Source organism: Mucilaginibacter ximonensis (assembly GCF_042686265.1).
Taxonomy (GTDB): domain Bacteria; phylum Bacteroidota; class Bacteroidia; order Sphingobacteriales; family Sphingobacteriaceae; genus Mucilaginibacter; species Mucilaginibacter ximonensis.
Map to the genome: position 1 here is coordinate 1 of NZ_JBHUPD010000001.1, position 922,746 is coordinate 922,746.

General features: G+C 42.9%; 825 protein-coding genes, 7 tRNA genes, 1 other RNA gene, 2 pseudogenes and 2 riboswitches (1 of these 837 only partly in view). Of the genes and pseudogenes, 403 read left to right on the plus strand and 432 right to left on the minus strand.

What is annotated here, in order from left to right; genetic code table 11:
• Positions 1–433 precede the first annotated feature (433 nt).
• The 4 genes from ACFS5N_RS00005 to ACFS5N_RS00020 all read right to left on the minus strand — a co-directional run bounded on the left by ACFS5N_RS00005 (position 434) and on the right by ACFS5N_RS00020 (position 8,147).
• On the minus strand, positions 434–1,939 hold the full coding sequence (locus ACFS5N_RS00005; RefSeq protein WP_377180905.1) for a redoxin domain-containing protein: 1,506 nt from the start codon (positions 1,937–1,939) through the stop codon (positions 434–436).
• Positions 1,940–1,944: 5 nt separating this feature from the next.
• The gene (locus ACFS5N_RS00010; protein ID WP_377180907.1) at positions 1,945–3,414 is read right to left on the minus strand and encodes a RagB/SusD family nutrient uptake outer membrane protein; all 1,470 of its coding nucleotides are present in this window, start codon (positions 3,412–3,414) and stop codon (positions 1,945–1,947) included.
• Between the two features lie 10 nt (positions 3,415–3,424).
• Positions 3,425–6,781, minus strand: coding sequence for a SusC/RagA family TonB-linked outer membrane protein (locus ACFS5N_RS00015; RefSeq protein ID WP_377180909.1), 3,357 nt, complete (start codon positions 6,779–6,781; stop codon positions 3,425–3,427).
• Positions 6,782–7,034: 253 nt separating this feature from the next.
• A complete protein-coding gene (locus ACFS5N_RS00020) occupies positions 7,035–8,147 on the minus strand; it encodes a FecR domain-containing protein (protein WP_377180911.1) in 1,113 nt (370 codons plus the stop codon).
• Positions 8,148–8,257: 110 nt separating this feature from the next.
• Here ACFS5N_RS00020 and ACFS5N_RS00025 point away from each other — a divergent pair, with 110 nt between their 5' ends.
• The 12 genes from ACFS5N_RS00025 (at position 8,258) to ACFS5N_RS00080 (ending at position 24,329) form a co-directional block, all read left to right on the plus strand.
• Entirely contained in the window at positions 8,258–8,887 is a 630-nt protein-coding gene (locus tag ACFS5N_RS00025) for an RNA polymerase sigma-70 factor (protein WP_377180913.1), read from the plus strand.
• Positions 8,888–9,827: 940 nt separating this feature from the next.
• Positions 9,828–12,920, plus strand: coding sequence for a SusC/RagA family TonB-linked outer membrane protein (locus ACFS5N_RS00030; protein WP_377180915.1), 3,093 nt, complete (start codon positions 9,828–9,830; stop codon positions 12,918–12,920).
• Between the two features lie 18 nt (positions 12,921–12,938).
• Positions 12,939–14,303: a RagB/SusD family nutrient uptake outer membrane protein gene (locus ACFS5N_RS00035; protein WP_377180917.1), complete on the plus strand. Its 1,365-nt coding sequence runs from the start codon at positions 12,939–12,941 to the stop codon at positions 14,301–14,303.
• A 22-nt stretch (positions 14,304–14,325) separates the two neighbouring features.
• A complete protein-coding gene (locus tag ACFS5N_RS00040) occupies positions 14,326–15,273 on the plus strand; it encodes a cyanophycinase (protein WP_377180919.1) in 948 nt (315 codons plus the stop codon).
• Between the two features lie 40 nt (positions 15,274–15,313).
• Positions 15,314–15,384, plus strand: a tRNA-Cys gene (locus ACFS5N_RS00045).
• 25 nt (positions 15,385–15,409) lie between these two features.
• Positions 15,410–16,738 carry a DoxX family protein gene (locus ACFS5N_RS00050; RefSeq protein WP_377180921.1) on the plus strand — a complete coding sequence of 443 codons (1,329 nt, stop codon included), beginning with the start codon at positions 15,410–15,412 and terminating at the stop codon, positions 16,736–16,738.
• A 13-nt stretch (positions 16,739–16,751) separates the two neighbouring features.
• Positions 16,752–18,650 carry a hypothetical protein gene (locus ACFS5N_RS00055; protein WP_377180923.1) on the plus strand — a complete coding sequence of 633 codons (1,899 nt, stop codon included), beginning with the start codon at positions 16,752–16,754 and terminating at the stop codon, positions 18,648–18,650.
• A 3-nt stretch (positions 18,651–18,653) separates the two neighbouring features.
• The gene (locus ACFS5N_RS00060) at positions 18,654–20,081 is read left to right on the plus strand and encodes a phytoene desaturase family protein (RefSeq protein WP_377180925.1); all 1,428 of its coding nucleotides are present in this window, start codon (positions 18,654–18,656) and stop codon (positions 20,079–20,081) included.
• Entirely contained in the window at positions 20,078–20,740 is a 663-nt protein-coding gene (locus ACFS5N_RS00065) for a c-type cytochrome (protein WP_377180927.1), read from the plus strand. The genes ACFS5N_RS00060 and ACFS5N_RS00065 overlap by 4 nt, the downstream gene beginning before the upstream one ends.
• 2 nt (positions 20,741–20,742) lie before the next feature.
• Positions 20,743–21,948 (plus strand): sulfite dehydrogenase, encoded by a 1,206-nt coding sequence (soxC, locus tag ACFS5N_RS00070; RefSeq protein WP_377180929.1) that lies wholly within the window; start codon positions 20,743–20,745, stop codon positions 21,946–21,948.
• Positions 21,949–21,981: 33 nt separating this feature from the next.
• Complete coding sequence (locus ACFS5N_RS00075; RefSeq protein ID WP_377180932.1) at positions 21,982–23,379, plus strand: YeiH family protein; 1,398 nt, start codon at positions 21,982–21,984, stop codon at positions 23,377–23,379.
• Positions 23,380–23,954: 575 nt separating this feature from the next.
• Positions 23,955–24,329, plus strand: coding sequence for a hypothetical protein (locus ACFS5N_RS00080; protein WP_377180934.1), 375 nt, complete (start codon positions 23,955–23,957; stop codon positions 24,327–24,329).
• A gap of 121 nt (positions 24,330–24,450) precedes the next feature.
• On the opposite strand, the gene ACFS5N_RS00085 is transcribed toward ACFS5N_RS00080, so the two are convergent.
• Positions 24,451–24,523: transfer RNA gene (locus ACFS5N_RS00085), tRNA-Lys, on the minus strand.
• 109 nt (positions 24,524–24,632) lie between these two features.
• Entirely contained in the window at positions 24,633–25,577 is a 945-nt protein-coding gene (locus tag ACFS5N_RS00090; RefSeq protein ID WP_377180936.1) for a WD40/YVTN/BNR-like repeat-containing protein, read from the minus strand.
• 182 nt (positions 25,578–25,759) lie between these two features.
• Here ACFS5N_RS00090 and ACFS5N_RS00095 point away from each other — a divergent pair.
• Positions 25,760–25,843: transfer RNA gene (locus ACFS5N_RS00095), tRNA-Leu, on the plus strand.
• A 62-nt stretch (positions 25,844–25,905) separates the two neighbouring features.
• Positions 25,906–25,989: transfer RNA gene (locus tag ACFS5N_RS00100), tRNA-Leu, on the plus strand.
• A 9-nt stretch (positions 25,990–25,998) separates the two neighbouring features.
• Here the strand turns inward: ACFS5N_RS00100 and ACFS5N_RS00105 are convergent.
• From ACFS5N_RS00105 to ACFS5N_RS00210, 22 genes are all read right to left on the minus strand, one after another.
• Complete coding sequence (locus ACFS5N_RS00105) at positions 25,999–26,571, minus strand: hypothetical protein (RefSeq protein ID WP_377180938.1); 573 nt, start codon at positions 26,569–26,571, stop codon at positions 25,999–26,001.
• Complete coding sequence (locus ACFS5N_RS00110) at positions 26,568–27,113, minus strand: peptidoglycan-binding protein (RefSeq protein ID WP_377180940.1); 546 nt, start codon at positions 27,111–27,113, stop codon at positions 26,568–26,570. Before ACFS5N_RS00110 ends, ACFS5N_RS00105 begins: the two co-directional genes overlap by 4 nt.
• A 291-nt stretch (positions 27,114–27,404) precedes the next feature.
• Entirely contained in the window at positions 27,405–27,755 is a 351-nt protein-coding gene (locus tag ACFS5N_RS00115) for a hypothetical protein (protein WP_377180942.1), read from the minus strand.
• 108 nt (positions 27,756–27,863) lie between these two features.
• Positions 27,864–28,961 carry an acyltransferase family protein gene (locus tag ACFS5N_RS00120; protein WP_377180944.1) on the minus strand — a complete coding sequence of 366 codons (1,098 nt, stop codon included), beginning with the start codon at positions 28,959–28,961 and terminating at the stop codon, positions 27,864–27,866.
• Positions 28,962–28,977: 16 nt separating this feature from the next.
• Positions 28,978–29,367 (minus strand): hypothetical protein, encoded by a 390-nt coding sequence (locus ACFS5N_RS00125; protein ID WP_377180946.1) that lies wholly within the window; start codon positions 29,365–29,367, stop codon positions 28,978–28,980.
• The gene (locus ACFS5N_RS00130; RefSeq protein WP_377180948.1) at positions 29,367–31,145 is read right to left on the minus strand and encodes a DUF1565 domain-containing protein; all 1,779 of its coding nucleotides are present in this window, start codon (positions 31,143–31,145) and stop codon (positions 29,367–29,369) included. Before ACFS5N_RS00130 ends, ACFS5N_RS00125 begins: the two co-directional genes overlap by 1 nt.
• A 1-nt stretch (position 31,146) precedes the next feature.
• A complete protein-coding gene (locus tag ACFS5N_RS00135) occupies positions 31,147–32,565 on the minus strand; it encodes a hypothetical protein (RefSeq protein WP_377180950.1) in 1,419 nt (472 codons plus the stop codon).
• Positions 32,565–33,182 (minus strand): DUF6712 family protein, encoded by a 618-nt coding sequence (locus ACFS5N_RS00140; RefSeq protein ID WP_377180952.1) that lies wholly within the window; start codon positions 33,180–33,182, stop codon positions 32,565–32,567. Before ACFS5N_RS00140 ends, ACFS5N_RS00135 begins: the two co-directional genes overlap by 1 nt.
• Before the next feature lie 11 nt (positions 33,183–33,193).
• Positions 33,194–34,486, minus strand: a complete 1,293-nt coding sequence (locus tag ACFS5N_RS00145; RefSeq protein ID WP_377180954.1) for a hypothetical protein — start codon at positions 34,484–34,486, stop codon at positions 33,194–33,196.
• The gene (locus ACFS5N_RS00150; protein WP_377180956.1) at positions 34,483–34,686 is read right to left on the minus strand and encodes a hypothetical protein; all 204 of its coding nucleotides are present in this window, start codon (positions 34,684–34,686) and stop codon (positions 34,483–34,485) included. Before ACFS5N_RS00150 ends, ACFS5N_RS00145 begins: the two co-directional genes overlap by 4 nt.
• 92 nt (positions 34,687–34,778) lie before the next feature.
• Entirely contained in the window at positions 34,779–35,363 is a 585-nt protein-coding gene (locus tag ACFS5N_RS00155; protein WP_377180958.1) for a hypothetical protein, read from the minus strand.
• 110 nt (positions 35,364–35,473) lie between these two features.
• A complete protein-coding gene (locus ACFS5N_RS00160; protein ID WP_377180960.1) occupies positions 35,474–36,682 on the minus strand; it encodes a hypothetical protein in 1,209 nt (402 codons plus the stop codon).
• A 126-nt stretch (positions 36,683–36,808) separates the two neighbouring features.
• The gene (locus tag ACFS5N_RS00165) at positions 36,809–37,981 is read right to left on the minus strand and encodes a head maturation protease, ClpP-related (protein ID WP_377180962.1); all 1,173 of its coding nucleotides are present in this window, start codon (positions 37,979–37,981) and stop codon (positions 36,809–36,811) included.
• A 340-nt stretch (positions 37,982–38,321) separates the two neighbouring features.
• A complete protein-coding gene (locus ACFS5N_RS00170) occupies positions 38,322–38,618 on the minus strand; it encodes a hypothetical protein (RefSeq protein WP_377180964.1) in 297 nt (98 codons plus the stop codon).
• A 75-nt stretch (positions 38,619–38,693) separates the two neighbouring features.
• The gene (locus ACFS5N_RS00175) at positions 38,694–41,135 is read right to left on the minus strand and encodes a hypothetical protein (protein WP_377180966.1); all 2,442 of its coding nucleotides are present in this window, start codon (positions 41,133–41,135) and stop codon (positions 38,694–38,696) included.
• A 131-nt stretch (positions 41,136–41,266) separates the two neighbouring features.
• Positions 41,267–41,821 carry a hypothetical protein gene (locus tag ACFS5N_RS00180; protein WP_377180968.1) on the minus strand — a complete coding sequence of 185 codons (555 nt, stop codon included), beginning with the start codon at positions 41,819–41,821 and terminating at the stop codon, positions 41,267–41,269.
• 188 nt (positions 41,822–42,009) lie between these two features.
• Positions 42,010–44,052, minus strand: a complete 2,043-nt coding sequence (locus ACFS5N_RS00185; RefSeq protein ID WP_377180970.1) for a hypothetical protein — start codon at positions 44,050–44,052, stop codon at positions 42,010–42,012.
• A gap of 5 nt (positions 44,053–44,057) precedes the next feature.
• A complete protein-coding gene (locus ACFS5N_RS00190; RefSeq protein ID WP_377180972.1) occupies positions 44,058–46,145 on the minus strand; it encodes a hypothetical protein in 2,088 nt (695 codons plus the stop codon).
• 33 nt (positions 46,146–46,178) lie between these two features.
• Positions 46,179–46,628: a hypothetical protein gene (locus ACFS5N_RS00195; RefSeq protein WP_377180975.1), complete on the minus strand. Its 450-nt coding sequence runs from the start codon at positions 46,626–46,628 to the stop codon at positions 46,179–46,181.
• A 170-nt stretch (positions 46,629–46,798) separates the two neighbouring features.
• Positions 46,799–47,500, minus strand: coding sequence for a hypothetical protein (locus ACFS5N_RS00200; protein ID WP_377180977.1), 702 nt, complete (start codon positions 47,498–47,500; stop codon positions 46,799–46,801).
• Positions 47,497–48,723, minus strand: a complete 1,227-nt coding sequence (locus ACFS5N_RS00205; RefSeq protein ID WP_377180979.1) for a PBSX family phage terminase large subunit — start codon at positions 48,721–48,723, stop codon at positions 47,497–47,499. Before ACFS5N_RS00205 ends, ACFS5N_RS00200 begins: the two co-directional genes overlap by 4 nt.
• Positions 48,724–48,736: 13 nt before the next feature.
• Positions 48,737–49,141, minus strand: a complete 405-nt coding sequence (locus ACFS5N_RS00210) for a terminase small subunit (protein ID WP_377180981.1) — start codon at positions 49,139–49,141, stop codon at positions 48,737–48,739.
• 175 nt (positions 49,142–49,316) lie between these two features.
• On the opposite strand from ACFS5N_RS00210, the gene ACFS5N_RS00215 reads away from it, so the two are divergent.
• Positions 49,317–49,877 carry a hypothetical protein gene (locus tag ACFS5N_RS00215; protein ID WP_377180983.1) on the plus strand — a complete coding sequence of 187 codons (561 nt, stop codon included), beginning with the start codon at positions 49,317–49,319 and terminating at the stop codon, positions 49,875–49,877.
• Between the two features lie 83 nt (positions 49,878–49,960).
• Here the strand turns inward: ACFS5N_RS00215 and ACFS5N_RS00220 are convergent, their stop codons facing one another.
• Together ACFS5N_RS00220 and ACFS5N_RS00225 are read right to left on the minus strand one after the other, a co-directional pair.
• The gene (locus ACFS5N_RS00220; RefSeq protein WP_377180985.1) at positions 49,961–50,377 is read right to left on the minus strand and encodes a hypothetical protein; all 417 of its coding nucleotides are present in this window, start codon (positions 50,375–50,377) and stop codon (positions 49,961–49,963) included.
• Positions 50,378–50,451: 74 nt separating this feature from the next.
• The gene (locus ACFS5N_RS00225) at positions 50,452–50,637 is read right to left on the minus strand and encodes a hypothetical protein (protein WP_377180987.1); all 186 of its coding nucleotides are present in this window, start codon (positions 50,635–50,637) and stop codon (positions 50,452–50,454) included.
• Positions 50,638–50,885: 248 nt separating this feature from the next.
• Between ACFS5N_RS00225 and ACFS5N_RS00230 the strand changes: the two genes are divergently transcribed.
• The 3 genes from ACFS5N_RS00230 (at position 50,886) to ACFS5N_RS00240 (ending at position 52,556) form a co-directional block, all read left to right on the plus strand.
• The gene (locus tag ACFS5N_RS00230; protein WP_377180989.1) at positions 50,886–51,578 is read left to right on the plus strand and encodes a S24 family peptidase; all 693 of its coding nucleotides are present in this window, start codon (positions 50,886–50,888) and stop codon (positions 51,576–51,578) included.
• A 278-nt stretch (positions 51,579–51,856) separates the two neighbouring features.
• Positions 51,857–52,129, plus strand: coding sequence for a hypothetical protein (locus tag ACFS5N_RS00235; protein ID WP_377180991.1), 273 nt, complete (start codon positions 51,857–51,859; stop codon positions 52,127–52,129).
• Between the two features lie 43 nt (positions 52,130–52,172).
• Positions 52,173–52,556, plus strand: coding sequence for a hypothetical protein (locus ACFS5N_RS00240; protein ID WP_377180994.1), 384 nt, complete (start codon positions 52,173–52,175; stop codon positions 52,554–52,556).
• Between the two features lie 98 nt (positions 52,557–52,654).
• Here ACFS5N_RS00240 and ACFS5N_RS00245 read toward each other — a convergent pair whose 3' ends face one another.
• Positions 52,655–55,897, minus strand: coding sequence for a TonB-dependent receptor (locus ACFS5N_RS00245; RefSeq protein ID WP_377180996.1), 3,243 nt, complete (start codon positions 55,895–55,897; stop codon positions 52,655–52,657).
• Positions 55,898–56,104: 207 nt separating this feature from the next.
• On the opposite strand from ACFS5N_RS00245, the gene ACFS5N_RS00250 reads away from it, so the two are divergent.
• Positions 56,105–56,623, plus strand: coding sequence for a DinB family protein (locus ACFS5N_RS00250; protein ID WP_377180998.1), 519 nt, complete (start codon positions 56,105–56,107; stop codon positions 56,621–56,623).
• A gap of 82 nt (positions 56,624–56,705) precedes the next feature.
• Here the strand turns inward: ACFS5N_RS00250 and ACFS5N_RS00255 are convergent, their stop codons facing one another.
• The 3 genes from ACFS5N_RS00255 to ACFS5N_RS00265 all read right to left on the minus strand — a co-directional run bounded on the left by ACFS5N_RS00255 (position 56,706) and on the right by ACFS5N_RS00265 (position 58,833).
• Positions 56,706–57,125, minus strand: coding sequence for an OsmC family protein (locus ACFS5N_RS00255; protein WP_377181001.1), 420 nt, complete (start codon positions 57,123–57,125; stop codon positions 56,706–56,708).
• Between the two features lie 180 nt (positions 57,126–57,305).
• A complete protein-coding gene (gene namA, locus ACFS5N_RS00260; RefSeq protein ID WP_377181003.1) occupies positions 57,306–58,373 on the minus strand; it encodes an NADPH dehydrogenase NamA in 1,068 nt (355 codons plus the stop codon).
• Between the two features lie 94 nt (positions 58,374–58,467).
• Positions 58,468–58,833: a hypothetical protein gene (locus ACFS5N_RS00265; protein WP_377181005.1), complete on the minus strand. Its 366-nt coding sequence runs from the start codon at positions 58,831–58,833 to the stop codon at positions 58,468–58,470.
• 153 nt (positions 58,834–58,986) lie between these two features.
• Here ACFS5N_RS00265 and ACFS5N_RS00270 point away from each other — a divergent pair, with 153 nt between their 5' ends.
• Both ACFS5N_RS00270 and ACFS5N_RS00275 read left to right on the plus strand, forming a co-directional pair.
• Entirely contained in the window at positions 58,987–59,325 is a 339-nt protein-coding gene (locus ACFS5N_RS00270; RefSeq protein ID WP_377181007.1) for a single-stranded DNA-binding protein, read from the plus strand.
• An 82-nt stretch (positions 59,326–59,407) separates the two neighbouring features.
• A complete protein-coding gene (locus ACFS5N_RS00275; protein WP_377181009.1) occupies positions 59,408–59,695 on the plus strand; it encodes a hypothetical protein in 288 nt (95 codons plus the stop codon).
• A gap of 34 nt (positions 59,696–59,729) precedes the next feature.
• On the opposite strand, the gene ACFS5N_RS00280 is transcribed toward ACFS5N_RS00275, so the two are convergent.
• From ACFS5N_RS00280 to ACFS5N_RS00290, 3 genes are read right to left on the minus strand one after another with little or no spacing between them, the layout of a single operon-like run.
• Complete coding sequence (locus ACFS5N_RS00280) at positions 59,730–60,302, minus strand: TlpA family protein disulfide reductase (RefSeq protein WP_377181011.1); 573 nt, start codon at positions 60,300–60,302, stop codon at positions 59,730–59,732.
• A 40-nt stretch (positions 60,303–60,342) separates the two neighbouring features.
• On the minus strand, positions 60,343–61,047 hold the full coding sequence (locus ACFS5N_RS00285; RefSeq protein WP_377181013.1) for an SDR family NAD(P)-dependent oxidoreductase: 705 nt from the start codon (positions 61,045–61,047) through the stop codon (positions 60,343–60,345).
• Between the two features lie 3 nt (positions 61,048–61,050).
• A complete protein-coding gene (locus ACFS5N_RS00290; protein WP_377181015.1) occupies positions 61,051–61,998 on the minus strand; it encodes a lysylphosphatidylglycerol synthase transmembrane domain-containing protein in 948 nt (315 codons plus the stop codon).
• A gap of 215 nt (positions 61,999–62,213) precedes the next feature.
• On the opposite strand from ACFS5N_RS00290, the gene ACFS5N_RS00295 reads away from it, so the two are divergent.
• The 3 genes from ACFS5N_RS00295 to ACFS5N_RS00305 are packed head-to-tail and all read left to right on the plus strand — an operon-like array spanning position 62,214 to position 64,545.
• A complete protein-coding gene (locus tag ACFS5N_RS00295; RefSeq protein ID WP_377183870.1) occupies positions 62,214–63,083 on the plus strand; it encodes a carbon-nitrogen hydrolase in 870 nt (289 codons plus the stop codon).
• A gap of 50 nt (positions 63,084–63,133) precedes the next feature.
• Positions 63,134–63,484 (plus strand): four helix bundle protein, encoded by a 351-nt coding sequence (locus ACFS5N_RS00300; protein WP_377181017.1) that lies wholly within the window; start codon positions 63,134–63,136, stop codon positions 63,482–63,484.
• Between the two features lie 2 nt (positions 63,485–63,486).
• Complete coding sequence (locus ACFS5N_RS00305; RefSeq protein WP_377181019.1) at positions 63,487–64,545, plus strand: agmatine deiminase family protein; 1,059 nt, start codon at positions 63,487–63,489, stop codon at positions 64,543–64,545.
• Positions 64,546–64,788: 243 nt separating this feature from the next.
• Here ACFS5N_RS00305 and ACFS5N_RS00310 read toward each other — a convergent pair whose 3' ends face one another.
• Positions 64,789–65,886 carry a hypothetical protein gene (locus ACFS5N_RS00310; RefSeq protein WP_377181021.1) on the minus strand — a complete coding sequence of 366 codons (1,098 nt, stop codon included), beginning with the start codon at positions 65,884–65,886 and terminating at the stop codon, positions 64,789–64,791.
• A 61-nt stretch (positions 65,887–65,947) separates the two neighbouring features.
• Here ACFS5N_RS00310 and ACFS5N_RS00315 point away from each other — a divergent pair, with 61 nt between their 5' ends.
• Genes ACFS5N_RS00315 through ACFS5N_RS00330 form a run of 4 tightly spaced genes read left to right on the plus strand, consistent with a single transcriptional unit; the run spans position 65,948 to position 68,847 of the window.
• Positions 65,948–66,088, plus strand: a complete 141-nt coding sequence (locus tag ACFS5N_RS00315; RefSeq protein WP_377181023.1) for a hypothetical protein — start codon at positions 65,948–65,950, stop codon at positions 66,086–66,088.
• A gap of 54 nt (positions 66,089–66,142) precedes the next feature.
• Positions 66,143–67,030, plus strand: a complete 888-nt coding sequence (locus ACFS5N_RS00320) for a LiaF transmembrane domain-containing protein (RefSeq protein ID WP_377181025.1) — start codon at positions 66,143–66,145, stop codon at positions 67,028–67,030.
• Between the two features lie 32 nt (positions 67,031–67,062).
• Positions 67,063–68,097, plus strand: a complete 1,035-nt coding sequence (locus ACFS5N_RS00325) for a sensor histidine kinase (RefSeq protein ID WP_377181027.1) — start codon at positions 67,063–67,065, stop codon at positions 68,095–68,097.
• Positions 68,098–68,847 (plus strand): LytR/AlgR family response regulator transcription factor, encoded by a 750-nt coding sequence (locus ACFS5N_RS00330; RefSeq protein WP_377181029.1) that lies wholly within the window; start codon positions 68,098–68,100, stop codon positions 68,845–68,847.
• Between the two features lie 33 nt (positions 68,848–68,880).
• Here ACFS5N_RS00330 and ACFS5N_RS00335 read toward each other — a convergent pair whose 3' ends face one another.
• From ACFS5N_RS00335 to ACFS5N_RS00345, 3 genes are all read right to left on the minus strand, one after another.
• Positions 68,881–71,028 (minus strand): tetratricopeptide repeat-containing sensor histidine kinase, encoded by a 2,148-nt coding sequence (locus ACFS5N_RS00335; RefSeq protein ID WP_377181031.1) that lies wholly within the window; start codon positions 71,026–71,028, stop codon positions 68,881–68,883.
• 181 nt (positions 71,029–71,209) lie between these two features.
• Positions 71,210–72,691: a glycine--tRNA ligase gene (locus ACFS5N_RS00340; RefSeq protein ID WP_377181033.1), complete on the minus strand. Its 1,482-nt coding sequence runs from the start codon at positions 72,689–72,691 to the stop codon at positions 71,210–71,212.
• Positions 72,692–72,808: 117 nt separating this feature from the next.
• Positions 72,809–73,462, minus strand: a complete 654-nt coding sequence (locus tag ACFS5N_RS00345) for a DNA alkylation repair protein (protein WP_377181035.1) — start codon at positions 73,460–73,462, stop codon at positions 72,809–72,811.
• 90 nt (positions 73,463–73,552) lie between these two features.
• On the opposite strand from ACFS5N_RS00345, the gene ACFS5N_RS00350 reads away from it, so the two are divergent.
• Positions 73,553–74,053 (plus strand): hypothetical protein, encoded by a 501-nt coding sequence (locus ACFS5N_RS00350; RefSeq protein ID WP_377181037.1) that lies wholly within the window; start codon positions 73,553–73,555, stop codon positions 74,051–74,053.
• A 51-nt stretch (positions 74,054–74,104) separates the two neighbouring features.
• Complete coding sequence (locus ACFS5N_RS00355) at positions 74,105–75,064, plus strand: acetyl-CoA carboxylase carboxyltransferase subunit alpha (RefSeq protein ID WP_377181039.1); 960 nt, start codon at positions 74,105–74,107, stop codon at positions 75,062–75,064.
• Between the two features lie 156 nt (positions 75,065–75,220).
• Here ACFS5N_RS00355 and ACFS5N_RS00360 read toward each other — a convergent pair whose 3' ends face one another.
• The gene (locus tag ACFS5N_RS00360; RefSeq protein ID WP_377181041.1) at positions 75,221–78,367 is read right to left on the minus strand and encodes a protein O-mannosyl-transferase family; all 3,147 of its coding nucleotides are present in this window, start codon (positions 78,365–78,367) and stop codon (positions 75,221–75,223) included.
• Positions 78,368–78,661: 294 nt separating this feature from the next.
• On the opposite strand from ACFS5N_RS00360, the gene ACFS5N_RS00365 reads away from it, so the two are divergent.
• The 7 genes from ACFS5N_RS00365 to ACFS5N_RS00395 all read left to right on the plus strand — a co-directional run bounded on the left by ACFS5N_RS00365 (position 78,662) and on the right by ACFS5N_RS00395 (position 84,946).
• A tRNA-Gln gene (locus ACFS5N_RS00365) sits at positions 78,662–78,732 on the plus strand.
• A gap of 146 nt (positions 78,733–78,878) precedes the next feature.
• Positions 78,879–79,820, plus strand: coding sequence for a ribose-phosphate pyrophosphokinase (locus tag ACFS5N_RS00370; RefSeq protein ID WP_377181043.1), 942 nt, complete (start codon positions 78,879–78,881; stop codon positions 79,818–79,820).
• Between the two features lie 145 nt (positions 79,821–79,965).
• A complete protein-coding gene (locus ACFS5N_RS00375; RefSeq protein ID WP_377181045.1) occupies positions 79,966–80,541 on the plus strand; it encodes a 50S ribosomal protein L25/general stress protein Ctc in 576 nt (191 codons plus the stop codon).
• 219 nt (positions 80,542–80,760) lie between these two features.
• Entirely contained in the window at positions 80,761–81,321 is a 561-nt protein-coding gene (gene pth / locus ACFS5N_RS00380) for an aminoacyl-tRNA hydrolase (protein ID WP_377183872.1), read from the plus strand.
• A gap of 122 nt (positions 81,322–81,443) precedes the next feature.
• Positions 81,444–81,791, plus strand: a complete 348-nt coding sequence (locus ACFS5N_RS00385) for a Spx/MgsR family RNA polymerase-binding regulatory protein (protein WP_377181047.1) — start codon at positions 81,444–81,446, stop codon at positions 81,789–81,791.
• Positions 81,792–82,061: 270 nt separating this feature from the next.
• Complete coding sequence (locus tag ACFS5N_RS00390) at positions 82,062–84,140, plus strand: M1 family metallopeptidase (RefSeq protein WP_377181049.1); 2,079 nt, start codon at positions 82,062–82,064, stop codon at positions 84,138–84,140.
• A gap of 119 nt (positions 84,141–84,259) precedes the next feature.
• Positions 84,260–84,946, plus strand: coding sequence for a hypothetical protein (locus ACFS5N_RS00395; RefSeq protein ID WP_377181050.1), 687 nt, complete (start codon positions 84,260–84,262; stop codon positions 84,944–84,946).
• Positions 84,947–85,054: 108 nt separating this feature from the next.
• Here the strand turns inward: ACFS5N_RS00395 and ilvA are convergent, their stop codons facing one another.
• The 15 genes from ilvA to ACFS5N_RS00470 all read right to left on the minus strand — a co-directional run bounded on the left by ilvA (position 85,055) and on the right by ACFS5N_RS00470 (position 101,630).
• Entirely contained in the window at positions 85,055–86,293 is a 1,239-nt protein-coding gene (ilvA, locus tag ACFS5N_RS00400) for a threonine ammonia-lyase IlvA (protein ID WP_377181052.1), read from the minus strand.
• A gap of 195 nt (positions 86,294–86,488) precedes the next feature.
• Positions 86,489–87,547 (minus strand): 3-isopropylmalate dehydrogenase, encoded by a 1,059-nt coding sequence (gene leuB / locus ACFS5N_RS00405; RefSeq protein ID WP_377181054.1) that lies wholly within the window; start codon positions 87,545–87,547, stop codon positions 86,489–86,491.
• A 147-nt stretch (positions 87,548–87,694) separates the two neighbouring features.
• Positions 87,695–89,212, minus strand: coding sequence for an alpha-isopropylmalate synthase regulatory domain-containing protein (locus ACFS5N_RS00410; RefSeq protein WP_377181056.1), 1,518 nt, complete (start codon positions 89,210–89,212; stop codon positions 87,695–87,697).
• 114 nt (positions 89,213–89,326) lie between these two features.
• A complete protein-coding gene (gene leuD, locus ACFS5N_RS00415) occupies positions 89,327–89,923 on the minus strand; it encodes a 3-isopropylmalate dehydratase small subunit (RefSeq protein ID WP_377183874.1) in 597 nt (198 codons plus the stop codon).
• 83 nt (positions 89,924–90,006) lie between these two features.
• Positions 90,007–91,413, minus strand: a complete 1,407-nt coding sequence (gene leuC, locus ACFS5N_RS00420) for a 3-isopropylmalate dehydratase large subunit (RefSeq protein WP_377181058.1) — start codon at positions 91,411–91,413, stop codon at positions 90,007–90,009.
• A gap of 138 nt (positions 91,414–91,551) precedes the next feature.
• Entirely contained in the window at positions 91,552–92,715 is a 1,164-nt protein-coding gene (locus ACFS5N_RS00425) for a 2-isopropylmalate synthase (RefSeq protein ID WP_377181060.1), read from the minus strand.
• Positions 92,716–92,826: 111 nt separating this feature from the next.
• Complete coding sequence (ilvC, locus tag ACFS5N_RS00430; protein WP_377181062.1) at positions 92,827–93,885, minus strand: ketol-acid reductoisomerase; 1,059 nt, start codon at positions 93,883–93,885, stop codon at positions 92,827–92,829.
• Between the two features lie 76 nt (positions 93,886–93,961).
• Complete coding sequence (locus tag ACFS5N_RS00435; protein ID WP_377181064.1) at positions 93,962–94,540, minus strand: O-methyltransferase; 579 nt, start codon at positions 94,538–94,540, stop codon at positions 93,962–93,964.
• A gap of 3 nt (positions 94,541–94,543) precedes the next feature.
• A complete protein-coding gene (gene ilvN, locus ACFS5N_RS00440; protein WP_377181066.1) occupies positions 94,544–95,152 on the minus strand; it encodes an acetolactate synthase small subunit in 609 nt (202 codons plus the stop codon).
• 109 nt (positions 95,153–95,261) lie between these two features.
• Positions 95,262–97,004 carry a biosynthetic-type acetolactate synthase large subunit gene (gene ilvB, locus ACFS5N_RS00445; RefSeq protein ID WP_377181068.1) on the minus strand — a complete coding sequence of 581 codons (1,743 nt, stop codon included), beginning with the start codon at positions 97,002–97,004 and terminating at the stop codon, positions 95,262–95,264.
• Between the two features lie 106 nt (positions 97,005–97,110).
• Positions 97,111–98,817 carry a dihydroxy-acid dehydratase gene (gene ilvD / locus ACFS5N_RS00450; protein ID WP_377181070.1) on the minus strand — a complete coding sequence of 569 codons (1,707 nt, stop codon included), beginning with the start codon at positions 98,815–98,817 and terminating at the stop codon, positions 97,111–97,113.
• Between the two features lie 399 nt (positions 98,818–99,216).
• The gene (gene obgE, locus ACFS5N_RS00455; protein WP_377181072.1) at positions 99,217–100,224 is read right to left on the minus strand and encodes a GTPase ObgE; all 1,008 of its coding nucleotides are present in this window, start codon (positions 100,222–100,224) and stop codon (positions 99,217–99,219) included.
• A 151-nt stretch (positions 100,225–100,375) separates the two neighbouring features.
• Positions 100,376–100,948, minus strand: a complete 573-nt coding sequence (locus ACFS5N_RS00460) for an adenylate kinase (RefSeq protein ID WP_377181074.1) — start codon at positions 100,946–100,948, stop codon at positions 100,376–100,378.
• Positions 100,949–101,009: 61 nt separating this feature from the next.
• Positions 101,010–101,083, minus strand: a tRNA-Arg gene (locus ACFS5N_RS00465).
• An 85-nt stretch (positions 101,084–101,168) separates the two neighbouring features.
• Positions 101,169–101,630, minus strand: a complete 462-nt coding sequence (locus ACFS5N_RS00470) for a redoxin domain-containing protein (RefSeq protein ID WP_377181076.1) — start codon at positions 101,628–101,630, stop codon at positions 101,169–101,171.
• Positions 101,631–101,815: 185 nt separating this feature from the next.
• On the opposite strand from ACFS5N_RS00470, the gene ACFS5N_RS00475 reads away from it, so the two are divergent.
• The 3 genes from ACFS5N_RS00475 (at position 101,816) to atpC (ending at position 104,872) form a co-directional block, all read left to right on the plus strand.
• On the plus strand, positions 101,816–102,802 hold the full coding sequence (locus ACFS5N_RS00475) for an NAD(P)H-quinone oxidoreductase (RefSeq protein ID WP_377181078.1): 987 nt from the start codon (positions 101,816–101,818) through the stop codon (positions 102,800–102,802).
• Positions 102,803–103,036: 234 nt separating this feature from the next.
• Positions 103,037–104,542, plus strand: coding sequence for a F0F1 ATP synthase subunit beta (gene atpD, locus ACFS5N_RS00480; protein ID WP_377181080.1), 1,506 nt, complete (start codon positions 103,037–103,039; stop codon positions 104,540–104,542).
• 81 nt (positions 104,543–104,623) lie between these two features.
• Entirely contained in the window at positions 104,624–104,872 is a 249-nt protein-coding gene (gene atpC, locus ACFS5N_RS00485) for an ATP synthase F1 subunit epsilon (RefSeq protein ID WP_377181082.1), read from the plus strand.
• A gap of 119 nt (positions 104,873–104,991) precedes the next feature.
• On the opposite strand, the gene ACFS5N_RS00490 is transcribed toward atpC, so the two are convergent.
• From ACFS5N_RS00490 to ACFS5N_RS00535, 9 genes and pseudogenes are all read right to left on the minus strand, one after another.
• Positions 104,992–105,543 (minus strand): WcaF family extracellular polysaccharide biosynthesis acetyltransferase, encoded by a 552-nt coding sequence (locus tag ACFS5N_RS00490; protein ID WP_377181084.1) that lies wholly within the window; start codon positions 105,541–105,543, stop codon positions 104,992–104,994.
• A pseudogene (xrtY, locus tag ACFS5N_RS19685) lies at positions 105,524–106,937 on the minus strand (exosortase Y). Before xrtY ends, ACFS5N_RS00490 begins: the two are co-directional and overlap by 20 nt.
• Before the next feature lie 36 nt (positions 106,938–106,973).
• On the minus strand, positions 106,974–108,122 hold the full coding sequence (locus tag ACFS5N_RS00505; protein WP_377181090.1) for an XrtY-associated glycosyltransferase XYAG1: 1,149 nt from the start codon (positions 108,120–108,122) through the stop codon (positions 106,974–106,976).
• A 5-nt stretch (positions 108,123–108,127) separates the two neighbouring features.
• The gene (locus ACFS5N_RS00510; protein ID WP_377181092.1) at positions 108,128–108,991 is read right to left on the minus strand and encodes an ABC transporter permease; all 864 of its coding nucleotides are present in this window, start codon (positions 108,989–108,991) and stop codon (positions 108,128–108,130) included.
• Positions 108,975–110,105, minus strand: coding sequence for a glycosyltransferase family 4 protein (locus tag ACFS5N_RS00515; RefSeq protein WP_377181094.1), 1,131 nt, complete (start codon positions 110,103–110,105; stop codon positions 108,975–108,977). Before ACFS5N_RS00515 ends, ACFS5N_RS00510 begins: the two co-directional genes overlap by 17 nt.
• The gene (gene asnB / locus ACFS5N_RS00520; protein ID WP_377181095.1) at positions 110,098–111,885 is read right to left on the minus strand and encodes an asparagine synthase (glutamine-hydrolyzing); all 1,788 of its coding nucleotides are present in this window, start codon (positions 111,883–111,885) and stop codon (positions 110,098–110,100) included. Before asnB ends, ACFS5N_RS00515 begins: the two co-directional genes overlap by 8 nt.
• A gap of 123 nt (positions 111,886–112,008) precedes the next feature.
• Positions 112,009–112,518: a UpxY family transcription antiterminator gene (locus ACFS5N_RS00525; RefSeq protein WP_377181097.1), complete on the minus strand. Its 510-nt coding sequence runs from the start codon at positions 112,516–112,518 to the stop codon at positions 112,009–112,011.
• Positions 112,519–112,542: 24 nt separating this feature from the next.
• Positions 112,543–114,978, minus strand: coding sequence for a GumC family protein (locus ACFS5N_RS00530; protein WP_377181099.1), 2,436 nt, complete (start codon positions 114,976–114,978; stop codon positions 112,543–112,545).
• A complete protein-coding gene (locus tag ACFS5N_RS00535) occupies positions 114,978–115,766 on the minus strand; it encodes a polysaccharide biosynthesis/export family protein (protein ID WP_377181101.1) in 789 nt (262 codons plus the stop codon). Before ACFS5N_RS00535 ends, ACFS5N_RS00530 begins: the two co-directional genes overlap by 1 nt.
• 90 nt (positions 115,767–115,856) lie before the next feature.
• Here ACFS5N_RS00535 and ACFS5N_RS00540 point away from each other — a divergent pair, with 90 nt between their 5' ends.
• From ACFS5N_RS00540 to ACFS5N_RS00575, 8 genes are all read left to right on the plus strand, one after another.
• A complete protein-coding gene (locus ACFS5N_RS00540; protein ID WP_377181103.1) occupies positions 115,857–116,606 on the plus strand; it encodes a glycosyltransferase family 2 protein in 750 nt (249 codons plus the stop codon).
• 98 nt (positions 116,607–116,704) lie between these two features.
• Positions 116,705–117,808, plus strand: a complete 1,104-nt coding sequence (locus tag ACFS5N_RS00545; protein ID WP_377181106.1) for an MraY family glycosyltransferase — start codon at positions 116,705–116,707, stop codon at positions 117,806–117,808.
• 99 nt (positions 117,809–117,907) lie between these two features.
• On the plus strand, positions 117,908–118,903 hold the full coding sequence (gap, locus tag ACFS5N_RS00550) for a type I glyceraldehyde-3-phosphate dehydrogenase (protein ID WP_377181108.1): 996 nt from the start codon (positions 117,908–117,910) through the stop codon (positions 118,901–118,903).
• On the plus strand, positions 118,900–119,334 hold the full coding sequence (locus ACFS5N_RS00555; RefSeq protein ID WP_377181110.1) for a GNAT family N-acetyltransferase: 435 nt from the start codon (positions 118,900–118,902) through the stop codon (positions 119,332–119,334). The genes gap and ACFS5N_RS00555 overlap by 4 nt, the downstream gene beginning before the upstream one ends.
• A gap of 104 nt (positions 119,335–119,438) precedes the next feature.
• Positions 119,439–120,629 carry a phosphoglycerate kinase gene (locus ACFS5N_RS00560; protein ID WP_377181112.1) on the plus strand — a complete coding sequence of 397 codons (1,191 nt, stop codon included), beginning with the start codon at positions 119,439–119,441 and terminating at the stop codon, positions 120,627–120,629.
• A 307-nt stretch (positions 120,630–120,936) separates the two neighbouring features.
• Positions 120,937–122,235, plus strand: a complete 1,299-nt coding sequence (locus ACFS5N_RS00565; RefSeq protein ID WP_377181114.1) for a hypothetical protein — start codon at positions 120,937–120,939, stop codon at positions 122,233–122,235.
• A gap of 199 nt (positions 122,236–122,434) precedes the next feature.
• Entirely contained in the window at positions 122,435–123,589 is a 1,155-nt protein-coding gene (locus ACFS5N_RS00570) for a DUF5007 domain-containing protein (RefSeq protein WP_377181115.1), read from the plus strand.
• A gap of 437 nt (positions 123,590–124,026) precedes the next feature.
• Positions 124,027–124,842 carry a hypothetical protein gene (locus ACFS5N_RS00575; RefSeq protein WP_377181117.1) on the plus strand — a complete coding sequence of 272 codons (816 nt, stop codon included), beginning with the start codon at positions 124,027–124,029 and terminating at the stop codon, positions 124,840–124,842.
• A gap of 158 nt (positions 124,843–125,000) precedes the next feature.
• Here ACFS5N_RS00575 and dacB read toward each other — a convergent pair whose 3' ends face one another.
• Both dacB and ACFS5N_RS00585 read right to left on the minus strand, forming a co-directional pair.
• Entirely contained in the window at positions 125,001–126,425 is a 1,425-nt protein-coding gene (gene dacB, locus ACFS5N_RS00580; protein WP_377181119.1) for a D-alanyl-D-alanine carboxypeptidase/D-alanyl-D-alanine endopeptidase, read from the minus strand.
• Positions 126,397–127,836, minus strand: a complete 1,440-nt coding sequence (locus ACFS5N_RS00585; RefSeq protein ID WP_377181121.1) for an APC family permease — start codon at positions 127,834–127,836, stop codon at positions 126,397–126,399. The genes dacB and ACFS5N_RS00585 overlap by 29 nt, the downstream gene beginning before the upstream one ends.
• Before the next feature lie 150 nt (positions 127,837–127,986).
• On the opposite strand from ACFS5N_RS00585, the gene ACFS5N_RS00590 reads away from it, so the two are divergent.
• The 3 genes from ACFS5N_RS00590 to ACFS5N_RS00600 all read left to right on the plus strand — a co-directional run bounded on the left by ACFS5N_RS00590 (position 127,987) and on the right by ACFS5N_RS00600 (position 132,815).
• Positions 127,987–130,227 (plus strand): sodium-translocating pyrophosphatase, encoded by a 2,241-nt coding sequence (locus ACFS5N_RS00590; RefSeq protein WP_377181123.1) that lies wholly within the window; start codon positions 127,987–127,989, stop codon positions 130,225–130,227.
• 349 nt (positions 130,228–130,576) lie between these two features.
• Complete coding sequence (locus ACFS5N_RS00595; protein ID WP_377181125.1) at positions 130,577–132,133, plus strand: amino acid permease; 1,557 nt, start codon at positions 130,577–130,579, stop codon at positions 132,131–132,133.
• 103 nt (positions 132,134–132,236) lie between these two features.
• Complete coding sequence (locus tag ACFS5N_RS00600; RefSeq protein WP_377181127.1) at positions 132,237–132,815, plus strand: MarC family protein; 579 nt, start codon at positions 132,237–132,239, stop codon at positions 132,813–132,815.
• A gap of 252 nt (positions 132,816–133,067) precedes the next feature.
• Here the strand turns inward: ACFS5N_RS00600 and ACFS5N_RS00605 are convergent, their stop codons facing one another.
• The 5 genes from ACFS5N_RS00605 to ACFS5N_RS00625 all read right to left on the minus strand — a co-directional run bounded on the left by ACFS5N_RS00605 (position 133,068) and on the right by ACFS5N_RS00625 (position 138,524).
• A complete protein-coding gene (locus ACFS5N_RS00605; protein ID WP_377181129.1) occupies positions 133,068–133,667 on the minus strand; it encodes a hypothetical protein in 600 nt (199 codons plus the stop codon).
• 251 nt (positions 133,668–133,918) lie between these two features.
• Entirely contained in the window at positions 133,919–135,088 is a 1,170-nt protein-coding gene (locus ACFS5N_RS00610) for an RsmB/NOP family class I SAM-dependent RNA methyltransferase (RefSeq protein WP_377181131.1), read from the minus strand.
• Entirely contained in the window at positions 135,085–136,326 is a 1,242-nt protein-coding gene (locus ACFS5N_RS00615) for an ABC transporter substrate-binding protein (protein ID WP_377181133.1), read from the minus strand. Before ACFS5N_RS00615 ends, ACFS5N_RS00610 begins: the two co-directional genes overlap by 4 nt.
• Positions 136,283–137,812 (minus strand): glutamine-hydrolyzing GMP synthase, encoded by a 1,530-nt coding sequence (gene guaA / locus ACFS5N_RS00620; RefSeq protein WP_377181135.1) that lies wholly within the window; start codon positions 137,810–137,812, stop codon positions 136,283–136,285. Before guaA ends, ACFS5N_RS00615 begins: the two co-directional genes overlap by 44 nt.
• 97 nt (positions 137,813–137,909) lie before the next feature.
• On the minus strand, positions 137,910–138,524 hold the full coding sequence (locus ACFS5N_RS00625) for a porin family protein (RefSeq protein WP_377181137.1): 615 nt from the start codon (positions 138,522–138,524) through the stop codon (positions 137,910–137,912).
• A 91-nt stretch (positions 138,525–138,615) separates the two neighbouring features.
• Here ACFS5N_RS00625 and ACFS5N_RS00630 point away from each other — a divergent pair, with 91 nt between their 5' ends.
• Positions 138,616–139,203, plus strand: coding sequence for a hypothetical protein (locus ACFS5N_RS00630; RefSeq protein WP_377181139.1), 588 nt, complete (start codon positions 138,616–138,618; stop codon positions 139,201–139,203).
• A gap of 63 nt (positions 139,204–139,266) precedes the next feature.
• On the opposite strand, the gene ACFS5N_RS00635 is transcribed toward ACFS5N_RS00630, so the two are convergent.
• A complete protein-coding gene (locus ACFS5N_RS00635) occupies positions 139,267–139,896 on the minus strand; it encodes a porin family protein (protein WP_377181141.1) in 630 nt (209 codons plus the stop codon).
• A 345-nt stretch (positions 139,897–140,241) separates the two neighbouring features.
• Here ACFS5N_RS00635 and ACFS5N_RS00640 point away from each other — a divergent pair, with 345 nt between their 5' ends.
• Together ACFS5N_RS00640 and ACFS5N_RS00645 are read left to right on the plus strand one after the other, a co-directional pair.
• Entirely contained in the window at positions 140,242–143,511 is a 3,270-nt protein-coding gene (locus ACFS5N_RS00640; protein ID WP_377181142.1) for a leucine--tRNA ligase, read from the plus strand.
• 454 nt (positions 143,512–143,965) lie between these two features.
• Positions 143,966–146,473 carry a TonB-dependent receptor domain-containing protein gene (locus tag ACFS5N_RS00645; protein WP_377181144.1) on the plus strand — a complete coding sequence of 836 codons (2,508 nt, stop codon included), beginning with the start codon at positions 143,966–143,968 and terminating at the stop codon, positions 146,471–146,473.
• A 161-nt stretch (positions 146,474–146,634) separates the two neighbouring features.
• Here ACFS5N_RS00645 and ACFS5N_RS00650 read toward each other — a convergent pair whose 3' ends face one another.
• The gene (locus ACFS5N_RS00650) at positions 146,635–148,440 is read right to left on the minus strand and encodes a MutS-related protein (protein WP_377181146.1); all 1,806 of its coding nucleotides are present in this window, start codon (positions 148,438–148,440) and stop codon (positions 146,635–146,637) included.
• A gap of 169 nt (positions 148,441–148,609) precedes the next feature.
• On the opposite strand from ACFS5N_RS00650, the gene rlmH reads away from it, so the two are divergent.
• Both rlmH and ACFS5N_RS00660 read left to right on the plus strand, forming a co-directional pair.
• Positions 148,610–149,083 (plus strand): 23S rRNA (pseudouridine(1915)-N(3))-methyltransferase RlmH, encoded by a 474-nt coding sequence (gene rlmH / locus ACFS5N_RS00655; RefSeq protein ID WP_377181148.1) that lies wholly within the window; start codon positions 148,610–148,612, stop codon positions 149,081–149,083.
• A 108-nt stretch (positions 149,084–149,191) separates the two neighbouring features.
• Positions 149,192–150,139: a cation diffusion facilitator family transporter gene (locus tag ACFS5N_RS00660; protein ID WP_377181150.1), complete on the plus strand. Its 948-nt coding sequence runs from the start codon at positions 149,192–149,194 to the stop codon at positions 150,137–150,139.
• A 297-nt stretch (positions 150,140–150,436) separates the two neighbouring features.
• Here ACFS5N_RS00660 and ACFS5N_RS00665 read toward each other — a convergent pair whose 3' ends face one another.
• The 3 genes from ACFS5N_RS00665 to ACFS5N_RS00675 all read right to left on the minus strand — a co-directional run bounded on the left by ACFS5N_RS00665 (position 150,437) and on the right by ACFS5N_RS00675 (position 152,128).
• Positions 150,437–150,982 carry a DUF5606 family protein gene (locus ACFS5N_RS00665; RefSeq protein WP_377181152.1) on the minus strand — a complete coding sequence of 182 codons (546 nt, stop codon included), beginning with the start codon at positions 150,980–150,982 and terminating at the stop codon, positions 150,437–150,439.
• Positions 150,983–151,051: 69 nt separating this feature from the next.
• Positions 151,052–151,513, minus strand: coding sequence for a peptidylprolyl isomerase (locus ACFS5N_RS00670; protein WP_377181154.1), 462 nt, complete (start codon positions 151,511–151,513; stop codon positions 151,052–151,054).
• Positions 151,514–151,612: 99 nt separating this feature from the next.
• The gene (locus ACFS5N_RS00675; protein WP_377181156.1) at positions 151,613–152,128 is read right to left on the minus strand and encodes a GNAT family N-acetyltransferase; all 516 of its coding nucleotides are present in this window, start codon (positions 152,126–152,128) and stop codon (positions 151,613–151,615) included.
• Positions 152,129–152,300: 172 nt separating this feature from the next.
• On the opposite strand from ACFS5N_RS00675, the gene ACFS5N_RS00680 reads away from it, so the two are divergent.
• Together ACFS5N_RS00680 and ACFS5N_RS00685 are read left to right on the plus strand one after the other, a co-directional pair.
• Positions 152,301–153,482, plus strand: a complete 1,182-nt coding sequence (locus ACFS5N_RS00680; protein WP_377183876.1) for an asparagine synthetase B — start codon at positions 152,301–152,303, stop codon at positions 153,480–153,482.
• 164 nt (positions 153,483–153,646) lie between these two features.
• Positions 153,647–154,906, plus strand: a complete 1,260-nt coding sequence (locus tag ACFS5N_RS00685) for an asparagine synthetase B (protein ID WP_377181158.1) — start codon at positions 153,647–153,649, stop codon at positions 154,904–154,906.
• A gap of 158 nt (positions 154,907–155,064) precedes the next feature.
• Here ACFS5N_RS00685 and ACFS5N_RS00690 read toward each other — a convergent pair whose 3' ends face one another.
• From ACFS5N_RS00690 to ACFS5N_RS00715, 6 genes are all read right to left on the minus strand, one after another.
• The gene (locus ACFS5N_RS00690) at positions 155,065–157,200 is read right to left on the minus strand and encodes a putative porin (protein WP_377181160.1); all 2,136 of its coding nucleotides are present in this window, start codon (positions 157,198–157,200) and stop codon (positions 155,065–155,067) included.
• Positions 157,193–158,014, minus strand: a complete 822-nt coding sequence (locus tag ACFS5N_RS00695) for a purine-nucleoside phosphorylase (protein WP_377181162.1) — start codon at positions 158,012–158,014, stop codon at positions 157,193–157,195. The genes ACFS5N_RS00690 and ACFS5N_RS00695 overlap by 8 nt, the downstream gene beginning before the upstream one ends.
• A complete protein-coding gene (gene lpxK, locus ACFS5N_RS00700) occupies positions 157,977–159,041 on the minus strand; it encodes a tetraacyldisaccharide 4'-kinase (protein ID WP_377181164.1) in 1,065 nt (354 codons plus the stop codon). The genes ACFS5N_RS00695 and lpxK overlap by 38 nt, the downstream gene beginning before the upstream one ends.
• Positions 159,042–159,150: 109 nt before the next feature.
• On the minus strand, positions 159,151–160,095 hold the full coding sequence (locus ACFS5N_RS00705) for an MBL fold metallo-hydrolase (protein ID WP_377181167.1): 945 nt from the start codon (positions 160,093–160,095) through the stop codon (positions 159,151–159,153).
• A gap of 9 nt (positions 160,096–160,104) precedes the next feature.
• Positions 160,105–161,199, minus strand: coding sequence for an AI-2E family transporter (locus ACFS5N_RS00710; RefSeq protein ID WP_377181169.1), 1,095 nt, complete (start codon positions 161,197–161,199; stop codon positions 160,105–160,107).
• Positions 161,200–161,274: 75 nt separating this feature from the next.
• Complete coding sequence (locus tag ACFS5N_RS00715; RefSeq protein ID WP_377181171.1) at positions 161,275–162,147, minus strand: nucleoside phosphorylase; 873 nt, start codon at positions 162,145–162,147, stop codon at positions 161,275–161,277.
• A gap of 60 nt (positions 162,148–162,207) precedes the next feature.
• Between ACFS5N_RS00715 and ACFS5N_RS00720 the strand changes: the two genes are divergently transcribed.
• Positions 162,208–162,384, plus strand: a complete 177-nt coding sequence (locus ACFS5N_RS00720; RefSeq protein ID WP_377181173.1) for a DUF6496 domain-containing protein — start codon at positions 162,208–162,210, stop codon at positions 162,382–162,384.
• Between the two features lie 119 nt (positions 162,385–162,503).
• Here ACFS5N_RS00720 and ACFS5N_RS00725 read toward each other — a convergent pair whose 3' ends face one another.
• Positions 162,504–163,481, minus strand: a complete 978-nt coding sequence (locus tag ACFS5N_RS00725) for a Gfo/Idh/MocA family protein (RefSeq protein WP_377181175.1) — start codon at positions 163,479–163,481, stop codon at positions 162,504–162,506.
• A gap of 39 nt (positions 163,482–163,520) precedes the next feature.
• Positions 163,521–164,801 carry a bifunctional folylpolyglutamate synthase/dihydrofolate synthase gene (locus ACFS5N_RS00730; protein WP_377181177.1) on the minus strand — a complete coding sequence of 427 codons (1,281 nt, stop codon included), beginning with the start codon at positions 164,799–164,801 and terminating at the stop codon, positions 163,521–163,523.
• 154 nt (positions 164,802–164,955) lie between these two features.
• Here ACFS5N_RS00730 and ACFS5N_RS00735 point away from each other — a divergent pair, with 154 nt between their 5' ends.
• Positions 164,956–165,318: a response regulator gene (locus ACFS5N_RS00735; protein ID WP_377181179.1), complete on the plus strand. Its 363-nt coding sequence runs from the start codon at positions 164,956–164,958 to the stop codon at positions 165,316–165,318.
• Positions 165,319–165,384: 66 nt separating this feature from the next.
• On the opposite strand, the gene ACFS5N_RS00740 is transcribed toward ACFS5N_RS00735, so the two are convergent.
• From ACFS5N_RS00740 to ACFS5N_RS00780, 9 genes are all read right to left on the minus strand, one after another.
• Positions 165,385–165,915, minus strand: a complete 531-nt coding sequence (locus ACFS5N_RS00740; RefSeq protein ID WP_377181181.1) for a hypothetical protein — start codon at positions 165,913–165,915, stop codon at positions 165,385–165,387.
• A gap of 195 nt (positions 165,916–166,110) precedes the next feature.
• Positions 166,111–166,926, minus strand: coding sequence for an energy transducer TonB (locus tag ACFS5N_RS00745; RefSeq protein WP_377181184.1), 816 nt, complete (start codon positions 166,924–166,926; stop codon positions 166,111–166,113).
• A gap of 99 nt (positions 166,927–167,025) precedes the next feature.
• Complete coding sequence (locus tag ACFS5N_RS00750; RefSeq protein ID WP_377181186.1) at positions 167,026–167,427, minus strand: ExbD/TolR family protein; 402 nt, start codon at positions 167,425–167,427, stop codon at positions 167,026–167,028.
• Positions 167,427–168,131 carry a MotA/TolQ/ExbB proton channel family protein gene (locus ACFS5N_RS00755; RefSeq protein ID WP_377181188.1) on the minus strand — a complete coding sequence of 235 codons (705 nt, stop codon included), beginning with the start codon at positions 168,129–168,131 and terminating at the stop codon, positions 167,427–167,429. Before ACFS5N_RS00755 ends, ACFS5N_RS00750 begins: the two co-directional genes overlap by 1 nt.
• 10 nt (positions 168,132–168,141) lie before the next feature.
• Positions 168,142–169,644 (minus strand): HU domain-containing protein, encoded by a 1,503-nt coding sequence (locus ACFS5N_RS00760; RefSeq protein ID WP_377181190.1) that lies wholly within the window; start codon positions 169,642–169,644, stop codon positions 168,142–168,144.
• Between the two features lie 115 nt (positions 169,645–169,759).
• Positions 169,760–171,652 (minus strand): hypothetical protein, encoded by a 1,893-nt coding sequence (locus tag ACFS5N_RS00765; RefSeq protein WP_377181192.1) that lies wholly within the window; start codon positions 171,650–171,652, stop codon positions 169,760–169,762.
• Between the two features lie 13 nt (positions 171,653–171,665).
• Positions 171,666–174,782: a tetratricopeptide repeat protein gene (locus ACFS5N_RS00770; protein ID WP_377181194.1), complete on the minus strand. Its 3,117-nt coding sequence runs from the start codon at positions 174,780–174,782 to the stop codon at positions 171,666–171,668.
• A 225-nt stretch (positions 174,783–175,007) separates the two neighbouring features.
• Positions 175,008–175,370: a response regulator gene (locus tag ACFS5N_RS00775; protein ID WP_377181196.1), complete on the minus strand. Its 363-nt coding sequence runs from the start codon at positions 175,368–175,370 to the stop codon at positions 175,008–175,010.
• A gap of 169 nt (positions 175,371–175,539) precedes the next feature.
• Entirely contained in the window at positions 175,540–178,473 is a 2,934-nt protein-coding gene (locus tag ACFS5N_RS00780; protein WP_377181198.1) for a M16 family metallopeptidase, read from the minus strand.
• Between the two features lie 222 nt (positions 178,474–178,695).
• Here ACFS5N_RS00780 and ACFS5N_RS00785 point away from each other — a divergent pair, with 222 nt between their 5' ends.
• Positions 178,696–179,358, plus strand: coding sequence for a porin family protein (locus ACFS5N_RS00785; protein WP_377181200.1), 663 nt, complete (start codon positions 178,696–178,698; stop codon positions 179,356–179,358).
• A 96-nt stretch (positions 179,359–179,454) separates the two neighbouring features.
• On the opposite strand, the gene ACFS5N_RS00790 is transcribed toward ACFS5N_RS00785, so the two are convergent.
• The 4 genes from ACFS5N_RS00790 to ACFS5N_RS00805 all read right to left on the minus strand — a co-directional run bounded on the left by ACFS5N_RS00790 (position 179,455) and on the right by ACFS5N_RS00805 (position 182,341).
• Positions 179,455–179,958, minus strand: a complete 504-nt coding sequence (locus ACFS5N_RS00790; RefSeq protein ID WP_377181202.1) for an RNA recognition motif domain-containing protein — start codon at positions 179,956–179,958, stop codon at positions 179,455–179,457.
• Positions 179,959–180,117: 159 nt separating this feature from the next.
• The gene (locus ACFS5N_RS00795) at positions 180,118–180,477 is read right to left on the minus strand and encodes a response regulator transcription factor (protein ID WP_377181204.1); all 360 of its coding nucleotides are present in this window, start codon (positions 180,475–180,477) and stop codon (positions 180,118–180,120) included.
• Positions 180,478–180,690: 213 nt separating this feature from the next.
• Positions 180,691–181,863 (minus strand): hypothetical protein, encoded by a 1,173-nt coding sequence (locus ACFS5N_RS00800; protein ID WP_377181206.1) that lies wholly within the window; start codon positions 181,861–181,863, stop codon positions 180,691–180,693.
• A gap of 145 nt (positions 181,864–182,008) precedes the next feature.
• Positions 182,009–182,341, minus strand: a complete 333-nt coding sequence (locus tag ACFS5N_RS00805; protein WP_377181208.1) for a YMGG-like glycine zipper-containing protein — start codon at positions 182,339–182,341, stop codon at positions 182,009–182,011.
• A gap of 184 nt (positions 182,342–182,525) precedes the next feature.
• On the opposite strand from ACFS5N_RS00805, the gene ACFS5N_RS00810 reads away from it, so the two are divergent.
• The gene (locus ACFS5N_RS00810; protein WP_377181210.1) at positions 182,526–183,752 is read left to right on the plus strand and encodes a multidrug effflux MFS transporter; all 1,227 of its coding nucleotides are present in this window, start codon (positions 182,526–182,528) and stop codon (positions 183,750–183,752) included.
• A 73-nt stretch (positions 183,753–183,825) separates the two neighbouring features.
• Here the strand turns inward: ACFS5N_RS00810 and ACFS5N_RS00815 are convergent, their stop codons facing one another.
• Genes ACFS5N_RS00815 through ACFS5N_RS00825 form a run of 3 tightly spaced genes read right to left on the minus strand, consistent with a single transcriptional unit; the run spans position 183,826 to position 185,312 of the window.
• Complete coding sequence (locus ACFS5N_RS00815; RefSeq protein ID WP_377181212.1) at positions 183,826–184,509, minus strand: ATP-dependent Clp protease proteolytic subunit; 684 nt, start codon at positions 184,507–184,509, stop codon at positions 183,826–183,828.
• Between the two features lie 13 nt (positions 184,510–184,522).
• Complete coding sequence (locus tag ACFS5N_RS00820) at positions 184,523–184,795, minus strand: hypothetical protein (RefSeq protein ID WP_377181214.1); 273 nt, start codon at positions 184,793–184,795, stop codon at positions 184,523–184,525.
• Positions 184,776–185,312, minus strand: coding sequence for an RNA polymerase sigma factor (locus ACFS5N_RS00825; RefSeq protein ID WP_377181216.1), 537 nt, complete (start codon positions 185,310–185,312; stop codon positions 184,776–184,778). The genes ACFS5N_RS00820 and ACFS5N_RS00825 overlap by 20 nt, the downstream gene beginning before the upstream one ends.
• 197 nt (positions 185,313–185,509) lie before the next feature.
• Here ACFS5N_RS00825 and ACFS5N_RS00830 point away from each other — a divergent pair, with 197 nt between their 5' ends.
• Positions 185,510–187,894, plus strand: coding sequence for an ABC transporter permease (locus tag ACFS5N_RS00830; protein ID WP_377181218.1), 2,385 nt, complete (start codon positions 185,510–185,512; stop codon positions 187,892–187,894).
• Positions 187,895–187,898: 4 nt separating this feature from the next.
• Here the strand turns inward: ACFS5N_RS00830 and ACFS5N_RS00835 are convergent, their stop codons facing one another.
• The 6 genes from ACFS5N_RS00835 to ACFS5N_RS00860 form a co-directional block, all read right to left on the minus strand.
• Entirely contained in the window at positions 187,899–188,291 is a 393-nt protein-coding gene (locus ACFS5N_RS00835; RefSeq protein ID WP_377181220.1) for a hypothetical protein, read from the minus strand.
• A gap of 69 nt (positions 188,292–188,360) precedes the next feature.
• Positions 188,361–188,516 (minus strand): hypothetical protein, encoded by a 156-nt coding sequence (locus tag ACFS5N_RS00840; protein ID WP_377181222.1) that lies wholly within the window; start codon positions 188,514–188,516, stop codon positions 188,361–188,363.
• Positions 188,517–188,618: 102 nt separating this feature from the next.
• Positions 188,619–189,941: a serine hydrolase domain-containing protein gene (locus ACFS5N_RS00845; RefSeq protein WP_377181224.1), complete on the minus strand. Its 1,323-nt coding sequence runs from the start codon at positions 189,939–189,941 to the stop codon at positions 188,619–188,621.
• 104 nt (positions 189,942–190,045) lie between these two features.
• Positions 190,046–191,041 carry an MlaD family protein gene (locus tag ACFS5N_RS00850; RefSeq protein WP_377181226.1) on the minus strand — a complete coding sequence of 332 codons (996 nt, stop codon included), beginning with the start codon at positions 191,039–191,041 and terminating at the stop codon, positions 190,046–190,048.
• A gap of 20 nt (positions 191,042–191,061) precedes the next feature.
• Positions 191,062–191,835 carry an ABC transporter ATP-binding protein gene (locus ACFS5N_RS00855; RefSeq protein WP_377181228.1) on the minus strand — a complete coding sequence of 258 codons (774 nt, stop codon included), beginning with the start codon at positions 191,833–191,835 and terminating at the stop codon, positions 191,062–191,064.
• A 6-nt stretch (positions 191,836–191,841) separates the two neighbouring features.
• Entirely contained in the window at positions 191,842–192,648 is an 807-nt protein-coding gene (locus tag ACFS5N_RS00860) for an MlaE family ABC transporter permease (RefSeq protein WP_377181230.1), read from the minus strand.
• 152 nt (positions 192,649–192,800) lie between these two features.
• Here ACFS5N_RS00860 and ACFS5N_RS00865 point away from each other — a divergent pair, with 152 nt between their 5' ends.
• Positions 192,801–193,127 (plus strand): hypothetical protein, encoded by a 327-nt coding sequence (locus ACFS5N_RS00865; RefSeq protein WP_377181232.1) that lies wholly within the window; start codon positions 192,801–192,803, stop codon positions 193,125–193,127.
• 145 nt (positions 193,128–193,272) lie between these two features.
• Here the strand turns inward: ACFS5N_RS00865 and ACFS5N_RS00870 are convergent, their stop codons facing one another.
• From ACFS5N_RS00870 to ACFS5N_RS00935, 14 genes are all read right to left on the minus strand, one after another.
• Positions 193,273–193,974, minus strand: a complete 702-nt coding sequence (locus ACFS5N_RS00870; protein ID WP_377181234.1) for a DsbA family oxidoreductase — start codon at positions 193,972–193,974, stop codon at positions 193,273–193,275.
• A gap of 243 nt (positions 193,975–194,217) precedes the next feature.
• A complete protein-coding gene (locus tag ACFS5N_RS00875; RefSeq protein WP_377181237.1) occupies positions 194,218–194,412 on the minus strand; it encodes a heavy metal-binding domain-containing protein in 195 nt (64 codons plus the stop codon).
• Between the two features lie 2 nt (positions 194,413–194,414).
• Positions 194,415–195,944, minus strand: coding sequence for a PepSY domain-containing protein (locus ACFS5N_RS00880; RefSeq protein WP_377181239.1), 1,530 nt, complete (start codon positions 195,942–195,944; stop codon positions 194,415–194,417).
• Entirely contained in the window at positions 195,871–198,189 is a 2,319-nt protein-coding gene (locus tag ACFS5N_RS00885) for a TonB-dependent receptor domain-containing protein (RefSeq protein ID WP_377181241.1), read from the minus strand. The genes ACFS5N_RS00880 and ACFS5N_RS00885 overlap by 74 nt, the downstream gene beginning before the upstream one ends.
• A 300-nt stretch (positions 198,190–198,489) precedes the next feature.
• Positions 198,490–198,861, minus strand: coding sequence for a hypothetical protein (locus ACFS5N_RS00890; protein ID WP_377181243.1), 372 nt, complete (start codon positions 198,859–198,861; stop codon positions 198,490–198,492).
• A 120-nt stretch (positions 198,862–198,981) separates the two neighbouring features.
• Positions 198,982–199,344, minus strand: coding sequence for a hypothetical protein (locus tag ACFS5N_RS00895; RefSeq protein ID WP_377181245.1), 363 nt, complete (start codon positions 199,342–199,344; stop codon positions 198,982–198,984).
• Between the two features lie 127 nt (positions 199,345–199,471).
• A complete protein-coding gene (locus ACFS5N_RS00900; RefSeq protein WP_377181247.1) occupies positions 199,472–199,840 on the minus strand; it encodes a hypothetical protein in 369 nt (122 codons plus the stop codon).
• Positions 199,841–199,918: 78 nt separating this feature from the next.
• Positions 199,919–200,821: a hypothetical protein gene (locus tag ACFS5N_RS00905; protein ID WP_377181249.1), complete on the minus strand. Its 903-nt coding sequence runs from the start codon at positions 200,819–200,821 to the stop codon at positions 199,919–199,921.
• A 99-nt stretch (positions 200,822–200,920) separates the two neighbouring features.
• A complete protein-coding gene (locus ACFS5N_RS00910) occupies positions 200,921–201,100 on the minus strand; it encodes a hypothetical protein (RefSeq protein ID WP_377181251.1) in 180 nt (59 codons plus the stop codon).
• Positions 201,101–201,190: 90 nt separating this feature from the next.
• On the minus strand, positions 201,191–202,192 hold the full coding sequence (locus tag ACFS5N_RS00915) for a fatty acid desaturase (RefSeq protein ID WP_377181253.1): 1,002 nt from the start codon (positions 202,190–202,192) through the stop codon (positions 201,191–201,193).
• Between the two features lie 103 nt (positions 202,193–202,295).
• Complete coding sequence (locus ACFS5N_RS00920; RefSeq protein ID WP_377181255.1) at positions 202,296–203,288, minus strand: YncE family protein; 993 nt, start codon at positions 203,286–203,288, stop codon at positions 202,296–202,298.
• 115 nt (positions 203,289–203,403) lie between these two features.
• Positions 203,404–206,484 (minus strand): efflux RND transporter permease subunit, encoded by a 3,081-nt coding sequence (locus ACFS5N_RS00925; protein ID WP_377181257.1) that lies wholly within the window; start codon positions 206,482–206,484, stop codon positions 203,404–203,406.
• On the minus strand, positions 206,484–207,431 hold the full coding sequence (locus ACFS5N_RS00930) for an efflux RND transporter periplasmic adaptor subunit (RefSeq protein WP_377181259.1): 948 nt from the start codon (positions 207,429–207,431) through the stop codon (positions 206,484–206,486). Before ACFS5N_RS00930 ends, ACFS5N_RS00925 begins: the two co-directional genes overlap by 1 nt.
• A 2-nt stretch (positions 207,432–207,433) precedes the next feature.
• On the minus strand, positions 207,434–208,669 hold the full coding sequence (locus ACFS5N_RS00935; RefSeq protein WP_377181261.1) for a TolC family protein: 1,236 nt from the start codon (positions 208,667–208,669) through the stop codon (positions 207,434–207,436).
• Positions 208,670–208,973: 304 nt separating this feature from the next.
• Between ACFS5N_RS00935 and ACFS5N_RS00940 the strand changes: the two genes are divergently transcribed.
• Positions 208,974–209,387 carry an EamA family transporter gene (locus ACFS5N_RS00940; RefSeq protein WP_377181263.1) on the plus strand — a complete coding sequence of 138 codons (414 nt, stop codon included), beginning with the start codon at positions 208,974–208,976 and terminating at the stop codon, positions 209,385–209,387.
• A 2-nt stretch (positions 209,388–209,389) separates the two neighbouring features.
• Here the strand turns inward: ACFS5N_RS00940 and ACFS5N_RS00945 are convergent, their stop codons facing one another.
• Complete coding sequence (locus ACFS5N_RS00945; protein ID WP_377181265.1) at positions 209,390–210,082, minus strand: CPBP family intramembrane glutamic endopeptidase; 693 nt, start codon at positions 210,080–210,082, stop codon at positions 209,390–209,392.
• Positions 210,083–210,138: 56 nt separating this feature from the next.
• Here ACFS5N_RS00945 and ACFS5N_RS00950 point away from each other — a divergent pair, with 56 nt between their 5' ends.
• Together ACFS5N_RS00950 and ACFS5N_RS00955 are read left to right on the plus strand one after the other, a co-directional pair.
• A complete protein-coding gene (locus ACFS5N_RS00950) occupies positions 210,139–211,302 on the plus strand; it encodes an MFS transporter (protein ID WP_377181267.1) in 1,164 nt (387 codons plus the stop codon).
• A gap of 57 nt (positions 211,303–211,359) precedes the next feature.
• A complete protein-coding gene (locus ACFS5N_RS00955; protein ID WP_377181269.1) occupies positions 211,360–211,554 on the plus strand; it encodes a hypothetical protein in 195 nt (64 codons plus the stop codon).
• On the opposite strand, the gene ACFS5N_RS00960 is transcribed toward ACFS5N_RS00955, so the two are convergent.
• Entirely contained in the window at positions 211,555–213,198 is a 1,644-nt protein-coding gene (locus tag ACFS5N_RS00960; protein ID WP_377181271.1) for an ArnT family glycosyltransferase, read from the minus strand.
• Positions 213,199–213,475: 277 nt separating this feature from the next.
• Between ACFS5N_RS00960 and ACFS5N_RS00965 the strand changes: the two genes are divergently transcribed.
• From ACFS5N_RS00965 to ACFS5N_RS00975, 3 genes are all read left to right on the plus strand, one after another.
• Entirely contained in the window at positions 213,476–214,006 is a 531-nt protein-coding gene (locus tag ACFS5N_RS00965; RefSeq protein ID WP_377181273.1) for a DUF2911 domain-containing protein, read from the plus strand.
• Between the two features lie 153 nt (positions 214,007–214,159).
• Positions 214,160–215,236: a DUF3810 domain-containing protein gene (locus ACFS5N_RS00970; protein ID WP_377181276.1), complete on the plus strand. Its 1,077-nt coding sequence runs from the start codon at positions 214,160–214,162 to the stop codon at positions 215,234–215,236.
• Positions 215,237–215,366: 130 nt separating this feature from the next.
• Positions 215,367–215,783, plus strand: a complete 417-nt coding sequence (locus ACFS5N_RS00975; RefSeq protein ID WP_377181278.1) for a hypothetical protein — start codon at positions 215,367–215,369, stop codon at positions 215,781–215,783.
• Positions 215,784–215,786: 3 nt separating this feature from the next.
• Here the strand turns inward: ACFS5N_RS00975 and ACFS5N_RS00980 are convergent, their stop codons facing one another.
• The 3 genes from ACFS5N_RS00980 to ACFS5N_RS00990 all read right to left on the minus strand — a co-directional run bounded on the left by ACFS5N_RS00980 (position 215,787) and on the right by ACFS5N_RS00990 (position 217,296).
• Positions 215,787–216,038, minus strand: a complete 252-nt coding sequence (locus tag ACFS5N_RS00980; RefSeq protein WP_377181280.1) for a hypothetical protein — start codon at positions 216,036–216,038, stop codon at positions 215,787–215,789.
• 173 nt (positions 216,039–216,211) lie between these two features.
• Positions 216,212–216,508: a thioredoxin gene (gene trxA, locus ACFS5N_RS00985; protein WP_377181282.1), complete on the minus strand. Its 297-nt coding sequence runs from the start codon at positions 216,506–216,508 to the stop codon at positions 216,212–216,214.
• Positions 216,509–216,933: 425 nt separating this feature from the next.
• On the minus strand, positions 216,934–217,296 hold the full coding sequence (locus ACFS5N_RS00990) for a response regulator transcription factor (protein ID WP_377181284.1): 363 nt from the start codon (positions 217,294–217,296) through the stop codon (positions 216,934–216,936).
• Positions 217,297–217,878: 582 nt separating this feature from the next.
• Between ACFS5N_RS00990 and ACFS5N_RS00995 the strand changes: the two genes are divergently transcribed.
• On the plus strand, positions 217,879–220,008 hold the full coding sequence (locus ACFS5N_RS00995; RefSeq protein ID WP_377181286.1) for a formylglycine-generating enzyme family protein: 2,130 nt from the start codon (positions 217,879–217,881) through the stop codon (positions 220,006–220,008).
• 114 nt (positions 220,009–220,122) lie between these two features.
• Here ACFS5N_RS00995 and ACFS5N_RS01000 read toward each other — a convergent pair whose 3' ends face one another.
• The 6 genes from ACFS5N_RS01000 to ACFS5N_RS01025 form a co-directional block, all read right to left on the minus strand.
• Positions 220,123–223,149 carry a glycosyltransferase family 117 protein gene (locus ACFS5N_RS01000; RefSeq protein WP_377181288.1) on the minus strand — a complete coding sequence of 1,009 codons (3,027 nt, stop codon included), beginning with the start codon at positions 223,147–223,149 and terminating at the stop codon, positions 220,123–220,125.
• A gap of 231 nt (positions 223,150–223,380) precedes the next feature.
• The gene (locus ACFS5N_RS01005) at positions 223,381–223,608 is read right to left on the minus strand and encodes a hypothetical protein (protein ID WP_377181290.1); all 228 of its coding nucleotides are present in this window, start codon (positions 223,606–223,608) and stop codon (positions 223,381–223,383) included.
• A 52-nt stretch (positions 223,609–223,660) separates the two neighbouring features.
• Entirely contained in the window at positions 223,661–224,926 is a 1,266-nt protein-coding gene (locus ACFS5N_RS01010) for a metallophosphoesterase (RefSeq protein ID WP_377181292.1), read from the minus strand.
• Positions 224,927–225,051: 125 nt separating this feature from the next.
• On the minus strand, positions 225,052–225,243 hold the full coding sequence (locus tag ACFS5N_RS01015) for a hypothetical protein (protein WP_377181294.1): 192 nt from the start codon (positions 225,241–225,243) through the stop codon (positions 225,052–225,054).
• Positions 225,244–225,297: 54 nt separating this feature from the next.
• Positions 225,298–225,933: a Pr6Pr family membrane protein gene (locus ACFS5N_RS01020; RefSeq protein ID WP_377181296.1), complete on the minus strand. Its 636-nt coding sequence runs from the start codon at positions 225,931–225,933 to the stop codon at positions 225,298–225,300.
• On the minus strand, positions 225,930–226,277 hold the full coding sequence (locus ACFS5N_RS01025) for an MmcQ/YjbR family DNA-binding protein (protein ID WP_377181298.1): 348 nt from the start codon (positions 226,275–226,277) through the stop codon (positions 225,930–225,932). The genes ACFS5N_RS01020 and ACFS5N_RS01025 overlap by 4 nt, the downstream gene beginning before the upstream one ends.
• A gap of 103 nt (positions 226,278–226,380) precedes the next feature.
• On the opposite strand from ACFS5N_RS01025, the gene ACFS5N_RS01030 reads away from it, so the two are divergent.
• Complete coding sequence (locus tag ACFS5N_RS01030) at positions 226,381–227,154, plus strand: enoyl-CoA hydratase/isomerase family protein (RefSeq protein ID WP_377181300.1); 774 nt, start codon at positions 226,381–226,383, stop codon at positions 227,152–227,154.
• Between the two features lie 36 nt (positions 227,155–227,190).
• Here the strand turns inward: ACFS5N_RS01030 and ACFS5N_RS01035 are convergent, their stop codons facing one another.
• From ACFS5N_RS01035 to ACFS5N_RS01065, 7 genes are all read right to left on the minus strand, one after another.
• Entirely contained in the window at positions 227,191–227,490 is a 300-nt protein-coding gene (locus tag ACFS5N_RS01035; RefSeq protein ID WP_377181302.1) for a hypothetical protein, read from the minus strand.
• Between the two features lie 661 nt (positions 227,491–228,151).
• Entirely contained in the window at positions 228,152–228,988 is an 837-nt protein-coding gene (locus ACFS5N_RS01040) for an endonuclease/exonuclease/phosphatase family protein (protein ID WP_377181304.1), read from the minus strand.
• Positions 228,989–229,166: 178 nt separating this feature from the next.
• Positions 229,167–229,457, minus strand: a complete 291-nt coding sequence (locus tag ACFS5N_RS01045) for a chaperone modulator CbpM (protein ID WP_377181306.1) — start codon at positions 229,455–229,457, stop codon at positions 229,167–229,169.
• An 11-nt stretch (positions 229,458–229,468) separates the two neighbouring features.
• Positions 229,469–230,383, minus strand: a complete 915-nt coding sequence (locus ACFS5N_RS01050; RefSeq protein ID WP_377181309.1) for a DnaJ C-terminal domain-containing protein — start codon at positions 230,381–230,383, stop codon at positions 229,469–229,471.
• Complete coding sequence (locus ACFS5N_RS01055) at positions 230,370–230,561, minus strand: hypothetical protein (protein ID WP_377181312.1); 192 nt, start codon at positions 230,559–230,561, stop codon at positions 230,370–230,372. Before ACFS5N_RS01055 ends, ACFS5N_RS01050 begins: the two co-directional genes overlap by 14 nt.
• 13 nt (positions 230,562–230,574) lie before the next feature.
• Positions 230,575–230,799, minus strand: a complete 225-nt coding sequence (locus tag ACFS5N_RS01060; RefSeq protein ID WP_377181314.1) for a PspC domain-containing protein — start codon at positions 230,797–230,799, stop codon at positions 230,575–230,577.
• Between the two features lie 7 nt (positions 230,800–230,806).
• The gene (locus tag ACFS5N_RS01065; protein WP_377181316.1) at positions 230,807–232,093 is read right to left on the minus strand and encodes a DUF2851 family protein; all 1,287 of its coding nucleotides are present in this window, start codon (positions 232,091–232,093) and stop codon (positions 230,807–230,809) included.
• Positions 232,094–232,282: 189 nt separating this feature from the next.
• Here ACFS5N_RS01065 and ACFS5N_RS01070 point away from each other — a divergent pair, with 189 nt between their 5' ends.
• Positions 232,283–233,623 (plus strand): MFS transporter, encoded by a 1,341-nt coding sequence (locus ACFS5N_RS01070; protein ID WP_377181318.1) that lies wholly within the window; start codon positions 232,283–232,285, stop codon positions 233,621–233,623.
• A 74-nt stretch (positions 233,624–233,697) separates the two neighbouring features.
• Here ACFS5N_RS01070 and ACFS5N_RS01075 read toward each other — a convergent pair whose 3' ends face one another.
• From ACFS5N_RS01075 to ACFS5N_RS01100, 6 genes are all read right to left on the minus strand, one after another.
• Positions 233,698–234,399, minus strand: coding sequence for a DUF1345 domain-containing protein (locus ACFS5N_RS01075; RefSeq protein ID WP_377181320.1), 702 nt, complete (start codon positions 234,397–234,399; stop codon positions 233,698–233,700).
• 28 nt (positions 234,400–234,427) lie between these two features.
• On the minus strand, positions 234,428–234,628 hold the full coding sequence (locus ACFS5N_RS01080; RefSeq protein ID WP_377181322.1) for a YwbE family protein: 201 nt from the start codon (positions 234,626–234,628) through the stop codon (positions 234,428–234,430).
• Between the two features lie 100 nt (positions 234,629–234,728).
• A complete protein-coding gene (argH, locus tag ACFS5N_RS01085) occupies positions 234,729–236,063 on the minus strand; it encodes an argininosuccinate lyase (RefSeq protein ID WP_377181324.1) in 1,335 nt (444 codons plus the stop codon).
• A 60-nt stretch (positions 236,064–236,123) separates the two neighbouring features.
• A complete protein-coding gene (locus ACFS5N_RS01090; RefSeq protein WP_377181326.1) occupies positions 236,124–236,474 on the minus strand; it encodes a four helix bundle protein in 351 nt (116 codons plus the stop codon).
• Positions 236,475–236,569: 95 nt separating this feature from the next.
• The gene (locus ACFS5N_RS01095) at positions 236,570–237,634 is read right to left on the minus strand and encodes a M20 family metallo-hydrolase (RefSeq protein ID WP_377181328.1); all 1,065 of its coding nucleotides are present in this window, start codon (positions 237,632–237,634) and stop codon (positions 236,570–236,572) included.
• A gap of 134 nt (positions 237,635–237,768) precedes the next feature.
• Complete coding sequence (locus ACFS5N_RS01100; RefSeq protein ID WP_377181330.1) at positions 237,769–238,686, minus strand: DUF72 domain-containing protein; 918 nt, start codon at positions 238,684–238,686, stop codon at positions 237,769–237,771.
• 169 nt (positions 238,687–238,855) lie between these two features.
• Between ACFS5N_RS01100 and ACFS5N_RS01105 the strand changes: the two genes are divergently transcribed.
• Positions 238,856–239,317 (plus strand): hypothetical protein, encoded by a 462-nt coding sequence (locus tag ACFS5N_RS01105; protein WP_377181332.1) that lies wholly within the window; start codon positions 238,856–238,858, stop codon positions 239,315–239,317.
• Positions 239,318–239,367: 50 nt separating this feature from the next.
• Here the strand turns inward: ACFS5N_RS01105 and ACFS5N_RS01110 are convergent, their stop codons facing one another.
• The 5 genes from ACFS5N_RS01110 to ACFS5N_RS01130 all read right to left on the minus strand — a co-directional run bounded on the left by ACFS5N_RS01110 (position 239,368) and on the right by ACFS5N_RS01130 (position 244,622).
• On the minus strand, positions 239,368–240,129 hold the full coding sequence (locus ACFS5N_RS01110) for an MBL fold metallo-hydrolase (RefSeq protein WP_377181334.1): 762 nt from the start codon (positions 240,127–240,129) through the stop codon (positions 239,368–239,370).
• Positions 240,126–240,398, minus strand: a complete 273-nt coding sequence (locus tag ACFS5N_RS01115; protein WP_377181336.1) for a hypothetical protein — start codon at positions 240,396–240,398, stop codon at positions 240,126–240,128. Before ACFS5N_RS01115 ends, ACFS5N_RS01110 begins: the two co-directional genes overlap by 4 nt.
• A gap of 407 nt (positions 240,399–240,805) precedes the next feature.
• Positions 240,806–241,477, minus strand: a complete 672-nt coding sequence (locus ACFS5N_RS01120; RefSeq protein WP_377181338.1) for a LolA family protein — start codon at positions 241,475–241,477, stop codon at positions 240,806–240,808.
• Between the two features lie 133 nt (positions 241,478–241,610).
• Positions 241,611–244,181 carry an FtsK/SpoIIIE family DNA translocase gene (locus ACFS5N_RS01125; RefSeq protein WP_377181340.1) on the minus strand — a complete coding sequence of 857 codons (2,571 nt, stop codon included), beginning with the start codon at positions 244,179–244,181 and terminating at the stop codon, positions 241,611–241,613.
• A gap of 90 nt (positions 244,182–244,271) precedes the next feature.
• Positions 244,272–244,622, minus strand: coding sequence for a VOC family protein (locus ACFS5N_RS01130; protein WP_377181342.1), 351 nt, complete (start codon positions 244,620–244,622; stop codon positions 244,272–244,274).
• Between the two features lie 106 nt (positions 244,623–244,728).
• On the opposite strand from ACFS5N_RS01130, the gene ACFS5N_RS01135 reads away from it, so the two are divergent.
• The gene (locus ACFS5N_RS01135; protein WP_377181344.1) at positions 244,729–245,376 is read left to right on the plus strand and encodes an ankyrin repeat domain-containing protein; all 648 of its coding nucleotides are present in this window, start codon (positions 244,729–244,731) and stop codon (positions 245,374–245,376) included.
• A gap of 134 nt (positions 245,377–245,510) precedes the next feature.
• On the opposite strand, the gene ACFS5N_RS01140 is transcribed toward ACFS5N_RS01135, so the two are convergent.
• Positions 245,511–246,050, minus strand: coding sequence for a hypothetical protein (locus ACFS5N_RS01140; protein WP_377181346.1), 540 nt, complete (start codon positions 246,048–246,050; stop codon positions 245,511–245,513).
• Between the two features lie 176 nt (positions 246,051–246,226).
• Here ACFS5N_RS01140 and ACFS5N_RS01145 point away from each other — a divergent pair, with 176 nt between their 5' ends.
• Positions 246,227–248,098 carry a CocE/NonD family hydrolase gene (locus ACFS5N_RS01145; protein WP_377181349.1) on the plus strand — a complete coding sequence of 624 codons (1,872 nt, stop codon included), beginning with the start codon at positions 246,227–246,229 and terminating at the stop codon, positions 248,096–248,098.
• A gap of 270 nt (positions 248,099–248,368) precedes the next feature.
• Positions 248,369–249,259, plus strand: a complete 891-nt coding sequence (locus ACFS5N_RS01150; protein WP_377181351.1) for a TonB family protein — start codon at positions 248,369–248,371, stop codon at positions 249,257–249,259.
• Position 249,260: 1 nt separating this feature from the next.
• On the opposite strand, the gene ACFS5N_RS01155 is transcribed toward ACFS5N_RS01150, so the two are convergent.
• Positions 249,261–249,995, minus strand: coding sequence for a DNA-formamidopyrimidine glycosylase family protein (locus tag ACFS5N_RS01155; protein ID WP_377181353.1), 735 nt, complete (start codon positions 249,993–249,995; stop codon positions 249,261–249,263).
• A gap of 98 nt (positions 249,996–250,093) precedes the next feature.
• Here ACFS5N_RS01155 and ACFS5N_RS01160 point away from each other — a divergent pair, with 98 nt between their 5' ends.
• Together ACFS5N_RS01160 and ACFS5N_RS01165 are read left to right on the plus strand one after the other, a co-directional pair.
• Positions 250,094–251,053 (plus strand): TonB family protein, encoded by a 960-nt coding sequence (locus ACFS5N_RS01160; protein WP_377181355.1) that lies wholly within the window; start codon positions 250,094–250,096, stop codon positions 251,051–251,053.
• A gap of 85 nt (positions 251,054–251,138) precedes the next feature.
• Entirely contained in the window at positions 251,139–252,125 is a 987-nt protein-coding gene (locus ACFS5N_RS01165; protein WP_377181357.1) for an energy transducer TonB, read from the plus strand.
• Positions 252,126–252,144: 19 nt separating this feature from the next.
• On the opposite strand, the gene ACFS5N_RS01170 is transcribed toward ACFS5N_RS01165, so the two are convergent.
• Positions 252,145–252,771 carry a 4'-phosphopantetheinyl transferase family protein gene (locus tag ACFS5N_RS01170; protein ID WP_377181359.1) on the minus strand — a complete coding sequence of 209 codons (627 nt, stop codon included), beginning with the start codon at positions 252,769–252,771 and terminating at the stop codon, positions 252,145–252,147.
• 138 nt (positions 252,772–252,909) lie between these two features.
• Between ACFS5N_RS01170 and ACFS5N_RS01175 the strand changes: the two genes are divergently transcribed.
• A complete protein-coding gene (locus tag ACFS5N_RS01175) occupies positions 252,910–256,845 on the plus strand; it encodes a Pls/PosA family non-ribosomal peptide synthetase (protein WP_377181361.1) in 3,936 nt (1,311 codons plus the stop codon).
• A 210-nt stretch (positions 256,846–257,055) separates the two neighbouring features.
• On the opposite strand, the gene ACFS5N_RS01180 is transcribed toward ACFS5N_RS01175, so the two are convergent.
• Positions 257,056–257,895: a transglutaminase-like domain-containing protein gene (locus ACFS5N_RS01180; protein WP_377181363.1), complete on the minus strand. Its 840-nt coding sequence runs from the start codon at positions 257,893–257,895 to the stop codon at positions 257,056–257,058.
• 6 nt (positions 257,896–257,901) lie between these two features.
• Complete coding sequence (locus tag ACFS5N_RS01185; RefSeq protein ID WP_377181365.1) at positions 257,902–258,624, minus strand: peptidase; 723 nt, start codon at positions 258,622–258,624, stop codon at positions 257,902–257,904.
• Between the two features lie 157 nt (positions 258,625–258,781).
• On the opposite strand from ACFS5N_RS01185, the gene ACFS5N_RS01190 reads away from it, so the two are divergent.
• From ACFS5N_RS01190 to ACFS5N_RS01205, 4 genes are read left to right on the plus strand one after another with little or no spacing between them, the layout of a single operon-like run.
• Positions 258,782–260,041, plus strand: coding sequence for a BamA/TamA family outer membrane protein (locus ACFS5N_RS01190; RefSeq protein WP_377181367.1), 1,260 nt, complete (start codon positions 258,782–258,784; stop codon positions 260,039–260,041).
• A 58-nt stretch (positions 260,042–260,099) separates the two neighbouring features.
• Positions 260,100–261,458: a sensor histidine kinase gene (locus ACFS5N_RS01195; RefSeq protein ID WP_377181369.1), complete on the plus strand. Its 1,359-nt coding sequence runs from the start codon at positions 260,100–260,102 to the stop codon at positions 261,456–261,458.
• A 4-nt stretch (positions 261,459–261,462) separates the two neighbouring features.
• Positions 261,463–261,849, plus strand: a complete 387-nt coding sequence (locus ACFS5N_RS01200; protein ID WP_377181371.1) for a group III truncated hemoglobin — start codon at positions 261,463–261,465, stop codon at positions 261,847–261,849.
• Position 261,850: 1 nt separating this feature from the next.
• A complete protein-coding gene (locus tag ACFS5N_RS01205) occupies positions 261,851–262,120 on the plus strand; it encodes a UBP-type zinc finger domain-containing protein (protein ID WP_377181373.1) in 270 nt (89 codons plus the stop codon).
• Positions 262,121–262,247: 127 nt separating this feature from the next.
• Here ACFS5N_RS01205 and ACFS5N_RS01210 read toward each other — a convergent pair whose 3' ends face one another.
• The 5 genes from ACFS5N_RS01210 to ACFS5N_RS01230 all read right to left on the minus strand — a co-directional run bounded on the left by ACFS5N_RS01210 (position 262,248) and on the right by ACFS5N_RS01230 (position 266,996).
• Positions 262,248–263,042, minus strand: coding sequence for an SDR family NAD(P)-dependent oxidoreductase (locus tag ACFS5N_RS01210; protein WP_377181375.1), 795 nt, complete (start codon positions 263,040–263,042; stop codon positions 262,248–262,250).
• Positions 263,043–263,065: 23 nt separating this feature from the next.
• Complete coding sequence (locus ACFS5N_RS01215) at positions 263,066–263,908, minus strand: oxidoreductase (protein WP_377181377.1); 843 nt, start codon at positions 263,906–263,908, stop codon at positions 263,066–263,068.
• Between the two features lie 140 nt (positions 263,909–264,048).
• Positions 264,049–265,173, minus strand: coding sequence for a DUF6515 family protein (locus tag ACFS5N_RS01220; protein ID WP_377181379.1), 1,125 nt, complete (start codon positions 265,171–265,173; stop codon positions 264,049–264,051).
• Positions 265,174–265,374: 201 nt separating this feature from the next.
• Positions 265,375–266,499 carry a carboxypeptidase-like regulatory domain-containing protein gene (locus ACFS5N_RS01225; RefSeq protein ID WP_377181381.1) on the minus strand — a complete coding sequence of 375 codons (1,125 nt, stop codon included), beginning with the start codon at positions 266,497–266,499 and terminating at the stop codon, positions 265,375–265,377.
• A gap of 74 nt (positions 266,500–266,573) precedes the next feature.
• Positions 266,574–266,996, minus strand: coding sequence for an SRPBCC domain-containing protein (locus tag ACFS5N_RS01230; protein ID WP_377181383.1), 423 nt, complete (start codon positions 266,994–266,996; stop codon positions 266,574–266,576).
• A gap of 168 nt (positions 266,997–267,164) precedes the next feature.
• Here ACFS5N_RS01230 and ACFS5N_RS01235 point away from each other — a divergent pair, with 168 nt between their 5' ends.
• The 3 genes from ACFS5N_RS01235 to ACFS5N_RS01245 all read left to right on the plus strand — a co-directional run bounded on the left by ACFS5N_RS01235 (position 267,165) and on the right by ACFS5N_RS01245 (position 269,461).
• Complete coding sequence (locus ACFS5N_RS01235) at positions 267,165–267,914, plus strand: SDR family NAD(P)-dependent oxidoreductase (RefSeq protein WP_377181385.1); 750 nt, start codon at positions 267,165–267,167, stop codon at positions 267,912–267,914.
• 57 nt (positions 267,915–267,971) lie between these two features.
• Positions 267,972–268,553: a TetR/AcrR family transcriptional regulator gene (locus ACFS5N_RS01240; protein ID WP_377181387.1), complete on the plus strand. Its 582-nt coding sequence runs from the start codon at positions 267,972–267,974 to the stop codon at positions 268,551–268,553.
• 140 nt (positions 268,554–268,693) lie between these two features.
• Complete coding sequence (locus ACFS5N_RS01245) at positions 268,694–269,461, plus strand: alpha/beta hydrolase family esterase (protein ID WP_377181389.1); 768 nt, start codon at positions 268,694–268,696, stop codon at positions 269,459–269,461.
• Between the two features lie 12 nt (positions 269,462–269,473).
• On the opposite strand, the gene ACFS5N_RS01250 is transcribed toward ACFS5N_RS01245, so the two are convergent.
• The 3 genes from ACFS5N_RS01250 to ACFS5N_RS01260 all read right to left on the minus strand — a co-directional run bounded on the left by ACFS5N_RS01250 (position 269,474) and on the right by ACFS5N_RS01260 (position 271,803).
• Positions 269,474–270,142: a hypothetical protein gene (locus tag ACFS5N_RS01250; RefSeq protein ID WP_377181391.1), complete on the minus strand. Its 669-nt coding sequence runs from the start codon at positions 270,140–270,142 to the stop codon at positions 269,474–269,476.
• 33 nt (positions 270,143–270,175) lie between these two features.
• Positions 270,176–271,603 (minus strand): amidohydrolase family protein, encoded by a 1,428-nt coding sequence (locus ACFS5N_RS01255; protein WP_377181393.1) that lies wholly within the window; start codon positions 271,601–271,603, stop codon positions 270,176–270,178.
• 128 nt (positions 271,604–271,731) lie between these two features.
• Positions 271,732–271,803, minus strand: a tRNA-Arg gene (locus tag ACFS5N_RS01260).
• Between the two features lie 179 nt (positions 271,804–271,982).
• On the opposite strand from ACFS5N_RS01260, the gene ACFS5N_RS01265 reads away from it, so the two are divergent.
• Positions 271,983–273,176, plus strand: coding sequence for a metallophosphoesterase (locus ACFS5N_RS01265; protein ID WP_377181395.1), 1,194 nt, complete (start codon positions 271,983–271,985; stop codon positions 273,174–273,176).
• Between the two features lie 116 nt (positions 273,177–273,292).
• Here ACFS5N_RS01265 and ychF read toward each other — a convergent pair whose 3' ends face one another.
• Entirely contained in the window at positions 273,293–274,396 is a 1,104-nt protein-coding gene (gene ychF, locus ACFS5N_RS01270; protein ID WP_377181397.1) for a redox-regulated ATPase YchF, read from the minus strand.
• A 202-nt stretch (positions 274,397–274,598) separates the two neighbouring features.
• Between ychF and mgtE (ACFS5N_RS01275) the strand changes: the two genes are divergently transcribed.
• Together mgtE (ACFS5N_RS01275) and ACFS5N_RS01280 are read left to right on the plus strand one after the other, a co-directional pair.
• On the plus strand, positions 274,599–275,984 hold the full coding sequence (gene mgtE / locus ACFS5N_RS01275; RefSeq protein ID WP_377183878.1) for a magnesium transporter: 1,386 nt from the start codon (positions 274,599–274,601) through the stop codon (positions 275,982–275,984).
• Positions 275,985–276,119: 135 nt separating this feature from the next.
• Positions 276,120–276,632, plus strand: coding sequence for a DUF5362 family protein (locus ACFS5N_RS01280; RefSeq protein ID WP_377181399.1), 513 nt, complete (start codon positions 276,120–276,122; stop codon positions 276,630–276,632).
• A gap of 91 nt (positions 276,633–276,723) precedes the next feature.
• On the opposite strand, the gene ACFS5N_RS01285 is transcribed toward ACFS5N_RS01280, so the two are convergent.
• From ACFS5N_RS01285 to ACFS5N_RS01295, 3 genes are all read right to left on the minus strand, one after another.
• Positions 276,724–277,059: a DUF3276 family protein gene (locus ACFS5N_RS01285; RefSeq protein WP_377181401.1), complete on the minus strand. Its 336-nt coding sequence runs from the start codon at positions 277,057–277,059 to the stop codon at positions 276,724–276,726.
• A 122-nt stretch (positions 277,060–277,181) separates the two neighbouring features.
• Positions 277,182–278,975 carry an ABC transporter ATP-binding protein gene (locus ACFS5N_RS01290; protein WP_377181403.1) on the minus strand — a complete coding sequence of 598 codons (1,794 nt, stop codon included), beginning with the start codon at positions 278,973–278,975 and terminating at the stop codon, positions 277,182–277,184.
• 177 nt (positions 278,976–279,152) lie between these two features.
• Positions 279,153–279,653 carry a GNAT family N-acetyltransferase gene (locus ACFS5N_RS01295; protein ID WP_377181405.1) on the minus strand — a complete coding sequence of 167 codons (501 nt, stop codon included), beginning with the start codon at positions 279,651–279,653 and terminating at the stop codon, positions 279,153–279,155.
• Between the two features lie 164 nt (positions 279,654–279,817).
• Between ACFS5N_RS01295 and ACFS5N_RS01300 the strand changes: the two genes are divergently transcribed.
• From ACFS5N_RS01300 to ACFS5N_RS01340, 9 genes are all read left to right on the plus strand, one after another.
• A complete protein-coding gene (locus tag ACFS5N_RS01300) occupies positions 279,818–280,903 on the plus strand; it encodes a Glu/Leu/Phe/Val family dehydrogenase (protein ID WP_377181407.1) in 1,086 nt (361 codons plus the stop codon).
• A 68-nt stretch (positions 280,904–280,971) separates the two neighbouring features.
• Positions 280,972–281,919: a transcription antitermination factor NusB gene (gene nusB / locus ACFS5N_RS01305; RefSeq protein ID WP_377181409.1), complete on the plus strand. Its 948-nt coding sequence runs from the start codon at positions 280,972–280,974 to the stop codon at positions 281,917–281,919.
• A gap of 9 nt (positions 281,920–281,928) precedes the next feature.
• Positions 281,929–282,345, plus strand: coding sequence for a DUF1573 domain-containing protein (locus ACFS5N_RS01310; RefSeq protein WP_377181411.1), 417 nt, complete (start codon positions 281,929–281,931; stop codon positions 282,343–282,345).
• Between the two features lie 2 nt (positions 282,346–282,347).
• Complete coding sequence (gene yajC, locus ACFS5N_RS01315; RefSeq protein WP_377181413.1) at positions 282,348–282,671, plus strand: preprotein translocase subunit YajC; 324 nt, start codon at positions 282,348–282,350, stop codon at positions 282,669–282,671.
• Positions 282,672–282,803: 132 nt separating this feature from the next.
• Entirely contained in the window at positions 282,804–283,751 is a 948-nt protein-coding gene (locus tag ACFS5N_RS01320) for a CdaR family protein (RefSeq protein WP_377181415.1), read from the plus strand.
• A complete protein-coding gene (gene coaE / locus ACFS5N_RS01325) occupies positions 283,751–284,347 on the plus strand; it encodes a dephospho-CoA kinase (protein WP_377181417.1) in 597 nt (198 codons plus the stop codon). Before ACFS5N_RS01320 ends, coaE begins: the two co-directional genes overlap by 1 nt.
• Before the next feature lie 101 nt (positions 284,348–284,448).
• On the plus strand, positions 284,449–285,399 hold the full coding sequence (locus tag ACFS5N_RS01330) for an MBL fold metallo-hydrolase (RefSeq protein ID WP_377181419.1): 951 nt from the start codon (positions 284,449–284,451) through the stop codon (positions 285,397–285,399).
• On the plus strand, positions 285,396–285,554 hold the full coding sequence (locus tag ACFS5N_RS01335; protein ID WP_377181422.1) for a DUF5522 domain-containing protein: 159 nt from the start codon (positions 285,396–285,398) through the stop codon (positions 285,552–285,554). Before ACFS5N_RS01330 ends, ACFS5N_RS01335 begins: the two co-directional genes overlap by 4 nt.
• Before the next feature lie 29 nt (positions 285,555–285,583).
• The gene (locus ACFS5N_RS01340) at positions 285,584–286,030 is read left to right on the plus strand and encodes a MarR family winged helix-turn-helix transcriptional regulator (RefSeq protein ID WP_377181424.1); all 447 of its coding nucleotides are present in this window, start codon (positions 285,584–285,586) and stop codon (positions 286,028–286,030) included.
• Positions 286,031–286,042: 12 nt separating this feature from the next.
• Here the strand turns inward: ACFS5N_RS01340 and ACFS5N_RS01345 are convergent, their stop codons facing one another.
• The 5 genes from ACFS5N_RS01345 to ACFS5N_RS01365 all read right to left on the minus strand — a co-directional run bounded on the left by ACFS5N_RS01345 (position 286,043) and on the right by ACFS5N_RS01365 (position 289,663).
• Positions 286,043–287,275, minus strand: coding sequence for an RNA polymerase sigma factor (locus ACFS5N_RS01345; RefSeq protein ID WP_377181426.1), 1,233 nt, complete (start codon positions 287,273–287,275; stop codon positions 286,043–286,045).
• A gap of 21 nt (positions 287,276–287,296) precedes the next feature.
• Positions 287,297–287,656 (minus strand): YciI family protein, encoded by a 360-nt coding sequence (locus ACFS5N_RS01350; RefSeq protein ID WP_377181428.1) that lies wholly within the window; start codon positions 287,654–287,656, stop codon positions 287,297–287,299.
• Positions 287,657–287,785: 129 nt separating this feature from the next.
• A complete protein-coding gene (locus tag ACFS5N_RS01355; RefSeq protein WP_377181430.1) occupies positions 287,786–288,193 on the minus strand; it encodes a transcriptional regulator in 408 nt (135 codons plus the stop codon).
• Between the two features lie 95 nt (positions 288,194–288,288).
• Entirely contained in the window at positions 288,289–289,098 is an 810-nt protein-coding gene (locus ACFS5N_RS01360) for an alpha/beta hydrolase (RefSeq protein ID WP_377181432.1), read from the minus strand.
• Positions 289,088–289,663 (minus strand): phosphatase PAP2 family protein, encoded by a 576-nt coding sequence (locus tag ACFS5N_RS01365; protein WP_377181434.1) that lies wholly within the window; start codon positions 289,661–289,663, stop codon positions 289,088–289,090. The genes ACFS5N_RS01360 and ACFS5N_RS01365 overlap by 11 nt, the downstream gene beginning before the upstream one ends.
• Before the next feature lie 173 nt (positions 289,664–289,836).
• Between ACFS5N_RS01365 and glmM the strand changes: the two genes are divergently transcribed.
• The 5 genes from glmM (at position 289,837) to ACFS5N_RS01390 (ending at position 293,482) form a co-directional block, all read left to right on the plus strand.
• On the plus strand, positions 289,837–291,225 hold the full coding sequence (glmM, locus tag ACFS5N_RS01370) for a phosphoglucosamine mutase (RefSeq protein WP_377181436.1): 1,389 nt from the start codon (positions 289,837–289,839) through the stop codon (positions 291,223–291,225).
• Positions 291,226–291,434: 209 nt separating this feature from the next.
• A complete protein-coding gene (locus tag ACFS5N_RS01375) occupies positions 291,435–291,572 on the plus strand; it encodes a hypothetical protein (RefSeq protein WP_377181438.1) in 138 nt (45 codons plus the stop codon).
• 76 nt (positions 291,573–291,648) lie between these two features.
• The gene (locus tag ACFS5N_RS01380; protein WP_377181440.1) at positions 291,649–292,785 is read left to right on the plus strand and encodes a cysteine desulfurase family protein; all 1,137 of its coding nucleotides are present in this window, start codon (positions 291,649–291,651) and stop codon (positions 292,783–292,785) included.
• 188 nt (positions 292,786–292,973) lie between these two features.
• Positions 292,974–293,243, plus strand: coding sequence for a hypothetical protein (locus ACFS5N_RS01385; protein ID WP_377181442.1), 270 nt, complete (start codon positions 292,974–292,976; stop codon positions 293,241–293,243).
• A gap of 74 nt (positions 293,244–293,317) precedes the next feature.
• On the plus strand, positions 293,318–293,482 hold the full coding sequence (locus tag ACFS5N_RS01390) for a hypothetical protein (RefSeq protein WP_377181444.1): 165 nt from the start codon (positions 293,318–293,320) through the stop codon (positions 293,480–293,482).
• 150 nt (positions 293,483–293,632) lie between these two features.
• Here ACFS5N_RS01390 and accD read toward each other — a convergent pair whose 3' ends face one another.
• On the minus strand, positions 293,633–294,478 hold the full coding sequence (accD, locus tag ACFS5N_RS01395) for an acetyl-CoA carboxylase, carboxyltransferase subunit beta (RefSeq protein ID WP_377181446.1): 846 nt from the start codon (positions 294,476–294,478) through the stop codon (positions 293,633–293,635).
• An 832-nt stretch (positions 294,479–295,310) separates the two neighbouring features.
• Between accD and fbaA the strand changes: the two genes are divergently transcribed.
• The 3 genes from fbaA (at position 295,311) to ACFS5N_RS01410 (ending at position 297,473) form a co-directional block, all read left to right on the plus strand.
• Positions 295,311–296,390: a class II fructose-bisphosphate aldolase gene (gene fbaA, locus ACFS5N_RS01400; RefSeq protein ID WP_377181448.1), complete on the plus strand. Its 1,080-nt coding sequence runs from the start codon at positions 295,311–295,313 to the stop codon at positions 296,388–296,390.
• Positions 296,391–296,572: 182 nt separating this feature from the next.
• On the plus strand, positions 296,573–297,079 hold the full coding sequence (locus ACFS5N_RS01405; protein ID WP_377181450.1) for a low affinity iron permease family protein: 507 nt from the start codon (positions 296,573–296,575) through the stop codon (positions 297,077–297,079).
• Entirely contained in the window at positions 297,039–297,473 is a 435-nt protein-coding gene (locus ACFS5N_RS01410; protein ID WP_377181452.1) for a GNAT family N-acetyltransferase, read from the plus strand. Before ACFS5N_RS01405 ends, ACFS5N_RS01410 begins: the two co-directional genes overlap by 41 nt.
• Positions 297,474–297,817: 344 nt before the next feature.
• Here ACFS5N_RS01410 and ACFS5N_RS01415 read toward each other — a convergent pair whose 3' ends face one another.
• From ACFS5N_RS01415 to ACFS5N_RS01440, 6 genes are all read right to left on the minus strand, one after another.
• A complete protein-coding gene (locus ACFS5N_RS01415) occupies positions 297,818–298,678 on the minus strand; it encodes a hydroxymethylglutaryl-CoA lyase (RefSeq protein WP_377181454.1) in 861 nt (286 codons plus the stop codon).
• A gap of 9 nt (positions 298,679–298,687) precedes the next feature.
• The gene (locus ACFS5N_RS01420) at positions 298,688–300,004 is read right to left on the minus strand and encodes an NAD(P)/FAD-dependent oxidoreductase (RefSeq protein ID WP_377181456.1); all 1,317 of its coding nucleotides are present in this window, start codon (positions 300,002–300,004) and stop codon (positions 298,688–298,690) included.
• 92 nt (positions 300,005–300,096) lie between these two features.
• Positions 300,097–303,060 (minus strand): protein translocase subunit SecDF, encoded by a 2,964-nt coding sequence (gene secDF / locus ACFS5N_RS01425; protein ID WP_377181458.1) that lies wholly within the window; start codon positions 303,058–303,060, stop codon positions 300,097–300,099.
• A 114-nt stretch (positions 303,061–303,174) separates the two neighbouring features.
• Positions 303,175–303,657, minus strand: coding sequence for a dihydrofolate reductase (locus ACFS5N_RS01430; protein WP_377181460.1), 483 nt, complete (start codon positions 303,655–303,657; stop codon positions 303,175–303,177).
• Between the two features lie 57 nt (positions 303,658–303,714).
• Entirely contained in the window at positions 303,715–304,077 is a 363-nt protein-coding gene (locus tag ACFS5N_RS01435) for a four helix bundle protein (protein ID WP_377181462.1), read from the minus strand.
• Positions 304,078–304,167: 90 nt separating this feature from the next.
• Positions 304,168–304,962, minus strand: coding sequence for a thymidylate synthase (locus tag ACFS5N_RS01440; protein ID WP_377181464.1), 795 nt, complete (start codon positions 304,960–304,962; stop codon positions 304,168–304,170).
• A 127-nt stretch (positions 304,963–305,089) separates the two neighbouring features.
• Here ACFS5N_RS01440 and ispE point away from each other — a divergent pair, with 127 nt between their 5' ends.
• The gene (ispE, locus tag ACFS5N_RS01445) at positions 305,090–305,893 is read left to right on the plus strand and encodes a 4-(cytidine 5'-diphospho)-2-C-methyl-D-erythritol kinase (RefSeq protein ID WP_377181466.1); all 804 of its coding nucleotides are present in this window, start codon (positions 305,090–305,092) and stop codon (positions 305,891–305,893) included.
• Between the two features lie 23 nt (positions 305,894–305,916).
• Here the strand turns inward: ispE and ACFS5N_RS01450 are convergent, their stop codons facing one another.
• From ACFS5N_RS01450 to tgt, 4 genes are all read right to left on the minus strand, one after another.
• Positions 305,917–306,201, minus strand: coding sequence for a hypothetical protein (locus tag ACFS5N_RS01450; protein ID WP_377181468.1), 285 nt, complete (start codon positions 306,199–306,201; stop codon positions 305,917–305,919).
• Positions 306,202–307,059: 858 nt separating this feature from the next.
• Positions 307,060–307,968, minus strand: coding sequence for a DMT family transporter (locus ACFS5N_RS01455; RefSeq protein WP_377181470.1), 909 nt, complete (start codon positions 307,966–307,968; stop codon positions 307,060–307,062).
• A complete protein-coding gene (locus ACFS5N_RS01460; RefSeq protein ID WP_377181472.1) occupies positions 307,968–309,068 on the minus strand; it encodes an LptF/LptG family permease in 1,101 nt (366 codons plus the stop codon). The genes ACFS5N_RS01455 and ACFS5N_RS01460 overlap by 1 nt, the downstream gene beginning before the upstream one ends.
• Positions 309,068–310,198, minus strand: coding sequence for a tRNA guanosine(34) transglycosylase Tgt (gene tgt / locus ACFS5N_RS01465; protein WP_377181474.1), 1,131 nt, complete (start codon positions 310,196–310,198; stop codon positions 309,068–309,070). Before tgt ends, ACFS5N_RS01460 begins: the two co-directional genes overlap by 1 nt.
• A gap of 234 nt (positions 310,199–310,432) precedes the next feature.
• Here tgt and ACFS5N_RS01470 point away from each other — a divergent pair, with 234 nt between their 5' ends.
• The 5 genes from ACFS5N_RS01470 to rsmG all read left to right on the plus strand — a co-directional run bounded on the left by ACFS5N_RS01470 (position 310,433) and on the right by rsmG (position 317,780).
• Positions 310,433–312,838, plus strand: a complete 2,406-nt coding sequence (locus ACFS5N_RS01470) for an ABC transporter permease (protein WP_377181476.1) — start codon at positions 310,433–310,435, stop codon at positions 312,836–312,838.
• Between the two features lie 9 nt (positions 312,839–312,847).
• Positions 312,848–315,226, plus strand: coding sequence for an ABC transporter permease (locus tag ACFS5N_RS01475; RefSeq protein WP_377181478.1), 2,379 nt, complete (start codon positions 312,848–312,850; stop codon positions 315,224–315,226).
• Positions 315,227–315,446: 220 nt separating this feature from the next.
• Positions 315,447–316,568, plus strand: a complete 1,122-nt coding sequence (locus ACFS5N_RS01480) for a glycosyltransferase (RefSeq protein ID WP_377181480.1) — start codon at positions 315,447–315,449, stop codon at positions 316,566–316,568.
• Positions 316,559–317,164, plus strand: coding sequence for an RNA polymerase sigma factor (locus ACFS5N_RS01485; RefSeq protein WP_377181482.1), 606 nt, complete (start codon positions 316,559–316,561; stop codon positions 317,162–317,164). The genes ACFS5N_RS01480 and ACFS5N_RS01485 overlap by 10 nt, the downstream gene beginning before the upstream one ends.
• Complete coding sequence (rsmG, locus tag ACFS5N_RS01490) at positions 317,154–317,780, plus strand: 16S rRNA (guanine(527)-N(7))-methyltransferase RsmG (RefSeq protein WP_377181484.1); 627 nt, start codon at positions 317,154–317,156, stop codon at positions 317,778–317,780. Before ACFS5N_RS01485 ends, rsmG begins: the two co-directional genes overlap by 11 nt.
• Positions 317,781–317,832: 52 nt before the next feature.
• Here rsmG and ACFS5N_RS01495 read toward each other — a convergent pair whose 3' ends face one another.
• From ACFS5N_RS01495 to ACFS5N_RS01510, 4 genes are all read right to left on the minus strand, one after another.
• Positions 317,833–318,177, minus strand: coding sequence for a hypothetical protein (locus tag ACFS5N_RS01495; RefSeq protein WP_377181486.1), 345 nt, complete (start codon positions 318,175–318,177; stop codon positions 317,833–317,835).
• Positions 318,178–318,320: 143 nt separating this feature from the next.
• Complete coding sequence (locus tag ACFS5N_RS01500; RefSeq protein WP_377181488.1) at positions 318,321–320,474, minus strand: TonB family protein; 2,154 nt, start codon at positions 320,472–320,474, stop codon at positions 318,321–318,323.
• 61 nt (positions 320,475–320,535) lie between these two features.
• The gene (locus ACFS5N_RS01505; protein WP_377181491.1) at positions 320,536–321,792 is read right to left on the minus strand and encodes a M56 family metallopeptidase; all 1,257 of its coding nucleotides are present in this window, start codon (positions 321,790–321,792) and stop codon (positions 320,536–320,538) included.
• Entirely contained in the window at positions 321,789–322,163 is a 375-nt protein-coding gene (locus ACFS5N_RS01510; protein ID WP_377181493.1) for a BlaI/MecI/CopY family transcriptional regulator, read from the minus strand. Before ACFS5N_RS01510 ends, ACFS5N_RS01505 begins: the two co-directional genes overlap by 4 nt.
• 288 nt (positions 322,164–322,451) lie before the next feature.
• Here ACFS5N_RS01510 and dprA point away from each other — a divergent pair, with 288 nt between their 5' ends.
• Entirely contained in the window at positions 322,452–323,549 is a 1,098-nt protein-coding gene (gene dprA, locus ACFS5N_RS01515; RefSeq protein WP_377181495.1) for a DNA-processing protein DprA, read from the plus strand.
• A gap of 171 nt (positions 323,550–323,720) precedes the next feature.
• Here the strand turns inward: dprA and ACFS5N_RS01520 are convergent, their stop codons facing one another.
• The 3 genes from ACFS5N_RS01520 to ACFS5N_RS01530 all read right to left on the minus strand — a co-directional run bounded on the left by ACFS5N_RS01520 (position 323,721) and on the right by ACFS5N_RS01530 (position 324,861).
• Entirely contained in the window at positions 323,721–323,867 is a 147-nt protein-coding gene (locus ACFS5N_RS01520) for a lmo0937 family membrane protein (protein WP_377181497.1), read from the minus strand.
• A 125-nt stretch (positions 323,868–323,992) separates the two neighbouring features.
• Positions 323,993–324,214: a DUF2795 domain-containing protein gene (locus ACFS5N_RS01525; RefSeq protein WP_002996718.1), complete on the minus strand. Its 222-nt coding sequence runs from the start codon at positions 324,212–324,214 to the stop codon at positions 323,993–323,995.
• 98 nt (positions 324,215–324,312) lie between these two features.
• On the minus strand, positions 324,313–324,861 hold the full coding sequence (locus tag ACFS5N_RS01530) for a cob(I)yrinic acid a,c-diamide adenosyltransferase (protein WP_377181499.1): 549 nt from the start codon (positions 324,859–324,861) through the stop codon (positions 324,313–324,315).
• Positions 324,862–324,976: 115 nt separating this feature from the next.
• Between ACFS5N_RS01530 and ACFS5N_RS01535 the strand changes: the two genes are divergently transcribed.
• From ACFS5N_RS01535 to ACFS5N_RS01545, 3 genes are all read left to right on the plus strand, one after another.
• On the plus strand, positions 324,977–325,960 hold the full coding sequence (locus tag ACFS5N_RS01535; protein ID WP_377181501.1) for a chitinase: 984 nt from the start codon (positions 324,977–324,979) through the stop codon (positions 325,958–325,960).
• Between the two features lie 171 nt (positions 325,961–326,131).
• On the plus strand, positions 326,132–326,761 hold the full coding sequence (locus tag ACFS5N_RS01540; protein WP_377181503.1) for a hypothetical protein: 630 nt from the start codon (positions 326,132–326,134) through the stop codon (positions 326,759–326,761).
• A gap of 57 nt (positions 326,762–326,818) precedes the next feature.
• On the plus strand, positions 326,819–327,601 hold the full coding sequence (locus tag ACFS5N_RS01545; protein WP_377181505.1) for a hypothetical protein: 783 nt from the start codon (positions 326,819–326,821) through the stop codon (positions 327,599–327,601).
• A 49-nt stretch (positions 327,602–327,650) separates the two neighbouring features.
• Here ACFS5N_RS01545 and ACFS5N_RS01550 read toward each other — a convergent pair whose 3' ends face one another.
• From ACFS5N_RS01550 to ACFS5N_RS01560, 3 genes are all read right to left on the minus strand, one after another.
• The gene (locus tag ACFS5N_RS01550) at positions 327,651–328,370 is read right to left on the minus strand and encodes an ABC transporter ATP-binding protein (RefSeq protein WP_377181508.1); all 720 of its coding nucleotides are present in this window, start codon (positions 328,368–328,370) and stop codon (positions 327,651–327,653) included.
• A 153-nt stretch (positions 328,371–328,523) separates the two neighbouring features.
• The gene (gatC, locus tag ACFS5N_RS01555) at positions 328,524–328,811 is read right to left on the minus strand and encodes an Asp-tRNA(Asn)/Glu-tRNA(Gln) amidotransferase subunit GatC (RefSeq protein WP_377181510.1); all 288 of its coding nucleotides are present in this window, start codon (positions 328,809–328,811) and stop codon (positions 328,524–328,526) included.
• A 4-nt stretch (positions 328,812–328,815) separates the two neighbouring features.
• The gene (locus tag ACFS5N_RS01560) at positions 328,816–329,544 is read right to left on the minus strand and encodes a lysophospholipid acyltransferase family protein (RefSeq protein ID WP_377181512.1); all 729 of its coding nucleotides are present in this window, start codon (positions 329,542–329,544) and stop codon (positions 328,816–328,818) included.
• 38 nt (positions 329,545–329,582) lie between these two features.
• Here ACFS5N_RS01560 and trpS point away from each other — a divergent pair, with 38 nt between their 5' ends.
• The 3 genes from trpS (at position 329,583) to kdsB (ending at position 332,103) form a co-directional block, all read left to right on the plus strand.
• Entirely contained in the window at positions 329,583–330,578 is a 996-nt protein-coding gene (gene trpS / locus ACFS5N_RS01565) for a tryptophan--tRNA ligase (RefSeq protein ID WP_377181515.1), read from the plus strand.
• Positions 330,579–330,686: 108 nt separating this feature from the next.
• Entirely contained in the window at positions 330,687–331,301 is a 615-nt protein-coding gene (locus tag ACFS5N_RS01570; protein ID WP_377181517.1) for a deoxynucleoside kinase, read from the plus strand.
• 73 nt (positions 331,302–331,374) lie between these two features.
• Positions 331,375–332,103 (plus strand): 3-deoxy-manno-octulosonate cytidylyltransferase, encoded by a 729-nt coding sequence (kdsB, locus tag ACFS5N_RS01575; RefSeq protein ID WP_377181519.1) that lies wholly within the window; start codon positions 331,375–331,377, stop codon positions 332,101–332,103.
• A 266-nt stretch (positions 332,104–332,369) separates the two neighbouring features.
• Here the strand turns inward: kdsB and ACFS5N_RS01580 are convergent, their stop codons facing one another.
• Together ACFS5N_RS01580 and ACFS5N_RS01585 are read right to left on the minus strand one after the other, a co-directional pair.
• Positions 332,370–332,930 (minus strand): hypothetical protein, encoded by a 561-nt coding sequence (locus ACFS5N_RS01580; protein WP_377181521.1) that lies wholly within the window; start codon positions 332,928–332,930, stop codon positions 332,370–332,372.
• 98 nt (positions 332,931–333,028) lie between these two features.
• Positions 333,029–333,724, minus strand: coding sequence for a porin family protein (locus ACFS5N_RS01585; protein WP_377181523.1), 696 nt, complete (start codon positions 333,722–333,724; stop codon positions 333,029–333,031).
• A 221-nt stretch (positions 333,725–333,945) separates the two neighbouring features.
• Here ACFS5N_RS01585 and ACFS5N_RS01590 point away from each other — a divergent pair, with 221 nt between their 5' ends.
• The 4 genes from ACFS5N_RS01590 to ACFS5N_RS01605 all read left to right on the plus strand — a co-directional run bounded on the left by ACFS5N_RS01590 (position 333,946) and on the right by ACFS5N_RS01605 (position 340,118).
• The gene (locus ACFS5N_RS01590; RefSeq protein WP_377181525.1) at positions 333,946–335,559 is read left to right on the plus strand and encodes a CTP synthase; all 1,614 of its coding nucleotides are present in this window, start codon (positions 333,946–333,948) and stop codon (positions 335,557–335,559) included.
• Between the two features lie 24 nt (positions 335,560–335,583).
• The gene (gene yidC, locus ACFS5N_RS01595; protein WP_377181527.1) at positions 335,584–337,422 is read left to right on the plus strand and encodes a membrane protein insertase YidC; all 1,839 of its coding nucleotides are present in this window, start codon (positions 335,584–335,586) and stop codon (positions 337,420–337,422) included.
• A gap of 339 nt (positions 337,423–337,761) precedes the next feature.
• Positions 337,762–339,126 (plus strand): exonuclease domain-containing protein, encoded by a 1,365-nt coding sequence (locus ACFS5N_RS01600; RefSeq protein ID WP_377181529.1) that lies wholly within the window; start codon positions 337,762–337,764, stop codon positions 339,124–339,126.
• Between the two features lie 449 nt (positions 339,127–339,575).
• A complete protein-coding gene (locus ACFS5N_RS01605) occupies positions 339,576–340,118 on the plus strand; it encodes a pyridoxamine 5'-phosphate oxidase family protein (RefSeq protein WP_377181531.1) in 543 nt (180 codons plus the stop codon).
• Between the two features lie 144 nt (positions 340,119–340,262).
• On the opposite strand, the gene pyrF is transcribed toward ACFS5N_RS01605, so the two are convergent.
• Positions 340,263–341,093, minus strand: a complete 831-nt coding sequence (gene pyrF / locus ACFS5N_RS01610) for an orotidine-5'-phosphate decarboxylase (RefSeq protein ID WP_377183880.1) — start codon at positions 341,091–341,093, stop codon at positions 340,263–340,265.
• Between the two features lie 326 nt (positions 341,094–341,419).
• Here pyrF and rho point away from each other — a divergent pair, with 326 nt between their 5' ends.
• The 3 genes from rho (at position 341,420) to purS (ending at position 344,257) form a co-directional block, all read left to right on the plus strand.
• Positions 341,420–343,039 (plus strand): transcription termination factor Rho, encoded by a 1,620-nt coding sequence (gene rho / locus ACFS5N_RS01615; protein ID WP_377181533.1) that lies wholly within the window; start codon positions 341,420–341,422, stop codon positions 343,037–343,039.
• 177 nt (positions 343,040–343,216) lie between these two features.
• Entirely contained in the window at positions 343,217–343,957 is a 741-nt protein-coding gene (gene pssA, locus ACFS5N_RS01620) for a CDP-diacylglycerol--serine O-phosphatidyltransferase (RefSeq protein ID WP_377181535.1), read from the plus strand.
• 45 nt (positions 343,958–344,002) lie between these two features.
• A complete protein-coding gene (purS, locus tag ACFS5N_RS01625; RefSeq protein WP_377181537.1) occupies positions 344,003–344,257 on the plus strand; it encodes a phosphoribosylformylglycinamidine synthase subunit PurS in 255 nt (84 codons plus the stop codon).
• Positions 344,258–344,402: 145 nt separating this feature from the next.
• Here the strand turns inward: purS and ACFS5N_RS01630 are convergent, their stop codons facing one another.
• The gene (locus tag ACFS5N_RS01630) at positions 344,403–344,798 is read right to left on the minus strand and encodes an Hpt domain-containing protein (RefSeq protein ID WP_377181539.1); all 396 of its coding nucleotides are present in this window, start codon (positions 344,796–344,798) and stop codon (positions 344,403–344,405) included.
• Between the two features lie 6 nt (positions 344,799–344,804).
• The gene (gene folK, locus ACFS5N_RS01635; protein ID WP_377181541.1) at positions 344,805–345,284 is read right to left on the minus strand and encodes a 2-amino-4-hydroxy-6-hydroxymethyldihydropteridine diphosphokinase; all 480 of its coding nucleotides are present in this window, start codon (positions 345,282–345,284) and stop codon (positions 344,805–344,807) included.
• 91 nt (positions 345,285–345,375) lie between these two features.
• On the opposite strand from folK, the gene sppA reads away from it, so the two are divergent.
• The 7 genes from sppA to ACFS5N_RS01670 all read left to right on the plus strand — a co-directional run bounded on the left by sppA (position 345,376) and on the right by ACFS5N_RS01670 (position 352,110).
• Positions 345,376–347,145: a signal peptide peptidase SppA gene (sppA, locus tag ACFS5N_RS01640; protein WP_377181543.1), complete on the plus strand. Its 1,770-nt coding sequence runs from the start codon at positions 345,376–345,378 to the stop codon at positions 347,143–347,145.
• A 119-nt stretch (positions 347,146–347,264) separates the two neighbouring features.
• A complete protein-coding gene (locus tag ACFS5N_RS01645) occupies positions 347,265–348,938 on the plus strand; it encodes a helix-hairpin-helix domain-containing protein (RefSeq protein ID WP_377181545.1) in 1,674 nt (557 codons plus the stop codon).
• Positions 348,939–348,942: 4 nt separating this feature from the next.
• Positions 348,943–349,497, plus strand: a complete 555-nt coding sequence (gene gmhA, locus ACFS5N_RS01650) for a D-sedoheptulose 7-phosphate isomerase (protein ID WP_377181547.1) — start codon at positions 348,943–348,945, stop codon at positions 349,495–349,497.
• 11 nt (positions 349,498–349,508) lie between these two features.
• Positions 349,509–350,009, plus strand: coding sequence for a D-glycero-beta-D-manno-heptose 1-phosphate adenylyltransferase (rfaE2, locus tag ACFS5N_RS01655; protein ID WP_377181549.1), 501 nt, complete (start codon positions 349,509–349,511; stop codon positions 350,007–350,009).
• 10 nt (positions 350,010–350,019) lie between these two features.
• Positions 350,020–350,985, plus strand: coding sequence for a glycosyltransferase family 9 protein (locus ACFS5N_RS01660; protein ID WP_377181551.1), 966 nt, complete (start codon positions 350,020–350,022; stop codon positions 350,983–350,985).
• A gap of 3 nt (positions 350,986–350,988) precedes the next feature.
• The gene (locus ACFS5N_RS01665; protein ID WP_377181553.1) at positions 350,989–351,621 is read left to right on the plus strand and encodes a porin family protein; all 633 of its coding nucleotides are present in this window, start codon (positions 350,989–350,991) and stop codon (positions 351,619–351,621) included.
• A gap of 6 nt (positions 351,622–351,627) precedes the next feature.
• Positions 351,628–352,110, plus strand: coding sequence for a SixA phosphatase family protein (locus ACFS5N_RS01670; RefSeq protein WP_377181555.1), 483 nt, complete (start codon positions 351,628–351,630; stop codon positions 352,108–352,110).
• A gap of 3 nt (positions 352,111–352,113) precedes the next feature.
• Here ACFS5N_RS01670 and ACFS5N_RS01675 read toward each other — a convergent pair whose 3' ends face one another.
• Both ACFS5N_RS01675 and queA read right to left on the minus strand, forming a co-directional pair.
• Positions 352,114–352,821: a 2-C-methyl-D-erythritol 4-phosphate cytidylyltransferase gene (locus tag ACFS5N_RS01675; RefSeq protein WP_377181557.1), complete on the minus strand. Its 708-nt coding sequence runs from the start codon at positions 352,819–352,821 to the stop codon at positions 352,114–352,116.
• Positions 352,822–352,921: 100 nt separating this feature from the next.
• A complete protein-coding gene (gene queA / locus ACFS5N_RS01680) occupies positions 352,922–353,971 on the minus strand; it encodes a tRNA preQ1(34) S-adenosylmethionine ribosyltransferase-isomerase QueA (RefSeq protein ID WP_377181559.1) in 1,050 nt (349 codons plus the stop codon).
• Between the two features lie 255 nt (positions 353,972–354,226).
• Between queA and ACFS5N_RS01685 the strand changes: the two genes are divergently transcribed.
• The gene (locus ACFS5N_RS01685) at positions 354,227–355,474 is read left to right on the plus strand and encodes an ABC transporter permease (protein ID WP_377181561.1); all 1,248 of its coding nucleotides are present in this window, start codon (positions 354,227–354,229) and stop codon (positions 355,472–355,474) included.
• A gap of 9 nt (positions 355,475–355,483) precedes the next feature.
• On the opposite strand, the gene ACFS5N_RS01690 is transcribed toward ACFS5N_RS01685, so the two are convergent.
• A complete protein-coding gene (locus ACFS5N_RS01690; RefSeq protein ID WP_377181563.1) occupies positions 355,484–358,330 on the minus strand; it encodes a PAS domain S-box protein in 2,847 nt (948 codons plus the stop codon).
• A 164-nt stretch (positions 358,331–358,494) separates the two neighbouring features.
• Between ACFS5N_RS01690 and ACFS5N_RS01695 the strand changes: the two genes are divergently transcribed.
• Positions 358,495–359,781 carry a citrate synthase gene (locus ACFS5N_RS01695; protein ID WP_377181565.1) on the plus strand — a complete coding sequence of 429 codons (1,287 nt, stop codon included), beginning with the start codon at positions 358,495–358,497 and terminating at the stop codon, positions 359,779–359,781.
• Between the two features lie 252 nt (positions 359,782–360,033).
• On the opposite strand, the gene ACFS5N_RS01700 is transcribed toward ACFS5N_RS01695, so the two are convergent.
• Both ACFS5N_RS01700 and ACFS5N_RS01705 read right to left on the minus strand, forming a co-directional pair.
• Entirely contained in the window at positions 360,034–360,483 is a 450-nt protein-coding gene (locus ACFS5N_RS01700; protein ID WP_377181567.1) for a GNAT family N-acetyltransferase, read from the minus strand.
• 96 nt (positions 360,484–360,579) lie between these two features.
• Complete coding sequence (locus tag ACFS5N_RS01705) at positions 360,580–363,816, minus strand: amidohydrolase family protein (RefSeq protein WP_377181569.1); 3,237 nt, start codon at positions 363,814–363,816, stop codon at positions 360,580–360,582.
• Positions 363,817–363,926: 110 nt separating this feature from the next.
• Between ACFS5N_RS01705 and ACFS5N_RS01710 the strand changes: the two genes are divergently transcribed.
• The 7 genes from ACFS5N_RS01710 (at position 363,927) to ACFS5N_RS01740 (ending at position 370,155) form a co-directional block, all read left to right on the plus strand.
• On the plus strand, positions 363,927–365,819 hold the full coding sequence (locus ACFS5N_RS01710) for a RecQ family ATP-dependent DNA helicase (protein WP_377181571.1): 1,893 nt from the start codon (positions 363,927–363,929) through the stop codon (positions 365,817–365,819).
• Positions 365,820–366,007: 188 nt separating this feature from the next.
• Positions 366,008–366,622, plus strand: a complete 615-nt coding sequence (locus ACFS5N_RS01715) for a GIN domain-containing protein (RefSeq protein WP_377181573.1) — start codon at positions 366,008–366,010, stop codon at positions 366,620–366,622.
• Between the two features lie 112 nt (positions 366,623–366,734).
• Complete coding sequence (locus ACFS5N_RS01720; protein WP_377181575.1) at positions 366,735–367,451, plus strand: head GIN domain-containing protein; 717 nt, start codon at positions 366,735–366,737, stop codon at positions 367,449–367,451.
• Positions 367,452–367,499: 48 nt separating this feature from the next.
• Complete coding sequence (locus ACFS5N_RS01725; protein WP_377181577.1) at positions 367,500–368,468, plus strand: c-type cytochrome; 969 nt, start codon at positions 367,500–367,502, stop codon at positions 368,466–368,468.
• A 76-nt stretch (positions 368,469–368,544) separates the two neighbouring features.
• Entirely contained in the window at positions 368,545–368,994 is a 450-nt protein-coding gene (locus ACFS5N_RS01730; RefSeq protein WP_377181579.1) for a hypothetical protein, read from the plus strand.
• A 112-nt stretch (positions 368,995–369,106) separates the two neighbouring features.
• On the plus strand, positions 369,107–369,556 hold the full coding sequence (locus ACFS5N_RS01735; protein WP_377181581.1) for a hypothetical protein: 450 nt from the start codon (positions 369,107–369,109) through the stop codon (positions 369,554–369,556).
• 152 nt (positions 369,557–369,708) lie between these two features.
• The gene (locus tag ACFS5N_RS01740) at positions 369,709–370,155 is read left to right on the plus strand and encodes a lipocalin family protein (RefSeq protein WP_377181583.1); all 447 of its coding nucleotides are present in this window, start codon (positions 369,709–369,711) and stop codon (positions 370,153–370,155) included.
• Between the two features lie 76 nt (positions 370,156–370,231).
• Here ACFS5N_RS01740 and ACFS5N_RS01745 read toward each other — a convergent pair whose 3' ends face one another.
• A complete protein-coding gene (locus ACFS5N_RS01745; RefSeq protein WP_377181585.1) occupies positions 370,232–371,362 on the minus strand; it encodes a PKD domain-containing protein in 1,131 nt (376 codons plus the stop codon).
• 631 nt (positions 371,363–371,993) lie between these two features.
• Here ACFS5N_RS01745 and tig point away from each other — a divergent pair.
• The 9 genes from tig (at position 371,994) to ACFS5N_RS01790 (ending at position 382,330) form a co-directional block, all read left to right on the plus strand.
• Positions 371,994–373,343, plus strand: a complete 1,350-nt coding sequence (gene tig, locus ACFS5N_RS01750) for a trigger factor (RefSeq protein WP_377181587.1) — start codon at positions 371,994–371,996, stop codon at positions 373,341–373,343.
• Positions 373,344–373,625: 282 nt separating this feature from the next.
• On the plus strand, positions 373,626–374,357 hold the full coding sequence (locus ACFS5N_RS01755) for an ATP-dependent Clp protease proteolytic subunit (RefSeq protein ID WP_377181589.1): 732 nt from the start codon (positions 373,626–373,628) through the stop codon (positions 374,355–374,357).
• Positions 374,358–374,515: 158 nt separating this feature from the next.
• A complete protein-coding gene (clpX, locus tag ACFS5N_RS01760) occupies positions 374,516–375,754 on the plus strand; it encodes an ATP-dependent Clp protease ATP-binding subunit ClpX (protein WP_377181591.1) in 1,239 nt (412 codons plus the stop codon).
• Positions 375,755–375,844: 90 nt separating this feature from the next.
• Entirely contained in the window at positions 375,845–376,699 is an 855-nt protein-coding gene (locus ACFS5N_RS01765; protein ID WP_377181593.1) for an AMP nucleosidase, read from the plus strand.
• A gap of 108 nt (positions 376,700–376,807) precedes the next feature.
• Positions 376,808–378,166: a cystathionine beta-synthase gene (locus ACFS5N_RS01770; RefSeq protein WP_377181596.1), complete on the plus strand. Its 1,359-nt coding sequence runs from the start codon at positions 376,808–376,810 to the stop codon at positions 378,164–378,166.
• A gap of 105 nt (positions 378,167–378,271) precedes the next feature.
• Positions 378,272–378,559, plus strand: coding sequence for a GIY-YIG nuclease family protein (locus tag ACFS5N_RS01775; RefSeq protein WP_377181598.1), 288 nt, complete (start codon positions 378,272–378,274; stop codon positions 378,557–378,559).
• Positions 378,560–378,839: 280 nt separating this feature from the next.
• Positions 378,840–380,147 (plus strand): UDP-N-acetylglucosamine 1-carboxyvinyltransferase, encoded by a 1,308-nt coding sequence (gene murA / locus ACFS5N_RS01780; RefSeq protein ID WP_377181600.1) that lies wholly within the window; start codon positions 378,840–378,842, stop codon positions 380,145–380,147.
• 243 nt (positions 380,148–380,390) lie between these two features.
• A complete protein-coding gene (locus ACFS5N_RS01785) occupies positions 380,391–381,947 on the plus strand; it encodes an ArnT family glycosyltransferase (protein ID WP_377181602.1) in 1,557 nt (518 codons plus the stop codon).
• 11 nt (positions 381,948–381,958) lie between these two features.
• Entirely contained in the window at positions 381,959–382,330 is a 372-nt protein-coding gene (locus ACFS5N_RS01790) for a DMT family protein (RefSeq protein ID WP_377181605.1), read from the plus strand.
• Positions 382,331–382,473: 143 nt separating this feature from the next.
• Here ACFS5N_RS01790 and ACFS5N_RS01795 read toward each other — a convergent pair whose 3' ends face one another.
• On the minus strand, positions 382,474–383,199 hold the full coding sequence (locus ACFS5N_RS01795; protein WP_377181608.1) for a DUF4290 domain-containing protein: 726 nt from the start codon (positions 383,197–383,199) through the stop codon (positions 382,474–382,476).
• Positions 383,200–383,506: 307 nt separating this feature from the next.
• On the opposite strand from ACFS5N_RS01795, the gene ACFS5N_RS01800 reads away from it, so the two are divergent.
• Positions 383,507–384,616, plus strand: coding sequence for a mandelate racemase/muconate lactonizing enzyme family protein (locus tag ACFS5N_RS01800; protein ID WP_377181610.1), 1,110 nt, complete (start codon positions 383,507–383,509; stop codon positions 384,614–384,616).
• A 66-nt stretch (positions 384,617–384,682) separates the two neighbouring features.
• Here the strand turns inward: ACFS5N_RS01800 and ACFS5N_RS01805 are convergent, their stop codons facing one another.
• Positions 384,683–386,056, minus strand: coding sequence for a dipeptidase (locus ACFS5N_RS01805; RefSeq protein WP_377181612.1), 1,374 nt, complete (start codon positions 386,054–386,056; stop codon positions 384,683–384,685).
• Positions 386,057–386,207: 151 nt separating this feature from the next.
• Here ACFS5N_RS01805 and ACFS5N_RS01810 point away from each other — a divergent pair, with 151 nt between their 5' ends.
• Positions 386,208–387,158, plus strand: a complete 951-nt coding sequence (locus tag ACFS5N_RS01810; RefSeq protein ID WP_377181614.1) for a GDSL-type esterase/lipase family protein — start codon at positions 386,208–386,210, stop codon at positions 387,156–387,158.
• Between the two features lie 218 nt (positions 387,159–387,376).
• Here ACFS5N_RS01810 and ACFS5N_RS01815 read toward each other — a convergent pair whose 3' ends face one another.
• The 4 genes from ACFS5N_RS01815 to ACFS5N_RS01830 form a co-directional block, all read right to left on the minus strand.
• The gene (locus ACFS5N_RS01815; protein WP_377181616.1) at positions 387,377–387,673 is read right to left on the minus strand and encodes a hypothetical protein; all 297 of its coding nucleotides are present in this window, start codon (positions 387,671–387,673) and stop codon (positions 387,377–387,379) included.
• A gap of 63 nt (positions 387,674–387,736) precedes the next feature.
• Positions 387,737–388,033, minus strand: coding sequence for a hypothetical protein (locus ACFS5N_RS01820; RefSeq protein ID WP_377181618.1), 297 nt, complete (start codon positions 388,031–388,033; stop codon positions 387,737–387,739).
• A 54-nt stretch (positions 388,034–388,087) separates the two neighbouring features.
• Positions 388,088–388,390, minus strand: coding sequence for a hypothetical protein (locus tag ACFS5N_RS01825; protein WP_377181620.1), 303 nt, complete (start codon positions 388,388–388,390; stop codon positions 388,088–388,090).
• 85 nt (positions 388,391–388,475) lie between these two features.
• Positions 388,476–388,637 (minus strand): hypothetical protein, encoded by a 162-nt coding sequence (locus ACFS5N_RS01830; RefSeq protein ID WP_377181622.1) that lies wholly within the window; start codon positions 388,635–388,637, stop codon positions 388,476–388,478.
• A 588-nt stretch (positions 388,638–389,225) separates the two neighbouring features.
• Between ACFS5N_RS01830 and ACFS5N_RS01835 the strand changes: the two genes are divergently transcribed.
• A complete protein-coding gene (locus tag ACFS5N_RS01835; protein ID WP_377181624.1) occupies positions 389,226–390,653 on the plus strand; it encodes a tetratricopeptide repeat protein in 1,428 nt (475 codons plus the stop codon).
• Between the two features lie 7 nt (positions 390,654–390,660).
• Here ACFS5N_RS01835 and ACFS5N_RS01840 read toward each other — a convergent pair whose 3' ends face one another.
• The 3 genes from ACFS5N_RS01840 to ACFS5N_RS01850 form a co-directional block, all read right to left on the minus strand.
• Positions 390,661–390,954 carry a hypothetical protein gene (locus ACFS5N_RS01840; protein WP_377181626.1) on the minus strand — a complete coding sequence of 98 codons (294 nt, stop codon included), beginning with the start codon at positions 390,952–390,954 and terminating at the stop codon, positions 390,661–390,663.
• Positions 390,955–391,143: 189 nt separating this feature from the next.
• Positions 391,144–391,524, minus strand: a complete 381-nt coding sequence (locus ACFS5N_RS01845; protein ID WP_377181628.1) for a helix-turn-helix domain-containing protein — start codon at positions 391,522–391,524, stop codon at positions 391,144–391,146.
• Between the two features lie 158 nt (positions 391,525–391,682).
• Complete coding sequence (locus tag ACFS5N_RS01850; RefSeq protein ID WP_377181630.1) at positions 391,683–393,971, minus strand: ATP-dependent helicase; 2,289 nt, start codon at positions 393,969–393,971, stop codon at positions 391,683–391,685.
• A gap of 969 nt (positions 393,972–394,940) precedes the next feature.
• On the opposite strand from ACFS5N_RS01850, the gene ACFS5N_RS01855 reads away from it, so the two are divergent.
• Positions 394,941–397,595, plus strand: a complete 2,655-nt coding sequence (locus ACFS5N_RS01855) for a glycoside hydrolase family 2 protein (RefSeq protein WP_377181632.1) — start codon at positions 394,941–394,943, stop codon at positions 397,593–397,595.
• Positions 397,596–398,000: 405 nt separating this feature from the next.
• On the opposite strand, the gene ACFS5N_RS01860 is transcribed toward ACFS5N_RS01855, so the two are convergent.
• Positions 398,001–399,998 carry a M1 family metallopeptidase gene (locus ACFS5N_RS01860; RefSeq protein ID WP_377181634.1) on the minus strand — a complete coding sequence of 666 codons (1,998 nt, stop codon included), beginning with the start codon at positions 399,996–399,998 and terminating at the stop codon, positions 398,001–398,003.
• A 268-nt stretch (positions 399,999–400,266) separates the two neighbouring features.
• Between ACFS5N_RS01860 and ACFS5N_RS01865 the strand changes: the two genes are divergently transcribed.
• Positions 400,267–402,279 (plus strand): thioredoxin domain-containing protein, encoded by a 2,013-nt coding sequence (locus ACFS5N_RS01865; protein WP_377181636.1) that lies wholly within the window; start codon positions 400,267–400,269, stop codon positions 402,277–402,279.
• A 60-nt stretch (positions 402,280–402,339) separates the two neighbouring features.
• On the plus strand, positions 402,340–402,840 hold the full coding sequence (locus ACFS5N_RS01870) for an FKBP-type peptidyl-prolyl cis-trans isomerase (RefSeq protein ID WP_377181638.1): 501 nt from the start codon (positions 402,340–402,342) through the stop codon (positions 402,838–402,840).
• A 186-nt stretch (positions 402,841–403,026) separates the two neighbouring features.
• Here ACFS5N_RS01870 and ACFS5N_RS01875 read toward each other — a convergent pair whose 3' ends face one another.
• Positions 403,027–403,770, minus strand: coding sequence for a hypothetical protein (locus tag ACFS5N_RS01875; RefSeq protein WP_377181640.1), 744 nt, complete (start codon positions 403,768–403,770; stop codon positions 403,027–403,029).
• 83 nt (positions 403,771–403,853) lie between these two features.
• Between ACFS5N_RS01875 and ACFS5N_RS01880 the strand changes: the two genes are divergently transcribed.
• From ACFS5N_RS01880 to ACFS5N_RS01915, 8 genes are all read left to right on the plus strand, one after another.
• A complete protein-coding gene (locus tag ACFS5N_RS01880; RefSeq protein WP_377181642.1) occupies positions 403,854–404,420 on the plus strand; it encodes an acyl-CoA thioesterase in 567 nt (188 codons plus the stop codon).
• 233 nt (positions 404,421–404,653) lie between these two features.
• Positions 404,654–405,805: a Gfo/Idh/MocA family protein gene (locus ACFS5N_RS01885; RefSeq protein ID WP_377181644.1), complete on the plus strand. Its 1,152-nt coding sequence runs from the start codon at positions 404,654–404,656 to the stop codon at positions 405,803–405,805.
• A gap of 5 nt (positions 405,806–405,810) precedes the next feature.
• Positions 405,811–406,866, plus strand: a complete 1,056-nt coding sequence (locus tag ACFS5N_RS01890) for a sugar phosphate isomerase/epimerase family protein (RefSeq protein WP_377181646.1) — start codon at positions 405,811–405,813, stop codon at positions 406,864–406,866.
• A 75-nt stretch (positions 406,867–406,941) separates the two neighbouring features.
• On the plus strand, positions 406,942–408,147 hold the full coding sequence (locus ACFS5N_RS01895; protein ID WP_377181649.1) for an MFS transporter: 1,206 nt from the start codon (positions 406,942–406,944) through the stop codon (positions 408,145–408,147).
• Positions 408,148–408,269: 122 nt separating this feature from the next.
• Positions 408,270–409,505: a nucleoside permease gene (locus ACFS5N_RS01900; protein WP_377181651.1), complete on the plus strand. Its 1,236-nt coding sequence runs from the start codon at positions 408,270–408,272 to the stop codon at positions 409,503–409,505.
• 119 nt (positions 409,506–409,624) lie between these two features.
• Positions 409,625–410,500 (plus strand): sugar phosphate isomerase/epimerase family protein, encoded by an 876-nt coding sequence (locus ACFS5N_RS01905; RefSeq protein ID WP_377181653.1) that lies wholly within the window; start codon positions 409,625–409,627, stop codon positions 410,498–410,500.
• Between the two features lie 142 nt (positions 410,501–410,642).
• Positions 410,643–411,392: an ABC transporter ATP-binding protein gene (locus ACFS5N_RS01910; protein ID WP_377181655.1), complete on the plus strand. Its 750-nt coding sequence runs from the start codon at positions 410,643–410,645 to the stop codon at positions 411,390–411,392.
• A 247-nt stretch (positions 411,393–411,639) separates the two neighbouring features.
• Positions 411,640–411,882 (plus strand): hypothetical protein, encoded by a 243-nt coding sequence (locus tag ACFS5N_RS01915; RefSeq protein ID WP_377181657.1) that lies wholly within the window; start codon positions 411,640–411,642, stop codon positions 411,880–411,882.
• 54 nt (positions 411,883–411,936) lie between these two features.
• Here ACFS5N_RS01915 and ACFS5N_RS01920 read toward each other — a convergent pair whose 3' ends face one another.
• Positions 411,937–413,187, minus strand: coding sequence for a PQQ-dependent sugar dehydrogenase (locus ACFS5N_RS01920; RefSeq protein ID WP_377181659.1), 1,251 nt, complete (start codon positions 413,185–413,187; stop codon positions 411,937–411,939).
• Between the two features lie 240 nt (positions 413,188–413,427).
• On the opposite strand from ACFS5N_RS01920, the gene ACFS5N_RS01925 reads away from it, so the two are divergent.
• Positions 413,428–414,165, plus strand: a complete 738-nt coding sequence (locus ACFS5N_RS01925; RefSeq protein WP_377181661.1) for a hypothetical protein — start codon at positions 413,428–413,430, stop codon at positions 414,163–414,165.
• A 200-nt stretch (positions 414,166–414,365) separates the two neighbouring features.
• On the opposite strand, the gene ACFS5N_RS01930 is transcribed toward ACFS5N_RS01925, so the two are convergent.
• The gene (locus tag ACFS5N_RS01930) at positions 414,366–415,316 is read right to left on the minus strand and encodes an aldo/keto reductase (RefSeq protein ID WP_377181663.1); all 951 of its coding nucleotides are present in this window, start codon (positions 415,314–415,316) and stop codon (positions 414,366–414,368) included.
• 18 nt (positions 415,317–415,334) lie between these two features.
• Complete coding sequence (locus ACFS5N_RS01935; protein WP_377181665.1) at positions 415,335–415,574, minus strand: hypothetical protein; 240 nt, start codon at positions 415,572–415,574, stop codon at positions 415,335–415,337.
• 117 nt (positions 415,575–415,691) lie between these two features.
• Between ACFS5N_RS01935 and ACFS5N_RS01940 the strand changes: the two genes are divergently transcribed.
• Positions 415,692–415,943 carry a DUF3820 family protein gene (locus tag ACFS5N_RS01940; protein ID WP_377181667.1) on the plus strand — a complete coding sequence of 84 codons (252 nt, stop codon included), beginning with the start codon at positions 415,692–415,694 and terminating at the stop codon, positions 415,941–415,943.
• Between the two features lie 152 nt (positions 415,944–416,095).
• Positions 416,096–417,166, plus strand: coding sequence for a carboxypeptidase-like regulatory domain-containing protein (locus tag ACFS5N_RS01945; protein ID WP_377181669.1), 1,071 nt, complete (start codon positions 416,096–416,098; stop codon positions 417,164–417,166).
• A gap of 123 nt (positions 417,167–417,289) precedes the next feature.
• Here ACFS5N_RS01945 and corA read toward each other — a convergent pair whose 3' ends face one another.
• Entirely contained in the window at positions 417,290–418,411 is a 1,122-nt protein-coding gene (corA, locus tag ACFS5N_RS01950) for a magnesium/cobalt transporter CorA (protein ID WP_377181671.1), read from the minus strand.
• Positions 418,412–419,023 carry a WbqC family protein gene (locus ACFS5N_RS01955; protein ID WP_377181673.1) on the minus strand — a complete coding sequence of 204 codons (612 nt, stop codon included), beginning with the start codon at positions 419,021–419,023 and terminating at the stop codon, positions 418,412–418,414.
• A 34-nt stretch (positions 419,024–419,057) separates the two neighbouring features.
• Between ACFS5N_RS01955 and ACFS5N_RS01960 the strand changes: the two genes are divergently transcribed.
• From ACFS5N_RS01960 to ACFS5N_RS01970, 3 genes are all read left to right on the plus strand, one after another.
• Entirely contained in the window at positions 419,058–419,927 is an 870-nt protein-coding gene (locus tag ACFS5N_RS01960) for a lysophospholipid acyltransferase family protein (RefSeq protein ID WP_377181675.1), read from the plus strand.
• Between the two features lie 101 nt (positions 419,928–420,028).
• Positions 420,029–420,919 carry a lysophospholipid acyltransferase family protein gene (locus ACFS5N_RS01965; protein WP_377181677.1) on the plus strand — a complete coding sequence of 297 codons (891 nt, stop codon included), beginning with the start codon at positions 420,029–420,031 and terminating at the stop codon, positions 420,917–420,919.
• On the plus strand, positions 420,916–421,956 hold the full coding sequence (locus tag ACFS5N_RS01970; protein ID WP_377181679.1) for a glycosyltransferase family 2 protein: 1,041 nt from the start codon (positions 420,916–420,918) through the stop codon (positions 421,954–421,956). Before ACFS5N_RS01965 ends, ACFS5N_RS01970 begins: the two co-directional genes overlap by 4 nt.
• Here ACFS5N_RS01970 and ACFS5N_RS01975 read toward each other — a convergent pair.
• Positions 421,925–424,438 (minus strand): mechanosensitive ion channel family protein, encoded by a 2,514-nt coding sequence (locus ACFS5N_RS01975; protein WP_377181681.1) that lies wholly within the window; start codon positions 424,436–424,438, stop codon positions 421,925–421,927. The two genes, ACFS5N_RS01970 and ACFS5N_RS01975, sit on opposite strands and share 32 nt — an antisense overlap.
• An 89-nt stretch (positions 424,439–424,527) precedes the next feature.
• Positions 424,528–424,947, minus strand: a complete 420-nt coding sequence (gene aroQ / locus ACFS5N_RS01980; protein ID WP_377181683.1) for a type II 3-dehydroquinate dehydratase — start codon at positions 424,945–424,947, stop codon at positions 424,528–424,530.
• A 35-nt stretch (positions 424,948–424,982) separates the two neighbouring features.
• Here aroQ and xerD point away from each other — a divergent pair, with 35 nt between their 5' ends.
• Positions 424,983–425,882, plus strand: a complete 900-nt coding sequence (xerD, locus tag ACFS5N_RS01985; protein ID WP_377181685.1) for a site-specific tyrosine recombinase XerD — start codon at positions 424,983–424,985, stop codon at positions 425,880–425,882.
• A gap of 217 nt (positions 425,883–426,099) precedes the next feature.
• Here xerD and prmC read toward each other — a convergent pair whose 3' ends face one another.
• Positions 426,100–426,951 (minus strand): peptide chain release factor N(5)-glutamine methyltransferase, encoded by an 852-nt coding sequence (gene prmC / locus ACFS5N_RS01990; RefSeq protein ID WP_377181687.1) that lies wholly within the window; start codon positions 426,949–426,951, stop codon positions 426,100–426,102.
• 80 nt (positions 426,952–427,031) lie between these two features.
• Here prmC and ribD point away from each other — a divergent pair, with 80 nt between their 5' ends.
• The 5 genes from ribD (at position 427,032) to bioB (ending at position 432,111) form a co-directional block, all read left to right on the plus strand.
• A complete protein-coding gene (gene ribD, locus ACFS5N_RS01995) occupies positions 427,032–428,078 on the plus strand; it encodes a bifunctional diaminohydroxyphosphoribosylaminopyrimidine deaminase/5-amino-6-(5-phosphoribosylamino)uracil reductase RibD (RefSeq protein ID WP_377181689.1) in 1,047 nt (348 codons plus the stop codon).
• Between the two features lie 8 nt (positions 428,079–428,086).
• Positions 428,087–428,938 carry an EamA/RhaT family transporter gene (locus tag ACFS5N_RS02000; protein ID WP_377181691.1) on the plus strand — a complete coding sequence of 284 codons (852 nt, stop codon included), beginning with the start codon at positions 428,087–428,089 and terminating at the stop codon, positions 428,936–428,938.
• Positions 428,939–428,947: 9 nt separating this feature from the next.
• Complete coding sequence (locus ACFS5N_RS02005) at positions 428,948–429,562, plus strand: IMPACT family protein (protein WP_377181693.1); 615 nt, start codon at positions 428,948–428,950, stop codon at positions 429,560–429,562.
• Positions 429,563–429,699: 137 nt separating this feature from the next.
• The gene (mgtE, locus tag ACFS5N_RS02010) at positions 429,700–431,055 is read left to right on the plus strand and encodes a magnesium transporter (RefSeq protein ID WP_377181695.1); all 1,356 of its coding nucleotides are present in this window, start codon (positions 429,700–429,702) and stop codon (positions 431,053–431,055) included.
• A gap of 42 nt (positions 431,056–431,097) precedes the next feature.
• Positions 431,098–432,111, plus strand: a complete 1,014-nt coding sequence (gene bioB, locus ACFS5N_RS02015; RefSeq protein WP_377183882.1) for a biotin synthase BioB — start codon at positions 431,098–431,100, stop codon at positions 432,109–432,111.
• Between the two features lie 222 nt (positions 432,112–432,333).
• On the opposite strand, the gene ACFS5N_RS02020 is transcribed toward bioB, so the two are convergent.
• Complete coding sequence (locus tag ACFS5N_RS02020) at positions 432,334–433,212, minus strand: diiron oxygenase (RefSeq protein ID WP_377181697.1); 879 nt, start codon at positions 433,210–433,212, stop codon at positions 432,334–432,336.
• Between the two features lie 169 nt (positions 433,213–433,381).
• Between ACFS5N_RS02020 and ACFS5N_RS02025 the strand changes: the two genes are divergently transcribed.
• The 3 genes from ACFS5N_RS02025 (at position 433,382) to ACFS5N_RS02035 (ending at position 438,667) form a co-directional block, all read left to right on the plus strand.
• Positions 433,382–434,638, plus strand: a complete 1,257-nt coding sequence (locus ACFS5N_RS02025) for a putative DNA modification/repair radical SAM protein (RefSeq protein WP_377181699.1) — start codon at positions 433,382–433,384, stop codon at positions 434,636–434,638.
• Complete coding sequence (locus ACFS5N_RS02030) at positions 434,639–435,397, plus strand: TIGR03915 family putative DNA repair protein (RefSeq protein WP_377181701.1); 759 nt, start codon at positions 434,639–434,641, stop codon at positions 435,395–435,397.
• Positions 435,398–437,323: 1,926 nt separating this feature from the next.
• Positions 437,324–438,667 (plus strand): PhoH family protein, encoded by a 1,344-nt coding sequence (locus tag ACFS5N_RS02035; RefSeq protein WP_377181703.1) that lies wholly within the window; start codon positions 437,324–437,326, stop codon positions 438,665–438,667.
• A gap of 29 nt (positions 438,668–438,696) precedes the next feature.
• Here the strand turns inward: ACFS5N_RS02035 and ACFS5N_RS02040 are convergent, their stop codons facing one another.
• Positions 438,697–440,829: an FUSC family protein gene (locus ACFS5N_RS02040; RefSeq protein WP_377181705.1), complete on the minus strand. Its 2,133-nt coding sequence runs from the start codon at positions 440,827–440,829 to the stop codon at positions 438,697–438,699.
• 203 nt (positions 440,830–441,032) lie between these two features.
• Between ACFS5N_RS02040 and ACFS5N_RS02045 the strand changes: the two genes are divergently transcribed.
• Positions 441,033–443,612, plus strand: coding sequence for a phosphoenolpyruvate carboxylase (locus ACFS5N_RS02045; protein WP_377181707.1), 2,580 nt, complete (start codon positions 441,033–441,035; stop codon positions 443,610–443,612).
• A gap of 360 nt (positions 443,613–443,972) precedes the next feature.
• On the plus strand, positions 443,973–444,407 hold the full coding sequence (locus ACFS5N_RS02050; protein ID WP_377181709.1) for a DUF4142 domain-containing protein: 435 nt from the start codon (positions 443,973–443,975) through the stop codon (positions 444,405–444,407).
• Here the strand turns inward: ACFS5N_RS02050 and ACFS5N_RS02055 are convergent.
• The gene (locus ACFS5N_RS02055) at positions 444,399–445,601 is read right to left on the minus strand and encodes a DUF763 domain-containing protein (RefSeq protein WP_377181711.1); all 1,203 of its coding nucleotides are present in this window, start codon (positions 445,599–445,601) and stop codon (positions 444,399–444,401) included. The genes ACFS5N_RS02050 and ACFS5N_RS02055 overlap by 9 nt on opposite strands.
• Positions 445,602–445,896: 295 nt before the next feature.
• Here ACFS5N_RS02055 and ACFS5N_RS02060 point away from each other — a divergent pair, with 295 nt between their 5' ends.
• Positions 445,897–447,381 (plus strand): alpha-L-fucosidase, encoded by a 1,485-nt coding sequence (locus ACFS5N_RS02060; RefSeq protein ID WP_377181713.1) that lies wholly within the window; start codon positions 445,897–445,899, stop codon positions 447,379–447,381.
• 13 nt (positions 447,382–447,394) lie between these two features.
• On the plus strand, positions 447,395–448,291 hold the full coding sequence (locus tag ACFS5N_RS02065) for an SMP-30/gluconolactonase/LRE family protein (protein WP_377181715.1): 897 nt from the start codon (positions 447,395–447,397) through the stop codon (positions 448,289–448,291).
• A 90-nt stretch (positions 448,292–448,381) separates the two neighbouring features.
• Here the strand turns inward: ACFS5N_RS02065 and ACFS5N_RS02070 are convergent, their stop codons facing one another.
• The gene (locus ACFS5N_RS02070) at positions 448,382–449,188 is read right to left on the minus strand and encodes an SDR family oxidoreductase (protein WP_377181717.1); all 807 of its coding nucleotides are present in this window, start codon (positions 449,186–449,188) and stop codon (positions 448,382–448,384) included.
• 67 nt (positions 449,189–449,255) lie between these two features.
• Here ACFS5N_RS02070 and ACFS5N_RS02075 point away from each other — a divergent pair, with 67 nt between their 5' ends.
• Positions 449,256–449,786: a lipocalin family protein gene (locus ACFS5N_RS02075; RefSeq protein ID WP_377181719.1), complete on the plus strand. Its 531-nt coding sequence runs from the start codon at positions 449,256–449,258 to the stop codon at positions 449,784–449,786.
• Between the two features lie 204 nt (positions 449,787–449,990).
• Here ACFS5N_RS02075 and ACFS5N_RS02080 read toward each other — a convergent pair whose 3' ends face one another.
• Positions 449,991–450,542, minus strand: coding sequence for a hypothetical protein (locus tag ACFS5N_RS02080; protein ID WP_377181721.1), 552 nt, complete (start codon positions 450,540–450,542; stop codon positions 449,991–449,993).
• A gap of 116 nt (positions 450,543–450,658) precedes the next feature.
• Here ACFS5N_RS02080 and ACFS5N_RS02085 point away from each other — a divergent pair, with 116 nt between their 5' ends.
• From ACFS5N_RS02085 to ACFS5N_RS02140, 12 genes are all read left to right on the plus strand, one after another.
• The gene (locus ACFS5N_RS02085; protein WP_377181723.1) at positions 450,659–451,258 is read left to right on the plus strand and encodes a TetR/AcrR family transcriptional regulator; all 600 of its coding nucleotides are present in this window, start codon (positions 450,659–450,661) and stop codon (positions 451,256–451,258) included.
• Positions 451,259–451,349: 91 nt separating this feature from the next.
• A complete protein-coding gene (locus tag ACFS5N_RS02090; protein WP_377181725.1) occupies positions 451,350–452,534 on the plus strand; it encodes an efflux RND transporter periplasmic adaptor subunit in 1,185 nt (394 codons plus the stop codon).
• A gap of 117 nt (positions 452,535–452,651) precedes the next feature.
• Positions 452,652–455,867, plus strand: coding sequence for an efflux RND transporter permease subunit (locus ACFS5N_RS02095; protein ID WP_377181728.1), 3,216 nt, complete (start codon positions 452,652–452,654; stop codon positions 455,865–455,867).
• Between the two features lie 25 nt (positions 455,868–455,892).
• Complete coding sequence (locus tag ACFS5N_RS02100; RefSeq protein ID WP_377181730.1) at positions 455,893–457,293, plus strand: efflux transporter outer membrane subunit; 1,401 nt, start codon at positions 455,893–455,895, stop codon at positions 457,291–457,293.
• Positions 457,294–457,541: 248 nt separating this feature from the next.
• The gene (locus tag ACFS5N_RS02105) at positions 457,542–460,283 is read left to right on the plus strand and encodes a ThuA domain-containing protein (protein WP_377181732.1); all 2,742 of its coding nucleotides are present in this window, start codon (positions 457,542–457,544) and stop codon (positions 460,281–460,283) included.
• 216 nt (positions 460,284–460,499) lie between these two features.
• Positions 460,500–460,760: a hypothetical protein gene (locus ACFS5N_RS02110; RefSeq protein WP_377181734.1), complete on the plus strand. Its 261-nt coding sequence runs from the start codon at positions 460,500–460,502 to the stop codon at positions 460,758–460,760.
• Positions 460,761–460,843: 83 nt separating this feature from the next.
• Positions 460,844–463,582, plus strand: coding sequence for a DNA ligase D (gene ligD / locus ACFS5N_RS02115; protein WP_377181736.1), 2,739 nt, complete (start codon positions 460,844–460,846; stop codon positions 463,580–463,582).
• Between the two features lie 218 nt (positions 463,583–463,800).
• Positions 463,801–465,759, plus strand: a complete 1,959-nt coding sequence (locus ACFS5N_RS02120; RefSeq protein WP_377181738.1) for a PAS domain S-box protein — start codon at positions 463,801–463,803, stop codon at positions 465,757–465,759.
• On the plus strand, positions 465,749–466,189 hold the full coding sequence (locus ACFS5N_RS02125; RefSeq protein ID WP_377181740.1) for a response regulator: 441 nt from the start codon (positions 465,749–465,751) through the stop codon (positions 466,187–466,189). The genes ACFS5N_RS02120 and ACFS5N_RS02125 overlap by 11 nt, the downstream gene beginning before the upstream one ends.
• Before the next feature lie 20 nt (positions 466,190–466,209).
• Positions 466,210–468,516: a PAS domain-containing protein gene (locus ACFS5N_RS02130; protein ID WP_377181742.1), complete on the plus strand. Its 2,307-nt coding sequence runs from the start codon at positions 466,210–466,212 to the stop codon at positions 468,514–468,516.
• 125 nt (positions 468,517–468,641) lie between these two features.
• Positions 468,642–469,595 (plus strand): GLPGLI family protein, encoded by a 954-nt coding sequence (locus ACFS5N_RS02135; protein WP_377181744.1) that lies wholly within the window; start codon positions 468,642–468,644, stop codon positions 469,593–469,595.
• On the plus strand, positions 469,592–472,264 hold the full coding sequence (locus ACFS5N_RS02140) for a TonB-dependent receptor (RefSeq protein ID WP_377181746.1): 2,673 nt from the start codon (positions 469,592–469,594) through the stop codon (positions 472,262–472,264). The genes ACFS5N_RS02135 and ACFS5N_RS02140 overlap by 4 nt, the downstream gene beginning before the upstream one ends.
• 101 nt (positions 472,265–472,365) lie before the next feature.
• Here ACFS5N_RS02140 and ACFS5N_RS02145 read toward each other — a convergent pair whose 3' ends face one another.
• The 3 genes from ACFS5N_RS02145 to ACFS5N_RS02155 form a co-directional block, all read right to left on the minus strand.
• A complete protein-coding gene (locus tag ACFS5N_RS02145) occupies positions 472,366–474,627 on the minus strand; it encodes a GH92 family glycosyl hydrolase (protein ID WP_377181748.1) in 2,262 nt (753 codons plus the stop codon).
• Between the two features lie 256 nt (positions 474,628–474,883).
• Positions 474,884–476,620 (minus strand): phospho-sugar mutase, encoded by a 1,737-nt coding sequence (locus tag ACFS5N_RS02150; RefSeq protein ID WP_377181750.1) that lies wholly within the window; start codon positions 476,618–476,620, stop codon positions 474,884–474,886.
• 74 nt (positions 476,621–476,694) lie between these two features.
• Positions 476,695–479,013: a TlpA family protein disulfide reductase gene (locus ACFS5N_RS02155; protein WP_377181752.1), complete on the minus strand. Its 2,319-nt coding sequence runs from the start codon at positions 479,011–479,013 to the stop codon at positions 476,695–476,697.
• A 129-nt stretch (positions 479,014–479,142) separates the two neighbouring features.
• Here ACFS5N_RS02155 and ACFS5N_RS02160 point away from each other — a divergent pair, with 129 nt between their 5' ends.
• A complete protein-coding gene (locus tag ACFS5N_RS02160) occupies positions 479,143–480,531 on the plus strand; it encodes an SGNH/GDSL hydrolase family protein (protein WP_377181754.1) in 1,389 nt (462 codons plus the stop codon).
• A gap of 147 nt (positions 480,532–480,678) precedes the next feature.
• Here the strand turns inward: ACFS5N_RS02160 and ACFS5N_RS02165 are convergent, their stop codons facing one another.
• The 7 genes from ACFS5N_RS02165 to glgX form a co-directional block, all read right to left on the minus strand.
• Positions 480,679–482,187, minus strand: coding sequence for a hypothetical protein (locus ACFS5N_RS02165; RefSeq protein ID WP_377181756.1), 1,509 nt, complete (start codon positions 482,185–482,187; stop codon positions 480,679–480,681).
• A 168-nt stretch (positions 482,188–482,355) separates the two neighbouring features.
• Complete coding sequence (locus ACFS5N_RS02170) at positions 482,356–483,153, minus strand: hypothetical protein (RefSeq protein ID WP_377181758.1); 798 nt, start codon at positions 483,151–483,153, stop codon at positions 482,356–482,358.
• A 124-nt stretch (positions 483,154–483,277) separates the two neighbouring features.
• Entirely contained in the window at positions 483,278–484,369 is a 1,092-nt protein-coding gene (locus ACFS5N_RS02175; protein ID WP_377181760.1) for a mechanosensitive ion channel family protein, read from the minus strand.
• A gap of 1 nt (position 484,370) precedes the next feature.
• A complete protein-coding gene (locus ACFS5N_RS02180) occupies positions 484,371–486,158 on the minus strand; it encodes a glycoside hydrolase family 15 protein (protein ID WP_377181762.1) in 1,788 nt (595 codons plus the stop codon).
• A 44-nt stretch (positions 486,159–486,202) separates the two neighbouring features.
• Positions 486,203–490,210, minus strand: coding sequence for a malto-oligosyltrehalose synthase (gene treY / locus ACFS5N_RS02185; RefSeq protein ID WP_377181764.1), 4,008 nt, complete (start codon positions 490,208–490,210; stop codon positions 486,203–486,205).
• Positions 490,203–492,041: a malto-oligosyltrehalose trehalohydrolase gene (gene treZ / locus ACFS5N_RS02190; RefSeq protein ID WP_377181766.1), complete on the minus strand. Its 1,839-nt coding sequence runs from the start codon at positions 492,039–492,041 to the stop codon at positions 490,203–490,205. The genes treY and treZ overlap by 8 nt, the downstream gene beginning before the upstream one ends.
• A complete protein-coding gene (gene glgX / locus ACFS5N_RS02195) occupies positions 492,025–494,175 on the minus strand; it encodes a glycogen debranching protein GlgX (RefSeq protein ID WP_377181768.1) in 2,151 nt (716 codons plus the stop codon). The genes treZ and glgX overlap by 17 nt, the downstream gene beginning before the upstream one ends.
• Positions 494,176–494,443: 268 nt before the next feature.
• On the opposite strand from glgX, the gene ACFS5N_RS02200 reads away from it, so the two are divergent.
• A complete protein-coding gene (locus ACFS5N_RS02200; protein WP_377181770.1) occupies positions 494,444–494,908 on the plus strand; it encodes a hypothetical protein in 465 nt (154 codons plus the stop codon).
• A gap of 72 nt (positions 494,909–494,980) precedes the next feature.
• Here the strand turns inward: ACFS5N_RS02200 and ACFS5N_RS02205 are convergent, their stop codons facing one another.
• A complete protein-coding gene (locus tag ACFS5N_RS02205) occupies positions 494,981–497,245 on the minus strand; it encodes a PAS domain-containing protein (RefSeq protein WP_377181772.1) in 2,265 nt (754 codons plus the stop codon).
• 178 nt (positions 497,246–497,423) lie between these two features.
• Entirely contained in the window at positions 497,424–497,609 is a 186-nt protein-coding gene (locus ACFS5N_RS02210) for a hypothetical protein (protein WP_377181774.1), read from the minus strand.
• Positions 497,610–497,909: 300 nt separating this feature from the next.
• Here ACFS5N_RS02210 and ACFS5N_RS02215 point away from each other — a divergent pair, with 300 nt between their 5' ends.
• Positions 497,910–498,566 (plus strand): dihydrofolate reductase family protein, encoded by a 657-nt coding sequence (locus ACFS5N_RS02215; protein ID WP_377181776.1) that lies wholly within the window; start codon positions 497,910–497,912, stop codon positions 498,564–498,566.
• Between the two features lie 53 nt (positions 498,567–498,619).
• Here the strand turns inward: ACFS5N_RS02215 and ACFS5N_RS02220 are convergent, their stop codons facing one another.
• The 6 genes from ACFS5N_RS02220 to ACFS5N_RS02245 form a co-directional block, all read right to left on the minus strand.
• Positions 498,620–500,173, minus strand: coding sequence for a DHA2 family efflux MFS transporter permease subunit (locus tag ACFS5N_RS02220; RefSeq protein ID WP_377181778.1), 1,554 nt, complete (start codon positions 500,171–500,173; stop codon positions 498,620–498,622).
• 52 nt (positions 500,174–500,225) lie between these two features.
• Positions 500,226–500,813, minus strand: coding sequence for a TetR/AcrR family transcriptional regulator (locus ACFS5N_RS02225; protein ID WP_377181780.1), 588 nt, complete (start codon positions 500,811–500,813; stop codon positions 500,226–500,228).
• 160 nt (positions 500,814–500,973) lie between these two features.
• Entirely contained in the window at positions 500,974–501,351 is a 378-nt protein-coding gene (locus ACFS5N_RS02230) for a hypothetical protein (RefSeq protein WP_377181783.1), read from the minus strand.
• Positions 501,352–501,405: 54 nt separating this feature from the next.
• On the minus strand, positions 501,406–502,227 hold the full coding sequence (locus ACFS5N_RS02235) for a universal stress protein (protein WP_377181785.1): 822 nt from the start codon (positions 502,225–502,227) through the stop codon (positions 501,406–501,408).
• An 18-nt stretch (positions 502,228–502,245) separates the two neighbouring features.
• Complete coding sequence (locus tag ACFS5N_RS02240) at positions 502,246–503,670, minus strand: inorganic phosphate transporter (protein ID WP_377181787.1); 1,425 nt, start codon at positions 503,668–503,670, stop codon at positions 502,246–502,248.
• 130 nt (positions 503,671–503,800) lie between these two features.
• Positions 503,801–504,724, minus strand: a complete 924-nt coding sequence (locus ACFS5N_RS02245; RefSeq protein WP_377181790.1) for a molybdate ABC transporter substrate-binding protein — start codon at positions 504,722–504,724, stop codon at positions 503,801–503,803.
• Positions 504,725–504,959: 235 nt separating this feature from the next.
• Between ACFS5N_RS02245 and ACFS5N_RS02250 the strand changes: the two genes are divergently transcribed.
• The 4 genes from ACFS5N_RS02250 to ACFS5N_RS02265 all read left to right on the plus strand — a co-directional run bounded on the left by ACFS5N_RS02250 (position 504,960) and on the right by ACFS5N_RS02265 (position 508,360).
• On the plus strand, positions 504,960–506,378 hold the full coding sequence (locus tag ACFS5N_RS02250; RefSeq protein WP_377181792.1) for an alpha-L-fucosidase: 1,419 nt from the start codon (positions 504,960–504,962) through the stop codon (positions 506,376–506,378).
• 92 nt (positions 506,379–506,470) lie between these two features.
• Entirely contained in the window at positions 506,471–507,370 is a 900-nt protein-coding gene (locus ACFS5N_RS02255) for a c-type cytochrome (protein WP_377181794.1), read from the plus strand.
• 23 nt (positions 507,371–507,393) lie between these two features.
• Positions 507,394–507,849: a DsrE family protein gene (locus tag ACFS5N_RS02260; RefSeq protein ID WP_377181797.1), complete on the plus strand. Its 456-nt coding sequence runs from the start codon at positions 507,394–507,396 to the stop codon at positions 507,847–507,849.
• Between the two features lie 10 nt (positions 507,850–507,859).
• Positions 507,860–508,360: an RICIN domain-containing protein gene (locus ACFS5N_RS02265; RefSeq protein WP_377181799.1), complete on the plus strand. Its 501-nt coding sequence runs from the start codon at positions 507,860–507,862 to the stop codon at positions 508,358–508,360.
• A gap of 53 nt (positions 508,361–508,413) precedes the next feature.
• Here ACFS5N_RS02265 and ACFS5N_RS02270 read toward each other — a convergent pair whose 3' ends face one another.
• The 3 genes from ACFS5N_RS02270 to ACFS5N_RS02280 form a co-directional block, all read right to left on the minus strand.
• The gene (locus ACFS5N_RS02270; RefSeq protein ID WP_377181801.1) at positions 508,414–509,952 is read right to left on the minus strand and encodes an MFS transporter; all 1,539 of its coding nucleotides are present in this window, start codon (positions 509,950–509,952) and stop codon (positions 508,414–508,416) included.
• 103 nt (positions 509,953–510,055) lie between these two features.
• Positions 510,056–510,553 carry a hypothetical protein gene (locus ACFS5N_RS02275; RefSeq protein WP_377181803.1) on the minus strand — a complete coding sequence of 166 codons (498 nt, stop codon included), beginning with the start codon at positions 510,551–510,553 and terminating at the stop codon, positions 510,056–510,058.
• Positions 510,543–510,998 (minus strand): RNA polymerase sigma factor, encoded by a 456-nt coding sequence (locus ACFS5N_RS02280; RefSeq protein WP_377181805.1) that lies wholly within the window; start codon positions 510,996–510,998, stop codon positions 510,543–510,545. The genes ACFS5N_RS02275 and ACFS5N_RS02280 overlap by 11 nt, the downstream gene beginning before the upstream one ends.
• 208 nt (positions 510,999–511,206) lie before the next feature.
• Here ACFS5N_RS02280 and ACFS5N_RS02285 point away from each other — a divergent pair, with 208 nt between their 5' ends.
• The 9 genes from ACFS5N_RS02285 (at position 511,207) to uxaC (ending at position 521,949) form a co-directional block, all read left to right on the plus strand.
• Positions 511,207–512,370 carry an FG-GAP repeat domain-containing protein gene (locus tag ACFS5N_RS02285; protein WP_377181807.1) on the plus strand — a complete coding sequence of 388 codons (1,164 nt, stop codon included), beginning with the start codon at positions 511,207–511,209 and terminating at the stop codon, positions 512,368–512,370.
• A gap of 25 nt (positions 512,371–512,395) precedes the next feature.
• Complete coding sequence (locus ACFS5N_RS02290) at positions 512,396–513,277, plus strand: YitT family protein (RefSeq protein WP_377181810.1); 882 nt, start codon at positions 512,396–512,398, stop codon at positions 513,275–513,277.
• Between the two features lie 1,088 nt (positions 513,278–514,365).
• Complete coding sequence (locus tag ACFS5N_RS02295; protein WP_377181812.1) at positions 514,366–514,776, plus strand: c-type cytochrome; 411 nt, start codon at positions 514,366–514,368, stop codon at positions 514,774–514,776.
• Positions 514,777–514,975: 199 nt separating this feature from the next.
• Entirely contained in the window at positions 514,976–517,228 is a 2,253-nt protein-coding gene (locus tag ACFS5N_RS02300) for a DUF7133 domain-containing protein (RefSeq protein WP_377181814.1), read from the plus strand.
• Positions 517,229–517,346: 118 nt separating this feature from the next.
• Positions 517,347–518,378 carry a class I fructose-bisphosphate aldolase gene (locus tag ACFS5N_RS02305; RefSeq protein WP_377181816.1) on the plus strand — a complete coding sequence of 344 codons (1,032 nt, stop codon included), beginning with the start codon at positions 517,347–517,349 and terminating at the stop codon, positions 518,376–518,378.
• Entirely contained in the window at positions 518,375–519,145 is a 771-nt protein-coding gene (locus ACFS5N_RS02310; protein ID WP_377181818.1) for an HAD-IIB family hydrolase, read from the plus strand. Before ACFS5N_RS02305 ends, ACFS5N_RS02310 begins: the two co-directional genes overlap by 4 nt.
• A gap of 70 nt (positions 519,146–519,215) precedes the next feature.
• The gene (locus ACFS5N_RS02315; RefSeq protein ID WP_377181820.1) at positions 519,216–519,434 is read left to right on the plus strand and encodes a hypothetical protein; all 219 of its coding nucleotides are present in this window, start codon (positions 519,216–519,218) and stop codon (positions 519,432–519,434) included.
• Positions 519,435–519,445: 11 nt separating this feature from the next.
• Positions 519,446–520,471, plus strand: a complete 1,026-nt coding sequence (locus ACFS5N_RS02320) for a glycoside hydrolase family 130 protein (RefSeq protein ID WP_377181822.1) — start codon at positions 519,446–519,448, stop codon at positions 520,469–520,471.
• A 71-nt stretch (positions 520,472–520,542) separates the two neighbouring features.
• A complete protein-coding gene (gene uxaC / locus ACFS5N_RS02325) occupies positions 520,543–521,949 on the plus strand; it encodes a glucuronate isomerase (RefSeq protein ID WP_377181824.1) in 1,407 nt (468 codons plus the stop codon).
• Between the two features lie 125 nt (positions 521,950–522,074).
• On the opposite strand, the gene ACFS5N_RS02330 is transcribed toward uxaC, so the two are convergent.
• Positions 522,075–522,524: a YhcH/YjgK/YiaL family protein gene (locus ACFS5N_RS02330; protein WP_377181826.1), complete on the minus strand. Its 450-nt coding sequence runs from the start codon at positions 522,522–522,524 to the stop codon at positions 522,075–522,077.
• Positions 522,525–522,532: 8 nt separating this feature from the next.
• Positions 522,533–523,546, minus strand: a complete 1,014-nt coding sequence (locus ACFS5N_RS02335; RefSeq protein ID WP_377181828.1) for a PfkB family carbohydrate kinase — start codon at positions 523,544–523,546, stop codon at positions 522,533–522,535.
• Between the two features lie 150 nt (positions 523,547–523,696).
• Here ACFS5N_RS02335 and ACFS5N_RS02340 point away from each other — a divergent pair, with 150 nt between their 5' ends.
• Together ACFS5N_RS02340 and ACFS5N_RS02345 are read left to right on the plus strand one after the other, a co-directional pair.
• The gene (locus tag ACFS5N_RS02340; RefSeq protein ID WP_377181830.1) at positions 523,697–524,356 is read left to right on the plus strand and encodes a bifunctional 4-hydroxy-2-oxoglutarate aldolase/2-dehydro-3-deoxy-phosphogluconate aldolase; all 660 of its coding nucleotides are present in this window, start codon (positions 523,697–523,699) and stop codon (positions 524,354–524,356) included.
• A gap of 1 nt (position 524,357) precedes the next feature.
• A complete protein-coding gene (locus ACFS5N_RS02345; protein ID WP_377181832.1) occupies positions 524,358–524,570 on the plus strand; it encodes a VF530 family protein in 213 nt (70 codons plus the stop codon).
• A gap of 103 nt (positions 524,571–524,673) precedes the next feature.
• Here the strand turns inward: ACFS5N_RS02345 and ACFS5N_RS02350 are convergent, their stop codons facing one another.
• Together ACFS5N_RS02350 and ACFS5N_RS02355 are read right to left on the minus strand one after the other, a co-directional pair.
• Complete coding sequence (locus ACFS5N_RS02350) at positions 524,674–524,895, minus strand: CDGSH iron-sulfur domain-containing protein (RefSeq protein ID WP_377181834.1); 222 nt, start codon at positions 524,893–524,895, stop codon at positions 524,674–524,676.
• Positions 524,896–524,967: 72 nt separating this feature from the next.
• A complete protein-coding gene (locus ACFS5N_RS02355; protein WP_377181836.1) occupies positions 524,968–525,570 on the minus strand; it encodes a GNAT family N-acetyltransferase in 603 nt (200 codons plus the stop codon).
• A 98-nt stretch (positions 525,571–525,668) separates the two neighbouring features.
• Between ACFS5N_RS02355 and ACFS5N_RS02360 the strand changes: the two genes are divergently transcribed.
• Together ACFS5N_RS02360 and ACFS5N_RS02365 are read left to right on the plus strand one after the other, a co-directional pair.
• Positions 525,669–527,411: an ABC transporter ATP-binding protein gene (locus tag ACFS5N_RS02360; RefSeq protein WP_377181838.1), complete on the plus strand. Its 1,743-nt coding sequence runs from the start codon at positions 525,669–525,671 to the stop codon at positions 527,409–527,411.
• Positions 527,401–529,158, plus strand: a complete 1,758-nt coding sequence (locus ACFS5N_RS02365) for an ABC transporter ATP-binding protein (protein WP_377181840.1) — start codon at positions 527,401–527,403, stop codon at positions 529,156–529,158. The genes ACFS5N_RS02360 and ACFS5N_RS02365 overlap by 11 nt, the downstream gene beginning before the upstream one ends.
• Before the next feature lie 2 nt (positions 529,159–529,160).
• On the opposite strand, the gene ACFS5N_RS02370 is transcribed toward ACFS5N_RS02365, so the two are convergent.
• Positions 529,161–531,347, minus strand: a complete 2,187-nt coding sequence (locus ACFS5N_RS02370) for a sensor histidine kinase (protein ID WP_377181842.1) — start codon at positions 531,345–531,347, stop codon at positions 529,161–529,163.
• A 105-nt stretch (positions 531,348–531,452) separates the two neighbouring features.
• Between ACFS5N_RS02370 and ACFS5N_RS02375 the strand changes: the two genes are divergently transcribed.
• From ACFS5N_RS02375 to ACFS5N_RS02390, 4 genes are all read left to right on the plus strand, one after another.
• Complete coding sequence (locus tag ACFS5N_RS02375; protein WP_377181844.1) at positions 531,453–531,902, plus strand: response regulator; 450 nt, start codon at positions 531,453–531,455, stop codon at positions 531,900–531,902.
• A gap of 79 nt (positions 531,903–531,981) precedes the next feature.
• A complete protein-coding gene (locus ACFS5N_RS02380) occupies positions 531,982–535,593 on the plus strand; it encodes a PKD domain-containing protein (RefSeq protein ID WP_377181846.1) in 3,612 nt (1,203 codons plus the stop codon).
• Positions 535,594–535,803: 210 nt separating this feature from the next.
• Entirely contained in the window at positions 535,804–537,768 is a 1,965-nt protein-coding gene (locus ACFS5N_RS02385) for a T9SS type B sorting domain-containing protein (RefSeq protein ID WP_377181848.1), read from the plus strand.
• 182 nt (positions 537,769–537,950) lie between these two features.
• On the plus strand, positions 537,951–538,970 hold the full coding sequence (locus ACFS5N_RS02390) for a PorP/SprF family type IX secretion system membrane protein (RefSeq protein WP_377181850.1): 1,020 nt from the start codon (positions 537,951–537,953) through the stop codon (positions 538,968–538,970).
• Between the two features lie 109 nt (positions 538,971–539,079).
• On the opposite strand, the gene rpoN is transcribed toward ACFS5N_RS02390, so the two are convergent.
• The gene (gene rpoN, locus ACFS5N_RS02395; protein ID WP_377181852.1) at positions 539,080–540,555 is read right to left on the minus strand and encodes an RNA polymerase factor sigma-54; all 1,476 of its coding nucleotides are present in this window, start codon (positions 540,553–540,555) and stop codon (positions 539,080–539,082) included.
• A 148-nt stretch (positions 540,556–540,703) separates the two neighbouring features.
• Between rpoN and mscL the strand changes: the two genes are divergently transcribed.
• Entirely contained in the window at positions 540,704–541,090 is a 387-nt protein-coding gene (gene mscL, locus ACFS5N_RS02400) for a large-conductance mechanosensitive channel protein MscL (protein WP_377181854.1), read from the plus strand.
• A gap of 5 nt (positions 541,091–541,095) precedes the next feature.
• On the opposite strand, the gene ACFS5N_RS02405 is transcribed toward mscL, so the two are convergent.
• Complete coding sequence (locus tag ACFS5N_RS02405; RefSeq protein WP_377181855.1) at positions 541,096–541,968, minus strand: ChaN family lipoprotein; 873 nt, start codon at positions 541,966–541,968, stop codon at positions 541,096–541,098.
• Between the two features lie 136 nt (positions 541,969–542,104).
• Here ACFS5N_RS02405 and rpmH point away from each other — a divergent pair, with 136 nt between their 5' ends.
• The 4 genes from rpmH (at position 542,105) to tsaB (ending at position 543,668) form a co-directional block, all read left to right on the plus strand.
• A complete protein-coding gene (gene rpmH / locus ACFS5N_RS02410; RefSeq protein ID WP_377181857.1) occupies positions 542,105–542,263 on the plus strand; it encodes a 50S ribosomal protein L34 in 159 nt (52 codons plus the stop codon).
• 75 nt (positions 542,264–542,338) lie between these two features.
• Entirely contained in the window at positions 542,339–542,722 is a 384-nt protein-coding gene (gene rnpA, locus ACFS5N_RS02415) for a ribonuclease P protein component (RefSeq protein WP_377181859.1), read from the plus strand.
• Positions 542,719–542,961 (plus strand): membrane protein insertion efficiency factor YidD, encoded by a 243-nt coding sequence (yidD, locus tag ACFS5N_RS02420; RefSeq protein WP_377181861.1) that lies wholly within the window; start codon positions 542,719–542,721, stop codon positions 542,959–542,961. Before rnpA ends, yidD begins: the two co-directional genes overlap by 4 nt.
• A 20-nt stretch (positions 542,962–542,981) precedes the next feature.
• Positions 542,982–543,668, plus strand: coding sequence for a tRNA (adenosine(37)-N6)-threonylcarbamoyltransferase complex dimerization subunit type 1 TsaB (gene tsaB, locus ACFS5N_RS02425; RefSeq protein ID WP_377181863.1), 687 nt, complete (start codon positions 542,982–542,984; stop codon positions 543,666–543,668).
• Here tsaB and ACFS5N_RS02430 read toward each other — a convergent pair.
• Together ACFS5N_RS02430 and ACFS5N_RS02435 are read right to left on the minus strand one after the other, a co-directional pair.
• Positions 543,665–545,122, minus strand: a complete 1,458-nt coding sequence (locus ACFS5N_RS02430; protein WP_377181865.1) for a DUF5723 family protein — start codon at positions 545,120–545,122, stop codon at positions 543,665–543,667. The genes tsaB and ACFS5N_RS02430 overlap by 4 nt on opposite strands.
• Before the next feature lie 120 nt (positions 545,123–545,242).
• Positions 545,243–546,838, minus strand: coding sequence for a hypothetical protein (locus ACFS5N_RS02435; RefSeq protein WP_377181867.1), 1,596 nt, complete (start codon positions 546,836–546,838; stop codon positions 545,243–545,245).
• An 89-nt stretch (positions 546,839–546,927) separates the two neighbouring features.
• Here ACFS5N_RS02435 and ACFS5N_RS02440 point away from each other — a divergent pair, with 89 nt between their 5' ends.
• The 3 genes from ACFS5N_RS02440 (at position 546,928) to ACFS5N_RS02450 (ending at position 550,611) form a co-directional block, all read left to right on the plus strand.
• On the plus strand, positions 546,928–547,311 hold the full coding sequence (locus tag ACFS5N_RS02440; protein ID WP_377181869.1) for a DUF423 domain-containing protein: 384 nt from the start codon (positions 546,928–546,930) through the stop codon (positions 547,309–547,311).
• Positions 547,312–547,313: 2 nt separating this feature from the next.
• Positions 547,314–549,803 carry a replication restart helicase PriA gene (priA, locus tag ACFS5N_RS02445; protein WP_377181871.1) on the plus strand — a complete coding sequence of 830 codons (2,490 nt, stop codon included), beginning with the start codon at positions 547,314–547,316 and terminating at the stop codon, positions 549,801–549,803.
• A gap of 151 nt (positions 549,804–549,954) precedes the next feature.
• Positions 549,955–550,611 (plus strand): protein-L-isoaspartate(D-aspartate) O-methyltransferase, encoded by a 657-nt coding sequence (locus tag ACFS5N_RS02450; protein ID WP_377181873.1) that lies wholly within the window; start codon positions 549,955–549,957, stop codon positions 550,609–550,611.
• A gap of 121 nt (positions 550,612–550,732) precedes the next feature.
• Here the strand turns inward: ACFS5N_RS02450 and smpB are convergent, their stop codons facing one another.
• Genes smpB through ACFS5N_RS02465 form a run of 3 tightly spaced genes read right to left on the minus strand, consistent with a single transcriptional unit; the run spans position 550,733 to position 553,743 of the window.
• The gene (gene smpB, locus ACFS5N_RS02455; RefSeq protein WP_377181875.1) at positions 550,733–551,185 is read right to left on the minus strand and encodes an SsrA-binding protein SmpB; all 453 of its coding nucleotides are present in this window, start codon (positions 551,183–551,185) and stop codon (positions 550,733–550,735) included.
• Between the two features lie 27 nt (positions 551,186–551,212).
• Positions 551,213–553,096 carry an Nramp family divalent metal transporter gene (locus ACFS5N_RS02460; RefSeq protein WP_377181877.1) on the minus strand — a complete coding sequence of 628 codons (1,884 nt, stop codon included), beginning with the start codon at positions 553,094–553,096 and terminating at the stop codon, positions 551,213–551,215.
• Positions 553,093–553,743 (minus strand): metal-dependent transcriptional regulator, encoded by a 651-nt coding sequence (locus tag ACFS5N_RS02465; protein ID WP_377181879.1) that lies wholly within the window; start codon positions 553,741–553,743, stop codon positions 553,093–553,095. Before ACFS5N_RS02465 ends, ACFS5N_RS02460 begins: the two co-directional genes overlap by 4 nt.
• A gap of 122 nt (positions 553,744–553,865) precedes the next feature.
• Between ACFS5N_RS02465 and ACFS5N_RS02470 the strand changes: the two genes are divergently transcribed.
• Positions 553,866–554,336 carry an Lrp/AsnC family transcriptional regulator gene (locus ACFS5N_RS02470; protein ID WP_377181881.1) on the plus strand — a complete coding sequence of 157 codons (471 nt, stop codon included), beginning with the start codon at positions 553,866–553,868 and terminating at the stop codon, positions 554,334–554,336.
• 255 nt (positions 554,337–554,591) lie between these two features.
• On the opposite strand, the gene ung is transcribed toward ACFS5N_RS02470, so the two are convergent.
• The gene (gene ung / locus ACFS5N_RS02475; RefSeq protein ID WP_377181883.1) at positions 554,592–555,272 is read right to left on the minus strand and encodes a uracil-DNA glycosylase; all 681 of its coding nucleotides are present in this window, start codon (positions 555,270–555,272) and stop codon (positions 554,592–554,594) included.
• A gap of 72 nt (positions 555,273–555,344) precedes the next feature.
• Here ung and ACFS5N_RS02480 point away from each other — a divergent pair, with 72 nt between their 5' ends.
• Complete coding sequence (locus ACFS5N_RS02480; RefSeq protein WP_377181885.1) at positions 555,345–555,902, plus strand: DUF2892 domain-containing protein; 558 nt, start codon at positions 555,345–555,347, stop codon at positions 555,900–555,902.
• Positions 555,903–555,959: 57 nt separating this feature from the next.
• Here ACFS5N_RS02480 and ACFS5N_RS02485 read toward each other — a convergent pair whose 3' ends face one another.
• Together ACFS5N_RS02485 and lysS are read right to left on the minus strand one after the other, a co-directional pair.
• On the minus strand, positions 555,960–556,169 hold the full coding sequence (locus tag ACFS5N_RS02485; protein ID WP_377181887.1) for a hypothetical protein: 210 nt from the start codon (positions 556,167–556,169) through the stop codon (positions 555,960–555,962).
• A 208-nt stretch (positions 556,170–556,377) separates the two neighbouring features.
• Positions 556,378–558,099: a lysine--tRNA ligase gene (lysS, locus tag ACFS5N_RS02490; RefSeq protein ID WP_377181889.1), complete on the minus strand. Its 1,722-nt coding sequence runs from the start codon at positions 558,097–558,099 to the stop codon at positions 556,378–556,380.
• Positions 558,100–558,253: 154 nt separating this feature from the next.
• Between lysS and ACFS5N_RS02495 the strand changes: the two genes are divergently transcribed.
• The 3 genes from ACFS5N_RS02495 (at position 558,254) to ACFS5N_RS02505 (ending at position 562,869) form a co-directional block, all read left to right on the plus strand.
• Positions 558,254–561,733, plus strand: coding sequence for a glycosyl hydrolase (locus ACFS5N_RS02495; protein ID WP_377181891.1), 3,480 nt, complete (start codon positions 558,254–558,256; stop codon positions 561,731–561,733).
• 184 nt (positions 561,734–561,917) lie between these two features.
• Positions 561,918–562,148 carry a hypothetical protein gene (locus ACFS5N_RS02500; protein WP_377181893.1) on the plus strand — a complete coding sequence of 77 codons (231 nt, stop codon included), beginning with the start codon at positions 561,918–561,920 and terminating at the stop codon, positions 562,146–562,148.
• Positions 562,149–562,185: 37 nt separating this feature from the next.
• Positions 562,186–562,869 carry an HAD family hydrolase gene (locus ACFS5N_RS02505; RefSeq protein ID WP_377181895.1) on the plus strand — a complete coding sequence of 228 codons (684 nt, stop codon included), beginning with the start codon at positions 562,186–562,188 and terminating at the stop codon, positions 562,867–562,869.
• Between the two features lie 71 nt (positions 562,870–562,940).
• Here ACFS5N_RS02505 and ACFS5N_RS02510 read toward each other — a convergent pair whose 3' ends face one another.
• Positions 562,941–563,237: a GIY-YIG nuclease family protein gene (locus ACFS5N_RS02510; protein ID WP_377181897.1), complete on the minus strand. Its 297-nt coding sequence runs from the start codon at positions 563,235–563,237 to the stop codon at positions 562,941–562,943.
• 64 nt (positions 563,238–563,301) lie between these two features.
• Positions 563,302–565,215, minus strand: a complete 1,914-nt coding sequence (locus tag ACFS5N_RS02515) for an AMP-dependent synthetase/ligase (RefSeq protein WP_377181899.1) — start codon at positions 565,213–565,215, stop codon at positions 563,302–563,304.
• Between the two features lie 269 nt (positions 565,216–565,484).
• On the opposite strand from ACFS5N_RS02515, the gene ACFS5N_RS02520 reads away from it, so the two are divergent.
• Positions 565,485–566,102 carry a nuclear transport factor 2 family protein gene (locus ACFS5N_RS02520; protein WP_377181901.1) on the plus strand — a complete coding sequence of 206 codons (618 nt, stop codon included), beginning with the start codon at positions 565,485–565,487 and terminating at the stop codon, positions 566,100–566,102.
• Between the two features lie 151 nt (positions 566,103–566,253).
• On the opposite strand, the gene ACFS5N_RS02525 is transcribed toward ACFS5N_RS02520, so the two are convergent.
• The 3 genes from ACFS5N_RS02525 to ACFS5N_RS02535 form a co-directional block, all read right to left on the minus strand.
• Positions 566,254–566,580, minus strand: coding sequence for a HesB/IscA family protein (locus ACFS5N_RS02525; protein ID WP_065999069.1), 327 nt, complete (start codon positions 566,578–566,580; stop codon positions 566,254–566,256).
• Positions 566,581–566,658: 78 nt separating this feature from the next.
• On the minus strand, positions 566,659–567,072 hold the full coding sequence (gene iscU, locus ACFS5N_RS02530; RefSeq protein WP_377181903.1) for a Fe-S cluster assembly scaffold IscU: 414 nt from the start codon (positions 567,070–567,072) through the stop codon (positions 566,659–566,661).
• Between the two features lie 112 nt (positions 567,073–567,184).
• On the minus strand, positions 567,185–568,396 hold the full coding sequence (locus ACFS5N_RS02535; RefSeq protein WP_377181905.1) for an IscS subfamily cysteine desulfurase: 1,212 nt from the start codon (positions 568,394–568,396) through the stop codon (positions 567,185–567,187).
• A gap of 260 nt (positions 568,397–568,656) precedes the next feature.
• On the opposite strand from ACFS5N_RS02535, the gene ACFS5N_RS02540 reads away from it, so the two are divergent.
• From ACFS5N_RS02540 to ACFS5N_RS02590, 11 genes are all read left to right on the plus strand, one after another.
• A complete protein-coding gene (locus tag ACFS5N_RS02540) occupies positions 568,657–570,138 on the plus strand; it encodes a TonB-dependent receptor (RefSeq protein ID WP_377181907.1) in 1,482 nt (493 codons plus the stop codon).
• A 90-nt stretch (positions 570,139–570,228) separates the two neighbouring features.
• Positions 570,229–570,744 carry a hypothetical protein gene (locus ACFS5N_RS02545; protein ID WP_377181909.1) on the plus strand — a complete coding sequence of 172 codons (516 nt, stop codon included), beginning with the start codon at positions 570,229–570,231 and terminating at the stop codon, positions 570,742–570,744.
• Between the two features lie 9 nt (positions 570,745–570,753).
• The gene (gene mce, locus ACFS5N_RS02550) at positions 570,754–571,167 is read left to right on the plus strand and encodes a methylmalonyl-CoA epimerase (RefSeq protein ID WP_377181911.1); all 414 of its coding nucleotides are present in this window, start codon (positions 570,754–570,756) and stop codon (positions 571,165–571,167) included.
• Positions 571,168–571,589: 422 nt separating this feature from the next.
• Positions 571,590–571,838, plus strand: coding sequence for a type B 50S ribosomal protein L31 (locus ACFS5N_RS02555; protein WP_377181913.1), 249 nt, complete (start codon positions 571,590–571,592; stop codon positions 571,836–571,838).
• Positions 571,839–571,906: 68 nt separating this feature from the next.
• Positions 571,907–573,070, plus strand: a complete 1,164-nt coding sequence (locus tag ACFS5N_RS02560; protein ID WP_377181915.1) for a GlmU family protein — start codon at positions 571,907–571,909, stop codon at positions 573,068–573,070.
• Between the two features lie 89 nt (positions 573,071–573,159).
• Complete coding sequence (gene tpiA / locus ACFS5N_RS02565) at positions 573,160–573,924, plus strand: triose-phosphate isomerase (RefSeq protein ID WP_377181917.1); 765 nt, start codon at positions 573,160–573,162, stop codon at positions 573,922–573,924.
• A 21-nt stretch (positions 573,925–573,945) separates the two neighbouring features.
• Positions 573,946–574,416 carry a hypothetical protein gene (locus ACFS5N_RS02570; RefSeq protein WP_377181919.1) on the plus strand — a complete coding sequence of 157 codons (471 nt, stop codon included), beginning with the start codon at positions 573,946–573,948 and terminating at the stop codon, positions 574,414–574,416.
• Between the two features lie 5 nt (positions 574,417–574,421).
• Positions 574,422–575,258 (plus strand): 50S ribosomal protein L11 methyltransferase, encoded by an 837-nt coding sequence (gene prmA / locus ACFS5N_RS02575; protein ID WP_377181921.1) that lies wholly within the window; start codon positions 574,422–574,424, stop codon positions 575,256–575,258.
• Positions 575,259–575,467: 209 nt separating this feature from the next.
• The gene (locus tag ACFS5N_RS02580) at positions 575,468–576,319 is read left to right on the plus strand and encodes a universal stress protein (protein ID WP_377181923.1); all 852 of its coding nucleotides are present in this window, start codon (positions 575,468–575,470) and stop codon (positions 576,317–576,319) included.
• A 39-nt stretch (positions 576,320–576,358) separates the two neighbouring features.
• Complete coding sequence (locus tag ACFS5N_RS02585) at positions 576,359–577,714, plus strand: UDP-N-acetylmuramate--L-alanine ligase (protein ID WP_377181925.1); 1,356 nt, start codon at positions 576,359–576,361, stop codon at positions 577,712–577,714.
• Positions 577,715–577,795: 81 nt separating this feature from the next.
• Positions 577,796–578,137, plus strand: coding sequence for a helix-turn-helix domain-containing protein (locus ACFS5N_RS02590; protein WP_377181927.1), 342 nt, complete (start codon positions 577,796–577,798; stop codon positions 578,135–578,137).
• A gap of 92 nt (positions 578,138–578,229) precedes the next feature.
• On the opposite strand, the gene ACFS5N_RS02595 is transcribed toward ACFS5N_RS02590, so the two are convergent.
• The 3 genes from ACFS5N_RS02595 to scpB form a co-directional block, all read right to left on the minus strand.
• Positions 578,230–579,348: a GNAT family N-acetyltransferase gene (locus ACFS5N_RS02595; RefSeq protein ID WP_377181929.1), complete on the minus strand. Its 1,119-nt coding sequence runs from the start codon at positions 579,346–579,348 to the stop codon at positions 578,230–578,232.
• Between the two features lie 72 nt (positions 579,349–579,420).
• On the minus strand, positions 579,421–579,606 hold the full coding sequence (locus ACFS5N_RS02600) for a hypothetical protein (RefSeq protein WP_377181931.1): 186 nt from the start codon (positions 579,604–579,606) through the stop codon (positions 579,421–579,423).
• 133 nt (positions 579,607–579,739) lie between these two features.
• Positions 579,740–580,300 (minus strand): SMC-Scp complex subunit ScpB, encoded by a 561-nt coding sequence (gene scpB, locus ACFS5N_RS02605; RefSeq protein WP_377181933.1) that lies wholly within the window; start codon positions 580,298–580,300, stop codon positions 579,740–579,742.
• 344 nt (positions 580,301–580,644) lie between these two features.
• Between scpB and ACFS5N_RS02610 the strand changes: the two genes are divergently transcribed.
• Both ACFS5N_RS02610 and ACFS5N_RS02615 read left to right on the plus strand, forming a co-directional pair.
• Positions 580,645–581,340 carry a ferritin-like domain-containing protein gene (locus tag ACFS5N_RS02610; RefSeq protein WP_377181935.1) on the plus strand — a complete coding sequence of 232 codons (696 nt, stop codon included), beginning with the start codon at positions 580,645–580,647 and terminating at the stop codon, positions 581,338–581,340.
• Positions 581,341–581,352: 12 nt separating this feature from the next.
• A complete protein-coding gene (locus tag ACFS5N_RS02615; protein ID WP_377181937.1) occupies positions 581,353–582,192 on the plus strand; it encodes a ferritin-like domain-containing protein in 840 nt (279 codons plus the stop codon).
• Positions 582,193–582,256: 64 nt separating this feature from the next.
• Here ACFS5N_RS02615 and mqnC read toward each other — a convergent pair whose 3' ends face one another.
• The gene (mqnC, locus tag ACFS5N_RS02620; protein WP_377181939.1) at positions 582,257–583,381 is read right to left on the minus strand and encodes a cyclic dehypoxanthinyl futalosine synthase; all 1,125 of its coding nucleotides are present in this window, start codon (positions 583,379–583,381) and stop codon (positions 582,257–582,259) included.
• Positions 583,382–583,472: 91 nt separating this feature from the next.
• Positions 583,473–584,978, minus strand: coding sequence for an ATP-binding cassette domain-containing protein (locus tag ACFS5N_RS02625; protein ID WP_377181941.1), 1,506 nt, complete (start codon positions 584,976–584,978; stop codon positions 583,473–583,475).
• Positions 584,979–585,127: 149 nt separating this feature from the next.
• On the opposite strand from ACFS5N_RS02625, the gene ACFS5N_RS02630 reads away from it, so the two are divergent.
• Both ACFS5N_RS02630 and ACFS5N_RS02635 read left to right on the plus strand, forming a co-directional pair.
• Entirely contained in the window at positions 585,128–585,298 is a 171-nt protein-coding gene (locus tag ACFS5N_RS02630) for a hypothetical protein (protein WP_377181943.1), read from the plus strand.
• A gap of 88 nt (positions 585,299–585,386) precedes the next feature.
• Positions 585,387–585,869: a PA2169 family four-helix-bundle protein gene (locus ACFS5N_RS02635; protein WP_377181945.1), complete on the plus strand. Its 483-nt coding sequence runs from the start codon at positions 585,387–585,389 to the stop codon at positions 585,867–585,869.
• Positions 585,870–585,944: 75 nt separating this feature from the next.
• On the opposite strand, the gene ACFS5N_RS02640 is transcribed toward ACFS5N_RS02635, so the two are convergent.
• The 3 genes from ACFS5N_RS02640 to ACFS5N_RS02650 form a co-directional block, all read right to left on the minus strand.
• A complete protein-coding gene (locus tag ACFS5N_RS02640) occupies positions 585,945–586,133 on the minus strand; it encodes a hypothetical protein (RefSeq protein WP_377181947.1) in 189 nt (62 codons plus the stop codon).
• 142 nt (positions 586,134–586,275) lie between these two features.
• The gene (locus tag ACFS5N_RS02645; RefSeq protein ID WP_377181949.1) at positions 586,276–586,491 is read right to left on the minus strand and encodes a hypothetical protein; all 216 of its coding nucleotides are present in this window, start codon (positions 586,489–586,491) and stop codon (positions 586,276–586,278) included.
• A gap of 129 nt (positions 586,492–586,620) precedes the next feature.
• The gene (locus ACFS5N_RS02650) at positions 586,621–586,872 is read right to left on the minus strand and encodes a hypothetical protein (RefSeq protein ID WP_377181951.1); all 252 of its coding nucleotides are present in this window, start codon (positions 586,870–586,872) and stop codon (positions 586,621–586,623) included.
• 238 nt (positions 586,873–587,110) lie between these two features.
• Here ACFS5N_RS02650 and ACFS5N_RS02655 point away from each other — a divergent pair, with 238 nt between their 5' ends.
• Together ACFS5N_RS02655 and ACFS5N_RS02660 are read left to right on the plus strand one after the other, a co-directional pair.
• A complete protein-coding gene (locus ACFS5N_RS02655) occupies positions 587,111–587,683 on the plus strand; it encodes an RNA polymerase sigma factor (RefSeq protein ID WP_377181953.1) in 573 nt (190 codons plus the stop codon).
• Positions 587,684–587,696: 13 nt separating this feature from the next.
• Positions 587,697–588,791 carry a S1 family peptidase gene (locus tag ACFS5N_RS02660; protein ID WP_377181955.1) on the plus strand — a complete coding sequence of 365 codons (1,095 nt, stop codon included), beginning with the start codon at positions 587,697–587,699 and terminating at the stop codon, positions 588,789–588,791.
• Between the two features lie 160 nt (positions 588,792–588,951).
• On the opposite strand, the gene ACFS5N_RS02665 is transcribed toward ACFS5N_RS02660, so the two are convergent.
• The 3 genes from ACFS5N_RS02665 to pdxH all read right to left on the minus strand — a co-directional run bounded on the left by ACFS5N_RS02665 (position 588,952) and on the right by pdxH (position 591,345).
• Positions 588,952–590,079 carry an NADH-quinone oxidoreductase subunit D gene (locus ACFS5N_RS02665; protein WP_377183884.1) on the minus strand — a complete coding sequence of 376 codons (1,128 nt, stop codon included), beginning with the start codon at positions 590,077–590,079 and terminating at the stop codon, positions 588,952–588,954.
• Between the two features lie 124 nt (positions 590,080–590,203).
• Positions 590,204–590,701, minus strand: coding sequence for an NADH-quinone oxidoreductase subunit C (locus ACFS5N_RS02670; protein ID WP_377181957.1), 498 nt, complete (start codon positions 590,699–590,701; stop codon positions 590,204–590,206).
• On the minus strand, positions 590,698–591,345 hold the full coding sequence (pdxH, locus tag ACFS5N_RS02675) for a pyridoxamine 5'-phosphate oxidase (protein ID WP_377181959.1): 648 nt from the start codon (positions 591,343–591,345) through the stop codon (positions 590,698–590,700). The genes ACFS5N_RS02670 and pdxH overlap by 4 nt, the downstream gene beginning before the upstream one ends.
• Positions 591,346–591,462: 117 nt before the next feature.
• On the opposite strand from pdxH, the gene ACFS5N_RS02680 reads away from it, so the two are divergent.
• The gene (locus tag ACFS5N_RS02680; protein ID WP_377181961.1) at positions 591,463–592,023 is read left to right on the plus strand and encodes a YqgE/AlgH family protein; all 561 of its coding nucleotides are present in this window, start codon (positions 591,463–591,465) and stop codon (positions 592,021–592,023) included.
• A gap of 20 nt (positions 592,024–592,043) precedes the next feature.
• Here ACFS5N_RS02680 and purE read toward each other — a convergent pair whose 3' ends face one another.
• From purE to ACFS5N_RS02700, 4 genes are all read right to left on the minus strand, one after another.
• Positions 592,044–592,541 carry a 5-(carboxyamino)imidazole ribonucleotide mutase gene (gene purE / locus ACFS5N_RS02685; RefSeq protein WP_377181963.1) on the minus strand — a complete coding sequence of 166 codons (498 nt, stop codon included), beginning with the start codon at positions 592,539–592,541 and terminating at the stop codon, positions 592,044–592,046.
• A 101-nt stretch (positions 592,542–592,642) separates the two neighbouring features.
• Positions 592,643–593,782 carry a 5-(carboxyamino)imidazole ribonucleotide synthase gene (locus ACFS5N_RS02690; RefSeq protein ID WP_377181965.1) on the minus strand — a complete coding sequence of 380 codons (1,140 nt, stop codon included), beginning with the start codon at positions 593,780–593,782 and terminating at the stop codon, positions 592,643–592,645.
• A 73-nt stretch (positions 593,783–593,855) separates the two neighbouring features.
• Positions 593,856–594,338: an NADH-quinone oxidoreductase subunit B gene (locus tag ACFS5N_RS02695; RefSeq protein ID WP_377181967.1), complete on the minus strand. Its 483-nt coding sequence runs from the start codon at positions 594,336–594,338 to the stop codon at positions 593,856–593,858.
• Positions 594,331–594,948: an NADH-quinone oxidoreductase subunit A gene (locus ACFS5N_RS02700; protein ID WP_377181969.1), complete on the minus strand. Its 618-nt coding sequence runs from the start codon at positions 594,946–594,948 to the stop codon at positions 594,331–594,333. The genes ACFS5N_RS02695 and ACFS5N_RS02700 overlap by 8 nt, the downstream gene beginning before the upstream one ends.
• Between ACFS5N_RS02700 and ACFS5N_RS02705 the strand changes: the two genes are divergently transcribed.
• Together ACFS5N_RS02705 and ACFS5N_RS02710 are read left to right on the plus strand one after the other, a co-directional pair.
• Positions 594,947–596,161, plus strand: a complete 1,215-nt coding sequence (locus tag ACFS5N_RS02705) for a BaiN/RdsA family NAD(P)/FAD-dependent oxidoreductase (RefSeq protein ID WP_377181970.1) — start codon at positions 594,947–594,949, stop codon at positions 596,159–596,161. The two genes, ACFS5N_RS02700 and ACFS5N_RS02705, sit on opposite strands and share 2 nt — an antisense overlap.
• Positions 596,162–596,454: 293 nt before the next feature.
• A complete protein-coding gene (locus ACFS5N_RS02710; RefSeq protein WP_377181972.1) occupies positions 596,455–597,672 on the plus strand; it encodes a glycosyltransferase family 87 protein in 1,218 nt (405 codons plus the stop codon).
• 38 nt (positions 597,673–597,710) lie between these two features.
• Here ACFS5N_RS02710 and ACFS5N_RS02715 read toward each other — a convergent pair whose 3' ends face one another.
• Positions 597,711–598,376: a hypothetical protein gene (locus ACFS5N_RS02715; RefSeq protein WP_377181974.1), complete on the minus strand. Its 666-nt coding sequence runs from the start codon at positions 598,374–598,376 to the stop codon at positions 597,711–597,713.
• Between the two features lie 74 nt (positions 598,377–598,450).
• On the opposite strand from ACFS5N_RS02715, the gene ACFS5N_RS02720 reads away from it, so the two are divergent.
• Positions 598,451–599,464 carry a threonine aldolase family protein gene (locus tag ACFS5N_RS02720; RefSeq protein WP_377181976.1) on the plus strand — a complete coding sequence of 338 codons (1,014 nt, stop codon included), beginning with the start codon at positions 598,451–598,453 and terminating at the stop codon, positions 599,462–599,464.
• A 301-nt stretch (positions 599,465–599,765) separates the two neighbouring features.
• On the opposite strand, the gene ACFS5N_RS02725 is transcribed toward ACFS5N_RS02720, so the two are convergent.
• The gene (locus tag ACFS5N_RS02725) at positions 599,766–600,794 is read right to left on the minus strand and encodes an aldo/keto reductase (protein WP_377181978.1); all 1,029 of its coding nucleotides are present in this window, start codon (positions 600,792–600,794) and stop codon (positions 599,766–599,768) included.
• 476 nt (positions 600,795–601,270) lie between these two features.
• Between ACFS5N_RS02725 and ACFS5N_RS02730 the strand changes: the two genes are divergently transcribed.
• On the plus strand, positions 601,271–602,356 hold the full coding sequence (locus ACFS5N_RS02730; protein WP_377181980.1) for a DNA topoisomerase IB: 1,086 nt from the start codon (positions 601,271–601,273) through the stop codon (positions 602,354–602,356).
• 58 nt (positions 602,357–602,414) lie between these two features.
• Here ACFS5N_RS02730 and ACFS5N_RS02735 read toward each other — a convergent pair whose 3' ends face one another.
• Positions 602,415–604,163 carry a M56 family metallopeptidase gene (locus tag ACFS5N_RS02735; RefSeq protein ID WP_377181982.1) on the minus strand — a complete coding sequence of 583 codons (1,749 nt, stop codon included), beginning with the start codon at positions 604,161–604,163 and terminating at the stop codon, positions 602,415–602,417.
• Between the two features lie 6 nt (positions 604,164–604,169).
• The gene (locus ACFS5N_RS02740; RefSeq protein WP_377181984.1) at positions 604,170–604,532 is read right to left on the minus strand and encodes a BlaI/MecI/CopY family transcriptional regulator; all 363 of its coding nucleotides are present in this window, start codon (positions 604,530–604,532) and stop codon (positions 604,170–604,172) included.
• Between the two features lie 101 nt (positions 604,533–604,633).
• Here ACFS5N_RS02740 and ACFS5N_RS02745 point away from each other — a divergent pair, with 101 nt between their 5' ends.
• Both ACFS5N_RS02745 and ACFS5N_RS02750 read left to right on the plus strand, forming a co-directional pair.
• Positions 604,634–605,476, plus strand: a complete 843-nt coding sequence (locus ACFS5N_RS02745) for an SDR family oxidoreductase (protein WP_377181986.1) — start codon at positions 604,634–604,636, stop codon at positions 605,474–605,476.
• A 65-nt stretch (positions 605,477–605,541) separates the two neighbouring features.
• Positions 605,542–606,039: a c-type cytochrome gene (locus ACFS5N_RS02750; protein WP_377181988.1), complete on the plus strand. Its 498-nt coding sequence runs from the start codon at positions 605,542–605,544 to the stop codon at positions 606,037–606,039.
• A 76-nt stretch (positions 606,040–606,115) separates the two neighbouring features.
• Here the strand turns inward: ACFS5N_RS02750 and ACFS5N_RS02755 are convergent, their stop codons facing one another.
• Positions 606,116–606,316 carry a hypothetical protein gene (locus tag ACFS5N_RS02755; protein WP_377181990.1) on the minus strand — a complete coding sequence of 67 codons (201 nt, stop codon included), beginning with the start codon at positions 606,314–606,316 and terminating at the stop codon, positions 606,116–606,118.
• A gap of 138 nt (positions 606,317–606,454) precedes the next feature.
• Between ACFS5N_RS02755 and accC the strand changes: the two genes are divergently transcribed.
• Positions 606,455–607,933: an acetyl-CoA carboxylase biotin carboxylase subunit gene (gene accC, locus ACFS5N_RS02760; RefSeq protein ID WP_377181992.1), complete on the plus strand. Its 1,479-nt coding sequence runs from the start codon at positions 606,455–606,457 to the stop codon at positions 607,931–607,933.
• Between the two features lie 17 nt (positions 607,934–607,950).
• On the opposite strand, the gene ACFS5N_RS02765 is transcribed toward accC, so the two are convergent.
• Complete coding sequence (locus ACFS5N_RS02765; RefSeq protein ID WP_377181994.1) at positions 607,951–608,415, minus strand: NUDIX domain-containing protein; 465 nt, start codon at positions 608,413–608,415, stop codon at positions 607,951–607,953.
• Between the two features lie 60 nt (positions 608,416–608,475).
• Here ACFS5N_RS02765 and ACFS5N_RS02770 point away from each other — a divergent pair, with 60 nt between their 5' ends.
• Together ACFS5N_RS02770 and ACFS5N_RS02775 are read left to right on the plus strand one after the other, a co-directional pair.
• Positions 608,476–609,063: a riboflavin synthase gene (locus ACFS5N_RS02770; RefSeq protein WP_377181996.1), complete on the plus strand. Its 588-nt coding sequence runs from the start codon at positions 608,476–608,478 to the stop codon at positions 609,061–609,063.
• Positions 609,064–609,180: 117 nt separating this feature from the next.
• Complete coding sequence (locus ACFS5N_RS02775) at positions 609,181–609,468, plus strand: hypothetical protein (protein WP_377181998.1); 288 nt, start codon at positions 609,181–609,183, stop codon at positions 609,466–609,468.
• Positions 609,469–609,544: 76 nt separating this feature from the next.
• On the opposite strand, the gene ACFS5N_RS02780 is transcribed toward ACFS5N_RS02775, so the two are convergent.
• Entirely contained in the window at positions 609,545–610,060 is a 516-nt protein-coding gene (locus tag ACFS5N_RS02780) for a DUF4251 domain-containing protein (protein ID WP_377182000.1), read from the minus strand.
• 111 nt (positions 610,061–610,171) lie between these two features.
• On the opposite strand from ACFS5N_RS02780, the gene ACFS5N_RS02785 reads away from it, so the two are divergent.
• A complete protein-coding gene (locus tag ACFS5N_RS02785; RefSeq protein ID WP_377182002.1) occupies positions 610,172–610,882 on the plus strand; it encodes a DNA alkylation repair protein in 711 nt (236 codons plus the stop codon).
• A 34-nt stretch (positions 610,883–610,916) separates the two neighbouring features.
• Here the strand turns inward: ACFS5N_RS02785 and hscA are convergent, their stop codons facing one another.
• Positions 610,917–612,785, minus strand: a complete 1,869-nt coding sequence (hscA, locus tag ACFS5N_RS02790) for a Fe-S protein assembly chaperone HscA (RefSeq protein ID WP_377182004.1) — start codon at positions 612,783–612,785, stop codon at positions 610,917–610,919.
• Between the two features lie 109 nt (positions 612,786–612,894).
• Between hscA and ACFS5N_RS02795 the strand changes: the two genes are divergently transcribed.
• Both ACFS5N_RS02795 and ACFS5N_RS02800 read left to right on the plus strand, forming a co-directional pair.
• The gene (locus ACFS5N_RS02795) at positions 612,895–615,696 is read left to right on the plus strand and encodes a TolB family protein (RefSeq protein ID WP_377182007.1); all 2,802 of its coding nucleotides are present in this window, start codon (positions 612,895–612,897) and stop codon (positions 615,694–615,696) included.
• A 9-nt stretch (positions 615,697–615,705) separates the two neighbouring features.
• Entirely contained in the window at positions 615,706–616,260 is a 555-nt protein-coding gene (locus tag ACFS5N_RS02800; RefSeq protein ID WP_377182009.1) for an AAA family ATPase, read from the plus strand.
• On the opposite strand, the gene ACFS5N_RS02805 is transcribed toward ACFS5N_RS02800, so the two are convergent.
• The 4 genes from ACFS5N_RS02805 to ACFS5N_RS02820 form a co-directional block, all read right to left on the minus strand.
• Positions 616,261–617,016: a copper homeostasis protein CutC gene (locus tag ACFS5N_RS02805; protein ID WP_377182010.1), complete on the minus strand. Its 756-nt coding sequence runs from the start codon at positions 617,014–617,016 to the stop codon at positions 616,261–616,263.
• Between the two features lie 50 nt (positions 617,017–617,066).
• Positions 617,067–618,086 (minus strand): N(4)-(beta-N-acetylglucosaminyl)-L-asparaginase, encoded by a 1,020-nt coding sequence (locus tag ACFS5N_RS02810; RefSeq protein WP_377182011.1) that lies wholly within the window; start codon positions 618,084–618,086, stop codon positions 617,067–617,069.
• A gap of 68 nt (positions 618,087–618,154) precedes the next feature.
• Complete coding sequence (locus ACFS5N_RS02815) at positions 618,155–618,379, minus strand: hypothetical protein (RefSeq protein WP_377182012.1); 225 nt, start codon at positions 618,377–618,379, stop codon at positions 618,155–618,157.
• A gap of 12 nt (positions 618,380–618,391) precedes the next feature.
• On the minus strand, positions 618,392–618,820 hold the full coding sequence (locus ACFS5N_RS02820) for a putative signal transducing protein (RefSeq protein ID WP_377182014.1): 429 nt from the start codon (positions 618,818–618,820) through the stop codon (positions 618,392–618,394).
• A gap of 49 nt (positions 618,821–618,869) precedes the next feature.
• On the opposite strand from ACFS5N_RS02820, the gene ACFS5N_RS02825 reads away from it, so the two are divergent.
• Both ACFS5N_RS02825 and ACFS5N_RS02830 read left to right on the plus strand, forming a co-directional pair.
• Positions 618,870–619,826 carry a helix-turn-helix transcriptional regulator gene (locus tag ACFS5N_RS02825; protein ID WP_377182016.1) on the plus strand — a complete coding sequence of 319 codons (957 nt, stop codon included), beginning with the start codon at positions 618,870–618,872 and terminating at the stop codon, positions 619,824–619,826.
• Between the two features lie 84 nt (positions 619,827–619,910).
• On the plus strand, positions 619,911–620,348 hold the full coding sequence (locus ACFS5N_RS02830; RefSeq protein WP_377182018.1) for an SRPBCC family protein: 438 nt from the start codon (positions 619,911–619,913) through the stop codon (positions 620,346–620,348).
• A gap of 139 nt (positions 620,349–620,487) precedes the next feature.
• Here the strand turns inward: ACFS5N_RS02830 and ACFS5N_RS02835 are convergent, their stop codons facing one another.
• Entirely contained in the window at positions 620,488–621,822 is a 1,335-nt protein-coding gene (locus ACFS5N_RS02835) for a dihydroorotase (RefSeq protein WP_377182020.1), read from the minus strand.
• A 21-nt stretch (positions 621,823–621,843) separates the two neighbouring features.
• A complete protein-coding gene (locus ACFS5N_RS02840; protein ID WP_377182022.1) occupies positions 621,844–622,428 on the minus strand; it encodes an NUDIX hydrolase in 585 nt (194 codons plus the stop codon).
• Between the two features lie 97 nt (positions 622,429–622,525).
• Here ACFS5N_RS02840 and ACFS5N_RS02845 point away from each other — a divergent pair, with 97 nt between their 5' ends.
• The 8 genes from ACFS5N_RS02845 to ACFS5N_RS02880 all read left to right on the plus strand — a co-directional run bounded on the left by ACFS5N_RS02845 (position 622,526) and on the right by ACFS5N_RS02880 (position 632,032).
• Positions 622,526–623,869, plus strand: coding sequence for a DEAD/DEAH box helicase (locus tag ACFS5N_RS02845; protein ID WP_377182024.1), 1,344 nt, complete (start codon positions 622,526–622,528; stop codon positions 623,867–623,869).
• Positions 623,870–623,993: 124 nt separating this feature from the next.
• Complete coding sequence (locus ACFS5N_RS02850) at positions 623,994–624,260, plus strand: hypothetical protein (RefSeq protein WP_377182026.1); 267 nt, start codon at positions 623,994–623,996, stop codon at positions 624,258–624,260.
• Positions 624,261–624,340: 80 nt separating this feature from the next.
• A complete protein-coding gene (gene gldC / locus ACFS5N_RS02855) occupies positions 624,341–624,673 on the plus strand; it encodes a gliding motility protein GldC (RefSeq protein WP_377182028.1) in 333 nt (110 codons plus the stop codon).
• 12 nt (positions 624,674–624,685) lie between these two features.
• Complete coding sequence (locus ACFS5N_RS02860) at positions 624,686–625,093, plus strand: hypothetical protein (RefSeq protein ID WP_377182030.1); 408 nt, start codon at positions 624,686–624,688, stop codon at positions 625,091–625,093.
• A 116-nt stretch (positions 625,094–625,209) separates the two neighbouring features.
• Complete coding sequence (locus ACFS5N_RS02865; RefSeq protein ID WP_377182032.1) at positions 625,210–628,647, plus strand: response regulator; 3,438 nt, start codon at positions 625,210–625,212, stop codon at positions 628,645–628,647.
• Position 628,648: 1 nt separating this feature from the next.
• Positions 628,649–629,479: a CheR family methyltransferase gene (locus tag ACFS5N_RS02870; RefSeq protein WP_377182034.1), complete on the plus strand. Its 831-nt coding sequence runs from the start codon at positions 628,649–628,651 to the stop codon at positions 629,477–629,479.
• Positions 629,469–630,056: a chemotaxis protein CheB gene (locus tag ACFS5N_RS02875; protein ID WP_377182036.1), complete on the plus strand. Its 588-nt coding sequence runs from the start codon at positions 629,469–629,471 to the stop codon at positions 630,054–630,056. The genes ACFS5N_RS02870 and ACFS5N_RS02875 overlap by 11 nt, the downstream gene beginning before the upstream one ends.
• Positions 630,057–630,082: 26 nt before the next feature.
• The gene (locus tag ACFS5N_RS02880) at positions 630,083–632,032 is read left to right on the plus strand and encodes a hybrid sensor histidine kinase/response regulator (RefSeq protein WP_377182038.1); all 1,950 of its coding nucleotides are present in this window, start codon (positions 630,083–630,085) and stop codon (positions 632,030–632,032) included.
• Here the strand turns inward: ACFS5N_RS02880 and ACFS5N_RS02885 are convergent.
• Positions 632,016–632,492, minus strand: a complete 477-nt coding sequence (locus tag ACFS5N_RS02885; RefSeq protein ID WP_377182040.1) for a methylated-DNA--[protein]-cysteine S-methyltransferase — start codon at positions 632,490–632,492, stop codon at positions 632,016–632,018. The two genes, ACFS5N_RS02880 and ACFS5N_RS02885, sit on opposite strands and share 17 nt — an antisense overlap.
• A 77-nt stretch (positions 632,493–632,569) precedes the next feature.
• Here ACFS5N_RS02885 and ACFS5N_RS02890 point away from each other — a divergent pair, with 77 nt between their 5' ends.
• The 13 genes from ACFS5N_RS02890 to ACFS5N_RS02950 all read left to right on the plus strand — a co-directional run bounded on the left by ACFS5N_RS02890 (position 632,570) and on the right by ACFS5N_RS02950 (position 645,410).
• Positions 632,570–633,256, plus strand: a complete 687-nt coding sequence (locus ACFS5N_RS02890) for a heme exporter protein CcmB (protein WP_377182042.1) — start codon at positions 632,570–632,572, stop codon at positions 633,254–633,256.
• 46 nt (positions 633,257–633,302) lie between these two features.
• Positions 633,303–634,532, plus strand: a complete 1,230-nt coding sequence (locus tag ACFS5N_RS02895) for a carboxypeptidase-like regulatory domain-containing protein (RefSeq protein ID WP_377182044.1) — start codon at positions 633,303–633,305, stop codon at positions 634,530–634,532.
• A gap of 92 nt (positions 634,533–634,624) precedes the next feature.
• Positions 634,625–635,830: a carboxypeptidase-like regulatory domain-containing protein gene (locus ACFS5N_RS02900; RefSeq protein WP_377182046.1), complete on the plus strand. Its 1,206-nt coding sequence runs from the start codon at positions 634,625–634,627 to the stop codon at positions 635,828–635,830.
• A 59-nt stretch (positions 635,831–635,889) separates the two neighbouring features.
• Positions 635,890–636,564 (plus strand): cytochrome c biogenesis protein CcsA, encoded by a 675-nt coding sequence (gene ccsA / locus ACFS5N_RS02905; RefSeq protein WP_377182048.1) that lies wholly within the window; start codon positions 635,890–635,892, stop codon positions 636,562–636,564.
• Complete coding sequence (locus ACFS5N_RS02910; RefSeq protein ID WP_377182050.1) at positions 636,564–636,764, plus strand: CcmD family protein; 201 nt, start codon at positions 636,564–636,566, stop codon at positions 636,762–636,764. The genes ccsA (ACFS5N_RS02905) and ACFS5N_RS02910 overlap by 1 nt, the downstream gene beginning before the upstream one ends.
• A gap of 153 nt (positions 636,765–636,917) precedes the next feature.
• Positions 636,918–638,354: a Glu/Leu/Phe/Val family dehydrogenase gene (locus ACFS5N_RS02915; RefSeq protein WP_377182052.1), complete on the plus strand. Its 1,437-nt coding sequence runs from the start codon at positions 636,918–636,920 to the stop codon at positions 638,352–638,354.
• A gap of 225 nt (positions 638,355–638,579) precedes the next feature.
• On the plus strand, positions 638,580–640,232 hold the full coding sequence (locus ACFS5N_RS02920) for a T9SS type B sorting domain-containing protein (RefSeq protein ID WP_377182054.1): 1,653 nt from the start codon (positions 638,580–638,582) through the stop codon (positions 640,230–640,232).
• A gap of 103 nt (positions 640,233–640,335) precedes the next feature.
• Positions 640,336–640,746, plus strand: a complete 411-nt coding sequence (locus ACFS5N_RS02925) for a cytochrome c maturation protein CcmE domain-containing protein (protein WP_377182056.1) — start codon at positions 640,336–640,338, stop codon at positions 640,744–640,746.
• A gap of 14 nt (positions 640,747–640,760) precedes the next feature.
• Positions 640,761–643,238, plus strand: coding sequence for a cytochrome c biogenesis protein CcsA (ccsA, locus tag ACFS5N_RS02930; protein WP_377182058.1), 2,478 nt, complete (start codon positions 640,761–640,763; stop codon positions 643,236–643,238).
• Between the two features lie 109 nt (positions 643,239–643,347).
• Positions 643,348–644,130 (plus strand): Rossmann-like and DUF2520 domain-containing protein, encoded by a 783-nt coding sequence (locus tag ACFS5N_RS02935; RefSeq protein ID WP_377182060.1) that lies wholly within the window; start codon positions 643,348–643,350, stop codon positions 644,128–644,130.
• A gap of 19 nt (positions 644,131–644,149) precedes the next feature.
• Entirely contained in the window at positions 644,150–644,482 is a 333-nt protein-coding gene (locus tag ACFS5N_RS02940) for a 2Fe-2S iron-sulfur cluster-binding protein (protein ID WP_377182062.1), read from the plus strand.
• Positions 644,483–644,583: 101 nt separating this feature from the next.
• Positions 644,584–644,826, plus strand: coding sequence for a Fe-S cluster assembly protein IscX (gene iscX / locus ACFS5N_RS02945; protein ID WP_377182064.1), 243 nt, complete (start codon positions 644,584–644,586; stop codon positions 644,824–644,826).
• Positions 644,827–644,888: 62 nt separating this feature from the next.
• Positions 644,889–645,410, plus strand: coding sequence for a KdsC family phosphatase (locus tag ACFS5N_RS02950; protein ID WP_377182066.1), 522 nt, complete (start codon positions 644,889–644,891; stop codon positions 645,408–645,410).
• Between the two features lie 19 nt (positions 645,411–645,429).
• Here ACFS5N_RS02950 and ACFS5N_RS02955 read toward each other — a convergent pair whose 3' ends face one another.
• Together ACFS5N_RS02955 and ACFS5N_RS02960 are read right to left on the minus strand one after the other, a co-directional pair.
• The gene (locus ACFS5N_RS02955; protein WP_377182068.1) at positions 645,430–646,365 is read right to left on the minus strand and encodes a hypothetical protein; all 936 of its coding nucleotides are present in this window, start codon (positions 646,363–646,365) and stop codon (positions 645,430–645,432) included.
• Positions 646,366–646,373: 8 nt separating this feature from the next.
• Positions 646,374–647,357 (minus strand): carboxypeptidase-like regulatory domain-containing protein, encoded by a 984-nt coding sequence (locus ACFS5N_RS02960; RefSeq protein WP_377182070.1) that lies wholly within the window; start codon positions 647,355–647,357, stop codon positions 646,374–646,376.
• A 139-nt stretch (positions 647,358–647,496) separates the two neighbouring features.
• Here ACFS5N_RS02960 and ACFS5N_RS02965 point away from each other — a divergent pair, with 139 nt between their 5' ends.
• A complete protein-coding gene (locus tag ACFS5N_RS02965; protein WP_377182072.1) occupies positions 647,497–648,066 on the plus strand; it encodes a Maf family nucleotide pyrophosphatase in 570 nt (189 codons plus the stop codon).
• Between the two features lie 120 nt (positions 648,067–648,186).
• Here ACFS5N_RS02965 and ACFS5N_RS02970 read toward each other — a convergent pair whose 3' ends face one another.
• Entirely contained in the window at positions 648,187–650,178 is a 1,992-nt protein-coding gene (locus ACFS5N_RS02970; protein ID WP_377182074.1) for a M1 family metallopeptidase, read from the minus strand.
• 96 nt (positions 650,179–650,274) lie between these two features.
• The gene (locus ACFS5N_RS02975) at positions 650,275–651,198 is read right to left on the minus strand and encodes a Ppx/GppA phosphatase family protein (protein ID WP_377182076.1); all 924 of its coding nucleotides are present in this window, start codon (positions 651,196–651,198) and stop codon (positions 650,275–650,277) included.
• A 174-nt stretch (positions 651,199–651,372) separates the two neighbouring features.
• Here ACFS5N_RS02975 and ACFS5N_RS02980 point away from each other — a divergent pair, with 174 nt between their 5' ends.
• A complete protein-coding gene (locus ACFS5N_RS02980) occupies positions 651,373–652,317 on the plus strand; it encodes a nucleoside hydrolase (RefSeq protein ID WP_377182078.1) in 945 nt (314 codons plus the stop codon).
• A 50-nt stretch (positions 652,318–652,367) separates the two neighbouring features.
• Here the strand turns inward: ACFS5N_RS02980 and dnaJ are convergent, their stop codons facing one another.
• The 5 genes from dnaJ to ACFS5N_RS03005 all read right to left on the minus strand — a co-directional run bounded on the left by dnaJ (position 652,368) and on the right by ACFS5N_RS03005 (position 656,497).
• Entirely contained in the window at positions 652,368–653,531 is a 1,164-nt protein-coding gene (gene dnaJ, locus ACFS5N_RS02985; protein ID WP_377182080.1) for a molecular chaperone DnaJ, read from the minus strand.
• 153 nt (positions 653,532–653,684) lie between these two features.
• Positions 653,685–654,257 carry a nucleotide exchange factor GrpE gene (gene grpE, locus ACFS5N_RS02990; RefSeq protein ID WP_377182082.1) on the minus strand — a complete coding sequence of 191 codons (573 nt, stop codon included), beginning with the start codon at positions 654,255–654,257 and terminating at the stop codon, positions 653,685–653,687.
• 206 nt (positions 654,258–654,463) lie between these two features.
• Positions 654,464–655,147, minus strand: coding sequence for a cell division ATP-binding protein FtsE (locus ACFS5N_RS02995; RefSeq protein WP_377182084.1), 684 nt, complete (start codon positions 655,145–655,147; stop codon positions 654,464–654,466).
• Between the two features lie 4 nt (positions 655,148–655,151).
• Positions 655,152–655,355, minus strand: a complete 204-nt coding sequence (locus ACFS5N_RS03000; RefSeq protein WP_377182086.1) for a fructose-6-phosphate aldolase — start codon at positions 655,353–655,355, stop codon at positions 655,152–655,154.
• Between the two features lie 110 nt (positions 655,356–655,465).
• Positions 655,466–656,497 (minus strand): acyl-CoA reductase, encoded by a 1,032-nt coding sequence (locus tag ACFS5N_RS03005; protein ID WP_377182088.1) that lies wholly within the window; start codon positions 656,495–656,497, stop codon positions 655,466–655,468.
• 100 nt (positions 656,498–656,597) lie between these two features.
• Between ACFS5N_RS03005 and ACFS5N_RS03010 the strand changes: the two genes are divergently transcribed.
• A complete protein-coding gene (locus ACFS5N_RS03010) occupies positions 656,598–656,951 on the plus strand; it encodes a 4Fe-4S dicluster domain-containing protein (protein WP_100341686.1) in 354 nt (117 codons plus the stop codon).
• Positions 656,952–657,067: 116 nt separating this feature from the next.
• Positions 657,068–657,829: a C40 family peptidase gene (locus tag ACFS5N_RS03015; RefSeq protein ID WP_377182090.1), complete on the plus strand. Its 762-nt coding sequence runs from the start codon at positions 657,068–657,070 to the stop codon at positions 657,827–657,829.
• A 19-nt stretch (positions 657,830–657,848) separates the two neighbouring features.
• Here the strand turns inward: ACFS5N_RS03015 and ACFS5N_RS03020 are convergent, their stop codons facing one another.
• The 13 genes and pseudogenes from ACFS5N_RS03020 to ACFS5N_RS03080 all read right to left on the minus strand — a co-directional run bounded on the left by ACFS5N_RS03020 (position 657,849) and on the right by ACFS5N_RS03080 (position 669,442).
• A complete protein-coding gene (locus ACFS5N_RS03020) occupies positions 657,849–658,754 on the minus strand; it encodes a WD40 repeat domain-containing protein (RefSeq protein WP_377182092.1) in 906 nt (301 codons plus the stop codon).
• Positions 658,755–658,825: 71 nt separating this feature from the next.
• A complete protein-coding gene (locus tag ACFS5N_RS03025; RefSeq protein ID WP_377182094.1) occupies positions 658,826–659,191 on the minus strand; it encodes a hypothetical protein in 366 nt (121 codons plus the stop codon).
• Positions 659,192–659,242: 51 nt separating this feature from the next.
• Positions 659,243–659,830 (minus strand): bifunctional phosphoribosyl-AMP cyclohydrolase/phosphoribosyl-ATP diphosphatase HisIE, encoded by a 588-nt coding sequence (gene hisIE, locus ACFS5N_RS03030; RefSeq protein ID WP_377182096.1) that lies wholly within the window; start codon positions 659,828–659,830, stop codon positions 659,243–659,245.
• A 107-nt stretch (positions 659,831–659,937) separates the two neighbouring features.
• Entirely contained in the window at positions 659,938–660,723 is a 786-nt protein-coding gene (gene hisF / locus ACFS5N_RS03035; RefSeq protein ID WP_377183886.1) for an imidazole glycerol phosphate synthase subunit HisF, read from the minus strand.
• A gap of 9 nt (positions 660,724–660,732) precedes the next feature.
• A pseudogene (locus tag ACFS5N_RS03040) lies at positions 660,733–661,074 on the minus strand (endonuclease domain-containing protein); the annotation flags it as partial.
• A 37-nt stretch (positions 661,075–661,111) separates the two neighbouring features.
• Positions 661,112–661,861 (minus strand): 1-(5-phosphoribosyl)-5-[(5-phosphoribosylamino)methylideneamino]imidazole-4-carboxamide isomerase, encoded by a 750-nt coding sequence (locus ACFS5N_RS03045; protein ID WP_377182098.1) that lies wholly within the window; start codon positions 661,859–661,861, stop codon positions 661,112–661,114.
• 4 nt (positions 661,862–661,865) lie between these two features.
• Positions 661,866–662,456: an imidazole glycerol phosphate synthase subunit HisH gene (hisH, locus tag ACFS5N_RS03050; RefSeq protein ID WP_377182100.1), complete on the minus strand. Its 591-nt coding sequence runs from the start codon at positions 662,454–662,456 to the stop codon at positions 661,866–661,868.
• Between the two features lie 84 nt (positions 662,457–662,540).
• Positions 662,541–663,683, minus strand: coding sequence for a bifunctional histidinol-phosphatase/imidazoleglycerol-phosphate dehydratase HisB (gene hisB / locus ACFS5N_RS03055; RefSeq protein ID WP_377182102.1), 1,143 nt, complete (start codon positions 663,681–663,683; stop codon positions 662,541–662,543).
• Entirely contained in the window at positions 663,680–664,726 is a 1,047-nt protein-coding gene (hisC, locus tag ACFS5N_RS03060; RefSeq protein ID WP_377182104.1) for a histidinol-phosphate transaminase, read from the minus strand. The genes hisB and hisC overlap by 4 nt, the downstream gene beginning before the upstream one ends.
• 122 nt (positions 664,727–664,848) lie before the next feature.
• Complete coding sequence (gene hisD, locus ACFS5N_RS03065) at positions 664,849–666,135, minus strand: histidinol dehydrogenase (protein WP_377182106.1); 1,287 nt, start codon at positions 666,133–666,135, stop codon at positions 664,849–664,851.
• Between the two features lie 101 nt (positions 666,136–666,236).
• The gene (gene hisG, locus ACFS5N_RS03070; RefSeq protein WP_377182108.1) at positions 666,237–667,088 is read right to left on the minus strand and encodes an ATP phosphoribosyltransferase; all 852 of its coding nucleotides are present in this window, start codon (positions 667,086–667,088) and stop codon (positions 666,237–666,239) included.
• 226 nt (positions 667,089–667,314) lie between these two features.
• Positions 667,315–668,832, minus strand: coding sequence for a hypothetical protein (locus ACFS5N_RS03075; RefSeq protein WP_377182110.1), 1,518 nt, complete (start codon positions 668,830–668,832; stop codon positions 667,315–667,317).
• 118 nt (positions 668,833–668,950) lie between these two features.
• Entirely contained in the window at positions 668,951–669,442 is a 492-nt protein-coding gene (locus ACFS5N_RS03080; protein WP_377182112.1) for a D-glycero-alpha-D-manno-heptose-1,7-bisphosphate 7-phosphatase, read from the minus strand.
• Positions 669,443–669,931: 489 nt separating this feature from the next.
• Between ACFS5N_RS03080 and gltB the strand changes: the two genes are divergently transcribed.
• Both gltB and ACFS5N_RS03090 read left to right on the plus strand, forming a co-directional pair.
• Complete coding sequence (gene gltB, locus ACFS5N_RS03085; RefSeq protein WP_377182114.1) at positions 669,932–674,455, plus strand: glutamate synthase large subunit; 4,524 nt, start codon at positions 669,932–669,934, stop codon at positions 674,453–674,455.
• A gap of 5 nt (positions 674,456–674,460) precedes the next feature.
• Positions 674,461–675,945 (plus strand): glutamate synthase subunit beta, encoded by a 1,485-nt coding sequence (locus ACFS5N_RS03090; RefSeq protein ID WP_377182116.1) that lies wholly within the window; start codon positions 674,461–674,463, stop codon positions 675,943–675,945.
• Positions 675,946–676,097: 152 nt separating this feature from the next.
• Here ACFS5N_RS03090 and htpG read toward each other — a convergent pair whose 3' ends face one another.
• A complete protein-coding gene (gene htpG, locus ACFS5N_RS03095) occupies positions 676,098–677,981 on the minus strand; it encodes a molecular chaperone HtpG (protein ID WP_377182118.1) in 1,884 nt (627 codons plus the stop codon).
• Between the two features lie 123 nt (positions 677,982–678,104).
• Here htpG and ACFS5N_RS03100 point away from each other — a divergent pair, with 123 nt between their 5' ends.
• Both ACFS5N_RS03100 and ACFS5N_RS03105 read left to right on the plus strand, forming a co-directional pair.
• Positions 678,105–678,674, plus strand: coding sequence for a hypothetical protein (locus tag ACFS5N_RS03100; RefSeq protein ID WP_377182120.1), 570 nt, complete (start codon positions 678,105–678,107; stop codon positions 678,672–678,674).
• Positions 678,675–678,862: 188 nt separating this feature from the next.
• Positions 678,863–679,006: a hypothetical protein gene (locus ACFS5N_RS03105; RefSeq protein ID WP_377182122.1), complete on the plus strand. Its 144-nt coding sequence runs from the start codon at positions 678,863–678,865 to the stop codon at positions 679,004–679,006.
• Between the two features lie 117 nt (positions 679,007–679,123).
• Here the strand turns inward: ACFS5N_RS03105 and ACFS5N_RS03110 are convergent, their stop codons facing one another.
• The 4 genes from ACFS5N_RS03110 to ACFS5N_RS03125 all read right to left on the minus strand — a co-directional run bounded on the left by ACFS5N_RS03110 (position 679,124) and on the right by ACFS5N_RS03125 (position 683,605).
• A complete protein-coding gene (locus ACFS5N_RS03110) occupies positions 679,124–679,648 on the minus strand; it encodes an NADPH-dependent FMN reductase (protein WP_377182125.1) in 525 nt (174 codons plus the stop codon).
• Positions 679,649–679,719: 71 nt separating this feature from the next.
• The gene (locus tag ACFS5N_RS03115) at positions 679,720–680,448 is read right to left on the minus strand and encodes an MIP/aquaporin family protein (RefSeq protein ID WP_377182127.1); all 729 of its coding nucleotides are present in this window, start codon (positions 680,446–680,448) and stop codon (positions 679,720–679,722) included.
• Between the two features lie 29 nt (positions 680,449–680,477).
• Positions 680,478–681,968 (minus strand): glycerol kinase GlpK, encoded by a 1,491-nt coding sequence (gene glpK / locus ACFS5N_RS03120; protein ID WP_377182129.1) that lies wholly within the window; start codon positions 681,966–681,968, stop codon positions 680,478–680,480.
• A 47-nt stretch (positions 681,969–682,015) separates the two neighbouring features.
• Entirely contained in the window at positions 682,016–683,605 is a 1,590-nt protein-coding gene (locus ACFS5N_RS03125) for a glycerol-3-phosphate dehydrogenase/oxidase (protein ID WP_377182131.1), read from the minus strand.
• 168 nt (positions 683,606–683,773) lie between these two features.
• On the opposite strand from ACFS5N_RS03125, the gene ACFS5N_RS03130 reads away from it, so the two are divergent.
• A complete protein-coding gene (locus ACFS5N_RS03130) occupies positions 683,774–684,538 on the plus strand; it encodes a DeoR/GlpR family DNA-binding transcription regulator (protein ID WP_377182133.1) in 765 nt (254 codons plus the stop codon).
• A gap of 56 nt (positions 684,539–684,594) precedes the next feature.
• Positions 684,595–686,892 carry a GH92 family glycosyl hydrolase gene (locus ACFS5N_RS03135; RefSeq protein WP_377182135.1) on the plus strand — a complete coding sequence of 766 codons (2,298 nt, stop codon included), beginning with the start codon at positions 684,595–684,597 and terminating at the stop codon, positions 686,890–686,892.
• A gap of 148 nt (positions 686,893–687,040) precedes the next feature.
• Here the strand turns inward: ACFS5N_RS03135 and ACFS5N_RS03140 are convergent, their stop codons facing one another.
• Positions 687,041–689,752, minus strand: a complete 2,712-nt coding sequence (locus ACFS5N_RS03140; RefSeq protein WP_377182137.1) for a family 78 glycoside hydrolase catalytic domain — start codon at positions 689,750–689,752, stop codon at positions 687,041–687,043.
• Positions 689,753–689,900: 148 nt separating this feature from the next.
• Here ACFS5N_RS03140 and ACFS5N_RS03145 point away from each other — a divergent pair, with 148 nt between their 5' ends.
• The 6 genes from ACFS5N_RS03145 (at position 689,901) to ACFS5N_RS03170 (ending at position 696,225) form a co-directional block, all read left to right on the plus strand.
• Positions 689,901–690,812 carry a VOC family protein gene (locus tag ACFS5N_RS03145; protein WP_377182139.1) on the plus strand — a complete coding sequence of 304 codons (912 nt, stop codon included), beginning with the start codon at positions 689,901–689,903 and terminating at the stop codon, positions 690,810–690,812.
• Between the two features lie 119 nt (positions 690,813–690,931).
• Positions 690,932–692,224 carry a sensor histidine kinase gene (locus ACFS5N_RS03150; RefSeq protein ID WP_377182141.1) on the plus strand — a complete coding sequence of 431 codons (1,293 nt, stop codon included), beginning with the start codon at positions 690,932–690,934 and terminating at the stop codon, positions 692,222–692,224.
• 293 nt (positions 692,225–692,517) lie between these two features.
• Positions 692,518–693,264 (plus strand): sulfite exporter TauE/SafE family protein, encoded by a 747-nt coding sequence (locus tag ACFS5N_RS03155; protein ID WP_377182143.1) that lies wholly within the window; start codon positions 692,518–692,520, stop codon positions 693,262–693,264.
• Positions 693,265–693,466: 202 nt separating this feature from the next.
• Positions 693,467–693,943, plus strand: coding sequence for a hypothetical protein (locus ACFS5N_RS03160; RefSeq protein WP_377182145.1), 477 nt, complete (start codon positions 693,467–693,469; stop codon positions 693,941–693,943).
• Between the two features lie 4 nt (positions 693,944–693,947).
• Complete coding sequence (locus ACFS5N_RS03165) at positions 693,948–694,601, plus strand: hypothetical protein (RefSeq protein WP_377182147.1); 654 nt, start codon at positions 693,948–693,950, stop codon at positions 694,599–694,601.
• On the plus strand, positions 694,582–696,225 hold the full coding sequence (locus ACFS5N_RS03170) for a response regulator (RefSeq protein WP_377182149.1): 1,644 nt from the start codon (positions 694,582–694,584) through the stop codon (positions 696,223–696,225). Before ACFS5N_RS03165 ends, ACFS5N_RS03170 begins: the two co-directional genes overlap by 20 nt.
• Positions 696,226–696,304: 79 nt before the next feature.
• Here ACFS5N_RS03170 and ACFS5N_RS03175 read toward each other — a convergent pair whose 3' ends face one another.
• Positions 696,305–696,991: an SGNH/GDSL hydrolase family protein gene (locus ACFS5N_RS03175; RefSeq protein WP_377182151.1), complete on the minus strand. Its 687-nt coding sequence runs from the start codon at positions 696,989–696,991 to the stop codon at positions 696,305–696,307.
• Between the two features lie 144 nt (positions 696,992–697,135).
• Here ACFS5N_RS03175 and ACFS5N_RS03180 point away from each other — a divergent pair, with 144 nt between their 5' ends.
• The gene (locus ACFS5N_RS03180) at positions 697,136–697,912 is read left to right on the plus strand and encodes a HipA family kinase (RefSeq protein WP_377182153.1); all 777 of its coding nucleotides are present in this window, start codon (positions 697,136–697,138) and stop codon (positions 697,910–697,912) included.
• Positions 697,890–698,273 (plus strand): DUF3037 domain-containing protein, encoded by a 384-nt coding sequence (locus tag ACFS5N_RS03185; RefSeq protein WP_377182155.1) that lies wholly within the window; start codon positions 697,890–697,892, stop codon positions 698,271–698,273. Before ACFS5N_RS03180 ends, ACFS5N_RS03185 begins: the two co-directional genes overlap by 23 nt.
• 120 nt (positions 698,274–698,393) lie before the next feature.
• Here the strand turns inward: ACFS5N_RS03185 and ACFS5N_RS03190 are convergent, their stop codons facing one another.
• A complete protein-coding gene (locus ACFS5N_RS03190) occupies positions 698,394–699,005 on the minus strand; it encodes a YhcH/YjgK/YiaL family protein (protein WP_377182157.1) in 612 nt (203 codons plus the stop codon).
• Positions 699,006–699,207: 202 nt separating this feature from the next.
• Here ACFS5N_RS03190 and kduI point away from each other — a divergent pair, with 202 nt between their 5' ends.
• From kduI to ACFS5N_RS03215, 5 genes are all read left to right on the plus strand, one after another.
• Positions 699,208–700,038 (plus strand): 5-dehydro-4-deoxy-D-glucuronate isomerase, encoded by an 831-nt coding sequence (gene kduI / locus ACFS5N_RS03195; protein WP_377182159.1) that lies wholly within the window; start codon positions 699,208–699,210, stop codon positions 700,036–700,038.
• Positions 700,039–700,047: 9 nt separating this feature from the next.
• Complete coding sequence (locus ACFS5N_RS03200) at positions 700,048–700,866, plus strand: SDR family oxidoreductase (protein WP_377182161.1); 819 nt, start codon at positions 700,048–700,050, stop codon at positions 700,864–700,866.
• A gap of 64 nt (positions 700,867–700,930) precedes the next feature.
• Positions 700,931–702,256: an MFS transporter gene (locus tag ACFS5N_RS03205; RefSeq protein WP_377182163.1), complete on the plus strand. Its 1,326-nt coding sequence runs from the start codon at positions 700,931–700,933 to the stop codon at positions 702,254–702,256.
• A 3-nt stretch (positions 702,257–702,259) separates the two neighbouring features.
• Positions 702,260–703,039, plus strand: coding sequence for a hypothetical protein (locus ACFS5N_RS03210; protein ID WP_377182165.1), 780 nt, complete (start codon positions 702,260–702,262; stop codon positions 703,037–703,039).
• A 28-nt stretch (positions 703,040–703,067) separates the two neighbouring features.
• Positions 703,068–704,213: an aldose epimerase family protein gene (locus ACFS5N_RS03215; protein ID WP_377182168.1), complete on the plus strand. Its 1,146-nt coding sequence runs from the start codon at positions 703,068–703,070 to the stop codon at positions 704,211–704,213.
• A 296-nt stretch (positions 704,214–704,509) separates the two neighbouring features.
• On the opposite strand, the gene ACFS5N_RS03220 is transcribed toward ACFS5N_RS03215, so the two are convergent.
• The 3 genes from ACFS5N_RS03220 to ACFS5N_RS03230 all read right to left on the minus strand — a co-directional run bounded on the left by ACFS5N_RS03220 (position 704,510) and on the right by ACFS5N_RS03230 (position 708,427).
• Positions 704,510–705,904, minus strand: coding sequence for an arginine decarboxylase (locus ACFS5N_RS03220; RefSeq protein WP_377182170.1), 1,395 nt, complete (start codon positions 705,902–705,904; stop codon positions 704,510–704,512).
• A gap of 90 nt (positions 705,905–705,994) precedes the next feature.
• Positions 705,995–706,927 carry a citrulline utilization hydrolase CtlX gene (gene ctlX / locus ACFS5N_RS03225; RefSeq protein ID WP_377182172.1) on the minus strand — a complete coding sequence of 311 codons (933 nt, stop codon included), beginning with the start codon at positions 706,925–706,927 and terminating at the stop codon, positions 705,995–705,997.
• 45 nt (positions 706,928–706,972) lie between these two features.
• Positions 706,973–708,427, minus strand: coding sequence for an arginine deiminase family protein (locus ACFS5N_RS03230; RefSeq protein WP_377182174.1), 1,455 nt, complete (start codon positions 708,425–708,427; stop codon positions 706,973–706,975).
• A 98-nt stretch (positions 708,428–708,525) separates the two neighbouring features.
• On the opposite strand from ACFS5N_RS03230, the gene argS reads away from it, so the two are divergent.
• From argS to ACFS5N_RS03295, 13 genes are all read left to right on the plus strand, one after another.
• Positions 708,526–710,289 (plus strand): arginine--tRNA ligase, encoded by a 1,764-nt coding sequence (gene argS / locus ACFS5N_RS03235; RefSeq protein WP_377182177.1) that lies wholly within the window; start codon positions 708,526–708,528, stop codon positions 710,287–710,289.
• A gap of 92 nt (positions 710,290–710,381) precedes the next feature.
• Entirely contained in the window at positions 710,382–711,245 is an 864-nt protein-coding gene (locus ACFS5N_RS03240) for an SDR family oxidoreductase (RefSeq protein ID WP_377182179.1), read from the plus strand.
• 6 nt (positions 711,246–711,251) lie between these two features.
• The gene (locus tag ACFS5N_RS03245) at positions 711,252–711,494 is read left to right on the plus strand and encodes a hypothetical protein (RefSeq protein WP_377182181.1); all 243 of its coding nucleotides are present in this window, start codon (positions 711,252–711,254) and stop codon (positions 711,492–711,494) included.
• 123 nt (positions 711,495–711,617) lie between these two features.
• On the plus strand, positions 711,618–711,911 hold the full coding sequence (locus ACFS5N_RS03250) for a DUF3175 domain-containing protein (RefSeq protein ID WP_377182183.1): 294 nt from the start codon (positions 711,618–711,620) through the stop codon (positions 711,909–711,911).
• A gap of 112 nt (positions 711,912–712,023) precedes the next feature.
• Positions 712,024–712,800: a 3-keto-disaccharide hydrolase gene (locus tag ACFS5N_RS03255; protein ID WP_377182185.1), complete on the plus strand. Its 777-nt coding sequence runs from the start codon at positions 712,024–712,026 to the stop codon at positions 712,798–712,800.
• Positions 712,801–713,004: 204 nt separating this feature from the next.
• Positions 713,005–713,241 carry a hypothetical protein gene (locus tag ACFS5N_RS03260; protein ID WP_377182187.1) on the plus strand — a complete coding sequence of 79 codons (237 nt, stop codon included), beginning with the start codon at positions 713,005–713,007 and terminating at the stop codon, positions 713,239–713,241.
• An 88-nt stretch (positions 713,242–713,329) separates the two neighbouring features.
• On the plus strand, positions 713,330–713,800 hold the full coding sequence (locus ACFS5N_RS03265) for a pyrophosphohydrolase domain-containing protein (protein WP_377182189.1): 471 nt from the start codon (positions 713,330–713,332) through the stop codon (positions 713,798–713,800).
• A 4-nt stretch (positions 713,801–713,804) separates the two neighbouring features.
• Complete coding sequence (locus tag ACFS5N_RS03270; protein ID WP_377182191.1) at positions 713,805–714,482, plus strand: pseudouridine synthase; 678 nt, start codon at positions 713,805–713,807, stop codon at positions 714,480–714,482.
• A gap of 37 nt (positions 714,483–714,519) precedes the next feature.
• Positions 714,520–714,792, plus strand: a complete 273-nt coding sequence (locus ACFS5N_RS03275) for a hypothetical protein (protein ID WP_377182193.1) — start codon at positions 714,520–714,522, stop codon at positions 714,790–714,792.
• Positions 714,793–714,863: 71 nt separating this feature from the next.
• Complete coding sequence (locus tag ACFS5N_RS03280; protein ID WP_377182196.1) at positions 714,864–715,412, plus strand: DUF4337 domain-containing protein; 549 nt, start codon at positions 714,864–714,866, stop codon at positions 715,410–715,412.
• 14 nt (positions 715,413–715,426) lie between these two features.
• Positions 715,427–716,806: a putative oxidoreductase C-terminal domain-containing protein gene (locus ACFS5N_RS03285; RefSeq protein WP_377182198.1), complete on the plus strand. Its 1,380-nt coding sequence runs from the start codon at positions 715,427–715,429 to the stop codon at positions 716,804–716,806.
• Between the two features lie 24 nt (positions 716,807–716,830).
• Entirely contained in the window at positions 716,831–718,132 is a 1,302-nt protein-coding gene (locus ACFS5N_RS03290) for a DEAD/DEAH box helicase (protein WP_377182200.1), read from the plus strand.
• A 5-nt stretch (positions 718,133–718,137) separates the two neighbouring features.
• On the plus strand, positions 718,138–718,395 hold the full coding sequence (locus ACFS5N_RS03295; protein WP_377182202.1) for a DUF1456 family protein: 258 nt from the start codon (positions 718,138–718,140) through the stop codon (positions 718,393–718,395).
• Here ACFS5N_RS03295 and ACFS5N_RS03300 read toward each other — a convergent pair.
• From ACFS5N_RS03300 to spt, 12 genes are all read right to left on the minus strand, one after another.
• A complete protein-coding gene (locus tag ACFS5N_RS03300; RefSeq protein WP_377182204.1) occupies positions 718,389–718,961 on the minus strand; it encodes a CAP domain-containing protein in 573 nt (190 codons plus the stop codon). The two genes, ACFS5N_RS03295 and ACFS5N_RS03300, sit on opposite strands and share 7 nt — an antisense overlap.
• A gap of 120 nt (positions 718,962–719,081) precedes the next feature.
• On the minus strand, positions 719,082–719,855 hold the full coding sequence (locus ACFS5N_RS03305) for a hypothetical protein (protein ID WP_377182206.1): 774 nt from the start codon (positions 719,853–719,855) through the stop codon (positions 719,082–719,084).
• A gap of 164 nt (positions 719,856–720,019) precedes the next feature.
• Entirely contained in the window at positions 720,020–720,958 is a 939-nt protein-coding gene (locus ACFS5N_RS03310) for a phosphatase PAP2 family protein (RefSeq protein ID WP_377182208.1), read from the minus strand.
• 2 nt (positions 720,959–720,960) lie between these two features.
• Complete coding sequence (locus ACFS5N_RS03315; RefSeq protein WP_377182210.1) at positions 720,961–721,581, minus strand: sterol desaturase family protein; 621 nt, start codon at positions 721,579–721,581, stop codon at positions 720,961–720,963.
• A gap of 8 nt (positions 721,582–721,589) precedes the next feature.
• Positions 721,590–722,159, minus strand: a complete 570-nt coding sequence (locus ACFS5N_RS03320) for a DUF4833 domain-containing protein (protein WP_377182212.1) — start codon at positions 722,157–722,159, stop codon at positions 721,590–721,592.
• A gap of 6 nt (positions 722,160–722,165) precedes the next feature.
• Positions 722,166–722,882, minus strand: a complete 717-nt coding sequence (locus tag ACFS5N_RS03325; protein WP_377182214.1) for a CDP-alcohol phosphatidyltransferase family protein — start codon at positions 722,880–722,882, stop codon at positions 722,166–722,168.
• An 18-nt stretch (positions 722,883–722,900) separates the two neighbouring features.
• Positions 722,901–725,459 (minus strand): DUF5686 family protein, encoded by a 2,559-nt coding sequence (locus ACFS5N_RS03330; protein WP_377182216.1) that lies wholly within the window; start codon positions 725,457–725,459, stop codon positions 722,901–722,903.
• A gap of 187 nt (positions 725,460–725,646) precedes the next feature.
• Positions 725,647–726,114, minus strand: a complete 468-nt coding sequence (locus ACFS5N_RS03335) for a phosphatidylglycerophosphatase A family protein (protein WP_377182218.1) — start codon at positions 726,112–726,114, stop codon at positions 725,647–725,649.
• Positions 726,115–726,116: 2 nt separating this feature from the next.
• Positions 726,117–727,436 carry an inositol-3-phosphate synthase gene (locus tag ACFS5N_RS03340; RefSeq protein WP_377182221.1) on the minus strand — a complete coding sequence of 440 codons (1,320 nt, stop codon included), beginning with the start codon at positions 727,434–727,436 and terminating at the stop codon, positions 726,117–726,119.
• A 36-nt stretch (positions 727,437–727,472) separates the two neighbouring features.
• Positions 727,473–728,459: an NAD-dependent epimerase/dehydratase family protein gene (locus tag ACFS5N_RS03345; RefSeq protein WP_377182223.1), complete on the minus strand. Its 987-nt coding sequence runs from the start codon at positions 728,457–728,459 to the stop codon at positions 727,473–727,475.
• Entirely contained in the window at positions 728,456–729,574 is a 1,119-nt protein-coding gene (locus tag ACFS5N_RS03350) for a GNAT family N-acetyltransferase (RefSeq protein WP_377182225.1), read from the minus strand. The genes ACFS5N_RS03345 and ACFS5N_RS03350 overlap by 4 nt, the downstream gene beginning before the upstream one ends.
• Positions 729,575–729,655: 81 nt before the next feature.
• Positions 729,656–730,864 carry a serine palmitoyltransferase gene (spt, locus tag ACFS5N_RS03355; RefSeq protein ID WP_377182227.1) on the minus strand — a complete coding sequence of 403 codons (1,209 nt, stop codon included), beginning with the start codon at positions 730,862–730,864 and terminating at the stop codon, positions 729,656–729,658.
• Positions 730,865–731,225: 361 nt separating this feature from the next.
• Here spt and ACFS5N_RS03360 point away from each other — a divergent pair, with 361 nt between their 5' ends.
• The 4 genes from ACFS5N_RS03360 to ACFS5N_RS03375 all read left to right on the plus strand — a co-directional run bounded on the left by ACFS5N_RS03360 (position 731,226) and on the right by ACFS5N_RS03375 (position 737,979).
• Complete coding sequence (locus tag ACFS5N_RS03360) at positions 731,226–732,566, plus strand: TolC family protein (protein WP_377182229.1); 1,341 nt, start codon at positions 731,226–731,228, stop codon at positions 732,564–732,566.
• Positions 732,567–732,621: 55 nt separating this feature from the next.
• Positions 732,622–733,803, plus strand: a complete 1,182-nt coding sequence (locus ACFS5N_RS03365; RefSeq protein ID WP_377182231.1) for an efflux RND transporter periplasmic adaptor subunit — start codon at positions 732,622–732,624, stop codon at positions 733,801–733,803.
• A 26-nt stretch (positions 733,804–733,829) separates the two neighbouring features.
• Positions 733,830–736,997 carry an efflux RND transporter permease subunit gene (locus ACFS5N_RS03370; RefSeq protein WP_377182233.1) on the plus strand — a complete coding sequence of 1,056 codons (3,168 nt, stop codon included), beginning with the start codon at positions 733,830–733,832 and terminating at the stop codon, positions 736,995–736,997.
• 427 nt (positions 736,998–737,424) lie between these two features.
• A complete protein-coding gene (locus tag ACFS5N_RS03375) occupies positions 737,425–737,979 on the plus strand; it encodes a hypothetical protein (protein WP_377182235.1) in 555 nt (184 codons plus the stop codon).
• A 74-nt stretch (positions 737,980–738,053) separates the two neighbouring features.
• Here ACFS5N_RS03375 and ACFS5N_RS03380 read toward each other — a convergent pair whose 3' ends face one another.
• Positions 738,054–739,247, minus strand: coding sequence for a pyridoxal phosphate-dependent aminotransferase (locus tag ACFS5N_RS03380; protein WP_377182237.1), 1,194 nt, complete (start codon positions 739,245–739,247; stop codon positions 738,054–738,056).
• A 148-nt stretch (positions 739,248–739,395) separates the two neighbouring features.
• On the opposite strand from ACFS5N_RS03380, the gene ACFS5N_RS03385 reads away from it, so the two are divergent.
• The 4 genes from ACFS5N_RS03385 to ACFS5N_RS03400 all read left to right on the plus strand — a co-directional run bounded on the left by ACFS5N_RS03385 (position 739,396) and on the right by ACFS5N_RS03400 (position 742,784).
• Positions 739,396–740,373 (plus strand): cation diffusion facilitator family transporter, encoded by a 978-nt coding sequence (locus tag ACFS5N_RS03385; protein WP_377182239.1) that lies wholly within the window; start codon positions 739,396–739,398, stop codon positions 740,371–740,373.
• Positions 740,374–740,814: an NUDIX domain-containing protein gene (locus tag ACFS5N_RS03390; protein ID WP_377182241.1), complete on the plus strand. Its 441-nt coding sequence runs from the start codon at positions 740,374–740,376 to the stop codon at positions 740,812–740,814.
• Complete coding sequence (gene bioA / locus ACFS5N_RS03395; RefSeq protein ID WP_377182243.1) at positions 740,811–742,076, plus strand: adenosylmethionine--8-amino-7-oxononanoate transaminase; 1,266 nt, start codon at positions 740,811–740,813, stop codon at positions 742,074–742,076. Before ACFS5N_RS03390 ends, bioA begins: the two co-directional genes overlap by 4 nt.
• A gap of 96 nt (positions 742,077–742,172) precedes the next feature.
• Positions 742,173–742,784 carry a hypothetical protein gene (locus tag ACFS5N_RS03400; protein WP_377182245.1) on the plus strand — a complete coding sequence of 204 codons (612 nt, stop codon included), beginning with the start codon at positions 742,173–742,175 and terminating at the stop codon, positions 742,782–742,784.
• Positions 742,785–742,797: 13 nt separating this feature from the next.
• Here the strand turns inward: ACFS5N_RS03400 and ACFS5N_RS03405 are convergent, their stop codons facing one another.
• The 5 genes from ACFS5N_RS03405 to ACFS5N_RS03425 all read right to left on the minus strand — a co-directional run bounded on the left by ACFS5N_RS03405 (position 742,798) and on the right by ACFS5N_RS03425 (position 747,729).
• Complete coding sequence (locus ACFS5N_RS03405; protein ID WP_377182247.1) at positions 742,798–744,669, minus strand: LTA synthase family protein; 1,872 nt, start codon at positions 744,667–744,669, stop codon at positions 742,798–742,800.
• 64 nt (positions 744,670–744,733) lie between these two features.
• Positions 744,734–745,372: a hypothetical protein gene (locus ACFS5N_RS03410; RefSeq protein ID WP_377182249.1), complete on the minus strand. Its 639-nt coding sequence runs from the start codon at positions 745,370–745,372 to the stop codon at positions 744,734–744,736.
• Positions 745,373–745,450: 78 nt separating this feature from the next.
• Positions 745,451–746,206 carry a hypothetical protein gene (locus ACFS5N_RS03415; protein WP_377182251.1) on the minus strand — a complete coding sequence of 252 codons (756 nt, stop codon included), beginning with the start codon at positions 746,204–746,206 and terminating at the stop codon, positions 745,451–745,453.
• A complete protein-coding gene (locus ACFS5N_RS03420; RefSeq protein WP_377182253.1) occupies positions 746,155–747,321 on the minus strand; it encodes a ComEC/Rec2 family competence protein in 1,167 nt (388 codons plus the stop codon). Before ACFS5N_RS03420 ends, ACFS5N_RS03415 begins: the two co-directional genes overlap by 52 nt.
• Before the next feature lie 72 nt (positions 747,322–747,393).
• On the minus strand, positions 747,394–747,729 hold the full coding sequence (locus ACFS5N_RS03425) for a MerR family transcriptional regulator (protein WP_377182255.1): 336 nt from the start codon (positions 747,727–747,729) through the stop codon (positions 747,394–747,396).
• A gap of 180 nt (positions 747,730–747,909) precedes the next feature.
• On the opposite strand from ACFS5N_RS03425, the gene alaS reads away from it, so the two are divergent.
• The 4 genes from alaS to ACFS5N_RS03445 all read left to right on the plus strand — a co-directional run bounded on the left by alaS (position 747,910) and on the right by ACFS5N_RS03445 (position 754,248).
• Positions 747,910–750,549 (plus strand): alanine--tRNA ligase, encoded by a 2,640-nt coding sequence (alaS, locus tag ACFS5N_RS03430; RefSeq protein ID WP_377182257.1) that lies wholly within the window; start codon positions 747,910–747,912, stop codon positions 750,547–750,549.
• Between the two features lie 314 nt (positions 750,550–750,863).
• Positions 750,864–752,333: an Asp-tRNA(Asn)/Glu-tRNA(Gln) amidotransferase subunit GatB gene (gatB, locus tag ACFS5N_RS03435; RefSeq protein ID WP_377182259.1), complete on the plus strand. Its 1,470-nt coding sequence runs from the start codon at positions 750,864–750,866 to the stop codon at positions 752,331–752,333.
• Positions 752,330–753,460 carry a redoxin domain-containing protein gene (locus ACFS5N_RS03440; protein ID WP_377182261.1) on the plus strand — a complete coding sequence of 377 codons (1,131 nt, stop codon included), beginning with the start codon at positions 752,330–752,332 and terminating at the stop codon, positions 753,458–753,460. The genes gatB and ACFS5N_RS03440 overlap by 4 nt, the downstream gene beginning before the upstream one ends.
• 98 nt (positions 753,461–753,558) lie before the next feature.
• Positions 753,559–754,248: a response regulator transcription factor gene (locus tag ACFS5N_RS03445; protein WP_377182263.1), complete on the plus strand. Its 690-nt coding sequence runs from the start codon at positions 753,559–753,561 to the stop codon at positions 754,246–754,248.
• Between the two features lie 89 nt (positions 754,249–754,337).
• Here the strand turns inward: ACFS5N_RS03445 and ACFS5N_RS03450 are convergent, their stop codons facing one another.
• A complete protein-coding gene (locus ACFS5N_RS03450; RefSeq protein ID WP_377182265.1) occupies positions 754,338–754,787 on the minus strand; it encodes a hypothetical protein in 450 nt (149 codons plus the stop codon).
• A 145-nt stretch (positions 754,788–754,932) separates the two neighbouring features.
• Between ACFS5N_RS03450 and ACFS5N_RS03455 the strand changes: the two genes are divergently transcribed.
• Positions 754,933–755,655: an RluA family pseudouridine synthase gene (locus ACFS5N_RS03455; protein WP_377182267.1), complete on the plus strand. Its 723-nt coding sequence runs from the start codon at positions 754,933–754,935 to the stop codon at positions 755,653–755,655.
• A 146-nt stretch (positions 755,656–755,801) separates the two neighbouring features.
• Here the strand turns inward: ACFS5N_RS03455 and ACFS5N_RS03460 are convergent, their stop codons facing one another.
• The 5 genes from ACFS5N_RS03460 to ACFS5N_RS03480 form a co-directional block, all read right to left on the minus strand.
• Complete coding sequence (locus ACFS5N_RS03460; protein WP_377182269.1) at positions 755,802–756,206, minus strand: hypothetical protein; 405 nt, start codon at positions 756,204–756,206, stop codon at positions 755,802–755,804.
• Positions 756,207–756,293: 87 nt separating this feature from the next.
• Positions 756,294–758,639, minus strand: a complete 2,346-nt coding sequence (gene topA / locus ACFS5N_RS03465; RefSeq protein ID WP_377182271.1) for a type I DNA topoisomerase — start codon at positions 758,637–758,639, stop codon at positions 756,294–756,296.
• 223 nt (positions 758,640–758,862) lie between these two features.
• Positions 758,863–759,951: a tRNA 2-thiouridine(34) synthase MnmA gene (gene mnmA / locus ACFS5N_RS03470; RefSeq protein WP_377182273.1), complete on the minus strand. Its 1,089-nt coding sequence runs from the start codon at positions 759,949–759,951 to the stop codon at positions 758,863–758,865.
• Between the two features lie 317 nt (positions 759,952–760,268).
• A complete protein-coding gene (locus tag ACFS5N_RS03475; RefSeq protein ID WP_377182275.1) occupies positions 760,269–760,946 on the minus strand; it encodes a GDSL-type esterase/lipase family protein in 678 nt (225 codons plus the stop codon).
• Between the two features lie 12 nt (positions 760,947–760,958).
• Positions 760,959–762,575, minus strand: coding sequence for a Na+/H+ antiporter (locus ACFS5N_RS03480; protein ID WP_377182277.1), 1,617 nt, complete (start codon positions 762,573–762,575; stop codon positions 760,959–760,961).
• A 190-nt stretch (positions 762,576–762,765) separates the two neighbouring features.
• Here ACFS5N_RS03480 and ACFS5N_RS03485 point away from each other — a divergent pair, with 190 nt between their 5' ends.
• The 4 genes from ACFS5N_RS03485 to ACFS5N_RS03500 all read left to right on the plus strand — a co-directional run bounded on the left by ACFS5N_RS03485 (position 762,766) and on the right by ACFS5N_RS03500 (position 770,698).
• Complete coding sequence (locus ACFS5N_RS03485; protein ID WP_377182279.1) at positions 762,766–764,229, plus strand: 3-keto-disaccharide hydrolase; 1,464 nt, start codon at positions 762,766–762,768, stop codon at positions 764,227–764,229.
• A gap of 18 nt (positions 764,230–764,247) precedes the next feature.
• Positions 764,248–766,338 (plus strand): plastocyanin/azurin family copper-binding protein, encoded by a 2,091-nt coding sequence (locus ACFS5N_RS03490; protein ID WP_377182281.1) that lies wholly within the window; start codon positions 764,248–764,250, stop codon positions 766,336–766,338.
• 111 nt (positions 766,339–766,449) lie between these two features.
• Positions 766,450–768,606 carry a serine hydrolase gene (locus tag ACFS5N_RS03495; protein ID WP_377182283.1) on the plus strand — a complete coding sequence of 719 codons (2,157 nt, stop codon included), beginning with the start codon at positions 766,450–766,452 and terminating at the stop codon, positions 768,604–768,606.
• 70 nt (positions 768,607–768,676) lie between these two features.
• The gene (locus tag ACFS5N_RS03500) at positions 768,677–770,698 is read left to right on the plus strand and encodes an alpha-galactosidase (protein WP_377182285.1); all 2,022 of its coding nucleotides are present in this window, start codon (positions 768,677–768,679) and stop codon (positions 770,696–770,698) included.
• 18 nt (positions 770,699–770,716) lie between these two features.
• Here the strand turns inward: ACFS5N_RS03500 and ACFS5N_RS03505 are convergent, their stop codons facing one another.
• The 14 genes from ACFS5N_RS03505 to ACFS5N_RS03570 all read right to left on the minus strand — a co-directional run bounded on the left by ACFS5N_RS03505 (position 770,717) and on the right by ACFS5N_RS03570 (position 785,846).
• Complete coding sequence (locus tag ACFS5N_RS03505) at positions 770,717–773,287, minus strand: hypothetical protein (protein ID WP_377182287.1); 2,571 nt, start codon at positions 773,285–773,287, stop codon at positions 770,717–770,719.
• A 21-nt stretch (positions 773,288–773,308) separates the two neighbouring features.
• Positions 773,309–773,575, minus strand: a complete 267-nt coding sequence (locus ACFS5N_RS03510; RefSeq protein ID WP_377182289.1) for a hypothetical protein — start codon at positions 773,573–773,575, stop codon at positions 773,309–773,311.
• A gap of 257 nt (positions 773,576–773,832) precedes the next feature.
• Complete coding sequence (locus ACFS5N_RS03515; protein ID WP_377182291.1) at positions 773,833–774,504, minus strand: response regulator transcription factor; 672 nt, start codon at positions 774,502–774,504, stop codon at positions 773,833–773,835.
• 12 nt (positions 774,505–774,516) lie between these two features.
• Positions 774,517–775,305 (minus strand): sensor histidine kinase, encoded by a 789-nt coding sequence (locus tag ACFS5N_RS03520; RefSeq protein ID WP_377182293.1) that lies wholly within the window; start codon positions 775,303–775,305, stop codon positions 774,517–774,519.
• A gap of 111 nt (positions 775,306–775,416) precedes the next feature.
• The gene (locus tag ACFS5N_RS03525) at positions 775,417–777,237 is read right to left on the minus strand and encodes an OmpA family protein (protein WP_377182295.1); all 1,821 of its coding nucleotides are present in this window, start codon (positions 777,235–777,237) and stop codon (positions 775,417–775,419) included.
• Between the two features lie 9 nt (positions 777,238–777,246).
• Positions 777,247–778,233 carry a PorP/SprF family type IX secretion system membrane protein gene (locus ACFS5N_RS03530; RefSeq protein ID WP_377182297.1) on the minus strand — a complete coding sequence of 329 codons (987 nt, stop codon included), beginning with the start codon at positions 778,231–778,233 and terminating at the stop codon, positions 777,247–777,249.
• Positions 778,233–780,725, minus strand: a complete 2,493-nt coding sequence (locus ACFS5N_RS03535; protein ID WP_377182299.1) for a T9SS type B sorting domain-containing protein — start codon at positions 780,723–780,725, stop codon at positions 778,233–778,235. The genes ACFS5N_RS03530 and ACFS5N_RS03535 overlap by 1 nt, the downstream gene beginning before the upstream one ends.
• 185 nt (positions 780,726–780,910) lie before the next feature.
• Positions 780,911–781,201 (minus strand): hypothetical protein, encoded by a 291-nt coding sequence (locus ACFS5N_RS03540; RefSeq protein ID WP_377182301.1) that lies wholly within the window; start codon positions 781,199–781,201, stop codon positions 780,911–780,913.
• Positions 781,202–781,264: 63 nt separating this feature from the next.
• Entirely contained in the window at positions 781,265–782,152 is an 888-nt protein-coding gene (locus ACFS5N_RS03545; protein WP_377182303.1) for a 3-hydroxybutyryl-CoA dehydrogenase, read from the minus strand.
• Positions 782,149–782,766 carry a dethiobiotin synthase gene (bioD, locus tag ACFS5N_RS03550; RefSeq protein ID WP_377182305.1) on the minus strand — a complete coding sequence of 206 codons (618 nt, stop codon included), beginning with the start codon at positions 782,764–782,766 and terminating at the stop codon, positions 782,149–782,151. Before bioD ends, ACFS5N_RS03545 begins: the two co-directional genes overlap by 4 nt.
• Positions 782,759–783,889 carry an aminotransferase class I/II-fold pyridoxal phosphate-dependent enzyme gene (locus ACFS5N_RS03555; protein WP_377182307.1) on the minus strand — a complete coding sequence of 377 codons (1,131 nt, stop codon included), beginning with the start codon at positions 783,887–783,889 and terminating at the stop codon, positions 782,759–782,761. The genes bioD and ACFS5N_RS03555 overlap by 8 nt, the downstream gene beginning before the upstream one ends.
• A gap of 71 nt (positions 783,890–783,960) precedes the next feature.
• A complete protein-coding gene (locus tag ACFS5N_RS03560; RefSeq protein WP_377182309.1) occupies positions 783,961–784,332 on the minus strand; it encodes a hypothetical protein in 372 nt (123 codons plus the stop codon).
• Between the two features lie 141 nt (positions 784,333–784,473).
• Complete coding sequence (locus tag ACFS5N_RS03565; protein ID WP_377182311.1) at positions 784,474–784,860, minus strand: hypothetical protein; 387 nt, start codon at positions 784,858–784,860, stop codon at positions 784,474–784,476.
• Positions 784,861–785,072: 212 nt separating this feature from the next.
• Positions 785,073–785,846, minus strand: a complete 774-nt coding sequence (locus tag ACFS5N_RS03570; RefSeq protein ID WP_377182313.1) for an XRE family transcriptional regulator — start codon at positions 785,844–785,846, stop codon at positions 785,073–785,075.
• An 84-nt stretch (positions 785,847–785,930) separates the two neighbouring features.
• Between ACFS5N_RS03570 and ACFS5N_RS03575 the strand changes: the two genes are divergently transcribed.
• Positions 785,931–786,287, plus strand: a complete 357-nt coding sequence (locus tag ACFS5N_RS03575; protein ID WP_377182314.1) for a GIY-YIG nuclease family protein — start codon at positions 785,931–785,933, stop codon at positions 786,285–786,287.
• Here the strand turns inward: ACFS5N_RS03575 and msrB are convergent.
• The 8 genes from msrB to ACFS5N_RS03615 form a co-directional block, all read right to left on the minus strand.
• Entirely contained in the window at positions 786,277–786,753 is a 477-nt protein-coding gene (gene msrB, locus ACFS5N_RS03580) for a peptide-methionine (R)-S-oxide reductase MsrB (protein WP_377182316.1), read from the minus strand. The two genes, ACFS5N_RS03575 and msrB, sit on opposite strands and share 11 nt — an antisense overlap.
• 69 nt (positions 786,754–786,822) lie before the next feature.
• Complete coding sequence (locus ACFS5N_RS03585; protein ID WP_377182318.1) at positions 786,823–787,428, minus strand: fasciclin domain-containing protein; 606 nt, start codon at positions 787,426–787,428, stop codon at positions 786,823–786,825.
• A gap of 37 nt (positions 787,429–787,465) precedes the next feature.
• A complete protein-coding gene (locus ACFS5N_RS03590; RefSeq protein ID WP_377182320.1) occupies positions 787,466–790,609 on the minus strand; it encodes a tolB protein precursor in 3,144 nt (1,047 codons plus the stop codon).
• Between the two features lie 47 nt (positions 790,610–790,656).
• Positions 790,657–792,972 carry a penicillin-binding protein 1A gene (locus ACFS5N_RS03595; protein WP_377182321.1) on the minus strand — a complete coding sequence of 772 codons (2,316 nt, stop codon included), beginning with the start codon at positions 792,970–792,972 and terminating at the stop codon, positions 790,657–790,659.
• Between the two features lie 111 nt (positions 792,973–793,083).
• Positions 793,084–793,422 carry a TfoX/Sxy family protein gene (locus tag ACFS5N_RS03600; RefSeq protein ID WP_377182323.1) on the minus strand — a complete coding sequence of 113 codons (339 nt, stop codon included), beginning with the start codon at positions 793,420–793,422 and terminating at the stop codon, positions 793,084–793,086.
• Between the two features lie 21 nt (positions 793,423–793,443).
• On the minus strand, positions 793,444–795,993 hold the full coding sequence (locus ACFS5N_RS03605; RefSeq protein WP_377182325.1) for a GH92 family glycosyl hydrolase: 2,550 nt from the start codon (positions 795,991–795,993) through the stop codon (positions 793,444–793,446).
• A 63-nt stretch (positions 795,994–796,056) separates the two neighbouring features.
• On the minus strand, positions 796,057–796,833 hold the full coding sequence (locus ACFS5N_RS03610) for an amidohydrolase (RefSeq protein WP_377182327.1): 777 nt from the start codon (positions 796,831–796,833) through the stop codon (positions 796,057–796,059).
• A 50-nt stretch (positions 796,834–796,883) separates the two neighbouring features.
• Positions 796,884–798,038 (minus strand): methionine aminotransferase, encoded by a 1,155-nt coding sequence (locus ACFS5N_RS03615; protein WP_377182329.1) that lies wholly within the window; start codon positions 798,036–798,038, stop codon positions 796,884–796,886.
• A gap of 202 nt (positions 798,039–798,240) precedes the next feature.
• Between ACFS5N_RS03615 and ACFS5N_RS03620 the strand changes: the two genes are divergently transcribed.
• The 3 genes from ACFS5N_RS03620 to ACFS5N_RS03630 are packed head-to-tail and all read left to right on the plus strand — an operon-like array spanning position 798,241 to position 800,875.
• Positions 798,241–799,206, plus strand: a complete 966-nt coding sequence (locus ACFS5N_RS03620) for an ABC transporter substrate-binding protein (RefSeq protein WP_377182331.1) — start codon at positions 798,241–798,243, stop codon at positions 799,204–799,206.
• The gene (locus tag ACFS5N_RS03625) at positions 799,206–800,072 is read left to right on the plus strand and encodes an ABC transporter permease (protein ID WP_377182333.1); all 867 of its coding nucleotides are present in this window, start codon (positions 799,206–799,208) and stop codon (positions 800,070–800,072) included. Before ACFS5N_RS03620 ends, ACFS5N_RS03625 begins: the two co-directional genes overlap by 1 nt.
• Before the next feature lie 11 nt (positions 800,073–800,083).
• A complete protein-coding gene (locus ACFS5N_RS03630; protein ID WP_377182335.1) occupies positions 800,084–800,875 on the plus strand; it encodes an NIPSNAP family protein in 792 nt (263 codons plus the stop codon).
• A gap of 100 nt (positions 800,876–800,975) precedes the next feature.
• Here the strand turns inward: ACFS5N_RS03630 and ACFS5N_RS03635 are convergent, their stop codons facing one another.
• Complete coding sequence (locus tag ACFS5N_RS03635; protein ID WP_377182337.1) at positions 800,976–801,203, minus strand: hypothetical protein; 228 nt, start codon at positions 801,201–801,203, stop codon at positions 800,976–800,978.
• Positions 801,204–801,530: 327 nt separating this feature from the next.
• On the opposite strand from ACFS5N_RS03635, the gene ACFS5N_RS03640 reads away from it, so the two are divergent.
• Complete coding sequence (locus ACFS5N_RS03640; protein WP_377182339.1) at positions 801,531–802,151, plus strand: TMEM175 family protein; 621 nt, start codon at positions 801,531–801,533, stop codon at positions 802,149–802,151.
• A 14-nt stretch (positions 802,152–802,165) separates the two neighbouring features.
• On the opposite strand, the gene ACFS5N_RS03645 is transcribed toward ACFS5N_RS03640, so the two are convergent.
• On the minus strand, positions 802,166–803,617 hold the full coding sequence (locus ACFS5N_RS03645) for a DUF3943 domain-containing protein (protein ID WP_377182341.1): 1,452 nt from the start codon (positions 803,615–803,617) through the stop codon (positions 802,166–802,168).
• Positions 803,618–803,737: 120 nt separating this feature from the next.
• Here ACFS5N_RS03645 and ACFS5N_RS03650 point away from each other — a divergent pair, with 120 nt between their 5' ends.
• Entirely contained in the window at positions 803,738–803,968 is a 231-nt protein-coding gene (locus tag ACFS5N_RS03650; protein ID WP_377182343.1) for a hypothetical protein, read from the plus strand.
• 76 nt (positions 803,969–804,044) lie between these two features.
• On the opposite strand, the gene ACFS5N_RS03655 is transcribed toward ACFS5N_RS03650, so the two are convergent.
• The gene (locus ACFS5N_RS03655; RefSeq protein WP_377182345.1) at positions 804,045–804,572 is read right to left on the minus strand and encodes a hypothetical protein; all 528 of its coding nucleotides are present in this window, start codon (positions 804,570–804,572) and stop codon (positions 804,045–804,047) included.
• A gap of 127 nt (positions 804,573–804,699) precedes the next feature.
• Between ACFS5N_RS03655 and ACFS5N_RS03660 the strand changes: the two genes are divergently transcribed.
• Both ACFS5N_RS03660 and ACFS5N_RS03665 read left to right on the plus strand, forming a co-directional pair.
• Positions 804,700–805,890, plus strand: coding sequence for an MFS transporter (locus tag ACFS5N_RS03660; protein WP_377182347.1), 1,191 nt, complete (start codon positions 804,700–804,702; stop codon positions 805,888–805,890).
• Between the two features lie 18 nt (positions 805,891–805,908).
• Positions 805,909–807,351 (plus strand): class I adenylate-forming enzyme family protein, encoded by a 1,443-nt coding sequence (locus ACFS5N_RS03665; protein WP_377182349.1) that lies wholly within the window; start codon positions 805,909–805,911, stop codon positions 807,349–807,351.
• Positions 807,352–807,609: 258 nt separating this feature from the next.
• On the opposite strand, the gene ACFS5N_RS03670 is transcribed toward ACFS5N_RS03665, so the two are convergent.
• Positions 807,610–809,847 carry a glycoside hydrolase family 2 protein gene (locus ACFS5N_RS03670; RefSeq protein WP_377182351.1) on the minus strand — a complete coding sequence of 746 codons (2,238 nt, stop codon included), beginning with the start codon at positions 809,845–809,847 and terminating at the stop codon, positions 807,610–807,612.
• 109 nt (positions 809,848–809,956) lie between these two features.
• Here ACFS5N_RS03670 and ACFS5N_RS03675 point away from each other — a divergent pair, with 109 nt between their 5' ends.
• From ACFS5N_RS03675 to ACFS5N_RS03705, 7 genes are all read left to right on the plus strand, one after another.
• Positions 809,957–810,184, plus strand: a complete 228-nt coding sequence (locus tag ACFS5N_RS03675) for a hypothetical protein (RefSeq protein ID WP_377182353.1) — start codon at positions 809,957–809,959, stop codon at positions 810,182–810,184.
• A 100-nt stretch (positions 810,185–810,284) separates the two neighbouring features.
• Positions 810,285–812,210, plus strand: a complete 1,926-nt coding sequence (thrS, locus tag ACFS5N_RS03680; RefSeq protein ID WP_377182355.1) for a threonine--tRNA ligase — start codon at positions 810,285–810,287, stop codon at positions 812,208–812,210.
• Between the two features lies 1 nt (position 812,211).
• A complete protein-coding gene (gene infC, locus ACFS5N_RS03685) occupies positions 812,212–812,778 on the plus strand; it encodes a translation initiation factor IF-3 (RefSeq protein WP_377182357.1) in 567 nt (188 codons plus the stop codon).
• A 93-nt stretch (positions 812,779–812,871) separates the two neighbouring features.
• Positions 812,872–813,072, plus strand: coding sequence for a 50S ribosomal protein L35 (rpmI, locus tag ACFS5N_RS03690; RefSeq protein ID WP_377182359.1), 201 nt, complete (start codon positions 812,872–812,874; stop codon positions 813,070–813,072).
• Between the two features lie 79 nt (positions 813,073–813,151).
• Positions 813,152–813,496, plus strand: coding sequence for a 50S ribosomal protein L20 (gene rplT, locus ACFS5N_RS03695; RefSeq protein WP_377182361.1), 345 nt, complete (start codon positions 813,152–813,154; stop codon positions 813,494–813,496).
• Between the two features lie 272 nt (positions 813,497–813,768).
• Positions 813,769–816,819, plus strand: coding sequence for an amidohydrolase family protein (locus ACFS5N_RS03700; protein WP_377182363.1), 3,051 nt, complete (start codon positions 813,769–813,771; stop codon positions 816,817–816,819).
• A 12-nt stretch (positions 816,820–816,831) separates the two neighbouring features.
• Positions 816,832–818,136 carry an amidohydrolase family protein gene (locus ACFS5N_RS03705; protein WP_377182365.1) on the plus strand — a complete coding sequence of 435 codons (1,305 nt, stop codon included), beginning with the start codon at positions 816,832–816,834 and terminating at the stop codon, positions 818,134–818,136.
• A gap of 74 nt (positions 818,137–818,210) precedes the next feature.
• On the opposite strand, the gene ACFS5N_RS03710 is transcribed toward ACFS5N_RS03705, so the two are convergent.
• On the minus strand, positions 818,211–818,981 hold the full coding sequence (locus ACFS5N_RS03710) for an SRPBCC family protein (protein ID WP_377182367.1): 771 nt from the start codon (positions 818,979–818,981) through the stop codon (positions 818,211–818,213).
• 103 nt (positions 818,982–819,084) lie between these two features.
• Positions 819,085–819,288, plus strand: a riboswitch (cobalamin riboswitch).
• Between the two features lie 105 nt (positions 819,289–819,393).
• Between ACFS5N_RS03710 and ACFS5N_RS03715 the strand changes: the two genes are divergently transcribed.
• The 4 genes from ACFS5N_RS03715 (at position 819,394) to ACFS5N_RS03730 (ending at position 823,891) form a co-directional block, all read left to right on the plus strand.
• A complete protein-coding gene (locus ACFS5N_RS03715; RefSeq protein WP_377182369.1) occupies positions 819,394–821,430 on the plus strand; it encodes a TonB-dependent receptor in 2,037 nt (678 codons plus the stop codon).
• Between the two features lie 15 nt (positions 821,431–821,445).
• Positions 821,446–822,519 (plus strand): YncE family protein, encoded by a 1,074-nt coding sequence (locus tag ACFS5N_RS03720; protein WP_377182371.1) that lies wholly within the window; start codon positions 821,446–821,448, stop codon positions 822,517–822,519.
• A gap of 37 nt (positions 822,520–822,556) precedes the next feature.
• Complete coding sequence (locus ACFS5N_RS03725) at positions 822,557–823,135, plus strand: DUF6580 family putative transport protein (protein ID WP_377182373.1); 579 nt, start codon at positions 822,557–822,559, stop codon at positions 823,133–823,135.
• A 66-nt stretch (positions 823,136–823,201) separates the two neighbouring features.
• The gene (locus tag ACFS5N_RS03730) at positions 823,202–823,891 is read left to right on the plus strand and encodes an SIR2 family NAD-dependent protein deacylase (RefSeq protein ID WP_377182375.1); all 690 of its coding nucleotides are present in this window, start codon (positions 823,202–823,204) and stop codon (positions 823,889–823,891) included.
• 134 nt (positions 823,892–824,025) lie between these two features.
• On the opposite strand, the gene ACFS5N_RS03735 is transcribed toward ACFS5N_RS03730, so the two are convergent.
• From ACFS5N_RS03735 to ACFS5N_RS03745, 3 genes are all read right to left on the minus strand, one after another.
• Positions 824,026–825,231: a PQQ-dependent sugar dehydrogenase gene (locus ACFS5N_RS03735; protein WP_377182377.1), complete on the minus strand. Its 1,206-nt coding sequence runs from the start codon at positions 825,229–825,231 to the stop codon at positions 824,026–824,028.
• Positions 825,231–826,478 (minus strand): PQQ-dependent sugar dehydrogenase, encoded by a 1,248-nt coding sequence (locus tag ACFS5N_RS03740; RefSeq protein ID WP_377182379.1) that lies wholly within the window; start codon positions 826,476–826,478, stop codon positions 825,231–825,233. The genes ACFS5N_RS03735 and ACFS5N_RS03740 overlap by 1 nt, the downstream gene beginning before the upstream one ends.
• Before the next feature lie 217 nt (positions 826,479–826,695).
• On the minus strand, positions 826,696–826,944 hold the full coding sequence (locus ACFS5N_RS03745) for a hypothetical protein (RefSeq protein ID WP_377182381.1): 249 nt from the start codon (positions 826,942–826,944) through the stop codon (positions 826,696–826,698).
• Between the two features lie 89 nt (positions 826,945–827,033).
• On the opposite strand from ACFS5N_RS03745, the gene ACFS5N_RS03750 reads away from it, so the two are divergent.
• The 4 genes from ACFS5N_RS03750 (at position 827,034) to ACFS5N_RS03765 (ending at position 829,747) form a co-directional block, all read left to right on the plus strand.
• On the plus strand, positions 827,034–827,516 hold the full coding sequence (locus ACFS5N_RS03750) for a GAF domain-containing protein (protein WP_377182383.1): 483 nt from the start codon (positions 827,034–827,036) through the stop codon (positions 827,514–827,516).
• The gene (locus ACFS5N_RS03755; RefSeq protein WP_377182385.1) at positions 827,509–828,159 is read left to right on the plus strand and encodes an alpha/beta hydrolase; all 651 of its coding nucleotides are present in this window, start codon (positions 827,509–827,511) and stop codon (positions 828,157–828,159) included. Before ACFS5N_RS03750 ends, ACFS5N_RS03755 begins: the two co-directional genes overlap by 8 nt.
• Positions 828,156–828,758, plus strand: a complete 603-nt coding sequence (locus ACFS5N_RS03760; RefSeq protein WP_377182387.1) for a DNA-3-methyladenine glycosylase — start codon at positions 828,156–828,158, stop codon at positions 828,756–828,758. The genes ACFS5N_RS03755 and ACFS5N_RS03760 overlap by 4 nt, the downstream gene beginning before the upstream one ends.
• A gap of 86 nt (positions 828,759–828,844) precedes the next feature.
• Complete coding sequence (locus ACFS5N_RS03765) at positions 828,845–829,747, plus strand: histone deacetylase family protein (protein ID WP_377182389.1); 903 nt, start codon at positions 828,845–828,847, stop codon at positions 829,745–829,747.
• Here ACFS5N_RS03765 and ACFS5N_RS03770 read toward each other — a convergent pair.
• From ACFS5N_RS03770 to ACFS5N_RS03785, 4 genes are read right to left on the minus strand one after another with little or no spacing between them, the layout of a single operon-like run.
• Positions 829,744–831,123, minus strand: a complete 1,380-nt coding sequence (locus ACFS5N_RS03770; protein ID WP_377182391.1) for an MATE family efflux transporter — start codon at positions 831,121–831,123, stop codon at positions 829,744–829,746. The two genes, ACFS5N_RS03765 and ACFS5N_RS03770, sit on opposite strands and share 4 nt — an antisense overlap.
• 11 nt (positions 831,124–831,134) lie before the next feature.
• Positions 831,135–831,758 carry an AlbA family DNA-binding domain-containing protein gene (locus tag ACFS5N_RS03775; protein ID WP_377182393.1) on the minus strand — a complete coding sequence of 208 codons (624 nt, stop codon included), beginning with the start codon at positions 831,756–831,758 and terminating at the stop codon, positions 831,135–831,137.
• Entirely contained in the window at positions 831,755–832,225 is a 471-nt protein-coding gene (locus ACFS5N_RS03780) for a GNAT family N-acetyltransferase (protein WP_377182395.1), read from the minus strand. Before ACFS5N_RS03780 ends, ACFS5N_RS03775 begins: the two co-directional genes overlap by 4 nt.
• On the minus strand, positions 832,222–832,698 hold the full coding sequence (locus ACFS5N_RS03785; protein WP_377182397.1) for a PaaI family thioesterase: 477 nt from the start codon (positions 832,696–832,698) through the stop codon (positions 832,222–832,224). Before ACFS5N_RS03785 ends, ACFS5N_RS03780 begins: the two co-directional genes overlap by 4 nt.
• Positions 832,699–832,875: 177 nt before the next feature.
• Here ACFS5N_RS03785 and ACFS5N_RS03790 point away from each other — a divergent pair, with 177 nt between their 5' ends.
• Positions 832,876–833,091, plus strand: coding sequence for a hypothetical protein (locus ACFS5N_RS03790; protein ID WP_377182399.1), 216 nt, complete (start codon positions 832,876–832,878; stop codon positions 833,089–833,091).
• Positions 833,092–833,221: 130 nt separating this feature from the next.
• On the opposite strand, the gene ACFS5N_RS03795 is transcribed toward ACFS5N_RS03790, so the two are convergent.
• From ACFS5N_RS03795 to ACFS5N_RS03825, 7 genes are all read right to left on the minus strand, one after another.
• Entirely contained in the window at positions 833,222–834,496 is a 1,275-nt protein-coding gene (locus tag ACFS5N_RS03795) for a tetratricopeptide repeat protein (RefSeq protein ID WP_377182401.1), read from the minus strand.
• A gap of 6 nt (positions 834,497–834,502) precedes the next feature.
• The gene (locus ACFS5N_RS03800; RefSeq protein ID WP_377182403.1) at positions 834,503–835,624 is read right to left on the minus strand and encodes a tetratricopeptide repeat protein; all 1,122 of its coding nucleotides are present in this window, start codon (positions 835,622–835,624) and stop codon (positions 834,503–834,505) included.
• Positions 835,625–835,632: 8 nt separating this feature from the next.
• Complete coding sequence (gene gyrA / locus ACFS5N_RS03805; RefSeq protein ID WP_377182405.1) at positions 835,633–838,203, minus strand: DNA gyrase subunit A; 2,571 nt, start codon at positions 838,201–838,203, stop codon at positions 835,633–835,635.
• A gap of 409 nt (positions 838,204–838,612) precedes the next feature.
• A complete protein-coding gene (locus tag ACFS5N_RS03810) occupies positions 838,613–839,188 on the minus strand; it encodes a DUF4468 domain-containing protein (RefSeq protein ID WP_377182407.1) in 576 nt (191 codons plus the stop codon).
• A gap of 83 nt (positions 839,189–839,271) precedes the next feature.
• Positions 839,272–840,000 (minus strand): (Fe-S)-binding protein, encoded by a 729-nt coding sequence (locus ACFS5N_RS03815; protein WP_377182409.1) that lies wholly within the window; start codon positions 839,998–840,000, stop codon positions 839,272–839,274.
• 12 nt (positions 840,001–840,012) lie between these two features.
• Positions 840,013–841,314 (minus strand): MFS transporter, encoded by a 1,302-nt coding sequence (locus ACFS5N_RS03820; protein ID WP_377182411.1) that lies wholly within the window; start codon positions 841,312–841,314, stop codon positions 840,013–840,015.
• A 143-nt stretch (positions 841,315–841,457) separates the two neighbouring features.
• Positions 841,458–842,792 carry an MFS transporter gene (locus tag ACFS5N_RS03825; protein WP_377182413.1) on the minus strand — a complete coding sequence of 445 codons (1,335 nt, stop codon included), beginning with the start codon at positions 842,790–842,792 and terminating at the stop codon, positions 841,458–841,460.
• Positions 842,793–842,958: 166 nt separating this feature from the next.
• Between ACFS5N_RS03825 and ACFS5N_RS03830 the strand changes: the two genes are divergently transcribed.
• Both ACFS5N_RS03830 and ACFS5N_RS03835 read left to right on the plus strand, forming a co-directional pair.
• Positions 842,959–844,614: an alpha-L-rhamnosidase-related protein gene (locus tag ACFS5N_RS03830; protein ID WP_377182415.1), complete on the plus strand. Its 1,656-nt coding sequence runs from the start codon at positions 842,959–842,961 to the stop codon at positions 844,612–844,614.
• 87 nt (positions 844,615–844,701) lie between these two features.
• Positions 844,702–846,240, plus strand: a complete 1,539-nt coding sequence (locus tag ACFS5N_RS03835; protein WP_377182417.1) for a M20/M25/M40 family metallo-hydrolase — start codon at positions 844,702–844,704, stop codon at positions 846,238–846,240.
• A gap of 73 nt (positions 846,241–846,313) precedes the next feature.
• On the opposite strand, the gene ACFS5N_RS03840 is transcribed toward ACFS5N_RS03835, so the two are convergent.
• The 10 genes from ACFS5N_RS03840 to ACFS5N_RS03885 all read right to left on the minus strand — a co-directional run bounded on the left by ACFS5N_RS03840 (position 846,314) and on the right by ACFS5N_RS03885 (position 858,745).
• The gene (locus ACFS5N_RS03840) at positions 846,314–847,078 is read right to left on the minus strand and encodes a WecB/TagA/CpsF family glycosyltransferase (RefSeq protein WP_377182419.1); all 765 of its coding nucleotides are present in this window, start codon (positions 847,076–847,078) and stop codon (positions 846,314–846,316) included.
• Positions 847,079–847,241: 163 nt separating this feature from the next.
• Positions 847,242–848,042 (minus strand): WecB/TagA/CpsF family glycosyltransferase, encoded by an 801-nt coding sequence (locus ACFS5N_RS03845; RefSeq protein WP_377182421.1) that lies wholly within the window; start codon positions 848,040–848,042, stop codon positions 847,242–847,244.
• Positions 848,043–848,219: 177 nt separating this feature from the next.
• On the minus strand, positions 848,220–848,945 hold the full coding sequence (locus ACFS5N_RS03850) for a carbohydrate deacetylase (protein WP_377182423.1): 726 nt from the start codon (positions 848,943–848,945) through the stop codon (positions 848,220–848,222).
• Between the two features lie 67 nt (positions 848,946–849,012).
• Positions 849,013–850,656, minus strand: a complete 1,644-nt coding sequence (locus ACFS5N_RS03855) for a right-handed parallel beta-helix repeat-containing protein (RefSeq protein WP_377182425.1) — start codon at positions 850,654–850,656, stop codon at positions 849,013–849,015.
• Between the two features lie 115 nt (positions 850,657–850,771).
• Positions 850,772–851,941 (minus strand): glycosyltransferase family 4 protein, encoded by a 1,170-nt coding sequence (locus ACFS5N_RS03860; RefSeq protein WP_377182427.1) that lies wholly within the window; start codon positions 851,939–851,941, stop codon positions 850,772–850,774.
• A gap of 21 nt (positions 851,942–851,962) precedes the next feature.
• A complete protein-coding gene (locus tag ACFS5N_RS03865) occupies positions 851,963–852,826 on the minus strand; it encodes a glycosyltransferase family 2 protein (RefSeq protein WP_377182429.1) in 864 nt (287 codons plus the stop codon).
• A gap of 75 nt (positions 852,827–852,901) precedes the next feature.
• On the minus strand, positions 852,902–854,113 hold the full coding sequence (locus tag ACFS5N_RS03870; RefSeq protein ID WP_377182431.1) for a hypothetical protein: 1,212 nt from the start codon (positions 854,111–854,113) through the stop codon (positions 852,902–852,904).
• 45 nt (positions 854,114–854,158) lie between these two features.
• Positions 854,159–855,568, minus strand: coding sequence for a lipopolysaccharide biosynthesis protein (locus tag ACFS5N_RS03875; protein WP_377182433.1), 1,410 nt, complete (start codon positions 855,566–855,568; stop codon positions 854,159–854,161).
• Between the two features lie 12 nt (positions 855,569–855,580).
• Positions 855,581–857,905, minus strand: a complete 2,325-nt coding sequence (locus tag ACFS5N_RS03880; protein ID WP_377182435.1) for a GumC family protein — start codon at positions 857,903–857,905, stop codon at positions 855,581–855,583.
• A gap of 3 nt (positions 857,906–857,908) precedes the next feature.
• Positions 857,909–858,745 carry a polysaccharide biosynthesis/export family protein gene (locus ACFS5N_RS03885; protein ID WP_377182437.1) on the minus strand — a complete coding sequence of 279 codons (837 nt, stop codon included), beginning with the start codon at positions 858,743–858,745 and terminating at the stop codon, positions 857,909–857,911.
• A gap of 302 nt (positions 858,746–859,047) precedes the next feature.
• Here ACFS5N_RS03885 and ACFS5N_RS03890 point away from each other — a divergent pair, with 302 nt between their 5' ends.
• The 8 genes from ACFS5N_RS03890 (at position 859,048) to ACFS5N_RS03925 (ending at position 867,558) form a co-directional block, all read left to right on the plus strand.
• Positions 859,048–859,869 (plus strand): MOSC domain-containing protein, encoded by an 822-nt coding sequence (locus ACFS5N_RS03890; protein WP_377182439.1) that lies wholly within the window; start codon positions 859,048–859,050, stop codon positions 859,867–859,869.
• Between the two features lie 6 nt (positions 859,870–859,875).
• Positions 859,876–860,160, plus strand: coding sequence for a SelT/SelW/SelH family protein (locus ACFS5N_RS03895; protein ID WP_377182441.1), 285 nt, complete (start codon positions 859,876–859,878; stop codon positions 860,158–860,160).
• Between the two features lie 61 nt (positions 860,161–860,221).
• Entirely contained in the window at positions 860,222–860,668 is a 447-nt protein-coding gene (locus ACFS5N_RS03900; protein ID WP_377182443.1) for an RrF2 family transcriptional regulator, read from the plus strand.
• A gap of 141 nt (positions 860,669–860,809) precedes the next feature.
• The gene (locus ACFS5N_RS03905) at positions 860,810–862,903 is read left to right on the plus strand and encodes a nitrite reductase (protein ID WP_377182445.1); all 2,094 of its coding nucleotides are present in this window, start codon (positions 860,810–860,812) and stop codon (positions 862,901–862,903) included.
• Positions 862,904–862,918: 15 nt separating this feature from the next.
• Positions 862,919–864,430, plus strand: coding sequence for a TSUP family transporter (locus ACFS5N_RS03910; protein ID WP_377182447.1), 1,512 nt, complete (start codon positions 862,919–862,921; stop codon positions 864,428–864,430).
• Positions 864,430–865,146 (plus strand): phosphoadenylyl-sulfate reductase, encoded by a 717-nt coding sequence (locus ACFS5N_RS03915; protein ID WP_377182449.1) that lies wholly within the window; start codon positions 864,430–864,432, stop codon positions 865,144–865,146. Before ACFS5N_RS03910 ends, ACFS5N_RS03915 begins: the two co-directional genes overlap by 1 nt.
• A gap of 65 nt (positions 865,147–865,211) precedes the next feature.
• Positions 865,212–866,120, plus strand: a complete 909-nt coding sequence (gene cysD / locus ACFS5N_RS03920) for a sulfate adenylyltransferase subunit CysD (RefSeq protein ID WP_377182451.1) — start codon at positions 865,212–865,214, stop codon at positions 866,118–866,120.
• Positions 866,121–866,307: 187 nt separating this feature from the next.
• Complete coding sequence (locus ACFS5N_RS03925) at positions 866,308–867,558, plus strand: sulfate adenylyltransferase subunit 1 (RefSeq protein ID WP_377182453.1); 1,251 nt, start codon at positions 866,308–866,310, stop codon at positions 867,556–867,558.
• A 427-nt stretch (positions 867,559–867,985) separates the two neighbouring features.
• On the opposite strand, the gene ACFS5N_RS03930 is transcribed toward ACFS5N_RS03925, so the two are convergent.
• The gene (locus ACFS5N_RS03930) at positions 867,986–870,547 is read right to left on the minus strand and encodes a TonB-dependent receptor (protein WP_377182455.1); all 2,562 of its coding nucleotides are present in this window, start codon (positions 870,545–870,547) and stop codon (positions 867,986–867,988) included.
• Positions 870,548–871,010: 463 nt separating this feature from the next.
• Here ACFS5N_RS03930 and proB point away from each other — a divergent pair, with 463 nt between their 5' ends.
• Together proB and ACFS5N_RS03940 are read left to right on the plus strand one after the other, a co-directional pair.
• The gene (gene proB / locus ACFS5N_RS03935) at positions 871,011–872,090 is read left to right on the plus strand and encodes a glutamate 5-kinase (RefSeq protein ID WP_377182457.1); all 1,080 of its coding nucleotides are present in this window, start codon (positions 871,011–871,013) and stop codon (positions 872,088–872,090) included.
• A gap of 5 nt (positions 872,091–872,095) precedes the next feature.
• A complete protein-coding gene (locus tag ACFS5N_RS03940; protein WP_377182459.1) occupies positions 872,096–873,340 on the plus strand; it encodes a glutamate-5-semialdehyde dehydrogenase in 1,245 nt (414 codons plus the stop codon).
• A 923-nt stretch (positions 873,341–874,263) separates the two neighbouring features.
• Here ACFS5N_RS03940 and ACFS5N_RS03945 read toward each other — a convergent pair.
• The 11 genes from ACFS5N_RS03945 to ACFS5N_RS03995 all read right to left on the minus strand — a co-directional run bounded on the left by ACFS5N_RS03945 (position 874,264) and on the right by ACFS5N_RS03995 (position 883,052).
• The gene (locus tag ACFS5N_RS03945) at positions 874,264–874,659 is read right to left on the minus strand and encodes a hypothetical protein (protein ID WP_377182461.1); all 396 of its coding nucleotides are present in this window, start codon (positions 874,657–874,659) and stop codon (positions 874,264–874,266) included.
• 1 nt (position 874,660) lies between these two features.
• The gene (hemF, locus tag ACFS5N_RS03950) at positions 874,661–875,575 is read right to left on the minus strand and encodes an oxygen-dependent coproporphyrinogen oxidase (RefSeq protein WP_377182463.1); all 915 of its coding nucleotides are present in this window, start codon (positions 875,573–875,575) and stop codon (positions 874,661–874,663) included.
• A gap of 188 nt (positions 875,576–875,763) precedes the next feature.
• Complete coding sequence (locus ACFS5N_RS03955; protein ID WP_377182465.1) at positions 875,764–877,005, minus strand: MFS transporter; 1,242 nt, start codon at positions 877,003–877,005, stop codon at positions 875,764–875,766.
• 113 nt (positions 877,006–877,118) lie between these two features.
• The gene (locus tag ACFS5N_RS03960; RefSeq protein ID WP_377182467.1) at positions 877,119–877,316 is read right to left on the minus strand and encodes a cold-shock protein; all 198 of its coding nucleotides are present in this window, start codon (positions 877,314–877,316) and stop codon (positions 877,119–877,121) included.
• 137 nt (positions 877,317–877,453) lie between these two features.
• The gene (locus ACFS5N_RS03965) at positions 877,454–878,089 is read right to left on the minus strand and encodes a peroxiredoxin (RefSeq protein WP_377182469.1); all 636 of its coding nucleotides are present in this window, start codon (positions 878,087–878,089) and stop codon (positions 877,454–877,456) included.
• 173 nt (positions 878,090–878,262) lie between these two features.
• The gene (locus ACFS5N_RS03970) at positions 878,263–878,739 is read right to left on the minus strand and encodes a hypothetical protein (RefSeq protein ID WP_377182471.1); all 477 of its coding nucleotides are present in this window, start codon (positions 878,737–878,739) and stop codon (positions 878,263–878,265) included.
• Positions 878,740–879,064: 325 nt separating this feature from the next.
• Positions 879,065–879,583 carry a hypothetical protein gene (locus ACFS5N_RS03975; protein ID WP_377182473.1) on the minus strand — a complete coding sequence of 173 codons (519 nt, stop codon included), beginning with the start codon at positions 879,581–879,583 and terminating at the stop codon, positions 879,065–879,067.
• Positions 879,584–879,757: 174 nt separating this feature from the next.
• The gene (locus ACFS5N_RS03980) at positions 879,758–880,501 is read right to left on the minus strand and encodes a menaquinone biosynthetic enzyme MqnA/MqnD family protein (RefSeq protein ID WP_377182475.1); all 744 of its coding nucleotides are present in this window, start codon (positions 880,499–880,501) and stop codon (positions 879,758–879,760) included.
• Between the two features lie 9 nt (positions 880,502–880,510).
• Positions 880,511–881,128: a histidine phosphatase family protein gene (locus ACFS5N_RS03985; RefSeq protein WP_377182477.1), complete on the minus strand. Its 618-nt coding sequence runs from the start codon at positions 881,126–881,128 to the stop codon at positions 880,511–880,513.
• An 85-nt stretch (positions 881,129–881,213) separates the two neighbouring features.
• Positions 881,214–882,407 carry an aminofutalosine synthase MqnE gene (mqnE, locus tag ACFS5N_RS03990; RefSeq protein ID WP_377182479.1) on the minus strand — a complete coding sequence of 398 codons (1,194 nt, stop codon included), beginning with the start codon at positions 882,405–882,407 and terminating at the stop codon, positions 881,214–881,216.
• Between the two features lie 111 nt (positions 882,408–882,518).
• Positions 882,519–883,052 carry a hypothetical protein gene (locus ACFS5N_RS03995; RefSeq protein WP_377182481.1) on the minus strand — a complete coding sequence of 178 codons (534 nt, stop codon included), beginning with the start codon at positions 883,050–883,052 and terminating at the stop codon, positions 882,519–882,521.
• A 74-nt stretch (positions 883,053–883,126) separates the two neighbouring features.
• On the opposite strand from ACFS5N_RS03995, the gene ACFS5N_RS04000 reads away from it, so the two are divergent.
• The 7 genes from ACFS5N_RS04000 to ACFS5N_RS04030 all read left to right on the plus strand — a co-directional run bounded on the left by ACFS5N_RS04000 (position 883,127) and on the right by ACFS5N_RS04030 (position 891,660).
• On the plus strand, positions 883,127–884,242 hold the full coding sequence (locus ACFS5N_RS04000; protein WP_377182483.1) for a trans-sulfuration enzyme family protein: 1,116 nt from the start codon (positions 883,127–883,129) through the stop codon (positions 884,240–884,242).
• A gap of 396 nt (positions 884,243–884,638) precedes the next feature.
• Positions 884,639–884,748, plus strand: a riboswitch (SAM riboswitch).
• 231 nt (positions 884,749–884,979) lie between these two features.
• Complete coding sequence (locus ACFS5N_RS04005) at positions 884,980–886,278, plus strand: O-acetylhomoserine aminocarboxypropyltransferase/cysteine synthase family protein (RefSeq protein ID WP_377182485.1); 1,299 nt, start codon at positions 884,980–884,982, stop codon at positions 886,276–886,278.
• 66 nt (positions 886,279–886,344) lie between these two features.
• The gene (locus ACFS5N_RS04010) at positions 886,345–887,400 is read left to right on the plus strand and encodes a homoserine O-acetyltransferase family protein (RefSeq protein ID WP_377182487.1); all 1,056 of its coding nucleotides are present in this window, start codon (positions 886,345–886,347) and stop codon (positions 887,398–887,400) included.
• A complete protein-coding gene (locus ACFS5N_RS04015; RefSeq protein WP_377182489.1) occupies positions 887,400–888,623 on the plus strand; it encodes a homoserine dehydrogenase in 1,224 nt (407 codons plus the stop codon). Before ACFS5N_RS04010 ends, ACFS5N_RS04015 begins: the two co-directional genes overlap by 1 nt.
• Positions 888,624–888,753: 130 nt before the next feature.
• Positions 888,754–889,929, plus strand: coding sequence for a glycosyltransferase family 87 protein (locus tag ACFS5N_RS04020; protein ID WP_377182491.1), 1,176 nt, complete (start codon positions 888,754–888,756; stop codon positions 889,927–889,929).
• Positions 889,926–890,882, plus strand: a complete 957-nt coding sequence (locus tag ACFS5N_RS04025; protein WP_377182493.1) for a glycosyltransferase family 2 protein — start codon at positions 889,926–889,928, stop codon at positions 890,880–890,882. Before ACFS5N_RS04020 ends, ACFS5N_RS04025 begins: the two co-directional genes overlap by 4 nt.
• Complete coding sequence (locus ACFS5N_RS04030; RefSeq protein WP_377182495.1) at positions 890,863–891,660, plus strand: polysaccharide deacetylase family protein; 798 nt, start codon at positions 890,863–890,865, stop codon at positions 891,658–891,660. The genes ACFS5N_RS04025 and ACFS5N_RS04030 overlap by 20 nt, the downstream gene beginning before the upstream one ends.
• 156 nt (positions 891,661–891,816) lie before the next feature.
• Here the strand turns inward: ACFS5N_RS04030 and clpB are convergent, their stop codons facing one another.
• A complete protein-coding gene (clpB, locus tag ACFS5N_RS04035) occupies positions 891,817–894,432 on the minus strand; it encodes an ATP-dependent chaperone ClpB (RefSeq protein ID WP_377182497.1) in 2,616 nt (871 codons plus the stop codon).
• 355 nt (positions 894,433–894,787) lie between these two features.
• On the opposite strand from clpB, the gene ACFS5N_RS04040 reads away from it, so the two are divergent.
• The gene (locus ACFS5N_RS04040) at positions 894,788–895,954 is read left to right on the plus strand and encodes a sensor histidine kinase (protein ID WP_377182499.1); all 1,167 of its coding nucleotides are present in this window, start codon (positions 894,788–894,790) and stop codon (positions 895,952–895,954) included.
• A 124-nt stretch (positions 895,955–896,078) separates the two neighbouring features.
• Complete coding sequence (locus ACFS5N_RS04045; RefSeq protein ID WP_377182501.1) at positions 896,079–896,597, plus strand: DUF4251 domain-containing protein; 519 nt, start codon at positions 896,079–896,081, stop codon at positions 896,595–896,597.
• Positions 896,598–896,630: 33 nt separating this feature from the next.
• Here ACFS5N_RS04045 and dinB read toward each other — a convergent pair whose 3' ends face one another.
• Positions 896,631–897,815 (minus strand): DNA polymerase IV, encoded by a 1,185-nt coding sequence (gene dinB, locus ACFS5N_RS04050; protein ID WP_377182503.1) that lies wholly within the window; start codon positions 897,813–897,815, stop codon positions 896,631–896,633.
• Positions 897,816–897,889: 74 nt separating this feature from the next.
• Between dinB and ACFS5N_RS04055 the strand changes: the two genes are divergently transcribed.
• Positions 897,890–898,507 carry a 2'-5' RNA ligase family protein gene (locus tag ACFS5N_RS04055; RefSeq protein ID WP_377182505.1) on the plus strand — a complete coding sequence of 206 codons (618 nt, stop codon included), beginning with the start codon at positions 897,890–897,892 and terminating at the stop codon, positions 898,505–898,507.
• Here ACFS5N_RS04055 and cysC read toward each other — a convergent pair.
• Both cysC and ACFS5N_RS04065 read right to left on the minus strand, forming a co-directional pair.
• Entirely contained in the window at positions 898,499–899,023 is a 525-nt protein-coding gene (cysC, locus tag ACFS5N_RS04060; protein ID WP_377182507.1) for an adenylyl-sulfate kinase, read from the minus strand. The genes ACFS5N_RS04055 and cysC overlap by 9 nt on opposite strands.
• A gap of 3 nt (positions 899,024–899,026) precedes the next feature.
• Positions 899,027–900,151: a sulfotransferase family protein gene (locus ACFS5N_RS04065; RefSeq protein ID WP_377182509.1), complete on the minus strand. Its 1,125-nt coding sequence runs from the start codon at positions 900,149–900,151 to the stop codon at positions 899,027–899,029.
• Between the two features lie 188 nt (positions 900,152–900,339).
• On the opposite strand from ACFS5N_RS04065, the gene ffs reads away from it, so the two are divergent.
• From ffs to ACFS5N_RS04110, 9 genes are all read left to right on the plus strand, one after another.
• Positions 900,340–900,438: signal recognition particle sRNA small type (gene ffs, locus ACFS5N_RS04070), an RNA gene on the plus strand.
• Positions 900,439–900,551: 113 nt separating this feature from the next.
• A complete protein-coding gene (locus tag ACFS5N_RS04075; RefSeq protein WP_377182511.1) occupies positions 900,552–900,734 on the plus strand; it encodes a hypothetical protein in 183 nt (60 codons plus the stop codon).
• A gap of 143 nt (positions 900,735–900,877) precedes the next feature.
• The gene (locus tag ACFS5N_RS04080; RefSeq protein ID WP_377182513.1) at positions 900,878–901,843 is read left to right on the plus strand and encodes a YpdA family putative bacillithiol disulfide reductase; all 966 of its coding nucleotides are present in this window, start codon (positions 900,878–900,880) and stop codon (positions 901,841–901,843) included.
• 395 nt (positions 901,844–902,238) lie between these two features.
• Positions 902,239–902,886, plus strand: a complete 648-nt coding sequence (locus ACFS5N_RS04085; protein ID WP_377182515.1) for a GNAT family N-acetyltransferase — start codon at positions 902,239–902,241, stop codon at positions 902,884–902,886.
• Positions 902,887–903,038: 152 nt separating this feature from the next.
• Complete coding sequence (gene argG, locus ACFS5N_RS04090) at positions 903,039–904,235, plus strand: argininosuccinate synthase (protein ID WP_377182517.1); 1,197 nt, start codon at positions 903,039–903,041, stop codon at positions 904,233–904,235.
• On the plus strand, positions 904,235–904,597 hold the full coding sequence (locus ACFS5N_RS04095) for a cupin domain-containing protein (protein WP_377182519.1): 363 nt from the start codon (positions 904,235–904,237) through the stop codon (positions 904,595–904,597). Before argG ends, ACFS5N_RS04095 begins: the two co-directional genes overlap by 1 nt.
• 13 nt (positions 904,598–904,610) lie before the next feature.
• Positions 904,611–905,594 (plus strand): N-acetyl-gamma-glutamyl-phosphate reductase, encoded by a 984-nt coding sequence (argC, locus tag ACFS5N_RS04100; protein ID WP_377182521.1) that lies wholly within the window; start codon positions 904,611–904,613, stop codon positions 905,592–905,594.
• Between the two features lie 62 nt (positions 905,595–905,656).
• Positions 905,657–906,784 carry an aspartate aminotransferase family protein gene (locus ACFS5N_RS04105; RefSeq protein WP_377182523.1) on the plus strand — a complete coding sequence of 376 codons (1,128 nt, stop codon included), beginning with the start codon at positions 905,657–905,659 and terminating at the stop codon, positions 906,782–906,784.
• 111 nt (positions 906,785–906,895) lie between these two features.
• Entirely contained in the window at positions 906,896–907,846 is a 951-nt protein-coding gene (locus ACFS5N_RS04110; protein ID WP_377182525.1) for an acetylornithine carbamoyltransferase, read from the plus strand.
• A 12-nt stretch (positions 907,847–907,858) separates the two neighbouring features.
• Here ACFS5N_RS04110 and ACFS5N_RS04115 read toward each other — a convergent pair whose 3' ends face one another.
• Positions 907,859–909,106 (minus strand): cation:proton antiporter, encoded by a 1,248-nt coding sequence (locus tag ACFS5N_RS04115; protein ID WP_377182527.1) that lies wholly within the window; start codon positions 909,104–909,106, stop codon positions 907,859–907,861.
• A 25-nt stretch (positions 909,107–909,131) separates the two neighbouring features.
• On the minus strand, positions 909,132–910,427 hold the full coding sequence (locus tag ACFS5N_RS04120; RefSeq protein ID WP_377182529.1) for an NAD(P)/FAD-dependent oxidoreductase: 1,296 nt from the start codon (positions 910,425–910,427) through the stop codon (positions 909,132–909,134).
• 93 nt (positions 910,428–910,520) lie between these two features.
• Here ACFS5N_RS04120 and ACFS5N_RS04125 point away from each other — a divergent pair, with 93 nt between their 5' ends.
• Positions 910,521–911,483: an alpha/beta fold hydrolase gene (locus ACFS5N_RS04125; protein WP_377182531.1), complete on the plus strand. Its 963-nt coding sequence runs from the start codon at positions 910,521–910,523 to the stop codon at positions 911,481–911,483.
• A gap of 57 nt (positions 911,484–911,540) precedes the next feature.
• Here the strand turns inward: ACFS5N_RS04125 and ACFS5N_RS04130 are convergent, their stop codons facing one another.
• Positions 911,541–913,448: a M56 family metallopeptidase gene (locus ACFS5N_RS04130; RefSeq protein ID WP_377182533.1), complete on the minus strand. Its 1,908-nt coding sequence runs from the start codon at positions 913,446–913,448 to the stop codon at positions 911,541–911,543.
• Position 913,449: 1 nt separating this feature from the next.
• The gene (locus ACFS5N_RS04135) at positions 913,450–913,812 is read right to left on the minus strand and encodes a BlaI/MecI/CopY family transcriptional regulator (protein WP_377182535.1); all 363 of its coding nucleotides are present in this window, start codon (positions 913,810–913,812) and stop codon (positions 913,450–913,452) included.
• Between the two features lie 151 nt (positions 913,813–913,963).
• Between ACFS5N_RS04135 and argB the strand changes: the two genes are divergently transcribed.
• Complete coding sequence (argB, locus tag ACFS5N_RS04140) at positions 913,964–914,767, plus strand: acetylglutamate kinase (protein ID WP_377182537.1); 804 nt, start codon at positions 913,964–913,966, stop codon at positions 914,765–914,767.
• On the plus strand, positions 914,764–915,582 hold the full coding sequence (proC, locus tag ACFS5N_RS04145) for a pyrroline-5-carboxylate reductase (RefSeq protein WP_377182539.1): 819 nt from the start codon (positions 914,764–914,766) through the stop codon (positions 915,580–915,582). The genes argB and proC overlap by 4 nt, the downstream gene beginning before the upstream one ends.
• 5 nt (positions 915,583–915,587) lie before the next feature.
• On the opposite strand, the gene ACFS5N_RS04150 is transcribed toward proC, so the two are convergent.
• On the minus strand, positions 915,588–916,019 hold the full coding sequence (locus ACFS5N_RS04150) for a nuclear transport factor 2 family protein (RefSeq protein WP_377182541.1): 432 nt from the start codon (positions 916,017–916,019) through the stop codon (positions 915,588–915,590).
• 87 nt (positions 916,020–916,106) lie between these two features.
• Positions 916,107–916,844, minus strand: a complete 738-nt coding sequence (gpmA, locus tag ACFS5N_RS04155) for a 2,3-diphosphoglycerate-dependent phosphoglycerate mutase (protein ID WP_377182543.1) — start codon at positions 916,842–916,844, stop codon at positions 916,107–916,109.
• A gap of 54 nt (positions 916,845–916,898) precedes the next feature.
• On the opposite strand from gpmA, the gene ACFS5N_RS04160 reads away from it, so the two are divergent.
• Entirely contained in the window at positions 916,899–917,483 is a 585-nt protein-coding gene (locus ACFS5N_RS04160) for an acetate uptake transporter (RefSeq protein ID WP_377182545.1), read from the plus strand.
• A 9-nt stretch (positions 917,484–917,492) separates the two neighbouring features.
• A complete protein-coding gene (locus ACFS5N_RS04165; protein ID WP_377182547.1) occupies positions 917,493–917,873 on the plus strand; it encodes an SRPBCC domain-containing protein in 381 nt (126 codons plus the stop codon).
• A 96-nt stretch (positions 917,874–917,969) separates the two neighbouring features.
• Here the strand turns inward: ACFS5N_RS04165 and ACFS5N_RS04170 are convergent, their stop codons facing one another.
• Both ACFS5N_RS04170 and ACFS5N_RS04175 read right to left on the minus strand, forming a co-directional pair.
• Entirely contained in the window at positions 917,970–919,154 is a 1,185-nt protein-coding gene (locus ACFS5N_RS04170) for a hypothetical protein (RefSeq protein ID WP_377182549.1), read from the minus strand.
• 26 nt (positions 919,155–919,180) lie between these two features.
• Complete coding sequence (locus ACFS5N_RS04175) at positions 919,181–921,829, minus strand: TonB-dependent receptor (protein WP_377182551.1); 2,649 nt, start codon at positions 921,827–921,829, stop codon at positions 919,181–919,183.
• A 348-nt stretch (positions 921,830–922,177) separates the two neighbouring features.
• Between ACFS5N_RS04175 and lpdA the strand changes: the two genes are divergently transcribed.
• On the plus strand, positions 922,178–922,746 hold the 5' portion of the coding sequence (gene lpdA, locus ACFS5N_RS04180) for a dihydrolipoyl dehydrogenase (RefSeq protein ID WP_377182553.1). The gene runs 817 nt beyond the window's last position; only the first 569 of its 1,386 coding nucleotides appear in the window; it begins with the start codon at positions 922,178–922,180; its stop codon lies beyond the right edge, outside the window.

Sequence of the window (922,746 nt, forward strand, 5' to 3'; positions counted from 1 at the left end):
GTAACTCCCCTGGTAATAAGCTCATCTGAGATAAACTCTCGGTAAGGTGAGTTACAGGTTTTTGGAAATTATATCAAATAATTCATGCCATAAAACTATGGCTAAACCGTCTTAATCTGAACTACTTTGTAACGATCTAAAGAACTAAATCGAAACAAATATAACGCATATCTCATTAAATTACATCGCTTTTTTAAGATCTAAGTAGTAAGTGCCCATGCTTTACCATAGTATCAAATATTATAATAATCGGTGATTCTGTAGTAATCTTTTCAAAATCCCAGTATATGATCTATATGGGACACCTACATCGAACCAGCTTATCGAAAAACTAAGTATGATCGCAAAATTTAGAAAGTTTGAAAGTCCCGCGATTTTTAAAAAATAACCGATTTTATGATTTTAATAAAAGATATATAGATGGGAAATAACACTACTTTTTAGCATTTACAATATCAACCATCATGGATATTTCATCGACGGCAGCTTCATTGCTTCCGTCGAATCCTGTTAGCCTGAAACGTATATTGCCATTTCCGTCAATTACAAATTTTGTAGGTATACTTGATACTTTATAACTATCCACTACTTTATTGGCTTTAGTTTCCGGGTCTTTCATGTCCATTAATACCTGAAAATTGTATTTCATACTATCTATATAAGTCCTGGCATCGGCTATCGCTGTTGCGGATCTTTCCCAGGTATGAATAAACAAGAATTTAACGTCGGGATCATTCTTGTATTTATTTACGGCCATTTGCATAGCCGGAAACGACGCTTTGCACGGCACACACCAGGTGGCCCAAAAATCAAGTATCACAACTTTACCTTTTAAATCAGAGAGGCTTATGCGGTTGCCTTGTAAATCAGTAAGTGTAAAATTGGCTGCCGGTTCATTTAGTATGCTTTTGGTTAACCGTTTGCGCATGTTATCAGCAACACCTTTTCGTATATCCGCTTCATAGGTATCCAGCCCTGTATCACTACCCTTAATCTTTATATATAAAAACTTAAAAAGTTCAGACATCTCATTATTGGCCTCTCCAGATTTTACTACTGCTTCCATCCGGTCGAAAGCTTGCTGATACCGGTTAAGTGCCGTTAATATGCGGCCGTAAGTATAGTTGAAATCTGTTCTTGACGCTACCGTTGATAGAATAGCCGTTTCTATGTATTTCAGCGCTTCGCTATATTTTTTTTGCTCATAAAGCATTTTGGCATAAATATCACAGGCGCCAGGGTATCCTCTAATAGCAAAACCCGCAGTGATGCTGTTGCCCATTTCTCCTTCTGCGTAAGGCTTAGCACTTTCCACTGCTTTTTGTTGATACAAAGTCGCGTTAGCTAAATCGCCACTGGCGTAAAATGCTTCGGCAATGTCGCCGTATGATCGTACCTTCCAGAAATCGGCATCCAGCAAACTCGCATAATAACTTGCCTTAGCCACATTTTTCTCTTTAGCGTAACCAATGGCCAGGCCGCTACGCAAGCGGTCATAGGGTAGCCTGTCTTCACCAAAAGGCAGTTTGGGATAGTTCTCCGGCGGGAAGCTCTTAACAAAGCTGTAATAAGCTTTCTCCATCTCTGGCAGGCTTTTTATGCGGGAGATGGCCTGCTGTGTTCTGATCCTGGCTTCGAGGCCTTTCGGGAATTTCTGGATTTCGGCAGTAAAAACCGAGTCTGAAGCTTTCGCATTTTTTATCATAAAGTAATAACTGCCTGCTATAGACATATTATTCTCGATGCCGCTGGCTGCTAAAGCTTTAAGCCTACCGACCAGCAATTGCCGGTCGGTAGGATTTTTAGAAGCCATGAGCTTGTCCAGTTGTTTTTTGGTGCTGTCGGCGTTATTTATATTTTGCGCATTTGCTTTTTCAAAAAGCATTGTCCCCAATAATATAATGGTTAACCAAATAGTTGGTTTTTTCAAGATGCTCATATTATTTACTGAGGATTTTGAACAATTAACTTATTGATAGCTGTTTCAGCGCTTGATATTGGCCAGATGTAACGATTGTCAGTAGCCGGTATGGCAGGCGCTGAGCCTTGAGCACCTGATTTAGCAGGTAAGGTTGCCCCTAAGCGCTGCAAATCGGGCACACGGAAACCTTCGCCCAGCAATTCAATTTTCCGCTCCTGTAAAATTGTACTGATCAGTGCTGGCTGGCTGGCTACGCTCAAAGGCGGAAACACATAGGTTGCATCTGAACGGTTACGTACTGCAGTTAGCAATGCAGCAGCTCTGGTAATATTTGCTGAGTCGCCGCTACGGGCAAGGGCCTCAGCGTACATCAACAATACGTCGCTATATCGTATAATTGGAACCCAGTCTGAAAAGGTACTGGCAACCTTAAACTTATTTAACCATTTCTGGCCACCATTGGTAAATACAAAGTTTTTACGGGCATCGGTTGATGCGGCTGAGCTATAAACCGGGTCGGCAATTGTGCCTGCCGCATTCAGATAGTAATACCCGTTGCCTGGGGCAATATTAAAAAAACTGGCTAGTAAGCCCGGTTCGGTAGTCACAAAAGGCAGTGAGAAAACGGCTTCGGGGCCGGCATAGCTGCCACCAAATACTGTGGCAATATTTGCCTCCATTTTATTGTTAACTCCACTGGCAGGAGCCTGAAAAGGTGCATTCGCCGATACAATCTTTGTACATTCCGCAATAACATTGGTGTAGTCGCCCTTGGTTAAGTCAACTCTTGCCTTTAGTGCAATCGCGGCATTTTTGGTAGCGCGGGTAGTATTAAGGGTTGCGGTGTTGTAGTTAGCCGGCAGGTTATTTTCAGCGTCGTTTAAGTCAGCTAGTATTTGGGCATAAACGGCCGCTACCGAACTTCTTGCAAGCTGGTTGTCGTCATTGGAGTTTTCGGCTGTTAAACGCAGCGGCACACCCGGGCTGGTGCCATTATTGAGTGCGTAAGGCTGGGCATAAGTTTGAACTAATGCAAAATAGCTCAATGCACGAATAAACTTTGCTTCGCCGGTAAAATTGGCATATTGCGCTGCGCTTACGTTGTTTTGATGAGCAGTTAAACCTGCTAAAAATGTATTTACAGCATTGATGGTGGCATAGCCGCTGCTCCAGGTATTAATTACCTCGGTGGTACTGGGATTTACCGCCTGTAGCCAGCTTTGTTGCCCGGTTGTAGTACTGGGCTTGTTCATAATAAATTCATCGCCACGTAATTCGTTATAAATGGTAACGCTGCCACCATAAAAGAATACACTTTTTAACGTCGCGTAAAGCCCGTTTACCTGTGCGGTGATACGCGTTGCGTTGTCAAAAGCACTGGCGTCTGAAATGCTGGTGGTGTTAGCCGGGTCCAATAGTTTTTTCTGGCAGGCCGAACCTGATATTACTACGCAGGCTGCTAAAATTATTTTTTTTAAATGGATAGTTTTCATGTTGTACCTATTAAAATCCTACGTTTAAACCAAAAGTGAAAGTTCTGCCAGCCGGTACTAAGTTCTTGTCGCGGCCGGCTGCTGTATTGGAATCGCCATTGGCGGATACCTCCGGATCTGAGCCGGTATATTTGGTATGTAATATGATATTACCTGCCGACCCATAAATACGGATTGATGACACGCCAGCCTTGCGATAAAGCTGAGTAGGGATGGTGTAACCCAGGGCCGCTGTACCCAATTTAATGTAAGCACCACTCTCTACGTTATAGGAGTTAGGTAGTACAGAGCCGCTGGCCTGTTGATCATTGTAGTAAACTTTCGGGATGTCGGTAACCTGTCCGGGTGTTGTCCAGCGGCGTAATATGTCTACCTTGTTGTTAAAGAAGTTATTATTGAGCAAGGTAGCTTTGGTGCCATTGTAGATCTGGTTACCGCCTGAGAAGACAATGTTGACATACAGATCAAAATTGCCATAACGGAAGGTATTATTAAAACCGCCGTAATAGGTAGGCAATGTTGGCCCCATAACCACGCCATCGCCATAAGCATCCATGGCGGGTGCTTTACTGCCGTCAAGGTAGCTCCAGGTTGCGGTAACCGGGTTGTATTGTACAGTAGCACCGTTGCGATTAATATAGGTTCTTAAACCATTTGCCGGATTAACGCCCGTGGTTTTAACCACATAAACTGACCCTACTGAATAACCTACTCGGGTAATGTTCGACGTTTCAAGGCTGTTGGTCCATATATCAGTATTATTGACCAAAGCAGTAACGCGGTTCTTCAATGTACTAAAATTCAAACCGGCTGTCCAGCGGAAAGCGCCTTTGTCAATAACATGTGCCTGTAAATCAAACTCAAAACCGCGATTATACATCGACCCAACATTGGTATTTATTGAATTGCCAGGTATACCTTTTGAAGGTGATTGCGGCGCAGCTAGTATCAGTCCGTCAATTGTGTTGTTATAATAATCAGCATCAAGTGTGATCTTATTTTGCCAAAAGCCAAGGTTGATACCGATGTCTGTTTTCTTACTGGTTTCCCAGTGTAGGTTAGTATTACCGGTTTGCGAAACAATGAGCCCCGCTACGCCGCCATAAGTTGTAGAACCATAAAGCGATGATGCAGCGTAGTCACCAATGTTCACGTTCCCCACCTGCCCGTAGCTGGCACGCAATTTTACATCTGATAGTGTTTTGGCTAAGCTCAAGCCGCGATAAAAATCCTCCTGCGATAGATTCCAACCTACTGAACCACCGCCAAAGTTTCCATACTTGTGTGTAATGGCTAGTCCGGAGAAACCATCTTTACGAAAGCTGGCGCTCAACAAGTATTTTTTCTGAAAATCATAGAACAGGTTACTAAAGTAGGAGCGATAACCATTTTGACTGGCAGTACCATTGGCGTCGCTAATGTTGGTAAAACCACCGGCAAAGCTTTGAAAATAAGGGTCGGTAAGGCCGGTACGTGTTACTGAAAATCCGCGGCTGATGGTTTGAATTCCTTCATAGCCTGCTAATACACTAAGGTGGTGGTTTTTAGCAAGGGTAGTACTATAACTCAACGTATTGGTAAAATCTGTGCGATAATTGGTGTCATACTCGCTGCCGGCTGAACCATTACTACTGAAGCCATTACCTTGTATAGGATTGTTAAAGTTAAGATTGGTTATGTTAAGACTGTTAATGCTGTAGTTGGTTTTAATTTTTAAGCCTTTAAATAATTCCCATTCAGCATAAAATAACCCTGTTGCATTATTGCTTTCTGACGAGTATTTGTCGTTATCAATCATAGGCAAGGGATTAAAATAGCCAACCGATATGGCATTAGGCCCTAAGCCTAAACTATTGCCGCTGATGTTGTAGGAGCCGTCGGCATTATAGGCTAAAACATTAGGCGGTAATACCATCGACTCGCGCGCCAGGTTATTACGACCAAACGAATTGTATACGCTATTCAGGTTATTATTGACCGAATTGCTATAGGCAAAGTTTATTCCAATATGCAGGCCTTCTAACAAACGATGATCAACATTTGCCCTGGCTGATTTACGGTTAAACGTATTTTTAACTAAAAAGCCATTCTGGTCATCGTAATTTGCTGAGATATAATAATTCGTAGCATCAGTAGCGCCAGAGATACTTACGTTGTGGTTTTGCGAATATCCGGTTTTGTAGAAATAATCATACCAGTTGGTTTGTTGCACAGAGCCATCAGCATTTTTGCCTAGAAAGTAAGTTACTTTGAGGCCCGAGTTAGTTTGAGCTTCGTCTTTGATGGTCACGTAATCTGCCGCATCTAAAAGTTCTGGTAGCTTTGGCCTTTTTGTAATACTGAAGTAGCCGTCGTAATTAACTTTCACTTTGCCGGCTTTACCTTTTTTGGTGGTGATGACCACTACGCCATTTGCCGCGCGCGAGCCATATATGGCTGTTGCTGATGCGTCCTTTAATATCTCAATAGAAGCGATATCATTCGGATTAATACTCGCCAGGGGATTGTTTTCTACCACGGCTGACAAGCCTACATTGCCGCTAAAAGATGTCACGCCGTCAATAACGATCAGGGGGTAAGAGCTCAAATTGATAGAGTTGGTGCCGCGAATGCGAATTACTGGCGGCGCGTTCAATGACCCTCCATTTGAGGTGATCTTTACACCTGCCGCCTGCCCGGCCAAAGCCTGATCAAAACTGGCCACCGGGCGATTTTCAACAACGTTACCTGCAATATGCGATGACGAACCGGTAAACTCAGCCCGATTTTGGACCGTATAACCCGATATTACCACATCATGTAGTTGGTCATTAGTAGGTGTTAGTATAACTTCGATAGTAGTTTTAGCATTGATAGCGACCTCCTTGCGCTCAAAACCTATATATGAAATTATCAGCGTACCATTAGGGTTTATGTTTTTTAGATTGAAATTACCATTCACGTCTGTCATGGTCACGTTGTCGGTGCCTTTTACAGTCACCGTGGCGCCGGGCAGTGGCTGGTTGTGCTCATCAGTAACTTTGCCGTTTACTTCAAAGGCTTGTAAGTATTTTTTTACCCGGTCAAGCAAGGTTTCTTCCTTACGTTGTATCGTAATGGTTTTATCTGTTATGGTAAAACTGAATTGCTTCGACTCTAGGAGCGAGGTTAGTACTTTTGCCAGGGGCTCATCTTTTACATCTATAGTTACTTTTTGATCTTTAATCAACTCGTCTTTATAAAACAGATCGTAGCCGGTTTGCTGCCTGATATCTATCAAGACGCTGCTCAGCGTAGCATTTTTTTCGTGAAGCGTCACCCGTTGTGCCAGCGTAGTGGCACTAACCTGTAAACAGGCGACGATAAGTAATAAACTCGTTAATTTCATTACCCGTAGGATTAATTGGGGTAATAGCCGTCCGCAGCGCGGCATTTCACCACGTAAATTAAATTGCATAAGTTTGCGTTGTTTGGGTTTCGTTAAAATCTTGTTTGTTACAATTTTGTGCGTTTGGCCCAGGCATCGCCGGGTCAGATGGCCGTCTGATCCGGTTTCCTTTTTTCGGGCTTTACATTAGTGGGTAGGGTAGTTTTACTGTCCGATAGTGCTCCTTTCTTTTTGTTAATCTATAAGCTAATTGTTAGGGTAAAATAATAAGTTTACGGCCCTCAATCCGGTAGTGTACATCGCCGGTTCCGATAATGGCTAAAATTCGCTGTAAGCTGGCCTCGCGGCCTATAATGCCTGAATATGTTTCGTTACCGTTGTTCCCCTGGTAAATCACCTGCATATTGTACCAACGAGCTACCTCTCGCAAAATCTCTTTTAAGGGGGTATGGTCAAAACGGAAAAGACCGTTTACCCAGGCAGTACGCAGTGTAAGGTCTGCTTGCGCTATCGCCATATTTCCCGCATGGCTAATGGCCTGCTGGCCGGGCGATAATGCTTTGCCATTAACGCTGACCTTACCTTCCAGGAGCACGGTAAATGCTGACGGCTCATCAGCATACGCTGATACGTCAAACTTAGTCCCGATATCTTCAATGGTTTGAGTAGGTGTTTTAACTATCAGCGGAGCAGACGGATTATGTATAATTTCCGCATAGATCTCGCCGTTGATCAATTCCAACTTACCGCGATTACGAGTAGTCATCCGTTCCGGAAAACGCAGTTTGGTTGCTGCATTTAATAATATCCGGCTGCCATCCGGTAATTGCAGCCGATAAGGACGGCCACCGGCAGGTATTTCCAAAGTATCATACACCATTGCCTCTAAATTTGATTCCTTGGTATTGTAGGCCAGTATATTTCCATTTTTTGAGATCTGTGTCTGGTCAAATTTTGCCAATAATCCATTGGTGCTATTTAATAGGATCACTTTACCATAGCCAGTTTTTAAAACAGCTGTCTGTGTGCCTGGTAATACTGGCTTTGTTGTTACATAGTTTGGTGTTAATTTTTGACGAAATCCGAAATAAGCCCCGGCTGTAATTGCCAGCAACACGGAGGCAGCCGCGGCGTAACGGTAGACACGCCAACGAGTGCGCGTTGCATTTGTATCATAGGCTATCCGCTGCTGCAATATAGCCAGCGTACGCTCTGTGGCTGCTTCAAATTGTTGGGGGTTATCATGGTAAATCTGACCGAGGTCTTCGTCGGATGCCTCAAACCAAGATTCTACTTCCAGCCGCTCTGTTGCAGAGGCAGTGTTTTTTAAATAACGATCTATTTTTTTTAATAATTCCGGGTCCATTATTCAAATAATATATCAAGTAATTGCTTGTCAAGGACCCATACCCCCATAGGTTTAAAAAAAAATGTATAATTTTTTTAATTTTACGTTGGTATAATAACTTTTTAACATTGGCAGCAGAACCCTTTTTAAATGATGCTGTGCTTCTGCAACGGATAAAAACCGGCGACCAGGAAGCCTTTGGCTTGCTTTATCGACGATACTTTGCCCGGCTTTCGCATTTCGCTTTCAGACGTTTGCAAGATGAAGCTATAACTGAAGAACTGGTTATGGATGTTTTCTTTGAACTTTGGCAGCAAAAAGCGGCTATTGATGCAGCAGCTAACGTTTCAGGATGGCTGCATGGGGTTTTACGCAATAAGGCGTTACATGAATTGCGTACCCGCACTACAAGAGAACGACATTTGCACGCTTTTGCGTCAAATCAGAAAGCTGTTGTTGAAGCTAATTCTGAAGAGCAAATAGACGCTCAACTGCTCGAAGAGCGTTTGCAGCAGGCCATAGGTAAATTATCACCGCAATGCCGTCAGGCGTTTAGGCTAAGCCGCTATGAACATTTAACATATCATGAAATAGCTTCACGAATGGGCATCTCTGTTAAAACGGTTGAAAAGCATATAGGAAAGGCCATAGGCTTGTTACGCAAAGATTTTAAGGAGTATAAAGTTGAAGCAGTACTTTTATTAGGTTTATTGCAATTGACAGTTCACCAACATCCTTTGCTGCTTTTTTTAAGTTAATAATGCCCGAAATGTCTAAATTTCGAAATCAAGCAATTCTTGAGGGGATGCCTATAAACCTTTTGTGTTGTCGGAAAGGTAGGGTTCGATGACTTTACTGAACTAGAGAAAGAGTATTTAGATGTTTCAAGTGATTTAAATATGAGCTAAAAGGTTGCGTAAAAATCGAACCATAAAAATAGGGCCAAATTGGAAACGGTATAAAATTGAAATAGTAAAAGTCGAACCACTTTTTGGTGCTAACAGTCTGCTTAGGAGGTTCTTATGGGTATAAAAAAAGGAAACACGCTTGGTTGCGTGTTTCCTTAAGTGAGCTCTATGGTACCTACATCGAACCGATTATCAATAAGCTTAAGACTATTGGAAAATTTAAAAAGCCGGATAAAACTAAACCGTACTATGAAGTTGGCTAGTTGTTAATTTGATTCATTTTAGGATTTAAAAAACATAAATAACGTTTTAAATTTCTGTGTATACACGGAAGAGCGCATTTTTTGCAATTATCGGTACTGTCCGGCGTTTGCAGGGCGCTATTCAAATTTTGTATGTTGCCAATTATATAAAAATACTTAGTCTATAGATTTGGTAGATTAAATTATTGTTTTTATGTTTGTCACGTCATCATGAAAACAGTTAGTATATACCCATTTCTCCGTCAGCTTATAACAAAGCGGCTTATGAACTTCTTTATGACAAATGCCTCACGCATGTATATGTGTTGTTGCTAACCCCTTTGTGCTCTAACCATAAACATAGGGATAAGCTACCCATAGCCTATTATTAATTAACTCAAGAAAATATGTGTTGAAATAAATATGAAAAAATGAACCGGCAAGGAGGCCTCGCCGGTCATAACGATGTATCAGCTCAGTAACGCCAATCACTCACTGATACTCATTCCAGTTCCAGCAAATAGATCATTTACTAAAACTCGTTAAATATGGACATATTTATCCGTAAGAAAAAAACGTTTATACCCTTCAGCGTACTTTTACTTCTCTTAGCCTTACCTCATAACATCCTGGCGCAACAAGCACCGCCACCGGGCAATTCAAAAATCGAGGGCCTTGTTTTAGACTCAGCGTCTAAAGAAACTTTACCCGGCGCGGTTGTGAGAATTAAGGGTGTAACCAATGGCGCCACTACCGACGCCAACGGCAGATTTGAATTAATTACAGCACAAAAGATTCCGTTTATTTTGGTAGTCACCTATATAGGCTATCAAACCAGAGAGTTTATTGTTGATGGCAGTCCGGTAACTGTACGTCTATCCCCGCAAAATAGCCAACTTAATGACGTAGTTGTAGTGGGCTACGGCACCCAAACTCGTAAATCTATTACCGGCTCGGTATCCACCGTTGCTGTAGGCGAGGTTAAAGACAAACCAACCGCAACCTTTGAAGAGCAATTGCAGGGCAAAGCTCCGGGTTTGCAAATTAGTGCCTCAACAGGTGTGCCGGGCGATGGCATGTTTATCCGCATACGTGGTACCACTTCAATTAATGCCAGTAATGACCCGCTATATGTAATTGACGGTGTGTATGTAAACAGCGGTTCTTTACAGCGTATCACTACGCAGGGGCAGGCAAACAACCCGCTGGCCGATATCAATCCGGATGATATTGAAAGTATAACCGTTTTGAAGGACGCCGATGCTACCGCGATTTACGGTGCTCGTGCTGCCAACGGTGTAATTGTGATCACCACTAAGCGTGGTAAATATAACGCCGCTCCTAAAGTGAGTTTGAGTACTTATTTCGGTGGTGCCTGGGCGCCAAAACTTTGGAGTTTGGTAACCGGTCCGCAGCATGCCGAGCTGGTGAACGAGTTTTACAGAAACTCAGAGGCGGATGCGGTTGCCGCAGGTAATACAGCCGGCATAAACACTTATAAATATCAGCCTTTCAGGGCATTGACAGATAACCCAACCGCTACGCCGGCGCCGCGGGGTTTACCGCAGGATCAGCCAACTTACGATCGTTTACATCAAGCCTTCCGCACCGGCTTTTTGCAGAATTATGATTTGTCAGTTGCAGGCGGTAACGATAAAACTACCTACTACATTGGCGGTGGCCTGAACAAACAACAAGCTGACCTGAAAACGAATGATTTTAGACGCGGATCGTTCAAAGTAAATGTTGACACCAAAGTAAGCGACTATGTAACCGTTGGAACTAGTAATACCTTTACCCAAACTTACCGCACCAATGCCCGTGTAGGCGATGGCCCTCAGGGTGGTATTTTACAATCAGCCTTACACACACCTACCTACTTGCCGACAACCAACGCTGACGGCAGTCCGGCCCGATGGGCGGGTTTTGATAACCTGGATGTATTGCTGAATAACACTAACATGCACAGCACCAGTAATCGCGCCATCAGCAATTTATATGGCGAGGTGAAGATTAGTAAAGACCTGAAATTCAAAACCAGTTGGAGCGTTGATTACAACCAGTACAATGAGTCGCAGTATTGGAACAGTTTGACCATTATTGGTATAGCCAACCATAACTCAGGCTCGCAGGCGGTTAGCAACAGCACTACCTGGACAAATGAGCAAACGCTGACTTATGCCCATGCTTTCGGCAAAAACAATGTGGGCTTTTTGTTGGGTAACTCTATTCAGGGCACCTTCAGCGATCAAACTATAGGTTCAGGTACCAACTACCCGAATGATTCTTTCCAGCAGCTTTCGTCGGCAGCTACAACAACTTCATCAGGTTCGGCGACGAGTAATAAGCTGTCATCATTTTTTGCCCGTGCAAACTATAACTACGATGGCAAATATTACATCGACGCAAGTATCCGGGCCGATGGTTCTTCGCGCTTTGGCGCTAATCACCAGTGGGGTTATTTTCCGTCGACAGGTGTGGCGTGGATAGCAAAAAGAGAGGACTTTTTGAAGGACGTTAGCTTTATCAGCAACCTGAAATTGCGCGGTGCTATCGGTGTAACCGGTAACCAAAACGGTATCCCTGATTACGCTGCACGCGGTTTATGGGGTGCTGGTCTTAACTACCAGAACAACCCGGGTATTGGCCCGGCCCAATTGGCAAACCCTGATTTGAAATGGGAAAGTACCCGCCAGATTGATTTTGGTTTGGATCTGGGCGTATTTAATGATCGACTGACTTTAGGTGCAGATTACTACGACAAATACACCAGCAACCTGCTGCTGAACCTGCCTTTGAAATCAACCCAGGGATTCACCTCAATTTTGGCTAATGCCGGCGAGATGAGCAATAAGGGTTTCGAGTTCAACATCAGCAGCATTAACCTGGATGGCCCGTTGAAATGGAGCACCAACTTCAATATATCCCGCAACATCAATAAAATTACCAAACTACCTACACCGGTAGTAGCGGCCTATGCTGCCGAGCGTATGGTGCAGGGCCAGTCAATGTATACCTTTTATGCGTACAAACAGCTATATGTAGACAAGCAAACCGGCAACGCAGTTTATGATGATTATGACCATAACGGCGTGATCAACTCGAGCGATTTGGAGCCGGTAGGTAATGCACTGCCTAAATTTAACGGCGGTTTAACCAACAACTTTGCCTACAAAGGTTTTGATCTGTCGGTATTCTTCAATTTTGTTTACGGGAACAAAGTTTATAACAATAACAACTACTTTCTGGAAGGTGGGGGTACCCGCGACGCTAACCGGGCTATGGACACCCGTCAGTTAACCCGCTGGCAAAAGCCGGGCGATGTAACCGATATGCCAAGGCTTACCGCTTACGGACAGAATTATACCATTAGCCCTACAACACGAAATATTGAGGACGGCTCATTCCTGCGCCTAAGCAATGTTAACCTGGGTTATACCATTCCGAAGCATCTGATTGAGAAAGCGCATCTATCGTCTGTCAGAGTATATGTAAGCGGTTCGAACCTGTGGTTATGGACAAAATATAAAGGTCCCGATCCGGAGATTAACGTATCGTCGTCAGCTACTGTGCTGGGATACGATTTAGGAACACCACCGGTTCCGCGGGTTATCCAGGCAGGTGCAAACATTACATTCTGATCACCAAAATATTAAATCATGAAAAAAGCATTATATATATTTTCCCTACTGGCGCTGCTTACTTCGTGCAAGAAGTTTTTAGAGGTGCAGCCCAAATTGCAGATAGATCAATCTGTAGCTATAACGGACGCGGCTACCGCCGGAACCGCGGTAAACGGTTTGTTTAACCAGTTAGGAAGCGGCAATTACTATGGTTCAAACTTCCCGGCGCTATCTTATTTATCTGGGGGCGATATCCAGTGGACCGGCTCGCAGTCTGACCCGAGCGAGATCACTAAACATTTAACCTCAGCTACAAACGGTTATGTACAATCGGCTTGGACCGCTATCTACAAAACCATTGCGCAGGCAAACTATATCCTGGATAAAGTGCCTGCGCTTAATGATCCGCTGTTAACCCCGGCGCTTAAAAACCAGTATTTGGGCGAGGCTTATTTTATTCGTGCGCTGGCTTACTTTGATTTGGCGCGTGGCTGGGGTGGTGTTCAGCTAATCCTGAAACCAACCTACGCGTCTACAGATAATGCGAATGTTCCACGTAGTAGCCTGGCTGATACGTATGCGCAGGTTTTAAAAGATCTGGATGCAGCGCAGCCATTGGTTCCTACTACCGTGAGCCGCAATCGCGTTACGCTAAGAACAGTGCAAGCTTTGAAAGCGCGTTTCTATCTGTATCAGAAGAACTGGGCATTGGCCGAGCAATTTGCTACCTCGGTAATCAGCGACAATACCAACTACTCGTTAGTAACGCCTTACAGTGCTTTTTTTGCCAACAATGCTGTAGCGACTAATGAATCAGTATTTGAACTAGCGTACACTACCTCAAACACCAACGGGCACAGTACCTGGTGGTTGCCGCCTGCTTTGGGTGGCCGTCGTGAATGGGCGCCGAATGATGCCTTGGTTGCTTTGCTGAATAATGCTGCTATAGGTGGTAACCGCAATGCACTTATCGGCCAAACTGCGCCTCCGGGTAACCTGTGGTATGGCAAACTTTACTATCGCAACCCATTGGGCACCGACCCTGCTTATGTGATCCGCGTGGCAGAGCTATACCTTATCCGTGCCGAAGCCAGAGCTTATCAGGGCAATTTGGTGGGACCAAGCAGCGCACAATCAGACCTGAACGCGGTGCGTGCACGCGCTGGTGTTGCTCCAAGTACAGCAGCAACTCTGACTGATATTTTAACCGCGCTTGAAAACGAGCGTCAGGTAGAGTTTCCGTTTGAAGCCGACCGCTTCTTTAACCTGGTACGTACAGACCGTGCACAAACCGTATTAAACTTGAAAGATAAGCACCTGTACCTGTTCCCAATCCCTTACAACGAAACATTGGTTGACCCTAATCTGGCGGGTAACAACCGTAACCCTGGTTATTATTAATTGACGATTTAACGATATCATCATGAAAAAATTAAGCATTTTATTATTGGCAGTAACCGCATTGACCAATGCCACCTTTGCCCAACGCTCGCCTATTACTGTAAAAAAATCTGATACCCGTCATGGCCCTGAAAAAGGCAGCCTGATCATTATTGGCGGTAATGTTGGCTCTCAGCGCGATATCTGGGATAAGTTTACCGAACTGGCCGGCGGTAAAGATAAAGCAGTCGTGCTGGTGGTTACTGCTGCCGTAGGCGACTCGGCTGCTTTTGACCAGAAGGATGTCAACGAAGTTAAAAAACAAACCGGTATTAAAAATGTAACGCTGCTGCATACCAATGACCTGAGGGAGGCCAATAGCGAAAAATTTATAGCCCCGATTCAAAAAGCAACTGCAGTTTACTTTGAGGGCGGTAGGCAATGGCGCATTGCCGACTCATACCTGAATACGCTTACCCACCAGGCATTTAAAGACCTGCTTGATCGGGGCGGCGTAATAGCCGGAAGCTCGGCAGGTGCGAGCATACTGGGTTCATTCCTGTGGCGTGGCGATACTAAAGGCGCACAGATTTTAATTGGCGACCATACCCAGGGTTTAGGTTTTCTAAAAAACTCGGCTATTGATCAACACATTCTGGTGCGTAACCGCCAGTTTGCGCTGGTAGATTTTATCCGCAAAGCGCCTGAATTAATTGGCATTGGCCTGAATGAGGCTACTGCAGTACTGGTTCAGCGAGATACCTTACAAGTATTGGGTAAATCGTACGCCGCTATCTACGATTATAATACCATTATTAACAGCGAAGGTAAGCACGTGGTTAACGGTCGAGAAGATTTTACTGCGTCTGATGGCCCCTTTTTCTTTCTGGGAGCCGGTCAAAAATATGATCTGGCAAAACGGGTGGTGATTAAAGAGACTCGTAAAGCGCAGGCAGGTAATGGAATTGCAAAAGCTGACGATGATAACTAATTGATTGCAAAGGCGGCCCGACGAAGAAAGTGCCGCTTATAGCCGGGTGACCGAGTGGCGAGGTTGTGGTCTGCAAAACCATCTACGGCAGTTCGAATCTGCCCCCGGCGTCATCTTAATCCTCATTATTACATTTATGACTCAAATTATCAACAACAACACCCAACAGGAGTGGGGCCCGACGCAAAAGGCTGTATTCAGGTTCATATTCCTGTTTTTTATCCTACAGGCGCTGCCCTTGAGCATCGACCTGTTTAAGGTGCTTTTTGCACCCAGCTGGCTTAGCTACGGCTATATTTTTGAACTTACGCGCCTGTCACCAAAGTTTATACCGGGTACAGATAGCTTCGTCAACTGGATCATTGTTGCCGTGCTGGCTTTGATTGGCTCATTATTATGGAACGGCTCCAAATATAAAGAGCAGGATTACGACAAGCTGTACTACTGGCTTAGAACTATTGTTAGGTATCGTTTGGCGGTAGGTATAATTGGTTACGGTTTCCTGAAATTATTTCCCTTACAGGCGCCTTTTCCATCTATCAGCAATTTAAACACCGCTTACGGTGATTTTACAGATTGGAAAATATTCTCGATGAGCTTAGGCATTGTGCCGGGTTATGAAGCGTTTTTAGGCGGGGTAGAAGTGTTGGCCGGGTTGCTGCTGTTCTTTAGAAAGACTGCAACATTTGGTGCCCTGCTGATATTGGTGTTTACCGGTAATGTATTCATCTCCAATCTGGCTTATGAAGGCGGCGAGTATGTGTATAGTTTTTATCTTATCAGTTTTGCCTTGTTAGTTTTATGGTTTGATGCGCAACGTGTTTTTAACCTTATCTCGTTAGATCGACCTACGCAGCCCAATACTTACAAGCCTGTATTTGTGGGGACGCAACAAACCGTACGCGTCGGCATCAAAGCTTTGGTGATTTTCTTCTTTGTTTTACTGTACGGGTTTAAAACCTATTCGGGTTACCATAATGACCTGTACCAGTACCCCAAAGCTGCCGGCTTGAAACACGCTGCCGGAATTTACAACGTAAGCGAATTTCGTATCAATAATAACGTACTGCCTTACTCGGCAACCGACCCGGTGCGCTGGCGCGACGTGGTGTTTGAGAAATGGGCCACGTTGAGTATCCGCTCAAACCGCCCGGTATTGATCGACTCAACCAATTACGAGCAAATCTCACAAAAAGATGAGGACCGCAACTATGAGTTGGCAGGCTCGGCAGGCAGGCATTATTACAGCTATGTGGTAGACACGCTGGGCCAGACATTATCGCTCACCAACAAAAATCCGCATTACCGCAATGAGCATATCACGCTGAATTATATCCGCCCGGATTCGGCTACCATCATACTGAATGGTGTTGACCAAAACCGCGATTCCATTTATGTGGTGCTGAATAAAATCGACAAAAAATATCCTGTAAACCTTGGCAGACGCAAGGTGCTAAAACTTTAATCACGACAAAGCAATGGCTAACAATAATATAACAATAGCAGAAACAGAACCGGTAGCTACGCCGTGGTCATGGCAAAAAAAATTGGGTTTTCGTATATTGTTCATATTTCTTCTGGCGATGTCAATCCCATCAACCGCCAGCTGGTACAATAATATTTTTACCTTAAACTGGTTTCGGCCACACTATCGCGACCTGTACGATATCGCTCGTTTCCAACCAAGCTATGTGCGTTGGTTTAGCAGCGGTCCTAACTACAGCGATGTAGACGGCGCACCGCTTCCGCAAGAAAAAGGAGATGGTGATAATAAAAATGACGGCGGTAAAGGCAAACGGCATCATCACCTGGCCGATGCAGCTAATATTACGCCTGTCGACAGTACACAAGGGCATAAAGGTGATCACCGTCATCAAAATACTTTAGCCGGTGCCGATACTACACTACACCATGGCCATCATAATCGTCACCATGGCGATATACTGGCTGATGCGAGTGGAAAAGATAGCACGGCTGTAGCTGCCGTTGCCCCGGTAGCAAAAAAACACGATAAGGTTAATGATAACGCAGTAGGCATGCCCGCCAAACGCAATTTTTTTGCTGATTATGCCGATTGGGGGATTGCCTTGGTTTTCGGTATTATCGGCGGCTTGATCTGGACATTGATAGATCGTAAAACCAGATCATATAACCTGCTTTATTACTGGTTGCGTGTGATAGTTCGTTACCGTGCGGGTATTGGTATTATTGGCTTTGGTTTCACCAAGTTGTTTCCAACGCAAATGCCATATCCGTCGCTCGGGTTGTTAAACAGTAATTTTGGCGACTTTACCGCGCAGAAGATCTATTGGATGTCGGTAGGTATTGTGCCCTGGTACCAGGTATTTGGCGGCGTGGTTGAGATTGTTGCCGGCGCACTGCTGTTCTTCCGTAAAACAACCACCTATGGCGCTATATTACTAGCTGGTGCTTTGTTTGATATCACCCTGGTCAACTACGCCTACGACGGTGGTGTGCATGTGTATGCCTTTTACTTTGTACTACTGTCGTTGTTTTTAATTGCTGATGATGTGCCCGCACTGTACAACCTTATTATCCGGGAAAAGTACACCACGCACTTCAGAGTATATCCTGATTTTACAAAACTAGGGTTAAAATATACACGCCTTGCATTAAAGACGTTAACGTTTATCATCTTCTTTGGCATATTGACTTACACAGAGGTGATCAACTTTAAATATGATCCGTATAAACAACCATCAACCGCTGGGCTAAAAAAACTGCGCGGCAACTACCATGTAACCGAGTTTAAAATTAACGGGCAGGAGTTGCCTTATAACCCATTAGATAGCGTACGCTGGCAGGAGGCTACGTTTGAGAACTGGACAACCCTAACGTTTCGCGTTAATAAGCCGGTGATCATCGACCCGTCAAACGGTGGTGGCAGCCCCATGCATGATATTCAACGAACGTTCGAGATTACCGGTGTAGCGGGTGGCGAAAGAGCTTATCATTATTATGCAGATACGATAGATAAAGTGCTTTACCTGCAAGATAAAAACGCGGTGGCATTATTAGGCAGCCGCAGGGCAGGCAGGGGTCGTGGTGGCAATCGTCAAAATAATGATAACAAAAAGCCCGATAACTGGATAAGCCCAGAAGCCTGGAAACATATTGGCGACGAAAACAAAATGATCGATCCGGCGGCCTGGTCTGCACGCCGCGACCGCGAGTTTGCGCAAAAACAACGTGAGCCAAAACGTAACCGTATGATACTAAAATATGACACAACGGATGGTTCAAGGGTGATCCTGTCAGGTATCAACGATCATAAAGATTCTATTTACGTGGTTTTAGACAGGTACGACCGTAAATATGTGCTACCAAAAAGTACGTTAAGTGCCGGTAAATACTGATACATGGCGGAGTTTGATGCTATAATTGTTGGCTCGGGGCCAAATGGGTTGGCTGCTGCGATTTTATTGCAGCAGCACGGCCTTTCTGTGCTGGTGTTGGAAGGTAAAGAAACTATCGGCGGCGGGTTGCGCACTCAGGAGCTGACGTTGCCCGGCTATCTGCACGACGTTTGTTCGGCGGTGCACCCGATGGCTGCGGCATCACCATTTTTTGAAACCTTACCATTGGAGAAATTTGGCTTGGAATACATTTACCCGGAAATTGCCGCTGCGCATCCCTTTGATGATGGTACGGCCGCAATCCTCCAGAGATCACTCGAGAACACAGCTGCGGCTTTGGGCGAGGATAAGGACGCTTACCTGCAATTGATCAGTCCGCTGGTTGAGGCATGGCCACGGATAGCCGGCGATGCTTTGGGGCCGATAAGCTTTCCGAAACATCCAATGGATATGGCGGGATTTGGCTTGAATGCTTTGCAACCCGCTACGCGGCTGTCCAAAAAATTCAAGACTGAAAAGGCTAAAGGTTTATTTGCGGGTATGGCGGCGCATGCCATACAACCGCTGTCAAACCTGGCTACATCAGCTATCGCCCTGGTGTTGACTGTCAATGGACATTTAAAAGGCTGGCCTATACCTAAAGGCGGCTCTAAAAGTATAGCTAATGCCTTAGCCAATTACTTTATTAGCCTTGGTGGAAAGATTGAAACGGATACTTACATCGTTTCGCTTAACCAGTTGCCCGCGGCAAGGGCAGTTTTGTTTGATGTAACACCAAGACAATTGTTGGAGATAGCCGGGCATAGGTTGTCTAATATTTATAAATGGCAACTGGAACGTTATCGCTATGGTATGGGAGTGTTTAAGATTGATTGGGCACTTGCAGAGCCTATCCCTTTTAAAGCTGAGGAACTCGGCAGGGCATCAACCATCCACATTGGCGGGACGCTTAAAGAAATTGCCGAAAACGAAGCCGCGACCAGTAAAGGAGCGCATCCAACCAATCCGTTTGTATTGCTCACGCAGCCATCGATTTTTGACCGGTCGCGCGCACCGGAGGGCAAACATGTAGCCTGGGGGTATTGCCATGTCCCCAACGGTTCAACTAAAAACATGACCATTAATATCGAAAAACAAATAGAACGTTTCGCACCCGGTTTTCGCGACCGGATATTACATCGGCACACACTGAATACCAAACAACTGGAAGCTTATAATTCCAATTACATTGGCGGCGATATTAACGGTGGCATTATTGATTTGGCGCAGTTGTTTACCCGCCCGGCCTTGCGAAGTTCGCCTTATCGCACATCGGCTAAAGGGTTGTATATCTGTTCATCATCAACTCCGCCCGGTGGCGGCGTACACGGTATGTGCGGCTATCATGCTGCCAAACGTCTTTTAAAAGATATTTTTAAGATAGGGGTATGAGAAAGGCAGGGATCGTTGTAATGGTAATACAAGGTTTGATGGGCTCGCTGGCTTTTACAAATAAAGAATTTGTCATTGCGAGCGTTGCAAAGCAATCGCGAACAATGCCTTTTTCCTTGCGATTGCCACGCTATGGTCGCGATGACAAAAGGGGGACCAATATCGATACCAACAATTGGCCATCAAAGTTTGGCTTCGGCAGAGCTGCTAATCAAACTGAAATAGCCGCCTGGGACATCGACATCCGTCCCGATGGAAAAGGCTTACCGGTAGGGCAAGGCAGCGTACACGAAGGCCGGGCCATCTACATACAAAAATGCGTAGCCTGCCACGGTGAAAAGTCAATAGGGCAAGTAAATGCGAAGACCCTGGGCCCTGCATTGATCGGGGATACCATTTTAAAAGTAAAAGAAAAAACCATTGGTAATTACTGGCCTTATGCTACCACTTTATTCGATTACATTCGCCGGGCCATGCCTTACCCACAGCCGGGCTCGTTGAGCAACACAGAAATTTACAGCTTGACGGCTTACCTGCTCAACGTCAACCATGTCACTGCTGATACCGTTCAAAATGCCAGCTCACTACCTAAAATAATAATGCCGGCACGCAAATTATTTGTTTTTGACGACCGCAGAGGCGGCTCTGAAGTAAAATAACGATGGATAAAAGGAAACATAGAAAGATCAGTCGCCGTAGCCTTTTGGGTGGAATTCTTGGTGCTACTGTATTACCGGTAAGTAAGGTATTGGCTAAAAGACTGCCGATGCTTGATCCGGGCGACCCAACCAAAACGCCCGGCCGCGGTCCGAGCAAGTTAGGGCAGCGTTCTAAGTTTGAGCATCCTATCAAGTCCCCGTCAGATATATCATCGCGAACGCCGCTGCAAGATCTGTACAGCACTATTACACCGTCCGATCTGCATTACGAGCGGCATCATGCCGGTATCCCTGATATCGACCCTGAAAAATATGAACTATTAATACATGGCATGGTTGCCAGGCCGATGAAGTTTACTCTGGCCGATCTGAAAAGCTTTCCTGCAGTAACACGCACATGTTTTATAGAGTGTGCCGGTAACTTCAGAACTGGTAAAGAGGAAATGACCCCGCAGGATATTCTCGGCTTAACCAGCCAGAGCGAATGGACGGGCGTACTATTGTCTACTGTATTCAGAGAGGTGGGTGCAAGTCACGAAGCCAAATGGTTCCTGGCTGAAGGGTCGGACGCCGCAGTGATGACACGCACCATACCCATGTGGAAAGCCTGGGACGATGCTATGATTGTCTACGCCCAAAACGGCGAAGCTATACGGCCTGAGCAGGGCTATCCCGCCAGGTTATTGCTGCCGGGTTTTGAGGGTAATATGAATATCAAATGGCTGCGCCGTATTGAGATAGGCGATGAGCCATGGATGACGCGTGAGGAGACCTCAAAATATACATATCCGGTAAATGACAAGATCAGGATGTTCAGTTTTGAGATGGATGCGCGATCCATTATTACTTATCCCTGCTACCCCAATAAAATAAAAACAGGCTGGATAGAAATTCGTGGACTGGCGTGGAGCGGCCGCGGTAAAATTACCAAAGTGGAGGTAAGCACAGATGCCGGTCAAACCTGGAATGAGGCCAGCTTGCAGGGTCCGATACTAAGCAAGGCTCATACCTACTTCAGATATTTATGGGGGTGGAATGGCACACCTACCGAGATCCTAAGCCGCGCAACGGACGAAACCGGCTATATGCAGCCTACTTTGCAACAATTGACCACAGCCCGTGGTACAAAAACCGGCGGCTATCACATGAATCCAATCACCTCTTGGCAGATAAAGCCCGATGGTACACTATTATTTAAACCAGAATAACCAAATATTTAATAACCAATTAAAATCAAACAAATGGCAAAAAACGTCAATTTAGAAAGCGCGGTTGGGGAAACTCAAAAAGCGAAATTAACTCAAAAAACGCTCACCGAAGACTGGTGGGCCGTTATCCTGGGCCTTAGTATTGTGACTGGGGCTTATTTATTTTATCTGTCAGGCTCCAGTATATCATGGATAGCGGTTAGTCCCGGCAAATGGTCAAACTTTTCTCAACTGGCCGATCAGTTTTCTAAGAATGCTGTTAAGTACCTGGCCCTCTTAGGGCTACTTTTGGTACTTTTTACTAAAGTTACATCGCGTATCGGGCAAAAACCCAGAAACTTTATACCGGCATTTATTTTTGTGTTTATTGTTTCAACAATAGTTTACACCCTTGGCAGTTGGGATCAGGCAGGTAAATATACACTTGAACCTCCGCTGGTAGCCCTTGGCCTAGGCCTGCTAATATCAAATATTACAACATTACCGCGTTGGTTGGACGCCGGCTTCAGAGTAGAGTTTTATATTAAATTAGGTATCATATTGCTGGGGGCTACACTACCTTTTACCTTGATTCTATGGGCAGGCCCTATAGCTATTTTACAAGCTTCTGTTGTTTCGCTGGCTACATTTCTTACTATTTTCTTTGTGGGCCGCAAGTTAGGACTTGATCGTAGGCTTGCAGCTGTATTGGGTGCGGGAGGGGCAGTATGTGGTGTGTCCGCATCAATTGCGATAGCCGGCTCTGTAAGAGCCAAAAAAGAGCATCCGCCCATAGCTATAAGCTTAGTAGTTATATATGCTATCATCATGATATTTGTCTTACCGTTAATATGCCGCAGCCTTCAATTACCAGCCGGAGTTGGTGGCGCATGGATAGGTACCTCCGAGTTTGCCGATGCCGCTGGATTGGCTGCTGCGCAATCGTACGGTGGTTTAGCCAACAGTCATGTTATTGCCGGAACTGCAGATCAGGCCGTTGCATCTTATACCCTTATTAAGGTAATTGGTCGCGACGTTTGGATAGGCATATGGGCATTTGCGTTGGCTGTGATTTCGGTTACTTATTGGGAGCGTTCAGAAATCAATTCAAAAGTGCAGGCCGGGCAAATATGGTGGCGCTTTCCTAAATTTGTTATCGGCTTTCTGATTGCTTCGATATTAACTTCATTAATTATACATGGTCACAGCTTAGCAGAGTATAATAAGGTAATAAAACCGGCATTGATAACGCCGATTACGTCGTTACGTACGTGGGCATTTACCTTTAGTTTTTTCAGCATTGGCTTAACTACACGTTTCCGCGAGTTAGCATCTGTTGGTAGCAAACCGATAATAGCTTTTACTGCTGGAGTCGTTATCAATGTAATCTTAGGCTATATCCTTTCGGTTTTTATTTTCGGTCATTATTGGTCAACCCTCATCACTCATTAAGTCATGCGCATTTTGAACTCAGTGCAGCTAGCCAATAAAACTGTGGAAATATGCCAAATGTGCATCCATTTTGAAGATGATCCCGCAGTAATCGAAAAAACTTATCCCGGACTCACATCGATGAGCTCCGGGTACGCTTCCGTGCGGGATAGGGATGGTTTATGCAACTACCATCAATTATATCTTTCGGCTGCAGATAACTGCAGAGATTTTGTAGTAAAGATATAACGATAAGGGTATGACTTAATCCATACTGGGAAATCTGCACCCTAATTTGTCCTTAAGTAAAAATAAAAGCCAATCACATGGCCTCAACCCTAAAATACTTTCCTTATCCAGCTCAGGTCACTATATAATCGGTAGATCATACTTGAAAGGATTACCATAATGAAAGACGGAAGTACAAAAGCCAAGCTGTTTGTCGCCGGAAAGATAGAATTCGATGGCTTTTAAATGATGAGCTAAACAAAGTTACGATCAAACTGAGTTGTGTTGACAAACAGCTCAATTCACTTTACTCTTTCGACAAAATACTCTCTCGATTTAAGGATTCGAACGTGAATGACAAAATGCACATGATTAATTTTATATCACCCCGCGGAATCGATACTTTCGGAAATTTCTCATTGCATTTGAATCATGCGTTGACAAAAATTTTTTCATTTAAAAAATATATACAGACTGCGCCAATAATAGAAAAGGGCTTGTTCGCGCCCAGTCTACAGTTTAAGGATCGAAATGTAACAGTTAAAAAAGCTGTTCATATTTTGGCTCTAAATAACATAGTAGTGGATGACGACGAAGCCAGTGTTATTTTGGACTTCCTCTATCTTGTAGCTAAATTTAGCAAGAAGCCTGACGATAGAATGCCTCTTGATACCTTAAGTGGAAATCGAACCTTAAAAATAGGGCTTAGACCCTCCGCCATTAAAAAAACAGACCAAATTTAGAAACGGTATAAAATCAAAATTGTAAAAATTGAATCACTTTTTGCTGCATGCTAAGAGTCTGCTTATGAGACTATTATGGGCATAAAAAAAGGAAACAACCAAAAGTGGTTGTTTCCTTAAGTGATCCCGCTGGGACTCGAACCCAGGACCCCAACATTAAAAGTGTTATGCTCTACCGGCTGAGCTACGGAATCATTAACCGTTTCCGATTAAAGTGGTGCAAATATAGAGCTATTAAGGTATCTGTGCAAGGGTTAATTTAATTTATTTTAAAGTTTTTTTAAGCGCTTCATTTACAGTGTACTATTTTTTAAATATTCCAATTTTACCGCTGTCGCCAGCTAAAAGTACCAGTTTTCCGCGTTTTGCTTTACGACAAACATTGAAGCTCTGCCCGTCAATTTGTGTCCAGTTTTTTCCACCATCCATGCTAATATTGGTGCCGGCTGTGCCAGTGGACAGAAAAGTGGTAGCCTCTATATATTCCACACATGACTGATAACCAGACGGAAAACTATTGGCGGAGAGCCAAATTTGACCACTATTGATAGAGTAGCAAACCGTCGAATCGCGCCTTTTATTATTTATATAGTCGCCTCCTACTACCACCAGGCGTTTTCTATCGCCAGAAATTGAAAACGCACCCCGACTGTTTTGTCCGTGTGTGATAGGCAACGATGTGTGTTGCCAAACCGAATGATTTTTACTGATCACCTCAGCCGCACCACCGCCGGTAACTACCGTTGGCGTGGCTTTAAGTATTAAGCAGGTGCCGCTCGCAGCAAAGGCCGCCTGACTATTAATGGCGTCCGGACCGTCAATAGATTGCCAATTATTACCCCCATTTTTAGTTTCTAGTAATAAAAACTTATTTTTTATCGGATCGCCCATTACAAAACCATGGTTGGGTTTATCAAAGTCCATCGCATCTAAAAAATATGTGCTATCATTTTGACTGTATTTTACTTTCCAGGTATTACCGCCATCTGTGGTTTTTAAGATCATGGCCGGCGTTCCTGAGCTTAGAATAATAGCTTCTTTAGCCGAGAAAGCTTCAATATCCCTAAAATCAGCTTTTTCAAAACCTTTTACTTGCCGCCATTTCCAGGTGTTACCGCCATCCAATGTATTAGCAATGTAACCCTGGCTACTGCTAATCCATGCTATTTTGTCATCAACCACTGATAAGCCCCGAATGCTAACCGACTTATTTTGGTTTATTATCTGTACACGTTGTGCTGCTGACATTACGGGAAGAAATAAAAAAATAGCTTTAAAAAAATACGATAGTTTGTTTTTGATCATACTGGTCTAATCATCAATGGCTTAAATGTACGAAGGTATTGTTATGCTATTTTTTTTGCAACAGACTTATACTTTAATATTTATTTTATACCGAGAAAAACTATATTTGCAGCCTGCTTTTATTAGCCCGGGTGGCGAAATTGGTAAACGTTGCGGTCTCAGAAGCCGTTGAGAATTGTCTCTTGAGAGTTCGAGTCTCTCCTCGGGCACGCCCTAAATAAAAAAGCCTCTTCTTGAAAAGAGGCTTTTTTGCATATTTGTAGTATTACAAGCCCGGGTGGCGAAATTGGTAGACGCACCATCTTGAGGGGGTGGCATTCGAAAGGATGTACGAGTTCGAATCTCGTTCCGGGCACACTTTGATTTAAAGCTTTAGCAGCTGTTTCTTTACGAGGAAGAATACGATCGTACCTATCATTAGTAATATAATAATCCAACCAATAGTAGATTTTAAATTGCTTATAACACTTGGATCACTTTGATCTGCAATATGCTTATAAGTAGAATCACGTTGAATATCAGTTTTCCTTACAGTGCTTAATTTAGATTTGTCCGTTTTCAAAACATTGTTTTGAATTACACTTTTTTGGTGATAGTGGGCGTTGATGACTTTTGATTTAGGAGATGCTTTAAACGCAATATTTAAACCCAATTTATCTGTGGTGAAGTCGATAGTTAAATCATTGTTTTCAAAATGACCGGATGAGTCTTGCAGGTTGAAGTTACCCAATAAGGAATGTCCTGTAATCACAATCGCGGTATCCAGATCCATGTTTGTAGTGGTTACAGACTTGTCTATAGTCAATAAATTGCTGTCATTAACGCTATCTTTAAACTCCTGAATTTTTGATGTTGCATGAGTTGAATCGGCAGTATGCGTTTTTTTTGAACATGAAATAAAAATCGCACAAAAGGCTAGTATTAAATAAATTTTCATTTGATAAATCTTGCTGCGGCATAAATTTGCCTGGTTAGTCGTATTTTGCAGTATACACCATCACCTTCTCTGCTCCCGGCTTGATTGGTATTACCTTCAACAGTGTAAACTTGAGTTGTGCCCCACTTATCTATAAACCCCGTATGGGCAATTCTTTGTTTACCCGGGAAGTAAATTCCGAACACGTCTCCCTGCAGAGGTGTCGCGTTTCGATTGGAGTTTCGTTTCCATATAATCTTTTTTGGTTTAAACAGATCCGGACAGTAACCACTTCTGGGGTTCAGAACATTATTTTGCCCGTAAACCCAACACACGAAGGATGCGCACCACGGTTCGCCTTTTGAAAGCCCACAGTAGCGAAGATACGTCTCAACTGCTTTGCCGTCATTGTTGCCGGTTAGTTCGCGGACGCCTGTTTGTGATGCATAGGTTAATGCTACTTTATGACGGATGATTGTACTGCCGGTATTGCCTGGTTGAGCATAACTAATACCAATATTATAAAGCAGTAAACAAATAAAGAGGTAAGTATTTTTTGCCATGATGTTAAAGATTTGAAAGCCGTCCCGAACTCATTTTCGAAGAAGTTGCGCAGATCAGGCCATATCACCTTAATAACCAACCATGATACCGAGCAAAAAATAAACAGACTGATAATTGAGGTAATATTTACCTGTAAAACGCCGATGTCAAAAGTGCCTGCTGTAGGATCATACCATCTTAAAATTAGTGGTGAAACCAAGAAAAGGAAAACGGCTGATATCAATAATAAATATTCGCCGTGCTGGCGGATTGCTTTTGTCAGAAGATCCCAGCTATTTATCAGCCGGTTTTTAAGCTTGTTCATAAACAGTTAATTTGTTTTTTAATAAGGTGATTTCGACACCCATTTGATTAATTTTTTTTGTTAGCTCTCTTTCCCTGGAAGTTTGCGCGCGGATTATTTTTAAATATTCGCCCTCTTTTTGTTGCAGCATAAGTATTTGTTGCGCTTGTATTTCAGATTGCATTTTCAGGTCGCTAAGCATTTTACTGTACATTTCGACCTCGGTAAACTTTGCCTGGGTTTCAGCGAGCAAAGTCTCAGCTTTTGTTTTTTTGCGTGAGGCGATAATGGTTATTCCCATTCCGAAACCGACGGAAGATAGGATGGAAATGAAGGAGGGGAGGTTGATAAAGGACATGACGCTAAAGAAACTGAATGTCAATGAATGAAGTAAACTCGGTAAGTACTATTCTATCAACTTTTAAAGAAAAGCAAATACGACGATGGTTAGAATCGTCAATAATTCTTAAGCCCTGACAGCAGCCTTAGAATTTGCTTTAAAGCGATTTTTTAAGTTAAGGAAAAACTTTTCGTAAAAATAATACGAGCAAGAGGGGATTACTATTATCCAGATTAAGTTATATGGATAATGCGATATTATATAAGGCAACTCATTGCTATTTGAGACAAAACCATTTGAGGTAAATAAAGATTGCCATATGTAAATACTGTATGACAATTTACCGATAGTGGTCAAAATTTTGCTATTAAGTCCTTTAAATATAAAATCAGTTGACGGCGTAATGTTGGTAACTATGAGATAACCCAATAATAATGAGATAGAAAAATTATTGAAGACAGAATTTATTGAAAAGAAATCATTATAGCGCAATGTGAAAACTAATAATATAGCGATTATATTAACTGTTAATTTGTATTTGAAAAAAGTATTGCTATCTAAAGTTTTGTGGAAAGCAAGAATAGAGAATAAGCACCCTATTGCTATTCCTTGAAATTTTATAAAATAATGGGTGAGCAAATAAAATAGTCCTTTATTTAACCCAGGGATTTGGTATTGTAGATAACAAAGAATCGGGAGAATAAAAACGATAAATATTATGAATCCAAAGTAGAGCTTAGACTGCTTTTTTAATAAAAATGGAAAAATTAAATAAAATTGTTCTTCCACGGCTAGTGACCAAAAATGCCCGGTAAACCAAGAAAAACTATGGGCTCTAAAATAACTTGCATTTGTGAGATATAAAGCCGCTCCTAAAAATTGAAACCAAGTAATATCAAGATGATAGATACTATTTAATATAGCTAATAAAAATAAATATAAGTAAGCAACCGGAAATATTCTTAATGCCCGACGGATATAAAATTTTTTTAACGAAATGTCTCCATTATTATTCTTTTCTTTAATGCAGAGGGATGTTATCAAAAATCCACTTAATACAAAAAAAACATCTACCCCTAAAGCTCCATTGAAAATAATGTAAGGCTGAAACTTTAGGTGTGAGAAAACAACTAAAATTATTGCTATGCCTCGTAGCCCATCTAATGAAGGAAAAAAATCTGCTTTTAAAACATCACTTAGTTGAGGTTGTTCATTAGACGGCATTTGCAAATTTAAATTTTTATAGATGGGTTTCTATTATGCTAAAGGAATAAAAGGGATAATCAATTAATTCTATTGCGAACCCTCTTATTTTAGTGGTTTCTTGAACAGTTTTTTCAGCATCGGCTAGCAAATATTCTATTGCTAGCCCCTGTATTGAAGCTAGATCCGGAAACGTAAATAGATTCGCGCTTGTATCAACATATTCTACACCACCACCTGAAATTTCCGTTACTTCATAAAGTGCTTGAGTTCCAACCCCTGAGTATGTAAATGATTTAATATTCGATATGCCTCGGAATAGCTGCCCGGTTGTATAGGTTACTGAATTATAAATTACCGATTTCTCTCCACCAACAAAATACAAGGTGTTATAATTTATTTCTCCTGTTATAACATTGTATGCCATCACGGTTTTAAATTATTCGCTTTAATTATGTACCTGATCTGAATAAATTTGGCATTGACGGGAAACTCCTGAACGCTCAATCCTCCTCTTATATATGCTGGGTCGCCATTGCCCCTAATGATTGAACCGGTGCGCATGTCGCCAGTATTGTTGCTAGTAGGCTTTATACCTGGCTCGTAGTGTTGAAAAGACTCTGTTGAAAGGGCTATAATTACACTACCAGCTCCCGAAAACGAATTAGTATCTACGGCTCTAAAAATGTCTCCAAAGTTATAGATAATGCTATCGTAAGTAATAGAACCTGCACTTACGTAATAATAATAACCTAACGTTAATGCAGTACCCACACTTACCGAAGTGCCACCATCACCAAATCTTGCCATTATGGTATGACGTTGCGGAGCTTCAATAATTTCACGAACTACTCCATTAGCCACTGTTGTAAATGTTGTTTGACCGGCAATTGTAGTAAAGCGGTCACCTGGCTGATAAGTGAATCCGTTATAAACTATTGTGCCATTTTCAACTATGTATGGTGCGGGTATAGATAAAGTGCTGCCCGCCACACTGGTTGTTATATCCAAATCTGCAATACTATCAATATACTGGCCATTTCGATCCGCATTGAAGCCATATGATGGTAATTTTGCTATTTCTCTGCTCATTAAATTGACTATTGGTTTTGTATCAATTTGCCCGTCTATAGTCGAATCTGATAACGTAATGCTGTCATCAGCAATGTTAATATTAAGTGCGCTTGAAAACTCGAACCCGCCTGCGCTTTCGATTGCCCGTGCTTTAATAGACTGAGCTATAGAGGATACCCCTATATAAGTCCCAAAATAACTTAAGTTTTTGGCCGGGCTGTCAAAGGCAAGGGTGTAATCACCTATAAATGGATTATTAAATTTAGGGTCAGCTATTGTACAACCAGTAAAGGAAGGATATGTAGGGAACACTGAACTATAGGCGGTTTTCATAGCGTTAAAATCTGAATAGTAAGTGTATCCTGCTGGCACATTAGGGTAAACAGCGCCTCCGCTACCATCAATCGTAACATTAAATCTAAAATTACACTGATAGAATAAAGAATATCTGAGACTGTTTGGGCCTAAATCTTTCTGAAATGTAATGTTGCATTTATAAAAAATACAGCTTGATAATGTGACGGCCGATAAAGTGTCATTTCTAAAACTTAGGGCATTACAATTTACAAAGGTCATATTGTTCAATGTAAGTGGTGGTATTTGACCTTGAAAATATAAAACACTTAAATAATTTTTGATAATGACATTTGTAAGGATCCCACCCCCACCAAACTGAAACCTATCTGAAGGACTTGCGCCATCAAATACACAATCTTTTATTGTAGTTACTTGTGCGAAGCCCGCACAACTACTGCCGTTACCTTTGAAAGTAATGTTATATAATAGCGGGCAATATTGTCCCGACCATAAGTTCGTCGTAAAATATGAGACATCAATAGTTACATCGCCATCGCCTACAAAATTTGCATAAGACAAGACAACTCCTGTCAGCATCTCACGATACACGCCGCTACCTAATACGAAAACTGTATTAGATGGGTTGACTGTATTTACAGCTTTGGTTATCGTCCTATAAGGATATTGCCTGCTACCATTCCCTGTGGTATCATTACCATACAAAGCCACATAGCAGGCATTTGAAGGCCTAACATTGTCGGCACTGCTTGCGATTGATATGCCATATTTATTGGTTACTCCGGGCTTATAAGCCCAGTTATAGGTTGCACTCATATTAGTTGTCTTGACATTTTAGTTTAACATTACAGCTTGCTTGTGTTAAATCATTGTAGTTGTACGTGATAAACACACGGTCGCCGGCCGAATAGGGGAAGGGATATGTTTGGGCGCCTGTTGGATAAGTTCCACTAGTGCCTATTTTTAATTTGGCATTGTTTGCACCTGAGATCAGAATGCTGTTTACCTGGCCGGAATTTTCCATCAATATGCTTACTTCATTTAAGCTCACCGGATTTATTTGATAGCTTACTTTTTTCTTTTCATCCAGTATCAGGCTTATGGTTTTTAAGGCAGTCATGGCACGCTGGTCATCAGTACGGGCTAAAGCTTCGGCTATTGTGGCAAGTTCAATCAGTCCGGAACTTGTCTCGGTAGCGTCGGGTGTTGTTTCGCCCGAGCTCATCACCCACGTGTTGTCATCACCATCCCAGATATACATTTTTGAATCATAACCGGTACCGGTATCCACAAATGCATAGTCGCCTAAATTACCTGTCGGATTAGCTGTTGTTAGCGCAGACAGCGTAGTGAATTTACCTTTAAAATGCTCTGAAAGGTTAGCTAGTTTGCTTTTCTCAGCGGTAGTGTAATTCTCCTGGCTCAAACTGTAGCCGGTAACCTTATCTACTTTATTATTTAGTATAGAACTAAGGGGCGCATTATCTGAAGGTTGGCCTTCAATGGCTTCAAACGAAATATTCAATGTATTCCATTCAGTATCATAGTCGTTATCACTTGCTTTAATTAATGCCTGGCCGGCTGCACCTCCGGCTTTTAGTCCGGGAGGAATTAGTGAAACGCCCTCACCCCAGTTACCGCCGGTTTTGGGGCCAAAAAGGGTGTAATTACTGGTATTGATATAGAAATCGCCATTGACACCGGTGTTTAGGTTAGAGGGATTGCCAAAGCCATTTAAAACGCTTAAACCATTTGTGCCGTTGCTCCCGTTTATGCCAGCTGTGCCCTGCGGACCTTGGGGCCCGGTTTGCATGGAAAATACTTGCCCCCAATTGCCAGCCGATTTCTTGTAAAAAACGCCGGTTCCCGTGTTGATATAAGTATCTCCATTGTTGCCTGCCGATGATGCGGGTATCCCTGAACCATATAAAACTGTGGTATCTGTTTGCGTATTGTTTGACGGCAGTGTATAAACTACCGACCATATACCTGATACCTTTTGGGCAAATGAGCCGCTTGTTGTATTGATAAACAAATCGCCGTTTTTGCCTGATATGTTTTGAGGTAGTGTAGTGCCGAATGAGATATTTGCGCCAACATTTAAGTTGTTACCCAGAAATTGCAACAGCGTTGAAAAGGCAAACTTATAATCGCTACCACTACTTACCAGGATTGAAACATCTGTTTGATTAATGGCGCCCGCTTCGGTTAGATCGCTTATTTTTTTATCTGACATTATATTTCTGTTAGCGGTAAATAATTAGTTTGATCATAACTGCCACCGGGGTAATTAAAGTCGGTTTTGTCGATGCCGCGAATACGAGCGCCTGGTTGACGCGCATTTTTGTTCTTGCTGCTAAAACGCCAGAGCGGAAAATCAGCCCGGTGGTCCCACAAAAATTTTTCTACCTCGTTAGCGTGTGCATTAGCAGTGCTACGCTGTTGTTGCACTAATTTGGTAATGTATTGTGGTGTAACCGAAGCACTGCCATCACGCGATTTGATAACCGGTCCGCTTGAAGTGTAGCGGATGGCGTCTGCCTCGATAAACCGCGCGAAAGCGAAATAAAGCAACGTAGGTAACAGCCCTTCATAAAGTACAATGTTGCCGTGTTTATCCAGGTACTCGCTGCCGTTTAACAAGTCTTTGTAGGTTTGCGGAGCATCGTCTTTAATAGTTCCGTCATCATTAAAATGTTTGATGAAATCATAGTATAAAGCGTATCCTAAAAACGGCTTCAAATCCAGATCCTGTGCTTTGTTAATGAAAACATTTAGACGCTCTGGTTTAATGTTGACAGAAATGTCTTCGTATCGCTGAAAAGTATTTTGATCAATTAAAATTGGATTCATATTCATTTAGTTTAAAGTTCAGCCTCAACCATTTCCTGCGCCTCCTGGCGCTTAAAACCATATGCGTAAATTAGTGTAGCAATTTTGTTTGCCGCCGGCAAGTCAGATAACAATAGCTGGTTAATGCTTGAGCCGGCTAATATGCCTGCAGCATCGTCTGCTACTGAAGCAGGTATTGGGATAATGTTCCAGTTAGCTGAGGGATTAACATCGACATAAAACCTGCCAAATATCTCGGCAAAAGCATCAGCTATTTCTAAACGGTCGGTTGCCGTGTTGTCATTGAACTCGCGGAGCGCTTCTTTTTTCTCACCACCGTTACTCAGTCCTGAAGCTTTCTCGGCATTGATCAGCTCTTTCGGAACGGAGAAGCCTTTAACTATACGGGCCTCTACAGATCGCTCGGTAGTTTCAAAAAGCTTGTCGTTGTTTTGGATGGTGTAAGGCTTAAATTCAGGCTTTTGGCTCTCATCCTCGTACTCAATCACAATGATCTTTTGGGCACTTTTGGTGCCCTGAAATTCGCCCAGATCTTTTTCCAGTTGCGAGGGCTGAATGCTGAAAGACTGTTCGCTATCTTCGGGCCGGCTGTTGTCGGCTTCTTCTCTGCGCGACTGCATGAACAACATCGTTGACGGTAGGAAACCCGTAGTGACTTCACGGTTATTGAAGATTTTGATACCGGCTTCGGTCTCAAAATCTTCCCAAACGCTATCGGCCTCAATCAAGGGATAATCATCAATCTCCGGATTGAAATAATAAAGCTGGCCTTTATAATTCGCCCAACCACCGGCGGCATCTACCTGTTGTTGTATTATCTCGGGAGCCGGATCATATTTATCCAGAAAGACGATCTTGCTGCGCATGATGTTTTTCCAGGTTTTGCGCCCCCAGTCGTTATACAAAGCAAATTTGTCTGCAGTGTCAGGGCTATCGGTATCACCCATCCGAATGTCCTCAAATTTTACATAGTTTACTGACGATACCTGGTAATTGGCGTTATAATTAACATGGATGCCGAACCCGGTAAATAAAGCTTTGTCGGTTGCTATAGCTTTTAAAAGTTTGGCTATAGTCAGGCCTTTTTGATTGACAATTTGCTTGCCCAGATCTTTGTCCTCGAAGCCGTTACCGGCAATGAACTTGGCACGTTTGTTCCAACAGTCTTTAGCCGTTGGCGACCCGGCCACCAGTTCCAGCATCCGCTGCGGGTAAGCATTGTCCAGATCATAGTTAAGTATGCCGAAAGTTTGATTTGGGCGAACTAAAATTCTGCGTTCTATTTGTGGTAAGTAGGTTTTCATTTGCCCTCCTCGCTTTGGGTTTGTTTTATCGGGGATGATTGCCGTCCAGGCAATTGTTCAAACAGCGTTTTGATGTGCGGATAGCGTTTGATATACCATGCTGCTTCCTTATCCGTCAACGAGTCATTCTCGTGCATCGCCGCCGATCCTGGCGCAAACTGATGTTTGCCTGGTTTAAGTATATATTTCTTTTTAGTCATAAATCATGGTTAATGGTTCAGGATAGATCATGGTTGTGGCCCATTGGTCAATTAGCCATTTCCGCAATGAACCATCAACCATGAAGCGTTTGTTAGGCCAATAAAGCCTCTATGGCAGCAACTGTGCTTGCGTAAGTAGCCGTGCCACTTTCGGGTGCGATAGATACTGCTCTTGGTGGATATGGCTCTTTCAGCTTGTCCGGATTGGTTAGTTTTAATTTGTAACCACCTTCGACGGTTTCGTCGGCTGCATTGCGCTCAGCGTCTGTCAGGATCAAGCCATTAACGGCACCAAATAGCTCAATAGTCGAGTCGCTTGATTTGTAGTTGTTGATCACGATAGCGCGCACACGGCCATAACCCATGGCCATTAATTGCGTTTTAACATCGACAGACAAACCGGCAATATTGAAATCAATCTCTTCGGTATAACGTGGACCGACTTGGGTTTTAGCCAGTTTTGAAGTTGCGTTGAAGCTATTGTTGGTGCCTTCAAATTTGTATACTTTGGCCGAGCTAACAGCGGTAAGGCCGGTAATGATCAACGGATTGGCGACATCATAAGTTAACGTGATATCATCTTCATTAAAAATGTAGATGACATCTTCAATACCTGAGGTGACCGGCGCACCTGTGGCCAGACTAAAGCCGGCGTTTATTTTATTATAAATTGGCATGGATAAATAATTAGTGAATTATTGAATGAGTGATTGAGTGAATGTTGGTTTTTTAGTGATTGATGAGTTTACTCACTCATTCGCTCAACCATTCATTCACTCATTAAAATTTAGGCAGAAAGGTAAAACAGCTCGTTAGCAAATTTGAAGTTAACTGCCGCTTTCATACGGGCTTTCATGCGTACCACATCATCGTTGGTGTATGGTTTCATGTAAACGGTTGATAGTTCAGAAGCATCGCCTAACAAGTCAACACCTAAGAATAAGTTTGACGAGCGCGCACCTAAAATGGTGTTGGCTTGCCAGTGGTTCATTAATTGCAACGGCAGGCCCAGGTAATCCATTTTCTTGCTGTCGCTAAAAGCGTTCAATACGTTTACCGCTTTGTTGGCCTGAGCTTGAGCGTAAGCATAACCTACGTGTAATGGTATCTGCAGGTTAAAGTCTTCCTGACTTCTGTCTGCCGGGTCAAGTTGGGCATAAACGCCGGTGAGCACGTCTAATACGTTGCTGGCATTAATGTAGCTTACAGTTGCTGCTGATGCCGAGCCTGAGAAAGTTGCCGGTTTACGGGTATTGATCTCGTTATAGTTGCGCACCAGTTTGAAAGTAGTTGCACTAGCTACCTGGATAAAGTATGATTGACCTTGAACATCAATACCGCTACCGCCATTGGTGGTGTCTTTAATAGTTCCGGTTACGCCTGTGATGCTTACCACGTCACCATCTGATAAGGTAGCGGTACTTGAAACTGTAACTACGCCACTGGCACTAATGGCCGATGCCGACATTGAGGTAGCCGGTTTACCTAAGCCTACCTTGTAAACCCCGCTAGCGGCTGATATAGTCGGCAATAAACCATTAAATGATGCCGTGAACGAAGCTTCTTTAGTAGCCGATTTACCCAGCCAGTACAAGCGCTCATTAGCAATTTGAATTTTGGTTAAGTAACGCTGAACCATAAAGTCAGACAGGTCGACCACACCCTCGTAATCCATAAAGGCGCCGGGTTTCAGGCTTTGGGCTTCCCAGGCCTGGGCCAGCTTGTCCCATTGTTCTTGTTTCATGAACTCGTAAACCACCGGGTCAAGGTAGCTCTCGGTCTGTTGCGCGGTAGTGCCCTGGTCGTTGAATAAGCCTGATGGGTCTTGTAGTACCACATCGTCATCAACATCAAGAATTACCTTGCGCGATTTTACGTCGTTTATGACCGTCAGTAAGCCACGCTTTACCGAGTCGGCTTCAAGCAGCGTGCTGGCCATAAATCCTGCCAGCGCTTCGCCGGCATAAGTGTTGTTTGTGAATGTAAATTGAGCCATTTGTTATAATTTGTCTTTTTTGGGAAAGTTGGGTTAGGTTGATTAAGTTAATTGGGTGAGTGGTTTGTGACGTTATAGCTAGCATTAATAACTACTTAACTCAATCAACCATTCACTATTTAACCACTACTTAGCTACCGCACGTTTAACCGCATTTTGGGCCAGCGTACTTTGGGGAGCAAAGAAGGGTGTGGTTTCGGCTTTAGCCTTATTGCTTCTTTTTGAACCTTCTGGAGTAAAGGTTGATTTGATTTCGTTGCGCACCTGCTCGTTGGTTTTTTGCAAACGCTCATTTGCGGTTTCTAAAGCTTCGCGCGCTTCTGTTAACAACTGATTTTGCGCATGTAATTTGGCTTTGATCTGTTTGATGCGATTTTGAACGTCGCCGGCCTTTAATTTGTCGTCCGGAATGTCGCCGTCATCGTCTGCATCATCGCTTGGCGCGGTTATCGTATCAGCACAGCCGCCTTTAACTACAATTTTTTTGCCCTCGGCAGTGGTGTAAGTGTCGGCAGGGGTGGGGATGGTCATGTCTTCATCCTGATAAACTTCTGTGCCCTCGGCCAGTTCGCCGGCGTGATGTAGAAGGCCCTTGTCGGTAATGGTTTGTTTGTTTACCACCTTTTTGAAAAAGTTCATGATCTTATCCAGCACCGATGTGGTTTTTTCGATAAGGTCTCTGTTCTCGTTGTTCATGTTACTGTTTTTGTTTAAGATTTTATTGATATAGCGTTGATAAAATATGGGTGCAGTATTGGTGTAATTTTGAATGATGGCGCTGTTGGTGATATCGCTTGTATAGTCTTCAATTTCGTCTATAAAACCCAGATCAAGCGCCTGGTCGGCAGATAACCAGGTGACGGCGTTAATCAAACTATTAACAGTAACGCCGTCCAACCCGGTCTTGTCCATGTAAATCTGCGCCAGGCGCGATTGTACTACATTCAGCATCTGCACGTCCTTCAGCAGTTCGTCGGCATTGCCGCCGCTACCTACCATTGGTTTATGGATCATGAGGAGGGCATACTTACTCATGATAACTTTTTTACCACCCATTGCCACTACCGAGGCAGCGCTGGCGGCCAGCGCATCGATGTACGTAGTTACATTGCCGGTATACTTTTTTAGTAAGTCATAAATGGCTATTGCGTCAAAGGCGCTGCCACCTACCGAGCTAATGTGAACGTCTACATCCTGGCCGGCCGCCGCTTCAAGCTGCGTATGCAGGTAGGCTGATGATAAGGTGCCCGACCCAATACAGTCGGTTTCAGTGTCGTATAAATAGATCTTGTAACTCATGTTTTGAGAGATGTGAGATATTAGATTTGAGATATGAGATTTTGCCGGGAAGGTTTCCGGCTTAAGGATATGATACAAATATCCGGGTTATTTCTGGTTGCGATGGTGACGGTGGTTTGTCAGTGATCGCTTTTTATTTTGTTCGATTGAACTATACAAATGTCGGCACTATTTCTTTTGAGGATGGTGACAGCAGTTTGTCAGTACCTCATTTTCTTCTTGTCATTTCGAGCGTAGCAAGAAATCTATACACCCGTTCATAACCACGAATGCTTACCAAATGTATAGATCTCTCACTCCATTCGAGATGACAAGCTATTTTAAGTTTTGTTGATGTTTATTATGCCGATTGGCATACATTAAAGGTCGGAAAAGTATTTTGTACCGCTGGTGACACTACTTTGTCAGCATCGCTAAAACTATTGAGCGCGCGCCAAATGGTGCGCTCATCCTTTTCAAATTTCACTTCAGCTTCCAGCACTGCCTGGTTCTTGGTGACGTTTCGCGTTTTAATTTGCGCTTGCACCCACAGGTATATCTCGCGATATACAAAAACTTTGGTTGTGATAAAGCCGGCTTTATACAGTTCAGAAAATATGCCTTCGTCAAACAAGGCGTTAGCGGTTTTGATGTTCATGATTGTGAGTGAGTGGTTTAAATTGAGTTGATTAGGTGAGGGGTTTGCTTTTAGCTTTAGTCTTTAGCTTTCAGCTCACAAATTAACCCTGTTAATAGTCTGCGCCAATATGCTCTGCTGATTATTGATATCCTTTACGTCCACATACACTGGAGGGAAGTTATTGATCATCTGGTAGGCTATGGTATTGGCCAGGTCTTTCTGATCGTTCATTGGCGCGTTATAATAACGGTTTGAGTTGCCGCCATCAGTAAAAATGCCGCCAATGGCATAACCACGACTCGGGTTAGCAACCGAAAAGTCCCTGCCGCCATAGGCGACATTAATGGCGCTTACCAGGTTACGGGCCCATGGGTCGCGCATTGCTTCTGAGACCACCACCGCCTCGCCCGAGCGTAGTTGCGCATTCATATTATCGGTACGACTGTAGCCGGGCAGTAAAGCGCCCCGCCCGTCCGACTGGTAATGTACACCGCCTTTAGCATATTGCGGCGCTTTTTGCGCGGCTATGGTGGCTACCTGTATAGCGGTCTCCGCTATAATACTGGGGATAATGAATGCCGACGCGACACCGGTTTGTGCCGTAACTTTCGTAATGGCCAGGGCCCCGTTAATAACCGCCTGCAGTATAGATGCCTTTTGCTCAGCTTTAAAGGCTTTCGTTTTTTCTTCAGCTTCTTTTTTAGCGTACTTATCTTCAATAGCCTTTTTTTGCGATGAGGTAAGGCTGCTGTTATTCAGTTCTGAAGCTTTCTGCGTTTCAAGCTGTTTGATCTTGGCCTCGCTTTGCGATTTGATGCTGTTTTGCAGGATGGAGAACGCAGCATTGGATACTTCTTGCGCGGTTTTTACTTCAAAGTCTTTACGCTCTTCGGTATAACGCTTATTGAGCTCGGTTATATCCTGTTGCTTGCTTTGCTCCAGTTGTTTGATCTTGTCGGCATTGCCTTTAGCTAAGGATATCTCCAGATCATATTTGTCAGTAATCAGTTCCTTGTCGGCGGCGAGTTTATCGGCTGGTAAAACAGCTTTCTTTATTTTTTCCTGATCATTTGGAATGGCTTCTGCCAGGTGCGCCTGCTCTGCCAGATCCTGTAGGTGCTTCTTTGCGTTATCAAGATCCTGCACCCTAAAGGCCTCTACCTGATCGCCTATGTTTTGATGATACTTTGTCTTTAGCGCTTCACTTTGTTGCTCATATTGCTGTTGGGTGATTAGTTTTTTATCCAGCTGTTGTTTTAGTGCCGCTAATTCGGCCTCATAACCCTGGTTGGTAATCTCAACTCTTTTAGCAAAATCATCAGCAAGGGCTTCGATCTGGATAGCGCCAATAGGTTTGTCATCAGATGCGATATTCTTATCGTGATCGTTTGTGTTAATTTTTATCTGCGCGTCTGCCACCACATACTTGGACAGCATTTTTTTTGTCCTTTTTATTTTCTCGATGATGGGATTTGCTTTAGCTTCAAAATCTTTAGCTCCGGCATCTAACTTGTCTAAATCGGCTTCCTCGCTTTCCAATAATTGTAGCCAATAGTTTTTGCCTTCTGGTTTTTGTTGCGGTGATGCTTTTGGCGCTAAACCCACGAGTTGACTAGCTAATAGGCTTTTAAGATTTTTTATACGTTCAGTTAAAGCAGCATCCTTATCTACATACTTTTTAAACTCTTTTTCCGCTAAATCAGCATAATCTATCGTGCTGCCTGTGCCCAAAGCTGAACCTTGATTGGCAAAGTATGATTTTCCTGCATTTGGATCTTTCGCCTTTTCACTCCTGAATTTTGTAACCGCTGATTTGGCCGCTTGATAGCCAGGACTCAAATCCATGCGTGCTTTTAGTAATTCAGTCATCTTGGATTGTGCAGACTCCTCGAAGGATTTTCTTTTGAGCGCTTTAACGTATTCATTAACAGCTTCCGTACCTTGTTTGGTTTGTACGTTTGCCAACGTAAGCGAACTGAGATAGGCCGGCGAAGCATCGTTTAATTTTTTTATTGCTTCCAAACGGGTCTCTTTTGCTATACTTTCATTTTTTGCTACGGATAGTAAAGTCTGTAATTCACTTGTTTCAAGGGCAAGGTTTCTTGTGTATGAAGACCACACATCATTATAATCTTTTAGTGCCTGAGCCGCAGCCCTGGCTTTGCTTGAGTCGAAGAGTTTACCAATAAACGACAAAATTTTAGGAGCATAGGCAGTTATTAAAGTAATACCTACCGATAAAGCTGAGTTCCAGGATAATAAAGCAGTGCCTAATTGAGTCAGCACGCTTACTGGTTTTTGCCCGTTTGAAGCCAGCTCTTTATTTTGGACGTTTAAATTCGTCATAGCTGCAACTACATCCGGCAGTTTTTCGGCAATCGCTTTCAGCCCGGTTTCAAACCCGTCTGCAAATTTGGGCAGGGCAGAGTTTACACCTGTTAAAGATGTGTTAAGGTTGTTAACCGCATCGGCATAGGCCTTTGTTTTTTCAATATCATCTGTAGTGATATCAGGTTTGTCATGTGATTTTGCCATGTTTAATATGTATTAAATGCCAATTGGCATAATTTGTCTAATGATATCAATTTACTAACTTAATGGTTGGTTATAATTTCAGATTGTAGAAAGCTAACTAATCCAGGGAGGGAAGTAGTTATAGAGTTGCTTTATTGGTGTTTAGTTACCACATCGGCATCGACATAAAGTTCATCATTATGCCAAACGTAGTTAAACGGCATCTCAGCCAAACTTTCACGGTTGTCAATTATATTTTTGTTGACACTTATTTTATAGAAAAACTTTTTAGGAATAGATAAGGCATCGTTACACCGTAAATAGCACAGCTCTTTATTACATGTACCTATATACAAAGAACCTGCTTTTTTTAATTTACTCTTATCAATATTTTGAAAACTTTTGATCAAATAGTTGCCTTCAAAATTAAGTTTTTTGTAACGTTCGTCGGCTTCTTCTTTTGTGGCAAAAGTTTGTCCAGCTTGTATAAGTTCGTAAGAATCCAATGATATCGGTTCTACTTCTCGATAGGTAGATACAACATCAGGTGAATTTAAAAATTCCTTTTTCAAATAAAGTTTATCACCCGGTTCTATATGTTCAGTTTCTGAAATGCTGTGTATAAAAAGGTTACCAGCATCAGACGAAAGGAAAAACAGTGAACCAACTATTAAGATACCAACTACAATAAATATATATTTTTTCATGAATTTAGAATTGCTAATAAGTTTAGTAAATATACTTTATCAAACTTGATAATCCAAACGAATTTTATAGGAATTTAATCGCTGTTGCCCATCGGCATTAATTTCTATGTCAATAGAAATGTTTTTTTCAGTTGCCATGTTTAGTTGTAAGTTAAATTGTAAATTAAACTTCCAAATAAATTTAAAAATCACCCCAGCTTCACTAATTCTACTTTGGTAGGCTGCCCTTTGCGCCAGCTATCAATTTTATTAATGTAATAATAGGCACTGTCTTGCTCCAGGTAAATGGGTACCAGCAGGTCAAGTTCCAAATTGTCGCGAGGTGTGAGTAAAAAGTAACGCAACACCTTTTTGGTTTGCTGTAATATCTTTTCCAACTCAGGGTAGTATTTGCTTCTTAGTCCGGGAAGAGTCGCATTGTGGCCGGCGGCAGGCATATCGCCAAAACAAAGGCTGTATGGCCCGTCGGGCTTATAAAAATAGGGCGTGCTTATCACGTCGTTTACAATAAGCTGCTTACTGCCATCGGTGAAAGTGACCGATTTGCCCAGGCTGTTGATATTCAGTTTTTGATCAATCAAAATACGTGGCGATACGCCTATGCTGAAATCGTCGCCATTATCAGTATCTATCATTTTTATTTGCGCAACGGTGCCGCCAATATAGGGGCGGTTAAGCGATGGCGCATATTGGCTTTCAAACAAGTCGGCACTGGCAGCGAGCGTTGTATCCTTTACTTTTATCACGTCGTCGGCAAAACCGGTAGGGGTAATGGCGTCATCGGTTTTATATTTCAGCGTGTTGCTTTGCGCGTAGCCGCCTAATTGAAAGCTGATGCTCTTACCCTGGTCCAAACACTTGGTGCTCCAGTTTTTGGCTTTTGGGATGTTATTGATGATATCCCTGAATGAGTTAAAGGATATGGTCCTGCTGGCATTATCGGCCTGGCAAATTATCCCGAAACGTTGCAGTACATCTTTTAACAGGTCCTTTTGTGAGATGTCCGGGAATATGCGCTCGCACTGTACCCTTTGCGTGTATTTAACTACGTTGTTTTGGGCTTTTACGGTAAAGGCGGCTCCGGGATAAACAGTAAAATGAGAAGGATTACCACCACGCCAGGTATAATTTATCTCAACACTATCTCCCTCGGCTAATTCTTGTTGACAAGATAGGGTTTGATTAGTTGTAGTGATATTGCCATGCACATTACTACCTGTACCGGTTCTGTTATAATTCCCCGCGTCCCAGTTAAAGTTTAAAGTAGTAGCGGTTTCCTGATGTCCGGATGTGTAAATATTGATAGAAACATCCAGATTTGTTGGATCGCCGGTAATGCGTCCAGACATGTAAATCTTTGGAAAATATGCAGTTATTGTATAAACGCCTCTTTTTGCTGCGGTAAAAATACCGTTGCGATATTGATTTGATGGGTCGGACACCGCACCGAAAATAAACAGACCGGTTGGATTGTTGTTATTTGGATGGTCAAGTTCAATATTATTGTTATTTGATGCCGTGCAACTTAAAATATCCGGCTGATTCTGGTAATCGCTGCCGTGCTCCCAACTGCCATTGCTAAACTGGGCAATGAGCAGCGGATACAAAGGGTCTTTTAATAACGAGCCGGTGGCTTTGTAACCGGTAGTTTTAACCAGCAGGTCAATGGCCGATTTGATAAAAAAGCCCGGCCGCAGGGTGGTAACATTAATGGTCTGAGCGGGATCGTCGGTAAAATTACCATAATCCACAACCGGGTAGATCCAGCCATCGGTTTTGTTTTGCGATTTTGCCACATTTTCCAGCGTCCAGTCGTGGTCATAATTTTTCCAGAGCGGGCTGTGCCAGGCGCTGGTGCTGTCGCCCATTTCATAAAGATGCCCATCTATCGCATCAAAAAAATCAACATTGCCCGATAGGATGGTAACGTTAGCCATGTCCTGCTCAATGCTGTTCAATTCGCAAATACCGTAGGGGATGATCTCCAGGCCATCCTGCACCAGTTTGGCCTGATATTTTTTGTAGGGTTTATCCTGGCAAAAAGCCACATCATCAGGGAACCCCAATATACGCCGGTTATTCTGCGTAAGCGGCAGCTTAAACTGGTTGGAGGTATTGCCCTGCTGATTTTTAACCTCGGCCAGGTTGTTGATCTGGAAGGTGAGGGCAATGGGGCTATCATCGGTCAGGTCAACCAGTTGGTCATCTATGTACAATTGTAAATCGTTCATGCGTTTTATTGTGTTTGTATGTTGATGCTGGGCAGGTTAAATGTTACACTAAAAGGCGCTTGCCCATTCAATGTCTCGTACTCGCTGAACGTAGCTGTATTAAGTACTACGGTTTGCCATTTGACAGGGTTTTTGCTCACCAGCATTTGTACTTTAGGCGAGTATTTGATGGATTGCAGCCCTTTGATGTCGCCGACTGAAAGATCCTCGGCCATTACTTTCATTTTTTGCCCGGCCGATTTACTGATAACTTCTTCAATTCCCTGCTGATTCTCCCAGTCGCTCACGTAGTTTTTAATGATGGTGGCGTTTTGCACGTCAAGCGTAACCTCCTGATTGTAAACAAAGCGGTAGTAATTCCATGAGCCCGACAAGCCTATCCAGCGCAGGTAAACCGATTGCTCATCAATGGCATCATCAATACGAATGGTTTGCGTTTGGGTAACAGTATGAACCGCGGTGCCGTCATTATATTTTAGGGCGATATTAAAGTAACGGGCCTCTGCCGAGAAATCGGTATCGACCAATAACCTGTTTAATCCCAACCTTTCGGGCAAGATACTATCGGTAGGGTTTTGCCTTGCAATTAATAGCCTGGCCCCGTCCTGATTAAGCAGCCAGGTGTTGTCTTCATTTAATAAAGTAATGTCCTGCACGCTGCCGGCTAAAGGGTTCCGGTTAATGTCAAGCATTGTCAATTCGCAATAAATATTTAGTCCTATGAGGTTTTCGCTGTAAATAAAGCTGATGTCAAACGGGTAGCTATTAGAGTAGGTCGGTTCGGCAAAATCTGTGATCCATCTGGCCGCCGGCTGCCCATTGGCAAATAGTACGTAGGCCGCTAAGTTCCCGCCATAACGCTCGCCCAATTGCTTGGCGGCATAAACTACATAATAGGGCTCGGCGATATTAATAACGTTTGAAGTAACGGGTGGGCTATTTACATTAGTCGCATTTGGATCATCCCATTGCTCGGCATAACTAATTTGATATGAGGCACTCAGGTTATTGTCTTTGAAATTGGCCTGGCTGTAATTGCTGTCGTCTTTAACGGTTAAAAGCGACTGCAGGAAGTTTGAGAGATCAGCCTTGATCAGTCCGGTATTATCCGGCCGGTTAACTGATGTGATGGTTTGGGTGGCACCTGTTTTAACATCCGCATAAGTGATATAAGTAAGCAGCCGGTAATACGGCCTCAGCTTGTTGATATTTACAAACCCTGTCGACTGCGCCACCGTAAACGGTGTTTTGATTATGAACGAGTTTTGTGTTAGGTCAACTATCTCAAATACACCTGCGTAAGGGCCTGCGTTAATATAAATACTGTCTCCCTCGGCCAAACTGCTCAGGGTGGCGTTTACAGTTACCTGGATAGTGGTTGGTGAGTCGTAAGTAACGCTGGTAACGCTAAAATCACGGCGCTGATAGGTGAATACAATGGGATTAAAAGCTGCATTCCATCGGCTGATGTTACCATTGATATTAACTGATGGATCTTTTACCAGTAAGCTGCTTAGTACAGGTACTGTCACCGCATGCGTCTCTACGCAACCTATGGTATTGGCATCCTTTACGGTAACTGTTTTTAAGCCGCTGCCCAGCCCCGTAAAAATATAGGATGATTGAAAATGAACCCCATCCAAGCTATACTGCAGCGGCAAATAACTTGATGACGCATTGATACTGATCTGGCCGTCGGCGGCGCCGGGGGCAGATTCTGGTTTAAGGACGCTCACACTATTAATCACCAAATCGCAGCTATTAACAGGCGGCGGAGGATTTTGTATGGCAATAATGCTGTCTAAATAATAAACTTTGGTGTAAGCTAATGAAAATGTTCCGTCGTCATTGTCCAGGTCGCGCTCTACAACACCGTCAAATAACAAAACCTGCTGCCCCATAGCAGAGGCGGTACCTAAACCGGTAAGCAATCCGTTTTCTTTAATAGAGTAGTTAATGGTGGCGCCGTTGCCGTCAGTCGGCTGGTCAAAATCATCGACTATATAGGCATAAACTTTGGCTGTCGCTATCCGGTAGGACCCACTGGTTGAGTATTCTTTCTCCTGGACCCTGATATAAGCGTTTAATCCCATGCTGAATTTTATTAATGTTGTGAATAGAATAGGTTATTGAAAGTTCTCGAAATACATGGTGGCCAGTGTAATGGTCAGGCTAACACCGGTTGTATTGACATCAAACTTGTTGTAAACCGGAACACACTTGGCCTTATCGCCGGCTTTGACCTTGAAATAGCGGCCGTCGCCCTGGCGATAAGTTGACGCTTTGGCTATAAACTGGTTGGCCATAAAAAGCGCCTGGCTCACGTAGGTTTCATTATCCGCTGTATATTGATCGAAGTCTGTTTTGTACAAAAAATCAAGCGTAATACTAAAGGTGTTGTCCACCGACCCGTTGATTTGCGGCGACAGGTTGATATTTTGCGGCGGATAAAGGAAGACGCAGGGAAATGTTGCGTCATCGGCTAATAAATTAAGTTCATTGCTGGTGCCGTATATAAAGGTGGGGTTCCCGTTTAAACTTTGCACAACGGCTTCAATTTGATTGCGTATAGGCATAGGGTGATTAATTAATGATTGATTAGGTTATCGCTGGGCTTGCAGCAGTTCTGAGTATTTGCGCTGATAATCGGCCTCGGTTTTGTTAAGCAGTAGCTTGGTGAGCACCCGGTCATAAGGCGTGTTTAAAATTTCGGTCCATTTGGTAATGTCGCCGCCGGCTAACGAGTTTACGGTATTGATATATTTAAACTTTTCGAAAGCTTGTATTCCGGCTTTTTTTTCCAGAATTGTCGCAGGCGCTGCCAAAAGCTGGTTCTCGGCTTCAATAAGCCGAGAAAGCTCATAAAAAAATAACGGGCTATGGGCAGCGCCTCCGTTACCCCAAGTGTTTTAATGATTTCTGCAAACTCCTCGGCTTTATATTCATCATAGCCGTTGCCTGTAGCACGGCAATAAAAATAATGGGCCAATACCTGGCAACAGGCTTTTAATGAGGGATTAAAAGTTTCCCGCCAATTATCTTCGCCATGTTGCTCAATGTGTTTACTGATCTCGTCGGTAATGATATCGCGCGACGCCATAAATGCGCCAGCCGGTTCAACAGACAGGTTGCGGTTTACTTTGACACTTGCCTTTTTTCCTTCAATTTCTAATGTTATTTTATCAGGGATGGCCTCGCTGTTATACAGGTATTTGATTTGGTTGGACAGCGATAATATAGCTTCGCCAAAAACATCAAACTCGTTAAAATGCACCACATTTTTCAGGTCGGCAACAGATATGCCCGACAGAATGCTGATAGCATCCAGATCGCTCAATTGCTCGAGGGCCTGCATCTGCATCAATTGCCCCAATTTTAACTCTGTTATTTGCGACGGTATTTTGATACTGAGCTTGCCGCTTAAGGTTTTTACGGTTCTTTCAATCATAATTTAAATAGATCTGAGAGCTTATTTGAAGTAAAGGTTTCTTTATAAGGCATTTTTGATTTGGGTGCCGATGCCGACCGGGTTTTTAATTTGTTTAATGCTATGTAGCGTAACGGGTCTATCAAATGGTTCCAGGTGTCTACAGGTTCATTTAATGATTTGCCTGTGCGGTCTATCTTCCATTTATACCGACCCAGTTCTTTGCGCAGGTTAACGCTTCTTCGAGTGACATTAATTTTATAGCGTTTCAATATGTCGATAGAATTATTTACGCTATCTGCGCCTTTTTTTGCGGGCGATATTGCCCAACCCATTCTCCTCAACTCTTCAATGGATTTGGGTTCCGCGCTGTCAGCAATAATCTCTGTATTTTTATTTATTCCACAGGTTGATAGTTTTGCTGAGATGTCACGGTTGGTTAAGCCTGTTTCATAAAAAAGCTCATCAACCCATAGCTCTCCATTTTGAAGGTATACTTGTAAACAACCGGTTTCATCATTACTAAACCCAAAATCCAGACCTGCGCCTATAAGCTTAGCAGCACCGGGGATTTCGTCGACCACAAACCAATTGCTAAATATTAAACCGCTTACGCGTCCGGTGAGGCCCCGCGCATATACCTTCCATAATTCGATATCATCTTTCCTGATGTTTTCAATTTTGGCGCCCATTGCAGCATCTAAGAAAGGATTGTGCCTGTAGTCCGATATGATTAACTCAACACCCGGCTTGCCTATTAACTGCTCATGAACCCAAAACTCAGCGTTCGGATTATAATCGACAAAAATTCGCCGCCTTGTCCTTAGCGCCAGTTCCGAAAAAATGTTCCACTCAATGCCATTGGCTTCGTTAATAAACAAATAATCGCGCTTTCCTGACTTTGCGTCCTGGGGGTTAGCGTAGCTTTTAAATTCAATGACAGAATCGTTATAAAACTCAAAAATTCTATCAGTTTTATTGAAACTTCGTATCAAACCCTTAAGCTGGTCTGATTTGTTATACAAGCTCAATGCATCGCGTAAAGCGCCGGCTTTGAGGTTAGGTATATCCTGGCCCACAACGGTAATTACCTGCTTTTCGTTTTCGGCTGCCAGGCAAAAAAGTACCTGCTCAATGGCGTATGTTTTGCCTGAACTGGTGCCTCCCTGGTTAATTACCACCTGCGCCTTTGAAAAATAATTGCGCCTGAATAATACTGACGCTTCATAATCACTAACAATCATAATTTTTAGGTTTTTACAGCGCCACTTCTTTTTCGGCTGATGCGGGTTTAGGGCCCGTCTCAATAACTTTAACGGTTAGTGATTGGGGTTTGGCGCCTGACCTGGTGTCTTTAACCTTTTCATCCCATCCCATGCTTTTCAGCGCGAATATTGCCCCGCTGGGGGATGGAAAATGCAGGCGACTTTCATAATAAGCCATTATCCTGAACCGGGCCCGCATCAGGCTTTCTTTGTATTTTACTATTTGTTCATATTGATCAAATACTTCTTTGCTGGTAAAGCCTAAAAAAATAGCTAAACCTGTTAGTGTAACAGGTTCGGCATTTTTACCTGTATCATTTTTTGAACGTTCAAAATACTCATCAATAAGTCTGTTTAATGACTCACAATTATTAAATCGATGTTTGGTTTTTGCCATGGTTTAAGTGGTTTATTTACAGTATATTTATCTTGTTTAACCCCGTTTTAATAAATAGGGCAGGATACCGTTGGCTGGCACGGTTTTGAAGTTAAAATTTGTTAATGTTTATACGGGGCAACTAATTGCATCGTATATTCGTAAAATAATTAGCGCTAACTTATTACAGGCCTATATGAAGTTTTTTAAAGCTGTTTTTGTCGCTTTGTTTTTTACGGCAGGGATTATTTCCTGTCAAAAAGACGGGCAACCCGAAAACGGCGCTTTAATTAACCCGATAACCAAGGCTGACACGAGCGATAACTCCGGCAATTTCTTTGCAGCTAAAGGCACGTTAAATATTACCGTTGACGATTCCACTTATGCATTCGATGCAGCTAAAGACTCGATAGCATTCATCAATGTTAACATTGATAGCAATAAATATTTCGGGTTAACTGCTATAAACAAAGCGCACACCATAAGTTTTGGAATCAGTTCGCCGGGTTTTGCCGGCCCAGGCCTGGATAATATGATAGCCGGCGGCCAACTGTTATTTAATGTGGATGGTAAACACATCAAACAATTCGCGCTTTCAAATAGCGTGGGCAATAACCTCTCTAATGCAATTCACCTGGATCAGTACATGCAGGACAGCGTACTGACTAAAGGAACGTTTACTACCCTGATGTCTAAAAAAGACGATGACGGAAATGATCAGGTAGTGTCTGGCAGCTTTTATTTGCTACGTAAATAATCAACAGATTTTCGCTCTTTAATTACCGGACAATACAAAGATAAATAAAAATTATGATATATATGTCAATTGGCATATATATTTTACCAGATTTTTTCTTCGGCCACTTCGGTTTCTACTAATTGGGTAAGGATGTTTCTAACTACAGCCTCGCGCGCCCATCGTTGTTCGGTTAACGACGCATCTTCCTGATACCACCTTATGGGCTCATTGATTTCAATACGTGTTTTATAAATAAAGTGTTTTTTAGGGTGCATTTTAGTGCCCTCATAACTGTTCAGGTTTTCAGCTCTGATTATTTTGCCGAATTGTTTGGTGTTAATGTCAAGCTGCAGGCACTCATCCAGCGTGTTTTTGAAATCGTGCTTGTCCTCAAGCCATAGGGTCAACGTGTCACCGTTTAGTTCGTGGTCGGCTACGGCGATCCGACTATAGTCATAATCAACAGAAATGATCAGCCACCATAGTTTGTCTTTTAGTTTTTGTGCAATCTTTATCATTTTTTATGCAATAAAAGGTAAGGCTGCCATTGGCTGGCAGCAGATTTAATTTTTAGGTTTCTTATCAATTTTACTTACAGGGCCGGGAAGGGTGGGACCCAGCCGGGTAAGTATTTTTGTATGGCAGTAATTTCTTTACTGTACTTGTGGCAAGCGGCGTAATAGGCTTTTAGCTTAATGTGCGTTTTATTGTCATCTGTAACGCTGCCGCTTTTAGGTTGCGGTTGATTTTCTCTTACCGAGGTGTAGGCTATGTGCATAGGTTGGTTGTATTAGGCTTTTTTGTTCGTATCGGCAGGTGTGTTATTTTTCAGGTTTTTACTAGGGGTAGGTACCCGGCCTGTGTTTTAAAGTATTTTTCATATTTCTGTATTTATTTTCTGTATATCTGTGATTTTATTTGGATTGTATTTAAATATGTTTTAGTTTAGCTGTGAATAACGATACAAATATAAAGAAATATCTGTATTATAAATCCAGAAAAATTTAAAATAGTTTTCAACATATCATGGAATCGCCGGAAAAAACCAATAAAATTAAGACAGTTCGTCCTGAAACACTGGAGTTTATCATTTTGTACAATCAGCTTAAAGGCAAGGCTTTTACGGGGAATGCACAACTGGCCGAGGTGTTGGGTTTTAATTCTGCAAGCTCGATTACAGAGATTATTAAAAGCCGGCAGAATATTGATCCGGAGAAGTTCAGGATTTTTAAAGAGCGATATAAAGATTTTATTCAGGGCCAGGCTTATGTGCCTGCTGCTCAGGTTGCAAAGGTTGCCGAGGGAATCCCGATGTATGAAATTACAGCAACTGCATCGGGCGTAGAGGTTTATAACGATATAAATGATGCCCAGCCTGTGGGGCGTATGAATTTTCCCGGCATAGAGGATTGTGACTTTGCTTTACCGGTTTGGGGACATTCTATGTATCCTTACCTGGAAAATGGATGCTGGGTTGCGCTAAAAGTTATCCATGATAAAAAAATACTACCCGGCGAAGTTTATTACATTGAATGGGGAGATTATCGCATGTATAAGCGCTTGCTGTTAAGCCACGTTGAGGGCGAAGTGATAGCGCATTCTGATAATACTACCGAGATGGTGGGCCATCAGCTTAAATATGCGCCTTTCCCAATTAAAATTGCTGATATTAAAAAGTTGTGCCTGGTTAAGGATATTCACAAAAAGCATAATCACTAAGGACATAAAAAACAGAGCTATTGAGTACGATGGTCATTTTGGCGAGCGCCAATAAGAACGCATCGTTTATTCCTTTGCCTAAAAAGTAAACAGTTAAGAGCAATTTGGAATATTTATAGGGCTTGTCTACACAGGTTGTTTAATTCTCGGTAATTTCTTTTACTTTTAAGTATTAATTTAAACTATTATCCCAAATGGACGTAAACTTTTACTTGGTCTTAGGCGCAATCGCGGTAGTTGCTATTATTGTTATTAATCATCGCACACAAAAAAACAAGATGAAAACTTTTCTCGAAGAGTCTGGCGATACCCAGATGATCTTTTTGATGAAATCAGTTGAAAAAAAGAATAAAGCCTTAGCCAGTATTTTGTATGAAGGCGGTATTAAGCCCGTTGGCCCTAATACCGGCACTTCGCAAAAAGATATCTTGATACAGCAGCTACAAAAGCTTGAACAGGCCTATGCCTCAAAAAGGATAACCCTGCGTGCCTACGACGATCATCTTTTTAATCTGCTTGAAAAAGCTAATAAATTGGCTGTAATGGCTTAGTAGCAGTCAATTACCGCTCATTTTAAAATAACGTCTTACATTTATGGCCGTTTGCTTATACTTGCATGGTATGGCAGACGACGGTATAGTAAAACGTATTAAGATCATTGTAAAAGATTACGGGGGCCAGCTGGCACTTGCCAATGCAATTGGAGTAGATCAGGGCTTTATCAGCAAGGTTATTAACCAAAAGCAGGAGGTAAGCTATTACCTGATCAGTAAGCTTTGCTTTCAGCTTAAGTACTCGCCCGAGTGGCTCATACTTGGCACCGGCGATAAGAAGATCAACAAAGCTGAATCGCCCAAGCTCATTACTGAAATACAAATGATGCGTACGGAACTGGATATCCTGCATGCCCGTATGCGCGCCTTTGAAATGGAAATTAAGGAGCTCAGGCAGCAGCAAAACATACAACAGGCCGGATAGGCGCAAAAGGATAGAAAGAAGCCTGACAGTAATAATTTATAAAAAAAGCGCGGCCCCCGGAATTTCCAGGGGCCGCGCTTTTTTATATCGGTTTTCGCTTAGAATGTGTAACGAACACCGAATTGCATCTGCCATCTTGAGTTCATCAAGTCAACTGAGTATGGCACTCCAGGATCTTGGAATGTATACTTAGGGAACGTTGTTGCGGCATTAGCAAAAGTAGGTGTAGTTTTTGGAGCTAAACCAATGCTTGAAGTTGAGTTGTATGTGTTAGGCGAGAAATAGTATTGACCCCATTTCTTGTTTAACAGATTGGTTAGGTTAACAATGTCATAAGTTAATGTGATCATTTGTTTATGTTTGCCACCAAACTTAAAGTCTTGCGTATAACGGAAATCCAAATCGTTGTTCCACGGAGTGAACGCAGCGTTACGCTGGGTGAAATTGCCGCGACGTGAGCTTAAATATTTGCTTTTGTCGATAAAGGCATCAAAAGCAGCAGCTTGCTGAACTGCGGTTGCGCCACCGGCGATATCGCTAAAGAAGTTAACAGTTTCGCCTTTTTTAGGGATATAAGCCAAGCTAACTTGCTGGCCCGTACCGTCGATTGCGTTAGGGTAGAAACCGTAAGTGTATGGGTTACCCGAAGCAGCGCTAAAGAACAAGGTGAAGTTACCTACAGCGTTGCCGTCTTTGTCCCAGTTATGACGATAGTTGATATTTGACACAATACGGTGACGAATATCAAAGTTAGAATTAGCCAGACCCGGGTTGTTTGGATTCAAGGCCTGGTTCAATTGCCAGTTTGATTCCATTGAGTTACGAATACCGTTAGTAACGTCTTTAGAGTGGCCATAAGTATAGGCAACGTTAGCAGTTAAACCAAACGGAAACACCTTGGCAATTTGGCCGGTAATGCTGTAACGGTAGCCTAAGCTGGTGTTTGACAACTCATAAGCGTTGGTATACAATGAATTGATTTTGGTGTTATTGAAGATAGGCTGCTGATGCTGAGTGTCATACGGGTAATAAGTTACAATGTCAGCAGTATTTACCTGTTGGAATTTTAAGTCATAGATGGTTTTTGTATATATACCTTCTAAAGTAAATTTCCATTGGTCGTCAGTAGTGCGGTCAACTGCTAAACTGCTTCTCCACACCTGAGGCATTTTAAAGTTGTTGGCAACTAAGTCGGCCTGTGTAGCGCCGGTGGCATCATTAATATTAACACCACGTGCAGCTACATAAGCGGCGCCGCCGTTTGATGGAGCTTGTACTACAGTCACACCAGCCGGTGGCGTTTTGTTGTCGTAGGCGCCATAAGTTACACCGTTGTTGTAAAAAGCATAACCTAACCATGCAAATGGAATACGACCGGTGAAAGTACCGGTACCACCACGAAGAATAACACTTTGATCGCCATTTACGTCCCAGTTAAATGAAACACGCGGGTTAACTTCAATATTATTTAAATATTTGTTGGTGATATCTTTTGGTTTGGTATAAGTGTAGGTGGTGCCGTAGCTTGGATCAACCGGAGCGTTGCGTGTTTTAGTACTCAGTGGTTGTTTGTTTGGCAAACCAGCATAATCAAGGCGAATACCTGCGGTTAATTTAAAGTTGTCGCTTAATTGGATATCATCCTGACCATAAACACTTAACAAATTAACTTTAAACTTAGCTGACGGGTTAGCCAGAATATAATCTCTGGTGTTGTTAGTATAGTTAAAGTTAGCACGTACACGAGATGGATTGTCGGCTAAAAAGTCGGCAATGCTCTTAAATGCGTCACGACCATTCCATGCATTAACAAAGTTATAGGTAATGTCGTAAAGCTCATTATGCGTGCCGAAAGTGAAAGTGTTTTTACCTGTAGTCCATGTCAGGTTATCGGTAAACTCTGTGGTTTTTTGGTGCATATCAAAAATAGCAGCCTCACGGTCGGTGCCGATGAAAATGGTTGTACCCGGTGTGTTACCAGTAATCTCAATTTGCGGCAGCGCCGGGTTTGAGTTTGGTGCACGGTAATCGTGTACGTTTGAGTAGCCAAACACTAAACTATTGCTTACGCTGTTTGAGAATCTTGATTTCCACTCAGCAACAGTAGAAGTAGAGTTATTATGCGAAGTATAGTCAATGCTACCAAAACGGAAGTTTTGCTGATCGCGCTCTAAGTTAGTAGCCTGAGATGAAATAGTATTGTTACGTAAGGTTAATTGATTATGGTCATCAATGTTCCAGTCTAAACGGTTAAAGAACTTGTTTGAGTTTGAGAAGATTGAAGTGTTACCATAAGCACCGGCATCAAAACCGGCAGCAGCAAATTTATTAGAAATAGCTTGTGCCTGAGCCAGGGTCAGGATGTTTTGCGAACCTGCAGTACCTGCACCAGCAATAACAGGATCGACACGGCGTGCAAACTCCTCGCTGGTGAAGAAAAATAATTTGTTTTTGATGATAGGGAAACCTAAACGGAAACCGGTGTTCAGATCATGGAAGGCTGATGGTAGTTTGGATCCGTCGCCACCTGAAGCGGCAGCGGCGTTATTAGGGCCTACCATAAATGCACCACGGCCATAACCGTAAACAGAACCTGTGAAATCATTTGTACCGCTACGGGTTACCGCATTTATACTACCACCCAATACGTTACCAATTTTGATATCGTAAGGGGCAACATACACCTGGATATCCTGAATAGCATCTAAAGAGATTGGGCTGGTACGGGTACTGCTACCAACCTGACCAGATGCGTTGGTTTGACCACCTAATGATGGGCTGAAGCCGATTGCGTCATTGTTGATAGCTCCGTCAAGTGTTACGTTATTGTAACGGTAGTTTGTTCCCTGAAATGAGTTGTTATTGCTTTGCGGGGTATTGCGCGTTAAATCTTGTAAGCTGCGGCTTAAGCTAGGCTGAGTACGAATTTGGTTTGCATTAATGCGTGTACTTGCACCTGTTTTAGCGGGGCCGCGGCCGCCTACCTTAACCTCTTTTAATTCAGTGCTTGATTCAGCAAGTAAAAAGTTAAATGTAGCATTACCTAATTGTAAGGTGATGTCTGCACGTGAGTCGGTTTTATAACCAACATAACTTGCCGAAATGGTGTAAGGGCCACCCGGACTGATATTCTGAACGCTATAGCGCCCCTCTGCGTTGGTTTGCGATGCATATTTGGTTCCGGTACTGTTGTTTAGCACGGTTATGCTAACACCGGGTAATGCAGAACCTTTGGCATCAGTTACCTTACCGGTTAAAACCGAAGTTGTGATCTGGGCGTTTGCAATGCTTGCAACTACCAGTAACATAAAGGATAATAGGATTGAGTAAAACTTTTTCATTTGTGAAATTTTGATTCACAAAGGTGTGTCAGGCCTGTTAATCGAATGTTAACTCACGGTTATGATTAGCTTATTATGTTAACGATAACTACTATGGATGTTAATTTTATCTTAACATTGAAAAAAATCAAATCTAATTCCTGCTGACATAGGGCTGTCATTCAGCTATGGTTTCTTTGTATCAACAAGCAACAAAACCATAATATCATGTCAATCATTAAGAAGTTATTAAAGGAAATTGAGCAGGAAGCTCAAACCACCCGTAAATTTTTGGCTATTGTTCCAGAAGATAAATTTGACTGGCGGCCGCATCAAAAAAGCATGAGTTTAATGCAGCTTACTAATCATATTGCCGAGTTACCAGCCTGGATAAGCATGGCTATTACTACCGACGAATTAGACTTTCATGCCAATCCGTATCATCCAAATACGGCTACCACATCGGCTGATTTGTTGGATATATTTGAAAATAATTATGCTGATAGTCGCGCTTTGCTGGAAAATACAACCGAGCAGGAGTTAGATAAGCCCTGGATACTACGCAGTGGCGATATGATTTTAGCCGATATGAACAAATACGAAACCGTGCGCGTTTCTATTGCGCAAACCATTCATCACCGCGCACAATTAGGTGTTTATTTACGGTTGCTAAATGTTGCCATCCCCGGCAGCTATGGCCCAAGTGCTGATGAATTGGAGGCCAGACAGGCCGCTGCAGTAGCTTAATAGTTATTAATTTATCTAAGATCTTTTAACAAAACAACAAAGGCCGGAATTCCGGCCTTTGTTGTTTTGTAGCATTTGGCAATTATTGATAGCTTACATTTAAAGTAATTGGCACGCTTAGTGCTTTTGAGACAATGCAATTAGCTTTAGCGCCTTCGGCAATTTCTTTGAATTTTTCTTCAGATACACCTTCAATAACAGAAGCTTTCAGTTCCAGGTGAATGCCATTGATAGTCAATGCCTGCATATCCAGGTCAAGGATAGCATCGGTAGTCAAGTCGCCTGGGATGAAACCGGCCTGCGATAGTTGTGCGCCAACCGCCATGGTAAAGCAACCGGCATGAGCAGCAGCAATCAGCTCTTCAGGGTTGGTGCCAACGCCGTCAGCAAAACGGGTTTTAAACGAATATTGTGTATTGTTCAATACAGTGCTTTGGGTTGAAATTTCACCTTTACCTTCTTGTAAGGTTCCGTTCCAGTGAGCATGTGCGGTACGTTTCATAGTTTCAGTTTTTAATTGTTGTTATGTAAATATAGGTGTTTTTAAATCTCAAATAAATCAAGGTGATGTTAACTAATCTTTAAAACAGTAAAATACTACAAGTTGTTGCCTCTAATCTCTAATCTCTAATCTCTAATCTCTAATCTCTAATCTCTAATCTCTAATCTCTAATCTCTAATCTCACTTTGCCCACTTCGCCCGTTCATATTGCACGGGCCATTTAGTCTCAGCGCCCAGTTCATGCGCGGCACGCAGCGGGAAATGCGGATCGCGTAAAAGCTCTCGGGCTATGATCACCATATCGGCTTCTCCGTTTGCTATAATATCTTCAGCTTGTTTAGCTTCAGTAATTAAACCTACAGCGCCGGTTAAAACGCCGGTTTTACGTATCGCGTCAGCAAACTCAACCTGGTAACCAGGCTTTAATGGGATAGGGGCCAATACATTACCGCCAGATGAGCAATCTACCAGATCAACACCTTTGTCTTTTAATATTTTTGACAATTCAACAGAATCATCTATGGTCCAGCCACCCTCAGTCCAGTCGGTTGATGAGATACGCACGAACAAAGGTTTTGATGCCGGCCAGGCTTCTTTAACGCTTTCAACAATTTCCAGTAATAAACGGATACGGTTTTCAAAAGTACCGCCATATTCATCAGTACGTTTATTACTGAAAGGCGAATAAAATTCGTGTATCAGGTAACCATGTGCCGCATGAATCTCAATCACATCAAAACCTGCTTCAAGCGTCCGCGCGGCCGCGGCTTTAAAATCGGCTTTAACTTTTTCAATACCTGCTTTATCCATTTCCAGCGGCGCTTCTTCTTTATTATTAAAAGGCAATGCGCTCGGCGCTAAAGCTTTCCAGCCATTGGGTTGGTTTGACGCAATTTGCACGTTGCCTTTCCATGGCACTTCATGACTGGCTTTGCGGCCTGCATGAGCTAGTTGTATTCCGGCAAAAGCATCTTGCTCATGTATAAAGCTGGTAATTTCTTTTAGCTTCGCGATATGTTCATCTTTCCAGATGCCCAAATCGCCATAGCTGATGCGACCTTCGGGAGATACAGCGGTAGCCTCGGTAATTACTAACGCTGCGCCGCCTACGGCCCGACTGCCCAGATGCACCAGGTGCCAATTGTTGGCAAAACCATCCTCACTGCTATACTCGCACATTGGCGAAACGGCAATCCGGTTTTTAAATTCAATATCTTTAATTTTTAAAGTCGAAAACAGGTGTGACATAGTGTAAATGTTTTTGCTGTAAATATGGCTACTATGCCGGATACTGGTCTCATAGTTTTGTCACATATATTGATGCAATGTGGTAATGATAACATTATTCAACTTTTTCTTCGCGCTTAACCAGTAATACTTCATCTCCATCTAACGGCAGGTATCCATACTCATAACAAAAGTGATAGGTTTTGCCATTTTGCGTATCGTATTTATTGGTAAGGTATTTAAAGTCGAAACCCTTGGCAGCCATTTTAGCTTTGGTGGTTTTTGTTTTTCCGGTCGGGTTTAATTCTTCCAGTATTCGCCGGTTGCGTTTCAAAATATTATTGATGTTACGCACCAGGTTATAGCTGTTGCTGTTTAGCTTGTTATTGTAATTATTGCGACACAGGTCGTTACAAAACTTTTTGTCGGCACGGCCATGAATAGGGCTCCCACAGTCCAGGCATACTTTCGGCGTTTCCATAATGCTAAGTTATATAATATAACATCCGGTTGCAAGCGTTTGCAAACGGATATTGTCGTTTATAAGCAATTAATATCCGACTAATGTTTTTGGTCCGTCGCAACTTTGCTTCATCAAACAGAAACAAGGTATTAATTGATAACAGAAGAAATTATGAACTCATTAAGAAACAGTGTGCGCCTGGTAGGTAACCTGGGCATGGATCCTGAAGTAAAAACATTTGACACTAATAAAAAACTGGCCAGGCTATCATTAGCCACCAGCGAAAGTTACAAAAATGAAAAGGGGGAACGGGTGACTGATACACAATGGCACAATCTGGTTATCTGGGGCGCTCAAGCCCAAATAGCAGGCGACTTGCTTAAAAAAGGCGATGAGATAGTTATTGAAGGCCGCCTGAACAACCGTAGCTATATTGATAAAGATGGTAACAAAAAATATACTTCAGAAATTGTAGTAAACGAATTTTTAAAAACCAGCAACCGCAATTAAACGCAAAGACATCTTACCCTAAACCTTTATTGCCGTCAACCTAACCTTATCACTAATTTTAATCCTAAACCTTATCACTTTTATGTACCTGGAAGCAATAGAAGCCGCCCGGCTGTATCAGTTGTTGTCAGACAAACTAGGTAATGATACTACTGAGGCCATGTTTAAATACATCGATAACAAAATAGAAAGATCGGTGCAGGCAAGTATTAAATCGTTGGCAACCAAAGACGACTTAAACGCCGTCAAATACCGGTTGTCTGAAGACATCAATGAATCAAAAACTGAAACTATTAAATGGATGTTCATATTTTGGGCCGGCCAAATTGTAACGACGCTGACGATCTTACTACTTTTTATTAAAAAATAAACAAAGAAGCTGCTCAAACCGGCTTCTTTGTTTACTAATCCAGATCGGGGCTTATTCTTACAATCAATTTGCTGATTTTTCGGTAAACATCCATACTACCCTGCGGGCCGGCGGTGCTATCTACAATGGTACCGGCCTGGTCTACAATCATATGCCGGGGGATATAGAAGCTTCTTTTCATAATCCCGCTGCGTAGCTGCACGCTGGAGAAAATGGTATGAAAATCGTTATCCAAAGCCTGCCCCGTCAGGCAATGATATCCGGTCAGATTGTTTGAAGTAATAAATTGTTTCCAGCCTTTAACGTTATGATCTGCGCAGATATAAAGTATGGCGATGTTATTCTTTTTAGCAAAATCAGCAAAAGCCTTGATTTCCTTTGCTTTTCTAAGCTCCTGCCGGCAGGGGCTGCACCACGTTGCCCAAATGTCTACATAAACAATTTTTCCTTTAAATTGGCTGATTAAGGTCTGAAAATTAGCGCTGGTGTCGGCTAGATAATTGATTGCGTGATTACGGGTGGCTTGCGCCTTCACTTGATTAAGGCTAATCAAGCAAAGCCACATAATTAATAGTGATGATTTTTTGGAGGATAAGAGTAGGTTCATGTTGATAAATCTAACAAATTTATCTTAAACCCAATATTAGTTAAGGCGTTACCATAGCTACCGGTAATACTTTACCATTAAAAAATCTATGACCGGTTAAAGCAAAATCAGCAATATACTTACCCATTTCAAAAGCCATAACGGGTGATTGATAACCCGGGAAAGCTTTTTCCAGCATTTCGGTTTGTGCTGAACCCAGGGCCAGGCAATTTACCTTTATTTCCTTTTCCGCGAACTCCTGCGCCAAACATTCCGTCAGTGTATGCAAAGCCGCCTTACTTGCCGAGTATGCAGAAAGACCTGCGAACTTAGCACTTCCCTGAAAACCACCCATGCTGCCAATATTGACAATATGCGAGCCTGCGGGCATAAATTTTTGCAGACTTTGAATAACGCGTACATGGCCTATAAAGTTACTTTGCAGCATTTCTACAAAATCGCTTTCGTCGGTTTCCATAAACGGTTTGTTAACCAGCGTCCCGGCGTTATTAATCAGTATATCGATCTTGCCATCAAAGTGGCTGTTGATAAATTGCTGCAAACCATCATAGTCGTCATGTACAACGTCAAACGCAATTGGATAAATGATACCCTCTGGATTCAGATCTAAGGCTATCTGCGCAAGTCGTTCTAACTTGTCTTGCGATCGGGCCAGGGCAATTACTTTATGTTTACCGGTGGCTATCAGCTCAATTACCGCTTCAAATCCGACGCCGCTGCTGGCTCCTGTTACAATGATATTCATGGGTTATGCAGATTGATTTTCGTCCTCATTGATGCCGTGTAAACCTGCTTCAAGGCGCTTAGGGCGTAACACATAATAAACTCCAAAAAGCGCTACTATAATAGAGATCAGGTAAAACCCAAAACTCAGGTATACCGCCATATCTTCAGGAAGCGAAAAGCTCCTTGCAAGTGTTAGCAATAACGCATCCCTGATACCGCCGCCACCTAAACTAAATGGTATTATGGCAGCTAATGATGAGAATAGGAATGATAACAGATAGGGAGCAAATTTGCCGCTAAAATCCTGCGCCAACAGTAGGCAAATAATACAGAGCAACTGCATAGTTTGCACGCCAATAGCTTTGGCATGTCCCTGGAAAAAATTATGCGTATACTCTTTGAAAAATTTGCGGGCAACCACGTAATAAACTATCGACCCTATAGAAACTATGGTAAGCGGGTAGGCCAGGTGGTATGGAAAATTAGGTATTAAAATAATCAGCCCAACCACAATAGCGCCAATAGCCCAAAAACCGCTTAGGCGGTCAAATAAAATAGCCCAGAATACCTTTTTGGTAGGTAGTTTATAGCGTTTGTGCAGCAGGTATATCTTGTAGCCATCGCCGCCAATGCCACCTGGTAATAATACGTTATAGCACAAGCCTAAAAAGTATAGTCGCAGATTAAAACGCCAGTCGAGTTTTAAGCCTATGGATTTAAAAAAGCTTAATAACCGCCATGATGAAAACAGCATGGAGGCCACATAACATAAAATGGCAGCCGTTAACCAGGCACGGTTTGCGTGCGTAAGCCGGTACTTAATTTTTACAAATGGTACTTTGCTAAACACGTAGTAAAGCAAACCGCCGGTTACTACAATGATCAATATAATTTTAACTACGCTCCAAAGTTTTCCTTTCCAGGTTTTGTGCTCGGTGCCTTCGTCAACTACTTCTTCTAGTTCTGTCATTTGGGTGCAAAGGTAGTTTTTTTAAAGATTAGTTGGTTTAGATAGTGATTAGAGGTTAGGGATTTGTGATTAGTTAATAATGAGCAGATGTTAAAATAATATATCTATTATATGATTGTAAATATTAGAAATGAGTGACTAAACAACAAGCAACTAATCTCTAATCTTTAATTAACTAATCTTTAAAAAAGCTACTTTTGCAAAAAATTTAAATGATGAGTAAAGTACAGGTAGGTATAGTGCAGATGAGCTGCACCGCCAACAAGCACGAAAATTTACAGAAGGCTATTGCAAGGATCAAGGATGCTGCTGCCAAAGGCGCGCAGATTGTTTGTCTGCAGGAGCTTTTTACATCGCTTTATTTTTGTGATGTTGAAGATCATGATAATTTTTTACTTGCCGAGGCTATCCCCGGTCCGTCAACCGATGAGCTTTCAAAGGTTGCAGCCGAACTAGGTGTAGTGATTATTGCTTCGCTGTTTGAGAAACGTGCGCAAGGCCTTTACCATAATACTACGGCTGTAATTGATGCAGATGGTGCTTATCTGGGTAAGTATCGTAAAATGCATATTCCTGACGATCCGGGTTTTTACGAGAAATTCTATTTCACCCCGGGCGATCTGGGTTACAAAGTTTTCAAAACTAAATTCGCGACTATAGGTGTGTTGATCTGTTGGGATCAATGGTATCCTGAAGCTGCGCGTATTACCGCTTTAATGGGTGCCGAGATATTGTTTTATCCAACCGCTATAGGCTGGGCCTTAACTCAAGACGAGCAAACTAACGTTGAACAATATAACGCGTGGCAAACCATCCAACGCTCGCACGCTGTAGCTAATGGTGTGTACGTGGTGAGCGTAAACCGTGTAGGCGAAGAGGCGGGGGTTAAATTTTGGGGCGGCTCGTTCTTTGCCAATCCGTTTGGTACCATTATTCACCAAACCACGCACAACCAGGAGGAAGTTATTGTGCAGGAACTGGATTTGAACAAAACGGATTACTACCGCACACACTGGCCGTTTTTGCGTGACAGACGTATCGATTCCTATCAGCCAATAACTAAACGTCTGCTAGACGAGGAATAAATTAGTCGATAGACCATAGTCCATGGACGATAGTAATAGCCGGAAGTTTTATGGCATTTAAGTTTGAAAACCTTCAAGTTTGGCAAAGGGCCTTAGATTTAACTGAAGAGGTTGATTTGGTATCAAAAAACTTTCCAAAAGAAGAGTTATATGTGTTAACCTCGCAAATTAAAAGAGCAGCAGATTCAGTTGTTTTGAATATTGCAGAGGGCTGTACAGGACAGACTAATCCCGTTTTTAAAACTTTCTTAGGTTATTCGCTGAGGTCTGGTGTTGAAGTGGTATCATGCCTTTTTATCGCAAGAAAAAGAAAAATAATTAACGATGCTGATTTTCAAAATCTTTATGAGGAATATCAAGCTCTAATAAAAATGATTACAGCTCTAAGAAATACTTTATAACTATGGACTATCGACTATCGACCATGGACTATCCGGCAAAAGCCGGATTTTATTTCCCTGCCGAATGGCATCCGCACAAAGCCACCTGGCTTAGCTGGCCGCATAAAGAAGAATCGTGGCCGGGCAAGATCATGACCATCTACCCGCAATATTGCGAGTTTATCAAGGCTTTATCCGTTGGTGAACTGGTACGCATCATTGTGAAAGACGAATATATGGCGGCCTTTGCTAAAGAGCAGCTAATGCTGATAGGAACTGACTTGAAAAAGATCGAATTTTTTGAGTTCGGCACTAATGATGCCTGGTGCCGCGATCATGGTCCGGCGTTTTTGATAAACCCGGTTACCCGCGAAAAGGCTATTGTCGACTGGGGGTATAATGCCTGGGGTGGCAAATACCCGCCGTTTGATCTGGACGATGTGATCCCGACTAAAATAGGCAAGCATTACGGATTGGACGTTTATCAACCCGGCATTGTGATGGAAGGTGGCTCGGTTGATTTTAACGGTAAAGGCACTATCCTGACCACAACCGCTTGTTTGCTTAACCCAAATCGTAACCCGCATTTAAATCAGCAGCAAATAGAAGAATATTTGTACAACTACTACGGCGCCGAGCAAATTTTATGGCTGGGCGATGGTATTGTTGGCGATGATACCGACGGCCACATTGATGATATCACCCGTTTTGTAAATGAGGACACTGTTGTAACTGTAGTTGAAGAAGATAAAGACGACGATAATTACCACCTGCTGCAAGAAAATCTTGTATCACTAAAAACCATGCGTTTGCTTAACGGTAAACAGCTTAATATCGTCGAATTGCCAATGCCTGATGCAGTGGTGTATGAAGATCAGCGTCTGCCGGCATCATACGCCAACTTCTATATCGGCAATGCAGCGGTAGTAGTTCCAACATACCGTTGCGATAAAGACGATAAGGCGCTGCAAATTCTGCAAGACTGTTTCCCTGATCGTAAAGTGATTGGTATCGATTCGACCGATATTATCTGGGGATTGGGTAGTTTCCACTGCCTGAGCCAACAGGAGCCGGAAGTGTAGTAAAGCCATCTTTAGTTTCGGGCAAAACGTGAATCTATATACTCAGTGATATTACGATTAGTATGTGTGACATCTCGCTGTCGTTCGAGGTAATATTAGACAAACAAGTAATCGCTTAACTTGCTATTCCGTGGTAATAATAGTGAGCTAACAATAGAAGCAGTTAGGTGATGTTTTACAACTGCACTACATTGCTCACGGATTGTTTTAACTATCTCTCAATCTTGGTCTTCTGTGTATCTGTTATTTATCAATTGTGTACCAGGGAATATCTAATAACCCCGGTTTGACAGTTATATTAAGGCGATCGCCTACACGAGTTTTTTCATAAAGTTTTTGACTTACCTGAATCTCTCCGGTTTTCTTGTCAGGGCCCCAAGCACTCAATACAAGATTGTAATCATTACTTTCGCCATATTCTCCCCAGCGTTTGGAAATGTCGCGATTAAGTATGATGGGCTGATATCTTCGCCCGGTAGATGTATCAAAAGCACAATTGATTATTCGCACGCTTGCAAAAGCATATGCAAAAAATAATAACGCAAAAGGAATCATTTCACGAGTTCTCTTTACGTCTGGCATCTCGTTGATATTAATGAAATAATATGCCAGAATGGTTAAACAGCCAAACGATAAAGAGGGCAACCAAAGGTTTTTTGAATTATATAAATCATAACTCAAAAACGATTTTAAAAATAAGGTAATAATTGGAAGTATATAAGCTGTAGCTATTACCGGATATGCAACCGGGCCGTACTTAGATGAAAGTTTGATTCGTTTATCGGTTATGAAAGCCAAAATCATGCACATTAGTGGTAAAGTAATCCCAATGGCTTGAAATATCGCAAACGGTATAAAAACAGTCAAAGCAAAGGCTATTCCGGCTAAATTAATTACGGAGGCTATCTTATTAAATTTTGTCAACGCTTCTGCACGCTGTTCAGGCGTAAATCCATAAGTTGTATCGTATTCTTGGTTTGCCAGGCCCTGTTTTAGTTTAATGGTATCTATGTTTTGAAAAACACTCTTTAAAAAGTGAATGAGTATTTTATAGTCTTTTAGTTGTTTATAGTCGTGGATGTATAATTCTTTTGTGTGACGGGATTTTGGTGTTAAAATAATGGCTTTGTTGTCGAATTTTACACCTTCGATTTCGTCGAATGTCAATTGCCTTTTGTTGAAAGTTGTTATGTGGGTTATGACATCATTTTCAATTGTTACTTTTTTACGTAAAAACCCGATAAAATACAAAATGCTGGCTATTAACATAAAAGGAGCTAGGCGATGTTCTGCCGTAGGTGCGTCGGGAGTTACCATAAGGCAGATACTTACTACGGCCATAAATACTGCGGTAGCATAATTGACTATTTTATAACGGGGCGAAAACGACAACGGTGAGTTCATGCGATTTAGAATTATTACCGAAAATAAGTATTTAAACCGCTCGCGCAAGGCTAAACAATTAACTGAAATAGTTCCCAACTTTTTAACCGACAAAATACCCTTGTTTACCGAGTTCTTGCCCTTTAACCGCCAGTTTTAGTTTTAGCTGACTATATTAGTGCTTTACTTTTGAGTAAGATTTAAAACTAAGACAATGAACAACGATATAAATAATATAAACAACCCAAAAGTGCCAAATAACGGTAAGGCAATGGCGGGTATCATTATGCTGCTTGTAGGGGCGGTTTTGTTGCTGAAACAGTTTGCCTTGTTCCGTTTTGCCGACTGGATATTCAGCTTCCCGATGCTGATGGTGGTGGTGGGCTTGTACATAGGCGCAAAAAACAATTTCAGAAACCTGGGTTGGATGATTATCACCTTTATAGGCGCTGCCTGGTTGCTTGATGACGTTTTCCCCCGGTTTGATTTAGGCGAAATTCTTTGGCCGGTTGCATTGATCGCTTTCGGTGTATACCTGATACTGCGTCGTCGCGATCATAGCTATTGGGATAAAAGAGAGTGGAAAAGGAAATGGAGTAGCGGCAACTATAAATACAATTACAATTTTGGCAGCAGTGCCAATCCAACCGAACCTGTTGTTGATTATACCGTAAAAGATGAAACCAATGCCGGTGATACCGGAACGCCGCCGCCAACTCCCGGGCAAACAGGTTCAGCTAATCAATCCGGTGGTTATTCGGGCGATGAGCACCTGGAATCTGTATCGGTTTTTGGTAGTAATAAAAAGGTGATTTTTTCAAAGAACTTTCAAGGGGGCGAAATCGTAAATGTGATGGGTGGTACCGAGCTTGATTTCACCCAGGCTAACATCAATGGTAGGGTATATATTGATATTACCCAGATATTCGGCGGTACTAAAATGATCGTGCCTTCGCACTGGATGGTGGTTTCAAACATGGCCGTAGTATTTGCCGGTTTGGACGATAAACGTATTCGCACAAATGCACCATTGGATAATGATAAAGTTCTGGTGTTAACCGGCGTATCCATTTTTGCCGGCATTGATATCCGCAGTTATTAATAACCTCAACCTAACTCAAATAATAAAACGTTTTGGCTGTAACACAATCACTTGTTTTTCAAAAACTGCGTTTGGCATTTATAACCTGCGGGCTGGCATGGGCCGGTCTGCAGGCTTATATAATTCATAGCTTTGGTTTTGAGTGGTTCACCGCCCTTACCGATAGCCTGATAAGCTCCATTTTGCTGGCCGCTGCCTGCTGGCTCATCAATAATAACCTGCGTTATTATCAGCCGGGTAAGGGTAGTTATGCCAATATTTTGATTTGGATAGTAGCCCTCGCCGCTGCTGCAACAGCCGGTTCTCGCTATATTTTGCCCTTTATAAACGGCGGACCCATTTATGCCAACTTTATGTCGCAATCTACGGTAATTCGCTTTTTTACGGATTTTTTGGCGATAGGATGGATGGCGATGATCAGCATGATCTGGTACTCGCAGCTTGACCAGAAAGAAAACGAAAAGCGTAAAGCCGAAGCCGAGCAACTGGCCCGCGAAGCTGAATTGTACAATCTCCGGCAGCAATTGCAGCCTCACTTTTTGTTTAACAGCTTGAACTCTATCAATGCGTTAATTGGTTTCAAACCAGAGCAGGCGCGTAAGATGATACACCAGCTCTCAGATTTTTTACGTGGTACATTAAAAAAAGACGATCAGCTGCAGGTTACCTTGAACGAGGAACTGCAGCATTTAAATTTGTACCTGGAAATTGAGAAAGTACGCTTCGGCCATCGGCTTAAAACAGAAATAAGCTGCGACGAACAATGCGCGGAAAGTGTAATGCCTGCCATGTTATTGCAGCCGCTGGTTGAAAATGCCATTAAATTTGGTTTGTACGATACCACCGACGAAGTGGTAGTAAGCATACGCGCCGAACTGGAGGGTAACTATCTGGAACTGATTGTTCAAAACCCTTACGACCCCAAAACATCGCGCCCGCGCCAGGGTACCGGTTTTGGATTGAGTGGTGTACAGCGCCGTTTATATTTGTTATATGCACGTAATGATTTGATGGAAACTCATGCAAATGATAATATATTTACAACCATTATTAAAATACCGCAGTAAATGATCAAAGCTATACTTATTGATGACGAGCCGCTGGCCCGTATGGTTGTAAGAGAATATTTATTAGACTTTCCGCAAATTGAGGTTTTGCAAGAATGTGGCGATGGTTTTGAAGGTTTAAAAGCCATACAGCAACATCAGCCCGATCTGATATTTCTGGACGTGCAGATGCCCAAAATAAACGGCTTTGAAATGCTTGAACTGGTTGATGAACAACCTGCCGTAATATTTACCACAGCATTTGATGAGTATGCAATAAAAGCTTTTGAGGCTCATGCTACCGATTATCTGCTAAAGCCTTTCAGTAAGGAGCGTTTTAATAAAGCGGTCGAAAAATTTTTGGCTCAATCACCGGCTACGGCGACTGTAAAAAAGGAAAAAGAAGAATTATTGGAGACGGCTGCTACTCAATCGCCGGCGCAGCACGAGCGTATAGTGGTTAAAACCGGTACCAAGGTTAAAATTATCCCCGTTGCCGATGTTCAATACCTGCAAGCCGACGATGATTATGTAAGCATCATTACCCCAGAAGGCTCATTCCTGAAAAATAAAACGATGAGTTTCTTTGAGCAAACGCTTGATCCGCGCCACTTTGTGCGGGTGCACCGCAGCTATATGGTGAGTGTGCAGGAGATAACCCGTATTGATCCGTATGAGAAAGACAGTCACCTGGCTATTCTGAAATCGGGCGCTAAAATACCTGTAAGTAAAACCGGCTATGTTAAATTGAAGCAGGTATTAGGAATATAGCTTAATATCGGATAACAAATTTCAGGATCAGGCTTATTCAATTTTGTCGCCGACAGGTAGGGTAAAGCACAATTCTGTGCCGGTACCTAACACACTGGACGCCCATATTCTGCCTTTTTGTTTTTCTATCAGATCCCTGGAGAATAACAAGCCCATACCAGTGCCTACCTCATTTTCTGTACCAACTGAACTGGTTACGTGACTTTTGAATAAGTTATTCAAATACTCGGCGCTCATGCCAACGCCATAATCTTTCAGGCAGAAATTTACTTCGCCGTTATTTATCCATGCTGATATATCAATGCGGCCATCGCGATTGGAGAATTTAATAGCATTGGTTAACAGGTTATGAATCACGATACGTACCGAGTTTGGATCGGCTAAAGCAACAACGTCTGTGGGAATATCCAGCTGTACAGTAATATTTTTTTGCTGCAATTTGTCCTCAATATGTTGTAGCTCGCGACTTACAAGTTTACTCATCGAAAAACTCACTATGTTATTAATTTTGCCGTCAACCTGACTATTGATCCAATATAACAGCGTATCCAAAAAATCAGAGGTATTTTCCAGCTTGTTAAACACTTTGGGTGTCATCGCTATAAATTCTTCGCCGGTTAGGTTATCATCGGTCATTAGTGTAAACAAGCCGCGTAACGTGCTTATCGGGGCGCGCAGATCATGCGCCAATACACCAATCAGCCTGTCTTTTAATGAGTTCAACTCATTTAATTTATCAGCCTGGGTATTTAAACTTGCTTGCTGCGTAATAATTTCCCTGTTTTTTTCCGCTAACAAAAGGTTAATATGTTGTTGCTTGCGTTTGGCGTTGTAATAAATGAGTACAACAATGGCCAAAACCACAATAATACCTGCCGATATCAGGTTTTCGTCACTTTGCTTAGCAATTCGTTTTTTATAAGCCTCTTCTTTCCTATGCTGGTTGTCCGCCAGTTCGCGCTGTTTTTTGGCAAAGTCAAGTTCCAGGTTATAAAACATGGCTTTATGGATGCTTTCATTGTGTTTAAGGTCGCTTCTTAAATTAGAAAAGATAACGTGTTCGTGAAAAGCCTCTTTAAAGCGTTTTAAACCGGCAAGGGCAAGGCTTAGTTGTTCTGAAGCGTCTGTTTCAACAATAAGGCTTTTGAGCTGTTTGCCGCTTTCTTTTGCTTGTACGGCAAAAGTATGTGCCTGCCTGTAATCTTTTAGCCAGTTATATACTTTGGCCAGTCCTATTAACGCATAGGCTTTCGCATACAGCATTTTATTTTGGTCGGCTAGCTTTAACGATTGTTTTAAATAATAAATGGTAGAATCTACCCGCTTAACGGAGTAATTATAAAGGCCCAGATCAAAATAAACCAAGGCCAAGCCTTCTGTATCGTTTAACTGTTTAATAATACGATAGGCACGGTCAATATACGGTTTGCCTTGCTCATAATTTTTTTGAACGATATACAAATCGCCAATGTTTTGATTGGCAGTGCTGATGCCCTGCTTGTCGCCTGTTTTCTCCCAGATAGCCAGGGCTCGTTGATAGTAAGCCAGCGCTTTAGGATATAGCTCCAGCTCTTGCATAATAATGCCGATATTGCTGTATTTGGTAGCGGCAGCATTCTGGTCATTGTGTTTGATGTTGATAAGCAGGGCTTTAAAATAAAAATCAAGCGCTTTTGACAGGTCTCCTTTACTGTCATAAGTAATGCCCATATTGTTGTAGCACTCACCTTCATCCGTATCATCCGGCGTCTTTAAAAAATAGACGAGTCCTTTTTTATAAAGATTAATGGCCTCGTCGTATTTGCCGTAAAAATCCTGTATACGTCCTAAGCCGTCATAGCATTTACCTATACCTTTATAATCAGCAAGCTGCAGATATATATTTAAGGCAGTATTATAGTTTTTAGTAGCCCCTATGTAATTACCCCTAAACGTATTTACGGCGGCAATCTGCGAAAGACCGTCGGCTATTCCTCTTGAAAAATTTATTTTTTTGGAGAGATTGATTTGAAGTTTGCTATAATATAAAGCACTGTCCGGGTTGGTTAAAAAATATTCTTTAGCAAGCTTATTGATCTGTTGGATGGTTGAAGTATCGGGCTTGCCGGCATTTTTTGACAGTGCAGTAGCAACCAGCCTTTGCAAACTATCAGCCCGCGGCGAGCTTTGCTTTGCAAGCAACTTTTGGTTGTAAAAGTTGCAAATGATCAATAGAACGAAAATTCGCCGCAAGTTTTTAATATCAATAGTTAACAAATACTAAAGTATAAATATTAAAACAATAAGATTATACCGATACGAAAAAGCCTGATCAAATTGCTTGATCAGGCTTCTTTGTACGCACTGGTTAAATAAGTGTTGCCTATTTTAATAAATTTTTCCAGCTTACTAAATCGCCGATTATTTTATCCAGGTTATCTGCTGCTACGCGTTCTTGTTCCATACTGTCGCGATGGCGTATGGTAACGGTGTTGTCTTCCAGTGTTTGGTGGTCAACAGTAATACAAAACGGTGTGCCAATAGCATCCTGGCGGCGGTAGCGTTTACCTATAGCGTCTTTTTCTTCGTACTGCAAATTGAAATCCAGTTTCAGCTTGTCCATAATTTCGCGGGCCTTCTCCGGTAAACCGTCCTTTTTGGTTAGCGGGAAAATGGCAGCTTTAACCGGGGCCAGTGCAGGATGCAGGCGTAAAACCGTACGGCTGTCTTGTTTTTCGTCAGTACTCAGGTCTTCTTCCTCGTAAGCATTGATCATCGTCAGTAAAAACATTCGGTCCAAACCGATTGACGTTTCTATAACATACGGAATGTAGTTTCCATAAGGTTTGTCAGTAGCCGGGTCAATCTCAGGATCAAAATATTGCATTTTTTTGCCTGAATATTGCTGATGCTGACTCAAATCAAAATCAGTACGGCTGTGAATGCCTTCAACCTCTTTAAACCCAAACGGGAACTCAAATTCGATGTCATAAGCGGCATCGGCATAGTGAGCCAGTTTGGTATGCTCATGGTAACGGTATTTATCCGGATTGGTGCCCAGAGCCAGGTGCCATTTTAAACGGGTTTCTTTCCATTTATCAAACCACTCTTTCTGCGTGCCCGGGCGAACAAAGAATTGCATCTCCATTTGTTCAAACTCGCGCATGCGGATAATAAACTGGCGGGCTATAACCTCGTTACGGAAAGCCTTACCAATTTGTGCAATACCGAATGGGATTTTCATCCTGCCAGATTTTTGCACGTTCAGGTAGTTTACAAATATACCTTGCGCCGTTTCAGGGCGCAGATAAACCACGTCGGCTTCGTCGGCCACAGCGCCCATCTGGGTGCTAAACATCAGGTTAAACTGACGCACCTCTGTCCAGTTAGCAGTGCCGCTGATAGGGCATTTGATATTATGCTCAATAATTAATTCGCGCAGCCGCGGCAGATTCTCGGCTTTAAGGGCATTATCCATTTCCACCTGAAGTTCTTCGGCCTCGTTGGTTTTGCCCTCCTCGTCGTATTTGGCTATTTTATCCTCTAATAGTTGGTCGGCGCGATAGCGTTTTTTTGAATCCTTGTTATCAATCATGGGGTCGCTAAAGCCGTCAACGTGGCCGCTGGCCTTCCAGATTTTAGGATGCATGAAAATGGCAGAGTCAATACCGACGATGTTTTCATTTAACTGCACCATAGCCTTCCACCAGTAAGTTTTGATGTTGTTTTTAAGCTCGGCGCCAAACTGGCCGTAATCGTAAACGGCGCTCAGGCCATCATAAATTTCGCTTGACGGAAAAACAAAACCATACTCTTTAGCATGGGCTATAACATTTTTAAACAGATCGTCGGTGTTGTTACTCATAATAGCGGCAAATATATAATTTTTGGGTGTTGATATGGAAAAATTAGCACAAGCGCAATTTATAAAGCCACCATTACGACGACGAAGTAATGACACGGCGGATGTAAGGGCAGAAAATTATCTTCTCAGTTCTCGCAACGCATCATTGGCAATCCATTTAGCCGCTTTGCTATTTTGTAGTAAAATGCGCTCAGCACATTGAATAGCCAGTGGCCGCAAACTGTGGCTGCGCTTGCCTATTTGGCGCAGCGCCCAGTTAACGGCCTTCTTTACAAAGTTGCGGTCGTCGCAGGCCTCGCGCTCAATGATAGGGAAGAAATTGATAAAGACATCATCCCCGGCTTTTTTACCGTGTACGGCGTACCCGGCCATTAATACAAAGCCTGCGCGTTTAACAAACTCTTCTTCGCGTAAGCTAAACTGCAAAGCTTTTTCTATTACGTATGGCGTACGGTCAAACAGGTTGCCGCAAACCTGGTCGCATACATCCCAGGTGGTAAAATCTTTGGTCCAGCTATCAATTTGTTGCGGGGTTACTTGTTTTGGATCATCCACCATCGAGGCCAGTATTCTGGCTTCATGAATGTCGGTCTCCCAAAGTGCCTGGGCCAGCACGTGGTCTTTTTTGACAAGCTTCGCAATTTTTCTTACCTCAGGGATTTTTACCCCCAGTGCTTTTTCGTTAGCTATGGCAAATCTCGTCATACCGGCGCGGTGTTTAGTGTCGGCTTTTTCTTTAAGCAGGGTTATTACTTCGTCCAGATCATCCATGATGTTTTGTCTCGGTAGCCGGAAATTATTAAAATAAATGAACTTAAAGACAAAAAACTTGTTTATCGGGTAATCAATCAAAGGTAGTTTATGATTAAAACACTATTAATTGTTGTGCCGATATTTGTGGCAGCGCATCTGCGCGCGCAACCGGCAACCGATACTACACGGAAATCACCCATTCCGACATTAACTTATGAACAATATCACGCCTTTTTAAAAGGCGAGGCAGGCGAAGATATGGCCCGTGTTGCCGAAATGAATCACTACCCGCTGCCTGAAAAGGTTTTGAAATATAAATATGAGCTCGATTTGAGCCCCATACAAGTTAAAAAACTCACCGAGGCAGCTAATTACCTGCATCGCCGGCGTTTGCAAATTGGTGGTTCAATTATTGATACCGAACATAATCTGGATAGTATGTTTCGGTATAACAAGGTGCAGGATGGCAACCTGATATTTTATACCAACCGCTACGGTTTGTATCAGGGTGAGTTAAAAAATGCTTTTCTACAAGCTTGTTTATCAACGCATAATCTGTTGTCGCAGCAGCAAATGGCCAGGTTCGAGAGCCTGGAAAAACGTAAGTGATGAATTTGCCGTTTGATTTATTTAATTTAGCGCCCTCATTTATTCAATGATATGAAAATTGATTTCGATTTTGAAAAACCTCTTGCAGAACTGATTGGCCAGATAGAAAAGGTGAAACAGGTGGAGGAAAAAAATAAATTAGATATGTCGGCAACCGTAGCAGAACTGGAAACCAAACTGGAAGCTACCAAGAAGGAAATATACGGCAACCTGACCGGCTGGCAAAAGGTGCAGATATCACGTCACCCCGAAAGACCTTATACTTTACAATACTTAGAGTTAATGTGCGACGATTTTATTGAGCTGCACGGCGACCGTACCGTTGGCGATGATAAAGCTATTGTTGGCGGTTTCGGAACTTTAAATGATGAGACAGTAATGTTTATCGGTCACCAAAAAGGGCGTAATACTAAAGACCGGCAGTACCGTAACTTTGGTATGGCTAACCCGGAAGGTTATCGCAAGGCTTTACGTTTAATGAAATTGGCCGAGAAATTTGGCAAACCTGTAGTTACGTTGATTGATACTCCCGGAGCATATCCTGGCCTGGAGGCCGAAGAGCGCGGCCAGGGCGAAGCTATTGCCCGTAACCTGCTGGAAATGGCTGTACTGAAAGTGCCTGTTATTTGTGTTGTAATAGGCGAGGGAGCCTCGGGCGGCGCACTGGGTATTGGTATTGGCGACAAAGTAATGATGCTGGATAACTCATGGTATTCGGTTATTTCGCCTGAGAACTGCTCGACCATTCTTTTCAAAACCTGGGAGCAGAAGGAACGTGCCGCTGAAATGTTGAAGCTGACATCGACAGAGATGTTAAAAAACAAGCTGATTGACGGTGTAATTAAAGAACCGATGGGTGGCGCACATCAAGACCCCGTTGCTATGGCTGCTATTCTGAAAAAACAGTTGGTAAAAGACCTGAAAGCTTTGAAGGAACGCGATGTTAACGAACTGGTGAAAGAGCGTATTGATAAATTTTGCTCAATGGGCGTAGTGATTGACAGCGAATAATTCATCGAAAGCGATATAACTAAAAAAGCTGCTATTCAACAAATAGCAGCTTTTTTGTTTTTAAAGGTTTGGCATCCTGAGCAAAGCGAAGGATCTTATGCGCTTTGCTTGTCGCTTCTATAAGATCCTTCGCTTTGCTCAGGATGACAAGAGGGACTAATTACCCATATTGATATTAAACTCCTTAATATATTGATCAAGCTTAGCTTTGTAAGCATTGCTTAGTGTAAGGTTGTTTTTTTCTTTAGTTAGTTGCACCAAACCATTCAATAATGAAATGCCAAACTGAACTTCGTTTTGATTTGCTTGCCCGTCCTTAACTAAAGTGTAATTATAGTCTAGCGAATTGGTAAGATAGTCTTCCAGCTGTTTAACGGTTTTCTCAGCCATGGCGGTCATGCCCAGTTTATACTCGTCCTCGGCCATGTAATATTTGCGCACAGCAATTTCCTGAACCGGTATGCCGTCAGGCATTACGTCGTTGAATTTGTTTAACAAGTTTTTAGCCAGATCGGGATGTCCCTCTTTGATCAGGTTGTCGGTAAGGCCCATGGTAAGGCGTGCAATAAGCGGGTAAAACTGGGTAAGCGACTCATGATCAAGGTACTGCGCTGTTTTAAAGTTGCCCCATTTAAACTTGCTCATCATGTTGTTGTACATTACGAGGCTGTTTGTGCTTTCAATAGCGCCGGTTTGCATCACATTTTTGTTCATGGTGGTGTCTGGCTTCAAAGGCAGCAAGCGGTAAGCGAAACCTTCATTATACATATAATTGGTCAACCCTAACATATTATCCGGCGGAGCCGTAACTGTAAAATAAATAGGGCGTTTCCAGTTATTGTGAGCGATGATATCCATAATGGCCAGGTTATCTTTTAAAACCATATTGCTGCCGTAAGTAAAATCAAGCTCTGAAGCTATTTTATCTTTCTGATCGGCCGGCACGGTTCCGGTTTTTATTACCTCATCAGGGTTAATGGTGATCTTGAGGTTTCTTGTCGGCAAATAATTGGTAGATGAGCCGTCCTGCAATTGTGCCTGTGCTTCCTTGTTATCTGAAACTATGAAATCAAAAACATCCTTCAACTCCAAAGCTCCCGGAACTTTAGCATCGTTATACGGAATCATGTCGCGGGTACCCAGTTTGTATTTGCTGTAGTCCATAGTAATTGGCACTGGCGCCGACTCATTCATTTTCTGCGTCATTTGTTTGATATACCAATCGGTACCTAATAAGCTCAGATTCACAATGCGCACATCAGGACGCACGCCTTCAACCTCCTGAATATACCATAGGGGATAAGTATCATTATCGCCGTAGGTAAATAAAATGGCATCCTTTGCGCATGAGTTCAGGTAATTGTAAGCCATATCGTGCGGAGTCATTTTGGTTGAGCGATCATGATCATCCCACTCCTGATTAGCCATTAGTATGGGCCCTACGCTTAAGCAAACTACGGTTGAAAGAATAGCTGCGTTCAGCTTTTTCTCTTTTCTGCTTAACAAATCAGCAATGCAGATTACTGCCAGACCTATCCAAATCGCGAACGCATAAAAAGAACCGGCATAAGCATAGTCACGCTCTCGCGGTTGTAATGGGTCCTGGTTCAGGTAAAGTAAGATGGCAATACCAGTAAAAAAGAACAGCACCGCAACAACACCGGCATCGCGCTGGTTCTTTTTAAAGTGAAAATACACCCCCAGCAGGCCTAAAATAAGCGGCAGGAAAAACAAGCGGTTATAGCTTTTGCTTTTGGTCACCGCGTAAGGCAACGGCTTTTTAAAGTTCCAGCCGCTTATCCAGTCGCCGTCAATGCCTTTTATCTGACCATCCATTTCGTTGGCGCGCCCCACAAAGTTCCACAGAAAATAGCGGGTATACATTTGATTAACCTGCCATGACAGAAAAAACGACAGGTTATTGGCGAAGGTTGGCGCTTCGTGATCGCCAAGGTGTTCCCATTGACGGTAAAACTGCTCATGCCCCGCTTTTTGGCTAAACATACGCGGGAAAATGGTATTATGATCGTAAACCGTGTTGACTTTTTTACCTGCTATTTCATATTTGGTATCACCTTTACGGTATATGTTACCGCCCTCTGTTTGATCAACCGCCTGCGCATCAAAGAAGTTGCCGTAAAGCAGGGGCGTGTCGCCATACTGATCGCGGTTCAGGTAGCCGTTTAATGCAAAAGCATCCTGCGGGTTGCTGTTATTTAAATTGGTGCCCGCTTTTGCGCGTATTACAATCATCACAAAGGTACTGTAGCCAAATAAAATAAAGGCGGTGCAAACCAAAAAGCTGTTTAGCGCGAAGCGGCGTTCCCGAATTTTAAAGCCATATTCTAACATTGCAACAATAGCAACTGCTGCAATAAAACCGGTTATGCCCGCGCTGACGCTCAACATGGCCACAAAACATGAAGCTGCCGCGATGATGGTGTTTTTGGCAGGGTTAAACGTGTAAACGATGCCCAAAATGATGGTGCCAAATAAAAGCAGAAAGAACACAATAGCGCCACTGCCAAAGCCCATTCCTAGTGTATTCACAAAAAACAGGTCAGAATAAGCGGCACCTTTTACCGTATACTGTATAATACCCCACAATACGGCCGCCAAAATAATAACCCCAATAAAAAAGGCTTTTATAGTACCCCAGGTATTTATTTTGTCTGATTTACGGAAGTAAATAACTAAAGCGATGGCAGGTATTACCAGTAAGTTTAACAAGTGTATACCAATGGAGAGGCCCATTACGTAAGCGATGAAAACTATCCAGCGGTTAGCATTTGGCTCGTCGGCATGAGCATCCCATTTCAGTATCGCCCAAAAAACAATAGCTGTACATAACGAAGATTGTGCATAAACCTCTGACTCAACTGCCGAAAACCAGAAAGTATCAGAGAAAGCATAAGCCAAAGCGCCCACCAAACCCGAGCCTATAATGAGCACAATATTGGTTAAATGCAGATCTTCTTCCTTTTTAACCAGAATTTTTTTAGCTAATGCAGTGATGGTCCAGAATAAGAACAATATAGTGGCGCCGCTGGCCAGAGCCGAGGCTATGTTGGTCCAGTAAGCTACTTTGGTGACGTTACCCATTGACAGTAAGGAAAACACCTTACCAATCATGGTAAACAAAGGCGCCCCTGGCTGGTGAGCCACCTGTAAGCGGTAAATGCAAGCAATAAACTCGCCGCAATCCCAGAAACTGGCCGATTGCTCAAGCGTTAAAATGTAGGTTACTGACGCAACGATAAACGCCAGCCAGCCAAAAAGATTATTGATTCTGTTATATTTCATCTGCCGAGATATAAGCGGTTTGGTTTAAATAAGCGTCGAAAATAATAAAACTAAGCCGATGTTGCAGTTTTGGCGGGTTGTATTTAGCATATTTTAACATTGTGCCCCCGCTAAATCTCGCCCGGGTAACGAAGACTTTTTAATTAAATTGTGCTTTTTTTAGCTGATTGTCAGGCTCTCCCCTGCCGGGGAGGGTTGTGTGGGGCTACTTTTTTCAAATTTCCATTTTGAGTTTGAAAATTTCGTCTTATATTTGCATTCCTTTTCGGGACGTAGGTTGCGAAAGAGGCGGATTGCCTGATAGTATAATGGTAGTACGACGGTTTTTGGTACCGTTTGTCTAGGTTCGAATCCTGGTCGGGCAACAATTTAATTTCGGATTTCGAGTTTTCGGTTTCGGATATACTCCGGAGGAAATTCAAATCCGAAATTTTTTTATACAGACTGATCAATGGTTTTATGACAAGGATGGACATTCCGAAATCATAACTCCTACATCCGAAATCAAAAAATGCCTTTACAGTTTAACACGGTTAAGTTATTTGCAGGGTCAGGTTCAACAGAGTTGGCTCAGAAAATTGCTGATGCTTACGGTCAAAACCTGGGCGAGTCGGGTTTGTCGCGCTTTAGCGACGGCGAGTTTCAACCACATTTTGATGAATCTGTACGCGGTTGCGATGTTTTCCTGATTCAGTCAACGCATCAACCTTTTGACAATTTAATGGAATTACTGATGATGATTGATGCCGCCCGCCGTGCATCAGCCCACCATGTAAACGCCGTTATACCTTATTTCGGGTTAGCCCGCCAGGACAGAAAAGACCGTCCGCGCGTGGCTATCAGCGCTAAACTTGTTGCCAATTTATTAGTTGCCGCGGGTATTGACCGCATTATGACTATGGATTTGCACGCCGCACAGATACAAGGATTTTTCGATATCCCGGTTGATCACCTGGATGGTTCGATCATCTTTGTGCCTTATATAAAAAGCCTGGCACTGCCAAACCTTACCATTGCTTCGCCTGATATGGGCGGATCATACAGGGCCCGTGGTTTTGCCAAGTTCTTTAATGCCGAGGTGGTTATTTGCGACAAACGCCGCAAACGTGCTAATGAAATTGAATCAATGACCCTGATTGGCGATGTAACCGGCCAGGATATTGTATTGATAGATGATATTTGTGATACCGCCCGTACCCTGGCTAAAGCAGCAGCTTTAATTATGGAGCGCGGCGCACGCAGTGTAAGAGCGGTTTGTACGCACCCGGTTTTATCGGGCGATGCTTATGAAACTATTGAAAACTCAGCCCTGGCTGAGTTGATAGTTACGGATACTATTCCGCTTAAACGCAGCAGCCCTAAAATAACCGTCCTTTCAACCGGCGAGTTATTTGCAAAGGCTATAGTTAACGTAAACGAGCATGGCTCCATAAGCCAGCTGTTTAAAGTATAAGCGGCATATAGTTCATAGTTGATGGTTCATAGTTGAACTGTGGTCTATGACAAAACAAAAAGAATAAAGATTTTATGCGGATTAGACTATCAACTATGATCTATGAACCATAAACTAAATAAATAAATAACAAACAAATTAAAAAATGAAATCAATTGCTATTAGCGGTTCTCTAAGAGAGAACGTAGGGAAAAGAGACGCGAAAGAGCTGCGTTACCAGGCTTTGGTACCTGCAGTGCTTTACGGTGGTGCTACACAAACCCACTTTTCGGTGTCCGCAGCTGATTTGAAACCCGTAGTTTACACTCCGGTTGTTCATTTCATCGACCTTGACATTGCTGGTGTTAAATCACAGGCTATTATTAAAGACATCCAGTTTCACCCGTTAACTGAACAAATTATCCACGTAGACTTCTTGCTGTTAGATCAGGCTAAACCTGTTACTATCGAGATTCCGGTACGTTTAACCGGTACTTCGCCGGGTGTTAAGGTAGGTGGTAAATTGGTGCAGAAATTGCGCAAACTGCGTGTTAAAGCTTTACCAAAAGATCACCTGGATTACATCGACGTTAGCATTGAAGCTTTAGAAGTAGGTAAATCAGTTAAAGTTGCTGAAATCAGCTTCCCTAACGTAACTATCCTGAACACTAAAGAAGATACTATCGTTTCTGTAACTACTTCACGTGCTTTACGTCAGGCAGAACAAGAAAACAGAAAATAATTAGCCGCCTAATCCTTAAGGGGAATAAGACGGCAAATTTTTAAAAGCGACAGGTTTATACCTGTCGCTTTTTTGTTTTTGGTATATTCGCAACTTAATTATTACTCCCCTTTAAGGGCTAAGGGAATGCGCTTCAAACCATATTTTACTAAATACTTTAAAAAAACATCGCCGGCGCCGACGCCGGCAGCGCCGCCGGTTGTATCGGCTGATAACGATATGAAATATCTGATAGTAGGTTTAGGTAACATTGGCCCGGAATATGCCGACACCAGGCATAACATTGGCTTTATGATATTGGACGAGTTGGCTAAACAAGAAGGAGCCGAATTTAATAACATGCGTTTAGCTTATTATACTGAGATTTCGCACAAGGGTCGTTCGCTGCATTTGATCAAACCTACTACCTACATGAATCTTAGCGGTAAAGCTTTGAATCATTGGATGAAGGAGCTGAAGATTCCGCAGCAAAATGTATTAGTTTTGGTTGACGATATTGCCTTGCCATTCGGCACGCTTCGCCTGAAACCTAAAGGCAGCGCTGCTGGTCATAACGGACTAAAACATATTGAAGCTACCTTAGGTAATAATGAATACGCCCGACTGCGTTTTGGTGTGGGCGATAATTATCCTAAAGGCCGTCAGGTTGATTACGTTTTAAGCGGGTTTGATGACGACGAAGTGCCTGAGCTGCCTGGATTGATTGACCGATCAATAGAAATGATTAAAAGCTTTGCGGCGATAGGTGCAGAGTTGACGATGACTAAGTTTAATAAATAGATTATTACTTCATGTCATTTCGAGCGTAGCGAGAAATCTATACAATGCTTATGAACGGATGTATAGATTTCTCGCTACGCTCGAAATGACAATTTTATAAATTCTTTAAATAGCATTACACCATGAAAGTTTACGGCATTACCAATTGCAATACAGTTAAAAAAGCGTTAGACTGGTTTAAAGATAACAACGTGATATACGAGTTTCATGATTTTAAAAAACTCGGCATTAGCCCCGAAAAATTGCAGGAGTGGGAAAGCAAGGCCGGTTACGAGAAATTCATGAATAAACAGGGCCTCACCTGGAAGCAGTTAGATCAGGAAACAAAGGACAGTATTAAAACCAATAACGATGCCTTACAACTACTCGGACATAAAACCAGTATGATTAAGCGCCCTGTTATTGAAGATGGCGATTTCCTGTTTTTTGGTTTTGATGAGAATGTTTACAAACAACATTTTAAGAAATAATAATATAACCGTAGAGACACATACTTGTGTCTTTTTTTGATATACGTAGAGACGCAATATTTTGCGTCTTTTTTGTGTCTGTAATTTGTACAACATTTAGGCATCATGCATGAGAAGCAAGATATTGCGTCTCTACAATTCGTACAAAATTTGGATATTTTGTAATGAGACACAATTATGTGTCTCTACATGCTGTGGTGTAATAATTTTCTTACACAAATTGCTCGCCTAATTTTATATTTTTACTATTCAAACTAACAGATTAACTGAATGAAATTAACAACCACAGCCGGTTTAGCACTGGCTTTTTGCGCAGCCTTGGGCACCGCTAATGCCCAGACCACGCCCGCTACCGGGCGCCAGCAATTAAGTGTGGGCAGGGCCACTGAAGTAAACGACCCTAACGCGCCTGCCACGAAGTATGACTATCATGACGCTTTCAAGCCTTTCTTCTACACCAAAAATGGTAACGAATGGCGTGCTGCCGACGGGCAGCCGGGGCCAAAATATTGGCAAAATCGTGCCGATTATCAATTAACTGCTTCATTGAATGAAGATGCCAATGAGATAACCGGGACCGAGGTTTTAACTTATACTAATAACAGCCCGCAAAAGCTGGGCTTTATCTGGATGCAATTAGACCAGAACTTGTTTAAGCAAGACTCGCGTGGTATAGCACAGGTACCGCTTGATCAAAACGGCAATCAACGCAGCCGCAACTGGGGCCAGGGCCAGGTGTTTGATGCCGGTTTTAAGATCAAATCCATCAAAGTATTGAGCCCGGTAAAAGGTGCTAAAGGCACTAACGAGATCGATGTTAAATACCTGATCAATGATACCCGTATGCAGGTTTTCCTGCCTACACAATTGGCAGCACAGGGCGGTCAGTTAAAATTGAAGATTGAATATTCATTCATCTCGCCAAATTATGGCTCAGACCGTATGGGTATCATTAACACCGACCAGTCAAAAAATGGAAAGATATTCCAGGTAGCGCAGTGGTACCCACGTATGTGTGTGTACGACGACCTGCAGGGCTGGAACACTTTGCCTTATACCGGCGAGAGCGAGTTTTATTTAGAATACGGCGATTTCGATATCAATATCACTGCGCCTGCTAAAGATATTGTAGTTTGCTCTGGCGAACTGCTGAACCCTAAAGACGTATATACCCCTGAGCAGCAAAAAAGATGGGCAGAGGCTGCTAACAGCGAAAAAACGGTATTCATCCGTACTGCTGATGAGGTGACCAACCCGGCTTCTCGTCCGCAAGGTAAAAAAGAACTGACCTGGCATTTTAAGATCACCAACGCCCGTGACGCTTCATGGGGCGCATCTTCAGCGTTTATTTTGGATGCTGCCAGGATTAATTTACCTAGCGGTAAAAAATGTATGGCTGTCTCGGCATATCCGTTCGAGAGCAGTGCTGCCGCTGGTAAAGGTGGCCAATGGAGCCGCAGCACTGAATTTATCAAGGCATCGATTGAATATAACTCTAAAAAATGGTTTGAGTTCCCTTATCCTAATGCTACCAGCGTGGCCGGTAAAGCAGGCGGGATGGAGTATCCGGGCATTGTGTTTTGTAGCTTAAATGGCGGCTGGGGCGTAACCGATCACGAGTTTGGCCACACCTGGTTCCCGATGATCGTAGGCTCGAACGAACGTTTATATGGCTGGATGGATGAAGGATTTAATACTTTCATTAACACCCTTTCAACCCGCAACTCATTAAATGGCGAATTTTATAAACCTGCCACGCCTGAAAGGTTAGTAGCGCAATGGAAAATGTTTACGCGCCCGGGGCTGGAGCCAATCCTGAGCAATCCTGACAACCTGAAAGAGATAAACAACGGTACATTATTATATAGCAAACCAAGCGCAGGCTTGGTGATGCTGCGCGAAATTATACTGGGTCCTGAACGTTTTGATTTTGCTTTCAAAACCTATATAAACCGCTGGGCATTTAAACACCCGTCGCCTGACGATTTCTTCCGTACTATTGAGGCGGCATCGGGCGAGAGCCTGCAGTGGTTCTGGAGAGGATGGTTCGAGAACAACTGGCGCCTGGACGTAGCCGTTCGCGGCGTTAAGTATATCAACAACGATCCGAAACAAGGCTCAATCATCACTATCGATAACTTAGAGAAAATGGCTATGCCGGTTATATTGGAAATTAAAACCGTAAGCGGTAAAACCGAGCGCGTTAACTTTACCGGCGAGATCTGGGAGCGTAACGTAAGCTGGAGCTTCAGATACCCTTCGACAGAGGAGATTGAATCAGTAACTTATAATCCTGATTCAACCTTACCTGATTATAACCCTGATAATAACGTTTGGAAAAAACAATAACACAAAAGCCCGGCGCAAAACGCCGGGTTTTTTGTTTGCCACATATTTGTTAAATAAGGCGATAATGCCGACTATTGGTATTATAATTGATTTGTATTTTACCTATAACTTATACACCTATGAAACGCAATTTGGTATTTATCGGATTACTGCTCATGACCGCCGGGGCCGTTAAAGCACAAACTATCAAAGGTTCAATTTATGAAGAAGGCTCCAATCAAAAGTTAACCAATGTCTTTATTAAAGACATTAACAATAAACAAATAACATTGGCAGATAAAGATGGAAGGTTTGAGATCAAATCAGCGCAGGGGCATACGCTGGTTTTTGATTCGCCGGGATATGTGTCTGATACCTTATTCCTGGTAAATGAAAAGCCGCTGAAAATTGAAATGAAACAATTAGGTGTCGCGCTAAGAGAGGTTACCATTTCGACAACGCGAAAGGCTGCATTCAATCCGCAGGCTGAATATCCTGAGGTTTATAAGAATGCTAAAATTAATATCTTGTCGCCAAGTACGATATTTTCCAAGGAAAGCCGTAATGCCCGTCGTTTGAGGCGGTTTTTCTCTAACGAGCAGCGCGAGAATTATGTAGACAGGGTGTTCACCGCCTCTTACGTATCAAGCCTAGTTCCCTTAAAAGGCGAGGAGCTGCAAAACTTTATGGCGCTTTACCGGCCCAGCTATGCTTATGTTAAAAGCAATACTGGTCCCTCGCTGGCAGTTTATATTAACGATTCTTATCAGAAATATAAAGCCTTGCCGCCCGACCAGCGTAAGTTGCCGAACCTGAACGGGCAGTAGGGTTAAATTCACAAGGAGGGTCACCCTGAGCTTGTCGAAGGGCGTACGATGGGCCTTTACCCTCATGCTTTGACAGGCTCAGCATGATACCTCTCTTTGGTGATTTTATTATACCAGATACTCGAACAAAGTCTGCTCTTTATTCAGTTCGATCACCTCAAAACGATGCTCCTGAAAGCGTTGCAATAAACCGGCATAATCATCTTTATCAGCTAATTCTATGCCAACCAACGCAGGGCCTTGTTCTTTCTCTGTTTTTTTGATGAACTCAAAACGGGTGATGTCATCATGCGGGCCAAGCACGTTATTTACAAATAGCTTCAATGCCCCCGGGCGCTGCGGGAAACGGACAATGAAATAATGCTTCAATCCCTCATAAAGCAAGGATTTCTCCTTGATCTCCTGCATGCGGGCAATATCATTATTACCGCCACTAATCACGCAAACTACTTTTTTGCCTTTTATCTGGTCTTTACATTCGTCCAAAGCAGCTACTGATAAAGCTCCTGCCGGTTCAACTACAATAGCCTCTTCATTATAGAGTTTCAGTATGGTGGTACATACCTTGCCTTCAGCTACAAGCTTAACATCGTCCAAAGCATCCTTACAAAGCTCATAAGTCAAATTGCCTACGCGCTTCACCGAGGCGCCGTCTACAAAACGATCTATTTGCTCCAGGGTTACCGGTCCGCCGTGTTTAAACGCTTCGAGCATGGATGGTGCGCCCAGCGGCTCAACCCCGATCAATTTAATATTCTTGTTTTTTTGTTTGAGATAGGTGCCTGCTCCGGCCGATAGTCCGCCACCACCAATAGGCATAACTATAACTTCGGCGTCAGGCAAATCCTGATAGATCTCGACACCAACTGTTCCCTGGCCTTCTATAATGCTGTAATTATCAAAAGGAGGGATGAAGGTCATCTGGTGTTTTTCGGTATAAGCAAGGGCTTCTTTGAGGCAATCATCAAAAGTGTCGCCTACTAAAACCAGTTCTACACGGCCGTTGCCAAACATTTCGGTTTGCTGTACTTTTTGTTTCGGGGTTATCTCCGGCATAAAGATCACGCCTTTAGTGCCTAGCTTATCGCAAGAGAAAGCAACCCCCTGTGCATGATTGCCCGCGCTGGCACAAACTACGCCGCGGCTCAATTCATCGGCACTTAGTTGGCTAATCATGTTGTAGGCTCCGCGCAATTTGTAGGAACGAACTATCTGCAAATCTTCACGCTTTAAGTAAATTTCGGCGCCGTATTTTTCTGATAGTCGCGGGTTGTAAATAAGTGGGGTATGTTTTACAACGTTGGCTAAGCGGGCGGCGGCAGTTTCGAAATTTAATGAAGCGTTCATGGGTATAGTATATTAAAAAGTAAAACCGTTATTTGTTGTAAATAACGGTTTTATGTTGTGGGTAAAGTTAAGACTTTATTGCTTCAACCGACAATAAAAAAAGGGTGTCATGCTGAGGCTCTCGAAGCATGAGGGCAAAGGCCTACGCTCACCCTTCGAGGGCCTCAGGGTGACATCCTTCCCGCAAAACGCTAATTATAAATTCGCTGCTAACCAATCACCAACTTCGCTGGTTTTGTAGGCTTTGTTTTTGCCGGCTAAATCTTCAGTAACTACACCTTCGGCTAATGATTTGTTAACCACATCGCGAATAGCCTGGGCTTCTTCTTTCAAACCAAAAGCATCCTCAAACATCATAGCGGCCGAAAGTACGGTTGCTAACGGATTAGCAATATCTTTACCAGCTGCCTGCGGATAAGAACCGTGAATAGGCTCAAATAACGAGGTATGAACACCGATAGACGATGAAGGCATCAATCCCATTGAGCCGGAAATTACAGAGGCCTCATCGGTCAGGATATCGCCGAATAAGTTTTCGGTAATAATCACATCATAGCTGCTCGGCCATTGTACCAGGCGCATAGCTACCGCATCAACAAACTCGTAACTTACAGTTACCTCTGGATAATCTTTTTCCATAGCCTGTACAGTTTGACGCCAAAGGCGAGAGGTTTCCAAAACGTTTGCTTTGTCTACACAGCACAGTTTTTTGCTACGTTGCAAAGCCATCTCAAAACCCAATTTAGCTAAACGCTCAACTTCTTCTTTGGTGTAAGTACAAGTGTCGAATGCTGTGTTACCATCGTCTTTACGGCCGCGCTCACCGAAATAAATACCGCCGGTCAGTTCGCGCAGAATGATCAGGTCGGTACCTTCAATGCGCTCTCTTTTTAAAGGCGAGTTGTCGATAAGCGAAGGGAAGGTAAATGTAGGGCGTACGTTAGCGTACAGACCTAAGGCTTTACGCATTTTTAGCAAACCTTGCTCCGGGCGAACTTTTGCGGTAGGGTCGTTATCAAAACGCGGGTGACCGATAGCGCCAAAAAGCACTGCATCAGCAGCCATACAAACCGCATGCGTTTCGTCAGGATAAGGCTCGCCAACAGCGTCAATAGCGGCGGCGCCGGTTAATGCCGATGTCCAGGCAATTTCATGGTTGAATTTTTTTGCGATAGCGTTTGATACCTTAACAGCCTGGTCAATTACCTCCGGACCGATTCCGTCTCCTGCCAAAAGGGCGATATTTAGTTTCATATTGTTTTATGTGTGATTATAAATTGTCTTTTTGTTTTATACTAACTGGCGGCTGTCACCCTGAGCTTGTCGAAGGGCGTGCGATGGGCCTTTGCCCGCGTGCTTCGACAGGCTCAGCATGACATCCCTTTTTAAGCTCAGTGATCACTAAATAATATTCAGCATCTTCTGCGTAGCCTTAATAGCACAAACCGTTTGGTCTGAATCCAGGCCGCGGGTTAAAAATTTCTTTTCAGGAGTTTCCCAGGTGATGATGGTTTCGCAAAGTGCGTCGGTACTGCTGCCCGGTGCAATGCGTACCACGTAATCTATCAGTGTTGGGAGTTTCCTTTTCTTTTTGGTGTAAGCTTTGGTCAGCGCTTTCATAAAAGCGTCAAACTGACCGTCGCCCTGGGCATTCTCTTCAAATACTTCACCTTCAATATTTACTTTGATAGTGGCCGAGGGCCGCAGACCCATCGAGTGCATTAGCACATAAGATTCTACCACTACCTTCTGATCGTACATATTGCTGTCCAATACGTCAGAGATAATGTAGGGCAGATCTTCTTTAGTTACTGTTTCCTTCTTGTCGCCTAGCTCAATAACGCGTTGGGTAACTTTTTTCAGGTCGGCATCATTCAGTTTTAAACCCAGCTCCTGCAGGTTTTTCTCAATATTGGCTTTGCCTGATGTTTTGCCCAGTGCATACTCGCGCTTGCGGCCAAAACGCTCAGGTAACAAATTGTTAAAATACAGGTTGTTTTTATTGTCGCCATCTGCATGGATACCTGCTGTTTGCGTAAATACATTATCGCCAACTATAGGTTTGTTTGCCGGTATGCGTACGCCCGAAAACGTTTCGACCAATTTACTTACTTTATAGATAGACGATTCCTGCAGTTGTACCGACACATCGGGCGCAAAATCATTTAGTACAGCAATAGCGCTGGCCATTGGGGCGTTCCCGGCCCGCTCGCCCATGCCGTTTATGGTAAGGTGTAAGCCGTTTACACCGGCTTTTACAGCTTCCAATACATTGGCCGTACCCAGATCATAATCGTTATGCGCATGAAAATCAATGTGCATGTTTGGATGTTTTTCGCGTACGCTGCTGATGAACAGGAACGTTTCCAGCGGTGTCAATACCCCTAATGTATCAGGTAACAAAACTCTTTTTACCGGTTGCGATGACAGGAAATCCAAAAACTGCCATACATACTCAGGCGAGTTGCGCATGCCATTGCTCCAGTCTTCCAGGTAAACGTTGGTTGATATACCATTCTTCGTCGCCAGGCTGATAACATGCCCGATCTCGTTAAAATGCTGCTCAGGTGTTTTTTTAAGCTGATGGGTAAGATGGTTCAATGAACCTTTGGTAAGCAGGTTTTGAACCTTAACGCCGGCGTTCACCATCCAGTCGATAGATACGCCGTTATCTACGAACGACAGCACCTCAATGCGCTCGATATAGCCATGTTCTTCCGCCCATTGGGTAATGGCTTTAACGGCCTGAAATTCGCCTTCAGATACGCGGGCCGAGGCAATCTCTGCACGGTCTACCTTCAGCTCTTCCAGCAATAACTGCGTGATGGTTAATTTTTCTGATATGGAAAACGACACCCCTGACGTTTGCTCGCCATCGCGAAGGGTGGTATCCATGATCTCTATTTTCCTGCGTTCCATTTAGGGATGGTTGATTGAGTGAGTGGTTGATTAAGTGAATGGTTGACCAAGTGAGAAGTTGAATATAATACCAACTACTCACTTAATCAACCAAGTTAACCTTTCACTAAAAAATTAAAACGGAAGTTGCTCAGCAAATTCCTTGATATCGCCTTTGATGCTTTGCAGATAGTCGATATCGTCAAAGCCGTTAAGCAAGTTATTCTTTTTGTAACCGTTGATGTCAAAGCTTTCTTTTTCGCCGGTTGATTTTAAGGTGATGGTTTGTTCAGGCAAGTTCACTTCCAGTTCTGTGCCCGGATCAGCATAAATTGCTGCAAAGATTTTCTCTAGAAACTCAGCGCTGATCTGTACCGGCAACACGCCAACATTCAGACAGTTGTTTCTAAAGATATCGGCAAAAAAGCTGGATACCACGCAACGGAAACCGTAATCATAAACAGCCCAGGCAGCGTGCTCGCGCGATGAGCCTGAACCAAAGTTTTTACCGCCTACCAGTATTCTACCTGAATAGGTAGGGTCGTTCAATACAAAGTCGCTTTTAGGCGTGTTGTCCGCGTTGTATCTCCAATCGCGGAATAAGTTGTCACCGAAACCAACACGCTCAGTTGCTTTTAAAAAGCGGGCAGGGATGATCTGGTCGGTATCCACGTTCTCAATAGGCAGTGGCACTGCGGTGCTGGTAAGTATGTTAAATTTATCGTAAGCCATTTTTTGTTGTTCATGGTTCATAGATGATGGTTCATGGTGCTTGTATATCAGCTATGAACTATGATCTATGAACTATTATCTATCTAAACCAATTCTTCAATTAAAGTACGCGGATCTGTTACTACACCCGTAACTGCTGCTGCTGCTGCAACCAGTGGGCTGGCCAGCATAGTGCGCGCGCCGGGGCCTTGACGACCTTCGAAGTTACGGTTTGAGGTACTTACCGCGTATTTACCGGCAGGTACCTTATCATCGTTCATTGCTAAACAAGCAGAGCAACCCGGCTGGCGAAGCTCAAAACCGGCCTCGGTTAAAATATCCAGGATGCCTTCTTCTTTAATCTGCGACTCGACAATGTGCGATCCCGGTACTAACCAGGCGGTAACATTATCGGCCTTGTGTTTGCCTTTTACCAACGATGCAAAAGCGCGGAAGTCTTCAATACGGCCATTGGTGCAGCTGCCCACAAATACATAGTCAACCGGCTTGCCAATCATTGAATCGCCCTCGTGAAAGCCCATGTAACCTAACGATTTTTCGTAGGTAGCCACGCCGCCTTCAACTTGTTCGGCATCAGGAATATCGTTTGAGATACCCATACCCATACCCGGGTTGGTACCGTAAGTGATCATTGGTTCGATAGTTGAACCGTCAAAAGTTAATTCTTTATCGAAGGTTGCACCTTCGTCGGTTTTCAAGGTTTTGTAGTAAGCCAGGGCTTTATCCCACGCTTCGCCTTTAGGAGAAAACTCGCGGCCCTTAACATAGTTGATGGTAGTTTCATCAGGAGCAATCATACCGCCGCGTGCACCCATCTCAATACTCAGGTTACAAACGGTCATACGGCCTTCCATGGTCATGTTCTCGAAAACCTCGCCGGCATACTCTACAAAGTAACCTGTAGCACCCGATGTGGTTAATTTTGAAATGATGAATAAGGCGACGTCTTTCGGTGTAACGCCTTTACCTAATTTGCCGGTAACGTTGATGCGCATTTTCTTTGGTTTTGGCTGCATGATGCATTGCGTAGCCAAAACCATCTCTACTTCAGATGTACCGATACCGAAGGCAATAGCACCAAAAGCGCCATGAGTTGAAGTGTGCGAGTCGCCGCAAACAATGGTCATACCAGGTTGGGTAATACCATACTCCGGACCTACCACATGTACGATACCGTTTTTTTGGTGACCAAGGCCCCAGTGGCTGATGCCGTACTCGGCAGTGTTTTTCTCCAGCATTTGCAACTGATTAGCCGAAAGCGGATCGGCAACCGGCTGGTCCTGGTGAATGGTTGGCGTATTGTGGTCGGCGGTCGCAAATGTACGGTTAGGGTACAATACCGTTGTACCCCTGGTTTTGATGCCCAAAAAGGCCACAGGGCTGGTTACTTCGTGAATAAGGTGACGGTCGATAAAAAGCACATCCGGGCCATCCTCGATCTTACGTACTACGTGTGCGTCCCACACCTTATCAAATAATGTCTTGCTCATTTTATTTTATTGTTAAGTGGTGAGTGGTTGATTGGGTTGATTGAGTTATCGCGCCATTCGTCCACTTATACTTTGTATTTTGCTATTTTATTTACGTCGATTTATTAACTAAGCGAACTACTCACTTAATCAACCAAATCAACCTTTAACTTTCTCTGCAACTAAGGTTAACAGATCTTCGTCATTTATATCCAGTTTATTATCAGCCAAAGTCAGGAAACGATGGTAAGCATCTGCCAGCTCTTCTTTACTCAGGTTATAACCTAAACGCTCCAGATGGAACTTCAGTGCGTGCCGGCCGCTGCGTGCTGTAAGCACAATGCTGGCGCTCGGGAAACCAACATCCTCCGGTCTGATAATTTCATAATTTTCGCGGTTTTTCAGGAAACCATCCTGGTGAATGCCTGAACTGTGTGCAAACGCATTGCTGCCTACAATAGCCTTATTTGGTTGTACAGGCATGCGCATTTGCGAGCTTACCATACGGCTTAGCTCGTAGAAACTCCTGGTGTTAATGTTGGTATATAAACCAAGCGATTGGTGAGTTTTCAGAATCATCACAACTTCTTCAATAGAAGTATTTCCGGCGCGTTCACCAATGCCATTAATGGTACCCTCAATTTGGCGGGCGCCGTTTTGCAGGCCGGCGATAGAGTTAGCGGTAGCTAAACCCAAATCGTTATGGCAATGCACAGATATAATGGCTTTATCTATATTCTTAACGTTTTCCTTCAGGAATTTAATTTTTGCACCATATTGGTCGGGCAGGCAGTAGCCGTTGGTGTCGGGGATGTTTACCACGGTGGCGCCGGCTGCAATTACTGCCTCAACCATCTGGGCCAGGTACACCACATCGGCGCGACCGGCATCCTCGGCATAAAACTCAATATCCTCAACAGATTTTTTAGCATATTTCACAGCCTCGACAGCGCGCTCTAAAATCTCTTCGCGGGTGCTGTTAAATTTGTGTTTGATATGCATATCAGACGAGCCGATACCGGTATGAATACGGGGGTGTTTGGCATATTGGAGCGATTGTACGGCAGCGTCTATATCGCCTTTGTTGGCACGGGTTAGTGCACAAACGGTAGGGGTTTTTACGGCTTTTGATATTTCTACCACACTCTGGAAATCGCCGGGGCTTGAAATAGGGAAGCCCGCTTCGATTATGTCAACACCTAATGCCTCCAGTTCGCGGGCAATCTCAATTTTTTCAGGAGTGGTTAACTGACAGCCCGGTACCTGTTCGCCATCGCGTAACGTGGTATCGAAAACGTAGACTCGGTTGGGATCGTGTAACATGTTCTTTTATGTTTAATATTCTTTAGTCAAAAGTCTTGAGTTCCGAGTCCTGAGTCTTATTCCTGTATTACAGGGCTTCAGACTCAAGACTCCAGACTCAGGACTAAATTATTATGCTTCTACAGCCTGGTTTTCCGGACGCAAGCTACGTACGGTTTTACCTGCCTGCCATAATTCGCTTTCGCGTAACTCTGCTAACTCGGCATCCAGTTTCTCGCGGTAATCTGGTTTGCTGTTTGAGTCAATTGAACGTTGTGACTCTTTACCTGTAGCTACGCTATTATAAAGTTCTTCAAACACTGGTTTAGTAGCATCACGGAATGGTTTCCACCAGTCTAGCGCACCGCGTTGTGCAGTGGTTGAGCAGTTGGCGTACATCCAGTCCATACCGTTTTCAGCAACCAATGGCATTAATGATTGGGTTAGCTCTTCAACAGTTTCATTGAACGACTCAGATGGAGAGTGACCGTTGCTGCGTAATACTTCGTACTGAGCAGCAAAGATACCCTGGATACAACCCATCAAAGTACCACGCTCGCCGGTTAAATCGCTGTATACTTCTTTACGGAAATCAGTTTCAAACAGGTAACCGCTACCTACAGCGATACCTAAAGCAATAACACGGTCAAAAGCTTTGCCCGTAGCATCCTGATAGATAGCGTAGCTTGAGTTCAAACCACGACCTTGCAAAAACATACGGCGCAATGAAGTACCTGAACCTTTTGGCGCAACCAGGAACACGTCAACATCAGCAGGAGGGATGATGCCTGTTTGCTCTTTGAAAGTGATACCAAAACCGTGAGAGAAGTATAATGCTTTACCTGGAGTTAAGTGTTTTTTAACAGTTGGCCATAAAGCAATTTGTGCTGCATCACTTAATAAATAACAAATTATAGTACCTCTTTCTAATGCTTCTTCAATTTCAAAAAGAGTTTCGCCCGGAACAAAACCGTCGCTTACTGCTTTATCCCAGCTTTTTGAATTTTTACGCTGACCAACAATAACGTTGATACCATTGTCTTTTTGGTTTAGAGCCTGACCCGGGCCTTGTACGCCATAACCAATTACAGCTACAGTTTCGTTTTTCAGGATCTCTTGTGCTTTCGATAGAGGGAACTCCTCGCGGGTTACTACGTTTTCTTCAGTTCCGCCGAAATTTAATTTTGCCATTGTTTTTTGTTTTTATTGATTTTGATTTCACCGATGCTTTTTGATTTCACCGATTATTTATGTGATTACTTGTTTATTATTTTTTGGTGATGATGACTACACCCGACGCCCAACCTAGCTTTGTTAATGTCAGATCATTTCTGGAGTCAAGATATTTTAACAGATCTTCAACTTTAGCGGCATGACCTTCGGGCCAGTTTTGCTGCGGAAGCATATCGTCGATGATATAAAAGCCACCTTTTTCCAGCATATCCAACGCTTCGTCAAGCAACAAAAATTTACCCGGCCAGGCGTCAGCAAAAATAAAACTGAACTGCTGATTTACATTTTGCCTAATCCAGTCGGCTGCGTCGGTACAGATCAGCCTCAGACGTTTATCTACTCCGATGTTTTCCTTCGCGATAGCCAGAATATCAGCATCATTATCAATTGATATCAATGTCGACGCCTGGTCCATACCGTCCAAAATCCAACTGGTAGCTAAGCCTGTACCAGTACCCAGTTCTAAAAACTTACCGCCCGGTTTTGAAGCCGACAGTGTTTTCAGCAAAGAGCATGTCAACACTTCCGACGCCATGGTAAAGCCACTGCGTTCGCTGGCGGTTTTAATGGCTTCGTAAGCTCCCGGATATTGTTGTCTGATCTCTTCGAACATAAATTACATGGTAAATACTTTGCTGCCTTTGTTCAGATATTCGTTCTCCATCACTTCTTCGCCTGGTTCCAGTCTTTCAAACTCGCGTAGTTTGGCGTTAAAGCCTTCGCTGTCTTTGATGATGGCCACACGTGCACTGCGAACAAATTCGATCAGCCCGTAAGGCTGAAGAATTTTGATCAGGTTGTCGGTTTCTTCGCGATGTCCGGTAGTTTCAAACACGGTATAATCTTTACGGATCACCACCGCGCGCGCACCATTTTCGCGCAGCAAACGCTCAACGCTTACTTTTTCGGCAATAACGTCTGTTGATACTTTGTAAAGCGCCAGTTCCTGCCAGATAATATTATCGTTAGTATGATAGTACACTTTTAAAACTTCAACCTGCTTTTCAATCTGGCGGGTAAGTTTGCGTACCACTTCTTCAGATTCTGTAATTACGATGTTGAAGCGGTGAATACTCTCAATCTCAGAAGGAGAGGTATTTAAGCTGTCGATATTTATTTTACGGCGGGTGAATATGATCGCTATCCGATTCAGTAAACCAACCTGGTTTTCGGTATAGATAGTGATATTAAATTCCTGCCGGCCGTCGGTATGTTGATTGCTCATTTTCTTAATTAATTTAGTCATTTAGCTTCGCTGTCATTGGTCATTTGCTTCGCGTTATTGGTCATAGCCACCCGCTTTCTGCTTTTACCTTTCAGCTTTCTGCTTTTTCTTATTTAAGTCTGATCTCACTAACACTGCAGCCTTGTGGCACCATCGGGAACACGTTGTTCTCTTTGGTTACCATCACTTCCAGCAGGAATGAACCTTTGGTTTCTAACATTTTTTGCAAAGCGCCTTGCAATTGCTCGCGCTCTTCAACACGCTTACCCGGAATGTCATAGGCAGCGGCGAGTTTAACAAAGTCGGGGCTTTGAATGTCAACAAACGAGTAGCGACGCTGGTTAAACAACTCCTGCCACTGGCGCACCATGCCCAGGAAACGGTTGTTCAGGATGATGATCTTCACATCAACACCACTTTGCATAATGGTACCCAGCTCCTGGCAGGTCATCTGGAAACCGCCGTCGCCGATGATAGCTACTACAGTACGATCCTGAGCGCCAAATTTAGCGCCAATGGCTGCAGGCAAAGCAAAGCCCATAGTGCCCAAACCGCCACTGGTAACATTGCTGCGCGTTTGATTAAACTGAGCATAACGGCAAGCCACCATTTGGTGCTGGCCAACGTCTGTTACAATTACGGCTTCGCCTCTGGTAAGCTCGTTTAATTGCTTAATAACTTCGCCCATGGTCATTTCGCCTGTTTTAGGGTTAAGCTCATCTTCAATCACGGCCTCAACTTCCTGGCGGGTGTATTCTTTAAAGCGGTTTAACCACTCAGTGTGTTGTTTCTCCTCTATCACGGCAGTAAGCATTGGCAAGGTTTCCTTGCAATCGCCCCAAACAGGCACGGTAGTTTTAACGTTTTTGTCAATCTCGGCAGGGTCAATATCCAGGTGGATAACCTGAGCCTGCTTGGCATATTTGTCCAGGCGACCGGTTACGCGGTCGTCAAAACGCATACCGATGGCAATCAACACATCGCACTCATTAGTTAAAACGTTTGGCCCGTAGTTGCCGTGCATACCAAGCATGCCAACGTTTAACGGATGGTCGGTTGGTATAGCGCCAACGCCCAGAATGGTCCAGGCAGCCGGAATGCCGCTTTTTTCAACAAAAGCTTTAAACTCCTGCTCGGCATTGCCCAACAACACGCCCTGACCAAACAAAACGAAAGGTTTTTTTGCTTGATTGATTAACGCTGCGGCCTGCTCAATATATTGAGGGCGCACAATAGGTTTTGGACGATAGCTGCGGATATGTTGGCAAGGAATATAGCCTTTAAAATCAAATTCCTGTATCTGCGCGTTTTTGGTAATATCAATCAAAACCGGGCCGGGGCGACCGCTTCTGGCGATATAAAATGCCTTAGCCAAAACCTCCGGAATCTCGTTAGCGTCAGTAACCTGGTAGTTCCATTTGGTAACCGGGGTGGTGATATTGATCACGTCGGTTTCCTGGAAAGCATCAGTACCCAGTAAGTGTGCAAACACCTGTCCGGTAATGCAAACCAGCGGTGTACTGTCAATCTGAGCATCGGCCAAACCTGTTACCAGGTTGGTAGCGCCGGGGCCGCTGGTGGCAAATACCACACCTACTTTACCTGAGGTGCGTGCATAACCCTGGCCGGCGTGCGTGCCGCCTTGCTCGTGACGAACCAAAACATGGTTCAGTTTATCGTTGTAATCATACAAGGCGTCGTAGATAGGCATAATAGCGCCACCCGGATAACCGAAGATCGTATCAACGCCTTCAGCAATTAATGATTCTAATACTGCTACCGATCCGGAAACTCTTCTGGTTTCCTGTGTCGTAGCTGTTTGTGCTAGTATTTCTTGTTGTGCAACTTCCATACTTTATAAGTTTTACGTAGTACGTAGTACGTTATACGTTTTGTTTTTTGATTAATTGGAAAGAGAGATACGTATAACGTACAACGTACTACGTATAACCCAATCCTTACAACTCGTCTGTAACACAGCCCTCAGCTGCAGTTGATACAGTTTTGGCATATTTATATAACAGGCCTTTTGTTGCTTTTAACTCGGGTTGTTTCCACGCTGCGCGGCGTGCGGCCATTTCCTCGTCAGATATTTTGAGGTTGATAGTGTTTGTTGTGGCATCAATCTCAATCAAATCATCGTCTTGTACCAGTCCGATGGCCCCCCCGTCAAAAGCTTCGGGGGTGATGTGGCCTACCACAAAGCCGTGGGTACCGCCACTAAAACGGCCGTCGGTGATCAATGCTACCGATGCGCCCAAACCTGCACCATAAATGGCTGATGTTGGCTTAAGCATTTCGGGCATACCCGGCGCGCCTTTAGGGCCCACATTGCGGATAACTACCACATCACCCGCTTTGACTCGGCCGCTTTGTATGCCATCAATCAGTTCAAACTCGCCATCAAACGTACGGGCAGGGCCTGAAAAACGCTCGCCCTCTTTACCGCTAATTTTAGCCACACTGCCGCCTTCAGCAATGTTTCCGTAAAGTATCTGTAAGTGGCCGGTAGCCTTAACAGGTTTTTCAACCGGCCATATAATGTCTTGCTTGCTAAAGTCCAGTTCAGGAACATCAGCCAGGTTCTCGGCCAGTGTTTTACCGGTTACGGTCATACAGTCGCCATGCAGCCAGCCTTGCTGATACAAGTATTTCATTACCGCAGGTACACCGCCAACATTATGCAGGTCGGTCATCATGTATTTGCCGCTTGGTTTCATGTCGGCCAGTACCGGTATGCGGTTGCTGATCTCCTGAAAGTCATCCTGGGTTAACTTCACATCAACACTTTTAGCCATTGCTATCATGTGCAGCACCGCATTAGTCGACCCGCCCAATACCATAATTACCACCATGGCATTTTCAAACGCCTTGCGGGTCATGATATCTTTTGGTTTGATATCTTTCTCCAATAAAACTCTGATAGCCTTGCCTGCTGCCAGGCACTCCGCGCGTTTCTCGTCGCTCAGCGCCGGGTTTGACGATGAGTAAGGCAAGCTCATACCCAAAGCCTCAATAGCAGCAGCCATAGTATTAGCTGTATATACACCACCGCAAGCACCTGCGCTAGGGCAAGCATTTTTGATGATACCCTGAAAATCTTCAGGGCTTATAGTCCCAGCCAGTTTTTTACCCAGGGCTTCAAATGCCGACACGATGTTCAGGTCTTCGCCTTTCCAGTGGCCCGGGTGAATGGTACCACCATATACCATAATAGATGGACGGTTTAAACGGCCCATTGCCATGATTGAGCCCGGCATATTTTTGTCGCAGCCCGGCAGGGTAATTAAACCATCATAATATTGTGCAGCGGTAACCGCTTCAATTGAATCTGCAATAACGTCACGACTGATTAATGAATAACGCATACCTGCCGTACCGTTACCCATGCCGTCGCTCACACCAATAGTATTAAAAATCAGCCCCACCAGATCTTCCTTCCAAATACCTTCTTTAACCAGTTTAGCCAGGTCGTTAAGGTGCATGTTGCAAGTATTGCCGTCATAGCCCATACTTGCCACGCCAACCTGAGCTTTTTGCATGTCGTCGTCAGTTAAGCCTACGCCGTAAAGCATGGCCTGTGCGGCGGGTTGGGTCGGATCCTGCGTAAAAGTTTTGCTATACTTGTTTAACTCTACGCCGGTGATGCTGTTAGATGAACTCATTTTTTAGTCTGTTTTTAGTAGTAGGACTCTAGGGTTTCCTATCGGTTATTTTTTGTTTCCTTAAGATAGAGAAGCATCTAAAAACTGACAATAGTATTTACCGATTTTTTCAATTTAATATTTTATTCTTTTTTTATATGAATAAAGATATATAAATTCTTTTAAAATAGTAATTATTAGAATAAAATTTTTTACCATCTATACCAAAGTTCAAAACGGTATTCGGTATTGATTTTATGCATGCATAGTAAAAGTTGTTTTTTCTGCCTGAAATGCCTGCAAGTGATAAAAAAGTTGATTAAATGTTAATATGAGCCAGGTAATAAAAAAAGACGGTCAAGCCGTCTTTTTTTATTATTTATAAATCCAATTTTGGCAATTGGCAGTCCAGAGGGGGAATTAAGAATTGTGGCTATTAATTTCCCGCCAAAGTATGTCTTTCAATACATCGATATTTTTTTGCGCTACGGATGATATAAATACCGACGGAATATCGGCCGGCACCTGCTGTTTCATTTCGGTAATCAGTTCATCATCCAGCATGTCAGATTTGGTAACGGCCAGCACGCGGGGCTTGTGCGTTAGTTCGGGGTTATATTCGTTGAGTTCGTTCAATAAAATGTCGTACTCTTCCTGGATAGTGCGGCCGGTATCGGCAGGCACCATAAATAATAGTACCGCGTTACGTTCAATGTGTTTAAGAAAACGTATGCCCAAACCTTTACCTTTTGATGCTCCTTCAATAATTCCCGGAATATCGGCCATTACAAATGAGCGGTTATTACGGTAAGCTACGATACCCAGATTTGGTACCAGGGTAGTAAAAGCATAATCTGCAATCTCGGGCTTGGCTGCCGACACTACTGATAGTAAAGTAGACTTGCCGGCATTTGGAAAACCAACCAGGCCTACATCGGCTAATATTTTTAATTCAAGAATATTCCAAACTTCCTGCCCCGGTTCGCCGGGTTGCGAGAAGCGTGGAGTTTGGCGGGTTGCGCTTTTAAAATTGGCATTACCTAAACCACCGCGGCCGCCTTTAGTTAATATCTTCGTCTCCCCATCGGTGTTAATTTCAAACAAAATCTCGCCGGTCTCCGCATCGCGTGCAATGGTGCCCAGCGGTACTTCGAGTATCTCGTCGCGGCCGGTTTTGCCGGTGCTCAATGAGCTGCCGCCCGATTCGCCATCGCCGGCTATGACGTGTTTGCGGAATTTAAGGTGAAGTAATGTCCATAACTGAGCGTTACCTTTAACAATAACGTTACCGCCACGTCCGCCGTCGCCTCCGTCGGGGCCACCCATTGAGGTGTGTTTATCACGGTGCAAATGTGCCGAACCCGCTCCGCCATGACCTGAGCGGCAGCATATCTTCACATAATCAACAAAATTTGAACCTTGAGACATTGTATTTCAGATTGCGGATGTTCGATTTCGGATTTAAAACCTGATATCAAAATTAAAAATCCAAAATCAAGTATATCGATTTTGGATTTTAATATTCTTACTAATTCCGAATTCGAACATCCGAAATCCGATATCAGAAGGAATTTCGATATTAATAAGACGCAATTACAGTATTAATGGCAGCAAATATCTCTTCGATAGACCCTATACCATTGATGCTTTTAAACTTGTTTTGGTCTTTATAAAAACCTGCGACAGGTGCAGTTTTTTCGTTATATTCTTTAATTCTTTTGCGGATAATCTCCGGGTTAGCATCATCAGGGCGGCCTGAATCTTTACCTCTCAATAATAAGCGGTGCTCCAGTTCATCATCATTAACCTCTAAAGCAATCATGCCTGATATAGCGGTTGCTTTGCTTTCCAATAGTTGGTCAAGCGCTTCGGCTTGTGCTACTGTACGCGGAAAGCCGTCAAAAATAAAACCTTTAGCTTCTTTGTTAGCGTCAAGTTTGTTACTGATCATACCAATCACAACGGCATCGGGTACTAATAAACCCTCATCCATCAGCTTTTTAGCTTCAAGACCCAGCGTTGTACCCTGCGCAATTTCACCGCGAAGTAAATCGCCTGTTGACAGGTGTATCAGACCGTATTTCTCGATAAGTTTTTGTGATTGAGTACCTTTACCGGCACCTGGCGGGCCAAATAATACTAAGTTGAGCATGTGCGTTTTAAAAATTAAAAGCCTTCCGGTAGCTATATACTGAAAGGCTCAACTAAACTTGTGCACTTGTAGGGATTCGAACCCCAAACCTTCTCATCCGTAGTGAGATGCTCTATCCAATTGAGCTACAAGTGCGCTATTCTATTTCGAATAATCCGCTGTTTTTAACGGACTGCAAAAATAGGATATATTTTTAAAAGTCCTTAAAAAATTTTCAAATTTACTTAACAATCTCCGCAATAGCCGCAAAATCAGGCAAATCCTTTGCAGACTCCAATACTTCGGCGTAGATAATTTGCTGGTTCTCGTCTACCACAAAGGCTGCACGCTTAGATACACCTTTCAGTCCGAATACAAACTCGTCATAAATAGCGCCATAAGCTGTTGATACTTCCTTGTTAAAATCAGACAGCAAATCAAATTGGTAATTATACTCTTCCTTAAATTTAGCCAATGTAAACGGCGAATCGACAGAAATGCCCAGGATCGTGGCATTCAGGCCGTCATAATAACCAAAGTTATCGCGCATTGTACAAAGTTGCTCGGTGCAAGTGCCCGTAAACGCCATCGGGAAGAAATGGATAATTACTTTGCGGCCCTTAAAATCGGCCAATGAAACCTCTTTTAAAGCTGATGAATATAATTTGAACTGCGGTGCCGGCTGGCCTATAGTTAATGACATAGATATAGTATTTATTAAGACAAAGAAATAATAAATAAACTAAAGTACTTTATGAAATGTATAATTGTTACTGATATTATTTTGTCATGCTGAGATACGAAGCATCTGCCGGGCGACTTGAACGCTTGACAAACACATCGGCAGATTCTTCGCTATCGCTCAGCATGACAAAATCTTTTTAAACTATGAAAGCCATCATCATCACCCAACCCGGCGCGCCGGGAGTTTTACAAACAGCCGAACGGCCAAGCCCTGCTTACGGCAGGGATGAAGTATTGGTAAAAGTTGCGGCCGCAGGTGTAAACCGGCCGGATATTTTTCAGCGCAAGGGTAATTACCCACCGCCATTGGGTGCACCGGCTGACATCCCCGGTTTGGAGATAGCGGGTACCATTGACCAGATTGGTGATAATGTTAAACGCTGGAAGATCGGCGATAAGGTTAGCGCCCTGGTTACAGGCGGTGGGTATGCCGAATATTGCAATGTGCCTGAAGGGCAGTGTCTGCCCATACCTGAGGGATTAAACTTCGTTGAAGCCGCCTCGCTACCTGAAACTTTCTTTACCGTTTGGAGCAATGTATTCGACCGGGGTAAATTGCAGCCGGGCGAAAGCTTGCTGGTTCATGGCGGATCGAGTGGTATTGGGGTTGCCGCTATACAAATGGCCAAGGCATTGGGCAGTAAGGTGTATGTTACCGCAGGCAGCGACGAGAAGTGCCAAATATGTCAATCGTTAGGTGCAGATGCGGCAATTAATTACCGCACCCGCGATTTTGTTAGCGAGATAGAAAATATCACCCATAAAAAGGGTGTGGACGTAATATTGGATATGGTTGGCGGTAGCTATACGCCCCGGAATTTGCAGGCACTGGCTGAAGATGGAAGGCTTGTATTGATTAATACGATGGAAGGGAGAGACGTACAGATTGATCTTTCTATAGTGATGCGCAAGCGTATTTGTATAACCGGCTCTATGTTGCGTCCGCGCAATGTTGAATTTAAAGCCGCTGTAGCAGCTTCTCTTGAAAAAAATATATGGCCGTTGCTAACCTCCGGGAAGATAAAGCCGGTGGTAAATGCCGTGTTCCCGGCACACCAGGCTGCCGACGCCCATGCTTTGATGGAAAGTGGCGACCACACTGGTAAAATTGTACTAACCTTCAATATTTAATGTTTGTTTCATAAGGCACTAAATATCAATTTATTATAATTTATGATTGATGTTTTTTAAAACATTTAGGCATAAGCGCTAATTGGCTGGGCTTTTAATCATTACCGGAGCAAAAAAATCTTACTCCAAGTATTTTAATATTATATTATAAATCTTAACTTTGCGCCCTAAAATAGCGCGAAAAGGTTTCTAGTTATTTTAACAACGTATATTTAAAAAATTACACGGTTATATATGCCAAACATTGGAAAAATATCACGGATCATCGGTCCGGTAGTAGACGTTAGCTTTGCAGAAAATGCACATCTTCCTAAAATTTACAGTGCGCTTGAAATCACCAAAGAAAATGGCCAGAAGGTTGTTTTAGAGGTTCAACAGCACTTAGGCGAGGACCGCGTTCGCGCCATCGCGATGGATTCGACAGACGGATTATTACGCGGCATGCCGGTTGTTGATACTGAATCAGCAATTAAAATGCCTGTAGGCGAAAACATTAAAGGTCGTGTATTTAACGTAGTTGGTGGCGCTATTGATGGTATTGCTGATTTGGATAGAACCAATGGTCGCCCAATCCACGCTACTCCTCCACGCTTTGAGGACCTGTCAACCGAAACCGAGGTGCTGTTTACCGGTATCAAAGTTATCGACTTGTTAGAGCCTTACGCTAAAGGTGGTAAAATTGGTTTGTTTGGTGGTGCCGGTGTAGGTAAAACGGTATTGATCCAGGAACTGATCAACAACATTGCCAAAGCTTATGACGGTTTATCAGTATTTGCCGGGGTAGGTGAGCGTACACGTGAAGGTAATGACTTATTGCGTGAGATGCTGGAGTCGGGCATTATTAAATATGGTGATGCATTTATGCATTCAATGGAAGAAGGTGGCTGGGATCTTTCTAAGATCGATGCCGAGGCTTTGAAAGATTCAAAAGCAACCTTCGTATTCGGACAAATGAACGAGCCTCCTGGTGCACGTGCACGTGTAGCGCTTTCAGGTTTGACTATCGCTGAGTACTTCCGCGATGGTGATGCTGAAGGTAAAGGCCGTGATATATTATTCTTCGTTGATAACATCTTCCGCTTTACACAAGCAGGTTCTGAGGTATCAGCGCTATTAGGTCGTATGCCGTCTGCGGTAGGTTACCAGCCAACTCTGGCAACAGAGATGGGTACCATGCAAGAGCGTATTACTTCAACCAAACGTGGTTCAATTACTTCAGTGCAAGCGGTATATGTACCTGCGGATGACTTGACCGACCCTGCGCCGGCAACAACCTTCGCTCACCTGGACGCTACTACTGTATTATCTCGTAAAATTGCCGAGTTAGGTATTTACCCTGCGGTGGATCCATTGGATTCAACTTCACGTATTTTGAGCCCGGCTGTATTAGGCGACGAGCATTACAACACAGCTCAACGTGTAAAAGAAATCCTGCAACGTTATAAAGAGTTACAAGATATCATCGCCATCTTAGGTATGGACGAGTTATCTGAAGAAGATAAATTGGTGGTATCGCGCGCTCGTCGTGTACAACGTTTCTTATCTCAGCCTTTCCACGTAGCCGAACAGTTTACCGGCTTAAAAGGTGTGTTGGTTGATATTAAAGAAACCATTAAAGGCTTTAACATGATCATGGATGGCGAAGTTGACCAATATCCTGAATCAGCCTTCAACCTGGTAGGTAGCATCGAAGACGCTATTGAAAAAGGTAAAAAATTATTAGAAGAAGCAAACGCGTAATTATAAGAAACAAGAGACAAGAATCAAGAAACAAGACAATAAATCTTGAATCTTGGTTCTTGATTCTTAACTCTAACACACATGACATTAGAAATCCTTACTCCCGATAAGAAAGTGTATGAAGGCGAAGCTACTTCGGTAAGTTTGCCGGGCACTTTGGGTTCTTTTGAGATATTGAATCATCACGCTCCAATTATCTCAACACTGCAAGACGGTAAGTTAACCGTTCGCGGCGGTGGCAAAGAAGAAGTTTTTTATATTAAGGGTGGTGTTGTTGAAGCGTTAAACAACGTAGTTACCGTTCTTGCCGAAGGCATTGAGCACCGCTAATAATTAAAAGATATTGTTTAGAAAGCCTGGACTTGATGTCCGGGCTTTTTTTATGGTTATAAACCACCTTTTGCGGCCAGGAGCTAAACTTTGGTGTCAAAATATAATAGACGTAGCTATTAGCTAATCACCCGGTCACGTATTTTAACGGCAGGGTTGCCCTGGTAAACGCTATAGGCTTCCAGGTTTTTTGTGGCGACGGAACCGGCGGTAAGTACCGCATGCGAGCCTGCAGTAACGCCCTGATTTACGATGGCTTTTGCACCTATCCAGGCGCCTTCTTCAAGAACAACTGCGCCGGTTATAAGGTCGAATTTAGATTTTTTATAATTGTGGCTGCCGGTCAGAATCATCGCGCCTTGCGATATACACGCGTTAGCGCCTATGGTAACCATTACCAGGCTGTCTATCCAAACCTCTTCGCCAATCCATGAATAGTCGCCAATCACTAAGTTCCACGGATATTTGATATTGACATTTGGCTTGATGGTAACACCCTTGCCAACCTGGGCTCCAAAGGCACGTAGTAAAGCAATCTTGAAGCCATAAACAGGGAAGAGGCTCGTTTTAAACACCAAACCGTTTACATAATGCCACAATATCCGCTTAGCAGCAGAACCCCCCGGCTTATAGCAGCAGTTGTTGTAAGATTTAAGCTCGGTTTTTAACATCGTTTGCTGTGGTGCCGGTATCGGCTTTAACCCAAAAATACAAGCTTATGCTTATAAGTATATAAATAAGGCCATTAAATATGGTATGATGGTCGATGATCTGGCCATTTTTTTTATCCCAAAATATCGCCAGAAAAACAAAACGCGCGATGTTTAAAAATTGGATGATTAGTAAGCCGGTTAATAAAAAAATGATCTTAGCATTAAGGGGCTTAGGGAAAGCAATCACAAAAGCGCTGAAAAAGCTCATTACGCCTAAACCTAAACATGAATAAACCAATGTAATCATGCCTTTGCCGGCCACAAGTAAGCTATAGTCATTTGTAACAACGGCAAAGCCGAAGCATTTTAAAATGGCGGCGCTGCACCAAATCAGGAAATCGCGCAGCCATTTGATATAGTTCAGATGTTCGGCAAAAAAAGGTGTATAATGCCGGCCCTGACTGGTGATACTAAAAAAGCCGATATTGAAATAGTAAAATGCCAAAAACAATGCAATAAAGGTTATGGCAAAACGCAAAGGGCTATTTTGTTGAACCATTATCTTGTTGCTTTAGCAGTTCGTCTATTTTAATATCAACCATAAGCCTGAACCAAAAGGCCTGTAAAAAGTGAAAAATAATGCCGGTGCGGCCATCAAATATCCCTAACTGAAATATCATGCGTTGGGTAAAATACAGCACGGGCCGCGCGTATCGGGGTAGTTTGTACCAGTGTTTTTTAAACCAGGCTTTGCGCTCATTAGGCGAACCCCAAAAGGCGGGCCGCTCGGCCGATTGAAAACCCTGTTGCATTCGCTCAACCTCTTGCTGTGCAAGCAGGTCACTGTAACGGTTATGCTTGTCAATCCAGAAACTGATGTGGTTTTCTTTAAGATTTTCTTCCAGTATATGGCCGTCTTTCCAAACTATCGTTTTACCGGGTACCACAAAACGATGGTCCATTTTTTCGCTGGTATCTGAGTATCCGGTACTGTACCTGAACATTTTGAGCAAATAAAAGGGATAGTAGCCACCATGTTTGATCCAGCGCCCTTTAAAAAAGTTTTTGCGGTTAAAGTAGATCCCATTTATGCCGGTAAAATCTTCATCTCTGAAATTGAGCAGGTGTTTTTTCAGCTCGGGTGTTACTACCTGGTCGGCATCCAGGCAAATAACCCAGGGTGTTTGGATAGGGCAGTTTTTAAGTGCGAAGTCCCATTGCAACGGATGATTTACAAAGGTATGATATATCACTTCGACGCCGAATTGCCGGGCAATAGCCAGGGTAGCATCCGTACTGCCTGAATCAACCACAAACACAGGTGCCTGCAATTCGGCAACAGACTCCATGAAGCGTTGCAGATGCAGTTCTTCGTTATACGTTAAAACTATAAATGAGTACGGCGCGCTCAAATCAGATCTGTATTTTGTTGCGTAAAAGTAACCAAATTATAGTTGAGGCGATGTTATGATTTGGCTGTACATGCCAATGTAACGCTGAACGAGTCTGCCTTCATCAAAATCAGCATAAATCAAGGTCGGGGCAGTATCGCTCATAAGTTGCAGTTTATCTTTTTGATTGATGGCAATTTCATTGATCATACCGGCAATTGATTCAGGTTTCGCCTCGCATACCCAGCCCAGGTTATTCTCCGATACATAATCGGCAAGGCCAACACCATTACTTATCAATACAGGCGTGCCTGCGCTCAGGCTTTCAATTACCACGTTGCCAAAGTTTTCGTTTTGCGACGGCAGTACCAGCAAATCCTGACCGGCAAGTACCTCAAACTTATTATCGTGCTGAAAGCCTATCCAGCTAACATGGGCTTCGGTATTATTATAATGGATGATGTTTTTCAATACTTCAACATACTGTCTATCACCGTCGCCGGCTATGGTAAGGTGGTAGGGTACCTTTAGCAGCGGCAAGGCATGTAATAAAATATCCAGCCCTTTTTTTTCGTCTATCCTCGAAAAAAACAAAAGTTTAAATAACGGGCTGCTATCGTATGTTTTCATTAGCATTGACGGGGCGATCTCTACAAAATTAGGTATGTCAAATATTTGCCTTGGTGAGATGATTTGCTGTAACGATTGCTGCTCGGCAGGAGAGGTGGCGTGGATATAGGAATGATTTAGTAACGATTTTCCTATAACTGAATGAAAGAGCTTTTTTAACAAGCTTTTTCTATAACCGAATGAATAATTGCTTAAGGTCCCACGCGGAGATATGACTACAGGCACTTTTTTAATCTGCCCGATTAATGCCGATAGTACCGAAACCATATTCCACCAGGCATGAATGTGGATGGCGTCATACTGTTTTGCATTGCGCCACAAAGCTTTTAATAAAGCCGGCGACAGGTGGGAGTGATCTTTGGTAATGCGTTTAAAATAAGTTACCCGGACGCCATCTACAATTTGTTTGGTATTGGGTGGGATAGGCAATTCTTCAGGGCCTTTGGCAGTGGTGGTATAAACCTGTACCTGGCAGCCGGCTTTAATAAGCTCTTCGCTTAGTTTGGAAACCGACATGGTTGGGCCTCCGTAAATGTAGGCAGGCTTATAAGACGCGTTTATTTGCAGTATTTTCAAATCACTCAAATAGTATCTACAAAATTTTTCTCGACCTTGTTAAAGATCAGCGTACCCAACAAAAATATAATCACGGTAACACCGCAGCTATAACCTAAAAGTTCCCAACTGAAGGTGCCCTTGCTTAAAAAACCATATCTAAAGGTTTCTAAAATACCGGTGATTGGATTGTATTTAATGACATTGGCGTACTTAGGATACTTTTGCAGCGCCACAGAAAGGGGATAAATTACCGGTGTGGCATACATTAACAACGGAACGCCAAAATTCACTACAAAGGCTAAATCACGGTATTTGGTAGTTATTGCCGATACCATCATACCAAGCCCAAGGCCTTGGGCGGCTACCAGCACAATGAGTAGCGGAAAAAGCAATGCCATGCCGTTCGGCATTACAGAAAACCCCTTGATATTAAAAAATATCATCGCTATTACGAATAGCAGGAACTGAACGCCGAAGCGAACGAGATTAGAAAGTACGATGCTCAACGGCATAATTAACCTCGGAAAATACACCTTGCCAAACATGGCGGCGTTGTCTCTGAATACGGTGGATGTTTTAGTGAGGCAATCTGCAAAGTAGTTCCATAAAGTGATGCCTGCCAGGTAAAACAGCTGAGCAGGGATGCCATCCGTAGGGATGCCGGCCAGATTATTAAAAATAAATGTATAAGTTATGGTGGTAATGATGGGCTGCACAAAGAACCAAAGCGGCCCCAGGATGGTTTGCTTATAAAACGCCACAAAATCCCGACGAACCAGCAGCAGTAACAAGTCACGGTAATGCCATACATCTTTAAAATTTAAGCTGAGTAACTTATTGTCGGCAGTTATTTCAGTATCCCAATGTTCGTCAGCTAACGGGTTCATGCATTAACAATTGTTGCAGTTTGTTGATATAATTATCCTGGTTAAAATGTTGCAGGCATTGTTGCTGCAGGTTTTGCCGGTATTCAATGGTGAGCGGCTTGCTTAAATAGTCTTCAATACCGCGCTGTATCTCATCCAAATTATCAGGATCGACGGCTTTGCCTAGTTCGCCATTACGTATCGCATCCATACTGCCATCCACATTACCGCAAATAACCGGCAGCCCAAAAGACATCGCCTCAATAAATACAATACCAAAACCTTCTTTTTTACTCGGCAGTACAAATAAATCGGCCATTAAATAATGGTCGGCCAGCTCTTTTTCGCTTATAAAGCCGGTTAAAATTACAATATCTTCTACATTATAGTTTCTGGCCAGTTGTTTAATACGGGCCTCTTCACTGCTGTCGTACTGGCCTGACAAAACGTATTTTATTTTCGGAAAGTTAACGCGCAGTTTGCCCAGCACTTTAATTACTTGTTCATATCCCTTATATTGTTCTGTGGCGGCCAGGCGGGTGAGTGTAAACAGTACTTTGTCGTCATCGGCAAGCCGGTACTTTTGTTGCAGGTACCGGGGTTTGCTAAAACTTGATGGCGGCGGCATGAACGAGTCGATAGCGTTGTTCAGTACCACGCATTTGCCGGCATCGACATTGTGCCAGCGTATCATTTCCCGTTTGGTAAAGCTGCTAACGCAAACAATTTTATCGCATTTTTTCAAAAATAGTTTCCTTACGGACGATAAGGGTCGCCAAACTTCAATGCCATGTGCAATAAGCCACATTTCGCATTTAGGATTGATAAACTTGGCCAGCAGCCCGATCACAGCCATATTAATGTGGGTAATAATAATCACTTCTGATGATTTTGCTACCCTGATGGCCTTCATTACAAATGAGTTTCGTTTTACATTAAACCCTTTAAATCGTTTTGGCGACAGGTATTGGGGCATTAAATCTTCGTCTTTGTCATAAACAGACCATAGCTTGAAATCCCAATTGTGCAACGCAGCTACTGTTTGTAACGAGTGTGCAAGGGTGCGCGTCATTTTCTGAATACCCCCGGTAGTACTAAATGTTTGTAAAGTAAGCAGTACTATACGCTTAGGCATGGTTTTGTAGTTGGAACAGGGCAAAGGCTTTCGACCAATGGATCCTGTTGTTTCTGAAACTTGCGATAACACCTTTGGCTGTCTGGTTTTTATAAAAGCTTTCGTCTGCGATGGCCGAATGATTACTCATCCATTGTTGCAAGGGAAAGCTGAACCCCATTTTAGGCCTGTCCCACACGGCTTTGGGTAAAATATCATTAAAGGTATCAATTAAAATCTTTTTAGGCTGATTTTTAATTAACCGTATTTGTGGCGATATGCTGTAAGTTGTTTGCAGGAAATCTTCGTCCAGAAACGGCACCCTTACTTCAAGGCCGTGGTTCATACTCATCACGTCTGTATCGCGCAGCAACTGGTTCTGCATATACAGGTTTGTTTCAAGCAGCGAGGCCGTTTCAGGTGTGTATTTAGTAAAGCTTACATAGCTTTCATTGTTGAATAATACTTCGTAAACCTGTCTCTCGTCGCAATTTAATATCGCTGCAATATCAGCGGGTACAAACAACCCCCGTAAAAAAAGATAGTCGGCCAGCGGATGGTCGACGCTTAAAAATATTAATCGCCTGTATTTATCGTCAGTTAACCGGGCCAAGTTCTTAATTAATGAACCGGGTAGCTTGCGCAGATACCTGAGCAGCCCGATACGGTTAAACGACGGATATCCCCCAAAAAGTTCATCAGCGCCAATGCCTGATAATACGGCTTTTAAGCCATCCTGAACCGCGTATTTGCTTATAAACCAGCTGTTGATGCCATCTGTTGTAGGCATATCCATAGCACTAAGCACCTGGGGGAAAAAAGTATCAAAGTCTTGCTGCTGTACCAGGTGGGTATATTTCTCGCCGCCTATTTTGTTAAAAACGGCTTGTTGATACCTGCTCTCGTCATAGGCTTTGTCGTCAAAAAAAATAGATACCGTTTTAAGGCCCTGCTGTTTTTGTTCGGCAGCTAATAGGGTAAGTAAGCTCGAGTCGATACCTCCGCTCAAAAATACACCGATGTCGGCATCCGCAATTAACTGGCGTTTTACTGCAGCTGTCAGCGACAACTTTATTTGGTGATGTGCTTCAGCAAGATCATTTATGACGCTAGTAGCCGTATGATGCCTGTAAGATTTGATTTGAACCTGACCGGTTTGATGGTTCAGGCTCAGGATTTTTCCTTTGGGTAAACTATAAACGTCTTTATACGTGGTATATGGCTCAGGGATGTGCCCGTAAGCCAGAAAGTTGATTTGCCAGTCAGGGTTATCGGCTATTGGTATCCCGGAGGCTTTTATGGCCCTAATCTCTGAAGCAAATATTAACTGCCCGTTGAGCGTAGAATAATAGAGGGGCTTGATACCCGACTCGTCGCGAACCAGGTAGGTTAGGGATTTAGTCTTATCATAAAGGGCAAAAGCAAACATTCCCCTCAATTTATCAAATGCCCCGATGCCCCACTGTAAATACGCTTGTATGATTACCTCGGTGTCTGTATCAGAATGGAAGCGTGATCCAAGATTGATAAGTTGTTGCTTTAACTCTGCGTAATTATAAATCTCACCGTTAAAAGTTATCCAGGTTTTTTGTTCAGTATCAGCCATAGGCTGGTGTCCGTTTGACGTTAAATCAATAATCGACAGCCGACGATGACCGAAAACCAGGCCGGCATCTGTGTCTGCAAAGATGCCGGCATCATCGGGTCCGCCATGCTTCAATACATCGCACATCAAACTTACTTTATGCCTGAGCTCTTCGCTATTGTATTGAGTTGAAATTATCCCCGCAATTCTGCACATAAATACCTATAGATAGATAGCTGCTGTTTACAGCTTCGCCGCGTAAGTTACAGTTTAGTTTAACTTATCAGTTTATTGGTTTCAGTCATTTTTATTGCAGCTGTAACGTCAGAACGATAATAGCTAAAATCTGTCAATTAATTCGGCCGAAACATTTACAATTATTGAGCAGCCCAGATGTTCAAGTTTTAAAACCAATTGTTTTTGGGTTCGATAAGAAATTATCTCGCCGGCAATGCCTTTTAACGGCCCTGCTTTAATTAATATTTTTTCGCCCGCCTGCAGGTTTTTTTCAGTTATTTCAAGTTCATACGGGCTTGCCAGCAGCAGTTTCATATCTTCAATCTGTTTGCCAGGCATGGTTGCAATTTTATTTGAAAAGTAAATAAAGCGCGATATACCTTTGGTCATCAGTACCTCAGTACGTTGTTTTTCGTTAATAAATACAAACAGGTATGATTTGACAAGGGGTTCTTCTACCCATTTTTTCCTGTCGCTCCATTGCTTTAATTGTTTATGCAGGGGTAGGTAGGCAGTTATGCCTTTGTTTATTAAAGCTTCATAAGCTTTCTTTTCGGCCCGGGGGTGCGTATAAACCGGGTGCCATTGGTTAGCGTCTGCATTTTTTGTCATATACGTATTCAAAAATGACAATGTCTAGTTTTTAAACCAACGCCATATTTGCCACCATTTTACATCGTTATCGTTGTCAACGTAATAACCAGAGCTTTCATAGCCGCTATAATCAGAGTAATAATAATATTTTCCGTAGCTGTCGCCAGCTACTTTAGTGGTATAGTATCTTGAATGAAGCAAATCTTGTGCAAATGCGTTGAGTACAATTACGGTGTTATTCAGGTTATATTCATGCTCGATACGCTGAGGCACGGTAGCCGCATAGAACTTAGATTTGCCCGACCGGATAACAAACAAATTGATATCACTCATTCTGATCAGCGGGATAGCATCTGAAACCAGGCCGATAGGCGCCGTGTCAATCATGATCACATCATACCGTTCTGAGAGCTCAGCCACCAGTTGTTTCATTTTGTCAGAATGCAACAGTTCAGATGGGTTAGGCGGCACGGGGCCTGAAACAATAAAATCTAATTCGCTTTGATTTGAATGGTTGATAATATCGTTAAGCGTACATTGGTTTGACAGGTAACTGCTCAAACCCAGATCATTAGGTACATGGAACGTTTTATGCAGCTTTGACCGCCTTAAGTCTGCACCTATTAATATTACTTTTTTATCAATCAGCGACAGCGTGCTTGACAGGTTAACCGCTACAAACGATTTGCCTTCGCCGGCAACTTCTGAGGTAATGCATATTACCTTACTTTTCTTCTCAGCCGCCAGGAAATTTAAATTGGTACGTACAGCTCTTACCGACTCGGCAAACAACGATTTCGGTTTGCTTAGCGCCAATATCTGGCTGCTAAACTCATCAATCTCGTCAGGATACTTGCGTATTACCCCAATAATAGGTACCGTGGTAAGGCTTTCAACGGTTTCTTTGTCGTATATATAGGGGTTTAAAATTCGTATAAGTAATATGGCGCCTAAACCTATAGCTAAACCAATTAATATTGCTTTTTGATGCGTCCCGTGTTCATCTGGCGATATGGGGCTGTAATTAGGCTGCGCCTGGTCTACAATAGTGGCACCCGGCAGTATACCGGCACGGTAAATTTCCTGATCTATTTTTTTTTCAGACAAAAACGAATACACTTTATCGTTTACGTCGAAATCTCTTTTTAAACTAACCAGGTCGCGCTCGGCAGCGGGCATTTCGGCAATTTTACTGTTAGTAGCTCCCAGCTGTTCCTGCAAAAACCTGATCTTATTTTGTATAAGCTGCGCTGATAAAGTGATGCTGTTCAGTGCATCATTTTTTACCTGTAATATTTGCCTGTCAATGTCCTGTATTACCTGTGATGTGCTGTTGTAAGTTTTAAGATAGGCATTTTTAGATGTTAACAATCCGTTAAGGCTGGATATTGCACCGCTAAGCTGTCCGTCTACTGTACCGCCTCCTACAACCAGGTTTAAATTGACGTTTTCTTTACCCTTAATTATATCCTGTTTAAGTTGATTGATAGACAGCATGTCTATCTTTAACAAGTTAATCTGCGACTCGATATCTTTACCTTTGGCAATAACCTGTTCTGCGGCCGAATTAACGTCGATTAACTTGTTACTTTGCTTAAACTCTTTGATAGAGTTTTCAGAACCTTTCACATCGTTCGACAAAATCTCCAGCTGGCTGTCAATAAACCTGATCATTTGCGAAGCAGATTTAGACCGCTGATCACGATCGTAGTTCAGGTATTCTTTCATTACCGCATTCAGTGCATCGGCAGCAAATTGCGGGTTCATGTCGGTTTCGCGCAAGTTCATCATATTTGAATTCTTGGCGACTTCGTTAGTTTGCAAACCGGCTCTGATACGAGATACCAGATCTTCAGGAGCGTTAAGTTTAAACAGTATCAGCGTAGTTCTTGTCATTTCGCCGGGGTACTGAATGCTGAAAGCCGTTGAGCCTATGGTAAATGGACTATTGTAGCGGTAAGTTTTCTGTATTTCCCTATCGCCTTCAGTATAAGAGATATTAAATGTGGATTTATTAACCGGCCTGAAACTGATGAGCCCCCGATAAAAATCGGCACTGTCTAGTTTAAGTATGCTTACCTGAATGGGTTTGCTCGGATATAGCTCAGAGGTGCGGTTTAACACGCGCCCTACTACGTAGAAACTAATGCGGTAGTCTAACTGCTTTACGGCGTTTAATAATAAAGGCGTGCTGGTTATTACAATGGTTTCGCTGGGTATGCGCGAGTAACTGGCCGGGCGGTCTGCCTGCGTAGCCGTACCTACCAGGTCGCCAATTTCTGACTTCCTGTCCTCAAACTTCATTATAGCCGAAGTAGAGTAGATTTTTGGCGTGTACCACAAATATATATTTGACACTAAAACGCAGAATACAATGGAGCCCGCTATCCAATACCAGCGGCTTAGCAGGATCTTGGCTATCTTGTAATAGTCAAACTCCTGATGGGGGAGTTTTTGTTTTGATCTCTCCTGTTCCATTAGCGGTGTGCAAACGTATAAATAATTAAAGCCGCATTAATTACCAGTAAAACGGGCTGAACTATGAGCGAAAAATTTTGCAAATTGGCATTGCGCACCGCTTTTTTATTTTGCAGTACATACACAATATCATCATTTTGAACGTAAATACGTGGGTCTGACAAGGTATTGATGTTACTCAGATCTAACTGATCAATTTTTGAATGTTGATTTGTGCGGATGATTTTGACAGTTTTTTCATCTGCTTTATCGGTAAGGCCGCCTGCTTGACCTATTACCTCAATTAACGTTGTACGATCTTTAACCAGCGCAATATTGCCCGGTATTTTAACTTCGCCGGCGATGGTGACTTTGAGGTTAACTATTTTTACGTCAAGCAATGGTTGTTTCAGCTCTTTGCTGTAAAGTTCTTCAATTCGTTTTCTGGCTTCAGTACGTGTTAACCCAGCTATTTGTATGCGGCCAAGTACGGGTAACCCAATGGTGCCGTCGTCATCAACAGTATAGGTATTGTTATTATTTTCGCTATTGTTAGCGTTGTTCTGCATGCCAGATTGTACGCCTAAAACACCAGCCTGCTCATTAATGATACTGCGGTTGTTTTGTACATTGGTAATCTGCAGAATGTCCTGAGGACGAATGCGATAATTGGTTATATTTGACGCGCTATCGGTTGGTTTTACGCCTGTAACAGCCGCTTTTTGCTCAAATAAATATTGATCTTGCTTGTACGAACAAGAAACCGAAAGAAGCGACACAAACAAGAAGAGAAGTATTAAATAGCGCATAATTATTTAAACAGGCTTAGCATTTAACCTTTTAAGGTAAGCAGCTCAAAACTACGATTTTGTAAGTATAAACAGTGTATTTTTTAAGAAGTGCAGCATTTAAAAATTTCGTTAATAACCGTTACACTTAATGCCCAAAATACTATTGGCCGTTGTATTGACTCTGTTAAAGCACAAAACTATAACAACCTTGAGTATATTATAATTGACGGCGCATCGGCCGATGCGACTTTGCAAATAATAAGCCAGCACCTGAAATTTATCAATCATTTGGTGTCAGAACCTGACGCAGGAATATATGATGCAATGAACAAAGGCATCCGTTTGGCAACCGGAGACGTAATAGGCATTTTGAATGCAGACGACCATTTTGCGACAAATGATGTATTAAATAATATAGCCGCTGCTTTTGCCAACCCCGCCTGCGATATTGTTTACGGAGATTTGAATTATTTGAAACCAGACGGTAAAATATTACGTATATGGCATACAGGTGATTATAGCCATGGCAGGTTTAACTGGGGATGGATGCCGCCGCATCCAACATTTTATTGCAGGCGCATTTTTTTCGAAAAATTAGGCGACTATGATAAGGCATTTGGCACGGCTGCAGATTATGAACTGATGTTGCGGTTTATGCATTTGCATAAACTGAATGCGGTTTATCTGAATAAAACGCTGGTTAACATGACCATAGGCGGGGCGAGCAATCAAAAATTTAGTAATCGCTTACGCGCCTGGAAAAATGATTTTAAAGCAATGGGGAAAAATGGGGTGTTTTTTCCACTATTATGTGTAATTTTTAAACCAGTAAGAAAAATTCTCCAGTACGTAAAGTGATGGCGGGGTTCTTGTTATTTTATTCAGAATTGCATGATCGTTATTACGTCCCAAGAATATTTTGGTTGCTGATTTAAACCGTTTACGCTAAAAATTATATGCCGGAGTTTTTTACTCATTACCAAATTTTTTATTATTTGTGTGTTGTTGGCTTTGCCGCCTTACTTTCTGTAATTTCCATCCCCTCAATTCTTCACGTAGCACGCACCCGTCATTTGTATGACGATATCGGCCATTTCAGAAAACAGCATGACCATGGTATTCCGCGCCTTGGCGGTGTAGCTATTTTTGTTAGTTACTGTGTTACAGCGCTTGTGTTCACTATCGCCGATAAAACATTCCCGGTTGGGTATTTACTTACAGCAGGTATCATACTATTTATTATGGGCCTTAAGGATGACCTTTCCGGAGTAAATTCAAGTACCAAATTTCTGGTTCAGTTTGTGGCGGCATTAATATTAGTTATCCTGGGCGATATCAGGCTAACCAGTATGTATGGCGTTTTTGGTATTTATGACCTGCCGTTTGTCATTAGTGCTGCGTTGTCAGTTATTGTAATTATCATGATCATAAATGCCTTCAACCTTATTGACGGTATAGACGGCCTTGCAGGCATAACCGGCATACTGGCAAACCTGGCATTTGCCACCCTGTTTTTTTATATCCGGCAATATGAGTTTGCGGTGATATCTTTAATTCTGGTAGGTGCAATCGCGGGTTTTCTGCGTTATAATATCACGCCGGCAAAAATATTCATGGGCGATACAGGTTCATTATTCATCGGGTTGATATCAGTAGTAATGGCAATTAAACTTATTGAGCTCACCAAAGTAAATACACCCGGCATCCCACCGCTCGGCGCAACCCCGGCTTTAACGGTAGCTATATTGATAGTGCCTGTTTTTGATACTATCCGTATTTTCTTTATCAGAATTATGAGCGGGATATCCCCCTTTGAGGCTGATAGAAATCATATTCACCATCGCATATTAAGACTAGGTTATACCCACCTTCAAACCACGCTGATCTGTGCAGGTTTTAACCTGGTTTGTATAACTATCTCGTTGCTGTTTAATAGTCTGGGCACTTTTGCGCTGGTAAGTATTATCTTCGTTATCTCGATATTATTCAACTGGGGCATAACCTTCACCCTAAGGTCAAAAGAACGCGAAAGCCTGGCTTTGCGCAACCTGTTTATTTAAGCTACTGGTTTAAAATCTAACTTGAATGTCTGTTTATGCGGTATTTTTTAGCCGTATTAAACTGTTTTGGTTATTTTCGCGTTATCTACGCAACACCCTATGAAAATAGCAATAAACGGATTCGGCAGAATAGGCCGTATTTTTTTACGCCGCATCTTAACCAAGCCTGGCATAGAGGTAGTTGCCATAAATGACCTTACCGACGCCGCCACACTGGCGCATCTGTTTAAATATGACTCTGTGCACCGTGGTTTCACCGGAGAAGTTTCCTTTGATAATCAGCACCTCATCGTTAATAACAATAAGATAAAAATACTGGCTGAGCGTGATCCGGTAAAACTGCCCTGGAAAGAACTTGATATTGATCTGGTTATTGAATCAACCGGCAAATTTGCCTCACGCGCAGGTGCTCAAACACATCTGGATGCTGGTGCAAAAAGGGTGATTATATCGGCGCCTTCGGCGGATAAAGATATCCCGACAGTAGTTTTAGGCGTAAATGAAGATGAGGTGGATCTGAATGCTAGCATTTTGTCTAACGCATCGTGCACCACCAACAATGTGGCCGCCATGGTTAAAATACTGGATGATAACTGGGGAATTATTGATGGCTACATTACCACCGTACACTCCATGACCGGCGACCAAAGTCTGCATGATGCGCCGCATAAAGATTTGCGCAGAGCGCGTGCAGCATCGGCATCAATTATACCAACAACAACAGGGGCCGCCAAAGCCATTACCTCTATATTTCCGCACCTGGCGGGGAAATTAGGTGGGGCCGGCATTCGTGTGCCCGTGTTAAATGGTTCGCTGACAGATTTTACCTGTATCTTAAAAATACAGCCATCTGTTCAAGAAATTAACCTTGCGTTTAAACAAGCTGCGCAGGGTGCTATGAAAAATATTTTAGAATATACCGAAGACCCAATCGTATCGGCCGATATTGTAGGCAACACCCATAGTTGTGTTTTTGATGCCCAATTAACTTCAATAGTTGGCGACCTTACAAAAGTTGTGGGCTGGTATGATAATGAAATGGGCTACTCGAGCCGTTTGGCCGACCTGGTTGAAAAAATACATTTACCTGCATGATTAAATTTATTTCTGTTGAAGAGCTTTTACCACTGAGAAATACCGTGTTACGCGACGGCAAGCTGACACCTAATGAATGCCGTTTCCCGACCGATAAACTGGATGGTAATTTTCACTTGGGTTATTTTATAAAAGGCGAGCTGGCCAGTATAGCGTCTTTTCATCCGCAAAGTTATGCCCAGTTTAAAGGCGATGGCTACCAGATACGCGGTATGGCTACCTCTGAAAAATACCGCGGGCAGGGCATAGGTACCAAGCTGTTAAATTTTGGTTTGGTATACCTGCGCGAACAACGCGCCGATTACGTATGGTGTAACGCCCGTAAGCGGGCATTGCGTTTTTACCAGGATATTGGTTTTGAGATTGTATCGCCAGAATTTGATATACCGGGTATCGGTCCGCACCATGCTATGTATGTTAAAATATCGTAAACTCCACGATAGATTTACTTACTTATTGCGTCTTTTTTTACATTTCCATTCGGAATTTAGAATTAAATGCTCAATTTGGCGGACTTTAAATTCTGACTTAAAGCATGAAAACTATAGATCAAATTAAATTTACCGGAAAAAAAGCGCTTATCCGTGTGGACTTTAACGTACCGCTGGATGAGAACAATCACGTAACTGACGATAACCGTTTAACCGCGGCTATTCCAACTATCAAAAAAATCCTGACCGACGGTGGCGCAGTAATTCTGATGTCGCACCTGGGCCGTCCAAAAAATGGTCCCAACGAGAAAGATTCATTGAAACACGTGATCCCTTATTTGTCTGATCTGTTAGGCCAGCATGTTGAGTTTGCTGACGACTGCATTGGCGAACAAGCCGTTGAAAAGGCAAAAGCGCTTTCAAGCGGTGAGGTTTTATTGCTGGAGAACCTTCGTTTTTATAAAGAAGAAGAGAAAGGTGATGTTGAGTTTGCAAAAAAATTAGCCTCATTGGGCGATGTATATGTAAACGACGCATTTGGTACCGCACACCGTGCACATGCCTCAACTTCAATCATTGCTCAGTTTTTCCCTGACGCTAAATTTTTTGGTTATGTAATGGCCAGCGAATTGGCTAATGCCGAGAAAGTATTGAACGGTGCCGAAAAACCTTTCACTGCTATTATGGGCGGCTCAAAAGTGTCTGACAAAATTGAGTTGATTGAGCGTTTGCTGGATAAAGTTGATAACCTGATTATCGGCGGTGGTATGGCTTACACCTTTGCTAAAGCCCGGGGTGGCAATATTGGTACCTCATTGGTTGAGATGGATAAATTACAACTGGCTTTAGACCTGGTTGAAAAAGCAAAACAAAAAGGTGTAAACCTTTTACTGCCTTTAGATAATGTTATAGCCGACGATTTCTCGCCAACCGCAAATACCAACGTTGCTAAAACCGGCGAGATCCCTGATAACTGGATGGGCTTAGATATCGGTCCTGAAACTATCGTAGCTTTCAGTAAAGTGGTTGAAGAATCAAAAACTATACTTTGGAACGGCCCTATGGGCGTTTTCGAAATGGATAAATTTGCCGTTGGTACCAAAGCAATTGCCGATGCAGTTGTTAAAGCTACCCAGGCCGGTGCTTTTTCATTGATTGGTGGCGGCGACTCGGCTGCTGCGGTATCAAAATTTGGTTATACCAAACAAGTAAGTTATGTCTCAACCGGTGGCGGTGCGCTATTGGAGTACATGGAAGGTAAAGTATTGCCGGGTGTTAAGGCGATAAACGAATAAACCTCAATCGGCCCTTTATCAAGAAGAGGTCGTTTAAATATAAAGGCTCCGATTTGCTTCGGGGCCTTTCTTATTTATAGCTAAAACCTAATTGCTATTAATAAAAAATACTGCCAACGTTTTGAACGTTAGGTTTAATGAGATAAAAAACTATTTCATCATACATTCTGAAACTCCTGGCTGATGTCGCTTTAAACTATTCGGCAGCGCATTAAAATCAGATTAAAAATAAACGCATAATGGCCCCGTTATCAACTCATTACACCGGTAGTTAATTTACCTGCTATAAACAAAAAAACGTGATGAAATGAAAAACGAACTTCTACCCATGAAACTTCTGGCAGCCATTTTTGTAGCCGCCACGCTATTTACCCTCGGTTGTAAACCCGAAAAGGGAATGTACAATGCCAGCCCGGTAATTAGTACCACCAATTTAACCACTTATGATTATTTAAAAAGCAAGCCCGGCGTTTATGATTCGTTATTAATGCTGGTGAATACCTTTAAAGGTATGAAAACCATTTTGACCGATAGCGCCGTAACATTATTTGCGCCGTCTAACAACAGTTTTCAATTAGCGGTGACTAACTTGAATGATCTTCGCGCGTCGCGCGGGCAGTCGCCTATTTACCTGTCGCAATTGGCGGCGGGAGCAACCGGTTTAACTGATGCAAAAAGCATAGCCTCGGCCAAACTGGACAGCGCAGCGCTGGACACGCTGGTATCCATGTATATTATCAGGAACCTTTATGTAGCCGATGATTTTTCTGTGGGCGACGGTTTAACAGTAAACTCGGTGCGTGGCGGTTACCCCATGCATGGTCAGCGCGTATTTGCCGATGCCGAAGGTTTTTCAAATGGCGGTGTTGAAACCATTCAGTTTGCCGATACCAAACGAAGTTTATTTGTAGCCAAGTGGGCATTAACCACCACTTCATCCGTTAATATAAAAACCAAGAATGGTATAGTGCATTTACTGACCAGCGACCACACCTTTGGTTTTGATGAATATACGGCCCGCATGACCTATGTGCCGCCACCACCGGTAGCCTGGAATTTAAAAACTGATTTGTTGTTTCCATATTGGCCACCGGCTTCAAACTATTATGATGGCCAGGTATCGGCAGGCGAGGTGTTTAGTAAGGTGCTTGACGGCTCAGTACTGACAAAGTTTATCTCAAACGTAGATGCAGGCAATAACTACTATCCGTCATTGTATTGGTTCCCGCGTAATGCCGATGGTAGTACCCGCGCCGCGGTTTGCAACAGCTATACCCTGACTACTGCCAATGACTCAAAACTATACCAGGACCGCGACCCGCGTGCCTTCAAGATTGAGGCTACGCTTGACCCGGCCCCGTGGCAGCTAAGGGCAACACCATTGTTTAATGATATCTACCAGCCAAACCCTAATGCGGTTTGGGTGCAACTGGATGTGCGTCAAGATCAGGACTGGACAACTAACTATCAGGAAAGAACGTTTGACTTTGTTAATAACGTAGCTTACACCGGTTACCGTTTGGTAATATTGCAGGTGGGTACGGGCAGCAGTAGCCAAACGCTTTTCCAGATATCTGAATGGACCATGAATCTCAGATCAAATTAAGCGTATCCTGTTTCTAAAGATTGATCGTATTTCCAATAAAACGGCCCCGGTTACCGGGGCCGTTTTATTTTTAAAAAAAATCAAATAGCACCCAACGTTTGCAAAGCTTGCTGCGATGATGTAATAAAAGATAGCTAAACCTTTTATATATAATAAACTATCTTTTATTTACGGAATAGATTTACCGGGAGATATTGAAGTGAAAATATCAGTTTTTAATATAACAAGTTTAGTGTCTGCAGTGGTAGTTATGTTGGCAGCAGGTTGTAAAAAGTCTTACAATCTGCCCGACAAAAAAAGTTATATAAGCTCGCAGGCCGACTATAGTACCAAGATATTTTCGCCAATCTTAGGGCGTACAACGGTGTATAGCGATGTGTTTAACGCAGCAAACTCAACCTTCCCGATGACGTTTACGTTATTGAACCCACGCTATGGCGACGGCCGCGACGGCAGCGATATTGTGGCTTCGAAGCCAACACTTGTATGGACCGCGCCTTATACGGGTAAAGAAACCAGCCTGGCACAAATAGAAGCAAAGCGACATTTGGAAAACCACCCCATGCTGGAGATAGTTGGAAACGGAGATATTAAACTTTGGTACACGGCCGGCAGACCTGTTATTCAGCCAGCCGACTCGGTGGTTACCCCTCAGCAACAGCATTATTTTGATGTAAAGATCAGCAACAGCGCAGGTACCCGAATTATCAGCAATTTGTCAATCACCCCCACTGTTGAACAGCCATATTACCCGAATGCCGATTATAATACCATAACGGGTTTACCTAATACCACCACACCCGGAGGGCATACAAGGGTTTATAATTATCCTGATGCCCTGAGCGGTATTGTTGGAGAAAGTACTAATTCGATGATGAGTGATCCGAGAAACCCGGCAACGGGGTTGGTGTATCTTTTTATCAGAAAGTTCACCGACCAGGCGGGCGACTCGACAAATGCGGCGGCTAAAGGCCACAGATTAAGAATCAAAGTTCTGGATAAAGACTCGGTAGCCATTAATCCTGCTAAATTCAATACTACAGTTTGGGCCGACCAAATTCACGGATTTAAAAAAGACGGCACACCGGGTGGCGACGTTTACCAGAAATACGTGGAATATAACGTAGCCTACCCGATACCGCTGGCAGACATACCGACTAAGTATACTGCAGGCGGGGTCAACAATACCGCGGGCGGTGATAAGGCGCAAATTAACCTAACGTATTCACGCCTTGGGTTTGGTGGCGTCACACAAATTGGAAAGATCACACAGAGTTTTCAGATTTTCGAGGCTGGCGATTGGGAAATAGTATTCTACTTTAAAACTGAAAATCCAAAGTTTATAAACGATTAAATAACCGGCACGCAAAGGTAGAAAGGGCCGTTTTAATATGACCGCTAATCATGGCGGGCAAATAATAGCGCAGTTATTCCGGTTTGCATTTGGGGAGTACTTGCTCGTGAGATACTGCGCTAACGCCCGCTATGAACTGGCGGAAAATATTAGCTGAGCAGCCCATAACCTAATCACCGCGCAGCGAAATTGCTAACGACTAACCAGTTATAAACCCATTCATGAACTGCTTAAGTTCATCCAAAACCCAAAACATTTCCTCCCTGATGTTTTTACCTGAGCCTGCGGTTTGTTTTTATGCTAAAAGGACAAACCCGGCTCAGGTGGGTTTGGTGCTCCTTCAACAAAGCGGCGTAGAAATAAAAAGTACTTGTCGCCCAACGTTTTAAATTATTGATACGATGATGCAATAAAGAACTATTAAACCATTTATAATCATGAAAAATCTGAAACTTATTTTATTAGGCGCTTTGTTGAGCACTTTTATAATCCAGGGATGTGATAAAACGCATCTGCAGGATATAGGCAACGGCTCAAAGCTAAAGGTATCTAAAACCCAGGTTGCCGTAGGCGAACCGGATAGTGTGATGTTAACGGGAGTTACCAGCACTGATTCTGTGATGTGGAAATTCACTCCTGATGCGAATTTGCATTTTGGTTACAAAAACAATGCAGGTGTAATAGTTTTTAGTGCTCCTGGTAAATACACCATTACCGCACAAGTAAAAGGTGGCCTGCCGTATAGTGTTACTATCACTGTAGTTGCAGGCAGTACTTCAGGATCTGCTGCAGATAGTACCCTCACTAAAACCAATATAATGACTGCCACTACCGATTCTGCTGATTTTGAGCCGATTGTTGGCGATATAAAAGTGCATTTTAGCGCCGGTTATGCTACTACCGATTTTAATACTTACACAGCAAATGGCGATGTTGGGGCGACAACAACATGTCCAACCGGCATAGTTCAGTACACAGCTACCGTTGACACTGCAGATAACTATCTTCTCAACGTAGTGAATATACGCAAACATACAAACTGTGGTGGTCCCGGCTCTGTCACTCAGGATACATGGGCGAGCCAGGTTTTTCCCCATAAATTAATTCGTTTAGGTACACACCAGCTTAAAGTAAAAGTGAATGGCGTAGTTTATGCAGGCAGCTTTACGGTTACTGATAAATCTGTAACCATCAACTGGCCTTACACCAGCGGCGTGATTATGGAAAGCCAGTTGTATTATGAATACCGGTAATTAAATCCTAAGGTACTTACCTATTTCCCCTCCGCGTCATTGCGAGGTACGAAGCAATCTCTGAATTTTCATGCGGGAATGTCCCGTGTAGAGGCTGCTTCGTTCCTCTCAATGACGTTTTAAATAAAGTCCGCGCAGCGCCTAGATGACTGCGTAGTTTATTTCAATTCATCCAAAACCCGGAACATTTTCTCTCTGATATTTTTACCGGGGCCATTGTAGTTGTTCACCATAATACTGAACACGAGCTCGCGGCCCGCGTGGGTTTGGTAGCCGGTGTAGCATTGCACATTGTGGATACTGCCACTTTTCATGTGCATATCATTATAGACAGGCAGGCTCTCAAAAAAATCAGGATACCAGGCTTCTTTGCGTGCTGACTGCATGATGGTTGCCACGGTCATGGTGGTAATTCTGTCTTCGGGCGACAGGCCACAGCCGTCTATCATATCCATCGAGTTGACATCAATGCCCCGTGCTTTCCAGAAGTTTTGCAGTATGGTAATGCCGTTAGGTGTTGTCACTTCTTTACCACCTGTTTTGGCGGCTATGGCTTTCAGCAACTCCTCGGCATATAAGTTCAGGCTTTTACGGTTGGTCCAATACACAATCTGGCTTAAGCCCGGCGATGTAAGCGTGGTTAGCGTGGTGGTCATAGTTGGGGTTGGCTGGCCCTTACCGGCCAAACTCAAGGTCGATTCAGGCAAACCGCTCACGCTGATGCCTAAGCGTTTTAAAGTATCTAACAGACGGTAAGCCACATCAAAAGCCGGGTCAGGATAAGCTGCAGACACCAGCTTCTTGGTTTGATCGATCGCGTAGGTTCCGCGCAGATACATGATATTAGTTAAGCCTGCCGGCAGATAAGGGTAGGCATTGTCGCCCGTGCCTGCGGCACCGTTGGTAAGTTCGCTTTTAAAGGTAAGGTAGGGTATGGTTGGTGATGTGCCGCTAACTTTTACCGGTGTACCCACCGGCCCGGTTTTTAGGGTGATATCAAACTGGTTTTCGTGCCAGCAAAGGGCGTTGGCGCCTGCACCGTAATAAGTGCCCAGATCCTGCCATATCCATCCGTCGGGGATAGATTGCGTGCCGTAAGCACCATCATCACCGATAATACGCCCATTTATTTTTTTGATGCCTGCTTTTTTCAGCGCGGTTACAAATGTGTTGAGTACATGGTTCTGCGTGGTAGTTTCCCAGCGCCAGCTGCCCAGCGTAGGGTCGCCATTACCGCAGATGATGATGTCGCCGTTTAAGGTGCCATCAGCAGTTACTGTACCGTTGTAACCAAAAGGTGTCTGATAGCTGAAGTCTTTACCTAATAAATTAAAAGCGGTAATAGTGGTTACCGTTTTTAACGTTGAGCCGGGAGCCATGCCCACGTTGGGGTTTCCGGTAAACACAGGTTCGCCGGTTTTGGCATCAAGCACCGTTAATGATACTGTGCCATAGCGGCATTGCTCGTCGGCCTGTAAACGATTAAAAGCCGTACTTAATTTTTGTTGTAAAGTATTTTGTGCCCATGACTGGGTCGCGGTTATTAATAATAAACTAAACAGGACTTTCAATCTGTTCTTCATCGCGGGTATTACGGGTTGATATATAATAAATAGGTATGCCTACCAGCACAATAATCAGGCCCGGCCAGGTAAACTGCGGTTTGTAAATTATAAGCAGTATACAAAATGCAATCCCCATCAGCATATAAATGGCAGGCAATACCGGGTAGCCAAATGCTTTATACGGCCGCGGCATGTCTGGGCGCTGTACACGTAAAATATAGATACCCAGAATGGTTAATACATAAAATATCACCACCACAAAAGATATCATATCCAGCAGGTCGCCATATCTGCCGCTAAGGCATAAAATAGAGGCTACAAGGCACTGAATCCACAAACCAAAGCTCGGTACCGCAAATTTATTCAAAGTGCCGGTACGTTTAAAAAACAGGCCGTCCTGGGCCATGGTATAGTACACCCTGGCTCCGGCTAAAATTAATCCGTTATTACAGCCAAAGGTCGATATCATGATCATTACCGCGATAACCGAAGTGCCAATGGGCCCAAAAATAACCTGCGAGGCTGATACAGCCACCCTGTCTTTTTCTGCTGTCGCGATATCATGCAACGGCAAAACGCCAGTGTACACAAAGTTGATGCTTACGTAAATGATGGTTACTACCAGTGTCCCCAAAAATAAGCTCAAGCCAATATTACGCTGTGGGTTACGCATTTCGCCGGCTATAAAGGTTACGTTGTTCCAGGCGTCGCTGCTAAAAATTGAGCCCACCATGGAGGCGGCAATGGCACCCAGGGCCGCAGCCATGGTGTATGAGGTAGTGCTGTCAAGTTTATGAATTTGCCAAGCGTTGGTCCAGTTGGCATGCCATACGTCGCCCTTAATCATAATCAAACCAAAAATAATAAGGCCGAATAAGCTGGCAAGTTTGGTAATGGTGAATAGGTTCTGGATGATCTTACCGCTCTTAACACCTTTAGTGTTGATATAGGTCAAGAAGATAATCAAAACGATTGATACGCACTGCGCCGCGCTGATCTTAAAGTTGTATGAGCCAATCATGGTAGAGTAGAGGATATTATCCTCGCTCACGGCAGGTATTAAATAAGCGGTGAATTTAGAAAAGGCTACGCCCACGGCTGCAATTGTGCCGGTTTGTATAACCGCAAAGAAGCTCCATCCGTATAAAAAAGCAATTAACTTATTATAAGCCTCTTTTAAGTAAACGTATTGACCGCCTGCTTTGGGGAACATGGCGCTAAGCTCGCCATAGCTCACGGCTGCGGTAAGGGTCATGAAACCGGTAATGAGCCAAACAGCAATTAACCAGCCCGATGAGCCGACATTGCGGATAATATCGGCGCTTACTATGAAAATGCCCGATCCGATCATGGACCCGGCTACAATCATGGTGCCGTCAAGCAGGCCCAGGGATGCTTTAAGTTTAGTTGGTTCGGTTTCTTTACTCATTAGTTGCTGCGGTTTGAACAACTAAACTATTTAAAAAACTTTATAATTGACAGCTATTTGTAAAGAAATTAATTTGTTTAACTTGCAAAACCAATTGTATTATAACCGCTTTATAACAGAGCAAATAAATTATAAACTATACTAAATTATATGGATTTTTTGAACACTTACTTAATTTACCTGATTCCGGTATTAGGCTTAATCGGAATCCTGTCTATGATTATTAAGTCGGCCTGGGTAACCAAACAACCAACCGGCGACGAATCGATGTCGACACTTGCCGGTTACATAGCCGACGGTGCTATGGCCTTTTTACGTGCCGAGTGGAAAGTACTTGGCTACTTCGTGGTGATTGCCGGTATATTACTGGCCTGGTCTGGCACTACAGTAGCTACTTCAAGCCCAATCATCGCTGGTTCGTTTTTTATCGGTGCTTTTTTATCCGCTTTCGCGGGATATCTTGGTATGCGTATCGCTACCAAATCAAACGTACGTACCACGCAAGCAGCCAAAACCAGTTTGGCTCAGGCATTAAAAGTATCATTTACCGGTGGTACCGTAATGGGCCTGGGAGTTGCAGGTTTAGCCATCATTGGTTTGGGTTCATTGTTCATCCTGTTTTACAGCATGTATGTTAAAGGTGTGGCCGGTGCCGATGTGAATGGCGAGGCTATGGCCAAGGCGTTAGATGTGCTGGCAGGTTTCTCATTGGGTGCTGAGTCGATAGCGCTGTTTGCCCGCGTGGGCGGCGGTATCTATACCAAGGCTGCCGATGTAGGCGCCGACCTGGTAGGTAAGGTTGAGGCAGGTATCCCGGAGGACGATGTGCGTAACCCGGCTACTATAGCAGATAACGTTGGAGACAACGTAGGTGACGTTGCCGGTATGGGCGCCGACTTGTTTGGCTCATACGTAGCAACAATGCTGGCAACGATGGTATTAGGGCGCGAGATCGTATCACATGACAATTTGGGCGGCATTGCGCCAGTTTTATTACCAATGGTAATTGCCGGTTTAGGTCTCATCTTTTCAATTTTAGGCGCTGCCCTGGTGCGAATTAAAGACGAAAATTCAAGCGTACAAAGCGCTTTAAATATAGGTAACTGGGCATCAATTGTATTCACCGCTATTGCCACCTACTTTGTGGTACAATGGATGTTACCTGAAGGTGCTTTACACCTGACACGTGACCTGGATGCTAATGGTAACCTGAAAGAAGGCTCATTGGTGTTTACCAAAAACGGTGTGTTCGGTTCTATCGTGGTTGGTTTGGTTGTAGGTACTTTGATGTCAATTATCACTGAATATTACACCGCAATGGGTAAACGCCCGGTTTTGAGCATTATCCGCCAATCGTCAACCGGTCACGCTACCAATATCATCGGTGGTTTGGCTATCGGTATGGAGTCAACCGTATTGCCTATCATTGTATTGGCAGCCGGTATTTATGGTTCGTATTTTTTTGCAGGTTTATACGGTGTGGCCATTGCTGCTGCGGGTATGATGGCAACCACAGCTATGCAATTGGCTATAGACGCTTTTGGCCCGATTGCAGATAACGCCGGTGGTATTGCCGAAATGAGCCAACTGCCGCCCGAAGTACGTCACCGTACTGATAACCTGGACGCTGTGGGTAACACTACGGCCGCTACCGGTAAAGGTTTTGCTATTGCGTCGGCTGCTTTGACGTCGTTGGCTCTGTTCGCGGCTTTCGTTGGTGTGGCAGGTATTGAGCATATTGATATTTATAAGGCTAACGTATTAGCCGGTTTATTTGTGGGCGGGATGATACCGTTCATTTTCTCGGCATTGTGTATCTCGGCCGTAGGGCGTGCCGCGATGGCCATGGTTGAGGAGGTTCGCCGCCAGTTTCGTGAAATTCCGGGCATTATGGAATATAAAGCAAAACCGGAATATGAAAAATGTGTGGCTATTTCAACCCAGGCTTCTATCCGTGAAATGGTTGCGCCGGGTTTAATTGCGTTGATCACTCCAGTGGTAATAGGTTTTGTATTCGGACCGGAAGTATTGGGCGGTTTATTGGCTGGTGTTACCGTGTCGGGCGTGTTAATGGGTATTTTCCAAAGTAATGCCGGCGGCGCGTGGGATAACGCTAAGAAATCGTTCGAGAAAGGTGTGGAGATCAATGGCGAAATGCACTACAAAAAATCAGATCCTCACAAAGCATCAGTAACAGGTGATACCGTGGGCGATCCGTTCAAAGATACGTCTGGTCCGTCAATGAACATTTTGATCAAGCTGATGTCTATCGTGTCGCTGGTTATTGCACCGCATTTGAACCACGCGGTTGATAACAGCCCGCGTCTGCAAAAACAGATCAAACTGCAATCAATGACCACGCATGTAATTAAAGTTGAGAAGAAAGCGTAGGCCTTTGAATAAAAAAGGAGGGTCGGTTCAAATTGAACCGACCCTCCTTTTTTATTGTACTGTCATGCTGAACTTGTTTCAGCATCCCACTTGCTAAGCACGCGAACCTGTCCTATGGGATGCCGAAACAAGTTCGCTATGAAGTGTTCATTCGATAAATAAATTGACGAAACATTGCGCAATCGTTAGGCTGTAAGCCAAATCATCGGCACAAGCCTTAAAAATATGACAAACGTAATATTCTATGAATAAATTCATTACGTTGCACTGTTCAATCTTTCCACACCCGTTTTTTTTCGGAAAAAATAATTATGTTTGGGAATAACATTAACTGACTTTTTATTTAAACATGAAGCTATTTATTAGAAAACCTTTGGCGCAGTTGTTAGCCGCTTCAAAAGAGGGGGAAAAGACATTAAAGCGAACGCTTGGTGTTGGTTCACTGATTGCCTTGGGTATCGGCGCAATTATTGGTGCCGGTATTTTTGTGCGTACTGCTGCGGCAGCCGGCGAGCACGCCGGTCCGGCCGTAACTATCTCATTTTTAATTGCAGCAGCGGGCTGCGCCCTGGCAGGTTTATGCTATGCTGAGTTTGCCAGTATGATCCCTATTGCGGGTTCTGCCTACACTTATTCATATGCCACTATGGGTGAGTTTATCGCCTGGATCATCGGCTGGGATTTGGTGCTGGAATACGCATTGGGTGCCGCTACGGTAGCTATCGGCTGGTCGCAGTATTTCAATACATTTTTGGATACATTTTTCCATGTACACATCCCGTTTGCGCTGTCGCACTCACCGTTTGAGATATCAACTACCACAACCGGCATGTATGCGGCCGAAGCAGGTACGCATGGTATGATAAACCTGCCTGCAATATTTATATTATTGTTACTCACTTTGTTGCTGATCAAAGGTACAGCCGAGTCTGCAGCGGTAAATAACGTTATCGTTATCATCAAAGTGGCTATCGTATTGATGATCATCGGCGCAGGCTGGAGTTTTATCAACCCGGCTTTCCACACGCCATATATGATCCCTGAAAGCGCAGGCGTAGTTAAAACCAATACCGGTTCGGTAAATTATGCCGATACCTTTAACCATGGCTGGCTGGGCGTATTGCGCGGCGCAAGCGTGGTGTTCTTCGCCTTCATCGGTTTTGACGCGGTTTCAACAGCTGCTCAGGAAGCTAAAAACCCGCAAAAAGATATGCCGAAAGGTATCCTGATCTCTTTGGTTTTCTGTACCATTTTATATATCCTGTTCTCGCATGTATTAACCGGTTTGGTGTCATACAAAGATTTCCTGGTACAGGGTAAAGAAGCTTCTGTAACATATGCCATTCACGCGGCAATGCCGGGCTACGGCTGGTTAGCAAACCTGGTTACCATCGCTATATTAGCCGGTTTCTCATCAGTAATCCTGGTAATGTTGTTGGGCCAAACCCGCGTATTCTATACGATGAGTACTGACGGTTTGATCTGGCCCATTTTCTCAAAATTGCATCCTAAGTTTCGTACACCATACAAATCGCAATGGTTCTTTTTTGTGATGGTATCCTTATTTGCTGGTTTTATTCCTGACAGCATCGTGGGCGATATGGTAAGTATTGGTACGTTGTTCGCTTTTGTACTGGTTTGTCTGGGTATCTTTATTCTGCGCAGAACCGACCCGGGACTTACCCGCCCGTTTGCGACTCCGGCTTACTGGATTGTATGCCCGCTGGGTGCGTTGATCTGTTTAGCCATGATGGCTAGTGAGGGTTTAGAAAACTTTGCACGTCTGTTTATCTGGATGGGCATTGGTATCTGTGTTTATTTTGGCTACAGCATCAAGCATTCGCATGTTCGCCATGGTAAACCTGTCGGTGCTAACGACCCGCCGAACCCTCATTTTGTCGAGTAATCTTTATCTGATTTATAACAACAAAAGGTTCCGGCGGTAAACGCCGGAACCTTTTTTATGAATATAGTTTTTTAGCTTTGTATAAACCGCTAAACATAAGCCTATGCATCCGTTCAATTACAAAGAGATCCTGTCAGTAACCATGATCCTTTTTGCGATCATTGATATATTGGGCGCTATCCCCGTGATCATTCAGCTGCGCCAGCGCGCGGGGCACATCGAGTCAGAAAAAGCCAGCGTGGTTGTTTTGATATTGATGGTCGTGTTTTTATTTGTGGGCGATCAGCTGCTCGACATCATCGGCCTCGACATTGCTTCATTCGCCATTGCAGGCTCTCTGGTGATCTTTTTTATTGCCATGGAGATGATATTAGGTATCCACCTGTTTAAAAGCACTGACGACGAGCTTTCGGGTACCGTATCGATAGTTCCCCTTGCATTCCCGCTTATTGCAGGCGCGGGTACCATGACCACACTGCTATCACTTAAATCGCAATATCAAACACAGAACATATTAGTTGGCATAGTAATCAATACCCTGTTTGTGTACCTGGTGCTTAAAAACGTGCAATGGCTGGAAAAGCTGTTTGGCAAGGTAGGCATTGAAATATTGCGCAAAGCCTTTGGTGTGATATTATTGGCGATAGCCATTAAGCTTTTCAGGAGCAACACGCATTTGTAAGTCATTTACTGCGCAAGGTGTTTCACTTAAATATGAAACACTTTGGAACAGTATTTTTAGTCAATTACTTGACAGTCATATTGTTAGTCAATTTGCCTGAAACACTTTGGAACAGTAGTAATAGTTTGGATAAATGCTGTAACCTGCTAAGCTGTAATAAGTTATGACTAATGACGCTGGTTCTGAATTTTGCAGTGAAACACCTTGGTTGAAACACCCTTTGATGCATGCGGCCCGGCCATCGCTTAATGTTTATTTGATAAACTTCAATTTATAAGTAACAACTCCGGTGGTGTCGCCCTTAACTACAGGAATATATCTGGTAGTAAATGTCACTTGCTGCGTAATTTTTGATAAACTGTCTGCATGTGCCGCGGCTTTAACCGGGTTATCAAAATTCTGTTCGAAGTTGAAATTGCGGCTAAAGTGTATGGATACCAATTTGGTTTTATTGATAACCGTGTCGGTAGTGGTTGTTACCACCTGGTTTAAATTATCAGGAACGTAATTATTCGCTATAACACCCCATTGCAGCAACGTGGTATAATCCATATTTGCTAACACAGAGTTGCTAAAATCCTCGTTAAAATTAACGTACCATGCGCTGTGGTACCTGGTGTAGTCAACCAGCATATCCACATGTTCGGTATAAACATATTTAAGTGTAGTGCCCGTAAGGGTTGTTTTTACTATCTGGTCATTACTGCCTTTACTATTAAACATGGGTGCTGTAGTAGTTCCCGAAATATCTAACGGCGTATTTGTAGTTTGCGCTGTAACCGGTGTAACGTAGTCAAGTTTGCAGCTTGAAAACGATATGGCTATTATAAAAATCGATATATAGAGTTTCATTATTATTCCTGTTGATGTATACTCCTTATGCAACAAGTTCTCCTAAAAGCCTATTTATTCGATTTTTTATTTAAATATTTGAAAATCAATGTTTTACTAATAATTACACTGATTGTGCGTTTGCGAAGCCGGAAATGGGAATATCCTAATGAGGACTTGCGGGAAAATTTTGCCCCATGTCGCTTCAATTTCTGCGGTTACGGAAAAGATTGTCAAGGTAACAAGCCGGTTCGGCGTTTCAAAAATAGCCCTCAGGGGTTTGGGGAGATTAACCGTGCCACAAACATACTGTCAGCCTTGCGCCCGTAGCCTTTAAGTACCTCGAGGCTTTCCAGCTTCAGGTTAAATTCGTTGGTCAGGTAATCAACCACATCTTCATTCTCCGCCTTAAAAACCGAGCAGGTAATATAGATAAGTGGTTTGCCGGGTTTAAGATGTTTAATAATATTAGTGGCTATGCTTTTTTGCAGACGCTGAAAGAAGTCGATTTTGTTCGCTGCAAACTGAGCTATCATTTCAGGGGTGCGGCCCCAGGTGCCCGAGCCGCTGCAGGGAGCATCGAGAATAATGCCATCAAAAGCATAATCATATAGCGCCTGATCGTTATTTTGGGTTAAATCGAGCTGCTTGCGCTGATATTTTATTAGTCCGGCCGAGCGGAAACGCTCGTCCAGGTTAGCAAGAATCGATTCCCGGATATCTGATACTACCAGTTTTATATCGGGTTCCTCCTCGTGCAATAACAGAGATTTGCCGCCCGAGGCTGCGCAGGCATCCCACCAGGCGTCCCATTTTTGGGGTTTAAAGTATTTGGCTGTCTGTTGCGACGAGTAGTCCTGCACCTCAAACCAATGCTGGGTAGGGAAGATGCTCTCCAATTTGGTACCATTAGGCAATGCATAGCAACCATTGCCTTCATCTTTAAAAGCTACCTGCGCTTTGGTAAGCTCGGCTTTTACCAGATGATCGTAGCCGTTGTGCACATGGATAAACAGATCAGGCTGTACAAAAAATGATTTTAAAAAAGCTTGTTTATCAATATCGGCAGATATGCTGTCTACCCACGGAAAAACATCTTCCAGCTTAAAATCAGTATATGTTTTTTGTATCAGGTCGATTTTTTCATCGACAGAAAAAGCTATACAGGCGGCCCAGTCGGGCTTAAAGTGCTGCAGGAAAGAATTGGTTTGCGTGTTGCATAAAAACTCGGCAACCATCAAACGCTCATCCTGGGGCCGGTTGGCAAGCGCCCGGCCCAATCTGAAGTAGTTATAAACCAGGCGGCTGGCCACCTTGCGGTCGCTCGAGCCCATTTGTTTGTTTTGGCGGTAAAGGCCCGGCAAAAATTTGCTTAAAGGCGTTTCGGCGGGGTATTCGGCCAAAATGCGTTGAAATGTTTTAAGCTGATTTATTGCCTTCATTCTACCTTTCTTAATTCGTAGTAACGGTAATCCATAACGTTTACATGCGTGTTTACGTAGCCCGTGCCCGGCCTTTTTACGATATGGAAGTTGTTATGTATACCCTCGTAATCGGTTTTCGTCATGGCTTTTACGTCGCCGTTATCCTGGCCCAGTAATCTGCCGAAATACATACCTTCATCAAATCCTTTAATAGCATATTCGCTGGCCTCAACATGATAATGTTTTCGGTATTGAGTCATGAAATTAACGGTTGCAGCCGCTTTATAGTCAACTTTGTCGGCTGATGTGATGTGCGTGCGTAACCTTTGCAGAATATCAGCATGCAAAAAACTGTACTTTTCCCAGCTTGGATGACCAAAGAGTACTACCGGATAACTTTTCGCAAGCGAATCGAGCGAGTGCATGACGACGGTAATAAAAGACTGGTGTGTTGACGGAATAACAAAAATATTGGGAGAGCCTTTAGCCAGCTGCGGTATTAATGAACCCAATTTACCCCTTACGACAACTGTTTGAACGACCTTGATACGGCCTTTGCCAACACTATCAAGCGAATTTTTAAAAGGTATGATATAATCATTTTCGTCAGTAAAACCCGACTTTAGTATAAACACCTTAGCAGGCTGTAAGCGCTTGCAAATATATCTGGCCGCAGTAGCAGCGTGCTCAGCGAGCGGCGGGATGATGGTAACCAGGTTTGGGTTATTGATGGTAGCCGGGGCAGCAGGCGAAAGTGGTGATACAATAGGCTTACGGGGGCCGCTCAATGGTTGTGCAAAAGCTTTCATATCGTCGGGGAAAATAGGGCCGACAATCAGATCGCTCCCCCATATGTTGGGATTAAAAGCCATTTTACGCGATTGATTGGCTGATGCCTGTGTATCAAACACCCGCAGTTTGTAGTTATAACCGTATGAAGTCAGTGAATCTAACGCCAGTTGAAAGCCCTGATAATAATCAAGGGCTATCAAACCTTGTTTTAAACTCACGTCGGTATAACCAGAACCAGGATCCAAATGATCAAGCCCAAAGGGCAGTAACAAAGCAATGCTTGACTGCCTTGCGGGCAATGGCTTTGGCGGCTGTGGTTTGGTTTCGTTTTTTTCAGTTTCGGTTTTAGGAGGTGTCACTACCGGCCGCACTTTGGGTGAACAGGCCGCTAATAAGACGATTCCTAAAATGATGAACCACTTATTCCCACTCAATAGTGGCAGGTGGTTTCGAACTGATATCATATACTACCCGGTTTATTCCTTTTACGTTATTGATGATCTCGTTTGAGATTTTTGCAAGCAACTCGTACGGTAAATGGCACCAATCTGCTGTCATACCATCGACAGACTCGACAGCGCGCAGGCTAACAACGTGCTCGTATGTGCGCTCATCGCCCATAACACCTACCGACTGTACCGGTAAGAATATGGTACCGGCCTGCCATACTTTATCATAAACACCGGCACTACGCAAATTGTTGATGAAAATAGCATCGGCTTCCTGCAAAATAGCGACTTTCTCGGGTGTAACCTCGCCCAGGATACGGATAGCCAGGCCGGGGCCCGGAAACGGATGGCGGCCCAGTATGTTATCAGATATATGGAGCGACTTACCCACGCGGCGAACCTCGTCTTTAAACAAAGTATTAAGTGGTTCAACCACTTTAAGTTTCATAAAGTCGGGCAAGCCGCCTACGTTATGGTGCGATTTAATGGTAGCTGACGGCCCTTTAACCGATAACGACTCGATAACATCAGGATAAATAGTGCCCTGACCTAACCACTTTACGTCCTTAACCTCGTGCGCGGCATCATCAAACACCTCAATAAAAACACGGCCAATGGCTTTACGTTTTGCTTCGGGCTCTGACAGACCTTTCAGCGCATCATAAAAACGCTGTTTGGCATCGATACCCCGTACGTTAAGGCCCATGTGTTTATAGGAGTCAAGCACAGATTCATATTCGTTTTTGCGCAGCAATCCGTTGTCAACAAAAATACAATACAGGTTTTTGCCGATAGCGTGATGCAGTAACACAGCCGCAACCGATGAATCAACACCGCCTGAAAGGCCTAATACCACCTTGTCGTCGCCCAGTTTTTCTTTTAGGCCCGCAACGGTAGTTTCAACAAATGAGTCGGCTGTCCAGTCTTGCTTGCAACCGCATATATCAACCAAAAAGTTTTCAAGCAATTGTTTGCCGTCTAAACTATGGGTTACTTCAGGGTGAAATTGTATCCCGTAAGTTTGAGTGCCGGTAACCTGGTAAGCGGCTACACGCACGCTGTCTGTACTGGCAATAACCTCAAAATTACTGGCCAGGGTAGCAATAGTATCTCCATGCGACATCCAAACCTGTGAGCCTGCCGGCACGCCTCTGAACAGCGGGTTGCCTTCCTGAATGTACTGCAGGTTGGCACGGCCGTATTCGCGGGTGCTTGACGGTAAAACCTCGCCGCCATTAAAGTGTGCCAGGTATTGCGCCCCATAACAAACACCCAATAAAGGCAGCTTGCCATGAAATTGCATAAAATCAACATGCAGGGCATCTTCCTGCCGTACCGAATAGGGGCTGCCAGACAGAATAACGCCTTTTAAGCTTTCGTCAATTTCAGGAATCTTGTTAAACGGATGGATTTCGCAGTAAATGTTGAGTTCTCTAACCCGGCGCGCGATAAGTTGGGTAAACTGTGAGCCGAAGTCAAGAATGAGGATTTTTTCTTGCATGGGCAAAGATAGGATTTTGATTTGAGATTGGGAGCGAGAAATTAAAAAGCCTCACCATTTTCATAGCAAGGCTTTCAGGTATATTAAACATCAGCCCTTAAAACCCGATGCCTACGTTTAAGCCGTTGGTAATATTTTGTACAGATGAGTATGAATCTCTGTATACATTGGCCACACCTGCCTGAGCAGCATATTCAATAAAGAAATGGCTGTAGCGGTTGATAGGTATTTTTACACCGATGCCCAGTGCCAAACCTCCGTCAACATTATTAAAATAGCTTTTGGCGTCAAATACTGTATTTGAGCTTTCCGAGGCGCTTAACAGAAAACCTACATAGGGGCCTAAATCAACATACCAGTTGTTGGTACGGCCAAAATGCCACTTAGCTAATACCGGTACGGTTAAATAGTTCAATTTGTAATTTACGCCGTCAATCTCGCTGTTATCAGGCAATATTACGAAGCCGTTGCCCCAACCTTTTTGCTGATAGTTCAGGCCTACGCTGATACCCCAGTCGCGGGAAAAGTTATGATCGACAGCTATGCCTGCATTTAACCCGGCGACGGCATCGCTGCTGTAGTTGTTAGCGTCAGTAACCTGTGAGGCGTTGATACCCAGGTTTACAGAAAACTGGGTGCCGTAATTTTTTTGTGCGCTTGCCAATTGAGTGCAGGCGAACATGGTGATTAGTACAAGGAATATTTTTCTCATAAGTTTGTGATGTAAGTTTTGGTAAAGTTAAAATTTTTTGCTCAGATAGAAGTTATTAGATAAATGTAAGGTACACGGTTATCTATATTTGATGATGTTTAAACGAATATTTCTATTAGTTATTACGCTTTTTATAACGGCATTTGCGTTTGCGCAAACCAAAGCCGATACCGTTTACGGAAAATACGCCGACTTTAATTTGCTGCGCCTGGATGGTAAAACACCCGACGCCATAAAGCTGGGCGAGATCATACTGCCCGATGTTAACGAACTACCGGTTAATAGCCGGATAAGCTTTTACAACGGCCTGGCCAAGTTATATGAAGATGACGATGAATCAAAAGAAGCTATACTGCTTTATGAAAAGGTGGTAGCGGCGCAGCCTGATTTTTATGTAGCCCACAGAGCTCTTGGCTATTTATTTTTGAAACATACCGACGAACTTTATGATAAAATGCAGGCAAACCCAGGCGATACGGTCATGATATTGCAATATAAAGCGGCGGTGCAAAAAGCGCTGCCACATCTTGAAAAAGCCCAGGCTTGCGACCCAAGTGATGAGACGCTCGAAATCATCAAAAGATTATACACCAATATTCATGACTATGCTGGCCTACAGTCGCTAAATGGCCGGTTGGCCGGTATGGCCAAAAATTGCATCGATATTCTGAAAGATTAAAATAAAAAAGCCATCGGGTAATAACCGATGGCTTTTTGCTTGCGCTTGTTGCTAAAGTTTTAGTTAAAATCTGATACCGGCGCTAAGTGCTTGCCTCATTAAAGTGCCTGAGTTTGAACTGTTGGCTAAAATGTTGGCAGCGCCAAATTGCCAGTTATATTCAAAGAAGATTTTCAATTTGTCGTTTTTGTATGACAGCGGAAATTGGATGCCTAAACCTGCATCAATACCTGCATCTGTGCTGTTGAACTGTGATTTCAAGTCTTTGTGATCGTAATCATCAGTTGCGCTCAGTAAAATGCCTACATAGGGGCCGGCGTTAGCGTACCAAAGTTTTTCAGAACCAATGTGCCAGGTAGCCAAAACGGGTATGGTAATATAATTAAGCGCAAAATTTACTCCTGTTACCGTCTTGTTATTCACGTTGTCTTTAATGACACCATCGCCCCAGCCTTTTCCGTCATAAATACCTTCTGCCTTAATTGACCAATCATCAGAAACATAATATTCTGCATGCAAGGCAAAATTTGGCCTGATATAAGAGCCTGTGCCTGATGCATAGTCGGCACCAGAAACACTGTAGGCGCTATTTACACCTGCACTAACACCGTAGGCCATAGCGCCTTTTTTCTGCGCATTTGAAACGGAGTAAATACCGGTTAAAATTAATAGGGTAGTAAAAAGTTTTTTCATTGTTTAATTGTTTGGTTTATAAATGGTTCGTATGTTATGAGTTAATACCTCAAGCTTAGCAACTTTGCATAGAAAGATTGTTGAATTGCCATATAATGTGACCGGAAAACTTCATAATTGCGTGTTGTAAAGGTTAAACGAATATAGTTTATCTTTTTAGATGAAACAGAAATAAATATTATAATACTGACATAAAAGTGAGGATTTATTCATTAAACGTTTGACTGACAGCGCCTGTGGTTAGAATTTATGATTAGCAAAGGCGGCTGTCACATAGCTGATAATTAACTACCCAAATCATAGGATTTTTTTATTTTCGCGTTTCATTATCGAATAAAAGCAGAGATGGACTATCAATTTAAGGATATAGAGCAAAAGTGGCAGCAGTTTTGGGCCCAAAACCAAACCTTTAAAGCCGAGGATAAAAGCAGTAAGCCCAAGTATTATGTACTGGATATGTTTCCTTACCCAAGTGGTGCGGGCTTACATGTGGGCCATCCGCTGGGTTATATAGCCTCGGATATTTTTGCCCGCTATAAACGCCTTAAAGGTTTTAACGTATTGCATCCTATGGGATATGATTCGTTTGGTTTACCTGCCGAGCAATATGCTATACAAACAGGTCAGCACCCGGCAGTAACTACCGAAGCTAATATTGCCACTTATCGCCGTCAGCTTGATCAGATCGGTTTTTCATTCGACTGGAGCCGCGAGGTGCGCACCAGTTCGCCTGATTATTATAAATGGACACAGTGGATCTTTATGCAGCTGTTTAACAGCTGGTATAATAAAGATGCCGATAAAGCCGAATCCATAGAAAAATTGGTTAAGCGTTTCGAACAGAGCGGTTCGGCAGGTATCAATGCGGTTTGCGACGAAGATGTACTGACCTTTACTGCAGAAGAGTGGAAAGCTAAAACAAATAACCAACAACAAGACGAACTATTAAAGTATCGGCTTACTTACCTTCGCGAAAGCACCGTAAACTGGTGCCCGGCTTTGGGTACCGTACTGGCTAACGACGAAGTGAAAGATGGTTTTAGCGAGCGCGGCGGTTACCCGGTCGAACAAAAGAAAATGATGCAATGGAGCATGCGGATCACCGCATATGCCGAACGGCTATTAAATGGACTGGATATCATTGACTGGCCTGAACCATTGAAAGAAATGCAGCGTAACTGGATAGGTAAAAGTACGGGCGCGTCTGTAAAATTCCCGATTGAGACTCAAGACTCAGGACTCGAGACTCAAGACTTCATCGAGGTTTTCACTACACGTGTAGATACAATTTTCGGCGTGACCTTCCTGGTATTGGCGCCCGAACATGAATTGGTTACTCAGCTAACTACATCCGAACAAAAAGCCGAAATTGAGGCATACATCGCCCAGACTAAAAAGAAGTCTGAGTTGGACCGTATGGCCGATGCTAAAACGGTTTCTGGTGCATTTACCGGCGCTTATGTGATCAATCCGCTTAATAACGAGCGCGTGCCGATTTATATAGCCGATTATGTATTGGCAGGTTATGGTACCGGCGCGGTAATGGCTGTGCCAAGCGGCGACCAGCGCGACTTTTTATTTGCGAAACATTTTAACTTGCCAATTATCCCGATCCTGGATACCCAGAATATTGTTGACGAGGCCGACGCTACCAAAGAAGGTAAATATATTAACTCAGGCTTTATTAACGGATTAGCTTATAAAGAGGCTACCGCCGCGGTTGTTGCCAGGCTGGAAGAACTTGGTCTGGGCAAAGCCAAAGTAAACTTCAGAATGCGCGACGCTATTTTTGGCCGTCAGCGATACTGGGGCGAGCCGGTGCCGGTTTGCTTTAAAGATAATCTGCCGCATCTCATCAGCGAAAGCGATTTGCCTTTGCTGTTGCCCGAAATTGATAAATATCTTCCAACCGAAACCGGCGAACCACCACTGGGCCGTGCGGAGGGCTGGGCATACAAGCCCCACCCAAACCCTCCCCGGGAGGGAGGGCTTTCTGAGCAGGCGGGTAATTATCGCAAAACAGCTGATCCCGTTTACTATGAGCAATTAAAGGAATTTAGCAGAGAACATCGTTTACAGCCAACCGAAGCTGAAACTATCTTATGGCAATTGCTCAGGGACAGTCAAACTGGGTTTAAATTTAGAAGGCAACATGCTATTGATCAATACATAGCTGACTTTGTTTGTCTTCAAAAAGGACTAATAATAGAATTAGATGGACATCACCATAAAGCAAATAAAGAAGCTGACAAAGCAAGAACCGAAATATTAAATCATTTAGGTTTTACTGTAATTAGGTTTACAAATGATGAGGTTCTGGCTAATGCCCAGGGTATTTTCCAAACCATAAAGAATAAAGTCAATAATCTCCCTGACAGAGATATCCGTCAGGACAAAGTCTCCCCAACAGGGGGAGATTTAGAGGGGGCTGGCTATGCTTATGAACTTTCTACTATGCCGGGCTGGGCCGGAAGTAGCTGGTACTGGTATCGTTACATGGACGCCCATAATGATAAAGCCTTTGCCTCGAAAGAAGCTATTGAATATTGGAAGGATGTAGACCTGTACATTGGCGGCAGCGAGCATGCTACCGGCCACCTGCTGTACAGCCGCTTCTGGAATAAGTTTATGAAAGATCTGGACCTGGTGGTTGAAGAGGAACCTTTCAAAAAACTGATTAACCAGGGTATGATCCAGGGCCGCTCAAACTTTGTTTATCGTTTAATTGATGAAGAGGGCAGAGGTACCAATACTTTTGTATCGCGCGGCCTGATCAATCAGTATAAAACGTCGCCTTTACATGTCGACGTAATTATTGTTGATAACGATATACTGAACATCGACAAATTCAAGGCATGGCGCGAGGATTTTAAAGATGCCGAGTTTATCCTTGAAAACGGCAAATACGTTTGCGGTGTCGAAGTTGAAAAGATGTCGAAATCTAAGTTCAACGTTGTTAACCCTGATGATCTGATTGCCCGTTATGGCGCTGATACGTTGCGTATGTACGAGATGTTCCTTGGTCCGCTGGAGCAAAGCAAGCCATGGAATACCAATGGTATTGAAGGAGTGTTCAAGTTCTTACGCAAATTCTGGCGTTTGTTTCATAACGATGCCTGGGAGTTTAACGTGTCAGATGCTGAGCCAACTAAAGCCGAACTGAAATCGCTGCACAAAATTATTCGTAAGGTTGAGGAAGATATTGAGCGTTTCTCGTTCAATACCTCGGTATCCAGCTTTATGATAGCTGTTAATGAGTTGACTGATTTGAAATGCAACAGCCGCAAGGTATTGCAAGATCTGGTGATTGTGTTATCGGCCTATGCACCCCACATTTGCGAGGAGCTTTGGGCTTTACTGGGTAATGAATCGGGTACTTTATCCTATGCACCATATCCAAAATTTAATCCGGGTTACTTAGTTGAAGACGAGTTTGCTTACCCCATTTCTATCAACGGTAAAACAAAGATGAACCTCAATATATCACTAAGCCTTGAGCCAAAGGATATTGAAGCTTTTGTTTTAGCTAACGCCGATGTACAACGCTACCTGGATGGCAAGCAACCTAAAAAGGTTATTGTGGTTAAGGGGCGTATTGTAAATATGGTTGTATAGACACCACAGTAGATATTGTTGGTGATATTGTTTGGTCCGGATTTATAATCCGGACCCGATTTCAAGGGGATTTATAATCCCCTTTTTTGTACGCAGCGGATTGCAAATCCGCAAACAAGCAAGTCCGGATTGCAAATCCTGACTAACAAGAAAAACACTCCCCACCTTGTCATCCTGAGCGACAGCGAAGGATCTTATTTAAGCGGCAGGTAAGGCGCATAAGATTCTTCGCTGTCGCTCAGAATGACAATTTGTGTTTGATAAAAGTTATCTGGCTAACTACCTTATCCACAATGTGTAATGTATGAATTTATTACCATCGGTGTAGACATGTTTGTTTGGCGCGCGGAAGCTTATTTGTAACATATCCAACATAATTGCACAAAATGTAATAAAAGTGATTTTTGGTTGTAACAATTACAGTAGTTTTGCGCCTAATTCCAAAAATTTACAGATGAAACGCATAATTCTACTTATAGCAATCATTTTTTCGGTTGTCTCGGCCAAGGCACAATTTGGTGTTGGCGGAGGAGGCTCAAGTATAGTGGGCAAGATTTCCGGATCGGTGGTTGACTCCATTTCAAAAAAAGCTCTTGATTACGGAACGATAACTTTATTCAGAGGTACCAGCAAAACTCCGGTAACTGGTATACTGACCGACGATAAAGGCACTTTTCAGTTAGACAACATCCACCCGGGTATTTACCGTTTGGAGATTAGCTTTGTAGGCTACCCAACCAAAATAATCAGGGGTATTGAAACCACGCCTTCAAAGCCCGACAAAAACCTGGGCGTTGTAGTAGTGGGCCAAAGCACAAAATCATTGAACGAGGTTACCGTTACTGCTTCTGCCCCGTTAATTGAAAATAGAATTGATAAGATTGTTTACAATGCCGAAAAGGACGTTACTGCCGGTGGCGGTAGCGCTACCGACATTTTGCAGAAAGTGCCTTTGGTAAACGTCGACATTAACGGTAATGTATCCTTACGTGGCGACGCAAACGTGCGTGTACTGATTAACGGCCGTCCGTCTGGCGCTACATCAGCCAGTTTAGCCGATGTATTAAAAGGCATCCCTGCCGATCAGATTAAAAGCGTAGAAGTAATCACTTCTCCGTCGGCTAAGTATGACGCTGAAGGTTCTGCGGGTATTATCAACATCATTACCAAACAAAAAAATATATCAGGCATTAGCGGCGGTATAAGCGGTGGTGTTGGTACGCGCCAAAACAATGGCAACTTTAACCTGAACTATAATAAAAACAGGTTTAACTTAACGGTAAACGTAGGCGGTAATGCTTCATGGCCGCAAACATCTAATACTTATCAATCAACACAAATTGATACCGGCTCTTTTCATTCATTTAAAGAAAGCAAAGGCACCAGCAAGGTATCGCGCCATGCTATTGTGGGTTCGGTATCTGCCGGATATGAATTTAATGCTTTTAATAGCTTAAATTCGACTATTCGTCTTAACCAGATTGAATTTAACACTAATAGCAACAGCGTAACCACAGGTGCAAATCCGTTTAGTTTAAACTCGGTAGCTCATGCTATACCGGCCAGTGGTTTTGATTGGAATGTGGACTATGTACACAAGTTTAAAAAAGAAGGCGAGGAACTGGACCTGTCAACCCAGTGGAGCCATAGCATTGGTAATACCGAGTATACCAACTATTACACGGCGGTAAACCCCAATCAAAAAAATAAAATTGATGGCACAAACAATGAGTACACGGTACAGGCCGATTATGTATTGCCTATCAACAATACCTTCAAACTGGAGTCGGGTGCTAAATACATTATAAGGCGAATTAATACTATTAATGATATATACTCGCCTTCAGGTAACGATTTTGTCTTTAACAGCCTGGCATCAAGCACTTATGGTTATAACCAGAATGTGGGTGCAGCATACTCGGTACTGACTATCAACTTGCCAAAGAGCTATAGCATTTTGGCCGGATTAAGAGACGAGTATACCACTATTGACGGTAATCCAAACAGCCTGTCGCAAAAAAATGTGCCTTTTACTCAGGACTATAATACCCTGGTGCCAAGCTTAACTTTCCAGAAAAAGCTTACGGCAACGCAAACCATTAAATTAGGCTATAGCAAGCGCATCACGCGGCCAAGCTTACAGTTCCTGAACCCTTATGTAGACAGCACTAATATCTTAGCACAAAAAGTAGGTAACCCTAAACTGAATCCTGAGGTGTCACAAACCGTTGAGTTGGGTTACAATACTTTCATTGGTGCATCGGTAATTAACCTGTCTGCTTACTATAAGCACACCAGCGGCTTAATTGAGGGTATTGCTACACCGGTTTCAGTTACCGTTAATGGCATACAGCAAGGCGCTACGTTAACTACTTTCCAAAACATTGGTAACAATAACTCATTTGGCGGCAGTTTCTTTGGGTCAATAACACCGTTTAAAATACTGACTATCCAGGGTAGTATCAATGCCTATACTTATAAGCCTGATCCGGCAGGTGTGTTTAACCTGGCGCAATCGCAAAATGGCACATACGTTCAGTACGGCGGTTTTATGCGCGGTACATTAACTTTACCAAAAGATTTTGTGATTGAATCGTTTGCTTTTGGCAGTTCGGCGCGTCGTACTATACAAGGTACAAACCCGGCTTTCAGCATTTTTGGAATGGGTTTCAAAAAGCAGTTTGACAACAAAAAATACTCACTTGGTGTTAATATTATCCAGCCGTTTAGCAATTACAAAGAGTTCAACTCGAACATTACTAGCAGGGGCTTAACCCAGGTTAGCAGATTCCAGTATCCGTTCCGTTCATTTGGTTTAACATTTAGTTATAATTTCGGTAAGCTAAGCTTTAAACCACAAAACCCAATGGAGAAAAAGAAAGGCATTAACAACGATGACTTGAAGCAAGACGACCAGGGTATGGGCGGCGGCGGTGCCGGCGCAGGCGCCGGTGGCCGATAAGGCTTGGTATTTAAATGATATCAAATAGCGATGGGTTTTAAACCCGTCGCTGTTTTTGTTTAGGGTGTTATTTAACCGCTGTCATTCTGAGTGATAGCGAAGAATCTTATACGTTATCAGCTGCTTAAATAAGATTCTTCGCTATGGGAATGACAAACGGGTTACTCCGTCTTAATATCAATTCCAATTTGCTTCAGCAGCAGTGAGGCATTAAAAGTCTTGCATTCACCGTGTTTTATTTTGTAGTCGAACAACATTTCGCCGTCAACCACCTGTATGTCGAAGTAGAAATTACGCACATAGTCAGGATATTTTTGTTCCAGCTGCGCAATCTGGAGATCGTGCGTAGCTACCATGCCTACACCTTTTTTAGCGATAAGCTGCTCGATAACCGCCTTTGAGCCCAGGTATTTATCGACGGAGTTTGTGCCGCGCAGCATTTCGTCAATCAAAAAGAAAACCTTGTATTCATGTTCGACAGCTTTGAGCAACATTTGCAGCCGGTCAAGTTCAGCTTTAAAAGTTGACGTGCTTTCATTGAGCGAGTCTTTGATGCGCATATAGCTAACCACGGTCATGATAGATACCTGCATCGCATCAGCACAAACAGGCGCACCACAAAGCGCCAAGACGGTATTAATACCAATGGTGCGCAAAAAGGTGCTTTTGCCCGCCATGTTTGAGCCGGTGATAATATCAATCTTGAAAGCATTTGTCAACTCATAGTTATTATTAACACGGTTTGTACTGCTGATTAGCGGGTGGGTTATGTTTTGGGCGATAATAGTGTATGCGTCGCCGTCCGCTATCTGCGGCAAAGTCCAGTCGGGATAGTTAAACCGTAAACCGCCGATGCTGACAATAGCTTCAAAATCGGCAATAACCTCAAATGCATCCTCCATACTTTGCTGATTGCTACGTTTCCATTGCTCAATAGCTATGGTTTGTTTAAGCGCCCATAAAAAGAAAATATTAAGTAAAATGCCCACCAGCATATTGAGGTTATAGCTCATTTTTTCGATAAGACGAGCCAGCAATGCTATATTTTTTGATGTTTGATCTTGCTTAATCCTGAGCGCGAGATTGCCGTTATGAGCCGATTGCCAGTCCTCCTTTTCAATTTTTTCAAACACTGAGGCATAGTTGCTCAGTATTTTACTGATCTTATCCGCAATGGCCGAAGATTTAGCTATATAAGCACTTTTAATACTTACTATGGCCAGGTTGGCTATTCCTAATACAATGGCGGCCAGTTCAGCTATCGGCCAAAAAAACGAACCGATAATTGCGGCCAGCATCAAATAAGGTGCAATCTGGATGTATTTGCTTAACGCGACTTCGCCCGGGATATTCAACGGCGATTTGAGGAAGGCAAATAATGCTTTTAATGTATCCCCGTCTGTTTTATTGGCAAACAGCAGCAAAGTTTGAAATTCAAGTTTCCATTGGTTTTTGTCGGCTATCTCTTGTGCCGCAGCCTGGCGCTCCAGAATGACCGGCTTGCCCGCCGGGGCGCTCAGCCATTCTCCCAACTTGGTAGAGCCAGAAGTAGTAGCTGCCCGGTTTATGAGCTGAAATAGGGACATGTTACCAAAAATGTCCAGGTCTGACGTATAAAAATGCTTCTCGTCGCTAAATTTTGCGCCGTTGTTATACAGGTTGCCCCGGGTTTGCAGGCTGGCTATTTCATTGTCATTAATCTGCTTTAAATCGCTGTAGTATTTGTGTTGCTGATTGCACTTGCTTTGCTTTTTTACCAAAACCGCAAATATTATCAGCAAAACAGGTACCGTGATGGCTATAAGCGTGGCGTTATTCATCATCGCCCCGATAAAAATAAAAAAGCCTATACCCAAAAAAACAGCCAGCCTTATAAATGAATAAGTATTCGACTCGCTTTTAAATTTATCGGCTTGTTGTTGCGCGGCTTGTGCGTTTTGCTGGTAGTATGTTATGATAGGTTGCATGTGCTCCAAAAAAGTTGGCTCAAAATAACGACTTATATTTTAAATAACTAGTTTTACAACTCACCCCAACCCGCTCCTCTGGAGCGGTTGCCGGATGAACATATAAATAGATAAAATAACTTAACAAATATTACCTCCCTCTCCTTTAGAGAGGGCCGGGGTGAGGTCGATGAAAATTACTTTTTTAACCGTTGGCAAAACAGAGGATGCTTACCTGAAAGAGGGCATCGATAAGTATGTAAAGCGCCTGAAGCATTACACCAGGCTTGAGCTTATTGATTTGCCCGAACTTAAAAACACCAAAGCCTTAACCGAGCAGCAACAAAAAATTAAAGAAGCCGAACTAATCCTCAAGAAAATAGCACCCCTGGATCATGTGATCCTGCTGGATGAAAAAGGGCTTGAGTTTACCTCTAAGCAATTTTCGGCTTATATTGATAAAAAGGCGGTTGGCTCAACATCTAGCCTGGTGTTTGTTGTTGGCGGTCCGTATGGGTTTGACCAATCGGTTTACGACCGGGCCAATGACAAGCTTTCGCTTTCGCGGATGACTTTTTCACACCAGATGATCCGCCTGTTTTTTGTGGAGCAGTTGTACCGCGCATTTACTATTTTGAAGGGTGAGCCGTATCATCATGAGTAATAATTTTTGTTAATTTAAGCATTGTCAGGAATCTATAAATTATAGTAGCTAGTCGGCAGATTCTTCGCTACGCTCAGAATGACAAGGATTTTTAGCTAACTTTGCACCATGTCCGCCCACGTCCACTCACATAACCACGATCACGACCATTCTCATGGTTTTGGTCATCATCATCACGAACAGCCCAGGCTCGATCATTTAAATGCCGCTTTCATTTGGGGTATCATACTCAACTCGGCCTTTGTGGTGATTGAGGTTGTCGCAGGTTTGATCACCGGCTCATTATCACTGCTTACAGACGCGGGCCATAACCTGAGTGATGTTGTTAGTTTGGCATTGGCGTTACTGGCCTTTAAGCTCACCAAAGTAGGCTCAAATGCCAACTATACTTACGGCTATAAACGGTCGACAATTTTGGTATCCTTTTTTAATGCGGTTATACTTGTCGCTTCTATCGGCGTGATTGTGTATGAAGCCGTTGTACGCTTTATGCACCCTGCCGCCATAGCAGGCGACACTGTAGCCTGGGTATCGTTGATTGGTATTGTTATTAACGCCTTTACGGCATGGCTTTTTGTAAAGGACAAGGACACAGACCTGAACATAAAAGGCGCCTATTTGCATATGGCAATGGATGCTGTAGTTTCACTTGGCGTGGTTATAGCGGGTGTTATTATTTATTTCACCAAATTATACTGGATTGACAGCGTGGTTAGTTTAATCATCGGCATAGTCATTCTGCGCGGTACCTGGAGCTTGCTTAAAGATAGCCTGCGCCTTGAAATGGATGGCGTGCCTAAAGAAATGACGCTGACTAAAATCAAAGCAGAGCTGTTAAAAGCCCCGGGTGTTGTTGACGTACACCACATGCATGTGTGGGCGCTTAGTACAACCGAAAATGCCTTGACGGCCCACCTGGTTATAGCACCAGATGATTTGCATCAGTTTGACAGCATCAAAGCCGATCTGCGCCACCGACTGCTGCATCTGGATATTACCCACAGCACCTTTGAACCCGAGTTCTCGAACGAGAAGTGTGATGAACCGGATTGCTAGCAGATGTGCAAATATGCAAATGTGCGGATGTGCAGGTGATAAAGTAATAAACAAAATAGCGATGGGTTTCAAACCTATCGCTAGAGCTATTTATAATAATTGTCATTCTGGAGCGTAGCGAAGAATCTTATACGCTTTGCTAAGTCGCTTATATAAGATTCTTCGCTATGCTCAGAATGACAATCGGTTAAAACAGAAAGGCCCGCATTGCGAGCCTTTCTGTTTATATTTTATTCATCTGCACATCAGCATATCTGCACATTCGCACATCTACACCGCATCTGCACATCAACAATATTATCCTTTTTTGGATGGATTCCTTGTCGCGGCAGCTTTGGCAGCTTGCGCTTTTGGAGCGGCTGTTTTTTTAGGAGCCGGTTTTTCTTTTGGCTTCTCTGTAACTTTTACCGGTGCAGCTGCTGCTTCAGCGGTTTCGCCTTCGGCAGATGGTGCGGTAGCAGGTTCTTCGTTAAACAAAGGCAGCTCTTTCAAAATGTTAAACCAGGTTACAATCTTCTTCATATCAGAAGCGTAAACCTTTTCTTCGTCATGACCGGGAGCTACTTCTCTGAAAAACTTACGCAGCGCAGTGCCGTCAACTTTGGCATCAGGAACGTTGCCGGCAGTTTTCATGCGCTCTAACACCTCAGTTAAACGGATATCTTCGTCATCGCCAAAAATGGTGATCTCTTCAAGGGCTGCTAATTTTGCGGTCGAAAGGTTAACTACCAGTTTGGTTTTTTGCGCGTCCAGGCTTTCCAGCACAAAACCGGTTTTGTTTTGCACCAACGCTTTCCATAAACCCGGTTTACCTGATACCGATACTATTGCGCTTAAATTCATAGTGTATTGTTTTCAAATTAAGTTATACGTAGTACGTAATACGTTTTACGTACCTACCTAAACCAAATATTAATCCTCTGTTACTTCGATTGATAAAATTTTATCGCCCTGACGAATATCGTCAACCACGTCAACGTTCTCGGTCACTTTACCAAAGCAAGTATGGTTACGGTCTAAGTGAGCGGTGTTAGTACGGCTGTGGCAGATAAAAAATTGTGAACCACCCGTATTGCGGCCGGCGTGAGCCATTGAAAGCACACCGCGGTCGTGGTATTGCAATTCGCCGGTTAACTCGCAGTCAATATGGTAGCCCGGGCCACCGCTGCCTGCTTTGTAAGCAGTCGACGCATCTTTAGAAAAAGGGCAGCCACCCTGTACTACGAAGTTTGGAATAACGCGGTGAAAAGTTAAACCGTTGTAAAATCCTTCTTTAGCCAATTTTTTGAAGTTGGCAACTGTATTAGGGGCATCCTGATCGTAAAACTCAACGGTCATGTCGCCTTTTTCTGTTTTTATAATTGCTTTACTCATTTCAATTTTTTTAAATGGTTGGCAAAGGTAATGTTTTAAGCTGAAAGCTGAAAGGCAAAAGGTTAAAGCCTTCGTGGTTAGCGCAATGATACAGATTTATCACTTGGCTATCTTGAACCATTTATGGGGTATGCCACGATGACCAAAATCTTCAACGTATTGTAAGCCAATTTTCTGTAACACGTTGGCCGAGGCCGTATTTTCTACTGCGCACATCCCATATATAGTGTTTGCCTGCAAAACATCAAAACCATATTGCAAAGCCGGTCTGGCCGACTCTGTTGCATAGCCTTTACCCCAAAATCTGCTGATAAGGCGATAGCCGATGTCGTAAAAATTAATGTGATTATTTATGGGTTCGGTAATGAGTTTCAGTCCGCTCCAACCTATAAACTGGTTCGTTTCTTTTTCAATGACCGCCCAGCGGGCAATGCCATAGTCGTGGTATTGCTGCAAAATATAGTCAATTACCTCGCGGGCCTGATCAATTGACGTAAAAGGTTTTTGATGCAGATATTTTGAGACAAGGGGATCTGAATCCAGTTCAAACATTCCCAGGGCATCGGCCGGAGTTAATTGCCGCAAAATGAGTCGTTCGGTTTCGATGGGCAGCATAATGTTAATCTTCCATATTAAACATAATAATAAATAGCGGGCCGTTGTTAAACATAACACCTTACATAATTATTCGTTAAATTTGGATATGAACCACCGCACCAAATATCTTTTAGCTTTCGCCTTTATGCTTTTAGCTTTAACAACAAGCGCGGCGTCATTGCTTATGCCTATGGACGAGGCGCAAAAGAATCACCTCAAAGCCTACGGTATTGCCTTTTGGGTGCTTAAAAATGGGGGTGAGGTCGACTGGTTGCTTAATTATCGCGGCGGGAGCTTTATGGCGCAGTATGACAAAAAACTGGAGGATGAATGCAAAATACGTGGTGTAAGCTATGAAGTGTTGGCCGATGCCAAGGTGAGCGAAATATTGACGCAGATTAACGATCCGTCGGTAAATATGGATCTGGTTAAATTGCAGAAAGCGCCACGTATTGCAGTCTATTCGCCAAAAAATAAGTTACCCTGGGACGATGCGGTTACCCTGGTTCTTAAATATGCTGAAATTCCTTTTGACCTGGTCTACGACGAAGAAGTGCTGCGCGGCGATCTGCCTAAATACGATTGGCTGCACATGCATCATGAAGATTTTACCGGTCAGTACAGTAAGTTTTATGCCGGCTACTCAAGTGCACAATGGTATATAGACGATAAAAAGGCGCAGGAAGATATGGCCGCTAAGCTGGGCTTTAAAAAAGTATCTAAAATGAAATTGGCGGTAGCACAGCATATTCGCGACTTTACGGCCGGTGGGGGCTTCCTGTTTGCAATGTGCTCGGGCACCGAAACTTTTGATGTCGCGTTAGCAGCTGCCAATACAGATATTTGTGAGGCGATGTTTGACGGCGATGGCGCAGATCCTGCGGCCCAAAGTAAGCTTGATTTTTCGCAGACCTTCGCTTTTCAGAACTTTAACCTGGATATGAGTCCGTTTTCGCACCGTTTCAGCGATATTGATGTGACCAGCACGCGCCAGGTAGTACGTACCGAAGACTTTTTTACGCTGTTTGACTTTTCGGCTAAATGGGACGTCGTGCCCAGTATGCTTACGCAAGATCACGATAAAGTGATTAAAGGCTTTATGGGCCTTACCACAGCCTTCAATAAAAATACGATTAAACCTGGTGTCACCGTAATGGGCGAAATGAAGACGGCTAACGAGGCGCGCTATATACACGGCGAGTACGGCAAGGGGCAGTGGACCTTTTACGGCGGTCATGACCCTGAAGACTATCAGCACGCGGTAAGCGACCCGCCTACCGACCTGAACCTGCATCCAAACTCACCCGGTTACCGGTTGATATTGAATAATGTGTTGTTTCCGGCTGCTAAGAAAAAGAAGCAGAAAACTTAACTGCCTTCCCCCTGAAGGGTGGGAAATAATAGAGTTTGTCATTTCGACCAACGGGAGAAATCTATACATGCGCAAAGCAGTCGAAAGCCAACTCGTGTATAGATTTCTCGCTATGGCTCGAAATGACAACGGAATAAGTTAAAATGAAGTATCTAAGGTATCTTATGGCTTCTACTATGCTGCTTTGCTCAATGGGGCTAAGTGCGGCATCCATATTAATACCGATGGACGAAACGCAGAAAGATCACCTGAAATCGTACGGCATAGCTTTTTGGGTGTTAAAGAATGGGCAGGAGGTTGATTGGCTGCTCAACTACCGCGGCGGCAGCTTCCTTGCCAAATACGACACCAAAACCGAGAGCGAGTGTAAAATACGCGGAGTAACCTATGAGGTTATTGCCGATGACAAAGTGGCGCAGATTACTACCGAGATTAATGACCCATCTGTAAATATGGATATCGTAAAGCTGGAGAAAGCCCCGCGCATGGCGGTATACTCGCCAAAAGAGGGCGTAAAGCCACAGGATGATGCCGTGATCCTGGTGCTGAAATATGCCGAGATACCTTTTGATTTAGTGTATGATGAAGAAGTATTGCGCGGCGACCTGAATAAATACGACTGGCTGCATCTGCATCACGAAGATTTTACAGGTCAGTACAGCAAAGAGGGTAACAGGGGCCGTAACGTCGACAAGTTTTTGGCGACTAAAGCCATCCAGGAAGCTACGGCCAAAAAGTTTGGCTTTAAAAAGGTTTCTAAAATGAAACTTGCCGTAGCGCAATCTATCCGTGAGTTTTGTGCTAACGGTGGGTTTTTACTGGCGATGTGCTCTGGCGCCGACAGTTTTGATATCGCGCTGGCGGCTGCTAAAACCGATATTGTAGATGAGGTTTACGACGGTGACGGCCCCGACCCGCAGGCCCAGTCGAAACTCGATTTTAGCCAAACGCTCGCTTTTCAAAATTTTAATGTTGTGACCAGCGCATATTCATTTGGCCGTTCAGGCGGTAGGTTTAGCGATATTGACGTAAGCAACACGCGCCATATTTACCAGGAGGACGATTTCTTTACGCTGTTTGATTTTTCGGCCAAATGGGATGTGGTACCCAGTATGCTTACACAGAACCACGACAAGGTAATTAAAGGTTTTATGGGCTTAGCTACGGCTTTTAACAAGTCAAAAATAAAATCGACGGTTACTATTATGGGCGAAATGAAAAGCGCTAACGAGGCCCGCTACATTCACGGGGAACTGGGCAAGGGGCAATGGACCTTTTACGGTGGCCATGATCCTGAAAATTATCAATACAATCCTAATGAACCGCCAACCGATCTGAGTTTGCACCCCAATTCCCCGGGGTACAGGTTGATCTTGAATAACGTGCTGTTTCCGGCAGCTAAGAAAAAGAAGTTGAAGACTTAACCCCCCGGCCCCCCTAAAGGGGGAGGAATAGCGAGTAATCTAAAAACAAAAATGTCATTCGACTATCGGGAGAAATCTATACACGCGCATATGAACGGGTGTATAGATTTCTCGTTATCACTCGAAATGACACTGATCTTTATTAAGGAGCGCGGAGGCTACTGGAAGAAAAACCAGCTCACTCCAAACTTCAAAGCAGCTTGCTGCTGCGGGTAACGGTTCACGGTGTAATAACCTTTGCTAAACAGTCCCTGGTTGGCATAATCATAAGCCACAAACAGGTTAGTTTGCTTGATGGTACCTTTTAGGAATACTTTGCCGACTGGGTAAGACGAAAACGTCACATCCGGTCCGTTATAAAACTGACCCAGGCCCACTGCGTACGATGGTGCTATATAAGGCGTATTGAAACGCACATCAATCCCGCCCGAAATATGTAATACATCAAACAAAAAAGCATTATAATATAAAGTGCTGTAGGTATAAACTTCGGGCACGCGTAAGGTCGACTGGTAGTCGGTTTTTTCGTAAACTACATAATTATCAAAATGCAGCTTTCGCCAGCTCAGGTTTTTGCCCAAACTTACTTTCAGCAAGTTAATCGGATTCCCAATTTGCACCGGATGCGCATCGACGCCCCCCGGTTGAGCCTGATAATAAATATAGTCTGATATCAGGAAGTATTCGGCCTTCAGGTCTAGTTGCAAGGCATCGTTGATGTAATTGAATGATAAACTGGTAGTTTTTGTATTGGAAAACGAATTATGGAAAATATAATGATTGGATATCCAACTGGTAGCCATTAGCGGCGGAGAGCTGTTTTGCAGATAGCCGTCCAGTATAATACGTCCCGCTTTTTTACCGCCCGATACGTATAATTTTGCATCGTATAAAAAGTCGCCAAAGTCGCGGCCCACGGCTATTTGCTGTACATTGCCTTCTAAGTTCAGCCGGTCGCTAAAACGATAGCTTAGTTTGCCGTGCAGGGTGATATCCTGAAAGGTATTATCCTGTTTTTTATCAGGCTTACGCGATTTGTAACCAAATTGGTCAACAATGGTGTCTGTTACAAATTGATTGTAGCTATAAAGGTCGTGCGTTAAACCCAGGTCGAGTTTTAATTCGTTTTTAACAGCCGCTTTCTTTTTGCCGCGCAGATAAAAACTATAGCCAAAATCATTTTGAATATGATGAACGGTCAGCGAGTCGCGCGAGCGGTTCGAGCTGAAATAATAGTCAGGGAAAACGTGATAAGTATCCTGGTCGTTTTGCAAAAACTCATATTTGCTTACATCATAGTGCAAGGTGTAATTAACCCGCTGGGTAGGCAATATATTGGCAGAGTTTTTTTGTATGGTAGTGTCAATACGGCCTATGTAATAGGTTTGCTTAATGTATAAACTGGTGTTTTTCCAGTTTTCGTAAGTGTTGGGCAAACGTACCGGTTCGGTGGTTCTGTCAAATGTTCCTTTCTGGCCAAATATATCTTCGTTCAAAATAGAACCTGTTTCCGGCGATTTAAGGGTGTTTACGATAACGTTCGCCAGTAAATTATATCGCTTGTTTTTAGACTCATACCAGTTAAACAAAGCTACATTGATGTTGCTGACGTTTTGCCCCAGCACATGGTTGCTGGCATAAAAGTTTCGGGAACCCACAAACCCAAGGTTAAAACCCATGTTCCAGTTAGGCTTAATGTTTTGGGTGTGCAGCGCATTAAATACCTGCTCGGGCGAGCCGGCGGTAAAAAGCCTCAGCACGGTATACGGCACCCGTGCATTGTAATACTGTATGTCCTGAGGTTTTAAGAGCCAGGTATCCAGGGCGTGCAGCCCCGCATCAAAGCCAATAGTTTTTGACGGTTCAAATAATAAACTGCGGGTAGCCAGACCTTCAGTACTGCCTAAGCTTATTTTGGGCGAGCGTGGCTGAAACAGCAGGCTGTAGTTCTCTAAATTGGTATACGTGGTATCAATTGGAAATAACTGCGTGCTATCTCTCAAAAATGCCTCATTAGTTACTTTAATGAACTTGCTGGTAAAAATAACCGAGTCGCGGGCGTTTTGCTCGCGTTTACGCAGCGTATCAATCATTTCGTCGCCGGTTAACGGTTTGCGGTTACGGCTGGTATCGTTAGGGTTATTATACCCGGGCTGATTTGGGTATCTGCCAGGAGGATAGTTGGGGTTATAGCCCGGATTGTTCGGATTTGTACGCAAAGGGTTTTGCGCCAAAGCAAATTGCGCCCCAAAACAAATCAGTACGAATAGTATGTATTTAAACTTATCAGCCATTTAAACCGGCAATCAATTCTTTAAGTATCAGTGTTAGTTTTGGCTCTGCGGCGGTAGCTACTGCTATAATTTCCTCTACAGATACCGGTTTCAGCGTGTCAGGAAAACCTTCGTCGGTTAATACCGAAATGGCAAATACAGGCAGGCCCATGTGGTTGGCAACAATTACTTCGGGCACGGTACTCATACCTACAGCATCGCCACCTATTATACGCAGGTAACGGTACTCAGCCCGGGTTTCCAGGTTTGGGCCTGTTACTGCAACATACACACCTTTATGGCAGGTAATGTTATTTTTTTGTGCGATGTTAATTGCCTTGTCAATCAGGTTATGTTTGTAAGGCTCGCTCATATCCGGAAAGCGCGGGCCCAGTTCTTCGTCATTACGACCAATGAGCGGATTATGCGGCTGCAGGTTTATGTGATCTTCGATCACCATCAAATCACCCTTTTTAAAGTCGGGATTCAATGCGCCGCTGGCGTTTGATACCAGTAAAGTTTTAATGCCCAGCATTTTCATTACACGCACAGGGAAAGTAATTTGCTGCATATTGTAACCTTCATAATAATGCAGACGCCCCTGCATAGCTACAACTTTTGCACCTCCGAGCGTACCAAATATCAATTTACCCGAATGAAACTCTAAAGTAGAAATCGGAAAATCAGGTATGTTACTGTACATTAGCTGCTTCTCAACCTGTATTTCGCTAACCAAACCGCCGAGCCCGGTGCCCAGTATAATGCCTACTTCGGGTTGGAAATCGCCAATGCGGCTTTTAATATATTGGGTTGTACTTTCTATGTTTCCTGACATATTCTAAAATCAATTGATCAAAATCTGCTTGCTGATCATCTAAAAAATTAATGCTTATCGGCAGTACCAATATTGGCAGTTTATTTACAACTAATGCAAGCTCTTGTTCACCTAAACGCTGTGCATCTTTTTCTGTTGTGATGATCAGTTTTTTTTGTGCTTTGCATGCAGCAAATTCATCAGCAAGTTTAGCGATATTTTTTTTGCTAAAGCGATGATGATCGGGATAATTATGCTGTTTAACGTGTAAAGTTTGTTTTTTAATATAGTTAAGCAGCGGATTAGGGTTGGCAATTCCTGTCAATAAAAAAACTGTGGTGTCTTGGTCAATCATTAAATTGGCTTCATTGCCATCCAAATGGTGCAGGCCTATATAATTTATGGAGCTAAAAAATACCTGCTGATAAGGCAGGGGCGCCATGTCGTTAACGATACGATTACGATCGTCGGCCGAAAGGCCAACCGGACACTTACTGACCACAATGATATCTGCGCGCCAGCGGCCGCTAAACGGCTCACGATAATCGCCCGCGGGGAGCACCAGGTGTGGATTGTTTAAGCCATTATAGTCGAATAATAAAATACTCAGCCCCGGTTTTACCGCGCGGTGCTGGTAAGCATCGTCCAGAATGACAAGGTCGTGATCGTTTTGTAATTGCTCAATTCCGTCCACGCGTTTTTCGCAAACGGCGACCGTAATATCCGGAAATTTGTGTTTGAACTGCGCAGGTTCGTCGCCAATCTGGTCTGCTGTCGCATTGGTATCAGCTAACAAAAAACCTTTGGTGCTACGGCCATAACCGCGGCTTAAAGTAGCAACCTTATTGTCTTTTTTTAACAGACGAACCAGGTATTCGGTCATCGGGCTTTTGCCAGCTCCGCCGATGGTTAAGTTGCCTACCGTGATGACAGGCAGGCTAAATATGCGGCTTTTCAGTACACCAGCGTCGAAGCACCAGTTGCGTATTGTCACAATCAATCCGTAAATCAATGAGAAAGGAAGCAGGAGCAGCCGCAGAAATTTCATACAGTGGGTAAAGATAGGAAATATTGCGGTTGTTGATTTAGCCTATGCAATGCTGGTAACTTTGCAAATGAGATGCTGATCCGTCGGCTGACGGACGGCATGATGGGGACTAAAATACCAACTCTTTCCCTTGCACCGGGTAAATCACATTCAGGCCTAATGTATTTTCAGTCTTTAACTGCTGTTTTATTTTGACGATGTTAGTGTAAGGCGGTTTCAGATGCACTACTACCAGATTCAGTCCTATTAAAGCGTCATTGCCGGTTAATTTACCTAGCTCTTTAAATTCAGTCATCAGCCATTTCGGTGTAAAGTGGCCAAACAGTGTTTTGTCTGGCTGCTCATCAGGAAATGACACCTCCATCATGATGGCTTTAAGTCGGTGTGTTTTAACCAGTGGCGTAATAACTTCCCAAAGCTTGTGCAGTTTATTGCTTTTCTCGATAGCATCGGGGCCTACATCGCCCAGGTACAAAATATAACTGTTATTACTTTTAACAAGGAAGGCAGTACTGGTTAGGTTTGAATGGCTTAGCGGGTAGGCTGTTACCTGCATTGCGGTATTAGCTGCATTCACCTCAACGCCGGGCTGCATAACCTGGTAGCTGTATTTTTTTAAGGCGGGTGCTTCGCCTTCGTTGGCGAAGTTGGCCCAGCTTGTCCAACTGAAGTAGTGAGTTTTTAACGTATTGATGCAATCGGCAAAGGCATAAATATTCTTGGCGGTGTCGTCGGGCGAATTAATGATAAGCCCCGACACATGGTCAAGATGTGAATGCGATATAAAGTAATCCTTGATATATCGTTTTAAAACCTGGCCGGCAGAGATATTAAATACTTTATTTTTTATGGCTTGCTCAATGCCGTAATGTAGTGTACCCGCATCCATGCAGATAAAATTATTGCTGCCAACGGGAGCTATCATATAAGCCGACATATTGCTTTCATCAATACCACCCAAAACACCAAGCGGCACTACTTTAAATGATTTTGGCGCCTGTGCAAATGCAGTAACACAAAACAATAAAGAGGCTATAAAACATTTAAGACGCATAACAATAGTTTACCGGGTTTTCATTTTTTTCTCGGCCGATTTCTTGAACTCGTAATCGCCGCCTAATAAATAGCCCCAGGGCTTGGTGCTTTCAATGCGGTCAAAAATGATTTTAAAAATGGCCATGACAGGTATTGACAAAAACATGCCAGATAAGCCCCACATCATTTCGCCCAGAATAATACCCAGGAAGGTAATCAGTGCGTTCAATCGCACTTTTGAGCCCACAACGGTTGGCAATAAAACGTTGGCATCCACCGCGTGAATCGCTATTACGCTTATAGCTACCCATACAGCATTGCTAACTGGCCCGGTTGCAAAAGTTATCAGTACGCTTAGCAGTAAAGCGGTAAAAATGCCCAGGTAAGGGATAATGTTAAATAAGCCGACAATGATACCCAGTAAAGCAGCGTATTTAATGCCGATGAGTAAAAATACCGTGCAGGCTACTGTTGCCACGATAATCATCTCCAATAGTAAACCCAGAATATACTGCCTTAAAATAGCCTGAATGTTTTCAACAATATCGTGTACAATAGGTTCATTGGTTTTGCCAAAAGCCTGCAAAATAAAGCTGAATAGCAACTTGCGATAAAACAGGATAAAAAATGTAAAGATCATGATGAATACATAGAACAACATGAGCGACGATACTGCGCCAAAGGTTGTACTCACCACCTCGCTTCCGCGTGACAGAATTTTATGCTCCGTGTTGCTGAGGAATATTTTTTGTTTAGTGACGTCGTAATGAAAGGTGCTCTGCACCCAGTCGTATAAGTCATTAACAGATTGTGCTATCTGTTTTTGCAGCATAGGCCAGTCGTCGGTCAGTTTGGTGATCTGTGAACCTACCAGGTACAACACGCCGGCAATAAAGCTTACCAATAAAATGATAGATAAAAATGACGATACGCTACGCGGAGCTTTTAACTTTCGCTCGAAAAAGCCCGAAACCGGCGACAGTAAAATGGCGAACAAAAAGCCGAACATTAATGGATCAAGCACATCTTTACCTTGTATCACCAGAAAACCCAGCGCCAGCAGGCCAATTAAAATCAGCGATAATCTTTCGTAAAAAGGAGCCGGTGTATTTCTTGTTATCATGCCGTAGATAGAAAATTTTTACAGGTAACGTCAGCGTTCCTTTTATGTTTTGAAGATAAGCAATTAGCATTGGGTTTAACGTAACACGTACAACTTTTCAAGAATATGCCTGATATAATAATCCATAATGGTGCCCGGTTGCTTGCTGAAAACCTGTGTAGCGCGGTTAGCCAGTATAATATTGCAGGATACCGCCTGGTGGCCCAACGCAGCCGCCAGCCCATAAATGCCGGCCGTTTCCATTTCAAGGTTAGTAATGCGCTGCCCGTTAAAATTAAATTGTTGAACCGCCTTCATCAGGTTCGGTACCGCAGCTACGGCGCGTACCTGCCGTCCCTGGGGCGAATAAAAGCCAGGTGCGGTGATAGTAATACCCTGTCGCTCGTTATCACTCAACGCAGCCAACAGGGCTTGACCAGCGGATGCGATATATGGCGATAAATTAGTGTCGGGCAAGGCCTGTTTGAAAGCATCTAACAAGGCTTGTTCATTTTTACCCGAGTTTTGCAGATAATAGTGCATCAGCGGATCTAAACCTATAGCTGCCGATGATAGTAATAAGGTATCAATTTCAATATCTTTTTGTACCGCTCCCGATGTGCCTATACGGATAATGTTGAGGCTGCGCAAATGGGGGTTTACCGTACGCGTTTTCAAATCAATGTTCACCAGTGCATCCAGCTCGTTAAAAACTATGTCAATATTATCTGTACCGATGCCAGTTGATAGTACGGTTATGCGTTTACCACTGATGGTGCCGGTATGGGTGATAAACTCGCGTTTTCCTTTTTTTAATTCGATGTAGTCAAAGTATTTACTCACCTCGGCCACGCGGTCGGGATCGCCTACAGTAATCACGGTATCGGCCACGTCACCGGGCATCAAATTAAGATGATAGACACTGCCGTCGGCGTTAAGGATAAGATCTGTTTCTGCAATAGGAGTCATGTTTGTAAAGTTGGCAAATATTTTGCATCAGTTTAATATCATTTACTTAAAAACAATATCATGGCAAAGTATTCAGAAAAAGCCGGCGAAAAAGTAGAGAAAACCATGCACGAAATGCATGAAGGCAAGCTAAAAAGCGGCAGCGGTAAAAAGGTAACCAGTAAAAAACAAGCCATCGCTATCGGGCTGTCAGAAGCCCGGAAAGAGGGGGCAAAGGTGCCGAAGAAGAAAAGTTAATTGAAGATGCTTTGTGACCCTGTCATTTCGAGCGATAGCGAGAAATCTATACACGCGCAATTCAAAGCGTAAATACAGATGTATAGATTTCTCACTCCGTTCGAAATGACAATTTTGTTTTATAAGGTCTGGCTAAACGCATCCATCACTTTCATCAACACCACAGCTTCGTTAATTGAGCATGGGTTTTCTCCTTCAGCTTTAAAATAGTTCACTACTTTTTCAATCATTGGTTGCTGCACATGCTCAAGCGGAGGGAAGTGAACCAACTTTTCGTCCGAGCCGATCTTCACGGTAACATCGTGCCCAAACACCGGGAAGCTAATGCTACCCTTAGTGCCGACTATATGACACTGGTCTATCTTTTCGTCAATAGATACGTTGAAGCTCCAGCTACCGTTTACTACCACTTTATTGTTGAAAATAAGCTGTCCGCTCACCTGGTCATCGCAGCCATAATAACCAGATTGGTTGAGCGCGCGGCCATTATAATACTCGGGCTCTCCAAAAAAGTAAAGCATTAAATCCAACTGGTGTGGCGACAGGTCATGGAAATACCCCCCGCCTGACAAGGCCGGATCAATGCGCCAGTTATCTGGCGTTTGGGTAATAAGCTGCGGGCGCAGGCTTTGCCACATTTTTATTTGCGCCATGCGCACGTCGCCAATGGCGCCGGTATCCAGTAAATGTTTTACATATAAAAACATGGGCTGCGCACGGCGATAATGTGCTATGGCCACTCTGCCCTCGCTTTGTGTGGCCGCTTCAGCAATGGTTGAGGCTTCTTTAGCATTCAGGGTAACCGGTTTTTCTATGTACACGTTTTTTCCGGCTTTTAAAGCAGCCAGTGCATAGCCAATATGCGAAGAAGGCGGTGTAGCGATGTAGATGGAATTAATCTCCGGGTCATCTATCAATTGTTGCCCATCGGTATACCATTTAGGTACGTTGTGCCGCCTGGTGTAATCTGCAGCTTTTTCAGCATTGCGGCGCATCACGGCTATTAGTTTACTATCCGGAACTTTATTAAAGGCAGGGCCGCTTTTTTTCTCGGTCACGTCGCCGCAGCCGATAATGCCCCAGGTAATCTGGCTCATGCAGTTGGTTTTAGGGTGAAGATATAAATAACAGCCGATTTAAATAGCCTCTGCCACTACAAAAGTGCTGCCGCCAACAAATATCAGGTCGTTGGTCTGTGCGGCGCTCTGTGCGGCTTTTAGCGCTGTTTTTACCGATGGATAAGCATTGCCAGCCAAACCAAAGTCGGCCGCGTTTTGCTGTAGTATTTCAGCATCCAGCCCGCGTGGCATATCCGGCTTGCAGAAATAATAGACGGCATCTGCAGGAAGCATTGAAAGCACTTTTGCGCCGTCTTTATCATTCACCATGCCTATCACAAAATGGAGCTGCCGGTACTTAATATTAGCTATATTTTTCAGTACCTCGGCAATACCATCAGGGTTATGCCCGGTATCGCAAATGGTCAGGGGCGATGTGTTCAGGGTTTCCCAACGGCCATGTAAACCTGTTAGTGTTTTAACCTGGCGCAAAGCAGTTTTGATATGATCGTCGGTAATGTTAAAACCTTGCTTTCGTAGCTCGTTTACCGCGGCCAAAACCATTTTAACATTTTTAAGCTGATAACTGCCGGTCAGGTCTAATTCAAGGTTTAACGTATCATTGTTTGATATCAGTTCAATTTCTTTTAAATTATTATCGCCTCCGGCAACCGCGGTTTCATAAATATCTGAGGCAAAAATTATTGGTGCATGCTCTTCCCGTGCTTTGCTGGTAAATACCTCTGCAACTTCGTCCTGCCGTTCGCCGATAACTACCGGTATGTGTGGTTTGATGATACCGGCTTTTTCGCCGGCTATTTTTGGTAAGGTATCACCCAGTAAATTCATATGGTCCCAGCCTATGTTGGTAATTACTGATAGCAGGGGTGTAATGATATTGGTGGAATCCAGTCGCCCGCCCAAACCGGTTTCAATAACGGCGATATCTACCCGTTCTTTCGCAAAATAATCAAAAGCCAGTGCAACCGTCATCTCAAAAAAAGAGGGTTGTATTGTTTCGAAATCATGCTGATGACCGGCCACGAAATCTATTACCGCCTGCTCATTGATCATCGCTCCGTTAATTCTGATACGCTCCCTGAAATCTTTAAGATGCGGCGATGTATATAAACCGGTTTTGTAACCCGCTGTTTGCAGTATAGCAGCCAGCATGTGCGAGGTTGAGCCTTTTCCGTTGGTACCGGCTATGTGTATGCTTTTAAACCGGTTCTGCGGATTATCCAGCAGTTGGCAAAGCCATATGGTGTTATCCAGATTAGCTTTGAAAGCCGATACCCCCACGCGGGTAAACATGGGCAATTGTGCGTATAAATAATCAAGTGTTTCCTGGTAGTTCATTGCAAAGGCAAAGGTATGTAGAAGAGTCAAGAGACAAGAGTCAAGAGTCAAGATTTTTTGTGATGCTGTTAACTGCCTCCTGGCTCTTGTTTCTTTCCTCCTGATTCTAAACTGGTATAACAATTGCAATATGCTTGACCTATTGGCATTTACTATGAAAAGAAAAGTACTAATTGTTGAAGACGAGCCTGTTATAGGCGAAATGATGAGCATTTTATTAGAGGTAGGCGGCTATAAAGTGATTAGTTTGGCAGACACCCAATCGGCCAGACGCCGTTTGCACGAAAAAGAAGTAGGTTTGGTTTTACTTGACCTGGCCCTTAAGGGCGAAAACGGTCAGGCCATGTGTACCTATATTAAAAACGATGAACGTTTAAAACATCTTCCAGTAATTCTGGTATCGGCCAATAGCGACCTTGAAACGATAACCCGCGACTGCGGCGCCGACGATCATATAGCCAAACCTTTCGACCTGGAGCATTTTATGGATAAGGTGAAAACGCATTGTCTGGAATAGCATATACCATAAACTAAAAAAGCTCCTGCGACGATCGGGAGCTTTTTTAGTTGGATTATAACCGTTTTACTTTTTTGCAGCTGGTTTTAAGGTACGGCGTTTATCATCTACATAAACAATTTTGCCATTTTTCAATAAGTTATCATCCTGATATTCGGCCGAATCAACTTTGCCATTTTTATAGGTGTCAATTTGCTTATACCACACACATACCCAGTCTTCATTTTTGTCGTTAAGGTGTAAGTTCAAATGAACGGCTACTTCAATTTTTGAGCTTGCCAGGCTGTCGCGATATTTTTGCGAAATTAAAGTAAGGCTGTCGCGTTTCATTTTAATCGAGGTGCCGTTCCAGAAGTCCATAGCAACGGTATCTGCAAAATAAGCCGGAGCGTTGGCTAGTTTATTATCTTCCCAGTCTTTTAGCGATTGTAGTACCGCGCGCACATTTTTAGTGCTGTCGCTGAATTTGATGTCATTGGAATAGACAGCTTTGTAAGGCATGGCTGCAGTGTCTGTTTTAGCAGCAGTTGTAGAGGCAGCATTTTTGCACGATACCATTATGGCTACCGCAGCAAATAGATACAGGATTTTTTTCATTGCAATTGTGTTTTAGTTTAATAGTTAAGGGTTGTCGATTAAATAAAACTACAATAAGTTATTGAAATACAGGTGTTTAAATAAAAAATAACTTCGGTGAAATAAGTTGTCCTGTTAGGTAAGAGATATTAACTACAACAGTTGGTTAAGTTATTGACAGTTAAGTAATTATTGATTTAAGAGTTGTCGGGAAGCTTACTTCACCCGGAATACAAACACTACTGTGCCAATCTGCGGATCAGGTGCTGAGTCAAGCGGATTCAGATGAGCGTTCCTAACGGCATCTTCACAGCGTTGCAACAAACCCGAATCAGTTATGGTGGTGCCGCGTGCGCCGGCTTTAGCATAAACCACGTTGCCATTTTTATCTACACGGATATCTACAATTACTTTCCCGGTGTGTCTGCCATCGTCACTTACCGCTGGCCGGTTGGTGAAATTACGCTGCGACATCATTAAGCCGCCGCCATTGCCTGAGCCGGTACCGTTGTAATTATTGGTAAGCGTGCTGCCGGTGGTTTTACCCTGGTTGCCCGGTGTATTGGTTGTACCGTCGCCTTCGCCTGTACCGGTATTGGTTTTACCTTTATATAACGCGTTTTGGTTTATGGTAGGCTTGGCCGGCGCTTTGGTTGGCGTGGTAGCTACGGTGTTACTTGGCTTTTTGGTGTTAGCTGCAACTTCGGGCGCGTCTTCGGTATTTTGGGTTACCACGTTTTTGTCGCTGGCTTCAACTTTTTGTTTTTCTTCGGTTGGTGGGGCAGGAGTAACCTTGTCAGGCTTACTGTGGTTTGCCTTTTCAGCCATTGATGGTTCTTCAGTGTTCATGTAATCACTGCCCATACCCTCATCTGTGGTACCATAATTTACCAGTATACCACCGGTACCATCTTGCTCTTTAGGCGGGTTAGTGAAGACAATAAAATAGCACAAAGCCATCACAGCAGCCAATATTACAGCCGTACATGCCAATGCCTTTGGATAATTATTTTCTTCTTGTTGGTAATTCATTTCATTTGCGCTTTGCGCGTCATTTGGTCATTGTCGCTTCGCTGTCATTTGTCATTTGCTCTAATGACGCGAAGCAAATGACTTGATGACCCAATGACTTTATCCCTTCGGTTCCGTCGCCAACACTAGTTTAATGTTCAGTTTCTGGGCTATGTCCATTACCTGCACTACGTCTTGTATGGCTACTGTTTTATCTACATAAAGTACTATGGTCAGCTCTGTTGCTAATGATTTATAGCCGGTCAGCGTGTTATTCAGATCGGTAACAGCAACTTCTTTTTTGTCGACGTAATACTTTAAATCTTTAGTGATGGAAACCGTAATTGTTTTTTTGGATACTGATTGCCCGCTTGATGATTTGGGCAGCATCAGCTTAATCACGTTGGGGTTGGTAACCGTCGACGCAATAAGGAAAAACAGAAGCAGGAAGAACATGATATCGTTCATTGCCGATGTATGCACCTCGGCCGATGCCCCGCGTGTTCTCTTTCTTAAATTCATTATTTGCTTGGCTCCTCTAACAGGTCAATAAATTCAATGGCGTCGGTTTCCAGTTTAAGGATCACTTTGTCAACCATCATATTTAATACATGGTAGCAAACATAAGCTACGATACCGACAAACAGACCTGCTGCTGATGTTACCATTTTTACATACAAACCGCCTGAGATTACGCCCATGCTGATGTTATCAGTTTTTGAAATGTCGTAAAAGATCTTGATTACACCTGCAATGGTACCCAGGAAACCAAACATAGGCGCAATACCGGCTACAATGCCCAAAATGCCGATGTTCTTTTCCAGTTTTGATACTTCCAGCTTACCGATGTTTTCGATAGCGCCTTCAATATCTTTTATTGGCCTGCCAATACGTAACAAACCCTTTTGCAGCATACGGCCCAGCGGCGAGTTGCTGTTGCGGCATATCGCGATAGCCGACTCAAGGTTGCCTGTTAATATACTGCTTCGTACCTGTTGCATCAGGTTGCTTTCGTCTTTTGATGCTTTGCGAATGGTAAAATATCGTTCAAAAAATATAACCAAACCTAATATCGCCAAAATCCCGATCGGGACCATCACCCAGCCACCTTTTAATAAGAGGTCGCCAAAACGTAATTCTTGATCAGGAACGGCTGCCAGCTGTTGCGCGGCATGATTAGCGGTATCTGCTAGTTTGTTAATGGTGTCTGTTACTGCTGCTTGCATTAATTGTAATTTATTTTTGTGGTATTATCTCAAACCCGTAGGCGTTACCTCCCGGAACATGACCGGCTTCAATCTCTTTAAACGCCAGATCTGTTGCTTCTTGTTTGGTAGTAAAGTGTCCTATAGAAATATGTATCAAGGTACCGGGCGCATCTGTTACCACACGCGGGTCGAGGCCATATTTTCTCATTCTTTTAATAGCTGTATTTGCCTCGGCAATGCTACCGGTTGTAAACGCATAAACCTCAAAACGGCGTGTACCCACAGCGTCTGACGGTTTAGCAATAAGCGATGTGTTAGTCACCGGCGCATTTGCAACTGTCGTTTTACTTTTTGTCACGGCCGTTGGTTTAGTAACGGCAGGAGTTGTGGTTTGTTGTGAAACAATGTTTTGTTTATTAACAACCTCTTTCTTTTTAGTGGTAGAGGGAGCCGGCACAACAGTTGGATTAACCGGATTTTTTGACACCACAATTTCTTTTTTGGTTATGTGGGTACCCGGGTCGACCGGTGTTACGGATAATATTCTTGACTTGGGTTTAATATCCTGCGTAACCGGTGTTGTTGAAATGACTTTTATGCTCCTGGCATTGGCCTGCACAGTATCTTTCTTAATAGCGGCTGTTTGGCTTAATTGCGCAGCTCCGGGTTTGATAGTATCGGTTTTTACCTCGTTGGTATCTGTTCTTAAAGTGTCGCTGCTTAACGTATCTGCAATTTTAACGGCCGGTTTGGGCTTTACAGGCAAAACAACCGGTTGCTTACGTTTCCAAAATGCTATCCGGGCAAAGGTATCAGGCTGATAGCGGTATAAAGCAAATATACCCAGGCCTATAATAACAATACCCATAAGCACAAACATTACTAAACGCAAAGGGCCGCTAAATGACGATGTAGTATGCTCTTCTTCCGGATCGAAAAACTCAGGAGCATCCTCATTTTCTGATGATGTTTCGTACGAAGGAATGTTTACCGGTTCTTCGTCAACTGGCGGCAACTGTACAAATTCCTGGCTTAAATCTTCATTAACTGCCGGTGTTGGCGGCACCGTACGTGGCGGAAAGTCTAGTTTAACCGCTGGTCGCTCTTCAACAGCCCTGGCATCGTTAATTTTACTAAGGCTCACGGGTTCAAATCCGTAAAAAATAGTATCATCAATAATTTTAGCCGCCGGTTTGAAGCTTAGCTGGGCCAACTCGGTATAAAACCAGCCAAGATTGCCAATTGGCACCTCGGTAATTAACGCCTGTTGTTTAAGATTAGTGATATACTTCTCGGCAAAATACCGTGCCGACGCTACAGAGATATTCTTTTTAACCGCGATATATTCCGCCAGCGCGTCGTCATCGATCGACTGCGGATCAAACTGCGCCTGGTGGTAGGGTGGATAAAATTTGCGTTCATTTTCATCGTAGTAACCACTAACGCGTGCCTGCACAAAGTAGCCCAATCCGGGTACACTTACTTCGCCCTGCTGCATCAGCAATTCGCCTAAATAAAAGCCTACATCCATTTCCTAAAAGTAACGGTTAATTAGTGAACTTCAAATATAAGTCTTAAGTCGGTAAGGCAAAGTTTTAAAACAGCAAAACTGAAATTTGCACTCTGCGGCTTTACAACGTCAGACTTTAGAAGCTATAACTTGCGCCGCCAAATATATTAAATCCGTAATCAGGATAATATAACCAGGTTTGATTTGTTGAATTTAAAATATTATTTACTCTGCCAAATATTGATATCTGTTTGGTGGCGCGGTATTCAACACTACCACTCAGGTCAATAAACTGACTGATTTCAGTAGTTACTACCGGGCCCGGCAATGTTGTACCATATGTTGCTGCAAACGCAGCTGCATTTGGCCTGTCGTTAGCCAAACCTCTAACCAGTAATGAGCCTGTTATTTTCACCTTGTCGTTAATATTCACTGCGGTACCGGCGGTTAGTTTAAATTTGGGCAGGTTCCACGGCTGTTCTTCAGATGCCATTTTGTAGCTCTTAAATTCCACACGGCCAAAAAGATTTATATCGCCCGATACTTTGTAATCCAGTTCACCGTCAAAGCCGCTTACAGTTGCTGTGCCGTTGTCATAGATCACAGCAAAGCGATTTTGGCCTTTGGCAAAATTAAAGTTACTTACAAACAGCGGCATGTCTTTAACAGTGTTGCGATAGATGATTGCTTTAAAGCCAAGACCCGGAGCGAGCGTGCCTTTTAAACCGGCGCTCAGGTCTAGTTTATCAACAGAGTTTTTGATGGTCAAATTCTGCCCCAGGAATGGGTTATAATTGTAAAAATCGCTTAGCGACGATTTGTTTACATCGCCTTTAGCCTCAACAAACAACCGTACATATTTGGGTATTACCTGATACTCTAACTTGGCGGCAGGGAATAGCGAGAAACGTCCGGCGAAGCCGAATTCATCAACGATATTGATACCCGCGTCAATTTTATAGTTATCGCCCTGAAACTTGATATAAGGGTTTAAACGAACGATGCTATTATTGTATGAATACAAAGAATCTTTTTGGGTACTCAGATCAAGCGATGCGCTTAGGCCGGTATAAAACTGGTTAATGGTTTGGTTTAAGAAGCCCGATAGTACCAGGTTATTTTCACGAGCCTTAAAACGATCACCAAATACGTAGCCCTTTAATTTTAAAGCATAGGTAAAATCGTTTTCTACATCTTTATAGTTCTTGGCTATCTCGCCTTCTGCGCTTAAGGTGTTAAAATATTGGTGTGCAATATCCAGGGTTGCAGGCGGATTGTCCTTATCATAACCATAAAAATAGTTGCCCTTATTCACAAAGTCAATACGGCCCGATAAGGTATTGGTTTCACCGATGTTTTTACCATAAACGCCAATTTCTTCTTTATTACTTTTTTGATTGGCATATGAGCTGCTGCTTTGTGCCAGATGCCTGAAATAACCACCAACCTGCATTGCCATATCCTGGCCATTGCCGAAATAGCCTTCAGCAAAGGTTGTTTTGAGGTTGCCTATGCCAACACGTACAATATTATTGTAAGGTACGGTATCAACAATAGGCGGCATTTTCATAGCATCCAGTTGTTTAATTTCAGAGTTCTGCTCCAGGCGTTTGTCTAATGGGGTATAACTAAGCGGAGCTTTATATGGGCTTTTATCGGTCAAATCAGGATTGCGACGTATCTTTACGGCGTCCGCCAGCAAAGGTTTGTAAGCCGATGTGATCACGATCTCTTCAGACAAGCTGCCACCATTTTGTCCGTTGGCGCCGTTAGCTCCACCGCCGTTTTTTGTAGTATCAATTGCGGCCTTGGTTGCAGACGCCTGGTCACCTAATGATTTGGTGTCTGCTTGTTTTTTTGTGGCAGCAGATTTTGTGGCCGCTTTTGAAGCCGGCTTGGTAGAGGTAGTTTTTTTAGCTGTTGTTTTTGTAGCGGTTTTCTTGGCCTTCGTACTTTTTTGCGCGCTAACCGGAACAAAGTATAATACCATGATCAAAGTAAACAGCGTGTAGGTGTATTTCAGTTTCATGTGCTTGTTCTCTTTATCCTTTATTAACCGGTTTATTAGTAGTTGTATCTGGTTTGCTCTGCGTCGAGTCGGGCTGAGCAATATTGTTTTCAAGAGGTTTTTTTGGTGGCGATATTTTGTCGAGCGCGGCTTGTGCGGTTGGCAGTATGTCGTCATCGCCCTTATAGTTGTCCAGTACTGACTGTAGCGTTGCTGTAGCCTGGAACTTGTCTTTCAAGGCTACATAATCATCGGCCAATAAAATAAATGTTTTAGCTACCCAATAATCATAATTAGGCATTTCTTTAGCCAGATCAAGACAGGTTTTTTGCGATGTTTTATACTGGCGTTTCAGGTATTGAACGCGGGCTATATTATACTTGGCCTCGGCTGCCGCAATTGTTTTGGTGTTTGCTACGGTGTAATCAAACTCGTTCACTGCTGCAGTGGTGTCGCCTTTTTGCAGGTAAGCCAAACCGGCATACAAACCTGTGCGGAATTTGTCCTCTTGCGATGATTTTTCATTCTGGCGAATTAATTTCACATAATTCAAGGCATCATCGGCAGCGTGCATCTGTGCGTAACACAACAACAGATTGTTAATAGCGAAGGTGTAATCGGCTTTATATTCTGAGTTAACTTCCAGCTTTTTCAGAAACACTACGGCGTCGTTATATTTCTTTTTGCCGATGTATAGCTTAGCCATTGCTATCAGTGATTGCTCGGTCGAACTGCTGGTCCAGTCGTTCAGGATCACGTTATAATCTACAATCGCTTCATCGTCACGTTTCAGATTAACCAAAGCCTGGGCGCGGATAAAACGCGATTGTTTTTCGTAAATAGGCTTGGTAGGGAACTTATCAAAATAAGCGCCCACAGCAGATACCACACCTTGCCAGTTACCCTGTAAATAAAGGTTATTGGCAGCGGTATACATAATGCTTTCCTGCTCAGATGTGGTATAGTTACCAATAGGTGTGGTTTGCGCGTAAGCAATAAAGGTTTGGGCATCGCCTTTATCAGTGTATATTTTCTCGATCTGTTTTAAGGCCTGTTTAGCTTCATCTGTTGATGCATAATCTTTAATAACCTGCTTGAATGATTCAACCGCCAGGTCGTCATTGCCGGCGTTGTAATCAATTAAACCAACGGTAACCAAAGCACGCGGAATGTAACTGCTGTTAGGATATTTCTGCATCATTTGCTGAAGCAGGGTTTTGGCAGTTGGGCCATCGTTTTTTATAAAATAGGTATAAGCTATCTCAAAATCAGCATCATCAGCATAATCAGAGTTAGGGAAGGTATTTAACAAGTCTTTTAAGGTAGATATCTTGCTGTCAGGAGCGCCTTGTAAGCCCTGAATCATCCCGCGCTGAAACAAGGCATAATCTTCGCCTTTGATATGTCCGTCAATAATGCGGTTGTAATACTCCAGCGCTTTCTCGTAGCTTTTCAGCACAAAGAAGCTATCACCGATACGGGTAATGGCATCGTTAACTGTGTTACGGTCCTTTTCCTCTCCATCAATAAAACGCTGGAAGTAAGTGGCCGCCGTACGGTATTTCTCACCATAAAACGCTGCATACCCCAACGCGTAATTAGCATAGTTATAAAGGTTGGTTTGTTTGGCTTCAGGTAAATCCAAAAAGTCCTGAAATGTCTGTACAGACTCAGTGTATTTGCGTACCTCATACATGGCCTCGGCCATCCAATAGGTAGTTAAAGCTTTAATATAAGGGTCAACCGGATCTTTGAGCGAGCGCAGGAAAATACCGATAGCGTTTTCAAAAGCGCGCTCATTATAAAACTCTAAGCCGCGATAGTAAGCAACTTTTTGATAGGCTATTTTAGCGCTAGGGCTTTTATTGGCTATAGGCTCCAGAATGTCAACAGCTTCTTTATACGCGTGCGAATTCAGCAGCTCTTCGCCTAATAACACTTTCATTTCAGTGATACGCGGCGAGCGCGGATAGTTTTTCAGGTAAGTGCGGGTAGCCTCTAAAGCCTGGCTATTGAAGTCAAGCTCGTATGAGAGTTTGGCATATTGATACAAAGCGTCTTCCTGCAGTTGTTTATCAAAGCTTAGTTTTGAAGCGTTCAGAAAAGCGTTACGTGCACTTTGCTTGTTATTCATCTTCAGGAAAACCTCGCCCAGGGTATAGCTACCGCTTTGGCTGTAGGTATCCTGTTGCTCAATCAGCTTTTCCAGCTCACTTGCCGATTTAGCATAGTTACCCACCTTGTAATAGGCATAACCCATTTGGTAGCTATCCTGCGTGTTTTGCGTACGGCCCTGGTCGCGGGCCTCAAAGCGGTCATAGTATTTTACCGCATTATCATAATCAACCTTAGCAAAGTACGAAGCAGCAATTATGCGCAGCATCTCTGTCTCATTTTGCTGTTTGGTGTTGTTAACGATAGGCACCGCGTAGCTTAGTACATCATTATAACGTTTATCCAAAAAGTAAACCGCGGTGATATAATACGGATAGCTGGTTTCGTATTTTTTTGAGTTTTTAAGTTTTTCAAAGTTTACCAATGCTACATGGTAGTCTTTATTCAAATAGGCTATGTAAGCAAAATAATAAATAGCATCGTCAGTATAAGGCGAGCGGTAATCTTTTATCTCGCTAAACTGTAGCTGCGCGTTCTTAAAATCGCCTAAAGAAAAATAAGCGTAGCCTTTGCGGAATTTATACTCAGTATACTCGCCGCCGCTAAGCTGGCCTGCGGTGATCTTATCGAACCATAACATGGCGGTTTTATAGTCGCCTTTTTTTGAATAAAAACGGCCGATCTGAAAAATAGCCAGTTTAGCCAGCGGATTTTCGGGATGGTCATGTATAAATTTCAGGAACAGTGGCTCGGCATCGTCGTTTTGTAACTCAAGGGCACAAAGTGCCACGTAGTATTGAGAATTTTCTTTAAGCAGGGTTAACTCACTTTCAAACTGCGGCTGGTTGCTGGTTTTTAGTCTTGAATCCATCACCAGGTGATATTGCTGTGCAGCAGCCACATACATACCTTTCTCCAGCAAATCGCCGGCGGCCTGATAAACGCGGTTAATTTGGAAAGACGGGCTTTGCTGGGCCTGTGCGTTAAATGCAAATAATATGGAAAAGAGCAGTATCCGGTAGCTGATTTTTATCATAATGGGTAAAAATAGTTGCGCTAAATTAGTCAAACACAAAAAAGCAATTCACATTAGTAATTAACAATTTGTGGAAAACATCATTTTAACGCACTAATAAATGCCGACGTATAAGTGTGGAAAAATATTTAGCCTGTTTAACAGGATATGGTTGGGAATGTTTAAAACTTTACGTGTTTTTCGTAAAATAAAAAGTCCGGGCTTGGGGCCTCGGACGTTGGTATTTTACGCTACCAACTGACGTTCAACACTATTCAACAATATGTCTATGTCAAATGGCTTAGCTATGAAATCGTCCGGGTTGCCATTTTTGTGGAAGTTGCCGTGAACAGTATGGCTTGCCGATAGCAAAATAACCGGAATATCTCGTGTGTCGCGGTGAGATTTAAGCTCAGAACACAATTTTCTGCCGTCGAAATTGCCCAGCATAATATCCAATATGATCAAATCCGGGTGGTATTGCTTTATTGTTTCAAACAAGTGCCGGCCATCGGCTAAAGTTTCCACCTCATAACCCTTGTATTCAAGTATCAATTGCAGGATCTCTAAAATATCCTTATCATCATCAATCGCTAATATCCGCTGCATCTTCTAAAATTTTAAGCACCTAAACAAAAAAGGTATAGGAGTTTGTTAATAATTAACAATTCCTATACCACTTATTATTAGCGTATTAAATATTTACAACGACAGCGAATAACTATACAAAAGCATTATAGTTGTAAATAAAAATGTTTGTTTTAACATACTTTATATGCTAATAACCAAACAGTTGTTTCAAATCGGGCTTAATTAACTCCCCGTATTTTTTCAAATCATCGTCGCTTACACGTTTATCAGAGGCTACTATACAGTAGGTAAATGTTTTGCCTTTCAACTGTTCATCATGGAAGTTTTTAACAGTCTCAAAGTTCATTTTATCCAGGCTGTCAAACGTTACCTTACGTATATCGTAATTTATGCCCAGGCGTTGTGCTTCCAGGTAATTGAACAAAATGCCATCCTGTGTAACCCGGTCGGTCTCGATAGATTTGCGCATGTTCTCTTTGGCGTCGATCAGGCTTTTGTCAGACTGCGGCAGATCTGTCAATAACTCGTTCATGCTTTTAACCGCATCATTCAGCTTATCGGCCTGGGTGCCTACGTAACCTAAAAACAAGTTCTGATCGTCCTTTTTAACCGGCGACTGATAGAAAGCATACGTGCTGTAAGCCAACGCTTTTGATTCGCGGATTTGCTGGAATACTACCGTGCTCATACCACCGCCAAAGTAATTGTTAAAAAGTTCAACTTTTGGAGTTTGTTCGGGGTTATAGGCGCCTTCATTCCGTATCCAGTAAATTTCGGCTTGCACCATATCGTAGTTAGCAAACAGCACTCTATTACGGTCAGCATTAACTTTAACAAAGTTGCGTTTTTCAGGATATGGCGTAAATACAGCCGGCGTTTTGTGCAAGGTTGCCAAAGCAGTAGCTTCTTGTTGCGCAGTTTGCGGACCGTAGTACAAGATCATGTGTTTGTAGTTGTTTAATTTATGCAGAATGTCAACCAGGTCCTGGGCTTTCAAATTATCCAACTCCTCATCGCTCAACGTATTGTTAAATGGATTTGACGGACCATACTCGGCATAATTAACCAAAGCCTGGGCTAACGCAGTTTTATTTAGCTTGGCATTTTCGCGGCCCTTTTTCAAACGGGCTTTTAAGGCTGCTAATGCTTGTTCGTCAGGCTGGCAGTTAGCCAATAAATCCTCATATAATTTAATAGTAGGGGCAAAGTTCTCTTGCAAACCGTTAAAACTAACGGTGCTGATTTCAGTACCTGCCGAAATATTAAATGAAGAAGCTAGTTTATAGAAGGCTTTGCTAATATCTTCGGCAGTTTTGGTTTTGGTACCCAGGTACTGAATGTATTGCGCTGCTATTGGCAATAGCTTATTGTTCCAGCTACCCATATCATAACGATAGTATAAACGAAATATACTATTGTCTTTATTCTGTACACCCAATAGTTCAGCCCGGCCTGATTTAGCGCGCTGAATATCTTTCTGGTAATCTATAAAAACAGGTTTAACTGCAGTTGCCGGCATAGCATCAACACGTTTTAAAAAATCAGATTGCGCGCCTGCATTTACATCAACCGGGGTGATAGGCGGTTTTTCAACTTTGACAATATTTTTGTCTGCACCCTGGTGTTTGTAAACAATAACATAGTTGTTGTCATTAAGATATTTGTTTGCAAACTCTACAATTTGTGCTTTGGTAACTTTTGAGAGCTCGTTAATACTGGCTACATCTGTGCGCCAGTCGACGTTGGTTACAAAGTCGTTCATCAAATTATCGGCACGGTTTACATAGCTTTCATTGTCAACGATCTTTTCTTTTTTCTCGTTGTTGACGATAGAAGTGATCAGATCTTCAGAAAACTCACCTTTACGAAGCTTGCTGATCTCGCCCATCATCAAATCGCGCACTTCGTCTAACGATTGCCCTTTAATAGGCGTACCGCTCAATAGCAAAACGCTGTAATCTTTCAAAGCATAATCATTAGCTCTGGCACTCAGTAATTTTTGTTTTTTAACCAGGTCAAGGTCAAATAAACCTGCTTTGCCATTGGTTAAGATTGAACCCATTAGGTCAAGCAAACGGGCGTCGCGGGTTGAAGCGCCCGGGAAACGGAACGCGATAGTCAGATTTTCAGGATTTGGCCCGTAAACGTCACGCCTGATGGGGCTGGTTATGGGTTTTTCAGGCTCAAAAGTGTAAGGCGGAATAGCTTTTGGCTTCATGTAAGCAAAGTGCGTGTCTACCTTTTTGATCATCACATCCGGATTAAAATCGCCCGATAAAACTACAGCCATGTTGTTAGGTACATAATAGGTGTAGTAATAATTGCGTATGGCTTTTAAGGACGGGTTTTTCAAATGCTCAATAGTACCTATAGTGGTTTGTTTACCATAGTTGTTGTTAGGAAACAGCGCAGCAAACATCTGCTCAAAAACTTTGCGGCCGTCATCATCAAGCGTGCGGTTCTTTTCTTCGTACACCGCTTCAAGCTCGGTATGGAAGATACGCAGTATCGGATTACGGAAGCGTTCAGCCTGCAAGGTCAGGAATTTATCAACCGATGAGCTTGGGATATCTTCAGTATAGGCTGTGCGCTCAAAAGAGGTGCTGGCATTACTGTTTTGACCACCCATTGAAGCCATCATTTTATCATACTCGTTAGCGATCGAGATTTTGGCGGCTTCGCCAGATGTTTTGTCAATTTCTTTGTAAATTTCTTTACGTCTGGCCTCATCTTTAGTACTGTTATATTGCTCGTACAGCGCATCAATTTTATCAAGATAAGGTTTCTCTTTAGCATAATTTGTCGTGCCAAACTTGTCGGTACCCTTAAACATCAGGTGTTCCAGGTAGTGTGCCAGGCCGGTGTGATCGGCCGGATCTGTATTACTGCCGGCTTTAACCACAATGTAGCATTGAATGCGTGGCTGCTTGTTGGTTGGACTTAAAATAACAGTTAGCCCGTTCTTTAACTTGTAAAAGCGGGAGTGTGTTGGGTCGCCGGTTACGTATTTGTAGGGATAACCGCCTGAGGTAGCTTGTTTCCAGGCAATAACACCCTGCGCCATCATACGTGACGTAAAGGCAACGAACACAAATGAGATCAGTAATAATTTTTGTTTCATGTTAGTTGTTTGAACAATAAAAATATTTAAAAAAATTGAGCAATAAAAAGCAAGGAAGCAGAAAATGGGTTTTGTTTGGCATAGCCAAACAAGTGTTTTGACGATATTTTTTATGAGTTGTTACAAGGCTTTATCAACTAAAAACCAGGAAAAATAATCTTGTAAATAAACCTTTGCCCAATAAGCCGCTCTAAAAAGCATCATTACAAAAAAATTACTACTATGAAAAAAACTCTCTTTTTTGCGATATGCCTGCTCATTGCAGGCTCAGTAAGTGCGCAACGCCGTTATTATCATTCGCCGCGCGGCGGCGGTTACCGGGACGATGCCGATGGATTTTATACACCCAAAATTGGTGTGGAAGTTGGCGCCAACGTGTCAAACCAAATCAGCTCAAATTATGACAACTACAGTACAGGTAGCATAGCGGGCCTTAACGCAGGTTTAACTTTTGATTTGCCTATCATTTATCCATTTTCATTTGCTCCCGAAGTTTTATACTCACAAAAAGGCTATGAGGCTACAACTGCCGATGGTATATTTACCCAGCGCACCCATTTTATTGATGTGCCTTTGTTGGCAAAATTCAGGGTAGGGCCGGTATTTAACTTCTACATCGGGCCGCAGTTGTCATATTTAATATCTACTACCAATACCTATGATAATGGTTTTACCGTAAGTCAGGAGCATTATTATGAGGATAACAACGGCCATAAATCTTACCTTGACGGTGTATTGGGTATAAGCTTTGATTTAGGCCGATACGTAGATTTGCACGCCCGGTATACAGTAGATCTTAATAAAACAGATTACAACGGTTACACTTATGTACCAAATTACCGTAACCAGGTTTGGCAATTTGGTATAGGTTTCAGATTGAATTAACTAATAACATCATGCCGAACATGTTTCGGTATCTGATTTATTTATATAAGCAAAAAGCCGGATCAATTGATCCGGCTTTTTGCTTATAAGCTATTATTAATAATTATCTCTGTTTCCGCGGCCATCCCTATAGTTGTCATTGCCGCGCTCACGGTTAAAACCACGCTCGCCGCGCTCTTTGTTGTAGCCGCCGCCACTGCTGTTACGGTCGCCCCCATAGTTACTGCCGCCGTTGCCGCCACGGTAACCACCGCCGCCACTATTGCCACCGCGATAGCCGCCACCGCCGTTGCCGCCACGGTAACCACCGCCGCCATTGCCACCGCGAAAGCCACCCCCGCCCGGGCGTTCAGTTCTTTCTTTTTCTTTAGCCTGACTTACGGCAATCTCTTTATCTAAAATTGATTTGCCATCCAGATTGCTGATAGCTTCCTGGGCCTGATCATCGTCAGGCATTTCAACAAAGGCATAGCACTTGCTACGGCCGGTTTCACGGTCCATAATTACGTTAGCCGAACTTACTTCGCCGTAAGGCGCAAATAACTCAGAAACGTCGGCCGACTCATACTGGTAAGGCAGCTTAGCGACAAAAATTTTCATTTAAAATAAGTTAAGAATGTTTTAGTTATAAACTTTAGCATATCTGGATCAGTAAAAACACGCCTAAAAAGCGATTTTTAACCAAACACGTATTAAAAGGCTAACAATGCCCGGTAAACATTGTTTGCAAATTTAAAACTAATATAAGTAATATTAACCTTAGGATATCAGACTGTTAACTTTTTCAACAAGTTCAGTTAAATCAAATGGTTTGCTGATTACTGCATCGCAGCCGTAGTCAAATAACTCATCGTCGTGGTTAACGTAAGCTGAAAAAATAATGACGGGGGTGTCCTTATAGGTGGGATGACATTTGATTTGCCTGCACAATTCGCCGCCGTTTACGCCGGCTACCCTATAATCGAGTATTACCAATGCGGGCGAGAACTCTTCCAGCATCGGCATAACTTCATCCGCTACGGATAGGCTTTTCACCTCAAATCTTTCGTAAGAAAGCGTTTCATGAACGATTTCCAGGATATCCTGGTTATCATCTAAAATTAGAATCCGTTTTGACATAGTAGAAGTTAAGTATTCGAAAAATTTAAAGAGTCGTAAATAGAACGTGCTTAAAAGAAGCTAAAGATGCGAGGCTGAAATTTTTTTTCGAATTGTTTGTTAATCAAAGGTACTTTAAATTTTTAATATAATATATTAATTAGCAATAAAATGATAGGTTTAATGTCATTGAAGTTTAAAAACAGCTTTTAATGCGTTTAAAGGCTTTTTTATTTAAAATGCTTCTCCAAGGTTAACAATGAATGCCGAGTAATTATGGCTTCGGCCATAATCAAAACCAATATTAGTACCCGACTTTTTATTAAACTTAACGCGTAATCCGGCACCGCCTGCCGGGTTCCAGTATACAAATTTGTTGCTATTAATCTGGCTTGCCGAATTGACATTAACAAATGCTACAAAACCAAATAACCCATCTGCTGTTACGTCGCATCGATACTCGCTTTCAAAATATACCAGGCTTTTGCCGCGGTAACGGTTTTGGGCAATGCCACGGCCCGAGCGTTGGTAGGGGTCTGTGCCAATGGCGGGCAAACTTAAATAGGGCGTGCCTGATGATAGCGACGTCCAATAATAGGTCCAAAATGCAAGCATGTTTTTGCGATTTGAATTGGTTAACGAAAGATATTTTCTGAAGTCGATATAGAATGATTGCCAGTTATTGTCGCTCCCAAAAAATGACGAGCTGTATCGATAGATTACGTTGCCATACCAGCCCGGTAAAGGATTAATAAGGTTATTGCGGGTATCATAAAGCAAGTTTAAACTTGGCCCCGACGAAAATGAATTTCGATCTGACGCAGTGCCGAATTTGTAGTTGGTAAATTCGGTTAGTGTTTTAGGGCTTCCGCTATCACTTTCAATATCCATATAATAATCAATGTTATAACCTATGCCTGCAAAAAAATAGGGTTTAATGCGTTTCAGGACACTTTGGTAAAATCGCAGATATACAAAATCAACTAAAAACTTGTTATTTGCCGGTTGGCCCCCGCCTAAACCCCAGGTGTATAGCGGGTATTTCAATAATCGTGTGTCGCCCTGAATGTTATAGCTGTTGTTATTGAGCCAGATATTGGTATGTATAGGTAACCCGTATCGGCCTTTGAAATTAAAGTAAGGCGCAAAGTTGGCAGTTGAAATATAGGTTGTAGCCGGGTCGCCCAGATAATACCCTGCGGTAGTTGATGTAATTAGCATTCGCTGATTGTTTACCCCTGGGTTAGATATCGGGAATATCGAAAAATATATCTTTTTCTTTTCTTGTTGCGAAACCTTACGTGGGCTGAGGTCAACGAAAGATCTGAGAATGTCAATCAGATCTTTTTTTTCAATTGTATCTGCAGGTGGGCGGTACTTGGCAGAACTGTCATTATTTTGTGCCATCAACAAAAAAGGCATTAAACAAAATACAATTACAGGGATAGCTTTGAGCATTGACTAAATAACGAGCATTGAAAGCTTTTAATATACCTTTTTAAAACAAAAAGCCCGCAATACAAATTGCGGGCTTATGCTGAGTTTAATCAAGTTATCTCGTTGGTTTCTTATATACATAAGCATTTGGGTAATGCCCATGTTTGCGATAATAAGCCGCCCGATAAGCCGCTCTTCTTTTCTTTTCGACAGATCTGCGGTGTTCGTTACCAATGATGTAGCCACCGCCGGCGCCAATTGCACCACCTATTAGTGCGCCACCTACATTATGGCCTATAATACCACCTACAACGGCGCCGCCGGCGCCGCCGATAATTGCACCCTTGGCTTGTGAGCTCATGGGTTTATGTTCTTGTGCTTGAGTAGCACTTACTGATGTCAATAATACTGCGGCTAAAATACCTGTGCTTACGAATAGCTTTTTCATGATAAATACTTTTAGTTGTATAATCTAATCAAATAGTACGCCAATTAATTTACCGTTAATTAACACGGCATTGACACATATAACTGTATAGTTTAATAGTCATATTAATAACAGGCATCGATAATTGATATGTAAAACCGATCTTTGGCCGAAAATTTAGAGGTAACAACCTTTATATATATTCATGACAAAAAAACGCTATTTTTTTACCGTACTTATATTGGGTTCGCTGACAGCACTGGGGCCATTTTCTATAGATATGTATTTGCCCGGCTTCCCGGCAATAGCCCGGTCACTTCACACCACCACCGCCGAAGTTTCATTATCCCTGTCTAGTTTCTTTATCGGTTTAGCTGCCGGTCAGTTGTTGTATGGGCCTTTATTAGACCGGTTTGGGCGCAAAAAACCGTTATATATAGGTTTATCAATTTACCTTATCACTTCGGCTGGTTGTTATTTTTGTACTGATATCAATATGCTCATTATACTGCGCTTTATACAAGCTGTAGGGGCATGCTCAGCCAGTGTGGCATCTATGACAATGGTGCGCGATATTTTTCCGCTTAACCAAAACGCAAAGATATTCGCCCTGTTGATTTTAATCTTGGGTGCGTCGCCAATGATTGCTCCCACGGCCGGTGGTTATATTACTGAAGCCTGGGGATGGCATTTGATATTTGTGGTATTGGGCGCAATGGCACTGGGCATTTTGCTCACCGTGATCTTTTTCCTGCCGGAAAGCTACCAGCCTAATACTGCTTACTCCTTAAAACCGGGCCCTATCATTAACAGTTTCTCAACTGTGATCAAAAATCCGCAGTTTTATACTTACGCTTTTGCGGGGGCTTTCTCATTTGCCAGCTTGTTTATATATGTAGCAGCCTCGCCAATAGTTTTTATGGAGGTATTTAAAGTAAGCGCTAAAACCTACGGCTGGATCTTTGCGGCATTATCAATAGGTTTTATAGGCGCCAGCCAGGTAAATAACCTGCTGCTTAAAAGCTACAAAAGCGAACAGATTATTTGGGTGGCTTTAGTCGTGCAGGTTATTACAGCCATAGCTTTTCTAATTGGTAGCTACTACGGTTGGTACGGCCTGGGCGGAACTATCGGTATCACTTTTATAATGTTATGCTGCGTAGGTACGTTAAACCCTAATGCCTCGGCCTTATCACTGGCTCCGTTCGGGCATAATGCCGGAACGGCTTCGGCTCTGCTGGGCGCAATGCAATTGGGCCTGGGCGCGTTGATGACCCTGGGCATTGGTATATTTAAAAGCCAGTCATCAGTGCCCATGGCCGGCATTATGTCGTGTACGGCTATTATTGGTATGCTGATATTAATTTATGGACGCAAACGTATTTTGAATAAGGTAGGAGTGAGCGGGGCTGTCGCCGGGATGGTGCATTAGTGCCCGCTAAATCTCTGAGATAAAGACTCCATATTATTAGTTCTTCCCCAATATGAGATGATCGGGCGGAGCCCTATGTCAACACCTCATCAATCACTCCAAACTCCTTAGCTTCGGCAGCCACCATCCAATGGTCCCTGTCACAAACTTCGTGTACCTTTTGGTATTCCTGACCGCTATGTTTGGCTATAATGTCATAAAGTTCTTTCTTAACCTTTAACACCTGGTTGGCGGTGATTTCAATGTCCGACGCCTGGCCTTGCACCCCACCTAAGGGCTGGTGAAGCATAACGCGCGAGTGGGCGAGTGCGCTGCGTTTACCTTTAGCGCCGCCGCAAAGCAATATTGCCCCAAAAGATAAAGCCATGCCGGTACAAATCGTCGCGACGTCGGGCGTAACCAGTTGCATGGTATCATAAATACCAAATCCGGCATACACCTCACCACCAGGCGAATTGATATACATGTGTATGTCTTTTTTGGCGTCGGCAGACTGCAGGAAAAGCAATTGAGCCTGCACTATGTTAGCTATGTTAGCCTCAACGGGCGCGCCCATAAAAATAATACGGTCCATCATCAGCCTTGAAAATACGTCCATTTGCGAGACGCGCAATTCGCGCTCCTCGGTAATATATGGCGTCATGGCTTGCGGAATGTTGCTGCGCTCGACGGCCGAAATATACTTGTCGACCCCTGTGGACGAAACATAGCAATGCCCCACCGCAAATTTGCGGAACTCATTTTTGTCAATCTTCATAAAATTTAAAGGATTATAGTCTACTAAAAAGCTGCCATATTTTTTGACTAAAGCTTTGGTTTTCGGGCTTTGTAAATAGATGCTCATGCACAGCCTCAATTTCGGCTTTTAGTTCCCGGCGGCCATATTGCTTAATCAAAGCATAGGTTTTTTGCTGCCATATTACTTTGTCGGAGAGCTCATTATCCAGCATCAGTTTGGCTTCAAAAAGCAAAGCGTCGCCTGGGGAGGCCGTACCCGTTAGCACGGCCTCAATTTGCTGGGTTTCATTCCATGAAGTCGTCATAGGCCAATGCTTTTTCTTTAATGGTTTCTCTTACTTTTTCCAAACATTTGTATTTCTGCACGGTTGCGCTGCGTACGCCCGAGTAGCCAAACTCTTCAGCTATCTGGTCGAGGGGCAACTGGTCATAATAAAAGCTTTTGAGCAGATCCATACACTTTTGGCCGGCTTTAGTCAAAAAACGCATCAGGCGCTTATTTGATGGGCTTTCTTCCTGTTCTTCAAAAGCTATCTCCATATTATTTAATGGTAGATTTGGTGCCGATTGGCGGTATCGCTTTAGCCACAAGTTTTTGGCTACGCCAACCAGGTAAGCGATATCATTATCAGGTGCCGGCGATTGTTTAATAGTTTTCTCATAGTAAATCACCAGTGCATCCTGAAAAACATCCTTTGCCTCATCAAAACTACCGCCCAGCCGGCTCACATACCTGGCCACCGCGGGGAAAGCGCCTTTGTAAAGCCCTGTAAAAAGCTCCTGCCGCTGCGCTAATTTGCATGTGTTACTGATACCGTGCATAAATCAATGTCTTTTTATACTATGTGTAAACTATAACGTAAATATCACCTTTTAATTAAAAAAAATATATTAGCGAACAGGCAGTGTATCATAACCGAACGAAAGGTATCTGTGGTTTTACTTTTAACTTCCAGTAAATCAATTATTTAGTTTGGTGGCATCTAAATTGGAACTGGATCAGAATAAACACAAGTATCATGTTTAAAAACTATTTTATCAGCGCCATACGCAATATCAGAAGGTTTAAATTATTTACTTTTTTAAATGTATTTGGTTTGGCCGGCGGCATAGCATGCAGTGTACTGATTATGCTTTGGGTTCAGGATGAATACAGCTATGACAAGTTTAATAAACATGCAGAAAGTATTTACAGGCTGGTAGTAAAAATAGATGCCACTGATGCCGCTGTTACACCGGTGCCTATGCCAGATGCTTTTAAACAATTGCCGGCAATTAAAAATTACGCCCGTTTATCGACGCTAGAAGCTGTGGTGAGCGTTGGAATACAAAAAATTAATGAGAAAGGTTTGTACTACGCAGATCCTTCCTTTTTAAAATTATTTAATTACCCGTTGTTGCAGGGAGATGCTCAAAGCGTCTTGGCAAGGCCCGATGCCGCAGTACTTACCGTATCGACAGCAAAAAAATATTTCGGCACCACCAACGTAATTGGTAAGATTTTACACATTGGCGATGATATACATGGCAATAGCTATCAGGTTACCGGTTTAATGAAAGATGTGCCTCATAATTCGCATTTACAATTTAATATATTATTGCCCTTCACCGCGTTTGAACATTCAAGCAATTATAGTTATGATAATGGTCGGGCGTGGGGCAGTTTTGACGTTTATACCTATATACAAACCAGCGAATCTTTTAACGCAACGCAAGCGTCATTGAATGCTTTAGCGAAAAAAATTGCAGACATACGCTATGCAAATGACCCGGACCATACAAGAGCCGATATTTCATTACAACCGCTTACAGATATTCATCTCAAATCGCATTACCTGCTTGATGTTGACGGGCAGGGCAATGTACTTTATGTAAGGATATTTTCAATTGTTGCCGCGTTTATATTGCTGATTGCCTGCATTAATTTCATGAATTTGTCAACCGCTATAGCCAGACAACGCGCTAAAGAGGTTGGCTTGCGTAAAACCATCGGTGCACAGCGCTTTCAATTGGTCGCTCAGTTTTTAACAGAATATCTATTTGTTGCGGTAATTGCCATGTGTATTGGAGTAGTTGCCGCCTACCTGCTGCTGCCCGTGTTTAATGAGCTTTCGTCAAAAAACATCAGCTTCAATATATTGGATCTTAGAACCTTTTTGGGTTTACTGGCTATAGCCGTTATGGTTGGTTTGGCATCGGGGAGTTACCCAGCTTTTTATCTGGCGTCATTTAATCCTATTAAAGTTTTTAAAGGAATAAAAACAGGGAGCCAGAAGGCTTTTTTCAGAAACGGATTGGTGATTGTTCAGTTCAGTATTTCCGTAGTATTGATGATAAGTACCCTGGTTGTAAACAGTCAGCTCAGGTTTATCCGCAACCGGGATATAGGTTTTAACAAAGAGAACCTGATGTATTTGCAAATGCCTCGTACAGGCGACTTAAAAAGCAACTATCAAGCCTTGAAAAACACTTTGCTGCAAAACGTCCGCACCTCGAATTATACCATAATTGAACATTTGCCTACCTCATTAACCACCGGTACGCTTGATGTTAAATGGACCGGCAAAGATCCGGAGAAACAGATACTTTTTCCAGGCATTGGGGTTGATGGTAATTTTATCAGAACCTTTGGTATACACCTCATTGCCGGCCGTATGTTTGACGAGAATAACGATGCCGATAAGCAAAATTTTGTGGTAAATGAAACCACTTTAAGGATAATGAATTTTAAGCCCCAAAATGCCATTGGCCAAAAAATTACCATGAACGGCCACACCGGCGAAATAATTGGTGTGGTTAAAGATTTTAATTTTAAACCTGTACAACAAACGATAGAGCCGCTAATTTTATGGTATACAAAAAGGGGCGGATTTGTGGTGATAAAAACCAGCCCTGCCGGTATGCAGCAGCTTATAGTTAAATTAAAAGATATTTTCCAGCAAGTTTACCCGAATGCGCCATTCGCTTATGGTTTTGTAGATCAGGATCTGGCTCATTTATATATTGCTGAGCAGCGTATGGCAAAGCTATTTAATGTATTTTCGGTAATATCCATTATCATATCATGCCTTGGGCTGTTCGGACTAGCTACTTTTGCTACACAGCAACGTGTTAAAGAGATAGGGGTGCGCCGCACGCTGGGTGCCAGTCCGCAGCGAATAGTAGTGTTACTTGCTAAAGATTTTGTTAAACTGGTTGCAGCAGCCTTGCTGGTAGCCTTTCCATTGGGCTGGGCTATCATGAGTAAGTGGCTTCAAAACTATGCGTACCGTATTAGCTTAAGCTGGTGGGTTTTTGCCGTGAGTGGTTTGGCCGCCATTGCGATAGCTGTATTAACTATTAGCTATCAATCAATTAAGGCAGCTTATACTAATCCGGTTGAAAGTTTAAGAAACAACGAGTAAACCATTATTCTTTTACCGCGGTAACCTCTGAGCCATCTTTACCGGCGGTTGAGAATATGAGCTGCTTATCGCTGAAATCTTCGATATGAAAAGGGAAATCGCGGGTTTGGCCGTCGCCCAGTATTTCTTTGTATTTAATATCCAGGCCATCAAGCTTAAATGTGCCGTGCGATAAAACTTTACCATCCCAATTAATGATCAGGCTGTCTTGTTTAGTAAATTCTATATACGGTTTCTCTGATGCCAGGGTTTGTTTACCTACGCTGTCGGGCGGGTCGGCAAGCGGATTACGCACACGGATGTAGTTCCATTTGCCATAAAGTTTCTCAGAAGTTGCTGATGGTTTGCAGGCAGCAAAGCCTGAGGTTATTGCTAATAGAAAGAATAGCTTTCTCATAAAAACATCATCCCCTTGGTTTGAGGGATTATCAAGCTAATTTACAAACTTCGGGTAATAGCCGGCTATTTATTTGTCTTGCTTCTTTTGGTTTTTCTGCAGCTTATGTTCCGCGGCTTTAACTTCATCTTTTTCACTCAGCGGCAAGTCGGTTTCTATTTTTGCTGGTTTGGTACCTTTTCTCAAAAATTCTGTATCGGTAGGGGTTTGTTTCGGCGCTTTCATGGTTTTTGTTTTAATTGAGTGTAGCTGCCAGGCAGCTATACTTGTTTAACTTTTTAAACCCAAAAGTTGTTTGCCTTAATTTTTTGTAAAGTTAATAGCTATTTACTGTTTATCTAACACATAATTAGCCTCAACATCCTTGATGATCATTTTTTTACCGGCCAAATCAAAATCAAAGAAAAAGCCAAATGCCTTGCTGAAAAATTCATTATTGCCCAAAGCTATCAGGTCAATTACCTGGCCATGTGTTTCAGACTGCAAATGATTGCCTGCTTTTTTTACTGCAACCTGTATAGCGGGCACTTTAGCAGTGTAGGTACCTATGTAAACATCTAATTCGTTATTCTTTAATTCAATGGGCTTAAATGTTGGGATAGTATACGGTTTGTTGAAACATATACTTAATACGCCGTTAAGAACATTTGCCTTGTGATAGACTTCGGCATTGGTGCAATACGCTATGGCTAATCCATCTGCCGGATAGTAGGTAAGAGACGAAGCAAAGCCCTCCGTTTTTCCATTATGGCCAAAACCTTTGTGCGTATCAAAATCAAACCCAAACATACCCATGCCATAATCATCAACAAAAGTTTGCATTTGGCTAAGGCTTGATTTGCTGATTAATTTTCCGGTAAACAATGCCTCCATAAACTTTAACATATCAGCAGGAGTAGATATAATTGCACCGCAGCCCGAAAAATTGTCAAGCCATACTGCTTTGTCCCGATGCCATTGGTTGTTCATGTACTTGTATGATATGGCTTCTTTTTTAATGTCAGGCAGAGTTTCGCCGTAATAGGTTTTACTTAGCGATAATGTTTTGATAATGCGTTCACTCAGTACTTCTTTGTAAGGTTTTTTGCAAATATTTTCGATGATATAACCCAGCAGCAAATAGTTTGAGTTATTGTAATCGGCTGCGGCGTTTGGCTCAAAGTCGGGTTTTTGTTTGGCTATGCGCTCAAGTAATTGCTCATGTGTTTGCGGTTTGTCGCTCCAACGGTCAAAGTCTGTATTCTTAGTGAAATCGGCCAGGCCGCTTCTGTGATAAAGCAGGTTGCTAATTGTAATATGATCTGCATTGGGTAAGTTCGGAAAATAGCTGCTCAGCCTACCTGTCAGACTAAGTTTATGCGCTTCAATAAGCTGAAAAATAAGAGTAGCTGTGAACATCTTGGTAATGGAGCCCAGGCGATACTCGGTATTTCCGGTGGCTTTTACAGTGTCTGATGGCGACATGACCGCGTTACCAAATGCGCGCTGATAAATTACTTTGCCGTGTTTTGATATGGCGATACTGCCCATATCCATATTGTTTGATGCCAGGGTATTAAACAGGCTGTCTAACTTTATTCGGTTTATTGCTTGCGCATTAACCGAATAAACCAGGGTACAAAATGATAAGGTGGTAAGGATGCGTTTCATCAATAAATGTATTTAGCAGCTATGACTACCTCAGCAAAAATAAGGTTACAAAAAAAGTCCATTGAGTTTACCCAATGGACTTTTTGAAATTTATAATCTCTTTGTTAGTTCTTATTAGCTTTTTTAATACTGTCTGCCTTAGCTTTAGCGCGATCTTTGAAAAACCCGCGAAGCAAAAAGTTATGCTGAGCGGCTTCCAAATCATCATTTAATTTAATTGAACCCTGTTGCAGGTTGTCAAAGGTGCTCTGTAATTTAGCTGCCGATTTAGGGTCATTCAATAAAACGCCGATAGCATTATCAGTACGGTTCATTTTGTCAGACGCTGTTTTCAGGTTCTGGGTAAGCACATTGGCATTATCGGCCGCAGCCTTTAGTTGTGTGGTAGCTGCTTTAATGGTAGCAAAGGTTGCGGTATCAGTCAATAGCTTATCTGCCAAACCACCTTTTGTATTCATTTTAGTGCTGAACTTTTCAAGCTGGCCGGCCAGCCTTGATGCCGAAGCGCTGGTATGCTCAAAATTGTTCATAGCGGTTTTAAACTGGTTGCCCACAACACTATCGGCCATTAAAGTACCTACAGTACCTTTACCTTGCAATATTTTACGACTCAGCATTTTAAAGTCGCTGGTTATTGAAAGTAAGTTTTGATTGTTTTGCTGCAATACTTTGAGCATATCATCTGTCGAGGTCATTTTTTCGGCCTGCAAAACATCGCCATCTTCAACAATAGGAGCCTGCGGGCTACCGCCGTCAATCACAATGATCTTATTACCAATTAATCCGTCCGACCCGATATGTACGCCTGCATTGCGGTGAACATATTGCTGGCTGGCTTCATCAACCGCCATAACCACGTTAACCTGGCCCGGGCCAATAAACTTGATTTTGGTAATGCTGCCAACCTTCACCCCTGAGAACCAAACGCTGTTACCGGTTTTTAAACCGGCAACGTCGTCAAAAACGGCGCTTATATGTATGCTTTTAGAGAAGCTTTTTGACTGGCTGCCCAAAGTGAAAACGCCAAGAAGAAATACAAGCAAACCTAATCCTAAAAACAGGCCTACTGTAATTGCGCGTTTATTTTCTGCTTTTTCCATTATGGTAATATTGTGATAATCTACTTTATAAAATTGTAATCAAAAAACGGTTTCACCCGCTTATCATCGGTATCAAACACTTCCTCGAAAGTACCCTGGCGTTGAAACTGTCCGTCTAACAGCATAGCAATCCGGTCGCCGGTTTGTTTGGCGCAGGTCAAATCATGTGTGATGATGATTGACGAGGTTTTGTATTGCTGTTGAACCTCGTTAATCAGCTCATTAATCTCAATGCAGGTTATAGGGTCAAGGCCGGCGGTAGGCTCATCGTACAGCATAATCTCCGGGTTTAATATCAAAGTCCTTGCAATACCAATACGTTTACGCTGCCCACCAGATAGTTCAGAAGGCATCTGGTTAATAGTTTGGCGCAAGCCAACCGCTTCCAGCACCTCATGTACCTTGGCATCAATTTCTTTTTTGCCTATACCTTTACGGTTGCGCACCAGTGGGAACTCCAGGTTTTTACGCACGGTCATACTATCGTACAAGGCGCTGTTTTGAAACGAGAAGCCCATGCGTACGCGCAACTCTCTGAGGTCTTTCGGGCTGATGTTATTGATGTCGCAACCCAAAACTTTAACCGAGCCATGATCGGCAGTAAGCAAACCCGACACCACCTTGATCAAAACCGACTTACCGGTGCCTGAACGGCCAAGCACCACCAGGTTTTCGCCCTGATAAAGTTCAAGGTCAACACCACGCAGTACATGATAATCTTCAAAAGATTTTTTTAATCCTTTAATGGTGATTACCGGGTTGTTATAATCTATAGGTGCCTTTGGCTTGTCCATATTTATTTAGCGAAACCAGCTGGTTATCTGCACTATTACTATTTCTTCAATAAAAATTAAAAACATGGCCGTTACTACCGCACCATTTGCGGCCTTGCCTACTCCCTCTGTACCTTTGTTTGAAAAATAACCCTGGTAGCTGCCTACTATGCCGATGGTGAAACCAAAAACTATTGACTTAACAAGCGACGACGTAAAGTCAGTAAATGTTAACGGATCAAAAAATTGCTGTACGAAAGTGTTAAAACTGGTGCCTTCATTTACAGCAACGTTAATATAGCCACCCAGCATGGCAACAAGGCCGGTATAAGTTGCTAAAATTGGTATGGTTAAAGTAGTGGCTAAAACACGTGTACAAACTAAAAATTTAAATGGGTTTGTGCCCGACACCTCCATGGCGTCAATCTGCTCGGTTACACGCATTGAGCCTAACTCGGCACCTATACTTGAACCCACTTTACCCGCGGCAATCAAAGCTGTTACCAGCGGCGCAAGGGCACGCATAATGGCAATTGATACCAGCGAAGGCAGCCATGAAGTAGCCCCAAACTGGCCCAGCGAAGGGCGGGATTGTTTGGTGAAAATTAAACCTACAATAAAGCCGGTGAGCGATATCAGCGTGAACGAACGTACACCTACCTCATAGCACTGTCTTACAATTTCCCTGAACTCAAAAGGAGGTACAAAAGCCTCTTTAAAGAACTGTATAATAAACTTGTGGATTTTGTAAAGCGATATGAAAAAGTTAGTAAGCCAGCCGCTTTTTTTGGCTTTTGTTTGTGTCTGAAGATTTGTGCTGCTTGCGTTGTCCATTAATTGCGGGCAAAGGTATCACTTATCAAATATATTTCCTGACTATTTAATACAAAAAGTTAATAAGCTTTGTTTGGTAAATGTCAAAAATTAATCATTTGATTAATTAGACAAATGTACAGTAGTTAATGTTACGGTAAAGTCAAATTATAATGCTGTTATTTGTTGGCGTACTTATTGCTTTTAAAGTAGATAAAATAGCTGATACGATGAATATATATCAACAAAAATGGCTTGAGATTTTGCAGGGTGCAAATCTGCCGGGATGGGATGTGAAAGCAGTAGAGGATGGCATTTATATTGAAATGCCACACGTAACCGACTTGAAACTGATACGTGATATTTTACCGGAAACTTTGGCGGCACTTTCGCTTGATATTGCCGTACCCAAATCAAGGCTGAAATTTCACTTTCATAATGGGTACGAAAATTTTGAATATGTTTTGAATCCGAATGTGAAGGATTTGAATGAGGAATGAGCCAAATCTAAAAATGTCATCTCGAACGGAGTAAGAGATCTATACATATGCGAAGCACCTTGCTTGCCTATCTGTGTATAGATTTCTGCCGTTGGTCGAAATGACATTTTTGTTAAATAGCTCGTATACCCTCGGCTCCTGCTGCTCAGCAATTTCCGTTTATATCACAGCTATCGCCTTCAACTATCTCCAATTTGGCCGGCTTGTTTACGGTCCATTCGCTGTAAGCTTTTTCGATGGTCTGGGTAAACGCATCAACCGGTTGTGCGCCCGACACGGCATATTTCATATCCATTACAAAAAATGGAACACCGCGAATACCTAATTGCTGCGCTTGCGCGATATCCTGATTGACGTTGATGGCGTATTTATTACCTTTCAGCGTGTGTGCCACCTCGTCTTTATCCAAACCGATAGACGCGCCCAGTTCCGCCAATGTTTCATGGTCGGCTATGTTTTTACCTTCGGTGAAGTAAGCTTTAAAAAGCGCTTCTTCGGCTTCGTCGCCTAAGCCATATTGCTTTGCCAAATGTGCAAAGCGATGCGCATCGAAACTGTTGGCCACAACCGCTTTATCAAAATCGTAAGTCAAGCCAACTTCGGCAGCCATTTGGGTTACATGGTCGTTAAGTTGTTTGGCATGATCAAGGGTGATACCTTTAATATCGGCCAGGTATTGGTTAATGTTGATGTCAGGGTCAGTAACCAGGTTAGGGTTAAGCTGAAAGCTCTTCCATTCAACTTCAATTTCGTCTTTATGTTCAAATTGTTCAAGGGCCTGCTCAAAACGGCGTTTACCAATGTAGCAGAACGGACACATTACGTCACTCCAAATTTGTATTTTCATCACTATAATTTATTTTTTTAAGGTGATGAAGCTATCATGCTTTACATGACGGTTTCATAATGCAAAGTTACCATACCCGTTTTTAAGCATGGTAACCGCAAAGTAAAATATCAGCCCCGCTGTTTGGGCAAACCCTAATTTGTCATCCTGAACGTAGTGAAGGATCTTATTTAAGCGATATGTAAATGCGCAGTTAATTTCAACGTATAAGATCCTTCGTTTCACTCAGGATGACAATTGAACTTATTTATCCTCATCGCGTTCCACCAGCTGCATACCACATTTGGCGCATACGCCGGGTTTGTCCTTGCCAATGCTGGGGTGCATAATGCAGTAATATTTATATTGTTTTTTGGCGATGGCTTTCTGTTTAGCCGCATTGCCACAACTGCTCAATACAAAACCAATAAACGCTATTGCTATTAAAGTTGATTTCATAATCACTTGTTTTTTATAAAGGATGCAAAACCCAGTAAAGAGGTAAGTAACACCGTTAAAGCAGCCAGTATACTTACCATATCGCGAATATCTTTCCCGGCCCAGGTCATCCAAAAGAATTTATGGAGAAAAATAAAACTCAAACCCTCGGCACGGTCAATACCCGCAACTTTGGTAGCCAGCTTGGCCGATGTGGTTTCGATATACCAATTCTCGCCGTTAGGGTAAGCTATTTTTTGTACCGGCAATCGCTTATTGATGAACCCATACTCATTATCAAACTGACCAATGCGGCTAATCTTCGGCTCGCCCGTAGTTTTGCCATCGCCATAATAATTACTTAAAAAGCGGGCAAACTGCTCGTCGCCGTTGGGTAGCCCGGCGCCGTTAGCGGCATCTACATAAATGATCTGTTTCTTTTTATTGGTGATCTGATAATAGGTGTGTCCGTTAAACTTAGCCAGTCCGACACGTTTGATTAAGCTATCAGCTACTGCTGGATGCAGATTGGATATTGTTAGTTCGGGGCGATTGATCACCTGCCCAAAATCAGCTTTCTGCGGATCAGTTTCGCGTAGCTGAACAATGATGTGAAAAGCCCCGCTTACTAAAAACATAAAGAGAATGAAGGATATGGTCAACCCCGTTTGCCGGTGATAGCGGTGAATAAACCGTCGATCAGCGATACCTTTTTGCTTGTGCTTTTCGATAACCGATTTGAAGTTTTTCCAAAACAGGCCGTAAACGATCAGGCCGCTCAGCATCGCCAAAAACATACAGGTTACCAGCACCAGCATTATCACCAGGCGGAAGGTATTGCCGCCAATAGCTACCAAAAATTGCCAGGTATGAAACTGCTCGAATAACCACAAAAAGTTTTTGCGCAGGTTATTGTTGAAGGTACCCATACGGCTTTGCGCGGTCTCTACATAAACATCCATGCCATTTGCGCGGTTAAATGACACCTTCCAAACCGGTAGCAGGTGGTTAATGGGCTGGTATTGCCCGTCGAACGTTTTTTGCAGCTTAATGCTTTTTATGGCCGATGTACTGTCTTGTGTAAAATAGCGGGCCAGGTAAATGGCATATTGCTGGTCGCCGCCGGGTAATACCCGGCCCGTGAGGGCCGAGTAATAATTATAGGTGCTATCTGTGCCGATAACCTGATAGTAAGGCGTCTTATTAAAGCCTATCAAACTAAAGTTTCTAAGCTGCGCGATGTGGTTTTGATCCAACACCTGCTGAATGCTCAGCGTGGGTTTAATCTCGCTCTGTAGGGGCTGCTTATAAACCTCGACCGGTATAAACGGCCTGAACCAGTTTGACATGAACGGGTGCGACAGCCCGCTCAGTGTCCAAAAAATTACCGGTACCAAAGCTGTTAAGCCAATAATGCGGTGCCATTTATAAAACTTACGTTTAGCGGCCCTGTTGGCCGGCGCTGCAGCTTCTTTCATATCAGTTTTTTGTAAATGAGTAGTTAATGCCCAGGGTAAACGTGCGTGGCGCACCTGCGTTGTAGGTATCGCCATATTGGTTGCTGGTTACCGTGGTTGCGTATAATTTGTTGGCGATGTTCAGCGCATTAACCCATATACCTGCACCCTTTAACATGCCGCCTTTAATATCGTAACCTAAACGCAGGTTGTAAATGTTATAGCCAGAATAGGTTTTGGTGTTTGCCGGATTGGTGTAATACTTGTCAATATGCTGCCACTCGCCGCTGATTCTGAAACCTGGCAGGTAGTAAGGTTTATAAGTAAGCTCTGAATTAGCAATCCAGGCTGGGGCGTTGTTCATGCGTTTACCGTCATAGTTGATGGTGTAGCTGGTATTGGTAGCATAATTGGTTCTAACCTCACTATAATCAACATAAGTATGTTTGGCATTGGTACCGCTAAAGCGAAAACTCAGGCTGCTTACCGGAGCATAAGTTACCGAGTATTCAATACCCTGATGGCGCGTAGCACCTGCATTTTGATTTTGCGTGGTGTTATCTGGCAGCAACTGGTTAATAATCTCGTTGCGGCCCTCCAGATCGTACAAGCTTATTTCGATATACATCTTCTTATCCAAAGCCGATAGCCAGCCACCAATTTCATAATTGTTGAAGGTGGCTTGTTTCAGAGGCCGCAGTTGGCGGGCGCTGTACAAATCGCCGGTTTCGGGCGGTTGAAAACCGACGCTGTAATTTGCATACAGGCCTTTGTTGTGGCCGAGATCATAAGTCAGGCCTAATTTTGGCGCAACGATATTAAAATCATTACTTTCCTGCTGTTTGTATTTGGTCCCGGCGGTTAATCCGTTTTGGAAGTTGTAATGTACACGGTCATAACGTAGTCCGGCAACAATGCGCAGCGGATCAATAGGGTTGATCTCATACTGGGTATAAGCTGCCGTATTAAACAGTTTAATCGTATAATTATCAATATAGGTTCCGGTATTGCTAAAGCCCGTGTAAAAATTATTAGCTACATCTTTGGTAATATTTAAATACTGCGCATAATATGAACTCGGACTGTCGTCCAAATACACCCCGGCAATCAATCTTGAGTTCAGGAAATCAAAATTACTGCGGTGCTGTGCCAGTAAACCAAAGCTGTGAAAACGCTGATCGTTCACCTGGCCGTTGCTGCTTACGTAATTGCCCTGGTTGTCGCGCACATCGGCAATGTAATAACTTGGTAACTGGGCGGTCGAATTATCGCGGTAAAAAGCCGTTATGAAGGTGCTGTTTTTCTCATTCCAGGCATGTTCCAGTTTCGCGCTGGCTCTAAAGGCCCAAACTTTACGGTAGGTGAAGCGCTGATTTGCCCCATAACTGCGGCTGTAAAAATGGGCACTATCCAAACTACCCGGCGTTTGGGTGTTCAGGTAATTGTATGCCGCTCCAGCAGTAATTTTGGTGCGATCAGACATCGCATAAGTTGATTTGAAATTGACGGAATGTTTATCAAAATCTGAATAGTCCTGCCAGCCATTTTTCAGGTGCGACGTGTAGCCACCAACATACAAACCAAATTTGCCCGAGGTAAAGCCCGCATTGGCATCTAAACGGCGATAGTTGTGGTTATCGCCTTGCAAACTGATATTGCCAGATGGTACAGCCGGCGGGTTCTGTGTGATGAAATTCACTGCACCACCAATGGCATTACTGCCGTAAAGTGAAGACGCCGGGCCTTTGATCACCTCGATATCCTTCACACCGCTCATGTTGATCTCATACAATGAGTTGTGGTTAAATATGCCGGTAGGGCGTATGGGCAAACCATCTTCCATGTACAAATACAAAGCATTGTAAGTTATAGGCTGACGGATGGCCATAGTATGCTGCTCATTTCCCAGGTCGACCATGTAAACGCCGGCTGTTTTATTTAAAAGCTGATATAAAGCAGTGGCTTTGGTTTCTGTGATGGTGGTTGAGTTGATCTTGCTGATGGCGATAGGAGCATCCTGTCTCGCCTCACCTTCGCGACTGGCAGATACAATCACCGGTTGCAGGTCGACTGCTGAGGGTGTAAGCTCAATGACGGTATTATTGGCAGAAATAGTCAGCGTTTTGCCGTTATAGCCAACCAGGTTAACATGAATTGTGCCCCGGGCAACGGTAAACTGACCTTTAGTGTTTGTTTTTTTTGTGATGCCGTTATCATTGCTGATGATCGCGCCGGGTAACGGCTCGTGCGTGATAGCATCGGTAACAGTACTCGTTACGGTCTGGCCAAAAGCCGCGGACGTAAACAGGCTGAGTAAAAAATATATAAAATATTTTTTCATAGAAATATGTGGTCGGGTGCGGACCGAATAGCAATTGGCGAATCAACACTACCAGATTGTTATCCTGAGCGTTAGCGAAGGATCTTATCAAAATGATAGGTAAAGCGTATAAGATCCTTCGCTATCGCTCAGGATGACAACGGCTTTGCGGAGTGGTGCTGATAATTGCTACTAAGTACCCCTGATTTATTAAAAATGAATAGATCTGTGAGTTATGACAGTTTATAGCGATGACCACAGCACGCACCAATGGCGTATAGCATCGTCATCAAACAAAATAAAACTGTAAAGAAAAAGGAATTAACCCACTTGAGGAGGGCGGAAGATGGTGCTGGTGTCGGTTATGCCTTGTGGAGCTTTATAAGGCGTTGAAATAACCTCCAGCAGTTGGGTGTGGAATGTCACGTCGAGAACAGCAGAAACGAACACCTCCTGGAAAAGGTTTTTCTGCGACTCGCGGCTGTCATTCTTTTCGGCATCCTGCGCGGCCTTGATTTTTTTCATGAAGTAGCAATGCCCGTTACAGTGCAGCCAGGGTTTGTCCCGGTTTTCGCAAAGCGTGGTGGCAATGTACTTCTTGTTCAACTCAAAACCCGCATAGATAAAGTAGCGCGACAGATTTACTGAAACCAGTGCAACTAACAAAACTATGGCAGTTATCTTTCTGAGCATATTGCCGCAAATGTAGTGGCTGGAGGTCATAAAAGCAATACCTCTCCCCAAAGGGGAAGGCTTTTTTATAAGACTGGTTTGTTCACCTCCCGCTCCTTTGAAGAGGGCCGGGGAGAGGTCTTATTTATCACGTTTAAGGGTAGCCTTAAAGGTTTTGCCTTCAAGGTCGGCGGCTACAATTACCGAGTCGCCGTAGTATTTGCCGGTGTGGTTAATGGTGTATTTGCCGGCTTTAACAGTAAAGGCAAACTCATTTCCCTGTAAAACGCCGTCGGCAATAGGCAAATCGTTACCGTCAGGCGAAAGGACGGTGCCTGACAGTTTATCGCCCTCAACTTTAAAATTGTAAACTAGCGGCAGCTCGTCGTCCTGGGTGATTTTAACGGAACCGGCCCATTTGCCGTTCAATCCGGTAATTGCTGCAAAGCAGGCAATAAAACTACAAAATACTAACAGTGCGGTGGTTAAGATCCTTGTTTTCATAATCTTGGGTAGTTTTATTTAAAAGTAGCCGCACTTTGTAAATAAAAAATTACCGGTCGATTAAGTGAACAATAAGTTAATTTAAAATTATCTGTTAATATTAAGTTTATGTTTTTTGAATGCTACCTTACTTTGAAGCAGCTATTCTAAGCAATTTGGAGTGTAATTTATCTCCGCCTAAATTGGCTTCAACAATTACAGAATCGCCGTAATATTTGCCTTTGCTTACTACGGCTTCACCGCTAACGTCAACCTTAAAAGTAAACTCTTTGTCGCTCGTTATTTTGCCGTCGTAAATTTTAAGATCGTCCTGTGGGGTTTGTATTACGCCGTCCAGTTTATCACCGTCTACCTTAAAAATGTAAGTTAAGGGTACTTCGTTACCGTCGGCGGTAACGATAGAGCCTTTCCATTTTCCGGTTAAATCTGTAATGGCTGCAAAACAAGCCCATGCGGTACTAAACAACAATGCAGCGGTCAGTATTTTTCTTTTCATATCATAATGGGTTATAATTCTAAATTAGGATTTTTTTATCCAAAGCAAACGCTCTTTGCTGAAAATTAAAAACTTAACTTAAGGAACCCGATAATAATATACCGGCGAAAACACGCCTTCGCTTACTGTGTAAAAACCGCGTCCGTCGGGCGTAAAACCAATTGCTTCGCCTTGCTTTTCCTGCTGATAGTTAGGTTCGGCGGGTATGCGCTGCAGCGTTTGCCAGATTGGCTCGTCGCCCTGCCGTTTCCAGTAGTAAACTTTCTGATAGCTTTTTACCAATACTTGTGTGCCATCTTTAGAGATATCGCCGGCGGTGATCCACTTAAACGGTTTGAAGCCCTTAAAAAATAGCTTTGCGCGGTAGGTCATTACTACTGTATCGTTAGGTTTATAGTTTAGCGGTGATGTGTAAACACGAACGGTGTCTGACCTTTTAGAAATAATGTAGAATAGTTTTTGTACCGGATCAACCATTAAAGTCTCTGCATCTTTTGGTCCGTCGGGGTATTTAAGATGAACAGGGGCCGCAGCTACATTAATATTACCGCCTTTGGTCCACGCGGCCTGCTCTTGTATACGATAAACCGTCAGGTATTTGCGTACGGCGCCGTTATCGCCGATGTCGCCTACATAAACATAACTTTTATTTTTAAGCGGGCCGGGCCCTACCGCAATGTCTTCGCAGTCTCTGGCGCCAAGCGGCTCTTTGGGGTCGCCTTTATAATAAAGGGTTGAGATGAGTTTGCCTTCCGGCGATATGGCAAAAAAACGACTCGTATCACCGCTGTCATTATGTACATAATAAACATCTTTATTGATGCCTGATGCCGCTATGCCTGAAGTTTCATCCATCACCTTGTCATTCAGGTTGCCAGACAATACAATTTGATGAATCAGGTACCGATGCCGTGCATATGCGCCGGCGAACAACAGGAATATAATGGGAACGAGTATGTTTAACTTTTTAGCTCTGCTCATTTTGGGGGCTGAGTTATTTTTGGCAAAGTTACCGAAAATAAGTTTAACGCATTGGTTAAGTAATTATTACGGTTTTTGCGTTTCGCGAAGGCTTTGATATTATTTATGAGTGATTTTTGCCCGTTTTAATTTGGCATTTCTACGCAGCATGGCAACGAAGGATTCAAATTTTTCTTTATCTGTTTTATTCAAGATCTGCAGAATTCGCTCTTGCCCAATTTCGGTTAAACTAACCGTTGTCGAGCTATCATTTGAATATGCTTTTTCAGACGCAGACATGCTATTATATTTAATGCAAGATACAGAAAATAGTTTGTAGAAATAACAAAGGCTCCGCTAGGAGCCTTTATCTTATTGTTAGTTTAGTTTTTAGTTTGTTGCCATTTCAGCATCCGGCTTTGAAATGTCTGTGAGCGCTACCTTGCCCCGCTCTTTGCGCAGGATACGGTTAAACAGCGATATTTCTTTATCAAACAAAAAGCGGAAGAAAAGTTTGGTCCATGATTTATGATAGTAAAGTGTATCATAATATTCAGGCGCGGTTTTTCTGATTTCAGGCAGTTTGTTCCATGGGATAGAAGGGAAGTCATGGTGTTCATTATGGAAGCCTACGTTGAATGATACCGTATTCAGTGCTCCATAATAGCTATAGGTCTCCTGCTCAACACTATGTGTCAGGTAGTGTTCCTGAATCCAGCGGGCGCCAAGCGGGTGTAAGCCTACCGAGAACGAGAAGCTTAGCAACAAATAAGCTAAAGCATGCCACCCCCAGAAATAATAAATAGCCGCTGTGAATACAACCTGCACCGCTATATTAGCTACAATCCAGATATCAAAAGTTTGAATCTCGCGCAATCTTGATAACCGGAAAACCTGGAATAAGGGGTAAAATAAAAGCCAAAGCGCTTTACCTATAAATGAATTATTAATCATTTTAGCTTCCCAGCGGTTAGGCAGGTCTGCGTCCAGCTCATGCACACCCTGAAAAGAGTGGTGTTTGATATGATATCGTTCAAACGAAATTGAACTCGGAAAAATTTGTGGCATGTTTGCCAAAATACCCGCCCAACGGTTTGCCGAGCGATTTTTGAATAATAATTGGTGCGCACACTCGTGTATCATTACAAATAGCGAGTGATCTGCAAAAGCTCCCAGTAAATAAGCAGCGCCAAAAACCAACCACCATGATTGATCGCGAAGTAGCCAGGCCAATACTAACTGAAACGATACCAGGCCAACAATGGCCCAAATGGTGTTTGGATTTTTGCCGATCAGTGTCCGCAAACCGGGAAACTCTTTTAAAATTTTCTTCGTTCGGATACGGTGCGGCTCTGATGCCTGCGAGTAGACAAAATCTGTTCTTTTAGTCATAAAATTTTATACAATCTATAATTTAAGTTGGCCCAGGGGTTTTTTATAATAACTCAATTCCCCAATAATAATTATAAAATTTTACATAATAGTTATAAAACTGTTAATTCGGTTTATAAATCAACAGCCTGAAGGTGCCGGGTAAGGGCCTGCGCGTACCTGCTTCCATGGTAGCTACGCTTAAATATATTTTATGTGTTTTGGTGTCCAGTGCCAGTGTTTTTGCACGGTTTTGGGTAGCCAGCGTTTGTACAACCTTATATTGGTCAGCACTTTGTTGCTTGATGATAGTTGTGGTTCCGTCGCCGTTTGAGCAGAAGATCAGTTTGGTTTCGGGGTCATAAGCAACGGCGTCGACGCCGCCACCAATTGGCACGGTAGCCACTACTTTGCCCGTAATAATGTTAACAACTTCCATGGCCTTATTTTCGCGGCATACTGAAAAAGACCGCGAGTTTGCCAAATCAAGCGCCAGGCCGGTAGGTCCGCCGCCCGGCGCAAGCGGAAAGTTTTTAATCACTTTCATAGCTTTTACGTCGATCACGTTAAGGCTATTCTTGTCTTCGAGATTGTTATAGATAAGCCCTTTGCCATTGCTTACGGCAAATTCAGGTGCGCCGCCGAGAGCGATAGTGCCATCTTGTTTTAACGTATTCGGGTTAATTACCGACGAATTATTGCTTTCACCATTAAAGGTATAAACACGGTCAAAATATGGGTCGTATAAAATAGCGTCTGGTCCGTTGGCATTGGTGAGCAAAATGGTGGCAGTTTTCTGTAAAGTTTTCAGATCAAAAGCTACCACGGCATTGGCCCGGCCGTCGCTTATAAAGCCTGTATTTGCTTTATTGTCAATGGCGATGCCGTGCACGCCTTTCATGTTTTCAATTACGCCAATTTGTTGTTCAGTAGCCAGGTCGACCACGTTCACCATAGTGCCGTGCGAAACATACAGGCGGTTGTTCACTTTGTCTATTGACAGGTAGTCATACCCACCGTCGCCGGTAAGGTTTACAGTTTTGTCAAGCACGTAGGTTTGTGCATGGGAAAGGCCGGCAAGCAAGAGGGCAGCGCAGCCGAGAAAAATCTTTTTCATGATTATTTTTTAAGGTTTTGTACCGATGATAAATATCCGGGGTAATTCTGTAGAGACCTTGTATTTATTCGCTATCAATATGAAATTATCACAGCGATCATAACGACAAATAAGATTACGTCCCACGCTCTTCTAAGTGATGATGTGGATTTACATCGCCTTTTTTATACAGTATGCGCAGCATACTTGGCAACACAATCAACAACAGAGGTAAAGCAGCTAAAAATCCACCGATTACCGCAATAGCCAGCGGCTGATGCAATTGCGCGCCTGCGCCTATCCCCAGCGCCAACGGCATCAAGGCAATGATGGCGCCCAACGCCGTCATTAATTTAGGGCGAAGGCGTGTCGAAATAGAATAAATGATGGCATCGTCAGCCTTGGCGCCGTCTATCACACTTTGTTTAAACTGCAGGAAGGTAAAGATGGCGTTCTCGCCGATAATACCCACTATCATGATCAAGCCGGTATAGCTGCCTACATTAAGCGGTGTATTGGTGAGCAATAACGACAGCAAACTGCCTGACACGCCAAGGATAGATATCAGCAGTATTAAAACTGCTATCCTGAATTGTTTGAACAGGAACAATATTACCCCAAAAACCAGCAGACTTGCAGCTATCAGAATCATCAATAATTCTTTAAACGATTGCTGCTGCTCGGCGTCAGCGCCGCCATACTCAACATGGTAGCCTTGCGGCAGATTGATTTTGGCTACAGCAGCTTTAATAGCCGGCATAACCGTGCCCAGATCGCTGCCCTCCAGGCGGGCGCTTATGATACCCATTGACTGAAGGTTTTCGCGGTTAATCTCTGCCTCGCCGGCTTTTAGTTCAACTTCGGCCAGGCGACTGATCGGGATCATATTGCCTTTGGGTAAAAAGATATTTAAATCTTTAACACCCGACACGGTAAGCCCACGGTTACCCGGGTATACCATGCGTATAGGAGCCAATTGCTGTTTGTCAAACAAATTGCCCACAAGCGTACCCTGCAAGGCAGTTTCAGTTTGCGATTGCAAATTGGCCGGTGTAACGTTATACTGCGCCAGTTTATCATAATCAGGCACTATACTTACTGAAGGGCCGGCAATTACAATGCCGTCGAAAACATCGGCAGTACCTTTTACCGAATTTAGCGCAGCGGCTATTTGTTTAGAGAGGTCTTGCAATACACTTTGACTGCTACCGTAAACTTTTACCTCGATAGGTTGGGCCGATTCCATTAAATCGCCCAGCATGTCGCCGATAACCTGTCCAAAGTCTATTACCAGGGCCGGTTGGGTTGAAGCAATCTTGTTTCGGAGTTCGCTGATTACTTCTTCAGTGGTTTTATCCCGTTTCTTTTTAAGGCTTATCAGGTAATCGCCACGGTTTGGCTCAGTGATAAAGAAACCCATTTGTGTACCCGTACGCCGCGAGTAAGCGGCGACTTCAGGTTGTTTAATAATGATCTTCTCGATCTGGCGCAGCATGCGGTCGGTTTCCTCAAGCGAGGTGCCCGGCGGCGATGAATAATCAAGTACAATACTACCTTCGTCTATATCGGGCAGGAAACCGGTTTTTAGCAATTTAGGTACTACGGCAATGATTACTATTAACCCGGCTACAATAGTTAAACTTAGCCATGGGCGCAGTATAAACCAGCGCACCCAGCGCTGTTTGCTGATATGGTGAGCTTCCTGATGCTTGTTTTTGTCTGATGATGTGAATTTTGGCTTTGGGGTAAGCAGCAGGTAAACTACCGGCAAACCAATCCAGGTGACAAAGAATGAGCATATCAAAGTAATGATCATGGTATTAGTCAATACCTGGAAATAGGCGCCGGCTACGCCCGTCATCAGTAAAAAAGGCACAAAGATTACGATGGTGCTGATGGACGAGCCAACCATAGCCGGGAATAAGTAGTTTAGGGTTTTTTGTATCAAAACCCGGGTTAGTTCGTCCGGATGTTCCTCGTGTGTACGATGTATTTGCTCCACAACAACAATAGCATCATCAATAATTAAACCTATGGCCGCGGCTATGGCGCCCAACGTCATAATGTTGAAGGTATAACCCACCCAGTACAGCACAATGAGCGTGAGCCCTAAAGTAACCGGGATAGTGATTAATATAGTGGTGCTGGCTTTTATGGAGCGCAGAAAGATTACGGCTACTATAATGGCCAGCAGCAGGCCAACCCAAAGGCAATCGCTTACGCTTTTTATAGAATCGTTTACAAAATCGGCCTGTATATAATAGGGTTTAATGGTAACATCAGCAGGTAACAGCTTTTGCAGCTCTTTAACTTTAAGCGCCATAGCGTCTGACAGATCTACCAAATTGGCATTTGGTTGTTTAATAACGGCAATGAGCACGCCATCATGCCCATTGGCGTTAATACGGGTGTACTCAATCCCTTCATTTATCTGTACCTCTGCAATGTCTTTGAGTTGGATAATACGTTTACGGTCATTACTGACGATTACGTTTTCAAGTTGTGCTTTGTTGGCAATGGTGGCATCGGTAACCGCCAGGTACATCATTTTGTAATCAGACAGGTATCCGCCCGATCTGACAAAGTTAGTGTTAGACAACGCCGCGCTAATGACATCAGGCGTTACACCCAGGCTGCTCATTTTCTGGCGGTTCAAAATCAGCCAATACTCTTTAACCTTACCGCCAATGATCCTGATCTCTGAAACACCGTCAACCTGCGACAGAAAAGGCTTAATGGTATAAGTAGCCAATTGCCGCAGCTCAATAGGCGAGCGGTTATGACTCTCTAAAGTATAGCCGCTTACCGGTAATATGGAGGGGTTCATTTTTTGAACCGAGATATTGACGTCGGCCGGCAGGTCATTTTTTATCTGGTCAATAGCCGACTGGATGCGTTGCATGCTCAGATCCATGTCGGCATTCCAACTCATAAAAGCAGAAATCTCGCAGCTGCCCCGGCTGGTCGTGCTGCGCACCACCTTCAAGTCGGGAACCTGTTTTACTACATTTTCCAGCGGCTTGGTCACGGTCACCATCATCTTGTCCACAGGCTGCAAACCTTCATCGGCGATGATCTTTATTTTGGGGAAGGTGATTTCGGGGAAAAGCGAAGTTTGTAGTTTGGTATAGGCAAAAATCCCCCCGGCTATGACCAAAGCCAGTACCAGGGCCAACGGCTTACGGTGCGATATGAAGAAGTTTTTTGGCCCGGTCATTATTGCACAATTTTAACTTTAGCGGTGTCAGCCAGTCCGTAATTTCCTGTAACCACAATCTTGTCGGCAGGCGAGAATTTTGGTGAGATGATCTCTACACGCTCACCTACGTCAATGCCTTTGGTAACGGGTACTTTTACCGCTGTATTGGCATTAATGAGCTTCATTACCCAAAAATCCGTCTGTGTGTCGTTGGTTAATACCGCCGATTTAGGCAGTGACTGTGTATGGGGCTTTGATGTACTAACTATGCGCGCTTTAGCTATCAAATTTTCGGGGATGGTATTGTCCCCACCAATCCTGATCACAACGCCCTGTGTCTGTGAAGTGGTATCAACCGAAGGCATGAAAGCGCTAATTCTGCCGTTTATCTTGCGGCCGTCGGGCAGGGTGAGCACAATGTTTTGATTGCTTTGTACCTTTTGCCGCATCTCGTAAGGTAACTGCATAATGAAGGCAAAGCTTGAGCGGTCGCTTATTACAGCCAGTTGCTCGCCGTCCTGTACGTAGTCTCCGGTTTGGTGGTTTAGTTGGGTAAGGTAGCCGTGCTCGGGGGCCTTAATCTTGTTTACGCCCGAAAATCTGAATGTAGTATCCAGCACGTTAATGGTATTGCCAATAGTTTGGGCTTCTTTTGTTTTGATGGTAAACATTAACTGACCCTTACTAATGTACTGACCCGGCTGAATGTTGATATTTCGCACATAGCCATTGGCGTTAGCCTTTACAATATTTTTTTGCTGATAGGTTGAAGTGGCGTTAAGGTTAATATAGTCAATCAGTGTGCTATCGTTAACGGTTGTTACTGTAACTGGGGTTATGGCTTCAACTTTGGCATCTTCCTCGTCGCCTGCATCGGTTTTGCCCTTGCAAGCCGATAAGAGTACCAGCACGCTCAGCGCCCAGTAAAAGGGTTTAATGGTGGCATGTTTATAAAATATCTTCATGTTTATTTATTCCAGTAGTTAAGTTGGTTTACCAGTTGCAGGCCGGTTATAGTAGTTTGTGTAAACAGGTTTTTTACTGACAGGTAATTGTTGATGGCCAAAATCAGATCGGCAATTTTCAGGTCGCCGGTTTGCATGAGCTGCGTGTCTACCTTAATCAGGCTTTCAATGTATTTCATCTGGTCAGTCACCTGGTTCAACAAGGCGTCGTTCTCAGCCAGCTGCTGATTTAGCTGCGCCAATTGCTGCCTGTATTGTTTATCAAAAAATGCTTTATAATTCTGCCGGGTGTCCTCCTGCAGATTTATTTTTTTTAGTGCCAGTTTGCGCTGGCCGCCATCATAAATAGGCACAGACAGGGTAAAGCCTGCGCTTAAGCCAAAGTTTTTATATTCCTGCCCGGTGAAGTCGGTATTAAAACCGGCATCTGCCAGCGCGTTTAATTTGGGCTTGTAGGTAAAATCCAGTAGACGCCGGCTATTGATGATTTTTAAACTATCTGTTTCAAACTGCTTGAAATAGATACTGGTTAACGGATCTGCAGCTATTGCACGGCGAATATCCGGCTTGCTTAAAGTCACCATTACCGTATCGGTAACTCCCGCCAGGTAATTTAGCGTCGTGTAGTCGTTTTTGTATTGCGCGCGCGACTGAGCCAGTTGCAATTCGGCCTGTTTCAGGGTCACTAAAAAGGTCAGGTAGTCGCTTTGCCGGTAAACGTTTGCGCGGGTGAGCTTCTTTAATACCTCGTTTTCCTTAGCTAACAGCGCAACTACTTCTTTATTGAAATTGTATGACTGCAGGCTGCCGTAAGCGGTGATGTATTGTGCTGTAACCGACTTTTTTAAATCCTGCTCAGATATTTTGATACTGTTAATTACACTTTGGGTCGACAGTGTAATGGTTTGTACCTGCTCGTTAATATTTTTACTCCCGATGATGGCTTTATTAACGCCAACCAGTCCATCAAGTGTATGCTCATTGGTAATAGCGGGCGCGTAGCCGTAACCATTAATAACCGGCGCATATAAACCGCCGCTGTTCAATGCTACCTGTGGCCGAAGGCCTGCGCGCAGGCGCAAGCTGTCCAGTTGGTTGGAAGCTATCTGATTGTTTAAATCTTTAAGTAGCGGACTATTACTGCGTGCAATTTCCAGATAACTATCTAATGAAAAGGTTTGTGCCAGCGAGGTAGAAGCGATTAAAATGAAGAGTGTAATGCTGAAAAGCCTTTTCATGCTGTGATTTAGTAGTTTTGACCTTGCCACCGTATGGACCCACCCCGACATTGCTTCGCTCGTCGACCCTCTCTTCGCCTTTGGCGTAAAGAGGGTTTGCTCCCAAATTCATAATCCCTCATTACTGCTTGCGGAAGAGGGTGATGCAGCGTAGCACAGATCGGGTGAGTCATCGCCGCGTTGGCAATGGTTTTTTTATGCTAAAATAGCGCATAATTCTGTATTAATTTTGTATGCCGCAACAAGTTTTAAACAGATTTGTTGTCGAACTTTACTTGTATAACATAATTAAAATCAAAAAACTATGTGGTGGATATATGCTTTACTGTCGGCGTTGTTTGCGGCTTTGACAGCTATTTTTGCGAAAGTAGGTATAAAAGGGGTAGATACAGATCTGGCTACCGCTATACGCACCGTGGTGATTATTGTAATTGCCTGGGCGCTTGTTTTCATTAAAGGTGCCAATGTGGGCATAAGCAATCTTACTAAACAAAACTGGACCTTCCTGATTCTGTCGGGGTGCGCCACAGGTTTATCGTGGATATGTTATTTTAAGGCTTTGCAGTTGGGAAAGGTTTCGCAGGTGGCACCTGTTGACAAATTGAGCGTGGCGCTGGCCATTGTTTTAGCAGCCGTTTTCCTGGGCGAATCTATCAGCCTGAAAACCGGTATTGCCGCCGCACTTATCATCAGCGGTACGCTGGTGTTAATATTTTAAATTTATTTCATGAAATGTGAAGCGAGCATCAGTCCGGTTACATCAATAATAAAGTGAACAATAATAAGCGGCTTGATATTGCCGAAGCGTTGATAATGGATGCTAAAAATGACACCGATAAGAAAAGGAAAGATATACTCGCGCGGCATATTGTATTTATAATGGAGGGCCGCAAACAACAATGAGGAAAGAAGTACCGGGGCCCATTGATTTTTAAACAATAATGATAATCGCGTTAGCAAATAACCCCTGAATATTATTTCCTCACATACACCGGCGGTTAAACTGATAAAGAAAATTAATACAGGGCGCCCTTTTACAATATGAGCTATTTGCCGCATTACCGTGGTGTCTTCATGATAACCCATTAAAACGGGTATAGCTGATAGAATTTGCGCCGCTATAGTAAGCAGGTATAAAATTACAACCGCTGTTACCACAAATTCAAAACCGCGTTTTTTTTCGGGCAATATCAGCAATGATTGTTTCTCTACCTTGCGGGCATAAAGCCAAAGCAACAAAACCTCTGCCCAAAAAACAATACGTGAAGCATAGATCTTGGTCCAGTAGCTAACCGGCAAATGTGCTACACCAAGTGATAGCAGAAGCGGAAGCAGGAAAGCTATTACTACACCGGTAATAATTTTAGCTTTTGACAGATTTTGTTCCTGACTGTTTTCTTCAATACTTTCCATTCTTCAATTATAATTAAACATTATGAGCGTGGCAATGCCTAAATTTACCGGTTTGTATGACAGCGACATTAACATCTCATAGCCGCACGCCGAGGCAATTGCGTTTAGCCAACGCTGTTTTCTTTTTCTTGTCCGGGTTTGGCTATTCATCCTGGGCGTCTCGTATTCCGTCTATTAAAACTCAATTGCACCTTAATGAAGCCCAGTTAGGTGGTTTGCTGTTTGCAATGCCGGTGGGTTTGTTATTAACGTTGCCTGTTACAGGCATTTTATTAAGCAAACATAGCAGCCGACGTGTTATGTTTTTGGGGTGCTTATTTTATGCGGTCATGCTGGGTTGTATAGGCTTTGCCAATAATACATGGCAATTGGTGGCTGTATTATTTTGTTTTGGTGTATCGCGCAATCTGTTTAATATCTCCACCAATGCCCAGGCGGTTGCGGTACAGGCTTTATACGATAGGTCTATTATGGCTAATTTTCACGGTATTTGGAGTATGGCCGGTTTCGCAGGTGCGGCATGCGGCTATTTTATGGTTTATTATAACGTCGGCACCCGGTATCATTTGCTGGGTGTGAGTTTGATATTAGTTATTTTTACTTTACTTTTTATTAAGGGCACTATTTATGAGCCGCCTGTACCGCAGCCAAAAAAGAAACTGTTTACGCTGCCGGATAAATCGCTGCTGGTATTCTCGCTGATCTGCTTTGCCAGTATGGCCTGCGAGAACACCATGTACGACTGGAGCAGTATCTACTTCAACAAAGTAGTGCATGTACCCAAATCAACTGCAACGGGCGGATTTGTAGTTTATATGATTGCCATGACATTTGGCCGTTTTGTAGGCGATGCCGGGGTGAATCGTTTCGGTATTAAGCATGTTTTACGGTTTAGCGGTATTTTTATTTTCTGCGGATTATTAATGGCTGTCTTTTTGCCTTACACGGTTCCCTGTATGGTTGGCTTTATTTTGGTTGGATTAGGTGTATCCTGCATTGTACCCATGGTGTTCCAGATGGCGGGACGGTCAACTACCATGAGCAGCGGCACGGCGCTGGCTTCAATATCGTCTATCGGTTATTTGGGTTTTTTGGTGGTTCCGCCTTTTATTGGCTTTATTGCGCAGGCGGCCGGGCTGCAACTATCCTTCGGGTTAATTGCCTTATTGGGTGCTATGGTAGTTATATTGGTGTATAATATCAAAGATAGCGAAGGCTAACTTGCAAACAATATAGCGTCACAGGCGTTGCTGTAATAGGTAAAGCCGTCATCACCAATGAAAGCTGCGAAAAAACATTTTAAGTTTATTAATAGTAAAACAGGGTATGTTATTCACCATTATACCCTTACCGGTAATCTGAACGAAACTGATGCCAAAGCCGAACTTGAAAAGGTAAAAGCAGACGTCGCAAGTAAAAACAGCTTATTTGTAGATACTATTTATTGGGAAGAAGACAGGGACACTGAGTAACTACCGGCTTATTAGATACACTTTATCTAACACCTGTTGCCGTGTGGCGGCATTAACAAATTTAGGCAAGATCCTTTCCTGGGGATAATTAGTAAAACTTTTAATTAGTTGATAAGGGATGTGGTTATTGTTTAAGTAATCAAGCAAATACTGCGTTACAAACATTACCGAGCCAGGGGCATTCATCTGCTGAAAGCGCTCAACGGGTAGAAAATCAACCGGTTTATTGCATTCAAACTGAAATACGTTGCTTTCCATCCGGCCCGAATAAATGTGTTTATAGTTGGCTGTGTTAACGTATTGAGCAGCGCTGATCTGTCCGTTATAATTGGTGAGTATAGGATAAAGCACCGTCGCCAGGTAAAAATTGGCAAATAACACTGCTGCGCAATTAATGAAGAACGCTTTACGATGCAGGTTGCTAACCTGCTTGCCGACGATAGTTATCAATCCTAAAAACAAGATACAACCAACCGCAAAAAACAACTGACTTGCAGGCTTCAGGAAAAAATTGATGACGAAAATTGCTGCTGTAAAAAGCGTAATATATACCCACTGATTAATTAACCTGAATTTACTGGCCCGTACAGATAGCCGGCGATAGCAATATGGTGCCGTAACTATGGCAAACAAAGGGAAAACGGTATTGGTGTAAAAAGGCAGTTGAAATTTAGAAAATGAGAATAACAACAACAACAATAATCCGCCGCTTAACGTGTAATATTCAGGCAGCCCGGTTTTGAAATATATTTTACGGACAGATTTGTAAACAGCGTAGTAAAACAGCAAGCACCAAGGTGCAAAGGCCCAGAGCAGGGTATGCAGGTAAAAGAAAATGTCGCTGCCTTTAGTACGGCTAATGGGGCCGTTATTTACAAACCGGCCAAACTGGCTGTCCCACAAAAACCAGCGAATGCCTGATACACCATGCTTATCAAACACCAGCTTTTCAGGGTGCAAATCAAATTGCAGATACAGTGCATAGAGTTCAGGAAGGGTGAACACCAGTGTCAGTAAATACAGCAGCAAAAATCTTGGTGCAAATATGTAGGTAAAGCGTTTGGTAAAAATAGCCTCGCCTAATAAACTGCCATATATGGCCACAATCACAAATATGCCTTTGGTCATGATAGCGCAGGCAGTAAATAGTGCGGCTAACAGCAGGTCTTTTAATGTAAATTGTTCTGACAGGTTACTGATATGATAAATGGCCGCAATCACCAAACCCATTAAATAAGGCTCGGCACGAACGTCGGTGTTCGACATGATGATGTATTGTGCCGTCATCATAATAAGCACTGCTGTCGCTGCGGCCTCCCAGTCGTAATATTTTTTTGCGAAGAGATAGGTATATCGCGCAGCTAATAAAAAAAATAATAGTGCCGGTAAACGGTAGGCCCAAACGCTTATGCCCAACAATTTGAAGCTTAACGCTGCCATCCAGAACGGAAAGTGGGGCTTGTCCAGCCAGTCCCGTCCGTAAGTAAATAGTTGAAGCACATCATGCTTATATAACATATTTTTGGCGATGGATGCATAAAGCCCGGGGTCGTCGGTAAAGAATTTTACGTTGATACCGGCAAGACTGACGGCAAAAGCCAAAATAAAAAACAGTAAGTAAATGGGCTTGTCGTTATGCTTCATCCCTGCAAATAAAATGTAAGTATAAGGCTTTTGGGTGTGATGCTAAAAACGGGCATAAAAAAACCCTTGCCTTATGCAGGCAAGGGCCAACTCACAACAATTGTTTAACCTTGGGCTATGAATCCCTCAGTCAATTCCTAACTGCAATGTGAATCACTGTTATAACATCTTAAGTATTAACTTAGTTTGCCTGGTTAAGCGAAAATTTTTTCATTTTAGCCGGTAGTTGCATCTATCGAAAAACGACTTATCTTTACCACTAACAAACCAAAAAAACATGAAAACATCTTTCACAGTAAAAGCAGTTGCAGTTTTTGTAGTTGCATTTTTAATCTCGACAGTTTCATTTGCGCAAAATAAAGCTCCACTCAGTCCGCGCGACAGCACTTCAGGTGTGGTACACGGTGCGCATATCACCATTAATTATGGCGCTCCATCTGTACGCGGCCGTAAAATTTTTGGCGGCCTGCTGCCATACGATAAGAACTGGAGAGCAGGCGCCAACGAGGCTACCACTTTTAGTACCGATAAAAACATTACTATTGGTGGTAAAACATTGCCTGCCGGCAAATACAGCTTGTTTGTAACTCCGGGCGAAAAACAGTGGAAAGTTATTTTTAACTCACAATTAGGCGAGTGGGGTATTAAACATAACGGCGAAGCTAATGACGACCCGGCTAAAGACGTTGTTGTGGTTAGTGTAACACCTAAAACTGTACCTATGACCGAGCGTTTAAAATACGTAATCACTAAAACCGGTTTTGATCTGGTTTGGGAAACTACATCGGTATCGGTAGCTATTAAATAATTAAACGATATTAATAATTTTTAAAAAGCGATGGATCTTACGCCCATCGCTTTTTTTATTACCGCCTTGGCACTTAAATTAGGGCTCAGGGTGATACCCCCCTTTATGGCAATCTGTTGTAATTCTGTCCATCCATAATATATATTTGTACAGATGCTTAAACGCTTCAATCAAATACAAAAACGCTTTCTTACCATAGGCATATTGGCTATAGCGTTGTATCTTTTAAATGTATTTGAAGATTATCCTGAGGCGGTCGAGAAATATTACGCTCAGGGCCTTTACGTTTTTATTTGCAAGATATTCCACCCTGTATTTAACCTCATCCCGTTTAGTGTTGGCGATGTGTTGTACAGCGCCGTGGTTATTTATCTCGCTTATTTGCTAATAAAGTTTATTTCGCTGTTATTTAAAAAGCGCTTTAAGCAGGCCGGTAATTTAATGCTAGGTGTTATCATTGGCATACAAACAGGCATATTGATATTTTATTTGTTTTGGGGACTAAATTATTACCGCCCCTCAATGAACGAGCGTTTGGGCCTGCGCGATACCAATTACACAACCCAACATTTACAGGATATTACCTGTATGATGATTGACAGCGCCAATGCCACACGTGCACGCCTTACGGCTGCCGACACGCTGCAAGAAAATAAGGCCGTCTTTGAAACCGCTGTAAAAGCGGTTAACAAAATGTCGGCAGCATCTGCCGGTTTTCGCACTTATTACCCGCATATAAAGCCATCGCTTTTAAGCTGGCTGATGAATTATTTAACTACGTCAGGCGATTATAATCCTTTCACCAGCGAGTCTAATATCAATTATCGTATACCGTATTTCGAGCGGCCGTTTGTAGCCTGCCATGAAATGTCGCACCAGATTGGGTATGCGTTTGAAGATGAAGCCAGTTTTTCAGGCTATCTTATCGGCATTAACTCCGGCGACCGGCTGCTGAGCTATTCTGCCTATCAGGATGCGCTTGATGAATGCATGCACGCCATGCGTCGCCGCGATACAACGATCAATAATGAGCTTAAAATGCATATCTCAAAAACCGTTAAGTTGGATTTTAAAAGGCAGCGCGACTATTGGCTATATTATCGCGGGCAGATGAGTACTATCAGTGGCATATTTTACGACGATTATTTGAAAGCCAACAACCAGCCTCATGGTTTAGATACCTATAACCAAATGGTTTTGTTACTGATGGCCTGGTATTCAAAGCACTAAAAATATTTTCGCAAAAATTATTAATTTTAACACCGTAATTCCCCGGTAATTAAAGGACATGAAAAAGTGCCTGCTAACTATTGCAATTTATTTGTGCTGTGCACACGCATTCGGACAAACTATTAATTTGATGAATATCATTAACCTGACCGGTTTAAATAATGACCAGGCAAGCAGCATACTAACAGCAAATAAAGTTTGGGCGCTGCAATACGGCGAGGATATAAAAGGTTTTGTAGTTGAGCATTACCAAAATATGGCCGTACCACCCAAACAAAGAGAAACGCTGATAGTAGGGCAGGGAACCAAAACTGCAAGTGGCGGCATATTACGCACCGTTAGCTACGTCAGCCCGAACGTGCAGGATGTTATTAACCTGGTGGGGCAGGCAAAGGGGCAGGGATTAGTACAAAACTTTCGCGGGTCTGACAAAAGTGACAATATCTATATTTACGAGAATATATTATACCACATGGTAGTGCGTATAAGCCTAAATAATGACAAGGCAGTGATTGATATCAACCAAAAACAGATATTTGTTGAATAAGCCTTAAAAAGCGTACGAGTAATAATGGCTGATGTGTTCCTCAAGCTGCTGCATAAAGCGCTTTTTAAAACGGCCTTTATAAGCAATAACCTTTTTTTGCGGCGTGTAAGCCACCTCGCCTAAAACCTCGCCCTGTTTAATTACCTTGAAGTTGCCTTCCTGGCCGGGCATCATAGTAATATTGTGCTCCTCATTTGCATCGTTAATTAATATGTGAAACTGGCGTTGCGGATTAAATTGTGATTGATGTGACATGACAAACCTCCCCCTGTGTTTTCTGTGTACCTGGTTGTAATTGGTAGATATATTGATAACAGTTTGATTAAACAAATAGTATGCTGTAACATACTTTTTGCTTAACCGGCTGTGTATACTCAAATCTAAACGAGCTATATAAACTGTTAACTAAACTGGTGTTAACAAATTGATTACAAATACTGAGTAAGGATCTGCTGTAATTGGTTGGCCTGTATCACACCGCTTTGGCGCCATTTGGTTTCGCCTTGTTTAAAAATCATGAGTGTGGGTACGCCCTGTATGTTGTATGCATTGGCCGCCGCTGGGTTTTTGTCCACGTCTATTTTAATGACGGTAACTTTGTCGCCCATTGTGCTTTTTAGCTGCTGTAAAATAGGAGCCATCATTTTGCAGGGACCGCACCATTCTGCCGAAAAATCAACCAAAACAGGTTTCTCCGATGCAATAATTTCCTGAAAATTAGCCATGATACCAAGTGTTATTAAATATTATAACCAATAAAACTCAAATGTGTTTACCGGTCCAGCTAAATTTTTTGTGTTAATCCGGCTATTATCAAAAAGCCGGGGGGGATTTTTGATTTTGGTAAAATATCCCTGAATACAGATACGCTTACCGCGCCAGTTTCCTGGCATAAAATGGCTTTTTGCATTTTGCACAAAAGTATTTACGCACAGGTATGAAAAAGAGCAATGTTCTCAATAACCAACTTCTGTGCAGTTGGTAATGGTGAGGTGCCCCGCACCTTGGACAATATTGAAATTTTGGATCAGGTAGTGGTTTAAAATCAGTCAACGTTATACTATAGAATTCGGCTTAAAAAAATAGATTTGTACGTGTTATTTTAAGAGGGGGTTTCAAATATAAAAAAATTAATATAAACGATAAAGATTTACGTTAGTTTTTTGATTTTTGCTAGTAACTCATTCATTTCAAATGGTTTGGCCAGGAAATCGTCGGCACCCGCAGCCATGGCTGATTCCCTGATATCTCGACTGGCAGATATCATAATTACAGGTATATTCTTCATGGTATCTATTTTTTTTATTTTTTTGCAGATATCGCGGCCATCCTCGCCCGACATCCAAATATCCAATAACAACAGGTCAGGCAGGTCATCTGTCAGATCCAGCACGTCGGCTCCATCAACTGTAGATGTAACCTGGTAACCTTCAAATTCAAGTAGCATTTCAATAGCATCCACAATACCCGGATCGTCGTCAGCTATCATTATTTTTTTAGGAGTGGGGGTCATTATAGTTAGAAGTTGATAGTATATTTCATAATTAGCAGCTTGCAAATGTTGTTGAATGGTAAAGCGAAGCAAAAATCAGACCCTTTACTGTCAACGCTGTACTTACGCTCACCTCATCATGTTATTATGTTTTAAGTGTTTTAAAGCCGGCTCCTGTATAGAACCCGATAAGTGTAAGCGAATGCTGTTCAGCGTTCGATAAATATGCTCGTTTTGCGAAAAATGAAAATCAGAGGTAGCGTTCATTTTATTGGTAAACGTGGCTAAATATAAAAATTATTAATCCTAAAATATGCGTTTGGTTTAGCCCAATGGCGTTTTTTATCACTCAAAGGAGTAAAATATCATGTTAATTTTAAACTTGTATTTTTAGGATATTTATTTAATTTGATAGTTAATTTTTCGCGATAATAGCTCGAAAAATCAAATCTCCGGACACTGTGTATTCCCAATAGTTTTAGCTAACCGTATAAATACGCCCCGGCGATTTCTACCGCGAAATTTGTGTCCGAACACTTATGTATTGAAATGTTCTGTTAACTTGGTGCTTCCAACTTTGCTAATCCACACATACACCAAGATATGCGTAATAAATACTACTTGCTTTTGATGCTATTTTTTGGATGCAAGGGCTATGCCCAGCAACCTGCTTTTTCGGGCGCTTTAAAAGAGACATTTAAAGGCCCGGCTAGCGCCGGGCAGCGCGCGCAATGGCTCGAAGATCTGAAAGCCTGGCGCGATAAACAGAAAGCCGACATTCATTATAATGATCAGCTTTACAATAACTGGGCATTAAAATGGATAAACCACACTTTTATCTACGTGCAAATGATGGCACATGACCGGTTTTTTTATGATCCGCTAACCCGTAAATATACTGTTGACCGTTACCTCGCCGACTTAAAAAAGCGCTATGGCGGTATTGATGCCGTATTGATATGGCCAACTTATCCAAACATAGGTGTGGACAATCGTAATCAATTTGACCTGACGGCCGATATGCCTGGCGGACAAGAAGCTGTGAAGCAGATGATCAAAAATTTTAAAGCCAGGGGTGTGCATGTGTTTTTCCCGATCATGATTTGGGATCATGGTACCCGGAGGATACAAATACCTATGGCCGAAGCGCTGGTTAAAGAGATGAAACAATTGGGGGCCGACGGCATGAATGGAGATACCATGACGGGTGTATCTGAAGACTTTTATCAATATGCCCGGGATGAGAGTTATCCCCTGGCATGGCAGCCAGAAATGTTTATAAGCAATTATAAGATGCTGGAATGGAATAGGCTTAGCTGGGGATATTTTTGGGGCTATGAGCAAATGCCGGGCGTAAGCGTTTATAAATGGATAGAGCCAAGACACCAGGTTAATATCACTAACCGCTGGGCAGTTGATAAAACTCCTGACCTGCAATGGGCATTTTTTAACGGGATAGGCTATAACTCGTGGGAGAATGTTTGGTCTGTCTGGAACCAGATTCCCGAACGCTATGAGGAAGCCATACGCCGGATAAGCGCTATTTATCATGCTTTTCCAGACATATGGAGTAGCAAAGATTGGGAGCCTTTTGTACCGGTGTTGCAAAAAAATATCTATGCCACTAAGTTTCCATCCAAAGGCAAAACTGTTTACAATTTTATTAATCGCAATACCATTGCCATAAGCGGCAGGCTAATTAGCCTGCCTTATCATAAAGGCGATGTTTATTATGATTTATGGAATGGCCATAGGCTTAAACCTGAAATCAAGGACGGGAATGCTGTTTTAAGCCTTGATATGGAAGGATTAGGGTACGGATCGATATTGGCTACCGGCGCAAGTTTAACACCTGCAGAGCAGGCCTTTTTGACTAAAATGGCTGTAATGAGTAAACGTAAGCTCAAAAGCTATTCGGCCGAATGGAAGCCCATTCCGCAGCAAATGGTTGCCATTGCTAAAACCAGGATTCCATTAAAAGCACCCGAGGGCATGATCAGGATACCGGCAGCAGATAACTATGAATTTGAGTCGGTAGGCGTAATGATTGAGGGGAATGAGTTACCCACAGCTGTTGGCGTGCAACACCCGTGGGAGTCGCATCCTTCACGGTCGCAAAAACATCAAATGAAGGTGCCTTCGTTTTATATTGATAAATACCCGGTGACCAATAAGCAGTTCAAAAAGTTTGTGGATGCTACTAAATATCATCCGGCAGACGATCATAACTTTTTGCATGACTGGGTCAAAGGGACCTACGCTGCCGGCACTGAAGATATGCCGGTTACATGGGTATCTTTAGAAGATGCACGGGCCTATGCCAAATGGGCCGGTAAACGGCTGCCGCATGAGTGGGAGTGGCAGTATGCCGCTCAGGGCACTGATGGACGCAAATATCCGTGGGGAAATGAAAATTTAAAGGACAATTACCCGCCGGCCGATACTGCCCGGATTATGCGCAAGCCCACCGCCGTTGATGCGTATCCATCAGGAGCGAGCCCGTTTGGGGTAATAGATATAGTTGGTAACGTGTGGCAATGGACGGATGAATACACTGACCTGCATAGCCGTACAGCCATTGTAAAAGGCAGCAGTTACTTCCATGCGCAAACGTCGGGCTGGTATTTCCCGCCGGCTTTAGAGGTTAATAAATACGGCAAATACCTGCTTATGGCCCCAAGTCTTGATCGTGCCAGAACTATTGGCTTCAGGTGTGTTATGGATGCGGAGTAGATAAAAGAACTGTCATTTGATAAGACGGCAATAATTTACCCGTGAAGATAAAACAACCACAACGAAAAAGGCGACCCAGATCCCGGGTCGCCTTTTCTTATGATATTGATTTGCTTATTGCTGCCTGAACAATACCGCAAATTTACCCTCGTAATTTTTGCGCTCGGTATCAAACTTGTTGGCAAGCTGGTCTTGGTGTGCGGCTTTGGCTGCCTGGCCCATGTCATATAACATTTGTATACCCATTTGTACATCGTTACCGCTAAACATGCCGGTATTATCCTGCAACTGGCGCGAAGCATAGTCGAGCTGGTCGGTCACGTAATCATTAATGCTGGTTATGTATTTGTTGGCCAGGTTAATGTCGTTCAGTTCATAAGCGGCTTTGGAAATAAAGAACCTGCCATAAGTTATACGCATGTCAACATGCAGGTCGGGCATTTCCTGGTCATATTTGTGCAGCACCTTTAAAGCCAGGTCTTTATGACCCTGATTGATCAGATTTTGCATTAGGTCAAGGAACGTGGTGTTCATTACCGGGTAGAACATGGTGGTCGACTCATGATCCAGGTATTTGGCTGTTTTAAAATGGCCGAATTTAAACTTGGTCATCAGGTTGTTATACATGGTCATGGTGTTTACGCGCGAGTCGCCGTGAATTGCGGTGTCCACTTTCAAAGGCATCAGGTGGTAAACAAAACCTTCTTTGTAAAGGTAAGGCTGCATGCCGATAAGGTTTTCATTACCTACGGTGATAGCAAAGCAGATAGGCCTTTTCCAATTATTATGAGCCAGAATGTCAATCATGGCCAGGTTATCTTTCATCACATATTTTGAAGTGAATTTCCACTTCATAGTATCAGTGATCATCGGCTGCAGTTCTGCAGGCACCACGTTGTTTTTCAAAACATCATCTTTGTTTATGGTGATCTTGAAGTTTTGCGTAGGCAGGTAATTGTCGGTTTCGCCGTTTGGATAAGTAGCCTTTACACGCGGATCGTCTGAGGTCAGGAAATCAAACAGATCTTTAACCTCAACGCTGCCCGGTAATTTAGCATCACGGAAGTACAACACGTCGCGTACACCGTCTTTGTATTTATCATACGGCATGGTGATTGGCAGTGCATCGGCCTCATTCATCTTACGCTGCATCTGCCGTATATACCAGTCGCCGGTAAACAAACTCAGGTTTACCAAGCGCACATCAGGGCGAATGTTTTCAACCTCCTGGTCATACCATAACGAATAGGTGTCGTTATCGCCATAGGTAAACAGAATGGCGTTTTTAGGGCAAGACATCAGGTAATTATAAGCCATATCATGCGCAACCGTTTTAGTCGAGCGGTCATGCGCTTTCCATTCTTCGGCCGCCAGAATGGTCGGCACGGTCAGCAAGCAAATCAATGTCGCTGCTAAGGCCGAGGTGCGCGCATCCAATTTCTTTCTTAAAACATCGGCAACAGCCAAAACACCCAAACCAATCCATATAGCGAATGCATAAAATGAACCTACGTAGGAGTAATCACGCTCGCGCGGCTGTACCGACGGCTGGTTTACATAAAGCACAATGGCCATGCCGGTAAAGAACCATAACAGCGCAATGATCAGGGCATCGCGTTTTTTGTTTTTGAAGTGATACCATAGGCCAAATAATCCTAAAATTAATGGTAATGCATATAGCGGCGTATGCGTACGGCTGTTCATTACTGCTTTTGGCAGTTGTTTGCCGCCGTCCAGTATACCGGTGGTCCAATCACCATCGGCATACCCTTTAAAGCCGCCCATTTGCTGCTGCCCGTCGCCATCATTAACCCGGCCGGCGAAATTCCACATAAAGTACCTGAAGTACATCATGTAGCTTTGCCAGCTTACAAAAAACTTAAGGTTGTCTACAAAGTCAGGTTTTTGGTCCTGGCTCATGCGCAGCCACTCGCGGTAAAACTGCGGGTCCTGACCTTCGGTACTGTACATACGCGGGAAAACGGTCGTATGGTCGTAAACATAATTCTGTTTTTTACCCGAAACCTCGTATTTTTTGTCGCCTTTGCGGTATAGTGTCGCGCCTTCAGTTTGATCAATAATTTGCGCATCAAAATATGGGCCGGTTAGTAACGGGGTTTCGCCATACTGAATACGGTTTAAATAGCCGTTAAGGGTAAAGGCGTTATCAGGATGTGAATTATCTAAATTTGTATTTGCTGCCGCACGAATTGGAATATAGGCAAATGAGCTATAGCCAAAATACACAAACGAAACGCATAAAAGCGCCAGGTTTAATATCGGTTTTTTGTTGCGGATGCTGTAGAAGATACCGCCAACCAATGCTCCAATCAATAGCAGGAAGAAGAATATCGAACCAGAACCGAAGCCCAAGCCTAAGGTGTTTACAAAGAAAAGATCAAAATAGGCTGAAAGCTGGATGGTCCACTGGCGGATACCAAATTGTACCAAACCCAGGATAACTATACCGGCAAAAAATGCCAGCCACGCTCCCTTGGTATTAACCTGTTTACCACGACGGAAGTAATAAACCAGCGACAGTGCAGGTATGGTCAACAAATTAAGCAAGTGAATACCGATTGATAAACCGATAACGTAAGCTATAAAAACGAGCCATTTGTCGGCGCCAGGTTCGTCGGCATGAGCGTCCCATTTTAACATTGCCCAGAAAACCAGCGCGGTACATAGTGATGACCATGCAAACACAATAGTCTCAACCGCCGAAAACCAGAAGGTGTCGGTATAAGTAAACGCCAGGGCGCCAACCAAACCGGCACCCATAATCAGTATCGTGCGGGTTGTATCCTGATCGTCGTCTTGCGCAGGCATCAATTTTTTGGCAAATGCAGTAATGGTCCAGAACAAAAACATGATAGTGCCACCACTGGCAAGCGCCGAACCCATGTTGGTAAAAAATGGCACTTTGGCGTTGTTGCCCATAGAGAACAATGAAAAGAACTTGCCCAGCATAGCAAATAAGGGATAGCCGGGCTGATGGGAAACCTGCAACCGGAACGCGCATGAAATAAACTCGCCGCAATCCCAGAAACTTACCGTAGGCTCTAAGGTTAAAATGTAGGTTATTGACGCTATAACAAAGCAAAGCCAACCTAACAGGTTATTGATCTTTTTGTACTGCATGGATAATAGTATAGTTATATTCGATTGGGTAAATATCTATAATTTAAGTGTTAAATCTGCAAAAGCATATATCTGCTTAACATCTTTTAACACATTTGCCGCAAAGATGATAAAATTACTTAAAGTTTATAAACTATAGGACGCTTTGTTAACTTGAGGAATCTGTAATAAAAAAAGCGGACGCCTGAACTGGCGCCCGCTTTTTTAGCTACACAGCGAGTGTGCGGTACTTTATATTTTGATTATTCGATTATCTTTTTTGGGTGGGTCTTTATGATGATCTAAAAGTTCAGGCACTAATTTAATAATGCTGATCAATGCGCCCCCAATTATGGCCATAGCCTTAAAACCAAAGCGAACAAATGGTTTCATTACCTCCCAGTTGTGTTTCCAGGTTTCGGTTTGGTTTTGATGGTTGTTTTTCTGATTGCGATTATATTTTACAGGATGATTAGCCATAGCTTTTGTTTAAACGAATCTAAGCTATAATCGGGCCAAACTGACAAATACTTTAAACCGTTTTTCTTTTTAAAGTAATAACGGTAATTTCTGGCCATATACCTAGCCGGCCCGAAAAGGCAAGGAAGCCAAAGCCGCGGTTTACATACAGATATCTGCCCTGCTCATGCGCCAAGCCCGCCCAGTCTAGGTAACGGTATTGTACCGGGCTCCACCTGAAACCATTGGTTTCTACGCCAAATTGGGCACCATGGGTATGGCCCGATAAAGTTAAATGAATATTGGCCGGGTTATACCGCACCTGTTCTTCCCAATGGGTTGGATCATGCGAAAGGAGGATCTTAAAAGCCTTTGGGTCGACGCCTTTAAGCGCTTTATCTAAATTGCCGATCTGAACAAAACCGCGCCCCCAGTTTTGTACACCGATGAGCGAGATCTTCTGGCCGTCTTTTTCCAGTTCCAGGTTTTCGTCCAAAAGCAGGCGGTAACCCAGGGCTTTGTGATGTTCTTTCAGTTTATCCAGATTAGCGGCTTTTTCGGCTTCGCTGTCCCATTGTATATAGTCGCCATAGTCATGATTGCCCAGTATAGAAAACTGCCCGTACGGAGCTTTTAGTTGACTGAAATTGTTGATATATGGCTCAATCTCAAAGGCGGCATTATTTACCAGGTCGCCCGTAAAAACAAACAAATCGCTTTTTTGTGCCTTAGCCAGATCAATGCCTTTTTGCACAGCATGGATATTGTCAAAACTGCCCGAGTGTATATCTGACAACTGTGTGATGGTGAAACCATCAAAAGCCTGCGGCAAGTCATCAAAATATATCGTTTGGCGATGCACACGGTAGTCATACTTCCCCCTAAACATCGCATAAAAAAAACCGAAGAATGGAAAAGCCGCCAGCAGTACAGCCAGCTCGCTAACAAACACGCGGCGCGCAGGAATGTAATGATGGCTTACCGGATCTTTGTGCTTATTGACGACATTAACCACGCCTGCTATACCACGGCCTATATCTCCCAAAAATAAAACCAACACAAATATTAATTTGGTTATAAAAAAGGTCAAAAACAGGCTAAGCATCCATTCATGGTAAGGCATCATCCCTTTAGGATTACTAAAACTGCCAAAGCCAATTAAAAACACAATGGTTATACCAGCCGAAATAAACAAAAATCCCCAGCAAACTATACCACGCGCTATGGGCCAGGGCCAGTTATTGGTCAAGGTTCGCAGGCCTTTAAAAACGTACCAGTCAAATAAAAAGCTGATTGCAGCCAGAATAAAAAAGACTCTTAGAAAACCGCCTCTATGCATGTTGTTTTATAGATAAGACTGCAAGTTAGGAAAAAAAATTACCCCCTCTAAATATCCCCAAAGGGGGAGACTATGAAAAAATACGAAAGCCCCGATTGATGGATCGGGGCCGGGGAAAGGTTTCTTTAATAACGATGATAATCGTTGTCGTAATGGTGATCATAGTGATCGTCATGATTGTAGCGTCGGTCGTAACCATCATGCCAGTCGCGGTTGTGCCTGTAAGTGCTGCGTTCGCGGTACTGTACCTCGCAACTTGATATAGTTACCGCTGTAAACAATAACAGCGTTACTACTTTTATGATGTGTTTTTTCATGGTCTTAAATTTTATAAATGTTATATTACAAAGACCTTGTCAACACTAAAAGGTTTAACGCTTTTTAGCTAAACGCGATATGCCTATTAGTGCAAAGCCAATTATCAGAAAAGTTATGAGTAGAAAAACGAAGTTTATACCTATGCGTTCAAAGGTAAGCTTGTTATGATCGAGAAAGCTATAAGGATAGTAGCCGGTAAGTAACCCGCGACCAATTACATACACAAAATAGATGAGCGGATAGATAAGCCATGTAAAGGCTTTGCTCCAGGGCAAATTGCCTTTGGTAATAAATACCAGCCAGAAAATCAAAAACGCAGGCGGACTAACAGAATGAAATACCTCGTCGCAAAACCTGAATAAGCCATATTGTGTATGCTCTTTACGTAATATCACCTGGTAAACAATACATACAATAATAATGTACAGCGACAAGGCGCCAAGAACCGACGGCCTTGAAAAGAAGCGCCCCCAGTTTGATTTTGGAGCCACCAGCAGCAGGGTAAGCGCCAAAGCAATTAAGAGGTTGTTTTGTATGGTAAAGAAAGTTAATAACTGAACAATGGCGCCGCCAAAGGTGCGGCCCTCATTCATATATTTAATGGTAGATATGTAGAACTGAATGCACAGAGCCAGCCATATCAAAATGGCCAATGCCACCATGTAAATATTCTTGGTGCGTTGTTTCATGGTTTCTTTTTAGATTGGCGATTGGGCTTTTTATTCATCACGGTTTGGTAGGCTGTGCTAATGGCGTCCTCAAGCATTTCCGGGGGCACCCGGTCAAGCTCAAAAAGCGTTGCGCCATGATGCGACCCCCATTTGTTGGGTACCGGGTAAACAATATCAGGGTCAAAGCTGCAAAACACCGACCGGTCGATTTGCGATAAAATTATATTCATGCGCCTGTCTGTAACCCACATGGTAGCAAACGTGCGCCCATTGGCCCGAAAGGCTGGGCGGCCTACATGGTCATATTCCTCTGTGCCGGGTAGCGCCAAGGCAAACCGGCGGGCTTGTTCAATAGTTACCATTTACAATTGATTGTGAACTAATTTATTAAAATTATGATATAAAACAGGTGGTGTACGATTTTAAAAGCAATACCTTTATTAAACACATGTACCAAATAACATTATGACTGATAACCCAAACGGTAACGTAAGCCTGCAATATACCGACAACGGCATCGCTACCATCAACTTTTATCACCCGGCACAAAATTCATTGCCGTCTGCGTTGCTCAGTTTGCTTGCAGATAAAATAGATGAGGCCGGAAAAAATGCTCAAACGCGAGTCATTGTACTGAAAAGCGACGGAGATCGTACCTACTGTGCCGGTGCCAGTTTTGACGAGCTGATGCAGATTAAGGATAAAGAGACCGGAAAGAAATTCTTTTCCGGGTTTGCTAATGTTATTAATGCCATGCGCAAATCGCCCCAAATTATTATTGGCCGTGTACAGGGCAAAGCAGTTGGCGGAGGCGTTGGTTTAGCGGCAGCAGCCGATTATTGCCTGGCTACTGAGGCAGCGTCGGTCAAATTAAGCGAGCTTGCCATAGGTATTGGTCCGTTTGTAATATCCCCGGCGGTTGAGCGTAAGATCGGTATATCGGCCTTTGCGCAGTTAACCATCAAGGCTACCGATTTTCACTCGGCACAATGGGCAAAAGAAAAAGGTTTGTACCATGAGGTTTATACGGATATTAATGCCCTGGATACTGCTGTAGATGCACTGGCGGAAAAATTAGCGTCGTACAACCCTGAAGCGTTAACCGAATTAAAAAAGATATTGGTAGCAGGTACTGAAAACTGGGATGAGTTACTTGCTGAGCGCGCCGCCGTGAGCGGAGAACTGGTGCTGTCTGAATTTACACAACAGGCTTTACATAATTTCCTGAACAAAAAGTAAAAGCAAAAGGCCCCGAATTTTCGGGGCCTTTTGCTTTTACCAGCGACGGTATACTACGTGACGGTAAACTACCGGTCTTCTGTAATAACCGTAACCATGATGACGGTAATAAACCGGATAAGCCGGGGCAACAACTACCGGTGCAGGTTGTTCATAAACCGGAGCTGGTTGTTCGTAATATACCGGACGTTCAACCACTACCGGGCGATAATATGGGTGATAATAAACCGGGCGGGCAGGATAGCCAAAGCTGACACCAATGTGTACTTGTGCGTTTGCCACGTTAAAACCTAAGGCTAAGATGGCAGTTGCTATTGCTAATTTTAAAGTTTTCATAATCTCAATTTTTATGCGATATCAAGTATCGCTGTTGTTGTAATTGAGACAATTGCCGTGCCACAGGGTTTAGTTGACTGTCGGATTTTAAGTATAATTTATTGATTTTCAATAGGAAAAAATGCGTGTAAAAAGATGATTAGGGCGTCGCCCTATATAAGGTTTATTGATCATTTATATATACAAAAAAGCCCCGCACTTGGCGGGGCTCTGTATTAATAATGTCTTCTGACAACAACTACTCTATGCGGTCTGTGATAGTAATGACGTCTGTATTGACGTGTAACCACTACTTCGCGATGAACAGGGCGGTGAACTACTACAACCCGGCGCGGCGGAGGGGGAGGAGTACCTACATGTACACCAACTCTGACTTGTGCGTTTGCAGCCTGAAAAGTAAAGGCTAATAATAATGCTGCTATTGATAATTTTAAAGCTTTCATAATTGTGTATATAAACAATTTTAATGATGTTGTTTATGTCTTTAAGACAATAGCAGTGCCAGCAGGTTTAATGGTTTTATAGGTGATGTATAATATTTATCTATTTAATTAGATAAATCGAACATTTACAATTAATTACAAATTGTAACGAAAGTGATATAATAAAAAAGGCTGCCCCAAATTCATATAGGCAGCCTTAATTTTTTATTAGTGTATACTTAATAGTTCATTATTGCTACAACGGGATAATGGTCAGAAGGAGCTTTGCCTTCGTACGAATTGGTTAATATTGCGTACCGTTTTACTTTGAATTGTTTGGTTACAAAAATATGGTCAATACGGCTGTCGGTCTTTGTGTTCAAGTTAAAGGAGTTGAAAGTGCCATTAGTAGCCAGCTTTATCGGCGCCAGGTTATAGCAATCCTGCAACACGCCGGTGCTTAACACTTCTTTGTAGCTTTCGTTATGCTGGTCAACGTTAAAATCGCCGGTGAAGATGGTAGCCTGGTTTGACGCCATTTCTTTGATTTTCTGCAATACAAGGTGGGCGCTTTCTTTTCGTGCCACAACACCTACATGGTCCATATGCAAGTTAAAAAAGTAAAATTTAAAGCCGGTTTTGATATCCTGAAACTGTGCCCAGGTGCAAATGCGTGGTAATACGGCATCCCAGCCTTTATTCGGCCGGTCGGTGATGGTTGATAGCCAGAAATTGCCTTGCTTTAATATTTTAAAACGGGTGGTTTTATAAAAAATGGCAGAGTACTCACCCTTGGTTTTACCATCATCGCGGCCTATACCGATGTAGTTATAACCGGGTAAACTGTCCACCATATTTTGAAGCATATTGTGTTTACCTTCTTGTGTACCAAAGATATCCAGATCACTAAACTGAACAATTTTACAGATCACCGGGAAGCGGTAACCCCAGCCGTTACCTTTTAGTGAATCTTCTTTGTTGTCATTACGTAAATTGTAGGTGCCAATACGCAATTCCTGGCTGTAAGTTAGTATACTAAAGCAGCAAGCAATTAGCGTGTAGATGAGTTTTTTCATATAGTTTAATTGGTTTGGCTAAATATATGAAAAATGTTAACAACCGGTTGTTGGATGGGTTAAGCTTAATATTAAGTTAATACAAAAAAGGGCTAATGGCATGCTGAGCTGGTAGAAGCATTGCGGGTAATGGCCTCCACCTACCTTTCGACAAGCTTAGGGTGCTCCCTTTTACTGACTATTCATAAGCCTTCAGGCTATTACGCAACAACCGCATCTCTTCCTGAATATCCTCAATACGGTTAAGCAGATGTGTGATTGCCTCTATACCGGCAATGTTAATATCCAGATCGGTGTGCAGGCGTATCATGCGTTCCAGTTTCTGCAGTTCAGTATCTGGTATATAGGTGGTGTTATTAACAATCTCAATTTCAATGAGGCCGGCTTCTTGAAGGTCGGCAATAAAAGAATGCTCCAGATGGTGATAAACACAAAAGTCGGTTGTCGTTATTAAATGCTTGGTACTCATAACCCAATAATTTATGCTGACGATTTAGCCAGTTCTTCAAATAGTTGTTTCTGTTTTTCTGTAAGGTTAGTAGGTAATTGAATATCATACGTGATAAACAAATCACCAAATTCGCCATCTTTTTTATATACAGGCAAACCCTTTCCTTTTAGTTTCACCTTTGTGCCGTTTTGCGTTTCAGGCTTAACTTTAACTTTTACTTTGCCTGTAAGGGTGTCGACGGTTATTTCGCCACCAAGTACCGCGGTGTACAGATCTAATTTAATATTTACATACAAATCGGCACCTTTACGTTTAAACCTCGGGTCGTCGGCTACTAAAAACTTAATATATAGGTCGCCTGCCGGTCCGCCGTTAGCTCCCGGACCGCCATGTCCGGTTATTTTAATGGTTTGTCCGTTCTCAACACCTGCCGGTATGGTTATGCGAATATTTTTGCCATTTACCGTAAGGGTTTGTTTGTGTGTCTCACTGGCATCAACCAAACTTAACTGCAATTCGGCATTATAGTCCTGGCCACGGTATTTAGCCTGTCGTCGACTGCCACTGCCACCACCAAACATCGATTGAAAAAAATCAGAAAAATCTTCGCCACCTGCACCACCAAATCCTTCAAAATCAAACGACTGTCCGCCGCCGTTGCCGTAGCTGTATTGCCCCCGGGCCTGTTGCTGCTGGCGCGCTTGTTCATAAGCTTCGCCATGCTGCCAGTTCTCGCCATATTGGTCGTATTTTTTGCGTTTGTCGGGGTCGCTCAAAACCTCGTTAGCCTCGTTGAGTTGCTGGAATTTTTTATGCGCCTGCTCGTCGTTAGGGTTCAGATCGGGGTGGTATTTGCGCGCCAGTTTGCGGTAAGCCGCCTTTATTTCTTTTTCGCTCGCTGTTTTGCTGACGCCTAAAATTTGATAATAATCAATAAATGCCATGCCAGAGTATATCGTAGAGTCGCGGTACTTCGCGTTTTAATGAACAACCGTAAAAATAATAGATGGTTTTAATGAAATATAAGCCATTGTCAATATTGAGAATGATATTTATCATTTCCACATATCGCTCAATCAGTTTATATATCAGCCTTGCTAATATGGCGTATGATGGTGACATGACGAGTTTTTTTTTACAAAAAATCGGTGGTGCGGGTGTGCTTAGGTCTGAAGTAATTTCTAAAATCAAGCACAATGCCGGCAAAGAAATACACAATCAGCGGGAAGCCAACAGCCAAAAAAGAAGTATAAATAAAAAACAGGCGCAATTTAGATGTCGGGATATTAAAACGCTCGCCCAGATAGGTGCAAACTCCGAAAGAGTTACGCTCAAAGAAAGTTAATATTCGTTGTAACATATCTAAATTAAATTTGCTTGAGTATTTTATTACCAACGCTGCATTGCAGGCATTTCTTATAATTACAGTAATAGTTTTTTAGCTCCAGCAGGGCCTGCGATTCAAATGCCGAGCCGGCTTTTACGCCCAAACTGTCAAAATCTGCAATAATATTATTTTGTTCGCCCGGCAGGCTTTCCAGCAGTTTAAGGCTCCTGTCAATAAAATACTGTTGCTGGTTATACTTGCCGTAACTAAACAAAAATAACGATAAGGTATTTAACAACAATAGATTAGCTGACGATTGCCCCATGTTTTTTGATGCCGGTTTTGAAAGCTTGTCAAACTGGTAATGGTTGTCCCAATACTCGTTAACCTTAATATCGGTAAAAAGTTTTTGCAAAATCTTAACGTCTTTAATATCCAGCACTTTTGAAAACAGGTGATTGGAGTTAACCACCAAGGCCGCAAACTGAGCCAGCCTTACCGTGGGGAAATTTAGCGGACGCATCCGCATAAACTTCCAAAGGTGATTATCGACAGCAGTGAGGCTGAATTTTTTCTGTAGAAAGTCATATTCGGTTTTTAGCTTGCGCGGATATTCATCCTGCAAATCATCACTCAAAAAACCAGCCTGGCCAAATATCAAAGCCTCAATTTGCAACGGATTGTTTTTATGTTTTGCCAGGATGTTTTGTGGCAGCAATTTAGCCAATAATTCAAACGGAACGGCATTTACTTTGAAGCCAAAATTAGCCGCCATAAACTGATAAAAAGTTTCCTCCCAGTCGCCGCGATTAAGTTCAAGCGCTTTGATTACTGCTTCTGATTTCTTTTCCAGCCTTTCTATTAATATTCGGGTAAACCAGGTTTTCAATGTAAAATCGTCCAGCTGGCCTATGCTGTTTTCGCACGGAATGATGGTTTGTTTGCCATAAATTAACTGGTGATAGCGGTTATACAAGTTGTCAGATATCCGGCTATTTAGTTCAAGTGTGGGTATAATCCGGCCCCGGGTATCGCTCACCGGTTCGTCATCACGATATACTACATGGAGAATGACGTTGTCGTAAGCATTATCGGTGGTGTGATTATGCTTTTTCCAATCGGACGACGACAAATGCAGCTCGACGTTTCCCGCCCAGATAGTATCGCCGATTTTGATACGGGCATTGCTAAAGTCGGGACCTGAATCAGTGTTATGCAATCCGGCCGAATGCACCTCAATAGCTTCACCTGTGGTGGTACGCAAATCAGCCCGATCAAACAGGCGAAATTTCCAGATGTAATGCAATAGGTCTTCGGTTAAAAGCATGAACTAATGTAAGCAATTCGGCGAAATTAGAAAAGACCAAAATACGTCCCATCACGTCATCGCGAGCGAGGTACGAGCGTGACGATCTCAGGACCGTTTCGCTTTTACAGAGATTGCCACGCTACGCTCGCAATGACGCTTTAGTTGTGGCAGTAATTATAAACTTTTTTTATTTTCACCGTTCAATATATGCAAACCAATTTACCAACCACGTCTATAAAATCTCAAACCACTGCCCACCGCGTCCGCTCTATTGTCGGCGGCTCGCTGGGCAATTTAGTCGAATGGTATGATTGGTATGTGTATTCAGCATTTACGCTTTATTTCGCCGGCGCTTTTTTCCCCGATGGCAACCAAACCGTACAATTACTTAACGCTACCGGCGTTTTTGCCGTAGGCTTTTTAATGCGGCCAATAGGCGGGTGGCTAATGGGGGCTTATGCCGATAAACATGGCCGTAAAGCGGCGCTTACGTTGTCGGTAATGATGATGAGTATTGGCTCATTAGTTATTGCCATTTGCCCGGGCTATAAACAAATAGGTATAGCTGCGCCGATAATTTTAACATTAGCAAGGATGATTCAGGGCATAAGTGTTGGTGGCGAGTACGGCACGAGTGCAACGTACCTGAGCGAGATGGCCGGCAGAAAGCGCCGTGGCTTTTATTCCAGCTTTCAGTATGTTACTTTAATAGCGGGGCAGTTAATTGCCCTGGGTGTTTTGGTGTTGCTGCAACAGGCTTTTTTGAGCGATAGGCAACTGCATGACTGGGGGTGGCGCATTCCATTTGGTATTGGCTCTGTGTTAGCCATATCTGTCATGTATTTAAGGCGGACCTTGCAGGAGTCGGTTGTGTTAACCAGTCATCAATCTATATCTACCCGCGGGACAATCCGGGAATTAGCAAGGCACCCGAAAGCAGTATTCACCGTAGTTGGGCTGACTCTGGGCGGCACGGTAGCCTTTTATACGTTTACCACCTATATGCAAAAATTCCTGGTTATTACTTCGGGCTTCACTAAAAGCCAGGCGACAATGATATCGGCCTTAACGCTGGTAATGTTTATGTTGATACAGCCCTTATTTGGTATTTTGTCAGATAAGATTGGCCGCAAACCTATGCTAATGGGTTTTGGGGTATGTGGCACATTGGCTACGGTACCCATTTTGATTACGCTGGGGCACACTAAAGACTTCTGGACAGCTTTTGCGCTCATTATGGCGGCCTTAATTATTACCAGCGGCTACACCTCCATTAATGCTGTTGTAAAGGCCGAATTATTTCCGGCACATGTCAGGGCATTGGGTGTTGGCTTCCCGTATGGATTAGCCGTCTCTGTTTTTGGAGGCACCGCCGAGCCGCTGGCGCTGGTTTTTAAACAAGAAAATCATCAGGAATGGTTTTACTGGTATGTAACGCTATGCGTGTTTTTATCGCTTGTAGTTTATGCATTGATGAGAGATACGAAGCGTCACTCGAAAATTGAAGAAGAACAGCTTTTAAATCCTCCCCAAAGAAAAGGACTTTAAAAAGTCTGACGGCATTAATTTTTTAACAAATCGGCGTTTTAAGCCCTCTCCCTCGGGGAGGGTTGGGAGGGGTATTACACCAAACTTGACACCACATTAATACTTAGCGCCACGATAGCCGTATTAAAAGCAAACGAGATTAAAGCATGTAATAAGGCTAAGCGACGAATTTGTGGCGACGATATTTCTACATCTGATACCTGGAAGGTCATGCCGATAACGAACGAGAAGTATACAAAATCCAGGTAATCCGGTTCCTTTTCATCTCCGGGAAATTCCAGTCCGCCTAATTTGCTGTTGGGGGCCTCGCTGTCAGGACTGTAGTAAAAATGTGCATAACGCATGGTGAACAAGGTATGCACCAGCCACCACGATACAATTACCGAGGCCATGCCCAGCAATATATGGGCAGTAGCCTCTGCTTCTGAATGTCCTTTGGTTGATTTTAGTAGGAAAAGTATAGCTCCCAGACTTATAAACGACGCAACAATAACAAACAAAAATATAAGCGCGCGACTGGAGTCTTGCAGTTTGGCAATCTTCCTGATTTCGCGGGGATGGGCATTAAGGATGATGATCCAGTCCATAGCAATAATAGACAATGCGCAACCCAGCCAGGTTATCAGTATAACTGCAGGCCAGTTAAATTGGGTGCGGGCAATCAAAAAAGAAATAAATGCTGCAACTATCGATATCAGAAACCGAAAATGCGCATCAAACTTAAAGAAAGCGTTATTGGGTAGTTTGGTTATTTGTTTCAGTGTTTTCTTTGCCATAGGTTTTGATCAGCCGCAGCAATATACACTATTCCTCGTCAACAATAAAGGCCACGCGGCCAATCTGGCCATCTTCTAATCTCACCTTAATGCCGCGCGAATGATAAGCGGCGCTGGTTAGCAGATTTTTCACGATACCGCGCGTTAAGGCGCCGCTGCGCTGATCTTTTTTCAGGATGATATCGACTTCAAGGCCGGGATAGATATCTTTTCTGTTTTGTCCGTTCATGGGATTGAATAATAGGGCGTCATGCTGAGCTTGTCGAAGCATGCGGGCGGCCATCGCACGCCCTTTGACGGGCTCAGGGTGACACCTCTTTTTACGTATGTTACTTCACTAACTCACTCACCGCTTTGTCAACAGCCTCAAAATTAAACTGACCAACAACCTTATTCATCGCCTCAGTGATCTGTGCGTTCATTAAGTTCCCTATGCTGCCCTCGTGAGTGTGGCTAACAGTTTTGTCGGGGTTAAATTTACCTTCTTCAATTGCCAGCCCCACCTGTTTGTAAGCATCGCGGAATGGCGTGCCCTCAAGTACCATGTTATTTACTACCTCAACACTAAACAAGTAAGCATATTTCGGGTCGTTCAGGATATCAGTATTAACGCTAACATTTTGCAGCATGAAAGTTGCCATGTGCAGGCAGTTTTTAATTTCGGCAAAAGCCGGGAACAGCAGCTCTTTCAGCAACTGCATTTCGCGGTGATAGCCTGATGGCAGGTTAGTGGTTACCATAGCTACGTCGGTTGGCAAAGCTTGCAGCCTATTGCATTTGCCACGCATAATTTCCCAAACGTCGGGGTTTTTTTTGTGCGGCATAATACTGCTGCCGGTAGTCAACGTATCAGGGTAGCTTACAAAGGCGAAATTCTGGCTCAGGTATAGTGCCTGATCCATAGCCATTTTACTTAAAGTGGCTGCTATTGATGATAATGCCTGTGCAATGATACGCTCGGTTTTACCCCGCCCCATTTGTGCATAAACTACGTTGTAATTCAGGCTTTCAAAACCCAATAATTGGGTTGTCATGGTACGATTTAACGGAAACGAAGAACCATAACCCGCAGCCGAACCTAACGGGTTTTTATTAGTGATCTTATAAGCGGCTAAAATCAGTTCCAGGTCATCAACCAAACTTTCGGCATAAGCGCCAAACCATAGGCCGAACGACGATGGCATGGCCACTTGCAAATGCGTATAGCCGGGCAGTAAAACGTCTTTGTATTTTTCGCTGAGCGTGATCAGCTGATTGAATAACAGTTGCGTTTCTTCAACAACCTGCTGCAATTCGTGTCTGAAGAACAGTTTTAGATCAACTAAAACCTGGTCATTTCGTGACCGGCCGCTATGGATTTTTTTACCGGCATCGCCAATGCGTTGGGTAAGCAGCATTTCAACCTGCGAGTGTACGTCTTCAACACCCGGCTCGATAGTAAAATTACCTTTCTGTATATCGGCATAGATGTTTTTAAGCTCGCGTTGCACCAGTTCCAGATCTTCGGTACTCATCAGGTCGATACTTTGCAGCATGCGCGTGTGTGCTAACGATCCCAGCACATCAAACGCAGCCATTTGCGCATCAAATTCGGTATCTCGGCCAACGGTAAAACTTTCTACCAGCTCATTAACATTGGTGGTTTTTTGCCATAGTTTGCTCATCTCAAATTACGATTTGCGATTTACGATTTACGATTTGTCGGATGACAGTATAAACCAAAATCAGTTATTCCGCAATGTATTTATTGCGGCGACAATTATAGAAAGAAGTTCATTACCTTCTTTATAAATTGGTGTTATTTTTTCTTTTAATTCAGGATTTAATTCGATCAGCAATTCATTAAAGAACAATGTTTCGTCTAATTCTTCCTCTACAATCTTTAATTTATTAATAAAATCTGCTTTCGATTTAGCTCTGCAAGCTGCCCGATAGTTAGCTCCTGTCGAACTTGCGCTACGGGCTAATTGATCGGCATAGTTACGGTTCACTATATTATTGGGAATGCTTAAGACTAATTTTGCGTTAGCTATCGCATAGTTTTTGGTTCTTAACAGCAATTCTTCTTTTTTCATTATCTAAGGTTTCACCCAAGATACATTCTAAATTCATAAATCGCAATCAGGCGAAATGGGATAAACTCAAATCGTAATTCGTAATTCGTAATTCCTTACACGATCTGCTCCAGCATCTTTACGTACAATTCAATACCCTCACGAATTTCATCTACATAAACAAATTCGTCAGCCGAGTGTGATCTGGCTGAATCACCAGGCCCGATTTTGATAGATTGAATGTCTAACAGCGATTGATCTGAGGTAGTAGGAGAGCCATAAGTATTACGACCCAGTGCAATACCTGCTTTTACAATCGGGTGATCCATATCTATGGATGATGGTTTTAGGCGGATAGAACGTGGCGTTACATCGCAGCTTACGTGCTGGCGAATGATCTCCAAAACTTCCTCATTACGGTAAGCATCGGTTACACGAACGTCTACCACAAAATTACAGCTGGCGGGCACCACATTATGTTGCGAGCCGGCATTGATTACCGTTACTGACATCTTTATCGGACCGAAAATTTCGCTTTCCTTAGGGAACTTAAAGGTGCGGAACCACTCGATGTCCTGTATTGCTTTGTAGATGGCGTTGTCGCCCTCCTCGCGGGCCGCATGGCCGGCTTTACCATGTGCTACACAATCCAGCACCATCAAGCCTTTTTCGGCAACTGCCAGATGCATTTGGGTAGGTTCGCCAACTATGCCGAAGCTCAGTTCGCCTAGGTCGGGAATAATAAGTTCAAGGCCGTTAACGCCCGATATCTCTTCTTCGGCAGTTGTAGCCAGGCAGAAGTTATATTTTAAATCTGTTTTGTCGTAAAAGTACAAAAACACCGCAATAAGCGATACCAGGCATCCACCAGCATCATTGCTGCCCAGGCCGTAAAGTTTACCATTTTCAATCACCCCGTCGTAGGGGTCGCGGGTATAGCCGGTATTTGGTTTTACAGTATCGTGGTGCGAATTAAGCAGGATAGTAGGCTTCGAAGCATCAAAATGCTTGTTGTAAGCCCACAGGTTATTCATTTTGCGATGCGGATTAATGCCATGCATCTTCAAAAAATTCTCGATCAGATGCGCGGTACGATCTTCTTCTTTGCTAAATGAAGGAATTGAAATTAATTGTTGTAAAAGCTGTACAGCCTGCTGGTATAAAGTGTTAGTGTCTTTCATAAATGTTAATGGCAAAATTACAATTTTTTCACACAGGCTATCACGTACTGCTCCGGGTTAACCGAGACTTAATGAATACTTAACACAGACGCTTGCTTTATTTGATGGTTTAACTGTAACCAACAAAATACAAACTAAGCAAACAGATTTTTTGGCGGCTCTATAAATTGAGGACGACGCAGGTTTAACCCTAACACCTCATTCAATTGTTGTACGGTGTAGTCGGCTAATACAGGGGAGTATTGCTCATCGTGCTGGTGCATAAAGAACCAGCATGTTTGCAGGCCCATGTCGCGCCATTGCTTAATACGGTCAATCCACGCATCTACACGGGCGTAGTCGCCGGGTGTAAGGCCGTTACCCACGTAGCGGATAAAAGCGTGCGGGGTGGGCAAGGTCATGTGCAGGCAATCGCGCCGACCCGATGCATCTGTAATTACGGCGCCCATGTTTAAATCGCGCAGCATATTAAAAAGAGCGTCGCGTACTTCTGTATTGGCAAACCATTCTTTATGGCGCACCTCAACATAAACCGGAATGTCTGTAGGCAAATGCGCTAAATAAGCTTTTAGCTCCGGGAAACTTTTAGGCGTGTAGTTATCGCTTAACTGCAAAAACAACGGACCCAGTTTTTCGCCAAAAGCGGTAACTCCTTCATAAAAGGTCGTCGTTACCTCTTCGGCATTTTTTAACCGTTTGATATGGCTGATGCTTTGCGAAAACTTAGGGCAAAATTTAAAGTTAGGGTTACTCTCTGCTTTTTCCTTCCATTTGGCTATGGTTGCAGGCGGGTATACGTTGTAGAATGTAGCATTCAGCTCAATGCAGTCGAAATGCTTTACATACTCGTCTAAAAAATTAGCGTCTTTAGTTTTTGGCGGATAAATCTGACCAACCCATTCCTTACGTCCCCATTTAGCGCAGCCAACATGTACCTGCATAGGCTGGTCGTTTTTTGCCGACGTCAGGGTTTTGACGGTCAACGGTGCGTCGGGCGGGAGTGTGAAATCAATATTTAATAGTTCTTCTGGAGTAACTCTGCCAAATTCCATAGTGTTGTGTTTGCGGCGATGTTGTTGTAACAAATTTAAGATAATAAACGTTGAACACGCCAGCGAATGGTATATTTATATGGTTGACACATATTGGTTAAACCGTTTGCAATTTAAACTATCCAAGACAAGGTACGGTATTATGTATGTGTTAGTTTAAAAGGGAGTTATGACAGCAAAGAGCTCAAGGTATTTTATTTACATTATAGTATTTGGAGTGGTTATAATAAGTGCCTGCCACAGCAGTAAAAAAGTATACCTGAGCGATTGCGATGCCAGCATTGCTTTCAAAAAAATAAGTTATGCGCATTTGCTGGATAGCCTGAATTATTACGACAAGAAATATATTGACGTTGAGGGCAGGTATGAGGAAGGTAAAGAGGAGTCGGCCTTATTTAATGATAGCCTTTATGTGCATAAACCCAATGATGCGTTATGGGTAAATTTTAGCCAGGATTGCCCCTTATATTTGGCCGGTACGCGCACCGGTTTCTTCCAGGTTGACGGCGGCGGCTCTGCGCATATCAGCAATAAAAAAATCCGCATCCGCGGAAAACTCGATTTGAATAACCACGGCGCTCATAAATTATACAAGGGCTGTATTGACCACGTAAGTTTTATCGAGCTTTAATTGGTTTGACTTTTTAAAAGATAAACTGACATAGATCGTCCTAAAATCTTCTATATTTCTAGCTGCAATCCATCATACGCCAATTTAATGCCGGCCGGTAACTCAGGTTCAATCTCGGCATGTTTGCCCAGCCGGTGGCTTATATGGGTAAAATAGGTGGTTTCGGCGCCAATTTCCTGCGCAAATGCTATCGCTTCATCCAGGGTGAAGTGCGAGATATGCGTTTGTTTTTGCAGTGCGTTGATCACCAGTATTTTGCTGCCTTTTATTTTTTCTTTTTCTTCTTCAGATACGGTTTTGGCATCGGTGATATAGGTAAAGTCATTGATACGGAACCCCAGCACAGGCAATTTATAATGTAAAACCTCGATCGGGATAAAATGTATGCTGCCTATATCAAATGGATCTAAGCCGATTGGGTGAATATTTATCTGCGGAATGCCGGGATATTTAAACTCAGAAAACACATACGGAAACTCGCGCATTAAAGCAGCTTGTACACGCGCATCAGCATAAATATCCATGGGTTGTTGTTGCTTAAAGTTAAAGGCGCGAATGTCGTCCATGCCCGCCACATGGTCCTTATGCTCGTGGGTATAAACTACAGCGTCGAGGTGCTGCACATTGGCGCGCAGCATCTGGTACCTGAAATCAGGGCCCGAGTCTATCGCCACGGTTTTATCTGGAGCCTCAATCAAGATAGATGATCGTAACCTTTTATCGCGCGCATCGGCCGATTTACATACCTCACAACCGCAGGCAATTACAGGTACGCCTTGCGAGGTGCCGGTGCCTAAAAAAGTTACTATCACAGCTGTAGTTTGGTTTGTTTAAGTTGTTGTAAAAAGGCAATCTGTTTATCGTCAAGTAGGTTATGATCAACCTCCAGCTCGCGCAACAGCTCGGCCAGCGACAGGATTTTACTCTCCAGATTCGAAAAACGGTTTACCACAATCATCTTGCTGTTCAGCAAAAGGCATGCCCCGGTTTTGAAGTTCCCTTTTTCATAACGCACCTTATAGCCTGCTGATTTTAACAGCAGTTCCATCTTCTCCAGCGTATGCGTTGTGAAAGTGAGCATTTTTCAAAAATAAGGATATTGCGCGCAAGGAAAAAGGTTGTTTTGAAAAATAGCTTATTAATAGCGTATCAGAAACCTTTTATTGCGTTTTCCCGATATAACTTATACTCATGCCACATTCAAGGCATTAATTTGGCCAACCAGGTTTGGCTATTTGCTTCGGGATTTTTAAGATATTTTGGATCGTACAATCTTTTTTCCCAAATCTGCTCACCGATATGAAAATTAAATATATAAAAGGGAACTTCGGAATGTATGTAACGTTCTGGTTTCAAAGGTTGGTGGATCATTTCATCAGCATGATTGATCAAAATGTTGTGTAGCGTATCGTTTTGTATTACTAGCGGTTTATAAACGACCTGATCAAAAAATTAAATCTTAATTTTAGCTTCTGTAGTAACTGAATACTACTTCAAGTTAACTACCTCAACACCCGGGTGGGCTTTGGTATCAAAAGTAAAAGTGCCGGCTGGTGCGTTTGTCAGGCCGCTTAAGCTGCGCAGGGTATAATTATAACGTGCGCCGCTTTTATCAAAGATCAACGCGCTATAGATCTGTTTTTTTACCTTGTCAATTTGCAATCTGATTTTAAAGAACTGCGATTTATCGTTCTCGGGCGATAGCTCGATGATCTGGTACAATTTGCCGCCTGCCTTTTGAGTGCCCACGTAAGCGTATTTGTAGCCACGTTCGTAAATAGTAAATATTTTGGCCGGGTTAAAACTCTGGTCGCTGTTGTCGGCATCGGTTACCTGTACTTCTTTGTCCTTTTTAAGGTAAGTCCACTGGCTTTTACCGTCACTAATAATCTCTTGTTCCACATCGCTTTGGCTGCCGCCAGCATAAACATCAACTTTATATTTATTAGCTTTTGATTGGGTAATCAACGTGCCGTAACGGGTTTCTTTCATGCCGGCCTGCGGATTTTCAACCGTAAAGGTAAAATCGCTTTTAATAACGTTGTATGAGCGATATTTCTGGCTAACGGCGCTTAATATAGGTTTAGCCGCCGCATCTTTTTGCGCAAAGGCCGGTATAGCTGTTAGTAAGAATAGAGTATAAAATAATAGCTTTTTCATGTATATGGGACTCGATATAGTCCAAAACGTTTAGTTATATGTTTGGTTTAAAAAGTTGTGGCACTTGAAGCATGTGGTTAAAGCTTATGCTTACCCTTCGAGAGCCTCAGGATGACACCTATCTTTATTTGGCTTAATCCTTATCCATCGCCTCCAGATACTGCATCAATGAATATTCATCCGGATACAGCACTTCGCGGGCCTTACTGCCTTCAAACGGACCGACGATACCGGCGGCCTCTAATTGATCAATAATGCGGCCTGCACGGTTATAGCCTAGTTTAAGTTTACGTTGTATCAACGAGGTTGAACCTTGCTGGTGCATTACAATCAGGCGTGCTGCCTCCTCAAACATCGGGTCGCGGTCGTTCGGGTCAAAATCTTTGGCGCTGCTTTGTTCACCTTCGCCTATGTATTCAGGCAGCAACAGGGCAGTAGGGTAGCCGCGTTGGTTACCAATAAAGTCTGATATCCTTTCAACCTCAGGCGTGTCCACAAAGGCGCATTGCAAGCGTATCAGGTCGCTGCTGGTACTGAACAGCATATCGCCTCGACCAATTAGCTGGTCGGCCCCACCTGCATCCAGGATAGTACGCGAGTCGATCTTGGACAATACCCTAAACGCCAATCTTGAAGGGAAGTTTGCCTTAATAGTACCCGTAATAATGTTAACCGACGGGCGCTGCGTAGCAATAACCAAATGTATACCTACTGCACGGGCCAGCTGTGCCAAACGGGCAATAGGTGTTTCCACCTCTTTCCCGGCAGTCATCATCAGGTCGGCAAACTCGTCAATAACCAGTACAATGAATGGCAGGTAACGATGCTTTTCTGGGTTGCTGATCTTACGATTGATAAATTTGGCGTTATATTCTTTCAGGTTACGCACCTGCGCGTCTTTGAGCAGGTCATAACGCTGATCCATCTCGATACAAAGCGAATTGAGTGTATTTACTACTTTTTTGGTATCAGTAATGATGGCATCTTCCTCGTCTGGTAACTTGGCCAGGAAGTGACGCTCAATTTTGCGGAACAATGTAAGCTCCACCTTTTTAGGGTCAACCAATACAAACTTCAGCTCGGCAGGATGTTTTTTGTAAAGCAGCGACACCAATATGGCGTTAATACCGACAGATTTACCCTGACCGGTGGCACCCGCCACCAATAAGTGCGGCATCTTGGCCAAATCGGCTATAAATACTTCGTTTGATATGGTTTTACCTAAGGCGATAGGCAGATCCATGGTGGTGTTTTGGTATTTCTCGGTAGCCAGGATGGAACGCATCGACACCATCTCCGGGTTTTGGTTTGGCACCTCTATACCAATGGTACCTTTACCAGGCATAGGGGCGATGATACGGATGCCCAAAGCCGCTAAACTCAATGCAATATCGTCTTCCAGGTTTTTGATCTTGGAGATACGCACACCCGGTGCCGGGATGATCTCATATAATGTTACTGTCGGGCCGATGGTTGCTTTGATCTTGTCAATCTCGATATTATAATGATTCAGCGTTTCGACGATCTTGTTTTTGTTGGCTTCAAGCTCCTCGGCGTTTACGGCAATTTTGCCGGTGCCATAATCTTCCAATAATCCCAGCGTAGGGTATTTGTACGATTTCAGGTCGAGTGTGTGGTCATAGGTACCAAACTCTTCAACCAGCGCCCGGGCTTTTTCGTCGTCAGCTTTTTCGACGTTTAGTACCGGGCTTGGGCGCTCTGTTTCTAAAGTCAACGGAATATCTTCACCCAGGTCTGGTTCGGCATTTTCGTCATCAGGTGTTAGCACCAGGGGTTCATGGGCATGATATACCGGTTCGGGCATTACCGTTGGCGGCGGCATAACAATAGGCTGATTGAAAGCCTCTGGTTTAATGTTATTACTGTTTTTAGGCCACTCAACAGGGTGCGAAATATCTTCGTCTACCAGCTCAACCGCTTCGTCATTAAAGGCGTCAGTGGCCTCAAAATCGGTAACGGGCGGGATAGCGGCCTCTTTTGGCGCGCGCTTGGGAATTTTAAAGTCGATGTTATAAGCGACGATCAATACGGTGAGTGCCGCAAAAATTAATAAACCGGCAGTGCCCGATTGGCCTATTTGCACATCCAGCAGACGGTTTGTCCAAAACCCAAAGTTGCCTTCCAGAAAATGTGGCGTATCGTACAAAAACGCGTGGAAAAACCCCAGCGCTATTGAGGTAAATATGAGCCCGAAAAATGAATAACCCAGCGTGCGCACTGCCGAGAAAAGGCGAACTTTAAACAGCATACGGTAACCGATCACAAAAAATACAAACACAAAAAGGAAGGACGCAACACCGAACCATTCAAAGATAAATTGGTTGGATAACAGCGCACCAAATTTTCCCAGCCAGTTTTCAACAGGGTCAATGCCCTTTAGCTTTAGCTCGGCCTGGCTGGTAAACAAATTATGCCAGCCGCCATTGGCTGCCGAAACGTAGCTTTGGTCTTGCTGCCAGGTAAACAGATAGGAGGTAAAAGCAATCAAAAAGAAAAGCGACATCAGCAGGAAAAATAACCCGGCTATTTTGATGGCGCGGCCGTCTTGCAGGTTGAAGGCAGGCATGCCGCGCTCAGGTTTTGGCTTCGGCACGCGCTCTTTCGACCTTTTATCTGACGAGTCGCGAGGTAGATTTTCTTCTCTGAATGTATTCGATTTAAACTGATTTCCTTTTACCGGCATTCCTACTAATATAGATTATATTGCAAATATAAAGGTAATAGATTAAACGCAGCGTTGCCTAAATATTTAGTAAAAGTATTGGGCGCAGGGCTATCCCTGGTGAATATAAAAAATGTGTCCGTTTAAATCTTTAATAGCGAATTGGCGGATGTTCCAGGGTTTATCTTCGATGTTTTCGACAATATCCGCACCTCTGGCTTTTAACTCTTGATAAGCTTCATCAACCGTTTCTGTAAAGATCCAGTGGTAACACGGCGTTATGGGTTGGGTGGTTTTTGCGAAGAAAATCACCAGATCACCCCTGCCCACCGCACCAATGTATTTGTCAGGGTAGGTCCACAATAGTTCAAAACCTAAAATATCGCAGTAATATGTTTGGGCTTTCTCCACCTCAACTACCGGCAATTGCGGCACCGCCGCACCTAATTTTATGTTTTCCATATAACTAAAGCTAGCTGATAAGGCAATATACGACGATTGTTTATAAACTTAAAAATCAATGCGCTGGCTATTAATATTTTAATTTTTTTGTTAATATTGAGATAAAATGAGCGTCGACTTAATTGAACAATATATAACCGAAGGCAACGTGCCCGCATTGAATAGTTTGCTAAGCCAGCAGCCCGAACTGGCAACGGCTATGACCAGCCATAACGTATCGCCGCTGATGTTGTCCTGCTATTTCAAAAAACCAGAGGTAACTGCATTATTGCTTAAGTTTATAAATGAGATCAATTTATTTGAGGCCGCTGCCGCCGGGAAATTTGATGTGGTAGCCCATCTCATCGTTACCAATCCAGACGCTGTAAATTTATATGCCGATGATGGCTTTACGCCTCTTGGCCTGGCCTGCTATTTTGGGCAGTTTGAAGTGGCGCGCTACCTGGTATTAAAGGGTGCAGATGTAAATCAACCTTCAAATAATGGGTTTAATGTTTTCCCCCTGCATTCGGCTGCTGCCGGTAACTACACCAATATAGCCCGGATGCTTATTGAAAACGGCGCTAAAGTGAATATCCGTCAGCAAGCGGGCGTTACGCCGCTGCATTCTGCAGCGCAAAATGGCAATCTGGAGCTGTTAATATTGTTGCTGGAGAATGGCGCAGATGTTAATGTGCGCATGGAAGGCGGTAAGTTGCCAAGTGACGTCGCCAGAGAAAAAGGGTTTGAGGAGATTGCGGATATTTTGGCGTGATGACAGTATTAGACGAGGGTTCGAATCCCTCCGGCTTTGCAAAAAAAAAGCGGCAGGACACTACCCCCGCCGCTATTAACGAACTCATCACACATATAACACTTGCCCCACGTGACCGGGACAAGCTAAGCCATTTAATTTGACACGAACACGGTGTAATTTGGCGTAGCCAGATTTGCAATTTTTGCAGTAGCGTTGGCCAGCACTACAACATTGCGTTCGCCGTATTTAGCAATCAGGTTTTTTACATATAACCATTGCTGGTATTTAACAGGGATCTTAGTCTCTTTATGTTGCGTAAAAAATATAGGGTCGGTAGCTACCATTTCTTTAAGTGCGGTATAAAACTCAGGGTCGTCAGGCGCTGGCGAACTCATGGTAGGGTAGGCTTGTCCCCATCTGTCATAAAAGTCCTGGAAAAGCTTTTCTTTTTGCAAATTGGTATGGAAAATCCAGGGTGTCGAGGTGTTGTAAATGTAATCTACATAAACCCTGAAGTTTTGATACTCGGGGTTTTGTGTTAATGCCTGGCGCAGGCAATCGGTATTGTTTTCAATAAGTGCAGCGATAGCCTGCGGCTCTTTGGTGGTCAAAATTTCACTGATGGGGCATTGGGCTCTCGCAGCCGCGCCAAAACCAAAAGCTACTAAACAAAATAGTAGTGCTCTTTTCATGATTTAGCCTCCTTTACAAATTGGTTGATATAAAGCTAAAAATAAATTATAACAAATTTGTTACAATTTTAAAAAATATTTTCAGCGCTGCAATTCCCTGGTCTGCACTTAAGGTTTTAGCTTGGCGTTAGCCGTTTTTGTAATTAAATGCCTACCTTTCATCACTTACAATTCGCATGAAAAAGCTCGCCATAATTATTTTATCGTTCATTAGCTTACAAACAGCCTGCGCACAATCGCCCGGTGCCGCCGCCGCATACATTAAGGAAAATTACACCAAGTATGAGTACCAGATACCCATGCGCGATGGTAAGAAGCTGTTCACCTCGGTGTATGTACCTAAAGACCAAAGCAAAAAGTATCCTATTATGATGGACCGCACACCTTACAGTGTAGCGCCTTATGGCGATGGTCTGTATAAGTCGGCTTTGGGCCCGTCAAGCCATTTTGTGCATGACGGATTTATTTTTGTTTATCAGGATGTACGCGGCCGCTGGATGAGCGAAGGTATTTATGAAGAAATGACACCCGAGCTGGAAAATCATAAAACCAATAAAGATATTGATGAAGGCACCGATACTTACGACACTATCGATTGGCTCATCAAGAATATCCCCGGTAACAATGGCAAAGTAGGGGTATGGGGTATTTCGTATCCTGGTTTTTATACTACCACCGCCTTGCTGAGCCGTCACCCGGCTTTGGCTGCAGCTTCGCCGCAAGCGCCCATAGCTGATTTGTGGCGAGATGATGGCTGGCACAACGGTGCATTCTTTTTGGTGGCCAATTTTGGTTTTTATCCCGGGTTTACCAACCGTCAGGACGATAAGCCGACACAGCGCAGGGGCATACAGTTTGATCCGAAGACCGATGATGGCTACGACTTTTTTATGAAAATGGGGCCGATGAAGAATACTAACGACAAGTATTATAAAGACACCATCCGCCTGTGGAATGAAATGATAGATCATCCTGATTACGATCAGCATTGGAAAGACCGCAATGTATTAACCCACCTGCACGATATTAAAACTCCGACACTGGTTACCGGTGGCTGGTATGATGCTGAAGATTTGTACGGGGCCATCAATACATATAAAACCCTGGTAGCTAAAAATCCGCAAACGCCGGTTTACTTTGCCATGGGGCCATGGGTGCACGGCGGCTGGTCGCGCGGCCCCGGCGATCATCTGGGTGACGTGGATTTTGGCGGACCTCAAGGTCCGCATTATCGCGAAGATATTGAGTTTAATTTCTTTAGTCATTATCTTAAAGGGACACCGCTTAACCTGGCTCCGGTAAATACTTTTGAAACCGGTAAAAACGAATGGAAAACTTATAATACCTGGCCGCCGAAAAACGTAGTCGATAAACAATTATACTTTTTGCCCGGCGGTAAGCTATCGTTCGAGGAGCCGGCAGGAGCTAAGGATAGCTATGATGAATATGTGTCTGACCCCAACAACCCGGTACCTTTCATAGCCGACCGCAACAAGACCATGGACATGCAGCGTGAATATATGACTGCCGATCAACGTTTTCTGAAAGACCGAAAAGACGTGGTCAGCTACCAAACAGATGTGCTGACGGAGGATGTAACTATCGCAGGCAATATCTGGGCAAACCTTAAAGTATCTACAACTGGTACTGATGCCGATTTTGTGGTTAAGGTACTTGATGTTTACCCGGATACTGTATCAAACAATAAATTTACTGCGCCTAACGTGAAAATGGCCGGTTATGAACAAATGGTGCGCTCTGAACCCATCCGCGGCAAATACCGTAACAGCTTTGAGCACCCTGAGCCGTTTGCGCCTGACAAGGTAACGCCGGTAAATTTCGAGTTGCAGGACATACTTCATACCTTCAAAAAAGGCCATAAGATTATGGTGCAGGTACAAAGCACCTGGTTCCCGCTTATTGACCGCAACCCGCAAACTTTTGTCAATATCATGAAGGCTAATGAAAGTGATTTTAAAAAGGCAACAGAGCGTATTTATACTTCAAAAGAGCATCCAAGCTTTTTGAAGGTGAGGGTGCTGGAATAAATTAGTAACTTTTATAGCGGTGGAATGGTAATTGTCAGAAGAAATTCGGGATTAGCCTTATAGTAGAGTGACAACATGTATGCTTTATTTTGCTATATTAGCATCAATATTGATTAAGCCTTACACACAATTAATGAAGTCTATTCTCTTTACAACAGCACTTTTTTGTCTGCTTTTTAACAACGTGTTTGCCCAAAACACTACACCACTACACTGCGAAAAAATGATGGCCGGGAAGTTTTTTCTTTAGATAGCGCCGATTTTATCAGTGTGATTTCAGAGCCGGATCAAGACTCGCGCTTATATAACGTTCAAGAGTTTTATAAAGATAAAACGCCAAAACTTATCGGCAAAAGTAAAACCAATAAAGAAATAACTTATGAGGGACTGGTGAAAACCTTTTACCCATCAGGAAAAAAGCATGAGTTAATAGATTATCTTGACGGGATTAAAATTGGCGATAGTTATGAGTATTATCCTAATGGTAAAATATATACACATACAAAGTATATTGCTGATAAAAATAACTATAACCAGTTGCTTTTAGATTGTCGTGACAGTACAGGTAATGTATTAGCCGCGGACGGTGAAGGTAAATGGAGGATTTATTCCGGAAATTTTGCCTTTGTTTTTGAAGAAGGGCCAGTAAAAGGCGGTGCAAAGGAAGGTGAATGGAAAGGCAATAACGGCGATAAGTCACATAACATAACTTTCACGGAGCAATATAGCAATGGAGAGTTAAAATCAGGTAGTTCTGTTTATGCCGACGATAATCAAACATACACGTATAATACGCGATATGTTGATGCGGAATTTCCTGGCGGACTAAAAGCCTTAGATAGATATGTTTCTGATAACGGGAGATACCCTTCAGCCGAGCGGGTAAGCCATTCTGCAGGAAATGTAATGTTGGAATTTTCTGTTTCAACAGATGGTACAATTACTGACTGTAAAGTTACTGAAAGCCCCAATCTGGCATTTTCTGAAGAAGCCAAGAGGTTATTTAAAGCCTCACCCAAATGGAAACCGGCTACAGCTTTTGGCAGGCCCTTAACGCAAATAAGAAAGACACCCGTAACATTCGGCTTTTCAGCCCGTAATGACTACTACATAACCATTGGCGAAATTGATAAGGGGAATTTTGTGTTTCATACCTATTAACCTAATCAAACAATTCCTGGCATCGCTCACAAAAATACGAATGCCGCTTGGTCTTGCCGGTATCAGCTTTATGAAAGGGTATTAAATTACGCGGGCAAATATCTTTTTGGTAAGCCTCCAGGTGTTTAGTAAGCTGATTGATTTTGCGCCATTTTAAAAAGTCACGGGTAAAGTTAACTACCTGTTTTATTAACTCATTTAAATTATCGTCGGGTATTTGGCCAATAATGCTTTCGGGGTGCAGCCGTGCTCTGAACAGCGCTTCGTTTTTAATAATATTGCCAGAGCCCGCAAATATCTTTTGATCAAGAAGCGCATCGCAAATCATGGCTTTAGGCTTTGATTTTAGTCGGCTTAGCGCCTTGGCGCTGTCCCAGCGGTCGCTCATAATATCGGCCGACCAATCATATAGCTCGTCAAGCGGCTGCTCAATCAACTTAACCGCCGTAATCGAAAAATTTACATAGCCATTGGTAAATTCCAGGTGTAATGCCGCGTTCTTTTTTACAGGTTCATTAATGCGGTATGAACCGAAAAGCCCCATATGCAAACGCACCGAAAACTTAGAGAAGATCAGCAAGGTGTGCTTTCCCCAGGTTTTGATACCCTTTAAAGTTTTTCCAATTAATAGCGTAGCATCAAAATCTTTGGCGTAACCATCAGCATTAAGCACGCGCTTGCCAATAAATGGTTTCAGTTTTTCTTTAAGTATTATGATAGAAGGACCTTCAGGCATTCGCTAACTTATTTGTCGGTATTGGTGCAAAGAGTTTGCCAATTCATGGCTATTATTATTACATTCGTGTATTATAAACCTTAACAAACCATAAGTTAATGAAATCCGCCGTCCTTACAGCAGCGCTGTTCTGCCTACTTTTTAGTACTGCTATAGCGCAAAAATATTATACTACAACGCTTCGCAAAACCAATGGCCAGGAAGTATTTACGTTAGATAGCGCCGATTTTATCAGCGTGATCTCTGAGCCAGACTCAGGCTCTAACCTGTATAATGTCAAAGAGTTTTACAAAGACAAAACGCCGAAACTTATCGGTAAAAGCAAAAATTATAAAGAGATCGAATACGAGGGTTTAGTACAAACCTTTTACCCGTCTGGCAAAAAACACGAAATGTTTAACTATGTTGACGGTGAAAAAGTTGGCGACAGTTATGAATATTATCCTAACGGTAAAATATATGTTCACAAAAAATATACAAGCGATAAAAAAGGCAGTGGCGAACTACTTTTAGACTGTCGCGATAGTACAGGCGCTGTTTTAGCATCAGGCGGCGAAGGCAAATGGCGGGTATATGGCAACAATTTTTCTTATGTATTTGAAGAAGGCACTGTTAAAAATGGTTTACGCGACGGCGAATGGAAGGGCAGTAATAATGATAAGACGCATAACATAGCCTTTGTTGAGCAGTATGCGGAAGGGGCGCTAAAATCAGGCAAAGCTACTTATGCCGACGACGGTAAAACCTACGACTACACGGTACGCTATATTGATGCACAATATCCGGGAGGCCTGCCGGCTTTTAGCAGGTATCTGGAAAATAAAGTAGTGTATCCGCCAATGCTGCGCTCAAATCGTACCCAGGGCAGGGTAATAGTTCAATTTTCAGTATTGCCTGATGGTAGCCTGGACGAGGAGAAAATTGTTCAAAGCCCTGACGTATTGTTCTCTAACGAAGCAATAAAAGTGGTTAAATCATCGCCGAAATGGACGCCGGCCTATGCTTTTGGAAAGCCAACAAAGGCTACTTACACCGTTCCGGTAAATTTTTCAATGTAACATGCTTTTAATCATTTACTGTTGATTATTTGCTTATGTAATAAAATGCTAATTCCGTTTATCTTAGTAGTATACAAACATTATAATGAAACCTATAACCTTTATTGCCATACTGGCGTGTTTAACAATCAGTAACATTGCCACGGCCCAGTTGGGGCACTTCTCCAGCAAAACCACATTTTTTAAAAATAACGGTCATGAGGTGAATCAGTTAGACAGCGCCGATTTTATCCGCGTTGTGTCTGCGCCCGACTCAGGCTCAAAGCTTTACAATGTTAATGAGTACTATCCTGATAAATCCAAACGCACAATAGCTAAAAGCTGGAACCCCGATAATATGCAATTTGAGGGTCAGGCAACGTGGTTTTTTCCAGACGGGAAAAAGAAAGAAATGTGTAATTATCACGAAGCCAGAAAGAAAGGCGACGACTACCTGTATTACCCTAACGGTAAAATTTACCTGCACAAAAAGTACTTAAGCGACGACGAGAAAATAGCCGGTAACGATGTGCTGTTTCTGGACTACCGCGACAGTACCGGAACAGGCACCAACCTGGCTACCGATGGCAACGGTATTGTAAAAGTGTACGACGATAAGTTTACTTACGTTTTTGAAGAAGGACAGGTGAAGAACGGACTGCGCGATGGCGACTGGAAGGGCGAGAACGGCGATAAGGATACGCACATGTCATTTAGTGAAACGTATGATAACGGTACGCTAAAAACCGGTAAAGCATTTTACAGTAAAGAAAACAAAACCTATACCTATACCGTACGCGAAGCGATGCCCCAATTTTTTGGTGGGATAGCAGCTTTTAGCGCCTATCTGGGGCAAAATATTAAATATCCCGGCGTATCCAGGTTTAATAAAACACAGGGTAGGGTGATAGTGGCCTTTGTTGTAGAAAGAGACGGTAAACTGTCTGATTTTAAGGTGCTTCGGTACCCGGATATGCTGATGGCAAAAGAGGCAGTCCGTGTATTAAGTGAGTCGCCTAACTGGGTGCCGGGCTACCAGTTTGGTAAAGCGGTTAGGGTAAGTTACACGGTGCCAATCAATTTCACGCTTTAATTAATAAAAAGGCCGAAGTTTAAACTTCGGCCTTTTTGATGTAAATATCCTGCCTCAGGGTAGAAGCTATGTGACCCGCAAAACCCGGCCCCACCTCCAATGGCGATAAATAATAATGCTCACCCTTATAAATCACCTCATCGCTTGATACATTAATAGCTAGCAATGGCGTATAAACACCGGTGCCCACAGCTTTGAGTACGGCTTCTTTACGTGTCCAGTATTTAAAAAACTCGGTTTGTTGGTTTTGGGCTGCGCGGATGTTTTGTTGTTCAGTATTGGTGAAGTAGTCATCATAATTAATATCGATAGGTTTAATCACCTCAATATCTACGCCTATCTTGCCTTCCATGGTTCCGCAGCATATAACACAATTGCCTGAGTGCGATATGTTGAAGTCAAACCCGGCATCAAAATAAGGCCTTTGATACGGGCCGTACCCCAGGTCATCCAGCTTTAAATCAAGTTTAAAATGATCTATCAGTTTCAGCAATAATAAGTTGCCTGTTATAGACAGATGTACATCAAGCTGTTGCCGTTTGGCTGCGATTTTATGTTGCAGAAACTGCGGCAATAAACTAAGTTTATGACCCAGGTCATTGTTTGCCCGGTTTTCAGCGATTTGCATGTAGAAGCCAGCTATCATTTGTAATATTGTTGTTTCATTGCTAACAGACTAAACCAAATGCGCATTTTTTTATCAGAAACCCAAACAATGCCTGCTGTGTGCGTTGTTAGGTATTCACCAATATAACTGAACCCCTAAAGTAACTATATATTTTATATGAATTCACTGAGTATTGTACTCGGAGCTAACCGACCGGACCTGATTCGCGAAGAAACACTAGCCAACCTATTTGCTGATACCGCTACTAAATACGCACACAAAACCGCCGTTATTTTCCATGATCAGTCACTTACATATGCCGAGCTTGATCGCTGGAGCAATGCGGTGGCCGAATACTTAAATAAAAAGGGTATAACGCGCGGAAGCAAAGTCGGCGTTTGGTGGCAGCGTGGCTTAGAGCTGCATGTAGCTATTCTGGGTATTGTAAAAAGCGGGGCAACCTACGTACCTGTCGACCGCGAAATACCGGCCGAACGTGTCGAGATCATCCTGGAAGAGGTTGGCGCAGATGGTGTATTCAGTCTGCAAAAATTAAACTCGCCCTGCCCCAGGCTTTTAGTGCCTGACATGCCGGCGGCGGACAAACATATCGAATTGTCACGGGGGCCGCAACCTGACGATATAGCTTATGTACTTTATACCTCGGGCAGTACCGGCAAACCTAAGGGCATCCCTATCAGCCAGAAACAGATTTGCCATTTGGTACGGTCAGAACAGTCAGTATTCAATATCCGCGAAAGCGACAAAGTTTATCAGGGTTTTTCGGTGTCTTTTGATATGTGGTGCGAAGAAACCTGGATCAGTTATTTTGTGGGCGCCACAATCTGGGTGTCAGACAATACCACCTCAAAAGCTATTGACGAACTGGGCGACATAATTCGCGAACAACAAATCACCATTCTGCACGCCGTGCCGAGCCTGCTGGCGGTTATGGACGACAGTAATAATTCCCTGCGCCTGGTGAATGCTGGTGGCGAGGCTTGCACCCCGCAGGTACTGGCCAAATGGGCCCGGCCCGGAATTGAATTTTATAACAGTTATGGCCCTACTGAAACTACTGTAACTGCTACGATAGGCAAGCTCAATAAGGGCGATAAGATTGTCATCGGCGACCCGCTGCCTAACTATAACCTTGCCGTAGTTGACGAAAACCTGAACCTGGTACCTGTAGGAGAAGAGGGCGAACTGGTGATTACCGGTCCCGGCGTGGCCAATGGGTATGTGAAATTGCCGCAGCTCACAGCCCAGAAATTTGTACCAAAACCGGCAACGCTCAATGTTTTACCGGGCGATGTGGTTTACCGCACCGGCGACGCTGCCATGATCAATGAAAATGGCATGGTCGACCTGCGGGGCCGCTTTGACGACCAGATAAAACTGCGTGGTTTCCGCATTGAGCTGGGTGAGATAGAGGTGCGCCTCAATGCCATTACCGGCGTTGCCTCGGCTGTAGTTGCGGTTAAAAAAGACGGTAACGGGCAAGATCAATTGGTGGGCTATGTGGTGATGGATGGGATTAATGACATTGAGGAGAATTTGTTTCGCCTGGAGCTTGCCAAAACCTTACCATCATACATGGTGCCGGGCACCATAGTCAAGCTCGACGAAATGCCACGTATGCCCAGCGGAAAGATTAACCGTAAAGCTTTGCCTGTTCCTGAATCTTTAGCTTCTGTAGATATCGCCCAAAGCGCTATTGATTTGAATGCGCCGGCATCTGAGCGCATTTTAGCCGTTTTACGCAACGTATTTCCCGGTCGGGAGATTACCCCGCAAATGGATTTTTTTGACGACTTGGGCGGCCATTCGCTGCTAGCCGCGGGTTTTGTATCGCAGCTGCGCAGGGACGCTAATCTGCCGGGAGCATCGCTCAAAGATATTTACATGAACAGGCCACTAAGCAAGCTCATTACTGCCTGGGAGCAACAGCCCGATATAAAAGCCAAGCCTAAAAAGTCTTATAACAAAACGCCCTGGTATAGGTATATTGCTTGCTGGGCGGCGCAAACGGTGGCCTTACTGCTTATTTATGGCTTGTTTGCCTTCCAGATATTTATCCCTTACCTGGGCTATTATTATGTAGATCAGGAGACCAGTAATGTGGCCTATTCTATCATCACATCGCTGGTGCTGTTCTCGTTTATCCCTCCTGTGTTTACGCTGCTGTCTATCGGCACCAAATGGGTAGTTATAGGCAAAATGAAAGAAGGCGACTACCCGCTTTGGGGTTCATACTATTTCCGCTGGTGGTTTGTTAAGGCTATGCAGCGCCTGCTGCCCGCGCAGTTTTTAAACGGTACGCCGCTCTACCCAATTTACCTGCGCTGGCTGGGTATGAAAATAGCGCCCGACGCTCAAATGAGCGATTTCAGGTTCGGCGCTGAAGATTTAATCACCATTGGCTCTGACGCCAGCCTAAGCTCGCAAACCAATCTTAATAACGCCATAGTAGAAAATGGTCTGCTCAAGCTGCGTCGCATTCATATTGGCAACCACGCCTATATTGGCAGCAGTGCTTTTATTTCAGGCGATACGCGTATTGAAGCCTGGGGCGAACTGCAGGATCTGAGCCTGCTGCCTGAAGGTAAAATTATTAAGGAGGCCGAGGTTTGGCAGGGCAGCCCTGCGCAGTTGAAGGAGACCAAACAAATTGCCGATCTGCCGCATCCTGAGCCGATATCTGCATTTACGCGCCGCAAATACAAACTCATCTTTATTTTCTGTATGATGATCTTTCCGTTCATCATCCTGGCGCCGCTGTTGCCAACCATCATCACCATAAACCGTATGGACAACAATGCGCCCGACTATAACTTTAACTACATGGTGCATGTGCCCGAGCTGGCCATACTTTATATTGTGTTGTTTATGGCCGAAACTATTTTGCTGACGCGCTTATTGCAGCGCGGCATAAAGCCTGGCAAATATTCTGTTTACAGTATGTTTTATGTGCGCAAATGGTTCTCAGATCAGTTGATGTCATTGAGCTTAATTGTAATGCACCCAATTTATGCTACTGTCTATGTGGCAGGCTATTTCAGGCTGCTGGGCGCTAAAGTGGGTAAAAATACAGAGGTATCTACCGCAAGCAGCGTAACGCATCCGCTGCTGGAGATTGGCGACGGCGCTTTTGTGGCAGATGCCGTAACTTTGGGCGAAGCCGATATACGCGCGCAGCAGCTCATTTTGAGCATGACAACCATAGGCAATAATAGTTTCGTAGGTAACAGTGCACTTATACCGCAAGGATATAAGCTGGACAGCAATATGCTGATTGGCGTATTATCAACCCCGCCCGACGAAAAACAACAAGCCGAAAGCACGGCCCGCGACTGGTTCGGTTCGCCGGCCATCCCGCTGCCGCGCAGGCAGGAGAGTACGCCTTTTGGCGAGGAATTGACCATTCGCCCCAATATCCGTCGTAAAATAACCCGGGCTGTTGTAGAATTTATCCGTATTATTTTGCCTGAGAGCGTGGTTATTTGCTGCTCCATATTTTTCATAGCTTACGCACACGATTTACTGGTTGACGACCCACTGTGGAAGATCATTGTACTGTTTCCATTCTATTATTTGTTTTTTATGGGGATACCGGCCTTTTTAGTTCCGCTGGTACTAAAATGGGTATTTGTGGGCCGTTATAAAGCACAGCAAAAACCCATGTGGAGTTGGGCCGTGTGGAAAAGCGAAGCTATTACTTCGACCTATGAAGCCTTGGCTATTCCGTTTCTACTGGATCAGTTGCAGGGCACCCCCTGGCTGCCAAATGCTTTGCGGTTAATGGGTGTGAAAATGGGCACCCGCGTGTGGATGAATACTACCGATATTACTGAATTTGATATGGTGACCATCCAGGATGATGCTGCCCTGAATCAGGATTGTGGCCCGCAAACGCATTTGTTTGAGGACAGGGTGATGAAGATTGGTCCGGTAAAAATAGGCGCGCGCAGCAGTATTGGCTCGGGTACTATCATTTTGTATGATAGTGAGCTGGGCGATGATACGCGTGTAGAATCTTTATCTTTGGTGATGAAGGGTGAGCGCCTGTCGCCGGGAACCGACTGGATCGGCAGTCCGGTGAAACCGGCTTAAGGATTTGCAGATAGGGGGATCCCCAAGATTGAATTTGTCATCCTGAGCGATAGCGAAGGATCTTATTCACCTATAAAGTTTGCGAACTATCGCACGTTTACCTATCAATTAGATAAAATTCTTCACTACGTTCAGAATGACAGGAGCTTTTTTAAATCTGCGCTGTTGTGGTGACAACATTAACAACGGTGGGCGACGTTATCGATGAGACTACAAATACACTATGCCTGTAATGCTATCGCTATAAATAATTGGTTCAAAGCCCTCATCAGCTAATTCGCAGGCTGTGGCGATTGCGGTAAGGCTGGTATCTCCAAAGATGTTGGCAATTGCAGCTTCTGCCGCGTCGAGCCCTGTAGCTATTTTAACCATGCCATTTAACGGCACCAGCTTGGTGGCGTCAAAAAGTATCCATTCGCCGTGTAAATAGGCTTCAAAACAAGCATGAAAGTCCGGCGGATTCAGCTGATAGGCGTAGCCGGTAAAATATCTTGCCGGTATGTTTAAGGCCCGGCATAGGGCAATACCTACATGCGCAAAATCGCGGCAAACGCCCTGCTGCTCGGTAACAGTATCAAAAGCCGATGTTTCTGTACTGGATGACCCGCTTAAATATTTTACGTTTTGGTGTATCCAGTCTGTTAGTGCGGTAACTTGTTTAAAAGGGGTTTTAATATCGCCAAACAGGTTATGCGCAAAGTTATGCAGTTTATCGCACTGGCAGTACCGGCTGGGGTTAAGATAGGGCAATACAGCCGGGTCAAGCTCTGCAAGGCTGAGTTCTTTATCGTCTGAATAATCTACCGTCCTGGCGAAATTATCAACCAGGGCCTCATAGTGTATTTTGTAGGTACCGGGCTCTTTAATGTCCAGGCGCCAAAGCCGGTTTTCGCCGGTAGTAACAATATCTGTGGGGCCGGTATTGGGAATAATGCTAAATTGTTCACTTAACACCGTTTGATGTGAAGTATTTAAGGCGTGTATACTTAAAATCAAAGTACTTGCCGACCTGACTTCATATTCCATATCGGTAGATACTTTGAATTTCATAAGGTATTATTTAGTTAGTTTATCAAATGCTGTGTTTACCCAGTCTTCAGATACGTTTTCTAAGGCCGATTTCAGTTGCTCGGCCCATTGAATTGATACGCTCTCCAGGTCCTTTTTCTCATACCGTTGTTGAACAATGTTGAAACTGTCTTTTTTATAAATCGCTACATCAATCGGGAAGTCAACATTGTTTGAACTTACCCTGGTTGAATCAAACGATAAAAAGCCAACCTTAAGTGCCAGTTTAAGGCTTGAGTCTTCAGTAAGCGTACGGTTCAATATGGGTTTGCCATGTCCTGAGTTGCCAATAATTACAAATGGCGCGCCCTGACCCAGCTCAACCCAATTACCTTCAGGATAGAGCAAAAACAGTTTATGTTCCTCATCATCTTTTAGCTGTCCACCTATGATGGTATGCAAATCAAAGGCGAAACCGGCTTTCTCCAGGGCGACCTTATCTTCGTCAACAGCACGTTTTACCTGTTGGCCAAATGCATTAACCACCTTATATAGCTTATTATATTCGGTGGTGTCTAACAACTCCTGGAAATAAGTTATCGCTTTATCCCGGATTGAGCGCAGACCGCTGGTCATGATAAAAAGCGAAAAACCGTCTTTTTGTTCTACAGTAATCTTCTTTTTTACGGTAGTGTCGGTGCCTGAAGTAATGCGTGTATCAGCAATGGCCAGTAAGCCCTCTTTAACCTTTATCCCGAGGCAATAAGTCATATCAGATTCTTAGTAATTTCTGCCGGCAAAATAAAGAAATAATTGAGCTATTGTGCTAAATTGTTGTAGTATTTGTTTGGCATAGTGCCACTAAAAAAATTAACTTAGCCCCCATACGCATCACCAGATATTTACCAAACATGTGGTGTATATATAAATGAGACTACGTTTTAGCCTTTGCGCCTTATTTTTTGTGTTAGCTGGTAATCAAATTTTTGCGCAGCAAAATCGTGAGATTCCTATTGCCAAGATACATGCAGATACGTCAACCAAAAAGCCGAAAGTTGATACCACTATTCTTTCAAAAAAGGGGAAGCCGCAAACAGACCTTTATGAAGTTTTAAGCCGTTTGTTGAACAAAAATGCAAAGCCGGCGGCCGACTCGGTGACTTCAAAACCGGTAATATCGGTAGTGCCTGCCGTGGGGTACACACTCGTATCAAGACTAGCTATAGTACTGTCGGGTAACGTGGCTTTTCGTACCGGGCCTCAATCAAGAGTATCTACCATTGTAGCCAGCACGTCGTATACACAAAATAAGCAGTTTAGCATCCCCATGCAAACCAGTATATGGAGCAGAAACAACAATTGGAACTTTATCGGCGATTACCGCTTTTATAAATACCCGCAAAGCACCTACGGGCTGGGTAGCGATTCAAGGATACAGGACGACGACCCGATGGACTATAAATTCATCCGCTTTTATGAAAATGCCTACCGCCGTATCGGGGGTAACTTTTATGCCGGTATTGGTTATATGCTCGATACGCATTATGATATTACTGACAAAGGCAATATCGATGGGACAGTGTCTGATTATGAGCGGTACGGCAAATCGGCTCATTCCATAGCGTCGGGCTTTAACATAAGTACACTGTTTGATTCGCGAAACAACGGGCTGAATGCTTCAAAGGGCGCTTTTGTTTCGCTAACCTATCGCTCGGCGTTAACCGCTTTGGGCAGCACCGAGCGCTGGAACTCGCTGATGGTTGACGCCCGCAAATATTTCAGGTTTCCGGCAAATTCTGAAAACGTTATCGCCTTATGGAACTTTGACTGGGTGATTTTGAATGGCTCGCCGGCTTACCTCGACCTGCCTAGCCTATCCTGGGATTCAAACTCGGCCACAGGCCGCGGTTATATACAGGGGCGTTTTCGTGGTGCGCAAATGTTTTATGGCGAAGCCGAATATCGCTTTAGGGTAACCGGCAACGGTTTAATTGGCGGGGTGGTGTTTGCCAACGCCTCCACCTTCTCGGCTCAACAAGGTTCAAAATTACAACGCATACAGCCTGGTTTTGGCCCGGGATTGCGGGTTAAGCTTAACAAAGTTTCAAATACCAATATTGCTATCGATTATGGTTTCGGGATGCAAGGCTCTCGCGGATTGTTCATTGACGTGGGCGAAGCATTTTAATGTGTGATTAACTTGTGTATACATTTAATCGTTATATTAGCTTAGCGAAATTTTAAAGATGCAGGTTCATTTTTTTAGCCGGATTAACCCCGCTTACCGGGGCATTTTCAGAAACTACAGTACATTACAGAACCTCAAAATAGTCAAGGTTATTAGCCTTGTTAATTTTCTGCTGAATATCTCACTGAGGCTTATTGTACTGACATATGACATCCCTACAGATCGCATTAAACACTATGACGAGTTTAATGATGCCAATATCCTTGCGTCTATTTTAAACCCCATTTTTTGCTTGCTCAGCATAGTGCTGATTGCGCAATATGAGCGGGGTAAGCCTAAACATATTTTGAGCCAGATACTGGTATTGTTATTTGGGTTGTTTATTCTGTTTTCAGGTATGCGGGCTACTTTTTTTGCCATGCACAACCCGCGCAACACCATGCTGATGTATTTGATTGGTGTGGTAATTACGGGCGCGTTTTTTACGTTTGAGTTTTTTGAGACCATTTTAATTACGGTTGTCGCCGGTATTTGTTTTAACGTGCTGCTGCCTCATTATCAGGAGGGCGCCAGCGAGATAATTATGAACAACCTCGGGTCATTGGTGGTTTTGGTGGTATTTTACTGTATATCAAGGTTTTCCTTTTCATATCGGGCCGATAATTATCTAAAACTAAAAGCCATTGAAGAAAAAAATGTAGAGATTGAAACAGCCAGTCGCCTTAAAAATGAGATACTGGGTATCGTAGCGCACGATTTACGTAACCCGCTGGCGGCCATCCGGGTTTTAGCCACTATAATGGAGGATGACCGTACCATCAATGCCGATAACAAGGAAAACGTCCAGATGATCAAAGCATCGTGCGATAAAGCAAATGCTATCATTAACGACCTGATTGAAACGGCTCATAACGACAAGGACAATGTTTTTGATATAGAAGAGGTCGAACTGAATCAATATTTATTGAAGATTGTAGACGAGTGGGCCAAAAACAAAACCGGCCATACCAATATACTTTACTACGGCACCAATAAGCCCATTTATACCCATATCAATACCGAAAAGATGCAGCGCGTGATGGATAACCTGATCAGTAACGCAGTTAAGTTTTCGAAAGATGGCGACCATGTGGAAATCAGGCTGCGGGTGGATGATTTTGGACAGATATTTATAGATATCAAAGATTTCGGAATGGGTATCCCTGAAGCTATGCTGCCTTATATATTTGACCGTTTTTCAAGAGCAAGCCGTAGGGGCCTGAGGGGCGAAGAATCTGTCGGACTTGGCCTGAGTATTGTGAAGCAAATAGTAGAGAAACACGGCGGCAGTATAGAGGTGTCGAGTGCCGAAGAAAAGGGTACTACATTTACCATTCATATGACGGCCGTGCGTCATAACAACACAGAAACAAGATAGCACTATGGCGGGCGAGATTTTAACATTAAACGATATCAAACTACTGGTTGATACCTTTTACGAACGGGTTAGGGAAAATGCTTTGCTGGCCCCGATATTTGACGAACGGATACAGGACAACTGGCAACATCACCTTGAAAAGATGTACCGTTTCTGGCAAACTGTTTTACTGGAAGAACACACTTACCTGGGCAGCCCGTTCCCGCCGCATGCCAAACTACCGGTTAAGCATGAGCATTTTGAAACCTGGCTTAACTTATTTAATCAAACTGTTGATGAGCTTTTTACCGGCCTAAAAGCCGAAGAAGCTAAATGGCGCGCTGCAAAAATGGCGCAGATGTTTGAGGCTAAAATTCATCACGTACGTAATAACCCACTAAATATTTTATAATATGGCACAAAGCTGCAAACACATCGACGAGATAACCGAACTAAAAACGGCAGAGGCCTATGTTTGCGAGGAGTGCATTAAACATGGCGGCCACTGGGTGCACCTGCGCACCTGCCAAACCTGTGGCGTAACCTTATGCTGCGATAGCTCGCCGCATACGCACATGACCAAACATTTTCATGAAACCGATCATCCTGTAGTGATCTCGGCCGAGCCTGGCGAGAAATGGTTGTGGTGTTATAAGGATGAGGCCTTTGTGGGGTATGAATAATTGCTAAGTTAAAAAGAGGGTGTCACTCTGAGCTACGTCGAAGAGTGAGCGTAGGCCTGGCAGCTTGTTTAGCCCGCGCTCATGCTTCGAGAGCCTCAGCATGACACCCCGTGTATAAAAATAACAATTAAAACGCTCCCTTCAACAAACCGCCCTCGGCGCGTATAGCTGCACCGTTGGTAGCCGATGCCAGCGGGCTCGCTACGTATGTGATCATATTAGCCACTTCATCAACAGTTAAAAAGCGTTGAATTAAAGAGGTAGGCCGCACACTTTTAAAGAAATCAGCCTCTATTTGATCAGTTGTTTTATTTTGACCTTTGGCCAGGCTTTCAATAAAACCGCCGACGCCTTCAGAAAGGGTAGGGCCGGGCAGTACCGAGTTTACGGTTACATTACTGCCTTTGGTAAGCTCTGCCAGGCCACGGGCTACGGCAATCTGCGCAGTTTTGGTCATGCCGTAATGAATCATTTCATCAGGGATCTGTATGGCCGACTCGCTTGAAATAAAAATAATGCGGCCCCAATTCTTCTTTAGCATTTTACCAAAGTAAACGCGCGACAAGCGTACCCCGCTCAAAACATTTATTTCGTAAAAACGCAGCCAATCTTCATCGCTGATCTCGGCAAAAGCTTTGGGCTCAAATATCGCTACATTGTTAATCAGTATATCAACCTCAGGTACTTCGGCAAGCAGGGCGTCAATTTGCTCTTTTTTGCCAAAGTCGGCAACAACGCCTTTTACCTGCTGGTTGCCGGTTGCCTGAATGATGTTTTTTACCGCCTCGTCCACACGTTGTTGGGTACGGCCATTCACAATCACCTGTGCACCTTCATGCGCCAGTTGCTTGGCTGTAGCATAGCCGATGCCGGCGGTTGAACCGGTTATCAGCGCTACTTTATCTTTTAATTGTAAGTCCATAAGTGTTATTGTTCAGGGTAAATTTATTGTTCGTCTTGCGGATAGTCGGCGCCAATGGTTGTTTCCTCCCAGGCATCAAAATCTCTTTTCAATACATCCAGTTTATTACGGGCTCCTTTTAAAGCGGCTACACCGAGCAACAAATGTAAGGGTGGATTTTCAGCCTCAACAGCTTTTACAATGGCTTTAGCAGCACGAACGGGGTCGCCGGGTTGTTTGCCGCTGTAGCCGCGGATGGCTTGCTTGTTAGCTTCGGCCGTTTCTTTATAATCCGGAATACTGATCTTGCTGTTATTAGCCGAGCGACCGGCCCAGTCGGTACGGAAACCGCTTGGGTTTATTACGGTAACTTTTATACCCAGCGGAGCGGTTTCTTTGGCTAATGCCTCTGAATATCCGTCGACAGCAAACTTTGTAGCGTTATAAAAGCCTACACCGGGGAAACCAACCAAGCCGCCTATTGATGCAATGTTTACAATATGCCCGCTGCGTTTAGCGCGCATAAGGGGCAGTACGGCCGTGGTCATGTGGGTAAGGCCCCAGAAATTGATTTCGAACATCCGGCGTACTTCGTCTTCTTCGCTTTCTTCAATTGCGCCGAAGTAACCAATGCCTGCATTATTTACCAATACGTCTATCTGCCCAAACTTTTCATTAACCTGCGCTACGGCAGCTTTAATTTGAGTTTCGTCAGTGACATCTAATTTAACCGCTACCGCGGTGTGTGGAAATGCGGCTATAATATCCTGTACATCGTCTGTATTGCGCGCGGCGATGCCGGCACGATAGCCCGCCTCCAGTACTTCTTTAGCCAGCTCCCTGCCGAAACCGGTTGAACAACCTGTTATTAACCAAACTTTACTCATTTTTTTCAAAGTTTAAATGTTTTATCAAAATAACAGCATAAGCCATAATTGTTTGTCATGCTTATGTTTAAACTGTGAAACAAAAAAAGGGCAGACACCCAAGCGATGCCTACCCTTAATTGAAATTATTAATATTAAACTTATTGGCCGGGGGTGTTATCCGGCGTTCCCATTACTTTGTATGCTTTTTTACCGTTCTGGTCATGTATCTCCTGGTAGTAAAAATCGTCAGGCGATACGTAGTAAACCTGTCCGGCTATCCTGATTCTGCGGCTGTCTGAAGGTAAGCTGTAAAAAATGTCGCCAATTTCAGGCATCGCTACTGCAGGTTGCTGCTGATTACCTGACGGCGGAGCCATCTGGCCGCCATCGTCCTGATAGCCGCCCTGATCCTGATTCTGATCAGGAGTATCTAACTGTCCGTCTTTGCCTGCTACCTGATAAACTACAGTGCCATCATCTTTAGTTACCGGTATATAATAAACACCGTTGGCTTCATAGTATTGCTGACCATTGATAACGATTGACTGCGCATTGCTCGGTAAACTGTTCACAGCAGCGCCTATAGGCGGCTCAACTACGGTATAGTTACCATTATCATAGTTATAAAAATAACCGCCACTGTAGTAAAACTGCATATCATTCCACCAAAAAGGGTAATATCCGTAAGGTAATACGCCAAGGCTAAAGCCTAAACGCGGATAGTACAGGCTGCCATAAAAACCGCGGTTATAATAATAGCCGTAATGCGTAGCCCATGGGCTGTAACGATAGCCGTAATAAGCACGGCCACCATAACCGTAACCACCCGGATAATAACGTCCGTTACGGCTATAACCGCCACGGAATGAACCGTAACCGCCTCTGTAACCCGCCCCGCCTCTAAAAACCGGAGATGTTGCATGAGCGCCGCCACGAACAGCGCCCGGAGTGCCATAAGCGTTTACCCTTGGAGAAGAAAAACCATTAACCCGGGGTGAATAGCTGCGCGGAGAAGAAAATGTGCCTTGCGGACGGCTAAAACTGCTGTTGCCGCGAGAAAAACCGCCGCCAGACGAATGGCCAAAACTGCTGCCACCGCCTCTGGAAAAGCTGCCGCCACCGCCGCCGTGGAAACCACCTCCACCGCCACCACCATGGAAACCGCCACCGCCGCCACCACCAGAATGTCCGCCGCCGCGCTGGGCGTCAGCAGGGATGGCTAAAAACAGGCATAATAAACCACTTAAACCTGCTAATGTTAAATATTTCGATATCCTTTTCATAATTTGTGTTTTCCAACGGCTTTATGCTGTTGTTATTAGTATAGACTAAAAAAGTGCCAGAGGTTTAATTGCACATGGATATATTTCAAAAACGCTGCCAAGTTTACCATTGGTTGACATTGTGAGCGCGATGGGTGATCTGCGATGATTTGGATTCACTTGTAATCACCGGGATTAGATACCGGCTTTACCTAAACGGGCTTATTTGGGTTCATAGGTGAACGGCAATTTATCGCCAACTTGCAACCATGACCAGTAATCGGCGCAATAAAAGCTGCGATAGTCGGAATAATTGCCGTGTGCATCTACCAGGGTATGGTCAACAAACATTTGTACCGTAGAGGTCCCCGTCATCGAAAACCTTTCGGTGCTGCTTGCAGAGGCGCCATCATCGTTAGTTATGATAGTATAAGACGTTACCGAAGGTTTAAACGGTGTATAAACTATTTTTAATTGTTTAAAAGATACCCTTACAAAATTACTGTCAATGCGGGTGACATGATGCCTCATATCTGTGGTGCTATCGTTTACTATTAATTTCTTCAGGCTGTCGTTATAGGTCACTTCATAGGTTTTAAAACCCTGTTTATCGCTGTTGCCGGCGTACAGGCTTCGCAAGTAATGCATTAATGACCCGTAATAAGCTTTTTTGCGGTTTTCGTCCCATTTTTGTTTTTCTCTTTTACTGCCCTGCAGTTGTTCAAATATACATTCGCCGCCGTAGCCCGTAACCCGTGTGGCAATATCATACCTGAATAACTTGAGTCGGTATTTAATGCGATAACCAAGTTTTGGGTTTTCAATGATCAGGAAATCAGGTGTGGTAGCTGTTAAAACATTCTTGTTAAGCGTAAATTCAATAATATCAGGGTTAACTATTTTACAACTTTGTGCATTATTGGTTATCCCTAAAAATTTAGAGATAAATATGGTCATCAATGTTTTTCGCTGCCGGTCTTCGATTTTGTTGCTTAGCTTGCCTTTTTTTGTCGCATCTATGACAACCTCTTTCAGCACGGTCAACTTTTCTTTCATTACAAAATCTACCCTTTGCGGTCCATCAGATACCATAAGGCTTTTTTGTTCAGCGTTGTAGCCAACTATGCTGGCGGCTATATTATAGTTACCCGGCTCAATGCTTGTAAAAAAGAAATTTCCTTTATCATCTGTCACAGTATATTTTTCTGAGCCGTCGATAAACACGGTAACAGCTTGCAGCGGTTCGCCTTTCTCATTTTTAATATTCCCGGAGATAGGGTAGGTGTGCTGAGCACTGGCCGTAACGCGCAATAACAGCAGGAGAGCAACACAGATAATATTTTTCATTCGGATAATGGTAGGTTTTCATTCTAATATAAAAAATATTTGGTTAGTCTGTATTTTAAGCGCTGAAATCGGTATTAATTTTCTTCGCAAAGCTCTTTCAAACCTTTCAGTACCTTGTCCCATCCTTTAACAGATTTGCGGTAGCGTTTCTCTGCGCCTTCGCCACTGCCAACGTCGTCGGTTATATGTATAGTGGTAATGCCGTTTTTATGGGTTAGTTTATCTGTAACTACAGATTGGCTGCTGTCTTTACGGTTATGGAGTGTGTATTGCAGTAACCAGGGTTGGTCAACTTTGTCAATCACTCCTCTTAGCTCAATAGGGATAATCCAAAACAGCCGGCCTTTAAAGGTTATCTGGCTTCCGGGTTTCCAGGTGGACTTAACCCGGCAGTGAAAAAAATATTTCTTCGTTTTTTCAGGATTAGTTAATGCATCCCACACTGCCTCTATGGGTGCGGTAATATCTATTTGTTTTTTTACAATGTGTTCTTTCATAGCGCGATATATTATAAGTAACCTTTGTTTTAATAAAAAGTTTCGATGGCGAAAGTGCGGCAATTGTCATGAAAAAATAAGATTTCATTATTTCTGGAACGATTGTTCCATTTTGTATATAAATTTGGAACGTTCATTCCGAAATAAAACAATGAACACCCTTTTAACATGAAAAAATTAGAAAATAAAGTAGCAGTAGTTACCGGTGCATCCAAAGGAATTGGCGCCGGCATAGCCAAAAGCCTGGCTGCAGAAGGAGCAGCCGTAGTTGTAAATTATGCTTCAGCCAAAGAGGGCGCAGAAAAAGTAGTGGCCGACATAGTAGCTGCCGGTGGCAAAGCGGTTGCCGTACAGGGCGACGTATCAAAAGCAGCCGACGTTGAGCGCCTGTTTACCGAAACTAAAAACACCTTTGGCGACGTGGATGTACTGGTAAATAATGCCGGTGTTTATGAATTTGCTGCCATAGAAGCCATTACCGAAGAGCATTTTCACAAGCATTTTAACACCAACGTACTGGGCTTGCTGCTGGTAACTCAGGGAGCCGTGAAAAGCTTTGGCGAACGTGGTGGCAGCATAATCAATATCAGCTCAACCGTAACCCGTATTACGCCTCCGGGCAGCGCCGTTTATACCGCAAGTAAAGGCGCTGTTGATTCAATCACACAGGTATTGTCAAAAGAATTGGGCCCTAAAGGTATCCGCGTTAATGCAATAAATCCGGGTATGGTAGAAACCGAAGGTGCGCACACCGCCGGCTTTATCGGCAGCGATTTCCAAAAACAAGTGGAAACTCAGGTGCCACTGGGTCGTATAGGGCAGCCTGATGATATTTCGCCAATTGCCGTGTTCCTGGCTTCTGACGACTCTGGCTGGTTAACCGGTGAAACTATTATAGCCAGCGGTGGCATGCGTTAAGCAAACGCTGAAAAAATTAGTAAATTTGCCCCGCTAACAACGGGGCTTTTCACATATATGGCCAGAACAAAAGATTTTGATGAACAAGCGGTGTTGCAGAAGGCTATATGCCTTTTCTGGGACAAAGGCTACAATGGCACTTCAATGCAGGATCTTGTAGATGGCCTTGGCATTAGCCGTTCAAGCCTGTACGATACTTTTGGCGACAAACATCAGCTGTATTTGAAAGCACTCGACGCCTATCAGCAGCAATACGGTACTCAATTATGTAAATTGACCGCGCAGTCGGGCTCGGCTAAAGATGCAATCAGGCAGATTCTTGATTTAGTGATTAACGACTTACTGAATGACGAGCAGCGCAAAGGCTGTTTTATGGTTAACGCAGGCATTGAGCTGGCCAGTCATGACCAGGACGTAAACAATATGATTTGCCAGACCGAGCAACAACTGGAGCAAGCCTTTGCCAAAGCGATAAGAGAGGGGCAGGAAAAAGGTGAAATAGGAAAAGATAAAGATTCGCAGGCCCTGGCCCGTTTTCTTAATAATACCGTAAAAGGGATGCAGGTTTCAGTAAAATCTACTACTGACCGCAGCTTTTTTGACGATATTATCAATACCGCAATCGGAGTACTCGGATAAGTTTGTCAAATAATCACAATCTTCAACTTACTATTTCATATATTTATTTAGCGCGCCGCTAAACCCTTAAACGGCTTGTCGCTCTAAATGCCATGTTCTCCATTAAGCGTCAAAGTGTTTTCGCCGCAATAATTTGCGCAATGTTTTTATTCGTCAGTCTGGCTGTAAAAGCCAATAACGGCGATTCTGTAAAAGTGATGCACTGGCGGGTAGGCGATGCCGATCGCGAAGCCATGATTTATATACCTGCCGGCGCAACCAGCAAGCCAACACCAATAATTTTTGTATTTCACGGACATGGAGGCACCATGCAAAATATGTTTCGTGCGCGTGGGTTTGACAAACTTTGGCCTGAAGCTATAATCATCGCCCCACAGGGACTAAATACACCGGGACAACTCACTGACCCAGCCGGTAAATTGCCCGGCTGGCAAAAAGCCCCGGGCGATATGGGCGACCGGGATTTGTTGTTCTTTGACGCGATGCTGAAAACCATGCGCAAGGATTACAAAATTGATGATAAACGCATTTACGCCACCGGCCACTCCAACGGCGGCGGGTTCACCTACGTGCTTTGGGCCGCCCGGGGTGATGTATTAGCTGCAGTGGCGCCCTCGTCGGCCGCCGCTTTGCGCTTGCTGCCCGATTTGAAACCAATGCCCATGCTGCATATTATGGGTGAGAAAGACCCGCTGGTTAAACCTATATGGCAGAAGATGATGTATGAGAAAGTGATGAAGATCAACAGCTGCTCGGCCACCGGCCAGCCTTATGCGCCGCAAGCTACGCTCTATCCATCGCCAACAGGCACGCCTGTAGTACTTTACATCCATCCCGGCGGGCACCAATATCCGCAGGAGGCTAATGAGGTAGTGATTAAATTTTTTAAGAGTATGGCAAAGCGGTAGGCAAGTGGCCAGTTAAAAGGTATACATTATCCTTACATCCAGGGCTACGTTTGGCAACAGGTCGTCGCCTGGTTTGCTGCCTTCACTATCAAAGTTCATATCGATGCCGGTGTAGCGATATACCGCGTTGGGGTTACTCATTCCCGTATATTTAACTTTTCTGTAGACGCCGCCAACCCCGGCGGCAAAATCAAATACAAAACGTTTAAGCGCTATTTGCATGCCATATTTTGCATTGCCGGCCAGCCTGGTTTTAAGCACATGGACTTTCTCTGAATAGGTAGGTGTATTACGGCCGGTATCAGCCGCAAACGTCTCATTGTGGTTGAAATTTACGTTTAGATAGGCCAGATCGACAGCCACATAAGTACGAAACTTAAGATCGTCGGTATTAGGAAGAAAATACTTTTGTTCGAGCTGATAACGCCAACCCTTATAATCAGCGTAATAGAAATCGGGCGTTATTTGCGTCATACGTGCAACCTCAACCACAGTCGCCCACTTTTCGGCATAGTTGCGCTGGTAGCCAATCTGAATGCCCGGATTTATAGGATCGATTAGACGAATTGGGGAAACAAAAATTTGATTAGGATGCGTGTCAGGCTTATTTTGAGCTAAGGCGAAATCAGCCTGTAATATAAATAAAAATAGCAGGAAAAGTTTGTAGTTATTGTTTAGCATGATAAGGTTTATTGACAACAAGATATAAAATAATCAATTCATACCCACATGCCCTTTAACTGAGTCAAAGATCTTCTGCGAATCGAAACCAATACCATTCTTAAACACCAGTTCGGTTTTGCGAATGTTTTTGATATCTTCTGTAATATCTCCGTCTGTTAAAACCAAATCAGCTTTTTTACCCACGACTATGGTGCCTATTTCCGCATTGCGGCCCAGGTATATAGCTCCGTTAAGCGTACATATTTTGATGGCTTGTTCAGGTGTGAAGCCGGCATCAACCAATAATTCAATTTCGCGATGATTGGAGTATCCGCTTACTACGCGTCCGGCCCCGGTTGGGTCAGTGCCGGCAACCAGTAAACCGCCCATATCATAATACATTTTCTCCCAGCGCTGGTTCTTTTTAAATAATACAGCGCTCGCCTGGTCGCGGTTTTGTGATGCCTGCCATATTTTTTGTACTTTGTCTTTTGCCTCAATGATCAGGGCATCTTCTCCGCCCCCGGGTACCATTTCGTGTCCGGTATAAGGTTCAAATACCGTTAAAGTGGAGGTAAGCGCCACATGTTTGCTGATCATAAATTGCTGCAAACTTTTCATTTTAGGGCTGTTTACATCCAGTTTTAGCAATGACAGGCGCTCGTCGTTGTCATTTGTTTTGTCGTCGGTTTTAAGCGTGTCGAAATCGCCGCTTGCCATAAACCCGTGTTCCAGGTCGTCAATACCAAGTTCGGCAGCTTCGCGGTAAGTTACCGCACCAATATGGCCGGTTACTTTCATGTGCCTTTTATGCGCTTCTTTAATAACAGCGGCCATATCGGCTTTGGTAGCATGAACATACATTTTGAAAGATGTGCAGCCCCTGTCGGCCCAAAACTTAACTGTCGCAAGGGCATCTTCAGGTCCTTTAACCGTATTTAAAGCCGGGATATCATAACCTCCTGCTTCTTCAATATAAGGGGCGGTGACGTCCATATCAGGGCCAAGCGTCTTGCCTTCGCTTATTAATCTTTTTATAGTCAGGTCGGTTTGTGGTTCTATGCTACCTGCGGTACGTATGGTGGTAGCGCCTCCTGCAAGGTATAAGCGTGGAAATGAAAAAGGCATTTCGGCAATATTGAAAAAGCCGCCGTCCATTACCGTGTAATACATGTGCTCATGTAGCATCACCAAGCCCGGTGTAAGGGTTTTGCCAGTGCCATTAATTACCTGGGCATCACTTGGTACAGCTATGCGCTTAGCATCGCCTACCTGCTCTATTTTGCCGTTATTGATGATGACAGTTTGATCTGCTTTTGCCGGATTGCCCGTGCCGTCGATCAGCTTTACATGGGTTATGGCCACCCGGGGCGCATTAACTTTTATAAAAGGTGTTACCTGCGATGAAAATTGTTGAGCAAAAGTATTGGCAGTAATACCCAATAATAGCAGGCTAAGAACTAAGCTTGTCTTTTTCATTGAGTAAACTTAATAAATTATCGGAGCAAATCTAAGGCCCTGTTTTGGGTAAATTAGCGATGTTTTTAAGACAAACAACATAAAAAAAGCCTTCAGACTAACGACTAAAGGCTCTTGACTTAAAGGTGTGCTCCCGACGAGATTCGAACTCATATCGATGGTACCGGAAACCATAATTCTATCCATTGAACTACGGGAGCATTATTTAATGGCAAATATATAAAAATGCTTTTAAGCGATGCCTTAATTGCCTGTTAAATGTAAACATCTGTTACAAAACGTCTCATAACAGGGCTTTTTGCTAATTTGCGGCGCCAGCCCAAAATATTTGCTGAGATTTTTAAAATGTTTTAGCGGGCCGGTCGTCTATTGTTTTATAATGAGAAAAAGAGTTCTGTACATATTGTTACTTTGGCTGTTTGCCGATGTTTATTTCTTCAGCGCTGTTACTACCCTAACAGCAAATCCTATAGCACATTTGGCCTATTGGTCTGTTGATATTCTGATAGTTTTAGGTGTTGTTTTTACCATGATGGTACGTTCGCGCGGTGCGGCACCCAGAGCCATATCACGGGTAATGGGGCTGATGTTGCTTTCTGCTGTGCCTAAAATAGTCGGTACGCCGGTTTTATTGATGGAGGACATTGTTCGTGCTTTTAATGGTTTCCCGCCGCGCAGTGCCTGGGTGAGCGAATTGGCGCTGATTGTTGCTGCTGTTCCGTTTTTGGGTTTGGTGTTTGGGTTAACTAAAGGCCGTCATCATTACGTAGTACATAAACACACCCTTTATTTTGACGATCTGCCTGATGCGTTTGACGGTTTTACACTAACGCAACTGTCAGATATCCATGCGGGTAGTTTTACCAGTGAGAAAGGTGTAAACAAAGGCATTGAGATGGTGAATGCACAGCACAGTGACGTTATCCTTTTCACCGGCGATCTGGTAAACAACAAAGCTTCAGAAATGACGCCCTGGATTTCTTACTTCGCCAAACTACAGGCGCCTATGGGTAAATATTCCGTGCTGGGTAATCATGATTATGGCGATTATGTGCAATGGGAAAATGCCGGTGTAAAAGCCGCCAATTTGATTAGCCTGAAAAATGTCCATAAACAAATTGGATTTCGATTGCTGTTGGACGAAGCTGTTACACTTAGCAAAAACGGCCAGACGATCTCGTTAATAGGTGTTGAAAACTGGGGTAGCACATTCCATAAATATGGCGACCTGGAAAAGGCCGTAAAAAATGTTCCTGACGATCAGTTCAAGATCCTCATGTCGCATGATCCATCGCATTGGGAGGCAATTACTTTAAATCACTTGAAACACATCAATCTCACCCTGGCGGGGCATACTCATGGTGCACAGTTTGGTATTGAACTATTTGGCTTTAAATGGAGCCCGATAAAATACGTTTACAAGCAATGGGCCGGCCTGTACAAGCAAAAAGACAGATACCTGTACGTGAACCGGGGGTTCGGTTTCCTGGGCCTGAAAGGTAGGATAGGAATATGGCCTGAGATAACGGTGCTTACGCTGAGGAAGAGCCAAGAATCAAGAGCCAGGAGTTAAGAGATAAGAACCAAGCGACAAGACGTTTAAATAAGCCAGTATAAAACAAAAAGAGCCAACAATCAGATGATTTATTTATCTTGATTCTTGGCTCTTGATTCTTGTATCTAAAGAAACTACACGTTGAAACGGAAATGCATAATATCGCCATCCACAACTACGTAGCTTTTACCCTCAACGCCTAATTTACCGGCTTCTTTTATAGCTGCTTCTGAACCATTGTATTTTACAAAATCGTCGTATTTAATAACCTCTGCGCGAATAAATCCTTTCTCAAAATCGGAGTGAATTACGCCTGCAGCCTGAGGGGCGGTGAAGCCTTGTGTGATGGTCCATGCCCGAACTTCCTGCACACCAGCAGTGAAATAGGTAGCCAGGTTTAACAGCTTGTAAGCAGCTTTGATCAACTTGTTAACGCCCGATTCGGTAAGTCCCAGATCGCTCAAAAACATCTCACGCTCTTCGAACGATTCCAATTCGGCAATCTCAGCCTCAATTTGCGCCGAAATGATTAATACGCCGGCATTTTCATCCTTCACGGCTTCTTTAACTTTCTCTACATAAGCGTTGCCTGTATTTACCGAGGCCTCATCAACATTGCAAACATAAAGCACCGGCTTGGCGGTTAATAATTGTAAATCGGTAATATATTCTAGGTCTTCTTCGGCAACTGGCGCAGTACGGGCTGATTTTCCTTTTAGCAAATGCTCTTTAACCACGGTCAGCACTTCAAAGGTTTTTTTAGCCTCTTTGTCGCCACCGGTTTTAGCCATCTTTTCAACCTTCTGTATCTTTTTGTCGATACTTTCCAGGTCTTTTAATTGCAGCTCGGTATCAATGATCTCTTTGTCGCGAAGCGGATCAACGCTACCGTCAACGTGGATCACGTTATCGTTATCAAAACAACGCAGCACATGCAAAATTGCGTTGGTAGCGCGTATATTGCCTAAAAACTGGTTACCCAAGCCTTCACCTTTACTGGCGCCTTTTACCAGGCCGGCAATGTCAACAATCTCAATTGTGTTTGGAACAATAGCCTTTGGGTTAACAATTTCCACTAGTTTGGTCAGGCGCTCGTCCGGAACAGTAATTACGCCTACATTCGGCTCTATAGTACAGAACGGAAAGTTAGCCGCCTGTGCCTTAGCATTTGATAAGCAATTAAAAAGAGTTGATTTACCCACGTTTGGCAAACCCACAATACCACATTGTAAAGCCATTTAATAGTTATTAAGTTGATTAAGTGAGTAGTGGGTTAGGTTTATAACTGATAACTCAGCTAACCATGCAACCTGATAAACTACTCACCAAAATTTGCGCAAAGATAACAGAAAATACTGCCTTGTTTTTTGAAAAAATAAACGACTTTTGCACCAGCAAAAAAAGGAACGATACACCCATGTAAAATTTAAGCCCGATATGATGGAAGAAATGGTTGAACAAATTGAATTGTTGCTGGAGCACAATAACGAACAGCAGCTTCGTGAATACCTTAACAACCTTAATATATCAGATGTCGAAGAACTGATAGATGAACTTCCGCAATATGGGCCGCTTTTTATAGAGACGCTGTCGCTTAACCGAGCAGCCAATGTGTTCCGTATTCTTGACTTCCCTACGCAAGAGCGCATCATCAAAAAACTTTCGGGAAAAAAGACTGCCGAGATCATCAACGAACTACCGCCCGATGACCGTACTGCATTTTTTGGCGAACTGCATGGCGACGCCGTAAAGGCACTTATCGCTCATTTATCGGCAGCCGACAGAAAGGAAGCCTTAATATTATTGGGCTATGAAGAAGATAGCGTAGGCCGGTTAATGACACCCGATTACATAGCCGTTAAAAAAAGTTGGGATGTTAACCGTGTACTTGCACATATCCGTCAATATGGTAAAGATTCTGAGACCATTGATGTTATTTATGTTTTGGGCGATAGGGGCGTCTTGCTCGATGATATACGTATCCGAGAAATATTATTGGTTGACCCAAATACCAAAATAAGCGAGCTTATGGACGGTCACCTCATCGCCCTGAAAGCTACTGATCCGCAGGAAGAGGCGATTAACGTGTTCAGAATGAACAATCGCACAGCGCTGCCGGTTACCGACGACCAAGATGTGTTGCTGGGCATTGTAACCGTCGATGATATCCTTTGGATAGCTAACGAAGAATACACTGAAGACATACAGAAAATAGGTGGTACCGAAGCCCTGGACGAGCCCTATCTGGATATCAATCTCTTTAAACTGGTTAAAAAACGGGTAGGTTGGTTGATCATCCTGTTTTTGAGTGAAATGCTAACGTCGACCGCGATGCAGTATTTCAATGATGAGATTGCGGTAGTCATACAGCTTACTTTCTTTATACCGCTCATTATGTCAAGCGGTGGTAATAGCGGGTCGCAAGCCTCAACCTTAATTATTCAGGCTATGGCACTGGGCGAGGTTACTCTGGCTGATTGGTGGCGGGTAATGCGCCGCGAAATATTATCGGGTTTAATGCTTGGCGCTATATTGGGAAGTATTGGCTTTTTAAGAATTGTGCTCTGGAGTACTTTCAGCGATATTTATGGTGCGCATCCATACCTGATTGCGTTGACTGTGGGTTTATCATTGATAGGTATAGTTTTGTGGGGGTCTTTAGCGGGCTCTATGCTACCGATATTAATGAAACGCTTAAAGCTCGACCCGGCAACCTCATCAGCACCCTTTGTAGCTACCCTGGTTGATGTAACCGGTCTGATCATTTATTTCAGCATGGCGCTGGTGGTGATGCATAGCGTGCTACACCCTGTTTTAAAGCATTAGTAAGCCAACGTTAGTTTCCTGATAATTTATTGAGCTAATCGCATAATTATCGCACTGTTGTTTTGGTTAAATAAATTATTGTTTAGCTTTAAGGAGACTTATAACGCTATTATTAACGAACTTAAATCTTAACAAATGGAAGAAACTTTTACTAACGCGCCGCAACCGGCTGCAGAACAACCACAAGGCATTATTTTATTGCAAGACGCGCAGGCTTACCTGGTAACGGCTGGTAAATGGGCCAGGTTTTTAGGAATATTAGGTTTTATTGCAACCGGTTTTGTTACGCTTGGCGCTTTATTTATAGGCACAATGATGTCGGCAATGTCCACTATTGCGCCAAGAGGCCCCTTTTTTATGCTGGGCGCCGCTGCCGGGGGCTTCATGACTGTTTTTTATTTGCTGATAGCCGTACTTAATTTTTTCTGTGCCCTTTACCTGTATCAATTTGGTACCAGGGTTAAAAATGGTGTTGCGTTTCAAAACTCGGGCGAGGTTACCAGTGGTTTAGGTAAGCTGAAATCGTTGTTTAAATTGGTAGGTATTGTAACTATAATAATACTGGTGTTGTATCTGCTAATTTTCATTGGTGCTATTGCCTTCGCATCGCACATGACCCATGCCACAACTCCTGATTTTGGTAGCTAATAATTGAATTACCAACAGATAACAGCAAAAAAGCCCTGCCGGTAAGGCGGGGCTTTTACTTAGGTTTATAATTAAAGTTCCTGGTTGCTTATTATAGGTTCTCAAACGAGAAATCATCGTCGGCTGTAGCTTTTGCAATTTCTGGCGAGTCGGTGTACTCGTAACGTTTCTCTACAACTTCCTGATGCTCTTTAATATAATCGATTGTGCCGTTCAAGCCTTCAATAAATTTTTCAAAATCTTCTTTATAAAGGAAAATTTTATGCTTGATAAAAACGTTGTCCTCCAGTCTCTTCTTGCTCTCGGTAATGGTAATGTAGTAATCGTTTGATCGTGTAGCTTTTACATCAAAAAAATAAGTCCTTTTACCCGCTCTGACTTTCTTTGAAAAAACCTCTTCGCGCTCTCTGTTGTCAAAATCTCCCATGCTTAGTGTTGTTGTAGTTTAGTTTTGTTAGGCATAAATATAAATAATTTTTTAAACCACAAGTATTAAAACAAATATTATTAGCTTTTTTTATGATTTAAAGGTAAAAGTATTAGTATTTTTTAACTGCCCGATACTTCTTCTTCTTCAAGCAACTGTTTTTCATATAATTCAAAATAGCTACCCCGTTGCTGCATAAGCTGTTGGTGATTACCCTGTTCAATTATTTCGCCGTTATCCATTACCAGAATGTTATCGGCGTTTTTAATGGTTGATATACGGTGTGCTATAATAATATTTGTTTTGCCCTGCATGATACTGCCCAGGTTGTGCAGTATCTCTTCTTCTGTACGGGTGTCTACTGCCGACAAACAATCGTCAAAAATTAATATCTGCGGATGCTTGAAGATAGCCCGCGCTATAGATACCCGCTGTTTTTGCCCGCCGGATAGCGTAACACCGCGTTCTCCAATCAAGGTTTTAAAGCCATGTTCCAGCTCTATAATATTACCATAAACCGCAGCATCTTTAGCCGCTTGTTCCACTTTCGGCATATCCATTACATCAGCACTAAAAGCTATATTATTAGCTATGGTGTCTGAGAACAGAAAAACTTCCTGCGGTACAAAGCCAATCTGTGAGCGATAGCTTTCCAGGTTAAGTTTCTTTACAGATTCATGGTCTACCAGTACATCGCCATCTGTAACATCATACATCCGCAGCAATAAATTGGCTATGGTTGACTTGCCCGAGCCCGTGCGGCCGATAATTGCCACCATCTCACCCGGATTGGCTGTAAAAGTAACATTCTTTAAAGCCTGTATGCCGGTATCAGGATAAACAAAGGACACATTTTTAAACTCAATTAAACCATTTATGGTACGCTTGGGTACGTCGGGCGATATGATCTCAGGTTTTTCATGCAGAAACTCATTGATGCGTTTTTGCGAGGCTGCCGCCCGTTGAATCAGGGAGGTTACCCAACCTAACGCCATTACCGGGAAAGTAAGCTGGTTCAGATAAACTAAAAACTCTGCGATGTTACCAGGCGTAATGGTTCCTTTCATCACTTCAACACCACCGATATAAATGGTTACTACGTTGGCAAACCCTACCAAAAACAACATCAGCGGGTAAAACGCAGCTTGTACCTTAACCAGTGCCATGGAGTGCACTTTATAATCGTCGCTTTCTTCGGCAAAACGTGCGCGTGCATGGTTTTCACGAACGTACGATTTCATGATACGGATACCCGAGAAATTCTCCTGTACAAAGCTGGATAGGGCAGAAAGGCGCTCTTGTATTTTCTCGCTGCGGAAATTAATAATATTGTTGACGTAGTAAATAATTACAGCCAGAATAGGCATCGGTGCCACCGAAAATATGGCTAGCCGCACATTCACCGTTAACATAGCGTATATCACTAAAACGAATAAAACTATGGTATTGATGCTGTACATTATACCCGGACCCAGATACATGCGCACACGGCTTACATCTTCAGTGACACGGTTCATCAGGTCGCCGGTATTGTGACGACGGTAAAAGGCCAGCGATAACTCCTGGTAATGATTATAGATCTCGTTTTTCTGATCGTACTCAATATGGCGCGACATGAGAATGATGGTCTGTCGCATAAAAAATAAAAACAACCCTCGGATGAGGTATAGCACGAGGATTAACAGGCCAAATAACAGCAAACTGTTACCAAAAATGTCGTAAACCATATTTTGCCTGTCAAACCCTGCAAAAAGATGATAAACGCTGATGTTTTCCATCACCAGATCAAGAGCCACGCGTACCACCTGAGCCGGTAACACAATGAAAATGTTGGATATAATTACAAACAGTACGCCCGGAATAAGACGCCAGCGGTATTTTAAAAAATATTTATTGAGATGAGCGAGATCTTTCATAGATAGTAACCGCAGCGCGAACGCCCGGTAAGCAAAAATACTTTATTTGGTTTTGATTTTTTGTAAGAAAACTGTCTAAATAGATATTCTTCATAGCCGTTAACTTTAGTCAACGGCTATGAGTTTTAATAGTACAATTACTTTGATAGTGAAATTTTTATGGCAATTTAGTTTGACTTATCGCTTCAAACTAAAAAAGGCCAGATCATCTTCGCCGCGCTTTAAATTACCTTCGCGCACCATTCCTGCTTTTTTCAGAACGCGCTGCGATGCCTCGTTTTCAAACGTAGTTACAGCCACTATCTCATTAACCGCCGGGTCAGTAAATCCGTGCGCTATAATGGCTTCTGCCATTTCAGTTGCTAGTCCGCGGCCCCAATATTTGTGGTCTATGCTGTAACCCAGTTCCATGATAGCATCGTCGCCATTAAAGGGCCTTAACAGACAGCTTCCTATAAAGTCGCCGCTGTATGCGTCAAATATGCCCCATACGCCACAAGTTTTAATCTGTTGATATTGGCTTAAGGCGATGTTGAATATTGTGATGCGCTCATCACGGCTGCGTTTCGGGATGTGTTCAATTACCCGCTCGTCGGTAAAATGATTGAGGTAGACGTCAAGTTCTTCGGGTTGAAACTCGCGGATAACCAGTCGGGGGCTTTGGGCGATGATTGTCATATTTCAAATTTACTTTTAAATATCAAATCATAAATTTTGAATGTCGAATATCGAAGTATAAAGTACCTCATCATTCATTATTCGAAATTCGATGTCCGATATTTTTAGCATCTACTTTGTTGCATAAAAAAAATAGCTACTTTTGTTACGCCTTTATACTAATAATGCCAGTCGCCAGGTCCACCGATTCTATATTTAGCCAGCTTGCAGATTGCGGGCATAAAAAAGTTGTATACTGCAGCGACCCTGAAACCGGGTTAAAAGCCATCATTGCTGTCCACAATACTGTGCTGGGCCCTGCTTTGGGCGGTGTACGCATGTGGACCTATAAAACTGAGGCCGAGGCTTTGGGTGATGTGCTGCGCCTGTCAAGGAGTATGACCTATAAGGCCGCCATATCGGGCCTTAACCTGGGTGGCGGCAGTGCCGTGATCATCGGCGATTCGCGTAAGGAGAAGTCTGAAGTTTTGATGCGTAAATTTGGCCGGTTTGTAAAAAACCTGAATGGCGAATTTATAGCAGGTGAGGATGTAGGCACCAATCCGCGCGATATGGAGTATATCCGCATGGAAACCGAGCACGTAGCCGGCTTGCCTGAAACGATAGGCGGCAGCGGAGACCCCGCGCCAATTGCGGCTATGGGTGTGTTTATGGGTATCAAAGCTTCGGTAAAAGAGGTGTTTGGCACTGACAGCCTTACCGGCAAACGCGTAATAGTACAGGGCATAGGCCACGTAGGTGAGCACCTGGTTAAGTTGCTGCGCGATGAAAACGTAAAGGTGTATGTAAGCGATATTAATGAGGACCGTACGCGCCAGGTATCAAAAAAGTATGGCGCCGAGGCGGTAGCTAATCACAGTATATTTGATATCGATGCGGATATTTATTCGCCTTGCGCATTAGGCGGAACTATTAATACGCAGACTATTAACAAGCTAAAATGCGGCATTATAGCAGGCTCGGCCAATAACCAGTTAGAGGACGAAGAGCAACATGGACAATTATTACTTGATAAAGGTATTATATTTGCGCCTGATTACGTTATTAACGCCGGCGGTGTTATTAATTGCTATTCTGAATTAATGGGTTTCACTAAAAAAAGATCATTGCAGTTAACCGAAAATATTTATGAGGCAACCCGGAATGTTTTAAGGCTCTCAAAAGCCGAAAATATTTCGACCATAATTGCGGCAAACAAAATCGTTGAAAAGCGTATTAGCAACATTGACAAGGTAAAATCGGGCTACTAAAAAAAAGACAATAAAATAAATTAAACATCAACCACAGGACCTGAAAAATCCTAAATCGTTCTTACAAAATGTTAAACAGAAGGCACCTACGGGTAAAAGTACTACAATCATTATACGCATACCACCAAACCAATGCGTCTAATATTAAACAACAGGAAAAAAGCTTGCTGGCAAGCATAGACGAGGTATATGAAATGTATATCTGGATGCTGTCGCTGATATCAGAAGTTGTTGATTATGCCTCAATTGATGCCAACGAGCGCGCAAATAAACATTTACCAACCAAAGAGGACCTTAACGCTAATCAAAAGATTTTAACTAACCGCTTTGCTGTTTCTTTGTTACAGAATAAAGAGTATTTAGCCGGGTTAAAAAAATACAAAGTTGAATGGTCATTTGAGCCCGAGTTGGTTAAGACCTTGTTTACCGTTCTGAAAAACTCGCCTGAGTATACTGAGTATCTGGATAAAACAGGCGACACCATCCAAACGGATAAAGACATCATCAAATTTATCTTCAAAAAAGTTATTCTCAAATCAACCCTGGCCGACCAGGTATTTGAAGAGAAATTTATTTTTTGGCCGGTAGATAAGGATGTGTTGCAGGCTTTGATAGCCAAAACATTCAAAAATTTTCAGTTTGATGAGCCTGAGAAAAATAAGCTGGCCGAGGTAACCGGTAATTGGGAAGAGGACAAAGAATTTATTGTAAAGTTGCTGGAAACTTCTATCCGTTATGACAAGGATTATCAGGAAATGATCACTGCCAAAACCCAGAACTGGGAGCCTGAGCGTATTGCAATGATGGATACCCTGCTCATGAAAATGGCCATTGCCGAATTTATTAACTTTAATTCAATCCCGGTAAAAGTTACCATTAATGAATACCTGGAGATATCTAAAGAATACAGCACACCAAAAAGTAACTCGTTTATAAACGGTATATTAGACAAAATTTTGGCTGAGCTTAAAGCTGAAAAGAAAATTAATAAAGTTGGCCGCGGACTAATAGAATAACAACGATATATGAAAAAAATGTTTTTTGCAGCTTTGATGGCGGGTACGCTGATGGCCTGTCACCAACAAGAAAAAAAAGCTGCTAATGTAAATTATACTACAGATGGCTCAGATATCAGATATGAAGCCTCAACTTATGATTTCGGTAAAATTAAACAGGGCGATAAAGTATCACACAGTTTTAAATTTACGAATACCGGAAAATCGCCGTTAATCATCACATCTGCGGTAGCATCATGTGGCTGCACAACGCCGGTTTGGCCAAAGTCGCCGGTTATGCCTGGCGATACCGGTTCAATTTCGGTTACTTTTAACAGCAGGGGCAAATCAGGTTTACAAGATAAGCTGATCACGGTAACTGCAAACACACAACCCGCACAAAGCATTGTGCACTTACTTGGCGAAGTACTTACACCTAACAAATAAAAATGACAGCACTTATTTTAGCACAAGCCGCAGGCGGCGGTTTTGATACCAGATTATTGATTGTATGGGGATTGATTATTGTGGTATTTTACATGTTTATGATCCGCCCGCAGGTAAAAAAACAAAAAGACCAGAAAAAATTTGCCGACGAGCTGAAAAAAGGTGATAAGGTGATCACCACTTCAGGTATGCACGGTAAAGTAATTGATATAGCAGATAACACTGTTTTATTAGAGACTGAAGGGGGCCACAAAATCAGGTTTAATAAATCGGCAATTTCTATTGACGAATCAAAAGCTTTGAACGCGCCCGTAGTAACTAAGTAAAACTAAAAGCATAAAGCTGAAAGGAGGAAGCTAAAAGATATTAAATCGCCTTTTAGTTTTCTCCTTTTGGCTTTTATCTTTATCAAAACATTGGCTTTTGGCTTTTTGCATTCAGCTTTTAGCTTCTTTTAAATGGCAATATTAAAATTATCGGCAGCAGAGCGCAGGCGCATATCGGCATTTTTTACCTGCCTGGTGCTGGCTTTAGTTGCATGGGTAATTACCGTATTGTCAAGCTCTTACAACTACACGGTAAAGGAAATCATCACTTTTAAAAATGCACCGCTTAAAAGAGCATTTCATTCATTACAGTCAGATACAGTGAATATTACCGTAAAGGGTACCGGCTGGCAAATGCTGCTGTCTAAAATTCGCGAGGCAAACCATCAGATAAAGATTGACTTAAGTCCGTTGGATTATGAGGATTTTGTAGTAGTAAGTTCACAACTGCCGGCCATAAATGCAGAAAAGGCTATTCATAACCAGATTATAGCCATCACTCCCGACACTTTGTATTTTGATTTTACCAACCGCAGCGTAAGGCGCGTACCTGTCAGGCTAATCAAATCCATTAAATATATGCCGCAGTTTACACAGTCAGGTTTATCTATTATTAAACCGGCTTACGTAACCATTAGCGGGCCCAGTAATTTAATTGATAAGATTGATGTTTGGCATACCGACTCGCTGGTGCTTAAAAACATCAATGAGGATGTAACTACTGCACTTAACCTGAGGGTACCTGCCGAAGGCAACATCAGCGTATACCCCAAAACAGTACAGGTAACTATTCCGGTTGAGGAATATACCGAGAAGACCCTGGAGCTCCCTGTGAAGCTGATTGGCAATGTCGACTATTACAATGTGAAACTGTTCCCCCAAAAAGTGAAGGTGACATTCACTACCTCGTTAAACCGTTATGCCGACATTGATGAAGAACTTTTTGAAGCCCAGGCCGATTTGAATTTGTGGCGAACGTACGGCATCAGTACTTTACCCGTAAAAGTTGTCCGCATGCCGGCTTTCTGTAAATTGGTGAGCGTTGAGCCTGGCAATGTTGATTTTATAGTTAAAAGATAATGCTCAGGATAGGTATCACCGGTAATATTGGTAGCGGCAAGACTACTGCAAGTAAAGTGTTTGAGGTGCTGGGTGTCCCGGTTTTTTATGCCGACGCAGCTGCCAAAACTATCATGACCGACGACCCGCAACTGGTTGCCGGTATCAAAAAAACTTTTGGCGACGAGGCTTATTTTACGGATGGCAGCCTGAATAGAAAATATATAGCCAATATAGTTTTTAACAATGACGCCGAGCTAACCAAACTGAATAACCTGACGCACCCCGCTGTTTTCAGAGCGTTTGATAACTGGGTGGCCGGGATCAATAATGTTCCGTATGTAGTTAAGGAAGCAGCACTGCTATTTGAAAGTTCATCTTATAAAATGTGCGACTACTCGGTGCTGGTAACCGCCCCGCTTGAATTGCGGATTGAGCGGGTAACCCGGCGCGATAATATTACCGCGGCCGAAGTGCAGGCTCGCGAAGCCAAACAATTTACCCAGGAAAAAAAGCGCGAGCTGGCCGATTATATCATTGAAAATGATGAAACGCAATTGCTGATACCGCAGGTGTTGGCATTGCATGAAACGTTTTTACAATTAGCAACACCATAAATAACCCATTGTCATCCTGAGCGTAGCGAAGGATCTTATACACTCTGCTTGTAAACTCAATAAGATCCTTCGCTACGCTCAGGATGACAATCTTGAATTTAATGAACATCCTCGACGATTTCATCACTATAAATCCTAATGGCATTTACTGCAAGTATGGCGATTTTTACCTTGACCCTCAGCAGCCGGTACAAACAGCTATCATCTCACATGCGCATGCTGACCACGCGGTAAGCGGTAATAAAGAAGTTTACTGCACGCAGCCCACTAAAGAGTTTATGTATCTGCGTTATCATCGCTCGGCAGCGCAGGCTTTTAATATTGCGGGATACCATCAGCCGTTTAAGATCAAGGATATTACGTTAACCTTTGTACCTGCGGGGCATATGTTAGGTTCAGCAATGATATTAATGGAATACGTAGGCGTAAGCTATCTTTATACTGGCGATTACAAAATACAGCCTGATGCCACCTGTGAGCCTATTGAATGGGTCGGAGCTGATGTGCTGATCACCGAAAGCACCTTTGCCGATCCGAACATTATCCACCCTAACCCGGTTAATGAAATAAAAAAGCTTAATAGTATTAAGAGCAATATACTTTTAGGCGCTTACGGCATGGGTAAAAGCCAGCGATTGATTCAAATGATCAACCAGTTTGCTCCGCAGAAAAAGGTGCTGGTGCACCATAAAATTATGCCCATAAACCAAATTTATGAGCGGCTGGGTTTTAAATTGGGTAAATACCAGCTTTACGGCCGTAAAATGATGAAAGCCCAGGATGAATTTGTTTATCTGGTACCGCCGTTTACTTTCAACAGCTACATCAAAGCAGTGGGGGTGAAGCGCCTGTTTGCGTCAGGCTGGAACAATTTGCAGGTAAACCAGAACGATACGCTTTTTATATCAGACCATGTTGACTGGAATGATATTTTAACGGCAGTCGAAAAAGTTAAACCGCAGCAAATATGGACCTTGCATGGAAATGGCAGACACCTCAAAGAACACTTTGGCTATAATATTGTAGTCAAAATATTGAATCAGACGCAATGAAAGAGGGTGAGGATTATTACATTAACGAAAGTGGCCTTTGGGTTTTAACTGAAGCCTATCATTTAAAACGTGGTTATTGCTGCGAAAACGGTTGTAAACACTGCCCCTGGGAATACGGAAAAACTAAAGAAGGTAGTAATTCAGAGAAAAAATAGGATATTTGTACTCTCAATAAATTTTGTTTATGCGGATAGACGACGAAATACACTCTAAGTTTGAAGATAACTACCAAAAGGCGGTTATCAATATCGCGTTTACAGACGGATGGTTAAGAAACACTTTTAACTGCCATTTTGAGCGTCATAACTTAACGCAGCAGCAATTTAATATTTTGCGCATACTACGCGGTCAGTACCCAAAGCCAGCCACCGTGAACCTGCTTAAAGAGCGTATGATTGATAAGATGAGTGATGCCTCACGTATTGTCGATCGGCTGGTTCAGAAAGAAATGATAACCCGCTGCACCAACAATAAAGATCGCCGCGCTGTCGACATCCGCATCAGCGAAAAGGGACTGGAGACGCTGGCGATTATGGACGAGGAATTTAAAACAAAAGATTTCGTTAAGAATAATCTTACTGACGAAGAGGCTGGTTTATTGAGCGATTTGTTGGATAAGCTGAGAGGGTAAACATATACGTTTTCAGGATAACAAAAGGGCGATTTTTCGCTTTATAATTGCCCTGTCTCCTTCAGCCTTTGCTAGTGCCAGCGCCCTTTCAAAATTCCCCTTAGCACGCTGCTTGTCAATCCCCAGATACAATTCACCCAATAACATAAAATAGAATTGGTTATCAGTAAGCGCTAATTTCTCTACTTCAACAATCGCCGCTTCATTTCCCTCAACTTTCGATAAAACATAAGCTCTATTCAATGCCGCAACAGGCGTGTAGGCTATCTGCAATAGCTGGTTGTATAAGCCTAACACAGTTTGCCATTGCTCGCGGGTGTTAAGCCTTTGTGTGCGCCAATAAGCAATGGTCGCTTCTAAATGAAATTGCGTCAGCTCGGTACCGGTAGCTGCACAATGCAGAAAATAAGCACCCTTGCTAATCAAATCAGTATCCCAGAGTGAAGTATCCTGGTCATCGTATAAAACCGGCTCGCCACTCGCGCCAACCCGCGCGTCAAATCGCGAAGCATGGAAACACATCAATGCCAATAGCGCATTTACCGGTGGTTTATTGGTTTCGGGGTTTTCAATAAGCATGGTGCACAATCGCATGGCTTCTAAGCAAAGATCTTTGCGCAGTGGGGTATTGCTGCTCGCGGAGTAATAACCCTCGTTAAACAGGAGATAAATGGTGGTGAGTACCGGCTTGAGTCGTTGATTAATTTCTATTGGGCCGGGCATCTCTATTTTGATGTTTTCCTCGCGAAGTTTTTGTTTGGCGCGGTAAAGGCGTTTATTAATGGTTTCTTTGTTAGACAGGAACGCGTCGGCTATTTCATCGATTCCGAACCCACAAAGAATACGTAGCGCCAAACCTACCTGCACTTCGGTTGATATCGCCGGATGGCAAATCGTAAACATCATCTGCAACTGGCTGTCATTAATACCTTGCGGCGACATGTCTGGTTGGTAGTTATAAAGCGAGGCTGCAGTGGTCTGAATTTCGGGAGTGATCTTGCTGGCAAATAAATTGCCCCGCCGCAACTGGTTCTTTGCCTTGTTTTTGGCGACGGTGTACAGCCAAGCCACTGGATTAGGCGGCAGGCCCTTAACAGCCCAGGTGTGACTAGCCGAGAAAAAAGTTTCGCTGGCAATGTCCTCGGCCAATTCAATCCGGTCGATGCCAAAATAGCGACAGAGTACCGAGACAATCTTACGGTACTCTGTCCTGAATAAATGCGGGATAAGTTGCTGATGCTCCATTACCGATAGCCGCGTTTAGTTTTACTGATGTACGCCGTCGTCGGTAGTTAATAAGCGTACCTCGATGGTATTGCCCGGGCCGCCTAAAATTGGGCTGCCTTTGGCAAATTCAACTGCTTCTTCAACCGAGTCGGCTTTTACAATAACGTAGCCCCCCAGGGTCTCCTTAATTTCTCCAAAAGGCCCGTTAGTAACCACGCCACCATGGTGTACTACTTTGGCGTTATCAAAAATAAGCCCCTGGCCCTTGCCGTCAAACTTGCCCTGGTCGGCAATGCCTTTGAGCCAGTCCATCGTGGCTTTCATCCAAATCTGCATTTGTTCGGGCGAGGCGATCTTACTTCCGTCTTCATGTCTGAAAATTAGCATGTACTCTTTCATGGTGTTTCGTTTTTATGTTAGTGGATAAATTGTTTGTACCCACACTACAAATACAATTCAGGATATTGGACATGTGTCCGAAATTTTATTTAACTGTCATCCTTCGCTACGTCCATGATGACAAAAAGGTCAATCAGCAATCCGCACCATACAAAGCATATCATTTTGCCCGATATACTGCTCAACGCAATAACCTTCAGGGTCGATATCCGGCAGCGCGATTAGCTGGCTAAAGGTTCTTTGTATGGAGGGGATATCCTTCATATAATCGCGAAGCGTAAGCGCGTGATAGTCGCCCTTTTTAAGTACAATAGTTTGCAGGCCATATTTTTCGGCTTCGCCGGATTCCATAATTTCGGCAGCTGCTTTGTACCGGATTATGCCACTTTCAGGGCGCGATAAACCGAAATACCGACGCACGGTAGTAAACGGGAAATACGAATGCAGTTTTTGGTGAGCAGCCAAAGCGCCGTCTGGAAATGAAGTAGCCTCGACATACATCACCCTAATGTCCTGATCAAATTTGATAGTTTCCATGGTCTGTTGTTTAATGGTTAATCAAATTTAGCTTGCGATTTTCAGCATCATAGGGGGATTAAGCGACAAGTTAGGGTGTTGAATGAGACAATCATTTATAGTCCGTCAACAAACCACCGATAAAACGCCTCAAAATCAATACGCCATTGTTTCTCGTCGTGCTTACCGCCTTTTGCCACAAATGGGGCTGGTATGTTTTTAGGGTTAATCTTTTTTTGCAGTAAAAGATCAACCATTTGGCTTATATATTCATTTTCATTACCCTCGGCATCACCATAGGCAAAAAAGAACCTGGTTTTTGGGTTGATGTTTTGCTTAGCAATGTCGTCATAAACAGGCTTTGCATACCAGTAAGCCGGCGAAAATAAACCGACAACACCAACTACATCACTATATTTTGCGGCGATATAGGTGCTGATCAAGCCCCCCATTGAGCTGCCTACTACAGCGGTGTGTTTAGCGTCGCTTAGTGTGCGAAAAGTAGTGTCTATATAAGTTTTGACATCTTTAACCACATAAGCGGCATAAATGGCTGCATCGTTGTCGCCGGCATACGGATTATATTCCTGCATACGCGCCGAAGTAATGCCTGATTGAATGGCCACTATGATGCACTGCTTATTGGTAGGCATGAGGTTAACCAGCGAATCGGCATACAGGCTTTCGTTGTTTTCAGCTCCCTCAATAAAGGCGGTCTGCCCGTCCTGCATGTAGATAACCGGGAACTTCTTACGTGTGTTCCAATAACTTGGTGGGAAGTAAATATGCAGCGTTCGCTGACGTTTCAGTTGTTTGATCTCGAGCTTAACAATGTCATATCTCGGTGTATCAATTGCGGTGGCAGCATACACCTGATCAGCCAGTGGCAGCAATAACAGCAATATGGCTATTAACCTAAATTTCATAGCGAAAATTAGGTTTTATTTTCCAGAAGGCCCAACCCAGCATTAAGCCGGTTAAAGTGCCGTATATGGCGCCGCAGGTAACGTCAATAGTGTAGTGCACACCCACATAAACCTGCGCAAAGCTTATTGCCGCAGCCCAGGCCAAACTTGCAGGCAAAACCCATTTGTATTTGCGGTAAAACACTATGCTTAAGAAAACTGCAATAGCAAAGTGGTCGCTGGCATGGCTGGAGGGGAAGCTGTAGCCCGTACCGCAAGGTACACGGCTAACAACGGTTGTTGCCATTGCCGGGTCATTACAAGGCCTTACCCGTTTATAAGCCGATTTAAGGATGGTAGCGCTGCCGAAATCGGCGACACCAAAGGTCAGCGCCAGCCCCACAATGATCATTGCTCCGCTCTTTTTATATCGCCAAAGGCAAAACACAAATATGAATACGTAAAGTGGTATCCATACCAGCCGGTTACGCAAAACAGGCATCAGCACATCAAAAAAGCCATTACCCAGGTCGTGGTTAATGAAATGGAACAAGTGCCGGTCAAGTTGCAGCAGGTAGTCGGGCATGGATGTTTTGTTGAGGATGGTAAAGATAGAAACAATCTTTTAGTATGTGTATATCAAGCATATGTTCTTGCCAGTGTAATCAACCCGCACAATTTTCAACAATGACTTTAATTTCATTAATCCTTCACTTAATATCATTAATTTCGCCGGATATTAACTATTAAGACAGGGTTTTGACTTTAATAAAATCAATTTCGGGTATACGCGGCACTATTGGTGGCGCTGCAGGCGATGGTTTAACACCATTGGATATAGTAAAATTCACATCGGCTTATGGCGCCTGGGCAGTTAAAAAAAGCGGTGTAAAGAAAATAGTAGTAGGCCGTGATGCCCGTATTTCAGGCAGCATGGTTAACAACCTGGTGCTGGGTACACTACAGGGGCTGGGCATTGATGTAGTTGACATTGGCCTGTCTACCACACCTACAGTTGAAATTGCTGTTCCGCTGGAAAAGGCGGCAGGCGGTATAATTCTGACTGCAAGCCATAACCCTAAACAATGGAATGCGCTAAAGCTGTTAAATGCTGACGGCGAGTTTATTAGTGATGCCGATGGTAAGGAGGTTTTAGAAATTGCCGAAAGCAGCGATTTTACCTATGCTGAGGTTAATGCTCTGGGCAAAGTAACTGCCGATGACAGCTACCTGAAAAAACACATAGACCAGATATTGGCGCTGCCATTGGTTGATGTTGCCGCTATTGCGAACGCAAATTTTAAGGTTGTTATTGACTGTGTAAACTCAACCGGCGGTATTTTTGTCCCTGCTTTACTGGAGGCATTGGGTGTTAATACCGTACATAAATTATACTGCGAGCCCGATGGCGAGTTTCCGCATAATCCTGAGCCGCTGCCTGAAAACCTGGTTGCGCTTTCAAAAGAAGTGTTGGCTAAAAACGCCAGCCTGGGCATAGCTGTCGACCCGGATGTTGACCGCCTGTGCTTTGTGTGTGAAGATGGTAATATGTTTGGCGAGGAATACACGCTGGTTGCCGTGGCCGACTATATCCTTAAAAGCAATAAGGGCAATACGGTTTCAAACCTGTCGTCAACCCGCGCCCTGCGAGACGTGACCGAGCAAGCCGGCGGCGAGTATCATGCCGCTGCTGTAGGAGAGGTTAACGTGGTAAACAAGATGAAAGAAGTTAAAGCTGTGATAGGCGGCGAAGGTAATGGCGGGGTAATTTATCCTGAGCTGCACTATGGCCGGGACGCATTAGCAGGCATTGCCTTGTTTTTAACGCATCTGGCTAAATATGGCAAGCCGATATCACATCTGCGTGCTTCTTATCCTAACTATTTCATCTCCAAAAATAAGATTACTTTGACACCGGAGATGGATATTGACGCCCTTTTGCTGAAGGTAGAGGCCAAATATCAGGATCAACCCCACTCAACTATTGACGGATTGAAAATTGAGTTCGACAAACAATGGGTACACCTGCGCCGTTCAAATACAGAGCCGATTATACGCATATATTCTGAAGGTGATTCAGAAACAGTGGCGAATAACCTGGCAAATAAGATTATTGCCGATATAAAAGAAATCTTACAACTACGCTAATTAGTGAATTAGTGATTGAGCGAATGAGTGAATGTTTTTGAATGAATGTTTTTTGTAGATTCAGAAACGGAAAATGAAGCTAAATCTGAATTCGTAGAGAAATTTCGTGACAGGACAAAGAAGTTTGTTGTCGATAACATTAAACTGTATCGCTTGTTGCCAAAAAAATATCTATTGTAGTTGAGGAGGCTGACGAAAGTCTTTTCTGGATGGAAATATTGATTGAAGCGGAAATAATAACAAAAGATAAAATAAGTGGGTTAATGACAGAGGTGATCGAAATATTAAAGGTCACGTCATCAGCCAGAAAAACAATAACTGATAAAACAAGTAGCGGTAAAGATTGAATTAGAGACGATTGTATTGGCGCTAAACAAAACATTCACTCAATCACTAATTCACTCATCCACTCATTAAAAAGCCATGCGTGTCTATTTAGATAACGCTGCAACCACGCCGTTGGATGCAGAAGTAATGAAAACTATGTGTAACGTGATGGAGAGCCATTATGGTAATCCGTCTTCTATCCATGCGCATGGGCGCGAGTCGCGGGCCTTGATTGAAAAGGCGCGTAAAACAGTGGCGAACCTGTTGCATACCTCGCCTGCCGAAATATTTTTTACCAGTAGCGGCACCGAGGCCGATAATACAGCCATCCGTTGCGGTATGATTGATAATGGCATTAAACACGCCATTACCACCCGCTTAGAGCACCATGCCGTATTGCATACCTTTGAGGCTATGGAAAAAGCCGGCGACATTAAAGTGAGTTACCTCGATGTCGATAGCAAAGGAAATATTGATTACAATCAACTGGAAAGCTTGCTGCAAAATAATGAGCGTAGCTTTGTGTCGCTGATGCAGGCTAATAACGAAATTGGTACGCTGACTGACATTGTACGCGTGGGCGATCTTTGCGAGCAGTATAACGCTATTTTTCATTGCGATACGGTGCAAACCATGGGGCATTACCCGCACGACCTCGGCAAGCTTAAAATTCATTTTCTGACCTGTGCTGCCCACAAATTTCACGGACCCAAAGGTGTTGGTTTTTTGTATATCAACCATAAAATAAAAATTAAACCTTTTATTTACGGCGGTGCGCAAGAGCGTAATATGCGCGGCGGCACCGAGAATCTATATGGCATCGTAGGCTTGGCTAAGGCTTTGGAGCTGGCTTATGCCCATATGAGCGAACATCAGGCGCAAATACAAAGTTTAAAAAGCTACATGATAGCGCAATTAAAGGCTGATATCCCCGGCGTTGAGTTTAATGGGGAGATTGCGCCTGATACCAGTTTGTATACGGTACTAAACGTTTCGTTCCCAGAAACAGACATGGCCGACATGCTGCTGTTTAATCTCGATATTGCCGGTATTTCGGCATCAGGAGGCAGCGCCTGCAGTTCAGGTACCGATATTGGCTCGCATGTGCTTACAGCTATAGGCGCCAGCAGTACACGTCCGTCTGTCCGTTTCTCATTCTCTAAGTATAATACTCAACAAGAGATTGATTTTGTGATGACTAAATTGAAGGATTTGTTTGCGGTAAAAGCATAATACCCACCCAATATTTCACTATCTGTCATTTTGAGCGGATGCGAGAAATCCATACATTGCACAGCAACACCATGATAAGCGCGTGTATAGATCTTTCGCGTTGGTCGAGATGACATTTTTGCTTAAATATATTTTCTTTATTTTGGCACGGTTTTTCGAATTAGTTAAATAACTAAATTCAAAAACCTATGAAATTCGACGAAAGAAAATCCGGAGACGGTAATAGCAAACGTAACACACACGAAGTGGAAGCTGAGGGCACAAACTACGCGCCTAAAAGCGAGCAACAGCAACATAAGCAAGGTGCTAATGCCTCTTACAGCGAAAAGTCGGACGTAACGCCGCCAAATCATAAAGAAGTTCCATCTGGCCCAATTAAGGCCGACTTTGAAGCTAAGCCGCTTGGCCGTCGCACTGCGCGTATGGTAGGCCATGAGCCCGGCACCGAGAGCTTATAATGTGCTACATAACTGATTTATTAAATACCAAGCGACCGTCTGGCAAAAGATAGCGCTTATTAAAAATTAAGGTCATGAAAACCAGCAATCAAAACTGGGACAGTAACCAGCCCCGTAAAACAGGTAAACAGCAACAAGCTAATCAGCCGAAGCTGAATAAGCATAACAATACCGAAAAGAAGGGTACTTATATTAAAGACATGCCACCTATCGATACCGATAGGCCAGGGGTGATATAAAATTAGTTTGTCATTCTGAGCATAGCGAAGAATCTTATCAAAGCGACTGATAAAGCGCATAAGATCCTTCGCTATGCTCAGAATGACAAACGTTGGTAAAAAGAAAAGGCTGAACATTTGTTCAGCCTTTTCTTTTTATGTTTCAAAAACTTAATTCTTCATCATTTTCAAAAACGCGGCCAGCTCAGCTTTCATTTCCCTGCGGTCGACAATAAAGTCAAGGAAACCATGTTCCTGTACAAACTCGGCAGTTTGGAAACCTTTTGGCAGGTCTTTTTTAATAGTTTCCTTAATAACCCGCGGACCGGCAAAGCCTATCAGCGCACCCGGCTCAGCAATATTAATGTCGCCCAGCATAGCATATGATGCGGTTACACCGCCCGTAGTTGGGTCGGTTAGCAATGATATGTAAGGCACCTTAGCTTCGCTCAGCAGCGCCAGCTTAGCCGATGTTTTAGCCATCTGCATCAGCGAGAAAGCAGCTTCCATCATGCGTGCACCGCCCGATTTTGAGATCATCAGAAAAGGAACTTTATGCTCTATCGAGTAGTCGATAGAGCGGGCAATCTTTTCGCCGACTACAGAACCCATGGAACCGCCGATGAAGTTAAAATCCATACAGGCTATCACAATGTCCTGACCATCAATTTTACCAACGGCGGCGCGGATAGCGTCCTTCAAGCCGGTTTTAAACTGTGTTTCGGTAAGCCGGTCGGTATATTTTTTGGTGTCTACGAAGTTCAGCGGGTCGCCCGATACCATGTTGGGGTACAACTCGGTAAACTCGTTGTTATCAAACAGTATTGAAAAATATTCTTTTGAGCCTATACGCAGATGAAAACCGCAGTAGTGGCAAACATATTGGTTTTCAACCTGCTCAGAATAATGTAAGGGTTTTTTGCATTGCGGGCACTTGTTCCAGATGCCGTCCGGGGCTTCTTTCTTCTCCTCGGTTGTGGTAATTATACCTTGTGTTTCACGTTTAAACCACGCCATATATGATGTATCTCCTGTCGATGTATCTCTATAAAGATGTACCTGCAAAGAAACGAAAAAAGTTTCGAATGGTTTACACGATTGATTGATTTAATGATGTGCAGATATGCGGATGTGCAAATGTGCAGATGATTATGGTGGTGTGTGGAAAATTGGTTGTTGAAGAATAAAGGTTAGGCCACGTGTGATTCCCTCCCTTGGGAGGGGCAGGGAGGGGTTTAACCAAGCGGCAAGCATCGCTGTTCTGTTTCACGCTGATGTAAAACAAGTGAAACAGATGAAACAGGGTTTTGGCGTATATTTTTGTTAGTCAGTGCTTTATGATATTATAGTGAAACAAGATGAAACAGAATGATTAGATGAAAAGGTAACCCATTTGTTGAAAAGTTTCGAATAATAGCATTCCCGCCAGTTGGCGGGTCGCGCTATACGCTCATACTGCGCAGGCCTTATTCACTATGGCCGGTGCCCGCTGCTATCGCTAATGCGGTTGTCTGCACCTTGATTTTGGGGATTATGGGATTTAAGGATTAAGCTTTTTGCCTCTTATTTCAACCGCGTCATTGCAGGGACGAAGCAATCTCTGCATGTGCTAAGCTAATTTGTAGGGTCACAAGTATCCTGCGCACGGGCTTGCGCTACATACTCGCGCCAGTAGGGGGCAATTCTTGTTTCTCCCCAAAACCTCACTATTATTCTGCCATCCCGCCTGTTCATGCAATTAAAGTGTACATTAAACAATAAGTGCGCAATTTATCTATCACTTTTATAGACTTTTTTTACCAAAAACCGATAATGTTTTTTACCTTCGGCCTCCACAAAGTAAAACCAAATGGATTTAAAAAGTTATAAAGGAGTTTTGCACGGCGACCAGGTGCAGGCACTATTTGAAGCAGCTAAAAAGCATCAGTTTGCTTTACCTGCTGTAAACGTTATTGGTACTAACTCAATAAACGCGGTAATGGAAACTGCTAAGGCGGTTAACTCGCCGGTGATTATTCAGTTATCGCATGGTGGTGCGCAGTTTTATGCCGGCAAATCACTGGATAACTCAAAATTGCAGGCTTGTATTTTAGGCGCTACATCAGCCGCTAAGCACGTGCATTTATTGGCCGAGCATTATGGCGTTGCGGTGATTTTACACACCGACCACGCTGCTAAAAAATTATTGCCATGGATTGACGGCTTATTAGATGCCGGCGAAAAATTCTTCGCTGAAACCGGCCGTCCGTTGTTCTCATCGCACATGCTTGACTTGTCTGAAGAGCCAATTGAAGAAAATATCGAAATCTCTGCTCAATACCTGGCCCGTATGGCTAAAATGGGTATGACTTTAGAGATTGAACTGGGTGTAACCGGCGGTGAGGAAGACGGCGTTGACAACAGCGACGTTGACAGCTCACGCTTATATACACAGCCTGAAGAGGTTTCATACTCGTACGAGCATTTGTCGAAAGTTAGTCCGCGCTTTACCGTTGCCGCTGCTTTTGGCAACGTGCACGGTGTTTACAAACCGGGTAATGTTAAATTACAGCCGGTTATCCTGCATAACTCGCAGGAGTATGTTAAACAGAAATTTAACCTTGCTGACGAAAAACCGATCAACTTTGTGTTCCACGGCGGTTCAGGTTCAAGCCAGGAAGAGATTCGTGAAGCTATCAGCTATGGCGCTATCAAAATGAACATTGATACCGATATGCAATGGGCTTTCTGGGAAGGTATTAAAGATTACTACCAGGCTAAAGAAGCTTACCTGCAAGATCAGATTGGTAACCCGGAAGGTGCAGATTCGCCTAACAAAAAATACTACGACCCACGCGTATGGTTACGCAAAGGCGAGGAAAACTTTGTTAAGCGTTTAACCGCAGCTTTTGAAGATTTGAACTGCTTAAACGCAACAGACAAATTGTAATTACAGCTTAGTATAAATACTTGAAAGCGCCGATGTGAAAACATTGGCGCTTTTTTTTAGTTATCATGTGAATTGTCGTGCTGAACTTGTTTCAGCATCCCACACGCTTAGCAATTATGCTGCGATGGGATACCGAAACAAAGTCGGCATGACGTCCCTTTATTTAATTGGTAAATTCAACTATGGCGACTAAGAAAAAGAAAAACTTCTTTGAACGATTTTCAAACTGGGCAACAGCGGCGACGGGCAGCTCGGCAGCTTTTTTTACGGCGATAACCGTTATTGTGATTTGGGGGATTACCGGCCCGGTGTTCAACTACTCAGACACGTGGCAATTGATTATTAATACCGGTACTACGATAGTGACGTTCCTGATGGTGTTTTTGATCCAGAAAGCACAAAATAAAGATTCAAAAGCCATACATCTGAAATTAAACGAACTGCTGGCCTCGCACCAGGGCGCCAGTAATCGTATGGTTGATATCGAGGATCTTACAGAGGTTGACCTTGACCAACTGCATCGTTTTTACGTAGCCTTATCTGAAATGGCTGAGAAGGAAGATGATTTAACTTGCACGCACTCTATTGATGCTGCCGAGGAAAATCATAATTTTAAACTCTCAAATTTTAAGAGCAAAAAGCACTATAATGATGCCCGGGCAAAAAAGGACAGTAGTAAAAAAAGTTAGTGAACAGGCAGACCTGGATAAAGTATTCGCCATACGCCGTGAGGTGTTTGTAGGCGAACAAAACTGCCCGCCCGAGTTGGAGTGGGAATACGAGGATGAATCAACGCACTTTTTAGCAACTGTTGATGGCGAACCGGCCGGGGCTTGCCGCTGGCGCAAAACCGATAAGGGTTATAAACTGGAGCGGTTTGCTGTGCTGCAAAAATTCAGAGGCCTTGGCGTAGGGCAGGAGCTGGTGCGCACAGTGCTGGCAGATTTGCCTGCCGATGCGGACTATGTTTACCTGAACGCGCAAATACAAGCCATGACGCTGTACGCTAAATTTGGCTTTATAGCCGAAGGCCCGCAGTTTGAAGAAGCGGGGATACAGCATTTTAAAATGGTAAAGAGATAATTTAATTTCCCGTCATTGCGAGCGTAGCGTGGCAATCTCTGCACATGCTAAGCAGGGCGTAAATGTAAACATTGTCCCGCTCAATCGCCGCGGGTAAGCTCTGTACTTTTGGCTTGATCCAAAAGTACCAAAAGATCAAGTCATTCGCGATGCTTCTTGCGCACATGGCGATTGCGCTGCAAAGCAGACAAAACCGGGGGAGGGGCCTGTTGCCGCCGATTGTCGCACAAGCTTGCGCTTCAGACAACATTCCCAACACCCTGCAACCACACTGCCCTGCATCGTTTTGTCTGCTTTCAGCCGAAGCGGCGCGCCTGACGGGGGCAACACTCCTAAATTTTTTATTACCCAAATATCCGTCCTGAATAATCCAACGCTTCCTTTAATTTATCGAAATTAAGCCCTGTAAGCGCGTTTTGCTCTGCGAGGTAGCCAATTATGTTTTCGGTGGCGATGTTGCCTGTAAGCTCGTCTTTGGCCATCGGGCAGCCGCCATAACCTTTTAAGGCACCGTCAAATCGTTTGCAGCCGCTTTGGTAGGCTGCTTCTACTTTTTCGTGCCAGGTTGTGGGGGTAGAGTGCAGGTGAACGCCAAACTCTGTTTTATTGAACGATTGGTTAAGTTGTATATAAACAGAACTTATCTGTTCAGGAGTAGCTATGCCGATGGTGTCTGACAACGCAATAATTTTGATGCCCTCATCCACGAGCCGCTCTGTCCACTGCGAAACAATGTCGACGTTCCATTCATCCCCGTAAGGGTTACCAAACCCCATAGACAAATAAACCAGCAGTTCTTTGCCTTTGGATAAGCTTAATTCGTGAACGCGCTTTACGGTGTCAAATGAGTCGGCGATAGACGAGTTGGTATTACGCCTCTGGAAGGTCTCAGAGATGGAAAAAGGGTAGCCGAGATAAAATACCTCCTCAAAAACGCAGGCCTCTTCAGCGCCCCTGTAATTGGCTATAATAGCCAGTAGTTTTGACCGGGTGCTGCTCAGGTCCAGCTTGCTCAGCACCTCGGCAGTATCCCGCATTTGCGGTATTGCTTTTGGTGATACAAAACTGCCGAAATCAACAGTGTCAAAGCCTACCTGTAAAAGTAAGTTGATATACGCCGCCTTCACATCCGTCGGCACAAAATTGTGCAGCCCCTGCATGGCATCGCGGGGGCATTCGGTTAGTTTGATGTTTGCGTTGTTCATTAATTAAAGTTAATCAGCTTTTGCCGTTTGTTTGTCTTTTTTTGGCAATTCTTCGCGCTTAAATCTGCGGATGATTAAACGGCTGCCGCCATTATTGGCTATATAGTTGCCAATCCAGTTCACAAACACCACCACTTTATTTCTGAAACCTAATAAGGAGATCAGGTGCACAAACATCCAGATAAGCCAGGCAAAAAATCCCTGAAACTTTATCTTGCCCAAGTCGGCAATGGCTTTGTTGCGGCCAATAGTAGCTAATGAACCCTTGTCGTTGTATTTAAACGGCTCTGTTGGTTCGCCTTTTATAAGGTGCGCAATGTTTTTGCCGGCCAGTTTGCCTTGTTGTATAGCTACCTGCGCTACTCCAGGGTGACCTTTGGGTGTTTCATCGCTGATCATAGCTGCGACGTCTCCGATAGCAAATACATTTGCTGAGCCCTTAATACGGTTTATGGAATCAACACTTATGCGGTTGCCGCGCTCTATCTTATCTTTGTCAATTCCCTCCGGGATTACACCCTGCACACCGGCGCTCCATATCACATTCTTGGTTTTAATTGTTTTGCCGCCTTCAAACTTAATTTCTTCGCCGTTATAACTTTCAACTTTTACGCCCAGCATTACCTCGACGCCCATATCGGTCAGGAAGCGTTTGGCGGCTTCTGAGCCTTCGTCAGAAAAAGGCCCTAATACTTTAGGCAGAAAATCGACCAGGTAAACCTTCATGTGTGCTTTTTCCAGCTCGGGGTAATCGCGGTCAAGAATGTGGTTGCGCAGCTCGGCCAAAGCGCCGGCCAGCTCCACACCCGTAGGGCCTGCACCTACAAGTACAAAGGTCAAATAAGGCTCACGTTCTTCTTTAGTGGCTTTTAACGAAGCTTCTTCCAGATTTTGCAATACCAGATAACGTAAGTTCAAAGCCTCAGGTATGGACTTCATGGGCATGGCAAATTGCTCAATGTCTTTATTGCCGAAAAAGTTGGTAGTTGAACCCGTTGCAATTACCAGGTAGTCGTATTCAACGTCGCCTATGTTGGTGACTACTTTATTATTCATCATATCAACCGCTGATACTTCAGCTACGCGAAAGCGGAAATTTTTTTGCCCGGCAAAGTTCTTTCGTAACGAAAAAGCGATGGATTCTGCTTCAAGACTGCCGGTGGCTACCTGATAGAGCAGGGGCTGGAAGGTATGGTAATTATGCTTGTCAAGCATTAGTATATCTACCGGTTCATCAGCAAGCTGTTTGGCTACTTCCAGTCCGCCAAAACCGCCGCCAATGATAACTACTTTAGGAAACTTCGATGTTGATGGTGTGTGCGTCATACACTATTTGTTTATGTTTGATAATGTATAACAAAAAAGGCTCCAAACATTGTCTGGAGCCTTTTAATATTTAATTTATTAATCTCGATTAATTATCTCAGATCGTTCTTGCCGAAATCGACAATTACCGGAGTTGCTACGCAAATTGATGAATAGGTACCGAAGCACACACCAATCAATAACGAGAACGAGAAGCCGCGCAATACGTCGCCACCAAATACAAACAATACGATCAATACAAACAATACGGTCAATGCTGTAATTACCGTACGGCTTAAAGTATTATTAATAGCGTTATTAATAACCTCTTTCTGATCGTCAGTTTTAGCATGATGAAGTCTCAAGAACTCACGGATACGGTCAAATACTACCACGGTATCGTTAATTGAGTAACCAATTACGGTCAAAATGGCAGCGATAAACGCCTGGTCAATATCCAGGAACGGAAGGATGTTTTTAAACAATGAGTAGAACGACAATACCATCAAAGCATCGTGAGCGGTAGCAATCATAGCGGCTAAGCTGTACTGCCATCTGCGGAAACGGATCAGGATATAAGCCGAGATCACGATAATGGCGAATATTACTGTCCAGATTGCTGATTTTTTCAAACCGTCGGCAATAGTAGCCTGTACTTTTTGTTGCGCAAGGATATCTTTTGCGGTGATCTTAGTAACAGCTTTTTTGCTCAAGGCCTCAATCAACGTATTTTCAACTTTGGTATCTGCCGAGGTCGAGTTATCCTCGATCAGGTAGTTGGTAGTGATATTAATTTTGTTGGTTCCCAAAGTTTTTACTTCGGTACCATGGCCTAATACACCTTCAACTGCAGCACGTGCGTCCTCAACTGTTGCATTTTTGTTAGGGAAGGCAATAGTATATGTACGGCCGCCCTGGAAGTCGACACCATAGTTAAACCCTTGAGTGAACATAGAGATCAAACCGGCAATGATAAACGTACCTGAGAAGATATAGAATCTGGCACGTTTTTTAACGAAGGCAAAATTTGCGTTTTTGAAGGTGTGTGAGCTCCATGGGTTTGAGAATTTGATATCCCAGCCTTTTTCAATCATCCACTCAAAGATCAATCTTGAGATCAACAGTGAGCAGAACAATGAAGTTACGATACCAATCATCAAGGTAGTTGCGAAACCCTGGATAGGGCCGCTACCGAAGACGAACAGGATAACACCGGTTAAGAAGGTTGAAATTTGTGAGTCAAGAATCGATGATAAGGCGTGTTTGAAACCATCGGCTACGGCTATACGTACTGATTTACCTAAAGCAAGCTCTTCACGAACGCGCTCATAGATCAATACGTTGGCGTCAACCGCAATACCCAACGTTAACACGATACCGGCAATACCTGGTAAGGTTAACACGGCGCGTAAGCTGGTCAATACCCCCATCAGGAAGAAGATGTTGATTACTACCGCAACAACCGCCACGGTACCTGCACGGTTGTAGTAAGCAATCATAAACACCAATACTACCAGTAAGCCCATTAAACATGATAGCAAACCGGCGTTTATTGACTCGGCACCTAACGACGGGCCTACAACGTCTTTACCCACGATATGTGCCGGAACTAATAAACGACCGGCTTTTAATACGTTGGCTAAGTCTTTAGTGTCTTCAACTTTAAAGTTACCAGAGATCGAAGATACACCACCAGAAATTTCGTTTTGTACAGCAGGGGCAGAGTAAACATTATCGTCCAAAACAATGGCGATAGCTTTTTTACCCTGAGCCGCTTCGGCTGTAACTGCGCGCCACTTTTCAGCACCTTGCGAGTTCATCACCATACGTACCTCAGGGTTGCCTTTTTGGTCAACGTCGTTTTGAGCGTCAGTGATAACGTCCCCGCTTATTACCGGTCCGTTATCGGCGCCGGCCAATTTAAGCGCGTATAGCTCAAATACCTTGCTTTTTTCCATTGGTTTTACGCTCCATGCAAATTTGATGTTACGTGGCAATGAAGCCACAACATCTTTGCTGTGCAGATAAGTGTTTACCTTGGCAGTATCTTTTTGCATGGCCCAGCCTACAACCGGTCCCGGGCGCAATTGCTGCTGGCCGGTTTGGTCCTGGTAAGTTGGCGGCGTAAGTATTGAGAACAGTGGGTGAGAAGCTGTAAGCTTTGATTTAGCCAAAGAAGTGTCTTTAGCTGCGTTGCTTTGTACTTTGTTCAATAATGCTAAAGCACCTTTCTTGGTGGTGTCTTTTTTAGCGTCAGTTGTTGTAGTTGCTGCCGCCGCAATTTTTGTCGAATCTTTTGCAGCTGCTTTGGTTTTTGCAGACAACAAGTTGTCTACGTTAGCTAACATCGGGTAAACATCCTGAATCTCGTAAGTCTGATAAAACTCCAGTTTTGCTGAGCCTGACAACAATTTTTGCACACGCTCCGGATCTTTTACACCAGGCAGCTCGATCAAAATACGGTTGGTGTTCGACTCTAACGAGATGTTAGGTTGAGTAACGCCAAACTGGTCGATACGGGTGCTTAATACGGTGTAGGATTGTTTTACCGCTGCATCAGCTTCGTCTTTCAGGTATTTTTCAACCTCGCTGTTCGAAGCATTGAACTTTAAATGTGCTGCGTTGTCTTTAGTTGCAAAGATGGCTGCCAGTTTTCCGTTAGGGGCCAGCTTCTCATATTCGTTCACAAAAAGTGTGATGTAGTCAGACTGGCTGGTTTTGGTATCGTTGGTAGCATTTGCCAAAGCCTGATTGAAAGCAGGGTCAGGATTGTTGTTTGACAAAGTTCTTACCAGTTCATTCAATGACAGCTGCATGGTAACGTTCATACCACCTTTAAGGTCAAGACCCAGCGCAAGCTCTCTATCCAGACAATATTGATAAGTATGGCCAAAAACAGGATAGGCCGGTAACTCGGCTACCGAATCCAGATAAGCTTTAACTTTAGCAGTATCGCCTTTTGCATATGTTTCTGCATCTCTCTCAACTTTGTGTGCTACCCAAGTAAATGATAGCTGGTATAAACACACAAGCGTTAGCACTACGGCGAAAAATTTAATAACCCCTTTACCTTGCATTGTAAATTATAATATGTAATTAATTAGTTTATAAGCATTTTAAACAAGACGGCAAATCTAACAAAATTTTGCAACCCTGAAATTTAAATTAAAACAAAATTTAAAGCCTTGTTGTTAAGCGCGTTCAAGTGTGATGAATGAGAACGGAAACGCATTTTTTTCGTCAGCTTCGTGATCGGTCCGCTCGGTTTCCTTCCATGTATCCGGCTTAATTTCAGGGAAATAAGTGTCGCCTTCAAAGTTTTCATGTACAATAGTCAGGTAAATGCGATCGGTTAAGGGCATAGCCTGCTTGTAAATTTCAGCGCCTCCCACAATAAAAACTTCTTTATGGTCGCGGCACAGGTCCAGCGCTGCCTGCAGCGAGTTTGCTACCTCGCAGCCCGCAATTTCAATTTGTTGCCGTGTAATAATGATGTTGCGGCGATTTGGCAATGGTTTGCCCACCGAGTCATAAGTTTTGCGCCCCATGATAACAGTACCGCCGGTAGTGATCTCTTTGAAATGTTTTAAATCTTTGGGCAAATGCCACAAAAGCTGATTGTCTTTTCCAATAGCGTGATTTTCGGATATCGCTACGACGATGGATATTGTCATTGGGTCATTTTACGCTCCGCGCGTCATTATGGCTTTCGCCGTCATTGGGGCATTAGGTCATTCAACCTTCCCGATGTTTTTGATGTAAATATTTAGTTTTAGATGGATCGTTTCTAACTTCTTGATCAATGATTCATAAACAGCATCATTAATTAAGTTTCTATCACGCGATTTTTTTATCCACGTTTTAGTTTCGATAATCGAGCCCCGGCTAAAATAGCAGAAATTTTTATTTTCCTTGAAATGATATCTGCCAAAACCCTCGGCAATATTGGCGCCTATTGAATCGGCTGCTCTTACCAGTTGTTTACCGATAGTGTCTTTTGCAAAGTAATCCCAAGTCAAAACAATTTTCCAAACCTCATTGGAAAACGATTCAGCAAGATTATAAATTTCTAAATCTTCAATCCGATTACTCATGACAAATTTTTCAATGACTCAATGACACAAAGCAAATGACCCAATGACGGCAACGCCAAATGACGCAAAGCAAATGACCTAATGACGAAACTACACCGCCACTTCCCCCTTAATATGCGGCCACGGGTCATAATTTTCCAGCGTGAAATCCTCAAATTTAAAATCGAAGATGTTTTTCACTTCCGGATTTATTTTCATGGTTGGCAGCGGGCGCGGCTCTCTGGTCAATTGTAACTTCACCTGCTCAAAGTGGTTATTGTAAATGTGGGCATCGCCAAAGGTGTGGATGAAGTCGCCCGGCTCCAAATCGCACACCTGGGCCACCATCATCGTCAATAAAGCATACGACGCGATGTTGAAAGGCACGCCCAAAAATATGTCGGCACTGCGCTGATACAATTGGCAAGACAGTTTGCCATCGGCCACGTAAAACTGAAATAACGAGTGGCATGGCGGCAAGGCCATCTGGTTAACGTCGGCAACGTTCCATGCCGATACAATGATGCGGCGCGAGTCGGGGTTATTTTTGATCTGATTGATGATTTGACTGATCTGATCAATATGGCCGCCATCGGGCGTTGGCCATGAGCGCCACTGGTAGCCGTACACCGGACCCAGGTTGCCGTCGGCGTCGGCCCACTCGTCCCAAATGCGCACGCCGTTATCTTTTAAATATTTGATGTTGGTATCGCCCTGCAAAAACCAGATCAGCTCGTGGATAATTGATTTGAGGTGCAACTTTTTTGTCGTCACCATCGGGAAGCCATCGGCAAGGTTAAAACGCATCTGGTACCCAAACACGCTGACGGTGCCGGTGCCGGTACGGTCGTGTTTCTGGGTGCCGGTTTCCATGACATGGCGCATGAGGTCGAGATACTGTTTCATATTTTTTGAATGAGTGAATTTTGAATGATGGAATGAATGAATGTCTTTCCAGCGTACAAATAAAAAAAATCTATTTTTGACGTCCTACCGGATGTTCATAAAATCATCGGTTGTTAATCATTTTGTCATGATCAATTTTCCAAACGCAAAGATAAACATTGGCCTCAACATCACCGAGCGCCGCGCCGACGGTTATCATAATCTGGAAACCATTTTTTACCCCATTCAAATTAAGGATGCCCTGGAAGTGATTGAGGCGGGTGAGCTGAGCTTTGAGGCCTCGGGCCTGGGCATCCCGGGAAGGGTAGAGGATAACCTTTGCATCAAGGGCTATCACCTGCTCAAAAAAGATTTTGATTTGCCGCCGGTAAAGATTCATTTGCACAAACACATCCCGATTGGTGCAGGGTTGGGGGGAGGGTCTTCGGATGCGGCTTTTTTTATCCGGCTGATGAATGACAAATTTCGTCTGGGTCTTACCGTTGACCAGATGCAAACTTACGCCCGACGACTGGGTGCCGACTGCGCTTTCTTTATCGAGAATAAACCAGTGTTTGCTTTTGAAAAAGGCGATGAGTTTGAAACCATAAAATTAGACCTCTCAGGCTACGCAATTGTTTTGGTGATGCCGGATATCCACATCTCCACCTCTGAGGCCTACAGTGGCGTAAAACCGGCGCCAGTAAGGCAATCTCTTTACGACTTGATATACGAGCCAATTGAGGATTGGAAAAAACTAATCAAAAATGATTTTGAGGAAAACATCTTTCGCAACCATTCTGCCGTTCGCGGGGTAAAGGCTGCCTTGTACGAAGCGGGCGCTATTTACGCCAGCATGAGTGGCAGCGGCGCATCGGTGTTTGGTATCTTTCGCCAAACGCCAGACCTGAGTGCCTTGGAAGCCGGCAACCAGATTTTCTACAACGTCTAGTCCGCGGCTACAGGCCTGCGGTTTTATGGGTGACTGATGTACTCTCGGTCTTCGTCACTTAGTGTATCGTCGCCGTCATTGTTCTCACGGTATTGCGGAGTGTCTCCGGCAATACTGCGCGCCTTTTTTGGGCGGCCCACCAAAACGCCTAAAATAAAACCCACCACGCCAAAAGTAAGCAGTGCTGCCAGTTTTGAAATATAGAACGTACCGAACAAAATATTGAATCGTACGGTTTCGGTGTTTTGCATCAGCACTATCGTGAGCAACACGGTGATGATGATAATTAGCATAGTTGTTATCCGCATATCTTTTTAGGGTTGGTTTTGCTTTTTACCAATATCCGTTTTTTCTGTCGCTATTAAAAATCTGTTTCTAAAATGCGAGGAGCGATGGAACTGAAAAGTCAGAATTAAAAAGTAGAAAACAAGGAGGAGAGTAGCATCTGTTCGATTGCTGAAAATTGGCGAGTTTGCCATCAGTGCCGTTCGTTTGTTTGGTAGGTTCTGCCGATGCTCCTTGTTGATTTTCGCTCCAAAATCTATCTCCTGAATTTTTCGGCTTTTTTGCTCTTATTTTCTTGAAATTCCAACTCCCGTCAACACCCTTCAATTTTTAGCGATTTATAAAAATGCCATTTCAGTACACTAACTGCACTTAATTTTTGGCAAAAAACAATAACTGAATTTTTTGTTTAATTAAATCATTTATTTATACTGAATAACAGGTTTTTATGATACTTAAAATAGTGTATTTTGTTTTTATGCTAAAATATTTAGTATTTATACTGATTTTAAAAGTCGTCATTTCTAAATTATTACTTTATATAAGTTTTATAAGTATCTGATTTTGAATTATATATTTAATTTATATAAATCTATATTTTAAATTTTTTATTCATCTATGTTACTAAAAATAAGTATGTTTTTGGCTTTTCGTGTGGTGTTGATAATTATCGGATTTCAATACACAAATAACCTTTTAAAATTTGCTCTAAAATCGCTCTAAATTTTTGAAATGTATATAGAGGTGGTTTTTTCGCAGAGTGCCCTAGAGGGGCTTAAAATGCGTTTAGAGCATAATTGGTTTTATCCCCTACCCTCGGGTAGATGGGCGAAGCTAGTAAGAAATGGTTGGTAAAATGAGCGGATTTCGGATTGAAAATACTAGGCTTTTCTACGCTTTTGGATCTGCGTTTTGACCACCGGAAACAGGAAGATAGTCGACAAAATAATAACTGCACCGGCCCAGAATCCAGGTGTCATTTTGTTCATGTCGCCAAAGAAAACGAACGACAAAAGAATGCCGTAAACCGGCTCAAGGTTGGTGATGAGTGCTACCCTGAAAGCCGAAAGTTCGCGCATAACCGACACGCCGGCTACGTATGCCAACGAGGTGCAAATGGTCCCCAATATCAGTAAATACCCGATGTCAGACGGTTTTAATAGCATGCTTTTATTAAATCCACCAGTAAAAAGCAGGTACAATGAGCACCAGAAAAGCGCGCCCAGCAGCTCAAAAAATGAGATCACCGCAGGCTCAATTTGCTTAACTTGCCGGGAGTTTATGATGGAAAAAGTAGAGGCAAACAGAGCGCTTAACAGACCCGCAATGATACCCTTAGTGTATTGAGTTTCGAATTTGAAGATTAAATATATGCCCAAAATGATCAATAATCCGGCGATAATTTCAAGTTTTGAGATGCGGTTTTTGTTAAAAACCGGCTCTAAAACTGCCGTAAAAAGCGTCATAGATGACAGGCAAACTAACGTAACTGGTACGTTAGATAACTTTATAGATGCAAAGAAAAGTATCCAGTGACCACCTACCAAAGCCCCTGTAAAGAACAATTTCAGGAAATTTTGACGGCCGATTTTGAAATCTGTGCGCCTGAATTTAAAGTATAAGAAGAGAGAAATTAGCGCTATTAGCACCCTGAACCACACCAACTGCACCGCAGAAACACTAATAAGGGCCCCTAAAATGCTCGTAAAACCCCATATAAATACCGTAAAATGGAGTATCAGTAAGTTTTTGTTCAAATATTCGATTCTCGCAGGGCCTGTTTTTGGCATTATTTAGGTGCTTTATACAGTAAATATGCCCCAAATACCCCGAATATTACGTTCGGTAAACCCGCCGCGACAAAGGAATTGAGGCCGCTTTTTATGGCAAAAACCAGCGCAAACTTATCGACGACAATGTAGGCAAAACACAGAAAAAGGCCTATCCCCAGCGGTAAGCCAATGCCCCCGCGCACCTTCCTGGACGAGATGGAAACCCCGATTAGGGTGAGAACAAACGCTGCAAAAGGGTATAGCCAGCGGCGGTATTTTTCGTAGGTCATGTCCTTTAAATTGCCGGCTCCGCGTATCTTTTCCTTCTCGATATTGCGGTTTAATTCGCGCATTGACATGGCAGAATACACGTTGTCATGCGCCTCAAAATCGCTTGGGTAAAGCTCTAAAGTAGTATCTTTTTGTGGTTGGTTCATCACCAATTTTTCGCGCAAACCGTTCACATAACGTACCGAATAATCACGCAAGGTCCACTTCTTTTTCACGGTATCGTATACTACTGTACTGGCAATTGTACGCTCTCTGAGCTTGTCGCCATCAAACTTTTCGAGCACAAACTGGTACCCGGTATGCGACTGATTATCGTATGAATCTACATAAACATAAGTACGGTTGTCAAGCTTTAAATGCACCTGGCTTTTCTGCTCGTTACCGTTAAAATCGTTATTGTTTTCAAAGGTTACTTTGAGGTGATTGGTATACGGAATGACAAATAAATAGCCTATCAGCCATACGATAAATATTAAGCTTGAAGCTATAAAATAAGGGCGCAAAAAACGGTTAAAGCTGGCTTTTCCACTCAAAATCGGGATGATTTCCGTCTGGTTGGCCATCTTCGCGGTAAAGAAAATTACGGCCAGAAACACAATGAGCGGGGCCAGCAGATTCATGTAAAAAGGTATGAATCCGGCATAGTATTTAAACACAATATCCTGCAAAGTATCATGGTGGGTGAGGAAGTTGTCGAGGTGTTCTGATACGTCAAAAACCACCGAAATGCCAATTACAATACCCAGGGTAAATATAAAGGTGCCCAGGAATTTCTTGATGATATACCAATCAATTATCGTTATGTATCGGTCTAAAAAGCGCTTCATTATAGTCGTTGTGCAAGGCGGTTTACCATGGTTTTTTTCCAATCATAAAACTCTCCGCTCATAATTTTATTGCGGGCCTCTTTAACCAGCCACAGGTAAAAATGCAGGTTGTGCAGGGTAGCAATCTGGGCTCCCAGCATCTCGCCGCTATGTATTAAATGGCGCAAATAGGCCTTGGTATAAAATCTGTCGGTTGCCAGATCGCTGTCATCTTCAATAGCCGAAAAGTCGTTTTTCCACTTTTCATTTTTGATGTTAATGATACCGTTTTTGGTAAATAACATACCGTTGCGGGCGTTACGCGTCGGCATTACGCAGTCAAACATATCAATCCCTAAAGCTATATTTTCCAATATATTAACCGGTGTACCTACACCCATTAAATAACGTGGTTTTTGCTCAGGCAATATGTCGCACACTATTTCTGTCATGGCATACATTTCTTCAGCAGGTTCGCCTACTGAAAGGCCGCCTATAGCGTTGCCTTCGCGCTCGAAAGAGGCGATAACTTCGGCTGATTTTACGCGCAGATCTTTATAAACCGAGCCCTGCACAATAGGGAAAAGTGTCTGGCTGTAGCCGTACTTTGGCTCAGTGTTATCAAACCTTTCGCAGCATCTTTTGAGCCAGCGATGGGTCATTTCGATCGACTTTTTGGCGTAAATGTAGTCGCACGGATAGGGCGTACATTCATCAAAAGCCATGATAATATCGGCCCCTATGGTACGTTGAATATCCATTACATTCTCGGGGGTAAACAGGTGTTTTGACCCGTCGATATGCGAGCGAAAGGTCACGCCTTCTTCCTTAATTTTGCGTACTTCGCTCAAACTATAAACCTGGTAACCGCCGCTATCAGTTAAAATAGGTCCGTTCCAACCGTTAAATTTATGTAGTCCGCCTGCGCTTTCCAGCACGTCAAGCCCAGGGCGAAGGTATAAATGATAGGTATTTCCAAGGATAATTTGGGCCTGGATATCGTCTTTCAGCTCATGCTGATGAACCGCTTTTACTGTCCCCGCGGTACCCACCGGCATAAAAATAGGGGTTTGTATTGTACCGTGATCAGTAGTGATTTCGCCCGCGCGGGCTTTTGAAAGCTTATCTTGTGCTTGTAATTTGAATTTCATTCGTGGGTGCAAAGTTAGTCATTTTTGTGCTTCGCGCGTTACTCGGCGTTGTGTCACTGATCATTAGCTTACAGCCGCTATGTTAATGGTGTTCATTATACCAATACCGAACAATTTTCTGTATCAATACCGAACAACCCATATTTTTGATGATTATTTAACTGTCTGATAAACAGTATGATAAATAAAAGGCATGTAGTTGGTTTAACGCAAATAATAAATTGCCAACATATCATGATCAAAACATACGTTAAAATAGCCTGGCGCAGCCTGCTTCGGCATAAAAACTACACCATTATTAATGTTACCGGTTTAACGGTGGGTATAGCCGCCTGCCTCCTTATATTTTTGGTAGTGCGTTATGAGACGAGTTTTGACGCTTTTCATCAAAAAAAAGATCATATATACCGTGTAATTGAAGTAAACACGAAGCCGCAATTAAGTTATAGCACCGGTGTGGCCTTCCCAATGCCCCAGGCACTCCGTGCCGACTTTCCGCAATTGTCAAAAGTGGCTACCATATTGCGAAACGAGGGTTTCTTTTTCAGCGTGGGCGAAAAGAAATTTAAAGAAGATGAAACCTACTACGCTGAACCCGAGTTTTTTGACATGTTTGATTTTAAATGGTTGGGGGGCGACAAAAAAACTGCTTTAGCCGAGCCTAACGCTATTGTTCTTACCCGCGGAGAGGCGGAGCGCTTTTTTGGCGATTGGCACAACGCTATGGGCAAAACAGTTAAGTATAAAAATAAAACTACCATGCGGGTAACCGGTATTTTAGATAATATGCCTGCTAATACCGATTTCCCTTTAAAGGCGGTGATCTCTTATATCAGTATGCGCTCAAAAGGCGGTGAGAATTATGAAGCCACGCAGAATTGGGGTGTTACTTTTGGCGAAAACTATTGCTTTTTGGTGTTACCCGACGGCACAAGCGTTAACAGCTACGCAGGGCAATTAAATGCTTTTATACAGCGGCATAGCCCTATTGATTATAAAAAAGGCTTACGTATGCAGTTACAGGCGCTTACGGCAATGCACTATGACAGCCGCACGGATATTTTTACCGCCCGCCATTTTAGTAAACAGCTTATCAATGTAATCAGCATAATTGGCTTGTTCCTGGTTATTATTGCCTGCGTCAATTTTATCAATCTGTCAACGGCACAGGCAGTTACGCGGTCTAAAGAGGTGGGCGTACGCAAGGTATTAGGAAGCGGAAGGCAGCAACTGGCGCTTCAGTTTATCAGCGAGACAGCTATTATTACGCTTGGTGCCATCATATTATCAATGGTAATCAGTTGGTTGGCATTACCCTTTGTGAATACTTTGCTTGAAACAAACCTGACGCCGCAATTGGTATTTACCCCCGTGGTATTTGCTTTTCTGGCTCTGGCATGGGTGTTAGTTACTTTGCTGTCAGGTTTATATCCGGCTTTGGTTTTATCGGGTTTTAACGTGGTGGCGGCTTTAAGAAATAAGCTTTCAACTGCAAATACCGAAGGCCTGTCGTTACGCAGAACATTGGTTGTTTTGCAATTTTGCATTGCCCAGGTGCTTATAATAGGTACGCTGGTTATGGTGTATCAGCTCAATTATTTCAAAAACAAATCATTGGGCTTTAATAAAACGGCAGTAGCGGCGGTAAGCATACCGGGCGATAGCGCGAGCCAAAGTAAATATAATTACCTCAGAGCCGAGCTGCAGCAGCAGCCGGGTATAAAGGGAATGAGTTTTAGCAGCTATAGCCCTGTTGACGAAAACGCCTGGTACACAGGTATTCATTTTGACCACGCACTTAAAGAAACCGACTTTGGCGTTAGCCTGAAATGGGCCGATGCCGATTTTTTTAAGCTTTATCAACTGCATTTCATCGCAGGTAAACCTTATACAGCCGCCGATACAGTTAACGGCTATGTGGTTAATGAAACCCTGGTAAGGAAAATGGGTATCACCGATCCGCAACGCGCTATTGGTAAGTATGTTGGCTTATGGAATAACAGATATTTAGATGCACCTATTGTGGGGGTGGTGAGCGATTATCATGTCGGCTCATTCAAAGACGCTATAATGCCCGTGCTGATGGCCGCTAAAAAGAATGCCTATGGCGTACTCAATATTAAGATAGATGAGGCAAATATGAAACAGACGCTATCTGTGATTGAAAACAAGTGGACGGCAACTTTCCCCGAAGCCTTGTACGAGTATCATTTTATTGACGATCAGGTTGCCCGCTTTTATAAGACTGATAATCAGCTGACTTTATTGTACGAAGTGTTTGCCGGCATAGCTATTCTTATTTCATGCCTGGGTTTGTTTGGATTGGTATCTTTTATGGCAGTGCAGCGCACGCGCGAGGTGGGCATTCGCAAAACCCTCGGCGCGTCGGTTGGCCATATTGTGTATTTGTTTTCAAAAGAGTTTACTTTACTTATAATCGTAGCTTTTGCTATTTCGGCGCCGTTGGGTTGGTATTTAATGAACAAATGGCTTCAGGCTTACGCATTTCGTATTAAGCTGGGGCCTGAGGTATTTGTTTTGGCGATGGCTTTGTCGGTAGTTATCGCCTGGTTAACAGTGGGGTATAAGGCAGTACAGACCGCGTTGATAAGCCCGGTTAAAAGTTTAAAAAGCAATTAATTAAGAGCCATGATCAAAAACTTTTTCAAAATAGCCTATCGTAACCTGTTGCGTAACAAGGGCTTTTCGTTCTTAAACATTACCGGGTTGGCTATTGGTATGGCTGCTGCGATATTGATTTTGCTTTGGATACAAAACGAAGTGAGTTATGACCGTTTTCATGAAAATAAGGACCGCATTTATGAGGTATGGAACCGCTTAACTATGGATGGTAAGATAAACACCGGTAATTCGGTGCCCGACCTGGTTGCCCGTGCCGCCGAGAAAGATATTCCGGAGGTTGAGCGCGCCGTCAGGATCAAGGATATCAATAACTTACTGTTTACGGTAGGCGATAAAAAGCTCAGCATATCAGGTGGTTTGGTCGATACCGGATTTTTGCAAATGTTTAGCTATAAAATGCTGAAAGGCGACCCAAAAACGGCACTGAATGATAGGCATTCCATAGTGCTGACAGAGAATGTTGCTAAAGCTTTGTTTGGCGATGAGAACCCGATTGGGAAAATGATCAATATCGAAAATAAAGACAATTTGCTGGTGACGGGAGTGCTCAAAAATATGCCGCCAAATACCCGTTTTGCTTATGATTATCTGATACCGTGGGCATATATAAAGGTAGACAAAGCGCAGGATCTGGGCTGGAACAACAACAGCACCGCTACCTTTATTATGTTAAAAAAGAACGCCAGTTTTGCATCGGCATCGGCCAAAATAAGACCACTGAAGCAGCATTACAGCGATGAAGCGCGGCAATTGAAATGGACGTATTTTCTGTATCCGATGGAGCGCTGGAGGTTGTATTCGAGCTTTACCGATGGGGTCGAAGATGGTAACGGGCGCATTAAAACGGTCAATTTATTCAGCATTATTGCGGGTTTTATATTGCTGATTGCTTGTATAAACTTCATGAACCTAAGCACAGCCCGCAGTGAGAAACGTGCCAAGGAGGTAGGTATACGTAAAGTTGTTGGCGCAGGTAAAGGCTCATTAATCGGTCAGTTTATAGGCGAATCAATATTTATGGCCCTGCTGGCCGGCATTATTGCGATGTTGATTGTATTTGGTACTTTGCCCGCCTATAACCGGTTTACACAGAATAATTTATATATTGATTATAGTAGCCCGAATACCTGGGCGGCCTTTGTAGGTTTTATATTATTTACGGGGATTTTGGCCGGTAGCTATCCGGCGTTTTTCTTGTCGGCATTGCGGCCGGTTAAGGTTTTAAAGGGCACGTTTAAACGCATTAATGCCTTGATAACACCGCGTAAAGCCTTGGTGGTTTTGCAGTTTACCTTCGCTATAGTGTTGATTACTTGTACCATTATCATCAAACAACAAATAGACTATGCGCGTGACCGCGAAACGGGATATAACCGCGACCACCTGGGTTATTACTTTATGACTGGTGATATTCCGCAAAATTATGCGGTGATAAAGAATGAGTTATTGTCGCAAGGTATAGCTACATCGGTTACTAAAACCAACTCGCCGCTTACTGAGCGCTGGAGCGACGGATGGGGCCAAAATTGGGAGGGTAAGGATCCAAATAACAAGACATCATTTGACCGGTATATGGCCGATGAGGGCCTGGGCAAGACCGCCGGACTGCAATTTGTACAGGGGCGTGATTTTAATTTAAAAGAATTTCCGACTGATTCTACCGGCTTAATTATAAATGAATCGGCATTAAAAATCATGAAATTTAAGGATCCGATTGGTAAAAAAGTGAGCGATCTGGGTGTTGACTGGCACATCGTTGGGGTAATAAAAGACTTTATTTTAACCAGTCCGTACGAGCCAACGCGGCCCATATTAATATGGGGAGCTAAGGGTGGTTTTATGTCATTTAATACAATACAGATCAAACTCAACGGCAAAAATTCAACAGCCGATAACCTGAAAAGAGCCGGGGTGATCTTTAAAAAATACAATCCGAAATACCCTTTTGACTTTAAGTTTGTGGATGAAGCCTATGCCAGGAAATTTAACAATGAGCAGCGCCTGGGTACTTTAGTAGCGCTGTTTGCCGGCTTAACCATCTTTATTTCATGCCTTGGTTTATTTGGTTTAGCCGCCTACACGGCAGAAAACCGTATAAAAGAAATCGGCGTACGTAAAGTACTGGGGGCATCGGTAGCGGGTATTACCACTTTGTTATCAAAAGAGTTGATTACACTGGTGATGATTTCCTTTGTCATAGCCTCGCCGATAGCCTACTGGGGTATGCATAAATGGTTGCTTAATTACAGTTACCGCGTTAGCATAAACTGGTGGATATTTGTTATTGCCGGTGGTTCGGCGATATTGATTGCGCTATTGACTGTAAGTTATCAATCGGTAAAGGCAGCCTTGGTGAATCCGGTTAAAAACTTGCGGGCGGAGTAGGCATCAGTTTCGCTGTCATTCGTCATTTCGCTTCGCTGTCATCTGTCATTGAAAGGTGAAATTTCTGCCGATTTTTTACACCTTATCTATAATGTATAGAATTCGGGTATTTTCTAGCCGACTAGTTATGAATGACAGCATGGCGTAGTGACGTGCAAAGCACATAATGACTAAAAAAATGTGCCATTTTTTTAGCAACTTTGCCCGACATTTTTAACGCGTGTTGGAGACATATATTCGGCTTACTTTATTTGTTTTGTTTTTGCTGGTGTTTATTATCCAGCTCTACTATCTTATCAGCAACTATAAATCATTGTCGGCTTATGAGGTTACTGATGAGCAGCCCGATGTTAAAATACCGGTTTCGGTAGTGATAAGCGCGCGTAATGAGGCTAAAAATCTGACCGAAAATCTGCCTTATATATTGGAGCAAGATTATCCTGATTTTGAAGTTGTAGTGGTGAATGACTGCTCTTACGATAACTCGGACGAGGTATTGGAGGCTATGCAAAAGCAGTATCCGAGGCTTAAAGTAGTCACCATAACTGAGCACGAGCGCTTTAAAACCGGCAAAAAATTCGCCCTTACCCTGGGGATCAAGGCAGCGAAAAACGAGCACCTGTTGTTCACCGATGCAGATTGCAAACCTGCATCTAAACATTGGATAAGCCGTATGGCCTCACGCTTTACAGGCAAAATCCAAATAGTTTTGGGGTACTCGCCATACTATAAGACCACTGGTTTTTTGAATGCCATAATTCGGTTTGAAACCTTACGCACTGCCATAAGTTACCTGTCGGCGGCTTTAAATGGCAACCCTTATATGGGCGTAGGCCGTAATTTGGCGTATACTAAAACTTTGTTTTTTGCCAACAAAGGTTTTGCCTCGCATATGCATGTATTATCGGGCGACGATGACCTGTTTGTGAATCAAAATGCTACATCAACCAATACTGACATCGAGATACATCCGGATAGTTTTGTATATACCGAGGCCAAATCAAGTTTTAAATCACTTTATCGCCAGAAAAAAAGACATATGGGCGTGGGTAAAATATATAAACCCGCACACCAGCGCATGATAAGTTTTGAGGTATTAAGCGGGCTTTTATTTTATCTGCTATTTATTTGCTGCTTAGCATATTACTTTGAACCGTTATTGGCACTTGGTTTGTTCGTTTTTAGATGGATTGTTCAAATACTGGTTTTTCGCAAAACTTTTAAGAAATTAAATGCGATGTCACAGATCTGGTATTTGCCTTTTCTTGATTTTGTTTACTACATTTATATCAGTTTTTTTGGCCTGGTAGGCACCTTCGTAAAAACGACCCAATGGAAATAAATTCCAATTTTACCGAGAACGCAAAGAACGATTTTCACCTGGTAGTTAAGGCCCGGGAGGGGAATCAAAAAGCGTATGCCGACCTGATGCAACGCTATAAAGATTCCATTTATTTTATGGTTTTGAAGATGGTGAACAATAAGGAGGACGCTATGGACCTTACTGTTGAAACCTTTGCCAAAGCCTTTGAAAAGCTGGATAAATACCAACCTGAATTTGCCTTTAGCACCTGGCTTTTCAGGGTAGCAACCAATAATTGTATCGACTTTATCCGCAAGAAAAAGCTGCATACAACCTCTATTCATGGAATGACTGATGACGAAGGTGAAGAAATGCCGCTGCAGATAAAAGCTGATACACTGAACCCCGAGGAGTCGTCTATCAAAAAACAGCAGACGGAAGAGCTTAAGCTGCTCATACAAACCTTGCCGCTACGTTATCGTAACCTGATCACGCTACGCTATTTTGACGAATTATCGTACGAAGAGATTGCCCAACAACTCGACTTACCTTTGGGTACGGTGAAGGCGCAGTTATTCAGGGCCAGGTATTTGCTTGGTAATATCATAAACCGTTTAGACAGGGATGACATCTGAACAACTTTTTACTTATTTCCCCAACCTTACCGACATACAGAAGCAGCAGTTTGAACAACTGCCCGCATTGTATGAATTTTGGAATAACCAGATCAATGTAATATCCCGCAAGGATATTGACCAGCTTTTTGAACGTCATGTATTGCACTCATTAGGGATAGCCAAAGTGATGCCTTTTTTACCGGGCGAAAGCGTACTTGATGTAGGCACAGGCGGTGGTTTTCCGGGTATTCCGCTTGCCATCATGTTCCCGGAAACTCAATTTTACCTGGTTGATTCAATTGGCAAAAAGATCAAAGTGGTACAAGGTGTGGCCGATGCCCTGGGCCTTAAAAATGTGCGAACCGCCCATTCGCGCGCCGAGCAGATCAACGAGCAATTTGACTTTATCGTATCGCGTGCGGTAACACGCCTGGGTGAATTTTACCCGTGGATAAAAAATAAATTCAGCAAAAACTCCAGGAACAAACTGCCCAACGGCATTTTATACCTTAAAGGCGGCGATTTGGCCGAAGAGATTGCCGAGTCGGGCCTTAAGGTTACTCAATATCATCTGAAAGACTATTACTCCGAAGAGTTTTTTGATACCAAACAAGTTATTTATGTAAAAGGATAGTTCTTTCTACCCCGTAAGTAAAAAAAGAGACGCAACATCGGCGTCTCTTTTTTTATGCCCCCTCATTGCCGCCAACGGGTGGGGGCGGAGGTGTCTTCTTTTTCTTAATCAGGTCGATAGGGTTTGGCGGCGGCGGTGGCATGCGTGGGTCGTCAGGCGTTATCGTATCGTCCTTGGCCGATTTGTCTTTCCTGGTTTTAGCCTTTTTATCGCTTGTCTTTGTTTTCTTTTTAAAAGGATTTAGCTTTTCAAGCAATTCGCCCGGTGGTGGTGGCGCTTGTGGCGGCGGCGGAGCCTGGGCAAAAGCACCCACTGCGCCAAAACTTAACACGCCGGCCAGCAAAACTTTTGCTGTAGATTTTTTGAAGGATCTTTTTTTGTCGGTACGCATAGCCATTGGTTTAAAGTGATTACTTTATTAATAACGCAATTAAACATGGTTTGGTTTAATAAAAAAATAGCCCGGCAAAATGGCCGGGCATTTTTTATGGAGACAGGTGTAGGTTTGGATATCTTAAATTTGCGAATGTTGTCGTTCGCTTATTTTTGTTCAGTAACGGGGATTACCTTAGTAACCGTGATCTTTATCGGTTTCTCTTCACCCCGGGCTAGTTCGCCAACATAGCCATCCTTTTTAAAGCTATTGCTTACTATTGGCCTGGTACCGTTAACTGCATTACAAAATACAATGGCAATGGTGTGTTGCCCGGCTTTGTCGTTGATGGTGCCGTTAAATGACTTTATTGCGTCTATGGCTGCGTTATCAAAATCTTCGCCGCCGGTTTTAGCTATGCCAACGTTGCTGATTGTCCCTTTATCATCAAGATCAAATTTTGCCAGTACTACCGCAGTTTTACCGTCTGTCTTTGCCTGTGCCGGATATTGAAGCTCGTTGTAAACATGGTCGTAAAAATCTTTGGTGTAAGGTGCGTTCAAATAGGAGTTTACCGTCATGGAGACCCAACGATATTTGTTGCCATCTACCGGAGGCAACCAGCCCATAGCGCCATTTGAATTTGAGGGAAACACATAGCCATATTTGTCCTTCAGTACTTTTGTATCTTGGTCGGTAATTGTGTTTTTATTATAGTATAAAGCGCTGCCGTCTTTCAGATATATCCAGGTCCAGTCGCCGCCTGCTTCGTCAAACTCGTAGCCTGTGAGTGTTAACTTAGCTTTATAAGGCGAATCAGTAATTGCCACGGCGCCAGCAGGGTCGGCCATGTTAGGGAACTTATAATTGAAAATATCGTAATTGTCAGTAAAGAAATAAACGGCTATTTTTAAATATTTTCCCGCGTCGTCATTGACAGTGCCTTTATAATTTTTAAAGGCATCAAGTGCCAGTTTATCTAATTTATCGCCGGCGCTGATCTCAATTTTAGGTTCGGTAACCTTAAGGTCTTTATCCAGCGTAATACCAACCACAACCATCCCGCCTTTATCATCGGCAGCGGGTTTATAGATAATGTTTTTCCGCAGGTAATGTGCCAATACGGTATAGCCGCCGTCATAAACAAACGGAGGTAATGGTTTGTCTTTATTGGTAATGTTTGCTGCAGGTTGTGTAATTACTTTAAATGTTGGTGCAGCGTTATTGCTATCAGGCAAGGTGGTTTCAATTTTTACCGGTTGTATTACATTGCCGGCGTTTTGCTGAAACTGTGCTGCCGGTTTAGGATGAACGATTTTATTCGTAAAAGCCTTCACCGCTTTTACCGGGTCCAGATCGATAAAATTATAGCTTTTAGTAAATGCCAGTGTTGATACACAAAGCAGTGCAGCGCAAATAGGTGCGGTTACCAGGTATTTCAGCCTTGCTGAATTGCCTGAGCGTTTTTGGTTTAGCATAGTGATACGTTTTTTTAACAGGTTGTAGTTGAAAAAAGAATGGGTTATAGGTGAGCCGCCAACACCATGAGCGGTGCTGACTAAAAAGGAGGCATAAGTGTAGGCGTCATTTTCATGCGATGCGGTGTGTTCATCGGCAATGTATTCGTGTACTGTTTTGAGGCTGTTTTGCAATAAATAAACAAACGGGTTGAACCAGTTAACAATTTTTAGCAACTCCAGGAAGATCACGTCTGCCGAGTGTTTTTGCCGGATGTGTACCAGCTCATGCGTAATGATAGTATTGGTAGCCGGAGCGTTATCGCCCAAAAACAAATAATTGAAAAAGGAGAAGGCGATATTGGTACCGGGCAGTTGCACAATTTTATAACGGCCGTGTTTCACGCTCACGGTGCCTTGCGTGAGCAATAACAGCGAAATTAACCGCACTATCAGCATAACCAGTAAAACGGCCGAACCTGCTAAATAAGCATACCATAAGTAATCAAATAAGCTTAACTGCGGTTTTACGACAGGTGCAGCTGCGGTTATGGCAGGTGCTTTTGGCTGGGCTGCGTATGCAGATGTTTGGTAATCATTTACCGTTTGCAGTTGCATCTGCATGGGCGTTTCTTGTACAGCTTGCGCAGGCATGGCGTACACCACCGGCTTTTCAATAGCTTGTACCTTGGTTTTCAGAGTGCCGATTTGCAGCACAGGCAAGGCAAAAGCAGCTACGCAGCTAAACAGCAAATAAGTGCGGTTAAGCTGATAATGGGTCTCGCGGCTCAGCAGCAGGCAGTAAGCCAGGTAAAAGACAGCCAGGTATAAGTTAGCTTCGGCCAGATAGTGTAACCAGTTCATACGGTTTAATTTAAGTGAGATAGGTTTTTGTATAAGGTTTAGGTTGTGATTAAAAAATTCGCTATTCCTGTATCTTTACGTTGGCGCTATCGGTTGGAGGCTGGCTTTTAACAGGTTCCTCTATCCTTATTCTTTCTGATTTTTTAGGCGGCGCAGGCGGTGGTGGCGGTGGCAGCTTTTTATCGTTAGGTCTTACAACAGGCGGCGGAAATTTAACCATGCGCGCTGGCATTTTTGCAGGCAGCGGAAATTTAACCTGTGATGCGCTAGGGGTAGGCGGTGGCGGCGGTGGTAACTTTTTATCGTCAGACCTTACCACAGGCGGCGGAAATTTTACTGGCCGTGCTGATTTTTTAGCCGGCTGTGGAAATTTAACCTGACTTACGTTTGGTTTAGGAGGCGGCGGGGCGAGGCGCGTACCTGTTGCTTTTGTTTTTTTGGCGGTGTCAATTTCTATTTTTTGTTGACCAATGTCAATAACTCCGTAAGATTTACTGAAGCCCAAAGTCGACTCGGTTAACAAAGCAGCGCACAAAGGCACGGCCACCAGGTATTTTAGCCTTGCTAATTTGCCTGAACGTTTTTGATCTAACATGATAATTCTCTTTTTTAATAGGTTTTGGTTGAAAAATGAATGTGTTATTGCGGGGGTTACATCGCCATAGGCGTGGTCTACCAAAAATGATGCGTAAGTTATAACGTTACCGGCCGCTTGTGCAGTTTGTTCGTCAGCAATGTATTCGTGGACGGTGCGAATACTGTTTTGCAGCAGATACACTACCGGGTTAAACCAATTGATAGCTTTTAATATTTCAATAAAAACCACATCGGCAGAGTGTTTTTGGCGGATGTGCACCAGCTCGTGGTTGATGATCAGCTTTTCGTCGGCGTTTTGTGTACCAATGAATAAATAGTTAAAAAACGAGAAAGCGGTATTGCTGTCTTTAAGTTTGATGAGGTGATGATCTGCAGCGTCAATTCGCTCGGCGCCGCGGGCCAGCCTTTTTAGCTGTATCAGTTTCCAGGCAAACAATATGACCATAAAAAAAACACCGGCTAAATACCCATAGTACAGTACTGATTGCCATAGCGGTGCAGCTGACACGGTTGCTGTCACAAAGACCTCATTACTTACATAGACGGCTGGCTTTAAAAAGTTTAACTGTATTAGCGGTAGCGCAAAGGCCGACGCGCTGCTTGCCAGTAAATAAGCGCGATTAAGCTGATAATGTGTTTCTTTTGCCAGTATCAGGCTGTATACTCCGTAAAATATTACCAGATACAAATTGGCCTCAGCTATGTAATATAACCAGTTCATGACTTTTTATTTTTAAGTTCATCTAACAGTTTGGTTAGTTCATCCAGTTCTTTTACACCAAGCTTTTTCTCGTTAGCAATAAACGACACCAGGCTTTTGTAGGAGTTGCTGAAATAATTATTCATCATCTTATCAAAAGTGAATTTTCGGTATTGTTCCTCGCTTACCAGCGGAAAATAAACATGCGAGTTACCATAAGCTTTATGATCTACAAAACCTTTACCCTCTAATACCCGCACAACGGTCGACACGGTGTTATAAGCAGGCTTAGGGTCAGGCATTTTCTCAATAATGTCTTTTACAATGGCCTCATTTAGCTGCCACAGTATCTGCATTACTTGTTCTTCGGCTTTCGTCAATTCTTTCATCATTATTTACTATTTATATAACAGGTATTAAGGTTAACATGACTAGGGGAAACTCATGCTATTTGATCCAGGTAAACTATTTTTCTAGTTGCATAAGATAAAGGTAAAACTATTTTTATAGTTTGCAAACTATTTTTGTAGTTTTTTTTAAATGTTTTTGATTTATAGCTAAATATAGTGCGATTTGGGTTTGCTATTAATCAGTTATGGTTAGGGAATGATAAAGAGTAGCTAATTTATTTGCACATCATCAGCCCATGTCTTATTTTGCGTGCCTTACAAACCAACACCATGTCACAACTTCACGAGGTTGCAATTACTTTTCTTAAAAATATCGGGGCTACGCTGGGCAGGGTAGTAGTTAGTCATTTAGGCAGCGCAGAGGCGGTATTCAACGCTTCGGCTGCTAAATTGCTGGCAGTGCCAGGCATTGGCGATAAAACTCTCCGTGAGCTTAATTTTGAAGAGGCCTTGCAAAAGGCAGCAGCCGAACTTCAGTTTGCCGAAAAAAATAATATTGATATTTTATTTTATACCGATCCGAGATATCCCAAACGGCTAAAAAATTGTTTTGATGCACCTACCTTATTGTATAGCAAAGGCAACGCCGACCTGAACGCCCGAAAAGTAATAAGCATAGTTGGTACCAGGAATGCAACCGATTACGGCCGGGCGCTTTGCGAGGAGTTAGTTGCTGAGTTAAAGCAATACAATGTATTAATAGTAAGCGGATTAGCTCATGGTATTGACGTCATGGCTCATAAAGAATGTTTGAAACAACAAATGAGCACCGTTGGGGTGCTGGGCCACGGGTTGGATAAAATGTACCCGGCGGCTAATAAAAACACTGCTGATAAAATGCTGGAGTATGGCGGCTTATTAAGCGAATATCCATCGGGCGTACCGGCCGGCCCGGCAAATTTTCCTGAGCGGAACCGTATAGTAGCCGGTATGGCAGATGCTACCATAGTTATAGAGGCCAGTATTAAAGGCGGCGCGCTAATTACTGCCGAAATAGCTAATTCTTATAACCGTGATGTATTTGCCTTCCCCGGTAGATTGACCGATACCTATTCGGAAGGCTGTAATTTTCTCATCCGTAACCACAAAGCCAGTTTGCTTACCTGTGTGGCCGATCTGGCCTACAGTATGGGTTGGGAAAAACCTACAGACGTCAAACCTGTCGAGCAGTTTTTGCTACCCCTTGATCTGACCGATGATGAGCGTACGATATATTATATGCTGCAGCAAAATAACGCCCCAATGGCTATTGATGATTTGACTATCAAAACAAATATGCCCATGAGCTTATTAGCCATGAACCTGTTGAACATGGAAATGCAGGGTTTTATTAAAGCATTTCCAGGCAAGCTATATAAAGCATCTTAATCAGAATCAAGAAGCAAGAGACAAGAATTAAGATTTATCACTTAGCTTTAAAAAAGAAAGAGCCGGGAAAGTTCGATACGATAAGTATCTGGTTTCCCGGCTCTCTTATTAAGCAAAAAATCAAGAGCTGAAAATCCTGATTCTTGTCTCTTGCTTCTTGATTCTATTGAATCATGCTCTCCTGATAACGCCTAACAGTAAAGCTATAACAGCAATTACCAGTAACACGTGGATAATGCCGCCTGCTGAGTAGTAAAAGAATCCTAATGCCCATCCAATGATCAGGATAACTGCGATGATGTATAATAAGCCTCTCATAATTATATGTTTTTTATTGTGAGTAATTATGAGGCTACAACCAAAAAGTATTCCAAAATGGTATAAAAACTAAAAACCCCGTGCCAAATACTTGGCATGGGGTTTTTTATATCGTTTTTTATCGATTAATATTCGTCTTCGTTAAAAAAGAAGTCATCCTTTGTAGGGTAATCAGGCCATATTTCTTCAATGTTCTCATACGGCTCACCATCATCTTCCAGAGCCTGCAGGTTTTCAATCACTTCAACCGGAGCGCCTGAGCGTATGGCATAATCAATTAATTCGTCTTTAGTAGCTGGCCATGGTGCGTCTTCCAGGTGAGATGCTAATTCAAGTGTCCAATACATATTCTTATCTGATAGTTTTTAGTTAATTTTTATAGATGTCAATTTTGGCAAAAGTATAATATTTTTTGTTTGATTATCAATATATTTTTTCACATTTTTTATAGTCGTGTTATCCATTGATTTTCAGGTATTTTTTTGTCGTTTGCTATTTTGCGGGCCAGGGTAAACAGGTAGTCGCTTAATCTGTTCAGATAAATAATCACGCTTTCATCAACTGTGCTTTCTTCTGCCAAATGTACGGCCAGTCTTTCTGCCCTACGGCACACGCAGCGCGCTATGTGGCAGTAAGATATCGTGGTATTTCCACCCGGTAAAATAAAATGCTTAAGCTCTGGCAATTGGGTATTCATCTGGTCCATTTCGTGCTCAAGCGCTTCAATATCCCCTGCATGCAGATCGGGGATTGCCATTTTTGATTTTTGCGGATCAGCAGCAAGGGATGACCCGAGGACAAACAGTCTGTCCTGAATGTCTTTTAGAAAATCCTTGTCGTGCAGCGCTATGTCCTGATCGCGTATCAGGCCTATGTAGCTGTTCAACTCGTCAACGGTACCATAGCTCTCAATACGCAAATGATATTTAGGTACACGCGTACCGCCGATTAACGATGTAAAACCTTTATCGCCCGTTTTGGTATATATTTTCATATAAGGAGGTATGGCAATTTAAAAATATTGATTTAAACAATCCAATAAATACAAATTAAATTATGGCTTGCCTTTATATTTGTTTTAAGTTAATAAAAATTAAAATCCACACGTTGTGAAAAACATCATTATCTCAACCAAGTTTATATTGTTAATAGCTACTGCAACAATACTGCTTAGCGTTAGTTGCGGTAGTGCGTCGGCGCCTTCAACTACAACCGATGCTCCGGTTGTGTTTAACTTAATTACAGAAAAACAGTTTAATGAGTTGTTTCCGCAGCGCGATAAATTTTACTCCTATCAGGCTTTTATCAAAGCGGTAAAGGAATTAGGGCAAATCAAGATGAAAATTACCCGCCGTGCAGTATCTGTTTACCAGTTTATGCGAACAGATAAAGCTACCGGAAAAACCACTATGATACGCCAGGACGCCGATTGGAACGAAGCCTGGGCTAAAGTAAAGCCAGATAGTATATATTATATAGACTACGGCGCTTTTTGTACCGGCGGCGACGCGCTGACCAATAAAAAAGAGCTTGCCGCCTTTTTTGCTATACTGGCCCACGAAACCCGGCACGGAATGAATGGCACCTATACCGACGGTTTGATGCTTACCCACGAAGCCGACACCACGGCAAACTACCTGGGCGACAGCGACGAATATCCGCCGGTAAAAGGAAAAAAATATTATGGCCGCGGGCCGATGCAATTAAGCTACGCGGGAAATTATGGCTATGCGTCCGACTGTATTTTTGGCGATCATAAAATCCTGCTTAACAACCCCGATTTGATAACACAAGACCCCGTGGTAGCTTTTAAAGCGGCTATTTATTTCTGGATGACGCCGCAAACTCACAAACCATCGGCCCATGATGTGATGATTGGCAAATGGCAACCCAATGCAATCGACAAAGCGGCTGGCCGTACACCGGGTTTTGGTATGGTGATTAATATTGTAAACGGTGCTCTGGAATGCGGTTTGGGAGAGAATAACCCTGGTATGCTGGACCGGATTGGTTTTTATAAGCATTTTTTAACCAGGTTGGGTATTAATGATCCTAACTGTGCTTGTTCTTGTGCCAAGATGCAGCATTATTAGACACTCTAACTTCGCCACGTCATTGCGAGCGATAGCGTGGCAATCTCTATACAACAAGCTGAGTCGTTTTGCCGGAGATTGCCACACTCGTTCCTCGTTCGCAATGACGCGGTTGGTTTGCTATTCCTCAAAAGAATTTTTTACTTTAGCAAAAACCGCTAACCTATGCTTATGGAAAACTACCCATTTGATACTGAGGGCCTGACCGACGACGCCATAAAACGCTTTGCGGAAACCCACCAAAAACTGCGTGAAGAATTTAATATTTTACCTACCGGCCATATTGATTTTGACTTGCATCAGTTCAAAGCGTTTGGCAAATGCTCAGATGTAAACGTTCGCGGGTCATACGTGATCAAGCGCGACTGTGGCGACTCCTATATTTTGTTTGTACAGGTAGTTTATAAAATAGGCGACAGGCACGTAACGCATCACCAGGAAGCGCAGGTGTGGGGTTTGACTTATCTGAAACATAATTTTGGCGGTGTGGTCATTCGCCGTGAAACATTAACTGACAAAATTCTGGAACTCATACATCCGCATGAACTGGATTTTGCGGAAGATAAAGCCTTTAGCAATACCTTTTATGTGGTTGCCAATGATTACACCAAGGCTACCACCTGTATGACCCGCGATTTTCGGAATGCGGTTATGGATATCCGCGACAACGATTTTATGATCGAAATTGTCGACCACACTTTATTAATAGGCAACTATGACCCGGTTGTCCCTGAAAAGTCATTACATATCGCCGAGTTTGTAGAACGCATTGCTGAGGCTTGCTGGGGCGGGGTGGAATAGGCGATAAACTTGCAAAGTAACAAAAATCGTAAGTTTAGGATAAAATTAGTCTTAGTCATGAAAAAGCTGATCCTTCTTCTCCTCCTGGCTGGTCAATCGGCATTTGCTCAAAAAGAAGCTGCAGATTTTAAAGCCATCCAACTTAACAATAAAGCTTTCCTGCCCAATGAATTTAAGGCGCAATTTGCGGCTACTGATTTTTCTTCTCTTTTTACTAAAACCGAGAATGAAAATGTATTCGGTTTTATTGGCGATGATTACCAGCGTATCCGTATAAAAATAATATCGGTTAGCAAAAGCAAATCGAAGCCTTATACCTACCATGTTTACGGTAAATCAATGGTGAAAACTAATATCGACCAATTCAGCGGCACTCTTCAGATAACCAACATCCTGAAACAAAAGGTAATGTCTTATGGCATTGACGATATGTATAAGAATAGAGGTGATAAAGGTGAATATGTTATAGTTGGCAATTACATGTTTTCAGAGCCCCGTAATGAAAAGCATTCAGGAATTTTCAAGGGTGTGTTTAGGTCGTTTTTTTACCTGGATAAGCATAATCATATGCACTATGATGATATACAGCTAGGTGATAGTTATAATAACAATCAGTTTGTAGGTATATGGAAATCCTACGATGGGAAATTTGTACAGCGCTGTAATTGGGGCGATTGGCGCATACCTGATTCGGGAGATTTTGATAGCGGAGCCGGAGATTTTTCACCAGGTAAAAACATACAAAACGGTTGGACGACTTACGTAGACCAGTTTAACAGCAGCGATAAAAAACTTAAGGAAAAAGCTAAAGCAGCAGAAAAGGCTAAGTGGTGGTTATAACTTAAAGTCTCGCAGGCCTTAGTTGAAAACTAATGATACGCAGGGCTTGCTATACAACCCCGCTTCTGTCCACAATCTGCACGTTGGTGTTAATATAATCGCGCTCAACCAACCCGTCGCGCATACGCACAATGCGGTGAGCGTGCATGGCTATGTCTTCTTCGTGAGTTACTAATATAATGGTGTTGCCTTTAGCATGGATATCTTCCATCAGGCTCATAATCTCTATGGACGTTTTGGTGTCAAGGTTACCGGTAGGTTCGTCGGCCAGTATAATGGAAGGATCATTGATGAGGGCGCGGGCCACAGCTACACGCTGGCGCTGACCTCCCGAAAGTTCATTAGGGCGGTGGTCGGTACGGTTGCCCAGGCCCACATTTTCCAAAGCCTTCTTGGCGCGGGCCTGGCGGTCGTCTTTACTTACACCGGCATAAACCAGGGGCAGGGCCACATTGTCTAAAGCGGTGTTGCGCGGCAGCAGGTTGAAAGTCTGAAACACAAAGCCAATCTCAGAGTTTCGCACTTCGGCCAGCTCATTATCCGTCATATGGCTTACATTGATGCCATTCAGGATATATTCGCCTTTAGAGGCGGTATCCAGACAGCCTAAAATGTTCATCAAAGTTGATTTGCCTGATCCTGACGGGCCCATCAGTGCTACAAATTCACCCTTATTGATAGTAAGCGAAACCGATTTTAGTGCATGAATCACTTCAGTACCAATCACATATTTGCGTCCTATATCTTTAAGGGTTATTAATGGCTCCATGCGTTTTTGATTGTTTGACTGAGGCAGGGGCTTTTTGTTACAGATTTTTTGTAGTCCGAAAGTCGGGAAGACCGAAAATCTGAAAGATTTGAGTTAGTAGTTTTAATAAAGAGGCCAATCATCTTTCCGACTTACGGACTTTCCGACTTACAATTACCCAATCACTTTCGCTACCAAAAAGTACTTGTCGTCGTGCTTTGGGGCGTTTTTCAGGCCTTCTTCAACGGTAATCTCCTGCTTTACTATATCCTCACGCAAAACGTTTATCTCTTTTGAAAGGTAAACCAAAGGTTCAACACCAACAGTGTCAATTTCATTAAGCTTAGCCATAAAGTCCAGGATCTTGTTCATATCGCCAATCATTTCCTGCTGTTCGGTTGCTGAAAGTTCAAGGCGGGCAAGGTGTGCTATCTTGTCTACGGTTTCGCTATCTATGTTCATGGTACTATACTAATTTTTGTTGGATGATGTCATGCACGCGATAACGCAGCGCATCAGCATCATCAACAGTTAAATGGGCCGTTTCAACGGGCTTATGTACAAATATATGGCAAATTCCCGGTTTGCTGCCATGCTTCAGACCATTGTCCCACAAAATTTTCCAGGTATTGGCAGATGAAACGGGAATAATCGGAACTTTCATCTCAATTGCCATGCGGAACGGGCCATTTTTAAAATCATGCAGATGCGGTGGGTATTGCTCAGGGATGCGCCCTTCAGGAAATATTATAACTGATACGCCCTCGGCTAATGCCTCCGACGCTTTTTTAAACGCCCGGTATGACGACATCTTGCTTTCGCGATTTACCGGGATATCCACCGTTTTAAAAAACAAACGGGTGATAAAGTTATTTAGCAGCGCCTCTTTACCCATAAAAGTATGGTTGTTATTGCGTACCAGTATGGTCATGGCTGTAATATCCAGATTTGAGGTATGGTTAGGGCAAATAATATAAGTTCTGTTCCAGTCGATGGGCTGTTCGTAATCAAAACTATAAAAAATGCCCACCAATAGCGAACTTACAAAACCCCATGAGCGCCGTATGGCGTTCATGTATTTATAATTGCTTTTTTTGCGTGATAACAAATATAAAAAAGGGAAAGCTACTGCATAAGTTATAGCTACCGAGGCTATGTACAGGTAGCAGTGTAGTTTCCTCAATATTATTTTCATCGCGCTCAAAAATATAAAAAATCCTTACTTTCGCCGCTATGGAAACTGTTGTTAGCGGAATAAGGTCAACCGGAAATTTGCACCTGGGTAACTACTATGGTGCAATACAGAATTTTGTGAAGATGCAGCATGAATACAACTGCTATTTTTTTATTGCCGATCTGCATTCGCTCACTACCCACCCAACTCCGGATAACCTGCACAGTAACGTAAAAAGCGTGCTTGTTGAATATCTGGCCGCCGGCATCGACCCAGATAAGGCTACTATCTACGTACAGAGCGACGTGCCGGAGGTGACCGAGCTTTACCTGTACTTAAATATGAACGCCTACATGGGCGAACTGGAGCGCAGTACTTCATTTAAGGACAAAGTGCGTGCGCATCCTGATAATGTAAACGCCGGCCTGTTAACCTACCCGGTTTTAATGGCTGCCGATATTTTGATCCATCGGGCTACTAAAGTACCTGTGGGTAAAGACCAGGAGCAGCATCTTGAAATGGCGCGTACTTTTGGTAATCGCTTCAATCGTTTATATAAACACGAATATTTCCCTGAACCATATGCCTTTAACTTTAGCAGTAACCTGGTAAAAATTCCGGGACTGGATGGTAAGGGCAAAATGGGTAAATCAGAAGGAGAGGGCAACGCTATTTATTTAAGCGATAGCCCTGAAGCCATTCGTAAAAAAGTAATGCGTGCCGTTACTGATAGTGGCCCGACGGTTGAGAACCAGGAAAAACCGGATTACATACAAAATCTTTTCGACCTGATGAAGGTGGTTTCAACACCTGATACCATAGCGCATTTTGACAACCTATATAACACTATGCAGGTGCGCTACGGCGACTTAAAAAAGCAACTGGCCGAAGATATGATTGTAGCTACGGCGCCAATACGCGAGCGTATCAATGATATTGCTAATAATGCTGACTATCTGCGCAAAGTAGCTCATCAGGGCGCTGAAAAAGCTCGCGAAAGCGCCTCTAAAACAATTCGGGAAGTAAGGGAAATCATTGGGTTCAGAGAGTTCTAATTAGTCGATAGTCCATGGTCGATAGTCCATAGCAAAGAAAAACTATGGACTATCGACCATGGACTATCGACTTGTTTAATTAACATTCAAATTATATCTTTAGCCTATATGCACATAGCTATTGTTGGAAATATTGGAGCCGGTAAAACTACATTAACAGAGTTGCTGGCCAAAAATTACGGTTGGGAACCTTTATACGAAGCCGTTGACAATAACCCTTATCTGGAAGATTTTTACAGCGACATGAAACGCTGGAGCTTTAACCTGCAGATATATTTTCTGAACAGCCGCTACCGTCAGATTATCGATATCCAGAAAAGCGGTCGCAATATTATTCAGGATCGTACCATTTACGAGGATGCCTACATTTTTGCAGAGAACCTTCACGATATGGGCCTGATGACCACCCGCGACTATGAAAATTACGAATCGATTTTCGACAATATTACCGAGCATATCAAACCACCCGATTTACTGGTTTACCTGAAGGCTTCGGTGCCTACACTGGTGAATAATATCCAGCGTCGTGGCCGTGAATATGAGATTGGTATCCGTATTGATTACCTGTCGAAGCTTAACGAAAAATATGACAAGTGGATCAATAATTATAAGCTTGGAAAACTATTGATATTGGATAAGGATAATCTTGACTTTGCTAACAATCCTGAGGATCTGGGCAACATAATTCAGGCGATAGAGCGGGAGATAAACGGGTTATTTTAATTTTAGAATTACGATTTACGAATTACGATTAAGGGTGATTAAATCGGAATTCGTAAATCTAAAATCGTAAAATATGCACATTCTCGGCATCATACCTGCGCGTTACGCATCATCACGTTTTCCCGGCAAACCATTGGTTGACATTGGTGGTAAAAGCATGATACGGCGGGTTTATGAGCAGGCTAAGAAATGCAACCATCTTGCTGAGGTTATTGTAGCTACCGATGACAACCGCATTTATAAGCACGTAGTTGATTTTGGCGGCCTTGCGGTGATGACTAGTGCCGACCACCAAAGCGGCACCGACCGTTGCGCAGAGGTTGCTGCTGCGCACCCCCAATACAATGTTGTAATTAATATCCAAGGCGATGAGCCTTATATCGACCCAGAGCAGATCAGTAAGCTGGCTACCTGCTTTGATTCGCCCGAGGTGGAGCTAGCTACGCTGGTTAAGCGCGTGAAAGATGTGCAGGAACTGCATAATCCCAACACTCCAAAGGTTGTTGTTACCAAATTGAACGAGGCCGCTTATTTTTCACGCTCGGCTATCCCACATATCCGGGGTGAGGAAGGGCAAAATTGGCTGGAGTTTTATCCGTACTTTAAACATATCGGTATTTATGGTTATAGGGCGGATGTTTTGCAACAGATTACCAAACTACCAATATCAAGCCTGGAAAAAGCGGAAGCTTTAGAACAACTGCGCTGGATAGAAAACGGCTATCGCATAAAAGTTGCCGAGACTGATCTGGAAACTTACGCGGTGGATACCCCTGAGGATTTGCTGAAGCTGAAGTTTTAACTGCTCTTAGTTGGGCTAAAGCCCGGTGTTCGTATTTTCGAATCCGTTGACTAAAGTCAACGGCAATGAATTTTATTTCGCGAAAAAAGGTATTTACGTTACGTTTATCTGTCACATCAATCGAACTAAGTTTATTTAACTCATTGAGAACGAACAGTTGTGACTGTGCTGATATTCTACCACATCAATCAAGAATTCATTGCCGTCCCATTTATGGGGCGGACTAATCAACTAGGTTAATTGGCTTTAGCCAAACCCTTAGTACGCTATTTGATTTTACTATACAAAGCCGCAACCTTACTCCGGCATTCATTCAATAAAATCACACCTTGGGTAAGATTATCAATCACATTATGTTTAAAGGCTTTGTTGCGGCGGTTTTGCGTCGCCTGACGCAGCAACTCATCGTTTTCGTACGCTTTGAAATCCAGCGGACTGTAAACTTCAACAGTGTTAATGCTATTAATTTTCAGGTTGTCAAAGAATGGGCGGTTATCTAGCAATATCTTTTTTATATCAGCCAGGTTTTGCTGCATGATTCTGTAGGTATTCGGGAAATGGTGGTCTTTAAAACCGCCATGCGTTATGAGGTTAATCAAGTTATTTTGATTGACGATGAGTATGCCCACTTTTCTGTTGAAATTAACGGCGAAGGCTTTTATCGCTATTCGGTCAGGGCGGTGAGCGATGGCGTCTGCATTATCGGTAAGTTCAGAGCATAATTTGGATACCAGGTTCCATGAATGCAGGTAACGTGAGTAAGGCGTACTGGCAAAGTTTGTTTGGGTTATTAATACAAAAGTAAGCAGCAACAGTATCTTTTTCATGTGACTTTTTATCGCTTGTTGATAATGTACAAAGTAAAAAGCTGTCGTTTTGTTTAATATGATGAATTTATTAGCCGTTCCATATCATCCGTTCTATATCAAAAACTTTGGCCAATGGTCAGGTAAACTGTGATGGTTTTCATCTGGCTCGCATCAAACCCTGTATAATTGTTTCTGAGGATATTGGTTAAGCCAAATTCCAAATTGCCGCTTAGAGACCATCCTGACTGCCCCTGAAAACCTATCACAGAGCTTATGCCATAATCAGATGACGAGAAATCGCCATTGTTTCCAAATGTTAATTTACGAGATATATCAGGGCCTGAACCCGTGCTTTGTTTGAATTTTCCATTTAATGCATATGAGTAATAAGGCCCAGCCCCGATAAATATATTTGCTCCATCACCAACCGGTATATGGCCAACTGCTTGTAATGGGATTTCAAGATAATGCAGCGTGTATTCGTTATCTGCATCTACATTGGTGTTTGCGCCTTTATAGGGAGGGTCAATAGTGTATGTCGCTGTCATGGATCCGCCTTTACCGGCGTAAAAAATTGCAGGTCGTAAAGAAAAATAATCGTTGAATTTAAAATCGGCGCTAAATCCTAACGAAAACGGACTGGTGTTATTCGTTTGAACCAAATCCCTATGTGCCGATTTGATTTGCAAAAAAGCCATGTCAGAGCCACCCATCAATCCAAAAGTTATAGGATTGTCATTGTCTCCAAAACTTTGTGCAAATGCCGTATAAGTTATTAAAATAAAACACAGACTTGAAATAATTTTTTTCATAATGATAAGGAGTAAAGTGAAATCTAATATAATGATAAATATATCTAACGCCGTAATAATATAGTGGATACAACTGTATGGTTTTCCACAATATCCAGTATGTCAACGGCTTTTCCACAATTGTAAATTCATCCGCTAAACCCCAAAAAAATTGTTACTTTTGTATCCCGTACACAAACAATTGGTGCAGGCTAAAACCGGTACCGAAATTCAATTTTCAGATGACTAAATACATATTTGTTACGGGCGGTGTTACCTCTTCGTTGGGGAAAGGCATTATCTCAGCTTCACTGGCAAAACTTCTACAGGCGCGCGGCTACAGCGTAACCATTCAAAAATTCGATCCTTATATCAATATCGACCCGGGAACATTGAACCCGTATGAGCATGGCGAATGCTACGTTACCGAAGATGGTGCTGAAACCGATCTTGACCTGGGCCATTACGAGCGTTTTTTGAATGTGCCAACATCGCAGGCTAATAACATTACCACGGGCCGTATTTACCAAAATGTCATCAATAAAGAGCGTGAAGGCGCTTTTCTGGGAAAAACCGTGCAGGTTGTTCCGCATATTACTGACGAAATTAAACGCAACATCCGTATACTGGGCGAGGGCGAAGGTAAATACGATATCGTAATCACCGAGTTAGGTGGTACCGTGGGCGATATCGAGTCGTTACCCTATATCGAAGCTGTACGCCAGTTTAGATGGGAGATAGGTTCAGGCAACTCATTGGTTATCCATTTAACCCTGGTACCTTTTCTGGCTGCTGCGGGCGAGCTGAAAACCAAGCCTACACAGCACTCTGTGAAAATGTTGTTAGAATACGGTATTCAGCCGGATATCCTGGTTTGCCGTACCGAACATCACCTCAATATGGATATCCGTAAAAAGATAGCCCTGTTTTGTAACGTAAACATTAATGCAGTTATCGAGTCGATGGATGCTTCGACTATTTACGATGTGCCATTGCTGATGCTGAAAGAGCAACTGGACAAAACGGTACTAACGAAGCTGAAGCTTCCGCATAAAGTTGAGCCTGATCTGGAAAACTGGAAGGATTTTCTGGGCCGGCTGAAAAACCCGACAGCTGAAGTGAAAATAGGCCTTGTAGGTAAATACGTTGAATTGCCTGATGCCTATAAATCAATTATTGAATCATTCATTCATGCCGGGGCTAAAAACGAGTGCAAGGTACGCGTAATTTATATCCCCTCAGAGTCGCTTACTCCGGGCAATGCTATTGATAAATTAAAAGGTTTGGACGGTGTATTGGTTGCCCCGGGCTTTGGTGAGCGTGGTTTTGAAGGTAAAATTGAAGCCATCCGCTATGTGCGCGAAAATAATATTCCGTTTTTTGGTATCTGTTTGGGTATGCAGTGTGCGGTAGTTGAATTTGGCCGAAACGTATTAGGGTTAAAAGATGCCAGCAGTACCGAAATGAATCCGGAGACGCCAAACCCTGTTATTGCCATGATGGAAGAGCAGAAAAAAGTGGTGAACAAAGGCGGCACCATGCGTTTAGGCTCATACCCATGCGATATTAAAAAGGGTACTAAAGCTTACGCAATTTATGGACAGCAGCATATTACTGAGCGCCATCGCCATCGTTATGAGTTTAATAATGAGTACCTTAAGCGATATGAAGATGCTGGCATGATCCCTTCGGGAGTTAATCCGCAAAATAATCTGGTTGAAATAGTTGAGCTTAAAAACCATCCGTTTTTTGTGGGAGCTCAATTTCATCCCGAATTAAAATCAACAGTTGCTAATCCGCACCCACTTTTTATTAACTTTGTCGCCGCTTCAATGGCTTATGCCCGCAAGAAGTAAGTAATTGAGTACGAATAGATAGAAATGGATAGAAATACATTTACAGGATTATTCCTGATCATGATCATTATCGGTGTTTCGGTTTGGATAATGAAACCAAGCGACGCGCAGATCAAAAAAGAGGCCGAACTACAGGCTCAGCTTAAAAAAGGCAAAAAGCCTGGTGCTGCTACAAAAACAGTTAACCTTGATACGGCAAAATTAGGCCCTAAGCCGGTTGACTCAGCCATGCTGAAAACCCCCTTCGGCGCAAGCTTACAAGGTGTTGAAAAACTGGTGACCATTGAAAACAAGGATTTGAAAGTGCGTTTGAGCACATTAGGTGGTCGCATTTACTCGGTTGAGCTGAAAAACTATCAGACTGCCGATAAAAAACCTTTAGTTTTATTTGAAGGTGACGATAATAAGTTCGGCTTTAATTTTGCTGCCGGTGTTGCCAGTATTAATACCAGTGAGCGCTACTTCACGCCAAGTGCCCAGGGCTTACAGGTTACTGGTCAGGATTCGTCGGCCATTACCATGCGTTTAAGCTACAGCCCCACACAATATATCGACTATATTTATACGCTGAAAGGTGAGGGGTATAAAGTTGGTTTGGTAATTAAATCGACCGGCTTGGATAACATTGTTGCCAATGCCGGCAGCATTACCCTTAACTGGCAAAGCAGTCTGCGTCGTTTAGAGAAAAGTATTCAGTTAGATCATCAGTATTCAATGATCCAATACTACGATACCGACAAAGACTTTGACTACTTTGGCGATACTAAAGATGATGCCAAAGAAATCAATGATAAAAAGCTACAGTGGGTATCTTTTAAGCAGCACTTCTTTTCTAGTGTCCTTTTAAGTAAAGATGGTTTCAGCAAATCAAGCCTGTCTGTTAGTACCGATACCAGCAATCATAAAGACATCAAACAATTAAAAGCCAACTTAACCGTAGCACGTAATAGCGATGGTACGTATCCGTTTGACTTTTACTTTAGCCCTAACCGCTACTCGCTTTTAGCGGCCGAAGGCCATGGCTTTGAGAAACAAATTAACCTGGGCTGGGGGCCGTTAAAGTACATTAACCGTGTAGCGGTTATCCCGGTCTTTAATCTGTTAACCAAGTTTAACTGGAACTACGGGTTGATCATCCTGGCGTTAACTGTTATCCTTAAATTGGTGTTGTCGCCGCTTACTTATAAATCTTACCTGTCAATGGCTAAGATGCGGGTATTGAAGCCTGAGATGGACGAGATCAAAGCCAAGGTGGGAGAGGACAACCCGACGTTGTTACAACAAGAATACCTCAAGCTCTATAAAAAAGCCGGAGTGAACCCACTGGGTGGTTGTTTGCCGCTGTTGCTGCAAATGCCGATAGTTATCGCGTTCTTCCGTTTCTTCCCGGGCTTGTTCGAGCTGCGTGGTCAGAGTTTTTTATGGATGCACGACTTATCGACCTACGATTCATTCATTAATTTTGGGTTCAACGTTCCATTCCTGGGCGATCACCTGAGTTTAATGTGTGTGTTGATGACGATATCAACATTGATCTATACTTATTTTAACAACCAGATATCGGGCGTAACCGGCCAGATGAAATATGTGGGCTACATTACCCCAATCATTTTCCTGGGTGCTTTGAACGGCTATCCGGCAGGCTTGAACTACTACTACTTCCTGGCTAACATGTTCACGTTCTTACAACAATACATTATCCGTTTAATGGTTGACGATAAGAAGATCCATGCGCAGATTCAGGAAAACAAAAAGAAACCTGAGGATCCGAAGAAAAAGAAAACAGGCTTCGCTGCCCGAATGGAAGAAATGATGCGCCAACAACAACAAGCGCAAGCATCGGCTGCTAAGAAAGGTAAATAGAGAATAGAGATTAGGAAAAGGCCCGCCATTTCGCAGGCCTTTTTTTATTAATAGGATTTACATAGATTTTTTACCGACTATATTTGTAAATTATGAAGTCTTCATACCACAAAGAAGCCGCCTATTTCTTAAAGAAGGTGACACGTCAGCGAAGTGAGCTTGACGTCGCTAAATGCGATAACTATCTTAAACGGATTAGAGAGATAATGATAAAAACAAGCTATTAAGTTTGACATTATTTATGCCATTGGTGCTAAGCCAATGGCATTCTTATTTTATAGTAAATAATTAATTGACAATTAAACTAAAATAATTAGCAAAATCCACTACATTTGAATTGTGTACGCCATTGTAGATATCGAGACGACGGGGGGGCATGCCAGCGCGAATGGCATCACAGAGATTGCTGTTTGCCTGCATGATGGTAAGAAAATTACCAAACGTTACAGCACGCTGGTAAATCCGCGCCGGGAGATACCTATTTACATTCGAGCACTAACCGGTATTACTAACGAGATGGTTGCTGAGGCGCCGCCTTTTGAGGATGTAGCTGCCGATATATATCATCTGCTGCATGGCAAAATCTTTATCGCCCACAACGTTAATTTCGATTATTCTTTTGTACGGTATCATTTGGCACAGGCAGGGTATGAGCTGCAGTGTAACAAATTGTGCACCGTGCGTTTGTCGCGTAAGATATTAACAGGGGCGCCATCTTATAGCCTCGGTAAGCTGTGTCATCATTTAGGCATAGATAACGAGAGCCGCCACCGCGCCATGGGCGATTGTGAGGCTACAGCTGAGCTTTTCAGCATGCTGCTGCTCAATGACCGTAACGACCACATTAAACAAGCCCTGAAGCAAAACTCGAAAGAGCAGGTGCTGCCGCCTCATTTACCCAAAAAAATGGTTCAGGATCTGCCTAGTTCGCCCGGTGTGTATTATTTCCACGACCAAAAGGGCAAGGTGATTTATGTAGGTAAAGCTAAGAATATTAAAAAGCGGGTAAGCAGCCATTTTACAGGCAATAACCCCGGCCAGCAGCGCCAGGAGTTTTTGAAGAATATTCATCAGATAACCCACCAGGTTTGCGGTACCGAGCTTATAGCCTTTGTGCTTGAAGCCGTCGAAATAAAACGCTTGTGGCCCAAATATAACCGTTCGCTCAAACGCTTTGAACATGCCTATGGGTTGTATATGTATGAAGATCAACGTGGTTACATGCGCCTTGCTGTTGATAAATACCGCAAGTATACCGGTGCGCTGTATACGTGCAATACCATGCTGGAAGGCAGGGCAGTGCTTAATCAACTAATCGAGATGTTTGAACTGTGCCCTAAGCTTTGCTTTATCCAAAATAATACTGAAGAATGTACCGGTACTGCTAAAAACCAGTGTGCTTGTACCGGCACAGAATCGGTAGGCACCTATAATGAGAAAGTGAGCCGGGCCATCGCCGAATTAAACAGCGCCCTGCCGACTTTCGCAATACGAGATGAGGGCCGTACCGATGATGAGCACAGCTGTATATTGGTCGAGAAAGGCAAATTTTATGGCATGGGCTATATCTCCCATTATTTTCAGGTTGAAAACCTACAGCAACTTAAAGATTATATTACGCCGTACCCGGGCAACGATTATATTAAAAATCTGGTAGCTAACTACGCCGATAAGTTTCCGCAGCGGAAAGTGGTGTTCGGGTAATTGTTATCTCTTTCGTCGTTATAGCGAGCGGAGATTGGCAAGTTCTGCACACATTTAATATACTCACAATTTGTAGATCGTCCCCCTCAGTTCCCGCGGGTAGGCTTTGTTCTTTTGGTCCTTTTTCATCTAAGGAAAAAGGACTAAGCCCTCCCGAGAGTAATAGCCCATGAATTGACAAGTAGCAATAATAATGACTCTGCCTGTTTAAAAAAAGCGATGGATACGAGCGATTCCTTCCTCTGGGAGGGGAAGGAGGAGGAAGGGGTTGAAGCTGCTAAACCCCTCCCTGCCCCTCCCAGAGGAGGGAATCGCACTACCATTACTCCTTGTATTGTCTAATGATGGGTATTACTCTCCCGCGGCCATGAGCGGGTACGACGTAAGCTTATAAATAGAAAATCTTTCGGCATCATAATTGGTAGTTTATCACATAAAACTATACTACCATGAACAGCATTAATCAAAATCAACCAGAAGACAATTTAAAAGACCTGAGCGGCCATGATGCTATTGCTAAACTGAAGGAACTGGCAGTAAGCGCTGCCACCTGTTTCTTTGTGACCAATATAAAAACCGGTGTACCGGTATCTGCCCGCCCCATGACTGTGCAGGATGTAGATGACGACGGCAACCTGTGGTTTTTATTGGCTAATGACAGCGGCACTTATCATGAATTGGAAGCCGAGCCGCTGGCACAGTTATTCTTTCAAGGTTCAAAATATTCAGACTACCTCAACGTATACGGATTAGTAAGCCTAAGCCGCGACGAGGAGAAAATCAAGCAATTTTGGAAGCCGGTGCTTAAAACCTGGTTTACCGAAGGGGAGAATGACCCGCGCATAGCCGTGGTAAAGGTTGAGCCCACCGAGGCGCATTACTGGGACAATAAACATGGCAATGCTGTAGCCTTTATTAAACAGTTAGCAGGCGCGGCCATCGGCAAAACTTTAGATGATTCGGTAGAAGGTAAGCTGGACGTTTTGAGATAGAATTAAGAAGCAAAATCAAGAAACCTTGTTCATCATATATATCATCACGTCATTGCGAGCGTAGCGTGGCAATCTCTAGTCGCGTTGCCGGAGATTGCCACACTCGTTCCTCGTTCGCAATGACGTGGTTTTTTGTTTTCGGTGTTATATAATCCCTGCTTTCTCCAACTCCACAGCCATTTGCTTTTGTAGGCTTTTCGCTTCCTCACGAGCTGCATCGGCAAAATCTTCGCCATTACTCGCGTAAATGATGGAGCGTGAGGCATTCACCAGCAAGCCACAATCTTTGGTGATACCGTATTGGCAAACATCTTCCAGGCTGCCGCCTTGCGCACCCACACCTGGAACCAATAAAAAGTTATCGGGTGCATATTTGCGGATATTGGTAAACTCAGTGCTTTTGGTGGCGCCTACCACGTACATAATTCTATCGGCGCCGGCCCAGGTGTTGGCTTTTTTGATCACGGCTTCGTACAGGTAATCGTCGCCTGTATTTAAATATTGAAAATCTTTACTTCCTACCGATGAGGTTAGCGCAAGGATGATCACCCATTTGCCCTCATATTTTAAATAAGGTGTTACGCTATCATTACCCATATAGGGAGTAACGGTAATGGCATCAAAGCTCATGCCTGATGCGGTCTCATCAAAAAATGCACGTGCATATTTGTCTGACGTGTTACCGATGTCGCCACGTTTTGCGTCGATGATGTTCAGCGTTTCTTTAGGTAAATATTGCCAGGTATCAATAAGACTTTGCAGGCCCTTTACGCCGTAGCTTTCATAAAAGGCAGAGTTTGGCTTGTAGGCCACGCACAGATCTTTCGTGGCATCTATAATTCGTTTGTTAAACTCAAAAACAGGGTCGGGGTATTGTTTTAAAAACTCGGGTATCTTATCAAGGTCAGTATCCAGTCCAACACATAAAAATGATTTTTTTTGTTTAATCTGGTCTATAAGTTGCTGGCGTGTAATCATAAGAAAAATAAGAGCTGAATTTTATTCGCCAAAAAAACTAAAAATTAGTTGAAGTGTTGAATGTGAAAAGATTTTTTTTTTAATAGTTTGTTTTTTTAATTTTAATGATTACAATTGCACTGTTTTCCTTTGAGTTTTTCTTGCACTAAAGAGAATAAATTACATTCCCGCGTTACATATCTTGAAAGTATACCTGGTCTGACTTTAACGGTGCAAACAAGCTGCAAAAATTTTCTTTTTCAAAATCATTATCTGAGCAATAATTGTAAGCCTCAAATATAACTATTATAATAAAACCCCTTTTTGAACCCATAATTCATATCATGTCTGATACTACCGAATTGAACGATAAGCTCGTTTCTGAGTTGCGCGAAATTGCCAAAAGTTTAGGTATCCCTGATGCAGACTCGCTGCGCAAGCCTGAGCTAATATCTAATATTGTACAAATGCAACAGCTTATTGATGCCGCCAGGGCTCAGCAAGCAATTGTTGAAGATAACTATACTCCTGTCGGCGATAAAAAAGATGCCGGCGAAAAAAAACAACGTACCCGTATACGTACCGCCGGTGGCAGCACTAAGGTTAGCAAACCGCGTATTGAAGTTCCGCTAGACGATACCAACTTGTTTGATATGCCCGAGGATGAGCCTCAGCCTGAAGATGAGGTTGTTAGCGAAAATGTAGCACCTGTAACTGAAGATGAAGGTCAGTCGCCGCAACAAGAGGGCGAAATTGCTGCTAACCCAGCTGAAATTGTTGAGCGCCCTCAGAAATTTGAGCGCAGAGTGCAGCAGCAAAAGGCGCCTGAACCTGCTATTAACCTTGATTTTGATAATGTTATTGTCAATGAAGGTGTATTGGAGATCATGCCTGACGGTTACGGTTTCCTGCGCTCGTCTGACTATAACTACCTGACCTCGCCTGATGATATTTACGTATCGCAGTCGCAAATAAAATTATTCGGCCTTAAAACCGGCGATACGGTTCGCGGTAGCATACGCCCGCCAAAAGAGGGCGAAAAATACTTCCCGCTGGTGCGTGTTGAAGCCATTAACGGCCGTATTCCTGCCGAGGTTCGTGACCGTGTGCCTTTTGATCACCTGACCCCGCTTTTCCCTTCTGAAAAATTGCATTTGTTTACTGATCCGGGTAACTACTCAACCCGTATCATGGACTTGTTTGCACCTATAGGTAAAGGTCAGCGTGGTTTGATAGTTGCGCAGCCAAAAACAGGTAAAACTATGTTATTGAAGGATGTAGCTAATGCTATTGCTAAAAATCACCCTGAGGTATATTTAATTATTCTGTTGATTGACGAGCGTCCAGAGGAGGTTACCGATATGGCCCGCAGCGTACGTGCAGAGGTTGTTTCGTCAACGTTTGATGAGCCTGCAGACCGTCACGTAAAAATTGCTAACATCGTGCTTGAAAAAGCCAAACGTATGGTTGAGTGCGGTCATGACGTTGTGATCTTGCTTGACTCAATAACCCGTTTGGCTCGCGCCTATAATACCGTAGCGCCTGCATCCGGTAAAATCCTATCTGGTGGTGTTGATGCTAATGCGCTGCACAAACCAAAACGTTTCTTTGGTGCCGCCCGTAATATTGAAGACGGCGGCTCGCTTACTATCATCGCAACTGCATTGACCGAAACAGGTTCAAAAATGGACGAGGTGATTTTCGAAGAGTTTAAAGGTACAGGTAACATGGAGTTACAGTTAGATAGAAAACTTTCTAACAAACGCGTGTTCCCTGCAATTGATATTACAGCTTCAAGCACACGTCGCGATGATTTGCTGTTAGACAGAGACACCTTGCAGCGTATCTGGATATTGCGTAACCACCTTGCTGATATGAACTCAATAGAGGCGATGGAATTTTTACAAAGTCAGGTAAGAGGTACTAAAACCAACGAAGAATTCCTGATTTCGATGAACTCGTAGGTTGGTTGTTAGCTATTGAAGATTAAAGATTAAAGATTGGTGATTGGCGTGTACATGCTAATCACCTTTTTTGTTTCCAATGATTATATCTAATCTTCAATAGCTAATCTTTAATCTTCAATTACTAATCTTTAATCTTCAATCCCCAAAAAATAACTACCTTCACCCCTTGAAAAAATGAAGAAGCGGGTAAAAAAGCACGTTCCTAATGCCATCACCTGTTGTAACTTGTTTAGCGGTTGCGTGGGGATTGTATTTGCCGTTCAGGGCGATCTGATAAAAGGTGCTTATGCTATTTTCCTGGCAGCAATATTTGATTTTTTTGACGGATTTGCGGCCCGGGTACTGAAATCATTCTCAGGGATAGGGAAGGATCTGGATTCACTTGCAGACGTAGTGAGCTTTGGTGTTTTGCCTTCGGCGATATTATACCAGTTGTTTTTACAGGCGCCGCAAATTGATAAGGTAAGCCAGTTTTTAAACTTTAGCGCTTTTTTGATCGCCGTGTTCTCGATGCTGCGTTTGGCTAAGTTTAACAGCGATACCCGGCAAGCCGAAATCTTTATCGGTTTACCAACACCGGCAAACTCCATATTAATAGCCTCCTTCCCATTAATTATCGACCAGCATCCTGCTGCGGCGCAGTATATATTAAATCCGTACGTGCTTACTGCTTTTGTAGCAGTAATGTGCACATTACTTGTAGCGGAGTTGCCGCTCATATCCCTTAAATTTAAGAATGCCGACTTTAATAAAAATATTTATCGCTATTTACTGCTGTTGTTTTCGGCAATATTGATATTGTTTTTTAAATTTGCGGCCGTTCCGGTGATCATATTTTTATATATCGCCTTGTCAATAGTTCAATTTAAAATAGCTAAAGACGACACCCCGGGCTTTCAAAAACGAAATGTTTAAGCGCTTGCAGACGTCGTCTAAATCCAAAAAAATAAAACCCACTTCATGAAAACGTTTCAAGCTGAGATTGATGTAATGCCTAAAAAAGAAATTCTTGACCCTCAAGGTAAAGCCGTAACCGGCAGCATGAAAAATCTGGGTCTGGCTGAAATTCAGAATGTTCGCATTGGCAAACACATCTCTTTGCAAATTGAAGCCGAAAACGAAACGATAGCTGCCGAAAAGGTTGAATTGGCCTGTAAAAACTTATTGGCCAATTTAATTATGGAAAGCTATACCTTTAAATTGGAGCAAATCTAAGAATCTTTATAATAATGACAGTCGGTTTTAGTCGGCGGTCGAAGGTAAATAAGAAAGGCTTTAGCTGGATACCTAAGTGGTATTTGGCTAAAGTCTTTTTATGATGCGTTATTCCGTTGGCTCAGGCCAATATGAAGATGGTTTATTAAGAATCGGCTTCTGCCTCAGCCTTTATCTGCTCGAGCGCAGTGGTGTTGGTGTTTAATATGCTTTGTACCTGATCAAATTTAGCAATCAGGTCCATTACATTGGGCGAGCCGGCTTTGCAGGCCAATTCAATATGCTGAATGAGCGCCTGGCAGTTCAGCATCCCAAAAAAGCCCAGGGTGGCTTTCATTTTATGCGCTGCAGATGCGGCAGTAGCCCAGTCCATGTTCTCAAAGGCATTACTTATATCCTGTAATGACATAGGTGTTTGCTGTAAAAACATATCAATCGACTCAACAATAAACTCGTTGCTGCCGTCAGCAATTTCGTTTAACAGCGAAAGATCAAGATCTAAATTAGTAATGTCGACCGGCATATTGGTTAAGTTGTACATTCAAATTTATAATTTTTTCACAATTAAGCCGTCTCGCAATTCAATTTTTAATTGCAAGTTGCTCTTTTTTAAAACCGGATGAATAAAATCGGGCGCCAGCTCGACTAAAGGTGCTAAAGTAAACTTGCGATTATGTAATTGTGGGTGAGGTATATGCAAGCCCGGCACATCAATAACCTCCGCATTATAATATAAAATATCGATGTCTATAGTTCTTGATCCCCATTTTTCCTCACGCACCCTGCCCATTACTTTTTCAATATTTAATATTCGCTCCAGCACGGTTTGTGCCGGTAAGCTTGTTTTTACCTCAATAACCATGTTAAGGTAGTCGGGTTCGTCGGTCTTACCCCATGATTCGGTTTCGTAAACGGATGATATACGTATGTCCGGCGAGATATCGTAAGAAATATGCATAATGGCCTGCTGTAAATATTCTTTCCTGTCGCCCAGGTTACTTCCTAAAAGCAAAAAAACGTTATTCATTGTTGTAACAAATATTATAGATAGCGCTCTTAATATTTAACCGTGAGGTTTTATTAAGTTTGCATAGATATAAAATATTTATAACAAGTAAATGAAGCAATTTTTCAAATTTGTGCTGGCTACCGTTGTCGGTATAATTTTATCTACCATTATTATTGTGCTTGTGGTAGCCGGGTTGATAGCAGGGGCGGCAAGCAGTGACAAGACTACCCAGGTTGATGCAAACTCTATCTTACATATTGAAATAAAATATCCCATATCTGAACGTACACCTAATAATCCTTTAGCTAACCTGAACTTTTTAGGCTTAGACGGCGATAAATCTGTCGGCCTTAAAGATATTTTGGCCAACATCAAAAAAGCCAAGACCGACAGCAATATAAAAGGCATCTTGCTTGACGAAAGTTACATGCTATCGGGCCAGGCTACTACCGAAGAGATTCGTAATGCACTGATTGATTTTAAAAAATCAGGAAAATTCATCATTGCTTATGCCGAGGTTTATACCAAAGGCTTCTATTATCTGGCCTCGGTAGCCGACAAAGTTTATATTAACCCTAAGGGTGTATTTGAGTTTGACGGTTTTAGCTCGCAAACCATGTTTTTTAAAGGTGCGCTTGACAAATTGGGCATCGAAGCACAAGTTATCCGTGTAGGCACGTTTAAAAGTGCCGTGGAGCCAATGATACTGACTAAAATGAGTGATGCCAATAAATTGCAGGTATCGTCATATTTAAACTCCTTGTATGATCACTATCTTACCGGTATCAGCAAAGCGCGGGGTATTAACAAAGATTCATTGTTTAATTACGCAAACCAAGCTCGTGTACAACAACCAGAGGACGCTTTAAAGTTGAAATTGGTTGATGGTTTGAAATACCGCGACGAGTTATTGGCTGAGGTGAAAACCAAATTAGGTATTAAAGAAAAAACCGACATCAACAGTGTTGAGATCAGCGAGTATACCAAAGCTAATAATGATGCCGATACTAAAGATGTTTCAACAAACCGTATTGCAGTGGTTTATGCTTCGGGCGAGATTGCCGGTGGAGAAGGCGATGACAACAGTATCGGTTCAGAAACTACTGCAAAGGCGCTGCGCAAGGTACGCACAGATGATAAGATTAAAGCGGTAGTATTACGGGTAAACTCCCCGGGTGGCTCATCATTAGCCAGCGATGTGATTTGGCGGGAGGTGATGCTGACTAAAAAAGTGAAGCCTATTATTGTTTCCATGGGCGATGTTGCAGCATCCGGCGGTTATTACATCTCATGCGCAGCTGATTCAATTATTGCCGAACCAAATACTATCACCGGGTCCATAGGCATCTTCGCTATTTTACCTAACATGCAGAAATTGTTTAATGACAAGCTGGGCATTACCTTTGACGGTGTAAAAACCGGTCAGTATGCCGATTTGGGTAACACCAGTCGACCGTTAACTCCAGCCGAAAGGCAGATTCTGCAAAACCAGATTAACCATGGTTATGACGACTTTACAAAAGCCGTAGCAGACGGCCGGCATAAAACACAAGCATATATCAATAGCATTGGCCAGGGCCGCGTATGGACCGGCGAGCAGGCCATTAAAATTGGCTTGGTTGACCGTTTGGGCAATATTGACGATGCGGTAAAATCGGCAGCTAAAATGGCTAAGTTGAAAAACTACCGCACGGTAGCTTATCCTGAGCAAAAAAGCGTGTTAAACAAATTAGGCGAAAGTTTCAGCATACAAATGAAAACCCGCATGCTTAAATCTGAACTGGGCGAAAACTACCCGGTTTATGAGCAAATCAAAAACATAACCTCTATAATGCGTACTCCTCTGGCCCGCATGGAGTACGATGTGGTGATAAAATAGTTTTTGGGCCAATAGTTGATGGTTCATGGTTGATTGTTTAGCGTATATGGCTAAGAACTGTCGACCCATGAACCATTATCTATTCAAACCTTTTTGTATTTTTATCGCTTAATCTAATTATGGAAAATAAAACCATAGCCCGTAAACTTCGTTTGCTTTCGCAGCTCATGGAATTACACGAGGTTAATCCATTTAAAATTAAGTCGATAGCCAACGCTGCTTTTAACGTTGACAAGTTTAACGGCAAAATAGCCGGCAAAACTTTCGAAGAGCTGGAAAAGATACAGGGTATTGGTAAAAGTGTTGCGGCTAAAGTAATTGAGCTGGTGCAAACGGGCACAATGCTTGAATTAGATGAGCTGATAGGCAGCACGCCTCCCGGCGTGGTTGAGATGATGGGCATTAAAGGTATAGGCGCTAAAAAGGTAGCCACCATTTGGCATGAAATGAACATTGAGACGGTGGGTGAGCTGTTTTATGCCTGTAACGAGAACCGACTGATTGAGGCTAAAGGTTTTGGCTTGAAAACCCAGGAAGATATCCGCAAGGCCATCGAGTTTAAAATGGCAAGCACCGGCAAATTTCTGTACGCACAGGTAGAGCCTGAGGCCGATAAGATCACCCAAAAACTTAAGGATACATTTACCAATATCTTGTTTGAATTTGCCGGCGAATATCGTCGCTTGTGCGAAGTGGTAAATGAATTGATCGTGGTAGTTGGGAGCCGCGATTGTGAGATGGCTTTCAATACAATCTTAACGTCTGACCTGGTAAGCGAGATGAAACCCGAGGATGGCCATATTGTCGGTGTAACTGAAAATGGTTTAAAGGTGATCATCTACGTAGTTGAGAAACGTTTTTATTTTCAAACCCTGTTCGAAAAAACCGGCAGCGAAGAGCATGTTAAAATTGTGTTAGAACGCGGCGGCAGCGGAGCCGACCAGCCGGAAAATGAAGAGCTGATCTATCGCAAAGCGGGACTGGATTTTATCAGGCCCGAAATGCGCGAGGGAGATACCTTCATTGAAAAAGCTGCAGGCAACAAGCTTCCCGCATTAATATCTTATAACGACCTGCGCGGTACACTGCACAACCACAGTACCTGGAGCGACGGTGTGAACAGCATTGAAGAAATGGTAACCTATTGCCGCGATCAGTTGAACCTGCAATACCTGGGTTTGTCTGACCATAGCAAAAGCGCTTTTTATGCCAAAGGCTTGAGTATCGAGCGTGTACTACAGCAGCATGAGGAGATAGACCATCTGAACAAAAAGTTGGAAGGCTTTCATGTGTTTAAAGGCATTGAATCGGATATTTTGAATGACGGCTCCCTGGATTACCCGGACGAGATCTTGCAACGTTTTGATTTTGTGGTGGCATCTATCCACAGTAACTTGAAAATGAGTGAGGATAAAGCTACCGAGCGCCTTATAAAAGCCATCGAGAACCCATTTACAACCATACTGGGGCATCCAACCGGCCGGTTATTATTGAGCCGTAACGGATATCCTATAGATTATAAAAAGGTAATTGATGCTTGCGCAGCTAACGGCGTAGTTATCGAGGTGAACTCAAATCCCCTTCGGCTGGATCTGGATTGGCGCTGGCACCAATACACTTTGGATAAAGGCGTATGGCTGTCTATCAATCCGGATGCTCACCGCAACGAGGGTTTTTTGGACATGCACTACGGCGTGATTGTTGCCCGAAAAGGCGGCCTGTATAAAGAGCGTTGCTTAAATGCGCTATCGCTCGAAGAAATAACCAAATTTTTTAAAGACAAAAAGAAATAGACCAGTGATCATACAACAACTCAAAGATCATCAGGAAACCATACAGAGGGTTATCGACACCTTAGTGCCCGATATTGAGCGCGCCTGCGATTTGATGACCTCGACCCTGCAGCACGGTAAAAAGGTTTTAATAGCAGGTAATGGGGGCAGTGCAGCCGACGCACAGCACATAGCAGCTGAACTGAGCGGCCGTTATGTTAAGAACCGTAAGGCTTTGCCGGGTATCGCTCTAACTACCGATACATCGGCATTAACAGCTATAGCTAATGATTATGGTTATGACTACGTTTTTGCCCGCCAGGTGGAGGCTTTAGCTCAGCCGGGCGACTTGTTCATCGGTATATCAACCAGTGGTAACAGCGAAGTTGTTTTGCGCGCATTTGCTACGGCCAGAGAAATGGGTTGCCAAACGCTGGGGCTTTCTGGTCGTGACGGCGGACGGATGAACGGTCTTTGCGACTTGAATATCGTTGTTCCGTCTGAATTGACGGCACGTATACAGGAGGTGCATATTTTGATAGGGCATATACTTTGCCAGGCAATTGACGATTTGTACTAAACCTTTATAACATGAGCATAGATTTAGAACGTGCACTTTTAGAAAAAATAGGCGACCTGCAGGCTACAAAAACCAAGATAGACTTTTGGCAAAGAGAGGGTGATAAGGTGGTGTTTACCAACGGTGTGTTTGATTTGCTGCATTTAGGCCACATTACCTATATGGCTAAGGCCGCCAACCTGGGTGACCGGCTGGTAGTAGGATTAAATGCTGACAGCTCGGTAAAGCGAATTAAAGGTGAAAGCAGGCCGATCAATGATCAGGCTAATCGCGCGGCGTTATTAGCTGCGCTTTTTTTTGTGGATGCCGTAGTGATTTTTGAAGAAGATACGCCGCTAAATCTGATCAGCGCTTTGCGGCCAAATATTTTGGTTAAAGGCTCTGATTATACCGTCGATACCATCGTTGGCGCCAAAGAGGTGATGGCCAATGGGGGTGAGGTGAAAACGATCGACCTGGTTGAGGGCTACTCATCAACTTCTATCATTAAGCGCATTCAGGGTCAAAGTTAAAGCAAACGAGATGAAAATACTGGTGATCCGTTTCAGTTCAATGGGCGATATCATTTACACAACTCCTGTTGTGCGTTGCCTCAAAAAACAACTGCCGGATGCCGAGGTTCATTTTATTACCAAACCGGCTTTTAAATACATCTACGACAATAACCCATACGTCGATAAATTGCTGTTGCTTAAACCGACCCTAAAGGAGACCATTCAGGACATTCGGGCCGAGGGCTATGACTATATCGTCGACCTGCATAATAACCTGCGCACGGCCCTTATTAAGCTGCGTACGCGGGTGCCGTCGTCAACCTATCATAAACAGACTATCCTTAAGTGGCTAAGCTTGAAATTTAAGTGGAAGCTTGTGCCGCCCGTGCACCTGGTTGACAGGTATATGAAAGCTGCAGAAGTACTGGGCGTCAAAAATGATGGCCAGCCCATCGACTACTATATTAAAGCTCAACATCAGCTTAATACGCTTTTACCTGCAACCCACCAAAGCGGTTTTGTAGCTTTTGTGATAGGCGCCACGCACTTTACCAAGCGTATGCCCAATGATAAGATCATAAGCATCTGCAAAGAAATTAATTTGCCGGTAGTTTTGCTGGGTGGTAATGACGTGAAGGCGAATGGCGATGAAATAATCGCCGCTACAGGCGAGAAGGTCTACAACGCGTGCGGCATAACCACACTGGATGAATCGGTGTTCCTGGTGTCAAAAGCTCAAAAGATCATTGGCTTTGATACAGGCCTCACCCACATAGCCGAGGCTTTTGACCGCCCTATAGTATCTGTTTGGGGCGGCACAGTTCCTGAGTTACTAGGCGTACAGCCTTATAAAGTTAAGGATGTTTTAATAGCTGATATTGAACTAGAGTGCAGGCCGTGCTCAAAATTTGGTTTGGCAGCGTGTCCGCTGGGGCATTTTAAATGTATGCGTGATATTGATGAGAATCAGATAAAGCAATTTGTAAACAGTTAGTTTATGATGAAAAAGACATTATCAATGTTGTTGATGGTTAGTATAACCTGCTTGGCAGCCAACGCACAAAAACTGATTGTTGGCGGCAAGATAGATGGCGGTATCGCCTACCAGCAAATTAAGGGTCCGGATATACTTTCAACCGGCAGCTTGAAGACCTTTAATATCAAAGGAATAGTGCAAATGCCATTAAAAAGTGGATTCTGGCTGGAGGCCGAACCAGGTATTGCCAATAAAGGCGGCGTGTTTTATCAGGATGCGCTAACCACCACCACGCATATTACTTATTTGGAGCTACCGGTGAACTTGCTACACAAATGGAATTTTACCAACCTTGGTAAGTATTACCTGGGAGCAGGTGGTTTTGGAGCTGAGGGTATAAAAGGTAATATTAAATATGAAACACCAGGCGTTGCAACTACTGATAAGTTAAAGTTTGGTGCAAATAACGATCTGCGCAGATTTGACGCCGGGCTTGATTTTATAACCGGGTTTGAGTTTCGTAACCGCGTTACGTTTAATATGGGTTATAAACTTGGTTTAAAAGATATTGAATCAATACCTGAACAAGATGCGGGGACAACTGTTATGAAAAACAAGGAGTTCACTATCGGACTGGGATATATTTTTAAATAATAACTTATGAAAAAGCTGCTGTTAATTCGCCATGCCAGGGCCACCCACGAAAGCGGATATATTGATTTTGAGCGTCCGCTAAAGCCTTCGGGATTGCGGGATGCAGCAATTATGGCTGGCCGGTTAAAAGCTCATAACATTATCCCTCAAATATTGGTTGCCAGTCCGGCGTTGCGCACCCTGGCCACCGCCGATGTTATTGCTGAACACATGGGTTTAGCTAAGCCGGAGGAAATAAAAGCTATTTACGATGCCCGTACGGATGAATTACTGGAGGTGATCGGTAATTTAGATGATCAGTATGATTTTATCGGGTTGGTGGGCCATAATCCGGCGATAGGACAGATACTGTACGATCTGTCTGGTCAGACCAAAGATGTGCCCCCCGGAGCAGTTGGATTAATTGAATTTGATATTGATAGCTGGACCGCCGTGCGCCCTAATACGGGCAAACTTTTGTTTTATGATTCGCCCAAAGATGAGGATTGATAATTAACTTACCGCGTTTTTTATCAGCAATTCCATAATCGCAATATCTTCAGGAAAAGTAATCTTGATATTTTTGTGGCTACCATCCACCAAATGAATAAGCTGGCCCATGGCTTCAACTACGCTGGCATCGTCAGTAAATTTAGGGGTATAGGCCTGTTCATAAGCCTTTTTTAGTTGTGCCGATTGGAATGTTTGCGGTGTTTGTACCAGGTAAATTTCATCGCGCGTAAGCGCTACCGAGGTGTTGTTTTTTAATTGGCGGATAGAATCGCGGCTTTTTACGGCTACTACGCCATTGCCGTATTGTGCAGCACTTAGGTAAGCTGCATCGATGATTTCGGCACTGGTCATGGGTCTTACGGCATCCTGTACAGCAATCAGGCTAGGTTCATCCGCAGAAATTAAATCCAAGCCATTTTTTACGGAGTGAAAGCGGGTTTCGCCACCGCTAACCAGCTGATGAGCGATCTCAAAATTATGCTTCTTGCAAAGCTCAACCCAGTATTCATGATAAGCAGCTGGCAGTACCAAAATCAAATCAGGCTTTGACCGGCTGTTTTGAAAGGCCAGCAAAGTGTGCATCAAAACCGGTAATCCGTTTAATAACAAAAACTGCTTGGGTATGGCGGCGCCCATTCGGGTGCCTGAGCCACCAGCCACGATGATAGCGTATTTGGGTATGGATGTGGGATCTGGGATTTGAGACATGTGCTTGATTTGGTAAATATCTTAAAATCATCATAAAACAAAAAAGATGTGAGACCATTTCTGATATCACATCTTTAACCTTGCTTCTTAATACCAAATATTAGATAATAAGCATGGCATCGCCATAGCTGTAGAAACGGTATTTTTCTTTAACTGCCACTTCGTAAGCGTGCATTACATTTTCGTAACCGCCAAATGCAGATATCATCATCAACAGGGTTGATTCTGGTGTGTGGAAGTTAGTGATCATTGAATTAGCAATGCTGAAATCGTAAGGAGGGAAGATAAACTTGCTGGTCCAATCATTAATTGGTTTTAAAGTTTTGCTTGCAGATACCGCCGACTCGATAGCGCGCATTGACGTAGTGCCTACGGCGCAAATACGGCGTTTGTTTTCGATACCTCTGTTTACAATGTCGGCTTGTTTCTGCTCAATGATAATCTGTTCTGAATCCATTTTGTGTTTGGTAAGGTCTTCAACCTCAACCGGGCGAAAGGTACCCAAACCAACGTGCAATGTAACTTCAGCAAATTCAACACCTTTAAGCTCCAAACGTTTCATTAGCTCGCGGCTAAAGTGTAAGCCAGCGGTAGGAGCAGCCACAGCGCCTTCATGTTTGGCAAATATGGTTTGATAGCGCTCTTTATCTTCGGCGGTAGCTTTACGTTTAATGTATTTTGGAAGCGGTGTTTCGCCCAAAATCTCTACGTTACGACGAAACTCCTCGTCGGTGCCGTCAAATAAGAAACGGATAGTACGGCCGCGGGAAGTAGTGTTGTCAACAACTTCGGCAATTAACAAATCGTCATCGCCAAAATATAATTTATTACCTACACGTATTTTACGGGCAGGGTCAACCAGAACGTCCCAAAGGCGAAGCTCCTTATTTAGCTCGCGCAGTAAGAATACTTCAATGGTAGCGCCGGTTTTTTCTTTATTACCGTACATGCGTGCCGGGAACACTTTGGTATTATTAAGGATCATTACGTCCTTGTCTTCAAAGTAATCCAGTACGTCTTTAAATACTTTATGTTCAATTTTTCCTGAATCTTTATGCAATACCATCAAGCGCGATTCGTCGCGGACGTCTGATGGTGTGTGTGCAATTAGCGATTCTGGTAAATTGAATTTAAATTGAGATAATTTCATGCTTGTGTATATGAATGAATTTTCAAGGGCGCAAATGTACAAATATAATTGCGGATTGCGCCGAATTATTGTATACTTTACACCGATATGTTATTTGATTACATTGACTTACGCAAAGCGTATCAGGTTTATTGTTTTTTTGCTGTAACTTAAGTGCAATATAAACATCTAAAGCTATATAACACCAAATTTTTATTTGGGTTTAAAATCAATTTAAATAGGTGTTATCATATAAAATCGGCGAAATCACCATAAATGATATTTTTAAAACTTTTCCGCGAAAGCTTTTTGTTTGCCTTTGACGCGTTGCGCCAAAACCGCTTGCGTACGCTTTTGTCATTGCTGGGAGTGACTATTGGTATTTTTACCATTATCGCCGTTTTTTCGGCGGTTGATACCTTACGCGATAACCTGCAGCAAAGCGTAGATAAACTGGGCAACAACAGCGTTTACGTAGAAAAATGGCCCTGGACATCAGACGGCGAATACCCCTGGTGGAAATACATGCAGCGCCCGGTACCCAAACTACGCGATTTTTACGAATTGCAGCGCCGCAGCCAAACCGCAGCGGCCATATCTTATGAAATAGGTATTGACAACCGAACCATAAAATATGGTAGTAATACGGTTGATGGCGCTCAAATTGACGCCTGTACCCAGGATCATGATAAGACCTGGTCGGTTAATTTTCAGGATGGTCGTTATTTTACTGAAATGGAGTCGCAAACCGGTGCGCCGGTCACTATAATAGGTAATGATATTGCTGAGAATTTATTTCCGAGCGGTAATGCGGTAGGGCATAAAATTAAAGTGCTGGGGCGATATGTTACCATCATCGGCGTGTTTGCCAAAGAGGGTAAGGATATGCTGGGGATATCGGCCGACAAGGAGGTATTGCTGCCCCTGAATTTTGCCCGAAACCTTATTGACGTGCAGAATGAGAAGTACCGCCCATCCATTATGGTAAAAGGTAAAGCAGGCATCCCTGTAGCTGATGTAAAAGGCGAATTAGGTGGGTTGATGCGCTCCATACGTAGCCTTTCGCCCGGCGAGGACAATAACTTTGCTCTTAATGAAAGTACCATGCTTTCTGATCAATTGGATATCGTATTTAAAATTATCAACGTCGCCGGCTTAATTATTGGCTTGTTTTCCATTCTGGTGGGTGGGTTTGGTATTGCTAACATTATGTTTGTGTCGGTAAAAGAGCGTACCAATATCATTGGGATTCAAAAATCGCTTGGCGCTAAAAATTATTTTATCCTTCTTCAGTTTTTAATTGAATCGGTTGTGCTGTGTTTAATGGGGGGAATAATAGGGTTGCTTATGGTATACCTGGGCACATTTTTGGTTAAATGGACGACACAGGTTGCAATTGTACTGTACCTTAAAAATGTTATTATCGGTATAGGTACGTCTGTAGGTATTGGTATAGTGTCGGGTATAATTCCGGCTTGGTTTGCTTCAAAACTAGATCCGGTGGAGGCGATACGATCAAATTAAGATCAGCGTTTAACTAACCTGCTTATAAAACTTCGATACTTTATCAAATAAAACAGCCGGCACAAACGGCTTGCTCAGGTAGTCATTCATACCCGCAGCCAGCGCCTTGTCGTACGTTTCGGGCATGGCATCGGCAGTCAGCGCAATTACCGGGAGTTCAGGAAACAGGTTTTTGATATTTTTGGTTGCTTCGAACCCATCCATTACCGGCATCTGCAGGTCCATTATGACGAGATCGTAAGTTCTGCAATTTACCATTTCAATGGCAACTTGACCATTCAAAGCTTCGTCAACTTGTGCGTGCCATTTTTTCAGGAAACGTGAAGCTATAAGAATATTCATTTTATTATCGTCGACAATAAGAATGTTCATGCCCCGCAAATTAGGCTGACTGCTGATTTGATGTGTTGCCGCAGGTTTTTGCGGCGCATCGTCCGGGCGACCGAAGGCGATGGCAAACTCAAAAGACGTACCCTGACCTACAATACTGTCCACAGAAATGTCGCTGTTGTGCAGATTGATCAAACGCTTGGTAATAGCTAATCCTAAACCCGTGCCGCCATGATCCTGGTTATTATTCAAAACAACCGGCTCCTGTGTAAACGGATCAAAGATCATCGCCAGGCTTTCAGGTGAGATGCCGACGCCCGTGTCTGCTACTTTGAAATTTATCGTTACCTGGTCATTGTTTATTTGCTTGGTTTTTAGGCTGATATTAATGCTACCCTTTAGGGTAAACTTAACCGCATTACTAATCAGGTTGTTTAGTATCTGGCTTAAACGTATCTGGTCGCCAATTAAAAACTCAGGAATATCTTCGTCTATACTGAGCTCGAGCGCCAGTTTCTTCTCCGCGGCTTTTGCCGCAAAGCTTTGTTTAATTTTTTGGACAAGGTTATGGATGTTGAATTTTAACTCGTTCAACTCTAATTTACCGGCCTCTATCTTATTATAATCCAGAATGTCGTTAATGATGGCCAGCAAGTTTTCGCCAGAAAATTTTAAGATATTCAGATACTCCATCTGCTCAGGCCGCGGCGAATCGATTAAAAGCAGGTTGGTAATGCCTATCACTGCATTCATCGGCGTGCGTATCTCATGACTCATAATAGACAAAAAATCCGACTTGAACTTAGACGATTTTTCTGCCAGTTCTTTAGCAGATATCAGCTCCATGGTAGCTTTTTGCTGGTCAGTAATATCTTCGCCGACGCTGGTGGTTTCTTTGAGTAAACCGTTCTCATCATAAGTCATCGTATTTTGCCAGCTAATGATGCGTTGCTCGCCATTACGGCAAACAACCGGATTTGTATATTGCGATGGTATGGCGTTTTGCGTGAGCATGTTACCCACAGTTGCTTTTAACTCGTAGGGTATAAAGTTATCAAACCAATGCATGCCAATAATTTCCTTTTGGTTATAGCCTAACAGGTTGGCCAGGTGTTGGTTGCAAAAGGTAATGTAGCCGTTGTTATCTAAAGATACCGCCGCCAGTTTTATGGTTTCTAATACCAGCTTATACTTATTTTCAGTACGTTTATAGTCAATTTCAGCGCGTTTGCGCTCGGTTATATCCTGTAAGGTGCCAATAATTTTGCGCGGGGCATTATTTTCATTATACAACACTTTACCAATAATGACGCTTAGATATTTTATGTTACCAGCAGCGGTAACGATGCGGAAAACGCAGGTATAATTTGCAATGCTGGCAGCACTTTTAAACAGGTGCTGAACCACAAACTTATCGTTTGGGTGAACATGCTTAAGTAAAAAGCGCTTAATGCCTAACAATTTTAAAACTGCAGGGTCAATTTCAAAAATATTGATGATTTCATCAGAAAAATTGACCGACTGTGTTTGAATATCCAAACTCCAGTTGCCTATTTTGGCTATAGTCTGCGCTTCAATCAATTCGGTCCGGCCTTTTCTAACCGCCTTTTCTGACAGTTTAATATCCGTAATGTCTTGTATAACTCCGGCAATGCGCTTTATCAAACCGTCATCATCCAATATCTTATTACCTACGATAATGCGTATGTATTTAAGGTTACCATTAATTGTAGTGAGTTTGTGCTCAAATTCTTTTAACTCAGAAGTTGGGAGATTTAGCAGAAAGTCGGCGCATGCCTGCCTGTCATCAGGGTGTACAAGGCTAAGGTAATACTCATATTTGTTAGTCCCTTCGGGTAATCCGTCTATTTCTAATATCGAGAAAAGGTTATCCGATAAATAAGTTTGCTTCTGTGTGTCATCATAAAACCAATTGCCTATGTGGGCTATGGTTTGTGCTTCAATTAAAAGGCGCTCTTGTTCTTTTAGCGTTTCTTCAGCTAAATGCTGTTCAGTTATATCAGACAATGCCGCCGATATACGGTGCGTATAATTGCCTTCGCGGTCAAAAACAGGAGTTACCCGGGCATTTAGCCAACGGCCCGTACCGTAGTCAGATATATATTGTAATGAGGTTGGCTTTCGATTAGCAATTACGTAATCAAGCGCTTTGTTAAATTTTTCGGCTTTTTCAACAGATAATATATCCTCTATATGTTTGCCAACCAATATTTTAGGATCAACAATCAGTTCACGAAACTCATTGAACCAGGCGTTCAGGCAAACTTTGTCCTCATTAAATTCAAAAATGATATCGTTCAGCGAGTTTAGAAGCGAATTAAACTGTTGTGAGCTTAATTGCTGCGAGTTGTTCGGAACGCTATCTGTGTACTTTTTTACGGCATCACGAATATGGCGTTTATAACTGGCCAGCATCCACACCACAACCAGCAACAAGACAATTAATGGCAGCCCGACGCTATAGTAAAAAGAGATAAATAATAACGGCCCAGAGAAAAATGCCATCAAACAGTTAATTTATGAGTAGATCTTGACTACGAATATAATCAAATGGTCCGTTTTGTTAAAAATAGTTTAATAAGACAACTTTTTTACAATTTCACCACTTTAGTTACGGCTGAATTATACGCAGATTGTATATATTTGTTGCACATACAAACAATCTTTCTATGTCTGCATCAGCACAACTAACTATAGGTGATAAAACATACGATCTTCCAATAATTGAAGGTACCGAAGGCGAAAAAGCCATTGATATTTCTAAGTTAAGAGACCAAAGCGGTTTAGTTACATTAGATATTGGTTATAAAAACACCGGAGCTACGCAAAGCTCAATCACTTTTTTAGACGGCGAGCAGGGCATATTGAAATATCGCGGTTACGCTATTGAAGAGCTTGCTGAGAAGTCAACCTTTATTGAGGTTGCTTATCTGCTGATTTACGGCGAATTGCCAACCACACAGCAATTAAAAGATTTTGAGTATGAAATAAGCCGCCATACCCTGGTGCATGAGGATATGAAGAAGTTTTTTGACGGGTTCCCGTCAAAATCTCACCCTATGGGCCAGCTCTCTTCTTTGGTGTGTTCATTATCAGCCTTTTACCCGGAGTCGTTAAAGCCTAACCAAACTAAAGAAGAACAAAACCAAAGCATTATTAAAATGCTGAGCAAAATGGCTACTATAGTTTCGTGGATTTATAAAAAGTCATTAGGCCATCCGGTTATGTATCCGTTAAATAAATATGATTACGTAACCAACTTCCTGAACATGACCTTTGGTCAGTTAACTGAAGAGGTTGAGATTGACCCGGTGGTGGTAAGCGCCATGAATACTTTATTGATATTACATGCCGACCACGAACAAAACTGTTCAACGTCAACAGTACGTATAGTAGGTTCGTCTGAGTCAAATATTTATGCGTCGGTATCGGCGGGTATTTCAGCGCTATGGGGCCCGTTGCATGGCGGTGCTAACCAGGCAGTTATTGAGATGCTGGAGAAAATTAAAGAAGACGGTGGCGACACCGACAAATGGATTGCCAAAGCGAAAGATAAGAATGATCCTTTCCGTTTAATGGGCTTTGGCCACCGCGTATATAAAAACTTTGATCCGCGAGCCAAGATCATCAAGAAAGCCTGCGACGATATCCTGGAAAAATTGGGTGTTAATGATGAAGTTTTGGAGATTGCCAAACGCCTTGAAGAAGTTGCCTTGAAAGACCCATACTTCGTGGAGCGTAAACTGTATCCAAACGTCGATTTCTATTCGGGTATTATTTACCGCGCCTTAGGCTTCCCGACTGATATGTTTACCGTGTTGTTTGCCCTTGGCCGCTTACCGGGATGGATTGCGCAATGGAAAGAAATGAAAGAACATAAAGAACCAATAGGCCGTCCGCGCCAGATTTATACCGGCGCCGTGAACAGGCAATACGTGCCGATTGAGAAAAGATAAGCTGAACTGACAGCTCCCGAAGCCCCTGATTGATCAGGGGCTTTTTTGTTAGCGGTGTTTCATAAAATATGAAACACTTTGAAACACCATTTTTACATAAGATGCTATTAATCAGTTGTTTGTTGAATTAGGGTGAAACACTTTGAAACACTTGTTAAATTTCGGTCGGCTTTTAATCTTTTGATTATGAGTTCATTATATTTTTCGACTTTTTGACCAGATGCGGTGAAACATCCAAAGTGAAACAGTAAATTAAAAATTTTCATCCATCATCACACAGATATCGCTTAACTCATTAAACCCAAATTTGCCGTAAAACGATGTAAGCTGCCTGTAGGTGAAAAGTAAGGCATTAGTAATACCTTTCAGCTTCAAGTCGTTTTTAACAGCTGCCATTAATAACGAGCCTATGCCGGTTTGTTGATGGTTTACGTCCACAAATAATTCTCTTAAATAAAATATATCCCCGTCAAAATAGGGTTCTGCATTTCCCGCAGCGCAGCCCACTATTTTGTTGTCTTTTATAGCAACCCAGCCCATAAATTCAGGCGTGTGGTAATAGCATTTCAAAAGCGCTTCAGCCTTGCCGGGCGTCCACTGGTTATTCCAGGGCGGGTTGTTGTAGGCGGTTATCATGATATCAACACATTGTTTAAGCGTAGTAAATGAAGTTATCGCTTCTATAATGACAGCATCTTTCATTATTTAATATTTACGCTTTAGTCGCGATTATGAGTAATCCTTACAACAAAAGGCCCGCTCACTGAGCAGGCCTTTCCTATATATCAAACGGCAAAATTAGTCGCCGTCCTGTGTGCCGTATAAGTAAGTCTCCATATTACCTATTGGCAGGGTAACGCTTTCGCCATGAGGTTGCTGCCACCAAAAGCGCAGGCGCAATTTTTCATGGTTGCCAATTTCATTCATGGTTTCAGAATCATAGAGGCGGCCATTTACCATTACATATTTAATGTTATTGCTGTTTTTAATATCGTCCAGCGGGTTTTGATTGAGCACAATGAGGTCGGCAAGTTTGCCGTTCTCTAACGAGCCTATCTCTTTATCCATACCTAAATAGGCAGCGCCGTTTATGGTTGCACAACGGATGGCTTGCAATGGTGTCATACCGCCCTGGGCAAGCATCCAAAGTTCCCAATGTGCGCCAAGTCCCTGTAATTGTCCGTGCGAACCCAGGTTTACTTTAGTGCCGCCATCAGCAATTTGCTTTACATACTTTGAAACCTCAAAGTGGCCGTATTCGCCATATTCAGACGTCGTGCGGCGGCGCGAACGTGCATCTACGATTGATTTAGGCGTAAAATTGAGTAAGTGCTCATCTTTCCAAACCTCAGTGCGGTCATACCAGTAATTTTCGCCAAATTGGGTGCCATAGCTCACAATAAGCGTAGGGGTATAGCCTGTTTTGCTTGCATTCCAAAGCGACTTTACATCTTTATAAACCGGCCAAACCGGTATATTGTGTTCAATACCGGTGTGCCCGTCCAGGATCATGTTCATATTGGTGAAGAAGGTCGATCCCCCTTCAGGTACCACCTGCATCTGCAACTGGCGTGCTGCTTCAATAACCTGCTGGCGCTGCTCGCGGCGTGGCTGGTTATAGCTTTTTACTGAAAATGCGCCAACATCTTTTAAACGGCGTATGGCAGAGAGTGCATCGTCAAGACTATTTATTACAACTTTAAAATCGCCGTCTGCGCCATAAAGTACTGAGCCGGTCGAGTAAACCCGCGGACCCACCATGCGGCCGGTCTTCAACATTTCTGACTGGCTGAAAACCATTTCAGTATTGCTTGACGGATCGTGAGCTGTGGTAACACCGTATGACAGGTTTGCAAAATAGTTCCAGTCTTGCTGCGGCGAAATGCCATCAGGGCTAGGGTGCAGGTGTGCATGCACGTCAACAATGCCCGGCATAATGGTTTTGCCCGGTATGTCGTAAACTTTAGCATCTTCAGGCACAGGCACATCGCCGGTTTTGCCCACGTTTATTATTTTGTTATGATCAATGATGATGGTACCTTTTTCAATCACCTGGTCGTCTTTCATGGTGATTATACGGGCATTGGTGAAAGCAATTTTGCCATCAGGTACATCAGTTTTTAATTTAAGGTTGATGTCAACACCCGTGGTATCCAAAGCCGGGGCCTGCCCGTCAACAAAAGAGAAAACATTATGGATATCGCGGCTATAATATTTAGGGCCCAGTACCCACATGAGTTTCTGGCTGTCTTTACTCCAGTGTAATGAGGTGCCGGCATCTTTGGTTAGCCTGGTAAGCGGCAAAGCTTTATTGCCTGCCGATAGGTCTTGCGGTGCCCCTGTGCCTACCAAAGGCGTTACGTAGCAGTTAAACAGCTCTGTAAAAGCCATCCATTTACCATCAGGGCTGGGTGCAAATTGGGTGGCATAGGTTGAAGTATATAGTGTACGCTGGTTGCCGCCGTTGGCATCCATTACTTTATATGCTTTTTTACCGCCTTCATGACTCTGGTAATAGATCTTACTATCGTCCGATGAAAAAACAGGGTTAATGCCGTTGTCAAGAATAAGCGTTGGCGTGCCGCCGCTGGTAGCAGGTATGGTATAAATACCAGGGTTTACCCCAAAGGCAAAACCCAGCACGTCGTTACCCTCGCCTTTGCGGTAAATAATCTTGTCGCCATGGTTTGAGAATTTTGGCGTGTAGTAATAGCCTTTTTCGGCAGTAATACGGGTTACTACGCGGGTAGTCAGGTCGACTGTATTGATAGAGGCCTTAAGCGCATCGTTCCATGATACATAAACCAACTGCTTGCCATCCGGGCTAAAAGATGGATCGTACTCAAAATCACCCAACGTATCAATGCGGGTAGGTACGCCCGATGGGAGATCTTTAATATAAACAAACCCCGCGGCGTTAAAGGCAATCCTTTTACCGTCAGGCGATGTGGTTACCTGCCTGATCATACGGGCCGTAAACTCATCCTGATAAACACGTTGCGGAAAATGCAGCGCATCAGTTATACTTTGAGTAGCTGTGGCCTCAAACGGTATTTGTACAGCCTGCAGTGAATTAACATCCAGGTTCCAGATTTTCCCTTTGGCATAAAATATAATATTTCGGCTATCGGGTGTCCAGGCAAAGTTTGGATAAACGCCAAAAATTGCCCAGGTTTCCTGCTGGTCATGCGACAGGTCATCATATACCGGCCATTCTTCACCGGTACCTAAATTATGCAGGTATAAAACTGACTTTAAACGTACGCGCTTAACAAAAGCCAGCAACTTGCCATCGGGCGATATCTGCGGGCGGCACGCACCACCGGCATCGCCGGTTACGGTTTCAATATTACCGGTTTCGCGATTTAAGCGTTTAATAGCATAAATGCCCTTATTGGGGTCTTTACTATATTCAAAGTTGGGGCCGGGAGTTACGTCCTCGCTCCAGTAAACATATTTGTTATCGGGCGATATGATCGGCTCGCCGGCGTCTTGCTGGTCGTTTTTACGTTGGGTTAATTGTACGCCGTCGCCGCCATTTTTGTTATACAACCACATTTCGCCGGCGCCTAATGAGCGCGAAGCGGTAAAATGTTTACGAGCCACCAGGTATTGGCCGTTGGGCGCCCAGCTGGCGTTGTTTAATAGTCTGAAGCTTTCGTGCGTAATAGAGTGTTTGTTACTGCCATCGCTGTTCATTATCCAGATATTGTCGCCGCCCTCCTTATCGCTGGTGTATGATATTTGTTTACCATCAGGACTAAAACGGGGCTGTACTTCAAAAGCTTTACCACCGGCCAGTAATACGGCCTTGCCGCCGCCTATAGGTATTGAATAGATATCGCCCAGCAAATCAAAAACAATGGTTTTACCGTCGGGGCTCACATCCAGGTTCATCCATGTACCTTCATCGGTAGTAATGGTAACCTTTTTTTGGTTACCCGGCGGGGTTTCCACGTTCCACTTAGGGGCCTGCGCCCGCGTGGCTGCGGCGGCAAACAATAAAAATATAAACGTTAGTTTAAGTAGCTTCATGAATTTGTGTGTTTTACAAGTGCTAATTTAAAACTATTAGCGCATTTTAGGCTAATCCTACTTAAAACCCATTATTATTTTAATAGTTTTGACACTGCCGCGATATTTAAATGACGATACAGGAGATACTCAGGACCTACTGGAACCACGATGCTTTTCGCCCCATGCAGGAAGACATCATACAATCTGTTCTGCTAGGTTACGATACTTTAGCGCTGTTACCCACAGGTGGCGGCAAGTCGGTTTGTTTCCAGGTGCCGGCTATGGCTAAAGAGGGTATTTGTATTGTAATATCGCCGTTAATAGCCCTGATGAAAGATCAGGTAGAGAACCTCAGAGAAAAAGGCATTGAGGCTATAGCGATAACTGCCGGCATGAGTAAGCGCGAGATAGACCTGGCGCTTGATGCTTGCGTATACAATCAGGTGAAATTTCTGTATTTATCTCCTGAGCGATTACTTTCTGAACTGGTGCAGGAGCGCATAAAATACATGCAAATTAACTTGTTTGCGGTTGACGAGGCTCATTGCATATCACAATGGGGTTATGATTTCAGGCCGGCGTACCTGCATATTTCCAACCTGCGCGAAATACATCCTGAAGTGCCCATGCTGGCGCTGACCGCAACGGCTACAGCCGAGGTTCGCCAGGATATTCAGGATAAATTGCGATTTAGGGATGCCCGGGTTTTCAAAAAAAGCTTTGAGCGTAAAAACCTGAGCTATGTGGTACAGAATGAGGAGAATAAGTTCAAAAAACTGTTGGATGTAGCACGGGGTGTTAAAGGTAGTGGTATTGTGTACGTGCGCAGCCGGCGCGAGTGTGCTGAAATTGCCAGGTTTTTTATAGACAATAATATTAAGGCTGATTTTTATCATGCCGGTTTAACACCCGATGAGCGCTCAAAAAAACAGGAGAGCTGGAAGGGTAACAAAACCCGTATTATGGTAGCCACTAATGCTTTTGGGATGGGGATTGATAAACCTGATGTGAGGTTTGTGATTCATAAAGACCCGCCTGAAAGTTTGGAGGCTTATTACCAGGAAGCAGGCCGTGGCGGTCGCGATGAGCAAAAAGCCTACGCAGTATTGTTATATAATGACGCCGACCATGCCAGGCAGCAAAAGATATTTGAATTAAGTTTTCCATCGGTAGATGAGATTAAACAAGTATATCATCATCTGGGAAGCCAGTACGCTGTAGCTTACGGGGCAGGCGAGGGCTTAAGTTTTGACCTGGATTTGGGTGCCTTTTGCGCTAAATATCAACTGGATGTGATCAAGACGCTTAATGCCCTTAAGTTTTTAGAACAAAGCGAATATCTTGCATTCAGCGAAAGTGTGTTTTTGCCCTCACGTTTCAGGTTTGAGGTAAGGCACGATGAGTTGTATAACTTCCAGATACAAAATGCCGGCTGGGACGCTTTTGTAAAAACCCTGCTCCGGTCGTACGGCGGGGCTTTTGAGAATTACGTTCGCTTAAAAGAATTCGACGTGGCGCGCCGGGCCAACTTGAGCGTTCAGCAGGTTATTGAAGGGCTGAAACAGTTGCAGCAACTTAATGTGCTAACCTATTTGCCGCAAAACGACCAGCCACAGGTTACCTACCTGCGCCCGCGGCAGCAAAACAAAGAACTTTATATCGACCAGCGGTTTATAGCGCAGCGCAAAGCCATCTATCTTAAAAAAATTGAAGCGGTATCTGGGTATTGTACAATTGAACAATGCCGCAGCCGGCAGTTGTTGGCCTATTTTGATGAGCCTGATGCCGAGAAATGCGGTATATGCGACGTTTGCCTTGAAGAAAAGCGCCGCCGCGATGCTGCAGACTTAACCGATGATATTACTACTGAACTGGTACAGCTGCTAACCGATGGTCCATCAGATATTAATACGCTGATGTCATCTCTTAAAACCGGTACTGAAAAAGAGCGCCTGCACACTATTCGCCTGTTACTGGATGCCGGTAAAATCAAATTTAACGGCGAGCTATATTATTTATAACACCGTATAGCTCATCCCCTCAAAAAATTTCTTTCCGTTTTCACCGATGTATTTGCGGCGTTCACCGAGTAAAAACGGCCATGTGTCGGTTTTACACTAAGTAGCTGTAACCTTTCATAACCGCTGTCGTCTTATGGATGTATTTAAAATAATTAAACAATAAGATTCACAACAAAATATTTAAAATCATGAAAACTAGAATAATAACTCTGATCACCCTGTTAACCATCGTATTAAGCGTATCTGTTAGCAGTGCCGCAACATTAAAAAATGACAATGGTGTGCAAACTCCGGTAGTAGTAGCTACCAATAATATCAACAAAATTGAAGCTTCAGGAAACGTAGAGGTTTACGTTACCAACGGCGATAAAGACCAGGTAAAAGTTTATGATAAATACTACGCTCAAAATGCTTTTGTGCAAGATAAAGACGGTGTATTACGCATCGCATCTTACAATGCCGAAAAACTGGTGGTTTTGGTAACCGTAACCGACCTGCACGCTATTACCGCTTCTGACAACGCTGCAATTAAATCATTCGGTAGATTATCGCTGACTGATTTTAACCTGGTATTAAATAACCGTGCATCTGCTCAGTTAAAAATTGATGCTATTGCTGCTAAAGTAACTTTAAACAACCGCTCTACCGCCGATATTTCAGGTAGCGTAATTGATTATGAATCAGCTTTCAGTCAGTCATCAACCTTAAATAAAAGTAACCTGACTGCAGTTAACAGCGTTGAAAAAAATACGACCAAAGCTGCTGCAGCTACTCAGGCCGAAGAAAAAGTAGCAAGCTTGTAACCCGGCACACTTTTGCAAAAGTTCAATATATATTTTTAAAAACAGGAGCTAAAAACTCCTGTTTTTATTTTATAACTTTGAGTAATAATTGTCTAAACTGTTAAAAATCAACATGAAAACGTTTCTTAAAACTGCATTGGTCCTGTTTGCCGGGATGTCTTTAGCTATCTCATCATGCAAAACAACCTGTACAAAGGGCTCGGGTCATGTAGTTTCTGAAAATCGTAAAGTAGGCAATTTTAGCAAACTTGACTTGTCGGGCATGTACAACGTTGAGTTGGTTCAGGACAGCTCAATGAATATCTCTGTATCGGCTGATGATAACCTGCTTAAACTGATAACTACCGAAGTAGACGGTGATAAACTCAAAATAAAAACTCAAAATATTTGTCCGAGCGGTCAGATTGTTGTCACCATCGGTGTCCGTAATCTGGACGAAATTGACCAAACCGGTGCAATAAGCCTTACTACAAAAAGCAAACTGGTAACTAAAGACCTGGCTCTTAACCTTGCCGGCGCCAGCAATGTAACTCTGGATCTTGATGCAGCTAACTTACATACTACGGCCAATGGCTCAATTGAAATCAATCTGAAAGGTCAGGCCACTTCTCACAGCGTTAACCTTAGTGGCGGGGGCAAAGTACACGCTTTTGATTTTGTAGTAGGTAATTACGATTTGGAAACATCTGGTGCCGCCGATTTTGAGATCAATGTGCTGCATGCGCTCACTGTTAACAGCAGCGGTGCGTCTGAAGTTAAATACAAAGGAAACCCTACAACTATCAATAATAAAAAATCTGGAATATCAACTATAACTAAAGTTAATTAACACTTAGCGGGGAAGATAGATTTGCCCGCAGGTCCCTATCACAATTTCATGAAAAAAGTAGTAAAAATTATCGCCTACGCAGCGATAGCAATCGTGGTGCTTATTATAGCAGGCGCCTCTTACGTAACCCTTGCCCTGCCAAACGTTGGCGATGCCGAAAATATAAAAGTTGATATTACGCCGCAGCGCGTAGCACATGGTAAATATCTGGTTAATAATGTAGTGGCTTGTCTTGATTGCCACTCACCACATAACGATGCCAGATTTGGCTCACCAAGTGATACAACCATGTGGGGTGCCGGCGGCGGTAAGTTTACTGCCAGTGATGGCTTCCCGGGCGATGTGACCGTGCCTAACATTACGCCGTACAAATTAAAAGACTGGACAGACGGCGAGCTATTCAGGGCAATAACAACCGGTGAGCGCAAAGATGGTTCGGCAATTTTCCCGCTGATGCCCTGGCCTTATTATTCAAAAATGGATAGGGAAGATATTTATGATATCATTGCCTACATACGTACCCTGAAACCAATTAAGGCAGATTATCCGAAATCAACACTTGATTTTCCGCTTAATATCATTGTACACACCATGCCGCAAAAAGCTACATTGGGTAAACGGCCTGATCCGAAGGATAGCGTTGCTTACGGCGCTTACCTGGTGCAGTCGGCGGCTTGCCAGGAGTGCCACTCGCAGGATGATAAAGGTGTGTATCTGCCTGGCTTGCAGTTTGCAGGTGGTAAAGAGTTTTTAGTTAACGGCCACAAACTGCATTCGGCAAATATTAGTCCTGATATGACTACCGGCATTGGTAGTTGGAGCAAGGCGGCGTTTCTTGCCCGTTTCAGAGCCTTTAAAGATCGCAGCAAAGCTGCTCCGGTAGGCAAAAATGATTTCCAAACCATTATGCCATGGTACAATTATGCTCAAATGAGCGACAGCGATCTGGCATCTATTTACGCCTATTTAAGAACAGTTAAGCCGGTTAAAAACCCTGTTGTTAAATTTACGCTGTAACAAGTTTAAAGAAAAAATATTGCGATAAAGTTTATGGATGATTGATATATTAGCCGTAAAGTTTATCGCACTATTTATGAAGAAAATTATTCCTGTACTAGCCTTATTTATTGCCGCTTTTGCAGCTTGCAAAAAAGATAAGGCGATAGTCCCTCAACAGTCTGTAGTTGGAAAATGGAAGTTTACCAAAATGGAAGAGCGGGATTTTAACAACGGCACGGTAGTGTTTGATACTACATTAATAATCCGGGCCACCAACGCCTTTCTTCAATTCAATGCTGACGGTACAGGGCATGCCACAGTGTGGACAATGTCAACCGCTGCCACCCCAACCTCCACCCAGCCTATAGGTGATTTTAATTATACTGTGTCTGGCGATGTATTGACCATAGCCGGCAGGGTGGCCGATGGTATCACCGATCATTTATCATTTAACGGCGATGAAATGCTGATTACGGTGAGGATTGAAGATAATGAAGTGCCAACGCGCTATGCTGATATCATTGAGTATTATTCAAAGCAATAACCGTTTATCAGCCGCCGCAACAAAACATACTTATTAGTCTGATTTAAAAAAAGTGGCGATGAAATTTAGATACTAATTAATAAATTGGATTTTAAACTTTATCGCATTACTTATGAAAAAAATTATTTCTGCATGCTTTCTGCTTTGTTTTGTTTTGGCGAGCTGCAAAAAAGATAACGCCAATGGCAACGTGTTAACCGGTAAATGGATATTAAAGGCGACCGGCTACACATTTAAAGTAGGCAGTCAAAACCCCTATCGCGACACTGTTGTAAATGACAATAGCGGGCAAAAATTTATCCAGTTTGGCTTGAACGGAAAAGGCAATACCAATATTTATGAACCTTCGCCAACTGCGACAGGCTACACTGATGTATATGTTGAAGGGGAATTTACCTATAAAATAGATGGGCAAACTTTAAGTACCCTTAACAATCCTGACGGTTATCCGCTTATAAGAAATGTTGCTTTTACCGGCAAGGATGCAATGCAACTAATACTAATAATGAAAAATACTGTTGCTAACACCAGCACCACCATAACAGAATACTATTCCAGGTAATATTTCGCCAACGTTATAACTTAACCTAATAGCTTTCTAAAATTGAGTTAGCCCGCCGTAACTATTACTGAAACTATAACCCAGTATTTTACCAGGTAACTAAGCCACCTTATTGTCATATATTAAATTACAAACTATAATCACAAACACCTATGAAGAAAATCATTTTTGGCGGGCTGTTGGGCCTTACTGTTATTACCGCCTGCACTAAAGACAAACAAACGTCAATTGTTGGTAAATGGACGCTTACCAAAACAAAAAGTAAAATTACCGTTAATGGCGCTTTGCTACAAGATACCACCGTCACCTCTTCCAGTGCATCGTCATATTTGCAATTTAACGTAGATGGTACAGGTAGCACCACACTTGCAACCTACGTGGGAAGCGAACCGGGTACAGGCGCCATAATAGGTGCAACAGATTTCTCTTATCAACTATCGGGAAATGCTTTACATGTAAACTATAAAAATAACGGTGGCGGAACAATAGATGAAACTGCACTAATTAACGGCAACCAGTTGCAAATAAATTTTAAAGTTAATGACACTGTTCAAACTACCGTATTTAGCGCTGAGGTTACCGAGTACTTTACAAAGTAACAACCAGGCAGGTTAAAACAAAAAAGAAGCCCGTGCTCCATGAGCACGGGCTTCTTTTTTTTATATGAAGTTTATATTATTTATATAATCTGAACTCTTCGATCTGGAATGCAGATTGGAATGTTGAAATAATTCTCCATCTGTAGTAAACATACGGTTTTGGGTTTGCTATCGGATAGTAGAAGAATCTTAAATAGCGGGTTGAATATTGATTAACCGCAGTCAGATAATCAGCAAAGCCCTTGCCTGTTATCGGCGTCATCATTGTATTCGGGTCTGTGCTGTCTGCGCTTCTATGATCTATTATATCCCAGGTTCCGGTATTAACACCGTCGGTCGAGTCGTTTGAGCCTTCAATAACCCATTCGCTAGGGTCGCGGTCGCTCTCAGAGTCATTACCGTTCTCGATAGCATACATTTTCACTGTTACCGGCGAAGCAAATTGCAACCAGAAAATCTCCGGAGTAGGGAAAGCCGAATAAAATCCAAATTTAGTATTCGGATTACCGTCAATCAATTTAGGAGCGTTTTCGTTAGAATTATCCAAGTTATCATTGGTTGAACCAAAATTTATACGCGATTGGGTAATGTCACTAACTATACCTTCAGGTGTTACATTTTTGCTTACGGTGGCCTGGCTGCCTTTGTCTGTAGTAATGGTTACAGAGAAGCTGTTGAAACTACCAAAAGCAAAAGTAGGCGTAGGAGACAAGTCGCTGCTGGTGGTTGTTGTAACAGCGCTTGTGGATGGATCGACAGCGTTAAATGTCCAGGCAATAGTTTTAATGTGTGCTTTTACCTTGGCGCTAAATTTAAGCTGGCCATCAACGCTGGTTTTTTCAGTAGACACTTTTATAATGCTATCTGGAGCTATATTGATAACTATCTGTTTATGCGAAGTTTCGCCGCTTTTTGAATAGCTCTCTAAGTCTACTGTATATTGGCCTGTAGTTAAATAAGTGTGGGTGGGGTTGGTGTCGGTATTCAGGGTGTCGTCACCAAAACGCCATTCCAGTTTAACAAAGTTTTCTGCAAGGCTGTTAAATTTAAAAGTAAAACCATCTGTAGAGTCTGGAATTACTGTGTAATCGGCGATTGGATTCTTAATAACCGGATCGCTTGGCACCGTTACGCTGTTTGTTTTCTTACAGGCGTAGATAGCGCCCATACAAAACAGTACGGCAAGAGGTTTGAAGAGTTTTTTCATAAGAGCTGGTTTTTTAATTTTCATGAATGAGGGTTATAATTATTGATGGTTTTTAAGTTGCTTATAATAAATTTTGGCGGCTATCAGATTCTTGGAAAAAAAGAAAACAGGCCACCCGTTCAGACGCAGGTCCAACTTTAATGAATAGTGTAAATTAGAGGGGTAGGTAGTATGCCTATGTAATCCGCCAGTTAAGCAGATGTTAATAATAACACGCCAATATTAACGACATGTTTTGTCTTATTATATATAATTCCCGTTTATAACAAAAGAATTACATAAGCAGGTTATCCAAGGTTCAGATATTTAAATATAAAAAGGTTTGTTAGGTTTTGATTTTCTTATAGTTACACTTTCCGGTCGCTTGGTTTAGTTATTAAAATGTAGCTCAATAATAAATAAATTTTATGTTAATTGTTTAGCTTTCATAACCCAATAATTGAAAATCTGACGAATATGTCAGTATCAATCGAATTGTTGAGGCAAAAAATGTTAGGTTTTGATTTTCTTCCGGTTACAGCTCAATCTGTTTAATTAAAAATAAAATTAGTACCTTTGCACCTCTAAATTTTATGGTTGCATCGACATGCTGCTGTAAATCAGATACTAAATAATAAAATTATCATAAAAGATGAATATTACACAGGAGAAAATTGACAACCTGAATGCTGTTCTGAAAGTTAACATAGACGCTGCCGATTACCAGGCCCGTGTTGATAAGGCAATTAAAGACCATGCTAAAAAAGCAAAAATGCCAGGTTTCCGCCCGGGAATGGTTCCGCCTTCGCATATCAAAAAAATGTATGGTAAAAGTATTTTGGTCGACGAGGTTAATAACTTGTTATCTGATACCTTGAATAACTACATTACCGAGCAAAAATTAGATATCCTGGGCCAGCCGCTGCCAAAAGTGGATGACAAACAAGAGTATAACTGGGATTTTGCCGACAATTTTGAGTTTAACTACGAAATTGGCTTAGCTCCTGCGTTTGATATCGACTTTTCATCTAAAGATAAATTAACCCAATACGTAATCAAGATTGACGATACTACCCTGGCCGAGCGTATCAAAAATATTCGCCGCAGTTATGGCAAAATGACAAATCCTGACGTATCGGCAGATGATGATGTATTATATGCGCAATTAACGCAGCTTTCGCCGGATGGTTCTGTTTTTGATGGTGGCATAAGCAATACTACATCAGTAAGAATAGAGCAGATCAAAGACGCAAAAATCAAAAAGTCGTTGATCGGCTTGAAAAAAGACGATGAAGTAACACTGGATATCCAGAAAGCATTTGGTAACGATGCGCCAAAAGTTGCTGCCATTTTAGGTATCGACGAAAGCGAAGCGGCAGATGTGAAGTCAAACTTCAAACTGACCGTTAAAAATGTTAACCGTTTAGAAGAAAGCGATCTGAACCAGGAGTTCTTTGATAAATTATTTGGTGCAGGCGTTGTAACAGACGAAGCCGGCTTTAAAGCTAAAATCACTGAAGAGCTGGAATCAATGATGAACCAGGACTCTGACCGTAAGTTGCAAAATGATATCTATCAATACAGCTTAGATAAAGTGAGCTTTGAATTGCCTGACGAGTTTTTGAAACGCTGGTTAAAAGCAACTAACGAAAATCTTTCAGAAGAAGAGTTGGAAGGTGGTTACAAAGATTTCGCTCAAAACTTAAAGTGGACGCTGATTGAAAATAAGATCATTACCGGTAATAACCTGGAAATTAAATATGATGAAGTTTTCGCAGCAGCAAAACAAAGCTTAGATGCACAGTTCAGAATGTACAGCCCAACTCCGCTAACTGAGGAGCAATTAGGCCAGTACACTGTACAATACCTGCAAAACAAAGAGAATGCTAACAAAGTATTTGAAGAAGTAAAGGCCCTTAAAACTATCGACTATATTAAGAGCGTAGTTACTTTGGATAAAAAGGATATATTCTACAACGATTTTAAAGAATTGGCGAAGTAAGATAGATCCACTTTACTTTAATAAGAAAAAGCATCCTCAAATTGGGGATGCTTTTTTTTTGACCTCTCCCAAACCCTCTCCAAAGGAGAGGGCTTTTTGAAACGCTTGTTTGATAAATTAGTTAAGGAAGCTAATCAAAGCCCTCCCCCTCGGGGAGGGTTGGGAGGGGTGTTGCAATTTTTACTTTTTCCAAACTTTATAATTAAAAATATATTCAACTAAAAACTATATTTATTGCGGACAATATGCCGCATCTTAACCAAAAGCAAAATACATATACACATGAACAGTAATCCAGATAAAAACGAATTCAGAAAGTACGCTGTAAAACATCATCGTATAAGCAGCACTTACGTAGATAAATTTATTGGCGGTGTAAACAGAAGCAATATGCCTCATGGCATTGCTCCGGGCATCACCGGCATGACCCCTTACATCATCGAGGAACGCCCGATGAATATTGCACAAATGGACGTATTCTCGCGTTTAATGATGGACCGTATCATCTTTTTGGGCGATGCCATTTATGACCAAAATGCTAACATCATCCAGGCGCAGCTATTGTTCTTGCAATCGGCCGATGCTAAGCGCGACATCCAGATCTACATCAACTCGCCCGGTGGTTCGGTTTATGCAGGTTTAGGTATTTATGATACCATGCAGTTTGTATCAAACGACGTAGCAACGATTTGCACCGGCATGGCCGCATCAATGGGCGCCGTATTGCTTTGCGCAGGTACTGAAGGTAAACGTGCTGCGTTGCCACACTCACGCGTAATGATCCACCAGCCGTCCGGCGGTGCTCAGGGTCAGCAGTCTGACATTGAGATCACGTACCACGAGATCACTAAGTTGAAAAAAGAACTTTATCAAATTATAGCAGACCACAGCCATCAGGACTTCCAGAAAGTATGGGATGCGTCAGACCGCGACCACTGGATGATTGCCGAAGAAGCCAAAGAATTTGGTATGGTTGATGAAATTTTAAGAGGTACAAAAACAAAATCAAAATAATTTGATTAGGTTTTATTGAGTGGTTGATTAAGTTGATTGCGTTAATGGTTATGTTTAGGTTAAAATAACTATTCACCAACCAACATAATCAACCACTTAACCAAAATTGGTTTATATAAACCAATTGTTTAATTTTGCATATTAACATTTATATCACAATGAATAAAAACAGTAAAGAGATAAGGTGTTCATTTTGCGGCGCAGGCAAGCAGGATTCACTGATGCTTATAGCGGGGTTAGATGCGCATATTTGTGATAAATGTGTTAACCAGGCCAATGAAATACTGGCCGAAGAATTGAAAGTGCGTAAGGTTAAAGCTTCGCCAACTTCGCCGGCCATATTAAAACCAGCCGAAATCAAAACGCATCTTGACCAATATGTAATCGGTCAGGACGATGCCAAAAAGATCTTATCGGTTGCTACCTACAATCACTATAAACGTCTGAATCAGCGTATTGATAAAGATGAGGTAGAGATTGAAAAATCTAACATCATTATGGTAGGTGAGACCGGCACAGGTAAAACCTTGTTAGCGAAAACTCTTGCCAAGATTTTAAATGTTCCTTTTTGCATCTGCGACGCTACTGTATTAACAGAAGCCGGTTATGTGGGCGAGGACGTTGAAAGTATATTAACCCGTTTGCTGCAATCTGCTGATTACGATGTAGCACTTGCTGAAAAAGGCATTGTATATATTGATGAGGTGGATAAAATAGCCCGTAAAAGCGATAATGCTTCTATCACCCGCGACGTAAGCGGCGAAGGCGTGCAACAGGCTTTATTAAAAATATTGGAAGGTACTATGGTTAACGTACCACCTCAGGGTGGCCGTAAACACCCCGACCAAAAAATGATCACCGTTAACACCAGCAATATCCTGTTTATCTGCGGTGGTGCTTTTGATGGTATTGAAAAGAAAATTGCCAGCCGTTTGCGTACGCAAACTGTTGGTTACAAATTAAAAGGCAATGATGGCGAGGTTGATTTGAAAAACCTTTACAAATACATCACCCCGCAGGATTTGAAATCGTTTGGATTGATACCTGAGCTGATTGGCCGTTTACCGGTATTGACATATCTGAATCCGCTGGATAGAGAAGCGTTGCACAATATCCTGACCGAGCCAAAAAATTCATTATTAAAACAATACAAAAAGTTATTTGAATACGAAGGCGTTAAATTAGAGTTTGATGACGAGGTGCTCGACTTTATTGTTGACAAAGCGATGGAGTTTAAACTGGGCGCCCGCGGCTTACGCTCGATATGCGAGGCGATTATGATCGACGCTATGTTTGAGTTCCCATCTAAAAAAGATGTGAAAAAATTGAACATAACTTTAGATTACGCACATGAGAAATTTGATAAATCTGACCTTAAAAAGTTAAAAGTAGCTTAATAACAATTATATAGCCCCAGGCTATTTTTGTTATAGATAAAACTGCAGCCCTGGCCTATGCCGGGGTTTGCTGTATAAAAAGGAAATATTATGAACGATGAACTAAATGTAAAAAAGGAAGGTGGGAACCTTCCGAAAGTTAAAGAGGTAAGTAGCCCGGTAAAATCAGGACTAAAAACTAAAGATGCCATAGTAGTTAACTGGCTGCCACGGTATACGGGCAGGCCGCTTGAAGAATTTGGCGAATACATTATCCTGACAAACTTTTCAAAATACATTCAACTATTTTCTGAGTGGAACGATAATGCGCCAATCATGGGCTTAGACAAGCCCATGCAAAGCGTAACCGCAAACGGTATTACTATCATCAACTTTGGTATGGGTAGCCCTGTAGCAGCCACGGTGATGGATTTACTGACAGCTATCCACCCAAAAGCCGTTATTTTTCTGGGTAAATGCGGTGGTTTAAAGCGTAAAAACAATGTAGGCGACCTGATACTGCCTATAGCGGCTATCAGGGGTGAAGGTACGTCGAATGATTACCTACCGCCAGAGGTTCCGGCGTTGCCGGCTTTTGCTTTGCAAAAAGCTATTTCAACTACCATCCGCGACTTTTCGCTTGATTACTGGACCGGTACCTGTTACACCACCAACCGTCGCGTGTGGGAACATGACAAGAAATTTAAAAACTATTTAAAAGAGCTGCGCGCTATGGCTGTCGATATGGAAACTGCAACCATTTTTACCTGCGGTTTTGCCAACAAAATACCAACCGGTGCGTTACTTTTAGTATCAGACCAACCAATGATCCCAGAAGGTGTGAAAACCACCGAAAGTGATTCAAAAGTTACCGGCCAATACGTTGAAACACATCTCAAGATCGGTATTGAATCATTGAAGCAATTGATTAACGGTGGCTTAACAGTGAAACACTTACGTTTTTAATTTGGTGAATGGTTGATTGAGTTGATTAGGTTAAGTTGTTGTTTATTTTAAAATGATAACTTATAATGACAATTCACTAACTCACCATTCACCCAATCAACCAACAATATGTGGTACAACAATATACTTGAAACCATTGGCCATACCCCGCTGGTTAAACTAAATAAGATAGTCAAAGATATACCGGCAACGGTGTTGGCTAAGATAGAAACTACCAACCCCGGTAACTCCATTAAGGACCGCATGGCGCTTAAAATGATTGAGGATGCTGAGCGGTCAGGCAAACTGAAACCCGGCGGTACTATCATCGAGGGTACATCGGGCAATACCGGTATGGGGCTGGCTATTGCGGCGGTTATAAAAGGCTATAAATGTATTTTCACCAGCACCGACAAACAGTCAAAAGAAAAGTTTGATGCATTGCGCGCCTTTGGTGCCGAGGTTATTGTTTGCCCAACCAATGTTGATCCGGAAGATCCGAGGTCCTACTATTCTGTATCCTCTCGCCTTGAGCGCGAGGTGCCCAACTCGTGGAAGCCTAACCAGTATGACAACCTGTCTAACAGCCAGGCACATTATGAATCTACCGGCCCTGAAATATGGGAACAGACGGAAGGTAAGATAACGCACCTGGTGGCCGGCGTGGGTACGGGCGGTACCATTTCAGGCATCGCCAGATATTTGAAGGAAAAGAATCCTGCCATACAAATCATTGGTATAGACACATACGGCTCGGTATTCAAAAAATATAAAGAGACCGGCGAGTTCGACAAAAATGAGATCTATCCATACATTACTGAAGGTATAGGCGAGGACTTTCTGCCTGCTAACGTAAACTTTGACCTGATAGACCATTTCGAAAAAGTAAGCGACAAGGACGCTGCTTTAATGACACGCGAAATTGCACGTAAAGAAGGTATTTTTGCCGGTAACTCCACAGGCTCTGCCATTGCGGGTCTGCTGCAAATGAAAGACCGCTTTAAAGAAGGGGATGTGGTAGTCATTATTTTCCCTGATCATGGCACCCGCTACCTGGGCAAAATGTACAACGACGACTGGCTGCGTGATCGCGGTTTCCTGAAAGAAGAAAAACTAACCGCCCGCGATATCATTCGCAAAAAAGAAAGCCGGGAAATTGTTACCATCGATATTGAGAAAACGGTACTGGAAGCCATAAACACTATCAAATCGCTCAATATTTCGCAAATACCGGTTACGCAGGCCGGTATGGTGATAGGTAAGATTACCGAGAGCGATATACTGAATGCGCTGCTGGAGAATCCGTCGCTTAAATCGCACCCGGTAAAAGATATTACTACTGCGCCGTTCCCATTTGTGGATGCCAATGCGTCGATTGATAAAATATCAGCCATGATCAATAACGATAACATTGCTGTACTGGTTGAGCTTGACGGCGAGATAGCCATTATTACGCAGTATGATATTATTAATGCGATATCGGCGTAGCGCAAGTAAATCTAAAGAAGAGGGTGTCACCCTGAGCCAGTCGAAGGGCGCGCGAAGGCCAACGACGCCTTGCAATGGACGAATATGGTATTAGTTAAATAATCTATGAAACAATATCACGTTTACATTTTATTGTGTGCAGATGGCTCTTATTATACAGGTGTCACTAATGATATTGATCGCAGATTTATTGAGCATACAGACGGCTTAAATAAAGATTGCTACACTTTTAAACGCCGCCCCTTAAAACTTGTTTTTGCAGAGCCTTTTCCGGATATCAATCAAGCTATCGCTTTTGAAAAGCAAATAAAAGGTTGGCGGCGCGCAAAGAAAGAAGCACTTATAAATGGTGATTGGGGCGCACTGCCAATATTGTCAAAAACTGCTAAATAATAACCTGTCAGCCCTGCGCAGAGATGCTTCGACGGGGCTCAGCATGACAACGCACTTTGCATCTTACAGGAAACGGATGTCACCCTGAGCACGTCGAAGGGCGCGCATCTGGCCTTTGCCCGCAGATGCTTCGACAAGCTCAGCATGACAACGCTCTTTTTATTTGTTTAAACATTCCCAATCAACCATCCCCGAAAACAAAAATATATTTATAATCTTTGTACAGCGCGCGGATTTACAAAACCGCGACTGTAAACTACTAAATATCAGATATCAACCCATGGTAAACGCATTTGAAATACAGGGTGGCAAGCCGTTAAAAGGCGAAATTACGCCGCAAGGCGCCAAAAATGAGGCATTACAGATCTTGTCGGCTGTACTGCTTACTGAAGAGAAAATAACGATCAGCAATATCCCTGATATTAAAGATGTAAACAAGCTTATTGAGCTTTTGGGCGATATGGGTGTAATAGTAAACCGTGTAAACGAAGATACGTACACCTTTGAAGCTAAAGATATAGATCAGGATTTTTTCCAGTCTGAGGCCTTTAAATCAAAAGGCGGTGGCTTACGCGGATCGATCATGATCGTTGGTCCGTTGCTGGCTCGTTTTGGTAAAGCATCAATCCCAAAACCGGGCGGCGATAAAATTGGCCGTCGTCGTTTGGATACCCACTTTCTGGGCTTTGAAAAATTGGGCGCACAATTTAATTACAATCCGGAGGATGGCTTCTATAATGTAGATGCATCTAATTTAACAGGTACTTATATTCTGTTAGATGAAGCTTCAGTAACCGGCACTGCCAACATTGTGATGGCTGCTGTGTTGGCTAAAGGCGTTACCACTATTTATAACGCCGCTTGCGAGCCTTACCTGCAGCAGCTTTGCAAAATGCTTAACCGCATGGGTGCAAAAATCAGCGGTATTGGTTCGAACTTGCTAACCATTGAAGGTGTTGAGCGCCTTGGCGGTACAGAACACCGCATGCTGCCCGATATGATTGAGATAGGTTCGTTCATCGGACTTGCGGCAATGACCGGTTCTGAAATCACCATCAAAAATGTACATTACCAGGAACTGGGTATGATACCGGATGTATTCAGGCGTTTGGGTATCAAATTAGAGCTTAGGGGCGACGACATCTACATCCCCGCCCAAGAACACTACGAAATAGAAACTTTCATTGACGGCTCTATTATGACCATTGCCGATGCACCTTGGCCGGGCTTTACCCCCGACTTGCTGAGCATCGTTTTGGTAGTAGCTATCCAGGCAAAAGGTTCGGTACTGATCCATCAGAAAATGTTTGAGAGCCGTTTATTCTTTGTGGATAAACTATTGGATATGGGCGCACAGATCATTCTTTGCGACCCGCATCGCGCTACCGTTATTGGTTTAGATAAACAAGTTCAATTGCGGGGCATTTCTATGACCTCGCCTGATATTAGGGCCGGGGTATCGTTACTGATCGCAGCTCTATCTGCCCAGGGCAAATCAACCATATATAACATCGAGCAAATTGAACGTGGTTATCAGCATATCGACAAACGTTTACAGGCGCTGGGGGCCGATATTAAGCGTATTTAATCAAAGCTGAAAGCTAATGGAGCTTAAAGCAGAAAGCTAAAAGGTTAAAGCTTTGCCGGGTGCATTGATTTAACCTTTTTGCATTTAAAAACGTTCCGCTCAAAAAAGCTTTAAGCTTTAGTCTTTCTGCTTTCAGCTTAAAAAAACTATTTAAAAACATTCTGCTCAAAAAAGCTTTAAGCTTTAGTCTTTTTGCTTTCAGCTCAAAAAAACTATCTTTATACTAACCACTTATTAACCTGCATGTCTTACCAAAACCGGAAATCGAGTTATACCAACTTTATACTCGTTTTTGTGCTCATTAAAATAGGCCTCAATTTGCTGGCTATTTCCAACTTTGGTTTTCATAGGGATGAACTGCTTCATTTGGCGTTGGGCGATCACCTGGATTGGGGCTATAAAGAAGTTCCGCCCTTTATAGCCGTGCTGGCTAAACTTACAACCTCTATTTTTGGCAATTCGGTTTTCGCCGCCCGCATATTTTCAACGCTTTGCGCCGGATTGATCATTTGGTTTACTGGCAAAATAGTAGTGGAGTTGGGAGGGAAAAAGTTTGCTATAGCGCTGGCTTGCCTCACCATGATTTGCTCGCCGGCTTTTATTGCCAGCGGATATTTGTTCCAACCGGTAGTATTTGACCAGTTATGGTGGGTACTTACAGTTTGGCTGTTGTTGCGGTATATTAACACATGCGCCGTAAAGTACCTGTATTTTACAGGTATCGCCATAGGCTTTGGGATGCTTACCAAATATACCATGCTATTTTTTGCCGTCTCGTTGATATTGGCCTTAATTATCAGCAAACAACGCCGTTTGCTGTGGAATAAGCACGTTTTAGGTGCCATAGCGGTGGCAGTGCTTATTGTCCTTCCTAATCTTATATGGCAAGTACAGCATCACTGGCCGGTGTTTAGCCATATGGCAACATTGCAAAAACAGCAGCTTGACTTTATAAGCCGTGCCGATTTTATCGGGCAGCAACTAATGGTGCACGGTGTTGCAATATTTGTATGGATGACAGGCTTTTTGTTTTTGATATTCTCTTTTAAACTTCGCAAATATCAATCGCTGGCAATAGCTTTTGTGCTTATATTTTTGTTTTTACTACAGATGAATGGCAAGCCCTATTATCTTTTTGGCGCTTTCCCGATGCTGTTTGCTGCCGGCGGATACGGCTTTGAGCGGTGGATCAAGAATAACGTTGCGTTACGTACCGCAGCCATTACTTTATTTACGCTGCCAAACCTGATTATCTTCCCGACGGTGCTGCCGGTACTGCCGCTAAAACCCACACTTTCTTTTTTTGAGTTTATTAATACACACACCCATTTTATTAATTTCATAACCGTTTGGCAGGACCATAAACACCACGCCACCACCCAGGATTATGCTGATATGTTTGGCTGGGAAGAAATTACGCAAAAAGTGGCTAAAGCGTATTACGAACTAACCCCCGAGCAACGTAAAAATACCCAGATATTTGCTGATAATTATGGCGAGGCCGGAGCTTTACATCACTTTGCTAAACAATATCATTTACCTGATGTTGTTTCGCTAAGCAGTAGTTTTGCGTTGTGGGCGCCAGATAGCCTGGATGGCAAATATATCATTTACGTAGACGACCAAAACGGCGATAAAATAAAACGCTTTGCACCGATAACCGATAGCTGTACCAAATTGGGCGAGGTGACAGATACACTTGCTGTAGAACAAAGGTCGGCTATTTTGTTATTAGTAAACCCTAAGCCACAACTTAATGAAGTTTACAAAAAAGAACTGGCCGAAAGGCGTTCTCAATAATGTTAAAAACTATGCGCGGACTAAAGACCATTATTTTTTTACTCATATCAAACACCTTTATGACCTTTGCCTGGTATGGGCACCTTAAATTTAAAGAGTACGATTGGGGCAAGAACCTGGCACTCATCTCGGTCATTCTTATCAGTTGGGGCCTGGCTTTTTTTGAATATCTGTTTCAGGTCCCTGCCAATCGTGCAGGCTTTAAGGGCGACGGTGGTCCGTTTACACTAGTGCAGCTTAAAACCATTCAGGAAGCTATAACACTGACTGTGTTCATGGTTTTTTCCATTCTATTTTTTAAAACCGAACGTTTTGGCTGGAACCACCTGGTTGGTTTTGGTTTGATTGTGCTGGCCGTGTTTGTGATTTTTAAGAAGTGGTAATTCGATAAAAAACGTAGGGTGTCATGCTGAGCCTGTCGAAGCATAGCGGGTAAGGGCCAACGCCCGCACTTCGACGGGCTCAGGGTGACGCCCCTTCATATAGTTGTTGTAAACAAAAAAGGCCGCTCATTGCGGCCTTTCATTTATCGTTTACCCCCGTTATTACGGTTACGGTTGTTTTGGTTGTTGTTATTGTTGCGCTGGTTGTTATTGTTATTATTACGACCACCGCCACCACCGCCGCCGCGGTTTTGGTTGTTGTTATTTTTGCGTGGGTTGTTATTTTTTTCCTGCGGGCGGTACTCAATCTTATTCAGGTTCATCGACTCGTCTACCTGCAATTCGCCGCGCGACATGGCTACCAGGTCGGCCAGTATGGTTTCGTCAGATACCGAGTCTTTATTCCATTGTACATAAGCCATTTTCATAAAGTTGGCTATAGCTTGTACCATATGTTTACGGCGCTCGGGCTCTTCAATACTTTTGGCCTTGTCAATCATCAGCTCGATGGTTTTACCGTAGTGACGGTAGCGGATACGCTGATTAGGGTAACGCAGCGGCTCGGGTTTAAAGTGGATAGCGTCCTCGCTTGGTTTGGGGTATGGAGAGTCAACATCGATCTGAAAACCTGAAATAATATGTAGGTGATCCCATAGCTTGTGCTTAAAGTCGGCCACATCGCGCAGATGCGGATTCAGGAAACCCATCAGGTCAATCACCACTTGTGCGTATCGGTTGCGTTCCTCTTTAGTCGGCAGGTTTACAATGTACTTAACCATGTTTTGTACGTTGCGGCCGTATTCAGACAGGATGAGTTTATTCCTGGTTGAATTATAATCAAAATCTTTAGGCGTGTTATCTGTTGCCATATATCAATGAAATGTTTTTTTAAGAAAGTTTTAAATCAGCCAGGCGACTTTCTTCCGATCATCAGAATACAGGCGGCTAAAATTGAAATATTTGTTTACAAAGACAACGATGCGCCTTTGCGAAGTGGTTAAGCAAATATAGTGCAAAATTTGCAACATGCAAATTTGGTTGCTGTAGAGACGCGATACTTCGCGTCTAAAATAAGATAGGTTAATAAGGTTCCACCTCATACATTCATCAGACGCGAAGCATCGCGTCTCTACAAATAATGAAAAAACGCGTCATTTTTTTTCCTTATTTTCGTTTATGGCCGCACCATTAATTATTACCCATACAGATATTTACCGTTTCAGCATCCCGATGGAACCATTTACTATCGCGACGGGAACAATGACACACGCGCAAAATGTATTTATCCGCGTATATACTGATGGCGGAATTTATGGTGTGGGCGAATGCTCAGCTTTTCCGATGATCGTCGGCGAGACGCAGGACACCTGCCTGGCGGTAGCGCGCGACTTTGCAAATTTGTGGAAGGGTAAGGACGCGCTGGATATTATAGCCAGATTGCAGCAATTGCATGACGCCACAGCCGGCAACAGTACAATTAAAAGCGCTTTTGATATGGCTTTGTATGACATTGCTGCAAAGCATGCCGGTGTGCCACTTTACCGCTACCTGGGCGGCGAACCACGTGTTGTGGAGAGCGACATCACCATCGGTATTAATACACCTGAAACCATGGCCCGGCGTGCTATCGAGTTCCAAAAATCGGGCGCTAATATTTTGAAGGTTAAGCTGGGGAAGAAAGCTGTGGAAGATGTACAGCGCATTAAACTGATTAGGGAAGCCGTAGGACCGGCAATGAAGATCAGGGTGGATGCCAACCAGGGCTGGAGCTTTGACGATGCTGTGTTTGCTTTACAGGCCCTGGGAAGCTACGATATTGAGTTTTGCGAACAGCCCATGCGCACCTGGTTTGATGACAAACTACCGGAATTAATGAAACTGTCGCCGGTAAAAATTATGGCTGATGAAAGCGTGTATAATCATCATGACGCACGCAAGCAGATTGAGAGTGGTTCATGTGATTATATTAATATTAAAATGGCTAAATCGGGCGGAATATTTGAGGCGCGCCAGATACATGACCTGGCGGCGCGCCACGGTATTGCTTGCATGATGGGCGGTATGCTGGAGAGCCGTATTGCGCTTAGCGCCAAGTTACATTTTGCTTACAGCAGCCCCAATATCCGCTTTTATGATATGGACACCTGCATGCTGGGGCATTTGGCCGACCCGTGCATTGGCGGCGTAGCTTATGACGGTTATAAGTTGAATATTGATGATACTCCCGGCGTAGGAGCAGATGCCGATGAAGGTTTTTTGGAAAACTGTGAAAGGTTTACTATTTAAGTATTGAAGAATAAAGATTGAAGATTAGAGGTATGCTGCCAATCTTCAATCTTTAATAACTAATCTTTACTTTCCATTCAGCTCTGCAAAGTATTTATGAAACAATGGAATGGTCTCAATCCCTTTGTAATAATTGAAGATGTCATATTTTTCATTCGGCGAATGCAGCGCATCGCTATCCAGCCCGAAGCCCATTAATACGGTTTTAATGCCCAGTTCAGCCTCAAATAAGGCTACTATGGGTATACTGCCGCCGCCGCGGGTTGGGATAGGGGCTTTACCAAACGATTCAGTAATGGCTTTCTGAGCTGCGCGATAAGCAACGCTGTCGGTAGGGGTAACTACAGGTTCGCCGCCATGGTGCGGGGTTACTGTTACTTTTACTGATTTCGGTGCAATTTTCAGAAAATGATCGGTAAATAACTGGGTGATCTTTTTTGAGCTTTGATCAGGTACCAAACGCATTGATATTTTAGCATTGGCTTTTGAAGGCAATACCGTTTTCGCGCCTTCGCCAATATATCCACCCCAAATACCATTTACCTCAAGAGTTGGGCGGGTGCCTGTACGCTCAAAGGTTGTATAGCCGTTTTCGCCCCAAAGTTCGGCAACATCTAAATCTTTTTTGTACTCGGTTTCGTCATAAGGGGCCGCGTTTAGCTCTTTGCGTTCCAGCTCAGTAAGCTCAATCACATCATTATAAAAACCCGGGATAGTAATATGATTGTTTTCGTCATGCAATGAGGCAATCATTTTAGCCAAAATAGTAGCCGGGTTAGCTACGGCACCGCCATAAACCCCAGAGTGCAGGTCGCGGTTAGGGCCCACAACCTCAACTTCAAGGTATGATAAGCCACGCAGGCCGGTTTCAAGCGATGGGTTTTCCATGCTGATCATAGAGGTGTCTGATATCAATACTACATCAGCCTTAAGTTTTTCTTTGTTTGCTTTAACAAAAATGCCCAGGTTGCTTGAGCCCACCTCTTCCTCGCCCTCAATCATAATTTTGATATTGCAAGGTAGGGTACCGGTTTGCATCATTAGCTCAAAAGCTTTTATGTGCATATAAAACTGGCCCTTATCATCGCAGGCGCCCCTTGCGTAAATTTTGCCGTCGCGAACGGTTGGCTCAAACGGTGGTGTTTTCCAAAGTTCCAACGGGTCGGGTGGCTGCACGTCATAGTGCCCATAAACCAATACGGTTGGTTTATCAGGATCGATGATCTTTTCGCCAAATACAATGGGATATCCCGCAGTTGGGCAAACCTCAACATTGTCTGCACCTGCATCGCGCAGCTTTTGGGCCACGTAGTCGGCTGTTTTTAAAACGTCGTCTTTATATTTAGGGTCGGCACTTACTGATGGGAAGCGTAACAGCTCGAAAAGCTCATCCAGAAGGCGCTGTTTATTTTGCGCTACATATTGTTTAATGTCTTGCATAATAGATCTGTTTTGGGCAAATATAGAGCTATTTAACAATTATGTTACGCTTGTTGATTTTTAACACATTAACCTTTTAACCTTCAGGTTCTGTATTGATATGCGGCTTTTGCTATATTTGCTTTATACAATTAACTACAACGCTTAATAAATGGATTATCGTAAGATAATTTTTATATCATTTGTATTTTCTATTCTGATTTTAGCGGCGCATGCACAGGCGCCTGTTTGTAGTGCAGCATCCAAATTTTACGGTAAGGATAGCATCAACGTCACAACTTTTGGCGCCAGTACGGTGGCCGGAGTGGGCGGTTTTTCTTTCCAGGAGGATTTGCAAGCCAATATAGAAAGTTGCTATACCGGTGTTATCGTAACAGTTACCAAAAATGGTGTATCCGGGCAAACAACCACAGAGGGGCTCCCCCGGTTCTTACCTGCTATAGCGGGCCGTACAGGTTTTATTGTGATACTGATGGGGGCCAATGATGCCCTTGCATTGGCTGATAAAAAGGCCGTTATGGCTACCACCGAAAAAAACATGCGGTATTATATTGAAACATCGCTTAAAAACAAGCTTATACCTATTATTGGTACCATACAGTTTTTTAATGATAAAGGCGACCAGCGGCTCAAAACAGCCAACTTATACGTCAGCCAGATCAATACCATTTACCGCCGCCTGGTGCAGCAATATCATGTCTACCTTGCAGATGTAAACAGGGCTATCGGGCGCGATTATTCACTTTACCAGGATTACGTCCATCCAAATGCTGCCGGTTATAAATTAATAAGCTACGTATGGTTTGACGCTATCAATCGTGCTATCGAAGATAAGTTGCTGGTAGTGGGGCTCAATCAAAATTTTCCTAATCCGGCGGTTGATCGTACCAGTATCGGTTTCAGCTTATCGCAAGCGGGGCATGTGGTTATTAACTTGTATAATATTTACGGTCGCTTTGTTAAAACCTTGTACGATTCTTATCAAAACGCAGGTTATAGCGTAGTTAATTTGCCCCTGGTAAATCTTGATCCGGGAATCTATATTTATAGTATGCAGGTCGGCGGGCAGATACTTAGTAAAAAAATGATCGTTACGCGGTGAGTGAGTGAGTGAGTGAGTGAGTGAGTGAGTGAGTGAGTGAGTGAGTGAGTGAGTGAGTGAGTGACAAGTCCGGGCATTATACCCGCAAAACTTTATGCTTAATCAGAATTGTTTGTGAGTTAAGTAAAGGCTCAGCCCTTGTATTTGGGGTTGTTAGTTAGCTTCGTGTTTTTCGCTGGCGCGATGTCTTAGTGATGGTGTAAACTAGGGGAGTATGGTTAAGAACGGTCGGCGGTACCCAAAGTGTTTTTCTCGCCATTGCGGTCAGCGGTGCCTAAAGTGTTTTTCTCGCCGTTTCTGTCAGCGGTACCTAAAGTATTTTTCTCGCCGTTACAGTCAGCAGTACCCAAAGTGTTTTTTTCGCCATTACGGTCAGCAGTGCCTAAAGTATTTTTCTCGCCGTTGCGATCAGCAGTACCTAAAGTGTTTTTTTCTTTTACGGTGGTAGCAGCAAATGAAGTTGTAGATATAGCGGTTGAGAAGATGATAGCTGAAGCGATGATTAATTTTTTCATGGTCTTTATAACTTGTATAGATACTTTCTTTGGGTAGGTTAATTTGTTGTCGTAGAGGTTGAATTAGAATCTGTCAGCAGTACCCAAAGTGTTTTTCTCGCCATTACGGTCAGCAGTGCCTAAAGTATTTTTCTCGCCATTACGGTCAGCAGTACCTAAAGTGTTTTTCTCGCCATTACGGTCAGCAGTACCCAAAGTGTTTTTCTCGCCGTTACGGTCAGCAGTACCTAAAGTGTTTTTTTCGCCGTTACGGTCAGCAGTACCCAAAGTATTTTTTTCTTTAACAGTAGTAGCAGCAAATGAAGTTGTAGATATAGCGGTTGAGAAGATGATAGCTGAAGCGATAATTAATTTTTTCATGACTTTATGTATTATAGCGTGTTGTTGTGATCTGTTTGTTATTTGTGTTTGTTATTAGAATTTGTCGGCGGTACCTAAAGTGTTTTTCTCACCGTTTCTGTCAGCCGTGCCTAAAGTGTTTTTCTCACCGTTTCTGTCAGCAGTACCTAAAGTGTTTTTCTCGCCATTACGGTCAGCAGTGCCTAAGGTATTTTTCTCACCGTTACGGTCAGCAGTACCTAAAGTGTTTTTTTCGCCATTTCTGTCAGCTGTACCAAGCGTATTCTTTTCACCCCCTTTTCGTACTACGGTAGCAAATGATGAAGTTGAAATGCTGGTTGATAAAATGATTGCTGAAGCTATAATTAATTTTTTCATGATCGTATGGATATAAAGAGGGTGTTATTTACTTTTTAATTGTTAGTATTTATTGATTGTATTTACCTGTTAATGTTGGTCTTAATTAGTCGGCAGTTGCCAAAACGTTTGCTTTTGCGCTAACCATAGCTTTTGCTAATGATTCTGTAGCTGGTTTTTCAACTACGTTGCTTGGAGTTGAGGTTTTTAACAGTGACAATACTCCAACTGATAAAACGATTGCTGCGGCGAAGATTACTTTTAACATGGCTTCTAATTTTTAAAACTTAAGGATATGGTTAATTCTAATAGGGTTAAATTTTGCTTAATCGGCTGTTGCCAATGTGTTATTGTTGATATAAGGATTGAAAGAAAATATCGACATGGTTTCTTTTATCGTCTCCTTTTTTGAGCACGAAGTCAAAATTCCGAGCGTTAAAGTGATAATTAGTAAAAATGTCGTTTTTTTCATAATCGTTAATTTTTTAATATAATATATTATTAAATATTTTAAAAGTTATTCACATTAACTATAGGTTAACCAATATAGCGAACTTATGGGATTTGCTTTTGCAATTACTGCGCTTTTACCCGGCGCTAAACTGTTACTTGTTTATACTACTTTCGTTAGCTTTTTCCTATACTTTAAATTATTTAATGCTTAATTACTTTTAGTTTCTTAATCTATATTTTTTTGATATTCAATTACTTAACAAGGCAAAGATATATATGTTTTGTTAATTACAAAGCAAACATTCAAAAACTTTTCAACAACTAAAATACTTTTTCCGGCGAATAGAAAATATGTAACGTATTATTTATAACTTTCACCATAATTATTCGTAAAAGGTATTTAATGAAGAAAGCCTGCGCAATTTTACTTTTTATCTTAGCTTCTTTCTCTGTATACGCAACTGATGCGCGGGATGTTACCCAAAAAGATACTACTGAGGTAATTACATTAAATAAAAATGCGTACGATAATCGTTTAACCAACTCCAGAGAAACTGTTGACGATGCAGAAAAGGCCCTGGCATTGGCCCGTAAGCTTGACTATAAGCGCGGCATAGCCGAAGCCCTGCGCGTAAAAGGTATAGGCGAATACTATTTGAACAAGCCCGACAGCGCACTTTCTCATTATTTTGAGGCAATCAGCTGGTTTGAAAAATTACCCGATGAACGTGGTATAGCCAAAGTCAACAATAACATTGGTAACTTATACCAAATGGTTGATTACGAAAAAGCCCTGAGTTACTTTAACAAATCGTTAGAAACGGCCAAGAAATACAAGGATACATCGTTAATTGCGTCGCTGTACCTGAATATAGGTAATATTTATAACCGCAAAAATATGTTTGTGGCGGCGCTTAATTATTATAATAAGAGTTATGAGCTGTTTACCAGGCTAAATAATACCACAATCCTGGTTCAATGTCTTGAAGACCTTGGGGTTATTTATTATAACCAGCGCGACTTTGCAAAGGCAAAAAAATATTTGCTTGAGGCCCACCAAAAGGCCAGGGATATGGATATGAATTCATCCGTAGCTGCTATAAACCTTACACTTACAGATTTATATGTGGCCGAAGGAAATTATGCCGAAGCTGAAAAATATTTGGAAGAGGGCCGCAATTACTCTATGCTGATACACAGCGATAAGGATATTTACGACTATAAGCACACCGCTTATGAAATGGAGCTGAAACGCAAAAACTATAAAGCCGCCTTAGACAACCTGAGAGGTATATACCAGTTGGATAGCGTGAATTTCCGATCGAACACCTCGGAGCGTTTTGCTTTTTTTCAGCAGGAAAAACAACGTGAGTTAGCCGCTATTTCACAGCAAAAAAGGGAGGAAGTTGCCAGAATTATATACTGGTCGTTAACCATTACTGCCGGTTTACTTGTGGTAGTAATAGTACTTTTGGTGGCCAATGTAAAACGTAAGGCCGCCACTAATGCGCAGCTGCAAGGACTGAACAGTGAAATATCCCGGCAAAAAGATAACCTGGACCGCATTAACCATCACTTGGAAGAAATCATCGACGAGCGTACCAGGGACCTGCAGATCAAGAACAAAAAATTATCAGAATATTCATCTTACCTGTCGCACCAGATACGCGGACCTATAGCGACGCTTAAAGGCTTGATGAACCTGGAAAAAGAGGGATTGGTTGACCAGGCCGAGTGTATTAATATGATGGATAAGTGCGTATCAGAGATTGATGAAAAGATCATTGAAATGAGCGATATGCTGCATGATCCCGGCCGCACAGGCCTGTAAAACAGGCTTACGACGCGATGGGTAATGTGGCATGTATCTGCGCCTCAACCCAGCCCATATACACACAATACCACGATATCATTTGTAATATTAAAAGCTGGCGATGCTTTTTATAGCCTTTAGTTTCAAAAGCCAGGATTTTTTTACCTATGGTAACGAAAAAGCTGATTTCGCCCTTAGCAGTTTTATAAGTTGATCTGGCCATTTCAACAGCTCTGACCTTTAATTTACTTTTTTGGTCATGTATAGTAGCCGAAACTCTTTTTGAATGTTGCGGTATGGATATCAGATAGTTAGACATATGACTGCTTTATTGTTCAGACATATACAACAAACCTTGAACCAATTTAAAATTTGAAAGGCAGAAAGATACTTATTCGTCAGTATTTCGAGTGTTTATTAATCGGAGTCTAAATAAATTAACTTAAGGTAAAATACTCAGACCCCGGTTATTATAAATAGCACACAAACTGTTACAATTATCAAACAATTAATATGACGTTACCTGCAGCGGAGACTTCGTATTGCGCAACTCCTCATAAAGCAATATCACTTTGCGTTGCAGGTTCACTATCTCCGATTCGCGGTCGGTTAGCTTTTTCTGCAGCATGATCAGATTCGACGGGGTCTGTTCCACATCTTCCGATTCAAGCGCTATTATCTGCACTACGTCGATTTCATAAATATCCGCAATTTGCTCAAGCCTTGACAAGTTAATGTCAGTAACACCGGTCTCAATTTTAGAGAAAGCCGGGATTGAAATTCCCAAACGGTTAGCTACATCTTCCTGGCTCCACCCGCGCTGATGGCGCAGTGTCCGAATGTTTTGGCCGATGGTTTTGTTGGTCTTCTTTTTTTGTGTGTCAGTCATTTCAGTAATAGTTAATTGTAGGGTAAAAGGTCAAAACCAGTTATCCAAAACCTATGCCACACAAAAAAGGGCGATTATTAAGCTAATATGAAATGAATATTTATTATTTGTGGATTTAAACGGGGAATTGCTTCCCCGAAACTGGGAAGCGTAGTTAATTATAGGTTTACTATACTTAGTTTAGCAAACTTTAAAAGCAGTTGTTTCTGGCCAATTTCTTTAAAGAAAATAGTCGCCTTAATATCAGGTTTGTTACCTTCTAAACTAATTACCTTACCAAAGCCAAAACGCTCGTGCTCCACTTCCATGCCTACCTGCAGGTTTGAAGTATCTGACGGTTTAAAGTTGGCCGACGGCACATGCGCCTTAGCCAGTATAGACGTAGTTTTAGGTGGTGCTGACACAGTTTTTGGCTTAGGTTTGCTAAATTTATCATCGTTGCGGCTCCATGAGGTGCGCTCGTCGTCATAATTCAAGCTGCCTACCGATGGTTCTTTGCGGGCCGTGAAATCAAGTTCCAGATATTTAGCATCTATCTCGTCTAAAAAACGACTGGGCTCGCAGTTAATCAACGTGCCGAATTTGAAACGCGATGTGGCATAACTAATGGTTAACTTATGCTCGGCGCGTGTTACAGCTACATAAAATAAGCGGCGCTCTTCTTCAAGATCCGACCGTGAGTTTAAAGACATTTGCGAAGGAAAAAGATTCTCCTCCAGGCCTACCACATACACGTGCGGAAACTCCAGACCTTTAGAGGAGTGTATGGTCATCAGCGATATGGTGTCGGCGTCCTTGTCTTTATCCTTATCGTCATTGGTTAGCAAGGCAACGTCCTGCATAAAAACATCCAGGCCTTTCTCTTCAATGTCCTCGCGCTCGCTAAATTCTTTGATACCGTTTAGCAGCTCCTGTATATTCTCGTAACGATTCAGTCCCTCTACCGATTTGTCTTCATACAGATCTTTTAAAAGCCCTGAATGCTGTGCAATGTACAACGCGGCTTCATAAGCGGTCTGTGTTTTGGTAAGCACCTGGAAGCTTTGTATCATCGTAGCAAAGGCGTTAACAGAGCCGGACACGCGGCCTTCCAGGTATCTCTCGGGCGATATGATTACTTCCCAGGGTGTAATACCATGCTGGTCGGCAGCTACAATGATTTTATCAATGGTTGTGTCGCCAATACCGCGGCGCGGATAATTGATTACGCGTTTTAGCGCCTCCTCGTCGTTGGGGTTAAAAGTCAGACGGAAATAAGCGATTAGATCCTTGATCTCCTTACGCTGGTAAAATGACAATCCTCCGTAAATTTTGTAGGGCATGCCCAATTTGCGCAAGGCCTCCTCCATGGAGCGCGACTGCGCATTAGTGCGGTACAAAATGGCAAAGTCGCTCCACTTCATACCCTTCGAACTGCGTTGCTGCATAATATCTTCGGCAACGCTTTTGCCTTCTTCATTATCGCTGAAAGCACGCAGCACTTTTATTTTGTCGCCCTGGTCTTTCTCTGAAAAAACGTTCTTTTTAAGCTGATCTTTATTATTGGCGATGATGCTGTTGGCAACATTTACAATGTTTTGCGTCGAGCGGTAGTTCTGTTCAAGTTTGAAAACTTTCAGGTCGGGGTAATCCTTCTCAAAATTCAGGATGTTTTGAATGTTTGCTCCGCGAAAGGCGTAGATACTTTGCGCATCGTCGCCCACCACACAAATATTTTCGTTAACAGCCGCAAGTTTTTTGACGATAAGATATTGCGAAAAGTTGGTGTCCTGATACTCATCTACCATCAGGTATTTAAACTTGTGCTGATATTTATTGAGTACTTCGGGGTACTGTTTTAATAGTTCGTTGGTTTTAAATAAAAGGTCATCAAAGTCCATGGCGCCCGCACGGAAGCAGCGCTGTACATAAGTTTGATAAATGACACCCATTTGTGGCCGGTTTGACGAGATGTCGTCGGCCTGTATCTGGTCGTTTTTCTGGTACTCCATCCACGATACCAGGTTATTCTTTGCTGCCGATATACGGTTAAGCACAAAGTTTACGCTATAAAGCTTGTCGTCCAGGCTCATCTCTTTTAAAATGGCGCGGATCACGCTTTTGCTGTCGTCGGTATCGTAAATGGTAAAGTTGCTTGGATAGCCAATTTTATCGGCCTCTACACGCAAAATTTTGGCAAAAACAGAGTGGAAAGTACCCATCCATATATTTTTAGCCTCCGGGCCAACCAGGTTGGTTATACGCTCGCGCATTTCGCGGGCGGCTTTGTTGGTAAAGGTTAATACCAGGATGTTGAACGAGTCGACACCGCTGCGTATCAGGTGGGCTACCCGATAGGTGATAACCCGGGTTTTGCCCGACCCGGCACCCGCAATGATCATTACCGGGCCATTAATATGTTGTACTGCTCCTCTTTGTTCGGGGTTTAATCCTGCTAAATAATCCAATGCTTTTCCCTCGTTTCTGTGTGTTGCGAAATTAAGGTTTTGACATGAAAGGCGAAAGGTTTTGCTATTGTTTTTAGCGTTTGATTTTAAACATTTGATAAGATAGGCGGCACCTACGGAGCCTTACACAGTTTATGTTGTTGGCTATAAACATGGGACTCCTCTGGAGTCTTTAAATCGCTAAATCGCTCCGTAGGGGTTTCGTGTTTATAGAAGCAAACAAAAGAGAAAAAAGCCTTAAGAGAGGTCCCTAAAAGCATGATTATATTGCTACAAATCAGACAGAAGAACTATCGCCCATTGATGAAAAACATGATTATTCTCGCGATCATGGGTATTGCGAACGATAAAATGCAGATGTATAAAACAAGATTTATTGATTGTCTTTGACTAATGCGCAAACTGCTAAAAGGCCTTTCTCCGTGAAGCATTTTGGCATATCGCCCTTGATTTATATAGATGTATTGATAAAGTTGTATAAATAATAACCCTAATATTATATATACTAAACCAGGAATTTGCCATTGGGTAAACGAATTGGTTTCTAAATATTCGACGATTTTAACAATGAATAATATTTGTATCATTGAAATAATACCCAAGACATATGCGGCTCTTTCCTGAGGGGTTCTTATTCTATTTGCGGTTTGAGAAGTAGAAAACCACATAGTCAAATAATAATACATGAAATCGAATATTCCCATTTACCTAATCATCATCGGACCTCAAAAATTATCCATCGTGTATATATATTTCAAGATTAAATAATTATTTTGACATTTTAAGTTCCTTTAAAATCTTCAGCTGCTCATCTTAAGTGTAGATATTTGTAATCAAACTCCCGCCTGTTAGCTCCGTAGGAGCTTCGTATTTTTAGAATACGCCAGAAATAATTCAAAGGCGCCGTAGGTGCCTCCTAAAAACGCAGCAATTTTATACATTTACAGAAAGCTATAACCCAACAAGCCAATGCGTCATTTTACCTTTAAACAATCAGCACTGATCCTGTCGGTTGTATTTTTTATGGCGATGACTGAAACCTCATCAGCCCAAACCAGTTACGAATTAAAAGCCGGCTGGAAATGCAAGGCAGCTACTGCTGTTAGTGAAACCGGCGATAAAATATCTGCCGAAGGGTATCAGCTAAATGGCTGGCAGCCTGCAACCGTGCCAGGTACCGTGCTGACTACGCAGCTCAATAATAAACAGGTCCCTGATCCTTTTTATGGGATGAATAACAAACAGATTCCGGACATCTATGTAACCGGGCGCGATTATTACACTTATTGGTTCATCAAAGATTTTAAAGAAGTTAAGCCTGCCGGCGATGGCCAGGTTTACCTGAACATGCGTGGCGTAAACTATGGCTATAACCTATTTTTAAACGGGCACCAGTTAAACGATAAAGTGTTGCAAGGCATGTTTCTGCGCCGAAGCTTCAATATCACTAAATGGCTGGCAAAAAATGGCAATAACCGGTTGGCTGTAATTGTTTTCCCGCCCGACCCGGTGGGTAACCCCAACGGCGGCCAGGGCGGCGATGGTACCATAGCCCGCAACGTAAGTATTCAATACACCCCGGGCTGGGACTGGATACAACCCATACATGACCGCAACACCGGCATCTGGGACAAAGTAACCATCGAAAAAACGGCCGGTGTACGCATAATCGATCCGCATGTGGTAACCCTGGTTCCGGGTGTGCGTCAAAGCAGCGGTGTACAGAAACCTGCTACCATACAAGTATCGGCACAACTGGAAAATGCAACCGGCAAAGCTATAAGCGGCTACTTAAAATATAATCTGGATGGCAAAGCGGTAAGCAAAAAAGTTACCTTGCAGCCGGGTGTCACAACAGAGGTTAAGTTAAAAGATTACACACTTCAAAATCCAAAACTGTGGTGGCCAAATGGTTACGGTCAGCAAAATTTGTATCATTTAAATCTGCAGTTTGTTACTGCGGCTAATAAAATATCCGACCAAAAAAATATAGAGGTAGGGGTGCGCCAGCTAACCAGCGAATGGAACGCACATACCCAAAGCCGGCAGATTAATGTTAATGGCCAAAAAATATTTATTAAAGGCGGCAACTGGATTGTGAGCGACGAAATGCTGCGCTTTAGCAACGCCCGTTACGATGCAGAGGTGCGCTTTCACCGCGATATGAACCTGAACCTGATACGTGTTTGGGGCGGCGCTTTGATTGAGCGGCCTGAGTTTTATGAAGCCTGCGATAAGTATGGCATTATGGTGTTTCAGGACATGTGGGGATCGGGCGATTGTAACGGCCGCTGGCAGGACCCTAAGAAACTGGACGACCAGGCTACACGCCGCAAATATCCGGACGATCATGCCTTGTACATCCGCTCAATAGAAGACCAGGTTAAAATGGTGCGTAATTATCCCTCGCTGGCTATATGGTGCGGCGGTAATGAGATTACACAGCCCGATGATATTTTAAAAGCCGTGCGCGACACCATTATGCCTGCGTTGGACAACACCCGCTGGTTTGTTGATTTCTCGAACTCGCTTGATATGTCTAAAACCGAAAAAGGTACTAATGGTGACGGGCCTTACGGCATACAACCCTTATCGGCGTTCTGGGCGCATAAAACTTATCCCTTTAATTCGGAGGTAGGTTCGGTAGGTATTGGCGATTATGAATCGCTGAAACGCATCATTCCTGAAAAAAATATGGTGGTGCCCGAGTATGATCCGGCGACGCATAAAGAAAGTATCGACTCGGTTTGGCGCTATCATACCTACATTGGTTATGATGATTTTATTGACAAATACGGTAAAGCCAAAGATGTGCGCGACTTTGCGGAAAAAGCCCAGCTGGTAAACTACGACCAATACCGCGGCTTAATGGAAGGCTTTAGCTCGCACATGTGGGACTGGTATACCGGTACCATCATCTGGAAAACCCAGAACCCGTGGAGCGCCATGCGCGGGCAGATGTATGATTATTACCTCGACCCCAATGCTTGCCTTTACGGCTTGCACAATGGCAGCGCACCAGTACATATTATGTTTAACCCAACCGATAGCACTGTGAAAGTGGTAAACAATACATTTGCCAATCTTAAACACTTAACCGCTACTGTTAAACTTTACCAGATAAACGGCGACGAAAAACCTATTACCACGCTGTTTCAAGACATAAACGCCAGCAGTGTTGCCGATGTGATCAACATCCGCAAGGAATTGAAAATCATAGCGGCCGATCATGGCGCTTTCCTTGACCTGCGCTTAACCGACGACCAGAAAAATATCGTCAGCGATAATATTTATTGGCTGGCCGATAAATATGGTCAGTATTCGGGATTAAACGAGATGCCGCCATCAACAGTAATGGTAAGCGCCAAACAGGTAGCCAAAGGCAAAATAGCCGTAACGCTAAGTAATCCAAAACAAGCCCCGGTAGCATTCTTTAACCGGGTGTCGCTGGTAAATCCTACAACTAAACAGCGTGTTATGCCGGTATTTTATTCGGATAATTATGTGTCGGTATTGCCCGGTGAACAGAAAACCGTGGTGCTGGATTATGACCTCAATATCACGAAGCCAAAAGTTGCTGTAAGGGGATGGAATTTGGTTGAGGAGTTGGTGGATGTGAAATAAATTATCGTTTTGTCATTTTGAGCATAGCGAAGAATTTCATTAAAGTGGCTTAAGAAATCGTATAAGATTCTTCGCGATGCTCAGAATGACAAATCAATGAAATTCAATAGTTTAATAGCGTTTAAGGTTTCCGCGGCGAATTGCCGCACCCCCTTCGCAATGATAAAAATAAACTTTTCAACACAAGGGTTACCCGTCCTGACTTATATGTTGTTTCATTTTCCGAAAAAGTGTTCCATGGTTATTGGTTAAGTATTTTATAATCAGTATTTTATTATAAAAAGGTGTTTCATAGTGTTTCACTTTTTTTGAAACACCTCGATAACAAAAAGCCCCGGTTCAACCAGAACCGGGGCTTTTTAATTAGCTTTCAGCTTTAGTCTTTCAGCTTTTCGCACCTAATGCTTACTCCGCTTTATAAACGTTGTTTTTCAGATCAACATCCGGCAGTTTATGTTCAGGGTCGATGATGATTGATCTGATGGCCTGGGTTGATGGGTATTTGAATTTCCATACGCCATTACGTTGGAAAACGTTAACCGGTAAATCCAACATCTCAACTTTACCATTAGCCAGGGTGATCTTTAACTCAACCGGCATGGCCATTTTTTCTTTGTTAGATATTTCGATGATTGCGCCGTTTGCCGGGTTGCCGCCCGGGTAGGTAACGCCGTCAATAGCCTGATCCAATTTCCAGGTGGTGAAGAACCACGGTTTGAAGAACCAGTTCAGGTCCTCACCGGCAGCATCGTTCATGGCACGGAAGAAGTCGTATGGCAGCGGGTGTTTCATAGCCCAGTTTTTAATGTACTCATGAAAAGCATAGTCAAAACGTTCAGGGCCTAAAACCACATCGCGCAGCAAATCTAAACCTAAGGCGGTTTTGTTATAGTATTGGCCATAGTCGTTCAAGCCGATAGCTTCAGACGGGGTCATCAATGGGTCGTTGCTTCTGATATAGCTTCGCAACACCTGTTGCGCATGGCCGGCGCCATACATCGACGGCTGGCCGTTCGGGCCTTTAGGGGCATATTCGCCATTGTTAAACATCATCGTTGAATATTGGTTGATAAAGGTATTGAAACCTTCGTCCTGCCACATGTATTTACGCTCGTTGCTGCCTACAATCATCGGGAACCAGTTATGGCCAATCTCATGGGTGACATCGCCCCAAAGGCCGCCGTCTTTCAAACCGCTTAAGCAAAAAATGATACCCGGATACTCCATACCCAAAGCCACACCAGATACGTTTACAGCCGAGTTCCATGGATATTCGATATAAGCTTTTGAATAGATCTCAATACTGTTTTTCAGATACTCAGTTGAGCGTCCCCAGGCGTGGATACCGGCGCTCTCAACCGGATAAACCGATTGCGAGATACATTTGCGTCCAGATGGCAGGTTAACCTTAGCTGCGTCCCAGATAAACGCTGTTGAAGCGGCCCATGACACGTCGCGGGTGTTTTCCATTTTAAAGTGCCAGGTTAGTTTGCCTTTCGCCGGGCGGGTCTCAGGCGCGCCAACTTCGCTTTCAGAAACAATGGTTACAGTTTTATCGCTGTTGCGAGCCTCTGCCAAACGTTTTTGCTGGGTTGAGGTTAACACATCTTTCTCATTCAATAAATCGCCTGAGCCTGCAACAATCATGTTAGCAGGGGCAGTGATATAGTAGTCGTAGTCGCCATAATCGCAGTAAAACTCACCCAGGCCCATGTAAGGAAGGGTGTTCCAGCCTTCGGCGTCGTCATAAACGCACATACGCGGGTACCATTGCGCAATCTCATATACATAGCCTTGTTTAAACTTTTTGCGGCCCATACGGTCGGCGCCATAAAAAGGTATGGAGAACTCGTAGTTCACTTTAACCTGTATCTTGTCGCCATTGCCACCTAAAGCTTTGTTCAGACGCACCTGCATACGCGCATCAGTAATAACCGGGGTAACAGTATAGGTCTGGCCTTTGTAAGTAACGGTAACTGACGATACCTTAACACCGCCGCGGCTAAAGCCTTTTACGTCGAAACGGTCACCGGTATATGGAGTTACCGCAGCGCCACGAGAGTCAGGGCGGAACAAGTTCTGATCCAACATCAGCCACAGGTAATCCATATTGTCGGGGCTGTTGTTGGTGTAAGTGATGGTAACATCGCCGGTGATAGTAGTGTCCTGGTCGGCTTCATTTAAAGTAGCATGAATCAGGTAGTCGGCGCGGTTCTGCCAGTAGTTAGGCCCCGGTTTGCCGGCTGCCGAGCGGGTGCCGTTGCTGGTTGTTGGCCAGGTGATGGGGCCAAAAAGATCTGAGTGATTGTATTTGACAGTGTCGCCCGGTGTCTGTGCCGACGCGGTAAACGCAGCAGCCAGCACCCCGCATGCCAAAAGCAAGTAGTTTTTAAAGTAATGCATTGAATCAGTTAATTAATTAAGTAACAAATAAAGCGAAATAATTGCGTATTGCATAATGGGCTTTAGCAACAAAATCAGTGAACGTTGCCTCGGCTCGTTGCTTAGCAAGCGGGAGACGCAAAATGTTGCGTCTCTACGTTTCGGTTATGGTAGAGACGCAATATTTTGCGTCTCAGCTTGATGCGGGGGATAATCCCACATTTGTCAAAACTTTCCACTTGACAATGGATTTATTTTATAAGTATTATTATAATCGCAACTTTACCGCATGAATCGTTTAGCCAACTCAACGTCTCCATATCTGTTACAACATGCCAATAACCCGGTCGACTGGTACCCATGGGGGCCTGAGGCTTTGCAGAAGGCGCGCGATGAAAATAAGCTTATCATTGTGAGTATTGGCTACTCGGCTTGCCACTGGTGCCATGTAATGGAGCATGAAAGTTTTGAGGACGAGCAAGTGGCTGCCGTGATGAATGAATACTTTGTCTGCATTAAAGTGGATAGGGAAGAACGGCCTGATGTAGACCAGATTTATATGAGTGCAGTGCAGCTAATTAGCGGTAGAGGTGGCTGGCCCCTGAACTGTATTTGCCTGCCCGATCAGCGTCCGATATACGCCGGTACCTATTTTAAAAAGAACGACTGGACGAGCCTGCTTTTTAACCTGGCCGATTACTTTAAACAAAAACCCGAAGATGCTTACGAATACGCCGAACGCCTGACCGACGGCATCCGCAAATACGAATCCATCGGTTTTGTGGCTGAGCAGCCTGAATATTCAAAATCAGACCTGGAAATCATTGTCAATAACTGGAAAAAATACTTTGACGCGGCGGAAGGCGGCATGGGCCGCGCACCTAAATTCCCGATGCCTAATAACTGGCAGTTTTTGATCCGCTATGCTTACTTGATGCAGGATGAAGAAATAGCCGGATTAGCCAAACTCACCCTGCAAAAAATGGCAGAGGGTGGTATCTACGATCATTTGGGTGGTGGCTTTGCACGATATTCGGTAGACGGCCTTTGGCACGTGCCGCATTTTGAAAAGATGTTGTACGATAATGGTCAGCTTATTAGTTTATACTCCGAGGCGTATACCTGGCAGCCTGATGAATTGTATCGTCAGATCGTAGATGAGATCATTGAATTTGCAGCCCGCGAACTGTTATCGCCTGAAGGTGGTTTTTACTCAGCGCTTGATGCCGACAGCGAAGGGGTGGAAGGTAAATTCTATACTTTTGACAAAGGAGAAGTAGACAGAATATTGGGAACCGAGTCGCAGTTATTCTGTATTTACTATCACATTACTGACGAGGGTAACTGGGAAGAAGAACAAACCAATATCCTGTTTAAACGCGGCCATGATAATGATTTGGCCGAGGCTATCGGTATTTCTGTACCTGAAATGCTGGAAAGCATTACAACGTCCCGCAAAAAACTATTTGATGCGCGCGCCAAACGCATCCGCCCGGGGCTGGATAACAAGATCCTGGCGTCGTGGAACGGTTTGATGTTAAGAGGTTTGTGCGATGCGTATCGCGCTTTTTATCAGCCGAAATATCTGGAGCTGGCTTTAAGGAATGCTGGATTCATTGTCGATAATTTATTGAATCATGGCCGTATCATCCGCGTATACCGAAATGATGCTGATACTGAGCAAAACGGTAAAGAAGCGTTTCTGGACGACTATGCCAACATAATTGACGCTTTCATTGCTTTATATGAAGTAACATTTGACGAGCAATGGCTGCAGCATGCTGTACAATTGACTGATAACGCCATCGATCATTATTTTGATGATGTGAGCGGCATGTTCTATTTCACTGCGGATGACGATGAGCTGCTCATCGCACGTAAATCTGAAATTATGGATGGGGTGATCCCGTCATCAAACTCGGTCATGGCGCGCAATCTGCAAAAGCTGGGTTTACTGTTTGATAACCAGCAGTACACCGAAATAGCAGAGCAGCAATTGCGTAATATAATGCCGCACATAGCTAAGTATGGTTCGGCATACTCAAACTGGGGGATGCTGTTACTTGAACAGGTTTTCGGAACTTCGGAAGTGGCTATTGTAGGCGACAAGGCCGAGGCCTTGCGTATCGGCATGGAAAAAAACTATGTACCTAATAAAATAATATTGGGTGGTACAAAAGGAAGTTTACCTTTGCTTCGCGATAAGTTTACCGGCCGTACGCAAATATTTGTCTGCAAAGACAAAACCTGCGGACTGCCTGCCGATACCATCGATGAAGCCTTAAAACAAATTGAGGCCTGAAACCTTAAATAAATAAGCAAGCACTCATGGGTGCCAATATATTACACAAATAGCAAACAAATGAAAATTGAACCACAACATGTAGTGTCACTTACTTATGACTTGTACGTTGACCAGCCCGATGGCACCGAAGCTTTGGTAGAAAGCGCTACCGAGGAGCAACCGTTAACCTTTTTATTTGGCGTTGGCCAGATGCTGCCTAAGTTTGAAGAAAACCTGAGCGCATTGTCAACCAGTGATACTTACGACTTTAAATTGACTGCCGAAGACGCTTATGGCGAGCACGACGAAGAAGCAGTGGCAAACCTGCCACTTGAGATGTTTCAGGGTGCTGATTTGCCTGAAGTTGGCGCTATATTGCCGTTGCAGGATAACCAGGGGCACCATTTTCAGGGGCAGGTTGTTTCAGTTACCGAAGATTCAGTAATTGTTGATCTGAACCACCCGATGGCTGGTCAGCCGTTACACTTTAAAGGCAAGATACTGAACGTACGCCCGGCTACTTCAGAGGAACTGGCTCACGGCCATGCTCATGGCCCGGACGGTCATCATCATCACTAAGATATATTTCCAAATATTAGAAAGCCTCTGCCGGTTGGTGGAGGCTTTTTGTTTTAAAAAATGAAAAGGCCGCTTTTTATCTTCGCTTGTCATTCTGAGCGATAGCGAAGAATCTTATACGTAATTGCTTTTCGCTTTTATAAGATTCTTCGCTATCGCTCAGAATGACAATGGTTGTGAGAATATTTACTTCAATAAAAACGATGGTCCCGTCCTCAAAATAGACTCGCCCGGCTCAACTATAGTAAGTTCACCATGATCGTCCGACTTGCAAAGTATCGTAATACGGCAAGCGGTTTTTTCGCCGTTTAAGGTGGCAGGGATAAAGGTTTTTTCGCTGTTAGGCAAGCTGTCGATGTTTATTGGGTAATCAATTTGTTGGTTATTGACAGAACAGCTAAGCTGCACGCGCAGATCTGCAAGCCGGCCCAGCGGACTAACCAATAAGGTTAAAACGGCCATGCAACCATCATCGCTAATACCGCGCAAAGCATGTATTTTACGGGCAAGTTGCAGATAAGGCAAATAGCCAAAATACCGGCCACCAATTTTAATGGGTTGGGTAGTTATATCTTTCGGCGTAATAACCTGATCCATCAGGTATCTGAAATTAGAAGGCTCCTGTTCGGGCGCTTCAAATAGTAAGTGGTTTTTGTCAAAGTCATACTGCTGCATGGCTTTTCCCGCGTGATCATAAAAATACCAGACACCTGTACGTTCGCCATTAGTGTATTGACCTTTAACAACGGTTTTTCTGTGGGCTAGAACAAGATAGTTGCCAACGCGTGTTTCATTACCCAGGCTGTCAACCCGGGCCTGGTAGCGTTCAAAAACATCGTCAATAAGCGTATTTTTTCTTTCGACGGTCTCCTGGGCCAGGCAGGTATAAAAACAAAGAAAACAGGTAAAAAAGGTTATCAGGTTTTTCACAACAACAGCGTATTTCAGGGCAATTTAAGTTTTCGTAAATATGCACGCAAGTAAATGTTTTATATTGCAGCATATTTACAGCTATGACCACATCGCCTGATATCTCATTTTATAAGCCCGTCAGTTTTTCTGAAACCACTATTACTGAGTTGATGATTCCATCATACTCCAATTTTGGCGGTAAGATACATGGCGGTATTTTGCTATCGCTGATGGATAAGGTGGCTTACGTTTGCGCTGCCAAGCATGCCGGGAATTATTGCGTTACAGCATCTATTGACACGGTAGATTTTCTGCAGCCGGTTGAGGTGGGAGAGCTGGTATCGCTAATGGCATCGGTTAATTATGTGGGCAATACATCGCTGGTGGTGGGTATCAGGGTGATATCTGAAAATGTAAAAACCAACGTCGTTAACCATACTAATACCAGCTATTTTACCATGGTTGCCAAAGACGATGATAATAAGCCTGCACAGATACCCGGATTAATCCTGGAGAACCGTACACAGGTGCGCCGTTTCATTGAGGCTAAACGTCGTAAGGAGATCAAACAAAATTATAAAAAAGAGGTGGATCACGTCGCCGTCCCCGATGAGATCGAGGAATGTGAGGTACTATTGTCGGGTGAGCGGGCAGTGCTTGTAAAATAGCTCATGAATTTATAAATACAATCGATTGCGTAATATCTTTATGTCATTAGGTTTTTTATCGATAAAGTTATTATGTTTGGTAAACCTGTTATAAGCTGGCTTTTATACCCCTGTTTAAATACGGTTCAGATAATTATCAACCAATAAATTATAACACTATAAATTAATAACCAATTTGTTAACATCTGGCATGTTATGCAGTTGCTGACAGATTTATATACTCACAAAACACAATGAAACTAAGATTAGGAATGATAGGCGGCGGGCAAGGCGCGTTTATTGGCGCCGTACACCGCATAGCTGCCCGTATTGACGGCGATTATGAATTGGTTTGCGGCGCATTTAGCAGCAATGCCGAAAAATCAAAAGCAAGTGGTATCGCGCTTGATCTGTCGCCCGACAGATCGTATGCTTCATTTGAAGAACTGATCGAAAAAGAAAAACAGTTGCCAGAAAACCAGCGTGTACAGGTTATTGCCATTGTTACGCCAAACCATATGCATTTTGGCCCGGCTAAAATGGCCCTGGAAAATGGCTTTCACGTAGTTTTAGATAAACCGATGACCTTCTCATTAGCCGAAGCTAAGGAGCTGGAAAAAGTTGTAAAATCAAGCGGAAAATTATTTTGCTTAACCCACACTTATACCGGCTACCCAATGGTAAAAGAGGCTAAGCAGTTAGTAAAAGCTGGTAAAATTGGTAAGGTGCGCAAAATTTATGTGGAGTATCCGCAGGGTTGGCTTTCAACAGCTTTAGAAAGCGAAGATAACAAACAGGCCTCATGGCGTACCGACCCGGGCAAAAGCGGTATAGCTGGCGCAATGGGCGATATCGGTACCCACGCTTTTAACCTGATGGAGTATATCACCGGTTTACAGGTAACGCAAATGTGTGCCGATATCAATATTGTAGTTGAAGGCCGTAAACTGGACGACGACGGTGCTGTATTGATCAAACTAAACAACGGCGCCAGCGCAGTTTTAACCGCAACTCAAATTGCCGCCGGCGAAGAAAATAATGTAAAAATCAGGGTATACGGAGAAAAAGGCAGCCTGGAATGGCAGCAATGGGACGCTAATACGCTAATTGTTAAAATGCTGAACGAGCCATGGCAAGTCTATCGTACAGGCAGCGGCTATCTAAGCTCGTTTGCGTCGCATAATACCCGTACGCCGGGCGGCCACCCGGAAGGCTATCTGGAGGCTTTTGCTAACCTGTACCACAACTTCGCACTGTGTGTAAAAGCGCAGATTGAAGGTACGCAGGCATCACCAGAGGCGCAGGATTACCCGGGCATTGACGAAGGTGTGCGCGGTATGGCTTTTATTGAAAATGTAATCGAGTCTGGCAAATCAGACCTAAAGTGGACTAAATTCAACGTGTAATATTTATGAAGACAATAAAAGGACCCGGTATTTTCTTAGCGCAGTTTTTAGGCGATAAGGCACCGTTTGATACTTTGGATAACATCTGTAAATGGTCGGCAAGCCTGGGCTTCAAAGGCGTGCAGATACCGAGCTGGGCAACCAGTTATTTCGACTTACAGAAAGCAGCAGAAAGCAAAACTTACGCTGACGAGATAAAAGGCGTGGTAAATAGCCATGGCTTAGAGATCACCGAGCTGTCAACCCACTTACAGGGCCAGCTTGTAGCAGTAAATCCTGCTTATGATGACCAGTTTGATGCTTTTGCCCCGGCAGAAGTTCATAAAAACCCTAAAGCGCGCCAGGAATGGGCCGTACAGCAGCTGAAATATGCGGCTAAGGCCTCGCAAAACCTGGATTTGAAGGCGCATGCCACCTTTAGTGGCGCTTTATTGTGGCCTATGGTTTACCCTTGGCCCCAGCGTCCTGCAGGTGTTGTTGAAACCGGCTTTAAAGAACTGGCTAAACGCTGGCTACCAATTCTGGATGTGTTTGATGAGAACGGCGTTGACGTTTGCTATGAGGTACACCCGGGCGAGGACCTGCACGACGGTATTAGCTATGAGATGTTCCTGAAAGAAGTGAACAATCATAAACGCGCAAACTTGTTGTATGATCCATCGCATTTTGTATTGCAATGCCTGGATTATCTGGAATATATCGATATCTATCACGAACGTATCAAAGCCTTCCACGTAAAAGATGCTGAGTTTAACCCGACAGGGCGCCAGGGTGTTTATGGTGGCTACCAGGGCTGGGTTGATCGCGCCGGACGTTTCCGCTCATTAGGCGACGGTCAGGTTGATTTTAAATCGGTGTTCAGCAAAATGGCGCAGTATGACTTCGGCGGATGGGCCGTTATGGAGTGGGAGTGCGCGTTGAAGCATCCGGAAGACGGCGCTAAAGAAGGCGCGGTTTTCATCAAAGACCATATCATTCACGTAACAGATAAAACTTTCGATGATTTTGCATCGTCGGGATCAGACGAAGCCTTTAACAAAAAAATATTAGGCATCAGTTAATAAACTGATTACTATTTTTTTATAAACCAATTACTATATTTAACAAACCAATTATAAACTTAATTTAAGAAGTAAATGCAAATTAATCGTGAACAACTGTTCAGGGCAAGTTGCTTGTCGCTGTTAGTTACCTCATTGTCTTTTGGTATTCGCGCCGGTATTTTAAACAAGCTGGGTGTCGATTTTCAACTGGACAAAGCGCAACTGGGTTCAATCACCGCAACCGCATTCTGGGGTTTCCCATTAGCTGTAGTTATCGGTGGTTTTATTGTGGACATTATCGGTATGAAACGCCTTTTGGTATTAGCCTTTGTGTTTCACCTTGCCGGTATTCTGTTAACTATCTTCGCTCAGGGTTTCTGGACACTGTATATTTCAACCTTATTGATAGGTTTGGCTAATGGCACAGTCGAGGCTGCCTGTAATCCGCTGGTTACCTCATTATACACCGACAACAAAACTACCAAGCTTAATCACTTTCACCTTTGGTTTCCGGGCGGTATTGTGATAGGTACGCTGATTGTATTTTTCTTCACCAAATTAGGAATCAACTGGCAAGTACAGGTGGCTATGATGTTGATTCCGACGTTGATCTACGGTTTTCTGTTTTCAAGATTGGATTTCCCGGTTACAGAGCGTGTGGCTTCAGGTGTCAGCACCGGCGATATGTATAAAGCAATAGCTAATCCGCTGTTTATTTTTATGTTTATCTGCATGTTTGGTACGGCTATCACAGAGTTGTTCACCGGCCAGTGGATAGATGTTTTGCTGAAAAACGTGACTGATAATGCGCTGTTGATCCTTACGTTAGATACCGGTATTATGGTTATTGGCCGTGGTTTCGCCAAACCGGTATTAAAGAAAATAAGTCCGCAGGCGTTATTGCTGATATCAGCTATTCTGGGTGCTTTGGGCATTTATTTGTTAGGTACAGTAACCGGTGTAGCTATATACGGCGCAGCAATTATTTTTGGTATGGGCGTATGTTTCTTCTGGCCAACTATGCTGGGTTTTGTAAATACCAATATGCCTGAAACCGGTGCTTTAGGTTTGAACCTGATGGGTGGCGCAGGCATGTTTGCTGTATCTGTTTACACCATGTTTATGGGTTCATACTACGATCAGATTGTAAAAAGCTCAAACGGTAACGAAACACTTGCCGGTCAGCAAATTTTGCATACTACCTTAATGATTCCTTGTGCTTTGGTTGTAGCCTTTATAGGTTTAAATATTTATATGAAAGGCCGTGCTAAGAAATCTGCGGCAGCTGTGCAGGTGTAACTTTGCCCGCTGTTAATTGAAAAAGCGATAGAGGAGCCTCTATCGCTTTTTTGTTTTTAAATCATGCTTCAAATTTTAAGCATATCATTAAATTAGCCACTTAATCTTTTTATAAACCAATAATGAATATTGCTACTAAAATTAAATTGTCGGTAATGATGTTCCTCCAGTTTTTTGTGTGGGGAGGATGGTACGTTACTATGGGACCGTTTGCAGGCACTAACCTGCATGCAACAGGCGCACAAACCGGGGCGCTTTATTCAACGCAGTCATGGGGTGCTATTATTGCGCCATTTATTGTGGGCATGATTGCCGACAGGTATTTTAATGCAGAAAAAATATTGGCTGTATTGCATATTATCGGCGCTGTGTTGATGTACCAGTGCTATCGGGCTGCCGATATCTCGGCGTTCTATCCTTATGTGCTGGGCTACATGATCTTATATATGCCGACGCTGGCCCTGGTAAACTCAGTTTCGTTTAATCAGATGAAAGATACTGAAAAAGAGTTTTCGTCTATCCGCGTCTGGGGCACTATCGGCTGGATCGTTGCCGGTTTAGCCATTAGCTTTGTGTTTCATTGGGATGCCGCTGAAAATCTGTCAAAAGGCGCTTTAAAATATACCTTCCTGATGTCCGCCGTAGCTTCGCTGATATTAGGCTTATTTAGTTTTACCTTACCGGCTACGCCGCCTAAACCGTCAACCGGCGAAAAGCTGAGCATTGTGCAGATTTTAGGTTTAGATGCCTTGAAGTTATTAAAGGATAAAAACTTTTTGGTGTTTTTTATAGCATCTATTTTGATCTGCATTCCATTGGCATTTTACTACCAAAACGCTAACAGCTTTTTAACAGAAATTAAGGTTGACAACCCAACCGGTAAAATGACAATTGGGCAATTCTCAGAAGCGGCCTTTATTTTGGCGCTGCCGATATTTTTTAAACGCTTTGGTTTTAAGTGGACGATATTGGTAGGTATGTTTGCCTGGGCCGCGCGTTATATTATGTTCGCCTACGGTAATGCCGGCGAATTAAGTTTCCTGTTAATTATAGGCATCGCGCTGCATGGCGTGTGCTACGATTTCTTCTTCGTATCGGGACAGATCTATACTGATTCAAAAGCTGGTTCACAATACAAAAGCGCTGCACAGGGAATGATCACCCTGGCTACTTATGGTGTAGGTATGCTGATAGGTTTCTATATTGCAGGCGTGATATCTGACGCTTACAACGCAGGGGGTGTTCATGACTGGAAAATGATCTGGTTGATCCCGGCAGGTATTGCGGCAGCGGTATTAATCCTGTTTTTGCTATTCTTTAACGACAAAAGCAAAGCTAATACTAGCGTAGAGGCTTAAGCTATATAACTGTTTTTAAAAGCTATGGGGTTTAAACCCATAGCTTTTTTTGTGTCTTTTAATAGGCATCCTCCGCAGATATTACTAATTTTAGCCAAACTAATTATAAATACAATCAAATGACAACAAGAAGATCGTTCATAGCTCAGGCGGGTCTGTTATCGGCAGGAGCCATGTTTGCGCCTAAAATGCTATCGGCAAAACCAATAAAAAATGTAGGTCTGCAATTGTACAGCTTGCGCGACCAGCTGCCAAAAGACGTAAAAGGCGTTATTGCTAAAATTGCCGAAGCCGGCTATAAAGAAGTTGAGCCTTTTGGCTACAGCAAAAAGGCTGGTTTCTGGGGATTGGAGCCAAAGGCATTCAGCGACCTGTTAAAAGCTAACGGACTAACTACAGCCAGCGGGCACTATGATATGAACCAGTTTTTTGGATCAGGCAAAACCGAAAATTTTGAAAGCTATATTGAAGCTGCTCACGCAACCGGTCAGAGCCATATCATTGTTCCGTCAATAAATGGCGAGTTTATTAAAACTGTTGATGAGTTTAAAAAAGTTGCCGAGCAGCTGAATAAAGCCGGCGAGATTTGCAAGAAAGAAGGCTTGAAACTAGGCTACCACAACCACAACTTTGAATGGAGACCGGTTGACGGTACTACTTTTTACGATACGATTATTGATGGTACCGACCCTAAAGTAGTGACCATGGAAATGGACATTTACTGGGTAGTACGTTCAGGTAAAGATCCATTAGAATTATTTGCTAAACACCCTGGCCGTTTTGAGTTTGTACACATTAAGGATATGGATAAAACCCACAATAACCTGAATACGGAGATTGGCACCGGCACAATAGATTTTGTTAAGATATTGGCAAAAGCTAAAGAAGGTGGTGTAAAACACTTTATTGTTGAGCAGGAAAACTATACCAATATTGATCCTTATGTAAGTATCGCACAAAGCGCTAAATATATTAAGGATAAGATAAGTATTTAATAACGGTTGGCGTAAGCCCAACTTTCCCCACCACGTCATTGCGAGGTACGAAGCAATCTCTACACTGCTTAGCAGCAATAACTGTCGCGCAGAGATTGCGTAGTGGCCGCGCAATGACGTCTTTATAAGTAAAACGTTTGACATGATCCAGATAACCAACCTCTATAAAACCTTTAATCGTGGCAAGGCCAACGAGGTAAATGCGGTTAACGGCGTTGATCTAACCATCGACAGCGGGGAGTTTGTGGTGATTGTTGGGTCGAACGGCTCGGGTAAAACAACGCTGCTTAACCTCATATCAGGTAGCCTCACACCGTCATCAGGAACTATCAGTATTGATGACAGCGATGTCACCAGGCTGGCCGACTATCAGCGCAGTAAATGGATAGCTCGCGTTTTTCAGAACCCGCTGAGTGGCACAGCATCTGAATTGAGTATTCTGGATAACTTTCGCCTCGCCGCCATCCGCACCAGGGCTAAGGGCCTGAATATTGGCGTTACTGACACTTTTAAGCGTGATGTAAAAGAAAAGGTATCCCTGCTGGGCATGAACCTCGAAAACAAGCTGGAGCAGCCTATGGGTACGCTATCTGGCGGACAGCGCCAGGCGCTTACTTTGCTGATGAGTGTAATAGATGAATGTAAGATACTGCTGCTTGACGAACCTACTGCCGCGCTCGACCCTAAATCGGCAGACATTGTGATCAAAATAGCCGACAAGCTTACGACAGAGTTTAAGCTGACTACAATTCTAATCACACATAACCTCAAAGATGCCTATAATTACGGAACCCGCCTTATCCAGATGGGCGAGGGGCGGATAATTAAAGACATCGACACCAAACAAAAAAAGCATTTAAAGCAAAATGATCTGTTTGAGTGGTTTGGGTAGGATGGGCCGTTAGCTTCACGGCATTTGGTCATTTGCTTCGCGGCATTGCGGCATTAAGTCAATAATTTTTGCCGAAAACCAATCGAGCGTAAGGCCGTGCGATACCCTCCCCTGGGGGCAGGGAGGGGTTTAGCCAGTATAATTCAATTAACCCCTTCCTTCCTTTTCCCGGGGAAGCGCGCAGTTCCCCCACTCTTTTGAGAGGCCCAGAAACTTTGGCAAACTTATTGCAAAGGTCTAAGCACTTATGAAAAACAATAATTTCCAGAATATATTTGATGCGTACCAGCTGGTTAGCGGTGCAAAGATCAAAGGCAAACAAGAGGACGAACTTTTTGAATTGGGCGACTACGATGCCAATAAAAGAGGTTATACCATTTACCCCATTGATAACGGTGTACGTTACGACGATTTTGCTATGGTAGTGGCCGAAAAGGAGCTAAAGAACAATTTCATGATTGAAGCGGTGAAGCAAAATATAGCCGCTTAATAAAAAAGCCGCTTTACATTTACGCAAAACGGCTTTTTTATTAAGCTGACACAACTATTTGTTATAGGTGATTTTATAAACTGTACCCTTGGTATCGTCTGTCACATATAATGAGCCGTCTGGGCCTTGTGCCAATCCACATGGGCGGTGCTGAGCGGCTCCCGATGCTTTTTGAGCCTCGGTACCTGCAAAGCCGTCTGCAAATACTTCCCATTTACCGTCAGGCATGCCGTTTTTAAACGGCTGGAAAACTACAAAGTAACCTGCCTGCGGAAGCGGTGCCCGGTTCCATGAACCATGGAAAGCTATAAAAGCGCCGTTTTTATACCGGGCCGGAAACTGGTTGCCGGTATAAAATAACAAGCCCGTAGGCGCATAATGCCCCGGATAAGCCGCAACCGGATTTATATATTTCGGATCGGCGGTTTTCACGCCGTCGCCGCCGTATTCAGGCCCTAACATATTTTTATGTTTTTGCCAGTCGTAATAAACATATGGCCAGCCTGCGTTATCGCCTTTCTTTAAGGCAAACATACATTCTGCAGGTAACTCTGCCGATTGTGCGGCAGTATACATTTTGGGATATAGATCATGTAAGGCGTCGCGGCCCATTTGTGTTACAAACAACTGGTTGTCTTGCTGATTCCAGGCCAGGCCTACCACGTTACGAAGCCCCCAGGCATAGTGTGAATCTTTACTGTAGGTTTGATTAGGCACATTAGCCTTAAACTGCCAGATACCGGCCGTTGAATCAAGAATAGGACAGCCGGTATGTTTTTTATCATATTCCTCGCAGATGTTACTTGGTGCGCCAATGTTTACGTAAATGTTACCATCGTTATCTAAAGTAAGCGCTTTAGGCTGGTGGTGATCAATTTCAACTAAACCACGTACGATGGTTTCAGGATGGTTGGGGTCGATCACCTGGTTATTGGCATCGAGTTTATAACGAAAAACCGAATTTTTTGATGAAGCGTATAAGTAGCCATTTTTTATAGCAATACCCGTACCGCCATAGTCGCCAAAGCTGGTTTTAACCGTTGCTATGCCATTTTCTTCATGCAGCACCACTATGCCTTTTGTTTTACGTGTACTGGCCATGTGGATATAAATATCGTGCTGAGGCGTTACTACCAGATGGCGCGCGCTGGCACCCGTTTCGGCAATTATGCTGGCGTTGAAACCTGCTGGTAGGGTTAGGCCGGCATCAGCAGGCTTTGGGTCGTTCTTTAGCGCGTTAAGGGTGAAGAAGCCGCCTACGGCTGCTAAAGGCAACAGCAGCGAAAATATTCTCTTACGTTTCATAATGTTAGCATGTGGTTTAGCTCAAATTTAGCAGAATAAATTTTAATGCCCTAAACCAAATAAAATATTAGCGAAGGTGTTACAATTGCTTAGCTAATAAATTGGATTAAAATTTTATTTTTAATATTTTATAAAAATCAGAATTAAATTTTATTAATAATAGATTACTCGAACTATTGAGTAAATGTCGATTAAACCTTGATGCTTTTGCGTCGTCCTAATGATATAAAATTTAAAACAATGAAAAAGATAGCTTTAGTATCAGCAATAGCATTAGGCAGTTTATTTTATAACCAAGCAAATGCGCAAGTATTACAGATAGGTTTACGTTTAGGAGGAGGTCGCCCGGTAGTTGAAGCATCTTATGCAACCCCGGTAGCGGTAAGTTACAGTAACGCAGACGACTATTATTATCTGCCAGACGTAGATGCTTATTACAGTGTACCTGAAAGAGTTTATTACTATAACAATGGATATAACTGGGTTTCGGCTGCTGCTTTGCCAGGCGAATATTGTAACTATGATTGGAGAGCCGCCCGTCATTATGAGGTTAGAGCGGTGCGCCCATTCTTAAGAGCAGATTTTTACCGCGAACGTTTTAGCGGCAGAGCATATGACTGGAGACGTTATAACGACAGATACGATAACCGTTACGATGGCAGACGAGACGATCATTTCGACAACCGTTATGATACCAGACGCGACGACCGTTATGACAGACGCGATGACCGCAGGGACGATAGATTTGACGACCATCGTGATAACCGCATGAACCAGCAACCGGTGTTTGGCAAACCTTACAATCAGCCAAGAGGTGGTGAACATGCCCAGGGTAACTGGAACCGTGACGACAACCGTAATCAGGGTGGCAGAGGTAACGACTATCATCAACAAAATGATAACAGATCTCAGCAACAACGCAATGACGACCACTTTGCCAGCAACCGCGACCACGGCCGTCACGGTTTTGGTTTCTAGAAAATTATTTCCTCCATTATATAATTAATTAGTGAAAAAGCCACCGTGAGGTGGCTTTTTTTATATATCACTAGTATTCTCAATCACGTCATTGCGAGGAACGAGCAATCTCTACATTGCTTAGCAACGGTAACTGCCGCGCAGAGATTGCTTCGTTCCTTGCAATGACGATTTTATTATTTTTGCGATACGGGTACCTTTTAATACCTACTCGCTTCCGTCAACAAGTCGATAGCGCTCTGCTCTAAATTTAACCTTACTGCTGCGGTAGTATCATGCAATTGCTGTAACGACGTAGCGCTTGCTATAGGTGCAGTGATGCTTTTACGGGCCATCACCCACGCTAACGACACTGCCGCCGGCGTAGTTTTGTATTGCGACGCTACCTGATCCAGCGCATCCAGAATTCTGAAGCCACGATCATTCAAGTATTTTTTTACAGCCCCGCCCCGGGCGCTTTGTGACAAGTCGGCTTCTGAGCGGTATTTGCCTGACAGGAATCCACTGGCTAATGAAAAGAAAGTGATGACGCCCAGATTGTTATCTAAACAGATCTGCTCGTACTCTTTTTCATATTCCTCGCGGTCATACAGATTGTATTCAGGTTGCAGGGTCTCGTAACGTGCAAGGCCGTTGCTGTCGCTTACTTTTAATGCCTCCTTCAAACGGGCAGCGCTAAAGTTTGAAGCGCCTATGGCACGCACCTTTCCTTGCTTTATCAGATCAGTAAAAGTCGACATGGTTTCGTCAAGTGGCGTGTTGGCATCGTCCTCGTGCGATTGGTACAGATCAATGTAGTCGGTCTTTAATCGCGTTAGCGAATCTTCAACAGCTTTAATAATATAAGCTCTCGACAAACCCTTTTTATCCTCGCCCATGGGTTTACCTACTTTGGTCGCCAGTACAATGCGGTCGCGTTTGCCCGTTTGTTTCAGCCAATTACCAATGATAGTCTCGCTTTCGCCACCTTTGTTTCCAGGTTTCCATTTGGAGTAAACGTCGGCAGTATCAATAAATTCCAGTCCTGAGTCTACAAATGCATCCAGTATTTCAAATGATTGCTTTTTATCAATTGTCCAGCCAAAAACATTTCCACCAAAACAAAACGGACTCACTTTAATGCCTGAGCGTCCTAATTCTCTCTTTTCCATAACCAGATAGTTAAATAATTAAGCAGGCAATTTCGGGATTTGTGCCGCCATTTCATCAATCCAATCTAAAAGAAAAGGCTCAGTTGCGTCAAGCTTGTGCCATTTTCCTGCATGATCAGGTGCAATAGTCAGGTGCAGTGTTTTGTTCATCGAGTCAAAACGGTAGGCTTTTTCATAGCCGTTAAAATTGGTGGTTTTTATAATACCGGTAACCGGTCCTTCAGCACCTGTCAGGCTTGCTTTAAATTGTTGCTCCATCCGTTGGCAACAACCAATGCGGGGCAGATGTTTTGTCACATTTTACTGTCAACTAGTACATCGATTTCGAAATTCAGTATTTATTGATTCGATATTAATCTTTCTATCTTTACCAGCATGGAGCCCATCAAACCCGACTCGAGAATACTGGTAGACATCGTCCGCACGCGTATGCCTTTTGGTAAGTACAAAGGTACCTTGCTTAGCGATCTGCCAGTTTACTACCTCGAGTGGCTCAAAAACAAGGGTTTCCCACCGGGCAAAATGGGGATGATGTTGTCAAGCGTTTATGAGATCAAGATCAATGGCATGAACAGCATACTTACTATGGTTAAAAACGCGCTGAGCACCGGACAAATTAAAGTGTGAGGTTTTTGTTTGACTTATGGTTAATAAGCTTATTCATGAAATTCCTATTTTTAATTTGGGGTGTGTGGGCGATCAACTTCCTTTTGAGTATAATCCCGATTAAAATATTTTATCTTTATCCTTAATAAATCAAGCAACACCTAAACTTATCTATGAAATACTTCTTCAGTCTGATTCTTTTCTGTTTGCTGCAATTGAGCGCCTGGGCGCAAATGTATGACATCACCGGCACCGTAAAGAACATCAAAGGCGAGCCTATACAAGCTGCCAGTGTTTTTATAGCAGGCTCTGAGCAGGCCGTAGCTACTGATGCCGAAGGCCGTTTCAGGTTTGGTAACCTTACACCGGGTACCTATCAGCTGGTGGTTAACATGCTGGGCTTTGAGCCCGAAAAGCGGAATGTAATCTTAACAGATAAACCAGAAGCCATCGACGTGATATTAAATGTAAAATCGGTAATGCTGGCCGAGGTGAATGTCGGCGATAAATCACAACGCGAAAAACAGGTGAAAACCTTTATCCAATATTTTATGGGCGAATCGTCAAATGCCAAATATTGTAAAATATTGAATCCTGATTTACTGGAGTTCTCAACTGCCAAAGGTGTTTTAAAAGCTACCACGTCTGATTTTCTGATTATTGAAAACAATGCTTTAGGATATCGCATCAAATATCTGCTTAAAACATTCTCGCACGAAGCAGCCAGAGATATCACCAATTATGAGGGCGATTATACCTTTGAGCAAATGAAAGGCACGCCAGAGCAGCAGCAAAAATGGGAGAAGAAAAGGCAGGAAGCTTATGAAGGGTCGCTAATGCATTATCTGCGCGCGTTGTACGCTGGTAAGTCGCGCGAGGAGGTTTTTTTGGTTTATAAGATTTTGAGTCCGGTGTTCCCGCTGGTGTATGAATCGATACCTATTGTTGCCGAGCAGATTATTAAGCGCCCTGAAAAAAGCTTGATCACCTTCAGGTACGATAAGCGTTTTTATATTGTATATGATAAAAAAGCAGCCGCCCGCACTGACCCAAAACATGCCAACGAAGTGCAGTTAGATAATTTAGACTATTACGGTTCTATTTTTAATACAGACGCCCGTGTGGATAGCCGCGGGGCTATGACCAGCTACGATAAGTTGCTGATACAGGGTTTTTGGGGCCGCAAGCGTGTAGCCGACCAATTGCCATTTGAGTATGTACCACCGGCTGTAGCGGCAAAGTAATTGCTGTTTCTACCATATGTCATCTCAACCAACGGGAGAGATCTATACACATATTAAGCTCGCCAAAATGCCGGTGTATAGATCTCTTGCTATGCTCGAAACGGCAATGCGCTTGCGGGTTTGTTACAACCTGCTAAACCAGCCCTTCTTCCAAAATACAATCACCTGTATAATGCCTATCAGCACCATACCGCCTAAAGCATAAATATAGCCATGCGGCGAGTAAAGCTCAGGCATATTATCAGGCATTACTTTATTGGTGGCCGGGTCAACACGGGCGAAGTTCATGCCGTAGATACCGGCAACAAAGGTTAGCGGAATGAAGATGACCGATATAATGGTAAGCACCTTCATAATCTCGTTCATGCGATTACTAACCAGCGATAAATAAAGGTCAATGATGCTGCTGGCAATCTCTTTATAGTTTTCAATCAGGTCCATCACCTGAATAATGTGGTCGTAAGCGTCTTTTAAATAAGTCTTTACCTCGTTAGATATCAGTGTATTATCCGAGCGTAGTATGTCGTTTATTTTATCGCGCTCAGGCCAGGTAATGCGGCGCAAAATAATAAGTGTGCGTTTTAGTTGCTGTGTATCATACATGATAGATTTGTCGGCATTGCTGTACATACGGTCTTCAACACTGTCCAACTCATCGCCGATGCGGGCCAGCAGCACAAAATAGGTGTCAATAATGGTATCGTTCAGCGCATAGGCCATGTAGCCGGGCCCGGCGGTGCGTATGGCGCCTTTGCCTGCTTTGAGGCGTGCCTTTACACCTTCAAAATGCTCGTCGTGCGTCTCTTCAAAACTTATGATGAGGTTTGGCTTCACGATGGTTGAAAATTGATTGTTGCACAGTTCGCCTTCTTCATTAAAATATACCTGGCGTGTTACCATGAAAACATAGTCGTCGTATTCATCAAATTTGGGGCGCTGGTGTGTGTTAGCTATATCCTCCAAAACAAGCGGATTCACTTTCAGATAGGTGCCTATATCTTCAATAAGTTTTTGGTCATTCAAGCCGCGAATCTGTATCCAATGGGTATGGTCAGTACATTTTTTAAACTGATCCAGTATTACTTTCAGTTCGTGCCCGTCTGCGCAAACCAGTTCTTTTTCGTTATAAGAGTAAACGGTAATGATAGGTTTTAGAGCATCGTCGGCTATGTTGATGGCACCCGGGCGTTCGCCCACTTTCTGGCGCTTAACGGTTCTGTACCTTACTCTTTTAATATGACCCATTTACAGATAATTTATAGTTTGCGGCCCCTGGTTAAACAGCAGGTCGATAATGCTTAGATTTTTAATAAAACCCTGGCGTTCTTCAAAAACCTGAAAATAAGGTTTTTGTTCAATATTGTAGGCTGTTTTGGCACTCATGGTGTTACGCAGGTCTTGCAGTTGGGGGTATTGGGCCTCGTAGGTTTCAGTATATTTTAATTCGAGCGGTAATTTGGTGAATTTTAAAACCAGCTGTAATAGCTGTTCGTTAAAATCAAACAGGTATTCAAATTGCTTTTGGTAAAAAGGAGCAAAATCATCTTCATAATACTCAAAATAAGCCGAACGACGGTAACAGGTTTCCAGGCTCATCCAGTGCAGGCGCTGCCAGTTAAAATCGTAACTTATTTTGACGTCTTTAACCTTGGTATGCATTTTGGAGCCTTTTATAACCGGAACGGTAAGCGATAAAACACCATCGGGCGAGTAGATATTGGCCCGGTTACGGTAGGTTTGTTTTGGAAAATGCTCTTCGCGTTCAAATATAATATCCGGCCGCAGGTTCTTAATAGCCGAGAAATAGGCTACCGGCGGAAGATAAAATAGGGGCATTAGAGCGCCTTTGTCAATCATATAAATTATGTTTGTGTAACAACCCCCAAAACTAATGATAAATAAAGGGCTTTCAAGGCTGGGTACTTTCTTTTTATACCTGATATCGCTACTGCCGTTTTGGTTACTTTATTTATTAGCTGATGCCTTATTTGTGGTTCTTTATCACCTTATAGGTTATCGGCGAAAGGTAACGCAGGAGAATTTACGCAATTCATTCCCTGAAAAGTCGGACGGCGAGCGTGCCGATATCGAACGTAAATATTACCGCTACCTGGCCGATTTAATGCTCGAGATCATTAAAATGACCAGTATCTCAAAAAAACAACTGCAGCGCCGCATGGTGTGCACCAACCCGCAGTGGGCCGATGAACATAAGGCTGCAGGTAAAAGTATAACGGCTGTTACCGGCCATTACTGTAACTGGGAGTGGGTAAGCCTGGAGTTTAGTACGCACACCCGGCTGTTTGTGGTTTACAAAACGTTAGCCGATGAGGTTATGGATAATTATTTTTTACGCATGCGCACCAGGTTTGGCGCTGTAGGCGTGCCCATGCCGCAAACGCTTAAAACCTGTTTGGCTCACAAAGATGAGTTTACCGTATCGGCCTTTGCCGGAGACCAGACGCCGCCGATGGCCACTGCAAATTATTTCACCGTTTTTTTAAACCAGCCGACAGCCGTCTTTCTGGGTATTGAAAAGATAGCTAAACGGGTAGATTCTGCCGTAATATTTTGCGATATGCGAAGAATAAAACGGGGCTATTACGAATATACAATGGTGTCATTGATTGAAGACGCTAAAAATACTGCCGAGTACGAAATTACCGAGGCTCATACAAAATATCTCGAAGCGATGATACGCCGCGAACCCCAATATTGGTTGTGGTCGCACAAGCGGTGGAAACTTAAACCTAAAACCTAACATTCAGGTAAAATGTAATTAATGTAAAATTTACGGTATTAGTAAGCCGCCAGCTTTAACTTTTGTGCCGATGTTTTAAGTTTGCAAAAATTGCATTACCCGTGTTAAAAAACCTGTCACAGCGCATCGGCATTTTCTTGCTTTACCTGTTTTCATTGCTGCCTTTTTGGGTGATGTATGCTGTTGCTGATTTATTGTACCCGCTGCTGTACTATGTTTTTCACTACCGGCGGCGGGTGGTTTATCAAAACCTGAAAAACTCCTTTCCCGAAAAAAGCGACCGGGAAATTCATGAAATTCAGCGCAAATTTTACCGCCATTTATGTGATTTGATAGTTGAGACAATAAAATCAGTTTCCATCTCGGAGAAACAAATACGCAGAAGGGTGATTCTAACCAATCCGGAAGTTATTACTAATTATCATGCGCAAGGGCGCAGTCTGGTAGCTATAGGCGGGCATTACTGCAATTGGGAGTGGGCCGGGCAAAATTTTCCGTTTTATACTGAAAATAAATTTCTGATAGTGTATAAGCCACTAACAAGTGCCATTTTTGATCGATTTTTTCAGCAGGTACGGGCCCGGTTTGGCACCGTACCTGTGGCCATGAATAAGGCTATGCGTGAGTTGGTTAAATTACGCAACGAGCAACCCGCAATAGCCTTACTGGGCGACCAAACGCCATCGCGCGAGGAACTGGATTATTTTACAGATTTTTTAAACCAAAAAACTCCTGTATTTTTGGGCGTCGAAAAAATAGCGCGGGCCACAAATAGCGTAGTGTTATATTACGACATGAAAAAGGTAAAAAGAGGTTACTATACTTACACTCTTTATACCTTATTTGAAGATCCAAAACAAACAAAAGAATACGAGATCACTAAAGCACACGTGAAGTTTCTCGAGAATATTATTAATAGAGAGCCGCAATACTGGCTATGGTCGCACCGAAGGTGGAAGTTTAAGCCGGAACACGTGAAATACAAAAGATGAGTCAATATCCCAAAGTAGCTATAGTGATATTAAACTGGAATGGTATCAAACACCTGCAACAGTTTCTGCCCTCTGTACTGTCATCAGTATGGCCCAATCTGGATATTGTTGTAGGCGACAATGCTTCTACCGATGGTTCGGTGCAGTTTATCCGCGAAAACTATCCAGGCATCCGCATTATACAAAATGATCAGAACTACGGTTTTACCGGCGGTTATAACCGGGTGTTGGCACAGGTTGATGCCGATTACTACATCCTGCTAAACTCTGACGTCGAAGTACACCCCGGTTGGATTGATCCCGTTATTTCACTAATGGAAAGCGACCCGCTGATTGCCGTAGCTGCGCCTAAAATTAAAGCATACAACCAAAAAGGTAGTTTTGAACATGCCGGAGCTGCCGGTGGTTTTATAGATAGCTTTGGTTATCCGTTTTGCCGGGGGCGCATTGTGAATGAAATCGAGCCGGATCATGGTCAATATGAAGAGTCGGGCGAGGTATTCTGGGCATCGGGTGCATCCATGTTCATCAAAAAGAAATACTGGGATGAGGCCGAGGGTTTTGATGAACAGTTTTTTGCGCATATGGAAGAAATTGACCTTTGCTGGCGACTAAAGAATAGTGGCTATAAAGTGATGTATTGTGCACAATCGGAAATATTTCACGTAGGGGGGGGCACCCTGACTACTGAAAACCCTTTTAAAACTTATTTAAACTTCAGAAATAACCTGCTGCTTATCAAAAAAAATCTGCCATTCTGGAAAGGCTTTATTGTCATCACGGCGCGTTTCTTTTTAGATTTTGCCGCATTATTGCGTTTTCTGACCGAGGGAAAACGCAAAGATGCCGGCGCGGTTAGCAAGGCGCATCGCTATTTTGTGCGACATATTTTTGATAGCGGAGACCACGCATCAAGTACGCACCTTAAAAAATACAACTCAAAGTTAACCGGTATGTATCACGGCAGTATTATGTGGGCATTTTTTGTCAGGAAACTTCATAAGTTTACTGATCTTGACCGTCGCCGCTTTTATTAGGATTTTCTGGTGGTGCTGATATCTGGCTGTTTTTATCGTTAGCCAATAGCTCTTTCACGTCAGCTGATAATAACTTTACGTTTATATCGCGCGTTGGATACGGAATTTCTATCCCTTCGTTATTCAGGGCCCTATAGATGTCGCTCAAAACCCGGCTCTTTAATTCAAGCCATTGGCCAATATCCCCGGCCCAGAATAAGATTCTGAAGTCTACCGAACTCTCGCTCAGGTTATGCAGAAATACCAACGGCTCCGGATCATTCATAATATCTTCGCGATTACATAATATGTCTTTTAGCAGTTGCTTCACCTTTTCGATATCGCTTCCGTAAGCTACACTAATAATTAGTTCAACCCGGCGATTATTGTTACTCAATGTCCAATTGATAACATGGTGCGATATCAGGTCGCCATTTGGAACGATCACTTCAGCACCGTCGGACGTAGCTATTTTGCTGGCGCGGATGCCGATTTCTTTAATAGTTCCTGACCGGTTATCAACCTCAATAATATCACCTATCTGCATCGGCCGTTCAAAGGCCAGTATCAAGCCTGATACCAGGTTATTGACTATGTTCTGTAAACCAAAACCAATACCTATACCAAAAGCGCTAATGATGATCGTAATTTTATCCAACGGAAAGTTTGAGGCAAATACTGCCAGGAAAAAGCCGAGTGTGAATACACCGATCCTGATTAACAGGGTGGAGGTTCGGTTTTTCTTTTTTAGCGATTCGATATCTGAGCGTTGCGCCGCAATGTCATAAAAGTAACTGATGATATTTGACAAAACAGACGATAGCCAGATCACCGCTACAAAAATTACAAAACCACCAAAGGTAAATGAGGCACCCGCTACCGTATGTGCCTGGTTTAACAAATCGCTGATATAATCAAGAGCGGCATCGTCTATATTAAGGTTTTGGAACAGGAAAAACAGCCATAACAGCGCTGCGCCTACGTTTAATATCTTTCTGAATTTGGCCTGCAGCAAAGTATGATCTATCCAGCTTATAATGCTGTCATCATCTTTTTTGGTATGGAACTGCAACAACAAACCCTGACTAATAATTTGTACCACAAAATGCAAGGCTAGCAAAAGCCAAAGATTATAGGTTGCTGTAATAGCGAGAATTTTAGCTAAGCTGAATCTGCCCGATAAATCGCATGTTAAGGCAAGCGCCTGCACGGCAATAAATGTCTTTAAAATGAATAAAGTGTTTTTAGGATAGCGTGCAGGTTCGTGATATACTTTTTTATGAAAACGGTGCGCGATGATTATTGCAGCCACACTTAGAGCCAGTATAATAAACCGGTCAAGATTGGTGATCTGCACCAGCAGGTTGCTGGCGCTGTAAACTAATGTCAGGTAAAATAATTGAACCAGTGCCTTAAACTGTTCTGGATCAAACAGGCGTTTTACCAGCATCATTACCAGTATTAGTGAGGTCAGAAAAAAGCCCTCTAAAAATATTACCGGCGGGTGGTCATAAAAATATGGAACTATCACGGCTGGTACCAATAAAGCCGATAGCAACGGGTATTTATATATTAAATTAGCCTGTCCGGCAAGCAGTTCAGCGGCTTCGGTATCTCGTTTTGTTTTTTCGCGGTTATAAGCAATCCACAGGGCAACCAGTACAAAAAATACAATACTTATAAAATGCCTGGTGGTTTGTTTGCTAACGAAATAGTAAAGTAACAGCCGGTTTAGTTCAATGGTTCCATTTACAGCAGTTTTTATGTTATTGTAGCTTGGGTCTACCTGCCATATATAGCCAAATTCGCCATCAAACGCGCGCTGTGCAAATTGCTTCACCTTGTCATCTATCTGGTCGGTTTCATCAAGCGCGTTTGCGTAAGTTACCGCTACCTTGTTTTGCAGAATATTTATTTTAAACAGGTTGCGCCGGTTTGCGCTGTCTACGTTTAACCACAATAAAATAACTTCTTTCCGGCGCTCAAAAAAGCGTTGCCGCAATGCGCTGTCGGTAGGTATGGTTTTAACCAGCAAAGAATCATTGTTAAATTTGATCAGGTCTTTTTGGTTTTGAACCAGCCTGCTGTTTATTGCATCAAGATCATCCTGCCAATTGTCGAGAACACCTTGTATATTATCCAGATTGTTGCGCAAAACAAAAAGATACCGGAGCGTACTGGCTTTGTGTGTATTGGCCTGGTCTTTTATTTTATTAAGCCGTTTTACAATTGCAGGTACGCGGGCACTAACCTCTAGCGTGTCCAGCCCGTCGGCGAAACTGTTTTTCATTTGCATAAAACCGGAATTGTATCGTTCCAGCGTTTGCAGCAGGTTGTTTACAGATGTATCGGCTTTGTTAAATGTACGTAATAGCGAATCGCGAGAGCGCTGTGCCTTGCGTTGTCTTGCACTTTCAGATCTTAGTTTTTGCGCATTTCCATCAAAATAAAAAATGGAAAGTATAACGGCAATTAAAAATATCGGTTTCAGTGATCTCTGCATTTTGACAGGGGTAAAGCACAAATTTTTGACGATGACCAAACGCATCGGCTTGATTGCTACGGCAATTACAACGGAACGCTAAAAATGTTTTATTGAGCTATCAAACTCTCAATAGCCAGGCGATAGCTGTCCATCCCGAAACCGGCGATAACGCCTTTGCAGTTGGCGGCCAGCATACTGTGATGTCTAAACTCCTCGCGTTTGTAAACGTTGGAGATATGCACCTCAACAACTGGTGTCTTAACAGCTGCAATAGCGTCGGCAATGGCAACAGAGGTATGGGTGTATGCGCCGGCATTCATCACCACGCCGTCAAAACTAAAACCAATTTCATGCAGTTTGTTAATAATTTCGCCCTCAACATTGCTTTGATAATAGGCAATGTTAAGTTGCGGGTAGCGTGATTTTAGTGTTTCCAGGTAGCTTTCAAAGCTGCTGTCGCCATAAATAGATTTCTCGCGAACGCCCAGCAAGTTTAAATTTGGGCCATTGATAATTTGTATATTCATTAGTTCAAAAGTATAAAACATTAATTTAAAATCAATTGAACTGGCCATCAGCAATAAAAGGATTTCAGGCTTATTTAAAATTAGAGCGTTCGCTCTCGTTAAATTCTATCGAGGCTTATACCCGCGACATACAGCGATTGTATGAATTTGCCGAGATACAACCGACTAAGCTTACTGCTGAATGTGTTACCTTAACTGATTTGCGCCAGTTTATTGTTTGGATTAATGAATTGGGTATGATACCCTCGTCGCAGGCGCGCATACTTTCAGGCATTAAAGCTTTTTATAAATATATGCTGATGGAAGATCTAATTAAAATTGACCCGTCAGAGCTGCTTGAAGCGCCCAAAATAACCCGCAAATTGCCCGATACGTTAAGCTACGAGGATATTAATAAACTGATTAATGCTATCGATTTATCCAAACCTGACGGCCCCCGCAACAAAGCCATTATGGAAACCTTATATGGCTGCGGACTGCGTGTATCTGAATTAACTGAACTGAAACTATCTAACTTATATCTCGAAATTGAATTTATCAAAGTGACCGGCAAGGGCAACAAAGAGCGACTGGTACCCATCGGTGGCGCGGCTGTAAAAGCCCTTAAGATATGGATAGACGAAGTACGCGTACATGTGCCGATTAAAAAAGGAGAGGAGGATTATGTTTTCCTGAATCGTCGCGGCAGCAGGCTTAGCCGGGTTTATATTTTTATGCTGATTAAAAAACTGGCAGAGCAAGTAGGATTGAAGAAGACGATTAGTCCGCACACATTCCGGCATTCATTCGCCACACATTTGGTTGAGGGCGGCGCCGACCTGCGTGCCGTGCAGGAAATGCTGGGCCATGAGAGCATTACCACGACGGAGATTTATACGCATTTAGACAGAGAGTATTTGAAGGGGACGATAATTCAGTTTCATCCACGCAATTAGGACCTTGATTTTTAGGATTTAAGGATTATCTTGATTTTTTAATGAAATACTTATAAGATTTAAAGAGATTACTTTTGAGGTTGAATCGATATGAAATAATATCAATTAAAGGTAATCTCTAAATTCTTAGGACCTTGATTTTTATCTAATAAGATTATTAAATGGTGTTAAATAGAGATTGGTTGCTTTAATCAAGGTAATCCTTAAATCCTAAAAATCATGGTTTAGACGCCCTTATCATTCTATCCCTACCGCTCAAATCCTTCCTTATTTCCACATCCTTAAAACCTTTGTCAAGTAGCAACCGGGCAGTCTCCCTTCCCAAACTCTCATTGATTTCAAAAAATAGCAATCCATCTTCGTTCAGGTTGGTTAAAGCAAAATTGGCTATTGCTTTATAGAATATCAGCGGATCATCTTGGGGGACAAATAGTGCGGTATTCGGCTCAAAATCGGTTACATTGCGGTGCATGAGTTTTTTGTCTTCAAGTGTAACGTAGGGAGGATTTGATATGATGATTTCGGATTTCGGAATTTCGATTTCTGATTTTAAATTTAGAATGTCAGCCTTAATAAAATTTATTTCAACCCCACTTAGTCGGGCATTCTCTTTAGCCGTATTCAAGGCATCGACAGAAATATCTATGGCAGAAACCTGCGCATCTGGTAAATTATTTTTAATACTGATGGCAATGCAGCCGCTGCCAGTACCAATATCCAAAATATTTTGATGGCCTGTACCATAAGCTAATGCCCACTGTACTAGTTCCTCGGTTTCAGGCCGGGGGATAAGCGTTGATGGATTCACCAGAAACCTTAAACCATAAAACTCAGCATAACCCAAAGCGTATTGCAATGGCTTGCCTGTTTTTAGCTGGCCAAGGATGTTGTTTAGTTCTTCCTGTTGTGTTAGGGTTAGCCCGCGGTCGCCAAATGCTTTGATGGCGGCTTTGCTGGTGTTGAGTAATTCGGTTAAAACCATTAGAGTGATAGCTTCGGTTTCCTGCGGGTCGTAAATGGTCGTAAGAGACTGTTTATAGGTCAAAAAAACGTCATTAATGGTTTTCATTGCGGCGAAGTTAGCTATTAGCCACCAATCTTTAATCTTCGATAACCAATCTTCAGCGCACTAATCACTATCTTAGCTCCGTGCCACATCACGAAAAATATATGCAGCGTTGCCTTGATCTGGCCATATTGGGTGCAGGCAAGGTGAGCCCTAACCCTATGGTAGGTGCCGTGATAGTACATAACAACAGGATAATAGGTGAAGGCTATCACCAGCAATATGGCCAGGCACATGCCGAGGTAAACGCGGTGAACGACGCATTGACAAACTCTAATAACGCCGGAGATTTACTGCAGGAGTCGACTATTTATGTATCGCTTGAGCCCTGCGCACATTATGGCAAAACACCACCCTGTGCCGATTTGATTATCAAGCATAGCATACCACATGTGGTAGTAGGCTGTCGCGACCCTTTTCCGCAGGTTGACGGCAAGGGAATAGAGAAACTGCAAGCTGCGGGTATTGAAGTAACGCTGGGTGTTTTGGAGGATGAATGCAGGTTTATAAACCGTCGTTTCTTTACTAAGGTTCAGCAACACCGGCCGTATGTGATATTAAAATGGGCCGAAACGCAGGATGGCTTTTTTGCGCCAGACGATAGCCGTCAGTTCTGGATAACCGGAACCGAATCGCGCAAACTGGTGCACCAATGGCGGGGCGAGGAGGATGCTATATTGGTAGGGAAAAACACCGCTGCAATTGATAACCCTCAACTGAATGTTCGCTTTGGCACGGGACGTTCGCCAAAACGTGTTGTAATTGATCGTAAACTTGAATTAAACCATGAACTGTATATATTTGATCAGTCAGTAGAGACCTTGGTTTTTAACGAAATCAAGACTGATATTGACGGTAAAATCAAATACATAGCGTTAGAGGATTTCGATCGTTATGTGCCACATTACATCTTGTATCAGTTGTATTTGCAGGACATTCAATCACTAATTATTGAGGGCGGCGCGTATACACTCAACGCCTTTATCGAAGCCGGGTTATGGGACGAAGCGCGGGTATTTACCGGCGCAATAAGTTTAAATTCGGGCATTAATGCTCCAAAAATTAACGGTATAATTGCCGACGAGATTCTGTCAGGCACAGATCGTCTACAAATCATCTACAAAAAATAATAAAGCCAATGCTTTACATTTTATTAAGTATTTGTTGCAGTGTGGCGGTTTCCATCATGCTAAAGCTGGCTAAGCGCTACCATATTGACGTTTTGCAAGCCGTAACCTGGAACTACTCGACCGCCATTTTACTTACCTGGATAATTTTTAAACCGCATTGGGTTAGCCTTAGCGTTGCCCCGGTTAACAATTTACTTGGTCTGGGCGTATTATTACCTGTTTTATTTGTAATACTTGGCGCTTCGGTGACGGCTAACGGCATAGTGCGTACAGATGTCGCGCAGCGGTTGTCACTATTCATTCCTATACTGGCATCCTATTTTGTTTTTGGCGAGAACCTGCATCTCATCAAAATTGTGGGCATATTGCTAGGCGTAGTGGCTGTGTTGTTTTCAATTCCCTGGGGTAAAAGCGGTGGTAAAGCAGCCAAAGGCGGTTGGTTCTATCTGCTAATTGTTTTTGTTGGAATGGGAGTGATCGATGTTTTATTTAAGCAATTATCGGCGTTCAAGACGGTGCCTTATACATCGTTACTGTTTATGGTTTTTGTGTTATGCTTTATCTGTGCGGTTATTATGCTTGTTATTAAAATCGCCAGCAGCAAAACCAAATTTTCATTCCCTCATATTTTAATAGGCTGGGCGCTGGGTATAGCCAACTTCGGTAATATCCTGTTTTACCTTAAAGCGCACCAGGCTTTGGCTAGCAAACCGTCGATTGTATTTACGGCGATGAATATCGGTGTGATAGCGCTGGGCACTTTGGTCGGCCTGTTTGTATTTAACGAAAAGTTGAGTATGCTCAATAAAATAGGCATCGCTCTGTCGCTGATTGCTGTTATTGTGATCTTTAATTTTTAAGCGGCGCGTATGCTGTTTGACGATACTTATAAAACTATAGCCGAGCCTGCCGAAGCTATCTTTCGCGACCGCGGCAGTAAGTTTCTGGCCTTTGCTTATCCTATACAGTCTGCAAGCCAGATCAAGGAAGTCATCGCGAAGCTAAAAACAGAACACCCAAAAGCCAATCATCATTGCTGGGCCATGCGCTTAAGCGTTGACCGCTCTGTTTTTAAATTGAACGATGATGGTGAGCCCTCAGGCAACGCCGGCCGACCGATTTTGAATACTTTATTATCTAAAGATATCACCAACACGCTGGTTGTTGTAGTGCGTTATTTTGGTGGGACGTTGCTCGGTGTTCCCGGATTGATCAACGCTTATAAAACCGCTACAGAGGATGTTTTGGCTGTCTCCCAAATCATTGAAAAGACGGTCAATGACATTTACACTATCAGCTTTGATTATTTGCAGATGAATGATGTAATGCGCCTGATCAAAGAGGCCGATTTGCAGATCATTGAACAAACTTTTGATAATGATTGCAGTATACAGGTGTCTATCCGTAAAACGCACGTAAATGCGGTATTGGCTAAGGTGGATAAAATAACCGGTGCTAAAACTAAGTACGATTATAGCCTTTAAATAATTACGAATTACGAATTACGAATTACGAATTACGAATTACGAAATTTTTCTAAGCAACAAATCATAATTCGTAAATCTAAAATCGTAAATCAAATTGCCTTTTTCCCGGCTTAAATGCCTAATTTAGTCGGTGTATGCAATCGTTCGAGGTAGATAAAAAGGACTTCCTGCGCATCAAAACCGCGTTAGAAGGCGATGATGCTGAATTAGAGTTAGTTCTGAAGGAGTATCACCCTTCAGAGATTGCTATCCTCTTCGAAAAGCTGGAGCCTGAGGAGCGTGAGCGTATTATTAATATCCTGCCGTCTGACCTCGGATCGGAAGTTATTGCCGAAATGGACGAAGAGCATCGTCCCGGCGAACTCCTTATCAACCTTGATCCGGAGAAGCGTTCGGAGATCGTTGAGGAACTCGATTATGATGATGCTACAGACATTATCTCGCAATTAGAGGAACACGAACAACGGGAAATTTTGGAGGACCTCGACCATGAGGACGCCAGTAATATCCGTCACCTTTTAAGTTACGACGAGAATACTGCGGGTGGTTTGATGAACCCGCAATTGCTTTGTGTTAACGTCAATTCCAACAAAAAAGAAGCATTAGATGAGATCATTCGTCAATCTGAAGAGATGGAGGAGTTTTACACCATTTATGTGGTTGATGAATATGATGTACTGAAAGGCGTAGTTTCCATTAAAGATATTATTAAGGCTCATGCCGACGTCAAAATCAAAGATATATATAAAGATGATCCGATTTTTGTAAAGGCAGACCTTGACCAGGAAGAGGTAGCCAAACTCATTTCGCAATATAATTTAACTACCATACCCGTTGTAGATGATGAAATGAGGCTCATAGGCCGCATTACTGTTGATGATATCATCGACGTAATGGAGCAGGAAAATACCGAAGACTTATTAAAGATCTCCGGTGTATCCGAAGACGAGGAACTTAGTGGTAATTGGTTGGAAGCGGTAAAAAGCCGGTTGCCCTGGCTCATCATTAACCTGGCGACGGGCTTTCTAGCAGCGGGGGTAGTAAGGCATTTCCCGACAGTGCAGGTGGCTATTCCGGCAATTGTAGCATACATGACCATTGTTACCGGGATGGGCGGTAACGCAGCTACACAAGCTTTAGCGGTAACCGTGCGCCGTATTTCATTGAGCGACCTGACCGATAACCAGGCTTACCGAACGGTATTAAAAGAATTTTCGGTAGGAATGATCAATGGCGCGGTAAACGGCATTATTGTGGGGGCATTTGCCCTTTTTTATGACGGCAGCGCCATGATGGGGCTGGTACTGTTTCTGGCTATGACGGGTAATTTAATAGTTGCCGGATTGACCGGCGCAGGCATACCGTTAATATTAAAAAGACTAGGTATCGACCCGGCTGTGGCATCATCAATTATCATAACAACATTTACCGATTGCGCGGGCTTTTGGCTTTCGCTTTGGTTGGCAACAAATCTTTTATTGCATCATTAACACTTGTGGTGTATTTTTGAAATCTTAAAACTGATCAACATGATGACAGAAGTTAGACACGACTGGACGAAAGAACAAATCTCTGAAATATATAATACCCCCTTGCTTGACCTGGTTTACCGCGCAGCAAGCATTCACCGCGAAAATAAAGATTATGCCGAAGTGCAGATCAGCTCACTGATCTCCATAAAAACAGGCGGCTGCCCTGAGGATTGTGCGTACTGCCCGCAAGCAGCACGGTATAATACCGGTGTTGATGTGCACGCCATAATGCCTAAAGAAGAAGTCATTGCCGTTGCTGAAAAAGCTAAAGCTGGTGGCGCCTCACGTTTATGTATGGGCGCAGCATGGCGCGAAGTGCGCGACAACCGCGACTTTGACAAGGTAATTGATATGGTGAAGGCTGTGAACGGGCTGGATATGGAGGTTTGCTGTACCTTGGGTATGCTTACCGAAGACCAGGCACAGCGCCTGGCTGACGCCGGTCTGTATGCTTACAATCATAACCTCGATACTTCAGAAGACGATTACAAACGTATCATAACCACTCGCACTTACGATGATCGTTTAAAAACTTTAGAACACGTTCGCAAAGCTAAAATTTCGGTATGCAGTGGTGGTATCATCGGTTTGGGCGAAACTACCGAGGATAGAATTTCAATGCTGAAAACGCTGTCAAACTTACCTCAGCACCCGGAGTCAGTGCCAATCAATGCACTGGTACCGGTAAAAGGAACGCCGCTGGCCGAGCAGCCACGTGTTTCAATCTGGGATATGGTACGTATGATTGCTACCACACGTATCATTATGCCTAAAACGGTAGTACGCCTTTCGGCAGGCCGTACCGAGATGAGCACCGTTGAGCAGGCTTTCTGCTTCATGGCGGGCGCTAACTCAATCTTCGCTGGCGAGAAATTGTTAACCACACCAAACCCGTCATTTGATGAAGACATGGCAATGTTTGAGTTGCTGGGTTTAACTCCGCGTAAAGCTTTCAAAAACGGTCGCCCTGAAATAAAAGAGATTAAGGAAATGAGTATTAATGAGGTGATATAAATAGAGAGATTACTGGTTAGTGATTAGAGATTAGTCGCTGCCAATAATATTGCCTTAAAATAGAAAAGCGTTGTCATATTGAGTGACGACGCTTTTTGTTTTTAAATTTATCCACCACGTCATTGCGAGGAACGAAGCAATCTCTGCGCGATAGTTACACTAGCTTCGTTGATAAGCACGTTAGGGATTGCTCCGTTCCTCGCAATGACCGCTTTTTTAATATCAAACCTTTGCACCCAAAATCCGCCTCCACGCAAACCTCGTCAAAAAATTAAAGCCTTTCCAGCTATCCACAAACTCAATAATGTCATCCAGGCAGCGCTCAGCAAATTTTTGTTCAAAGTTTTTTGAAGCCAGTTTAAATACTTGATCGGGGTTTGATAAGCCGATACGCTCGTAGATCTCACGCTTAACGTACATAGTGCGTACAAATAGGATATTGAACAGAATTACATAACTGTAAAGCGTCCGTTTAATAAATCCGGCCTTTTCAGAATAGCTTTTTAGCAGCGCCTTGGTAAACAAAATATGGCGGCCTTCTTCAATATTATGCAGGTCGAACATCTTTTTGAGTACCGGGTAAATATTCGGCGCACGGCGGGCGTAGTTGCCGTAAACATCAGTCACTAGCTCAACCGAAACACTACCCATAAACAGGTAATCGGCAGGTAGATATTTATTGCTGAATTCGCCAAAAAATTTATGAGCGCGACTTTGTTTTATCGGCTTACCGCCAATTTTCGCTATCGCCTGCGCAAACATTTCCTGGTGACGAAATTCTTCGATGAGCTCTCGGATCAGGAATTGATGTTCAACATTATCTGCTGGTAGGGTGATCAAATGTCGCGTCATAAAAACGCAGAACAGGCACTCGCCCCAGGCATAGGAGGCGATAACCTGTACCAATTCATGTCGCCCTAGCTCAAGTTTTTGGGTAGGGGTAAGTGTCTCGTAAATATCAAGGCCCTGTAATGACGTTAACGTTTCCGGCAGGAAAATATCATTAGCCTCGGGCTCTAGTTGCCAGGGGATATAGGTCTCCGGCATCAGCGGCCTTTCTCTGCTGATTTTAATTAAACGCTCAATTTCCCCGATATTCATACTTAAAGATACGCAAAGCGACGGCAATACGTTGCTGCCACTTGGTTTAAACTTAACTTTTCTAAGTGATAATTGTTTAGAAAGATCATCTTCGATATAACCTGAAGGAATAATAAAAACTTTCTTAATAGCATTAAAATGCTAAAAATATTAGTATTTTTGGTTTGATATGAATGCAGAAAGGATTACAGAGAAGTTAAATATTTTGGCCGATGCGGCTAAGTATGACGTATCATGTGCGTCCAGCGGCAGTAAGCGCAAAAACGAGAATAAGGGCTTGGGCAACGCCAGTAATGGTATTTGCCATAGTTATACTGAGGATGGGAGATGCGTGTCGCTGCTCAAAATTCTGCTTACTAATCATTGCATTTATGATTGCGCTTACTGTGTGTCGCGTAAAAGTAATGACATTCAACGCGCAGCTTTTACCGTGCAGGAGGTGGTTGACCTGACCATTAATTTTTATCGCCGCAATTATATTGAAGGGCTGTTTTTGAGCTCAGGTATTTTTAAAGATGCTGATTTTACTATGGAACGGTTGGTGCTGGTGGCTAAAAAACTGCGTACCGAGCATAAATTTAATGGCTATATCCACCTTAAATCTATCCCGGGGGCCAGCGACGAGTTAATGCGCGAGGCCGGTTTATATGCCGATCGCCTAAGCGTCAACCTCGAAATGCCCACCGAGGCCGGCCTGAAATTGCTGGCACCCGATAAAAACCGGCAGGATATGATAGACCCGATGCAATTTTTAAAAGAAGAGATTATACTGCGAACCGAGGAAAAAAAACTCTTTAAAAACGCGCCTCTATTTGCACCGGCGGGGCAGAGTACGCAGGTAATTGTGGGCGCCACGCCTGAAAGCGATCAGGAGGTGCTGCAATCGGCTAATTACTTTTATAAGTCGTTTAAATTAAAGCGGGTGTATTACTCGGGCTATGTGCCGGTTTTAGCCGATAAGCGTTTGCCGGCCTTAAATACAAGCGTACCCATGGTACGCGAGAATCGGCTGTACCAGGCCGATTGGCTGATGCGTTTTTATGGCTTTGATGTGAACGAGATTGTTAACCACGAGCAACCCTTGCTCGATCTCGATATCGACCCCAAACTAAGCTGGGCCATACGCAATATGCAGGAGTTCCCGATAGATATTAATAAAGCAGATATAAAACTTATTCTGCGCGTCCCCGGAATCGGCATTTTATCAGCACAAAAAATAGTAAGCGCCCGCCGACATGGCAAATTAAACTGGGATCAGCTAAAAAAAATAGGCGTATCAGTGAATAGGGCGCGGTATTTTATCACGTGCAACAGTCCGCAGTTTGAGCGGCGCGATTTGACAGGTAATAATATCAAGCAGTTTATTCTGGCCGAGTCACAGAGTAAATATTTAAAAAATAAGCCTAATCAATTAAATCTGTTTTAAATGACGACGCTGTTTTACGACGGAACCTTTGAGGGTTTGCTCACGGCAGTATATGAAATTTATGACCGCAAGCTTGCGCTGGTGAAGCTTTTTAAAGGCCGTCGGCAGGCCGGGGCTATGTTTGAAGAAACGTTAGACGTGATTACCAACGAAGCTTATGCCACGCGTGTTTTAAAAGGTTTACGCAAAAAGCTGTCGCCCAATGGCGTACAGCGACTGTATATAGCGCATATGGCCGAGATGGATGATGAGGAGAATAATTTGGTGGGATATATCCGTTACGTATTTGATAGCGCCGAAAATATTGAGGATGATTATGGTAACCGATACGTGATGCGCCTTTCAGAAATCATTCGCATGATGCGCCGCGAAAAGCATAGGATGGAAGCCTTTGTGCGATTTCAGAAACTAAAGGATGGAATCTATTATGCGGCAATAGAGCCGGATTTTAATGTGCTGCCCTTACTCATCAGGCATTTTAAAAACCGCTATGCCGATCAGAGATGGATGATCTATGATATTAAACGAAGTTATGGTATTTACTATGACACGCATGATACCCAATTTGTCACGCTTGATTTTGCAACGGTAGCTAAGCCTGACGAAGTGATATCGGCATATACAGAGGACGAAAGCATTTACCAGCACTTGTGGAAGAATTATTTCCATAGTGTTAACATACCCGCACGTAAAAATACTAAGCTGCATGTGCGCCATATTCCTAAGCGTTATTGGAAGCATTTAACCGAAAAAATTTAACTATCGCTGGTTTTTAGCCAGGTTAACATTAGTCTCAATGAAAAAATATTTGAAAATTGTGAATAATCCAGATGTGGATAACCTGCGGTATAATACGCTTATGTTGCTGATTTTTATCGGTTTTAATGTGTTGATAACTGCCGTTTTGGTGTTAGTTACGCGTTAATAAAAACAGTAAGAAAAATTTGCGAAAAGTAGTGTTTTGTCCCGATATTGATTTTATCAAGAACGACGTACTTTGACAGCCTTACAGGAATAACAAAATTGAATCGGGTGAGCTTTCGGGCGAACTAAAGATCAAGGGAAAGCCTGAGTTATATGGAAACAAAAATCGCTACGGTGAAGGAAACCCTATGTAACTAGCGAGGTATTATAAGTTTGCTCATTTTTTACGGAGAATGGCAATACGAATTAATGACCTTGAAGCAATCAGTGTCAGCGATGATGATCATATCTGCAGATCCTTTTAGAACGGAAGCGCGATGTATCTTTATTTGAGCGCAAAACAGAGGAGTTAAAAACCCGCGAGGGTTAGTTAACAGAATCGAATTTGCAGCGATATAATAATGTTAAGTCAATGTCCACAAAGAGGGGCGAGATTGAACAGCCTTGCATAACGACACAGAGGAAATCAGGTCGGTCAATTTTACACAAAACTTGATGCTTTAAGCGGCGCTACGGCGCGGCATAAAGTCAAAAAAACGGGTGATCAAATCGAAAGAGGCGGCACCCGTTTTTGTTTTTAATACAAGTCTCTCCCGCCATGCTGTCTGTCAGCAGACGAATCAGGATCCCACGTGCTAAGTGGACTATACCTATCTCTATCATGTTATTGCCAAAAGTCAAGTCATTTGGAATGCTTCTTTGCGCTCACGGCCCATGCCCTGCAAATCAGGTAAAACCCGGGCAAGGGACTGTTGCCGCTATTTGTCGCGCAAAGGCCGGCGCTTCAGGCGACATTCCCGACAGCCATGCAGTCGCACAGGGCCCTCATTGTTTTACCTGCTTCGCCCGAAGCTGTCCAGCTGACAGGCCACCCCTCTTTTTATTTGTTTGCCTTATCTGCCTTTTTTATTCAACCCTATTTGCGCAGCAGAGAGGGTCGACAAGCGTAGCGATGTCGGGGCGAGTCACTTGGCGCTCACTCTGCGTTAATGATTACAGCGCATACCGTCCGTCAGCTGAAGGATAAGGCCTTGCAGGCGTATGAGCGGAAAGTACGACCCAAAAGGGGAACGCCCATTATAAAATTTTACGCACTTTTATTTTCGTAACGTTTCTGTAATCTGTCTATTATTGTTAATAATCAGCCTGTTAATAACCGGTTCTCAATAAATAGCTAAAATCTCAAAAACCTGCCCACAATTATTAAAAACACACTTTTTGACTAGCTTATAAACTCGTCAACCTGTTAATAACCAATAAATTATTGTTCAAAACAGGTTAATAAAAACCATCCAAAAAACTTGCAGAATCTTGATGCTGTCCCGATATTAGAATCATCAGGAACGACGTACTTTAACAGCCTTACAGGAATTACAGGAAAGTGAATCGGGCAAATCTTCGGAAGCGCTAAAGATCGCAGGACTGCCTGGGTTATACCGAACAGAAACGGGCGTAAGCCACAGAAATACGGAATTAACGCAAAAAGGGGCATTACAAGAGCTGTAAATTTTTACGGAGATAGGCAGCCTAAACTAATGATTTTGACGCAACCCAACCCGCAAGGGCACATGGCCAGGGCAAATCGGTTGAGTAACGAAAAGCTTGAGGCTTTATGGTAACTACGGTTAACATAAGGAGAAAACGGGAGACCAGATCGAAAGACGCGGCTCCCGTTTTTGTTTTTGGCGGATATGCTAAAATGTGCCACTCAGGGCATCTTTGGTTAACAAATAGTTTAATTTTTCGCTAATTTAGCGAGGTATGCAAAAGGACGATAAAAGCAGACCCGCCCCAAAAAAAATATTTGTTCTGGATACTTCCGTGATCTTGTATGATCATAACGCTTTCGAGAACTTTCAGGAGCATGATGTGGCCATTCCCATCCAGGTGTTAGAAGAGCTGGATAACATGAAATCCGGCAACGATACCCGCAACTTCGAAGCCCGCAGCTTTATCAGGCTGGTTGACGATATATCGCGCAAAAAGCTCATTAATGAATGGCATCCGCTGGGTAAAAATAAGGGGAACTTTAAAGTTATTATCGACATTAAAAATACCGATACTGATGCCGAGGCTATTTTTGGCTCGGATAAAATAGACCATCGCATATTGAATGCAGCGCTTGGCCTGCAACAGGAAAACACCGATAAAAATGTGGTGCTGGTATCCAAAGATATTTGTCTGCGCCTGAAGGCCAAAGCCCTCAATATTCATGCTGAAGACTATGAAACCGGCAAGATTAAAAATGTTGATGAGCTGTATAGCGGCAAAACGGTTTTAAATGCCACCGATAAACAAATTGCCCAGCTAAACCGCAAAAATACACTACCCGGCGTCGATCTGGAACTGAGTAAAGACATAGCCAACCATTTTTTTATTTTGGAAGGGAAGAAGGGCTCGGTTTCAGCATTTTACAGCAGCCAGACCGGCATGCTGGAAAAGGTTACCGAGCAGCCAATATTTAATATTCAACCCAGAAACATTGAGCAGGCTTTTGCCATACATGCTTTGCTGAATCCGGATATAAAACTGGTAACCATTCAGGGAAATGCCGGCACGGGCAAAACGCTGCTGGCGCTAGCCGGCGCTCTGGAGCAGCGTCGTAATTACCGGCAGATATTTGTCACCCGCCCAATTGTGCCGTTGAGCAACAAGGATATCGGCTTTTTGCCGGGTGATGTAAAATCAAAGATCGACCCCTACATGGCGCCCATTTGGGACAACCTGAAGTTTATTAAAGACCAGTTTACCGAGGATGAAAAGATGCAGGCCAAATTGGATGAACTGGTGACCAATGATAAGATCTCTATCGCTCCGCTGGCCTTTATTCGCGGGCGTACGCTGGCCAAAATATTTTTTATTGTTGATGAGGCGCAGAACTTAACGCCGCACGAAATTAAGACCATCATATCGCGCGCAGGCGAAAACAGCAAGTTTGTATTTACCGGCGATATTTACCAGATAGATACCCCATACCTCGACGCTGAAAGTAACGGCCTGTCATACCTGATAGATCGGGCTAAAGGGCACCCGTTGTACGCACATATTACCCTGCAAAAAGGTGAGCGGAGCGAGCTGGCTAATTTGGCTACGGAGTTATTGTAGGACAATCTGTGACAAGCCGGTGATAGTTTCTATTTCAATACATCATCTGTAATCTTCGCTATATCAGTACTGATCTTATTAATAAAACCTAACTGCTCTTTTAACAGGTTGTCAGTCACGGTGGGGGTGGCTACCTCGGTCGGTTCGGTTTTTTCGCCAGTAAACTCAACGCGTTTGCCGCCCAATTTTGCAGCACTTTCATTAAGCATAGCTATACTTTTTTTAACCAGCTTCAATGTTTCGGGCGTTGCTTTGTGCATGCCTTTAACCGTGATCTCTGACGCAACTGTGGCGGTGTATGATGACAGAATATGATTCAATACCACAAACTTATGTATGTCTTTTATATTGCGCTGCTTGCTTTTAGGTTCAGATGTCATCCGCTCAAAGGCCGCAGATAAGTTTGCAGCCTTCACAAATACATCTTTGCGCGCCAGCTTGTACTCAGTAATGGTTACCTGTTTGCCGGTAATGCTTTGAGCTATTTTTACCAGGTAGTTAAGGTTACTGCAAATTACATCTGCCAGGCTATGTTTTATCTGCTCAAACTCCCAGGTTGGAAAGATGAGGTAGCTGGCAATAAAAGCAATACTTGAGCCTATGATGGTATCAACCACACGCTCCTCAACTATGTTCAGGTGCCCAACGCCTAAAAACTTAAATAGAATGAGTACGTAAGGCGTCATAAAGATCACACTTACCACGTAGTTTAATCGCTGAAAACTGTAGGCACCTAACATAAAAGCCAGCATTAACATAAATTCGGCTTTGGTGTTAGGTATGTAAATGAGTATCAGTATACCGGCCACGCCGCCAACGATAGTGCCGGTTAAGCGTTGGTAATTGCGCTGTTTTGAAAGACTAAAGCCCGGTTTCAGTATCACGATAATTGTTAGCAAAACCCAGTAACTATGGTGACCCAGTGAAAATGCTTTGGCCACAATAAAGCCTATTAGACAAACCAAACTTACCCGCAGGGCGTGTTTAAACGCGGCCGACGCTAAAGTGAAGTTGTCAAAAAAGACATGCGGCTCAAAGTCCTGATGCGGCGCAAATTTTGAGTATTCCACCTCGTTATTGTTTTCCAGCAGCATTTTTGACGACCGCGAATTATAATAGTTGAAAATATTCTCGATTTCCTGGTTCAGATCGCGCAAATTGATGAGGATCTTTTTTAATACCAGGTTGCTGGTTTCGTTTTCGTCGCCAATCAGGTCAATATGCAGTTTCAGCTTTTCCAGATCATTACTAAAATCAGTTAAATGTTTATATCGCGTGTTAGAGAGTATAGCAAAGCCGATATTTTCCAGTTCGTCGGCCATTTTGTGAATCAGGTTGGCAATTTCTGTCAGCACACCTGTTCCATCAAATTTTTGGCGAATCTGGCTGTAGTCATAATGCGTAGCCATAATCTGTTCAAACATATCTACCAGATCAACAAACGTCAATACCAAGATGCGGCTGGCATTGGTTGATTCTTTGGCCATCACACGGCTTTTAAACAGCAATTCGCGTACAACATCCTGGTTCTGGCTAACATGTATTTGTTGCGATACTAGTTTGTTATAATTTTGATCGATGTCGGTGCCTGGCATATAGAAATCGGCCTTGATACGCAGAAATTTAACAATGTCGGCCACATTTTCTCCCAGGGCTTGCTGCGCCGCGCGATAGGGGCGGATACCAAAAAATACAAGGCTAAATACCATGTACCATACGCCACCTGCCAAAATAATAGCGCTATAGTTTAGTATCTCGTCGGGTTTCAGTTCTTTATCCATCACAAATATCATGATGAGCAAGGCTGCTGTGCCTATTGAGGCGGCCCGGTTGCCGTAAACAGTGAATATGGAAAACAGAAAAGAAAAAAGCGTAACCTCAAGGCCCAATGTCACAACATTTTGCCGCGCAAAGCCTGTAATAATCGCTACAAAAAATACCAACAGGTTACCTATGGCCATACCATTACGCTTATGAACGGTGGGGCCGGGGCTGTCAATTACGCAAATACAAAGCGCTCCTAAAGAAAGGGTTATGCCAAGATCAAATTTGTCCAGGTACAGGCATACTATCGCAGGTAGTAAGATACCCAGTGTAATACGCAGTCCGTCAGAAAAATACTGGCTAAAGAAGAAGGTTTTGATCTCTTTTTGTTGAAGCATCGTCTGCAAATTTCGCAAAAAAATGCCCGATAAATGAATTTGCAAAAATTTTATCGGACAATGATTTTTGTAATCAACTTTAATGTCAATCTGTATATTTTTTAATAATTATATAATTTTTGATGATTTTATTTTAAATTCACACCGATTTTGATCTACTCTATAGACTAATCAGCCTTTTATACATTTTTATACAACCCGTTATGTCCTCTACGTTAAAACTCAGCCAAAGAGAAACAGCTTTCAATAATGAAGTTGTAACCCGCTTTGAGTTATATAACAGCCTGTTTCAAACTTTGCCTTTTTACCAGGTAAAAGAAATAGGCATTTTGCTACCCTTTTTCAGTTCGCACTGCGATAAGGGGGCTATAAAGGAGGAGTCGCCGACTGAAATTATCGAATCATTCTTTAAAAAATATGTGCCGGACATTGACCATCGTGAGCAGCTTAACCGCATGTTCAGGTTTATTCAGTACATCGAGCGCCAGGTGGTTTTGTTTGATGCTATTGAAGATTCATCATTCGGTAAAATTGGTCGCCCTGACGAAGTAGGTACCCTGTCGGGCTTACTGCAAAATGCTGCGGTCAGTGACGACATGCGCCACAAGATCAGTCAAAAACTAAAAGATTTTTCGCTGCGTCTGGTACTCACCGCGCACCCAACCCAGTTTTATCCGGGTACGGTATTGGGTATCATGAACGACCTGATCGAGGCTCTGAAAACTAACGACATTAACACCATCGACGTTTTATTGCAGCAATTGGGTAAAACGCCGTTCTTCAATAAAAAAGCACCAACCCCGGTTGATGAAGCGGTAAGCCTGGTATGGTTTCTTGAAAATACGTTCTATCATGCCGCCTCAGCTATCCAAACCAAACTGGAAGAAGAGTTTGACATTATCGACGCCAACCCGGTTCTGGAGCTGGGTTTCTGGCCGGGTGGCGACCGTGACGGTAACCCGAACGTTAACACTAAAACTACCTATGATGTAGCCTGCCTGCTGCGTCAGATCATTTTCCGTTGCTATTACCGCGATTTCCGCGTATTGAAACGCCGTATTACTTTCCGCGGTATTGAAACTACCATGGCTACTTTGGAAGGCTTGTTGTACGAAAACGCTTTTAACAAGCATCAGCACAATGCCAAAGACCTTCAGGGTGAATTGCTCACTTTACTAACCGGTATTCGTGAAACGCTGATCAGCAACCACGATAGTTTGTTTGTAGATATTGTAGATGATTTTACGCGCAAAGTACGCTTGTTTGGCTGTTTCTTTGCAACGCTTGATATTCGTCAGGACAGCCGTGTGCTGCGCAGCGTATTTAATTATTGTGTAGATAAAGGCATTGCTACCGGCTTGCCGGCAAACTATGCAGAGCTTGACGAAGCCGAAAAGCTGGGTGCCATTACATTTAATGAACTTAATTTCCTTTGCCCTGAAGATGCTGATGATTTAACCCGCGATACCCTGAACACCATTATGCTGATGAAACATATTCAGCATACCAATGGCGAAAAAGGTTGTCAGCGTTTTATTATCAGTAACTGCCAGCAGGCATCTGATATTTTGCAGCTGATTGACCTGTTTTTGTGGAGTGGTTGGCAGGCGGATAGCCTAACCGTTGATTTTATGCCATTATTTGAAACAGTGAACGATCTGAAGGTTGCAGCTGAGGTAATGGAGAGGTTATATATTCATCCGTTCTACAAACAGCATTTGAAACGCCGCGGTAATAAGCAAAGCATTATGCTTGGCTTTTCTGACAGCACTAAAGATGGCGGTTATTTGATGGCTAACTGGTCTATCTACAAAGCAAAAGCAGAGCTTACCGCCATGGCGCGTAAATACGATATTGATCTGGCTTTCTTTGATGGCAGGGGTGGCCCGCCGGCCCGCGGAGGCGGTAAAACCCATCGTTTTTATGCTTCAATGGGTAAGGAGATTGCTAATGACCATATCCAATTAACTATTCAGGGTCAAACCGTGAGTTCTCAGTACGGCTCAATTGAAACCGCGCGCTTCAATATGGAGCAGCTTATCAACGCGGGTATCACATCAGCACTCAATCCTAATAGTAATGACTCTTTAACCGACAAACAAAAAGATCTGATTACTAACATGGCCGACGCCAGCTATGATCTGTTTATGAACCTGCGTCAGCAGCCTTTGTTTGTTGAGTATCTGGAGAAATATAGCCCGCTTAAATTATTATCAAAAGCCAACATCAGCTCTCGCCCAATGAAGCGTAATGCCGATGCACAATTACGATTGGAAGATCTGCGCGCTATTAGCTTTGTGACTTCATGGAGCCAGTTAAAGCAAAATATCCCGGGCTTTTATGGTGTAGGTACTGCTTTAAAGAAAATGAAAGCCGAGGGGCGTTGGGAGGAAGTGGCGCAGCTATATGCTACATCAGGTTTCTTCAAAACCATGCTTGACAACTGTATCATGTCTATGTCTAAATCAGATTTCCGTGTGACGGCTTACCTGGAAAAAGACGAAAAATTTGGTGCATTCTGGAAGCAATTGAAAGCCGAATACGAGCTAACCAAAGAGTTATTACTGGAGTTAACCGGTACACATATGTTAATGGAAGATTCTCCGGTTGATCGCCGTTCTATCGGCATCAGGGAGAAAATCGTATTGCCGCTGGTAATCATGCAGCACTATGCGTTAAAACTGCGTAACAATACCACCGATAAGGAATTGATAGAGATTTATGACAAGCTGATAATCAGAACAGTTTACGGTATTGTAAACGCCGGCCGAAATTTAGCATAATCACCCTTATACATAGTTTGAAGCGATAGTTGTTCAACCGGCTGTCGCTTTTTTTATATACGTATTTCCCCGTTGTTATTCTGAGCAAAGCGAAGAATCTTATGCGCTTTGCTAATCGCTTAAATAAGATTCTTCGCTTTGCTCAGAATGACAGATGATATAAGTGTTACGTTAATCGCTAATAAAAAATTATACTAATAATTAATAGTTTTAAACTTACAGGCGTTATATTTGTCAAAACCGGTATATAATCCCTAATAGTTTGCAATGAAGAAATTGACAGGTTGTTTGTTAGGAGTGTCTCTCTTACTCATAGTCGTATCGTGCGTTAATAATAAGCACGCGAAAAATTTTAATGATATGGTAGATGAGAGCGCTGTTTCATTTATTAAGCGGGGTTTAGAGGCCGGCCAAACCGCAATCAAGGCGTCAAAAATAGCTGAGGCAACTTCAAAAAACTCAAGGGTTATCAATTTCGCCCAAATGGAAATTGCCGATCACGTTAATATTAACGACAATTTGCAAAAAATAGCAATCACCAATAAAGTTGCTGCTACAGATTCGGTTAGTAACGTGCATCAGGCAGCCATTGAAGGTATGAGCAAAAATAGTAATCTTAAATTTGATCAGGCATATATCCGTTTAATGATTGATGACCATGAGGAGGCAATTAAGATATTTAACGTAGCCAAAACCGATCGCGACGAGGATATCCAGCGATTTGCCAGGCGTACATTACCTGTTTTGATGATGCATCTTGATTCGGCAAATGCGATAGCCGAATCTTTAAAATAACTTTAACTGCGTAGGTTTAGGTGGTTGCGCTTTGCCGAAAACAGTGCGTCCTCCATATTTCCAAGAGTTATTTCTTTCTTCTTCAATTACTTTGTCGAAATCAGCATTAGGCGTAAAATCTTTTTCTGCACGTTGTGCGACTTCCGTCAGACGCTTAATGGCCTCGCTTTTTTCGCTGTTGCCCATTTTGGCTTTGTGAATGGCTGTTTGCAGTGTGCCGATAGTTTCGTCATAAACCTTAATAGGGACCGGGAAGGGGTGACCATCCTTGCCGCCGTGAGCGAAAGAGAATCGGGCCGGATCTTTAAAGCGCGATGGCGTACCATGGATCACTTCGCTCACTAAAGTGAGTGACTGTAAAGTCCGCGGACCTAATCCTTTCAGCAAAAGTAACTCCTCAAAATCTTCAGGTCGTTTTTCATGTGCCAGCCAAAGCACTGATCCCAGGCGTTTCAGGTCGACGTCTTCGGCCCGCACGTCATGATGCGATGGCATGGTTAACTGCTGTATCTCGCGCAGCATTTTATCCGGGTTTTCGTTAGTTATCTGCATTACACCTGCTCTTGAAGGAGCAGCCTTACTATCAGCCATGTTTAAAATATAACCATGATTTTGCCCGTAGATAGAAGTATGCGGATCGTCAACAAAGCTGATGAGCGTATCTGAATGCCAGTGATATCGGCGGGCGGTACGCGAGGTGTCGCTCATGCCTTGCTGCACCACGCTCCACTTGCCGGTATCGCTCAAAATAAAGTTATGGGTGTATAGCTGGAAGCCGTCCTGTATAGCTGTATTATCAACCTTAGCGCTCAACTTGCTGCATTTAACCAGGTAGTTACCATCCAGGCCGGTGCGTTCACTTATGCGCAATAGTTCGTCGGGTGTTTGTTTGGAATATTTACCCTTCCCTCCGCAAATAAAAATACCCAGCTCTTTGCTGTGCGGATTAATAGCACGTTTCAGTGCTCCCATTACCGATGTTGTAATGCCCGACGAATGCCAGTCCATCCCCATAACCGCTCCAAGACTCTGAAACCAAAATGGGTCGCTAATGCGGCGCAAAACTTCGTCCTTGCCATAGTCCATCACTATGGTCTCCACCACGGCCAATCCAAGCTTGGCCATCCGTTCTGCCAGCCACTGCGGTACATAACCGTAATGTAAAGGCAGGTCTGCACTTCCCGAACGCTTCATGCTAACAAATTTAGCAAAATAGTTTAATTCTACAAGTGATTCACGTGATAGAAATTCTCATGTCGGGTGTCTGCATAGCGTAGGACTCACCCCGACGTTGCTTCGCTCGTCGACCCTCTCTTCGCTGCGCGTAAAAAGGATTGCAAACTGCTAAGTAAAAACCTTCTTTGCGCAGCGGAGTGGTGGTCCATCCGTCAGCCGGCGGAGTTGACCGGGTGAGTACCCCACCCGATAGACAAATCAATTAGCAACCTATCGCAAAAACAACTACATTAGCTAAACCAATGTAACCCTTATGAATAAACTGTTACTTACAGCCTTGCTTTGCGGCTTTGGTATGGCCGGTTTTAGCCAGTCGGTTCCAAAACCTTACGGACCTCTGCCCACTGAGCGCCAATTAAAATGGCAGGAAACAGAAATGTATTGCCTGATCCATTTTGGTCCGGATACCTATACCGATAAAGAATGGGGCTATGGTGATGAGGACCCGCAGATAGTAAACCCAACTAAGTTTAGTGCTATGCAAATTGTAGCGGCAGCCAAAGCCGGTGGGTTTAAGGGGGTAATTGTAGTGGCTAAGCACCATGATGGTTTCTGCCTGTGGCCGACCAAAACTACCGAGCATAATATTTCTAAAAGTCCATATAAAAATGGCAAAGGCGATATCCTGCGCGAATATCGCGAAGCGTGCAATAAGTTGGGGATGAAAATGGGCGTGTACTGTTCGCCCTGGGATAGAAATAGTCCGCTTTATGGCAAACCTGAATATGTAACCAAGGTATATCGTAAACAATTGCAGGAACTATACAGTAACTACGGGCCACTTTTCGAGGTATGGCATGATGGCGCTAACGGCGGCGATGGCTACTACGGCGGTGCGAAGGAGAAACGCACTATAGACCGCTCAACTTACTATGGTTGGGATGATACCTGGGGCATAGCGCGAAGGTTGCAGCCAGGGGCTACTATTTTTGGTGATGTTGGGCCGGATGTGCGCTGGGTAGGTAACGAGCGCGGTATGGCCGGCGAGACTTGCTGGGCAACTTATACGCCGCACTCACCAGAGGCAGGAAAGGCGCCGGGCAACGGCTTTGTACTAGACAGGGAAGGTACCGAAGGCCAGCGAGACGGCAAATACTGGATGCCGGCCGAATGTGATGTCGCCCTGCGTCCGGGATGGTTCTACCATGCCGATCAGGATGATAAAGTGAAATCGCCGGCTACTTTGTTGGATCTGTACTATAAAAGTGTAGGCAGGGGAGCGGCTTTAGACCTAGGCCTGTCACCAAACCGCGACGGTTTGCTGGCTGATGGAGATGTGCAATCGCTTACTGCTTTTGGCAATATCCTGAAAGAGACCTTTAAAACTAACCTGGCTAAAGGCGGGACTTTTACCGCCAGCAATATCCGCAGTAAAAACAAGCTGAAGTTTGGCCCGGGTAATTTGGTGGATGCCGACCGTTATAGCTATTGGGCTACTGATGACAATGTAACTACGCCCGAGTTGACCATCAACCTGCATCAGCCAAAAACCTTTAATGTTATCCGCCTGCGCGAAAATATAAAGCTGGGCCAAAGGATAGATCAGGTGGCTATAGACATTTGGAACGACGGCAAATGGCAGGAAGTAGCCACCGCCACCAGTATAGGCGGCAATCGCTTAATTCGTTTAAAGGATGATGTAACCGCTGCCAAAGTGCGGCTAAGAATTACCGCTGCAGCCGTTAGCCCCGCACTGAGCGATTTTGGGCTGTTTAAAGAAGCTGCAATTAATAATTAATAATTTCTACCCAATGATGATTTTCAAAAAAGCCATAGCACTAACTGCAATTACCTTAACCACCATGACCGCATCTGCACAACATACGCTGTTTGATACACTGATCAAACCAAAGCTGATATCTGACCAGTTTGCTTTTACTGAGGGATGCTCGGTGGATAAGCACGGCGATGTTTTCTTTACCGACCAACCCAATGATAAGATTTGGAAGTATGATATGGAAACCGGCAAGCTTTCGGTTTTTATGGATAAGTCAGGTCGATCAAACGGAACTTTTTTTGATAAGAAAGGCAATCTGATAACCTGCGCCGATGATAAAGGCGAGCTCTGGTCTATCAGTCCAAAAGGTGAGGTTACCGTGCTGATGAACGATCTGGATGGCAAACAGCTAAACGGCCCTAACGATATCTGGATTGACAAAAAAGGCGGCATTTACATGACCGACCCATATTACCAGCGCGATTATTGGACCCGCAAGCATTCCGCTTTGGATGGAGAGCACGTTTACTATCTGCCAAAAGGAAACAAGACCCCAATAAAAGTAGTGGGCGACATGCGCCAGCCTAACGGTATTGTAGGTACGCCAGATGGTAAATACCTGTATGTGTCTGATTTGGGTGGCGGCAAAACCTATCGCTACAAAATAAATAGCGACGCTTCATTGAGCGATAAAACATTGATGTTCAACCAAGGCTCGGACGGTATGACGCTGGACGAAAAAGGCAATATCTATATTACCGGTAAAGGTGTAACCATTTATAGTCCTGAAGGTAAAAAGATAGCCAACATTCCTAACAAAGATAACTGGACAGGCAATGTGGTATTTGCCGGGAAGAATCGCGACATTCTGTTTATCACAGCATCTAAATGTATTTATACTTTAAAGATGAATGTGAGAGGGGTGGAGTAGTATAACTATTCTTTTGTCATCCTGAGCATAGCGAAGGATCTTATGCGCTTTGATAAGATCCTTCGCTATGCTCAGGATGACAAGTTGTTATTAAGATGATGTTATAGTAGGCATAAGCCCGTGCTTATACTCATATTCCAGATACTTTGGCACATTCACGCTTGATACGATCTTCCAGTTATTCTTTTCTTCAATAAACTGCGGCTCTTCAAGCGCTGAAGCTAAAGCTGCCGCTGTATAAAACTCGCCTTTGGGTGGGTGCAATGGCGATACTGCATTATAGGTGTAGCCAAATGCCTGTTTATCCAATATCGCACTGCTGATGCCAATACAGTCGGTCAAATGGATCAGGTTTACAGGAGCATCGCCATTAGGGATAGCTTTTTTACCGGCAAAGAACCGGCCCGGATCGCGACCGGGGCCTATCAAGCCCCCAAAGCGGATAATAGTGGTGGTGAATCCCTTTTCGGCTTTTAGCAATTCTTCGGCGGCTAATAATATTTTGCCTGATTCGGTATCTGGGCTGGGAGCGTCAAGCTCTGTTACTTCAGTATTATTATCGCTGTAAACGCCGGTTGAACTGATGAGCACAACTTGTTTAACGGCTTGCGATTTGATTTGCGGTATCAGTTTGGTTAGACTGTCCAGATAAACCTTCCCGTTACCTGAGCGGGCTTTGGGTGGTATGCTGATCCAAAGCACATCGCATTCCAGGAAATCGGTGTCAATCGTGTCATCAGTAGCCAGATTGATCTGATAAGGCTCTATGCCAAGCTGCGAGAGTACCGCCAGCTTTTCGGCTGAAGTTGTAGAGCCTTTTACCTTTATCCATTTATTTACGAGTGTCTTAGCCAGTTCTGAACCATACCAACCGCAACCTAATACGCTTACTGTCATAAACCCAAATATCAGTGTTTTTATTTAACGGCAGAAACCTTTGGGTATTGCCGCATGTTATATTTGCATGAAACACAAGAAACAGATCATTGCCGGGACAGCCGCTTTCGGCATTACCAGCATAGCTGCGTTGGCCCTGTATACAAAAAACAAACCTTTATCAACGGTACAATACGTTGAGCTGGATAAATACCTGGGTAAATGGTATGAGATAGCTGCATTTCCGCAAAGCTTTGAGCGGGGCTGCAGTCACACTACCGCCGAATATAGTTTAAACGATGATGGCTCTATTAAAGTTGTCAATACCTGCGTTAAGGATGGCAAAATAAAAGTAGCAACCGGTAAGGCCACAGTTACCGACACCAAAACCAACGCTAAGCTGGCCGTGCAGTTTCAATGGCCGTTTACGGGCAAGTATTGGATCATCGGGCTGGCGCATGATTATTCGTACGCGCTGGTTGGACACCCTAACCGTAAGTACTTATGGATACTGGGCCGCAAGCCTGAAATGGACGACCAGACTTATAATTACCTGGTCAACCTGGCGGCCAACAAGGGTTTTGATGTAAGGGAGTTATTGAAGACCCGGCAAGATTAGTGTTTCACTTAAAATGTGAAACACTTTGAAACACTTATCTTAGTTAAGTTATTGTATATCAACAATATAATAAAAACGAGTGAAACACTTTGAAACAGTACAAAAGGTTTAGATAAACAATGTAAGCAGTTGTTAATAAGCAAGATAAATCATTTTGACGTTTTTTTGGCAGATGGAGTGAAACACTTAAAATGAAACACCTCATTAATAGATTTTTGTCAGGCGATACATTCTTGGAAAATCTTTATCGTAAATAAGTTCCAGGGTATCGCCTGCCTTATACGCCGGCTTTTTATCTCTTCTGAACCTGGCATCATAACTGCGATTGTTGGCCCGGTACGTAAAGTAGATCTGCCAATAATGCTGAAATGTGGTTGTTCTTGGCTTAACCGCCGAGATAATTGCTTTAGCGGGTACGCCGTCAGCTTTCAAATCATTTGAACTTGATGAATAATCGATAGAGGCACTTACAATACTTACTGTGATGTATATTAAAAATCCGTAAAGAATAAAAATGCCTTTAAAAACTCCTTTCTTTAATCTTAATAAAGCGACTGCTATAGTTGGGATAGCAATAAAATTGATCAGAAACGGAATGGCCCGGATAATGGTAATGTCTGAGTATCCAACAGCACGTGGTGTAAAAAATGAAAAGCCCAAAAGTAGGACTAAAACTATTGTCAGGCTATCTTTTAAGCGTTTATGAGGTTGTTGTTCAGGTTCAGGATTCATGAAATAAAGATAGGTGATTAACATGTTATAAAAAATTTAACACTGTTAAATTCATGACAAACGCATGGCAATTAATTAAAAATCTCGATATACATTTGTACCGTTTAACAGTGTTAAATAAATTTATGTCATAAAACACAATGGCAAGTAAAGACAGGATATTACGTTTAAAAGAAGAAACCCGGTGCAACATTCTGGATGCTTCTTTAAAGATCGTAAAAGAGAAGGGGTGGGATGCCTTGAGTATGCGTAAGATAGCCGACGAGATCGAGTACACTGCGCCTATTATTTATGAATATTTCGCCAATAAAGATGCCATACTAATGGAACTTACCCGCAAGGGGTTCTTGATGTTGGCCAAACAATTGGAAGTAGCGCGCGACAAGCACCGCGACCCGGCCAAACAGCTGGAAGCTATGTGGATGACCTATTGGGACTTTGCATTTGCCGAACGCGAACTTTATCAATTAATGTATGGTGTTAGAGTAAGCTGTTGTGAGATGGCCCGGATAATGCCCGAATCTGAAAAACCCATGGACCTGATCTGGGACGTGATTGTGGAGCTGATGCTGCCCCACGTAGGCACCGAAGAGGAGGTTTGTACTAAATATTACACCTTTTGGTCTGTCATCCACGGACTGATATCGATCAATATGGTTAACCGCGGTAACACCGAGGAAACCAATCAAGAGGTTCTGAAAACTGCCATCACCGGCATTATCCGTTCAATAAAAGGATAAAAAATTTCATCAAAAAATAACACTGTTAAAAAATCTAACAGTGTTAAGTTAAAATTATCAAATCGTAAAATCTACTAATAAATAAAACATCATGACAATTCAATCACATCCCTATTCATTTAACACTGTTAAGAAAATTAATAGTGTTATCGCGATCTTGATTGCTTTGGCAGCGTTGCTTTTAATAAGCAGTTGCTCAAGCGCACCGGCGGCCCAGCAAGCGCCACCGCCACCAACTTTACCGGTACAAACTGTACAGGCATCGTCAGTAACTACCTACCAGGAATATCCTGCTTCGATAGAAGGTACCGTAAACGTTGAGATCCGTCCGCAGGTTAGCGGCGCTTTAGACCGCGTTTTTGTTGACGAAGGCGCATTTGTATCTGCCGGACAGCCACTGTTTAAAATTAACGATCAGCCTTACCGCGCGGCTTTAAATAATGCACTGGCCAATCAGCACGCCGCCGAAGCGGCTTTGGTAAACGCACAATTGGAGATTGATAAATTAACCCCATTGGTGCAAAACAAAGTGGTGTCTGATTATCAATTAAAAACTGCTGTTGCTGCCGCCCAAATTGCCAAAGCAAATATTGAGTCGGCAAAGGCCAGCGTCGCGACAGCGAAAATTAACCTGGGGTATACCACTATCAGCGCACCGGTTGCCGGTTATATTGGCCGACTGCTGAAAAAACAGGGTAGCCTGGTTTCTCCGCAGGATGCAGAGGCTTTAACCCAACTGTCAGACGTGCATAACGTTCACGTATACTTCTCATTAGGCGAGAAAGATTTCATCGGTTTTAAAGATGAATATGCCGGTACTACTTTGAAAGATAAGCTAAATCACTTACCGGCGGTATCATTATTACTGGCCGATAACAGCGAGTACTCGTTAAAAGGCAAGATTGATATGATAGATGGTCAGTTTGACAAAACCACCGGGGCTATTACTGTACGTGCCAGCTTCCCGAATGCGCAAGGTTTATTACGCTCTGGTAACACCGGTAAAATCCGCCTCAGCCTGAATCATAACAATGCGTTGACGGTGCCTGAATCGGCTACTGTTGAAATGCAGGACAAAGTATTTGTGTTTGCACTGGCTGACAGCAACAAGGTTAAAAAGGTAGCTATCACTATAGATGGCAAAGACGGCGAAAACTACGTGGTTAAAGACGGCCTTAAAGCCGGCGACCAAATTGTTTTAAGCGGCATGGATCACTTGCAGGAAGGCGCCAAGATCGTCCCTCAAAAAGCTGCCGATAAAGTAGCTAAAAACTAATTACTTATAGAAACAAGAGACAAGAACCAAGAGACAAGAAATAAAAACCAAGATTTTGCGACATAAAATGTCTTGAATCTTGTCTCTTGATTCTTGTCTCTCCAACAACAAACAATCATGTTTAAAATATTTATCAAAAGGCCGGTACTGGCAACTGTTATCTCCATTTTATTGGTGATAGTGGGCGTGCTTGGCCTAAGCAAATTGCCCCTAGAGCGATTCCCTGATATTGCCCCTCCGGCCGTATTGGTATCGGCTACTTATCCGGGCGCCAATGCCGAAACCATTCTACGTTCAGTAACTCCTTCATTAGAAGAAGCGATTAACGGGGTAGAGGGCATGACCTATATGACATCAACCGCCAGTAACGACGGTACTTTGGGTATCACCGTATATTTTAAACAAGGTACCAACCCCGACCAGGCGGCGGTGAACGTGCAAAACCGTGTATCGCAAGCCTCAAGCCAGTTACCTGCCGAGGTGTTGCAATATGGTATTACTACCACCAAACAACAAAACAGCTTCATCGGTGCTATCGCAATCTATACCGAAGACCCTAAAAAATACGATCAGACCTTTGTGGCCAACTATGCGCAGATCAACATTATTCCGGAGATTAAACGTATCCCGGGTGTAGGTTCGGCCAGCATATTTGGTGGTATTAAAGATTACTCAATGCGTGTTTGGCTAAACCCAAGCCAAATGGCAGCGCACAAAATTACCCCTGCCGAAGTAATGGCCGCCATTCAGGACAAAAACCTGGAGGCTGCACCAGGTAAACTGGGTGTGCAAAGTAAGGAAGCCTTTGAGTACGTTATCAAATACAAAGGCAAGCTTACCCAGCCTGAGGATTACCAAAATATTGCCATCCGCGCCAATGCTGATGGTTCTGTACTGCACTTGAAAGATGTGGCACGGGTTGAGCTGGGCACTTACTCATACACCAGTGCCAGCCACCTTAACGGGCATGACGGTGTGATCATCGGTGTTATCCAGTTATCAGGCTCAAATGCTAACGATATTCAGATAGCGGTTGATAAGGTATTAGAGAAAGCATCTAAGGATTTCCCTGTCGGCATTAAATACAATCAGTTTTACCGTACCAAAACCGATTTGGACGAGTCGATCAAACAGGTTGAACACACTTTGATCGAGGCATTTGTGCTGGTATTTATTGTAGTGTTTATTTTCTTGCAGGACTTCCGTTCGACCTTAATCCCGGCTATTGCTGTGCCGGTAGCTATTATAGGTACCTTCTTCTTCATGAACCTCTTTGGCTTCTCGGTCAACTTGTTAACCTTGTTTGCCCTGGTATTGGCTATTGGTATCGTGGTGGATGACGCGATTGTCGTCGTCGAGGCGGTGCATGCTAAGATGGAGCGCAACCCGGGATTAAGCCCGCGGTCTGCAACTCAACAGGCCATGCATGAAATTACCGGTGCTATTATTTCCATCACTTTGGTTATGGCCGCGGTATTTTTACCGGTGAGTTTCATGACCGGCTCTACCGGGATCTTTTATCGCCAGTTTGCGTTGACTATGGCTATCGCGATCCTGATATCGGCTGTAAACGCATTGACTTTGAGCCCGGCGCTGGCCGCTTTATTCTTAAAGAACAAGCACACAGGTGACGGTCATGAAGCGCCAAAACAAAAATTCTCTGAGAAATTTTACGCAGGCTTTAACACCGGCTTTAACTACATGACCGATAAATACGTTGGCGGTGTACGCAAACTCATTTCAAACAAATGGGTGGCTATGTCGGGCCTGGCTGTGGTAATAGCTTTAACCGTTTTCCTGGTACGTACCACCAAATCGGGCTTTATCCCTACAGAAGACCAGGGCTTTGTGGCTATAGCGGTTTCAACACCGTCTGGTTCGTCATTAGATGCCACCAACAAAGTGTTCCAGCAGGCCGAAGATCAGTTGAAGCAATTGCCATCGCAACGGTTCGTTACGGCGTTGTCGGGCTTTAACTTCCTGACACAATCAAGCAGCCCATCGGCAGGTGTTATCTTCCTGCTGTTGAAACCTAACGAGGAGCGTGGCGCGGTTAAGAATATCGATGATATCCAGAACATAGTAAGGGGTAAATTAGCCGGTATTCCGGGCGGTACTTTCTTCGTGTTCAGTTTCCCAACGGTGCCGGGCTTTAGTAACGTGGAGGCGCTTGACGTAATGCTGCAGGACAAAACCAATGGCAGCTTAGCCAAATTCAGTGGTATCGCCAACGGCTTTATCGGCAAGCTGATGCAGCGTAAAGAGATTGCTTTTGCTTTCACTTCATACAAGGCCGATTATCCGCAGTTACAATTAGAGGTTGATGACGAAAAAGCTAACCAATTAGGCGTAAGCGTGAAAGATATATTATCAACCATGCAGGCCTACTTCGGTACCGCCCAGGCGTCAGACTTTAACCGCTTTGGTAAATACTATCGTGTAATTGTTCAGGCTGATATTGCCGACCGTACTGATCCGTCGGCTATTGACCGTGTGTTTGTGAAAAACAACAAAGGCGAGATGGTACCGGTGAATACGCTGGTAAAATTAACCCGCGTATTTGGTTCAGAAACTGCATCGCGTTATAACCTGTTCAACTCTATCGAGATTAACGCCATACCAAAACCGGGCTATAGCTCGGGCGATGCCATCAAGGCTATCCAGGAAACTGCAGAGAAAGAATTGCCGCAGGGCTTTGCTTACGAGTTCTCAGGCCAAACCCGCGAGGAGATTGCCTCAGGCGGTCAGTCGACCATTGTGTTCCTGATGTGTCTGGTGTTTGTATACTTCCTGTTATCGGCACAGTATGAAAGTTATATCCTGCCATTGGCGGTTATTCTTTCTATCCCAACCGGTATTTTAGGAACCTTTGTGGTGCTGGGCCTAACCGGTATCGAAAACAACATTTACGTACAGGTAGCGCTGATCATGCTCATCGGTTTGCTGGCTAAGAATGCCATCCTGATCGTGGAGTTTGCGGTACAGCGCCGCAGGGCAGGGCATGACATTGTGGCTTCGGCTATTGAGGCGGCCAAATTAAGGCTGCGCCCAATTGTGATGACCTCGCTGGCCTTCGTGTTCGGTTTGTTCCCGATGAGTATCGCAACAGGTCCGTCGGCTCAGGGTAACCACTCTATCAGTATCGGCGCCGCCGGTGGTATGGTGAGCGGTGTTGTGCTGGGTCTGTTCATCATTCCGGTGCTGTTTGTGATCTTCCAGACTTTACAGGAAAAAGTTACCGGTGTGCCATTTGCAATCGACGAAGAGAACGATGGCGATCATCACCACAAAAACGGCAAAGCTGTAAAAGCGCATGAACCAGAACTGGCTTAATTTAAAATTGACAACAATGAAAAACATGAATAAACTTCTTTTGATACTTACGCTGGCACTGAGTGCCTGCGGAGTATCGAAAGATTTACAAACACCGCAGGCCGCTTTGCCTGCAAACTTCAGAAATGCGGTGAGTACAGATACCACCAGCATTGCTGATATCCCCTGGAAACAATTTTTTACCGATGCCGAGCTGCAAAAACTGATTGACAGCGCCATCGTAAAAAACTATGATCTGCAACTGGCCGTAAAAAACATAGAAGCTTCACAACTGCTGGTAAAACAGGTTAAATGGAACTACGTTCCTGAAGTTGGCCTGAATGTTACCGCCAGCAGCAGCCGCCCGTCTGACAATAGTTTGAATGGCCTGAGCCTGGCTAACGCAGGTATTAAAACCAAACATATTGAGGATTATTCGGCTAATCTTTCACTTTCGTGGGAGGCTGATATTTGGGGTAAAATTCATAATCAAAACAAAGCTGCGGTAGCTGCCTACCTGCAAACTGCCGAGGCCCGGAAAGCCATTCAGACTAACATCGTGTCATCAGTAGCGCAAGGCTATTATAACCTGCTGATGCTGGACGCGCAGCTGCAAACCGCGCAAAGCAATGTACGTTTGAATGATAGTACTTTGAACATTATCAAACTGCAATACAACGCCGGCCAGGTTACTTTGCTGGCTGTACAACAGGCACAGGCTCAACAACAAGCCGCCGCTGCTTTGGTGCCGCAGTTTGAGCAAAACATCGCTTTGCAGGAAAACGCGTTACGCATTTTAACCGGCGAGCTGCCGGGTGCTATCGAACGCAACAAAAAGCTAAACGATATAAACTTTGCCGATAATTTACCTGCTGGATTACCGTCTGCCCTGGTAAGCCGCCGCCCTGATGTAAAAAGCAGCGAGCTGGCTTTGGTGGTTGCCAATGCTAATGTGGGTATTCAGCAAGCCGAAATGTATCCGGCTTTGCGCATCACCGCGCAAGGCGGTGTAAACTCGTTCAAAGCCAGCAACTGGTTCAATATCCCGGCGTCATTGTTTGGGGTAGTATCGGGTAGCTTAATCACCCCTTTGTTGGATCATAAAGAGCTGAAAACTAACTATGAGGTGGCTAAGATTAATCGTGAAAAAACTGTGATAGAATTCCGCCAAACCGTACTGAACGCAGTAGGCGAGGTGTCTGATGCTTTAGTGAAGATTGATAAACTTAAAGCCGAGCAGGACATTGCCGCGCAGCGAGTGAACACTTTACAACAAGCTACTTCAAACGCAAACCAGCTGTTTAAAAATGGCATGGCTAACTACCTTGAGGTAATTACCGCTCAAGGTAACGTACTGCAAAGTGAACTTGAACTGGCCAGCGTTAAAACCGAGCACCTGAAAGCAGTTGCCGAGCTATACCGCTCTTTAGGCGGCGGCTGGAGATAATTCCATTTTTAGATTTTCTGACTCTACATACTACCGAAAAAAGGCGATGGGTTTTAAACCTGTCGCCTTTTGTTATTACTGCTTATTATCTATTTGTCATTCTGAGCATCCTGTTGTAAAGAATAAGTTACGTGCAATCGATTGCTTTTTTGTAAAAATGTTTCAGGTTTTGTTTGGATTTTAAATACTTTTAGGGGCTGATATTTTGCAATGTCTGCACCAAACGATATAAACCCTTACAAAAGACAATGAGATTGAAATTATTTAGCTTTTTAAGTATGGGTTTGCTGTCTGTTTTTTCGACAGTAAACTTTGCGCAAGCCCAGGTAAAATCAAAGCCGCGGATACTGGTTTTTAAAAAGACCGCCGGTTTTCATCACGGGTCGATCCCCCTGGCGGCAGCAGCCATTATGAAACTGGGGCAGGAAAATAGTTTTTTGGTAGATACTACTACCGACGCCGGTAAAATCACCGAAAATAACCTGAAAAAATATGCTGCACTTGTTTTTGCCAGCACAACCGGCGACATTCTGGACGCAGCACAACAACACGATTTGCAACGCTACATGGAAGCCGGTGGTAGCTTTGTGGGCATTCACGCAGCTGCCGACGCCGAATACCGCTGGCCTTGGTACGGCCGTATGGTGGGCGGATATTTTGCGCATCACCCGGCACAGCAAATGGCCACTTTAACCGTTGTCGATAAAAATTTCCCGGCTACCAGCATGCTGCCAACCGAGTGGAAGCGCAAAGACGAGTGGTATCATTACAAACAGGTGTCTAAGGATATTCACGTATTGATAAACCTGGAAGAATCATCATTAACCTATAATAAAAACGGCGGTGATGATGCTTTTAAAATGGGCCCGAACCACCCCATTGCCTGGTACCATACTTTTGAAAACGGCCGCGTATTTTATACCGGTTTGGGCCATACCGATGAATCATACAGCGAGCCTTTGTTTTTACAGCATCTGTTAGGTGGTATCAAATATGCCATTGGCAAAAATGCGCCGTTAAACTATGCTAAAGCTAAAACGCCAAGAGTACCTGATGAAGACCGTTTTGGCAAAACCCAATTAACAAGCGGCACTTTTGACGAACCTACCGAGATGACCGTTTTGCCAAATCTGGACATCCTGGTTGTTCAGCGTAAGGGCGAGTTTATGCTTTATAACCACCTAACGCATAAAGTGACCCAGGTTGGCAAAGTGGCCGTTTATTCGCACACGCTTACCGAAAAAGGTAAAGGCGTTAATGCCGAAGAGGGTTTATTAGGCGTTCAGGCCGATCCTGATTTTAAAACCAATCATTACATCTACGCCTACTATAGCCGCCTCGATACCAATGTAAACCGTTTAGCACGCTTTACTTTTGTAAACGGCAAAATTGATCTGAAAAGCGAGAAGAAGATTATTGAAATACCAACCACCCGCGAGATTTGCTGCCACACCGGCGGTTCAATAGCATTTGGTAAAGATCATATTTTGTTTGTTTCGCAAGGCGATAATACAACGCCGTTTGACGAACCAAACGCCGGCCGCGGCCCGCATCCTCCAAATAGCTACTCTTTTGCCCCGCTGGATGACCGCCCGGGGTTTGAGCAATATGATGACCGCCGCGGTTCTGGCAACACCAATGATTTGCGCGGAAAAATATTACGTTTAAAAATACAGCCAGACGGTTCATACACCATCCCTGAAGGAAACCTTTTCCCGAAGGGTATGGAGAAAACTCGTCCTGAAATTTATGTAATGGGCGATCGTAACCCTTACCGTATTTCTGTCGACAAAAAGAACGGCTTTCTGTACTGGGGCGAGGTTGGCCCCGACGCCAGCAACGATAGTTTGGAAACACATGGCCCGCGCGGATATGACGAAGTTAACCAGGCCCGCAAAGCCGGCAACTTTGGTTACCCATACGTAATCGGTAATAACATCCCTTACCGTAATTATGATTACGCCACCGGTAAAGTAGGCGCCGCTTTTGATCCAAATCATTTGGTGAATGAGTCGCGTAACAATACCGGTTTAAGAGATTTGCCGCCTGCGCAGCCTGCTTTTATCTGGTACCCGTACGCGGCTTCGCCTGAGTTTCCGGAACTGGGTTCTGGCGGTCGTACAGCCATGGCAGGACCTGTTTACCATGCTGAGGACTACCCGGCAAGCGTTACCAAGCTACCGTCATACTACAATAATAAACTGTTTATCTACGACTTTATCCGCGGATGGATCAAAGCAGTAACTATGGATGCTGCGGGTAACCTGGTATCTATAGAACCATTTATGAACGGTACCAAATTCAATTCGATGATTGATATGGAGATGGGGCCAGACGGCAAGTTGTACATCCTGGAGTATGGTAATAGCGATGGCTGGTTCAAAAAGAACAAAGACTCTGGTATTGCACGTGTAGACTATAACCCGGGTAACCGCGCACCTGAAATTGCCGGCATTACTGTCGACAAAAACTACGGCGCCTTACCACTGAAAGTAACCTTAAAGGTTGACGCCATTGACCCGGACAATGATAAGATGACTTATACCTGGAATTTTGGTAACGGAATTAAAAAAGCGAGCGTGAAACCGTGGGTGACTTATACTTATCCCAAGGCTGGTACTTTTAATGCCTCGGTAACGGTTAAGGATTCAAAACTGAAATCATCAACCAGCAAAAAAGTTATCATCGCCGCCGGTAGCACTGATGAGCCAATTGATCCGTCGTCAAAATTTGCAGCGGGTCAGACATTATTTGCTTCGATGGATTGTAAATCGTGCCATAAAGCGCACGAGCATGTAATAGGCCCTGCATTTGATGAAGTTGCCGCCAAATACAAACCTAACAGAGCGACTTATCGCCAGCTTACTGAAAAGATAAGAAACGGTGGTAATGGCGTTTGGGGCGATGTAACCATGCCGGCGCATCCTGATTTAAAACCTGAAGATGCCAAACAGATTCTGGATTGGATATTCTCGTTAAAAAAACAATAGGCTGATCGCCCATCAGCGCTAAAGCCGGAGCAATATGCTTCGGCTTTTTTGTTTTAAACCCATATCCCGCCGTCTTGCCGAACTTGTTTCGGCACCCATCCGACAGGTAACCAAAGTGCTTAGCGATGAATGGGGCGCTGAAACTCGTTTAGCACTATAAATGGTAGTATAAACCATTTAACCAATCCTGTGTTATCTTAAAATAAACTTTATTTTATGGAACGATTTCCTGTACTAGAAAGTAATCAGGTGGCTATGGTTACTGCCAACGTAAATTCAGGTCAGATATTGAATCTGGACCTGCTTCCTGATAAGCAAAACGGAAGGGGTGTCTATGCAATTTTTAATAGCGCGCAGGATGCCCTGAACTATGCAAAATCGATCATAACCGAAAAAAAGTATATTGAATGTGTCATTCAGGGCCCCGACCAGGAAACGGTTTATTACGTCACGCCAAAAAATGTGCAGCAGTTTTAAATTCATCCACTCTTGACAAAAGAAGGTAATCTTCATAAAACCATTCCATCCCCTCATGGTTTTTTATAAAAACAACACAGCTTATGAGCCTGGAGAAATATGTAGAGAAGCGCGATTTTACTAAAACCCGCGAACCCAAAGCCGGATTAAGTAAGGATAAAGATCATTTAATGTTTGTGATCCAGAAGCACGACGCCTCGCGCCTGCATTATGATTTCAGGCTTGAAATGGATGGCGTACTCAAAAGCTGGGCGGTACCCAAAGGCCCATCGACAGACCCGAAAGTGAAGCGTCTGGCCATGATGGTGGAAGATCACCCGTTTGACTATCGTAATTTTGAAGGTATTATCCCGGAGGGCGAATACGGCGGCGGTACCGTGATTGTTTGGGACGAAGGTACCTACGAGCCTATCGAGGATATAAAAGGTAAGAAAGCGCAGGAAAAGCACCTGCTTCAGCAACTAAAATCAGGCTCGGTAAAAATAAGGCTGCATGGCGAGAAACTGGAGGGTGAGTTTGCCCTGGTAAAAACCCACGGTATGGGCGAAAATGGCTGGCTGCTGATTAAACACAACGACGAGTTTGCGTCTGATAAAGACATCACCAAAAAAGATAAATCGGTGCTCTCTGGCAAAACTATCGCTGGCATGGAGAAAAACAGCGATAAAGTTTGGCAAAACGGCCACGAGGAAGACCTGAAAAAGGAAAATACAAAATCTAAAAAAAAAGTCGCATCGCATGATGACGATGCCAAAGATGAATTGGGCGATGAGCAAGATACAACCAAAGATATTGATGTAGCCGCGCTGCTAAAATCGGCTCCTAAAACAGCCGTTCCCAAAAACATCAAACCCATGAAGGCTACCCTGGTTGATGCACCTTTTGACGACCCCGACTGGCTATATGAAGTTAAATGGGACGGCTACCGGGCGGTAGCTGTAATTAATAAAAATAGTGCTGAGCTAATATCGCGTAATAATCTCCCCTTTGATAAATATTATCCCATCAATGACATTTTAAAAAAATGGAATATTAACGCCGTGATTGACGGTGAGATACTGGTTTTGAATGATAAAGGGTTGTCTGACTTTGGTGCCCTGCAAAACTGGCGCAGCGAGGCTGACGGTAATCTGGTTTATTATGTGTTTGATATTTTATGGTATGAGGGCAAAAATTTAATGCATTTGCCTTTAATTCAGCGTCAGGCCATTTTAAAAGAAATTCTGCCGGCTACTGACGATAGCGTGCGTCAAAGCAAGGTGTTTGCAGCAAAGGGCATTGAGTTTTTCGAGGCGGCCGAAAAGATAGGTCTTGAAGGTATCATAGCTAAAAAGGCTAGCAGCGTTTATACGTCTGATCTGCGCTCAAAAGAATGGCTGAAGATCAAAGTGCAGCGCCGGCAGGAGGTGATTATTGCCGGGTTTACCAAGAACGCAGGTACAGCAAAGGCATTCAGCGCCTTGATATTGAGCGTTTATGACGGTAAAAAGCTGCGTTACGTAGGCAAGGTAGGCACCGGTTTTTCTGACAAGCTGCAAAAGGAAATGATGGCCAAATTTAAGCCGTTAATTACCGATAAAAGTCCGTTTGAGGTGGAGCCTGATGTTGATAAGCCTTCCAGGTTCCGTCCGCAGCGAATGGGGGCAAAGCCTACCTGGCTAAAGCCCGAACTGGTTGCGGAGGTGGCTTTTGCCGAAGTTACCAGCGACGGCGTTTTTCGTCAGGCATCGTTTAAAGGTTTACGCGACGACAAGAAGGCAACAGACGTTATTTTAGAAGTTCCAAACGATACCGACGAGACCGTTGAGGAAGCAGAGCAAAAAGCATCCCCCGAAAAAACAAAAACCCACGACGCTATCGATCCCCCGAAGGACAAAGACCGTAAAACACTGCTTAACCCTAAAGATGAAACCCAGGTGCGCAAAATTTGCGGCCACGAACTAAAGTTTACACACCTGAGCAAAGTATACTGGCCCGAGGATGGCGTGACCAAACGAGATATGTTTAACTATTACTACCGTATAGCTGAATATATTTTACCCTACCTGAAGGACCGGCCTATGTCTTTAAACCGTTTCCCTAATGGGATACACGGCTCCAGCTTTTATCAGAAAGACGTAAAGGGCAAGGCGCCGGATTGGGCGACCAAAACTTTCCCCTATACCACCAGCGATGGTGAACATAAAGAATACCTGGTTGGATCGGATGAATCGTACCTGCTATGGATGGCATCCCTGGGATGTATTGAGATGAATCCGTGGTTTAGCCGTTACACATCGCCCGATAATCCTGACTATTGTGTAATAGATCTTGACCCCGATAAAAATACTTTTGATCAGGTTATTGAAGCTGCGCAACAGGTGAAAAAAGTGCTAGATGCTATAGATGTTCCTTGCTATCCCAAAACATCAGGTTCAACCGGTATGCATATATATATCCCATTAGCGGCTAAGTATGATTATGATCAGTCGCAAATGTTTGCCCGAATTATAGTTAATCTGGTACATAAGCAAATACCTGATTACACCAGTTTGGAGCGTATGGTAGCCAAACGCGAGGGCAAAATGTATCTTGACTTTTTGCAGAACCGGCCCGGGGCCACAATTGCCTGTCCTTATTCATTAAGGCCTAAACCGGGAGCTACCGTTTCCATGCCGTTAACCTGGGATGAGGTAAAGCCCGGCCTTACCATGCGCGATTTCAACATCTTTAATGCTACAGACCGGTTAAAGGAAACCGGCGATCTTTTTAAAGGCGCCTTGGGTAAAGGCATTGATCTTGAAAAAACAATACAGAAGGCTAAGCAACTTTTTGGCGGGTAACGTATCGTTCGCGGACATTGTAAAGATTGTCAATAGCTTAGCGGTAGTTGGGTAGGCTTTGCCGTATTCAGTTTGTTCAGTTTCAAACACATGCGTTGTGAAATTCATTTGGTTTATATAATTTTAGTATTGCATCTAATTGTGGTCTGCGTTAGCCCCCTTAACGTATTGGGTCACTACGGCAGATTTTGCTGAATTGTATACCTAATTTAGTTTTTGTGTTGAGCAAAAAAAACGATTGTGTTCCGTTAAGTCAAAATTTTGACGACAGGCTTTTTCGCTTACTGGTAGCGAGCATAAGGGATTGTGCCATTTTTATGACCGATCCTAACGGCTATATTGTAAGCTGGAATCAGGGCGCTCAAAACATCCACGGTTATAGTGAAGATGAAATTGTCGGCCGGCATATTTCTATATTTTACACTGAGCTTGATAATAAAGCTAATGAGTGGAGCAGAAACCTGAATATGGCGCTCAAAAACGGATCGCGCGAAAGTAAGGGTTGGAGGGTACGGAAAGATGGCAGCGTGTTTTGGGCCCAGGCAACTTTTACCACCGTTTATAACGACCAGGGCCATTTGATTGGTTTTTCGAAAATGACGCGCGACCTTACGCTAGAAAAAGAGAAGGAGGAGCTGAAAGAAGAACGCAATGCCGAACTTGAAAAAAGGGTAGCAGAAAATACAGAACAGATACTGGCTAATGAGATAAAGTTCAGAAAACTGATTGAAAGCAGCCATGACGGCATAACCCTGCTAGACAAAAACCTCAATGTGCTTTTCAGGAGCTACTCGGCCGAGCGTATTAGCGGCTGGAGCAATGAAGACCGTGTAGGGCATGAAGTTTATGATACGGTGCATCCGCAGGACAGCGCCGGCTTAAAACAGGTGTTAGCCGAGGTGTTGCAAAGCCCCGCGAAATCTGTAATTACCAGTTACCGGGTTAAACATAAAAAGGGCTATTATATATGGATAGAGGCCATGTTTACCAACTGGCTGAAAGATGAGAACATACAAGCTATTGTTTGCAATTTCAGAGATATTACCACCCGGGTAACTTATGAGGACGAACTTAAAGCCAAAAACAAGCAGATTGAAAATATTTTAAATAGTATGGCCGATGGCTTTGTTGCGCTGGACAAAGACTTCTGTTTTACCTATGCTAACAAGCGTATCGGCGAAATGACCGGCCGTAACCCGGCAGATCTGATAGGAAAATATGTTTTTACTGAGTTTCCGGAAGCTGTTGGTTCAGCAACACAAAAAGCCTTTAATACCGCTGTTGCTAAAAAGAAATATGTATGTCACGAAGACTATTATGCACCATTAAGCCTTTGGCAGGAAAACCACGTTTACCCGCTGGCAGATGGGGGGCTGACAGTGTTTGTACGCGATATTTCGGCGCGCAAAAAAGCCGACCAGCAAATTAAACAACTGAACGAAAACCTGGAGAAAAAGGTCATAGAACGCACTAAACAGCTTGAGGCCGCTAACCAGGAGTTAGAGTCGTTCTCGTACTCTGTTTCGCACGATTTGCGGGCACCGTTGCGTGCCGTTAATGGTTACGCAGTAATGCTTAAAGAAGAGTTTCAGGATAAACTTGGCGAAGAGGGTAACCGGGTGATCAACGTTATCACGCACAATGCCCGTTTAATGGGCCAATTAATTGACGACTTGTTAGGCTTTTCGCGCATGAGCCGTAAGGAGATGGTGGGTATTAAGGTAGATATGGATGCTTTATTTAAAGTTTGCGTTCGTGAGGTTATGCAGCAGCAGCCTGTGGTAGCTCAAATGGTCATCCATAAGTTGCTGCCTTGTTATGGAGACGTCAATTTGCTGCGCCAGGTTATACTTAACCTGGTAGGTAATGCAATAAAATACAGTTCAAAAGCAGATGATCCTATTGTTGAAATAGGCTGTATAAAAGATACAGATAAGCGAATTTATTATGTAAAAGATAATGGCGTGGGCTTTGATATGAAATACAGCAAAAAGCTGTTTGGCGTATTCCAGCGTTTGCACAGTGCGCAGGAGTTTGAGGGTACCGGTGTGGGCTTGGCTCTGGCAAAACGTATTATCGAAAAGCATGGTGGTAACATTTGGGCCGAATCGGCACCGGGTGAAGGCGCCACTTTTTATTTTAGTATGCCGGTTAAATTAAATAAGGATGAGCGATAGCCAAATCGAGATTTTATTAGTTGAAGACAACATACACGATGCAGAGATGACCATTCGTGCACTTAGTAAAGTGAAGCTGGCCAACAATCTGGTACATGTAAAAGACGGTGAAGAAGCCCTGGACTTTATTTTTGGCACCGGCCAATATATACACAGAAACATACAACAGCGGCCAAAAGTGGTATTGCTTGATATTAAAATGCCCAAAGTTGATGGTATAGAGGTTTTGCGTCAAATTAAAACTAATGAGGCTACCAAATCTATCCCGGTAGTAATCATGACCTCATCGCGCGAAGAGCAGGATCTTATTACCAGTTACCAATTGGGGGTAAACAGCTACGTGGTGAAACCAGTGAACTTTGAGGCGTTTGCTGCGGCTGTTTCTGATTTAGGATTATACTGGCTGATTATTAATCAGCAACCCATATAACATTTAGGACTATAGATACAGTGAACAATCAAAAATTAAGAATTTTACACCTTGAGGATATGCCAACTGATGCAGAGTTGGTGGATTTGACGCTGAGAAGGTCGAAGTTGACCTACGAAAAAATAGTGGTTGATAATAAAGCAGACTTTACCAACGCTTTGAATGAGTACCGGCCTGATATTGTTCTGTCAGATCATTCACTGCCTTCGTTTGACTCTATCGAAGCTTTTGATATCCTGAAAAAAAGTGGGTTAAATATTCCTTTTATCCTCATTACCGCTACCATATCTGAGGAGTTTGCTGTAGAAATAATGCGTAACGGCGCTGCCGACTATGTGCTTAAAGACCGCATGCAGCGTTTGCCCAATGCCATTGAAAATGCGCTTGATAAATTCAGGATAGATACAGAGCGCAAGGAATACATGCATAAGGTAATCTCTAATGAAACGCTTTTACGTGAAGCCGAGGAGATAGCAAACATTGGCAGTTTGGACATTGATATCGAAACCAGGGCGGCACAATGGTCGCCGGGTTTGTACCATATTTTAGGGGTTGAAGTTGGCGAGATAGAGCCGTCATTCAACAGCCTTTTTAACCAGGTGCATGCAGACGATGCTTTGCGGGTTAAACGTGAACTGGATGAAGCCATTGCCGGCAGCGATAATTCAGTAAACCTTTATTTCAAGGTAAAGACATATACAGACGATCAGATCAAACACCTGCATGCCAGGTTACTTATCGAAAGAGATAAAAGCGGCGCCGCCCGTCACATCAAAGGTTTTGCGCAGGATATTACTGAGCAAAAAATAGCTGAACAAAAGATACAGGAAGCTTCAGAAATGCAGGCAGCAATTTTGAATGCCCTGCCGCCAAATATTGTACTCATTAATGAAAATGGCAAAATTATAGCAGTTAACGAGTCATGGCGAAGGTTGGCTTTGTTTAATAATTTGGGTATTCCTAATTATGGCTTAGGTTATAGCTACCTGGCTATATCAGAAAAAGCAACGGGTATTGATAAAGCTACCAGCGCTAAAATTGAGGCCGGAATAAGCGAAGTAATACAAGGCAGGCAGAAAGAGTTTGTGATGGAGTATGCATCATTGGGCGGTAAAGAGTGGTATATGATGGTGGTAGCGCCGCTGCATGATCATACCCAAAAAGGTGCGGTAATTCTGCATACTAATATTACCGACCGTAAAATAGCCGAAGAGTTGTTGCAGAAATCTGAAGCTAATTTGCGATCGGTATTTGAAAATATCGACTTATGTATCATCTTATTTGATACCGACCTGAAAGTGCTATCCTATAACAGTAACGCAAACGACGCCATGATGCGGCATTTTGACAAATCGCTAAAGGTGGGTAAGCCCATCATCAACTACTTTCCCAAACACAGGCGCGAATCAGTACGCCAGGCTATGGCCGAGGTTAAACAGCGCAAGGTGCCCACCTACGAGTCGAATTTTGCGCTGCCCAACGGCGAGCTGGAATGGTACGATGTGAAATGGGTAGGAGTTACCGATAAACAGGACGATTTGGTTGGCGTTATCCTCACTTTTAAAAATATCACTGAAAAGAAAAATCGCGAGTCAGAACGTGAGAATATGACCGCCGATCTGGCTCAGCGTAACATGGACCTGGAACAGTTTACCTATATTATATCGCACAACCTGCGCGCACCGGTGGCTAATATACAGGGCCTGGCCTCGCTGTTATATGATATAGAGCCGGGTACACCCGAAAGCAACGATACGCTAGAGGCGCTTGCCCGCTCTGTAAATAACCTGGATAAGGTGATACTGGACCTGAACCAGATATTGCAGGTACGCAGCCAGGTGAATGATCAGATTGAGTTAGTATCACTTAGCGCGCTTATTGCTGAAATTAAAGCCGGCATCAGCCAGATGATTGAAAAAAACCGCGTTAGCATATACGGAAATTTCGACGCTGTTGATGAATTGTATATCCTGAAAAGCTACCTGTACAGCATCCTGCAAAACCTGGTGGTAAACAGTATCAAATATCGGCGGCCCGATGTTGACCCTGAAATACATATTACCAGCAAAATATTAGGCGACAAAATATTGGTAAACGTAAAAGATAACGGTAAGGGTATTGATCTGGACAAATACGGCCCGCATTTGTTTGGCTTATATAAACGCTTTGACTGGAGCGTTGAAGGCAAAGGGGTAGGGCTTTTTATGGTTAAAATGCAGATTGAAAGCCTCGGCGGATCAATCGATGTGAGCAGCAGCGTGAACGCCGGAACTGAATTTATGCTTGAATTCCCCATGGCTGCAAAGCCGGTCGAACTGTTAAATTGAATACGATAAATTCGTAATATGTTAAATATTGTTAATAATCTACGAAATATTCGTAGATTAAAAATAGATTGATTAGATTTGGTCAACATCAAAATTTATTGATGCCCTGACTTACTAATCACACCATGAAAAAAGCTCTTTTTATAGTTGCGGCCCTAACCACTACGTTAACCGCATCAGCACAAAAAGCCGATACTGCAAGGCTTATTGTCCACTACAAATTTTCGCACATACGCGATACAACCCAGCGTGATAAGCCTTATACCGAAAATATGGTGCTTTTTGCGGGCCAAAATGCCAGCGTATATAAAAGCTATGACCGTAATGTGCAAAATGCTTTAATGAAAAAGCAGATAGAAGAACAGGTTGCGGCGCAAAAGGGCTCAGGTAATATGCGCATCAATATCTCTAACCGTGTACCTACCAGCAATGCTGAATATTACATTTTTAATGTTGACGGTAAGTTAATCGATAAAGAAAACCTCATAGCCACCGCTTACCTGATAGAACAGCCTATACCCAAAATTAACTGGACAATTACCGGCGACACCTCAACCATTGGCGGTTTGCATTGCCAAAAAGCTACAGGCCCTTTTAAAGGTCGCGATTACACTGTCTGGTTTGCACCGGATGTGCCTTTTCATGTGGGCCCCTGGAAATTAAATGGTTTACCTGGCCTTATTGTCGATGCACATGACAAGAAGAACGAGGTTATTTTCAAATTTGATAGCATGGAAGAAGCAACACCTGCGGCTAAAGTTCACGCTACTGTTACAAACGCTGCGCCGGGTGCCAAATTGTTCGACGTTGCCGATGGTAATGCCGACCCGAATGTTATCGCTGTACCTGTGAACGCGGTAAAAACCACTCAAAAAGAATTTGATAAACTTAGTGAAGCCATGCGTAAAGATCCGCAAGGGTTCATGAAAAGTGCAATGGGCAGCTCAGGTGGCAGCTTTAGCCCCAGGCCTGATGGAGCCGGCCATGCGTCCGGGCTGGGGGCCATTACGTCGGTCAATATCGTAGCCGGCCCAAGGGCTGCTGTTAATAACCCAATCGAATTGCCTGAGAAGCCATGATTTACCTAAATAAATGGGTTGCAGTAGCTTTGATTTGGCTACTGTTGCCCTCGGTATGCCTGAGCCAAACTTTAAAAGGTACCGTTACCGACAGTTTGAACAAGCCGGTGGCAATGGCTGGGGTGAACCTCAAAAATAGTAAGGACCTGATTATCGCCTATACCACAACCAACAACAAAGGCGATTATGCTTTACAAATACCTGCCAATACCGAAAAAAATGGGCTGAAACTCGAAGTAAGCTGCCTGGGTTTTAAGAAAGCTACCAGAGAAGTGGTTGATTTGGCTGCGGCCTATAATTTTAAATTAACTAATGCAGTTAACCAGCTAAAGACGGTAGTAGTAAAGAATAACCGGCCCTATTTGCGTACCTCAGGCGACACATTGAGCTACAAGGTCTCTGATTTCAGCAGTCCGCAGGACAGGGTAATTGGCGATGTGTTAAAGCGGTTGCCGGGTATTGATGTAGATAAAGATGGCAAGGTAAGTTATAATGGTAAAGCCATATCCAACCTTTATATAGGAGGCGATAATTTGCTGGACGACCGCTATAACATTGCCACCCGGAACATACCACAAGGTGTGGTTGACGAGATGCAGGTTATCCAAAATCATCAGCCCATCAGGATGCTGCAGGGCAAAGTAAACAGCGATGCGGTAGCCATTAACCTGACTATAAAAAAGAACGCCAAAATGCAGCTGATAGGGCAGGAAAAGTTTGGCGCGGGCCTGCCGGGCAATTATGACGTTGATGTTAACGCCATGATGTTTAAAGACAAATACAAGGCTATTAATTACCTTAAAGGCAACAATATTGGTTATGATGTAGCATCCGAGCTGATATCGCACAATTCAGGCAGTTATATGTCGGGGCTTGATAACAATAAACCCTCGTCGCTGCTGTCGCTGGGTACGGCCGGCGACCCTGATTTGCCACGTAACCGGTATCTGACGAATCAGTCGGGTTTGTTTAATGTTAATAATCTTGTAAATGTGCGCAAAGACCTTCAGCTACGGGTAAACCTGTCTTACATGCGCGACCGGCAGTTGCAAAATTACTTTCGCACCAGCGACGTGTATTTGCCCGGCGACACCGTTCACTATACAGAAACCCAGCATAACAAAAACCGGCCAGACCTTTTGCATGCCCAGTTTACCGTAAACATAAATAATGATAAATATTACCTTAATGATAACCTGTCGACCGACTACAGCCATCGTACCGGCTACTCATCGCTGGTGACTAACAACGTGCCCGTGAACCAGGTGTTAAAGGATAATATGCTGGACCTTTCCAACGATTTTAATTTGATGAAGACGCTCAAAAATTCTAATATCATTGAGGCGTCCAGTTATATCAATCATACCGGCGAACCCGAAAACCGGGTGATTGACCCTGGGCTTAACCCTGATATCTTTAACAATAATGCAGCTTATGCCCAACTGATTCAAAACGTTAATATACCGGGATTTTTTACCAATAACTATCTCAATTACCGTATACCCAAACAATATGTTACGCAATCGTATCGCATGGGTTTTAGCAGGCAATCACAGCAGTTAAATTCAGACCTGTCAGTAATGCAGCTGAATAAAACGGTTAACCTGGTGTCAGACAGCGCAAAAAACAACCTCGGCTGGTCGCGCAATAAAATTTATACCGAGGCTGATTATGACATAACCGGACAAAAGTTGAAAGCAACTTTTTCGCTGCCGCTTACTTACCTGGACATTGCTTATAATGACCGGTTTTATAAGCTTGACAAAACTGTTAATCGCCTTTATTTTGACCCAAGCCTGTTTATGAAGTATCAAACCGGCGTTGAAAACAATCTGACAGCCACGTATAATTTTCACAACAGCATTGGCAGCATTACAGATGTTTATCGTGGATACATTCTGTCTAATTATCGCAGCCTTGGCGCTAACAACGCCGACCTGACCGAATCGCAAACACAATCAGCCAGCTTGGGGTTTAACTTCCGCAAAGCGATTATTCTATTGTTTTTCAACATCAACGCATCGTATACACATCAAAGCTCAAACAGTATTGCCTCGGCTGTGCTTAGTAACAATATACAACAACGCATAGTATTGCCATATGCCAACAGTATGAATGCCTGGGCGCTGAGCAGTAAGGTAAGTAAATATGATTTTGCTTTGCGTACTACCTTTAGTTTAGGCGGGTCATGGCAAACTGCCAGCACCAACCAAATTCAAAATGGGCTGGTGCTGCCTTATAATACCATTAACACCAACCTCAATTTTGGTATTGAAACCAAAGCTGCCGACAGGGTTACATTGAGCTACAACGGCAATTACAATGTAACCACCAGCAAATCATCAGCGGTAACCAGTACCAGCAAGTTTGAGCGGTTGATACAGTCGGCATCTGCAAATTATAATATTACCGATTACCTGTTTCTCAATGTATCCGGCGATCATTATTACACCCGTCAGCAAAACGCCGGCGACCTGAAATATATCTTCGCCGACGCCTCTATACGTTACCGTTTCAAAAAAACCAAGTTGGATGTGGAGCTTGATGCGCAGAACTTGTTTAATACCAAAAATTACACGGCGGTATACCTGTCGGCAAATATGTATGCGGCGAGTAGCTATACTATTCCGGGGCGCATCATCATGGCTAAGGCCACGTTTTCGCTGTAAAGACCTCTTGGCACCTTCTCATCCTGAGCACAGTGAAGGATCTTACGCGCTTTACCATCGCTTTTATAAGATTCTTCGCTACGCTCAGAACGAGCACTACGTCAGTGATGATCAGGACCCATGTAAAGCTCGAGTTTGCCGCCTGCTACCACGTCCTTAAAACTAATATCATTGCCTTTTAACAACCGGCCATTAAGCCGCGCCGATTGGATATAGATGTTTTTAGCTGAGTTGTTATACGTTTTGATTTCGAATAACTTCCCTTTATAAAAGGTGGGGTCAAGAGTTATCTTAACCGAATTAAAAATAGGGCTGCTCAAGTCGATACGTAAATCGGGGGATGTGCCGCCGTTCATTTCGAATAATCCTAATGAACTCATTACAAACCAGGCGCCCATTTGGCCTTCATCCTCGTCGCCACCCCATCCCGTGTAAGGCGAAGCATCGTAAAATGTGTTCAGGATTTTACGGGTATAATATTGAGTAAGGTAGGGTTTGTCTGTATAATTAAAAAGATAGGCGGCCTGCATATTCACTTCATTGCCGTGATTAATATAATATTCGGCCGATTGTCCCCACGTTCTGTCAAGTGCAGGTGCAGTAAACTTTTGTTTTTCTGATTTTTTAAAACCTGTTTCTAAACGGTTAGTAAACCGGCTTTTATCAACAAACTTTACCAGTCCGGGCACGGCATGCGGCACATAAAAGGAATATTCCCACGAGTTGCCTTCCACAAAATGCTCAACAGAAAACAGGTCGAAATTATCAATAAACCGGCCATCCTCTTTTTTGGGAACCACGTATTTACTTACCGGATCGAATACATTTTTCCAATTGTCTGAACGTTTGAGAAAGAAAGTGTAATCATTAGTTTTATGTAAATGATTGGCCATTTGTGCTACGCACCAATCATCATAAGCATAGTCAAGTGTTTTGGATGTTGCACCTTTTTCTACAGGCACATAACCATATTTGGCATAAGCAGATATCTGCGGATTTCCAGGCTGGCCACCGCAAACAGGTGTAGGTTCAACCTCGACGTTTTTCTTCATTGCAGCGTAAGCAACGTCTGCATCTTTTTTCATGATGCCTTTAAGATAGGCACTGGTGATCAAAGCCATTTCGTGCGATCCTTCCATAATTCCCGAGTACTCAATGCCTGTAGGGCCTTTAGAAAGCCAGCCGGTTTTTTCATACATTTCTAGCTGCGTACCTACCAAATCCTGCACTGTTTCAGGTGAGGTAAGGGTCCATAGCAAATTCAGGTTCCAGAAGGTATTCCAGAATGCATCGCCGCCAATCATTGCTTTTCTGTATGGTGGTAGTTGCTGTACCTGTTCGCAGGCATCGACATATTTGCCGTTTACATCGCTCATGGTCATTTTAGCGCTGAAACAGCGATAAAAGTTGGTGTAGAACTTAACTTTATCAGTTTCAGAATCACCTTCAACAATAATTGTCTTCAGGATATTGTTCCAAACGTCGTGGTTGTGCTTTACCAATTTATCAAAATCCCAGCTAAACCTCTTTAACTCGGTTGCCAGGTTTAGCCTGGCCTGGGCCACACTTACAAATGACAGGCCAGTGCGCAGTATAACCTGTTCCGTTTTATTGGTAGGATAAGTGACATACGCGCCCAGATCTTTACTGCCTTTAATCTCTTTTTCGCCTTTTATTTGCCGCTGATTTGCATAGCCCTGAAAACCGGTGAAAGGCTTGCTAAACTGCATTACAAAATACAAGGTATAATCGTTAAAACCTGCGGCAGATGATTTGGCATAACCTTCAATTTCAGTATCACTTACTTTGATAATGGCCGCATCTTTTAAATCAAGCCCATATTCAGAGGGCATGCTTAATTGTATCATGATGCGGTTAGTGCTGTCAGCCGGCAGGGTATAGCGCTGCACGCCGGTGCGCTCAGTGGCTGTTAACTCAGCCTTGATGTGCGAGTCTAATAAATAAACCGAATAATATCCCGGGGTGGCTTTTTCCTGATCATGCCTGAAACGAGAATGAAAACCTGCGTTGGCGCCCTTAAAAGGCTCGTCAGGTGTGCCCGGTTTTAGCGCCAGATCGCCATTGGTGGGCATGGTAAGTAACCCTGCCATGGTCCAACCGTGCAGGTGTGTAAAACCATGTATGCTGCCTACTGAATATTCATAGCCGCCCTGCCAAACGTCGCCCTGGTTATCAGGGCTCAATTTCACCATTCCGTTAGGTGCTGTTGCGCCTGGAAACAGCATCCAACGGCTATTAGATGTGCCGATGAAGGGATTGACGTAGTCAATAGGTTGTTTTTTCTGAGCGATGCAAAGACTTGATAGGCAAATCAATAAAGCGATATATCGGAGGCTAAGCATATATTTATTTTCACAACATAGTAAATACTTTTCAATCTATAAAAAAAAATGCGGGGCGCATTATCATGGCTAAGGCGACGTTTTTGCTGTAAAGTTACCTTTCTCACTTGTCATCCTGAGCAATAGCGAAGGATCTTATACGCTTTACCATCGCTCTTACAAGATTCTTCACTACGTTCAGAATGACAAATCTCCTATAAATAAAAAAAGTCCCGGACGTGCAGCCCGGGACTTTTCAATATTTAATAAGCAGTTATTACACGCCCAAATCCTTAATGATATTGTCAATCTTAGCATCTAGCTCAGCATCCACTTGTTTGTAATCCTCTTTGCTGGCCAGTTTGCCGTTTACGCTGCAATAAAACTTGATTTTAGGCTCGGTACCTGATGGGCGGGCCGAAATAATGCTTCCGTCGGCAGTAATAAACTGCAACACGTCAGATACCGGCAGCTCAATAGGCGAGGTGGTGTTTGAGCTTAGATCGGTTTCTATCCGGCGCTCATAATCTTTAACCGTCACTACTTTTGAGCCACCCAATGTTGCAGGCGGATTGGTGCGGAATTTCTCCATCATGGCCTTAATCTCTTCGGCACCGGTTTTACCTTTTTTGGTGATGGATATCAGCTTCTCTTTATAAAAACCGTATTGCAGGTACATGTCAATCATGGCCTCAAACAAGCTGCTGCCTTTATCTTTGTAAAAGGCGGTCATCTCGGCAATAAATGCTGCCGATACAACGGCGTCTTTATCGCGTACCAATTCACCAACCAGATAGCCGTAGCTTTCTTCGCCACCGCCAATAAAGGTTTGTTTACCTTCAAACTCGGTCATTAGCTGGCCAATGTATTTAAAGCCGGTAAGCGTGTTGTAGCAGGTTACATTTTTTGCTTTCGCGATGGCCTCGATCAGGTTGCTGGTCACAATGGTTTTAACAATGTACTCGTTACCGGTTAGTTTACCTTTTTGTTCCCAGGCGGTAAGCAGGTAGTTGATAAGTAAACTGCCGGTTTGGTTACCATTAAGCAGGATAAACTCGTTATCCGCATTTTTCACGGCGATACCTACGCGGTCGGCATCCGGGTCGGTGGCCAGCACCAGGTCGGCATCAATCTCGGCAGCTTTTTTAAGCGCCAGGGTCAAAGCTTCTTTTTCCTCCGGATTTGGATAAACCACAGTAGGGAAGTTGCCATCGGGGGTTTCCTGCTCCTGAACGATGGTTGTATTTCTGAAACCAAAGCTATAAAGTGCCTGCGGTACCAAAGTGATGCCTGTACCGTGGATAGGCGAGTAAACAATGCTCAGGTTTTTCTGGCGCTCAATGGCATCGGGCGATACTGAAAGTTCAGTGATTTTGGCGATGTACTCATGATCTATCTCTTCGCCAATGATCTCAATATTTTTCGGGTCGCGCTCAAATTTAATATCGTCAACACTGGCAATGGCGGCAACTTCGTCCATTACGGCTTTGTCATAAGGCGAGACAAACTGACCGCCATCGGCACCGTAGGCTTTATAGCCGTTATACTCTTTAGGGTTATGCGAAGCCGTAAGCATTACACCGCTTTTGCATTTTAAACGGCGCACAGCGTACGAAAGCTCAGGCGTAGGGCGTAAGGCGTGAAAAAAATAAACCTGTATTCCGTTGGCCGAGAAAACATCAGCAGTAATGTTGGCAAACACATCAGAGTTATTACGGCTGTCGTGCGCAATGGCCACGCTTACTTTTTCGCCCGGATAGGTTTTCTTTAAAAAATTAGCCAAACCCTGGGTAGCAGCACCGATGGTGTATTTATTCATGCGGTTAGAGCCAACGCCCATAATACCACGAAGGCCGCCGGTACCAAACTCCAGGTCGCGGTAAAATGAGTCGGTCAGCTCTGTAGTGGCCTTGGTATCAATAAGTCGCTGAACTTCGGCTTTGGTTTCAGCATCATAATTTCCGTTAAGCCAGGCTTGGGCCTTGCTCAAAACGTTTGCATCTAATTCCTGCATATAATTGGTATTGTGTGTTTAATATTATGATACAAAAATAAAATGTATCGCTTTTTTGTTTGCCGAAACTAATATTATTCCTTTAAAGTTGCCAAAAGTTTATTCTTCAAATCGTCATTACCGCCTGTCTGAAAATTCGGACTTACCACTTCGCCTTTTTTATTTACCAAAACATGGTGCGGTATGCCTGAGATATTGAATTTACTTAACAAGTAGTTCCATTGGTCGCTATTCACTCTATAATGTTCACCTTTAATACCCGGTGCCATGCTTTTGTAGGTTTCCATTGGCGATGAGCCATCGGTGATGTATACAAAAGCAATGTTCTGATCCTTAAGCGCCTCTTTCAATGGCGCTACTTCCTCAATATTTGCTCTGCACGGTGCGCACCAGGTGGCCCAAAAATCTACGTAAACCACTTTTCCTTTATATTTTTTTATGATGTCTGTGAATATTTGGTTGGCCGGCGAGTTTGGTAACTCGTTAGCCTTAAACTTGCTCAACTTATTCCGGGCTATCAGATTTTGCATCCCCTCATTTTCTTTGACGATAACCTTGTAGATCGACTCATCATTCAGCCTGTTTTTGATTTTAGCCAAAGCTTCGGCGTCGAGCGGTTTTGAATCCTGTTCTAGCATACCTAAATCATCCTGCGAATCCATTAGGTTTTGGCAAAGCAAAAAGTTGGTGCTGATCACTTTTTTCAACGCAGCCGTGCGATATACCGATCTTGGTTGTTGTTGGGCGCCTTCGAAGAAAGTTTTTCTGGCTTTTGCCGCTTCGTTAACCATCTTGCTTTTTTTGCGGAAGATCTGATAAGCTATTTCGGCGTCGCGCTTTTCCAAAGCTTCGGTAAACATGCGCTGCAGTTCGCGCTCATCGTCATTTACAGGCGGCGACTGTTTAAATGCATCAAGATAAAGGCGCACCACAGATTCATTAATTGTAAATTCTACCAGGCTCGAATATTTAATGCGGTTAATAAAGGTATCGAAATTTTCGGCCACCATTGATAGCTGATCATTAAGGGGTAACTTATCTAAAAACGTGTAGTATGACGGCGCTAATTCTACCGGTGGTGTGGCATACCCACGTACTGTATCAGGCACTTTATTTGCCTTGCGATAAGCATTGTCACGGCGCATATTATATTCCAGGCGGTCGTTAGCGCCATGATATAATATTTCCATTTTAAATACTTGCTGAGCTTTTGTACTCAGGTTATGTTCGGTGCTGTATTTGTTTAATTCGCCTAGCCCTTTAGCAACCAGGCTATCAACAATTGCGCTGTATCTTTCAGGGGTATTTTTAAAAGCCAGCTCATTCATTTGATCATAGCTTAAACTTTCATAAAACTTATTTGGCCTAAACTCCTCGTTTAAACACGCATCCTCGCCATAATACAAGCCCGATTCACGGCCTTTTCTAAAGTCCATATACTCAAATAGGTTTTTACCAGGCTCCATAAAAATGGTTTGCCATGAGCCCGGAAACTCTAAAAATCCAATGCCGGGATAAAGCATAGGTACTTTAGTAGAAAAGCTACCATCTGGAGCAAGTTGGATAACATAACTTTTTTGCTTGCCGCTGATTATATTATTTATGGTGATTTTACCGGTTTTATACCCTAGTTTAGGCGAATAACCGTTGATGAATCCATTTAGCGTAGCGCTATCTGTTTTGATAAGCGGTTCGGTAAATCCGGGTTCGTTTAATGCCGGATATTGATGATCGCCGCGCAGGCTTGTTAGTAAAATAGGGCGCTTGCCTAACTCGGTAATCTTCATTTCATTATTACCGGTAGGGGTGAGCGTAAGCGCTAATTTGCTTTTACCTTTAGCCAGGGCAACGTGTATGGTTTTACCGGTAGGCTTTACCGACTGGTATTGCCAAACCTGTCCATTATAAACGGCGCGTTTTTCAGTAAAGCTGGCTACCCATTCCTTACCACCTGTCGTTTTGAACCAGTTAGCATAAACGCCATCGGGCATTGCTTTTGGAACTGGAGGAAGCAGCGATATATCCAAAATCTTAAAGCAATTTTCGCAGTCGCCTTCCTGATAGTCAATAATCTTAGTGCCCGTTTTAATGGCTGGGAAAGTAATGCTAAAGAGTTGTTTTTCTTTATAAAACTGATTATAGGCAATCCCTATAATACGCTTAGCCAGTAGTTTTTCTCCATCGGCTACGATATAACTGTCAGACGAAATACGGAAGCTATCTGGATAGTAGGCTGAAAAGAAAAGCTGTGTAGCGGTATCTGTGAGTATAATCCTATCAATAGTTAAACCACCGGCGTTGCTGGCACCGCAATTAGGCGAGTTAATGATTTTTTGAGCACTGGCTGCTACAAAGCATACCAATAGCAGGATAAGGGCTAGTGATTTTTTCATGTATAGGTTTTAAAGGTTATCAAATATAATGGTTTAGATCAAACCAAATCAACGAATAGCAGGTAAATGCAAATAAGGTTGATGCTGGTTGCTAAACGTTTAAAGCAATTTGTTTATTATACTTGTGCAATGAAACCAATCATAACCGCACTGGCTCTGTGCCTTTGCATCGCGTTTTCTACCAAAGCGCAAACGGTACAACCCTTTAAGCAAGGCGACAGAGTAGTTTTTGTAGGCAACAGTATTACTGATGGCGGGCATTATCACGCTTACATCTGGCTGTATTATATGACGCATTATCCAGCGCGCCGTATCACCTGCTTTAACGCCGGTATTGGCGGCGATGTGATTGAGCAGATAGCCGACCGCTTTGATTACGATGTCCTATCCAAAAAGCCGACGGTTTTAACCTTAACCTGGGGCATGAATGACAGCGGTTATTTTGAATGGTACCGTAAAGATGCGCAGCAGTTTATGGACGATAGATTGGCGAAAAGCTATGAAACCTACAGTAAACTGGAAGACCGGCTGAAGGGTATGCCCAACATCCGGAAAATACTTATTGGCGGCTCGCCGTATGATGAGACCACTAAATTTTCTACAAAAAACTACTATCCCGGCAAGAGTGCGCAATTAGCCAGGATTGTAGCTCACCAGGAGCAGTCGGCTAAAAATAACCATTGGGAATTTGTGGATTTTTATCACCCCATGGATGCTATTAACAAACGCGAGCAGGCCAGGGATACGGCTTTTAGCCTAACGCCAAACGACCGGATTCACCCCGATAATAACGGCCATTTAGTAATGGCTTATTTGTTCCTGAAGTCGCAGGGGCTGGCCAATAATGTAGTGGCTGATGTGGCGGTAAACGTTGCTAATAAAAAGGTTGAAAAGGCTGTAAATAGCAGCGTAAGCAATGTCGCGTTAGCAAATAATGGTGTTAGTTTTAATTACTTGGCTAAATCATTGCCTTACCCGCTGGACACGTTGCCAAGAGGCTGGGGGAGCAGGTTCCCGCAGTCGGACGCGCTGAAGCTAGTGCCTTTTATGAAAGAGTTTAACCAGGAAACGCTGACTGTGAAAAATCTGAAAAGCGGCACTTACGATTTGCTGATTGACGGTGAGCGTATGAAAAGCTTTACCGCCTCGCAGCTATCTTCAGGTATCAATATGGCCGAAATACCGAATACGCCGCAATATCAGCAAGCTATCCAGATCCGCGAGCTGAATGAAGAGCGATGGGATATTGAGCGGCGCATACGCATGTATGTTTGGGTAGAGTACGATTTTTTGAAAGGCAAGAACCTGCTGCATAATGACAGCAACGCCGCGCTCGATTCGGTTAAAAAATACTCGGCCAAAGATATTTTCCTGAATGCAAATAAAGACACCTATACCCGTGCCCGCTACGCAACGCTGCGCGATGCCTGGCAACAGGAAATGGCCGTGCTGATTGATAAGATCTATGCCATTAACAAACCGGTGGTGCACAAGATTGAGCTGGTACCGTCGAAGTAGTAAACGAAAAATTGGACACTCCCTGCGTCATCGTGAGCGAGGAACGAGCGCGACGATGTCAGGATAAGCTATGTGTGATATACAGAGATCGTTACGCTACGCTCACGATGACGTGGTTGGTGAGGATAATGTGACTGCAAGGTTAGTTTACCTTTTCTCAAATTTCAAAACCAATCCAGGGTCTGACAAGTCGCCTTTTGTTTTGGCCGACAAGCCCACGGTGCGGATCAAATCACCCGGCAAAGTGATGCGGTTATTTTTGACGATCACTTTTTTGGTGATGTTTACAGGCGTATCGCCCGCCAGGTCCTGTCCCCAGATCTGGTACCCTTTTAATAAAGTGTTTTGAGGTAATATTAAGGTTAATGATAAGTAGTCGCCAAATACGCCAATAGGGTGTTTAACGTCATTTATTTGTTGCTCTACGTTAACTTTCTTAGTTATGTAGTCATGGTTCAAACCACGTCCGATAGTTGCTATAGCGATTGCGCCATTGGCATAGCGCGACGACAAAACAAATGGTCTGGCGGGGTTGTCAGACTTGACTATTGGTAAAGGCAAACCGCGGCTCACACGTGCAGGGGCAGAGGCTTTGAGGGTGTCGCCAATTTTCGCCGGTCCCCAGGTATCACGGTAACCTACCTTCCATTTGTCCTGCAGATTTTGATCGTCAATTTTATAATCATCGCTGCCTACACCAAACGGCAGGGCAATACGGTGCCAGCGCACGCCGCGTACAACCTCATCCAGGCGTAGTTTCAGGTTTCTGCCTACCGGCGGAAATACAAAATCAATGGCGCCATTTGGTAAATTGCCTACAAACGGGTGCCGCATCACACCGATAGCGCAACCCAATCCGGCGGCTATGTACGGTTCATCCTCGCAATTAATAATGCCTTTGGCGTCGCCTTCGGGCTTGTATTTTAGTACCCGGGCAATGCGGGCAATGGTTGTTGGCTGCGCGATGATATTCTCGACGTCATAGGTTCGGTATACATCGCCAATGCTGATAAAACGCTCATTTGTAGCATGTTCAATTACCAGATTAGGCGCGTATTTGCGGCCCAGACGAGTAAGCATTTTTCTGAATTCGGCGTTACGCGCTTCTTTTCCCCAATCAACTTTCCAATAGGCAAAACCCGATGCATTTGCCGTTAGCAAACGCTGTGTCCAATACATTTCGGTATCGTTGTCGCCAACTAACTGTGCCTGTTGTGCGCAAATCCAACCGCCTAAACCTTTCCATCCTGCTGCTTTAACGGCGTTCACCAATTTGCTCATTCGCTGGTTGGGGGGGCCGGTAAACCCGGGAAACCGGCTGGTGTCTACCTCAACCCAGCCCAGATATTTATTATCGCCCGAGTTTTCATTGGCCGGGATATCCCATGAATCGTCCATTACAAAAATGAGGTCCTTACGGATTTTTGGATAAAAGCTAACCCAGTTTTGAAACCGGCTTTTACCAAACATGTTGTCGCCGGTCATCTCGGCCCGTTGCGCCGGGCTTGTTACATAACTGCTTAAATATCCCTGTATGTTCCAGGTACAAAAGTAATCGTCGGCTTTTGACGGCGTGCCGGGTATAAGTGAGGAATGTTTTTGCGACCAGGCAAGTGTGCTCAGGGCTACAAGCCCAACGGTAATGCTATATCTCATTCTGTTTAAAGAAATATGTCAGTTAGTTGCAGCAATACTAGTAAAAACTGCTGATAACCACGAATGAACTGCTACACTTGCAGCCTTTTTACCAACATTTCGATAAACGCAATCAAATAACTTAACATTAGTGCTATAGCATAAACATCTGAATACTACAGCTGTGGTTTAATTTGGATAGATAAGCACAGGGATGGTTATATGTGATGGAAGCTTGTCAGGCAAACGGTCGCCCCAAAGTTGCTGAAAATGAAATTGACGATTTACACATACCAGCACATCAACACGCAATGTATTTATCAACGTATCGCTGATTTTTTGCATATCGGTATCTTTAATATGACTAAAAAATAGCTCAAAACGCGAGTTTCTTTTGCCAATTGTATCGGCAAAAAGCGCTTCGCCATAGGCCGGGCTTACATCAGGCAGGCCCTGTTGGCAAACATGCGCCAATAACAAACTTAAGCCACGGAGTTTTGATAAATTATTTAATACAGGCTGCTGACAATAACGAAGATCGGTTAAATAAGCCATTCTGCTTATTGGTATAGATGGCAATAGTTCAGGCAACAAAAGTAATGGGCAGGATAGCTGATTGAGTATATCCTGTAAATTGGGAGTTTCGGCACTTGGCGAACTAATTACCATCGCAAAGTTTTCTTTACGGATAAAAGCGACCAACTCATTTTCGTTAAAGCGTGCTGCGTCAATAATACGCGGCTTGACAACGGCTGAACTTTCATGTAATACAGCCTGGTTGGTCCAGTTGTTTACTTTATCACTTATATCTTTTGTTGCGCTCGCGTTTTGAACAAGTACAGGTTCAGGCTGAAAATTTTTTTGTTTTTGTGCCCGTGTATGTGCAACAACCAGCTTAAGCTGGTTTTGCGCGGCAAAACGTCCGGCGAACGCTATTTCTGCCGCTTGTTCTGCATCCTTAGTTATTAATAGTATTTCCTTCATCATATTATAAAGGAAACAACAAATATGGGTTGTAAGAGTTTTATGATTAAATACGCATTTTTATAAGATATTCCGCATTGCATTTCACAAGAAAATGCGAAATCTTCTGCAAAATAGACAAAATACATTACGCCGGCATGTGGGTAGCTGGATACTGAGGTAGCCCTTCCATTCTGATTTTTGGCAGGCTGCCGGCATAATTTTCCTGTAAAAATTTAATCAGGTTTTCGCGGATATAACAACGTAAATCAAACGCTTTGGACGAGTCAGCTGCGCTTACCAGCACTCTCAATTCCATGGTCTGTTCTTTTGAGTCGGTTACTTGCACAATACCCAGCCGTTTGTCCCATAAATCAGTTGCCGGCAACAGCCTGTTTAATTCCTCGCGAATGGCGGCTACAGGGCAAGTATAGTCTACGTACAAAAAAATGGTGCCTAATAATTGAGATGTGGTGCGTGTCCAGTTTTGAAATGGCTTTTCAATAAAATAAGTAATGGGCAGAATAAGGCGTCGCTGGTCCCATATATTCAATACCACGTAGGTTAGTGTAATATCTTCTACTTTTCCCCACTCGCCTTCAACTACTAAAACATCATCAATACGAATAGGTTGGGTAAAGGCTATCTGGAAGCCTGCAAGCAAATTGCTCAGCGACTTTTGCGCTGCAAAGCCAATAATTATACCGCCGATACCTACACCTGTCAATAAGCCAGCGCCGATTTTTCGGACATTATCAAAGCTTAATAAAATAACGGCTACGGTTATGAGTATGATAAATACGATAATCACCTTACGGACAAACCGTAGCTGCGTCTGTACTTTACGTTCTTTCAGATTATCAGCCTTATTCAGGTCGTAAATATGATAGAAATGATCTTCGAATATCCTTACCGTGCTAATCAACACATTAGCGAAGGATATTATAAGTAATATTTCCAGCAGCTTTTTAAAATAGACAATATAGCCACCTTCATACATTAAAAAGGGGAGCAGCGTATTCAAAGTCAGCAGCGGAACGAATGCGTTTAACGGGACGCTCAGATGCATGAGTATGGTTTTAAAAAGTGAATAGTCTTTAGTGTTTTTGTAATAATGGAGCAGCGCAGTAATGATAAGCTTGACAATAAAACCTAACAAAACAGCAGCAGCAATTAAGCCGGTATTCCACAACCAGCCGGGAAATTGCTTTGACCATATATTTAACTGCTCTTGTAACATCTTATAAAAACACAGGCCGGTCAAGTTTAACTGCTATACGGTAAGCCGCATTCATTAATCCTACATGGCTATAAGCCTGAGGGAAATTTCCCCATTGGCTGCCGTCAACACCATCAACATCTTCACTAAACAGCAAAAGGTGATTGCAATACTTCAGCAACTTTTCAAACTCGACGATAGCTTCATCAACACGGCCCACGCAGGCCAGAGCCTCAACATACCAAAAAGCGCAGATAAGAAATGTGGTTTTGGGTTTACCAAAATCATCTGTGTGTATATAGCGATAAAATAAACCTGTGTCGGTTTTGAGTTCCTTTTCCAACGCAGCTAAATGATCGCGCGCTTTTTGGGAAGCCGGGTCGATGTAATTCATCATAATTAACTGCAGCGTACTGGCATCCAGGTACGGGCTGCCTACAGCGTGTGTGTAAACCTTCCTCACCGGGTCATAACAGGCTTCAATATGAGCTGCTGCACGCTCTTTTAACGCGCAGGCTCTTTCTTCCAGGGTTTTATCGCCTATGGTGCGGGCCATTTTTTCGGCAGCGTTGCAGCCGGCCCATTGAAACAGGTTGCTGTAACAGTGCATTAAAGCAATATTTCTGAATTCCCAGATGCCGGCATCATGCTCGTCGATGGTGCGCTCTATCTTGTCCAGTAATGAATTAATCCATTTGTTAGAGTCTTTGCGTTCGCTGTAAATAAAGCGATGATCGGTATACAAAGGCAGCAGCGAAATAGAAACCTGGCCATAAATGTCATTTTGAATATGCTCTGAAGCCTGGTTGCCTATACGTACGGGCTTGTTACCCATATAGCCGTCCAAATGTTCGGCAATTTCTTCTGTCAGGTTCTTTTTGCCGGTAATACCATAAAGCGGTTGATAACGGAAACTATCGTTCTCTGAAAAAGAAATGTCGGTAACATAGTTAAAATAGCGCTCCATTTCTTCAAAATGACCGATATGATTAAGCGATGTCAGCACGTAATAGGTATCGCGCAGCCAGCAATACCTGTAATCCCAATTGCGCCCGCTGCCCGGAAACTCAGGCAGGCTGGTGGTACTGGCAGCAATAATAGCCCCTGTATCCTCATATTGGTGTATCTTCAAAGCCAGGGCCGAGCGGATTACGTAAGGCTGGTAAAATAACGCTATAGATGAGTGCTTTATCCATAAACGCCAGTATTCTATAGTTTCACGCAAATATTGTTCGCAAGTGCTTGCAAGCGCTCCTTCCCAAACGTCGCCATAATTCAGTAATAAATATTTTGTTTCATTAAGCGAGAAGTATTCCTCGTCAATGAGATAGGTGATAGGGATGTTTGTAGACAGGCCCATAGATTCGCCGCACCCGGTAAACTTAATATAATCGCTGCCATGCAGTTTGTCTTGTGGTAAACGGCCGTAATCGCAAACAGGCGAACATTTTACTTTAATGCGTGGTACGCCCTCCAGTGGTTCTATTTTCCGAATGAGCATTAAAGGTTTATAAAAATGATCATACTGCCTGAAACGTGGTGCGAAATCAGTAACGCGGTATTTGCCGTTTTTGCAGGTGATATCTGTTCGTAATACGTTGGTATTTTCTGCATAAACCTGTTCAGATGTATAATCGCTGGCCGGCAGAATTGAAAATTCACCGCCTTTGTTTTTGTCGAGCATGCCGCCAAAAACAAACGGACTGTCAAACCGCGGCCAGCACATCCAATCAATATTGGTGTTTTTATTTACGTGTGCTAAAAAATTACAATTGCCAATAATGCCTGTCTGATAGGTGTGTCTAGCCATAGGTGATGTATTTGTTTTGATTGAACAACGTTTTTGCCGAATTGTTAGCGATTATAAAAACGTGTTAAATCCCGCAGCCTCGGCGATAATTGTTTGTTTAGTTGTTTTTCGGTCAACCGCCAGGTCCAGTTGCCGTCGGCTGATGAAGGAAGATTCATACGGTGTTCCCCGCCAAGTTCCAGCGCATCCTGCATAGGTAATATGGCTACCCCGGCAACAGAGGCATAACAAAGCCTTATCATTATATCGCATATATTTTTCGCCGACGTTTTTTGGCCGGTGTATTGATCTATGATTTGTTTACCGTTGACATCCAAATCTGTTGAATACCAACCTTTTAGTGTGTTGTTGTCATGGGTGCCGGTATAGGCAAAGCTATTTGGGGTGAAATAATGCGGAATGTGCGGTGAAACCGGCATGTTATCACCAAAAGCAAACTGTAGTACGCGCATGCCCGGCAAATCAAATTGATCTCGCAGGCTGTAAACAGGCGCGTCAATATCGCCCAGATCTTCGGCCACAAAGGGCAGGTTGCCTAATTCTGCCTTGAATGTATCAAATAATTTTGCGCCCGGGCCCGGCATCCACTTACCATTTACAGCGGTATGCTCATTTCCGGGAACTTCCCAGTAGTTAACAAATGCCCTGAAATGGTCAAGCCTTATCAAATCAACGTATTCCAGATTTTTGCGGATGCGTTGTAACCACCAGTGATACCCATCTTGATGGTGGGCTTCCCAGTTATAAACCGGCATACCCCATAACTGGCCTTCGGCCGAAAAGTAATCGGGCGGAACGCCGGCTATGCCTGCTATATTACCCTTATGGTCAAGTTTAAACAGTTCAGGATTTGCCCAAACGTCTGCTGAATCATAGCTGATGTAAAAAGGCAGGTCGCCTACCAGGGTTATTCCTTTCCTTTTTGCCTGATTATGCAGTGTATGCCACTGTTTGCTGAAAATATATTGCAGCCATTTTTCCAGATCGATTTCTTCGGCGTATTTTACCCGCGCATTTTGCAGCGATTTTGAATTGCGATTGCGTTGATCTTTTGGCCATTCGTACCAGGGCTTTTGGGCGTTTGCTTGTTTTAATGCCTGATACAGGGCGAAATCATCCAGCCACTTGGTTTCTGTTGATTTGAAAACCTCAAATTGGCGCTGAACCTCGGCATTGCTCTGTTTAAAGCGCTGATAGGCTTTAATAAATAATTTACTTTTTAATACCACAGCCTGCTCGAAGTTTGCCTGCTGCGTTACAGGCAATCTAGATGACCGTATTTCTTTGTCATTTAACCAGCCATCGGCAACCAACAGTTCCGGACTAATCAGCAAAACGTTGCCCGCCATAGCTGATGTGGAGCTATAGGGTGAGTAGCCAGCGCCCCGGTCAACCGGGTTTAGGGGTAATATCTGCCAGTAACGTTGCCCGCTGTTAAACAAAAAATCGATAAACTGATGAGCCGCCGGCCCCATATCGCCAAGCCCAAAAGCCGAGGGTAGTGAAGTAATATGCAGCAGCAAACCAGCGCCACGATCTGCCGGTTGGTCAAATTGGAGCAGTGCCAGGGGTAGTCCCTCAAATAAAGTTTTTATTTCGATACTTTCTGTAGCATATCCTTCGGTGCCGGTCAATAGGTTTTTCCAGCCGCGGGGCGTTGTCTCAGGTAAGCTAATGGTGGTATCTGCCCAATCAAATTTCAAAGGTACTTTACCATCTGCACCAAGCGCTGCCAGGTGTAACGGCACAGCTACCATATACCAGCTATTTGCAAATTGCCGGGCAAAGGCAAATATATTGTCTTTGTATTTACCTGCGGTTTTTAACGGGATGTAATCTCCCTGGGTAAATAAAGCAGGTTGATTAGCTCTTATTGTTAACAAACGTTGTGTTAAATGCAGTTTAATTTTACCGGTATAGCGTTCATCCCAAAGCTGCTGCCATGAATTTATATCATGTCTCGTTTCGCCGGCCAAATAGGATTGCCGTAATTGATAATCAACAGGTCTGCGGTTATCCGGATCAACCAAACTCAGGTCCCACAAATCGGCGCCCTGATACACGTCTGGTACACCGGGACATGCAAATTTTAACAACACCTGCGATAAAGAATTAATGATGCCGAAATCTGAAACACGTTCATGGAACGCCATAAAATTTTTTCTGAAATCACTTTTATCAGCTAATAAGTCGCTAATGAAGTCCTTGATCCTGGTTTCGTAATTTTCATTGGGTGAAGCCCAATCAGATCTTTCTTTACCTTCACGCAATGCCTTTAATAAGTAATCTTGCAGCCGTGCTGTAAAGCTGTCATCTTTGGTTTGCGGCATGGGGTGGGCGCCAATTATGGATTGATAAATAAAATAAGCGTCATTCTTGTCAATCTCTGCGGGCTTTGGTAATGATTCCAGAAATCCGAACCAATCTGCAGGTATATCAGTCAATACATTCAAACGCGCACGTACATCCTCTCCGCGTTTGGTGTCATGGGTAGAGGTGGCGTTTATGGCTAATGGGCATTGCGCTTGCCGTTGGCACATAAGCTGGTGAAACTGGTCGTGAGTCAACCCAAATGCAAACGGACTATCCCCAACCTCGTTATGGCCTATAAAACGGTTGCTGGTATACATCAAGGTATCTTCAACACCTTTAGCCATCAGCGGGCCGGTAAATTGCATACAACGCCGGTAAAAAACCAAGGCGCGCGAGTTATAATCTTTGTTCTCTTTATCAGGTTGCTCAGTAAATATCCGTTTAAGCGTTGCCAGGGCCGGATTTGCCGTTGGTATGTCATCTATTAATTTGGCAATTTCCTGAGCTTCTGCTTCAGCCAGGGGCATGTGCCGCCCGTAATAACGGTAAACCGGGCAATGAATCAAAAACTGTGCAATAGCCTCTTTGAGATGGCTGTTGATTTGTTGTAGTTCTTTGCTTGTAACCAGATTTGAGCGTAAAAAAAGCTGATACAAGTTTTCCAGCTCGCCAGCCATGTGGTGTTTCAGGATGTACGCTTTTTTTTCGGATGCGCTTTTTTGCGGTTGTTTTGTGTTGCCTGTAAGTTGCTGATAATTGGCGGTGAAAATCCGCCGGTTTTTGGTTTCAGTAAACAGATTGTTCAACTGGGCTAAAAAGTCATATCCTGTCGTTCCTTGCACGGGCCAATCGTTGGGTAATGCTTCATCTTCTTCCAGTATTTTTTCGACGACGATGTAAACATCGGGCCCGGCCAGGTTTTTTAATCTTTGTAAATATCCTTCCGGATCAGCCAATCCGTCGATATGGTCTACACGCAGCCCCTGAAAAATACCCTCGTCAATTAACTGTTTAATTAATTTATGATAAGCATCAAAGACCGCTTCATCCTGCATATTAAGGCAGATCAAACCATTCACGGTGAAAAAACGGCGATAATTAATCTGCTTGTCCGTTTCCTGCCAATGGCACAAGCGGTACGCTTGCCGGGCAGCGATGTCTTTTATTAGATTGGCATCATTATTTACCTGGTCAATAAACTTAGCGGTAAACTTTGGGCGGTTATCAACCGTTGCCGGGTATTGCTGATCGTAATAAGCCAGCTTTAGCTTGCCGCGGTTATCCACCAGCCGAATTTGTTTCTGATCAACAGCTTCGTCAAAGCTTGTGCCTAAGAAAGGCACCATGATTCGCTTATCCTCAAATGAGCTGTTCCATTCAATATCAAAAAATGGAGCATAGGCAGACGCATTGCCTTTCTCCAAAACATCCATTAACCAATTGTTATTGGGATGAAAAGCCATATGGTTAGGCACAATGTCCTGAAGCCAGTTGATTTGAAGTTCTCGTAGTGTTTTGCTTATTTCACGTAATTCATCCAGCGTCCCGATTTCGGGATTAATCTTGAGCGGATTTACCACGTCATAGCCGTGCATGCTCCCCGGTGTCGCTTCAAAAACAGGCGAGGCGTACAGTGTTTTTATGCCCAATTGCTGCAGATAAGGAATGATTTTTTTCAGGTGTTTGAACGTGAAATCCTTATGGAATTGGATGCGGTAAGTTGATATAGGGTTAAACATGAGTTTGCGTATATATAATTACCGATTCGGGTTGGATATTGATTTTTTGGGTTGTATCCTGACTGTCGGGCGCGTCAGCCGGGCCATTCCATTCAATAGCCGCCGAATCGAATAGTTTTTGCCAGTTGCCCGGATATTCGTCCAAGCCAATAGTTTGAAGTTGATTTGAAAAGTTGAGCAAACAAAGTAAAGTTTCCTTTTCCGTCCATCTTTTAACCAGCAATACTTGTTGTGCCGATAAAGCTGATGTCTCCATATAATGGCGGTCGCAGGTATTTAACACCATGTTGGTTTTACGCAACCGTATCAGCGTTTTGTAGTAGTTTACTAAGTTTTGGTGGGGTTGTTGGTTAATCAGATCCCATTGTAATTTTGACGTCTCAAAAGTTTGCAGTGCCTGAGGGTCCGGCGCTTCCTGGTCAGTGATGAATTTCTTGAATTCTTCTTTTCTTCCTTGCCTAACTGCTTCAACCAGTTCAGCATCAGTATGGCTAACAAAATATAAAAATGGGTTGGTTTCTCCGTACTCTTCGCCCATGAACATCAGGGGCAGGTAAGGGCTGATAAACACCGCAGCAGCCATCAATTTCTGCATGCTGAAGCTGACCAAAGTACTGGTTCGTTCGCCCAGTAAGCGGTTGCCCACCTGGTCGTGGTTTTGCGAGAATACTACAAATTGTTGCCCCTGCAGTCCGGCAGTTTTTGACCCGAACGTACGGTGTCGTTCTTCAGAATATTGTCCGTCGTACACATAAGCATCGCGGTAGGCTTTGGCCAAATCCTCCAGTCCGTTAAAATCAGCATAATACCCTTCGCGTTTTTGCCCGGCGGCAACGCGCAGGGCATGATGAAATTCATCTGTCCATTGAGCGTTTATGCCATAGCCGCCCTCAGCAGACGATTTAAGAAAACGGCTGTCATTTAAATCACATTCAATAATCAGGTAATGTTGCCGGCCTGTTAATGTAGTTAACTCATTAACGTGTTCTTGAATTTCCTGCAAAATATGTTTTGGGCTGAAATCTTTAATAGCATGTACGGCATCCAGCCTTAATGCGTCTATATGAAAATCACGAAACCACATTAAAGCATTTTCTGTAAAGTATTGTCTTACACCGTCACACCACGCATCGTCAAAGTTAATGGCACCTCCCCACGGCGTTTTGTATTTCTCGGTTATATATGGCCCGTAATGACTAAGGTAATTTCCTTCAGGGCCCAGGTGATTATAAACTACATCCAGTATCACAGCCAAACCTTTTTGATGACAAGCATCAACGAGGCGCATCAAGCCAGCCGGGCCGCCATAGCTATTTTGAACGGCAAATGGAAATACGCCGTCATATCCCCAGTTCCTGTTGCCGGGAAATTGAGCCACTGGCATCACTTCGATTGCGGTTATTCCTAAATCAAGCAGGTAATCCAGCTTCTGTTCAATAGCTGCAAAGTTGCTATCGTTGGTAAAAGTACCTGTATGCAGTTCATAAATTATATAGTTGCTCAGCTCATGATTTTGCCATTTTCCGTCGGCCCAATCAAAATCGTCAATTGTAAAAACCTCAGATAATTCATGCACACCTCCAGGCTGCGAGAGCGAGGCGGGGTCAGGCAACGCTTCTTCGCCATCAATGCTAAAACCGTAACGAGATCCCGGCTGCAGCTTGTCCGTTTTTAACGTCCACCAGCCCTTGTCATCATGGTTTAACGGCAAAGTCGCTGCTGTACCTGTCACCAGGCTTACAGACTCAGCCATTGGAGCCCACACGCTAACCTCAGCAAGTTTATCTTTATTGAAATTGACGCCAACTGACCGTTTAGAAATGCTTGCCATCCTCATTTTTGATCAGTTGATGCTGTAACAAAATAATAGACCGGCCCTCTACATGTAATAATTCGCCGGGCTGAAATACCTGATCTGTTGGCTGGAATTTGGGATTGGCGGTATTAATAAGCATTTTCCAATCAGCCGAATATTTTTTATCCGGTAGCTTGTAATCCAGCGGCTCGCTATGCGCATTAAATACAATGTAAAAATTGTCGTCAATTACCTTGTTGCCCTCTGAGTTTACAGCGCGTAAGCCCTGTCCGTTCAGAAAAACAGCTACTGATTTGGCAAATCCCTGCTGCCAGTGTTCCTGGTCCATTTGCGAACCATCTGGCAAAAACCAGGCAATATCTTCAATTCCACCTTCTTTAACCGGCTCGCCCTTGAACCAGCTTTTGCGGGAAAACGCAGCATGCTCACGTCTTAAATGAATTAGCTGACGGGTAAATTCCTGCAATTCCGTATCCTGATGCTCCCAGTCAAGCCATGATATCTCGTTATCCTGACAATAAGCGTTATTATTTCCTTGTTGCGTACGGCCCATTTCATCACCGGCTACCAGCATTGGCACACCCTGCGACAAAAAAAGCGTGGTCAGGAAGTTGCGTCGCTGACGTGCGCGCAGTTCATTGATTACCGGGTCATCAGTTGGGCCCTCGGCGCCGCAGTTCCAGGAGCGGTTATGGCTTTCGCCATCCTGGTTGTTCTCGCCATTGGCTTCGTTGTGTTTTTCATTGTATGATACCAGGTCGTTTAGCGTGAAGCCATCGTGAGCGGTGATAAAGTTAATACTGGCCGTTGGCCGGCGAAAATCCTCATAAAGGTCTGAACTCCCGGTAATGCGTCCGGCAAAATCGGGCAGCATATTTTCGGTTCCGTTCCAATAATCGCGAATATCGTCCCGATATTTACCGTTCCACTCGGCCCAACCCGGCGGGAATTTGCCAACCTGATAGCCGCCTTCTCCAATATCCCATGGTTCTGCAATTAGTTTTACCTGAGATATAATGGGGTCCTGGTGGATAATATCAAAAAAAGCGCTCAGGCGATTTACTTCATGTAATTCGCGGGCAAGCGTAGCCGCCAGGTCAAAACGAAAACCATCAACGTGCATTTCCAATATCCAGTAACGCAGGCTATCCATCATCAGCCTTAGTACATTGGGCAAATTGGCATTTAATGTATTGCCAGTACCGGTATAGTCGTTATAATAACGCTTGTTTTCATCAGTTAAACGATAGTAAGAAACGTTGTCTATTCCTCTGAATGACAGTGTCGGGCCCATTTCATTACCTTCGCCGGTATGGTTATAAACTACGTCAAGAATCACCTCGATTCCCGCCTTATGCAGTTCCTTAACCATGTTTTTAAATTCATTAACCTGGGCGTTAATCTTGTCGCCGGCGGCGTAGCGTGCGTCGGGTGCAAAAAAGCCTATGGTATTGTAACCCCAATAGTTGGTGCGTCCGTCGTCGCGTAGGTGCCGGTCGCTCAAAAAATAATGAACAGGCATTAGCTCAATAGCCGTAATGCCCAGTTTTTTTAAATAGCTGATGCTTGCCGGATGCGCAATGCCGGCGTAAGTGCCGCGCAACTCCTCAGGTATATCGGGATGTTGTTTGGTGAAACCTTTGACATGGGTTTCATAAATAATAGAGTTGTAATAAGCAATATTAGGTTTCTTATCGTCGCCCCAATCAAAATGAGGATCAATAACTACTGATTTCGGGATAAAAGCCGCGCTATCCGCTTCGCTAAAGCTCAGATCGCCCTCCGGATTGCCAACTTCGTAACCAAAAAGCGCATCGTCCCATTCTACGGTGCCAGAGATAGCTTTGGCGTAAGGATCTATCAATAATTTATTAGGATTAAAACGATGTCCGTTTTCTGGCTCATAGGGCCCATGTACGCGATACCCATATAGCTGCCCGGGTTTAATATCAGGCAGGTATACATGCCATATAAGGTTTGAATGTTCTGTTACCGGAATTTTTAATGTCTCCAGTTGATCGTCTGCATGATCAAACAAACATAATTCAACTTTAGTGGCGTTTTCAGAATAAAGTGCAAAGTTAACTCCTTTTCCGTCCCAGGTTGCGCCAAGAGGAAATGGGCCGCCGGGATATATTAATCGTTTCATAAGCTATATATCAATGTATAATGTGTACCCTATAACAGCATTGCTGATGGATAGTTTAGCCTGAAAGGTAATGAACTGGAATCTGCGGGCTAAATACGTATAAATTGCGTCCGGATTAGGTGTTTTTCCAGCTTATAAAGGTATAAGTTAGCTATACTGTTAACCCTTTTTAGGTAGCGTACAGAATTACGCCTGAGTAGTCGATATTCATTTTAAAAACTTAGTTGTAATGAGCTTGTTACAATAAGATAAACAACACTCAACAACTATGAAAAAAATTAATTTATTAGTGCTTGCTACAGCCGCACTGTTTTCTGCCCATGTTGCTAATGCGCAGGACAATGACACTTCAAAAAACAAAATTGAGGTAAAAAAGAAAGTGAAAACCGGGGTACATGGCCGCCAGGTAACAAAAATTAAGGTAGAAGGTAAAGGTACGCCCGAAGCGATAGGAAGCGTTGCTGCTACGGCTACTACGGGCAAAACCAACGTTGTGGTTGCGCAACCTGCGGCGCCGGCTCAGGTAGTGGTGGTAAATCCTCAGCCAAAGCCTGCTGCCACAACCGTCACAACATCAGTAACCAAGCCTGCGCCGACAGTTCATACCACTACCACCACAACTACTCATACAGCAACTAATGCGCGGGTAGTTGCCAAAAAGCCGGTGCATAGCCACATATATCATAAACCTGCTGTTACTACCACCACAACAACCACTGTAAAAAAAGAATAATAAGCCTAAAGCAAACTAAAAACCCTTAGCAGAAATGCTAAGGGTTTTTAGTTGAAGTGTAACAATAACTGCTTACCCGGCCTTGTTTGAAACTTCGCTGATAACCCTGTCTAACTCATTTGCAGTTTCCATGATATAGTCAAGTAATTGTATTTTATCATCCAGCGCTTGTTCATCTTTCAAAACAATGATCAGGCCCATAAGCCGGGCCAAAGGTGCCCGTACAAGATGTGATTGCATCCACGCTATATCAGACAGCTGCGACTCGGCAATTTTTGCTGCTGTAACGTCAAGACAGGAGCCGATCATCTTTTCCGGATTTCCGTTACTGTCGCAGATTACCCTACCCCAAGATTTAAGGTAACGTATTTCGCCGTCAGGGCGGATGATCCTTTCCTCAAATACAACGTCCTTTTGCGATTGCAGTGCATTCATAAGGACGTTTTGCACATAATCTCTGTCATCCTGGTGCAGCATGGTCATGTACTTTTCGTAGTTAGCTATATGGTGTCGTTTATCAACGCCGTATATGTTATACAACACGTCCGACCATTTAACAGAGTTGTTTTTAATGTCCCATTGCCAATTACCAAAGTTGGCAAGTTCCTGACCTTGTGTGATCAGCATCGTCGTTTCTTCAATAATTCTGGCGCGCTCGCGGTTTTCTAATATCACTTTTAAAATTGCAACCGCACGGTCTATAACCATTTGTTCTGTATCATTGGGCGCTTTTACATCATCATAGTACATACCAAATACTGCTGTAACCTCATTATCGCTATTAATAACGGGGCAAGACCAGCATGCTTTTAAATTGTATTTTAATGCCAGATCCTTATAGCTTCCCCATAACGGACTGGTCGATATATCGGCTACTATTACCTTTTTCTTGTAGTAAGCTGCTGCACCGCATGAGCCCACACGCTCGCCAATAATTAAACCATCTATTGAATCTGTGTACTCTTTAGGGAGCGATGGAGCGGCAAGTGTGTAAATGCTGTTATGCTTTACCTGCATTAATGAACATTTCATGTGTGGTAACAGGTGCTCAATCCCTTTCAGATAAGCAAAAAGGATATATTGTAAATCTTCCTCTTTGTTTGCTACCAGCTCCAATATATTTTTCTCAAGGTTATCCAGATCGGCTAGTAGTTTAGATTCTGTAACGTCAATCATCACTCCCCGCAGCAATTTAGGTTTATCGTTTTCCTCAATTACCGAAACAAGGTCCTTTATCCATACAATGCCGCCATCGGCTTTTACCATCCTGTAGTCAAAAACGTGGTTTTGAACTTCGCGCGTCTGAGTTTGGCAAAATTTTACAGCCCAATCGCGGTCTTCTTCATAAATATGGTTGGCCCAAAAATTAGGATCACTTAGCCATTGCTGGGGTGTATAACCCAGTATGTCGTTGATCTTATTGCTAATGTAGGTGAACTTAAAGGTAGCAGCATCGGCTTCCCAAACCACACCTTCCACTGATTCAATCAAAGCCTGGTATTGGTTGCGTGATTCTCTTAGTTCTTTTTCGGCTATTTTGGATGTCGTAATATCCTGAGTCACGCCGTATAATCGCACGCATGCATTGTCTTTCAGGTCGGCCTTACCTGTACTGCGTATCCAGCGGCTATTGCCTGCCGCTGTAATAATCTCAAGTTCTACATCAAATACGCTGTGTTTTTCAATGGCCTGGTAAACAGCATTTATAATAATTTCCCTGTATTTGTCATCTTTATAAAAAGCAAGCGAAGACTCAAAAGTTGGCTCATAATCGGCTGGTGCCTCATAAATGTCTTTTAAAACGTCAGACCATATAATGGTATTATTTACCATATCGACCTCCCAATTACCAATCTTAGCTATGCGCTGCGATTCAATCAGGAACTTTTCATGTTTTATAAGGTCTTCATGAAGCACTTTTTCTTTGTACTGGGCTTCTATAATATCCGTTACGTCGTTCAGCGTGCGAATAATAAATTCAACTTTATCGTCATCGCCAAAAAAAGGGGTGTTGATGATGTCGACGTATTTTATTGTTGATTCGCCAGTTTCCGGCGTACCGTATTCATACCGGGTTAGCGGTTGTTTTTGTGTTATTTTGTAAAGTAACACATCATGCAAAGCTTGTAATACTTCGTCTGTGCCTAAGTTGCTTTGATAGGTGTGCAACACGTCTGTCAGGTTGTTTCCTACAATATCTTCGCGGCGTAAATTGACGAATGATAAATAAGCGTTATTTGCAAAGACAATAGGATAGTTGGGATGCTCGGCCTGTAGTAATATGGTAGGGGTGGGCGTTGCATTAAGTAAATTACGCCAGTATTTATCTTGTATCATATATTCTATAATAAATACCAGATATCTTTAAAGCCGGATTAATAACGGTTTGGTATCCATTAAAGTTAATTAATATTTTATTAACCAACTTAAGTAAAATTGCAAAGTATTTTATTAGTTATAAAAAAGCCCTGAGACATTTAATGCTCAGGGCTTTTTTAGTGTAAATAACGGTCGACTATTCAAATTGAAGCTCCCATTTATCTTCGCCGGCGTCAACCACACGAAATATCGTCTTTTCGACCAATTGTGTATGATCTGTTGAGCTGAGCTGCACTACTTCATGATCATGAAATTCTTGTGATTTTGGAACCATAATGGCAGTCATGCCGTGCGGATCGCCAGGAATTACTAAAGTCTTCATAACGTTTATCGTTTTGGTTTATAGTTATTTAACAATATAAATTTAAATAAGTTTCAACTGCTTTTTATAGCTGAGGACGTTTTTTTTAGATTTCGCAGGCCACTGAACACAATAAATCAAATATCCGTTAAGAATCCGCCGGCTCATTTCGTTCGTTATGCCTTTCCGGCCTACGTGTTAGCGCCTGTAAATAAGTCACAAACCAGCCCGTTAATTGTCCTTATTGCACCTTACTGCAATTGCAGTTACGCTGTAGATTTGTATCAAACAAACACTCACTGTATTAAACAAACAATCATCATGAGAAAAATTATCGTAGCAACCTTTTTAAGCATGGATGGCGTACTTCAGGCACCAGGCGGCCCGCAAGAAGACCCAACCAACAATTTTACTTACGGCGGCTGGATGTTCCCTTATGGGGACGAGACAACCAATCAGGCTATAGGTAAACTATTTTCAGCACCGTTCGACTTATTGCTGGGCCATTTTACCTATGACATATTTGCTGCACACTGGCCTTATCAGCAGGATGAGATCGGCGAAGTGTTTAACCGCATTAATAAATATGTGGTGGCTACAAAGCCGGTCGATTTATCATGGCATAACTCGATTCTAATTTCGGGCGATGTTGTAGCCGAAATAAAAAAGCTTAAAGAGCAGGATGGCCCGGCCCTATTGGTACACGGAAGCAGCGTACTGGCGCAAACGCTATTACAGTATGGGTTAATAGATGAACTGCACACCTGGATACACCCGTTAACTTTAGGCACAGGAAAAAAATTATTCGGTCAGGGCGCGCAGGCGCAAGGCTGGAAATTAACCGATTCGGTTGTTTCAACTACCGGTGTAATCATAGCAAGCTACGCACCCGACGGCGAAGTTAAAAAAGGGTCATTTGTGCCTGATCAGCCGAGTGAAAAAGAGTTGGAACGCAGAGAAAAGATAAAAGGATTGTAGTAAATATGAGCGAAGACCAAATTGACGATTTGGCCTTCGCTTGTGGTTACAAATTAATGATCCGCAATGACCATCTTAGAAATTGCCGCATTTTTTGGCGATTTGACTACCAGTAACAACAAAGGTAAGGCCATTGCAAAAAGCAAGCCTATCATTGCAAAAGCATCAACATAGCTCAACATAGCCGATTGTTTAACAACGGTTTGCTCAATAACCGCCATGGCTTTTATTTTGGCGTCAATGGGGTTAATGCCTTTGTGCTCAAAATAGCTAATGAGCGAATTTAAACGGCCAACTGCATAAGAGTTTGTATTGGTTATATTTACCAATAAGTCTGTTCGGTGAACAGCCATACGGCGTGCAGTGAAGGTATTCACTGCGGATATACCAAAGGCGCCACCTAATTGACGCATCATATTATTTAAGGCTGCTCCCTGCGGTATATCGGCAGGGGGAAGGGATGATACGGCAAGCATGGTAAGCGGTACGGTAAGGAATGCCATACCAAGGGCGCGAAATATCAAATTTATGGTAATAGTATGTGCCGAGGTATCAAAATTAATGCCCGACATGTTCCAGTTAAAGTAAATGAAACACATAAACCCGGCCGCTACTACCATAAGAGGGGATACGCCGCTCTGTATTAATCGGCCGGATAAAATTAAACCCACTATGGCAATGATGGCACCGGGTAACAATAAAAAGCCGGTTTGGGTAGGCGAGAATCCCAGTAAGCGCTGTGCGATAACCGGTGTCAGAAAGACAGAGGTAAACATACCAATACCGGTTATAAAAGTCAGGATAGCTGCAATAGTTAATGATTTACTTCTGAATACCCGCAGGTTTACTACCGGATGCTCAATTTTTAGCTCCCAGATCACGAAACCGGTGAGCGATACTATGGCCGTTATAGTAAGCACGGTGATATAGCCCGTAGCAAACCAGTCTTCAGTTTGACCGCGCTCTAACACGGTTTGAAGCGACCCTATCCCTGTGGCCAATAACGCAATGCCGGTCCAGTCAATTTTATTTACCTTGGGTTTGATGGCAGGTTCTGTAAGCAGAAAATAACAGGCGGTTGCCGCCAGTATGCCGATAGGTACGTTAATGTAAAATATTAATGGCCATGAATAATTGTCTATAATAATACCACCCATTGTGGGGCCAATTGTAGGGCCTATAAATACACCTATACCAAATATGGCGCTTGCAACACTCTGTTTTTCTTTAGGGAACAACTCAAATATTACGGCTTGCGATACCGAAAGCAACGCACCGCCGCCCAAGCCTTGTAAGAACCTGAAAAATACCAGTGTCCAGATATCGCCGGCGCTGCCGCACATAAAAGAGCATACTACAAAAACTACGATGGAGCCGATGTAGTAATTACGCCGCCCAAAAATGGCAGTCAAAAAGCTGGTTATAGGGATGATGATGACATTGGCAATGGCATAAGCTGTAACCACCCAGGTAGTGTCTTCTAAAGTTGCTCCAAGGTTACCGCTCATGTGCGAGAGCGCGACATTTACAATGGTAGTATCAATCAGTTCCATTACAGCGGCCATAAGCACAGTGATAATGAGTAGCGATCTTTTTAAGTTGTTCATTGTTTTGCGATAAAAAAAATAGACCGATCGGTCTATTTTAGGATAAAAAAATTTATATAATATATAATTCCATTTCTTTTTTTAATACGTCCACCACCGTGTGCAAATGCTGCAGATTATTTTGCACTTTACTGATTAACATGGCGCCTTCAAGCATGGTAAAGGCTTTCAGGGCATACAGGTCGGCATTAAAATCGGCAGAGAATTCGCCGCTTTCCTTGCCATCATTAATGATTTTTACAAATCGGTTTTTGGCCCTGTTTATGGTTTCATTTACTTTTTGTTTAATAAGAGGGTTAGTATCATCTGCCTCTGTACCAAAGTTCAGGATAGGGCAGCCCCCTATGTTTCCGGCTAAAAGGCGGTTATCATAAAAATTTAACAAAGCATAAAGTTTATCCCGGGCAGTGGTAGCCTCACTGATATTTTTAGTTACTGCGTCATGTGTTAAATTGGTCAAATAAGTATATACCTCTATACACAATGCCTCTTTGCTTTCAAAGTTGCCGTAAAGGCCGCCTTTAGCCAGTTTGGTGGCCTCCATAATGTCGCTCATTGAAGTGCCTGCAATACCTTTCTGATTGAAAATAGGTGCAGCTTTCTCAATAATAAATTGCCGGGTACGTTCTGCTTTTGTCATTATGGTACAAATATAAACCGATCGGTCTGTTTTTCAATACGCGGTAAACAAACTGACAAAAAAATTGCAAACTTGGAAATGACTTAAAAATCTGCAATCAATTAACAGGAAAATTTATTTATGTTGTTAAATTTGTCTTGCGCCTTTATCTAACCGAAGTTCAAAACTCGTCTGCCGTAGATCGGTTTTCTGCGTAAGGCGAGCTAAATAAGGTTATGGTTTTTAAAGTTTTGTCTATTGCAAAAGTCCACTCCGAGGTCTGATTTTTCTTTTCAACCCGCACATCTTCGCAGCCAAAAGTAAAGCCAATATCTAATAATATTCTGAAACGGCCTTTGCCGGTAACATCATTGAATTTGACCCTGTCGAAACTCATTTTAACAATGTCCGGCGAACCTCCCTGTTTAAATTCCCGTTGTACTTCATAGGCCAGTTGCTGGTAGTTATTGCTACCGGGTTTTAACACCTCATTTATCAAACTATCAATATTTATCGGTTTTAACTGATTGTCATTAAGTGAGAATTGCAAAGTTTCCATCGCAATAAAGATCGGTAATTTTATTGCCGATGTTAAAGGGAAATTTAGAACGCATTATTCATGCAACACCAGGACCGCTTTCAAGGCCCGGTTCAAAACCCTGTTAACGGTACTGCGTGTAAATAGGCGATAAACCACATTATGGTGATGTTTTACCAGGCACAGGATATCGGTGTGGTCATTCTGCACAAAATCTATTATGCCATCAAGCGGGCTGTCGTTTTTTATATAATTAAAATTGAGGGTAGTATGTTTGATCAGGTCGCTCAAACGCTCCTCGTCCCGATGATGGGTGCGTTTTTCGGGGTCGTCATTTACGTACAGCACCTGCATCTTTTTGGAGCCAAAGGCCTTGATCATTTCGTTCAGCGTTTTAACGTCAATAGCTGAAAGGCGGGTTTCAAAATCAGTAGCCAGGGTTATCATAGGTGTTTCAGCAAACTTGCTCTCTAAGGGCACAATTAGTGTCGGGAATTTGATTCGCGTCACTATCGAGCTGGTATTGCTGCCCACAATACTGCTGATGCCGGTACTGCCTATTACGCCCATCACCAGCAAATCAACCGGGTGCGCTTTAATATATTGCGCTATTACCTTTTTCAGGAACCCGACGTTGCAAACGGTAGTAACTTTTACCTGCTTGTAATCTTGATTGTCTCGGAACTCGCTCACCCATTCTTCAAGCGCGGCACGTTTGTTATTATGGTAATCTTCAATAAAAATAGCGTTGTAGGTATTATTATCAACGCCCTCGGTAGGGTGTATGGCGTGTATAGCGCATACATCTTTGCCAAGCACTACAGCCAGGTTCATGGCATAAGCCATGGCGTTAGCGGCGCTCTTTGAAAAATCGGTGGCTACAAGTATCTGTTTCATTTTCTTAGATGATGGAATTTAAACAAATAAATGGAACAACTGAAATAATAAAAATGATAACAGCATAGCCGCCGGCAGCGTAAGTACCCAGGCTACTGCTATACTTTTAAGCGTGCTGTTGTTCAGATTCTTTGTTCCCCCGGATGCAAGCATAGAACCGGCAATCCCGCTCGATAACACATGCGTTGTACTCACTGGCAACCCAAACCAGGTACTTAAGCCAATGGTTGATGCTGCTACGATCTCAGATGTTGCACCCTGTGCGTAGTTCAAATGTTCATTGCCTATACGCTCACCAATAGTTACCACAATCCGCTTCCAGCCAACCATGGTGCCGAGGCCGAGTGAAAGCGATATAATGCCGATAACCCAAACCGGTGCAAAATCAACTACATGCTGCAGTTCGCCGGCCGATTTATTTAGTGTGTCTTTTTCAGCGTCGCTGAGTAATGCACCTTTATCAGCAACGGTACTGCGCAGGTTTTTGATTACACTTTCTACCTGCTTGCGGTACTGGTAAGTAGCCGAAACATTAGTTTCGCTCTTTTTAAGTAATGAAGCTTCAGTTTGATCAATGGCAGTTGCCAGTTCAGTAAATACCGGCTTATTTTCGCCGTCGCCTTGTAAATGTATTTGTATAATACGGCGCGATGCGTTTAGTTGGGACAGTATCTTATCAGATGTTATGTTATGATTTACCGCAAAACGCGCCGGTAAAAAAGCTATCAGTATCAGCATAAATAAACCAACACCTTTCTGGCCGTCGTTACTGCCATGAAAGAAACTTACCAGCGTACAGGTAGTAATCAACATCAGGCGAATATGAATGGGCGGACGATCATTTTCGCCTTTTGGTATATGAAATAATGCATGCGATTTGGTAACGTGCTTTAAAAATAGCATCAATAAAGCAGCGGCAGCAAAGCCAATAATTGGCGACAGCACCAATGACGAACCGATCTCACCCGCTTTGCTCCAGTTAACGCCAGGGCCATGATATCTGATGGTGAAGGCCAGCCCCGCGCCAATCATGGCGCCAATCATGGTGTGCGAGCTTGAGCAGGGGATACCCAGGTACCAGGTGCCTATATTCCAGATTATTGCGCCAAGCAGCACTGAAATAACCATGCAGGCGCCCACGGCTACCGGCAGGGTCATTAAGGTATCTAAAGGAACTAGTTTGAGGATACCCATGGCCACTGTTACACCACCCAGGGCAACACCCAAAAAATTCCATAAACCCGACCACGGTATGGCGTATACCGGCTTTAAAGCTTTAGTGTAAATAACAGTGGCAACGGCATTAGCCGTATCATGAAAACCATTTACAAACTCAAAACATACTACCGCAAACAAACATAGCAGGAAAACAGATAACAGGTAACCATTAAGGGCGATTGATCCTAAAAGGGGAAGTACAACGCCTAATACATTATGATACATAAATCAGGGCGATCAAATAATCATGGCAAGTTACCTGCCCGGTTTTAAGCTAACCTATTGATTGTGTTACTATAATGTTAAGTAATATTGAATTGTTGTTAGAAGCCGTATCGCTTAATAAGTTTAACTGTTAGTTGCTCGGTAAGAAGCCATATTTTTTATAAATAGCTTTAGCCTCAGCCGAACCCAAAAAATCGAGGAAATCTTTAGCGGCTTGCGGGTGTGGTGCGATCTTTAATGATGCCGCCACATATGTTGCTGTCACATTATCCTTAGCCGGCAGCTCAACACCTTCTATGGGGTTGCCAATCATTTGCTGGTACAAAACTTCGGTCGACCATACCGGGCCCGCATCGCTGTCGCCGTATAAAATGCGCATTGGTGTTTCGCGGTGGTGTATTTTGGTAAGATAGGTACTGTTAGCTTTAACTTTCTCCTCCATCACGGCTTTTTGCAATTTCTCGCCGCCGGCCCTGGCGTAGGCTTCCATTATTTGTGTGCCTATGCCTTCAGTTTGCAGGTTGGGCATGCTTACGCGGATATCTTTTTTGGCCAGGTCAGTCAATCCTTGTATGTGTTTTGGATTTCCTTTTCTTACCATGATAGATAGCTTGTTGGTAGCATACGGCACTATCCGGCTAAACAGATCTGGTGTTTTTTCGATACCGCTTTTACCTGCGGTATATACATCAGGTTTTAAATTAATACGCATATTGCCCACAACAATTGAACCGGCCTCAATTTGCCTGGCCAGGATGCCTGGCGGCAAGGTTTCGGCAAATACACGCTCGTATTGCGGATATTTGGCTTTAAAAGCAGCAAGCAAATCGTCAACAACCATAAACTGGTTGCCCGCAAAGAAGATAACTAACTGCGGGTCGTTAATGTCGCCATATAAATCAGGTACGTTATCAATGCCATAAACAGTAAAATACAATTTACTTACCGGCGGAGTGTTCCAGGGTGGGTCGAAGCGATGGTCCTGCGATTTAGCATTGACAGCTACAGCCAGCAACCCTAAACAAATTGCGGCTATTATATTAAATTTAAACATAGGTTGCAGTATTGTGGTAACGGTCAAATTTAGGGAATTTATGTTGCGGAGTATTTTTGAATTGTTTATAGTTAGTAACTGATTTATTCTGCATTAATTTATATTGTTGAAATACTGATGCCAAAATCATTTAATGAATAGACAATAACATAAAATTTAATACGGCTGCAATCTGCTTTCTTTGATAATTAACGGGTTTATAGCCGAATCCGGCAAAAAGCATTTATAAATTAACATGACATCAAAAAAATTAACCTTAGTGCTGGCCCTTGTATTAATGAGCTTACAGGCAACGTTTGCTCAAAAATCAGAGGTGACCGAAGTTGACACCAAAAGCGAACATTTAAAAAAACTGCAGCAGCAATTTATTGATCTGCGTTTTGGAATGTTCATCCATTTTAATATTCCAACTTATATGGATGCCGACTGGCCTGACCCGGAAGCGTCACCATCAAACTTTAACCCAACTAAGTTGGATTGCGACCAGTGGGCAAAAGCCGCAAAATCGGCTAATATGAGCTATGGCTGTTTGACCACCAAGCACCACAGTGGTTTTTGTATATGGGACACCAAAAGTACCGACTACAACGTAATGAACAGTCCGCTGCACCGCGACGTGGTGAAAGAATACGTGGACGCTTTCAGAAAAAATGGTTTAAAAGTAATGCTGTACTATTCAATACTTGACACGCACCATAAACTGCGCCCTAACCAGATACAGCCGAGCCATATTGAGATGGTGAAACAACAAATTACCGAATTGCTAACTAAATACGGCAAAATAGAAGCGTTGATTATTGACGGATGGGACGCACCATGGTCAAGGATTTCATACGACGATGTGCCTTTTGAGGATATTTATCATTTGGTAAAAAAATTGCAGCCTGATTGTTTATTGATGGACCTGAATGGAGCAAAATATCCAAAATTAGGTTTGTACTATACTGATATCAAAACGTACGAAATGGGTGCGGGCCAACGTATGGAAGCTGGCAGCAATACCATGCCTGCTTTAGCTTGCTTACCTATCCAAAGTTCGTGGTTCTGGAAGAGCGATTTCCCGACCACTCCGGTTAAAACTGCTTCAAGCTTAGTTAACGATTATCTTAAAAAACTAAATAGCGACCGTTGTAATTTCATCCTCAATGTTGCGCCAAATAAAGACGGCCGTTTTGATGATAACGCTATAGCCGAGTTGAAAGAAATTGGCAAGATCTGGAAAAATGATGGCCCGCTGGCGGCTTTGCCGGATAATGAAGCGCCGATCATCTCGCAAAACCTGGCTAAAAATGCGCCTGCCAACTCAAGCTGGAGCGACGATAGCGAGATAAGCGACTTTGCTAATGATGATAATTTTGGCAGCTCATGGGTTTCAAACCCGCGTGTCAAAGATCCATGGTACGAGGTAAGCTTTAAACGCGAAACAGGCCTTAATACCATTGTCATCGCCGAAAGAAGATCAAACATTAATAAATATAAATTGGAGTACTACTCAGACGGTTCATGGAAACCGATTCTGGATGGCGATAAAACCTCGGCGGTTAAAGTACACCGCTTTACCCGTATCTGGGCTAATAAAGTAAGAATACGTATTTTAGGTTCAGAAAGACAGCCGTCCATAGCTGAGTTTCAAGTTTACAACGAGCAGCGTTAATAGCTCAAGTTTTAAATTTTACAGGTTAAAGTGAATAACAATTCCGTTATTTGCTTTAACCTGTTTTGTTTTGGCAGGGACTGGTAAACCAAATGCGAATTCTTTTTTTTATCCTCATCTTTCTGAGCGGGCTAACAGCCTACGCCCAGGAAAGAAAAATACCTGCCGGTAATGCCGGAGCGCAATTGCGGTACGGGCGAGAACTGATTGCCCATACCGCTTTGTATTTGGGGCCGAAAGGCAGGGTGGCCCATTTAACTAACGGTATGGACTGTCAGAACTGCCATAATAATGCTGGCACTAAACCGTACGGATTAAACCTTAAAGCGGTGGCGGCTAATTATCCGCAGTATATGCCACGTACCGGCAATGTACTGTCTATAGCCGGGCGTATTAATGGTTGTATGCAGCGCAGTTTAAATGGTAAAGTGCTCGATACAACCAGCCGCGAAATGAAGGCAATGATAGCCTATATTCAATGGCTTGGCAAAGGTGTGCCAAAACGGACTAAGCCCGCGGGCAGCAGTGTTATCAAACTGGTTTATATGGATAGGGCGGCCAACCCGGCTGAAGGGGAAAAAGTATATCTTAAGAAATGCCAGGTTTGCCATGGGCAAAATGGTCAGGGCGTGTTTAATGCTGATAAAACAGAATATACGTTCCCGCCGCTTTGGGGCGACCATAGTTATAATGACGGTGCCGGGTTATACCGCATTACCACCTTTGCGGCATTTGTAAAAAGTAATATGCCATTTGGTACTACCTACAAAAATCCGCAGCTGACGGATGAAGAGGCCTGGAACGTAGCTGCGTTTATTAACTCGCAGCCGCGGCCGCATTTTGATCAAAGCGCCGACTGGAAAGATGTTTCAAAAAAACCTGTCGACTTTCCGTTTGCGCCTTATGCCGATGGCTTTAGTGAGCATCAGCATAAATTTGGCCCATATCAACCAATTGCCAATGCGCAAAAATCAACCACAAAAAAATCATAACTTTATATTATAAAACACCCATTATGAAAATTGTACTAAAATACTTTCTTGTTTTAGCAGCCGTTGCATTAGTTAAACCGGTATTTGCACAAAAGTCTGACGCGGGTTTTACCGGCGCCGTTGCCGACAAAGCGCATTATAAGGCTTTATACTTTGTGGATGACACAGCCTCGGCAAAAATTAAAATGACGCTGCGTAATATCGATAATGCTATATCAGACCCACGCCTGAAAGGAAAAGTTGAAATTGAATTGGTTGCATTTGCCGGCGGTTATACTATGTTTCTGAAATCGGGACAGTATGAAAAAGCACTGCGCGCCTTACAGGCAAAAGGGGTGGTACTAGCAGAGTGCAGTAACACAATTCGTGAACGTAATATTGATAAAAGCACGCTATTTGACTTTATAGGTTATGTGCCAAGCGGTAACGGTGAGATCATTATCCGCGGCAATGATGGCTGGACAATCGTACACCCGTAACAATAATAGTATGAAAAAACTAGTTTTACTGGCTGCATTTGTATTCAATGCGGCCTTTGTTTTTGCACAGGATATAAAAGGTAATTACGCCATTAAAAACGTACAAACGGGTATGCTGCTGCGTATTAAGGATGCTAACGCTAAAAACGGTACACCGATAGTGGCTTACTACCCCGAAAACTGGAAGTGCATGACCTGGAATTTTAAAAAGACAGACGCAAATACCTACCAATTGCAAAATCTGTTCAGCAATAAAACGCTGCAGCCCATTTCTTCGGCAGCGGCAAATGTGGCTTTTGAGGAACAGCCACTTGTAGGCGGCGCACAACAGCAGCAGTATGAGTTTATAGCAGTAAAAAAAGATACTTACATGATCAAACTGAAAGGAACCGAACTGTACGTAACACCTGCTGATGCAAAGGGAACGGTAAACTCAGCCATAATACTGGCCGCAAAAAAAAGTACGCCAGACCAACTATGGAGTATTTATGAGCAGGCGCCTACCATGTGATAGCTGTAAGCATAGCTCTATGCTTTGAAGGGTGGCTCGCTCTGCAAATAGATTCAGGTCTTTTTAATAGCTTTATTACGGATAAAAACCAGGGCCATTAAAGCACCCAGATAGCCTAAACCGGCAGATATGCGCATAATATTAGCATACGCACTGATAAATGCCTCGTGAAAATATGTTTCAACCTGTTGCTTGCCGGTGCTTAATATGGGCGGTACTTTTGCATTTCCAAGATTTTTTGCCTGCGATACAATAAGCTGTATGTCTGTGGTAGTAAAGGACGTATGCTGCAGATTTTGCTGTAGTGCTGTTGAGAAGAACAAAACAGCCAGCGCCCCAAATATCGCGTTAGCAAAAACACCTGATATACGCGTCATGGCATTATTAATACCCGACGCCGTTCCCGAAAAATGGTCGCTCACTGAAGCCATTACTGTAGCGGTTAGCGGAGCCACGGTAAAAGACATACCTAAACCTAACACCAATACTCCGGGAAAGAAAGTAGTCCAGTAGGCCGCCGGCCCCGCAGTTTGTTTGACAAAGGATAGCAGAAGCAATCCGCTGCCTGCTAAAGCCGGCCCCACTATTAAAAACAGGCGGGGGCCGTGTTTATCTGCCAGCGCGCCGGCAAAACGTGCTATACTGATCATGAGCACCGTAAAAGGTAAAAACGTTAAGCCGGATTGCAGCTGGGTATAACCTTGAATCTGCACCAGGTTAAGTGATAGAAAAAGCATGCCGGCACCCAATCCGGCGTAAAGAAAAAACGTCAGTAAATTTGCGCCGCTAAAAGTGCTGTTATTAAACAGTTTGAGCGGCATCATGGGGTTACTGCTTTTTATTTCGATGATTATAAATATTAGCAACAAAATAAGGCCGCCAGCCAGTGAGCCATATGCCTGGATATTGCTCAACCCAACAGACGGTACCCGCAAAAAACCAAAGGTTATTAAAGCAAGCGCTAATGCTATAGTAATAGCTCCGCCGAAATCCAGTCCGGCTTTATTATCTTCATCCCTGATCTCATTAACCTTAAAAGCCAGCATCAGCAACGCAATAACGCCGATAGGGACGTTGATAAAGAAAATATAACGCCACAAACCGGCATCGGCCAGCGCCCCGCCTAAAACAGGGCCCCCCATGGTTACTACCGTTGTAAAAGCCGACCAGGTACCTATGGCCTTGCCACGTTCATTTGGGTTAATGGACGATGATATTAAGGATAAACTGCCGGGTATCATCAGTGCGCCGCCAATGCCTTGCAGCACCCTGCACACCACCAGCATCAAAACACTGCCAGATATCCCGCAGGCAGCAGAACCCAATATGAAAATAAAGATTCCGCACATAAAAACTTTCCTGCGCCCCAGTTTGTCGCCCATGGCTCCGCCAATTAATATCAGCGAGGCCAGCATTAGTAAATAGGCGTTGAGTATCCAAAATAAATCAGCGCCTGTTGCTTTTAACCCTTGCTGCAGCGCGGGCAGCACCACGTTGAGCGCAGTTGCATCAATAAAAGCCATAGATGAGGCTAGGATGGTTGAGGCCATAAGCCATTTACCTGCTGCGCTTTTAAGTGCTACTGTTGCCATAAACTTATAACAGCCTTGTTTTCTATTGAGTTTTCACCAATGAAATTAAAAAAAATAAAGCGAACCATTTTTTGATTCGCTTTAACTATTGATATTAATTTATTTAATGTTTGTATTGGCGCAGCTCAGTTTTTAATTCCTGAATGCGCTCCTGCGCCTGCCGGTTTTCAAAGTAAAAGTAAATCGCGGCAATCAGGAATATCTTTCCTAATATAAATACGCCTGCAAATACCCAGCGCCATGCTTTGTGTATCCGCATCTGGTTTGATGATGCTTCAACCTCAATAAACTGAGTGCCACTGTCAGGGTTGCTTTGATATTTGTGATTATTTGTTTTAGGCTGCTTAGCCGGTGGCAAAGCCTCTTCCGTTTCAATAACGGCATTTATTTCGTCCTCAATGCGGGTAAGCATTCCCGGCGGAGGTATCAGAGCCATATTTTGGGCCAGCTGCTCAAAATCGGTTTCTATCTGAAATAATGCGTCTGCTATTTCAGGATATTGTTTTTTTAACCGAAGCACTTCGCGTTCCTCTTCCGGCGAAGCCGAACCCAGCACATACGACTCTAACACCCCACTCTCAATATATGCTTTAACGTCCATTCGACCTCCTGATAACGGCAAAAGCTTCTTTTAACGACTGTTTAACTTCAACTTCGGGTTTGTTCACCTCTTTGGCAATCTGGGCGGTGGTTTTTTTGCTGTAGTAAATGTTGCAGAAAATCAATTTTTGCTCCTCAGTCATTCTGTCGAGGTATAAATTTGGCAATGTGCCCACCGGTGTTTCTCCAGCCTCTGCAACTTTGTAAAACGCGGCCAACTCATTTTTGGCAGTATGCAACAGCTTACTCCACGCATTAATCTCAGTCCAGTTTGTTTGATTAAAATTTTCGGCTACTCGGCTAAAAGTTTTTACCAGGTAATCTTCTGCTATTTGACGGTCTTTTACCACCTCAAAGATATATCCAAGCAACATACCTGCATAAGCATCATATAAATTATGAATGCTAATTCGTTTTGATCGAAGTATCAGTTGATTCTGTTTCACTATTCAAATTTCTTTATCGAAATCCGCCCAAAGTTGCCATAGATAAACAGACTGCAAAAGTATACAAAACACATGGAATATTACAAACGTATTTTTTGGATATCCAAAGGCGCCAGTTATCCGGATGCTTTGTTTTGCCCTTAGCCCGATAAACCTTAACTTGCCTTTGTAATCTGCCCGATGTTTCCTGCTATTCACCAATAAGCCTATGAAAAATCGCTTCGCTTTAATACCCGTCCTTTTTTGGTGCGGGGCTTTGTACGCGCAAAACAGTAATAAATTTATTAAACACATTATCACTAACGACTTTATATCAGAAGGGGTATCTGTGGGCGATGTTAACCGCGATGGTAAATTAGATATCCTGGCGGGGACGTGTTGGTTTGAAGCTCCAAATTGGGTGCGCCACGACATAGCGCCCACGCCGGTTTTAAAGCCGGCTACCGAGTATAGTACTTCATTCTTAAATTATAGTATTGATGTGAATCAGGACGGCTGGACAGACCAGGTTATTATTGGCTATCCCGGCACGCCTGCTTATTGGTACGAAAACCCGAAAGGCCGGGCAGGTTACTGGAAGAAACATGCGATTAATGACAGGATAGGGGTGGGTAATGAGTCGCCTAATTTTGTTGATATTGACGGCAATGGGCGCACTGATATACTATGTGCCGATGTAAATACAAAGCAAATTGTATGGCTTAGCCCCCCGGTTGTAAAAGGTGATACAGCCTGGACGCGATACCCCATAAGCGCAACCAACGCGCCCGGAACAGACCGTTATTCGCACGGTTTAGGTTTTGGCGACGTCAACAAAGACGGCCGGAAAGATATATTAGTTAAGGAAGGGTGGTGGGAGGCGCCGGGAAACCGTACACAGCCTGACTGGCTATTTCACGCCGCCAACTTTGGCGACGACTGTTCAGAAATGTATGTGATGGATATTAACGGTGACGGCTTTAATGATGTAATTTGCGCTTCGGCGCATAAATATGGTATATGGTGGTATGAGCAAGGCAAAGATGCACAGGGTAAGGCAACCTGGACAAAACACCAGATTAGCAACTCATTTTCTGAAATACATGGCGTTGCATTGGCCGATATAAATAACGATGGAAATTTAGACATTGTAACCGGTAAGCGGTGGTTTGCTCATAACGATACCGATACTGACCCTGGTGCGCATGAAGCCGCTGTATTATATTGGTTTGAGTTTACACCCGGCGAGCCGCCATATTTTGTACCCCATCAAATTGATAGCGATTCGGGCGTTGGATTGCACGTGGTTGTTCAAGATATGAACAACGATAAATTAAAGGACATCGTTATTTCCAACAAAAAAGGCGTATTTTATTTCGAAAACACGCATTAAATCATAAACACTACACACGCTATCTATGACACTAACCCGCAAACAAGCTTATCGCCGTATTGAAATTATACGCATAATTATGATTGTTTTTGGTATTGCCAGCGCAGCCTTCGGGCTCAAAGGATTCCTGGTACCTAACGAGTTTATTGATGGTGGTGTAACCGGTATATCACTGCTTATCAGTTCGCTTACCGACTGGCCCATATCGGTGTTGATTGTGATCATTAATATACCATTTATTTATCTGGGTTATAAACGGGTTGATAAGCTGTTTGCTCTGAAAACTTCAGTAGCCATAATAGTGCTTTCATTGGTGCTTTACTTTGTTAACTTTCCTATTGTTACACACGATAAGGTATTAATAGCGGTATTCGGCGGTTTTTTCTTAGGTGCGGGGATAGGTTTGTGCATGAGGGGCGGAAGTGTAATTGACGGCACCGATTTACTGGCGGTTTATATTAATCCTAAAACCTTTTTATCTATTGGTCAGATCATTCTGGTCATCAACGTTTTTATATTTGGTATTGCAGCTTTCTTTTTAGGTATTGAGCAAGCGCTTTATTCCATACTAACGTACCTGGCAGCTACACAAACTATTAATTACGTAGTACAGGGTTTTGATGAATTTACTTCGGTTACCATTGTGTCGGCTAAAAGCGAGTTGATTAAACAAGTTATCATGCGTCACCTTCATAGAGGTGTTACCATTTATAAAGGCGAGCGGGGTTTCGGTAAAACTGAAATTGACGACAAGAATGTAGATATTATCGTCACGGTTATTACACGATTAGAGGTGCAGCGCCTGGTTGCCCGGGTACAACAAATTGACCCCACGGCTTTCATCGTAACCAATTCTGTTTCGGAAGTGAGAGGCGGATTGATAAAACGCCGGGCATTAGATCATTAAAAATGTGGTTTTATTGCCATTTTCATAATTCAAGTTTGGCACGGCTTGTTTAAAGCCTATATTAAGTGGATTTTTGCCTGTTTTAGTGCAAATGTTCTAAAAATCGGGTAATTTTAAGAATTTTTGTCATGTTTTGGCAGTCGTGTCATGTGTATGACAAAATGTCTGAAAATATTTTTTGTTTTATTAAGCGTAAATGGTAAGAATCAAATCAATCGATTTTTTACGCCGAAATTTAAAAATGACCACCCTTTTTGGTAAATTTTGTTGTTAAGCAACAATAATTAGAGATTTTAAGGCATATAAATTCACTAAAATTGGAATTGTCAGCCTTTTTTGACCAGATTTTAGCTTTCTGCCGAAAAAATATTTTTTTCATTTTCTCAATCGCTGATTTTTTTTGGATAGATTTTAAAAGGCAAATAAAATTTGGGCAAACTTTTATAATCATTTGCAATTTTTTTAAATCTACGATTTTAGATTTTGCGATTTTTAACCAAAAAAAGCGCTAAAATTTTGTGGCATATTATGTGATCGGTACTTGGCATATGGATGCAAATGCCCTGGTGTTTGTATTCCAAAAGACAGTTAACATTTTTAATCAACACAAAAACAAAATTCACCATGTTAGTAGTACTAGAAGTTGTCGCATTATTAGCTGCTATTATTCTTCCATTGGCTTACCAAGCTAAAAAAGCTGAAGCCAGAAGAGCAAACTAATAAAGTCGGTTTAATCCGTCCTAAATAACAAAAAGGGGTAGTCTGGATCAGGCTACCCCTTTTGTTTGTCTGAAATTTGGTAACAATTGTAATACAGATTATTGACCGTTCGCTCCATAAACACGCTTATTTGATTAAACGGTTGGTTTTAACGTTGATTTTGAATCTTCGGGGGACATAAATCTGTATTTTTATTTGTATTTGTGCCATCGATTGCACAACTTTGATTGTCTATTGTAATTGTAGGCATATTGTTTAACTTTGTTCGTTGCCTGTTTAGCAGGTGCAGGTGTTGCTTAAACTTCTGTGCCGTTAGGCAGTCTTAAAAACAAGTAATCAATTTTATACAAATACATACAATACCCGAAATGAAGAAGATCGCAATCTTAACTACCTGTGTTTTTGCAATGTTTGCAGTAAGCTCATCGTTTGCGCAAACAGTGAAAAAAACTACTACTGTTAAAAAAACTACCACCGTAAAAAAAACTGCGCCGGCTGCCGGCGGTAAAGTTAGCGCTGCTACCCTTGAAGAAGGTAAACAATTGCTGGCAAAGAACGATTGTTTAAGCTGCCACAAGGTTGATGTTAAAATTGTAGGCCCGGCTTACAAAGACGTGGCAAAAAAATATCCTAACACTGCTGTGAATGTTGAAAAGCTGACGCAAAAAGTAATTGCCGGCGGTAGCGGTAACTGGGGCGACGTGCCAATGTCTGCACACCCTTCAGTGCCACCAGCTGATGTTAAAAAGATGGTACAATACATCTTGTCGCTTAAATAAGCTAACATAAAATACCCGGTTGCGACAAATAGCCGCAACCATATACAGGCCGGTACAGCAATCTGATATTAAAGACATATAGATTACTGTACCGGTTTTTTATTGCCAATTATAACCTGAACCAATTAAAATAATAATGTCAGTGGCACCTGGTATGTATGGTGTATTGGCTATGCTATGTTTAAAATTGATTGAAATTATGAAGAAAAATTACAAAGGTATTCTAATTGCAATGTCGGCTGCTGCTGTGTTGTTTTACACGTGTAAATCGGTGCAAAAATACGTAACGCAGTACCCGGTACAACGCGATGCGTCGGGCCGTATTTTGGTTGACATGCATCCGGATCCAACCCCAAAATCGCCGGAAGAGGAGATGAAGCGTATTTACGTACCACCGGGCTATCACCTGCAACTGGTTGCTTCTGAGCCAATGGTGAGCCAGCCCACCGCTATTGCCTGGGATGGCGACGGCCGTATGTATGTAGCCGAAATGAATACCTATATGTTAGACGTTAATGGTAGCCACGAACACGAAGCAACCTGTAAAATAAAGTTATTGGAAGATACCAATGGTGACGGCGTAATGGATAAAATGACCGTATTTGCCGATAACCTGGTACTGCCGCGCACGCTGCAGCCCCTGGATAATGGCAAATTATTGGTGAGCCTTACCTGGTCAAACAGCGTTTACTGTTTCCAGGATACCAATGGCGACGGCGTAGCCGATAAACATTGGCTGGCTTATGAGAATAACGGAACTAACACCAATAACCTGGAACATCAAAAAAGCGGACTGATCTGGAACCTGGACAACCGCCTGTATTTAACCTATGATCCGGTACGCTATACGGTAAAGGGTGACAAGGTTATTCCGGATACTTTAATTGATGGCACCGCTGGTCAGTGGGGTATGGGTAATGACGACTATGGCCGCTTGTTTTATTCATCTGCCGGAGGCGAAGATCCAGCCTATATGTATCAACAGAACGTTCATTACGGGCAATTTGATTTCCCCGACCGTTATGACCGCGATTTTGTGGCGGTATGGCCAATTGTGACAACGCCTGACGTTCAGGGCGGATTTGGGCGATTGCGTTTCCCCGACAGTACACTAAACCACTTTACGGCTAGCAACGGACAATCTATTTACCGCGGCGATAAGCTGCCTGCGGATATGCGTGGCGACTTGTTTATCTGCGAGCCGGTAGGCCGTTTGATACGCCGTGCAAAAGTGACGGACAATAATGGTAAAATTACGCTGCGTAATGCCTATGACAAATCTGAGTTTTTAGCATCTACGGATTTGAACTTTCGCCCGGTGAATACCATAACCGGCCCCGACGGTTGCATGTACATTGTAGATATGTATCATGGTATTATTCAGGAAAGTGAATGGACTAAGGCTGATAGCTACCTTCGCCCTAAAATTATGCAAAAAGGCCTGCAAAAAAATATTGGCCGTGGCCGTATCTTCAGGCTGGTGCATGATGATTTCAAACTGTCTAAAGAAAAACCGCATTTGCTTGAAGAAACCAGTGCGCAACTGGTTGACCACCTGAACAGCATGAACGGCTGGTATCGCGACAATGCCCAAAAACTGCTGGTACTGCGCGGTGATAAGTCTGTAGTACCTGCGTTAAAAGCCCTCGCTGTAAACGGCGGCCAGCTTGCACGTATTCATGCCTTGTGGACCTTAAACGGTCTGGATGCAATGGACGAAGAGACCTTTGGCACTGCATTAAAAGATAAAGATGCCGAAGTGCGCAAAACCACTGTGTGGTTGGGTGAAGATTTTATGAAGAAAGACAGCCAGGCTATTGATATGCTGGAGAAACTGGCTAACGACCCAAGTGCCGATGTTCGTTTTCAACTGTTGCTGAGCATGCGTTTTGTAAACTCCGAAAAGTCGAAAGCTATTATAGCCGGTTTGGTTAAAAACTATCCTAACGATGAAGCCCTGCAGGCATCGCAACGCAGTTACGAAAACAGACAACGCGCTAAGGCCGAGCAATTGGCCCGTCAGAAAATGATGAATGAACAGGGCGCTAAACTGGTATCGCAGGGGGCACTTATATTTAAACAGTTGTGCTTTACCTGCCATGGGTTGGATGGTAAAGGCGTTAAAACCGGAGGCGATGCGTTTACCGCGCCTCCACTGGCCGGCAACCAGGATGTTAACGCCAATTCGCCTGATAGAATTATCAGGGTATTACTATATGGCTTGCAAGGGCCTATCCGTGGCACCACTTATAATGATGCTATGCCCGCATTGGGCAACAACACCAATGAGTATATCGCGTCGGTGTTAAGTTACGTACGCAGCGATTTTGGAAACAAAGGCGGCGTAGTTTTGCCCGCCGATGTGCAAAAAGTAAGGGAGGCTACTGCCGGCCGAACTAAAAGTTACACTATGGACGAGTTAAATAATACCCGGTCTGTATTAGGAAGGTAACAAAACATCAAAAAATAAAAGGGGAGCCATATACGGCTCCCTTTTTTTATGACGTTTAATTAAAGACAATTATCTAAATTAAACACAATTAACCCCACAACTTGTTAACCCTATTACTATGAACACCGAAGAACTTAAACAAACAGCCGATGCATTGATGGCAGGCGATAAAGGTTTGCTGGCAATGGACGAAAGCTTGCCGACCTGCAACAAACGTTTCAAAGCAGCCGGCATCCCTCAAACCGAAGAGTACCGGCGTAAATACCGCCAGCTGATTGTTACAACGCCGGGGCTGGCCGAAAGCATAAGCGGCGCTATATTGTTTGATGAAACCATTTATCAATCGACAGATGATGGGGTTTTGTTCGTAGATATCATGCAAAAGGCCGGCATTATTCCGGGTATCAAGGTTGACGAGGGGACTGAGGCTATGCCCGGTTCGCCAAATGAAAAGATTACTAAAGGTTTGGAAGGATTAGATGTACGCCTGAATAACTATTATGGGTTAGGCGCTCGTTTTGCCAAATGGCGCGCGGTAATTACCATCGGCAAAGACCTGCCCACCGAAGCTAATCTGGAAGCAAATGCCGAAGCTCTGGCTATATATGCTAAACTATGCCAGGAAGACGACATGGTGCCTATTGTAGAGCCTGAAGTACTTATGGATGGCGACCATAGTATTGAACGCTGCCGTGAGGTAACCGAACATACCATTAAAACATTGTTTAAGCACCTTGCAAAACAAGGCGTTTATTTGCCGGGCCTGATACTGAAACCCAATATGGTTACAGCGGGTAAAGAGAATCATATTAAAAGCAAACCCGATGAAGTGGCCAAAGAAACCATTGAATGTTTGTTGGCGGCGGTGCCTCATGAGGTGGCCGGTGTAGCTTTTTTATCAGGAGGCCAATCGCCGCAGGACGCTACCCGCAACCTTTATGAAATGCATGTAAAATATGAAGCTAAGCTGCCCTGGCCTTTAACTTTCTCGTTCGCCCGTGCTATACAGCAGCCGGCTTTAGATATTTGGAAAGGCAAAGATAAAAATGAAAAAGCCGCGCAGGACATGCTGCGTTACCGGGCCAGTATGGACAGCGCCGCCCGCGCAGGCCATTATAACGCCGACGCGGATAGATACCCTGTATTATGAAAAAACTGATTGTATTTGATCTGGACGGCACCCTGGCCGAAAGTAAGGCCGCTATCGATAAGGAAATGATTAAGATTTTGAATGCCCTGATTGATGTTACTAAAGTAGCCATCATATCGGGCGGCGACTGGCCGCAGTTTGAAAAACAGGTGCTGGCCCATCTTACTAACAAAAAGAAATTCAAAAACCTTTCAATCCTGCCTACTTGTGGCACCAAGTTCTATCAATACAAATCGGGTTGGAAGAAGTTATATGCTGAAGATTTTACAGAAGAGCAAAAGAAAAAGATCATTGGTTGCCTGAACGATGCTGTTGAGAAAGAAGGTATTAAGCCCGAAAAAACCTGGGGCGAGCAAATTGAAGATCGCGGTAGCCAGATCACTTACTCGGCTTTAGGGCAGCAGGCGCCGTTAAAGGAGAAGAAGAAGTGGGATCCGGGTTTTGGCAAGCGCAAAAAAGTGCAGGCCGTTTTGGCTAAAACTATTCCTGAATTTTCAGTGAATCTGGGTGGTACAACCTCTATTGATATCACCAAACCAGGTATTGACAAAGCTTATGGTATTAAAAAACTGCGTGAGATACTGAACATCAAAAAAAAGGAAATGATATTTATTGGCGATGCGATCTTTCCGGGTGGTAATGATTATCCGGCAAAAGAAGCGGGCGTTGCATCTATCTGCATTAAAGATCCTAACGAAACCAAGCGTGTTGTTGAAGGTATTATTGCCTGCCTGGATAAGAAAGGTAAGTATGAAAATGCTTTTTAAATAATGCTGGGGCCATAAAATGCAAACAATCTAAACTGTTTTCATATTATTAAAAGAAACAATTTAGACTATGAATAATAAACTCATCGGAATCATTTTAATCATCGTTGGCGCTATTATGCTGGTTTGGACCGGCTTTACCTATACTAAGAAGGAGAAGGTAGTAGACGCCGGCCCTATACAAATATCGGCCGATAAACAGCACACCGTTAACTGGCCGCCGTACCTGGGTGGTATTTTGTTAATAGGAGGTATTGTGATTGTAGTTACCTCAAAAAAATCGAACTAAATACCTGCGGCATGTTAACCGTTAAGAAAGAAGGCGTGTTGCTTAGCACCACAAATCTTGACTTTGAAAATGAAGGTGTTTTAAACCCAGCTGTAGTTAGAGAGGGCGGCATTTCGCATTTGCTATATCGTGCGGTAAGTAAAGGAAATTTCTCGAGTATCGGTTATGCCAAATTGGACGGGCCGATAAAAGTTATTGATCGTATGATTTCCCCGCTGCTTTCCCCAGAGCACAACTATGAGAAGCATGGCATGGAAGACCCCCGAATGGTGCGGATAGACGATACTTACTATTTAACCTACGTAGCTTTTGATGGCAACGATGCACTGGGCGCGGTTGCCACCTCTGCTGATCTTGTACATTTTGAAAAGAAGGGCATTATTGTTCCGCAGTTAACCTGCAGCCAGTTTGACGCAATAGCTAAAGCAAATAATGCTGATATCATCGGCCGCTATCGCGAAGACTATAATTCGCCCGATACTATCCTTATGGATAAGGACGTGGTTTTCTTTCCGAGGCGCTTAAATGGCAAGTTAATGTTTATGCAACGCATTAAGCCAGATATTCAATTGGTAGCAGTAGACAGTCTCGATGATCTGACAGATGATTTTTGGGAAGCTTATGTAACCAACTTGAAAGATAACGTAATGCTGGTTTCTAAAAACCTGCATGAGCTGGCTTACGTGGGCGCGGGGTGCCCTCCAGTTGAAACAGAGCATGGCTGGCTGATAATTTATCACGGTGTTGAGCATTTTGATAATGGCTATCATTACTCGGCTTGCGCCGCATTGATGGATCTGGATGATCCCCGGAAAGAAGTTGCGCGACTGCCTTATCCGCTGTTCAGGCCCGATCAGCCTTTTGAAATGGCCGGCGATGTTGACAACGTTTGCTTCCCTACGGGGACTGCTTTGTTTGATGATACGCTTTATATCTACTATGGAGCCGGGGATGATGTTATAGCCGTTGCGTCGCTAAGTTTAAAGGAACTGGTTGCCGAATTACTCAATTTTAAGGTAGTGCAATCGATGGCGTAAATAAGCGACTATAAAGTTGGCAGAACAGGCGATAAAAAGTATAATTGCACACAGCAATTATAAACCGGACGATGAAAAACTTTCTTGATGACGACTTTTTACTGGAAAGCAAAACTGCCCAAAAATTATATCATGACTTTGCAAAATCGATGCCCATCATCGACTACCATTGCCACCTGCCGCCAGATGAAATAGCCGCCGATAAACAGTTTGCCAACATCACCCGCATATGGCTTAACGGCGATCATTATAAATGGCGCGCCATGCGTGCAAATGGAGTACAAGAAAAGTACATCACAGGTGATGCAGGCGATTGGGAAAAGTTCGAGAAATGGGCCGCCACGGTGCCTTATACGTTAAGAAACCCATTATACCATTGGACTCATCTGGAGCTGCGGCGATACTTTGATATTAAAGAAATTTTGTCGCAGGCCACGGCCAGAAAGATCTATGACGAGTGCTCGGAAAAGTTGCAGTCGCCGGAATACAGCGTGCGCAGTTTGCTGAAAAAATTTAAGGTAGAGGTGGTAGGTACTACTGACGACCCGTTGGATAGTCTTGAGCACCACCAAAAACTAAAACAAGACGGTTTTGAGGTAAAAGTATTGCCGTCGTTTCGCCCGGATAGGGCCATGAACCCGGATAACCCGGATGCGCTGAATGCTTATATAGATCAACTAGAGAACGTAGTAAGTACAGACATCACAGATTACGACGCTTATTTATCAGCTTTAAAAGCCCGCCATGATTACTTTGCCGCCAGTGGCAGTAAATTGTCTGATCACGGTTTAGATCATATCTATGCGGTTGACTATACGGAAAACGAGGTCAAAGCTATCTTCAAAAAAATAAGAGCTAAAGAAGCTGTCTCTACAGATGAAAACCTGAAGTTCAGATCGGCGTTGTTATACCAGTTTGCTTTATGGGATCATGAAAAAGGTTGGGTACAGCAATACCATCTCGGCGCTTTACGCAATAACAATACCCGCGGATTAGCCACACTTGGCCCGGATACCGGCTGGGATTCCATCGGGGATTTTAATCACGGTAAAGCGTTGTCCAGATTTTTGGATAGACTGGATACTGATAATTGCCTGGCTAAAACTATTATCTACAACAGCAACCCGGTAAATAACGATCTGTTTGCTGCCATGACCGGTAACTTTAATGACGGCTCGGTAGCCGGGAAAATTCAATTTGGTTCGGGCTGGTGGTTTATGGATCAGAAACATGGGATGATCGATCAGTTAAATTCGCTGTCGAATATTGGTTTGCTGAGCCGTATGGTTGGTATGCTGACAGATTCACGCAGTTTCTTATCGTTCCCACGCCATGAATATTTCCGCAGGATTGTTTGTAACCTGCTGGCTACCGATATTGAAAATGGCGAATTACCAAATGATATAGAATGGACCGGCAAGATTGTTCAGGATATATGCTACAATAATGCCCGCGAGTATTTTGGGTTTTACGAGTAAGATAATACTATAAGCAAATAGAATGTCATTTCGAGCGTAGCGAGAAATCTATACACCAGTCGCCGTATTGTTGTCAGCATGTGTATAGATATCTGCTGTGTCGAGATGACAAAAAGGGGAAGTCCTTACACCGGAATCTTAACCACCAACTTTTTAATTGCACCCTCGCCGAGCATTGGCATGTGCACATCTTCCGGAAAGAAAATTACAAACTGCCCGTTGTTCAGCGAAAAAAAAGTATCCGGCTCATCACTATAGAACATATAGTCCTTTTCAGCATTGTAGGGCGACTCAACGTTTTGGCAATCTGCACGTGGTTTCCAGCCCATAGTTTCCGGCCCATGTATGGTAACTTGGATGTCGATGTTTTGATTATGGCACTCGAAGGTTTGTGCAGCGGCTTCTTTACTGCGGCCAGCATCGTTTGATACAATCACGCGGATACCATCGCCCAGCTCAATAACGCCGTTTTCAAGCGCGTTTAAATGGGTCGAGTTCAGGTATTCAAAAGCAGTTTTGAAGCCTCTGTGCAGGCTGTAATAGCGTTCTGCGTTTCTAAGGGTATCAATAATCATAGGTGTTTTTATCGTTGTATTTTTCCTGATCGGTTGCCTTTAACCAGGTCCTGAACTTCGGCGAGTGTCGCATGGTTCATATCGCCAGGAATGGTGTGTTTTAAAGCAGATGCAGCTACGCCGAACTCGGCGGCATCAGCAGCATTCATATTGTTGAGTAAGCCATATATCAGCCCGCTGGCAAACGAGTCGCCGGCGCCTACGCGGTCGACAATGCGTACATCATAACGAGCGGTTTGGTATAGCTCATTGCCATCATAAATTAAAGCGCGGATGCTGTTATCAGAGGCGCTATGGCTCTCGCGCAGTCCGGAGGCAATGTATTTAAAGCCGTATTTTTCTTTCACCTGCTTAAATACGGTGCTATAATCGTCGGTAGTTAAAGTATCCAAATTAATATCAGTATCTTCTGAATGAAACCCCAATGTAGCATCCGGACCGATACAAACGTCTACATATTCGCAAAGCTGGATTAATACTTCGCGGGCTTTCTGGGCTGTCCAAAGTTTCTTGCGATAGTTTAGGTCAAGGCTCGTGGTAATACCTTTTGCTTTGGCAGCTTTTAGTGCCGCCAGGGTCAGCACAGCAGTGTTGTCGCCTAAGGCAGGGGTAATGCCAGAGGTATGAAACCAGTCAGCACCTTCAAATATCCGGTCGAAATCAAAGTCTGCAACTTCTGCCTCTGTGATCGAAGCATCCGCCCTGTCATAAATAACCTGCGACGCACGCATAGAAACGCCCGGTTCCAGAAAATAAAGGCCCAGCCGTTTACCACCGCGGGCTATAAATTGAGTATCAACCCCAAAACGCCGCAAGTGGTTTATCGCGGCCTGTCCCAAAGCATTATCCGGCAGTTTGCTAAAGAATACACCTTGCATACCATAATTACAAATAGCTGCTGCAACGTTGGCTTCGCCGCCGCCGTAGGTAATGTCAAAGCTGTCGGTTTGTACAAAACGTTTGTTGCCGGGTGTCGACAACCGCATCATGATCTCGCCGAAGGTTACAACTTTTTTTGACATGGAATATTCGTAAACAGGTAATTGGTTAATACTATGCGACCAAATGTACATTAAAGCAAATTAATTAGGAAGGGCTGCGAACGCAAAATAAGCGGCATCGATTGCATGAGTAAAATCTCGGTTTTAAATATTCTTTCCTAATTTTACCGCATGGACAAAAAAGCCGCCATCCTCAAACTGATCCCCGAACAGGGCATACTGCCGTTATATTTTAATAAAAGCGAACAAGTAAGTATTGATGTTTTGCATGCCTTGTATGCTGCCGGTATCAAAACTATTGAATATACCAATCGTGGTGAAGCTGCTCTTAAAAACTTTGCGCGCCTTCGTCAGGTTTGCGATCAGGAATTAGCAGGGATGTGCCTGGGCGTAGGCACTATTAAAGACGGCGCAGGTGCGCAAGCTTTTATTGATGCCGGTGCCGACTATATAATCAGCCCGGGTTTGGTTGAAGATGTCATCGCGGTAGCAAATAAAAACAATGTGTTTTGGCTGCCTGGCTGTATGACACCCAGCGAGATTATTAAAGCCGAGCAATTAGGTGCTAAGATTATTAAATTGTTCCCGGGTAATATTTTAGGTCCGGCGTTTATGTCAAGCATCAAAACGTTATTCCCTAACCTTTTATTTATGCCTACCGGTGGCGTAGAGCTAAGTGAAGAAAGTATTGGCGGCTGGTTCAAAGCCGGGGTTTGTGCGGTGGGTATGGGTAGCCAGCTGATTAGCAATGCGGTAATGGATGGCCAGAAATATACTGAGTTGACCGAGGCTACAAAAAAAGCTATAGAGATTGTAAACGCTAGTAGATAAAATGCAGGAACAACCCAATAACCCGCTTCATGGTAAAACGTTAGAAGCCATACTTACCGAGTTGGTAGCCAAGTACGGCTGGCCGGAGCTGGGCTATCGCATTCGTATCAATTGTTTTTTAGATAATCCGAGTATATCTTCAAGTCTGAAGTTTTTGAGGAAGACGCCCTGGGCACGGCAAAAGGTTGAAGATTTGTATGTGAGGGGGAAGTAATAGAAAATTTGTCATTCTGAGCATAGCGAAGAATCTTATTTAAGCGAAAGGGCAAATCGTATAAGATCCTTCACTATACTCAGGATGACAATTGAAAAATTTATTAAACTTTTTTAGGCGGCAAATCAAAAGCCACTGCATTATGCTCAAAATGGCCTTTGTGCGAGCCATCGCAAAATGGTTTGTTAGCCGACAGGCCGCAGCGGCAGATAGACACTACGGTGCGTCCCTGTAAACCATACTGATTGCCCTGCATGTCGACAATTTCGAAGTCACCTTCAATTTTTACTGATCCGTTGTTATTAATTGTAAGTTTCGTGCTCATGTTTGGATTTTGTATTTCAACAAATATAATTTAAGATTGAAGTTGCTACAGCAACAGATGCTTATTAAGAATCTATCTTAGCTTGTTTTTAAGGCGCTGTTTTACAGTACCAAACCACTCATCTTTCAAAATACTTAAGATAATTGAATCTCGGCGACCTCCGCCGGCCAGCGGGGTATGGCTGCGCAAAACACCTTCTACGGTACAACCAATGCTCTTCATGGCGGCTATGCTGCGTTCGTTACGGTTGTCGGCTCTAAATTCAACCCGTTCGGCTTTTAAGTTTTCAAAAGCCAATTCCAAAAGCAGGAATTTGCAGTTTTTGTTTAGCCCCGTTCCGCGAAAATCCTTGCCGTACCAGGTGTAACCCAGTTGCAAACTGTCATTTTTTACCTGAATATCATAAAAACGTGTGCTGCCGGCATATCGCCCGGATTTTTTGTCGAATACAATGAAAGGATATTCTTCGCCACGGGCGCGGTTATTTAGTGCCTCAGTAATATAAGCTTTCAGAGCCTCTTCGCCTGCGGCAGATTTTGAGGAGTAGGTCCAGGTCTCGGGTTCGTTGAGTGATATAGATAACAGATGGATATGGTCTTCTTTTTGAAGCGGACGTATGAATACAACGTCGTTTTCAAGCGTGTAGTCTTGTTCTTTGTCGAAATTAAGGGCCATTTTTATTTTTTTAAAGTTTAAAAGACTTTGTTGTCATAATCGTCTATTTTCTCATTGAGATGTGAAACAATTGCACAATATTTGACAAAGAAACGTACATGCCGCCAGAAAAACTTCAACCAAATCAAAAAAAAGCGCCGGGCATAAGCCACTTGCTTAAACCCTACAGTGGTTTAATAACTTTACTGTTGCTATTTGCTTTATTGAGCAATAGTATCAACTTGTTGCTGCCTAAAATCATAGCCAATGGTATTGATGCTTACACGCACCATACGTTTGATATCAAACACATTATAGTACAATTTAGCGGAGCGGTGGCCCTGATCTTTGTCTTTGCTTATCTGCAAAGTATTATTCAGACCTACGCCTCTGAAAAAGTCGCACGTGATCTGCGTACCCGGCTGGCTGACAAAATATCGCGGCAAAGCCATGCTTTTGTTGAGCAGGCCAATCCTTCAAAATTATTAACCAACTTAACCGCAGATGCCGACTCGATTAAAATGTTTGTATCGCAGGCTATTGTATCAATGGCCTCTTCGGTGTTCATTATCATAGGCGCCAGCGTTTTATTAATTACTATTGATTGGAAACTGGCGCTATGCGTTATTGCCACTATCCCGATAATTGGTGGTACTTTCTTTTATGTATTGAAGAAGGTGCGGGCGCTTTTTGTCCAAAGCCGCCAGGTTATTGATTGGCTCAATAAAATCATCAATGAAAGTATACTTGGTGCTGCGCTGATACGGGTAATAAATTCTCAGCAACTGGAGACTATGAAGTTTTTGGAAGCCAATACCAAAGCGCGCGATTTTGGATTGTCAATACTGAAATTGTTTGCCAGCCTGATACCGGTAATAACCTTTACTTCAAATATGGCTGTGCTGGCTATATTAGCTTTGGGTGGGCATTATGTAATTACCGGTACCATGACTTTAGGCGATTTTTCAGCATTTAATAGTTACCTCATGATGCTGATCTTTCCAATACTTATCCTCGGCTTCATGAGTAATATCGTGGCGCAGGCTACAGCTTCTTACAGCCGTATAGTTAACATTATTGAAGCGCCTGATATGCAAGACGAAGGCACAATAACTGACCGCATAAAAGGTGATATCGATATTAAACACGTCAATTTACAATATGGTCAGAAACCGGTATTAAAAGACGTGTCGTTAGCTGTTAAAGCCGGCGCAAAAATAGCAATTATTGGCCCTACGGCTGCGGGTAAAACCCAATTACTTTACCTTTTAACAGGTTTGATTAACGCTACCAGCGGCGATATTGAATTTGACGGAAAACCAATTAATAGCTACAATAGCGAAGCTTTTCATAGCCAGGTTGGGTTTGTATTTCAGGATAGCATCATTTTCAATATGAGCATCCGCGAAAACATTGCATTTAGCGATACCGTAACTGATGAGTCGCTTGCTAAAGCTATCGAGACAGCAGAGCTGAAAAGTTTTATCGATGGTTTGCCTGAAGGCTTGAGTACTGTGGTATCTGAACGTGGTTCCAGCTTATCGGGCGGACAAAAGCAGCGTATCATGCTGGCCCGTGCGTTGGCGCTTAATCCAAGCGTTTTATTGTTAGATGATTTTACAGCACGGGTGGATGCGGGTACTGAGAAAAAGATACTAGCCAACGTGCAACGCAATTATCCTGATTTGACGTTACTATCGGTAACACAAAAAATAGCGGCTATTGAGCATTATGACCAGGTTGTACTGCTTATGCAGGGAGAGATTATTGCTAATGGATCGCACAGGCAATTAATGGAAACAAGCCCCGAGTATGTACAGATTTTTAATTCACAACAAAGCACCAGCAACTATGAATTATAATTTGAACAAACTATCTGAACAAGCCGAAAAGAGCTCAAACCTGGCTGCGTTGAAAAAGTTGCTGCAGCTTATTAAGCATGAGCGCCCAACACTTATGCTGGCCACCGTTATTATTCTTATTAACTCGAGCTTAAACTTATTGGGGCCGCTTATAATCGGTCGTACTATAGACCACTACGTGGTGCCTAAACAATACCAGGGTGTGCTTTATTGGACAGGCGTGTTGTTTTGCATGTATACTGTTGGCCTGGCTACAAGCTACCTGCAAACCAAAATGATGGGTGGTGTAGGCCAACGTATGTTATTTACGTTGCGCAATGCTATTTTTAATAAGCTGCAATTATTACCGGTTGATTTTTTTAACCAGAATAAAGCCGGTGATTTGATATCGCGTGTCAACAACGATACCGATAAGCTTAACCAATTTTTCTCGCAGTCTCTGGTACAGTTTATAGGCAGTATTGCCACCATGACGGGAGCCGGTATTTTCTTGCTGCTCATACACCCGCAATTGGGCCTGGCAGCAATGGGGCCTATGGTTTTAATTGCAATTTTTACGATAACTGTATCGCCCTGGGTAAAACGTACCAATGCCACGAGCTTAAAAAGCACTGGCGGCATGAGCGCCGAAATACAGGAAAGTCTGAATAACTTTAAGGTTATTATTGCTTTTAACCGCCGCGACTATTTCAGAAAACGCTTTGATATTGCTAATCAGGACAATTACAAAACATCTGTTCGCGCAGGCATAGCCAATAATATATTTTTACCGGTTTATAGTTTGGGTGCAAGTTTAGCGCAATTAATTGTGCTGGTTTATGGAGTTTATCTGATCGGTAACAATTTTTCTGTCGGCTTATTGATTGCTTATCTTACCTATGTAACGTTATTTTATAACCCGTTGCGTCAACTGGCGGCGTTGTGGGCCAACTTTCAGACTGCTATGGCAGCCTGGGACCGGATATCGCAGATATTGGGTTTGGATAGTAACCTTGTTAACATAGTAGACGATCATGCCGGCGATGACGAATTGTTGATGGAATTTAAAAACGTCCATTTTGGTTATGCAGCGGAACACGAGATATTACACAACGTAAGCTTTAAAATGGAGCGTGGTAAAACTTACGCTTTGGTTGGGCCTACAGGTGGCGGTAAAACTACCACAGCTTCGCTTATTGCCCGACTGTACGACCCTAACAAAGGTGAGGTATTACTTAATGGTAAGGATATCAGAAGTTATGATGCCCATGAACGGTCTAAAAAAATTGGTTTTATTTTACAAGAGCCTTTTTTATTTACCGGCTCTGTACGTGAAAATATTTTGTACGGTAATGACACTTATCAGCATTACACCAATGAGCAACTACAACAGGTAATTCATGATGCCAACTTAAGTACCTTGCTAGCCATATTTGAAAACGGTCTGGATACCCCAATTACAACCGGTGGTGATAGTATTAGTTTAGGTCAGAAACAGTTAATAGCTTTTATGCGGGCCGTACTGCGCAACCCCGAGCTATTGATTTTGGATGAGGCTACAGCGAATATTGACACTATAACTGAAAAATTATTAGGCGACATTCTGAATAAATTACCAAAGACTACCACACGTGTAATAATAGCACACCGACTAAACACCATAGAAAATGCCGATGAAATTTACTTTGTTAATTCAGGCGAAGTAACACGCGCCGGTTCATTGAACGACGCAATGGATATGTTATTAAAAGGTAAGCGCGTAAGCTAAGGTCAGGTTATATCGCCGACTGGGTTAGTAAGGTTTTTAGGTAAGGTTACTGTAAATTTAGAACCAATATTTGGCGATGATTGTACCTGAATGGTGCCATTGTGTTTCTCTATAATGCCAAATACAATAGACAATCCGAGTCCGGTACCTTCACCTACGTTTTTGGTAGTGAAAAATGGTTCAAATATACGTTGCCTTACCTCGTTACTCATTCCAATGCCTGTATCCATAATCTCGATAGTGATATGATCGGGGAAGTCATGCGTATAGATCGTGATGCTTTCGTTGTGATATTTTTTTTTGGCTTCAATAGCTTGTATAGCGTTATTAATTAAGTTGAGCAGGGCCTGGTTTATTTTACCCGGATAGCAGTTCAGCGGTTGCAGATTATTCAGTATAGGTTTAATCTCTATAAAGTACGGAATTGCACTTCTAAGTATCACCAATGTATTTAATATCGCGGTATTAATATTTGTAGGAGTAAGGCCTTGTTCATCAATACGGCTAAAGGTGCGCAGGCTTTGTACAATTTCCGCTGTTCGGCTTGCGCCATCTTCAATGCCGTTTAAAAGCGATTTAATTTCATCCTTCAAGAAATCGGCATCTACTTTTTGCTTGAATTTATTGGCCGCGTCTAAAAGTTCAGGTTTATCCGGATTATTAGCGGCCGCTTCAAATTTTTCTAATAGCTCCATTAACTCGTCCAAATCAAGCCGCAACGGACTGACATTAGCCCCCACAAAGTTTATAGGATTATTAATCTCATGCGCAACGCCGGCAGTGAGCAAACCCAGCGATGCCATTTTCTCTGTCTCAACCAATTGTATCTGGGCCGATTTCAGGTTGTCAATTGTAACAGATAAATTTTCATTAGTTTCAATAAGTTCCTGAGTGCGGTCTTTTACTTTATTTTCAAGTACAATGTTTTGCTCAGTGATCAAGCGTTCATTCTCCTTAGCAATAGCCAGAGCCGCCAATTGCGACTCGGTATTTTGCCGGCGATAAAAGTTGATCTGATCGGCCAAAGCAACCGAGAATAATATCAGCTCAGTAATAGCGCTGTAAACTACAATGTTTGCGGTAAAATAATTGTAAGGTACAACGCCATAATTTTTACATATGGATATCATTATCGCTATAAGGAAAAATCCCCAACCCATAATAAAAAACTTTGCCGGGTTAAAACCTTTGGCATATAATATACTAACCAGCAAAATAAGTATAAGGCAGGTGAAAAAAATTGCAAAAGTAATCAGGCTGTAACCCAAGTCTGAATAGCCGTATAAGATGGCTAATAGTGGTAGCGCATAAATGACGTACAGAAGTTGATAAACATTATATAAAGGCTTTGTGATATTTTGCTTAAATCGTAAAAAATTACCGGCAAACCACAGCAAAGTATATCCAAAACAAATCCTTGTTAATGGAGTGATGTAATTATTAAGTAGTTTAAGATTATCAGAAAATAAATTATTGCCGAATCCTAGTTGTATGCCTTGAGTCAGCGCCAAAAACATAATGTAAAAGCTGTAGTACAGATAGTTTTTATCGCCAACAATAATAAATAGCATCAGGTTATAAAGGGCCATAATGGCAAACATTCCCATTATAGCCCCGTTAATTAAATTTTCAATACCACGTCGCGTAATAAACAAATCGGAGCTGCTTATCTGGATAGGGATAACCGTAGTTGCAACACTTTTTACACGTGCAAACAGCGTTATAGATGAGTCAGGTTCCAGCGGAGCATCAACCAAAGTAACGCTTTGAGTTAGCATGTTTGAACTGTTTTCGGGATCCTTTGCCGAAAGGTGCCTTAGCCGGCTATGTGTTACTCTATTGCTGTCTACCGTAGTTTCCACAAAGTAAATGTCAAACTCATCAATAACGCTTCTGCTGATGGTAATAGGTACGTCTGACTGCCGGCTGCCGTTTTTTATGGTAAACTTGAGCCATGTAATAGGTTTATTATAACTCAGACGCGGAAAACGTTCATTTAATTTATGAAAATTGTGGTTGTTTATGACATCTCTGGCTAATATCTTATTTTGAGGATCTTCTAATTCCAAAAAATATCGGTTAGTTAAATAGCGACTTTCGTCGTCGTGTATGACTAATGTGTCAGTTTTTTGCGCAAATGCACCAAGATTTAGTATCAGGCAACATAAGATTAATAATTTTTTTTTCATTTTTACAATAACAGCCGCTTGTAGCAAAAATTTGCGTTGAAATTTACCATTTCAAAAAATTGTTAAACTAAATTATAATAGCTAAACTAATCGATAAACTTAAATATGGCAATAGGTGTACTTTACATTGACGACGAAGTTAATAATTTGAATAGTTTCAAAGCCGCTTTCAGGCGTGATTTTGAAATATTTACTGCAAGTTCTGCCAAAGAGGGCCGTAAAATATTAGACAGCCAGGAAATTGGTGTTATTATTACAGACCAGCGCATGCCCGGTATGACCGGTATTGAATTTTTGGAATCAATATTGCCAATTTATCCAGATACGATACGCATTCTGTTAACAGGTTTTTCTGATATAAATGCCGTGATGGACGCTATTAACCGCGGTCAGGTTTATAAGTATCTGGTGAAACCGTGGCAAAATGACGAACTGAAAATGTACATCGAAAATGCATTGGAGATTTACAATCTGCGCAAAGAAAATAAAGAACTGGCCAGGAAACTCAACGCCGCCTACGCAGAGCTAGACGCCTTTGGCAAGCCTCGCGCTTAATCTGGCAACTAGGTTTAATAAAACTTCGTACTAATACCAATTCGCTTCAGAAAACGTTTAGCGTGTAAAATAATTTAAGTTGAAAAGGACATTTTATAAAGCAGTAATCCCCCTGTTACTCATTATAAGTGTTACGGCCAGGGCGCAAACCAACAAGGGAACCGAATTTTGGACGGCATTTATGTCGCATAATGCCGGCGTCGACGATCCTGACAAGGGCGCTTCAATGATTTTATATATCACTTCAGATATATCAACCACCGGCAGCGTTGAAATAGGCGGCTCTTTATTGCAGAATTTTTCAGTAACTGCCAACCAGGTTACTTTTATCCCTATTCCGGCTTCGGCATTTTTACAAAGCTCGGGCACTTTTCCAGCCGGTGGCATTCATATCACGTCGGCGAAACCTATAGCTGTTTATGCACATATTTATGCCGCCAATGTATCTGGAGCAACTTTGTTGTTGCCGGTTAGCGCAATGGGGAAGGAGTATATGTCGCTTAACTATACGCAGCGCTCAAATGCCGATTCTGTAAAAAATCCTGCCTATTCGCAATTTGCTGTGATTGCTACCGAGGACAATACAACGGTATCTATAACCCCAACTGCTGATTTACTTGATGGTCACTCAGCCAATACAAGTTTTAACCTCACGCTAAATAAGGGCGTTGTTTACCAGGGGCTTTCAAAGATTGATTTAACCGGGACTAAAATTCAATCCATAAGCAATAGCGCCGGTACCTGTAAAAAAATTGCTGTTTTTTCGGGCAGTACCCGTATGGCTATATATTGCCAAAGTAACGTCAAGAGTCCTAGTTCTGATAATCTTTTTCAACAAGTATATCCTACGTCAACCTGGGGTAAAAATTATATAGCAGTGCCGTTGCGGTCAAGGTTTTATGACGTGTACCGGATCGTATTGAGCGATCCGAATACCAACGTGACTTTAAATGGTACAACGCTTAACCCTGCCAGCTTAGTGAACGGTTTATACTATCAGTTTCAATCTACACAGGTAAATGTCATTTCGGCCGATAAACCTGTACAGGTTGTGCAATATTCGCCAACACAATCCCAGCGTATTGACTGTACGTCAAGCACCGGCGATATAGGCGACCCTGAGATGATTTATCTGAGCCCGATAGAACAGGGGCTTACCCACGTTACGCTGTACGCCACGGGATACTACAAAATTATAAATAGTTATATCAACGTGGTTATACCCACCGCAGCTGTACAGTCTTTTAAATTAGATGGCGTGAATTATGCATCGAGCTTCGTTCCTTTATCAAATACATCCCCTTATTCTTTTGCACAAATTTCTGTAAGCTCAGGTCCACAGGCAATTAGTAACAGCGGCGCTTCTGTGACTTCTGGTACCCACACGCTTGACGCGTCGGTGCCGTTTAATGCCGTTGTGTATGGGTTTGGTAATACGGAATCTTACGGTTATGCCGCCGGTACCAATTTAGCCGATTTAAATGAACATGTAACGCTGACCAATGCAAATACTCCCACGGTAATACAAACCAGCGGCTGCAGCAACGCAATCTACAAGGCTCAGGTTACCATTCCTTTTCAGACTACCAACATAGCATGGAAAATAGATAGTGCCGTTTTTACTGACAACAATCCGCAGGTAAAATCAACGTTGGTAAAAGACGATAAAACGCTATACACCTACGAGTACAATGCCCCGGTTAGCTTAAAGGCCGGCAATCATACCATTATAGCAACTGTTTTTAACCCGGTGGCCGATGTATGCGGATCAAGCCAGGATGTTGAAAATGATTTTTCAATAACTGACCCGCCACCGGTTGCTTTCACCGCACCGGCTACCGATTGTTATGGCGACTCGACTGCTTTTAAAGACAATACTGTTCCGGCAAGCGGCGAAACCATAAAAAGCTGGCTTTGGGATTTTGGGGATAACACTACATCCAGCTTGCAAAATCCACTGCATAAATATGCTGCGCCGGGAAATTACGATGTACGTTTAACCGAAACGGATAATAACGGCTGCAGCACGGTGTCGGCACCTAAAACTGTGCATATAATTGCCAGGCCAATTGCCGGGTTTAATTCGTCGTCACCTGATTGTGCCGGGCAAACAATAACTTTTACCAATACGTCTTCAGCTCCTGAAGGTACTATTGTAAAGTGGGCCTGGAATTTTGGCGACGGCACTGTAATAAACGCTGCTAACGGGCAAAAGCAGATACACACTTATACAACTACAGGAGACTATACCGTTAAACTTGCGGTTACTACTGCCGATGGATGTACAAGCGATACATTGACCAACGTGATCACCATTCATCCTTTACCCGTGGTTGATTTTGTGGTGCCCGATGTTTGCCTGGGCGATGTAATTACCAATTATATTAACAATAGTTCAATTGCCGACCACACCGAAAGCGAATTTACTTATCTGTGGGATTTTGGCGATCCAAATTCAACGCCTGCCAATAACCAGTCGACATTAAAAAACCCGCAACACATATATACCGCTGTTGGACCATATACGGTAAAATTGACGGTTACTTCAAAGTACGGCTGTTCGTCAACTGCACAAAAAACGTTTACTGTAAATGGTTCTCATCCAACGGCCAAGTTCGCTGTCGAAAACAGCTGCAGCAGTGATGATATTGTTTTTGACGACCTTTCATCTGTCGATGCCTATTATGTTACCAAAATTGTTTGGTGCTTTGATTATCACGAAGGTTCAGCAGCTAATGTTTATGAAACTTATGCTGACAGTACCTTACATGCTAATAAAAAATATACGCATCATTATCCTTTGTTTAATACACCGGCGCAGCAGTCTTATGTAGTAAAAATGGTTGTTTACTCCGGGCAAACCTGTAAAGACTCGGTGGTACAAACCATTAATATAAATGCTAACCCTGTAATTGCTTTATCTGCCAATGGCAAAAACATTAACACCACAAGTGTGCAAGCCGATGTTGTAATCATGTGCCAGGGCGATGCGCCGTTGCAGGTGGTTGAAGATAAAGGTGTTTACGCAGGGTTAGGTAAATTTAGCGGGCAGGGTATTTCAGCATCAGGGTTAATCGATCCGAAGCAGGCCGGAGTAGGTTCGCATACCATCAATTACCTGTTTACAGCAGCATCCACCGGGTGTACCTACGCAGCTAGTTTTGTGCTTAATGTAAACCCGCAGGCAGATGTTTCATTGCCGCAACGCTTTAATGTGCTTGAAGGTAATCAGGTTACTTTAAGGGCTTCAGCAAGCATAACGGGCGGTGGCAATCTTACCTACAAGTGGACGCCGTCCACCGGATTAAGCGCCGATAATGTGTCTGCACCGGTGGCTACATTATCAAATGATATCACTTATACATTAACAGTCACCTCTGATAAAGGCTGTGCGGTTACCGCGCAAACTTTTGTTAAGGTTTTAAAGATACCCGTAATACCCAATACATTTACGCCAAACGGCGACGGTATAAATGATACCTGGGTTATCAAATATCTAAATGACTACCCCAATGCCACCGTAGAGATATTTAACAGATATGGAGGCCGCGTATTTTATTCGAATGGCTACGGCATTCCCTGGGATGGCAGACAAAACGGAACGGATTTGCCCGTAGGTACTTACTATTACATCATAAGCCCTAACAGCGGCCGTAAACCTACCAGCGGATTTCTGACTATCATCAGATAAATCAACAACAAGTGATTTAAACTGCTCAGACAATAGTAACTTTATGAACCAATTTTACACTGTTTGAATCTTGTCGGCAAAATCGAGCAATTTATTTCAGCCTTAAATATTAGGGCATTTATAGCTGCGTTTTTTTTACTGCTTGCAAGTGCCTTACAAGCTCAAAATTTAAACACTCAAATCGTAGATAACGGTCAAACCACACAACCGATGCCCTTACCAGGCGGTGGTTGCGCTTACCAATGGAAAGTTATTGATAATCAGCAAATAGGTTTACCTGCCAGCGGTACAAGCGATATACAGCCGTTTATTGCAGTTAATAAGGGAACCAAACCTGTTACGGCGCACATCAGTGTGATGCCTGTCTCTGACGGATTAGCTTATATAACCAGTTCCAGTGCATCGTCCAATATAGTTTCTGTTATTAATACTGCGACACGTGCTATCGTAGCTACAATTCCGGTTGACAAGAAGCCTTTTGGTGTAGCTGTTGGTCCTGACGGGCGGAGAATCTATGTGGTCGATTCAAAAACATTGCCGGGAGGGGCTCCTTCAACCGGGGTTGTATCTGTAATTGATGCTATAAGTAATACGGTGGTCGACACTTATGCGGCCGGAGGAAATCCTACTAATATAGTTTTAAATTCAAGTGGTACCCGCGCGTATGTGGTTAATGAAGGCACGGGTTCTATCTCTGTACTGGATATCACGCCTAATAAAACCACCATACCGGATATCACCAACATATCAGGTGCTGTCGGTATTGCTATTAGTGCAGACGGGAGCCGCCTTTACGTAGGTAGCTCGACACAGCAACTTTATGTTATCGATGCGACAACTAATCAGATAATAAAAAAAATCCAGACCCAATCAGCCTATCCCACGTCCTTGTGCGTTAGCCCCGATGGCAACTATGTGTATGTCACTAACAATACATCCAATTACATCAGCGTGATCAATGTTACTACGGGCGATAGTAAAAATATAACCGTTGGCCTGGCGCCGTATGCTATGGCTATCACACCGGTTGGCGATAAATTGTATGTAACTAACAGGTCTGCGTCAAATACCGTAACCATTATTAATACGGCCACTGGTTCAGTGATAAAACAAATCGACATCCCGTCGTTACCCCAGGGGATATGCGTAAGCCCTAACGGTAGGCAGGTGTTTGTAGTGGGGCAGGATCCCGATGAACTAGAGGTTATAGATGTCAATACTGATCAACTTGGTGCTCCAATACCAACAGGCCATAGCGGGGCTATATCAATGGGGGATTTCGTGTCGGCGGGCATAGGTTGTAGTGCTGTACCTGTAGTTTATAGCATAACCGTAAATCCGTCGCCTACTATTGACGATCCGGGCAGCGTATCTATACCGCCGATTCATTATGGAACTTCAATATCTTCGAGTGTTATTGAAGTTAGCGGTACTAACCTTAAAGGGCCGCTTACAGTAACCGCTCCCGACGGTTTTGAAGTAAGTACAGACGACATCAGTTTTAAAAATGCGGTGTCTGTAGGAGCGGCAGGTGATATTGCAGCTACCGAAGTTTATATACGACTTAAAGCCACGGCCCCCGTTAACACTTATCATGGCTATGTGGTGTTAAGCAGTACCGGCGCCGTAAGTGTAAATGTGTTTGTAGATGGCACAGTTTTGCCTGCTCAGCTAAATATCGCAGCCGATAATGCCAGGAAGTTTTATGGAGATCCGTTACCTGTGTTTACCTTAACTTACACCGGCTTTGTAAACGGCGAAAATCAGTCGCAGTTAACTGTTCAGCCCATTGTTAAAACTAGCGTAACAACCTTATCACCAGTGGGTAAATACCCGATAACTGTAAGCGGAGCCGCAGCTTTAAATTATGTTATTACCTATACTGCCGGAACTCTGGAGATAGTAACGGGCGACATCAGTATAATCAATACTTTTACGCCCAATGGCGACGGGATAAATGATACCTGGGATATCAAAAATCTGAATTTATATAGCCAGTGCACCGTTGAAGTATTAAACCGTTACGGCGAAAAGGTTTTTTACGCTAATGGCTACCCCAAACCCTGGGACGGTACGTTTAACGGCCGGCAGCTACCCGTTGGAACATATTATTATATCATCAAATTAAAACCCGGCGCTAAAGCCCTGACAGGCCCGGTTAATATTGTAAGATAATACATAGCAGGAGGATTTTATTTATCGGCGTATTTAGGTAGATTAAAGCAGAAAGATTATATTCGGTAAATTAAATTTATATTTATAAAATAAACCATTTATAAGCCAGTTTATTAGGTTGCATCTGCTAATTTACCTGAGTTTAATGTGAGTGGGGTATTAATTGGGGCGATTAATTTTCTATGAAAAGAAGTATACTGTTATTGGTGTTTTTAGTAGTGGTTATAAAAATGGCTTCTGCACAACAGTTGCCTCAATATACACAATATGTTTTTAACAACTTTTTGCTTAACCCGGCCGTTGCCGGTATTGAGAATTATACTGACGCCAAATTAGGCTATCGCAGTCAGTGGACTGGCCTGAACGGCGCGCCGGTAACAAGCTTTTTGTCGGTAAACGCACCTATTGGTACTGATTTTACTCAAGGCGACGCTACTGCTTTTCCGGGTGGGGGCGATGTTAACCCATCTAGTCGTCTATACACACAAAATTATCAGGCATCGGCTCCTCATCATGGCATTGGTTTTACCTTAGTGAACGATAAAGCCGGGCCTATTACGCAAACCAATTTTGCCGCGGCTTATGCTTACCATTTAGGTTTGGCGCCCCGTTTAAATATGTCGGTGGGGGTTTCGGCCGGTATCAATCACATTAGCTTAAATACATCCGAAATTACGCTGGCTACGCCGCTCGATCCGGCGATAGCTAATGGTAATAACAGCCAGTGGAAGCCAGACCTGGGCGTAGGTGCCTGGTTATATTCGGCCGATTTTTATGCGGGTATATCGGTGCAGCAACTTTTAAAACAAAACTTATATTTCAGCACTTCAACCACAGCTATTGATGTAAGCCAAACCGTTCCGCACGTATTTCTAACTGCCGGCACAAAGCTATATGTGTCTGATGATATCACTTTATTACCATCGGTTTTGGTAAAAGAGATTAAACCGGTACCATTAACTTACGATTTGAACCTGAAAGCGTCTTTTCAAGACAAGTTCTGGCTCGGTGGTTCATACCGTCATAATGACTCGTTCGGCGTTCTTGCAGGCTTTAATCTAAGCTCGTTTATTAATGTGGGTTACTCATATGACATTACTACATCCTCATTAAATACGGTAAGTAACGGTACGCATGAAATTGTGATTGGCCTGCTGTTGAATAACAGATATCAGGTTACCTGTCCGCAGCACGGGTTTTAACCCGCGAGGCCCCTGAAAGGGGAGGGTTAATCTAAAAACATAAACAGCCCATTGTAAAAACAATGAGCTGTTACTAACTCTTTATAACTCCCCCCTTAGGGGGCGGGGATTAAAGTTCTTTCCTCAATCTAGCTACAGGAATATTCATCTGTTCGCGATATTTGGCTACGGTACGGCGTGCTATATTGTAGCCGGCGTCTTTAAGTATTTCGGTTAGTTTTTCGTCAGCCAGTGGATGGCGCTTGTCTTCTTTGCCAATATGTTCTTCCAGTATCTTCTTAACTTCTTTGTTTGATACTTCCTCGCCGCTTTCTGTTTGGATAGCTTCAGAGAAAAACGACTTTAACAGATAGGTTCCATGCTCGGTCTGCACGTATTTTGAGTTCGCTACGCGCGATACGGTAGAAATATCCATACCAATCTTATCAGCAATATCTTTCAATATCATCGGCTTCAGATTCTTGTCATCGCCCGTTAAAAAGAAATCGTATTGATAGTGCATTATGGCATTCATAGTTTTCAGCAAGGTTTGCTGGCGCTGTTTGATAGCATCAATAAACCATTTTGCCGAATCAAGCTTTTGCTTTACAAATTGGACTGCTTCTTTTAATTTTTTATCTTTCTGTGAAGCCTTATCGTAATGCTGGAACATTTCCTGGTACGATCGGCTTACACGAAGCTCAGGCGCATTTTTAGCATTCAACGTTAATATCAAAACCCCATCGCTGTTCTTGATATGGAAATCAGGAATAACCTGCATCTGTTTGGTGTTAACCTCATTTGAGTCGCCCGGTTTGGGGTTAAGTTTCAGTATCTCATTGATCACGCCGCGCAAGTCGGTCGAGCTCATGTTCAATGCCTTCTCTAATTTGTCGTAATGCTTGCGGGTAAATTCATCCAGATAATTTTCAACCACCAAAATAGCCTTGGTAACAATCGGGTCGTTGGAGTCTTTGCGGCGCAATTGTATCAGCAAACATTCCTGCAAGCTGCGCGCTCCAATACCCGGCGGGTCAAAAGTCTGGATCAGTTTCAGCATTTCCTCAACCTCCTCGTCCTCGGCCATAACATTTTGTGAAAATGCAAGATCGTCGGTGAGTGAAGTTATCGGGCGACGCAGGTAACCGTCATCATCTAAACTGCCGATGATCTGATTAGCTATCTTAAAGTCTTTATCAGACATGGGGATCATATCCAGTTGCGACTGCAGCATTTCAAAAAATGAACTTTGCACGGCAAAAGGTATTTCTTTACGATCGTCCTCGTCATCGCCATTTTGGTCATAGCGCGAGCCATATTCATTCACATTATCTTCCTGAAGATAATCGTCGATATTGAACTCGTCCATCTCGCCGCGTTCTTCTTCATTATTGAAGTTGTCCTCATCGGGGTCGCGATCGGGATATTGTTCTTCCGGCTCATTCAGATTAGTTAAACTCAAATCTTCAAGCGCCGGATTTTCTTCCAACTCTTCTTTAATACGGGTATCTAACGATACAGTAGGCACCTGCAGCAGCTTTATAAACTGTATCTGCTGCGGCGATAGCTTCTGTAATAGTTTCTGTTGGAGATTTTGTTTAAGCATAAATAAGACATGGCAAATCTACATCATTGCCTCGAACTTTAAAACTTGATTGTTACGATTGTGTTTAAACTGTAAATGCTCAAAATGAACATTTGTTTGTGTGTACCGATAATTTTGTGATAACTTTAGTTATCTAATTTTTGATCCTATGGCTATTGTAAAAGAATTTAAAGAGTTTGCATTAAAAGGTAATGTAATTGATTTGGCAGTTGCGGTAGTAATTGGCGCAGCCTTTAACAAAATAGTAACTGCGCTTGTCGATGATATCATAACACCGGCAATACTCACTCCTGCGTTGAAAGCGGCGCATTTGACTAACCTCCAGGAGCTTACCATACCGGGCACTGCTATCAAGTATGGCGACTTTTTATCACAGGTGATTTCATTTTTTATTGTTGCAATGGCATTATTTATGATAATTAAAGGTATCAACGCCACCAAAAAGAAAGAAGAAGCAGCGCCGGCGCCAGACCCGGTACCATCAAAAGAAGAGCAATTGCTTACAGAGATTCGTGATCTGCTGGCTAAAAAATAAAACGCTTATTGTTTTTTCGTTCGGGTGACTAGTAAATAGTCGCCCAACTTTTGATATTTTTTCCAATCTGGATGATCAAAGTTTTCTTCGTCATCCAGATTAGCGATATTAAGTACGCATATTTTCGGCGCGTATTTTATTAGCTGAGCAACGGTGCCTAACTTTTCCTCGCTATGAAAGCTGCCGTTTACCTGAAATATTTTACTACCGCGATTTTTCTTAAAATAGCTGGCTATTGACCATGCCATTGTAGCGTCCCATAAGTTTTGCGACTGGTAGATGTTCATTCCCTGCATAGCTTTGTGCCCGCCCATAATGGCAGCGAATTTTTCGTAATAAGCGCCCGTAGCCGTGTCAATAGGTAAAGGCGGAAGATATTGGAGACTATTTTTGCCTAGTTGCTGTAAAGTGGTCAGGCCTTTATCAGTAACCATATGTACATAACGCGATGGTGCGTTAGCAGCAATAACCGGTAGCCTGCCCGCCTTGGCAAATTCAACCATCTGGCTATAATCTTTATAGTTAGGCCATGCCCGGGCGTCTTTGATCATATCTTTTTCGCGAATGTAACCTTGCAGATGTTCGTCTAATATATATTGACAATCGGTTTCAAACATTTCCATAGATAACGCGGTTTTGCCCGGATATTTTGCCGCCAGTTTTTGCCACAGAGTAGCTTCCAGCAAATGTCCAACGGAGTCGGTATGGCTTTCGCCAAAAAACAAAACATCGGCATTAATCATATCAGCCACAATGTCATCGGCGCTTACAAGTTTTTGTTTCGCGACGTTATATAATTTATAGTTTTGATTTTGAGTGTCTTGCGCTAATGCCAAAAAAGGAAAAGCGAATAAGAGGAGCAATGCGGTTATTTTCATGATGCAGATGTGTTTGTGAACAAAATACGCTTGCAAAAAATAGTAAACAAATATGTGTATAAATGTATTTGATAAGTTGAAAAAATAGACTACATTTGCGCTCTTGTTTTTTAAAAACAATATAGCATAAAGAATCATGAAAAGAACGTTCCAGCCTTCTCAAAGAAAAAGAAGAAATAAACACGGTTTCCGTGAGCGCATGTCATCTGCTAACGGTAGAAGAGTATTAGCTGCAAGAAGAGCTAAAGGCAGAAAAAGATTGACAGTATCAAGCGAAGGTCGCCATAAAGCATAATAAAGGTTACTTACTCTCTTCGTAATTTTGAGAGGGTTTGAACCTGTTTAACTTTGGGTTCAGCATTAAGTAACTATGTACACCTTTACAAAAGAAGAACGGTTGTGTAATAAAAAGCTCATTGATGAGCTTTTTCGCAGCGGTTCTTCTTTTTTATGTTACCCCTTTAAGGCCTCCTGGCTGGTTGTTAATCAACCACAAAAATTTCCTGCCCAAATAGTTTTCTCGGTATCTAAGAAGCGCTTTAAACGGGCCGTTGTTCGTAATGTTATCAAACGGCGCATGCGCGAAGCTTATCGCTTAAACAAGCAAACGTTGCTTTATGATTCGCTGCTGGGGGCCGATAAGCAGATCGTATTATCCATAGGTTACATAGGCAAAGAGGTGGGCGACTACAGCCTCATCGAAAAGAAAATGCTCAAGCTGCTAACCCAGCTCAATACCGAGGTGTTAAAATGAACGCACTTATACGCATATTCAAAGCGCTTATAGGTGCTTTTTTTTTATTGCTGATACGCATTTACCAGTATTTTATCTCGCCTTTAACCGGCGCTTCATGCAGATATACGCCAACCTGTTCACAATATGGCGTAGAAGCTATCAAAAAACATGGCGCTTTTAAAGGCGGATGGTTAACTTTGAAGCGCATCGCCAGCTGCCATCCATGGGGCGGCCACGGGCATGATCCGGTACCTTAATTAATAATTGTATAACTGAAATGAGTATTATACTTCAAATAGAAACTGCAACTACCGTTTGTTCTGTCGCTTTAGCTAAAGACGGGGAAACCACCACAGTGAAAGAGCTTAACGAACGCAATATACACGCCGAAGTGATCACTCTTTATATCGAAGAATTAATTGCTGGTGCGGGATTGAAGTATAGCGATATAGATGCTGTAGCTGTAAGCAGCGGACCGGGCTCATACACTGGCTTGCGCATCGGTGTATCAACCGCAAAGGGTTTGTGTTTTGCTTTGGATAAACCTTTAATAGCTGTCGAGACACTGGAATCAATGGCGCAAGGCATCATCGCTCAAAATAACATAGACGCACATACACTATTATGTCCTATGATTGATGCACGCAGAATGGAAGTTTATACAGCTTTGTTCGACGCCCGTGGAAATGTAGTTAAACAAACATCGGCCGAAATTATAGACGAACAAAGTTTTGCAGATCAACTAAGCGCTCATAAGATTTTGTTTTTTGGTGACGGAGCTGCTAAATGCCAGTCAGTATTAAGCAATAACGCCAATGCGCTCTTTGATGTAGAATTTATTAATTCTGCGTCGCACCTTACCCTAAAAGCTGCCCAAAAATATGCAAAAGGACAGTTTGAAGATGTAGCTTATTTTGAGCCTTTCTACCTGAAAGACTTCCTGGTTACGCAGAAAAAGAATTAGTAGTTAGGGTCTTGCTTGCCAAATATCCCGTGCCAGATTTTACTGAAAAAGCCGCCGTCGCCCTCAGGGCCAATGCCGCTCGAATTCATGCGGCGTTCAATCAACCGTCCGAATTTAAATGACGCACCAATATAAAAGTCCATCCCGGTAAATGCTTTAAGCGGCGTTGTATTTTGAGTTTGTGCGCCTTGTCCGCTTTTAATAGCTTCGCTTAACAGGCTTCCGGTTGCTAACAATCGTTCGCTGCCAATAAAAAACTCGGCATTGTCGCTCTTTTTCATGTATTGAAGGCCAATGTTAAATAATTTCAACTCATCGTAGCTTGATGTTAGCGCTATGCTGTGTTTTCCAAATTGTACCGGGGCATCCAATGCAGCAGTAAAGCCGTTGTAAGCAAGTTCCTTCGAAGCAATCAGGGTAGGCGAGAATTTCACGTTGCCGTCTTCACTCAACCAATAAGTTCTGTTAACACTTAACTCCAGCAAGCCATTGGTTGGCGTAATAAAGCTATGTTTGCGCTGGCCGCCCTGGCTAACACTATCAACGCCATGTTCAATGGCTGTTTCACGGTCAGGCGATGAAAAGCCCGAAATTAAGCTTGAGCCGACGAAAGTGTTAGTGTATGATTTTGAGCTCCAGCTAATAAATCCAACATTTTTGATGTTCCCTTGCCATTTAAACCCATTTTCGTCAAAATAAGTTACGCCAAAGCTGAAAGCCGCACCCGGATTGATAAGAAATGGAAAAGCTTTTTCAAAATTCGACTCATTTTTTTGGCTGCTTGACCTGTAGGTTCCACCTAAACTTAACCTGGCTTGCTGGGCGGCTCTATTAAATGTTACGCTCGACTGCGTGATGTTTAATTGGTTATAGTAAATACCTGCCAAAGCGCTTAATTTAAAACCTATGGAAAGGCGCCTGTCAATTTGCTCTCTGTAGGTAAAACTTAATTGGTGATACGCCTGTAGCTGGTAATTGTCGTTAAAAACGTTAGCGTAAAAATTTTGCGGAAATTTAGTAAAGCCATTAAAAAACGAAATTGATTCATCTGTAGCTATGCCTCGCCCTTCAAAACGTGTATTGAGTGCAATACCCATTTCCTGATCGCCGTTTTCGCTGGTGAATGCCTTAAGCATGAATACGTAATCATTTGCATTTGCTTTTAGATGATTGTAATTGCCGGCCCCGGTTACCAGATTGGCAGTATTGTAATAGGAGTGAAATGCCCGGGTTATTAAAGCCCGTTGCCCGTGGCCCGAGAATAAAAAGTTGGCGTCAAGATTAGGGATTAAAAAATTGAAAGCAAATTGTTTGGTGGTGTCAGGTATAAAGGCCCTTTGTGATGGATTCTCAAACGAATCATACAAAGTACCTGTGTTATATAGCGCAAATTGCTGCCCCGAAGCTTTTATCGTAGCAAGAAAAAAGCAGCAAATAAGTATATATTTTCTCATTTAATATGAATAGCTAACAGGGGATTTAATAACTTTTTAAATATAAAATTACTAATCTACTTAACCCAAAATAAAATTAATTATTTGTGTTTGAGTTAAATATCTGTTTGTAGGTTTAATTTATTTTAATGATGTGGCAGTGGTATCGGCTTGGTTCAGGTTCATGCAAAAACTGGTATAAAAGTTTTTGTTTGATGCTATCAACTGGTAAGATGCCGCATAAAAGTTTTTCCAGCCGGTTTTGTCGTTTTCAAATTTATCATAAAAGTTAGGGTTTAGGTCGCGTTTTAAGATTGGTTGAACGTTTTTAAAATTGATGTACCAGCTTACGTTTGCATGTTCAGCCATGAGGTCAGTAAACTGGTTGTATTGTTTTGATTTGCTTTGCAGCTTCTGATTAAAATAATAATCGTGATAACTGTTAAGTTCCGACTGGCTGTTAGCCATAATCAGATAGTTATCTACGATCATAAACCACGGGCGGTTAAATGCGCTAAAAGCATCGCCCAGTAAATAAAAAGGAAGTTTGCTATAGTTAACCTGGCCAATGTCGCCGGTTGCCATAGTGCTGATATTATTTATAACCGGCCTGAAAGCCGATCCGTCTTTTAAACTAACAATGGCATATTTCTCCATATATTTAGTAGTAACTACGGCAAACTCCTGACCGAGTTGCTGATTAAATTCGGTAATTAGATTTACACCAGTCTCACTCTTTACTTTGGTAAATAATGAGTCCTTTTCAGCTTGTAATTTGGCTTTGGCATACCAGGCCGAAAGATCAGATTTAAATTTCATCGGATCAGATACCGCGAAGCAGGTACTGTAAGCAGTAGTCGATGGAAATATATCCTGCAGATGATTGGCGATGGGCTGTTGATTGGTAAACAGATTGAGGTAACTACTTGGTTGGTCGTGCAAAATATTTGAAAAGCCGGTAAACAACAAAGCATCGCTTTTGAAATTTAAATTAAGCGCGGCCAACGCCGGGAATAATTTAAAGCACTTAAAAATATCGGTGTTACGATTATCAAACAGCACCCCAAACAGTGGATTGAGGTTATGGTAATTGATATATAGATTTGCCAACGAGCTGGTATTTTGCTGCTCGGGGAGGGTCATAAATACCTTTTTGTCTTTTTGGTAAATGTATTTGGCGCTCAAATCAATCAATTCCTTCGAAAAGCTGCCTAAGTAAATGCCATCTTCTTTATTAAGCAGGTAAAAGCGTTTTTTTAAAGCCGATGAGTAAATGATAAAGCCTTTTTTTCCATTAAAGGCGGTTGGGGTAACCACCAAACCTTTATGGGTTTTAACGGTAAGCTGGTCAATGTCTTCTGTGTTAAGGCTTTTTACAGCAGCTGTGGTGATCAATAAGCCTATAGCCTGTTTGGATAAAGGATGGAGCGAAATAAAAATATTTTGACCGTTAAAAAAACGTTTCAGGGTGGGGTCGGCAAACATTTGCTGGTGCAGGGTGTCGAGTTCGCCTAATTGTTCGTGACCAATTACTGCTGAAAATAACTTGTTGCCGTGAAAAATATCGTAAAAGCTATCCTCATTATTAAACTCAAAAACCAAAGCGGCGTCGTCGGGGATATTGTGCATAGTCTGCGCAGCGTGAAGCCCCGGCGCATTCAAATTTTTAAAATAAACGACCGTGACGCCGGCAGTAACCAGAAGCAGGATTATAGTGATGGCAATTAGTCGTTTCATTGTAAATAGAATACGTCGCAAGTTAGATTTTTAGCGTCATCCATTCAAGTAATAGTTTCAATTGGTTAACTTAGCCTTCTCGATTACTTATGAACAGATCTATAACTATTACCGCGGCTTTATTTGGCATGATTGCAGTTATGACCGGCGCTTTTGGCGCTCACGGGCTCAAAACAATGATAGCCACAGATCAGCTGCAGATCTGGCATACCGCGGTTGAATATAATTTTTACCACGTTTTTGCTTTATTGTTTTTGTCGCTACTGGCGAAAAATAGTAGTGGTTGGATAACAGCCAGTTATTATCTGTTCACTTTTGGTATTATCTTATTTTCGGGTTCATTGTACCTGCTGGCTTGTCATGATATTTTGCATTTAAAGGCTAGTGTTTTAGGGCCAATAACGCCTGTTGGCGGGTTGTTGTTTATAGGAGGATGGGCATCGCTTGCCGTTGCCGCATCCAGGAGTAAATAATTATGCTTGAATTTGCCGAAGCTCATATACAAGATCGCAAGACGCTTTTTGTTGAAGTAATTTTGCCGCTGGCGATAGCGAAAAATTATACCTACCGCATTCCGTTCGAGCTGAATAATTTGATAGAGATTGGTAAACGGGTCGTGGTGCAGTTTGGCAAAAGCAAATTGTATACAGCAATTGTGTCTGGTATATCTGAACAGGCGCCTGAAAAGTATGAAGCCAAATACATTCTCGAAATCCTGGATGACAGGCCGGTGGTTACTGATCAGCAACTACAATTTTGGAAATGGCTGTCAGAGTACTATATGTGTTTTGAAGGCGAGGTAATGAATGCTGCGCTTCCATCAGCATTAAAGCTGGCCAGCGAGACCAAAATCATCCTGAATAAAGAGTTTGAGTACGATAAGACTGCGCTCCACGATAAAGAGTTTTTGATCGTCGAGGCCCTGGAGATACAACCCGAACTAACCATTAGTGATATCTCTAAACTGTTAAGCCAGAAAACGGTAATGCCCCTGTTAAAAGGTTTGTTCGAGAAAAATATAATCAATATTTCTGAAGAAGTAAGCGACCGTTACAAACCACGTAAGCGAACATTTATCACCATCAACCCGGTCTATAATAACCAGGACAACTTGCGTGAGCTGTTTGGTATACTGGAGAAGCGCGCTCCGAAACAAGCTGACGCCGTTTTAGCTTATTTAAAACTGGCCCGACATCAAAAAACGATCTCAAAAAATGAATTGGTTGAAGAAAGCGGAGCCGGAGCATCAAGCATTAATTCGCTGATTGAAAAAGAAGTTTTTATTGCAGAAGAACGTAGTGTGAGTCGCTTGTTTTTTGACCAGGAATTTTTGGACGCTAATTTCATATTGAGCGAACATCAGCAGGCAGCTTTCGAAACTATCAAAGAGCAGTTTACGCAGAAAGATGTGGTGTTGCTGCACGGCGTAACCTCATCTGGGAAAACACAGATCTATATTCGCCTGATAGAGCAGGCTATGGCGCAAGGTAAACAGGTACTATACCTGTTACCAGAGATAGCGCTGACTACCCACGTCATTGAGAGATTACGGCAGTATTTTGGCGCCAGCATAGGTGTATACCATTCGCGCTTTAATGATAACGAACGGGTTGAGGTTTGGCAAAAAGTGTTGAACGGCGAATATAAGGTGGTGCTTGGCGCACGCTCATCAGTATTCTTGCCATTTGCCGATCTGGGGTTAATTATTGTCGATGAGGAGCATGAAACATCCTATAAACAGTTCGACCCGGCCCCGCGGTATAATGCCCGTGATGCAGCGATTTTCCTGGCTAATATGTACAGTGGTAAGGTGCTGTTAGGATCAGCCACGCCATCGTTCGAAAGTTATTTTAATGCCCGTACACACAAATATGGTTTCGCTGAATTAACCGAAAGATATGGTGGTGTAGAATTGCCCACCATAGAGGTAGTAAGTATACAGGAAGAAACCAAAAAGAAAACAATCCAATCGCACTTTACCAGCGTATTAATGGCTGATATGCATGCTGCCATTGCCAACAAAGAGCAGGTTATACTATTTCAAAACCGACGGGGATACGCGCCATTATTATTATGCAAAATTTGCGCTTATACACCTAAATGTATTAATTGTGATGTCAGTCTGACCTATCATAAGCACAGTGGTAAATTGCATTGCCATTATTGCGGTTATAAAGAAGATTCGCCGGTTATTTGTCCCGCTTGTGGTTCGACGCAATTGGAATATCGGGGCTTTGGCACAGAAAAGGTGGAGGACGACCTGTCGGTCATTATGCCGGAGGCACGGCTGGCCAGAATGGATTTGGATACAACCCGCTCGCGCAACTCGCTGCAAAATATCCTGAATGATCTGGAAGAAAAAAAGATCGACATATTAGTGGGTACCCAAATGGTGGCCAAAGGACTGGATTTTGCCGATGTAACCGTAATTGGGATTATTAACGCAGATAGCTTATTAAAGTACCCGGATTACCGGGCCAATGAACGAAGCTTTCAACTGTTGGCACAAGTAAGTGGCAGGGCTGGGCGCAGAGGCAAGCAAGGGAAGGTAGTAATTCAAACCTACGATCCTGCTCATCGTGTTATAAGGCAGGTTATCGAGAATAATTATAACGATTTATATATGACCGAAATGGAAGAGCGTCGTGCTTTCCATTATCCGCCGTTTTATCGTATTATTAATTTGGACGTAAAGCATAAAGACCCCGAGATTCTTTACAACCAGGCCACTTATTTGGGTAATGAGTTGCGCAAGCATTTTGGTGAAGATAGAGTTGTCGGTCCGCAGATTCCATTGATTAGCCGCATCAGGAATTATTACATCCAGTCCATCATGTTAAAGTTTGAAAAAGATGGGGTATCCATTAATAAAGCTAAGGCAAATATCAGGGATATCATTACACAGTTTCAGACTACGAAATTGAGTAAGGGAGGTATTGTTCAACCTGACGTCGATCCGTATTAATAATGATCATTATATAGGTTATTCGGGGGGCGGGAAAAATCTTAAAACGAAATTCATTAAGGCTTTGGGAGTTGTATGAGATTTTTTATTGTGCCCCTTTGAAATGACAAAAAACCAAAAATTTTAGTATAATTTAGTGCCATTAATAGTCATGGCGTTTAAATATATTGATAACTACAGGGAACAAGGCGCGCGCAAAAAGCTAGTCGACGAATTGCGCAAGAAGGGCATTGAGGACGAAAATGTTTTACGAGCCATAGGCAAAGTGCCGCGCCATTTCTTTTTTGATGAAACCTTCTGGAACCAGGCTTATAAGGACATTGCCTTCCCGATAGGCGAGGGTCAAACTATTTCGCAGCCTTATACCGTAGCTTACCAAACCGAGTTGCTCCATATCAAAAAAGGCGATAAAGTTTTAGAAATTGGTACCGGCTCGGGGTATCAGGCTTGTGTACTGGTTGAAGTAGGGGCCAAAGTGTTCACTATCGAACGTCAGGAAAAGCTTTTTGAACGTACGCGTAATCTGCTGCCCCGTATGGGTTATAAAATGCACTTTTTTTTGGGCGATGGTTCAAAGGGTATAGCCAGCCATGCACCTTATGACAAGATTATTGTAACTGCAGGTGCACCCACCGTACCCGAAGCACTTATGGCGCAACTAAAAATCGGAGGCACACTGGTAATTCCGGTAGGCGATGAAAAATCGCAGCAGATGGTAACCATACTCAAAATTGGCGAAAACGACTATGAACGCCACGTGTTGGATACATTCAGATTTGTGCCTTTGGTTGGGGAGCGTGCGTGGTAAGCCCCCTAATCTTTGTATAGCAGCTTGTCATTCTGAGCAAAGCGAAGAATCTTATGCGCTTTGCTAGTCCCCTTTATAAGATTCTTCGCTTTGCTCAGAATGACAAGCTGGAAAAACGGACTTATCGTTTCATCGCCCTATCCATCTCTACTTTTGTATCGCGCTCTTTCAAAGTTTCGCGTTTGTCAAAAGTCTTTTTACCCTGGGCGAGGGCTATCTCCAGTTTAGCAAAGCCACGCTCACTGATAAATAGGGCAAGAGGTACAATAGTAAGGCCTTTCTCTTCGCTGCGTGTTTGCAGCTTTTTGAGCTCTTTTTTGTTGAGGAGGAGCACGCGGTCGCGTTTAGCCTCGTGGTTATAGAATGAGCCAAACGTATATTCTGAAATGTGCAGGTTACGTACGTAAAGCTCACTGTTAATAAAGGTGCAAAAAGCATCATTTAAGTTGGCTTTGCCGCTGCGTATAGATTTAATTTCGGTACCCAGCAGCTTTATCCCGGCAGTGTATTTATCCAGGATAGTGTATTCAAAATAAGCTTTTTTATTCTTAATGTATATCTTTTCGTCGGCCATTGCAGCGCAAATTTACGCAAAATGCATTTATTTTGACGCCTTAACTACCAGCACCGGAATATTCACCATATGTCGTACCTTATTTACGGTGGTACCAAAGATCAGATCTTTGAAAGCCTTATGCCCGTGCGAGCCCATCACTATAAAGTCAATATGATCTTTGGCTACAATGCTGGCTATGGCTGTAGCCGCAGTACCATAGCCAATATTAGCTTCGGCCTTGTAGCCTAACTTGTGCAGCGCAGCTACATATTGTTCAAGGTTGTCCACGTCGCTTTGGGTTTCGTGGTCCATAGCCTGGTCGCCATAATAACGTGCTCCTGCAGTTTCTACCACGTGAATTAAAATATAATGCGCCGTTTTGCCTCCTTGCATAATAGCATGACGCAGCGCGTTAGTATCATTTTTTGAGAAATCTATACTGATACCGATCTTATGATAATGGATGGCTTCCAAATTGTCAATTTCTGAAGCAATGCCATGAGGTATATAAATTGGCACATCAGCATGTTTAAACAGTAGTGGGCGAAGAAATACATACACTAATAATAGTGCGATGCCTGCTACCGTCGGTATAACCAATGCATACATCCAAACCGCGGTCTCGGGTGAAGCCGATATCCATGTTCTCAACTGCTCATAAACCAATTTTACATTCAGCGCGACGATCAGTAAGGCCGCCGCCCAGGCAAATACTTTTGTTTTGATGCCGATGGCAAAGTTGCCCATTTTTTTCTTGTCAGAAGTGAAGTGTATCAGCGGGATAACCGCAAAGCCCAATTGCAAGCTCAAAACAACCTGGCTCAGGATCAACAAATTTCCTAAGCCGTCCTGCCCGGAATAAATAATGGTAAATACTGCCGGCACAATTGCCAGCACACGTGTTAATAAACGGCGCAGCCACGGCTCAATACGCAGGTTAATGTGGCCCTCCATAATAATCTGTCCGGCTAAAGTGCCTGTAATGGTTGAGCTTTGCCCTGCAGCTATTAAAGCTATGGCAAACAACACTGGCGCTGTGCGGCCAAAAATGTGTTCTAATAACTTATAAGCATCCTGTATCTCAGCAATATGAAAATAACCGTTTTTGAAAAATGCACTGGCCGCCAGGATCAGTATCGCCGCATTAACTAAAAATGCAACATTAAGCGCTATTACCGTATCAAACAAATTAAAGCGAATGGCTGTACGTATGCCTTTGTCATCGCGGGTAATTTGCCGTGTTTGTACTAATGACGAATGCAAATACAAGTTATGCGGCATCACTGTAGCGCCTATGATGCCGATAGCTACATACAGCGCATCACCCGTCAGGTTATGCGGAATAAATCCCAGCGCTACTTCCTTAACGTCGGGTGTAACAATGAACATCTCTACCAAAAAAGACAATCCCACAATAAAGATCATCGACACAATAAATGCCTCTAACTTGCGCATCCCTTTATTCATCAGGAAAAGCATAAGCAAGGTATCAGTAATAGTGAGCGATACACCCCAGATCAATGGTAAATTAAACAGCAGATTCAAACCAATCGCCATTCCGATGATCTCCGCGAGGTCGCACGCTACGATAGCTATCTGCGCCAGTAAATAAAGACACATATTAATAGAACGGGGGTAGGTAATCTTTGACGCCTGTGCAAGATCTAACCCCCGCACAATACCTAAGCGGGTGGCTAGTGATTGTAACAGTAAAGCGATAAGATTTGACGCAAAAAGTACCCAGATCAGCTTATAACCAAATGCACTACCACCGGCAATGTCGGTAGCCCAATTGCCCGGGTCCATATAGCCTACGCTTACCAGATATGCCGGGCCAATAAAAGCCATTATCTTTTTCCAGCCGGTTTTATTTTCTGTAGATACCGAACCGTGGACATTTCCTAATGATTCATTAAAACCGGTGCTCATATTGCTATCAGTAAATTTTTAGCCACTTCGCGGCTTATATGCGTAATAGATTTTTCGACCTCCAGCATCATCGAGTTGTCGTAAGTTATAATATCTGCAACCTTTATTTTTTTGCCGATAGTGAGCTGCTGTTTTTCCAGGTATTGTAAAAAGCCCGGCGAATGGTCACGGACGCCTGAGATAATACCCGTTTCGTTCAATTTTAAGGAAGCAACAGGCAGCAGTTCGTGTTTTTTGAAATTACCGTCCTTATCAGGTATAGGATCACCATGCGGGTCATGTTTTGGGCAATCCATAAACTGATCGAGTCGGTCAATCAGTTCAACTGACGATATATGCTCTAGTTCCTCGGCCATCTCATGTACTTCGTCCCATCTAAAGTTGAGCTTCTCTACCAAAAAGTATTCCCATAAACGGTGACGACGAATAATTTGTAAGGCTATTTTTTCGCCTGCAAAGGTGAGTGTAACACCCTGGTACTTCTCATAATTGATAAGTTCTTTATCGGCCAGTTTTTTAAGCATATCTGTAACTGATGCCGCTTTGGTACACAATGCAGCCGCTATCTGGTTGGTACTCACGCTTAAATCATTAAGCGACAGGTGATAGATAGCTTTTAAATAATTTTCTTCGGCTAATGTATTCATTTAAACAAATCTAATAATATTTTTAGACATGTCTAAAAAATGTTGATAATAAAATTTAATAATTGCGTTTATTGGTATTGAAAAATATAATTTTGTAATTTGTCTGAAATTTTTACGTAGTTATGGCTGCAGAACTGGACAGGATTGACCTGCAAATACTTAAAACCTTACAAGAGAACGGAAGGATAACTAACCTTCAACTTTCAACAGAGATTGGCTTGTCGCCTGCACCTACGTTGGAGCGAGTTCGCAAATTAGAAAACGCTGAGTACATTAAGAGCTACCACGCCCTGGTTGACGAAGAGAAATTAGGCCTTGGTATAAAAACTTTTATACAGATATCGTTAGATTTCCATCAAAAGGACACTATCCACACATTTATTGGCGAGATACAAAAGATCAAAGAAGTAACCGAGTGCCATCACGTAACCGGCCAATGCGACTTCCTGCTGAAAGTTTATGTACGCGATATCAAATCGTACGAACAATTAATTATGGAGAAGATTAGCCGCATCAGCGTGGTGAAAACTTTCCAGACCATGATGATCATGTCGACCAGCAAAAAAGAGCCGATTGTGCCGTTGGAGTATTAATGAACGATATTTATGAAAACAAACACTAGGAAAATCGTCATAAGAGTGATTTTAGCCTGTATTGTCGTTTCGGCGTTGTCTCACTGGAAAGACATTAAGCATGGCGCTATAGATGGCTGGAATGACGGAGCTATTTTAACAGCAAATAAATAATCTGTGTGAATAGAAGATTGTTTATTAAGATCAAAGGTCAGTTTTTACAACCGACCTTTGATCTTTTTCCTTTTTTATAGAATACTTAAAAACATTCACTCATTAATGTATTTGCCAATCAATTGGCGTTTCTCCGTGTTCCTTTAAATAGGCATTCGTTTTTGAGAATGGTTTCGAGCCAAAGAAACCGCCATGACTAACCGCCATAGGCGATGGGTGAGTGGATTTAATGATTAAGTGCTTATGCAGATTAATTAGCGGTGCTTTTGATTGTGCGTAAGCACCCCACAGGATAAATACCACATGCTCCTTTTTGTCTGATATGGTTTGGATGACATGGTCGGTAAATTGTTCCCAGCCTTTTTTTTGGTGTGAGCCTGCGTTGGCCGCCTGTACAGTCAGCGTGGCATTTAGTAACAACACACCTTGCTCTGCCCATTCAGTCAGGTCGCCCGTGTTAGGAATAGTAAAGCCGGGGATATCTGTAGCCAGCTCTTTGTAAATGTTTTGGAGAGAGGGTGGAGTGCGTATACCACGTTGTACTGAGAACGATAATCCATGTGCCTGGTTGGCACCGTGGTAGGGGTCCTGGCCTAGTATAACCACCTTCACTTTATCGAACGGAGTTTTGGCAAAAGCGTTAAATATGTCAGCATTTTTTGGGTAGATAATTTTACCGGCCTGCTTTTCATCTTTTAAAAACTGACGAAGTTTTATCATATAAGCTTTGTCAAATTCGTCACGTAAAACTTTAAGCCAGGAAGCCTCTAATTCAATTGCCATAAATATTTCTGAAGTGTTGATTAAGAGTACAAATAAACGGATATTTGCATTCAATTTTTAGAATAACAAAATATGTCAAATATAGTTCGGCTAATCATAGCCTGCGTTTTTTTGGGTGCTGCAGTTGCCTTATGTGCTTTTGGTTTTTGGGGCTGGGGGATATTGGTATTGTTGATTGGAGGTATTATTCTGTTAACTTACTTTTTTAACGAGAATATGATCATCGCCCAATTCTATCTGCGTAAAGAGCAGTCTGACAAGGCCGAAGCGTGGTTGATGAAAATAACTAACTACGAAAAGCAATTGCACAAAAATCAACATGGTTATTATAACATGCTGATTGGTTTGATCGAATCGCGCAAGGCTCCTTTAAAATCTGAGAAATACTTTAAGAAAGCTTTGCAGTTGGGCATGAACATGTCGCACAACATCGCGTTAGCAAAATTGAGCCTGGCTGGAATAGCTATGGCTAAACGCAATAAACGCGAAGCCACCATGTATTTGCAGGAAGCATCAAAAGACGACAAAAACAAACTGCTTACCGATCAGATCAAAATGATGAAAGAGCAGATGTCGCAAATGGATAAACAACAGGTAATAAGAGGCGGATTTCGCCAGCAGAAGTTCTAGGTACGATAAGCAAACTGGATAAAAATAAATAGGCTTTAAAACACCATGTTTTAAAGCCTATTTTTCTTCAAGCGAACTGAAATAATCAGGCTCAGATGAGTGAATCTGATTGTAAGTAGCTCTGTCAGGAGTTGAGAACCCATCTTCTGATGGATTAGCAACCTCTACAATTTTCAACAGGCTTCTGATAAACGACAGATTAAAGTTTGATCTGTTCAGTTTAATCAAGTATTCGCTTTCGGTAATTTCTAATATTGAATTAGTCATAACTTTTGCAATTATAAGTGTGTATGTAAAAATACGTAACACATTAAATGCCAAAGTTTCCGGCGTTTTATTTTTATATTAAAGAATTGTTAATAACGGTTGTGGAAAACCGATATTTAAAAGTAGAGACGCAATATTTTGCGTCTCTTTTGCTTTGATATTGTTTAAACATGGCTGGAGACGCAAGATGTTGGGTCTCTACTGAGGACTAAGCAAACCAAGCCATAACATCATCTTTGCCCGGCATGGTAATATCCAGTTTTAGTTTTTTGCGCATACCACCCAAATCGTTGAACACTTTATTAGGGTTGGCTGCCTTTAATTCCTCAACAGTGTTAAAGCCCATCTTATTTAAAACCTGTACCCATTCGGCAGGGACGCCAATTTTTATAAAGTCATCGGCAGTAGCAACTTTGGCTTTCTTTTCAGGGCGCATCTGCGGGAAGAATAATACTTCCTGAATGGTGCTCTGGTTGGTTAGCAGCATCACCAAACGATCGATACCGATACCTAAACCTGATGTTGGCGGCATACCATATTCTAAGGCACGCAAGAAATCGTCATCCATAGCCATCGCCTCGTCATCGCCACGGCCGGCCAAAATTAACTGCTCCTCTAAACGCTCGCGCTGATCAATAGGGTCGTTCAGCTCTGAGTACGCATTGGCAATCTCTTTACCATTTACAAATAGCTCAAAACGCTCAACAAGGCCGTCTTTGCTGCGATGCTTTTTAGCAAGCGGAGTCATTTCAATTGGATAGTCGGTAATGAATGTTGGCTGGATCAGGTTGGCTTCAACTTTAGCACTGAAGATTTCGTCGATCAGTTTGCCTTTACCCATGGTAGCGTCAACCTCAATTTTCAGGTCGTTACAAACCTCGCGCAAACCAGCCTCGTCCATTGCTGATACATCGATGCCTGTATATTTCTGAATCGACTCGTACATGCTCAGTCGGGTGTACGGACCGGCAAAGTTAATCTCATTGGCACCTACCTGTACCGCAGCAATGCCGTGCACTGCACGTGCTACTTGCTCCAAACAATCCTCAACCATACCCATCATCCAGATATAGTCTTTGTAGGCTACATATATCTCCATAGCGGTAAACTCCGGGTTATGGGTACGGTCCATGCCCTCGTTACGGAACATCTTACCAAACTCATAAACGCCGTCGAAACCGGCTACGATCAATCTTTTTAAATATAACTCGTTGGCAATGCGCAAAAACAGCGGCATATCCAGCGTGTTATGGTGCGTAGCAAACGGACGCGCAGCGGCGCCCCCGTGTATAGCTTGCAGAATAGGCGTTTCAACCTCCATCCAGCCTTGTGCGTTAAAGTAATTGCGCATCGCGCTAATTACTTTTGAACGTTTAATAAATATCTGCCTGTACTCCGGGTTAACCGTCAAATCCACATAACGCTGGCGGTAACGCAGCTCCGGGTCGGTAAAGCCATCGTGAATGTTGCCTTCCTCGTCGCGTTTAACAACCGGCAGCGGTTTTAATGATTTTGAAAGGATAGTTAATTCTTCTACGTGAACGGAGATCTCGCCGGTTTGGGTTTCAAAAACGTAGCCTTTAATGCCTACATAATCGCCAATGTCCAAAAGCTTTTTAAAGACGGTGTTGTATAGCGTTTTGTCCTCTCCCGGGCAAATATCATCACGTTTCAGATACACCTGGATACGGCCGGTGCTGTCCTGAATTTCAGCGAAAGATGCGCTGCCCATAATGCGGCGGGTCATAATTCGGCCGGCTATGGTTACATGTTTATAAGTATCAGGGTTAGCCTTGAAATTGTCAGCAATATCTTGTGCAAAGTCAGTAACCTTAAACTCCTCAGCAGGGTAAGGGTTAATGCCCAGGGCACGTAGTTGTTGTAATGATTCGCGGCGTAAAATTTCCTGTTCGGATAACTGAATACTCATGTTTCTGTAACGATATTTTATTGAGGTGCAAAAATACGTTTTTTTTAGCTTGCGCGATAACCTAACCGCAAACATTTACCATACCGGACAGACACGGACAGTTAGCCCCCGTAATGTATTTATCTTGGTGCCACCAATTATTTCCAACCTTAAAATGAAACAACTGCTTTTTGTTACTGCCTTTTTATTTTCTTGTATTATTGCCCAAGCTCAGGATGCCTTATTATCCGGCTTTAAAAATCCCCCATCAAGCTCCAGGGCCCGCACCTGGTGGCATTGGATAGACGGCAATATCACCAAAGCAGGTATCACCGCCGATCTGGAAGCCATGCATCGCGTAGGTATTCAGGAAGCACAGATATTTAACGTAGGGCAGGGATACCCGCAAGGTGCAGTGACTTATCTAAGCCCCGAGTGGCTTGATCTATTTAAGTTCGCAGTAACAGAAGCTAAACGACTAAATATGGAATTAGCTTTCCATAACGGACCGGGATGGTCTTCAAGTGGCGGCCCATGGGTAAAGCCCGGAAATGCCATGCAAACCGTTGTTTACAGCCAAACTCAGGTTCAGGGCGGAAAGGTTATCAACCAGGTATTGCCGCAGCCGGCGACAAAATTTGACTACTATAAAGACATCGTTGTACTGGCTTTCCCAACGCCGAAGGGTAACAAAAAGATAGATCTGTTGGGTATCAAGTCGCTGTCGGGTGGTGATTTTAAAACACATCTGGAACCAAACGATAAAGTAATTGATCCGGCTTCCATCATCGTCAAAAACAGCATTATTGATCTAAGCTCCAAAATGTCGGTAAATGGGAACTTAAACTGGGCAGCACCGGCGGGCGATTGGACGATCATTCGCTTTGGGCATACGCCAAACGGCACTGAGAATCACCCGTCTGAAAAAGGCGGTGCAGGCCTTGAAATCGATAAAATGAGCCGTGCCGCGGTTGATACTTACTGGGCAGACGGTATAAAGCCAATATTGGATAAGGTAGGCCCGCTAGTTGGCAATACTTTAAATAACTGTTTGGTGGATAGCTACGAGGTTGGTTGCGACAACTGGACCGAAGGTTTCAATAAAGAATTTAAAAAGCGCCGTCAATATGATTGCCTGACTTATTTGCCTACGCTAGCTGGTTATTACGTAGAAAGCGGCGAAGTATCTGAGCGTTTTCTGTGGGATTTTCGCAGAACTATAGGCGATTTAATGGCCGATAATTACTATGCCTACTTTGCCGAACTGTGCCATAAAAATAAAATGAAGTTCTCGACCGAGCCTTATGGCGGTCCGTTTGAATCTATGCAAACCGGCGCACCTGCCGACGTGGTAATGGGCGAATTTTGGCTGACTGGAAATGATTACTCGGAGTCGGCAAGGATGGCGGCGTCTGTAGCACATATTAAAGGCAACTCAATTGTTGGTGCTGAATCATTTACCAGCATTGGTGGCTGGGCCAATTATCCGGCGACTATGAAACCATTGGGCGACCGGATGTGGACCGAAGGCATCAATCGTTTTATATTTCATAGCTACCCGCTGCAACCCTGGAACGTTGCGCCGGGCGTTACTTTCCACCAATGGGGCGTAGAGATGAGCCGCCTCAATACCTGGTGGGAACAAAGCCGGGCCTACATGAGCTATCTGGCCCATTCGCAATTTTTATTGCAGCAAGGACATAGTACAGCTGATATCTTAATTTTTAATGGCGAAGACTCGCCAAACGACGCCATTTTAAGAAACGATGTGAAACGTCTGGGAGTTGACTACGACCAGATTGGTCCCGATGAATTGCAGCGATTAATGGTAAAAAATGGTAGGATCTATACCCATGCCGGATTGCCCTACCGTTTATTAGTATTGCCAAACAGTACCTGGGCCACGCCGCAATTACTAACTAAAATAAAAGAACTGGTTGCAGGCGGCGCGACTATCATCGGTCCAAAGCCAACCAGATCGCCAAGTTTGCAGGGCTATCCGGCCTGCGATGAGCAGGTTACCCGCTTATCCAACGAGTTATGGAACGGCAAAATATCGCCAAACCTTTCGGTTTATGCGGCTTTGAAAAGATTGAATATTACTCCTGATTTCTCGGATGGTGCTACCGGTTCTGATCTGAATTTTATCCACCGCGCAGCAGGTAATGATGATATTTACTTTATATCTAACCCACAAACAAATGCCCGCCAGGAAGTATGCCGATTTAGAGTGGCAGGCAAAAAGCCTCAATTATGGAACCCGGAAACAGGCAAGGCTAAGGATATTTTAGTTTGGCAAAAAGGTCCGGGCAATACCACTGATATCCCACTATCTTTTAATACTAATGGAGCTACGTTTGTAGTCTTCCGCGGCGCAAATACATCTCCTGCCTATCATATTGCCGATGCAAAAGTCAACCTCGATCATTCGCCATTGCAACCTCTGCCTAGTCTGAAGATTATTAAAGCAGAGTACGGCGTGTTTTTACCAGACGGATTGATTGAAGTAACCGACGCATTAGCTAAGAATATTAAAAGCGACGGATTGCTTTTGGCCGCTAACAATGGCCTTGCCGGCGACCCGGCGGCTGGCTCGGTAAAAGAAATGCGGGTGGAGTACGAATTAGATGACAAACGTCACCAGGTAACGTTATTGGAAAACGAGAAGACAGACCTGCAATTTAACGGTCAGCAGTTTAAATTGATCAGGGCTTTGTACGGTAAATTTCCTGCCGATATTACGGGCATCCCGCCAAAATATCCTATTACCGATGTTACTGCCAAACTGAATGACCTGGTAAATTCAAATAACCTGATGTTTAGTATTTCTGATAAACTGTTTGATGTCGCGCCGGCAGAAAATGATAATAAACGGGAGCTGCATTTAACCTACTCGACCAACGGAGAAATTAAGACAAGCAATATTCATAAAGGTAATATAGCCCACCTGGAACGCGACATGCCTCAGCCGGAATTAGTATATCAAAACGGAGCACCTGAATGGGTGACACCGTATGCCGGTAAGGTTACTTATAAAACTATTGCCGGTGCAACCAAAACCGCAGTGGCTAACAAGGTGATGAAGCCTATTGAACTAACTGGGGCATGGGATATCAGTTTCCCGAAAAATACACGTGCACCTGCTAAAGCCACTTTTGAAAAATTAATATCCTGGCCGACGTCTGACGACGAAGGCATCAAATACTTCTCAGGAACGGCAACCTATAAAAAGCAATTCATCCTGACGCGGGATGTGCTGAAAGAAGGTAATTCCTTAGAATTAGATTTAGGCAGTGTAGGTGTTATAGCCGAGGTTATTGTGAATGGTAAAAATCTGGGTGTGTTATGGAAGATACCTTTCAGGGTTGATTTAACCAGCGCGGTACATGCCGGCAAGAATGATATCGAGATCAACGTAACCAATCTATGGCGCAACCGCTTAGTTGGCGATGCGCACATACCAAGTGATGTAAAATACAATGGTTCAATTATAGGGGAGTGGCCAACCTGGATTAACGATGTTAGCAAACGCGATTCAAAACGCACTACGTTTGTTACCTTTAACCATTGGGATGCAAATTCGCCTTTACAAGCTTCGGGTTTGATGGGGCCGGTCATAATCAGGTCTTATCAGCATATAAAATTGGCAGAGTAGGCGCTTTACGCTTAATTTGGGGTAATACTATACCGAAGTAGACGATCTTATACGAAACCACGCGCTGGCGCCCAACCTGGTAACGAATGTAACCTCGGGCCTGGGCTCATTAACCCTGCACAGCGCCCCCACGTGGAAATATTATAACGTAAAGGGCACTGCTTACGGTCCCTCAAAAACAGCATTGAATGCTTATATCGTCCATTTGGCCTATGAGCTAAAAGATACCCCGTTTAAGGTAAGCGTAGTAGACCCCGGATGGACAAAGACCGATTTTAACCGCCATAATGGCCCGGGTAAGGTTGAGGACGCTGCGGCCATTGTAGTTAAACATACTACCATTGGTCAGGACGGCCCGACCAGGAAATTCTTTAGTCAGGATATTGAAACTACCGGTCAGGAAAATCCCTGGTAATATCTTTATACTGCGATGTGTTTAATACCTTTGTGGGATGAACGTAAAAGTTATAGCCTTTGATGCTGACGATACCCTTTGGGTAAATGAGCCTTATTTCAGGCAAAGCGAAGAAGCTTTTTGTACGTTGCTTGAAGAGTATCTTCCGCGCCATGAGTTGGAGCGTGAGTTGCTTAAAATTGAAATAGGCAACCTTAATTTGTATGGTTACGGCATTAAAGGTTTTATACTTTCTATGATAGAGACGGCTATGACCGTCACCAACAATATGATCTCGACCAAGACTATCGGCGAGATTATTAATTTGGGCAAGCAAATGTTAAATCAACCTATCGAGCTTTTAGATGGGGTTGAGGAGGTTTTAAAATGCCTGAAAGGTAATTACCGGCTGGTAGTAGCCACTAAAGGCGATTTGCTCGACCAGGAGCGTAAATTGCGTAAATCAAATCTGACCAGCTATTTTCATCACGTGGAAGTTATGTCTGAAAAGGATGATGCTAATTACCTCAAACTTATCAAACACCTGGATATTCGCCCCAGCGAACTATTGATGGTAGGCAACTCATTAAAAAGCGATGTGCTGCCGGTACTCAATATTGGCGGTTACGCTATTCACGTTCCGTACCACATTACCTGGGCTCATGAGGAAATTGAGCAAAGCATTGATAGCGGTATGTTTAAAAGCGTAGAGTGTATTAAGGATATTCTGGCATTTCTGTAGGGGGATAAAAACCTCCACCGCCCGTCATGCTGAACTTGTTTCAGCATCCTAAAGGATAGATGGGTCTACCTTTACTGTTTCAGTTTATCCTTCAGGTCTTCCATGCGAGGATTTACAGACTTGATTAAATTAATTTTCCAATCGCGCCGCCATCGTTTTAGTTGTTTTTCACGATCAATCGCATCTGTAATTCTTTCGAAATACTCGTAATAAATCAAGTCATGTAAATTATACTTCTTGACAAATGCCGATCCTTCGCCGTTTATATGTTGCCAAACTCTGGCTTCTAAATCGGCTGTTACGCCAATATAAAATGTACTCCTGAAAGAGTTGGACATAATGTAAACATGACCCTGTTTGGATAGCATATTTTATATCATCGTTTTAGGGTGCTGAAACAAGTTCAGCATGACATTTGGATAAAAATGTTGCCTAATCCGCTTCCACATCCCCTTTATACATTTCATCAATTGCCTCAGCGTATTTTTTCTCAATGACTTTACGCTTAGGCTTCATAGTAGGGGTAATCTCGCCCTCGTCCATATTAAATGGTTTGCGTTTAACCTTGAAATTTTTAATACGCTCAAATTTGGCCAGCTCGTTTGACAGCTTGCGGATATCGGCATTCAGCCATTCGCGCACTTCTTTGTTGTCGATAAAGGCATCTGGCTGCTCAAAGAATGCATCATCAAAACCAAATTGCTCTTGTAGTGCCTCTTTTGCGGGGATGATAATCGCCGTGATATACTCGCGCTTATCGCCCAATAAAAATACGCCTTCAATTTTCGGACTTTTCAGGTAAGTGTTCTCAACCGGTGTTGGGTAGATGTTTTTGCCATAAGCATTCACCAGCATATTTTTAAGTCGGTCGGTAATTTGCAGGTTGCCTTTAAAGAAACGACCAATGTCGCCGGTGTGCAGCCAACCTTCTTCATCTATGGTTGCAGCCGTTTCTTCAGGCTTGTTTAAGTAACCTTTCATCACACAGTGACCGCGAACAATGATCTCGCCTTCTTCAGATTGAAAGCTTTCTTTGAACGACTCATGTGTTTGTATGGTATAGATTTCTTTAGTGTCGACGTTTTGAATAGCCACCTCAATACCCGGCACGATGCGGCCCACGGTACCATAAACCTGGCGATGCACCTCGGTAACCGACATAACCGGCGAAGTCTCTGTTAAACCAAAACCTTCCAATACTTTGATGCCCAGATCGCCAAAAAACTCGCCGATGTTTTTCGGTAAAGCGCCCCCGCCCGATAACATGATCTTTAAATTACCGCCAGTGCGTTCTTTAATTTTGCTGAAAACCAGTTTGTCTGCCAGGGCTTGCTGCGCGTTTAATATCGGGCCTGACTTTTTTCCATCCTCGTTAGCTATACGGTATTTCTTTCCAACCTCCAGCGCCCACAGAAATATCTTTGATTTTAGACCCTCTGCGCTGGTTCCGTTCTTCATGGCCCGGTCGTGGATGCGCTCCAGCAATCGCGGTACACAATTCATGACGTTAGGTTTTACTTCAGTCATATTCTTCGCCAGCATTTCCAGACTTTGCGCAAAAGCTATCTTACAACCTGCGTATAAACACACATGGTAAGTTGCCGTGCGCTCAAAAACATGCGATAGCGGCAGAAAGGACAAGAAGGTATCCGTCTTTTCAATGATCGGTATCTGTATCAGGCAAACCCGCACGTTCTCTACCAAATTATGATGCGTCAGCATTACGCCTTTTGGCGTCCCTGTAGTACCCGAAGTATAGATCAGGCAAGAAAGATCTGATGGTAGAATAGCCTCGCGCGCGCTGTTAATGGCCGGTTGGTGCTTGCCAACCAGCGCTGCGCCAGCTTCTATTACTTCTGTAAAGCTGATAACGCCGGCGTTTAGGGTTTGCTTTTCTAAATATCTCTCAAAATCCTCAAAGGCAGGGATAATGCGAATTAACGCCGGGCAATTGTTGGCCACCTTAAGCACTTTGCGAAACAGGAACGGATTGCCACAAATGATGGTACGCGCGCCCGAGTCGTTTAAGATATATTCTATTTCAGTTTCTGAAAGGGTAGGATATATAGAGGTGTTTACGCCGCCAACCTGTTGTAAGGCCTGGTCATAATAAATATAATCCGGGCTGTTTTCCATGATCAGCGCCAGGCGGTCGTTTTTTTGGATACCAATATCAATAAACCACGCCGAAACAGCGTCTATTTTAGCTAGCGCCTCACGATAAGTAGTATCAACCCATGCATCGCCAACTTTGTGGCTTAAAAAAGTGTGTGTATCGGGGTGTATATTTTTTACCAGGTAGCGGATGAGGCTGGGTACGGTAGTACGCTCGTTAGCTAAAGTCATTATGTATAATTGGTTGATTGCTGAAACAAAACTAACACGATTTCCGGATTTTGAAGATGATCGGGATGATTTTTGTCAGGATTAAATGATTTTGCTACCTTTATAACATTATTACCAGCGCTACATATCAAATCAGGATTACCAAAAATCCGGCCTGCTAAACAGGTTTTATGTTGCCGATCTAATCGGCATACATCAATATTGCATTAACTCAAAAATTCATTTAGAACATTTAACGGGCGGTATAGCAGTGCGCCTAATAATTTGATATGGCAACAAAATCCAATAAAACTATAGTGGCCGGTTTTTATAAACACGTTATCGGCCAAAGAAACGAAGCGTTAATTGATACTTATGTTAGCGGAAATTATATCCAGCATAGTCCGTCTGGAAAGGATGGCCGGGAAGGCTTGCGTGAAATGATCTGCTTCCTGAAAACTTTACCATCGTCTACAGAACAAAAATCGCCGGTTAAACTATTATTAGCCGATGGCAATCTGGTGGCCGGTTTGTTACATATTTCCTTTATGGGCAAGCAGCGTTTTGTTGTCGATTTGTTCAGGATTCAGGATGGTCAACTTGCTGAGCACTGGGACGCAGTAGCAGACACGACAAGGGGGGATTTTGATGGGATTATGATTGACCCGACGGCTGATGCTAAGATTAATAAGCAAATTGTTCAGGCTAAATATAAACTTGAATCACGCAAAATCCATCGCATAATAGCAGAGGGTGACGTTGTGATTGTCCAGCTGGAGGTTGTTGAGAATGGAATACAATTTGTGCGGTATGACATTTTGCGGGGGATTGGCGCAGAGATAGAAAAGGTCCTGAGCATTCAGCAACAAATTCCGGATGTAATGACGCACAATAACGGGATGCTGTAATTATCCCGCTGTCATTCTGAGCGATAGCGAAGAATCTTATGCGCTTTGTCCGTCGCTTGGATAAGATTCTTCGCGATGCTCAGAATGACAAATATCATAAAAACAGAAAAGGCGCTTTTAGGCGCCTTTTCTGTTTTTATGTAGTATAAGTTTATACAGAAAAACTTTCGCCGCATCCGCAGGTGCGGGTTGCGTTAGGGTTATGGAAGTTGAATCCTTTACCGTTCAAACCGTCAGAGAAATCCAATTCAGTGCCGGCCAGGTATAAAAACGACTTCATATCCAGTGCCATGCGCACGCCTTTGTCTTCGAAAAACTGGTCGCCCTTTTTTTCTTCGTTGTCAAAGTCGAGGTTATATGATAACCCCGAACAGCCGCCACCCTGCACAGACACTCTCAGAAAATACGAGGCGTCTAAGCCCGAATCCTGCATCAGGTGTTCTATTTTACTTTTTGCTTTATCAGTTACAGTTACCATCGTCTTTAAGTCTTGAGTTCTGAGTCTTGAGTCCATAGTCCTTGCCTCAGGACTTCTGGCTAAAGACTCAAGACTGAATTAGTGGTGCGATTTTTCCAGTTCAATCGGCTCCATGCCGTTTTTAACGCGGAAGTCGTTGATAGCAGCTTTAATTGCATCCTCGGCTAATACCGAGCAGTGAATTTTAACCGGTGGCAATGCCAATTCTTCAACAATATCCATGTTGTCAATTTTCATTGCATCATCAATTGTTTTGCCTTTTAACCACTCGGTAGCTAATGATGAAGAAGCAATAGCCGAACCACAGCCAAAGGTTTTAAATTTAGCGTCGGTGATCACATTGTCATCGCCAACTTCAATTTGCAGACGCATTACGTCGCCGCACTCAGGCGCACCAACAAGGCCGGTACCTACTTTATGACTAGCTTTGTCTAAAGTACCAACGTTACGTGGGTTGGTGTAATGATCAATTACTTTATCTGAATATGCCATTTTCTTATGTGTTTTACGTATTACGTTTGACGTTATACGTAGAATTGTTTACTGTTTGTTTAATTTATACATTCTATTAACGTAAAACGTATAACGTCTCACGTACAACTTCTTAGTGTTCTGCCCACTCAATCGAGTTCAGGTCGATGCCGTCTTTAAACATTTCCCAAAGCGGTGACAGGTCGCGTAAATGATTCACTGCGTTTTTAGTTACCTCTATTGCGTAGTCAACTTCTTCTTCGGTAGTAAATCTGCCTAAGCCAAAACGTATCGAAGAGTGTGCCAAATCATCAGATAAACCTAAGCTTTTTAACACGTATGATGGCTCTAATGAAGCTGATGTACAGGCAGATCCCGAAGATACCGCCAGGTCTTTCATCGCCATCATTAAACCTTCGCCCTCAACATATTTAAAGCTGATGTTAGCTACATGTGGCAGGCGATGCTCTACATTGCCGTTAACATAGCTTTCTTCTAATTGGCTTAATGAAGCTTCAAGCTTATCGCGCAGGGCTGACAAACGTTTTGCTTCGCTAGCCATTTCAAGCCGGCACAGTTCGCAGGCTTTGCCCAGGCCAACAATACCCGGCACGTTCAGCGTACCTGAACGCATACCGCGCTCGTGGCCGCCGCCATCCATTTGGGCGGTAACTTTAACGCGCGGTCCTTTACGGCGTACATACAAAGCGCCAACACCTTTTGGGCCGTAAATTTTATGTGCCGATAGTGCCAGCAAATCAATGCCATCTGCATTCACATCAACCGGAATTTTACCTACAGCCTGCGTAGCATCTGTCATAAACAGCGCACCATACTTGTGGGCAATAGCAGCAATTTCTTTAACAGGTTGTATTACGCCAATCTCGTTGTTGCCGTACATGATCGAAACCAGGATAGTTTCGTTAGTCATGGCAGCCTCCAGAGCGGCTAAATCTACCAAACCATCTTCTTTAACCGGCAGGTAAGTAACCTTGCCGCCCATTTTCTCTACGTGTTTGCAAGCATCCAAAACAGCTTTATGCTCAGTAACTGCGGTGATAATGTGATTACCTTTCTCTTTATACATTTCAAACACACCTTTAATAGCCAGGTTGTCTGATTCTGTAGCGCCAGATGTGAAGATAATCTCTTTCTCGCTTGAGCCAATTAATTTGGCAACCTGCTCGCGAGCATAGTCGACAGCTTCTTCAGCAACCCAACCAAAAGCATGGTTACGGCTGGCTGCGTTACCAAACTTGTTTTGAAAGTAAGGCAACATAGCTTCAAGCACCCGCGGATCCATTGGGGTTGTAGCGTTATTATCAAGATAAATAGGGACGTTCATATTTAATATATTAATAGTACAAAGATATATAAACATTTTTATTTAGATCACTTATAAAATAGCAAAACCGTCATCTTAAACTAATAATTTAAGCTTTTATATGATATCTGAAATAAATTTAAGGCAGGTGATGCTGCACTCGTGGTGTTTTAACTGGTCTTGCCTGTTTTATAATAAGTTCGCCGCATTGTTAAAAATGTCGTACTTTTATGTCGCTATTTTAACGATAATGGCAATGATAACTACAAATATATAAGTGTATGAATATCACTTACAATAAAGATATCGGCACAAAACAAAAGGCCCTTGCCATTAATCTCGACCCTCAGATTTATGGCTCTTTTGCCGAGATTGGCGCAGGTCAGGACGTAGCCGCTAACTTTTTCAAAGCCGGAGCATCATCAGGAACTATTGCTAAGACCATGTCGGCTTATGACATGACCGTGTCTGACGCTATTTACGGCGCGCTCAAAGTTAAGCGCTACGTTAGCGAATCGCGTTTAATGGCGATGCTGGATCATGAGTATAGCCTGCTGATAGAGCGTTTGGCTAAACAAAGAGGCGACAATACAACTTTCTTTGCGTTCTCCAACACGGTGTCAACGCTTAATTATCATAAAACCAACCAGGCGCATGGCTGGATGGGCCTGCGTTTTCAGTTAGAGCCTAACGGCCCCTATAACGATGTGGTGATACATGTTAACTTGCTGGATAATGACAGCAATCAACAACAGCAAGCCGTAGGTGTATTGGGTGTCAACCTGGTTTACGCTTGTTTTTATTACCACGCTACACCAAATATATTTTTACTGTCACTGATGGATGAATTGTCGAAAGACAGGATACAGATTGATATGATACGTTTTGACGGACCTAATTTTGAGAAGGTAGATAACCGGTTGATGAGTTTACACCTGGTGAAATACGGTTTCTCAGACGCTGCATTGTTCGGTCCGGATGGTGAAAATCAGCAGCCGTCAGAAGCGTTGTATAAAAAGCATATCGTAATGATCCGTGGTCGTTTTCGCCCGCTCATTAATGTGCACATGGATATGCTGAATACCGGTGTGAAACAATTTAAGGCTGAGCCCGATGTCGATAAGAAAAACGTAGCCGTGATTTGCGAACTCACCTTGCAGGCCCTGAAAGAACGCAATGCCGATGAAAGCGCCGAGATTGACGAAAAAGATTTCCTGGACAGGGTAGATATACTTTGCTCGCTTGGGCAAACGGTTATGATATCCAACTTTCACGAATATTATAAGCTGGTTGCCTACATTTCAAAAATCACCAACCTTAAGATGGGAGTAGTGCTGGGCTATCCCAACCTGGAGTACATTTTCTCAGAAGTGCATTATAAAGATTTACCCGGCGGTATTCTCGAATCGTTTGCCACGCTGTTTAGCCGTAAGGTGAAGCTGTTTATTTACCCTACACTACGCAACGGCGTGATCATGAACTGCCTGCGTTTCTATCCGCCGCCGCATTTAATTGACTTATACCGGTACCTGATAGCTAATAACAAGATCGAAGATATCAGCAATTACAACGAGAGTAACCTGCATGTGCAAACAGATATTGTGATGCAACTGATAAAGCAGGGCGTAACCGGTTGGGAGCAATATGTACCTAACGAGGTAGCCGCTATTATTAAACAGCGTTGCCTGTTTGGTTACCCGTGCGAGCTACCGCCGGCGCAACAATTGGAAGCCCCGAAAGAAGGGGAGGCAACCGCAAAGTAAAGCTTAAATCGAATTATTACTATCGAAATTTTGCTGGGTTTTTAAAAAAGGTTATATCTTTAATTAATATAAACCTTTTAAACCTTGCTTATGAAAAGAGTTTTTACACTGATTGCCTGCTTTTTTGTATTATTTGCCTCGTGCAAAAAAGACAAAAATCAAGCCCCCGCATATTATGTCACCGCTGATGTGGATGGCACGTCGTTTAACTTTACGTCAAATAATTTGGCCCGGCTCATGAAGGGTAAAAACGGTGGCTCGCTAGCCACAAATTCTGAGCTTTCATTATACGGCGCAACACGTATTGATCAGGATGCTGATGCTATATCAATCGTTATATCTGAGCCGGCAACCACAATTGGTACGGGTACTTATACCGGGGGAGTGGATGATTCACGCTTTGTATCTATTCAATACTTAATTGGGCCATTTTCGGCCAGTGCGCCAAATGAGTACGTGAGCGACCTCTCTGACGGTGGTATGGCTGTTAAGATTACATCTATAGATAATAATACGGTACAGGGCACATTTAGGGGCACACTTTATCACAATGGGTCAGAAAAAAGTATCACTAATGGCAAATTCAATTTGCCGATTAATCAATAATAACTCAAATTGAATAAAATTGAACATATAGGTATCGCCGTGCGCGACCTGAAAGCGGCCGGCAACCTGTATGAGCAATTGCTGAATACTCAAATCTACAAGATCGAGGAGGTAGCGAGCGAAGGCATTAAAACTGCTTTCCTGCAAACCGGCCCCAATAAAATCGAGTTGTTAGAAGCCTTATCAACCGATAGCCCAATAGCTAAATTTATCGACAAAAAAGGGGAGGGCATACATCACATTGCCTTTGAGGTGGCTGATATTCAAGCCGAAATGGCGCGGTTAAAGTCGCAAGGTTTTATTTTGCTAAGCGATGAACCTAGGCCAGGTGCTGATAATAAGCTGGTTTGCTTTGTGCATCCAAAAAGCGCGGGGGGAGTGTTGGTGGAGCTGGTGCAGGAAAGAATAGTGATTGGAGAATAGTTGATTAGAGATAAGTAGGTAGTCAACTTTTAGTCTTAAAGAATAGATACTTCCGCCTTTGTTGGTGTTGTCACCAACAATTTGCAAAAAAGTGTTTCACATCCAGGTGTTTCATCGCTAAAATTAAAAAATGTTAAAAATGCCTTATATCATCGTTAGCCAAATGTTTACGCAGTTTATTTGAATCTTTTGTACTGTTTCAAAGTGTTTCAGTATGTTTTTATAATATGCTGATTATTAGTTTTTTACCTTAAAAAGGTGTTTCAAAGTGTTTCATTTTTACGTGAAACAGCTGATGCGTTTTAAATCGATAAAAATTGCTGCCTGCGCTATGTTGATAATTTTTTAATTTTGACTTTTTACTTTTGAATTAAAATGCTACATTTGCACCTCTTTTATAATAAGAAGAGATTATTAAGACGATGAAAAAAGATCTGCATCCATCAAACTATAGATTAGTTGTATTTAAAGACATGTCTAACGACTATGCTTTCTTGACTAAATCATGCATCGATACCCGTGAGACTATTAAATGGGAAGACGGTAACGAATATCCATTAGTGAAATTAGAGATTTCTCATACATCACACCCATTCTATACCGGTAAGATGAAACTGGTTGACACTGCGGGTCGTATTGATAAATTCCGTTCACGTTACAACAAAAACTAATCTTAGTTCTGTTGATAAAATATTGAAAGTCCCGGCTGCAAAGCCGGGACTTTTTTTATTTTTGCGCCATGGCAATTATCCTGTTCGACGATAACGCACACCAGGCGTTACTGCCTTTAACATACACACGTCCTGTAGCCGATCTGCGCATTGGTATTTTAACCATTGCCGAGAAATGGGCCAAGCATTTAAATACTGAATATTCTTTTAAAACGCAGCCATATTTACAAGCTAAATATCCGCAGGTAAGTGGTGTTGATGATTTATATATCAATGGCTCAGTCTGCCCGGATGATAACCTGCTTGAAGCCATCAATAACCTGAAAACCGGAGAAGCGCTAAAACAAAGCGAATTCCTGATTGCGGCCAAAGCACCTATTGATGCTGAGTTTGAGAAGGTGCTTAGTTATGATTCTTTTTTTATCAGCCTGCGTCACCCTGAAGATATCTTCAGCAAAAATGATATTGAGCTGCGCAAAGATTTCAGATTGCTAACCAAGGGCCGCAGCAGCGCCGAAATCAGCAGCACCAATACCGTACTGGGTAATGATTTTTTTGCCGAAGAAGGTGCAACAGCCGAATGCTCAACCTTTAACACTAATAACGGACCGATTTACCTGGGCGCCAACAGCAGCGTCTGGGAGGGTAATAATATTCGCGGCGCATTTGCGCTCTGTCATAATTCGCAGATAAAAATGGGCGGCAAGATCTATGGTGCAACCACTATTGGCCCTTTTTGCCGTGTAGGTGGCGAAATCAGCAATTCGGTGATCTGGGGTTACTCGTCAAAAGGTCATGAAGGCTTCTTAGGAAACTCCGTTTTGGGCGAATGGTGCAACATCGGTGCAGACAGCAACAACTCGAACCTGAAAAATAACTATGCAGAAGTGAAACTGTGGGATTATACAACACAGCGCTTCCGTAAAACCGGCCTGCAGTTTTGTGGCCTCATCATGGCCGATCATGCCAAATGTGGCATCAATACCATGTTTAATACAGGTACCGTAGTAGGTGTGGGCGCCAACGTGTTTGGCTCCGGCTATCCGCGTAATTTCGTGCCTGATTTTGCCTGGGGTGGTGCTCAGGGTTTTGAAACCTATTCGTTAAAGAAAATGTTCGAAACCGAGGCGCTGGTTTATCCTCGCCGCGATAACCGTGTTTTTGATGAAGTAGAACAGGACATCGTAAAAGAGGTTTTTGCCTTAACCGAGTCTTTTAGAAGTGTATTTTAATTGTTGGTGAATAGTTGAGTAGTTGATTATGCGAATAGTTAACTTAATCAACCCAAACCGACCTAATCAACATAATCAACTATAGTATCATGAGAAAAAAAATTGTTGCCGGAAACTGGAAAATGAACCTTGATTACAACGAAGGTTTGTCTTTATTTTCTGAAGTCTTAAATATGGTTAAAGACGAGGCTACCGGTTCGCAAGAGGTAGTAGTTTGCAGTCCGTTTATTCATTTGCATAGTATTGCTCAATTAGCTAAAGGTTCTGCAAAGGTATCGGTAGGCGCACAAAACGCCCATCAGAATGAAAGTGGCGCTTTCACCGGCGAGGTATCAGCAAAGCAAATCAAATCTGTTGGCGCCGCTTACGTGATTTTAGGTCACTCAGAGCGACGCCAGTATTTCGGCGAAACCAATGAGCTGTTGGCAAAGAAAACCGATACGGCGCTGGCTAATGATCTGAAACCAATTTTCTGCATCGGCGAAACATTGCAGGAGCGTGAGGCAAATACGCATTTCGACGTGATCAAATCGCAACTGGTTGAAGGTATTTTCCACCTGGACGCTTCACAATTTGCTAAGGTGGTTATAGCTTATGAGCCGGTTTGGGCCATCGGTACCGGTGTTACCGCTACTGCAGAGCAAGCGCAGGAGATCCATGCTTTCATTCGCAAAGAAATTGCTGCTAAATATGACCAGGCTGTTGCCGATGCTACAACTATCCTTTATGGCGGTAGCTGTAACCCTAAAAATGCGCACGAACTATTTGCTCAGGGCGATATCGACGGCGGCCTTATAGGCGGCGCCTCATTAAAATCCCGCGATTTTACCGATATCGTTAAAGCATTTAACTAATATTTTTGTTAAGGGGGGAGTATGTTCAAATACCTTGTAAAATTAATACTGCCCCCTTTATTTGCCTTTTGGTCGTTCGCGTTGCTGATTAAATACAGCCCATCTTTCCACCAGGTAAGCATGGACAATTTGGGCGATGATACCGTTTATGGCTTAATTTCCTACCATAAAATATTTGCGCCGGTACAAATTGCTATCGCGTTGCTAACCCAGTTGTTAATTTGCCTTCCGCTATGGAGAAAAATTGTTGTCAGCCGCGCAGCGGCTATCACTATCTTTTCTGTTTTGGTTTTAATTTGTGCGATATTTGCCTTCGGGATTAGTTATACTATTTGGGATTCAACCACCAGTAGCAGTAAACTGTACAGCACCGGCTGTTTTATGACGGCGGTACAACTGTATTATTGGACGGTTGACTTTTTAATACTCTACCTGCTGGATTGGAAGTCAATTCATGCACCTAAAGCCAAATCAGAAGACGAAACCGAATAGAAACCATGAATTACTACGAAGTACTTTTTACCACCATAACTACTGAGGATTATCAGCAGGATTTGTTAATTAACGCCCTGGGCGATATCGGCTTTGATACTTTTGAAGAAACCGATCTGGGTTTTAAAGCTTATATTCCTGAAACTGATTTTAACCAGGCACAGCTTGACGAGGCTTTAGAGCCTTATCGCGAGATGTTCACTTTTAGTTATGAGATAGCGCTCATCCCGCAAAAAAACTGGAATGAGGTATGGGAAAGTAATTTCGAACCCATCGCTATTGGAGATAAGGTTTTTGTGCGTGCGACATTTCATGAAGCTCACCCTGAGTTTGAATACGAGATAGTGATTGACCCCAAGATGGCGTTCGGCACCGGGCATCACCAAACCACGGCTATGGTTTTACAATTAATGCTGGAAAATGATTTCGCCGGTAAAAAGGTACTGGACATGGGCTGCGGTACGGGTATCCTGGCTATCATGGCCTCGAAACTAGGTGCCACCGATATTCTGGCTATTGATTACGATCCGGTTTGTTATGACAGTACCATCGAAAACGCACAGTTGAATAACATCGCTAATATAACTGCCGGTTGCGGCTCGAAAGAGGCCATTCCTGACGAGCAATATGATATCATCCTGGCCAACATCAATCGCAATATCCTGATTGATCAAATGGCTCGTTACGCCGAAGTTTTAAAGCCTGAAGGCGAAATTTATTTCAGCGGTTTCTATGAGACGCCAGACCTCGAGATCATCACCGATGAGGCGCGTAAATATGGCTTGAAATACATCACCCATAAAAAAGATAGCGACTGGGTGGCTGCAAAGTTTGTGAAGTAAGATTTACTACCGATGTCATGCCGAAACAAGTTCGGCATGACGTTTTCTTAATGCATCTAACAAGTCTATACATGTTGACTTGCTGCAAAACTCTATTTATATTTATGTGTTTTATTTGACACTGTGCAACAGGTTACCAATTACCTTTGTATTGTATTTGACTTTTATACCTGAATAGTCAAAATGACATATTTAAAATTTCTACTGCTATGAGAACCTATCTTGTACCTATCGACTTTTCGCAAGCTTCTGTTAATGCTGCTGAATTTGCCGCCCAACTAAGTAAACAAACTAACGTTGAACACATCGTATTACTAAATGCCTACTACGTATCGCCTATTGAAACCATGCTGCCAAATGCCGATATGGTGCAACTAACGGAAGAGGAGGTTGAAATTGAAGCGGCGGATCGTGTTAAAAAACTCGAACATTTACAACACAGGCTGCAAAAACATGTCAGGGAAGGAGTTAAGATCAGCGTACACCTGAATCGTTCGCACCTACTGCGTGCAGTGGTTGAGAACGTATCTGCAAAAAATGCCGACCTGGTGATTATGGGAAGTAAAGGCAACACCAGCAAAACCGACGTTGAGATAGGCGGGCACGTGGTTAGGGTATCAAAGGCCAGCCCCGTACCGGTTATTGTAGTGCCACCTCATTATACTTTTGAGACTATCGAAAAGGTAGTTGTCGCCTGCGACTTCAATAAAGTAAAAGAAACCGTTCCGCTTGAATCATTAAAGCGCCTGCTTGACAAAAAGAGATTTGAGCTGCTGGTAGTTAATATTGATAAAGATTCCAAACACCTTTCAGGAGATGCTGAGCGCAGGGCAGAAGAAACCGCTTTGTATGGTATGCTGAAACCCTATCAACCAAAATATAGTTACGTAAATAACCCCGATGTTATTAATGGTATCCTGGAGTTTGCCGCAACGCAAGATGCGCAATTGGTGATTGCCTTACCACATAAATACAGTTTTTTCCAATCGCTGTTGCACGATAGTGTATCGCAGCAACTGGCTGCTACCGCGGCTGTACCCGTATTGTTATTGAAAGAATAAATCTTTGTTAAGCCAAGCGTTTTTGCGTTTATTTGCAGCATGAGGGTACATTTTATTGCCATTGGTGGTGCAGCTATGCACAACCTTGCCATAGCATTGCATAAAAACGGTTTTGAAGTCAGTGGTTCAGACGATGTGTTGTTTGAGCCATCGGTATCCAGGCTGGCACGGCATGGTATACTGCCTAAAGAAGCTGGCTGGTATCCTGAAAAAATCACTAAAGATCTCGATGCTATTATATTAGGCATGCATGCCCGTATTGATAATCCTGAGCTGTTAAAAGCGCAGCAGCTGGGCCTGAAAGTATATTCGTATCCTGAATATGTTTATGAGCAGTCGAAGGATAAACTGAGGGTTGTCATCGGTGGCAGCCATGGCAAAACAACCGTTACCTCTATGATTTTGCACGCCCTTCAAGTTGCTGGTAAAGATTTTGATTACCTGGTAGGGGCGCAGCTTGAAGGTTTTGATACCATGGTAAAGCTCACTAAAGATGCGCCGATTATGGTTATTGAAGGTGACGAATATTTGGCTTCGCCGATTGACAGGCGGCCAAAATTTCACCTTTACCAGGCAAATATAGGCGTTATCAGCGGCATAGCCTGGGATCACATCAATGTGTTTCCAACATTTAAAAGCTATGTGGATCAGTTTCAAATTTTTATTGAGACTATACAGCCCGGCGGTACACTGATTTATAGCAAAGCAGATGAAGTATTAGAAAATGTGGTAGCTGCTGATAAGTCTAACATCCAAAAACAGCCTTATACGCTACCTGATTACATTATTGAAAATGGGGTAACAACTATATTAGCTGACGGGAAAAGATATGAGCTTCAGGTTTTTGGCGAACATAACTTGTTAAACCTGCAGGCAGCCCGTTTAGTGTGCGAACAACTAGGCATCAGTAAAGCCGATTTTTACCAATATAGTACCACTTTTAAAGGCGCAGCCCGCCGTTTAGAGTTGGTTGGTAAAAATGATACGGCAACCGTATTTAAAGATTTTGCACACTCGCCGTCAAAATTGCAAGCGACTATCCATGCGGTCAAAATGCAGTTTCCCGACAGAAAACTGATTGCCTGTATTGAGCTGCACACCTTCAGCAGCTTAAATAAGGACTTTTTAGCCGAATATGCCGGCACAATGGATGAGGCCGACGAAGCAATAGTATTTATTGACAAAAAAACGTTCGAGCAAAAACAGATGGAACCCTACGCGGCAGAGGTGGTGAAACAGGCATTCGCAAAAAACGATTTAACTTTTTTTAACGATCCAAAGCAGCTGGCAGCGCAGTTGGAAAGTACCAAGTTAGCTTATACAAATCTGTTGATGATGAGCTCGGGCAACTTTGGAGGCATTGATTTAGTTGATCTTAAAAATAAATTACTATAATAATTGTTTTTAAATAAAAAAAATGTAGTAACTTTATTAACTATTGAGAAAACCCTTACCCCCATACTTACAAGACCCTAAATGAAGTCACTAGGAAAAAAAATCAGACTATTACGTCATCAAAAAGGTTGGAGCCAGGAAGATGTAGCTAAAAGGTTAGATATTTCGATTCCTGCTTTTTCTAAAATTGAAACCGGTATTACTGATATCAACTTATCGCGTTTAGAGCAGATTTCTAATTTATTTGAAATGTCAGTTGTTCAGCTCCTTACGTTTAATGATCATGAGCAGGAACAAAAATTTGTTAACGAACTTGATGTCGTAAACAAAAAACTAACAGACAGAGAGACCGAAATTATTGAATTGCAGAAAAAAGTTATTGAACTTTTTGAAGAGTTGCGGCATAACAAGGCAACAGCCTAAGCAATTTTTTGACTGATATAACAAAGGCTTACGCTTACACCTTTAGGTTGTAAGGTAAGCCTTTTATGCTTTAATAATTTTTAGCTATGTAGTTAAAAAATACAGCGCATAGTGGCATGCTTGTGTGCAAATGTGGCGCCCATGGACTCATGCAGAGCGAGCATTTTATCATTAAAATCGCCTACCCATGACAGCTCCAACACGTCATATTGGTTAAGTGATAGTACATACTCTTTCAACTTAGTAAATATCGCCGATTCTAAACCATGGTTTTGTAGGTGCTGCTTAGTGCCCATTACAATGGCGCGCATGCGTTTCACACCTTTCCATCGATAATACAGAAACTTAAGTTTACCAACCAGGTCTAATTTGCCTTTTAATGGTTGTATCATCTGGTTAGCATCGGGCAATACCACCAGGAATGAAGCAGGTTCGCCGTTAACGTAAGCAAACCATATCAGCTTTTCGTCCATGATGGCTTTCATTTTATTGAAGCTTTCCAGAATGGTGCTATAGGTTATCGGGACAAAGTTTTCAAAGTCTTTCCAGCCGTCGTTATAAATCTCAATAAAGTCAGTTGCAAATTTTTCTATTTCTGAGACTTTTAAATGCTTAAACTCGTATCCTGGTTTTTGCGCTACCCATTTGGCAATCTTTTCAAAACGCGGCGGGAACGGCACACTGGTGTATAAGTGGTTGGTAATCTGCTCATACATCACCTTAAAGCCATAGTCTTCAAAAAACTTTTTATAATAGGGAGGATTATAATTCATACCATACGACGGTTGCGAAAATCCTTCAGTAAGCAAACCCCAAAAAGTGTCATTCTCACCAAAGTTAATAGGGCCGTCCATTGCTTGCATGCCCTTTTCTTTCAGCCAGTTTTTAACAGTATCAAATAACAGAAAAGCAGCTTTCTCATTATCAATACACTCAAAAAAACCCATACCTCCGGTAGGTTGATCATAGTGGTAAGCTTTCTTTTCATTGATAAAAGCGGCTACACGGCCAATAAGCTTACCATTATCGTCTTTTAAAACCCAACGGGTACATTTACCAAATTGGTGAAAGTTGTTTTTTTGCGGATCAAAAACTGCTTCAATATCGTTATCCAACGGACATACCCAGTTTGTATCATTTTTATAAATGATACGGGCGACGTCCAGAAACTGTTTTTTTGTGGATTTGTCTTTTACTTCTGTAAGCGTCATCGGCAGCTATAAAAAAAGCACCCAAGAAACGGTTCCGGGTGCTTCGTATAAGTTGATTAATATATAAACTGATTAAAAATCGTCGTCGTCGTCATCATCACCATAATCCTCAAAGCCAATATCATCTAGTGGCCCATCAAAATCATCGTCGTCGTCAACAACCTTTTTTTTAGGTGTTGTTTCCAAGTCATCATCATCGTCTTCAGCATCCGTGTTCCTTGGAATTTTCTTGTCTTCGTTTTTTCTTGGCGCTCCCATGAGGTGAAAGTGTTTTTATAAAATAAGTTGGATAATGTTTTTAATAAGGTTAAACTTTTTTGTTGCTAACTCAATTGGTTAACACTAGTAAAAATAACGAAAATTCATTTTCAAAGAAAAAACATTTAAATTTTTATTCATGCTGTTCACCTATGGTAGATGAGTTGTCTGTAAGTTCCTTTATCTGAGGTAATTCGGCTATACCGTTTATTCCAAAGTAATCCATAAAAAGCGGACTAGTGCCATATAAAATTGGTTTACCTATGGCTTCCGACTTCCCATTTATTGCGATTAGCTCCTTTTCTAAGAGTTTTTGTATCGAATAATCGCAATTAACGCCACGTATCTGCTCAACCTCAGTTTTGGTAATTGGCTGTTTGTAGGCGATGATAGCCAGAGTTTCCAGCGCAGCCTGACTCAGTTTCTTTTTGGAGCGCTGCAACTGCAGTAGACTAATAACCGGATGGTAGTTTTTTTTGGTTAAGAACTGGTAGCCGTTGTTGATATGAACCAGTTCAATAGCAAAGTTATCGGCAGCATATTTTCGCCTGATGTTTTGTAAAGCGGCGTTTACTTCTTCCTGCGCAAAATCGCGCTCAAAAGTAGCTTGCAGGCAGTATAATATCTCTTCAACACGTATGCTTTGCTCCGAGGCAAATATCAGAGCCTCTATATACAATTCAGGATTTTCCATTGGGTAGTAAAATTAATATTCCTGCAGCGTGTGACAACATTATTTTTAAATAGATGAAATTTGAACTCAGCGATATAATCAATTAATAAAACCAACCACGCAGTTAATCTTCGCAGGAATTTTCGTTTGGCCATGGCATGTTTCTTGTCTAATCCAACTTGCCCCTAAAATTGCTTTTTTTTTAATTATCCCCGTTTTATTTATTGTTTTTTTAATAATTCCTGCCAGGAATGATAAAATTTTAATAAAATAAAAACCATAGCAAATAATGTCGGCGTACGTAAAAAAAGAACAGCATAAAACTAAACACCTTTATAAACAACACATTTAACAAAATCTCATTTATGAAAACAGAAACACAACATGACGAAGCAAATGTAAACATGGCCCGCCGGTCGTTTTTACGTTATGCAGGAGCGGGCGTGGCTGCGGCAAGCGTTTTATCGGTAGCTGCCTGCAAAAAAGACCACAGCCCTATGACGCATACGGGTATTGATATTGGAGCCAACGGCGACCTTGCCATACTGAACTACGCTTACGCACTTGAGCAATTGGAGGCTGCATTTTATGTCAACGTTTCGGCACACATGTATACCGGTGCTACGCAAGATGAAATAGCACTACTGGCCGATATTCGTGACCACGAAGTTGCGCACCGCGAGTTTTTCAAAAAAGCTTTAGGTAATAATGCTATCCCATCGCTTACGCCAAATTTTAGCAGCATTGACTTTAGCAGTCGCGCCAGCGTATTAGGTGCCGCAAAAGCATTTGAAGATACCGGTGTAAGCGCTTATAATGGTGCCGGTTATCTTATTCAAAGCGCCGACTACCTGTTGCTGGCCGGCAAAATAGTTTCGGTTGAGGCGCGCCATGCAGCTTATATCAGAAACCTGTTAAATCCGGGCAGTTTTGCTGACACATCCATACTTGACGCAAACGGTATGGACAAACAACAAACAATTGCACAGGTACTGGCAATTGCCAACGGTTACCTTTCAACCAAGGTAAACGCATCAAATTATGGTTATGTAGCATCTTAAAAACGGACAGTCATGAATTTATTTGGAATAATTGAAGAAATTGAAAAAGCTGATCCTGATTTCCAGGACAGAATAAGCCCGCGTCGTGCGGCTATCAAAAATATGACAAGCTTTGGCTCAAAGGTGGCTGTTGCCGCTATACCATTCTACTTTAGCAGCCTCATGAAAAAGGCTTATGGCCAAACTGTAACCCCATCTGTAACCGACGTATTGAATTACGCCTTAAAACTCGAGTTTTTGGAATCGGCGTTTTATACTGCCGGCGTTAATTCAAATATAGCTTTCTCTGCTACCGAAAAAGGCTACCTGACTACTATACAAGGTCACGAAAAGGCCCACGTTGCATTCCTGCAAAGTGTATTAGGCTCGGCTGCTGTTTCACAAAGTACGCAGGGAAACAATGGCGTTTACGATTTTACTGCTGGCGGTTTATTTGCAGATGTATTAACCAACGCCGATACGTATTTTGCGGTGGCGCAAGCATTTGAAGATACCGGTGTGCGGGCTTACAAGGGGCAGGCCGGATTTTTGGTCGGTAATAAAACCGTGTTGACCGCTGCGTTGGATATTCATTCTGTTGAAGCTCGTCACGCATCAGCTATCCGTCAGGTACGTAAAGCCAGAGGGGCCTCATCTACTAAACCATGGATAGTAGGTGCCAATGATACAGGTATTGCTGCTGTAAACGCAAACTACGCCGGCGAAGATAATGTAACGCAAGGCGGTGTAAATATCACTACCTTAACCGGTGTAAATGGTAGCATATCTACAACAGCGGCTACTGCGGCTTTTGATGAACCGCTAACCTCGGCACAGGTTGTGGCTTTAGTAGCCCCGTTTGGTGTTAAATAAGCTTGACATTTAAATCCTATGATTAAGCGCCCGTGGCAGAATAGCCGGGGCGCTTTTTTGGATTTTAATAGTTAATGACCTGCTCTTCTAACTGTGCAGGCATGTCGCGCCACTCATACTTTTGGGTGCGTAATTGAGGCTCAAAACCGGCAGCACGGATAGAATCCTGAATGCCTTTAGCGGTAAAACGGTGAGGTGCACCTGCGGCAGATACTACGTTCTCTTCAATCATGATTGAACCAAAATCGTTAGCACCCGCATTTAAGCAGATTTGCGCAACTTGTTTACCTACAGTAAGCCATGAAGCCTGAATGTTTTTAATATTTGGTAACATAATGCGGCTTAGCGCAATCATGCGGATATATTCGTCTCCGGTAACGTTATTGGTAATACCCCGGACTTTACGCAGTAAAGTACCGTCGTCCTGGAAAGGCCAGGGGATGAAGGCAATAAAACCGTGGTGGCCCTCTGGTTTTTCTGATTGTACCTGGCGTATCCATACCAGGTGCTCAAAACGTTCTTCGATAGTCTCAACATGGCCAAACATCATAGTAGCAGATGTAGGCAGGTTAAGTTTATGTGCCGCGCGCATAACATCAAGCCATTCCTGGCCGCCGCATTTACCTTTTGATATCAGTCGCCTGACGCGGTCGTTCAATATCTCTGCACCTGCACCAGGTAATGAGTCCAGGCCGGCCTCTTTCATAGCTGCAAGCACATCAATATGGCTCATGTTTTCCAGCTTAGCTACGTGTGCAATCTCCGGCGGACCTAACGAGTGAAGTTTAAGCGTTGGATATAGCTCTTTTAGCTGTTTAAACAGGTCCACATAAAACTGCAAACCAAGATCGGGATGGTGGCCACCTTGTAATAAAAGCTGGTCGCCGCCATATCTAAAAGTCTCTTCGATCTTGCGTTTATATGTCTCAATATCGGTGATATAACTTTCCTCATGCCCGGGGCGACGAAAGAAATTGCAGAACTTACAGTTAGCAATGCAAACGTTAGTAGTGTTAACGTTACGGTCTATCTGCCAGGTTACTTTACCATGTGGCACCTGCTTTTTTCGCAACTCGTTGGCCACATACATCAAATCGGCAGTGGACGCGTTGTGATACAGGTAAACACCCTCTTCAACACTCAAAAACTCAAACCGCGAAGCGCGCTGTAACAAATCGGCAGTATTCATATGGCAAATATAGGTATAAAGTCGTTAAACGTTTATCGCTTGAATGTGGCTAACAATCTTCTGTTTGTAAAAATATGAGGTAGTTTGATGGTTAAGCAACTACTTTACCTTTCTCCAACTTCAAAACCTGTGTCACACTATCGGGTATCTCATGTTGATAATGGGTGACATAGATCAGGGTTACCTTGCTGAGCTCGCAAATAGAGTCTACAAGTTTTTTAAAATGTTGCTGTTGATGCATATCCATCCCCTGGCAGGGCTCGTCAAATATCAATAACGGTGGGTTTTTAATGAGCGCCCGGGCCAATAAGCATAAGCGCTGCGTACTTGCCGGTACATTTTTTAAGAGCACGCGGGCATATTTATCAATCTCCAAAGCTTTCATCCAGCGCAAAGCAACTTCAGCACGGTCCTTGTTACTTTGGCGAAACAAGCCTAATGTATCATAATAGCCCGATTCAATAACCTGTAAACAGCTGTTATCGGTAGGGAAATACTGATGCAGCTCGGGCGATACGAAGCCGATTTTTTTCTTGATATCCCAAATGCTTTCGCCGCTGCCGCGCTTTCTGTCAAACAGGATGATATCATTGGCATATGCTTGCGGGTTATCGCCATTAATTAAACTTAATAATGTTGACTTACCGGCACCATTATGGCCAAGCAGCGCCCAACGTTGGCCGGGATTTACCTGCCAGTTCACATTGTCCAGAATAACGTTCTCGCCATATTTTACGTGAATGTTTTTCATGGCTATGATATGCTGATAGCTCGCAGCCGTATTATGGTCGCTCAATAATGAACTGAGTTCTGCTTTGTCGATATGGTAATCGCCGGCGATGCCTGCTAGCTGCGGCGTAAAATCATCTTTAGCAACGCTATGCACTATAGTGCCATTTTTAAGTACAGCTACATTGGTTATTGCATCGGGTATTTCAAAAGGTGAAGTTGCCATGATCACGGTAATGCCCGAGTTTGTAATTTCCTGAATAATTGCATTAAATTCCTGGCGGGTTTGTACGTCCAGCCCGGTAAGCGGGCTATCTAACAATAATAATACCGGATTTTTAAGCAAGGCAGCCGCAATGCGTAAACGTTTAGTTTCTCCGTTTGAAAGCTTGATGAGTTGCTTTTGGCTTAACTGATCAAGTTTTAAGGTTGAGACGATCTTGTCGAAATGCCAGTATAAATTGGGCTGCGGGGCAGGTTTAATGTTATGCAGGTATTGTTCAACCGTCAGGGCATCTTCACTGTCCATCGAGTTATAGCGTTGCTGATAGTAGAAATCGCCGGTATTACTCAGGTTTTTGAAGTGATGTTTTGACTCAACCATGGCTACCAGTTTATGATGGGTAAGGTTTTCGGGGTTGCCGGGATGATCTTTCAAATAATCCTCAAAAAAATAGTAATGCACTTCGCCTCCTGTCGCGTTTAAATTGCCGGCAATGGTTTGCAATAGCGCGCTTTTGCCTGATCCGCTTGCGCCCACCAAGGCCCAGTGTTGCCCTTTGTTGACAGTAAAGTTCAAATCAGTGAACAATAAATTATCTATGAATTTTACGGTTACGTTTTTTGCAGAATATATAGGTGATGCCATGGCCGGTAAAGTTAACCATCGGGCATTAATAACAACTACAATTATTTAAGTGATTTTAGGCGAAACCAGATAGTGGCCTAATATTTCATCAATCTAAACAAACCAAAAAGCCTTGCTTGTTGTATTGTATTTACAAACACATTTAACTTATGAAGAAGTTTAATATTTTATTTATCGTTTTGGCAACGCTAGCCTTAAGCGGATGTTCTGCTATTACCGGTATTTTTAAAGCCGGTGTATTTGTTGGTATACTCGCCGTTGTAGTAGTGGTGGGTGTTATTATCTGGTTGTTGTCTATGTTTTTTGGAGGCGGTAAGTAAATTTAATTTATTTGAAAATTTATTTCTTTAAAATTGCTTTTTTGGCCCGTTTTTAGATGTATTAGTATCAAACAAAAACATCAAAACCATGGAAAGCAACAAAGCAATTATTGAGACATTAAATGATCTGGTGCAGATTAACAATGACCGTATCAAAGGATTTGAAAATGCTATTAAAGAGTTAAACGAAAACACTGACGAACTAAATGATCGCTCTGACCTTGTGACCGTTTTCAATAATAAAATATTGGAAAGCCAGCAGTTAAAATCTACGTTGGCCGGGGAAATACAAGTGTTGGGTGGTGATGCCTCGCAGGATTCATCAGTAAGCGGTACTATTCACCGTACCTGGTTAGAGGTAAAAGCTGCATTTACCGGCCATAGCGAGAAGAGTATTTTAGAAGAATGTGAATTTGGCGAGGATGCTATCAAAAAGGCCTATCAAACTGCTATAGATGATGAAACTATGCCGGCTTATATCCGCGATATTTTAAATGATCAGAAATCTATCATTGACCAATCGCACGATGAAATCAAGGCCTTGCGCGATTCAGTAGAGCAGCATCATTAAGAGATTCAAAATGCAATTAAAAACAAAAGCCTCCGCGATAAAATCGGGAGGCTTTTGTTTTCTCTAAAAAAAAGATTACATTTTTTTAGTAGTGTCTTTTTTAGTAGTGTCTTTTTTTGCAGTGTCAACAACTTTAGTAGTGTCAGCAACTTTAGTAGTGTCAGCAACTTTAGTAGTGTCAGATGAAGCTGAGCTAGAACCTTTACAAGCTACGAATGAAGTCATTACTAAAGCGATTGCTGCTAATTTGATTGAATTTTTCATGTTTTAATTTTTAAAAAGTGACTATATAGTTTTTCTATTAATACAATAAACAGTAAAAGGTAACCCACTATTTGTAAAATAATTGATTACCTTTTGATAAAAAACTAATAATCAGCTATAAAAACTGCAAAATTTATTTTAATTATTTTTTTACAGTGGCTTTTTTTACCGCTGTTCCGTCCTTAGCAGAGGTGTCCAGCTTATTGGAGTCAACTTTGGTAAGATCGGCTTTGTCAGAATCAACTTTGGTTGTGTCAGGCTGGCTAACAGCATTCGTTGCTTTGTGGCCATCGCCGCAGGCCATCAAACTCATGGCGACAACTATTGCCGCCAGGCTAATTTTTAAAATGTTTTTCATTTTGGATAGGTGTTAAATTGTATTTGTATTGATTAATACGCCGTTACAAAAAAGGTAACCCATTATCCCCGGTAAACAAAGAAGGGATAAACTTATGTAGCTTATCCCTTCTTTATTGTGTACTAAATGTTATTTTTTCTTATGCTTAGTTTCGGTTGTTGTCGTTGTTGTCGTGGTTGTGGTAGTATGTACGCTTGTGTCCTTTTTTAAAGAATCGGGCGTCATTGAATTGGTATCTTTTTTAATAGTATCGGTTACGTGGGTACTGCTTGAGGTGTCTGTGCTAACTGAATCAACATTGGCCGAGCCCTTACCCTTACAAGCTGCAAATGATACCGTTACAACCAGAGCAAGCAAGCCATTTTTTACTGCGTTTTTCATGATCGTGCAATTATTAATTAGTGTTAACTAAATTATTTTGTGTGATGCGCAGCATTAAACATGCCAAAAGGTTTTTTGCTTAATGTTTAATAGATTGCAAATGAAGTGGTTAATAATTTAACCGGCAATTAAGCGTGTGAACTATGAAAGCAAGACGTAATATTATTTATTTTTAGATTTTATTATCCCGATGGGTTACTATTTGCGGATAATGGTATTAAGTAATGAATATAACAGAGTGAGTAAACATCTAAAAGATTCAGCGCCAACAGACAGCGAAGTTATTCTTGGTATTCTCAATAATTCGGAAGCGGCATTAAAAAAGTTGTATACGGCCTACTTTCCGATGGTACTGCAACTTATTATTAATAATAATGGCGATGCAGACGATGCCAAGGACATTTATCAGGAGGCGATAATAGTTCTTTATAATAAAGTTAAGGCCGGCGATTTTGAATTAAGCAGCAAGTTAAAAACTTATATCTATTCAATATGCCGCAGGCTTTGGTTAAAGCGATTAACGCACATTAACCGCTATGGCGGCGACATTCGTGACTTTCAGGAATTTTTGCCGATAGAAGAAGAAGAGATTGACCAGCACAATGACCGCAATATACAGTTTACCAAAATGGAAAGTGCGCTTAAGTTACTGGGCGAACCTTGTAAAACCATCATGGAGGACTTTTATATAAATAACAGATCTATGCAGGATATCTGCGAGCGTTTTGGTTACACCAATGCAGACAATGCTAAAACGCAGAAATACAAATGTCTGCAAAGGTTGAAGAAATTGTTTTTTCAACAAAAGTAAAGAGGGATAAGAAATGATTGATAATCAACTTTTAGAAACAATAGAACGTTACCTTAACGGCGAAATGAAAGCCGATGAGCGTAAAAAATTTGAATTGTTGCGTAAAGAAAATGCCGAGGTTGACAGTAAGGTTGTAGAGCATAAGCTTTTTTTAAGTCTGCTTAAACAATATGGCGAGCGTGTTGAACTAGAGAGCCGCCTGAACGCTATTCATGATGAGATAGACGTGCATACTTTGAGAGAAGATTTGATGGTGCACCCTAATTGGGTTGTTCAATTCTGGAGAAACCATCACTCAAAAATTTCGGTGGCAGCTTCAATTGGTATTATAGCTTTTCTTTGTACCATGTGGTTTACCGGTAAATTAAGTAGTAATACTAATTCAGAGATCATCGGACTGAAAAATAAAGTAAACAGACTGGAAGGTTCTATCAATAACCAAGGCAAAAAAATCAATGCCATTAATTCAGAGAAAAAAAACGTTGCCGATAAATACAGTGCTACCGCTACAGGGTTCGCCATTACTTCGGATGGTTTAATTGCGACAAATTACCATGTAGTTGAAGACGCCAGCGCAGTATCTGTACAAAATGCCGATGGTACTACTTTCAAAGCTGAAGTATTGTATGCCGAGCCGCAGCATGACATTGCAATCTTAAAAATCACTGATAAAACTTTTGAAAAGTTAGGGGCCGTACCGTATACTTTTAAAAGGGCAGACGGTACCTTAGCCGAGCAGATCTCTACCTATGGTTATCCCGATGGTTATCCGGCTTATGTGCCCGGATCATTGTCATCACTATATGGTCAGAACGGAGATACGCTTCATTACAAAATTACCATGCCTATTAACCCTGGCAACAGCGGCGGCCCACTATGGGACAGTAAAGGCAATGTAATTGGTATAACCGATTCAAAAGAAGCACATTTTGAAGGCGAACATTTTGCCATCAAAGCTAAATATCTGCTTGATGCTATTAAAAATATCCCCGCCGATTCATTGGAAGATAAAGTTACACTAAACAAAAAGAATACATTAACCGGTTTGTCTGAAACTCAGAAAACAGCAAAAGCCAAGAACTTTGTATTTATGGTTAAGGTTTATTAACCGGTAAATACACCATTTACCTATGGACTAGAAAAGGCGCTGTAAAGCGCCTTTCTTGTTTGATCATGATTTGTTCGATTTTAGGATTACCTTGATTTACCTTAATTTTTTAAGATATATTATCAGGGTAATCTATAAATCCTAAGAATCATGGTCAAGACTATCTATCCACTTCTCCTAAAACAAAGTCAATACTGCCTATAATAGCAATTAAATCGGCGATCATTACACCTTTGGCTATTTCTGGTAGCACAGAGAGGTTGTTAAAGCTTGGCCCTCTGGCTTTTGCCCGGAAAGGTATTTCTGAGCGTAGATCTGTATGCATAAAATAAAAACCAAGTTCTCCTTTAGCTCCTTCGCCCCGAACATAGTAGTCTTGAGGTTTAGGTGTAAGTTTACGCGGAAGCTTGGCACGTGGATCAAAATCAGGCGTGCGCTTTAATTCTTTTTGCAGGCGGTTAAGACATTGTTCTATAATCTTCAGAGACTCTTCAATCTCATCAATACGCACTTTATAACGATCCCAGCAGTCACCAACTGATCCCATTTCGCCTTTACCGATAGGAATATCAAAATCAAGTTCGGGATAAACGGAGTAGCCATCTATGCGGCGCAAATCCCACTTTAAACCAGAGCCACGAAGTACCGGGCCTGAGCAGCCGTAGTTAATGGCGACATTACGTGGTAAAACACCAATGTTAGCAGTACGGTTAATGAAAATCTGGTTTTCGGTAAGGAGTTGGTTCAGTTCGACCATTTTAGGCCTGAAATATTCAACAAACTCACGGCAGCGCTCTTCAAAGCCAACAGGCAGGTCGTAAAACAAGCCGCCAACCCATATATAGTTATAAAGCAGACGTGAGCCCGATGCCCATTCCAGTAAACCCATTATATGCTCCCGGTCTTTGAATAGCCAAAGGAAAGGGGTAAAGGCTCCTATATCAATACCATAAGTGCCCACTGCAATAAGGTGCGAGGCGATGCGATTCAGTTCGCAAACCAGCACACGTATATATTCAATACGTTTGGGAATGTCTTTATCAATGCCCAACATACGCTCAACACCCATTACCCAAACATGTGCATTGGTCATTGAAGCCAGGTAGTCCATTCTGTCGGTAAAAGGTATGGTCTGCTGATAGGTAAGCGACTCGGCGTGCTTTTCAAAACAGCGATGCAGGTATCCCATATGCGGTATTACCTCTTTAACAATCTCACCGTCAGTAATAAGCTCCAGGCGCAAAACCCCATGCGTAGATGGGTGCTGCGGCCCCATATTCAGAACCATGTCCTCCACGCTGGCGCTGGCGATTTTTTGATAATATGCTTTTAATGCTTCAGTCACTTTTATTTCGGATATCGGATGTTCGATTTCGGATTTAGTTTTTTTGATATTTGATATCAGAAATCAATTAATCTATTTTAATCCCTTTGTAATATTCGGCTGTTTTGTAATCTTTTCTTAACGGATAACCTTCCCAGTCATCCGGTAATAAAATGCGTCGCAAATCCGGATGTCCTTCAAAAAATATCCCCACTAAATCGTAGGCCTCACGTTCATGCCAATCTGCAGTTCGGTAAACTGACGACAAGCTTTTAAATATTGGCTCGCCACCTTCAGCGCGGTTGTAAGCTTTGCTGATTTTTAATGTCAATTGACGTTGATAGGGGATGGATGCTAAATGATAAACCACGCCAAAACGTCCCTCGTCGACGCCATAATCAACCCCGGTAAGGCATGATAAAAAGTCAAAATAGGTTTTAGGGTTATTGCGCAGTTCAAGGCATACGTCGGCAATTTGATCGGGTGCGATCAATAAAGCAGGTTGTAAGCCGGCGGTTTCTTCGCCTTCGATTACATCTGTACCAAATCTATCAACCAATAACTGTTTGATATCATCAAAACTCATGGCGCTAACCTAACTTTTTTCCAGCTTTTATTGTCAACTTTTTTGTAAACAATACGATCATGCAAGCGGCTGCGTCGCCCCTGCCAAAATTCAATAAGGCGGGGTTTTAATACATAGCCACCCCAATACGATGGTTTAGGGACTTCTTTGTCCGCATACTCTGCTTCCAGTTCGTTCATTTTGCTTTCCAGTGCGTTACGATCTGCAATTTCCTGACTTTGAGGAGAGGCTAACGCCCCAATCTGGCTCATCTTTGGTCGCGAATGAAAGTATTGGTCTGACTGCTCTTTACTCAATTTCTCTATCGTACCTTCAATGCGTACCTGGCGCTCCAATTCAATCCAATGAAAAACAACAGCCGCGTTAGGATTTTTGGCCAACTCTTTACCCTTTCGGCTCAGATAATTGGTATAAAAAGCAAAACCTTCATCATCAAAGCCTTTTAATAAAACTATCCGGGCAGAAGGGCGGCCATCAGGAGTGGCCGTTGCCAGGGTCATAGCGTTTGGCTCAGGTACTTTGGCTTCCAGGGCTTCATTAAACCATTTATTAAACTGTTTTATAGGGCTGGCGGCAACGTCTTTTTCAGACAACGTTGCGGCGCTGTAATCTTGTCTTAAGTTCTGTAATTCTTCCTGATTCATGTAATGCAAACTTACAAATTAATTATACCGTATGTAATGATATAGCGCATTTCATGACTACAGATTGAACATATTTTACTTTAACTTGTTAATTAATTATAACCTAAAAATAAGTTTATGATAAATTCTATCGCCGCCGCAGCAGGCAGATTACTTATATCTGAGCCGTTTATGACGGACCCGAACTTTAAACGGTCGGTTATTTTGCTTACCGAATATGCTGAGACAGGCGCCATGGGCTTTATTTTAAACCATCAGACCGAGTATATGCTGGGCGATGTGTTACCCGATATTTCATATTCAGAGATACCTGTGTATATTGGAGGGCCGGTAGCTGCCAATACCCTACATTTTATCCATTGTGTACCTGAAAAAATTGAGGGCGGCGTAGAGATCTGCGATGGTGTGTACTGGGGTGGTGATTTCGAAGTTATTAAAGAATTGATAACAACGTATCAACTTGAAAATGAAATCAAATTTTTTATGGGATACTCAGGTTGGGCCCTAAATCAGTTAGATAACGAGATACAGGAAAACAGCTGGATAGTAGCCGAGAAATGCAGCGCCAAAACACTGTTTAGCAATAGCGAACAAAATATGTGGAAAGAAGTAGTAATCAGCCTGGGCAATCGCTTTGCACATATTGCTAACTTTCCTGAAAATCCGCAGTTGAATTAAAATAAATCGGGGCTTTACAATTAACGACCCGATTCCATTTCTGCGGCCGACTCTTCGACTTTTTTCTTTAAATTTTCTTTAAAGGCGATCAGGTTTTTAACCACTTGCTCATCAGCAGTTGATATGATCTGTGCTGCCAGGATACCGGCGTTTTTAGCCGCGTTTAAAGCTACAGTGGCTACGGGGATACCATTTGGCATTTGCAGTATAGATAGGATAGAATCCCAGCCATCAATAGAATTGCTTGACTTAACGGGGACGCCTATAACCGGTAAATGAGTTAACGACGCTACCATACCCGGTAAATGTGCTGCACCGCCGGCGCCGGCAATGATCACTTTAATACCCCGGCCCGCTGCTTCGCGAGCGTAAGTAAACATGCGGTCGGGCGTACGGTGTGCCGATACGACGGTGATTTCATATTCAACACCTAATTCTTTTAACACATCGGCAGCATCCTGCATCACCGGAAGATCCGACTTGCTGCCCATGATGATTCCTGTTTTTGGTTGACTCATAACTGTTATTTAAGAGTGTCATTCTGAGCGTAGCGAAGAATCTTGTTAAGCGATTAACCAACGTATAAGATTCTTCGCTACGCTCAGAATGACAAATGTTTTTAACTTACTACTTTAAGCGTGCCTTGTACAAATCGGGCTTTCTCAATAGCTTTTTCTCTATCCTGATCCACAACAGTAACATGCCCCATTTTTCGGAAGGGCTTTGTTAATGCCTTTCCATACAAATGCACATACACCCCCGGGCATTTCAATATTTTTTCAATTCCCTGATAAACAGCAGGGCCCTCATAACCCGGTTCGCCTAATACGTTGATCATTACTGCGTTGCCAATGCACGCAGTATCACCCATGGGTTGGTTAAATATCGCACGCAGGTGCTGTTCAAATTGCGACACTACGTTACCCTCAATGCTTTGATGGCCACTGTTATGCGGCCTAGGAGCCAGTTCGTTAACCAAGATTCTACCATCTTTAGTTAAAAACATTTCTACAGCAAGTAAGCCAATTATCTTTAAGTCCTCAGCTATTTTACGGGCAATGCTGTCGGCTTCTTCCTGAATTTCCTGAGAAAAAGTAGAAGGAGAGATCAGAAATTCAACCAGGTTAACCTCCGGATTAAACTCCATCTCAACCAATGGAAATGTCGCTACCTCTCCGTTTTCATTCCGGGCGACAATAACGCTGATCTCTTTTTCGAAATCAATCATCTGCTCAATCAGGCTTGGCTCGGTAAAAGCATTAGTAAGCGAGCTTTCGTCGGTTACTTTATACACGCCACGGCCATCGTAACCATCGCGTCTTAATTTTTGTATGTATGGGTAGTTAAATTCAGCTTGCTTCAACTCGTCAACCGAACTTATTACTTTAAAAGGCGCAGTGGGGATATCATTCTCTTTGAAAAACTGCTTTTGCAGGCCTTTATCCTGTATCAGGCGAATGATTCTTGGTTGTGGATAAACTAGCACGCCTTCACGTTCCAATTGTTCAAGGGCGTCGACGTTTACTTTTTCTATCTCGATGGTTAGCAGGTCGACCTTTTTACCGAACTTGTAAACTGTTTCGTAATCGCCTAACGAGCCCACTACAAATTCGTCGCACAGTTTGCGGCATGGGGCCTCGCGGTCCGGGTCTAACACTTTAACCGTAACATTATAGTTGATAGCCTGCTGTATGAGCATGCGGCCCAGTTGTCCGCCGCCTAAAATTCCAAGTTTAAGGTCTCCGTAAAACGTTTTCATTTTGTAAATGCAAGTTTACCCCAAATCTTTCAAAAATGGATAATGAATTTTGGTTTTGTGGTAGATAAGGAGCTTACCCTGCAATTAACTGCTCGCCTTCAATTTTCTTTTGCAGCTCAATGATGGCACCTATCAAAGCTTCAGGGCGCGGTGGGCATCCCTGCACGTATACATCAACCGGGATAACGCGGTCAACACCTTTAACCACATGATAGCCATGCTGCCAATAAGGGCCGCCGCAGTTAGAGCATGATCCCATTGATATCACATACTTCGGTTCGGGCATTTGCTCATACAAACGTTTAATACGCTCGGCCATTTTGAAGGTTACAGTGCCCGCGATGATGATGACGTCTGACTGCCGGGCCGACGGGCGTGGAAATACGCCCAGACGATCCATATCATAGGTTGATGCGTATGATCCCATCATTTCTATCGCACAGCATGCAATGCCAAACCCCATAGGCCATAATGATGACAAACGCGACCAGTTTAACAGATCATTAAGTTTCGTGACCATCACGCCGCCGCCTTCGCTGTTGATATCGTTACTCATTGGCTGGTTTTTTAAATGTTGGTTTAAACATCGGTTTACGTATCGGGGCAGCTTCTGTTGTTGTACCGGCAGATTGAGCTTCTGAAATCGGTTGTTCTTTGATATCGGTAGTTGAAAATTCGCGTGCTTTAAATGCTGACTGATTAACATTCAGCGCGGTGTATAGCGACTCAGGTATGTTAATATTGGTAACAGGCACTGTAGGTTTGGGCTTTATCCAGTCTAGATCGCCTTTTACCCAAACGTATACCAAGCCTAATATGAGTATACCTAAAAAAATAAACATTTCAGTCAGCGAAAACCATCCCCAGCGTGAGTCGGCAGCAATCAGCTCATGGCTGCCAAACACCGTTGCCCAGGGGAAGACGAAAATCATTTCGACATCAAACAACAGAAATACCAGCGCTATAACGTAAAACCGCGAGTTAAACGGTAACCATGCATTACCGGTTGGTTCCTCACCGCATTCGTATGAAATAAGTTTTTCTTTGGTAGGGTTTCGGGGTGCTATCAATCGGTTTATAAAAAACATCAGCCCCATGAATATAAATCCGGTGATTAAGAAGATAAGTATCTTTCCAAATTCTGATATTTGCGGAACTTCGACCATGTCTGCAAATTTAATAAAACAAACAGATTTTGATGCCATAATTATCGGTGGCGGCGCTTGCGGACTAATGTGTGCCGTGCAAGCTGGGTTTTTAGGCAAACGTACTTTGATCCTTGAAAAGAACGATAAGGTAGGAGCAAAGATATTGATAAGCGGTGGCGGACGCTGCAATTACACCAATCTCTATGCATCACCTAAGCAATTCATATCTGAAAATGAGCACTTTGTAAAGTCGGCCTTTGCGCAATGGACAGTAGATGATACCATTAACTTTTTCGAAACTTATGGAATTACCGGTAAAGAGAAAACCCTAGGTCAACTATTCCCGCAAAGCGATAAGGCGCGCGATGTTGTGAAGGTTTTTACAGAATTATGTCATGACCTGGGCCAGCAGATCATTACTGAAGCTAATGTTAAAACTATAGAGCGGGCAAACGGTGGTTTTACAGTGGCCTATGAAACCAACGCCAGCGTAGTAATTTTGCAAGCGCCTAAAGTTGTTATTGCTGCGGGTGGATTACCTATTGCAAAAATGGGGGCGACAGATTTTGGCTTACGCACGGCCCGTAATTTTGGAATCAAGATTATCGATACTGCACCGGCTTTAGTGCCGCTTACCATTACCGGTAAGGATCAGCAATGGTATGAACAATTATCGGGCAATAGTATTTTTTGCAGGGTTTGGAACGATAGAGCCAGTTTTGAAGAGAATATCCTGTTTACCCATTGGGGGCTAAGCGGACCGGCAATTTTACAAATCTCATCTTATTGGCGGCCCGGTGAATTTATTTACATTGATTTACTACCCAATCAAAATATCAGCCAGCTTATTCAGTCAGAACGTGAAGTAACTGGTAAAAAAACGTTATTAAACTTCTTATCTGGTTTATATACCCGAAAATTTGCAGAGGCGCTCGACGGTTATTTACCAATCGATAAGAATCTTGCCTCTTTAAGTAAGAGTGACCTAGAAATTATAGATAACCTTATCCACCACTTTAAAGTTAAACCAGCCGGCGACAAAGGCTATGATAAAGCCGAAGTAATGCGCGGCGGTGTATCGACTGATGAACTTTCATCAAAATCGCTGGAAGTTAAAAAGGTCCCCGGGCTATTTTTTGGTGGCGAATGTGTTGATGTAACAGGATGGTTAGGAGGCTACAATTTCCAGTGGGCCTGGGCCAGCGGTTTTGTTATCGCACAAAACATATAAATTGGGTTTCTGACCAAAATATCGCATTAAAATTTATATTTGTAATGTTTTTGTTACGAAGTTTGTTTAGCTTTTTACAGCTCATGTAATTGGCTTTAATATTTACCGTACCCTTTAGTTAAGAACGACACTGCTGGTTTTTGCCGGCTATTACAGGACAGGGCCCACCAATATTTTCCCCAAACCATTGGAAATGGTTTTTATCATATATGATAGGCCAGGCCCGGCCTGTGGTATTGTCTTCGTAATCATATCGCTCCTGGTAATTTAAATTTATTGTATTATTGTATGACGTGAGCAACAGAAGATTTATATACTTGTCAGGCTATCAATGGCTTTGGGTGCTATACATCGCCGTAGCTATCTATACCAGTATTTTTAAATACAGTCGAGGCATAGACAATAATTATAAAATCTTCAGAGCATCTTACTCACACGCCATACAAGAAAAAGATCTTTACGCCAGCTACCCGCAAGAGTACGGCGACCTCTATTATTACGGACCTGTTTTTCCTTTAATAATTGCCCCATCTGCGCTGCTTCCCCACTTTTGGGGCTTTTTATTGTGGGAATTAGCTAACGCGATGGCTATTTTGCTCGCCATTAACTTATTGCCGTTTACCGTAAGGCAGAAAAGTCAGTTGCTGCTACTCTGTGCGATTGAATATGCCAACTCGGTGTTTTATATGCAATTTAATCCGGCTATTACGGCCATGATTGTACTCAGTTTTATATTTGTTGAAAGGGGGAAGGAGCAATGGGCTACGTTGTTTGTGGTGCTTGGGTTTTTGATTAAGCTTTACCCGGTAATAGGTCTTACGTTCTTTTTGTTTTCGCGCAACAAAGGCAGGTTTGTTTTGTGGACAGTTATTTGGGGCATTGTGCTCTTTATCGCTCCGCTTATATTATACAGCCCGGGCTATATGATCAATTCATATCATCAATGGCTGGCTGCGGTACACAGTAAGGTTGGTTTAAATGCCTATTTTGATTCTCCGCAGGACATTTGCGTAATGGGTGTAGTGCGACGCCTAACGCATAATATCAACATACCAAACGGTCCGTTTTTGATAGTGGGGGCATTGTTGTTTTTAGCACCTTTGTTAAGAATAAGTCAATACAAATCCTTTAAATATCGTGCGCAAGTATTGGCTTCAGCCCTAATTTTAGTGGTGATATTTAGTACCGGAGCAGAGCACCCTACCTATATCATTGCCGTAACTGGCGTGTTTATCTGGATGCTGATACAAGATAAACCATATACCGCCTTCAATATTGTTTTGCTGGTGCTAGTGTTGGTTATAACCGGCCTGGGGCTGACAGACGCCGTACCTAAATTAATTCGGGAACCATACATTGCCAAATATTCTGTAAAGGCCTGGCCGGTAATAATGGTTTGGGTTAAGATAGCATATGAACTGCTCTTCAATAATTTCGTAGCCGAAAACTCCAGGATAGATCAGCAATATGAACGGTTAAAGAATAAAGATTGGCTGGTGAGTATCAGCTAATCAGCGATTAACCAGCAATATATTCAATCAGTCACTAATCACTGCCCGTGGCTTGCTTCTGTCTGGTAAAAATAAGTAAGCAGCTTGTCAATATCGCGTAAGCTATATTTTTTGGTTTGAATTTTCTCAACCACATCCGGTTCATCACCCATAATCTCCGTCATTACGTCGACAAAGTTTTCATTAGTCAGCGGCTTCATACTCGCCGTGTTAGCGCCATAATAATATACTGCTTTGCCGCCTTTACCGTGGCCACCACGGCCGCCGATAGGGATCGAGATGCCACCACCCAGTCCACCGCCAAAGCCGCCTGTGCCGCCACCACCGGCTACACCTACGCCGATGCCCGGGCTAAAGCCAACGCCGCTACCACCATCGCCGGCTGCACCGCGGGCTTCAAATAAACGTATCGGGCCATCTACAGCTACATGCACAAAATCCATATCATATTTTGCCCAGCCTGCGGCGGGGGCAATGGCTACCACAAAGCTGTCACGACCGGCTACAAATGAGCGCAGGTCGCTGGCGCTAAGTTTGATGGGGTCATCTTTATCCGTTTCTTTATACTCAATAAAGCCTTCGCCTTTAATAGGGCCTTTACCGCCGGGATTAACGCGGATAAACCCGGTGCTTTTTGTTCCTTTGACATCATAGAAATGGCCTGGCTGCCATGATTGTGATTTTGCTGTTATACACAGCAGCATGAAGCAGAAAATGATTAAACTTGAGCGCATAAAAAGATATAAAACACAAATAACGCAATTTTACAATATTTAATATGATTACTGTCGATTTACGCAGCGATACTGTAACCAAACCAACAGCAGGCATGCTCGAAGCCATGTTTAACGCTAAAGTTGGCGACGATGTGTTTGGCGACGATGAAACTATAAACCAGCTTGAAGCCAAGGCGGCAGCTATGTTTGGGATGGAAGCCGGCATCTATTGCCCCTCAGGTACCATGACTAACCAGATTGCCATAAAATGCTTTACGCAACCATTGGACGAACTGATTGCCGATCAAACCGCGCATGTTTATCGTTACGAGGGTGGCGGCATAGCGTTTAACTCTGCAGTGTCAACCAGATTGCTGAATGGCTATCGGGGTATATTAACTGCCGATATGATAGAACCCGAGATCAATGCTGAAAATGTGCACTATCCGCATACCAGCTTAGTCGTACTGGAGAATACCGTCAATAAAGGCGGCGGCGCATGCTATACCTTAGATCAGATTAAACCTATAGCTGAACTTTGCCAACAGCGTGGATTGAAACTGCACCTGGACGGTGCCCGTATATTTAATGCGTTGGCACATACCGGCGACAAGGCATACGACTACGGCAAATACTTTGACGGCATATCGGTTTGTTTATCAAAAGGGCTGGGGGCGCCGGTTGGGTCTGTTTTGCTGGCTGATAAAGAAACTATCAAATACGCCCGCCGGGTACGCAAGGTTTTAGGCGGTGGCATGCGCCAGGCGGGGTTTCTGGCAGCTGCGGGTATTTATGCTTTAGACCATCATGTGGAAAGATTGAAAAACGATCACGCCCATGCCCGTATTATTGCTGAGGCGCTGGCGGCCTCGCCGGCGGTGACCAACGTGTTGCCTGTAGAAACCAATATCATCCTGTTTGATACTGTTGACCTTGCGGATGCTGTTCTTCAGAAATTGGCTGCTCAAGGCATTCATGCAATGTCGACCGATAAGCATCGTATTCGTTTTGTGCTGCATCTGGACGTGCACCCGGAGCAGGTGGAGCATGTGGTTTCTGTGGTTAAATCTTTATAGTTTTGGTGCAGGTGTTCCACTTTAAATATGAAACACTTTGAAACACCTTTTTTCGATAATGTGTTGTTTTACAGCATTTTAATGTTTGTGGGTGAAACACTTTGAAACAGTAGTAATGGTTTAAATAAAGCTTATAAATATTTGGTTATAAGTTGTTTAACGTAAATTTTGAATTTGCGGATTAATAGAGTGAAACACCCTGAAAGGTGACCCGTCCTGAAAAAAGTTTACACTAGCCCCATATATCAAATCAAGAAGAGACGCAATACTTCGCGTCTCTTCCAAATATAATAATAACGAGCTACTTAACCAACCGGTCGCCCATTTGGCGGTCTACCATCCAGCCGGGGTATGGTTTTGGTGTAGCGCTGATCTCATCAAGGCGTTTCAGTTCATCTGGAGATAGGGTAATCTCCGTCGATTTTAAATTGTCGTTTAGCTGATCAATGTTTTTGGCACCGATAATAGTGCTGGTGATACCTTTTTGCAAACGCACCCAGGCCAGTGCCACTTGCGCTACCGATACATGGTGAGCTTTGCTGATATCGCCTAAAACATCAATAATATCATAAGCTTTTTCTTTGTCTACCGGCGGAAAATCGAATTTATCTCTGCGCGCACCATCTACATTCTGATTACTGCGGGTATATTTTCCTGACAGGAAACCACCGGCCAGCGGGCTCCACGGAAAGATGGCCAGATGCTGATCTTGTGCCAGCGGAACAATCTCGCGTTCAATGTCGCGCCCGGCAACAGAATAGTAGTATTGCAGACCTACAAATTTGTTCCAGCCGTGCTTCTCGGCAATGCCCAAAGCTTTCATTACCATCCAGGCCGGCCAGTTGCAAATAGCTACATAGCGTACTTTGCCGGTTAATACAATATCGTTAAGTGCGCGTACGGTTTCCTCAATAGGCGTAAACAAATCTACTCCATGTACATACAGCAAATCAATATGATCAAGCTGCAGGCGCTTTAAACTGGCATCAACCGACTGGAAGATATTAAAACGGCTCAGGCCAACATCATTTACATCAGCACTCATGCGGCCCCGTACTTTGGTAGCAATAACCAGGTTATTGCGGTTCAGTCCTACGTCGATAATAGATTGGCCGAGCAGTTGTTCAGATTTACCAAATGAGTAAACATTGGCCGTATCAATAAAATTGATGCCGGCATCTACAACTGTACGCATCATCTGGTTAACCTCGTCTTGCTGTACGCGGCCAATGTTGCCCCAAATGCCTTCTTCGCTGCCGCCAAAGGTCATCGTGCCAAAACATATCTCAGACACCAGCACACCGGTATTACCTAAAAAGTTGTATTTCATAAGTTGATTGGTTGTTGTGATTTAAAGCTTAAAGTTGGCCATTGTGTTTTAATTAATTCGTCAGCGGAGCGTAAAATGCTCATTGAATTGTTTATCCCATTTGTCATCCTGAACGTAGTGAAGGATCTTATCAAAGCTATCAATTCGATAAGATGCTTCATGCTTAACGAGCTTGTCAATGATATTTTAGTGCTATTATGGAATACGATTGCGTGAGCCAGTGCGATTCCCTCCCCTGGGAGGGGCAGGGAGGGGTTTCTACGCTAGTAAAATGGCAAAACCCCTCCCTGCCTTTACGCACAAACCAGCCGCACCCCTCCCAAGGGAGGGAATTTGTACCGCATATTTCGAAATCCTCTTTCCCGCATGGTGGTTGAAGTTCGTAAATTGAGAACCGGGCAAGTCCCGCCATAGAAACGCGCAATCACTAATGAACCAAGCAAAACCAATTGCCTGGCAAACCGTTATTACATCAAATGAACAGACTAATAAAAAAGCTTGAAAAAATTGGTCGCGATCCAAAGATCACGGCTAAGGCTGTGGGGTTGCGCTATGTGTCAGATTCAACGCCTGGATATACGCGCAAAAAAGCCGGTTCCGGCTGGAGTTATGTCGATCCGGACGGAAAGACGGTAAAAGATAAAGAACTGATACAACGCTTTAACAGATTGGTGATACCGCCAGCTTATACCAATGTCTGGATTTCGCCTTATGAAAACGGGCACCTTCAATTTACAGGCACTGATGCCGCCGGCCGCAAGCAGTATCGTTACCATGCCGACTGGAATAAAATTCGCAATCAGTCCAAATATCACCGCCTGCAAAGCTTTGCGGCGCATTTACCGGCTATCAGGCAGCAGGTTGATAAAGACCTGTCGCGTCATGATCTTGACCACGAAAAAGTGGTAGCTTTAGTGGTGCGACTGATGGAACTAACCAGTATAAGGGTAGGTAATGAGTCATACAAAAAGCTATACGGTTCATTTGGGTTAACGACCCTGCAAGACCGGCATGTAAAAATAGAGGGCTCAAATTTGAGGTTTGAGTTTAAAGGTAAAAAAGGCGTCTTTCATAAAATAGCGCTGCAAAGCCGTAAACTGGCGCGTTTGGTTAAACAATGCCGCGATATCCCGGGTAAAGAATTGTTTCAATATTATAATAAAGATGGTACACGCTGTTCTATAGGCTCGGGCGATATTAATACCTACCTGAAAGAGATTACCGGCGAAGATTTTACCGCCAAAGATTTCAGAACCTGGGCCGGTAGCGTAAGTGCTTTATATGCCTTTAAAGAAGCTGGTGAATTTAATTCGGTAACCGAGTGCAAAAAAAAGATTGTAAGTGTGCTGGATGAGGTAGCCATAAATCTGGGTAACACACGCACAGTGTGCAAAAAATACTATGTGCATCCAACCATCATCAAAAGTTATGAAGAAGGGCATCTGTTTAACTACATCAAGACTTTAGACGAAGAGAAAGACGTCAAAGCCGCAGAACTGAATATGGCTGAGCGGGTTTTACTGGAGATTTTGGACAAAGAAAAACTAGCCGAGGCGAGTTAGGAAATGTTAGATGCTTTGTCGTTTCAACCACGGGAGATACCACAAGCGGGCGGTTAGCTCACTGTCCGCTCTTGGTAGTCACTTCAATATCTTTATTAGTTGAATCACTGCTGCCGGCTTTGACATTTACTATATTCATTTTTTGAATCAGTTTAGGGTCAAGTTTATACAATTCTTCCATGGTAGCATCCTTGCCATCTATTCTGATCTTCCGTATTTCTCGCGGAGTAGCCTTTTGAGCGCTGATAACCTGTGCTTTGTTTGCCAGATTAGGCGCCAGTTTCTTTAGCTCTTCTTCGGTAACATCTTTGCCGTTTATGCGGGTGTGGCTTATAGTGCCGCGCGGTTTGATGCTGGTGTCAGACGTAATATAATCAGCCCTTATCATAAATACTTTTTTGACAGGCTTACCGGTCAGGGTTGCTTCAACATTACCGGTTTGCTCGCCTTTTCCATCGTCATGACGTTTAATTTGAATGCCTGTTATTACTTTGTCGGCCCGATCGGCGTCGTCTGATTGAAAGGTGGCTGTTTGTATAGAACCTGTGCCATTTTGTACCACCGTGAGCATGTGTTTTAATGCTTTTTGATCAGCCGGATATTTTGCTACAATATTGATAGTATCTCTTTGCACATGAGGGCGCAACGCATCAAATTTTTCGGCAGATACTTCGCGGCCATTTATTAAGTAAGCAGTTGATTGGCCTGGTATTCTTTTAATTTCAAATGTTTGATTATGGCGGCTTATTGAGTCGTTTTTAATCTGGAATGTCAGCGGGACAGGCAGCGGCAAGGGTAGCATTTTAGCCGTATCGGCATATTGCAGTAATGTTTTACGTACAAGCTTTTTCCTGGGTTTAACTACAGGCCTGGCCGCGGTGGTACCCACAAAATTATGTACCGATGTAAAGATGGTTTTGTAGGCTATTTTACTTTTTTTGACGATATCTGCCTTGGTGATGCTGAATATGCAAAGACATATGATCACCGCGGGCATGAGTACTGCATAACGGGTAAGGTTAATTTTTGACGAGCGGCGCGCATTCATCATACGAATACGTTTTTTAAGCGTCGAAAAATTAAAATGGTTGGTAATATTTGCCGGGGCCTTAGTACCCAGGCTTACATTTAACAAACTGTATTGATATTCTTTACTGTCTGCGCCTTGCTGCAGTATTTTACGGTCGGTAATAAATTCTATATTCTCGCTAACAGCCTTTTTCATGAGCCAGATACCCGGGTTAAACCAATAGAATATCACGCTCACTTCGGCCAGTAAAATATCCAGCGTATGCCATTCGCTTACGTGCACCTGCTCATGTTGCAGAATGCTTTTAAGGTCGGTATTCTCTACCTTATCGGGATTTATAAAAATACTCTGCCAAAACGAAAACGGACTGATATCGGCATCGGTTATCCTCACGTTGTACTGTTGCAAAGTACCTTGTTTTGAGCTTCGGTAAATTTTGTAAAGCGATAAAAACTGTAACAGCAACCGCGCCGCAAAAACCGCAGCACCCAGCCAGAATATTGTTGCCGCCCAGTTCCAATACCATGGGTAGCTGAGCAGCTTTTGGGCAGGTGCCTTCAGGTTAACTACTACCTGCTGTATCGACTCCAGTTTGTGCCGGTGTATAAAGCTGTCGATATTAACAAAAGGATAAAACGAAGAAAAGATGATCCCTAAAACCAGATAAAAACGATTGAGGGTATAAAAGGTAAGTTTGCGCAGCACCAGGTAATAGCCCAGGCAAAAAGCAATAAGCGCTATGTTAACTTTAAGCAGGAAAACAAACAGTGCCGGCATAACACATCAGGGTTTAGGGTTCTCAATAAGGTTGATGATCTCCTTCAGGTCGGTGGCGCTTATCTTTTTATCTTTAGCGAAAAAGGCTACCAGATTTTTATAGGAGTTGTCGAAGTAATCGCTTACAAAGCCGTTCATAAAGCGTTTTTTATATTCTTCTTCTTTAATAGCTGCTTTATAGCGAAACGAGTTACCTATTTTTTTACTGGTCACAAATTCTTTGCGCTCCAGGTTTTTTACGGTTGAGGCCAGGGTGGTATAAGGCGGCTTGGGCTCTGGCATGGCATCTAAAAAATCTTTGATATACCCTTCAGTGCATTGCCAAATGGCCTGCATTGCCTCTTCCTCCTGTACCGATAATTTTTCCATTTATTACGATGTTTTCGTAAAGCTACGAACGCTTCGTAATTAAACAAATTATTTTACCATAAAATGGGTAACAAATACGTTATTTAACATAATTTAACAGCATGGCTATAACAACTACGGTAATAACGGGAGCAACCTCTGGCATAGGCGAGGCCACCGCCTTTGCGCTTGCCAGAAAAGATCATGCGCTTTATCTGCTGGTTAGAAATGTGCAGAAAAGCGGCGAACTCAAACAACGCATCAGCAAAGAAACCGGTAATAAAAATGTACACATTGTTTATTGCGACCTTACCGACCTGACTACGGTAGCCGCCGCTGCCGACGAACTTAGATCAAAGCTGTTCAACGTGCAGGTGCTCATCAATAATGCAGGCGGAATGTTTAACCATTTTGCGTTAACCAAAGACGGCTTTGAAACCACCTTTCAGCTCAACCACCTGGGGCATTTCCTGCTTACTAAAAAACTGATGCCCTTGCTTGAAAAAGGACAGGCGCGAATTATTAATGTAAGCTCAGATCTGCACAGAAGGGGCAAGCCCGATTTTGAAAGCATCAATGATCCGCAGAAATACTCGGCTATGGGGGCATATGGCAACAGTAAACTGTTTAATATATATTTTACCAAATCAATAGCCGGGCGGTACGCAAGCAAAGGCATTACATCGTACGCCTTACATCCCGGCGTAGTAAAAACCAACTTTAATTCTAAACTTACCGGCGGTTTGAAGTTGATGTTCTCGTTAGCTACGCCATTTATGATCACGGCCGAAAAAGGCGCCGAAACTTCGGTTTATTTAGCTACGGCGCCTAAGCTGGAGCCTAAAAGCGGCAGCTATTTTGTCAGGAAAAAGCCGGTGAAACCGGCAGGTATAGCACAAGATGAAACCTCGCGCGAGAGGCTATGGAATTTGAGCGAGACGATGGTAGCTAAATTTGATGTGTAACAATTAAAATAATTGTTGGAACATTGAAAATTAACCATTATTTTAGTGACTTAAATATGACAAACATGCATTTTAACAAAAAGCTTTTAATACCCGTTGTGCTCATTTCAGGTGCCATCACGCTGGCATCCATGACTATGATTAGCCAACAGCAGCCGCCACAGCAGCAACGTGTTGATCCGCCGGTTACTAACCTGAAGGTATTGCCTAAAAAGTTAACCTTTCGTCAGGTTGATCATATTATGGATAATTGGTCTGCTGCCCTGGGTGTCAGATGTAATTTTTGTCATGAAGCAAATACAACTGGCAGAGGCCTGAACTTTGCAAGCGACGCGAAGCCGGAGAAAAAAATGGCCCGTGAGATGTATAAGATGACAGCCAAGCTAAATAACAAATATTTTAAAGGCGAAAAAGATTCGCTGGGCGTAGCCAAAATGGCCAGCGTGAACTGCTACACCTGTCACCACGGCGTTGCACACCTGGAAACGGCTACATGGCCAAAACGCGGCGGTATGATGCCTCCTCCGGCTGGTGGTATGCAGCCTCCTCCCGCACAACATTAATAATAAAGAAATGAAAAAGCCTTACAGATATTCTGTAAGGCTTTTTGTTTGATAATTATTTTGTGAATGAATGTTATTAATTGATAACAGGCTGGCTTAACACTGTTTTTGGATTTTGAACATCTGCTATAGTCTTCGTATAGGGGTGAAATAACAGGTAGCACTTAATAGATACAATAAACGCAATTAATATAGCCACAATTAAATATTGAAAGTCTTCTTTGGTTTGGATGTGTTTATCAAACCAGTATAACGGCCGGTATTTTTTGAGCATCATATTAAATATTTGTTATCAATATTTTAACGGATGTCAGATATAAAGGTTTGGAATATTATTAAATTGTTAAAAAATATTTCCCAGATAATAGTTTAGCGCCTTGCGGTAGCCTGGTCGAATCTTTTACATTTGTCAGATATGCAAAAAATACTGGTAGCCAATCGTGGCGAAATAGCGTTAAGAATAATGCGGTCTGCACGCGAAATGGGCATCAAAACTGTGGCCGTTTATTCGGCTGCCGACAGGGATGCGTTGCATGTTCGTTATGCTGATGAAGCTGTTTTTATAGGTGAGGCACCGTCTAATCAATCGTACCTGGTGGTCGAAAAGATTATCGGGGCCTGCCGCATCACAGGTGCTGAAGCCATACATCCCGGTTATGGTTTTTTAAGCGAAAACCCTGCTTTTGCCCGCCGCGTGCGTGAAGCCGGTTTGATACTTATTGGTCCGTCGCCTGAAGCCATGGAGGTAATGGGCAATAAATTATCGGCCAAAGCAGCCGCTATGCAATATAACATTCCTATGGTGCCCGGAACCGAGGAAGCTATCACAGACATCGGCGAAGCCAAAAAGCGTGCACTTGAAGTTGGTTTTCCTATTTTAATCAAAGCGGCTGCCGGTGGCGGGGGCAAAGGGATGCGCATTGTACACACGGTGGACGATTTTGAAGAACAAATGCATCTGGCCGTTTCAGAAGCTACCTCTGCTTTTGGCGACGGTTCGGTTTTTATCGAGCGATATGTATCATCGCCCAAACATATTGAAATACAGGTGCTGGGTGATACCCACGGCAATATTGTTCATCTGTTTGAGCGCGATTGCTCAGTTCAGCGCCGGCACCAAAAAGTTGTAGAAGAAGCGCCATCGTCAATATTAACGCCTGAGCTGCGCGAAGCTATGGGCAAGTGTGCCGTTGATGTTGCGCGGTCGGTAAACTACACCGGCGCGGGTACCGTGGAGTTTATCATGGACGACCAGCTCAACTTTTATTTCCTGGAGATGAACACCCGCCTGCAGGTTGAGCACCCCGTTACCGAGCTTATAACCGGTGTCGACCTGGTGAAAGAGCAAATTAAAATAGCCCGTGGCGAACCTATTCAGTTTAAACAAGAAGACCTGACTATTACTGGTCATGCCGTCGAGCTGCGTGTTTATGCTGAAGACCCCGCTAATAATTTCCTGCCGGATATTGGTACGCTGCAAACCTATGTTACACCCAAAGGGCCAGGCATACGCGTAGACGATGGTTTTGAGCAGGGTATGGAAATACCTATTTATTACGACCCTATGATAGCCAAACTTATTGCCTGTGGTAAAGACCGCGAAGAAGCTATTGAACGCATGACCAGGGCAATTGATGAGTACATTATTACCGGCATAACTACTACTTTAGGCTTTGGCAGGTTTGTAATGCAGCATCAGGCTTTTAAATCGGGGACGTTTGATACACATTTTGTGCAAAAATACTTTACATCAGAGGCCTTGGAGCAAGACAAGCAGGATGAGGCGAAAATAGCTGCCCTGATAATGCAACAATTGCTCAGCCCGGCAAAAACCTCCGTTGAAACACAGGCTGATGTATCTTCAAACTGGGTGGCCAATCGGCGGGAAATATAATGCGATTACTGTTAAGATTAAATTAAAGACAGCAGCTCATCAATCAATGCGGCTTGTGCCGCGTTAATTTTTATTCGGGCTGCATCAGTTGTGAACCAGCCCGCCCGGTCAATTTCCGGGAACATGGCCATTTTACCTGATTTAGGTGGCCACTCCATTTCGAAGGTGTTGCTCACAACGGTATCAGCATTTAACTCGCCCCGGCCTGCCCAGGCATGCACCGTTTTGCCGCTTTTTTGTTTAATGGGCGATAGTTTGATAAATGTATCGGCATTAAGCGTAGTACCGGTTTCTTCTTCAAACTCCCTTTTTGCAGCTTCCAGCGGATTTTCGTCGGGCAAAAATTCTCCTTTAGGGATAGACCAGTAACCATCGTCTTTATTTTTGAAAAAGGGCCCGCCCGGGTGTACCAAAAAGAATTCAATTTGTGCGTTTATGTTGCGGTACAGTAAAATTCCGGCGCTTTGGTTAGAGATATGCATAACTTTAAATAAACCTGATTTAATATAATTAGTTTTGTGTAGCAATCTACAAAGACATTTATGTTCACCGGAATAATAGAAACACTGGGTAAAGTAACCAATCTGCGTCATGATCAGGGTAATTTGCACATTACCATAGAATCAGCAATATCAAACGAGTTAAAAATCGATCAGTCAGTAGCACACAATGGCGTATGTTTAACCGTGGTTGCTGTTGAGGACGGCAAACACACCGTTACTGCCATTGAAGAAACCCTGAATAAAACAAATCTAGGCCACCTGAAAAGCGGCGAACCTGTAAATCTGGAACGCTGTATGCAAATGAATGCCCGGCTTGACGGCCATATTGTTCAGGGACATGTAGACCAGACCGCCACCTGTACGCAATTTAAAACGCTTGACGGCAGCTGGGAATACACTTTTGAGTACGATGCTTCGAAGGGTAACGTAACCGTTGAGAAAGGCTCTATCTGTGTTAATGGCATAAGTTTAACCGTAGTTAACTCACAAGCCAACACTTTCTCGGTAGCCATTATACCGTACACGTATGAGCATACTAATCTGCATAATGTAAGAGAAGGCTCAGCTGTTAATCTGGAGTTTGATATCATCGGCAAATACGTTGCGCGATTGATGAACAGACCATGATTTAAGCGACATTTATTGCTGTTAGTTTTATAATTCTTCATCACTCATCTGGTGATGAATCCAAATTCGGAACGATTTTTGGTTGACGTAGGTTACATTAATTAAAATGTTAACCCTATGGATACTTTAAAAAAGTTTGGATTGATGGAGAAGATCGTTCACGAATTGGAAGATCTTAAAAATAGCCAACAGGCCGTAATTGCAAAACTGACTAAGATTGAAGTCGATAATATTGATTTAGGCGATAAACGTTTGGAAAAAGAGTTGCCGGATATGCACCAGCGCGTTTCAGACAACTTAGACGCTATTGCCAGTTTGCTGGAGGAATTTGCATCGCAAACTGATGCTTTCAGCAATAAAAACAATATTAACGCCTTAAAAGAGCAGGAAGCATTAAAGGCTTAAAGGTAAACTTTATCGTCGTCAAATATTTTGTTGGCGATTTAAAAGGCTCCCTGTTTCGGGAGCCTTTTTGTTTGCTTTACCTGGAGTAAGAGCCATCGTAAGTAATCACTTTATAATCGTCAATAGTGGCTTCAAGTTTAGCACTACCATCTGGTTTAAGGTTAAATACGTACTTGGTAAGTTTACCACTTTTGGGTTTTATAGTGATATCAACTTCACCATTTTTCTTTTGCTTAACCTGGTAATCATAGCTGGTAGCTGTTGATTTGCTGGCATTTTCTAAAACCGTAGTAGTTGCGTTTACATCAGTGCCCTGGGTTTGAGTTTTGTCATAATAGGGCAGGTAAGACACTACAGAATCTGGCGTAAGTGTGGTGTAATAGTTTCCACTCAGCGCCTTGTGATTATCCTCGGTACGGTCTGAACTGATAGATGCGCCGGCATTGCTGGGATCAACAGGTAAGGTGGCATTTTTAGCGGTAAATTTAAATTTTTTGCTGTCGGCCATTGATTTAAGGTCAGTGGCAGAGGTTTGCGCGCGGGCCATACTGATGCTCGCGATAACAAGTAGGGGCAATAATATGCGTTTCATTTTATTAGATGTTAGTTAAAAAATATAACTGTCTAAATAATTACAATTGCTGATAACCAACTGTTTGAAAATTTATCATTATTTTAGTAACAATAAGCTTACCCTGACACGATGATGACCGTTCCCCAAATAATGGCCGACCTGCAGCAGCATGGTGACGAAGGCATCAAAAAGATTTTGTTAAAGCACGGTGTTAAAGAGCCGTTTTTTGGCGTTAAGGTTGAGCATCTTAAAACCATCCAAAAAAAGATCAGGACAGATTATCAGCTGGCTAAAGACCTTTACGCCACGGGCAATGCCGATGCCATGTATCTGGCCGGATTAATTACGGATGATAAGAAAATGAGCATAGATGACCTGCAAACCTGGGTACGGCAAGCGGTGTCAGACAATATAGCCGACTATATGGTTCCATGGGTTACCGCGGGCGGTAACTTTGGTTGGGAACTGGCATTACAATGGATTGAGGATCACGAAGCGCATGTTGTATCGGCCGGGTGGTTTACATTGGCTAACCTGGTAGCGCTAAAGCCCGATGCCGAACTGGACTTGGCAGCGCTGAGAACATTGCTTAGCCGCGTCGAAAAAAACATCCATACAGCGCCCAACCGGGTGCGTTCAGGCATGAATATTTTTATGATATGTTTGGGGAGCTATATAAGCTCAATGACCGGCGAGGTAATTGATACTGCCCGGCGCATAGGCCCGGTAACCGTGATTAAAGAGGGCACAGCCTGCAAAACGCCGCTGGCGACAGATTATATTGAAAAAGTAAGATTGCGGGGGAAGCTGGGCCAAAAAAAGAAAACGGTAAAGTGTTAACTCCACCGTTGCTAAAATTTTGTTAGGCCAACCGTTAATCTAACTGATCATCGATGCTTTTGCCTTTCATGGCTGTGGCTATGGCGTGGTCCATTAGCCGCTCTGCGAATGGGCGTGTAAATTCGTTGATAAGGTCGAGTTGTTTTAAAATGGCATCTTTATCCTCTTTTGTCAAAATATCTTTCAACTCGGCTATATATTGTTGTGTTGCGGTAACTTCTTCGGCAGATAAATAGCTTCCATTCTTTTCCAGGAACCTTTCAATCGTGTAAACCATTTGTTCGCCCTCTGTGCGTGCTTCAATCAGCATACGTGCGCTTACGTCGTCCTTAGCGTGAGTAATACTGTCCAGCAGCATTTGTTCAACCTGGTCGTCAGTGATGCCGTAGGTGGGTTTCACATCAATCTCCTGTTTAACACCTGAGCGTAATTCGATAGCCTGTATTTTCAGGATCCCGTCGGCATTCAGTAAGAAATTGATATCTACTTTAGGGAAACCAGCCGGCATAGCCGGGATGCCTTTCAGCTCAAATTCGGCCAGCTTACGGTTCTCTTTGATCAGGTCGCGTTCGCCCTGATAGACGGCTATCTTCATGTTCACCTGGCCATCTTTTGAGGTGGTGTATTGGCGTCCGGCCTTAGTAGGTACCTTGCTGTTACGCGGGATGATCACATCCATTAAGCCACCCATGGTTTCAATACCCAATGACAGCGGCGTAACGTCCAGTAGCAAAATATCTTTTCGGTTACCGGCCAGAATATCCGCCTGAATAGCGGCGCCCAAAGCTACCACCTCATCCGGATTTACGTCATCATGAACTGGGCGTTTAAAAAAATCGGCCACCATTTTCTTTACTAAACCGGTGCGGGTTGAGCCACCTACCATCACTACCTCATCAATCTGGTCAACAGTTAATTTTGCGTCACTAAGTGCATTTTCGCAGGCAGTTATGGTTTGCTGTACCTTAGGTAATATCAGTTGTTCAAAAGTATTGCGGTCAAGCGTACACCATATATCGCCTAATTGCTCATTGAATAAGCTTTGGTGACTGAAGGCTTTTTTTGCTTCTTCAGCTTTTAAACGCAGGGCTTGTGTAAGCTCGTGGTTCGTCGCTAATTCAGTTTTATTGAGTTGATTTTTTTCGATCCAGTAATCAACAATAGCGCGATCAAAGTCGTCGCCCCCCAAAAAAGTATCCCCATTGGTTGACAGCACCTCAAAAATGCCGTTTTGTATTTGCAGGATCGATACGTCAAACGTACCGCCTCCCAAATCATAGACGGCAATGGTTTTAGTTTCTTCAGGATTTAAACCTATACCATAAGCCAGGCTGGCAGCGGTAGGTTCATTTACAATGCGCAAAACGTCCAGTCCGGCCAGTTTACCTGCGTCGCGGGTAGCCTGGCGTTGTGAGTCATTAAAGTAAGCCGGTACGGTGATAACTGCGCGGTTAACCGGTGTTTTTAACGCATGCTCGGCCCGGGCTTTCAGCTCTTTCAAAATCATGCCCGATAGTTCAATAGGCGTATAAAACTTATCGCCAACGTTGATTTTTACCAGGCTTTCAGAATCGTCATCAATAACTTTATAGCTAAAAAAATCTTTATAATTTTCGATGTCCTTGTAGCTACGGCCCAATAATCTTTTTACCGAAAAAATGGTGTTCTGCGGATCGGTAACCAGATAATCTTTAGCCTCATTACCAACAGTAACATCGCCAGCCGCGCCAAAATGTACTATCGACGGCACCAGCACACCCTTGCCGGCATCGTTAATCACTTGCGCGTTTTTATCAGGATTGATAAAAGCTACCAATGAGTTAGTAGTACCCAGATCAATACCTACAATAATCTCTTCTTTTTGTAAAGAGCCGGTAGCCAGGTTTATCGAAATTTTAGCCATTACGTATTATTAACAAACAATCGGCAAATGTAGTTAGTTTAGTAACACAGTATGTCATGTTATTGTGAATTGAATATTTGTTTATTTTATTTGTGGCAGATTCACACCGATGCTAACCAAAAAAAACACGCGGGAAAAACTTTTATTGGCATTTTTGACACTTATTGCCACAGTGGCAAAAGCCCAGGAGTTTGGCGGTAACCCGCCATCAATTAAATGGCGGCAGGTGAATACCAGGGCAGCAAAGGTGATATTTCCGGCTGGTATGGATTCTATTGGCTCAAGGGTGGCAAATATTGTCAATCAGATGAATCCGCTGGTACAACCTACTATCGGGTACAAGCAAAAGCAGATCAGTATCCTGCTGCAAAATCAAACCACGGTCTCGAATGCTTATGTTGGACTAGCACCTTTCAGAAGCGAATTTTATTTGACGCCCGATCAGAACAGTTTTGAAATAGGTACACTGCCCTGGGCAGATCAACTGGCTATTCATGAGTACCGGCACGTACAGCAATTCAATAATTTTAACGTCGGGTTGTCAAAAGCGCTGAAATTTGTGTTTGGCGAAAGCGGGCAGGCGTTTGGCAATGACCTGGCTATACCGAACTGGTTTTATGAGGGGGACGCCGTTTTTAACGAAACCCACGTAAGCGGGCGGGGCAGAGGGCGGCTACCTTACTTTTTTAACGGTTACCGGGCGCTTTGGGACGCCGGTAAAAATTACAGCTGGATGAAGCTGCGCAACGGATCGTTTGTTGATTTTATACCAGACTGGTACCCCATGGGCTATATGCAGGTGGCGTACGGCAGAGAAAAATATGGAGAAGATTTCTGGAAAAATGTAACACATGATGCGGCTGCTTATCGCAGTTTGTTTTTCCCGATGCAGTCTGCCATTAAGCGTTATTCGGGCCAAAGCTTTAAACAGTTTACCCAAGCCGGTTTTGATCATTTTAAATTGATCTATAGCAAAGACGAACATGCAGCAGATACAAGCCCTTACAAAAGCGAAGAGTATCCGTTTTTTGTGGATGACAATACGCTTATCTATGTAAAGTCAACCTATAAAGTTCCGGCACAGTTTACCATCAGGTGTAATGGTATCGATAAAAAAATCATTACCAGGGCTATATCTATTGATAGTTATTTCGACTATGCTGCGGGCAAGATTGTTTATGCCGCAAATCGCCCTGACTTGCGCTGGGGCTATCGCGACTATAACGAGTTGCGTTTGCTGGATATAAATACCGGTAAAGAAACCACGATCACGCGTCGCACCAAATATTTTTCACCATCGCTGAGTGACGACGGTAAACGCGTGGTGGCAGTTGAAGTTGATCCGGGTGGAGCTAACCAGCTGCAGATATTGGATACCGAGGGTAATTTAATTACAACGGTTCCAAACCGCGAAAACTTATTTTATACTTATCCTAAGTTTTTTAACAATTCGCAGCTGATAGCCCCTGTGCGCGATACTCAGGGAAAGATGAGTTTGGCCCTGGTTGATATTGCTACCGGCCGTTTAAAATACCTGCTGCCATTTTCGTTTCAGCCTGTTGCGTTCCCCAGGGTGCATGGCGATATGGTTTATTTTTCGGCAACTTCAGGTATTAATGATCGTCTGTTTGCGGTTAATATTGTTACAGGCAAGCTTTATACCACTAAGCAAAGCGGACTTAATAAGTACCAAGCTACAGTAACCGACAATAAAATAGCTTGGGTTGAATTTACGGCAACCGGTTATAAGATCAGGCAGGCGGACGACACCGCAGTCAAATGGACAGAACTGCCCGACAATCATATCCCGGGTGGATTGTCTGCCTTTAATGTCTCGAATTTGTCAAGGGATTCGGCTGCCAACTTGCTGCCGGCTATTGCCAGTAACCCGTTGCCGGTGACAAGGTATAACAAAGGCTATCATTTCTTTAACTTTCACAGCCTGGTGCCCGATTTTAGCGACCCTAACTATACCGTAACGCTTGAAGGGGAGAACATATTAAATACCTTCCAATCTGAAATATTATTTAACTATAACCGTAACGAGGGATATAAAGAGTTTGGTTTTGATGGGGCATACGGTGCATTGTTTCCATGGATTATTGCTGGTTTTAACTATACGCTGGATAGGCGCGCTTTTTACCATAACACTAATATTTACTGGAATGAAAGCGACATACACGGCGGGGTGCAGGTGCCGTTAAATTTCAGCTCGGGCAGAAATATAACGGGCTTAACACTGGCTTCGACTTTGCACTTTACATCGACATCGTTTCAGCAACAACTGCAAAAAATATTTGATCAATCATATAGCTACCTGAGTAATACGGTGATATTCAGTAACCATATCCAGCAGGCCAGGCAAAATATTTATCCCCGGTTTGGCGAAAGTATCACATTCAACTATAAACGTTCAATCAGCAGCTTAACGGCTAACCAGACGTTGATTAACGGAACTTTGTTTTTGCCGGGTTTGGCTACTAACCATAACCTGCTTATTAACCTGGCCCATCAGCAAAGCGGCAGCGATAATGTGATCAGTTTTTCAAACGACTTTCCGTTTAGCCGCGGTTATACTGCCGAAAATTTACACCAGCTCGATAAGTTTGGTGCCGATTATCATTTCCCGATTGCTTACCCGGATGCCGGCATAGCCAACACACTTTATTTTATGCGTATACGCGGTGATCTGTTTTTTGACGCCACGCGCGCGCGCTACTTTATAAGCCGCACAACTACCGCAAGTGCCGATTTTAAATCAGTTGGCGGTACGCTGTATTTTGATACCAAATGGTTCAACCAGCAATCATTAACCTTTGGCGTTCGTTATAGCCATTTGTTAAATGCTGATATGTTTGGTAATGCCGGGCCAAATGTGCTTGAAATAGTTTTGCCGGTATCTTTCTTGTGATTCAATATTATGCATATTCATATCTTAGGTGCTTCGGGCAGCGGTGTCACTACGCTTGGCAAGGCGCTGGCTAAACAAATTGATTATCCCTATTTTGACAGCGACACTTATTTCTGGTTGCCGTCCGATCCGCCTTTTATTAGCCGGAGGCCGCCTGAAGAACGCAACCCGCTGCTGATCTCACATTTAGCGCAGCATGAAAACTGGATATTGGGCGGCTCCATATTCAGCTGGAGCGAGGATGTATTTCTGGACTATGACCTGGTGGTGTTTCTATATCTTCCGCCCGAAATTAGATTACAGCGATTAAGAGATCGGGAATATGAGCGTTACGGAGATATAATCTATACTGATCCCGAAAGGAAACTACAATACGAGATATTCATGAGCTGGGCGGTTGACTATGATGAAGCGAAAGGTTTGGCTAAACGTACGCTGCCTGCTCATGAAGCCTGGTTGGAAACGCTTAACGTACCTATCCTTGAATTACGCGGCGACTTGACGGTACAGCAGAGGGTTGATGCTATAATAAAGTCGATGGGAGAATTAAGAAATATGTGCTGACTATAAGGCAGGGGCTTCATTAGCTTTGGCAATGACAGCTTTAACGCGCTCTGCGTCTGTAACATCAATGGCATATTCATCGCCAAAGGTGCTACCCATTATTATATGATTGTTAGAAAACAGCATTTTACTTTGTACACGCGATTGTAGAGTGCCATGAAGTTCATTTACCCCTGTAAACAGAACCAGGTCGGCGGCATTAATTTCAGTCAAACCGCTGCCTGCCATGATAGCTATGCGGCCATTGGCCTGTTTTACCAGGTCAGCAATTACGCGTGCGCCCTCAACAGCTGTACTTTTACCGCCGGATGTAAGGATACGTTCATAGCCCAGTTCAATCACATCCTCTAATGCTTGCGCATAATCGGCACACATATCAAAAGCACGGTGAAAGGTAGCACCTAGCCCGGCATTTTTAGCCATATCAACTAATATGCGGTTACGTTCTTTATCTATAGTGCCATCTGCATTCAAAATGCCGGTTACTATGCCGTCGCATTTCGCATCGATACAATATTGTACGTCGGCAACCATGGTGTCAAACTCTATGTCGCTGTACAAAAAATCGGCGCCGCGGGGGCGTATCAATACATAAAGTTGAATGTTAAGCAATTTTCTGGCTACGGTAATTTGCCCCGGCGATGGAGTAGTGCCGCCTGCATACAGGTTATCGCATAATTCAACGCGTACGGCACCGCCTTCCTGGGCCGCAAGCGCAGACGTAATTGAATTGGCACACACTTCCAAAACTACCATGATAAATTGGGGTTAATTATCAGGCGAATATATTACTTATAGTTACAGGATTAATCTTTTACCGTCTCATAAAAATACTTACCCGGAATAATAAGGTCTTGTTTCTGCGCATTGCAAACGGCAAAAGTAAAACCTTTGTGCAGCGCATAAGCGCCATATTCGCCTTTTTTGTTGATAGCTAAAAAGCCAACCTGTATTTCTTTAACAGTCTCGGGTTTCCTTTTAATGATGCGATGACAAGCTTCTTTACAGGCGTCCTGCGGGGTATAACCCTGGCGCATTAGTTCGACTACCAAAAAGCTGCCCACGTTACGAATAACCTCTTCGCCCACACCAGTTGATGTTGCGCCGCCAACCTCATTGTCAACATATAAACCCGCGCCAATAATCGGGCTGTCGCCAACACGGCCGTGCATTTTCCAGGCCATGCCGCTGGTGGTACAAGCGCCAGAGATATTACCTTTTGCATCAATAGCCAGCATGCCAATGGTATCGTGGTTTGATTTGCCGCCCGGCATCTCATTTTCTATATTCATCACCGGTTTGTACTCATGTTTTACCAGCCATTTTTTCCAGGCTTTTTCTGATTCGGGTGTAAGCAACTTTTCCTTTTTAAAGCCTTGCTCAATAGCAAACTGCCGAGCGCCGTCGCCTACCAATAACACGTGCGGCGTTTTTTCCATCACTGCACGCGCCACCGAAATAGGATGGGCTATATCCTCCATAGCTGCTACCGCGCCGCAATTACCTTGCTCATCCATAATGCAGGCGTCCAGTGTAACGTGTCCGTCGCGGTCGGGGTACCCGGCGCGGCCGACACTATGGTTTTTCAAATCAGCTTCAGGTATTTTTACGCCGGCTTCAACGGCATCCAGCGCACGGCCGCCTTTTGATAATATGCGCCAGGCCTCTTTATTGGCGGCAACGCCAAAGTCCCAGGTCGATATTACTATAGGCTTAACAGGCGCATTTGGCGTATTTAAAACGCGCTTAGCCATTGCTGATGCTGACAGCGCCGTCAACGATGCGCTTAATGAAGATAGTTTGATGAATTTTCGGCGGTTATACATTCAGGCAATATAAAAAAATCATATCACAAAATAAAGCCGGTTGCGGTCGCCCCAAAATGTAATAACCTTTATTCGGTATGCATATCCTGAGCCAGTAATTTGCGGCATTTTTCCAGGTCACGTTCAAATACTTTGATCTTGTAGGCGCCCAGATCGTTAGTGTTTAAAGGATAAATGCCCGCGGCGTTTTCATCAATGTAAGATGATATGCCGGCAGTTTGCAATTTGCCCAGATCAATTTCGGCTGCCATAAAATCTATATAGGAGCCCAGCGTTACTATTTTGTCTTCCATAGTATTCGGTCTTTATTTTTCCATTGCTTCTTGTTTCGATAGCTTAAAATTCGTGCCACAGTCTTTACAAATCCAAGTTCGGTTGATATATGGCGGGTAAGCACCTCCTGCAAGCGCAGACAAAAAGATATAAAACCAGTTTCGTTTAAAAGGGGCGGGGCCGTAAAAAACATTGGATGAATGACAATCGGGGCACGAGATCAGTGCTTCACCCTCTGCAAGAATAGGTTCTTCATGCAGTATAACATGGCATTTTTCGAGATCGTGTTCAAATACTTTTATTTTAACGCCGCCTATCATTAAATTATAAGCAGGATTGCTGTTCAACACGTTGTCGTCGGCAATAAAACAAGGAATGTCATTTGCTTCCAGCCGACCTCGAATAATCTCGGCTTCCATAACATCGTAATAAGCGTCAAGGGTTACAATTTTATCTTTCATAGGTATTAGATTATCTAAATATACGCAGGATTATTTAATTTGGCGGTATATGAACCGTATAGATCGCATATCTGCTATTTTAATTCAGCTGCAATCGCGCAGGGTGGTTAAGGCATCAGATATTGCCGAGCGATTTAACATCAGTTTGCGTACGGTTTACCGTGATATTAAAACCCTGGAAGAAGCGGGTATACCGCTTATAGGCGAAGCCGGAGTAGGTTATTCCATTATGGAAGGGTACCGCTTACCGCCGGTGATGTTTACCAAAGAAGAAGCTACTGCCTTTCTGACTGCCGAAAAGTTTGTGGAAACACTTACTGACAAGGCAACTGCTGCGCAATATAAATCGGCCATGTACAAGGTGCGGGCCATTCTGAAAGCTACTGAAAAGGACATGCTGGAGCGTATCGACGACAGGATAGAAGTGATACGCGGGGTACATATTCCTGAAATGGATAATACCGATCATATTCAGACCATTCTGCATAGTATATCCCAAAAACATGTGTTGTCGTTAAATTACTTTGCCCAGCATAGCCAGGAACACACGCGACGTTATGTTGAACCTATCGGAATGTTTTTTATGAGCGGATTTTGGCATTTAATTGCCTATTGCCGCTTGCGGAAAGCCTACCGCGATTTTCGTGTAGACCGGATCAAGAACCTGGTGGTAACAGACGAACACTTTACTGAGGAACATCCGTCGCTTAAAGACTATATCGCCCAAAAAACTACCGAAAAAGTATTAGATGCGGTGGTGATACTGGTTGATAAAAATGTACATCCGCATTTACATCAACAGAAATATTACAGCGGGTTTATCTCTGAAAGATCTGTTGGCGATATGATAGAGATGACTTTTTTAACCAGTTCATTAGAAGGCTTTGCGCATTGGTACATGATGTTTGGCCAAAGCGCCGAGATCATCTCGCCCGATAGCCTGCGCGAGCGGGTGCGCGAGATCACCGAAAAACTTATGCAGCGCAATTTTTCTATAAGCTACTGACATAGGGTTGTCATGCCCGGTTTGCTTTTTTGTCAACAGATCGACAAATCATCTGTTAAACAAAAACACTAAAACAAACCTGTTATGACAAGCATCACGCTAAACACAAGCATTATTATTAACGCGCCGGCCCACCTGGTTTGGAAAGCCCTGACTGACGAGGAGATCGTCAAAAAATATTTTTTTGGTACCCATCAGCAAAGTAATTGGCAAAAAGGCAGCGACATTATATGGACAGGCGCCTGGGAGGGGAAAACCTATCGCGACCATGGAAAAATACTGGACATTGTACCCGGCAGCCGCCTGCAATACAGTTATTGGAGCAGCATGAGCAATTTGCCCGATATTCCTGAAAATTATCAAAATGTAACTTATGATCTGTCTGAAACTGACGGCGTAACCACGCTGCATATCACACAGGATAATGTTAAAGACGAAGCCGCAAAAGAGCATTCTGAATCAAACTGGCAATATATTTTTGGCGAGATGAAAAGGATGTTGGAGAACGGGGATGTAGAGTAAAAAAACTAAAGGGCCAATGGCGGTGCGATTCCCTCCCTTGGGAGGGGCAGGGAGGGGTTTAATTTGCTTGATGGCGAAACCCCTCCCTGCCTTTGCGCTCTTGGCAGCAGCACCCCTCCCAAGGGAGGGAATTGAAAGGCTATCGCTCAAAACTCATACGCTTGCCGCTGGTCTCACTTACAAACTTGCCCTCACTCCAGGCGAGATTGCCTGATACGATGGTGTGTTTAACTGTTGAGCGAAATGTTGCGCCTTCAAACGGGCTCCAGCCGCATTTGTAGAGGATGTTGCTTTTGTTTACCTGCCAGGGTTTGTTGAGATCTACAAGTACCAGGTCGGCAAAGTAACCTTCGCGTATATAGCCGCGTTTTTCTATCTGGAAGCAGATGGCAACGTTATGCGCCATTTTCTCAACTATCTGTTCTAAAGTGATTTTACCGTGGTGATAAAGCTCGAGCATGGCTACCAGTGCGTGCTGTACTAATGGTCCGCCAGACGGGGCCTGCAGGTAAGGCTGTTCTTTTTCTTCCAATGTATGCGGCGCATGGTCGGTAGCTATGACGTCGATATGCCCGTCCAGAACGGCTTTTAAAATACCGTCGCGGTCGTGCTCGGTTTTAACCGCCGGGTTCCATTTAATGAAGTTTCCTTTGGTTTCGTAATCCCTGTCAGTAAACCACATATGATGTATACAAGCTTCTGCGGTAATGCGCTTTTCTTTAAGCGGGGTTGTATTGTCAAACAGGTGAGTTTCTTTTTCTGTCGATATATGCAGAATATGCAGGCGGGTATTATGCTTTTTGGCCAGCTCAACCGCCATTGACGATGATAAATAACAAGCCTCTTCACTGCGGATCTTTGGGTGCAACTTTACCGGGATATTGTCGCCCAATAGTTGCTTATAATGCGCCAGGTTGCTTTGTATGGTAGCTTCATCCTCGCAATGGGTAGCAATGAGCATTGGCGCCTGCGCAAACAGATTCTCTAAGGTAACCGGGTTATCTACCAGCATATTGCCCGTTGATGACCCCATGAAAACCTTGATACCGCAAACGTTTTTGACATCTGTCCTTAAAACCTCATCCAGGTTATTGTTGGATGCGCCCATAAAGAAAGAATAATTAGCCAGCGAGTTTTGGGCGGCTATCTGATATTTATCTTCCAGTAATTCTTGAGTCAGCGTGTTGGGTACCGTATTTGGCATCTCCATAAACGAAGTAATACCACCGGCCACCGCTGCGCGCGATTCAGAATGAATATTGGCTTTATGTGTTAAACCCGGCTCGCGAAAATGTACCTGATCGTCAATAGCGCCGGGGAAAAGGTATAAACCTTCGGCGTTGATAGTGGTGTCGGCCGATGCGTCAATTTGCGGGGCGATCTTTTCGATCAATCCGTCTTTAACCAGTATATCGGCTACAAATTGTCTGTTCTCGTTTACTACAGTTGCTGCTTTGATGAGGATGGATGCCATGTTGCAAATATATTGAATGCCTCAACGTTTATCTAACTGAAAAATTTCCGGATAGGCCAAGGCCGCTTTTAAAATAAAATTCAGCGAGTCTGTTACTGATATTTCGCCGCTAATGGCCATCTTCAAAACATCTGGCGCGGGTTTGGTCATTATCAAAATATCCTCGGTGCTATCCAGTTTTTGAACAGAATTAAAAGCCGCATCAAATAAAATAAAACCATGCGTTACCTGGTTGAGCTTGGTTGGGTTGTTAATGATCTTACCCAATGAGATCAGTTGATCAGGTGTAGCTTTTATGCCGGTTTCCTCTTCCAGTTCATTCAATGCCGATTCAATTATGGAGCGGTTTTTTTGCAGCATACCGCCCGGTAGCTCAATCAATATTTCGCCTATACCGTGTTTATATTGCTGTACTAATACTACCTCGTTATCTCTGGTAACAGCCAGCACTTGCACTACATCGCCAAGCGGAGAGTAATAGTAATCGTCAATAACATTACCGTTAGCCAGTTTAACTGTATGTTTCATCACGGGGAACCACGGGCTCGGCGACACATCTTCTTCTTTAAGTAATGTCCATTTCTGAATATCTTTATTTGTTTGCATGGGATAAAATTAAAGTTTTATACTTAAATCTGGGGGGCAAACCAGCTTTCAGCTTTGAGCTTTCGCCTTTACCCTCAACAAACCCTATCTTTGCCCCATGGCAGCAACCTTTGAGGATTTTAAATTTAACCGGCAAATTCTAAATGCCATTGCCGATGCCGGCTATACAGAACCAACACCCGTGCAGATTAAAGCTATCCCGCCAATTACCAGCGGGCAGGATGTAATGGGTATTGCCCAAACCGGTACCGGTAAAACTGCAGCTTATGTATTGCCCATCGTTATGCGCTTAAAATATGCGCAAGGCGAACACGCCCGAGCACTAATTTTAGCGCCAACACGCGAGCTGGCTATGCAGATTGAAGAAAACGTAAAGATATACGCTAAATACACCGACCTGCGCATAGTTTCAGTTTACGGCGGATTGGGCCCTAAAACACAAATAGAAAGCATCAAAAAAGGTGTCGACATTATTGTGGCTACCCCGGGCAGGTTTATGGACATTTATTTAGCCGGTCATATTATTACCAAACCGCTCCAGGTTTTAGTACTTGATGAGGCCGACAAGATGATGGACATGGGCTTTATGCCGCAGATTAACCGCATATTGGAAGTGGTGCCCGTTAAACGGCAAAATTTGCTGTTCTCGGCGACAATGTCAGATAAAGTGCATGAGTTATCGGCTAACTTTTTGGAGTTTCCAACTGTAATAGAAGTTACACCTCAGGCTACTCCGGCACAAACCGTTGAGCAAAAGGTTTACCATGTACCTAACATGAAAACCAAGATCAACCTGCTGCGCGAGTTATTGAAAGATGAGGGGGATATCACAAAACTCATCGTCTTTTGTAAAACCCGTACAGCTGCCGAGGATGTCTACAAGTTTTTGACGCGTAAGTTTGGCGAAGAGGCCGTTAGAGTGTTGCATGCCAACAAGGGGCAAAACACCCGCATCAATTCTATGAATGCCTTTAAAAACGACGAGGTAAAGATATTGGTAGCTACTGATGTGGCATCGCGCGGTATTGATGTGAGCGATGTGAGCCATGTAATTAATTTTGACGTACCTGTAGTGATTGAAGACTATGTGCACCGGATAGGGCGTACCGGCCGTGCTTTGCAGGCTGGTGTGGCTATCACATTCTGTAACCCGGCCGAAGAATATTATCTCAACAAAATTCAAAAGCTGATAAGACAAACTATACCGGTGTTTAATATACCAGACGGCGTTTTTGTGGAAGAAACTGCTTTTGAAGAACGCCAGGACCTGGCCCGCGAAATTGATTTACAAAAACGTAAAGAAAACCCCGATTTTAAAGGCGCTTTCCACGAAAAGAAAACTGCGACGCAACGCAAAAAATTCGACGCTGAAAAAGCTAAGCGTGTGGGGCATGTAGGGCAGCCAAAGGGTAGGGCCAGGGGTGCGAAGAAAAGGAGATAGAAATTAGCCACCCTGTCATTTCGACCACCGGGAGAAATCTATACACGCGCAATTGTTGACGATGTACAGATCTCTCGCTTTCGCTCGAAATGACAGGGTTTAGAAATAACGGAATCGATCATTAATGAAAATAAAAATCACCCCGCTAAACTTTGCAACCGCATTCTTCCTGTTCCTGTTTGTATATACGTGGATTTACGGCGCGGCAGTAACCGGTCCAAAATATCCACATTTAAGCGGCGCTATCAGCTTAATCTTTCTGCTATTTGCTTTTGTAGTGTCATTTATGGATATAATGTTTCGTAATTTTTTTCCTGACACCAAAAAGTTATGGCTCATTGAGCTAAGCTTTATAACTTTGGCCGCTATAATATTTTTAATTGTTAAATAACGATAAATGAACCATCACGGGCTACCAACAATAACAACAACGTTACTGGAAGCTCACCGTAATAAAAATCAAATAACTCGATGAAAACCGCCGAAATAAAAGTTACTGTACAACTTGACGATAATAACGTTCCTGAAAACATTGTTTGGGAATCAACCGATTCAACTAATAAAGAGGCTGTGCCTGTAAAATCAATGATGCTGGCGCTGTGGGATCATAACTATAAGAATGCGCTGCGTATTGATCTGTGGACAAAAGATATGTCGGTTGATGAAATGAAGATATTCTTTTTTCAAACCCTGATGACCATGGGCGACAGCTTTCTTCGGGCCACTGGCGAAAAAAATATTGTTGAAGACCTTCGTGATTATTGCGATCACTTTGCCGATAAAATGCAAATCCCAAGATCATAAACAGACCAGCTTATGCGTTTACCGTCACTCGTATCATTTGTAGGCTTTGTGCTTTTAATGGCCGGCACCTGGTGCCCGTTACTGCGTCCGTTTCACCTGTTCAATATGGACGTTTACGATCTTAATCGCCCTTATGGTATGGTTATTTTACTGACAGCTGTGGTTGGCATCTTAGGCGTAATATTAAACCACATACAGTTAGTGCGCTTAACCGGTTGGGTAGGCCTGGTGCTGGTGCTGGTATTGTACGTTGCCGCATTTATGAAAGTACATACCAGTTTTAGCTTTTTACCCTTTAAGTCTATAGCCGGTTTTTTAACACGGCAAATAGCATTTAAATGGGGATGGTATATGCTCATCGCAGGCCCGCTTGTTGCGCTGATAGGTACCATGTTTAAAACCTCTAAATATTCCCGTTAGCTATAAATGTTTAAAAAACAGCGCGAACAATAATAAAATCGCGCTGTTTTTGCATCCGCAGGTGTGTAAATCAAAAAATGTTTTTTACATATTTGCAAATAACAAATCATCTATAAATGTTCAAACTATCTTTCAGGAACCAGGTATTGGCCGGCTTCGGCATCTCTATATTGCTGGTATTTGTCGTTGGATATCTGTCTTTTAACAGTATTAATCAATTAGAAGACGACACCGTAATGGTAGATCATACCCAAAAAGTGATCAGGTCGGCCAATAATCTGTTAATGCAATTGGTTGATGCAGAAACCGGTATGCGCGGCTACGCTGCTTCAGGACGTGACGCTTTTCTTGAACCGTACAACGCGGCTTTACCTGAGGTGCATAATAATCTTGAAGACCTGCGTTTGCTTATTTCTGATAACCCGGTGCAGGTACAAAGGGTTGAAGCTTTATCTAAATTGGTAAACTCGCAGTTAAACGTTTTAAAAACTGATGTAGATGCGCGCCAGAAATATGGTTTGGAATACATGGTGCAACATATGATGTTTCTTGCGGGCAAACAGAATATGGATTCTATTCGGCAGGTAATATCGCGCGTCAAAGATCATGAGAGCCAATTATTAGCCAAGCGTAAAGAAAGCTCGAAACAAGCTTCAACCAATGCTGTGATATTTATTGGGGTAGGCTGTGCAATATTTTTACTGATCATTATCGTATTGTTCTTCTATATCCAAAAAACTTTTGCTGAACAAAAGAAAATAGAAGAAGCGATAAAAATCACCAATATTGAGCTGGAAAAAGTACTGGACGAAAACGAAGCAAAAAATTGGCTGCTCACCGGTTCCGGCAATCTCAACGAAAAAATGCAGGGACAGCAAAGCGAGAAAGAGCTTACCGAAAATGTGCTTAATCAGATAGCTAAATATACCGGGGCATCGATGGCTACGTTGTATTTGTATAATGACAAGGATGACCGGCTTGACCTGTATGCTACTTACGCCTTCTCTAACCTCAATTTTATCAAAAAAAGCATCGCCTTGGGCGAGGGTTGGATAGGAGAAGTTGCACGCAGTGAAAAAGCGGCGGTAGTTAAAGGGAAGCTAAATGACAAGCTTGAAATCCAGTCGTCAATGATTTCAGACGGCAATGTTGAAAGCTACATTTTGCCTTTCTTTTTCGATAAAAAGCTGAAGGGCGTTATAGAGGTTGCTTATGCTGATGAGATAAAAGATATTACCAAAGAATTCCTCACAATAGTAAGTAATGATATTGGGGTGTCTGTAAATACTGCACAGGCGCGTACCATTATGCACGATTTGTACGAGGAAACGCAACAGCAGGCTGAAGAACTGGCTTCGCAGCAAGAAGAAATGCGCGTAACCAACGAAGAGCTGATGAACAAGACGGAAATGCTCGAGGCATCAGAAGAAGAGCTTCGGGTGCAGCAGGAAGAATTACGTACAATTAATGCTGAACTTGAAGAAAAAGCCAGTTTATTAGAAGAAAAAAACCAGGCAATCGAAGAGGCGCAGGCAAATATAAACGCCAAAGTTGAAGAGCTTGAAACCACCAGTCGTTATAAATCTGAGTTTTTGGCTAACATGAGCCATGAGCTGCGTACGCCGCTAAATAGTATCCTGGTATTGGCGCGTATTCTGAAAGATAATAAACCGCATAACCTTTCAGAAGATCAGGTTAAATATGCTAGCGTAATATTTAACGCAGGTAATGACTTGCTTACGCTGATTAATGATATCCTTGACCTTTCAAAAATTGAGTCTGGCAAACTGGATATGCAAAACGAGGATATCAGGATATCAGACATTCTTGCCGATATGGAAAGTCTGTTTGCTGAGCTGGCAACCAACAAGCAAATACGTTTTACCACCAGCGCTAAAAATACACCCGAGACCATATTTACTGATAAGGTTAGAGTAGAGCAGGTTATCAAAAACTTGCTTTCGAATGCATTCAAATTCACACCAGAGCATGGCGCTATCGCCATTAATGTTGAGCCGGGTAAATCGCCAGAAACAATTAGCTTTACCATTAAGGATACAGGCATCGGTATCCCCGCCGATAAGCAAAAGATTATTTTCGAGGCTTTTCAGCAAGCTGATGGCTCAACCAGCCGCAAATATGGTGGCACCGGTCTGGGCTTGTCTATCAGCCGCGAACTGGCTTCATTATTAGGCGGCGCAATCACCCTGCGCAGTAAACAAGGCGAGGGTAGCGAGTTTACTTTAACTATCCCGCTCAGAGTTAAAGACGTGGTGCTGGCTGAAGATGATATTTTACCAACTGTCGAAACCTTTAAACCGGCAGCTGAGTTTACCAGTCCGGTGTTGCCAAAACCAGTTCGCAAATTTGACCGCGACCCATTGGTTGTAATTGTAGAGGACGACAAAAACTTTGCAATTATTCTTCAGGATTATTCGCGTGATCATGGCTATAAATCGGTGGTTGTTAACGAGGGAACAGATGCAGTGCAAACTATTAAGGATAACCAGCCCGATGCAGTCATTCTGGATATCATGCTGCCCGGTAAAGATGGCTGGCAGATATTGAAAGAATTGAAACAAGATCCTGAAACGGCTGAGATACCGGTACACTTAATGTCGGCCGGCGATGCTACTGCTAACCGGGTACGTAAAGAAGGTGCTATCAGCTTCATGAAAAAGCCGATAGACACCGGTGTGCTTGACAAACTATTTGCTGACATCATGGCTAACAGCGGCACGCAGTTTAAACAGATTTTGCTGGTTGAAGACCATAAGGCCCAAAGCCAGGCGTTGAAAGACATGATGCAAGCAAACGGTATCACCGTCGATCAGGCATTTGATGGCGAGTCGGCATTCAGGATGTTGCATGAAAATGATTACCAATGTGTAATTCTGGACCTTAATTTGCCTGATATATCCGGTTTGGATTTGTTGGACAAAATTAAAGAGACTGAGCGTTTCCAGTCATTGCCGGTTATTGTCAACACTGCTATGGAACTTGACAAAACATCAGTGAGCCGGTTAATGAAATATGCTAACGCGATGGTTGTAAAAACAAATAAATCATCAGACAGGTTAATTGACGAAGTGAACCTGTTTTTAAATAAAATTAGTACCACTAGCCCGCAACAAACGGGCACAACTGCTACGAAAACTATGACTACTGGCAATGATGGCGTTAAAGGAAAGAAAGTGTTAATTGTCGATGACGATATGCGTAATATTTTTGCTTTAAGCAGCGCCTTGCAAGGTTACGACATGATTGTGGAGATTGCCAATGACGGTGAAGAAGCTTTGGAAAAGCTGAACCAGATTCCTGACGTCGATATCGTATTAATGGACATTATGATGCCAAAAATGGACGGTTACGAAGCTACACGCAACATCCGCAAGCAAGGCAAATGGGCCCGGCTGCCGGTTATAGCGTTAACAGCAAAAGCTATGAAGGATGACCGTGAGAAATGTATTGAAGCCGGTGCCAACGACTATATTACCAAGCCTGTAGATATGGACCGCCTGATAGCGTTAATGCAGTTATGGTTAGACAAGTAATATGTATGCCGGTATCGAAACAGTAACCACTCCTGAAATAACAGAGATTATTGATCTGGTAAACAAGCTTTATGGGTTTGACTTTAGCAGCTATACCAAAGCCTCTTTAAAGCGTCGCATTACGCGTATTATGCAACTAAAAAAGCTGCAATTTTATGATTTAAAGCATATTTTAGTTAATGATAAAGCTTTTTTTCAGCATTTCCTGGAAGAGGTTACAGTGAATGTTACTGAAATGTTTCGGGATCCCTCATTTTACCGGGCGTTTAATGCGCAGGTTATTCCATATCTTTCGTCCTATCAGCATAGCAAAATATGGGTCGCAGGGTGTTCATCAGGCGAAGAGGTTTATTCGCTGGCCATATTACTTAATCAGGCCGGTCTTCGTAAAAAATCATTTATATACGGCACAGATATTAACACCGAGTGTTTAAAAGAAGCACGTAAAGGTATTTATAGCCTGCGTAAGATTAAAAGTTACATCGAAAACTATCAGATGGCAGGGCTTGAAGGTACGCTAACCGATCATTTCACCGTTTTATATGACGCTGCAACTATACATACTGAATTGAAACAAAATACGTTATTCTCCGTACACAATCTCGTATCAGATAACGTTTTTAATGAGTTTCAGTTGATATCCTGCAGAAACGTATTTATCTATTTCGAAATACCGTTACAAGAGAGAATTCTTGAGCTTTTTTATAAGAGTTTGGCGCCATTAGGTTTTTTATGTCTCGGTTCGAAAGAAACTATCCGATCAGACTTTTTTAAGAAAAAATTCAAAGTCATCAACCAAAAGGAAAATATATACCAAAAAATTGGCGCTTGACCAACATATTATTGAACGCTGGCGCAATACAGATTTGTTGTTGCTCGGCGGTTCTGCGGGTTCATTTAAGCCCATTTATAGCGCCGTAAAGGTGTTTCCTTCTAACCTTAATAAAGCGGTTCTGGTAATCATCCACCGTAAAAAAAACTTTTTTAGCGAAATTGAAAAACTATTTGCCGAAAGTAGCCGTATGTCTCTTCGCGAAGTGAGCGACAAAGATGTAATCACCAATAATACGGTCTACATTGCACCGGCAAATTATCACACATTAATTGAAAAAGACCGATCATTTAGTTTAGACGTCTCTGACGCAGTTTGGTATTCAAAACCATCAATTGATGTAGCTTTTGATAGTGCCTCAGATATTTATTGCGAAAGATGTACCGCTGTTTTGTTTTCGGGAGCAAATCCTGACGGTGCTGCAGGCTTACTAAAATTACGGCAAAACGGAGCACTTACAATAGCACAAAACCCGGCGGAGGCCGAGATGCCTGAAATGCCTATGGCTGCTATAAATATGGATGCAGCTGAATACATACTTAATACCAAAGAAATGCTTGAACTTTTTCAACTATAAATTTATTCTCACCCAAATTATTATTAATGCCGCCCCCTGTTCACATCCTTATAGTCGATGACCGCGAAGAGAATATCATAGCGCTTGAAGCGCTGTTGAACCGAACTGATATTAGGTTACATTCTACCACCTCGGCTAACGATGCCCTGCGCATAGCCTGGGAAAATAACATTGCCATTGCCCTTGTAGACGTACAAATGCCTGAGATGGATGGCTTTGAGTTTGTGGAAATGTTGAAATCAAATCCACGTACCAAAGATATTCTGGTGCTGTTTGTTACCGCTATATCAAAAGAAACACGTTATGCTGTGAAAGGTTTGGGCGTTGGTGCTGTCGATTATTTGTACAAACCGCTCGACCCATACATTACTTCGGCTAAAGTTGATTCATTTATACAATTGGCCCGTGCGCAGGCAGAGGTCAGACAAAAAAATGAAGAACTTGAAAATTACGCGATGGTAGTGAAAAATTCGGCTGATATTATTTGTACGGTCGATGCTGAAACTTTACGGATTAAAACCATTAATCCGGCTGTCGAAACTATTCTGGGCTATCGCCCGGTTGAGCTTATCGGCAAAAGCATACTGGACAGGGTGGTTGACGGAGATAAACCAGCATTTCGCAAGCGTCTCGGCGATATCATTAAGGATAACCTGGCTCTGGCGGTGCTTGACTATCAGTTTGAAACCTTTGCTAAAAACCCGATCTCGGTTGAATGTCGCGTTGCTTACCGTAACAAAACATTGTTTTTTAATATCAACGATGTAACACCGCAAAAAAGTTATGAGAGCCAGCTAATTAAGTCGAAAGAAGCGGCAGAGATTGGGAAAAAGGCTAAAGAAACATTTCTGGCTAACATGAGCCATGAGTTGCGTACACCGATAAATGGAATAATTGGCATTACGTCGTTACTACGCAAAACAACGCTTACTGATCAGCAAAGCAGCATGATTGACATGCTCGATGTGTCGTCACAATCTTTATTAGGTGTTGTTAATGACGTGTTGGATATATCTAAGATAGATGCCGGAAAGTTTAGCATTATACGCTCACCAGGCAAAATACGTAACCTGATTAACGCTGTATACCGTTTATTGAAGTTTAAAGCCGACGAAGAGCACATTGAGTTCTTTCTGCATGTTGATGACGAAGTTCCTGAGTACCTGCTGATTGATTCATTACGGTTGAACCAGATATTGATGAACCTTTTGAGCAATGCTATTAAGTTTACCAAGCGCGGACATGTAAAGCTAAGTGTAAAGCAATTAGCGCAAAAAGGCGACCAGGTAAGGATACAAATTATTGTTGAGGATACAGGCATTGGCATACCCAAACACCGTTTAAACGATATTTTTGAATCATTTGAACAGGCGGACGAGGATACTGCTAACAAATATGGCGGCACAGGTTTAGGCCTGGCAATCGTCAAAAAATTGATTGAACTTAAAGGCGGCGAATTAACCGTCGATAGCCGTGTTGGTAAAGGCAGCATTTTTACTTTTACTAATTGGTATACTATTACAGCCGAACCTGCCGAAGCAGTGACAACTCCTAGAAATAGTGCTGAATTAGCCCCTTTTGAAGGGCTGAATATTTTAGTTGCCGAGGATAACCTGGTTAATCAATTCATGCTCTCCAAAATGCTGGCTGATTGGAAAGTAAATGTCGAAATAGTAAACAACGGAGCCAAAGCACTTGATAAACTTAAAGAAAGAGACTACGACCTGATATTGATGGATACGCATATGCCTGAAATGAATGGATACCAGGCTGCCCGCAAAATTCGTATTGATTTTGAGGAGCCAAAACGTAGCATACCTATCATATCATTATCAGCCGCTACTTTTGATCATGAACAGCAGGAGGCGTTGGCCGCGGGTATGAATGATGTGCTATCTAAACCATTTGTTCCGGCCCAATTGCATGAAAAAATTGAGAAATTACTGGCTGCTCCAAATACTAAAACTCAAGCTTAGCTTGACCAACTCCGGCTACTTTGGCTTCGTGCTCCAATAACCACTTTTTGCGCCAAAGGCCGCCTGCATAACCGGTTAAACTTCCGTTTGCGCCTATTACCCGGTGACAGGGAACTATCACCCATAAATTATTTTTTCCGTTGGCTGCCGCTATAGCGCGTATAGCCAGCGGATTATTCATACGTCGCGATTGTTCGTTATAGCTGATAGTTTTGCCGTATTCAATCTTCAATAATTCATCCCAAACCTGTTGTTGAAAGTCTGACCCGGGCTGTCTTATCGGCAGCTCAAAACTTCGGCGTGTACCGGCAAAATATTCGTCAAACTGGCTGGCCGCTTGTTGCAGCAGCGGCGTTTCGGCCTCATTGGGTTCGTATTGCTCGTCCATAATATGTACCCGGCTTATAAAGCCGTCCTGTTCAACAATTTTGGCAATGCCCACCGGTGTCTTGTAATACATTATTGGCATATGGTAAAATTAGGGCTCTTTTTTGCTAAAGCCCAATTTAAAACACACTAATTGCTATTTTTACAGCGATGAAATTATTTGACCAGACGTGGGAACTCCTTAAAAAAGAAATATTGCTGGAGTGGCGCTCAAAATATGCTTTTAACGGCGTGTTGCTTTACGTGGTGTCTACTGTTTTTATCTGCTATATATCATTTAATTTAACAGCGGGTTTTCAACAAAGCGGCGATAGCTACAAAATTGTTTGGAACGTGTTGTTTTGGATCATCATGCTGTTTGCTTCTGTAAATGCTATAGCCAAAAGCTTTTTACAGGAAAGCAAAAGCCGGTTACTGTATTATTATTCGATAGCCAGCCCGCAGGCTATTATCTTATCCAAAACCATTTATAATATTTTATTGATGTCTTTGTTAGGAATACTGGCATTAACCGTGTACATGCTGTTTTTCAATAATACGCTGGGCGATCCGCTGTTTTATTTCATCAGCGTAATTTTGGGCAGCATCAGTTTCTCGACGGTATTTACGATGATATCAGCCATCGCCTCAAAAGCGGGCAATAACGGTACACTGATGGCAATATTGAGCTTTCCGGTTATTATCCCGGTAATACTAATGCTTATCCGTCTTAGCAAGCACGCCATGGATGGTGTTGACCGCAGCCTGAGTTATGGCGATATGGGCGCTTTACTGGCTATAAATGCCATTGTTATTGCAACAGCTTTGTTGCTATTCCCATTTTTATGGCGAGATTGATAATACCCCGAATTAAACTCCGTTTAATATCATTTTAAATCTGTTAATGAAGTTATTTAAAATATTATTACTGTTATTGCTGCCTGTGTTTGCTTGGGCGCAAAGTGTTTCTGTAAACGGTACCATCATATCGGCCGATAACAAGGCTCCTATAGCTGGGGCCAGCGTATTTTTAAGCAATTCATCCTTTGGTACATCAACAGGTAAAGATGGCGGGTTTAAACTAAACGGATTACAACCCGGGCAATACAACCTGGTTGTAAGCTCAATTGGTTATGAGGACGAACTGAAAGTGATAAGCGTTGGCGTACAACCCGTGACACTCAATATTGAACTTAAACCCAAGGTTACCGAATTAAAGGAAGTAACTATTGGCTTGATGTCCAAAAGCGACAGGAAGCGCGCACTCGAAGAATTTAAGGAAGATTTTATTGGTATGGACGCAAATGCACAGGAGTGCAAAATTATAAATCCGGACGTACTGAACTTTAGCTACCATGAAAACAAAACTGTGCTGGATGCTTATACTAATGAGTTCCTGGTGATTGAAAATAAAGCACTGGGTTATCGTATTAAATACCTTTTAAAACGCTTTGAAAGCGATACCAAAACCGGCAGCCTTTCCTATGCCGGTAACCAGGTTTTTGAAGAGTTGAGCGGTGGTAAGGCAAAGCAGGAACGCTGGCATCAAAAACGTGACGAAGCTTTTTACGGTTCAGCAATGCATTTTTTCCGGTCATTATACAGCGACAGTCTGGAACAGGCAGGTTATCGTATTTATGATTTATCACGCGAGGATAATACCAATCGTCCATCTGAAACAGAGATCCAAAGACATTTGCGCAACATGAAACAATTAAGCCACGATTCTTTGGTTTATTGGTTAAAACAGGGCAGGGCGTCGCGCTATACTAATCAAAAATTTCATGGCCATTTTAATGTTAAAGACATTGTTCAACCAACTGATAATCCTAATTTAAAACAAGTTGTTTTTCCGGATCACCTATATGTGGTGTATACCAAAAAATGGGAAGAGAACTTTTATAAAAACGTTTACAGAAGCCCTCACGATTTAAATTATCAAACTACTATTGTAAGCCTGGTAAATGGAAACATGGCCATAGTAATTGATAAAAACGGAACCATAGTGGGCCCTTCGCCAATGTATGAAGGTTCGTGGTCGCAGGCCCGTTTGTCAACACTTTTGCCGGTTGATTATATGCCTTACAGTACACAGGAGCAGGTATTAAAGAACGCCAAATTAAGACGAGATTAGAATACGCCGGATTTAACATTTTTTATACTCGTTTTTCAGTATAATTATCTGCAATTGCTTTATTTAGTAATTTAAAGCGTACAAAAACACCTATGCGATTTTTACGATTACTGCTTTTATATCTTTTACTGCCTATTGTCGCGTGGGCCCAATTAGGCACTATAACAGGGAAAGTGGTAACCAAGGCTTCTAAAACAGCTATACCTCAGGCAAGCGTTTTTCTGAGTAATTCATCGTTTGGCACAGTTTCCGCCGGCGACGGATCGTTTCAATTAAGTAAACTTCGGCCGGGCCAATACACATTGGTAGTAACCTCAATAGGTTTTCAGGATTATACCCAAAAAATACAGGTAGAAGAGGATAAGCCCTTAATTATTGAAATTGAAATGGAGCCTAAAGTGGTTGAATTGCATGAAGTGACCATTTCAACCAACAGTAAAGCTGACTGGCGGCGAAACTTTGAGCAATTTAAAAAAGACTTTTTAGGGCAGGATGATAACGCAAAATTATGTCAGATCCTTAATCCTGACGTAATCTATTTTACCTATCACAAAAAAACACTTTTGCTTGAGGCAGAAACTGAAAAGTTTTTAGTAATTGACAACCACGCTTTAGGCTATCGCGTCAAATTTTTGTTGAAGGATTTCTCGAGCGATGGGATAGCTGCAGTAATACGTTATGGTGGCGAGCGTTTGTTTGAAGAGTTGCCCGGATCGGCAGCGCAGAAAAAGGTCTGGCAAAAAGCAAGGGATGATGCTTACTATGGCTCGTCCATGCAATTTTACCGGGCGTTATATACCGATAAGCTGACTGAAGAAGGATTTGAGGTAAGACATTTAACCCGTTACCTTAACCCGGCCCGGCCAAGCGACCAGATATTACGGCAACGGATTAACAAGTTTAAAAGTTTAGGTATGGTTGACTCGGCTAATTATTGGGTTGAGATAGCCAATATGTCGAAATATTATATGGACAAGGTTTCGCAAACGCCATATGCCTCATTTGAGTTGTTGCGTCAAACGCAAACACCCGGTGTCTTTGCCATTACTTTTCCAAACTATCTCTATGTAATGTATACCAAAAAACGCGATGAAACTAACTATAAAGATGTGTTTCGGCCGTTGGATATGCCTAATTATGAGATCAGTGTAATCACACTGCCTTCAAACCCGCCAGTGGCATTTTTTGATAAAAACGGTATTGTGATGAATGGCGAGCCCTTGTATGAGGGCACCTGGAGCAAATCGCGGCTTTCGCAACTGTTACCGGTTGATTATGTGCCGTCAGAAAAGCGCTAAGCCACTTCAATCCCACTATTTATCGCACATAATTGCTACATTTGCCTACCGATAAAAAAATGAAGTTTATATATCAAACCTGGTGGAAAGTAATAGCCGTTTTATTGGTGCTTTCTTCTATTATTACTGGCTTACTGGTTGCCGTACCTGAAAAATATATTGTTAACGAAACGATACGTAATCTGTATTTCCATGTACCTATGTGGATGGGTATGTTAACAGTGATGGTTATATCCGTGTATTTCAGTATTAAATATTTGAGATATAATCGCGAAGAGGACGATTTAGCTGCCGTTGAATGTGTTAATACCGGGATGTTTTTTTACATTTTAGGCCTGATAACCGGCATGCTCTGGGCCAAATATACCTGGGGAGAATATTGGAGCAACGACCCCAAGCAAAATAGTGCGGCCATTGGCTTTCTGCTATACGCCGCCTACCTGGTAATGCGTAATGCCATAGATGAGGAGCAGAAGCGAGCCAAAATATCGGCTGTTTACAATATTTTTGCTTTTCCGATTATGGTGGTTTTGCTATTTGTATTACCACGATTGACGGATTCTTTACATCCGGGTAACGGCGGTAATCCGGGCTTTGGCGGCAGTGATCTCGACAATACCATGCGAATATCATTTTACCCGGCTATGTTAGGCTGGAGTTTTATTGCCTTATGGATAGCTACTTTGCGCTACCGCATACGATTGATTGAATACAAACAGAACGAATTAAACTAATGAAGCAAATCTCAATAATACTTTTATTACTGTTGGGTTATACCACGGCATTTGCACAAGGCCCGGAGATGGATACCGTGCTGCGTAGCAATGGAAAAATATATGTCGTGGTAGTTGTTATAGCAATTATTTTTATAGGCCTGGCGCTGTATCTGTTCGCTATAGATCGTCGCCTGAAAAAAATTGAAAAAGACAAATAGCCATAAAAATAGCTTATTGTTGTTTAAACATAGTTTTTGTACTATTGTTAATATAGGTATCTGGTATGTGGATACAATAAATTACGATTTTGATAAAATTTATATCAAATTTGAGGCGTTTATTAACAAAATTATATTTTACAACTTTTACTTATGGCTATAGATAATCCAGCCGCTAATCAGGATACACACTTTTTTGCCGATGTATGCCGAAACTTTGATTACGCCGCAAAATTTACCCATCACGATGCCGGTCTTTTAGACCAGATTAAATCATGTAACAGTGTTTACCGTTTCCGTTTTCCAATTCGCCGTGGAAACGGTTTTGAAGTTATTGACGCCTGGCGTGTTGAGCATTCGCACCACCAGTCGCCAACCAAAGGTGGCATCCGCTACAGCGAAATGGTAAATGAAGACGAGGTAATGGCGCTTGCTGCATTAATGACTTACAAGTGCGCAATTGTGAATGTACCCTTTGGCGGTGCAAAAGGCGGTATAAAAATTAATCCTAAAAACTATACTACGCAAGAACTTGAAAATATAACCCGACGTTATACGGTTGAGCTTGCTAAGAAAAACTTTATTGGACCAAGTATTGACGTCCCCGCACCTGACTATGGCAGCGGCGAACGCGAAATGAGCTGGATTGCCGATACTTACGCAGCTATGAATCCGGGGCAACTGGACGCCATGGGTTGCGTTACCGGTAAACCCATAGCACTGCATGGTATCCAGGGCCGTCGCGAAGCAACCGGCAGGGGAGTAGCTATAGCGGCGCGGGAGTGCGTAAGCGTTGCAGAGGATATGCACAAGCTTGGTTTAACTCCCGGCATTACCGGCAAACGTGTAATTGTGCAAGGCCTGGGTAACGTAGGTTTCTATTCGGCTAAGTTTCTGGCCGAGTTTGGCGCTATTATAGTCGGTATTTGCGAGTTTGAGGGCGCCATTTATAACGAAGATGGTTTGGATGTGGACGCCGTGTTCCAGCATCGCAAAGCAAGCGGCTCAATTCTGGGCTACTCAGGCGCCCGGAAAGAGTTTAAAAATACCATGGAAGGTTTAGAACAGCCTTGCGATATTTTGGTTCCGGCAGCTTTGGAGAATCAACTTACTGTAGCTAACATTCGTAACATAAAAGCGAAAATTATAGTTGAAGGTGCTAACGGCCCAACCAGCCCACAGGCCGAGGCTATATTTTACGAAATGGGCGGCATTATTGTGCCCGATATGTACGCAAATGCGGGTGGCGTAACAGTATCTTATTTTGAATGGCTGAAAAATCTGTCGCATGTGGCGTTTGGCCGTATTAATCGCCGTTTTGAAGAAAATACCAATTTAAACCTGGTAAATATGGTTGAAGGTATAACCGGTGTTGCTTTAACCCCATTGCAACGCGCTACTATCGTTAAAGGCGCATCTGAGCTTGAATTGGTTAATTCAGGTTTAGAAGATACAATGATTCGCTCATATCACGAAATTCGCGAAATCTACAAAAACACCGAAAAGATGGACACTTTGCGTACCGCAGGTTTGGTGGGCGTCATCAATAAGATTGCAGTATCTTACCAAAACCTGGGCATTTGGCCGTAATTATTAACTGATAAATTATATAAACGAGGGCGGGCCAATTTGGCCCGCCTTTTTTGTTTTAGGATTTATTGTTCTGTAAATTAGTGTGTTGATTACAGGTAGGAGAGGCAACGGGTATTCGTTTTTAAACGTAATCAGCATAGTGATTTAACCATTCACATAACGCCGGTGTTTAAGCCCCTGTTTGCAATACTTTTTCTAGTCAGCATAAATACCTATGCTCAATTGCCGGCTAATGTTGGTTTTGAGGATGGCTCCTTTAATGGCTGGATCTGTGCCTCAGGTAATGTGGATGCCAGCGGCGTTTTACACTTAGGAAGTACCGGCCCGGTACCTACCCGCCACACGTTATTCAGCAGAGATAACAATATTGGTGTACTTGACCCATACGGCAAGTTCCCGGTGCTCAGCCCCAATGGCAGCAGGTTTTGCATGCGCTTAGGCAACGACGACGTAAACGCCCAGGCTGAAAGTATAAGCTATACTTTCAAGGTACCTGATAATGCTAACACCACGCCTTACGTAGTCACTTTTGACTATGCGGTGGTACTTCAAAATCCTGATCATGAGGCATACCAGCAACCCCGTTTTGTAGCCCATATTTACGATGTGGATGACGGCGTGTTTGTGCCATGCCCCGCGTTTGATTTTATAGCATCAGCCGCCCTGCCGGGGTTTAAGTTGTCGGACGTTAAACCGGCAAATAGCAAGGAGGGAGATCTGTCGACCATCTATTACAAAGATTGGTCGGTGGTAACTATAAACCTGCATGGCTATGCCGGTAAACTTATGCGGCTGGAGTTTGCGACGCAGGACTGCACCAAGGGCGGACACTTTGGTTACGCTTACTTAGATATTGACGAAGGCTTATCAACAGGTCCGGTGACAGGTAATTTGTTCTGCGACCCCAAAAAGGATGTACTATTAGGCGGTCCCCGTGGATTTGCCGGTTACCAGTGGTTTAATGCCGATTTAACAGAATCTTTAGGCACTAATCAATTTCTGGATATTTTTCCGGCTCCGCCTGAAGGTACGCGGTACGCAGTTGTGATCGCGCCTTACCCGGGGCAGGGTTGTCCTGACACCTTGTACACTACCGTCAGTAAAATTAACGATGGTCTCACCTTAAAAGCCGTCGATACTTTATATGGGTGTCCTGAAACCGGAGTTAGCCTTACCGGCCCTGAAGTAACGGCAGGGAGTAGCCCCGGATTTAAACTCAACTATTTTACCGATGTTTCTGAAACTACGCATGTCCGCGATTCTACAAAAGTTGTTCTGTCGGGTAATTATTATATCCGGGGGACAACAAAAGACGGTTGTCCGCATACAGTAATGGTGTACGTGAAATTAACAGCCCCGCTAATAAATGTTAAAGCTCCTGAACCAGTGCATTATCCTGAAACCATTGATATTACTAAAACCTTTGTTAAACAGCCGGATATTACCTATACGTTTTATAAAGATGCGCAGGCGACTATCCCCCTGGTAAATTATACCGAAATTAATAAAACCGGCAATTATTTTATAAAAGCCAAAAGTGCTCTGGGCTGCCAGGTTATATTTAGCATTACCGCAACGGTACTGCCACCCTTGCCCTATGTAGTATCTATACCTAATGTATTTACTCCCAATAATGATGGCGTAAATGATTTTTTGAGCGCTCATTTGGAAGGCTTTGTGCAATTTAATTCAATAAAAATATATAACCGGTACGGGCAGTTAATGCGTATTGCCACATCGCCACTTGATATATGGGATGGAGCAGTTAACGGCAAACCCGTACCGGCCGGAACTTATTACTGGTTGTTTGATGGCGAGGATACCTACTATCATACCAAGGTTATTAAAAGCGGATCGGTCTCTATTATTCGCTAGTTATTTAGATGTGTTCTAAATAGTATATATCCTTAGTAATAAACATTATTACCTTTACGTTTTGTATTTTTGCAGAATTAAGTTCAGAGGAGATAAACCGTAAATGAAAAAATCATCAATATTTGGTCTGGTTGTAATAGCTATCGCGATAGCTGTAATTATTAGTGTCTACTCAAATTCAAGCACTTACGGCTCGTTTAAAGATGCTGAAAACACCACCAGCGAGCTGCATGTTGTTGGGCACTTAAACAAAAATAAACAACTTGTTTATGATGCTACTAAAGATGCTAACTACTTTTCATTTTATATGACCGACAATAAAGGCGAAGAGTGTAAAGTAGTTTTTACAGGCAGCAAACCGCAGGACTTTGAGCGTTCAGAACAAATTGTATTGACCGGTAAAATGGAGGGTAATGAGTTTCATGCTAAGCACATCTTAATGAAATGCCCTTCAAAATATACTAAAGATCAGGTAGAAATTTCTGAGGCTCAATCTAAACAGGCCAGCATATAATATAAACTTACTTAATGGATACAGCTTTTAAAGGCGAACACCTTTTACCGGGCCAGCTTGGCCAGTTCTTTACAATTTTGGCATTTGGCTCGGCCCTGTTTGCGGCAATAAGCTACTATTTTGCAACTACTAACCCTACTGATACTTCCTGGAAACGCCTGGGCCGCATAGGTACCTATACAAACGCCTTATCTGTAATTGGCATTGGCGCTTGTCTGTTCTACATCATTCTGAATCATCTTTTTGAGTATTATTATGCCTGGGAGCATTCGTCGCGTGCTTTGCCTATGCATTTTATCATTTCAAGTTTTTGGGATGGGCAGGAGGGCAGCTTTTGGTTATGGAATTTCTGGCAAGCTGTATTAAGCTGTGTTTTGATCTGGCGTGCTAAATCCTGGGAATCGCCGGTATTAACTGTTGTTGCACTTTCGCAAGCTGTATTGGCTACCATGCTTATTGGTGTGGATATTTTTGGGGCACGTATCGGTTCGTCACCGTTTATTTTATTGCGCGAGGCGATCGATTTGAAAGCACAAGCGCCAATTTTTGCTACCAATCCCGATTTATATCATAGTTACTTAACCTATATCAAAGATGGGAACGGTATGAACCCGTTATTGCAAAACTACTGGATGGTAATACACCCTCCAACCTTATTCCTGGGTTTTGCGTCAATGGTAGTTCCGTTTGCTTACGCCATAGCCGGTCTGTGGCAAAAACGTTATAAAGATTGGGTAAATGCGGCTATTCCGTACGGCTTGTTTGCTATGATGATATTGGGTACGGGTATTATTATGGGTGCTTTCTGGGCTTATGAGTCGCTGTCGTTCGGCGGCTTCTGGGCCTGGGATCCTGTGGAGAATGCCTCAATTATTCCATGGTTAATATTGGTAGGTGCGGTACACGTTATGATCGTTTACAAAAATACCGGTCATTCATATATCACCTCTACCATATTGGTATTAGCCAGTTTTGTGTTGGTGCTGTATGCTTCATTCTTAACCCGAAGCGGTATTTTAGGCGAAACTTCTGTACACTCATTTACTGACGCCGGATTGTTCTGGCACCTGGTGTTTGATGTGGTGCTGTTCCTGATGATAGCCGTAGTATTGCTGGTTATCCGCTGGAAAGAACTACCAAAAACTACCAAAGACGAAGAAACGTACTCACGTGAATTTTGGATGTTTGTAGGCGCCATATTCCTGTGCCTGTCATGTTTTCACCTGGTGGTGGTGTCATCTATCCCGGTGTGGAACGCCATATTTGGTACCAAGCTGGCTCCGCCGGCCGACCCGGTTAAACACTACAATATTGTTCAGGCCTCGTTTGCGGTAGTTGTTACGCTGCTAACCGGTTTCACACAATTTCTGAAATACAAAAAGACTGACAGCGCAAAATTCTTTATCTCAACGCTGGTTTACCTGGTTGTGGCTATATTGATCACGCTACCGGTGATTTTTATCACCGGCGCCAATAAACTACAGTTGGTTTTCATTCTTATCATGGTAGGATCAATATATGCTATCCTGGCCAATGGTAAGGTTTTGGTTGACGCTTTTAAAGGTAAATTTAAATTAGCCGGATCGGCAGTTGCGCATATTGGCTTTGGTTTTATCATGGTTGGCGCCCTGATCTCGGCAGGTACCAGCAAAATTATTTCTGAAAATAATAGTGGTGAACAATTTTCAGAGGATTTCGTAAAGTCAAAAAATAACCCGCGCGAAAATATTATCCTGTATAAAAATACACCTGTTAAAATGGGTAAGTATACGGTAACTTACATAGGCGACTCTATATCAGCTCCAAATCACTACTTCAAAGTAAACTACAAGCAGTTAGATGCCAATGGCAAAGTAGTTGAAGAGTTTACCTTGAAACCCAACGCCCAGGCTAACGCAAAAATGGGGCTTATCGCTTCTCCGGATACCAAACATTACCTGTTCAGCGATTTATATACGCACGTAAATATGTCAAACGCCATAACACTGAACGAAGGTGAACAAGCCGACGGCCATGGTGAAGCAGATGACGATAAAAAGTATGAAGCCCCGATACCTTACAAAGTTGCTGTTGGTGATACCATTCATTTCAGAGAGGGTTACGCTATTCTTGCCGGTTTGGGTAAAATAGATAAATTACAGGACATCCAGCTGGAGCCTAAAGATGTGGCCATAGGCGCTACGTTGCAAGTGGTAGTAAACGGCAAAACGTATTCTGCCGAGCCGGTATACATGATTCGTGGTAATAACGCCTTTGATTTTGCCCGTAAGGTTGACGATGCTGGCGTAAAGTTCCGCTTTAGCCAGGTATTGCCAAAAGAAAATAAGGTAGAGATCAGCGTTTATCAGCAACCTGAAAGCGCCAAGAAATGGATTGTAATGCGTGCTATACAATTCCCGGATATTAACTTTCTGTGGGCCGGAACCATCATTATGGTTATTGGTATTTTGCTGTCGATATTCAGAAGGAATAAGGAGTTGAAAAGAGCCTAAGGCCCCACCCAACCCTCCCCGGAAGGGAGGGCTTGAATAGATATCTAATAAAATAGTTTTTTAATTACGCTAATAAAGTCTCTCCTTTGGGGAGATTTAGAAGGGTGTTATGAGAATCACCATCATCGGATCAGGCAATGTAGCCACACACTTGGCAGCAGCATTTAAAAACGCCGGGCACCGCATTGTACAGGTATATAGCCGAGATGCGCAGAATGCCGCATTGTTGGCCTACCATGTAAAAGCCGAGCCTATTAATGATCTCGCCCAGATAGACACTGAAACCGACCTTTTTGTAATCTCTATAAAAGACGACGCCATTGGCCCCGTAGCTGAGCAGCTGGCGAAGTATGATAAACTGATGGTTCATACATCGGGGGCTACGCATATATTTGCTTTGCAAGCTTATGCAGAGCAGGTAGGAGTGTTCTATCCACTACAAACTTTTAGTAAAACGCGCGAGCTCAATTTTAGTGAAGTACCCTTATGTATTGAAGCAGCTACTGAAGCCATCGCCAAACAACTAACCCAATTGGCGCAGACAATCAGCAACCATGTTTATCAGGCTGACAGTGCCCAGCGTAAAATATTGCACCTGGCAGCGGTATTTGCCTGCAATTTCCCTAATTATCTTTATAACGTTGCGCAGCAGCTTTTAGCCGGCCATCAGCTGGATTTTAACCTGATTCGTCCGCTTATTTTAGAGACCGCACTGAAAGCCCAAAGTTCTTTGCCTGCGTCTGTTCAAACCGGACCGGCGATACGGCGGGATGAAATAACTATGCACGATCACCTCAGGTTGTTAGAAAATCAAGCTGATTTACAGGCCTTATACCACTTGTTAAGTCAGGGCATTATCAAAATGGATATTGACCTGCATGGGGACAAGTAATTTTGTTACTTTTGCCGAAATGAATATTTTTAAAGTAAAAATAAACTTTGAAGAAGCTGGGCATGAGTCGGTAGAATTGCCAATTGCCGAGGGGGAATCTGTGTTGGACGTTTGCCTGGACAACTGCATAGAGCTTCAGCATAATTGTGGTGGCGTTTGCGGATGCAGTACCTGCCATATTTATGTGAACAAAGGTATGGACAACGTACAGGAGATATCTGATAAAGAAGAAGACTTTATTGACCGCGCTGTTAACCCACGCATTAATTCAAGACTTGGCTGCCAGTGCGTAATGATTGACGGCGATATTGAAGTTACACTGCCTGATCAATCTCAGTTTTTGGGCCATTAACGGGTTTTACGTATGACATTTTACGTTATGCGCTTGTCTCTTACTAACACAGTTTAATAAATTAACACGTACAACGTAATACGTATAACGTACAAAATACAATGACAGACGATAAATTTGCACTGCCCATTCACTGGAACGATTATGAAGACATAGCTATGTCGCTTTACGAAAAATTTGGCGATGATTTTGGCGAGTCAAAAATATACCGCATCCGCTTTACGGACTTGTTAGAGTGGGTATTATCCCTGCCTAACTTTGCAGGCACCCGCGAAGAATCAAACGAGGGCCACCTGGAACAGATCCAGTCGGCCTGGGTTTATGAGTGGCGCGATAACCAATAACCTATAAATCGCCGGTTATGCAATCGATGTAATCGAAATATTAATCAGTGTAATCTTTCCAAATGGAATCATTTCTAAGCAAGCTAAAAGACATTACCACGTTTATTTTTGATGTTGACGGCGTGTTGACCGACGGTTCGGTTTTTGTAACTGAAACCGGCGAGCAGAGCCGTGCTTTTAACATTAAGGATGGCTATGCCCTGCAATTGGCCGTGAAATGTGGTTATAATGTTTGCGCTATTTCTGGTAGCCGTTCAAAAACTTCGATATACCGTTTAAATAGCCTGGGTATTAAGGATGTTTTCATTGGTGCACACGACAAAGTGAGCCGCTTTAAAGATTACCTTGAATCAAAGCATATTCTGCCTGCCAATGTGCTTTATATGGGCGATGATATTCCTGACCTGGCGGTAATGAAACTGGTAGGCCTGGCTGTTTGCCCGTCTGACGCCTGCCAGGAGATAAAAGCCGTCAGCCAATACATATCGCCGCTTGGCGGTGGTAAAGGCGCGGCGCGCGATATTATTGAAAAAGTGCTGAAAGTTCAGGACAATTGGATGAGCGCCGAAGCGTACAGCTGGTAAGCCAAAGTTCATTATTTTATCAATAAGCTATAACTGCACTCATCGCCAAGTCTGTACCAAATGGCATAAAATAAGTAAATAGTTTCCATTCCTGGTTTAAATTGAGCGCCCAAATATTGAGCGCATTTCCAGTAACCGGTGATATGCCAATAGCGGGTCGGTAATTGATCTCGCGTGTTGTTTTTCCGTTATCGTCATAACTTACGCTGTAACCTGCATTGTAGAAATCCCGCATCCATTCAACCGCAACAAAAAACGTGGTATTAGGTATTGTGATGTGGTATTTTTTTAAATTGATAGAAACCTGGCTGCCCACCCTTTTACTCTCCTCAATAACCTTACTGCAAAGATCTCGGCCCGGCCTATGGGTTACAGGATCTATATCATATATCCTGATCCGGAATCTGGTAACATCTAAATGCACCAGCCCTAACCAGCTATTGTCTGAATCATCAAGGCCAAAAGACAAGCGATTTAATTTAATACTTTTTAAAGATACACCAGGTTTAGTGGTGTAAAACTGTTGGGCCATTTGTAAATATTCAAACTTTGCTGTTGATGTATTGACGCCGGCATAATGCACGATACGGTTTTTCTTATAATCATTCAATAGCGTATCCACATCAAATTTTGCTATTGCATTATTCAGTTTAATATTATATCTGCTTAACTGTATGGTATCCATACCATTTAATTGGCGTAGTGTTAGCCGTCTCTGTTTGTAATTCTGTACATATATTACCAGCGTATCGCGCATCAGCGACAAATTGCCCGGTATTTGAAAAATACCATCCTTTTCTGTAGTGATAGAAAGCCTGGCCTTAATAAGAGTGACAGAGGTTGACGGGACGGGTTTACCGCTTAAGCTATCCACTACGTGAAATGTATTTATTTTGTTTTGCCCAGCGGACAGCAAAGTAAAAAGACCGAATATAATGGTAATGAAATATTTCATGCCAATTGCTAATAATGTACGGTGGCCGACAAAGCGAGGTCTCCCATATGATACTGTTTGCATACTTGCCATTGGTTGTTAACTTTAATATATAATAGCGAGCGTTTAAAGGTTTTTTCATTATCATAACCCACTAAAAATGGCTGATAATATACCCGGTATTCGGCAGCATCTTTTGTAACTTGCCAGCCCCTTTTGGTGGTACGCTCAACTTTTTGCGCATTGCTAACGGTAATAATTTCATTGTATGGGTTGTTTTCCCATTCTATGGCAATAAAAAAGTTAGTTTTCGGAATAACGATCTTGTCCATATCCAGATCAATATCTACCAATTTTGAGTTGTCACTTAGTGCAATTTCCTTGGTAAATAATATCTTCCCGGGTGCGCCCGTAACCGTATCCTGTAGCATAATATGAATCAAAAAGTTGGTGTATGCATTCCTTAGGGCTAACGTTGGCGCTGCAGGAAAATCCTGGCGGCCCAGACTGATTGTACGTAGTGTAGTATTGGCTTTTGGAGCAATGAAAAACTTTGCTAGCGCGGTTCGGCTAACGATAAATTCTGTGTGATGACTTGCTCCACGACTGACAAAATCTTTCAGGTCATAATAGGTAAACTTACCCAATACAATATCCTTAAGTTTCTTCTTGTTGGCAATACGTACTTCGTTTAATAGCGTATTACTGGCTTCGAGCGAAATAAACATTTGAGATTGATATTGCGATACCGGCAGCTTAAATGTGTTATAACCTATCGAGGAAAACTGTAGCGTATCATTAGGTATCTGTTTTTCTAAATAGAGTTCAAAAAAGCCTCGCCTGTTGGTTTCTGTAGTGATTTTCTCTTTCAACAGCTTTACAGTAACACCGGCTATTGGGTCTTCTGTCGCGCTATCTATTACCTGACCGTCATAAGCCTTCTGGGCAAACGATAAGATGGGGATAAAGCAAAGGACTACCAATAAAATACAGCGATAGCTTAGGTGTAGCATAGTACTAATCTATTACTAAAATATTTAATAATTAATTACTTATAAGTCAGAAAAATAAGTTCAAATTTTAAACTTATCATTTGTTTCGGGCTGTCATAAAAAGACGTTATTTTTACCGGCCATACCTGTAAAATTTTAAATGAACAATTTCCCACCTATTATATTAGCTTCCAAATCGCCGCGCCGGCAAGAGCTGTTAAAGCTGATGGACCTTGATTTTAAGATTGTGCTGAAAGAGGTTGATGAATCTTATCCGGACAACCTGACGCCGGAAGAAATTGCCGTTTATATCGCTCAGAAAAAAGCTACCGCTTTTGACGAGTCTGTAAAAGACGATGAGCTGGTGCTTACTGCCGATACCATTGTGAGTATCGACGGGCATATTCTTGGTAAACCTGAATCAGAACAGCATGCTATTGAAATGCTGCAATTGCTATCGGGCAAAGTGCACCAGGTAATTACCGGTGTTTGCTTGTTTTACAAGCAGCAGTACCATAGTTTTTATGATGTGTCTGATGTAACCTTCAGGACGCTAACAGACGAGGAAATTGTTAACTACGTTACCAAATATAAACCCATGGATAAAGCGGGCTCATACGGCATACAGGAGTGGGTAGGGCTAACTTCAATTGTGAAAATAAACGGCTCATATACTAACGTGGTAGGTTTGCCTACTGAGAAGCTGTATCAGGCTTTAATGAAATTATAATTACCAAATTTGTCATCTCGAGCGCAGCGAGAGATCTATACACATGCAATAGGGTGGGAATGCTTGTGTATAGATTTCTCCTCGTACCTCGTCGAAATGACATATCGGGGGCACTCTAAATTAATCAACCTTCGCTGTATTATTCTTCCTGTTCATGTCAGGCAGCGCATTATCCGGGTCGATAGTCACCGATTCTGCCGCGCTGTTTGTATTGATAGTAAAAGTGGTCGACTTGTTTTGCAGCCATGTTTCAACCGGCAGGTACATGCGTTGTTTGGTTCCGTCCTTCAACTTAACTTCAACAGTAAACGGCATAGCCATAGCCTCTTTGTTTACAACGGTAACCTCGATGCCGTAAGCCGGGCTGTCTTTAACGTACTTAGCTTTGGTTAATGCCAGGTCGAGACTGTAATTGTTGTAATACCAGCCTCGCCAAAACCATCCCAAATCTTCACCTGCGCCGTTCTCCATAGAGCGGAAAAAATCATCAGGACGTGGGTGTTTGTAGGCCCATTGACGGATATAGTTTTTAAAGGCATAGTCAAATCTGTCCTTGCCTAAAATTTGCTCACGCAACAATATCAAACCAAAAGCCGGCTTAAAGTAAGTTATCGGGTGGCGATATTTCTCCGAAATAGCATCTGGAGCAGTCATTATCGTAGGCGCATTCGGGTCGCTGATGACCGGCACTATCTCATCAGCAGGATTGCCACCGCCTGGGGCGTACTCGCCATCGCGTTTTGGTGCATATTCGCCTTTGTTAAAGGCATCTGATGCATAAACGTCTATAAAGGTGTTAAAGCCTTCGTCCATCCAGGCATAACGGCGCTCGTTGCTACCCACAATCATCGGGAACCAGTTGTGGCCAATCTCGTGCGCGGTTACCCAAAACAGGTCTTTGGTTTTATCAGTAATGCCATCAAACAAAATGCCTGGGTATTCCATCCCACCGGCTATACCAGCCTCGTTTACTGCACAGGGATAAGGGTAAACAAACCATTTAGCCGAAAAGTATTCGATAGCGCCCTTAAGGTATTCGGTTGATCTGCCCCAGGCGTCGTTACCGGCGCTCTCAACGGGGTAAACTGACATGGAGAGCGACTTTTTACCACCGGGCAGGTTAATGCGTGCCGCATCCCACATAAAGGCTTTAGAGGCCCCGAATGCCACATCGCGGGTATTTGCCATTTTGAAATGCCAGGTAAGCGCACCTTTATTTACCGGGCGTGATGAAGTCTGTGTAACTTCATCAGCCGAGCGGATCATGATCGTTTTATCGCTGTTCTTAGCCGCTGTGTAACGCGCAAGCTGTTTTTGGGTAAGTACTTCTGCAGGGTTAACCAATTCGCCGGAGCCGGCAACAATCATATCCCAGGGTACAGTTACGCTATAGTCGATATCGCCATATTCACAGTAAAACTCGCCGCTGCCCAAAAATGGCAGGGTGTCCCAACCCTGCGAATCGTCATAAACACACATACGTGGGAACCATTGGGCAATTTCATAGATCTTGCCGTTTTTGGTATCCGTATAATCAGTACGTGCGCCAAATGCACCCGGAATAGTATAATGATATTTAATGGCCAGATTAATTTTGCCGCCGTGAGCCGGTAAAGCTTTAGGGAGGCGTATCTGCATACGGGTGTCGGTCACTATATAACTGGCTACCTCGGGTTTGCCGTTTACTACAATGCTTACGGTTTCTAACTGATATCCGGTGGTATGGTCTGCTGCCTTTGGCTGATTGCCGGTTACAAAATTTGAACGAGCGTCTTTTTTGTATGTATTCTGGTCAAGCTGCAGCCAAAGGTATTGCAGGTTATCCGGACTGTTATTGGTGTAAGTGATGCTTTCAGTTGCAGAGAGCGTTTTACTAGCCGTATCAATATTGGCATTAATGACATAGTCCACATGGTTTTGCCAGTATTTTGGTCCGGGATCGCCGTTTACCGCATGAAACTCGTTGCCTTTTTCCGTATGAAAGGCAGGTGAGAATAAGTTAGAAGGAACATAGTTTGATTCAACGTCGTCACTTTTGCGGAATCTCCTTTGCGCTTGCGATGTACTAACGAACAAAATAAGACCGCCCGCCAGCAAAAATTTAAGTTTCATGTGTGTCAGTTAAGGATAGCAATATACAAAAAATACCTTCCTGCTTTCCGCCGTAGCCTACGTCAAACCAAATTTTATTTCGGTTAGCGGTTTGATTTAGTCCATCATCTCCGCTAAAACCCCTTCTTTTAACGAGTATGTTGACATACAGACGTTATGGATCCCCAATCGATTAATAATAAAGCGGGTAATTAACGATGCTACTACAATCATATCCACCCGTACCGGAATGATACCCGTGTTAGCTTTTCGTTGCTCATGCGTGGAGGCAATGAGATTTTCGGTGACTTTGATTAAGTCATCCAGCTTAAAGTCATAATTTTTGATACTGAGGTCAAAGCGTTTCCCTTTGTCACGCTCAAGCAATTCAGCAAAAGTTTCAAATGCTCCTGATGATCCTATTAGCGCGTTTATAGGATACTTTGCCGCCACACCGATGAGTGCAGTTAAGTGTTCTTCAAGATATGAATTGAGCGAGTGGATAGAATCTTCAGAAATTGGGTCGGTACGATGAAATTTGTCCATCAGGCGTGCGGCGCCAATTTCAAAGCTTTTTTTCCAAAGTATGGCGTGCTCATTGCCTAAAATAAATTCGACGCTGCCGCCACCAATATCCATGATCAATGTAGTTTGGCCAGACATGCCCCCAGCCAGTTTAACCCCTCTGTAAATATAGTCGGCTTCCTGCTCGCCGTCTATAAGCTCGATATTAATGCCTGTTTTATGGGCTACTTCGTCAATAAATTGGCGTCCGTTTGCGGCATTTCGAAGGGCAGATGTAGCAATGGCCTTTACATCCTTAACTTCAAACTTATCAATCCGGTTGCGAAACTTTTGCATAGTTGCAATACCCCTTTCATAGGGTGCTCGTTCAATAATGCCCTTGTTAATCCCGCCTTCACCCAGTTTAACTGAATCATGCTCATGCACAAGAGCCTTATAATCGGATGCGTTGCCTTCAGCAATTAACAAATGGAAGGTGTTGGTGCCAAGGTCCATTACAGCAATGCGCTTGCTCATAGGTTTAGTTTAAGTGTTTCTCGTAGTAAAATACATTCAAATAAACAGGTTTATCTACTAAATGTGTTGGCTGGCGAATAAAAATTTATTGACTAATATTGGTATGTTTATTAGCCAATCATTCTGCTTATGAAAATCCGACTGCTTTTAGTGTTAGTTTTATTTTGCTGCGCGATGAACTCTTTTGCACAAAAACACGCGAAGCCGATAAGCATCATTTTTGACAGTGATATTGGCCCCGATTATGACGACGTAGGTGCCATAACCATTTTGCACGCCCTCGCCGACGCCGGCGAAGCAAAGATTTTAGCTACAATGGCTAGTAACCGTTACCAGGGGGTAGCTTCAGTCCTCGATATTTTCAACACTTACTTTAACCGCCCTGATATACCCGTCGGCGTAGCCGGCCCAAATGCTGTGAACATGCGCGACGGTCAACACTGGACCGATACGCTGATCGCTAAGTATCCCCACAAAATAAAAACCAACGCCGAAGCCTGGGATGCAGTTAAATTATATCGTAAAATACTGTCAAAGCAGCCTGCTGGTAGTGTTACCATTGTAACTATTGGGTTTCTGACTAATATTTCAGATCTATTAAATTCGCCGGCCGATGAATATTCTAAATTAACAGGGAAAGAATTAATTCAACAAAAAGTAAAGCAACTGGTAAGTATGGCCGGCAAGTTTCCTGCCGGATATGAGTTTAATGTGATCAAAGACACCGCATCGGCCGATAACGTATTTCAGCATATAAGTATTCCTGTTATTTACAGTGGATTTGAAATAGGAGAGAAGATCAAGGTTGGTTTGCCGCTGATAAGTGACTCATCTATACAAAACAGCCCGGTAAAAGATGTTTTCAGAATATGCATCCCTAAATCTGCTGACGATGCGAATGGCCGGATGAGCTGGGATGAAACCGCAGTGCTTGTCGCTATAAAAGGATATCAAACTTATTACGGCCTGCATCCCGGCAAAATGGCACCTTTAGCTGCTGATGGTAAAAATAGTTGGAATGATGGGGGCAAGGGGCAGAGATACCTGATAGAAAAGCTTGACCATCTGCAAATGCAGGATTTGATTAATAGGCTAATTATGCATCAGCCTAAAAAATAAAAAGCTCAGAATCCTAAATCCTGAGCTTTATGCTTTACGTTAAATAGCTTTTATTCAAAATATTCCTTCATTCTTTCAAAGAAACTTTTCTCATTCTTGCCGGGGTTGGGTTTAAAGTTAGGCGAGTTTTGTAGTTTCTCTAACAATGCACGTTCTTCGTTGCTCAGCGCTTTCGGTGTCCAGATATTTACGTGGATCAGTTGGTCGCCGCGGTGGTATGAGTTAACCTCTGGCACCCCTTTGCCTTTCAGGCGCAAAATTTTACCACCCTGGGTTCCCGGGTCAATTTTGATTTTGGCTTTGCCGTCAATAGTTGGAACTTCAACGCTGGTGCCTAGAGCTGCGTCAATAAAAGTAATATGCAGATCGTAAATTACATTGTTACCGTCGCGTTTCAGCGTTTCATGAGGGATCTCCTCGATCAGAATGATCAGATCGCCAGGCAGGCCGCCACGTGGGGCCGCATTACCTTTACCGCTCATGCTCAGTTGCATGCCTTCGCTTACACCAGCAGGTACATTGATGCTGATAGTCTCTTCGCCGCGCACAACGCCGTCGCCATGGCAAACGTTACATTTTGAAGTGATAGTGGTACCCTCGCCGTTACAGGTAGGGCAGGTGCTGGTAGTTTGCATCTGGCCCAAAATGGTATTAGTTACACGTCTGACCGCACCTTGGCCACCGCAGGTTTTACAGGTTTGGAAAGACGACTTGTCTTTCGCTCCTGTACCGTCGCAGGTTTTACAAATTACCTGTTTATTTACTTTTATCTTCTTTTCTGTGCCATTGGCAATCTCTTCTAAAGTAAGTTTTACTTTGATGCGCAGGTTACTGCCACGGGCAACCCTGCGGCCGCCTCCCTGGCGACCACCACCGCCACCAAAGAAATCACCAAACGGACTGCCACCGCCAAAAATATCGCCAAACTGGCTGAATATGTCTTCCATATTCATACCGCCACCGCCGTAGCCGCCGCCATTGGCTGAGTGTGCATTAGCCGCATGGCCAAATTGGTTATAACGCTGGCGTTTTTCAGGATTACTTAAAACTTCGTAAGCCTCGGCCGCCTCTTTAAACTTTTCCTCAGCATCTTTATCGCCCTGATTTTTATCGGGGTGATATTTAATAGCCATTTTGCGGTAGGCTTTCTTGATCTCGTCAGCGTCTGCACCTTTTGATACGCCCAGAACATCGTAGTAATCTCTTTTTGACATTTTTTTATTGAGTGAATTAGTGAGTGAATGAATGAGTGAATGCTTCAATCAATTCATCGCTCAATAGCTTGTTTTAATATATCAAATGAGTGATTAGTAAACGTGCAAATCACATTCACTCAATCACTCATTCTCTCATTCCTTCATTTTGGCTTACGCTCCTACAATAACTTTAGCAAAGCGTATTACCTTATCATTCAGATAATATCCCTTTTCCATTTCATCAATTACCTTACCCTTCAAATCTTCGGTAGGGGCCGGTATGTTGGTAATGGCCTCATGCAGGTCGGCATCAAACGGCTGTCCTATAGACTCCATCGGTTGCAACCCTTTTTGGTTAAGCGCGTTTTTAAGTTTGTTTTGAATAAGTGCGACGCCTTCACGCACCGGTGCAACTTCAGTTGCGTTTTCAGTAGCTTTAAGGGCGCGCTCAAAGTCGTCTAAAACCGGCAGCAAAGCGGTAATTACATCCCGACCTTCCATTTTACGGGCATCTTCGCGCTCTTTGATAGTGCGGCGTCTGAAGTTGTCAAACTCGGCGTACAGGCGAAGGTATTTATCATTAGCCAATGACAATTCCTCTTTCAAAAGATCTTCTGCGGTTTTTTCGTCGATGCCGGTACTTTCTGCCGCATCGGCAGATTCATTGGCAGCAGTATTATTCAGTTCCTCGGCGTTCTCCGGAGATTCGGTCTTTTTTTTCTTCAACATATCGTTAAAATTCATAGCTAATAGTGCCAATCAAGTACCTTGCCATTACAGCAAAAGCGACATGCTGACAGCGAAATAATTTTTTTCTGGAAACAATGACATAAAACCCGCAGGTATGACACTGACAGGGTGATTAAAATATCGAATAATGAATGTCCGATGCCGAAGTGCTTACTTCATCAGTTATTATTCGAAATTCGGTGTTCGATGTTTGATACCAGTCACGCTATCTGCGCATCCTCCAAAACCTTACCGTTTTCGCATTTAATAATACGCGACGGAAAGGTGCGGATGATGTGATAATCGTGTGTAGCAATAACCACAGCAGTCCCCGCCTGGCTGATCTGTTTCAGCAGCATCACAATTTCTTCAGAGGTATCGGGGTCAAGGTTACCGGTGGGCTCATCGGCAAGTATAATCTCCGGGTCATTAAGCAAAGCACGGGCAATAACCACACGCTGCTGCTCGCCGCCCGAAATTTCATGAGGCATTTTTTTAAGCTTAGAGCGAAGCCCCACTTTTTCCAACACATCCAACGTGCGTTCAGCAATAAGTTTTGAGTCGGTCCAGCCGGTAGCACGCATCACAAACTGCAGGTTTTGCTCAATGGTGCGGTCGGTTAGTAATTGAAAATCCTGAAACACAATACCCAACTTGCGGCGCAGAAAGGGAATATCTTTATCGGCCAGTCTGTCCAGCTCAAAGCCACAAGCGTGGCCGGTACCGGCTTTAACCGGCAAATCGCCATAAATGACTTTTAGCAAACTGCTTTTACCAGAGCCGGTTTGGCCAATAAGCCACACAAAATCACCTTTATCAATGTGCAGGTTTACGCGCGACAATACCAGGTGTTTTTGTTGAAATACATCAACATTATTGAGTTTAATAATGGAGTTTCCTATCATGGTGTTATATATCTAATTTCAAGATCTGTCCAAACGGCAGGTCTCTGATAACGTTCATTATATATTCGGCTTTATCTGCCAGGCCAACTTTGTCTAACGACTTCTCGGGCCTGTCAACCCTAAAATAAGCCAGCAGCGTAAACTGGTCGTCCCGTAGCTGCACGTAATCAGGGATTTTGGCAACGCCTTTCACTTTTATAATATACATGTTTAAAGCTTAAAGCTGAAAGCAAAAAGCTCAAAGCTTCATCGGTCAAATTTATCTATTTTTGAATTTAAACGTTTATAATTTCCAAAATAAGCTTTCTGCTCTGGTCTTTATGCTTTTAGCTCAGTAAGGAACTTCATCGTATCTACGCCGTCGGCATAATCCCAAAGTTTAGGTTGCTGGCTCTGGCCCAAATTAACCACCTGGTTTTTGATGTTTAAAGGCGCCTTACTAACAACGCATTGTATATTTTCGTTTTCGGCAGACAGTAATTTTTCAACGTCCTCAAGGCTATCATAATAGTTGTAAAATACCACAGCCAGCGGAGACGTCAGTGCATCATTTTCTTTCAGTAATAAAAAGCCGTTGTCCAGATGTTGCTCCCGGCCTACAAGGTAAATTGATTTGTTATAACCGTAGTTGTTGTTGTATTTGTTATGATTGATGATGTCGTTATAAGGTTCGATAGCTTCGAAGAACGTCGAAATATTATAGTCTCTGGGGAACAATAACTTCGACACGTTACGGCATCCTAAACCAAAATAATCGAAAATGTCATGGCCTAATTGATATAACTCTTCACTGCTTTCATCACCGGTTAATACGGCTATACTGCTACGGTTTTTACGGATGATATTTGGCACTTTGCCAAAGTAATAGTCAAAATAGCGTGAGGTATTGTTACTACCCGTGGCTATCACGGCGTCAAAATCAACCAATCGTTCCACGAATTTAAATTGGCCGGCAAAGCGTTTATCAATGTCTGTTAGTTTGTTTAATACCGCTTTAATTAATCTGGCATCTTGTGACGACGCTTTGATCAAGGCTTCGTTCCCGGTCACTAAAACACACAACACATCATGAAAACCAACCAGCGGGATATTGCCCGCCAGTATCAGTCCGATTTTTTTTGACGATATACTTTTGTTCAGGTCGTATTGATTAAGCCAGGCAGTTAAATCAGCTTCATTTAAACTTTTGCCGATAGACTTAATAGCATGTTCCACATTTTGTGGGGTAAACCATGGGTTGTATCTATGTTCGGTTTCTATTAATTGACGCAGCTCGTTATCAGGGTTCTCTAATTGACCGCCAAGCCGGGCTAGGGAATTAATTAGTTCAGTTATTTTGATTTTTGACATATATATGGTAAGTAATCAAACTCTCAATTTCTTTTTTTGTTATATTTGCACACTTTTTGTGAGACAAAGGTAATTGAGAATATAAGAATTATTTAAAAATATGGCGATTATAATCACCGACGAATGCATTAACTGCGGGGCCTGCGAACCAGAATGCCCGAATAATGCTATTTATGATGCAGGTGCTGCCTGGCGTTTTTCTGACGGTACAGGCTTACGTGGTGTTATTGACTTTGGCGATGGCGTTACCCTGAATGCCGAAGAAACACAAGCTGCCCTGTCAGACGATATCTATTACATTGTACCTGATAAGTGTACCGAGTGTGTTGGCTTTCATGACGAACCGCAGTGTGCTGCTGTTTGCCCGGTTGACTGCTGTGTAGATGACGAGAACGTACGTGAAACACGCGAAGAGCTGTTAGCCAAAAAAGACTGGTTGCACATGAACGAATAATATTTTGATTGGCAATTTGCTGATAACGGGGAATGCATGAATAATGTGTTCCCCGTTTTATTTATGAAACATTTAAATAAACTTTGCGTACAAGCAGGCTCATAAAACCTATACTAATGGAATACGGAATTTGCAATTTGGCTGTTATACCTATGCGCGCCGAACCTAACGAGCGTAGCGAACAGGTGTCGCAAGTTTTATTTGGCGAAGCATTTGAAATTTTAGAGTGGAAAGAAGGATGGGCACAGGTAATTACCGCTGCCGATAATTATACCGGTTGGATCAGTCGTTTACAATTTACAATGCTGGGGCATTTAAACTATCAGCATTTATTGCAGAACCCGCCTAAAGTTACTTATAAAGCTATAACACAGGCCTGGAAAATACGCGACAACAGTGTAATATATCTGCCTGCCGGTAGTTCATTATCATTTTTAAATGGCACTACCTGCTACCTTGAAAAGGAGAAATTTGAGATTATAGGCCAGATAGGGCAAAATGAAAGTATAGACCTTGTGGCTAAATCGTTTTTAAACTCGCCTTACCTTTGGGGGGGGCGAACGCATTTCGGCATTGACTGTTCAGGCTTTACACAACTGGTGTTTAAGCTTAAAGGTTTTCAACTTAAACGCGATGCCAGTATGCAGGCTGAACAAGGTACCGTGGTCGAGTCCATATCGTCTGCGCTGATAGGCGACCTGGCGTTCTTTAAAAACGAAAACGATAAAATTACTCACGTAGGTATGCTGCTTAACCGCGAACATATTATCCACGCTTCAGGAAAGGTTAAAATTGATTTGATTGATGAAAAAGGTATTTACTCTGAAGAGCAAAACCGCTACACCCACAACCTTGCCTTTATAAAGCGGATCTTTTAGTCAGCTCCGCTTTTTTGGCTTAGAAAGTTACATCCCAAATAATAATCCGCTTATCATCGCTGGTTGACAGTAGCTTTCCGTCATTCCATACGATTTTATTTACCGAGAGGAAATGGGTCTCAAAGCCTTTTTCACGGCTAATGACTTTGTATAATTTAAAGTCATCTGATCCCCAAAGCTTAATGGTTTTATCCATACTAGCCGTAGCGAAGTAGGGTTGAGTAGGATGGAAGGCGATATGATTTACGGCAAACAAGTGTGCAGGAATGTTGTGAATTAGTTCAAAAGTTGCCGTGTTCCATATTTTTACCTGTGCATCACGCGATCCGCTAACAAGGTAGCTGCCATCGGGAGAATACTGGGTAGAAAAAACTGCCATAGTGTGCCCCTTAAGCGTGGCAAGCTGTGTATAATCTTCTAAATCGTATACCTGTATATCGTTATCGCGGCAGCCAAAAGCAACTTGTTTTTCGTCTGGCGAAATACTGATAGTGCGCACCGTATCTGCCGAAACCTGGATAGTGTGCACCAATTGAAGTGTATCCAAACTCCAGATAGATACTGTACCGTCTTCAGACGCAACCAGTAACTCTTTTTTTCCGGTGACAGATTTAATGTCAAAAACAGGCTTGCGATGAAGGCGCAGGCCAGGCAACAATTGCTGTTTTATAAAGTCAAATACCAATACTTCGCCGTTACGCAGGCCGGTAAACATCAGTGGATAACCTTCCGGACAATGAATTGTGTAAACTGACGAAATCACCGGAAACATGACTTTGATAAAGGTGTCGGTTTTTAAACTCCATTCAACCACGCCTTTGTCATTACCTCCCGAAAATAATATTCCCGGTTTTTGTGATAGCGTTAATGCGAAAATGGGGTTGCTGTGTCCGGTTAGTTCTGTTACCTTTTGTACGTTAATCATCGGTGCAAATATAAAATAAAAGCCTTCCGGTTATACCGGAAGGCTTTGCCAGTTTTATGTGGATGTCAAATTTACTTGTTGAATTTTATATGCTGGCCCAGGAAACCGCCCTTGGCATTGGTCATGGCGCTGTCTATATGAAAAACGTCTGACCTGGTGACCACGCCGCCATAAGCATTTTTAGACCTATAGGTATGCGCTATCTCATAGGCGCCGTTAAAAGTTTCAGGGTATGACTGACCGTCGATTACCTTTACGGTGTCTTTTAATTTTAAAAGCTCGCTGAAACTTACACTCTCGTAGCTTTCAGGGTCTTTTAAGCTGTCTTTTACAGCCTGGGTTACCAATTCATGCGCTTTTTCTATTTTCGGATCTGAGTGAGAACAAGCAGCGATTGTCAACATGACAATGATTGCGATAGGAAATAAGTATTTCATGGTTTATTTTTTTGGTTAAGTTAAGTTACAAAAAAAAATAAACGCAGCAACTTATTTGTGTCTTTGTTCCAGGTTTTTGGCAATGGTTTCTAAACTTAAACCTTTTTCGCGAAGCAGAACCAAAAGGTGAAACACAAGGTCTGAAGCTTCATTGATCAGGTCGGTTTCGGTTTCCGCAAGAGCGGCTATTACCGTTTCTACACCCTCTTCGCCAACTTTTTGGGCTATTTTATTCAAACCTTTGGTACGCAGTTTATTAACGTATGAGCCTTCGACCGGATTAGCGTACCTGTCGGCAATGATGTTTTCCAGTTCAAGAATAAAGTTCTGATTGTACTCTGTATTAAAGCAGCTACGTGAACCGGTGTGACAGGTAGGGCCGTCAGGTTTTGCTTTGATCAGGATCGTATCGTTATCACAGTCAACAGCAATCGATTTAACATGCAGAAAGTTATTGCTGGTTTCACCTTTTGTCCATAAGCGTTGTTTTGAACGTGAATAAAAGGTTACGATTTTTTCCGCGACGGTTTTATCATAAGCTTCCTGGTTCATGTAGCCCAGCATTAAAACCTCAAGGGTTTGCTCGTCCTGTATTATCACCGGCACTAAGCCATCTGTTTTGTTAAAGTCTATATTCATATCAATAAATGAATGTCATTTCGACCAGAGGGAGAAATCTATACACATGCAATTCTAAGCAATGTATAGATTTCTCTCGCTATCATTCGAGATGACAATAAGTTTTCTTAATCCAATCTAACCTCAATCCCTTTATCCTGCAAAATGCCTTTCAGATCAGGAATCAAAATCTCGCCATAATGAAATACCGAGGCAGCCAAAGCTGCATCGACATTGGTTTTTTCAAACACATCCACAAAATGTTCAACAGAGCCGGCGCCACCTGAGGCTATCACCGGGATTTTCACTGCATCATTAACCGTTTTAAGCAAGCCGTTATCAAAACCGGCTTTGGTGCCATCGTGATCCATTGAGGTTAATAATATCTCCCCGGCTCCCCGGCTTTCTGCTTCCACAATCCAGTCTAAAGTTTCTTTTTCTGTCGGGATGCGGCCTCCATTCAGGTGGACGATGTTTTTACCATCATTAACACGTGTATCAACAGCAACAATTACAAATTGCACGCCGAAAGCTTTTGCCAACTCATCTATCAAAGCCGGGTTACGAACTGCTGCCGAGTTGATAGATATCTTGTCTGCACCGGCATTTAAAAGCGCATCGGCGTCAGCTATTTCATTAATGCCGCCCCCTATAGTGAACGGAATGCTGATTTGCCGGGCAACTGCTTTTACCAGCTCTACCATGGTTTTGCGGCGCTCGTGCGTTGCCGTAATATCCAGAAATACCAGTTCATCGGCGCCCTGGCGCGAATAGTTCCAGGCCAACTCAACCGGGTCGCCTGCATCACGCAGGTCAACAAAGTTTACGCCTTTTACGGTACGTCCGTCTTTAACGTCCAGGCAGGGGATGATTCTTTTACTTAACCCCCCCCGCCCCCTAAAAGGGGAGCTTATATGTGTATTTATTTGTTTCAAAACTTTATCGAGTTGACCAAATATTTCGTCGTTTGTAAATCTTAATACTTTTAAACCTTCACCTTCGAGAAAGTGTTGCTTTTCTAAATCGTTCTGAATTACTTCAGGTAATTGATGGATATTTCCATCTAATTCTATTACTAACTTAAATTTATGACAATAAAAGTCGGCAATATATTTCCCTAATGGATGTTGTCGTCTGAATTTAACACCAGTTGTAAGATTTAAATAACTCCAAAGCAAGTTCTCAGCTGGAGTCATATTAAATCTTAATGCTTTTGCGTTCGCAAATATTTCAGGCCCTGCTTTTAAAAACAGTTTCTTCTTCATCGTGCGTTTGTTACTCCCCCTTTAGGGGGCTGGGGGGTTAAATCGACATCAAACTCTCCAAATTCCAGTTCTTAATTTCTTCAATAGTAACGCGGCCTTCGTAAATGGCTTTACCTACTACTACCGATTCAACTTTTAATTTAGCTAACTGCTCGATATCGGCCATTGAACTTACTCCGCCCGATGCAATTAGTTTAATAAAAGGCGAATGATCCAGCAATTTAGCATACAGGTCAACACCGGCACCACCTAGTTTGCCGTCTTTGTTGATATCTGTACACAAAAAGCGGAAAAAGCCTAATGACAAACAACGGTCAACATAGTCCATTAGCTTAATTGGTGAGCTTTCCATCCATCCTGAATACTTAATCACCTCGTCCAGCACGTCAATAGCAACAACTACATTGTCAGCGCATTTATTTGCTCCGCAGATCTCTTTGCTCAGCTCGTCAAGAAAAGTAGGGTTGGTGATGGCTTGTGTTCCCACTATTACACGCGATACACCTTCGCCAATCAACTCCTTAACTTTCTCAATGCTGCGGATACCGCCGCCGTACTGCACCTGCATATCGGTTTTGCGGATCACGTCGAACAAATACTCCTGGTTTGAAAAGTCGTTTTTTGCGCCGTTAAGGTCAATGATATGAATAAGGTTGGTGCCGTTTGACTGGTAACGCTCAATCATTTCTTCCAGCGTAACGTCGTAGTTGGTTACTTGCTGGTAGTCGCCTTCGCGCAAGCGGACAACTTTTTTGTCAAGGATATCAATAGCGGGGATAATATACATGTCTTTATATTTTTGAAAAATTCATTAATAACGTTTCGCCGTGGTTACCAGACTTTTCGGGGTGAAATTGCACCCCGAAAAAGTTATTGTGCCAAATTGAAGCCGAAAACTTATTGCTGTAATCAGTTGCAGCTAAAGTATAAACATCATCATACTCAATAAAGTATGAATGTACGAAGTAAAAGTGTGAACCTTCAGGAATATCTGTAAACAAAGGATTATCCTTTTGTGAAAAAACACGATTCCAGCCGGTATGCGGTACTTTGTGCTCCGGGTCGGCGGTAAACTTTAATGTTTTGATAGGGAAGATGCCCAGTAAATCAGAGTCACCTTCTTCTGAATATGAAGTGAGCAACTGCATACCCACGCAAATACCTAAAGTAGGCTTATTTTGTGCTTTAATGGCAGGCACCAGGCCTGATGCCGTTAGCTTATCCATCGCGGCACCCGCATGGCCCACCCCGGGAATAATAAAACGGTCATACTGTGCCATATCGGCTTCAGTATATACCATGCCATATTCAATACCCAGGCGGTCTAAAGCCGCGGTTAATGAGAAAATATTGCCGGCGCCGTAGCGTATAATTCCTATCATTTTTAATAGAATCAAGAGTCAGGAAACAAGAACCAAGATAAGGCGAAATTAATCTTGCCTCTTGGTTCTTGTTTCCTGGCTCTATTATAAAAGTCCTTTTGTTGATGGCAACACCATCTTATTTACATCGCGCTTCACAGCTACCTTTATCGCCTTAGCAAAAGCCTTAAATATAGCCTCAATTTTATGATGCTCGTTCTGTCCCTCAGCCTTAATATTCAGGTTAGCTTTCGCTGCGTCGCTGAATGATTTGAAGAAATGGTAAAACATTTCAGTTGGTACATCGCCAACTTTTTCACGTTTAAATTCCGCGTCCCAAACCAACCAGTTGCGTCCGCCAAAATCAATGGCTACCTGCGCCAGGCAGTCGTCCATAGGCAGGCAAAAACCATAACGCTCAATGCCTTTTTTATTGCCCAGGGCGGCAGCAAATACCTCGCCCAATGCAATGCCGGTATCTTCAATGGTATGGTGCTCGTCGATGTGCAGGTCGCCTTTAGTGGTAATTTCTAAATCGATGCTACCGTGACGTGCAATCTGGTCAAGCATGTGGTCAAAAAAATGCAGACCGGTTGAAATTTTAGCTTCGCCGGTGCCATCCAGGTTTATTTTAACATATATGTCGGTTTCTTTGGTAACGCGTTTGCCTTCAAATACACGCTCGCCGTATTTTAAAAACTCGTAGATCTTGGCCCAGTCGGTTGTCTCCAGCGCGATGGTGCCTTTCACATCCACATCGCCAGCAAACTCGCTACCGCCCAAATTACTATGATTGTTTAACCAGATGCTTTTTGCGCCTAAATTTTTGGCCAGCAGGACATCATTTTGGCGGTCGCCGATGGTGTAGGAAGCTTTTAAGTCGTATTCCGCAGTGTTCAGGTATTGCGTTAACAAAGCCGTGCCGGGTTTGCGGGTAGGCGCATTATCTTTAGCAAAGGTGCGGTCGATGATGATATTTGAGAACTTTACACCTTCGTTTTCTAATGTTTTGAGGATGAAGTTCTGAACCGGCCAGAAGGTATCTTCCGGAAAAGAGTCGGTACCCAAACCGTCCTGGTTAGTTATCATCACCAGTTCGTAATCCAGTTCTTTGGCTATTTTTGACAGGTACTCAACAGCGCCCGGATAAAACTCCAATTTTTCAAATGAGTCAATCTGCTCGTCAACAGGCTCCTTGATCAGGGTGCCGTCGCGGTCAACAAAAAGTAGTTTGGTTAAATTGCTCATTTGTATTGCTTTAGGGTATTAATCAATATATCATTTTCTGCCGGTGTACCTACCGTGATGCGCAGGCTGCCTTCGCAAAGATCAACTTTTGAACGATCGCGCACGATGATGCCACGCTCAACCAAAAAGTTGTAAATGCCCTTTGGGTCGGTGGTTTTAACTAGGATAAAATTGGCGTCGCTCGGGTAGATATCCAGCACGAAGTCCAGATTCTTTAAGGCTAAAACTAACTTATCACGCTGCTCCAGGGTTTCTTTAATCCAGGCATTAACCTGCTCTACGTTTTCCAAAGCTTTCAAAGCCAGTTCCTGCGATGCCTGGTTGATGTTGTACGGCGGTTTCACCTTATTCATAACCTCGATGATCTCTTCGCTGGCGAAAGCCATGCCGATACGCAAACCTGCAAGCCCCCAGGCTTTTGACAAGGTCTGCAATACTACAAGGTTTGAATATTCGGTTAACTCCTGTATGAAAGTTTTCTGCCGGCTGAAGTTAATATACGCTTCATCAACTACCACTAAGCCATCAAAGTTGGCCAGTAAGGTTTCTATATCATCACGGTTGATAGAGTTGCCGGTGGGGTTGTTTGGCGAGCAGATAAAGATCATCTTAGTGTGTTCGTCAATAGCTGCTGAAATGCCCTCCAGATTTAGTTGATAATCACCAGTTAGCGATACTTTTTTTATCTGGATATCATTAATATTGGCAGATACCTCATACATGCCATAAGTTGGCGGCACCAGGATCACGTTATCAACGCCAGGGTTACAAAAGCTGCGGAATAGCACGTCGATAGCTTCATCACTACCGTTGCCTAAAAATATATTGCGGCCCGGCACACCTTTAATAGCGCTTAAACGCATTTTCAGAGCGTACTGCATTGGGTCGGGGTAACGGTTGTATTGATCTTCCAGCGGCGAGCCAAACGCGTTCTCGTTAGCGTCCAGATATACACTGGCCTCGCCTTTAAACTCGTCGCGTGCGGACGAGTAGGGGGTAAGGTTTTTTATATTGTCTCTGAGTATATTGTTGATGTTGAACATTGTAATAAAATTTAAATCAGGGGTGTTATCCTGAGCTCGTCGAAGGATGAGCGTTGGGCCACCCCGCATGCTTCGAGAGCCTCAGCATGACAGCTCGGGCTCGCTCGGCACAGTGTCTGGATCTATCCCTTTAATCTCACGCTAACCGCATTTTTATGTGCATGCAAGCCTTCCAGTTCGGCTAATATCTCTACGTGCGGCCCAATATTTTTAATGCCTTCAGGAGTGATAAACTGAAAAGTTACCTTCTTTACAAATGAATCAACAGAAACACCTGAATACGCCCTTGAATAAGAGCTTGTTGGCAAAGTATGATTAGTGCCCGAAGCATAATCGCCGGCACTCTCTGGAGTTAAATTTCCCAGGAAAACTGAACCCGCGTTAATGATCTCAGGTGCAATGTGCTCCCAATCTTTTACCGCTAAGATCAAGTGCTCAGGTGCATAAGCATTGCTAAACTCCATCGCCTCGTAAATAGATTTGGTAACAACTACATAAGAATTATCCAATGCCTGGCGAACAATTTCTGCACGCGGCAAAACCTCCGTTTGTTTTTCCACTTCGACCAAAGCTTTTTCAGCAATGCGCGCTGAGGTGGTCACCAATATGGATTGGCTATCAATACCATGTTCAGCCTGAGCCAGCAAATCGGCAGCAATAAATTCAGGGCGCGATGTTTCATCGGCAATCACCAATACTTCTGACGGTCCGGCAGGCATATCAATAGCCGTTGTAGTGGTCGACTGGATAATGGTTTTAGCCTTGGTTACAAACTGGTTACCCGGCCCAAAAATTTTATCAACCTTGCTGATGGTTTGCGTACCGTAAGCCATAGCAGCTATAGCTTGCGCTCCGCCTACAGTATAAATTTTATCAATACCCAAAACTAAAGCCACATAAGCGATAAAGGCATTCACTTTACCATTTTTTTGCGGCGGGGAGCACACCACAATTTCATGGCAGCCCGCAATACGCGCCGGGATACCCAGCATCAGGAAAGTGCTTGGTAAAACCGCAGTACCGCCGGGAATGTACAGCCCTACTTTTTCAATGGGGCGTAATTCGCGCCAACAGGTAACGCCTGGCATGGTGTGTACCTTATCCTCAGCTTTTATTTGGGATTGGTGAAACTTGTAAATGTTAGCATAAGCTATATCCAGGGCAATTTTTTGATCGGCGGTAATTGCCGAAGCAATTTCTTCAAGCTCAGTTTTGTCCAGAAATAGCTTATCAAGCGCTACTTTATCAAATTTACCGGCATAGTCATATAAGGCGCGGTCGCCGTGCTGTTGCACGTTGCCAAGCACTTCTTCAACTATGGTACGTATCTCGTTAGCCGGGTCAACGTTGCGCTGAACCAGTTTGGCTATTGAATCTTTATCAAGATCTGAATAATTGTAAACTTTCATAAGCCCCCTCTAAATCTCCTCCGGTGGGGGAAGACTTTGGATTTTAGATTTACCAACTCCTTTAAGCCCTCCCTTCCGGGGAGGGTTTGGATGGGGCTGGCCTATAATATTATCTTTTCAATCGGCATTACTACAATGCCTTGTGCGCCTGCTTGTTTCAGCTGACTTATACGGTCCCAAAAGTCGCGCTCCGGGATTACCGTATGTACTGCAACCCAACCTTCTTCGGCCAGTGGCAGTACTGATGGGCTTTTAACACCCGGCAAAAGCGCAAGTACGTTTGAAAGGTTAGCTTTCTCAACGTTTAACACCACGTATTTGGTCTCCTTAGCACGCAAAACCGATTGTATACGTTGCATCAATTCCTGTACCATTTCGTTGTGCTCACTGCCTTTTGAACCGATCAGGATGGCCTCTGATGCCATTACGTCAGCAAAAGGTTTTAGCCCGTTGCTTTTAAGTGTGCCACCGGTTGAAACCAAGTCGCATATAGCATCGCTCAGGCCCAGGCCCGGCGATATCTCAACCGAACCGGAAATGGTGCGGATATCAGCATGAATATTTTGCTTTTGCAGGAATTTACCCAGGATAACCGGGTAGGTAGTAGCTATTGACCGGCCTTCAAGATCGGTCAGTTCTTTGATATCGCTGTTATTGGTAATAGCAATTTTTAATGAGCATTTGCCAAAGCCTAAACGTTGCAGGTAGCTAACGGTAACTTCGGTCTCCTCGATCACGTTTTCGCCTACTATGCCTAAATCAGCGATACCGTCTTGCACATATTCAGGGATGTCGTCGTCGCGCAGAAAAAGGATCTCTAAAGGGAAATTTGATACCGGAGATATCAGTGAGCTTTTGTAATTTTCAAAATTAAGGCCGCAATTTTTTAATAATTCAACGGACTTTTCGTTGAGTCGACCCGATTTCTGGATCGCTATTTTAAGTGTTTTCACAAAGAGTTTTGTTTAAGAAACTATAATAAAAATTATAAACCGGGGTTGTTATTTCGCGTAGAAACATACATTATCTATTCATCACCAAAAGGTGATGATGTAAATGACGATGATGTAAGTTAGCTGCTCCCATTTTTATTATATAGTAAAACTATAGATAAGCGCTGCAAATATAAAAAGTTGTTCGTTAAATCAAAATAATTAGTCAAACCTTGGCCTTTTTTGCTTACAGATTTACCTTTTCGCCATTATACTCATAAACCGCTCCATCAGGGAATTTATACAGTAAATTCAGCTTCTCAACTTTCTGGATGTCATTAATATTTAGTAGCTCGGTATTATTGTCAAACACCTTGAACCATATATAATAATAGTGTTTCTCGTTGAAGAAATCTTCGATAGGTTTTTTGAAGTAGTGGTGAGGCACCAATTTGGCAGGCATACCGGTAAAGAAATAAACCGCCTCATTAGCATTACTGTAAACAGGTACGCCGGCTTTGAACTGGCTTTTATGCGCGCGCAGATATTTGATAAATTCGGACGTGTTCCAGCTATCGTCAGAGTAACCCGGTACGCCGTAGTCCATCTCATCATCATACCGCTGGTAATCTATCTTGTAAGTGAAATATTCAAAAGCAAGCATCGCCACGATAGCTACAGTTGATAGCGCATATTTGGGTTTCCCTTTTACCTTTTGCAACACATCGGGCACCCAACTGGTGCATGATATTACTAATGGTATAAACATAGGCGATAGCAAACGGCTGTTCAATTGCTCAAAGCGGGAGAAAGTTGCGATGAGGATGATGAACAAACCGTAAATTACAGTATACGCTATAATGATGTTCTCATAACTGTTAATCTGCCCTTTAATGGCCTTAAATACCAAAATACCGATCAACGCAATAATTACGAATGCAGTTATCGGTATGGCGTAATGATCAGCAAAATTGCCTAAGGCGCCCCAGTCATTCAGCACCGTGCCTACATAGTACATATTCTCACCCAACGGGGTGATCGACGGCTCACGGGTACCGGTGCTAAGTCCGGCATGTACTCTATTATAAATTAAGTTAGCGGCCAATAACGATATCGACAGAAAACAAAATAAAAGAATATGCTTGATCTTTTTTTGTTTCGATAGTTTGGCATCTAATAATAACATCAGCGCGCCGGTGCCTATTAAAGTAATGCCGGCATAACGGGTAATACAAGCTAAGGCCGCAACCAGCGCAATGATAAGTAACCTGCCGGTTGTTTGTTTTTGCAGATAATGATGGTAGTTTAAAATAAACAACATCACCAGTAAAATAAACAGCGTCTCTGACCATAAAAAACTGTAGATCTGCAGTAGGGCAGGGCTTAATATAATGGCTATAAGAATCAGTATTTTATAGATGCGGGAATGCGTGATGAATTTAGCCAGCATCCAGCCGGTAATTAATATAACCGCAGCAAACAGACACGAATTAATAACACTACCGGCAGTGAACGGATCAACCCTGGTAATAAACTGTATCAGCGCCAAAAAGGCAGGATAAAACACAGGGAAGAAAACCAGCGGCGTCTCATTAAAAGTCATGAGCGACCAGTGTGCCTGTATGTTAGTGGCCGTGCTGGCATACATGATTGAATCTGGAGAGATACCCACACCACTGTAACTGGTAAACAAATGTATTGCATAAAAGCCAATGACGGCGGCTATAATGGTGTCCAGATGTTTAAGAAAGCGGTTTGCTTGCATGTTCTCTTATAAACTATTATGTCATTTCGAGCATAGCGAGAAATCTTGTACGCCTCGCTTTTGTCGCTTCTATAAGATTTCTCACTGCGTTCGAAATGACAAACTTGGTTGTATATTCTTAATCAATCAAATTCAACACCGTACTAATCGGCTGGTCACTATCAATCAAAATACCTTTAACACCTGCGGCTGTGCCTGCCTCAACATCCCGCTCACGATCGCCAATAAAATATGATTTTGCCGGATCAAGATTATATTTTTCAATGCCTTGTAATAACAAGCCCGGTTTTGGTTTACGGCAATCGCAGTCGCCGGTAAAGTTTGGGTGATGCGGACAGTAAAAAAAGTCTGTTATCTCCACACCGTGCTCATGGTAAGTTTCTTTCAGCATTTTGTGCATTTTGCCCAGCTCTTCTTCGGTATACCAGCCCTTAGCTAAACCGCCTTGATTGGTTGCTACCAGTAGCAGATATCCTTTGTCTTGTAAAGTCTTTAAGGCCTCAAAGTTATCCAGAATGAAAAAATCTTCTATACGGCGCACATAATCACCCATCTCGCGATTTAATACGCCATCGCGATCTAAAAAAACAGCTTTATTTTTTGCAGACATCAATTTTAAATTTCGCGCTAAGTTACAAAATCAAAATTTAACGCTTTTGTTTTGAAGGTTGTGCTGTATGTGTAGTTTTTACACTTATATCTTATTAACAGCCCGGTTAATAATGACATAATAATCATGTATAAATTCAAAGCAATTCGGAGGTTATCAGCTTATCCAAAAGGATACAATTTAGAACAACTCAAAATAAAATAGTGTAAAAAATAACAGGTACGTAATTACATTCTGGTTAAATTCATTAGATGAAATTGAATTTCGTGTGTTTACACATTGATTAGTTATTTTAATTGTATATGATTTAGGTCATTCATTTTGATAAAATTTAATAGAAAACCTTTGTTTTTTATTAAATTGAAAATTAATATACGAATTAACTGTCACTTTTTACTATAATCCCAAAAATTTATAATTATATCGCAAAAAAACTTTTGATTTTGTAATTTCGTGGTTACAACATTTTATAAACCCGTTTGTATAGCGATGGATCAGAACGAAAGCACACGACAGGGTCTTTACAGGCCGGAATTTGAACATGACTCTTGCGGAACAGGTTTTATAACCAATATTGATGGTCATAAAACCTACCAGATAATTGATGATGCCTTAACCATGTTAGAGAACATGGAGCACCGCGGCGCCTGCGGTTGCGACCCCGATTCGGGTGACGGCGCAGGTATCTTGATTCAGATACCGCACGAGTTTTTTATGGAAGAATGCTCCAACCTGGAGATTAGCCTGCCTGAGCCGGGAGAGTATGGTGTGGGTATGATATTCCTGCCTAAAGAGTCTCCGTTAAAGAAAGCTTGCCGCATGGCCATTGATAATGCCATAGAAAAGCTTGGCTTACAAAAATTAGGTTATCGTAAGCTAACGGTTGACAATACAGTAATTGGTGAAACGGCACGTAGCGCCGAACCGGATGTTGAACAAGTATTTGTTGCACGCCCGCACTATATTACTAATGATGAAGATTTTGAACGTAAACTTTACGTTTTAAGAAGATATATTAATAAAACCATTACCGAAACTATTCCGGGTGCGCGTAACGATTTTTATTTTCCATCGTTTTCATGCAAAACCATTATCTATAAAGGTCAGTTAACTACATTCCAGGTACGTCAGTATTATGCTGATCTGAATGATCCGCGTATGGCTTCTGGTATGGCGGTTATTCACTCACGTTTCTCAACCAATACTTTCCCTTCATGGAAATTGGCTCAGCCTTTCCGCATGATAGCGCACAATGGTGAGATCAATACCCTGACCGGTAACCTGAACTGGTTCTACTCGGGTTTGAAATCATACGCTTCATCATACTTCACTGCCGAAGAGATGGAAATGTTGTTGCCGGTTGTTGATAACAACCAGTCTGACTCTGCTTGTTTGGATAACATCATTGAGATATTACAACACACCGGCCGTTCATTACCACACGTAATGATGATGCTGATCCCTGAAGCATGGGACGGCAACGAGCAAATGGACCCGGTTAAAAAAGCATTTTACGAGTTCCACGCTACTTTAATGGAGCCATGGGATGGCCCTGCCGCGGTTAGCTTTACCGATGGTAAATTGGTAGGTGCGGTATTAGACAGAAACGGTTTGCGTCCATTGCGTTATACTATTACCAATGACGGTCGTGTTATCGCTGCATCTGAGACAGGTGTGCTTAAGATCGACGAATCGACTGTTGTGAGCAAAGGCCGCTTGCAGCCGGGCAAAATGTTGTTGATTGATACCGAGCATGGTGTCATTATTACCGACGAAGAAATTAAACAACAAGTAGCTTCCCGCCAGCCTTATGACCGTTGGTTGGAGAACTACAAAATAAAACTGGAAGACCTGCAGGAGCCGCGTTTAGCTTTTGCAAACCTGAGCCCTGATTCTGTTTTCCGTTACCAGCAGGTATTTGGCTATACCCGCGAGGATATCGATACCATCATTAAGCCAATGGCTTTAGATGGTAAAGAACCAATCGGGTCAATGGGTACTGACGTGCCTCTGGCTATTTTGTCAGACAAACCACAACACTTATCAAGCTACTTTAAGCAATTTTTTGCCCAGGTTACCAATCCGCCAATCGACCCGATTCGTGAGCGTATGGTGATGAGCCTGGCTACCTTCATTGGTAATAACGGTAACTTGTTGGACGAGGATAAAATGCACTGTCACTGTGTGACTTTGAAACACCCTATTCTTAAAAATCATCAGTTAGAAAAACTGCGTAGTATTGATACTGGCGCATTTCATGCTAAAACATTACAGACCTATTTTAATGCCGACGGTAACCCGGGTTCATTACAAAAAGGTATTGAGCGTATATGTCGCTATGCTGAAGACGCTGTTGCCGACGGTTTTGAGGTATTGATCCTGTCTGATCGGGCATTGGATTCGGAGCACGCACCGATTCCATCATTGTTAGCGGTATCTGCAGTACATCACCATCTGATTAAAAAAGGCCTGCGTGGCGCGGTAGGTATTGTAGCTGAAGCTGGCGACGTTTGGGAAGTGCACCACTTTGCTTGTTTGTTGGCATTCGGTGCTACAGCCATTAACCCATATATGGCTCAGGCTACTATTGAGACCTTAAAAGACGGCGGTGCGTTAGATACTACGCTCGACAAAAAATACCTGTTAAAGAACTATGTAAAATCAGTAAATGATGGTTTGTTGAAGATCTTCTCAAAAATGGGTATCTCAACATTACAGTCATACCATGGTTCGCAGGTATTCGAGATCTTAGGTTTGAACAAAGCCGTGGTTGATAAATACTTCTGCGGTGCGGTAACCCGTATAGGCGGTTTAGGCTTAGACGAGATTGCCCGCGAAGCTTTATGCAAACACAAAATTGGCTTCGGCTCAAAAAGCGAGAGCCGTTTATTGCCTGAAGGAGGTATTTACCAGTGGAAACGCCGTGGCGAAGAGCACTTGTTCAACCCAACCACCGTTCACTTGTTACAGCACGCTACCCGTAGCAACGATTACAACGTTTATAAAAACTACGCTAAAGCTATTAATGAGCAAAGCGAGAAACATTATACCATCCGTGGCTTATTAGATTTTGCTCACCACCGTGAGGCCATTTCTATCGACCAGGTTGAACCTGCTGAAGAGATCATGAAGCGTTTTGCTACCGGTGCTATGTCATTCGGTTCGATCTCGCATGAGGCACACAGTACTTTAGCTATCGCTATGAACCGCATTGGCGGCCGTAGCAATACCGGCGAGGGTGGTGAAGACGAAATGCGTTATACACCGTTGCCAAACGGCGATTCAATGCGTTCGTCTATCAAACAAGTAGCATCAGGCCGTTTTGGGGTAACCTCAAACTACCTGACCAATGCCGACGAGTTACAAATTAAAATGGCACAAGGTGCAAAACCGGGCGAAGGTGGTCAGCTACCAGGTCACAAAGTTGACGACTGGATTGCAAAAACCCGCCACTCTACACCGGGTGTAGGTTTGATCTCTCCGCCGCCGCACCACGATATTTATTCGATCGAGGATTTGGCTCAGCTGATATTTGACTTAAAAAATGCCAACCGCCAGGCACGTATCAACGTTAAGTTGGTATCAAAAGCGGGTGTAGGTACTATTGCCGCGGGTGTTGCCAAGGCACATGCCGACGTGATCCTGATTGCAGGTTATGACGGTGGTACAGGTGCATCGCCAATAAGCTCAATTAAACATGCAGGCTTACCCTGGGAGCTTGGCCTGGCCGAAGCACACCAGACATTGGTACGCAATAAACTACGCAGCCGCGTGGTATTACAAGCCGACGGTCAGTTAAAAACCGGTCGCGACCTGGCTATCGCTGCCCTGATGGGCGCCGAAGAGTGGGGCGTGGCTACTGCAGCCCTGGTTGCAGGCGGTTGTATCATGATGCGTAAGTGTCACCTAAATACCTGCCCTGTAGGTGTAGCTACTCAGGATCCTGAATTAAGAAAATTATTTTCTGGTAAACCTGAGCATATTGTTAACCTGTTCAGATTCCTGGCTGAAGAGTTACGCGAGATCATGGCTGAGTTAGGCTTCCGTACCATTAATGAAATGGTGGGCCGCGTTCAGTTCCTGAAAGTAAAAGACGGAATTAAGAGCTGGAAAGCCAAGAAAGTTGATCTTTCCGGTATTCTGCACCCGGTAAATAATGCTAAAGATATGACGCTATATAACAGCGAGTCGCAAGACCACGGTATGGCCAATATCATCGACTGGAAATTATGGGAGGATGCAAAACCTGCATTGGCTGATAAAACACCGGTATTTGGTAGCTACGATGTGATTAATACAGACCGTACCATTGGCGCCCTGTTATCAAACGAAATATCAAAGATATACGGCTCTGCAGGATTACCTGATAATACCATCAATTACAAATTCAAAGGCTCTGCCGGACAAAGTTTTGGTGCTTTTGCTGCCAAAGGTATTTCGTTCGAACTGGAAGGCGAAGCCAATGACTACGTAGGTAAGGGCTTATCTGGTGCGCAGTTGGCTGTTTACCCGGCTGCCGAAGCGCAATTTGTAGCTGAAGATAACATCATCATTGGCAACGTGGCGCTTTACGGCGCTACTTCAGGTGAGTTGTACATCAATGGTATGGCCGGCGAGCGTTTCGCAGTTCGTAACTCGGGCGCAACTACAGTAGTTGAGGGTATTGGCGATCATGGTTGTGAATATATGACCGGTGGCCGTGCGCTTATCCTCGGAAAAACGGGCCGTAACTTTGCGGCTGGTATGAGCGGCGGTATAGCCTGGGTATATGACGTTGACGGAAACTTTGACGAAAACTGCAACAAAGAAATGGTTGACCTTGACCCGCTTACTGCGCAGGACGAGGAAGAAATTCTGACCCTGTTGCGTAAGCACGTAAGCTTAACCAAAAGCAAGCTGGCTCAACACATTGTTAAAAACTGGAATGAGGCATCAACCAGGTTTATAAAAGTATTCCCGAAAGAGTACAAAAAAGTATTAGAGAAAAAAGAATATCAAACTATCAGCAAATAATTTAGATGGGAAAACCAACAGGATTTCAGGAGTTTGACAGGAAAATGCCTGAAAAATTATCGCCTGCAGAACGTGTAAAAAATTATAACGAATTTGAAAAGTTATATTCTGACGAAGAGTTAAACAAACAATCGGCCCGCTGCATGAATTGCGGTATTCCGTTCTGCCACTCAGGTTGTCCACTGGGCAATATTATCCCTGAGTTTAATGATGCGGTATACAACAAAAAATGGGAGGAAGCCTATCAGATATTATCATCAACTAACAATTTTCCAGAATTTACCGGCCGTATCTGTCCGGCTCCATGCGAGTCGGCCTGTGTATTGGGTATTAACAAACCGGCCGTAGCTATTGAGGAGATTGAAAAGCATATCATTGAGATTGCTTACCAAAAAGGGTTGGTTAAACCAACGGCACCACTGGTTAAAACCGGTAAAAAAGTAGCTGTTGTTGGTTCTGGCCCTGCTGGTTTGGCGGCTGCGGCGCAATTAGCCAAAGCCGGTCATGAAGTAACTGTTTTTGAGCGCGATGACAAAGTTGGTGGCTTGCTGCGTTACGGTATTCCTGACTTTAAATTGGAGAAAAACGTTATTGATCGTCGTCTTGAAGTAATGGAGAAAGACGGTGTGGTATTTAAAACTAATACTGAAGTAGGTAAAGATATTGCTGCTGAAGAGATTGTTCGAAATCACGATGCGGTAGTATTGGCCGGCGGTTCAACTATCCCGCGCGATTTGCCTATTCCGGGCCGCGAGTTGAAAGGCATCCACTTTGCGATGGATTTTCTGAAACAGCAAAACAAGCGCGTTGGCAATTCGCCAATTAAACACGAAGATATTTTAGCAACCGGTAAAGATGTTGTAGTTATTGGGGGTGGCGACACCGGTTCTGACTGCGTGGGTACATCTAATCGCCAGCAAGCTAAGTCAATTAAACAGTTTGAGGTAATGTTTCAGCCGCCTGAAAAACGTACGCAACACATGCCTTGGCCGCAATACCCGATGTTGCTGAAAACTACCACTTCGCACGAAGAAGGTGTTGAGCGCCACTGGGGTATCAATACCAAAGCGTTTTTAGGCGATGAGAATGGCGAACTAAGAGCGTTGCGCATTGCTGATGTTGAATGGGAAACTGACTTCCTGGGCCGCCCGGTGAAATTTACCGAGGTAGAAGGTTCTGAACGCGAAATCCCTTGTCAAAGAGTATTTCTGGCGATGGGCTTCCTGCATCCGCAGCACTTCGGTATGATCGAAGATTTAGGTGTTGAACTGGATGGACGAAAGAATGTGAATGCTAAAGAAGGCGTTTTCCGCACCAATGTCAGCAAAGTATTCTCAGCAGGCGACATGCGCCGCGGACAGTCACTGGTGGTTTGGGCCATTTCTGAAGGCCGCGAATGTGCACGTAAAGTGGACGAGTTCCTGATGGGGCACTCAGACCTTGAAAGTAAAGATTCAGTAAATCAATTTGATCAGGTGTTTACTTCCTAAATAGATATTAGGATTATAGAAAACGAAGCCCTGCTGAATCAGCAGGGCTTTTGTGTTTTTAGTCCTCATGATTAAATAGCGAGCAAAAAGAAAGCCGCTGACAACTGTGTCGGCGGCTTTCTTTTTAAAAGCTTGGTAAAAGAGCACGCGTATTATATCAAATTAACACTGCGATTTACAAACTCGGTTAAATCGGCGCCGGTAAGCAGGCCTTGCGAAAGTAGCGCCAGATCAAACGCCTGTTTAGCCAGTTGCGATTGCGCACCTTCATTATTGTCTTGCAAAATGCGGCTTACCAGTTTATGGTTACCGTTAACTACTACTTTGTAGTTATCAGGCATGCTGCCATAAAAGCCCATTCCGCCGCCCATGGCTGCCATATCTTTCATACGACGCATAAACTCGTCCATCGTCACAGTTACCGGCAGCTCTTCAGGGTGAAGGCTTTCTACCTCAACTTTATACGCGGGCTTATTAATCGCTTTATCAAAAATGGCCTTAACCTTATTAGTTTGCTCTTCGGTTAATACCATTTCGGGAGCTTCGTCTTTCTTGATAAGTTTATCGGTAACATCGGCATCAACACGTTTTAACTGCGTTTTCTCCAGTTTTTGCTCCAGGTGGCTAATGAAGTGATTATCGATAGGCGAGTCCATCAACAGTACATCATATCCCTTTTTATTGGCCGATTGAATGAATGAATCTTGTTTGGAAGGATCATTGGTATACAAATAAACCAACTGGCCGTCTTTGTCAGTCTGCGTGCCTTCAACTTTATCTTTGTATTCGGTGAGTGTAAAGTTTTCTTTGGCCGTGTTGGTCAGCAAAACAAAGTCTTTGGCTTTGTCATAAAATTTATCTTCGCTGATAATACCATACTTTACAAACAGGCCAATATCTGCCCATTTTTCCTCGTAGGCCTTGCGGTCGTTTTTGAAAAGCTCGGCCAGTTTATCAGCCACTTTTTTAGTGATGTAGCTATTGATCTTTTTAACATTACTATCGGCTTGTAAAAAGCTTCGCGATACGTTCAGCGGGATATCTGGCGAGTCTATCACACCGTGAAGCAACATCAAAAATTCAGGTACAATATCCTTAACCTCGTCAGTAATAAATACTTGGCGGGAGAATAATTTGATCTTATTACGTTGTACTTCGAAATCTTTTTTCAGTTTCGGAAAGTACAATACACCGGTAAGGTTAAACGGATAATCCACATTCAGGTGAATCCAGAACAACGGATCTTCGCTAAACGGATAAAGCTGTTTATAAAAATCCAGATAGTCTTCATCTTTTAATTCAGAAGGGGCTTTGGTCCAGATAGGGTTAGTGTCGTTGATAATGTTATCAACCTCAACAGACTTCCATTTGGTTTTGCCTTCTTCATCCACACCATCTTCAACAGATTCTGTTTTTGTACCGAATTTGATCGGGATAGGCAGGAAACGGCAATATTTATCTAAAATTTCTTGTAGGCGGTGTTTACTTAAAAACTCTTCGCTTTCCTGGTTGATGTGCAGGGTGATCTCCGTACCGCGTTCAGCCAGGCTGCCTGCGCTAATCTCAAACTCAGTGCTGCCATCGCAAACCCAGTGTGCCGGCTCAGCTCCGTCCTGATAGGATAAAGTTTCGATCTCCACTTTGTCAGCCACCATAAAGGCAGAGTAGAAACCTAAACCAAAGCGACCGATAATCTCGTTGGCATCCTTGGCTTCTTTAAATTTCTCCATAAACTCGGTAGCGCCCGAGAAAGCAATCTGGTTGATATATTTTTTGATCTCGTCGGCAGTCATACCGATACCATTGTCAGAAATGGTAATGGTTTTCTTTGCTTCGTCGAATGCAACTTCAACGCGCAGGTCGCCCAGGTCGCCGCCATATTGACCTAATGATGCCAGTCGTTTAATTTTTTGTGTAGCATCTACGGCGTTTGATACCAGCTCGCGTAAAAATATCTCGGTATCAGAGTACAGGAATTTTTTAATTATCGGAAAAATGTTTTCGGTGTGAATCGAAATGGTTCCTTTTTCTTGCATAATTTTATTATTGATTTGTTTAGATTAATGATAATGACATTCTGCAACATCAATGCGCGTTCCAAAGTAGGCGAGGTTGTCAAATTGTCAGTCTAATCTAAATGTAAGAGATGTTAATAACTTTTGAGTGTTGAAAACTTACTCAATAATTTATCATTTTATTTTATCTATGCCAAATATTTTAGTATAAATTTGAATATGCGAACTCGTATTTGGGATGAACTAACTCAATCCAAGCATCATGAATACTATTGCGTGTTTTTGCTAGCTAAACAAAAGCAGTTGCTTAATTATTTTAATATGTTCACTCTTGCTCTTTCAAGTGCTGGTGTTATGGGATGGACCATATGGAAATCATTCCCCCTGATGGCATGTATTATAATATCAACTGTTCAATTATTAAAACTACTTCAAGTTCATTTAATTCCGTCTGATAAGCAAATAGAAAAGTTAGATTTAATATCAGATTTTTATTTTGATTACTATAACAATATAGAAAAGTTATGGCATGATTATGAAAATGAAAGAATTACTGATGAGGAAGCCCAAGAAAAATATTATCAGATTAAAACCTCGGAAAAAGAAGTAAATAAAGTAATAAAAGAAATAATTAAATCGGTTAATAAAAAAATAAAAGAAAAAGCTGATGTCGAAACATCAGGATATTTGGTCAGAAACTTCAATATTCAATAATAATGAGCGATAAAAATTCAAAACCAAACTCAGTGCCAGAGAGCATCAAAATTATTACACCCAATGATGGAACCGTTAAACAGGGAAATATTCTGCCAACCTTCCAAGCGCCACCACCGCCACCGCCAAAGACTAAGTAAACTTGAAATTTCTATTTGGTTTATCAATAATTTTAATAAATATGCATTATGAATGATAAAAATTCAAAAGCTAAAGTAAACTTTCCATCTGAAGTAATTAGGATCCCAAGAGATACCATTGGTAAAGTAAGAGGAAATGTATTACCAACTTTTCAAGCGCCACCGCCGCCGCCAAAACCAAAAGCGAAATAAGATAAGTTCTACGATTCCATTATTGAGGCTTTGCGTACGTATAACTTGCGGGCCGCGGCACAAAGCCTAGTGCAGTTATAAGAATTTGTCTATAATGTTTCGTTTTGAAGTAAATGACTAATTGGAAGTGGCTAAAAAAATTCTCAATAAATCATTCAACCCTTCAATTGTCTCCTTATCGGTAATAGTTCCGTCAGCCGCAACTTTCGATCTGACAAATTGAATGAGCAAGTTGGTATCGTCAGAAAGTTTGGCAGTGAGCGCACCCAACGTAAGCAGGAGCGAGGCATGAGCATACTCACCACCTAATGATGCAGTGATCAATGCAACAGGTTTATCTACTAAACTGCTGCTCGATACCAGCCAGTCCAGCATGTTTTTTAATGCCCCCGGTACCCCGAACGCATATTCAGGTGTGCATATAATCACACCATCGGCTTCCGCTAATAGTTTGCGCAGATTAGCTACCGCCGCGGGCGGCATATCGTTATCAAGGGCGGGGTCAAAAGCGGGGATATTTGCCAGGTCGTCATAAATGGTATACTCAATATCCGGTTGCAACAATGTGCCCAGATGTTGTAATATGGCGTGGTTTGATGATCCATTGCGTAGGCTCCCTGATATGGCTAATAGGCGTTTCATAGTAATAAAATGTGGCTGCAAATTATCACTTAAGCGGCATTAACCAAAACAATTGTTGGCCGGGTTTTAATCTACTTCAAAGCCAGATACAACCCTGCCGCTACCGCCGACCCTATGATAGGACCCACAACCGGTACCCAGGCGTAACGCCAGCCGCTGCTGCCTTTTTCGGGAATTGGCAAAATTGCATGCATAATACGCGGACCTAAATCGCGGGCGGGATTAATAGCATACCCTGTAGTTCCACCTAAAGAAAGACCTATGGCCCAAACCAATAACGATACCGGCAGTGCACCTAACGAGCCAAGCCCTATAGGGGTTTTGTCAGGCCCCATATCGGCTTTGGTGAAATAGAATATCACAAACAGCAATACAAAGGTGCCTATAACCTCACTAATAATATTAGATAGCGGATTTGTAATAGCCGGCGATGTGCAAAACACTGCCGCTTTGGTACCCTGATCTTTCGTGGTAAAAAAGTGGTCGCGGTACATCAGGAACACTAAAAATGCACCGAGCATGGCTCCAATAAACTGTGCTGCGATATACATAGGTACCTTGGCCCAGGCAAACTGTCCCGCAATAGCCAGGGCAATGGTAACAGCGGGGTTTAAATGCGCACCGCTGTATGGCCCGGCTATAACAACACCGGCAAATACGCCCAGGGCCCAGCCCGTTGTGATTACCATCCAGCCGCTGTTGTGGCCCTTGGTACCAGTTAAAACTACGTTTGCAACTACGCCGTTACCTAACAAAATAAGGAACATGGTGCCGATCAATTCGGCGGTAAATTCTGACATCTCTTAATTGATTTGGTTAATGTTTGAGTTTATAATTCGGTCCATACTTTTACGGCCGATACGGCTTTGTTCCAGCCTTTCACCATATCGTCGGTTTTCAGCGCAGTGTCGGGGTTAAAAGTCCGGTTAATTTGCCACTGTTTTTGTATCTCATCGACATTGCTCCAATAGCCCGTAGCAAGGCCCGCCAGGTAGGCTGCGCCAATGGCGGTTACCTCGGTAACTTCAGGTCGCACCACCGGGGTTTTTAAAATGTCCGCCTGAAACTGCATTAACAGGTTATTGGCCGTTGCGCCGCCGTCAACGCGTAACTGCTGTATCTGCGCGCCAGAATCGGCCTCCATAGCTTTTAATACCTCGAGGGTTTGGTAAGCAATGCTTTCTAAAGCTGCCCGTGCAATATGCGAATTGTTTGTACCGCGGGTTATCCCGAAAATAGTACCGCGGGCGTGCTGGTTCCAATGCGGTGCGCCCAGGCCGGCAAATGCCGGTACCAGGTATACGCCGCCGGCATCGCTTACTTTTTTTGCAAGTTCTTCAACCTCGGCAGATGTATGGATGATTTTCAGCTCATCGCGCAGCCATTGTACCACCGCGCCGGCAATGAATATACTGCCCTCAAGCGCGTACTGCACTTTGTCGCCGATTTTCCAGGCGATGGTAGTAATGAGATTGTTTTTAGAGATAATTGGTTTGTCGCCGATATTCATCAGCATAAAACAGCCGGTGCCGTAGGTGTTTTTAACCATACCTGTTTGGGTACACATTTGGCCAAACAGGGCCGCCTGCTGGTCGCCGGCTATGCCGGCGATAGGTATTTTAGCTGCCAGTACATTACCCGCTGTTTCTCCATAAACTTCGCTGCTTGATCTTGCCTCAGGCAACATGCTTTGTGGTATATTAAACATAGCCAATAATTCAGTATCCCACTGTAAAGTATTGATGTTATACAACATGGTACGTGATGCATTGCTTACGTCAGTTACATGTACTTTACCGGCGGTCATGTTCCAGATCAGCCATGAATCAATGGTGCCAAATTTCAGTTCGCCGGCTTCGGCTTTTGCGCGTGCACCTGGTACATTATCCAGTATCCACTGCACTTTGGTTGCAGAGAAATAAGCATCTAAAACCAGTCCCGTTTTTTCCTGGATGATCTTGTCGGCGCCTTTAGCGCGCAGCGCGTCGCATACCGACGCAGTACGCCGATCCTGCCAAACGATAGCATTGTATATTGGTTCGCCGGTGGCTTTGTCCCAAACAACCGTAGTTTCGCGCTGATTGGTTATACCTATGGCTGCTATGTCGGTAGATTTTAAATTGGCTTTAATCACTACCTCGGCAGCTACAGAGGCTTGGGTCGACCAAATTTCACGCGCGTCATGCTCAACCCACCCGGGTTGCGGGTAAATTTGCGTAAACTCTTTTTGCGCAACGGCTACAATGCTGCCAGCCTTATTGAAAATAATAGCCCGCGAGCTGGTAGTGCCCTGGTCTAACGACAAGATGTACTTCTCCATTATTAAAATAGGTTTGGTATAATTGGTTTATTTACAAATATATTTGTTCAACTAATTGGTTTGGTTAAATATTTACCGGCCAATAAGTTGAAATTTTTAACCTGAGCCTCTTCCCAGGCCCGGTCATAGTTCAGTTCGCCGGCCATTAACCTGGCTACTATTGGTGCCGCACTTATAGCGGCGTCTGCCTCTAAAAATAATAATCTTAGCCTTCTGGCCAGTACATCTTCAACAGTTCTGGCCATTTCATAGCTTACATGCCAAATTACTTCTGCTTGTAAATAGGTATAATTTTCAATCAATAAATCACCCAACCTGGGTTGTGCTTCAATCAACTTATTTATTAATAGCGCATCACTGCCATAAACAGCTAAGTTTTCTCCCCATTTGCCGTTTATATAACCGTGAATTTTAAGGTCGCGGGTAACACAAGGTTTAGCGGCTAAGTCGCCGGTTTTGATGGCTTGACCTACCGTATCCTCTGCCATTTTTCGATAGGTTGTCCATTTGCCCCCGGTAACGGTGATCAGTCCTGAATTATTAACAATAAGCTTATGACTTCTGGATATCTCCTTGGTAGCGCCAGTTCCTTTGTCAGGCGCGGCCAATGGTCGCAGACCAGCAAATACCGATAACACATCGGCGCGGGTAGGGGCTTTAATGAGGTATTGTCCTGCGGTTTTAAGGATAAAGTCTATCTCTTCATCCAAAGCAACCGGTTCAATGCTATGGCTATCCAATTGGGTATCGGTAGTGCCAACCAAAACATGGTCATGCCATGGCACAGCGAACAACACACGGCCATCAGAAGTTTTAGGAATCATAACGGCGTTGTCACCATGCAGAAAAGATTTAGCTAAAACCACATGCACGCCCTGGCTCGATTTAACCAGCGGTTTTTGCGCGGCGCTGTCCATCTGCAATATCTTGTCTACAAAAACACCTGTCGCATTTATAACAACTTTAGCGTTCAGGTTATAGGTTCTACCGGTTTCTTTATCGCGTGCAATTACGCCGCTTATTTTATTATCCCGGTTTTTGAGCAAGCCGGTAACTTTTATGTAATTTAACAGTACACCGCCTTGTTGTGCCGATGTTTGGGCGAGGTTTATAGCCAGTCGGGCATCATCAAACTGGCCATCCCAGTATTTAATACCGCCTTTTAATCCTTTGGCTTCAATTTCGTTAATGGCGCCGATAACTTCATCGCGCGAAAGTGAAACCGATTTACCAAAGCTGTATTTGCCCGCCAGCCAGTCGTACATTTTCAGGCCCAGCAAATATTTTAACTTGTCAAACCAACTATAACAGGGTATAATAAAAGATTGCTTTTTTACCAGGTGGGGCGCATTCTGCAATAATAATCCGCGCTCGCGCAAGGCTTCATAAACCAAACCTATATTGCCCTGTGCCAGGTAACGTACGCCGCCATGCACCAGTTTGGTACTACGGCTCGAGGTGCCTTTTGCAAAATCTTCCTGCTCAAGCAACAAGGTTTTGTAGCCTCTTGAAGCTGCATCAACCGCTGTGCCCAGGCCTGTCGCACCACCTCCGATAATGATAATGTCCCATAGATTTGTTCTATCCAGTTCCAGTAAATGTTCTTCCCTTTTAAAACTAATTATATTTCCTATCATTTCGGTTATATGGCGCAAATGTTTCGTTTTGTTTTAAAATGAAACATTTAACAATTATATGAAATAAATCGAAACTTAAAATTATTTGTGCCCATTTAATTATTAACACTTTACTTATTCACTAATACGCCGAAATCCTGTTAAATTGCGTTACATTTGACTGCGTAAATGAGTACTTTAACCGAAAGACATCAGCATATTTTAGACCAGATACAGCAGCACGGAAGTGTTACCGTACTGGATCTGTGTACCCAATTGGAGGTTTCATCCGTAACTATCCGAAAGGATTTGAAACTTTTGGAGGATAAAAACTGTCTTTTCCGCACGCACGGGGGCGCTACTCAAAACAATCCCTACGCGACCGACCGGCCGGTAAATGAAAAGGAAAAGCTTCAATCGGCAGAGAAAGCAAAAATAGGGGCGGCGGCAGCCAGCTTGATTCAGCCTGATGATTCTATACTGATCGCATCGGGAACCACTGTACTCGCTCTAGCCAGAAACATTCAGCCCGTTGGCAATTTAACGGTGATAACCTCGGCGCTAAATGTTGCGCTTGAACTTATCCATCATCAAAATATTGAGGTGCTTCAGTTGGGCGGTATATTACGAAAAAGCTCGTCATCGGTTATGGGGCCCTACGCCGAAAGCATACTGGCCGACTTTTTTTGCAGCAAATTTTTCTTAGGGGTTGATGGTATTGACCTTGAATTTGGCCTTACCACCACCAGCGCCATGGAGGCCCACCTTAACCGGCAAATGATGTCAATATCGCAAAAAACTATCGTAATTGCCGATTCGACCAAGTTTGGTAAACGCGGCTTCGGTAAAATATGCGGCATAGATGAGGTAGACGAGATTATAACCGATAAAAACCTGCCTGAGCATATTGCCGAAAAGTTGGAATCAATGGGGGTTAAAATTACTTTGGTGTAACGCATAACTTAACCGGGGCTACTATAACCATGCTGAATATTTTTTAATATTGTAGCATGAAAAAAATCCTTTTCGTTGCTGCTGCCTTAATCTCAGGGCAATCGCTATTTGCACAAACTAATAAAGCCACCAACGTTAGTCAATTCGTAAACCCCTTCATTGGGACGGGCGCGGTGGATAAGAACAGCCTTTCGGGTAGTAATTTCCCGGGGCCTACTACACCATTTGCTTTCGTACAGCTAAGTCCTGATACCCGCGACGCTCCGGACGATCCGGCATCAGGTTATGATTATAATGACAAAACTATTGTTGGCTTTAGCCATACGCACCTAAGCGGTACCGGCGTTGCCGATTTGTTCGATGTGTTGATGATACCCACCACGGGTAAAATAAAACTTGATCCAGGTAAGGCTGAAGTTAAAGGCAGCGGTTACCGCTCAGCTTTTTCGCATCAGCAGGAGTCTGCAAAGCCCGGCTACTACCAGGTGATGCTGCAGGATTACGGCATCAATGCTGAGCTCACTTCAACCTCGCACGTGGGCTTACATCGTTATACCTTCCCCAAAAGCGATAGCGCACATATCGTCATCGACTTAAACCATTCATTGGATAAGAAAAGAAATTACTGGGAGTGCCGTATCATAGGTGCCGAAATTAGAGTGGTAAATAATACCACCATTGAGGGTTACCGTATTTTGACCGGCTGGGCCAGATTGCGCAAAGTTTACTTCCATGCCGAGTTTTCAAAGCCGTTTACCAGCACGGTATTAGCTAATGGCGGCCGCATGGTTCAGGGTATTCCGGTTATTAACGGTACTGCTGTAAGAGCTGCGTTGAACTTTAAAACCAGCGATAAAGAGCAGGTAATGGTAAAAGTAGCCCTGTCGCCGGTGAGTGTAGAGAATGCCCGTCAAAACATGCAGGCTGAAGTAGCCGGCTGGGATTTTGACAAAGTGAGCCAGCAAAGCGCTACGCAGTGGGAAACTGAATTGTCAAAAATCCGGATCGACGGTACACTGCAGCAAAAACAAATATTTTATACCGGCTTATACCATGCTTTCACACAGCCAAATAACGTAGCCGACGTAAACGGCGATTACCAGGCCACTAATTTTACCATCGGCAATGCGCCTGATAAAGCGCATTATTCTACTTTTTCTTTGTGGGATACCTATCGCGCGGCGCATCCGCTGTATACTTTAATTCAGCCGGAGAAAGATGCTGCCTTCATTAACAGCATGATCAGACAATATAATACCTACGGTTACCTGCCGATATGGCAATTATGGGGCGATGAGAATTATTGTATGATAGGTAACCACTCCATCCCGGTAATTGTAGATGCAGTTTTAAAAGGCTTGCCGGGCGTTGATGCTGAGAAAGCTTATGAGGCTATTAAAGGATCGTCAACTACTGATCACCCTGGTTCGGCATTTACCGCCTGGGAGAAATACGGTTATATTCCGGAGGACGTAGAATCACAATCGGTTTCTATTACTGTCGAAATGGCTTATGACGATTGGTGCGTAGCGCAACTGGCTAAGAAACTGGGCAAGACTGCCGATTATGAGCATTTTATGAAACGCTCTGCATTTTATCGTAACCTTTACAATCCTAAAACCGGCTTTTTCCAGGCCAGAAATAAAGATGGAAACTGGTTAACGCCATTTAACCCGCTTGATTACGGCGGCAACGGAGGTAGCCCCTATACCGAAGCTAATGCGTGGCAATATTCATGGTACGTGCCTCAAAACGTACCTGATTTGATCAGCCTGATGGGCGGTAATCAAAAATTCACCGCAAAATTGGATACCTTCTTTACTTTAGCCAATAAACCCGGCGACGTTAATGGTAACGCTTCGGGCTTTATAGGTCAGTACGCGCATGGTAATGAGCCTAGCCACCATATTGCTTACTTATATGACTATGCCGGACAGCCCTGGAAAACACAGTTTTACGTAGCTAAGGTTTTAAATGAATTGTATAACAATTCATCATCCGGTTACCAGGGTAATGAAGATTGCGGGCAGATGGCGTCATGGTATATCTTTAGCTCAATGGGCTTTTACCCGGTAAACCCGGCTAACGGTGTTTACGCTATCGGTTCACCAATTTTAAAAGATGCGGTAATGCAGTTGAGCAACGGTAAATCATTCTATGTAACTGTTAAAAACAGCTCGCCTGCTAACTGCTATATCCAGTCGGTTAAACTGAACGGGGTGGCTTACAATAAAGCTTATATCACCCAACAGGATATCATGAACGGCGGCAAACTGGATTTTGTAATGGGCTCAAAACCCAACAAAAACTGGGGCGTAAAAGCTGATGCTATTCCGCCGCTTTGGGGGTATTAACAGATATAGAAAATTAATTACCGATTGTCATCCTGAGCAAAGCGAAGGATCTTATACGTTTTGCTAATCGCTTAAATAAGATCCTTCGCTTTGCTCAGGATGACATTTTTGTTTTAGACTATTCCTGCAGCTATCAATCAGCAAGTTTTTATAAAACCTGAAACCGATAAATACCCGACTTGAATTGAGCTACGTATTGTCCGTTAATCTTTGTTGTTGCAATGCTTTTGCCCTTATCGTCTTTAATTACATTTTCACCATCAGGCAAAACAAAACTTGCTGAAGTATTCGCCGGTATTTCGATTAATACATCCAAGTCGCCATTGGTTGCCTTTTTCCATTCGGACCTGATCTTGCCAAACAGGCTATTGTATGATGCTTTGCAATAGCTCACATCGCCTACGGGTTTTGGCGCTATGGTAAAATGCTGCATCCCGGCAGCCTCGGGCTTTATACCACCCAAAGCAGAGTAGAACCACTGCACAACGCTGCCAAACATAGGATGGGTGTGCGATCCGCCGCCGTCCCATTGCTCCCAAAGCGTGCTGTTTTTGCTGTCCAGCAGGTAACCAAAACCTGGGCTATCCTTCTGGTTCATTATTTTAAAAGCAATGTCGTCGCGGTTATTAGCCGACAGTACTTTAAGCAATAAGGGAGTGCCTAAAATACCGGTGTCAAAATGGTAGTTGAGCTTAGCCAGATGATCAAGCAATGAGTTAAATACCGCTTCGCGATCGTTATCCGGCACTAAATCAAAAGCCAGCGCCAGCACATCTGCGCCTTGACGGCCTTCCCAATAGGTATTTTTATCGGCGTGGTAGTAAGCTTGGTTAAAGTCGGTTTTTATTTGCTGCGCGAGGGTTTCAAATTGTTTTCGATCGGCTGTTTTACCTAAACGTGCGGCTACTTTGGCCATGGTGGTGGTTACGTTATAAAAGTAAGCCGTATTTACCAGCGGCTCGGGCAGCTGGATCCGATCAGGCGTGCACCAGTCGCCCAGGCACCAGCCTTTGGGTTCTTCGTGCGTAATAAGGCCCCGATCATCGGTGCGGGTTTGCAGGTAGCTTACCCATTGCTTCATACCGGTATAATGTTGCGCCAGTATACCTGCGTCGCCATAATAAGTATAATATAACCAAGGCATAATTACATAGGCCGATCCCCACGCCGGGCCGCCGCCGCCGCCCGCAAATGGTGCCGTATGGGTAACAAAGCCGGTTTTATGATTTCTCGCATCGCCCATATCATCAAACCATTTTCGGTAAAACTGCGGCAGCTCAAATGATAACAAAGCGCTTTCCATGGCTACCTGCCCGTCGCCCGTATAGCCCAGACGCTCGCGATGCGGGCAATCACTGCTCAGGCTGCCATGCAGGTTGGCTCGCAGTGTCCTTAAATAAGCCTCGTTTATTTTATTAAATAAAGGGTTAGAGCATTCAAAAGTGCCATTGTGGTCAACATCGGTGTGTACATCTTTAACAACAACACTCCCGGCATCAAGCTGTACATCTTTGCTGATTATTTCCATCCGCCTGAAGGCATGCCAGGTAAATTTTGGTTCCCAGCTTTCTGTACTACCGCCTTTTAAAATATAGGTATCAAACTGGCCGTAATCGTTCCCTTCCTCACTGATGTACCTGATTTTAACCCGGCTGCCAGCAGCACCTTTAACCTTAATAGCTGCCCAACCTGCTACCGTTTCGTTGATATGGTATTGATAAACAGAGTCATTGATCCTGCCATCGAAATTAGGCTTTAAGATACGCAGCACTTTATCAAATGGCGCCGTTTGCGGGTGCAGGCCGCCCGTTGGCGGTCTTACAGTTATGGCTGGCTGCCAGGCTGCATCGTTATAGCCGCGTTGGTTCCAGTTGGCAAGGTTAAGCCACGCATCATAGGTCTCGCCGCTAAAAATGCCGTCGTGCAATAACGGGCCGGTTGTTGTTTTCCAACTCTTGTCAGAAGTGATGATTTGTTTACTGCCGTCAGTGTAAGCTATTTCTAATTGAAATATCAGCTTAGGCGTGTCGTACCACATCGTACCTTCCACGGTACGGTCGCGTTGGTTATACCAGCCGTTGCCCAATACAATACCTATTGCGTTTTTGTTTGGTGCGATGTTTTGCGTTACGTCAAAAGTATTGTACAAAACCCGTTGCGTAGATTGGTCATCGTACGGGTAAAGCAACTTTTTCAGTGGGCGCACATCGTAATTGGTAATAGCAGGGGCCAATACCTGGGTGCCTATTTTTTTGCCATTAATGTACAGTTCATAGAAACCCAGCCCGCTTACATAGGCAGTGGCCTTTAGTATTTTCTTTTGGCTGACGAATTCCTTTCGGAAGTAGGGCGCGGGGTAGGTTACTGCTTTGTTTGCAGCCTGATCGACCGTTTCACCGATCCATCTGGCTTTCCAGTCTGTCGCAGCTAACAGGCCCATTTGCCAGGAGCCTGTTGCGCTCCAGGCCGAGGGCTGATTCTTTTCATCCCATATCATCACTTTCCAATATACTCTTTGCCGGGATGCTAATGCTTCTCCTTTATAAACAACCTGGGTGGAGTTTGCTGAAGCAACCCTGCCGCTGTTCCAGTAGTCGCCTTTGTTTTGCGCTAGTAAAGCCCGGCTGCTAGCCACCAAAACGTGGTATGCTGTCTGACTTTTAGCCAGTTGCGACGATGTTAGCTGCCAGCTTAATACAGGATACCGTTCGTCTATGGCTATCGGATTGCTCAGATACGCACACTTTAAATTTTGTATTTTGACATCGGTTGTAAAAGCTTTGGCATCGGTTTTAACGGTACCGGTGATCATTAAAAATAAGCATACGCCTATTATGCCGCTGTTTTTTAAAAACATCATTATTGTGGCTTAAATAATTGGATATACAATGATACCTGCTGGCCTGAGCTTTTGCAACCCCAGGTGTCCGATGCTTCCGCTAATTTATTTTAATCGAACAATAAACCTCTGAAACCGTTATTTTTACAATAACCAATCAATTTGCCTTATGTTAGCCATCAGACCGCATATCTGGTTCGACCAGCACCTGGCCCGCGAAGCCGCTGAATTTTACACTTCATTACTGCCTGATTCGGTAATAACCGGATCAAATAAATTTGATATGGGATCAGGCTATTGCGACGTGGTTGAGTTTACCGTCGCCGGGCAGCCGTTTATGGGCATTAGCTCAGGCCCGGGAGGAATGAAGCCAACGCCGGCTATTTCGTTCATGATCAACTTTGATCCGTCGCGCGACGCAGACGCCGCCAAACGTATAGATAAGGCATGGGAAAAACTTACCGATGGCGGAATGATCATGATGCCTTTGGACCGCTACCCATTTAGCGAACGTTATGGCTGGGTCAGCGATAAATATGGCGTATCATGGCAATTAATTTTGACAAACCCGGCAGGCGAGGAGCGCCCGGTTATTGTACCATCCATGATGTTTACCCGTGAGGTGGCAGGCAGGGCAGAAGAAGCTATAGACTTTTATACTTCAGTTTTCAAGGATGGCAAGCGGGGCAATACCGCACGATACCCGGCAGGCATGGAACCTGATAAAGAAGGTACCATAATGTTTGCTGATTTTTATGCAAACAAAACCTGGATAGCCGCTATGGATAGCGCGCACCCGCATCAGTTTGGTTTTAACGATGCAGTATCATTGCTGATACCTTGCGAAACACAGGAAGAGATAGACTATTACTGGTATGCACTTACTGCTGATGGCGGCACACCCGGACAATGTGGCTGGCTAAAAGATAAATTCGGTGTGTCATGGCAGGTGGCCACTGTTTTAATGACGGATGTGTTAAAAGACGGCAGCCGTGAACAGATTAACCGCACATTAGCGGCCTTTATGCCGATGACAAAGATTGACTTGTCGGCACTTCAAAATGCCAGGGATGGGAAATAACCACCGTTATAAAAAGATATAGGTATGGTTTGAGTAAATTTATCGTCATTATCAGTGGTATGTAAGGTTTTACGTAGGATAAATGCGAATTCATAGGTAGCTTTGTGAAACGGTTAATCATGCCCGACTTCCCCGAATTATTTCAACGCATCAGTGGCGCGCCGCGCGACTTCCCATTAACCGTGCGGATATTTCATTCAGTGCTGGCCATTTGCATGGCCGCGCTTATTTACAACATCCCGCTTAATATCGTTGTTGGTTTGCCAAGTATTGCTTTAGCAAGCGTAATTAGCTTCCTGCTGGCCTTTACATTGTATTATTTATCCAGGTATCGTCATAAAACAACAATAGCACGCCTGGTTTTCTGCATCACCGGTACAGGATTATTTGTGATTAATTATTTTCTGAATTCAGGTATTGATGGCCCTACCGGTTACTTCTTTGTACTAATTATGGTAGTTGTGGTAGCAGTGTCCCCGGTTAGCGAGTATTGGTATTGGATAATAAGTAATATTATTTTATTGATAGGCCTGCATATTATTCAATATGTTCACCCCGAATGGGTGCCATACACCTATCCGGCTAAAGGCGAGCGTTATATAGATATCTTATCCGCCTACATCACGGTTGTGCTGGTTGTGTTAGCCTGCTTTTACATTATCAGAAAAAACTATGAATCTGAACGAATAGAGGCCGGGCAAAACGCGGCGAAGCTTATTCAACTGGACGCTGAAAAAAACAAGCTTTTTTCCATCATATCGCACGATCTGCGCAGCCCTTTGGCTCATATTCAAAATTACCTGGAAATGCTCACTGAGTATGAACTCAGCGATCAGGAACGTAAAGATATCAAAAGCCAGTTGCTGCTTTCTACACGTGGTACCCTGGACATGGTAAATAACGTGTTGTATTGGTCGAAAAGCCAACTTGACGGAAGAGAGCAGTTAAGCGAAACGCTGAATGTAGCTGCTTTACTCAAGCAACAAGTTGAGCTTTTTCGCAACATTGCGGCCGGTAAACAAATCGATTTGGAAAGTATCCTGATGCCCGAAGCTACCATTTGGGGTAATGCTGACATTGTACGGCTCATTGTGCGCAATCTGTTAAATAACGCAATTAAGTTTACTGCCGCTGGCGGCAGGATACGTATAAGTGCAACCTCAAGTAAAGGTATCTGTTTATTGATTGTAAAAGACAGCGGTAACGGCTCGCCTGTAAAATTAAATGAAGAAATTTTCCAGTTTAATACTTCAACGGCAACAGGTACAGCTAACGAAACGGGCGTGGGTTTAGGCTTGGCGCTTTGTCATGAGTATACCACGCAGTTGGGCGGGCGTATTTGGTTTACAGCTGACCCCATAAGCGGTGTAACCTTCTTTGTAGAATTACCGGCCGCCGGGCCTCAATTTTAAAAGCAAATAGCTATAACCCCACACTACTTTGACTATAGTGGTTATTATCCAATAAATTCTATTTGGAGTAGTTAACAAAGCTGGCTTATATCTACACATTGTTGGTTTTCGTCGATTCATTTTTGTATTCCGTCTACACTTTTAAAAAAATGCGCACCAATTGTGTAGGTTAGCACCATCAAGTCAAGATATTGACTCTGTGATAAGGTTTAGGTTTGCCTCCGTTACGTGTAGCGGGGGCTTTTTTGTAATTAATGCCAAAGCAATCATCGGCATAAAAACTATATTTAGCCATGATTTTAACCGCCAATGTAGCCGGGATAATGGCGATAGTTTTTTCGGCTACAGTATTTCGTTCTGCCTTTGGTTTTGGTGAATCGCTGATTGCGGTACCCTTATTAGCCCTGCTAATGCCTCTGAATATTGCGGTTCCGTTATCAGTTTTAATTTCTGTTACTATAGCTGCGTTTGTGGTTGTGCAGGATCATAAAAAAATCCATTTTAAAAGCGCTGCAAACCTTATCATTTATGCCTTTATTGGCATTCCCATTGGTTTGTGGTTGTTAACGCATGTTCCTGAACTTGGGGTAAAATTGGGTCTGGGTGTGTTGATTGTTTCTTTTGCAATCTATTTACTAAGTGGAACGAAACTTACCGAGCTTACCCATGATAACCGCTGGTGGCTTTTTAGCTGCGGACTTTTATCAGGCATACTTGGCGGGGCTTACGGCATTAACGGGCCGCCGCTGGTTATCTATGGTGCTAAAAGACGCTGGAGCGCCCAGCATTTCCGTGCTACTTTACAGGCTTATTTTCTGGTAGCTAGTGCGGTAGGTGTTTTGGGTTACTGGGTAAATGGGCTGTTAAGCCAATTGCTTTTTAATTATTATCTGTGGTCGTTGCCCGCCGTGGTACCTGCCGTTATTGTTGGCCGCATAGTAAACTCGCGACTGCATAGCGATAAATTTTTTAAATATAGTTACATAATCCTGGTGCTGCTGGGTGCACTACTTATAGTAAGCGCTTTAACTACTGGTTAATTTGGCTTATCTGAAAAAAAAATAAGGCCACGGTGAGCTTATATAATGATGAAGTTTTGGGCCGGAACAGATTCTGGAGCAATCAGTAAAACAGGTTCAAAAATCTATCTTTTTGACAATTAATCAGTAAGCAGATAATTCTTATTTGTTGTGTCTTTTACAGATAATAAGCCTATTTTTATGATGAACAAAATCAATCACAATGGCTAACCCACTAATTAATTCAACCAAGGTTATTATACCGGTTGACGAAGCAATCGAAAAAACAACCAACTGGCGCAATTTCATGGCAAAAAATTTTCCGGATGCCGACGCCAAGCTTTTACCAAAGGCCGTGTATATATCCAGATCTGACATACAGGATATGGCTAAATATTGCGAAGCAGACGATACAATTTTAGGTGTACGCGCTTATTTTACACTGGATAGCGAGTATGAAGAAAATGTACTTAATCAGGTTAAGTTTATAATGGTATTGGTTAGAGATACCCCGGGCTACCCTTGCGGAGAAGACTTGATGTATATACCTTCAGGTGCGGGGATGGAGGCATTATCTCCAGATAATGGCAATCTGGACGATTCAAACGTTTATGATTTTACCCGGCCGTGCCCGGACACCTGCGATGCCCGGAGCCCGTTATTTAGCGATGCAGGCGCCGAGCGTTTTAGTAAATCTTAATTGAATGTTAAAAACGTTTTCACTGCTGTATGAGAGCTATGTGGTACCAGGTGCTACATTACTTCCAATCATAGCAGGGCTGATTTATTATAAACGACTAAGCAAGGCGATACATGCACTTATTGTGTACCTGGGCATCGCCTTGCTTATTAATATAGTCGGCATCGTTATGGCCAACCATAACATCAATAACATGCCGCTGCTGCATATTTATACGTTATTTGAGTTGTTGGCGGTAATGTGGTATTACAAGCGGGCATTCAATACCCAGGCAGCAGCCACGCGCATTACTGTTTTAATGGTGGTCTATTCTGTTTTATGCGTACTGAACTTTACTTTTTTTCAAAGTATTTACCAGTTTAATACGTATACGCGCCCGCTGGAGGCCATAATTGTTGTAGTTACAGGTTGTATCTATCTGTCTGTATTAGGTAATGCCGATAGTAAAGATTCAGTTAATAACGCCGGACGCTGGATAACTGGCGGTTTTCTGCTATACTTTTGCAGTTCATTTTTTCAGTTTGTCTTTTCAAACGTGATAAGTCATCATGCCAGTAAATCGGTTAAATTTATTATCTGGAATTTGCATGATACATTTGTACTCATCATGTACATATTTTTCTTCGTAGCGATAAGATATGAAGCAAGTAAGCGATAATATAGATGCATTGGTAATTATGGCAATGATGTGTTCATTTACCATCGTTGTGTGTTTTATTATTGTTATTTACCGTAAACAGCTTGATGTTTTTAAGCATAAAAAAGCCAACCAGGCCAAAAGCGTATTTTTGGCGACCATGAGCCATGAAATACGCACACCGATGAACGGTATATTGGGAATGGCTGCTTTATTGAAAGAAACCCAATTGGATGCCGAGCAGCAAGAATACACGCACGCCATAGTTCATAGCGGCGAAGCGTTGTTGAACGTTATTAACGACATTCTTGATTTTTCAAAAATTGAATCGGGCAAAATGGAGCTGGATCTGTATGCATTTGATTTGGCCAATTGTGTAGAGGAGGTTTTAGAGATGTTTGCTGGTAAGGCAGCGCATTCCAACATAGAGCTAATTTGCCGCTTTGACCCGGATTTGCCCAAACAGGTAACCGGCGATGGCATGCGTCTGCGACAGGTGTTGGTGAACCTGGTAGGTAATGCATTAAAGTTTACCCAAAAGGGAGAGGTGTTTGTAAATGTGCAATTACTGGGCGTGACCGATGACGAACAACTGGAAATTGGCTTTGAGGTGCGTGATACCGGTATAGGCATAGCTGCCAATAAATTAAGCGGCTTGTTCGATGCGTTTTCGCAAGCGGATAAATCTACCACCCGTAATTACGGCGGCACGGGCCTGGGCCTTACCATAAGCCAGCGATTGGTAGGTATGATGGATGGCAAAATCACCGTATCCAGCGAAGTAGGCCGGGGCACTAACTTTAGTTTCAACATACGTGTTAAACCTGCGCCACAACAAAACAGCATAGAGGAGCCGGCCGTAAATGCTATAAAGGGCAAAAGGTTATTAATTGTTGATGATAATCCAAACCAATTACAAACCCTGCAGCATCAATTGTTAAATCAGGGCGCCAAACCGGTAACTGCTACCTCAGGAGTTGACGCGCTGCAACTGGTAACTAACGGGCAGTTTGACGTAGTTATTACCGACTTTAAAATGCCGGGAATGAATGGTGTTCAATTAGCTGCGGCTATCAAAGAACTTCGTCAGCAATTGCCGGTAGTTTTGTTGAACACTATTGGCAATGATGTAAAAAAACATAGTCAGTTGTTGGCGGCTGTAGTGGTTAAGCCGGTTAAACAAGCGCAGCTAACCAATGCCTTAAACTTTGCTTTAACGCAAAAACAATCTACAATAAAAAAAGGATCAGGTATTCTAAATAAAGGGTTTGCCGAAAGCCGGCCGCTTAATATTTTGGTGGCCGAGGACAACCCGGTTAATCAATTGCTTATCCTGAAAGTATTGGATAAGTTAGGGTATCACCCGGCATTAGCTACCACCGGCAAAGAAGCGCTGAGTATGGCGGCCGGTCAAAAGTTTGATGTTATACTCATGGATATTGAAATGCCTGAAATGGATGGCGTAACCGTAACCCGGCATATTCGCGCCGACCATAGCCATCAGCCCATTATCATAGCTATGACCGCCAGCGCCCTCACCGAAAGCCGCGATGAATGCCTGGCCGCCGGTATGGATCATTACATCACTAAGCCGATTAATCTGGATACTTTTGTTAGTATTCTGAAAGAAGCTAAGGTGTCATAAACAGCTAAACATTGCTCCAATAAAAAAGCGTATAATCTGTGAGATCACACGCTTTTTTGCTATCCGTTTTAATTCCGGTTTATTTTTGTTTTAAAGCCTGTTCTACCGCTTTTTTAGCCAGAGGTTCCATTATTTTATAACCGGCTAAAGTAGGGTGTATACCGTCTTTTGCCAAATCTGGCGGTAAACCGCGGTTAGCATCCGCCATAACGCTGAAATAATCCAGGTACACAAAGTTATTTTTGGCAGCATAGTCTTTTAGCAGCCCATTCAGCTCTTTTACTTTGTCTTTTGGGTCGATGTTTGGTCTCCACGGAAAAGCTGCTGCAGGTAATACAGAAGAAATTACCACCTTTATTTTATTTGCGCGTGCCAGTTCGGCCATTGATACGATATTGCCAAATATCTCACTCATTTTTTCAGGGCCATTGTTCTCGGCAATATCATTGATGCCGGCTAAAATAACCACAGCGGCCGGTTTCAGGTTAATCACATCCTCACGAAATCTAACCAGCATCTGGCCCGTAGTTTGGCCACTTATACCCCGGTCAATATAGTTATTGTTTTTAAAAAAGGTTGAGTCATTGCCCACCCAGAAGTCGGTGATCGAATCGCCCATGTAAACAACACGTTTTTCGCCTTTTGCCGGGGCAGGCAGCGCAGCGTTGGCTTGCTCATAACGGCGAATGCCCGGCCAGTCTTTGTTCTGTGCCATGGCCGATACCGACATTAACAGCAGTGCAGGTATAATTAGTTTGGTTTTCATGCAGGCAATTTAAATAATAATTTTTGAGATATGCAAAGCCCTGCTGACCATTGCTTTGCCCTTTTGTGTAACCTTTTCGATGCAGATGGTTCGCAATAGTTTCGGTCAATTAAGTATAAATGAGTAGTTTTAATGCCAGAACACATGGAACTAAGAACCGTAAATGTTACCCGATACGTTACACCGCTGCGCGAAGGGGGCTCGTTACCTGCCATAGCCGAAGCGGATGACGACTTTTTATATGTCTTGAAATTTCGCGGGGCGGGGCAGGGCGTAAAGGCCCTGGTTGCCGAGCTGATTGGCGGCGAACTTGCGCGTGCATTAGGCTTAAAAGTGCCCGAGCTGGTATTTGCCAACCTCGACGAGGCCTTTGGCCGTACTGAACCTGATGAAGAAATTCAGGATCTGTTAAAGGCCAGCGTAGGTTTGAATTTGGCGCTTCATTACCTGTCGGGAGCCATCACGTTTGACCCGGCTGTTACTAAGATAGACAGTAAACTGGCTTCGCAGATTGTATGGCTTGATTGTTTGCTCACCAATGTCGACCGCACTCCACGCAATACCAATATGCTGATGTGGCATAATGAGTTATGGCTGATTGACCATGGCGCGGCCCTGTATTTTCATCACTCATGGGATAACTGGAAGGAGCAGGCTGTACGCCCTTTTGTGCAGGTTAAAGATCATGTATTGATAGGCGCCGCAACTGAGTTGGACGCTGCCGACGCCGAGTTTAAAGCCATTATTACCGAAAAACTGCTGAAAGATATCACTGCATTGATACCTGACGAGTGGTTAGGCGAAGACGCGCAATCGGCTGCCGAACGCCGCGAGGTATATGTTCAATTTTTATTGCTGCGTGCAGCATCGTCTGAAAACTTTTTAAATGAAGCAAAAAATGCCAGGGAAACACGTTTTTGAGTACGCCGTCGTTCGCGTGGTGCCCAGGGTTGAGCGCGAAGAGTTTATGAACGTAGGTGTGGTATTGTATTGCAAGAAACTCAAATATTTGCAAGCCATTATTACTGTAAATGAACCGCGCATAAGCTGTTTTACCAGTCATGACGAGGCTCAGAATATTAAAGCCAACCTAAAAGCTTTTGAACTGATTTGCCAGGGAAGCCCTGACGGTGGTCCGATTGCTCAGTTAGATGAGGCCTCACGTTTTCGCTGGTTAACGGCTACGCGCAGCACCGTAGTGCAGGCTTCAAAAGTGCATCCCGGTTTAACTGATGACCCGCAAAAAACTTTGGAAAGATTGCATGAGCAATTGGTGCTGTGATTAATCAATAAGGGCCGTCATGCTGAGGCTCTCGAAGCATGAGCGCAAAGGCCACGCTTTGCATTTCCCACCGCTCACCCTTCGAGAGCCTCAGGGTGACATCCTTTTTATTTGTCAAGTTTACCTCGCCACCCTTACCTTAACCACCAATTTCTTTACTTTATCATACCCATCGACATGAATACCCGGGCGGTGTGAGTTTTGCGGGAACATAATATAAAGCGTGCCGGGTTCTTCGGTATAATAATCGCCTTTTACGCTGTTTACATCGTAGTTTTCAACGTCTTTCGCCGGATCATACGGATTAGTTACTTTAGCGTTAGCCGGGTTCATAATGCCTATTTTTTCTTTTCCTTTTATCACCAAATGCAGGTCGATGTAGTTACGATGCGCTTCCCACCCGGTTTTATCCAGATCTTTAGTCGGGCCGTCAGTTACCGTAGCAAAAACATTATCGCCATCAATTACATGTTTACCCGCGGATAGTGTGTCCAGATTAGTATGGGTAATAAATGCAAAAGCCTCATCCCAGTATTTTTTATTAGACTGATATTGCCTGGCAAATTCCGCATTGTCGAGCCCTGTATATAACTTAAATTTAAAGCCGTTTCGCCATTCGCCTTTGTTAACCCAGGCTTTGGCCTTGCTATCGCTCATCTGGGCCGAAGCGGTCGTCGCCATCAGGCAAACTACAGCCAAAAGGGCAATGTTCATCTTGCTGAATATCTTCATAACAATAAAATTGCTGCGCTTAAGGGGCGCCGTTTTAATTGGTTAGCTACTTCAATATTACAAGTAATTGCGTGAAATTTATTATTCACGGTAAAGAAATACACGTACCTGCATCGTTTGCGTAAAAATATACCGGCAGGTGGTTTTTTATTTAACGATAAATTGTAAAATTGCCATTCTTAACCAAAAATCTAAAATTACCTTGAGATCCATCCATGCTGTCCATCCTGAGGACTTCAAATCCTATCAGACTGATCAGATACGCGAGCGTTTTTTGCTAAACGATATCGTTCAGCCCGGTCGTATCAACTTTGTATATACGCATTATGACCGGATGATTGTCGGAGGGGCCAATCCGCTGGATAAAGAACTCGAACTGGGTAATTACAATAAATTAAAAGCCGACTACTTTTTGCAGCGCCGCGAAATGGGCATTATCAATGTAGCCGGCGATGGCCGGGTTACAGTTGACGGCAAAGTCTATCAGGTTAATAAGCTTGATTGCCTGTATATTGGCAAAGGCGCGCAAAATGTGCAATTTGCAAGTGTCGACAGCCAAAAACCCGCTGTTTTTTACATCTTGTCAAGTCCGGCGCATGCTAGTCATCCCACCACAAAAATGAGCCATGCCGAAGCCGTTAAAGTAAATGCCGGGGATTCATCAACAGCTAATAAAAGAACTATCAATAAATACATTCATGCCGAAGGCATTCAAAGCTGCCAGTTGGTAATGGGTTTAACTATTTTGGCTGAAGGTAGTGTATGGAACACCATGCCTGCACATACGCATGACCGAAGGATGGAAGCTTATTTCTATTTCGATGTGCCTGATGACCAGCGCGTGTTTCATTACATGGGGCAGGATGACGAGACGCGTCATATCATCCTTAAAAACCATGATGCGGTGGTTTCTCCACCATGGAGCATCCATTCAGGCAGCGGCACAGCCAGCTATAGTTTTATTTGGGGTATGGCCGGCGAGAACCTGGATTATACCGATATGGACCTGCTTAATATTTCTGACTTAAAATAATATATAAACGTGGAAAATAACTTCTCATTAAAGGATAAAGTAATTGTGGTAACCGGTGGTACAGGCATTTTGGGCAAATCATTTGTAGAGGGTATAGCTGCCGCGGGCGGTACCGTAGGTATTCTGGGTCGTAATGAGCAGGTTGCCGAAGAACGTGCTGAAGCCATCAATGCAAACGGTGGTAAAGCCATTGCTTTGATTGCCGATGCCCTGGACGAAAACGCACTCATTGCGGCTAAGGATAAAGTATTGGCTGCTTACGGTAAAATTGACGGATTGGTTAACGCAGCCGGAGGCAACATGCCTGAGGGTGTTTTAATGCCCGATCAGGATATTTTTAAAATGAATATGGCCGGTATGCGTAAAGTATTGGAGCTTAACCTTTGGGGCACACTCATACCTACACAAATTTTTGGTGAGGCCATGGTTCAAACCGCCGGCAAAGGCAGCATCGTCAACATATCATCCATGAACTCCAAACGTGCAGTAACGCGTGTATTGGGTTACAATATGGGCAAAGCCGCTATGGACTGCTATAATCAATGGTTTGCGGTAGAGCTGGCCAACCGTTACGGCGACGCTATCCGCATGAACGCTTTGGCTCCAGGCTTTTTCCTGACCGATCAAAACAGAAATCTGCTAACCAAGCCTGAAGGCGGCTATACCGACAGGGGAGAACGCGTTATCCGCAATACACCGTTTAAACGTTTTGGCGACCCGGACGAGTTGATTGGCGCCTTGGTTTGGTTACTGAGCGATGCCTCGAAATTTGTAACCGGCTCTATGATTACCGTTGATGGCGGATTTTCGATTTTCAGCGGGGTATAGTGGCGTCGTAATAATATATATCCTATATTGTACCGGCCAAAGGCCAAACCTTTTATAACCAATTATGAGTGAAACCAAAACAGGCAACTACCGCTGGGTAATTTGCGGCTTGATCTTTTTCGCTACTACCATCAATTATTTGGACAGGGCCGTAATCAGCTTGTTAAAATCAAACCTTTCTGATGAGTTTAAATGGAGCGACGGCGACTATGCTAATATTGAGATAGCCTTTAAATTTGCCTATGCTATAGGGCTGGTGGGCGCGGGGCGGGTTATTGATAAAGCCGGCTCAAAAATTGGTTATTTTTTAGCTACGTTGTTCTGGAGCTTGTCTGCTATGGCTCATGCTTTTGTGTCAGGTACGTTGGGGTTTATCGGCGTTCGTTCGGCGTTGGGTTTAAGTGAAGGCGGAAACTTTCCGGCAGCTATTAAAGCCACAGCCGAATGGTTCCCTAAAAAGGAACGGGCTTTTGCTACAGGTATATTTAATTCAGGTACCAATATTGGGGCTATAGTTGCGCCTTTAACGGTGCCTTTTATAGCGGCGGCCTGGGGTTGGAAAGCAGCCTTTATAATTACCGGAGCCACCGGCTTTATCTGGCTTATATTTTGGTACCTGTTTTATCAAACACCTTCAAAACACAAGTTTATCAGTAAGGCCGAATTGGATTACATCAACAGCGATGATGAAAAGACTGAAGATATTCCGGTAGTTGAACAAAAAAGAATTTCATGGGGAAGGCTGTTAAAATATAAGCAAACATGGGCGTTTGTTATCGGTAAGTTTTTAACTGACCCGATATGGTGGTTCTACCTGTTCTGGTTGCCTGACTTTTTGGAGCGGCAGTATGGCCTCAAAGGTACAGCAATAGCATTGCCGGTTGCTGCTGTTTATACCATAGCGACATTTGGTAGTGTTTACGGGGGATGGCTGCCCATGAATTTGATAAAAAATAACTGGTCGGTTTTTAAAGCCCGTAAATACTCAATGCTCATATATGCTTTTTGTGTTATACCTATAGTATTTGTACAGATAGCAGGCGGCGTAAACATGTGGTTGGCCGTTATCATTATCGGTATTGCCGCGTCGGCCCACCAGGCCTGGAGCGCTAATATTTTCACTACCGTGTCAGATATGTTCCCTAAAAACTCTGTAGGCTCTGTTACAGGTATTGGTGGCATGGCCGGGGCTTTAGGAGGCGTATTATTTTCGTTCCTGGTTCAAAAGAAACTCTTTGCTTATTACGGACCTGCTGCAAACGGAGGGATAGGTAAAATTGAAATTGCCTATTACATCATGTTTTTTGTTTGTGGCAGTGCGTATCTGTTAGCCTGGGTTATCATGCATTTTCTGACCAGGAAGATGAAGCATGTCAATTTATCTGAATAAACTATGAAGAAGCCGGTTTTAATACTATTGAGTTTTTTCGCCCTGGTTCCGGCAACGTTTGCACAAACCGTAACACTCGATACGTATTTTAATCACGAAACTCACCGAACCAAAACAGGTACTGAACGCTTTCATTATTTATGGACTGACACCAATGACTCTGGCTTCAGCATTTGGGGGGATATTTTTAAAGATCGGGGTTTTTCGCTGGATACTTTGGGTAGCGCACCAACGGTGGCTAACTTGCAAAACTCATCAGTTTATATCATTGTCGACCCCGACACAAAAAAGGAAACAGCCAATCCAAATTATATACAGGAGCAGGATGCTGTTCAGGTAGCACAATGGGTTAAAACAGGTGGCGTTTTGGTTTTAATGGCTAATGACAGCGCTAATGTAGAGCTGGCGCATTTCAATATCCTCGCGGGCAAATTCGGGCTTCATTTTAATAACGATCTGAAAAACCACGTTATAGACGACAAACATTTTGCCGATGGGATTGCTTTACCCGTTGATAAGACTATTTTTTGGTCGCCGTTAAAGATATTTATGAAAGATGTTTGCAGCATCAGCGCTACAGGCCCCGCAATTGCTTTAATTAAATCGGCTGACGGAAAAGCTAACATCGCCATGGCCGCAAAGTATGGCGAGGGTATGGTGTTTGCCGTAGGCGATCCGTGGTTGTATAACGAGTATGTGGACGGCCGCTTACCTGACGAATATGCTAATGACGTAGCTGCAAAAGCATTGACAATTTGGGTAAAGAAACAAATAAAAAGATAATCAATTATTTACAACTAAACTTAAAAACATGAAATCAAAACTAATTGCGGGCCTGTTACCTGCCGTGCTTATTGTTGCGGCGTGTAATTCGTCATCAACAAAATCATCAGCCGATACTACCAGGCAAGACACCACAGCAAAAGCAGATACCTCAAAAAAAGCTACAGCTTTTTATATCATCCAAAATAAAAACAAAGTGAAAGCGGTGTTTACCAACTACGGCGGGCGTATTGTTAGTTTGTTTGTTCCGGATAAAGACGGAAAGCTGATTGACGTGGTTACCGGTTTTAAAACCGTTGATGAATATCGTAAATCAACCGAACCATATTTTGGTGCAACTATTGGCCGGTATGGAAACCGCATCGCTAAGGGTAAATTTATGCTGGATGGTAAACAGGTTAACCTAACCATAAATAATGGCCCTAACACGCTGCATGGTGGCAAAGCAGGCTTTCAGGATGTAGTATGGGATGCTAAACAGGTTGATGACCATACCATCCAGTTTACTTATCTGGCAAAAGATATGGAAGGTGGCTTTCCCGGTAACCTGAATGTGAAGGTTACCTACAGCCTGAACGACCAAAATGAGCTGCACATGGACTATGAGGCTACTACCGATAAAACTACGGTTTGTAACCTGACAAATCACGCCTTCTTTAACCTGAACGGAGAGGGTAGTGGTACCATTTTAAACCACCTTGTACAAATCTACGCCGATAAATACACCCCGGTTGATTCAACCTTGATACCGACAGGTAAACTGGAGCCGGTTGCAGGTACGCCTTTTGATTTCAACAAACCAACCACTATCGGCGCACGTATCAACGCTCAAAACGAGCAACTGAAAGATGGTAAGGGTTATGACCATAACTTTGTGCTTAAAGGTGCAGCTGCAGGCAAATTAACCCACGCAGCAACTGTAATTGGCGATAAGAGCGGTGTAGTTATGGATGTTTATACCCAGGAGCCGGGCTTGCAGTTTTACAGCGGCAATTTTATGCAAAGTAAAAATACCTTTAAGGGCGGCGCTAAAGACGATTTCAGGACAGCCTTTGCTATGGAAACACAGCATTTCCCTGATTCGCCAAACGAGCCGTCTTTCCCCACAACTACTTTAAAGCCAGGAGAAACTTATAAAACATCATCGTATTACAAATTTTCTGTCAAGAAGTAATCGGCAGCATATTAAAAAAAGCGCGCTCCCGGTGAAATGAGGAGCGCGCTTTTTTTAGGTATTTCATCAGAGGTGTTTCACTGGCAAAATCCAAATTCTGGTAAAATGTGATAAGTGGCTGTAGTGTAAGTAATTATGGGTTTTATCTAAATCTTTACTACTGTTTCAAAGTGTTTCACCTCGTTTTGTTAAATATCTGAATATTAGTAATTTAATATGTTTTGCTGTTTCAAAGTGTTTCATATTTTTAGTGAAACACTTTGAATAAAAAAGGCCGGTTTATCCGGCCTTTTTTATTAAGTATTGTATCCTAATATTTTGAGTACCTGCTTACTGTTTTGTTCCTCGCCAAATACCTCAAAGTTGAAAGTCTCATCGCGATTACGGCGAATGATTACATGCTTAGGCGAAGGCAGCAGGCAATGGTGTATACCGCCATAGCCGCTCAGTACCTCCTGGTAAGCACCTGTGTTAAAGAAACCCAGGTACTGCACCTTACGGGTTTTTGGCATAAACACACTGTTCATGTGCGCTTCCTGGTTGTAATAATCCTGCCCGTCGCAGGTGATGCCACCCAGGTTTACACGTTCATATTCCGAGTCCCAGTTATTGATAGGCAGCAAAATGTATTTTTGGTTTAACGCCCAAACGTCAGGCAAATTGGTAATAAATGAGCCGTCAAGCATTAACCAGCGCTCACGGTCATTTTGCTGTTTACGCCCTAACACTTTGTATAAAATGCCCGATGCCTCGGCTACGGTATACTTGCCAAACTCGGTAATAATATCAGGCTCAACAGTGTCGTTTTCTGCACAGATCTCTTTAATACGTTTTACAATCTCATTGATCATATACTCGTAATCAAAATCGAATACCAGCGAATCTTTAAATGGCATACCACCGCCGATATCGAGCGTATCCAGATGCGGGTTGATCTTTTTGAACTTGCAATATAAGGTTACGTATTTTTCTAATTCGTTCCAGTAATAAGGCGTGTCAGAAATACCCGAATTAATGAAGAAATGCAATAACTTAACCTGGAAGTTGGGGTTAGTCTCGATCTTATTATAATAAAAATCGATGATGTCTTCCATACGGATACCCAACCGCGAGGTATAAAATTGCGAATCGGGCTGTTCCTCAGCTGCAATACGGATACCCAGATTGCAAGGCGTGGATAGCTCAACTTCATCATCATACAGGTTAAACTCTTCTTTATTATCCAGTACCGGGACGATGTTTTTGAAACCGTCATGCAGCATATCGATGATATACTGCTTGTATTGGAAGGTTTTGAAGCCATTGCAAATCACGGTCATATCCTTTGTAATGACGCCCTTCTTTTCCAAAGCATCAATCATCGGCATATCAAATGCTGACGACGTTTCCAGGTGGATGTCGTTCTTTAAGGCTTCTTCAACAATATGCTTAAAGTGCGAACTTTTGGTGCAATAACAATATTTATAAGTACCACGATAATTATTCTTAATAATAGCCTGTTGAAACAGCAATTTGGCTTGCTGTATTTTCTTGGTAATAATAGGCAGATAGGTAAAACGCAAGGGGGTGCCATACGTTTCTATCATCTCCATTAAATTAAGATCATGAAAATATAATTCGTCATCAATAGTCTCGAAGCCCTCCTGCGGAAAGCCAACGCTCAAGTCAAGAAATTCCTGGTAACTCTGCATTTATAAAAATTTTTGGCAAAAATGTAATTTTTAAATGGATTATTTTATGATCGAAATGTAATTTATTTGGTGGTAGCATGCATTCGCAGGTTAATTGTTGTTAACAAGGTCATTTAACGGCAAATGCACTTCTGCAATCATGCACCGAGCGCTTCCTCCACCATTGGTCTCAATCGTGTTAATATCCGCATAGATCAGCTTACCAAATGAAGAAAGTATGGCCTTTTGCTGATAGTTCAATGCATCAAACGCGCTCTTTGACATCACGATCAATGTTTCGCCGGCGTTGTTTTTAACCTCAAGCATATTACCGGCAAAATGGTTCATTTGGTCGAAGCTGATATCGATAATTTGCTTGCCGGTATTTTTCAATGAATGTATAAATCCTTCTTTTTCCATTTCGTTAGTGACGCTACCCAGGCAAGCCACAGCGAAATTGGTACCGAGACACATCATCACGTTAGTATGGTATATGGCAAAGTTATTTTGATCAAACGCATGAAAAGCTAATGGTCGATAACCTGTCTGTTTACAAAATGCATCAAGCACTTCCTGGTTGGTTCTGGGTGAAAGGCAAGCGTTGGCAATTTTGTTTTCACGATCCAATACCATGCTGCCGGTACCTTCCAAAAACTGCCCCTGATGTTCAAAACGGCTAAGGTCTATGACATGCCTTACCTTAAAATTATCTTCCAGTTTAAGAATGATGTCTTCGCGACGCTCCAGCCTGCGATTTTCTGCTTGCATAGGGTAAGTGAATACATCGCCACTCTCGTGAAATGATATCCAATTATTCGGAAAAATAGAGTCTGGAGTATGTGGCTCAACTGTGTCTTCAATCACTGTTACAGAAACACCGTTATTGCGCAAGGTTTCCACTAATCCGTCAAACTCAGCCAGGGCCCGGTTTTGTATGGATTCTTTTTCACCACCTTGTTTTTGGAAAGCATTGCTAGCCGCCGTCTGCTCGTTAAAGCCAAAGCTTACCGGGCGAATCATTAACAGATTTGAAGTAGACTGCATTTTTGTATTTATACTGTAACAACACTAATTTTTTTCAATTGTTAGCTAAATAATGGCGTCTCGTTGAAGTGGCATGCTCATACAATGAAAACCTCCTCTAGCCCTTGAAAGTTCGGCTGATGGCATAAGAATCAAAGTATCTCGTAAATTTTGAGGGTCAGCTTCATCTGTCTCAAACTTTCTGAGTAAATCTTTCACCTTTATTACCTGGAAACCGTTTTTTCTGAACGCTTCAACTGTTTTATCATTACGGTCATACCCCAATACAACCCCCTCTTTTATAGCCAGCAAATTACACGAATCTGTCCATTGTTCCCGGGCGTCGTAAGGGAAGGTATCGTTACCCGAGTAGATGAATTTGGTAGGCTCAGTGCTATGCAGGTCATTTTGACTTATATCATTCAGTAAATCTTCAATACCGTTAAATGTCCGCGGCTTCTTTTTCCCTTTTTCAAACTGGATAATCTCGGTACGATCTTTATCTTTCACCTTTTTATCAGCAAACCACGCTATAGGTTCGCTGTCCTCGGCAGGTAGTTGGTTAGTGGCTAATGAATGTAGTAACACCCAAACATTACGTTTTACCTGTGTAAACACAGTGTCAATATGCATATAATCGCGGCGGTGCGGAATCTTAACAATCGTAATCTTCTTCACTACATCATTGGCAAATAATAGCTTTATAGCCTCGTTAGCTCCGCTTGCCGAGGTGCGTTCACTACAACCTATTACCAGATGATTGGGGCTGATCATCATCACATCACCGCCCTCTAAAGTGGTCTTCTCATCCTGCTCCTCGCCGGGGCGTAAAAAATGCTGCACAGTTTCAGGAATCTCCAGAATATTATCACGATAAGCGGCAAATAAAGGATGATTGAAAAAAATATATCGCGCCAGCAAAGTTTCACGGGAGCGGGCCTTTTTTGCAGGTTTATTCAGTAACATAAAGCTATTTATAGCGATACCGATGTCTCTTGAAAAAATCAGGTTAGGAATTGGAGCAAAGATCATCTCATTGCTATCCAACGATCCTGAGATAAAGATTTTGGCCAGTTCTGCCGGGGCTGTATCAGTTAGCCTTTGTTGAAGGCGGTAATTGCAGCTTTCAATGGCACAAACCGATGCCGTTAGTTTATTGCGGATATCTTCATCCTGTAAAATGTCTGCCAATAAACTTTGTATTTCAATGACTTTGTTTGATGAATAAAATTCCTTGTTGTCTGGTTTGAAAAAATTGCGATTGTGCTCACGGGCGTCGATTTCTTTTAACCGGCCTTTTATTTTTTGGGGATCAAGAAAGTAAAGTAACAGCTTAATATAATAATCATATTCATTTTTGCGCATGCTGTCCAGGTGTACAATATCTTCAAAAAGCCAATCCTGCGCCTTTGAGGGCACTACACGGCCAAGTCCGTTGTCCGGGCTGTGAATTAATAAAGCGCGCAACTGACCTATTTCTGAACTTACGTTTAACTCGAAATCTTTACCGGGTTTTATCATAAAATATAACTAACAATACAAAGCTATTCAGATTTCGCGGTTATCCAAACAGGTCAATCTTTCGCCTAAGTTCCCGACTAAAATGTTAATTTTGCTGCATGAATTTTATAATTGATGCCACCGTTAAGGCTATAAAAACACTTTATCAAACAGATATAGATGTGTCTGCGGTAAGTTTGCAGGAAACCCGTAAAGAGTTCGAAGGTCAGGTTACTATTGTCACATTCCCGTTTACCAGGTTCTCTAAAAAGTCTCCGGAGCAAACGGGTGCAGAGATAGGTGAGTATTTAAAAAGCGAACTTGCCGAGGTATCAGCATTTAATGTTATAAAAGGATTTTTAAATATCTCCATAGCTGACGCATATTGGGTAGATCAATTAAATAACGTAATCACTGCCAACGATTTTGGGATTTTTAAGCCAAACGGTAAAAAAGTTATGGTTGAGTATTCATCACCAAACACCAATAAACCATTGCATCTGGGACATGTCCGCAACAACCTTCTGGGCTATTCAGTTGCTCAGATTTTAGCAGCCGCAGGGTACGAAGTAATTAAAGCGAATTTGGTTAATGACCGCGGCATACATATCTGCAAATCAATGCTGGCCTGGCAAAAGTTTGGCAATGGCGAAACTCCGGAATCAACCGGTATGAAAGGAGATCATTTGGTTGGTAAATACTACGTGATTTTTGACAAAGAGTATAAAAAACAGATAGAGGAGTTAAAGCTGCAAGGCCAAACCGAAGAAGAAGCTAAAAAGAATGCGCCGCTGATTAAAGAAGCGCAAGAAATGCTTTTGAAATGGGAAGCTGGCGACGACGAGGTAATTAATCTGTGGCAAACCATGAATGGGTGGGTTTATGCCGGTTTTGAAGCTACCTACCATAAAATGGGCGTAGCGTTTGATAAATATTATTACGAAAGTAACACCTATTTGTTAGGTAAAGACATAGTAGAGGAGGGTCTTGAGAAAGGCGTTTTCTTTAAAAAAGAAGATGGCTCGGTTTGGATTGATCTGACCGACGAAGGACTTGACCAGAAACTGGTTTTACGTGCTGATGGCACCTCGGTTTACATTACTCAGGATATGGGTACAGCACAACTGAAGTATGATGATTACCAAATGGATGAATCAATCTATGTGGTAGGTAATGAGCAGGATTATCACTTTAAGGTACTGTTTTTGATTTTGCATAAACTGGGTAAAAGTTGGGCTAAGGGACTATATCACCTTTCATACGGCATGGTTGATCTGCCATCTGGCAAAATGAAATCACGTGAGGGTACGGTAGTTGATGCTGATGACCTGATTGCCGAAATGGAGGCGACAGCTAAGGAACAGACCGAGGCATTAGGTAAGGTTAATGATTTTAGTCAGCATGAAAAAGAGCAGTTGTATCATACTATTGGAATGGGCGCACTGAAGTATTTTCTTTTAAAAGTTGACCCGAAGAAACGGCTGTTGTTTGATCCCAATGAATCTGTAGATTTTCAGGGGCATACAGGGCCATTTATACAATATACACACGCACGTATTAAGTCTGTCTTAAGTAGGGCAAACGTATTGGATATTAAAGCTAAGCGAACCGAACTGGCGCCCGAAGAGCGCGATTTAATTATGCTGTTAACTCAATTTCCGGTAACTATAAAGCAAGCGGCAACCGACCATAATCCGGGTGCAATAGCTAATTATGCTTACGAAGTAGCTAAGGGTTATAATAAATTTTATCACGAACACTCGATATTGCAAGCAGAAGACGAATTAGTTAGACAATTCAGATTGCAGTTATCTGCGGCTTGTGCCAAGGTAATCAATAAAGCTATGGCTATGCTTGGTATTTTGGTACCTGAACGTATGTAAATACTGCGTGGGTAGGCGTGGTTTTTACGCATTTTTTCTTTTCCAGAAACATTATCCCAAAAAACCTGGTTTGAAAACAAGGAGGAATGGATATGGAATCGACAATAAAATCACCTGAAGTACCAGAAAAACAAGATAAGCAGCCCGGCATTGAGGCAGAAATGTCTCCCCGGCCAGAGTATATTAAAGCCGATTATAAAGCAGCCGGTAAACTTAACGGCAAAACAGCGCTGGTAACAGGCGGCGATAGCGGCATTGGTAGGGCTGCTAGCGTACACTTTGCCAGTGAAGGTGCAGATGTGGCCATTGTTTATCTTAATGAGGATGTGGATGCAATTGAAACCCGCGACATCATTACATCTTTAGGTCGCAAGTGCTTGCTGATAAAGGGTGATGTTAAAGAAAGTGCGTTTTGTAAAAATGCCGTAAAACAAACAATTGATGAGTTTGGAAAACTCAATATATTGGTAAATAATGCCGGGATGCAAATTCCGCAAAAAGACCCCAAATCAATTGATGAAGAGCAATTGATAGATACTTTCCGTACCAATATCTTCGCTTATTTTAATTTTGCTAATGAGGCGTTGAACTATTTACACGAGGGCGATGTCATCATTAATACCACATCTGTAACCGCCTATCGCTCATCGCCAAACTTAATCGATTATTCGTCCACAAAAGGCGCTATTACTTCATTTACGCGCTCATTGGCCACAAACCTGGTTGACCGAAAGATCAGGGTAAATGCTGTTGCTCCGGGGCCGGTTTGGACGCCGCTTATTGTGGCAACTTTTGATGAAGAAAAGATAAAAAGCTTCGGTTCAGAAACTGCCATGGGGCGCGCAGGGCAACCTTCTGAACTTGGACCTGCATATGTGTTTTTAGCTTCAGACGATAGTTCGTTTATCACCGGCCAGGTTATTCACGTAAATGGGGGCGAAGTAGTAAACGGCTAATACCGGATGAAGGTGAGTATTGCCAAATACCTGCTTGGTATAGGGTGGCTTATTTCGGTAAGTTATAATGCAGAAGCGCAATTTAATGACACCACGCATTACCATATCGCCTTAGCGCCAACGGGATCAATTAACCGGACACACACCAGTTATACTTATTTACTAAATAATGCGCTTAAGTTTGATGTTAAGAAAAAAAACATGACGATTGATTTTACCAATACTTGGGTTTATGGGCGCCAAAATTGAAAAATGGTTGAGCTTTACCACATCTTTAAATTATGCAAGGCAAAACCGTACGCAGAGTGAGAACTTATTGTTAACATACGGAATATCGGTTGAAAAATATTTTTAAATCATCAATAGTATTATATGGCACAACGAAGAAAACGAAAATTGTGGTCGGCTAAAGTGACTAAAGAAAGTAATGCTATGGATCTGCAGAAAAACATTTTCAAGTCAAAAGATCCCAGAAAAATAGCGCGTTCAATAAAGCATTCGGCCGAAGAAAGTGAACGCCGTAAGACATCTCCATTTCAAAGCGCTATGTCAATGATTAACTTTTATGAAAACCGAGCAGGTAGAAATCTCACCAAAACCCAAAAGCGACCTTTAGAGATGGCGAAGAATGAATTACGACGGCTATTTCATCGGCCTGCCAAATAAAACTAATGCACAATCTGTAACAATGATCTTAATATTTGGCTAACGTGTCTAACTTGTTTAGGCGGGATAATTTTTTTGTTTATGTTTGCTATCCAAACTACTCAAAAAAATTATGAACAAAAAACACTCATTGGTGCTGGCGATGATACTTGCAGCAAGCACTTTAGCAGCTAATGCACAAATGAAACACGAGGATACTGAAGTTTATGAACCAGTACCTCCGGTAGTAACTCCAGGTAAAGTTTTAGGCGATGCACCGTCAGATGCTATTATATTATTTGATGGTAAAAACCTTGATCAATGGACACAAACAGACCACAGGGGTGAGCCGGCTAACTGGAATGTTGCTGATAACATACTAACTGTAAACAAACACGCCGGTAATATTGAAACCAAAAAATCATTTGGCAGCTATCAGCTACACGTTGAATGGCGTATTCCTTCAAATATTACCGGTAGCGATCAGGCACGGGGTAATAGCGGCGTTTTTTTAGCCTCATTAGGTAAAGGCGACGCCGGGTATGAACTACAGGTGCTTGACTCCTACAAAAACAAAACTTACGTAAATGGCCAGGCGGGCAGTATTTATAAACAATTTATCCCATTAGTTAATCCGGCAAGGCCTCCGGGCGAATGGCAAACCTATGATGTGATCTGGACAGCGCCATCATTTAATGAAGACGGTACTGTTAAAACTCCTGCAAGGGCAACTGTATTATTTAATGGTGTGCTGGTACAAAATAACGTATCACTGTTAGGGCCGACTATTTATGTAGGTAAACCAACTTACGAAAATGCAAAACACGGGCCCGCACCTATAAAATTACAGGCCCACGGTGACAGAAGCGAACCTATAAGCTACCGCAACATATGGGTTAGAGAGCTTTAAAGCGACTTTTTAAATAAAAGTTTAATAAAAAGCCATTTTGTTGAAACAATTTTCAACAAAATGGCTTTTTTGTTATAGTGATAATAAACTTAGAAAGTATTAATGGGCTGGGATATACACATTATCATTAAGTCAACCTAATTTTTTAACTTACTGGAAATAAGTATATTGATTTTTACTCAATCTAGAACGACAACAACGATTATGAAAAAACTCCCCCTGGTTTTTTGTTCAGTGCTTTTTGCATGTACCTCCAAAAAAGAAATCGTAAACAATCAAGTTATATTTGATAAGCATCCGCAGCCATATCGTGTTGCGTCAATAGGCGAGTGGAACCATGATTACGCGGTATACACCCTGGTAGATATGAAAAACATTTATTTTACTGTAAAAGCTCACAAGGTTAAAGCGCTAAAAAAGGGTGATGTTTACATTCCCTGAGAGTTATCAACCTTTCATTGATTAATAGTTGCTTATTCATAACTTAGCGATCAAGAACACAATCCACGCTATTTATAAAAAGCTTGTTATGATTAAAGATTTAAATTCGCTGAACCAGGTTGCAGAATTTCATACTACGTTTAAACATCCCATTTTACCTGAACCTACTATCCCTTCGCCTGAGCGTTGCAAGCTGCGTGTTGAATTGCTTGCAGAAGAATTAAAAGAGCTACAACAAGCCATAAATGATAACAACATAGTTGAAATAGCCGATGCACTTTGCGACTTGCAATATGTATTATCGGGTGCTGTGTTAGAATTTGGCTTAGGCGAAAAGTTCAAGGAACTTTTTGATGAAGTACACCGCTCCAATATGAGTAAGGCGTGTAAGTCTTTAGAAGAGGCTAATGATACTATCGCTCATTATAAAGGCAAAAACAATACTGAATCATATCATAAAGAGATTGATGGCCTTTTCCTGGTTTATCGCACCCAGGATGATAAAACTTTAAAATCCGTTAATTATTCGCCGGCCGATCTGGCTAAGATAATAGGTTGATTAAATGCTCGATATCCTTTATCGGGACAATCATCTGATCGCCATAAATAAACCGCATGGCTTATTGGTACATCGTTCGCCTATAGCGGCCGACGCCAGCGAGTTTGCATTGCAATTGTTGCGCGATCAGGTGGGAGCAAGGGTAAACCCGGTTCACCGTTTAGACAGGGCAACCGCCGGCATATTATTGTTTGCTTTTGATAAAGAAACCGAGGTTGCCATGCAATTACAGTTTGCCAATGATAAAGTCAACAAAACTTATCTGGCGATTGTGCGCGGGTATGCGCACGATGCGGAGGATATAAATCATCCGCTTAAAAAAGACAATGGCACCCTACAGGAGGCATTTACTCGTTACACCACATTAATGCGGGCTGAATTGCCGGTACCTTTTGGCAAACATGAAACATCCAGGTATTCGCTCATTGAAGTTAAGCCTTCGACGGGACGTATGCACCAGATACGTAAGCACATGAGTCATGTCAATCATCCTATAATTGGCGACACAACGCATGGCTGCAATAAACAAAACAAGCTTTTCAGAGAACGCTGGGAAATGACTACGTTAATGCTGCACGCTTCCAAACTTCATTTCATTCACCCTGTAACGGAAAATGAGACAACTATTGAGGCGCCTGTTAATTCAGAATTTAAACGGGTTATGGATTTAATGAACTGGTGAAGCGCAAACAAACACAATTATATTTTGTAGTTATGGCATGACAGGTCAGCTAAATTATACCATTTATAAAGATGGTGAAGAACATAGCATCACCATCACCCCCGTAAACCAAAACATACCAGGCGGCAATTTATACTCGACAGGCATTTTTAAATTGACCGAGGGCCCGGTAGGCTTGGGTGATATTATTTTTGACGATAAAATGCAGCAGTGGGAATATACCGGCCTTGGCGATTTAACTCATCAGGAAGCTGCAGAGATAGCAGGCTTTATAAAAGTGAATGATACCGAGCAGGAAAGCGCGCCATGATTTACAGGTATTGCGTATAAGCATTTCTAATTTTACCTTTATGTCAGCGTAAGTGTTTACATCCCCCTATAATGGACGAAATAGAAAACTACTCAGAAAAAATTCACGAACAGAGTAACGAGCATGCGCACCATATGCTTGAAGAAGGTAAAGAGCGGTGGGTGTTGTTTGTAGCCCTTTCTACCGCTTTAATAGCTGTATTAGCAGCAATTACCGGTTTATTAGCCGGCGAGCATGCTGACGAAGCTATGCTGTCTCAAATTCGTGCGTCAGACCAATGGGCATTCTATCAGGCAAAGGGTATTAAAACTGAAACCTTGAACCAAAGCAGCAAGTTATTGATAGCTTTAGGCAAGGTGCCCGCGGCTGACGACCAGGCAAAAATTGCAGAGAACAAAAAAGAACAAACCGAAATAAAAGAAAAAGCTGAAGAGTTTCAGAAAGAATCCGCCATGCACAGTGCCAAGCATAGCGTATTTGCACGCGGCATTACCTTATTTCAAATATCAATTGCCATAGGTGCTATTTCCATTATTGTAAAGCGACGCAATTTGTGGCTGGTAAGTATGGGTTTTGCTTGTATCGGTATCTACTTTTTAGTTCAGGGCTTGTGGTTTTAAAATCGATAATAGTTATGAAGAATGTTATAGGTAAATGTGTGCTGCTGGGCGCAATGCTCATTAATGTAGCTGCGAATGCACAACTTAAAGAGAATGAGAAGGTAAAGCTCATCACTTTAGATCCGGGGCATTTTCATGCTGCGCTGGTGCAAAAGTTTACCTTGCCCGACATCGAGCCTGATGTGTACGTATATGCACCTAAAGGGCCCGATGTAAAAATGCATTTGGAAAAAATTGATGCCTATAACTTTCGTAAAGACAAACCAACACATTGGAGCGAGATTGTTTACACCGGTCCGGATTTTTTTGAAAAAATGATTGCCGAAAAAAAAGGTAACGTAGTTGTTATGGCTGGCAACAACCGAAAAAAGACCGAATACATTAAAAAGTCTATTGATGCAGGTTTTAACGTCTTGGGCGATAAGCCAATGGCTATTGATAACGAGCATTTCGAGATGTTAAAAAGCGCCTTCACCGATGCCGCTAAAAAAAATCTGATATTATATGATATCATGACTGAGCGTTATGAGATAACCAATACTTTACAACGCGAGTTTGCTATGATTCCTGATGTATTTGGCGAACTAAAAAAAGGCACGCCTAAAGAACCCGGTGTAGAAATGACCAGCGTGCACTATTTCTACAAATTTGTTTCTGGCAGTGTGCTAAGCCGCCCCGACTGGTTCTTTGATGTAAAACAGCAAGGCGAAGGATTACAGGATGTTGGCGTCCATTTAGTTGATTTAACCCAATGGGAATGCTTTCCTGATAAAATTATAGACTATAAAAAGGATATTCAATTTAACAATGCGCGTCGCTGGCCGTCATATATTACTTTGAGCCAATTCAAAGCCATTACCAAGCTTGATGGTTTTCCGGCATTTTTGAAGGACAATGTAGTTAAAGATACCATCCTGAAAGTTTATGCTAATGGTTCTGTAAATTATAAGTTATTTGGCGTTAACGTTAAGCTTACCGCTAAATGGGCCTATGCAGCGCCCGATAATAGTGGAGACAGCCAAAACTCGGTTTTACATGGTACCAAAGCCGATTTATATGTGCGTCAGACTGCGGCAGAAAAATACACGCCGGTACTCTACATTGAACCAACAAATCCATCAGCGGATTACGAGCAGGTGTTAATGGCTCGCCTTAAAGATGTTCAGAAAAAATACCCCGGGGTTGATCTGAAAAAAAGCGCCAACGGCTGGGAGGTTGTTATCCCTGAAAAATATAAGGATGGTCATGAGGCTCATTTTGGTCGTGTCACTGAAAAATATTTAGGCTACCTGCGTGATGGCGATATGCCAGCCTGGGAAGTGCCGAATATGATAGCTAAATATTTTACCACCACCAGGGCATTGGCATTATCAAAAGGTACAAGCAAAAATTAGGCGCAATAGGGTTATCTTTGCTGCATGATAAAAGAGGCGCTGAGCAACCTGCATATAACTGCATTGAATGAAATGCAAAATGCCGCGCTTAATGCAGATACAAAGCGCGACCTGATCTTGCTTTCGCCAACAGGTTCTGGAAAAACACTTGGCTTTTTGCTGCCTGTAATCCAATCTCTTCAAAAGGATATAAGACTGGTGCAGGTGCTTATTTTAGTACCCTCGCGCGAATTAGCTTTGCAGATTGAGCAGGTATTTAAGGCCATGGCCACCGGTTTTAAAGTTAATTGCTGCTATGGTGGTCATTCTACTAAAGTTGAAAAGAATAATCTGTCGCAGCCACCAGCTGTGCTAATTGGTACCCCGGGACGTATAGCTTTTCATTTACGGGAGGAGAGTTTTAGTGCAGATGCCCTGCATACCTTAGTTTTGGATGAGTTTGATAAATCGCTTGAATTTGGTTTCCAGGATGATATGTCGATAATTATTCGTCAGTTACCGAACCTTCAACGTCGTATTTTAACATCGGCTACCAAAATGAGCGATATACCTGCCTTTACAGGCATCCAAAAGGCAGTGGAGTTAAATTATCTGGGTAACCAAAACAATGCGCCCGACATCGTTTTAAAAACCATTAAAACAGAGGCCAGATATAAACTCGATACATTATTTGCGTTGATTTGCAAGATCGGAAATCACGCCACTTTGGTATTTTGCAATCATCGCGAAGCAGCCGATCATATTAGTAATTTGTTGTGGAACAGAGGTATTGAACACGGGCTGTATCATGGCGGGATGGAACAGGAGGACAGGGAGCGGGCCTTAATCAAATTTAGAAACGGCAGCCATCGTTTACTTGTTACAACTGATTTGGCTTCTCGCGGACTCGATATCCCCGAGATCGGATATATCATTCATTACCAGTTACCGGTTACTGAACAAGCTTTTATACATAGAAACGGCCGCACTGCGCGTATGCATGCAAAAGGTACTGCTTACCTTATTTTGGCAGATGATGAACTTCCGGCATATTTAAAACAAGAACCAGAGCGCGAACAACTTCTTGAAAACATATCTTTGCCTGAGGCAACTCCCTGGGCTACTTTGTATATTGCCGCAGGTAAAAAAGACAAAATCAACAAAATAGATATTGTTGGCTTGTTGTTAAAGAAGGGGGATGTAAGCAAAGAGGATGTTGGAAGGGTGGAAGTGCTGGATAAGGCCTCATATGTTGCTATTAATCGCTTTAAGATAAACGAACTGTTGCAGCGTATTAAAAACGAAAAAATAAAAAATAAGCGCGTTAAAATCGAACTGTCAAAATAAAGAATATGAGCAATAATGATATCATGAAAAAGCTGAGGGTGGCTATGAAGTTTACTGATGACGATATAATAAAAGTATTAGCGCTGGCAAATTTTCGAATAACCAAAACTGAGCTTGGCGCCATATTCAGGGCAGAAGATCATCCAAACTTTAAGCCTTGCGGCGACCAGATATTACGTAATTTCCTGAACGGATTGATTATTCATCAGCGAGGCCCTCGTCCGCCGAAACCGCAGGATAATCCGTCAAAAAAATCTCAATGATGCTCTTCTCGCACTGCACCTTGCACAATGTGTGCCCTACCATTTTTAATGAGCGCTTTCATGGCCGGCGAAAATTCGACACGACCACCAAAATCCTGCACCCAGTAAGTGTCGGTCATCCAAACACCCACTTCTTTAAAGTCAGGATTCATTAAATTTCTGCAATGACCTTCGCTATGAAGCCAGCCATCCATAACTTGCTCAATACTCATCTGGCCTTGGGCAATATTCTCGCCAACGGTAAAGCTTTGATAGCCAAAGTGTTTATACCCGGCGTTTTCAGCCCGTGCCATAGCATCGCGACCATCTTTACTGGTATGACTAAAATATTTTTTTGAGGCCATATCTTTGGCGTGCCCCTTGGCGGCCTTTTCCAGGTCATTGTTCCAGACAAGAGGCGGGGCCGGTGGCATATAAGTACCTCCGCAATCGCAACCTGCAGCACGGGTTTTATTGATTAAAGCCAAAAACTTTGTCTTAAACTTATCGGTGCCCGACGACTGGGCATGTATAGTGGAAACGTGCAGTGTTAAAATTAGACTGCACAAAAAAGTAAAATATTTCATTGAAGTAATATGATATTAAACGCAATGATCGGCAGTTTTATTTTCCAAGCTTTCGACGCCTTTTGCGAACCTGGTAAAACAGCACAAGAAGACATATTACGCCGATTGCTATAATCAGCATTACAATGAGGCTATCCTTTTGAGTGAGTTTGTTTTGATAGATTTCTTGCTGCTTAAACGTACTTTTTTTTTGACCTGAAGCGAATCCTGAGCTTTTGCAACTAGCTGTTGTTCGCTTTTTAGTAAGCTATCATTAATAAAGTCACGTCGCTTGGCAGCCGCATCCGCTTTATCATAATTTTTCATCCGATTATATAGTAGCACATAGTTATCCTGTACTTTTATCTCGTCTTTTTGCGCATGGCTTACTTTAGAAATTTTTAGCGCTTCATCCAAATCGTGCATGGCCAGGCTGTAATCTTTAATATCCATTTTGATGTTAGCCAATACCAGCAATGAAGCCATAATATTAGGTGTGTCCTTTAACGCTCTCGATAAAGAATTTGATTGAACCGCGAACCATTTAGCCTGAACCAAATCGTGCTGCGACCGGTATACTTTTGTCAGGTCATCAAATGAGGTACGTAAACCTACACTGTCATTCAATCTTGAATACAGGTGCAAAGCTTCATAAGTATAATATAAAGCCTGTGCCTGGAAATTTCTTTTAGTTCTGGAATCCAAATTATCCCACTTTAAATATTGGTTAGCCAGCTGGGTTAAAAGTGCCGACCGTAAGGTGTCATTCATTTCTATCCCAATCATCCTTTTTAAGGTGTCAATATTGGTAGGAAGCGTAGTAACCTGACGCGTAGCACTATCAGCACGCTGATTATAAGCGAATGTTTGGTATCCGGCAGCCAGAATTAACACGAGTAGGATAAGTTTCTTCATAAAGTTCGCTTTTTAAAGCGTAACTATTCGTAGTCAAAATGTATGCCCGTTTAGTTAACAATTTGACTGTTAGTTAGATGTGTTAATACAGGCGAACTAAATGTAGTATTATATATCTGGATTTGAAAGATAATAGTATAGAAAACTATACAGCAATATCGAATTTAACGAATGAAGGCTTCGTAGCTATCCAGAAAATTAGTTAAAAAGGAAACCCTGGTAAATAGTAAATTAAAAAGATTGATGCCAATAATAGCAGTAATCATACCCGCCAAAACATCAAGTACAAAGTGGTGGCTGGTATAAATAGCGGTAAGCCAAATACCAATCATTACGGTAATTAGAACCATCTTCATTACTCCAACATGGTTTCTAAATGCGTAGTAAACCACAATAATAGGATAAGCCGAGTGCAGGGAAGGCATAGCCGCAAAAACATTTGAGCCTTTTTGGTAGATGGATTGAAAGATATGTACGTTAAAAAAGTGATCAAAGCGTACCAGGCCGCCTGTATTGCCCGGTGTGTTAGCAATAAAGTTAAAACCGTGTTCCTGTATATACCACGGCGGCGCGGCAGGGAATGTGTAATAAACCACAAAACCAAGCAAGTTTACTACAAAAAAAGTCATCGCAAAGCATAAAAATTCGCGACGGTTTTTAAAGAAAAGATAAGCGGCAAAACTTAGTGGAACGGGTATCCAGCATAAATAAAACAAACCGCCAATTACGTCCAGATAACTTTTTGAATTGGCTTTCAAATATTCATTAGGCGTTAAAACCCTGCCATTAAAATTAATGCCGAAAAGGTGCTTTTCCAGATTATACAAGTCGGCTATATGCACTTTACTTATTGTATAGTTGGGGAAAGCCTTCATATAATCAAACAATATCCAGTAAACTATAAATACGCTAAAGCCTAATATAAACTTACGACTGATAGCTGATGCGTAGAAGCAGGTATTAAAAATCACCACCAGCACAATCTGGTCTGATTTAAAGCCTACCACCCATGTCGACAGTAATACATAGGCAACAGAAAGAAAAGTAACAGTTAAAATGGATTTGGTATTAACTACCGGGCCTTGAACAGTAGTGTCATTCATCGTTATTTTTTGATGAAGTCTGAACCAAAAATTTTATCCCATAAAGGAGAGCTTACACCATAACCTTTACTAGGAGTTTGGTAGTGGTGCAACATATGGTGTTGTTTTATAGCCTTCCATACCTTACCCTTAAAGTTAAAGTGATGGATAGCATAATGTGATAGGTCATAAAACAAATAACCTAAAATAAAGCCCGGGAAAAAACCGAAAATATAGTTGGCGGGCAATATGGCATTAAACAGAAAGTAAAAACCTGTAGCCAACGGAATGCTAACCGATGGCGGCAGTACCAAACGTTTAGCGTCGCTTGGATAGTCGTGGTGAACGCCATGGAAGATAAAATGCAAACGCAAACCGATTTTGTTTTTAGGTACATAATGAAACACAAAACGGTGCATAATGTACTCGGTAAACGTCCAAACAAATAAGCCAATAAAGAAATACTCGATATAAACCAAAGCGCCAATGTGCTTTACAAAGAAAGCGATATAGGTACTGGCTAATATAACCGGTACAAAAATATATACCGGTACCAGATAATGAACCTTAGATAAAGCTTCCAAAAGGTCGCTTTTAAACATTCGGGTTGATTCCTGTGAGTTGGATATGAAATTTTTTGCCATGGCTATAATCAGGGTTTAAAACGTTCTACTACTTCTTTGCCGGTTCCCGGGTCTGTCCCTTTAAATTCAACATAAACAATATTAGGTACCCAGAAAGATCCGCCTTCTATTTTGGCAAAGATACGGTTAACCTCCATTTGCTTCTGTGCAATTGTTGCGAAGATATGATATTTTCCGTCGTTACCCTTCATTAACAATAGTGGAATTTTTTTGTATGATACAAATCTGACATCCCATTGATCATTTCCAATTTTTTTAGTGACCAGGCCATAGGCAAATTTTCGCTGAATATAGTTCAAATCATCCCGTTCATTTTTACTGGCATAACGTATCCAATAAGGGTGTATTGGTTCATCCTCGTCAATGCGGCCGTTTGGGGCGTTTAATTCGTAAATAATGGTATTTGGGTTTGGTAAACGTTGCAAATAAAACAACCGTTGTATATTTTCAGCAGGCGTCGGGAATTTATCTTCATCAACCCAGTTAGCTTGCTTTGGAAATATTGTTTGTGCCTGTACACCATTAATTTGCCCGAACGAGCAAAGGCCGGTCAATAATAATAAAATAGATAATCTCATCGCAGCTTACTTCTTCTCTTGTTTCTCTAACGAGGCTTTGGCGTCTGTTAATCTTTTAAATGCTGTGATGTTGGTCAAAACCGCAAGTAATGCAATAGGGAAGGTGAATATTGACATTGTTTCAAATACGTGATACCTAACGCCCGGGACGTACAATTTGTAATTACCGCCTATATAAAGCGAACTCACACCGCAAATAATGGCACATAGGCCTATAGTAACTACACGTTCAGGGCGTTGCATTAAGCCTCCTTTACATTCAATACCCAAACCTTCAGCGCGGGCACGTACATAGCTTACCATCATTGAACCAATGAGGGCTATAAACGCAAATATTGAGCTCAGGAAATAGTGTTGTGCAATCAGGTAATAGCAAATGCCGAAAAACATAATCAGCTCACTGTATCTGTCAAGCACAGAATCATACAACGCACCGAAGGTAGACTTCATGTTGCCCAGGCGCGCAACTTGTCCGTCAAGCATATCAAATAAGCCTGCAAATAAAATTAATCCGCCGGCCCAGCCAATATAACTCAAGTCGCCGCGGTTGCCTTCTTCGCCGCCTATCACAAATATAACTGCTACACCAATGTTCAATACAAACCCAATGGTGGTAACCGCGTTGGGTGTCAAACCCAATTTGATTAGCACTTTTACAAAGGGATCAATCACTTTGTAAATACCAAGTTGCAGATTTGTACGCAGAGAAGTTTGTTGAGCCATTGATACTATGTGCGGGTTTTAAAAGTCAAGTTTTACCCTTACGCGAATGCCGTCAGCAGCCACACCCGGATGATCCAGATAATTAAATCTTCTGACATAATCGACGCGTATAAATTTAAAAATATTTTCGACACCAACGCTACCTTCAATATAAGGCGTATTCCCTAAGGTATAAGTAATCGGTGTGCCATCTGCCCTTACCGGAAACTGGTACAGATTAGGGTGCAGTGCCGGATTATTATTGTCGCCCAGTTGACCGTAAATGCCTTTAAAAGACACCACTTCACGCCATTTCAATTTCTGTAGTAAAGGAATCTTATTAAAAAAGAAACCCATAAAATGCTGGTCGATGTTAAGCGCCACGTATTTATCACTGACAAACTCCAGGAAGTTCATTAAGTTGTAAGAATACAGGTCGTAGGCATAAGTTTGGTTAGCGCGGAAAATGGTTAGTAACGGGTAGGGTACCTGGCCAAATATTTTACCGCCCTCAACAAACGAGTCGAAATAACCCAATTGCGATAAATAAGTTCTTCTGTCTATGCGCGCATGCACAGTTTGAAAATCATAGGAACCACCCACTATGCCTTTAAAATCGTGTGTATAATCAACACTTATAATCGGATTGGTGCTGGGAACGGGTACGCGGTATATTTTACCCTGGTAAAATTTCTCATTTGGCGCATAACGTAAATTTAATGAAACTTCGGCAGTAGTGAGGTTATTAATAAAACCAGTGTTATTCTGGAAATATAACGATCCGGCAGGAGTTTGTGTCCATTTCTTTAACGTCAGGCTGTAAGAAAAATGACTCTCAAACTCATGTACGTAATCAAACCGGTAAAAATCGTTGTACAGGTATTTATCGTTTTCGCCACGTTTAAATGATAGCAAAAAGTTATCCTCTTGCACAAATTGTAGTGCAGCCCCGGGTATTTTGGTATCGCGGTTAAAGCTTGCCCTTATGTAATTTTGCGGAAACTTATAAATTGATTTATTATTTAATGAGTAAGTTGCACTCAAAAAGCCTTTCCATTTTTCGTCCTTAAAACCGTAGGCCGCATAAGTTTCAAAGTAATAGCGGTTACTCAGTTCAGGAGTTGTACGGCCACCTAACCTCAGTTTTAAACCCTCGATAGGATTGAAGCTGTAGAAGGTATTTGACGGGCCCACCTCAAACCAGCCAAAAGATTTATAACCGGCAAATAATAAAGTCGCTATATCTAATGTTCGTTGAAAAGATTTCATGTGCGACAAACTATCTACGTTTTTATAAACCTTTGCCTCGGCTGTAGTTAGCGTATCCAGACGGTTTTGATCCCAGAATTTTTCTCCACGATGTGATATGGCGTAGTCTGCAGCGTCGTCTTCAACCCCCTTTTTGTAAGTTGTATCAGGACGTGGTTGATTCACGATGTAGTTTTTGTAAACTATAGTTCTGATACCAAATAAACCGCTGTTTTTATTTTTGTTAATACCAAAATCGGCCAGGTTGGTACTTTTGCTCAGGTGATAGCGGCCATCCGGGTTTTGCTCAAAATCCAGGTCGATATCCATCGACTTTACAAAGTTCAAGTTAATGTGCTTGTTGATGCCCAGCTTAGCCTTCTGTACAGCAAAATTGCCATCCTGTGTAATGTAAATCTTACCCTCAAACAACATATCTTCAAGATTGCGGGGAGTAAAGCTTAATTCTATTAATTTCTGACCGTTATCAAGCGTAACGGTATCAGTAATAAAATATTTGTAGAAGGTAGGCCCGCCATTGGCAATCGGGCTTAAAAAGTTATTGGTCATGAGGTTGATGCTATTATCATAAATATCAACCTTGGCATACATGTATTTAAAAAACTCAGTAATACCTTCTTTATCTATCGAGCCGCCGTAGTCAACTGTACGGGTACCCAAAACAACACTCCTTTCTTTCTCCGGTTGTTTGCGATAATAATACTGCGACAATTTCTCATCCAGGTACAAAGGCAACAGTGATTTTCCCGGGACGGTAGTGCTGTCGCGGTTTTGCAATACAAAATTGTATTTCTGTAAGAATTTTTTCTGCGCAAATTTATCTGACAGGTTAGCTATCGAGAACATCATTTTATCATATTCTCTGTACTCCACATAATTATACGCCTCAGGACGGTTTTGGTCACGGTGGGCAATAACCTGACGGATCAGTTCTACCGCGGGATTGCCTTTGTTACGATATTTCGGTTTTTTACCAGCCTTTACATCAACTTCCTGTAACTCTTCGGTCGACGGTATCAACCTTACGTTTACTACCTGGGCCACGCCGGGCGTAATATTGATATAAGCATCCTGATAGCCGACAAAGCTTACTTTTATTTGCTTAACAGGTTTATCTGTTGAAATAGAAAACCGGCCGTTGGCATTAGTAGGTGCGCCAATAGTTGTACCCATAAACCCCACGCTAACGAATGGCATTACCTCGTTTTTCTTGGAGCCACCATCGGTAACTACGCCAGTAACTGTAGTAGTCTGGGCAAATAGGGCAGAAGTATAAAATACTAAGAAAGCAAAAAATGTATACCTTCTTAAAAAATTTCTAAGATCCATCTTTATTTTTTATACAAACTCACTTAGTGCGGTGTTATTTTGGCGATGTGAATTTTCACAACATTTAAGCCATCAGTTTAAACCCGGCAGTGGTTTGAAAACGGGTGCAAAGGTAAAGAAATACTATAGACTTCTGTGGTCAAAAAGTCAAATAAACAGCACTGTTAATAAAAACAGACTTGTTTTACTAAAATTTGACATTTAGCACATGTAACCAGATCAGTATGTGCAAAACAACATTGGCATACACACCCGCCAGCACGTCGTCCGCCATAACCCCCCAGCCGCCCGGCAACGCTTCAAGTTTGCGAATAAACAGCGGTTTGGCAATGTCAAAAAACCGGAAAAGTATAAATCCGGCAACAACACAAAGAAAAGTAGCCGGTACAAAAAGCAGGCTCACAAATAAGCCGGCCACCTCGTCAATCACTACACGGCCGTGATCCTTACCCCATAAAGGTTCAACTTTATTACCACTCCATACGCCCAATGCGGTAACCAATACAATAAGCGGCAAAGCATAAATTAAAGCCGGATTAGTATCCTTAAATACTAAATACCAAACTACAGCAGCAAAAAAGGCCGCTACCGTGCCTACACCTTTACCTAAGTAACCGATGCCAAATACAGTAGCGGCCAGTTTATGAAACAACATGATTATGCGGTAACCAGGTCTTCGTAATAATCTAACCCTAAATGAGTAATCAGATCTTCGCCCATTAAGTAACGCAGCGTGTTTTCCAGTTTTATCAGTTGTTTGAAGATATCGTTCTCTGCAGGTAAGCCCGGCGCGGTTTGCGGCGATTTTAAGTAGAATGACAGCCATTCCTGTATACCGCTCATACCGGCACGCTTGGCAAAATCGCTAAATAAAGCCAAATCTAAAGCAATAGGAGCCGCTAAAATAGAGTCGCGGCACAAAAAATTGATTTTGATCTGCATTTTGTAACCCAGCCAGCCAAAAATGTCGATGTTATCCCAGCTCTCTTTGTTGTCGCCATGCGGAGGATAGTAATTGATACGGATCTTGTGAAAGATATCTCCATATAATTCAGGGTTTTCTTCTGGTTTGAAGATATCCTCTAACACACCCAATTTTGAAACCTCCTTAGTTTTAAAGTTATCCGGATCGTCTAACACCAAACCATCGCGGTTGCCCAAAATATTGGTTGAGAACCAGCCGCTCACACCTAGTGATCTGGCCGCCAGGCCTGGCGCCAAAACGGTTTTCATCAACGTTTGACCTGTTTTAAAATCTTTACCGGCTATAGGGGTATTAGTTTCTTTAGCGAGGTCGATCAATGCAGGTATATCAACTGTTAAGTTTGGTGCACCGTTAGCAAAGGGAATACCCAGTTTTAAAGCCGCGTAAGCATAGATCATACTTGGAGCGATCAAATGATCGTCGGCTTTTAAACCTGCCTCAAATTTATCTAAAGTGCTGTGAACGTCTGATGCTTCATAATAGATTTCAGTCGAACCGCACCATACCAACACAACGCGGTCAAGACCATTCTGCTCCTTAAAGTTTTGGATATCTTCCATCACCTGCTGAGCCAGTTCATAACGGGTGCCGGTTTTAACGTTAGTAGCAGTTAAGTTTTTTGCGTAATTCTGGTCAAACGCTGCTGTCATCGGTTTAATTTTTTCCAACTCATCTTTTACCGAGTAAAGTAAACCAGCATCAAGAACTTTTGCGTTCATGGCCGACTCGAATACGTTGTCAGTATATACATCCCATCCACCCCAAACAATATCATTTAGGTCGGCCAACGGCACGAAATCTTTAACTTTGGGACGACGATTTTCTGTACGTTTACCCAAACGGATGGTACCCATTTGAGTTAATGAACCAACCGGTTCAGCTAATCCTTTTTTTACTGCTTCTACGCCGGCAATAAGCGTAGTAGCCACAGCTCCCAAACCCGGAAGCAAAATACCAAGTTTACCCTCGGCAGGCTTAATGTTGCTTTTCATTGTGTAATGTTAAAATGTAGATGATATGTTGTATTACTATATCCAGTTATTATCCTTATACCATTGCAAGGTTTCTTGCAAACCTTTGGCTAAAGGGTACTGTGGGTTAAAGCCAAGATCATGTTTAGCCAGCTCAATGCTGCATGACCAGTTAACAGCCATTAACTCGTCCAGTTTTTCCAGATTAATAATAGGGGCAGAATTGCTAAAAGAACTAACTTTTTGTGATATGCCGGCAATTAATTTTACAAAATTTACCCACAGATGAAATTTGAACGCTTTTACCCCTAAAATAGTCTTTGTAAGGGTGCCCAGTTCGTGCCGGTCGTAAAAATTTCCGTCAGACAGGTTGTATGTTTTCATATCTCCGCAGTGTAAGGCTTTAACTGCGGTTTTTGCCAGATCGGTCACATAAATGAAACTGAGGTTTTGCCTGATGTTACCTATATATGGTTCCAGGTGGTTGCTAACTTGTTTAAAAAATATAAATATGCCAGTATCGCGTGGGCCATACACAGCGGTAGGGCGCAAAACAGTATAATTTAAGCCCTTTATGGCTTTTATTTTTTTCTCGGCTAATAACTTGCTTCTGCCGTATGCAGTAATCGGGTTAGGGTAGGTATCCTCAGTGATAACACCATCCAAAGTTTTTAGCGGACCGATGGCAGCAAGGCTGCTGATGAGCACAAACTTTTTCAAAGTATCGCCCAAAGCTAACGATGCTTCAGCCAGGTTAGCGGCGTACTCCGCGTTGATCTTGTTGTATTCGGCCTCTGAAATAGCGCGGGTAGCGCCCGCACCATGGATAATGTAATTGAAACGTTTATCCAGCAGCTCCGTTTTCAGTGAATCGACGTTTGAAAAATCAGGATAGATATATTGTATATCCAAACCTTTCAGGTGATCTATCTTACTGTTTTTGCGGATAGCCGCATAAACCTCGAGGTTATTGTGCAAAGCCGCCTGAATCAAGTGATACCCAACAAACCCGCTTGCACCGGTTATCAAAACCCTTTCCATCATATCGCTTTTTCGTAGATGCGGTACGTTTTATAGGGATCGCCTTTAATGGCTTCAATAGCCTTATTAATCATGGTATTGTTTTCCAGCGTCCAGCCCGCATCGGCATAATCATAACCTTTGCGTTTATACTCTTTAATAATGGTGCCATACAAAACCGCTTCAATACCCAGTTTACGATATCCTTCAACAACCCCAAGCGCATAAATGCGGATACCACGGATACTTTTCTTTCCAAATAACAATTTAAACAAACCTGTAGGCAACAGGCGCCCTTTTTTTATTTTTTGGAAGATGTTGTTATAATCGGGTAACGCTACAGCAAAACCTACAACATTTCCATCCTGCTCGGCTACTAAGGCAAAGTCCGGGTCGAGTATCAGTTTCAAGTCTTTAGCCAGCCAGTCAAATTCGTCATCGGTTAAGGGTACAAAACCTGTATTTTTATCCCAGGCGCTGTTATAAACCTCACGTAACTTGATAGTCTCGTTTTTGAAATCTTTGAGGTTCACCTTGCGAATGTATACGTTACTTCGTTTCAAACGCTCCTGCAGGGCATCAAGTAATTTAACCGATTTGTCATCATAGTTCTGGCCCTCCCAGTGCCAACCGATAAGATCGATCTGTTTATGGAAACCTGCTTTCTCGATCAGGTCAGCATAGTAGGGGAAGTTATAGGTAAACATTAACACTGGTGGCGTATCAAATCCTTTAATCAACAAACCGCAGGCCTCATTAGTCGAGAAGTTTACCGGGCCAATGAATTTGCCGTCGATCTCCTGGTCTTTCAGCCATTTAGCAGCAGTATTAAACAAAAGGTTGGCCGTCTCCTGATCGTTTATACAGTCGAAAAAACCCCAGAAACCATCATTGGCTTTATTATACTCATTGTGCGCATTATTTAATATGGCAGCAATTCGGCCAACTATTTTGTCGCCGTCATAAGCTAAAAAGCATTGCAGCTTATTGTGTTTATGGAACGGATGCTTGGTTAGCAAATCGCGTTGCGCGATGAATAATTCGGGGACGTAGTTTGCATCATCCTTATATAACTCATGAGGGAAATCAATAAATGCTGCAAGCTCTGATTTTGAACTTACGGATACTATCTTCTTCATTTCAGATTGCGAGGATTTATAGGAATTGGTAAAAAAAAATGCGGCCATTTGTTCAATGGCCGCATTTTATATAGCTGGTAATTATATTCTTTCTTTAACACCCAATACCACACCTACATCTTTGAATGCGCGGGTAATTTTATCAACGGCCTCTTCAATCTGCTCAAAGGTATGAGTAGCCATTAATGAGAAGCGCAGTAACGACGAATCTGAAGGTACAGCCGGCGACACTACCGGATTCACAAATATACCTGACGATTGCAAGTGCTTGGTCACCAGGAAAGTTTTGTCGTTATCTCTAACGTAGATAGGTAAGATCGGGCTTTCGGTTGGGCCAAGGTCAAATCCTTCGTCCAATAAAAGCTTCATAGCATAGTTAGTATTATCCCAAAGCTTTTGGATACGCTCTGGTTCTGACTCAATGATATCCAAAGCAGCGATAACGCTGGCTACTGAACCCGGTGTCATACTCGCACTAAACATTAATGAACGTGCGCGGTGTTTCATATAATCAATAGTATCAGCATCGGCAGCAATAAAACCACCTAATGATGCTAACGACTTACTGAAGGTGCTCATGATCAGGTCAACCTCATCTGTCACGCCGAAATGTGAAGCGGTTCCCGCGCCTTTTTCGCCGATAACACCCAGGCTATGCGCATCATCAACCATAATGTTAGCGCCATATTTGTCGGCCAAAACAGTTATCTCAGGCAGGCGGGCTATATCGCCTTCCATACTGAATATACCATCAACTACAATAACCTTGACAGCTTCTTCGGGGAGTAAGCTAAGCTTACGCTCTAAATCGGCCATGTCATTGTGCGCATATTTTATAACCTTCGAAAATGAAAGGCGGCTGCCGTCAATTAATGAGGCGTGATCGTATTCATCAAGTATTAAATAATCGTTTCTGCCTGAAACACATGAAAGCACTCCTAAATTAACCTGAAAGCCCGTGCTAAACAACACGGCTGCTTCTTTGCCAACATAAGAGGCTAATCTGTTTTCAAGTTCAATATGAATATCAAGTGTGCCATTTAAAAATCTTGAACCAGCACAGCCTGTACCATATTTGTCAATTGCTTTTTTAGATGCTTCTTTGATCTTAGGGTGGTTTGTTAGCCCCAGGTAAGAGTTTGATCCGAACATCAACACGCGTTTTCCGTTAATAATCACCTCTGTATCCTGCGCAGACTCAATGGGTCTGAAGTAAGGATACAAGCCCTTCTCCCTGATCATTGCCGCGTCTTTAAATTGGGCAATTTTCTCGTGTAATTTTTTAACCATGTATATTAACCCTGCTTAAATTTTTTGTAAAAATACCATGAATAAGTTTATAACCTACTATTTCGTCTGCAATTTTTTTTAACAGTCGAACTAATTGTTAGAAACACTGGTCTTCTCAATCCACAAATTAATTAAATTTTTTATTTATTTCAGGCCTATAATTTTCATTTTTTTTCAAAATAATATCACTTAACTGCTCTTATAAGTATGTATTGTAGTATTAACGTAAAAATCTTGTGAGGTAAGCGGTATTATTTGTTTATAAGCAGATATTCGCACACCCTAACGTGTTTAAACCAATCACAAAGCCAAACCTCGACTTTGGTTTTTTGTTTATCGATCTGCCGATCTTTTCTGCCTTATGAAAAAAATATATTCATTGTTGATAATTAACGTTATCGTTCTTTCTGCCACATCTGCTGTTTTTGCTCAAAGACCTGCAGATACTATACCCAGTGTAATCACCCTAAAACAAAGCATAATATTTGCGCTGCGAAATCAGCCGGCTGTACGTCAGGCTGCTATCGATCAGCAAATTAATGAACGCGATATTCGTATAGGTTTATCAGGATGGTTGCCCCAGGTTAATTCAAGTGGCGTTTATAACCATTATTTTAAAGGTAGCCCCGTGGCTTCAACAACCCCGGGCGTAATTTCGCCAATTGATGAATTTTCCAGTCTGGGTATAACTGCCAGTCAGACCATATATAATAATGATGTACTACTAGCCTCAAGAACCGCTAACTATTCGCGCATGTATTATCAGCAAAATACAGTGAGCGCGCAGATCAATGTGATAGCCGATGTTAGCAAGGCTTTTTATGATGTATTATTATCAGAAAAACAATTGAATATTGTTAATGAAAATATTGCCCGACTGCAAAGAAGCCTGAAGGACGCTTATAACCGGTATCAAGCCGGAGTGGTTGATAAAATAGACTACAAACAAGCAACTATTTCTTTAAATAATGAAATAGCGGTGCGTAAGCAAACGTCAGAAGCTATTGGTGCTAAGCTGGCGTACCTGAAACAGATTATGGGCGTAAATCCGCAGAATCAAATCACACTGTCTTACGATTCTACTAATTATGAAAAAGAAGCATATATCGACACAAACCAAACAGTAAATTATACTAACCGTATCGAATATCAAATGCTGTTAAGCCAGAAAAATTTGCGTAATCTAAATGTTGATTACTATCGATGGGGCTTTTTGCCTTCGCTCAGCGCTAACGGCAGCTATAGTCTGGCTTATTTAAACACACAGTTTCACAACCTGTATAATAATGCGTATCCCACCGGCTACGTGGGTTTATCATTATCGCTGCCCATTTTTCAGGGAACCAGGCGGTTGCAAAATCTGTCAAAAGCAAGGCTCCAGGTACAGCGTAACGACCTGGATATTGTAAATACTGAAAATACCATCAATACGCAGTTTACCCAGGCATTGGCCGGTTATAAAAGTAATTACACCGCGTGGGAGGTTGTAAAGCAAAACGTTGATTTGGCTAAGGACGTTTATAATGTGGTAAGCTTGCAGTATCGCGAAGGCGTAAAAACATATCTGGATGTAATCGTAGCGCAATCTGACCTGCGTACAGCTGAATTAAACTATTATAACGCGTTGTTTCAATTATTGTCAAGCAAAATTGATCTGAAAAAATCAATGGGCACCCTTACTGTTGAACAGTTGCAGCAATGATAATGGATTATAGTATAAACAAAAGAAATTATAAGATTTATTACCCTCTATACTAATGAAAAAAAGGTACATATTTTGGTTAGCCCCGGCCGTAGTGTTAGCATGGGCTTCATGTAAAGACAAGTCAGCACAACAAGCCGGCCCGCCACCCGCAACTTCTGTAAGCCTGGCCGAGGCAAAAACCGGTGATGCGGTTTATTATGATCAGTATCAGGGAACGGTTGTGTCATTAAATAACGTTGAACTGCGTGCCCAGGTATCAGGTTTCATAACCGGCATCTTTTTTAAAGAGGGAGATATTGTACAGAAAGGCCAGCCGCTGTATGAAATAGACAAACGTAAGTTTCAGGATGCAGTAGCACAAGCTCAGGCTAACGTGGCCAATGCGCAGGCTAATTTGGATAAAGCCCAGAAAGACCTTGACCGTTATAATATGTTGTTGAAAAATGATGCGGTAGCACGCCAAACCGTTGATCAGGCTACAGCGACTTACGCTACCAGTAAAGGTCAGGTTGCGGTAGCTAAAGCAGCTTTGGCCTCAGCTAGAACCGATCTGTCGTACGCAACAATCGTAGCACCGGTTACTGGCCGTATTGGTATATCGCAAGTTAGATTGGGTTCGCAAGTTGTTACCGGCACTACGTTATTAAACACAGTATCAAGCGAAAACCCAATCGGTGTCGACGTGGTGGTCAATGAACAGGACATTAACCGCTTCTATGACCTGCAAAGAAACAGCACTGATTCAACTTTCAGACTCGTATTGCCTGATGGTGTAACTACTTACGATAAACCGGGCAGAATCCTCGCTATCGATCGTGGGGTAAATAACCAAACAGGCTCTATAAAGGTGCGTGTGCAGTTTCCGAATGAGCATTCTATTTTAAAAGACGGCATGAGCACCAATCTGAAGGTTCTTAATAATCAGTCGGGCAACCGCGTTATTATACCTTATAAAGCAGTAACTGAGCAAATGGGAGAGTTTTTTGTGTTTGTGACCAAGGACACCACCATGCAGCAAAAAGAAGGTGGCGCTAAAAAGGATACCATCGCTTTACAACACAAAGTAACGCTGGGCCCCCGTTTGGGCGACCGGATAGTTATCACATCGGGTGTTAATGCCGGTGATAATGTGGTAACCGAAGGTTTTCAACGCCTGCGCGACAGTGGTATGGTGACTTTAGGGGCACCGCCTGCCGCTGCTGGCGCGGCCGGTGCCAAAGGGACAAAAAAATAAATTTCGGGTACATAAATATAATTTAGATGATCGCAGAAACCTTTATAAAAAGACCTGTTACGGCAATCGTTATATCTATAGTGATTGTTGTGGTGGGTATTTTAGCAATCACCAATTTACCGATAGGGCAGTATCCGGAAATCACTCCGCCTACCGTAACTATTACCGGTAATTATACCGGTGCAGATGCGCTCACGGTGGAGCAAACCGTTGCAACGCCTATTGAGACACAAGTTAATGGTACTCCGGGCATGACTTATCTGCAAAGCAACAGTACCAACAATGGTGCCTTAAGCATGACTGCCAATTTTGAGGTAGGAACAGATATCAACATTGCCGCGCTCGATGTACAAAACCGGGTGGGCATTGCTACACCGACTTTACCGCAAGAGGTGCAGCGTTTAGGTTTGACCGTACGTAAGAAAAATCCAAGTATCCTGATGCTGGTGGCTTTGTTCTCGCCAAACGCCAGCCATAGCGTGACTTATCTGGATAACTATACCAATATTTTTCTGAAAGACGCCTTACTGCGTACCAAAGGCGTAGGCGACGTTGTGACCCGTGCAGATGACTTCAGTATGCGTATATGGCTCAAGCCAGATAAGCTGGCCGCGCTAGGTATGACCGCAGCCGACATAACCGCGGCCTTACAAGAGCAAAATGCCCAGGTAGCTGCCGGTACAGTAGGTGCTACACCGCAGGAAAAAGGGCAAACCTTTGAATATTCTGTAATTGTAAAAGGGCGTTTGGTTACGCCTGAAGAGTTTGGCAATGTTATCGTACGTACACAGCCGGGTACTGGCGCTGTGGTACACTTAAAAGATGTTGCGCGTATTGAATTAGGTAAATTTAACTATGCCGGTAACTCATTTGTAGATGGCAAAAGAGCTTCATACCTTTTAATTTACCAGGCCCCAAATGCTAATGCTATTGAAACGGCAAATAACGTTTACGAAACCATGAGGGAACTGAAAAAAGCCTTCCCTGCAGGAGTAGATTACGTGGTGCCTTTTGAATCAGTTACCGTGGTTCAGGTTTCGGTGCATGAAGTGGTCGAAACATTGGTTATTGCTTTATTCCTGGTAATTGTAGTGGTATTCCTGTTCTTGCAGAGCTGGCGTACAACTTTAATTCCGGTATTAGCTATACCGGTATCCATTATCGGTACATTCATATTCTTTATACCACTGCATTTTACTATTAATACCTTAACCTTATTTGGTTTCGTGCTGGCTATTGGTATTGTGGTGGATGACGCGATTGTTGTGGTTGAGGCTGTGCAGCATTACATGGACGAAAAGGGGATGTCGCCGCAGGATGCAACCCTGCATGCCATGCGTGATATATCAGCCCCGGTAATTGCCATTGCGTTAATCCTGGCAGCAGTATTCGTACCTGTAGGTTTCATTCCGGGGATAGTGGGCCGATTGTATCAGCAATTTGCTATCACCATTGCAATATCCGTATTGATCTCGGCTTTTGTGGCGTTGTCTCTAACTCCGGCGCTATGTACCTTACTATTAAAACCGCATAAGCTGGATGAAAAATCAGGTGGCCTCGATAAATTTTTCTTCAGATTTAACACCTGGTTTGACCGCGTTACCGGCAAATACCGCAATGGTGTCCACAGAGGTATCAAGAACTCAAAATTTGTCATAATCATCCTGATATGTATTGTGGTTGGTACCATCTTGTTATTTAAAGGTAAGCCAACCGGCTTTATTCCTTTGGAGGATGAGGGCCGTATTTACATTACGTTTGATTTACCTGAAGGTTCGGCGACTGAACGTACGGTAGCGACATTGCACCGCATGATGGACACATTGGATAAAGTGCCTGAAGTAGCGCATTATGCTGCGCTGGGCGGCTTGAATGTGGTAAGTTTCGCAACTAAATCAAACAGTGCCACCATATTTGTTCAGTTAAAAAACTGGGACGAACGCAAACGCACCTCATTAGCTTTAGTTGATTATTTACAGAAAAAATTCAATGCAACATTTAAAGAAGCAACCTGCGTAGTAATTCCTCCACCGGCGATCCCCGGTTTGGGTAGTACAGGTGGTTTCTCGTTTATATTGGAAGAAAAGCAAGCAGGCGGCGACATCAAAACGTTTGAAAATGTATTGAATAAATTTATTGGCGAAGTGAAAAAGCGTCCTGAAATAGGGAAGGCCTTTTCATTCTTTACTGCACGTACACCCGCTTATCAGTTAACTATTGATCGTGAAAAGGCTAAACGTTTAGGCGTTCAATTGTCTGATGTAAATAATGCCCTGCAAACCTATATGGGTAGTGCTTACATTAACGACTTTACAATATATGGGCGAAATTTCAGGGTATTGGCGCAAGCCGATACGAACTATCGTACCAATATGTATAACCTGGGGCAGTACTTTGTGCGTAACTCGCAAGGTGCAATGGTACCGTTAAGCACGCTGACATCATATAAGATGATCGAGAATGCACCGCTGATATCACACTATAACTTATTCCGCTCGGCCGAGATTGATGGCAACCCTAAAGACGGCTACAGTAGCGGTGACGCGTTGAATGCACTTGAAGAGGTTGCTGCCCAAACCCTGCCGCAGGGTTATGGTTATGAGTTTTCGGGCTTGAGCCGCGAAGAGAAATTATCTGGATCAAAAACGATATACATTTTTGCTTTGTCCATTGGTTTCGTATTCCTATTCCTGGCGGCTTTATATGAAAGCTGGTCAGTACCATTCTCTGTATTATTAGCCGTTCCGTTAGGTGCGTTTGGTGCGATATTGTTCCTGACGCTCCAGCCCAAGCTCGTAGACAATATTTATGCACAAATCGGTTTGATCACGCTCATCGGTCTGGCGGCTAAGAATGCTATTCTGATCGTTGAGTTTGCCAAAGAACGTGTGGATGCGGGTATGGAGTTGGAGAAAGCAACATTGGAAGCGGTACGCCTGCGTCTGCGTCCTATTGTGATGACGTCGATGGCATTCATACTGGGTGTTGCGCCGTTATTATTTGCATCAGGTGCCGGGGCAGAGGCTCGTAAAACCATCGGTTGGACAGTATTCGGGGGCATGTTAGGTGCAACATCGTTGGCAATATTTATAGTGCCTGTATTATTTTACCTGATTACCAAAATGGCTTACGGCAGCAAGAAATTAGCTGAACTGGAAAAAAACTATGTTGAAGATCCGGACGAGCTGCACTAATAAAAATTGATTATTGAGAACGCCCTTAGCTTACTGTTAAGGGCGTTTTTGTTTAAAAACGCCTTGGAAATATTGCCTGCGTTATATTTTGTATAGTTATTGGGACACATTAACCCGTTAAAATCGAGCGGAAAATAAATTGTACCATACATTTTGAATACTAAAGCAGGCATTTTTGCAGATTTAAGCCATCGGCGCTTAATGATAAATTAACAATCTGGCAATTTCTTAACGATATCTCTTTTTTACCTCATTTTCAGCCGGTAAGCAATTAACAAATGTTAATATCCACTACAAAACTTAAAATGGGCATCGGTCAGTGAAATGTTAAAAAGGCGGAAAATTGGCACAATGGCAAAGTATTTGATTAAGTGCTGGTATTAATACATTAATCTATCACTTATTATTAATTAAGAGAAACACAACAATGAAAAAGTTAACAAAATTAGCAGCAGTAGCCTTAACAGGTGTTGCGCTATTAATCGGAACTAACGTAAAAGCTCAAACTACCCCGGCTAGTAAACTTCGTTTTGGTATTGGATTAGAAGCAGGTGCGCCAACAGGTGCTATTCATAGCGGCCTGGGTGGCTCTAACTTCGAATTGGGTGGTACTGCTCGTTTACAATATGGTACCAGCGATCATTTTGCACTGACCTTAACTTCTGGCTATTACAATTTCTTTGGTAAAAGCTACGATGCAACAATTGGCGGCGTTGCGACTCATGTTGACGGCCAAAGCTTTGGCGTAGTGCCAGTAAAAGCCGGTTTAAAAGCATTCTTCTCTGATAATGTTTATTTCTCAGCAGAAGCAGGTGCCGGATTTGAAACCAAAGGTGCAAAAAACACTAAATTGATCTTATCTCCAGGTTTAGGCTGGGCTAACCAAAAATGGGACGTAGGCGTTCGTTATGAAGACTTTTCAGGTCAGAGCCAAAACTACGGCCTGGTTGGCTTACGTGTAGCTTACGGATTTGAATTGTAATTACAGAACAACAAATTAAAAAACAAAGCCCCGGTGCAATGCGCATCGGGGCTTTGTTTTTATTATACTTAAGCTTAGCTCAATTTGCCCAAAGCAGCCTGTATACGCGACATAGCTTCGATCAGCTTTTCTTCTGAAGCAGCGTAAGACATGCGGATTGATTTTTTATCACCAAAAGAATCGCCGCCTACGGTTGATACGTGAGCTTCTTCTAACAGATAAATGCTCAGCTCGTCGGCATCAGTAATTGTGCGGCCGTTATAGCTTTTACCAAAGAAACTGGTAACATCCGGGAAGAAGTAAAATGCACCATCAGGCAGGTTAACCTTAACCCCGGGGATATTTTTTAGCAGGTTATAAACAATGTCGCGGCGTTTTCTGAAAGCTTCGCGCATCTGCAATACGGTTTCTAAACCACCCTCGTAAGCGGCAAGGCCAGCACGCTGGGTAATTGACGAAGTGCCTGATGTAATCTGGCCCTGCAGTTTGTCAATAGCAGCAGCTATCTCTTTATTTGAAGCCGAGTAACCTAATCTCCAGCCGGTCATAGCAAAACCCTTTGACCAACCGTTAATGATCACTACACGGTCTTTAATGCTGTCAAATTGGGCAATTGATTCATGTTTGTCAACAAAGTTGATGTGCTCATAGATCTCGTCAGACAGGATATAGATATTTGGATATTTTTCAAATACTTTAGCCAAACCTGCTAACTCTTCTTTACTGTAAACACTACCGGTAGGGTTACATGGCGAAGAGAACATAAACAATTTGGTTTTAGGCGTTATGGCCGCTTCTAATTGCTCGGGTGTAATTTTGAAATCCGACTCAACGGTAGTATCAATAAATACAGATACGCCTTCTACCAGTTTCACAACTTCTGAGTATGACACCCAGTAAGGGGTAGGGATGATCACTTCTTCGCCGGGATTAACCAGGCAAAACAAAACATTAGCAATTGATTGCTTAGCACCGGTTGACACAACAATCTGGCTAAAATCATAATCCAGCCCGTTCTCATTCTTCAACTTGGCAGCAACAGCTTTACGCAGTTCAGGATAGCCGGCTACCGGAGTATAATAAGTATAATTATCGTCCAATGCCTTTTTTGCTGCATCCTTAACATGCTGTGGCGTATTAAAATCTGGTTCGCCAAAGCTCAGGTTAATTACATCAATACCTTTAGCGGCAAGTTCGCGGCCCATTTTGGCCATTTTAATAGTAGCTGATTCTGACAGGTTGTTGATCCTGTTACTTAATGCACTCATAGTATGTTTTGATTTGTGCCGCAAATATAGAAAATAACGCGAAAGTGGGCTATTAAACCTTTAAGCGGTAATGCATTATTTAATTCTTTTTTTTAGGTTTCGGCATTATGCGGCAATAACCCTAACTTTGGCGCCTAATCTATTCGCTTTGCAAGAACAGAAGAAAATAATACTGATTTCGCTTGTTACCGGCATTGTTTTAATGCTGGCTAAGTTTGCAGCCTACTTTATAACAAATTCTAATTTTGTACTCACAGATGCTGCTGAAAGCGTGGTTAACGTTGTTGCCAGCTCGTTTGCTTTTTTCAGCATTTACCTGGCTTCGTTACCCCGCGATGCAAATCACCCGTATGGGCACGGCAAAGTTGAGTTTTTCTCTGTTTTTATTGAAGGCGCCTTAATATCAATAGCCGGAGCGGGTATTATTGCCAAAGCAACATATGGTATTTTTCATCCTAATGAAATTCATGACCTGGTGATTGGCGCAGTAATCATCGGCGCTACGGGTATAATTAATGGCTCACTGGGTTATTACCTTATCCGAAAGGGGAAATCTATTCCCTCATTAACTATTGAAGCTGATGGTCATCATCTGCTTACAGACATGGTTACCAGTATAGGTTTGGTAGCCGGCCTTATGTTAATACACTTCACCAAAATAGGCTTGCTGGATAGCATTTTATCTATTTTGGTAGGCGCTTATATTTTATTTAGTGGTTATAAGTTAATCAGGAGATCCGTCGGTGGTTTAATGGACGAAGCCGATTTTGACGTAGTAGCCAATGTAGTTAAGTTTTTGAGCGATAACCGGCGGGAAGCGTGGATTGATGTTCATAATCTCCGTGCTCAAAAATATGGAAATGAATTACATATTGATTGTCATTTAACATTGCCGTATTATTTCGACCTGAATAAAGTGCACGAGGAGGTGTCGCTGGTTGATAGGATGATCAATGCCAACGAAACCAAAACAGAACTATTTATTCACGCCGACCCTTGTTTACCCAAATGTTGCCATTATTGTAATATGCCCGACTGCCCCGTAAGGGCCGAGCCTAAGACCATAGACATTGAATGGACAATGGACCGGGTTATCCGCAACAAAAAACACTTTGAACAAGAATAAATGTATCCATTTAACGTGCGTGTATATGGCCTGCTCATTAACGAAAACCAGGAAATACTGGTAAGCGATGAGCAGGAGTACGGTATGCAATTTACCAAATTTCCAGGCGGCGGCCTGGAGTATGGCGAAGGTATTATTGATGGATTAAAACGCGAGTTTATTGAAGAGTGCAGTCTGGATATTGATATTATCAATCACTTTTATACTACAGATTTCTTTGTCAAATCGGCTTTTAACGAGTCGCAGATAATTAGTGTTTATTATGTGGTTCAAAATAAAACACCTTTTGAATTAGCCGTTAAAACCACGCCTTTTGATTTTGGTAGCGATGTTGAGCCGATGCAAACTTTTCGCTGGATACAACTGAGCGAAATGAAGGCCGGCGATTTTACCTTCCCGATAGACCAGCATGTGGCAAAACTTTTATTACAAAGCTTATGAATTTAACAGAACGCGATTTAAAAGTAATATGGCATCCATACACACAAATGAAAACAGCGGGTGTCCCGATACCTATTGTGAAAGGCGAAGGGGCTCATTTGCTGGATGAAAATGGCAAAAGATATATTGATGCCATATCCTCATGGTGGACAAATATTCACGGACACGCACATCCTTACATCGCCAAAAAAGTGGCTGAGCAGCTAACGCAGCTGGAGCACGTGATATTTGCCGGTTTTACTCACCCCACCGCGGTTGAACTGGCAGAGCGGTTGCTGGCCATATTACCAGCTAATCAAACAAAAGCATTTTATTCAGATAATGGTTCTACCGCTATCGAGGTAGCTATTAAAATGTGCCTGCAATACTGGAACAACCAGGGGCAAACACGCACCAGGATGCTGGCTTTTAAAAACGCCTATCATGGTGATACTTTTGGCGCTATGTCTGTAAGTGGCCGCAGCGCCTTTACAGCGCCGTTTGATTCGTTATTGTTTGAGGTTGAATTTATTGACACACCTGATGCTGAAAATATAGACCGTCTCAAATCGCAGATTTCGCAACTTAGGTCTCAATTGTCGTGCTTTATCTTTGAGCCGCTGGTTCAAGGTACAGCCGGCATGGTCATGTACGAAGCCAGATATTTAAATGAACTGATAGCTCACTGCCGTAAAGAGAATGTACTCACCATAGCCGACGAGGTATTTACAGGCTTCGGCCGTACCGGAAAACCATTTGCTACCAGTCATATTACCGAACAGCCGGACATTATGTGTTTCTCGAAAGGATTAACCGGGGGGACAATGGCATTGGGTTTGACAACGTGTACGCAGGAAATATTTAACGTTTTTTTGTCGGATGATAAGCTAAAAACATTATTTCACGGGCACTCGTTTACAGCTAATCCGGTGGCTTGTGCTGCCGCACTGGCCAGCCTTGACCTATTTTTAGCACCGGCTACAGCCGAAAATATTGAACGTATTAAAAATGCACATGCTCAATTTGCAGGGCGTATTAAACATCACCCCAAAATAAAAGCTGTACGCCAAACTGGTACTATTATAGCAATGGAATGGGAAACCGGCGACAATACCTCTTATTTTAGTTCGCTGCGCGACAGGTTATATTATTACTTTTTAGAGGCCGGTATTATTTTACGCCCATTGGGCAACATTATCTATATTTTACCTCCATATTGCATAACCGATGCCGACTTGAACTACATTTACAGCAAAATTGAGCAGGCACTCGAAGAAATATAGGCCCCTCCTAAATCCTCCCCGGTAGGGAGGACTTAAAAAATTAAAAAGTCTCCCCAGCAGGGGGAGATTTAGAGGGGGCCGATTAAATTTGATATCATGAATAATTTACAAACCATACTACCTACTATAATTTCAAACAATCAGTTACACGCACGCTGGTTAAATACGTTGTCTTTAATGGAAAACACCGGTGCACGTAAAATATCAGCTTGCGAGGATCCGGCAACCGTTACGTACATCATTCTGAAACATGCAGCTGAAGAACATCGTCACGCTTTCTATCTAAAAAAACAGATAGAAAAGGCAGTTAAAGATAGCTGTCCAACTTATGCCGACGAATACCTGGTAGCCTCAAACTATAGCAAATACTACCTGAATAAATTAGATGTTGAGGTAAGCCGTTATTTAAAAACTGAACTAAATCTTACCGGCAAGGAATTACGTTTTGCCGCCTATTTATTGGTGACTTATGCTATTGAAGTACGTGCCGATGAGTTATACCCAATATATCAGTCGGCTTTAGATGAAGCGGGCAGCAAAGTTAATGTTAAGTCAATTATCCTGGAAGAAGAGGGCCATCTGGAAGAAATGATTAACCAGCTCAAACAGTTCTCGCCACAATGGCAATTACATGCCGACAAGGCCGTTGCTATTGAAAGTAAGCTGTTTAATGATTGGATAATTGCTTTAGGTAAAGAGGTTAATTGATCTGACAATCAGTCTAATATCTAAGATATTCAGTAAATATCTGCTGCATAAAAGCCTTGCCTGTAAGCAAGGTTTTTTCAGTTACAGCCTCGCCGGCTTTTGGGTTTTTAACGTATATCCGGCGGCGGCCCTGGTTATCATAGGATACACCTTGTTCAGGCGTGATGTAGCCAAAGCCGTTGTCCCAATCAAAAAAAGTAAAAGCCGGGGCGTAAGGATTCAGTATGTTTTTAGACCACTCAAATTTTTGTGCAGGCATATTTAACTGCCCCAAAATTGTAGCAGCTATGTCTATCTGATTGCCTAAATGATTTATGGCTTTACCCCTAAATTCCGGCTTGATCACATCGCCAAAAAACAGCAGGGGTATATGGTATTTCTGTGGATCGTAAGCTTGCGCTGTGCTCTTTGGCAAACGATGCCCGTGATCTGCAACCAGAATATACAAGGTGTTTTTATACCATGGCTGCTTTTTGGCTTGTTCGAAATAAGCATTCAGACATGAATCTGTAAACCAGGCAGTGCTTCTAAACTGGTTGGCTACATCTTTACCTGGAAAGTGCGATTTAACCGGCAATACAAACGGTTCGTGATTGGTTGACGTTTGAAGCAGGGAGAAGAAAGGCTTGGTTTGCTTTTTCACAAAAGCAATATGTTTGTCAAACAACACATTGTCAAATGCTCCCCAGGTTGACCCTACTTCGCCAGGGCGCATAGTGTGCCGGTCGATGATATGATCTACATGGTGATCATTCATGTAAGTATCAAAGTTCATATAACCGGCGTCGCCGCCATAAAAATAGGAGGTGGTGTAACCTGCATTTTTAAACTCGGTCATTAATGAGGGCAGCTTTCTTTGCTTGGTGGTATCGATAACAATAGTACGTATGGCTTGCGAAGGGAACCCACTTAATATGGCAATAATACCCTTATCGGTACGGTCGCCGGCCGAATAGATATTATTAAATAATACGCCTTCCTGAATAAATTTCTCAAAATTTGGTGCATCACCTTTTTCACCGCCTAATGATTCAATCAGGTCGGCCGTGAAGCTTTCTAATTGGATAATTACTATGTTAGGTTTATCAGTGTTCAGTATCCTGACCGTCGTATCTTTCGTTGTTTTATACGCCTCTGTCACTAATCGTTTAGCTTCATCAGCCGGCAAATACATATAAGGGTTATAGGGCTTACGCAGGTTTTCAAATACGTTGTTGAACAAGTTCCATTCGGTATTTTGCGCCGACAAGTCCAGTAACTGGTTGTCAGAAAAATAACCCGCACGTTGACTTATAGGATCAGGAGACAGCGTTCCCCGCAATATCAAAAAGTTTACGCCAACTAACACTACTGACCATATAACTTTATTGCGGATGGGTTCGGCGGGCTTTTTGAAGTTATGATCCAACAGGTATAGCGATAACACAACGCCTGCAATAAACAACCCCGCCATAATGGTTAAATTTAAGGCGATAGGTGAGGACGCTGTTGACGACATCGACTCGGCAGGCGAGTTATATAGTGTGTCAAAAGCTCTGAAGTTTACTTTGGCGCCCCATTCGGCAAAAATACCAAGATCAACTACAGCTATAAGGCTGATACAGAAAACGCAGAACCAGGTATAAACTTTTAGCCAGATAGGCTTGATGTGGTTTTTGCCGCCAATAAACCAATTAATGATAAAAATCAATAATGGTAATATGGCCATATAGGCTGTTGCAGAAGCATCCATGCGGATGCCGTACAGGAAGGTTTTTAAAATTTCAACGAAATTTGCCCCATGCAGCTTGGCATGAAAATATACTTCAAAAACTACTCTGGTTAAAGCAAAAAACAGCAACCAGAAAATATAAAAACGTACGAAACTAAAAAGGCTTCTTAACATCGGACGGCAAAAATACTCATTTACCACAAGGTTAAGAAGCCTTTATAAAAATGTTATGAGGCAATTATTTGCCACCCATAGCCTTCAGGTCATCCAATGAAATCTTTTCGAAATCGCCAGGGATGGCAAACGTTCCGGCAGGCGCCTTTTCATCAGTAACTGATTTTAAGGTAACGTCAACCGCCTGACCCATTTGTACCGTGGTAAATTGTACAGGTACGCCGCCTGCATCAGCAAAATATTTAGTCAATAAATTTGTTGGCAGGGTAATGTCTTTGGTAACCCATGCAGTGTAGCTGCTACCGCTTTTTGAATCTTTCACGTCAACTTTTTTACAGTTATAGCCATTAATAACCTTGGTTTCGGTTGACGGGGTGAAAACAAATTTAGGGGCTGCGGCCAGGCCTTGTTCAATTTCGTCTGGTGTTAAAACTGCAGCTTTTTTCATTGATGCTACAGGTACATCGACCAAAATAGCTACAAAAGTACTTTTGCTGTTGGTTAACACTTTAATATTAGCCGGGCCTTGCTGCGTAACAGACGCGCTTGAATCAGCTGTAAAATATATTTTTGAGTCAACATCGCCTGCGGGGCTTTTAATGGTATAATTAGCAACACCGCTGGTGTACGTTTTTTGAGCGTTAGCAGTAAAAGCTAAGGCGCTGAAAGCCAATCCTAAGGCAAATTTTAATTTAATATTCATATTCTGTTTTTTGTTAGCACAATTTACACAATTTAATTAGTATTCGCTTATTAAGCAATAATACATTTTAATTAATATTTAGTTAGATGCCACTACAAGCGAAATGTTACGTTTAAGGCAATGATATTTTATATGACAGGCATTAGCCTGTTTTTCCCAACCGGTAATTAACCGGTCGGCGTTATTGCAGTCAATAACTAACGTGTTAAACTGATAATTATTGATTAAATCGGCTATTGCGATATGCGGGCTGCCTGTTAACAACAAATAATTCACCTTCAATTTCCTGAGTAATTTAATATTTTCAAGCTGCCTGTTGAAAAACAATACCTTGATATTGCCGAAGCAGATAAGATTATCACGCTTTATTAAAAATGGTGAACTGATGTTCTTGGCAAGTGAACAGACCGTAGTGTCGGCTACTTTGGCGCTATCCAGATAGGGTTGAATGCTGTATTGATAGTTTTTATCGGTAAATGGCAGATCGGACAGAATCACGGCTTTATCGCCATGTTTAAATACAATACCTGAATGTTTGCGCAGGTTAAAAAAACAAGCCTCGCCGGTATTCATGGCATTATATTTTTTAAAGCTGCTGCTGATACAGGCTACCAATAAAAGCGACAGGCTTATTTGCAGCAATCGGGCTTTACGGCCAAGCAAAAAATAAGCCGCACAAATTATGGCCGCGTAAACTAAAACATATTCAAAGGTGGTAAACCATATTTTACTGAGGCTGGCAAATGGGGCCTGCTCTATCATTACTAATACGTTATTCATGATCAGGATAGATTTCTCCAGTACCCAGCCCAAAACAGTCGATATAACAGGCATCTGCGGCAGCAAAAGATAAAATACGCCGGTAAACAAAATAACTTCGGCCGGGATAAGGATAAAAGTAAAAAGAACGCGGAGACCGCAAGAATATTCAAAGTATTGATATAACGGCTATAAGTTTTACCCATGATGATCAATGAGATCATAACCGCGGCCCGGCAAACAGCGGGAGAGAAGCCGGTTAGCAAAGCATAATACCAGATCAGACTGATGATAAGCACCGCTTTAATGGCTTTACCACGCTTATATCGCCCCATAAAACCTAATAAGATATTCAGCATCAGATATATTATGGCAACGTGGCCGCCCGATACCGATAAAATATGAATGGTACCCGTTTTTGAATAGGCCTGTAGCAATTCGTTGCTTAAGTCGGCTTTGTAACCTAATATTAATGTGGAGGCGACATTAACTGCCGAGGTGTCGTGAATATTGTTTTTAAGCTTTCTGACCAAATGCTGCCGCAATTTTAAGGCATAAGCAATGACGGTATTTCCTTGATCGTGAGCCAAAACTTTATACTGCCCGGCATATAAAAAGCTTTGCTGATAAATGTTTTGATTAGCCAGGTAGCGTTTATAATTAAACTCAGCACGATTAAATGGCGGATCGACCGTTGTGTAACTCGACGGTATCAGCAATACGTCGCCATACTTTAATTGAACGGCCGCAGAATCTTTTATAGCAATCAGCAAGGTGCCGGTTGAAGGGCTTAAATGCTTTTGATTTTCCAAAGCTTCAATATGCGCCGTAAACCGAACCAAGCCGTTTTTTAAATTGGGTTCGCTGTTGATGCGGGCAATTAACTGTTGCGAGGGATGTTTTGAAAAATGGGCAGCCTGATTAAGTTCGTTGTTCCCAATCACACAAAACCATCCCGCAAAAAACAAAATCAGGTGAATAAGTAAACCGCCTATCCACTTTGATTTATATAACCGCAATTGAGTATAGCCGAAGTTTAAAGTGATAAAAATCGAATTTAAGATGGCCAAGGGTATTATCACCCAATACAGGAATAAGGCCGATGATAAAAACAACCCTAACCAGATACCCGCTAAAAAGGGTAAAAGCAGTACAATAAACGGAATCTCGCCTTTGTGATTAGCTATCAACTGGATGAAGATTATAGGATTTAATTATCGCTAATTTAAGTGTATAATCTTTAAAATCAACCGGAATTAAGATTATAGCTGATCTCTTACCTCAAGCAAAAACTTTTTCAGATTCTCCAGCGAGTCGATAACACGTTGGTTTTCGCGGGTTTTACCCATGTTCTTTTTAAGATGTTCCTTGGCGCCGGGCAAAGTATAGCCCTTGTCGCGGATAAGGTGGAAGATAATTTTTAGGTTTTCAATATCTTCAGGGGTAAACAAGCGGTTGCCTTTCTTATTCTTCTTAGGCTGAAGAATTTCGAACTCCTTTTCGTAGAAACGAATCATAGATGCATTAACATCAAACATAGACGTTACTTCGCCCATGGTGTAATACATTTTAGTGATATCGCGGTCCTTGTAAGGCATATTGCAAATGTAGTTTATAATTTTTAGATTATAAATTCTTTGATTTGACTCGCCAGTATAGTAGCATATTGGTTTATGCTTACAAGCGTGTAGTATAAATGCAAAAAAGTGCAAAATACTACACAAAAATTCACATTTTTGCACAAATATGCAGCGCGACAGCTGCACTACATTATTGATATGACTGCTAATCAAATACGACAAGCTTTTCTTGATTTTTTTGCTTCAAAAGGACATACCATAGTTCCATCGGCACCTATTGTTGTAAAGAACGACCCGACCCTGATGTTCACCAACGCTGGCATGAACCAGTTTAAAGATATTTTTCTGGGCGAAGCACCGGTAACTTCTCCGCGTGTTGCCGATACGCAGCGTTGCCTGCGTGTGTCGGGTAAACATAATGATTTGGAAGAGGTGGGCATTGATACCTATCACCATACCATGTTTGAGATGCTGGGTAACTGGAGCTTTGGCGACTACTTTAAAAAAGAAGCTATTGCCTGGAGTTGGGAACTGCTAACTGACGTTTTAAAAATTGATAAAAGCCGCCTATACGTAACCATTTTTGAAGGCGACGAAAAAGAGGGTTTACCAAAAGACCAGGAAGCTTATGATTTCTGGAAAGCATTTGTGCCCGAAGACCATATCCTGTTAGGAAACAAGAAAGATAATTTCTGGGAGATGGGTGAGACCGGCCCTTGCGGACCGTGCTCAGAGATACATTATGATAACCGTAGCGAAGCCGAAAGAGCCAAAGTGCCCGGCGCTAAACTGGTAAATGCCGACGACCCGCAGGTTATCGAGATCTGGAACAATGTGTTTATGCAGTTTAACCGCCTGAAAAATGGCTCATTACAACCGCTGCCTGCACAGCATGTAGATACCGGTATGGGTTTCGAGCGTTTAGTGCGTGTTATTCAGGGTAAATTCAGCAATTACGATACCGATGTGTTTACACCGATGATTGATTTCATCTCCGCAAAATCAGGTAAAAAATATAACGCCGACGCAGTTACTGGCGATGCCGACTGGAACGCTGCCGTAGCCATGCGTGTATTGGCCGATCACATTCGCGCAGTAAGCTTTGCTATTGCCGATGGCCAGCTGCCGTCAAATAATAAAGCGGGTTATGTTATCCGCCGTATTCTGCGTAGGGCTGTGCGCTACCAATACCAGTATCTGGATTTTAAAGAACCTTTCCTTAATCAATTAGTGCCTCTGCTGGCCGAACAGTTTCACGGCGTATTTGACGAGCTTTGGAGCCAGAAAGATTTTGTACAGAAAGTGATTTTGGAGGAAGAAGCTTCGTTTTTACGTACGCTGGAAAATGGGATCAACCGTTTCAATAATTACATTGCAGATCAGTCGGATAAACAAGTCGAAGGTTCATTTGCATTTGAATTATCAGACACTTACGGTTTTCCTCTGGATTTAACCGAGCTTATGGCCCGTGAAAAAGGCTTTGATGTTGATACAGCCGGTTTTGAAACAGCCTTACAAGAACAAAAAGCCCGCTCACGCGCTGCCGGTGCCATTGATACCGGCGATTGGGTTGTGCTGAAAGACGACGATAACGTGGAGTTTACCGGTTACGACGAAACGGAAACCGTTGCCCATGTATTAAAATACCGCAAAGTAACCGCAAAAGGAAAAGAACAATACCAGCTGGTATTGGATAAAACACCTTTTTACGCTGAAAGTGGCGGCCAGGTAGGTGATACAGGCGAGTTGATTTTCCCTGATGGCGAAATTGTAAACGTTACCGATACCAAAAAAGAGAACGGCTTGATTGTTCATTTCGTAGACAAGTTGCCTGCCGATATTGACGATGCGCTAACTGCCATAGTTGATCAGGCGCGCCGTAATAACATCATGAATAACCACAGCGCCACCCACTTGCTGCATGCAGCTATGAAAGAGGTGCTGGGTAGCCACGTAAACCAAAAAGGCTCATTGGTAAACGCCGACTATCTGCGCTTTGACTTTTCGCACTTTGCTAAAGTTACCGACGAGGAATTGGCACATATTGAAGCTATTGTTAACGAAAAGGTACGCGAAAATATCGCTCTTAAAGAAGAGCGTAATGTGCCTTATGACGTTGCTATTAAGAGCGGTGTAACCGCTTTGTTCGGCGAGAAATACGGCGACTTTGTACGTGTAATCACTTTCGACGAAAAATTTTCAAAAGAGCTTTGTGGTGGTACGCACGTGAAGGCCACCGGCGCTATCGGCTATTTTAAAATCATCAGCGAAAGTGCCGTTGCTGCCGGTGTTAGGCGTATTGAGGCTATTAGCGGCATCGCTGCCGAAATGTTCATCAATGAGCAAAGCAAACTGGTGCTTCAGGTAAAAGAACTTTTAAAAAATCCGAAAGATATTACCAAAAGCATTGAGGATTTGATTGCTGAGAACGCCCGCCTGAAAAAAGAGATAGAAAAAAGCGTGCTCGAAAAATCAGCAGGTTTAAAAGACGAGCTGGCAAAAAAGGTTGAAAATATCAATGGTATTAACTTTTTGGCACAACAAGTTGAACTGCCTAATGCCGACGCCATCAAAAACCTGGCTTACCAGTTGAAAGATATCGTCACTGATCTGTTCCTGGTTTTAACCGCCAACATTGACGGCAAACCAAGCGTAACCGTTATGATATCAGAAAACTTGGTGAAAGACAAGGGACTGAATGCCGGTAATATTGTTCGCGAACTGGCTAAAGAGATTCAGGGCGGTGGCGGCGGTCAGCCGTTTTACGCTACTGCCGGTGGTAAAGACGCTGCCGGGTTACCGAATGTGTTGGAGAAGGCTAAGAGTTTTGTAAGGTAAGCCCTTTAATAAATAAAAACGGGTGTCATGCTGAGGCTCTCGAAGCATGGTGGGCGGGCCTTTCCGCTCATCCTTCGACGGAGCTCAGGATGACACCCTTCTTTTATCGGTACCTGTTACGAGCGATAGCGAAGAATATTGTATGAGCGATAAACGAGACGTATAAGATCCTTCGCTATGCTCAGGATGACAAACCGGATAAAACTTCGACAACTGTAATTTTCCTATTGATAGCCTCCATTAAATATTGGTCTATTTAATATTAACCTTATATTTGGCTGGGTCATCAACATCATTGGCCTGCATTATACAATATGTCTGTTTTAGAAAAAACCGTGAGCGACAAGTACGAGCTGGTTGTAGGTTTGGAAATTCACGCGCAATTATCTACTTTAAGTAAAATTTTCTCGTCAGATTCAGCCGCCTTTGGCGCCGAAGCTAATCATCACATCAGCGCTATATCGCTGGGTCACCCGGGTACATTGCCACGCGTTAATAAACGCGCGGTGGAGTATGCGGTAAAAATGGGATTGGCTTGTAATTGCACTATTAACCTGCATAACTCGTTCGACCGTAAAAATTACTTTTATGCTGACCTTCCTAAAGGTTACCAGATCACACAGGATAAGATGCCGGTTTGTTTAGGCGGCTATGTAACCATTAAACTGGCAAACGGAACTACTAAAAATCTGGCCATTCACCATATCCATATGGAAGAAGATGCGGGCAAAAGTATGCACGATAATCACCATGCTGATTCGCTGATTGACCTCAACAGGGCTGGAGTGCCTTTACTGGAAATTGTTACCCAGCCTGATATGCGTAGCAGCGAAGAAGCCGGTCAGCTGCTTACCGAGATACGTAAAATATTACGTTACCTGGATATTTGTGACGGCAACATGGAAGAAGGCAGCATGCGTTGCGATGCCAATATCTCTGTACGCCTTAAAGGAGCAACAGATTATGGTAACCGTTGTGAGGTGAAGAATTTAAACTCTATCCGCAACGTGCAGCGTGCTATTGATCATGAATTTGAGCGCCAGGTACGTATTATTGAAGCCGGCGGCTATATCGACCAAAATACCTTAAACTTTAATGCCGATACGGGCGAGACCTCGGTACTGCGTTCAAAAGAAATGGCCAACGATTACCGCTATTTCCCCGAGCCCGATTTAACGCCTTTGGTGCTGGATAAAGCTTATGTTGAAGATATCCGCCGCTCGTTACCTGCATTGCCGGGCCAGTTATATAGTAAATACATTGAGCTGGGCTTATCAGAATATGACGCTTCCGTTTTGACTGCTGATAAAGAAGTAGCTTTGTTTTTCGAGGAACTGATTAAACACACTTCAAATTACAAAGCCGCTGCTCACCTGATGATGGGTGCCGTAAAGTCATACCTGAATGAAAGCGGCGCACATATATCTGATCTTGCTATTAAACCTGCAAACCTTGCCGGCTTGATCAAATTGGTCGAGGCGGGTTCTGTTAATAATACGGTTGCCTCACACAAGCTATTCCCGGCCATGATCAAGTCGCCGGAAAAAACGGCAGAGCAACTGGCTGCAGAGCTTAATCTTTTAATCACAAATGACAGTGACGATGTAAGGAAATACATCCAGGATGCACTAAGTAAGTTTCCGGACAAGGTAAAAGAATATCATAAAGGTAAAAAGGGGGTATTAGGTTTGTTTATGGGCGATATCATGAAAAGCTCAAAAGGAAAGATCGACCCTCAGGCTACCAACAAATTATTAATAGAAGCATTAGAACAATCAAAATGAAGATCAAAGCATTAGCCTATTGGGCGATGGCCGCAGTAACCTTACTTGCAGCCTGCAAAGACGAATCAAAATTTAAAATTGAAGGTACCGTTAAAAATCTTGAAGGGGCCAAAAAAGTGTACTTGTTAGAAGCCGACAGCACACAAATAAATGTTGTAGACTCGGTTGCTGTGGGCGCCGATGGTAAATTTGAGATCAAACACTCAACACCGTTTGAAAACCTTTATAAACTGCGTGTGGGCACTGGTATTTATGACCTTATTGCTAAAAATGGTGAGACTATCAATTTTACCACCGACCAAAAAGACAAAACCGGCAGCTATGAAATAACCGGTTCCGATAATTCGGCCAAGATCCAGGAATTTAACAAAATAAGCGCCGAATGGGGCGCTCAGCGCGACAAGATCATGTCTGAGTATCAAACTAAAGTAGAAGCTGCTGGGAAAGAAACCCCTGAACTGGTTGCGCAGTATCAACCCATAATGATGAAAAATATGGAAGGCTACTCGCAGGCTGTGCTAAAGTTTGTCGACGCCAACAAATCGTCATTGGCTTCATTTTACGCGTTGTCGTCGTTAGATATGATGACTTATGAGCAACAGATGGTTGCTTATGCCGACGAACTGAAAAAATCAAACAACTTTAGCGATAACCCGGCAGTAAAACGTTTTGTCAGTCAAATGGAGGCTGTTAAAACTACTACTATAGGGCAAAAAGCGCCTGAATTTACCATTAACGGTTTAGACGGTAAACCAATCAAATTAACCGACTATAAAGGTAAATATGTAATGCTTGATTTCTGGGCGTCATGGTGCGGGCCATGCCGTGCCGAAAACCCGAATGTTGTTAAAGCTTATGCAGCTTACAAGGATAAAGGTTTTAACATCCTGGGTATTTCGTTAGATGTTACTAAAGATGACTGGACTAAGGCTATTGCTGCCGATAAACTAACCTGGGCCCACGGTTCAGACCTGCAGCGTTTTGATGGCCCGACAGAGCGTCTATACCATATAGAAGCTATCCCGTCAAACTTTATTATTGACCCTCAGGGCGTTATTGTGGCTAAAAATGTTCGCGGGGCTGCGCTTGAAGACTTTTTAAACAAAACTTTTAATAAGGCTAAATAAAATGTTAAGCCAATGTGACTATTAACAATTTGTTAATACTAAGTTTACTGTAAGCTTTTTTTAAGTACATACTTTTATAACAAAATTAACGATAGTACATGAGCACCTCAACCAAACAAAAAATTTTAATTGTTGACGACGAGCCGGATATTTTAGAGCTTATCGAGTATAATTTAAAGAAAGAAGGTTACCAGGTATTTTTAGCCCGTAACGGACAGGAAGCCGTCACCGAAGCCAAAAGATCGCTGCCAGACCTTATAGTGCTTGATATTATGATGCCAAAAATGGATGGTATCGAGGCCTGTCGTATTATGCGCACCATGCCTGAGTTTAAAAATACCTTTATGGTTTTCCTGACCGCCCGCAGCGAGGAGTATTCAGAAATTGCCGGCTTTAACGTTGGTGCTGATGATTATATAGCTAAACCAATTAAGCCGCGCGCTTTGGTAAGCCGTATAAACGCAATTTTGCGAAGAAACGCTCCGGCCGAAGAAGTGAGCGATAATAAACTGGAAATAGGCGACCTGGTTATTGATCGCGAAGCATACCTGGTTTATAAAAATGGCGAAAAGGTAGTGCTGGCCAAAAAAGAGTTCGAACTGCTATACTTACTGGCGTCCAAACCCGGCAAGGTTTATACCCGCGAGGTGATCCTTAAAAACATCTGGGAAGACTCGGTTGTGGTGACAAACCGTACCATTGACGTACACATCCGCAAATTGCGCGAAAAATTGGGCGACGATATTGTGGCAACCGTAAAAGGGGTAGGTTACAAGTTTGAAGCTTAAAAACACTAAATAAAAACTAAACTAAAACAGACAAAGGCCCCATTAGGGGCCTTCGTCGTTCTGTATTAAATTTAAGTTTATAATACAGCCTATTTAGCTGTTACCGGTTTAGCTTTTGCTTTCGCGGTAACCGCTTTAGCTTTTTTGTCGGCCTTAGCCTTTACATCACCGGCAGCTTTTTTAGCTTTGGTAGTGATGTCTTTAGCTTTAGCATCGGCTTTTTCCTTTACCTCGGCAACTTTGGCTTTAGCTTCTTTAACTTTAGTTTCAGCTTTAGCTTTGGTTTCTTTCGCAGCTGTTTTTGCTTTAGTAGTTGCGGTTTCAGCTTTGGCTTTTACAGTTCTTTTAGCAGCTGCTACTTTACGGGTTGCAGCCTTTTTAGCAGGGGCAGCCTTTTTGGTCAGGTCCTCGTATTTATCTTCGGCAGCTTCTTTTATGTCTTCGGCTGTATCTTTGGTTCCGTCCCATAGCTCTTCTATGGCGTCTTTTACCTTTTCGAAAAATCCTTTTTCTTCAGGTTTGGTTGCTTTATCGCTCATGATGTTTGTATAGTTAGATTTATGATGATAGTTGAATTGCAATAATTACACCAATGCCATTTTTCAAACATATCGAGCGTCGTCTTAGTTAAAAGTGTAGCGGTTTGGGTTAAAAACCGTATTTTTGCTGACTACTTTTTTATACATGAAGATTCCAAAATTTGCCGACCTGATATTGTTTGAAGATGACGACCTGATTGTCATTAACAAGCCTGCCTTTATTAGTTCGCTTGATGAGCGGGGAGAGGGCGGTGAGATCAGTATCCTGCGCCTGGCAAAACAATATAGCGAAGATGCACAAGTATGCCACCGTTTGGATAAAGAAACCTCAGGCGCGCTTATAATAGCCAAAAATCCCGAAGCCTATCGCGCTGTATCCATGCAGTTTGAAAAACGCCAGGTAAATAAGGTATATCACGCGGTTATTGATGGTACGCATGTATTTGATAACCTGTTTGTCGACCTGCCTATTTTAAACGTTGGCAAAGGCACCGTAACCATCAGCAGGCAGGAGGGAAAGCGTGCCGAAACCTGGTTCCAGTCGCTTAAATACTTTAAACATTACACTTTGGTAGAGTGCCGCCCCGTTACCGGCCGCATGCACCAAATCCGCATACACCTGGCCACCCAACGCGCCTCAATTGCCGGCGATGAAACCTATAAGGGCAAACCGGTTTATCTGTCGGCCATTAAACGTAAATATCATTTGGGTAAAGATCAGGAAGAACTGCCGATAATGAAACGCTTCGCGCTGCACGCTTATGAGGTAACATTTAAAAAATTGAACGGTGAACCGATAACTATACACGCGCCATATCCAAAGGATTTTGAGACGCTGTTGAAGTTGTTAGAGAAGTTTGATAGTTGATTTTTAGTCCATGGTCGATAGACCACAGTCCATAGTTAGAAAGATGAAAATACTTCAAGAATTATGGGCTATCGATTATCGTCTATAACTGCAAATTAAAAAACACATCACCATGGACTATCGACCATGGTCTATGGACTCTCAAATCACCCAATCATCACACCCGGCTTATTCACTATAGGTAACCTGATAAAATTGGCATCGACAATGCTCTCGGGCAGAAATATAAATTTCTTGTCGTAAATCTGGTTGCCAATGTAATAGCTTACCCAGTACTCATTTGCCAAACCAAATGTCTGTTCATCAATAAGCTCAACCTGTTTAAAGGCGCGCGCATCAACCTGCGGGAACATATGGCGCAGGGTAGAGGTTTTTACCTGTTCGCCGTCTTTCTCGCCATAACCTTTTGAGGTGATCAGCACATTCTCAATGGGCTCATTCTTTTGATTGATCAGGTAAACGTGAAATATTTTGCTTTGTACGTTCTCGCCCTCTAAAGCCACAGCCACGGCAATATCGGTCACATTATTTTCGGGGAGATCTTTGATCATTATTAGTTGGTTAGTTTATTGAGTTGATTAAGTGAATGGTTGTTTTGAAGAACTACTCACCCAATCAACCTAATCAACTACGCTCATTTACTTCTTCTTCTTAGCAAACTTCTTGCCGCCCTTTTTAGGGGCTTTGCTGTCGGCATCAGCCAGTGCTTTGCATTCTTCGTACGTCAGCTCTTTAGGATCTTTATCTTTAGGGATCTTAACGTTTTGTTTGCCAAATTCAATATATGGCCCAAAGCGTCCGTTTAATACTTTAACGGTTGGGTCTTCGTCAAATGCTTTAATCAGTTTTTCGGCGTCTTTTTTACGTTTTTCCTGAATCAGTTCAATGGCCTGTTCTTCGGTAACATCCAGCGGATCTACACCCTTCGGCAACGATACAAAAGCGCTGTTATGACTGATATAAGGCCCAAAACGTCCGATAGCTACTTTCATGGTTTTGCCTTCAAACTCGCCAACCACTTTAGGTAATTTAAACAGCTCCAAAGCTTCGTCCAAAGTAATGGTTTCAATACTTTGTCCGTTGCGCAAACTGGCATATTGTGGTTTGTATTCCTTATTATCGTCGCTGGCGTTTTCACCAATCTGTACAAACGGGCCGTAACGCCCGATACGTACCGATACTTTCTCGCCTTTTTCAGGATGGATGCCTAATTCGCGGATACCCGTCGCTTTATCGGCAGTTTCCATGGTGTTTTCTACATCGGCATGAAAAGGCTTATAGAAATTGCCAATCATATTTGTCCATTCTTCCAAACCGGCTGCAATCTCGTCAAACTGCTTCTCTACCTTGGCGGTAAAATTAAAGTCGACAATGCCCTTAAAATGCTGCACCAGGAAATCATTTACCACGGCGCCAATATCAGTAGGGAATAGCTTACCGCGTTCGGCACCGGTATTTTCTGTACGTTCTTCTTTAGCTATGTTAGCATCTTTAAGTGTCAGTACCCTGAATTTGCGGGTTTTACCTTCACGCTCTTCTTTAACCACATAACCCCGGTTTTGAATAGTTGAAATAGTAGGGGCATAGGTTGATGGCCGGCCAATACCCAGCTCCTCCAGTTTCTTCACCAAACTAGCCTCGGTATATCTCGCCGGTGGGCGGGAAAAACGTTCGGTAGCCGACATCTCTTCCAATTCAAGGCGCTGGCCTTTGCTTAATGGCGGCAGTATGGCGTTATCGCTGTCATCCTGTGGCGTATCTTCCTCCTCATCGTTTGATTCCAGATACACCTTTAAAAAGCCATCGAATTTCATTACTTCGCCGTTGGCTGTTAATTCCTCCTTGCGGGTTGAAATGCCAATTTTAGCAGTAGTTTTTTCAAACTGTGCCTCGCTCATTTGCGAAGCTATGGCACGTTTCCAGATCAGCTCATAAAGGCGTTTTTCGCTGCCGTCGCCATCAATAGTATGATTGGCAAAGTAAGTAGGGCGAATGGCCTCGTGAGCTTCCTGAGCGCCTGCCGACTTGGTTTTATATTTTCGCTGCTGATAATATTGGTTACCATAAGCAGTGGTAATTTCATTTGCTGCGGATGCTAAGGCTGTTTCAGACAAATTAACCGAATCAGTACGCATATAGGTAATATGGCCTGATTCATACAATCTTTGCGCGATTTGCATGGTACGCGATACCGAATAACCCAGCTTGCGGCTGGCCTCCTGTTGCAAAGTAGAAGTAGTAAACGGCGCAGCAGGCGAGCGTTTGGTTGGCCTGGTTTCTAACGAGTTGACAGTGAAATCGGCACCGATACAATCCTGTAAAAACTTCTCGGCATCTTCTTGTTTGCTGTAGCGCTCGGCCAGTTCGGCTTTAAAAGCCTGGCGGCCTTTGCCAAAAATGGCTACTATCTTAAACGCAGCTTCTGACTGGAATTTATTGATCTCGCGCTCACGCTCAACAATAATCCTTACCGCAACCGACTGCACACGACCGGCGGACAACGATGGCTTAACCTTTTTCCATAACACAGGCGAAAGCTCAAAACCTACCAATCTGTCTAGCACACGGCGGGCCTGCTGGGCATTAACCAGGTTGTAGTTTATTTTACGCGGATTTTCAATAGCGGCCATAATAGCCGGCTTGGTGATCTCATGAAAAACTATGCGTTTGGTATTGGCGTCTTTTAAATTTAAAGTATCAAACAAGTGCCATGAAATCGCTTCTCCCTCGCGGTCCTCATCGGATGCGAGCCAAACCGTTTCGGCTTCCTTAGCTAATTTCTTTAACTCGCTCACCACCTGCTTTTTATCGGCAGGCACTTCATAGGTTTGTTTAAAATTATTGGCTATGTCTATTGCGTCCTCAGACTTTACCAGGTCGCGGATATGGCCATAGCTCGACTTCACGGTGAAGTCTTTGCCAAGGTATCCTTCAATGGTTTTAGCTTTCGCCGGTGATTCTACTATGAGTAAATTTTTAGCCATTCAGTCAATAATTTTTTTGCAAATAAAGGATAAAGTAAGCGAAACGCAAATTTAAGCGGTGTTAAATTTTGGTTGATTGCGTTTATCGGGTTGATTAAGTGAATGGTTGGTTTAGGTATAAAAAGCCTGTGTATTACCGTTTAACCCCTATGAAAGCTTTATTATATTGATGCCAGAAAAACTACTCACCCAATAAACCTAATCAACTACTCACTAAAAAAAATCACATCAAAAACCCGCCACCCAACAAATCATTGCCTTCATAAAATACGGCAGACTGACCAGGCGCGATACCTGACGCGACATGAGTGAAATCAACTTTCATATGTTCGCCCATTTGTACTATGGTGCTTTCGGCACCCGCATCTTTGTATCTTATTTTAGTGATGGCATTTAACGGTTCATTGATACTTTCATATTTGATGAGGTTAAGGTTACGCACCCAGGCTTGCTTGCGTTGCAGTTCTTCCTCAGTGCCTAAAACTACCGTGTTGGTAGCCGGGTCAATCTTGGTTACAAACATGGGTTTACCTAAAGCCACACCCAGGCCACGGCGCTGACCGATGGTATAAAAAGGATAACCCTCGTGCTTACCTACTATGGTGCCGTCTGTAAGCGTAAAATTGCCACCGGCAACACGTTCTTCCAGATCCTCAACTTTATGGCGTAAAAATGCTCTATAGTCGTTATCAGGCACAAAGCATATTTCGTAGCTTTCGCTTTTACCTGCAAGCTCAATCTGCCCCATATCTAAAGCCATTTGCCTGATCTCGGGTTTTGAGAAACTGCCCAGCGGAAATTTGGTACGTGCCAGGTTTTGCTGCGACACGCCCCAAAGCACGTATGATTGATCTTTATTCTCGTCTTTACCTTTTGATATGACGTAGCGGCCGTTGTCCTGTAAACGGATATTGGCATAGTGACCGGTTGCAATGAATTCGCAATCCAGTTTATCGGCGCGTTTCAGTAACGCTTCCCACTTAATGTGGGTATTGCAAAGCACACATGGGTTAGGCGTGCGGCCGGCCAGGTATTCATCCACAAAGTTGTCGATCACGAAATCGCCAAACTCACTGCGTATGTCTAATATATAATGCGGGAAGCCATAACCAACGGCCAAAGCACGGGCATCATTAATGCTATCCAAACTGCAGCAGCCGGTTTCCTTTGAGCTGCCGCCTGCTGACGCGTAGTCCCAGGTTTTCATGGTAAGGCCGATAACCTCGTATCCTTGTTCATGCAGCATTACTGCCGCTACAGAACTGTCTACGCCACCGCTCATTGCCACTAATATTCTTCCGTGCTTGCTCATATAAGGCGCAAAGATAAGGCTTTCAATTTAATGGCTCAGTCAGTAACAGGTAAATATTACCCCGGTAAATTGCTGACTTACACCTGCAGGTGTTTCACCAGGGGTGTTTCACGCTATAATTCACAATTAGCACAAAAACAAACAAATATCTGATATTAAGTTACTTACAATGTTTATATAAAGTATTAGTGCTGTTTCAAAGTGTTTCACTACATTTGATTAAACTATTAACTTACAGGCACTTAAATAAAAAAGGTGTTTCAAAGTGTTTCACAAAATATGAAACACTTTGAAACACCTGAAACTTAAATGAAAGATCATTTAATCAGGTAAGGCCAGATGGCTTTTTCCCAGATATCGTAGCCAAGTTTGGTCATATGCAGTTTATCGCCAACGTATAGCTCAGGGCGCAACTTACCGTTGTCAAGCATCAACGGGTAAACGTCAACAAATACCACGTTTTGCTCTTTAGCAAAAAAATCTTTAGCCATCTGGTTAAACTTAACTTCCTCAGGCATAATCTTCGCCCTCGACGGACTTGGCTTCATCCCGATGTAAATGATAGGCAGGTCCGGCATTTTAGCTCTGATAAGGCCATATAATTTAAGCGTACGTGCATACACAGTATCAGCGCCGGCGGGTGCCTTACCGTCAACCATGTCGTTCTCACCTACATAAATTACCAGTTGTTTGGGTTTATACTTGAAAACCAGTTCGTTCAGGTAATAAATGATATCATTGGTCTCAGCGCCGCCGATACCGCGGTTCAGTGCATTATAGTCGGCAAACTTCCACTGGGCGTCATCCCATTTGCGTATAGATGAACTGCCGGTAAACAGCAAAGGAGTTTTTGGCGGCATAAACATACCGTCATATTTCTTGATCACCTGTACGTCATCCCAAAAGTTAGGTTTGGGGTTCGGTACATTGGATTGCGCCTGCGATGCGGCGATGACAAAGCTCAGGATGGCAGTAACAATAAAACTCTTCTTCATTTGTATAATTGGTTATTCGCCGGCTTCAAAATGCTGGCGTAGTTTCTCTTCTTCCAGGTCAAGCAGCTCAAGCTGATGGCGCACTAAAGTATCACTAATATTGTCTTTACGGTTAAGTGTAAGCAATAATTTACGTTGCTCACGCAGCAAGTGCGCCATCACTTTGCGGTAATCTTTATAAAAATCTTCGGCCCGGGCGGCGCCGTCATCTTTCTCCCAGTCGCTTAAAAATTTGGCGTCAGTATGGTAGCGCAGTTTGAGCGATTTGATCATCCCGTTGGTTTCGCCCAGATCATGATATTCCTCATCTAAAATCTTGAGTGAAAGGTGCGACAGCTTCTTGCGAACTAACTGACGCTGTTGCTCCAGGGACGAGTCTGTGTAGTCAGGGTCGGGCATGTTAACCCATTTTACCAGGGCAGGTAGTGTAAGCCCCTGCAAAACCAGCGTTCCTAATATAACACTGAATGTGATAAACAAAATGAGATCACGATTAGGAAATGGCTGCCCGGAATTTAAAGCAACCGGTATACTCAAAGCCGCTGCCAGCGAAACCACCCCACGCATACCCGTCCAACCCAGTAAAATAGGCGCTTTCCAGCCCGGGCTGGGATCGGCTACCGTAATAATATGGCTCATGAGCATGGTGATGACTGTGGCGCCATAAGTACAAATAAAACGGCTAACAATCAGCACGCCGACAATAATTGCACTATACTTGATTGCGGGCGTCAACCCACCGGGCCCCAGGTTCTTAATTACTACAGGGAATTCCAGACCAATCAGAATAAAAACAATACCATTAAGCACAAAAGCCACCGCTTCCCAAACATTTACTCCTTGCAGGCGGCTTCGGTGTGACAAAAACTCCTGTTGCCTGTGCGATAAGAATAACCCGCCGCTTACTACGGCTAATACGCCAGAGAAATGGAATTGCTCGGCTGTCATATACATTACATAAGGGGTGATGAAAGTCAGTATCACATCCATATTATTTGATGTGGGCAGCCAGCGGTGTATGGCATAAAATACCAGTGCCACAGCTATACCAATTACTATGCCCATTATAATTACCAATGCAAAATCAACCGCTGCATTCCTGAAAACAAATGTGCCGGTGAGTACCGCAGCCAAAGCAAACCTGAATATCACCAAACTGGAAGCGTCGTTGGTTAAGCTTTCGCCTTCAACAATGGATATAAAACGTTTAGGAACCTTCACGTTTTTTAATATTGCGCTGGCAGATACGGCGTCGGGAGGAGAGATGATACCGCCTAACAGAAATCCTGTTGCCCATGTAAAGCCGGGAATAAATCGCGCAGCAAAAAAAGCAACCACGCATGAGGTTAGTATTACCACAGGCAGGGCAAAACTGGTAATCACCCGTCGCCACTTCCAGAAATCTTTCCAGGAGGTGTTCCACGCAGCCTCGTACAATAGCGGCGGCAGAAATATCACAAAAATGAGCTCGGGCTCAATTTCAATGCCTCTTAAAAATGGAACAAAGCCCAATGGCAGGCCTATCAATACTAAAATTATAGGGTAGGCTATTTTTATTTTCTGAGCCAGCATTACACTAAATAAAACTATAACCAGCAAGCATAGATATTGGATAACGGCAGTGTGCATAGCAATGAAAATACAATAAATTTTACTAATGCAGCAAAATTGAGGCTAACCTATTGGGAATAATTAATAAAGACCAAAGTTGACTATACAAGTAAAAAAATGCTGATATTTAATTTTATAAATTACATATTTGTAGCCAAGCTACATTTTATACTAACCACTTATAAATTGCTTATTTAAAACTAATATCATGCAACACAATTACCTGTTAAAGCGTGCGCCTGTAAAAGCATTTTTATTGGCGATATGCATCCCGTTTTTTGCTTCGGCACAAAACACAAGGGGGCTACAGCAACAAATTTCGCTGAATGATCTTTCGGCATTTAAAAACCCAACCCCTAACTGGTCTATTGCCGGCTCGGTGATGGCCGATTACAACAAGCCTGAAACCATGACTAAAAAAGATGGTCAGGGTATTTTAGTGAATATCCACGGTAAAGATAAAAACGAAGATATCTTCACCAACATGGAACACGGCGATATCGACCTGAGTGTCGATTTCATGATGCCACGCGGTTCAAACTCGGGTATTTATCTGCAAGGCCGTTATGAGATTCAGTTATTAGACAGCTGGGGCAAGCAGGCCCTGACCAGCGGCGACCTTGGCGCTATCTATGAGCGTTGGGACGAAAGCCGCCCGGCCGGTCAGTTTGGTTTTGACGGTGTTGCGCCGCGTATCAACGTGAGCCGTGCACCGGGCCTTTGGCAGAATATCCGTATCCAGTTCCAGGCGCCAAAATTTGATGCATCTGGCAAAAAAATAGCTAATGCCCGTGTGGTACGTATTATGCTGAATGGTGTAACCATTATTGAAAATGCGGTATTGCAGGCACCAACCCGCGGTTCTGCTTTTGCTAATGAGGCTGCTATGGGTCCGCTGCGTTTGCAAGGCGATCATGGCCCTGTGGCTTTCAAAAACTTCCGTTACAGCACTCATGTTGGCGCTTATACAGTAGATGGAAGCCGTCAGGTTTGGGATAGCAATGACAAGCCTGTTACTGTTGATGTAAAAGGAGAGCCGGTTGTATTCCGCAGCTTTGTGGATATACCGGGCAAACGTGTTACACACTCTGCAAGCGTCGGTTTATTGAACAATGTGAGTTTTGGTTTTGATTTAGAGCAAGGCACTGTTTACCAGATATGGAAAGGTGGCTTCCTTGATGCTTCGCCTATGTGGCTTTCTCGTGGCGACGGTAACGCCCGCGCTATAGGTAGTGTAATCAGTCTGGATGACAAACCATCTTTAGCTTTAATTCACCAGGATAACCAGGCCTGGCCGGATACTTTAGAGAAAGGCATTTATCGCCAAAAGGGTTATGAATTGGACGAAGCCGGCGTACCTACTTTCAAATACATTTTTGATGGCATCAACATCAATGATAAAACAACCTGCGACGATGGCAAAATGCTTACCCGCAAGATTAGTGTTGACGGCCCCGCAGCTCCAAAAGACCTGTTTGCACGCGTTGCTGAAGGCAGTGATATCGTAGAATTAGGTAACGGACTTTATGCAGTGAACGACTTTACTTACTATGTGCAATTAGACAAAGGTGTAAAACCGGTTATCCGCACATCGGCAAAAGGCAAAGAAATGCTACTGCCAATTAAGAACACAGATAAAGGTTCTTCGGCTCAATATTCATTGATCTGGTAATCTCAAAAGACATTAAAGATGAAAACTATTCTTAAAAATATATCACTTACCATAGTAGCGGGTTTAAGCTGTGCCGGTGCATTTGCCCAAAACAAAGCTATCCCTACAGAAAAAGATTATTACCGTATTGTAAGCGTGCCGACACCTGAAGGTGTGGAGCTTGAAGTGGGCGGTCTGGCTACTTTGCCAAACGGCGACCTTGGTGTTTCAACCCGTCGCGGCGATGTTTACATCATCCAAAATCCATATCAGTTAAACGGCAGCTTGCCTTACTATAAAAAGTTTGCCAGTGGCATGCATGAAGTATTGGGCTTAGCTTATGTTAACGGCGATTTTTATTGCGTACAGCGCGGCGAGTTAACCCACCTGATAGATAAAAATGGCGACGGCAAAGCCGATGTTTACGAAACGGTTTACTCATGGCCGGTATCAGGTAACTATCACGAATATTCATACGGACCGGTGGTTATGCCAAATGGCAACATGATGGTTAACCTAAACGTAGGCTTTGACGCCGAGTGGTGGAGAGGTAAAAGCTTAGTGCCATGGAGAGCATGGTGTCTGGAAATTACGCCGCAAGGTGAAATGCACCCATATGCTACCGGTTTTCGCTCGCCAGCAGGACAGGGTTTAATTGACGGCAAATATTTCTATGCTGAAAACCAGGGCGACTGGGTAGGTTCAGGTTATATCATGCAGCTGGATCGCGGCGACTTCGCCATGCACCCTGCGGGTTTGCGTTGGGCCACAGATCCGTCATCGCCGGTAAAAGTTCGTACTGAAGATATTTACTCACGCGTAAACCCGCGTTTTAATGACCCAGAAGGTAAAATTGAGGACCGCGACCCAAATCGTCCATATAAAACCTTAGCCGAGGTTGCAGATGACGTCAAAAAAGGCTTTAAAACTCCTGCCGTATGGTTGCCCCACGGCACCTTAGGTAACTCAACCTCGTCAATGATCCAGATCCCTAACAACGATAGCTTTGGCCCCTTTGCAGGGCAGGTTCTAGTAGGTGATCAGGCACAGAGCCGTCTTAACCGTGTATTCCTGGAGCAAGTTAAGGGTCAGTACCAGGGTGCTGCTATTCCTTTCCGCGAAGGTTTTGAATCAGGTGTATTAAGATTAGCCTGGGGTAATGATAACTCATTATTTGTCGGTCAGACAAGCCGTGGCTGGGGTTCAACCGGTCAGAAGATATTTGGCTTAGAGCGTTTGGTATTCGCTAAGCAAACTCCATTCGAAATGAAAGCCGTGCGTGCAATGCCTGACGGTTTCGAGATTGAATTCACCGAGCCGGTTAACAAAAAAGCCGCTGCCGATCCGGATAACTACACCATAACAGGCTTCACTTACAAATATCACCCGGTTTATGGTAGCGCGACTATCCGTGAAAAAGTTCATATCGTAAATGCCGCTATTGTTTCTGAAGATGGCCTGAAAGTTAGATTAGTTGCCGATAGCCTTCGCCAAAAATATATCCATGAGATTAAAGTTGATAAAAACGTAGTATCTGCCGATAGCAGCTTTAGCTTGTTGCACCCGGTTGCATACTACACCCTGAATAACATCCCTGACGGCGAAAAGCTGAATGTACCAAAACGTAAGCCAAAAATGGAACACGATATGGCAGGTATGAACATGAATATGGGTAAGAGCAAGCCGTCAAATGCTAAGGCAGCAGTTTCAAATGGTGTAGCCTTAAAAAAGAATCAAACTACCAAACCGGCATCATGGACTACCATTGACCAAACCGTAGCCATCGGTACCAAACCAGGGTTAAAATTTGACAAAGCCGAATTAACACTTAAAGCCGGTAGCAAAGTAAAGCTTACCTTCACTAATAATGATGATATGCCGCACAATTTCGTGGTTGTACCGCAGGGCGAAGCTATTGCCGTAGGCGATATGGGTACCAAATTAGGGTTGCAGGCTGTTAAATTGAGTTACATAGCCAATACACCAAAAATCCTGTTTAATGCAACTTTAGTAGGCCCCGGCTCATCGCAAACTATATACTTTGTAGCACCTAAGCCAGGCAAGTATACTTATGTTTGTACCGTGCCTGGTCATTACTACGTAATGCAGGGCACGCTGACTGTAGAATAATACAGAACAAGCTATAAATGTAACAAAGGTGATAAGGACAATAGTCTTTATCACCTTTGTTGTTTTTGGGTATATAAATTCGCTAACTTGTCGACAGCCAATTAGCCAGCCATGCGATTTATCAGATTTTGTTTACTTGCTTGTTTTCCGTTTGCTATAAAAGCTCAGCAAAAAGAATTTATATGGAAACATGCCACACCCGAAAGTGTCGGCATGTCGACTGTTAAACTGGAAGCCTATAAAAACAGGCTAATGGCTGAGGGTACCCATAAGCTGCTCATCATTAAAAACGATAAAATTATCTGTGAAGCTTTTGCGAAGGGATGGAAAGATGGCGAGGCAGTTAGCGGCACTGCCTCATTAGCTAAGGCTTTAGTAAGCGGTATGTCTTTAAATGCGGCTATTGCCGACGGCTACATTAGTGCTGATGCGCCTGCTTGCTTGTATATCCCGGCCTGGAAAAAATCAGATATAAAATCGACAATTACGATAAGACAGCTGGATACCCACACATCGGGTTTGGACGATTCAGAAGGCACAGACGAGGAAGAAGCCGAACTGATCAAGCAACATAAAGACCGGCATATGGATCTGCCCGGTTGGAAGGGTATGTTCTGGCGCAAAAATCCCGATCCGTTTACGCTGTCGCGCGATAGTGCCAAAGTGCTGTTTAAACCGGGTACGGGTTCGCAGTACAGTAATCCGGGCATAGCCATGTTGAATTATGCAGTTACCGCCAGTTTGCAGCAATCGCCGTATAAAGATATTGCCACCTATCTGGACAAGCGCATGTTTAGCCGTATCGGTATCAAAAAAGGCACTTATATGGTTGGCTATCGTACCAGTTATAAAGTTGACGGACTCGATCTGGTACCTGGCTGGGGCGGGGCAGCGTTTAATGCAGAAGCCGTGGCCCGCATTGGCAGATTAATTATGCGACATGGTAATTGGCAAGGCCATCAGGTTATCGATTCAACAGTAATTAAGCAAGCGCTCGGAATAAATGGTGTAACTGATTATGCATCGTTAACAAATATTCCGGCCCGAAATCCGAATGCAGAAGATATCGAACCCACTGCTGCTTTGGGTTGGTTTACCAATCACGATGGGGTATTTAAGTCATTACCCCGCGACGCATTTTTTGGTGCAGGTGCAGGAGAGCAATTACTGATCGTTATTCCGAGTTTACAGATGATCATTGTACGGATGGGCTCGCCGCTTAATCCAAATTTTAGTGGCAAAAATTACTGGAAATTTGTGGAGGGCGAATTGTTTAACCCATTGATGGATGCCGTTGAAGAGGCGCCTTATCCAAAGAGCAGTTTTATTACGTCAGCTACATTCGCGCCTGCGAATGAGGTGATTCGCATGGCCGAAGGCGGTGATTGCTGGCCCTCAACCTGGGGTGACGACGGCAACATGTACACCGCTTACGGTGATGGTAACGGTTTTAAGCCCTATACAGATATCAAACTCAGCATGGGGCTGGCAAAAGTATCAGGTACGCCGCCGAATATTTCGGGTGTAAACATCCGCACCTCGTCCGGCGAGCGGGTAGGGCACGGCGCGGCCGGAGCAAAGGCCAGCGGGATGATCATGATTAACAATAAGCTATATATGTGGGTACGAAATACTAACAATACGCAACTAGCTTATTCGGAAGACCATGGCAAAACCTGGATGCAAGCTAATTGGAAAATAGACGTTAGTTTTGGCTGCCCCAATTTTGTGAATTACGGCAAAAATAACGCCGACGCTAAAGATAATTACGCATATACCTACTCAATAGACGACGCCAGTGCTTACAAATATGGCGATCAAATGGTAATGACCCGGGTGAATAAAAACCACATCCTGGATTGGCGCAGCTACCAATTTTTTGCGGGATATAATAAAGCGGGCAAAGTACTATGGTCTGAAGATGTGCGAAAGCGCAAACCTATCTATATAAATCCCGGTAAAACTTATCGCTCCGGGATGACCTACGATGCGCCGCTAAAACGTTATATCTGGTGTCAGGCCATTCCGCTGTCGGGCGACAAAGATGAGCAGGGGCCGAGATTCAGAGGCGGTTTGGGGATCTTTGAATCGCCAAACCCGTGGGGGCCATGGAAAACCGTTTATTACACCCGCAATTGGGATATGGGCCCCGGCGAGTCGGGCAGCTTGCCTGCAAATTGGATAAGCAAAAATGGCAAAACACTTTATTATTTATTCTCGGGTAATGACAGTTTCTCGGTGCGTAAGCTAACACTTAAAACAAAGTAAGCGTAGCTGCCTATCGGCATTCGTTCATCATCCGGGTATATTATAAATTTGCTGCAAACTCAGAATTCTCATGTTACGAATAAAACTTCTTGTTACCGGTTTGATAATATCTTCATTTGCTTTGGCTGCAGGCAGACAGCAAATAGTTCCTTTTGGGGAAAATAATCAATTGATAGTCGATACGCATACCGGAGCATTTAGTATAAAGTATAACGGTAAATTAATTTTGAAAGATGCAACGGCCGCTTTCGTCAATAACAGCGATAAATATCAATCTGCCGATTATATCAAAAGGACAATCAGTGTAAAGGCTATTAACGACAAACTGGGCGCAGGGAAACTGTTAACCCTTACCTCGGTTAAAGCCGGCGCTCCGGTGATGAAGCAATTATTTTATTGCTATTTGAACCGCGATTTTGTGATAACAGAACTAGAAATTGACGGGGCTCATCTGAGTTCAAATTATATGGCTCCGGTAGTTGCTAACCGCGGTAATTTATATGCTGATACAGATCTGCGTACTTTATTTGTGCCGTTTGATAATGACACCTTCATCAAATATCAATCAAAAATATTAGGCCCCCATGTAAATACCAGCGCAGAGCTTGGCGTGATATATGACAATGCGTCGAGAAAAGGGTTAGTAGTTGGATCATTACAACATGACACCTGGAAAAGCGGCGTAACAAGCGCAGGGCATGGTGGAGAAATTAGTCGGCTGGAGATGTTTGGCGGATTAAATGATGTAACAATAACCCGCGACTCCGTGGCTCATGGTGCATTAAAAGGCAACATGATAAAATCACCAAAAATGTTTGTTGGTTACTTTGCCGACTGGCGGAAGGGCCTTGAGACCTTTGCTCACGCGGATAACGCTATCGAGGGCCGGTTTGTAAAACCGTGGAATAAAGCGACACCGGTGGGTTGGAACAGCTGGGGTGTTATAGGCTCGCACATCAACTATGAAAAAGCAACCGGCGTGGTTGATTTCTTTGATAAACAAATCCCCAATTTTCGTAATGAAGATGGTACCGCTTATATCGACCTTGACTCTTTTTGGGATAACATGGTTAGCGGCGGTTTTAAGGGGGACTTTACAAAACTAAATAGCTTTGTAAATTACTGTAAGGAACGCAATTTGCAGCCCGGGGTATATTGGGCTCCATTTACAGATTGGGGCAAAAATGCAAATCGCACAGCCGAAGGCAGTGACTATAAATTTGGCGATATGTGGACAAAAACCGATAGGGGTTACCACGACCTTGATGGCGGCCGCGCGTTGGACCCAACACATCCCGGTACGCAGGCTCGAATTGCTTATGTATTGGGTAAGCTAAAAGATTGTGGTTTCAAAATGATAAAGATTGATTTTTTGGGGCATGGTGCGGTAGAATCAAGCCATTTCTATGACCCCAAAGTAACTACAGGAATGCAGGCCTATCGCATTGGTATGGAGTTTATTGATAAGACACTGGATAACTCAATGCTGCTATATGCCGCCATTTCGCCATCACTAGCTACCGCACGATATGTACATATGCGCCGTATAGCCTGCGATGCTTTTCATTCAATTAAAGACGCCGAATATACCCTTAATAGTGTTACCTACGGTTGGTGGCAAACCTATATGTATGATTATATAGATGCCGATCATGCTGTTTTTGAGAAAGAAAATACCGGAGCTAACCGGGCGCGGCTAATCTCAACCTTAATTACAGGTTCAGTTATTTTGGGCGATGATTACAGCGTCAAATCAGATTGGCAGCCTCAGGTCAGAGAATGGCTTCAAAAGCCTGAATTAAAACTACTTATTAAAAGCGGGAAAGCCTTTATGCCTGTTGAGTCGGCTATAGACGGCACAGCAGCTCAGCTATTTATCCGCAAGGAAACCAACGCCGTCTATTTGGCAATATTCAATTATAAAAAACAAGCCGATAGTGTCGTGATTGACATTAATCGTCTTGGTTTAGCGGCGGGGAAAAAATATAAACTGGAAGAAGTTTTGGGTGGCCCAAGTGTCAATCTTACAAAGAAAACAAGTGTTTATTTCACGCAAGAGGGCGCTTATTTATATAAGGTAATTCCCAACTAAACTTGCGATAGGCGAACGTTATAATCGCCGGTTTTTTATAATACTATGTTGAAGAAATAACTTTGGGTTTAGACCACTCTCTCGCGTTATTTTATTAAAGTCGTCACTAATTTGTTTATAAAGCTCAGGCGATGAAGTTTGCAGCGTAGGGCTTTTTAATAAAACTGAAAACACGTACATCTTGGATAATTTATAACCAAACTGGTGTGCTATATTATTTATCTGTTTAATTTCGCCGGCTATTTGGTTGTCCTTTAACGTATTATTGATTAGGGTTTTTATTTTCAAGCTGTGAAACAGCATCTTCATATAGGGGGTAAGGAGGTTATTATTTTTTTTATAAGAAGCAGACAGGTCATGATATATATTTGAAACTTTTGCCAGCTCACCTAGTTCAAAATAAGAGTTAGCTTCAAGGGTTTTAATAAAAAAGAAATACTCCCTAACATGATTGTTTGATACGTCAGATCTGTAATTTCTATTCAGAAATTGGATGAACCTGAGTATCTTGAGCGGATTATTACTTAATAACAAAGTATGTAAACCCAGTAAAAAGAGTATATCATTTGAAGCTGATTTCTTTAGCTCAAGCAAATTACCTGCAGCGTTAAAATATAGTTTCGTTAAATCTGTTATCGCCTCTGTTTTAATGATGCCGTATTTTAAATGATAGTATATAGCGTCAAGACAATTTAACGGATTCACCGGGTATATTTCAAATTCGGCTTTTGCGAAGGTTTTAAGCTTTGCCAGGCTTATTTCAAGTTCATTAAGATCAAGCTGAATAGTCGCAATAACGGCAAGCGTGGTGTGTATAAGTATTTTTTTCTTATCAGATAGTTCAAACTTCAGCAATACTTTTAAAAACTTCTTATAATCAGAATTTATTAACTCTAGTCCAAAAAAATAATCGAATAGTTTTTCACTGAATGAATGTTTGAAATACTGAACCAAAGAATCATTTCTAATGGTTGATGAATGTTCACTTTCCAAAACCTCACCTAAAAAGGTGATAACTTCTGACTTTTCATTCATGCTTAAATGTGTTTCGATAATGTTTTCAATGTTTTTTAGCTGCCCGGTTTTAATGGCATGTATCATACACCACTTTAATACATTTACCTTATGTGGGTTTGAAGTAAAAAGTTCATTGATGTTTTTAATCAAATCATTATCCAGCAAATTACTATTGTCGTAAAGTAATGTCTTGGCAATACTGTGCTCCATGAATTGATCGTTACCAAACACTACGTATGTATTTAACTGATAATTGCTGCTTTCATTAATCTCGCGTATAAAACCTACACTTAATAGTTCCTGATAGGCGTGAAGATATTTCTTTAGCAAGCTGCTTATTTTTGTTCTGTTAATTTGGTAGCTCTCATTTTCAATATCCAACTCATTAACCAAACCTTTAATTAATAACATCTTTTCTGCCGAATACTGGCCCAAGTAAACTTTTTTTAGAATGAAAACAGATATTGTTTCATAAAGGCTCAGGTGATCGATACGATGTTGTAAAAAGTTGTCTTTATGCTGCTGATAGTAAAATTGAAAATATAATGGATGGTTGAAGTTTTCAACCACATTAAGCGATATGAAGCTCTCTGTGCCGGGTTTAATCTGGTGACATAATAATTTAATCTCCTGCAAAGTAAATAACGGAACATTAATACAATTGCCGTCGCTATTGAAACCGGTATACCAACTATCCTGAACTATTTCAAACTCATGCCGGTTATTGATCCAGGTAGCAGTACGTGTGGTTAGTACCAGTTTAAACCAGTCGTGATTTTGATAAAATGAGAAGATATCAATAAGCTGATTCATGATGATCTTGAAATGATCACTTTTAAACATGTGGTCATCAAATCCATCAATAATCAAATAAAATTTATTTCGCCCGCGCTGTTTGCTATCCAGTAATACATTAACGTCATCGTCAGCATGATGCCCTAGCAATGCCAACATCCACTCGTGAATATCGCGGCCGCTTACCAGTGCGCTCATAATAGCATTACTACTAAATAAAAGTACAATGTCGTTTACATCATTAAGCGCATCGACTGCTAATTTCTTCTCTATCCATTGGCAAAGTGCAATGGTTTTGCCATACCCAGCCGGAGCGGCTATGACAGTCCCGACGCGGCCGGAGGCTATAAATTCGTCAAAGTGATAATCAATAAATTCGCGATCAATAGTTTGGTTATAGGGGATGCCTGATTTGTTTTTTAAAGCCTGCAGGGTAAAGCTGGTTATTTTATTGGCACTTTGTTGTATAAGCAGCCAGTTTAACTCTTTAGCAGGGCCCGAAATAGCTTTTTGATCCTGCTTTTCACAAAAGTCGTCCCAACTTTTGTAATTGCAAAAGCGGGCTAATACATTAAGCGTAAATAATGACGGGCTGTATTTGCTGTAAGCAAATCCATAAATGCGTTTAAAAGTGGTTTCGCTAATACGGTTGCCATTTTTTTTATATACTCTATCTGATAATGCCCGGCATTCGGAGGGTAAAATATTAGCTATACCCGCATTAACCAACAGAAGCTTTTTTAGCTCTTCATATTTAGGCAGCGAAATTTTACTCATTGTAATTTGTCTCCCATATTACTAATCCACATTGGCCATTACCAACTTGACACACTGATTTACAGTAAAATCGCTGGAAATTGTATCGGGCAAAATCTTTGTTCCCGTTTCGTAATGCATTGCTATTGTCTGCAACTTGCTTTCAAGCATACTACAAGCGTTTTTGCTATTAATTCCTAAAGTAGATAATGATGTAAAACCGTTTAGGTTATAAGGCTTTATTGCAGGTAAACCACAAATACTTAATATTTCTGATTTAACATGATTGGTTATGTAAATTTTATTCATAGGCGTCAGCGATACTAAAATAGCAAACGTAGTCTATTAAACACTTTCGCCAACTGATATGTCTGTGTGATATCACTTAACAAACTTTCATCAGGTGTTTACTTTGGTATAGATTTAGTGTAAGGTAATAGTTTTTATCATATTTTTTTCTTGTGGATTAATGTTTTATGTAAATATTTATTTAAAAGCTGTATTTTTTTCAAAGTCAGGTAAAAATACCTGATTTTGAAATTGCGTATTTTTACGCGCATTAATATTTAGATAGGCATGGTATAAAAACCATATTTTATCGCAAATAATACCAGGCCTGCACTATTTCGACATCCTGTTTTGGACAGCAGATTTATCCGATGTCCCTCGATTGTCCTTTGACTTAAAAACATAGCTTGAGCGATTTCGGCGTTACTGTATTCTTTGCAAATGTATTCTAATATTTGCTTTTCGCGGTTGGTTAGCTTAACCTGTAAAGTGCCCAGCGACTGCTGAATAACGTTTTTCCTGTTAGCATTATCTTGTATTGCCTTTAATACATTTTTGTTAAAATAAAAGCCGGTTTTATACACGGATTGAATCGCCATAATCAACTCCGCTTTATCACAATTTTTCTCCAGATACGCCGAAGCTTTTGCATGAATCATTTGCGCAATTAAAGAAGGGTTAATATGAACTGACAGGATTATAACTTTTATTTGCGGATACTGCTCATGTAAAATTTCGTTTAATTCAATGCCGTTCATCCCAGGCATATCCATATCTACAATGGCTATATGTGCTTGTTTATCAATCAGATCAGGCAGCTTTTCAATAAAAGCGCTGCCACTTTCAAAATCGCCCGACACATTAAAATCATCTATACTATTGATTAGTAAACTAAGACTTTGCCTAAATAAATTTTGATCGTCAATAATAAATACAGGTATTTTATTCATGTGGTTTCCAAATTAATTTAACGGATAGTTAATTTGTATATGAAAGCCATTGCCTGGCGAAGTGTTGATTGTATAACCGGCATTAATCACCGTAAGCCGGCTTTCGATATTATGCATACCTATACCATTATTTATGCCGTTAATATCTGCGCCAACGCCGTCGTCGTCATAGTTGAAGGTTAACAAATTATTCTCAATTTGAAATAGCATATTGGCATTTTTTGCCTTTGCGTGTTTAATGGTATTGTTTAATAGCTCTTCGGCAACCCTGTATAGTGCCGTTGATACAGGAAGGGGTATGCTTTCCAGCACCGAAGCAGCGTTATTAGTAAAATTTACAGTTAACCTGCCCGATTGACTGATCAGCGTGCACTGTTCTTCAATAGCAAAAGCGAGGCCGTAATAGGTTAGGGCTGTGGGCGAAAGGTTGTGTGATATGTGCCGCACATCGTTCATCATTTTGTCAATGATGTCTTTACTCGACTTAATGAACCTGGTATAATTTTCATCAGCAACATCAGGCTTAAACATTTCAATAATTAGCCTGAGGCTTGATATGGCAGCGCCAACATCATCATGCAAGTCGCGCCCAATGCGCTTGCGCTCTTCTTCCTGCGACTCGATGATTACCTGCAGTAATTCTTTCTGGTGCGCTAGCTGTGCCTGTTGTAACTGTTGGCGTTGTTGCAATAATTTGTTCTGGTTTCGTATATAGATCAATATAAATGAGGCCACCATCAAAAAGGTGCCGCCCATTGCAATTACAGCTAGTACAAGGATATTGTCAGAAGTTTTCTGCATTTATAAAAAGCTATAGCAAATAAAAAAAATTCGATTATTTTTCTGATAAACCTTTTCGCGAGAAATACGGCACAATACTAAAATGAAGTTATGTGGCTATTAACAAGTTTATTATTCACTTATTATTCGAACCTCGGTACGTCTGTTTATTTGATGTTGCTCTTCAGTACAGTACTCACCTTTAGTGCAATTATTCAGCAAATGCGTATCGCCATAGCCTTTAGGCACCAGGCGTGCCCGGGGTATGCCTAATTCAACCAGGTAATTTACAGCAGCCATTGCTCTTTTTTGAGACAAAATTAAATTATAAGCCGATGGCGCCCGCGAATCGGTATATGAACTAACCTCCAGACGGATGTTGGGGCGTTGCTTCAAAATAACGGCCAGCTTTCTTAATTCCGCAGCAGCATCTGGTCGTATGTTCCATTTGTTAAGGTCGTAATAAATATTATTTAAAATAATGCTTTCATTTTTGTGCAGTGTTAAAAGTGCGGTAACGGGTTGTGGCGATGCAACTTTTGTATTAGGCTTGCTGCTTGCTAAATCTTTGTTTTTGTAAATGCCGTTTGCGCTTGTAATATTAGCTCTATCTGAATCTTGTTCATCCCCGGGTAGTGAATTTTCTGCAGGCCCGTTGTAGTCAAAACTGTAAATGTCGTCATTGCCCAGGCCACCTTCGCGGTTTGACGACAGGTAGCCGCCGGTTTTATTGTTTGCAATAAAATAAAAATCGTCGCTGGTGCTGTTGATTGGATATTTTAAATTAATCGCTTTGCCCCAGCTGGCCTTTTCACCCTTAGCTCTGAAAATATCCAAGCCACCCATGCCAGGTAAACCGTTTGATGAAAAATACAACAAATTGCCCATTATGGTTGGAAACGACTCGTCCTCTTTTGTATTAATATTTTTGCCACAGTTTACCGGCTGATCCCAGTCGCCATTGCTGTTTTTAGCGCAATACCAAATATCAGTTTTGCCTTCGCCACCGGGCATATCAGATGTAAAATAAATTGTCTTACCATCACCTGATAATGCTGCGTTTCCAACTGAATACTCAGCCAGATTATTATAAGGAAAGCTTTTAAATGATGCCCACTGACCTTTTACCTTAGTTGCTACCAATAACTCTAAACGACGGGTATATAATTTCTGCGTATTGTCAGGAGTTTTGACATCGGTAGGAAGTTGTTTATGAGGTACGGTTGTCGTTATGGTGATATAAGCGGTATCGCCGGTATTGGTAAATATCATCGGCCCGACATGATATTTGGAATCAAACAGTTTATTACCCTTTGTCTTTAGATCGAACAATGTAACTACGTCATTTTCGTCTTTATATACATTAAAATAACCATCGCCATTGCGATAATAGGTGTCTTTTTTGCTGTTGCTTGCTTTCCTGTCAGATGTAAATACATATTTGTCTGGCCCCCAATGACTTAGACCCCAGTCTGAATATTTGCTGTTGAGCTTTTGCTGGTTATGAATAGTATACGCTTTTTCTGGCTCCTTTATCCATTTTTGAGCAGAGTCAACGCTAGCCAATTTCAATGCAAGCTGCACTTTATCTTCTTGTTGGTAGTAATGTTTATACTGTTCTTTAGCTTCAGTAAATTTTTTGTTACGCAGCAATATTTCGGCATAATAAAAATGATCAATCGGTTCAATCTCAGCGTAGCCAATGGTTTTGCCATACCATTCTTCGGCATTGTTGTAATCGCCCATTAACCGGTAGCAATCAGCAACACGCTCTACTATCAAGCCGTCGGGATTTGATTTTTCGGCCAGACGTTTATATATTTTTAAAGCATTGAAATATTCATAGCGTTCAAAAAAATTATCGGCCAGTTGTTTTGTGTCCGGTTGCTCCTGTGCGCTAACCCTGGCAGCCATGCTGATGAATAATAGGAGTAAAGTGGCTATCTTTTTCATATTATCAAACTAAAAATAGCGCGGACTTAATATCCTGCCCTTCGCGCGGGCAAAACTATAGGTTATCGAAATTTCATGTGATCCACCCGGAAACATTGAAAGTTTACTGGTGCCATAGTCATAAGAATAACCGAAACGGAAAAGAGGTGTAATGTTTATACCCACCATACCGGTAATAGCGTCAGACCGAACCAGGTTACTTTGCAAATTAGATTTGTTCCACAACGCAGCGCTGGTACTGTAGGCAGCGCCTGCCCATATTAAATCACTAATCAGGAAATACGTGGCGACATTGATATTGGTTGGCCCTTTAAAATCTTCTTTTATCAAAAACGAAGGCTTCCAGTCAAGAACGGGAGAGATATTGATCATTGCCCCTGCAGTTAGGTAATAGGTCCTTACTTCCTGGATAAATACAGAATTAGGATCGGGGTAGGCGTTAGGTACCAAATTTAAAACAGACCCGCCTATATAAAAGGATGGCGAGTAGTAGTAGATACCTGCCCTGAAGTCTGGCGCCAATTTATTTTGTATGGCCGACGAGATTGTCGGATCTGTTGCATTACCGGTATTAAATTTGGTGCCATCAATATTATAAAGTATTGCACCCACACCAACGCCAAAACAAAGACGTTGAGAGTCTTCGTTGTTTAAACGTAAACGGTAGCAATAATTAGCATAAACCGAAGAGTTATTTTCTGGCCCCAGCCGGTCATTGGTTACCAGTAATCCAAGCGCGACGTTCTTGTTTTCAGGATCGGTAATACCGTCAACGGATAAAGTATTGGTAATAGGGGCGCCCTCTACTCCGGCCCATTGCAACCGGCTGCTTGCATTCACTGTCCAATTGTCTTTGTAACCTGCGTAGGCAGGGTTTACCGCCAGCCCATTAAACAAATATTGGCTAAGTTGTATGGTTTGCTGAGCAAAGCCTTGGGTAAAACTTATAGCGGTGAGAAAAAGCAGCAGGATATATTTATTCAGTCTACCCATCATCAATGTTTTAAATATATCCAATCTTTAAATACCTTAAATGTCCCGTTTGCCTCCCGGCGGTTTAGCACAAAATAATATGTTCCGTCGGCCAAACCTTTTCCGGCCCAGTCATTAGCATAATTGTCTGAATGGTAAACTTCATTACCCCAACGGTTATAAATAGACAAGTGGCTGCCAGGGAATTTGTCAATATCTGGTATTGTCAATACATCATTATTACCGTCGCCATTGGGCGTAATTACATTTGCATTACCAAGTTTTGACGATGTTACATTAATAGTTAACGTATCTGTACAGCCATTTAGATTAGTAAAAACAAATTTGTATGCACCAAGCTGAGATAAACCGGTTATATCAGTTTTAGCAGTTGTTGCCGAAGCAATGGTTGCCGCAGCCGGTGTGTTACCTACCTGAGCCCAGATACCTGCCTGGTTAGCGGTAACGGTAGCCTTTTTATCGCGCTCTATAATTTGATCAGGTCCTGCGTCAGGCGCTGCCAGAAAGGTTGCTGTATCTGTTTTTATATTATTACAACCTACACCTGATGGTGCAGAATCGCATTCGTTAAAAGCATCGGTTGGAACTGCGGCGTCTGGGTTAGTCGCGTCCGGGTCAGTTACATCAGCCGGCCGACGTATGGTTGCAGCTACGCTTACTTTACCGGTGGCCGGCACTTTAGATACCTTGCCTGTAATGTTAAACGTAATGACCGCGCCATTAGGCATATCCATTGTTGCAATGTATGAAGCCGGATTGGTTATACTGCTAACTATAGTGGTAGTGCCGGTTGTTTGCGTACCGGTGGCTTTTACATCGACCATTTCGGCCGGAAAATCAAATTCAAATATTGAACCTTTAACATCACTGGGGCCGTTATTTCTAACCGTCGCGACGTAGTTTACAACTTGCCCTGCACAACCCTTAACCACATCTGATTTAAGACTAACCACCTCAAGATCGGCCTCCCTTAATGTAAATGTTAAATTGTTGCTTATCGGCGCCTGGCTAACATATGCCCAGGTATCAATACTTTTATTGTTGCCAAAATCATTTTCAGAGTTATTAAACGTAGGCGATCCCCATTTGTGCCCATTCACCAAACTATTTATACCAGTTAAATTGGTAATAGGGTTTGAAGGGGTACCTGTTAATGTAAGCGGACTATCATCCCAATATACTGTATTGTCGGGCGCACCGTTACCGGTAGTTCGGGTAAGCTTTATACCGTTTATGTTTCTTTCAACGTCAAAAAACGGAAAATGAACCTCTGCATTAAATAAGGACACCGATAAATTTGCATTATAAATTGTGGTGCCAGCTGGAATTTTGTTGCCTAACCCGTCCAAACCATCCCATACTATGCTATTGCTGCCATTTGTAACTTTACCGGTAAGTTTGCGGTCAATAGCATCAGTAAAAGATCCATTGTTATTGACGTCTATAGCTAAAACGTAACTGCCGTTTGAGGTAACGTCAAAATTGAATGATCCACCAAGCGGCGCGGTCCCTGCCTGACCTACGGTACCTTCAGTGCCAACAAATTGAACATTAGTGATAGTGGGTACAAAAGGAGGGTTGATTAACCAGGTATTTCCGTTGCCAGGTGTTTTCGCTGATGCAGGAAGATCAGCCGCCGGTGAATTGAAAAATATTTTATGAGTAATATCTGTCTGTGTATCGGGAGCAGTTGGGTCTTGCACTAATGGCGATGCAGTGTTGTTAACGCTCTGATAGCTTGCTGTACCGCTTGCTGTTTTAAAACCTTTGTTGTTTGCAAAAAATGAGAAGCCATTACCCGCCTGCCCGTTATTATCTAAAACATATTGATAGCCGTCTTTAGTTAAAATGTAAAATATACCATTAAAACCCAGGCTGAAAGAACTCAGCACCCCGCAGAATATATTGGTAAATACCCTCCCTTTAACCGGAGCGTTTGAAGTATTGAATACAGTAATATCAAATGCGGCTATATATGGGCCGGTTGGTTGATTCCAATTGCCGCCTGCCGGCGTTACAACCGGGTTTGATTCAGAGCCGTTATCACTTCCCGGCGCGGTAAAGTCAACCTCCCAAACGCCTTCCTGTGCAGCTGTAGCCACTACTTTGTAAGGTGTATAGCCACCGGCAGCGGGTAACGGGCCGGCCGATTCCTGAGAAGCGTCCAATATAAAACCTGTGGTTTTTGAATTTCCGCTGGTAAAAGTGCTTCCATCAGGCGCTCTAAGGTATATGGTACCTGAATTTATGCCCTGAGCACTCGATCCGACATTGATAGTTTCACCGGCTTTTACATACACTTTCATAGTGCCCAATGTGGGGAATGGAAATGATTGCGTAGCTGTTTTACTTGAATATAAATAGGCGCGGCCGCCGCCGTTAGAGTTTATTTCTTTACTGCCCTCAGCCCGGACAATTTTAGCGGATAAAAGTAACAGCAGGGCGCAACATAACTGCCACTTTTTGTAACAACGGCCGGTAAATAAATAGTTCAAAACGATGTAGAAATTTCCCAAATAGTATGGCCTTTTTTATGCTTAGGCTTTGTTGATAAATTTAAAAATAATTTCATCAATTACCCAATAACAAACTTATTAACAAAAGCGCTATTTATACACCGTTTAATACAAAAAAAGCCGATTGCGCATTGGCAACCGGCTTTTAACGATTTTAAACTTGCTTATCGCCAATAGCCCCGGTGCCACGCATAGCCACGGTTACCATGTACCCAGGTGCCGCGCACCCAGGTGCGGCCGGCACGCGGACGAGCCCAATGGCCGCCTACATAATTATAACGTCCGCCTGTCCATACCCATTCGCCGTCAACCCACACGGCACCGGCATATGGCGAAGCCGGGCGTACATAATACGGCTCAGCGGGTCGCGAAGTTACGTAATAGTCACCGGCGCATGATGTGAGTAAGCTACCGGCTAAGGCTATTAAAATTCCAATTTTTCCTAATGTTTTCATCGGTCAATGTGTTTTAACAATTCATAACATTGACAAATATTAAACGGAAAAGTTTAAAAACTATCAGACAAAACGGTCGGCAACCACCATGTCCTTGCTGCCTGGTGTATACTTGTAAAAGCCGCTTCCAGTTTTAATGCCAAGCTGTTTAGCGTTAACTAAATCAATCAGTAAAGGGCAGGGGGCGTATTTATCAGTTTTAAAACCATCATATAACACGTTCATGATGGCCAGGCAAACATCCAGTCCAATAAAATCGGCTAGTTGCAATGGGCCCATCGGGTGCGCCATACCCAGCTTCATCACCGTATCAATTTCCCCCACACCTGATACCCCTTCATATAAAGTAAATATCGCCTCGTTAATCATAGGCATTAAAATGCGGTTAGCCACAAAACCCGGTGCGTCATTTACTTCAACAGGTATTTTTTCCAGCTGCCGCGAAAGTTGCATTATGGTTTGGATAGTTTGTGCCGATGTGTTTTTGCCTTTAATTACCTCAACCAACTTCATAAGCGGTACAGGGTTCATGAAATGCATACCGATGACGTTTTCAGGACGATTGGTTACCGATGCTATTTGGCTAATAGATATGGATGACGTATTGGTAGCCAGGATGGTTTCGTTCCCACAAATATCACTTAGCTGTTTAAAAATATCTAATTTAATTTCCTGATTTTCAGTAGCGGCTTCAATTACTAGACCTACGCCGGTCACTCCGGTCTTCAAATCAATAAAAGTTGTTATTCGGTTTAAAATATCAGTTTTGTCAGCTTCGGTAAGTACTTCTTTTTTAACCTGCTTATCGAGGTTTGTGCTGATAGTTTTTAATCCGCGCTGCAAAGCTTCGTTATTTATATCAATCAACGAAACTTCAAAACCATATTGGGCAAAAGTATGGGCTATACCATTTCCCATGGTTCCTGATCCTATTACAGCTACTTTTTTCATGCCGGTTTGTTTTGCAGGGTTATTTTAATATTGGCGATACTTTCCTTACTTATCTGCGGTATTTCCGGAATATAAAGTGTTGGGCATTTGGCAAAGCCCTTAATCACAGACTCTGAAGATTCATTAGATTCGCCATTAAAGATCAGCGCCGTTATGGGAATGTTGCGGCTGTGCAGCGCTTCTAATGAGAGTAAAGTATGGTTGATGCTACCCAAATAATGTTTTACCACCAATATCACCTCTGCATTGAGTTGCTGTATAAGGTCAATCATTAAAAAAGTGTGGTTTAGTGGCACCATAAGTCCGCCCGCGCCTTCAATAATCAGCGTATTATCCGTTTTAGGAGTTCTGATAGTGGACGGATCGATCTCAATGCCATCCAGCGCAGCCGATTTGTGCGGCGAAAAAGGTTGGGTTAGCCGATAGGCTTCGGGGTGGAAAACAGTTTTATTGTTCGATACCAAACTTTTTACGTATAAGGTATCGCTGTTATCCAGATCGCCTGATTGTACCGGTTTCCAGTAGTCGGCTTGCATGCTTTCAACTAAAACTGCCGATACGATGGTTTTGCCGATACCTGTACCAATGCCGGTTATAAAGAGTGGTTTATTCATAAAGCAGATGGTTTATTTCATTAGCCAGCGCGGTCACCTCGCCGGCGGTATTATAAGTGTGTAAGCAAATGCGGATCCGTTCACTTCCAGCGGCTACAGTAGGGCTCATTATAGCGCGAACGTCAAACCCGCGACCTTGCAAATGCGAAGCAACGCCTTTAGCTTTATCATTGCTTTTTAACAGGATGCACTGGATAGCACTATCGCTGGCAATCAAAGCGTAGTTGCTCTGGGCATTTAAAACTATAGTTTTCTTGAATAATTGGATGCGATGATGCAATTCGTCTATATGCGGGTCAGATGTTTGTAGTAATTTAAAAGCACACCAGGCAGTAGCTAACTGATGGAACGGCGCAGCAGTAGTATAAATAAACGAACGAGCATAATTAATCAGGTACTGACGCAGTATATCGCTCCCTAAAACAATAGCGCCATGACAGCCAAGGCCTTTGCCAAAGGTTACCACACGGGCGAACACCCTGTCCTGAAGTTCAAAAGCCGAAACAATACCAGTCTTATACAAACCAACTGCATGTGCTTCGTCGACTATCAGATTGGCGCCATACTTTTCCGTTAACGTCAGCATTTCTTCTAATGGAGGCATATCGCCGTCCATAGAAAAAATGCTTTCAGTAACTACGTAGATTACGCCCTTAGCATTTTTTAATTTGGCCTCAAGCGATACGAGATCATTATGCTTAAAAGTGTACCGGTTGGCGTTACTTAAGCGAGCGCCGTCAATTAACGAAGCATGAATTAGCTCATCAGTAATAACAGTATCGCCGCGTTGCGGCAAAGAGGAGAGAAGCCCTAAATTTGCATCGTAGCCCGAGTTAAATAACAGGCCGGCTTCTGCCTTAAACAAAGCCGCTATTTCGCGCTCCAATGCTTCAGTATAAGCCAGGTTACCCGATATCAGTCTTGAGCCGGTGGCGCCGTTCAAATTAGGCCGGCTATTTATTTCGGCTTCAATTTGACCGCGCAATAGCGGCGACCGTGCAAAACCCAGGTAATCGTTTGAGCAAAAGTCTACCAGGTTGCTTTCAGGTTTAAGCGTGCGATAGCCGCCGTTTTGCCTGCGCTCGTCTAGCTTGCTTGTTATATATTTTTTAGCCGGATTCAATTGCTTAAATTTTAGCTAAAATAAAGAAAGCCCCGGTTTGTCGGAGCTTTTCTTTGTGTAAATATGAATTATTAGTTGTTGCCCTGCATACGCGCTCTCATACGCGCCATGCGTGCCTCAACCATTTTTTTGTAAGCTGCAGCTTGATCTGCGGTTAAGATAGCTGAAATCTTAGCATCAGTTGCTGTCTGCATTTTCATAAAGCCTGACATCATAGCTTGTCTGTCACCATTTGCGGCTTCCATAAGGCTGTCGCGTTGTTTGCGGGCACCTTGGTACACCGCTAATATTTTAGCGCTCTGTTCGTCTGTGATTCCTGCAACGTGTGCTTTTAAAGTGTCTACCTGCACTTTGGGGCTCATACCCATACGGCCGCCGCCCTGCGCGAAGCTAACTGCGCTAACGCCAATAACGAATGCGCATACTAATAGTAATTTTTTCATTTTATCGGTTTTTTTGATTTGGTGATACTTAAAGATAGTCGTTAAATAGAAATATTTAGATGTGTAACTTAATTGTTGCTATAAACAACTGCCCTTAAACAAAAGAGCAGCTTAACGCTGCTCTCTTTTCAAACTTATAAATTAGTTACCGTTACGCCTTGCAGCTTGTGCAGCAGCTTGGTCTGCTAACATTTTCTTAAATTTTTCTTGCTGATCTGCAGTTAATAAAGCAGTGATCTTATCGTTAGTTGCTTTTCTCAAAGCAGCCATCGCAGGGCGTTGCGCTTGTCTGTCACCATTACTAGCGGTTCTTAAACTATCCTGAACCTTTACCTGGGTAGTGTAAAGCGCGGTAACTTTAGCAACCTGGTCATCTGTTAATGATAATTTGTCTTTTAACCTGGCTGCCATTTGAGTTGGGTTACCACCTCTGCGCCGGCCGCCGCCCTGGTCACCGTTATTATCCTGAGCAAAGCTTATAGCGCTAATACCCAAAACAAAAGCGCATACTAATAATACCTTTTTCATTTTCTTTAGATTTAATTTTTTGGTGTTATGATAAAGATAAATGAATAAAGTTTAACCAAGAGTATGTAACTTAATTGTTGCCAAGGGGGGATTTCAGATCCCGGATATTCGATTTCGGAATTGAATTAAGTCTCAAATTAAAAATTTGAATGCTGCCTATTAATTACAAAAGTCAATAAATCCGAAATCGGACCTCCAATTCCGAAATCAAATCAATTGTTGCCTTCCAATTTAGCTATTGATCGTTGCATCTGCGCCATCATGCTGGTCAGGCTTTCCATAGTAGGTTCAGGGTTAGGTAAGGGCAGGTGTGTAGATATATAGGCCTTAGCTTTCCATACCTCTAAAACATCTTCCCCGGCAACCTCATACGGGTCGTAAGCCGGGTTATCAGATACCAGTTTAAGTTTTTTGTTGTCTTTAAACTTATTGCCTATGCGTTTATAAACCACGCCGTCGTTTTTTGAAACAATTACATAGGTTTCATTGGCTTTTATATCGCCCCAATTCTCCACATATTCACCAATTATTGTAGTACCCGAAACAAGTGGTAACATAGAGTCGCCTTTTATTTCAAATCCGCGGAAGGTACCGTTCTTAAACATCGGCAAATGTAACTTTGGCAACTGCGACACGTATTCCGGGTCGGCGTAACCATTCATATAACCGGCACTGGCTTTTACCGGTACCATCTCAATATTTTCATTATCCTCTTTATCAACAGATATACTAAGGATGCGCACACCGCCCGCGGTAGGTTTGGGCTTTGCTAAAAATTTGTCGTCTATGGTTTCATTTATAAAATCATCAACGGTAATATCAAAGAAATTTGCTATTTTTTTTAGCAAATCATATTTGGGCTCGGCACGCTCTTCTTCATAAGCGCCTACCAATGACCTTTTAATACCTACCTCATCAGCAAATTGTTGCTGTGTTAATCCTTTGCTTTTTCTAAGGAATTTAATATTTGACGAAATTTTTGTCATAAAATTTGGATTTACTAAAATTGTTAGTAATTTTATGCTCATAAAGTTAGTAATTATTTTTCAAACAGCAAATTTATTATCAAAATGAAACGTTTTATCTATATCATCACCGACAGAAACCGTAATAATTTACACGTTGGCCTTTGCTCAGATCTTTTAAAAACCATTAAGTTTTATGAAGAAATGCCAACTTTGTTTTTCGATAGTGCGAAACAGCTAAACCGTCTGGTTTATTTTGAAGAGATCAATTCAGAAGAATTGGCGATGGAGCGTTTCAAAACGGTAAGCACTTATACCCGCCCGCAAAAGGAGAAAATGATCAGACCTGTAAATCCAAACTGGATAGATCTGACCATTGGTTTAAATTATGAAAGCAGCTTGCGCAACAAAACGCAACTACGCCCCTCAATCAATAATCGTCGTAACTTTATTACTGCTTAATAAATTTTAAGGCGCCTGAGTTCATGCAGTATCTTTTACCACCTCTGTCAACAGGGCCATCATCAAATACATGTCCCAGATGCAAGCCGGTACTGCGTTCAATAACTTCCTGCCGGGTGGTGCCAAAGCTGTTATCTGTCACTATTTTTATTTTTTTCATATTAACCGGTTTTACAAAACTTGGCCAACCGGTGCCGCTATCATATTTATCTGCCGACGAAAACAATACTTCGCCGGTAGCTGCGCTAACGTAGATACCTTTTTCATGATTATTATAGTAAGCATTATGGAAAGGTGGCTCGGTACCGCTCTCAACCATAATATGATAAGCGTTAGGGCTAAGAACTTTTTTCCACTCGGCTGCGGGTTTGCTTAATCTGCCGTTATTATTTTGTCCATTGCTATTTTGGCATCCTGCCCATGCAAAGGCAACCGCTAAGGTTGATATCAAAGCTAATCTTTTCATTTTCGTAGTATTTACAATTTATTTAACTACGGAAATTCAATTTGGATGGTTTGTCACCCCAAAGTCGGCTTATATTTCTTTAAACTTAGGCATCAGCACGGCGTTGACTATATGGATAACACCATTGTTTTGCTGAATATCAAATTTGCTGATTACGCTTTGCCCGCCGTTTTCATCAATCAACACAATATTTCTGTTAGTGTCCAGCTTAGCCATTAATTTATTGCCTGTTAGGGTGATGAAGGTTGCAGTGCCATTGCCGGCTTTTATTGCATGCAAAATGTCTTTAGCTTTAAGTACGCCGGGCACAACGTGGTAGGTTACCATAGCTATTAAATCTGGTAAACGTTTGGGTTCCAAAAGAGAATCAATTTTGCCGGGGGGCAATTTTGTAAAAGCATCGTTGTCTGGCGCAAAAACAGTTAACGGGCCGCGGCTCCTGATAGTCTCACTTAAATTTGCAAATCTTATCGTTCGGTAAAAGCTCCAAAATTCGGGCGAATTATAAATATTTGTCGTTGCGTCATCTGTGGGCTTCATCTTCGCGCCCTCATTATTCTTTAACACCGGCTGTGTAGTTTTAGCTGTTTGGTGCGCCGAATCAACAGCACTGGCCTGGGCAAACAGGCTCAAAGAGCCTAATATTAACCCGATAGTGAAAACAAGTTTCTTCATTGTTTTATATAACCGTCAAAAACGCCTTATGTTTAAATTACCACCCCGGAGTAAAACCTAAACCAAATACTGGTTTGCTAACATCGTTACGGTTAAGTGGTACAGCTAGGTAAGGTTCCAATACAAAATAACCAAATACATTTACACGCAATGACAACCCTGTACTTAGCGCGGGCACACGCTGGTTTGTGTTGTAAACACCATTTCCGTTAGGGTCGGTGCCAATCCTGTCTGGCGCCATCTGGAATTTAACCTGATTTCCTGCGTTCCACGCTAACCCGGCGTCGAAGAAATAATTAAGTTCTGAAAAGAAGAACTTTGATTTAACAGCCGATAATTTTTCCGGACCGGTAAATGGCAAACGTACCTCGAAATTTGCAACCACGGTACGCGTACCGGATAGTTGATCTATGGTGAAACCGTTGCTTGGCTTGCCATTGCCGTTATAAAATGTCTGTGCCTCGTAACCTCTTATCAGGAAGGGGTAACCTACATATAGCGGATATAAGCCGTTTGAATTACCCAGGCGTGCATAGCCATATAAACGGGCAGCAAACGTAACCGGCGCCACACGTTCGTATTTGCGCAAATCGATAGTTGGCGCAAAGAATTGGTAGGTACCAAAATTGTACTCGGCCTCTATGCGGTAACGATAGCCGTTAAGCGGCGAGGCAACACCAAAAAATGAATTATCGCCCACTAAGGCTGTGTTTGCCTGGAAAACAGTGAAAGGATTGAGTTGCTGGCCATTTGTCGGGTCAGCATTGTAATCTTTATTGGATATGTGATTTTTGGTATAATCTATTATATTTCCTGAGGTGTCATAGGTAGTAGTGTAACGATCAACCCGGTAATTATATCTCGACGCCCCGCCACCAAACTCAACACGCGTTGATTTTGAAATAGGATAGGAGGTAAACAAAGATGCCTGATCCTCGAAAATACGTATGATGTCATAACGCTCCTCAGTTACGGGTACAGGTTTACCGCCAATAGTTTGCGTAGTGGCAACCACGTTATAATTGGCAAACTGGTAGGGGATATGCGATATACCTCCGCCAAAATTCCATCTGCCGGTTTGTTTAATGTAAACCAATTGTCCGCCAAAATCATAGATCTCGCCATTAATGGCCAGGCCCGCGTAAATTTGATTCCGGCCCAAAATGTCACTAAATACACCCTGCACGCCACTAGCCAAACCGGTACCAAATGAACTTACCGAAGCGCCAACGCCGGTACTGGCCAGATAATCCAGTTTAAACTTTGGTTTGTAGGGTATAGCTGTTATTGAATCGGCCGGGATTTTGGGGTAGGCCAGGTAATTATTCAGGTTTGAATTGATCAGATCGACACCAACTGCACGAGATGGCGGTAACAAAGCTGCTTCAAAATCAGTATGCCCCGGATCAATAGTTTTGGGCGTAAAATCTGTAGCCTTGGCATTATAAAGCGAATATTTCTGTGCGCGGTAGTAAGAATATACCACATCATTATTTGCCGAAATACTTAACGCCGGCGAAAACTCTGTGATACCACAAATGCCGGTAAACAAATCCGTCATTTGCTCAACTTTTCCTGTGGCAATAGTGTACCGATACATATTGCGGAAACCATCACGGTTTGATAAGAAATAAATTTGTGTACCGTCTGACGAATATTGCGCATTGAGGTTGTTAGCGCCGTTAAAAATTGGCAGATTGGTGATTTTGCCGGTTGCAAGATCGTACTCCGCTAAATTAAAGGTAATATCCTGCGATGTTGTTTGATCGTAGGTAGTACGATCGGTCGAAAAAACGATTTTTTTACCGTCCCTGGAAAAACTTGGCTGGTAATCTGAAAATTTATCGTCGGTTAACTGCTTTACCTGTTTAGTGTTAAAGTTATATAAGTATAAATCGCCCTGACCTTCGGCCAATCCCTGGAAAGCGATCTGACTGCCGTCTGGCGACCATGACAGGTTACTGAACTGTCCAACTTTTCCCATCGATACATCTTCCAATATTTTTCCGCTTGGTACCTCAACCACCAGCATACGGTTACGTCCCTTAGCAAACACGCTGAACGCAAACTTCTTTCCATCGGGCGACCAGGTACCGGCCGACTCGATAAAGTTAAACTCATCAATATGTGTATTGGATACCTTGCTCGTTAATTTTTTGATCACTGCGCCCGTTTTAGCATCGGCCAGGAAAAGATCAATGGTAAACAGGTTCTTCTCTGACAGGAAAGCCAGATATTTGCCATCCGGACTAATAGCAGGCGCCACGTTCATCTTCCCCGAATTTTTATCACTGATCACTAACTCTCCAACAGGCTTTTGAACAGTATCTTTCAGAAAAGGCTTATAGGTAGCTTCGATAGAGTTTGCCCAAAGTTTAGACAACGTTTTATCGTCATATCCAAAAGTATGCCTGATACCATAAGCCAACCCAAATCTGGCCGTGTTTTTAAAGAACGGGGTGATTATAGTATCGCCATATGTTGAACCAATGAAGCTCCAAAAGGCCTCGCCATAACGGTAAGGGAAATACTTGTTGCTTTCGGTCAGGTCCTTAACCGTCGGTATGTCATGATTCAGGTAGGCATCGCGCATCCACATTGCTGTATAGGCATCTTTCTTGCCCAGCGACAAGTATTCTGCCATACCTTCAATCATCCAAAGTGGCAGGTTATTAATGTTTTCGTAACTATTGTCCTCATGCCCAAGCAGGATATGGTATTGGAAGGCATGTACCAATTCGTGGCCAATAACATGGCGGGTCATTTGATTATTCTCCATCACCGGCATCACCACACGGTTTTTTAGTCCTTCGGTAATACCGCCGGTACCTACATCAATCTCGCCATCAATAGCGGTAGTTTGTTGAAAATCGGGGTGATTGGCATAAAGAATGATCGGGTTGGCTTTACGAAAGGTATCTCTGAAAACCTGCTGATGCAAGGTGTACCATAACTCGCTTTCCTGAGCAAAACGACGGATCATACTATCATTTTTCAGATAGTAATACAATTCAAAATGCGGGGTTTTATAAACCTTAAATTTCAGGTTTTTGTAGCGAACCTTGTTTTGACCAAAATATTGCGCCTGCGCTGAAATGCTTATTACCAGTAAACCAATAAAAAACAGAATAGCGAATAAATATCTGGCTGATTTATGTGTAGCGGAAAGGATAGAATTCATTGACGTTTACCTCGCTGCTAATTTAATAAATCAACTTAATATTTATATTACTGATTGGTACCTGCCGGGTTTGCGGCCGGAGGCGCATCTCCCGGGAAATTCGTGGTGTCCAAAGGCATACTTAAACTGTCTGTCGAAGTGGTGTCCTTAGATATCCGGGGTGAAGGACAGTCGTATGTTTTGGTAATTTTAACCCACGGCTTCGGGAATGGCCCATAAGTATATCCCGACTGTTTATCGGCATAAACCCGCTCCATAAAAGACCCAAATATAGGCAAGGCCGTGTGCGAGCCTTCGCCGCTTTCAGATGTATTAAAGTGTACGCTACGATCATCGGCGCCAACCCAAACGCCGGTTACCAGGTCTTTGGTGATACCCATATACCAGCCGTCTACATAATCTGAAGATGTACCGGTTTTGCCACCAATCTGGTTATCTTTTTTCCACAAGCCGTTGTACTCCCATAACGCTTGCGAGGTACCGCCGGGCTCTTCCATACCGCCGCGGAACATATATAACATCAGCCAGGCAACTTCCTCACTAATTACCTGTTGCATTTTCACGGTGAACTCCTGTATAACATTGCCGTCATGATCGGTGATCTTGGTTACCAGCAGCGGGTCAATCTTTTGGCCCTTATTGAGGAAAGTGCTGTAAGCACGAACCATTTCATAAACAGAAACGTCGTTTGATCCCAGCGAAACGGAAGGCACTGCCTTGAGTGGGCTTTCAATACCTACTTTGTGCGCGTACTCAACAACTTTATCCCAACCCACTTTTTCAGTAAGCTGCGCTGTGATAGAGTTCACTGATTTGCCCATGGCCCAACGTAACGACATTTCCTGGTAACTAAAATGAAAATCGGCATTATTGGGCGACCACACTTCTTCTTTGCCGCCGTCTTGATATTTGATAGATACCGGTTGATCGGTAAATTTATCGCAAGGGGTATAACCATTGTCCAGCGCAGTCAGATAAGCAAAGGGCTTAAAGGTTGAACCAGCCTGGCGCTTGGCCTGATTAACATGGTCGTAATTGAAATATTTATGGTTGATACCACCAACCCAAACTTTAATTTTTCCGGTTGATGGCTCTATCGTCATCATGCCGGTATTAAGGATGCGTGCGTAATATTTTATGGAATCAATGGTAGAAAAAGTGGTATCATGTTCGCCATTCCAGGTAAAAACCTTCATGCGTTTAGGTTTTTTAAAGTAGTCCTGAATCTGCGTAGTATCACCATGATATTTTGCTGAAAGCATTTTATAGATCGGTAATTTCTGCTCGTTTTTTAAAACGAAATCTTTGATCTCAACACCTTTTGAATCGCGCCACGGGTTTTTCTTACCCCAAATGCCGTTAAAGCGTTTTTGCAGCATCTTCATCTTTTCGGCCACGGCTTCCTCAGCATATTGTTGTAAGCGGGAGTCGATAGTGGTGTAGATTTTCAGACCATCTTCATACAGGTCATAATCATTGTCTTTACACCACTTTTTAAGCCAGCGTTCAACGGCTTCGCGCAGGTATGAATCTCCGTGCGAGTCGTCCTCAACATAGCTTAAATTCAGCCCCAAGGATGTTTCGCTGTATTTGGTGTAATCAGCTTTGCTCAGATAGTCATATTTCTCCATCTGGCTCAAAACCGTGTTACGGCGCTCAATGGCTTTGTCCGGATTATTGATTGGGTTATAGGTAGATGTTGCTTTCAACATACCGATCAGCATTGCTGCTTCGGCAGGGTTTACCTCATTTGGTGTTTTATCAAAATATTTAAGTGAGGCTGTTTTGATACCAAATGAGTTATTACCAAACGGAACTGTATTCAAGTATAGTGTCAAAATTTCCTGCTTGCTATACAAGTGTTCAATTTTATAAGCGGTTAACCATTCTTTACATTTTGATATTAAGGTACGTACCACCGGGATATGCCGCAATACCCCCTGCGATTTGCGCTTGCGTGTTGAGAACAGGTTTTTCGCCAGCTGCTGGGTGATGGTGCTGCCGCCGCGCTTGTCGCCTTTGGCGGTTGACAGAACGCTGGTAAAGAAAGAGTAGAAATCAACACCGCCATGTTTGTAAAAACGCACGTCTTCAGTAGCTACCAAGGCATTAATAATGCTTGGCGATATCTCTTTAAACTGTACCGGCGAGCGGTTTTCATGATAATATTCGCCTATCAGCTTGCCGTCGGCTGTGTAAACTTGTGAACCGACAGACATGGTTGGCGCTTTGATATCATTCATATCCGGCGAGTAGCCGAAAAGCCATAGAAAATTTAGCTCAATGGCGCAAAAGAATATGATTATAGCATAAATGAAGATGACAAAGTATCTCAGGTATTTGTTTTTTATACGTCTGAACATTCGGTAAAGATGTAAAATTATTGGCTCAATATAGCGGCCGGGTTATAAATAGGTAACAACGCAATTTTAACAGTTAAATTTTAGGAGAAGCGGCCCGTATTTTTTATTGGTTTATTTTTTGGTGGCCCTGGCAAATTTATTAAACGCTAAAGATTTATCAACCCAACTTTCAAATTCTTTTTTTATTTTGATGATGTCTGGACTTACGTATACATAGTCTTTTAAAGGCTTGCCGTTTCTTATCATTCCGCGCACACCAGTTAGCTCCAATGCTTCTTTGTATTCAGGGCCTATGCGGCACATCATTTCATCGCCGCTAACACAAAGGCACATTTTGCCGTTTACCATAAAACATAATCCGCGAAACATCTTCTTTTCTTCAATATCCTCAATGCCGCGCTCAATAAGCGCCTCTCTAATTCGGTTTGCAAGTTGTTCGTCGTAAGCCATGTTATTTTTGATATAGGACGTTTAATAATGTGCTTCTGTTACGAAGCTTGATTTGCCATTATGTACGGCTATTGCTTTGATAGTCATATTTGAACTAACCGGAACTGGTTTACTATACAATTTTGAAGACGTAGTCGGGGTAGAGCCATCAGTGGTGAAATAGATCGCGTCGGCCTCTGTATCGTTGCTTTTTATTGCCGCTTGTGTTGGCGGCGCAAAGGTTTTAAGCAAAGTAATGGTAGGGTTAGGCGTGATCAAATTAGCTGTAATTTCTGAGGTTGATTTTTCCAGGTCCTGCATAAATATACGGTTGGCCAAACGCCCCGTGAAAACCTCAAACTCGCCGCCATTGGCTATATCATCATAGCTTAGATAAAGCTTGTTATAGGCTTTTTTGTTAAGATTTATTCCCTGCAGGTAAATATTATTTCGAGCCACCGAGCTGCCGGAATTTAGGATGGTAAACTTTTTACCATTCTCCAGATGTATCACGGCGCTCTCAAACTGCGGCAGGCCTATTTGGAGCTGCTGCTGGCCCGGAGCGATATTATAAATGCCTAAAGCACTCATTACATACCATGCCGACATTTGCCCGCAGTCATCATTACCGGCAAGGCCGTCAGGTTTATCACTGTATTGTTCGCTCATAATACGGTTTAAAAAAAACTGCGTTTTGTCGGCGTCGTCAGTAAAATTAAACAGATAGGCCATATGATGACTTGGTTCATTGCCATGTGCATATTGGCCAATCAAACCACTAACATCAGGTTGTTGTATGCCGGTTAACGGGGCGGTGGTAGTAAATAACTCATTTAGTTTAGCGCTAAAATTGGCTTTGCCCCCCATACGGGCGATTAAGCCGTTAACATCCTGCGGCGCCAAAAACGAGTACTGCCAGGCATTACCCTCCACATAGTTATGGTTTACCTCGTTCGGATCAAAAGGCGTTAGCCAGTCGCCGTTTTTACGGGCGCGCACAAAGCCGCTGTCTTTGTCCTGCACATTTTTCCAGTATTGGGCGCGTTGAATATATTGGTTATAATCAACCGGCTTATTCAGCATTTTGGCAAACTGCGCTATACACCAATCATCAAAGGCATACTCTAAAGTTTTTGACACCGACTCCTGGTTGTTATCGGCTAATACTGCACCGTTTTGGCGATATGAATCTAACCCGAACTGATTGCGGTTAACGGATACTTTCATGGCTTCCAAAGCTTTTTCCGCATCGAAATCGCGGATTCCTTTGGCGTATGCATCTACTATGACAGGAATAGAATGATTGCCAATCATACAATAAGTTTCATTTGAGGCCAGCGACCAGATAGGGAGCAGGCCCTGTTGATCATATATCGCAAGGAAGCTCTTGATAAAGTCAAGGGTACGTTTTTTGTCGATCAGCGTCAGCAGCGGATGCTCGGCACGGAAAGTATCCCACAAAGAAAATACGGTATAATAGTTAAAGCCGTTTGCCGTGTGGATTTTCTGATCCATGCCACGGTATTGACCGTCAACATCGCTGTAAATATTGGGCGACAACATGGCATGATATAACGCCGTATAAAATATGGTGCGTTTAATCTTGCCATAGTCAACAACAGGGGCTTTTTTGCCCGGAGGGCGGCCATACCCATAAGCCAAAGCCTCTGTCGACATTTGCTCTTCCTGTTTTACTTCGGGCGCACCGCCTTCAACCTCTATTTTAGCAAGCGCATCTATCCACTGCGCTTTAGCTGCACGCTGCACTTTTTTAAAGTCGAAATCGGGCATTTCGGCATTCAGGTTTTTTAGCGCTCCGTCGGCGCTTACTGCCGATATGCCGACTTTAGAAATTACCTGGCCGGGGTTATCAAAGCGAATGTAAAGTTTCAGATTTTTGCCTTCAGCTTTCTTTAAACCTTCCTGCAAAACGTCATTAACAGCTATACCATAGGCTTTGAAGGGTTTAGAAAACTTAGCATAAAAATACACATGCTGGTCATTGGCCCAGCTTCTTGATTCGCGGTATCCTTTAATCTCATGGTCGTTAACTATTTCAATCCATGAGTTTAAAACCTGGTCGCGGTGTTGCAGGTCGATAATAATATTGGCCTCGCGGGTTGAGGGGTAGCTATACCGGTGCATACCGGCGCGGGTAGTGGCGGTGAGCTCTACATCAATACTATACTTATCTAGTTTGGTTTTATAATATCCCGGCGATGCAAACTCATTCTTTTTTTGAAAGCGAGAGCTGTGTTCAGTGTTTTTAAACTGCGGTGTGCCTGTGGTTGGCATAAACAATATGTCGCAGTAGTCGGCAATGCCGGTGCCGCTCAAATGCGTATGCGAAAAGCCATAAACAACAGAATCTGTGTAATGATAGCCCGAACAGCCATCCCAGCCCTCTAAACGGGTGTCAGGACTTAGCTGAACCATGCCAAATGGAACTACCGCGCCCGGGTAAGTGTGGCCGTGGCCACCGGTACCAATGAACGGATTTACATAGCCCGTATAATCTTTTTTCTTTTGTGCCGATGCGCTAAGACTAACAGCCAGCAAACCCAGTATAATAGCGCTATAAGTTTTTATCACTTTAAAACAAATTATAAAAATGCAAAGTAAAGAAGTTTACGGCTAATCAGCGGGCTGCAAAAGTTAAATCAGGTTAAAATTATCGGCATCGCGCAAAAACGGCATCTGCCGGCGAGTTTTTACAACTTCGTCTCCAATAATAGTAAAGGTGTATACGTCTTCTTCGTCTCGTTTATAATAAACCGTATTGCCATTAGGGTCAACACAGGTCGAATCGCCCGAATGGTAAATTTCGTTACCATCATGGCCCACACGGTTCACGCCAATTACATAGCATTGATTTTCAACCGCGCGCGCCGGTATCAAGGTACGCCAGTGCAGCGCTCTTTTCTCAGGCCAGTTAGCTACTATTAATAACAGATCATAAGCAGCGTTGACATTACGCAGCCACACCGGGAAACGCAGATCGTAACATATAACCGGGCAAATTTTCCAACCTTTAAGTTCAACAACCAATCTTTTGGTACCGGGAGTATAGGTTTCATGTTCTTTGCCTAAAGCAAACAAGTGCCGTTTGTCATAATAGTTATACCTACCGTCCGGCTGCATCCATACCAGGCGGTTGTAATAATTTCCACCTTCTGCAACAATTAAACTGCCGGTTATTACGCAATCAAACTTTTGGGCTATTTGATGCATCCACTGCATGGTTTTACCATTCATTGGTTCGGCCAGTTGGGCAGCGTTCATGGTAAAACCGGTGTTAAACATTTCGGGCAGGATAATCAGATCAGTTTTTTCACGAATATTGCCGAGGCGCAATTCTATGTTTTGTAAGTTCTGGTCAATCTTTTCCCAAAATAAATAACCTTGAAATATAGTGATCTTTAAATTTTCCATAAGCAAATAAGTTTCGGCAGTTAGGTTCGCTAATGCATTTAATAATTAGGTTAAAGTTTAAAATCTAATAATCTATTAACGGCCTCATCAAGCGTTTCTTGCTTTTTGGCGAAACAAAAACGCAAAACTTTATAGTCAGTACCCCGCGTATAAAATACAGATGTGGGGATACAGGCCACTCCAGCTTCTGTGGTTAAGCGCATTGCAAAGTCTATGTCAGACTCATTATTTAAGTGACCATATTTAACAGATTGAAAATAAGATCCATATGAAGGTAGTAATTCAAATTTAGTTTCAATTAATCCCTTCCTGAAATAATCGCGTTTTTGCTGAAAAAAGGCAGGTAATGAGGTATAAGTAGCTTCATCTTTTAAATATTGTGCTACAGCTTGTTGCACGGCCGAGTTAACACTAAACACCAGGAACTGATGTATCTTTCTGAATTCGTTCATCAGGTATTCGGGAGCCAGGCAATACCCCACTTTCCAGCCGGTGGCGTGAAAAAGTTTTCCGAATGAGGCTACAATGAAACTTTTTTCTTTTAAATCCGGATATCGGGCCATACTATGATGCTGTTCACCATCAAAAATTAAGTGTTCATAAACCTCATCACTCAAAATCAAAATATCCTGATTACGTACAATGGAACTGAGCTGGTCGATATCTTCCTGATGCAAGATGGTAGCCGTAGGATTATGCGGCGAATTTAGAATAATCAATCTGGTGCGGTTGGTAATGAGTTTTTTCACCATGCCCCAGTCGATACGATATCCATTTGACGGTTCGAGTTCAAGCGATTTAACCACACCGCCCATTACTTTTATTGTCGGTGCATAGCAATCAAAAGCCGGTTCAAAAACTATTACTTCATCGTTAGCATGAATTACTGCACTAATAGCGGTGAAGATGGCTTGTGTGCCACCGGCCGTAATGGTGATTTCGGTGTCCGGATTATATTCAGCGTTGTGTAGCCTTTTTACCTTATTAGCTATTTCATCGCGCAGCAATTTGTTACCGGCCATGGGTGCATATTGGTTATAACCATCCTTCATGGCTTGGTTAACCAGCTCAATAAGTTGGGGTGAACATTCGTAATCAGGGAAGCCCTGCGATAAATTAATAGCTCCAACCTTGGCAGCCAGGGCCGACATAGTAGTAAAAATAGTAGTGCCTACCTGTGGTAGTTTTGATACAATAGATGTCATGACGGGGGCTAAAGTAGCGAAAACAAAACGATATGGATTTGTAAATTGTATAAATGGCGGTATGATTGGTTGAGGGATTTGTCATGTTGGTAAGAGACGCGATACATCGCGCCTCTTAGTATTTAGTTTGGTAACTTTCAATTGTGACGCAAAATTGATGGCTACATTTCTGAACCTTACTTGGTTTATCTAACTTAGTAAAATGAAAAAGTATCTGCCATTATTACTCTTAGCCGCCTTAGCATCAGCCTGCAACTCGCCCAAAACCAGTAACCAACCGGTAGTTGGCTTTGTCGATGCTTTCGAGGATGCTACCATAGCGCAAGCCCGCACCGGGTTCACCGATGCTTTAAAAAAGGAAGGTTTTAGTGAAGATAAAAAGACGGTAAAAATTGAATATCGTAACGCACAGGGTAATATCCCCACGCTAACGCAGATTGTTAATTATTTTGTGTCAGAGAAAGTTGATCTGCTGGCTACCTGCACAACCTTATCGTCGGTAACAGCGGTACAAAACACCAAAACTATCCCCATTTTTGAAATGGTTTCGCCAACGCCCGAGCGTATGAAAGTTATTGGCGCTGACGGTAAAGCCCCGGCCAATTTGTTTGGCGTGGTTGAGGATTTGGGTTATATCGATACCTCATTCAGCATTATACCGAAACTGTTAAGGCCAAAAGGGCCCAAACTGGTTATCGGTATGATTTATAATGAAGCCGAGCCGCAGTCGGCTGATGCCATGCAGCGCATTAAATTATTGGCAGATAAACTAAATGTTACATTGATTGCCTTGCCGCTAAATTCATCTGCAGATGCGCAACTGGTAACCCAGGCTTTATTAGCTAAAAAGATAGACGCTTTTTTTGCTAATCCGGACAATACTGTTTTTGCATCGTTTGAAACTATACTGAAAAACTGCAATGCTGCCAATGTGCCCATCTTCACCAGCGAGGCGGGTTTAGTGCAGCGTGGTGCAGTAGCTGCCTTTGGTGCTGATATTTACCAGTGGGGATATCAGGCCGGTGAGCAAGCAGCCCAGTACCTTAAAACACACAAAACCGATGGCCTGAAACCTGAGATGGTGAAGATCAGAAAGCGTGTTTATAATCCTGCGGCCGTTAAGAAATATCAGATCGCCATACCTGCAAACTTTGAAGCTGTAAAATAATGAGCTTTTACCTTACCGCTTTATTACAGGGACTTTGTTTTTCGGGCATTGCGCTGGGTATCTATATATCAATGAAGATTTTTAACATACCTGATATCACAACCGACGGCAGTTATACCTTGGGCGGGGTAGTAACAGCTATTTTGCTTACCAGGCATGTATCCGGCTATTTAATTCTTCCCGCTGTTTTTGTAGCAGGAGGGGTAGCAGGCGCTATCACCGGGTTAATTCATACCAAATTAAAAATGAATGCGCTGTTAGCAGGTATATTGGTGATGTATGGTCTATATTCAATAAACCTTACCTTGATGGGGCGCTCTAATTTGCCGTTGGTAGGTACATCTTCAATATTTTCCTCCTGGGCTTGGCTAAACGATTTTAGTCAAAATACAGGGGTGATTTTGTTGTTTTTCGTAATAATCATGACGTTTCTGATAGGCTACCTGCTGAAAACTGATTTCGGCTTAGCCATGCGCGCAACCGGCAACAGCGAGTCTATGATAAGGGCGCTAGGTGTAAATACTGAACGTATGAAAATTATTGGCCTGGCGTTGGCCAACGGCCTCACTGCGATAAGCGGCTACCTGATTACCCAGTTTCAGGGATTTGCTGATATTAGCATGGGTATAGGTATTGTAATAGTTGGTTTGGGCTCGGTAATTATTGCCGAAACACTGATCAACTGGCTGCATATTACTTCTGTATGGGTAAGTTTGATTTTGGTGCTTACGGGCGCCGTCATCTTCCAACTGGTGCTGGCTTTAACGTTGAGTATTGGCGTTGATGCCAACTTGTTAAAGCTGGTAACTGCAGTATTTGTATTACTAATTGTAAGTTTACCGCGATTAAATCTAATAAAAGAGTAAATAACCAAAAAATGAGATATAAAAGTTGCCCAATTGTATTAATAGCATTGTTTGTATTTACAACATGCTTTTGTTTTGCCATGCGCGCTCAGGCGGCATCGCAATATTACTATCAGATTAAGATCTACCACTTCAAAACGGCTGCGCAGGAGAGGCGTTTAGATGCTTATTTTGAAAGTGCTTATCTACCAGCGTTACATAAAGCCGGTGTTAAAAACGTAGGTGTGTTTAAAGTACTGAAGCAAGACAGCCTGGATAAAAAAGTGTATGTTTTCATCCCTTACAAAACCTGGGACGCTTTAGAGAATACCGATCACAAATTATTAAGTGATGAAACCTATCTGAAAGCCGGTGAAGATTATTTAAACGCCCCATATAACGATCCGTGCTATACACGTATGGAAACCATCGTTTTGCGTGCGTTCCCAAAAGCACCTGAGCCTAATATACCTGATTTAACAGCAAAAAAAGTCGACCGTATTTATGAACTGCGAAGCTATGAAAGCGCGACAGAAAAATACAATGCCAGCAAAGTAAAAATGTTTAATACCGGCGACGAGATAGGTATTTTTAAAGGCTATAATTTTAACGCCGTTTTTTATGCAGAGGTAATTGCCGGCAGCCATATGCCAAACCTTATGTACATGACTACCTTTAACAGCTTACAGGACAATAAAGACAAATGGAAAAAGTTTTTTGACGACGAACGTTTCAAGGCTTTAGGCAAGATGCCTGAATATCAGAAAAATGTATCCAAAGCTGAAAGTCTGTTCCTTTACCCGACGGATTACTCTGATTACTAAAATACAGTGCCGATATTCGAAAAAAAGGGTTGTTTCGCCAAACGAAACAACCCTTTTTTAATAGGGGTAAGATAGCTTTAAATGCCTCTGGGCAAAATTGCTATTTAGACAAATCAGAAACTACTACAGATGATAACACCTTTTGCGCGTTTCTGACTGTTGGCGCCATTGGACGGATTTTATTTGTTAAACTAACCGCTGGTTCGGGTTTACTTGCGTAACTCGCCAGGCAGGCTATTTCGGTGATTCCCGACAGGAAAACGAATAACAATAAAATGCCCGTAAGCAATGGCAGAAAAAGCGAAATCGACTTTTCTTTTTGCATCATTGGTTTGAATTAATTAGGGGTATTAAATAACTATTTGTATAGCTAATATACCGTTAAAAAATACTTTTGCAACATTTCTGTTACATTTTTTTGAGTAAATGTTTTCCCTTAACTAAAACTCAAAATCAGGTATTTTTACGTATAATATTTTGTTAAGGTTATAATGATTTTATCTTTTTTTAATAAAAAGTTAATTAAAGCCTTTTTTAGACAATTAGTTGTTGTTTATCAAGTATTTACGATTAAACCAATAGTTATTATAAGTATGTAATTAATTATTTACTTCTGTTTTCTCTGGTAATTTACATTGATTATTTTGCGCGTATTATGCAACCGATAAACGTAAACATGGGGAAAGGCCGGATAGAGGCTTTCAGCGATGGCGTAATTGCCATTATCATTACCATTATGGTGTTAGAGATGAAGGTGCCTGGGCACGGCCATTTTCAACTGGTTGATCTGAAAGATATGTGGCCCGTTTTTATTAGTTACGTAATGAGCTTTGTTTATGTGGGTATATACTGGAACAATCACCACCACATGTTTCACGCTGTAAAATCAATTAATGGCACTGTGTTGTGGGCCAATCTCTACTTGTTATTTTGGCTGTCGGTGGTACCTTTTGTAAGTGCGTGGATGGGCGAAAACTCATTTGCAGCAGTCTGGCCCGTAGTGATGTACGGCTTTGTACTGCTGATGAACTCAATTGCTTACTTCATTTTGGTAAAAGTGCTGATTAAGCATGAGGGCAAAAAATCGCCGTTAGCTACCGCCGTTGGTAATGACAAAAAAGGCAAAATTTCCACCCTTTTGTATGTCGTAGGAATAGCGTGTGCCTGGATAAGTACGTACCTGAGTTTTGCTTTTTACGTATTGGTAGCACTGATGTGGCTTATACCAGACAGACGCATTGAAAAAAAATTAGCGACAGATCAGTCGGTAAATTGAGCTGATTATCTGGTTTAAAAATTCATCGTATACCGGGTTGATAACCTCAGGTACGGATACCGCTTATCAACATTAGCATAATCTTTATAAACGCCGTGCAGTGTAAAATAACCCGATTCAATACTAAAAGCCAGGCTTTTAATAACATTTAGCGTAACCTCGCTTGATACGGCATGTAGAAAATAATGGGAGGGGTGCCCGTTCTCAGTTATTGTCCAGTCGCCCTGGTAATGTATTCCATAGGTAAGTATATTAAGCAGCGTTAATTGCCCGCCGGCATTAAAAGCCACACCGGGGCCATAGTCATAATCGCGGCCGTGTTGTAAGCGCAGATATGGGTCAGGAATAGCAGCCAACAGTATCGGTCCGGCCCCAAATGAGGTGGTTATCTTAGTATTTTTGGTGATATCATACTCTGATAAAAAGTTTGCTTTAACACTTTGGCCGCCATAAAAAAATGCCGAGTTGTGCAAGAAATCGTAATCAGCCGATAAGATAAGCAAGTGCTGAAGCTTTTCGTTCGACTTAATTTCCCAACCTTTTAACGAACCATATACGCTCACCATATTTACCAGCGAACTGTCGTCCTTACCCACCTCTACATTTATGGTTATATTACTAAATGGCGTGTCGTAATCTTTGTAAGGGGTACCGTATAACAGTTTGGCGTGGCCATACCAGCCGTAATTTTTATTATGCAGGATATTGGAGTTATCGCGATTAAAGGTGCGCGCACCCAAATCAATTTCGGTGGTTATACCAGACGAGTCGCGTTTTTCCTTAGGCACTGCCTTTCCCCATTTTCCGTCCAGGATACGGTTTACACCATTGGCCGGGTTAATTAAAAACGCAAATATCTCTGTCAGCTGTCGGCGTACACCGGTTTGGCCGGTATTGGTCATTTTATTGGCTAAACGATAGGTCATTTCGCCCAAAACAATACCGCCAAACGTTGTATTAATCAAATCATTCGGCGCCGGAGGCTGATTTTCGGCTGTACTTTCCCAAATATAACTACCAACCAGGGCCGCAGGCGCCGATTGCCAGAAGGTATATCCATTGGAGCGAAACGCGTTATAAAACTGACTACCGTGAAAAGGGTGACCAAACTGATTGGTTTGAAAGTTATCATCATCCCAGGTCCAGCTGTTAGGTTTAAGGTTGTCACCTACAGTTTTCCAGGAAATGTGTGCATAATCGGCATTTTTAAGATACCGGTCCCAGGTCCACGGTAATATTTCGGCGGCACCCAGCTCAATAGCTGCGCGGCCAAAATGTTTGGTTCGGTTAATATGGCGCCCGCGTGGTTTTGGAACTGTATCTTTTATAGATCTTTGTTCGTAGTTGATCGCGGCCTGTGCAAAAACATGTTCTGACGGGAAAATTGAAAGGCCGACAAGTAAAAACGCTGATAAGCCAAGTAGTTTTTTTAGGCCTGATTTAAAAAAAGTAGAGGTTTGGGGCATAGTAAGAGTTTACTGGAAAATAAAATACTGCTTATTAAAAGTAAGAAGTAAAAGAATTGTTTTAGATATATGATTAAAGTTCAAAGTTTATATATTTGCGCAGTAATTTTTTATAAAGACATGAAAAGGACCTTAGGATTAATCATTACATTGCTTGGTATATTAATAGTAGTTGGAGCGTTTGTATTTACTCCGGATCACGCTTTAAACGCTGCGGATTCAGGAAGCGGTATCAGCGCTTCGGCAGGATTAGCTTACGGTGGCTTTATTACTTTCGGTGTTGGTATTGTGCTTTATATTTCAAGCCTGCCATTAGCCGGCGAAAAACGCCAGCAGCGTCAAAACAGCTAATAGCAACCGTTTTACGGTTTAATTAAATATTTCAAGGGCCCGGTGAATATTCGCCGGGCCTTTTATGTTTTAACGATTAGAAAAATAGCCCCATCTGTATGCTGGTGCCTAATGACACAGGTATGTTGTTGCCAAACCGGGTAGCAAACGGCACTGCCAGAAATAAACTGGCGTCTTTACCTTTAACTACAATTTTATTTAAAATGGTAGTAAAGCCAAAGCGGCCGCTGGTTTCAAACGCTACACGCTGAACCACGGCGAAATTATTTTTTAACCTGAATATCCCACCCGGACTAAAAGCTACCGAACTAACTTTCGAGATGTTGTTTTCCGTACGTACCCCTGGCGTTATTTCAAAGCTTACACCAAACTTGTCGCTTTTTAAAAGGTTGAGGCCAAACGGAAAATTGACGGTATAAACTTTCGAAAAGTTGCCGGTGATTTTACCTCCGCTTAACGTGGCTAACGGGTTGGCAATACTAAAATAGCCGACTACCCTTGGGTAGCTTTGGGGAGCTTGAGCAAAACTGGTTTTAACGAAAAATAAAGATACACTGATAGCGATAATCGCCACACGGATTAAGTAGAGATAAAAAGCCTGCATGTTTAAAATAATTAGTGCGCTAAAATAGCTGTGAATTTGATAATTATTTATAGGTCATTTAAATAATTTGTCTTAACAATGCTTTCTTGTTCTATATTTGGAATAACCCATTTATAAATACCTAAATATGAGTAACAATACCTTGCTGCTAAGCAACGGGCAGCAAAAAAAGGTACTGGTATTAGCTTGCCTGGTAGGTTTTGCTTTTTCTGCCAATTATACCAACCACGCGCCTTTAAAAAACTGGCTCATGGCCAGCTTTACTTCGCCGGCCCAGCCTTTCACCAAAGCTATGTTTGGTTTTTTAACCACAGCTATATTTTTAACTCATGCAGCTATGCAAATCCCCGGCGGCTTTTTTGCCGACAAGTTTGGTGCCCGTAAGGTTATGGTGCTGGCGCTGATTGTGGTAACTATAGGTAATTTTGGTATAGCATTTTCACATAACTACACCCAATTATTATTGTGGAAGTTTTTTGTAGGATTGGGTACAGGTACCAGTTTTGTAGCGGGGGCCAGATATGTTTACCAATGCATCCCGACAGAAAAATTGTTAATATACCAGGGGTATTATGGTGCAAGCATATTATTAGGCTCGGGCTTTGTAATATTTGTGGTACCGCAAATAGCCGATCATTATAAAGCATGGCCACCTACATTTTTGTTAACCGCAACCCTGGCAGGGCTTACTTGTTTAATTATTTTTTTTATGGCGCCCAATCCGCCAGACAAAGTCCATCCGCATAATTCATTGATGAAAATGATAGCTAACAGCCAGCTGTGGCTATTGGGGCTGGTACAGATGGCCTCGTTTGGTTTGGTTATCGCTATCAGCTCCTGGGTAACCACCATCCTGAAAGAAAACTTTGCGGCCGACAATAAGTTACTGATTAGTTTTATCGCCTCGCTGGCCCTATTGCTCGGTATTTTTACAAGGCCCATTGGGGGTAAATTATTAGCTAAAATTGGCGTTCGTCAGTTAATCATCAGCAGTTTGTTGTTAAACGCGGTTGGATGTTTTATAATGGCGGCATTTAATAAAGTTTTTGGCGCTGATGTTTTAGCTATTATATTATTGGGCGTGGGTTGCGGATTGCCTTATGCAGGCTTATTTAACCGTGCCGCTGCTATTTTTCCCGGAAGGGCCGGAGCTGCTATGGGGCTGGTAAACATGTTGGGCATAGTATTTATCCTGGTAGCTGCGCCGTTGGTTGGCAATATAACTGACCATACCGGGAATTTCAATTTGGCATTTGTGCTAATGGGCGTATTTTCGCTGCTGATTTGTTTTACCTCGCTTAAAATTGCTAATGATTAAGCGTATATATACCAATCTATGAATTTAGTTGACCTTTTTAATATATCGCTCAGTGAGCGCAAAGACAAATTAGCGCTGCAATTTGGCGACGAGCATTTTACTTTTGGCGATGTTGACGCGCGCAGTAACCGCATGGCTAATTTACTTAAGGCAAAGGGGTTCGTGAGCGGCGATCGCATTTGTGTATATCTGGAAAACTGTGTTGAAATAATCGATATTTTCCTGGCTTGCGTCAAAACGGGTATCATTTTCGTACCGGTAAACATTTTGTATAAAGAGCGTGAGATGACGCATATTTTGACAGATGCCGATCCGAAAGCGCTGATAGCCAAAGGCGAAATTCCCTGCGATTATCAAGTGTGGCAGTTAGCCGATATTATTGAAGAAGTAAAGCATCAGCCAAATACAAAACCGTCCGTGCTGCTCACCGGAGATAACCCGGCAACCCTTATTTATACCAGTGGCACCACCGGCGCTTCAAAAGGGGCAATACTTACCCATAATAACTTTATGGCCAATGGCATTAACCTTAATGCCTGCTGGAAAATCACTGAGGCTGATCGTTTTTTACTGGCGTTACCGCTGTTTCATGTACACGCCCTGGGCAACGGTATTATGTGCTGGCTGCTAAGCGGGTGTACGATGAAACTGTTACCAAGATTTGAACACGGTAAAGCTGCTGAGGAATTCCTGACATTTAAACCCACCTTGTTTTTTGGCGTACCAACAATCTATATCCGCCTGTTGGATCAGCCCGAAGACGTTGCCCGGCAAATAGGTGCCAATGCCCGCTTGTTTGTTTGCGGATCGGCCCCGTTACCCGCGCATATTTTACAAGAGTTTCAAGGTAAATATGGCCATGTAATACTGGAGCGTTATGGCATGACCGAGACTCTGATGAATATCGGTAACCCATACGTTGGCGAGCGTCGCCCGGGAAGCATTGGTTTTCCGTTACCTGGCATATCGGCCAAAATTATCTTGCCCGACGGACGGGAAGCCGGTTTTGACGAAGAGGGCGAAGTGCATATTAAAGGCCCGAACGTTTGTGCCGGCTATTGGCGCCGTGAACAAGCTACCGCAGAAGCGTTTAGCAACGGCTATTTCAAAACAGGGGATATGGGGGTAATGTCTGCCGATGGCTACTTCACGCTTAAAGGCCGTAAAAGCGACCTGATTATTAGCGGGGGTTTTAATATTTATCCGCGCGAGATAGAGGATTTTCTGTTAGAACAAGCTGGTGTGGCTGAGGCGGCCGTGGTAGGCGTTCCGCATGAAACACGTGGCGAAATGCCCGTGGCTTACATAGTGCCCGATGTGGGCTTTGATGCTGCTTTGATTGAAGAGAAGTGTAAAAACGCCTTTGCGTCATTTAAGGTGCCGCGCTCATTTATCACCGTTGAAAATTTGCCACGAACCGCTCTAGGAAAAGTACAGAAGCACTTACTGCCGAAGCCATAAATTTTAAAAAAGTGTTTCATTTAAAGTGTTTCACCCCATTTTTAAAGAAATCACCAAAATGACATAAGTTATTTATAAACAGAACAATGCGGATTTTACATAAAGTATTACTACTGTTTCAAAGTGTTTCACTGCTATTTAATAAAACATTGATTGCTAGATAATTAATTAAAAAAGGTGTTTCAAAGTGTTTCATATTTTGTGAAACAACAAAGGGGATGATTTTATCACCCCCTTTGTTGTAAATTCAATTTTAGCTTACAGCCTGGTGTTGCTCAATAACGATAAACCGGCATCAATATACTGGCCGCCCGCGGTTTGTTTACAGTGTATGGCAATAACGTTTTTACCATTGGCTTTGATAGCAGCCTTGCCCGCCGCATTGATAGGGATCACCGTATAAGCAGATGTATACCCACTGATCTCGGCGGCTTTCACGCTGTTAATATATACCTCGCAATCTTCATCATGGTGAATATACAGTACCAGCTTATCGCGCTCGGCGGCTGTCAGGTTACCTAAAGTAAAATCCTGGCGCAACCAGATATCGTTAGTGTTCCAGATAGTCTTGATATTACCACCCGGAGTGCCGTGTGTTCCAAAACCCGCTTGTCCTGACTTCCAGGCAGCATCGCTGTAATTGGTTTTAAACCAATCGCCTTCGGGCTGCTCAAAAGTATACTTCCAGTTTCTGCTTTCTTTTTGTGATGATGGCAACACATTCTTAATAAACAAGTTATCATGTATGGCTGCATAGTTTGAAGCATAGATCTTATCCACATCGCCTTTAATTACCTCGCGGTCATAGGTCATCAAACCGTTTAGCTCAACCTCAACGTCGGTAATTTCTGTATAAACCGCAGCGCTGAGCCCCATGTTGGTTTTGTACAGGGTAAGGTCTTTGGTGAACTTGTCGTATAAATTCAGATAATCCTTTTTGTTATTGATCATGATGTAGGTGTCGCCCACCTTCCAGGTATGCTGCGGAATAATATAGCCGATACCGCCATACTCCCCGCAGGCCAGTACCTGCGTTTTGCTGTATGGCACACCCGGAGGCGGGTAGCTGTGGATATCCAAATAATCGCCCACACCAAAATGGTTACCGCCGCTGGCCTGATTGATTAGCCGCGATGGATCAAGCTTGTGTACCATGCTTACGTATTCAGGAGTTTTGTGCTGAGCCTGCGCTTCGTTAAAAATAACCCAGGTAACAATACACGGCGAGTTCCAATGGGTTTTGATCAAGCGTGTTAATTCTGATCTGAATTCGGCGGTGTCAACGGGCGGCACGTGCTCTGTATATGAGTTTGGCGAAGGCATATCCTGCCAAACCAATAAGCCCAGTTTATCGGCCCAGTAATACCAGCGATAAGGCTCATATTTAATATGCTTACGCACCATGTTGAAGCCAAATTTTTTGGTCATCTCCAGGTCGTATTTCAAAGCTGCATCGGTAGGGGCGGTGTAGCCGCCATCGGGCCAGAAACCCTGATCCAGCGGGCCCAGCTGGAATAAGAACTTGTTATTCAGGTAAAGCTTCTTGAAACCGCCATCTTCCTGAACTGAGATCTTACGCATACCGAAATAGCTGCTTAAGTTATCAGTTACTGTGCCTCCTTTATTTAGGGTGATATCTAGGCCGTAAAGGAAAGGGCTGTCAGGCGACCATAATTTTGGATGAGCCACCGGGATGCTGGTCTCTATATTAGGCTTGATAGAAACCGTTTTAACAACATTATTGCCATCCTTAACTTTGACTGACACAGTTGCGCCAGCAGTATTACCCATAGTGCTGACGGTTAACTTTACAGCTGATTTATCCAGATCAGGAACGATCTTTATATCGCTGATACTATTGACAGCAACAGGCTCCAGCCAAACGGTTTGCCAGATACCCGTAACAGAGGTATACATAATACCCTGCGGATGCAAAGTCTGCTTGCCACGCGGATATCCGCCTAGATCGGTTGGGTCATAAACGCGTACGGTCAATTCCTGCGGGCCTGATTTGGTAAGCGCACTGGTAATATCATATGAGAATGGATCGTAACCACCTTTGTGCTCACCTAAGCTTTTACCGTTCACATATACTTCAGACAACCAATCGACAGCGCCAAAGTGGATAATAACATGCTTGTTTTTCCAGTTAGCCGGTACCGTAAACGTACGGCGATACCAAAGGCGGTCATGATGTTCTTTCACGCCTGACAAAGCAGATTCAACCGGAAAAGGTACCAGGATAGTTTTATCTAATTTACCCTGAGGCAGAGCATCGCCGGCAGCGCCGGGTTGATATTGCCATAGGCCGTTCAGATTCATCCATTCTTTACGCACCATTTGTGGCCGCGGATACTCAGGCAGTACGTGCTCCGGATCAACATCCTTAGCAAATCTGGTCATAAGGGTAGCTTGCTTGGGTTCCCATTTCTGTGCAGACACAGCAAACGACGATCCCGCACAAACAAACAGGATAAACAGTTTTTTCAAATTCATATTTAATAGATTAGTCAACAATTGGATTGAGTGGCTAAAGTACTAAAGTTTTAAAAAAGGACTGTTTCAGATACCAATCATTTGGCAAATATTTTGTTAACAATGTTATATGCAAACTTACAACGCAGATGGTCATGAAGCAGGGGTTATCGCTTATGAAATAGGCAGAAATAGCATCAGCATAAAATTCAGAGATGGTTCTGTATACCGTTATACCAATAAAAGCGCGGGTGCCGCAGCCATAGCTGAAATGAAAACACTTGCGAAAAGAGGCGAGGGGTTAACCACTTACATTAATCAACATGTAAGAGAACATTATCAGGCTAAGCTTAAATAATTCCAAAATAATTGTAATTTCGTCGCATAAAACTATCGGTCACACGCGTAAGTGACCGTCTGATAATTTCATATTTATAAAATTTAAATCATAGTTGTAGATGATTAACATTACACTACCCGATGGGTCCGTTCGTCAGTATGACAACGGTATCACTGCCATGCAGATTGCACTGTCAATCTCTGAAGGCCTAGCCCGCAACGTCTTAGCCGCCGAAGTTGACGGCCAGGTGTGGGACGCGAGCCGCCCGATTGAAAAAGATTCGAGCGTTAAATTACTAACCTGGAATGATACTCAAGGTAAATCAACCTTCTGGCACTCATCAGCGCACTTAATGGCCGAAGCGCTGGAAGCGCTTTACCCAGGTACAAAATTCGGTATCGGTCCGGCTATTGAGACAGGCTTTTATTACGACGTTGATTTTGGCGACCGCGAGTTCTCATCAGACGAATTCAAAGCCATTGAAGACAAAATGATCGAACTGGCTAAGACCAAAGAAGAGTTTATTCGGAAACCGGTATCAAAAGCTGATGCTATAGCTTATTTTACTGAAAAAGGCGACGAGTACAAACTCGATCTGATCAAAGACTTGCCAGATGGGGCCATTACCTTCTACACCCAGGGTAACTTTACTGATCTTTGTCGCGGTCCGCATATTCCAAATACAGGCTTCGTTAAAGCTGTAAAGCTGATGAGCGTTGCCGGTGCTTACTGGCGCGGCGACGAGAGCCGTAAACAGTTAACCCGTATCTATGGTGTTACTTTTCCTAAGGCGAGCGAATTAACTGAATATCTGCATCTTTTAGAAGAAGCTAAGAAACGCGATCACCGTAAATTGGGTAAAGAGCTTGAGCTGTTTGCTTTCTCTGAAAAAGTAGGCATGGGCCTGCCATTGTGGTTACCCAAAGGCGCCGCTTTGCGTGAACGCCTGGTTAACTTCCTGCAAAAAGCGCAAGCGAGGGCAGGTTATGAGCAAGTAGTTACACCACACATCGGCCACAAAAACTTATATGTGACATCTGGTCACTATGAGAAATATGGCGCCGACTCGTTCCAGCCAATAAAAACCCCGCAAGAAGGTGAGGAGTTCTTCCTGAAACCGATGAACTGCCCGCATCATTGCGAGATCTATAAAACAAAACCACGCTCTTACAAAGACCTTCCGGTGCGTTTGGCCGAGTTTGGTACCGTATATCGTTACGAACAAAGTGGCGAGCTGCACGGCTTAACCCGCGTACGTGGCTTTACGCAGGATGATGCGCATTTGTTCTGTCGCCCTGATCAGGTTAAGGAAGAGTTTATGAAGGTTATCGACCTGGTGCTTTATGTATTTAAGGCTTTAGGCTTTGATGATTACATAGCACAGGTATCACTTCGCGATCCCGAAAACAAAGCTAAATATATAGGCAGCGATGAAAACTGGGCTTTAGCCGAAGCTGCCATACAGGAAGCCGCTGCCGAGAAAGGGCTGAAAACCGTAGTTGAGTTGGGTGAAGCTGCTTTCTACGGCCCTAAGTTAGACTTCATGGTGAAAGATGCCCTGGGCCGTAAATGGCAATTGGGAACAATTCAAGTTGATTATAACCTGCCAGAGCGCTTTGAATTGGAATACACAGGCAGCGATAATATGAAACATCGCCCGGTTATGATTCATCGTGCGCCGTTTGGCTCACTGGAGCGTTTTGTAGCGGTGTTGATTGAACATTGCGCCGGTAATTTCCCGCTGTGGTTGTCGCCAGAACAGTTTATCATTTTGCCGATCTCTGAAAAATATGAAGATTATGCAAAAAAACTTTCAGATGAACTAAAAGATTCCGATATTTGCGGGCTAATTGACTTTAGGGACGAAAAAATCGGTAGAAAAATTCGTGACGCTGAAGTTAAAAAAATCCCATATATGCTGATTGTGGGCGAAAAAGAAGCTGAAGAAAATAAGGTTTCAGTTCGTAAACATGGTCAGGGCGATTTGGGAAGTATGAGCATTGAAGAATTTAAAAAACAAATAATTACAGAAATAACCGTATAACTTGGCATTAAACAGACCTTTCAACAGAGGACCAAGGCCTCCTTTTAAGAAAAAAGAGGCCGAACACAACATTAATCAGTTTATTAAGGCTACAGAGGTTCGCTTAGTGGGCGACAATGTAGAGCAAGGCGTTTATTCATTAAGAGACGCTTTAGCAATAGCCGAAGAACAAGAGTTAGATCTTGTTGAGATATCTCCAAACGCGGTTCCGCCGGTTTGTAAGGTGACTGATTATAACAAATTTATCTACGAGCAAAAGAAAAAGCTAAAGGAGATAAAGAGCAATGCTAAGCAGACGGTTATCAAGGAGATCCGCTTCGGACCGAACACGGATGATCATGACTTTGAGTTTAAATTAAAGCATGCCACCAAGTTCCTGGAAGCTGGCGAGAAGGTGAGAGCCTACGTACACTTCAAAGGCCGTGCAATTGTATACAAAGAACAAGGCGAGATATTATTGCTGCGTTTTGCACAAGCTTTAGAAGATCTGGGCAAGGTAGAGCAATTACCAAAACTGGAAGGTAAACGCATGTTCCTGACAGTTGCTCCTAAAGGTGTAAAAAAATAAGGTTTAAAAGTGTGCAACTGCGTTAATATGCAGATGGACAGCTAAAGATAATGCGTTGAGAAACGCAGTAATTAACACAAATAAATAACGGATATGCCAAAAACTAAAACCAACTCCAGTGCAAAAAAGCGTTTTAAGCTTACTGGAACAGGTAAGATTGCGAGAAAAAACGCATTCAAAAGCCACATCCTTACCAAGAAGTCAACAAAACGTAAACGTAACCTGACTCAAACTTCATTAGTATCTGAAGCAGACATGGGTAACGTAAAACGTATGCTTGGTATAGGCAAGTAATTAATTAATTTTTAACCAGGTATTAGAGTATCACAAGATCCGTCAGCTGACGGACACTCACTACCAAAAAGACAACAAAATGCCACGTTCAGTAAACGCCGTAGCGTCGAGAAGACGAAGAAAAAGGATTATGAACCTCGCCAAAGGTTATTGGGGTTCACGCAGCAAAGTTTATACTATTGCTAAAAACACAGTTGAAAAAGGTTTACAATATGCTTACCGCGACCGTAAAACCAAAAAGAGAGAATTTAGAGCTTTGTGGATCCAACGTATCAACGCTGGTGCACGTCAGCACGGTATTTCTTACTCTGTATTAATGGGTAAGTTAGCCGCTAAAAACATTGGTTTAAATCGTAAAGTATTAGCTGATTTAGCTATGAACAACCCGGACGCTTTCAAAGCAGTGGTTGATGCGGTAAAATAAATCGTAACCAATAAATATTAAGAAAAGACCTGCAGCAATGCGGGTCTTTTTTGTTTGTGGCGATTTCCTATTTCTCAAAACGTCATCGTGAGCGAGGAACGAGCGTGACGATCTCTTCGCTGTATCGCATATCCGAAGATTGCCACACTCGTTCCTCGCTCGCAATGACGGTTGCGGGAGAATGTTTCCCTAACATTTCTGTTACCCAATTAAAAACTCAACAATTAAAGTTATATTAGGTGATACTATAACTGACTCATAATTAGGATCACATGAAGAAACTTTTACTCTGTGGTTTTGCTGTACTGTTATTCAATTTTTCAAGAGCCCAGCAAACCTTCCCGGTAAATGGCGTTCAGGACATTCGCCCTGGTTTATACGCCTTTACAAATGCGACGATCGTCGTAAACTCACAACAAATCATCCAGAATGGCACTTTATTGGTTAAAGACCGTGTAATTGAATCGGTTGGTGCAAATACCGCTGTTCCAAAGGGTTATGTTGTTATCGATCTGAAAGGGAAATACATTTATCCCGGCCTGGTTGACGCCTATACCACCTACGGACAACCCGAGGCACCACGCCAGGCTTTTGCCGGAGGATTTGGCGGCCGTACCGTTACACCTATATCAACCAAACCAGGTGCATACGGCTGGAACGAGGCAATAAAGCCCGAAATGAATGTCAAGTCGATTTTTCACGTCAATGGAACTGCTGCTGAAGTATTTAAAAAGAATGGCTTTGGCGCTGTGCAGTCGTTAATTCATGATGGTATAGCGCGCGGTACATCGGTAGTTGCTACTTTGGGCGATGAGCGTGATAACTTGGTAATACTTAATGACGAAGCCGCTGCAAACTATTCATTCTCAAAAGGCACTGCTGCTACCAACTATCCATCATCGTTAATGGGTAGCATAGCTTTGGTCAGGCAAACTTACCTGGATGCGCAATGGTACGGTTCGCAAAAAGAAGAGTATAATATTTCGTTAGCCGAGTTTAATCGCCAGCAAAATTTGCCGCAGATTTTCGAGGTAAGCGACCCGCTGATGGTGTTGCGTGCGGATAAGATCGCCAAAGAATTTGGTAAAAAATACATCTACAAAACTGATGGCGACGAATACCGCCGACTTGATGCTATGAAAGCAACCGGCAGCAGTTTTATTATTCCGCTGACTTTCCCTAACCCTTTTGATGTTGAAGATCCGCTGCAAGCAAGAAAGGTATCATACGAACAATTAAAAGACTGGGAGCTGGCGCCAAACAACCCGGCCATGATGGAAAAAGCAGGCATTCGCTTTGCGATAACATCTTATGGATTAGACAATCCGCGTGACTTTTGGGTTAATCTGCGTACAGCAATAGATCATGGTTTAAGCGAATCACAAGCCTTAAAATCGTTGACTGAAATTCCTGCCGAAATGCTGGGTGTTAGTGACAAAGTTGGTTCATTGGCAAAAGGCAAAATGGCCAACTTCCTGATCACCTCTGACAATCTATTCAAGAAAGACAATGTAATATACGAGAACTGGGTAGAGGGCAGACAATACGTAGTTAGCCGCGTTAGTGCTATTAACCTGGCCGGTACTTATAAACTAAGTGGCGATGGTTTGTCGGATATCGGCTTGCGCGTAACCGGCAATCCTGGTTCTTATGAACTATCTGTTCAACGTACCGGTGCCGACAGCGTTCGTGCCCGTGGTACTTTTATCCGCACAGGCGACATGGTGACTTTGTATTTCGATCTGAAAAACAAACCAACCGGAACCATTCGTCTGAATGGTTATATTTCGTCGACGTCGCCATTGACTTTAACCGGTGGTGCGATACTACCTGACGGGACTTCGACTAGTTGGTCGGCCGTTTACACAGGTACTGTACCTGCTGGCGAACATCGCGAAGCGCCAAAACCAAACTTAACCTACGGACCGGTAGTTTATCCGTTTACGGCTTATGGCAATACCGAAGTTCCGAAAGCTGAAAATGTACTTTTTAAAAATGCGACTGTTTGGACAAACGAAAAGGAAGGCATACTGCAAAATGCCGACGTATTGATTGAGAACGGCAAAATTAAAGCAGTAGGCAAAAATCTGCCGGCTGGCAACGCTAAAGTAATTGATGCCACAGGTAAGCACATTACCGCAGGTATTGTAGATGAACACTCACATATTGCAGCAACCGGTGGTATCAATGAAGGTACCCAGGCGGTTACGTCTGAAGTTAGGGTAGGCGATGTTTTAGATTCTGAAGATATCAACTTATATCGCCAATTAGCCGGTGGGGTTACTACCTCGCATATTCTGCACGGTTCGGCCAATCCGGTTGGAGGCCAGACCATGCTGATCAAACATCGTTGGGGTGTGTTGCCTGACGCAATGAAACTGCAAGGAGCACCAGGCTTTATTAAGTTTGCATTAGGCGAAAACGTGAAGCAAAGTAACTTTAATATACAGGGAGGCCCTAACACCCGTTTCCCCCAAACCCGTATGGGGGTAGAGCAGGTGTATGTAGATGCATTTACACGCGCCAAAGAATACAAGGCGGCCCGCGCTGTAAAAGGCAACCATGTTCGCCGCGATCTGGAACTGGATGCCCTGGTTGAGATATTGGACGATACCCGTCATATCACTTGCCACTCCTATGTACAATCAGAGATCAATATGCTGATTCATGTAGCCGATTCCATGGGCTTTAAGATCAACACATTCACCCACATACTTGAAGGCTATAAAGTAGCTGACAAGATGAAAGCACATGGCATTGCCGGTTCAACTTTTTCTGACTGGTGGGCTTACAAAAATGAGGTTAGTGAAGCTATCCCTTATAATGGTAAACTCATGCACGATGAGGGGGTAGTTACTGCCTTTAACTCTGACGACGAGGAGATGGCCCGCCGCTTAAACCAGGAAGCCGGTAAAGCGGTTACTTACGGCCACATGAGCGAAGAAGAAGCTTTAAAGCTGGTTACCTTGAACCCTGCAAAAATGCTGCACGTTGATGACAAAATAGGTAGCTTAAAAGTTGGTAAGGACGCCGATATCGTAGTATGGTCGACAGATCCGTTATCGATTTATGCTGTAGCTGAAAAAACTTATGTCGATGGTGTTCCGTACTGGGATTATGATAAAGATGCCGCTAAACAGAAAGAATTGAAAGCCGATGAGGGTCGCATTATTCAAAAAATGATCGAAGCTAAGAACAAAGGTGCAGCAACACAGCCTGTAGGTGGTGGCGGTCGCCGACGCCCTGCTTATACCTGCGACACGATTGAGGACAGCGCTTACGTGGTTGCTGACGATTATAATGGAATGGCTAAATCAAAATAAGGATACAACAACATGAAAAAGATATTATTATTTGGAGGATTGTTACTAAGCACCGTCCTGACATATGCACAAGCCGTTATATCGCCGGCAAAGCCGCAAAGCAAGCCGATTGTGATTACCGGTGCCACCATTCACGTAGGTAACGGAAAGGTGATTAGCAATGGTTATGTTGCTTTTGACAAAGGCAAAATCACTGCAATAGGGGAAGGTTCGGCACCCAATACCGGAAATGCCGAGGTAATTAATGCCAATGGCAAACAGGTTTACCCAGGCTTTATCTGCCCGGTAACTACTTTAGGTTTAGTTGAAATTGAAGAAGGAGCAAAGGGTACAGTGGATGACGAAGAAACCGGAGACCTTAATCCGAATGTACGCTCACTGATTGCTTATAACACCGATTCAAAGGTTATTCCTACTGTTCGTTCTAACGGTATTGTACTTGCGCAGCCTACGCCGAACGGCGGCATGCTTTCGGGCCAATCGTCAGTGGTACAACTGGATGCCTGGAACTGGGAAGATGCTGCTTATAAAACCGATATCGCTGTTCACTTAAACTGGCCTGTTGTCAGAACCGGACGCCGGAGAGGGCCTGTTGCACCCGCAGCGGGCGGCGAATCGCCTGACGAAGCCAGGCTAAAACAACTGGACGATGTTAACAATCTGTTTACCGCTGCTAAGGCTTATGCCGAGGTGAAGCCCGATGTGATCAACCTGAAGTTTGAAGCATTAAAAGGTTTATTCAACGGTAGTAAAAAGCTATTCATTAATGTTGATGGAGCTAAAGAGATCATTGAAGCAGTGAACTTCGCCAATAAATTAGGCATTAAGGCGGTAATTGTAGGTGGAAAAGAATCATACCTGGTTACCAACCTGTTAAAACAAAACAACGTACCAGTAATTATACGCGAAACGCAGACCTTACCAGCCCGCGACGAAGACGATGTGTACCTGCCTTATAAATTACCGAAGATTTTGCAGGATGCCGGTGTTGAATATGGATTAACAGGCATTGGTTTTTGGCGTCAGCGTAATTTACCTTTTGAGGCCGGTCAGGCAGTTGGTTATGGTTTAACTAAGGAGCAAGCCTTGAGCATGATCACTTTGAATAATGCCAGGATACTGGGTATTGACAAAACTACCGGTACTTTAGAGACCGGCAAAGATGCCAATCTGTTCATTTCAACAGGCGACGCATTGGATATGATAACCCTTAATGTTGAGCAAGAATTTATTCAAGGCAGAAATGTTAACCTGGATAACCTGCATAAAGAATTGTACAAAAAATTCGCCGATAAATACGGACTGAAGACAGAATAATTGTAGCAACAATCAAATTAAAAAGCCTCATCTGGTTATCCGGATGAGGCTTTTTGCCAATATTTAAATTGAATTTAATGCTTTTCGGCTACGTGTTTTTTTGACGGCGATTTATGATCGTGCCCGTTTTTGGCGATTGGTTTTAATGAGTTCTCCAAATCCATATATTGTTTAAAATTACGGATATCATTATCTACAATATTTTTAAAAAAAGGATTCAGTAAACTAGCGATACTTGCACCAACGCCACCTGCCGGCGGCTGATAGGTAATCAATACATCAACCACGGTTCCTTTGCCGTCCAACGCATCTCGAAAAAATACTTTGCCGGCATTATCGATAACAGAATCAGGTAAAGAACTCCAGCCAATCATTTCTCCCGGTTTGTCGGCCACAATCTCTGCATCCCAGCTGATATTGCCAACGCCGGTAGGTAATTTCATTACCCAGTGCGAGCGTGTGTCGTCTATCACTTCTACGCTTTCAAGGTGATTCATAAATAATGGGAGATTATCTAATTGTCGCCAAAAATTATAAACGGCCGCCCGCGGTTTGTTGATGGTAAAAGCCGAGCGAATGGTAATGTCGATAGGTTCCTGTGTGTTCTTGCCAATTTTAGAATAAATTTCGCAATGACCCGTAACACCCCGATTGAGTAAATATCCGCCTGCGCCTAGCTTTAAAATGCTGGTAAGCGGACTTGAAAATAAATGACCCAGTCCTGATAATGCCATTTTAACGCCTACTGCTATCGAGATATAGCGTTCGGGCCAGTTTAAATTTATATCTGCCGGCTCTGCTTCTGCAGCATATCGTTTAACCGGATATAAAGTATTTTCTGTCATAATTTAACGTTTATGTTCTTCATTATTAACAGCATATTGTATAGGTGGTTTTTATTTAAATGAAATTAAACGCTATAAAGCTTTGCTATTAGCGGTGGTTATTATACTTTTGCAACGCTTTAGGTTTCTTGCCGACCATCATATCGATCAAGAATTAAAAGGGAATACAGTGTAAATCTGTAACTGTCCCGCAGCTGTAAGCTCCATAACCAAGTCCATTCAATTAGTCACTATTTGCCGACCGACAGATGGGAAGACAGGACAAAGGGGAGTAAGTCAGAAGACCTGCCAGAGCACTATACGTTGTTCACAGCTTTCGCGGATTGAAGCTTGGATTAGAGATACTCACCTGGATAGCTAGCGTGTTTCTGTTCCATTTTTTATCGTGTTGCTGTAGTTGATTAGCACAGGCATGAAGAAAGTCTTACGGTTTAGTTTTAGATACCAACACCTCCGGGCTGGATATTTTGCTGTATTGGCTTGCCTCGCTTTTCCAATTTCTGTATCGGCCCAGAGTGATACAACTAAAAAAATTAAACAGGTTAATATCAACACTAACCCGCTACCCGGCATTCCGGCCGTGGGCCCATCACAAACAGTAACATTAACTGATTTTATTCACTACAGCGCTTTTAATGTTGCCGATGCTGTTCGGGATCTTTCCGGCGTAAGCATTAAAGATTACGGTGGGATAGGAGGACTTAAAACCATTTCCGTTCGAGGCCTGGGCGCTAATCATACAGCTGTATTATTTGATGGCATACAGATAACCGATGCTGAAAACGGTCAGATCGATCTTGGAAAGTTAAATTTGAATAATATACAGGAGATTACCTTGTATAATGGTCAGCCACCTGATATTTGCCAAACTGCTAAGGCTTTTACCGCATCAAGCGTATTAGCTATCAAAACCATTAAGCCTTTACTTACCGGGACAACACCTTATAAAATAACTGCAGGCGTAAAAGCTGGTAGTTTTGGTTTGTTTCAGCCCTATTTACAATGGCAGCAACGTTTAACTAATAATTGGTCATTCGTAGTAAATAGTTATTTAATAGACGCCAACGGCCAGTACAATTATCGACACAATGATAATGGCGTTTTGGAGGCCGGCACCCGTATCAATACTCAGGTGAATACACAACAATTAGACGGTGCACTTTACTGGGCCAATAACGGTGCCAATTTTAACTTACATATCAATTACTATAACTCAGACAGAGGGCTGCCGGGGGCCTTAATAGATAGCGTGCCTCCGTCAACAAGTCAACATGTCTGGAACCGCGACTTGTTTATACAAGGATCTTATGAACAAAAATGGTCAGGTGGATTGCGTTTGTTACTAAACTCAAAATTCGCGAACAACAAGCTACACTATTTAGATCTGCACCTGTCAGGTACCTCTCAGGTGCTCGATCAGCATTTTACACAACGGGAATATTATCAGTCGGCAGTTTTGGCTTATAAAATTTCAAGTAACTGGGAGGTGTCTTTACCGACAGACCTTTCAGTAAACAATCTGGTTGCCGATATACCACAATTTTCAAATCCAACACGTGCGACCTTACTCACCGCGCTGGCATCTGATTTTACTTGGGGTCAGTTATTACTGCAGGGAAGCTTATTGTATACCAACACTTATGAAAGTGTAGAAAGAAAAACGGCGTTCCCGGACAAGCATCTGCTGTCGCCGACATTAATGGCTACCTATAAGCCCGTTGCCGACCAGAATCTGCAATTAAAGGCATATTATAAATCAAGTTTCAGAAACCCGACATTTAACGATCTGTACTACGGGTATTCGCCCAATAAAAACCTGAAACCAGAATCTGCACAGCAATATGACGCCGGTTTTTCGTACTCTAAAAGTTTAGGTGGTGTATTTGATTTTTTGTCGATAAGCAGCGACGCTTATTTTAATCATGTTACTAACAAAATAGTTTACATACCCACGCTTTATAACGGCTCGACGCAAAATTTTGGCAAAGTAGATATTAAAGGCTTAGATGTGGGAACCAAGACCGCTATATTACCCGGAAAGGGGTATCGTTTAAGTGTCAGCGTAAACTATTCATATCAGCAGGCGCTCAATGTAACAGGCCCCGCTACTGATGAGAATTATCTTAACCAGTTACCTTACATCCCTAAAAATACCGTAGCCCTTAATGCCGGGGTAAGTAAGGGACCGATAGGTGTTTATTATAACCTGACCGCTATTTCATCAAGGTATTACAATAACAATAATATCAATAGCAACGGCCCTGACGGAGATTATATGCCGCCATACTCAGTTGGCGACGCGTCTGTGATTTATAAAACTTCATTTGTGCATTTTCCAGTCGTCTTGTCTGCCGAGGTTAATAATCTTTTTGACAAGAGCTATGTGGTAATACAAAGCTACCCAATGCCGGGGCGTTCATACAGATTTTCATTTCAAATATCCATTTAACATAAACAAATAACTATGAAACAGTTTAAACTACATTCTTTCTTTATTGCATTGGCAGGCGCAGCCTTATTAGCTTCGTGCCATAAAGATAAAGTAGCTCCAACAACCGATAAACCTACTGCGCAAAGGGCGGGTATGTATGTACTAAACCAGGGTGGTGTTGGGCATAACAATAGTACCCTTACTTATTACGATTACAGCAGCAAAACCTTAGTAGCCGATCAATTCTCAGCAGCTAACACAGCTCAGTTAGGCGATACAGGTAACGACTTGGGCATTTATGGCACTAAAATGTACATAGTTGTAAATAACTCGAACGCCATTTACATTACACAAGCCAAAACGGCTAAACAGATCAAAAAAATAACACTTAACCAGCCACGTAGTGTCGTTTTTAATAGAAACTACGCTTTTGTGACTTCTTATAACGGCACTGTATCGGTGATCGACACCGCATCGTTAACCATCACCAAAACCATTACTGTAGGCGATGATCCGGAACAAATGGCTATTTCGAACGGTAAATTGTATGTGGCTAACTCTGGTGGTTTGTTATACCCAAATCCACCGACAAACACTTTATCGGTAATTGATTTAAATACATTAACTGAAACTAAAAAGATTACAGTACAGGTAAACCCGATATCTGTGGCTGCCGATAGCTACAACAATATTTATGTACTATCTTTAGGAGATTTTAATACCGTACCTGCCGGATTAACCGTGGTTGACGCTACTACCGACGCTGTAAAATCAAAACCTAGTGTAAGCTTAGGCTATAATGTGCCAATTTATGCTCAGGGCGATTTTATTTACTACCCGACTACTACAGATAACATAAGCTTCCAAATAGCGGTATACAACACAAAAACTCAAACGGTAAGTGCAACAAATTTCATTACAGATGGAACCGTAGTTACCACTCCTTATACAATTTCCGGTGACCCGTCGACTGGTGAAATTTTTATTGGTGATGCTAAAGATTATTCATCAAATGGCAGTGTTGTGGCGTTCGACAAAACCGGTAAGAAAGAATATAGCATAACCGCAGGCATCAACCCCGGCAAAATTGTATTGGTTAACAAATAATAGTTTAGTAATTTTGACCGTATAAGTTAATACAGACATGTCATTACAAAAAACCAATACCAGAAATGCAGTGCTGATCCTGATGATCATCCTGGCTACAGCAATGCGTTTTGTAAGTTATAAATTTCCGTTTTTGCTAAGCAACTTTACACCGGTAGGGGCCATCGCCATTTTTGGCGGGGTGTATTTTACCGATAAATGGAAGGCTTATGTAGTAGTATTGCTGACGATGTTCTGCAGCGACGTGCTGATCAATTACTTATATACCTCGAAATTAACTTTATTGAGCGGCTACACGCTCTGGAACTGTATATGTTTTGCAATAGTAATATTTATAGGAAGCCAAATCAAAAAAATCAACTGGACTACTGGCCTCATCGTTTTATTGGTGCCTGTGTTAGTGCACTGGTTAATTATGGATTTGCCATGGATTGCCGACACTAACCTTTACCCAAAAACAGTTGCCGGTTATATGGCATCACTCACCGCAGCTGTACCTTTTGAGGCTAACATGCTTTTTGGCGATATCGTTTTTGGCGCTTTACTATTTGGCGGTTTTGAGCTGGCTAAGCAAAAGTATGCAGCTTTACGCCCCCAACACGCGCTTGCTCTTTAAAAACTAACAGAACAGATATTTAAAAGCGGCCCGGTTATCCAGGTCGCTTTTTTTGTGATTATACTAATGAAAAAGATAGTAGTATTAACCGGTGCTGGCATTAGCGCCGAAAGCGGACTCAAAACATTCAGAGACAGTGATGGCCTTTGGGAAGGTTATGACGTACGGACAGTTGCTACACCTGAAGCCTGGGCGCGCAACCCGCAATTGGTGCAGGACTTTTATAATATGCGCCGTAAAGATGTTTTGGCTGCTCAACCTAATGCTGCGCATTACGCACTGGCCAAATTAGAGAATAAGTACAACGTAACTATCATTACTCAAAATATAGACGATCTGCATGAACGCGCCGGGTCAACCGATGTAATGCACCTGCACGGCGTAATCACACGCTCGCAATCAAGCATTGATCCTGCACTAACTTATCCAATTGAAGGCTGGGAGATTAAAATGGGCGAGCTGTGCGAACTTGGCTCGCAACTACGCGCCCATGTGGTTTGGTTTGGTGAAGACGTGCCCATGATCATTCCGGCGGCTAAAGTTTGCCAGCAGGCAGATATCTTTATTTTGGTAGGGACATCCTTGGCGGTGTACCCGGCAGCAGGTTTAATCAATTATGTACATTATAATGTGCCGAAATACATTGTCGACCCCAATATACCCGATGTGGGCAGAATAAAAAACGTAATGAGGATAGAAGAGAGAGCGAGTATTGGAGTGCCTGAATTGGTTGAGCGGTTGATGACCATGTCATAAAATGCGTCATTGCAAGGCGGAACGACGAAGCAATCTTTGTGCGACAGTAAAACCCCTGCTTTTTGATTAGCATTTGTAGAGATTGCTTCGTTCCTCGCAATGACGTAGCGGTATCTTAATCAATAAATAGCGAATTACTTCTCGATCTTATAAACAGCTCCCTTAACCTCGCTGAGCAAGTTTGCGCCGTTGGTAATCACATATAGCTCGCCTTGCTGATCCTGGCTCCAGGAGGTTATTTTAAGGTTCTGAGGGTAGTTTTGCAGTTCTACCTTGCCTTGCTGCCATTCCTTGTCCTTTTTCTCGATATAATAGATGGGTCCGGTCCAATCGGCAAAGAAGTATTTGCCTTTTTGGTTAATTAGCTTTTTGCCGTTATAAATATATCCGCCAATAATACAAATACCATGTTGATGGTTATATTCGGCAATTGGTTTAATTGTTCCGGTAAAGTTGCAATCTTCTTTAGGGTTAAAGCAATGATTGCCTTCAACCATCCGCCAGCCATAGTTACCGCCTTTTTCGATAACGTCGATCTCTTCAAAGGCACCTTCGCCCACATCGCTTACCATTAAGCGGCTGGTTCTGTTATCAAATGAAAAACGCCATGGGTTACGCAAACCATACGCCCAGATCTCAGGCCTGATATCGGCTTTGCCGACAAATGGATTATCCTTAGGGATACCGTAAGGTGAACCGCTGTTTACGTCTATCCGTAATATCTTGCCCAAAAGCGTATTCATGTTTTGGCCATTACCTATGGGGCCGTGCTTATCGCCGCCGCCACCGCCGTCGCCCATACCGATGTACAAATAGCCATCCGGACCGAAACGCATGCAACCACCGTTATCACCCTGACCAGGCTCATCTGTAGTAAACAAAATACGGCCATTTTCAGGCCCTACAGTCGTCCAATCGGCCGCGAGGGTATATTCGGCTACCACATCCTGATGATCGCTGTTATCGGCTGATTTAGGGGCACTATAAAAAACGTAAATTTTATGATTGGTCTTAAATTGTGGATGTAAGGCAAAACCCAACAAACCACGCACGTCAACCGGCATTAGTTTTACCAGTTTATTGGTGATGTCAAGAACCGGCGCATCAGCCAGCTTACCGTTTTTTACCAGCCTGATCTTGCCAGCTTGTTCCGCTACCAGGCACTCATTATTGCCGATAAAGGCCATATCCACCGGTGCCTGTAAACCATCAATCAGTTTTTGGGCCTTAAAGTTAAGCGTGGGCGCGGGAAAGGGGTTAGGATCGGCTTTTTTTAAAACAAAAGAGGGGAGCAGCATTACGCCGGCTCCCCACAACATGACAATTAAATATTTCTTCATTATTGATTCTTGATAATCTTGTAAACACTGCCGGTAGTTACCCCAGGCCCACCCGGGCCGGTTTCAGTATTGGTAAGATAATACAATTCTCCGGATTGATCTTCGCCCCAGCCCGTAATTTTTGCGGTAGCGGGATAATTTTTGATGGTGACATTTCCGCGCAGCCATTTATCACCTGCTTTTTGCAAGTACCAAACAGGGCCTGTCCAGTCGCCGAATATATATTTGCCCTTTATAGACGGAATTTGCTTTCCATTATAAACATAGCCGCCAATAACTGATACGCCTTCACTGTGTGCATATTCTGTTATAGGAGGCGTGAAGCCTGTAAAATCACAACCGTTTTCCGGGTTATGACAATGATTGCCTTCAACTACGCGCCAGCCATAGTTGGCCCCCTTTTGCAGAATGTCAACTTCTTCCCATTTGTCCTGGCCAACCTCGCCGATAAATAATTGCTTTGAAGCACGGTCGACAGTAATACGATAGGGGTTACGGAAACCATAAGCCCAAATCTCAGGCTTAACATCAGCCTTGCCTACAAATGGGTTGTCTTTTGGAACCGAATAAGTAGAATCTACATCAATATTGATACGCAAAACTTTACCTAACCAGGTATTCAGGTTCTGGCCGTTGCCGATAGCACCATGCTGATCATGCTGGCCGCCGCCATCGCCAAAAGTCACATATAAATAACCATCGTCACCGAAAACTATACCACTGCCGTTGTGATTGCCATCTGGTTTATCCTGAGTTAAAATAATTCGCTCGCTGTTTGGGTCGGCTTGATCTGAGTTTGGCAGCATTTTGTATTCAGCTACCACATCTGTATGATTAAAGTGCGGCTTACCGGGCTCGTTTTTGTAGGGACGGCTATAAAAAATATAAAACTTACCATTAACAGCAAATTTTGGATGCAGCGTTACATTCAATAATCCGCGCTCTTCGTAACCAGTATTAACCTTGATCATTTTTTCTTTTACGTCCAGTACAACTACATTGGTCAGTTTTCCGCTTTTAATTAAACGGATGGCGCCGGTTTGCTCAGTAACCCAGGCTTTGTTAGGAGCAGGGAAGGCTAAAGCGGTAGGAGCTTTAATGCCGTCAGTAACTTTAATAGCACTTAGGATTATAGTTGCCGGGGCGTTGTTTTTTGTAAAAGAGGGAAGTGCGGTAACAATGGCCAAGACTGACGCTACAGTCAAAGTCCCCCACGCAATTGATTTTATTGATAAGGATGCTTTCATAAAACTGGGTGATTCAATTGGTTATTGACCAGCAATTTTACAATTTAAAGGCTCAACTGCAAGGTAAAGATTCGGATATATTTGTGCAATCGTTGTCGGAAAGCATGTTTTATTACGGGCAGGTGCCCATCTTATTAAAAGCTTTATATAAAATACACATCAAATTGAAAAATAAAAAGTTATGACACCTAAAATTCAATAACGAAATTTTATTTGGCTAATAATTATACCGGTGATAAGCCTTTTTAAAGTCAGTTCCCATGGCTACAAAACGCTCGGCTACGGTTTTCAGAAACTCTTCGTCTAATATTTCGAATACACTGTTCACGCCGTCAAGGATATCCATTTCGGCAATTTTATAGGTTTGCTCCAATATGCCGCGCTCCATTTTCACAATAAACTTTTGGTTCATACTAAATATGGTGACCTTAAAATCAGGATGGGGTAGCTCTGCAATTACTCTCATGAGTTGAATATTTAAATAATCGCTAATTAAAAAATTAAATATGAGATTTGGCTTATTTACTTTTAGACTACCATACTTAACTTTGGCATATGGCAGAAGATCTAACAATCATAACATCGACCGATAAAAAAGAACAATACATTTCATTAATCCCTCAAATTGAAGCGTTGCTGTATGGGGAAACCGACTTAATAGCCAACCTAGCCAACATAACAGCAGCTTTAAAAGAGCAATTTAAATGGTTTTGGGTTGGATTTTACCTGGTTAAAAACAACGAACTGGTATTGGGGCCATTTCAGGGGCCGGTAGCCTGCACACGTATTGGTAAAGGTAAAGGTGTTTGCGGCAGCTCGTGGGAGCAGGCCAAAACACTGATTGTACCTGATGTAGACGCTTTTCCGGGACATATCGCCTGCGCTTCGGCATCGCGGTCAGAAATTGTTTTACCACTGTTTCGTAACAATGAGGTGGTTGGTGTGTTAGATGTAGACAGCGAACATTTAGCACATTTTGACGAAACCGACGCGCATTTTCTGGAGCAGATTATCACGCTGATCAACCTTAATGAGTAAGATATTTTTAATTGCAGGCCTGGGGGCAGACACTCGTCTTTACAACAACATCGACCTGGGCGATAATGATGTTATACCTATCGATTGGATCGAACCAAATGAAACTGATACTTTAACTACATATGCTCAAAAAATTATATATCAATACCTTATAAAAGATAATGATATAGTTATCGGTGTATCACTAGGCGGAATGTTAACCGTCGAAATTGCCAAACAAGTAAGGCTTAGCAAAGCGATATTGATATCTACCATAAAAACTATTGACGAAGTACCGTGGTATTTTAAGTTCTTTAACGCCGTGCCTGTTCAAAAACTAATCGGAGGAAGAACACTTAGCAAATTAGGCTATTTTATTAAGCCCCTATTTGGGCATTTGGACGACCAGGATGCCTGGCTGTTTCATGACATGTTAAAAAAATCATCGCCAAAGTTCTTGAAATGGGCGGTAGCAGCCGCCTTGAAATTCAACAACAAGACTAATATCCCCAACGTTTATCATTTAGCCGGCGATAAAGACCTGGTATTTAATTACAAAAAGATCAAAGACCCGATTATTATCAAAGGCGGCACGCACATAATGGTATTTGACAAAGCCAAACAGATCAACAAAATATTAAAAGGCATCCTCAAAAAGAAATGAAACTACCGCTATCTTTTTACCAGCGCAATGACGTTGTCAATATCAGTCGCGAACTTTTAGGCAAATATTTATTTACCTGTATTAATGGTGAAACTACAGGCGGTTATATAGTTGAAACAGAAGCATATAATGGCGTTATAGATCGCGCATCGCATGCTTTTGGAAACCGATTAACACCGCGCACTAAAATCATGTATGAGCATGGTGGTGTAGCCTATGTATATTTATGTTACGGCATACACGAAATGTTTAACGTAGTAACCTCAACTGAGGGTGAGCCCCACGCCGTGTTGATTCGAGCCATTCATCCAACCGACGGTATAGATATCATGCTACATAGACGCAAGATGGATAAACTCAAACGAACGATTACTTCGGGCCCTGGTTCGGTAGCGCAGGCTTTGGGTATATCCAGACAAATTAATGCCATTAGCCTGCAGAGCGATGCTTTATGGATTGAAGAACGTGGCTTAATAATTCCTGATGATCAGATAGCTGCAGTGCCAAGAGTTGGCGTTGGTTACGCTAAGGAAGATGCGACGTTACCCTATCGTTTTTTTGTTAAAGGCGATGAGTACGTAAGTAAACCTAATAAATAGCTATTTAAGGCCCACTGTTGAAATATTTAACCCGAGCGGTAAATCTCACGTGGCAGATATAAAAGTCGCTTATATCAAATATTTGAATGCTTAAAATTGCTTTTGATCCAATATATATCCATTCGGTTCCGTTGAATCACCGGTTTCCGATGTCGAAGTATGAACTGATACCGGGGCAGCTTTTACATGAAGGATTAATTACTGAGGAGAATTTATTTAGTCCGGCAATGGTTGGTGAAGAGGTGATCCTTCAAACACATGACGAAGTATACTGGGCGCATTTGCGCGACCTGACTTTACCGGCAAAAGAACAGCGCCGCACCGGTTTCGAACTATCTGAGCGATTAATTGAACGCGAACGCTGTATTGCACAGGGAACCATCAACGGTTGCAGGTATGCCTTTGAATATGGAATTGCGTTTAATATAGCAGGAGGCACCCATCATGCCGGCACCAATTGGGGAGAAGGTTTCTGTATGCTTAATGATCAGGCTATAGCGGCTAATTACTTGTTAAATAATAATTTAACATCGTCTATCTTAATTATTGATTTAGATGTTCACCAGGGAAACGGCACGGCGCAAATTTTTGAGACCGAGCCGCGCGTGTTTACGTTCTCCATGCATGGCGCTAATAATTTTCCATACCGGAAAGAGCGCTCAGATCTCGACATTCCTTTGCCCGACGGTACATCAGACCACGAATATCTGAGCATATTGAAAAACACTTTGCCACAGATTATCGCACAGCAAAAGCCTGAGTTTATATTTTATCTATCAGGAGTTGATGTTTTAGCGACCGATAAACTGGGCAAGCTGTCATTGAGTAAACAAGCTTGTAAAGAACGCGACAGCCTGGTATTTGAGCAATGCATTGCCAACAAAATACCGGTACAGGTAAGTATGGGTGGTGGTTATTCGCCCGATATCAGGGATATCATCGATGCGCATTGCAATACGTTCAGATTAGCTGCGGACCTATTTTTCTAATCTTTAGCGATGATGATATCCTGGTGCAGGCGATGATGTTTACTAATAATTTTAAAGCGGAAATACAGGAGGATCGCAGATACCATCAAACCCAAAACCAGTCCAAACCAAATACCGTTTACACCATGGCCAAGATATATTCCCCAATAATAACCAAAAGGCAGGCCCACAACCCAGTAAGCCAGAAAAGTTATGAAAGTAGGGATATTTACATCGCCCATTCCGCGTAAAATACCCAGTCCTACAACTTGAGCGCCGTCAAATAATTGAAATATGGCTGCTAATATAAGTAGCTGTGCTGCAATGTGTATAACACTTTTATCTGAAGTATATATCCAGGGTAGCAGCGCATTACCGAAAGTAAACACCAGCGCAGTGAAAGCCATAAAAATAAGCACAATGTGATAACTCGCATTAGCTGACAATTGGAGTCCGTTGTGATCTTTTACGCCAAAGTAGTTCCCGGATTTAATAGCTGCAGCGGCAGAAACGCCGCTGGACATCATATACGTCATCGAAGCCAGGTTAATAGCTATCTGGTGTGCCGCTTGTGGTAACACCCCTATAGTGCCAACCAAAACAGCAGCCGCGCTAAAAGCACTGATCTCGAAAGCGTATTGCATTGCTACCGGCGCCCCAATCTTTAAGATACTCAAGCCTCGCGTCCGGCTAATGTTTTTGATTGAGAAATCCTTTAAGTATTCTTTAAAGTTCTTCGACCTGAAAACGTAAATACCCATTATGATAGACATTACACAACGGTCGATCAAAGTACTGTAACCGGCACCCATAATACCCATAGGGTGAATACTAAACAGGCCTTTAACAAAAGTTATTCCCAGACATATATTGAGGATATTTCCCCAGATAGATATCATCATTGCCTGTTTGGTAAACCCCAGTCCCTCTGCAAATTGCTTAAAAGTGTTAAAGACGAGCATGGGTATAACTGACAGGCCCAGTAGCATCAAAAAAGGCTTAGCCTTAATCAATACCTCAGGTGTTTGGTGAAGGCGATCTAAAAAGTAAATTGAACCCAGACACACCAACCCAAATAAAAAAATGCCGGTGACTAAATTGATAAATAAACTATTGGACAACAGTTGACCGCATTCGGCCTTTTCGCCGCGACCGTTATGTTGTGCAATAAGAGGAGTGGAGCCATATGATATACCGATGCCGATGATCATTGGTATAGTAAAAATACTTGTTGCTAACGATACCGCAGCCAGACTGATAGTCCCTGCAAAGTGTCCAACTATTATGGTGTCAGAGGTTTGTACAAGCGTATGCCCCAATTGTGATATCACTACCGGAATAGCGAGCTTTAAATTGTCGCGATAATGCGGCTTATGTTTTGGATAGAAGGAAGACATAAGGTTTGTAATTATGCGGCGGTATAGTATTCCTCTTTTTCGGTGGTATGTACCTTTATAACGCCCGAAAGAATCATATTAACCAGTATACGCTGTGCAGCGCGCCGGCCCACTTTAATCAGGTCGCTGTATTCCTTTACAGTAATACGCTCGGTCTTTTCCAAATATTCAAGCAATGATTTTTCATTTGTTGAATATTCAATCAATACCCCAGTTTCATCAGACGATCTTTTAAGCACATCAACAATAATTTTACTTGCTAAAACACTTTTGTCTTTAACGCGTACGTAAACCCACCATTTACCATCTTCAGCAAGCGCGTAATGTGGCTTCATATCACTCTCGGGTATGTCCACAATAACCACCAATTTATCGTCTATATAAACTTCTTCAAATACTGGCTCAAGGGCGGGTCGGGCATATAATGTAGCCGCCCGGGTTATCATATAACGTTCTTCGTCCTCGCTCTTAACACCCTTTATTGTGCCATCATCAGCTACGCCAATCAATAAACGGCCTCCTTTATTATTGGCAAAAGCAACCATAGTGCGCGCTATTTTTTCGCAACTTGTAATGGTTTTCTTAAAATCGAGTGTTACACCTTCGCCTTCAAAAATTTGCCTTTTTAAGTTCATCGTCGTCCTTTTTTTTGTGCCTGGTAAGGTGTTAATATTTCCATCCACCTGTCTGCATTACTAATGCTGACAAAATCAAACTGGCTGTATAAGCCGTGTGCATCAGCAGTAGCTAAACTCCAGCGCCTAAGTCCCTGTAATAACGGGTAGTTTCTGATAGTTTGGATAAGCCATTTCGACAAGCCTTGTTTCCGGTATTCAGACAGTATAAATACATCAGCAATATAAGCAAAAGTAGCTTGATCTGTTATTACCCTGGCAAAGCCTATTTGTTTTTTATGGTGATAAACGCCAAAGCAAATGGAGTGTTCAATGGCATTTTTCAACCTTTCAACAGGTATGCCCTTTGCCCAATACGATTCCTTATCCAGGTAATTATAAATCATATCAAAATCGAGCAAAGTCTTATCGGTGGATATCGAAAAACCTTTATTTAAAAAAGCCTCATCGTTTATAATTATTTTCATTGTGATGTCTCTGTAAAATTAAGGTTGCGCAAATATACTTCATTAGTCACCGTCACACATACTTCGCCGTGTATATTGTAAATGTCTATTGGGTGCGCCTTAACATACTTCCCACCAGTGTTTAACACGTGTTCGGCTTCTGCTATATCTTCATCGCTAATGCGGATCTTAAATTGCAATTTAGTTAAGCCGGGTTTTAAAAATTGTATCTCGGATGATTTTGACCAGGCAATTACGTTGTAACCTTTGTGTATAAATATCTGGTGAAATAATAGCGGGTAAAACGGATCGGCAGCTGAAAAAATAGTGCCGCCGAAAATAGAGTTGTTATAATTTCTGTTAAAAATACTACGGTTTATATTAACTGTAACTCCACGAAACCCTTTGTGAATAGTGACAACCCAAATGCGCTGAAAAAACAGAGGAGGGTAGATGCGCATACCCCATTTTGACATTCTCTCTGATACTTTCATAACGCTTAAATATCCGCATTTAAAAACAAAAAAAACACTAATTAGCCTGCTTAAATTCAGCCCGATGACTTATCAGGCTTTTAATTAGATTATTAACTAATAATTTAAACAATGTCATTCAAACAAGGTTAAATATATAGTAAAGCCATAAAATTCAAAATTTAAATAACAATACCTATGAAAAGACAGATTTTAAATTTCGCGCTTGCCACGGCCATATTTGGTATCATTGCTACCGGTTGCAGTTCTGAAAAAAAAGCGGGTAATTCTGACTCAACTGCTGTTGATACAGCCAGCATGGACAGTGCAAAAAAAGCAAAAATGATGAAAAAACAAATGCAGAAAGATACAGCTACACCTGCCAAAACTATTGAGGATACTGTAAAGCCATAATAGCGCCGATTAATAATAAAAAACCTGGCAGACCGCCAGGTTTTTTATTATTATATAACTTTCCCATAATTAACATTATGTTAAGTAATAGTTTGTTTTTAAAGCCCACCTATTCTGATGGGCTTTAAAATTATTGACCGCCTAGGGCTTTAATTTTTTGTGTAGTTTCTGTAACCTTGGCCATATCCTCTACGCCAACATAATAATTTCTTAAATTGGTAAGCGCCGCAGATGACTTTGGGTTAAGCTCAACAGCTTTTAATACGTATGGTTTTGCTACTTCAAACTGAGCTTTGGCTTTAGCTTGCATGGCAACATATTCCTTTTGCTTACTAGCTGGTAATTCGCCGGCGGCGTTATGCATATCAATAGCCGGAGAAAGTAATACTGAACCTAAATTCAATGTTGCCTCGAAATAATTAGGGTCTATCTCAATTGCCTTTTTATACATATCAGCAGCTTTTGCGTAAAAGTCGTCTTTTTTTGCGGCTAGAGCTGCCAGGGTTGCTGCATCTTTTTTTGCCTTTTTTGCTTTATCTAACTCGTCATGTACAGCCGAGCCTGATGAAGAATATGTTAGGCCCGCATAGTAATACAACTGCTTGTTCTTAGGGTCTGCAGCTATAGCGGCCTGAACTTTACTTAATATTTCGCCCGATTTGCCTGTGGCCAGACTGATTTCAATTTCCCGTTTTCTAAGATCAACGTCGCTCGGAAACTTGGCGACGCCTTCTGTTGCCATCTTCAGTGAATTGACCGTATCCCCTTTGTTCAGGTAAAAGTTAGACATACTTATATATACATAGGCATTCTTTGAATATTGCATAGGCAATAATTTTTCATAGTTGGCCATTGCATTTGGTATGTCATTATTTTGCTGGGCAGCCAGGCCTGTATAAAATAACGCAGTAGTATCGGTTGGGAAAAGCTCTTTATAATAATTAAAGTTTTTATAAGCTACGCCATAATTATGTGCCTGAAAATCTTTTACCCCTTCATTTAACTTAAACTGGCCCAGGTTTACGGCGGCATCGTCAAAAATGGCCTTATTGGCGCCCTGGGTGTCTAGTTCTTTTCCTTTTTTGTAAGCTGAATCTGCCTTGTTAAAAAAAGGTACGTTGTTTTTCTTATTAGTATCACGTACGGCCAAAGTTGCATAAATAGCAGCTTTTAAAGCAAGCGTTTGAGGTAAATCGGCAGTTTTACTATTAGCAGCTGCGATATCCAGTGACTCGCGTGCTTCAATTAAACTTTTATCAGCCTCGGCGAAAGTAGCCGTATTTCTGTTCAATTTCAGATAACTGTCATATGCGTCGGCGGCATGTTTTACACGATATTGCTGAGCAAAAGAAGCTGTTGAGATTACAACGCTTAAAACCCCAGCTAACAAAAATTTAAATCTCATGATTTTTTATTGATTAGTTAATTGTTTTAGTTTATTGTCTATTTTTTCGGTCTGGTCGGCATTTCCGGTTTTAGCATATACCATTTTTAAAACCTGTAGGCAATTTACATCATTTGGCGATATCTCATTAGCCTTTTCAATCCATTGTTGAGCATAACCCAAATTCTTATCGGACTCATCGCCCCTGGTCAGAACACTTTTTTTCAGGTATAGTAATCCAAGGTTAAATATCGGATCGTAAGCGGCACTGTTAAGATCAATTACTCTTAAATACAGATTCTCTGCCTTATCATATTGTTTTAAATGATCGTAGCAATTGGCAACTACAAACACAATATCGGGGTTATTAATATTATAATCAAGTAAGGCTGGTAATAATGGAGCCAGGGACTGATAATCCTTACTGTTGTTATATATCTGAGCTTCGTCCAGTAGCAATGATTTGTCATCCGGATTCAGCTTCCGCCCTCTCTTGATCATTTCGAGCGCCTTAGCAGTATCCCCCACTGCTTTAAACACCGTGGATGCAGCTTCTATATAATCGGCCCGGGTACTATCTGATTTTACAACGCTGTTGTAATATTTTTCGGCGGCGGTTACGTTACCAAGTTTGTTATTAGTGTAGGCAATGTAAGCGTTCAATGGCTTAAAGGCAGGTACATAGCGGTGTGCTTTTAAAAACATGTCGCCTGCGTTTGTGTAATCAGAAACACGCATATAAGCAAAGCCTTTACGTATATAAACGTTAGCCAGACATTCCCGTGCAAAATCCATTTCAGGCTGATACCTGAAAATCCTTCTACGAGTATTCAGCACATCTACCTGGTAAACGGTTTGTTTAAAGAAATCTGCAGGCTGGCCTGTCTGGTTGGTAGAATCGACATACAAAATAGCCGAATTGATCACCGCACGGAAAACCTGATGCTGGAGATTGCTGGTATCAGGAAACACTTTAATTAAGCTATCGATTGATTTTTTTGCGTTGGTTAAGAATTTTAGTTCTTTACGCTGTTTATAGTACGCTAAGTTATTTACTATGCCCTTTAGCATTTCTGACTGGCAGAATGCAAAGGGCGTAGTAAACAGTACTAATAAAACCGATAAAATTATTTTACGGCTGTATTTCATAGTGTGTTTTATTCAGTTTTGTCGCCTGATGTTGGCTCGGTTGCGTCACCACCTTCCGCATCAGGGGCTGGATTTCCATCTCCTCCTTCAATTGCATCTGTGATCTCCTCCTCTTCATCATGCTCTACTTTAGCAACCGATGCAATCTCATCGTTACCTTTTAAGGTAATCAGCCTTACGCCTTGTGTGGCACGGCCCATTACTCTTAATTCGCTTATAGCTATACGTATAATAACGCCCGATTTATTGATAATCATCAGGTCTTCGTTATCAGTAACACCTTTTATGGCTACAAGGTTTCCGGTTTTTTCAGTTATGTTTAAAGTTTTAACACCTTTACCACCTCTGTTAGTAACGCGATAGTCGTCGATATCAGTACGTTTACCATAACCTTTTTCTGAAACTACCAGTACGGTGGTCTCCGGGTTATCAATGCTGATCATACCTACAACCTCGTCATTATCGCTGTCCAGACTGATACCACGCACACCTGTTGCGGTACGGCCCATCGGTCTCACGGTCGATTCATTAAAGCGGATTGCACGGCCTGATTTAAGCGCCATTACAATTTCGCTGCTTCCGGTTGTCAAGGTTGCTTCCAATAAAGAGTCGCCATCATTAACGTTTATTGCGTTAATACCATTAGCACGCGGGCGGGAATAAGCTTCTAAAGAAGTTTTTTTGATGACACCCTTTTTGGTACACATAATAATAAAGTTATTCTCCAGATACTCGCGGTCTTTCAGGTTAACAACTTTGATGTAGGCCTTAATTTTTTCCTCTTTCGGGATATTGATGATATTTTGTATGGCACGACCTTTTGAAGTACGTGAGCCTTCAGGTATCTCAAACACACGTAACCAGAAACACTGCCCCGACTCGGTAAAGAACAACATGTAGTTGTGGTTTGAGGCAATCAGCAAGTGCTCAATAAAGTCCTCGTCGCGGCTGTTGCTGCCAATTGAGCCTTTGCCCCCTCTGCCCTGTCTGCGATATTCTGTCAGTGAGGTACGTTTAATATATCCTTCGCGAGAGATGGTGATAACCACGTTCTCATCCTCGATAAAGTCCTCGGTCTGCATTTCGGCAGACGAGTATACTATCTCGGTTTTGCGCTCATCTCCATATTTATCCCTGATCTCAGCAAGCTCGTCTTTGATGATTTGCATTCGCAAACCCTCATCTGCCAGTATAGATTTCAACCACTCTATAGTTTTCATCAGGGCTGCGTATTCTTCTTTGATCTTATCACGCTCCAGGCCTGTCAACCTTCTAAGGGTCATATCCAGGATGGCGCGAGCCTGTATATCACTCAAGCTAAAATTAGCCATCAAGCCTTCACGAGCCTCATCAGGTGTGCCTGATTCACGGATCAACTTGATTACCGCATCCAGGTTATCTAAAGCAATTAATAAACCTTCCAGGATATGGGCACGCTTCTCAGCCTCGGCCAGCTCAAATTTGGTACGACGGACAACTACTTCATGACGGTGCTCCACAAAGTGGTGGATCAGATCCTTCAGGTTCAGCAACATTGGGCGGCCATGTACCAGCGCAATGTTATTTACACTAAATGAAGTTTGTAACGCCGTGTATTTGAACAGATTGTTCAGAACGATAGAAGCATTAGCTTCGCGTTTTATTTCATAAACTATGCGGATACCTTCGCGGTTCGACTCATCGCGGATGGCAGAAATGCCTTCAAGCTTTTTATCGTTTACCAGGTCGGCGGTACGCTCAATCATCAAACCTTTGTTTACCTGGTAAGGTATCTCGGTAACGATAATACGCTCACGGTCGCTACCGTAAGTTTCAATTTCGGCACGGGCACGCAGTACAATACGTCCGCGGCCGGTTTCTAAGGCTTCGCGAGGTCCGTCAACACCGTAAATGATGCCCCCTGTAGGGAAGTCAGGACCCTTAACATGTTTCATCAGGTCGGCAACTTCAATGTTACGATCATCGATATAAGCAACCGTAGCGTCGATAACCTCGGTAAGATTGTGCGGCGCCATGTTGGTAGCCATACCTACTGCAATACCTGAAGCACCATTAACCAATAAGTTAGGGAATTTTGAAGGTAAAACCGTTGGCTCTTGCAGCGAATCGTCAAAGTTAAGTTGGTAGTCTATGGTATCTTTGTTGATGTCGGCCAGCATCTCCTCGGCAATCTTTTCCAGCCTTGCCTCGGTATAACGCATGGCCGCAGGGTTATCACCATCTATCGAGCCATAGTTACCCTGGCCTTCAACCAATGGGTAGCGTAAGCTCCACTCCTGCGCCATACGCACCATGGTGTCGTATACAGAAGAGTCGCCATGAGGGTGGTATTTACCCATTACCTCACCCACAATACGGGCTGATTTTTTATAGGGCTTATTATTATTCAAACCCAGATCAAGCATGCCGAAAAGCACACGCCTGTGGACCGGTTTTAACCCGTCGCGTACATCAGGCAAGGCACGCGATACAATAACTGACATCGAGTAATCGATGTAAGCTGACCGCATCTCCTCATCAATATTAATCGAAATTATCTTGTCTTCTTTGTTTGGATCGTTCTCTGTTCCTTCAGCCATTTTTAATTATTTGTAGATAGTTTGATTTTTAATCGATCTATAATATAAGTCGACCTGCGAAGGTAAGAATTTGGTTGATTTATCTGATGATTTTTGCCAATTAATTGGCATCAAAATCAACCTCAATCCCCCCTATTTTTCAACACTTTTAAAGTAGTCCACATTGTTGGTGAATTACAACCTAATCCATTGCTTTTAGCGCTCAAGTGTTTCACAAAAATATGAAACACTTTGAAACACCTTTTTTTACTAATTATTTGATAATTAGATATTTGCAAAATTGCAGTGAAACACTTTGAAACAGTAGTATAACTTTATGTAAAATAGTATAACACACTACATATAAGCCTTTTATGCTATTTTTAGCTTTCTGACGAAAATTGGGTGAAACACCTTAAGTGAAACACCCCTATTTACGGCTCATGGTTTGGCCGATAGAGGCCATCATGTCATTAATTAGCGGGGTGAGGCTTGCCAGCGCTTTCTTTGATTGTTTTTTATTGAATGGTACAGGGTTAATACCTTGTGCATTTTTAAACTTGCGCTGTGTAAGGTAGTTTATCAAATCTTCGGCCGAAAAATAAGTGCGCTCCTCAGTAGGTTCGGCCTGGTAGCCGTAAACAATGTCTGAAATCCGGACATTGTAGCGGCCGTCCTTATTTTCAATTTCAATGTTCATCTTCACTTTACACGAAACATCCATTTTAAGCGGACCTTTAAATGTTAAAACCTCAGTGCCGTTACCCACTACCCTTCCGCTTGCGTGGTCACGCAACTGAATAACCTCGTCGCTTTTATACCTTTCAACAAACCACAACTGCGCATTGCTGTACAACTGCGATTGTGATTGCGCAGGCACATTAAAAGTTTTTTCATAAACGACTTTGCCACTAGTAAAGGGCAATTTTAAACCTGTGGTATCCTTTTTTTGAGCGAAGGCGGCGCTGCCAATAAGTGCTAAAACCAGTGTAAATAATTTTCTCATAATTGGGGTTAATTTGGTGATATCTAAGTTTCAATGAGGCGAAACAATCTGATTGGAAAGATAACGAAAATTAACTGAGAATGTTATACGTTACCCCAACCGTGTGCCAACACATCGGCCAGGTGCATACATTTAATCTGGACGTTGTTTTTTTCAATATAGCCCTGCAGGTGCATCAGGCAAGAGGCATCTGTCGAAATTATATATTCTGCCCCTACTGAAAGTGCATTATCAACCTTTTGTTGCGCCATAGCGCTTGATATGGCATCAAACTTAACGGCAAAGGTGCCGCCAAAACCGCAGCAGGTTTCGCCTTGCGGCAAATCAACCAGTTCCAGTCCGTGTACTTTTGACAATAATTGCCGGGGCTCTTGTTTAATATGACACTCGCGCAACGCGGCACAACTGTCATGATATACTGCGCGGCCTTCCAATTCGGCGCCGAAATAATCAACCTGCAGAATATTTACCAAAAAATCAGACAGTTCATAAATGCTGCCTTGTACCGCGCGGCATTTATTGTGATCGACAGTATTGGTAAACAGATCGTTGTAATAGTTTTTAACCATGCCGGTACAGGAGGCAGACGGGGCCACAATCACGCTTTCTTCAGAAAAGCTGTTTAAAAACTTACGACCTACCGTTTTGGCATCATCCCAAAAACCAGCATTAAATGCCGGCTGCCCGCAGCAGGTTTGCTCAGGGTTATAGTCGACCGTGCAGCCTGCCTTTTCTAATAACTTAACCGTATTAAAAGCAGTTTCAGGAAATAGCTGATCTATAAAGCAAGGGATAAATAATTCGGTCTTCATGGGCTGCTAATCTCACACTTTTTTTTGAATTTTCCGCTCTTCTTTGTGCAAAGTAATCAGCAAAATTAGCCCGATAATAAAGAAAACACACAACATAAGGGCCGAATTACGCATGCTGCCGGTAAGCTCCTCAATAAATCCGAAGCTAAACATACCACCTACAATGGCCAGTTTTTCAGTAACATCATAAAAGCTAAAAAACGAGGCTGTATCCGGTATATCCTGCGGTAAATATTTTGAGTAGGTTGATCTGGATAACGATTGTATCCCGCCCATAATCAAACCCACTATGGCCGCCAGAATATAAAATTGCGTAGCGTTTGCTGTAAAATAAGCGCCCACACAAGCACCTATCCAAACCAGCACCACTACCGTAAGCACCGGCACGTTACCGTACTTTTCAGACATTCGCGACATTAAATTAGCGCCCCCAATAGCCACCAGCTGGATGATCAGCACAACAGTAATTAAATTAGCCGTTGGCAGATTTAAAACCTTAGCGCCAAAACTGGCCGCTACCAGCATGATGGTTTGCACCCCCATTGAGTAAAAGAAAAATGCCGGCAAAAAGCGTTTAAGCAAAGGCATTTGCTTCACCTTTCGCCAAACATTACCTAACTCAATAAAACCGCCTTTAATAATATTTTGATGATGGCTTTGTGCGTTTGGGCTACCTTTGGGCAAAACGGTAAACGGAATATAAGCGAAGCTTATCCACCAGATACCAACCAAAAGGAAGGATAATTGCGCCGCGCTGCCTGCATTTAATCCGAACGGCTTAGGGAACAGCACAAACACAAAGCAAATAATCTGCAATATAACGCTGCCTATATAACCATAGGTAAAGCCTTTGGCGCTTACCTTGTCCTGCATATCAACGGTAGCAATTTCAGGCAGATAAGAGTTATAGAACACAAACCCGCCTGTATACCCTATTGCAGCCAGCGCAAAACAGATGATGCCGAATTCAAGGTTGTTCAATTTAAAAAAGAATAAACAAGCGCATGATAATGCCCCTAGCCAGGTAAAGCATTTCATAAAGATTTTTTTGTTGCCCTGGTAGTCGGCTATGGAGGTTAGTATGGGCAGTAAAACAGCCACCACCAGGTACGCAGTAGCCAAGGCATAGTCAGACAAAGCGGTATTTACAAAGCTTTTACCAAAAAAGTTTACCCTGTCGCCGGTTGCTTTGTTGGCGGTAATAGCTACATAATAAGCCGGGAATATGGTGGAGGTAATAACCAGGTTATAAGCCGAGTTTGCCCAGTCAAAAAACGCCCAGGCGCGTATGGTTTTTTTATTATTTTTTTCCAAGGATTGAATGCACTTTTATAATTGTCATTCTGAGCGGAGCGAAGAATCTTATCAAGTAAAATAGTTCGAACTGCCAGTTGGATAAGATCCTTCGCTCCGCTCAGGATGACAAATTGTTAATTGAATTTGTTGCCCTTTATTGATTACACCAACTCTGCCTGCGGCGCCAGTGTATCGTTCTTAACTTTCTTTTCAGCAAATAACAACCCAAACATCAGTACCAAACCTATCACAAAGAAAACATCCAGCGCTAAAGCCGAGTCGCGCATTTCATGGGTACGGTCTTCAACCAGTGCAAATACCGCCAGGCCCACCACAATTGAAAGTTTTTCCGTAGCATCATAAAAACTGAAATAAGATGCTGTATCCGGAATGTTGGGCGGTAATAATTTAGCATAGGTTGACCGTGAAAGCGACTGTACGCCACCCATAACAATACCCACGGCAAACGCCGCTACATAAAACTGGTTTTGGTTGGCTATGTAATAAACACTTAAACAGGTTACGGTCCAGAATGCTACCAATACGATAAGCGCTTTGGTGTTGCCGAATTTGTTTGATGCCAGCGAAGTTAGCCAAGCACCTACAATAGCTACAACCTGAATGATCAGAATAATGGTGATCAGATCGTCGTCTTTCATGTGCAGTTCTTTCGCCGCAAACTCGGCCGCTACCAGCATGATAGTTTGTACACCTACCGAGTAAAAGAAAAATGCGGGTAAAAAACGTTTTACCAACGGCATGTTTTTGATTTTGCCGAACACCTTCGCCAGCTCTTTAAATCCGCCGGTAATTACGTTGAAATTGTGCGAACCTGCATTGGGCTCACCTTTAGGCAATATTCTGAAAGGAATGATCGCAAAACCTATCCACCATAAAAACACAATAATAAATGAAATACGCGCGCCCATATCCTCAGTAATACCAAACGTACTGTGAAACAAAACGCCTACCAGGCAAACCAATTGCACCACTATGCTGCCGGCAAAGCCGTATATAAAGCCTTTGGCGCTTACGTCGTTTTGCTTGTCTAAAGTGGCTATTTGAGGCAGGTATGAGTTGTAGAAAACAAAGCCCCCGCAGTAGCCTATGGTGGCCAGTCCGAAGCAGATCATGCCAAACTCAATGGGCCCGCCCTCAACCATAAAATATAAACCGGCGCAAGCCAAAGCGCCCACCCAGGTAAACATTTGCAGATAGCGCTTTTTAGCTCCGCGATAATCGGCGATGGATGTCAGTATAGGTAGTAAAAGTACAATGAGCAGGTATGATGCGGCCAGAATGTAGTTTTGTAATACCGTGTTTAAAAATTTGTGACCAAAAAAGCTAACCATGTTTTTACCATATTTGGTGTTAGCGGTAATGCCTACATAATAGGCTGGGAAAATGGTGGACGTGATAACCATGTTGTACGACTGGTTAGCCCAGTCGAACATACACCACGCCCAGATGGTTTTTTTGTTGTTTTTCTCTTCCATGTGATTGCCTAAAAGTATATAAATTTTGGCAAATCAAAAGGGCTTGTAAGTAACAAGTTAGGGGTAATTTCAAAGCGAAAAAATATAATTAGCGGTAAGCATGGCACAAATTGTAAGTTGAGGTTTGGGAAGCCATTTGTATATTGTACCACCAATTATAGTTATCATGTTAATGCTTAGATATTTCTGCCGGTTTGCGGCTTTGACACTGTGTCTGCTTTTGCTGAAAGATGACGTGCATGCCCAGGATGTTTACGCTGCCTGGCGAAGCGACTGGCTAAAAAAAGCCGAAAGCTATAAGCCGTCTTTAAAAGAGACCGTTAAAAACCCGGTTGGGATTGTAAAGATTGAGAAGGATGCCTCGGCTTTTCAGGGATTTAAAGCCGTGCCGGCCGGTAGTATTGCAAAGCTTTACAATGTTACGTTTAACAAAAACACCAGCGGTACGGTGGTTGATTTCGGCGAACACCTGACCGGGTATTGTACCATCACCCTAAAAACCCGCCGCAATGTTATGGATGCACCATTGCGCCTAAAACTTACCTTTGGCGAAGTTCCAGCCGAAATAGCAACACCATTTGACCCATACCCCGGAAGCTTGAGCCGCGCCTGGTTACAAGACGAAACGGTAACGGTGACCGTACTACCCGCTACTATCACTATACCGCGCAGGGTAGCTTTCAGGTACCTCAAGATTGATTGGCTGGGCTCGTCCCCGGGTTTTGAGTTTGGTATAACCGGCATCAGCGTTAAAGCCACAACGTCAGCAAAACAAACTCCCCCTGCCCTTGCTGGAAGTACGCCGGTTATTATTAAAGATATCGACCGTGTTGGCCTAAACACCTTAAAAGAATGTATGCAGACGGTTTATGAGGACGGCCCAAAGCGCGACCGCCGCTTGTGGATTGGCGATACCTACCTCGAATCGTTAGCTAACTCATGGTCATTTCATAACGATAGCCTAACCAAACATTGCCTGTACCTGCTGGCAGGTCTGGCAAACGAAGATGGCATATTAAGCGCCGATGTTTTTGAGGCACCTGTGCCGCAATCGCACAAAACCCACCTGCTTGATTATTGCTATTTATATAACCTGGCGCTAAAAGAATATGTAGCCGCTACCGGCGACAAACAAACCGGCCTGGATTTATGGCCCGTAGCCAAAAAGCAACTGGATATAGCGCGCAAATATGCGTTGCCCGATGGTATGATGGACTATGAAAAAGCCAATCGGGAATGGTGGGTATTTTTTGATTGGAAAGACGGGCTGGATAAACAAGCACCGTTGCAGGGAATTACTATCTTCACTTTAAACCAAACTTATGAGCTGGCAAAAATGCTTGGTAAGCAACATGAAGTAGCCGATTTACCGGCTTTCGCCAGAAAACTTAAAGATGCCGCCCGCAAAAATATGTATGATAAACAATCCGGCTTGTTTGTAAGCGGAAAAAACAAACAGGTATCATACGCTGGTCAGGCCTGGATGATTTTAGCGGGCGTAGCCACGAAAAGCGAGGCACAACGTGCGTTGACAGCGCTGCCAACCCTTAACGATGCCGTACGCCCCGGAGCGCCCTATATGGAGCACTACTATATAGCTGCCTTAATAGCCGCCGGATTAAACATAGAGGCCAAACAAGCGGTGATTGATTACTGGGGCGCTATGGTTAAAAAAGGAGCCGATACCTTTTGGGAGGTATATGACCCGGCAGATGAATTTAAATCGCCGTATGGTTTTTTCCCGGTAAATAGTTACTGCCATGCCTGGAGTTGCACACCGGTATATTTTATCCGCAAATACCCTGATATTTTTCAGCGTTAGTAACAGATCAGATACCTAAGCGAAAAAATTAGTGTACGTCGGTTCAAATTTTTAATTTGGGTAAATCAAAACTGATCTTAACATCGCATGAACAACCGTTTAAAAATTGGCCTTTCAATGGCCTCACTGCTGTTTAGCAGCGCCGCATTTGCACAGTCGGCCTCCACAAAATCATTTGTAGATGCCGTAATGCAGGAAGAAACCACTAACTCTCAACTGGAAATCCTTTCGCACCAGCTTTTTGATGGCGTAGGCCCGCGACTGGTAGGTACACCACAAATGGCGCAAGCCGGCGACTGGGCCGTAGCCACCTATAAAAAATGGGGCATATCGGCCAGGAAAGAGAATTGGGGCGTATGGCGCGGCTGGGAACGCGGTATCAGTCATATCGATATGATATCGCCCCGTATAAAATCATTAGAAGGTACGCAGCTGGCATGGAGCCCCGGCATGGGTAAAGAAACTGTAACCGCAAAAACTATTATTCTGCCGGATGTTACAGACTCTGTTGCCTTTCAAAAATGGCTGCCTAACGTAAAAGGGAAAATCGTACTGATATCAATGTGCCAGCCAACCGGCCGCCCCGACGATAACTGGAAGGAATTTGCACTGAAAGAGTCGTTCGATAAAATGAGTGAAGACCGTAAGGCACAAACAGCCGCATGGGCCAGTCGCATCAAGAAAACCGGCTACACCAGCCGCACCTTGCCCGTTGCCTTAGAGAATGCCGGAGCGGTCGCCATATTCAGCAATTACTGGTCGGCAGGTTTTGGGGTTGATAAGATATTCAGCGCGTACACTAAAAAAGTTCCTACAATTGATATTGCACTTGAAGACTATGGGATGATTTACCGCTTAACTGAAGGCGGTACTCCTCCTACTATTAGTGTGCATACCGAATCAAAAGAGTTAGGCGAAGTACCTACTTTTAATGTGCTTGCGGAAATTAAGGGAACTGAGAAACCCAATGAATACGTAATGCTTTCGGCGCACTTTGACTCGTGGGATGGCGGCACCGGCGCAACAGACAATGGCACCGGCACCATTACTATGATGGAGGCTATGCGCTTGCTGAAGAAATTTTACCCGCATCCCAAACGTACTATTTTGGTTGGCCATTGGGCCAGCGAGGAAGAAGGTTTGAATGGCTCGCGCGCCTTTGTGGAAGATCATCCGGAGATTGTTAAGAACCTGCAGGCTTTGTTTAACCAGGATAACGGAACCGGCCGAGTGGTAAATCTTTCAGGTTCAGGTTATGAAGATGCTAAAGATTATTTTGGCCGTTGGTTAACGGCGGTACCTGATACGATTAAAAACAGGATAAAAACCAATTTTCCGGGCAGGCCGGGTGGCGGCGGTTCTGACTTTGCGTCGTTTGATGCTGTTGGCGCACCGGGATTTGAATTATCATCGTTAAACTGGGCCTATGGTACCTATACATGGCACACTAACCGCGACACTTATGACAAACTGGTTTTTGACGATCTGAGAAATAACGCTATCCTAACCGCTATCTTAGTTTATATGGCGAGCGAAGATCCCGAAAAAACTAAAAATATAAAGGTGCAAGGCATAAAATGGCCCGAGCCGGTTAAACCGATGCGCCGCGGTGGGTTGCCCCAATAGCCATCGGGGCTAAGCAAAAAAGCCATCCTGAAATAAACAGGATGGCTTTTTAGTATGAAAATATTTAATGTAACTATCCCGGGAGCAAATCGGCTATTTTAGCTTTAATCAATTCAAAAACAAAGGCGGGGCCATACCACAGGTAACGTTTAGCCATCCGTTTAGGTTCTTTGGCCAGACGCACGGCCCATTCCAAACCCAGGTTGATCCAAAATTCTGACGGGCGGGTAATAGTCTCGGCATAAAAATCGAAAACCGCGCCAATGGCGCAAATTATGGTCGTATCCAGTTGATCTTTAAAACGGTATGACCATTTTTCCTGTTTTGGCGCAGTCATCCCTACAAATAAAACTTTAGGCTTAAATGCGTTTACAGCGGCTATCATAGCGGCGTTTTCTTCATCGCTAAATTCTGCTTTATATGGTGGTGAGTAGCTCCCCACTTTAATCTTGGGATATTCTTTAGCCAAACGTTTTTTGATAGCCGCTAAAGTTGGTTCAGAGGCGCCCAGATAAAAGCATCTGCCCCCCTCCTGGTTTAACTTTTGTAATAAATGCTGATGAATATCGGCGCCGGCTATCTTTTTAACTGTGTCGCCATTGAGCATTTTTGCAGCAGCAACAATACCTACCCCGTCGGGTAAAAGAATGTCAGAATTGGTGAGGGCTTTTTTAAACTCCTCATCTTTCTCAGCAATCATGTACGAATACTGATTAACTGTAGTGATCAGGCTTTTTTTGTCGAACGAAAGTTTATTTAAGCTGCTGTTGAAGATAGAATAATCGAGTACATCGACCGTAGAATAATTTAAGACATCCTGAAGATTATAACCTGACATATGTAGGGGTTCCGGTTGAAAGGTGATCGAATCTATGGCCTCTAAGGTAATAAATCTTACCCTTATTCAGACAGGCTTCAAAAATAATATTTGCTATAATAAATAAACAAAAAAACGCCTTCAGGTTGTAAAGAAGGCGTTATTTGTTGATCGGCAATTATTTTTAAGCTAAAGCGTGTCGGCTAATAATATTTGGTTTCGACCTGGAAAAAACACCGGTCAGTTTTGCTTTCATCAGCTCATATACAAACAGCGGCCCGTAGTATAAATATCTTTTGGCCATACGTTTAGGCTCTTTCGCAAGGCGTACTGCCCACTCCAGGCCCAGGTTAACCCAAAACTCTGACGGGCGGGTTACCGTTTCTGCATAAAAATCAAATACCGCACCTATTGCGCAAATAACAGTAGCATCCAGTTGATCTTTATATTTGGCAGCCCATTTTTCTTGCTTGGGAGCTGTCATACCCACAAATAATACCTGTGGTTTAAAACTATTCACCGCCTCAATCATCGCGGCGTCTTCATCAGCGCTAAACTCTGCTTTAAAGGGTGGCGAGTAGCTGCCCACAGTAATTTTAGGATACTCTTTTGCCAGGCGTTTTTTTATTGCTTCCAGCGTTGATTCAGAAGCACCTAAATAAAAACAGCTTCCGCCTTCGCGGTTAAGCTTTTCAAGTAAATATTGATGGATGTCGGCACCGGCAATTTTCTTCACTGTTTCACCATTCAACATCTTCGCCGCTGCAACGATGCCAACACCATCAGGTAATAAAATATCAGAAGTAGTAAGGGCTTTTTTAAAAGCTTCGTCCTTTTCGGCAATCATGTATGAATATTGATTAACCGTTGTAATAAGACACTTTGAGTTAAAATTAATTTTGTTTAGGCTGCTGTTAAAAATTGAATAATCCAAAACATCAACCGTAGAATATTTTAAAATGTCTTCAAGTGCTAATTGTGCCATTGCATAAGGTGTTTGAAAAGGATAGGCAAATATCCTACCTCAAATCAACTAAAAAGCAAATTCAACGTAATTATAGCCAGAACGCGGTTTGTAAGCTATGAATATGCAATTGCAGCAGTTTTTGGGTACAACAAAATTACTCAATGTGTGGAATTGTTTCCCGCAGGGGTGTGGAAATTAGCCCCTGAGATAGGCAACCCAATACTCCATTGAGGTGCCGTCAACATGGTCAAATATTTTACCGTCAGCATCAAAATCAGGATGAACCATGATTTCAGTTTTACCTGCGGGATGCTGGTCACCAAAACTCAAAAATTTGTCGACAGTTTCAAAATAATCTGAATGCGCAATATGATTTGCTTTGATTTTGCTGTTTAAAAACTTGCGGTACAAAAATTTAGGATAACTCCCCTCGCGGTAGGTTTGGGCCAAACGCAGCTTCAGTTTATGCCGCTTAGCCAAATCAATATACATGCTATAAAATGAGGGTAAAGTGTGCAAATGAAGATGAGAATCAACATGGGTAATGTTAATTTTAGCCCCAAGCGCTTTTTCCATCTGTGCGTTAAGTTCGGCAGCAAAAGCAGCTTTAATGTCTTTGCTTAACAGCTGTGTAATTTTGCCGGTTTTCGATAAATTCCAGTTACCGTCAGCATCCAAAAATTCAGGATATTTAAAATTGCTGACCGGCTTACCCTCGGCAAAATTACCGTGTAAGCCAATGTTGATGATTGCCGGATTGCTGTGAATAAAATCAATCGTTTCATCAAAACAATCCATATTGGTTAAAAAGGATGTACTGTTGATACACCCCTGCTGATAGGAATACAAAATGGCTTTGTTGACCGATGGTCTTAAACCAATATCATCTGCATTGACAATAACTGACGGAGGTATCTGCATTTTCACCAAAACAACAACTTAGCCCCTAATTGCTTTGCAGGGCGACCCGAAAATAGCTATTAATCAATTAAAAATTATTATTGGCTATGGTTTTGTAAGCAAAATCACCCAGATTATTAACAGCGCCTGTTACAATATTACCAACTAGGGTTATATTTTTTGCAGGATCTGTGTTACCCGAAATTCCCGAAACTGGCTGGTTGCCGGCTTTAATATTATTACCGTATACTTTATTTCCGGTTAAAACGGCATTGTCGCTTGCTATACAAAAACCCTTTTCATGGCCGGTGCCTCCATTTGCGGTGGTGGCATAGGTTACCGTATTGTTATTAAAGGTGACTATCTGATTTGAGGTTCTTTGCGACAGATCTGTATAAGTTTGGCAGGCAGCTCTTTCAGAGACTTTATTTGCGGTATTTAAGAAGATATTGTTATCGGTAACTATTATATTATATGCTGCCGAAGCGTTATCAATACTGATGCCTACATTAACCGGGTTGGTAACGGTATTTGAAGCAATGGTAATATCGGTAGTTATATAATTACCATATACATAAATAGACGTTTCACAACCTGTAATTACATTATTGGCAATGGTATGTGTATTTGATAAACGCCTCGCCGCTGAAGCATCCGGACTTACATAGTTGGCTATTATACCCACTGCCTGGCCCTTACTATCATTAATGGTATTAGCATTTATGGTGTTGTTTCTGCCGCATTCAATGTAATATGCTATTGCATCGGTAATAACATTATTAGTTACGTAGCTATTAATACCCACTGCAGAGATACCCATACCATCGGCATGCTGATTTGGATCTTTACCACAGCTTGTGACCTTGTTGCCTTTAATGATAGTGCCATCAATATTTCCCCAATCTTCAATGCCCATCATACCCGGGTTGGTAATCACGTTGTTGGTTAGCACATTGCCGGTGCAATACGTGTCCGTGTTTCCGTGGGCACTCAAACCGTCGCTTGGTGCATGGTCAATGGTATTACCGTCAACAATGGTTCCGCTCGCGCCGGCTTCTGCATACTCAATACCAACTGATTTTAAGATATTTCCTTTAATGATGGTATTGGCAGACTGATCGCCGGTAACCCATACCGCGTCGACCCCGTTAGTGGCATAGGGTAATGAGAAATTAAAAAAGTTATAGCTGATATTGGTATTTTTGCTGTTTTGAACATAGATGCAGGCATTGCCCCATTCGCTTGGTTTAAAGGTACGCGCCGATTGAAACTCAATATTGATAAAGGAGCAATTGTCGTTGTTTTGCAGTTGAAAAAAAAAGCCTTGTGTAAGCAGCGTACCTTTCATTGATAAGCCGGCTTTAATAACTGCGCCATCTATACCATAAATTTTTACGCCTGCGCGCATGGCAATGGTTTTAGTAATAATATAGGTGCCTTTTGGTAATACGATGGTATTTTCTGAGTTAATGGCACTTTGCAGCGCGTTAGAGTCATCAGTAACACCATTACCTGCGGCGTTATATTTTTTTATGCTTACAGCGTCGGCCGGAGGTACGGTATCAACATTTATAACAGGAGTTTGAGGAGTAGTTACCACGGCAGAAGTTTGACGGGCGACAACAGTTGTTTGTGCGTTGTTCTGATAATTGGCTGGAACGGCATTATCCATTTTCTTGCACGATAAGAAAATCAGCAGCACCGGAAATAGCATAAGTATAAGTCGTTTCATTTAAATTAATCAGGTATAGGCACTTATACTCCTATTTCGAGCCTAAAGTTACAGATTAATTTAAAAATTGTGATTTTTTTTCCTTAAACGGGAAATTAATTTCCCATTCAACATTTTATTTGTTCCATCCTGTTGTATTATAGCCGCCTTTCCAAATCTTCATAAATATTTTTCCTAATAAAGTAGGTTTTTGAGGCTTTTGCGTGGACATTTTAGTCAATACCGTGAGTAATTCTTTCCCCATATTAGCATAATCCATCGTGCCAATTATCTGGAGCGATCTTTGCGACATGGCCAATTTTTCAGAAGGCTTTAAGTTAATGAATCTGAGCATCTTTTCAGCAATCTGGTTCACATTCTCCGGATCAAAAACATAGCCGTTGCCCCTATCTTCAAGTAAAGCAGTATGAGCGTTAATTTTTTTGCTCAATAACACCGGCAACCCGGCGGCCATGGCTTCATTCACTACCAGTCCCCAGCTTTCGGCAAAACTGGCCAGTACAAAAGCATCTGCGTTGAACAGGTACTGTGGTATAGCTGTGTTAGGTATAATGCCGGCCCATTCTACCCGCCTTAAATCTAAATCGGCAGCAAGCTTTTTCAATTTTTCTTCTTCAGGGCCTGATCCGATTATTTGCAGGCGATAAACATCATTTTTATCCTCAACCTGTTTCCATGCTTTTAACAGATTGTCAAAGTTTTTAATTTCAACCAGCCGGGCTACACAAATGATGACGTTGTGATCAACGGTCTTATCACCTTTAACTTTAAACAACTGGTTATCAATAGTGTTGTATCCATGAAAATACCATGGATGCTTAAATACGCCTTTGTATTCAATGTCATAATCGGGTGATGGAAGCCATAGCGCATCCGACTGAGCGGTGATAGTATCCTTAATAAACTGTACAAATGCATTACGCTTAATATCTGAAGGTTTGCCATCATCAAACATTATAAAGTGCTTGTTATGCTTACGGCACCAGGCCACGCCCAAAGCGCCCGAAAAGAATACGATAGAACCTGCGATAATTACATCGGGGTTTATTTCATCAAGCCTGGCAAACAGCTTATCCCTGATTTCATTTTTTGAAAGTTCATCGTAGCTATTGTCCGGAAACAAACAATTGTCCTGATCAAGCGGGTCAAAAGCGTAAGGCGAACCTTTACCAAAAAGCTCGATGGCATATAGGCTGATATTGTGCCCGGCCATAAATTGGCGAAGGTATTTGATCCGTCCTTTCCAGTAAACACGCAGATCGTTGTGCAGGATAACGACTTTCATATAATTGATTGGTTAGGTTTGTTAGTCTTTTTTATATTTATCGTAAACCGAAGGAACCAAGGTTTTAAGCCACAGCTTTAAAAAAGCTTCGGGATATTGAAACGGAAAAAACTTGCGGATATATCTGAGATAGCTTCTTGATTCAATACCTTTTGGGCTACGCATGTATTCTATGCGTTTTTTTAGTGATTTTGCCGATGACCAGGGTTTACCATGATCATAATCGCATGAGCCCAGATATTTTGGCGCTACCCACACCTTGCTACCATGGCGCTTGGCATTTAAAGTGTAATCAAAATCGGCGAAGCTGTGTATATAACGATCAGACAGAATACCAATTTTACTAACCGTAGCCTGATCTACCAACATAATATTTGCGTTGCCCAGATCGCACTCCTGTAGTCCGGTACCATCAGGTGTAAGTAGTATAGAGTTACCTTTATAATTGCTAGTTAACCTACGGCCACCATAAGTAATTTTAGTATGATCCGGATTTAAAACGCTGCCTATGATGATATTGTCCTTGTTGGGCGCCTGGTTATAGGCGTCTATCAGGTCGGTTAAAGCATTGTCAAATAGCTTGACATCATCATTCAACAGCAAATAAAAATCATAATGCCCCTTAGTTAATACGTGTGTCCATAGCATGCGCATGCCTCCGGCCCAAAATAATGAGCCCGAACCTTCAACCAGGTCTACCTGCGGATAATTTTGTTTAACAAACTTGCCGGTACCGTCAGGAGATTGGTCGTCAAGAATGAAAATATCCAGCTCATACCCTTCGGGTAAGCGCTGCGAGGTAAGGGTTTGCAAAAATGTCTCAGTTTTTTTGACACGATTATAACAGCATGCCATGGCGGCAATTTTTACAGTTTTTGTAGGCATAGTACTTTATCGGTATGCTATAGGTGTTTTTTGTATGGTGTCTGGCCTGGCAATTTCATCATCTGCTGCTTCGTCCTAATCACCGTCAAGATCTTCGTGAAGCGGCCGGGCATAAAAATATAAAAAATAAAAATTCGTCATTAGCGGCAAAATAAATATCGATTCAGAAAAACCGAGAACAAGTATCAGTAAAATGCAATAAATGAGCAGTTCTTTTTGCTGGGTAAATTTGCCGAAGAATTGACCAGCACGCGTTAGCATATACACAAATGATACCGCGCCGAACTTGGCAAAATATTCGAATATACCGCTTGACGTATTTGCATTTTGCAGGTAAGGAACGGTTTCAACAAATATGTTGGAAACACCCAGTATCAACTGCCATTTAAATTGCCGGTAAATAAATATTAAGCTCGAAAAACGGTTAAAAGGCATCTCTTCTCCACGCCTTATATACCAGGCACTCAAAAACTCTATGTTCTGCAGGTCCCTCATGTCGTGCTTGTAAATATCAATAACCTTATCAAGTAAAAATGGCAGCTTAACCACCGCAACAGCTAATACCGGTACCGCTACAATGGCCAGCGTGCTAAATTTGACCCCATTGGCACGGCAATACATCAAATAAACAAGCCCTAAAGCCACAAATGATGTGGTAGACAAGGTAGTGAGCACGCCTAAGGCCAGCCATTTTACACCGCTGTCAATTTTAAACCCGTTTTTAAACAGCTGCATCATCAACCCGATGATCAAAAACAGGCCGAAGGCGCCCGGCTCCCAGGAAAAGCCGGAATTTTGATAATGGTGCTCCTTGATATAGGTGAATACAATAAAATTGGTGATGGTGTAACCGGGAGGATGTGGCGGTATTGCAACCGCATTACCGATGTTATACAGCGCGTCGCCGGCAACAAGTTGGATACAGTATAGCGGAATAGAAATTTTAGTCAGATCAATAATCACCCGCGACAAATAATCTATTGCTTTTTCCTTTAGTAAGGCACAATAAATCATGCTGGGTAAAATATATTTAAACAGGTAAATAATATCGCTTATATAAAAGCGGATGGGCAGATTTAAAAAGAAGTACGACCTAAACGAGCAGTAGCTGATATAAACCAACATAAAATAGCCACCGAAACGCAGGTCGCGCTTGTCAAACCTGTTGTAGGTCAACCCTATCCAGATAAAAAGAACCTCAACCAAAAACCAATCAATATTAAAAAATGGAAGGAAAGTTCCATTTGCCGACAGTAGCAGAAATACAAGAGTGGCAAAATAGTTCATTTTTTAACCTGACTTTATTAGCTGGTATTAAAAAAATACAGCAGTTTAGTTAGTTTGCAATTTGTCTGCCTCTTTGACACCGGCAGCAGCGGCTCTTAATTCGCTTTGGCGCATAATCACCCCAATTTCGCGGCGCCACATAATACCTTGTATAATAACCCAAATCGAGGTTGCGTAAACAATGGCATTAAGGCCCATATGATAATACCTGATCAGAAACAGCACCACAGGTATATGCAATATTGCAGTAATCATGGTGACGATAGATTGTATTCGCATGCGCCCTGATCCGTTTATTACAATTACCAGGGTATCAGTAAACAGGCAAAGTATAAAATAAATAGCCATACTGATGCTGGTTGACATGGGTACCGGCACCTTGTCGCCCACCCAGATATGAAACACCGGCTTAATGAGCAAAAACTGTACAATGATTATCGCTGTGAAAGCAAATGCCATTTTGAGCAATTTGCGGATACTCGCCCTTACCCACTCCAGATCATTTAAAGCAAAGGCATTAGTAAATGCACTCCAATAGGTAGCCAAAACTATATAAAGTACAATGCCCGCTACTGAATAATACCTGAACAACAAATTATAAATAGTAACATATGAGCCACCAAAGTTTCGGGTGATGATGATCTCAGTTGTCGACAGAATAAATACACGGGCTATCTGCACAATAAAAAAGGCAAAACTTAACCCAAACAGCGATCTGCTTTTTTTGAGATCAACACTTTTTAAGGACGGACTTATGTTTTTATATCCCTTTGAAAACAAAACGATGCTATAGATAAGCATCACTAACACCGGCAGCATAGTTTGTGCCATAGCCAGGAAAAGTATGGAGCCCTTAAGATACTTAGCGCCTACAATAATAGGTATTAATGGGGACACGTTACAAACCAGCGCTATTTGGTTGGCTTTATGTATTTTTTGATCGCCTTGTAAAATTGATGCTATGGGTTTTAAAACAAACTGCAGCGCCAGGCCTATAAATACCGCAATCAGCGTGTACATAAGCTCATGCTCGTCAAGATGGGTATTGAATACACTGTTCCAGTTTACAAAAGGCGCTATAGCACAAAATATCAGCATCACAGGCACCATAATCATTAACAATATGGCATAGGTTGACGATACGTCTACCTTACTGCTTGCATAATCTTTTAAGGCGAAATATTCTGCTATCTTATTTCTCAAGCCGTTTGCTAAACCAATATCCAATACACTGATCCAGCTAACTGTTGACGAAATGGCCAGCCAGATGCCATATTTGTTGGTATCGAGTAATTTCAGGGAAAATGAAACGGTTAAAAATGCCGAGGCGACACTGATTGCTCTTAAACCGAAGGAAATAATGATGTTTAGATTAACCTTGCCGGTGAGTGATTTATCAGACCCGGTTAACGAGGCTATAAATTTTCTAGCCGACGCTATAATTTTGATAGCCATTAGTCGCGCAATTTATCCTTTGGTATTAAAATAATCTTTATACGTTTCTTTGACGCTGTCTACACCGTTAAAAACAATACTCATGCTGGGCAACTGGTGTTCAACACACAGGTTGTTGATGTAGGAGAGCTCAGCTTTTGAGGTAAAATTTTTACGGATAACATATAGCGTTATATCACATAAACGGGCCACAATGCTGGCGTCGCCTATAACTTGCAGCGGCGAAGTGTCAATTAGTATATGGTCATAATGTAAACGCAGCCAGTCAAGCAATATCTCAATACGTTTACGGTCAAGTAATTCCGAAAAATTGGGGATAAACTGCCCGCTTGTAATTACATCCAGATTGCGATAGGTTACCGTATTCTGGATAACCTCCTCTTTGAGCGATTCCCAGTTCAGGTAATTGCTCATGCCGGGATGCGATTCAGGTAAATTAAAGAGCTGCGCCATAACAGGGCGATACAAATTAAGTTCTAAAATAATAGTACGCTTCCCCGCGGTGGCCAAAGCAATGCCCAGGTTTGATGCTACAAAGCTCTTCCCCTCGCCTGCCACGCTTGATGCCAACAGGGTCACCCTGCCTTTACTGTCATTATTATGCAGATAATGTAATTGCGTGCGTAAGCTCCTGAACTGCTCTACAAGCATAAAACTTACCTTGTCGTTCTCTGCATCGGTAACAATCGGGCTCCTCAGGTCGCCTTCTTCTATTTCGCCCGAAATTGGTACAGGTAAAGCCTTCTCGATACTGCGTCGGCTCGTAATTTTATTTTTGACGATATCCCTCAAATAAATCAACCCGGCAGGTATCAGAAGCCCAAGCACCAATGCGGCAGCAAACGGCACCAGCGCTTTGCTTGCTTTAGGCGGTATCACATAGGCAACATCCACTGTCTGCGCGTTTGATAAAGTAGAAGCATAATCGAGGGCGGCTTCTTCGCGTTTTTGCAGCAATAAATTGTAAAGCGCTTCTTTACTTACCTGTAAACGTTTTAAAGCTTCAAGCTCTCTGTCTTCGCCGGGTATACTTGCTATTGATGAACGATATTTAGAACCATAGTTCAATAATTCGCTGCGGGTAACCTGTAACGATGATTTAATATTATTGATATTCTCTCTGATAGCGCTGCGTGTAGTTGCTATTTGTTTATTTATGGGATCAAATGCCGGATTTTTTTCGGGCGTAGTTGCCAGTAGACTGCTCCGTTGGCGCTGCTGGTCGACATAGCTTTGAACCAGCGAAACCAGGTTTGGGTCATTGATGCCTATGGTTGACGGTACTGTTTTATCTGTGACATTGGGCGAATTGATATAGTTCTCTATATCGTTAATTACTCTCAACTGAATATTTACGTCGACTAATTTAGCATCGTTAACCTGGGCGCTTTGTAAGTATGAGTTAGACTGCGATTGAATATCAGTAATACCATGCGACGCACGGTATTGTTCCACCTGCTTCTCGGCATAATTCAGGTCGACCGATAAAGAATCTAAACGCTTGTCGATAAAATCAAGTTTAGTTTTAGTGCGCGCATTTTTATCATCAACCTGCAGCTTGTTATATGAGCTTATCAGGTTATTCACTATATCCTGCCCTCTTTTCGGAATCTGATCTTTATAAGAAATATCAACGGCCGATGATTCCAGTTTATCTTTAAGCGCAACCTCCAGGCCGTGTTGTACGTCGGCAACAACGGTTTGAGGGTCGGCCAGCTGAATAATAATAGTAGTACCAATATATTTAGCCAGATTACGGGTTGGTGTAATTTGCCACAAGCCCGCGGCGGTGGTAACATCACTGTTAAAACCATAGCTTTCGCCATCGTCATCACTTTGGCCTGATGTTTTAAGCGAAAATGAATAAGCGTTTTTAATAACAATTGTAATTTTTTGATCCAGCTTCACGCCCGGCCTTAATAAGCTAAAAGTGATGGGACATTCATCCCCATAAATATCTTTTTTTAAATGATCATCAACTACTTTGTATGACACCCAGAGTTTAAGGTCGCTTACTACATTGGTAATCAGCCGCCTTGAGTTTAAAACCTCCACATCGTTCTCAAAGCTTTTAGGCGAGCCGGAGATGCCCATACTTTGAAGCGAAGATTTAATATCGTTAGTTTGGCTGTCGTCCTGAAGCAACAAGGTAGCCTTGATATCATAAACCGGTTTGGTAACCATATGAAAAGCATAGGCGCCAATCATAGTAATAATGGTAAACAGCAAAAATACAGGCCAGTAATGCAGATATTTGGCCAGAATTTCGCGCAAATTAAACTCGTCATCCGGTTGCGGACGCTTATTGTTTTGCGCGATAGATTTTTGTGCACACATAGATTATTTATTACTGTTGTGGTATAAGAAATAAGAAGTAACAACAACCCCAAGTGCCGAAACAATAGCCAGTGTGGTATTTAAGGTACGGTAGCCCCTGTCAAGCGGTGCATACTTGATACGGTCGGGTTCAACATATATTACATCATTATTCTGTAAGTAATAGTAAGGCGACGAGAATATGTTTTTTGAAGTAAGATCAACGGGCATAAACTGGCGTTTGCCATCAACCTCTCTTATTAAAAGTACATTTCTCCTTTTTGCGGTGATGTTCAGGTCGCCGGCCAGGCCAAGCGCTTCCATGATGGTTATTCGTTCATTTTGAACACTAAAAACATCGGGCCTCAGTACATCGCCCAAAACAGAAACTTTAAAATTAAGCACGCGTATGTTAACAACAGGTTGTTTCAGGTATTGCTCCAGTTGGGGGGTAAGTTTAGCGGCAAGTTCATCAGTTGTTAAGCCTTTTACCTGCACTTTACCCAAATACGGTATAATAATTTCGCCTTTTTGATTTACTCTGTAACCATAAACCGGGTTTGGGTTTGAGTTATCTGCTCCCTGCCCAATGTTTGATTTTGCGCTGCCGGTGTTCATGTTATCATTGCCGGTAACCCGCGAGTTTGAGCTGCTGAATTCGTTTTCCGGACTCAAACTGGCTACATTAATGCCCAGCAAATCTCCAGCCTGTATTTTAAGCGGCGAGTAATTATCAATGCTTTCCTCTGAAATTACACTATGATTAAGATCCTGAAAATAAGGTATTTGTTTGTATGATGAACAAGAGGTGGTAAATAATATAATAATCAGTAAAAATACTTTACTCAGGCTGGATCTCATCTTCTGAAAGTGTTAATTATAGTTGTTTCGAAAATAGTAATTACTTTTTGTACGCCTTGCGTATAGTTATTAACAAAATGATATTTAATTAACATATTTACGCCTTTGACGAATAGTAAACATTTTACCGGGTCGTAGCATACAATCACCTTTAAACCAAAATACCGAAACTTCGTCTTGTCTTGTTTTTTACAAAATATTGTACCTAATTTTAGTTGTCGCTCATATGCCTAGCAGCGTATAAACTTTTGGCGCCATTGGTGTCAACAAATCAAATACCTTTGCCTTATCTAAAAAAGTCTATGTTAAAAGTTAGCCAACTATACATTTATCCTGTAAAATCATTAGCCGGTATCAGTCTAAACAGCGCTATGGTTACTGATCGCGGTTTTAAATATGATCGCCGTTGGATGTTGATTGACAAAAACAACCGTTTTATTTCGCAGCGTGAACACGCTGCAATGGCTCTGCTGGTTCCCAATATTTCTGAAAAATATCTGACAATATCTGCACCAGATAATACTTTAATTAGCATTCCAATAACGCCTGAAAATCAAAAGTTTATAGATGTAATTATTTGGGACGACACCTGCCTGGCGCAGCTGGTTGGTCAAACTTTTGATGATTGGTTCAGTAAGCAACTTGGGCAGGATGTCAGGCTGGTTTTTATGCCCGATGAAACACAGCGTTTTACTGATACGCAATATACAGAACCGGGACATGTAACCTCATTCTCGGACGCCTACCCTTTTATGATGATCGGCCAGGCTTCGTTAGACGATCTGAACGCGCGATTAGATGAGCCGCTGCCCGTTAACCGTTTCAGGCCAAACATTGTATTTACCGGAGGCAGGCCCTACCTGGAAGATACTATGGATAGTATCACCATTAATAATATTAACTTTCGCGGGGTAAAATTATGCGCACGCTGTAATGTTGTTACTATTGATCAGCAAAAAGCCACATCAGCCAAAGAACCTACCAGAACCCTGGCCGGATACCGGGCTAAAAACAAAAAAATATACTTTGGCCAAAACCTGGTACACTATGGCACCGGTACTATTGCTGTAGGAGATGAAATATGCCTGCTAACTGAACATTTTGAAGATAGATTTATAGTTTAACCGTATATGAAACCAAGTATAACTATTGAGTACTGCCCTAAATGCCACTGGCTGCTGCGTGCCGCTTACATGGCCCAGGAGCTTTTAACCACTTTTGAAGATGAGCTGTACGGCGTGACTTTGCATCCCAGCGAAATAGCAGGGCGCTATACCATCAGTTTAGATGGCGAAAAATTGTTTGACCGTAAGCAGGAAGGCCGTTTTCCGGAGATCAAGGAACTAAAACAACTGGTGCGCGACAAGGTAAACCCCGGTAAGAATTTAGGGCACTCTGACGTTAGTGTAAAATAAAGTATAGTAAATCGATATTATTAATTGCAATAATTATATTTGTTAGTTTTAACTTTTAAAAATGCTATCAAAGAAAACTAAATATGCTATTAAGGCATTAGTGATTCTTGGGAAGAACGTGGATAAACCACCTATGCAAATCTCAAAAATTGCCGAACAGGAGCGTATACCTAAAAAGTTCCTTGAACAAATATTGTTAGATATGCGCAATGCCGGTTTTTTATACAGTAAGAAAGGCGCCGGCGGTGGTTATGCTTTAAACAAAGACCCCAAAGATATTTACCTGGTAAGCATTCTTCGCATCACTGACGGGCCGGTAGCTATGCTGCCTTGCGCAAGTTTAAATTTTTACCACAAATGCGACGAGTGCCATTCTGAAACCACCTGCGGTATACGCGACGTATTTATTGATGTGCGCGATGCTACACTCAAAATACTTTCAGAAACCAGCATTGCTGATGTCATTGCCAGGGAAAACAGCCTGGAAGTTAAGCTCCTTAACATTTAACATCTTGTGATATTCATCTGATTGTTAAAATTCACCTTTTTTAAATAATATTCTACCAATTCCATATACTATATATATCTTTGGTGGCTATAAGGCCTCGCAAACTGTAAACCATGAGGCTGATTTTATTACGATAAGTGTATGCAAAGCTTTAGAACAGAGCTCGAAAACCCAGTAGTTGAGCAAGATATCATCAATCTTGAGAAAAAGATCCGTGAGTTTCGTGAAGGAAAAATCCATGATGAAAAATTCAGAAGTTTACGTTTAGCACGTGGTATATATGGCCAGCGCCAACCCGGCGTGCAAATGGTGCGTATTAAATTGCCGTTTGGCAAAGTAACTTTTAAACAATTACTGCGCATTGCCGATGTGTCTGACGAATATGCAAGCCGCAACCTGCACCTGACTACCCGCCAGGATATACAGATACATTATGTCAGCCTTGATCGCACTCCCCAACTATGGGCCGATCTTGAAAAAGATGATGTAACCCTGCGCGAAGCCTGTGGTAACACTGTACGTAACGTTACGGCCTCACCCACTGCTGGTATCGACCCAAAAGAACCTTTTGACGTATCGCCATATGCTTACGGAATGTTTGATTATTTGCTGCGTAACCCGGTTAACCAGGATATGCCTCGTAAATTCAAAATATCGTTCTCATCAAGCGATGAGGACACGGCTTATTCATTTATACACGACTTGGGTTTTATCCCTAAGATCAACGAAAAAGGTGAGCGTGGTTTTAAAGTGATGTTAGGCGGCGGACTTGGTGCCCAGCCTATCCTGGCTAATATAGTTGAGGAGTTTTTACCTGGAGACCAGCTGATTCCTTATACTGAGTCCGCTATCCGTGTTTTTGACCGTTACGGCGAGCGCAACAACCGTAACAAGGCCCGTTTTAAATACGTGATTCAGAAATACGGCCTGGAAGAGGTGCTGCGCATGATGCAGGTTGAAAGAAAAGCCAATAAAGTACAATCGTACAAAATAGATACCGATGCCGTTGAAGTACCTGCCCTGCCTGCCGAACAACAATTTGGCGACGTAACCATCAGCAACCCGCTGGGTTATGAGCAATGGCTGGCTACCAACGTTTTTGAGCAAAAGCAAAAGGGTTTTTACGGCGTGTACATTAAAGTGCAAACCGGCGATATCCCTACCGAAAAAGCGCGCAAACTGGTTGCTTTGTTAGAGCCGTTGGCCGGCGATGAAATTCGGGTTACACAGAATCAGGGTTTGCTGTTAAAATATGTTCGCAAAGAGGTGTTCCCTACCCTGTATAACGGACTGGCCGAACTGGGTATGGCTGCTCCGGGTTTTGACAGCGTTGCCGATGTTACCACCTGCCCGGGTACTGATACCTGTAATCTGGGTATATCAAACAGCATGACTTTCGCCCGTGTGCTCGAAGATCTGATCTATAATGAATATGAAGATTTGATCTATAATCGCGATATTAAGATAAAAATAAGCGGCTGTATGAACTCATGCGGCCAGCATAGTATGGCGCATATTGGTTTTCATGGCAGCTCGTTGAAAGCTGGTGCCAAAGTATTGCCGTCCATGCAGGTAATGCTGGGCGGTGGCGTTGTTGGCGATGGCATTGGCCGCGCCGGAGATCGCGTAATTAAGATACCGGCAAAACGTGCTACACATGTTTTAAGAAACCTGTTAGACGATTACAAAGCCAACTCAATAGAAAACGAATTGTTTAACGATTACTACGATCGTCAGGGTAAAGATTATTTTTACCAAATGCTGAAACCATTAGCCGACCTAACCAACTTAACCGACGAAGATTTTGTAGATTGGGGCCACGTTGAAAGCTACGAAAAGGCTATAGGCGTTGGCGAGTGTGCCGGCGTGGTTATTGACCTGGTAGCAACTTTGCTATATGAAAGCGACGAGAAACTGGAATGGGCAAACGAATCGTTTAACGGTGGCGCATGGGCCGATGCTATTTATCATTCATATAATACGTTCATCAACTCTGCTAAAGCCTTGTTGTTGGATAAAGGCATCAATGCCAGCACCCAGATAGGTATTATTAAAGAATTTGATGCGCAATACGTTTCAACCGGCGAGTTTGCTTTAGAGGGTACCTTTAATGACCTGATAACCCAGATTAACCAAAACGAGCCGTCTGAAGAGTTTGCAGCCAGATACAAAGCCCAGGCTACCGAATTTTTAGCGGATGTCAAAGCTAAAAGAGAAGCCGTGCTGCAGTCATAATCCTGAAAAAAATAAATGACGCTATTGCCTCAAAATAACGAGTTAGACACAGTGCAGGACGAAAGAAACTACGGTAACCAACTGTTCCCCGTGTTCCTGAAGCTGAACCAGTTGCATACCGTGCTCATTGGCGGGGGTAACGTTGGCTTGGAAAAGCTGAACGCTATTTTGCATAACAGCCGCGAAGCTCGTGTTACCGTGATAGCTAAATCAGTTATCAAGGGCGTGTATGAGCTTGCCGGCACCTTCCCCACTGTAAAGATCATTGAGAAATCTTTCAGCGATGAAGACCTGGATAATGCCGACCTCGTTATTGCAGCTACAGACGATAGCAAACTTAATACCTACATACGCGAATCGGCGCATCAACGCAAATTATTAATTAACGTTGCCGATAAGCCCGACCTGTGCGACTTCTATTTAGGTTCGATAGTACAAAAAGGCGACTTAAAAATTGGTATTTCAACCAACGGCAAATCGCCCACTGTGGCCAAACGTTTGCGCGAGGTTTTAGACGAAAACATACCAACCGAGCTGAATGAATCGCTTCAAAACATGAGTCAGCTGCGCGAAACCTTGTCAGGCGACTTTGCTTATAAGGTTAAAAAGCTGAATGAAGTAACTTCAGTATTAGTCGAACAAAAACAAGATCGTAAAAACCTGCAATGGTTAATTTGGCTGTCTATAGTTTTTGCCATCGGTGTTACAGTAACCGCGCTTTGGTTTAATGACCCCGATTTTAAAGTTTATGTACAGGGCATTACTCCGACGTTTTATTACTTTCTTGTGGGTGGCTTTATCTTCGCAATGATCGACGGCGCCATTGGGATGTCGTATGGTGTCACTTCAACGCAGTTTGCTTTGTCAATGGGTATCCCGCCCGCATCGGCCAGTATGAGTGTGCACCTCTCTGAGATTATGAGCAACGGTATTGCCGGTTGGATGCATTACCGTATGGGTAATATCAACTGGAAACTATTTAAGCTGTTACTAGTTCCCGGCATTATTGGCGCTGTGGCTGGTGCTTATTTGCTTTCTTCGCTCGAGCATTACAGCATGTACACCAAGCCTTTTGTGTCTGTTTATACGCTTATTTTAGGTATAGTTATATTCAACAAAGCCTTCAAACTGAAGGGTAATGGCGAAGCCCGACCAAAAAAGATTAAAAAGATTCAGTTGTTAGGGTTTGGCGGTGGCTTTATTGATGCTGTAGGCGGCGGCGGCTGGGGCTCTATCGTACTATCAGCCTTAATTGCCGGCGGAAGAAATGCTCGCTTCTCATTAGGTACTGTTAAACTTTCGCGTTTCTTTATTGCATTAATGAGCTCGCTTACCTTTATCACTATGTTAAACGGTAAACATTGGGATGCTGTAGCCGGCCTTGTTTTTGGCAGTGCTTTGGCATCGCCCATTGCGGCTAAAATATCCAACAAAATATCTACAAAAGCTATCATGATTGCGGTGGCTGTAATAATTGTAATCATGAGTTTGCGAACCATTGTTAACTTTGCAATGAAAATAATATAATGAGTACACAGGCAGACGATATTAAACAACTAACCGCCGGGCTTGACCCTGTGGCGGCATTGACCAAACTTGCTGAGCAATATCCCGGTCAGGTTGTTTTTTCGAGCAGTTTTGGATGGGAAGATCAGGCGATTACCCATATGATCTTTGCCAATAATATTCCGATTAAGATTTTTACACTGGAAACCGGCCGCATCTTCCCGGAGACCTACTATACCTGGAACCGCACCATGGAAATTTATGGCAAAACCATTTTTGCCTACTATCCGCAACATGAGGCGGTTGAGAAAATGCTGAATGAAAAAGGTCCGAGTAGTTTTTATGAATCGGTTGAAAACCGTAAAGAGTGCTGCGGTATACGCAAGGTTGAGCCTTTGAACCGCGCTTTGGCTGGTAACAAAGTGTGGATAACCGGTATCCGTGCCGAGCAGTCGGTGAACCGTCATGACATGCACAATGTTGAATGGGACGAGGGACATAACCTGACCAAGTTCCATCCTATTTTTGACTGGACCTTAGACGACGTTAAAGCCTTCATTAAACAATATACCATACCTTACAATACTTTGCACGACCGCGGTTTCCCGAGCATTGGATGCCAGCCATGTACCAGAGCAATTAGAGAAGGCGAAGATTTTAGAGCAGGGCGCTGGTGGTGGGAAGACCAATCCAAAAAAGAATGCGGCCTGCACGAATTAATAATTGATAATAAATAGTTACCGGATTAGTAAAAGAGCGACCAGCAACTCACTCAATCACTAATTCACTCATTCACTCATTAATGACAAATCACAAACAACTGGATTATTTAGACGAGCTCGAAGCTGAAGCTATTCATATTCTGCGCGAAGTAGCCGGCCAGTTTGAGCGCCCTGCGCTTTTATTTTCAGGAGGAAAAGATTCTATTACGCTGGTACGTTTGGCCGAGAAGGCTTTTCGTCCTGGTAAATTTCCTTTCCCGCTGGTACACATTGATACCGGCCACAATTTTGTTGAGACTATTGAATACCGCGATGCTATGGTGAAACGCCTGGGCGAAAAACTGATTGTAGGCAGCGTGCAGGATTCAATCGATCAAGGCAAAGTAGTTGAGCAAAAAGGTAAAAATGCCAGTCGTAATGCTTTGCAAACCGTTACCTTGCTGGATACTATTGCTGAGCATAAATTTGACGCTTGTATCGGTGGCGCACGTCGTGATGAGGAAAAGGCGCGTGCTAAAGAGCGTATATTCTCGGTGCGCGACGAGTTTGGCCAATGGGATCCAAAACGTCAGCGTCCTGAACTTTGGAACATCTATAATGGCAAGATCCATAAAGGTGAGAACGTTCGTGTATTCCCTATTTCAAACTGGACCGAGCTTGACGTCTGGAATTACATCCGCAGAGAAAAAATTGAATTACCGTCTATATACTTTGCGCATGAGCGCGATACTATTGTGCGTAACGGCCAGTTAATGGCAGCGCACGAGGTATTGAATATGGATGCTGACGATGTGATTGAGCGCCGTACAGTGCGGTTCCGTACCGTGGGCGATATGACCTGTACTGCAGCCGTAGCCTCTGATGCATTTTTGATTGACGATATCATAGACGAGATCAGCCATTCCAAGATCAGCGAACGCGGCGCCCGCATGGACGACAAAGTATCAGAAGCGGCTATGGAAGAGCGTAAAAAAGGCGGGTATTTTTAAGCAATTAAAAATATGTCATTTCGACCAACGGGAGAACTATTCCCTTGAGCGGAGCGAAAAAATCTATACACCCGTTCATAGCATGTGTATAGATTTCTCACTATGTTCGAAATGACAAATTATATTTAATACAAATTTCGAATAGCGATAAATCTGAAATCGTAATTCGTAAATCGTAAATCGATAAATGGACATATTAAAATTTTTAACTGCAGGTAGTGTTGACGACGGTAAGAGTACACTGATCGGTCGTTTGCTTTATGATAGCGATTCTATCCTGCTTGATCAATTAGAAGCTTTACAGGCATCAAACCGTAAAAACGACGACGGCACTATTGACCTTGCTATTTTAACCGACGGCCTTAAAGCTGAGCGCGAGCAAGGTATCACTATTGACGTGGCTTACAAATACTTCCAAACCGATAAGCGTAAATTTATCATTGCCGATACCCCGGGCCACATTCAGTATACGCGTAACATGGTTACAGGCGCATCAAACGCTAATCTTGCCATTATTTTGGTTGATGCGCGTAAAGGCGTTATCGAGCAAACCATACGTCACTCCTTCCTGGTATCATTGCTTGGTATCCAGCAGGTAGTACTGGCCATCAACAAAATGGACATGGTTGACTACAGCGAAGAAGTTTATACCAATATTGTAACCGACTATAAAGCCCTTGCCGGTAAAGTAGGTTTGAAAAATGTACACTATATCCCGGTAAGTGCGCTTAAAGGCGATAACATCGTTAACAAATCGGCCAACATGAACTGGTACCATAGCGAAAGCCTGTTGGACTTCCTGGAAACTGTTGAGCTGAATGTTGACGATAGTACGGAGCATGCACGTTTCCCGGTACAATGGGTGGTGCGCCCGCAAACCGATGAGCTGCACGACTATCGCGGTTACGCCGGTCGCGTTTCAAGCGGTTCATTTAAAGTGAACGATAAGGTTACTGTATTGCCATCAGGCTTTACATCCACCATTACTAAACTTGAAGTTTTCGACCAAGAACCTGAGGAGGCAATTGCAGGTATGTCAATCACCATGCACCTGCAGGATGAGATTGATATCAGCCGTGGCGATATTTTGGTGAACAGCAGTTATCAGCCGCAGGTTGGTCAATTGATTGAGGCCGATTTGTGCTGGATGGATACACGCGCACTGGATACATCGCATACTTATTTCATTCAACACAACAGCAAGGTTACCCGCTGCAAAATTCAGGAGACTTTATATAAAGTAAACATTAATACGCTGGAGAAAGAACAAAGCGAAGAGTTTAAGCTAAACGATATTGGCCGTGTTATCATTAAAACTGCCGACCCGTTGGCTTTTGATGCCTATGAAGAGAACAAAGCAAATGGTGGCGCTATCATCATCGATAGCCGTACTAACGTTACCGTAGGCGCTGTTATGCTGCGCAACTTAGCCGACTAACCAATCAATCATATATACAATCAATTTGAAGCCCGGGATTTATTCCGGGCTTTTTTGTTCATCGCTTTACCAATTGTCATTGCGAGCGAAGCATGGCAATCGCGCCGTCTCCACTACGTCATTGCGAGGCACGAAGCAATCTCTGCGCGATAGTTACACCCTGCTTGGCTGATTAGCAAGTGTAGAGATTGCTTCGTGCCTCGCAATGACGCGCGGTGGAGTTTTGTCGTTGTTGGTGACAACACCAATAACGGCAATATGTCATCTCGAACGATAGTGAGAGATCTATACATTGCACAGAATAGCGTGTGTATAGATCTCTCCCGCTGGTCGAGATGACAGAAAGTTAAATGAACACAAAAAAGCGGGCCGAATTTCTTCGTGCCCGCTTTCACATTTATAAACCTAAATTTGAAAAGAAAATCTATTATAAAACGTAGCGTAAGGTGATACCAAAGGTTCTTTGGTCGCCCAATACGCCTGCGTACTGGCCGGCATTACCTGTAGCCGGTAACAATTGCTCAAAATAGTTCTGATTAAACAGGTTACGGCTCCAGATATAGGCCGAGAAACCTTTAACCGCTCTGTAACCCAAACGGGCATTTACTAACGTGTAACCTGCAATATTCAGGTATTGAGACGGCGTAGGGCTTGATGAAAAACGTGAACGGAAGTAATCATCAACACCCACAAAAAATTTGGTATTCTCGCTGACAAATTTTGCATCGGTTGAGAACTCGCCACCGGCCGAAGTTGTCCATTTAGAAACTCCCGGCAGCTGGCTGCCTGAAATGTCTTTAAAATAGATTGATGTACCATTTACCGTTAAACCGGTTTGCTCTAACGGTAGTGGCGCATTAGTAAATTTTACGTATTTAGCATCGGTATAAGCCCCTGAAGCATAAAAGGTAAAGTTTCTGCCCGCGCGGTAGCTTGCGTCTAACTCAGCGCCTTTAACATTCACCTTCTCGGCAGTGGCTAAATAACCACGGTTAACCCCCGGGTCGGGCGATTGTACATTGGTTTGATAATCTTTAATATCTGAGTTATGGAAAGTAATATTTAACGTAAGATTATCAACCGGGTTAGTTTTGGCGCCAAACTCAATATGTTTTGTTTTTTCAGGGCTGATAACCGCCAGGTTAAGCGCCGGAGCGTTGTTGATGGTTGGCAAACCTGCCACGTTTACGCCTGATGGTTTGTAGCTGGTTGAATAAGTTGCAAAAGCATTCAGCGTTTTGTTTGGACGATATGATGCCGTAACCTGGTAAGTAAGGTTTTTCTCGTCGAAGTTAGTAGTGTAGAATTGGCTGCTATATAAAGCGTTCCTGAAAGCAAGCAAAGCCGGATCTGTAATAGTTATACCACCGTTGGCAACGCGGTTGTAGTACACATCTTTTTTGTCGTAGTTAAAGCGTACACCCGGGTTAATGTGGAAGGCGTCCCCGATTTTCCAGTCGAGGTTGGCAAATGCGGCAGCGGTTTGTGCTTTAATCCATGAGTTAGTTGAAATACCATAACCTTCAAATAAACCCGGCGTTTTCCACTGTGCAGTATTAGTAGTGCTTTGCGCAAAGCGCCATTCGGCCGCTCCGGCCTCTTCCCTGCCGGTCGTGGTTACTTTCTGATCTAAAAAGTACAATCCAACTACGCCGCTTAACTTATCGTTAATATCACCTGCATAACGAATCTCTTCAGATGTCTGGTGATGTTTTGACGGGTTTTGCGATTTGGTTAATACCGGCAAACCTGTAAAATCACGGTCAGTTGACGGATCCCAGTTCCAGTAGCGCCAGGCAGTAGTTGAAGTTAAAGTACCCGGCCCTATTTTGAAATCGGCGTTTAAGCTAACGCCTCCTAATTGATTGCCAGACTTTGCAGGAGTATCCTGATCAATAATACGATCGAAAGGATTGGTAGAAGGGAGTTTATAACCTAGATCGGCAATGATATTATTAAACTGCCTATAAGGGGCGCGTAATGTAGGTGCGGTACCGGCATACACCTGTACATAGCCATTGGGCTTTTGATCTGCTATATCACCAGATAAGGTGATGGTGGTTCTGTCTGATGGTTGCCATAAAAACTGCGCGTGGGCGCCCAGGTTATTGATGTCATTTACGGCCTCTTGCTTTGCAATATTTTGAATTAAACCATTGCGCTGTGTACCCGAAAATGAGATACGTGCTGCCAATGTTTTAGCCAGCGGACCGGTTACCGAGGCTTTGGTTTGAATATAGCCATAGTTACCAAAGCTGCTTTCTAAAGTTACGCCCGGGGTGAAGCTTGCTTTGCGGGTAGTGATGTTAATAGCACCCGACGAAGTGTTTTTGCCGAACAATGTACCCTGGGGCCCGCGTAAAACTTCGATATTTTCTATGTCAACAAAATCTAAAGTGGCTGCAGCCGGCCGGGCATAATAAACGCCATCTACGTAAAAACCAACACCCGGATCCAAACCATCATTAGTTAAACCAAACGGCGAACCAATACCGCGAATGTTAATACCGGTATTGCGCGGGTTTGAAGAGTAAAGCTGCAATGATGGCACCAGCTCTTTCACCCGGTTAACATTGAAGGCACCGGCTTTATCTATCTGATTACCCCCTACTACAGATATAGCAATGGGCACATCCTGTAAAACTTCCTGGCGCCTTCTGGAAACCACGACGATCTCTTGTAATTGGTCGTCGCTTACCAATTCAAATTCGGCAGGGGCATTTTGAACGCTGATAATCTGGAAATCCTGGGGTTTAAAACCTACCGAACTGATTCTGATATAAAACGGGGCATCGACAGTTACTTTAAGGGTGAACTGGCCGTTTTCGTCGGCAGCGGTACCATTACTGGTTCCTCTGATAATTACTGAGGCATGCGGTACTGGCTTGCCTTTGCTGTCTTTAACAACAGCCGTGATACTGTTCTGGGCGAACGCCGCCGTGGAGGTGATTAAAAGAATTAGGGTAAAAATTCTGGATAATAATTTCATTGTTGATTAAAGTATAGTTGTGGTACGATTAAGTATAGTTAAGTTGAATATTGATGTAGTTATAAGTGCAGGTGAGTTACATGCGAGGTTAGCAACAACAGCAGTACATGGTACGGCTTAGTGTATTTTGAGGATTAGTTTTGATAAATAACATAAAGTCTATAGATATAGTAGACAAAAGTATAAAAAAATATTTATCCCTAAATTTTTTTTGAAAAAATAATTTTAGGGGGCATTTTATTAAAGGCGACCACCATTAATAATTAAGGAATTTTTAATTCATTTTATTTTAAAAAAGTCTATTTATAGACAGTTTTACATGTATAATCAATGGAAATGGTGTATAAATTTTAATTTTAGATACTTTGTTAATCCAAATGGTATCATTTTTTATAATTTATACACTTAAATGATACTATTGAATATATAAATCAGATATTTGCACCAATATTTCATCAAAATCATGTCTTTTAACTATAAACGAATAGTGGTAAAAATCGGGTCGAACGTATTGACGCAAAGCAACGGTCTCCCCGATCAGCACCGTATTGCGTCTTTGGTGGATCAAATTGTCGCCATAAAAAAGCAGGGTATTGATGTGATTTTGGTCTCATCGGGCGCAGTTGCGGCCGGACGCAGTTTAATTACCGTATCCGATAAGTTTGATGCTATTGCTGCCCGACAACTGCTTGCTTCTATCGGTCAGGTAAAGCTGATTAATAATTACGCACAGTTATTCGAAAGACATGATATACTATGTTCCCAGGTATTGGTAACTACTGAGGATTTTAAAGGCCGCCAGCATTACCTGAACATGCAAAACTGCCTGGAGATATTGTTACAGCACCAGGTAATACCTATTGTGAACGAAAACGATGTGGTATCGGTTACTGAACTGATGTTTACTGATAATGATGAGCTGGCGGGTTTAATAGCTTCTATGCTTAATGCACAGGCGATGATCATACTAACCAATGTTGACGGTATATATACAGGTAATCCCAATGATGAAGATTCTGAATTAATTAAAGAAGTTAGCGGCAATGGTGTCGATTTTTCGTCGTTTGTTACTACAGGTAAATCGCAGTTTGGCCGTGGCGGAATGATCACCAAATCGCATATGGCACAAAAAACTGCTAAACTGGGTATTGCCGTCCATATTGCAAATGGTACTAAAGAGTATATTCTTTTAGATGTATTAAATAATCAGGTACCACACACCCGTTTTATTCCTGATAAAACTGCCTCTGGCAAAAAGAAATGGCTGGCCCATTCGGAGAAAGCAGCTACCGGAATTGTACAGGTAAATGCCGGGGCGAAGGCTGCGCTAACCTCCAGCAAGGCAACAAGTCTGCTGCCTGTGGGGATAGTGGATGTGCTGACCGACTTCAAAAAAGGTGAGATCATTAAACTAGTAGATGAACAGCAAAAAGTAATCGCGTTGGGCATTGCTGAGTATGGCGCTGATAAAACTAAAGAAAGCATCGGCCACAAAAACCAAAAGCCCCTGGTGTATTATGATTACCTTTATCTTTTAAGCTAATTGCCATGAGTTATACTACCTATTTTGAGAATGCGCAAGTAGCGTCAAGAAATTTCAATCTTAGCCCGGACAAAATAAATCTGGTATTGAACGATTTAGCTGCGGAGGTTCTTTCGCAAACGCACTACCTGATGCGCGAAAATGAACTTGACCTGCAAAGAATGGATCCGGCTAATCCAAACTATGACCGGTTAAAACTCACCGAAACACGTATCAGAGATATAGCCGGCGACATGATGAATGTTGCCAATCTTGAAAACCCGCTCGGTCATATCCTCGTTGAGAAAACCATGCCCAATGGTCTGCATATCTCAAAAGTCACCGTTCCGCTAGGTGTTATTGGGGTTATTTACGAAGCCCGGCCAAATGTCACTTTTGATGTATTTGCCTTATGTTTCAAAACAGGCAATGTATGTCTATTAAAAGGCGGCAGCGATGCCGCACATTCTAATCAAGCTATTATCAGTATTATACATAAGGTTTTAACAAGGCATGGTATTAATGTAAATGTTGCTACCCTTCTGCCTAAAGAACGTGAGGCCGCTGAAGCACTGATGCGGGCTGTGGGGTATGTCGATGTAATTATACCACGTGGTAGCCAAAGCCTTATCAATAGCGTACGCCAAAATAGCAAGGTGCCGGTAATTGAAACCGGCGCAGGTATAGTACACGTTTACTTTGACGCTTCCGGCGATTTGAAGATAGCGCGCGACATAATATTTAATTCAAAGACACGTCGTGTAAGCGTTTGTAATGCGTTAGATTGCCTCATTGTGCATTCCGACCGATTGGGTGATTTAACTGACGTGATGGCTCCCTTAAACAAAGCAAGTGTCGAAATATTTGCTGATGACAGGGCCTACCGGGTACTCCAAAAATACTATCCGGCTAATTTATTACATCAGGCAAACCCTGAACATTTTGGCACGGAGTTTCTTTCAATGAAAATGGCTGTTAAAACGGTAGATAGCCTGGAAGAGGCGCTTGACCATATCGCCGTTTACAGCTCAAAACATAGCGAAGCTATCGTTGCGGAAGAGCCCGCTACTATTACTGAATTTTTAAACCGTGTTGATGCAGCGGCCGTTTATGTGAATGCCGCAACAGCTTTTACTGACGGTGCTCAGTTTGGTTTAGGCGCCGAAATTGGTATCAGCACTCAAAAACTACATGCCCGTGGCCCCATGGGACTACAAGAGTTAACCAGCTACAAATGGATTATAAAAGGTTACGGACAAATACGTTCGTAACCTTACCTTGAACGAGGTGTCAGAATTACAATTTAATGTAATTAATTACAGCAACAACAAATATTATAAATAATATTATTGCTTGTAATTTTTGTTCGATTGAAAGTCGGGCAATAGTCTTCATTTTATTTTAATTAGGGTTATTTCAAAAGTATAATCTGTAGTGATTTTCACAATAGCTTTAAATACTTTTATCATTATATTAAAACATTAAGAAAAGATTATTGTTATTGGGGGTTTAAATATTCAATTATTTACAATTTGTTAATTAAAGGGCGCAATCGATATTATTTTAATAGTCCAGCTTTGATAGTTTTTATAGCTTGACGGAATAAAAACTAACTGAAACTTCATTTTTTGTTGAGAACGTGAAAATAGTTCATACAAAAAGCAGATTCTTTGATTATTCAATTACTTGAATAATAAGTCTTTAAAATCTTAATTAATATATAAATCATATTTACCTATAGCTAACTAAACGTCTGCGACAACGTAGCCCCTAACGCCTTATGTTGTGTCTTATATGAATAAGCACGGAAGAAAAGTAGTGGCAATGGGTAATGGCGCTGATGGTTCTATATCGTCAGTAATACTGCATGAACAAGCATACAGGGTCATTACCTTAACCTGCCCCCATCGAGCGGCAATTCTAAGGAAGTTTCTTCTATAGCTTTGACAGTAATGCTTCTTGATTAAGTAAATGTGTGTATGCCTGGATGTAATAATGTTTTCCCCGGTCTGAATGATAGATCGTAGCTCATTAGTAAGTCTTGCAGATAGTTAATATGTAAGGCTTTCAGGCAGCTATCTGTAGATCATAGCACATACAAAAGCCAATGATCTTGCGGCTATAGGTATCCGCTATCAGACTCAAATACGTAAAATTCTGCTTTATCCGCTTATAAGTAATATCGATTACCTACTTACTTCACCTTTACCCAATAATCTTCAATAACAGCACCATTTGGCAGTCTGCCATTTAGAACCAAGGTGTCATTGCGTACTTCGTAATGGTAACGTAAAGTTTTGCCTATCATACTTTGATCCTGCAGGCAAAAGGTTTGAGTTTCAAGGCAACTGTCGGTTTGTAAGGTATAATTGCCGCTTTCGTACTTTAGGTTTTTTTCTCCCTTTTCGTAAACCCAGGAATCAAAGCTTTTATCAGTGTATTTACGCTGCTGTATATAGTCTTTTGGTGCGGACGATAGTTTGCCATTAAAACGTCCGCCCGCGTAATTCCACTTACCTTTTAGCGTTGCAGGCTGGTCGGTTATCGCCAGCATAGTTATCAGCGCTAACAGTATCGTCGCCTTTTGCATATTATGCCCAGTTAATGTCTTTTTTAAGTAATGATAACGTTTTTGCTTCTTCGCTGCCGGCTTCAGGCTGAAAATTGTACAGCCATTTGGCGGTCGGTGGTAAGCTCATCAGGATAGATTCAATCCGGCCGTTAGTTTCCAGTCCGAATTTGGTACCCGCGTCATAAACCAGGTTAAATTCTGCATAGCGGCTGCGACGCTGATATTGCCATTGCTGTTGCTGCTCAGTGAACGCTTCATTTCGGTGGCGATTTACCAGCTCGGTATAAACAGGTGCAAACGAGCGGCCCACGGCTTTCGAAAATTCAAAAATGTCGTCCCAGGACGTATCTTCAGTAGCTGTTAAACGATCGTAAAAAATACCACCGATACCACGGGTTTCATCGCGATGTTTGATAAAGAAATAATCGTCGGCCCATTTCTTAAAGCGATTGTAAAAACCGGCGTTAAACCTATCGCAAACTGCTTTCAGACTCTTGTGAAAGAATTTGGCGTCATCCTCAACAACATAATGCGGGGTTAAGTCAATCCCACCGCCAAACCAGCGCACCGGCTCTTTACCTTCGCCAAACGTTGAAGGCATTTCGAAATAACGGATATTCATGTGGATGATAGGCACCAGCGGATGGTTTGGATGAATCACGATAGAAACGCCTGTCGCAAAAAAATCGTCACTATCAACCTTCAGGGCTTTTTTCATAACCTCGGGCAATTGCCCACCGACAGCCGAAAAGTTTACTCCGCCTTTTTCCAGAATATCGCCGTTTTGTATAACCCGGGTGCGGCCGCCGCCACCGCCTTCGCGCGTCCAAAGCTCCTGCTCAAATTTTGCTACGCCGTCCAAGTGCTCTAAAGCTGCACAAATTTCATCCTGAATAGCCTGGTAGTCGGCAACAATTTGTTCTTTCGTAATCATCGGTACAAAAATGCGATTTTATTTGTGATGGCGGGTAATGGAGTTGTCAAATGTCTGTGGCAAACAAAAAGGGTGTCATGCTGAGGCTCTCGAAGCATGAGCGCAAAGGCCAATGAATACTTGTCAGGCCCGACGCTCGCCCTTCGACAGGCTCAGGGTGACACCCTAATTGTTTTTAGAGACTCCCTTTACAGCGTCTCTTCCATATAATTCAAATCCTTACCAAACGTTTCTTTAAGCTGACTTAACGAGAACAACGAAATAACGGTTAGTAGGATCATCATGATGTAACCTGCACTGACCATGCCGTAATGGCCTTTAAAAAAGGCGAAAGCTCCATTAATGGGGATAAGTGCCCCACGTACAAAGTTAGGTACGGTTGTGGTTACGGTTGCACGCAGGTTGGTACCAAACTGCTCGGAGGCAATAGTAACAAACGTAGCCCAATAGCCAACACTGCAACCCATAAGGAAGCATATTTTGATAAATTTACTGCTATCCATACCGGTTGAGGTGAGGTAATAAACCACACAACCGACAGAAACCACCAGAAACAACAACATGGTTAGTTTACGCGACTTGGTGACCTGCGCCAATATACCTGCAACCAAATCGCCAACAGAAATACCGATGTAGGTATACAGGATACCATCGCCGGCATTTAAAACTTCTTTAGCTTTAAGCGCTACACCAAACTCCTGCGATTGGGTTACCAGCACGCCTACCACATACCAAAGCGGTGCACCAATCAAAATACAGTACAGGTATTTAAGTAACCGTTTACCATTGGTAAACAAGCTCAAAAAGTTACCCCTGGAAACTTCAGTGTTTTCGGCATTTTTATACATACCAGACTCGAACGTACCGACGCGCAGTAACAACAACAAAGCACCAAGGCCGCCACCTACCCGATAAGCCGGGCGCCAGCCAAAGTCTTTAGCCACAATATTGGCCATTACGGCGCCAAACAAGCCCACTACAGCCACAATCATGGTTCCGTAACCCCGGCGCTCCTTACTCATCGTCTCGCTCACCAGGGTAATACCTGCGCCCAATTCGCCGGCTAGGCCTACACCGGCAAAAAAGCGTACCAGCGCGTAGGTGTTCACGTCGTAAACGTAACTGTTAATAAAGTTAGCTGCCGAATATAAAATAATAGACCCGAACAAGACTTTGATACGGCCAAGTTTATCGCCGATAATGCCCCAAAGTATACCGCCCAACAGCAAACCAAACATCTGTACGTTAATAATGAATGTGCCTTTGGAGGTGATATCGGCTTTATCAACAATACCGATATCTGTCAAACTTTTAACCCGCACAATCGAGAAGATTAGCAAATCATAGATGTCGACAAAATATCCAAGGGAGGCTACAATTACAAGAAAGATAACGTTACGGTTAGCTTTGGCCTGTGCGGCATCATTCATAATATTTATTTAAAATTGGTTGGCCTAAAGTAAAGCAATTAAGTATATTTTTAAATTTTTGGCAAAAAAAAACCTCCGCCAATTTGCAGAGGTTTTTTTGAGGCTTAAGTAAATTATATCTTTTTGACATTCACCGCTTGCAACCCTTTTCTTCCGTCTTCTACGTCGTATTCTACAGAATCATTGTCTTTGATAGCATTTACGCCACCTTGCACATCTTTGAAATGCACAAACAGATCTTTACCTTCTTCGGTAATGATAAAGCCATAGCCTTTCTGCGTGTTAAACCATTTTACTTTTCCAGTTTTCATAATAATTAAAGAATATTAATAAATTGTTTTAGACATATAATCAAACCGGACTGAGTACAAAATGGTATTAATAATCAGCGGAATAGATATACCTTTATAAATCAAATATATAAAAATATTTGATTATCCAAATAAAATTATTTGTTAGGCTGCGGTGTTAAACGTAAGTATGGTTTTACTTCTTTAAAACCTTTCGGAAATTTTGCCGGTATATCTTCAGTTTTAATTGACGGTACCACCACCACGTCCTCGCCATCTTTCCAGTCGGCCGGTGTAGCCACACTGTGATAGGCGGTTAGTTGCAATGAATCTAAAACACGCAATATTTCCTGAAAGTTACGACCAGTTGAAGCCGGATAAGAAATAATTAATTTAACAGTTTTGTCAGGGCCGATAATAAACAGCGAGCGGATGGTTGCGTTTACAGATGCATTGGGATGAATCATATCATAAGCCTCAGAAATTTTACGATCAGGATCGGCTATGATCGGAAAATTAACCTCAACATGTTGTGTCTCATTGATATCATTAATCCAGCCCTGATGCGACTCTACCGAATCAACACTTAAAGCTAATACCTTAGTGTTGCGTTTAGCAAATTCGTCTTTTAATGCGGCAGTGCGACCCAGTTCAGTAGTACAAACCGGGGTGTAATCGCCCGGATGTGAAAATAATATCCCCCATCCGTCGCCCAGGTAATCGTAAAAATTAATCTCGCCTTGTGATGTTTGTGCTGTGAAATTTGGGGCTTTATCGCCTAATCTTAAGCTCATAGTGTTTATGTTTTAAATTGAAAATATGTTTAAAGTTAGCGCGATTATTTTTAATAACAATAGCTCGTCTAAAAATAATCTACTATTTACATAGACATTACATATCTTAACTAATGAACATAAAAAAGCCCGCTTAAAATTCTAAGCGGGCTTTTAAAATTAACTAACAGCAATTATTTTACTTTGTCGATGTTTTTAATCTGACCATCAGCAGGAGAAATTGTAATGATTACATTTTCTTTGTCGTTTTTCAGGTTGATGAAGTATACCACCGGCTCTTCACCGTCGTTAGCCTCAAAACGGGTTACCGACTCGATATTATAACCGGCATAATCTTTAGCCACTTCATTTTTGATTGCTTTTGTTACAGTTGCAAAATCAACTTCCTGAGCTAAACCCCAAAATTGATCAACTGAATCATAGTAAGCAGTATAATTTACATTGTTTAAAGTAAAGCTTGCTTTTTGGCTGGTTGGAGCAACTGTCCATTGCACGTTAGTAGCATTAGCATAGTCATTTTGGAACTGTGTCAATACGGCATATGATACATTTTCTTCACCAGTTGTAGTAGATGCTTTTTTTCCGCCATCGGCAAATGCAGCAACGCTAACCAGGGTAGCAAATACTGCGGTAAAAATTAACTTTTTCATAGTAGTCTTTTTTTCTTTTAAATATCTTCAACAAAAGTACGGCCACTTTGTAAAATATTAAAATAATTTTCAATTATTGTGAATTTTTAATAATTTATATCATATTAAAATGATAAATTATAAATTTTTTAACAACCATAGTGTAAAAGATACAATAAGTGCAATTTTACTTAGTGTATAATGTACAATAAGACGTGTTTTAAGTTTCCTAAAAAGTGCCATACAGTCATTGTAACGCCGTTTTTACAATAACATGGCCTAAGATAAAGAACAATTGCCAGAGCTTTTAGGACACTCTGAATATTTTTATCGGCACTGTGTCCGTTTATTTGGTCTGTAATGACCATTTGGGCACAAACCCTATATTATTGTTATACGCTACCTGATAGTACATGGGCCCTTTTTTAAGTACCCTGACCCGGGCATTCGCTGGAATGTCTGCAATTATGTCAGCATAAAACTTATCGTCGCTGCGCAGCTTGACAATACCTGTTATATTGGGTTGCACATAAGTTGTGTACAGAAAACTTGTTGTGGTAACACTATCCGGCTGCTCTTTAATAGCCGGAGTAAGTTGCTTAACCGGTTCTGATGATGTGGCCACTCCCCTTTTGGCTTTAACAGCTGTATTAACCGGCGGTGCTGTAACTGTTAAAGCCTGATGATTTTTAAACTTATGCTTCTGCCTATGTTTTTTGAGCGGGTGGCTCTCAGCTACAGTGTCGGCTATGACTACCTGTTTAGTACCGGTAAAAAGTTTAGCGAAATAGCCGACAGCGATAGTCCCGGTTAAAACCAGAACCACTTTTAAGCTTGTGCTGTATCGCCTAATGCGTTTTACCATAACTAACTTTGTTTCATTACGTTAATCACAGCCTTTGATGCAGAAGGCGTACCGGGGTTTAATTGCTATCGTTTTTGTTACAAATAAATTTTTTAACTATCGCTATAACGCAACAAAAAAGGGCAAACCGTTTGGCTCGCCCCTTTGAATAGCTATTATAATAAGTGAGTATACTTATAGTGCCTTAATATAGTCTAAGAATAGATGTAAAGCTTTGCGCTTGTCGTCAGTTAAACTAAAGTCTAATTTGTGCATCAGGTAGTCTTCCAGATCAAAGTCGGGGCGCTGCGGCAAGGTTTTAATTAATTCTGCGCGGTGGTCAAGCCCAAACTTCAGTGCATCGTTAAATTCGGCAATAAACTCTTTAGCAACAGGTTTATTGGCAATCCAGGCGGCAAATACAAATGGCAGGCCGGTAAACTTTTGCCATTCTTCGGCCAGATCATACACGTAATTAAACTTTTCCTTTTTCCCAAAGGTGCGGTCGCCTATTTGAACAAATGCGGTGTTTGGATCCTGACCGGCTGCATAGTCGGCAGCATTAACTATTTGTCGGGGAGCTACTTTCCAGTAGTTTTTAAGTAATACCTTAGCCAGGTTGTTTGACGACCTTGATTCAGGATCAAGCTGAATAGCAGTAGCTTCCTTGATATCGCAATTACTAAAAATAAATACCGAATTAACCGCACCTACTGCGCCGATACAATAGTCTGATACAATCTCCCAGTAAGGCATATTCAGCGTAGCCGCTACGGGTATCAGGCCAATGTCGACCTGATTGTCTATGAGTTTCTGGGCGCAATCTGACGGTATATCAAGGCTCAGATCTATTTGATTAATAATGTCTGTATTTTGTATACCGTATAAAAAGGGTTTGGTATTGGTGTAGCTTACAGCTGATATTCTAATATTTTTCACAGAAGGATGTTAGTCGTGTTTTAAATGATCGGCGTTATTGAAACTTACGATCTCATATTTTTCGCCATTAAAGGCAACTTTGTACAGTACCAGGTTTTGGTGTGGAAAGCTATCCATTTCAGTTAACGGTTTACCGGTAAGCAAACACAACAGCAAGCGCAGCGCGCGGCCGTGCATGCAAATAAGCACTGTATGCTCTTCAGTATGGCTCATGATGGTTTGCAGCGCCTCCAGCTGGCGTAACCGCACCTCGTTAGGGCTCTCTCCTTTTTCAAATTTGGCGTCGAGATTACCGCCTATCCATTCGCGCATCAATTGCAAAAAAGCAGCCTTGGTTTCGGGCGTATTAGGAGTGCCTTCATAAATACCCCAGGCTAGTTCATCCAACCCGGAAAGCTTTTCGTACGGGATGCCAAGATCAATAAAAGGCTGTATACTTTGCTGGGTACGTTTAAGTTCTGAAATGTAGACTTTATCGAATGGAACAGACTTGTAGGCTTCAAAGAATTGCCGGGCTTGTTTGCGGCCCTCCTCATTCAGATCGGTATCACGGCCCCTGCCCTGTACGATGCCCTGCTTATTTAAATCTGTTTGCCCATGGCGGACAATGTATAGCGTTTTTGTCATTTTATATAGTCATTGGTCATCGTGTCATTGGTCATTAGTTTTGGTTATCTATTATTCCAAATGACTAATGACCAATCACTAATGACTAATTAATTACTGGCAATTTGTAGTACTGGGGTTTTGGCTCCTCAGCAAACTGATAGTCGTTATAGTCAGTAATTACATTATATAGCGTGTCGCGTTCAATAGGATGACGCCCTACCTGTTTAATCAACTCAACCAATTGCTTGGTGCTCATGCCCGGGTTTTGCTCTTCGGCACCAGCCATTGAGTAAATCTTGGTAGTGTCGTCCAGTGTTCCGTCAATGTCATCAACACCGAAGTTTAATGATAGCTGCGCCGTAGTGCGGCTAATCATTGCCCAGTAAGCTTTAATGTGATCAAAGTTATCCAGGTAGATACGCGCGATGGCATAGTTACGCAAATCTTCAACTACTGTCGACTCAGGCACATTTGACATTTGGTTGTCTTTGTTACGAAATTTAAGCGGGATGAATGTTTGGAAACCGCCGGTTCTATCCTGTAATTCGCGCAAACGCTCCATATGGTCTACCCGATGCTTATATTCTTCAATATGACCGTATAACATCGTCGCATTTGAACGGCCGCCCAGTTTATGCCATTCTTCATGAATGGCCAGCCATTGGTCGGCGGTGCATTTATCCTTAGCTATCTGGTCTCTGATTTCAGGATGAAAAATCTCAGCGCCACCACCCGGTATTGACTCCAGGCCGGCGTCCATCATCATTTTCATGCCGGTAGCATAATCAATCTTGGCCTTTTTAAAAATATAATGATATTCTACCGGGGTAAGCGCCTTAACATGTAGTTCGGGCCGATGCTTTTTGATACGGCTGAAAAGTTCCGTGTAAAAAGGCACGTCGTATTGAGGCAATACACCGCCTACAATGTGCACCTCGGTTACCGGCTCGTTATCGTATTTTTTTACGATGTCGAACATCTCATCCATCGTATATTCCCAACCCTCAGCTTTTTGCTTCAGCAAGCGTGAGTATGAGCAAAATTTACAATCATAAACACAAAGATTGGTGGGTTCGATATGAAAGTTACGGTTAAAATAAGTTTTATCGCCGTGGCGCTCTTCGCGAATGTAGTTGGCTAAAATCCCCAGATATCCCAACTCACCCTTCTCATATAATAAAACGCCCTCGTCAAAAGTTATGCGCTCATGATTGAGCACTTTGGTGGCAATATGTTTTAAATCAGCAGATAAATCCGGATCCTGCAATAATACCTGTAAATTATTTTCAGCTCCCATTAAAAAAGACTTTTTGCAAAAGTAGCAAAAAGCCTTAATTAAGTAATCTATTTAAACTGTAATATGATGTTTAAACATACAGTATGACGCAGCGTTTACAGAACAAGTAAGCTATGGCATTATAGACTTGATTTTGGCCCCGATAAAACAATCACCACTTTTGCAGCTATTGGGCGTATAGCCTGCTGCAGATATTATTCCGTTATTATTGGTTTCAAAAGTTATCTTATTTTTAGATTGGTCGGCTTTTAACCAGATATTTTGGGCCCTGTAATAAATATCATCCAGGGTAAACAGTTGAGCCCCGTCAGCATGTGTCGATAAGGTATAATTATCGGCACTTTCATGCCATTGCTCGGTTAAAACCTGACGGGTAACATTACTATCGGGTTTATAAACACTATCGTAAAAAGCGTAATCGCGGGCGGTTATTTCGCCATTGGTAACCGTTATCTTTGTTTCGGCGTGCGAATTGTCTCCATCCTCGACAGCTATATATGCGTAGTTGTTATTTACCTTTTTTTTGTAAGAAAGCCAGGCGTCATAGCTTTTATCAAAAGCAGACGTAACACCACTTTTTTTACATGCAAATAATGTAACTGCCAATAACACGGCAATAACCAATAACAACTTTTGATTTTTCATAACTGAGGTTTGTTAAGTAAAAATATAAAAATTTTATCTTATTAGTTATTATTGCCGGACGTAATTAATCTGCAATGAAAACAGAAACTATAGCTATACACGCCGGTAACCAAACCGATGCCACAACCGGGGCGGTTGTACAACCCATTATCACCTCGACCACGTTTGAGCGTATGGAGGATGAAAGTTTTCGTGGCGATTATATTTACAGCCGCTCGTCAAACCCCAACCGTACTGCTTTGGAGAACGTTTTGGCTGCGTTGGAAGGTGGTGCTGTGGCTGCTGCTTTTTCATCCGGGAACTCGGCCGGTATGGCGGTTTTTCAGGCCCTGCAACCTGGCACACATATTATTGCCCCTGACGATATGTATCATGGTTTACGCAACCAACTTAAAACTTTGTTTGCAGGTATATTAGAGTTTGATTTTATCGACATCAATAATACCGAAGTTTTAGCGGGGTATTTAAAGTCTAATACGGGTTTAATATGGATCGAGACGCCATCAAACCCGCTGCTTAAGGTTACAGACATTCGTAAAGTTGTGGCACTAGCAAAACAGCACAACATTAAAGTGGCCTGCGATAATACGTTTGCAACCCCTATTTGCCAGCAGCCTATAAAATTGGGCGTTGATATTGTGATGCACTCTACCACCAAGTATATTGGCGGGCATAGCGATATTTTGGGAGGCGCCTTAATTGCTGCCGAGGACAACGATTTTTGGCAAAAGATAAAACAAGTACAATACATGGGCGGCGCCGTGCCTTCGCCTGTTGATTGCTATTATTTGGTACGAAGTATTAAAACCCTACCCTACCGCATGCGCGGCCACGTACAAAATGCACAACTACTGGCCGGGTTCCTGGATAAACATCCGGCTGTTGAACGGGTACTTTACCCGGGCCTCCCATCGCACCCCAATCATGAAGTTGCTAAAGAGCAAATGAGTGGTTTTGGTGGCGTGCTTTCATTTATCGTAAAAGGCAATCGTGAGGACACGCATCGTATTATAAACAAAGTAAAATTGTTTACCAAAGCCACAAGCTTGGGCGGCGTAGAGAGTTTGATAGAGCACCGCGCAACAGTTGAAGGACCGGATACCAAGACACCTTTTAATTTGCTGCGTGTTTCTGTCGGATTAGAGCATATTGACGATTTGATTTCGGATTTAGCGCAAGCGTTGGGATAATGATTATGTATGAGAAATAACTTCGAGATTATATTAAGAATTGGAATTATAAATATTCTGTTATTTGTAGTTTTGGTATTTATATTCTTCGTGATCTGCTTTCTATTAGGTTGGGCAGCCACGGAAAATCACGCAAAAGATTCCTGGATACTTTATTCTGCATTTGTGGCCTTTCACTTGACCTTTAATTTATTGGCAATCAATCCTATAAAAAAAATAAAGTCAATTCAATTATGAGTAGCCTATTAATCACTGTTTTGAACCTGATAGTGGTGTATATTTACAGATAGGCCGTTATTCATCAAAATAAATTTGGCGCATAATTGTTAACAAACTATATTTGCGGCACAAATCAGTAGCAATACTGACGTCACGATCAATTCCTTATAAGGTTTTGATTTATAAAGAAGCGGCGAGAGATCAGGCTCTGTGACCCGCTGGCAACCCTCTAAAGTTAGAGAAGGTGCCAATTCCTGGCCCGGTAAATATCCCGGGAAATATAAATTAACAACATGGAAAATTTAACACACCACCAAACCATTCCAGTAAACATCATTAACGCTTCGCAGCACTCAATGCATTTTTACAGTAATTTTTATTGCTGTATGCATGGCTGTTGCTAATGGGTTTCCTTTTCTATTCTGGAAAAAAAACTTTGCTCAGTTCGTCGCTAAACGCCGCCAACTGTCAGACACCAAACAATTGTTAAATTTTCATTAACCTTTAAAACACAAATTATGGCTACACAAAAATTCGAAACGCTACAGTTACATGCCGGTCAAGAAATCGATCCGACTACAGGATCACGTGCAGTACCTATTTACCAAACTACTTCTTATGGTTTTAAGAGTGCCGAACATGGTGCAAACCTCTTCGCACTTAAAGAATTTGGCAACATTTACACCCGTATAATGAACCCCACTACGGACGTTTTTGAAAAAAGGGTTGCTGCATTAGAAGGGGGCGTAGCCGCCCTGGCTACCTCGTCTGGTCAGTCGGCGCAGTTTTTGGCCTTGAATAATATACTCCAGGCAGGCGATAATTTTGTAACCTCGCCTTTTCTTTACGGAGGCAGTTACAACCAGTTTAAAGTTGCTTTTAAACGTTTGGGTATTGAAGCCCGATTTGCTAAAGATGACACTGCCGAAAATCTTGCGGCTTTGATTGACGACAAAACAAAAGCCATTTACCTGGAAACTATAGGCAACCCGGGCTTTACCATCGCCGATTTTGATGAGGTGGCAGCTTTGGCTAAAAAGCACGACCTGCCTTTAGTTGTCGATAACACTTTCGCTGCTGCCGGATATTTATTTCGCCCGCTTGAACATGGAGCCAACGTGGTTGTCGAGTCGGCTACTAAATGGATTGGGGGTCACGGCACTTCAATTGGAGGTGTTATCGTCGACGGCGGAAACTATAACTGGGGTAACGGAAAATTCCCGCAATTCACAGAACCCTCCGAAGGCTACCATGGCTTGGTATTTGCCGATGTATTTGGCATTAACGGCCCCTTTGGCAACATTCAATTTATTATTCGCGCCCGCGTTGAAGGCTTGCGTGACTTTGGCGCATCGCAATCGCCATTTAACTCGTGGCTGCTGCTGCAAGGCTTAGAAACCCTATCATTACGCGTGCAGCGCCATGTTGACAACACCTTAGAACTGGCTAAATGGCTTGAACAACACCCTCAGGTAAACTCGGTAAATTATCCGGGACTGCCTTCATCGCCTTACCACAATCTGGCTAAAAAATATTTAAAAAACGGCTATGGTGCAGTCCTGTCATTTGAGATTAAAGGCAACAAAGAAAATGCAAGCGCCTTTATAGATAGCCTGCAACTGGTAAGTCACCTGGCCAATGTTGGCGACGCAAAAACGCTTATTATTCAACCATCAGCCACCACACACCAGCAGCTATCTGATGCTGAACAACTTTCGGCAGGTGTTACACCAACATCATTACGCGTAGCTGTAGGAATTGAGCATATTGATGATATTAAAGCAGATTTTGAACAAGCATTTAACAAAATAAAATAACTACAAACCGAATTAGCATAACAAACCAAATAAAGCTCCCCTAAACGGGGAGCTTACTACTGTAAAATGAATGAACAAAAATTTAAGCATGAACAACCTTTCGAATTTGAATCGGGCGAGGTATTGCCCTGTTTGGAGATAGGCTTTCATACTTATGGTAAACTGAACCAAAACCGCGATAATGTAGTATGGGTGTGCCATGCTTTCACCGCTAACTCTGATGCGCTTGATTGGTGGAAAGGCCTGTTTGGTAGTGGTTACTACTTTAACCCTGAAGAACATTTTATTGTATGCGCCAATATGCTTGGCTCATGTTATGGCTCAAGCGGCCCGCTAACGGTAAACCCTCAAACCGGCAAGAATTATTACCTGTCCTTCCCTCAGGTAACTGTTCGTGACATGGTAAAATCATTGCAGTTATTAGCGGCACATTTAGGTATTAGCCAAATACATACGTTGATTGGCGGCTCATTGGGTGGCCAGCAGGCTATGGAGTGGGCCATTGTTGAACCCGAGTTTATCAAAAACCTGATATTGATAGCTACCAATGCTAAACACTCGCCTTGGGGCATTGCCTTCAATGAATCTCAGCGCCTTGCCATAGCTGCCGACCACACTTTTTATGAAAATAAACCTGACGGCGGCATCAAAGGCTTAAAAGCGGCCCGTAGTATGGCGCTTCTATCCTACCGTGGTTATAAAACCTACGGCATTAAACAACATGAGGATAACAACGATGTTGTTGACAATTACAAAGCATCAGGCTACCAAAACTACCAGGGCGATAAACTGGTGGCGCGCTTTAACGCTTACAGTTACTGGTACCTTTCAAAAGCAATGGACTCGCACAATGTTGGCCGCAAACGCGCAAGCATTGAGGATGCTTTGAGCAAGATCATATCGCGCACGTTAATTATCGGTATTAAATCTGACTTATTATTTCCTATTGGGGAACAACAATACTTGTTTCAACACATCCCGCAATCGGCTTATGCTGAGTTTGACTCTTACTACGGCCACGACGGATTCTTGATAGAAACAGAAGCATTAACTAACATTATTACATCATTCTTTAAAACAGACGTAAAAGGAAAGATCATCCAATTACAACAAACTGCATAATGAGCAAGAAACTAAATATTGGCCTTTTTGGCTTCGGCGTGGTTGGCCAGGGACTATACGACATCATCAAAACTAAAAACCTAAACCTTGAAATAAAAAAGATTGCCATCAAAGACGCTTCAAAAAAGCGCTCTTTGCCAGAACATTATTTTACTACGGACAAAGACGAACTGCTAAACAACCCCGAGATCAATACCATCATTGAATTGATAAACGATACTGAGGCCGCTTTTGATATTGTGTCGACGGCGTTAAAAACCGGCAAAAATGTGGTATCGGCCAGTAAAAAAATGATAGCTACTTATTTGCCTCAGCTTATTGCGCTGCAACATGAATATGGCACATCATTATTATACGAAGGTTCGGTTTGTGGCAGTATTCCCATCATCCGCAATTTGGAGGAATATTACGATAATGAATTGCTGCACTCTATCAGCGGTATCTTTAACGGTTCATCAAACTATATCCTATCAAAAGGTTTTTTAGAGAACCTGGATTATTCATTGGCTTTAAAGCAAGCGCAGGATCTGGGTTTTGCAGAAACTGACCCCATCTCAGACGTTGGCGGTTACGATTCAAAATACAAATTGGTTATTGCGGCTGCACATGCTTATGGTGTGGTAATCGATCCGGCCAGGATATTTAACTTTGGCATTCAGAACTTAGCTGCAGACGATATGCGCTATGCCCGCGAAAAGAACCTGAAAATAAAGCTGGTACCCGTAGCTAAAGAACTGGACGACCAGCATGTTGCGTTATTTGTGTTACCTAAATTTGTTGCTGAGCACGAATTTTTATACAACGTTGAATATGAATACAATGGCGTAACCGTGCAGGCTGCATTTGCCGATCAGCAATTCTTTTTTGGCAAAGGCGCGGGCGGCCACCCTACCGGCTCAGCAGTATTGTCTGACATCGCAGCACTGCGTTACGACTATCAGTATGAATACAAAAAAGCTAAAAGCGCTAACGGATTAAACTTTACCAACGACATCGAGCTGACTATTTACCTGCGTTATGAAGATGAGGAACTGATTGATTTACTTGATTTTAAAACTATAGATGAGCGTTACTATTCAGGCACTTATAAATATGTTATCGGAAAAGTAAACTTGCAAAAACTAATTGATAATCAATCGCGTATATATGACGACAAGGCCTTTATTGCCTTTGCCGATCAGCTAACAGGGGTCAGTTTAGCATCGGCTAATAATATAACATAAGTTTCAGTAGTTTATGTTGTAAAGGGTTCTGTAATACAGAGCCCTTTTTTATTTCTAATCACTTTCTAACGTTTTGTTTTGTAATATTCTTGTTATCTTAGCACCCTATTGATTTATATACCCCTGTTCAATGCAAAAAGCTGTTAGACTTTTACTAAGCCGCCCTTTTGTAATCACTTTGTGGTTTGGGCTCAGTTTATTTGCAGTAGGTAAAAGCGTGCTATTGGGGCATAGCCACATCCACAACAATTACTTTGTTTATAAGTATAATTTTTATCACGTTATACACCAGCAGAATCTTTACGCCTGCTACCCGGCCCAGTATTTCGATATGAATCATTACGGGCCAATTTTCGCTTATATTATCGGTCCGTTTGCTTTAATGCCCGATGCTGCAGGTGTGGTACTTTGGGTAATGTTTACAGCCGGGATGCTGCTTTTGGCAATACAAAAATTACCGGTTAAAGAGGATAACAAGCGCATCATTATACTACTATGTGCCCATGAGCTCATGACGTCGGCAGCTAATGTGCAAATTAATCCGCTGATAGCGGCGCTGATATTGTTTAGCTATATATTTATAAAAAACGGCAATGATTTTTGGGCGGCGCTTATGATTGCCCTGGGCACGTTTATCAAACTGTATGGCATAGTTGCTATAGCTTTCTTTTTCTTCTCAAATAATAAATTGAAACTTATTGGCTCTTTTGTACTATGGTCGGCTGTATTATTTGTGCTGCCGATGCTGATATCGTCGCCATCATTCATTATCCAAACTTACCACGATTGGTTTAAAGACCTTCAGGGAAAAAATCTCACCAACATAGCTTCAACGCGCGAAGATGTTTCGGTAATGGGTATGGCGCGTAAAATGGCCTTCCCGAATATGTCTAACCTGGTGGTTTTGATACCCGGTATCGTACTTTTTGCGCTTTCATATATCCGTACAAATCTTTTTAACAACCTGAACTATCAATTGCTTATTGTTGCTTCTACATTAATCTTCCCGGTGATATTCAGCACGGGTTCTGAGTCGCCAACCTATATCATTGCGTTTGTGGGAGTAGCAATATGGTTTATTAACGCCGAGCGCCCTTTTTCAAAACTGGATATAGGACTGATAATATTTGCTTTTATACTAACCAGCCTGTCGCCGTCTGATTTATTTCCGAGATACTTGAAAGACCATTATGTAATGCCCTATGCGCTTAAGGCGCTTCCTTGTTTCCTGATATGGCTGAAGATTATTTATGAGGCCTTATTCAGAAAAATAACCAATGACCATCTAATTGCACAAACAGCATGAAGAAGACACTTTCTATAGTAATCCCAACGTTCAACGAAGAAAAGAACATTGCCCATTTGGTTAATGAGCTTGACCGGATCATGTCGTTAACCGAATATGATTATGAATACCTGTTTGTTAACGACGGCAGCAAAGACGATACCATGGCGGCCCTAAAAACCGTCGCCTGGTCAAACCCTAAAGTGTATTACATTGAACTTTCGCGTAATTTTGGCAAAGACTACGCCCTTAAGGCGGGTATGGATATGGCTAAAGGAGACGCGGTGATCACCATGGATGCCGACCTGCAGCACCCGCCTCAACTGTTACCGTTGATGCTAAAATATTGGGAAGATGGTTATGATGTAGTATATACTTATCGCGAAGAGTCAAACCCCCATGCCGGCAGTTTCCAGAAAATGGCTTCAAAGATGTTTTATAAATTCATCAACCGTCTGTCTGATCTGACGCTTGAAAACGGCATCTCTGATTTCAGACTGATGGACAGAAAAGTGGTGAACGAAATTCAAAAGATCACGGAGTATGAAATATTTTTCAGAGGCATGACCAAATGGGTTGGCTTCCTGCAAATGGGCATACCTTATACCCCGGCAGCGCGCCATACCGGCGAAGCCAGTTATTCGTTCAGCAAATTGCTAAAACTAGCCGTGGGCAGCATTATGGCCTTCAGTGTAAAACCGCTGTATATTGCAACGGGCCTGGGTTTATTCTTTTCAGTGGCCTCATTGCTTTATGTTCCGTATATTTTAATCAGTTATTTTTGCGGATTTGATGCCATATCAGGCTGGGCCTCAATCATCGCTACTGTGGCTTTCTTTGGTGGGCTGCAGTTGCTGGTACTGGGTATTATAGGTTCCTATCTGGGTAAGATATTTATACAAACCAAGAATCGCCCTAATTATATAGTGCGATCTACAAATATGGTACAGAAACATGATATTGTTAAGCTTTGATGTAGAAGAGTTTGATATGCCGATGGAGTATGGTAAAACCATACCCTTCGACGAGCAATTGGCCATATCAACACAGGGGACACTTTCCATATTGGCACTGTTGAAAGAAGCCGGTGCCAAAGCTACGTTCTTTTGTACGGCCAACTACGCCGTAAACAAGCCTGAGATCATAGCTCAGATGGTTGCTGATGGCCATGAGATCGCGTCGCACGGCTATTACCATTCTGATTTTAAAGTTGAGCATTTACTCCAGTCGAAATTAAAACTCGAAGAAATCTCACATACCCCTGTTACTGGTTTCCGCATGGCGCGGATGATGCCCGTGAGTGAGCGTGAGATCGCGAAAGCAGGTTATCTTTACAATTCGTCTATCAATCCAACTTTTATTCCGGGCAGGTATAACAACTTTGCCAAGCCACGCACGTGGTTCTTTGACCACGATGTGTTGCAGATTCCGGCTTCAGTATCACCGTTAATTAGGTTTCCATTATTTTGGCTGACATTTCATAACGTCTCACTATCCATGATCAAATTCATGAGCGCCTCAGCGCATCGTAAAGATGGTTATCTGAACTTATACTTTCATCCATGGGAATTTACTGATCTCAACCAGCCGGAGCGTTTTGGTTTCCCAAACTATGTTTCCAAGCTTTCCGGCGACGCCTATCTGAAAAAGATCAGCGACTTCATTTACTGGGCTAAAAACAGAGGATATGCTTTCGCCCGTACCGGCGATTTTGCTGAGGTGATTACTAAGAATTATTCGTTGTCATTTTGAATAATCATTATTATCTGTCATTCTCATAGCGAAGAATCTTATTTAAGCGATTAACAAAGCGTATAAGATTCTTCGCTATGCTCAGAATGACAAAGTAACATAACAAAAAAGCCGTCCCGAAACCCGGGACGGCTTTTTAACTATATTGCAAACTAATTATTTCTCGATATCTGCTTTCTCGCTGGTGTTCAAAAATACAAAATTATGATCAAACATATCCAGCTTTATCTTGCTGTCTTTGTCTACTTTACCTGCCAGTATTTGTTTTGAAAGCTCGTTCAAAATACGTTTTTGAATAACACGTTTTAGCGGGCGGGCACCAAATTGCGGGTCGTAACCCAATTGTGCCAACCAATCCAGCGCCTCCTCTGAGGCTTCTATCTGTACCCCCATTTCGGCCAGCGCCTGTTGTACCTGTGCAAACTGCAATTTTACGATATCGCCTATCTCATCCCTGCTTAGCGGAGTAAACATGATGATCTCATCTATCCTGTTCAAAAACTCCGGACGGATGGTTTGCTTAAGCATATCAAACAACTGGTTCTTGGTTTTAGCAATCACCTGCTCTTTATCGCTCTCGTCAAAATCCTGAAAGTTTTCGTGGATAATATTTGAGCCTATATTCGAGGTCATGATGATAATAGTGTTCTTAAAATTCACCAGGCGACCTTTGTTATCAGTTAGGCGACCGTCATCAAGCACCTGCAACAGTATATTAAACACATCCGGATGCGCTTTCTCGATCTCGTCCAGCAAAATCACGCTATATGGTTTCCGGCGAACGGCTTCTGTCAATTGTCCACCTTCGTCATAACCGACATATCCCGGAGGGGCTCCTATCAATCTTGACACTGCATGACGTTCCTGATACTCACTCATATCGATACGCACCATCGCATGTTCGTCATTAAACAGATATTCGGCCAAGGCTTTGGCCAACTCGGTTTTACCCACGCCGGTAGTTCCCAGAAATATAAAAGAGCCAATTGGTTTACGTTTGTCCTGCAAACCTGCGCGGCTGCGGCGTATAGCATCGCTAATGGCCTCAATAGCTTCGTGCTGACCGGCAACACGTTTGTGCAGCTCATCTTCCAGGCTAAGCAATTTTTCGCGTTCGCTCTGGATCATTTTTGATACCGGGATGCCTGTCCAACGGGAAACAACACCGGCAATGTCGTCAGCAGTAACCTCCTCTTTCAGCATCCGGCTTTCAGACTGGTTAGTCAGCAACGCTTCTTTCAGCTTTTCAACTTCTTCCTGCGCTTCGCGGATACGGCCGTAGCGCAACTCGGCTACCTTACCGTAGTCGCCAGCACGTTCGGCTTGTTCGGCTTCCAGTTTATAATTTTCTATCTGCTCAACTTTTAAGTTGATGCCGTCTACTACGTCCTTCTCCCCTTGCCACTTGGCACGTAAGGAATCACGTTCGGCAGACAGGTTGGCTATTTCTTCAGATAGCTCTTTTACTTTCTTATCGTCTTTTTCACGTTTAATGGCCTCGCGTTCAATTTCCAGCTGCATAATGCGACGCTCTAATTCATCAACTGCTTCAGGTACCGAATCCATCTCGATACGCAGTTTTGAGGCAGCCTCATCCATTAAGTCGATAGCTTTGTCCGGCAGAAAACGGTCAGATATATACCGTTGCGACATTTCGACTGCAGCAATGATGGCTTCGTCTTTAATGCGCACTTTATGATGTGCCTCGTAGCGTTCTTTTAAACCACGCAAAATAGATATTGCGTCGGCTGTGTCAGGTTCATCAACCAGCACCATCTGGAATCGGCGTTCTAAGGCTTTATCCTTCTCCACATATTTTTGATACTCATTCAGCGTGGTTGCGCCTATGGCTCTTAGTTCGCCACGCGCCAGGGCCGGCTTTAATATATTGGCTGCGTCCATGGCGCCTTCGCCGCCACCGGCGCCAACCAGGGTATGTATTTCGTCAATAAACAGAATTATCTCTCCATCGGCTTGTGTCACTTCCTTGATGACAGCTTTGAGTCGCTCTTCAAATTCGCCCTTATATTTAGCGCCGGCAATGAGAGCGCCCATATCTAACGAGTAAACCGTTTTTGTTTTTAAGCTTTCGGGTACATCGCCTTTTAAAATACGGAAGGCTATACCTTCGGCTATGGCGGTTTTACCCACACCCGGCTCGCCCACCAACACAGGGTTGTTTTTGGTACGGCGTGATAAAATTTGTATGGTACGACGAATCTCGTCATCACGACCAATAACCGGGTCCAGTTTACCAGAACCTGCATATTCGTTCAGGTTGCGGGCGTATTTATTCAGGGCGTTATAAGTAGCTTCGGCATTCTGATCAGTAACCTTATTATCGCCGCGTAATTCAACGATAGCTTTTTTAAGGTCTTTTTCATTTACGCCGAAATCTTTAAGCGCGGCGCTGGTTTTATCGCTCACGCTTAAAATACCCAAAAGTATATGCTCAACAGATACAAACTCGTCTTTAAATTCTTTTAAGTAACCGGCAGCTTTTTGTAAAGCCGAATTGGCGTTTGATGACAAATAAACATTGCTGCCGCTAACTTTCGGAAAAGCAGCAATCTGTTCATCCAATATATTATTAAGCCGGTTAATGTTTACATTAAGCTTTTTTAAAAGGTAAGTGATTACATTTTCATCAACCAATAACAAACCCTTTAGCAAATGTGCGGTCTCAATGGCCTGTTGCTGATTACCGGTTGTAATCTCAGAGGCTTTTTGTACAGCCTCTTGTGCTTTGATGGTAAAATTGTTAAAGTTCATATGTCAGTTTGTTCAAAACGCCTGCCATACCCGCAAATCTGAAAATATGGCGTTACTATTTATTTTAGTATGTCTTTTTGTCAAGTATACAGAGAAACCGACTGTCTTTTTGTAACAAATCTTATTAAAAAAGGTGTTATAAGTCACTGTGCGTTAAGCAAAATTTAATATTTTTGCCACCTGTAATCAAGGTTAAGTGGATACCCTTTTTTTTAGAAGTATACCGAAAAAGTATCGGGCGCCGTTTCGCAATTATTATACATTGCAGAATCTGCAGTCTATACGTAATTGCTCTATTATTTTCTTTGCCATAAATTTCACCTTGCGGGTGTTGATGCTTTCGCTACCTATTAGCGTGACTAAAGCCCAAAATTTTCCTGAATTTGACTTTACCAATTGGATTTACCTGGCAGTTACACCGTTGTTTTATATTGGTGCACGAGTGTTTCTGAAAATAATTAAAAAAACTAAAAAGGCTGATTCCTTTATGGTTCTGTTTGTTTTTGCCTTCGCGATATATATTATACTTAGTGGCATGTATTCGGCCTTTATATCAACAGGCGATCCGCGTAACTCATTAACAGTTTACCTGATAGCGCTGATTGTTATAAGCGTAATGTGTGTATTTGAGTATGATGAACTGATATTGCTGCTGGTATTAACCGAGATATTTTTTACAGCCCTAATGTTTTATGCACATGCTGATGCAACCAGTATGCTGTATGACCAGCTAATTTCTGTAGTGTTACTTTCGGGTTTCTACCTGATATCGCGGTATTTCTTTTCGTTTAAAGCCAGTTATTACCACCAGATTATCGAGATCCGCAGTAAAAACATCGAGATTGAGAAGGCGGGCGAATTTAAAAACCAGGTACTGGGCATGGTAGCGCACGATTTACGTAACCCTATCGGTGCGGTTGAGTCTATTGCTATGATGATGGAGCTAGACGAAATTGATGCCGATACGCAGGACAATGTAAACATGATTAAAGAATCATGTGCAAAGGCCCGCGGCATTCTTGACGATTTGCTTGAAGCGGCCAAAAACGAAAACATCAACGTTATTGAAACCCAAAAGGTCGAGCTCAATCATTACCTGAAAACAGTTATTGATTCGTGGAAAGTTCAAAACCGGTTTAATGTGGTGTTAAAAAGTGCAGTCAGCCCTATAAATGCGCAGTTAAATAAAGAGAAGTTTACGCGCGTAATGGATAACCTGATCAGCAATGCGCTTAAATTTTCAAAAGAAACTGATAACGTTGAGCTGCACCTTGCTCAGCAAGGCAATCAGGTAATCATACAGGTACAAGACCACGGCATGGGCATCCCGGAAGAAATGCTTCCTCATATTTTTGAACGCTTTAGCAAAGCGGGCCGCAGCGGGTTAAAGGGCGAAAAATCAACAGGACTGGGCCTAAGCATTGTAAAGCAGATTATTGAGAGCCACAAAGGTACCATAGGCGTTAACAGCGCTGAAGGTAAGGGAACTACATTTACCATACAGTTACCTGCTGTGCAATAGCGGCAACGGAATATATAAGCGCGATTGCCTTAAGCCGGCAGCGCTTAATTTCACCTCGCAAAATTATATCAAATAACTAAACCCATTCGTTATAAAGCTGTTAAGTATTTTAAACACTACGGTTATGAAAAATATAAAAATGCTTTGCGTTGCTTTTGCTTGCGTTTTGGGCATCCAATCTGGCTTTGCGCAAAAATTGACCAAAGCCGAGAAGAAGGCTGCTAAAGCCACTGAGATTAATCGCTTGATAGCATCAGGCAGTTATGTATTTGTGGCCGATTATGTTATACCCAACAGCATGCCCGGGCGTTCGTTGACGGCATCTTATGATGTTACCGTTACGCCGGATAAACTTGCCGTGTGGTTACCTTATTTTGGCCGCGCCTATGCAGCGCCGCGCGACCCATCTGAAGGTGGTGTAAAATTAACGACGACTGATTTTACCAATAAGGTGGTCAATAAAAAAAAGAGCTGGGAAATTACTTTAACGCCTAAGCATTCAAACTCGTCAGGCGCTGATGATGTACGTGACATGGTTTTAACTGTAGCTGAAGACGGTTATGCTTCGTTACGGGTTACCTCGTTAAACCGCCAGCCAATATCATTTAACGGGCATATTGAAGAGATTAAGCAAAGGCAATAAGCTTTTCTTATACACCAAGAAGGTTTGCCGCGCTCAATCTCTTAGAAAAGGGTTAAAATTGCGCGTGCCAATTGCCATACCTGAAGCACGGCAAACCGTCTTTTCGCCAAACTTAAAGTTAATTTTATCCATAGCCTGATAGAGTTTAATACGTTCCTCGTTATCTTCAAACAGATTAATCTGATAGCTACCCTGGCTAATATTACTCAGTTTCACGCCTATCAAACGTATCGGGCGATGGCCGTTCCAGGCCTTTTTGAGCAGGTTTTTAATCCCTGGAATCAAAATATGCTCGGCGGCCGTAAGCGCAATTTTTTCCTGAACTGTGTGTGTTTCAAAATTTGCGTAACGCACTTTAATGGCCAGGCATGAGGCCAGTTTATTTTCTTTACGAAGCTTGAAAGCCAGTTCTTCAGTCATGGATACCAGTACAGTTTCTAAAGTCTTTTTATCTGAAATGTCTGTTTCAAAAGTATTTTCGGTCGAGATTGATTTACGGTCGCTATGCGGTACTATCTCACTGTCATCGACCCCGTTGGCGCGCTCCCAGATATAACGGCCATGTTTGCCGAATACCGTTTCAAGAAATTTAAGTTCAACCCGCTGCAGGTCGCCAATTTTTTCGATACCGAATTGATAAAGCTTCTGGCAGGTCTTTTCGCCCAGCATAGGTATTTTGCGAATAGACATTGGCGCCATAAATTCTTTTTCGCTGCCATGCGGTATCAATAACTGCCCGTTAGGCTTAGCCGCATTTGTGGCCATCTTAGCCACAGTTTTGCAGGAAGCCATTCCGAAGGAAATGGGTAAACCTGTCTCGCGCATAATGCGTTGACGCAGCGCTGAGGCCAGCTGGTAACAGTCATGGAAACGATCCATGCCGGTCAGGTCAATGTAAAACTCATCAATGGATGTTTTCTGGTAAAGCGGCACACTGTCATGAATAATCTGGGTGACCTCGCGCGAGGCGATGCTGTAACGGCCATGATTACCGCGGATCACCACGGCGTGCGGGCACAACTTCATGGCTTGTTTCATAGGCATAGCCGAATGGATACCAAACTTACGCGCCTCGTAACTACAGGAAGCCACCACACCCCTGTCGGCCGAGCCGCCAATCAATACCGGCTTACCATTAAGGCTTGGGTCAAACTTGCGCTCAACCGACACAAAAAATGAATCGAGGTCAATGTGAACTATCCATCGCTTTGCTTCCATACAACAAATTTAAAATTAATTTGCACAATTACTAAAAATATTAGTAAAATTGTTTCCCACTAAATTTTTTGGCAATGAAGGGTTATACAGATTTCTTTATGTTGCTTTCGCCCTCAGAACGGGTGAAAGCCATTGTGCGTGAACATAAAAATTATGCCGCCGACGTAATTGGCGCTTATGAAAGTGAATATTCCACGGCGCATATTTCTGTTAACATTATGCCCAGGCAAAAGACTTTTTTAACCGAGCCGGGTATTCGCGAGTTCAGAAAGCGTTTATGTTTAATTCCACCCATCAGCTTAACCATTAACGGCTTTGACTATTTTGTTCATGGTAAAGATTACCGGACTATTTATGCACGTATCGTCAACACGCCCGAAACGAGTCACTGGTTCAAAATGCTGAAACACCATTTAAAGATCAAGGAATTTAGTGTGCCGCATATTACCATTTGCCGCAATATTCCTGTAGCCGACTTCGATTTGCTATGGGCCTATTTTAACTCGATAGAATGGCAGGAAACTTTCACTGTTAACTCCCTGACGGTTTTGCAACGCGAATCATTTGTAAGCTATGCTAAATGGGAACATTATACTGAGTTGCCGTTTGAAGGTAAAACGCAGTATAATTTAGCGCCGCAAAAGCAATCCCTCATAAAACCGTTAAATAGCCAGCAGACGAGTTTATTTTAGTTGGAAAATTATAAAATCAAATAGTTTTTTTGAGGAAATGTCGATGGTCTCGGCATCTGTATTTAATACCACGTCGGGGTTTTCAGGAGATTCAAAGATGTCATTAACGCCAGTGAGGTTATTTACCCTGTCGGGATGCCCTATTGGCAGCATAGCCCGATGGTAAAGCTTTTTGGTGTCGCGTTGCATTAACACATCCAGGCTACAATTGATGAATACAGTTTTAACACCATTATAGCGCTGCGTTATTTCCTGACGGACTTCATTGTAAGGATTAATTGCCGAGATGATAGTTATGATTTGATGCTTCGACAAAACATCGGCTACAAAGGCCAGGCGCCTCATGTTTTCATGGCGATCTTCTTTTGAGAAACCCAGGTCAGCACAGATATTTTTACGATAAACATCTCCGTCAATCACTTCGCAGGAAATACCCCTTTGCTGTAACTGTACTTGTACCGCATTAGCTATTGTGGTCTTTCCACTGCCAGACAATCCGCAAAACTGTATGATCATTAGCTACCTGAATAAAAGATGTTTAAGTTGTGTATAAGTCTTACTGAAGCCACTGGGCTTATCCAGCTGATAACCCAGTAAAGCTGCTTTGTTGCCCAGGTAAGCGGCAATTAATTTTTGATCCTTCGCGGTCAATACATCGTGTTGCTTATGTTCGGCTGATTTCAATATATCGCCGCATGACGCGTCTTTTTTAAATGAGCTGTTGGCTTGCACAGATATGCCCGCTGTACTTGCTTGTTTTAAGTGCGATGTGTTTGCAATGCTTAAAAAATCTGCCAACACGGCAATTGTTCGTTCCGGACTATCGCAAAGCTCTTCATATCGCAACAAAAAGAAACGCGAATCATCGGATAGTTCTTTATCTGTAGCTACCTGATATGATATCTTTAAAAAGCGCAAAGCGTTGCGCAAAGTGATGCTAGGTTCCATGACCTTGCGTGATGTCAGGGTAGCTATGGGGTTGCGCACCACCTGGATAATGCGGGCCCGCGGGAATTCCTGCCAGATCCGGTTAAGAAAACGTTCATTGGTTGGCGTTTTATCAACCCAATGTAATGCAGCTAAATTATTTGTGCACGATGCATAAGCCAGCACTACCGCCGAGTGAGGCCATTGGGTATGTTCATGATGCGGCAGCAGATGCCACCAGGCTAAAAAGCATCGTGCAAAATCAACGTAAGGCGACCCAAATTCATCGCTCCTGCCCAAAAGAAAATAAGGCGGCTGGTTAACCGGGTTAACCATACGTCGCAACCATTCGGTACCTAAATACTTTGCCCGATTATGACTTGGCTGCAGCTGAAGCTTAAGTTCAAGATTAGTGTAAAAAGTACCTTCTGAAGGCAACACCAAAAGTTGCGGATGGCCGTCAAGCAGGTTTTGAACCAGTGTTGTGCCACTTCGGTGTACGCCGCAAATAAAAACAGGATGTTGTATAAGGTTAAAACCCTGTTGTTGTTGATCTTCGCTCAACTGCGCCGGACCTAATCGCAAGGCTTCGGTCCAAATCAATCCAGACCATTTTAAAGCAGCGTTTAATAAGGCTGATGACGGAGAAGCGTCCAGCCTATTTTTAGGCAGTAAGTTTTCAAGTTCGTTTTCCGCCTCAATAATTTGTGTTAGCATGAGCAATAGCTGATTCAATTCTCTAATGCTGATACTGAAAAAAAGCTGTGGAGGTTGCTTTTTGGTTATTTTTAAGTAATCGTATCTAATAATCTTCCGTAAGTTACATTTAATCAGACTATTGCAGATATATGGCGGTTTTTTAACATTTTTTTAACCCATCGGCAACATTTTTCTATATTTGCGGCGGGTAAGTCTTTTACGGCCAGCTCCTCTTGAACTCCCCCAGGGTGGGAACACAGCAAGGGTAGAGAGTTGAGCGGCGCGATAAAAGTAGCTTACCCTTTTTTGTGCCTTAAATTTTGCTCAAAATATCTGCAAAAACACTTGCAAATCAGCCACTTTCTATTTAAATTTATTAGTGTAATTTCTTTCACAATAAATTTCGGAGGGAGCAACCATGAAGAAAAAAGACACAATGGTTTTTCAGTCTGATAAGCCTGAAGCCGACAGTACCGAAGCGCAAATCAGCAAAAACAATTATCAAAAGATGTATCGCGATCACCGTTCGAGCGATTATTACACGCATGGGCGACGTAATAAATTCCCGTTTGGCAGCAGCCAGGGGCCGCTTTACTTTTAAGGTTTTGTTTTGCGGGTTTGTTCGCCATGCCCTATTGAGTAAGTCATTCTAAATTCATTATTCTACAATCTGATAGTTAATATTTACGCATCAGCATATTATTGGTACCAAATCTGATTATAATTGCATAAAGTTCAATTATAATGCTTGATTTACTCATTATAGGCGGCGGCCCAATCGGTATAGCCTGCGGCTTGAAAGCCCAAAAGGCCGGACTAAGCTTTGTCATTATCGAAAAAGGCTGCCTGGTAAATTCGCTGTACAACTACCCTTCCACCATGACCTTTTTTTCGACTTCAGAAAAACTGGAGATCGGCGGGATTCCGTTTGTAACTATCAGTAATAAACCCACCCGTGCCGAGGCGTTGGAGTATTATCGGCGCGTAGCTACATCTAACCATTTGCCTATCAATTTATTTGAAGAAGTAAAGACTTTAAGCCGGGAGAATAACGCATATACTGTTGTTACCACCAAAGGCACTTATCAGGCCAAACGTGTGGTCATCTCAACCGGATTTTATGACGTAGCCGTCAATCTGGACATCCCAGGCGAAGATTTGCCTAAAGTACAGCACTATTATAAAGACCCGCACTTTTTTGCTATGCAAAAAGTGGTTGTGGTTGGCTCAAGCAACTCGGCCATTGATGTGGCGCTTGAAACCTATCGTAAAGGTGCTGATGTTACGCTGGTTATCCGGGGCGATGAAATAAGCCACCGCGTTAAATATTGGGTTAGGCCCGATATTATTAACCGTATCAAGGAAGGCAGCATTAAAGCATATTTTAACGCCAATTTGACCGCGATACGCCAGCATGAGGTGGATATTGAAACCCCTGAAGGCCCGGTTACCATTCCTAATGATTTTGTGATGGCCATGACGGGTTATAAACCAAATTTTGACCAGCTAAGAAAATGGGGGCTTATTTTGTCTGATAATAAGTTTATCCCTCAATACAACCCTGATACGATGGAAACCAACTTACCTGGCTTATATCTTGCCGGCGTGGTATGCGGTGGTTTAGATACACATCTCTGGTTTATAGAAAACTCACGTATTCATGCCGATATGATTATTGACGATATAGTGGCTAAAAAGTTTGGCAAGTGAATAGTTTATTAAGTAATTAGTTACCTTAACGTCATATTATACATACGTTTTGGCTATTCACCCTAACAACCAAAAACTAATTAACTTTTCTCTTGCATAAATAAAAATTAATGCAAACTTTTGCATCAAAATTCTGAATAAAGCAATAGACTATCAAAATGATACTGCAAACCTTAAATAAGCCCACTGTGAGAGCAATTGCTGCTCCGGTTGCTGCTGCTTTGGTTTCAACTGTTTTATTTATCCCATCACGACGAAGGCTATATATGCCACGGGTTTAATTACCGCATCCTCTATTGCCCGTCAAACAGAAGTTTTATTTAAAACTTCTCCCTCAAAAAAATCATTAATTATTTAGGCTTAGGCTAATTATTAACGGTAATTTTTTAATTACAATGACTATACAAGATTTCGATATTCAGGTTGCTACTGCACAGCATGTAGACTATGCGCCGCTCATTACTGATGAGATGGCTCAGTCGGCAAAAGCACGTGGTACCGGTATCGCACAACGTTCGCCCGAATATGTTGCCAACAAAATGCTTGAGGGCAAAGCGGTAATTGCTTTGCACAAAGATGGCACCTGGGCCGGTTTCTGTTATATTGAAACCTGGAGCCACGGCGATTTCGTTGCCAACTCCGGCCTAATTGTCGCACCACAATTCAGAAAGGCAGGCCTGGCCAAAGCTATCAAACATAAAATATTCGAGCTTTCACGCACTAAATATCCCGATGCTAAACTTTTTGGGTTAACAACCGGCCTGGCTGTTATGAAGATAAACTCAGAACTGGGTTATGAGCCGGTTACTTACTCAGAGCTTACACAGGACGAGGATTTTTGGAAAGGCTGCAAAAGCTGCGTTAATTACGACATACTGACGATGAAAGAGCGGAAGAACTGTATGTGTACCGCCATGCTGTTTGACCCGGTGGAGAAAGCTGCAGATGCGGAAAAACAGAAACAGGAAAATCTGGAAAAAATGACTAAAAAGGCTAACCTTTTCCGCCGGATTGAGGCTGCTATCAAAAGCTTCGGGCAGTAAAGCGGAAAGACGCAATATTTTACGTCTCTTTAAATACAATTAACACAGCCACAATATAATATTGTGGTTAATAAAACAGCTAGAGACACAAAACTTTGTGTCTCATAACAAATACAAAAACGCAAAGTATTGCGTCTCTACATCAAGTAAAAATGGAAAAGAAAAAAGTAGTTTTGGCGTATAGCGGAGGTTTAGATACCTCATTTTGTTGTATATACTTAACCCGCGATCTGGGTTATGAAGTGCATTCGGTAATTGTTAATACCGGTGGTTTTAGCGAAGAAGAATTAACAACCGTTGAGAAACGTGCTTATGAAATGGGGGTTACTTCACACCATGTAGTTGACGAAACTGAAAACTTTTACAACACCTGCGTGCGTTACCTTATTTACGGTAACGTATTAAAAAACAATACTTATCCATTGTCGGTAAGTGCTGAACGTGTTAGCCAAGCTACAGCTATTGCCAACTACGCCAAAGAGATTGGTGCCGAGTTTGTTGCTCACGGCAGCACCGGCGCCGGTAACGACCAAGTTAGGTTTGATATGATCTTCAATATCCTGATCCCTAACGTGGGAATCATTACCCCTATTCGCGATTTGAAGCTGAGCCGCGAGGAAGAGATTGAGTACCTGAAAAAACACGGGGTGGTGATGAACTTCGAGAAAGCTAAATACTCTATCAATAAAGGTATCTGGGGAACATCAGTTGGTGGTAAAGAAACGCTGACCTCTAATCTGGGCTTACCTGAAGATGCATGGCCTACACAGGTTACTGCAACTGAAAAAAGAAATATTGAATTAACTTTTGAAAAAGGCGAACTGGTAGCTTTGGATGGCAAACATTATGCGCACCCTACTCAGGTTATCCAGGAGTTACAGGCAATTGCAGGCCCTTACGGGGTAGGTCGCGATATTCATGTGGGCGATACCATTATAGGTATTAAAGGTCGCGTTGGTTTTGAAGCTGCGGCGCCGATGATCATCATCAAAGCGCATCATACTTTAGAAAAACATACGCTTACCAAATGGCAGCTTACCTGGAAAGACCAACTATCCATGTTTTATGGTAATTGGCTGCATGAAGGTCAGTTCCATGACCCGATTATGCGCAACATGGAAGCTTTCCTGACAGATACGCAGAAACAAGTTAGCGGCAAAGTATTTATTGAACTGCAGCCTTACCGGTTCCAGGTTGTAGGTATCGAGTCTGATCATGATTTAATGTCTAACAAATTTGGCAGCTATGGCGAAATGAACAACGCATGGAGCGGTGAGGACGTTAAAGGTTTCTCAAAAATATTTGGTAACCAGGTAATGATTTACCACAAGGTAAACAGTGCTGAATAATGAGTACGGTATTTTCAAAGAGCGAATGTTTACAACATTACATTTGGGGCGATGATTGCCACGGGTGGGTCTTTGTAGATACCGGCGCACTCTCGATAAAGCAGGAGCTGATGCCGCCAGACACAGCCGAACAATTGCATTATCATGAGTATGCAACACAGTTCTTCTATATTTTAAATGGCAGGGCCAAATTTACAGTAAATGGCGAAGTGATCGAACTAAGAGAGCACCAGGCAATACAGATCAACCCAATGGAACAGCATTTTATTGCCAATCATCAAAATACCGATTTGGAATTTATGGTACACTCCTACCCGTCAATAAATAACGACAGAGTTAACATTGAGCCCGGCAAAAACTAAAAATTGAATTAAAATGGCAAAGATAAAAGCAGGCATTATTGGTGGGGCAGGTTATACAGGCGGCGAGTTGCTGCGTATTTTGGTTAATCATCCGGATGTTGAGATTGCTTTTGTAAATAGCAACAGTAATGCCGGCAACTATTTATACGAGGTGCATACCGATTTGTTTGGTGATACCGAGCAAAAGTTTACCGGCGAGCTATCGACGGATGTTGACGTGCTTTTCCTTTGTGTGGGCCATGGCGATGCTAAAAAATTCCTGGATGCTAACCCAATACCTGACACGGTTAAGATCATTGATCTGAGCCAGGATTTCCGTTTAAGTAAAAATTCAAAATTAGAGAGTAAAAACTTTGTTTATGGTTTACCTGAGTTAAACAGGGATGCTATTAAATCGGCACAAAATATAGCTAACCCGGGTTGTTTTGCTACCACTATTCAGCTGGGCTTATTACCGTTGGCTAAAGCCGGTAAATTAGATAAAGAAGTGCATGTATCGGCCACTACCGGTTCAACCGGTGCGGGTCAGAGCCTGGCTCCTACTTCGCACTTTACCTGGAGAAACGATAACCTTTCGGTTTATAAGGTATTCGGTCATCAGCATTTAAATGAGATCGGCGAATCATTGAAACAACTACAACCTGACTTTACGCAACCAATCAGCTTTGTACCTTATCGTGGCGATTTTACCCGCGGTATCTTCGCTTCTATTTATACGGACAGCGATTTAACTGAGGAAGAAGCTTTAAAACTTTATCAAGATTTTTACGCTGGCCATCCGTTTACACATGTTACCAGCCGTAATATCGATTTAAAACAGGTAGTAAACACCAACAAAGTATTTATACAGGTTAAAAAATATGATAACAAGCTATTTGTTATTAGCATGTTAGATAATTTATTAAAAGGCGCCTCCGGTCAGGCAGTTCAGAACATGAACCTGCTGTTTGGCCTTGACGAGCGCGCAGGGTTACGACTTAAGGCGACCGGTTTTTAAACTGATAGCCACAGCCGTAACTTTTAATCAATCAATTATCTAAATTTTAACAGCAAATAAAAATGAAACCATTCGACGTATATCCTATAAACCCCATAAATATAGTTAAAGGCAACATGAGCCTTGTTTATGATGATAAAGGACAGGAATATTTAGATTTATATGGTGGCCATGCCGTTATTTCTATAGGCCATACCCACCCGCATTATGTAAAGAGAATAGAAGACCAATTACACAAATTGGGTTTCTATTCAAATTCTATCGAGATCCCAATTCAAAAAGAACTGGCTGAAAAACTAGGTCATGTTTCAGGCAAAGAAGATTACCAGTTGTTCCTGATCAACTCAGGTGCCGAAGCCGACGAGAACGCTTTAAAACTGGCCTCTTTTTACAATGGTAAGAAGAAGGTAGTTGCTTTTAAAGGCGCTTTTCATGGCCGTACCTCATTAGCAGTGGCTGTTACCGATAATCCAAAGATCGTTGCCCCGGTTAATGACACCGACAATGTGATCAGACTGCCGTGGGCTGATGAAGCTGCTTTAGAGCAAGCTTTTGCCGATCATGACGATATCTCGTCAGTAATTATTGAAGGTATTCAAGGGGTCGGCGGCATACAGGTTGCACCTGAAAGTTTCTTGCAAAAAATCAGATCGCTTTGCGACAAACATAATGCTGTTTACATTGCGGATGCCGTACAATGCGGTTACGGACGTACCGGTAAATTCTACTCGCATGATTTTGCAGGTGTCGACGCCGACATTTATACCATGGCTAAAGGCATGGGCAACGGCTTCCCTATTGGCGCTATCAGTATTTCGCCAAAAATGCAGCCGTCTTATGGTATGCTGGGCACCACATTTGGCGGCAACCATTTGGCTTGCGCAGCAGCATTAGCTGTTCTTGAAATTATGGAGCAGGAAAACCTGATGCAAAACGCCGCCGAAATTGGTGGCTACCTGATTGACGAGTTAAAGAAATTCAAGCAGATCACCGAGGTTAGAGGCCGCGGTTTGATGATCGGTATTGATTTACCAGCCGAGTTTGGCAACGCTAAAAAAGACTTGTTATTTAAACACCATATCTTTACCGGCGAAGCTAAACCAAATGTTATCAGGTTGTTACCTGCTTTGAACTTAACCAAAGCACACGCTGACAGATTTTTGGAAGCTTTAACTGGCGTATTGAAATAACTAAAAACCCGTTTGTCATCTCGAGCGGAGCGAATCTATACACAGCTTATTCAAGTTCGTGTATAGATCTCTCTTTTCAGTCGAGATAACAATAAGATATTGATTGAGACCATGAGATTATTTTCTTCTGTAAACGACGTTACCGACATCAACGCACTAGTCGCCGAAGGCCTGGAGCTTAAAAAGAATCCATACGCACATCAGCACCTGGGTAAAAACAAAACTTTGGGGTTGGTTTTCCTGAACCCAAGCTTGCGTACCCGTATGAGTACCCAAAAGGCGGCGCTTAACCTGGGTATGAACGTAATGGTATTAAACGTCGATAAAGAAGGCTGGGCTTTAGAGCTGCGCGATAATGTGGTAATGAACGGTACTACTGTTGAGCACATTCGCGAGGCCGCGGCAGTTATGGGTCAATATGTTGATATTTTGGGTGTGCGTTCATTTCCCGGATTAAAAAATCGCGAGGAAGATTATACCGAAGTGATCTTCAACAAATTTGTGGAGTATTGTGGTGTTCCCGTCGTAAGCCTTGAATCGGCTACGCGACATCCACTGCAAAGTTTGGCCGACCTGATATCGATAGAAGAATTAAAAACCCGACCGCGTCCAAAAGTTGTATTAACCTGGGCTCCGCATATTAAACCATTGCCACAAGCCGTACCCAATTCATTTGCCGAGTGGATGTGCAAAGCCGATGTCGACTTTGTGATTACCCATCCCGCTGGTTACGAACTGAGTACCGAGTTTACGCAAGGTGCAACAATCACCCACAATCAGGATGAGGCTATTGCTGATGCTGATTTCATCTACGTTAAAAACTGGTCGGCTTACGAGCCCTATGGACAGATATTTGGCGAAAATAACGATTGGATGCTAACGAACGACAGGCTAAAGATCACCAACAACGCTAAAGTAATGCATTGCTTGCCCGTACGTCGCGATTTAGAATTATCTTCAGAGATCCTGGATGGCCCTAACTCAATTGTTGTACATGAGGCCGGTAATCGTGTATGGGCTGCGCAAGCCGTGTTAAAGCAAATGCTTGAGCAATTGCAGTAATTTGCCAAATAGCTAATCCTCAGTTTTAGGTATAGAGGCGTCTATAACCTTGTTTAGCGTCAGTCCCTGCACAATTACTGAAAATATCACTATAAAATACGCTCCTGCTAAAATCACATAGCGATACGAGCCATAAGGTAGTGACAATGCCAGCGCTATTGAGATGCCACCGCGCAATCCCGCCCAGGTTAGTATATTAACGTTTTTTATAGTGTTACTGGCTATCTTCCTGAAGAACATTAGTGGCATCATGATGCTGACCCAGCGGGCTATAAGGATAACCACGATACCGATTCCTCCTATTAGCCAATAGTTTTCCAGATACGGCAGGTTAATCATCTGCAGGCCTATCATAACAAATAAAATGGTATTCAGCATTTCGTCTATCAATTGCCAGAATTTTTCCAAAGCCTGGTGCGAGTGCTCTGTGCTATCCATATTGATACTTCGGTTACCGGCAAACAGCCCCGCGGTAACAACCGCCAGGGGGATAGAAAAATGCAGATAAGCTGCTATCACAGATATGCTCATCACCAGGGCAACCGATACAAGTACAATGGTCTGAAAATCGGTTATACTTTTCATCAGCCTGAAGGCAACATATCCTAAAAACACGCCTAAGCATATCCCGCCAAAAACCTCCTTTATAAATAGTAAAGCAGCTTTTACCCAATCCAGATTATCCTCGCCAGACCGGGCGAACTCCAATAATGTTATAAAAAGCACGAGGCCAATACCGTCATTAAATAACGATTCGCCTGATATAATGGTTTCCAGATTGACCGGCAGTCGTGAATTCTTGATGATGGCCCCTACAGCAACCGGGTCTGTCGGTGATATTAAAGCTCCAAAAACCAGGCAATAAACTACCGGAATATGGATGTGAAATAAAAGTGTAATACCATAAAATAGCCAACCAAACACCAAAGTAGAGATAATCACCCCCAACGTACTGAGTAAAAATATGGGGCGCATTTCTTTTTTCAGGCGGCGCGTGTTAAGCGTAAATGAACCCGAGAAAAGCAGAAACCCTAACATAATATTGAGTACAGTGCTGGAGAAGTCGATATTTTTGGCGAGCAGCGTTAAGTATCGGGCAGAGTGCGGATCAATGCTATCAACAAAAATTGTCACAACAGAAGCTATAACGGCTATCAGCACAATGCCTATAGTGCCGGGCAACTTAACGTAGCGCGCATTAATGTAAGAGTAAAAAGCACTTACGATAACTAACAGGGCTATAATGACAAACAAATCCACGGGGGATTAACAGAAAGCTTAACATTTAGTTTTCAGCATCTACCGTTCGGGTACTTCTATTATAACTACGAACGATAAGTCGGTTGTCGCTATTTTTTGTAAAGTAATTAATCATCCAGGTTAAAATAACTGATGTTTTATTGGAGAAACCTACCAGCGACAGGATATGGACTAAGCCCCACAATAGCCAGGCAAAAAATCCCTGGAAATGAACTTTGCCTAAATCGGCCACCGCTTTGTTGCGCCCAATAGTGGCCAGTGTGCCCTTATCGCGATAAATAAAAGGCAGCGTTGGTTCATTTTTAATAATGCGCATGAGGTTGCTGGCCAGCCAGGCGCCTTGCTGTATTGCTGCAGGCGCAACCCCCGGATGGCCGTTAGGGTATTGCTCACTGATAATTGCCGAAACATCACCTATGGCAAATATATTGTCATAACCTTTTACGCGATTAATCTCATCAGTTTCAATACGCGAGCCGCGAACTATTTTTGCCTTTTCAATCCCCTCAGGCACCTCGCCCATCACCCCTGCGGCCCAAAATACATTACGGGCCTTGAGCACCATCCCATCGTCAATAGTCAGTGTATTACCATCGTAGCTTTTTACATGGACGCTATTGTAAATAATAACGTCATTAGCCGAAAGAAACTGTTTTGCCTTACGTGAGGCCCCGTCTGACATAGCAGCCAGCAATCGGTCCTTACCTTCAACCAGATACACTTTCATGTCCTGTTTGCTTAATCCGTGATAATCTTTCTCGAGTATCAGGTGACGCATTTCACCCAAGGCACCGGCGAGTTCTACGCCTGTCGGTCCGCCGCCTACCACCACAAAGGTCATAAGTGCCGCTCGCTCTTCTTTATCTTTCGTAATAAGTGCTCTCTCCAGGTGTTGTAGTGTTAGCCCGCGCAGATTCAGTGCCTCGGGCAAATTTTTCATCGGCATGGTGCAGGTTTCCAGTTCTTTATTACCAAAGAAGTTGGTATTCGAGCCGGTGGCAATCACCAGATAATCATAAGAGAAGTCGCCTATATTTGTGCTTACCGTATTTATTTCGGGGTTGATCTTTTCGACATTAGCCAGGTTAAACTGAAAATTTTCCTGGTAGGTAAATATTCTGCGTATCGGAAACGCAATCGAATCGGCCGGTATAGCACCCATGGCCACCTGGTATAATAATGGCTGAAAAGTGTGGTAATTATGCTTATCAAGCATCAGCACATTCACAGGTGCGTGCTTTAACTTTTTCGCCAGCTGTAATCCGGCAAAACCGCCGCCTATAATTACTACGCGCGGCTTGTGTGTATTCTGTTGATCCATATATGAAGGTGACGGACTTATGATTAATGGTTTTAGTGATTGCTAAAATATGCAAAGTGTATTTCTTATTTTTAGCTCTTCAGTAAAATAAGCATGAAAAGACATTTCGTTTACATTTTATCATTGTTAGTTCTAACAACTATCGCCCAGGCACAAACTAAAAAGATCGATAGCTGGACCGATGGTACATATCTCAACATTAATGGTGCCAAATTGTGGGTGGTAACAGTTGGCCAGGGCGACCCAATTGTCCTCATTGCAGGCGGCCCTGGCGGCGCGCACGTAGGTTTGCGCAGCTTTGATGCACTGGCCGATAACCACCATCGGCTGATTTATTTCGACGCTTTTGGCCGCGGTAAGTCTGACACTGCTAAGAATGTTTCTGAATATACGCTGGCGCGCGATATCGAAGACATAGAGGGTTTACGCAAAGCTTTAAAACTGGATAAGATCACTGTATTGGGCCACTCTTATGGCGGCGTAGTGGCACAAGGTTATGCCATAAAATATCCCGAACATTTAAGCCACCTGATATTGGCTGATACTTTTCACAGTTTTGTGATGTGGCAGGAAAACGACGATAGCTCGAACCGTGAGATCAAAAACAGCTATCCTGAAGTTTGGGACGAATTAATGAAAATTCGTAATGAGGGCGCTATATCAAGCGACGCTAAACATCAGGAAATTTACGGCAAAGTGCCTTACGGCTTTTTATATGCTTACAATCCGGACAAGTTTGCCGCCCGCGGCAGCAAACCATACCCTAACTCTTATAATTCAAAACTTTATTACCAGATGGTTGGTAAAGACGGCGACTTTATTGTAGGCAGTGACATTGGCACTTTCGACTATCGCAAACAATTAAAAGACCTGAAAATGCCGGTGCTGATTGTTACCGGCAGATATGACCGTGTTGCCGTACCATGGATGGCCATTAAGTTTAAAGAATATTGCCCACAGGCACAATTTGTAATGTTCGAAAAATCAGGACATAACCCACAAGTTGAAGAACCCGAGAAAGAATTTAAGATCATTAATGATTTTTTGGCCAGATAAACAAAAATAGGCGCTTATTAGCGCCCCTTTTTTTGTTGTAATAAAGTTTAGTTTAAATTATTTGGTGATAAAACCGGTTGGTACGGGAAAATATCCCTTCGGCAAATTATTTTTCTGATTCATTTCATAATGAGCTTCGCTGGTATCTCTTTCCAAATTAGCTGTTTGAGCCTGAGTGAATTTTCTTAAGGCGTCTTCGCTATAGAACTTGTTATCTATAAAAACACCGGCTTTCTCATTTGGCTGCACATTAATACTCGTAAAAGCGTTTGATTTATATTTGATAGCTACGACATCAAAGCCTTTGCCATTGGCACGGTCAAAATGAAAGCGACTATAAAAAGGCGAATTACTATTCATTACTGTTTTTCGGATAAAATTCTGCTCGCTTACAGTATTGGAAAGGTCGTTCTCCACATTACCGGGTATCGCCGGTATACGGTCAGGTGCAGGTTTACCGGCTATTGCGACAGGTTTTAATTTTCCTTCTTTTTGAATCTTAGCCTTTGATTGTGCGCCAGTCGGCTTCTTTAAAGTATGAAGCGTAAACACTGCGGCAATCCCTCTGGCATATTGCCCCTGTTTAACCATTTGTACCGATACTTCATCTGCCAACGCATCCATATCTTTGGGATCAATAAATCTGATATCGTTTTCGTTATAAAAAACGCCGTCAATCAAAAAGCCTATTTTATCCAGAGGCTGTATATCAACACTTGCGGATGCGCCTCTCCATTTATGCACAATGGCTTTGTCAAATGGTTTTCCGCTATTATCTTTCAAGTGCAAACGCACATAAAATTTATCAAATGCCACAGAACGCTCTTTTATAAGGTTTTCTTTTTCCTGTTCGCTCATGTAAACAATGTCACCTTTTTTGGTTTTGATATTTACCACAGCATCTGCCCATTTGCCGTTTACTACTTTAGCTGGTGCAACAGGTTTAATTTCAGAGGATTTGATGCAGGAGCCGCTAATTTTATAGACGATATCCTTGTCGTAACTTTTACCATCAATAAATACTTTAAAATCGTCGCCCAATAAGTCAATACCGGCAATAACACTGTACTGCTCTTGCTGAACAATATCATTTTTAAACCGGGCAAAGGCCAGGCAGCTTATCAATACCAGCGGTAAAATAAGCAGGTAGATTACTTTTTTCATATGATTTGTAGGTTTAGTGAATAGCATGGTAATGCGTCTTTTTAGCGGCACTTTGCTAAAACTGTTAAACAGTATATCCTGCCGGTTAATAGACAGATGTAACAGCATATCGGCATAACGCCCTTTGTCAGCCCGGCGACCAATTTCATCATCAACTTCAAATTCGTGATTCTCCTCAATAGCCTGCGCATAGCGATAAATAAATGGATTGAACCAAAAAGCTACTTGCATCAACCTTACTATCATCCTGTCAATAGAGTGCAGATGTTTTACATGTAACATCTCGTGCCCTAATACCTGTTCCATTTCTTCCGGATTCAACTCCCCACTGTTAAGCATTACGTAGTTAAAAAAAGAACCATTGCTGATATTCCCAATTGCTTTAATGATCCTCACTCCTCCAATTTTAGTAATCGAAGCATTTTTAAGCTTATTGAAGAAACGGGCAATAGTTACTATCAGTTTGATGAACAGCGTTATTGTTACAATTAAATAAGCAATCTCCGCGATCTTAACCCAATCAATAATTGTCCTGCTTGTCTGTTTGTCCGCTACATTAATTTGCAAACCCGCCGAAGGTAGTACCTGGTTAATTATGACCGCCTTTTGCATTATTATCGGTGCAGTTTCACGATGCACGGTTATGGTAAGCAATGGGATAACCACGCTTAGCAACAACGTCGCCAGTAAATACCAGCGGTTGATGGTAAAAAAGGTTAGTCGCCTGAGCAGCACAAAATAGAATCCATAAAAAACACCCATGCAGGCGCTTACCTGCCACATGTAAATAATTGGCTCCATATTATTTATTTTTATCGATGATGTCCTTGATCTTATTGATATCAGCCTCGCTTAGTTGTTCTTCTTTCACCATGAAAGATAAAAGGCTTTCAACCGAATCATCAAAATAACCAGAGATCATCTTTTTGAAGAAAGTCTTACGATATTCTGTTTTGGAAATGAGCGGAAAGTACTCATAGGTTTTACCATAAGCTTTATATCCTACATATTCCTTTTTCTCTAATAGCCTGACTACCGATGATATGGTGTTATAAGGCGGTTTAGGGTCATCGGGTAAAGCATCGATAATATCTTTTACGAAACCTGTTTTAAGTTTCCATAATATCTGCATTACACGCTCTTCGGTTTTGGTTAATTCTTCCATAAATCAAATCTAAAACTAATTTTTCAGTTTCAAAACTTATTTTTCAGTTATATAACTATTTTATAAGTTACATAGTTTTTTGACTGAAATATTATCAAAATGAAGGCATTTAGATCAATAATTAACTATTTTTGCAACAAAACACTACCAAATGGGTAACAAATCCTTACATATCATTAAAATTGGCGGAAATGTGATAGATAATTCAGAAAATCTATATCATTTTCTGAAGGATTTTACTGCACTTGATGGTTTCAAGATATTAGTGCACGGCGGCGGCAAGGTTGCTACCCAATTGTCTGAAACCTTAGGTATTGAGGCAAAACTTGTAGATGGCCGCCGCATTACAGACATAGAAACCTTACGCGTTGTAACTATGGTTTACGGTGGCTTGATCAATAAAAACATTGTGGCGCAACTGCAACGTTTTGGCACCAATGCCATCGGTTTGACCGGGGCCGATGGCAATCTTATCCGCACTAAAAAACGCCCGGTAAAAATTATCGACTATGGTTTTGTGGGCGACATTGACGAAGATTCGGTAGATGCTGAGGGAATATCCCGTTTACTGGAAACTGGCTTCACTCCTGTCTTTTGCGCGCTGACACACGATGGTGATGGCCAGTTGTTAAACACTAATGCCGATACTATAGCCTCTGCACTATCCGTTTCGCTATCATCGTTATTTGAAACCACCCTTATATACTGCTTCGAGAAAAAAGGTGTATTGATGGATGTGAATGATGATGACTCGGTGATCAGAGACATTGACCCGGTTAGATACGAGGAGTTAAAAATAAAACAAATTATTCACAGCGGCATGCTGCCTAAACTGGAGAATGCTTTTGCCGCAATAGCCTGCGGAGTTAAGGCAGTAGTTATAGGCCGCTCTGACGATCTGGGCGAACTGAAACAAGGCCGCCCGTTTGGAACACGATTAAGTAAGACATCATGAATTCGCAACAAAATATTGCCATTTTAGGCAGTGGAAATATAGGTTTATCATTAGCCAAAGGGCTGGTAAAATCAGGTATTTGCAAGCCGCAACAAATTACCCTTACCCGCCGCAATTTAGAGGCACTGGATGAATATGCTGCGCAGGGCTTCAACGTAACTAATCTGAATGTAAAAGCGGCAAAAAAAGCCGATATAGTTATCCTAGCAGTTTTACCGCAGCAGTTAAATAAATTACTGGATGAAATTAAACCGGCAATCAAATCTGAAAAGCAATTTTTGGTTTCCGTAATATCAGGCGTTAGTTGTGCCGACATCCGCGAGCAGCTTGAAATGAATGTACAGGTTATCCGTGCGATGCCTAACACTGCTATAGCTATTGGCGACTCAATGACCTGTATAGCAACTGATAATGGCAGCACTAAAAATGTTAATTTGGTCAGGTCGTTGTTTGATACAGTGGGTGTTACTATCCAAATCAATGAAGAACTGATGACGGCTGCTACTGCGCTTTGTGCTTGTGGTATAGCGTTTTTCCTGCGCTCAGTTCGTGCCGCATCGCAAGGCGGTACAGAGATTGGCTTCCATGCACATGATGCGCTTAAGATGGCGGCTCAAACTGCTAAAGGCGCAGCAAACCTGTTATTACAATTATCTTCACATCCTGAGCAGGAAATTGATAAGGTAACCTCACCAAAAGGCTGTACAATTGCCGGGTTAAACGAGATGGAGCACCATGGATTTAGCTCTGCCATGATAAAAGGCATTCGGCTTTCTGCAGTAAAAGCTGGTGATTTATATAAAAGCGAAGATTAATTAAGCTATAGCTTGTAGCCCTGGCGGGCATATAACTGCCATTTATTATTATTCTTTTTCCAAACCTGCATTACCCCTATGGTTATGCTGTTAGTTTTACCGTTCTCGGTGGCATCGGCAATGAACTTGTGCCTAACTATGGCCATGTTTCCGTCTACCTGTATTTTTTGATCTTTTAAGTCGATGCGGGTAAAAGCTACCTTGCCAGTCACCAGGGCATTAATCATCTGCCCTTTGTTGTTCACTGCTCCAAAAAACTGACCATAACTTAATTGATCAGACAACACATCATTTAGCACCGACTTATCCCCGGCTATCATTGCCTTGCGCATAGCTTCAACCTGACCGGCTATGGCGCGCTCATCATTATTTTGTGCTAATGTAGCAGTACTTAATATAGAAAACAGTAGCAGAAACGCAGCGGTAAATTTCTTCATGGTATAATTGGCGATATAGCTTTTTGCTAAAGTAATTCGCCATAATCACATTACAAACGCCACTGCTAATCGTAACAAATAAATTACTTAATGCAGATAGTAGTGGTTAACAGGATTCAGTTCATTGTCCAATTCATAAATTAACGGTGTAGCGGTAGGAATTTCGAGTTTGGTTACCTCTTCGTCGGTTAAATTATCCAAATATTTGATGAGTGCGCGTAAACTATTACCATGCCCGCAAATGATTATCTTTTGTTTATTCTTAAGCTCAGGGACAATTTTATCATTCCAAACAGGCAACACCCGGTTCATGGTCTGACTCAAATTTTCAGTTAAAGGGAGTTCTGCTTCGGTTAGATGTTTATAACGGAGGTCACGGCCGGGGTATCTGTCATCGTCCCTGCTTATAGGCGGCGGATCTTCATTCGGGTCGCGGCGCCATTTTTGAACGAGGTCAATTCCATATTTGTCGATAGTTTCCTGCTTATTTAAACCTTGTAAGGCACCATAAAAACGTTCGTTTAATCGCCAAGACTTATAGACCGGTATCCATAAATGATCCAGTTCCTCAAGTAAAAGATGTAGTGTTTTAATTGATCGTTTTAGTACCGAAGCATACGCGATATCAAAAGTAAAATCATGTTTTTTAAGTAATTGCCCAGCTTGTCTGGCTTGTTCAAAACCATCAGCATATAAATCTACATCCGTCCAGCCTGTGAACCTATTTTCATGGTTCCATACGCTTTCCCCGTGTCTTATTAATACTAATTTTTGCATATCCCAGAAATAAACGTCTTTGCCAAAATACAGTTTTAAAGTTTGCAAATGTTCAGAAATGGTTTAAATTGCACTAATAAACCAATTTTAAATCAAGCATTTATGACTACAATTGCACCTGTAAAGGATAGCATTGCTAATCCTGCACCGCTGGGGCTATGCGCCTTTGGTATGACAACTGTTTTGCTTAACATCCACAATGCCGGCGTTTTCGAAATGAACTCCATGATATTGGGAATGGGTATTTTTTACGGCGGCCTTGCCCAGGTAATCGCAGGCATCATCGAAGCCAAAAAGAATAATACTTTCGGACTAACTGCTTTCACCTCATATGGTTTCTTTTGGCTGTCGTTAGTAGGCTTAATAGTAATGCCTAAACTAGGCTGGGTAAATGCTCCAGATGAGAACGCAATGGTAGCTTACCTCTCTATATGGGGTTTGTTTACTTTACTGCTATTTTTGGGCACGCTCAGATTAAACCGTGCGTTACAGTTCGTATTCGCATCGCTGACCGTATTGTTTGCATTATTGGCTATTGGCGATGCCACTGGCAATAAAACTGTTAGCCACCTGGCAGGTTATGAGGGTATTATTTGCGGGGCATCGGCCATTTATACCGGTATCGCCCAGATACTCAATGAAGTTTACGGAAAAACAGTATTGCCAATTGGCCCGGTAAATTCCTAACTTGCGCGGGTGAAAGATTATAAAAAATATTACCTCATCCCCGAGACGCCCGAGACGGTTTATATGGCGCTTACCAATCCGCTAACTATTGAATTATGGACGGGTGAACCGGCCGAGATGTCAACAGAGCCAGGCTCAGAATTTTCTATGTGGGATGGTGCCATTTTGGGCCGGAATATTGAATTTGAGCCGGGTAAAAAGCTTGTTCAGCAATGGTATTTTGATGGACAGAATGAACCTTCTATCGTTACCATTAAACTACACCCGGATAAAGCCGGCACATCTGCTGAGCTGCGGCACCTCAATATTCCTGATGAAGCTTATAACGACATGGTTGAAGGCTGGAACGACAGTTATTTTGGCGCTCTGATAGATTTCTATGAAGGGTGATACTGTTACAATAAGTAAAACCTAAAAAGTATAAAACAGTAAAAAGCCGCCCCGAAATTTCGGGGCGGCTTTTTACTGTTTTATGAACAACTATGATTATTGCACTTTAAAAGTGGTACCGTCATAGACAAAAGTTTTTGTAACGGTTATGTTTGAGCCATTATATGCGGCATATGTAACCACAAATTTTTGATTTACAGCGGCTGCCGGATATTTTGATTTCAACAAAGCGATAATGCCGTTATTGATTTGAGCATCAGTCCAGCTGGTGGTGCCACCTTGTATATTGAAGTTACCAAATGAATTTAAGTTAGCCATAGCAGCATCGCTTGCAACACCAGGTATAGCAGCGATGAATTTGTAATCGGCCGTAGCTAATTTTAAGGTTACTGTATTGTCGGCAACCCAAACACCATTGGTTTTAACAAAAGACAACGGCGTGGTTGGCAAGGCAGTAGTAACCCAGTTAGTACCATCAAAAGTTACAGCTTGTACTCTTTGAGAAGTAACTTTGGTAGAACTGGTGTAATAGTTATAACTAACATATTGCACATCACCATATTTAGCTGTAGGAGCTATTTTAGGATCATTTTTCAGAAAGATGTTGATATAACCGACAATTGTTGCTGGTGCATCGCCTACCACAAATTGATTGTAAGTTGAGTGACCTACAGACGCATATTGAGCAGCAGATACCGTGTAAATTTTTGTCCAAACGCCATTTAAATAAATAAATGAATCGGTAGTAGTAACGCCCGATGAAGGAGTAACACCTGATTGGAAATATTGATAAGTTAACACAGATAGCTGATTAGCAACTGGATTTGGATATTTGTATTGCAAGAAAAGCAACACTTGTGCGTCGTTATAATCTTTAAATGTAGTACCCGTAACAGAAGATGCAGCTACGTAATCAGTTGGGTTAACAACTGTGTAAGCTACATTACTGTATACGCTATCTGCAAGTTTTATAGTAGTAGGTGCATTAGCATAGGTCACTAAAATGCTTGACCCATTACCATAAGTTGGATATTTAGCGGCCAAAATTGTAGGTATCTGCAATTTCGCAGAATCTATTGATTTAAAGCTTAAACCTTTTACAGCATATGAACCTTTTGGGGCCAATGCGTAATCTGCTGCTGTTAAAGTAATACTTGCAGTTACCGCTGATGCTGTAGGGGCTGGCAAATCCCCTATCTGTTTATAGGTCTTATCTAACGGGTTACAAGCGCTTACAAGTACCATTGCAGCTGCCGCTAGTAAATAATGAATTTTTTTCATCTTATTATGATTATGATCTTAAAAAATTAGAATTTAATTTTTAACGTTGTTACGTAAGTTCTAGGAGAGCCATACCAAACACCTAAAGCGTTAGTTCTTTTAGCAAAAGTGTACGCATCAGCGCTTCCCGGAATAGAAGTTTCAAAAGCGTCTGCTATATATTCAGTATTGAATACATTGTAAACGTTAGCTATAAAAGATGCATCTAATCCAGCAAATTTGAAACGGTAAACAAAGTTCAAATCAGCCGTAGAGAAGTTAGGCAATTGGTAATTGGTATACGCCTGACCCGCTGTGTTTTGCTGAGCCGTGGTTAGCTTGGTTGGATCAAATGATGCATAATAACGGGCATAGTAGTTCCAATTGGCACCAATTTTAACTCGAGGCAATACCTGTACGTCAAGACCTAAAGCACCGGTAGTTTGAGCGCTGGTGTTTGCTGTGCCAAATTCACCAATTTTCAAGTTTTTCAATAATAAACCCGATTGGGTAAGTGTATTGCCTTTGTCGCTTGTTACCTGATAAGCACCGGTATTGCTGGTGTAATGGAAATCAGCTACAGATAATGCGCCGCTTAACGTTACCGTATTAATAGGGCGGAATTTAAAATCAAACTCAGCGCCTTGGTGTAACTCGTTTATACCAGTGATATTAACTGTGTAAAGTGTGTTGTCGTTGTTATCTTGCAAAACAGTAGTTTTAGCTCTGTCTTTGTAAGAAGCACGGTACAAGTTAACATTTGCACTAAACATCGAACTTCTGAAACCGTAACCTAATTCATAAGATAATAATTTCTCAGGTTTAGCATCTGGGTTAAGGTCGTTCTTTTTATTCAAGAATACGTTAGCAACAAGTGGTGCTCTTTGAATGTAACCAATATTTGCAAACACATTATTATGTGCATCCAAGTTATAGTTTGCACCACCTTTAGCCTGGTAACCTAAGAAATTAACCCATTTGCTAGTACGATTAGGATCTGTAGTTAAATAGTTAAAATAATCAGTCCTCTGATTGCTGGTGTTAGTACCTGCTAAACTGGCAAATGCAGAAAGGTCATTTTTGTTATACTCTGCTTGTAAGTAAACACCTTCCGAAGCAACTCTATAAGTATAATCGTTATTAAATTTATCACCAACTTGAACTAGTCTGTTAGGATTGTTAATATCACCTGTTGGAGATGTTAAACTGTTACTTCTGGTATCAACAATATAGTGTCCACCCAATAAATCCTGAACCTGGTAATAATGCTCACCCTGGTAATATCTTCCATCTATACCAGCCAACAAATCCACGTCACCTATTGTCTTTTTGTATGTACTCAATAAGCCGTATTGTTGGTGATTGTTAGCTGTATTCTGGAAGTACCTTGTTGAGCTGCCATCCGGATTTGCAACGTTTTGTTGAACAATAGCATTGAAATCTATCGGAGAATAAATATCGCCGGTTCTCGGAACCGGAGCGTTCGAAGTTCCTGGCGTTAAACCTGGTGACGGAGTGCCTGCCAGATAACGGGCAGCCCCAGTGCCCCATGAGCCATAAACAACAGTTGATAAAGATGAAGTTTCATCGATTTTCCAGTTATGGTTTAAAGAGGCTAATGGCTTGTTATAATAATTCTGCTCAGCGCTCAACAATTGGCCATTTAAATAACCGTAATCAGAATTGTAACGAATGCCTAATGTATTAGCACGGTAAGTATTAATAGTGTTGAAGGTATAACGCTGACCATGGATTTGGGTAGCACCCATGAAGTTAAATGACAAAGTCTGTGATGGGCTCAATACTTTTGAAATATTGGCAAAGTAGCTGTAGCCCGTGTAATATAAACCAGGTGCATAACCATCGCCCTTACTTTTTGAAAGTAAGAAAGAGGTAGCCCAGCCTTTGTCAGTTAAACCAGTTGAGTAAGATATCAGCGTTTTACTTTGACCATAAGTACCCAAAGTTTGCGAAATAGTCCCGCCTTCTTGAGTTTCTGTACTCTTTGTGGTGATGTTAATAGTTCCGCCCAGTGAAGGCACGGCAACAGTAGAAGCACCAATACCACGTTGAACCTGCATATTAGTAGTAACGTCGCTCAAACCAGCCCAGTCATTCCAGTAAATTTTACCTGCTTCGACGTCGTTAACTGGTAAGCCGTTAATTAAAAGCGCAACGTTGTTACTGCTAAATCCACGAATGTTAATACGTGAGTCGCCATAACCTCCGCCGCCTTTTGAAGTCATTACACCCGGAGCTGATTTTAATAGCTCAGGAAACTCTGCACCGGCGCCTTTTTCCTCAATATATACAGGGCCTACAGATGAAACAGCAATAGGCGTTTTTCTGTCAATTGCTTTTGAAGTGTTAGCAGAAACCACAACCTCTTTTACTGATGATGAAGATGGATCTAATAAAACTTCTCCCATGTCATTACCGGTTACAGTAATTTCTTTGGTTACATAACCAATATAAGTAAACACTAAGGTAGCGCCATTTTCAGCTTTAATTTTAAAGCCACCGGTCAATGAAACTGCTGTACCGTTAGTTGTACCTTTAACACCCACTGTTGCGCCAATAAGCGGCTCTTTTGTTTGGGCGTCAAGTAATTTGCCGGTTACTACCATGCCGTCCTGTGCCAGGGCAGCAGCGGAAGTAAACAAGCCGATGAAAAGAATAAGTAAAAGCTTCCTCATACGATGTTTTTTGTTTTTGAATTTGTTTAAACTAAAAAATTGCAGGAACAAAGATAAGGGGTATCTTCTTTCCACGTGTTAAATTTATGTTAACAATTACCAAAAGATTTAATGTTTTTATCAACATTATTCAATTAATTAATCGAAATGTAAATTATTTGATACTATTCATGCGAAAATTACATAAAATCAAACAGTTTTACTTTTAAGTTAATCTATAGTATTTATAGATTTTGTAGCCATTATATGGCACTTAAATGATGTAAATAAACAGATGTGGTTTTCTGCTTTCAGGTGTTTTACTTAGCTTTGGCTCGCAAATACTTAAAATACGAATAAACTACAAATATGGACTACGATGTAATTGTTATAGGGTCGGGCCCGGGCGGCTATGTTGCTGCAATCCGCGCTTCCCAATTGGGTTTAAAAACCGCGGTAGTTGAAAAAGAATCTTTAGGCGGCATTTGCCTTAACTGGGGTTGTATCCCTACCAAAGCCTTGTTAAAAAGCGCGCAGGTTTTTGAATATCTTAATCATTCTGCTGAATATGGCATTAATGTTAATGGTGGCGACGTAGATTTTGAAGCCGTTATTAAGAGAAGCCGCGGAGTTGCTGACGGCATGAGCAAAGGTGTTCAGTTTTTAATGAAGAAAAATAAGATCGACGTTATAACCGGCACCGGTAAATTAAAAAGCAAAGGCGTAGTTGAAGTAAAAACCAACGACGGCATAAAGGAATATAAAGCTAAACACATCATTTTAGCTACAGGTGGCCGCTCTCGTGAGTTACCTAACCTGAAACAAGATTTCAAAAAAGTTATTGGCTACCGCCAGGCCATGATATTGCCTAAAAAACCAGCTTCAATGATTGTGGTAGGTTCTGGCGCTATCGGTATTGAGTTTGCCTACTTCTATAA

Excerpts from the sequence above, each read along its gene's own strand:
- ACFS5N_RS00005 (WP_377180905.1), bottom strand. The coding sequence starts at position 1,939 with ATGAGCATCTTGAAAAAACCAACTATTTGGTTAACCATTATATTATTG.
- ACFS5N_RS00010 (WP_377180907.1), bottom strand. The coding sequence starts at position 3,414 with ATGAAAACTATCCATTTAAAAAAAATAATTTTAGCAGCCTGCGTAGTA.
- ACFS5N_RS00015 (WP_377180909.1), bottom strand. The coding sequence starts at position 6,781 with ATGAAATTAACGAGTTTATTACTTATCGTCGCCTGTTTACAGGTTAGT.
- ACFS5N_RS00020 (WP_377180911.1), bottom strand. The coding sequence starts at position 8,147 with ATGGACCCGGAATTATTAAAAAAAATAGATCGTTATTTAAAAAACACT.
- ACFS5N_RS00030 (WP_377180915.1), top strand. The coding sequence starts at position 9,828 with ATGGACATATTTATCCGTAAGAAAAAAACGTTTATACCCTTCAGCGTA.
- ACFS5N_RS00035 (WP_377180917.1), top strand. The coding sequence starts at position 12,939 with ATGAAAAAAGCATTATATATATTTTCCCTACTGGCGCTGCTTACTTCG.
- ACFS5N_RS00040 (WP_377180919.1), top strand. The coding sequence starts at position 14,326 with ATGAAAAAATTAAGCATTTTATTATTGGCAGTAACCGCATTGACCAAT.
- ACFS5N_RS00050 (WP_377180921.1), top strand. The coding sequence starts at position 15,410 with ATGACTCAAATTATCAACAACAACACCCAACAGGAGTGGGGCCCGACG.
- ACFS5N_RS00055 (WP_377180923.1), top strand. The coding sequence starts at position 16,752 with ATGGCTAACAATAATATAACAATAGCAGAAACAGAACCGGTAGCTACG.
- ACFS5N_RS00060 (WP_377180925.1), top strand. The coding sequence starts at position 18,654 with ATGGCGGAGTTTGATGCTATAATTGTTGGCTCGGGGCCAAATGGGTTG.
- ACFS5N_RS00065 (WP_377180927.1), top strand. The coding sequence starts at position 20,078 with ATGAGAAAGGCAGGGATCGTTGTAATGGTAATACAAGGTTTGATGGGC.
- soxC (WP_377180929.1), top strand. The coding sequence starts at position 20,743 with ATGGATAAAAGGAAACATAGAAAGATCAGTCGCCGTAGCCTTTTGGGT.
- ACFS5N_RS00075 (WP_377180932.1), top strand. The coding sequence starts at position 21,982 with ATGGCAAAAAACGTCAATTTAGAAAGCGCGGTTGGGGAAACTCAAAAA.
- ACFS5N_RS00080 (WP_377180934.1), top strand. The coding sequence starts at position 23,955 with ATGATTAATTTTATATCACCCCGCGGAATCGATACTTTCGGAAATTTC.
- ACFS5N_RS00090 (WP_377180936.1), bottom strand. The coding sequence starts at position 25,577 with ATGTCAGCAGCACAACGTGTACAGATAATAAACCAAAATAAGTCGGTT.
- ACFS5N_RS00105 (WP_377180938.1), bottom strand. The coding sequence starts at position 26,571 with ATGAAAATTTATTTAATACTAGCCTTTTGTGCGATTTTTATTTCATGT.
- ACFS5N_RS00110 (WP_377180940.1), bottom strand. The coding sequence starts at position 27,113 with ATGGCAAAAAATACTTACCTCTTTATTTGTTTACTGCTTTATAATATT.
- ACFS5N_RS00115 (WP_377180942.1), bottom strand. The coding sequence starts at position 27,755 with ATGTCCTTTATCAACCTCCCCTCCTTCATTTCCATCCTATCTTCCGTC.
- ACFS5N_RS00120 (WP_377180944.1), bottom strand. The coding sequence starts at position 28,961 with ATGCCGTCTAATGAACAACCTCAACTAAGTGATGTTTTAAAAGCAGAT.
- ACFS5N_RS00125 (WP_377180946.1), bottom strand. The coding sequence starts at position 29,367 with ATGGCATACAATGTTATAACAGGAGAAATAAATTATAACACCTTGTAT.
- ACFS5N_RS00130 (WP_377180948.1), bottom strand. The coding sequence starts at position 31,145 with ATGAGTGCAACCTATAACTGGGCTTATAAGCCCGGAGTAACCAATAAA.
- ACFS5N_RS00135 (WP_377180950.1), bottom strand. The coding sequence starts at position 32,565 with ATGTCAGATAAAAAAATAAGCGATCTAACCGAAGCGGGCGCCATTAAT.
- ACFS5N_RS00140 (WP_377180952.1), bottom strand. The coding sequence starts at position 33,182 with ATGAATCCAATTTTAATTGATCAAAATACTTTTCAGCGATACGAAGAC.
- ACFS5N_RS00145 (WP_377180954.1), bottom strand. The coding sequence starts at position 34,486 with ATGAAAACCTACTTACCACAAATAGAACGCAGAATTTTAGTTCGCCCA.
- ACFS5N_RS00150 (WP_377180956.1), bottom strand. The coding sequence starts at position 34,686 with ATGACTAAAAAGAAATATATACTTAAACCAGGCAAACATCAGTTTGCG.
- ACFS5N_RS00155 (WP_377180958.1), bottom strand. The coding sequence starts at position 35,363 with ATGCCAATTTATAATAAAATAAACGCCGGCTTTAGTCTGGCCACAGGT.
- ACFS5N_RS00160 (WP_377180960.1), bottom strand. The coding sequence starts at position 36,682 with ATGGCTCAATTTACATTCACAAACAACACTTATGCCGGCGAAGCGCTG.
- ACFS5N_RS00165 (WP_377180962.1), bottom strand. The coding sequence starts at position 37,981 with ATGAGTTACAAGATCTATTTATACGACACTGAAACCGACTGTATTGGG.
- ACFS5N_RS00170 (WP_377180964.1), bottom strand. The coding sequence starts at position 38,618 with ATGAACATCAAAACCGCTAACGCCTTGTTTGACGAAGGCATATTTTCT.
- ACFS5N_RS00175 (WP_377180966.1), bottom strand. The coding sequence starts at position 41,135 with ATGGCAAAATCACATGACAAACCTGATATCACTACAGATGATATTGAA.
- ACFS5N_RS00180 (WP_377180968.1), bottom strand. The coding sequence starts at position 41,821 with ATGAAAAAATATATATTTATTGTAGTTGGTATCTTAATAGTTGGTTCA.
- ACFS5N_RS00185 (WP_377180970.1), bottom strand. The coding sequence starts at position 44,052 with ATGAACGATTTACAATTGTACATAGATGACCAACTGGTTGACCTGACC.
- ACFS5N_RS00190 (WP_377180972.1), bottom strand. The coding sequence starts at position 46,145 with ATGGGATTAAACGCTTATATCAGGGTCCAGGAGAAAGAATACTCAACC.
- ACFS5N_RS00195 (WP_377180975.1), bottom strand. The coding sequence starts at position 46,628 with ATGCCTATACGCAATCAAATTGAAGCCGTTGTGCAAAGTTTAAACGGG.
- ACFS5N_RS00200 (WP_377180977.1), bottom strand. The coding sequence starts at position 47,500 with ATGATTGAAAGAACCGTAAAAACCTTAAGCGGCAAGCTCAGTATCAAA.
- ACFS5N_RS00205 (WP_377180979.1), bottom strand. The coding sequence starts at position 48,723 with ATGATTGTTAGTGATTATGAAGCGTCAGTATTATTCAGGCGCAATTAT.
- ACFS5N_RS00210 (WP_377180981.1), bottom strand. The coding sequence starts at position 49,141 with ATGGCAAAAACCAAACATCGATTTAATAATTGTGAGTCATTAAACAGA.
- ACFS5N_RS00215 (WP_377180983.1), top strand. The coding sequence starts at position 49,317 with ATGAAGTTTTTTAAAGCTGTTTTTGTCGCTTTGTTTTTTACGGCAGGG.
- ACFS5N_RS00220 (WP_377180985.1), bottom strand. The coding sequence starts at position 50,377 with ATGATAAAGATTGCACAAAAACTAAAAGACAAACTATGGTGGCTGATC.
- ACFS5N_RS00225 (WP_377180987.1), bottom strand. The coding sequence starts at position 50,637 with ATGCACATAGCCTACACCTCGGTAAGAGAAAATCAACCGCAACCTAAA.
- ACFS5N_RS00230 (WP_377180989.1), top strand. The coding sequence starts at position 50,886 with ATGGAATCGCCGGAAAAAACCAATAAAATTAAGACAGTTCGTCCTGAA.
- ACFS5N_RS00235 (WP_377180991.1), top strand. The coding sequence starts at position 51,857 with ATGAAAACTTTTCTCGAAGAGTCTGGCGATACCCAGATGATCTTTTTG.
- ACFS5N_RS00240 (WP_377180994.1), top strand. The coding sequence starts at position 52,173 with ATGGCCGTTTGCTTATACTTGCATGGTATGGCAGACGACGGTATAGTA.
- ACFS5N_RS00245 (WP_377180996.1), bottom strand. The coding sequence starts at position 55,897 with ATGAAAAAGTTTTACTCAATCCTATTATCCTTTATGTTACTGGTAGTT.
- ACFS5N_RS00250 (WP_377180998.1), top strand. The coding sequence starts at position 56,105 with ATGTCAATCATTAAGAAGTTATTAAAGGAAATTGAGCAGGAAGCTCAA.
- ACFS5N_RS00255 (WP_377181001.1), bottom strand. The coding sequence starts at position 57,125 with ATGAAACGTACCGCACATGCTCACTGGAACGGAACCTTACAAGAAGGT.
- namA (WP_377181003.1), bottom strand. The coding sequence starts at position 58,373 with ATGTCACACCTGTTTTCGACTTTAAAAATTAAAGATATTGAATTTAAA.
- ACFS5N_RS00265 (WP_377181005.1), bottom strand. The coding sequence starts at position 58,833 with ATGGAAACGCCGAAAGTATGCCTGGACTGTGGGAGCCCTATTCATGGC.
- ACFS5N_RS00270 (WP_377181007.1), top strand. The coding sequence starts at position 58,987 with ATGAACTCATTAAGAAACAGTGTGCGCCTGGTAGGTAACCTGGGCATG.
- ACFS5N_RS00275 (WP_377181009.1), top strand. The coding sequence starts at position 59,408 with ATGTACCTGGAAGCAATAGAAGCCGCCCGGCTGTATCAGTTGTTGTCA.
- ACFS5N_RS00280 (WP_377181011.1), bottom strand. The coding sequence starts at position 60,302 with ATGAACCTACTCTTATCCTCCAAAAAATCATCACTATTAATTATGTGG.
- ACFS5N_RS00285 (WP_377181013.1), bottom strand. The coding sequence starts at position 61,047 with ATGAATATCATTGTAACAGGAGCCAGCAGCGGCGTCGGATTTGAAGCG.
- ACFS5N_RS00290 (WP_377181015.1), bottom strand. The coding sequence starts at position 61,998 with ATGACAGAACTAGAAGAAGTAGTTGACGAAGGCACCGAGCACAAAACC.
- ACFS5N_RS00295 (WP_377183870.1), top strand. The coding sequence starts at position 62,214 with ATGAGTAAAGTACAGGTAGGTATAGTGCAGATGAGCTGCACCGCCAAC.
- ACFS5N_RS00300 (WP_377181017.1), top strand. The coding sequence starts at position 63,134 with ATGGCATTTAAGTTTGAAAACCTTCAAGTTTGGCAAAGGGCCTTAGAT.
- ACFS5N_RS00305 (WP_377181019.1), top strand. The coding sequence starts at position 63,487 with ATGGACTATCGACTATCGACCATGGACTATCCGGCAAAAGCCGGATTT.
- ACFS5N_RS00310 (WP_377181021.1), bottom strand. The coding sequence starts at position 65,886 with ATGGCCGTAGTAAGTATCTGCCTTATGGTAACTCCCGACGCACCTACG.
- ACFS5N_RS00315 (WP_377181023.1), top strand. The coding sequence starts at position 65,948 with ATGCGATTTAGAATTATTACCGAAAATAAGTATTTAAACCGCTCGCGC.
- ACFS5N_RS00320 (WP_377181025.1), top strand. The coding sequence starts at position 66,143 with ATGAACAACGATATAAATAATATAAACAACCCAAAAGTGCCAAATAAC.
- ACFS5N_RS00330 (WP_377181029.1), top strand. The coding sequence starts at position 68,098 with ATGATCAAAGCTATACTTATTGATGACGAGCCGCTGGCCCGTATGGTT.
- ACFS5N_RS00340 (WP_377181033.1), bottom strand. The coding sequence starts at position 72,691 with ATGAGTAACAACACCGACGATCTGTTTAAAAATGTTATAGCCCATGCT.
- ACFS5N_RS00345 (WP_377181035.1), bottom strand. The coding sequence starts at position 73,462 with ATGGATGATCTGGACGAAGTAATAACCCTGCTTAAAGAAAAAGCCGAC.
- ACFS5N_RS00350 (WP_377181037.1), top strand. The coding sequence starts at position 73,553 with ATGATTAAAACACTATTAATTGTTGTGCCGATATTTGTGGCAGCGCAT.
- ACFS5N_RS00355 (WP_377181039.1), top strand. The coding sequence starts at position 74,105 with ATGAAAATTGATTTCGATTTTGAAAAACCTCTTGCAGAACTGATTGGC.
- ACFS5N_RS00360 (WP_377181041.1), bottom strand. The coding sequence starts at position 78,367 with ATGAAATATAACAGAATCAATAATCTTTTTGGCTGGCTGGCGTTTATC.
- ACFS5N_RS00370 (WP_377181043.1), top strand. The coding sequence starts at position 78,879 with ATGCCTTTACAGTTTAACACGGTTAAGTTATTTGCAGGGTCAGGTTCA.
- ACFS5N_RS00375 (WP_377181045.1), top strand. The coding sequence starts at position 79,966 with ATGAAATCAATTGCTATTAGCGGTTCTCTAAGAGAGAACGTAGGGAAA.
- pth (WP_377183872.1), top strand. The coding sequence starts at position 80,761 with ATGAAATATCTGATAGTAGGTTTAGGTAACATTGGCCCGGAATATGCC.
- ACFS5N_RS00385 (WP_377181047.1), top strand. The coding sequence starts at position 81,444 with ATGAAAGTTTACGGCATTACCAATTGCAATACAGTTAAAAAAGCGTTA.
- ACFS5N_RS00390 (WP_377181049.1), top strand. The coding sequence starts at position 82,062 with ATGAAATTAACAACCACAGCCGGTTTAGCACTGGCTTTTTGCGCAGCC.
- ACFS5N_RS00395 (WP_377181050.1), top strand. The coding sequence starts at position 84,260 with ATGAAACGCAATTTGGTATTTATCGGATTACTGCTCATGACCGCCGGG.
- ilvA (WP_377181052.1), bottom strand. The coding sequence starts at position 86,293 with ATGAACGCTTCATTAAATTTCGAAACTGCCGCCGCCCGCTTAGCCAAC.
- leuB (WP_377181054.1), bottom strand. The coding sequence starts at position 87,547 with ATGAAACTAAATATCGCCCTTTTGGCAGGAGACGGAATCGGTCCGGAG.
- ACFS5N_RS00410 (WP_377181056.1), bottom strand. The coding sequence starts at position 89,212 with ATGGAACGCAGGAAAATAGAGATCATGGATACCACCCTTCGCGATGGC.
- leuD (WP_377183874.1), bottom strand. The coding sequence starts at position 89,923 with ATGGCTTACGATAAATTTAACATACTTACCAGCACCGCAGTGCCACTG.
- leuC (WP_377181058.1), bottom strand. The coding sequence starts at position 91,413 with ATGAGCAAGACATTATTTGATAAGGTGTGGGACGCACACGTAGTACGT.
- ACFS5N_RS00425 (WP_377181060.1), bottom strand. The coding sequence starts at position 92,715 with ATGTTACACGATCCCAACCGAGTCTACGTTTTCGATACCACGTTACGC.
- ilvC (WP_377181062.1), bottom strand. The coding sequence starts at position 93,885 with ATGGCAAAATTAAATTTCGGCGGAACTGAAGAAAACGTAGTAACCCGC.
- ACFS5N_RS00435 (WP_377181064.1), bottom strand. The coding sequence starts at position 94,540 with ATGTTCGAAGAGATCAGACAACAATATCCGGGAGCTTACGAAGCCATT.
- ilvN (WP_377181066.1), bottom strand. The coding sequence starts at position 95,152 with ATGAGCAATCAACATACCGACGGCCGGCAGGAATTTAATATCACTATC.
- ilvB (WP_377181068.1), bottom strand. The coding sequence starts at position 97,004 with ATGGAAGTTGCACAACAAGAAATACTAGCACAAACAGCTACGACACAG.
- ilvD (WP_377181070.1), bottom strand. The coding sequence starts at position 98,817 with ATGAGTTCATCTAACAGCATCACCGGCGTAGAGTTAAACAAGTATAGC.
- obgE (WP_377181072.1), bottom strand. The coding sequence starts at position 100,224 with ATGTCTCAAGGTTCAAATTTTGTTGATTATGTGAAGATATGCTGCCGC.
- ACFS5N_RS00460 (WP_377181074.1), bottom strand. The coding sequence starts at position 100,948 with ATGCTCAACTTAGTATTATTTGGCCCGCCAGGTGCCGGTAAAGGTACT.
- ACFS5N_RS00470 (WP_377181076.1), bottom strand. The coding sequence starts at position 101,630 with ATGTCATTAACTATAGGCCAGCCGGCACCGCAGTTCAAATTATATTCA.
- ACFS5N_RS00475 (WP_377181078.1), top strand. The coding sequence starts at position 101,816 with ATGAAAGCCATCATCATCACCCAACCCGGCGCGCCGGGAGTTTTACAA.
- atpD (WP_377181080.1), top strand. The coding sequence starts at position 103,037 with ATGCCAAACATTGGAAAAATATCACGGATCATCGGTCCGGTAGTAGAC.
- atpC (WP_377181082.1), top strand. The coding sequence starts at position 104,624 with ATGACATTAGAAATCCTTACTCCCGATAAGAAAGTGTATGAAGGCGAA.
- ACFS5N_RS00490 (WP_377181084.1), bottom strand. The coding sequence starts at position 105,543 with ATGTTAAAAACCGAGCTTAAATCTTACAACAACTGCTGCTATAAGCCG.
- ACFS5N_RS00510 (WP_377181092.1), bottom strand. The coding sequence starts at position 108,991 with ATGAACCCGTTAGCTGACGAACATTGGGATACTGAAATAACTGCCGAC.
- ACFS5N_RS00515 (WP_377181094.1), bottom strand. The coding sequence starts at position 110,105 with ATGCCTAAGCGTATAGTACTGCTTACTTTACAAACATTTAGTACTACC.
- asnB (WP_377181095.1), bottom strand. The coding sequence starts at position 111,885 with ATGTGCAGAATTGCGGGGATAATTTCAACTCAATACAATAGCGAAGAG.
- ACFS5N_RS00525 (WP_377181097.1), bottom strand. The coding sequence starts at position 112,518 with ATGACAAAAAATGCAGACGCTAACCAATGGCACCCGGTTTATACGCAC.
- ACFS5N_RS00530 (WP_377181099.1), bottom strand. The coding sequence starts at position 114,978 with ATGGAACAGGAGAGATCAAAACAAAAACTCCCCCATCAGGAGTTTGAC.
- ACFS5N_RS00535 (WP_377181101.1), bottom strand. The coding sequence starts at position 115,766 with ATGCGCTATTTAATACTTCTCTTCTTGTTTGTGTCGCTTCTTTCGGTT.
- ACFS5N_RS00545 (WP_377181106.1), top strand. The coding sequence starts at position 116,705 with ATGCCGGAGTTTTTTACTCATTACCAAATTTTTTATTATTTGTGTGTT.
- gap (WP_377181108.1), top strand. The coding sequence starts at position 117,908 with ATGAAAATAGCAATAAACGGATTCGGCAGAATAGGCCGTATTTTTTTA.
- ACFS5N_RS00555 (WP_377181110.1), top strand. The coding sequence starts at position 118,900 with ATGATTAAATTTATTTCTGTTGAAGAGCTTTTACCACTGAGAAATACC.
- ACFS5N_RS00560 (WP_377181112.1), top strand. The coding sequence starts at position 119,439 with ATGAAAACTATAGATCAAATTAAATTTACCGGAAAAAAAGCGCTTATC.
- ACFS5N_RS00565 (WP_377181114.1), top strand. The coding sequence starts at position 120,937 with ATGAAAAACGAACTTCTACCCATGAAACTTCTGGCAGCCATTTTTGTA.
- ACFS5N_RS00575 (WP_377181117.1), top strand. The coding sequence starts at position 124,027 with ATGAAAAATCTGAAACTTATTTTATTAGGCGCTTTGTTGAGCACTTTT.
- dacB (WP_377181119.1), bottom strand. The coding sequence starts at position 126,425 with ATGAAGAACAGATTGAAAGTCCTGTTTAGTTTATTATTAATAACCGCG.
- ACFS5N_RS00585 (WP_377181121.1), bottom strand. The coding sequence starts at position 127,836 with ATGAGTAAAGAAACCGAACCAACTAAACTTAAAGCATCCCTGGGCCTG.
- ACFS5N_RS00590 (WP_377181123.1), top strand. The coding sequence starts at position 127,987 with ATGGATTTTTTGAACACTTACTTAATTTACCTGATTCCGGTATTAGGC.
- ACFS5N_RS00595 (WP_377181125.1), top strand. The coding sequence starts at position 130,577 with ATGAAGCTATTTATTAGAAAACCTTTGGCGCAGTTGTTAGCCGCTTCA.
- ACFS5N_RS00600 (WP_377181127.1), top strand. The coding sequence starts at position 132,237 with ATGCATCCGTTCAATTACAAAGAGATCCTGTCAGTAACCATGATCCTT.
- ACFS5N_RS00605 (WP_377181129.1), bottom strand. The coding sequence starts at position 133,667 with ATGAAACTCTATATATCGATTTTTATAATAGCCATATCGTTTTCAAGC.
- ACFS5N_RS00610 (WP_377181131.1), bottom strand. The coding sequence starts at position 135,088 with ATGAAGGCAATAAATCAGCTTAAAACATTTCAACGCATTTTGGCCGAA.
- ACFS5N_RS00615 (WP_377181133.1), bottom strand. The coding sequence starts at position 136,326 with ATGATATCAGTTCGAAACCACCTGCCACTATTGAGTGGGAATAAGTGG.
- guaA (WP_377181135.1), bottom strand. The coding sequence starts at position 137,812 with ATGCAAGAAAAAATCCTCATTCTTGACTTCGGCTCACAGTTTACCCAA.
- ACFS5N_RS00625 (WP_377181137.1), bottom strand. The coding sequence starts at position 138,524 with ATGAGAAAAATATTCCTTGTACTAATCACCATGTTCGCCTGCACTCAA.
- ACFS5N_RS00630 (WP_377181139.1), top strand. The coding sequence starts at position 138,616 with ATGATGTTTAAACGAATATTTCTATTAGTTATTACGCTTTTTATAACG.
- ACFS5N_RS00635 (WP_377181141.1), bottom strand. The coding sequence starts at position 139,896 with ATGAAAAAACTTTTTACTACCCTATTAATTTTAACCGGTATTTACTCC.
- ACFS5N_RS00640 (WP_377181142.1), top strand. The coding sequence starts at position 140,242 with ATGGACTATCAATTTAAGGATATAGAGCAAAAGTGGCAGCAGTTTTGG.
- ACFS5N_RS00645 (WP_377181144.1), top strand. The coding sequence starts at position 143,966 with ATGAAACGCATAATTCTACTTATAGCAATCATTTTTTCGGTTGTCTCG.
- ACFS5N_RS00650 (WP_377181146.1), bottom strand. The coding sequence starts at position 148,440 with ATGCAACCTATCATAACATACTACCAGCAAAACGCACAAGCCGCGCAA.
- rlmH (WP_377181148.1), top strand. The coding sequence starts at position 148,610 with ATGAAAATTACTTTTTTAACCGTTGGCAAAACAGAGGATGCTTACCTG.
- ACFS5N_RS00660 (WP_377181150.1), top strand. The coding sequence starts at position 149,192 with ATGTCCGCCCACGTCCACTCACATAACCACGATCACGACCATTCTCAT.
- ACFS5N_RS00665 (WP_377181152.1), bottom strand. The coding sequence starts at position 150,982 with ATGAATTTAAGCGCAATAGTATCGGTATCAGGTAAACCGGGTTTATGG.
- ACFS5N_RS00670 (WP_377181154.1), bottom strand. The coding sequence starts at position 151,513 with ATGAGTAAAGCAATTATAAAAACAGAAAAAGGCGACATGACCGTTGAG.
- ACFS5N_RS00675 (WP_377181156.1), bottom strand. The coding sequence starts at position 152,128 with ATGCTGCCCATCGAAACCGAACGACTCATTTTGCGGCAATTAACTCCG.
- ACFS5N_RS00680 (WP_377183876.1), top strand. The coding sequence starts at position 152,301 with ATGGACGAGGCGCAAAAGAATCACCTCAAAGCCTACGGTATTGCCTTT.
- ACFS5N_RS00685 (WP_377181158.1), top strand. The coding sequence starts at position 153,647 with ATGGCTTCTACTATGCTGCTTTGCTCAATGGGGCTAAGTGCGGCATCC.
- ACFS5N_RS00690 (WP_377181160.1), bottom strand. The coding sequence starts at position 157,200 with ATGGCTGATAAGTTTAAATACATACTATTCGTACTGATTTGTTTTGGG.
- ACFS5N_RS00695 (WP_377181162.1), bottom strand. The coding sequence starts at position 158,014 with ATGTCAGGAAACATAGAAAGTACAACCCAATATATTAAAAGCCGCATT.
- lpxK (WP_377181164.1), bottom strand. The coding sequence starts at position 159,041 with ATGAAATTTCTGCGGCTGCTCCTGCTTCCTTTCTCATTGATTTACGGA.
- ACFS5N_RS00705 (WP_377181167.1), bottom strand. The coding sequence starts at position 160,095 with ATGCGTCTTAAATGTTTTATAGCCTCTTTATTGTTTTGTGTTACTGCA.
- ACFS5N_RS00710 (WP_377181169.1), bottom strand. The coding sequence starts at position 161,199 with ATGATAACAAGAAATACACCGGCTCCTTTTTACGAAAGATTATCGCTG.
- ACFS5N_RS00715 (WP_377181171.1), bottom strand. The coding sequence starts at position 162,147 with ATGACTCCTATTGCAGAAACAGATCTTATCCTTAACGCCGACGGCAGT.
- ACFS5N_RS00720 (WP_377181173.1), top strand. The coding sequence starts at position 162,208 with ATGGCAAAGTATTCAGAAAAAGCCGGCGAAAAAGTAGAGAAAACCATG.
- ACFS5N_RS00725 (WP_377181175.1), bottom strand. The coding sequence starts at position 163,481 with ATGAGCCAGATTACCTGGGGCATTATCGGCTGCGGCGACGTGACCGAG.
- ACFS5N_RS00730 (WP_377181177.1), bottom strand. The coding sequence starts at position 164,801 with ATGAACTACCAGGAAACACTTGATTATTTATACGCACAATTGCCCATG.
- ACFS5N_RS00735 (WP_377181179.1), top strand. The coding sequence starts at position 164,956 with ATGAAAAGAAAAGTACTAATTGTTGAAGACGAGCCTGTTATAGGCGAA.
- ACFS5N_RS00740 (WP_377181181.1), bottom strand. The coding sequence starts at position 165,915 with ATGAAAAAAATCCTGTATCTATTTGCTGCGGTAGCCATAATGGTATCG.
- ACFS5N_RS00745 (WP_377181184.1), bottom strand. The coding sequence starts at position 166,926 with ATGAATTACCAACAAGAAGAAAATAATTATCCAAAGGCATTGGCATGT.
- ACFS5N_RS00750 (WP_377181186.1), bottom strand. The coding sequence starts at position 167,427 with ATGAATTTAAGAAAGAGAACACGCGGGGCATCGGCCGAGGTGCATACA.
- ACFS5N_RS00755 (WP_377181188.1), bottom strand. The coding sequence starts at position 168,131 with ATGCAAGCAGCAGTAACAGACACCATTAACAAACTAGCAGATACCGCT.
- ACFS5N_RS00760 (WP_377181190.1), bottom strand. The coding sequence starts at position 169,644 with ATGGATGTAGGCTTTTATTTAGGCGAATTGCTGATGCAGCAGGGCGAA.
- ACFS5N_RS00765 (WP_377181192.1), bottom strand. The coding sequence starts at position 171,652 with ATGAAACTGAAATACACCTACACGCTGTTTACTTTGATCATGGTATTA.
- ACFS5N_RS00770 (WP_377181194.1), bottom strand. The coding sequence starts at position 174,782 with ATGATAAAAATCAGCTACCGGATACTGCTCTTTTCCATATTATTTGCA.
- ACFS5N_RS00775 (WP_377181196.1), bottom strand. The coding sequence starts at position 175,370 with ATGCAGCGGATATTAGCGATTGATGATGATAAGGATATTTTAGAGATC.
- ACFS5N_RS00780 (WP_377181198.1), bottom strand. The coding sequence starts at position 178,473 with ATGAAACAAAAATTATTACTGATCTCATTTGTGTTCGTTGCCTTTACG.
- ACFS5N_RS00785 (WP_377181200.1), top strand. The coding sequence starts at position 178,696 with ATGAAAAAAACTCTCTTTTTTGCGATATGCCTGCTCATTGCAGGCTCA.
- ACFS5N_RS00790 (WP_377181202.1), bottom strand. The coding sequence starts at position 179,958 with ATGAAAATTTTTGTCGCTAAGCTGCCTTACCAGTATGAGTCGGCCGAC.
- ACFS5N_RS00795 (WP_377181204.1), bottom strand. The coding sequence starts at position 180,477 with ATGTCAAAACGGATTCTAATTTTAGATGATAACCAGGATATCCTGGAA.
- ACFS5N_RS00800 (WP_377181206.1), bottom strand. The coding sequence starts at position 181,863 with ATGGCACAAAATAATGACAGTTCTGCCAAGTACCGCCCACCTGCAGAT.
- ACFS5N_RS00805 (WP_377181208.1), bottom strand. The coding sequence starts at position 182,341 with ATGAAAAAGCTATTCGTAAGCACAGGTATTTTAGCCGCAGTATTATTG.
- ACFS5N_RS00810 (WP_377181210.1), top strand. The coding sequence starts at position 182,526 with ATGACAAAAAAACGCTATTTTTTTACCGTACTTATATTGGGTTCGCTG.
- ACFS5N_RS00815 (WP_377181212.1), bottom strand. The coding sequence starts at position 184,509 with ATGAAGATTGACAAAAATGAGTTCCGCAAATTTGCGGTGGGGCATTGC.
- ACFS5N_RS00820 (WP_377181214.1), bottom strand. The coding sequence starts at position 184,795 with ATGACGACTTCATGGAATGAAACCCAGCAAATTGAGGCCGTGCTAACG.
- ACFS5N_RS00825 (WP_377181216.1), bottom strand. The coding sequence starts at position 185,312 with ATGCACGGTATCAGTAACACATGCAAATTAGCGCAGCGGCAGGAGCTT.
- ACFS5N_RS00830 (WP_377181218.1), top strand. The coding sequence starts at position 185,510 with ATGTTTAAAAACTATTTTATCAGCGCCATACGCAATATCAGAAGGTTT.
- ACFS5N_RS00835 (WP_377181220.1), bottom strand. The coding sequence starts at position 188,291 with ATGAGAAAGCTATTCTTTCTATTAGCAATAACCTCAGGCTTTGCTGCC.
- ACFS5N_RS00840 (WP_377181222.1), bottom strand. The coding sequence starts at position 188,516 with ATGAAAGCGCCGAAACAAACCCCTACCGATACAGAATTTTTGAGAAAA.
- ACFS5N_RS00845 (WP_377181224.1), bottom strand. The coding sequence starts at position 189,941 with ATGAAACGCATCCTTACCACCTTATCATTTTGTACCCTGGTTTATTCG.
- ACFS5N_RS00850 (WP_377181226.1), bottom strand. The coding sequence starts at position 191,041 with ATGGAAAAAGCAGAAAATAAACGCGCAATTACAGTAGGCCTGTTTTTA.
- ACFS5N_RS00855 (WP_377181228.1), bottom strand. The coding sequence starts at position 191,835 with ATGGACAAGCCAAAGGCACCTATAGATTATAACAACCCGGTAATCACC.
- ACFS5N_RS00860 (WP_377181230.1), bottom strand. The coding sequence starts at position 192,648 with ATGGACAACGCAAGCAGCACAAATCTTCAGACACAAACAAAAGCCAAA.
- ACFS5N_RS00865 (WP_377181232.1), top strand. The coding sequence starts at position 192,801 with ATGCTGTTATTTGTTGGCGTACTTATTGCTTTTAAAGTAGATAAAATA.
- ACFS5N_RS00870 (WP_377181234.1), bottom strand. The coding sequence starts at position 193,974 with ATGAAAATACAAATTTGGAGTGACGTAATGTGTCCGTTCTGCTACATT.
- ACFS5N_RS00875 (WP_377181237.1), bottom strand. The coding sequence starts at position 194,412 with ATGAAATCAACTTTAATAGCAATAGCGTTTATTGGTTTTGTATTGAGC.
- ACFS5N_RS00880 (WP_377181239.1), bottom strand. The coding sequence starts at position 195,944 with ATGGCGATACCTACAACGCAGGTGCGCCACGCACGTTTACCCTGGGCA.
- ACFS5N_RS00885 (WP_377181241.1), bottom strand. The coding sequence starts at position 198,189 with ATGAAAAAATATTTTATATATTTTTTACTCAGCCTGTTTACGTCCGCG.
- ACFS5N_RS00890 (WP_377181243.1), bottom strand. The coding sequence starts at position 198,861 with ATGCTCAGAAAGATAACTGCCATAGTTTTGTTAGTTGCACTGGTTTCA.
- ACFS5N_RS00895 (WP_377181245.1), bottom strand. The coding sequence starts at position 199,344 with ATGAAAACAAGGATCTTAACCACCGCACTGTTAGTATTTTGTAGTTTT.
- ACFS5N_RS00900 (WP_377181247.1), bottom strand. The coding sequence starts at position 199,840 with ATGAAAAGAAAAATACTGACCGCTGCATTGTTGTTTAGTACCGCATGG.
- ACFS5N_RS00905 (WP_377181249.1), bottom strand. The coding sequence starts at position 200,821 with ATGAGCAGAGCTAAAAAGTTAAACATACTCGTTCCCATTATATTCCTG.
- ACFS5N_RS00910 (WP_377181251.1), bottom strand. The coding sequence starts at position 201,100 with ATGTCTGCGTCTGAAAAAGCATATTCAAATGATAGCTCGACAACGGTT.
- ACFS5N_RS00915 (WP_377181253.1), bottom strand. The coding sequence starts at position 202,192 with ATGACTAAAAGAACAGATTTTGTCTACTCGCAGGCATCAGAGCCGCAC.
- ACFS5N_RS00920 (WP_377181255.1), bottom strand. The coding sequence starts at position 203,288 with ATGAAAAAGATTTTTCTCGGCTGCGCTGCCCTCTTGCTTGCCGGCCTT.
- ACFS5N_RS00925 (WP_377181257.1), bottom strand. The coding sequence starts at position 206,484 with ATGACCGGGCCAAAAAACTTCTTCATATCGCACCGTAAGCCGTTGGCC.
- ACFS5N_RS00930 (WP_377181259.1), bottom strand. The coding sequence starts at position 207,431 with ATGAAGATATTTTATAAACATGCCACCATTAAACCCTTTTACTGGGCG.
- ACFS5N_RS00935 (WP_377181261.1), bottom strand. The coding sequence starts at position 208,669 with ATGAAAAGGCTTTTCAGCATTACACTCTTCATTTTAATCGCTTCTACC.
- ACFS5N_RS00940 (WP_377181263.1), top strand. The coding sequence starts at position 208,974 with ATGTGGTGGATATATGCTTTACTGTCGGCGTTGTTTGCGGCTTTGACA.
- ACFS5N_RS00945 (WP_377181265.1), bottom strand. The coding sequence starts at position 210,082 with ATGGAAAGTATTGAAGAAAACAGTCAGGAACAAAATCTGTCAAAAGCT.
- ACFS5N_RS00950 (WP_377181267.1), top strand. The coding sequence starts at position 210,139 with ATGACAGCGACATTAACATCTCATAGCCGCACGCCGAGGCAATTGCGT.
- ACFS5N_RS00955 (WP_377181269.1), top strand. The coding sequence starts at position 211,360 with ATGAAAGCTGCGAAAAAACATTTTAAGTTTATTAATAGTAAAACAGGG.
- ACFS5N_RS00960 (WP_377181271.1), bottom strand. The coding sequence starts at position 213,198 with ATGAAGCATAACGACAAGCCCATTTACTTACTGTTTTTTATTTTGGCT.
- ACFS5N_RS00965 (WP_377181273.1), top strand. The coding sequence starts at position 213,476 with ATGAAAACATCTTTCACAGTAAAAGCAGTTGCAGTTTTTGTAGTTGCA.
- ACFS5N_RS00970 (WP_377181276.1), top strand. The coding sequence starts at position 214,160 with ATGCTTAAACGCTTCAATCAAATACAAAAACGCTTTCTTACCATAGGC.
- ACFS5N_RS00975 (WP_377181278.1), top strand. The coding sequence starts at position 215,367 with ATGAATATCATTAACCTGACCGGTTTAAATAATGACCAGGCAAGCAGC.
- ACFS5N_RS00980 (WP_377181280.1), bottom strand. The coding sequence starts at position 216,038 with ATGTCACATCAATCACAATTTAATCCGCAACGCCAGTTTCACATATTA.
- trxA (WP_377181282.1), bottom strand. The coding sequence starts at position 216,508 with ATGGCTAATTTTCAGGAAATTATTGCATCGGAGAAACCTGTTTTGGTT.
- ACFS5N_RS00990 (WP_377181284.1), bottom strand. The coding sequence starts at position 217,296 with ATGACCCCCACTCCTAAAAAAATAATGATAGCTGACGACGATCCGGGT.
- ACFS5N_RS00995 (WP_377181286.1), top strand. The coding sequence starts at position 217,879 with ATGCGTAATAAATACTACTTGCTTTTGATGCTATTTTTTGGATGCAAG.
- ACFS5N_RS01000 (WP_377181288.1), bottom strand. The coding sequence starts at position 223,149 with ATGCAGTACAAAAAGATCAATAACCTGTTAGGTTGGCTTTGCTTTGTT.
- ACFS5N_RS01005 (WP_377181290.1), bottom strand. The coding sequence starts at position 223,608 with ATGGCTAATCATCCTGTAAAATATAATCGCAATCAGAAAAACAACCAT.
- ACFS5N_RS01010 (WP_377181292.1), bottom strand. The coding sequence starts at position 224,926 with ATGCATAGAGGCGGTTTTCTAAGAGTCTTTTTTATTCTGGCTGCAATC.
- ACFS5N_RS01015 (WP_377181294.1), bottom strand. The coding sequence starts at position 225,243 with ATGAAAAAACACATCATAAAAGTAGTAACGCTGTTATTGTTTACAGCG.
- ACFS5N_RS01020 (WP_377181296.1), bottom strand. The coding sequence starts at position 225,933 with ATGAAACAACGCACCAAGAATATTTACATGGTGGCATTGGCCATTTTG.
- ACFS5N_RS01025 (WP_377181298.1), bottom strand. The coding sequence starts at position 226,277 with ATGGTAACTATTGAACAAGCCCGCCGGTTTGCCTTGGCGCTACCCGGC.
- ACFS5N_RS01030 (WP_377181300.1), top strand. The coding sequence starts at position 226,381 with ATGACTGATAACCCAAACGGTAACGTAAGCCTGCAATATACCGACAAC.
- ACFS5N_RS01035 (WP_377181302.1), bottom strand. The coding sequence starts at position 227,490 with ATGAAAACTTTAAAATTAGCAATAGCAACTGCCATCTTAGCCTTAGGT.
- ACFS5N_RS01040 (WP_377181304.1), bottom strand. The coding sequence starts at position 228,988 with ATGAAAAAACTCATCTACACGCTAATTGCTTGCTGCTTTAGTATACTA.
- ACFS5N_RS01045 (WP_377181306.1), bottom strand. The coding sequence starts at position 229,457 with ATGAGTACCAAGCATTTAATAACGACAACCGACTTTTGTGTTTATCAC.
- ACFS5N_RS01050 (WP_377181309.1), bottom strand. The coding sequence starts at position 230,383 with ATGGCATTTATTGATTATTATCAAATTTTAGGCGTCAGCAAAACAGCG.
- ACFS5N_RS01055 (WP_377181312.1), bottom strand. The coding sequence starts at position 230,561 with ATGTCACCATCATACGCCATATTAGCAAGGCTGATATATAAACTGATT.
- ACFS5N_RS01060 (WP_377181314.1), bottom strand. The coding sequence starts at position 230,799 with ATGTTACAACGAATATTAACTTTCTTTGAGCGTAACTCTTTCGGAGTT.
- ACFS5N_RS01065 (WP_377181316.1), bottom strand. The coding sequence starts at position 232,093 with ATGCTTTTAACCGAAGACCTATTGCATTACATCTGGAAATTTCGCCTG.
- ACFS5N_RS01070 (WP_377181318.1), top strand. The coding sequence starts at position 232,283 with ATGCAAACCAATTTACCAACCACGTCTATAAAATCTCAAACCACTGCC.
- ACFS5N_RS01075 (WP_377181320.1), bottom strand. The coding sequence starts at position 234,399 with ATGGCAAAGAAAACACTGAAACAAATAACCAAACTACCCAATAACGCT.
- ACFS5N_RS01080 (WP_377181322.1), bottom strand. The coding sequence starts at position 234,628 with ATGAACGGACAAAACAGAAAAGATATCTATCCCGGCCTTGAAGTCGAT.
- argH (WP_377181324.1), bottom strand. The coding sequence starts at position 236,063 with ATGAGCAAACTATGGCAAAAAACCACCAATGTTAATGAGCTGGTAGAA.
- ACFS5N_RS01090 (WP_377181326.1), bottom strand. The coding sequence starts at position 236,474 with ATGAAAAAAGAAGAATTGCTGTTAAGAACCAAAAACTATGCGATAGCT.
- ACFS5N_RS01095 (WP_377181328.1), bottom strand. The coding sequence starts at position 237,634 with ATGAAAGACACTAACACTTTATACCAGCAGGCTGTACAGCTTTTACAA.
- ACFS5N_RS01100 (WP_377181330.1), bottom strand. The coding sequence starts at position 238,686 with ATGGAATTTGGCAGAGTTACTCCAGAAGAACTATTAAATATTGATTTC.
- ACFS5N_RS01105 (WP_377181332.1), top strand. The coding sequence starts at position 238,856 with ATGACAGCAAAGAGCTCAAGGTATTTTATTTACATTATAGTATTTGGA.
- ACFS5N_RS01115 (WP_377181336.1), bottom strand. The coding sequence starts at position 240,398 with ATGCTCACTTTCACAACGCATACGCTGGAGAAGATGGAACTGCTGTTA.
- ACFS5N_RS01120 (WP_377181338.1), bottom strand. The coding sequence starts at position 241,477 with ATGAAAAAGCTATTATTTTATACTCTATTCTTACTAACAGCTATACCG.
- ACFS5N_RS01125 (WP_377181340.1), bottom strand. The coding sequence starts at position 244,181 with ATGCCGGTAAAAGGAAATCAGTTTAAATCGAATACATTCAGAGAAGAA.
- ACFS5N_RS01130 (WP_377181342.1), bottom strand. The coding sequence starts at position 244,622 with ATGGAAAACATAAAATTAGGTGCGGCGGTGCCGCAATTGCCGGTAGTT.
- ACFS5N_RS01135 (WP_377181344.1), top strand. The coding sequence starts at position 244,729 with ATGAGCGTCGACTTAATTGAACAATATATAACCGAAGGCAACGTGCCC.
- ACFS5N_RS01140 (WP_377181346.1), bottom strand. The coding sequence starts at position 246,050 with ATGAAAAGAGCACTACTATTTTGTTTAGTAGCTTTTGGTTTTGGCGCG.
- ACFS5N_RS01145 (WP_377181349.1), top strand. The coding sequence starts at position 246,227 with ATGAAAAAGCTCGCCATAATTATTTTATCGTTCATTAGCTTACAAACA.
- ACFS5N_RS01155 (WP_377181353.1), bottom strand. The coding sequence starts at position 249,995 with ATGCCTGAAGGTCCTTCTATCATAATACTTAAAGAAAAACTGAAACCA.
- ACFS5N_RS01160 (WP_377181355.1), top strand. The coding sequence starts at position 250,094 with ATGAAATCCGCCGTCCTTACAGCAGCGCTGTTCTGCCTACTTTTTAGT.
- ACFS5N_RS01165 (WP_377181357.1), top strand. The coding sequence starts at position 251,139 with ATGAAACCTATAACCTTTATTGCCATACTGGCGTGTTTAACAATCAGT.
- ACFS5N_RS01170 (WP_377181359.1), bottom strand. The coding sequence starts at position 252,771 with ATGATAGCTGGCTTCTACATGCAAATCGCTGAAAACCGGGCAAACAAT.
- ACFS5N_RS01175 (WP_377181361.1), top strand. The coding sequence starts at position 252,910 with ATGAATTCACTGAGTATTGTACTCGGAGCTAACCGACCGGACCTGATT.
- ACFS5N_RS01180 (WP_377181363.1), bottom strand. The coding sequence starts at position 257,895 with ATGAAATTCAAAGTATCTACCGATATGGAATATGAAGTCAGGTCGGCA.
- ACFS5N_RS01185 (WP_377181365.1), bottom strand. The coding sequence starts at position 258,624 with ATGACTTATTGCCTCGGGATAAAGGTTAAAGAGGGCTTACTGGCCATT.
- ACFS5N_RS01190 (WP_377181367.1), top strand. The coding sequence starts at position 258,782 with ATGAGACTACGTTTTAGCCTTTGCGCCTTATTTTTTGTGTTAGCTGGT.
- ACFS5N_RS01195 (WP_377181369.1), top strand. The coding sequence starts at position 260,100 with ATGCAGGTTCATTTTTTTAGCCGGATTAACCCCGCTTACCGGGGCATT.
- ACFS5N_RS01200 (WP_377181371.1), top strand. The coding sequence starts at position 261,463 with ATGGCGGGCGAGATTTTAACATTAAACGATATCAAACTACTGGTTGAT.
- ACFS5N_RS01205 (WP_377181373.1), top strand. The coding sequence starts at position 261,851 with ATGGCACAAAGCTGCAAACACATCGACGAGATAACCGAACTAAAAACG.
- ACFS5N_RS01210 (WP_377181375.1), bottom strand. The coding sequence starts at position 263,042 with ATGGACTTACAATTAAAAGATAAAGTAGCGCTGATAACCGGTTCAACC.
- ACFS5N_RS01215 (WP_377181377.1), bottom strand. The coding sequence starts at position 263,908 with ATGAGTAAAGTTTGGTTAATAACAGGTTGTTCAACCGGTTTCGGCAGG.
- ACFS5N_RS01220 (WP_377181379.1), bottom strand. The coding sequence starts at position 265,173 with ATGAAAAGGATATCGAAATATTTAACATTAGCAGGTTTAAGTGGTTTA.
- ACFS5N_RS01225 (WP_377181381.1), bottom strand. The coding sequence starts at position 266,499 with ATGAAAAATATTATCTGTGTTGCTCTCCTGCTGTTATTGCGCGTTACG.
- ACFS5N_RS01230 (WP_377181383.1), bottom strand. The coding sequence starts at position 266,996 with ATGAAAGAACACATTGTAAAAAAACAAATAGATATTACCGCACCCATA.
- ACFS5N_RS01235 (WP_377181385.1), top strand. The coding sequence starts at position 267,165 with ATGAAAAAATTAGAAAATAAAGTAGCAGTAGTTACCGGTGCATCCAAA.
- ACFS5N_RS01240 (WP_377181387.1), top strand. The coding sequence starts at position 267,972 with ATGGCCAGAACAAAAGATTTTGATGAACAAGCGGTGTTGCAGAAGGCT.
- ACFS5N_RS01245 (WP_377181389.1), top strand. The coding sequence starts at position 268,694 with ATGTTTTTATTCGTCAGTCTGGCTGTAAAAGCCAATAACGGCGATTCT.
- ACFS5N_RS01250 (WP_377181391.1), bottom strand. The coding sequence starts at position 270,142 with ATGCTAAACAATAACTACAAACTTTTCCTGCTATTTTTATTTATATTA.
- ACFS5N_RS01255 (WP_377181393.1), bottom strand. The coding sequence starts at position 271,603 with ATGAAAAAGACAAGCTTAGTTCTTAGCCTGCTATTATTGGGTATTACT.
- ACFS5N_RS01265 (WP_377181395.1), top strand. The coding sequence starts at position 271,983 with ATGAGAAAAAGAGTTCTGTACATATTGTTACTTTGGCTGTTTGCCGAT.
- ychF (WP_377181397.1), bottom strand. The coding sequence starts at position 274,396 with ATGGCTTTACAATGTGGTATTGTGGGTTTGCCAAACGTGGGTAAATCA.
- mgtE (WP_377183878.1), top strand. The coding sequence starts at position 274,599 with ATGGAAGAAATGGTTGAACAAATTGAATTGTTGCTGGAGCACAATAAC.
- ACFS5N_RS01280 (WP_377181399.1), top strand. The coding sequence starts at position 276,120 with ATGGAAGAAACTTTTACTAACGCGCCGCAACCGGCTGCAGAACAACCA.
- ACFS5N_RS01285 (WP_377181401.1), bottom strand. The coding sequence starts at position 277,059 with ATGGGAGATTTTGACAACAGAGAGCGCGAAGAGGTTTTTTCAAAGAAA.
- ACFS5N_RS01290 (WP_377181403.1), bottom strand. The coding sequence starts at position 278,975 with ATGAAAGATCTCGCTCATCTCAATAAATATTTTTTAAAATACCGCTGG.
- ACFS5N_RS01295 (WP_377181405.1), bottom strand. The coding sequence starts at position 279,653 with ATGACAATCATCGCCCAAAGCCCCCGACTGGTTATCCGCGAGTTTCAA.
- ACFS5N_RS01300 (WP_377181407.1), top strand. The coding sequence starts at position 279,818 with ATGCCAGTCGCCAGGTCCACCGATTCTATATTTAGCCAGCTTGCAGAT.
- nusB (WP_377181409.1), top strand. The coding sequence starts at position 280,972 with ATGTTAAACAGAAGGCACCTACGGGTAAAAGTACTACAATCATTATAC.
- ACFS5N_RS01310 (WP_377181411.1), top strand. The coding sequence starts at position 281,929 with ATGAAAAAAATGTTTTTTGCAGCTTTGATGGCGGGTACGCTGATGGCC.
- yajC (WP_377181413.1), top strand. The coding sequence starts at position 282,348 with ATGACAGCACTTATTTTAGCACAAGCCGCAGGCGGCGGTTTTGATACC.
- ACFS5N_RS01320 (WP_377181415.1), top strand. The coding sequence starts at position 282,804 with ATGGCAATATTAAAATTATCGGCAGCAGAGCGCAGGCGCATATCGGCA.
- coaE (WP_377181417.1), top strand. The coding sequence starts at position 283,751 with ATGCTCAGGATAGGTATCACCGGTAATATTGGTAGCGGCAAGACTACT.
- ACFS5N_RS01330 (WP_377181419.1), top strand. The coding sequence starts at position 284,449 with ATGAACATCCTCGACGATTTCATCACTATAAATCCTAATGGCATTTAC.
- ACFS5N_RS01335 (WP_377181422.1), top strand. The coding sequence starts at position 285,396 with ATGAAAGAGGGTGAGGATTATTACATTAACGAAAGTGGCCTTTGGGTT.
- ACFS5N_RS01340 (WP_377181424.1), top strand. The coding sequence starts at position 285,584 with ATGCGGATAGACGACGAAATACACTCTAAGTTTGAAGATAACTACCAA.
- ACFS5N_RS01345 (WP_377181426.1), bottom strand. The coding sequence starts at position 287,275 with ATGGAGCATCAGCAACTTATCCCGCATTTATTCAGGACAGAGTACCGT.
- ACFS5N_RS01350 (WP_377181428.1), bottom strand. The coding sequence starts at position 287,656 with ATGAAAGAGTACATGCTAATTTTCAGACATGAAGACGGAAGTAAGATC.
- ACFS5N_RS01355 (WP_377181430.1), bottom strand. The coding sequence starts at position 288,193 with ATGGAAACTATCAAATTTGATCAGGACATTAGGGTGATGTATGTCGAG.
- ACFS5N_RS01360 (WP_377181432.1), bottom strand. The coding sequence starts at position 289,098 with ATGAAATTTAGGTTAATAGCCATATTGCTGTTATTGCTGCCACTGGCT.
- ACFS5N_RS01365 (WP_377181434.1), bottom strand. The coding sequence starts at position 289,663 with ATGCCCGACTACCTGCTGCAACTTGACCGGCACTTGTTCCATTTCATT.
- ACFS5N_RS01375 (WP_377181438.1), top strand. The coding sequence starts at position 291,435 with ATGGAAATATTGATTGAAGCGGAAATAATAACAAAAGATAAAATAAGT.
- ACFS5N_RS01380 (WP_377181440.1), top strand. The coding sequence starts at position 291,649 with ATGCGTGTCTATTTAGATAACGCTGCAACCACGCCGTTGGATGCAGAA.
- ACFS5N_RS01385 (WP_377181442.1), top strand. The coding sequence starts at position 292,974 with ATGAAATTCGACGAAAGAAAATCCGGAGACGGTAATAGCAAACGTAAC.
- ACFS5N_RS01390 (WP_377181444.1), top strand. The coding sequence starts at position 293,318 with ATGAAAACCAGCAATCAAAACTGGGACAGTAACCAGCCCCGTAAAACA.
- accD (WP_377181446.1), bottom strand. The coding sequence starts at position 294,478 with ATGGCGTGGTTTAAACGTGAAACACAAGGTATAATTACCACAACCGAG.
- fbaA (WP_377181448.1), top strand. The coding sequence starts at position 295,311 with ATGGATTTAAAAAGTTATAAAGGAGTTTTGCACGGCGACCAGGTGCAG.
- ACFS5N_RS01405 (WP_377181450.1), top strand. The coding sequence starts at position 296,573 with ATGGCGACTAAGAAAAAGAAAAACTTCTTTGAACGATTTTCAAACTGG.
- ACFS5N_RS01410 (WP_377181452.1), top strand. The coding sequence starts at position 297,039 with ATGATGCCCGGGCAAAAAAGGACAGTAGTAAAAAAAGTTAGTGAACAG.
- ACFS5N_RS01415 (WP_377181454.1), bottom strand. The coding sequence starts at position 298,678 with ATGAACAACGCAAACATCAAACTAACCGAATGCCCCCGCGATGCCATG.
- ACFS5N_RS01420 (WP_377181456.1), bottom strand. The coding sequence starts at position 300,004 with ATGACGCACACACCATCAACATCGAAGTTTCCTAAAGTAGTTATCATT.
- secDF (WP_377181458.1), bottom strand. The coding sequence starts at position 303,060 with ATGCAAGGTAAAGGGGTTATTAAATTTTTCGCCGTAGTGCTAACGCTT.
- ACFS5N_RS01430 (WP_377181460.1), bottom strand. The coding sequence starts at position 303,657 with ATGACAATATCCATCGTCGTAGCGATATCCGAAAATCACGCTATTGGA.
- ACFS5N_RS01435 (WP_377181462.1), bottom strand. The coding sequence starts at position 304,077 with ATGAGTAATCGGATTGAAGATTTAGAAATTTATAATCTTGCTGAATCG.
- ACFS5N_RS01440 (WP_377181464.1), bottom strand. The coding sequence starts at position 304,962 with ATGAAACAGTATCTCGACCTCATGCGCCATGTCATGGAAACCGGCACC.
- ispE (WP_377181466.1), top strand. The coding sequence starts at position 305,090 with ATGATCAATTTTCCAAACGCAAAGATAAACATTGGCCTCAACATCACC.
- ACFS5N_RS01450 (WP_377181468.1), bottom strand. The coding sequence starts at position 306,201 with ATGCGGATAACAACTATGCTAATTATCATCATCACCGTGTTGCTCACG.
- ACFS5N_RS01455 (WP_377181470.1), bottom strand. The coding sequence starts at position 307,968 with ATGCCAAAAACAGGCCCTGCGAGAATCGAATATTTGAACAAAAACTTA.
- ACFS5N_RS01460 (WP_377181472.1), bottom strand. The coding sequence starts at position 309,068 with ATGAAGCGCTTTTTAGACCGATACATAACGATAATTGATTGGTATATC.
- tgt (WP_377181474.1), bottom strand. The coding sequence starts at position 310,198 with ATGAAATTCAAATTACAAGCACAAGATAAGCTTTCAAAAGCCCGCGCG.
- ACFS5N_RS01470 (WP_377181476.1), top strand. The coding sequence starts at position 310,433 with ATGATCAAAACATACGTTAAAATAGCCTGGCGCAGCCTGCTTCGGCAT.
- ACFS5N_RS01475 (WP_377181478.1), top strand. The coding sequence starts at position 312,848 with ATGATCAAAAACTTTTTCAAAATAGCCTATCGTAACCTGTTGCGTAAC.
- ACFS5N_RS01485 (WP_377181482.1), top strand. The coding sequence starts at position 316,559 with ATGGAAATAAATTCCAATTTTACCGAGAACGCAAAGAACGATTTTCAC.
- rsmG (WP_377181484.1), top strand. The coding sequence starts at position 317,154 with ATGACATCTGAACAACTTTTTACTTATTTCCCCAACCTTACCGACATA.
- ACFS5N_RS01495 (WP_377181486.1), bottom strand. The coding sequence starts at position 318,177 with ATGGCTATGCGTACCGACAAAAAAAGATCCTTCAAAAAATCTACAGCA.
- ACFS5N_RS01500 (WP_377181488.1), bottom strand. The coding sequence starts at position 320,474 with ATGAACTGGTTACACTATCTGGCCGAAGCTAACTTATACCTGGCTGTC.
- ACFS5N_RS01505 (WP_377181491.1), bottom strand. The coding sequence starts at position 321,792 with ATGAACTGGTTATATTACATAGCTGAGGCCAATTTGTATCTGGTAATA.
- ACFS5N_RS01510 (WP_377181493.1), bottom strand. The coding sequence starts at position 322,163 with ATGATGAAAGAATTGACGAAAGCCGAAGAACAAGTAATGCAGATACTG.
- dprA (WP_377181495.1), top strand. The coding sequence starts at position 322,452 with ATGTCACAACTTCACGAGGTTGCAATTACTTTTCTTAAAAATATCGGG.
- ACFS5N_RS01520 (WP_377181497.1), bottom strand. The coding sequence starts at position 323,867 with ATGAGAGGCTTATTATACATCATCGCAGTTATCCTGATCATTGGATGG.
- ACFS5N_RS01525 (WP_002996718.1), bottom strand. The coding sequence starts at position 324,214 with ATGTATTGGACACTTGAATTAGCATCTCACCTGGAAGACGCACCATGG.
- ACFS5N_RS01530 (WP_377181499.1), bottom strand. The coding sequence starts at position 324,861 with ATGAAAATATATACCAAAACGGGCGATAAAGGTTTTACATCGTTAATC.
- ACFS5N_RS01540 (WP_377181503.1), top strand. The coding sequence starts at position 326,132 with ATGGAAAACTACCCATTTGATACTGAGGGCCTGACCGACGACGCCATA.
- ACFS5N_RS01545 (WP_377181505.1), top strand. The coding sequence starts at position 326,819 with ATGAAAAAGCTGATCCTTCTTCTCCTCCTGGCTGGTCAATCGGCATTT.
- ACFS5N_RS01550 (WP_377181508.1), bottom strand. The coding sequence starts at position 328,370 with ATGGAGCCATTAATAACCCTTAAAGATATAGGACGCAAATATGTGATT.
- gatC (WP_377181510.1), bottom strand. The coding sequence starts at position 328,811 with ATGAACATAGATAGCGAAACCGTAGACAAGATAGCACACCTTGCCCGC.
- ACFS5N_RS01560 (WP_377181512.1), bottom strand. The coding sequence starts at position 329,544 with ATGAAAATAATATTGAGGAAACTACACTGCTACCTGTACATAGCCTCG.
- trpS (WP_377181515.1), top strand. The coding sequence starts at position 329,583 with ATGGAAACTGTTGTTAGCGGAATAAGGTCAACCGGAAATTTGCACCTG.
- ACFS5N_RS01570 (WP_377181517.1), top strand. The coding sequence starts at position 330,687 with ATGCACATAGCTATTGTTGGAAATATTGGAGCCGGTAAAACTACATTA.
- kdsB (WP_377181519.1), top strand. The coding sequence starts at position 331,375 with ATGCACATTCTCGGCATCATACCTGCGCGTTACGCATCATCACGTTTT.
- ACFS5N_RS01580 (WP_377181521.1), bottom strand. The coding sequence starts at position 332,930 with ATGAAAAAGATACTGTTGCTGCTTACTTTTGTATTAATAACCCAAACA.
- ACFS5N_RS01585 (WP_377181523.1), bottom strand. The coding sequence starts at position 333,724 with ATGAAAAAAATTATTTCAAGTCTGTGTTTTATTTTAATAACTTATACG.
- ACFS5N_RS01590 (WP_377181525.1), top strand. The coding sequence starts at position 333,946 with ATGACTAAATACATATTTGTTACGGGCGGTGTTACCTCTTCGTTGGGG.
- yidC (WP_377181527.1), top strand. The coding sequence starts at position 335,584 with ATGGATAGAAATACATTTACAGGATTATTCCTGATCATGATCATTATC.
- ACFS5N_RS01605 (WP_377181531.1), top strand. The coding sequence starts at position 339,576 with ATGAACAGCATTAATCAAAATCAACCAGAAGACAATTTAAAAGACCTG.
- rho (WP_377181533.1), top strand. The coding sequence starts at position 341,420 with ATGTCTGATACTACCGAATTGAACGATAAGCTCGTTTCTGAGTTGCGC.
- pssA (WP_377181535.1), top strand. The coding sequence starts at position 343,217 with ATGAAGAAGCGGGTAAAAAAGCACGTTCCTAATGCCATCACCTGTTGT.
- purS (WP_377181537.1), top strand. The coding sequence starts at position 344,003 with ATGAAAACGTTTCAAGCTGAGATTGATGTAATGCCTAAAAAAGAAATT.
- ACFS5N_RS01630 (WP_377181539.1), bottom strand. The coding sequence starts at position 344,798 with ATGTACAACTTAACCAATATGCCGGTCGACATTACTAATTTAGATCTT.
- folK (WP_377181541.1), bottom strand. The coding sequence starts at position 345,284 with ATGAATAACGTTTTTTTGCTTTTAGGAAGTAACCTGGGCGACAGGAAA.
- sppA (WP_377181543.1), top strand. The coding sequence starts at position 345,376 with ATGAAGCAATTTTTCAAATTTGTGCTGGCTACCGTTGTCGGTATAATT.
- ACFS5N_RS01645 (WP_377181545.1), top strand. The coding sequence starts at position 347,265 with ATGGAAAATAAAACCATAGCCCGTAAACTTCGTTTGCTTTCGCAGCTC.
- rfaE2 (WP_377181549.1), top strand. The coding sequence starts at position 349,509 with ATGAGCATAGATTTAGAACGTGCACTTTTAGAAAAAATAGGCGACCTG.
- ACFS5N_RS01660 (WP_377181551.1), top strand. The coding sequence starts at position 350,020 with ATGAAAATACTGGTGATCCGTTTCAGTTCAATGGGCGATATCATTTAC.
- ACFS5N_RS01665 (WP_377181553.1), top strand. The coding sequence starts at position 350,989 with ATGATGAAAAAGACATTATCAATGTTGTTGATGGTTAGTATAACCTGC.
- ACFS5N_RS01670 (WP_377181555.1), top strand. The coding sequence starts at position 351,628 with ATGAAAAAGCTGCTGTTAATTCGCCATGCCAGGGCCACCCACGAAAGC.
- ACFS5N_RS01675 (WP_377181557.1), bottom strand. The coding sequence starts at position 352,821 with ATGTCTCAAATCCCAGATCCCACATCCATACCCAAATACGCTATCATC.
- queA (WP_377181559.1), bottom strand. The coding sequence starts at position 353,971 with ATGAAATTATCTCAATTTAAATTCAATTTACCAGAATCGCTAATTGCA.
- ACFS5N_RS01685 (WP_377181561.1), top strand. The coding sequence starts at position 354,227 with ATGATATTTTTAAAACTTTTCCGCGAAAGCTTTTTGTTTGCCTTTGAC.
- ACFS5N_RS01690 (WP_377181563.1), bottom strand. The coding sequence starts at position 358,330 with ATGGCATTTTTCTCTGGGCCGTTATTATTTATCTCTTTTTACTATAGC.
- ACFS5N_RS01695 (WP_377181565.1), top strand. The coding sequence starts at position 358,495 with ATGTCTGCATCAGCACAACTAACTATAGGTGATAAAACATACGATCTT.
- ACFS5N_RS01700 (WP_377181567.1), bottom strand. The coding sequence starts at position 360,483 with ATGAAAGATGCTGTCATTATAGAAGCGATAACTTCATTTACTACGCTT.
- ACFS5N_RS01705 (WP_377181569.1), bottom strand. The coding sequence starts at position 363,816 with ATGAAGCTACTTAAACTAACGTTTATATTTTTATTGTTTGCCGCCGCA.
- ACFS5N_RS01710 (WP_377181571.1), top strand. The coding sequence starts at position 363,927 with ATGACGATACAGGAGATACTCAGGACCTACTGGAACCACGATGCTTTT.
- ACFS5N_RS01715 (WP_377181573.1), top strand. The coding sequence starts at position 366,008 with ATGAAAACTAGAATAATAACTCTGATCACCCTGTTAACCATCGTATTA.
- ACFS5N_RS01720 (WP_377181575.1), top strand. The coding sequence starts at position 366,735 with ATGAAAACGTTTCTTAAAACTGCATTGGTCCTGTTTGCCGGGATGTCT.
- ACFS5N_RS01725 (WP_377181577.1), top strand. The coding sequence starts at position 367,500 with ATGAAAAAAGTAGTAAAAATTATCGCCTACGCAGCGATAGCAATCGTG.
- ACFS5N_RS01730 (WP_377181579.1), top strand. The coding sequence starts at position 368,545 with ATGAAGAAAATTATTCCTGTACTAGCCTTATTTATTGCCGCTTTTGCA.
- ACFS5N_RS01735 (WP_377181581.1), top strand. The coding sequence starts at position 369,107 with ATGAAAAAAATTATTTCTGCATGCTTTCTGCTTTGTTTTGTTTTGGCG.
- ACFS5N_RS01740 (WP_377181583.1), top strand. The coding sequence starts at position 369,709 with ATGAAGAAAATCATTTTTGGCGGGCTGTTGGGCCTTACTGTTATTACC.
- ACFS5N_RS01745 (WP_377181585.1), bottom strand. The coding sequence starts at position 371,362 with ATGAAAAAACTCTTCAAACCTCTTGCCGTACTGTTTTGTATGGGCGCT.
- tig (WP_377181587.1), top strand. The coding sequence starts at position 371,994 with ATGAATATTACACAGGAGAAAATTGACAACCTGAATGCTGTTCTGAAA.
- ACFS5N_RS01755 (WP_377181589.1), top strand. The coding sequence starts at position 373,626 with ATGAACAGTAATCCAGATAAAAACGAATTCAGAAAGTACGCTGTAAAA.
- clpX (WP_377181591.1), top strand. The coding sequence starts at position 374,516 with ATGAATAAAAACAGTAAAGAGATAAGGTGTTCATTTTGCGGCGCAGGC.
- ACFS5N_RS01765 (WP_377181593.1), top strand. The coding sequence starts at position 375,845 with ATGAACGATGAACTAAATGTAAAAAAGGAAGGTGGGAACCTTCCGAAA.
- ACFS5N_RS01770 (WP_377181596.1), top strand. The coding sequence starts at position 376,808 with ATGTGGTACAACAATATACTTGAAACCATTGGCCATACCCCGCTGGTT.
- ACFS5N_RS01775 (WP_377181598.1), top strand. The coding sequence starts at position 378,272 with ATGAAACAATATCACGTTTACATTTTATTGTGTGCAGATGGCTCTTAT.
- murA (WP_377181600.1), top strand. The coding sequence starts at position 378,840 with ATGGTAAACGCATTTGAAATACAGGGTGGCAAGCCGTTAAAAGGCGAA.
- ACFS5N_RS01785 (WP_377181602.1), top strand. The coding sequence starts at position 380,391 with ATGTCTTACCAAAACCGGAAATCGAGTTATACCAACTTTATACTCGTT.
- ACFS5N_RS01790 (WP_377181605.1), top strand. The coding sequence starts at position 381,959 with ATGCGCGGACTAAAGACCATTATTTTTTTACTCATATCAAACACCTTT.
- ACFS5N_RS01795 (WP_377181608.1), bottom strand. The coding sequence starts at position 383,199 with ATGGCAACAGATAACACGCCTAAAGATTTTGATTATAATTCAACCAGG.
- ACFS5N_RS01800 (WP_377181610.1), top strand. The coding sequence starts at position 383,507 with ATGGCCGCACCATTAATTATTACCCATACAGATATTTACCGTTTCAGC.
- ACFS5N_RS01805 (WP_377181612.1), bottom strand. The coding sequence starts at position 386,056 with ATGCAAGACATTAAACAATATGTAGCGCAAAATAAACAGCGCCTTCTG.
- ACFS5N_RS01810 (WP_377181614.1), top strand. The coding sequence starts at position 386,208 with ATGGATTATCGTAAGATAATTTTTATATCATTTGTATTTTCTATTCTG.
- ACFS5N_RS01815 (WP_377181616.1), bottom strand. The coding sequence starts at position 387,673 with ATGAAAAAATTAATCATCGCTTCAGCTATCATCTTCTCAACCGCTATA.
- ACFS5N_RS01820 (WP_377181618.1), bottom strand. The coding sequence starts at position 388,033 with ATGAAAAAATTAATTATCGCTTCAGCTATCATCTTCTCAACCGCTATA.
- ACFS5N_RS01825 (WP_377181620.1), bottom strand. The coding sequence starts at position 388,390 with ATGAAAAAATTAATTATAGCTTCAGCAATCATTTTATCAACCAGCATT.
- ACFS5N_RS01830 (WP_377181622.1), bottom strand. The coding sequence starts at position 388,637 with ATGTTAAAAGTAATCTTCGCCGCAGCAATCGTTTTATCAGTTGGAGTA.
- ACFS5N_RS01835 (WP_377181624.1), top strand. The coding sequence starts at position 389,226 with ATGAAGAAAGCCTGCGCAATTTTACTTTTTATCTTAGCTTCTTTCTCT.
- ACFS5N_RS01840 (WP_377181626.1), bottom strand. The coding sequence starts at position 390,954 with ATGTCTAACTATCTGATATCCATACCGCAACATTCAAAAAGAGTTTCG.
- ACFS5N_RS01845 (WP_377181628.1), bottom strand. The coding sequence starts at position 391,524 with ATGACTGACACACAAAAAAAGAAGACCAACAAAACCATCGGCCAAAAC.
- ACFS5N_RS01855 (WP_377181632.1), top strand. The coding sequence starts at position 394,941 with ATGCGTCATTTTACCTTTAAACAATCAGCACTGATCCTGTCGGTTGTA.
- ACFS5N_RS01860 (WP_377181634.1), bottom strand. The coding sequence starts at position 399,998 with ATGCATTACTTTAAAAACTACTTGCTTTTGGCATGCGGGGTGCTGGCT.
- ACFS5N_RS01865 (WP_377181636.1), top strand. The coding sequence starts at position 400,267 with ATGAATCGTTTAGCCAACTCAACGTCTCCATATCTGTTACAACATGCC.
- ACFS5N_RS01870 (WP_377181638.1), top strand. The coding sequence starts at position 402,340 with ATGAAAATTGAACCACAACATGTAGTGTCACTTACTTATGACTTGTAC.
- ACFS5N_RS01880 (WP_377181642.1), top strand. The coding sequence starts at position 403,854 with ATGACCACATCGCCTGATATCTCATTTTATAAGCCCGTCAGTTTTTCT.
- ACFS5N_RS01885 (WP_377181644.1), top strand. The coding sequence starts at position 404,654 with ATGAAACTAAGATTAGGAATGATAGGCGGCGGGCAAGGCGCGTTTATT.
- ACFS5N_RS01890 (WP_377181646.1), top strand. The coding sequence starts at position 405,811 with ATGAAGACAATAAAAGGACCCGGTATTTTCTTAGCGCAGTTTTTAGGC.
- ACFS5N_RS01895 (WP_377181649.1), top strand. The coding sequence starts at position 406,942 with ATGCAAATTAATCGTGAACAACTGTTCAGGGCAAGTTGCTTGTCGCTG.
- ACFS5N_RS01900 (WP_377181651.1), top strand. The coding sequence starts at position 408,270 with ATGAATATTGCTACTAAAATTAAATTGTCGGTAATGATGTTCCTCCAG.
- ACFS5N_RS01905 (WP_377181653.1), top strand. The coding sequence starts at position 409,625 with ATGACAACAAGAAGATCGTTCATAGCTCAGGCGGGTCTGTTATCGGCA.
- ACFS5N_RS01910 (WP_377181655.1), top strand. The coding sequence starts at position 410,643 with ATGATCCAGATAACCAACCTCTATAAAACCTTTAATCGTGGCAAGGCC.
- ACFS5N_RS01915 (WP_377181657.1), top strand. The coding sequence starts at position 411,640 with ATGAAAAACAATAATTTCCAGAATATATTTGATGCGTACCAGCTGGTT.
- ACFS5N_RS01920 (WP_377181659.1), bottom strand. The coding sequence starts at position 413,187 with ATGAAACGTAAGAGAATATTTTCGCTGCTGTTGCCTTTAGCAGCCGTA.
- ACFS5N_RS01925 (WP_377181661.1), top strand. The coding sequence starts at position 413,428 with ATGAAAAAGATAGCTTTAGTATCAGCAATAGCATTAGGCAGTTTATTT.
- ACFS5N_RS01930 (WP_377181663.1), bottom strand. The coding sequence starts at position 415,316 with ATGGAAAAGAGAGAATTAGGACGCTCAGGCATTAAAGTGAGTCCGTTT.
- ACFS5N_RS01935 (WP_377181665.1), bottom strand. The coding sequence starts at position 415,574 with ATGGAGCAACAATTTAAAGCAAGCCTGACAGGTGCTGAAGGACCGGTT.
- ACFS5N_RS01940 (WP_377181667.1), top strand. The coding sequence starts at position 415,692 with ATGGAGCCCATCAAACCCGACTCGAGAATACTGGTAGACATCGTCCGC.
- ACFS5N_RS01945 (WP_377181669.1), top strand. The coding sequence starts at position 416,096 with ATGAAATACTTCTTCAGTCTGATTCTTTTCTGTTTGCTGCAATTGAGC.
- corA (WP_377181671.1), bottom strand. The coding sequence starts at position 418,411 with ATGGGTCATATTAAAAGAGTAAGGTACAGAACCGTTAAGCGCCAGAAA.
- ACFS5N_RS01955 (WP_377181673.1), bottom strand. The coding sequence starts at position 419,023 with ATGATTGACAAAGGCGCTCTAATGCCCCTATTTTATCTTCCGCCGGTA.
- ACFS5N_RS01960 (WP_377181675.1), top strand. The coding sequence starts at position 419,058 with ATGATAAATAAAGGGCTTTCAAGGCTGGGTACTTTCTTTTTATACCTG.
- ACFS5N_RS01970 (WP_377181679.1), top strand. The coding sequence starts at position 420,916 with ATGAGTCAATATCCCAAAGTAGCTATAGTGATATTAAACTGGAATGGT.
- ACFS5N_RS01975 (WP_377181681.1), bottom strand. The coding sequence starts at position 424,438 with ATGCAGAGATCACTGAAACCGATATTTTTAATTGCCGTTATACTTTCC.
- aroQ (WP_377181683.1), bottom strand. The coding sequence starts at position 424,947 with ATGAATATACAAATTATCAATGGCCCAAATTTAAACTTGCTGGGCGTT.
- prmC (WP_377181687.1), bottom strand. The coding sequence starts at position 426,951 with ATGAAAACCATTAATGACGTTTTTTTGACCTATAAACAGTCTCTTACG.
- ACFS5N_RS02000 (WP_377181691.1), top strand. The coding sequence starts at position 428,087 with ATGCTTTACATTTTATTAAGTATTTGTTGCAGTGTGGCGGTTTCCATC.
- ACFS5N_RS02005 (WP_377181693.1), top strand. The coding sequence starts at position 428,948 with ATGCTGTTTGACGATACTTATAAAACTATAGCCGAGCCTGCCGAAGCT.
- mgtE (WP_377181695.1), top strand. The coding sequence starts at position 429,700 with ATGCAATCGTTCGAGGTAGATAAAAAGGACTTCCTGCGCATCAAAACC.
- bioB (WP_377183882.1), top strand. The coding sequence starts at position 431,098 with ATGACAGAAGTTAGACACGACTGGACGAAAGAACAAATCTCTGAAATA.
- ACFS5N_RS02020 (WP_377181697.1), bottom strand. The coding sequence starts at position 433,212 with ATGAATATCGGGGAAATTGAGCGTTTAATTAAAATCAGCAGAGAAAGG.
- ACFS5N_RS02025 (WP_377181699.1), top strand. The coding sequence starts at position 433,382 with ATGAATGCAGAAAGGATTACAGAGAAGTTAAATATTTTGGCCGATGCG.
- ACFS5N_RS02030 (WP_377181701.1), top strand. The coding sequence starts at position 434,639 with ATGACGACGCTGTTTTACGACGGAACCTTTGAGGGTTTGCTCACGGCA.
- ACFS5N_RS02035 (WP_377181703.1), top strand. The coding sequence starts at position 437,324 with ATGCAAAAGGACGATAAAAGCAGACCCGCCCCAAAAAAAATATTTGTT.
- ACFS5N_RS02040 (WP_377181705.1), bottom strand. The coding sequence starts at position 440,829 with ATGCTTCAACAAAAAGAGATCAAAACCTTCTTCTTTAGCCAGTATTTT.
- ACFS5N_RS02045 (WP_377181707.1), top strand. The coding sequence starts at position 441,033 with ATGTCCTCTACGTTAAAACTCAGCCAAAGAGAAACAGCTTTCAATAAT.
- ACFS5N_RS02050 (WP_377181709.1), top strand. The coding sequence starts at position 443,973 with ATGGTAGATGAGAGCGCTGTTTCATTTATTAAGCGGGGTTTAGAGGCC.
- ACFS5N_RS02055 (WP_377181711.1), bottom strand. The coding sequence starts at position 445,601 with ATGAAGCGTTCGGGAAGTGCAGACCTGCCTTTACATTACGGTTATGTA.
- ACFS5N_RS02060 (WP_377181713.1), top strand. The coding sequence starts at position 445,897 with ATGAATAAACTGTTACTTACAGCCTTGCTTTGCGGCTTTGGTATGGCC.
- ACFS5N_RS02065 (WP_377181715.1), top strand. The coding sequence starts at position 447,395 with ATGATGATTTTCAAAAAAGCCATAGCACTAACTGCAATTACCTTAACC.
- ACFS5N_RS02070 (WP_377181717.1), bottom strand. The coding sequence starts at position 449,188 with ATGACAGTAAGCGTATTAGGTTGCGGTTGGTATGGTTCAGAACTGGCT.
- ACFS5N_RS02075 (WP_377181719.1), top strand. The coding sequence starts at position 449,256 with ATGAAACACAAGAAACAGATCATTGCCGGGACAGCCGCTTTCGGCATT.
- ACFS5N_RS02080 (WP_377181721.1), bottom strand. The coding sequence starts at position 450,542 with ATGTTAATCACCTATCTTTATTTCATGAATCCTGAACCTGAACAACAA.
- ACFS5N_RS02085 (WP_377181723.1), top strand. The coding sequence starts at position 450,659 with ATGGCAAGTAAAGACAGGATATTACGTTTAAAAGAAGAAACCCGGTGC.
- ACFS5N_RS02090 (WP_377181725.1), top strand. The coding sequence starts at position 451,350 with ATGACAATTCAATCACATCCCTATTCATTTAACACTGTTAAGAAAATT.
- ACFS5N_RS02095 (WP_377181728.1), top strand. The coding sequence starts at position 452,652 with ATGTTTAAAATATTTATCAAAAGGCCGGTACTGGCAACTGTTATCTCC.
- ACFS5N_RS02100 (WP_377181730.1), top strand. The coding sequence starts at position 455,893 with ATGAATAAACTTCTTTTGATACTTACGCTGGCACTGAGTGCCTGCGGA.
- ACFS5N_RS02105 (WP_377181732.1), top strand. The coding sequence starts at position 457,542 with ATGAGATTGAAATTATTTAGCTTTTTAAGTATGGGTTTGCTGTCTGTT.
- ACFS5N_RS02110 (WP_377181734.1), top strand. The coding sequence starts at position 460,500 with ATGGAACGATTTCCTGTACTAGAAAGTAATCAGGTGGCTATGGTTACT.
- ligD (WP_377181736.1), top strand. The coding sequence starts at position 460,844 with ATGAGCCTGGAGAAATATGTAGAGAAGCGCGATTTTACTAAAACCCGC.
- ACFS5N_RS02125 (WP_377181740.1), top strand. The coding sequence starts at position 465,749 with ATGAGCGATAGCCAAATCGAGATTTTATTAGTTGAAGACAACATACAC.
- ACFS5N_RS02135 (WP_377181744.1), top strand. The coding sequence starts at position 468,642 with ATGAAAAAAGCTCTTTTTATAGTTGCGGCCCTAACCACTACGTTAACC.
- ACFS5N_RS02140 (WP_377181746.1), top strand. The coding sequence starts at position 469,592 with ATGATTTACCTAAATAAATGGGTTGCAGTAGCTTTGATTTGGCTACTG.
- ACFS5N_RS02145 (WP_377181748.1), bottom strand. The coding sequence starts at position 474,627 with ATGCTTAGCCTCCGATATATCGCTTTATTGATTTGCCTATCAAGTCTT.
- ACFS5N_RS02150 (WP_377181750.1), bottom strand. The coding sequence starts at position 476,620 with ATGCAGGAATTAGATGCAAACGTTTTGAGCAAGGCCCAAGCCTGGCTT.
- ACFS5N_RS02155 (WP_377181752.1), bottom strand. The coding sequence starts at position 479,013 with ATGAAAAAATCACTAGCCCTTATCCTGCTATTGGTATGCTTTGTAGCA.
- ACFS5N_RS02160 (WP_377181754.1), top strand. The coding sequence starts at position 479,143 with ATGAAACCAATCATAACCGCACTGGCTCTGTGCCTTTGCATCGCGTTT.
- ACFS5N_RS02165 (WP_377181756.1), bottom strand. The coding sequence starts at position 482,187 with ATGAGATATAGCATTACCGTTGGGCTTGTAGCCCTGAGCACACTTGCC.
- ACFS5N_RS02170 (WP_377181758.1), bottom strand. The coding sequence starts at position 483,153 with ATGATGAAGGAAATACTATTAATAACTAAGGATGCAGAACAAGCGGCA.
- ACFS5N_RS02175 (WP_377181760.1), bottom strand. The coding sequence starts at position 484,369 with ATGTTACAAGAGCAGTTAAATATATGGTCAAAGCAATTTCCCGGCTGG.
- ACFS5N_RS02180 (WP_377181762.1), bottom strand. The coding sequence starts at position 486,158 with ATGGCTAGACACACCTATCAGACAGGCATTATTGGCAATTGTAATTTT.
- treY (WP_377181764.1), bottom strand. The coding sequence starts at position 490,210 with ATGTTTAACCCTATATCAACTTACCGCATCCAATTCCATAAGGATTTC.
- treZ (WP_377181766.1), bottom strand. The coding sequence starts at position 492,041 with ATGGCAAGCATTTCTAAACGGTCAGTTGGCGTCAATTTCAATAAAGAT.
- glgX (WP_377181768.1), bottom strand. The coding sequence starts at position 494,175 with ATGAAACGATTAATATATCCCGGCGGCCCATTTCCTCTTGGCGCAACC.
- ACFS5N_RS02200 (WP_377181770.1), top strand. The coding sequence starts at position 494,444 with ATGAAAAAAATTAATTTATTAGTGCTTGCTACAGCCGCACTGTTTTCT.
- ACFS5N_RS02205 (WP_377181772.1), bottom strand. The coding sequence starts at position 497,245 with ATGATACAAGATAAATACTGGCGTAATTTACTTAATGCAACGCCCACC.
- ACFS5N_RS02210 (WP_377181774.1), bottom strand. The coding sequence starts at position 497,609 with ATGAAGACTTTAGTAATTCCTGGCGATCCGCACGGCATGACTGCCATT.
- ACFS5N_RS02215 (WP_377181776.1), top strand. The coding sequence starts at position 497,910 with ATGAGAAAAATTATCGTAGCAACCTTTTTAAGCATGGATGGCGTACTT.
- ACFS5N_RS02220 (WP_377181778.1), bottom strand. The coding sequence starts at position 500,173 with ATGAACAACTTAAAAAGATCGCTACTCATTATCACTGTGCTTATGGCC.
- ACFS5N_RS02225 (WP_377181780.1), bottom strand. The coding sequence starts at position 500,813 with ATGACAAAAGCAGAACGTACCCGGCAATTTATTATTGAGAAAGCTGCA.
- ACFS5N_RS02230 (WP_377181783.1), bottom strand. The coding sequence starts at position 501,351 with ATGGAAACTTTGCAATTCTCACTTAATGACAATCAGTTAAAACCGATA.
- ACFS5N_RS02235 (WP_377181785.1), bottom strand. The coding sequence starts at position 502,227 with ATGAAACAGATACTTGTAGCCACCGATTTTTCAAAGAGCGCCGCTAAC.
- ACFS5N_RS02240 (WP_377181787.1), bottom strand. The coding sequence starts at position 503,670 with ATGTATCATAATGTATTAGGCGTTGTACTTCCCCTTTTAGGATCAATC.
- ACFS5N_RS02245 (WP_377181790.1), bottom strand. The coding sequence starts at position 504,724 with ATGTTTAAATTTAATATAATAGCCGCAATTTGTTTAGGGTTGCTGGCT.
- ACFS5N_RS02250 (WP_377181792.1), top strand. The coding sequence starts at position 504,960 with ATGACATCAAAAAAATTAACCTTAGTGCTGGCCCTTGTATTAATGAGC.
- ACFS5N_RS02255 (WP_377181794.1), top strand. The coding sequence starts at position 506,471 with ATGCGAATTCTTTTTTTTATCCTCATCTTTCTGAGCGGGCTAACAGCC.
- ACFS5N_RS02260 (WP_377181797.1), top strand. The coding sequence starts at position 507,394 with ATGAAAATTGTACTAAAATACTTTCTTGTTTTAGCAGCCGTTGCATTA.
- ACFS5N_RS02265 (WP_377181799.1), top strand. The coding sequence starts at position 507,860 with ATGAAAAAACTAGTTTTACTGGCTGCATTTGTATTCAATGCGGCCTTT.
- ACFS5N_RS02270 (WP_377181801.1), bottom strand. The coding sequence starts at position 509,952 with ATGGCAACAGTAGCACTTAAAAGCGCAGCAGGTAAATGGCTTATGGCC.
- ACFS5N_RS02275 (WP_377181803.1), bottom strand. The coding sequence starts at position 510,553 with ATGGACGTTAAAGCATATATTGAGAGTGGGGTGTTAGAGTCGTATGTG.
- ACFS5N_RS02285 (WP_377181807.1), top strand. The coding sequence starts at position 511,207 with ATGAAAAATCGCTTCGCTTTAATACCCGTCCTTTTTTGGTGCGGGGCT.
- ACFS5N_RS02290 (WP_377181810.1), top strand. The coding sequence starts at position 512,396 with ATGACACTAACCCGCAAACAAGCTTATCGCCGTATTGAAATTATACGC.
- ACFS5N_RS02295 (WP_377181812.1), top strand. The coding sequence starts at position 514,366 with ATGAAGAAGATCGCAATCTTAACTACCTGTGTTTTTGCAATGTTTGCA.
- ACFS5N_RS02300 (WP_377181814.1), top strand. The coding sequence starts at position 514,976 with ATGAAGAAAAATTACAAAGGTATTCTAATTGCAATGTCGGCTGCTGCT.
- ACFS5N_RS02305 (WP_377181816.1), top strand. The coding sequence starts at position 517,347 with ATGAACACCGAAGAACTTAAACAAACAGCCGATGCATTGATGGCAGGC.
- ACFS5N_RS02310 (WP_377181818.1), top strand. The coding sequence starts at position 518,375 with ATGAAAAAACTGATTGTATTTGATCTGGACGGCACCCTGGCCGAAAGT.
- ACFS5N_RS02315 (WP_377181820.1), top strand. The coding sequence starts at position 519,216 with ATGAATAATAAACTCATCGGAATCATTTTAATCATCGTTGGCGCTATT.
- ACFS5N_RS02320 (WP_377181822.1), top strand. The coding sequence starts at position 519,446 with ATGTTAACCGTTAAGAAAGAAGGCGTGTTGCTTAGCACCACAAATCTT.
- uxaC (WP_377181824.1), top strand. The coding sequence starts at position 520,543 with ATGAAAAACTTTCTTGATGACGACTTTTTACTGGAAAGCAAAACTGCC.
- ACFS5N_RS02330 (WP_377181826.1), bottom strand. The coding sequence starts at position 522,524 with ATGATTATTGATACCCTTAGAAACGCAGAACGCTATTACAGCCTGCAC.
- ACFS5N_RS02335 (WP_377181828.1), bottom strand. The coding sequence starts at position 523,546 with ATGTCAAAAAAAGTTGTAACCTTCGGCGAGATCATGATGCGGTTGTCG.
- ACFS5N_RS02340 (WP_377181830.1), top strand. The coding sequence starts at position 523,697 with ATGGACAAAAAAGCCGCCATCCTCAAACTGATCCCCGAACAGGGCATA.
- ACFS5N_RS02345 (WP_377181832.1), top strand. The coding sequence starts at position 524,358 with ATGCAGGAACAACCCAATAACCCGCTTCATGGTAAAACGTTAGAAGCC.
- ACFS5N_RS02350 (WP_377181834.1), bottom strand. The coding sequence starts at position 524,895 with ATGAGCACGAAACTTACAATTAATAACAACGGATCAGTAAAAATTGAA.
- ACFS5N_RS02355 (WP_377181836.1), bottom strand. The coding sequence starts at position 525,570 with ATGGCCCTTAATTTCGACAAAGAACAAGACTACACGCTTGAAAACGAC.
- ACFS5N_RS02360 (WP_377181838.1), top strand. The coding sequence starts at position 525,669 with ATGCCGCCAGAAAAACTTCAACCAAATCAAAAAAAAGCGCCGGGCATA.
- ACFS5N_RS02365 (WP_377181840.1), top strand. The coding sequence starts at position 527,401 with ATGAATTATAATTTGAACAAACTATCTGAACAAGCCGAAAAGAGCTCA.
- ACFS5N_RS02370 (WP_377181842.1), bottom strand. The coding sequence starts at position 531,347 with ATGAAAAAAAAATTATTAATCTTATGTTGCCTGATACTAAATCTTGGT.
- ACFS5N_RS02375 (WP_377181844.1), top strand. The coding sequence starts at position 531,453 with ATGGCAATAGGTGTACTTTACATTGACGACGAAGTTAATAATTTGAAT.
- ACFS5N_RS02385 (WP_377181848.1), top strand. The coding sequence starts at position 535,804 with ATGCCCTTACCAGGCGGTGGTTGCGCTTACCAATGGAAAGTTATTGAT.
- ACFS5N_RS02390 (WP_377181850.1), top strand. The coding sequence starts at position 537,951 with ATGAAAAGAAGTATACTGTTATTGGTGTTTTTAGTAGTGGTTATAAAA.
- rpoN (WP_377181852.1), bottom strand. The coding sequence starts at position 540,555 with ATGCTTAAACAAAATCTCCAACAGAAACTATTACAGAAGCTATCGCCG.
- mscL (WP_377181854.1), top strand. The coding sequence starts at position 540,704 with ATGGCTATTGTAAAAGAATTTAAAGAGTTTGCATTAAAAGGTAATGTA.
- ACFS5N_RS02405 (WP_377181855.1), bottom strand. The coding sequence starts at position 541,968 with ATGAAAATAACCGCATTGCTCCTCTTATTCGCTTTTCCTTTTTTGGCA.
- rpmH (WP_377181857.1), top strand. The coding sequence starts at position 542,105 with ATGAAAAGAACGTTCCAGCCTTCTCAAAGAAAAAGAAGAAATAAACAC.
- rnpA (WP_377181859.1), top strand. The coding sequence starts at position 542,339 with ATGTACACCTTTACAAAAGAAGAACGGTTGTGTAATAAAAAGCTCATT.
- yidD (WP_377181861.1), top strand. The coding sequence starts at position 542,719 with ATGAACGCACTTATACGCATATTCAAAGCGCTTATAGGTGCTTTTTTT.
- tsaB (WP_377181863.1), top strand. The coding sequence starts at position 542,982 with ATGAGTATTATACTTCAAATAGAAACTGCAACTACCGTTTGTTCTGTC.
- ACFS5N_RS02430 (WP_377181865.1), bottom strand. The coding sequence starts at position 545,122 with ATGAGAAAATATATACTTATTTGCTGCTTTTTTCTTGCTACGATAAAA.
- ACFS5N_RS02435 (WP_377181867.1), bottom strand. The coding sequence starts at position 546,838 with ATGAAACGACTAATTGCCATCACTATAATCCTGCTTCTGGTTACTGCC.
- ACFS5N_RS02440 (WP_377181869.1), top strand. The coding sequence starts at position 546,928 with ATGAACAGATCTATAACTATTACCGCGGCTTTATTTGGCATGATTGCA.
- priA (WP_377181871.1), top strand. The coding sequence starts at position 547,314 with ATGCTTGAATTTGCCGAAGCTCATATACAAGATCGCAAGACGCTTTTT.
- ACFS5N_RS02450 (WP_377181873.1), top strand. The coding sequence starts at position 549,955 with ATGGCGTTTAAATATATTGATAACTACAGGGAACAAGGCGCGCGCAAA.
- smpB (WP_377181875.1), bottom strand. The coding sequence starts at position 551,185 with ATGGCCGACGAAAAGATATACATTAAGAATAAAAAAGCTTATTTTGAA.
- ACFS5N_RS02460 (WP_377181877.1), bottom strand. The coding sequence starts at position 553,096 with ATGAGCACCGGTTTTAATGAATCATTAGGAAATGTCCACGGTTCGGTA.
- ACFS5N_RS02465 (WP_377181879.1), bottom strand. The coding sequence starts at position 553,743 with ATGAATACATTAGCCGAAGAAAATTATTTAAAAGCTATCTATCACCTG.
- ACFS5N_RS02470 (WP_377181881.1), top strand. The coding sequence starts at position 553,866 with ATGGCTGCAGAACTGGACAGGATTGACCTGCAAATACTTAAAACCTTA.
- ung (WP_377181883.1), bottom strand. The coding sequence starts at position 555,272 with ATGGCAATTGAATTAGAGGCTTCCTGGCTTAAAGTTTTACGTGACGAA.
- ACFS5N_RS02480 (WP_377181885.1), top strand. The coding sequence starts at position 555,345 with ATGTCAAATATAGTTCGGCTAATCATAGCCTGCGTTTTTTTGGGTGCT.
- ACFS5N_RS02485 (WP_377181887.1), bottom strand. The coding sequence starts at position 556,169 with ATGACTAATTCAATATTAGAAATTACCGAAAGCGAATACTTGATTAAA.
- lysS (WP_377181889.1), bottom strand. The coding sequence starts at position 558,099 with ATGAGTATTCAGTTATCCGAACAGGAAATTTTACGCCGCGAATCATTA.
- ACFS5N_RS02495 (WP_377181891.1), top strand. The coding sequence starts at position 558,254 with ATGAAACAACTGCTTTTTGTTACTGCCTTTTTATTTTCTTGTATTATT.
- ACFS5N_RS02505 (WP_377181895.1), top strand. The coding sequence starts at position 562,186 with ATGAACGTAAAAGTTATAGCCTTTGATGCTGACGATACCCTTTGGGTA.
- ACFS5N_RS02510 (WP_377181897.1), bottom strand. The coding sequence starts at position 563,237 with ATGCTATCCAAACAGGGTCATGTTTACATTATGTCCAACTCTTTCAGG.
- ACFS5N_RS02515 (WP_377181899.1), bottom strand. The coding sequence starts at position 565,215 with ATGACTTTAGCTAACGAGCGTACTACCGTACCCAGCCTCATCCGCTAC.
- ACFS5N_RS02520 (WP_377181901.1), top strand. The coding sequence starts at position 565,485 with ATGGCAACAAAATCCAATAAAACTATAGTGGCCGGTTTTTATAAACAC.
- ACFS5N_RS02525 (WP_065999069.1), bottom strand. The coding sequence starts at position 566,580 with ATGGTAACTGTAACTGATAAAGCAAAAAGTAAAATAGAACACCTGATG.
- iscU (WP_377181903.1), bottom strand. The coding sequence starts at position 567,072 with ATGGCATATTCAGATAAAGTAATTGATCATTACACCAACCCACGTAAC.
- ACFS5N_RS02535 (WP_377181905.1), bottom strand. The coding sequence starts at position 568,396 with ATGAACGTCCCTATTTATCTTGATAATAACGCTACAACCCCAATGGAT.
- ACFS5N_RS02540 (WP_377181907.1), top strand. The coding sequence starts at position 568,657 with ATGAATATCACTTACAATAAAGATATCGGCACAAAACAAAAGGCCCTT.
- ACFS5N_RS02545 (WP_377181909.1), top strand. The coding sequence starts at position 570,229 with ATGAAAAGAGTTTTTACACTGATTGCCTGCTTTTTTGTATTATTTGCC.
- ACFS5N_RS02555 (WP_377181913.1), top strand. The coding sequence starts at position 571,590 with ATGAAAAAAGATCTGCATCCATCAAACTATAGATTAGTTGTATTTAAA.
- ACFS5N_RS02560 (WP_377181915.1), top strand. The coding sequence starts at position 571,907 with ATGGCAATTATCCTGTTCGACGATAACGCACACCAGGCGTTACTGCCT.
- tpiA (WP_377181917.1), top strand. The coding sequence starts at position 573,160 with ATGAGAAAAAAAATTGTTGCCGGAAACTGGAAAATGAACCTTGATTAC.
- ACFS5N_RS02570 (WP_377181919.1), top strand. The coding sequence starts at position 573,946 with ATGTTCAAATACCTTGTAAAATTAATACTGCCCCCTTTATTTGCCTTT.
- prmA (WP_377181921.1), top strand. The coding sequence starts at position 574,422 with ATGAATTACTACGAAGTACTTTTTACCACCATAACTACTGAGGATTAT.
- ACFS5N_RS02580 (WP_377181923.1), top strand. The coding sequence starts at position 575,468 with ATGAGAACCTATCTTGTACCTATCGACTTTTCGCAAGCTTCTGTTAAT.
- ACFS5N_RS02585 (WP_377181925.1), top strand. The coding sequence starts at position 576,359 with ATGAGGGTACATTTTATTGCCATTGGTGGTGCAGCTATGCACAACCTT.
- ACFS5N_RS02590 (WP_377181927.1), top strand. The coding sequence starts at position 577,796 with ATGAAGTCACTAGGAAAAAAAATCAGACTATTACGTCATCAAAAAGGT.
- ACFS5N_RS02595 (WP_377181929.1), bottom strand. The coding sequence starts at position 579,348 with ATGACGCTTACAGAAGTAAAAGACAAATCCACAAAAAAACAGTTTCTG.
- ACFS5N_RS02600 (WP_377181931.1), bottom strand. The coding sequence starts at position 579,606 with ATGGGAGCGCCAAGAAAAAACGAAGACAAGAAAATTCCAAGGAACACG.
- scpB (WP_377181933.1), bottom strand. The coding sequence starts at position 580,300 with ATGGAAAATCCTGAATTGTATATAGAGGCTCTGATATTTGCCTCGGAG.
- ACFS5N_RS02610 (WP_377181935.1), top strand. The coding sequence starts at position 580,645 with ATGAAAACAGAAACACAACATGACGAAGCAAATGTAAACATGGCCCGC.
- ACFS5N_RS02615 (WP_377181937.1), top strand. The coding sequence starts at position 581,353 with ATGAATTTATTTGGAATAATTGAAGAAATTGAAAAAGCTGATCCTGAT.
- mqnC (WP_377181939.1), bottom strand. The coding sequence starts at position 583,381 with ATGAATACTGCCGATTTGTTACAGCGCGCTTCGCGGTTTGAGTTTTTG.
- ACFS5N_RS02625 (WP_377181941.1), bottom strand. The coding sequence starts at position 584,978 with ATGGCATCACCTATATATTCTGCAAAAAACGTAACCGTAAAATTCATA.
- ACFS5N_RS02630 (WP_377181943.1), top strand. The coding sequence starts at position 585,128 with ATGAAGAAGTTTAATATTTTATTTATCGTTTTGGCAACGCTAGCCTTA.
- ACFS5N_RS02635 (WP_377181945.1), top strand. The coding sequence starts at position 585,387 with ATGGAAAGCAACAAAGCAATTATTGAGACATTAAATGATCTGGTGCAG.
- ACFS5N_RS02640 (WP_377181947.1), bottom strand. The coding sequence starts at position 586,133 with ATGAAAAATTCAATCAAATTAGCAGCAATCGCTTTAGTAATGACTTCA.
- ACFS5N_RS02645 (WP_377181949.1), bottom strand. The coding sequence starts at position 586,491 with ATGAAAAACATTTTAAAAATTAGCCTGGCGGCAATAGTTGTCGCCATG.
- ACFS5N_RS02650 (WP_377181951.1), bottom strand. The coding sequence starts at position 586,872 with ATGAAAAACGCAGTAAAAAATGGCTTGCTTGCTCTGGTTGTAACGGTA.
- ACFS5N_RS02660 (WP_377181955.1), top strand. The coding sequence starts at position 587,697 with ATGATTGATAATCAACTTTTAGAAACAATAGAACGTTACCTTAACGGC.
- ACFS5N_RS02665 (WP_377183884.1), bottom strand. The coding sequence starts at position 590,079 with ATGGTTCTGAATATGGGGCCGCAGCACCCATCTACGCATGGGGTTTTG.
- ACFS5N_RS02670 (WP_377181957.1), bottom strand. The coding sequence starts at position 590,701 with ATGAGTTTTGATGATATCAAACAGTTATTGGTTGATAGATTTGGTACA.
- pdxH (WP_377181959.1), bottom strand. The coding sequence starts at position 591,345 with ATGAATCAGGAAGAATTACAGAACTTAAGACAAGATTACAGCGCCGCA.
- ACFS5N_RS02680 (WP_377181961.1), top strand. The coding sequence starts at position 591,463 with ATGATAAATTCTATCGCCGCCGCAGCAGGCAGATTACTTATATCTGAG.
- purE (WP_377181963.1), bottom strand. The coding sequence starts at position 592,541 with ATGAGTCAACCAAAAACAGGAATCATCATGGGCAGCAAGTCGGATCTT.
- ACFS5N_RS02690 (WP_377181965.1), bottom strand. The coding sequence starts at position 593,782 with ATGAAAACGTTTTACGGAGACCTTAAACTTGGAATTTTAGGCGGCGGA.
- ACFS5N_RS02695 (WP_377181967.1), bottom strand. The coding sequence starts at position 594,338 with ATGAGTAACGATATCAACAGCGAAGGCGGCGGCGTGATGGTCACGAAA.
- ACFS5N_RS02705 (WP_377181970.1), top strand. The coding sequence starts at position 594,947 with ATGTCTGCAAATTTAATAAAACAAACAGATTTTGATGCCATAATTATC.
- ACFS5N_RS02700 (WP_377181969.1), bottom strand. The coding sequence starts at position 594,948 with ATGGTCGAAGTTCCGCAAATATCAGAATTTGGAAAGATACTTATCTTC.
- ACFS5N_RS02715 (WP_377181974.1), bottom strand. The coding sequence starts at position 598,376 with ATGCTGCTGTGTATAACAGCAAAATCACAATCATGGCAGCCAGGCCAT.
- ACFS5N_RS02720 (WP_377181976.1), top strand. The coding sequence starts at position 598,451 with ATGATTACTGTCGATTTACGCAGCGATACTGTAACCAAACCAACAGCA.
- ACFS5N_RS02725 (WP_377181978.1), bottom strand. The coding sequence starts at position 600,794 with ATGAAATACAACTTTTTAGGTAATACCGGTGTGCTGGTGTCTGAGATA.
- ACFS5N_RS02730 (WP_377181980.1), top strand. The coding sequence starts at position 601,271 with ATGAACAGACTAATAAAAAAGCTTGAAAAAATTGGTCGCGATCCAAAG.
- ACFS5N_RS02735 (WP_377181982.1), bottom strand. The coding sequence starts at position 604,163 with ATGCCGGCACTGTTTGTTTTCCTGCTTAAAGTTAACATAGCGCTTATT.
- ACFS5N_RS02740 (WP_377181984.1), bottom strand. The coding sequence starts at position 604,532 with ATGGAAAAATTATCGGTACAGGAGGAAGAGGCAATGCAGGCCATTTGG.
- ACFS5N_RS02745 (WP_377181986.1), top strand. The coding sequence starts at position 604,634 with ATGGCTATAACAACTACGGTAATAACGGGAGCAACCTCTGGCATAGGC.
- ACFS5N_RS02750 (WP_377181988.1), top strand. The coding sequence starts at position 605,542 with ATGCATTTTAACAAAAAGCTTTTAATACCCGTTGTGCTCATTTCAGGT.
- ACFS5N_RS02755 (WP_377181990.1), bottom strand. The coding sequence starts at position 606,316 with ATGATGCTCAAAAAATACCGGCCGTTATACTGGTTTGATAAACACATC.
- accC (WP_377181992.1), top strand. The coding sequence starts at position 606,455 with ATGCAAAAAATACTGGTAGCCAATCGTGGCGAAATAGCGTTAAGAATA.
- ACFS5N_RS02765 (WP_377181994.1), bottom strand. The coding sequence starts at position 608,415 with ATGCATATCTCTAACCAAAGCGCCGGAATTTTACTGTACCGCAACATA.
- ACFS5N_RS02770 (WP_377181996.1), top strand. The coding sequence starts at position 608,476 with ATGTTCACCGGAATAATAGAAACACTGGGTAAAGTAACCAATCTGCGT.
- ACFS5N_RS02775 (WP_377181998.1), top strand. The coding sequence starts at position 609,181 with ATGGATACTTTAAAAAAGTTTGGATTGATGGAGAAGATCGTTCACGAA.
- ACFS5N_RS02780 (WP_377182000.1), bottom strand. The coding sequence starts at position 610,060 with ATGAAACGCATATTATTGCCCCTACTTGTTATCGCGAGCATCAGTATG.
- ACFS5N_RS02785 (WP_377182002.1), top strand. The coding sequence starts at position 610,172 with ATGATGACCGTTCCCCAAATAATGGCCGACCTGCAGCAGCATGGTGAC.
- hscA (WP_377182004.1), bottom strand. The coding sequence starts at position 612,785 with ATGGCTAAAATTTCGATAAACCTGGCTACCGGCTCTTTACAAAAAGAA.
- ACFS5N_RS02795 (WP_377182007.1), top strand. The coding sequence starts at position 612,895 with ATGCTAACCAAAAAAAACACGCGGGAAAAACTTTTATTGGCATTTTTG.
- ACFS5N_RS02800 (WP_377182009.1), top strand. The coding sequence starts at position 615,706 with ATGCATATTCATATCTTAGGTGCTTCGGGCAGCGGTGTCACTACGCTT.
- ACFS5N_RS02805 (WP_377182010.1), bottom strand. The coding sequence starts at position 617,016 with ATGGTAGTTTTGGAAGTGTGTGCCAATTCAATTACGTCTGCGCTTGCG.
- ACFS5N_RS02810 (WP_377182011.1), bottom strand. The coding sequence starts at position 618,086 with ATGTATAACCGCCGAAAATTCATCAAACTATCTTCATTAAGCGCATCG.
- ACFS5N_RS02815 (WP_377182012.1), bottom strand. The coding sequence starts at position 618,379 with ATGGAAGACAAAATAGTAACGCTGGGCTCCTATATAGATTTTATGGCA.
- ACFS5N_RS02820 (WP_377182014.1), bottom strand. The coding sequence starts at position 618,820 with ATGAAAGATAAAATTGTAACCCTTGACGCTTATTACGATGTTATGGAA.
- ACFS5N_RS02825 (WP_377182016.1), top strand. The coding sequence starts at position 618,870 with ATGAACCGTATAGATCGCATATCTGCTATTTTAATTCAGCTGCAATCG.
- ACFS5N_RS02830 (WP_377182018.1), top strand. The coding sequence starts at position 619,911 with ATGACAAGCATCACGCTAAACACAAGCATTATTATTAACGCGCCGGCC.
- ACFS5N_RS02835 (WP_377182020.1), bottom strand. The coding sequence starts at position 621,822 with ATGGCATCCATCCTCATCAAAGCAGCAACTGTAGTAAACGAGAACAGA.
- ACFS5N_RS02840 (WP_377182022.1), bottom strand. The coding sequence starts at position 622,428 with ATGCAAACAAATAAAGATATTCAGAAATGGACATTACTTAAAGAAGAA.
- ACFS5N_RS02845 (WP_377182024.1), top strand. The coding sequence starts at position 622,526 with ATGGCAGCAACCTTTGAGGATTTTAAATTTAACCGGCAAATTCTAAAT.
- ACFS5N_RS02850 (WP_377182026.1), top strand. The coding sequence starts at position 623,994 with ATGAAAATAAAAATCACCCCGCTAAACTTTGCAACCGCATTCTTCCTG.
- gldC (WP_377182028.1), top strand. The coding sequence starts at position 624,341 with ATGAAAACCGCCGAAATAAAAGTTACTGTACAACTTGACGATAATAAC.
- ACFS5N_RS02860 (WP_377182030.1), top strand. The coding sequence starts at position 624,686 with ATGCGTTTACCGTCACTCGTATCATTTGTAGGCTTTGTGCTTTTAATG.
- ACFS5N_RS02865 (WP_377182032.1), top strand. The coding sequence starts at position 625,210 with ATGTTCAAACTATCTTTCAGGAACCAGGTATTGGCCGGCTTCGGCATC.
- ACFS5N_RS02870 (WP_377182034.1), top strand. The coding sequence starts at position 628,649 with ATGTATGCCGGTATCGAAACAGTAACCACTCCTGAAATAACAGAGATT.
- ACFS5N_RS02880 (WP_377182038.1), top strand. The coding sequence starts at position 630,083 with ATGCCGCCCCCTGTTCACATCCTTATAGTCGATGACCGCGAAGAGAAT.
- ACFS5N_RS02885 (WP_377182040.1), bottom strand. The coding sequence starts at position 632,492 with ATGTATTACAAGACACCGGTGGGCATTGCCAAAATTGTTGAACAGGAC.
- ACFS5N_RS02890 (WP_377182042.1), top strand. The coding sequence starts at position 632,570 with ATGAAATTATTTGACCAGACGTGGGAACTCCTTAAAAAAGAAATATTG.
- ACFS5N_RS02895 (WP_377182044.1), top strand. The coding sequence starts at position 633,303 with ATGAAGTTATTTAAAATATTATTACTGTTATTGCTGCCTGTGTTTGCT.
- ACFS5N_RS02900 (WP_377182046.1), top strand. The coding sequence starts at position 634,625 with ATGCGATTTTTACGATTACTGCTTTTATATCTTTTACTGCCTATTGTC.
- ccsA (WP_377182048.1), top strand. The coding sequence starts at position 635,890 with ATGAAGTTTATATATCAAACCTGGTGGAAAGTAATAGCCGTTTTATTG.
- ACFS5N_RS02910 (WP_377182050.1), top strand. The coding sequence starts at position 636,564 with ATGAAGCAAATCTCAATAATACTTTTATTACTGTTGGGTTATACCACG.
- ACFS5N_RS02915 (WP_377182052.1), top strand. The coding sequence starts at position 636,918 with ATGGCTATAGATAATCCAGCCGCTAATCAGGATACACACTTTTTTGCC.
- ACFS5N_RS02925 (WP_377182056.1), top strand. The coding sequence starts at position 640,336 with ATGAAAAAATCATCAATATTTGGTCTGGTTGTAATAGCTATCGCGATA.
- ccsA (WP_377182058.1), top strand. The coding sequence starts at position 640,761 with ATGGATACAGCTTTTAAAGGCGAACACCTTTTACCGGGCCAGCTTGGC.
- ACFS5N_RS02935 (WP_377182060.1), top strand. The coding sequence starts at position 643,348 with ATGAGAATCACCATCATCGGATCAGGCAATGTAGCCACACACTTGGCA.
- ACFS5N_RS02940 (WP_377182062.1), top strand. The coding sequence starts at position 644,150 with ATGAATATTTTTAAAGTAAAAATAAACTTTGAAGAAGCTGGGCATGAG.
- iscX (WP_377182064.1), top strand. The coding sequence starts at position 644,584 with ATGACAGACGATAAATTTGCACTGCCCATTCACTGGAACGATTATGAA.
- ACFS5N_RS02950 (WP_377182066.1), top strand. The coding sequence starts at position 644,889 with ATGGAATCATTTCTAAGCAAGCTAAAAGACATTACCACGTTTATTTTT.
- ACFS5N_RS02955 (WP_377182068.1), bottom strand. The coding sequence starts at position 646,365 with ATGAAATATTTCATTACCATTATATTCGGTCTTTTTACTTTGCTGTCC.
- ACFS5N_RS02960 (WP_377182070.1), bottom strand. The coding sequence starts at position 647,357 with ATGCTACACCTAAGCTATCGCTGTATTTTATTGGTAGTCCTTTGCTTT.
- ACFS5N_RS02965 (WP_377182072.1), top strand. The coding sequence starts at position 647,497 with ATGAACAATTTCCCACCTATTATATTAGCTTCCAAATCGCCGCGCCGG.
- ACFS5N_RS02970 (WP_377182074.1), bottom strand. The coding sequence starts at position 650,178 with ATGAAACTTAAATTTTTGCTGGCGGGCGGTCTTATTTTGTTCGTTAGT.
- ACFS5N_RS02975 (WP_377182076.1), bottom strand. The coding sequence starts at position 651,198 with ATGAGCAAGCGCATTGCTGTAATGGACCTTGGCACCAACACCTTCCAT.
- ACFS5N_RS02980 (WP_377182078.1), top strand. The coding sequence starts at position 651,373 with ATGAACTCTTTTGCACAAAAACACGCGAAGCCGATAAGCATCATTTTT.
- dnaJ (WP_377182080.1), bottom strand. The coding sequence starts at position 653,531 with ATGTCAAAAAGAGATTACTACGATGTTCTGGGCGTATCAAAAGGTGCA.
- grpE (WP_377182082.1), bottom strand. The coding sequence starts at position 654,257 with ATGAATTTTAACGATATGTTGAAGAAAAAAAAGACCGAATCTCCGGAG.
- ACFS5N_RS02995 (WP_377182084.1), bottom strand. The coding sequence starts at position 655,147 with ATGATAGGAAACTCCATTATTAAACTCAATAATGTTGATGTATTTCAA.
- ACFS5N_RS03000 (WP_377182086.1), bottom strand. The coding sequence starts at position 655,355 with ATGTATATTATAAAAGTGAAAGGCGTTGCCAAAATCCCTGATTACGTG.
- ACFS5N_RS03005 (WP_377182088.1), bottom strand. The coding sequence starts at position 656,497 with ATGTCAAAAATCAAAATAACTGAACTAATTAATTCCCTAGCCCGGCTT.
- ACFS5N_RS03010 (WP_100341686.1), top strand. The coding sequence starts at position 656,598 with ATGGCGATTATAATCACCGACGAATGCATTAACTGCGGGGCCTGCGAA.
- ACFS5N_RS03015 (WP_377182090.1), top strand. The coding sequence starts at position 657,068 with ATGGAATACGGAATTTGCAATTTGGCTGTTATACCTATGCGCGCCGAA.
- ACFS5N_RS03020 (WP_377182092.1), bottom strand. The coding sequence starts at position 658,754 with ATGATTAACGTACAAAAGGTAACAGAACTAACCGGACACAGCAACCCC.
- ACFS5N_RS03025 (WP_377182094.1), bottom strand. The coding sequence starts at position 659,191 with ATGAAATACTTATTTCCTATCGCAATCATTGTCATGTTGACAATCGCT.
- hisIE (WP_377182096.1), bottom strand. The coding sequence starts at position 659,830 with ATGAATATAGACTTTAACAAAACAGATGGCTTAGTGCCGGTGATAATA.
- ACFS5N_RS03045 (WP_377182098.1), bottom strand. The coding sequence starts at position 661,861 with ATGTATATTATCCCCGCTATTGATATCCTTGACAAAAAAGTTGTCCGC.
- hisH (WP_377182100.1), bottom strand. The coding sequence starts at position 662,456 with ATGATAGGAATTATACGCTACGGCGCCGGCAATATTTTCTCATTAACC.
- hisB (WP_377182102.1), bottom strand. The coding sequence starts at position 663,683 with ATGAGCAATTTAACCAAACTACTTTTTGTTGACCGCGACGGCACCCTG.
- hisC (WP_377182104.1), bottom strand. The coding sequence starts at position 664,726 with ATGTTCAACATCAACAATATACTCAGAGACAATATAAAAAACCTTACC.
- hisD (WP_377182106.1), bottom strand. The coding sequence starts at position 666,135 with ATGAAAGTTTACAATTATTCAGATCTTGATAAAGATTCAATAGCCAAA.
- ACFS5N_RS03075 (WP_377182110.1), bottom strand. The coding sequence starts at position 668,832 with ATGCAAGCAAACCGCTTTCTTAAACATCTGGACACCATTATAGCCGCC.
- ACFS5N_RS03080 (WP_377182112.1), bottom strand. The coding sequence starts at position 669,442 with ATGTCTGCAAAAAATAAAGCTGTTTTTTTAGATCGCGATGGCGTATTA.
- gltB (WP_377182114.1), top strand. The coding sequence starts at position 669,932 with ATGGATCAGAACGAAAGCACACGACAGGGTCTTTACAGGCCGGAATTT.
- ACFS5N_RS03090 (WP_377182116.1), top strand. The coding sequence starts at position 674,461 with ATGGGAAAACCAACAGGATTTCAGGAGTTTGACAGGAAAATGCCTGAA.
- htpG (WP_377182118.1), bottom strand. The coding sequence starts at position 677,981 with ATGCAAGAAAAAGGAACCATTTCGATTCACACCGAAAACATTTTTCCG.
- ACFS5N_RS03105 (WP_377182122.1), top strand. The coding sequence starts at position 678,863 with ATGAATGATAAAAATTCAAAAGCTAAAGTAAACTTTCCATCTGAAGTA.
- ACFS5N_RS03110 (WP_377182125.1), bottom strand. The coding sequence starts at position 679,648 with ATGAAACGCCTATTAGCCATATCAGGGAGCCTACGCAATGGATCATCA.
- ACFS5N_RS03115 (WP_377182127.1), bottom strand. The coding sequence starts at position 680,448 with ATGTCAGAATTTACCGCCGAATTGATCGGCACCATGTTCCTTATTTTG.
- glpK (WP_377182129.1), bottom strand. The coding sequence starts at position 681,968 with ATGGAGAAGTACATCTTGTCGTTAGACCAGGGCACTACCAGCTCGCGG.
- ACFS5N_RS03125 (WP_377182131.1), bottom strand. The coding sequence starts at position 683,605 with ATGATAGGAAATATAATTAGTTTTAAAAGGGAAGAACATTTACTGGAA.
- ACFS5N_RS03130 (WP_377182133.1), top strand. The coding sequence starts at position 683,774 with ATGAGTACTTTAACCGAAAGACATCAGCATATTTTAGACCAGATACAG.
- ACFS5N_RS03135 (WP_377182135.1), top strand. The coding sequence starts at position 684,595 with ATGAAAAAAATCCTTTTCGTTGCTGCTGCCTTAATCTCAGGGCAATCG.
- ACFS5N_RS03140 (WP_377182137.1), bottom strand. The coding sequence starts at position 689,752 with ATGATGTTTTTAAAAAACAGCGGCATAATAGGCGTATGCTTATTTTTA.
- ACFS5N_RS03145 (WP_377182139.1), top strand. The coding sequence starts at position 689,901 with ATGTTAGCCATCAGACCGCATATCTGGTTCGACCAGCACCTGGCCCGC.
- ACFS5N_RS03150 (WP_377182141.1), top strand. The coding sequence starts at position 690,932 with ATGCCCGACTTCCCCGAATTATTTCAACGCATCAGTGGCGCGCCGCGC.
- ACFS5N_RS03155 (WP_377182143.1), top strand. The coding sequence starts at position 692,518 with ATGATTTTAACCGCCAATGTAGCCGGGATAATGGCGATAGTTTTTTCG.
- ACFS5N_RS03160 (WP_377182145.1), top strand. The coding sequence starts at position 693,467 with ATGGCTAACCCACTAATTAATTCAACCAAGGTTATTATACCGGTTGAC.
- ACFS5N_RS03165 (WP_377182147.1), top strand. The coding sequence starts at position 693,948 with ATGTTAAAAACGTTTTCACTGCTGTATGAGAGCTATGTGGTACCAGGT.
- ACFS5N_RS03170 (WP_377182149.1), top strand. The coding sequence starts at position 694,582 with ATGAAGCAAGTAAGCGATAATATAGATGCATTGGTAATTATGGCAATG.
- ACFS5N_RS03175 (WP_377182151.1), bottom strand. The coding sequence starts at position 696,991 with ATGAAAACCAAACTAATTATACCTGCACTGCTGTTAATGTCGGTATCG.
- ACFS5N_RS03180 (WP_377182153.1), top strand. The coding sequence starts at position 697,136 with ATGGAACTAAGAACCGTAAATGTTACCCGATACGTTACACCGCTGCGC.
- ACFS5N_RS03185 (WP_377182155.1), top strand. The coding sequence starts at position 697,890 with ATGCCAGGGAAACACGTTTTTGAGTACGCCGTCGTTCGCGTGGTGCCC.
- ACFS5N_RS03190 (WP_377182157.1), bottom strand. The coding sequence starts at position 699,005 with ATGAAGATATTCAGCAAGATGAACATTGCCCTTTTGGCTGTAGTTTGC.
- ACFS5N_RS03205 (WP_377182163.1), top strand. The coding sequence starts at position 700,931 with ATGAGTGAAACCAAAACAGGCAACTACCGCTGGGTAATTTGCGGCTTG.
- ACFS5N_RS03210 (WP_377182165.1), top strand. The coding sequence starts at position 702,260 with ATGAAGAAGCCGGTTTTAATACTATTGAGTTTTTTCGCCCTGGTTCCG.
- ACFS5N_RS03215 (WP_377182168.1), top strand. The coding sequence starts at position 703,068 with ATGAAATCAAAACTAATTGCGGGCCTGTTACCTGCCGTGCTTATTGTT.
- ACFS5N_RS03220 (WP_377182170.1), bottom strand. The coding sequence starts at position 705,904 with ATGCAGAGTTACCAGGAATTTCTTGACTTGAGCGTTGGCTTTCCGCAG.
- ctlX (WP_377182172.1), bottom strand. The coding sequence starts at position 706,927 with ATGCAGTCTACTTCAAATCTGTTAATGATTCGCCCGGTAAGCTTTGGC.
- ACFS5N_RS03230 (WP_377182174.1), bottom strand. The coding sequence starts at position 708,427 with ATGATAAAACCCGGTAAAGATTTCGAGTTAAACGTAAGTTCAGAAATA.
- argS (WP_377182177.1), top strand. The coding sequence starts at position 708,526 with ATGAATTTTATAATTGATGCCACCGTTAAGGCTATAAAAACACTTTAT.
- ACFS5N_RS03240 (WP_377182179.1), top strand. The coding sequence starts at position 710,382 with ATGGAATCGACAATAAAATCACCTGAAGTACCAGAAAAACAAGATAAG.
- ACFS5N_RS03245 (WP_377182181.1), top strand. The coding sequence starts at position 711,252 with ATGAAGGTGAGTATTGCCAAATACCTGCTTGGTATAGGGTGGCTTATT.
- ACFS5N_RS03250 (WP_377182183.1), top strand. The coding sequence starts at position 711,618 with ATGGCACAACGAAGAAAACGAAAATTGTGGTCGGCTAAAGTGACTAAA.
- ACFS5N_RS03255 (WP_377182185.1), top strand. The coding sequence starts at position 712,024 with ATGAACAAAAAACACTCATTGGTGCTGGCGATGATACTTGCAGCAAGC.
- ACFS5N_RS03260 (WP_377182187.1), top strand. The coding sequence starts at position 713,005 with ATGAAAAAACTCCCCCTGGTTTTTTGTTCAGTGCTTTTTGCATGTACC.
- ACFS5N_RS03265 (WP_377182189.1), top strand. The coding sequence starts at position 713,330 with ATGATTAAAGATTTAAATTCGCTGAACCAGGTTGCAGAATTTCATACT.
- ACFS5N_RS03270 (WP_377182191.1), top strand. The coding sequence starts at position 713,805 with ATGCTCGATATCCTTTATCGGGACAATCATCTGATCGCCATAAATAAA.
- ACFS5N_RS03275 (WP_377182193.1), top strand. The coding sequence starts at position 714,520 with ATGACAGGTCAGCTAAATTATACCATTTATAAAGATGGTGAAGAACAT.
- ACFS5N_RS03280 (WP_377182196.1), top strand. The coding sequence starts at position 714,864 with ATGGACGAAATAGAAAACTACTCAGAAAAAATTCACGAACAGAGTAAC.
- ACFS5N_RS03285 (WP_377182198.1), top strand. The coding sequence starts at position 715,427 with ATGAAGAATGTTATAGGTAAATGTGTGCTGCTGGGCGCAATGCTCATT.
- ACFS5N_RS03290 (WP_377182200.1), top strand. The coding sequence starts at position 716,831 with ATGATAAAAGAGGCGCTGAGCAACCTGCATATAACTGCATTGAATGAA.
- ACFS5N_RS03295 (WP_377182202.1), top strand. The coding sequence starts at position 718,138 with ATGAGCAATAATGATATCATGAAAAAGCTGAGGGTGGCTATGAAGTTT.
- ACFS5N_RS03300 (WP_377182204.1), bottom strand. The coding sequence starts at position 718,961 with ATGAAATATTTTACTTTTTTGTGCAGTCTAATTTTAACACTGCACGTT.
- ACFS5N_RS03305 (WP_377182206.1), bottom strand. The coding sequence starts at position 719,855 with ATGAAGAAACTTATCCTACTCGTGTTAATTCTGGCTGCCGGATACCAA.
- ACFS5N_RS03310 (WP_377182208.1), bottom strand. The coding sequence starts at position 720,958 with ATGAATGACACTACTGTTCAAGGCCCGGTAGTTAATACCAAATCCATT.
- ACFS5N_RS03315 (WP_377182210.1), bottom strand. The coding sequence starts at position 721,581 with ATGGCAAAAAATTTCATATCCAACTCACAGGAATCAACCCGAATGTTT.
- ACFS5N_RS03320 (WP_377182212.1), bottom strand. The coding sequence starts at position 722,159 with ATGAGATTATCTATTTTATTATTATTGACCGGCCTTTGCTCGTTCGGG.
- ACFS5N_RS03325 (WP_377182214.1), bottom strand. The coding sequence starts at position 722,882 with ATGGCTCAACAAACTTCTCTGCGTACAAATCTGCAACTTGGTATTTAC.
- ACFS5N_RS03330 (WP_377182216.1), bottom strand. The coding sequence starts at position 725,459 with ATGGATCTTAGAAATTTTTTAAGAAGGTATACATTTTTTGCTTTCTTA.
- ACFS5N_RS03335 (WP_377182218.1), bottom strand. The coding sequence starts at position 726,114 with ATGTTGTTTCATAAACTGGCCGCTACTGTATTTGGCATCGGTTACTTA.
- ACFS5N_RS03340 (WP_377182221.1), bottom strand. The coding sequence starts at position 727,436 with ATGAAAAGCAACATTAAGCCTGCCGAGGGTAAACTTGGTATTTTGCTT.
- ACFS5N_RS03345 (WP_377182223.1), bottom strand. The coding sequence starts at position 728,459 with ATGATGGAAAGGGTTTTGATAACCGGTGCAAGCGGGTTTGTTGGGTAT.
- ACFS5N_RS03350 (WP_377182225.1), bottom strand. The coding sequence starts at position 729,574 with ATGAAGAAGATAGTATCCGTAAGTTCAAAATCAGAGCTTGCAGCATTT.
- spt (WP_377182227.1), bottom strand. The coding sequence starts at position 730,864 with ATGGTTAAAAAATTACACGAGAAAATTGCCCAATTTAAAGACGCGGCA.
- ACFS5N_RS03360 (WP_377182229.1), top strand. The coding sequence starts at position 731,226 with ATGAAAAAAATATATTCATTGTTGATAATTAACGTTATCGTTCTTTCT.
- ACFS5N_RS03365 (WP_377182231.1), top strand. The coding sequence starts at position 732,622 with ATGAAAAAAAGGTACATATTTTGGTTAGCCCCGGCCGTAGTGTTAGCA.
- ACFS5N_RS03370 (WP_377182233.1), top strand. The coding sequence starts at position 733,830 with ATGATCGCAGAAACCTTTATAAAAAGACCTGTTACGGCAATCGTTATA.
- ACFS5N_RS03375 (WP_377182235.1), top strand. The coding sequence starts at position 737,425 with ATGAAAAAGTTAACAAAATTAGCAGCAGTAGCCTTAACAGGTGTTGCG.
- ACFS5N_RS03380 (WP_377182237.1), bottom strand. The coding sequence starts at position 739,247 with ATGAGTGCATTAAGTAACAGGATCAACAACCTGTCAGAATCAGCTACT.
- ACFS5N_RS03390 (WP_377182241.1), top strand. The coding sequence starts at position 740,374 with ATGTATCCATTTAACGTGCGTGTATATGGCCTGCTCATTAACGAAAAC.
- bioA (WP_377182243.1), top strand. The coding sequence starts at position 740,811 with ATGAATTTAACAGAACGCGATTTAAAAGTAATATGGCATCCATACACA.
- ACFS5N_RS03400 (WP_377182245.1), top strand. The coding sequence starts at position 742,173 with ATGAATAATTTACAAACCATACTACCTACTATAATTTCAAACAATCAG.
- ACFS5N_RS03405 (WP_377182247.1), bottom strand. The coding sequence starts at position 744,669 with ATGTTAAGAAGCCTTTTTAGTTTCGTACGTTTTTATATTTTCTGGTTG.
- ACFS5N_RS03410 (WP_377182249.1), bottom strand. The coding sequence starts at position 745,372 with ATGAATATTAAATTAAAATTTGCCTTAGGATTGGCTTTCAGCGCCTTA.
- ACFS5N_RS03415 (WP_377182251.1), bottom strand. The coding sequence starts at position 746,206 with ATGCCTGTTATATCGACTGTTTTGGGCTGGGTACTGGAGAAATCTATC.
- ACFS5N_RS03425 (WP_377182255.1), bottom strand. The coding sequence starts at position 747,729 with ATGCCTTACAAGGACCGCGATATCACTAAAATGTATTACACCATGGGC.
- alaS (WP_377182257.1), top strand. The coding sequence starts at position 747,910 with ATGACTGCTAATCAAATACGACAAGCTTTTCTTGATTTTTTTGCTTCA.
- gatB (WP_377182259.1), top strand. The coding sequence starts at position 750,864 with ATGTCTGTTTTAGAAAAAACCGTGAGCGACAAGTACGAGCTGGTTGTA.
- ACFS5N_RS03440 (WP_377182261.1), top strand. The coding sequence starts at position 752,330 with ATGAAGATCAAAGCATTAGCCTATTGGGCGATGGCCGCAGTAACCTTA.
- ACFS5N_RS03445 (WP_377182263.1), top strand. The coding sequence starts at position 753,559 with ATGAGCACCTCAACCAAACAAAAAATTTTAATTGTTGACGACGAGCCG.
- ACFS5N_RS03450 (WP_377182265.1), bottom strand. The coding sequence starts at position 754,787 with ATGAGCGATAAAGCAACCAAACCTGAAGAAAAAGGATTTTTCGAAAAG.
- ACFS5N_RS03455 (WP_377182267.1), top strand. The coding sequence starts at position 754,933 with ATGAAGATTCCAAAATTTGCCGACCTGATATTGTTTGAAGATGACGAC.
- ACFS5N_RS03460 (WP_377182269.1), bottom strand. The coding sequence starts at position 756,206 with ATGATCAAAGATCTCCCCGAAAATAATGTGACCGATATTGCCGTGGCT.
- topA (WP_377182271.1), bottom strand. The coding sequence starts at position 758,639 with ATGGCTAAAAATTTACTCATAGTAGAATCACCGGCGAAAGCTAAAACC.
- mnmA (WP_377182273.1), bottom strand. The coding sequence starts at position 759,951 with ATGAGCAAGCACGGAAGAATATTAGTGGCAATGAGCGGTGGCGTAGAC.
- ACFS5N_RS03475 (WP_377182275.1), bottom strand. The coding sequence starts at position 760,946 with ATGAAGAAGAGTTTTATTGTTACTGCCATCCTGAGCTTTGTCATCGCC.
- ACFS5N_RS03480 (WP_377182277.1), bottom strand. The coding sequence starts at position 762,575 with ATGCACACTGCCGTTATCCAATATCTATGCTTGCTGGTTATAGTTTTA.
- ACFS5N_RS03485 (WP_377182279.1), top strand. The coding sequence starts at position 762,766 with ATGCAACACAATTACCTGTTAAAGCGTGCGCCTGTAAAAGCATTTTTA.
- ACFS5N_RS03490 (WP_377182281.1), top strand. The coding sequence starts at position 764,248 with ATGAAAACTATTCTTAAAAATATATCACTTACCATAGTAGCGGGTTTA.
- ACFS5N_RS03495 (WP_377182283.1), top strand. The coding sequence starts at position 766,450 with ATGCGATTTATCAGATTTTGTTTACTTGCTTGTTTTCCGTTTGCTATA.
- ACFS5N_RS03500 (WP_377182285.1), top strand. The coding sequence starts at position 768,677 with ATGTTACGAATAAAACTTCTTGTTACCGGTTTGATAATATCTTCATTT.
- ACFS5N_RS03505 (WP_377182287.1), bottom strand. The coding sequence starts at position 773,287 with ATGAGTAAAATTTCGCTGCCTAAATATGAAGAGCTAAAAAAGCTTCTG.
- ACFS5N_RS03510 (WP_377182289.1), bottom strand. The coding sequence starts at position 773,575 with ATGAATAAAATTTACATAACCAATCATGTTAAATCAGAAATATTAAGT.
- ACFS5N_RS03515 (WP_377182291.1), bottom strand. The coding sequence starts at position 774,504 with ATGAATAAAATACCTGTATTTATTATTGACGATCAAAATTTATTTAGG.
- ACFS5N_RS03520 (WP_377182293.1), bottom strand. The coding sequence starts at position 775,305 with ATGCAGAAAACTTCTGACAATATCCTTGTACTAGCTGTAATTGCAATG.
- ACFS5N_RS03525 (WP_377182295.1), bottom strand. The coding sequence starts at position 777,237 with ATGAAAAAGATAGCCACTTTACTCCTATTATTCATCAGCATGGCTGCC.
- ACFS5N_RS03530 (WP_377182297.1), bottom strand. The coding sequence starts at position 778,233 with ATGATGGGTAGACTGAATAAATATATCCTGCTGCTTTTTCTCACCGCT.
- ACFS5N_RS03540 (WP_377182301.1), bottom strand. The coding sequence starts at position 781,201 with ATGAAAACATTAGGAAAAATTGGAATTTTAATAGCCTTAGCCGGTAGC.
- ACFS5N_RS03545 (WP_377182303.1), bottom strand. The coding sequence starts at position 782,152 with ATGAAAAAAGTAGCTGTAATAGGATCAGGAACCATGGGAAATGGTATA.
- bioD (WP_377182305.1), bottom strand. The coding sequence starts at position 782,766 with ATGAATAAACCACTCTTTATAACCGGCATTGGTACAGGTATCGGCAAA.
- ACFS5N_RS03560 (WP_377182309.1), bottom strand. The coding sequence starts at position 784,332 with ATGAAAAAATTACTATTAGTATGCGCATTCGTTATTGGCGTTAGCGCA.
- ACFS5N_RS03565 (WP_377182311.1), bottom strand. The coding sequence starts at position 784,860 with ATGAAAAAGGTATTATTAGTATGCGCTTTTGTTTTGGGTATTAGCGCT.
- ACFS5N_RS03570 (WP_377182313.1), bottom strand. The coding sequence starts at position 785,846 with ATGACAAAAATTTCGTCAAATATTAAATTCCTTAGAAAAAGCAAAGGA.
- ACFS5N_RS03575 (WP_377182314.1), top strand. The coding sequence starts at position 785,931 with ATGAAACGTTTTATCTATATCATCACCGACAGAAACCGTAATAATTTA.
- msrB (WP_377182316.1), bottom strand. The coding sequence starts at position 786,753 with ATGAAAAGATTAGCTTTGATATCAACCTTAGCGGTTGCCTTTGCATGG.
- ACFS5N_RS03585 (WP_377182318.1), bottom strand. The coding sequence starts at position 787,428 with ATGAAGAAACTTGTTTTCACTATCGGGTTAATATTAGGCTCTTTGAGC.
- ACFS5N_RS03590 (WP_377182320.1), bottom strand. The coding sequence starts at position 790,609 with ATGAATTCTATCCTTTCCGCTACACATAAATCAGCCAGATATTTATTC.
- ACFS5N_RS03595 (WP_377182321.1), bottom strand. The coding sequence starts at position 792,972 with ATGTTCAGACGTATAAAAAACAAATACCTGAGATACTTTGTCATCTTC.
- ACFS5N_RS03600 (WP_377182323.1), bottom strand. The coding sequence starts at position 793,422 with ATGGCTTACGACGAACAACTTGCAAACCGAATTAGAGAGGCGCTTATT.
- ACFS5N_RS03610 (WP_377182327.1), bottom strand. The coding sequence starts at position 796,833 with ATGGAAAATTTAAAGATCACTATATTTCAAGGTTATTTATTTTGGGAA.
- ACFS5N_RS03615 (WP_377182329.1), bottom strand. The coding sequence starts at position 798,038 with ATGACATCTATTGTATCAAAACTACCACAGGTAGGCACTACTATTTTT.
- ACFS5N_RS03620 (WP_377182331.1), top strand. The coding sequence starts at position 798,241 with ATGAAAAAGTATCTGCCATTATTACTCTTAGCCGCCTTAGCATCAGCC.
- ACFS5N_RS03625 (WP_377182333.1), top strand. The coding sequence starts at position 799,206 with ATGAGCTTTTACCTTACCGCTTTATTACAGGGACTTTGTTTTTCGGGC.
- ACFS5N_RS03630 (WP_377182335.1), top strand. The coding sequence starts at position 800,084 with ATGAGATATAAAAGTTGCCCAATTGTATTAATAGCATTGTTTGTATTT.
- ACFS5N_RS03635 (WP_377182337.1), bottom strand. The coding sequence starts at position 801,203 with ATGATGCAAAAAGAAAAGTCGATTTCGCTTTTTCTGCCATTGCTTACG.
- ACFS5N_RS03640 (WP_377182339.1), top strand. The coding sequence starts at position 801,531 with ATGCAACCGATAAACGTAAACATGGGGAAAGGCCGGATAGAGGCTTTC.
- ACFS5N_RS03645 (WP_377182341.1), bottom strand. The coding sequence starts at position 803,617 with ATGCCCCAAACCTCTACTTTTTTTAAATCAGGCCTAAAAAAACTACTT.
- ACFS5N_RS03650 (WP_377182343.1), top strand. The coding sequence starts at position 803,738 with ATGAAAAGGACCTTAGGATTAATCATTACATTGCTTGGTATATTAATA.
- ACFS5N_RS03655 (WP_377182345.1), bottom strand. The coding sequence starts at position 804,572 with ATGCAGGCTTTTTATCTCTACTTAATCCGTGTGGCGATTATCGCTATC.
- ACFS5N_RS03660 (WP_377182347.1), top strand. The coding sequence starts at position 804,700 with ATGAGTAACAATACCTTGCTGCTAAGCAACGGGCAGCAAAAAAAGGTA.
- ACFS5N_RS03665 (WP_377182349.1), top strand. The coding sequence starts at position 805,909 with ATGAATTTAGTTGACCTTTTTAATATATCGCTCAGTGAGCGCAAAGAC.
- ACFS5N_RS03670 (WP_377182351.1), bottom strand. The coding sequence starts at position 809,847 with ATGAATTTGAAAAAACTGTTTATCCTGTTTGTTTGTGCGGGATCGTCG.
- ACFS5N_RS03675 (WP_377182353.1), top strand. The coding sequence starts at position 809,957 with ATGCAAACTTACAACGCAGATGGTCATGAAGCAGGGGTTATCGCTTAT.
- thrS (WP_377182355.1), top strand. The coding sequence starts at position 810,285 with ATGATTAACATTACACTACCCGATGGGTCCGTTCGTCAGTATGACAAC.
- rpmI (WP_377182359.1), top strand. The coding sequence starts at position 812,872 with ATGCCAAAAACTAAAACCAACTCCAGTGCAAAAAAGCGTTTTAAGCTT.
- rplT (WP_377182361.1), top strand. The coding sequence starts at position 813,152 with ATGCCACGTTCAGTAAACGCCGTAGCGTCGAGAAGACGAAGAAAAAGG.
- ACFS5N_RS03700 (WP_377182363.1), top strand. The coding sequence starts at position 813,769 with ATGAAGAAACTTTTACTCTGTGGTTTTGCTGTACTGTTATTCAATTTT.
- ACFS5N_RS03705 (WP_377182365.1), top strand. The coding sequence starts at position 816,832 with ATGAAAAAGATATTATTATTTGGAGGATTGTTACTAAGCACCGTCCTG.
- ACFS5N_RS03710 (WP_377182367.1), bottom strand. The coding sequence starts at position 818,981 with ATGACAGAAAATACTTTATATCCGGTTAAACGATATGCTGCAGAAGCA.
- ACFS5N_RS03715 (WP_377182369.1), top strand. The coding sequence starts at position 819,394 with ATGAAGAAAGTCTTACGGTTTAGTTTTAGATACCAACACCTCCGGGCT.
- ACFS5N_RS03720 (WP_377182371.1), top strand. The coding sequence starts at position 821,446 with ATGAAACAGTTTAAACTACATTCTTTCTTTATTGCATTGGCAGGCGCA.
- ACFS5N_RS03725 (WP_377182373.1), top strand. The coding sequence starts at position 822,557 with ATGTCATTACAAAAAACCAATACCAGAAATGCAGTGCTGATCCTGATG.
- ACFS5N_RS03730 (WP_377182375.1), top strand. The coding sequence starts at position 823,202 with ATGAAAAAGATAGTAGTATTAACCGGTGCTGGCATTAGCGCCGAAAGC.
- ACFS5N_RS03735 (WP_377182377.1), bottom strand. The coding sequence starts at position 825,231 with ATGAAGAAATATTTAATTGTCATGTTGTGGGGAGCCGGCGTAATGCTG.
- ACFS5N_RS03740 (WP_377182379.1), bottom strand. The coding sequence starts at position 826,478 with ATGAAAGCATCCTTATCAATAAAATCAATTGCGTGGGGGACTTTGACT.
- ACFS5N_RS03745 (WP_377182381.1), bottom strand. The coding sequence starts at position 826,944 with ATGAGAGTAATTGCAGAGCTACCCCATCCTGATTTTAAGGTCACCATA.
- ACFS5N_RS03750 (WP_377182383.1), top strand. The coding sequence starts at position 827,034 with ATGGCAGAAGATCTAACAATCATAACATCGACCGATAAAAAAGAACAA.
- ACFS5N_RS03755 (WP_377182385.1), top strand. The coding sequence starts at position 827,509 with ATGAGTAAGATATTTTTAATTGCAGGCCTGGGGGCAGACACTCGTCTT.
- ACFS5N_RS03760 (WP_377182387.1), top strand. The coding sequence starts at position 828,156 with ATGAAACTACCGCTATCTTTTTACCAGCGCAATGACGTTGTCAATATC.
- ACFS5N_RS03765 (WP_377182389.1), top strand. The coding sequence starts at position 828,845 with ATGCTTAAAATTGCTTTTGATCCAATATATATCCATTCGGTTCCGTTG.
- ACFS5N_RS03770 (WP_377182391.1), bottom strand. The coding sequence starts at position 831,123 with ATGTCTTCCTTCTATCCAAAACATAAGCCGCATTATCGCGACAATTTA.
- ACFS5N_RS03775 (WP_377182393.1), bottom strand. The coding sequence starts at position 831,758 with ATGAACTTAAAAAGGCAAATTTTTGAAGGCGAAGGTGTAACACTCGAT.
- ACFS5N_RS03780 (WP_377182395.1), bottom strand. The coding sequence starts at position 832,225 with ATGAAAATAATTATAAACGATGAGGCTTTTTTAAATAAAGGTTTTTCG.
- ACFS5N_RS03785 (WP_377182397.1), bottom strand. The coding sequence starts at position 832,698 with ATGAAAGTATCAGAGAGAATGTCAAAATGGGGTATGCGCATCTACCCT.
- ACFS5N_RS03790 (WP_377182399.1), top strand. The coding sequence starts at position 832,876 with ATGAAAAGACAGATTTTAAATTTCGCGCTTGCCACGGCCATATTTGGT.
- ACFS5N_RS03795 (WP_377182401.1), bottom strand. The coding sequence starts at position 834,496 with ATGAGATTTAAATTTTTGTTAGCTGGGGTTTTAAGCGTTGTAATCTCA.
- ACFS5N_RS03800 (WP_377182403.1), bottom strand. The coding sequence starts at position 835,624 with ATGAAATACAGCCGTAAAATAATTTTATCGGTTTTATTAGTACTGTTT.
- gyrA (WP_377182405.1), bottom strand. The coding sequence starts at position 838,203 with ATGGCTGAAGGAACAGAGAACGATCCAAACAAAGAAGACAAGATAATT.
- ACFS5N_RS03810 (WP_377182407.1), bottom strand. The coding sequence starts at position 839,188 with ATGAGAAAATTATTTACACTGGTTTTAGCACTTATTGGCAGCGCCGCC.
- ACFS5N_RS03815 (WP_377182409.1), bottom strand. The coding sequence starts at position 840,000 with ATGAAGACCGAATTATTTATCCCTTGCTTTATAGATCAGCTATTTCCT.
- ACFS5N_RS03825 (WP_377182413.1), bottom strand. The coding sequence starts at position 842,792 with ATGGAAGAGAAAAACAACAAAAAAACCATCTGGGCGTGGTGTATGTTC.
- ACFS5N_RS03830 (WP_377182415.1), top strand. The coding sequence starts at position 842,959 with ATGTTAATGCTTAGATATTTCTGCCGGTTTGCGGCTTTGACACTGTGT.
- ACFS5N_RS03835 (WP_377182417.1), top strand. The coding sequence starts at position 844,702 with ATGAACAACCGTTTAAAAATTGGCCTTTCAATGGCCTCACTGCTGTTT.
- ACFS5N_RS03840 (WP_377182419.1), bottom strand. The coding sequence starts at position 847,078 with ATGTCAGGTTATAATCTTCAGGATGTCTTAAATTATTCTACGGTCGAT.
- ACFS5N_RS03845 (WP_377182421.1), bottom strand. The coding sequence starts at position 848,042 with ATGGCACAATTAGCACTTGAAGACATTTTAAAATATTCTACGGTTGAT.
- ACFS5N_RS03850 (WP_377182423.1), bottom strand. The coding sequence starts at position 848,945 with ATGCAGATACCTCCGTCAGTTATTGTCAATGCAGATGATATTGGTTTA.
- ACFS5N_RS03855 (WP_377182425.1), bottom strand. The coding sequence starts at position 850,656 with ATGAAACGACTTATACTTATGCTATTTCCGGTGCTGCTGATTTTCTTA.
- ACFS5N_RS03860 (WP_377182427.1), bottom strand. The coding sequence starts at position 851,941 with ATGAAAGTCGTTATCCTGCACAACGATCTGCGTGTTTACTGGAAAGGA.
- ACFS5N_RS03865 (WP_377182429.1), bottom strand. The coding sequence starts at position 852,826 with ATGCCTACAAAAACTGTAAAAATTGCCGCCATGGCATGCTGTTATAAT.
- ACFS5N_RS03870 (WP_377182431.1), bottom strand. The coding sequence starts at position 854,113 with ATGAACTATTTTGCCACTCTTGTATTTCTGCTACTGTCGGCAAATGGA.
- ACFS5N_RS03875 (WP_377182433.1), bottom strand. The coding sequence starts at position 855,568 with ATGGCTATCAAAATTATAGCGTCGGCTAGAAAATTTATAGCCTCGTTA.
- ACFS5N_RS03880 (WP_377182435.1), bottom strand. The coding sequence starts at position 857,905 with ATGTGTGCACAAAAATCTATCGCGCAAAACAATAAGCGTCCGCAACCG.
- ACFS5N_RS03885 (WP_377182437.1), bottom strand. The coding sequence starts at position 858,745 with ATGAGATCCAGCCTGAGTAAAGTATTTTTACTGATTATTATATTATTT.
- ACFS5N_RS03890 (WP_377182439.1), top strand. The coding sequence starts at position 859,048 with ATGTTAAAAGTTAGCCAACTATACATTTATCCTGTAAAATCATTAGCC.
- ACFS5N_RS03895 (WP_377182441.1), top strand. The coding sequence starts at position 859,876 with ATGAAACCAAGTATAACTATTGAGTACTGCCCTAAATGCCACTGGCTG.
- ACFS5N_RS03900 (WP_377182443.1), top strand. The coding sequence starts at position 860,222 with ATGCTATCAAAGAAAACTAAATATGCTATTAAGGCATTAGTGATTCTT.
- ACFS5N_RS03905 (WP_377182445.1), top strand. The coding sequence starts at position 860,810 with ATGCAAAGCTTTAGAACAGAGCTCGAAAACCCAGTAGTTGAGCAAGAT.
- ACFS5N_RS03910 (WP_377182447.1), top strand. The coding sequence starts at position 862,919 with ATGACGCTATTGCCTCAAAATAACGAGTTAGACACAGTGCAGGACGAA.
- ACFS5N_RS03915 (WP_377182449.1), top strand. The coding sequence starts at position 864,430 with ATGAGTACACAGGCAGACGATATTAAACAACTAACCGCCGGGCTTGAC.
- cysD (WP_377182451.1), top strand. The coding sequence starts at position 865,212 with ATGACAAATCACAAACAACTGGATTATTTAGACGAGCTCGAAGCTGAA.
- ACFS5N_RS03925 (WP_377182453.1), top strand. The coding sequence starts at position 866,308 with ATGGACATATTAAAATTTTTAACTGCAGGTAGTGTTGACGACGGTAAG.
- ACFS5N_RS03930 (WP_377182455.1), bottom strand. The coding sequence starts at position 870,547 with ATGAAATTATTATCCAGAATTTTTACCCTAATTCTTTTAATCACCTCC.
- proB (WP_377182457.1), top strand. The coding sequence starts at position 871,011 with ATGTCTTTTAACTATAAACGAATAGTGGTAAAAATCGGGTCGAACGTA.
- ACFS5N_RS03940 (WP_377182459.1), top strand. The coding sequence starts at position 872,096 with ATGAGTTATACTACCTATTTTGAGAATGCGCAAGTAGCGTCAAGAAAT.
- ACFS5N_RS03945 (WP_377182461.1), bottom strand. The coding sequence starts at position 874,659 with ATGCAAAAGGCGACGATACTGTTAGCGCTGATAACTATGCTGGCGATA.
- hemF (WP_377182463.1), bottom strand. The coding sequence starts at position 875,575 with ATGATTACGAAAGAACAAATTGTTGCCGACTACCAGGCTATTCAGGAT.
- ACFS5N_RS03955 (WP_377182465.1), bottom strand. The coding sequence starts at position 877,005 with ATGAATGATGCCGCACAGGCCAAAGCTAACCGTAACGTTATCTTTCTT.
- ACFS5N_RS03960 (WP_377182467.1), bottom strand. The coding sequence starts at position 877,316 with ATGAAAACTGGAAAAGTAAAATGGTTTAACACGCAGAAAGGCTATGGC.
- ACFS5N_RS03965 (WP_377182469.1), bottom strand. The coding sequence starts at position 878,089 with ATGAGCTTAAGATTAGGCGATAAAGCCCCAAATTTCACAGCACAAACA.
- ACFS5N_RS03970 (WP_377182471.1), bottom strand. The coding sequence starts at position 878,739 with ATGAAAAAGTTAATTTTTACCGCAGTATTTGCTACCCTGGTTAGCGTT.
- ACFS5N_RS03975 (WP_377182473.1), bottom strand. The coding sequence starts at position 879,583 with ATGGTAAAACGCATTAGGCGATACAGCACAAGCTTAAAAGTGGTTCTG.
- ACFS5N_RS03985 (WP_377182477.1), bottom strand. The coding sequence starts at position 881,128 with ATGACAAAAACGCTATACATTGTCCGCCATGGGCAAACAGATTTAAAT.
- mqnE (WP_377182479.1), bottom strand. The coding sequence starts at position 882,407 with ATGGGAGCTGAAAATAATTTACAGGTATTATTGCAGGATCCGGATTTA.
- ACFS5N_RS03995 (WP_377182481.1), bottom strand. The coding sequence starts at position 883,052 with ATGAAAAATCAAAAGTTGTTATTGGTTATTGCCGTGTTATTGGCAGTT.
- ACFS5N_RS04000 (WP_377182483.1), top strand. The coding sequence starts at position 883,127 with ATGAAAACAGAAACTATAGCTATACACGCCGGTAACCAAACCGATGCC.
- ACFS5N_RS04005 (WP_377182485.1), top strand. The coding sequence starts at position 884,980 with ATGGCTACACAAAAATTCGAAACGCTACAGTTACATGCCGGTCAAGAA.
- ACFS5N_RS04010 (WP_377182487.1), top strand. The coding sequence starts at position 886,345 with ATGAATGAACAAAAATTTAAGCATGAACAACCTTTCGAATTTGAATCG.
- ACFS5N_RS04015 (WP_377182489.1), top strand. The coding sequence starts at position 887,400 with ATGAGCAAGAAACTAAATATTGGCCTTTTTGGCTTCGGCGTGGTTGGC.
- ACFS5N_RS04020 (WP_377182491.1), top strand. The coding sequence starts at position 888,754 with ATGCAAAAAGCTGTTAGACTTTTACTAAGCCGCCCTTTTGTAATCACT.
- ACFS5N_RS04025 (WP_377182493.1), top strand. The coding sequence starts at position 889,926 with ATGAAGAAGACACTTTCTATAGTAATCCCAACGTTCAACGAAGAAAAG.
- ACFS5N_RS04030 (WP_377182495.1), top strand. The coding sequence starts at position 890,863 with ATGATATTGTTAAGCTTTGATGTAGAAGAGTTTGATATGCCGATGGAG.
- clpB (WP_377182497.1), bottom strand. The coding sequence starts at position 894,432 with ATGAACTTTAACAATTTTACCATCAAAGCACAAGAGGCTGTACAAAAA.
- ACFS5N_RS04045 (WP_377182501.1), top strand. The coding sequence starts at position 896,079 with ATGAAAAATATAAAAATGCTTTGCGTTGCTTTTGCTTGCGTTTTGGGC.
- dinB (WP_377182503.1), bottom strand. The coding sequence starts at position 897,815 with ATGGAAGCAAAGCGATGGATAGTTCACATTGACCTCGATTCATTTTTT.
- ACFS5N_RS04055 (WP_377182505.1), top strand. The coding sequence starts at position 897,890 with ATGAAGGGTTATACAGATTTCTTTATGTTGCTTTCGCCCTCAGAACGG.
- cysC (WP_377182507.1), bottom strand. The coding sequence starts at position 899,023 with ATGATCATACAGTTTTGCGGATTGTCTGGCAGTGGAAAGACCACAATA.
- ACFS5N_RS04065 (WP_377182509.1), bottom strand. The coding sequence starts at position 900,151 with ATGCTAACACAAATTATTGAGGCGGAAAACGAACTTGAAAACTTACTG.
- ACFS5N_RS04075 (WP_377182511.1), top strand. The coding sequence starts at position 900,552 with ATGAAGAAAAAAGACACAATGGTTTTTCAGTCTGATAAGCCTGAAGCC.
- ACFS5N_RS04080 (WP_377182513.1), top strand. The coding sequence starts at position 900,878 with ATGCTTGATTTACTCATTATAGGCGGCGGCCCAATCGGTATAGCCTGC.
- ACFS5N_RS04085 (WP_377182515.1), top strand. The coding sequence starts at position 902,239 with ATGACTATACAAGATTTCGATATTCAGGTTGCTACTGCACAGCATGTA.
- argG (WP_377182517.1), top strand. The coding sequence starts at position 903,039 with ATGGAAAAGAAAAAAGTAGTTTTGGCGTATAGCGGAGGTTTAGATACC.
- ACFS5N_RS04095 (WP_377182519.1), top strand. The coding sequence starts at position 904,235 with ATGAGTACGGTATTTTCAAAGAGCGAATGTTTACAACATTACATTTGG.
- argC (WP_377182521.1), top strand. The coding sequence starts at position 904,611 with ATGGCAAAGATAAAAGCAGGCATTATTGGTGGGGCAGGTTATACAGGC.
- ACFS5N_RS04105 (WP_377182523.1), top strand. The coding sequence starts at position 905,657 with ATGAAACCATTCGACGTATATCCTATAAACCCCATAAATATAGTTAAA.
- ACFS5N_RS04110 (WP_377182525.1), top strand. The coding sequence starts at position 906,896 with ATGAGATTATTTTCTTCTGTAAACGACGTTACCGACATCAACGCACTA.
- ACFS5N_RS04120 (WP_377182529.1), bottom strand. The coding sequence starts at position 910,427 with ATGGATCAACAGAATACACACAAGCCGCGCGTAGTAATTATAGGCGGC.
- ACFS5N_RS04125 (WP_377182531.1), top strand. The coding sequence starts at position 910,521 with ATGAAAAGACATTTCGTTTACATTTTATCATTGTTAGTTCTAACAACT.
- ACFS5N_RS04130 (WP_377182533.1), bottom strand. The coding sequence starts at position 913,448 with ATGGAGCCAATTATTTACATGTGGCAGGTAAGCGCCTGCATGGGTGTT.
- ACFS5N_RS04135 (WP_377182535.1), bottom strand. The coding sequence starts at position 913,812 with ATGGAAGAATTAACCAAAACCGAAGAGCGTGTAATGCAGATATTATGG.
- argB (WP_377182537.1), top strand. The coding sequence starts at position 913,964 with ATGGGTAACAAATCCTTACATATCATTAAAATTGGCGGAAATGTGATA.
- proC (WP_377182539.1), top strand. The coding sequence starts at position 914,764 with ATGAATTCGCAACAAAATATTGCCATTTTAGGCAGTGGAAATATAGGT.
- ACFS5N_RS04150 (WP_377182541.1), bottom strand. The coding sequence starts at position 916,019 with ATGAAGAAATTTACCGCTGCGTTTCTGCTACTGTTTTCTATATTAAGT.
- ACFS5N_RS04160 (WP_377182545.1), top strand. The coding sequence starts at position 916,899 with ATGACTACAATTGCACCTGTAAAGGATAGCATTGCTAATCCTGCACCG.
- ACFS5N_RS04170 (WP_377182549.1), bottom strand. The coding sequence starts at position 919,154 with ATGAAAAAAATTCATTATTTACTAGCGGCAGCTGCAATGGTACTTGTA.
- ACFS5N_RS04175 (WP_377182551.1), bottom strand. The coding sequence starts at position 921,829 with ATGAGGAAGCTTTTACTTATTCTTTTCATCGGCTTGTTTACTTCCGCT.